The 911,652-nt window shown below is 56.1% G+C and carries 943 protein-coding genes, 10 tRNA genes, 17 pseudogenes, 20 riboswitches and 1 other annotated feature; of the genes and pseudogenes, 489 read left to right on the top strand and 481 right to left on the bottom strand.

What is annotated here, in order from left to right:
• Positions 1-215 precede the first annotated feature (215 nt).
• From MOTHE_RS07695 to clcA, 4 genes are all read left to right on the top strand, one after another.
• Positions 216-1,115, top strand: a complete 900-nt coding sequence (locus MOTHE_RS07695; RefSeq protein WP_201776950.1) for an OFA family MFS transporter — start codon at positions 216-218, stop codon at positions 1,113-1,115.
• A 3-nt stretch (positions 1,116-1,118) separates the two neighbouring features.
• Positions 1,119-1,511, top strand: coding sequence for an MFS transporter (locus tag MOTHE_RS13690; protein WP_201776949.1), 393 nt, complete (start codon positions 1,119-1,121; stop codon positions 1,509-1,511).
• Between the two features lie 72 nt (positions 1,512-1,583).
• Positions 1,584-2,525, top strand: a complete 942-nt coding sequence (locus tag MOTHE_RS07690; RefSeq protein ID WP_011393095.1) for an NAD-dependent epimerase/dehydratase family protein — start codon at positions 1,584-1,586, stop codon at positions 2,523-2,525.
• Positions 2,526-2,603: 78 nt separating this feature from the next.
• Positions 2,604-4,223, top strand: coding sequence for a H(+)/Cl(-) exchange transporter ClcA (gene clcA / locus MOTHE_RS07685; RefSeq protein WP_011393094.1), 1,620 nt, complete (start codon positions 2,604-2,606; stop codon positions 4,221-4,223).
• Between the two features lie 48 nt (positions 4,224-4,271).
• Here the strand turns inward: clcA and MOTHE_RS07680 are convergent, their stop codons facing one another.
• Both MOTHE_RS07680 and MOTHE_RS07675 read right to left on the bottom strand, forming a co-directional pair.
• The gene (locus tag MOTHE_RS07680; RefSeq protein ID WP_011393093.1) at positions 4,272-5,093 is read right to left on the bottom strand and encodes a patatin-like phospholipase family protein; all 822 of its coding nucleotides are present in this window, start codon (positions 5,091-5,093) and stop codon (positions 4,272-4,274) included.
• A gap of 509 nt (positions 5,094-5,602) precedes the next feature.
• Positions 5,603-5,974 carry a cyclophilin-like fold protein gene (locus MOTHE_RS07675; protein WP_011393092.1) on the bottom strand — a complete coding sequence of 124 codons (372 nt, stop codon included), beginning with the start codon at positions 5,972-5,974 and terminating at the stop codon, positions 5,603-5,605.
• 435 nt (positions 5,975-6,409) lie between these two features.
• Between MOTHE_RS07675 and MOTHE_RS07670 the strand changes: the two genes are divergently transcribed.
• The 9 genes from MOTHE_RS07670 to MOTHE_RS13300 all read left to right on the top strand — a co-directional run bounded on the left by MOTHE_RS07670 (position 6,410) and on the right by MOTHE_RS13300 (position 13,022).
• Positions 6,410-7,264 (top strand): AAA family ATPase, encoded by an 855-nt coding sequence (locus tag MOTHE_RS07670; RefSeq protein WP_053094873.1) that lies wholly within the window; start codon positions 6,410-6,412, stop codon positions 7,262-7,264.
• On the top strand, positions 7,264-8,607 hold the full coding sequence (locus MOTHE_RS07665) for a VWA domain-containing protein (RefSeq protein ID WP_011393089.1): 1,344 nt from the start codon (positions 7,264-7,266) through the stop codon (positions 8,605-8,607). The genes MOTHE_RS07670 and MOTHE_RS07665 overlap by 1 nt, the downstream gene beginning before the upstream one ends.
• 545 nt (positions 8,608-9,152) lie before the next feature.
• Positions 9,153-9,833, top strand: a complete 681-nt coding sequence (sigK, locus tag MOTHE_RS07660; protein WP_011393088.1) for an RNA polymerase sporulation sigma factor SigK — start codon at positions 9,153-9,155, stop codon at positions 9,831-9,833.
• A gap of 127 nt (positions 9,834-9,960) precedes the next feature.
• A complete protein-coding gene (locus MOTHE_RS07655) occupies positions 9,961-10,455 on the top strand; it encodes a hypothetical protein (protein WP_053094872.1) in 495 nt (164 codons plus the stop codon).
• 165 nt (positions 10,456-10,620) lie between these two features.
• A complete protein-coding gene (locus MOTHE_RS12845) occupies positions 10,621-11,250 on the top strand; it encodes an accessory gene regulator ArgB-like protein (protein ID WP_011393086.1) in 630 nt (209 codons plus the stop codon).
• A gap of 2 nt (positions 11,251-11,252) precedes the next feature.
• Positions 11,253-11,375 (top strand): cyclic lactone autoinducer peptide, encoded by a 123-nt coding sequence (locus tag MOTHE_RS12840; RefSeq protein ID WP_080996778.1) that lies wholly within the window; start codon positions 11,253-11,255, stop codon positions 11,373-11,375.
• A gap of 82 nt (positions 11,376-11,457) precedes the next feature.
• Complete coding sequence (locus tag MOTHE_RS07650) at positions 11,458-11,883, top strand: hypothetical protein (RefSeq protein ID WP_053094871.1); 426 nt, start codon at positions 11,458-11,460, stop codon at positions 11,881-11,883.
• A 174-nt stretch (positions 11,884-12,057) separates the two neighbouring features.
• Entirely contained in the window at positions 12,058-12,726 is a 669-nt protein-coding gene (locus MOTHE_RS07645) for a sensor histidine kinase (RefSeq protein WP_162490064.1), read from the top strand.
• A 62-nt stretch (positions 12,727-12,788) separates the two neighbouring features.
• Positions 12,789-13,022 (top strand): hypothetical protein, encoded by a 234-nt coding sequence (locus MOTHE_RS13300; RefSeq protein WP_158499106.1) that lies wholly within the window; start codon positions 12,789-12,791, stop codon positions 13,020-13,022.
• Here MOTHE_RS13300 and MOTHE_RS12835 read toward each other — a convergent pair.
• Positions 12,957-13,238: pseudogene (locus MOTHE_RS12835) on the bottom strand (transposase); the annotation flags it as partial. The gene MOTHE_RS13300 and the pseudogene MOTHE_RS12835 sit on opposite strands and share 66 nt — an antisense overlap.
• A 65-nt stretch (positions 13,239-13,303) precedes the next feature.
• On the opposite strand from MOTHE_RS12835, the gene MOTHE_RS07640 reads away from it, so the two are divergent.
• The 64 genes and pseudogenes from MOTHE_RS07640 (at position 13,304) to MOTHE_RS07355 (ending at position 59,727) form a co-directional block, all read left to right on the top strand.
• Complete coding sequence (locus MOTHE_RS07640; protein ID WP_053094870.1) at positions 13,304-13,525, top strand: hypothetical protein; 222 nt, start codon at positions 13,304-13,306, stop codon at positions 13,523-13,525.
• Complete coding sequence (locus tag MOTHE_RS07635; protein WP_053094869.1) at positions 13,522-13,704, top strand: hypothetical protein; 183 nt, start codon at positions 13,522-13,524, stop codon at positions 13,702-13,704. Before MOTHE_RS07640 ends, MOTHE_RS07635 begins: the two co-directional genes overlap by 4 nt.
• Positions 13,705-13,988: 284 nt before the next feature.
• Positions 13,989-14,303, top strand: a complete 315-nt coding sequence (locus MOTHE_RS07630) for a nucleotidyltransferase domain-containing protein (protein ID WP_011393084.1) — start codon at positions 13,989-13,991, stop codon at positions 14,301-14,303.
• Positions 14,242-14,691, top strand: a complete 450-nt coding sequence (locus MOTHE_RS07625; RefSeq protein ID WP_053094868.1) for a HEPN domain-containing protein — start codon at positions 14,242-14,244, stop codon at positions 14,689-14,691. Before MOTHE_RS07630 ends, MOTHE_RS07625 begins: the two co-directional genes overlap by 62 nt.
• 22 nt (positions 14,692-14,713) lie before the next feature.
• Positions 14,714-15,244 carry a copper amine oxidase N-terminal domain-containing protein gene (locus MOTHE_RS07620; protein WP_011393082.1) on the top strand — a complete coding sequence of 177 codons (531 nt, stop codon included), beginning with the start codon at positions 14,714-14,716 and terminating at the stop codon, positions 15,242-15,244.
• Positions 15,245-15,355: 111 nt separating this feature from the next.
• On the top strand, positions 15,356-15,919 hold the full coding sequence (locus MOTHE_RS07615; protein WP_162490063.1) for a hypothetical protein: 564 nt from the start codon (positions 15,356-15,358) through the stop codon (positions 15,917-15,919).
• Positions 15,920-16,005: 86 nt separating this feature from the next.
• Complete coding sequence (locus MOTHE_RS07610; protein WP_053094865.1) at positions 16,006-16,263, top strand: hypothetical protein; 258 nt, start codon at positions 16,006-16,008, stop codon at positions 16,261-16,263.
• Between the two features lie 3 nt (positions 16,264-16,266).
• Positions 16,267-16,680 carry an LNS2 domain-containing protein gene (locus tag MOTHE_RS07605; RefSeq protein WP_011393079.1) on the top strand — a complete coding sequence of 138 codons (414 nt, stop codon included), beginning with the start codon at positions 16,267-16,269 and terminating at the stop codon, positions 16,678-16,680.
• 21 nt (positions 16,681-16,701) lie between these two features.
• Positions 16,702-17,007: a DUF4258 domain-containing protein gene (locus MOTHE_RS07600; RefSeq protein ID WP_011393078.1), complete on the top strand. Its 306-nt coding sequence runs from the start codon at positions 16,702-16,704 to the stop codon at positions 17,005-17,007.
• A 5-nt stretch (positions 17,008-17,012) separates the two neighbouring features.
• The gene (locus tag MOTHE_RS07595; protein WP_011393077.1) at positions 17,013-17,267 is read left to right on the top strand and encodes a YgiT-type zinc finger protein; all 255 of its coding nucleotides are present in this window, start codon (positions 17,013-17,015) and stop codon (positions 17,265-17,267) included.
• A gap of 78 nt (positions 17,268-17,345) precedes the next feature.
• Positions 17,346-17,576 (top strand): annotated as a pseudogene (locus MOTHE_RS14290) (helix-turn-helix domain-containing protein); the annotation flags it as partial.
• A 58-nt stretch (positions 17,577-17,634) separates the two neighbouring features.
• Positions 17,635-17,883, top strand: coding sequence for a hypothetical protein (locus tag MOTHE_RS13895; protein ID WP_011393076.1), 249 nt, complete (start codon positions 17,635-17,637; stop codon positions 17,881-17,883).
• An 87-nt stretch (positions 17,884-17,970) separates the two neighbouring features.
• Positions 17,971-18,132, top strand: coding sequence for a hypothetical protein (locus MOTHE_RS13575; protein WP_165442562.1), 162 nt, complete (start codon positions 17,971-17,973; stop codon positions 18,130-18,132).
• Positions 18,133-18,302: 170 nt separating this feature from the next.
• A complete protein-coding gene (locus tag MOTHE_RS07585) occupies positions 18,303-18,638 on the top strand; it encodes a DUF3854 domain-containing protein (RefSeq protein ID WP_235551409.1) in 336 nt (111 codons plus the stop codon).
• A gap of 154 nt (positions 18,639-18,792) precedes the next feature.
• The gene (locus MOTHE_RS14285; RefSeq protein WP_373878627.1) at positions 18,793-18,978 is read left to right on the top strand and encodes a HEPN domain-containing protein; all 186 of its coding nucleotides are present in this window, start codon (positions 18,793-18,795) and stop codon (positions 18,976-18,978) included.
• Positions 18,974-19,042 (top strand): annotated as a pseudogene (locus tag MOTHE_RS14280) (nucleotidyltransferase domain-containing protein); the annotation flags it as partial. The gene MOTHE_RS14285 and the pseudogene MOTHE_RS14280, both read left to right, overlap by 5 nt.
• A gap of 33 nt (positions 19,043-19,075) precedes the next feature.
• Positions 19,076-19,246: a hypothetical protein gene (locus MOTHE_RS13890; RefSeq protein WP_235551358.1), complete on the top strand. Its 171-nt coding sequence runs from the start codon at positions 19,076-19,078 to the stop codon at positions 19,244-19,246.
• Positions 19,247-19,338: 92 nt separating this feature from the next.
• Positions 19,339-19,674 (top strand): nucleotidyltransferase domain-containing protein, encoded by a 336-nt coding sequence (locus tag MOTHE_RS07580; RefSeq protein WP_011393074.1) that lies wholly within the window; start codon positions 19,339-19,341, stop codon positions 19,672-19,674.
• Positions 19,671-20,057 carry a HEPN domain-containing protein gene (locus MOTHE_RS07575; protein ID WP_011393073.1) on the top strand — a complete coding sequence of 129 codons (387 nt, stop codon included), beginning with the start codon at positions 19,671-19,673 and terminating at the stop codon, positions 20,055-20,057. The genes MOTHE_RS07580 and MOTHE_RS07575 overlap by 4 nt, the downstream gene beginning before the upstream one ends.
• A 48-nt stretch (positions 20,058-20,105) precedes the next feature.
• The gene (locus MOTHE_RS07570; RefSeq protein ID WP_080997186.1) at positions 20,106-20,435 is read left to right on the top strand and encodes a hypothetical protein; all 330 of its coding nucleotides are present in this window, start codon (positions 20,106-20,108) and stop codon (positions 20,433-20,435) included.
• A gap of 168 nt (positions 20,436-20,603) precedes the next feature.
• Positions 20,604-20,807 (top strand): hypothetical protein, encoded by a 204-nt coding sequence (locus MOTHE_RS13475; protein ID WP_162490062.1) that lies wholly within the window; start codon positions 20,604-20,606, stop codon positions 20,805-20,807.
• Positions 20,785-22,425, top strand: coding sequence for a recombinase family protein (locus MOTHE_RS07560; protein ID WP_011393070.1), 1,641 nt, complete (start codon positions 20,785-20,787; stop codon positions 22,423-22,425). The genes MOTHE_RS13475 and MOTHE_RS07560 overlap by 23 nt, the downstream gene beginning before the upstream one ends.
• A gap of 68 nt (positions 22,426-22,493) precedes the next feature.
• Positions 22,494-23,267 carry an endonuclease III domain-containing protein gene (locus MOTHE_RS07555; protein ID WP_011393069.1) on the top strand — a complete coding sequence of 258 codons (774 nt, stop codon included), beginning with the start codon at positions 22,494-22,496 and terminating at the stop codon, positions 23,265-23,267.
• A 75-nt stretch (positions 23,268-23,342) separates the two neighbouring features.
• Entirely contained in the window at positions 23,343-23,864 is a 522-nt protein-coding gene (locus MOTHE_RS07550; RefSeq protein WP_011393068.1) for a YqeG family HAD IIIA-type phosphatase, read from the top strand.
• 119 nt (positions 23,865-23,983) lie between these two features.
• Positions 23,984-24,871 (top strand): shikimate dehydrogenase, encoded by an 888-nt coding sequence (locus tag MOTHE_RS07545; protein WP_011393067.1) that lies wholly within the window; start codon positions 23,984-23,986, stop codon positions 24,869-24,871.
• A gap of 24 nt (positions 24,872-24,895) precedes the next feature.
• Positions 24,896-26,047, top strand: a complete 1,152-nt coding sequence (gene aroC / locus MOTHE_RS07540; protein WP_053094862.1) for a chorismate synthase — start codon at positions 24,896-24,898, stop codon at positions 26,045-26,047.
• Positions 26,048-26,099: 52 nt separating this feature from the next.
• Positions 26,100-26,621, top strand: coding sequence for a shikimate kinase (locus tag MOTHE_RS07535; protein ID WP_011393065.1), 522 nt, complete (start codon positions 26,100-26,102; stop codon positions 26,619-26,621).
• A complete protein-coding gene (gene aroB, locus MOTHE_RS07530; protein WP_011393064.1) occupies positions 26,600-27,694 on the top strand; it encodes a 3-dehydroquinate synthase in 1,095 nt (364 codons plus the stop codon). Before MOTHE_RS07535 ends, aroB begins: the two co-directional genes overlap by 22 nt.
• 5 nt (positions 27,695-27,699) lie before the next feature.
• A complete protein-coding gene (locus tag MOTHE_RS07525) occupies positions 27,700-29,361 on the top strand; it encodes a GspE/PulE family protein (protein WP_011393063.1) in 1,662 nt (553 codons plus the stop codon).
• Positions 29,362-29,374: 13 nt separating this feature from the next.
• A complete protein-coding gene (locus MOTHE_RS07520) occupies positions 29,375-30,394 on the top strand; it encodes a type IV pilus twitching motility protein PilT (protein ID WP_011393062.1) in 1,020 nt (339 codons plus the stop codon).
• A gap of 51 nt (positions 30,395-30,445) precedes the next feature.
• Positions 30,446-30,529: riboswitch (cyclic di-GMP riboswitch) on the top strand.
• 60 nt (positions 30,530-30,589) lie between these two features.
• Entirely contained in the window at positions 30,590-31,798 is a 1,209-nt protein-coding gene (locus MOTHE_RS07515; RefSeq protein WP_011393061.1) for a type II secretion system F family protein, read from the top strand.
• A gap of 244 nt (positions 31,799-32,042) precedes the next feature.
• The gene (locus tag MOTHE_RS07510) at positions 32,043-32,558 is read left to right on the top strand and encodes a prepilin-type N-terminal cleavage/methylation domain-containing protein (RefSeq protein WP_011393060.1); all 516 of its coding nucleotides are present in this window, start codon (positions 32,043-32,045) and stop codon (positions 32,556-32,558) included.
• Positions 32,559-32,726: 168 nt separating this feature from the next.
• Positions 32,727-33,470, top strand: a complete 744-nt coding sequence (locus tag MOTHE_RS07505) for a prepilin peptidase (RefSeq protein ID WP_011393059.1) — start codon at positions 32,727-32,729, stop codon at positions 33,468-33,470.
• A gap of 31 nt (positions 33,471-33,501) precedes the next feature.
• Positions 33,502-34,023: a type II secretion system protein gene (locus tag MOTHE_RS07500; RefSeq protein ID WP_071522541.1), complete on the top strand. Its 522-nt coding sequence runs from the start codon at positions 33,502-33,504 to the stop codon at positions 34,021-34,023.
• Positions 34,020-34,418 carry a prepilin-type N-terminal cleavage/methylation domain-containing protein gene (locus MOTHE_RS07495; RefSeq protein ID WP_011393057.1) on the top strand — a complete coding sequence of 133 codons (399 nt, stop codon included), beginning with the start codon at positions 34,020-34,022 and terminating at the stop codon, positions 34,416-34,418. The genes MOTHE_RS07500 and MOTHE_RS07495 overlap by 4 nt, the downstream gene beginning before the upstream one ends.
• On the top strand, positions 34,409-34,915 hold the full coding sequence (locus MOTHE_RS07490) for a ComGF family competence protein (RefSeq protein WP_162490061.1): 507 nt from the start codon (positions 34,409-34,411) through the stop codon (positions 34,913-34,915). Before MOTHE_RS07495 ends, MOTHE_RS07490 begins: the two co-directional genes overlap by 10 nt.
• 196 nt (positions 34,916-35,111) lie before the next feature.
• The gene (locus MOTHE_RS07485) at positions 35,112-36,356 is read left to right on the top strand and encodes a hypothetical protein (RefSeq protein ID WP_011393055.1); all 1,245 of its coding nucleotides are present in this window, start codon (positions 35,112-35,114) and stop codon (positions 36,354-36,356) included.
• Positions 36,357-36,434: 78 nt separating this feature from the next.
• A complete protein-coding gene (pilM, locus tag MOTHE_RS07480; protein WP_011393054.1) occupies positions 36,435-37,337 on the top strand; it encodes a type IV pilus biogenesis protein PilM in 903 nt (300 codons plus the stop codon).
• The gene (locus tag MOTHE_RS07475) at positions 37,334-37,966 is read left to right on the top strand and encodes a PilN domain-containing protein (RefSeq protein WP_011393053.1); all 633 of its coding nucleotides are present in this window, start codon (positions 37,334-37,336) and stop codon (positions 37,964-37,966) included. Before pilM (MOTHE_RS07480) ends, MOTHE_RS07475 begins: the two co-directional genes overlap by 4 nt.
• Complete coding sequence (locus MOTHE_RS07470) at positions 37,963-39,282, top strand: NPCBM/NEW2 domain-containing protein (protein WP_011393052.1); 1,320 nt, start codon at positions 37,963-37,965, stop codon at positions 39,280-39,282. The genes MOTHE_RS07475 and MOTHE_RS07470 overlap by 4 nt, the downstream gene beginning before the upstream one ends.
• A 61-nt stretch (positions 39,283-39,343) precedes the next feature.
• A complete protein-coding gene (locus MOTHE_RS07465; RefSeq protein WP_011393051.1) occupies positions 39,344-40,747 on the top strand; it encodes a TldD/PmbA family protein in 1,404 nt (467 codons plus the stop codon).
• Positions 40,747-42,099, top strand: a complete 1,353-nt coding sequence (locus MOTHE_RS07460) for a TldD/PmbA family protein (RefSeq protein WP_053094861.1) — start codon at positions 40,747-40,749, stop codon at positions 42,097-42,099. Before MOTHE_RS07465 ends, MOTHE_RS07460 begins: the two co-directional genes overlap by 1 nt.
• A gap of 64 nt (positions 42,100-42,163) precedes the next feature.
• Positions 42,164-42,634: a type II 3-dehydroquinate dehydratase gene (aroQ, locus tag MOTHE_RS07455; RefSeq protein WP_011393049.1), complete on the top strand. Its 471-nt coding sequence runs from the start codon at positions 42,164-42,166 to the stop codon at positions 42,632-42,634.
• Between the two features lie 87 nt (positions 42,635-42,721).
• Positions 42,722-43,801: a M24 family metallopeptidase gene (locus MOTHE_RS07450; protein WP_011393048.1), complete on the top strand. Its 1,080-nt coding sequence runs from the start codon at positions 42,722-42,724 to the stop codon at positions 43,799-43,801.
• Between the two features lie 89 nt (positions 43,802-43,890).
• The gene (gene efp / locus MOTHE_RS07445) at positions 43,891-44,448 is read left to right on the top strand and encodes an elongation factor P (RefSeq protein ID WP_011393047.1); all 558 of its coding nucleotides are present in this window, start codon (positions 43,891-43,893) and stop codon (positions 44,446-44,448) included.
• Between the two features lie 57 nt (positions 44,449-44,505).
• Entirely contained in the window at positions 44,506-45,018 is a 513-nt protein-coding gene (locus tag MOTHE_RS13680; RefSeq protein WP_011393046.1) for a CD1247 N-terminal domain-containing protein, read from the top strand.
• Positions 45,019-45,110: 92 nt separating this feature from the next.
• Positions 45,111-46,163, top strand: a complete 1,053-nt coding sequence (gene spoIIIAA, locus MOTHE_RS07435; RefSeq protein ID WP_011393045.1) for a stage III sporulation protein AA — start codon at positions 45,111-45,113, stop codon at positions 46,161-46,163.
• Complete coding sequence (locus MOTHE_RS07430) at positions 46,160-46,678, top strand: stage III sporulation protein AB (RefSeq protein WP_011393044.1); 519 nt, start codon at positions 46,160-46,162, stop codon at positions 46,676-46,678. The genes spoIIIAA and MOTHE_RS07430 overlap by 4 nt, the downstream gene beginning before the upstream one ends.
• A gap of 26 nt (positions 46,679-46,704) precedes the next feature.
• Positions 46,705-46,911, top strand: a complete 207-nt coding sequence (gene spoIIIAC, locus MOTHE_RS07425; protein WP_011393043.1) for a stage III sporulation protein AC — start codon at positions 46,705-46,707, stop codon at positions 46,909-46,911.
• A gap of 14 nt (positions 46,912-46,925) precedes the next feature.
• Positions 46,926-47,315 (top strand): stage III sporulation protein AD, encoded by a 390-nt coding sequence (spoIIIAD, locus tag MOTHE_RS07420; protein ID WP_011393042.1) that lies wholly within the window; start codon positions 46,926-46,928, stop codon positions 47,313-47,315.
• A 66-nt stretch (positions 47,316-47,381) separates the two neighbouring features.
• On the top strand, positions 47,382-48,587 hold the full coding sequence (spoIIIAE, locus tag MOTHE_RS07415; protein WP_162490060.1) for a stage III sporulation protein AE: 1,206 nt from the start codon (positions 47,382-47,384) through the stop codon (positions 48,585-48,587).
• Between the two features lie 4 nt (positions 48,588-48,591).
• Positions 48,592-49,428, top strand: a complete 837-nt coding sequence (locus tag MOTHE_RS07410; protein ID WP_011393040.1) for a stage III sporulation protein AF — start codon at positions 48,592-48,594, stop codon at positions 49,426-49,428.
• A 455-nt stretch (positions 49,429-49,883) separates the two neighbouring features.
• Complete coding sequence (locus MOTHE_RS07405) at positions 49,884-50,498, top strand: hypothetical protein (RefSeq protein ID WP_025775090.1); 615 nt, start codon at positions 49,884-49,886, stop codon at positions 50,496-50,498.
• Positions 50,499-50,535: 37 nt separating this feature from the next.
• A complete protein-coding gene (locus MOTHE_RS07400) occupies positions 50,536-51,195 on the top strand; it encodes a SpoIIIAH-like family protein (protein WP_011393038.1) in 660 nt (219 codons plus the stop codon).
• Between the two features lie 107 nt (positions 51,196-51,302).
• Positions 51,303-52,700 carry an amino acid permease gene (locus MOTHE_RS07395; protein ID WP_053094860.1) on the top strand — a complete coding sequence of 466 codons (1,398 nt, stop codon included), beginning with the start codon at positions 51,303-51,305 and terminating at the stop codon, positions 52,698-52,700.
• A 270-nt stretch (positions 52,701-52,970) separates the two neighbouring features.
• Positions 52,971-53,261, top strand: a complete 291-nt coding sequence (locus tag MOTHE_RS07390; protein WP_053094859.1) for a ribbon-helix-helix domain-containing protein — start codon at positions 52,971-52,973, stop codon at positions 53,259-53,261.
• The gene (locus MOTHE_RS12815) at positions 53,249-53,638 is read left to right on the top strand and encodes a type II toxin-antitoxin system VapC family toxin (protein ID WP_080997185.1); all 390 of its coding nucleotides are present in this window, start codon (positions 53,249-53,251) and stop codon (positions 53,636-53,638) included. The genes MOTHE_RS07390 and MOTHE_RS12815 overlap by 13 nt, the downstream gene beginning before the upstream one ends.
• 141 nt (positions 53,639-53,779) lie before the next feature.
• Entirely contained in the window at positions 53,780-55,690 is a 1,911-nt protein-coding gene (gene accB / locus MOTHE_RS07385; RefSeq protein WP_162490144.1) for an acetyl-CoA carboxylase biotin carboxyl carrier protein, read from the top strand.
• 26 nt (positions 55,691-55,716) lie between these two features.
• Entirely contained in the window at positions 55,717-57,063 is a 1,347-nt protein-coding gene (gene accC / locus MOTHE_RS07380) for an acetyl-CoA carboxylase biotin carboxylase subunit (RefSeq protein WP_053094858.1), read from the top strand.
• Between the two features lie 60 nt (positions 57,064-57,123).
• On the top strand, positions 57,124-57,537 hold the full coding sequence (locus MOTHE_RS07375) for an Asp23/Gls24 family envelope stress response protein (protein WP_011393032.1): 414 nt from the start codon (positions 57,124-57,126) through the stop codon (positions 57,535-57,537).
• Between the two features lie 12 nt (positions 57,538-57,549).
• Positions 57,550-58,092, top strand: coding sequence for an alkaline shock response membrane anchor protein AmaP (gene amaP, locus MOTHE_RS07370; RefSeq protein WP_011393031.1), 543 nt, complete (start codon positions 57,550-57,552; stop codon positions 58,090-58,092).
• A gap of 11 nt (positions 58,093-58,103) precedes the next feature.
• Complete coding sequence (locus MOTHE_RS07365; protein WP_053094857.1) at positions 58,104-58,331, top strand: DUF2273 domain-containing protein; 228 nt, start codon at positions 58,104-58,106, stop codon at positions 58,329-58,331.
• Between the two features lie 12 nt (positions 58,332-58,343).
• Entirely contained in the window at positions 58,344-58,781 is a 438-nt protein-coding gene (gene nusB, locus MOTHE_RS07360; RefSeq protein WP_011393030.1) for a transcription antitermination factor NusB, read from the top strand.
• On the top strand, positions 58,762-59,727 hold the full coding sequence (locus tag MOTHE_RS07355) for a Kae1-like domain-containing protein (RefSeq protein ID WP_053094856.1): 966 nt from the start codon (positions 58,762-58,764) through the stop codon (positions 59,725-59,727). The genes nusB and MOTHE_RS07355 overlap by 20 nt, the downstream gene beginning before the upstream one ends.
• A gap of 22 nt (positions 59,728-59,749) precedes the next feature.
• On the opposite strand, the gene MOTHE_RS07350 is transcribed toward MOTHE_RS07355, so the two are convergent.
• Positions 59,750-60,964 carry an MFS transporter gene (locus tag MOTHE_RS07350; protein WP_011393028.1) on the bottom strand — a complete coding sequence of 405 codons (1,215 nt, stop codon included), beginning with the start codon at positions 60,962-60,964 and terminating at the stop codon, positions 59,750-59,752.
• Positions 60,965-61,195: 231 nt separating this feature from the next.
• Here MOTHE_RS07350 and MOTHE_RS07345 point away from each other — a divergent pair, with 231 nt between their 5' ends.
• The 25 genes and pseudogenes from MOTHE_RS07345 (at position 61,196) to MOTHE_RS07220 (ending at position 84,462) form a co-directional block, all read left to right on the top strand.
• Entirely contained in the window at positions 61,196-62,035 is an 840-nt protein-coding gene (locus MOTHE_RS07345) for a sulfide/dihydroorotate dehydrogenase-like FAD/NAD-binding protein (RefSeq protein WP_011393027.1), read from the top strand.
• Positions 62,026-63,417, top strand: a complete 1,392-nt coding sequence (gene gltA / locus MOTHE_RS07340) for an NADPH-dependent glutamate synthase (RefSeq protein ID WP_011393026.1) — start codon at positions 62,026-62,028, stop codon at positions 63,415-63,417. Before MOTHE_RS07345 ends, gltA begins: the two co-directional genes overlap by 10 nt.
• A gap of 21 nt (positions 63,418-63,438) precedes the next feature.
• Positions 63,439-64,281, top strand: a complete 843-nt coding sequence (folD, locus tag MOTHE_RS07335; protein WP_011393025.1) for a bifunctional methylenetetrahydrofolate dehydrogenase/methenyltetrahydrofolate cyclohydrolase FolD — start codon at positions 63,439-63,441, stop codon at positions 64,279-64,281.
• Positions 64,281-65,489, top strand: a complete 1,209-nt coding sequence (gene xseA, locus MOTHE_RS07330) for an exodeoxyribonuclease VII large subunit (protein WP_011393024.1) — start codon at positions 64,281-64,283, stop codon at positions 65,487-65,489. Before folD ends, xseA begins: the two co-directional genes overlap by 1 nt.
• Before the next feature lie 392 nt (positions 65,490-65,881).
• Entirely contained in the window at positions 65,882-66,133 is a 252-nt protein-coding gene (xseB, locus tag MOTHE_RS07320) for an exodeoxyribonuclease VII small subunit (RefSeq protein WP_011393023.1), read from the top strand.
• A complete protein-coding gene (locus MOTHE_RS07315; RefSeq protein WP_011393022.1) occupies positions 66,114-67,007 on the top strand; it encodes a polyprenyl synthetase family protein in 894 nt (297 codons plus the stop codon). Before xseB ends, MOTHE_RS07315 begins: the two co-directional genes overlap by 20 nt.
• Positions 67,008-67,827: 820 nt before the next feature.
• Entirely contained in the window at positions 67,828-68,415 is a 588-nt protein-coding gene (locus MOTHE_RS07310) for a CNNM domain-containing protein (protein WP_011393021.1), read from the top strand.
• The gene (dxs, locus tag MOTHE_RS07305; protein ID WP_011393020.1) at positions 68,412-70,334 is read left to right on the top strand and encodes a 1-deoxy-D-xylulose-5-phosphate synthase; all 1,923 of its coding nucleotides are present in this window, start codon (positions 68,412-68,414) and stop codon (positions 70,332-70,334) included. Before MOTHE_RS07310 ends, dxs begins: the two co-directional genes overlap by 4 nt.
• Complete coding sequence (locus MOTHE_RS07300) at positions 70,327-71,142, top strand: TlyA family RNA methyltransferase (protein ID WP_053094855.1); 816 nt, start codon at positions 70,327-70,329, stop codon at positions 71,140-71,142. The genes dxs and MOTHE_RS07300 overlap by 8 nt, the downstream gene beginning before the upstream one ends.
• Positions 71,143-71,188: 46 nt before the next feature.
• Entirely contained in the window at positions 71,189-72,124 is a 936-nt protein-coding gene (locus MOTHE_RS07295) for an NAD(+)/NADH kinase (protein WP_053094854.1), read from the top strand.
• A complete protein-coding gene (gene argR, locus MOTHE_RS07290) occupies positions 72,048-72,503 on the top strand; it encodes an arginine repressor (protein WP_011393017.1) in 456 nt (151 codons plus the stop codon). Before MOTHE_RS07295 ends, argR begins: the two co-directional genes overlap by 77 nt.
• 6 nt (positions 72,504-72,509) lie before the next feature.
• Positions 72,510-74,186 (top strand): DNA repair protein RecN, encoded by a 1,677-nt coding sequence (recN, locus tag MOTHE_RS07285; protein ID WP_011393016.1) that lies wholly within the window; start codon positions 72,510-72,512, stop codon positions 74,184-74,186.
• Positions 74,187-74,362: 176 nt separating this feature from the next.
• Positions 74,363-75,685, top strand: a complete 1,323-nt coding sequence (gene spoIVB, locus MOTHE_RS07280; RefSeq protein WP_011393015.1) for a SpoIVB peptidase — start codon at positions 74,363-74,365, stop codon at positions 75,683-75,685.
• 109 nt (positions 75,686-75,794) lie between these two features.
• Positions 75,795-76,564, top strand: a pseudogene (gene spo0A, locus MOTHE_RS14275) (sporulation transcription factor Spo0A).
• 208 nt (positions 76,565-76,772) lie between these two features.
• Entirely contained in the window at positions 76,773-77,309 is a 537-nt protein-coding gene (locus MOTHE_RS07270; protein WP_011393013.1) for an NUDIX domain-containing protein, read from the top strand.
• Positions 77,310-77,377: 68 nt separating this feature from the next.
• Positions 77,378-77,992, top strand: coding sequence for a stage II sporulation protein M (spoIIM, locus tag MOTHE_RS07265; RefSeq protein WP_011393012.1), 615 nt, complete (start codon positions 77,378-77,380; stop codon positions 77,990-77,992).
• A 20-nt stretch (positions 77,993-78,012) separates the two neighbouring features.
• Entirely contained in the window at positions 78,013-78,252 is a 240-nt protein-coding gene (locus MOTHE_RS07260; RefSeq protein WP_053094853.1) for a hypothetical protein, read from the top strand.
• Between the two features lie 115 nt (positions 78,253-78,367).
• A complete protein-coding gene (gene xerD / locus MOTHE_RS07255; RefSeq protein WP_011393010.1) occupies positions 78,368-79,255 on the top strand; it encodes a site-specific tyrosine recombinase XerD in 888 nt (295 codons plus the stop codon).
• Positions 79,256-79,272: 17 nt separating this feature from the next.
• The gene (locus MOTHE_RS07250; protein ID WP_011393009.1) at positions 79,273-80,442 is read left to right on the top strand and encodes a phosphopentomutase; all 1,170 of its coding nucleotides are present in this window, start codon (positions 79,273-79,275) and stop codon (positions 80,440-80,442) included.
• Between the two features lie 150 nt (positions 80,443-80,592).
• Positions 80,593-81,831, top strand: coding sequence for a D-alanyl-D-alanine carboxypeptidase family protein (locus MOTHE_RS07245; RefSeq protein WP_011393008.1), 1,239 nt, complete (start codon positions 80,593-80,595; stop codon positions 81,829-81,831).
• A gap of 80 nt (positions 81,832-81,911) precedes the next feature.
• Positions 81,912-82,253 (top strand): STAS domain-containing protein, encoded by a 342-nt coding sequence (locus MOTHE_RS07240; protein WP_011393007.1) that lies wholly within the window; start codon positions 81,912-81,914, stop codon positions 82,251-82,253.
• Entirely contained in the window at positions 82,253-82,699 is a 447-nt protein-coding gene (gene spoIIAB / locus MOTHE_RS07235) for an anti-sigma F factor (RefSeq protein ID WP_011393006.1), read from the top strand. The genes MOTHE_RS07240 and spoIIAB overlap by 1 nt, the downstream gene beginning before the upstream one ends.
• A gap of 45 nt (positions 82,700-82,744) precedes the next feature.
• Positions 82,745-83,557, top strand: a complete 813-nt coding sequence (sigF, locus tag MOTHE_RS07230; protein ID WP_011393005.1) for an RNA polymerase sporulation sigma factor SigF — start codon at positions 82,745-82,747, stop codon at positions 83,555-83,557.
• 106 nt (positions 83,558-83,663) lie between these two features.
• The gene (locus MOTHE_RS07225; RefSeq protein ID WP_011393004.1) at positions 83,664-84,065 is read left to right on the top strand and encodes a RidA family protein; all 402 of its coding nucleotides are present in this window, start codon (positions 83,664-83,666) and stop codon (positions 84,063-84,065) included.
• Position 84,066: 1 nt separating this feature from the next.
• Positions 84,067-84,462 (top strand): secondary thiamine-phosphate synthase enzyme YjbQ, encoded by a 396-nt coding sequence (locus MOTHE_RS07220; RefSeq protein ID WP_011393003.1) that lies wholly within the window; start codon positions 84,067-84,069, stop codon positions 84,460-84,462.
• Positions 84,463-84,543: 81 nt separating this feature from the next.
• Here the strand turns inward: MOTHE_RS07220 and MOTHE_RS07215 are convergent, their stop codons facing one another.
• Positions 84,544-84,753 carry a dodecin family protein gene (locus MOTHE_RS07215; RefSeq protein ID WP_011393002.1) on the bottom strand — a complete coding sequence of 70 codons (210 nt, stop codon included), beginning with the start codon at positions 84,751-84,753 and terminating at the stop codon, positions 84,544-84,546.
• A gap of 271 nt (positions 84,754-85,024) precedes the next feature.
• Here MOTHE_RS07215 and MOTHE_RS07210 point away from each other — a divergent pair, with 271 nt between their 5' ends.
• From MOTHE_RS07210 to MOTHE_RS07150, 14 genes and pseudogenes are all read left to right on the top strand, one after another.
• Positions 85,025-85,801, top strand: a complete 777-nt coding sequence (locus tag MOTHE_RS07210) for a fumarylacetoacetate hydrolase family protein (protein WP_011393001.1) — start codon at positions 85,025-85,027, stop codon at positions 85,799-85,801.
• Between the two features lie 94 nt (positions 85,802-85,895).
• Positions 85,896-86,111: an SNF2 helicase-associated domain-containing protein gene (locus MOTHE_RS07205; RefSeq protein ID WP_053094852.1), complete on the top strand. Its 216-nt coding sequence runs from the start codon at positions 85,896-85,898 to the stop codon at positions 86,109-86,111.
• Positions 86,112-86,300: 189 nt separating this feature from the next.
• Positions 86,301-86,549, top strand: coding sequence for a hypothetical protein (locus tag MOTHE_RS07200; RefSeq protein ID WP_011393000.1), 249 nt, complete (start codon positions 86,301-86,303; stop codon positions 86,547-86,549).
• A gap of 78 nt (positions 86,550-86,627) precedes the next feature.
• Entirely contained in the window at positions 86,628-87,818 is a 1,191-nt protein-coding gene (locus tag MOTHE_RS07195) for a pyridoxal phosphate-dependent aminotransferase (RefSeq protein ID WP_011392999.1), read from the top strand.
• 101 nt (positions 87,819-87,919) lie between these two features.
• Entirely contained in the window at positions 87,920-88,753 is an 834-nt protein-coding gene (ku, locus tag MOTHE_RS07190) for a non-homologous end joining protein Ku (protein WP_053095241.1), read from the top strand.
• Positions 88,750-89,712 carry a non-homologous end-joining DNA ligase gene (gene ligD, locus MOTHE_RS07185; protein ID WP_011392997.1) on the top strand — a complete coding sequence of 321 codons (963 nt, stop codon included), beginning with the start codon at positions 88,750-88,752 and terminating at the stop codon, positions 89,710-89,712. The genes ku and ligD overlap by 4 nt, the downstream gene beginning before the upstream one ends.
• A 156-nt stretch (positions 89,713-89,868) precedes the next feature.
• A riboswitch (cyclic di-GMP riboswitch) is annotated at positions 89,869-89,956 on the top strand.
• 196 nt (positions 89,957-90,152) lie between these two features.
• Entirely contained in the window at positions 90,153-92,132 is a 1,980-nt protein-coding gene (locus MOTHE_RS07180; protein WP_011392996.1) for a methyl-accepting chemotaxis protein, read from the top strand.
• On the top strand, positions 92,132-92,347 hold the full coding sequence (locus tag MOTHE_RS07175; RefSeq protein WP_053094850.1) for a hypothetical protein: 216 nt from the start codon (positions 92,132-92,134) through the stop codon (positions 92,345-92,347). Before MOTHE_RS07180 ends, MOTHE_RS07175 begins: the two co-directional genes overlap by 1 nt.
• 193 nt (positions 92,348-92,540) lie before the next feature.
• A complete protein-coding gene (locus tag MOTHE_RS07170; RefSeq protein WP_011392995.1) occupies positions 92,541-92,984 on the top strand; it encodes an OsmC family protein in 444 nt (147 codons plus the stop codon).
• A 172-nt stretch (positions 92,985-93,156) separates the two neighbouring features.
• Positions 93,157-93,417 (top strand): annotated as a pseudogene (locus MOTHE_RS14270) (AAA family ATPase); the annotation flags it as partial.
• Positions 93,418-93,616: 199 nt separating this feature from the next.
• Positions 93,617-94,951, top strand: coding sequence for an ABC transporter substrate-binding protein (locus MOTHE_RS07165; RefSeq protein ID WP_011392994.1), 1,335 nt, complete (start codon positions 93,617-93,619; stop codon positions 94,949-94,951).
• Positions 94,952-94,962: 11 nt separating this feature from the next.
• On the top strand, positions 94,963-95,877 hold the full coding sequence (locus MOTHE_RS07160; RefSeq protein ID WP_011392993.1) for a carbohydrate ABC transporter permease: 915 nt from the start codon (positions 94,963-94,965) through the stop codon (positions 95,875-95,877).
• A complete protein-coding gene (locus MOTHE_RS07155) occupies positions 95,867-96,685 on the top strand; it encodes a carbohydrate ABC transporter permease (RefSeq protein WP_011392992.1) in 819 nt (272 codons plus the stop codon). Before MOTHE_RS07160 ends, MOTHE_RS07155 begins: the two co-directional genes overlap by 11 nt.
• 26 nt (positions 96,686-96,711) lie before the next feature.
• Complete coding sequence (locus tag MOTHE_RS07150; RefSeq protein WP_011392991.1) at positions 96,712-97,851, top strand: ABC transporter ATP-binding protein; 1,140 nt, start codon at positions 96,712-96,714, stop codon at positions 97,849-97,851.
• A gap of 47 nt (positions 97,852-97,898) precedes the next feature.
• Here the strand turns inward: MOTHE_RS07150 and MOTHE_RS07145 are convergent, their stop codons facing one another.
• Complete coding sequence (locus MOTHE_RS07145; RefSeq protein ID WP_011392990.1) at positions 97,899-98,441, bottom strand: phosphatase PAP2 family protein; 543 nt, start codon at positions 98,439-98,441, stop codon at positions 97,899-97,901.
• Positions 98,442-98,617: 176 nt separating this feature from the next.
• Here MOTHE_RS07145 and MOTHE_RS13295 point away from each other — a divergent pair, with 176 nt between their 5' ends.
• The 13 genes from MOTHE_RS13295 to MOTHE_RS07075 all read left to right on the top strand — a co-directional run bounded on the left by MOTHE_RS13295 (position 98,618) and on the right by MOTHE_RS07075 (position 108,599).
• Positions 98,618-98,911 (top strand): class II glutamine amidotransferase domain-containing protein, encoded by a 294-nt coding sequence (locus tag MOTHE_RS13295; protein WP_011392989.1) that lies wholly within the window; start codon positions 98,618-98,620, stop codon positions 98,909-98,911.
• 269 nt (positions 98,912-99,180) lie between these two features.
• Complete coding sequence (locus tag MOTHE_RS07135) at positions 99,181-99,861, top strand: response regulator transcription factor (protein ID WP_025775002.1); 681 nt, start codon at positions 99,181-99,183, stop codon at positions 99,859-99,861.
• Between the two features lie 27 nt (positions 99,862-99,888).
• The gene (locus MOTHE_RS07130) at positions 99,889-101,268 is read left to right on the top strand and encodes a sensor histidine kinase (RefSeq protein WP_011392987.1); all 1,380 of its coding nucleotides are present in this window, start codon (positions 99,889-99,891) and stop codon (positions 101,266-101,268) included.
• Between the two features lie 115 nt (positions 101,269-101,383).
• Complete coding sequence (locus MOTHE_RS07125; RefSeq protein WP_011392986.1) at positions 101,384-101,941, top strand: PepSY domain-containing protein; 558 nt, start codon at positions 101,384-101,386, stop codon at positions 101,939-101,941.
• A gap of 213 nt (positions 101,942-102,154) precedes the next feature.
• Positions 102,155-102,973, top strand: coding sequence for an STAS domain-containing protein (locus tag MOTHE_RS07120; protein WP_011392985.1), 819 nt, complete (start codon positions 102,155-102,157; stop codon positions 102,971-102,973).
• Between the two features lie 4 nt (positions 102,974-102,977).
• The gene (locus MOTHE_RS07115; protein ID WP_201776946.1) at positions 102,978-103,337 is read left to right on the top strand and encodes an STAS domain-containing protein; all 360 of its coding nucleotides are present in this window, start codon (positions 102,978-102,980) and stop codon (positions 103,335-103,337) included.
• A gap of 1 nt (position 103,338) precedes the next feature.
• Positions 103,339-103,746: an anti-sigma regulatory factor gene (locus tag MOTHE_RS07110; RefSeq protein ID WP_011392983.1), complete on the top strand. Its 408-nt coding sequence runs from the start codon at positions 103,339-103,341 to the stop codon at positions 103,744-103,746.
• Positions 103,728-104,309: a SpoIIE family protein phosphatase gene (locus tag MOTHE_RS07105; RefSeq protein ID WP_011392982.1), complete on the top strand. Its 582-nt coding sequence runs from the start codon at positions 103,728-103,730 to the stop codon at positions 104,307-104,309. Before MOTHE_RS07110 ends, MOTHE_RS07105 begins: the two co-directional genes overlap by 19 nt.
• Positions 104,310-104,327: 18 nt before the next feature.
• Complete coding sequence (locus MOTHE_RS07100; protein WP_011392981.1) at positions 104,328-105,647, top strand: diguanylate cyclase; 1,320 nt, start codon at positions 104,328-104,330, stop codon at positions 105,645-105,647.
• Entirely contained in the window at positions 105,631-105,816 is a 186-nt protein-coding gene (locus tag MOTHE_RS07095; RefSeq protein WP_025774989.1) for a hypothetical protein, read from the top strand. The genes MOTHE_RS07100 and MOTHE_RS07095 overlap by 17 nt, the downstream gene beginning before the upstream one ends.
• Positions 105,817-105,865: 49 nt before the next feature.
• Positions 105,866-106,639 carry an HD-GYP domain-containing protein gene (locus MOTHE_RS07090; RefSeq protein ID WP_011392980.1) on the top strand — a complete coding sequence of 258 codons (774 nt, stop codon included), beginning with the start codon at positions 105,866-105,868 and terminating at the stop codon, positions 106,637-106,639.
• A 436-nt stretch (positions 106,640-107,075) separates the two neighbouring features.
• Positions 107,076-108,056, top strand: coding sequence for an HD-GYP domain-containing protein (locus tag MOTHE_RS07080; RefSeq protein WP_011392979.1), 981 nt, complete (start codon positions 107,076-107,078; stop codon positions 108,054-108,056).
• Between the two features lie 255 nt (positions 108,057-108,311).
• Positions 108,312-108,599 (top strand): CC/Se motif family (seleno)protein, encoded by a 288-nt coding sequence (locus MOTHE_RS07075; protein ID WP_011392978.1) that lies wholly within the window; start codon positions 108,312-108,314, stop codon positions 108,597-108,599.
• A 23-nt stretch (positions 108,600-108,622) separates the two neighbouring features.
• On the opposite strand, the gene MOTHE_RS13880 is transcribed toward MOTHE_RS07075, so the two are convergent.
• Entirely contained in the window at positions 108,623-108,769 is a 147-nt protein-coding gene (locus MOTHE_RS13880; protein ID WP_235551357.1) for a hypothetical protein, read from the bottom strand.
• Positions 108,770-108,798: 29 nt separating this feature from the next.
• Positions 108,799-108,921, bottom strand: a pseudogene (locus tag MOTHE_RS14265) (NAD(P)H-dependent oxidoreductase subunit E); the annotation flags it as partial.
• 161 nt (positions 108,922-109,082) lie between these two features.
• Between MOTHE_RS14265 and MOTHE_RS07070 the strand changes: the two are divergent.
• From MOTHE_RS07070 to MOTHE_RS07055, 4 genes are read left to right on the top strand one after another with little or no spacing between them, the layout of a single operon-like run.
• Positions 109,083-109,700 (top strand): FmdE family protein, encoded by a 618-nt coding sequence (locus tag MOTHE_RS07070; protein WP_053094848.1) that lies wholly within the window; start codon positions 109,083-109,085, stop codon positions 109,698-109,700.
• 53 nt (positions 109,701-109,753) lie between these two features.
• Positions 109,754-110,863 carry an iron ABC transporter substrate-binding protein gene (locus MOTHE_RS07065; protein WP_053094847.1) on the top strand — a complete coding sequence of 370 codons (1,110 nt, stop codon included), beginning with the start codon at positions 109,754-109,756 and terminating at the stop codon, positions 110,861-110,863.
• A gap of 40 nt (positions 110,864-110,903) precedes the next feature.
• Entirely contained in the window at positions 110,904-111,977 is a 1,074-nt protein-coding gene (locus tag MOTHE_RS07060; protein ID WP_011392975.1) for a FecCD family ABC transporter permease, read from the top strand.
• On the top strand, positions 111,974-112,741 hold the full coding sequence (locus MOTHE_RS07055; RefSeq protein ID WP_011392974.1) for an ABC transporter ATP-binding protein: 768 nt from the start codon (positions 111,974-111,976) through the stop codon (positions 112,739-112,741). Before MOTHE_RS07060 ends, MOTHE_RS07055 begins: the two co-directional genes overlap by 4 nt.
• Here MOTHE_RS07055 and MOTHE_RS07050 read toward each other — a convergent pair.
• The 3 genes from MOTHE_RS07050 to MOTHE_RS07040 are packed head-to-tail and all read right to left on the bottom strand — an operon-like array spanning position 112,722 to position 115,913.
• The gene (locus tag MOTHE_RS07050; protein WP_011392973.1) at positions 112,722-112,955 is read right to left on the bottom strand and encodes a hypothetical protein; all 234 of its coding nucleotides are present in this window, start codon (positions 112,953-112,955) and stop codon (positions 112,722-112,724) included. The two genes, MOTHE_RS07055 and MOTHE_RS07050, sit on opposite strands and share 20 nt — an antisense overlap.
• A 21-nt stretch (positions 112,956-112,976) precedes the next feature.
• The gene (locus MOTHE_RS07045) at positions 112,977-114,227 is read right to left on the bottom strand and encodes a Ger(x)C family spore germination protein (protein ID WP_053094846.1); all 1,251 of its coding nucleotides are present in this window, start codon (positions 114,225-114,227) and stop codon (positions 112,977-112,979) included.
• Positions 114,228-115,913 carry a spore germination protein gene (locus MOTHE_RS07040; protein WP_236683312.1) on the bottom strand — a complete coding sequence of 562 codons (1,686 nt, stop codon included), beginning with the start codon at positions 115,911-115,913 and terminating at the stop codon, positions 114,228-114,230.
• A 147-nt stretch (positions 115,914-116,060) separates the two neighbouring features.
• Here MOTHE_RS07040 and MOTHE_RS07035 point away from each other — a divergent pair, with 147 nt between their 5' ends.
• From MOTHE_RS07035 to MOTHE_RS07010, 6 genes are all read left to right on the top strand, one after another.
• Entirely contained in the window at positions 116,061-117,152 is a 1,092-nt protein-coding gene (locus tag MOTHE_RS07035) for a GerAB/ArcD/ProY family transporter (protein ID WP_011392970.1), read from the top strand.
• Positions 117,153-117,180: 28 nt separating this feature from the next.
• A riboswitch (cobalamin riboswitch) is annotated at positions 117,181-117,448 on the top strand.
• 378 nt (positions 117,449-117,826) lie between these two features.
• A complete protein-coding gene (locus tag MOTHE_RS13675) occupies positions 117,827-120,625 on the top strand; it encodes an S-layer homology domain-containing protein (RefSeq protein WP_053094845.1) in 2,799 nt (932 codons plus the stop codon).
• Between the two features lie 136 nt (positions 120,626-120,761).
• The gene (locus MOTHE_RS07025) at positions 120,762-121,520 is read left to right on the top strand and encodes a DUF4430 domain-containing protein (protein ID WP_011392968.1); all 759 of its coding nucleotides are present in this window, start codon (positions 120,762-120,764) and stop codon (positions 121,518-121,520) included.
• On the top strand, positions 121,521-122,450 hold the full coding sequence (locus tag MOTHE_RS07020) for an energy-coupling factor transporter transmembrane component T (protein WP_011392967.1): 930 nt from the start codon (positions 121,521-121,523) through the stop codon (positions 122,448-122,450).
• Positions 122,423-124,084, top strand: coding sequence for an ABC transporter ATP-binding protein (locus MOTHE_RS07015; protein WP_053094844.1), 1,662 nt, complete (start codon positions 122,423-122,425; stop codon positions 124,082-124,084). The genes MOTHE_RS07020 and MOTHE_RS07015 overlap by 28 nt, the downstream gene beginning before the upstream one ends.
• A gap of 111 nt (positions 124,085-124,195) precedes the next feature.
• The gene (locus MOTHE_RS07010) at positions 124,196-124,915 is read left to right on the top strand and encodes an ECF transporter S component (RefSeq protein ID WP_011392965.1); all 720 of its coding nucleotides are present in this window, start codon (positions 124,196-124,198) and stop codon (positions 124,913-124,915) included.
• A gap of 140 nt (positions 124,916-125,055) precedes the next feature.
• Here MOTHE_RS07010 and MOTHE_RS07005 read toward each other — a convergent pair whose 3' ends face one another.
• From MOTHE_RS07005 to MOTHE_RS06995, 3 genes are read right to left on the bottom strand one after another with little or no spacing between them, the layout of a single operon-like run.
• The gene (locus MOTHE_RS07005; protein WP_011392964.1) at positions 125,056-126,291 is read right to left on the bottom strand and encodes an NAD(P)/FAD-dependent oxidoreductase; all 1,236 of its coding nucleotides are present in this window, start codon (positions 126,289-126,291) and stop codon (positions 125,056-125,058) included.
• 49 nt (positions 126,292-126,340) lie between these two features.
• Positions 126,341-129,544, bottom strand: coding sequence for an FAD-dependent oxidoreductase (locus MOTHE_RS07000; protein ID WP_053094843.1), 3,204 nt, complete (start codon positions 129,542-129,544; stop codon positions 126,341-126,343).
• A gap of 10 nt (positions 129,545-129,554) precedes the next feature.
• Positions 129,555-130,793: a (Fe-S)-binding protein gene (locus MOTHE_RS06995; RefSeq protein ID WP_053094842.1), complete on the bottom strand. Its 1,239-nt coding sequence runs from the start codon at positions 130,791-130,793 to the stop codon at positions 129,555-129,557.
• A 478-nt stretch (positions 130,794-131,271) separates the two neighbouring features.
• Between MOTHE_RS06995 and MOTHE_RS14260 the strand changes: the two genes are divergently transcribed.
• From MOTHE_RS14260 to MOTHE_RS06925, 15 genes are all read left to right on the top strand, one after another.
• On the top strand, positions 131,272-131,655 hold the full coding sequence (locus MOTHE_RS14260; protein WP_011392960.1) for a MerR family transcriptional regulator: 384 nt from the start codon (positions 131,272-131,274) through the stop codon (positions 131,653-131,655).
• A 94-nt stretch (positions 131,656-131,749) separates the two neighbouring features.
• Positions 131,750-132,004, top strand: a riboswitch (cobalamin riboswitch).
• A gap of 105 nt (positions 132,005-132,109) precedes the next feature.
• Positions 132,110-134,227, top strand: a complete 2,118-nt coding sequence (locus tag MOTHE_RS06985; RefSeq protein ID WP_011392959.1) for a ribonucleoside triphosphate reductase — start codon at positions 132,110-132,112, stop codon at positions 134,225-134,227.
• 18 nt (positions 134,228-134,245) lie between these two features.
• Positions 134,246-134,950, top strand: coding sequence for an anaerobic ribonucleoside-triphosphate reductase activating protein (locus MOTHE_RS06980; protein WP_011392958.1), 705 nt, complete (start codon positions 134,246-134,248; stop codon positions 134,948-134,950).
• Between the two features lie 223 nt (positions 134,951-135,173).
• Positions 135,174-136,871, top strand: a complete 1,698-nt coding sequence (locus tag MOTHE_RS12800; protein ID WP_162490058.1) for a uroporphyrinogen decarboxylase family protein — start codon at positions 135,174-135,176, stop codon at positions 136,869-136,871.
• Positions 136,843-137,988: a double-cubane-cluster-containing anaerobic reductase gene (locus MOTHE_RS06970; protein WP_053094841.1), complete on the top strand. Its 1,146-nt coding sequence runs from the start codon at positions 136,843-136,845 to the stop codon at positions 137,986-137,988. Before MOTHE_RS12800 ends, MOTHE_RS06970 begins: the two co-directional genes overlap by 29 nt.
• 438 nt (positions 137,989-138,426) lie before the next feature.
• On the top strand, positions 138,427-138,603 hold the full coding sequence (locus MOTHE_RS13290) for a hypothetical protein (protein WP_158499105.1): 177 nt from the start codon (positions 138,427-138,429) through the stop codon (positions 138,601-138,603).
• Positions 138,594-139,313, top strand: coding sequence for a metal ABC transporter substrate-binding protein (locus tag MOTHE_RS06965; protein WP_053094840.1), 720 nt, complete (start codon positions 138,594-138,596; stop codon positions 139,311-139,313). Before MOTHE_RS13290 ends, MOTHE_RS06965 begins: the two co-directional genes overlap by 10 nt.
• Positions 139,298-139,942: a metal ABC transporter permease gene (locus tag MOTHE_RS06960; protein ID WP_235551355.1), complete on the top strand. Its 645-nt coding sequence runs from the start codon at positions 139,298-139,300 to the stop codon at positions 139,940-139,942. Before MOTHE_RS06965 ends, MOTHE_RS06960 begins: the two co-directional genes overlap by 16 nt.
• 40 nt (positions 139,943-139,982) lie before the next feature.
• Positions 139,983-140,588: a class I SAM-dependent methyltransferase gene (locus MOTHE_RS06955; protein ID WP_011392954.1), complete on the top strand. Its 606-nt coding sequence runs from the start codon at positions 139,983-139,985 to the stop codon at positions 140,586-140,588.
• A gap of 286 nt (positions 140,589-140,874) precedes the next feature.
• Positions 140,875-141,936 (top strand): YedE family putative selenium transporter, encoded by a 1,062-nt coding sequence (gene yedE / locus MOTHE_RS06950; RefSeq protein WP_011392953.1) that lies wholly within the window; start codon positions 140,875-140,877, stop codon positions 141,934-141,936.
• Positions 141,937-141,959: 23 nt separating this feature from the next.
• Positions 141,960-142,511: a putative Se/S carrier protein gene (locus MOTHE_RS06945; RefSeq protein WP_025774959.1), complete on the top strand. Its 552-nt coding sequence runs from the start codon at positions 141,960-141,962 to the stop codon at positions 142,509-142,511.
• On the top strand, positions 142,511-143,389 hold the full coding sequence (locus tag MOTHE_RS06940; RefSeq protein WP_011392951.1) for an NAD(P)H-hydrate dehydratase: 879 nt from the start codon (positions 142,511-142,513) through the stop codon (positions 143,387-143,389). The genes MOTHE_RS06945 and MOTHE_RS06940 overlap by 1 nt, the downstream gene beginning before the upstream one ends.
• Positions 143,390-143,417: 28 nt before the next feature.
• Positions 143,418-143,636: a sulfurtransferase TusA family protein gene (locus MOTHE_RS06935; RefSeq protein WP_011392950.1), complete on the top strand. Its 219-nt coding sequence runs from the start codon at positions 143,418-143,420 to the stop codon at positions 143,634-143,636.
• 267 nt (positions 143,637-143,903) lie between these two features.
• A riboswitch (molybdenum cofactor riboswitch) is annotated at positions 143,904-144,040 on the top strand.
• Between the two features lie 92 nt (positions 144,041-144,132).
• A complete protein-coding gene (locus tag MOTHE_RS06930) occupies positions 144,133-144,861 on the top strand; it encodes a Rossmann-like domain-containing protein (RefSeq protein WP_011392949.1) in 729 nt (242 codons plus the stop codon).
• Between the two features lie 163 nt (positions 144,862-145,024).
• On the top strand, positions 145,025-145,264 hold the full coding sequence (locus tag MOTHE_RS06925) for a type II toxin-antitoxin system VapC family toxin (RefSeq protein ID WP_011392948.1): 240 nt from the start codon (positions 145,025-145,027) through the stop codon (positions 145,262-145,264).
• 96 nt (positions 145,265-145,360) lie between these two features.
• On the opposite strand, the gene MOTHE_RS06920 is transcribed toward MOTHE_RS06925, so the two are convergent.
• Together MOTHE_RS06920 and MOTHE_RS13285 are read right to left on the bottom strand one after the other, a co-directional pair.
• The gene (locus MOTHE_RS06920; protein WP_011392947.1) at positions 145,361-145,654 is read right to left on the bottom strand and encodes a PIN domain-containing protein; all 294 of its coding nucleotides are present in this window, start codon (positions 145,652-145,654) and stop codon (positions 145,361-145,363) included.
• Positions 145,651-145,809: a hypothetical protein gene (locus MOTHE_RS13285; RefSeq protein ID WP_158499104.1), complete on the bottom strand. Its 159-nt coding sequence runs from the start codon at positions 145,807-145,809 to the stop codon at positions 145,651-145,653. The genes MOTHE_RS06920 and MOTHE_RS13285 overlap by 4 nt, the downstream gene beginning before the upstream one ends.
• Positions 145,810-146,329: 520 nt before the next feature.
• Between MOTHE_RS13285 and MOTHE_RS06915 the strand changes: the two genes are divergently transcribed.
• The 32 genes and pseudogenes from MOTHE_RS06915 to MOTHE_RS06760 all read left to right on the top strand — a co-directional run bounded on the left by MOTHE_RS06915 (position 146,330) and on the right by MOTHE_RS06760 (position 173,877).
• Complete coding sequence (locus MOTHE_RS06915) at positions 146,330-146,584, top strand: FeoA family protein (protein ID WP_011392946.1); 255 nt, start codon at positions 146,330-146,332, stop codon at positions 146,582-146,584.
• A 19-nt stretch (positions 146,585-146,603) separates the two neighbouring features.
• Positions 146,604-146,852 carry a FeoA family protein gene (locus MOTHE_RS06910; RefSeq protein ID WP_011392945.1) on the top strand — a complete coding sequence of 83 codons (249 nt, stop codon included), beginning with the start codon at positions 146,604-146,606 and terminating at the stop codon, positions 146,850-146,852.
• Positions 146,853-146,949: 97 nt separating this feature from the next.
• Positions 146,950-149,000 (top strand): annotated as a pseudogene (feoB, locus tag MOTHE_RS06905) (ferrous iron transport protein B); the annotation flags it as partial.
• Between the two features lie 36 nt (positions 149,001-149,036).
• Positions 149,037-149,660, top strand: a complete 624-nt coding sequence (locus MOTHE_RS06900) for an HD-GYP domain-containing protein (RefSeq protein ID WP_011392944.1) — start codon at positions 149,037-149,039, stop codon at positions 149,658-149,660.
• 134 nt (positions 149,661-149,794) lie between these two features.
• Positions 149,795-151,138 carry an NAD(P)/FAD-dependent oxidoreductase gene (locus MOTHE_RS06895; protein WP_053094839.1) on the top strand — a complete coding sequence of 448 codons (1,344 nt, stop codon included), beginning with the start codon at positions 149,795-149,797 and terminating at the stop codon, positions 151,136-151,138.
• A 143-nt stretch (positions 151,139-151,281) separates the two neighbouring features.
• Entirely contained in the window at positions 151,282-151,506 is a 225-nt protein-coding gene (locus MOTHE_RS14255) for an FmdB family zinc ribbon protein (RefSeq protein ID WP_071541788.1), read from the top strand.
• Positions 151,507-151,525: 19 nt separating this feature from the next.
• Positions 151,526-152,368, top strand: coding sequence for an MBL fold metallo-hydrolase (locus MOTHE_RS06890; protein ID WP_011392942.1), 843 nt, complete (start codon positions 151,526-151,528; stop codon positions 152,366-152,368).
• Positions 152,368-152,682: a radical SAM protein gene (locus tag MOTHE_RS06885; protein ID WP_053094838.1), complete on the top strand. Its 315-nt coding sequence runs from the start codon at positions 152,368-152,370 to the stop codon at positions 152,680-152,682. Before MOTHE_RS06890 ends, MOTHE_RS06885 begins: the two co-directional genes overlap by 1 nt.
• Positions 152,683-152,748: 66 nt before the next feature.
• Positions 152,749-153,486 carry a DUF364 domain-containing protein gene (locus MOTHE_RS06880; RefSeq protein ID WP_011392941.1) on the top strand — a complete coding sequence of 246 codons (738 nt, stop codon included), beginning with the start codon at positions 152,749-152,751 and terminating at the stop codon, positions 153,484-153,486.
• Between the two features lie 131 nt (positions 153,487-153,617).
• Positions 153,618-153,902 carry a DUF4405 domain-containing protein gene (locus tag MOTHE_RS06875; protein ID WP_011392940.1) on the top strand — a complete coding sequence of 95 codons (285 nt, stop codon included), beginning with the start codon at positions 153,618-153,620 and terminating at the stop codon, positions 153,900-153,902.
• A gap of 347 nt (positions 153,903-154,249) precedes the next feature.
• Positions 154,250-154,651, top strand: a complete 402-nt coding sequence (locus MOTHE_RS06870; RefSeq protein ID WP_011392939.1) for a pyridoxamine 5'-phosphate oxidase family protein — start codon at positions 154,250-154,252, stop codon at positions 154,649-154,651.
• A gap of 707 nt (positions 154,652-155,358) precedes the next feature.
• Positions 155,359-155,496: riboswitch (molybdenum cofactor riboswitch) on the top strand.
• 93 nt (positions 155,497-155,589) lie between these two features.
• Positions 155,590-156,435, top strand: a complete 846-nt coding sequence (locus MOTHE_RS06865; RefSeq protein ID WP_011392938.1) for a DUF364 domain-containing protein — start codon at positions 155,590-155,592, stop codon at positions 156,433-156,435.
• Positions 156,401-157,453: a FecCD family ABC transporter permease gene (locus tag MOTHE_RS06860; protein WP_053094837.1), complete on the top strand. Its 1,053-nt coding sequence runs from the start codon at positions 156,401-156,403 to the stop codon at positions 157,451-157,453. Before MOTHE_RS06865 ends, MOTHE_RS06860 begins: the two co-directional genes overlap by 35 nt.
• The gene (locus MOTHE_RS06855) at positions 157,450-158,232 is read left to right on the top strand and encodes an ABC transporter ATP-binding protein (RefSeq protein ID WP_011392936.1); all 783 of its coding nucleotides are present in this window, start codon (positions 157,450-157,452) and stop codon (positions 158,230-158,232) included. Before MOTHE_RS06860 ends, MOTHE_RS06855 begins: the two co-directional genes overlap by 4 nt.
• A gap of 82 nt (positions 158,233-158,314) precedes the next feature.
• Entirely contained in the window at positions 158,315-159,424 is a 1,110-nt protein-coding gene (locus MOTHE_RS06850; RefSeq protein WP_235551354.1) for an ABC transporter substrate-binding protein, read from the top strand.
• A 19-nt stretch (positions 159,425-159,443) separates the two neighbouring features.
• On the top strand, positions 159,444-160,526 hold the full coding sequence (locus MOTHE_RS06845; protein ID WP_011392934.1) for a methyltransferase: 1,083 nt from the start codon (positions 159,444-159,446) through the stop codon (positions 160,524-160,526).
• Positions 160,527-160,607: 81 nt separating this feature from the next.
• The gene (locus MOTHE_RS06840) at positions 160,608-161,477 is read left to right on the top strand and encodes a DUF364 domain-containing protein (protein WP_011392933.1); all 870 of its coding nucleotides are present in this window, start codon (positions 160,608-160,610) and stop codon (positions 161,475-161,477) included.
• Positions 161,478-161,503: 26 nt separating this feature from the next.
• The gene (locus MOTHE_RS06835; protein WP_011392932.1) at positions 161,504-162,631 is read left to right on the top strand and encodes an ABC transporter substrate-binding protein; all 1,128 of its coding nucleotides are present in this window, start codon (positions 161,504-161,506) and stop codon (positions 162,629-162,631) included.
• A gap of 475 nt (positions 162,632-163,106) precedes the next feature.
• Positions 163,107-164,384 (top strand): double-cubane-cluster-containing anaerobic reductase, encoded by a 1,278-nt coding sequence (locus tag MOTHE_RS06830; RefSeq protein WP_235551353.1) that lies wholly within the window; start codon positions 163,107-163,109, stop codon positions 164,382-164,384.
• Between the two features lie 96 nt (positions 164,385-164,480).
• Positions 164,481-165,263, top strand: a complete 783-nt coding sequence (locus tag MOTHE_RS06825) for an acyl-CoA dehydratase activase (protein WP_011392930.1) — start codon at positions 164,481-164,483, stop codon at positions 165,261-165,263.
• A 195-nt stretch (positions 165,264-165,458) separates the two neighbouring features.
• The gene (locus tag MOTHE_RS06820; protein WP_011392929.1) at positions 165,459-165,878 is read left to right on the top strand and encodes an iron-sulfur cluster assembly scaffold protein; all 420 of its coding nucleotides are present in this window, start codon (positions 165,459-165,461) and stop codon (positions 165,876-165,878) included.
• Complete coding sequence (locus MOTHE_RS06815) at positions 165,841-166,263, top strand: Fur family transcriptional regulator (protein WP_011392928.1); 423 nt, start codon at positions 165,841-165,843, stop codon at positions 166,261-166,263. Before MOTHE_RS06820 ends, MOTHE_RS06815 begins: the two co-directional genes overlap by 38 nt.
• A 357-nt stretch (positions 166,264-166,620) precedes the next feature.
• On the top strand, positions 166,621-167,892 hold the full coding sequence (locus MOTHE_RS06810) for an L-cysteine desulfidase family protein (RefSeq protein ID WP_053094836.1): 1,272 nt from the start codon (positions 166,621-166,623) through the stop codon (positions 167,890-167,892).
• Positions 167,893-168,003: 111 nt separating this feature from the next.
• Positions 168,004-168,396 carry a DUF5320 domain-containing protein gene (locus tag MOTHE_RS06805; RefSeq protein ID WP_011392926.1) on the top strand — a complete coding sequence of 131 codons (393 nt, stop codon included), beginning with the start codon at positions 168,004-168,006 and terminating at the stop codon, positions 168,394-168,396.
• A gap of 152 nt (positions 168,397-168,548) precedes the next feature.
• The gene (locus MOTHE_RS06800; RefSeq protein ID WP_011392925.1) at positions 168,549-168,932 is read left to right on the top strand and encodes a NifB/NifX family molybdenum-iron cluster-binding protein; all 384 of its coding nucleotides are present in this window, start codon (positions 168,549-168,551) and stop codon (positions 168,930-168,932) included.
• The gene (locus MOTHE_RS06795) at positions 168,926-169,288 is read left to right on the top strand and encodes a NifB/NifX family molybdenum-iron cluster-binding protein (protein ID WP_011392924.1); all 363 of its coding nucleotides are present in this window, start codon (positions 168,926-168,928) and stop codon (positions 169,286-169,288) included. The genes MOTHE_RS06800 and MOTHE_RS06795 overlap by 7 nt, the downstream gene beginning before the upstream one ends.
• Positions 169,289-169,309: 21 nt before the next feature.
• A complete protein-coding gene (locus MOTHE_RS06790; protein WP_011392923.1) occupies positions 169,310-169,480 on the top strand; it encodes a 4Fe-4S binding protein in 171 nt (56 codons plus the stop codon).
• Between the two features lie 16 nt (positions 169,481-169,496).
• Positions 169,497-170,363, top strand: a complete 867-nt coding sequence (locus MOTHE_RS06785) for an ATP-binding protein (RefSeq protein ID WP_011392922.1) — start codon at positions 169,497-169,499, stop codon at positions 170,361-170,363.
• Positions 170,341-171,204 (top strand): ATP-binding protein, encoded by an 864-nt coding sequence (locus MOTHE_RS06780; RefSeq protein WP_011392921.1) that lies wholly within the window; start codon positions 170,341-170,343, stop codon positions 171,202-171,204. Before MOTHE_RS06785 ends, MOTHE_RS06780 begins: the two co-directional genes overlap by 23 nt.
• A gap of 228 nt (positions 171,205-171,432) precedes the next feature.
• A complete protein-coding gene (locus tag MOTHE_RS06770; protein ID WP_053094834.1) occupies positions 171,433-171,675 on the top strand; it encodes a FeoA family protein in 243 nt (80 codons plus the stop codon).
• 16 nt (positions 171,676-171,691) lie between these two features.
• Complete coding sequence (locus MOTHE_RS06765) at positions 171,692-172,486, top strand: FeoB small GTPase domain-containing protein (protein WP_011392919.1); 795 nt, start codon at positions 171,692-171,694, stop codon at positions 172,484-172,486.
• On the top strand, positions 172,486-173,877 hold the full coding sequence (locus MOTHE_RS06760; RefSeq protein WP_011392918.1) for a nucleoside recognition domain-containing protein: 1,392 nt from the start codon (positions 172,486-172,488) through the stop codon (positions 173,875-173,877). Before MOTHE_RS06765 ends, MOTHE_RS06760 begins: the two co-directional genes overlap by 1 nt.
• 35 nt (positions 173,878-173,912) lie before the next feature.
• Here the strand turns inward: MOTHE_RS06760 and mntR are convergent, their stop codons facing one another.
• Positions 173,913-174,386, bottom strand: coding sequence for a transcriptional regulator MntR (gene mntR, locus MOTHE_RS06755; RefSeq protein ID WP_011392917.1), 474 nt, complete (start codon positions 174,384-174,386; stop codon positions 173,913-173,915).
• A gap of 216 nt (positions 174,387-174,602) precedes the next feature.
• On the opposite strand from mntR, the gene MOTHE_RS06750 reads away from it, so the two are divergent.
• Together MOTHE_RS06750 and MOTHE_RS06745 are read left to right on the top strand one after the other, a co-directional pair.
• On the top strand, positions 174,603-175,754 hold the full coding sequence (locus MOTHE_RS06750) for an aminotransferase class V-fold PLP-dependent enzyme (protein WP_011392916.1): 1,152 nt from the start codon (positions 174,603-174,605) through the stop codon (positions 175,752-175,754).
• Entirely contained in the window at positions 175,747-176,010 is a 264-nt protein-coding gene (locus MOTHE_RS06745; RefSeq protein ID WP_011392915.1) for a putative Se/S carrier protein, read from the top strand. Before MOTHE_RS06750 ends, MOTHE_RS06745 begins: the two co-directional genes overlap by 8 nt.
• 64 nt (positions 176,011-176,074) lie before the next feature.
• On the opposite strand, the gene thiC is transcribed toward MOTHE_RS06745, so the two are convergent.
• Positions 176,075-177,373 carry a phosphomethylpyrimidine synthase ThiC gene (gene thiC, locus MOTHE_RS06740; protein WP_011392914.1) on the bottom strand — a complete coding sequence of 433 codons (1,299 nt, stop codon included), beginning with the start codon at positions 177,371-177,373 and terminating at the stop codon, positions 176,075-176,077.
• 62 nt (positions 177,374-177,435) lie between these two features.
• Positions 177,436-177,538, bottom strand: a riboswitch (TPP riboswitch).
• 92 nt (positions 177,539-177,630) lie between these two features.
• Between thiC and MOTHE_RS13465 the strand changes: the two genes are divergently transcribed.
• Both MOTHE_RS13465 and MOTHE_RS13460 read left to right on the top strand, forming a co-directional pair.
• A complete protein-coding gene (locus tag MOTHE_RS13465; RefSeq protein ID WP_162490056.1) occupies positions 177,631-177,924 on the top strand; it encodes a LuxR C-terminal-related transcriptional regulator in 294 nt (97 codons plus the stop codon).
• Positions 177,925-177,990: 66 nt separating this feature from the next.
• Positions 177,991-178,692, top strand: a complete 702-nt coding sequence (locus MOTHE_RS13460) for a hypothetical protein (RefSeq protein ID WP_053094832.1) — start codon at positions 177,991-177,993, stop codon at positions 178,690-178,692.
• Between the two features lie 73 nt (positions 178,693-178,765).
• Here the strand turns inward: MOTHE_RS13460 and MOTHE_RS06725 are convergent, their stop codons facing one another.
• A complete protein-coding gene (locus MOTHE_RS06725; RefSeq protein ID WP_011392912.1) occupies positions 178,766-180,010 on the bottom strand; it encodes an LCP family protein in 1,245 nt (414 codons plus the stop codon).
• A 194-nt stretch (positions 180,011-180,204) separates the two neighbouring features.
• Between MOTHE_RS06725 and MOTHE_RS06720 the strand changes: the two genes are divergently transcribed.
• A complete protein-coding gene (locus MOTHE_RS06720) occupies positions 180,205-181,020 on the top strand; it encodes a sugar phosphate isomerase/epimerase family protein (RefSeq protein ID WP_011392911.1) in 816 nt (271 codons plus the stop codon).
• A gap of 175 nt (positions 181,021-181,195) precedes the next feature.
• On the opposite strand, the gene MOTHE_RS06715 is transcribed toward MOTHE_RS06720, so the two are convergent.
• Together MOTHE_RS06715 and MOTHE_RS13110 are read right to left on the bottom strand one after the other, a co-directional pair.
• Positions 181,196-181,537, bottom strand: a complete 342-nt coding sequence (locus MOTHE_RS06715) for a nucleotidyltransferase domain-containing protein (RefSeq protein WP_011392910.1) — start codon at positions 181,535-181,537, stop codon at positions 181,196-181,198.
• A complete protein-coding gene (locus MOTHE_RS13110; protein ID WP_158499103.1) occupies positions 181,501-181,740 on the bottom strand; it encodes a HEPN domain-containing protein in 240 nt (79 codons plus the stop codon). The genes MOTHE_RS06715 and MOTHE_RS13110 overlap by 37 nt, the downstream gene beginning before the upstream one ends.
• A gap of 80 nt (positions 181,741-181,820) precedes the next feature.
• Between MOTHE_RS13110 and MOTHE_RS06710 the strand changes: the two are divergent.
• The 5 genes and pseudogenes from MOTHE_RS06710 to MOTHE_RS06690 all read left to right on the top strand — a co-directional run.
• Positions 181,821-182,666 (top strand): annotated as a pseudogene (locus MOTHE_RS06710) (DEAD/DEAH box helicase); the annotation flags it as partial.
• Positions 182,660-183,100: pseudogene (locus MOTHE_RS06705) on the top strand (DUF1156 domain-containing protein); the annotation flags it as partial. The pseudogenes MOTHE_RS06710 and MOTHE_RS06705, both read left to right, overlap by 7 nt.
• 365 nt (positions 183,101-183,465) lie before the next feature.
• Positions 183,466-183,876, top strand: coding sequence for a hypothetical protein (locus tag MOTHE_RS06700; RefSeq protein ID WP_053094831.1), 411 nt, complete (start codon positions 183,466-183,468; stop codon positions 183,874-183,876).
• Between the two features lie 183 nt (positions 183,877-184,059).
• Positions 184,060-184,434, top strand: a complete 375-nt coding sequence (locus MOTHE_RS06695; protein WP_053094830.1) for a nucleotidyltransferase domain-containing protein — start codon at positions 184,060-184,062, stop codon at positions 184,432-184,434.
• Positions 184,431-184,838 carry a HEPN domain-containing protein gene (locus MOTHE_RS06690; RefSeq protein WP_011392906.1) on the top strand — a complete coding sequence of 136 codons (408 nt, stop codon included), beginning with the start codon at positions 184,431-184,433 and terminating at the stop codon, positions 184,836-184,838. Before MOTHE_RS06695 ends, MOTHE_RS06690 begins: the two co-directional genes overlap by 4 nt.
• Positions 184,839-185,096: 258 nt before the next feature.
• On the opposite strand, the gene MOTHE_RS06685 is transcribed toward MOTHE_RS06690, so the two are convergent.
• The 3 genes from MOTHE_RS06685 to MOTHE_RS06675 are packed head-to-tail and all read right to left on the bottom strand — an operon-like array spanning position 185,097 to position 186,172.
• Positions 185,097-185,669 carry a manganese catalase family protein gene (locus MOTHE_RS06685; RefSeq protein WP_011392905.1) on the bottom strand — a complete coding sequence of 191 codons (573 nt, stop codon included), beginning with the start codon at positions 185,667-185,669 and terminating at the stop codon, positions 185,097-185,099.
• 15 nt (positions 185,670-185,684) lie between these two features.
• Positions 185,685-185,942, bottom strand: a complete 258-nt coding sequence (locus MOTHE_RS06680; RefSeq protein ID WP_011392904.1) for a spore coat protein CotJB — start codon at positions 185,940-185,942, stop codon at positions 185,685-185,687.
• A gap of 23 nt (positions 185,943-185,965) precedes the next feature.
• The gene (locus tag MOTHE_RS06675) at positions 185,966-186,172 is read right to left on the bottom strand and encodes a spore coat associated protein CotJA (protein WP_036372577.1); all 207 of its coding nucleotides are present in this window, start codon (positions 186,170-186,172) and stop codon (positions 185,966-185,968) included.
• A gap of 303 nt (positions 186,173-186,475) precedes the next feature.
• On the opposite strand from MOTHE_RS06675, the gene MOTHE_RS06670 reads away from it, so the two are divergent.
• The 21 genes from MOTHE_RS06670 to MOTHE_RS06570 all read left to right on the top strand — a co-directional run bounded on the left by MOTHE_RS06670 (position 186,476) and on the right by MOTHE_RS06570 (position 210,487).
• Positions 186,476-187,186 carry a TorD/DmsD family molecular chaperone gene (locus tag MOTHE_RS06670; protein WP_011392903.1) on the top strand — a complete coding sequence of 237 codons (711 nt, stop codon included), beginning with the start codon at positions 186,476-186,478 and terminating at the stop codon, positions 187,184-187,186.
• 51 nt (positions 187,187-187,237) lie between these two features.
• Positions 187,238-189,811 (top strand): dimethyl sulfoxide reductase subunit A, encoded by a 2,574-nt coding sequence (locus MOTHE_RS06665; RefSeq protein ID WP_053094829.1) that lies wholly within the window; start codon positions 187,238-187,240, stop codon positions 189,809-189,811.
• 12 nt (positions 189,812-189,823) lie between these two features.
• Positions 189,824-190,372: a DMSO/selenate family reductase complex B subunit gene (locus MOTHE_RS06660; RefSeq protein WP_011392901.1), complete on the top strand. Its 549-nt coding sequence runs from the start codon at positions 189,824-189,826 to the stop codon at positions 190,370-190,372.
• Between the two features lie 59 nt (positions 190,373-190,431).
• Complete coding sequence (locus tag MOTHE_RS06655; RefSeq protein WP_011392900.1) at positions 190,432-191,757, top strand: radical SAM protein; 1,326 nt, start codon at positions 190,432-190,434, stop codon at positions 191,755-191,757.
• A gap of 151 nt (positions 191,758-191,908) precedes the next feature.
• Complete coding sequence (locus MOTHE_RS06650) at positions 191,909-194,308, top strand: DMSO/selenate family reductase complex A subunit (protein WP_053094828.1); 2,400 nt, start codon at positions 191,909-191,911, stop codon at positions 194,306-194,308.
• Positions 194,309-194,371: 63 nt separating this feature from the next.
• Complete coding sequence (locus MOTHE_RS06645; RefSeq protein WP_011392898.1) at positions 194,372-194,959, top strand: DMSO/selenate family reductase complex B subunit; 588 nt, start codon at positions 194,372-194,374, stop codon at positions 194,957-194,959.
• Positions 194,960-194,977: 18 nt separating this feature from the next.
• Positions 194,978-195,829 (top strand): dimethyl sulfoxide reductase anchor subunit family protein, encoded by an 852-nt coding sequence (locus MOTHE_RS06640; RefSeq protein ID WP_011392897.1) that lies wholly within the window; start codon positions 194,978-194,980, stop codon positions 195,827-195,829.
• Positions 195,830-195,959: 130 nt separating this feature from the next.
• Entirely contained in the window at positions 195,960-197,111 is a 1,152-nt protein-coding gene (locus MOTHE_RS06635; RefSeq protein ID WP_011392896.1) for a DUF362 domain-containing protein, read from the top strand.
• The gene (locus MOTHE_RS06630) at positions 197,111-199,147 is read left to right on the top strand and encodes a molybdopterin-dependent oxidoreductase (RefSeq protein ID WP_011392895.1); all 2,037 of its coding nucleotides are present in this window, start codon (positions 197,111-197,113) and stop codon (positions 199,145-199,147) included. Before MOTHE_RS06635 ends, MOTHE_RS06630 begins: the two co-directional genes overlap by 1 nt.
• A 107-nt stretch (positions 199,148-199,254) precedes the next feature.
• Positions 199,255-199,803, top strand: coding sequence for a 4Fe-4S dicluster domain-containing protein (locus tag MOTHE_RS06625; RefSeq protein WP_053094827.1), 549 nt, complete (start codon positions 199,255-199,257; stop codon positions 199,801-199,803).
• Positions 199,804-199,828: 25 nt separating this feature from the next.
• On the top strand, positions 199,829-201,040 hold the full coding sequence (locus MOTHE_RS06620) for a PucR family transcriptional regulator (protein ID WP_080997220.1): 1,212 nt from the start codon (positions 199,829-199,831) through the stop codon (positions 201,038-201,040).
• Between the two features lie 43 nt (positions 201,041-201,083).
• Positions 201,084-201,764 carry a TorD/DmsD family molecular chaperone gene (locus MOTHE_RS06615; RefSeq protein WP_011392892.1) on the top strand — a complete coding sequence of 227 codons (681 nt, stop codon included), beginning with the start codon at positions 201,084-201,086 and terminating at the stop codon, positions 201,762-201,764.
• A 21-nt stretch (positions 201,765-201,785) separates the two neighbouring features.
• Positions 201,786-202,067 (top strand): ACT domain-containing protein, encoded by a 282-nt coding sequence (locus MOTHE_RS06610; RefSeq protein ID WP_053094825.1) that lies wholly within the window; start codon positions 201,786-201,788, stop codon positions 202,065-202,067.
• Between the two features lie 20 nt (positions 202,068-202,087).
• Positions 202,088-203,461 carry a PFL family protein gene (locus MOTHE_RS06605; protein WP_011392890.1) on the top strand — a complete coding sequence of 458 codons (1,374 nt, stop codon included), beginning with the start codon at positions 202,088-202,090 and terminating at the stop codon, positions 203,459-203,461.
• A 138-nt stretch (positions 203,462-203,599) separates the two neighbouring features.
• A complete protein-coding gene (spoVAC, locus tag MOTHE_RS06600) occupies positions 203,600-204,112 on the top strand; it encodes a stage V sporulation protein AC (RefSeq protein ID WP_011392889.1) in 513 nt (170 codons plus the stop codon).
• Positions 204,113-204,127: 15 nt separating this feature from the next.
• The gene (gene spoVAD, locus MOTHE_RS06595) at positions 204,128-205,141 is read left to right on the top strand and encodes a stage V sporulation protein AD (protein ID WP_011392888.1); all 1,014 of its coding nucleotides are present in this window, start codon (positions 204,128-204,130) and stop codon (positions 205,139-205,141) included.
• A gap of 301 nt (positions 205,142-205,442) precedes the next feature.
• Positions 205,443-205,799, top strand: coding sequence for a stage V sporulation protein AE (gene spoVAE / locus MOTHE_RS06590; protein WP_053094824.1), 357 nt, complete (start codon positions 205,443-205,445; stop codon positions 205,797-205,799).
• A 20-nt stretch (positions 205,800-205,819) separates the two neighbouring features.
• Positions 205,820-207,406, top strand: coding sequence for a spore germination protein (locus MOTHE_RS06585; RefSeq protein ID WP_053094823.1), 1,587 nt, complete (start codon positions 205,820-205,822; stop codon positions 207,404-207,406).
• A complete protein-coding gene (locus tag MOTHE_RS06580; protein ID WP_053094822.1) occupies positions 207,396-208,367 on the top strand; it encodes an acyl-CoA dehydratase activase-related protein in 972 nt (323 codons plus the stop codon). Before MOTHE_RS06585 ends, MOTHE_RS06580 begins: the two co-directional genes overlap by 11 nt.
• Complete coding sequence (locus tag MOTHE_RS06575) at positions 208,364-209,446, top strand: acyl-CoA dehydratase activase-related protein (RefSeq protein WP_011392884.1); 1,083 nt, start codon at positions 208,364-208,366, stop codon at positions 209,444-209,446. The genes MOTHE_RS06580 and MOTHE_RS06575 overlap by 4 nt, the downstream gene beginning before the upstream one ends.
• 81 nt (positions 209,447-209,527) lie before the next feature.
• Positions 209,528-210,487 carry an acyl-CoA dehydratase activase gene (locus MOTHE_RS06570; protein WP_011392883.1) on the top strand — a complete coding sequence of 320 codons (960 nt, stop codon included), beginning with the start codon at positions 209,528-209,530 and terminating at the stop codon, positions 210,485-210,487.
• Positions 210,488-210,535: 48 nt separating this feature from the next.
• Here the strand turns inward: MOTHE_RS06570 and galU are convergent, their stop codons facing one another.
• Both galU and MOTHE_RS06560 read right to left on the bottom strand, forming a co-directional pair.
• A complete protein-coding gene (gene galU, locus MOTHE_RS06565) occupies positions 210,536-211,450 on the bottom strand; it encodes a UTP--glucose-1-phosphate uridylyltransferase GalU (RefSeq protein ID WP_053095235.1) in 915 nt (304 codons plus the stop codon).
• Between the two features lie 80 nt (positions 211,451-211,530).
• Complete coding sequence (locus MOTHE_RS06560; protein WP_053094821.1) at positions 211,531-213,723, bottom strand: bifunctional alpha,alpha-trehalose-phosphate synthase (UDP-forming)/trehalose-phosphatase; 2,193 nt, start codon at positions 213,721-213,723, stop codon at positions 211,531-211,533.
• Positions 213,724-213,867: 144 nt separating this feature from the next.
• Positions 213,868-214,010: riboswitch (cyclic di-AMP (ydaO/yuaA leader) on the bottom strand.
• A gap of 112 nt (positions 214,011-214,122) precedes the next feature.
• Here MOTHE_RS06560 and MOTHE_RS06555 point away from each other — a divergent pair.
• From MOTHE_RS06555 to MOTHE_RS06500, 12 genes are all read left to right on the top strand, one after another.
• Entirely contained in the window at positions 214,123-216,285 is a 2,163-nt protein-coding gene (locus MOTHE_RS06555) for an amylo-alpha-1,6-glucosidase (protein ID WP_053094820.1), read from the top strand.
• A 106-nt stretch (positions 216,286-216,391) separates the two neighbouring features.
• Complete coding sequence (locus MOTHE_RS06550; protein WP_053094819.1) at positions 216,392-217,582, top strand: glycosyltransferase family 4 protein; 1,191 nt, start codon at positions 216,392-216,394, stop codon at positions 217,580-217,582.
• 117 nt (positions 217,583-217,699) lie between these two features.
• Positions 217,700-219,022, top strand: coding sequence for a diaminopimelate decarboxylase (gene lysA, locus MOTHE_RS06545; RefSeq protein ID WP_053094818.1), 1,323 nt, complete (start codon positions 217,700-217,702; stop codon positions 219,020-219,022).
• Positions 219,023-219,034: 12 nt separating this feature from the next.
• Positions 219,035-220,186, top strand: a complete 1,152-nt coding sequence (locus MOTHE_RS06540; RefSeq protein WP_011392876.1) for a CCA tRNA nucleotidyltransferase — start codon at positions 219,035-219,037, stop codon at positions 220,184-220,186.
• A complete protein-coding gene (locus MOTHE_RS06535; protein ID WP_011392875.1) occupies positions 220,116-220,745 on the top strand; it encodes a site-2 protease family protein in 630 nt (209 codons plus the stop codon). The genes MOTHE_RS06540 and MOTHE_RS06535 overlap by 71 nt, the downstream gene beginning before the upstream one ends.
• A gap of 61 nt (positions 220,746-220,806) precedes the next feature.
• A complete protein-coding gene (locus tag MOTHE_RS06530) occupies positions 220,807-221,553 on the top strand; it encodes a segregation and condensation protein A (RefSeq protein ID WP_011392874.1) in 747 nt (248 codons plus the stop codon).
• A 6-nt stretch (positions 221,554-221,559) separates the two neighbouring features.
• Positions 221,560-222,147: an SMC-Scp complex subunit ScpB gene (gene scpB / locus MOTHE_RS06525; protein WP_011392873.1), complete on the top strand. Its 588-nt coding sequence runs from the start codon at positions 221,560-221,562 to the stop codon at positions 222,145-222,147.
• A gap of 28 nt (positions 222,148-222,175) precedes the next feature.
• A complete protein-coding gene (locus MOTHE_RS06520) occupies positions 222,176-222,958 on the top strand; it encodes a DUF2953 domain-containing protein (RefSeq protein ID WP_011392872.1) in 783 nt (260 codons plus the stop codon).
• A complete protein-coding gene (gene ytfJ, locus MOTHE_RS06515) occupies positions 222,864-223,343 on the top strand; it encodes a GerW family sporulation protein (protein ID WP_011392871.1) in 480 nt (159 codons plus the stop codon). The genes MOTHE_RS06520 and ytfJ overlap by 95 nt, the downstream gene beginning before the upstream one ends.
• A gap of 91 nt (positions 223,344-223,434) precedes the next feature.
• A complete protein-coding gene (locus tag MOTHE_RS06510) occupies positions 223,435-224,592 on the top strand; it encodes a D-alanyl-D-alanine carboxypeptidase family protein (RefSeq protein ID WP_053094817.1) in 1,158 nt (385 codons plus the stop codon).
• A 57-nt stretch (positions 224,593-224,649) separates the two neighbouring features.
• A complete protein-coding gene (locus MOTHE_RS06505; RefSeq protein WP_053094816.1) occupies positions 224,650-225,240 on the top strand; it encodes a nucleoside recognition domain-containing protein in 591 nt (196 codons plus the stop codon).
• A gap of 5 nt (positions 225,241-225,245) precedes the next feature.
• Entirely contained in the window at positions 225,246-225,779 is a 534-nt protein-coding gene (locus MOTHE_RS06500) for a spore maturation protein (RefSeq protein ID WP_011392868.1), read from the top strand.
• Here the strand turns inward: MOTHE_RS06500 and MOTHE_RS06495 are convergent.
• Both MOTHE_RS06495 and MOTHE_RS06490 read right to left on the bottom strand, forming a co-directional pair.
• On the bottom strand, positions 225,754-226,290 hold the full coding sequence (locus MOTHE_RS06495; RefSeq protein ID WP_011392867.1) for a methylated-DNA--[protein]-cysteine S-methyltransferase: 537 nt from the start codon (positions 226,288-226,290) through the stop codon (positions 225,754-225,756). The two genes, MOTHE_RS06500 and MOTHE_RS06495, sit on opposite strands and share 26 nt — an antisense overlap.
• Positions 226,291-226,670: 380 nt before the next feature.
• Entirely contained in the window at positions 226,671-227,276 is a 606-nt protein-coding gene (locus MOTHE_RS06490; RefSeq protein ID WP_011392866.1) for a phosphatase PAP2 family protein, read from the bottom strand.
• A 94-nt stretch (positions 227,277-227,370) separates the two neighbouring features.
• On the opposite strand from MOTHE_RS06490, the gene MOTHE_RS06485 reads away from it, so the two are divergent.
• The 4 genes from MOTHE_RS06485 to MOTHE_RS06470 all read left to right on the top strand — a co-directional run bounded on the left by MOTHE_RS06485 (position 227,371) and on the right by MOTHE_RS06470 (position 231,972).
• Complete coding sequence (locus MOTHE_RS06485) at positions 227,371-228,093, top strand: pseudouridine synthase (RefSeq protein WP_011392865.1); 723 nt, start codon at positions 227,371-227,373, stop codon at positions 228,091-228,093.
• Between the two features lie 80 nt (positions 228,094-228,173).
• Complete coding sequence (gene cobO, locus MOTHE_RS06480) at positions 228,174-228,704, top strand: cob(I)yrinic acid a,c-diamide adenosyltransferase (RefSeq protein ID WP_011392864.1); 531 nt, start codon at positions 228,174-228,176, stop codon at positions 228,702-228,704.
• A 123-nt stretch (positions 228,705-228,827) separates the two neighbouring features.
• The gene (gene ilvC / locus MOTHE_RS06475) at positions 228,828-229,820 is read left to right on the top strand and encodes a ketol-acid reductoisomerase (protein ID WP_011392863.1); all 993 of its coding nucleotides are present in this window, start codon (positions 228,828-228,830) and stop codon (positions 229,818-229,820) included.
• A 133-nt stretch (positions 229,821-229,953) separates the two neighbouring features.
• Entirely contained in the window at positions 229,954-231,972 is a 2,019-nt protein-coding gene (locus tag MOTHE_RS06470; RefSeq protein ID WP_011392862.1) for a sodium-translocating pyrophosphatase, read from the top strand.
• A 115-nt stretch (positions 231,973-232,087) separates the two neighbouring features.
• Here MOTHE_RS06470 and MOTHE_RS06465 read toward each other — a convergent pair whose 3' ends face one another.
• Genes MOTHE_RS06465 through MOTHE_RS06445 form a run of 5 tightly spaced genes read right to left on the bottom strand, consistent with a single transcriptional unit; the run spans position 232,088 to position 235,490 of the window.
• Positions 232,088-232,750, bottom strand: coding sequence for a potassium channel family protein (locus MOTHE_RS06465; protein ID WP_025774859.1), 663 nt, complete (start codon positions 232,748-232,750; stop codon positions 232,088-232,090).
• Positions 232,750-233,154 (bottom strand): potassium channel family protein, encoded by a 405-nt coding sequence (locus MOTHE_RS06460; RefSeq protein ID WP_011392860.1) that lies wholly within the window; start codon positions 233,152-233,154, stop codon positions 232,750-232,752. Before MOTHE_RS06460 ends, MOTHE_RS06465 begins: the two co-directional genes overlap by 1 nt.
• Before the next feature lie 11 nt (positions 233,155-233,165).
• A complete protein-coding gene (locus MOTHE_RS06455) occupies positions 233,166-233,720 on the bottom strand; it encodes a universal stress protein (protein WP_011392859.1) in 555 nt (184 codons plus the stop codon).
• Positions 233,717-233,935 (bottom strand): hypothetical protein, encoded by a 219-nt coding sequence (locus MOTHE_RS06450; RefSeq protein WP_025774857.1) that lies wholly within the window; start codon positions 233,933-233,935, stop codon positions 233,717-233,719. Before MOTHE_RS06450 ends, MOTHE_RS06455 begins: the two co-directional genes overlap by 4 nt.
• Positions 233,925-235,490 (bottom strand): APC family permease, encoded by a 1,566-nt coding sequence (locus MOTHE_RS06445; RefSeq protein ID WP_011392858.1) that lies wholly within the window; start codon positions 235,488-235,490, stop codon positions 233,925-233,927. The genes MOTHE_RS06450 and MOTHE_RS06445 overlap by 11 nt, the downstream gene beginning before the upstream one ends.
• Before the next feature lie 100 nt (positions 235,491-235,590).
• Positions 235,591-235,778: riboswitch (cyclic di-AMP (ydaO/yuaA leader) on the bottom strand.
• Positions 235,779-235,992: 214 nt separating this feature from the next.
• Here MOTHE_RS06445 and MOTHE_RS06435 point away from each other — a divergent pair.
• The 43 genes from MOTHE_RS06435 to MOTHE_RS06230 all read left to right on the top strand — a co-directional run bounded on the left by MOTHE_RS06435 (position 235,993) and on the right by MOTHE_RS06230 (position 279,608).
• Positions 235,993-236,403 (top strand): HutP family protein, encoded by a 411-nt coding sequence (locus MOTHE_RS06435; protein ID WP_025774854.1) that lies wholly within the window; start codon positions 235,993-235,995, stop codon positions 236,401-236,403.
• A 51-nt stretch (positions 236,404-236,454) separates the two neighbouring features.
• Positions 236,455-236,865, top strand: a complete 411-nt coding sequence (gene aroH, locus MOTHE_RS06430; protein ID WP_011392856.1) for a chorismate mutase — start codon at positions 236,455-236,457, stop codon at positions 236,863-236,865.
• Between the two features lie 176 nt (positions 236,866-237,041).
• Entirely contained in the window at positions 237,042-238,541 is a 1,500-nt protein-coding gene (gene trpE / locus MOTHE_RS06425) for an anthranilate synthase component I (protein WP_011392855.1), read from the top strand.
• The gene (pabA, locus tag MOTHE_RS06420; RefSeq protein ID WP_011392854.1) at positions 238,525-239,139 is read left to right on the top strand and encodes an aminodeoxychorismate/anthranilate synthase component II; all 615 of its coding nucleotides are present in this window, start codon (positions 238,525-238,527) and stop codon (positions 239,137-239,139) included. The genes trpE and pabA overlap by 17 nt, the downstream gene beginning before the upstream one ends.
• A gap of 30 nt (positions 239,140-239,169) precedes the next feature.
• Positions 239,170-240,189 carry an anthranilate phosphoribosyltransferase gene (trpD, locus tag MOTHE_RS06415; protein WP_053094813.1) on the top strand — a complete coding sequence of 340 codons (1,020 nt, stop codon included), beginning with the start codon at positions 239,170-239,172 and terminating at the stop codon, positions 240,187-240,189.
• Positions 240,189-240,968, top strand: coding sequence for an indole-3-glycerol phosphate synthase TrpC (gene trpC, locus MOTHE_RS06410; protein ID WP_011392852.1), 780 nt, complete (start codon positions 240,189-240,191; stop codon positions 240,966-240,968). Before trpD ends, trpC begins: the two co-directional genes overlap by 1 nt.
• Positions 240,969-241,000: 32 nt before the next feature.
• The gene (locus tag MOTHE_RS06405) at positions 241,001-241,672 is read left to right on the top strand and encodes a phosphoribosylanthranilate isomerase (protein ID WP_011392851.1); all 672 of its coding nucleotides are present in this window, start codon (positions 241,001-241,003) and stop codon (positions 241,670-241,672) included.
• Complete coding sequence (gene trpB / locus MOTHE_RS06400) at positions 241,672-242,877, top strand: tryptophan synthase subunit beta (protein WP_011392850.1); 1,206 nt, start codon at positions 241,672-241,674, stop codon at positions 242,875-242,877. Before MOTHE_RS06405 ends, trpB begins: the two co-directional genes overlap by 1 nt.
• Complete coding sequence (trpA, locus tag MOTHE_RS06395; protein ID WP_011392849.1) at positions 242,867-243,649, top strand: tryptophan synthase subunit alpha; 783 nt, start codon at positions 242,867-242,869, stop codon at positions 243,647-243,649. The genes trpB and trpA overlap by 11 nt, the downstream gene beginning before the upstream one ends.
• Positions 243,650-243,828: 179 nt before the next feature.
• The gene (gene aroF, locus MOTHE_RS06390; protein WP_053094812.1) at positions 243,829-244,857 is read left to right on the top strand and encodes a 3-deoxy-7-phosphoheptulonate synthase; all 1,029 of its coding nucleotides are present in this window, start codon (positions 243,829-243,831) and stop codon (positions 244,855-244,857) included.
• Positions 244,854-245,696, top strand: a complete 843-nt coding sequence (gene pheA / locus MOTHE_RS06385) for a prephenate dehydratase (RefSeq protein ID WP_011392847.1) — start codon at positions 244,854-244,856, stop codon at positions 245,694-245,696. The genes aroF and pheA overlap by 4 nt, the downstream gene beginning before the upstream one ends.
• Complete coding sequence (locus MOTHE_RS06380) at positions 245,686-246,813, top strand: prephenate dehydrogenase (RefSeq protein ID WP_011392846.1); 1,128 nt, start codon at positions 245,686-245,688, stop codon at positions 246,811-246,813. Before pheA ends, MOTHE_RS06380 begins: the two co-directional genes overlap by 11 nt.
• 58 nt (positions 246,814-246,871) lie before the next feature.
• Positions 246,872-248,179, top strand: a complete 1,308-nt coding sequence (aroA, locus tag MOTHE_RS06375) for a 3-phosphoshikimate 1-carboxyvinyltransferase (RefSeq protein WP_011392845.1) — start codon at positions 246,872-246,874, stop codon at positions 248,177-248,179.
• Complete coding sequence (gene cmk / locus MOTHE_RS06370; RefSeq protein ID WP_011392844.1) at positions 248,172-248,861, top strand: (d)CMP kinase; 690 nt, start codon at positions 248,172-248,174, stop codon at positions 248,859-248,861. The genes aroA and cmk overlap by 8 nt, the downstream gene beginning before the upstream one ends.
• A gap of 227 nt (positions 248,862-249,088) precedes the next feature.
• Complete coding sequence (locus MOTHE_RS06365; RefSeq protein WP_011392843.1) at positions 249,089-249,670, top strand: lysophospholipid acyltransferase family protein; 582 nt, start codon at positions 249,089-249,091, stop codon at positions 249,668-249,670.
• Positions 249,671-249,787: 117 nt separating this feature from the next.
• Positions 249,788-251,998, top strand: coding sequence for a bifunctional 4-hydroxy-3-methylbut-2-enyl diphosphate reductase/30S ribosomal protein S1 (locus tag MOTHE_RS06360; protein ID WP_011392842.1), 2,211 nt, complete (start codon positions 249,788-249,790; stop codon positions 251,996-251,998).
• Positions 251,958-253,067 (top strand): type 2 isopentenyl-diphosphate Delta-isomerase, encoded by a 1,110-nt coding sequence (fni, locus tag MOTHE_RS06355; protein WP_201776945.1) that lies wholly within the window; start codon positions 251,958-251,960, stop codon positions 253,065-253,067. Before MOTHE_RS06360 ends, fni begins: the two co-directional genes overlap by 41 nt.
• A gap of 112 nt (positions 253,068-253,179) precedes the next feature.
• A complete protein-coding gene (locus tag MOTHE_RS06350; protein ID WP_053094811.1) occupies positions 253,180-253,938 on the top strand; it encodes a DUF1614 domain-containing protein in 759 nt (252 codons plus the stop codon).
• A complete protein-coding gene (spoIIP, locus tag MOTHE_RS06345; protein WP_011392839.1) occupies positions 253,931-255,223 on the top strand; it encodes a stage II sporulation protein P in 1,293 nt (430 codons plus the stop codon). Before MOTHE_RS06350 ends, spoIIP begins: the two co-directional genes overlap by 8 nt.
• A gap of 1 nt (position 255,224) precedes the next feature.
• A complete protein-coding gene (locus MOTHE_RS06340) occupies positions 255,225-255,692 on the top strand; it encodes a DUF3189 family protein (RefSeq protein ID WP_011392838.1) in 468 nt (155 codons plus the stop codon).
• The gene (locus MOTHE_RS06335) at positions 255,689-256,198 is read left to right on the top strand and encodes a DUF3189 family protein (protein WP_053094810.1); all 510 of its coding nucleotides are present in this window, start codon (positions 255,689-255,691) and stop codon (positions 256,196-256,198) included. The genes MOTHE_RS06340 and MOTHE_RS06335 overlap by 4 nt, the downstream gene beginning before the upstream one ends.
• A gap of 65 nt (positions 256,199-256,263) precedes the next feature.
• A complete protein-coding gene (locus MOTHE_RS06330; protein ID WP_011392836.1) occupies positions 256,264-257,595 on the top strand; it encodes a DUF512 domain-containing protein in 1,332 nt (443 codons plus the stop codon).
• A gap of 179 nt (positions 257,596-257,774) precedes the next feature.
• Complete coding sequence (der, locus tag MOTHE_RS06325; protein ID WP_011392835.1) at positions 257,775-259,091, top strand: ribosome biogenesis GTPase Der; 1,317 nt, start codon at positions 257,775-257,777, stop codon at positions 259,089-259,091.
• A gap of 23 nt (positions 259,092-259,114) precedes the next feature.
• Positions 259,115-259,699: a glycerol-3-phosphate 1-O-acyltransferase PlsY gene (plsY, locus tag MOTHE_RS06320; RefSeq protein WP_011392834.1), complete on the top strand. Its 585-nt coding sequence runs from the start codon at positions 259,115-259,117 to the stop codon at positions 259,697-259,699.
• Positions 259,700-260,707 (top strand): NAD(P)H-dependent glycerol-3-phosphate dehydrogenase, encoded by a 1,008-nt coding sequence (locus MOTHE_RS06315; RefSeq protein ID WP_011392833.1) that lies wholly within the window; start codon positions 259,700-259,702, stop codon positions 260,705-260,707.
• A gap of 238 nt (positions 260,708-260,945) precedes the next feature.
• Entirely contained in the window at positions 260,946-262,424 is a 1,479-nt protein-coding gene (gene spoIVA / locus MOTHE_RS06310; protein WP_053094809.1) for a stage IV sporulation protein A, read from the top strand.
• Between the two features lie 279 nt (positions 262,425-262,703).
• A complete protein-coding gene (locus MOTHE_RS06305) occupies positions 262,704-263,501 on the top strand; it encodes a methyltetrahydrofolate cobalamin methyltransferase (RefSeq protein WP_011392831.1) in 798 nt (265 codons plus the stop codon).
• 114 nt (positions 263,502-263,615) lie between these two features.
• The gene (locus MOTHE_RS06300; protein WP_011392830.1) at positions 263,616-264,788 is read left to right on the top strand and encodes a uroporphyrinogen decarboxylase family protein; all 1,173 of its coding nucleotides are present in this window, start codon (positions 263,616-263,618) and stop codon (positions 264,786-264,788) included.
• 17 nt (positions 264,789-264,805) lie between these two features.
• Positions 264,806-264,979, top strand: coding sequence for a hypothetical protein (locus MOTHE_RS13565; RefSeq protein ID WP_165442561.1), 174 nt, complete (start codon positions 264,806-264,808; stop codon positions 264,977-264,979).
• A 44-nt stretch (positions 264,980-265,023) separates the two neighbouring features.
• Positions 265,024-265,647: a cobalamin B12-binding domain-containing protein gene (locus MOTHE_RS06295; RefSeq protein ID WP_011392829.1), complete on the top strand. Its 624-nt coding sequence runs from the start codon at positions 265,024-265,026 to the stop codon at positions 265,645-265,647.
• Positions 265,648-265,809: 162 nt separating this feature from the next.
• Positions 265,810-267,027: an MFS transporter gene (locus tag MOTHE_RS06290; protein ID WP_011392828.1), complete on the top strand. Its 1,218-nt coding sequence runs from the start codon at positions 265,810-265,812 to the stop codon at positions 267,025-267,027.
• Between the two features lie 148 nt (positions 267,028-267,175).
• The gene (locus MOTHE_RS06285; protein ID WP_053094807.1) at positions 267,176-268,492 is read left to right on the top strand and encodes a uroporphyrinogen decarboxylase family protein; all 1,317 of its coding nucleotides are present in this window, start codon (positions 267,176-267,178) and stop codon (positions 268,490-268,492) included.
• 275 nt (positions 268,493-268,767) lie between these two features.
• Positions 268,768-269,493, top strand: a complete 726-nt coding sequence (locus MOTHE_RS06280; RefSeq protein WP_011392826.1) for a DUF1638 domain-containing protein — start codon at positions 268,768-268,770, stop codon at positions 269,491-269,493.
• Between the two features lie 4 nt (positions 269,494-269,497).
• On the top strand, positions 269,498-270,229 hold the full coding sequence (locus MOTHE_RS06275; RefSeq protein WP_011392825.1) for a GntR family transcriptional regulator: 732 nt from the start codon (positions 269,498-269,500) through the stop codon (positions 270,227-270,229).
• A gap of 29 nt (positions 270,230-270,258) precedes the next feature.
• Positions 270,259-270,924, top strand: coding sequence for a cobalamin B12-binding domain-containing protein (locus tag MOTHE_RS06270; RefSeq protein ID WP_011392824.1), 666 nt, complete (start codon positions 270,259-270,261; stop codon positions 270,922-270,924).
• Positions 270,925-271,089: 165 nt separating this feature from the next.
• Positions 271,090-271,833: a FadR/GntR family transcriptional regulator gene (locus MOTHE_RS06265; RefSeq protein WP_053094806.1), complete on the top strand. Its 744-nt coding sequence runs from the start codon at positions 271,090-271,092 to the stop codon at positions 271,831-271,833.
• A 76-nt stretch (positions 271,834-271,909) separates the two neighbouring features.
• A riboswitch (SAM riboswitch) is annotated at positions 271,910-272,027 on the top strand.
• 86 nt (positions 272,028-272,113) lie between these two features.
• Positions 272,114-273,400: a homocysteine synthase gene (locus MOTHE_RS06260; protein ID WP_011392822.1), complete on the top strand. Its 1,287-nt coding sequence runs from the start codon at positions 272,114-272,116 to the stop codon at positions 273,398-273,400.
• 1 nt (position 273,401) lies between these two features.
• Positions 273,402-274,526, top strand: a complete 1,125-nt coding sequence (gene metX, locus MOTHE_RS06255; protein ID WP_011392821.1) for a homoserine O-acetyltransferase MetX — start codon at positions 273,402-273,404, stop codon at positions 274,524-274,526.
• A 173-nt stretch (positions 274,527-274,699) separates the two neighbouring features.
• Positions 274,700-275,998, top strand: coding sequence for a homoserine dehydrogenase (locus MOTHE_RS06250; protein ID WP_053094804.1), 1,299 nt, complete (start codon positions 274,700-274,702; stop codon positions 275,996-275,998).
• Positions 275,995-277,041 carry a threonine synthase gene (gene thrC / locus MOTHE_RS06245; protein ID WP_011392819.1) on the top strand — a complete coding sequence of 349 codons (1,047 nt, stop codon included), beginning with the start codon at positions 275,995-275,997 and terminating at the stop codon, positions 277,039-277,041. Before MOTHE_RS06250 ends, thrC begins: the two co-directional genes overlap by 4 nt.
• A gap of 33 nt (positions 277,042-277,074) precedes the next feature.
• A complete protein-coding gene (thrB, locus tag MOTHE_RS06240) occupies positions 277,075-277,965 on the top strand; it encodes a homoserine kinase (RefSeq protein WP_053094802.1) in 891 nt (296 codons plus the stop codon).
• Positions 277,966-277,984: 19 nt separating this feature from the next.
• Positions 277,985-279,202 carry an aspartate kinase gene (locus MOTHE_RS06235; RefSeq protein ID WP_053094801.1) on the top strand — a complete coding sequence of 406 codons (1,218 nt, stop codon included), beginning with the start codon at positions 277,985-277,987 and terminating at the stop codon, positions 279,200-279,202.
• A 67-nt stretch (positions 279,203-279,269) separates the two neighbouring features.
• Positions 279,270-279,608, top strand: a complete 339-nt coding sequence (locus MOTHE_RS06230) for a LysM peptidoglycan-binding domain-containing protein (protein ID WP_053094798.1) — start codon at positions 279,270-279,272, stop codon at positions 279,606-279,608.
• Between the two features lie 121 nt (positions 279,609-279,729).
• Here the strand turns inward: MOTHE_RS06230 and MOTHE_RS06225 are convergent, their stop codons facing one another.
• Entirely contained in the window at positions 279,730-281,331 is a 1,602-nt protein-coding gene (locus MOTHE_RS06225; RefSeq protein ID WP_011392815.1) for an N-acyl-D-amino-acid deacylase family protein, read from the bottom strand.
• Between the two features lie 461 nt (positions 281,332-281,792).
• Here MOTHE_RS06225 and MOTHE_RS14370 point away from each other — a divergent pair, with 461 nt between their 5' ends.
• Both MOTHE_RS14370 and MOTHE_RS14365 read left to right on the top strand, forming a co-directional pair.
• Positions 281,793-282,560, top strand: coding sequence for an amidohydrolase family protein (locus MOTHE_RS14370; RefSeq protein ID WP_222862371.1), 768 nt, complete (start codon positions 281,793-281,795; stop codon positions 282,558-282,560).
• On the top strand, positions 282,494-283,159 hold the full coding sequence (locus MOTHE_RS14365) for an amidohydrolase family protein (RefSeq protein WP_235551406.1): 666 nt from the start codon (positions 282,494-282,496) through the stop codon (positions 283,157-283,159). Before MOTHE_RS14370 ends, MOTHE_RS14365 begins: the two co-directional genes overlap by 67 nt.
• Before the next feature lie 160 nt (positions 283,160-283,319).
• Here the strand turns inward: MOTHE_RS14365 and MOTHE_RS06215 are convergent, their stop codons facing one another.
• The 3 genes from MOTHE_RS06215 to MOTHE_RS06205 all read right to left on the bottom strand — a co-directional run bounded on the left by MOTHE_RS06215 (position 283,320) and on the right by MOTHE_RS06205 (position 286,706).
• Complete coding sequence (locus tag MOTHE_RS06215) at positions 283,320-283,658, bottom strand: P-II family nitrogen regulator (RefSeq protein WP_053094796.1); 339 nt, start codon at positions 283,656-283,658, stop codon at positions 283,320-283,322.
• 423 nt (positions 283,659-284,081) lie between these two features.
• Entirely contained in the window at positions 284,082-285,923 is a 1,842-nt protein-coding gene (gene asnB, locus MOTHE_RS06210; RefSeq protein ID WP_053094795.1) for an asparagine synthase (glutamine-hydrolyzing), read from the bottom strand.
• Positions 285,924-286,067: 144 nt separating this feature from the next.
• Positions 286,068-286,706 carry a DUF1614 domain-containing protein gene (locus MOTHE_RS06205; RefSeq protein WP_011392812.1) on the bottom strand — a complete coding sequence of 213 codons (639 nt, stop codon included), beginning with the start codon at positions 286,704-286,706 and terminating at the stop codon, positions 286,068-286,070.
• A 263-nt stretch (positions 286,707-286,969) separates the two neighbouring features.
• On the opposite strand from MOTHE_RS06205, the gene glnA (MOTHE_RS06200) reads away from it, so the two are divergent.
• Positions 286,970-288,301 carry a type I glutamate--ammonia ligase gene (glnA, locus tag MOTHE_RS06200; RefSeq protein WP_011392811.1) on the top strand — a complete coding sequence of 444 codons (1,332 nt, stop codon included), beginning with the start codon at positions 286,970-286,972 and terminating at the stop codon, positions 288,299-288,301.
• Positions 288,302-288,305: 4 nt separating this feature from the next.
• On the opposite strand, the gene MOTHE_RS06195 is transcribed toward glnA (MOTHE_RS06200), so the two are convergent.
• Complete coding sequence (locus MOTHE_RS06195) at positions 288,306-289,448, bottom strand: PRK06851 family protein (RefSeq protein ID WP_011392810.1); 1,143 nt, start codon at positions 289,446-289,448, stop codon at positions 288,306-288,308.
• 259 nt (positions 289,449-289,707) lie between these two features.
• Here MOTHE_RS06195 and MOTHE_RS06190 point away from each other — a divergent pair, with 259 nt between their 5' ends.
• From MOTHE_RS06190 to MOTHE_RS06160, 7 genes are all read left to right on the top strand, one after another.
• On the top strand, positions 289,708-290,334 hold the full coding sequence (locus MOTHE_RS06190) for an ANTAR domain-containing response regulator (protein ID WP_011392809.1): 627 nt from the start codon (positions 289,708-289,710) through the stop codon (positions 290,332-290,334).
• 300 nt (positions 290,335-290,634) lie between these two features.
• Positions 290,635-291,969 carry a type I glutamate--ammonia ligase gene (gene glnA / locus MOTHE_RS06185; RefSeq protein ID WP_053094794.1) on the top strand — a complete coding sequence of 445 codons (1,335 nt, stop codon included), beginning with the start codon at positions 290,635-290,637 and terminating at the stop codon, positions 291,967-291,969.
• A 118-nt stretch (positions 291,970-292,087) separates the two neighbouring features.
• Entirely contained in the window at positions 292,088-293,194 is a 1,107-nt protein-coding gene (locus tag MOTHE_RS06180; RefSeq protein WP_053094793.1) for a class II glutamine amidotransferase, read from the top strand.
• Positions 293,176-294,684, top strand: a complete 1,509-nt coding sequence (locus MOTHE_RS06175) for a glutamate synthase-related protein (protein WP_011392806.1) — start codon at positions 293,176-293,178, stop codon at positions 294,682-294,684. Before MOTHE_RS06180 ends, MOTHE_RS06175 begins: the two co-directional genes overlap by 19 nt.
• Positions 294,685-294,701: 17 nt before the next feature.
• Positions 294,702-295,157 (top strand): 4Fe-4S dicluster domain-containing protein, encoded by a 456-nt coding sequence (locus tag MOTHE_RS06170; protein WP_011392805.1) that lies wholly within the window; start codon positions 294,702-294,704, stop codon positions 295,155-295,157.
• A complete protein-coding gene (locus tag MOTHE_RS06165) occupies positions 295,154-296,383 on the top strand; it encodes an NAD(P)/FAD-dependent oxidoreductase (protein WP_011392804.1) in 1,230 nt (409 codons plus the stop codon). Before MOTHE_RS06170 ends, MOTHE_RS06165 begins: the two co-directional genes overlap by 4 nt.
• Before the next feature lie 10 nt (positions 296,384-296,393).
• Entirely contained in the window at positions 296,394-297,131 is a 738-nt protein-coding gene (locus MOTHE_RS06160; protein WP_011392803.1) for a GltB/FmdC/FwdC-like GXGXG domain-containing protein, read from the top strand.
• Positions 297,132-297,376: 245 nt separating this feature from the next.
• Here the strand turns inward: MOTHE_RS06160 and hrb are convergent, their stop codons facing one another.
• The 3 genes from hrb to rbr all read right to left on the bottom strand — a co-directional run bounded on the left by hrb (position 297,377) and on the right by rbr (position 300,051).
• Entirely contained in the window at positions 297,377-298,066 is a 690-nt protein-coding gene (gene hrb, locus MOTHE_RS14140) for a high molecular weight rubredoxin Hrb (protein ID WP_053094792.1), read from the bottom strand.
• A gap of 76 nt (positions 298,067-298,142) precedes the next feature.
• On the bottom strand, positions 298,143-299,342 hold the full coding sequence (gene fprA, locus MOTHE_RS06150; protein WP_053095232.1) for a nitric oxide reductase FrpA: 1,200 nt from the start codon (positions 299,340-299,342) through the stop codon (positions 298,143-298,145).
• A gap of 133 nt (positions 299,343-299,475) precedes the next feature.
• Positions 299,476-300,051 (bottom strand): rubrerythrin, encoded by a 576-nt coding sequence (gene rbr / locus MOTHE_RS06145; RefSeq protein ID WP_011392800.1) that lies wholly within the window; start codon positions 300,049-300,051, stop codon positions 299,476-299,478.
• A 180-nt stretch (positions 300,052-300,231) separates the two neighbouring features.
• Here rbr and MOTHE_RS06140 point away from each other — a divergent pair, with 180 nt between their 5' ends.
• From MOTHE_RS06140 to MOTHE_RS12785, 17 genes are all read left to right on the top strand, one after another.
• Positions 300,232-300,609, top strand: coding sequence for a desulfoferrodoxin (locus MOTHE_RS06140; RefSeq protein ID WP_011392799.1), 378 nt, complete (start codon positions 300,232-300,234; stop codon positions 300,607-300,609).
• Positions 300,610-300,633: 24 nt separating this feature from the next.
• Positions 300,634-300,795, top strand: coding sequence for a rubredoxin (gene rd / locus MOTHE_RS06135; RefSeq protein ID WP_011392798.1), 162 nt, complete (start codon positions 300,634-300,636; stop codon positions 300,793-300,795).
• Positions 300,756-301,010: a hypothetical protein gene (locus tag MOTHE_RS06130; RefSeq protein ID WP_053094791.1), complete on the top strand. Its 255-nt coding sequence runs from the start codon at positions 300,756-300,758 to the stop codon at positions 301,008-301,010. Before rd ends, MOTHE_RS06130 begins: the two co-directional genes overlap by 40 nt.
• A 123-nt stretch (positions 301,011-301,133) precedes the next feature.
• Positions 301,134-301,211: transfer RNA gene (locus MOTHE_RS06125), tRNA-Pro, on the top strand.
• A 162-nt stretch (positions 301,212-301,373) separates the two neighbouring features.
• Complete coding sequence (gnd, locus tag MOTHE_RS06120) at positions 301,374-302,270, top strand: phosphogluconate dehydrogenase (NAD(+)-dependent, decarboxylating) (protein ID WP_011392797.1); 897 nt, start codon at positions 301,374-301,376, stop codon at positions 302,268-302,270.
• Positions 302,271-302,441: 171 nt separating this feature from the next.
• Positions 302,442-302,819 carry an adenosylmethionine decarboxylase gene (speD, locus tag MOTHE_RS06115; RefSeq protein WP_011392796.1) on the top strand — a complete coding sequence of 126 codons (378 nt, stop codon included), beginning with the start codon at positions 302,442-302,444 and terminating at the stop codon, positions 302,817-302,819.
• A 169-nt stretch (positions 302,820-302,988) separates the two neighbouring features.
• A complete protein-coding gene (locus tag MOTHE_RS06110; protein ID WP_011392795.1) occupies positions 302,989-303,693 on the top strand; it encodes a polyprenyl synthetase family protein in 705 nt (234 codons plus the stop codon).
• Positions 303,690-304,391 carry a bifunctional demethylmenaquinone methyltransferase/2-methoxy-6-polyprenyl-1,4-benzoquinol methylase UbiE gene (gene ubiE, locus MOTHE_RS06105; protein WP_011392794.1) on the top strand — a complete coding sequence of 234 codons (702 nt, stop codon included), beginning with the start codon at positions 303,690-303,692 and terminating at the stop codon, positions 304,389-304,391. The genes MOTHE_RS06110 and ubiE overlap by 4 nt, the downstream gene beginning before the upstream one ends.
• 81 nt (positions 304,392-304,472) lie before the next feature.
• Positions 304,473-305,216 (top strand): twin-arginine translocase subunit TatC, encoded by a 744-nt coding sequence (tatC, locus tag MOTHE_RS06100; RefSeq protein WP_053094790.1) that lies wholly within the window; start codon positions 304,473-304,475, stop codon positions 305,214-305,216.
• Positions 305,217-305,264: 48 nt separating this feature from the next.
• Positions 305,265-305,486, top strand: coding sequence for a Sec-independent protein translocase subunit TatA/TatB (locus tag MOTHE_RS06095; protein ID WP_011392792.1), 222 nt, complete (start codon positions 305,265-305,267; stop codon positions 305,484-305,486).
• 42 nt (positions 305,487-305,528) lie between these two features.
• Positions 305,529-306,746: a [FeFe] hydrogenase H-cluster maturation GTPase HydF gene (hydF, locus tag MOTHE_RS06090; protein ID WP_011392791.1), complete on the top strand. Its 1,218-nt coding sequence runs from the start codon at positions 305,529-305,531 to the stop codon at positions 306,744-306,746.
• A 21-nt stretch (positions 306,747-306,767) separates the two neighbouring features.
• Positions 306,768-307,439, top strand: coding sequence for a YkgJ family cysteine cluster protein (locus MOTHE_RS06085; RefSeq protein WP_011392790.1), 672 nt, complete (start codon positions 306,768-306,770; stop codon positions 307,437-307,439).
• A 237-nt stretch (positions 307,440-307,676) separates the two neighbouring features.
• Positions 307,677-308,063, top strand: a complete 387-nt coding sequence (locus MOTHE_RS06080) for a methylglyoxal synthase (RefSeq protein ID WP_011392789.1) — start codon at positions 307,677-307,679, stop codon at positions 308,061-308,063.
• A 71-nt stretch (positions 308,064-308,134) separates the two neighbouring features.
• Positions 308,135-308,446: a DUF6951 family protein gene (locus tag MOTHE_RS06075; protein WP_011392788.1), complete on the top strand. Its 312-nt coding sequence runs from the start codon at positions 308,135-308,137 to the stop codon at positions 308,444-308,446.
• 152 nt (positions 308,447-308,598) lie between these two features.
• Entirely contained in the window at positions 308,599-310,029 is a 1,431-nt protein-coding gene (locus tag MOTHE_RS06070; RefSeq protein ID WP_011392787.1) for an aspartate ammonia-lyase, read from the top strand.
• Positions 310,030-310,111: 82 nt separating this feature from the next.
• A complete protein-coding gene (locus MOTHE_RS06065; protein ID WP_011392786.1) occupies positions 310,112-310,840 on the top strand; it encodes an N-acetylmuramoyl-L-alanine amidase in 729 nt (242 codons plus the stop codon).
• 263 nt (positions 310,841-311,103) lie between these two features.
• Positions 311,104-312,048 (top strand): LysM peptidoglycan-binding domain-containing protein, encoded by a 945-nt coding sequence (locus tag MOTHE_RS12785; RefSeq protein ID WP_071521818.1) that lies wholly within the window; start codon positions 311,104-311,106, stop codon positions 312,046-312,048.
• Position 312,049: 1 nt separating this feature from the next.
• Here the strand turns inward: MOTHE_RS12785 and MOTHE_RS06055 are convergent, their stop codons facing one another.
• Entirely contained in the window at positions 312,050-313,036 is a 987-nt protein-coding gene (locus MOTHE_RS06055) for a hypothetical protein (protein ID WP_053094789.1), read from the bottom strand.
• A 151-nt stretch (positions 313,037-313,187) separates the two neighbouring features.
• On the opposite strand from MOTHE_RS06055, the gene MOTHE_RS06050 reads away from it, so the two are divergent.
• Positions 313,188-313,811: a hypothetical protein gene (locus MOTHE_RS06050; RefSeq protein ID WP_011392783.1), complete on the top strand. Its 624-nt coding sequence runs from the start codon at positions 313,188-313,190 to the stop codon at positions 313,809-313,811.
• 35 nt (positions 313,812-313,846) lie between these two features.
• Here the strand turns inward: MOTHE_RS06050 and MOTHE_RS06045 are convergent, their stop codons facing one another.
• Entirely contained in the window at positions 313,847-315,499 is a 1,653-nt protein-coding gene (locus MOTHE_RS06045) for a hypothetical protein (RefSeq protein WP_053094788.1), read from the bottom strand.
• A gap of 165 nt (positions 315,500-315,664) precedes the next feature.
• Between MOTHE_RS06045 and MOTHE_RS06040 the strand changes: the two genes are divergently transcribed.
• The 3 genes from MOTHE_RS06040 (at position 315,665) to MOTHE_RS06030 (ending at position 317,172) form a co-directional block, all read left to right on the top strand.
• Entirely contained in the window at positions 315,665-315,940 is a 276-nt protein-coding gene (locus MOTHE_RS06040) for a hypothetical protein (protein WP_011392781.1), read from the top strand.
• Between the two features lie 52 nt (positions 315,941-315,992).
• A complete protein-coding gene (locus MOTHE_RS06035; RefSeq protein WP_011392780.1) occupies positions 315,993-316,292 on the top strand; it encodes a heavy-metal-associated domain-containing protein in 300 nt (99 codons plus the stop codon).
• Between the two features lie 64 nt (positions 316,293-316,356).
• The gene (locus MOTHE_RS06030) at positions 316,357-317,172 is read left to right on the top strand and encodes a M55 family metallopeptidase (protein ID WP_011392779.1); all 816 of its coding nucleotides are present in this window, start codon (positions 316,357-316,359) and stop codon (positions 317,170-317,172) included.
• Here the strand turns inward: MOTHE_RS06030 and MOTHE_RS06025 are convergent.
• Positions 317,147-317,818, bottom strand: coding sequence for a hypothetical protein (locus MOTHE_RS06025; protein WP_053094787.1), 672 nt, complete (start codon positions 317,816-317,818; stop codon positions 317,147-317,149). The two genes, MOTHE_RS06030 and MOTHE_RS06025, sit on opposite strands and share 26 nt — an antisense overlap.
• Before the next feature lie 308 nt (positions 317,819-318,126).
• Between MOTHE_RS06025 and MOTHE_RS06020 the strand changes: the two genes are divergently transcribed.
• The 8 genes from MOTHE_RS06020 (at position 318,127) to MOTHE_RS05985 (ending at position 327,366) form a co-directional block, all read left to right on the top strand.
• Positions 318,127-318,519, top strand: coding sequence for a DUF302 domain-containing protein (locus MOTHE_RS06020; RefSeq protein WP_011392777.1), 393 nt, complete (start codon positions 318,127-318,129; stop codon positions 318,517-318,519).
• A 125-nt stretch (positions 318,520-318,644) separates the two neighbouring features.
• Positions 318,645-319,667, top strand: a complete 1,023-nt coding sequence (locus MOTHE_RS06015; RefSeq protein WP_025774744.1) for a LacI family DNA-binding transcriptional regulator — start codon at positions 318,645-318,647, stop codon at positions 319,665-319,667.
• A 35-nt stretch (positions 319,668-319,702) separates the two neighbouring features.
• Positions 319,703-321,343, top strand: coding sequence for a class I adenylate-forming enzyme family protein (locus MOTHE_RS06010; RefSeq protein ID WP_053094786.1), 1,641 nt, complete (start codon positions 319,703-319,705; stop codon positions 321,341-321,343).
• Between the two features lie 36 nt (positions 321,344-321,379).
• Entirely contained in the window at positions 321,380-322,561 is a 1,182-nt protein-coding gene (locus MOTHE_RS06005) for a thiolase family protein (protein ID WP_011392774.1), read from the top strand.
• Between the two features lie 89 nt (positions 322,562-322,650).
• Positions 322,651-324,234 (top strand): propionate CoA-transferase, encoded by a 1,584-nt coding sequence (locus MOTHE_RS06000; RefSeq protein ID WP_011392773.1) that lies wholly within the window; start codon positions 322,651-322,653, stop codon positions 324,232-324,234.
• A 59-nt stretch (positions 324,235-324,293) separates the two neighbouring features.
• Positions 324,294-325,034, top strand: coding sequence for a 3-oxoacyl-ACP reductase FabG (gene fabG, locus MOTHE_RS05995; protein ID WP_011392772.1), 741 nt, complete (start codon positions 324,294-324,296; stop codon positions 325,032-325,034).
• A 234-nt stretch (positions 325,035-325,268) separates the two neighbouring features.
• Positions 325,269-326,585, top strand: coding sequence for an MFS transporter (locus MOTHE_RS05990; protein ID WP_051498682.1), 1,317 nt, complete (start codon positions 325,269-325,271; stop codon positions 326,583-326,585).
• A gap of 19 nt (positions 326,586-326,604) precedes the next feature.
• Positions 326,605-327,366, top strand: a complete 762-nt coding sequence (locus MOTHE_RS05985) for an N-acyl homoserine lactonase family protein (RefSeq protein ID WP_011392770.1) — start codon at positions 326,605-326,607, stop codon at positions 327,364-327,366.
• Positions 327,367-327,378: 12 nt separating this feature from the next.
• Here MOTHE_RS05985 and MOTHE_RS05980 read toward each other — a convergent pair whose 3' ends face one another.
• Together MOTHE_RS05980 and MOTHE_RS05975 are read right to left on the bottom strand one after the other, a co-directional pair.
• Complete coding sequence (locus tag MOTHE_RS05980; RefSeq protein ID WP_011392769.1) at positions 327,379-327,597, bottom strand: DUF3006 domain-containing protein; 219 nt, start codon at positions 327,595-327,597, stop codon at positions 327,379-327,381.
• Between the two features lie 100 nt (positions 327,598-327,697).
• Positions 327,698-328,744, bottom strand: a complete 1,047-nt coding sequence (locus tag MOTHE_RS05975) for a ComEC/Rec2 family competence protein (RefSeq protein ID WP_011392768.1) — start codon at positions 328,742-328,744, stop codon at positions 327,698-327,700.
• A 198-nt stretch (positions 328,745-328,942) separates the two neighbouring features.
• Here MOTHE_RS05975 and MOTHE_RS05970 point away from each other — a divergent pair, with 198 nt between their 5' ends.
• From MOTHE_RS05970 to hemL, 10 genes are all read left to right on the top strand, one after another.
• On the top strand, positions 328,943-331,441 hold the full coding sequence (locus MOTHE_RS05970) for an O-antigen ligase family protein (protein WP_011392767.1): 2,499 nt from the start codon (positions 328,943-328,945) through the stop codon (positions 331,439-331,441).
• Positions 331,442-331,523: 82 nt separating this feature from the next.
• The gene (locus MOTHE_RS05965) at positions 331,524-332,492 is read left to right on the top strand and encodes a polyprenyl synthetase family protein (RefSeq protein WP_011392766.1); all 969 of its coding nucleotides are present in this window, start codon (positions 331,524-331,526) and stop codon (positions 332,490-332,492) included.
• Positions 332,492-333,136 (top strand): precorrin-2 dehydrogenase/sirohydrochlorin ferrochelatase family protein, encoded by a 645-nt coding sequence (locus MOTHE_RS05960; protein ID WP_011392765.1) that lies wholly within the window; start codon positions 332,492-332,494, stop codon positions 333,134-333,136. The genes MOTHE_RS05965 and MOTHE_RS05960 overlap by 1 nt, the downstream gene beginning before the upstream one ends.
• On the top strand, positions 333,112-334,437 hold the full coding sequence (hemA, locus tag MOTHE_RS05955) for a glutamyl-tRNA reductase (RefSeq protein WP_011392764.1): 1,326 nt from the start codon (positions 333,112-333,114) through the stop codon (positions 334,435-334,437). The genes MOTHE_RS05960 and hemA overlap by 25 nt, the downstream gene beginning before the upstream one ends.
• Positions 334,434-335,375 carry a hydroxymethylbilane synthase gene (gene hemC, locus MOTHE_RS05950; protein WP_053094785.1) on the top strand — a complete coding sequence of 314 codons (942 nt, stop codon included), beginning with the start codon at positions 334,434-334,436 and terminating at the stop codon, positions 335,373-335,375. The genes hemA and hemC overlap by 4 nt, the downstream gene beginning before the upstream one ends.
• A complete protein-coding gene (cobA, locus tag MOTHE_RS05945) occupies positions 335,356-336,918 on the top strand; it encodes a uroporphyrinogen-III C-methyltransferase (protein WP_053094784.1) in 1,563 nt (520 codons plus the stop codon). Before hemC ends, cobA begins: the two co-directional genes overlap by 20 nt.
• Before the next feature lie 27 nt (positions 336,919-336,945).
• Positions 336,946-338,124 (top strand): radical SAM/SPASM domain-containing protein, encoded by a 1,179-nt coding sequence (locus MOTHE_RS05940; protein WP_053094783.1) that lies wholly within the window; start codon positions 336,946-336,948, stop codon positions 338,122-338,124.
• Between the two features lie 5 nt (positions 338,125-338,129).
• The gene (gene hemB / locus MOTHE_RS05935) at positions 338,130-339,104 is read left to right on the top strand and encodes a porphobilinogen synthase (protein WP_053094782.1); all 975 of its coding nucleotides are present in this window, start codon (positions 338,130-338,132) and stop codon (positions 339,102-339,104) included.
• Between the two features lie 103 nt (positions 339,105-339,207).
• Positions 339,208-340,215, top strand: coding sequence for a putative heme d1 biosynthesis radical SAM protein NirJ2 (gene nirJ2, locus MOTHE_RS05930; RefSeq protein ID WP_011392759.1), 1,008 nt, complete (start codon positions 339,208-339,210; stop codon positions 340,213-340,215).
• Positions 340,216-340,266: 51 nt separating this feature from the next.
• Positions 340,267-341,580 (top strand): glutamate-1-semialdehyde 2,1-aminomutase, encoded by a 1,314-nt coding sequence (gene hemL / locus MOTHE_RS05925; RefSeq protein WP_011392758.1) that lies wholly within the window; start codon positions 340,267-340,269, stop codon positions 341,578-341,580.
• A gap of 181 nt (positions 341,581-341,761) precedes the next feature.
• Here hemL and MOTHE_RS05920 read toward each other — a convergent pair whose 3' ends face one another.
• Genes MOTHE_RS05920 through MOTHE_RS05910 form a run of 3 tightly spaced genes read right to left on the bottom strand, consistent with a single transcriptional unit; the run spans position 341,762 to position 344,809 of the window.
• On the bottom strand, positions 341,762-343,750 hold the full coding sequence (locus tag MOTHE_RS05920; RefSeq protein ID WP_011392757.1) for a molybdopterin oxidoreductase family protein: 1,989 nt from the start codon (positions 343,748-343,750) through the stop codon (positions 341,762-341,764).
• Between the two features lie 37 nt (positions 343,751-343,787).
• Positions 343,788-344,090 carry an AzlD domain-containing protein gene (locus MOTHE_RS05915; protein WP_201776981.1) on the bottom strand — a complete coding sequence of 101 codons (303 nt, stop codon included), beginning with the start codon at positions 344,088-344,090 and terminating at the stop codon, positions 343,788-343,790.
• The gene (locus tag MOTHE_RS05910) at positions 344,087-344,809 is read right to left on the bottom strand and encodes an AzlC family ABC transporter permease (RefSeq protein ID WP_011392755.1); all 723 of its coding nucleotides are present in this window, start codon (positions 344,807-344,809) and stop codon (positions 344,087-344,089) included. Before MOTHE_RS05910 ends, MOTHE_RS05915 begins: the two co-directional genes overlap by 4 nt.
• Positions 344,810-344,943: 134 nt before the next feature.
• Between MOTHE_RS05910 and MOTHE_RS05905 the strand changes: the two genes are divergently transcribed.
• From MOTHE_RS05905 to MOTHE_RS05890, 4 genes are all read left to right on the top strand, one after another.
• Positions 344,944-345,225, top strand: coding sequence for a hypothetical protein (locus tag MOTHE_RS05905; protein ID WP_011392754.1), 282 nt, complete (start codon positions 344,944-344,946; stop codon positions 345,223-345,225).
• Position 345,226: 1 nt separating this feature from the next.
• Positions 345,227-345,463: a hypothetical protein gene (locus MOTHE_RS05900; protein ID WP_011392753.1), complete on the top strand. Its 237-nt coding sequence runs from the start codon at positions 345,227-345,229 to the stop codon at positions 345,461-345,463.
• A 130-nt stretch (positions 345,464-345,593) separates the two neighbouring features.
• Positions 345,594-347,537, top strand: a complete 1,944-nt coding sequence (gene pilM, locus MOTHE_RS05895; protein ID WP_011392752.1) for a pilus assembly protein PilM — start codon at positions 345,594-345,596, stop codon at positions 347,535-347,537.
• 55 nt (positions 347,538-347,592) lie between these two features.
• Positions 347,593-347,680: transfer RNA gene (locus MOTHE_RS05890), tRNA-Leu, on the top strand.
• 87 nt (positions 347,681-347,767) lie between these two features.
• Here MOTHE_RS05890 and MOTHE_RS05885 read toward each other — a convergent pair.
• Together MOTHE_RS05885 and MOTHE_RS05880 are read right to left on the bottom strand one after the other, a co-directional pair.
• The gene (locus MOTHE_RS05885; protein ID WP_011392751.1) at positions 347,768-348,748 is read right to left on the bottom strand and encodes an inorganic phosphate transporter; all 981 of its coding nucleotides are present in this window, start codon (positions 348,746-348,748) and stop codon (positions 347,768-347,770) included.
• Positions 348,741-349,400, bottom strand: a complete 660-nt coding sequence (locus MOTHE_RS05880) for a DUF47 domain-containing protein (RefSeq protein WP_011392750.1) — start codon at positions 349,398-349,400, stop codon at positions 348,741-348,743. Before MOTHE_RS05880 ends, MOTHE_RS05885 begins: the two co-directional genes overlap by 8 nt.
• 70 nt (positions 349,401-349,470) lie before the next feature.
• Between MOTHE_RS05880 and MOTHE_RS05875 the strand changes: the two genes are divergently transcribed.
• Positions 349,471-350,883, top strand: a complete 1,413-nt coding sequence (locus MOTHE_RS05875) for a DUF512 domain-containing protein (protein ID WP_011392749.1) — start codon at positions 349,471-349,473, stop codon at positions 350,881-350,883.
• A 57-nt stretch (positions 350,884-350,940) separates the two neighbouring features.
• Here MOTHE_RS05875 and MOTHE_RS13280 read toward each other — a convergent pair whose 3' ends face one another.
• Positions 350,941-351,078, bottom strand: a complete 138-nt coding sequence (locus MOTHE_RS13280; protein ID WP_158499102.1) for a hypothetical protein — start codon at positions 351,076-351,078, stop codon at positions 350,941-350,943.
• A gap of 139 nt (positions 351,079-351,217) precedes the next feature.
• On the opposite strand from MOTHE_RS13280, the gene MOTHE_RS05870 reads away from it, so the two are divergent.
• Positions 351,218-352,447 (top strand): 6-phosphofructokinase, encoded by a 1,230-nt coding sequence (locus tag MOTHE_RS05870; protein WP_053094780.1) that lies wholly within the window; start codon positions 351,218-351,220, stop codon positions 352,445-352,447.
• 48 nt (positions 352,448-352,495) lie between these two features.
• Here MOTHE_RS05870 and MOTHE_RS13275 read toward each other — a convergent pair whose 3' ends face one another.
• On the bottom strand, positions 352,496-352,639 hold the full coding sequence (locus tag MOTHE_RS13275; protein WP_158499101.1) for a hypothetical protein: 144 nt from the start codon (positions 352,637-352,639) through the stop codon (positions 352,496-352,498).
• Positions 352,640-352,698: 59 nt separating this feature from the next.
• Between MOTHE_RS13275 and MOTHE_RS05865 the strand changes: the two genes are divergently transcribed.
• The 3 genes from MOTHE_RS05865 (at position 352,699) to MOTHE_RS05855 (ending at position 356,418) form a co-directional block, all read left to right on the top strand.
• Entirely contained in the window at positions 352,699-353,154 is a 456-nt protein-coding gene (locus MOTHE_RS05865; protein WP_011392747.1) for a QueT transporter family protein, read from the top strand.
• A gap of 290 nt (positions 353,155-353,444) precedes the next feature.
• A riboswitch (purine riboswitch) is annotated at positions 353,445-353,546 on the top strand.
• 143 nt (positions 353,547-353,689) lie between these two features.
• Entirely contained in the window at positions 353,690-355,015 is a 1,326-nt protein-coding gene (locus MOTHE_RS05860) for an NCS2 family permease (RefSeq protein ID WP_011392746.1), read from the top strand.
• Between the two features lie 161 nt (positions 355,016-355,176).
• Positions 355,177-356,418, top strand: coding sequence for a M48 family metallopeptidase (locus MOTHE_RS05855; RefSeq protein WP_011392745.1), 1,242 nt, complete (start codon positions 355,177-355,179; stop codon positions 356,416-356,418).
• Here MOTHE_RS05855 and MOTHE_RS05850 read toward each other — a convergent pair.
• Positions 356,400-356,696, bottom strand: a complete 297-nt coding sequence (locus tag MOTHE_RS05850; protein WP_011392744.1) for a hypothetical protein — start codon at positions 356,694-356,696, stop codon at positions 356,400-356,402. The genes MOTHE_RS05855 and MOTHE_RS05850 overlap by 19 nt on opposite strands.
• Positions 356,683-357,885, bottom strand: coding sequence for a DNA polymerase IV (gene dinB / locus MOTHE_RS05845; protein ID WP_053095229.1), 1,203 nt, complete (start codon positions 357,883-357,885; stop codon positions 356,683-356,685). Before dinB ends, MOTHE_RS05850 begins: the two co-directional genes overlap by 14 nt.
• A gap of 532 nt (positions 357,886-358,417) precedes the next feature.
• Here dinB and MOTHE_RS13455 point away from each other — a divergent pair.
• Entirely contained in the window at positions 358,418-359,098 is a 681-nt protein-coding gene (locus MOTHE_RS13455) for a stalk domain-containing protein (protein ID WP_053094779.1), read from the top strand.
• A 12-nt stretch (positions 359,099-359,110) separates the two neighbouring features.
• Positions 359,111-360,097, top strand: a complete 987-nt coding sequence (locus MOTHE_RS13450) for a hypothetical protein (protein WP_053094778.1) — start codon at positions 359,111-359,113, stop codon at positions 360,095-360,097.
• Positions 360,098-360,312: 215 nt separating this feature from the next.
• Here the strand turns inward: MOTHE_RS13450 and MOTHE_RS05830 are convergent, their stop codons facing one another.
• The gene (locus tag MOTHE_RS05830) at positions 360,313-360,699 is read right to left on the bottom strand and encodes a carbonic anhydrase (protein WP_011392741.1); all 387 of its coding nucleotides are present in this window, start codon (positions 360,697-360,699) and stop codon (positions 360,313-360,315) included.
• 361 nt (positions 360,700-361,060) lie between these two features.
• Positions 361,061-361,162: riboswitch (purine riboswitch) on the top strand.
• A 52-nt stretch (positions 361,163-361,214) separates the two neighbouring features.
• Here MOTHE_RS05830 and MOTHE_RS14020 point away from each other — a divergent pair.
• From MOTHE_RS14020 to MOTHE_RS05790, 8 genes are all read left to right on the top strand, one after another.
• Positions 361,215-362,495, top strand: coding sequence for a xanthine dehydrogenase family protein molybdopterin-binding subunit (locus tag MOTHE_RS14020; protein ID WP_053094777.1), 1,281 nt, complete (start codon positions 361,215-361,217; stop codon positions 362,493-362,495).
• On the top strand, positions 362,492-363,496 hold the full coding sequence (locus tag MOTHE_RS14015; protein ID WP_011392739.1) for a xanthine dehydrogenase family protein molybdopterin-binding subunit: 1,005 nt from the start codon (positions 362,492-362,494) through the stop codon (positions 363,494-363,496). The genes MOTHE_RS14020 and MOTHE_RS14015 overlap by 4 nt, the downstream gene beginning before the upstream one ends.
• Positions 363,493-364,818 carry a 5'-deoxyadenosine deaminase gene (locus tag MOTHE_RS05815; RefSeq protein WP_011392738.1) on the top strand — a complete coding sequence of 442 codons (1,326 nt, stop codon included), beginning with the start codon at positions 363,493-363,495 and terminating at the stop codon, positions 364,816-364,818. The genes MOTHE_RS14015 and MOTHE_RS05815 overlap by 4 nt, the downstream gene beginning before the upstream one ends.
• 69 nt (positions 364,819-364,887) lie before the next feature.
• Positions 364,888-365,135, top strand: a riboswitch (cobalamin riboswitch).
• A 351-nt stretch (positions 365,136-365,486) separates the two neighbouring features.
• Positions 365,487-366,272 (top strand): precorrin-6A reductase, encoded by a 786-nt coding sequence (gene cobK, locus MOTHE_RS05810; RefSeq protein ID WP_235551405.1) that lies wholly within the window; start codon positions 365,487-365,489, stop codon positions 366,270-366,272.
• 14 nt (positions 366,273-366,286) lie between these two features.
• The gene (locus MOTHE_RS05805) at positions 366,287-367,066 is read left to right on the top strand and encodes an energy-coupling factor ABC transporter permease (protein WP_235551391.1); all 780 of its coding nucleotides are present in this window, start codon (positions 366,287-366,289) and stop codon (positions 367,064-367,066) included.
• 257 nt (positions 367,067-367,323) lie between these two features.
• Complete coding sequence (locus tag MOTHE_RS05800) at positions 367,324-367,611, top strand: energy-coupling factor ABC transporter substrate-binding protein (protein ID WP_053094775.1); 288 nt, start codon at positions 367,324-367,326, stop codon at positions 367,609-367,611.
• Positions 367,612-368,406: a cobalt ECF transporter T component CbiQ gene (cbiQ, locus tag MOTHE_RS05795; RefSeq protein WP_053094774.1), complete on the top strand. Its 795-nt coding sequence runs from the start codon at positions 367,612-367,614 to the stop codon at positions 368,404-368,406.
• Positions 368,391-369,245, top strand: coding sequence for an energy-coupling factor ABC transporter ATP-binding protein (locus MOTHE_RS05790; RefSeq protein WP_011392733.1), 855 nt, complete (start codon positions 368,391-368,393; stop codon positions 369,243-369,245). Before cbiQ ends, MOTHE_RS05790 begins: the two co-directional genes overlap by 16 nt.
• Here MOTHE_RS05790 and MOTHE_RS05785 read toward each other — a convergent pair.
• Positions 369,238-369,669, bottom strand: coding sequence for a hypothetical protein (locus tag MOTHE_RS05785; protein ID WP_025774693.1), 432 nt, complete (start codon positions 369,667-369,669; stop codon positions 369,238-369,240). The genes MOTHE_RS05790 and MOTHE_RS05785 overlap by 8 nt on opposite strands.
• A 216-nt stretch (positions 369,670-369,885) precedes the next feature.
• On the opposite strand from MOTHE_RS05785, the gene MOTHE_RS05780 reads away from it, so the two are divergent.
• Entirely contained in the window at positions 369,886-370,473 is a 588-nt protein-coding gene (locus tag MOTHE_RS05780) for a glycerol-3-phosphate acyltransferase (protein WP_011392731.1), read from the top strand.
• A 108-nt stretch (positions 370,474-370,581) separates the two neighbouring features.
• On the opposite strand, the gene MOTHE_RS05775 is transcribed toward MOTHE_RS05780, so the two are convergent.
• Complete coding sequence (locus MOTHE_RS05775) at positions 370,582-370,863, bottom strand: acylphosphatase (protein ID WP_011392730.1); 282 nt, start codon at positions 370,861-370,863, stop codon at positions 370,582-370,584.
• Positions 370,864-370,989: 126 nt separating this feature from the next.
• Here MOTHE_RS05775 and MOTHE_RS05770 point away from each other — a divergent pair, with 126 nt between their 5' ends.
• The 5 genes from MOTHE_RS05770 (at position 370,990) to MOTHE_RS13270 (ending at position 375,027) form a co-directional block, all read left to right on the top strand.
• Positions 370,990-371,889: a DMT family transporter gene (locus MOTHE_RS05770; RefSeq protein ID WP_011392729.1), complete on the top strand. Its 900-nt coding sequence runs from the start codon at positions 370,990-370,992 to the stop codon at positions 371,887-371,889.
• A gap of 176 nt (positions 371,890-372,065) precedes the next feature.
• Entirely contained in the window at positions 372,066-372,518 is a 453-nt protein-coding gene (locus MOTHE_RS05765) for a GatB/YqeY domain-containing protein (RefSeq protein WP_011392728.1), read from the top strand.
• Positions 372,519-372,594: 76 nt separating this feature from the next.
• On the top strand, positions 372,595-374,106 hold the full coding sequence (locus MOTHE_RS05760) for a DNA methyltransferase (RefSeq protein ID WP_053094773.1): 1,512 nt from the start codon (positions 372,595-372,597) through the stop codon (positions 374,104-374,106).
• A gap of 88 nt (positions 374,107-374,194) precedes the next feature.
• Positions 374,195-374,725 carry a nitroreductase family protein gene (locus tag MOTHE_RS05755; RefSeq protein ID WP_011392726.1) on the top strand — a complete coding sequence of 177 codons (531 nt, stop codon included), beginning with the start codon at positions 374,195-374,197 and terminating at the stop codon, positions 374,723-374,725.
• Between the two features lie 152 nt (positions 374,726-374,877).
• On the top strand, positions 374,878-375,027 hold the full coding sequence (locus MOTHE_RS13270) for a hypothetical protein (RefSeq protein ID WP_158499100.1): 150 nt from the start codon (positions 374,878-374,880) through the stop codon (positions 375,025-375,027).
• Positions 375,028-375,191: 164 nt separating this feature from the next.
• Here the strand turns inward: MOTHE_RS13270 and MOTHE_RS05750 are convergent.
• From MOTHE_RS05750 to MOTHE_RS05740, 3 genes and pseudogenes are all read right to left on the bottom strand, one after another.
• Positions 375,192-375,267: transfer RNA gene (locus MOTHE_RS05750), tRNA-Thr, on the bottom strand.
• 9 nt (positions 375,268-375,276) lie between these two features.
• Positions 375,277-375,354: transfer RNA gene (locus MOTHE_RS05745), tRNA-Pro, on the bottom strand.
• 265 nt (positions 375,355-375,619) lie between these two features.
• Positions 375,620-376,747 (bottom strand): annotated as a pseudogene (locus tag MOTHE_RS05740) (MFS transporter); the annotation flags it as partial.
• Positions 376,748-376,973: 226 nt separating this feature from the next.
• On the opposite strand from MOTHE_RS05740, the gene MOTHE_RS14245 reads away from it, so the two are divergent.
• Positions 376,974-377,093 (top strand): RCKP-type rubredoxin-like domain-containing protein, encoded by a 120-nt coding sequence (locus MOTHE_RS14245; protein ID WP_373878625.1) that lies wholly within the window; start codon positions 376,974-376,976, stop codon positions 377,091-377,093.
• A 161-nt stretch (positions 377,094-377,254) separates the two neighbouring features.
• Here the strand turns inward: MOTHE_RS14245 and MOTHE_RS05730 are convergent, their stop codons facing one another.
• From MOTHE_RS05730 to MOTHE_RS05720, 3 genes are all read right to left on the bottom strand, one after another.
• A complete protein-coding gene (locus tag MOTHE_RS05730) occupies positions 377,255-378,685 on the bottom strand; it encodes a methyltransferase MtaB domain-containing protein (RefSeq protein ID WP_053094772.1) in 1,431 nt (476 codons plus the stop codon).
• A 109-nt stretch (positions 378,686-378,794) separates the two neighbouring features.
• Positions 378,795-379,427, bottom strand: a complete 633-nt coding sequence (locus MOTHE_RS05725) for a cobalamin B12-binding domain-containing protein (protein ID WP_011392722.1) — start codon at positions 379,425-379,427, stop codon at positions 378,795-378,797.
• Positions 379,428-379,541: 114 nt separating this feature from the next.
• Complete coding sequence (locus MOTHE_RS05720) at positions 379,542-380,345, bottom strand: methyltetrahydrofolate cobalamin methyltransferase (protein WP_053094771.1); 804 nt, start codon at positions 380,343-380,345, stop codon at positions 379,542-379,544.
• Between the two features lie 387 nt (positions 380,346-380,732).
• Between MOTHE_RS05720 and MOTHE_RS05715 the strand changes: the two genes are divergently transcribed.
• Entirely contained in the window at positions 380,733-381,407 is a 675-nt protein-coding gene (locus tag MOTHE_RS05715; protein ID WP_011392720.1) for a corrinoid protein, read from the top strand.
• A 49-nt stretch (positions 381,408-381,456) separates the two neighbouring features.
• Here the strand turns inward: MOTHE_RS05715 and MOTHE_RS05710 are convergent, their stop codons facing one another.
• Both MOTHE_RS05710 and MOTHE_RS14240 read right to left on the bottom strand, forming a co-directional pair.
• Entirely contained in the window at positions 381,457-382,416 is a 960-nt protein-coding gene (locus tag MOTHE_RS05710) for a helix-turn-helix domain-containing protein (protein ID WP_236683292.1), read from the bottom strand.
• Positions 382,417-382,419: 3 nt separating this feature from the next.
• Complete coding sequence (locus tag MOTHE_RS14240; protein ID WP_259372345.1) at positions 382,420-382,725, bottom strand: PocR ligand-binding domain-containing protein; 306 nt, start codon at positions 382,723-382,725, stop codon at positions 382,420-382,422.
• Positions 382,726-383,385: 660 nt separating this feature from the next.
• On the opposite strand from MOTHE_RS14240, the gene MOTHE_RS05705 reads away from it, so the two are divergent.
• The 18 genes from MOTHE_RS05705 (at position 383,386) to MOTHE_RS05620 (ending at position 407,672) form a co-directional block, all read left to right on the top strand.
• Complete coding sequence (locus MOTHE_RS05705) at positions 383,386-384,135, top strand: ATP-binding protein (protein ID WP_011392718.1); 750 nt, start codon at positions 383,386-383,388, stop codon at positions 384,133-384,135.
• A 116-nt stretch (positions 384,136-384,251) separates the two neighbouring features.
• Positions 384,252-386,276, top strand: coding sequence for an anaerobic carbon-monoxide dehydrogenase catalytic subunit (cooS, locus tag MOTHE_RS05700; RefSeq protein WP_053094770.1), 2,025 nt, complete (start codon positions 384,252-384,254; stop codon positions 386,274-386,276).
• 20 nt (positions 386,277-386,296) lie between these two features.
• Positions 386,297-388,486 (top strand): acetyl-CoA decarbonylase/synthase complex subunit alpha/beta, encoded by a 2,190-nt coding sequence (gene acsB, locus MOTHE_RS05695; protein WP_053094769.1) that lies wholly within the window; start codon positions 386,297-386,299, stop codon positions 388,484-388,486.
• Between the two features lie 85 nt (positions 388,487-388,571).
• A complete protein-coding gene (gene acsC / locus MOTHE_RS05690; protein WP_011392715.1) occupies positions 388,572-389,912 on the top strand; it encodes an acetyl-CoA decarbonylase/synthase complex subunit gamma in 1,341 nt (446 codons plus the stop codon).
• A gap of 21 nt (positions 389,913-389,933) precedes the next feature.
• Positions 389,934-391,841: an ASKHA domain-containing protein gene (locus MOTHE_RS05685; RefSeq protein ID WP_011392714.1), complete on the top strand. Its 1,908-nt coding sequence runs from the start codon at positions 389,934-389,936 to the stop codon at positions 391,839-391,841.
• A complete protein-coding gene (locus MOTHE_RS05680) occupies positions 391,841-392,590 on the top strand; it encodes a carbon monoxide dehydrogenase accessory protein CooC (RefSeq protein WP_053094768.1) in 750 nt (249 codons plus the stop codon). Before MOTHE_RS05685 ends, MOTHE_RS05680 begins: the two co-directional genes overlap by 1 nt.
• A 20-nt stretch (positions 392,591-392,610) precedes the next feature.
• Positions 392,611-393,582 carry a CO dehydrogenase/acetyl-CoA synthase subunit delta gene (cdhD, locus tag MOTHE_RS05675; protein ID WP_011392712.1) on the top strand — a complete coding sequence of 324 codons (972 nt, stop codon included), beginning with the start codon at positions 392,611-392,613 and terminating at the stop codon, positions 393,580-393,582.
• Between the two features lie 413 nt (positions 393,583-393,995).
• Positions 393,996-394,784, top strand: coding sequence for a methyltetrahydrofolate cobalamin methyltransferase (locus MOTHE_RS05670; protein WP_053094767.1), 789 nt, complete (start codon positions 393,996-393,998; stop codon positions 394,782-394,784).
• Positions 394,785-394,960: 176 nt separating this feature from the next.
• Positions 394,961-395,515, top strand: a complete 555-nt coding sequence (locus MOTHE_RS05665; protein ID WP_011392710.1) for a 4Fe-4S dicluster domain-containing protein — start codon at positions 394,961-394,963, stop codon at positions 395,513-395,515.
• A complete protein-coding gene (gene hdrB / locus MOTHE_RS05660) occupies positions 395,512-396,384 on the top strand; it encodes a methylene tetrahydrofolate reductase subunit B HdrB (protein ID WP_011392709.1) in 873 nt (290 codons plus the stop codon). Before MOTHE_RS05665 ends, hdrB begins: the two co-directional genes overlap by 4 nt.
• A gap of 20 nt (positions 396,385-396,404) precedes the next feature.
• On the top strand, positions 396,405-400,868 hold the full coding sequence (locus tag MOTHE_RS05655; protein ID WP_011392708.1) for an FAD-dependent oxidoreductase: 4,464 nt from the start codon (positions 396,405-396,407) through the stop codon (positions 400,866-400,868).
• Positions 400,869-400,871: 3 nt separating this feature from the next.
• Positions 400,872-401,330: a hydrogenase iron-sulfur subunit gene (locus MOTHE_RS05650; protein ID WP_011392707.1), complete on the top strand. Its 459-nt coding sequence runs from the start codon at positions 400,872-400,874 to the stop codon at positions 401,328-401,330.
• 19 nt (positions 401,331-401,349) lie between these two features.
• A complete protein-coding gene (locus MOTHE_RS05645; RefSeq protein ID WP_011392706.1) occupies positions 401,350-402,024 on the top strand; it encodes a methylenetetrahydrofolate reductase C-terminal domain-containing protein in 675 nt (224 codons plus the stop codon).
• The gene (locus tag MOTHE_RS05640; protein WP_011392705.1) at positions 402,017-402,937 is read left to right on the top strand and encodes a methylenetetrahydrofolate reductase; all 921 of its coding nucleotides are present in this window, start codon (positions 402,017-402,019) and stop codon (positions 402,935-402,937) included. Before MOTHE_RS05645 ends, MOTHE_RS05640 begins: the two co-directional genes overlap by 8 nt.
• A gap of 102 nt (positions 402,938-403,039) precedes the next feature.
• Complete coding sequence (locus tag MOTHE_RS05635) at positions 403,040-404,002, top strand: hypothetical protein (protein ID WP_011392704.1); 963 nt, start codon at positions 403,040-403,042, stop codon at positions 404,000-404,002.
• Between the two features lie 59 nt (positions 404,003-404,061).
• Positions 404,062-404,292, top strand: a binding site (T-box leader).
• 43 nt (positions 404,293-404,335) lie between these two features.
• Entirely contained in the window at positions 404,336-404,818 is a 483-nt protein-coding gene (locus MOTHE_RS05630; RefSeq protein ID WP_025774673.1) for an Lrp/AsnC family transcriptional regulator, read from the top strand.
• Positions 404,815-406,029: an aminotransferase class I/II-fold pyridoxal phosphate-dependent enzyme gene (locus MOTHE_RS05625; RefSeq protein ID WP_011392702.1), complete on the top strand. Its 1,215-nt coding sequence runs from the start codon at positions 404,815-404,817 to the stop codon at positions 406,027-406,029. Before MOTHE_RS05630 ends, MOTHE_RS05625 begins: the two co-directional genes overlap by 4 nt.
• A 29-nt stretch (positions 406,030-406,058) precedes the next feature.
• Entirely contained in the window at positions 406,059-407,672 is a 1,614-nt protein-coding gene (locus MOTHE_RS05620) for an MBL fold metallo-hydrolase RNA specificity domain-containing protein (protein WP_080997182.1), read from the top strand.
• A 7-nt stretch (positions 407,673-407,679) separates the two neighbouring features.
• Here MOTHE_RS05620 and MOTHE_RS05615 read toward each other — a convergent pair whose 3' ends face one another.
• A complete protein-coding gene (locus tag MOTHE_RS05615; RefSeq protein WP_011392700.1) occupies positions 407,680-408,513 on the bottom strand; it encodes an Asp23/Gls24 family envelope stress response protein in 834 nt (277 codons plus the stop codon).
• A gap of 146 nt (positions 408,514-408,659) precedes the next feature.
• On the opposite strand from MOTHE_RS05615, the gene MOTHE_RS05610 reads away from it, so the two are divergent.
• The 20 genes and pseudogenes from MOTHE_RS05610 to asrC all read left to right on the top strand — a co-directional run bounded on the left by MOTHE_RS05610 (position 408,660) and on the right by asrC (position 426,586).
• Entirely contained in the window at positions 408,660-409,409 is a 750-nt protein-coding gene (locus MOTHE_RS05610; protein WP_011392699.1) for a DnaD domain-containing protein, read from the top strand.
• Between the two features lie 15 nt (positions 409,410-409,424).
• Positions 409,425-410,237, top strand: a complete 813-nt coding sequence (locus MOTHE_RS05605) for an ATP-binding protein (protein WP_011392698.1) — start codon at positions 409,425-409,427, stop codon at positions 410,235-410,237.
• Between the two features lie 297 nt (positions 410,238-410,534).
• Positions 410,535-410,813: a FeoA family protein gene (locus MOTHE_RS05600; protein ID WP_053094765.1), complete on the top strand. Its 279-nt coding sequence runs from the start codon at positions 410,535-410,537 to the stop codon at positions 410,811-410,813.
• Positions 410,794-412,638, top strand: coding sequence for a ferrous iron transport protein B (gene feoB / locus MOTHE_RS05595; protein WP_053094764.1), 1,845 nt, complete (start codon positions 410,794-410,796; stop codon positions 412,636-412,638). Before MOTHE_RS05600 ends, feoB (MOTHE_RS05595) begins: the two co-directional genes overlap by 20 nt.
• A 313-nt stretch (positions 412,639-412,951) precedes the next feature.
• Positions 412,952-413,566: a phosphate propanoyltransferase gene (locus MOTHE_RS05590; RefSeq protein WP_053094763.1), complete on the top strand. Its 615-nt coding sequence runs from the start codon at positions 412,952-412,954 to the stop codon at positions 413,564-413,566.
• Positions 413,567-413,675: 109 nt separating this feature from the next.
• A complete protein-coding gene (locus tag MOTHE_RS05585; protein ID WP_025774666.1) occupies positions 413,676-413,876 on the top strand; it encodes a hypothetical protein in 201 nt (66 codons plus the stop codon).
• A 178-nt stretch (positions 413,877-414,054) separates the two neighbouring features.
• A complete protein-coding gene (locus MOTHE_RS05580; protein WP_011392694.1) occupies positions 414,055-414,858 on the top strand; it encodes an IclR family transcriptional regulator in 804 nt (267 codons plus the stop codon).
• A 229-nt stretch (positions 414,859-415,087) separates the two neighbouring features.
• Positions 415,088-416,728: a glutamate synthase-related protein gene (locus MOTHE_RS05575; RefSeq protein ID WP_011392693.1), complete on the top strand. Its 1,641-nt coding sequence runs from the start codon at positions 415,088-415,090 to the stop codon at positions 416,726-416,728.
• Between the two features lie 37 nt (positions 416,729-416,765).
• Positions 416,766-417,548: pseudogene (locus MOTHE_RS14235) on the top strand (IclR family transcriptional regulator).
• 19 nt (positions 417,549-417,567) lie between these two features.
• Positions 417,568-417,972, top strand: coding sequence for a hypothetical protein (locus tag MOTHE_RS05565; RefSeq protein ID WP_011392691.1), 405 nt, complete (start codon positions 417,568-417,570; stop codon positions 417,970-417,972).
• A 110-nt stretch (positions 417,973-418,082) separates the two neighbouring features.
• A complete protein-coding gene (locus tag MOTHE_RS05560; RefSeq protein WP_025774661.1) occupies positions 418,083-418,292 on the top strand; it encodes a hypothetical protein in 210 nt (69 codons plus the stop codon).
• A gap of 67 nt (positions 418,293-418,359) precedes the next feature.
• Complete coding sequence (locus MOTHE_RS05555; RefSeq protein WP_011392690.1) at positions 418,360-419,052, top strand: class I SAM-dependent methyltransferase; 693 nt, start codon at positions 418,360-418,362, stop codon at positions 419,050-419,052.
• A 179-nt stretch (positions 419,053-419,231) separates the two neighbouring features.
• A complete protein-coding gene (locus MOTHE_RS05550; RefSeq protein ID WP_011392689.1) occupies positions 419,232-419,606 on the top strand; it encodes a GntR family transcriptional regulator in 375 nt (124 codons plus the stop codon).
• Positions 419,603-420,304, top strand: coding sequence for an ABC transporter ATP-binding protein (locus MOTHE_RS05545; RefSeq protein ID WP_011392688.1), 702 nt, complete (start codon positions 419,603-419,605; stop codon positions 420,302-420,304). Before MOTHE_RS05550 ends, MOTHE_RS05545 begins: the two co-directional genes overlap by 4 nt.
• A complete protein-coding gene (locus MOTHE_RS05540; RefSeq protein WP_011392687.1) occupies positions 420,291-421,106 on the top strand; it encodes a hypothetical protein in 816 nt (271 codons plus the stop codon). The genes MOTHE_RS05545 and MOTHE_RS05540 overlap by 14 nt, the downstream gene beginning before the upstream one ends.
• A 252-nt stretch (positions 421,107-421,358) precedes the next feature.
• A riboswitch (SAM riboswitch) is annotated at positions 421,359-421,462 on the top strand.
• A gap of 308 nt (positions 421,463-421,770) precedes the next feature.
• Positions 421,771-422,400 (top strand): ATP-binding cassette domain-containing protein, encoded by a 630-nt coding sequence (locus MOTHE_RS05535; RefSeq protein ID WP_053094761.1) that lies wholly within the window; start codon positions 421,771-421,773, stop codon positions 422,398-422,400.
• Between the two features lie 128 nt (positions 422,401-422,528).
• Positions 422,529-423,314, top strand: a complete 786-nt coding sequence (locus MOTHE_RS05530; RefSeq protein ID WP_011392685.1) for an ABC transporter permease — start codon at positions 422,529-422,531, stop codon at positions 423,312-423,314.
• A 454-nt stretch (positions 423,315-423,768) separates the two neighbouring features.
• Positions 423,769-424,791, top strand: coding sequence for an anaerobic sulfite reductase subunit AsrA (asrA, locus tag MOTHE_RS05525; RefSeq protein WP_011392684.1), 1,023 nt, complete (start codon positions 423,769-423,771; stop codon positions 424,789-424,791).
• Positions 424,788-425,588 (top strand): anaerobic sulfite reductase subunit AsrB, encoded by an 801-nt coding sequence (gene asrB / locus MOTHE_RS05520; protein WP_011392683.1) that lies wholly within the window; start codon positions 424,788-424,790, stop codon positions 425,586-425,588. The genes asrA and asrB overlap by 4 nt, the downstream gene beginning before the upstream one ends.
• Before the next feature lie 14 nt (positions 425,589-425,602).
• Positions 425,603-426,586, top strand: coding sequence for a sulfite reductase subunit C (gene asrC, locus MOTHE_RS05515; protein WP_011392682.1), 984 nt, complete (start codon positions 425,603-425,605; stop codon positions 426,584-426,586).
• A 266-nt stretch (positions 426,587-426,852) separates the two neighbouring features.
• On the opposite strand, the gene MOTHE_RS05510 is transcribed toward asrC, so the two are convergent.
• A complete protein-coding gene (locus MOTHE_RS05510; protein ID WP_053094760.1) occupies positions 426,853-427,638 on the bottom strand; it encodes an SPL family radical SAM protein in 786 nt (261 codons plus the stop codon).
• A 235-nt stretch (positions 427,639-427,873) separates the two neighbouring features.
• On the opposite strand from MOTHE_RS05510, the gene MOTHE_RS05505 reads away from it, so the two are divergent.
• From MOTHE_RS05505 to MOTHE_RS05420, 19 genes and pseudogenes are all read left to right on the top strand, one after another.
• Positions 427,874-428,437, top strand: a complete 564-nt coding sequence (locus tag MOTHE_RS05505; protein ID WP_011392680.1) for a Uma2 family endonuclease — start codon at positions 427,874-427,876, stop codon at positions 428,435-428,437.
• A gap of 118 nt (positions 428,438-428,555) precedes the next feature.
• The gene (locus MOTHE_RS05500) at positions 428,556-428,945 is read left to right on the top strand and encodes a GntR family transcriptional regulator (protein WP_011392679.1); all 390 of its coding nucleotides are present in this window, start codon (positions 428,556-428,558) and stop codon (positions 428,943-428,945) included.
• Positions 428,946-429,062: 117 nt separating this feature from the next.
• Positions 429,063-429,971 carry an ABC transporter ATP-binding protein gene (locus MOTHE_RS05495; RefSeq protein ID WP_011392678.1) on the top strand — a complete coding sequence of 303 codons (909 nt, stop codon included), beginning with the start codon at positions 429,063-429,065 and terminating at the stop codon, positions 429,969-429,971.
• Positions 429,972-429,980: 9 nt separating this feature from the next.
• Positions 429,981-430,646, top strand: coding sequence for an ABC-2 transporter permease (locus MOTHE_RS05490; protein WP_162490055.1), 666 nt, complete (start codon positions 429,981-429,983; stop codon positions 430,644-430,646).
• Between the two features lie 8 nt (positions 430,647-430,654).
• On the top strand, positions 430,655-430,978 hold the full coding sequence (locus MOTHE_RS05485; RefSeq protein WP_011392676.1) for an efflux RND transporter periplasmic adaptor subunit: 324 nt from the start codon (positions 430,655-430,657) through the stop codon (positions 430,976-430,978).
• 5 nt (positions 430,979-430,983) lie between these two features.
• Positions 430,984-431,262 carry a hypothetical protein gene (locus tag MOTHE_RS05480; protein WP_011392675.1) on the top strand — a complete coding sequence of 93 codons (279 nt, stop codon included), beginning with the start codon at positions 430,984-430,986 and terminating at the stop codon, positions 431,260-431,262.
• Positions 431,263-431,372: 110 nt separating this feature from the next.
• Positions 431,373-431,449, top strand: a tRNA-Arg gene (locus MOTHE_RS05475).
• A 5-nt stretch (positions 431,450-431,454) separates the two neighbouring features.
• Positions 431,455-431,530 (top strand) — tRNA-Lys (locus MOTHE_RS05470).
• A 254-nt stretch (positions 431,531-431,784) separates the two neighbouring features.
• Positions 431,785-433,467 (top strand): fibronectin type III domain-containing protein, encoded by a 1,683-nt coding sequence (locus MOTHE_RS05465; protein WP_011392674.1) that lies wholly within the window; start codon positions 431,785-431,787, stop codon positions 433,465-433,467.
• Positions 433,468-433,589: 122 nt separating this feature from the next.
• Complete coding sequence (locus MOTHE_RS14010; protein WP_255302974.1) at positions 433,590-433,721, top strand: hypothetical protein; 132 nt, start codon at positions 433,590-433,592, stop codon at positions 433,719-433,721.
• Positions 433,722-433,911: 190 nt separating this feature from the next.
• A complete protein-coding gene (locus tag MOTHE_RS05455; protein ID WP_053094757.1) occupies positions 433,912-434,523 on the top strand; it encodes a DUF3786 domain-containing protein in 612 nt (203 codons plus the stop codon).
• Between the two features lie 35 nt (positions 434,524-434,558).
• A pseudogene (locus MOTHE_RS14360) lies at positions 434,559-434,729 on the top strand (hypothetical protein); the annotation flags it as partial.
• A 188-nt stretch (positions 434,730-434,917) separates the two neighbouring features.
• A complete protein-coding gene (locus tag MOTHE_RS05450; protein ID WP_011392672.1) occupies positions 434,918-435,472 on the top strand; it encodes a tetratricopeptide repeat protein in 555 nt (184 codons plus the stop codon).
• 69 nt (positions 435,473-435,541) lie between these two features.
• Entirely contained in the window at positions 435,542-436,555 is a 1,014-nt protein-coding gene (gene thiL, locus MOTHE_RS05445; RefSeq protein ID WP_011392671.1) for a thiamine-phosphate kinase, read from the top strand.
• 222 nt (positions 436,556-436,777) lie between these two features.
• Positions 436,778-438,331: an acyl-CoA carboxylase subunit beta gene (locus MOTHE_RS05440; RefSeq protein WP_011392670.1), complete on the top strand. Its 1,554-nt coding sequence runs from the start codon at positions 436,778-436,780 to the stop codon at positions 438,329-438,331.
• A gap of 19 nt (positions 438,332-438,350) precedes the next feature.
• Complete coding sequence (locus MOTHE_RS05435; RefSeq protein ID WP_053094756.1) at positions 438,351-438,575, top strand: hypothetical protein; 225 nt, start codon at positions 438,351-438,353, stop codon at positions 438,573-438,575.
• Positions 438,572-438,958 (top strand): biotin/lipoyl-containing protein, encoded by a 387-nt coding sequence (locus tag MOTHE_RS05430; RefSeq protein ID WP_011392669.1) that lies wholly within the window; start codon positions 438,572-438,574, stop codon positions 438,956-438,958. Before MOTHE_RS05435 ends, MOTHE_RS05430 begins: the two co-directional genes overlap by 4 nt.
• Before the next feature lie 28 nt (positions 438,959-438,986).
• A complete protein-coding gene (locus tag MOTHE_RS05425) occupies positions 438,987-441,752 on the top strand; it encodes a helicase C-terminal domain-containing protein (RefSeq protein WP_011392668.1) in 2,766 nt (921 codons plus the stop codon).
• A gap of 224 nt (positions 441,753-441,976) precedes the next feature.
• On the top strand, positions 441,977-442,447 hold the full coding sequence (locus tag MOTHE_RS05420) for a hypothetical protein (RefSeq protein WP_011392667.1): 471 nt from the start codon (positions 441,977-441,979) through the stop codon (positions 442,445-442,447).
• Positions 442,448-442,598: 151 nt separating this feature from the next.
• Here MOTHE_RS05420 and MOTHE_RS05415 read toward each other — a convergent pair whose 3' ends face one another.
• Positions 442,599-442,949: a TIGR04086 family membrane protein gene (locus MOTHE_RS05415; RefSeq protein WP_011392666.1), complete on the bottom strand. Its 351-nt coding sequence runs from the start codon at positions 442,947-442,949 to the stop codon at positions 442,599-442,601.
• 140 nt (positions 442,950-443,089) lie between these two features.
• On the opposite strand from MOTHE_RS05415, the gene MOTHE_RS05410 reads away from it, so the two are divergent.
• The 8 genes from MOTHE_RS05410 (at position 443,090) to surE (ending at position 449,521) form a co-directional block, all read left to right on the top strand.
• Entirely contained in the window at positions 443,090-444,076 is a 987-nt protein-coding gene (locus tag MOTHE_RS05410; protein ID WP_011392665.1) for an acyl-CoA dehydratase activase-related protein, read from the top strand.
• Complete coding sequence (locus MOTHE_RS05405; protein WP_011392664.1) at positions 444,073-445,185, top strand: 2-hydroxyacyl-CoA dehydratase; 1,113 nt, start codon at positions 444,073-444,075, stop codon at positions 445,183-445,185. The genes MOTHE_RS05410 and MOTHE_RS05405 overlap by 4 nt, the downstream gene beginning before the upstream one ends.
• A complete protein-coding gene (locus MOTHE_RS05400) occupies positions 445,160-446,122 on the top strand; it encodes an acyl-CoA dehydratase activase (RefSeq protein WP_011392663.1) in 963 nt (320 codons plus the stop codon). The genes MOTHE_RS05405 and MOTHE_RS05400 overlap by 26 nt, the downstream gene beginning before the upstream one ends.
• Positions 446,123-446,137: 15 nt before the next feature.
• Positions 446,138-447,124 (top strand): hypothetical protein, encoded by a 987-nt coding sequence (locus tag MOTHE_RS05395; protein ID WP_011392662.1) that lies wholly within the window; start codon positions 446,138-446,140, stop codon positions 447,122-447,124.
• Positions 447,114-447,581, top strand: coding sequence for a Fur family transcriptional regulator (locus MOTHE_RS05390; RefSeq protein WP_011392661.1), 468 nt, complete (start codon positions 447,114-447,116; stop codon positions 447,579-447,581). Before MOTHE_RS05395 ends, MOTHE_RS05390 begins: the two co-directional genes overlap by 11 nt.
• 87 nt (positions 447,582-447,668) lie before the next feature.
• Positions 447,669-448,562, top strand: a complete 894-nt coding sequence (locus MOTHE_RS05385) for a tetratricopeptide repeat protein (protein WP_025774625.1) — start codon at positions 447,669-447,671, stop codon at positions 448,560-448,562.
• An 18-nt stretch (positions 448,563-448,580) separates the two neighbouring features.
• The gene (locus MOTHE_RS05380) at positions 448,581-448,736 is read left to right on the top strand and encodes a YpmA family protein (protein ID WP_011392659.1); all 156 of its coding nucleotides are present in this window, start codon (positions 448,581-448,583) and stop codon (positions 448,734-448,736) included.
• A gap of 2 nt (positions 448,737-448,738) precedes the next feature.
• The gene (gene surE, locus MOTHE_RS05375; protein ID WP_011392658.1) at positions 448,739-449,521 is read left to right on the top strand and encodes a 5'/3'-nucleotidase SurE; all 783 of its coding nucleotides are present in this window, start codon (positions 448,739-448,741) and stop codon (positions 449,519-449,521) included.
• Here surE and MOTHE_RS05370 read toward each other — a convergent pair.
• A complete protein-coding gene (locus tag MOTHE_RS05370; RefSeq protein ID WP_011392657.1) occupies positions 449,482-451,026 on the bottom strand; it encodes a putative polysaccharide biosynthesis protein in 1,545 nt (514 codons plus the stop codon). The two genes, surE and MOTHE_RS05370, sit on opposite strands and share 40 nt — an antisense overlap.
• A 191-nt stretch (positions 451,027-451,217) precedes the next feature.
• On the opposite strand from MOTHE_RS05370, the gene fusA reads away from it, so the two are divergent.
• Positions 451,218-453,260 carry an elongation factor G gene (gene fusA, locus MOTHE_RS05365; protein WP_011392656.1) on the top strand — a complete coding sequence of 681 codons (2,043 nt, stop codon included), beginning with the start codon at positions 451,218-451,220 and terminating at the stop codon, positions 453,258-453,260.
• Between the two features lie 287 nt (positions 453,261-453,547).
• Here fusA and MOTHE_RS05360 read toward each other — a convergent pair.
• Positions 453,548-453,623, bottom strand: a tRNA-Trp gene (locus MOTHE_RS05360).
• Between the two features lie 137 nt (positions 453,624-453,760).
• Between MOTHE_RS05360 and MOTHE_RS05355 the strand changes: the two genes are divergently transcribed.
• From MOTHE_RS05355 to MOTHE_RS05335, 5 genes are all read left to right on the top strand, one after another.
• On the top strand, positions 453,761-454,645 hold the full coding sequence (locus MOTHE_RS05355) for a PHP domain-containing protein (protein WP_162490054.1): 885 nt from the start codon (positions 453,761-453,763) through the stop codon (positions 454,643-454,645).
• The gene (locus MOTHE_RS05350; RefSeq protein WP_011392654.1) at positions 454,642-455,571 is read left to right on the top strand and encodes a D-alanine--D-alanine ligase; all 930 of its coding nucleotides are present in this window, start codon (positions 454,642-454,644) and stop codon (positions 455,569-455,571) included. The genes MOTHE_RS05355 and MOTHE_RS05350 overlap by 4 nt, the downstream gene beginning before the upstream one ends.
• 187 nt (positions 455,572-455,758) lie before the next feature.
• Entirely contained in the window at positions 455,759-458,488 is a 2,730-nt protein-coding gene (locus MOTHE_RS05345) for a UPF0182 family membrane protein (RefSeq protein WP_011392653.1), read from the top strand.
• 77 nt (positions 458,489-458,565) lie between these two features.
• Positions 458,566-459,270, top strand: a complete 705-nt coding sequence (locus tag MOTHE_RS05340; RefSeq protein ID WP_011392652.1) for an ATP-binding protein — start codon at positions 458,566-458,568, stop codon at positions 459,268-459,270.
• A gap of 75 nt (positions 459,271-459,345) precedes the next feature.
• On the top strand, positions 459,346-461,643 hold the full coding sequence (locus MOTHE_RS05335) for a vitamin B12-dependent ribonucleotide reductase (RefSeq protein WP_011392651.1): 2,298 nt from the start codon (positions 459,346-459,348) through the stop codon (positions 461,641-461,643).
• A 62-nt stretch (positions 461,644-461,705) separates the two neighbouring features.
• On the opposite strand, the gene MOTHE_RS05330 is transcribed toward MOTHE_RS05335, so the two are convergent.
• Positions 461,706-462,350 (bottom strand): CBS and ACT domain-containing protein, encoded by a 645-nt coding sequence (locus MOTHE_RS05330; RefSeq protein WP_011392650.1) that lies wholly within the window; start codon positions 462,348-462,350, stop codon positions 461,706-461,708.
• Positions 462,351-462,460: 110 nt separating this feature from the next.
• Here MOTHE_RS05330 and MOTHE_RS05325 point away from each other — a divergent pair, with 110 nt between their 5' ends.
• Genes MOTHE_RS05325 through gltX form a run of 4 tightly spaced genes read left to right on the top strand, consistent with a single transcriptional unit; the run spans position 462,461 to position 466,052 of the window.
• Positions 462,461-462,928 (top strand): HAD family hydrolase, encoded by a 468-nt coding sequence (locus tag MOTHE_RS05325; protein ID WP_011392649.1) that lies wholly within the window; start codon positions 462,461-462,463, stop codon positions 462,926-462,928.
• 32 nt (positions 462,929-462,960) lie between these two features.
• A complete protein-coding gene (locus MOTHE_RS05320) occupies positions 462,961-463,416 on the top strand; it encodes a CBS domain-containing protein (protein WP_011392648.1) in 456 nt (151 codons plus the stop codon).
• Positions 463,417-463,432: 16 nt separating this feature from the next.
• Positions 463,433-464,566: a glycosyltransferase family 4 protein gene (locus MOTHE_RS05315; RefSeq protein WP_011392647.1), complete on the top strand. Its 1,134-nt coding sequence runs from the start codon at positions 463,433-463,435 to the stop codon at positions 464,564-464,566.
• 13 nt (positions 464,567-464,579) lie between these two features.
• Positions 464,580-466,052, top strand: coding sequence for a glutamate--tRNA ligase (gene gltX / locus MOTHE_RS05310; RefSeq protein WP_011392646.1), 1,473 nt, complete (start codon positions 464,580-464,582; stop codon positions 466,050-466,052).
• A gap of 91 nt (positions 466,053-466,143) precedes the next feature.
• Here gltX and MOTHE_RS05305 read toward each other — a convergent pair.
• Positions 466,144-466,217 (bottom strand) — tRNA-Gln (locus MOTHE_RS05305).
• Between the two features lie 223 nt (positions 466,218-466,440).
• Between MOTHE_RS05305 and MOTHE_RS05300 the strand changes: the two genes are divergently transcribed.
• The 3 genes from MOTHE_RS05300 to MOTHE_RS05290 all read left to right on the top strand — a co-directional run bounded on the left by MOTHE_RS05300 (position 466,441) and on the right by MOTHE_RS05290 (position 469,202).
• Positions 466,441-467,121 carry a response regulator transcription factor gene (locus MOTHE_RS05300; protein ID WP_011392645.1) on the top strand — a complete coding sequence of 227 codons (681 nt, stop codon included), beginning with the start codon at positions 466,441-466,443 and terminating at the stop codon, positions 467,119-467,121.
• Positions 467,118-468,527: a sensor histidine kinase gene (locus MOTHE_RS05295; RefSeq protein ID WP_011392644.1), complete on the top strand. Its 1,410-nt coding sequence runs from the start codon at positions 467,118-467,120 to the stop codon at positions 468,525-468,527. The genes MOTHE_RS05300 and MOTHE_RS05295 overlap by 4 nt, the downstream gene beginning before the upstream one ends.
• 81 nt (positions 468,528-468,608) lie before the next feature.
• The gene (locus MOTHE_RS05290; RefSeq protein ID WP_011392643.1) at positions 468,609-469,202 is read left to right on the top strand and encodes a hypothetical protein; all 594 of its coding nucleotides are present in this window, start codon (positions 468,609-468,611) and stop codon (positions 469,200-469,202) included.
• 93 nt (positions 469,203-469,295) lie between these two features.
• Here MOTHE_RS05290 and MOTHE_RS05285 read toward each other — a convergent pair whose 3' ends face one another.
• The 3 genes from MOTHE_RS05285 to MOTHE_RS05275 all read right to left on the bottom strand — a co-directional run bounded on the left by MOTHE_RS05285 (position 469,296) and on the right by MOTHE_RS05275 (position 471,652).
• The gene (locus tag MOTHE_RS05285; RefSeq protein WP_025774590.1) at positions 469,296-470,018 is read right to left on the bottom strand and encodes an amino acid ABC transporter ATP-binding protein; all 723 of its coding nucleotides are present in this window, start codon (positions 470,016-470,018) and stop codon (positions 469,296-469,298) included.
• A complete protein-coding gene (locus MOTHE_RS05280; protein WP_011392641.1) occupies positions 470,005-470,718 on the bottom strand; it encodes an amino acid ABC transporter permease in 714 nt (237 codons plus the stop codon). Before MOTHE_RS05280 ends, MOTHE_RS05285 begins: the two co-directional genes overlap by 14 nt.
• A 79-nt stretch (positions 470,719-470,797) precedes the next feature.
• Positions 470,798-471,652, bottom strand: coding sequence for a basic amino acid ABC transporter substrate-binding protein (locus tag MOTHE_RS05275; protein ID WP_053094755.1), 855 nt, complete (start codon positions 471,650-471,652; stop codon positions 470,798-470,800).
• A 140-nt stretch (positions 471,653-471,792) separates the two neighbouring features.
• Here MOTHE_RS05275 and MOTHE_RS05270 point away from each other — a divergent pair, with 140 nt between their 5' ends.
• The 3 genes from MOTHE_RS05270 (at position 471,793) to MOTHE_RS05260 (ending at position 473,795) form a co-directional block, all read left to right on the top strand.
• A complete protein-coding gene (locus tag MOTHE_RS05270) occupies positions 471,793-472,677 on the top strand; it encodes a DMT family transporter (RefSeq protein WP_011392639.1) in 885 nt (294 codons plus the stop codon).
• Positions 472,678-472,789: 112 nt separating this feature from the next.
• The gene (locus MOTHE_RS05265) at positions 472,790-473,629 is read left to right on the top strand and encodes a deoxyribonuclease IV (protein ID WP_053094754.1); all 840 of its coding nucleotides are present in this window, start codon (positions 472,790-472,792) and stop codon (positions 473,627-473,629) included.
• 90 nt (positions 473,630-473,719) lie between these two features.
• A tRNA-Glu gene (locus tag MOTHE_RS05260) sits at positions 473,720-473,795 on the top strand.
• Positions 473,796-473,996: 201 nt separating this feature from the next.
• Here the strand turns inward: MOTHE_RS05260 and MOTHE_RS05255 are convergent.
• Positions 473,997-474,407 (bottom strand): hypothetical protein, encoded by a 411-nt coding sequence (locus MOTHE_RS05255; RefSeq protein WP_011392637.1) that lies wholly within the window; start codon positions 474,405-474,407, stop codon positions 473,997-473,999.
• 558 nt (positions 474,408-474,965) lie between these two features.
• Here MOTHE_RS05255 and MOTHE_RS14005 point away from each other — a divergent pair.
• The 4 genes from MOTHE_RS14005 to lexA all read left to right on the top strand — a co-directional run bounded on the left by MOTHE_RS14005 (position 474,966) and on the right by lexA (position 477,897).
• On the top strand, positions 474,966-475,100 hold the full coding sequence (locus MOTHE_RS14005; protein WP_255302973.1) for a hypothetical protein: 135 nt from the start codon (positions 474,966-474,968) through the stop codon (positions 475,098-475,100).
• Positions 475,101-475,134: 34 nt separating this feature from the next.
• On the top strand, positions 475,135-476,481 hold the full coding sequence (locus MOTHE_RS05250; RefSeq protein WP_011392636.1) for a citrate/2-methylcitrate synthase: 1,347 nt from the start codon (positions 475,135-475,137) through the stop codon (positions 476,479-476,481).
• 72 nt (positions 476,482-476,553) lie between these two features.
• Positions 476,554-477,018: a (2Fe-2S)-binding protein gene (locus MOTHE_RS05245; RefSeq protein WP_309297790.1), complete on the top strand. Its 465-nt coding sequence runs from the start codon at positions 476,554-476,556 to the stop codon at positions 477,016-477,018.
• 231 nt (positions 477,019-477,249) lie between these two features.
• Entirely contained in the window at positions 477,250-477,897 is a 648-nt protein-coding gene (lexA, locus tag MOTHE_RS05240; RefSeq protein ID WP_051498678.1) for a transcriptional repressor LexA, read from the top strand.
• Here the strand turns inward: lexA and MOTHE_RS05235 are convergent.
• The 48 genes and pseudogenes from MOTHE_RS05235 to MOTHE_RS05000 form a co-directional block, all read right to left on the bottom strand.
• Positions 477,879-479,174: a methionine gamma-lyase family protein gene (locus tag MOTHE_RS05235; RefSeq protein WP_011392633.1), complete on the bottom strand. Its 1,296-nt coding sequence runs from the start codon at positions 479,172-479,174 to the stop codon at positions 477,879-477,881. The genes lexA and MOTHE_RS05235 overlap by 19 nt on opposite strands.
• Before the next feature lie 23 nt (positions 479,175-479,197).
• Positions 479,198-480,193, bottom strand: coding sequence for an AAA family ATPase (locus MOTHE_RS05230; protein ID WP_011392632.1), 996 nt, complete (start codon positions 480,191-480,193; stop codon positions 479,198-479,200).
• Between the two features lie 98 nt (positions 480,194-480,291).
• On the bottom strand, positions 480,292-480,678 hold the full coding sequence (locus MOTHE_RS05225; protein WP_011392631.1) for a DUF1540 domain-containing protein: 387 nt from the start codon (positions 480,676-480,678) through the stop codon (positions 480,292-480,294).
• 139 nt (positions 480,679-480,817) lie between these two features.
• Positions 480,818-481,072 (bottom strand): RNA chaperone Hfq, encoded by a 255-nt coding sequence (gene hfq / locus MOTHE_RS05220; protein ID WP_011392630.1) that lies wholly within the window; start codon positions 481,070-481,072, stop codon positions 480,818-480,820.
• A gap of 40 nt (positions 481,073-481,112) precedes the next feature.
• Positions 481,113-482,087, bottom strand: coding sequence for a tRNA (adenosine(37)-N6)-dimethylallyltransferase MiaA (gene miaA / locus MOTHE_RS05215; RefSeq protein WP_011392629.1), 975 nt, complete (start codon positions 482,085-482,087; stop codon positions 481,113-481,115).
• Between the two features lie 19 nt (positions 482,088-482,106).
• Positions 482,107-483,996, bottom strand: a complete 1,890-nt coding sequence (gene mutL, locus MOTHE_RS05210) for a DNA mismatch repair endonuclease MutL (RefSeq protein ID WP_162490052.1) — start codon at positions 483,994-483,996, stop codon at positions 482,107-482,109.
• Positions 483,974-486,565 (bottom strand): annotated as a pseudogene (mutS, locus tag MOTHE_RS14230) (DNA mismatch repair protein MutS). Before mutS ends, mutL begins: the two are co-directional and overlap by 23 nt.
• Positions 486,558-487,892, bottom strand: a complete 1,335-nt coding sequence (gene miaB / locus MOTHE_RS05200; RefSeq protein ID WP_011392626.1) for a tRNA (N6-isopentenyl adenosine(37)-C2)-methylthiotransferase MiaB — start codon at positions 487,890-487,892, stop codon at positions 486,558-486,560. The pseudogene mutS and the gene miaB overlap by 8 nt, the downstream one beginning before the upstream one ends.
• 98 nt (positions 487,893-487,990) lie before the next feature.
• Entirely contained in the window at positions 487,991-488,473 is a 483-nt protein-coding gene (locus MOTHE_RS05195; protein WP_053094753.1) for a bifunctional nuclease family protein, read from the bottom strand.
• Positions 488,474-488,520: 47 nt separating this feature from the next.
• Positions 488,521-488,964, bottom strand: a complete 444-nt coding sequence (locus MOTHE_RS05190) for a PPC domain-containing DNA-binding protein (protein WP_011392624.1) — start codon at positions 488,962-488,964, stop codon at positions 488,521-488,523.
• Between the two features lie 112 nt (positions 488,965-489,076).
• Complete coding sequence (locus MOTHE_RS05185; RefSeq protein ID WP_053094752.1) at positions 489,077-490,174, bottom strand: DUF362 domain-containing protein; 1,098 nt, start codon at positions 490,172-490,174, stop codon at positions 489,077-489,079.
• Between the two features lie 38 nt (positions 490,175-490,212).
• Positions 490,213-491,670, bottom strand: coding sequence for an IMP dehydrogenase (guaB, locus tag MOTHE_RS05180; RefSeq protein ID WP_053094751.1), 1,458 nt, complete (start codon positions 491,668-491,670; stop codon positions 490,213-490,215).
• Positions 491,671-491,698: 28 nt separating this feature from the next.
• Entirely contained in the window at positions 491,699-492,625 is a 927-nt protein-coding gene (locus tag MOTHE_RS05175) for a DMT family transporter (protein WP_053094750.1), read from the bottom strand.
• Positions 492,626-492,685: 60 nt separating this feature from the next.
• The gene (locus tag MOTHE_RS05170; RefSeq protein ID WP_011392620.1) at positions 492,686-492,913 is read right to left on the bottom strand and encodes a hypothetical protein; all 228 of its coding nucleotides are present in this window, start codon (positions 492,911-492,913) and stop codon (positions 492,686-492,688) included.
• Positions 492,914-492,968: 55 nt separating this feature from the next.
• The gene (gene cobC / locus MOTHE_RS05165) at positions 492,969-493,613 is read right to left on the bottom strand and encodes an alpha-ribazole phosphatase (protein WP_011392619.1); all 645 of its coding nucleotides are present in this window, start codon (positions 493,611-493,613) and stop codon (positions 492,969-492,971) included.
• Positions 493,614-494,741 carry a threonine-phosphate decarboxylase CobD gene (cobD, locus tag MOTHE_RS05160; protein ID WP_011392618.1) on the bottom strand — a complete coding sequence of 376 codons (1,128 nt, stop codon included), beginning with the start codon at positions 494,739-494,741 and terminating at the stop codon, positions 493,614-493,616.
• A complete protein-coding gene (locus MOTHE_RS05155; RefSeq protein ID WP_011392617.1) occupies positions 494,699-495,610 on the bottom strand; it encodes a GHMP family kinase ATP-binding protein in 912 nt (303 codons plus the stop codon). Before MOTHE_RS05155 ends, cobD begins: the two co-directional genes overlap by 43 nt.
• A 2-nt stretch (positions 495,611-495,612) precedes the next feature.
• Positions 495,613-496,398, bottom strand: a complete 786-nt coding sequence (gene cobS, locus MOTHE_RS05150) for an adenosylcobinamide-GDP ribazoletransferase (RefSeq protein ID WP_011392616.1) — start codon at positions 496,396-496,398, stop codon at positions 495,613-495,615.
• Positions 496,395-497,456: pseudogene (gene cobT / locus MOTHE_RS05145) on the bottom strand (nicotinate-nucleotide--dimethylbenzimidazole phosphoribosyltransferase). Before cobT ends, cobS begins: the two are co-directional and overlap by 4 nt.
• A complete protein-coding gene (locus tag MOTHE_RS05140) occupies positions 497,443-498,843 on the bottom strand; it encodes a cobyrinic acid a,c-diamide synthase CobB (protein ID WP_011392614.1) in 1,401 nt (466 codons plus the stop codon). Before MOTHE_RS05140 ends, cobT begins: the two are co-directional and overlap by 14 nt.
• A gap of 13 nt (positions 498,844-498,856) precedes the next feature.
• Positions 498,857-499,819 carry an adenosylcobinamide-phosphate synthase CbiB gene (cbiB, locus tag MOTHE_RS05135; protein ID WP_053094749.1) on the bottom strand — a complete coding sequence of 321 codons (963 nt, stop codon included), beginning with the start codon at positions 499,817-499,819 and terminating at the stop codon, positions 498,857-498,859.
• On the bottom strand, positions 499,809-501,362 hold the full coding sequence (locus tag MOTHE_RS05130; protein WP_011392612.1) for a cobyric acid synthase: 1,554 nt from the start codon (positions 501,360-501,362) through the stop codon (positions 499,809-499,811). The genes cbiB and MOTHE_RS05130 overlap by 11 nt, the downstream gene beginning before the upstream one ends.
• Positions 501,363-501,364: 2 nt before the next feature.
• Positions 501,365-501,997 carry a precorrin-8X methylmutase gene (locus tag MOTHE_RS05125; RefSeq protein ID WP_053094748.1) on the bottom strand — a complete coding sequence of 211 codons (633 nt, stop codon included), beginning with the start codon at positions 501,995-501,997 and terminating at the stop codon, positions 501,365-501,367.
• Positions 501,981-502,364, bottom strand: a complete 384-nt coding sequence (locus MOTHE_RS05120; protein WP_011392610.1) for a sirohydrochlorin chelatase — start codon at positions 502,362-502,364, stop codon at positions 501,981-501,983. Before MOTHE_RS05120 ends, MOTHE_RS05125 begins: the two co-directional genes overlap by 17 nt.
• 51 nt (positions 502,365-502,415) lie before the next feature.
• Positions 502,416-503,180 (bottom strand): precorrin-6A reductase, encoded by a 765-nt coding sequence (gene cobK / locus MOTHE_RS05115; protein ID WP_011392609.1) that lies wholly within the window; start codon positions 503,178-503,180, stop codon positions 502,416-502,418.
• Positions 503,177-503,902, bottom strand: a complete 726-nt coding sequence (gene cobJ / locus MOTHE_RS05110; RefSeq protein ID WP_011392608.1) for a precorrin-3B C(17)-methyltransferase — start codon at positions 503,900-503,902, stop codon at positions 503,177-503,179. Before cobJ ends, cobK (MOTHE_RS05115) begins: the two co-directional genes overlap by 4 nt.
• Complete coding sequence (locus MOTHE_RS05105; RefSeq protein ID WP_011392607.1) at positions 503,902-504,999, bottom strand: cobalt-precorrin 5A hydrolase; 1,098 nt, start codon at positions 504,997-504,999, stop codon at positions 503,902-503,904. The genes cobJ and MOTHE_RS05105 overlap by 1 nt, the downstream gene beginning before the upstream one ends.
• Positions 504,992-505,756 (bottom strand): precorrin-4 C(11)-methyltransferase, encoded by a 765-nt coding sequence (cobM, locus tag MOTHE_RS05100; protein ID WP_011392606.1) that lies wholly within the window; start codon positions 505,754-505,756, stop codon positions 504,992-504,994. The genes MOTHE_RS05105 and cobM overlap by 8 nt, the downstream gene beginning before the upstream one ends.
• Entirely contained in the window at positions 505,753-506,466 is a 714-nt protein-coding gene (gene cobI, locus MOTHE_RS05095; protein ID WP_011392605.1) for a precorrin-2 C(20)-methyltransferase, read from the bottom strand. The genes cobM and cobI overlap by 4 nt, the downstream gene beginning before the upstream one ends.
• Before the next feature lie 15 nt (positions 506,467-506,481).
• Complete coding sequence (gene cbiT / locus MOTHE_RS05090; RefSeq protein ID WP_011392604.1) at positions 506,482-507,075, bottom strand: precorrin-6Y C5,15-methyltransferase (decarboxylating) subunit CbiT; 594 nt, start codon at positions 507,073-507,075, stop codon at positions 506,482-506,484.
• Positions 507,062-507,712 (bottom strand): precorrin-6y C5,15-methyltransferase (decarboxylating) subunit CbiE, encoded by a 651-nt coding sequence (gene cbiE / locus MOTHE_RS05085; protein WP_011392603.1) that lies wholly within the window; start codon positions 507,710-507,712, stop codon positions 507,062-507,064. The genes cbiT and cbiE overlap by 14 nt, the downstream gene beginning before the upstream one ends.
• Positions 507,702-508,799, bottom strand: a complete 1,098-nt coding sequence (cbiD, locus tag MOTHE_RS05080) for a cobalt-precorrin-5B (C(1))-methyltransferase CbiD (protein ID WP_011392602.1) — start codon at positions 508,797-508,799, stop codon at positions 507,702-507,704. Before cbiD ends, cbiE begins: the two co-directional genes overlap by 11 nt.
• A gap of 120 nt (positions 508,800-508,919) precedes the next feature.
• Positions 508,920-509,507 (bottom strand): bifunctional adenosylcobinamide kinase/adenosylcobinamide-phosphate guanylyltransferase, encoded by a 588-nt coding sequence (cobU, locus tag MOTHE_RS05075; RefSeq protein ID WP_011392601.1) that lies wholly within the window; start codon positions 509,505-509,507, stop codon positions 508,920-508,922.
• A 127-nt stretch (positions 509,508-509,634) separates the two neighbouring features.
• A riboswitch (cobalamin riboswitch) is annotated at positions 509,635-509,811 on the bottom strand.
• Between the two features lie 37 nt (positions 509,812-509,848).
• Positions 509,849-510,109, bottom strand: a complete 261-nt coding sequence (locus tag MOTHE_RS05070; protein WP_011392600.1) for a hypothetical protein — start codon at positions 510,107-510,109, stop codon at positions 509,849-509,851.
• Positions 510,110-510,161: 52 nt separating this feature from the next.
• On the bottom strand, positions 510,162-511,004 hold the full coding sequence (locus MOTHE_RS05065) for a PHP domain-containing protein (RefSeq protein WP_011392599.1): 843 nt from the start codon (positions 511,002-511,004) through the stop codon (positions 510,162-510,164).
• A 77-nt stretch (positions 511,005-511,081) separates the two neighbouring features.
• Complete coding sequence (locus MOTHE_RS05060) at positions 511,082-511,351, bottom strand: stage V sporulation protein S (RefSeq protein ID WP_011392598.1); 270 nt, start codon at positions 511,349-511,351, stop codon at positions 511,082-511,084.
• Positions 511,352-511,464: 113 nt separating this feature from the next.
• A complete protein-coding gene (locus tag MOTHE_RS05055; RefSeq protein ID WP_011392597.1) occupies positions 511,465-512,250 on the bottom strand; it encodes a TIGR00282 family metallophosphoesterase in 786 nt (261 codons plus the stop codon).
• A gap of 60 nt (positions 512,251-512,310) precedes the next feature.
• Entirely contained in the window at positions 512,311-512,829 is a 519-nt protein-coding gene (locus tag MOTHE_RS05050; protein WP_011392596.1) for a hypothetical protein, read from the bottom strand.
• 168 nt (positions 512,830-512,997) lie between these two features.
• Entirely contained in the window at positions 512,998-514,512 is a 1,515-nt protein-coding gene (rny, locus tag MOTHE_RS05045) for a ribonuclease Y (RefSeq protein WP_011392595.1), read from the bottom strand.
• A gap of 277 nt (positions 514,513-514,789) precedes the next feature.
• A complete protein-coding gene (locus tag MOTHE_RS05040; RefSeq protein WP_080997181.1) occupies positions 514,790-515,293 on the bottom strand; it encodes a regulatory protein RecX in 504 nt (167 codons plus the stop codon).
• Positions 515,271-516,317: a recombinase RecA gene (gene recA, locus MOTHE_RS05035; RefSeq protein WP_011392593.1), complete on the bottom strand. Its 1,047-nt coding sequence runs from the start codon at positions 516,315-516,317 to the stop codon at positions 515,271-515,273. Before recA ends, MOTHE_RS05040 begins: the two co-directional genes overlap by 23 nt.
• A 95-nt stretch (positions 516,318-516,412) precedes the next feature.
• Positions 516,413-516,970, bottom strand: a complete 558-nt coding sequence (gene thpR / locus MOTHE_RS05030) for an RNA 2',3'-cyclic phosphodiesterase (RefSeq protein WP_011392592.1) — start codon at positions 516,968-516,970, stop codon at positions 516,413-516,415.
• Positions 516,971-517,040: 70 nt separating this feature from the next.
• Positions 517,041-518,525 (bottom strand): AAA family ATPase, encoded by a 1,485-nt coding sequence (locus MOTHE_RS05025; RefSeq protein ID WP_011392591.1) that lies wholly within the window; start codon positions 518,523-518,525, stop codon positions 517,041-517,043.
• The gene (locus tag MOTHE_RS05020) at positions 518,525-519,064 is read right to left on the bottom strand and encodes a hypothetical protein (protein ID WP_011392590.1); all 540 of its coding nucleotides are present in this window, start codon (positions 519,062-519,064) and stop codon (positions 518,525-518,527) included. Before MOTHE_RS05020 ends, MOTHE_RS05025 begins: the two co-directional genes overlap by 1 nt.
• A 95-nt stretch (positions 519,065-519,159) precedes the next feature.
• Positions 519,160-519,678 (bottom strand): CDP-diacylglycerol--glycerol-3-phosphate 3-phosphatidyltransferase, encoded by a 519-nt coding sequence (gene pgsA, locus MOTHE_RS05015; RefSeq protein ID WP_011392589.1) that lies wholly within the window; start codon positions 519,676-519,678, stop codon positions 519,160-519,162.
• A complete protein-coding gene (gene rimO / locus MOTHE_RS05010; RefSeq protein ID WP_011392588.1) occupies positions 519,675-520,973 on the bottom strand; it encodes a 30S ribosomal protein S12 methylthiotransferase RimO in 1,299 nt (432 codons plus the stop codon). Before rimO ends, pgsA begins: the two co-directional genes overlap by 4 nt.
• Positions 520,970-521,719, bottom strand: coding sequence for a helix-turn-helix domain-containing protein (locus tag MOTHE_RS05005; protein ID WP_011392587.1), 750 nt, complete (start codon positions 521,717-521,719; stop codon positions 520,970-520,972). Before MOTHE_RS05005 ends, rimO begins: the two co-directional genes overlap by 4 nt.
• A gap of 55 nt (positions 521,720-521,774) precedes the next feature.
• Positions 521,775-524,081: a DNA translocase FtsK gene (locus MOTHE_RS05000; RefSeq protein ID WP_236683287.1), complete on the bottom strand. Its 2,307-nt coding sequence runs from the start codon at positions 524,079-524,081 to the stop codon at positions 521,775-521,777.
• A 173-nt stretch (positions 524,082-524,254) separates the two neighbouring features.
• Between MOTHE_RS05000 and MOTHE_RS04995 the strand changes: the two genes are divergently transcribed.
• Positions 524,255-525,034 (top strand): ClpP family protease, encoded by a 780-nt coding sequence (locus MOTHE_RS04995; protein ID WP_053094744.1) that lies wholly within the window; start codon positions 524,255-524,257, stop codon positions 525,032-525,034.
• Positions 525,034-525,300 (top strand): YlzJ-like family protein, encoded by a 267-nt coding sequence (locus MOTHE_RS04990; protein ID WP_011392584.1) that lies wholly within the window; start codon positions 525,034-525,036, stop codon positions 525,298-525,300. Before MOTHE_RS04995 ends, MOTHE_RS04990 begins: the two co-directional genes overlap by 1 nt.
• A gap of 68 nt (positions 525,301-525,368) precedes the next feature.
• On the opposite strand, the gene MOTHE_RS04985 is transcribed toward MOTHE_RS04990, so the two are convergent.
• The 54 genes from MOTHE_RS04985 to MOTHE_RS04725 form a co-directional block, all read right to left on the bottom strand.
• Positions 525,369-527,036: a ribonuclease J gene (locus tag MOTHE_RS04985; RefSeq protein ID WP_011392583.1), complete on the bottom strand. Its 1,668-nt coding sequence runs from the start codon at positions 527,034-527,036 to the stop codon at positions 525,369-525,371.
• Between the two features lie 152 nt (positions 527,037-527,188).
• Positions 527,189-528,067: a 4-hydroxy-tetrahydrodipicolinate synthase gene (gene dapA / locus MOTHE_RS04980; protein WP_011392582.1), complete on the bottom strand. Its 879-nt coding sequence runs from the start codon at positions 528,065-528,067 to the stop codon at positions 527,189-527,191.
• Positions 528,054-529,295: an aspartate kinase gene (dapG, locus tag MOTHE_RS04975; RefSeq protein ID WP_053094743.1), complete on the bottom strand. Its 1,242-nt coding sequence runs from the start codon at positions 529,293-529,295 to the stop codon at positions 528,054-528,056. The genes dapA and dapG overlap by 14 nt, the downstream gene beginning before the upstream one ends.
• 84 nt (positions 529,296-529,379) lie before the next feature.
• Positions 529,380-530,387 (bottom strand): aspartate-semialdehyde dehydrogenase, encoded by a 1,008-nt coding sequence (locus tag MOTHE_RS04970; protein WP_011392580.1) that lies wholly within the window; start codon positions 530,385-530,387, stop codon positions 529,380-529,382.
• An 11-nt stretch (positions 530,388-530,398) separates the two neighbouring features.
• Positions 530,399-531,007, bottom strand: coding sequence for a dipicolinate synthase subunit B (locus MOTHE_RS04965; RefSeq protein WP_011392579.1), 609 nt, complete (start codon positions 531,005-531,007; stop codon positions 530,399-530,401).
• 22 nt (positions 531,008-531,029) lie between these two features.
• The gene (dpsA, locus tag MOTHE_RS04960; RefSeq protein WP_011392578.1) at positions 531,030-531,923 is read right to left on the bottom strand and encodes a dipicolinate synthase subunit DpsA; all 894 of its coding nucleotides are present in this window, start codon (positions 531,921-531,923) and stop codon (positions 531,030-531,032) included.
• Positions 531,924-532,018: 95 nt separating this feature from the next.
• Entirely contained in the window at positions 532,019-532,849 is an 831-nt protein-coding gene (gene dapB / locus MOTHE_RS04955; protein WP_053095224.1) for a 4-hydroxy-tetrahydrodipicolinate reductase, read from the bottom strand.
• A 59-nt stretch (positions 532,850-532,908) separates the two neighbouring features.
• Positions 532,909-533,080: riboswitch (Lysine riboswitch) on the bottom strand.
• 61 nt (positions 533,081-533,141) lie between these two features.
• Positions 533,142-533,405 (bottom strand): YlmC/YmxH family sporulation protein, encoded by a 264-nt coding sequence (locus MOTHE_RS04950; protein WP_025774520.1) that lies wholly within the window; start codon positions 533,403-533,405, stop codon positions 533,142-533,144.
• A gap of 9 nt (positions 533,406-533,414) precedes the next feature.
• A complete protein-coding gene (locus MOTHE_RS04945; protein ID WP_011392575.1) occupies positions 533,415-533,729 on the bottom strand; it encodes a hypothetical protein in 315 nt (104 codons plus the stop codon).
• 42 nt (positions 533,730-533,771) lie between these two features.
• Entirely contained in the window at positions 533,772-534,149 is a 378-nt protein-coding gene (locus tag MOTHE_RS04940; RefSeq protein ID WP_053095223.1) for a dUTPase, read from the bottom strand.
• A 74-nt stretch (positions 534,150-534,223) separates the two neighbouring features.
• Entirely contained in the window at positions 534,224-535,489 is a 1,266-nt protein-coding gene (locus MOTHE_RS04935) for a M16 family metallopeptidase (protein ID WP_011392573.1), read from the bottom strand.
• Positions 535,490-535,510: 21 nt separating this feature from the next.
• The gene (locus MOTHE_RS04930) at positions 535,511-536,659 is read right to left on the bottom strand and encodes a D-alanyl-D-alanine carboxypeptidase family protein (RefSeq protein WP_162490050.1); all 1,149 of its coding nucleotides are present in this window, start codon (positions 536,657-536,659) and stop codon (positions 535,511-535,513) included.
• A gap of 122 nt (positions 536,660-536,781) precedes the next feature.
• Positions 536,782-537,507, bottom strand: a complete 726-nt coding sequence (locus MOTHE_RS04925; protein WP_011392571.1) for a polysaccharide deacetylase family protein — start codon at positions 537,505-537,507, stop codon at positions 536,782-536,784.
• 61 nt (positions 537,508-537,568) lie between these two features.
• Positions 537,569-539,812, bottom strand: a complete 2,244-nt coding sequence (locus tag MOTHE_RS04920; RefSeq protein ID WP_053094741.1) for a polyribonucleotide nucleotidyltransferase — start codon at positions 539,810-539,812, stop codon at positions 537,569-537,571.
• A 141-nt stretch (positions 539,813-539,953) separates the two neighbouring features.
• Positions 539,954-540,223 (bottom strand): 30S ribosomal protein S15, encoded by a 270-nt coding sequence (gene rpsO / locus MOTHE_RS04915; RefSeq protein ID WP_011392569.1) that lies wholly within the window; start codon positions 540,221-540,223, stop codon positions 539,954-539,956.
• A gap of 132 nt (positions 540,224-540,355) precedes the next feature.
• A complete protein-coding gene (locus tag MOTHE_RS04910; protein WP_025774505.1) occupies positions 540,356-540,577 on the bottom strand; it encodes a hypothetical protein in 222 nt (73 codons plus the stop codon).
• Positions 540,578-540,648: 71 nt separating this feature from the next.
• Complete coding sequence (locus MOTHE_RS04905; RefSeq protein ID WP_053094740.1) at positions 540,649-541,611, bottom strand: bifunctional riboflavin kinase/FAD synthetase; 963 nt, start codon at positions 541,609-541,611, stop codon at positions 540,649-540,651.
• A 13-nt stretch (positions 541,612-541,624) separates the two neighbouring features.
• The gene (gene truB / locus MOTHE_RS04900) at positions 541,625-542,542 is read right to left on the bottom strand and encodes a tRNA pseudouridine(55) synthase TruB (RefSeq protein ID WP_011392567.1); all 918 of its coding nucleotides are present in this window, start codon (positions 542,540-542,542) and stop codon (positions 541,625-541,627) included.
• Between the two features lie 2 nt (positions 542,543-542,544).
• Positions 542,545-543,507 carry a DHH family phosphoesterase gene (locus MOTHE_RS04895; RefSeq protein ID WP_053094739.1) on the bottom strand — a complete coding sequence of 321 codons (963 nt, stop codon included), beginning with the start codon at positions 543,505-543,507 and terminating at the stop codon, positions 542,545-542,547.
• A complete protein-coding gene (gene rbfA / locus MOTHE_RS04890) occupies positions 543,500-543,868 on the bottom strand; it encodes a 30S ribosome-binding factor RbfA (protein WP_011392565.1) in 369 nt (122 codons plus the stop codon). The genes MOTHE_RS04895 and rbfA overlap by 8 nt, the downstream gene beginning before the upstream one ends.
• 7 nt (positions 543,869-543,875) lie before the next feature.
• The gene (gene infB, locus MOTHE_RS04885; RefSeq protein WP_053094738.1) at positions 543,876-546,587 is read right to left on the bottom strand and encodes a translation initiation factor IF-2; all 2,712 of its coding nucleotides are present in this window, start codon (positions 546,585-546,587) and stop codon (positions 543,876-543,878) included.
• 18 nt (positions 546,588-546,605) lie between these two features.
• A complete protein-coding gene (locus MOTHE_RS04880) occupies positions 546,606-546,914 on the bottom strand; it encodes a L7Ae/L30e/S12e/Gadd45 family ribosomal protein (RefSeq protein WP_011392563.1) in 309 nt (102 codons plus the stop codon).
• Entirely contained in the window at positions 546,907-547,188 is a 282-nt protein-coding gene (gene rnpM, locus MOTHE_RS04875; protein ID WP_011392562.1) for an RNase P modulator RnpM, read from the bottom strand. Before rnpM ends, MOTHE_RS04880 begins: the two co-directional genes overlap by 8 nt.
• Positions 547,189-547,190: 2 nt before the next feature.
• Positions 547,191-548,279 carry a transcription termination factor NusA gene (gene nusA / locus MOTHE_RS04870; protein WP_025774493.1) on the bottom strand — a complete coding sequence of 363 codons (1,089 nt, stop codon included), beginning with the start codon at positions 548,277-548,279 and terminating at the stop codon, positions 547,191-547,193.
• Between the two features lie 6 nt (positions 548,280-548,285).
• Positions 548,286-548,762 (bottom strand): ribosome maturation factor RimP, encoded by a 477-nt coding sequence (gene rimP / locus MOTHE_RS04865; protein WP_011392560.1) that lies wholly within the window; start codon positions 548,760-548,762, stop codon positions 548,286-548,288.
• Positions 548,763-548,950: 188 nt separating this feature from the next.
• On the bottom strand, positions 548,951-552,595 hold the full coding sequence (locus MOTHE_RS04860) for a PolC-type DNA polymerase III (protein ID WP_053094737.1): 3,645 nt from the start codon (positions 552,593-552,595) through the stop codon (positions 548,951-548,953).
• Between the two features lie 16 nt (positions 552,596-552,611).
• Positions 552,612-554,333, bottom strand: coding sequence for a proline--tRNA ligase (locus tag MOTHE_RS04855; protein WP_011392558.1), 1,722 nt, complete (start codon positions 554,331-554,333; stop codon positions 552,612-552,614).
• A gap of 302 nt (positions 554,334-554,635) precedes the next feature.
• Complete coding sequence (ispG, locus tag MOTHE_RS04850; RefSeq protein WP_053094736.1) at positions 554,636-555,715, bottom strand: flavodoxin-dependent (E)-4-hydroxy-3-methylbut-2-enyl-diphosphate synthase; 1,080 nt, start codon at positions 555,713-555,715, stop codon at positions 554,636-554,638.
• A 10-nt stretch (positions 555,716-555,725) separates the two neighbouring features.
• Complete coding sequence (gene rseP / locus MOTHE_RS04845) at positions 555,726-556,736, bottom strand: RIP metalloprotease RseP (RefSeq protein WP_011392556.1); 1,011 nt, start codon at positions 556,734-556,736, stop codon at positions 555,726-555,728.
• Between the two features lie 74 nt (positions 556,737-556,810).
• Positions 556,811-557,968: a 1-deoxy-D-xylulose-5-phosphate reductoisomerase gene (locus MOTHE_RS04840; protein WP_011392555.1), complete on the bottom strand. Its 1,158-nt coding sequence runs from the start codon at positions 557,966-557,968 to the stop codon at positions 556,811-556,813.
• The gene (ytvI, locus tag MOTHE_RS04835) at positions 557,969-559,069 is read right to left on the bottom strand and encodes a sporulation integral membrane protein YtvI (protein WP_011392554.1); all 1,101 of its coding nucleotides are present in this window, start codon (positions 559,067-559,069) and stop codon (positions 557,969-557,971) included.
• Positions 559,070-559,087: 18 nt separating this feature from the next.
• Positions 559,088-559,876, bottom strand: a complete 789-nt coding sequence (locus MOTHE_RS04830) for a phosphatidate cytidylyltransferase (RefSeq protein WP_011392553.1) — start codon at positions 559,874-559,876, stop codon at positions 559,088-559,090.
• A gap of 18 nt (positions 559,877-559,894) precedes the next feature.
• Positions 559,895-560,674 carry an undecaprenyl pyrophosphate synthase gene (uppS, locus tag MOTHE_RS04825; RefSeq protein ID WP_011392552.1) on the bottom strand — a complete coding sequence of 260 codons (780 nt, stop codon included), beginning with the start codon at positions 560,672-560,674 and terminating at the stop codon, positions 559,895-559,897.
• Between the two features lie 63 nt (positions 560,675-560,737).
• Positions 560,738-560,908, bottom strand: a complete 171-nt coding sequence (gene fdxA, locus MOTHE_RS04820) for a 4Fe-4S ferredoxin (RefSeq protein ID WP_011392551.1) — start codon at positions 560,906-560,908, stop codon at positions 560,738-560,740.
• A 17-nt stretch (positions 560,909-560,925) separates the two neighbouring features.
• Positions 560,926-561,135 carry a hypothetical protein gene (locus tag MOTHE_RS04815; protein ID WP_011392550.1) on the bottom strand — a complete coding sequence of 70 codons (210 nt, stop codon included), beginning with the start codon at positions 561,133-561,135 and terminating at the stop codon, positions 560,926-560,928.
• A gap of 2 nt (positions 561,136-561,137) precedes the next feature.
• The gene (gene frr, locus MOTHE_RS04810; protein ID WP_011392549.1) at positions 561,138-561,695 is read right to left on the bottom strand and encodes a ribosome recycling factor; all 558 of its coding nucleotides are present in this window, start codon (positions 561,693-561,695) and stop codon (positions 561,138-561,140) included.
• Positions 561,695-562,417 (bottom strand): UMP kinase, encoded by a 723-nt coding sequence (gene pyrH / locus MOTHE_RS04805; protein WP_011392548.1) that lies wholly within the window; start codon positions 562,415-562,417, stop codon positions 561,695-561,697. The genes frr and pyrH overlap by 1 nt, the downstream gene beginning before the upstream one ends.
• Before the next feature lie 105 nt (positions 562,418-562,522).
• Positions 562,523-563,134, bottom strand: a complete 612-nt coding sequence (gene tsf / locus MOTHE_RS04800) for a translation elongation factor Ts (RefSeq protein WP_011392547.1) — start codon at positions 563,132-563,134, stop codon at positions 562,523-562,525.
• Positions 563,135-563,224: 90 nt separating this feature from the next.
• Positions 563,225-563,941: a 30S ribosomal protein S2 gene (gene rpsB, locus MOTHE_RS04795; protein ID WP_011392546.1), complete on the bottom strand. Its 717-nt coding sequence runs from the start codon at positions 563,939-563,941 to the stop codon at positions 563,225-563,227.
• 193 nt (positions 563,942-564,134) lie between these two features.
• Positions 564,135-564,917, bottom strand: a complete 783-nt coding sequence (codY, locus tag MOTHE_RS04790; protein ID WP_025774472.1) for a GTP-sensing pleiotropic transcriptional regulator CodY — start codon at positions 564,915-564,917, stop codon at positions 564,135-564,137.
• Positions 564,918-564,938: 21 nt separating this feature from the next.
• The gene (gene hslU, locus MOTHE_RS04785) at positions 564,939-566,324 is read right to left on the bottom strand and encodes an ATP-dependent protease ATPase subunit HslU (protein ID WP_011392544.1); all 1,386 of its coding nucleotides are present in this window, start codon (positions 566,322-566,324) and stop codon (positions 564,939-564,941) included.
• 19 nt (positions 566,325-566,343) lie between these two features.
• Positions 566,344-566,868, bottom strand: coding sequence for an ATP-dependent protease subunit HslV (hslV, locus tag MOTHE_RS04780; RefSeq protein WP_011392543.1), 525 nt, complete (start codon positions 566,866-566,868; stop codon positions 566,344-566,346).
• 9 nt (positions 566,869-566,877) lie between these two features.
• Positions 566,878-567,819, bottom strand: a complete 942-nt coding sequence (gene xerC / locus MOTHE_RS04775; RefSeq protein WP_011392542.1) for a tyrosine recombinase XerC — start codon at positions 567,817-567,819, stop codon at positions 566,878-566,880.
• Between the two features lie 53 nt (positions 567,820-567,872).
• A complete protein-coding gene (gene trmFO / locus MOTHE_RS04770) occupies positions 567,873-569,186 on the bottom strand; it encodes a methylenetetrahydrofolate--tRNA-(uracil(54)-C(5))-methyltransferase (FADH(2)-oxidizing) TrmFO (protein ID WP_011392541.1) in 1,314 nt (437 codons plus the stop codon).
• Positions 569,187-569,206: 20 nt separating this feature from the next.
• The gene (gene topA / locus MOTHE_RS04765; protein ID WP_011392540.1) at positions 569,207-571,300 is read right to left on the bottom strand and encodes a type I DNA topoisomerase; all 2,094 of its coding nucleotides are present in this window, start codon (positions 571,298-571,300) and stop codon (positions 569,207-569,209) included.
• Positions 571,301-571,309: 9 nt separating this feature from the next.
• Positions 571,310-572,395, bottom strand: coding sequence for a DNA-processing protein DprA (gene dprA, locus MOTHE_RS04760; protein WP_011392539.1), 1,086 nt, complete (start codon positions 572,393-572,395; stop codon positions 571,310-571,312).
• A 171-nt stretch (positions 572,396-572,566) separates the two neighbouring features.
• Positions 572,567-573,667: an iron-containing alcohol dehydrogenase family protein gene (locus tag MOTHE_RS04755; protein WP_011392538.1), complete on the bottom strand. Its 1,101-nt coding sequence runs from the start codon at positions 573,665-573,667 to the stop codon at positions 572,567-572,569.
• Positions 573,668-573,856: 189 nt separating this feature from the next.
• On the bottom strand, positions 573,857-574,381 hold the full coding sequence (locus tag MOTHE_RS04750) for a ferredoxin domain-containing protein (protein WP_011392537.1): 525 nt from the start codon (positions 574,379-574,381) through the stop codon (positions 573,857-573,859).
• A 153-nt stretch (positions 574,382-574,534) separates the two neighbouring features.
• Positions 574,535-576,064, bottom strand: a complete 1,530-nt coding sequence (locus tag MOTHE_RS04745; RefSeq protein ID WP_011392536.1) for a YifB family Mg chelatase-like AAA ATPase — start codon at positions 576,062-576,064, stop codon at positions 574,535-574,537.
• A gap of 350 nt (positions 576,065-576,414) precedes the next feature.
• Positions 576,415-576,762 carry an endoribonuclease MazF gene (gene mazF / locus MOTHE_RS04740; RefSeq protein WP_011392535.1) on the bottom strand — a complete coding sequence of 116 codons (348 nt, stop codon included), beginning with the start codon at positions 576,760-576,762 and terminating at the stop codon, positions 576,415-576,417.
• Positions 576,756-576,989, bottom strand: a complete 234-nt coding sequence (locus tag MOTHE_RS04735) for an AbrB/MazE/SpoVT family DNA-binding domain-containing protein (protein ID WP_053094734.1) — start codon at positions 576,987-576,989, stop codon at positions 576,756-576,758. The genes mazF and MOTHE_RS04735 overlap by 7 nt, the downstream gene beginning before the upstream one ends.
• A 298-nt stretch (positions 576,990-577,287) precedes the next feature.
• The gene (locus MOTHE_RS04730) at positions 577,288-578,673 is read right to left on the bottom strand and encodes an ElyC/SanA/YdcF family protein (RefSeq protein ID WP_011392533.1); all 1,386 of its coding nucleotides are present in this window, start codon (positions 578,671-578,673) and stop codon (positions 577,288-577,290) included.
• Between the two features lie 1,102 nt (positions 578,674-579,775).
• Positions 579,776-580,039: a type II toxin-antitoxin system RelE family toxin gene (locus MOTHE_RS14225; protein WP_011392531.1), complete on the bottom strand. Its 264-nt coding sequence runs from the start codon at positions 580,037-580,039 to the stop codon at positions 579,776-579,778.
• Positions 580,023-580,232 carry a hypothetical protein gene (locus tag MOTHE_RS04725; protein WP_036372378.1) on the bottom strand — a complete coding sequence of 70 codons (210 nt, stop codon included), beginning with the start codon at positions 580,230-580,232 and terminating at the stop codon, positions 580,023-580,025. Before MOTHE_RS04725 ends, MOTHE_RS14225 begins: the two co-directional genes overlap by 17 nt.
• A gap of 506 nt (positions 580,233-580,738) precedes the next feature.
• Between MOTHE_RS04725 and MOTHE_RS04720 the strand changes: the two genes are divergently transcribed.
• The 6 genes from MOTHE_RS04720 (at position 580,739) to MOTHE_RS04695 (ending at position 585,919) form a co-directional block, all read left to right on the top strand.
• On the top strand, positions 580,739-581,425 hold the full coding sequence (locus MOTHE_RS04720; RefSeq protein ID WP_011392530.1) for a manganese catalase family protein: 687 nt from the start codon (positions 580,739-580,741) through the stop codon (positions 581,423-581,425).
• 291 nt (positions 581,426-581,716) lie between these two features.
• On the top strand, positions 581,717-581,971 hold the full coding sequence (locus MOTHE_RS04715; protein ID WP_011392529.1) for a DUF3243 domain-containing protein: 255 nt from the start codon (positions 581,717-581,719) through the stop codon (positions 581,969-581,971).
• A gap of 152 nt (positions 581,972-582,123) precedes the next feature.
• Positions 582,124-583,656, top strand: coding sequence for a spore germination protein (locus MOTHE_RS04710; RefSeq protein ID WP_162490048.1), 1,533 nt, complete (start codon positions 582,124-582,126; stop codon positions 583,654-583,656).
• Positions 583,653-583,919 carry a hypothetical protein gene (locus MOTHE_RS04705; RefSeq protein ID WP_053094732.1) on the top strand — a complete coding sequence of 89 codons (267 nt, stop codon included), beginning with the start codon at positions 583,653-583,655 and terminating at the stop codon, positions 583,917-583,919. Before MOTHE_RS04710 ends, MOTHE_RS04705 begins: the two co-directional genes overlap by 4 nt.
• On the top strand, positions 583,916-584,836 hold the full coding sequence (locus MOTHE_RS04700; protein ID WP_053094731.1) for a Ger(x)C family spore germination protein: 921 nt from the start codon (positions 583,916-583,918) through the stop codon (positions 584,834-584,836). Before MOTHE_RS04705 ends, MOTHE_RS04700 begins: the two co-directional genes overlap by 4 nt.
• A gap of 3 nt (positions 584,837-584,839) precedes the next feature.
• The gene (locus MOTHE_RS04695) at positions 584,840-585,919 is read left to right on the top strand and encodes a GerAB/ArcD/ProY family transporter (RefSeq protein ID WP_053094730.1); all 1,080 of its coding nucleotides are present in this window, start codon (positions 584,840-584,842) and stop codon (positions 585,917-585,919) included.
• A gap of 297 nt (positions 585,920-586,216) precedes the next feature.
• On the opposite strand, the gene MOTHE_RS04690 is transcribed toward MOTHE_RS04695, so the two are convergent.
• The 3 genes from MOTHE_RS04690 to MOTHE_RS04680 all read right to left on the bottom strand — a co-directional run bounded on the left by MOTHE_RS04690 (position 586,217) and on the right by MOTHE_RS04680 (position 588,971).
• Entirely contained in the window at positions 586,217-586,828 is a 612-nt protein-coding gene (locus MOTHE_RS04690; RefSeq protein ID WP_011392525.1) for a hypothetical protein, read from the bottom strand.
• Positions 586,829-587,224: 396 nt separating this feature from the next.
• Positions 587,225-588,430, bottom strand: coding sequence for an acyltransferase (locus MOTHE_RS04685; RefSeq protein ID WP_011392524.1), 1,206 nt, complete (start codon positions 588,428-588,430; stop codon positions 587,225-587,227).
• A gap of 82 nt (positions 588,431-588,512) precedes the next feature.
• Positions 588,513-588,971, bottom strand: coding sequence for a DUF441 domain-containing protein (locus MOTHE_RS04680; protein WP_011392523.1), 459 nt, complete (start codon positions 588,969-588,971; stop codon positions 588,513-588,515).
• 626 nt (positions 588,972-589,597) lie between these two features.
• Here MOTHE_RS04680 and MOTHE_RS04675 point away from each other — a divergent pair.
• From MOTHE_RS04675 to MOTHE_RS04660, 4 genes are all read left to right on the top strand, one after another.
• Complete coding sequence (locus tag MOTHE_RS04675; protein WP_162490047.1) at positions 589,598-590,635, top strand: 2-hydroxyacyl-CoA dehydratase family protein; 1,038 nt, start codon at positions 589,598-589,600, stop codon at positions 590,633-590,635.
• Complete coding sequence (locus MOTHE_RS04670; protein ID WP_011392521.1) at positions 590,635-591,900, top strand: 2-hydroxyacyl-CoA dehydratase subunit D; 1,266 nt, start codon at positions 590,635-590,637, stop codon at positions 591,898-591,900. Before MOTHE_RS04675 ends, MOTHE_RS04670 begins: the two co-directional genes overlap by 1 nt.
• A gap of 23 nt (positions 591,901-591,923) precedes the next feature.
• A complete protein-coding gene (locus tag MOTHE_RS04665; RefSeq protein WP_011392520.1) occupies positions 591,924-592,691 on the top strand; it encodes an acyl-CoA dehydratase activase in 768 nt (255 codons plus the stop codon).
• 134 nt (positions 592,692-592,825) lie between these two features.
• Complete coding sequence (locus tag MOTHE_RS04660) at positions 592,826-594,073, top strand: copper amine oxidase N-terminal domain-containing protein (RefSeq protein ID WP_053094729.1); 1,248 nt, start codon at positions 592,826-592,828, stop codon at positions 594,071-594,073.
• A gap of 70 nt (positions 594,074-594,143) precedes the next feature.
• Here the strand turns inward: MOTHE_RS04660 and MOTHE_RS04655 are convergent, their stop codons facing one another.
• Both MOTHE_RS04655 and MOTHE_RS04650 read right to left on the bottom strand, forming a co-directional pair.
• Complete coding sequence (locus MOTHE_RS04655; protein ID WP_053094728.1) at positions 594,144-594,428, bottom strand: EscU/YscU/HrcU family type III secretion system export apparatus switch protein; 285 nt, start codon at positions 594,426-594,428, stop codon at positions 594,144-594,146.
• A gap of 38 nt (positions 594,429-594,466) precedes the next feature.
• The gene (locus MOTHE_RS04650; protein WP_011392517.1) at positions 594,467-595,834 is read right to left on the bottom strand and encodes a hypothetical protein; all 1,368 of its coding nucleotides are present in this window, start codon (positions 595,832-595,834) and stop codon (positions 594,467-594,469) included.
• Between the two features lie 114 nt (positions 595,835-595,948).
• Between MOTHE_RS04650 and MOTHE_RS04645 the strand changes: the two genes are divergently transcribed.
• The gene (locus tag MOTHE_RS04645) at positions 595,949-596,338 is read left to right on the top strand and encodes an ACT domain-containing protein (protein WP_011392516.1); all 390 of its coding nucleotides are present in this window, start codon (positions 595,949-595,951) and stop codon (positions 596,336-596,338) included.
• On the opposite strand, the gene MOTHE_RS04640 is transcribed toward MOTHE_RS04645, so the two are convergent.
• The 3 genes from MOTHE_RS04640 to MOTHE_RS04630 are packed head-to-tail and all read right to left on the bottom strand — an operon-like array spanning position 596,335 to position 599,539.
• Entirely contained in the window at positions 596,335-597,591 is a 1,257-nt protein-coding gene (locus MOTHE_RS04640; RefSeq protein WP_011392515.1) for an MFS transporter, read from the bottom strand. The two genes, MOTHE_RS04645 and MOTHE_RS04640, sit on opposite strands and share 4 nt — an antisense overlap.
• Positions 597,592-597,608: 17 nt before the next feature.
• Complete coding sequence (locus MOTHE_RS04635) at positions 597,609-599,069, bottom strand: MFS transporter (protein WP_053094727.1); 1,461 nt, start codon at positions 599,067-599,069, stop codon at positions 597,609-597,611.
• 2 nt (positions 599,070-599,071) lie between these two features.
• Entirely contained in the window at positions 599,072-599,539 is a 468-nt protein-coding gene (locus tag MOTHE_RS04630) for a MarR family winged helix-turn-helix transcriptional regulator (protein WP_011392513.1), read from the bottom strand.
• A 206-nt stretch (positions 599,540-599,745) separates the two neighbouring features.
• Here MOTHE_RS04630 and murJ point away from each other — a divergent pair, with 206 nt between their 5' ends.
• The 3 genes from murJ to MOTHE_RS04615 are packed head-to-tail and all read left to right on the top strand — an operon-like array spanning position 599,746 to position 603,413.
• A complete protein-coding gene (murJ, locus tag MOTHE_RS04625) occupies positions 599,746-601,341 on the top strand; it encodes a murein biosynthesis integral membrane protein MurJ (protein WP_011392512.1) in 1,596 nt (531 codons plus the stop codon).
• 4 nt (positions 601,342-601,345) lie between these two features.
• On the top strand, positions 601,346-602,713 hold the full coding sequence (locus MOTHE_RS04620) for a Mur ligase family protein (RefSeq protein WP_011392511.1): 1,368 nt from the start codon (positions 601,346-601,348) through the stop codon (positions 602,711-602,713).
• The gene (locus MOTHE_RS04615; protein ID WP_011392510.1) at positions 602,673-603,413 is read left to right on the top strand and encodes a type 1 glutamine amidotransferase; all 741 of its coding nucleotides are present in this window, start codon (positions 602,673-602,675) and stop codon (positions 603,411-603,413) included. Before MOTHE_RS04620 ends, MOTHE_RS04615 begins: the two co-directional genes overlap by 41 nt.
• Before the next feature lie 112 nt (positions 603,414-603,525).
• On the opposite strand, the gene MOTHE_RS04610 is transcribed toward MOTHE_RS04615, so the two are convergent.
• From MOTHE_RS04610 to MOTHE_RS04595, 4 genes are all read right to left on the bottom strand, one after another.
• Complete coding sequence (locus MOTHE_RS04610; RefSeq protein ID WP_053094726.1) at positions 603,526-604,203, bottom strand: metallophosphoesterase; 678 nt, start codon at positions 604,201-604,203, stop codon at positions 603,526-603,528.
• 158 nt (positions 604,204-604,361) lie between these two features.
• A complete protein-coding gene (locus tag MOTHE_RS04605; RefSeq protein ID WP_053094725.1) occupies positions 604,362-605,369 on the bottom strand; it encodes an isocitrate/isopropylmalate dehydrogenase family protein in 1,008 nt (335 codons plus the stop codon).
• Between the two features lie 102 nt (positions 605,370-605,471).
• Positions 605,472-606,122, bottom strand: a complete 651-nt coding sequence (locus MOTHE_RS04600; RefSeq protein ID WP_011392507.1) for a hypothetical protein — start codon at positions 606,120-606,122, stop codon at positions 605,472-605,474.
• Positions 606,088-607,023, bottom strand: coding sequence for an N-acetylmuramoyl-L-alanine amidase (locus MOTHE_RS04595; protein ID WP_162490046.1), 936 nt, complete (start codon positions 607,021-607,023; stop codon positions 606,088-606,090). Before MOTHE_RS04595 ends, MOTHE_RS04600 begins: the two co-directional genes overlap by 35 nt.
• A 187-nt stretch (positions 607,024-607,210) precedes the next feature.
• Here MOTHE_RS04595 and MOTHE_RS04590 point away from each other — a divergent pair, with 187 nt between their 5' ends.
• Positions 607,211-608,884, top strand: a complete 1,674-nt coding sequence (locus MOTHE_RS04590; RefSeq protein ID WP_053094724.1) for a hydantoinase/oxoprolinase family protein — start codon at positions 607,211-607,213, stop codon at positions 608,882-608,884.
• Entirely contained in the window at positions 608,877-610,190 is a 1,314-nt protein-coding gene (locus MOTHE_RS04585; protein WP_053094723.1) for a histone deacetylase family protein, read from the top strand. The genes MOTHE_RS04590 and MOTHE_RS04585 overlap by 8 nt, the downstream gene beginning before the upstream one ends.
• Positions 610,191-610,487: 297 nt before the next feature.
• Here MOTHE_RS04585 and MOTHE_RS04580 read toward each other — a convergent pair whose 3' ends face one another.
• From MOTHE_RS04580 to MOTHE_RS12760, 35 genes are all read right to left on the bottom strand, one after another.
• Entirely contained in the window at positions 610,488-610,850 is a 363-nt protein-coding gene (locus tag MOTHE_RS04580) for a YraN family protein (protein WP_011392503.1), read from the bottom strand.
• 30 nt (positions 610,851-610,880) lie between these two features.
• Complete coding sequence (locus MOTHE_RS04575; protein WP_011392502.1) at positions 610,881-612,311, bottom strand: NADH-quinone oxidoreductase subunit N; 1,431 nt, start codon at positions 612,309-612,311, stop codon at positions 610,881-610,883.
• Complete coding sequence (locus MOTHE_RS04570; protein ID WP_011392501.1) at positions 612,311-613,840, bottom strand: complex I subunit 4 family protein; 1,530 nt, start codon at positions 613,838-613,840, stop codon at positions 612,311-612,313. The genes MOTHE_RS04575 and MOTHE_RS04570 overlap by 1 nt, the downstream gene beginning before the upstream one ends.
• The gene (nuoL, locus tag MOTHE_RS04565) at positions 613,837-615,711 is read right to left on the bottom strand and encodes an NADH-quinone oxidoreductase subunit L (RefSeq protein ID WP_053094722.1); all 1,875 of its coding nucleotides are present in this window, start codon (positions 615,709-615,711) and stop codon (positions 613,837-613,839) included. The genes MOTHE_RS04570 and nuoL overlap by 4 nt, the downstream gene beginning before the upstream one ends.
• A gap of 31 nt (positions 615,712-615,742) precedes the next feature.
• Positions 615,743-616,051: an NADH-quinone oxidoreductase subunit NuoK gene (nuoK, locus tag MOTHE_RS04560; RefSeq protein ID WP_011392499.1), complete on the bottom strand. Its 309-nt coding sequence runs from the start codon at positions 616,049-616,051 to the stop codon at positions 615,743-615,745.
• Positions 616,048-616,554: an NADH-quinone oxidoreductase subunit J family protein gene (locus tag MOTHE_RS04555; RefSeq protein ID WP_011392498.1), complete on the bottom strand. Its 507-nt coding sequence runs from the start codon at positions 616,552-616,554 to the stop codon at positions 616,048-616,050. Before MOTHE_RS04555 ends, nuoK begins: the two co-directional genes overlap by 4 nt.
• Positions 616,547-616,951, bottom strand: a complete 405-nt coding sequence (locus tag MOTHE_RS04550; RefSeq protein WP_011392497.1) for a NuoI/complex I 23 kDa subunit family protein — start codon at positions 616,949-616,951, stop codon at positions 616,547-616,549. The genes MOTHE_RS04555 and MOTHE_RS04550 overlap by 8 nt, the downstream gene beginning before the upstream one ends.
• A gap of 1 nt (position 616,952) precedes the next feature.
• Positions 616,953-617,999, bottom strand: coding sequence for an NADH-quinone oxidoreductase subunit NuoH (gene nuoH, locus MOTHE_RS04545; protein ID WP_011392496.1), 1,047 nt, complete (start codon positions 617,997-617,999; stop codon positions 616,953-616,955).
• Between the two features lie 26 nt (positions 618,000-618,025).
• Positions 618,026-619,141: an NADH-quinone oxidoreductase subunit D gene (locus tag MOTHE_RS04540; protein WP_053094721.1), complete on the bottom strand. Its 1,116-nt coding sequence runs from the start codon at positions 619,139-619,141 to the stop codon at positions 618,026-618,028.
• A gap of 3 nt (positions 619,142-619,144) precedes the next feature.
• Entirely contained in the window at positions 619,145-619,591 is a 447-nt protein-coding gene (locus MOTHE_RS04535) for an NADH-quinone oxidoreductase subunit C (protein ID WP_011392494.1), read from the bottom strand.
• A gap of 1 nt (position 619,592) precedes the next feature.
• A complete protein-coding gene (locus MOTHE_RS04530) occupies positions 619,593-620,093 on the bottom strand; it encodes an NADH-quinone oxidoreductase subunit B (RefSeq protein WP_011392493.1) in 501 nt (166 codons plus the stop codon).
• Positions 620,084-620,443, bottom strand: a complete 360-nt coding sequence (locus MOTHE_RS04525) for an NADH-quinone oxidoreductase subunit A (protein ID WP_025774396.1) — start codon at positions 620,441-620,443, stop codon at positions 620,084-620,086. Before MOTHE_RS04525 ends, MOTHE_RS04530 begins: the two co-directional genes overlap by 10 nt.
• A 113-nt stretch (positions 620,444-620,556) precedes the next feature.
• On the bottom strand, positions 620,557-621,177 hold the full coding sequence (gene rnhB / locus MOTHE_RS04520) for a ribonuclease HII (RefSeq protein ID WP_011392491.1): 621 nt from the start codon (positions 621,175-621,177) through the stop codon (positions 620,557-620,559).
• 9 nt (positions 621,178-621,186) lie between these two features.
• Positions 621,187-621,855 (bottom strand): response regulator, encoded by a 669-nt coding sequence (locus MOTHE_RS04515; RefSeq protein WP_011392490.1) that lies wholly within the window; start codon positions 621,853-621,855, stop codon positions 621,187-621,189.
• Positions 621,852-623,006, bottom strand: a complete 1,155-nt coding sequence (locus MOTHE_RS04510) for a sensor histidine kinase (RefSeq protein ID WP_011392489.1) — start codon at positions 623,004-623,006, stop codon at positions 621,852-621,854. The genes MOTHE_RS04515 and MOTHE_RS04510 overlap by 4 nt, the downstream gene beginning before the upstream one ends.
• A gap of 73 nt (positions 623,007-623,079) precedes the next feature.
• Positions 623,080-623,892, bottom strand: coding sequence for a ribosome biogenesis GTPase YlqF (gene ylqF / locus MOTHE_RS04505; RefSeq protein WP_011392488.1), 813 nt, complete (start codon positions 623,890-623,892; stop codon positions 623,080-623,082).
• A gap of 8 nt (positions 623,893-623,900) precedes the next feature.
• Complete coding sequence (gene lepB / locus MOTHE_RS04500) at positions 623,901-624,455, bottom strand: signal peptidase I (protein WP_011392487.1); 555 nt, start codon at positions 624,453-624,455, stop codon at positions 623,901-623,903.
• Between the two features lie 76 nt (positions 624,456-624,531).
• Entirely contained in the window at positions 624,532-624,873 is a 342-nt protein-coding gene (gene rplS, locus MOTHE_RS04495) for a 50S ribosomal protein L19 (RefSeq protein WP_011392486.1), read from the bottom strand.
• A gap of 77 nt (positions 624,874-624,950) precedes the next feature.
• Complete coding sequence (trmD, locus tag MOTHE_RS04490) at positions 624,951-625,703, bottom strand: tRNA (guanosine(37)-N1)-methyltransferase TrmD (protein ID WP_080997179.1); 753 nt, start codon at positions 625,701-625,703, stop codon at positions 624,951-624,953.
• An 11-nt stretch (positions 625,704-625,714) separates the two neighbouring features.
• Positions 625,715-626,245, bottom strand: coding sequence for a ribosome maturation factor RimM (gene rimM / locus MOTHE_RS04485; protein WP_011392484.1), 531 nt, complete (start codon positions 626,243-626,245; stop codon positions 625,715-625,717).
• Positions 626,246-626,247: 2 nt separating this feature from the next.
• Positions 626,248-626,478: a KH domain-containing protein gene (locus MOTHE_RS04480; protein ID WP_011392483.1), complete on the bottom strand. Its 231-nt coding sequence runs from the start codon at positions 626,476-626,478 to the stop codon at positions 626,248-626,250.
• A gap of 15 nt (positions 626,479-626,493) precedes the next feature.
• Entirely contained in the window at positions 626,494-626,766 is a 273-nt protein-coding gene (rpsP, locus tag MOTHE_RS04475; RefSeq protein WP_011392482.1) for a 30S ribosomal protein S16, read from the bottom strand.
• A gap of 25 nt (positions 626,767-626,791) precedes the next feature.
• Positions 626,792-628,135 (bottom strand): signal recognition particle protein, encoded by a 1,344-nt coding sequence (gene ffh / locus MOTHE_RS04470; protein ID WP_053094720.1) that lies wholly within the window; start codon positions 628,133-628,135, stop codon positions 626,792-626,794.
• 166 nt (positions 628,136-628,301) lie between these two features.
• Positions 628,302-628,670 (bottom strand): YlxM family DNA-binding protein, encoded by a 369-nt coding sequence (gene ylxM, locus MOTHE_RS04465; RefSeq protein WP_011392480.1) that lies wholly within the window; start codon positions 628,668-628,670, stop codon positions 628,302-628,304.
• Between the two features lie 160 nt (positions 628,671-628,830).
• Positions 628,831-629,769 carry an aldo/keto reductase gene (locus MOTHE_RS04460; RefSeq protein ID WP_025774390.1) on the bottom strand — a complete coding sequence of 313 codons (939 nt, stop codon included), beginning with the start codon at positions 629,767-629,769 and terminating at the stop codon, positions 628,831-628,833.
• Between the two features lie 180 nt (positions 629,770-629,949).
• Positions 629,950-630,111, top strand: a riboswitch (cyclic di-AMP (ydaO/yuaA leader).
• 5 nt (positions 630,112-630,116) lie between these two features.
• Positions 630,117-631,403, bottom strand: coding sequence for an amidohydrolase (locus MOTHE_RS04455; protein WP_011392478.1), 1,287 nt, complete (start codon positions 631,401-631,403; stop codon positions 630,117-630,119).
• 3 nt (positions 631,404-631,406) lie between these two features.
• Positions 631,407-632,342, bottom strand: a complete 936-nt coding sequence (ftsY, locus tag MOTHE_RS04450; protein WP_053094719.1) for a signal recognition particle-docking protein FtsY — start codon at positions 632,340-632,342, stop codon at positions 631,407-631,409.
• A gap of 91 nt (positions 632,343-632,433) precedes the next feature.
• Positions 632,434-633,312 (bottom strand): ABC transporter permease, encoded by an 879-nt coding sequence (locus tag MOTHE_RS04445; RefSeq protein ID WP_011392476.1) that lies wholly within the window; start codon positions 633,310-633,312, stop codon positions 632,434-632,436.
• Entirely contained in the window at positions 633,303-634,220 is a 918-nt protein-coding gene (locus tag MOTHE_RS04440; RefSeq protein WP_011392475.1) for an ABC transporter ATP-binding protein, read from the bottom strand. Before MOTHE_RS04440 ends, MOTHE_RS04445 begins: the two co-directional genes overlap by 10 nt.
• Complete coding sequence (locus tag MOTHE_RS04435) at positions 634,220-635,368, bottom strand: anti-sigma factor family protein (RefSeq protein WP_053094718.1); 1,149 nt, start codon at positions 635,366-635,368, stop codon at positions 634,220-634,222. The genes MOTHE_RS04440 and MOTHE_RS04435 overlap by 1 nt, the downstream gene beginning before the upstream one ends.
• Entirely contained in the window at positions 635,331-635,843 is a 513-nt protein-coding gene (locus MOTHE_RS04430; RefSeq protein WP_080996772.1) for an RNA polymerase sigma factor SigX, read from the bottom strand. The genes MOTHE_RS04435 and MOTHE_RS04430 overlap by 38 nt, the downstream gene beginning before the upstream one ends.
• Before the next feature lie 104 nt (positions 635,844-635,947).
• Positions 635,948-636,889, bottom strand: coding sequence for a hypothetical protein (locus MOTHE_RS04425; protein ID WP_162490045.1), 942 nt, complete (start codon positions 636,887-636,889; stop codon positions 635,948-635,950).
• Positions 636,890-636,921: 32 nt separating this feature from the next.
• The gene (locus MOTHE_RS04420; protein ID WP_011392471.1) at positions 636,922-637,743 is read right to left on the bottom strand and encodes a hypothetical protein; all 822 of its coding nucleotides are present in this window, start codon (positions 637,741-637,743) and stop codon (positions 636,922-636,924) included.
• Complete coding sequence (locus tag MOTHE_RS04415) at positions 637,744-638,223, bottom strand: hypothetical protein (RefSeq protein WP_011392470.1); 480 nt, start codon at positions 638,221-638,223, stop codon at positions 637,744-637,746.
• Positions 638,224-638,226: 3 nt separating this feature from the next.
• A complete protein-coding gene (locus MOTHE_RS12760; protein WP_255302981.1) occupies positions 638,227-638,724 on the bottom strand; it encodes an RNA polymerase sigma factor in 498 nt (165 codons plus the stop codon).
• A gap of 192 nt (positions 638,725-638,916) precedes the next feature.
• Here MOTHE_RS12760 and MOTHE_RS13265 point away from each other — a divergent pair, with 192 nt between their 5' ends.
• Positions 638,917-639,084, top strand: coding sequence for a hypothetical protein (locus MOTHE_RS13265; RefSeq protein WP_155768198.1), 168 nt, complete (start codon positions 638,917-638,919; stop codon positions 639,082-639,084).
• A gap of 48 nt (positions 639,085-639,132) precedes the next feature.
• Here the strand turns inward: MOTHE_RS13265 and smc are convergent, their stop codons facing one another.
• The 15 genes from smc to MOTHE_RS04335 all read right to left on the bottom strand — a co-directional run bounded on the left by smc (position 639,133) and on the right by MOTHE_RS04335 (position 653,188).
• Positions 639,133-642,696, bottom strand: a complete 3,564-nt coding sequence (gene smc, locus MOTHE_RS04405) for a chromosome segregation protein SMC (protein WP_053094717.1) — start codon at positions 642,694-642,696, stop codon at positions 639,133-639,135.
• A gap of 65 nt (positions 642,697-642,761) precedes the next feature.
• Positions 642,762-643,022 (bottom strand): stage V sporulation protein S, encoded by a 261-nt coding sequence (locus tag MOTHE_RS04400; RefSeq protein WP_011392468.1) that lies wholly within the window; start codon positions 643,020-643,022, stop codon positions 642,762-642,764.
• Positions 643,023-643,135: 113 nt separating this feature from the next.
• Positions 643,136-643,837, bottom strand: a complete 702-nt coding sequence (rnc, locus tag MOTHE_RS04395; protein ID WP_011392467.1) for a ribonuclease III — start codon at positions 643,835-643,837, stop codon at positions 643,136-643,138.
• A gap of 18 nt (positions 643,838-643,855) precedes the next feature.
• A complete protein-coding gene (gene fabF / locus MOTHE_RS04390) occupies positions 643,856-645,091 on the bottom strand; it encodes a beta-ketoacyl-ACP synthase II (RefSeq protein ID WP_053094716.1) in 1,236 nt (411 codons plus the stop codon).
• A gap of 60 nt (positions 645,092-645,151) precedes the next feature.
• A complete protein-coding gene (gene acpP / locus MOTHE_RS04385) occupies positions 645,152-645,382 on the bottom strand; it encodes an acyl carrier protein (RefSeq protein WP_025774381.1) in 231 nt (76 codons plus the stop codon).
• 32 nt (positions 645,383-645,414) lie between these two features.
• Positions 645,415-646,164: a 3-oxoacyl-[acyl-carrier-protein] reductase gene (gene fabG, locus MOTHE_RS04380; RefSeq protein WP_053094715.1), complete on the bottom strand. Its 750-nt coding sequence runs from the start codon at positions 646,162-646,164 to the stop codon at positions 645,415-645,417.
• A gap of 1 nt (position 646,165) precedes the next feature.
• A complete protein-coding gene (fabD, locus tag MOTHE_RS04375; protein ID WP_011392463.1) occupies positions 646,166-647,104 on the bottom strand; it encodes an ACP S-malonyltransferase in 939 nt (312 codons plus the stop codon).
• Between the two features lie 10 nt (positions 647,105-647,114).
• Positions 647,115-648,056, bottom strand: a complete 942-nt coding sequence (gene fabK, locus MOTHE_RS04370; protein ID WP_011392462.1) for an enoyl-[acyl-carrier-protein] reductase FabK — start codon at positions 648,054-648,056, stop codon at positions 647,115-647,117.
• A gap of 5 nt (positions 648,057-648,061) precedes the next feature.
• Entirely contained in the window at positions 648,062-649,078 is a 1,017-nt protein-coding gene (locus tag MOTHE_RS04365) for a beta-ketoacyl-ACP synthase III (RefSeq protein ID WP_011392461.1), read from the bottom strand.
• The gene (gene plsX, locus MOTHE_RS04360) at positions 649,063-650,082 is read right to left on the bottom strand and encodes a phosphate acyltransferase PlsX (RefSeq protein ID WP_025774380.1); all 1,020 of its coding nucleotides are present in this window, start codon (positions 650,080-650,082) and stop codon (positions 649,063-649,065) included. Before plsX ends, MOTHE_RS04365 begins: the two co-directional genes overlap by 16 nt.
• Entirely contained in the window at positions 650,079-650,663 is a 585-nt protein-coding gene (fapR, locus tag MOTHE_RS04355; protein ID WP_025774378.1) for a transcription factor FapR, read from the bottom strand. The genes plsX and fapR overlap by 4 nt, the downstream gene beginning before the upstream one ends.
• A gap of 117 nt (positions 650,664-650,780) precedes the next feature.
• Positions 650,781-650,963, bottom strand: coding sequence for a 50S ribosomal protein L32 (rpmF, locus tag MOTHE_RS14220; protein WP_025774376.1), 183 nt, complete (start codon positions 650,961-650,963; stop codon positions 650,781-650,783).
• A complete protein-coding gene (locus MOTHE_RS04345) occupies positions 650,920-651,507 on the bottom strand; it encodes a YceD family protein (protein WP_162490044.1) in 588 nt (195 codons plus the stop codon). The genes rpmF and MOTHE_RS04345 overlap by 44 nt, the downstream gene beginning before the upstream one ends.
• 163 nt (positions 651,508-651,670) lie before the next feature.
• Complete coding sequence (locus MOTHE_RS04340; protein ID WP_011392456.1) at positions 651,671-652,864, bottom strand: acetate/propionate family kinase; 1,194 nt, start codon at positions 652,862-652,864, stop codon at positions 651,671-651,673.
• Positions 652,865-652,876: 12 nt separating this feature from the next.
• Positions 652,877-653,188 (bottom strand): patatin-like phospholipase family protein, encoded by a 312-nt coding sequence (locus MOTHE_RS04335; RefSeq protein WP_338104184.1) that lies wholly within the window; start codon positions 653,186-653,188, stop codon positions 652,877-652,879.
• A 144-nt stretch (positions 653,189-653,332) separates the two neighbouring features.
• On the opposite strand from MOTHE_RS04335, the gene ylbJ reads away from it, so the two are divergent.
• A complete protein-coding gene (gene ylbJ, locus MOTHE_RS04330) occupies positions 653,333-654,556 on the top strand; it encodes a sporulation integral membrane protein YlbJ (protein ID WP_011392455.1) in 1,224 nt (407 codons plus the stop codon).
• Here the strand turns inward: ylbJ and MOTHE_RS04325 are convergent.
• Both MOTHE_RS04325 and rsmD read right to left on the bottom strand, forming a co-directional pair.
• On the bottom strand, positions 654,541-655,044 hold the full coding sequence (locus MOTHE_RS04325) for an ATPase (RefSeq protein WP_373878630.1): 504 nt from the start codon (positions 655,042-655,044) through the stop codon (positions 654,541-654,543). The two genes, ylbJ and MOTHE_RS04325, sit on opposite strands and share 16 nt — an antisense overlap.
• On the bottom strand, positions 655,031-655,609 hold the full coding sequence (gene rsmD, locus MOTHE_RS04320; protein ID WP_011392453.1) for a 16S rRNA (guanine(966)-N(2))-methyltransferase RsmD: 579 nt from the start codon (positions 655,607-655,609) through the stop codon (positions 655,031-655,033). The genes MOTHE_RS04325 and rsmD overlap by 14 nt, the downstream gene beginning before the upstream one ends.
• Positions 655,610-656,096: 487 nt before the next feature.
• On the opposite strand from rsmD, the gene iorA reads away from it, so the two are divergent.
• The 3 genes from iorA to MOTHE_RS04305 are packed head-to-tail and all read left to right on the top strand — an operon-like array spanning position 656,097 to position 659,745.
• A complete protein-coding gene (gene iorA, locus MOTHE_RS04315) occupies positions 656,097-657,875 on the top strand; it encodes an indolepyruvate ferredoxin oxidoreductase subunit alpha (protein ID WP_053094711.1) in 1,779 nt (592 codons plus the stop codon).
• 2 nt (positions 657,876-657,877) lie between these two features.
• Complete coding sequence (locus MOTHE_RS04310; RefSeq protein ID WP_053094710.1) at positions 657,878-658,456, top strand: indolepyruvate oxidoreductase subunit beta; 579 nt, start codon at positions 657,878-657,880, stop codon at positions 658,454-658,456.
• Between the two features lie 2 nt (positions 658,457-658,458).
• Complete coding sequence (locus MOTHE_RS04305) at positions 658,459-659,745, top strand: phenylacetate--CoA ligase (RefSeq protein ID WP_011392450.1); 1,287 nt, start codon at positions 658,459-658,461, stop codon at positions 659,743-659,745.
• 2 nt (positions 659,746-659,747) lie between these two features.
• Here MOTHE_RS04305 and MOTHE_RS04300 read toward each other — a convergent pair whose 3' ends face one another.
• Entirely contained in the window at positions 659,748-660,782 is a 1,035-nt protein-coding gene (locus MOTHE_RS04300; RefSeq protein WP_011392449.1) for a molybdopterin-binding protein, read from the bottom strand.
• A gap of 193 nt (positions 660,783-660,975) precedes the next feature.
• On the opposite strand from MOTHE_RS04300, the gene MOTHE_RS04295 reads away from it, so the two are divergent.
• The 4 genes from MOTHE_RS04295 to MOTHE_RS04280 are packed head-to-tail and all read left to right on the top strand — an operon-like array spanning position 660,976 to position 663,856.
• Positions 660,976-661,431: a Fur family transcriptional regulator gene (locus tag MOTHE_RS04295; protein WP_011392448.1), complete on the top strand. Its 456-nt coding sequence runs from the start codon at positions 660,976-660,978 to the stop codon at positions 661,429-661,431.
• Entirely contained in the window at positions 661,421-662,299 is an 879-nt protein-coding gene (locus MOTHE_RS04290; RefSeq protein WP_011392447.1) for a metal ABC transporter substrate-binding protein, read from the top strand. The genes MOTHE_RS04295 and MOTHE_RS04290 overlap by 11 nt, the downstream gene beginning before the upstream one ends.
• Before the next feature lie 19 nt (positions 662,300-662,318).
• Positions 662,319-663,053 carry a metal ABC transporter ATP-binding protein gene (locus MOTHE_RS04285; protein WP_011392446.1) on the top strand — a complete coding sequence of 245 codons (735 nt, stop codon included), beginning with the start codon at positions 662,319-662,321 and terminating at the stop codon, positions 663,051-663,053.
• Positions 663,053-663,856, top strand: a complete 804-nt coding sequence (locus tag MOTHE_RS04280; RefSeq protein WP_053094709.1) for a metal ABC transporter permease — start codon at positions 663,053-663,055, stop codon at positions 663,854-663,856. The genes MOTHE_RS04285 and MOTHE_RS04280 overlap by 1 nt, the downstream gene beginning before the upstream one ends.
• On the opposite strand, the gene MOTHE_RS04275 is transcribed toward MOTHE_RS04280, so the two are convergent.
• The 4 genes from MOTHE_RS04275 to MOTHE_RS13095 form a co-directional block, all read right to left on the bottom strand.
• Positions 663,853-664,041: a hypothetical protein gene (locus MOTHE_RS04275; protein WP_053094708.1), complete on the bottom strand. Its 189-nt coding sequence runs from the start codon at positions 664,039-664,041 to the stop codon at positions 663,853-663,855. The two genes, MOTHE_RS04280 and MOTHE_RS04275, sit on opposite strands and share 4 nt — an antisense overlap.
• Before the next feature lie 109 nt (positions 664,042-664,150).
• Entirely contained in the window at positions 664,151-664,477 is a 327-nt protein-coding gene (gene trxA / locus MOTHE_RS04270) for a thioredoxin (protein WP_011392444.1), read from the bottom strand.
• A 13-nt stretch (positions 664,478-664,490) separates the two neighbouring features.
• Positions 664,491-664,772, bottom strand: coding sequence for a CC/Se motif family (seleno)protein (locus MOTHE_RS14090; protein WP_265736915.1), 282 nt, complete (start codon positions 664,770-664,772; stop codon positions 664,491-664,493).
• Positions 664,773-664,833: 61 nt separating this feature from the next.
• Positions 664,834-665,001 carry a DUF2197 domain-containing protein gene (locus MOTHE_RS13095; protein WP_071541437.1) on the bottom strand — a complete coding sequence of 56 codons (168 nt, stop codon included), beginning with the start codon at positions 664,999-665,001 and terminating at the stop codon, positions 664,834-664,836.
• Between the two features lie 121 nt (positions 665,002-665,122).
• Here MOTHE_RS13095 and gpr point away from each other — a divergent pair, with 121 nt between their 5' ends.
• Complete coding sequence (gene gpr / locus MOTHE_RS04265; protein ID WP_011392443.1) at positions 665,123-666,100, top strand: GPR endopeptidase; 978 nt, start codon at positions 665,123-665,125, stop codon at positions 666,098-666,100.
• Between the two features lie 38 nt (positions 666,101-666,138).
• On the opposite strand, the gene MOTHE_RS12755 is transcribed toward gpr, so the two are convergent.
• The 5 genes from MOTHE_RS12755 to MOTHE_RS04240 all read right to left on the bottom strand — a co-directional run bounded on the left by MOTHE_RS12755 (position 666,139) and on the right by MOTHE_RS04240 (position 671,131).
• Positions 666,139-666,513, bottom strand: coding sequence for an alpha/beta-type small acid-soluble spore protein (locus MOTHE_RS12755; RefSeq protein ID WP_011392442.1), 375 nt, complete (start codon positions 666,511-666,513; stop codon positions 666,139-666,141).
• A gap of 167 nt (positions 666,514-666,680) precedes the next feature.
• Entirely contained in the window at positions 666,681-667,076 is a 396-nt protein-coding gene (locus tag MOTHE_RS04255; RefSeq protein ID WP_011392441.1) for a hypothetical protein, read from the bottom strand.
• Positions 667,077-667,160: 84 nt separating this feature from the next.
• The gene (recG, locus tag MOTHE_RS04250; RefSeq protein WP_011392440.1) at positions 667,161-669,203 is read right to left on the bottom strand and encodes an ATP-dependent DNA helicase RecG; all 2,043 of its coding nucleotides are present in this window, start codon (positions 669,201-669,203) and stop codon (positions 667,161-667,163) included.
• A complete protein-coding gene (locus MOTHE_RS04245) occupies positions 669,200-669,442 on the bottom strand; it encodes a DUF1858 domain-containing protein (RefSeq protein ID WP_011392439.1) in 243 nt (80 codons plus the stop codon). The genes recG and MOTHE_RS04245 overlap by 4 nt, the downstream gene beginning before the upstream one ends.
• Positions 669,443-669,700: 258 nt before the next feature.
• Entirely contained in the window at positions 669,701-671,131 is a 1,431-nt protein-coding gene (locus tag MOTHE_RS04240) for an ISLre2-like element ISMoth2 family transposase (protein WP_011392438.1), read from the bottom strand.
• Positions 671,132-671,309: 178 nt separating this feature from the next.
• On the opposite strand from MOTHE_RS04240, the gene rpmB reads away from it, so the two are divergent.
• The gene (gene rpmB / locus MOTHE_RS04235) at positions 671,310-671,498 is read left to right on the top strand and encodes a 50S ribosomal protein L28 (protein WP_011392437.1); all 189 of its coding nucleotides are present in this window, start codon (positions 671,310-671,312) and stop codon (positions 671,496-671,498) included.
• Positions 671,499-671,552: 54 nt separating this feature from the next.
• Here the strand turns inward: rpmB and yfcE are convergent, their stop codons facing one another.
• From yfcE to MOTHE_RS04155, 17 genes are all read right to left on the bottom strand, one after another.
• Entirely contained in the window at positions 671,553-672,119 is a 567-nt protein-coding gene (gene yfcE, locus MOTHE_RS04230) for a phosphodiesterase (RefSeq protein ID WP_011392436.1), read from the bottom strand.
• 7 nt (positions 672,120-672,126) lie between these two features.
• A complete protein-coding gene (gene ribH, locus MOTHE_RS04225; RefSeq protein ID WP_011392435.1) occupies positions 672,127-672,594 on the bottom strand; it encodes a 6,7-dimethyl-8-ribityllumazine synthase in 468 nt (155 codons plus the stop codon).
• Positions 672,595-672,836: 242 nt separating this feature from the next.
• On the bottom strand, positions 672,837-674,048 hold the full coding sequence (locus MOTHE_RS04220; RefSeq protein WP_011392434.1) for a bifunctional 3,4-dihydroxy-2-butanone-4-phosphate synthase/GTP cyclohydrolase II: 1,212 nt from the start codon (positions 674,046-674,048) through the stop codon (positions 672,837-672,839).
• 23 nt (positions 674,049-674,071) lie between these two features.
• Positions 674,072-674,725, bottom strand: coding sequence for a riboflavin synthase (locus MOTHE_RS04215; RefSeq protein WP_011392433.1), 654 nt, complete (start codon positions 674,723-674,725; stop codon positions 674,072-674,074).
• Entirely contained in the window at positions 674,710-675,840 is a 1,131-nt protein-coding gene (gene ribD, locus MOTHE_RS04210; RefSeq protein WP_011392432.1) for a bifunctional diaminohydroxyphosphoribosylaminopyrimidine deaminase/5-amino-6-(5-phosphoribosylamino)uracil reductase RibD, read from the bottom strand. The genes MOTHE_RS04215 and ribD overlap by 16 nt, the downstream gene beginning before the upstream one ends.
• A gap of 158 nt (positions 675,841-675,998) precedes the next feature.
• A riboswitch (FMN riboswitch) is annotated at positions 675,999-676,114 on the bottom strand.
• A 62-nt stretch (positions 676,115-676,176) separates the two neighbouring features.
• Positions 676,177-676,848: a ribulose-phosphate 3-epimerase gene (gene rpe, locus MOTHE_RS04205; protein ID WP_011392431.1), complete on the bottom strand. Its 672-nt coding sequence runs from the start codon at positions 676,846-676,848 to the stop codon at positions 676,177-676,179.
• Complete coding sequence (rsgA, locus tag MOTHE_RS04200) at positions 676,848-677,720, bottom strand: ribosome small subunit-dependent GTPase A (RefSeq protein ID WP_011392430.1); 873 nt, start codon at positions 677,718-677,720, stop codon at positions 676,848-676,850. Before rsgA ends, rpe begins: the two co-directional genes overlap by 1 nt.
• Before the next feature lie 10 nt (positions 677,721-677,730).
• Complete coding sequence (gene pknB, locus MOTHE_RS04195) at positions 677,731-679,569, bottom strand: Stk1 family PASTA domain-containing Ser/Thr kinase (RefSeq protein WP_053094707.1); 1,839 nt, start codon at positions 679,567-679,569, stop codon at positions 677,731-677,733.
• A 4-nt stretch (positions 679,570-679,573) separates the two neighbouring features.
• Positions 679,574-680,959, bottom strand: coding sequence for a peptidoglycan D,D-transpeptidase FtsI family protein (locus MOTHE_RS04190; RefSeq protein WP_011392428.1), 1,386 nt, complete (start codon positions 680,957-680,959; stop codon positions 679,574-679,576).
• Positions 680,956-682,212 (bottom strand): FtsW/RodA/SpoVE family cell cycle protein, encoded by a 1,257-nt coding sequence (locus MOTHE_RS04185; RefSeq protein WP_053094706.1) that lies wholly within the window; start codon positions 682,210-682,212, stop codon positions 680,956-680,958. Before MOTHE_RS04185 ends, MOTHE_RS04190 begins: the two co-directional genes overlap by 4 nt.
• A complete protein-coding gene (locus MOTHE_RS04180; protein ID WP_011392426.1) occupies positions 682,205-682,915 on the bottom strand; it encodes a Stp1/IreP family PP2C-type Ser/Thr phosphatase in 711 nt (236 codons plus the stop codon). Before MOTHE_RS04180 ends, MOTHE_RS04185 begins: the two co-directional genes overlap by 8 nt.
• Positions 682,869-683,300: an FHA domain-containing protein gene (locus MOTHE_RS04175; protein ID WP_162490043.1), complete on the bottom strand. Its 432-nt coding sequence runs from the start codon at positions 683,298-683,300 to the stop codon at positions 682,869-682,871. The genes MOTHE_RS04180 and MOTHE_RS04175 overlap by 47 nt, the downstream gene beginning before the upstream one ends.
• 59 nt (positions 683,301-683,359) lie before the next feature.
• Positions 683,360-684,118, bottom strand: coding sequence for an FHA domain-containing protein (locus MOTHE_RS04170; RefSeq protein WP_011392424.1), 759 nt, complete (start codon positions 684,116-684,118; stop codon positions 683,360-683,362).
• Positions 684,118-685,182, bottom strand: a complete 1,065-nt coding sequence (gene rlmN, locus MOTHE_RS04165; protein ID WP_011392423.1) for a dual-specificity RNA methyltransferase RlmN — start codon at positions 685,180-685,182, stop codon at positions 684,118-684,120. Before rlmN ends, MOTHE_RS04170 begins: the two co-directional genes overlap by 1 nt.
• Before the next feature lie 130 nt (positions 685,183-685,312).
• Positions 685,313-685,450, bottom strand: a complete 138-nt coding sequence (locus MOTHE_RS12750; RefSeq protein ID WP_080996770.1) for a cyclic lactone autoinducer peptide — start codon at positions 685,448-685,450, stop codon at positions 685,313-685,315.
• 16 nt (positions 685,451-685,466) lie between these two features.
• Positions 685,467-686,111: an accessory gene regulator ArgB-like protein gene (locus MOTHE_RS04160; RefSeq protein ID WP_011392422.1), complete on the bottom strand. Its 645-nt coding sequence runs from the start codon at positions 686,109-686,111 to the stop codon at positions 685,467-685,469.
• Between the two features lie 81 nt (positions 686,112-686,192).
• Positions 686,193-686,894, bottom strand: a complete 702-nt coding sequence (locus tag MOTHE_RS04155) for a sensor histidine kinase (protein ID WP_053094705.1) — start codon at positions 686,892-686,894, stop codon at positions 686,193-686,195.
• 143 nt (positions 686,895-687,037) lie between these two features.
• Here MOTHE_RS04155 and MOTHE_RS04150 point away from each other — a divergent pair, with 143 nt between their 5' ends.
• Together MOTHE_RS04150 and MOTHE_RS04145 are read left to right on the top strand one after the other, a co-directional pair.
• Positions 687,038-687,379 carry a transposase gene (locus MOTHE_RS04150; protein WP_011391837.1) on the top strand — a complete coding sequence of 114 codons (342 nt, stop codon included), beginning with the start codon at positions 687,038-687,040 and terminating at the stop codon, positions 687,377-687,379.
• Positions 687,343-688,308, top strand: a complete 966-nt coding sequence (locus MOTHE_RS04145) for an IS3 family transposase (protein WP_139560386.1) — start codon at positions 687,343-687,345, stop codon at positions 688,306-688,308. Before MOTHE_RS04150 ends, MOTHE_RS04145 begins: the two co-directional genes overlap by 37 nt.
• 203 nt (positions 688,309-688,511) lie before the next feature.
• Here the strand turns inward: MOTHE_RS04145 and MOTHE_RS04140 are convergent, their stop codons facing one another.
• From MOTHE_RS04140 to MOTHE_RS13255, 7 genes are all read right to left on the bottom strand, one after another.
• Positions 688,512-689,006 carry a hypothetical protein gene (locus MOTHE_RS04140; protein ID WP_011392420.1) on the bottom strand — a complete coding sequence of 165 codons (495 nt, stop codon included), beginning with the start codon at positions 689,004-689,006 and terminating at the stop codon, positions 688,512-688,514.
• A gap of 65 nt (positions 689,007-689,071) precedes the next feature.
• Positions 689,072-690,445 carry a 16S rRNA (cytosine(967)-C(5))-methyltransferase RsmB gene (gene rsmB / locus MOTHE_RS04135; RefSeq protein ID WP_011392419.1) on the bottom strand — a complete coding sequence of 458 codons (1,374 nt, stop codon included), beginning with the start codon at positions 690,443-690,445 and terminating at the stop codon, positions 689,072-689,074.
• Between the two features lie 66 nt (positions 690,446-690,511).
• Positions 690,512-691,321: a DUF116 domain-containing protein gene (locus MOTHE_RS04130; protein WP_011392418.1), complete on the bottom strand. Its 810-nt coding sequence runs from the start codon at positions 691,319-691,321 to the stop codon at positions 690,512-690,514.
• Entirely contained in the window at positions 691,312-692,247 is a 936-nt protein-coding gene (gene fmt, locus MOTHE_RS04125; protein ID WP_011392417.1) for a methionyl-tRNA formyltransferase, read from the bottom strand. Before fmt ends, MOTHE_RS04130 begins: the two co-directional genes overlap by 10 nt.
• A gap of 2 nt (positions 692,248-692,249) precedes the next feature.
• Positions 692,250-692,717, bottom strand: a complete 468-nt coding sequence (gene def / locus MOTHE_RS04120) for a peptide deformylase (RefSeq protein ID WP_011392416.1) — start codon at positions 692,715-692,717, stop codon at positions 692,250-692,252.
• Between the two features lie 18 nt (positions 692,718-692,735).
• Complete coding sequence (gene priA / locus MOTHE_RS04115) at positions 692,736-695,201, bottom strand: replication restart helicase PriA (RefSeq protein ID WP_011392415.1); 2,466 nt, start codon at positions 695,199-695,201, stop codon at positions 692,736-692,738.
• 148 nt (positions 695,202-695,349) lie between these two features.
• On the bottom strand, positions 695,350-695,514 hold the full coding sequence (locus MOTHE_RS13255; protein WP_158499099.1) for a hypothetical protein: 165 nt from the start codon (positions 695,512-695,514) through the stop codon (positions 695,350-695,352).
• A 133-nt stretch (positions 695,515-695,647) separates the two neighbouring features.
• Here MOTHE_RS13255 and MOTHE_RS04110 point away from each other — a divergent pair.
• Positions 695,648-695,722, top strand: a tRNA-Thr gene (locus tag MOTHE_RS04110).
• Positions 695,723-696,146: 424 nt separating this feature from the next.
• Here MOTHE_RS04110 and MOTHE_RS04105 read toward each other — a convergent pair.
• The 9 genes and pseudogenes from MOTHE_RS04105 to MOTHE_RS14215 all read right to left on the bottom strand — a co-directional run bounded on the left by MOTHE_RS04105 (position 696,147) and on the right by MOTHE_RS14215 (position 707,003).
• Positions 696,147-697,532: pseudogene (locus MOTHE_RS04105) on the bottom strand (GntP family permease).
• A 349-nt stretch (positions 697,533-697,881) separates the two neighbouring features.
• Positions 697,882-699,069 (bottom strand): methionine adenosyltransferase, encoded by a 1,188-nt coding sequence (gene metK / locus MOTHE_RS04100; protein WP_053094704.1) that lies wholly within the window; start codon positions 699,067-699,069, stop codon positions 697,882-697,884.
• Between the two features lie 3 nt (positions 699,070-699,072).
• Entirely contained in the window at positions 699,073-700,323 is a 1,251-nt protein-coding gene (gene coaBC / locus MOTHE_RS04095; RefSeq protein WP_053094703.1) for a bifunctional phosphopantothenoylcysteine decarboxylase/phosphopantothenate--cysteine ligase CoaBC, read from the bottom strand.
• Positions 700,302-700,505, bottom strand: coding sequence for a DNA-directed RNA polymerase subunit omega (gene rpoZ / locus MOTHE_RS04090; protein ID WP_011392411.1), 204 nt, complete (start codon positions 700,503-700,505; stop codon positions 700,302-700,304). The genes coaBC and rpoZ overlap by 22 nt, the downstream gene beginning before the upstream one ends.
• Before the next feature lie 42 nt (positions 700,506-700,547).
• A complete protein-coding gene (gene remA / locus MOTHE_RS04085; protein ID WP_011392410.1) occupies positions 700,548-700,823 on the bottom strand; it encodes an extracellular matrix/biofilm regulator RemA in 276 nt (91 codons plus the stop codon).
• A 16-nt stretch (positions 700,824-700,839) separates the two neighbouring features.
• Positions 700,840-701,706: a YicC/YloC family endoribonuclease gene (locus MOTHE_RS04080; protein ID WP_201776977.1), complete on the bottom strand. Its 867-nt coding sequence runs from the start codon at positions 701,704-701,706 to the stop codon at positions 700,840-700,842.
• A 14-nt stretch (positions 701,707-701,720) separates the two neighbouring features.
• On the bottom strand, positions 701,721-702,893 hold the full coding sequence (locus MOTHE_RS04075) for an LL-diaminopimelate aminotransferase (RefSeq protein WP_011392408.1): 1,173 nt from the start codon (positions 702,891-702,893) through the stop codon (positions 701,721-701,723).
• Positions 702,894-703,292: 399 nt separating this feature from the next.
• On the bottom strand, positions 703,293-704,132 hold the full coding sequence (dapF, locus tag MOTHE_RS04070; RefSeq protein WP_011392407.1) for a diaminopimelate epimerase: 840 nt from the start codon (positions 704,130-704,132) through the stop codon (positions 703,293-703,295).
• 72 nt (positions 704,133-704,204) lie between these two features.
• A pseudogene (locus MOTHE_RS14215) lies at positions 704,205-707,003 on the bottom strand (cation-translocating P-type ATPase).
• Positions 707,004-707,330: 327 nt separating this feature from the next.
• Here MOTHE_RS14215 and MOTHE_RS04060 point away from each other — a divergent pair.
• Positions 707,331-709,085, top strand: a complete 1,755-nt coding sequence (locus MOTHE_RS04060; protein WP_053094702.1) for an Rqc2 family fibronectin-binding protein — start codon at positions 707,331-707,333, stop codon at positions 709,083-709,085.
• Between the two features lie 83 nt (positions 709,086-709,168).
• On the opposite strand, the gene MOTHE_RS13250 is transcribed toward MOTHE_RS04060, so the two are convergent.
• The 21 genes from MOTHE_RS13250 to thiD all read right to left on the bottom strand — a co-directional run bounded on the left by MOTHE_RS13250 (position 709,169) and on the right by thiD (position 728,071).
• A complete protein-coding gene (locus MOTHE_RS13250; RefSeq protein ID WP_158499098.1) occupies positions 709,169-709,333 on the bottom strand; it encodes a hypothetical protein in 165 nt (54 codons plus the stop codon).
• Between the two features lie 96 nt (positions 709,334-709,429).
• Entirely contained in the window at positions 709,430-709,624 is a 195-nt protein-coding gene (locus MOTHE_RS04055) for a hypothetical protein (protein ID WP_053094701.1), read from the bottom strand.
• Positions 709,625-709,725: 101 nt separating this feature from the next.
• Positions 709,726-710,184 carry a type II toxin-antitoxin system VapC family toxin gene (locus MOTHE_RS04050; RefSeq protein WP_011392404.1) on the bottom strand — a complete coding sequence of 153 codons (459 nt, stop codon included), beginning with the start codon at positions 710,182-710,184 and terminating at the stop codon, positions 709,726-709,728.
• Positions 710,165-710,548: a type II toxin-antitoxin system Phd/YefM family antitoxin gene (locus MOTHE_RS04045; RefSeq protein WP_162490042.1), complete on the bottom strand. Its 384-nt coding sequence runs from the start codon at positions 710,546-710,548 to the stop codon at positions 710,165-710,167. The genes MOTHE_RS04050 and MOTHE_RS04045 overlap by 20 nt, the downstream gene beginning before the upstream one ends.
• A gap of 50 nt (positions 710,549-710,598) precedes the next feature.
• Entirely contained in the window at positions 710,599-711,345 is a 747-nt protein-coding gene (gene pyrF / locus MOTHE_RS04040) for an orotidine-5'-phosphate decarboxylase (RefSeq protein WP_236683281.1), read from the bottom strand.
• A 300-nt stretch (positions 711,346-711,645) separates the two neighbouring features.
• Positions 711,646-714,867 (bottom strand): carbamoyl-phosphate synthase large subunit, encoded by a 3,222-nt coding sequence (gene carB, locus MOTHE_RS04035; RefSeq protein ID WP_053094700.1) that lies wholly within the window; start codon positions 714,865-714,867, stop codon positions 711,646-711,648.
• Positions 714,868-714,934: 67 nt separating this feature from the next.
• Positions 714,935-716,014: a glutamine-hydrolyzing carbamoyl-phosphate synthase small subunit gene (gene carA, locus MOTHE_RS04030; RefSeq protein WP_053094699.1), complete on the bottom strand. Its 1,080-nt coding sequence runs from the start codon at positions 716,012-716,014 to the stop codon at positions 714,935-714,937.
• A 60-nt stretch (positions 716,015-716,074) separates the two neighbouring features.
• A complete protein-coding gene (locus MOTHE_RS04025; RefSeq protein WP_011392399.1) occupies positions 716,075-717,370 on the bottom strand; it encodes a dihydroorotase in 1,296 nt (431 codons plus the stop codon).
• A complete protein-coding gene (locus MOTHE_RS04020) occupies positions 717,370-718,293 on the bottom strand; it encodes an aspartate carbamoyltransferase catalytic subunit (protein WP_011392398.1) in 924 nt (307 codons plus the stop codon). The genes MOTHE_RS04025 and MOTHE_RS04020 overlap by 1 nt, the downstream gene beginning before the upstream one ends.
• 104 nt (positions 718,294-718,397) lie before the next feature.
• Positions 718,398-718,964: a bifunctional pyr operon transcriptional regulator/uracil phosphoribosyltransferase PyrR gene (gene pyrR / locus MOTHE_RS04015; RefSeq protein WP_011392397.1), complete on the bottom strand. Its 567-nt coding sequence runs from the start codon at positions 718,962-718,964 to the stop codon at positions 718,398-718,400.
• A 154-nt stretch (positions 718,965-719,118) separates the two neighbouring features.
• Positions 719,119-720,162 carry a DUF1786 domain-containing protein gene (locus MOTHE_RS04010; protein ID WP_053094698.1) on the bottom strand — a complete coding sequence of 348 codons (1,044 nt, stop codon included), beginning with the start codon at positions 720,160-720,162 and terminating at the stop codon, positions 719,119-719,121.
• Positions 720,163-720,171: 9 nt separating this feature from the next.
• Entirely contained in the window at positions 720,172-720,339 is a 168-nt protein-coding gene (gene tatA / locus MOTHE_RS12740; protein ID WP_071541414.1) for a twin-arginine translocase TatA/TatE family subunit, read from the bottom strand.
• A gap of 77 nt (positions 720,340-720,416) precedes the next feature.
• Positions 720,417-721,184, bottom strand: a complete 768-nt coding sequence (locus MOTHE_RS04005) for an ABC transporter permease (RefSeq protein WP_011392394.1) — start codon at positions 721,182-721,184, stop codon at positions 720,417-720,419.
• An 80-nt stretch (positions 721,185-721,264) separates the two neighbouring features.
• Complete coding sequence (locus MOTHE_RS04000) at positions 721,265-722,185, bottom strand: ABC transporter ATP-binding protein (RefSeq protein WP_162490041.1); 921 nt, start codon at positions 722,183-722,185, stop codon at positions 721,265-721,267.
• 113 nt (positions 722,186-722,298) lie between these two features.
• Positions 722,299-723,783 (bottom strand): hypothetical protein, encoded by a 1,485-nt coding sequence (locus MOTHE_RS03995; RefSeq protein WP_053094696.1) that lies wholly within the window; start codon positions 723,781-723,783, stop codon positions 722,299-722,301.
• Positions 723,784-723,877: 94 nt separating this feature from the next.
• Positions 723,878-724,816, bottom strand: a complete 939-nt coding sequence (locus MOTHE_RS03990; protein ID WP_053094695.1) for an AEC family transporter — start codon at positions 724,814-724,816, stop codon at positions 723,878-723,880.
• A gap of 2 nt (positions 724,817-724,818) precedes the next feature.
• On the bottom strand, positions 724,819-725,664 hold the full coding sequence (locus MOTHE_RS03985; RefSeq protein WP_011392390.1) for a DNA methyltransferase: 846 nt from the start codon (positions 725,662-725,664) through the stop codon (positions 724,819-724,821).
• Positions 725,654-725,893, bottom strand: coding sequence for a hypothetical protein (locus MOTHE_RS03980; protein WP_011392389.1), 240 nt, complete (start codon positions 725,891-725,893; stop codon positions 725,654-725,656). The genes MOTHE_RS03985 and MOTHE_RS03980 overlap by 11 nt, the downstream gene beginning before the upstream one ends.
• Entirely contained in the window at positions 725,894-726,814 is a 921-nt protein-coding gene (locus tag MOTHE_RS03975) for an RluA family pseudouridine synthase (RefSeq protein WP_011392388.1), read from the bottom strand.
• An 8-nt stretch (positions 726,815-726,822) separates the two neighbouring features.
• Positions 726,823-727,275: a signal peptidase II gene (gene lspA / locus MOTHE_RS03970; protein WP_011392387.1), complete on the bottom strand. Its 453-nt coding sequence runs from the start codon at positions 727,273-727,275 to the stop codon at positions 726,823-726,825.
• Position 727,276: 1 nt separating this feature from the next.
• The gene (gene thiD / locus MOTHE_RS03965) at positions 727,277-728,071 is read right to left on the bottom strand and encodes a bifunctional hydroxymethylpyrimidine kinase/phosphomethylpyrimidine kinase (protein WP_011392386.1); all 795 of its coding nucleotides are present in this window, start codon (positions 728,069-728,071) and stop codon (positions 727,277-727,279) included.
• A gap of 78 nt (positions 728,072-728,149) precedes the next feature.
• Here thiD and MOTHE_RS03960 point away from each other — a divergent pair, with 78 nt between their 5' ends.
• Positions 728,150-728,353, top strand: coding sequence for a DUF1540 domain-containing protein (locus tag MOTHE_RS03960; RefSeq protein ID WP_025774297.1), 204 nt, complete (start codon positions 728,150-728,152; stop codon positions 728,351-728,353).
• On the opposite strand, the gene MOTHE_RS03955 is transcribed toward MOTHE_RS03960, so the two are convergent.
• The 35 genes from MOTHE_RS03955 to MOTHE_RS03785 all read right to left on the bottom strand — a co-directional run bounded on the left by MOTHE_RS03955 (position 728,344) and on the right by MOTHE_RS03785 (position 763,461).
• Entirely contained in the window at positions 728,344-729,099 is a 756-nt protein-coding gene (locus MOTHE_RS03955; RefSeq protein WP_011392385.1) for a TraR/DksA C4-type zinc finger protein, read from the bottom strand. The two genes, MOTHE_RS03960 and MOTHE_RS03955, sit on opposite strands and share 10 nt — an antisense overlap.
• Positions 729,100-729,196: 97 nt before the next feature.
• Positions 729,197-729,532, bottom strand: a complete 336-nt coding sequence (locus tag MOTHE_RS03950) for a DUF5665 domain-containing protein (RefSeq protein ID WP_011392384.1) — start codon at positions 729,530-729,532, stop codon at positions 729,197-729,199.
• Positions 729,533-729,621: 89 nt separating this feature from the next.
• Positions 729,622-730,221 carry a phosphate propanoyltransferase gene (gene pduL, locus MOTHE_RS03945; RefSeq protein ID WP_053094694.1) on the bottom strand — a complete coding sequence of 200 codons (600 nt, stop codon included), beginning with the start codon at positions 730,219-730,221 and terminating at the stop codon, positions 729,622-729,624.
• 101 nt (positions 730,222-730,322) lie between these two features.
• On the bottom strand, positions 730,323-733,115 hold the full coding sequence (ileS, locus tag MOTHE_RS03940; protein ID WP_011392382.1) for an isoleucine--tRNA ligase: 2,793 nt from the start codon (positions 733,113-733,115) through the stop codon (positions 730,323-730,325).
• Between the two features lie 193 nt (positions 733,116-733,308).
• Entirely contained in the window at positions 733,309-733,863 is a 555-nt protein-coding gene (locus MOTHE_RS03935) for a DivIVA domain-containing protein (protein ID WP_011392381.1), read from the bottom strand.
• A 13-nt stretch (positions 733,864-733,876) separates the two neighbouring features.
• Positions 733,877-734,143, bottom strand: coding sequence for a YggT family protein (locus tag MOTHE_RS03930; RefSeq protein WP_011392380.1), 267 nt, complete (start codon positions 734,141-734,143; stop codon positions 733,877-733,879).
• Positions 734,144-734,155: 12 nt separating this feature from the next.
• Positions 734,156-734,950 carry a pyrroline-5-carboxylate reductase gene (gene proC, locus MOTHE_RS03925; protein ID WP_011392379.1) on the bottom strand — a complete coding sequence of 265 codons (795 nt, stop codon included), beginning with the start codon at positions 734,948-734,950 and terminating at the stop codon, positions 734,156-734,158.
• A gap of 17 nt (positions 734,951-734,967) precedes the next feature.
• On the bottom strand, positions 734,968-735,408 hold the full coding sequence (locus tag MOTHE_RS03920) for a cell division protein SepF (protein WP_011392378.1): 441 nt from the start codon (positions 735,406-735,408) through the stop codon (positions 734,968-734,970).
• A gap of 2 nt (positions 735,409-735,410) precedes the next feature.
• Positions 735,411-736,121, bottom strand: a complete 711-nt coding sequence (locus MOTHE_RS03915; protein WP_011392377.1) for a YggS family pyridoxal phosphate-dependent enzyme — start codon at positions 736,119-736,121, stop codon at positions 735,411-735,413.
• A gap of 63 nt (positions 736,122-736,184) precedes the next feature.
• On the bottom strand, positions 736,185-737,156 hold the full coding sequence (locus MOTHE_RS03910; protein WP_011392376.1) for an efflux RND transporter periplasmic adaptor subunit: 972 nt from the start codon (positions 737,154-737,156) through the stop codon (positions 736,185-736,187).
• Positions 737,153-737,980, bottom strand: coding sequence for a peptidoglycan editing factor PgeF (gene pgeF, locus MOTHE_RS03905; RefSeq protein WP_011392375.1), 828 nt, complete (start codon positions 737,978-737,980; stop codon positions 737,153-737,155). Before pgeF ends, MOTHE_RS03910 begins: the two co-directional genes overlap by 4 nt.
• A gap of 44 nt (positions 737,981-738,024) precedes the next feature.
• Positions 738,025-738,294 (bottom strand): YlmC/YmxH family sporulation protein, encoded by a 270-nt coding sequence (locus MOTHE_RS03900; protein WP_011392374.1) that lies wholly within the window; start codon positions 738,292-738,294, stop codon positions 738,025-738,027.
• A 90-nt stretch (positions 738,295-738,384) separates the two neighbouring features.
• Positions 738,385-739,029 (bottom strand): stage II sporulation protein R, encoded by a 645-nt coding sequence (spoIIR, locus tag MOTHE_RS03895; RefSeq protein ID WP_162490040.1) that lies wholly within the window; start codon positions 739,027-739,029, stop codon positions 738,385-738,387.
• Between the two features lie 25 nt (positions 739,030-739,054).
• Positions 739,055-739,825 (bottom strand): RNA polymerase sporulation sigma factor SigG, encoded by a 771-nt coding sequence (gene sigG / locus MOTHE_RS03890; RefSeq protein ID WP_025774282.1) that lies wholly within the window; start codon positions 739,823-739,825, stop codon positions 739,055-739,057.
• Between the two features lie 233 nt (positions 739,826-740,058).
• Positions 740,059-740,760, bottom strand: coding sequence for an RNA polymerase sporulation sigma factor SigE (gene sigE, locus MOTHE_RS03885; RefSeq protein ID WP_036372243.1), 702 nt, complete (start codon positions 740,758-740,760; stop codon positions 740,059-740,061).
• Between the two features lie 43 nt (positions 740,761-740,803).
• Positions 740,804-741,718 carry a sigma-E processing peptidase SpoIIGA gene (gene spoIIGA / locus MOTHE_RS03880; protein ID WP_235551401.1) on the bottom strand — a complete coding sequence of 305 codons (915 nt, stop codon included), beginning with the start codon at positions 741,716-741,718 and terminating at the stop codon, positions 740,804-740,806.
• Positions 741,719-741,891: 173 nt separating this feature from the next.
• Positions 741,892-742,959, bottom strand: coding sequence for a cell division protein FtsZ (gene ftsZ, locus MOTHE_RS03875; RefSeq protein WP_011392369.1), 1,068 nt, complete (start codon positions 742,957-742,959; stop codon positions 741,892-741,894).
• Positions 742,960-742,979: 20 nt separating this feature from the next.
• A complete protein-coding gene (gene ftsA / locus MOTHE_RS03870; protein WP_011392368.1) occupies positions 742,980-744,212 on the bottom strand; it encodes a cell division protein FtsA in 1,233 nt (410 codons plus the stop codon).
• Positions 744,213-744,299: 87 nt separating this feature from the next.
• Positions 744,300-744,629 (bottom strand): small basic family protein, encoded by a 330-nt coding sequence (locus MOTHE_RS03865; RefSeq protein WP_011392367.1) that lies wholly within the window; start codon positions 744,627-744,629, stop codon positions 744,300-744,302.
• On the bottom strand, positions 744,629-745,414 hold the full coding sequence (locus tag MOTHE_RS03860; protein ID WP_011392366.1) for a cell division protein FtsQ/DivIB: 786 nt from the start codon (positions 745,412-745,414) through the stop codon (positions 744,629-744,631). Before MOTHE_RS03860 ends, MOTHE_RS03865 begins: the two co-directional genes overlap by 1 nt.
• A gap of 71 nt (positions 745,415-745,485) precedes the next feature.
• The gene (gene murA, locus MOTHE_RS03855; RefSeq protein ID WP_053094692.1) at positions 745,486-746,742 is read right to left on the bottom strand and encodes a UDP-N-acetylglucosamine 1-carboxyvinyltransferase; all 1,257 of its coding nucleotides are present in this window, start codon (positions 746,740-746,742) and stop codon (positions 745,486-745,488) included.
• A gap of 18 nt (positions 746,743-746,760) precedes the next feature.
• A complete protein-coding gene (gene murB / locus MOTHE_RS03850) occupies positions 746,761-747,669 on the bottom strand; it encodes a UDP-N-acetylmuramate dehydrogenase (RefSeq protein ID WP_011392364.1) in 909 nt (302 codons plus the stop codon).
• A gap of 2 nt (positions 747,670-747,671) precedes the next feature.
• Entirely contained in the window at positions 747,672-749,078 is a 1,407-nt protein-coding gene (gene murC, locus MOTHE_RS03845) for a UDP-N-acetylmuramate--L-alanine ligase (RefSeq protein ID WP_011392363.1), read from the bottom strand.
• Between the two features lie 102 nt (positions 749,079-749,180).
• Positions 749,181-750,296 carry an undecaprenyldiphospho-muramoylpentapeptide beta-N-acetylglucosaminyltransferase gene (gene murG, locus MOTHE_RS03840; protein WP_011392362.1) on the bottom strand — a complete coding sequence of 372 codons (1,116 nt, stop codon included), beginning with the start codon at positions 750,294-750,296 and terminating at the stop codon, positions 749,181-749,183.
• A gap of 12 nt (positions 750,297-750,308) precedes the next feature.
• Positions 750,309-751,403: a putative lipid II flippase FtsW gene (gene ftsW, locus MOTHE_RS03835; protein ID WP_011392361.1), complete on the bottom strand. Its 1,095-nt coding sequence runs from the start codon at positions 751,401-751,403 to the stop codon at positions 750,309-750,311.
• 24 nt (positions 751,404-751,427) lie between these two features.
• Positions 751,428-752,795 carry a UDP-N-acetylmuramoyl-L-alanine--D-glutamate ligase gene (gene murD, locus MOTHE_RS03830; RefSeq protein ID WP_053094691.1) on the bottom strand — a complete coding sequence of 456 codons (1,368 nt, stop codon included), beginning with the start codon at positions 752,793-752,795 and terminating at the stop codon, positions 751,428-751,430.
• Positions 752,796-752,820: 25 nt separating this feature from the next.
• Entirely contained in the window at positions 752,821-753,777 is a 957-nt protein-coding gene (gene mraY, locus MOTHE_RS03825; RefSeq protein ID WP_011392359.1) for a phospho-N-acetylmuramoyl-pentapeptide-transferase, read from the bottom strand.
• Complete coding sequence (locus MOTHE_RS03820; RefSeq protein ID WP_011392358.1) at positions 753,770-755,167, bottom strand: UDP-N-acetylmuramoyl-tripeptide--D-alanyl-D-alanine ligase; 1,398 nt, start codon at positions 755,165-755,167, stop codon at positions 753,770-753,772. The genes mraY and MOTHE_RS03820 overlap by 8 nt, the downstream gene beginning before the upstream one ends.
• Complete coding sequence (locus MOTHE_RS03815) at positions 755,161-756,660, bottom strand: UDP-N-acetylmuramoyl-L-alanyl-D-glutamate--2,6-diaminopimelate ligase (RefSeq protein ID WP_011392357.1); 1,500 nt, start codon at positions 756,658-756,660, stop codon at positions 755,161-755,163. The genes MOTHE_RS03820 and MOTHE_RS03815 overlap by 7 nt, the downstream gene beginning before the upstream one ends.
• A gap of 109 nt (positions 756,661-756,769) precedes the next feature.
• Positions 756,770-758,905, bottom strand: a complete 2,136-nt coding sequence (locus MOTHE_RS03810) for a stage V sporulation protein D (protein ID WP_011392356.1) — start codon at positions 758,903-758,905, stop codon at positions 756,770-756,772.
• A gap of 47 nt (positions 758,906-758,952) precedes the next feature.
• On the bottom strand, positions 758,953-759,477 hold the full coding sequence (gene ftsL, locus MOTHE_RS03805; RefSeq protein WP_011392355.1) for a cell division protein FtsL: 525 nt from the start codon (positions 759,475-759,477) through the stop codon (positions 758,953-758,955).
• A 2-nt stretch (positions 759,478-759,479) separates the two neighbouring features.
• Positions 759,480-760,436 carry a 16S rRNA (cytosine(1402)-N(4))-methyltransferase RsmH gene (rsmH, locus tag MOTHE_RS03800; protein WP_011392354.1) on the bottom strand — a complete coding sequence of 319 codons (957 nt, stop codon included), beginning with the start codon at positions 760,434-760,436 and terminating at the stop codon, positions 759,480-759,482.
• A gap of 11 nt (positions 760,437-760,447) precedes the next feature.
• Positions 760,448-760,879 carry a division/cell wall cluster transcriptional repressor MraZ gene (mraZ, locus tag MOTHE_RS03795; RefSeq protein WP_011392353.1) on the bottom strand — a complete coding sequence of 144 codons (432 nt, stop codon included), beginning with the start codon at positions 760,877-760,879 and terminating at the stop codon, positions 760,448-760,450.
• 379 nt (positions 760,880-761,258) lie between these two features.
• Complete coding sequence (locus MOTHE_RS03790) at positions 761,259-762,326, bottom strand: uroporphyrinogen decarboxylase/cobalamine-independent methonine synthase family protein (RefSeq protein WP_011392352.1); 1,068 nt, start codon at positions 762,324-762,326, stop codon at positions 761,259-761,261.
• Between the two features lie 187 nt (positions 762,327-762,513).
• A complete protein-coding gene (locus MOTHE_RS03785) occupies positions 762,514-763,461 on the bottom strand; it encodes an ROK family protein (RefSeq protein ID WP_011392351.1) in 948 nt (315 codons plus the stop codon).
• A 118-nt stretch (positions 763,462-763,579) separates the two neighbouring features.
• Here MOTHE_RS03785 and MOTHE_RS03780 point away from each other — a divergent pair, with 118 nt between their 5' ends.
• Positions 763,580-764,914: a B12-binding domain-containing radical SAM protein gene (locus MOTHE_RS03780; RefSeq protein WP_011392350.1), complete on the top strand. Its 1,335-nt coding sequence runs from the start codon at positions 763,580-763,582 to the stop codon at positions 764,912-764,914.
• Between the two features lie 148 nt (positions 764,915-765,062).
• Here the strand turns inward: MOTHE_RS03780 and MOTHE_RS03775 are convergent, their stop codons facing one another.
• The 23 genes from MOTHE_RS03775 to MOTHE_RS03670 all read right to left on the bottom strand — a co-directional run bounded on the left by MOTHE_RS03775 (position 765,063) and on the right by MOTHE_RS03670 (position 788,153).
• On the bottom strand, positions 765,063-765,818 hold the full coding sequence (locus tag MOTHE_RS03775; RefSeq protein WP_080997176.1) for a tetratricopeptide repeat protein: 756 nt from the start codon (positions 765,816-765,818) through the stop codon (positions 765,063-765,065).
• A gap of 132 nt (positions 765,819-765,950) precedes the next feature.
• Complete coding sequence (locus tag MOTHE_RS03770) at positions 765,951-766,148, bottom strand: FmdB family zinc ribbon protein (protein ID WP_025774265.1); 198 nt, start codon at positions 766,146-766,148, stop codon at positions 765,951-765,953.
• 40 nt (positions 766,149-766,188) lie between these two features.
• A complete protein-coding gene (locus tag MOTHE_RS03765; protein WP_053094689.1) occupies positions 766,189-768,003 on the bottom strand; it encodes a sensor histidine kinase in 1,815 nt (604 codons plus the stop codon).
• Positions 768,000-768,683 (bottom strand): response regulator transcription factor, encoded by a 684-nt coding sequence (locus MOTHE_RS03760; protein ID WP_036372230.1) that lies wholly within the window; start codon positions 768,681-768,683, stop codon positions 768,000-768,002. The genes MOTHE_RS03765 and MOTHE_RS03760 overlap by 4 nt, the downstream gene beginning before the upstream one ends.
• A gap of 275 nt (positions 768,684-768,958) precedes the next feature.
• A complete protein-coding gene (locus tag MOTHE_RS03755) occupies positions 768,959-770,296 on the bottom strand; it encodes a vWA domain-containing protein (protein ID WP_011392345.1) in 1,338 nt (445 codons plus the stop codon).
• A complete protein-coding gene (locus tag MOTHE_RS03750; RefSeq protein ID WP_011392344.1) occupies positions 770,269-771,171 on the bottom strand; it encodes an AAA family ATPase in 903 nt (300 codons plus the stop codon). The genes MOTHE_RS03755 and MOTHE_RS03750 overlap by 28 nt, the downstream gene beginning before the upstream one ends.
• 117 nt (positions 771,172-771,288) lie before the next feature.
• The gene (locus MOTHE_RS14000; RefSeq protein WP_255302970.1) at positions 771,289-771,417 is read right to left on the bottom strand and encodes a hypothetical protein; all 129 of its coding nucleotides are present in this window, start codon (positions 771,415-771,417) and stop codon (positions 771,289-771,291) included.
• A 358-nt stretch (positions 771,418-771,775) separates the two neighbouring features.
• Complete coding sequence (locus tag MOTHE_RS03745; RefSeq protein WP_011392343.1) at positions 771,776-772,453, bottom strand: Crp/Fnr family transcriptional regulator; 678 nt, start codon at positions 772,451-772,453, stop codon at positions 771,776-771,778.
• A 176-nt stretch (positions 772,454-772,629) separates the two neighbouring features.
• On the bottom strand, positions 772,630-774,705 hold the full coding sequence (locus MOTHE_RS03740) for a flagellar assembly protein A (RefSeq protein ID WP_011392342.1): 2,076 nt from the start codon (positions 774,703-774,705) through the stop codon (positions 772,630-772,632).
• Between the two features lie 106 nt (positions 774,706-774,811).
• A complete protein-coding gene (locus MOTHE_RS03735; RefSeq protein WP_011392341.1) occupies positions 774,812-775,192 on the bottom strand; it encodes a Fur family transcriptional regulator in 381 nt (126 codons plus the stop codon).
• Positions 775,193-775,271: 79 nt separating this feature from the next.
• Positions 775,272-775,634: a YlbF/YmcA family competence regulator gene (locus tag MOTHE_RS03730; RefSeq protein WP_011392340.1), complete on the bottom strand. Its 363-nt coding sequence runs from the start codon at positions 775,632-775,634 to the stop codon at positions 775,272-775,274.
• A 21-nt stretch (positions 775,635-775,655) separates the two neighbouring features.
• Positions 775,656-776,321 carry a LysE family transporter gene (locus MOTHE_RS03725; protein WP_373878636.1) on the bottom strand — a complete coding sequence of 222 codons (666 nt, stop codon included), beginning with the start codon at positions 776,319-776,321 and terminating at the stop codon, positions 775,656-775,658.
• Between the two features lie 55 nt (positions 776,322-776,376).
• The gene (locus tag MOTHE_RS03720) at positions 776,377-777,681 is read right to left on the bottom strand and encodes an FAD-dependent oxidoreductase (protein ID WP_011392338.1); all 1,305 of its coding nucleotides are present in this window, start codon (positions 777,679-777,681) and stop codon (positions 776,377-776,379) included.
• 137 nt (positions 777,682-777,818) lie between these two features.
• The gene (locus tag MOTHE_RS03715; RefSeq protein WP_053094688.1) at positions 777,819-778,823 is read right to left on the bottom strand and encodes a sodium:calcium antiporter; all 1,005 of its coding nucleotides are present in this window, start codon (positions 778,821-778,823) and stop codon (positions 777,819-777,821) included.
• A 393-nt stretch (positions 778,824-779,216) separates the two neighbouring features.
• Positions 779,217-779,972: a histidinol-phosphatase HisJ family protein gene (locus MOTHE_RS03710; protein WP_011392336.1), complete on the bottom strand. Its 756-nt coding sequence runs from the start codon at positions 779,970-779,972 to the stop codon at positions 779,217-779,219.
• 298 nt (positions 779,973-780,270) lie between these two features.
• Complete coding sequence (locus tag MOTHE_RS03705) at positions 780,271-781,101, bottom strand: FAD/NAD(P)-binding protein (protein ID WP_011392335.1); 831 nt, start codon at positions 781,099-781,101, stop codon at positions 780,271-780,273.
• Entirely contained in the window at positions 781,101-782,102 is a 1,002-nt protein-coding gene (locus MOTHE_RS03700) for a 4Fe-4S dicluster domain-containing protein (protein ID WP_011392334.1), read from the bottom strand. Before MOTHE_RS03700 ends, MOTHE_RS03705 begins: the two co-directional genes overlap by 1 nt.
• Before the next feature lie 15 nt (positions 782,103-782,117).
• On the bottom strand, positions 782,118-783,029 hold the full coding sequence (locus MOTHE_RS14085) for a ferredoxin family protein (protein WP_011392333.1): 912 nt from the start codon (positions 783,027-783,029) through the stop codon (positions 782,118-782,120).
• The gene (locus tag MOTHE_RS03690; RefSeq protein WP_155767722.1) at positions 783,026-783,460 is read right to left on the bottom strand and encodes a hydrogenase iron-sulfur subunit; all 435 of its coding nucleotides are present in this window, start codon (positions 783,458-783,460) and stop codon (positions 783,026-783,028) included. Before MOTHE_RS03690 ends, MOTHE_RS14085 begins: the two co-directional genes overlap by 4 nt.
• Entirely contained in the window at positions 783,451-785,433 is a 1,983-nt protein-coding gene (locus MOTHE_RS03685) for a CoB--CoM heterodisulfide reductase iron-sulfur subunit A family protein (RefSeq protein WP_080996769.1), read from the bottom strand. The genes MOTHE_RS03690 and MOTHE_RS03685 overlap by 10 nt, the downstream gene beginning before the upstream one ends.
• A complete protein-coding gene (locus MOTHE_RS03680) occupies positions 785,430-786,329 on the bottom strand; it encodes a CoB--CoM heterodisulfide reductase iron-sulfur subunit B family protein (RefSeq protein ID WP_011392331.1) in 900 nt (299 codons plus the stop codon). The genes MOTHE_RS03685 and MOTHE_RS03680 overlap by 4 nt, the downstream gene beginning before the upstream one ends.
• Positions 786,326-786,898, bottom strand: a complete 573-nt coding sequence (locus MOTHE_RS03675; protein ID WP_011392330.1) for a 4Fe-4S dicluster domain-containing protein — start codon at positions 786,896-786,898, stop codon at positions 786,326-786,328. Before MOTHE_RS03675 ends, MOTHE_RS03680 begins: the two co-directional genes overlap by 4 nt.
• A 118-nt stretch (positions 786,899-787,016) precedes the next feature.
• Positions 787,017-788,153, bottom strand: a complete 1,137-nt coding sequence (locus MOTHE_RS03670) for a geranylgeranyl reductase family protein (RefSeq protein WP_011392329.1) — start codon at positions 788,151-788,153, stop codon at positions 787,017-787,019.
• A 107-nt stretch (positions 788,154-788,260) separates the two neighbouring features.
• On the opposite strand from MOTHE_RS03670, the gene MOTHE_RS03665 reads away from it, so the two are divergent.
• Together MOTHE_RS03665 and MOTHE_RS03660 are read left to right on the top strand one after the other, a co-directional pair.
• Positions 788,261-788,749, top strand: coding sequence for a general stress protein (locus tag MOTHE_RS03665; RefSeq protein WP_011392328.1), 489 nt, complete (start codon positions 788,261-788,263; stop codon positions 788,747-788,749).
• 152 nt (positions 788,750-788,901) lie between these two features.
• Complete coding sequence (locus MOTHE_RS03660; RefSeq protein ID WP_025774238.1) at positions 788,902-789,081, top strand: small, acid-soluble spore protein, alpha/beta type; 180 nt, start codon at positions 788,902-788,904, stop codon at positions 789,079-789,081.
• A gap of 34 nt (positions 789,082-789,115) precedes the next feature.
• Here MOTHE_RS03660 and fliY read toward each other — a convergent pair whose 3' ends face one another.
• The 6 genes from fliY to MOTHE_RS03625 all read right to left on the bottom strand — a co-directional run bounded on the left by fliY (position 789,116) and on the right by MOTHE_RS03625 (position 794,029).
• Positions 789,116-790,303 (bottom strand): flagellar motor switch phosphatase FliY, encoded by a 1,188-nt coding sequence (gene fliY / locus MOTHE_RS03655; RefSeq protein ID WP_011392326.1) that lies wholly within the window; start codon positions 790,301-790,303, stop codon positions 789,116-789,118.
• The gene (fliM, locus tag MOTHE_RS03650) at positions 790,304-791,275 is read right to left on the bottom strand and encodes a flagellar motor switch protein FliM (protein WP_011392325.1); all 972 of its coding nucleotides are present in this window, start codon (positions 791,273-791,275) and stop codon (positions 790,304-790,306) included.
• A 15-nt stretch (positions 791,276-791,290) separates the two neighbouring features.
• Entirely contained in the window at positions 791,291-791,653 is a 363-nt protein-coding gene (locus MOTHE_RS03645; RefSeq protein WP_011392324.1) for a response regulator, read from the bottom strand.
• A gap of 22 nt (positions 791,654-791,675) precedes the next feature.
• Positions 791,676-792,296 (bottom strand): chemotaxis protein CheC, encoded by a 621-nt coding sequence (locus MOTHE_RS03640; RefSeq protein WP_071556363.1) that lies wholly within the window; start codon positions 792,294-792,296, stop codon positions 791,676-791,678.
• A 70-nt stretch (positions 792,297-792,366) separates the two neighbouring features.
• The gene (locus MOTHE_RS03635; protein WP_011392322.1) at positions 792,367-793,146 is read right to left on the bottom strand and encodes a CheR family methyltransferase; all 780 of its coding nucleotides are present in this window, start codon (positions 793,144-793,146) and stop codon (positions 792,367-792,369) included.
• Between the two features lie 379 nt (positions 793,147-793,525).
• Complete coding sequence (locus MOTHE_RS03625; protein WP_053094686.1) at positions 793,526-794,029, bottom strand: chemotaxis protein CheD; 504 nt, start codon at positions 794,027-794,029, stop codon at positions 793,526-793,528.
• A 102-nt stretch (positions 794,030-794,131) separates the two neighbouring features.
• Here MOTHE_RS03625 and MOTHE_RS03620 point away from each other — a divergent pair, with 102 nt between their 5' ends.
• Positions 794,132-794,695 carry a zinc ribbon domain-containing protein gene (locus MOTHE_RS03620; RefSeq protein WP_011392320.1) on the top strand — a complete coding sequence of 188 codons (564 nt, stop codon included), beginning with the start codon at positions 794,132-794,134 and terminating at the stop codon, positions 794,693-794,695.
• Positions 794,696-794,716: 21 nt separating this feature from the next.
• Here the strand turns inward: MOTHE_RS03620 and MOTHE_RS03615 are convergent, their stop codons facing one another.
• The 37 genes from MOTHE_RS03615 to MOTHE_RS03440 form a co-directional block, all read right to left on the bottom strand.
• Complete coding sequence (locus MOTHE_RS03615) at positions 794,717-795,559, bottom strand: flagellar hook-basal body protein (protein WP_011392319.1); 843 nt, start codon at positions 795,557-795,559, stop codon at positions 794,717-794,719.
• 239 nt (positions 795,560-795,798) lie between these two features.
• Entirely contained in the window at positions 795,799-796,560 is a 762-nt protein-coding gene (gene flgF / locus MOTHE_RS03610; RefSeq protein ID WP_011392318.1) for a flagellar basal-body rod protein FlgF, read from the bottom strand.
• A gap of 29 nt (positions 796,561-796,589) precedes the next feature.
• The gene (locus MOTHE_RS03605; protein WP_011392317.1) at positions 796,590-797,081 is read right to left on the bottom strand and encodes an MltG/YceG/YrrL family protein; all 492 of its coding nucleotides are present in this window, start codon (positions 797,079-797,081) and stop codon (positions 796,590-796,592) included.
• A 53-nt stretch (positions 797,082-797,134) separates the two neighbouring features.
• Positions 797,135-797,701, bottom strand: a complete 567-nt coding sequence (locus MOTHE_RS03600; protein ID WP_053094685.1) for a hypothetical protein — start codon at positions 797,699-797,701, stop codon at positions 797,135-797,137.
• A 6-nt stretch (positions 797,702-797,707) separates the two neighbouring features.
• Complete coding sequence (locus tag MOTHE_RS03595; protein WP_011392315.1) at positions 797,708-798,475, bottom strand: sigma-70 family RNA polymerase sigma factor; 768 nt, start codon at positions 798,473-798,475, stop codon at positions 797,708-797,710.
• Between the two features lie 5 nt (positions 798,476-798,480).
• On the bottom strand, positions 798,481-799,140 hold the full coding sequence (locus MOTHE_RS03590; protein WP_011392314.1) for a flagellar brake protein: 660 nt from the start codon (positions 799,138-799,140) through the stop codon (positions 798,481-798,483).
• A 13-nt stretch (positions 799,141-799,153) separates the two neighbouring features.
• Positions 799,154-799,999, bottom strand: coding sequence for a MinD/ParA family protein (locus tag MOTHE_RS03585; RefSeq protein WP_011392313.1), 846 nt, complete (start codon positions 799,997-799,999; stop codon positions 799,154-799,156).
• Complete coding sequence (gene flhF, locus MOTHE_RS03580; RefSeq protein WP_011392312.1) at positions 799,974-801,152, bottom strand: flagellar biosynthesis GTPase FlhF; 1,179 nt, start codon at positions 801,150-801,152, stop codon at positions 799,974-799,976. The genes MOTHE_RS03585 and flhF overlap by 26 nt, the downstream gene beginning before the upstream one ends.
• Complete coding sequence (gene flhA / locus MOTHE_RS03575; protein ID WP_011392311.1) at positions 801,149-803,221, bottom strand: flagellar biosynthesis protein FlhA; 2,073 nt, start codon at positions 803,219-803,221, stop codon at positions 801,149-801,151. The genes flhF and flhA overlap by 4 nt, the downstream gene beginning before the upstream one ends.
• 107 nt (positions 803,222-803,328) lie before the next feature.
• Positions 803,329-804,435, bottom strand: a complete 1,107-nt coding sequence (flhB, locus tag MOTHE_RS03570) for a flagellar biosynthesis protein FlhB (protein WP_162490039.1) — start codon at positions 804,433-804,435, stop codon at positions 803,329-803,331.
• Between the two features lie 17 nt (positions 804,436-804,452).
• Positions 804,453-805,220 (bottom strand): flagellar biosynthetic protein FliR, encoded by a 768-nt coding sequence (gene fliR / locus MOTHE_RS03565; protein ID WP_011392309.1) that lies wholly within the window; start codon positions 805,218-805,220, stop codon positions 804,453-804,455.
• Positions 805,221-805,294: 74 nt separating this feature from the next.
• A complete protein-coding gene (gene fliQ, locus MOTHE_RS03560) occupies positions 805,295-805,564 on the bottom strand; it encodes a flagellar biosynthesis protein FliQ (RefSeq protein WP_011392308.1) in 270 nt (89 codons plus the stop codon).
• Between the two features lie 12 nt (positions 805,565-805,576).
• Entirely contained in the window at positions 805,577-806,530 is a 954-nt protein-coding gene (gene fliP, locus MOTHE_RS03555) for a flagellar type III secretion system pore protein FliP (RefSeq protein ID WP_011392307.1), read from the bottom strand.
• On the bottom strand, positions 806,520-806,927 hold the full coding sequence (gene fliO / locus MOTHE_RS03550) for a flagellar biosynthetic protein FliO (protein WP_011392306.1): 408 nt from the start codon (positions 806,925-806,927) through the stop codon (positions 806,520-806,522). The genes fliP and fliO overlap by 11 nt, the downstream gene beginning before the upstream one ends.
• Position 806,928: 1 nt before the next feature.
• The gene (fliN, locus tag MOTHE_RS14080; RefSeq protein WP_011392305.1) at positions 806,929-807,303 is read right to left on the bottom strand and encodes a flagellar motor switch protein FliN; all 375 of its coding nucleotides are present in this window, start codon (positions 807,301-807,303) and stop codon (positions 806,929-806,931) included.
• Positions 807,304-807,316: 13 nt separating this feature from the next.
• Positions 807,317-807,796 (bottom strand): flagellar basal body-associated FliL family protein, encoded by a 480-nt coding sequence (locus MOTHE_RS03540; RefSeq protein ID WP_053094684.1) that lies wholly within the window; start codon positions 807,794-807,796, stop codon positions 807,317-807,319.
• Positions 807,786-808,556 (bottom strand): OmpA family protein, encoded by a 771-nt coding sequence (locus MOTHE_RS03535; protein WP_011392303.1) that lies wholly within the window; start codon positions 808,554-808,556, stop codon positions 807,786-807,788. Before MOTHE_RS03535 ends, MOTHE_RS03540 begins: the two co-directional genes overlap by 11 nt.
• A gap of 170 nt (positions 808,557-808,726) precedes the next feature.
• Entirely contained in the window at positions 808,727-809,527 is an 801-nt protein-coding gene (locus MOTHE_RS03530; protein ID WP_201776974.1) for a motility protein A, read from the bottom strand.
• Positions 809,528-809,548: 21 nt separating this feature from the next.
• A complete protein-coding gene (locus MOTHE_RS03525) occupies positions 809,549-809,758 on the bottom strand; it encodes a flagellar FlbD family protein (RefSeq protein ID WP_011392301.1) in 210 nt (69 codons plus the stop codon).
• 121 nt (positions 809,759-809,879) lie between these two features.
• A complete protein-coding gene (locus MOTHE_RS13245) occupies positions 809,880-810,017 on the bottom strand; it encodes a hypothetical protein (protein ID WP_158499097.1) in 138 nt (45 codons plus the stop codon).
• A gap of 18 nt (positions 810,018-810,035) precedes the next feature.
• Complete coding sequence (locus MOTHE_RS03520) at positions 810,036-810,863, bottom strand: flagellar hook-basal body complex protein (protein WP_011392300.1); 828 nt, start codon at positions 810,861-810,863, stop codon at positions 810,036-810,038.
• 150 nt (positions 810,864-811,013) lie between these two features.
• Positions 811,014-811,400, bottom strand: coding sequence for a TIGR02530 family flagellar biosynthesis protein (locus MOTHE_RS03515; protein ID WP_011392299.1), 387 nt, complete (start codon positions 811,398-811,400; stop codon positions 811,014-811,016).
• A gap of 189 nt (positions 811,401-811,589) precedes the next feature.
• A complete protein-coding gene (locus tag MOTHE_RS03510; protein WP_011392298.1) occupies positions 811,590-812,012 on the bottom strand; it encodes a flagellar hook capping FlgD N-terminal domain-containing protein in 423 nt (140 codons plus the stop codon).
• Positions 812,013-812,118: 106 nt separating this feature from the next.
• The gene (locus MOTHE_RS03505; RefSeq protein ID WP_011392297.1) at positions 812,119-813,729 is read right to left on the bottom strand and encodes a flagellar hook-length control protein FliK; all 1,611 of its coding nucleotides are present in this window, start codon (positions 813,727-813,729) and stop codon (positions 812,119-812,121) included.
• A 66-nt stretch (positions 813,730-813,795) separates the two neighbouring features.
• Positions 813,796-814,230, bottom strand: coding sequence for a flagellar export protein FliJ (gene fliJ, locus MOTHE_RS03500; RefSeq protein WP_011392296.1), 435 nt, complete (start codon positions 814,228-814,230; stop codon positions 813,796-813,798).
• 78 nt (positions 814,231-814,308) lie between these two features.
• Entirely contained in the window at positions 814,309-815,619 is a 1,311-nt protein-coding gene (gene fliI, locus MOTHE_RS03495; protein WP_011392295.1) for a flagellar protein export ATPase FliI, read from the bottom strand.
• On the bottom strand, positions 815,616-816,374 hold the full coding sequence (locus MOTHE_RS03490; protein ID WP_011392294.1) for a FliH/SctL family protein: 759 nt from the start codon (positions 816,372-816,374) through the stop codon (positions 815,616-815,618). The genes fliI and MOTHE_RS03490 overlap by 4 nt, the downstream gene beginning before the upstream one ends.
• Complete coding sequence (gene fliG, locus MOTHE_RS03485; RefSeq protein ID WP_011392293.1) at positions 816,364-817,374, bottom strand: flagellar motor switch protein FliG; 1,011 nt, start codon at positions 817,372-817,374, stop codon at positions 816,364-816,366. Before fliG ends, MOTHE_RS03490 begins: the two co-directional genes overlap by 11 nt.
• Before the next feature lie 11 nt (positions 817,375-817,385).
• Positions 817,386-818,960 carry a flagellar basal-body MS-ring/collar protein FliF gene (gene fliF / locus MOTHE_RS03480; protein WP_011392292.1) on the bottom strand — a complete coding sequence of 525 codons (1,575 nt, stop codon included), beginning with the start codon at positions 818,958-818,960 and terminating at the stop codon, positions 817,386-817,388.
• Between the two features lie 98 nt (positions 818,961-819,058).
• A complete protein-coding gene (gene fliE, locus MOTHE_RS03475) occupies positions 819,059-819,367 on the bottom strand; it encodes a flagellar hook-basal body complex protein FliE (RefSeq protein WP_011392291.1) in 309 nt (102 codons plus the stop codon).
• A gap of 251 nt (positions 819,368-819,618) precedes the next feature.
• The gene (flgC, locus tag MOTHE_RS03470; RefSeq protein ID WP_053094681.1) at positions 819,619-820,056 is read right to left on the bottom strand and encodes a flagellar basal body rod protein FlgC; all 438 of its coding nucleotides are present in this window, start codon (positions 820,054-820,056) and stop codon (positions 819,619-819,621) included.
• A gap of 59 nt (positions 820,057-820,115) precedes the next feature.
• Complete coding sequence (gene flgB, locus MOTHE_RS03465) at positions 820,116-820,514, bottom strand: flagellar basal body rod protein FlgB (protein WP_011392289.1); 399 nt, start codon at positions 820,512-820,514, stop codon at positions 820,116-820,118.
• A 166-nt stretch (positions 820,515-820,680) separates the two neighbouring features.
• Positions 820,681-820,778: riboswitch (cyclic di-GMP riboswitch) on the bottom strand.
• Between the two features lie 241 nt (positions 820,779-821,019).
• On the bottom strand, positions 821,020-821,223 hold the full coding sequence (locus MOTHE_RS03460) for an AbrB/MazE/SpoVT family DNA-binding domain-containing protein (protein WP_053094680.1): 204 nt from the start codon (positions 821,221-821,223) through the stop codon (positions 821,020-821,022).
• A gap of 53 nt (positions 821,224-821,276) precedes the next feature.
• Entirely contained in the window at positions 821,277-821,765 is a 489-nt protein-coding gene (locus MOTHE_RS03455) for a hypothetical protein (protein WP_011392288.1), read from the bottom strand.
• A gap of 3 nt (positions 821,766-821,768) precedes the next feature.
• Positions 821,769-822,185 (bottom strand): flagellar export chaperone FliS, encoded by a 417-nt coding sequence (gene fliS / locus MOTHE_RS03450; RefSeq protein ID WP_011392287.1) that lies wholly within the window; start codon positions 822,183-822,185, stop codon positions 821,769-821,771.
• A gap of 177 nt (positions 822,186-822,362) precedes the next feature.
• The gene (fliD, locus tag MOTHE_RS03445) at positions 822,363-824,261 is read right to left on the bottom strand and encodes a flagellar filament capping protein FliD (protein WP_053094679.1); all 1,899 of its coding nucleotides are present in this window, start codon (positions 824,259-824,261) and stop codon (positions 822,363-822,365) included.
• A gap of 12 nt (positions 824,262-824,273) precedes the next feature.
• The gene (locus MOTHE_RS03440; protein ID WP_011392285.1) at positions 824,274-824,636 is read right to left on the bottom strand and encodes a flagellar protein FlaG; all 363 of its coding nucleotides are present in this window, start codon (positions 824,634-824,636) and stop codon (positions 824,274-824,276) included.
• A gap of 258 nt (positions 824,637-824,894) precedes the next feature.
• Here MOTHE_RS03440 and MOTHE_RS03435 point away from each other — a divergent pair, with 258 nt between their 5' ends.
• Complete coding sequence (locus tag MOTHE_RS03435) at positions 824,895-825,464, top strand: Uma2 family endonuclease (protein ID WP_011392284.1); 570 nt, start codon at positions 824,895-824,897, stop codon at positions 825,462-825,464.
• Between the two features lie 221 nt (positions 825,465-825,685).
• Here MOTHE_RS03435 and MOTHE_RS03430 read toward each other — a convergent pair whose 3' ends face one another.
• From MOTHE_RS03430 to MOTHE_RS13445, 15 genes are all read right to left on the bottom strand, one after another.
• A complete protein-coding gene (locus MOTHE_RS03430) occupies positions 825,686-827,575 on the bottom strand; it encodes a motility associated factor glycosyltransferase family protein (protein WP_011392283.1) in 1,890 nt (629 codons plus the stop codon).
• Positions 827,572-828,171: a DUF8042 domain-containing protein gene (locus MOTHE_RS03425; RefSeq protein WP_011392282.1), complete on the bottom strand. Its 600-nt coding sequence runs from the start codon at positions 828,169-828,171 to the stop codon at positions 827,572-827,574. The genes MOTHE_RS03430 and MOTHE_RS03425 overlap by 4 nt, the downstream gene beginning before the upstream one ends.
• 120 nt (positions 828,172-828,291) lie before the next feature.
• On the bottom strand, positions 828,292-829,392 hold the full coding sequence (locus MOTHE_RS03420; protein ID WP_053094678.1) for a flagellin N-terminal helical domain-containing protein: 1,101 nt from the start codon (positions 829,390-829,392) through the stop codon (positions 828,292-828,294).
• A 194-nt stretch (positions 829,393-829,586) separates the two neighbouring features.
• The gene (locus MOTHE_RS03415) at positions 829,587-830,789 is read right to left on the bottom strand and encodes a glycosyltransferase family protein (protein WP_011392280.1); all 1,203 of its coding nucleotides are present in this window, start codon (positions 830,787-830,789) and stop codon (positions 829,587-829,589) included.
• A 28-nt stretch (positions 830,790-830,817) separates the two neighbouring features.
• Positions 830,818-831,519 carry an acylneuraminate cytidylyltransferase family protein gene (locus MOTHE_RS03410; protein WP_011392279.1) on the bottom strand — a complete coding sequence of 234 codons (702 nt, stop codon included), beginning with the start codon at positions 831,517-831,519 and terminating at the stop codon, positions 830,818-830,820.
• Between the two features lie 218 nt (positions 831,520-831,737).
• A complete protein-coding gene (locus tag MOTHE_RS03405; RefSeq protein ID WP_053094677.1) occupies positions 831,738-832,802 on the bottom strand; it encodes a nucleotidyltransferase family protein in 1,065 nt (354 codons plus the stop codon).
• Positions 832,803-832,820: 18 nt separating this feature from the next.
• Complete coding sequence (gene neuB / locus MOTHE_RS03400; RefSeq protein WP_011392277.1) at positions 832,821-833,834, bottom strand: N-acetylneuraminate synthase; 1,014 nt, start codon at positions 833,832-833,834, stop codon at positions 832,821-832,823.
• On the bottom strand, positions 833,824-835,026 hold the full coding sequence (neuC, locus tag MOTHE_RS03395; protein WP_011392276.1) for a UDP-N-acetylglucosamine 2-epimerase: 1,203 nt from the start codon (positions 835,024-835,026) through the stop codon (positions 833,824-833,826). The genes neuB and neuC overlap by 11 nt, the downstream gene beginning before the upstream one ends.
• Before the next feature lie 30 nt (positions 835,027-835,056).
• Positions 835,057-835,728, bottom strand: a complete 672-nt coding sequence (locus tag MOTHE_RS03390) for an HAD family hydrolase (RefSeq protein ID WP_011392275.1) — start codon at positions 835,726-835,728, stop codon at positions 835,057-835,059.
• Positions 835,706-836,686: an ATP-grasp domain-containing protein gene (locus MOTHE_RS03385; protein WP_011392274.1), complete on the bottom strand. Its 981-nt coding sequence runs from the start codon at positions 836,684-836,686 to the stop codon at positions 835,706-835,708. The genes MOTHE_RS03390 and MOTHE_RS03385 overlap by 23 nt, the downstream gene beginning before the upstream one ends.
• Positions 836,683-837,789, bottom strand: a complete 1,107-nt coding sequence (locus MOTHE_RS03380; protein WP_011392273.1) for a LegC family aminotransferase — start codon at positions 837,787-837,789, stop codon at positions 836,683-836,685. Before MOTHE_RS03380 ends, MOTHE_RS03385 begins: the two co-directional genes overlap by 4 nt.
• 15 nt (positions 837,790-837,804) lie before the next feature.
• The gene (locus tag MOTHE_RS03375; RefSeq protein WP_011392272.1) at positions 837,805-838,776 is read right to left on the bottom strand and encodes an NAD-dependent 4,6-dehydratase LegB; all 972 of its coding nucleotides are present in this window, start codon (positions 838,774-838,776) and stop codon (positions 837,805-837,807) included.
• A gap of 408 nt (positions 838,777-839,184) precedes the next feature.
• Positions 839,185-839,418 (bottom strand): carbon storage regulator, encoded by a 234-nt coding sequence (locus MOTHE_RS03370; protein ID WP_053094675.1) that lies wholly within the window; start codon positions 839,416-839,418, stop codon positions 839,185-839,187.
• Positions 839,419-839,508: 90 nt separating this feature from the next.
• Complete coding sequence (gene fliW / locus MOTHE_RS03365) at positions 839,509-839,976, bottom strand: flagellar assembly protein FliW (RefSeq protein ID WP_071556365.1); 468 nt, start codon at positions 839,974-839,976, stop codon at positions 839,509-839,511.
• Positions 839,977-840,349: 373 nt separating this feature from the next.
• The gene (locus MOTHE_RS13445; RefSeq protein ID WP_162490037.1) at positions 840,350-841,087 is read right to left on the bottom strand and encodes an S-layer homology domain-containing protein; all 738 of its coding nucleotides are present in this window, start codon (positions 841,085-841,087) and stop codon (positions 840,350-840,352) included.
• 3 nt (positions 841,088-841,090) lie between these two features.
• Here MOTHE_RS13445 and MOTHE_RS13440 point away from each other — a divergent pair, with 3 nt between their 5' ends.
• Positions 841,091-841,237 (top strand): hypothetical protein, encoded by a 147-nt coding sequence (locus MOTHE_RS13440; RefSeq protein WP_162490036.1) that lies wholly within the window; start codon positions 841,091-841,093, stop codon positions 841,235-841,237.
• Between the two features lie 353 nt (positions 841,238-841,590).
• Here the strand turns inward: MOTHE_RS13440 and MOTHE_RS03355 are convergent, their stop codons facing one another.
• From MOTHE_RS03355 to MOTHE_RS03320, 8 genes are all read right to left on the bottom strand, one after another.
• Positions 841,591-841,854, bottom strand: a complete 264-nt coding sequence (locus MOTHE_RS03355; protein ID WP_053094673.1) for a hypothetical protein — start codon at positions 841,852-841,854, stop codon at positions 841,591-841,593.
• A gap of 139 nt (positions 841,855-841,993) precedes the next feature.
• Positions 841,994-842,911 carry a flagellar hook-associated protein FlgL gene (flgL, locus tag MOTHE_RS03350; RefSeq protein WP_011392268.1) on the bottom strand — a complete coding sequence of 306 codons (918 nt, stop codon included), beginning with the start codon at positions 842,909-842,911 and terminating at the stop codon, positions 841,994-841,996.
• 56 nt (positions 842,912-842,967) lie between these two features.
• The gene (gene flgK / locus MOTHE_RS03345) at positions 842,968-844,428 is read right to left on the bottom strand and encodes a flagellar hook-associated protein FlgK (protein ID WP_011392267.1); all 1,461 of its coding nucleotides are present in this window, start codon (positions 844,426-844,428) and stop codon (positions 842,968-842,970) included.
• Positions 844,429-844,645: 217 nt separating this feature from the next.
• Positions 844,646-845,065: a flagellar protein FlgN gene (locus MOTHE_RS03340; RefSeq protein ID WP_011392266.1), complete on the bottom strand. Its 420-nt coding sequence runs from the start codon at positions 845,063-845,065 to the stop codon at positions 844,646-844,648.
• Positions 845,062-845,352, bottom strand: a complete 291-nt coding sequence (gene flgM, locus MOTHE_RS03335) for a flagellar biosynthesis anti-sigma factor FlgM (RefSeq protein ID WP_011392265.1) — start codon at positions 845,350-845,352, stop codon at positions 845,062-845,064. The genes MOTHE_RS03340 and flgM overlap by 4 nt, the downstream gene beginning before the upstream one ends.
• 289 nt (positions 845,353-845,641) lie before the next feature.
• The gene (locus MOTHE_RS03330) at positions 845,642-846,916 is read right to left on the bottom strand and encodes a protein-glutamate methylesterase/protein-glutamine glutaminase (protein ID WP_011392264.1); all 1,275 of its coding nucleotides are present in this window, start codon (positions 846,914-846,916) and stop codon (positions 845,642-845,644) included.
• Positions 846,900-848,957, bottom strand: coding sequence for a chemotaxis protein CheA (locus MOTHE_RS03325; RefSeq protein WP_011392263.1), 2,058 nt, complete (start codon positions 848,955-848,957; stop codon positions 846,900-846,902). Before MOTHE_RS03325 ends, MOTHE_RS03330 begins: the two co-directional genes overlap by 17 nt.
• The gene (locus MOTHE_RS03320) at positions 848,954-849,442 is read right to left on the bottom strand and encodes a chemotaxis protein CheW (RefSeq protein WP_011392262.1); all 489 of its coding nucleotides are present in this window, start codon (positions 849,440-849,442) and stop codon (positions 848,954-848,956) included. Before MOTHE_RS03320 ends, MOTHE_RS03325 begins: the two co-directional genes overlap by 4 nt.
• Positions 849,443-849,637: 195 nt before the next feature.
• On the opposite strand from MOTHE_RS03320, the gene MOTHE_RS12735 reads away from it, so the two are divergent.
• Positions 849,638-849,796, top strand: a complete 159-nt coding sequence (locus tag MOTHE_RS12735; RefSeq protein WP_080996768.1) for a DUF1540 domain-containing protein — start codon at positions 849,638-849,640, stop codon at positions 849,794-849,796.
• Positions 849,797-849,992: 196 nt separating this feature from the next.
• On the opposite strand, the gene MOTHE_RS13435 is transcribed toward MOTHE_RS12735, so the two are convergent.
• From MOTHE_RS13435 to MOTHE_RS03300, 4 genes are all read right to left on the bottom strand, one after another.
• The gene (locus tag MOTHE_RS13435) at positions 849,993-850,340 is read right to left on the bottom strand and encodes a DUF5798 family protein (RefSeq protein ID WP_053094672.1); all 348 of its coding nucleotides are present in this window, start codon (positions 850,338-850,340) and stop codon (positions 849,993-849,995) included.
• A gap of 15 nt (positions 850,341-850,355) precedes the next feature.
• Entirely contained in the window at positions 850,356-851,783 is a 1,428-nt protein-coding gene (locus MOTHE_RS14075; RefSeq protein ID WP_053094671.1) for a methyl-accepting chemotaxis protein, read from the bottom strand.
• 63 nt (positions 851,784-851,846) lie between these two features.
• A riboswitch (cyclic di-GMP riboswitch) is annotated at positions 851,847-851,933 on the bottom strand.
• 213 nt (positions 851,934-852,146) lie between these two features.
• The gene (locus tag MOTHE_RS03305; RefSeq protein ID WP_011392260.1) at positions 852,147-853,121 is read right to left on the bottom strand and encodes a polysaccharide deacetylase family protein; all 975 of its coding nucleotides are present in this window, start codon (positions 853,119-853,121) and stop codon (positions 852,147-852,149) included.
• 48 nt (positions 853,122-853,169) lie between these two features.
• A complete protein-coding gene (locus MOTHE_RS03300; protein WP_011392259.1) occupies positions 853,170-854,849 on the bottom strand; it encodes a M1 family aminopeptidase in 1,680 nt (559 codons plus the stop codon).
• A 234-nt stretch (positions 854,850-855,083) separates the two neighbouring features.
• Between MOTHE_RS03300 and MOTHE_RS03295 the strand changes: the two genes are divergently transcribed.
• Complete coding sequence (locus MOTHE_RS03295; RefSeq protein ID WP_011392258.1) at positions 855,084-856,604, top strand: amino acid permease; 1,521 nt, start codon at positions 855,084-855,086, stop codon at positions 856,602-856,604.
• Positions 856,605-856,708: 104 nt separating this feature from the next.
• On the opposite strand, the gene MOTHE_RS03290 is transcribed toward MOTHE_RS03295, so the two are convergent.
• Entirely contained in the window at positions 856,709-857,869 is a 1,161-nt protein-coding gene (locus MOTHE_RS03290) for a trypsin-like peptidase domain-containing protein (RefSeq protein ID WP_011392257.1), read from the bottom strand.
• A 284-nt stretch (positions 857,870-858,153) separates the two neighbouring features.
• Here MOTHE_RS03290 and MOTHE_RS13240 point away from each other — a divergent pair, with 284 nt between their 5' ends.
• Both MOTHE_RS13240 and MOTHE_RS03285 read left to right on the top strand, forming a co-directional pair.
• Positions 858,154-858,291: a hypothetical protein gene (locus MOTHE_RS13240; RefSeq protein ID WP_155767720.1), complete on the top strand. Its 138-nt coding sequence runs from the start codon at positions 858,154-858,156 to the stop codon at positions 858,289-858,291.
• A 90-nt stretch (positions 858,292-858,381) separates the two neighbouring features.
• Positions 858,382-859,626, top strand: coding sequence for a competence/damage-inducible protein A (locus tag MOTHE_RS03285; protein WP_053094670.1), 1,245 nt, complete (start codon positions 858,382-858,384; stop codon positions 859,624-859,626).
• A 50-nt stretch (positions 859,627-859,676) separates the two neighbouring features.
• On the opposite strand, the gene MOTHE_RS03280 is transcribed toward MOTHE_RS03285, so the two are convergent.
• The 15 genes from MOTHE_RS03280 to MOTHE_RS03210 all read right to left on the bottom strand — a co-directional run bounded on the left by MOTHE_RS03280 (position 859,677) and on the right by MOTHE_RS03210 (position 875,948).
• Positions 859,677-860,345 carry a cell wall hydrolase gene (locus tag MOTHE_RS03280; RefSeq protein WP_236683278.1) on the bottom strand — a complete coding sequence of 223 codons (669 nt, stop codon included), beginning with the start codon at positions 860,343-860,345 and terminating at the stop codon, positions 859,677-859,679.
• Between the two features lie 125 nt (positions 860,346-860,470).
• Positions 860,471-861,109, bottom strand: coding sequence for an IMPACT family protein (locus MOTHE_RS03275; RefSeq protein ID WP_053094669.1), 639 nt, complete (start codon positions 861,107-861,109; stop codon positions 860,471-860,473).
• The gene (locus tag MOTHE_RS03270; protein WP_011392253.1) at positions 861,106-861,510 is read right to left on the bottom strand and encodes a YlcI/YnfO family protein; all 405 of its coding nucleotides are present in this window, start codon (positions 861,508-861,510) and stop codon (positions 861,106-861,108) included. The genes MOTHE_RS03275 and MOTHE_RS03270 overlap by 4 nt, the downstream gene beginning before the upstream one ends.
• Positions 861,511-861,649: 139 nt before the next feature.
• On the bottom strand, positions 861,650-862,321 hold the full coding sequence (locus tag MOTHE_RS03265) for an MBL fold metallo-hydrolase (RefSeq protein WP_011392252.1): 672 nt from the start codon (positions 862,319-862,321) through the stop codon (positions 861,650-861,652).
• 42 nt (positions 862,322-862,363) lie between these two features.
• The gene (locus MOTHE_RS03260) at positions 862,364-863,092 is read right to left on the bottom strand and encodes a hypothetical protein (RefSeq protein WP_011392251.1); all 729 of its coding nucleotides are present in this window, start codon (positions 863,090-863,092) and stop codon (positions 862,364-862,366) included.
• 236 nt (positions 863,093-863,328) lie between these two features.
• Positions 863,329-864,612, bottom strand: coding sequence for a lactate racemase domain-containing protein (locus MOTHE_RS03255; protein ID WP_053094668.1), 1,284 nt, complete (start codon positions 864,610-864,612; stop codon positions 863,329-863,331).
• A 288-nt stretch (positions 864,613-864,900) separates the two neighbouring features.
• Positions 864,901-866,286, bottom strand: coding sequence for a GntP family permease (locus MOTHE_RS03250; RefSeq protein WP_011392249.1), 1,386 nt, complete (start codon positions 866,284-866,286; stop codon positions 864,901-864,903).
• Positions 866,287-866,388: 102 nt separating this feature from the next.
• Positions 866,389-867,411, bottom strand: a complete 1,023-nt coding sequence (gene pdxA / locus MOTHE_RS03245) for a 4-hydroxythreonine-4-phosphate dehydrogenase PdxA (RefSeq protein ID WP_011392248.1) — start codon at positions 867,409-867,411, stop codon at positions 866,389-866,391.
• A 1-nt stretch (position 867,412) separates the two neighbouring features.
• Positions 867,413-868,705, bottom strand: coding sequence for a four-carbon acid sugar kinase family protein (locus MOTHE_RS03240; RefSeq protein ID WP_011392247.1), 1,293 nt, complete (start codon positions 868,703-868,705; stop codon positions 867,413-867,415).
• 318 nt (positions 868,706-869,023) lie between these two features.
• On the bottom strand, positions 869,024-870,934 hold the full coding sequence (locus MOTHE_RS03235) for a sigma-54-dependent Fis family transcriptional regulator (protein ID WP_053094667.1): 1,911 nt from the start codon (positions 870,932-870,934) through the stop codon (positions 869,024-869,026).
• A gap of 252 nt (positions 870,935-871,186) precedes the next feature.
• Entirely contained in the window at positions 871,187-872,410 is a 1,224-nt protein-coding gene (locus MOTHE_RS03230) for an NAD(P)/FAD-dependent oxidoreductase (protein WP_011392245.1), read from the bottom strand.
• A 39-nt stretch (positions 872,411-872,449) separates the two neighbouring features.
• Positions 872,450-872,719 carry a MoaD family protein gene (locus MOTHE_RS03225; protein WP_011392244.1) on the bottom strand — a complete coding sequence of 90 codons (270 nt, stop codon included), beginning with the start codon at positions 872,717-872,719 and terminating at the stop codon, positions 872,450-872,452.
• A 35-nt stretch (positions 872,720-872,754) separates the two neighbouring features.
• Positions 872,755-874,554: an aldehyde ferredoxin oxidoreductase family protein gene (locus tag MOTHE_RS03220; RefSeq protein ID WP_011392243.1), complete on the bottom strand. Its 1,800-nt coding sequence runs from the start codon at positions 874,552-874,554 to the stop codon at positions 872,755-872,757.
• Entirely contained in the window at positions 874,555-875,034 is a 480-nt protein-coding gene (locus MOTHE_RS03215) for a 4Fe-4S dicluster domain-containing protein (RefSeq protein ID WP_011392242.1), read from the bottom strand.
• 323 nt (positions 875,035-875,357) lie between these two features.
• Positions 875,358-875,948: a xanthine phosphoribosyltransferase gene (locus MOTHE_RS03210; protein ID WP_011392241.1), complete on the bottom strand. Its 591-nt coding sequence runs from the start codon at positions 875,946-875,948 to the stop codon at positions 875,358-875,360.
• A 195-nt stretch (positions 875,949-876,143) separates the two neighbouring features.
• Here MOTHE_RS03210 and MOTHE_RS03205 point away from each other — a divergent pair, with 195 nt between their 5' ends.
• Positions 876,144-876,752, top strand: coding sequence for a DedA family protein (locus MOTHE_RS03205; protein ID WP_236683277.1), 609 nt, complete (start codon positions 876,144-876,146; stop codon positions 876,750-876,752).
• On the opposite strand, the gene MOTHE_RS03200 is transcribed toward MOTHE_RS03205, so the two are convergent.
• The 6 genes from MOTHE_RS03200 to MOTHE_RS03175 form a co-directional block, all read right to left on the bottom strand.
• Positions 876,708-878,012 (bottom strand): S-layer homology domain-containing protein, encoded by a 1,305-nt coding sequence (locus MOTHE_RS03200; RefSeq protein ID WP_053094665.1) that lies wholly within the window; start codon positions 878,010-878,012, stop codon positions 876,708-876,710. The genes MOTHE_RS03205 and MOTHE_RS03200 overlap by 45 nt on opposite strands.
• A 244-nt stretch (positions 878,013-878,256) precedes the next feature.
• On the bottom strand, positions 878,257-878,535 hold the full coding sequence (gene pspAA, locus MOTHE_RS03195) for a PspA-associated protein PspAA (RefSeq protein WP_011392238.1): 279 nt from the start codon (positions 878,533-878,535) through the stop codon (positions 878,257-878,259).
• Complete coding sequence (locus tag MOTHE_RS03190; RefSeq protein ID WP_011392237.1) at positions 878,532-879,233, bottom strand: PspA/IM30 family protein; 702 nt, start codon at positions 879,231-879,233, stop codon at positions 878,532-878,534. Before MOTHE_RS03190 ends, pspAA begins: the two co-directional genes overlap by 4 nt.
• 21 nt (positions 879,234-879,254) lie before the next feature.
• Positions 879,255-879,827, bottom strand: coding sequence for a PspA-associated protein PspAB (gene pspAB, locus MOTHE_RS03185; protein ID WP_053094664.1), 573 nt, complete (start codon positions 879,825-879,827; stop codon positions 879,255-879,257).
• Positions 879,824-880,723, bottom strand: coding sequence for a zinc metalloprotease HtpX (gene htpX / locus MOTHE_RS03180; RefSeq protein WP_011392235.1), 900 nt, complete (start codon positions 880,721-880,723; stop codon positions 879,824-879,826). Before htpX ends, pspAB begins: the two co-directional genes overlap by 4 nt.
• Before the next feature lie 47 nt (positions 880,724-880,770).
• Positions 880,771-881,001 carry an SHOCT domain-containing protein gene (locus MOTHE_RS03175; protein WP_011392234.1) on the bottom strand — a complete coding sequence of 77 codons (231 nt, stop codon included), beginning with the start codon at positions 880,999-881,001 and terminating at the stop codon, positions 880,771-880,773.
• Positions 881,002-881,312: 311 nt separating this feature from the next.
• Here MOTHE_RS03175 and MOTHE_RS03170 point away from each other — a divergent pair, with 311 nt between their 5' ends.
• Both MOTHE_RS03170 and MOTHE_RS03165 read left to right on the top strand, forming a co-directional pair.
• On the top strand, positions 881,313-881,555 hold the full coding sequence (locus MOTHE_RS03170) for a DUF1540 domain-containing protein (RefSeq protein WP_025774132.1): 243 nt from the start codon (positions 881,313-881,315) through the stop codon (positions 881,553-881,555).
• Positions 881,556-881,849: 294 nt separating this feature from the next.
• Positions 881,850-882,806, top strand: a complete 957-nt coding sequence (locus MOTHE_RS03165; protein WP_011392232.1) for a S66 peptidase family protein — start codon at positions 881,850-881,852, stop codon at positions 882,804-882,806.
• A gap of 182 nt (positions 882,807-882,988) precedes the next feature.
• Here MOTHE_RS03165 and MOTHE_RS03160 read toward each other — a convergent pair whose 3' ends face one another.
• The 19 genes from MOTHE_RS03160 to MOTHE_RS03075 all read right to left on the bottom strand — a co-directional run bounded on the left by MOTHE_RS03160 (position 882,989) and on the right by MOTHE_RS03075 (position 903,623).
• Positions 882,989-884,173 carry a YgeY family selenium metabolism-linked hydrolase gene (locus MOTHE_RS03160; RefSeq protein ID WP_053094663.1) on the bottom strand — a complete coding sequence of 395 codons (1,185 nt, stop codon included), beginning with the start codon at positions 884,171-884,173 and terminating at the stop codon, positions 882,989-882,991.
• 78 nt (positions 884,174-884,251) lie between these two features.
• Entirely contained in the window at positions 884,252-884,428 is a 177-nt protein-coding gene (locus MOTHE_RS13235; protein ID WP_155767719.1) for a hypothetical protein, read from the bottom strand.
• A gap of 121 nt (positions 884,429-884,549) precedes the next feature.
• A complete protein-coding gene (locus tag MOTHE_RS03155) occupies positions 884,550-885,338 on the bottom strand; it encodes a QueT transporter family protein (protein WP_011392230.1) in 789 nt (262 codons plus the stop codon).
• Between the two features lie 102 nt (positions 885,339-885,440).
• Complete coding sequence (locus MOTHE_RS03150) at positions 885,441-886,220, bottom strand: energy-coupling factor transporter transmembrane component T family protein (protein ID WP_011392229.1); 780 nt, start codon at positions 886,218-886,220, stop codon at positions 885,441-885,443.
• On the bottom strand, positions 886,217-887,923 hold the full coding sequence (locus tag MOTHE_RS03145) for an ABC transporter ATP-binding protein (RefSeq protein WP_053094662.1): 1,707 nt from the start codon (positions 887,921-887,923) through the stop codon (positions 886,217-886,219). Before MOTHE_RS03145 ends, MOTHE_RS03150 begins: the two co-directional genes overlap by 4 nt.
• Before the next feature lie 28 nt (positions 887,924-887,951).
• Positions 887,952-889,205 carry an adenosylhomocysteinase gene (locus MOTHE_RS03140; RefSeq protein WP_011392227.1) on the bottom strand — a complete coding sequence of 418 codons (1,254 nt, stop codon included), beginning with the start codon at positions 889,203-889,205 and terminating at the stop codon, positions 887,952-887,954.
• Positions 889,206-889,225: 20 nt separating this feature from the next.
• Entirely contained in the window at positions 889,226-890,008 is a 783-nt protein-coding gene (gene mtnP, locus MOTHE_RS03135; RefSeq protein ID WP_011392226.1) for an S-methyl-5'-thioadenosine phosphorylase, read from the bottom strand.
• A 495-nt stretch (positions 890,009-890,503) separates the two neighbouring features.
• Positions 890,504-891,127 (bottom strand): class II aldolase/adducin family protein, encoded by a 624-nt coding sequence (locus MOTHE_RS03130; RefSeq protein ID WP_011392225.1) that lies wholly within the window; start codon positions 891,125-891,127, stop codon positions 890,504-890,506.
• Positions 891,128-891,133: 6 nt separating this feature from the next.
• The gene (gene mtnA, locus MOTHE_RS03125) at positions 891,134-892,189 is read right to left on the bottom strand and encodes an S-methyl-5-thioribose-1-phosphate isomerase (RefSeq protein WP_011392224.1); all 1,056 of its coding nucleotides are present in this window, start codon (positions 892,187-892,189) and stop codon (positions 891,134-891,136) included.
• Positions 892,190-893,455 (bottom strand): S-methyl-5-thioribose kinase, encoded by a 1,266-nt coding sequence (gene mtnK / locus MOTHE_RS03120; protein WP_053094661.1) that lies wholly within the window; start codon positions 893,453-893,455, stop codon positions 892,190-892,192. It lies immediately after the preceding gene.
• Positions 893,456-893,496: 41 nt separating this feature from the next.
• Positions 893,497-894,489 (bottom strand): ABC transporter permease, encoded by a 993-nt coding sequence (locus MOTHE_RS03115; protein WP_053094660.1) that lies wholly within the window; start codon positions 894,487-894,489, stop codon positions 893,497-893,499.
• 27 nt (positions 894,490-894,516) lie between these two features.
• Positions 894,517-895,995 (bottom strand): sugar ABC transporter ATP-binding protein, encoded by a 1,479-nt coding sequence (locus MOTHE_RS03110; RefSeq protein ID WP_053094659.1) that lies wholly within the window; start codon positions 895,993-895,995, stop codon positions 894,517-894,519.
• Between the two features lie 60 nt (positions 895,996-896,055).
• Positions 896,056-897,132, bottom strand: coding sequence for a sugar ABC transporter substrate-binding protein (locus MOTHE_RS03105; RefSeq protein WP_053094658.1), 1,077 nt, complete (start codon positions 897,130-897,132; stop codon positions 896,056-896,058).
• Positions 897,133-897,190: 58 nt separating this feature from the next.
• Positions 897,191-897,991: a DeoR/GlpR family DNA-binding transcription regulator gene (locus tag MOTHE_RS03100; protein ID WP_011392220.1), complete on the bottom strand. Its 801-nt coding sequence runs from the start codon at positions 897,989-897,991 to the stop codon at positions 897,191-897,193.
• A gap of 285 nt (positions 897,992-898,276) precedes the next feature.
• A complete protein-coding gene (locus MOTHE_RS03095; protein ID WP_011392219.1) occupies positions 898,277-899,863 on the bottom strand; it encodes a thiamine-phosphate synthase family protein in 1,587 nt (528 codons plus the stop codon).
• 49 nt (positions 899,864-899,912) lie between these two features.
• Positions 899,913-900,485: a hypothetical protein gene (locus MOTHE_RS03090; RefSeq protein WP_053094656.1), complete on the bottom strand. Its 573-nt coding sequence runs from the start codon at positions 900,483-900,485 to the stop codon at positions 899,913-899,915.
• A 247-nt stretch (positions 900,486-900,732) separates the two neighbouring features.
• Positions 900,733-901,287, bottom strand: coding sequence for a hypothetical protein (locus tag MOTHE_RS03085; RefSeq protein ID WP_053094655.1), 555 nt, complete (start codon positions 901,285-901,287; stop codon positions 900,733-900,735).
• A gap of 191 nt (positions 901,288-901,478) precedes the next feature.
• On the bottom strand, positions 901,479-902,399 hold the full coding sequence (locus MOTHE_RS03080) for a VanW family protein (protein WP_162490034.1): 921 nt from the start codon (positions 902,397-902,399) through the stop codon (positions 901,479-901,481).
• Between the two features lie 411 nt (positions 902,400-902,810).
• Positions 902,811-903,623, bottom strand: coding sequence for a GGDEF domain-containing response regulator (locus tag MOTHE_RS03075; RefSeq protein WP_011392214.1), 813 nt, complete (start codon positions 903,621-903,623; stop codon positions 902,811-902,813).
• A gap of 838 nt (positions 903,624-904,461) precedes the next feature.
• Here MOTHE_RS03075 and MOTHE_RS03070 point away from each other — a divergent pair.
• Complete coding sequence (locus MOTHE_RS03070; RefSeq protein WP_236683276.1) at positions 904,462-905,490, top strand: FIST signal transduction protein; 1,029 nt, start codon at positions 904,462-904,464, stop codon at positions 905,488-905,490.
• A gap of 3 nt (positions 905,491-905,493) precedes the next feature.
• Positions 905,494-908,004, top strand: coding sequence for a PAS domain S-box protein (locus MOTHE_RS03065; protein WP_053094653.1), 2,511 nt, complete (start codon positions 905,494-905,496; stop codon positions 908,002-908,004).
• A gap of 248 nt (positions 908,005-908,252) precedes the next feature.
• Here the strand turns inward: MOTHE_RS03065 and MOTHE_RS03060 are convergent, their stop codons facing one another.
• Both MOTHE_RS03060 and MOTHE_RS03055 read right to left on the bottom strand, forming a co-directional pair.
• Positions 908,253-908,639 (bottom strand): type II toxin-antitoxin system VapC family toxin, encoded by a 387-nt coding sequence (locus MOTHE_RS03060; RefSeq protein WP_236683275.1) that lies wholly within the window; start codon positions 908,637-908,639, stop codon positions 908,253-908,255.
• Positions 908,639-908,911, bottom strand: coding sequence for an AbrB/MazE/SpoVT family DNA-binding domain-containing protein (locus tag MOTHE_RS03055; protein WP_053094652.1), 273 nt, complete (start codon positions 908,909-908,911; stop codon positions 908,639-908,641). Before MOTHE_RS03055 ends, MOTHE_RS03060 begins: the two co-directional genes overlap by 1 nt.
• A 484-nt stretch (positions 908,912-909,395) precedes the next feature.
• Between MOTHE_RS03055 and MOTHE_RS03050 the strand changes: the two genes are divergently transcribed.
• Together MOTHE_RS03050 and MOTHE_RS03045 are read left to right on the top strand one after the other, a co-directional pair.
• Positions 909,396-909,644: an AbrB/MazE/SpoVT family DNA-binding domain-containing protein gene (locus tag MOTHE_RS03050; RefSeq protein WP_011392209.1), complete on the top strand. Its 249-nt coding sequence runs from the start codon at positions 909,396-909,398 to the stop codon at positions 909,642-909,644.
• A complete protein-coding gene (locus MOTHE_RS03045) occupies positions 909,632-910,093 on the top strand; it encodes a type II toxin-antitoxin system VapC family toxin (RefSeq protein ID WP_011392208.1) in 462 nt (153 codons plus the stop codon). Before MOTHE_RS03050 ends, MOTHE_RS03045 begins: the two co-directional genes overlap by 13 nt.
• 1 nt (position 910,094) lies before the next feature.
• Here MOTHE_RS03045 and MOTHE_RS13995 read toward each other — a convergent pair whose 3' ends face one another.
• The 3 genes and pseudogenes from MOTHE_RS13995 to MOTHE_RS03040 all read right to left on the bottom strand — a co-directional run bounded on the left by MOTHE_RS13995 (position 910,095) and on the right by MOTHE_RS03040 (position 911,105).
• The gene (locus MOTHE_RS13995; RefSeq protein ID WP_256218217.1) at positions 910,095-910,226 is read right to left on the bottom strand and encodes a hypothetical protein; all 132 of its coding nucleotides are present in this window, start codon (positions 910,224-910,226) and stop codon (positions 910,095-910,097) included.
• A gap of 62 nt (positions 910,227-910,288) precedes the next feature.
• Positions 910,289-910,414: pseudogene (locus tag MOTHE_RS13815) on the bottom strand (polysaccharide biosynthesis protein); the annotation flags it as partial.
• 10 nt (positions 910,415-910,424) lie between these two features.
• The gene (locus tag MOTHE_RS03040) at positions 910,425-911,105 is read right to left on the bottom strand and encodes an ElyC/SanA/YdcF family protein (RefSeq protein WP_053094651.1); all 681 of its coding nucleotides are present in this window, start codon (positions 911,103-911,105) and stop codon (positions 910,425-910,427) included.
• 135 nt (positions 911,106-911,240) lie between these two features.
• Here MOTHE_RS03040 and MOTHE_RS13640 point away from each other — a divergent pair, with 135 nt between their 5' ends.
• Positions 911,241-911,639: an Rpn family recombination-promoting nuclease/putative transposase gene (locus MOTHE_RS13640; RefSeq protein ID WP_201776972.1), complete on the top strand. Its 399-nt coding sequence runs from the start codon at positions 911,241-911,243 to the stop codon at positions 911,637-911,639.
• The last annotated feature ends 13 nt before the right edge of the window (positions 911,640-911,652 follow it).

Here is a 911,652-nt window from a genome sequence, read left to right as displayed (position 1 = left end):
CGGGGGCAGGGGTGTGCATATTTCTAGTAATAATTATATAATTTGATCTAAAAAACGAGAATAGCACCAGTGGATGTCGTAATTTTTCATTACTTAATCGTTACAAAAGCCGGGCAATAGCCAATCTACCTCCCAAATATAGTCAGTAAATGCAAAAAAGATCGAAATAAATAACCTTAGGGGGTAAATTGCATTTAATTTGGGAGGTGCTTATAATGTCAATCCAGAACCCTGAGACCCCGTTCGGGCCCCGGGAAGTACCCAAACCTTTTTTCGAGAATAAATGGGTGCAATTGATTATTGCCATGATCGGCATGATCATGATTGCCAACCTCCAGTATGCCTGGACTCTCTTTGTGCCGGAAGTAGTAAAAGGTCTTAACTCAACGAAAGCTGCAGTCCAGATGGGGTTTTCCCTCTTTATCGCCTTTGAGAGCTGGGGCCAGCCTATTGCCGGATACTTCATGGATCGCTACAGCCCCCGGGCTTTGCTGACTGTAGCCGCCTTGATGATCGGTATTGGATGGGCCGGTATGGGATTAGTCAAATCCCTTGGTGCTTTGTATTTCTTATATAGTATGGCGGGTGTGGGTGCAGCCCTGATCTATAGCGGCTCCATTGCCTCGGGCGTGCGCTGGTTTGAGGCCTCCAAGAGGGGAATGGCCTCCGGACTGGTAGCTGCCGCTTTCGGTTCCGGGGCCGCCCTCTTTATCCCCTTTATCGCTATCATATTGAAAAAGCAGGGTTATAATTCAGCATTCGTAACTACAGGCGTTATCCAGGGAATTATCGCCTTGATTGCCACCCAGTTCATGCGTTTCCCTGCTAAACCTAAGACGAGTAGCTCCAGTACGGCGAAAGCCCAGGTTTCCGCCAGCCAGCGTGATTTTACTACAGTGGAAATGTTTAAAACAGCTCATTTCTGGATTATTTATTTAATGTTCTTGTTTATTTGTACCGGCGGCATGATTGTAACGGCCCAGACAAAACCCTTTGGTACGGAGGCGGGTATAGCTGCCAGCATCATTGTGACAGCAGCCACAATCAATACCATTGCCAATGGTACCGGGCGGATAATCTGGGGTATGATTTCCGACAAACTGGGGCGTTACTAGACAATGTTTGTGGCCTTTACCATTAACGCCATCGCCATGGCCCTGGTTCCTTTTATCGGCCATAACGCCTTTATGTTTGTCTTTATCTTTGCCCTGATTATGTTCACCTGGGGTGAACTATATTCCTTGTTCCCGGCCGTCAACGCCGATATTTTCGGAACTACCTACGCCGCAACAAATTATGGTTTCATTTACAGTGCCAAGGGTTTGAGCGGTATTGTTGGCGGCTTTGTGGCCGCCCTGGTGGCCCAGATGAGCGGCTGGACACCGGTATTTTTAACTGGTGCCGTAATGTCCCTGCTGGCCGGTTTGGGTGCCCTTTTATTGCGGAGTATTCCTAAACCAGTCCCCTCAGGGATTAAGAGCGGAAGCAGTGGTTTTTCCAGCCAGGCTTAATAATAAGTTGAGAGTTCCGCTATAAGCAGGGGTACCTGGTACCCCTGCTTATGCTAAAAGGAGGCATTAACCATGGAGCTTCTGATAACTGGCGGGTCTGGTGACGTCGGACGGTACCTGGTCCGGGATTTAGCCGGCCGCGGCCATCGGGTACGGGTCCTGGACCGGGCTCTACCTAACGGTGATGGCCTCCCTGTCAGCCAAGAGACTCTTTTTAAAGGCCAGCTGGAGGATAAGGAACTAGTAGTCAGGGCTGTTAAAGGGGTTGAAGCGGTAATTCACCTGGCCTGGAGCTTCAGCGACGACCCCCTGGAGGTTTTCGGCGGCGACCTGATTGGGCATATAAATCTCTTAACAGCGGCTACCAGGGCTGGGGTGAAGCACTTTATTTATGCCAGTACCGCTACAGTTTACGGCCGGGCTGCCGGGCATCCAGTTGTAGAAGAACATCCCTGCCTGGTGGGAGAAGCGCGTAAACCCCTTTATGCCCTGGGCAAGTTTGCCGCCGAGGAGCTGTGCCGTCAGTACTGCCGTGAACAGGGATTGCCGGTGACCATTTTCCGTTTCTGGTGGGCCTTTGGCGATGAGATTGGCGGTCGCCATTTGCGCAACCTCATACGGGCGGCCCTCAATGAGGAACCCATCAAGGTACCAGTCGCTGCCGGGGGCACCTTTGTCAGTATGGCTGACCTGGCTGCCGCCTGCCGGCTGGTCCTGGCGGGGGAAGGGGCTTGCGGCCAGGTCTATAACCTGGGCAGCCTGTATTTGACCTGGGAAGAGATCGCCAGCAAGATAATTGAACTTACCGGTTCCGCGGGGGAGCTACAACTGGTACCCCAGAATGAATGGACAGGACCGGCTTTCTTAAACGAAGTCTGGGATCTCAGCTGGGAAAAGGCGGCCCGGGAATTGGGCTATCGACCTACCCTCACCGTCGATGAGGGTCGGTTGGCCTTTACCAGGGCATTGCTTCGCTGTGTGGATAAAGTCCGAACGGAAATGGGGAAAAACTAGAAAAGCTTAACAAAAAGGTAGGGAGAGTGGTACAATGGAAAAGCGGGATTAAAAAAGGAGCATGTTGGGGTTACAGAAATGGCACGTGTGGAAACTGTACTGCAGGAGCATTCGGTACCAGAGGGTATACTATTAAGAAGATATAGTTACCTTCTTCGCTTTTTATGTACGGGAGCCCTGGCGGGAGCGGGCGCCGGACTGGTGGGCGCGGCCTTCAGGCTGGCCCTGACGGAAGGGGACTTATGGCGTAATAGCCTCTTGACATGGGCCAAGGGAATACCGCTGTGGGGCTGGCTGGCACTGCCGTTCCTGGGTGCCCTGGCGGGAGGCCTGGCCGGCTGGTTGACCAGCCTGGCGCCGGAAACAGCCGGGAGCGGTATCCCCCATGTGGAAGCAGTTTTAATTAACCTGCGCCGGTTGGTATGGTGGCGGGTCATACCTGTAAAATTTATAGCCGGGGCCCTGGCCATCGGGGCCGGGTTATCCCTGGGACCGGAAGGCCCGGCGGTCCAGATGGGGGCGGCCGCCGGCAAGGCGGTAAGTGACGGTTTTGGCCGCTCGAAAACCGAGGAACTGCACCTTATCGCCTGTGGTGCCGGGGCCGGCCTGGCAGCGGCCTTTAATGCCCCCCTGGCGGGAGTAGTCTTTGTTCTGGAAGAACTAAGACGCAACTTCTCTCCCTATGCCCTGGGTGGAGCCCTGGTAGCCTCCGTTGTGGCGGACATGGTATCCCGGCATATCCTGGGACCTTTACCTACTTTCCGGTTAATTGAAGCCTGGCCGGTATTACCATTAACTACCCTGCCGGTATTCCTGGTTTTAGGGGTGCTGGCGGGTATCCTGGGGGCCGTCTTTAACTGGTCCCTCTTAGCCAGTCTCGAACTGGGGGATAGATTAAACAGGTTCCCTCGCTGGTTGCGGGCCCTGCTGATCCTTTTTCTAGCAGGTATCCTGGGCTATTTTTTACCAGAGGTTCTGGGGGGCGGGCACCTGCTGGCGGAAGAAGCCCTGGCCGGAAAGGTCGCCTGGACCCTCATCCCCCTTCTCTTTGTGGTCAAGTTTCTCTTGACTATGATTAGTAACAGCGCCGGCGTTCCTGGGGGCATCTTTTTGCCCCTGCTGGTACTGGGGGCTCTATTGGGTTCCCTCGTGGGACAGGTAAGCGGGTTGCTAATCCCCGCCTTTCAAGGCATGGTCCCGGCTTTTGCCATGATCGGTATGGCTGCCTATTTTGTCGCCATTCTGCGCTTACCCCTCACTGGGGTAGTTTTAATAATCGAGATGACTGGCAGCTACCGGCATATAGTGTTGCTCCTCTTTACCTGTATGATTGCTTACCTGGTGGTAGAGACCCTGGGGAGCAGACCAGCCTATGAAATGCTGTTGGAGCGTGACCTGGCCAGGGCCAGGGTAGAGGCTGAACCATCTCCGGTTGGCAAGATGTTAATGCTGGACTTTGCCGTTGAGGCTGGCTCTGATGCCTGCGGTCGCCTGGTAAGGGACCTGGAACTGCCTCCGGATTGCCTGCTGGTTACTATCCGCCGCAAGGGCAGGGAAATAATTCCGCGTGGTAATACCAGCATTCAGGAAGGAGATCACCTGGCGGTGATTACCCCTGAAGAACGGGCGGCAGAAATCTGCCATGAATTATCAGGGGTAACCCGTTGTAAGTTCCAGCAGAAATTGCAACGATTCTGATGAATAATGTAAAAGGCCGGTAACATAGAGGGCAGGTACCGGCTTTTTCTAATGCCCCAGGAGCCGGCGAATTTTGGGTAGCTGTTTCCGGGTCTCTTCCATGCCGGCATTTACCAGGTTGCTAAACTGGCTTGCGTCCCAGAAACTTACAGGCTTTTTGATAGGTTCAAGGATCAGGTCGGCGTAGAGACGTAAGGTAAGAGAGGTGTTACGCCGACTGATAATGTCCAGGCTCTGGAGGAGAACCTCACCGGCGTGATGGAAATTCCGGTTGGATATACCGCAACCCAGGTCGACGGCGATAATTATTTCGGCACCCAGATAATGGGCGATGTCGGCCGGGACATTGTCCGTCAGGCCGCCATCCACCAGGAGACGGGAACCGATTCTGTAGGGGGCGAAGAGAGCCGGTATGGATATGCTAGCCCGGACAGCCTGCCAGGCGGGGACATCACCACCTATGACAAAGTCCGGCGGCAGAGGTTTAACAGGCCGGGCGCCAGTGTAAATAACGGTTTCGCCGGTGGTCAGATCACACGTCACGGCTGCGGTGGTGGGCTGCATTTCCGAGAGACGACGATTACCAATGGTTCGTTTTAGCATTCCTTCGATGGTACCACCGTTAAGTAAACCCAGGGGCAACCCGGTCAAGCGGTGATTTTCCAGGGCAAAGGCGTTTAGAAGGGGGAGATTGCTAATGGAACTAACGGCAGGCAGGAGACCGGCGCCATAGAGGGCGGCGGCGATGGAACCCGCACTGGTCCCGACTACGAGGTCGGGCTTCAGGCCGTTTTCCTCCAGGACGCGCAGGACGCCAAGGTGAGCTATTCCCTTTAGCCCCCCGCCTCCCAGGGCGAGGCCAAAACGCATAAAAGAAACCTCCTCGCAAGTGGCTTGCAGAGTATTATATGAATAGGGGGCAGCCTGCGTTCCATTTTTCCATGCCTAGCTTACAATCAACGTCCAGCAAGCTCCAATTATTATTACAAGTCACCTCGAGGAAGCGCGCCAGGATATTCTTTAGTAAAACCCGCATTTAAAGGTAAGGGCTGCCGGCATATTGCCAGCAGCCCCGGGGAGCCTTAAGACGAAAGGGTTAGGTTATTAATTACCAAAGAACAACAGGATGAGGATCAAAAACAGGATAAAGCCCCAGTGACCGAAGAAACCAGGTCCAAAAAAGCCACCCATAGTAATCCCTCCTACCTTATTATTCCAACTGTATTACCTGCACCCTCCGTCCCATGGCAACCCCTTCCAGTAATTTAATCTATGCAGGCAATTACCGGAAGGTTACACCGGGGGAATTTAGAGGTTAACTGGTGTTTATTTCGCCATTAAGCATACCGGCCTGCAGGTTTACTGCAGGCCGGCTCGTATCATGCTTCCTTTATCTCCACCCTGGCACCGTCAGGAACTTGCTTTAAAATATGACTATCTGCCTCAAAACGCCCGATTTTATTTACCGGGCTGGCCGCTCGAGGCTTATCATCGACACTGGCCGGAGTCGGGCCGAAAAAGAGGCATAAAGCATGACCCGGAGGCCAGTAGGCGATGTCGCCAATTTCCATTACCTCTGTAGCACCCTTTTCCAGGCCTGCCTTTACCGGAATGGAGAAGTAGATTTCGTGGCCCCAGGTATTCACCCTGCCGGCCAGGGGAAGGGCGTCCTGGATTTTCCTGGCGGTTTCACTGTCGTTTAGTTCGGCAGGTACCGTAATGTTGTTATTAAAAGTTATGCAAATGCGCATGCCTCCACCACCTTGTTTTACGTCTGTTAAAGTTGTCACGGCAACTTTATAATAAACGGTTGCGTTCCAACGCCCGGGATTTTCCTCCTTTGATTAATTCCGTCAGGGCTGGTATGGGTATCTGGTTATTACTTCAACCGCTTCAGCATGACAATCTCCTCTTCCTGGGTACTCAGGCGGTTGCTAAGACGCCTGATATCTTCCCGGACGTAGCGCAACTCGTGTTAAATGAGCCTGGCGTTCATGGACTCTTGACCCGGTTCCAGGTTGCCAACCCGATTGTTTAATGTATGTAATTCGTTTAAAATTTGTTTGAGTAACTCTTCCATGGGGTTGCTCCCCTCTCCCTGGCAGTTAATTTGAGGAATAAATCTGGATGATAAAAGTATAACAAAAAACTCCTGATTAGGTAAGCAGTAAAAGGGGGTATGACTATTGTTTTTTAAGGGTCCCGACGAGGTTGGGGAAAGGCTGTCCCGGGTTGGCTACCTGGCCGGCAATAACGTTAAGGTGGCGATCTACCTGGCAGATATCCTGCAGAAACCGGTGCTGGTGGAAGGCCCGGCCGGGGTGGGCAAGACGGAACTGGCCTGGGCCCTTGCCCGGGCGACCGGTACCCGGTTAATCCGCCTCCAGTGTTACGAGGGACTGGATGAAAGCCGGGCTCTTTATGAGTGGAACTACCAGAAGCAGCTTCTCTACCTGCAGGCGCAACACGGCGCATGGTCGGAAGTCCAGAAGGACCTCTTCAGCGAGGAGTTTTTATTACCCCGGCCCATCCTGAAGGCCTTCTTGAGCCCGGAACCGGTTACCCTCCTCATTGATGAGCTGGATAAAAGCGATGAAGAGTTTGAAAGCTTCCTCCTGGAGGCCCTGGCTGACTACCAGGTTTCCATACCGGAATACGGTACTGTCAGAGCCCGCGCTGTGCCCATGGTGGTTATTACCAGTAACCGCGTCCGCGAATTGAGCGATGCCTTGAGGCGACGCTGCCTCTATCTCTACCTGGACTTCCCCGGTCGCGAAGAGGAACTGGCTATTTTACGCCTGAAGCTACCGCACCTGCCGCCTTCCCTGGCCTCCGGCATAGTTAATTTTGTCCAGGGACTGCGGGGCAGGGGGTTAAAAAAGCCGCCCGGTATCGCGGAAACCCTGGAATGGGCGCAGGTGTTACAGGCCCTCAAGGTTGAGGACTTAAATGAGGAAGTAATTGGCTCTACCCTGCCGGTTTTGATTAAAAAACAGGAAGACCTGGCTCTGGTCCAGTCCCGGCCGGGGTGGTATGCTTAATGGATACAATTCCGGAAGTCCTGCAGGAGATAGCTACCTTATTGCGCGCCGGGGGTATAGAGGTGACCCTGGCGGAAATGGTGGATGCTGTACGGGGCTGGCAGACCACCCCGGGGGCTTACTGGCCGGAGGTTTTGCAGGTAACCCTGGTCAAGAGATACGAGGATTTGAAGCCCCTGGCGGCCTTGCTCTCCCTCACCGGCAGCCATGGCTGGCCGGAACAGCCTGCCTGTAAGAACAGGGGTATGGCTTCCGGGCAGGCTACGCGGCACGCAGGCGGGCAGTTGCCGGTCCAGGACGTAATGGCAGCTCTTTTTAATGGTTCTGATAAAGACCTCAACGACCTGGCGGAGCAGGCCATCGACCTGCTGGGAGAATTGAATGCCGAAGCTCTGGACCACCTGGAGGGTAAGGTAAGGGAAGCCAGGTTGGCTTTAAACTGGCATATGGTCCGCCACAGGTTAAGGGTTATGGAAAGCGAGGGGCGGCAGGAGGCCCGGGAGGCCCAACAGAGGTTGCAGCTATTGGCAGCGATTATTCGCCGGAACCTGGAGTTGCGCCTGGTGCAAGAGTTTGGTCCTGAAGCCATGCTGGCTATTCTCCGTACCTACAATCTGGCCGAAAAAGGATGGAGCGAGCTGGCTGAAGGGGATCTGGCCGTTATGCGACCGTATTTAAAGAAACTGGGTCGCTATCTGGGAAATAAGTATTCCTGGCGTTACCGGCCCGCTCACCGGGGGAAGATCGACCTGCGCCGCACTGTTAAAGAAGCCTGCCGGCACGGCGGCGTTCCCTGGCAACTCCGCTACCGCGACCGTCGCCGGGAGAGGCCGGTCCTTTTTGTCCTGGGCGACATTTCAGGTTCGGTAGCGCCCTTTAGCGTCTTTATGCTGGAATTGATCTACGCCATGCAGCATGCCTTTCGCCAGGTCCGGACCTTTGTTTTTGTTGATGACCTGGCTGAAGTTACCAACGCCATCAGGGAATCGCAGGACGCCGGGGCCATGGAGCAAGTGGCCCGTTTCGCCCGCTGCTCGGTTAGCGGTTACTCCGACTTCGGGCGTGTCTTCAAGCTGTTTCTGGAACGCTATGGAGAGGTTTTAACCCCTGAGACTACAATTTTAATCCTGGGCGACGCGCGCAATAACTGGCGGCAACCGGAGGTCGATAGTTTTGCAGCTATTTGCCGTAAAGCAGGAAAGGTAGTATGGCTGAACCCGCAACCGGAAGCCTCCTGGAATACCATGGATAGCTCCATGGCTCTTTATGCCCCCTTCTGCCACGCTGTCAGGGAATGCTCGAATCTAAAGCAGCTAATTGCCATTGCCAGGGAGGGGCTTTAAATAGAAAGGCTACCAGTATAACATACCGGTAGCCCCCTGGGAGATGGAATTAGTTGCCAAAGAATAACAGGATAAGGATCAAGAAGAGAATGAAGCCCCAGTTGCCAAAGAAGCCAGGTCCTCCAAAGCCACCCATAATAATCCCCCTTTCCGGTAAACCTTTCTTTAGTAGGTGTCATTTCCCAGTATTTAATATATGCCTTTTTCCCAGGAAGGTTACAGGAGGTAGATGCCGGTTCTAATTGTCACCAAAGAAAAGGAGAATAAGAATCAAGAATAGAATAAAGGCAAAACTCCCGCCAGGGAACGTAAATCCCAGACCGCTTTCCTGGCTCCCCTTTCTAGCAGCGAAAAGGTTCTTTTCCTCAGCCATATAGATCCCTCCATCTGGTGGTGATTTACTGTAACTTATTCTGCCTAACAGGCAGATGTTCCAGATTTTATAAATAAATGGAGGGGCTAAGGCGGAACCTGGACAAGCACCAATTGTACCTAGCTTCCATATATATAAAGGGTAAAGCCATCCTTCCCGGGGGGTATACAATATGGAAGCAGGTTTTGTTGCTCTGGTTGCCCTTTCTGTTTTAAAGGGCATTAGTTTACTACTGTCGTATATCAGCAATAATGCCTTTCCCCAGCCCCTGTCTGAAGAAGAAGAGCAAAAATACCTGGAACTCTGGCTGCAGGGCGATCAAAAGGCCCGTAATATTCTAATTGAACATAACCTGCGCCTGGTGGCCCACATAACCAAAAAATTTGAGAACACCGGTGAGGATACCGAAGATCTGATATCCATAGGCACCGTTGGGCTTATAAAAGCTATTAACACTTATAATAAGGCTAAAGGCACCAAACTGGCCACCTATGCAGCCCGTTGCATAGAGAATGAGATCCTCATGCATTTAAGGACCCTTAAAAAGACACGGGGAGAAATTTCCCTCTATGACCCAATTGGCGTTGACCGCGAAGGCAATGAGATCGCCCTCATCGACATTCTAGGCTCGGAACAGGACGTAGCCGAAATGGTAGAATCTTCTTACGAACAGCAAAGAGTGCGGCAAAAGATAAGCACCCTCACCCCTAGGGAGAGAAAGGTTCTGGAGATGCGTTACGGGCTATGGCATGGTTTACGCCGCACCCAGAGGGATATAGCCAGGAAGATGGGCATTTCCCGTTCCTATGTTTCCCGCATCGAGAAGCCTGCTCATATACATACAACTTCCTAATACCTGCAAAAACCAAATAGTTTCCCAATAGGTTTGCCTGTTGGCGCGGTCTTGGCCGCGCTATATTTTTTAACTGGACGGTTTTTTATGATTGCGGTAAAATATTGGCAAGGGAGGGGAAAGAGGGGTGGCGGTCGTGCCGGAAGATATCATAAAGGAAATTGAAAAAGGCAGGAAAGAGGTTTCCGCGGGGGAAGAAAAAACCGTGGACTTCGGTTTTTACCTTCTCCTGGACAGGATAGGGAGCATCAAAAGCGATCTCCAAAAGCAGATAAGCGATCTCCAGCAGCAAATGATGGAAGTAAAAGAGGATCTGCGCCAGGAGATTAAGCAAGAGGTTAACGGCCTGCACCAGGAGATGAAGCAGGAGGTTAACGGCCTGCGGCAAGAGATGAAGCAGGAAAATAATAGCCTGCGCCAGGAGATGAAGCAGGAAATAAATGGCGTGCGGCAAGAGATAAAGCAAGAAATAGATACTCTACGGCAGGAATTGAAGGATGATATAAGGCATATTGACGGGAAGTTAAATAACGTCATCTGGGCGGCGATAGGAACATTTTTTGCGGTGCTGGTTGGCGCAGCAGGTATTGTTGTAGCAATATATTATACGGCTCCGAAGTGAACCCGTTCTTGCAAGCCGGACGGGTTTTTCTTTTTTAATCCGCTTTACGCCGGATTTTTTATTTTTGCAGGGGGCGACCATAGAGACGGCCAGGCGGCGTTTGTTATGAAAGTTTTTAAAGAAAAAGGCAGGAATTAGGTAAATTACGTCGAAATAATTCTTATTATGAGTAACAGTAAGTTTTTGGACAGAGTGGCATTTTATTTAGCCAATGAGTCCGGACGAGATGCTGAGGTAATTTTGTTTGGAATGCGCTTATTTTTTACAAGCGCTTCCGGTTATGTCGCCTTAATAATTCTCGCTTCATTGTTGGGTATACTCCCATATGCCTTAGCAGCAGCTATTACTGCTTCTATATTCAGGATTTTTTCTGGCGGTGCCCATGCTTCTTCTCCATTAAGATGTAATTTAATTGGAGTGGGCGTTTTTTTAACCCTTGGATTTATATCAAATTTATTTCCATATGTTCAGTCGCTGATTTATCTCCCGATTATTATAGCTATTATTGGTATATACGTCATATACCGATATGTTCCTGCAGAAACCCCTGGAAAGCCGGTTTCCTCGCAAGTGCAAAGAAAATACTTGAGAGCCATTTCCTTTTCTTTGTTAAGTCTTTGGAGTGGCATAAGTTTTTGGGGATTAAGTTCACCAGGTGAATTTTTCGAAACCAAGACGGTTCTAGCAAGCTGTTTTGGTATGGCATGGCAGCTATTTACCCTTACACCCATCGGTTTTAAGATAGTAGGAGGTATGGACAGTTTGTTTAAATTTTCTATGGAAAGGAGGGGATAGTAATGAAACGCATTATGATTATTATGGTAGCCACGTTGTTTACCATCTTTGCCTTTGCTAATGTTGCTGCAGCCTCTGGACCCTGGGGCTACCAGCCCGAAGTCCCTGCCAAGTTATTGAAATAGAAATTTAAAAATAGAGAGGATGGGCTGTTTTGGAGGACCTTCGCGTCCTGTTTTTTTTCTATATATTGTAGAGGGATTTCTAATGACCATGACAGGCTTGCGATTATTTGGTTATAAAACTAATGTAAAGATTCTTGCAGCTATTAGTATAACTTATGGGGCTTCCATATGGATAATTCGGGGAGTATACCAATATTACCATATTCCTCTTGGTAGTCATTCCCTTATCTTAACGGTAATTTTATCTTTCTTAATTAAAATGATAGGCAAGGTAAATTGGGGCACTGCATTGGGAGCTGCATTAGTGAGCTTCAGCTTAGTCATGCTAGGTGGGGGTATGTCTATAGTCATAATACAGTATTTTCAATTGGATGTTACCAATGTTTTGAGTAACCCCTGGTTGCACGTATTAATGGGATATACAGAAATTGTGTTTTTGGCATTAATGTTGATTATTAATAAAGTGTTTGGGTTTACCTTAACTAGATCGCAGGAGATACATAAGTAGGGATTATTCATGGAAAAAAGATGGTTGCTTTTTGTAAACCTTCTTTTGTTACAGCTTTTTTTGTTCCTCTTATTGGCTTACAATTATGTTTTTACGAGCTTCAGAATACCCGTTACTATTGTTTTGTTTGCTATTATTGCTGTGATGATTTCAAGTTTATGGGTGGTCCGGGAGATGCTTAGACTGGTTGAAAGGGAAAGTGAAGCCGAGAAAGTAATGGTAAGGTTAGAGGAAGCCGAAAAATTAATTACCACCTTGAGGTCTAAACATCATGATTTTGTGAACCATTTACAGGTAATCCTGGGACTTATTCAATTGAAGATGGATAATGATGCTGCCGATTATATTAAAAGTCTATCAAAAGATCTAATTCAAATTGAAAAACTTGTTTCCTTAAAAAGGCCGGAAGTTGCCGCCCTTATTAGCAGCAAGCTGGCAAGTCTGAGTTATTTGCAGGCGTCGTTAGATGTGAATACTTCTTTGGCCGAGTTGTCTATCTCTCCAGATAAGCTGGTAAGTATTCTTGGCAATTTGCTTGATAATGCTATTTACGAGACGAGCTTCTATAAAGATAAATGGATTAAGATGAGAATCGATCAGGAAGATGAGTGGTTTATTTTTGAAATAACAAACCCGGGTACTATTGCACCTGAGATCCGAGAAAGGATTTTTGAACCGGGATTTACAACCAAGGGACAGGAAGGATCGGGGATGGGTTTATTTATTGTTAAAAATCTGGTGAGGGAATGCGGTGGAACTATTTCCTTTGATTCACGTGATGATGATATAATGACAGTATTTACGGTCAGATTGCCAAAAATTCCTATGGAGTATGGAAACTGATCATCGGAACTCTGCTGTCTCTTCTGACCCTCATGGTGGCTATCACCATGCTGCGGAAGTAATTGAAAACCCTTGAAGCTGCTGCAACAGCTTCAAGGGTGGTAGATGAACGCCGGTTGGTGGGGGATTATACTTCAATCCACAAAAGTTTTTGGTTGTTCATGCAATCCGGCTCCATAGCCAGCTATAAGGAAATAACTGAAAAAAAGAGGTTAATTGCAGTTACAAGATTAACCCATCACCATCCCCTTATAGATTTGGCCTTTACTCATCAGCGCAAAGACCAGTCTTACTAGTTTACGGGCAGTCAAGACCAGCGCTCGTTTATGCTGGTGCTTAGTAACCTCGCGATATTTAGTCTGGTAATAGGCCTTATACTCTTCGTTGTGCACCCGCAACGAATTGGCAGCTTGGACTAGGTAATAGCGCAGGTAGCGGTTGCCGCTTTTAGTTAAACGACGTTCTTCGGCATCGAAATCGCCCGACTGGTAACGGGTCCAGGTAAGGCCTGCGCGGCGGGGATATCGGCCAGACCATAACCCTGGCCACCAACGAGTATACCTCTATCCAGGTGGGGATGAATTTTGTGGACAAGCCGGGACAAAAAGCAGACCTCACGAAATATTTTAAAGCCGGCGATACCATTAACGCCCTGGTGAAAGACGGCCAGGCTCTTGCCCTGCACCGGGAAGCACGGCCGGGGGAGCAGGTGCAGCAGGTACAGGTCAGCGCCTTGCCTGGCGGCCAGCCTTCCTCCGATACCAGCCAGGCGGATCCGGAGCAGGGGCAGAAAAAGTGAGACCGGAAGAAAAACAATGCGGGGCATTGAGAGAGAGGGCCGGGGAAATCCGGCCCTTTTATTATGGTTGCGGCTTCATTGAAATAAAGCAAAAAAGAGTAATAAAAACGGCCTTCCTGCCGGCCTCAGATTATACCGACGCCCTGGCCGGTCCGGCAAGGGTACGGCCTGCGGCATAAACGGCCTCCGCCCTGCCTTCCGGGCGGGTCCCCTCCATTTATTCCTCGGCCCGACCCTGCGGGCCGCCCTTGCCTCACGGCCGGGCGGCAAGTTTGGCAGCTAAGGCCGGGAGGCCGGGGCTGAAGGCCTAACGGAAGGAGGGGTGGCAAAGGGTGAAGGGATATGAGATCAGGGTGGTGAGTGGTTAGCCATATTGATAAATTGGCAATCCTGGGGTAAAATGGTGGCAGGAAGGTGATAAAATGGCACACCTTCAATACTCCTGGCCCGGGAGGGACCATTCATGAATAACAAAATAGTTTATTCTATGGTCAAACGTATACAGGAAAAGTTTAATCCCGAAAAAATAATAGTTTTTGGCTCCTGGGCGAGGGGTGAAGCTGGGCCGGATAGCGATGTTGACATCCTAGTTATCATGGACTGCACGCGGGAACAAAAGCGGGAGATACAGGCAGCCATCAGGAAGGAACTACGGGAGTTTAAGGTTCCTAAAGATATTGTAATTGCTAGCCCGGAGGACATAAACAAGTATAAAGATGCCTGGTGGACCGTTTACCATCCTGCCCTTGAAGAAGGGAAGGTTCTTTATGAACAGTAGGGAGAGGGAACAAGAAGCCTTGAAATGGCAGGATAGGGCGAGAAGGGACCTGCGGGTGGCGAAGATGCTTTTTTATGATAAAGAACCGGAATTTGATCTGGCTTGTTACTTATCACAGCAATGTGCCGAAAAAAGTTTGAAAGCCCTCTTAATCCGCCTTGGGATAAGGTTCGCTTATAAACATGACCTTGATTACCTGGTGGGGTTATTACCACCGGAGGATCAAGAGAAATTTTATAACACAAGATTGGAATGGCTAAGCGGATGGGTTACTGAAGGCCGTTATCCTGGAGACGCAGCAGGAGCAACCAGGGAAGATGCCCAAAGAGCAATTGAGATAGCAGAAGCTATATACAATAATGTTTCCAAGGCTTTGCGAAGCGAATAAAGTACCGGTACGCCGGTGCTTTTTGATTCCTACCAAAGTAATGGAGGCTGATACCATGCCCCGTAAAATTAACCTTCTCATTGCTTTCCTCCTGGCCGTGACGCTGGCCCTGGCGGCCGGGGGCGTGGCGGAAGCGAAGAATTTAAACGTTGATTTTACGATAGGTTACAACGTTTTTGGATATACAACTCCAGAAGACACAACCAAATCTGTAAATTGCAAGATGGATGTGGCACCCTTCATCGAGAACGACCGTGCCTATGTGCCCGTGCGCTACCTGGCCTACGGCCTGGGTGTGGCGGAGAAGGACGTAAATTGGGATGAGGCAAGCCAGACCGTTGCTTTAAGCATGGATGGCACCACGTTGGAGCTCCAGGTGGGCAGCAAGACCCTCTATGTCAACGGCAAGCCCCAGGAAATGGACGTGGCCCCGCTGATGAGAGACGACCGTGTGTTCCTGCCAGCCAGGTTCGTGGCCGAGACGTTCGGGTACGAGGTTGGTTATGATGATGGTCCCGATAAGATAGTGGGCATTTATCTGCCGCAGAAGTAACAAATCTAAATTTATACGGGAGGTGAGCGGCCCCGGCAGTCTATGCCGGGGCCGGCGGCTATGTACGGAAGGAGAGGTTTTCTCTCCTCTTTTCTTTCTCTCGCCCTGGTAATGGCGCTGGTGCTTTCTTTGCCGCGGGAGGCCGGCGCCTTTGCGACTGCGACGCAAGGCCCCTACGGCCTAAAATACGCCTATACCGAGGGGGCATTCTTCCAGTTCTACCTGGTGAACCCCTTCGAGATAGGGCAGTTTAGCCAGAATAACCTGCCCAGCGATACCCAATTTGTCAATATGCCCCCGGAGAGCCGCTTCGCGCCGGACCTGCTCTTCGCGCCCATAGACTGGTCCACGGGCAGCCTCAACATAGAGAAAGGGTACGGCTTCCTGCATCCTGCGGCGATCCCGCAGGACTTGAGCACCTGGCTGGAGGCCCTGGAGTGGCCTGCAACTGACGGGTACTATAACGTCACGGACGCCGGAGCCAAGCAGGGCAGCACCGCCGTGAGGAACATCTTTTACCATAACGTCTACGGGACGTGGTTCAAAGCCGTACCGAACACCACCAGCGCATCGCCGACCAACCCCCTCGACATGGGGGACAGCGGCACCAGCTGGGTCGTGACGATCAATGACGGACGGTACAATTTTACGCCTCTGTGGACTTTATTCAACTAAAGAATTGTTTTTTAAGAGATTTTGCCGCAACGGTGGGGTTTATAGGGTGTAATATAAGTTATTTGCGGCAAACGAGGTGAAAAAATGTGCCTGAAACCTTGAAGCGCCTTGATTTGCGGTTGCCGTCAGAACATCCCGTATTTCGGTACCCGCCCCGTATAAGGCCGAAAGTTGCTCGGGAATGGTTGGACCTGGGGATGCGCCTGGCGGCCATAGAAGAAAGGCTGGCCAAGCTGGAAGAGCGGGGGTCTATTCCTCCTACTTCAGGCGCTGGCAATGGGGAAGGGAAGAAAATTGACCCTATCGAATTCCGGGAAACCCTGGCGGGGGTTTTTGATTTTTAGGAGATGTGGTGGCCAGAGGTGGGGGAGAAGAACCCGTTTGTACCGGTGCACATACAGGTATCAGAACTGGATATTCTTGCGAAGTTGGGGCATGAAATCGTGTATTTGACAAGCAGGCCCGTCCTGGCAATCGATTTAACCCGGGCATGGCTTGCTGCCCATGGCTTCCCGCGCGGTTCTATTGTTTTCCTGCCCAGGGGACACAAAAAGTTTTTTGCGCTTTATTACAGTATTGACCTGGTTTTTGAGGATGACCCGGCAGAGGTGCTTCAATTACAAAAGGCGGTTGGAAGGGTATTAGTTCCGGCGTGGCCTTATAACCTGAATACTAAAGGGCGCGGAATTAAGGCTTTTACCTCGTGGAGAGAGATTGTGGGTTACATAGATTGTTTCCGTCAATTACGTATGGTACTATAACTTATAACGGAGGAGAAAACCTTGGATATAGAGAAAATCCGGGACAAAATAAGAAAGGGGCAATACCGTTTAACAGTCCATGCTGCAATTCGTTCCAAGGAGCGGGGAATTACAACTGGCGATATGGAAGCCGCTATATTGAATGGAGAAATTATCGAAGAATATCCCAACGATAAACCTTTTCCAAGTTACCTTATTTACGGTCACACACTTTCCGGGCTGCCGTTACATGTAGTTTGCAGTTTGGCGCCCATAAGCGATATTATCACCCTCTACCTTCCGGATGAGAAAAAGTGGATAGATTACAAAGTCAGGCGAAAGGAGTAACCGCCATGAAGAACGACCAAAGTATTTGCCCAGTATGCGGGGGAACGCTAGAAGAGAAACTAATCCAGCTTGATTTTCGTTATAAAGGCCGATTAATCGTGATAGAAGGAGTACCGGCCCAGGTTTGTAAAGACTGCGGTGAACAATTAATTTCCGCCAGGACTTCCAAGGATATAGATGTTCTATTGGATTCGGATATCAAACCAATTAAGCAAATTAATGTGCCGGTATTGCCATTCCGCCATATTGCCCAAGCTTAAGAAAGTAACCTTCTCCTTGCCGGTGGTCTAAAAACCACCGGCTTTTTTATTGCAGGCAGCGGAAAAGGAGGGGGCACTTTGGAAAAGACCCTAATAATCGACAGTCCCGTACTCAAGAAGGGCTTTACTTCGGCGCCCAATGCAGTTTTATACGATTCTTCCCTCTCAATAGGGGCGCGATGGCTTTATATCATTCTTTTATCCTTTGCCTGGCAAGAAAATGAGTGCTGGCCAGGGCATGAGCGGTTGGCCCAGATTGCCGGCTGCCATAGGAACACAATAGAGAAATACCTGAAAGAACTTAGGACCGCCGGTTTAGTAAGCTGGAAGCGGCGGGGGTTAAACCAGACGAACATATATTACCTGCATGATCCCTTTCAAGCATGGCGGCCAGCACCGGGACCAGGAGATAGTTGCGGAAACGGTGGCCTGCGTTTTATGCGAGCTCTACGGGGCGCAAGGATACCTCTGGCACGGGTGGGAGTACATCAAGCATTACGCCGGCCAGGAGCCAAGGATGGCCCTGAAGGCGATTATGGCGGTCCTGGGGGAAGTGGAGGAAGTGTTAAGTCGCATCTTCGAGGCAGCCGGCATGACGGCGGATAGGGCGGCATAAGGAATAGCGAGCCGGATTATAGCCCTGCCTCCCGGGTAAACAGCCTGCCGCCCGGGAGGCAGGGCACAAAAAAGGAGGCAGCAACTAATGCCACAGTACGAAGTCAAGGCGCCGAGCGGGAGAAAACTGGTTGTGGAAGCCAAGGATTCCAGCCAGGCGAAACGCCTCGCCTGCAAGAAGTGGGGCATCAAGCCGTCAGACTATTGGTGCGGCGTTACCTCCCTTAAAGCCAGAAGGGTTGACAGATAAAGCCGTAAGCAAAGGAGGAGAAGAGAAATGGGAGCGGCCAGGGTAGAGCTAGAGTATGAGGGTTTTAGAAAAGCTTCACGGCGCGAGCCCTGCCCTGTTTGCGGCAAAACGGACTGGTGCGGGTTTAACAGCCGTTCCTTGTCAGGGATTACCCTGCCCGGTTGCAGCTGGTGCAGGTGGGCCAACTGGCCGTTGCTGAGGGTAATGTGTTTAAAGGCTCCCTCGCTCACCCTCATGCAGCTGCAGAGGTAGTCGGCGCCCAGGGCGCCACCTCCTGGAAACCGGTGGTCCCGGTGGTGATGGAACTGGGGGCAAAAGAAGTAGTTATCGCCTACGACAGGGACAAGGAAACAAATAAAGAAGTGGCCAGGGGTAAAAGAATGCTGGTGGCAGAATTAAAGAAATTGGGCATAACGGTACGGGATACGATATGGAGAGCCAAGTCGAAAGAAGAAAAAGGGATAGATGACGCCCTGGTGGCCGGATTAGATATAAGGGTCATTTGATTGCTTTTTCTGACACTATATGGTACTATGTATTTGAAAGGTGGAAAAAGCTGTATGTGCCCGGAGGCAGGAGAATGGCTTAAAGAGGCCGAATACGACCTGGAAACTGCCGAAGCTATGCACAAAAGCCGGCAGGTATGGCTATACTGTATTCATGTGCCATCTAGCAATAGAAAAAGGACTTAAAGCAGTTATAGCGGAGCGTACAGGAACCATCCCACCTAAAATTCACGACCTTATCAGGCTAGCCAAATTAGCCCAGGTTAACCTGGGCGATGATAAAAAAGAATTCATTCCAATCTTGAACACTCCTCCGGGCGGTAACCTCGCAAGGCATTAAAGTAGACAGAGCTTTCCTTTATGGGTCTCATGCAAGGGGTGAGGCCAACGAGAACAGCGACATAGACCTTATAGTAATCTCCAGTGATTTTTCTAAAATGCCGGCCTGGCGCAGGTGTGAGGTCCTTGGTAAAGCTGTTGCCCGCATTATGGAGCCGGTAGAACCTTTAGCCTATACACCCGAAGAAGTAGAAGGTTTAATGAAACGGGAAGGAAACTTTATCCGCCATATCTTGACCCAACCGGAAACAATAGAGTACCAGTTGTAACCGGGGTAAGTGAATTCTCCCTCCATTGAAGGGGAGGGAAGATTCACGATGGTAAAAGCTGTATGCCTATGGTGCAAAAGAGGATGGTGACCATGAGGAAGATTATATCCAGCAGGATAGATAAGGCTATCAAAGAGTTTTGCGAGCTCTTGAAGCAACAGTTGGGTGGAAAACTTCTAGCAACTCGCCTGTTTGGTTCGGTAGCCCGGGGTACTGCTACACCTGAGTCGGATATTGATATTCTTGTCGTTGTAAAAAACGAGGATAAGCTTACCAGGGAAATAGTAATCGAAGCAGCAGTAGATATAAATTTAAAGTATGACGTTGTAATCTCACCAATAATCATGTCAGCGGCGCGTTATTCAGGTCCACTATTCCAGGAGACTTTTTTTTATAAGTCCATCCAGGAAGAGGGGATACCTCTGTGAGTATAGATTTATGCCGGTGGCGGCTGGAAAAAGCCGAGAGGACCTTCAAAGAAGGAGAACAGCTATTAGATGTGGGATTTTACAATGGTGCTATTAACCGCTTTTATTATGCAGCATTTCATGCTGTGAGGGCATTACTGGCCCTTAAAAAGCTAGATTCAGCCAAACATAGCGGCGTTATTTCATTGTTTAACCGTGAATATGTGAAAACTGGAGTAATAAGTAAAGAAGCGAGTAAAACCCTGTCTACGATTTTTGCCATGCGTTCCGAGGCTGATTATGACGACTTTAAGAGTTTCAGCCTTCAAGAAGCTGCGGATGCGAGAAAAGCTGTCCGGTCTTTAATCGACGAGGTGTCCGCATATTTGGCGGGTATATCTTAAAACCCATATTCCGCACCCTGTGAGGAACCCAAAAATAATTTTTATAGGGTGCGCGATTACCGGTTAATCGTGGTCCACTCCACAACCCTGGATAAGCGCAAAGAGAATAGTCTCTTGAAAAAGTGGGCCAAGCAAAGAGAAGTTCTGGAAAAGGCCGCCAAAGATCTTTCCCGCCGTCCCTTCGCCTGTGAGGCCGACGCCAAAAAAGCCCTAGAACTCTTCTACCAAGAATACCGCCACCAACCTTTCATCCTAAAGGGCACAGTTGATGAAGAAATAGTGAGCAACTACTATCAGGGGCCGGAGGTGATTAGAGCCCTTGAACTTGCTGGCTTCAGTAAGGAAATATATCTTTTTCCACCTCGCGGTGGCAGGTAGAAGTATTTTTTAGTGCCCCAAGAAAACGTTGGTAATTATATCCAAAAGTGCGGAATGTGGGATAAAAAACCGGGTTATACCCGGTTTTTTGTTTTTCAGGACATGCCGGGCGAACAAGCAGTCGCGCATATTTTCATAAGGAAAGGAATAGGGAAAGGGGGAGAGCTTATGCAAATGGGGCGGCCTGTACCCAGGATAAGGGTTATTCCTGTGGGAAATGTTTCCGATCACAAAAGGGCCTACGCCCGGGTAGTTGATATTATACGCCAGGCCTGCCCTGACAGGCAGGAAAACCCGCAAGAGATGTTGAAGGAAATAAACATGAATCCTGCTACGGGGAAGAAGAAAGATGAAAGCCGTGATATATGCTAGGGTAAGCACCCAGGACCAGGCTCTCGGTTTTTCCCTGGCCACCCAGAAAGAACTCTGCGAGAAGAAGGCCAGGGCTTTAGGGGCTTTAGAAGTCGAAGTTGTTGAAGACGCTTACACCGGGACGGAATTGAACCGCCCTAGCCTGGATTATGTGAGGCAGCTCGTAGCTGCCGGGAAAGTGGACCTTGTAGTTGTATATGACCCCGACAGGCTTTCCCGCAACCTTACAGATTTGCTCATCCTTTGCCGGGAATTTGATAAGGCAGGAGTAAGGCTGGAGTTTGTTAATTTTGACTGGCAAAAGACGCCCCAGGGGATGCTCTTCTTGCAGATGCGGGGGGCCTTTGCCGAATTCGAGCATGCGCTCATCAAGGAGCGTACCCAGAGGGGCAAGGCCAAAAAAGCGGCCAGCGGCAAGATCCGCTGCTACGCCAAGCCTTTTGGTTACGACTGGGACGCCGAGAGGGATACCCTGGTAATTAATCCCCAGGAAGCCGCAATCGTCAAGCAGATGTTTGAGTGGCTAACGGATCCCCTGGAACCCTTAACTCCCTGGCAGATTACCCAGAAGCTGGGCCAGGTGTATCCCCAGGGTCCCAGGGGCAAGGGGTGGGTCCACTCTTCGGTGGTACGGATGCTGAAAAATCCCGTATATACAGGCCGGTTGAGGCGCAAGGATGAGCAGCCTGATTGGAAACCGGTCCTTGTGCCGGCCATAATTGACCAGGAAACCTTTATGAGAGCCCAGGAGATGCTTGCCAGGTCCAAGCGTTTCAACCCTAAGACTACCAGGAGAAGATTCCTGTTGCAGCGGTTGCTGGTATGCGGGGAGTGCGGGCGGAGGCTTACAGTCGTCACCCATAACAATCCCCAGAGGGCGAAGTATAGCTATTATACCTGTCCCGGGCGTTACCCTACCAAGTTTGACGACCAGGGCCGGGTAGGCAGATGCGGGCTCCCACCCTGGCGGACGGAAGAAATAGATAAGACAGTATGGGATACTATAGCTTCCATAATTAAGAACCCGGAGCTTTTCTACCAGTATATTACCAGCGAAAAGCTTGAAACAGCCAGCATTCCCCGGAGGCGCCTGGAGGAAGCGCGGAAGAGGCTAGAGCAGGTGCAACGGGTGATCGAGCGGATTGACCGGGCCTATTTTATCCTGGAGGCGTTGCCCGAAGAAGACTACAAGCGTTACCGGGCGGAACAAGAAGGAGAGCTAGTAAGAATAGAAGAAGATATCAAGAGGCTTGAAGCCGTAATTAACGCCCAGGAACAAGTGCAAAAAGGCGTAGAATTCCTGCGCCAGTACGCTGAAAACCTGGCAAGGTCGGTGGATGAACTAAACTTTTTTCAAAAGCAGAATATCACCCGCGAGCTAGTGCAGAGGGTAAAAATATATGCTGACGGCAGCCTGGAGATAGAAGGGTACTTTAACATCCCCTTTACCGGGCCGGGTAAAAATGTTTCGGATCATTGCGAAGAACCTACAACATTAACCACACAGAAAAACTTAAAAGAACCACTTTCAAGTAGTGTTTTAACTTGCACACATCGAAAAAAAGGCCATCCAAAAGTTACTGAAGGAATTATCCATCTGACGATTTTAGCTGTATAATAGCCTGGGGATAAAAGCTCCTTGTTTTACGAAGGTTAGACCCACTAGAAGGGAAGGGTGCACAGGGTTTGCAGCAGGAAAAAAAGGCCGCCGGTGGCCCTGGCGGCCCGCAAACGGCCGGGCCGGACGTACCAGGAGGGACGACAGCCCGGCTGATGGAGATATTTAACCGCCTCTACCGGTATTTTGGTCCCCGGCACTGGTGGCCGGCCGAGACGCCCTTCGAGGTTATTGTCGGGGCCATCCTCACCCAGAATGTAGCCTGGAAAAATGTAGAAAAGGCCATTGCCAACCTCAAGGCCGCCGGGCTCCTTTCCCCTGAGGCCATGGCCAGGGCCACAATAGAAGAGCTGGAACCTCATATCCGGCCGACCGGTTACTACCGGGTGAAGGCGAAAAAGCTCAAGGCCTTTATGAATTACCTCCAGGAACGGTACAACGGCTCCCTGGAGGCCATGTTTGCCCGGCCCTTGGAAGAATTACGGCCCGAGGTCCTGGGCGTTTTTGGTATTGGCCCGGAAACGGCCGATGCCATCCTTTGCTATGCCGGTAACTATCCGATCATGGTCATGGACGCCTACACCCGCCGGGTCTTTTCCCGCCTGGGATTCTTCGGGGCCAGGGCTTCCTACCAGGATATGCAGGACTTCTTTATGGTCCACCTGCCCCGGGATAACCGTCTTTACAATGAGTACCACGCCCTGATTGACGGTCTGGCCAACCGTATCTGCCTGAAAAAAGCGCCTGCCTGCTTAAGCTGCCCTCTGGCCGGGCTCTGCCCCCGCATTGGCCTTGAGGAGACGGGGAAAAGTAAGTCTGAAGACTCTCCGGGTACGGGATGATTTTTACCCGGCAGGCGCAGGTGACCTGCTTTTTATGGTATAATAACCTTTAAGTTCCTGTAATTGGGGTGAACAATGATCAGACTTCTCCAACCGGATCTCTATGTGCGTTCCCTGTGCGATATACCCCTGGCCCATTTAAAAGCCAGGGGCATCCGGGGCTTGATTATTGACCTGGATAATACAGTCACTGAATGGGGCCGGGCCACCCTGGACCGGGGAGTACGCCGCTGGTTTGCGGATTTAAAGGAGGAGGGCATCAGGGCCTGCCTGGTCTCAAATAATCGCAGTGGCCGGGTGAAGAAAGTGGCTGATGCCCTGGGGATACCAGGGATTTCCCGGGCGGGAAAGCCCCGGCGCCGGGCCTTTCGCCAGGCCATGGCCGTCATGGAGACAGAGGCCGGCAGTACCGCCGTCATTGGCGACCAGGTCTTTACCGATATCCTGGGGGGCAACCGCCTGGGCTTATATACGGTGCTGGTGATGCCCATCAACAGCCGCGAGTTTATCGGCACCAGAATGATGCGCCATGTGGAGAGGTTATTCACCCGGCACCTACCGGTTGCCGATTTAAGCGGCTACGATAAACGCCCGTAGGCATAACCGGGGGCACCATACCCCTGCGTGTGCCCCCACGGCAAAATAAGGACTTCCCCGGCCCGGGAGTAACAACCCGGGTGCGAGGCGAACTTCAATAAAGGATGGTAGGATGGCAGATGATACAGGTTAAAGCTTCCACCGGGCTGGTTGCCCTCCTGGGACACCCGGTGCAACACTCCCTTTCGCCTCTTATGCATAATGCCGCCTTTGCGGCCGGCGGCCAGAACCTGGTCTACCTGGCCTTTGATGTTAAACCGGGTGATTTAGCTGCCGCCCTGGCCGGATTAAAGGCCCTGGGTTTCCGCGGGGCCAACGTCACCGTACCCCATAAGGAAGCGATAATCCCCTACCTGGATGCAGTCGACCCGGTAGCAGCCAGGATCGGGGCCGTGAATACTATCGTCAATGAGGACCGGTGCCTGAAAGGCTACAACACCGACGGCAGCGGTTTTTTGCGTTCCCTGGAGGAGGCCGGTTTTGACCCGGCCGGGAAGAGGGCAGTAATCCTGGGTGCAGGTGGCGCCGCCAGGGCGGTGGCCTTCGCCCTGGCGACGGCCGGCTGTGGGAGCCTGGTCCTGGCCAACCGGACCCCGGAACGGGCCACGGAACTGGCCGGTGCCCTGGCAGGAGCCGGCCTGCCGGCGCCCGTAGTTTACCGGCTGGGAGATGCCGGGATGCGGTCCGAAGTGGAGGCCGCCGACCTGGTACTCAATACCACCAGCCTGGGTATGTGGCCCCGGGTCGAAGAAACGCCGCTGCCACCGGACTGGTTCCGGCCCGGACAATGGGTCTACGACCTGGTTTACAACCCCCTGGAAACCAAATTCCTGGCAGGTGCCCGGCGCCGGGGCTGCCGGGTGATCTCCGGCCTGGATATGCTCCTCTACCAGGGGGCCGCGGCCTTTACTCTCTGGACGGGCCGCGAAGCCCCGGTAGCAGTCATGGACAGGGTCCTCCGGGAGGCCATGGGGGCGAGTTCAGGCGGGCCTGCTGCCGGCCGGTGAAAGCTTGAGAAAGGATGGATACATATGCTGCGCTATCTGACTGCCGGGGAATCCCACGGCCGGGGCCTGAGCGTCATTGTCGAAGGGCTGCCGGCCGGGGTGCCCCTGACAGATGGAGACATAAATACCTGGCTGACCCGCCGCCAGGGGGGATATGGCCGCGGCGGCCGCATGGCCATTGAACGGGATCAGGCCGAGATCCTGGCCGGGGTGCGCGGTGGCCTGACCCTGGGCAGTCCTATAGCCCTCTTCATCGCCAACCGGGACTGGGAGAACTGGCAGGAGATCATGGCCCCGGGACCGGAAGCCAGGGCCGCCCGGGTAGTAACCCGACCGCGGCCGGGACATGCCGACCTGGCGGGAGGATTGAAATACCACCAGGCGGACCTGCGCAATATCCTGGAGCGGGCCAGCGCCCGGGAAACGGCGGCCAGGGTGGCCGCCGGGGCGGTGGCGGCAGTGCTGCTCAAAGAATTAGCCATTGAACTGGCCTTCCACGTCGTGCGGATCGGGCCCGTAGAGGTCCGGGAGCAGGTGGATTGGGAGGCCGCCTGCCGGGCCGTCGAGTCACCGGTCTACTGCGCTGACCCGGAAGCGGGCCGGGCCATGGTGGCGGCCATTGAAGAAGCACGACAGCAGGGAGATACCCTGGGAGGGGTAGTCGAGGTCCTGGCCCGGGGCGTTCCTGCCGGCCTGGGCAGTCATGTCCACTGGGACCGGCGCCTGGACGGCCGCCTGGCCCAGGCGCTCATGAGCATCCCGGCCATCAAAGGAGTTGAGATCGGCGCCGGCTTCAGGGTGGCTGCCCTGCCGGGGAGCCGGGCCCACGACGCCATTGCCTACCGCAAGGGGCAGGGCTTCTATCATCCTACCAACCGGGCCGGCGGCCTGGAAGGCGGCCTGACCAATGGCGAAACCCTCGTCCTGCGAGCAGCCATGAAACCCATTCCCACCCTAATGCACCCACTGCCCAGCGTCGATTTGGTCACCAAACAACCGGCGACAGCCAGCATCGAGCGTTCCGATGTCTGCGCCGTTCCGGCGGCGGCGGTGGTAGCCGCGGCAGCGGTGGCCTGGGTCCTGGCCGGGGCTATACTGGAACAATTCGGGGGCAACTATTTACCGGTCATCCAGGAACGCCTGGCTGCCTACCGGCAGTACCTGCAGGAAATTTGAGACTGAATTCAATTGAATTGACATTTCTTGCTAACAGAAGGGGTGAGGAAGGATGCCGGGGAACATCGTCCTGATCGGTTTTATGGGCAGCGGTAAGACGACCGTCGGCCGGCTCCTGGCCCGGGATCTGGGGTGGAGCTTCCTGGACACCGATACCATGGTTGAGGAACGCTTGGGCCTGCCCGTAAAAGAGATCTTTGCCCGGGAAGGGGAGGAGTTTTTCCGGGAAGTAGAAAAAGAAGCCGTCGCCCGGGTGGCGACCGCCCGGCAGGCAGTTATTGCCACCGGCGGGGGGGCGGTCCTTTGCGGGGTCAACGTCAAGTTGCTGCGGGAGGGCAACAAGGTCGTCTGGCTTCAGGTGCGGCCGGAGACGGCCCTCAAACGGGCCGGGCTGGACGACAGCCGTCCCCTACTCCAGGGGCGGGAACCACGGGACATCGCCGCCCTCCTCCGGCGCCGGGAGCCCTATTATGCCTTCGCTGATATCTATATCGATACCGACGGTAAGGAGGCGGCCGCCGTGGCGCGGGAAATAAAGGAGGCTTTAAAGGCGTGGCTGGAGAGCTTAACGTAGACCTGGGCGAGCGAACTTATAAAATCCACTGCGGCTCCGGATTGCTGCCGGTGGCAGGTTCCATCTTGCGTAATCTTAATCTGGCAGCCCCCTGCCTGGTGGTAAGCAATGCCACTGTGGCCGGGCTCTACTGGCCTGTGCTGGAATCCAGCCTGAAGGCCGGAGGCTTTAACCCCCACCTGGCCCTGGTACCCGATGGAGAAGAGGCCAAAACCCTTCAGGTGGCAGCTAGCCTCTACGACTCCGCCCTGGCCGCCGGGATCGAGCGCCAGGCCGCCGTCATCGCCCTGGGCGGCGGAGTGGTGGGCGATGTCTCCGGGTTTATAGCCGCCACCTGGCTGCGGGGGGTTCCTTTCATCCAGGTGCCCACCACCCTCCTGGCCCAGGTGGATTCCAGCGTCGGCGGCAAGGTGGCCGTCAACCACCCCGGCGGCAAAAACCTCATCGGCGCCTTTTACCAGCCGCTGGCCGTTATCGCCGATCTGGATACCCTGACCACCCTGCCGCCGCGGGAGATCCGGGCCGGCCTGGCTGAGGTCATCAAGTACGGGGTAATCGGCGACGCCAGCTTTTTTGCTTATTTAGAAGAGCACCTGGAGGGAGCCCTGGCCGGGGATAAGGAAGTCCTGGAAACCATCGTCCTGCGTAGCTGCGCCATGAAGGCGGCGGTGGTGGCCAGGGACGAGCGGGAAAGCGGCCTGCGGGCCGTCCTGAACTTCGGGCATACAGTCGGTCATGCCGTTGAGGCCGTTACCGGTTTTACCGCCTACCGCCACGGTGAGGCGGTGGCCATGGGTATGGTGGCCGCCGCCCGCCTGGCCGTCCGGCGGGGTATGTTTTCTATGGAAGAGACCGGGCGGCTGGTGCGCCTTTTAGCAAGGGCCGGCCTGCCGGTGACCCTGCCGGACCTCGATCCGGCAACCTTCCGGGCGGCCCTGGGCCACGACAAAAAGATCCGCCAGGGCCAGCTGCGGATGGTCCTGCCGGAAAGCCTGGGCCGGGTGCGTCTTGTCCCCGTCAGTATCGAGGAAATCGCGGCGGTGGTTGAAAACGGTGCGGCAGCGGAGGGGTGAGTCATATGGATAGTCGACGACGACTGGGGGACCTGTTGATCGAAGCCGGGATGCTTACCCCGGCCCAGCTGGAACAGGCCCTGCAGGAACAGAAACGCAGCGGGGAGCGCCTGGGTAAGGTTTTAATCCGCCTGGGATTTATCACCGAGGCCAGCATGCTGGAGGTCCTGGAGTTCCAGCTGGGGATCCCCAAGGTGGTCCTGGCTGACTACCACCTGGATCCGGAGGTGGTCCGCCTGGTGCCGGAAGGCCTGGCCCGGCGCTACCAGGCCATCCCCATCCGCCTGGACGGCAACCGCCTCCTGGTGGCCATGGCCGATCCCCTGAACCTCGTGGCCCTGGACGACCTGCGCCTGGTCACCGGCAAGGAGATTATGCCGGCTATAGCCGCCGAGAAGGAAATCGAGGCAGCTTTAAGCCGGTTCTGGCAACGGGAACCCGTTACGAGCATGAGCGAAGTAGCGGCAGCCGTCGCCGCCGCGGAATCTGGCGGGCGCGCCGGCGGCACGGAAGGCGCGCCGGCTGTGCGCCTGGTCAACAGTTTTATCCAGCAGGCCATCCAGACCCGGGCCAGCGACATCCATATAGAGCCCCAGGAGGGGGAGGTCCGGGTGCGCCTGCGGGTAGACGGCCTGCTGCGGGAGTTGACCCGCCTGCCCCTGGGGGTTTTAAGTAGCCTGATCTCCAGGATCAAGATCATGGCCGGCATGGACATCGCCGAAAAACGCTTGCCCCAGGACGGCCGTTTTCAGTTTACCCTGGGTAAACGCAGTGTCGACCTCAGGGTTTCCAGCCTGCCTACTGTTTACGGCGAAAAGATCGTCCTGCGCCTCCTGGACCAGGAGGCCATGCTCCTGCCCCTGGACGACCTGGGATTTTTGCCGGCCATAAAAGAACGCTTTGAGAGTCTCATCCACAGTTCCTACGGCATGCTCCTCATTACCGGTCCCACGGGCAGCGGTAAGACGACGACCCTTTATGCTACTCTTAACATTTTAAGCTCGCCGGAAAAAAATATCATTACCATTGAGGATCCGGTAGAATACCTGCTGCCCGGCATCAATCAGGTGCGGGTTAACCCCAAGGCCGGCCTGACCTTTGCTTCAGGGCTGCGTTCCATCCTGCGTCAGGACCCGGATATCATTATGGTCGGGGAGATTCGCGACCGGGAGACGGCCGATATCGCCGTCCGGGCGGCGACTACCGGTCACCTGGTCTTAACGACCCTGCACACCAATGACGCCGCCGGCGCCGTAACCCGCCTCCTGGATATGGGAGTGGAAGGCTACCTGGTCAATTCCTCCCTTATTGGCGTGGTGGCCCAGCGCCTGGTGCGCCGCATCTGTCCCCATTGCCGGGAGATGTACGAGCCGGAGCCGGGCTCTCCGGAAAGGGCCTGGTTGCCGGGCGCGGAACGGCTCTGGCGCGGCCGGGGTTGCGAAAACTGCCATTATACCGGTTACACCAACCGGACGGCCATCCAGGAGGTCCTGGTCATGAATGAAGAACTCCGGCGCCTGGTAGCCGCCAAGGCGCCGGCTACGGCCCTGAAGGAGGCAGCGGTGGCCGGCGGTATGGTTCCTTTGATTGACGACGGTTTGGAAAAAGCCCGCCAGGGGATCACTACGGTGAGCGAGGTCCTACGCGTTTCCCTGGGAGGTTTGTAATGGGAGGGTCAAGATGCTCGATATCGAAACAATCCTGGTAGCGGCTGCCGCCGCCGGTGCCTCCGACGTCCATATCTCTGTTGGGCTACCGCCGGTTTTCCGGGTGCACGGCGAACTCCAGGTCCAGCGCCAGTGGGACCCCCTGGATTTGGAGATGACAGCCCGCCTGGTACGGCCTATAGTGGGCGATAAGTGGGAGGTATTTCAGGAGCAAGGTGAAATCGATCTGGCTTACTCCCTGCCCGGTGTAAGCCGTTTCCGGGTCAATGTCTTTCACCAGCGGGGGAGCGTCGGGGCGGCCATCCGCCTTATCCCCAGGGAGATACCCAGCCTGGAGTCCCTGGGTTTACCGCCGGTGGTGGCCGAACTGGCGGGCAGACAGCACGGCCTGATCCTGGTGACGGGGCCGACGGGCAGCGGTAAATCCACCACCCTGGCGGCCATGGTGGATAAAATCAACCGGGAGCGGAGCTGTCACATCATCACCCTGGAAGACCCCATTGAGTACTTGCACCAGCACCGCCGCAGCATAGTCAACCAGCGGGAAGTGGGTTCTGATACCAGGTCCTTTGCCAGCGCCCTGCGGGCCGCCCTGCGTCAGGACCCCGACGTTATCCTGGTCGGGGAGATGCGCGACCTGGAAACCATCGCCACGGCCATTACGGCTGCCGAAACAGGTCACCTGGTCCTGGCGACTTTGCACACCAGCAGTGCCGTCCAGAGTGTGGATCGGATCATTGACGTTTTCCCGCCCCACCAGCAGGGGCAGGTACGGATCCAGCTTGCCGACACCCTGGAAGGGGTGATCACCCAGCAGCTTTTACCGCGGGCCGACAGGAAGGGCCGGGTGGCGGCTGTAGAAGTGTTGATAGCCACCCCGGCAGTGAAGAATCTCATCCGCGAGGGTAAAACCCATCAAATCGTTTCCACTATGCAGACCGGAGCCCGCTACGGGATGCAGACCATGGAGATGGCGCTGCGGCAACTGATCACCCGGGGAGTAATTTTTGAGGAAGGTTTAAATATTGGTTAAGGACACCGGCTAAAGGAGGATTCTGGCGGTTTGCGGCGAATAGAAAAATATCCTTGTTAAGGGCAAACCTGGTGAAAGCCAGGGGCGCAAAGCCACGGGCCTGCAGACGCAAGTCATGGCCGCCGGGCTGCCGGGGAAGAGTTTTGCCTTTCCCTGCTACCGGTGGCTATTTATTTATATGTTTGGAGGGGAAGCATGAACTTTGCCTACCGGGGAAGGGATGCCAGGGGGAATGCAGTTAGCGGGAATCTAGAAGCGGAAAACCAGGAAGTGGCCATCCAGGAACTGCGGCGGCAGGGGATCTTTATTACTTCCTTACGGCCGGTAGATGTCAAGCCTGCCCTGGACTGGCGGGGCCTCTTCCGCCGGCCGGTATCCCGCCGCGACCTGGCCCTCTTCTGTCGTCAACTGGCGACTATGCTGGGGGCCGGCCTGCCGATTATGTCCGCCCTGCGTGTTTTACAGCGGCAGGTAGAAAATCCTTCCCTGCGTGAAAGCATCGGTGTGCTCCTCCAGGACCTGGAGTCCGGAGAGGCCTTTTACCGGGCCCTGGGACGGCAGCCCCGGGTCTATCCCCCTATCGTTATCCATACCGTCGAGGCCGGTGAACTGGGAGGCGCCCTGGACGAGACCCTGGAGCGCCTGGCCGGGCACCTGGAAAGGGAGCATGAGGTGGAGGAAAAGGTCAAATCGGCCCTGACCTACCCGGCGGTGGTGAGCCTGGTAGCGGTGGGGGCGGTTATCTTCCTCCTCACCTACGTCCTGCCCTCCTTTCAGGTGATGTTAAACAGCCTGCAGGTTCCCCTGCCCTGGCCGACGCGGATGATCCTGGGGTTGAGTGAAGGACTGCGGCGCTGGTGGTTTGTCCTGGTACTTCTCCTGGCTGGCGCCGGTTACGGGTTTTACCGCTGGCGGCAGGGTCCGGACGGGCGGTATCAGGTCGACCACCTGCTTTTACGTTTGCCGATCTTCGGACCCGTACATCAGAAGACACTTTTAGCCCGCTTCAGCCGTACCCTGGGTACCCTCCTGCACAGCGGCGTGCCCGTTTTGCTGGCCCTGGAAGTAGTGCGGCGCACCGTGGGCAACGCCGTGGTGGCCAGAGCGGTGGAGCGGGCGGCCGAGAGCGTACGCGACGGGCAGAGCCTGGCGGCTCCCCTGGAAGCGAGCGGGATCTTCCCTCCCATGATGGTGGAAATGATTACGGTGGGCGAGGAAACGGGAGCCCTGGACGCTATGCTCGAGCGGGTGGCAGTCCTTTATGAGCTGGAGGTGGAGGCGGTCGTAAGCCGCCTGGCCTCACTGATAGAACCCGTCCTCATCGTCGGCCTCGGTGGCATAGTAGGGCTGATCGTGATTTCGGTCTTTCTGCCCTACTTTCAGATGCTGGGCGGCATAAAGTAGAGGGCGCCGGGGTATCTTTTTTCTCATTTTGACGATGGCTACTCTAGCAGCCTGCCCTCATGACAATGCCCTGGCCGGCGGTTCCATGTCGAGGAGTGCCAGGATAGCTCTGCATCCTGCGGCGTTTGAGAGCGGGGATAAAGATACGGGTAAGAGGGGGGTGATTTACTTGTAGGTTTCCCCGGCGAGCTGGCTGCAGGAGAGTAAAAAGCGCAGGCAAAAAATCAGGGAGGTTGATTGATTTATGTGGCAGAGACTGAAAAAGGCGCGGGACCAGCGAGGCTTCACCCTGGTCGAGCTGTTAGTTGTTATTGCCATCATCGGCATCCTGGCGGCAATTATCGCCCCCGTTGCCTTTAATTCCATCGATAAAAGCAAGGTGGCGGCCGCCGAGGCAGATTACCGGACGATTAAAGCTGCGGTATTGAACGCGTATACTGATACGGGAGTTTGGCCACCTTCATCAACAGCTCAGGGCCGAGATCCTGGCCTTGTAGACAAAAATAATTGGAGTGGTGCCCCGGATACTTGGAACGGACCCTACCTTGATCGCTGGCCGACCAAGAACCCGTGGGGCGGAAGTTATACTTATATAAACGACACAAATCAAAAATCCAGGTACTTGCAACTTGATAAAGTACCCGACACTGCTTTACAGAAGTTACAGGGTGATCTTGGTAATATAGTGACAGAGGAAAATGGAACAATAACCATTTTAATTTCCAAAGACGATACATCCCAAAGTAATAACTCCCAATAATGTTGATAATGGCGGTTTTTAAAATTGCTCCCGGTACTCACTCGTCCGGTACCGGGAGCAGGCCATCCGGCTGCTAAGGTTTACAGGAGCAAAGCAGGGCTAAATATTTATAAACGGGTGATAACAGGATAGCCAGGCAAATTCTACAGGAGTAATAAGGAAAAAGTCATGCTGGTATTTTTTTTCTTGGCGGGTCTTTTTATCGGCAGTTTCCTCAACGTGGTCGTATACCGCTTACCGCGCGGAGAAACGGTGGTCTGGGGCCGTTCGCACTGCCCGACCTGCGGGCGGGAGCTGGCCTGGTACGACCTTATTCCCGTATTGAGCTACCTGTTTCTGCGGGGCAGGTGCCGTTACTGCCACCTGCCGATTTCCCCTCGATACCCTATAGTTGAGCTTGTTACTGGCGTGGTGTTTACCACCCTTTTTTATAATTTCGGCCTCTCCTGGGTCCTGGTAAAATACCTTTTCCTGGGCGCCGTGCTGGTAGCCGCAAGCTTCATCGACCTGGAGCATTACTTAATCCCCGATAGCCTAGTGGTGACCGGAGCCTGCGGAGGTATTCTTTTTAGCCTGCTGGCGCGGGATGTGGGGTTCCGGGCTGCTTTAGGGGGATCTGTCGCAGCAGCAGGATTTTTGCTGCTCGTTGCCGTAATTAGTAATGGTGGCATGGGCGGCGGGGATGTGAAACTTGCAGGTATGGTAGGGCTTTTCCTCGGCTGGCCCCTGGCATCCCTGGCTCTCTTCCTTTCCCTGGTCACAGGCGGCCTGGCGGGCGTTTGCTTGCTGGTATCTGGCCTAAAAAAACGGGAGGACCCCCTTCCCTTCGCGCCCTTTATCGCCATAGGGGGGTTGCTGGCATTGTTTTTTGGCGAGAAAATGTTGCACTGGTATCTTGGCAGGTTTATGTAAAATCAGGCCAAGCGAAACGCAGGCTGTTAACATGAGGGTACTCGACATGGCAGGGGGAGCAGGGGCTGGCTCCAGGCGGCCGTTAAAGGGAAATGGCGGTTTTACCCTGGTAGAAATGGTAGCCGTCATGGCCATCACCGGCCTCCTGGCTACGGTGGTCCTGCCTATAGTGGCCAGGAGTCTTGCCTGGTGGCAGTTGCAGACGGCGGCCTGGCAAATTGTTAATGACATCCGTAACCTGCAGCAAATAGCAATGGGTGGCGAGGATCGCCACCGGATGCTCCTTTTTGATACCGGTAATAAGCTGTACCTCTTGAAAAAAGATACAACTATTATTCAGAAAACCCCCTTACCGGCTGGAATTACTATGGAATTACGTTTACAGCATACCGGTTCCATGCCGGGAACTGTTTACCCCAACGAAATATCCTTTACCATTGAGGGAGAACCGGTAAACAGCGGGGATATAGTCCTGAAGAACCGCTATGGCCGGGAGTATTATATAACCATTATGCCGGTTACCGGCCGGGTCAAGGCAGGGGGGACGACGTGAAGCTCTCCAGCTGGCTGAAGGATAAGCGCGGCCTGACCCTTATTGAAGTCCTGGTGGCCAGTGTCATCCTGGCGGCGGTGCTGGCCCCCATGCTGGGGATGTTCACCACCGCTGCGCGGAGCTACGTCCAGGGCGGCCGGGAAACGGTAGCTCTGAACCTGGCCCGGGCGCACCTGGAGACTTGCCTGGCGGCCGGATATAACGGCCTCGAGGAAATGCCTGGGGTGAACGGGTCCTGGCAGGAGGACCCCGGGAATAGCAATTACGAATATATAGTATTGGTGTCTGAGTACGACACCTCGCTGGAAGTGAAAAAGGTCGTGGTGCAGGAACGGCCCGTTAATGACCCGGCAGGGCAGGTGGAACTGGCGACCCTGGTTGCCAGGTGGCCATGAGGTGGCGGGCTGGTTTTACCCTGGTAGAAACGGTCCTGGCCGCCAGCCTGATGGTCCTGGTCCTGGGAGCCTCCTTGAGCATCATGGGGGCCGCCTTGAGGTGGTGGCAGCGAGGCTGGGACCGGATGGACGCCCAGCAGAACGCCCGTATCGCCCTCATGCATATGACAGGGGAGATCCAGGCCGCCAGCCAGGTGGTGTCCGGCTCCAACAGCCAGACCTTGATTATTGAGGATACCGGTGGCAACCAGTACAAATATGAACTGGCCGGTGACAACCTGCGCCGGGCCGTGAAGAATAAGGGTTTTCTGGATTTCAGTGGCTATAATCCCCTGGCTTACGGGGTACGCACCCTGGAGTTCACCTACGATCGAAACCCACCGGAGCAAAGCAAGATGGTTACCATCCACCTGGTTGTCCGGGATGGCCAGGGGCAGGATTTCGCCGTTACCACCACGGTAGCCCTCCGCCTCAAGGTGATGAACGGAGAGAGTTAGGTAGCCCCATAGCAGTAAATGGTAGATAAATGCGAAGTTCTGCCCTCCTACCCTACTTTCCTTGCCGGCGGTAATGGTACCTGGATAGGAGAAGCTAAACTAAAAGTCAGCTTGATGATAAGGTAACTGGCCTTAGCCGCAGGGAACAGGAGCAGCCCGGGGCTAATATCTACCCGGGGCATAGCGGGGAATAGTGATGCTTGGGTTTAAAGTAAACCGTATCGCTGATCTGGTAGTAGAAAAGAAAACGTCGCAGCCGCCCCGGATTTTGCGGTTCCTATGGTGCCGGCGGGGTAGTGCCCTGCCGGTGGTTTTGCTGGTAACCATAGTCCTTTCCCTCCTGGGAGCCGGGCTCCTCAACCTGGCCTTGAGTGAACACCAGGGGGCGGCCACCGATTTAAAAATCAACCAAGCTACTTACCTAGCAGAGGCCGGGATAAACCTGGCCCTGGCAAACTTACGCCGTGACCCCGGATGGCGAAAAGGACTGAACAATATTCAACTGACAAGTTGGGGGCGTATTAACCAGGTTACTGTCAGGGAAAAGCCTTTAAGTTTAAGTTTACAGGCTGACGCCGAGGTTGGAGGTATTCGCCGGTCAATCGTTGCCGATGTATCCCGCCCGTTAACCACTTATGCCCTGATGGCCGGTAATGGGCAGGGGAGTTTATGGGAGACACCACTGATGACAATAAAAGGCGATATCCTTTATTTAGGAAATCTGTATATTACACTGCAAACCCTGGACGGTAACGTAGCTGCTTCCGGTAATTTGTACAACGTCATTGGAACTATCAAAGGTAATGCCGTTGCCGGCCAAAACTTGATTAACTATGGGAGCATTAAAGGCAAAGCTTATTACGGTAATAGTTATTCAGGCAACCCGAGTGGTATGGGTAAGGAAATGGTTAACCTGGTCTTTCCCCGGGGGGTAAATGAACCTGATGCCTCCTACAAGAATGGCATCCAGCTAACAAAAGAGAAATATACCCTGGCTGAATTGCAGGATATTATCGATTCCGGACCAGGTGATATTAAAATTTTATATCGGGACGGCGACCTGGTAATTGATAAATCGGACCTTTCCACTTATCACGGGAAAGGTATTATAGCTGCTTCTGGGACGATCACCCTGAAAACAAATTTAGAGGCCGATCCTGGTAGTTCCTGGGCGCTGGTAAGCGGAGGAAATTTTTATGTCGGCGACCTATGGGGTTTATTAGGCAGTTTTAATATTCAAGGCATTATTATCAGCGGGGGATATTTTTCCACCCAGTTTATTTCTTACTTGAATATAACCGGGAGTATTGTCGCCCGGGGCGTTAATAGTTATTTGAGCCTGCTGGACATTACCTATGATCCTAGCTTTAATGCAGCTTTAAATAATCGATTGAATTTGGGTGGGTGGCAGGTCCTCTCCTGGAGAACTGTGGCTAATTAATAGCTTTGGGTCATTCAAAGGGGCGAACCCCGAACAAGGAAACAAGGAAAATGAGTCTTCCGGAGGCGTTGACTACCTGTGCTCGGGACATTATTTAAACGCCGCCACTATCTGGGCGTTGATCTCGGTGCCACGGCTATAAGGACCGCTGTTTACCGGGGCCGGGAGTTACTCACGGCCACTGTGCCGGCCCCGCCCGGCGGGCTGAATGATCCCCAGGCCCTGGTCGCGGCCCTGGCCGAAGCGGCCTCCCGGACGGGCTGGCACGGCCGTCAGGCCGTGACTGCCATTACTGGCGAGAGGGTGGTAGTTCGCTACCTCCGTCTGCCGCAGATGGCCCCGGCGGAGTTGAAAGCCGGGATGGCCTATGAACTGGAAAACTACCTGCCCACCGGTGCCCGGGATATGGTTGTCGACTGGACCATCCTGGATGACAGGTCCGGCCGGAACAATAACCAGATGCCCGTTCTCCTGGCGGCGGCGCCCCGGGAACAGGTGACCCAATTATATAATATCTTTCAGGGTGCCGGGCTGGACCTGGTAGCCATCGACCTGGTGCCTCTAGCCCTCTGCCGCGCCCTGGCGGCCACCATCAGCGGGGCGGTGACTCTGCTGGACATTGGCGATCGCTGGAGCCACCTGGTCCTGACCCGGTCAGGGCAACCCCTCTTCAGCCGGGTAATAGCCATGGGTGCCGGGGAACTGGCCCGTCCGGGGATTGCCGGTACCAGCCGCCTGTCCGAACTGACCCAGGAAGTCCGGCGTTCCCTGGAGTTTTACCGCTCCCAGTCGGGAGGAGAATTTAACCCCGAACGGCTGGTCCTCACCGGAGAAGGGGTGGGTGTGGAAGGGCTGCTTGATTTCTGCCAGGAGGAACTGGGAGTGCCGGTGATACCAGGCCGCCCGGGCCTGGCTGGGGGAGACGCGGAACCTGCCCTGGCCGTGGCCGTTGGTTTGGCCTTGAGGGAGATCAAACCATGAGCGTAGCCATTAACCTATTGCCGCCGGAATACCGTCCCCGGCAGCGCGAGCCTTTGTCCAGGGGCCTCCTGGTAGCTTTTATAGCGGGGGGAGTTGTCTTTTTACTCTACCTGGCCTTCCTGGGCCAGATGTTCCTTATTTCCAGGAGGGTGGCCATGATTGAGCAACAACTGGCCTTTTACCAATCTGGCGCCAGTCAAGCGCAGGCCAGTCAGAAGGCCATTAGCTACTGGCAGCAAAGGGAGAAAGCATTGCAGCGCCTGGTTACTGAAGAACGACGCTGGGAACCAATTTTAAAAACCATAGACGAAGCCCTGCCCGAAGAAGTATGGCTGACCGGCCTGGAGGAGGACGAGGGCAAAGGGTTGTTAACCCTCACCGGGGGCAGCACCTCCCTGGGGGCGGTAGGTGATTTTTTAAACAACCTCCAGGGAAGCAACCTCTGGCAGGCCGTGACCCTCCAGGAGGTTAAGGGCGACGGCAACAGCCTTAACTTTACCATCCAGGCCGTTTTTAAGGGAGCCCCGGGGAGCCGGGGGAACCAGGTTAAACCAGACACGGCCGGGGGTCCCCAAAGTAAAACCGATGGGGGCCAGGCAGGTTCCGGCAAGGCAGGCAACGTCCCATGAAGATTGGTAACTATGAGCTCAGCCGCCGGGAAGTGAGGTTGCTGGGTATAATGGCGGCAGTTTTACTTGCTTTTTTCTTTTATCACGTGGTCTGGGGAAAACAGCTTCCCGCCTACAGGGAGGTCAGGAGCCGCCTTCTGGCGGACCAGGCACGCCTGGCTGCCGCCCAGCAGGCAGCGGCTACGGCACCATCCCTGACAAAAAATGCCGAACAGGCCCGGGCCGCCTGGGAGGCTACCAGACAGCGACTGGGCTTTACCCTCCAGGGTACCTCAGCCTTTCTGGATGCTGCTCAACCCCGTGACCCGGCCCTCCGGATCCTGGTCTTCAAGCCCCTCCCGGTTGAAAAAAGAGATCCCTTTCAGGTATATCCCTATGAAGTCACCGTCAGCGGCCCTTATCCGGCGTTACAGGATTATATAAGCCAGCTAGAATCCCTGCCGGCCCTGACGGCCATCCACAATTTGAAGATCCTTGCACGCCAGGGAAACGCTGCAACAGTCGAAGCCAGCTTTATTATCGACCTCTACGACCTGGGCGAGACTGTACCGGTACCGGCTGCGGTGGCCCTTTTCCCCGGCGGCAGGGCCGACAGCTTTGCCCCACCGCCAGGGGTTGCCTCGCCGGTAGGGGGAGGGACGGTAACGGCCTCCCCCGGCCAGGGAGTCCAGGTAAACAGCAGCCAGGGCAGCCAGCAGGCACCAACAAAACCCGGTCCGGCAGGCAGCCCGCCACCGGCGTCTTCCCAACCTTCGGCCCGGACGTCACCTTCCGCAGCTCCGTCCCAGCCGGCTGAGGAGATTGGCGGGACGCCGGCCTATACCCTGCCCCGCCAGCAGGGGGGACGGCTGGTTCCGGGTCCGGCTTTTACGGACCCTCCGGCCGGCAACGGTGATGTCTGGCTGGACGAGCTGCGCGTGTTGCGGAACGTCGGTCCTTTCTTCGTCCTCTCCAGGCCGGCAGCCCTGGCGGGTATGAACCTGGGCCGCAGTATAGGCGTAAATTTAAGCAAAGGTCAAACTAAAGCCGAATTAAAGGTCGATCTCCGCGGCCGGTACACCCGTCTCCAGGGGTATACCGGCATCGACGATAGCTTTGCCAACAGCAGCGGCAAAGTTAAAGTAACCATTTTTGCCGATGGCCGCCAGATTTATCAGGGGGAAATCAAGCCGGGGGATTACCCCCGGTACCTGGAGTTACCCCTCTTTCTAGTCCGGCAACTGACCTTCAGCCTGGAATGGCAGGCTGGTGATACTGGTAGCTACGATCAATTACTGGCTACCCTGGCCAGCATTCATTTTTCTCGCCAGCCCTAGCAGGAATATTTTCCCGCCCCTTGAATTATACTAGGAAGAAGTTAATAGAAGGGGTGGATCAATGCTTTTACCAGAAACAGATCTCAAAGCCATCCTCCAGGCAGCCCTGCAGCAGGGAGGCGATTTTGCCGAAATTTTCCTGGAACGCCGCCGGACTACCAGTATCGGCTGCGAAGAAAATAAAATCGAGCGGGTGACATCCGGCTTTGACCAGGGAGCGGGCATCCGTGTCATCGCCGGGGAGAATACCGCCTACGGCTACAGTAATGACCTGAGCCGCGAGAGCCTTATCGAAACTGCCATCCTGGTGGGTAAAGCTGTGCAGAGCCAGCCACGGCCACGGGAGATTAACTTTACCCGGCCCAAGTCCCGGGTAAAGTTCACCATAAAAAAACGGCCCGACCAGGTGGCGGTAGAAGAAAAGGTGAACCTGGTACGCAGGGCCAATGACGCCGCCCGGGCCGTCGATAAACGCATTGCCCAGGTCACGGTTGGTTACGGCGACGTTATTCAGGAAGTAACCATTGCCAACAGCGACGGGACCCTGGTGGATGATGAGCGGGTCCGCTGTCGCCTGGTCGTCAACGCCGTGGCCACCGACGGTAAACATATCCAGACGGGCTACGAATCAGCCGGGGGCCACCAGGGCTGGGAGCTTTTTGAGACCGTGAATCCTGAAGAAATGGCCCGGCTGGCGGCCCGGCGGGCGGTGATGATGCTGGAGGCCCGACCGGCCCCGGCCGGAAAGATGCCGGTAGTCATGGCCGGTGAGGCCGGCGGTACCATGATTCACGAGGCCTGCGGTCACGGCCTGGAGGCCGACCTGGTCCAGAAGCAGCTTTCCGTCTACGCCGGTAAAAAAGGGCAAAAGGTGGCCGCCGATATCGTCACGGTTATCGACGACGCTACCATTCCGGGGAAATACGGCTCCTACTCCTTTGACGATGAGGGCAACCCCGGGCAAAAGACGGTCCTGATTGAAAACGGTGTCCTCAAAGAGTACATGTACGATTATCTCACCGCCCGTAAAGAGGGTCGGCGCTCCACCGGCAACGGCCGCCGCGAGTCCTACCAGGACCGGCCCATTCCCAGGATGACCAATACTTATATTGCTCCTGGCAAGGATGATGCCGCGGCAATCCTCAGGGACACTAAATACGGCTTGCTGGTCAAACGTATGGGCGGTGGGCAGGTCAATACCACCAACGGTGATTTTGTTTTTGACGTTGCTGAGGGTTACCTGATCCAGGATGGCCAGATCGGCCCGGCCGTCAGGGGTGCGACCCTCACCGGCAACGGTCCCGAGGTTTTACGAATCATTGACCGGGTGGCCGGCGATCTGGGCTTCAGCCTGGGCATCTGCGGCAAAGACGGCCAGGGTGTTCCGGTCGGGGACGCGCAGCCAACCATCAGGATCCCCGAGCTGGTAGTTGGCGGTATCCTGGATGAGGGGGATAAAGAATAATGGATTACCAGGAACTAGAGAAAAAATACCTGGACCTGGCCGGTCAGGTGGTCGAGAAAGCGGCCAAACGAGGAGTCCTGGCAGAAGCCTACCTTACTGCCGGGGAAGAACTGAGCATTGAGGTCCGGGACCAGCAGGTCGAGGCCCTGACCACAGCCCGGGATCAGGGCCTGGGCTTAAGGGTTATCCGGGACCACCGGGTAGGTTTCGCCTTTACCACCGACTTCAGCCCGGCGGCCCTCGACGCCTGCATCGAACAGGCCCTGGCCAACGCCCGGATGGCCACTCCTGATGAGCACAACTGCCTGCCGGCCCGCTATCCCGGTTATCCGGCCCTGGACCTCTGGGATCCCGAGATTACCGCTACGCCCCTGGAGAAAAAGATTGAGTTAGCCAAAGAGATTGAGCGCCAGGCCAGGGCCTATGACCCGCGGGTCAAGATAACGGAAAGTTGTTCCTATAATGACTCCCGCTACCTGGTGGCCCTGGCGAACTCCCAGGGAATAACGGCAGCCTATCACGCTGCCAACTGTGGCGCCAGCACCTTTGTGGTGGCAGTAGAAAATGGAGAAAGCCAGACCGGCTTCGGCCTGGCCTACGGGTTGAAGTTCAAAAACATCGACCCTGCCAAGGTGGGCCGGGAGGGGGCCAGCAAGGCCGTACGCATGCTGGGGGCCAAAAGGGTCAATACCCAGCGGGCAGCGGTTGTCTTTGACCCTTACGTGGCCACCAACTTCCTGGGCGTCATCGCCCCGGCCCTGGCCGCCGATGCCGTCCAGAAGGGCAAATCCCTCTTCCGCGGCCGGGTCGGCCAGCAGGTAGCCGCGCCGGTGATTAACCTCATCGACGACGGTTGCCGGCCGGACGGCATTGCCTCCAGCCCCTTTGACGGGGAAGGGGTGCCCACGGAACATACCGTCCTGATTGAAAAGGGCGTTTTGCGGTGCTTCCTCCATAATACCTACACCGCCGCCCGGGACGGGGTGAGATCCACCGGTAACGGTGCCCGGGGTTCCTTCAAGACCACGCCTGAAGTCGGCACCACCAATTTCTATATCGAGGCCGGATCGCGCTCGCCGGAAGAAATCATCAAGGAGATTCCAAAGGGTCTCTACGTCACTGAGGTCATGGGCATGCACATGGCCAACCCCATTTCCGGGGATTTCTCCGTCGGCGCCACCGGTATCTGGATCGAAAAGGGCGAGTTGACCACGCCGGTGCGGGGGGTGGCCATTGCCGGAAACATCATTGGCCTCCTGGAGGCCATTGACGCCGTGGCCAACGACCTGACCTTTTTCGGTGCCACCGGCGCCCCCACCATCCGGATCGCCAGCATGACCATCAGCGGCTAAAGGAAAAAGTAATTTATAAAGCAGGACCTACCTAAACGAGCAATATTATGGTAAAATAGCAGCCATGAAGATTCTAGTTATAAACGGGCCCAACCTGAACCTCTTAGGTAACCGGGAACCGGAGACCTATGGCCGGACCACCCTGGCGACCATCGAGGCGGAACTGCGGCGGCAGGCCAGCCAGGCCGGGGTGGAAATCGAGTTCTTCCAGTCCAACCATGAGGGAGCCCTCATCGACTGCTTACACGCCGCCCGGGGCCGGGTGGATGCCGCGGTCATTAACCCCGGGGCCCTGGGTCATTACAGTATCGCCCTGCGGGACGCCCTTGCGGCGGTAGATTACCCGGCAGTGGAGGTCCACCTGTCCAACATCTACCGCCGGGAAGAGTTCCGCCACCACACGGTGACGGCAGCAGTAGTGGCCGGCCAGATCAGTGGCTTCGGTCCATTAAGCTATCGTCTAGGGCTGGAAGCAGCCATCGAACTGGCCCGCCGGCGCCGGGAAGCCCCTCCTGACGGTGGGTCTAATGGCTAAGCCAGCGCCCGTAGGGAAGAACCTGCCTCATCCTGGAGGTAATGACACCCACTTTTGGTAGAACCTTATTGCCGGAGGAGGAGTTTATTGTCCAGCAGATTAACCCGGCTGCGGGAGCTCATGGAGCGGGAAGGGATTACCGCCCTCTGGGTGCACCAGGACGAAAACCGCCGCTACTTAAGCGGTTTTACCGGCGACAGCGGCACCCTACTCATTACCCCCACAGCCCAGTACCTGTTAACCGACGGCCGCTTTACAGAGCAGGCCCGGGAAGAAGCGCCGGACTTTCAAATCATCGACCTGGGCCCGCATCCATGGGAGCAACTGGGCCAGACCCTGGCCGCCGCCGGCATAGAGAAACTCTTTTTTGAAGCCGAGCACTTGACCTATGCCACCTACGAAGAATTCCTAGAGAAAGCCAGGGACTGGCCGCGGCCCGTCAGCCTGGCGCCGGTGAAGGGCCTGGTAGCCAGGCTGCGCCAGGTGAAAGACGCGGAGGAAATCGCCGTCCTGGAAAAGGCCATTGCCATAGCTGACGCCGGCTACAACCACCTATTAAGTATCCTGCGTCCCGGCCTTACCGAGCGGGATATAGCCCTGGAACTGGAGTATTTTATGGGTAAGCAGGGTTCCAGGGGGCCGTCCTTTACCACCATTATCGCCAGTGGGCCCCGGTCGGCCCTGCCCCACGGGGTGGCCTCGGACCGGGTCCTGCAACCGGGAGACATGATAGTCATGGATTTTGGCGCCGTTTATGGCGGCTACCATTCCGACCTGACGCGGACGGTGGCCCTGGCCCCGGTGACAGCCGAATGGCGGCGCCTCTATGATATTGTCCTGGAGGCCCAGCAACAGGCCATAGCCGCCCTTCGCCCCGGGATTCAAGGCAGAGAAGCTGATGCCGTGGCGCGGGAGGCTATTGCCGCTGCCGGATATGGCGATTATTTCAGCCACGGCCTGGGACATGGAGTCGGCCTGGCCATCCACGAAGACCCCACCCTCTCAAGCCGGAGCGAGGTCAAACTGGCTCCGGGGATGGTAGTCACGGTGGAACCGGGTGTTTACCTCCCGGGACGGGGGGGCATCCGCATCGAGGATGTTGTTCTCATCCAGGAGGGAGGCGCTCGGGTCCTCTCCCGCGCCCCCAAAGAGTTTATTGAGCTGTGAGGGCCGGTAGCCTGCATGGCGGCGGTTCGACAATAGCGAAAAGGGAAAAGCGGGGGCAAGGAGATATTTTTTTGTAGGAGGTATTGTGTTTGATTTCCACCAACGATTTCCGGACTGGTCTTACCATTGAAGTTGACGGCGACGTCTACACGGTGGTCGAGTTTATGCACGTTAAACCCGGCAAGGGGTCGGCCTTCGTCCGCACCAAATTGAAAAACCGGCGCACCGGAGCCGTCATCGAACGTACCTTCCGCGCCGGGGAAAAGGTCAACCGGGCCCATGTCGAACGGCGGGAGATGCAGTACCTTTATAACGACGGCGATAACTACTACTTTATGGACACCGAGACCTTTGAGCAGTTATCCCTGCGGAAAGAGCAACTGGAAGACGCTATTAAGTACCTGAAGGATAACATGAACATCTTCGTCCTTACTTACAACGGGGAGACCATTGGCATCGAACTGCCAAACTCTGTGGAGCTGAAGGTCGTGGAAACGGAGCCTGGCATCAAGGGCGATACGGCCACTGGCGGTACCAAGAACGCCGTCCTGGAAACCGGGGCCGTCATCCAGGTACCCCTCTTTATCGAAACGGGAGATGTCGTGCGCATCGACACCCGTACCGGCGAGTATATCGAGCGGGCTTAGTTTAAGGCCGGCCAGGGCTGGCAATAATAAAAGGGTGGAAGGAAAGGAGTGGCCAGGATGAAAGACCTGCGGAAACAGGTAGCTTACCTCCAGGGGTTGATGGCGGGGATGGATCTCGATCCCCAGAGCAAGGAAACCCGCCTCCTGCGGGAGGTAGTGGAGGTCATGGAAAAAATGGCTGACGCCATCCACGACCTGCACGAAGACTACGAGGAACTGGAAGAGTACCTGGAGAGCATTGACGAGGACCTCTACGACCTGGAAGACGAGATCTACGACAAAGACGAAGACGAAGATGAAGACGAGGATGAGGATGAAGAAGACGAAGACTTCGACGATGATGACGACGAGGACGACTATATTGAAGTAGAGTGCCCCAAGTGCCATGAAATCGTCTGTTTTGACGCCGACATCCTGGATGACGAAGACGTGGTCGAGGTTACCTGTCCCAATTGTGAAACAGTGGTCTTCGTCAACGAAGCCGGGGAAGAAGGTTCTCCGGCAGGCGATGGAAAGGGAAAGAAAACTCCTGCCGCGGAAGATTCCAGTAAAGATACCGACGATATCTAATTCCGGCCAGCAGTATGGAGCCCCTGCGGGGGCTCTTTTTTTTGCATAAAATTGGCAGGTCCTTAATAAGGATAATGTCAGGAGGGAATAGGATGGCTACCGTACACCTGGTACAGGTTGAAACCGCCAATCAGCCTCCTGGACAGGCACCCCGCCGGGATGGAGACCCCCTGGCAGGGATCGAGGAGTTGCTACCGCCGAATATCAAGGCCGCTGTGGAAAGTCTTCCCGCCGGAATTAGGGATAATCTGGAAGAGATTCGCCTGCGCCGGGAGCGTCCCCTTCAGGTTCGCTGGAGCGGCGGCGAAGGCTGGGTCGCAGCCAGCGGCGGCCTGGCCGCCGGCCCGGATGGCGCTTATAAAGTAACTGCTGCCGATCTGGGGCGGACCATTGAGGCCCTGACCAGGAGTTCCCTTTACGCCCTGGAAGAGGAGCTGCGTTCCGGTTATATCACCATCAGCGGCGGCCACCGGGTAGGCCTGGTAGGGGAGGCGGTTGTACTCCAGGGGGAAATCCGCACCTTGAAAAACTTTGCCGGACTCAACCTGCGCCTGGCGAGGGATATCCCCGGTTGCGCCAGGAGCCTCATTCCTTACCTTCTGGAGGGAGGGCGCCCCCTGCATACCCTGATCCTCTCACCGCCGCGGTGCGGCAAGACAACCCTCCTGCGGGATCTCATCCGCCTCCTAAGTACCGGCGTACCAGAGCTTAAGTTTTCCGGTGTCAATGTGGGTGTGGTGGACGAGCGGTCGGAAATTGCCGGCTGCTGGCTGGGGGTACCGCAGCTCGAGGTAGGCCCGCGGACGGATGTCCTGGACCGCTGCCCCAAAGCGGCAGGGATGCTCATGCTCCTGCGGTCTATGGGACCGGAAGTCATTGCCACCGACGAGATCGGCCGGCCGGAGGAACTGGCGGCCCTGCAGGATGTTCTCCACGCCGGCGTCACCATGCTGGCCAGCGTCCACGCCGGTAGCCTGGAAGAGCTGCAACACCGCCCGGGCTGGGGCCCCCTGCTTAAGCAGGGCTTCTGGCAGCGCCTGGTGCTCCTGGGGCGCACCCTGGGTCCGGGAACTATTGAAGGCGTTTTTTCCGGGGATCACCGTACCCTGAAGCGGGGTCCCTGGCGGGGGGAGGCCCGACCGTGATCAAGCTTCTGGGTGGGGTATTGATAATTACGACCTGTGGCTCCTTGGGGTTAATGGTCGCCCGGGGGTACAGGGCACGGATCGAACAGCTGCGCCACCTGAATGCCGGCCTGAAAATGCTGGAGACGGAGATCAGGTATACCGCGACCCCCCTGCCCCTGGCCCTGATCCGGGTCGGCAACCAGCTACCCGGAGCAATCGCCCATTTTTTTCACACTGTCGCCGGGGTTTTAAAGGCCGATGCCGCCGCGGGGGCCCTGGCAGCCTGGGAGAGGGGCCTGGAAGATTTGCGGGCCAGGGGCGCCCTGGAAGCCGACGACCTGGAGATCCTCAGGGCCCTGGGGCCCATGCTCGGCAGGTCCGGGGTTAACGACCAGGTAAAAAACCTGGAAATGACCCGCCAGCTCCTGGGGCAACAGCAACTGGCAGCCCTGGAGATCAATAACCGCCAGGGCCGGATGTGGCAGACCCTGGGGTTTCTCTTGGGCGTTACCCTGGTTCTCTTGCTGTACTAAATAAAGAAGGGGAAGGTGGGGTCAAGATGCTGAGCCTGGACGTTACCCTGATCTTTAAGCTAGCGGCCCTGGCCATCATCATTACCATTTTTTATACCTTTCTGAAACAGGCCGGCAGGGACGAGTACGCCTATATGACGGTATTGGCCGGCCTGGCCATAGCCCTTCTCTGGGTTATACCCCTGATTCTTGAGCTTTTCGAGGCCGTGCGGGCTGTCTTCCAGCTGTATTAAAGGGGTGCCGGGGTATGGAAATCTTCCAGATCGCCGGCCTTGCCCTTACGGCGACCATGATTATCGTCCTGGTGCGCCAGTCCCGGGGCAATGAGGCGGCCCTCCTGATCAGCCTGGTGGTCGGGGCCACCATCTTTCTCCTTCTCCTGGATCGGATTGGTACCGTTATCCAGGTACTGGCCGACCTCTCCCAGCGGGCGGGTATTAACCAGTTTTATCTGAATACCATCTTAAAGATTATTGGCATTGCCTATGTAGCCGAGTTTGGCAGCCAGGTCTGCCGGGACGCCGGGGAGAACGCCATTGCCAGCAAGGTGGAACTGGCCGCCAAGGTTTTAATCATGGTCCTGGCCATTCCCATTATCGTCGCCATCCTGGAGAGCATTATTCGCCTCCTGCCATAAAGCATAGAGATTGCAGCTGTGAGGTGGTGATTGCATGGTGGGGTAACTGCCGGGCCCAAGTTGCGGTTGATTATAATAATCTTTTTCCTCTGCGGCGTGTACACCCTGGCAGCGCCGGCGGCCCTGGCCTATTACCCGCCTCCGGCTTCCGGGACGGAGGCTGCTGCCGCCATGACCCTGGACGAACACCTGAAACGCCAGCTGGCCAAATTGAACCTGGGGGGGATTGATACCTACCTGAATCAGCTGGACCGGGAAGTGGGCCAGTATCTGCCGAGCTTTAGCTTGCAGGAGATCCTGGCCAACCTGCGCCAGGGTAAAATGCCCCTGGACCCGGGGGCGGCCGCCCGGGGATTGTTACAGTACCTTTTCCATGAAATCCTGGCCAGCGGTGCCCTCCTGGGGCAACTTATCATCCTGGCTGTAGCCTGCGCCGTGTTGCAGAACTTGCAATCGGCATTTAGCGAGGGCAGCACCGGCACCCTGGCCCGGGGAGTGGCCTTCCTGGCCTTGATCACCCTGGCCCTGGCCTCCTTTACCATAGCCGTACGTACCGGGGGCGAGGCCATTGACAATATGGTTTCCTTTTTCCAGTCCCTCCTGCCGGCCCTGATTACCCTGCTGGCAGCTACCGGGGGCATTACCACTTCCACCCTGTTACAACCGGTTTTAATCTACGCCGTGACTATTATCGGCACCTTGATGCATAATGTCCTCTTTCCCCTTTTATACCTGACGGCGGTGCTGACGGTTGTCAGCCAGATTGCCGACCGCTTCCAGGTGGCCAAACTGGCGGGACTCCTTAAACAGGTGACCATGCTGGGGCTGGGGGCCATGATGACCGTCTTCACGGGTGTTCTCTCTATTTATGGCGTGGCCGGTTCGGTGGCCGACGGGGTGGGACTGCGGACCATCCAGTTTGCCACCGATGCCTTGTTGCCCGTCGTGGGGGGGATGCTCTCCGATGCCGTGGAAACCATCGCCGGGACGACCCTGCTCTTAAAGAGCGCCGTCAGCCTGGTGGGCGTAGCCATTATCTTTTTCCTGGCGGCCTTCCCCATGCTCAAGATCCTCTCCCTGCTGGTGGTTTATAAAGTGGCGGCGGCCGTTGTCCAGCCCTTCGGCGAGGAAAAACTGGCCGAAGCCCTGGACGGCATCGGCGGTGCCCTGACCCTGGTCTTCGCTTGCGTGGCCGTGACTGGCTTGATTTTCTTTATGGCCATTGCCGTTATTGTTGTCCTGGGTAATCTGACGGTGGCCTTAAGGGGGTAGGCGGTTGCTAGCTAAAATTGGCGTCATTGTCCGCCAGGTGGCCCTTATCGCCCTTCTGGCCGCCTTCCTGGAAATGCTGCTGCCGGAGAAAAAGATGACTCGCTACGTGCGCCTGGTCCTGGGGCTCTTTGTAGTGGTAGCTATTTTGAGCCCCCTGGTGGAAGGGGTGCGCCCCGGCCTGGACCTGGACGTGGCGGCCTGGGACCTACGCCTGGATCCGGTGACGGCAACGCCGGTGGAGCAGGGGCGGGAGCTGGCGGCCGCCAACGAGGAGGCGGCCCTGGAGGTCTACCGGGATCGCCTGGCCGGCCAGATCCGCGCCCTGGTTGCCTTGATACCTGGCATCCGCACGGTCGATGTGCTGGTGCGGGTGGCCGGGGAACAGGGCTACCGGGGGGCCATCCAGCAGGTAGTCATTACCGTCACCCTGGCGGAAACGGGGAAGACAGGGACGGGAAAGGAGGGAGGGAGCGGACCACAGGTCCGGGTTGACCGTATAGAAGTAAAGCCGGGGGCGGCGGACGAGAATACGTCCTCCCTGGCGACTGGCCAGCCGACAGCAGGCTCCGGGAACCCGCCCCGTGAGCAGCCGGATGGGAAAGCAGGGACCGGCACCCTACCTGTTAAACCGGAAGCGACCGGCCAACAGCAAACACCGGCCGGTGGGCCGGGCCGGGCTAACCAGGAGACCACGGAGGCAGGTAGCCCTCCCGGGGCGAACGGTGCTACCAGTACCGTAGTCCAGCAGGTGAAAACCCGCATCCGGGATATGGTCTGCCATTTCTACGGCCTGGAACCCGGCCAGGTGGAAGTGACGGTGCTAACCCCCGCCGGGAGCTAGCAGCCCTGTATTTTCGGAGGAGTCCCTCATGGGGGCTGGCGCCCTCGCCACGAACAATGAAAATGTAGGCTTAAGGCAAGGGGCTGGCGGGTACAGGCGGAGGGCGACTTTGGTTTGAGGCGTTAGCAAACTCAGCGAAGCCGAAGTGAGGCGGCGGTGAACGGGATGGGGATCGTAACGTAGCTTCAGGAATGAAGAGTTGCACTCCTCGTAACGATTAGGTCAAGAGAATTAGTAAGCCACCCCCGCCGCCGAGCGAGGCTGAGCGCCAAGTTTGCTCGCCGAGAACCACCGGAGCCCGCAGACTGTACCCGCCAGCCCACTAGAAGCTGGAGCACAACTCAACCAGCAATCGCCATTTTTGCCAAAATCCTATTTTCGGAGGAGCCCGTCATGGAACCCGCCCGGCGGGGTAAAGGTATGATAATCAATCCCGGGAGAAGGAGGTGATGGGGATGGAGCGGGACAAATGGCGCTTCCTGCCCCAGAAGCCGCCCTGGTACCTGTGGTTGGCAACGGGTGCCATTATCCTTGGCAGCATTCTTATGAGCGTAGGTAAAATCAACGGGACCGGCCAGCCACAAGCCGGCCAGCAAGCAGCCTCGCAGGCCCGGCCGAATGATCAGGACCGGGCGGCAACTGAGCTCATGGCAACTGCCAGGGAAATGGCAGACCAGCTCCAGGAGACCCTGGCAAAAATAGCCGGAGCCGGCCGGGTGACAGTCACCGTTTCCCTGCAATCCAGCCCCAAAAAGGAGTTCGCCACCAATACTAAAACAACCAAACACAGTGTGGAAGAGAAGGATCAGGGCGGTGGTACCAGGGTGACCACCGACAGCAATGAAGACGCCACCCTGGTCATGGCCCGCAACGGCCAGGGGAGTGGCGGTGAAGCCCCGGTGGTCAGCAGGGAATCCAAACCGGAGGTCCAGGGGGTGGTGGTAGTGGCCGAAGGAGCCGGTGACGCCCTGGTAAGGCTGCGACTGAGCCAGGCTGTAGAGACCCTCTGGGGTCTGGCGCCCCACCAGGTCCAGGTATTACCGATGGAACCAGGCGGGAACCCCAAATAAATTTATCAAACTTAACCTGTTAATGGGAGGGAGAAGAGTGATCAACATAGGTGATAAAGGTCGGGTAATAATTGCCCTGCTCTTAACCTTTGGCGTCCTGGCCTATCTGGTCCAGGGGGATCGGAAGGGAAGCCAGCAGGCCGGCAGCGAGCCTCCTCCGGAATGGCCGGTCCAGCAGCTCAATCAACAGGCCGGCCAGCAGGGGAGCCAGCCGGCGGGCCAGTCAAGTGCCAGTAATGCCACTACCAGCGAGGCCACTAAAGTTACAGCACCTGACGGAGACCAGGCAGTTTCCGGCCCCAAAGCCGAAGATATTCTCCAGGGTGCCAGCGCTAAAGCCAGCGGTGGAACTGCCTTCTTTATTGAATACCGCCTGGAGAGGGACCGCCAGCGCAGCCAGCAGATAGCCCTGCTCAAACAAATCATCGACAACCCCAACTCCGGAGGTGAGGGTAAGCAGGAAGCCCAGAAGCGACTGGTGGAACTGACCCAGCAGATGGACTTGGAGATGCAGCTGGAGAAATTGATTGTTGCCAAGGGCTATAAAGATGCAGCCGTCTTTATCCAGCCCAACGCCGTCAATGTCATTGTCATGGCCGATAAGTTCGGTGACGAGGACGCCAATAAAATCGGCGACCTGGTTTCCCGCTCTACAGGCCGCCCCCGGGAGCAGATAACCATGATTAATAAAAAGTAAGGGCAGGGAAAAAACTAGACCTGGGGCCTGAGCCTTCAGGTCCTGTTTTTAACTTCCCCGCTTTCTGAGAACGGTATTTATAAAATACTACTACTGGGGGAATTTATTTGACAGGCGGTAAAGGCGAAGAACGCCGGAAAAACCTGAGTGCCTTTAGCTTGATCTTCCTTGGCCTCGGTTTAACTATAGGCAGCAGCTTTTTCCTGGCTTCCGGGATGGCCATCCGGGCCGCCGGGCCGGCAGTCATCCTGGGGTATATTTTTAGCGGCTTCGTATTTTACCTGGTACTGGTATCCCTGGGTCACCTGGCCCTGAAATACAGACAGAGGGAATCCGTACGCGGTTATGTGGAAGAAGCCCTCGGGCCCACGGGAGCCTTTATAACCGGCTGGAATCTATGGCTAACCAGCCTGGTGGGCATGGTGAGCGAGGCCGTGGCTATGGCCATTTACACCCGTTTCTGGTTTCCCTGGCTGCCAATCTGGATCCTGGTCATGGCTTATGGTTTTCTGGTGGCGGGGATCAACTATTTTGGCGTTGACATCGTAGATAAATTTGAAGGCGGGCTGACGGTTATCAAGGCGGGGAGCGTCCTGGCCTTCACCGGCGTGATGCTGTATATAGTCCTTGCTAGAAGGATCGCGGTGGCGGCGACCGGTTTACTGCCATTCTTTCCCAACGGCTTAAGGGGTTTAAGCCAGGCCATTGTCGTCACTACCTTTGCCTATGGCGCCGGGGCCCTGGCCGCGGCCGTGGGCGATACTCGAAACCCGCGCCGGGCCGTACCTCTGGCGACTGCCGGAATGGCCCTGGCCCAGGCCCTTTTTTTCCTGCTGCCGGTTACCGCCCTGGTGGCTGTTACGCCCTGGTTTCTGATCAGCAGCCAGTCCAGCCCCTTTGTAACCGGTCTGGAACACGCCGGTATCCGCCTTGGCGGCTCAGTGCTAAACGCCATTGTCCTGGTCGCCTCCTCTTCGGTTTTGTTGGGGTCAATGTTTACGGCCGTAACTATGCTGGCTTCCCTGGCCCGGGACAGGGAAGCCCCGGCGTTCTTGATTGCCGGCGAAGGAGAAAAGCCGGTAAAGGCCCTCGTAGTGACGGCGGGGGTGATGCTCCTGGTATCCTTGCTGGCTATCTTCTTACCCCGCCATATCTACCAGTATGCCGTAACGGCTACCGGTTACTTCAGCTTTGTTAACTGGGGGGCCATCCTGGCAGCCCGCCTGTACCTCTCCCTGCCGATCAAAAATGAAGGCCGCCTGGATACGAAAGGGTTAGTCGTTGCAGGGGCAGGGCTGGCCGGCCTGACAGCCATATCCCTTTTAGGATTGACCATGCCGGAGCAGAGGTTCTCCCTGCTGGTAATGGTCGCCAGCACCCTGATTCTGCTGGGTATAGGTATTTTGGTGAAGAGGGAGAAGCTGGCCCCGGAGGCAGGTAACAGGGAGGAAGCAGCCGGCTGGCTGGAGCGACTCCTGGGTGGCCCCGGGCGCAACCCGGTTTAGGAATTGAACTTCCATGTATTAAATCTTGCTTTATGATACTATCGTCCATAAAACGGAGAGGGTACGGCGATGGTATGGAGAGGGTTTGGGGTACCACTTTAAGTTATACTTAAAAGGACGCTTTTCACCCTTTGTTACTTCGCCTAAATAGAACAGCCCTGCTGGCAATACTCCTGCAGGGCTTTTGTCTATGGTTCGGTTCAATAATACATATTGCTTCCCGGAATAATATAAGATATAATCATAATATGATATATGGGAGTGAGATACATGGCTGAGAACACAAAAATGATCCATATTAGAATGCCTGTTTCTCTTGTTAAAGAATTGGATGATCTGATTAAAAAATCGTCTCGTCCTGGGTCCCGTTCCAGGTTTATTGTCGAGGCTGTTGCGAGCAGGCTAAAAAAGGAACATTATCTTAAGGCCGTAAAAGGCCTGGCTGGTATGCTGACCGAAGAAGAAGTTCCCCACTGGAAAGATGACGAGGCCATCAATAAATGGCTAGCCGATAACCGGAAGGTTGACAGAAAGGCGCTTGAAGATAAATGGCAGATGTAACCTATTTGCTTGATACGACGGTTTTTATCGATGTTTCCAGAGGGAATAAGGCTGTAATTGATTGGCTAATATCATGGGCGGATGAACCAGGGGTTTTAGCCACCTCAACTGTGGTAGTAGCTGAGTATTTTTCAAGTCTCCCAATCGACAAACGAAATCAGGCCAAAGACTACTTATTGGCCTTTAACGTTTTACCAGTTACCTTCGAAGATGCGGTGCATGCCGGGGAAATTCGCTGGGATTATGCCAGAAAGGGTATTACTCTTGCTCTGGCTGATGCCCTTCATGGAGCTATCGCTGTAAGGAGAGGGCTCACCGTTGTAACTTCAAATCCGGCCCATTTTCCTTTTGTATCTACTTTTAATCCACGGAAGTGAACTCAAATTTAGAAGTTTGCTTGAAAAACCGGCGCACGGTATTGCAGCTTAAAGCACAAATATATTGTATACTTGTTCTCGGGGTATTGAATGATGGGATTGCTATTTATATAATAGGGCATGGCGGTTGCAGAGCCAGCCATGGGGAATGTCGCCCTGGCTTTAGCCAGGGTTTTTCTTTACGGGGGAGGAGCAGTTTTGAGCCAGTTGAAGATTACAGACACCACCTTGCGCGATGGCCACCAGAGCCTTTGGGCCACCAGGATGACTACGGCCGATATGCTGCCCATTATCGAAAAGATCGATAGTGTCGGGTACCACTCCCTGGAGGTCTGGGGTGGGGCCACCTTCGATGTCTGCATGCGCTTCCTGGATGAGGATCCCTGGGAGCGCCTCCGTACCTTGAAAAAATATGCCCGGCGGACGCCCCTGCAGATGCTTCTCCGGGCCCAGTCCCTGGTGGGCTACCAGCTGTACCCGGACGATGTAGTACGGGCCTTTATCGCCAGGGCCGCGGCCAACGGCATTGATATTATCCGCATTTTCGACGCCCTGAACGACCTGCGCAACATGGAAGTCCCGGTGGAAGCCGCCAAAAAGGAAGGTGTCCACGTCCAGGGAACGGTGGTCTATACCATCAGCCCGGTGCATACCACCGAGCACTACCTGAAAACAGCCCTGGAACTGGAGAGTATGGGGGTCGATTCCATTTGCATTAAAGATATGGCCGGCCTCCTGGCTCCCTTTGAAGCCTATAAACTGGTCAAGCTCTTTAAAGAAAAACTCCACGTCCCCGTTCAGCTCCATAGCCATTACATCGGCGGTCTGGCGGTTGGGGCCTACCTGGAAGCGGCCCGGGCCGGGGTGGATGTCGTCGACACAGCCTCTGTTCCCCTGGCCTTCGGCGCCTCCCAGCCGCCGGTGGAGACGGTGGTCCGGGCCCTGGAGGGAACGCCCTATGACACCGGCCTGGATCTCAACCTCCTCTTTGAAATCGCCCGCTATTTCGACGACCTGCGCCGGGAACTGGGTTACGAGCGCGGCGTCACCCGGATTACCGATATGTGGGTTTTCCAGCACCAGGTCCCCGGGGGCATGATCTCCAACCTGGTCAGCCAGTTAAAGGAACAAAAGGCCGCCGACCGGATCAACGAGGTCCTGGCCGAGATACCCCGGGTACGGGCCGACCTGGGTTACCCGCCCCTGGTCACGCCCACCAGCCAGATTGTCGGTACCCAGGCGGTTTTAAACGTCCTCCTGGGCGAACGTTACAAGATGGTACCCGGCGAGGTGAAGAATTACGTCCGGGGCCTGTACGGCCGGCCGCCGGCACCCATTTCCGAGGAGATCCGGCGCCTGATAATCGGCGATGAAGAGCCCATCCAGGGGCGACCGGCCGACATCCTGGAGCCCCGCCTGGAGGAAGCGCGGCGGGAGATCGGCGATCTGGCCCGTAATGAGGACGACGTGGTTGCCTACGCCATGTTTCCCCAGATTGCCCGGAAATTCTTTGAGAAGCGCCAGCAGGGCCAGCTCCGGCCGGGCCGGCAGTCTTTACCATCCAGGGGCCAGGATAAGGCAGAGGCAGGAGGTACAGCAAAGATGGATCTCAAGGATATCACCCAGCTCATTAAAGCCCTGGAAGAGACGGGGATTACCGAACTGAACCTGGAGAGCGAAGGGGTAAAGGTCATGATCCGCCGCGGTAGCGGCCAGGGGGCGGCGGAGATCCCCGCACCGGAGATAAAAACTGCTGCAGAGGTACTGGCCACAGACGGCGGCGCTCAGGAAACACCTGTCCCGGCCGGAGATATCATTGAAGTCCGGGCGCCCATGGTGGGTACCTTTTACCGGGCTCCCTCTCCCGACGCGCCCCCTTTTGTCGAGGTGGGGACCAGGGTTAAGGCAGGACAAACCCTGTGCATAATAGAGGCGATGAAGCTAATGAACGAGCTCACGGCTGAAACCGGCGGCCAGGTGGTGGCCATCCTGGCCGAAAACGGCCAGCCGGTGGAATACGGCCAGGTCTTGTTCCAGATCAAGAAGGATTAAAGTCTGCACAACTCTGGAGGCTAGCGATGTTTAGAAGGGTTTTAGTTGCCAACCGCGGCGAGATTGCCGTACGGATTATCCGGGCCTGCCGGGAACTGGATATTGAAACGGTGGCCGTTTATTCAGAGGCTGACCGGGATTCCCTGCATACCCGCCTGGCCGATAAGGCCGTCTGTATCGGGCCGGCCCCGGCTAACCGCAGCTACCTGCATATTCCCAGCATCATTACCGCCGCCAGGATGAGCGGAGCCGACGCCATTCACCCCGGTTACGGTTTCCTGGCGGAGAATCCCTACTTCGCCGAGATGTGCGAAACGTCGGGGATTACCTTCATCGGCCCCTCGCCTCGTTCCATGCAGCTTATGGGGGATAAGGCCACGGCCCGGGCAACCATGATCGCCGCCGGGGTGCCGGTAGTCCCCGGCTCCGAGGGTGTAATCAAAGACCTGGACGCCGCCCTGGCGGTAGCCAAAGAGATAGGATACCCGGTGTTGATTAAAGCTGCGGCCGGCGGTGGCGGCCGGGGGATCCGCGTCGCCCAGGGGCCCAGGGAGCTACGCCAGGCCGTTTTTACCGCCCAGCGGGAAGCCGAGGCCGCCTTTGGAAACTCCCAGGTTTACCTGGAGAAATATATTGAAAAACCGCGCCATATAGAGTTTCAAATAATCGGCGACAGGGAAGGAAATATCATCCACCTTGGGGAGCGCGACTGCTCCTTGCAGCGGCGCAACCAGAAAATCCTGGAGGAGGCTCCTTCAGGAGCCCTTACCCCCGAACTGCGCCAGGAAATGGGCGCCCTGGCCCTGAAGGCCGCCAGGGCCGCCAATTACTACAGCACCGGCACGGTAGAGTTTTTACTGGATAAATACGGCCATTACTATTTTATAGAAATGAATACCCGCATCCAGGTGGAACACCCGGTTACCGAGGCCGTCACCGGCATCGACCTGGTTCAGGAACAGATTAAAATTGCCGCCGGCGAGCCGCTGCGCCTGGCCCAGGAGGATGTCCAGATCCGTGGCCATGCCCTGGAGTGCCGGATCAATGCCGAGGACCCAGCCCATAACTTCCGGCCGGCCCCGGGCCGTATTGAACGCTATCACGCGCCAGGGGGATTCGGCATCCGGGTGGAGAGCGCTGTTTACAGCGGTTACACCATCCCGCCCTTTTATGACTCCTTGATTGCCAAGGTTATTGCCTGGGCCCCGGACAGGGAAGCAGCCATCAACCGCATGAGCGGGGCTTTGAAAGAAATGGTGATTGAAGGGGTGCCTACTACCATTCCCTTTCACCAGCAGATTATGGCCAATGCCTTTTTCCGGCGCGGGGAGATCTACACCAACTTCATCCAGCGCCGCTTAATGGCCGGTTAAGATTTACAGGCTGGCAGTTGAGGTCGCTGCCAGCCTTTGGTATAATAAAAGGACGAATAAATGGAGGTGGGCAGGGTGGATCAAATCCTGGAACAAGAGGCCAAAACTGACCTAGGCACCATTAAGATCGCCAATGAGGTGGTGGCTATCATCGCCGGCCTGGCGGCCACGGAGATTGAAGGTGTAGCCGGCATGAGCGGCGGTATTGCCGGGGGCATTACCGAACTCCTGGGCCGGAAGAACCTGGCCAAGGGCGTCAAAGTCGAGGTTGGCGAAAAGGAAGCTGCCGTAGACCTGTACATAGTAGTCAATTTCGGCGTCCGCATTCCCGATGTGGCCATCAAGGTCCAGGAGAATGTGAAAAAGGCCATCGAAGGAATGACCGGTCTCCAGGTCGTCGAGGTCAACGTCCACGTCCAGGGTGTTGTCTTCCCCCAGGAGACCAGGGATGAAGAAACCAGCCGGGTACGCTAGGGGGGAGGGACATTGTCGGTACTTGACCGGGCCCTGCTGGCCCTTTTTGCTTTAATAACCGCCATCCTGGCCGGAATCTTCCTGGCGGTAATTGCCGGTTGGAGTGTTCCCCTGGATCTTTTTGAGCTTAGCCTCTTAAACAACGATTACCGCCTGCTGGCAGGGGTCGTCGCCCTTATCTTTTTCCTGCTGGCCATGCGTTTTCTCCTGGGCAGTCTGCGCCTGGCACAGGCTGGCGAAGGGAGGGCGGTTATTAAAGCCGCCGACCTGGGCCTGGTGAGTATCTCCCTGCCGGCCCTGGAGCACCTGGTTACCAGGGCGGCCCGCCAGGTAAAGGGCGTACGGGAGATTCGTCCCCGGCTGAACTATGGGCCTGAAGGGCTGGCCATCAGGTTAAACATCACCGTTAACCCCGACCGCAACCTGCCGGAAATGGCCGCGGAGCTCCAGGAGAAAGTCCGGGAGTATGTAATTGCCACTGCCGGCCTGGAGGTACCGGAGGTCCAGGTACGCATTAATGGTATCTTCCAGGAAGGCCAGCGCCGGGTGGAATAGGGGAGAGAGGCATGGAAGAATTCGTCGCCTGGTTGGGCTACCTGTGGCGAGAGCACCGGGGGAAGGTATTGGGAGTTGTGCTGGGCCTTCTCTTTGGTCTTTTAACAGCCATCTGGGGCTTCGGCAAGGCCCTTTTTATCGGCATTTGTGCGACCCTGGGTTACTTGGTGGGACGCCGCCTTGATGAGGGCCAGGGGTGGCAAGAACTATGGAAACGCTTTTTTGGCGATCGCTGGTAAGGGGGATGGCATTTGCTTAGACGGGCAGCAAGGGCCAAGGCCTTGCAGGCTCTCTTTGCCATTGACGTTGGAGGTACCAGCCCGGATATGGCCCTGGAACAGGTACTGGAGGAAGGGGAACTACCACCCAGGGCTATGACCTTCACCAGGGAACTGGTAGAGGGAACAATGGCCAAGCGCGATGCGATCGATGCGATTATCCGTAAATACGCCGTGGGCTGGCGGTTGGAACGCTTGGCGGCGGTAGATCGCAATATTCTGCGGATGGCATTGTACGAGATGCAGTACCACCGGGAGACACCGGTCCGTGTGGTCATCAATGAGGCCATCGAACTGGCCAAAAACTTTAATAACGAAGAAGCTGGCCGCTTCGTCAACGGTCTCCTGGATAACGCCCGCAAGGATCTGGGGCTGAGTGAGGAAATAGAAAATGGCTATTCTGGGGATTGACACCAGCGCCTATACCTGTTCGGCGGCCGCCATCAGCCAGGATGGCGAACTATTGGCAGCCCACCGTCGCCTTTTGCCGGTACCTCCGGGTGAAAGGGGCCTGCAGCAGGCTACGGCGGTTTTTCATCACGTCCAGATCCTGCCGGAGGTCCTGTCAGAAGTTTTTGCCGCCGTCCCGGCGGCCAGGATCAGGAGAGTGGTTGCCTCTGTCAAACCGCGGCCGGTAGAAGGCTCTTATATGCCGGTCTTTACCGTGGCTGCCGGGCAGGGTCGCATCCTGGCGGCCGCTTTAGGCGTACCCTTTCGGGCCACCACCCACCAGGAAGGCCATATACAGGCCGGCTTGTGGTCGTCAGGCTGGCAGCCGTCGGACTCCTTTCTGGCGGTCCATCTCTCGGGCGGTACCTCGGAAGTACTCCTGGTGAGCCGGAAACCGGGGGGCTTTACCATTGAGAAGCTGGGAGGTACCCTGGACCTTCATGCCGGCCAGCTAGTTGACCGCGCCGGGGTCCTGATGGGGCTCGAGTTTCCGGCTGGCCCCGCCCTGGAGCGCCTGGCCCGGGAAGCGGGCCCGGAAATGGAAAAGGTCCACCTGACCTCGGCCGTGAGGGGCTATAACTTCAGCTTTTCCGGCCCGGCCAGCCAGGCGGAGCGGCTCCTCGCGGCCGGGGCACCTCCGGCCGCCGTGGCCAGGGCGGTGGAACAGTGTATTGCCAATACCCTGGAGCGGGTGCTGCGGCCGGCAGTAGAGGCTACCGGCCTGCGGGATATCTTAATTGTCGGCGGGGTAGCGGCCAACAACTACCTGCGGCAGCGCCTGCGCCACCGCCTGGAACATCCGGCAGTAGCGGCGCGCCTGCATTTTGCCGCCCCGGAACACAGCTCCGACAACGCTATCGGCGTAGCCCTCCTGGGACTGGAGGTAGACCCCCGGGAAAAAGGATAGGTTGCAGGGGAAAAACCGGGCTTCAAGCCCGGCTATTTTTTTCTTCCGGCACTGGTTCAACTCTGACTTGCCGGGCGGACGGTTGCTGGCGCAGGTCCGGGATGAAGAAAGCCAGAGCGGCGCCAATGGCCGGGATAACGGCCATGATCTGGATGGTGAAGGGTACCCCGTGGGCGTCGGCAATACCCCCCAGGAGGAAGGTCCCCAGGCCGCCGGTGCCGATGGCAAATCCCATCATCAGGCCCGAGGCCATACCGACGTGTTCGGGGAGAATATTCTGGGCCAGGACAATGGCCGGGGCAAAGGTTGAAACCAGGGCAAAACCGCTCAGGGCGAGCAGGATGGCCACCCAGGCTCCCTGGACATAGGGGAAAGTCACCACCATGGGGATGAGGACCAGCATCGAGCCAATTATCATCCTCTTTGCGCCCCAGTAGTCGGCCAGCCGCCCACCCACCAGGGTGCCCACCGCCCCGGCAATGAGGAAAATAGACAGCATGCTGCTGGCGAAGTGTTCATTCCCGTGGAGGAAATTCAGGTAATAGAAGGGGATGTAATAGGTAAGGCCGCTCTGGAGCCAGGAACGCATGATGACCACCAGCACCAGCAGGGTAATGGCTACCAGGGGGGCCTGGCTTGTTTTTGCCCGGGGGTTACCGGCGGGGGCTGCTTGATGGCCCCCGGCCATGGCCCGGCCCAGGGCAGGCAGGGTATGGCTGAGCAGGGCTACAGTAACAGATGTAGGAATAAGGATTATCCAGGAGGCCCGGAGCCCGCCATGGCTGAGGATAAAGGTGGCAATGAGGGGTCCCAGGCCAAAGCCCACGTTGCCGCCGACGGAAAAAATAGACATGGAACTGGCCTGCATAGGCCCGCTGATGTAGTGGGCCGATTTAGAGGCCTCCGGGTGATAGGCGGCAACTCCCAGGCCGCTGATAAAGACGGCTGCTACCAAGAGGTAGTAATTGGCGGCATAGCCCGCGGCCACCATCCCCAGCCCAGCCACCAGGCAACCTGCAGGGAGCAGCCAGCGCAGCTGGTGCCGGTCCGACCAGTAGCCGAAGAGTGGTTGGATTACCGAAGAACTGATATTAGAAAGGAAGACTACCAGGCCTGCAGCTGCATAGCTCAGGCCATACTGATCTTTATAGACGGAAAGGAAGATGGGCAGGAGGCCCTGGTTGATATCGGTAACCATATGCCCCAGGCTTAAAAGATAGAGAATTCGTTTCCTCAAAGCTATACCCCCAATCTCTTCATATATTAATACCGGTATGATTGGCGGTCAAGGACCATTTACGCTGGAGGAGATGGGCGAAAGGAGTATTGTGAATTCATGCACATGATTTGGGACAGTTAGCAGGAATAAAGATTTTTGCGTCGAACTCATAATTTATGAAAAGGTTTTTTTGTGATAGAATAACATCTGTTAGGCCTTAACATCATAAGCAAGGGGGTAGGGCTGTTAGTGTACCGCATTGTCCGCAAAGAGGTCATGTCGCCGGTTATCAAGCTGCTGGAGATTGAGGCCCCGGAAGTAGCTGCCAAGGCTCAACCGGGCCAGTTTATCATTCTCCGCCTGGATGAAGAGGGAGAGCGCATTCCCTTGACCATTGCCGACTTTGACCGTACCCGGGGCACCATCACGACCATTTTCCAGGAAGTTGGTTATACCACCCGGCGCCTGGGTTGCCTGGAGACGGGGGATAGCCTGGCCGATTTTGTTGGCCCCCTGGGACTACCCTCGGAGATTGAGAATTACGGTCGCGTGGTCTGCGTGGGCGGCGGCGTGGGTGTAGCCCCGGTTTATCCTATAGCCAGGGCTTTAAAGGAAGCCGGTAATGAAGTGATATCCATTATCGGCGCCCGGACCAAAGACTTGCTACTGTTGGAAGACGAGATGCGGGCTGTATCCAGTGAACTTTTGGTTGCTACCGATGACGGTAGCTACGGTCACCATGGTTTCGTCACTGACCTGTTAAAGCAGGTCCTGGAGGAAAGGGGCAAGGTAGCACGGGTCTGGGGTATCGGCCCGGTGGTCATGATGCGGGCGGTGGCCGAAACCACCCGGCCCTTTGGCGTCAAAACTATTGTCAGTATGAACCCCATCATGGTTGATGGTACCGGCATGTGTGGTGCCTGCCGGGTAAGCGTTGGCGGGGAGACCAAGTTTGCCTGCGTCGACGGGCCGGAATTTGACGGCCATGAGATTGACTGGCAACTGGCTTTACGACGGATGAACATGTACCGGGAAGAAGAGCAGGAAATTATTAAAGCCCATGAGGGAGGTGGCTGCGGATGCCATTAATCCCTAAGAAGACCCCTATGCCTTCCCAGGAACCCAGGGAGCGGATTCATAACTTCAACGAAGTAGCGCAGGGTTATACCCGGGAAATGGCCCTGGCTGAGGCTCAGCGTTGCCTTCAGTGCAAAAAGGCCCCCTGCCGCCAGGGTTGCCCGGTAGAAGTAGATATACCGGCCTTTATCGCCCGCTTGAAGGAGCAGGACTTTGACGGCGCCATTGCCAAGATCAAAGAAAAGAATAACCTGCCGGCCATCTGCGGCCGGGTTTGCCCCCAGGAAAACCAGTGTGAAAAATTCTGCACCCTCGGCAAAAAACACGAGCCAGTGGCCATCGGTCGCCTGGAGCGCTTCCTGGCCGATTACCAGCTGGCCAAAGGCGAGACGGCCAGTAGCGAAAAGGCGCCACCCAGCGGTTACAAAGTGGCGGTCATCGGTTCCGGGCCGGCCGGCCTGACGGCTGCTGCCGACCTGGCCAGGATGGGACATCAGGTAACAGTCTTTGAGGCCCTCCATGTACCCGGGGGCGTGCTCATGTACGGTATTCCCGAGTTCCGGTTGCCGAAAAGGATTGTTCAACAGGAGATAGATACTATTCGCCGTCTTGGGGTGGAGATCCGGACCAATGCCGTGGTAGGCAAGCTGACTACGGTGGACGAGTTGCTGGAGAACGGTTACGACGCCGTCTTCATCGGTACGGGGGCCGGGTTGCCCCACTTTATGGGGATTCCCGGGGAGAACCTCCTGGGCGTTTACTCGGCCAATGAGTTTTTGACCCGGACCAACCTGATGAAGGCCTACCTATTCCCCCGGTATGCTACTCCCATCAAGGTCGGGAAACGGGTGGCCGTCATCGGCGCCGGCAATGTAGCCATGGATGCCGCCCGTACAGCTTTGCGCCTGGGAGCCGAGGAATCCTATATCGTTTACCGCCGTTCGGCAGCGGAGATGCCAGCCCGCAAGGAAGAAGTCGAGCACGCCGAGGAAGAAGGCGTCCAGTTCCGCCTCCTAACCAGTCCTGTGCGTATCCACGGCAACGACCAGGGCGTAGTTACAGGCATGACCTGCCAGCGCTTCGAACTGGGCGAACCCGATGCCTCCGGCCGGCGACGTCCGGTGCCCATTCCCGGTTCTGAGTACGACATGGCGGTCGATACCGTCGTCATCGCCATCGGCCAGGGACCTAATCCCTTGGTCCTGCGGACAACTCCGGGCCTGAAGCTCACAAGCAAGGGAACCATTGCCGCCGACGAGGCAACCGGTGCCACTTCCCGTAAGGGCGTTTTTGCCGGCGGTGACATCGTCACCGGGGCGGCTACCGTCATCCTGGCCATGGGAGCCGGTAAAGCGGCCGCCCGGGCCATTGACGCCTATCTACGGGAAAAATAATATATAAAGGAGGGTATTTTTATGCCAGCCCAGATCCTCGACGGGAAAAAGATTGCTGCCGAAGTAAGGGCTGAAGTAAAGGAGGAGGTATCCCGGTTAAAGGCGGAAGGTATTAACCCAGGCCTGGCCGTAGTCCTGGTGGGCGAAGACCCGGCTTCCCAGGTGTACGTCCGTAACAAGCACCGCGCCTGTGAGGAGGTCGGTATCTACTCCGAGGTTCACCGCCTGCCGGCGGCGACCAGCCAGGCCGAACTCTTAAAGCTGATCGACCAGCTCAATAAAGATCCCAAGATTCACGGCATCCTGGTCCAGTTGCCGTTGCCTGATCATATTGATGAGAAGAAAGTCATCGATGCCATCGCCCTGGAAAAGGATGTTGACGGGTTCAGCCCGGCCAACGTCGGCAACCTGGTTATCGGCGATAAATGCTTCTATCCATGCACACCCCACGGCTGTATGGTTTTGCTGGAAAAAGCCGGTATTGATCCCAAGGGTAAAAAGGCAGTGGTCGTCGGCCGGAGCAATATCGTCGGCAAGCCAGTAGCAATGATGCTCCTGGCCCGCCACGCCACGGTGACCATCTGTCACTCCCGCACCAGGGACCTGGCAGCCGAATGCCGGCAGGCCGACATTCTCATTGCGGCCGTAGGGAAGCCGGAGTTGATTACCGGGGATATGATTAAAGAGGGCGCGGTAGTTATCGACGTAGGTATCAACCGGGTCGGCGAGAAAAAGCTGGTGGGCGACGTCCACTTCGAGAGTGCGGCCCAGAAGGCCGGTTGGATCACTCCCGTACCCGGCGGGGTAGGTCCCATGACCATTGCCATGCTCTTGAAGAATACAGTCGAGGCGGCCCGGCGCTAGTGCCGGAGGTTAAAGTCCTGGCGGTGAGGGAACTCACCGCCTATTTGCAGCGCCTCCTGGCCAACGACGGCCGCCTGGCCAATGTCTGGGTAAAGGGCGAGATCTCCAACCTGCGCTCTCCAACCTCGGGCCATCTCTATTTCAGTCTCAAGGACCAGGCTGCGACCCTGCGCTGCGTGATGTTTCAGGGCCGTAGCCGGGGCCTATCCCTGGGCCTGCGCGACGGCCTGGAGGTAATCGCCAGGGGTCAGGTGGCCATTTACCCCCGGGACGGCGTCTACCAGCTCTATGTAGCCGAAATCTTCCCGGCAGGGACCGGCCTGGCCAGCCTGGCCCTCCAGGAGTTGACCGCCCGCCTGGAACGGGAGGGTCTCTTTGCCGCCGACCGCAAGCGGCCCCTGCCCCTGTTGCCACGCCGGGTGGGCCTGGTGACCTCCCCAACCGGGGCCGCCCTACGGGATATGATAACCATCAGCCGGCGCCGCTTCCCCGGGATTGAACTGATCCTGGCGCCGGCCAGGGTCCAGGGGGAGGTGGCGCCCCGCCAGCTGGCCCTGGCCCTGGAACTTCTGGCAAAAAGGGGAGGCGTTGATGTCATTATTATCGGCCGCGGTGGCGGCTCGGCCGAAGATTTAAGCGCCTTCAACACCGAACTGGTGGCCAGGGCCATCTATGCCTGTCCGGTACCCGTCATTGCTGCCGTAGGCCATGAGACGGATCTCACCCTGGCCGACAGGGTAGCCGACCGGCGGGCGCCTACTCCTTCGGCGGCGGCGGAAATGGCCGTACCGGTGCGGGCAGAACTGGAACAGCGCCTGAAGAGCCTGGCGGAGCGGGCCCGCCGCGGTATGGAACACCGCCTGGAGTTAGCCCGGGCTCGGCTGGAGCGCCTGACCAAAAGCAGCGGCCTGGATCGGCCCCGCCAGGAGCTATATTACCGCCAGCAGTACGTGGATGGCCTGGAACAGCGCCTGCTGGCCTCCTGGGAGCGTCGTTCCCGGGAGCGGGAGCAGGGTCTTAATCTCCTGGCTGCCCGCCTGGAAGCCGCCAGCCCCCTGGCCATCCTGGCGCGTGGCTACGCCGTTTGCCGCCGTCCCGGCGACGGAGCGCCCCTGAAATCCAGCCGGGAAGTGCTCCCCGGGGAGAAGGTGGAGGTCATCCTGAAGGAAGGCCTTCTCCGGTGCCAGGTCGAAGAAGTCGGCGGATAGGATGCAACTTACAAACCAAGCCACAATTTCACGGAGGAGCCCCACATGGGAGCCGACGCCTCCGCCATGAACAATGAAAATGTAAGCGATAGGGGCTGGGGGTACAGGCGGAGGGCGACTTGGTTCGAGGCGCTAGCAAACTCAGCGAAGCCGCAGGGAGGCGGCGGTGAACGGGATGGGGATCGTAACGAGAGATCAGGAACGAAAGGTTCCACTCTCCGCAACGATTATCCCAAGAGATAGTGCCGTGCCACCCCCGCCGCCGAGCAAGGCTGAGCGCCAAGTTTGCTAGCCGAGAACCACCGGAGACCGGAGCCTGTACCTCCAGCCCCCAAGAAGCTGGAATACGTAAGCAACGTTTTTGGTAGTAATCCTATATCCGGAGGAACGATATGCCCGAAGAGGAACAGTTGACCTTCGAAGCGGCCCTGCAAAAGCTGGAAGAAGTAGTCCAGGCCCTGGAGGGTGAAGGCCTGACCCTGGAGGATTCCCTGGCCTATTACCAGGAAGGCATTCGCCTGGTACGCCTGTGCCGGCAGCGCCTGAAAGAGGTTGAGGGTAAGCTCCAGGTGATCCTCCTCCAGGACGGGGAAGTAGTAACCAGGGAGCTCTCCCTTCCCGGGGGTGAAAACCACGGAACTTGAAAGCTACCTGGCTGAACGGCGGCAACTGGTCCAGGAGGCCCTGGCCCGCAACCTGCCACCTCCGGACACCTACCCGCCGGCGGTGCACCAGGCCATGCACTACAGCCTTTTTGCCGGGGGTAAAAGGCTAAGGCCTATCCTCGTCCTGGCTGCCGGCGAAGCCGTGGGCAGCCAGCCGGAGCCCTTATTACCGGCAGCCTGCGCCGTGGAATTTATCCACACCTATTCCCTTATCCACGATGACCTGCCGGCGATGGATAATGACGATTACCGCCGCGGCCGGCCGACATGCCATAAAGTCTACGGTGAAGCTATCGCCCTGCTGGCCGGTGATGCCCTCCTGACCCTAGCTTTTGAAGTCTTGAGCAGGATACCGGCGACCATACCGCCGGAGAGAATTCTCCGGGCAACCAGGGAGCTGGCTGCCTCCGCCGGTAGCCAGGGGCTTATAGGCGGCCAGGTGGTGGATATGGAGGCCGAAGGGCAGCCGGTTACTTTAGAAAAGGTAAACTACATTCATAACCATAAAACCGGTAGCCTGATCCGGGCCTGCCTGCGCCTGGGGGGCATCCTGGGAGGCGCGGGAGAGGAACAACTGGCCTTACTGACCCGTTACGGGGAAGCCCTGGGCCTGGCCTTCCAGATAACCGACGACATTCTGGATATTACCGGCGATTTCAGCCAGACGGGCAAGCAGGGCGGGGTGGATGCCGCCCGGGGCAAGGCGACCTACCCGGCCTGCCTGGGGGTGGAGGCCTCCCGGCAAAAGGCCGGGGAATTATGCGCTGAGGCAGGAGCCTTGGCCAGGGCCCTGGGACCGGCGGCCGAACCCCTGGAACTCCTGGCAGGCTTTGTCCTAAGGCGGCAAGGCTGAGCATGAAGGTGCCTCAGGGAGGGCAAAAGGTTACGCTGCCGGCCAGCAACTGAGGTCGCCTGTGGCCAACCGGGGACTTAAGCCGTGGTGCTTGCCGATTACGGCCTGATATCTTATAATACATCATGTCAGCGAAAAAACTTGCATACCATGTTTTGGTGGGTGGCGCAGTATTCTAGTCAAGACCACCATCTTTGAAGGCGGGCCTAAAAATCCGTCAAGGGCACACCGATGAAGTTCCTGGTGCTGGCTGCCGACGCCCAGTCGGGGGTTGGTACTGGGAGTTAAGGAGGGGGGGCGATCTACAATGGCATGTAGGCGTGGACCCTCCCTCCGTGGAGACCCAAGTTCGTGGGAAAGTTCCGCGGCAGGAGCAAATACTATGGCTTGGGGTGGAAATCTGCAGTTGGTACTGAGGGTGCTGGCTGCAGTGTAGCCTGCCTTGAGCGGCAGGGGTGGATGCAGGCGATAAGCCTATCACGATTTTCGCCGAAAATCGTGGAGTAAGCGGAAACCCCTGTTGCAAAAGAGGCTAGAAGATGGATGGAATTGCCGGGGAAAACCCCTAGACTGTTTACCACGTGTAAGGCTGGCCGGGGATTAAAGTATGTGCTAAGTGGTAATCCAGTCCTGCTACCGGTGACGGCGCAGGGCAGCCTTTAAAGGGAAACCGCCATGACGGCGACGCATGGTAGGCTACCGGGAAAACCTACTGGACCTAAGCCATAACATTTATCCGGCCAGTCGCCACCCACCCGTAATTTTCATTTCTATGTTTTAGCCCTACATAACCTTGTCGGTGGCGGAGGCATCAATATACTTGGCCAAGACACAAGGTCGTTCCTCCTGGAAGAATGCCCTGACCATGGGCGGGGGGACTTTTTTTATAGCCCTGGCAGCAGGCTATGGTTCCCAGTTTTTTTTGGGTAAAATAACGTCGATAATTCTCTCCTTCGCCCTGTTGCTCTTTATTATACTGGCAGGCATCATCTTTGATATTATTGGCGTGGCCACGGCGGCCGCCAGCGAAGCCCCCCTGAACGCCAGGGCTGCCAAAAGGATACCCGGAGCCCGCCAGGCCTTAAGGCTGTTGCGCAAAGCCGATCGCGTAACCACCTTTTGTAACGACGTCGTTGGCGACGCCAGCGGCACCTTAAGCGGGGCAGTAGGGGCGGTGATCATCCTGCGCTTGGCCGGCCAGCACGGGGCGGAAGATATCCTCATAAGCACCATCACAACGGCAGTGATCGCAGCGGTAACAGTGGGCGGCAAGGCGATGGGCAAGAGTTTCGCCCTGCGTGAGGCCAACGAGGTTGTCTTTTTTGTGGGTCGGGTCTTGTATGCCATCGAAAGGCTAACCGGGTGGCAACCCATACCAAATGGACCCAGGAAAGGAAGGCGGCCATGAGCCTGCTAGAAAAAATCAACGAACCGGCAGCCATAAAAAAATTTACCCTTGCCGAGCTTGATATACTCGCCAGGGAAATCCGCCAGGAACTGGTCCAGACGGTCGCCCGCACGGGCGGTCACCTGGCCCCCAACCTTGGGGTTGTGGAGCTGACCCTGGCCCTGCACAGCGTCTTTGATCTACCCCGGGATAAAATCATCTGGGACGTCGGCCACCAGTGCTACGTTCATAAGATCCTTACCGGACGGCGCCAGGAAATGACCAGCCTGCGTCAGTTCGGGGGCCTGAGCGGTTTTCCCAAGCGGGCCGAAAGCCCCTACGACGCCTTTGATACCGGGCATAGCAGCACCTCGATCTCGGCTGCCCTGGGGATGGCCCTGGCCCGGGACTTAAAGGGAGAAGACTACCAGGTGGTGGCTGTTATCGGCGATGGTGCCCTGACGGGCGGGATGGCTTTCGAAGCCATGAACCATGCCGGCCACCTGCAGGCCAACTTGATTGTTGTCTTAAATGATAATGAGATGTCTATCGCCCCTCCGGTTGGTGGCCTGGCGGCCTATCTTTCCCGCCTGCGGACGGACCCCATGTATTCCCGAGGTAAGGAAGAGCTGGAGAATCTTCTCAACCGGCTCCCCCATTTAGGTCCCCGGGTGCTCAAGGTAATTGATCGCCTCAAGGACAGCTTTAAATATCTGGTCGTTCCAGGCATGTTTTTCGAAGAGATTGGTTTTACCTACCTGGGGCCCATTGAAGGTCACAATATTGCCCGGTTAAAAGAGGTCCTCCAGCATGCCCGGAATACCAGAGGCCCGGTCCTGGTACATGTAATTACCACCAAGGGGAAGGGTTACCAGCCGGCCGAGGACCATCCCGACCGCTTCCACGGCATAGGCCCCTTTGATCCGGCAACAGGGGAACCCCTGGCCGGAGGAGGGCCGCCGACCTACACCTCTGTTTTTGGTGCCGAACTGGTGCGCCAGGGGGAAAAGAACAACCGCCTGGTGGCCATAACGGCTGCCATGCCCGATGGCACCGGCCTGACGCCCTTTGCCCGGCGCTTCCCCAAACGCTTTTTTGATGTCGGCATCGCCGAGCAGCACGCCCTGACCCTGGCCGCCGGCCTGGCCGCTGCCGGGATGCACCCTGTAGTAGCCATCTATTCTACTTTTTTACAGCGGGCCATTGACCAGGTAATCCACGATATCGCCTTAATGGAGCTGCCGGTGGTCCTGGCCATTGACCGGGCCGGCCTGGTAGGTGAAGACGGTGAAACCCACCAGGGTCTCTTTGATGTGTCCCTGTTGCGTTGTGTTCCCGGCCTGGTCCTCATGGCACCCAAGGATGAACAGGAACTGCGCCACATGCTGGTAACCGCCCTCCAGTACCAAGGACCGGCGGCGCTGCGCTACCCCCGGGGCGCCGGTATGGGTGTGCCCCTGACGGGAACGGCCCAGCCTTTGCCCATTGGCAAGGGTGAAGTCCTGCGTCGTGGCCGGGATGTCACCATCCTGGCTCTAGGCCCCCTGGCGTATGCAGCCCTGGAAGCGGCCGGGGACCTGGCAGCCCGGGGTATCGAAGCCACCGTCATTAATCCCCGGTTTATTAAGCCCCTGGATGAAGACCTGATCCTCACCTGGGCGGATCGCACCGGCCATCTGGTGACCGTGGAAGAACACGTCCTGGCCGGGGGCTTTGGCAGCGCCGTTCTGGAACTCCTGGCACGGAACGGGCGCAAGGGTATCCGGGTGCGGTGCCTGGGGGTGAAGGACGAGTTTGTCCACCAGGGTAAACCAGCCATTTTACGGGAACACTTAGGCTTGACTCCGGCCGGGATCAGGGCTGCCGTCCAGGCGCTGCTGGCGGAGACCCCGGTCCTGCACCGGCGGCGCAACCAGACAAAGGGGATTTCCGGTGGCTAAGGAACGATTGGACCTCCTGCTGGTGAGGCGGGGCCTCTACCCCAGCAGGGAACAGGCCCGGACGGCCATCATGGCCGGCGAGGTCCTGGTTAACAATGTTCCAGTCGATAAGCCAGGCGCTGCCGTGCCGGATACAGCGACCATCCGTCTCCTTGGCCAGCACCTCCCTTACGTCAGCCGGGGAGGGTTAAAGCTCGCCCGGGCCCTGGAGGTCTTTAGTATCGATCTGCATGGTAAAATAATCCTGGACGTCGGCGCTTCTACCGGCGGCTTTACCGACTGCGCCCTCAAGCACGGTGCCGCCCGCGTTTATGCCGTCGATGTGGGTTACGGACAACTGGCCTGGTCCCTGCGCCAGGACCCAAGGGTTATAGTAATGGAAAGGGTCAACGCCCGTTACCTGGAGTCTTCCAGTTTTGGCGAACCGGCAGACGTGGCAACTATTGATGTTTCCTTCATATCTTTGCTCAAGGTCCTGCCCGCTGTGGCCAGTTGCCTGAAACCGGAGGGGGAAATAATCGCCCTGGTAAAACCCCAGTTTGAAGCCGGGCCCGGCCGGGTCGGTAAAAAGGGTGTGGTACGGGAGGCAGCCGTCCACCGGGCGGTATTACAGGAAGTACTGGCTGCTGCGGTTGACCTGGGCTTGAAAATCAAGGGCCTTACCTACTCGCCCATCAAGGGGCCGGAGGGTAACGTGGAATTCCTCCTCTGGCTGGGTTTAACCGGCCAGGGCCTGGAGAAGGAGGCCTGGGAGAGCCTCATCAACCGGGTAGTTGCTGCGGCCCACGAGGGACTGTTGAAGCCGTAGTTTCATAGCGGGGGAGATAACCCCGCCGGGGAAATGAGGGATTGCATTGCAGCGGATAGGTATGGTGGCCAACCTGGAAAAACCCCGGGTACGAGAAACGGCCCTGGATATCATAAACTACCTGGAGAGCAGGAACGTCCGGGTGCTGATCTCCACCAGGAAGGCTGCTGCCCTGGGGTGCCCCGAAAAGGGTGTAGCGGAAGAAGAAGTAATTGCCGCCGAGGGACTTTTAGCCCTGGGGGGCGATGGCACCCTCCTGCGGGCGGCGCAGCTGGTGGCCCCGGCCGGGACGCCGATCCTGGGGATCAACCTGGGGCACCTGGGCTTCCTGACGGAGATAGAGCTGACGGAGCTCTACCCGGCCCTCGACAAACTCCTGGCCGGCGCCTACCGCATCGAAGAGCGCATGATGCTCCGGGGAACGGTCCAGAGGCCGGAAAAGGCATTAACCTGCACCGCTTTAAACGACATTGTCGTGACCAAGGGTGCTTTTTCCCGGATGCTCCGCCTGGAGGTTTATATTGATACAGCCTATCTGGATACATACCCGGCCGACGGACTGATTGTCTCCTCCCCCACCGGCTCGACGGCTTACTCCCTGTCGGCCGGTGGTCCCCTGGTTTCACCCCAGCTCCAGGTAATGATCCTGACCCCCATCTGTCCCCATACCCTTTATACCCGACCCCTGGTGGTACCGGGGGAACAGGAGATCAGGGTCTGTGTCCATGCGCCCGGGGCCGAAGTTATGCTGACTGTCGACGGCCAGCAAGGTTTGCACCTCCGTGACGGTGACGTCATCAGGGTAACCAGGGCCAGAACCCCGGCCCGTTTAATCAGGCTGCAAGATAACACCTTTTATAGCCTGGTACGGGAGAAACTGAAGGAAGGGGGGAGCCGGCAGGATGATGAAAACCCAGCGGCAACAGTTAATCCTGAAACTGATAGCAAGTACCCCCATAGCCACCCAGGATCAACTGGCTAGAGAGTTGCGAAGGCGCGGTCTCAGGGTGACCCAGGCTACTGTCTCCCGGGATATCAAAGAACTGGGTCTGATCAAGGTACCGGCGGGGGAAAACCTCTACCGCTATGCCGCGCCCCCCGGGCAACGCCTTATAAACCCTTATGGCCGGCTGCAGCGTCTCTTTGCGGATTCCGTCACCAAGATCGATGACAGCGAAAATTTAATTTTAATCCGGACCCTGCCGGGAACGGCCCACGCCGTGGCTTCCTGCCTGGATTCCCTTGACTGGCCGGAGGTTATCGGCACCGTTGCCGGCGACGATACCATTCTGGTGATTGTCAAGCCCAAGGAAGCGGTAGCCACGGTTCTCCAACGCTTCCGGGAACTCGGGGAAGGGTGAGGCAGAGTGCTCCAGGAACTGCAAATCGAAAACCTGGCGCTAATCGAGTCCCTGCAGCTCAACCTGGAGCCGGGGCTGACGGTTCTTACCGGGGAAACGGGTGCCGGCAAGTCCATTATCGTCGACGCCGTGGGACTGCTGGTAGGGGCCCGAGCCTCGGGCGAGTATATCCGCGCCGGGGCGGATAAGGCGGTAGTCAGGGGCCTCTTCCAGGTAGCCGGCCTGCCGGGCCTTAAGGAAACCCTGTCTGCCATGGGGGTGGCTGCGGAGGACGACGGGACCCTGCTCCTTTGCCGGGAGATCAGCCGCAGCGGTCGCCACAGCTGCCGGGTAAACGGGCGCAGCCTGACTCTGGGTATGTACCAGAGAATTGGCCAGATGCTGGTAGATATCCACGGCCAGCACGCCTACCAGTCCCTCCTGCGGCCGGCTTATCAAATGGATATGCTGGATAGCCTGGCCGGCCTGATGGAGCTCAGGCAGGAGGTCGGAGAGTTATATACCAGGTGGCAGGATTTAAAAAAGGAACTGGAGGAACTCTGCGGCGACAGGGGGGAGCGGGAACGGCAACGTGATCTCTGGCAATACCAGCTCCAGGAAATAGGCGCCGCCAACCTTACCCCCGGGGAAGAGGAAGAATTGAGCCGCCAGCGGGAAATCCTCAATAACGGGGAAAGGCTGGCCAGGGGTGCGGCGGTCGTTTATGCTGCCCTCTTTGAGGAAGAAGGCAGATCGGCCTACGATCAGCTCAGCCGGGCCTTGGCGGAACTTGAGGCCCTGGCAGCCATTGATCCCGGCTTGCAGACCTGGCAGGGCACCCTGGAGGGGATAACGGCCCAGGTCGAAGAGATAGCCCGGAGCGTTCGCCGCTATGGGGAAGGGCTGGAGTACGATCCTGCCCGCCTGCAGGAGATTGAAAACCGTCTGGAACTGATAAAAGATTTAAAACGCAAGTACGGCGGCAGTATCGAGGCCATTTTACAGTACCAGGCGGAAACGGCGGCCGCCCTGGAAAGGCTTGAGCAAATGGCGGGACAGGCGGCCGCCCTGGAAAAGGAGATCGAACTGGCCGCGGAAAAATACAGGGAAAAAGCCTTGCTTTTACGCCGGCGGCGTATGGAAGCAGCGCAAAAAATCGAAAAAGAGCTGCTGAAAGTCCTTAAGGATCTGGCCATGCCGGCAGCCAGGATCAGGGTGGACTGCAGCGAAGCACCACAGCCAGGCCCAGCGGGTATGGACAACATTACATTTCTTTTTCAACCCAATCCCGGAGAGGGCAGCCGGCCCCTGGCCCAGATAGCTTCCGGAGGGGAGATGGCCCGGGTAATGCTAGCCTTAAAGAGTATTCTGGCCGATGTTGACGCCGTGCCAACATTGATATTTGATGAGATTGACGCCGGCGTTGGCGGTGCTGCGGCCCGGGCGGTGGCCAGGACCCTGGCGGCCATAGGCCGCCGGCGACAGGTCCTTTGCATTACCCACTCGGCCCAGCTGGCCAGTTTTGCCGGGCAGCACTTCCGGGTTAGCAAGGAGGTGCGGGAAGGCCGCACCTATACCCGGGTCGATGTTCTCCGGGGTGAAGAGCGGGTTGATGAGCTGGCCCGGTTATTATCCGGTTCCGCCAGCAGTGTGGCGCGAGAACATGCCGCTGCCCTTTTACAACAATCAGGGTCCATAAAATGAAATATATGCTAATAAAAATTAAATAACGTTAAATATAGCCCCTTTACTCCCTGAATCAGGCTATATCTCCACCTCAGGTCGCTTTTGACAGCATAAAAGCCACGGCTTGAGGTTATTTTATGTTTAGAACAAAAAACAAAAACACGTTAAAAAGCGGTAGGCAAGGGAGGAAGGTGATGCCCTTGAAACGCTTGGGGCACCGGGTCCTGGGCCTGGTGCTGGCGGCAATGTTACTCTACGGTGGCCTGGCTCCGCCGGTACGCAATTTTTTTGCCCTCCCCTGGCAGCAGCGCCTGCCGGCAGCAGCGCCAATTTCCCTGCCCTGGGAACTGCCGCCGGGTCTGGCCCGCCAGGTCGAAGTGAAGGTTAATAGCGGGGACTGGAGCAGAGCCACTACCGGCGATTTCCCCCGGTGGTTACAGCTACAATTAAAATTGTTCGGCTTTATTCCATTAAAGAATATTACCATTCAGCTGGTACAACCGGTCGATGTTTCTCCCGGCGGCCAGGCTATAGGGGTCTTCTTGAAGACCGAAGGCGTCCAGGTAGTAGGCCAGGCGGCGATTGTAGACGAGAGGGGTAACAAGGTTTACCTGGCCCGGCAGGCAGGCCTGGAAACAGGCGACGCCATCATCGCCATTGACGGTCAGAAGGTAACCAGCGACCAGGAAGTGGCCAACCTGATCAATGCCGCCGGGCAGGCCAATCGCCAGGCCAGGATCACCGTTAAAAGGGAAGGCCACTTGTTGACCCTGAACATCCACCCTCGCTACTGCCAGGAAACAGGGCGCTACCGGATTGGCGTCTATGTCCGGGACAGTACGGCCGGCGTCGGCACCCTGACCTTTTACGATCAAAACAAGGGCGTTTTCGGTGCCCTGGGCCACGTAGTTACCGGCAGTGACGGCCAGACGGCCATGGATATCAGCGGCGGCAGGATAGTAGCGGCGGCCATCCAGGGTATCCACCAGGGCTACCGGGGGCAACCGGGAGAAAAGCTGGGCGTTTTTCTGGAAAACGGCCAATTTAGCGGTACTATACAGAAGAATACTATTGTTGGCATATTTGGAACGATAACCGGCAAGCTTCCCGGTAATAAAGAGATACCAGTAGCCCTGGCCGATACTGTCCACCCCGGACCGGCAGAAATCCTGACGGTTATCGAAGGAGAAAAGGTCGAAAGTTTCCAGGTGGAAATCGAACGGGTCATGCCCCACCAGCGGGCCAGCGGCAAGGGCCTGGTCCTTAGGATTACCGACCCCAGGTTACTGGCCGTAACCGGAGGCATTATCCAGGGTATGAGCGGGAGTCCCATTATTCAAGACGGCCAACTGGCCGGTGCCGTAACCCACGTCTTTATCAACGACCCGACCCGGGGTTACGGGGTGCTGGCGGAATGGATGCTCCAGGAGACAGAACTTGTTCCTAAAGATAAAGCCAGGGGTGCTACTGTCGAAACCCCTGGTTCTTTCCTTTTTGTGGTATTTTGTGTAGGATAACCAAAACTTTTGCCTCTTTATGCGAATGGAAGGATTATCCCCTGGTGACGTCGAAACACTATCTGGCAAATTAATGACAGGGTTTTTGCAGGAGGCGGGATGAAATAAAATGGAGGCCATCAAGGTGCTTATTGCCGATGATAATCGGGAATTTTGCGAGGTATTGGAGGAATACTTCAACGAACAAGAGGATTTCGTCCTATCAGGGGTAGCCCATAACGGCCAGGAAACCCTGGAACTTATCCAGGAACAAGAGCCGGATATTGTTATACTGGATATTATTATGCCCCACCTGGACGGTATCGGGGTGTTGGAAAAATTGCAGGTTTTAAATTTCGAGCCGCGACCCAAGATTGTTATCCTCACCGCCCTGGGTCAGGAGAGTATGACCATGCGGTCGGTCGAACTGGGGCTGATTACTACATATTAAAACCCTTCGACCTGGAAGTGCTGGGAAACAGATTACGGCAACTGGCCAACGGCCATCCCCTGCCGACGGCGCCGTCTCAGGTTAGCCGGGCCGGTCGTAATATGGATGTCGAGGTAACCAAGATTATCCATCAAATGGGCGTCCCTGCCCATATCAAAGGTTATCAGTACCTGCGGGAGGCTATCTTGATGGTTATCGACGATGTCAGCCTCCTGGGAGCGGTAACGAAGGAACTCTATCCCCTTATCGCCCGCAAGTATATGACTACTCCCAGTCGCGTCGAACGCGCTATCCGGCATGCCATTGAACTCGCCTGGGACAGGGGCAATGTTGAGATGATGAATAAATTCTTCGGTTATACTATTAACGTTGAACGGGGTAAACCTACCAACTCGGAATTTATCGCCATGGTCGCCGATAAACTACGTATCGGGGCTAAGATAAACTAAAAACAGGAGGTTAGAGGGGGAAACTGGCGTGAGTGCCAGTTTCTTCTTGCGATTCCGCGAAGACCCGCGAGGATGACGCCTCCCACCAGAGCCCATACCGCCAGGCGGCACCAGCAGAAGGATGAAAATAACGGGCTGGCATTGTTTGTAGCGAGGACCGGGGAGCGAGCAAAGCAATGCCAGCTTGGTAGATTAGGAGGAGACTGTAATGGACCTGACTGAAACGCGGATTGCCTCGGAACGCATTTACGAAGGCCGGATACTAAACCTGCGCCGGGACCGGGTGCGTCTGCCCGACGGCCATGAGGCCAGCCGCGAGGTGGTAGAACATCCCGGCGCTGTTGCTATTATCGCCCTGGACAACGACAAAAACATCTACCTGGTACGCCAGTATCGTTATCCCATTGAACGTGTAACCCTGGAGATACCGGCCGGGAAACTGGATTCCGGCGAAGAACCCCTTACCTGTGCTCAGAGGGAGCTGGCCGAAGAGGTGGGCCTGGCGGCCGCGGAATGGAAACCCCTTTTAACCTTTTATTCGACCCCGGGGTTTTCCAATGAGATCATGCATCTTTTCCTGGCAACCGGCCTGCGGTCCCACCGGGAAAAGGCCGATGACGACGAGTTTCTGGAGATTGTCCGGGTACCCCTAGCTGAAGCAGCAGCCATGGCTTTACGGGGAGCAATTCAGGACGCCAAGAGTATCGCCGGAATAATGGCGGCAACATGCATTTTGCAGGCATAATTATCCTCACCCGGAATATGTATCTAGGGGAGAGAAATTCTCCTGGTAGCGCCGGGGGAGGGAGTGAGGTGGAGCGAGCCCTTACCAGGCATCTAAAAGATAATCTCGGCTTATACCTGCTGGTCGGCTTCTTTTTTCTGGCGGGGATCATTACCGGGACCATAGCGGTTAACTTTTTAGAGCCGCAGCAGGTAAGCCAGCTGGGAGCCTATTTGGATAAAGTTTTAAGCCAGTTCAAGGGAGAAGGCCCTGGTTTTAACCAAGCCGCTTACCAGGCCCTATTGGGTGCCCTCAGGGAAACGGGCCTGATTTGGTTTCTGGGTCTAACGGTGATCGGCATCCCCTTGATCATTGGTCTTATCTTTTTAAAGGGCCTGATCCTGGGTTTCACCGTCGGTTTTTTGGTCCAGCAGAAAGCGCTGCAGGGGATGGCCTTCTCCTTCCTGGCCCTTTTACCGCCCAATATAATCCAGATACCGGCCTTATTTATAGCAGCCATCCTGGGGATTTCTTTTTCTATCGGCTTAATGCGCGGTCGCGGCCAGGCTGAGGCCGCCATTTTGCCACGCTTTCTAACCTATTCCTTTCTAATGTTGCTGGTAACCCTGGTACTGGTAGGAGGAGGCCTGGTAGAAGGATACCTGTCCCCCTTTTTTGCCCGAATTGTCCTGGCCTATTTCTAAAGGATTGGAGGGGTGACTTGATGGTTGTGGTGACAATAAGCAACTGGCGCAGGAAGATAGTATGGCTGCTGGCCGCAGTGCTGGTGGCAGTGGTCCTGCTGGGACAACTGGCCGCCGGAGGCCATAGTAACCTGGCCCGGGAGGATAATCCTCCGCCCGGTATCCAGAGGCAGGAACAACCGGCCGCAACGTCGGCAGTTCAGGATTCCGGCCTGGAGGGCTTGCTGGAGAAACTGAGGAGCTTTTACCGGGGTGAATAAAAGGGTCCGCCCACAGGGGCGGATATTTTTTGTGGTTTTTTCTGGCGCTGTTGGAGGACTTTTACCTTTACATGTGGAAATAATCTGGTAAACTTATGGGGAACGGTGGTGCATCGTGCACGAGCTGGTGGATCAGTTTCTCTATTACCTGGTGGTGGAACGGGGTCTGGCCGAAAATACCCTGGCTTCCTATAATAGTGATTTGCAACAGTTTCTTCTCTACCTGGAGGGAGCAGGTGTCAAATCGCCCCGGGATGTGACCCGAGGTTTACTGGTGGCTTACCTGGTGAAAATGCAGCAGGACGGGCGCTCGCCGGCTACCATTTCCCAGCACCTGGCGGCGCTGAAATCTTTTTATCATTTCTTGCTGCGGGAGCGCCTGGTGGAAAGCGACCCTACCGCCGACCTGGAATCACCCCGGCAGTCTAAGAAGTTGCCCCAGGTGCTGACGGTGGCTGAAGTCGAAAAGCTTCTTAACCAGCCGCGCACGGATACCCCGGCTGGTCTAAGGGATAAAGCCATGCTGGAACTCCTCTATGCCACCGGCCTGCGGGTATCCGAACTGGTGTCCCTCAACGTGGACCAGGTAAACCTGGAGGGTGAGTTTGTCCGCTGCCTGGGTAAGGGTTCCAAGGAAAGGGTGGTTCCCATGGGCCAGGTAGCCTGCTTCTATGTCCGGACATACATAGAAAACGGCCGGGGGAAACTAATTAAAAGAGCAACGGAACCGGCCCTGTTTGTCAATCACCACGGCCGCCGCCTCTCCCGCCAGGGCTGCTGGAAGATCCTCAAGGGTTATGTGCGGGCGGCCAACCTGAAAAAGGACATAACGCCCCATACCCTGCGCCACTCTTTTGCCACCCATCTGCTGGAAAACGGCGCCGACCTGCGTTCGGTGCAGGAACTCCTGGGGCACGCAGATATAGGTACGACCCAGATCTATACCCACCTGACCCGGAAGAAAATCCGGGAGATTTATGATCACACCCACCCGCGGGCGTAATGGAGGAAAGGATTGCCATGAAGTTAGATCGGGTCATCATCATCGTTCTTGATAGCGTTGGCGTCGGGGCGCTGCCTGACGCTGCCCAATACGGGGACGAAGGCAGTAACACCCTGGCTCATATTGCCGCTACTGTAGACCTCAGGCTACCCAATCTTACCCGCCTGGGGGTGGGTAACATCACTCCCCTGCGGGGTATTCCCCCGGTAGGCACTCCGGCTGCCGCCTGGGGTAAGATGGCTTCCCAAACGGCCGGCAAGGACACCACCAGCGGGCACTGGGAACTGGCCGGGTTGATTTTAGAACGACCCTTTCCCCTCTACCCCCATGGCTTCCCGCCGGAGATAATTGAGCCTTTTGAAAAGGCCATCGGCCGCCGGGTCCTGGGTAATAAACCGGCTTCGGGTACGGTAATAATCGAGGAACTTGGAGCCGAACATATGCGCACCGGTAATCCCATTGTCTACACCTCGGCCGATAGCGTCTTCCAGATTGCCGCCCATGAAGAGGTCATTCCGGTGGAAGAGCTCTACCGCTATTGTAAGATTGCCCGGCGGCTGTTGACCGGGGAACATGCCGTCGGCCGGGTAATTGCCAGGCCCTTTGTCGGGGAGCCGGGGCATTTTATCCGTACCGACCGGCGTCAGGACTTTTCCCTGGAGCCGCCCCGGCCAACCCTGCTGGACGCCGTCATCGCCGCCGGCCTGGAGGTAATGGCCGTAGGTAAAATAAAGGATATTTTTGCGGGCAGGGGTATCAGCCGCTGGATCCACACCCACGACAACATGGACGGCGTCGACCAGACCCGCAACTTTATGCGCGAGGGCGAGCGGGGCCTCATTTTTACCAATCTGGTGGACTTTGATATGCGTTACGGCCACCGCAACGACGTGGCCGGTTATGCCGCTGCCCTGGAGGCCTTTGACCGGCGCCTGCCGGAGCTCCTGGACGCCCTGGAAACCAGCGACGCCCTGATCCTGACCGCCGATCATGGCTGTGACCCGACCACCCCGAGTACCGATCACTCCCGGGAATATGTGCCCCTCTTAATTTACGGGAAACGCATCCGGCCACTGAATATCGGTGTTCGCCCGACCTTCGCCGACCTGGGCGCCACGGTGGCCGACCTTTTGGGCGTGCCTTATGACCTGCCCGGGAAAAGCTTTGCTTCCATGTTGCTGGAGTAAAATGGCATGTGGGGCGGGGCCTGTCCTGAAGAAGGATGGGTCGTTTTCTTTTATGCAGGTTATCATCAACTGCCGGGATTCACCCCTCATATTTTTGCCCCCTGGATAATATATGTTTAAAGAGAATAAGCCAGGCAGGGGGGCGGTGGGGTGCAGAAACTTACAGCGATACTGCTGGCCTTACTCCTGGCCCTCGGAATGGGGCCGGGATTCTTGCTGGCGGCTGATCCGGCGGATGGGGCCGGAAACGAAGCCGCGCCGGTCACCGGGCAGCCAGGTGAAGTCCAGGCAACGGCAGGCGCGGCAGCCGGGCCGGGAGATATCAATGCCAAGGGCGCCATCCTCATGGACCCCCAGACAGGGGAGATCCTCTGGGAGAAGAACTCCCATGCCCATTATTATCCGGCCAGCATGACCAAACTCATGACCATGGTCGTGGCTATGGACATGGTCGCCAACGGTCAGGCCACCCTGGATGAACCGGTCCAGGTGAGCGAACGGGCCGAAAGCTTTGGTGGGTCGGAGGTCTTCCTGGCTGTAGGCGAAACCTTTCCCCTGGAGCAGATGCTCATCGCTATTGCCGTGGCCTCGGCCAACGACGCGGCCGTAGCGGTGGCCGAGCATCTGGCGGGTTCGGAGGAAGCCTTCGTGGCCATGATGAACGCCAAGGCCAAGGAACTGGGCCTCAAGGATACCCACTTCGCCAACTGTCACGGCCTCCATGACGAACAGAATTATACCTCAGCCTATGATATGGCCGTAATTGCCCGTTACGCCCTGAAGTACCCCAAAATCCGCGAGTGGACCTCCATTAAGCGCTATACCCTGCGTAAAGATCCCCTGACCATCCTGGATACCACCAACAAGATGCTCTATTGGTACCCGGGAACGGACGGGTTTAAGACCGGCTTCACCGATGCTGCCGGCTTGAACCTTGTTTCAACGGTGGAGAGGGACGGTTTGCGGTTGGTCGCCGTTGTCATGGGCGTCGAGACGCCCCAGGGGCATTTTACCGAATCTATGAAGCTGTACAACTGGGCCTTTAAACAGTGGGCCTTCAAGGAGTTTTACGGCCCGGGCCAGGTAGTGGCCAGCATCCCGGTGGGCAAGGGCCAGGTGGAGCAGGTAAAGATTGTTACGACCGGGAAGGTCGGTGCCCGGATAAGCCGCCTCCGGGGTAAGGCTGAGGGCGTGACAACCAAAGTCGAACTGCCGGGTATTGTCAACGCCCCGGTGAAGGAGGGGCAGGTTGTCGGCCAGGCGCTGGTCCTAAGGGACGGGCAGGTGATCGATAGAGTACAGCTGGTGACGCAACAAAAGGTGGCAAAAGCCTCCCTGGGCCAGGAGATTGTCCGGGTCATCCGAGCCGTTTTCACTATTCGACAATAAATTTGCCATTATTTAGCAGGAAGAAGACGAGGCCATAGCGAATTAACCCCTTCGGAAACCTTGACGAGGGGGTTTTTAGTTTGCAGGTATTCTTCAGCATGGAGGGCAAAGAACTCCAGGCCCGCATTAAAGGTGAAGTAGACTTGGAGACCGCCGACCAGCTGCGCCAGGAGTTGGAGGCCAGCCTGGATCATGCCCGGCCCGAGGTCCTGCTCCTGGACCTGGCAGGCGTGACCTTTATGGACAGTTCGGGCCTGGGAGTCATCCTGGGTCGTTACCGGCGTTTGCAAAAAAAAGGGGGCAGGATTATCCTCTACCGGCCCCAGCCCCAGGTGCGCCGCCTCCTGGAACTCTCCGGCCTGGGGAAAATTATGACTATTGAAACCGGGGAAGGGTTGAGCGAGCAGGGGGAGATTGACTGATGGCCAGCCAGGAACAGGTGGAAAACAGCATGGCCCTGGAGTTTTTGAGCCTGCCGGAGAACGTTGGCCTGGCCCGGGTGGCGGTGGCCACCTTTGCCGCCCAGGTGGATATGACCCTGAATGAACTGGAAGAGATCAAGGTGGCCGTTTCCGAGGCCGTTTCCAATGCCATTATTCACGGCTACGAGGGCAAGCCCCGAGGAACGGTGCGGGTCACGGCCGAACATACCGCCGCCGGCCTGGTGATTACTGTCACCGACCAGGGTCGGGGCATCCAGGATGTAGCCTTGGCCATGCAGCCGGCCTACTCCACCGACCCGGAACGGATGGGCCTGGGTTTTGCCTTTATGCAGTCCTTTATGGACGAGGTAGAAGTGACCTCGGAGGTCAACCGGGGAACCACGGTCAGGATGTTGAAGGTCCTCAAGAAAGCGGGAGCAGAGTGATGGAGGGCTGCCCGGTAACCGGGCGGTTGAGGTGGCGGTGAAGAAATGCGCCTGTCGGAAATGAATCTCCCCCGCTTTCCCCTCCTGTCCGAAGCCGAGACGGATGAGTTGTTGCGCCGGGCCAAGGCAGGGGATAAGGAGGCCCGGGAGCGGCTGATTAACTGTAACCTGAAGCTCGTTTTTAATCTGGTGCAACGCTTCGAGAAACGTAACTACGAGCTGGAAGATCTCTTCCAGATCGGAACCATCGGGCTCATCAAGGCCATTGATAAGTTTGACTTAAGCTATAAGGTGCGGTTTTCCACTTATGCCGTACCCATGATCCTGGGGGAAATTCGGCGCTTTTTGCGGGATGACAGCGCCGTCAAGGTCAGTCGCTCCTTAAAGGAAACGGCCTTTAAAGTCAACCGCACCCGGGAGGAACTGGCCAAGAAATTCGGCCGGGAACCGGCCATCGGCGAGATAGCCGAGGCCCTGGACCTCTCCCGGGAGGAGATTATAGCCGCCCTGGAAGCCGTGCAGATGCCTAGTTCCATCCACGACACCGTCTACCAGGACGACGGCGATCCCATCTACGTTCTCGACCAGCTGGCCTCCGAAGACGGGGAGGAACCGGAGTGGCTGGATAAGATTGCCCTGAAGGAGGTCCTGCGCCAGTTGCCGGAAAAACACCGACGGGTGCTGGTCCTGCGTTTCTTCCAGGATAAAACCCAGGCGGAAGTGGCGGCCCGAATGGGGCTCTCCCAGGTACAGATCTCCCGCATTGAGCGCCAGGCCCTGCAAAGAATTAGGGAACTGCTCCAGGCGGAAGGGAGCTGGGATGGGGACAGCGTACCGCTGCCCGGGTGCCGGGAGTAAACAGAGTTGACGATTAGTTAACCAGCAGGGAAAAATATAGTTACGGCGAATAATTAACCCTGGAACCTGTGAATAAAGATGAGGTTTTGGAAGGGATTGATGCCAAATGACGGGCAAAAAAGTAGTTGCAACCAATCAGGCTCCGGCAGCCATCGGGCCTTACTCCCAGGCCATTAAGATAGGCAACTTGATTTTCACCTCCGGTCAAATACCCCTTGACCCGGCAAGCGGCCGGATCGTCGACGGCGGGGCGGCTGAGCAGACAGCCAGGGTGATGGCCAATTTGCAGGCCGTCCTGGCTGCCGCCGGGGCCGGCCTGGAGGATATTGTCAAAACTACCGTATATATAAAAGATATGAATGACTTTAGCGCTATCAACGAGGTTTACGGGCGGTACTTTACCAAGGAACCCCCGGCCCGTTCCTGCGTAGAGGTGGCCCGCTTGCCTAAAGATGTACTGGTGGAGATCGAGGCGGTGGCGGTTGTCGGGAATAATGGAGGCCGGTAAAATGCTTTTTACCTTTGATCTTCAGACCCAGGCTAAAGAGGCGATGATTGATATTACCCACCTGGCTGCAAAGACGGTAAAGGAGGCGGGCATCAAAGAGGGCTTCTGCCTGGTTTATGTACCCCATACCACGGCCGGGGTAACTATTAATGAAAACGCCGACCCGGATGTGGTGACCGATATCCTTGCGGCCCTGGCGAGAATCGTCTCGGCTGGCGGTTACCGTCACGGGGAAGGTAATTCTCCGGCCCATATCAAGGCTTCCCTCATGGGTAGTAACCAGACGGTAGTTATCCATGAGGGCCGCCTGGTTCTGGGTACCTGGCAGGGTATTTATTTTTGCGAATTCGATGGACCCCGCCGGCGCAAGGTCCATGTCAAGGTGTGGGAAGGATGATTTTTCTGCCATTTCCGGTATCCATTGTTTTGCGCGGTACATTATATCTGTAAAGCCCCGGCGAAGTCCGGGGCTTTAGCATTAAAGATCTGCGCTGTGGTCGGCATAGGCGATTTTTACATTGGCCTTAAACTCGGACAGCTTGCCGTCCTTGACGTTGGCTGTCAGGTTGTAGACCTCTACGCCGGAGATGTTACTGATGTCGCGGCTGGCTTCAGACACGGCCTTTTGAACGGCGTCCTTCCAGTTGTTAGGAGATTCGCCCACCAGTTCTACTACTTTGACGTGCAAAAGTAGCCCTCCCTTCCTCGGATTAGATTCTTCTTCGCGACTTTATTATTCCCCCGCCAGGGAGAATAATCCCATTCCTGACGTTATAGCAACCGTTTCAATAAATACCAAATAATAAATACCAAATGCACCTCTGCCGGGAAATGCAACCCGGTTAATTTTTCACTGCGCCAGCCCCGTCGAGCCCCCGGAGGGCTTTTTGCGGTGACTTAAAAGCTGTAAATATAGTACAATAATTTTATGGCTTCAACAGGAAAGGGGAGGGCTACAAATGGAAAGAAGCGAGAAGATAGTACGTTTTAGCGCTGGGGGTGAGGTTTTTTACGGCCGCCTGGAAGGGGCGAAAATCCTGGCCCTGGAGGGCGAAATCTTTGGCCCCTGCCGGGAAAGCGGGCGCCAATTTAGCCTGGACGAAGTTCGCCTCCTGGCCCCATGCCGGCCGGGCAAGGCCGTGTGTGTTGGTCTGAATTACCGCAACCATATTACCGAGATGAGCGAAAAGCTACCGGAGGAACCGGTGATCTTTATAAAACCGTCCACCAGCGTCATCGGCCCCGGGGAGACGATTATTTACTGGCCTATGGTGGGCCGCCTGGATTATGAAGCCGAACTGGCGGTGGTCATCGGCCGCGAGGCCCATAACGTCGAGGAAAGAGAGGCGGCAGACTATATTTTTGGCTACACCATAGCCAACGATGTCACGGCCCGGGACCTGCAGCAGAAGGACGGCCAGTGGACCAGGGCCAAGGGTTTCGACACCTTTCTGCCCTGCGGTCCCTGGATTGTCCGGGGTATCGACGCCGGCGACCTTCGGGTCCAGGCCTTCCTGAACGGAGAATTGAAGCAGGACGGGCGTACTTCCCAGTTGATTTTCCCGGTACCCAGGCTGGTCAGTTTTATCTCTCGGGTGATGACCCTCCACCCGGGGGACCTGATCCTTACCGGCACCCCTGCAGGTGTGGGCCCTATGCAGGTGGGCGATACCATTGAAATCAGGGTGGAGAACATCGGCAGCCTGGTCAATAGGGTCGCCGCACCGGTGATATAACTGGACTATGGTACGGAGTGGTCTGAGTTACCCCGGTTTTGAGTACTGAACAGGAACTCATCAGCGCCTTGCTGGCTTTAAGTGCCGGGGAAAGGTGCCCCTGGTCCGGCTGCGGGGCCAGTGGGTGGAGCTGTGCCCCGAAGAGTTGGAGTCCCTGTCCCGGTTCTGGCGCGAAGGTGCCTCAACGGGGGTCGTCACGGCGAAGGAAGCCCTGAGACTCGGACTGGCCGGAGGCCAGGTGCCGGGCCGGGAGCCCGGACGGCGGCCTCCCGGGTGTCCCCGGCCTGCCGGTTCTCCGGGTGGAAGCTGAGGGGGAGTTGGGGTCCCTGCTGCAAAAGCTCCGGGACAACCATCCTTCCTTGTTTTTCGCCTGCGGGGCCGGGGGAAAGAAGAGTTAATTACCGCCCTGCGGGAGAAACGGGCCGCCCTTGCCGGCGGAAGCGCGACGGCGGCTGCTGCCGGAGGCGGGGAAGAAACGGCTGCCGGGGGCGAGGAGCTTTTGCCGGTGCTTCCCCGGGACCCGGGCGAATTCTGGCGGGCGGGCCCGGAGCTGGCCCTTTTCCAGGTCAATATCGCACCTCCAGCCATACCCCGGGCTGTTTTAAAACGCCTGGGCCCGCCACCCCTTGGTCCTTATGCCCGGGAGTTTCAGCAGCTGCTGGCCAGCTACTATCAGGAGATCTCCTGCCGGGCCTACGAACTGGCTAATGCCGGGGACGGCCAGGAAGGGCCGGAGACCGGGTCCTAGCTGGCAGTTGAAAAATCCTTTACAAAAGCCCGGGCGGGATAAATAATAAAGCTAGCAATATTTCTGGAGGGATTTAAGATGCAACTTGCCCAGCGGGCTGCCGGTATCAGTCCTTCACCCACCCTGGCCATTGACGCCCAGGCCAAAGCCATGAAGGCTAAAGGGGTGAAGGTAATAAACTTCAGCGCCGGCGAGCCTGATTTCGGTACACCGGAGCATATCAAACAGGCAGCCATCGACGCCCTGGCAGCCGGCTTTACCCGTTACACGCCGGTAGCCGGGATTCCTGAACTGCGCCAGGCAATATGCGCCAGCCTGGCTGCCCGGGGAGTGACCTATGAACCGGCAGATATCGTCGTCTCCTGCGGCGCCAAGCATTCCCTCTATAATGCCATGCAGGTTTTACTTAACGCTGGTGATGAGGTGATCCTTAGCGCCCCCTACTGGGTAAGCTATTACGAACAGGTTAAACTCGCCGGCGGTGTCCCGGTGGTAGTCACCACCGGCCCCGACACCGGCTTTAAGTTGACGCCAGGGTTGCTGGAAGCGGCCATTACCCCGCGGACAAGGCTTTTAATCCTCAATTCGCCATGTAACCCAACCGGCGCTGTCTACAGCCGGGAGGAACTGGCAGCCCTGGCTGAAGTAATTGTTGCCCGGGACCTGATAGTCATTTCCGATGAAATTTATGCCGCCCTCCTCTACGACGGCCTGACCCACACCAGCATCGCCTCCCTGGCGCCGGAGGTAAAAGAACGGACCATCCTCATTGACGGGGTGTCCAAGACCTACGCCATGACCGGCTGGCGGATTGGCTATGCCGCTGCGCCGCGGCCCGTGGCCAAAGCCATGACGGATCTCCAGAGCCACTCGACTTCCAATCCCACCTCCATCGCCCAGAAGGCGGCCGTGGCTGCCCTGACCGGCAGCCAGGAAGCCGTGGAAATGATGCGTCGCGAGTTTGAACAACGCCGCAACCGCATCCTGGCGGGCCTGCGGGAGTTACCGGGCATCGAATGCAACCAGCCCGGCGGTGCTTTCTACGTTTTCCCCTATATCGGCAAGTTGTTCGGCCGCAAATTCCGGGGTCGGGTCCTGGGCAACTCCACCGATGTCGCTACAGCCCTGCTGAATGAATTCCAGGTGGCAGTGGTACCGGGCGTCGCCTTCGGCGCCGAACCTTACCTGCGCCTCTCCTATGCCACCTCCATGGACCAGATCGAAGCCGGCCTGGAAAGACTCCGGGCCTTTGTAACCGAACTGGAATAGTTGTGCCGATCCTGGCCGGCCCGGGGCGCCCGGGCTTTTCTTTTTGCCGTATTGCCACCCGGCCGGATGGAGATACTAGGGAAAAGCCTGAGGTGAGAGCCATGCGGCCCCTGTGGAAAGGCGCCATCAGCTTCGGCCTGGTCAATGTGCCGGTGAAGCTCTACCCGGCCACCGAGAGCAACGACCTCAAGTTCAATTACCTGCATACCCGTTGCAAAACACCCATCCAGTACCGGAAGTACTGCCCCTACTGCCAGGTGGAGGTACCGCCGGAGGAGATAGCACGCGGCTATGAATACGAAAAGGGCAAGTATGTAATCTTGCGGGAGGAAGACCTGGAGGCTATTCCCGCCGAAAAAACCAGGAGCATTAACATCATGGACTTCGTCGACCTGGAGGAAATCGACCCTATCTACTTCTCCCGCTCTTACTACCTGGCCCCGGCCGACATGGGCCAGAAGCCTTATCTCCTCTTGAAAAAGGCTATGGAGGAGACGGGCAAGGTGGCCGTCGCCCGGGTAACTATCCGGAGCCGGGAATCCCTGGCGACGGTCAGGGTCTATGGCCCGGCCTTGGTAATGAGCACCATGTTTTACCCCCGGGAGGTAAGACCTGTAACCGGGATGCCGGAACTGGACTTCCAGGTGAACCTCCGCGAGAACGAGGTGAAGATGGCTGTTACCCTGATCAAGAGCATGGCAACCAGTTTCCAGCCGGAGAAATATACGGACACCTACCGCCAGGCCCTGCTCCAGGTCATCGAAGCCAAAATCGCCGGGGAAGAAGTAGAGGTTCCGGCCCGGCCGGAGGCCGGCAAAGTAGTCGATCTCATGGAGGCCCTGAAAGCCAGCATCGAACTGGTCAGGCAGGAAAAGGAGAAAGTTGCTGCCGACGTCGAGGACCGCAAGCCCCGCCGCCGGCGCAAAACTTCATGACCACTACCGGAGCCGGCCTGCCCCTGTTCCAGATCAGGCCTATGCTCGCCGTAATCAGCAGGCCCTTCGATTCCCCGGATTTCTTGTATGAAATAAAATGGGACGGCTATCGTTGCCTGGCCTACCTTGAGGGACAAACCCTCCTCCAATCCCGCAACCTCCTGAACATTACACCCACCTTTCCCGAACTGGCCAGCCTCCACCAGCGGGTAAAAGGGCAACCGGCAGTACTGGACGGGGAGATTATCGTCCCCGGGAAGGATGGCAAGCCTTCCTTCAGCCTCCTCCAGGGGAGGGGCCGCCTGGGAGACCCCCTTAAAGTAAGGCAGGCGGCCAGGCGCATGCCGGCCATCTTTGTCGCCTTTGACCTCCTTTATTACCAGGGCGAAAACATTATGCCGGAGCCCCTCCGCTGGCGCAAAGAAAGGCTTCAGGAGGCATTAGCGCCGGGGGAGAACCTGATTGTCTCCAGTTTTATTGAAAACTATGGTATGAAGTTCTATGAGGCCTGTGTTGGCCAGGGGCTGGAAGGAGTGATGGCCAAGGAACTGGACAGCCCTTACCTCCCCGGTAAACGCTCACCCCGATGGCGCAAATTCAGGCACACCCGGGCGGGGGAGTTTATTATTGCCGGCTATGAACCGGGAGCCGGCGGGCGTCTCCTGGGGTCCCTCATCCTGGCGGAATGCCGGGAGGGGCAGCTGGTTTACCGCGGCAAGGTGGGTACAGGCTTTGACCGGCAGGAGGAAAAGAAGTTGCTGGTAGAGTTGCAGCAGCTCCAGCCCGGGCCGCCGCCTTTTAAGGAAAACATCCCGGAGCTAAGGAAGCCCCGGTGGGTGCAACCCCGGCTGGTTTGTACGGTGGAGTACCTGGAGCTGACCCCGGACGGCCGCCTCCGTCACCCCACTTACCGCGGCCTGCGCTGGGATAAGGCTCCATGGGAATGCACCTCGACCTGAAGAAGATTTATTACAAACAAAACCACGGTATTTTTGAATCTTTAAGAACCAATTTAATTATGGAACGTTATTTTAGAATCGTTGCAAATCCTTGAATAACATGTTATAATACTTGTCGCTTGGGTCCATAATTTGTCGATATGTGTAAACTTAACCATCAACAAAGGGCAAACCTGTCGAAAGGCAGGGACGCAAAGCCATGGGCCTAAAGCCCGACAAGGGCTATGGTTGCCAGGTTGCCGGTAGCCGGGGTACTTCTTTTTGCTACCGTAACGGAAAGGAGGGAGCTTCCGGTGCGGAGGCTTTTATTATTTGGTTCTGATACACGACCTGCTAAGGAACCATGCGGGACAATGCCAGATGACAGTCATGATTAATTCGGCTTTAATTACAGTGCATGGCCAGCTTAGCCAAATTATATTCGAGAAGGGAAGACGATTATGAAGCTTAAAATCGCCGATAGTATTAGCAGCCGGTTACTAGCGCTGTTCCTTATTTTATCCTTGATACCAGCCATTATTATCAGCCTGGTTAACTTTTATTTCAGTAAGGCCCAATTTACAGCTAACACCTATTTGACCCTAAGGCAAATTACCACCAGTATGGCCGAAAATGTGAACGATTGGATTAACAGCCGTTTAACGCAAATGGATAAGGATGCAACTGCAAGTGTCCTGCAATCAAATGATAAAGAGCAAATTAGAGCTTTTGTAAAGATGGTAGCTGAGCAGACGGTTGATGCCAATTTAGTTTTTTTTGCCGGGACTAACGGTATGGTAATTCCATCCAGCGGGCCAGAAGTCAATATTAGCGATAGGGATTATTACCAGCAGGCCATCAAAGGCAAGGCCGCTATTTCCAATTTGGTTATCAATAGAAGCACCGGCAAAGAGGGCATAACCATAGCTGTACCGGTTAAAGGGCCCGGGGGGATTATCGGTATACTGGGTACCCATTATGACAGCCAGACACTATTACACCAGATAAACAACAGCAAGTACGGGCGGACGGGTTACGCCTACATGCTCGATAACACGGGCGTGGTCATGGCCCACCCGGATGCTAAAAAAGTTTTGAACGAAAACCTGACGAAAACTGAATCCCAGAGCCTGAACAATGTCGCCCAGAAAATGCTGCAAAATAAAGAAGGAGAAGATGAGTATATCCGCAATGGTGTCCGGAACCTGGTCGCCTATGCCCCGGTTAAAGCAACCGGCTGGGTAGTAGCCATGACGGCCCCCACCAGTGAAGTATACGCCGGGGTCACTGCCATGCAACGTTTTAACATTATCCTTATTACCCTTGCTGCCATCCTCATAGCCCTGCTGGCCTTTTATATCAGCCGAAAGATAGCCAGGCCCATTATCACCCTGGCGGGGCAGGCCGATGTTTTAGCCACAGGCAACCTGCAGGTAGACATTAACACCAACTTCTACGGTGAGCTGGGGACTTTAGGCCGATCGTTAAAGACTATGGTCACCAACCTGCGGTCCATAGTCCAAAAAGTTCAGGATAGCGCCAACCAGATAGCCTCTTCCGCCCAGGAGTTCAGCGCCTCTACGGAGGAAGCTTCCCGGTCGGTGGAGCAGGTGGCCAATGCCATTCAGGATATGGCCCGGGGCGCCAACGACCAGGCTACCCAGTCCCAGAATATAGCGGAATTGGTCAATAACATCACCGGTGCCATTGGCTCAACCAGGGACAGGGTAGAAGCCCTGGCCAGGTATTCGGAACAAACCGGGGAGCTGGTGGACGACGGCCTGGCGTCTATGGAAAACCAGAACGACAAGATGGCGGAAAACCTGCAGGCAGCGCAAGCTGTCAGCGAAGCTATCAATAAGCTGGCCCGGGGGGCACGGGAGGTGGGTCAGATCCTGGAAACAATCACCAGCATTGCCGACCAGACCAACCTGCTCGCCTTGAATGCGGCCATCGAGGCAGCCCGGGCCGGAGAACACGGGCGGGGTTTTGCCGTAGTCGCTGAAGAAGTGCGCAAACTGGCCGAAGGTTCGGCCCAGGCAGCGAGTGAGATCGGCCAGATTGTCCAGAAGATCCAGGACGAGGCCCAGGGGGCGGTGGCAGAAATGGATAAGGCTAAAGTCATTGTCGACGCCCAGCAGGATGCCGTTAATCATGCCAACGAGGTATTCCAGAACATCTCTCAGAAGGTAAAGGCCATGGTCAAGGGCATCGAAGAAATAGCCGCCGCAACGGAGCAGATAAACAATGAGGCCCGGAAAATTACGGAAGCTATCCAGGGGGTGTCGGCAATAGCCGAGGAGAATGCGGCGGCAGCTGAAGAGATATCGGCCAGTACCGAAGAACAGAGCGCCACGGTGGAGGAAATCGCCGCCTCGGCCAATGCCCTGGCCAGCCTGGGGCAGGAACTGCAGCAGCTCATTGCCCGATTTAAGCTGTGATGCTGGAAAGGACTAATGCCAGCCCCTGTCCGGGCCCAGGGGAGGATGGTGTCCGGCAGGAAAAAGACACACTTGTTAACCTCAATGCCCTCGAAAACTTGATGACGGAATACCTGGGTTTGCTGCCGGAAGGGGAAAAACGTTACCTCAGGCGCATGATTTGCGGCCAGGTAGAAATTTTAATCCATGACCTCCTCAGGCGACTTGCAGATTAAACAGGAACCACCGCCAGTATGACCAGGCGGTGGTCTTTTCAACCTATATTCAGTACCTTAATTTCCTGCATTGACCCTCACAGGGACGAAGCGATCGTCCGGGCCGTTTAAAACTCCGGCACCGCGGCCATAACCTTGCTCCCCGGTGACAGCAGGTGTATAATAGCAAAAAATAGTAGTAGGAGGGTAAAAAATGCAAGTCACCGTAACGTGGGAAGGGGAAAAAATGCGTCTCAAGGGCGTGGGGGCTTCCGGCCAGCCGGTTGCCATGGATGCCGGTACGGATCACGGTGGCCAGAACCAGGGGGCCAGGCCCTCCGAAGTCCTCCTCATGGGTATGGCCGGCTGTACGGCCCTGGATGTCCTGACTATCCTGCAGAAAAAGCGTCTCTCCCTGACTTCCTTTGCCATTGATGTCGAGGCCGACCGGGCGACGACTGACCCAAAGGTTTTCACCTCCGCTACCCTTATTTACCGCCTGGAGGGGCCTGACCTGCCCGAGAGCCAGGTTAAGCAGGCCATTGAGTTATCCTTGAGTAAATACTGTGGCATGGTCAATACCATGAAAAAGGCCATGCCCATCTCGTATTGCTATGAGATTAACGGTAGCCGCAGCGCCGTCGAACCCGCACCTTAAAAAGAAACCGCTACCGGGGTACCCTCTCTTGTAGCGAGGCGGACCAGCCAACCTGAAACGGCTAATGAGCTGTATTAACGCTCGGGTATCCTAACCTGGCAGACGCCAGGTTTTTCTTTTGGATAAGGGCGTGGCGTGACAGCGGGGGAGCCGGGAACAGGAAGGAAACCGGCGACAGCGTCTGGGCATCGCCGACGTTATCCTAAAAGATCCAACCATTATTATCCTCGACGAGCCCACCCTGGGTATTGATCCCGAGGGCGTGCGGGAGTTGCTCTCCCTTATTGTCCGCCTCTCCCGGGAAAGGGGTAAGACCATCCTTATATCCTCCCACCTGCTGCACTAGGTTTAGCAGATCTGCGACCGGGTGGGAATCTTTGTCAGCGGCAGGCTACTGGCCGTAGGACCGGTGGCCCTCCTGGGGCAACAGGTTAGGGCCGGTAGAACTTAATAATATCGCAGGGTGGGTTGTATATCGAGCCTCCCCCTTGCGTTTATTGAGGCTAAAAGCCTGACGGGAATTTACGTTATTTTTACATTATCTTAAATTTGATTTAATTGGTGTTTAACTTTAACGCAATACTTCCATAGTAAAATAAACCTTGCTGATAAAATAAGATAGGAGGGAGAAGATGATAAACTGTAAGTGGCGTAAACCCCTGGGAATTGCCCTGCTAGTGGCAACCATGGCGAGTAGCCTGGTGACAGGTTGCGGTCCGGGAAACCCGGCGAAAGGTACCGGCCAGGAGAAGACAGGCGGTAAGGTAACAACAATTGAATACTGGCATGTTAACTCGGAAAACTTTGGCGGGCAGACCGTCCGCGATCTGGTGCAGAAGTTTAACGAACAGCACCCGGACATTAAAGTAGTTGAAAAGTTTCAACCCAACATGTACCTGGGGTTAATGCAAAATTTACAGGCCGCCCTGGCGGGGGGCCATCCTCCGGCAGTAGCCCAGATTGGCTATAATTACCTTGACTACGCCACCGCCAACTTGCCCCACCTGCCGGTAGAAGACGCCGCTAAAAAGGATCCCGAGGGGCAGGCTTTTCTAAATAACTATCTGCCCAATATCTTAAACCTGGGCCGGGTTAACGGCAAACTGGAAGGTATGCCCTATTCCATCAGCAACCCTGTCCTATATTACAACGCCGACATGTTTAAAGCAGCCGGCCTGGATCCTCAAAATCCACCTAAGACCTGGGCCGAGGTACGGGATATGGCCAGGATAATCAAAGAGAAAACCGGCAACTACGGCCTTTATGTGCAGGAGCCTTCCGACAACTGGGCCCAGCAGGCCATGATGGAGTCCAATGGCGCTCAGGTACTGACCAGGACGGGAGGTAAGGCCAGCGCTACCTTTGATAGCCCCGAAGCCATAGAAGCTTACCAGTTGATGGCCGACATGGTTTTAAAGGATAAGACGGCCTTGCACGCCACCTGGGAGGAAGGTACCCAGGCCTTTATTACGGGAAAAGTGGGAATGTATGTTACAACTATTGCCAGGAGAAATTATATTGAAACTTCTTCTAAGTTTAAGGTTTTAGCGGCTCCTTTTCCAACCTTCGGTAACAAACCGCGGCGGGTCCCGGCCGGAGGTAATGCCCTGTTTATCTTCGCTAAAGATCCTGACCAGCAAAAGGCTGCCTGGGAGTTCATCAAGTACCTGGAATCCCCCGAGGCTTTAACAACCTGGACCAAAGGTACTGGCTATCTGCCTCCCCGGAAAGATGTGACCGAAGATCCCAACTACCTGAAACCTTTCATGGACCAGAATCCGTTAATGAAGCCGGCGGCAGCTCAGCTTCCCGACGCTGTTCCCTGGGTAAGTTTTCCCGGCAATAACGGTCTTCAGGCCGAACAGATCCTCCTGGACGCCAGGGATGCCATCCTCGGCGGTCGCCAGTCGGCAGCAGAAGCCCTGAAGGAAGCCGTGGCTAAGGTAAATAAATTAATCGGCAATTAAGGTGACGTAGAATGAAAATCGCAAGGGAAACCAGTCCAAGGTTTGCTGCCATCAAGGGTTATCTGGTACCCGGGGGATGCCTTGCCCCCGCCCTGGCTTTCCTGGCGCTATTTACCTTCTGGCCCCTGGTATCCACCCTGAAATTAAGCTTTTACCAGTGGAATATGGTTAGCCCTACCCCCAAATGGGTGGGGTTAACCAATTACCTGGAAATACTTCGGAGCCGGGAGTTCTGGTTGGCCTTCTGGCATACCCTGGAGTATACCTTAATTTTACTGGCACTGAATCTGGCTCTGCCCTATATTACCGCCTATATCCTGTCGCGCCTGGTCGTTAAGGGGCAAAACTTTTACCGGGCTTTGATTTTCCTACCCAGCGTTCTTTCCCTGGCGGTGGCCGCCGTTATCTTCCTCTGGCTATACAACCCCCTGGCGGGGCCGGTTAATGCCCTCCTGCGGTTATTAGGACTGCCGGCGCCCCCTTGGTTGAGCAGCTACGGGTGGGTTATCCCAGCCCTGACTGTGATTACTGCCTGGAAGAGTTTTGGCTACAACTTTATTGTCCTTCTGGCCGGTATGGTGGCGGTACCCCAGGAGCTCATTGAAGCGGCCAGGTTGGAGAAAGCCTCCAACTGGCAGATTTTCTGGTGGATTGTCCGCCCTTTGACCTCAGGAACGGCTCTCTACGTCCTGGTTATGACGGTAATCATTGGTTCCCAATATGTTTTTGTGCCCATCCAGATGTTAACCAACGGGGGGCCAGACCAGGCCAGCACCAACCTGGTATTCCTGATTTACCAGTACGCCTTTAACTTCTTCCAGGCCGGCAAGGCAGCAGCAGCGGCTGTGATAACGCTGGTAATCTTTGGTGGCCTGCTTTTTCTGCAAAAACGAGTCCTGGAGAAGGGGGTCTATTATGAAAACTAAAATCCCGTGGTGGCATTTCTCGCTGCTGCTGGTGGTCCTTGGGTCATTGCTCCCTTTGATATGGATGCTTGCCACCGCCTGGAAAACGCCGGAACAAGTTTTTAATGCTTCATTAAACCCCTGGCCGTACCCGGCGACGGCGGCCAATTTTGCTTATGTTGTGGGGGCTATTCCCCTGGGGCGTTATATTTTGAACACCTTCATAATTGCCTTCATAGTAACGGCAGCCAAATTACTGACCAGCATCCTGGCAGCCTATGGCTTTACCCAGTTTTCTTTCCGCGGCCGGGAAACCCTGTTTTACCTTTGCCTCTTAAGCATCTTCGTCCCTTTTACGGTAACCATGATGCCCAATTACCTCTTTATGTCAAGAATGGGATGGCTTAACACCTATACAGGGGTGGCGCTTCCCCAGATGGCCGATGCCCTTGGCATTTTCCTGTTGCGGCAGAGTATCCGCAGCATCCCTCCATCCCTGGTGGAAGCCGCCCGCCTGGACAGGGTGGGACATGGCAGGATATTAGGGCGCGTGCTCCTGCCGGCGATAAAGCCGAGCCTGATCGCCCTGGGTATCCTTTTCTTTATCAATACCTGGAACGAATATTTCTGGCCCCTTTTAATGATCAATGACAAGAGCATGTACACTTTGCCCCTGGCATTACAGATGTTTACCAACCTCGAGGGAGGAACTAACTGGGGGGCGATGATGGCGGCGGCGACCCTGGCTTCATTGCCACCTCTGGTCGCTTACCTCCTGGCCCAGCGTTATGTAATGGATACTTTTGTTCAGTCGGGGTTGAAGGGGTAAGAGCTTTTAAGGAAGGAGTTGAAAATATGCCGGTAATAGCCGGGGATATTCTTTTTGACAAAGTACGAAAAGTTTATGGCCGGGTAACGGCGTTGCAGCAACTGGACCTCAAGGTCGAGGCCGGGGAACGACTGGTACTCCTGGGTCCGTCAGGTTGTGGCAAGACGACAGCCTTACGCCTGGTAGCCGGTCTGGAAAGGGTGACCAGCGGTAAATTGTACTTAAACGGCCGGCTGGCCAACAATCTGGAACCCGGTGAGCGGGATGTGGCCATGGTCTTCCAGAACTATGCCCTCTATCCCCATATGACGGTATGGGAGAACATCGCCTTTGGACTGCAGGTGCGGCGGGTGGCGAAGGAGGAAATTAAAGCCAGAATTAAGGAGGCTCTGGCTATCCTCGGCCTGGAAGGATTGGAGGAGCGCCGGCCACGGGAATTGTCAGGAGGGCAGCGCCAGCGGGTGGCCCTTGCCCGGGCTATAGTTAAACAGGCCCCCTATTTCCTCCTGGATGAGCCCCTTTCTAACCTGGATGCCCAATTGCGTACCCAGGCCCGCAGTGAGCTGGTACGCCTGCATCGGAAACTGAATTCGACCATGATCTATGTTACCCATGACCAGGTAGAGGCCATGACCATAGGGCAGCGGATAGCCATCCTGGCAGGCGGCGTCCTGCAGCAGGTAGATACCCCGGAGAATATCTACAACCGCCCGGCCAATACCTTTGTGGCCAAATTTATAGGCAACCCGCCCATGAACCTCTTGCCGGGAATAGTAAAAGGGAACCAGTTGTTCCTCGGCGAAGGTCTCAAACTTATAATACCAGGCAACTGGAGCGCCTGGCTCCTGGGTAAGTCCCAAAGCAAGGTGATCATGGGCCTTAGGCCCGAAGACGTTACCTTGAGGGAAGAAGGGGTAGCCGAAGGGGAAGGCCTGCCAGTACGAATTACCTGGCGAGAAAATTGTGGTAAGGAGAGATTATATTACCTGGCAGCCGGCGACAAGGAGCTAATAGCTTCTTTCAGCGAGGGCCGTACGGAACCCCGGGGAGGAGAATTATGGCTGACCATTGACTGGAATAAGGTTCATTTCTTTACCGAAGGGAATGGCAATTCCCTGGGTTACCCCTGGAATACCCGGGAGTTGTCGCTAAAGGCTTATGCCTGAAAGGCAGAACTATGCCCGGCCTGGCCACCGTCCGGTGGCCAGTTTTCTTACGGCAGCATCAGGGCCAGACGCCGGGCTACAGGGAGTACCAGCGGCCAGAGGTGTTCGATGACCAGGCTGGCTATAATACCAACCACGGCGCCGCCGATGACATCCGAGGGATAATGGACCCCTACGTAAACCCGGGCGACCATTGTTAACAGCGACAGGACCATCATGCCGTAATACATCCCCTTAGCCCGGGTGCTCCATGTCAGAGCCCAGGCCAGGGTGGCATGGTCGCTGGGAAAGGAAGAATCTTGAGCGTGGGAGATTAAAAGCTTTACCTGGTGATGGACAAAGGGGCGGGGACGGTAGTAGCAGGTACCAATAATCAGGTTCAAGGACAGAGCCAGGGAGGCTGCCGCTGCGGCCCTGAGGACCATTAGGCGTTCCTCACCCGCTTTTTCCTCCTTCTTGGCAAACCACAGGTATACCAGGGGCAGCACTAGAAAGATTGGGCCGTAAAGAGCCAAAAAGCGCATTACCAGGTCAACATTATGCCAGTGCCCGGCTAAATTATTTATACCCGTGAAAAGAAGCCAGTCCATTTTAAAGACCTCCTTTTTTTACCCTTTCTCCTCCTTCGGGTCTGAAAGATTTTTTGCCCCGGTTCCTAATATACCCCCAGGAGATTAAAGCTCCATTAAAAGGCTTAACAGACCGGGTTATTTTTTTAAATTAAGAGCGTATGGCCTTCCCTGCCAGCAGGCTTTAAACACAGGGAATGTTCCGGGGGGCTTCCTACCTCTGCCGCGGGCTGGTTCGTTCACCCGTGACCATGCAGGTGGTGGTTATTGCCGGGCATAATGAGCGGAAAGGACGAAGAGGCTATGTGCGGTATCGGTGGCATCGCCTGCGCGGGGCAGATGAGGTCCCGCCAGTGGGACAACTTACGGCCATGGCCTGGGCCATGGCCCATCGCGGTCCCGATGACCAGGGCCTCTACCGGCAACCCGGTATCGGCCTTTGCTTCCGGCGCCTGAGTATTATCGACCGCCGGGCGGACACCAACCCATAGGCAACGAAGACGGCAGCATCTCGAAATTTCAAGGGACAGTATACAGCCTGAAGATTAAAGGGGCATTAAAAGGCCAAAGTATGGGCGGCGGCAAAAACCGGTTTTTTCATCTAATTTTAATCTTATTGTGTTACCATAAATAATTAGATTTAGATTTAAGGGTCTCCCTGCCTCTAACCTGCTCCGGGAGTAGGTAAATCCAACCTGAGGGGAGCGAAAGCCTGGTCATGGGGAGACCGGCTGCAAGCCTTTGGGTACCAGGCGGCGATATGCGGATCCTGGTCGTTGAGGACGAAACCACCCTGGCCAATACCCTGGCCCGTTGCCTGCGGGAGGAAGGATACGCCACCGACATTGCCTACGACGGCGAAGAGGGGGTCGCCTTCGCGGAAACAGTGGTCTATGATTTGATAATTTTGGACCTCATGCTGCCCCGGCTGGATGGCATGGAAGTTATCCGGCGCCTGCGGAATGAACGCATTGAGACCCCGGTCCTTATGCTGACGGCCCGGGATACGGTGGCCGACAAGGTCAGAGGACTGGATGCCGGCGCCGACGATTACCTCACCAAGCCCTTTGCCCTGGCTGAACTCCTGGCCCGGGTCCGGGCCCTGCTGCGGCGGGAAAGCGACAATAAGAGCACTGTCCTGCAGGTCGGGGACCTGGTGATGGACACGGTGTCCCGCCAGGTACGCCGGGGCGACCGGGAAATTAACCTTACTAATAAGGAATACGCCCTGCTGGAGTACTTGATGCGCAATCCCAACCGGGTCCTGACCCGCACCCAGATAGCCGAACACGTCTGGGATTATGATTTCAGCGGCATGTCCAATATAGTCGATGTCTATATCCGCTACCTGCGGCGCAAGATAGACGATAATTTTGAACCCAAGTTACTCTATACCATTCGCGGCAGCGGCTATTGCCTCCGGGAACCTGGTAAAAGCTAGGCCTAGAGGGGCATGGGAGGCTTTAACTTGCGGCAGAAATTTTCCACCTGGCTCCGCGGTATTCCCCTGCGGTGGCGGCTGACGGCCTGGTATGTTTTCTTGCTGGCCTTGATCCTGGCCGGCTTCAGCGCTTTTATTTACTTTAACATGTCCCGGAGCCTGAAACAGGGCCTGGATTCTTTATTATTCTCCCAGGGGGAACAGGTTTTAAGCAGCCTGGACAACGAGAACGGCCTGCCACGCCTGGACCCCAATTTGCCCCTCCTGCCCGGTACTTACTTTGGCCTTTACGACACCGGAGGTAAAGTCCTGGATACAAACATGCCGGCGGACCTGGCTACCGGCTTCCAGGTGAAGGGCTTAACGGCCAGCCGGCCCGCAACAGTGGAGATTAAGGGGGCCGAATGGCGGGTGCTCCTGGTCCCGGTAAGGGAAAAAGGCCAGCAACCTTACTGGGTCCTGGTTGTACGCTCGGTCGAAGAGACCGAAAAGCCCCTGGACCGCCTGCTGTTATTTATCCTTATTGCCATCCCCATGACCCTGCTGGTGGCGGCGGGAGGGGGTATTTTCCTGGCCCGGCGGGCGTTGCAGCCTATTGATAGAATTGCCGCCAAAGCCCGCCAGATCAGCGCTACTGACCTGAGCCGGCGCCTGGACCTGCCCCACGGTAACGACGAGGTGGGGCACCTGGTGGCCACCCTGGACGAGATGCTGGATCGCCTGGACCGGGCCTTTCAGCGCCAGCGGCAGTTTACTGCCGACGCCTCCCACGAATTTCGCACCCCCCTGGCCGTCATCCGCAGCCAGGCCGAAGCGGCCCTACAGCGGCAGCACTCGCCGGCAGAGTACCGCCAGGCCCTGGAAATAATCCGTGATCAGGCGGAGTGGATGGGTAACCTGGTCGCCAAGTTATTGCTTTTGGCCCGGAGCGACGACAGGATGGAACAGATGGAGATGGAACCCCTGGATTTGGGCGAACTGGTGGAAGGCGTCACGGCCGAATTCCAGGGGATGGCGGCGGAAAAGGGCCTGAGGCTGGTAAAAAAAATTAAGGAAAAAGTGGTCGTTCGCGGGGATCAGACACGCTTGACCCAGCTCCTGGCCAATCTGGTGGATAATGCCATCAAATATACGCCGGAAGGGGAGGTGGTCGTCAGCCTGGAACGGCGCGGCCGGCAGGCCCTGCTGCAGGTGCAGGATACGGGAGTAGGTATCCCGGAGGAACATCTGGCCCATATCTTTGAGCGATTCTACCGGGTCGATAAAGCCCGTTCCCGGGCGGAAGGGGGCTTTGGCCTGGGACTGGCTATCTGCGACTGGATCGTCCGCGCCCATAACGGCAAAATTGAGGTAGAAAGTGCGGTGGGGCGGGGAACAACCTTTAAAGTATGGTTGCCGGTTGAATGAAGGGTTACATTAAAAAACTCTAATCTTCCATTAATAACCCTTTAATTCAAAGGTCTTATTCTATAATCGTCGGGTACCCGATAGATTAAATTTACGAAAGGGGAAAGGTAAGGATATGAACAAAAAACTCCTTGCCTCGCTAACGACAGGTGTTATGTTGCTGGGTGCGGCCACTGGAATTGGCGTATTTGCCAACCAGCCGGCAAAAGCGGCTGCTGCCTCCATCCCTGCCATAGCCCAGAGTGCCGCCACGGTTAATCCGGCGCCGGCTAACGGGCAGCAGGTGCAAGCCAGCCAGCAGCAGCCTGCATACAACGCCAGCATCAAAGTAGCCAACTCGCAAAATGATAATGGCACCGAAGTTAACGAGACCACCGAAAAACAGAACGAAGCTGCCGAAAGCCAGGCCCTGCAGGCCAGGGCCAAGATTACTGCTGATGCTGCTAAAAGCGCAGCCTTGAAGGCAGTCCCGGGAACGGTAAAAAAAGTTGCCCTGGACAATGAAAATGGCAACCTCGTCTACAGCGTAGAAATCCAGGCTGCCAGCGGCAGCATAGACGTAAAGGTAGACGCCGGCAACGGCCAGGTGCTGGCCCAGGACCAGGATAGCGGCCAGGATAATGAAAAAGGAGCAAAGGGTATCGATAACGATAATATTCAAGTGGAACAGTAAAGGTAGAAGAGTGAAAGGTATATAGGTAAAAGCCAGGAAGGGGATAGCCGGGATGGCTCCAGGTTATCCCCTCGTTCGTTTTTGCCCGAGAAACTTGGGCTGTTGTTGCTGCCTTGGACGCGGGGATACCAGGTAAAATTTTCTTGACGGTAAAAAAGGCTCCCCCTATAATTAGGGTTATAGAATAATGTCAAATTAAGGAGGAAAGCGTCGGTGGATATATGTGGAGAACTAAAAGCAGAGAACATTGTCGAAAAGGCTATAAATTTGTTGAGTAAAGAAGACCAGGCGGGGGTCCATTTTAATGAAATATCAGCTTTAACCCGTGATTTTTGCCGCGCCATCTTGAGCGATCTCGAACAATCTGGCTTTACTACTTCAGAACTCGAAAAGGAAATAGCAGATAAAGTAAAAATAATGTTTGCCCAGGGATATCATATCGAGGTTCTTCAACTTATATTAGAAAAGATTTTAGACAGCTTTATAAGCGTTATCCGGGAGCAGTATCATGACCTGCAAGCAGCAGCATCTTACATTACCACAGTCAGGGACCATATTTTTAAAGGCACATCTTTTTTACTAAAAATGGCTTTGCAGACCCAGCGCGAGGTAATCCAGAAGCAAAACGAGGCCTTAATGGAGCTATCGACACCGGTAATACCCCTTATGCAGGATATTCTTTTATTGCCGTTAATCGGTACTATCGATACCAGGCGGGCTAAAGAAATAATGGATAATCTCCTGGAAGGTATAGTGCGCTACCAGGCCGAGGTTGTCATCATTGATATCAGCGGCGTGCCGGTAGTAGACACCCAGGTTGCCCATCACTTGATTAAAACTGTCAAAGCCGCCAGGCTTTTAGGAAGCCGTTGCATTCTGGTGGGTATCAGGCCGGAGCTGGCCCAAACAATTGTCCGTCTGGGGATCGATTTTCCGGATATTATTACCAAAAATAACCTCCACGCCGGGCTGGAACTGGCCTTTCGCTGGCTGGGCTACAGGCTGGAGCGGGTGGAGCACGACCATGAGTAGCCGGGTGCCCATCCTGAAAGTGGACGATTACTGGGTAGTGGCCATTGAAGAAACCCTGCACGATCAAAGCGTTATCCAGTTTAAAGAGGAATTATTACATAATATCACCGGGGTTGCGGGTAAAGGCCTGGTAATTGATATCAGTGCCCTAGAAGTGGTGGATAGTTTTGTGACCAGGGTACTCATAGAAATCAGCAGGCTGGCTGAATTGCTGGGGCTGCCTTTTGTCCTAACAGGTATCAAACCGGCTGTAGCCATCACTTTGACGGAGATGGGCCTGGATCTCCGGGGCATGGCGACGGCATTAAACCTGCAAAAAGGGCTGGATAAACTTAAAAATCTAGCCCGAATGGAGCAGCGATAATATGAATCTCAAACAAACCCTCCCCATCACCAGCGAATATGATATAATTACCGCCCGGCAAGCGGCGCGGGAAATAGCCCGGCAAATCGGTTTTAATACCGTCGATCAGGTGAGGATAGCCACGGCTGTTTCCGAACTGACTCGCAATGTGGTCCTTTATGCCGGCTTCGGTAAAGTGGACATCGAAGTGGTAACCAGGGGAGAACGGCAGGGTATCGAGATCACCGTCAGTGATCAGGGACCAGGCATCGCCGATATAGAACTGGCTTTACGCGATGGTTACTCTAGTAGCAATGGCCTGGGCGCAGGCCTGTCTGGAGCCAGGCGGTTAATGGATACCTTTTTTATAGAATCCCGGGTTGGCCAGGGTACCACTGTCCGGATCGGGAAGTGGAAAAACTGGAAGTAGGCATCTACACCCGTGCCAGGGAGGGGGAAATAGCCTGCGGCGATGCCTGCCTGGTAAAAAGGGTAGAAGGTGTAATTTTTCTGGCCGTAGGGGACGGGATTGGCCACGGTCCTGAAGCCGCCCGGGCCGCGGAGATAGCTATCGCCTCTATGGAATCCAGCATGAATACCGGGCTGGTAAACATATTCCAGCTCTGTCACCGGGAGTTAAGGGGCACCAGGGGAGCCGTTGCTGCCCTTTGCCGGGTTGATCGGAGGCAGGGTCTCTGGCAGGCAGCCATAGTGGGTAATATCCATGTCAAAATCCTAAGTGCCAAGGGAATTATTACTCCTCTGGCCACACCTGGCATCCTGGGCTATAATTACCCGCACCAGTTATTGATCGCGAAAGGATCTTATCAAGAAGGCGATTTATTTTTAATCCATTCGGACGGTATTCAGGAAGGCGCTGTTCCCCTGGCCTTACTGGCAAACTACCGGCTTACTGCAGAGGAACTGGTCCGGTTGATAGGGGAAAAGTATGGCCGCCGGGATGATGACGTTGCCGTTATAGTTGCCAGGTAAATAGGGGGCGATCCTGGTATGGAAATACAATGGCAGGAAACTTACTTCAAACTATTACACCAGTACAGTCTACAGCAGAGTGAGGCCATCCTTTATGAAGCCTCCAAGCTTAGCAAGGCCCTGGTGGAGAAGGGTGTAGGCCCCGAAGATATTGTTCAATTTCACCTTGAGGCCCTGGAAAAGCTTTTCAAGGATATTTCGCCCCTCCGGGTACCGGGTCTGATTCTTATTTCCTTTGATCTACTGCTGGAAGTGATGATGGCTTATGCTTTGAATTTCAGGGAATATTTGGAAGTAAAAAACAAGCTCATTGAGCGACTGGAAAACTTTAATCAAGAATTGGCGGCTGCCAACCGTGCCCTGGAAATGAAAGTCAAAGAGTTATCTGTTATCCAGGAACTGACGAAAGAATTGGGATCCTGCCTGGACCTTGATCGGACGGCCGGGATAATCACCAGGCACCTGCAGGAATTGCTTAATTGCGAAGTCAATCTATATATTATCAGTAGTAACGGTGAATGGCAGGGCTATACCCCCGATGATGACCCTGAGGCCGTCAGTATAAGCAAAAATATTGATGTCCCGCCCCCGGTCCTGGAAGCCAGGGGCGGGGAGGCCGTCAGGGTGGAAGGTCGGGACTTGACATTGCCCCTGGTAGTTGATCGGGAGGTTGGCGGCGCAATCTATTTACAAAGGGACGATAGCTTCAGCGCCGACGAGTTTCGGCTGGCGGATATTATCGCCGGCTATGCTGCCCTGGCCATCGAGCGCGCCCGGCTGTATGAAGCCATGAAGTTCCAGGCAACCATTGACGCCAAAACCGGTTTGTATAATTACCAGCACATGATGCACCTGCTGGAAAAGGAGATTGCCCGTGCCAGGCGTTACCAGCGTACCTTTACCATCGCCATGCTTGATATCGATGACTTTAAAATTTACAACGATACCCATGGTCACCACCAGGGAGACAAGGCCCTGCAGAAAATAGCGGCCCTCATCAAGGCCAACATCCGGGAAGTAGATATAGCAGCGCGCTATGGTGGCGAGGAATTTGTCATTATCATGCCGGAAACATCTGCTTTAGAAGCGAGTGTAGTGGCCGAAAGGGTACGGCGAGCCATCATGAATGCTGGTATCGCCAACGTAGGATGCGGTCCGGACAGGCTGCTGACGGTAAGCATCGGCCTTGGTACTTATCCCCACGATGCCACGACGGCCGGGAAATTGATTGACGCCGCCGATAGCGCCCTTTACGAAGCCAAGCGGTGGGGAAAGAACGTAGTGCGGGTTTACAGTAAGACTGACAGGCGGCGATCCGGCGATGCAGAAGTACTTTAATTCCCGGCTCCTGGCGATTATTATAGCTTTGTTCATTATCGGCGTTATCGGCCAGACCTTCTGGCTGTATGTACATATGATTGAATTAGCAGGCGAGTATTATCAGACGGCGCGGGATAGCTATGTGGCTCTGTACCCTCTGGCAGACGGTAAAGCCGTTGCATCATGATATCCAGGAGAATGAGGTCTGGATAGCAAATCAATTTTTTTAATCTCAATTGCCGGGCTACATCGGCGCTATTCGCAATTATGCCTGCTTTTATGAGGGGACCCTGCTAGTAGCTGCCTTTAATTACCCGGCGCGGGTCACGGCCTATGAGCGGGATGTCCTGCAGAATCTGCTGACCTATAGCCGCTTCTTGCAGCTGGTGGCGGGGCAAATCCGGGATACGGAGGAGGCCTTTCACTATACCATCCAGGCCCTGGCCCGGGCCGCCGAGGCCAATGACGACGATACGGGTAATCAGATCGTCCGGGTGGGCAGCTTTGCCCGGGAGCTGGCCCGGGGCCTTGGCTGCCTGCCAAATTTCTGCCGGGAGATCGCCCTGGCGGCCCAGATGCACGACGTGGAGAAGATTCATATCCATCCCGATATTTTACGGAAACCGGGCCGGTTAACCCCGGATGAATGGCGGCTGATGCAGCAGCATACCATTTATGGCGCCAGGATCTTAGGAGATGCCCCCCGGTTGCAGATGGCCCGGGAAGTGGCCCTGCACCACCATGAAAAATGGGACGGCAGCGGCTATCCGGCCGGCTTGCAGGGTGAGGCTATTTACCTGGCAGGCAGGATTGTGGCCCTAGCCGACATTTATGACGCCTTGAGAAATAAGCGCAGCTATAAACCTGCTTTTAGCCATCAGGAAGCCTGCCGCATTATTACTGTGGGCGATGGGCGGGTCCAGCCGGGACACTTCGACCCGGCGGTTCTGGCGACCTTCCAGCGGATTGCCTCCCACCTGGAGGAGATTTATGAAACCTTGAAGGATTGAAAGGTGGGTGATAAAGCTTATCATCGTCCCAGCGAAAAGAAAAAAGTTTGCTGGAATTTGGAGGATATCCGGGATATATAGCGAAGTAAAAACAAAAAACATATAGGAGATAAGGATATGTCGCTTGTTGCCATTAATACCATAATCCTCCTCTGGGGGGGATATTTTACCAGTACTAGCAGGAGATATAATTTTCCTGTACCCTCCCTTAAATACCATCCCCTCCTGTTTATCCCTCCCGGGTATTCCTGCAGCTTGCCGGGGCGAGCGCCTGTCTTCTCTTGTGCTTTCCCCGGTTTTAATTTTACCTGCCTGCTTCGCTCACCCCCGGACGTTGGCCGTAATAATGTGGGTGAGCAACCCCTGATGATAACTGGCAAGTAAGATTTGCAGCAATTTTTTATTTCCAATTCGCGGCTTTCAGGGGGCAAATTAAATGAGGGGCAGAGGTACAAACCCAGCTATTTTTGACCTGATTTTTCCCGGCCCTACGAAGAAGATATTGCTGCGGGGCGTAGCTGTTGTATCTTTGGCTTCGATAACCCTAATCAATTCCCGTGCCTGGAGCCTGCCGGCCCAAATCATTTTGGACTTCCTCTATCTCGGTCCGGTAACTTTAGCCGCAATGAATTCCTTGATGGAGGGCCTGGTGACCGCCATGGCGGCGGGCTGCCTGCGCCTCTTTGTCAATCCATTAATTTTTTCTACTTCAGGAACCAAAGATTATGTCAATTTCATAGTGGTGACAAGTTTTTATCTCTTAGACCCGGTGATCGTAGAGTTTTTGAGGCGCCTGATCTGGCAGCGGCAGCAATTGCAACACCATTTATATATAACTACGACAGCTCTGCTGGAGGCTTTGCAGTTGCGCGATCGTTATACCGGCCAGCATTCGCGCCAGGTGGCCGGGTATGCCCGCCGGATAGCAGCCGGTTTGGGTTTATCCCTGAACTACCAGGACAGCCTTTACCTGGCCGGGTTACTCCACGACGTGGGGAAAATCGGCATTGATGACGGCTGTTTGAACAAACCCGGCCGGCTGACGGCGGAGGAATGGCAAACCATCCGCCGCCACCCGAGATTAAGCTACAGGATAATCAAAGAGGTAACAAGCCAGGAAGAAATTATTGCCCGGGCAGTCCTCTATCACCACGAGCGCTTTGATGGCCGGGGCTACCCCGAGGGGCTGCGGGGAGAAGCTATTCCCCTGGAAGCCCGGATTTTAAGCGTGGCGGACTGCTTTGATGCCATGACCACCGATAGGGTTTACCGGCCCGCCCTGAGCGTGGATGAGGCCATCCGGGAATTGAAGCGCTGTGCCGGCAGCCAATTTGACCCTCGGGTGGTGGAAGTCTTCTGCCGCCTTTTAACGGAGCGGGAAGGAATACCAGAAGCGAACGAAGCTACTGGTGAGTAACACCAGTAGGCAGGTATGCCGGCTGCAAATAGATTTACTGCTACCAACACCGCCGTTGAAGCCCAGAAGACGGTGCCGCCTGGGCGGCGTGGACATCTGCAGCCAGGATAAACGGCAGCGGGTAGAGGCTGGCCCTGCTTCCACCATTAAAAAATTCTAATCGAGCATTAATAGCCCTTTAATCGATAGTTTTTCAGGTGGCAAAATTAGAGTATAATGTCAGGGAGGCCTAATCTTGGAGGGTAACATAACAAAATGAAGGTAACCATCGAGGAGACTGCCAGAGAGTTTATCCTTAAGCGCGGCGGGGCGGTGACGGTGCGATTAGAAACCATCGGTACAGCCGGCGGGCCGGCCATCGAAGCCGTGGTCTATACCAGCGTGCCGGCGGACAAAGAGAATTATGAAGAGATAGAGACACCGGAAGGTATCCGGGTTTATGTGAAACGCGGCGATCCGGTGGATGAAGCCGGCCTCAGGCTGGAGAGGAAACGGGTAGGCTATAACCTGCGCCTGGTGGCCAGGGGAATCGGCATATGGTAAGCTGACAAAGGAATATTAGGGCCTCAATGAGGGGCCGGTATTGTTCCCGGGTGCTTTGCAGGTCGTTCGTACTGGTGATCATCGGCCAACCCCTTAACCCAGTAGGGCGATAGAATACCGGCCATATCGCCGGCCTTGACCTGGCCGTAGATGTCGTCGTTGACGGGCACCACCGGCGCCAGGCCGCAGGCCCCATGCAGCGGGTGGAGTGGAGGGAGAAGAGCCCGTCCGGGGTGGTATCATCGTCGTCGAGGCCTAGTTCTTTTTTAAAGGCCTGGAAGATCTCCTGGGACCCCACGACGTAACAGAAAGTACCCGGCAGATGCCAAGTCTTTTAGCAAACTAGCAGGAAATTCCGCCGGAATGGCGAATATAATAGGCACAACCATGAAGGTTGGTTGATGTAACCACGGAGGGTACTGAGCCCCCTGCAGGGGGTACCTGACGTGGTTATTTTTTGTATTTTGAAGGAGGAGATAGAAAATGGATGATAACCTGAGAGATTGGGATAGGGCTGTGGCTTTCCACGGGCACACCTGCCCGGGCCTGGCCATTGGCTACCGGGCCGCTAAAATCGCCCTCCGGGAACTGGCCGCCGGGCGAGCCAGCGACGAAGAACTGGTAGCCATTGTGGAGACAGATGCCTGCGGGGTGGATGCCCTCCAGGTACTTACCGGCTGTACCCTGGGCAAAGGCAATCTCCTTTACCGGGACTACGGCAAGCATGTTTTTACCGTTGGGAACAGAAACACCGGTGCTGCCGTCTGCGTGGCTTTTACAGGCGGTAGCTGGCAGGAAGATGAGGAGTACCGGCAATTAAGGGCCAGGGTGCTGGGAGGCCAGGCGACGCCGGCGGAGAAGGAAACCTACGGCCGTTACCAGGAACAGCGTTTGCAACATATCCTGGAGGCGCCGGAGGAGGAAATATTTAAAGCAGAGCATGTAGAACTGGTCCTGCCACCCAAAGCACGTCTTTTTAATTCCGTGACCTGTAGCTTTTGTGGTGAGCCGGTAGCTGAAGTCCGGGCCAGGGTAAGGGAAGGCCGCTTTGCCTGCATCCCCTGCGCCGAGAAATATAGCCGCGGCTGGGGTGAAGATTAATCTTGGCAGGCGGCTGGATAAATAACGAAGCAAATCAGGAGGGCTAATAAGCTTTGAAGAAAGTAATCTATATTACTATAACCCTGTTTACTGCCCTATTTATCCTGGCGGGTTGCGGCCCTCAAGCCCACCCGCCAGGGACAGCGCAGCCGAAGGTAAAAGTAACCGATCTGGTCGGCCGGGAGGTAGAGGTTACTGTTCCGGCAAATAAAGTGGTAGCCATTGGCCCCGGTGCCCTGCGGCTGGTCTGCTATGTAAATGGCGCAGGCAAAGTTGTGGGTATAGAAAACCTGGAAAAGCAACAGCCTGCTGGTAGGCCCTATATTTTAGCTTATCCGGAATTAAAGGGTAAGCCGGTAATTGGCCAGGGTGGGCCTGATTCTACCCCGGACGCGGAGAAACTGGCCAGCGTTCAACCAGACGTAATTTTTGCAGCCAGCCTGCTGGATAAATCCCAGGCCGACGAACTCCAGGCCAAGACGGGCGCCCCGGTGGTGGTGCTGAGTTACGGCAAGCTGGCCACCTTTGATGAGGATGTGTACCGGTCGCTAGAGCTGATTGGCAGGATCATCGGCAATGAAAAAAGGGCGGGGGAAGTTGTCACCTACCTTAAAAACTGCCAGCAGGACTTAAATGCGCGGACTAAGGGTATACCTGCCGACAAGAAGCCCTCGGTTTATGTGGGCGCCCTGGGCATGAAGGGTACCCACGGCATCGAGAGCACCCAGGCCCAGTATCCGCCTTTCGTTGCTGTTAACGCCCGGAATGTAGTTGACGCTACCGGTAAAACGGGGAGCGTCATGATCGACAAGGAAAAGCTTTTAAGCTGGAACCCCGACATTATTTTTATCGATGAGGGCGGTTTAAATATCGTAGTCGATGACTATAAGAAGAACCCCCATTTTTACCAATCCCTGGGCGCGTTTCAAAAAGGAAATGTTTATGGCCAGATACCGTATAATTATTACACTACCAACATCGATACTGCCCTTGCCGACGCTTATTACGCCGGCAAAGTGATTTTCCCGGAGCAATTTAAAGACATCGACCCGGCCAGGAAGGCCGATGAGATTTACCAGTTCCTCCTGGGTAAACCTTTGTATGAACAGATGGCCAGGGATTTTGGCGGGTTTAAAAAGCTGGACCTGACAAAAGTGCCATAAAGGTTTTGGGAATTCCAACAACGCAAGGAGATAGAGAGCTGTGCACCAGTTAGTAATGGCAAACGTCGCGCAAGGCTATCTAAAATACACCCGGAGAAAGATCCTGGTCATCGGCCTCCTCATCCTTTTGAGCGTTTTGCTTGGCGTATACGCCATCAACGCCGGTTCGGCAGAGCTTACGCCGGTTCTGGTATTACAAACCTTACTGGGCCAGGTGGAAGGCCAGGCGCAAGTTATAATCTGGAATATCCGCTTGCCCCGGGTGCTGGGGGCCTTTACTGCCGGCGTGGGACTTTCCGTAGCAGGCTGCGTGATGCAAAACATCTTGAGAAATCCTCTGGCCTCGCCTTTTACCCTGGGCGTTTCCCAGGGAGCGGCTTTTGGCGCGGCTGTGGCCATCCTGGCCCTGGGTGCGGGCAGTACCCACAGCACCGGCGCCGACGCGGTACTCATTAATAATCCTTACCTGGTGACTTGTTCAGCCTTTCTAGGGGCCATGGCAGCTACCCTGATTATTCTTTTCCTGGCCAGGGTTAAAGGGGTTTCTCCCGAGGCCATGGTGCTGGCCGGGGTCGCCCTGGGTTCTCTTTTTTCCGCCGCAACAATCATTCTGCAGTATTTTGCCAGCGACGTGCAGGTGGCGGCAATGGTATTCTGGACCTTTGGCGATATCGGGAGGGCATCCTGGCGCGACCTGGAGCTGATGGCTACGGTGACCGGCGCTGGTTTGCTCTATTTTATGGCCAACAGGTGGAACTACAACGCCCTGGATAGCGGGGAGGAAACGGCGCAAGGGCTGGGGGTGCCGGTGGAAAAAATAAGGCTTACAGGGATGTTTATAGCTTCCTTAATTACGGCCGCGGTAGTTTCTTTTCTGGGCATCATCGGCTTTATCGGCTTGGCCGGCCCCCACCTGATGCGGCGGGTGATCGGCGGCGACCACCGTTTCTTAATCCCGGCTGCCGCCGTGATGGGCGGGTTTTTGCTCCTGGCCTCCGATACCGTGGCCAGGACCGTGATTAGTCCGGTTGTGTTACCGGTAGGGGCCATCACGTCCTTTATGGGTGCCCCTTTGTTCCTTTATCTTCTCTCCAGGGGGTACAGAAAACGATGATCCTGGCGGTAGACGGGGTGGAATTCAGCTATAACAGCCACGCCGTGTTGCGCGATATAAAGTTTGCAGTCGCACGGGGCGAGTTTCTGGCTATCCTGGGCAACAACGGCGCGGGGAAATCCACCCTGTTGAAGTGCCTGAATAAAATATTAAAACCCCGGCGCGGGACGATTATGATTGAAAAAGATAATATCTTTAACCTCAGCCGGCTGGAAGTGGCCCGCAAAATGGGGTACGTGGCCCAGAGGTACGAAAGCGGCCGGGTTACCGTCTTTGACGCCGTGCTTCTGGGCCGGAAACCCCATATCAAATGGGATGTTTCCCCCCGAGATCTGGAGGTTGTGCAAAGGGTTTTACGCGTCCTGGACCTGGAAGGGTTTGCTTTACGCTATCTCGACGAACTGAGTGGCGGCGAGCTGCAGAAGGTAATCATTGCCCGGGCCCTGGCCCAGGAACCCGGCGTCCTGCTATTGGATGAACCCACCAGCAATCTGGATTTAAAAAATCAGCTGGAGGTTTTAAAGACTATCAAAGGCGCCGTAAAGGAGCAAAAGCTGGCGGCTGTGGTGGTCATGCACGACCTTAACCTGGCCTTGCGTTTTGCCGATAAATTTTTGCTCCTGAAAAATAGCACCGTCTTTGCCTGCGGGGGAATGGAAATCATGACGCCGGAAAACCTGACCAGCGTTTATGGCGTGCCGGTCACCCTGGCGAGGATGGGGCCTATCCCGGTAATTGTTCCGCTTATTCCTGGGGGCCCATGACGAGCCTGGCCAGGGGCTCAAAAAATTTTATGAGCGCCTCCGAAGGAAAGAATATTTTATGTCCCAGGGACCAGGGAACCCCCAGGGCCAACCCCATGAGGGAAAGGACGGCAAAAGCAAGCAGTTCCCGCCAGGCCCGGCGCCGGATCAGGGGCGGGACATCCATGAGGAAAATAACGATATAGACAACCGCTAAAATAAGCAAACCCGCCATGAGGGCACTCCTTGACTTTAACTAGCGCGCCCCGGGCTGCCAGGGACGTCCAGTCATCCCGGTACGTCGTAGTTTGGCTTCGACGCTAATGGTAACAGGCAACTTTTTGAATTCCTCGTTCCAACGTCCTTCTAACTGGCGCCACACTTCTGGGTACCGGCGGTGGAGGGCGCCGCCGAAGCCAAAAACATCCGTACCAGCCATCTTGGCCTGATTGAGGGCGCTGCTGATTTCAGACGTGATCTGGGCTGCCATCCGGCTTTCCAGCGATTTAACAGCTTCTTCTTTGGTAAAGTCCTGGTAGCACTGCTCTTCCAGGAGATCGCCCTCCACCTTGATCTTGATTTTGCCCTGGGGCCGGCCTCCTTGCATGTCGATAGCGGCCTCGGCCCGGGAAGAGATGATATTTACGGATACCAGGCTGTTTTCCTGGCGGGGTAAAGCCAGCATGGCACTTTTAACTTTATTGCGTACCCAGGCCCAGCCGCGGGTTTGTTCTTGATCCAGCCACGCCACCAATTTGTCATGGTAGAACAGCCCGGCGCCGTTCAGGCGCGCCGTCATTAGCGTTTCCGGTTCTCCAGCCCTCCCGGCGGGAATGCCGCCGCCCGTCGCGGTAGCGGGGCCGAGAATGGGCGGGAATGGCTGGGGACTTAATTCCAGCACCGGCAGGACGGTTGTTCCCGCATCACCGGACAAATCGAAAAAAATATCGTTAATGTTGGGGATATATCCGTAACCGCTGACCTGGACCCATTTATGAAGGCCGGTTATTTCCCTTCCCAGGGTTTTTTCCAAGCCGCTCTGGGCCCTGACCAGCACCTCCCGCGCCGGGCCGCGGGTAAGTAAAATCAGGGTGGTGCGGCGTATCTCCGGGTTCCGGTCGACAAAATCCAGGACTTCTTTTATGCCGTACCGGGCCATCTCCTCCCCCACCAGGACGGCGGCAGTATGGGCCAGGTAGGCCCGACGGGGCAGCCCCAGGGCTTTTTCCCGCCCGATGGCCAGGAAGGTCTTGTTCCGGTTACTCACTATGAGGGCCTGTCGCTGGGGCAAGGTCTCCCCACCGCCCCTTTCTCCCCCACCGGCTGCGGAGGGCCGGATGAACTCAGATGTCAGGACGCGATTACCGCCCTCCAGGTCAAAGGCTGTGCAGGAAAGGAAAGCGAGCTCGTTTATCTCCCGGCGATCCCAGCAGCCGCCGGCAGAAAACGCCAGCGCAAATGCCCCCAGGATAGATGTAAAGAGCACCAACCTCTTCAATTTGGGCATCTAAATCTTTATCCACCCTTTTTTTCTTTTTTTTCGCCCTTTTTTCGGGGTTGTAACGGTAGTAATACTTTTCCCGGCTTCTTCGCCCAGGTACGTCTCCAGTTCTTCGCCGGGCTTTCTCTCCCGGGCCGTGGTAGAGGGTCGCAGGCCCGGTTTGATGCGTCGCAAATCTTGCCGGCCGGGTAGTACAGGCCGCCAGTGCATGGCCCACCAGGGCACCCGTTCTACCAGGTCTTTATGCCCTTCCCAGATAAAGGGCGCCAGGGGGCTTAGATAGGGCTCGCCGAAATTTCTCAGGCTCACCAGGTGGATTAAGAGCGCCATTAGGCCGGCAAAAATACCCAGCAGGCCTAAGACACCGGCCAGGAAGATCATTGGCAGGCGGAGCATCCTCACAGCCTGGCTCAAACCGAAAGTGGGTATGGTGAAGGAGGCGATGGCCGTAGCTGAAATTACAATAACCATCGCCGCAGACATCAGTCCCGCCCGGACGGCCGCTTCGCCGATAACCAGGGCCCCGACGATGCTGATGGCCGTACCTATGGCCCGGGGGAGCCTGATGCCGGCTTCGATGAGAATTTCAAAAAGCACCTGCATGATTAAAGCTTCAACAACGGCCGGGTAGGGCACCAGCTCACGCTGGGCGGCGATGGATATCGCCAGGGGCGTGGGTATCATTTCCTGGTGGTAGGAAGTCCAGGCCACATAGACGGACGGCAGCAGCAGGGCGATAAACAGGCCGAAAAAGCGAAAAAGGCGGATCCCCATGCTTAAAGGCCAGCGCTCATAATAATCGTCGGGGGCATGCAACTGGGATACCAGGCTGCCTGGCAGGACCAGGGCGAAGGGCGTTCCGTCGGTCAGAACACCTATCCTGCCTTCCAATAAATCGGCAACCAGTTTGTCCGGCCTTTCCGTGCGGTTAAGCTGCGGTACGGGGGAAAAGGGAGCGTCTTCAATAAGTTCCTCTATATAGCCGCTCTCCAGGACGCCGTCAATGTCGATGCGCTCCAACCGGCGGCGGAGTTCTTCGAGGACGCCGGGTAAAGCCAGGCCTTCCAGGTAACAGATGACTACTTTCGTGTGGGTGCGCCGGCCCAGGTTCATGGTTTCAAAACGGAGCTCGGGCGCGCGCAGCCGTCGCCTGATGAGGGAGATGTTGGTGGGTAAATTTTCTGCAAATCCCTCGCGGGGGCCGCGGATGGAAACTTCATTAACAGGTTCCTCGACCGGCCTCTTTTCCCAGCCCTCGACACTTAACAGCAGGCAGCGGCTGAAGCCTTCTCCAATTAAAACCGCCTTGCCGTCCAGCAGGCCGGTGATTATTTTTGACCAGAGTTGCTCTTCCTGGAGATCGCCGATGGTCAACCGGGCGCGGAGCAGCCGGTTGAACCCTGCCTCGTCCTCCGGCAGGGGTATTGTCTGTAGCGCCAGGAGGGAACGCAGGATATCCCGCTGGACCACATCACGGTCGATGAGGGTTTCCACGTAGACCAGCGCCAGTTTCCTGCCCGGAAGCTCTATCTCCCTGATCACCAGGTCTTCGCTCCGGCCGAAGGCTTTTTTGATATACGCAATGTTAACCTCCAGACGGTGATTTACCGCGCGGGAGTCGTCCCCCGGAAGTTGCCCGCCGGATGTTTTTTTACGTCCCAGCCAGCGCCACAAGCGGAGCAAGGCCCGCACCTTCTTCAATGAGGATTAACGAACCCCGGAACTATTATGAAACCCCCCGTTGATTTATATACCGGCATACCTTGGTGAATTGCATATCTTGCCGGCAAATGGATACATTATTCCGGAAGGATTCTCCTATCGCCGGGAGGAAGTTCCATGATTGAAAAAGGTAGGATTTCTCTCTGGCAGTTTTTTGTGCTGGTTACCGGGTACCTTATTGGTACCTCTACCTTGATCGTCCCTGTCGGGCCGGCCAAACAGGACGCCTGGATATCTTACCTGCTGGCGGGAACCCTGGGACTGGGCGCGGCCTATTGCTATACAGCCTTAGCCCGGCGCTTCCCGCGGGAAACCCCGGTGCAGTATGCCACCAGGGTCCTGGGGCGCTGGCCGGGGACCTTTTGCAATCTTATTTTTCTCTGGTACGCCCTGTACTTGGCCGCCCTGGTGCTGCGTAACGTTATTGAATTATATAAGATGGCGATCTTGCCCCAGACGCCAATGGTTTTAGTCGCCGGAATTTTTGCCGGCCTGGCTGCCTACGCCATTCGCATAGGGATAGAAATCCCGGCGCGATTAAGCGAGCTCTTAATTCCTTTTGTTATTGTCGCCATTTTGGTTCTTACCGCCCTGGCGGAAGCTGTCCCGGGATTAGCCCACTGGGAAGCCCTCCTCCCGGTGATGGAAAGGGGGCCCCTGCCGGTCTTACGAGGGGTCTACCCGGCCTTTGTTTTTCCCTTCGGCGAAGCCGTCTTTTTTTTGGTCATTTTACCTTTTTTAACCGAACCCAGGAGAAACTTTCCCCCCTTCGCCCTGGCGGTAACCGTGGCAACATTGCTCACCACCCTGGTCCTGGTGCGTAACCTCATCGTCCTGGGTCCTTCCGAAACGGCGCGGATAAATTTCCCCAGCCTGATAGCCATTCAAATGATAAATATCGGTGACTTTTTGCAGCGGCTGGAACCGGTCATTATTTTCGTCTGGAGTTTTACTATATTGCTGAAACTGACTGTCGTCTACTATGTTTTTACCCTCGGCACAGCCCAGGTTTTCGGCCTCCGGGATTACCGTCCCCTGGTGCTGCCAGCCGGACTGTTAATAACCTTTTTAGCTATGAGCCTCTATGAGAATTTTTCCCAGATGTTAATTTTTGCCGGACGGGCCTTCCCCTTTTATTTTCTCCCTGCCTACCTGTTCTACCCCGCTTTATTGCTCCTGGTGGCTAAAATAAGAAAAATTAAAGGGTAAAGGAACCCGTTTCCCGGTTCAGATATTTTTAGTTTTTGGGGCAGGAATTCGATGGTTTTTGTAGAATAGAATATTATCACAACAAATATAACGCAAGCCACAAGGGAAGCCGGTGCAAGTCCGGCGCGGTCGCGCCACTGTGAGGGGGAGCGACCCCACAGCAGGCCACTGGTCCGGCATTCAGCAAGAGCCCTGCCGCTAACGGGTTGCGGTTAAAGGGACTGAGCGCCGGACTGGGAAGGCGTGGGGGAGCGGTGAGCCCGAGCCAGGATACCTGGTGCTTGTCGTCGTAAGTGGTGCTCCCTACGCAGGATGGGGAAGCAGTGTATCCCCCTGTTCATTTTGGAGCAGGGGTTTTAATTTGATAAGGGTAGGCGTCTGGTCCCGAGGGGCCAGGCTTAAATGCTGCCAGCCGGTCCGGCTAGGAGCTTCCAACAAGGAAATGCAACTGGAAGTTTACGATGCGCCGGGACCGGTAGCTGGACGGCCTATTCTAACCCACCCGGGGAGTTCGCAGGGAGGTGTTGGGATAAGGCCGCTTTTTGATGCTCCTTATTTGGTACGAAGATAACCCTATTTTCATGACTGTTTTTGCCTTTCGGGCATGTGCGGTTAGTTTAGTGAACGAAAAACCTGGATTTAGTAGGTATTTTTGTATAATGGAGGGTCTGACCATGTTCTTAAATGGTATGAAGAGGCGATTCCTGTCCTTGACGGTAATGATAAGCCTGCTCCTCGGCCTCCTTACGACATTTATAGGCCCCGTCTGGGTGGAGGCAGGTACCGTAGATTATAATGGTCTGGCTGCTAAAGCCATTCAATTTAATCAACAAGCTTTCTATAACGGCGAAAGGTTAAGCGCCTACGACGCCTACGTCCTCACCCTCGCCGGTGAAGACCTGGCAGCCTCAGACTGGGTTTACAATGGTAAATCCTTACAGCAATCGATACTTGACGCCGTTTATGCAACTATTGAGAGTCCCGCTACTGCGAAGACAAAAGATATTGCCTATGAGCTCCTGGCGGTCAAGGCGTGGGGATATAGTGATCTGGCCAGGAAGTTGGCGGCCATTTTGGCCGATAAGCAGGGCCCAAACGACTTCGACAATAATGTTTACAGCGATATGCCGGTTTTTGATGCCCTGGGCCGGGCCGGAGAATTCAGTGTGGTCAATGTTATTTACGCGCGTGAATATCTCCTTAACACCCAATGTACTACGGCGGGTGAAAATTATGGCGCGTGGGGCAGTACGTGGGGCACGGATTTCTACCCGGACTTTATGACCACCTGCCAGGCCATCCGGGCATTGACCTATCTGCCCAATGCCGCCGGTGACCAGCAGATCCAGGCCGCCATCACTAACGGCCTGGCCTACCTCCGGAAGTGGCAGCAACCTGATGGAAGTGTCTATACTACACAGCCGTGGCCTGACGACCCTGCAGTCGACACCGCCGAGCTGATTGTCACTCTGCAAAGATTAGATGTGGATCCAGCCACCTGGAAAAGCGCCCAGGGGATGACGCCCGTTGACTATATGGTGCAGCTAGCCCCCAATAGCGACGGGAGTTTCGGCACTACGAAGAACGCCCTTGATGCCACGGAATCCCTTTATGCTTATTTAATTCTGGAAGGAAGGGCCGGTTCTGTAGCTTCTCCGGGGCTGGCCATAACCCCGGCAACAGCCACCGTGAACGTCAATGGCCAACGGCAGTTTAAGGCCATAATGAATTATTTGAACGGCACGAGCAGCGACGTGACCCGGGATGCCGCCTGGTCGGTGGACAACGGCAACATTGCTGAAGTTGTTAACGGCCTGGCAACCGGCCTTCAAACCGGGCAGACTGTAGTTAGGGCTACATATAACGGCCTGGCGGCGACGGCCAGTCTCACTGTAACAGAGTCCGCAACGTCATCTACAGGGGGGTCCGGCGGCTGTACCGTCGATATTGCCGTGGTAGGCCGGAACGGCGAGCTTCTCTACGGCCCCGGTGCGGTCACGGTGAGTAAAGACGGTAGGTGGGGCCTGACGGCCCTTGGCGCCCTGGAGGCCACCGGCCTCCCCTATGAAGAAGCCGGCGGCTTCGTTAAAAGCATAGCCGGGCAGGCCAACAGCGGCATGAACGGCTGGATGTATAAGGTAAACGGCAGCGTACCCATGGTGAGCGCTTCCCAGGAAATCGTCCGGGACGGCGACCAGGTGATCTGGTGGTACAGTATGGACCTGAATTCCCCCGGCCCGACCTGGGACAGCTTGCTGAAAGGCAGTACGCCCGCCTCACCGGCAAATACGACACCGGCCGACCTGAAGGAGCAGAATAAAAAACTTCCCGCAGCCCTGCAAGCTCCCGATGCTGCCCTGGATGCCATGGGAAAAATCAACCAGTTGCTGGAATTGAAAGAAGATGCAGCGGAAATCGCGCCTTTAAGCGAAGTCAAAAAAGCCGTAGTAGTTACTGGTAGCGATAAAGCAATGAACCGGGCCGAAATACTCGCTCTGAAAAAAGATCTGCTCCAAAATAAAATTGACCTGGCCCAGGAGGTCTCGGCTTCGGCGGGAGCCATTATTTCTGACCCTAAAGCTGAAATAGCATTATCTATTCCGGCCGGGGCCTTGACGAACGATGTAGAAATAACCGTCAAGAAAGGTGCCGGAGGTAATGCCGCCCCGGCTCCTCCGCCAGTAGGCTACCAGCAAATATCGGCAGTTTATAACTTTGGACCCGACGGCACTACTTTCGCCGTCCCGGTAACCTTATACCTGAAATTTGCCCTGCCGTCTCTTGTCAAACCGGAAAACCTGGCCCTGGCCTGGTACGATAAGACAAAAGTAAGTTGGGTAGCCATTCCGGCCGTGGTCGACGTATCTAAAGGCTTAATCCTGGCCCGGATAAACCACTTCTCCGACTATGCCGTATTTGTTAAGGAGGCCAGGAAGGCCTTTCTGGATGTAACTCCAGCCAGCTTCGGCTGGGCCCAGGATACCATTGAAACCCTAGCCGGGGCCGGCATTGTGGCCGGGGTGGATGGCAGCCACTTTGAGCCGGGCCGGGCGGTGACCAGGGCGGAATTTGCCAGCCTCCTGGTCAAGGCTCTGGGCCTGGAAGGGAAGGCAGGGGAGAAGAACCCATTTAAAGACGTAAAAGGAGATGCCTGGTACGCCGGGGCAGTTACTGCCGCCGCCAGCAACGGCCTGGTCAAAGGGTATGAGGATGGCACCTTCCGCCCGGATAACGTTATTACCCGCGAGGAATTGGCCGCTATGCTGGTCCGGACCGTGAATCTCCCTGCCGGCGAGGAAAAGCTGGCCTTTAAAGATAACGATAAAGTCTCTACCTGGGCCAGAAAGAGCGTGGCTGTAGCTGCCGCTCACGGGCTGGTTAAAGGCTTTGAAGATGGCACCTTCCGGCCGGGGGATGCGGCCAGCCGGGCCGAATGCGCGGTGATGGTTTACAGGGTGTTAGTAGCTGAGTAAAGGAGCGAGGATTGATTATAACGGCGGGGAGCGCCGGCGCGCACTGCGGTGCTCCTCACCGCTATTGTAGCTTCTTCCTGGCATTTAGGATAAATTTTGACCGGCCTGATATTATGGGTACAGCGAGGGATCCGCAGTGCAGAAAAAAATTGGCTACCTGGCTGCCGCCCTGGTTGTCTTGCTGGCTTTAATAGGGCCGGCAGTCTCCAAGCAGGGAATTTCCCCCGGCAGGCAACCCGGCCCCGATACTACCTTATCCCAGTCCCGGGCCCCTTCACCGGGAGGAAGTCCTGCCGCTGACGGCAGGCCGGAGAACACCGGTGATCAAAAATCATCTGAAACCCAAACGCCGGCGTCAATAACTGCCGGTAAGCAGGCAGGCGGCAGCGCCGTAAATGGCGGCGCCAACGCTGCGGCTCCTGCTGGTTCCCCCGGGGTTACTCCTTCCTCCCCCCAAACCGGGGGAGCGATTGCTTCCGGGGTCACCGGGCTGGCCGGCAACCAGGCTAACGACAAGGGCGCCCCGGCTCCCCCCGCTGCTGAGGGCTACCAGGTGCATGTAGCTATAGTTGGTATGAAGGGGCAGTTACTCTTTGGTCCCACTACGGTAACTGTAAATAAAAACAACAGATGGGGATTGACGGCCCTTGGCGCCCTGGAGGCCACCGGCCTTAAATATAGCCTCGCTCCCGGATACGGTAATTTTGTCCAGAGCATAGCTGGCCAGGCCAATAAAGGCATGTGCGGCTGGATGTACAAGGTCAACGACGAGGCACCCATGGTTGCAGCCAGCGAGAAAAAGGTTAATCCCGGGGATAAGATTATCTGGTGGTACAGCGAAAGCATTAACAATGCCGGTCCCACCTGGGAGGGATTAAAGGAGGCCGCGCCTTAATTGTTCGAGCGATTTTTCTACCAGGAAAAAGGCCTCTTTTTACAGAGCCTGCACCCGATGGCAGCCATATCTTATCTGGGGGGGTTACTGGTACTGGCCCTGCTGTTCACTAATCCCCTATACCTTCTCGGCCTCTTGCTGGTCATTCTCCTTTGCATCAATGCTGTTCAGGGCTGGGCCATCTGGGAAATCTATTTCCGCCTCAGCCTTACTATAATGGTATTGGTTATCATCATTAACCCCCTGGTGGTTCGTGCCGGGGAGACCATTATCTGGTGGGGACCACAGCTGCCGGTTTTCGGCCGTTTAACCGTCTCGCTGGAAGCCATTTGTTACGGCGCCGCCATGAGCGTGCGGCTGTTAGCCATCATCAGCGTGTTTTGTCTTTATAATCTCATGGTTCACCCGGACAAGGTTTTAAGCGTGCTTGCACGTTTTGCTTCCCGGTCGGCCCTGGTACTGTCTCTGGCTACCAGGATGTTCCCGGCCATGATCAGGCAACTGGAAAACATCCGGGAAGTGCAGGCGGTAAGGGGCGTCGATTTTCACGCCGGGAAGTTGAGGGAAAGGCTACCCAGGTATGCTGCCCTGATGAACATCCTGCTCCTGTCTTCCCTGGAAGATTCTCTGAAGATAGCTGAGGCCATGCAGGCGCGGGCCTTTGGCAGCGGCCTGCGCTCCTGTTACCGGCAGGATACCTGGCGGCCACGGGACAGCCTTTGCCTGGGAGGGAGCCTCCTGGCCCTGGCTGCGGCCGTTTTTGGCCAGGTTAAAGGATTCAGCACCTTTAGTTTTTACCCGCAGCTTGGCTACTTGATTCAAGGCCCTATGACCGTTGTAGTTTTAATAATAATCCTTCTCGCTTTATCTGTTCCGGTGGTATTGAGCTGGGGGTGGCAGCGGTGCCCTTATTTCAAAGCGAAAATTTAATTTATTACTACCCGGATAGGGAAAAGCCGGCCTTGAAAGATATCAATTTGCGTATTGAAGAAGGGGAGTTTTTATTGATAACCGGCGGTTCGGGATCGGGTAAGTCTACCTTAGCGCGGGTGCTGGCCGGCCTGATCTCGGATTTTTACGGCGGCCGCTTTGGTGGCAAGGTTTATTTTCAAGGGCGGGACATGGGCCAGATGAACCGGCGAAAACTGGCCCGGGAAGTGGGGATGGTCTTCCAGGATCCGGAAAAACAACTGGTTATGACCAGTGTCGAGGCCGAGATCGCCTTCGGCCTGGAAAACCTGGGTCTGCCCCGGGCAGAGATGTCCCGGCGGGTTGCCGAGGTCTTGAGTTTTCTGGACCTGACGGAAGTCAGGCAGGAATTTACCGCGCACCTTTCCGGTGGGCAGAAGCAAAAGCTGGCCCTGGCTGCTATACTGGCCATGCAGCCGCGGGTGCTGGTTTTAGATGAGCCTACCTCCCAGCTGGACCCGGTAGCGGCCGAGGAATTTTTTAATCTCATTAAACGGTTAAATGAGGAAATGGGCCTGACCATAATTTTGATCGAGCAGCGGCTGGAGAGGTGTTATCACCTGGCCGACCGGGTAGTGTTCATGGAGGACGGCCAGCTCAAATATGAGGGCACGCCGGAGCAACTGGCCCGCTGGGCGGTGCAGCGGGACATCCCCTTTGTACCCCCGGTGGCCCGTTTTTTTGCCCGGATAGGTTTCCCTTCTATTCCCGTTACCGTCAAGGAAGGGCGCCGGTTACTGCGGTCCAACTTTGACCGCCGGGAGTTTCCCCCTCTAAAGCCGGCGGTAAAGGCAGAACCGGGAGAACCGGTTTTGACCATGAGTAAGGTATGGTTTACCTATCCCAATGGTAAAGAAGCCCTGCAGGACGTAAGTATCCAAATCGCTACCGGCGAACTGGTAGCTATCCTGGGCGCCAACGGCGCCGGTAAATCCACCCTCCTGAAAACCATGGCCGGCCTCTTAAAACCGGGACGGGGCCGGGTGCAGGTAATGGGCCGCGACCTGAGTAACGAGGGCCGGCCCGGGGACGGCAGGATTGCCTACCTTTCCCAGAATCCCGGTGATTATCTCTTCCAGGATACCGTGGAAGAGGAATTGTTATTTACTCTAAAAAATTTCGGCCTCCCTAATGACGGCATTGTTGATGAACTCCTGGAGAAGTTAAACCTACAGCGCTACCGGCGGGTAAACCCGCGCGATTTGAGCAGCGGCGAGCGCCAGCGGGTCGCCCTGGCCTCCATTTTGGTAACACGGCCCCGGCTCCTGGTGCTTGACGAACCTACCCGGGGGATGGATTATCGCTTGAAGGACGAACTGGGAGAATTGTTGACGGGCTTAAGGAGGGAGGGAGTAAGTGTGGTGCTGGTGACCCATGATATAGAATTTGCTGCTGCTTATGCCACGCGGGTGCTGCTGCTGTTTGCCGGCCGGATCGTAGCCGATGGGCCCAAGCACCAGGTCCTGGGCCAGTCGGTTTTTTATTCCACCCAGATTGGCAAAATGTGCCGCGGCTATGTTGACGGTGTCCTGACCCTGCAGGATGCCCTGGACCGGCTGGCACCCGCATGGCCGGCCAGGCAGGTAGTTTCATAAATCCTCCGGGTGACGCATCCAGGGGGCCCGCCGCCCGGCTCGAAAGGTGCCCGTACCGGCGGGCCAGATTTCGAGCACGGCTGTTTAACCCTGGCAAAGGTTTGGGAGGTTATGATAGTGGCGTTTTGGCGTAAAATGCTTTTTCCCCTGGCCCTGGTGTTTATCCTGGGCTTGTTGCTGGCCAGCATCAAGATCAATGCACTTCTTTTAGGCCAGGGGTGGGGTTTGCTGGCATTGTTGATAATCATTATTGCCCTGGCCCTAATGTACTGGGGTTTTGAACAGGGCAGGGTATCCTCCCGGGAGGTGGCCGTAATTGCCATGCTGGGCACCATTGCCGCCGCTGGTCGCGTCCCCTTTGCAGGTTTGCCCAACATCCAGCCTACCACTTTTATGGTAATTATCTCGGGATTTGTTTTCGGGCCGCGGGCCGGGTTTATGGTCGGGTCCACGGCGGGTTTGGTTTCTAACTTTTTCTTGGGCCAAGGGCCGTGGACGCCCTGGCAGATGTTTGCCTGGGGGCTGGCCGGCACCTCGGCGGGTGTGTTGAAAATTTTCTTTCCCCGTGCGGGTAATAAGGTAATGACGGTTTTTAGCTTTCTCTGGGGGTACCTTTTTGGCTGGATTATGAACCTGTGGACCTGGACGGGCTTTATCCACCCCTTGACCTGGCAGTCCTTTGTGGCCACCTATGCCGCCAGCTTCTGGCTGGATACCATCCATGCCCTGGGGAACGCCGCCTTTTATCTATTCTTTGGCTCCAGCTTCGTAAAAATCCTGCAGCGTTTCCGCCGCAGGCTGGAGGTGAGGTTACTTCCCACTGACAGTTAAAAGCCGATAGTTAAAATCGGGGGACGAACCGGTTACCGTCGTTCCCGATTGAAAACGCACCGTCCTGGAGGATAAATTTGGGGGCGCCGGCTGGCGCACCCCACTGGCATATGTGATCGGTTATCGCTTTTTTAGTCAGATTAGGCCAGGGCCAGACCGGCAAAGGGTGTTTGCCGTTCAATAGCAGACGCGAGATTGTTCATGGTTTCCCGCACCCGGATGAGGGGTTTACCGTAGACCTCAGCGCCCAGGGTGGCCCCGGTTTCCCGGACATAAACTACCTTGACCGCCAGATCTTTGGCGATCACATCGTGAGCAAGGGCGGTGGTCGGCATTCCGGTCCCGGTCTCCGCAAGGGAAATTTTTATGAGGCCCACGGAGCCAAAGACCAGGTCCCCGATAGCTACAGAGATCTTCTTAACAGTAATTTCCCTGGCTCGCTTCAGGCCGAAGAGGTTGGCGGCGGCTACGCGGGCCTCGTGGCCGGCCGGTCCAGCCTGCCTGGTAAGAGAACCGCCGGTAGGGACAAGGGATTTTTGAGCGGCGCAGTCGCCGATGGCAAAGACATCGGTGGCACTGGTCTGCATATACTCATCCACCAGGATGCCGGCATTTTCGTCGGTTGCCAGACCGGCCTGCCGGGCCAGGAGGGTATTGGGTACGATACCGGTGGCCAGGACCACCACATCAGCAGGTAAAGTCCGTCCACCCGTTAGCCTGACACCCTCTACTCGATGGCAGCCTTCCAGTCCTTCCGCTGCCGCTCCGGTTATAATGGCAACACCCTTCCGGCGCAGTTTTTCTTCTATTAAAATGCAAGTATCGTCATTAAAGACCCCGGACAGGCAATGGGGTAGTTGTTCTACCAGGGTGATGTGAAGCTGGTGGTTGGCGCTGCAGGCCGCTGCCAGTTCTACGCCGTTTAGCCCGCCACCAACGATAACCACGTTCCTGGCCCTGGCCAGGTGCTCTTTAAGGCTTTTAAGGTAGGGAAGCTCTTTTTTCAAAACAAAAACGCCCGGGAGTTCCGTTCCTTGAAGTAAAGAAGTGACCGGCGAAGAACCAATGGCGAGGATCAGTTTATCGTAAGCTATTTTTTCACCAAAGGCAGTGGTAACCCGTTTACCCCCGGGATCAATGGCCGTCACTTCATCGATTACCAGTTCAATTCCCTCTTTATAAAGCCGGGAGTCGCCCAGGATATACTCATTTAATGACCCGGCACCACAGGCGTAAGCAAGGCCCCAGGGCATCAGCGCCCTGACTTCCCGGCGTACCAGGGTGATTTTTTTATCGCTGTAGTATCGCCTGGCAGCCAGCGCCGCGGTGCACCCGGCAATACCTCCACCGGCAACCAGAATGTCTGTGCGTTTCATACCGGCACTCCTTTCGTCTTTTCAAGCCGGGGGTTTAACCGCCGGGCAGCTAAATTAGCGGTTGGCCCCGGCCGGGGGTCGGGGGAGGGAGGCGTAAAACCTTTACCGTGTCTTCGTCAAATCCGAGTTCGCCCAGTATCTTCCTGGCGCGACGCCAGGCCTGTTCCTGGCAGAGCATGGGATCCGGGCCGGGACCCTGGCTGCCGAAAGCCCTGGCGGGACGGAAGTGACACTGGCCTGCAACGCAGCCAGTCAATACAATTTGGCGGGCGCCGGCTTCGATAGCCCTGAGGACTTCCAGGGTACCTACCCGGCTCAAACATGGCACCTGCAATATGGAAACGTCATCCGGGCAGGATGTGCTCCCGACGTTTTCACTGTTGGCGTAAGCGCAGTAACTGCAGGTGAAGATAACAGTGGATTGAACTTTTCCTGCTTCCGGTGAGAGGGCCTGGAGTTCCGCTTCTATTTCTGTGGGGCTATAACCGGTCAACGTAATGGCCCGGGCCGGGCAGGCGGCTACGCAGGCGCCGCAGCCCTGGCAGAGGAGGGGGTCGATATGGGAACGGTGATCCTTGATGGCAGGGGCACCATGGGGGCAAACCCGCACGCAGGTAAGGCAGGCGGCGCAGGCGCCTTCTACCCGGGCTACCTGCCGGTGGAGTTCGTAGCGCTCCCGGGCCAGGTCGGCTGCTGCCTTGCCGGCGGCGGCCTGGGCTGAAGCCAGGGCTTCTTCCAGGTTTCCGGGGCCTGCCGCCAGGCCGCAGGTGTAGATGCCGGGTACGGGCGTCTCGACGGGTTTTAATTTGGGATGACTGGTAGCGAAGAAACCCCGTTCGTCCAGGGGAACCCGGAATAAAGCCACCAGGCGTCTATTTTCCGCCGGGGGTTCCATACCGGTGGCCAGCACCAGCAGGTCGGCCTCAATCGTCACTTCTTCTTCCAGGATGGCGTCGTAAGCGCGGACCAGTAACTTGTCCTCGGGCCCCGTGCCGGCGGCAAGGGGCGTTACCCGGGGCGGTTCTCCGGGCTGGTAATGCAGGAACACGACACCCCGGGAGCGGGCGGCCTCGTACCACTGTTCTTGCAGGCCGTAGGCCATGATATCCCGGTTGAGGACGTAGATTGCGGCCGCCGGGTTGATCTTCTTGAGTTCTAAAGCGTTTTTTAAGGTTTCGCTGCAGCAGGTGCGGCTGCAATAGGGATGGCCGGCATCGCGGGATTCTACGCACTGGATGAATACCACCCTTTGGGCGCCGGCCGGCCTGGGGCTCCGGGTTTTAAGGAGGTCTTCCAGTTCCAGGGCGGTTACGACCGCCGGGTGCTGGCCGTAGAGATACTGCTGCGTCTTCTTTTCCCCGGCGCCGGTCGCCAGGATGGTAACACCGTGGGTGATGCTTTCCCTCCTTTCCCCGGCAATCTCGATTTCCGTCTGGAAACTACCCGGCTTACCGCTAGTATCCAGGATTCTAGCGTCCAGATGGACATGGATGCGGGGATGTTGCATGAGGCGCCGGATCTGTCCCGCCAGCCAGGCTTGCACATCGGCCCCCCTCAAGGTCCGCTGCATACGGAGGAGATTACCACCTAACTGCGATTCTTTTTCTACCAGGTGCACCTCATAACCCAGATCCCCCAGGTGAAGGGCGGCAGTCATGCCGGCCGCCCCGCCGCCGATTACCAAGGTTGCGGGCGCAACCGTGATAGCATCATTCATATAAGGTGCCGTCGCCTTTATCCCGGCTATAGCCATCCGCACCAGGTCCCCGGCCTTGCGGGTAGCCATTTCCACCCGGCCGCTATAGATCCGGGCTGCATGATCAAGAATGTTAACTATTTTTAGACCCACACCCGGCAAACCTGCCTGGTCGAGCCGGGCCTTAAGTACCGGTTCCAGGGCGCGGGCGCTACAGGCCGCTACTACAACCCGGCCCAGGCCGTTTTCGTTTATAGCCCGAAGGAACTCCTCGCCCGCCTGGGGATCGCAAAGGGATAATTCTCGTACCGTATCGACTCCGGGCAGGGAACGGCAGTATTCCTCCAGCCCTTTTAAATCCAGGTTGGCAGCCAAACGGTCGCACCCGCAGATAAACACCCCTGTCCGGGGAGAAGGGTCGACAGCACCGGAGGAGGGTGGCAATAGCGGCGATTTAACGGGACCGGCGCCGTTTTCTTTTAGCCAGGCGGCACAGGCCGTAGCTGCGGCCGAACCCTGGGTGACGGCATCGATGACATCACAGGGGCCGCTGAAGGCGCCGGCGACAAATATACCCGGTTGTGGGGTGGAGACGGGGGCAAGGGGGGAGGTCTGGCAGAAGCCATGGGTATCGAGTTCTATCCCCAGGGCGGCAGCCAGGTCCCTGGCCCCATCCGGCGGCCGCAGGCCGGTGGCCAGGACCGCCAGGTCGAACTCTGCTACCCGGGCCGGGCCCTCTTCCGGGGCGTAACGGATAGTGAGCCTCGGGTTGCCGGGCAACTGGATTATGCTATGAATGCGCGAGCGCACCAGCTTAAGACCATATTCTTGCCGGGCTTTTGCCAGATAGCTTTCATATGCCCGGCCGTAAGTGCGCAGGTCCATGTAAAAGAGGGTTATTTCCGGTAAGGGTAATTTACGCGCCGCGACTCCCTCGTAAAGCATCAAGGCTTCTTTAAGGGCATACATACAGCAGACGGCCGAACAGTAGGCCACTCCCCCGGCAGGGTCGCGGGAACCGGCGCACTGGATGAAGGCCACCTGTTGCAGCGGACCATTATCCCCGGGGCGGCACAGGTACCCCTCAGCCCCCAGGCGCTGTTCTAACTCCAGGCCGGTCAAAACCCCTGGATAACGCCCGTAACCGTAGCGGGCATCCAGGTTGGCGGGAAGATACTCCTCGTAACCGGGGCAGAGGATAAGAGCCGCCGCGTTTAATTCCTCCTCCCGGCCTTCCCGGTAAAAATGCAAGCTAAAGTTGCCGGGGTTACGGGTCAATTTTTTTACTTCAACACCGGTGAGGAGGGTAATATTATCGCTCCCTTGCTTGATAAAGTGGGGGGAACGGATACAGAAGAAGCTGTCCGGAGGGGACAAGACGCAGGCGCTGCAGTCGTTGGTAGGAAAAGTCTTTGGCAGGGCGGTAAGTTTACCGCCTGGCCGGGAAGAGCGTTCTAATAGAATGACCTGGTAGCCGAGACGGGACAGGTCCAGGGCCGCCTGGACCCCGGCGATGCCGGCTCCCAGGACGGCTACGGGTAGCGCATCCTTTTTCATTATTAAAGTCTCACTCCTTACCAGCGATTACCAGGGCATCGGCTACCAATTCGACCAGGTTCTTAACTTTAACATTGAGATGATAATGACGGCAAAGGTCATTTAATTGATCAACACAGTTGTGGCAGGGAGTAGCCACTATCCCGGCCCCGGTGCGCTGAATTTGCTCTATTTTAACCTTGCCTTTGGCCAGACGTTCCTGGCCGAACTCGCTCAAAGAGAGCATGCCGCCACCGCCGCCGCAGCAGTAGTTATTCTCACGGCTCGGCGTCATTTCGCGAAAATCGGTGACCGCTGCCTGCAGTACCCGCCGCGGTTCTTCAAAGATACCTTCCTTGCGGCCTAGATTGCAGGGGTCATGATAGGTTACCGGCTCGCTGTTGCGGGAGGGGTCCAGGCGGATACGGCCTGCATCCAGGTATTCGGCCATTAGCTGGACAATACTGCGTACGGGGAAGGGGAGTTTATGCCCCAGCCAGCGTTCGGGCCCCCAGCGGATGGCGCGGAAGGCATGGCCGCACTCGGTCATGATCAACTCCTGGCAGCCCAGGCGCTCCACCTCATCCGCCAGGCGCTGCACCAGGATAGCGCCGGCTTTGTCGTCCCCGGAGAAAAGGGCGTAGTTGGTCGCGTCCCAGGAGCGGCTGGAGAGGGTCCAGCTCTCGCTGGCGGCATAAAACACCTTGGCGGCCGCCAGGATGGATAGAGGGAAAAACTTTGCTTCCCGCGGGTTGATAACGTACATTACCCTGGCGCCTTTTTTATCTACCGGTATTTCCGCCCGGGGGCCGAACTCAGCCTGGAGTTCTTCTTGCATCCAGTCCAGGGTATCGAGATAATCCTCCCGGCTGATCCCCATATTATTACCAGAAGTAACTGCTAGATCAACAACTTTTTGTAAATTTTCGGGGACCCGGCCTTCCTCCGCCAGGTGGCTGCGCAGGGCCCGGACCAGGTCGCCCATATTCACACCTACCGGGCAGTAAACCGTACAGCGGCCACACATGGTGCAGAGCCAGATCATGTCCGATGCCAGGACTTTGTCCTCCATCCCCCATAGGAGCAGGCGGACGATTTTACGGGGATCAACAGGTGCGCCTATATCGCCGGTGGGACAGCCGCCGCTGCAGACGCCGCAGGTAAGGCAAGATCGTAGGGTAGCTTCTCCCAGGGCACCGGTTATTTTTTCATGTAAATTTTGATAAAGGGGTGGAAAAAGACTCTCTTCAATGGCGGGTGAAAAAGGCATTTAAAGATTCCTCCTGAAGTTTATCCATCATTGCCTTGGCAGTACATGTTTCTTCTCTGCCAGCAGGGGCGCGTGGCTGTAGTCGCTGTTTCTACGGAGCTTCCTGAACGGCCTCGAACATCCTGCCACCAGGGGTAAAAGGCGAGATAGGCTGGAAGGGTGGAAAGATTACAACGCTTGCTGTTTTTTTGTTCCCAGCGCCGCAGGTGGTTCGCAGAGATATCTAACACCTGGATAACCATACCGATGGGAAACATTAATTTTTTCGTCCCGGTTAATCTTATTTTTACTTATATCATATTTCCTGTTAATAACGATGTCAATAAACTTACAAAAAAAATTATAAAAAACCTTGTATTGAACATAAAAGATGCTTTTAGGAAACGAAACAGGAAAACCTTGATTTAAAATAACAGGTTAACGTAAAATAGAGCTGCAATTAAATTTATAACCCGATTGCCAGGCGAGGCGACTATCTATGACCGAACAAATGCTGTACCCAATAAGCGTTGTGGCTGAGCTACTTGGCATCCAGCCGGGCACCCTGCGGGTTTGGGAGAGGCATAAGCTCATACAACCCGCCCGGAAGAACGGGCGGCGTCTATACTCCAATAATGACTTGAAGCGCTTGCGTTTTATTAAAAGGCTTATAGATAAGGGCTTTAATTTAAACTCTTTGAAACACTACCTGGCATTTTATCCTTGCTGGTTATTAGAAGACTGCCCGTCCTGTTCCCATAAAACTGAGCGTATAGGCTGTGCCAAGCCTTGCTGGAAGGAAGAAGGGACTTACTGCCTGATTTCCTTCGAAGACCCCTCCCTTTGCAGTAAATGTCCTTATAAAAAGCAAGAAAAGAAGTAGAACCGCCCCTGAACACAGGGGAAGCGTAGGCGGGTATGAAGTGAACACGCGGTCGGGCAGGAATTTGCTGCATCTTTGTCGAACAGTGTATTACCAGAAAAACATTCCAACGGGTGCCAGGGAAGCCGGTGGGAATCCGGTGCGGTGCCGCCACTGTGAGGGGGAGCACCTGCTAAAGGAGCCACTGGTCCAGCACTCAGCAAGATTTTTCCCCCTACGGGTTAATATCTTAATAGTTTTAATAAGAAGTAGCCTGAGTAGGGTAGATAGGAGCTTGAGTGCCGGACTGGGAAGGCAGCAGGGAGCGTTGAACCCGAGCCAGGAGACCTGCCCGTGGGATTGCACCGTAAAACCACGGCCATGGTGAAGGTGAGGTAAGGGAGGATTTACCCCAGCTACGCAGGCGTGGTTGGGGTTTTTCATTTTCATAGGTGAAGGGAGATTAAGTTTAATCATGATACCGAAGAAAATCATCAAGCGCGACGGCCGGGTAGTGGACTTTGACGAGGAAAGGATTATCAATGCTATTTACAAAGCGGCCCAGGCTGTCGGGGGCCAGGACCGGCGCCAGGCCAGCCAACTGGCCAACCAGGTGACGGCCCTTCTGGCGGAAAAATTTGTCGACAGGCTGCCTACCGTCGAAGACGTACAGGACCTGGTGGAAAAAGTATTGATTGAGAACGGCCATGCCCGGACGGCCAAGGCTTATATCCTTTACCGGCAACAACATGCGGAATGGCGGGATTTTCGCCACCTCCTGGTCAACGTGCAGGAAATGGTCCAGGGCTACCTTGACGGTCAGGACTGGCGGATTAATGAGAACAGCAACATGAATTATTCCCTCCAGGGCCTCAACAACCATATCATTGCCGCCGTCAGTTCCAGGTACTGGCTGGAAAAGGTCTACCCGCCGGCTATCCGCGAGGCCCATGAAAGGGGCGATATTCATATCCACGATCTAGGGTTGCTGGCGCCCTATTGCTGTGGCTGGGACCTGGCCGATTTACTGGAAAGCGGCTTTGCCGGCGTGGGGCAGAAGGTGGAAAGCGCGCCGCCCAGGCATTTCCGGACGGCCCTGGGGCAGATAGCCAATTTCTTTTATACCTTGCAGGGAGAAGCAGCTGGTGCCCAGGCCTTTTCCAGTTTCGATACTTACCTCGCTCCCTTTATCCGTTACGACGGCCTGGACTACCGGGAAGTCAAGCAGGCCCTGCAGGAGTTTATCTTTAATCTCAATGTGCCCACCAGGGTGGGTTTCCAGACGCCCTTTGTCAACCTGACCATGGATGTGGTCGTACCGCAGGTTTTAGCCGGCGAGCCGGTGATCATCGGCGGCGAGCGGCGTAAGGAATGCTACGGCGACTTCCAGCAAGAGATGGACTGGCTGAATATAGCCTTTTGCGAGGTGATGATGGAGGGGGACGCCCGGGGCCGCATTTTTACCTTCCCTATACCCACGTACAACATCACGCCTGATTTTCCCTGGGAAAGCCCGGTGGCAGACAGGATCATGGCCATGACGGCCAAATACGGCATCCCCTACTTTGCCAACTTTATCAACTCCGATTTAAAGCCCGAAGACGTACGCAGCATGTGCTGCCGCCTGCGCCTGGATAACCGGGAACTGAAGAAACGCGGCGGCGGTCTTTTCGGCGCCAATCCCCTTACGGGCTCTATCGGCGTAGTAACCATTAATTTGCCCAGGCTGGGTTACGTGAGTTCATCGAAAGAAGAGTTCTTCACCAGTTTAAAAGCGAAAATGGACCTGGCCAAAGAGAGCCTGCTCCTCAAGCGCAACATCCTGGAGAAGCTGACGGAGCAGGGGCTTTATCCTTACTCCCGATTCTACCTGCGGCAGGTTAAGGAGCGTTTCGGTAGGTACTGGGAGAACCATTTTAATACCATTGGTATCGTGGGCATGCACGAGGCCCTCTTGAACTTCATGAAGAAAGGTATCGAGACCCGCGATGGGAGGGGCCTGGCTTTAGAAATCCTGGACTTTATGCGTTCTGTCCTGGCCACCTACCAGGCGGAAACCGGCCAGCTCTTCAATCTGGAGGCCACCCCGGCGGAAGGTACCTCTTACCGCCTGGCCCGACTGGACAGGCGTCTTTATCCTGATATTATCACCTCCGGGACAAACGAACCGTATTACACCAATTCCACCCATTTGCCGGTCGGCTACACTGACGATGTGTTTACCGCCTTGGAGCACCAGGACGAGTTGCAACTAAAATATACCGGGGGTACGGTCTTTCACGCCTACCTGGGGGAAAGGGTGACGGATACGGTAACCTGCCGACGTTTTCTGCAGACAGTGATGCATAATTTCCGCCTGCCCTATTTCACTATTACGCCTACCTTCAGCATCTGCCCCGAGCACGGGTATCTTTCCGGCGAGCACTGGACATGCCCGGCCTGCGGCCGGGAAACAGAGGTCTGGAGCCGGATCGTCGGCTATTACCGGCCGGTGAAGAACTGGAATAAAGGCAAGCAGGAGGAGTTCCGGGAACGGCGGGGCTTCCGTCCTGTCTCCTGCGGCGACGAACAAACACGCCAGGCGGCAGTTTAGGTTGCCTGTTTTAAGGAAGTGATCCCTATCGTCATTAGAGGTATCCAGTTAACGAGCCTGGTGGACTTCCCCGGCGAGGTTTGCACTACCGTCTTTTTGGGCGGGTGTAATTTCCGCTGCCCCTGGTGCCACAACGCCGACCTGGTGCTGCGCCCTTCGGTTTTGCCGGAAATCAGCCCGGCGGAGGTTTTAAACCTGTTGATTCGGCGCCGCTCCTGGGTGCAGGCCGTTTGTATAACCGGGGGTGAGCCAACCCTGGCGCCGGGCCTGGAGGAATTTGTCCGCACCCTGAAATCCCGCGGTTTTAAAGTCAAACTGGATACCAACGGTTCGCAGCCTGATGTTATAGCCAGGCTGCTGGCCGGTGACCTCCTGGACTACGTGGCCATGGACGTGAAAGCGCCGCCGGAGAAGTATGACCTCTTAACCGGCACCGGGGCGGATCTGGAGGCTATCAAGGAAAGCATTGCCCTCATTAAAAACAGCAGGGTGGCTTACGAATTTCGTACCACGGTAGTTCCCGGCCTGTTAGAGGAGGAAGATCTCCTGGCTATAGGGCAAATGCTGGCTGGAGCCCGGCATTATGTTTTGCAACAATTCCGGCCCGCCGGAACCCTCCTGAACCCCGGCTTGCGGGAACTCCTTCCTTACCCGGAGACAACTTTAGACCACATTGCGGCCAGATTACAGCCTTTTTTGGCTGAGGTAGAAGTTAAGAGTTGAGGAATAAAATAAGAGCCAGCCAGTATGTAGCTACCTGGAACCATGGGAGTGGATAAGGGGATTCCTCCCATGGTTTTTTTGTGCATAATACATAACAAATAGTTATAGTAAATATAACAGGAAACCGGGGATAGACGTCGAATATACTCAATTGTACAGTCATAGCAATTCCCCTGGGGATATTAATGGTGGTTATCAGGTGATAAAAGCCTGATCGGCTCGATTGAATAAACGGTGTGGGGGTAAAGACATGCGGCTCATTGACCTGGTGAATCAATCCGGGCGGCATCTGGTATTTTTCATTGGCAGTTTTCCTGGTGCAGCCATGAAAGGCGTTACATTGAAAGAAGTATACTTTTCCGCTTCTCTCCAGGCAGAAACGGCCTGCTACCTGGCGGAACGTTTCCAGATCGATTTTATCCGTCCGGTTACTGACCTGGTGGTAGAGGCTGAGGCTATGGGCTTAAAGGCGCGTTATCCAGATAATGGCGCCCCGGTGCTGGTAGAGCATCCAATAACTGGACCAGAGGCGCTGGCCAACTTAAACTTACCGGAACCCGGCCGTGACGGCCGTCTCCCGATAAATCTTGAAGCCATTCGCTTGATAAAGCAGCGGACCGACAAACCGGTGATAGGTTCCTTGACAGGCCCTTTTACTTTAGCTGGTGCCCTCTGCGATCCGGCTGGCGTGGCCATGAAAACAATTACTGACCCCGAGTTTCTGCATGCTCTCCTGGCCTTTTGTACCCGGGCTTTGAAACGATACGGGGAAGCCCTGCTGGCAGCGGGGGCGGATATCCTCTGGATTTCTGAACCCCTGGGCTCTTTGCTGTCACCAGCACAGTTCTGGCAGTTTTCCGGCCGGTATATCCAGGAGATTTTTGCGGCTTTCCCGGCCATGGATATACTCCATATCTGTGGCGATACCAGTTACATGATTAAAGAAATGCTGGCCACAGGCGCCCAGGGTTTGAGCCTGGACAGCAGGGTTAGTTTACCTGTCCTGGCAACCCAAATGCCGGAGGATGTAGTTCTAATCGGTAATATCGATCCCGTCGGGGTGATGCTGGAAGGGTCACCCCAGCAGGTAGTAAAAGCTACTGCTAACCTGCTAACGGCTATGCTGCCGTTCAACAACTTTATTGTGAGTACGGGATGCACTTTGCCCTTTGAAGTCCCGGCAGCGAATATTAGTGCTTTTGTGGAAACAGCCAGGAACTTTCCCCGTTTATCTCCCTCCCAGGCCCGGTTGTTGCTTTCTTTACGACGAGCTTTGCTTGAAGGCGATAGTGAAGGAGTAACAACGCTGACCAAGAAAGGGTTGCAACTGGAGGTGGATGCAATTACCATTCTCGAGGGAGGCCTGATCCAGGGAATAAACCGGGCCGGGGAATTATACCAGCAACAGAAAGTATTTATCCCTGAGCTCTTGTTGATTAGCCAGGCCATGTACGCCGGCCTGGAGGTTATCAGGCCGGTACTGGTGCAAAAGCGGCATGGCACCCGGGGCGAGATTGTGCTGGGAACTGTTCAGGGAGACCTGCACGATATTGGTAAAAATCTGGTTGGTTTGATGTTAACAGCTAATGATTATGAGGTTATCGACCTGGGTAAAGATGTAGCCCCGGAGCAGTTTGTTGAAGCTGTACGGGCATGCCGGCCCCAGGTAGTGGGTCTGTCGGCTTTGACCACCACAACCATGAAGTCCATGGAAAAGACCGTGCGGGCGTTAAAACAAGGGGGTCAAGGGGAGCAAGTTAAAGTTATAGTGGGAGGAGCCCCCATTACCCCCGAGTTTGCCCGGCGGATTGGCGCTGATGCCTATGCTCCCGATGCTGCGGCGGCGGTTACTGAGGTGGCTAATTTAATAGATAAGGTGAAGGAGCATCAAGATGGCCAATCAACCACTGGCGTATTTTGATGATTTGCGGGAAAGAAATGTCCTGGAAATCAAAAAGTTGAAAGACCAGGGGAAAAAGGTAGTTGGCACTTATTGTGCCTTTACCCCCAAGGAACTCATCATTGCCGCCGGTGCCATCCCAGTTTCCTTATGTGGTACCAGGCAAGAACCGATTCCCGAGGCTGAAAAAATCCTTCCCCGGAACCTCTGTCCGTTAATTAAATCCAGTTTTGGCTTTGCCATTACCGGGAGTTGTCCTTATTTTTATTTTGCCGACCTGCTTATTGCCGAAACCACCTGTGATGGCAAGATCAAGATGTACGAATTGCTCAGGGAATATAAACCCATGCATATTCTCAATTTACCGCCCACCTCGCTGGGCGAAGACGCCTTTGCCTACTGGTATAATGAAATACTTAAAGCCAAAGAACGGCTGGAAAGGGAATTTGCTGTTGAAATCACAACGGCAAAATTGCAGGAAGCCATTCGCCTGGTTAATGAAGAATGCCGGGCTTTGCTGGAATTTCATCGCTTAAACCGGCACGACCCAGCACCGTTATCGGGTTTGGATCTTTTGAAGGTGCTTTGGGCAAAGGGCTTTACTCCCGATATAGCCGCCGGTACGGCCGTGATTCGCCAGGTCACTCTGGCGGTAAAGGAACAGATGGCCAGGGGCGTGTCTGCGGCACCACCGGGCTCACCTCGAATACTCTTAACCGGTTGTCCGGTAGGCCTGGGTTCCGAGAAGGTGATTAAACTCGTGGAGGCCGGGGGCGGGGTGGTTGTTTGCCTGGAATCCTGCAGCGGCATTAAAGCCCTGGAGCCCCTTGTGGATGAGGAAGGCGATCCCTTGCAGGCAATTGCTGCCAAGTATTTGCAAGTACCCTGTCCCTGTTTAACCCCCAATCGGGGCCGTCTAGAATTGCTGGAACGTCTTATTAAAGAATACAGGGTCGATGGGGTAATCGATCTCACCTGGCAGGCCTGCCATACGTATAATATTGAGTCTTATAGCATTAAGAAATTGGTCCAGGAAAAAGAGGGACTGCCTTTTCTACCAATTGAGACTGACTATTCAACAAGTGACTTGCAGCAGCTCAAGGTCCGGATTGACGCTTTCCTGGAAATGATTAAATAGCGGGCTGCTGGTTACTTGAAGGGCGACTTGCCGGGAGATAAACACGGTCGAGGTGCTGACGGTTGTGCCATGACGAGGGGGGCAACCATAACGGTTATGGCGCTGATCCATCGTTCCATATCCTGGCATCTAAAAAGATACTCGGTAGCGGGCCTGAAACCGCGCAGGTGATCGATGCCAATACAACTTTATCGCCCACCAGGTTAACAATGTAAAATGGCTTGGGGAACCGGAAATTAAAAAATTGCTTTGTTGACAGGAGGAATTTTTGAACCAGTGACGAATATAACTAGCGACTAAATTACCTGGCAGGTAGCCAGGGGAAAAAGAGAACCATGGAGGTTCTTCGCCGGCGCGGAGCTGCTTCCATGGTTTTTTATTTGCCAGGAATAGGCTCCGGGCCAGAACGGCATTCCGAAATTTTGGGAGGTCGATATTATGTTTTCCTCAAGAACCATGGGTCGTTTCCTGGCCAAGATCGTTTTGCTGTTCCTTTTGCTATTTGTTGTTACTGGTTGTAATTCCCGGCAGACGGGTAATAAGCTCAAGGTAGTAACCGGCACCTCTCTTTTGATGACTGCTGTGCAGGAAGTAGGTAGGACAGGGTGGAAGTAAAGAATATTATCCCGCCGGCCTCCTGCCCCGGACACTTCGACATCAAGCCTTCCGATGTAGCCGTACTTAGCCAGGCCCGGGTTTTCCTGATGCATGACTGGCAGGGTAAACTTTTTACCAAAGAATTGGTGGCTTCCGCCAATAATCCCCAGTTAGAAGTAGTTCCGGTGGCAGTAAAGGGTAACTGGATGGCACCTCCGGTATGGCAGCAGGCGTTACAGGCAGTAGCCAGTATACTCGCAGAGAAAGACCCGGCTAATAAAGATTACTATAAGGCTAAGGCCCAGGAAGCTGTTGACCAGGCAGCCAGGGTGGGACAAGAAACGCAGGCCCGCCTGCAGGCAGCGGGCGCGGGGAACTTGAAAGTTCTTTGCTCCGACCAGCAAGAGGGCTTTGTTCGCTGGGCCGGTTTCCAGGTTATAGGTACTTATGGCCGTCCGGAAGAACTTACACCGCAGCGAGTGAAGGAACTGGTAGATAAGGGCCGGCAGGCAGGTGTGCAATTAATAATTGATAATCTCCAGAGCGGGCCGGATGCCGGCGCCGGCATGGCTAAGGAACTGGGAATACCCAGGGTTACTATTTCCAACTTTCCCGGCGGCCTCCCTGGGACAGATAAATGGGACCTGGGGTTTCCCTTTCCCATGCCGCCTTTGCCGGCGCCCTCTTTGCTACCTGGCTGGGGTTTGAACCATTGCTGGGAGCCATAATCTTCAGCCTGGCCGGTGCGGCTGCCATCGGGCCCCTGGCCGACCGGGGCGAATTTAACCTCGATACGCCCATCGGCATCATATTTTCCATAACTATGGGCCTGGCTTTCCTTTTTATGGGCCTATTGCCCGGTCCCAAAACCCAGGCCTTAGAACTCCTGTGGGGCAGTATCCTGACGGTCACGACAGCGGATCTCTGGCTCCTGGCCGTCGTGACGATCATAGTTACCGGGCTGGTCGTCATGTTTTTTAAAGAGATCCAGGCGGTTATTTTTCACCGGGAAATGGCCCGGGCGGTAGGCATACCTGCCGACGCCATCTTTTACAGTATCCTTTTTCTTACCGGAGCAACGGTAACCGCTTCCCTGCGCAGCATTGGCGGCCTGTTAATTTTTAATCTGATTTTAAATCCGGCAGCCGCTGCTTACCAGCTTACCTATAGCTTGAAATACATGTTTTTCCTGGCGGCGCTTTTTGGTGTCCTTTCCTGCTGGGCGGGGCTTGGTGTTTCTTATATCCTGGATGTTCCCAGCGGGGCGGCGATAGTCCTTACTTCGGCCGTTATCTTTGTCCTGGCAACAATTTTCTCCCCGAAACGCAAGGTAAAACAGTGGCAAGAAAATGAGTGATTACGGGTTAAAACAATATGCGAGCGCAGGAGGGAGTTATATGCTTACCCACCGCGAGTATTTTAACAGCAAGGCTGATATTTGGGACAGCCTGTGTGCGCCGGAAGAAAAAGCCAAGCTGGAAACAATTATTAGAGGATTGAACATTGCTCCCGGCAGCACGGTGTTAGATGTGGGTTGCGGCACAGGGATATTAATTCCCTATTTACTGGCTGCCGTAGGCCCTGCTGGCCGGATAGTGGCCCTGGATATAGCCGAGGCCATGCTGGAACGGGCGCAAAGTAAAGGGTTCCCCGCTAATGTGGAGTTCATTTGCGCCGACGTTGTTTCCGTACCCTATCCGGATGCTACTTTCGACGAGGTCATCTGCAACTCGGCTTTCCCCCATTTTCCCCATAAACTTAAGGCCTTAAAAGAGATGGCCCGGGTGTTGAAACCAGGCGGGCGGGTGGTTATCTGCCATACGAAAGCAAGGGAAACCATAAATAATTTGCATAGATCCCTGGGGGGCGTTATAGCCGGGGACCAGATCCCGCCGGGCAGCGAAATGATGGGTATGCTGGTAGCTGCCGGGTTAACGGGAATCGAGATTGATGAGGCTCTTGATTATTACCTGGCATCTGGGTTCAAGGCGATGTATGAGTAATTGCCAAACTACCAGCAGGATTTTGCTGTACGGTTCAGAGAACTTTTAGAGTTTGTTTAAAAGGTCTCTGAACCATTTTTTATTTTTAAAGCCCTGTTTTGTTTTATAGGTATAACAAAAAGTCATACAAAATATGAAGGAATGTCCTTCCGGCGGATAGAAATGGTTGTTATAAACAGGTGACCAATATCCCGATCAAAAAAAGGACGCAAGGGGGGTGGAACAAATCCTTTAATCATTTTATATTTATCCCTATTAATTTTATAAGCGGAGGTGTTTTAAATAAATGAATAGGGTTTTTTCACCAAAGAACTTCATGATTATGACAGGGTTTGTTGGCGGAGCCCTGGCAGCCTTTATGACCTACCTTGGCAATCCCGCCAATATGGGCATTTGTATCGCCTGTTTCTACCGGGACATTGCCGGCGCCCTAGGTCTGCACCGGGCAGCGATAGTCCAGTATTTGCGGCCGGAAATTATGGGGATCGCTTTAGGGGCCTTCCTGTCCGCTCTTGTTTTCGGTGAATTCCGGGCCCGCGGTGGCTCGGCACCCCTGGTACGGTTCTTTTTGGGCGCCTTTTTCATGATAGGTGCCCTGGTGTTTTTAGGATGCCCGGTAAGGGCTGTATTGCGCCTTGCCGGCGGTGACTTGAACGCTGTCGCCGGCTTGGCGGGGGTAGTGGCAGGTGCTTTGATGGGTATTTATTTTCTCAAGCGAGGTTTCAACTTGGGCCGCTGGCAATCTACCTATACAGCGGCCGGCTGGTTGATGCCGCTCTTCATGCTGGGGTTGCTCCTCCTTGCTATTGCCAGGCCTTCATTTATTTTCTTCAGCAAGGAAGGCCCCGGCGCTGCCCATGCCCTGTTGGGAGTTTCCCTGGCGGCAGGTTTAATTATCGGTTTTTTAGCCCAGAGAACCAGGATGTGTTTTGTCGGCGGCTGGCGCGATCTTTTCCTGGTAAAGGATACCTACCTCTTCAGTGGCATCGTGGCCTTTTTTGCGGGGGCTCTAGTAGTTAACGCCATCCTTGGTAAAATTAACATCGGTTTTGCGGGCCAGCCCGTGGCCCATACAAATCAATTATGGAATTTTTTAGGAATGACTCTGGCCGGACTTACCGCTACCTTGCTGGGCGGCTGTCCCTTGCGGCAAACAGTTCTCGCCGGTGAAGGTGACACCGACGCAGGAGTGGCTATAATGGGCATGCTGGCAGGGGCTGCCTTTGCCCACAATTTCCAACTCGCCTCCAGCCCCCAGGGCCCCGGCCCCTACGGGCCCACAGCCGTAATAATAGGTCTGGTTTTCGCCGCTGGCGTCGGGTTCTTTATGCGGGAGAGTCTAGATTAACGTAATAAGCAGGGGAATGCCAAATGGTTTTAAGCTGGCTGAAAAAAAGCTTAGAGGCCCGGGCCGGAACTGCTGACGCCAGGGGTTTGGTAATTTTCACTACGGTGGAAGAAGCTATGAAAGCCGAAAAGGTGTTGAAAAAAGCCGACTTCGACTGCAAACTGGTAGCGCCCCCGCCCGATATGCGCAAAGGCTGCGACCTGGCCCTGGAAATCGACCTGGTCGAGCAAACGGCAGTAGCCAGGGCCCTTACCGGCAAGGTGTCCTTCATGGGTATTTATCCCTTCAAGGGCGAGATGGAACCCCTACAGGTAGAAAAAGTAACCCGGTTTGCAGAGCACATTATGATAAAGTCAGGTAATATGAAACTTGTTTTTGATATAAAGACAGGTGGGATAGTTAATATTTCCGGTGGAGGCTGTCCCGATATCCCCTATCTTTATACCAGGCTGGTGGGCACCCACCTGGCCGCAGCTCCCCGGCCCAAGGACGAAGGCCGTACCCTGTGCGCCCTGATGCTCGACCGCGCCTTAGAAAAGGCTTTAGAAATTTGGAAAGGGGTAGCGCTCAATTGATGCTTATTGCCGGGACCGTCCCAGTAACAGACATGCCCCTGATCTTTGGCCGGGTGGAAAAGGAAGGGAAAAATCTTCGGGTCGACGGTCATTATTTGCCCTGTACCCAGGGGACAATGGCCATGGTAAGTGCGGCTCTGGCCACTACCTGTCACCTCGGGTTGGAACCGCCCCGGGTATTGCTGGCAGGCGATATTGGCACAGGAAAAGGAAGCAGGTTGATTTACCAGTATCTGATAGAACATATAGAGGAGCTGGCGCCCAGGGTTTTAGCTCTCCATTATTGTCTACCCATCGTTACGTTAATGCAAAAGCTCTATACTGCAATAGAAAAATGCCGCCCCCGGCCGGTGCTAATTGCCGATGCCGGCTCCATGTACGCGGCAAAGGCGGCAGGTGTTGCGCCCCACTTTGATATTTTCACCCCGGACCCCAGTGAAATTGCTTTCCTGGCCGACCCTGAAGCCGTCCACCCGGCTTATATCAGCCGCCATCTGTTCGAGGATGCCTTCGCCCGCGTACCCGAACTAATTAAACGCGCTTATGCTAACGGGGGTGCGGCCAAATGCCTCCTGGTTAAAGGAGCTGTCGATTATATAGTAAAAGATGGAGTTATCGTTGATGAGATTAAAGAGCCGGATGTTCCCCAAATGGAGTGCATAGGCGGCACGGGCGATACCATCACCGGTATGGTCACTGCTTTTACTTATGCTGAACTGGAACTGGAACAGGCGGCAAGCATCAGCGCAAAAGCCAACCGGGCAGCAGGCCAGAGGGCAAACCCGACGCCTGCCACCAGTGTTGCCGAAATCATTGACCAGTTGCCCGGTGTTTTCAGGGAAAATCTCTGCAGCTGGAGCGGTATTTGCACCAGGTAACTTCAGGATAAAAGGAGGAGATGTTTTTATGGTGGAAGTTGATGTGCGCGGGCTTTCCTGTCCCATACCTGTAGTAAAGACAAAAAAGGCCATGGAACAAAATCCTGGCCAAACCCTGGCAGTATTGACTGATAATGAAACCTCCAGAGAAAACGTATCCCGGCTGGCAGAAAACTGGGGTTATCAGGTCCAGGTGGAAAAGGTGGCCGGCGGCTACCGGCTATTGTTGACCCCCAATAAAAGCTAAATTGGCTTCCTTCAATATGAAATCCCTGGTAGAATAGATGCCAGGGGTTATTTTTTACTCTGTTTGCCAGGGAATGTTATATTGAAGCGGAAGGTTAGTTTCCATACACCCATGCTTGTTACAGGAATTTCTATAGTGTCCGGAGCAGGTTTAAAGGCGACCTTCTACAGCAGCACCAGGAGAACTGTTTTAGGCGATATTATAAAATTAGTACTGCTGGCAGGAATTTGCTTTCTTACAGCGAATAATATAAAGAACATATGCTTAAATATTTACATCCTCTGAGCCATCCTGGCCTAAAGGAGCAACCCATGGCAGGTTGGCCTGGACCGCTGGTCCACGGGGTGTACCGGGAAACGGGTATGCCTTCCAGGTATTGAAAAGGAGGGGGTTAGCTATAAGAGAGAGCTCTGGCTTTTTTAGTTAAACCCCGCTCCGCCGTGGAGACGGCGTTTTTAATTTGTTGCTGATTAGCCAGGAAAGGGGATAGCTTTAGATGCAGTTCTTAGAAGGCATCAGAGAAAAATTTTACAGGCTGGTAAAAGACAGGCACCTGAGCGGTGAGGAAGAAATCCAGGTGGTCAGCGCCCGGCCCCTGACCCCCGAAGAAGCCATTGGCCGGCCGGAACGTCAGGACTTCCCTCTCTTGAAAGGTAAAGAAGTGATGCTCCAGGCCGCCTTTGCTGGCGCGGTGGGGCAGGCATATACCGATATGCCGGGGAATTACCAGGGCACCCTTAAGGAAGTCCTGGCCCTGCCGTTACGTAACAACTACGAGCGGGCTATATTTATAGCCGCCTTGAATGCCGTTATGCGGCACCTAAAGCTGGTAGATAAGACCATCCACTGCCGCGATCAAGAACCGGGCCGGTGTGCCGCCCGCCTGGTAGAATACGTCCGGGAGCGTTTCGGCAATCCCCGGATTGCCTTTATCGGCCTGCAGCCGGCCATGGTGGCCAGCCTGGCCGGTCATTTCCCGATCCGGGTAACCGACCTGGACCCGGATAATGTCGGTCAACGTAAAAACGGTATTATTATAGAAGACGCCCGGCATACAGCAGAAATTATTGAATGGAGCGACCTGATCTTGGCTACCGGGACTACAGCGGTAAATGACACCCTGCCTGGAATTGTGGGCCGGAAACCGGTTGTCTTTTACGGGGTAACCATCAGCGGCATTGCCCGCCTGGTCGGCTACGAGCAGTATTGTTCTTTTGGGCATTGATAATTGGAATATGGGAGGAAATACAGTGAGGAAGATAAAGGTTGTTCCCTGGCGCCGGGCAGCACAGTTTACTGCACTATCCCGCCGGCCGCCATTAATGTTTTCCCGCATTATTGACATGTAAGTATTTGCAAACTAGTTTACTTATATGAGGTGATTAAACATGCGCACTACCATTGAAATCAGCAATGAAACACGGGCTAAACTTATGGCCCTGGCGGCGGCTATGATCGAAAATAGATTGCGGTCTGGCGGGAAGGTAATTGGGGTGCCTGAGACCCTTATTGCCGGCATCTGCCTGGCGCGCAACCTGCCCCTGTTTACATTAAATGTAGAACATTTCAAACGGGTACCAGGGCTAGAAGTGCTTACCCCCGCCTCCCCCTCGTCGTCCCAGGTGTAGCTCGAAAACAGAAGATCTCTGGAAGGATCTTCTCCGGCGATTAGTCTTTAATCATCACCACCAGGGAAGGGCCGCTGCTGCTCTTGGGCTGCAGTTTTAATAAGGACAGTCAACAACTATTCCAGGGATAAAATCAAAATGCTTTTTATTCCTCGTGGCGAGAACAGCGTCCAGATGTAATGCTGTTGCCGCTATCCCATTTAAGCCATCGAACAGCCGGGCCATTTTTTCTTGTTGTTTAGCCGTAATATGCGGCGCCGCATATAATTCCATAACGGTTATGGCGCTGATCCATCGTTCCATGTCCTGGCATCTCAAAAGATAATCGGTAGCAGGCCTGAAACCGCGCAGGTGATCAATGCAAATATTCGTATCAAATATTACCCTCACAGGGTTTCCTCCAATCTTTTTTGGGCGGCTGAACGGAGTTCCTCGACATACTTTGAGTCTACATGCGGCCAGATTCCTGCTGTTTCTTCAAGTATCTGCTGCCAATCTTCTTTTTTGGATTTATTAAGAGGTTCAATTACAACTTTATCTCCCACCAGGTTAACAATTAAAATATCACCTTTTTTATAGAAGCTTTTTTCCTTGATTTGGCAGGCAACACAAACTGGCCTTTGCTGGATACTTTTATCATATCCTGCAATTTTACTACACCTACCTTACAAGTAAGTCACGTCTTACCTCAATTATATCCTAAAGTTATAGCTAGTCAATATTGCACATTATTTGCGCCAGATAGGAGGTGGGCCACGCCCAAAAACCCGGGATTACCGGGCGACTGCGAGGCAGAATACCAGCAAAAGCGAATTAAGCTATACTTAATTGTGAAAATAAGCACAAAAGCGGAGTTGATGTGGAGTGAAAGCGGGGAAAATAGGGAGAATGTGAGTTAAGTGCAATTTAACTCCTGCCAACTCTATTTGATTATTTAAGAAGGGCTTGACAATTTATTTACCTGTGTGGTATTTTTTTATTAACCAAATGAGAATGAATGTCATTATCTTTTAATGAAAATTAAGCAACCTTAATTTGCTTAAAGAAGGAAAGGAGGCTGTTGTCATGGAGGCTTTAGAAACCATTAGCACACGGGCCTTAAGCGAACTGGGGAAGGGCTCTCGCGGCAGGGTGATTAAAATTACCGCTACCGGCGAACTCCGCCGCCGGCTCTTGGACATGGGAGTAGTTCCTGGTACTGAAGTGGCTGTCGCAGGAGCAGCTCTTCTGGGCGACCCTATAGAAGTAAAAGTAAAGGGTTACCATTTGAGCTTACGCAAAAAAGAAGCAGCCGCTATTTTTGTAGATCTTCTTAAATAATGTTAAGAGGTGTTCGGGTATGAGCAACGGATTATTACCCCTAGAATTTTTAAATACAGGCCAGGAGGCAGTTATTAAAGAAATCGCTGGCGGCATAAGTTTGCGTCGCCGGCTAACAGAACTGGGCCTGGTACGCGGGTCAACCATAAAGATTATCCGCAATGATAACTTTGGACCTATAATCATTTCGCTAGGGGATGGTTCAGGGAGCGGCCGCTTGGCAATCGGGAGAGGTATGGCCCATAAGATTATGGTAGAAGAATTATAGAGAACGTTTACTGGAACAGGATTTGTTAAGTTAATGGTAGGCATACTAAAGATTTCTTAAGAACTGACATAAACTGACATTTTAAGGAGGAGAACCCATGGGTATAGCAGCACTGGCTAAACCTGAAAGGGAAAAGGTTATTGCCCTGGTGGGCAATCCTAATTCAGGTAAGACCAGCATTTTTAATGATTTGACTGGGGCGCGCCAGCATGTCGGCAATTGGCCAGGCGTGACGGTAGAGAAAAAAGAGGGCAAGCTCGGCTACCAAGGACAAACTTTCAATATTGTTGATTTGCCTGGGACTTATAGCCTTGGTGCTTACAGTGAGGACGAGCTTATCGCCCGCAATTTTATCCTTTTTGATAAACCTGAGGCCGTTATCAATGTCGTCGACGCTTCCAACCTGGAACGCAACTTGTACTTGACTACCCAATTGCTGGAGATGGGGGCCAATGTCGTCGTCGCCTTAAATATGCTTGATGAGGCCAGGGCACGCAAGATCGAAATCAATATCCCGCGCCTGGCGCAAGCGTTAGGGGTTCCGGTGGTGCCGACCGTAGCCACGCGTGGCGAGGGTATAAAGGAACTTGTGGCTACGGTTACGAAGAAGATCCAGGAGAAAACATGCCAGCCGTTAAAAATGAACTATGGAACGGAAATTGAAAAAGAACTGGATAAATTAGAGCAAATTATAAAGCAGGACGCGAATCTTGTCGCCAAATACCCTGCCAGGTGGCTAGCAATAAAACTTCTGGAAGACGATGAACGCCTTCAGGCAGAGTTGCAAAAAGAAGGGGCCAAACAGGTCCTTGAACAGGTAGCCAAAAGCAAAAAGCAACTTAATGAAATTTTAGGAGAAGAAGTAGAAGCCATTATTGCCGATCGGCGCTATGGTTTTATCAACGGCCTGGTAAAAGAGGCTGTTACCAGGCGCCAGATCCTGGAAGAAAGGCTTACTTTATCTGATAAGATTGACAGCATAGTAACTAATCGATACCTGGGGTTGCCGATTTTTCTCCTGGCTATGTGGGCTGTCTTCCAATTTACCTTTAAGCTGGGTGACCCCATGATTGGCTGGGTGGAAAGCGCCTTTGAGGGGTTAACCGGCCTTGCTACCGCCTGGCTGGAAGCCCTGGGTGCCCCGCAACTCCTGACTTCCTTCATAGCGGATGGGATAATCGGCGGTCTGGGTTCGGTGCTTGTCTTTATACCCCCCATCTTCTTGCTCTTCCTGGCCATTTCTTTCCTGGAGGACAGCGGTTATATGGCCCGTGCTGCTTATATCATGGACCGTCTGATGCACGCCCTGGGCCTGCACGGCAAATCCTTTGTCCCGCTTTTGATTAGCTTTGGCTGCAACGTACCGGGCATCATGGCTACCAGAACCCTGGAAAGCCGGCAGGACCGCTTGATTACTATTCTTATTAACCCCTTGATGTCCTGCACGGCCCGCTTGCCGGTTTACGTCCTTTTCACCGGTGCCTTCTTTACGGCTAAACAGGGATGGGTAATCTTTTCCCTGTACCTTTTAGGTATTGTGCTGGCCATTATCATGGGAAAAATCTTTAAGACCTTTCTTTTTAAAGGAGAAACAGCTCCCTTTGTCATGGAACTGCCGCCTTACCGGGTACCGACTCTAAAAGGCACTTTGATCCACATGTGGGAACGAGGGAGTTCCTTCATTCGCAAGGCCGGCGCCGTTATTGTTGGTGTCGTGGTGCTAATCTGGGTGCTTTCCAACTTACCCCTGGGCGCGTGGCATACGCCAGCCAGGAGAGCCTGATCGGGAGACTGGGAACTATACTGGCGCCGGTCTTTAAACCGGCCGGTTTTGGCACCTGGGAAGCGGCGGTAGCCCTGGTATTTGGCATCCTGGCTAAATAAGTGGTCGTCGGCACCCTGGGCGTCCTCTACGGTGTAGAGGAAGACGGCTTGACAGCGGCCATCGCTCAATCTTGGACGCCCCTTTCAGCGTACGCATTTATGGTTATGACCCTGATTTACATCCCCTGCGTGGCGGCCATTGGAGCCATCCGCCGGGAAACCAATTCCTGGGGCTGGACTGCCTTTGCCATCGGCTACAGCCTGGTACTGGGCTGGGTGATGGCGGTGCTGGTCTTCCAGGTAGGCAGGCTCCTCGGACTTGACTTGGCTAAATTAAGGCAACCAGGGAGGGGAACCGGGATGCCTTCCTGGATATACGGGCGTAAACTGTATGGGGTCTACCATGACATTATTGAATGTTTAACAGCTGCCCTGGAAGCCAGGGATCCTTATTGTGAAGACCATTCGCAGCGCTTGGCCGATATGGCCCTGGATTTAGGCAGGAAAATTGGTTTAAAGGGTGGGGAACTGGAGCGTATACATATGGCCGCCCATTTGCATGATATCGGTAAAATTGGCGTTCCGGACCAGATTTTGCGCAAACCGGGCTACCTTTTACCTCACGAATGGGCAGTGATCAAGCGCCATCCCGAGATAGGCTATAAAATCTTGACCAAATCGCGGCGATTGAGCTCGATAGCTCGATTGGTCCTGTACCATCACGAACGCTGGGACGGTAAGGGTTATCCGGCTGGTTTAAAAGGCGAGGCCATCCCTTTAGGCTCGCGGATTATTGCCTTATGTGATGCCATTGATGCCATGACCTCAGAAAGGCCTTACCGCCCGGCCCTTACCTGGCACCACTGCTGGGAAGAAGTTGTAGCCAACAAAGCCATCCAGTTCGATGCGGTGCTGGTGGAGGCGGCGGAGGCATTGTGGCCCATGTGGGAGAATAGGTGGTCCTTGACAAAGGTTAGAGGGTAGCTATAAATTTAAAACCGATTATACTAACGGAAATTTTTTCTCTAACTATTATTGACATATGACCTAATAAATACTATACTATTTACAAAACTAAGTTCTAGTATTAACAAAAAACATGGAAAGGGGCGGCTGGTTTGAAGGGTACGGATGTACTAGTTATCGGCGGGAGTGCGGCGGGCCTTACGGCAGCTATTACTGCCAAAAGGTATTTTAAGGACAAAAAGGTAACCGTGGTACGTAAAGAAGAAAAGGTTTTGGTACCCTGCGGTATCCCTTACATTTTCGGTACTGTGGGGAGCCCCGACAAGAACCTCATCCCGGACGCCACGCTGGTTAATAACGGCATAGAACTGGTGATCGATGAAGTTATAGGAATTGACCGCCAAAGCAAGGCTGTTTCTACGGTGAAATCTGGTAGCATCACCTATGAGAAACTCGTCCTGGCTACCGGATCGTCTCCTGTTGTTCCACCGGTAAAAGGGGCTGACCTGGAAGGCGTTTTCGTCGTCAAAAAAGATGTGGCCTATCTTGAACAACTAAAAAAGGCCCTGGACAAAGCAAAAAATTTGGTTATCGTCGGCGGCGGCTTTATTGGCGTTGAGTTTGCCGATGAGTGCAGGAAGGGGCGAGAATTGAATATTACCATTGTCGAGCTTTTGCCCCATTGCCTGGCCCTGGCATTTGATGATGAGGTCTGCACCATGGTAGAGGATAAACTCCGCTCTCAAGGGATAAACATTATCACCGGGACAAAAGTAGAAGAATTTCTGGGTAACGGTAAAGTAGAACAGGTGAGACTTTCCAATGGCGAAACCCTGCCTGCCGACATAGTGATCTTCGGCATCGGCGTGGCGCCCAATATTGAACTGGCCCAAATGGCGGGACTGAAAGTTGACCATCGTTTCGGTATCTGGGTTGATGATTATATGCGTACCAGTGACCCCAGTATCTTCGCCATTGGTGATTGCGCCAAAAAAAGCTCGTTTTTCGGGCACGGACCGTCCCTCATCAAACTGGCTTCCGTAGCCACCCATGAAGCCCGGGTGGCGGGGGCCAACCTGTTCGGCCTCAGGCAGTCCCGGGTGGCGGCAGTAGGAGTGTTTTCGACAATTGTCGGCGACCTGGCCCTGGGGTCGGTAGGCCTGACGGAAAGGGCGGCCCGGGAAGCGGGTATTGAGGTCGTAACTGGTACCGCCAAGGCGCCTGACAGGCATCCAGGGAGTATGCCGGGGACCAGAGAACTGGGCGTAAAGTTGATCTTTACTAAAGATACGGGTGTAATTTTAGGCGGGCAGGTTTATGGCGGTACTTCGGTGGGCGAGCTGACCAACCTGCTGGCGGCTGCCGTGCAGCATAAGATGCGGGCCGACGAGCTGGAAACCATGCAGGTAGGGACCCATCCGGCCCTTACCGCTTCGCCTGTTGCTTATCAAGTAACAAATGCGGCCGAGGACGCCGTGCTTAAGCTAAGAAGCTAATTACCAGCCTATCAGGCTTTCTTACAGCGAGGGTAATTTTTACGCCAGGGGCCCCTCTTGTAAAGGAGGGGCCTTTTTTGCAAGGCGATATTGACGTATGTTCTTTATAGATTTATACTAGAGGCAGGCGGAGGTGACTATTAATGCCGGAATTTGAATTCAAATGCAGCGAGTGCGGGGCTATTTGTACATTTAACAAGCGAGAAGATGCGGATATTTGTCCTAAGTGCGGCAGCACGAGATTAGTAAGGATATTCTCGGCGCCGCATATAGTAAAAAGCCGCCCAGAGGCAGGCGGGAAAACCCTGTGTTGCGGGAGGGATTCCCGGCCGGAAGGCTGCACGCCCGGCGGTTGCTGCCGCGGTTAAAAGGGGAGGGTAAATAAGAATGGCTGAAACCGTTGAAATCATCAACCTGGTAGATAATTCGGTCACCGCCAGGGGTTTAATAGCCGAGCATGGCCTGGCTTTCCTGGTACGAAAGGGGGAAAAAACCTTCCTTTTCGACACCGGGGCCGGGGCCGCCGTTGTCCAGAATATGTTGAGCCTGGGCCTCGATCCCCGGGAAATTACAACCATTGCTTTAAGCCACGGTCATGACGACCATACCGGTGGCCTGAAAAAGATCTGCGAGATTACCGGGCCCCTTCCCGTATACGCCCACCCCGATGTCTTCACGGCCAAATACCGCCTCCGGGAAGGGGAGGAAGCCAGGTATATCGGCATCCCCTGGTCGCGGGCAGAATTAGAAGCAAGCGGTGCGGTTTTCCACCTCTCCCGGCAACCCGTCGAGCTGGCTGAAGGAATTGTCTTGACCGGCGAAATCCGGCCACGGCAGGCTTTTGAAGCCTTGAGCCGGGAATTTCGCCTCCTTGCCGGTGGTGAGTATCTCCAGGACAACCTATGGGACGACCAGTCATTAATTATCACCACCAGGGAAGGGCCCCTGGTGCTCCTGGGCTGCGCTCACTCTGGGCTAATCAGCACCCTGGAGCGCGTCCTGGACCTTACCGGTGCCGATCGCATCTTCGCCGTCATCGGCGGCACCCACTTGAAGGACGCCAGCCCGGAACGGCTGGAGGATACAATCAAGGCCCTACCGCGTTTTGGTCTCCGGTACCTGGTAGCCTGCCACTGCACCGGCTTTCAGGCCAGTGCCGCCCTCTACCAGGCCCTGGGAGATAAGTTTATTTACAATGAAACAGGACGTGCCTTCAGGTTTGTCTGTTAATGAGCAAGAATGGCGCCGACTTCCCGTGGGAATTTTTTGTGCGTTATATCGCCCCTTATTTGCGCCAGGTAGGTTTGATCTACTTCCAGGGCTGGGGTGAACCGCTGCTACACCCGCGGCTATTTGACATGATGCAAGCGGCCAAAGAACAGGGCCGCAGGGTGGGTTTCACTACCAACGGCATCCTCCTGGGAACCGCTGTTTTAGAGCGGCTGGTAGAAATGCAGAGTGATATTCTGGGCCTTTCCGTAGCCGGGGGCAACCAGGTTACCATGCCGCGTTACGGTCCGGCTCCAGTCTCAAACGATTGCTGACAAACATTGGCCGCCAACTGTTACAAGCTCTTTGGCATGTAGCGCTATACGAACGGGGGCAAATGTATGAGCCTGATTGAAGCTATTATTGCCAGCCTATCCGGCGATGAGGTTGTGAAGGAAGTACGAATCGGTCCTTTCTGGACCGGGGTGTGGAGCCGTTACTGCGGCCTGGCCTCGACAACCTTTACTCACGAACATGAAAACCGTTTTCCTGTAGGCGAAGCGGGCTTTTTAACAGGTAAAAGCGCCCGCGAGCTTTGCCGCTATGCTACCTCGACAAGCCTTCTGGAAGCCTCTATAGGGCTTGCTGCGATCAATTCTTTGTTAGAGGTGGATATGGAGCAATGTCAAGATATTAACGCCGGGGAATTACTGATAGAAAGGGGGGCAGGAAAACGGGTTGCCGTGGTGGGGCACTTTCCTTTCGTTCCAGGACTGCGGCGGGTAGCAAGAGAACTCTGGGTGCTTGAAAGAAGGCCCCAAAGCGGCGATCTCCCGGCTGATGAAGCAGCGAATGTCATTCCCGGGGCCGACGTGGTGGCCATAACCGGCACGGCCCTTATTAACGGTAGTATGGAAAGCCTCCTTAAGCTGTGCCGGAAAGACAGCCTGGTAATGGTACTTGGCCCGACGACGCCCCTTACACCTCTATGGTTTGACTACGGGGTGGACCTGGTTTCCGGGACGCGGGTGGTGGAGCCGGAAGTGGTGCTGAAGTTTGTTTCTGAAGGCGTGGTGTTCAAGCAATTGCATGGGCGCGGCGCAAGGTTGCTCACCATGGCGAAAAAGGGGTTGAAATAACGGTGCTATCTGGGCAGCGTTGTTGCTTTCATAGTTCAGGTAGTTGTGATAAGTTGTTGGGGTTTACAACCATGTCTGTAGTGGGTCCTCTAGGGCATCGAGTGTAGGATTCAGAAAGGGGAAGATTAGGGTTGAACAAATGGAAGGTTAATTATTTTCTCGATTTGGCTCTTTTTTTGAGTGCCCTGGGCTTGGCCCTTTCTGGTTTCATACCATGGTTGATTCTTCCGGCAGGGAGATATGGTAGACAAGCTTTTGCTCCAGGTTTTATTTTTAGCCGCCAAGGATGGGTGGAAATACACCGCTTGCTGGCGATAGTAATGGTGGGCCTGGTTTTAGTTCATCTTTATCTGCACTGGGACTGGATTGCAGACATGACCAGGCGCATTTTGGGCGGCAGGGATAAATTGCGCTAAAATAACACCTGCGGAGGCTTTTGCCAGACCTCTGAAATAGGAGCAAATGGAAAGAATAGCTGCCCGGATGGGTAGCAGGACAGAAATTGTTGGCCAGTTTGCCGGCAATGTGTATAGGAAGAAGTTTATTACAAGCTCCAAAATGGTCGCCCGTAAACAGGAAAAATCAAGGTGGGTTGGGTAATTTTTACGTTTAGCGATTGACGAAAGTGGATAGAACAAAATCCAGATCAAAAGCTGGTAAGGAGAAGAAAGTGCATTTATGCATTTACTTGACATATGTTCTTTTAAAAAGTATAATTTCCTTGAAATCCAATTATTTTCGTTAGGTAAAGGGGTTGATAATTATGGCAAAATTAAATTCGGAAGTTAAAAATGTAATCGCCAAACAGGGAGTTTTTCCTATGGCTACTGCGTCTAAGGATGGGTTACCTAATGTTGTACCCATGACTTTTGTAAAAGTATACGATGACGAACATCTTTTAATCGTGGATAACTTTATGGAGAAATCAAAGGACAATCTAATAAATAATCCTTATGTCGCTATATGTGTTTGGAGTATGGAAGACAAGCAGGCTTATCAAATAAAAGGGAAAGCCGCCATCCATACTTCGGGTCAGATTTTTGACGAGGCGGTGGCGTGGGTAAAGCGAGAAATGCCGGTATTGCAGCCGAAATCTGCTGTGCTTATAGAAATCACCAATATTTATGTTTGTCAACCTGGCGATAATTTGGGTAAAGAATTGTAATGGTGGCTAAAGAACTGCGATTTTTAGGTATTTGGTCCCCGCCTTTTATTAGCGGGGATTTTTGTTGTTAATACCCCCTCGCCAGGGAAATAGCCGCCGTTAGGTTGACCGCGTAAATTTTCGATGTTTTGAGGGCGACAATCATTGCCGGCGATAAACAGACGCTTTAGAGCTATTTTTAAGATTACCTTTGCAAAAATAGCAAGGCGTTTAAAAACCGCGAAAATCGTTGTTCCGAAAATCTACGCCAAATAAAACAAACTTATGAAGGAATATTACGACCCAAAAGCTGTTTTAGAGGCTATATGCTTTAAAAATAGTAATTGACATAGTATCAAAATAAAAAATAATATAATTGTGAGTAAAAGAGCGGAAGATGAGTTGTATTAGCGGCAGTAAGACTGTTTTTGCCTTAAACATTTAGCCTTCCGGCCGTATATTTTCCACAGTTTTGACTTGGGCTTCTTTACCAGCCAGGTAAAGTCGATCTAGCCAAAGGAAAACCCTAATAATACCGAGCAGTTATTTATCATATGTCGAAATAAAACCGAAGGTATTTATTGCCAGGTAGTAAAAAGAGGCCGGGTAAAAGTGGGTGACCAGATAACATTGAACGGTGGCGCGCAGGAATAAGAATTTTATGCCGACAGGCAGGAGTTTTAGAACGTATGTTGAATATGGTTAATTAGACTTAAGGGCATAAAATAAAATATTGACATCTCCGAGCCGGTTTAACCTAAGGAGCGATCTATGGTGGCCGGCCTGGGCTGAGAGGCCCACGGGGTATACCGGGAAACTGGTATGCCTTCCCAGGTTTGAGTATAAGGAGGTGGCTGATTAGTGGCTGTTTATGGCTTTTATTAGCCCCACCTTCCTACAGGTGGGGTTTTAGTTTTAGGTGGTGCTAAATGGCAGAGCGAGGATAAGGAGGCAAAGCTATGTGGGAAGTCTATGATGAATTAATCGCGGCGGTGCCGCCGGATCTGGAGGTAGAAGATTGCATCGTCGGCCTTAACTGGATCCTGGTCCGTTCCCGGGCTACCGGCCTGGTGATGACGCCCCTGGAGGGCCATCCGCGCATCAAGCTGGCCGGGGAAATAAAGGGCATGCCCGTGCGGGATCTGGCGGAGTACATTAAGTCCTGGAATAATTTTGAAGCAGCCCTGGGCCTGGCGGCCATAAATTCTGTTTTGAACACGCCGGAACAAGTAGAGAGTCTCTGCGGCCGGCCTTTAAGCAGCCAGCCCCAGATGAACGCGTTTACCTGCTTTCAGGAACAGGTGCGGGGCAAAAAGGTAACTGTTATTGGCCATTTTCCCGACCTGGACCCCCTGGCGCGCAACTGTAAACTCACAATTTTAGAACGCCGCCCCCGCGAAGGCGATTTACCCGACCCTGCCTGTGAGTATATTCTCCCGGAGCAGGATTATGTATTTATAACCGCTACCACCCTGATCAATAAAACCTTTCCCCGGCTCATGGAGCTCAGCCGCCGGGCGCGAGTGATCCTGGTGGGTCCCAGCACCCCTATGACTCCTGTGTTGTTCCACTACGGCATTGATACCCTGGCGGGGACCGTGGTTGTGGAACCGAAGTTGATACGGCGGGTAGTTCAAGAAGGCGGCTGCCTGGAGATATTCAAGCGCGGCGGCCGTATGGTTCAGGTGAGCCGGGATGAAGGGCTTGCTGTAGCATTGAGCAGGCAGAGCCGGGAACAGGCCGTTCAAGTAATGATGGGGAGGAGGTTTAGTGCGATTGGCGCTGGCCAGGAAAACTTCGCCTGATATACCCCTGGCCAGGGGGTACCGCTGGAGAGAAATCGCTTTGCCGGCCCTGCCGCTGCTGGTATTCCTGCTCTCTTTTCCTTTGGGCCGTTATACCATATCCCCCGGGCAACTCCTAACCATCCTGGCGGCAAAGGTATTTCCCATTGAACCCACCTGGCCGGCCACCATGGAAACAGTAGTCTTCCAGGTGCGTCTGCCGCGCATTATCGCTGCCATGCTGGTTGGGGCCGCCCTGGCCACCGCCGGCGCTGCCTACCAGGGAATGTTTAAGAATCCCCTGGTTTCGCCGGACATCCTGGGGGCCTCGGCCGGGGCCGGTTTCGGCGCTGCCCTGGCTATCTATTTCTCCCTGGGTGTAGTCGGTATCCAGGTCAGTTCCTTTCTATTCGGCCTCCTGGCCGTATTTCTGGCTTACGCCTTAAGCAACCGGATCCGCCACGACCCTGCCCTGGTCCTGGTTCTGGCCGGCATCCTCACCGGTACCCTGTTTTCTGCCGGTACTTCCTTAATCAAGTACCTGGCCGACCCCTACGATAAATTACCAGCCATTACTTTTTGGCTCATGGGCAGCCTGGCGTCCATTTCTCCACGGGACGTTTATGCGGCCCTGGTGCCTGTGTTGCTGGGAATAATACCCCTTTACCTCCTGCGCTGGCGCCTTAACGTCCTCTCTCTGGGGGAAGAGGAAGCCCGGGCACTGGGCCTGGAAACCGCCAGGTTAAGGTTGATTGTGATCCTGTGCTCCACCCTGATGACCGCAGCCTGCGTCTCCATCAGCGGCATGATTGGGTGGGTGGGGTTGCTGGTTCCCCATCTGGCCCGCATGGTGGTAGGGCCCAATTATAAGGTTTTATTGCCAGCCACCATCCTGATGGGCAGCGCCTACCTGCTGTTGGTTGACGACCTGGCGCGGGTGCTGGCAACGGTGGAAATCCCCCTAGGTATCCTTACTGCTTTGATTGGCGCTCCCTTTTTTCTGTATTTATTACAGCATACCCGGAGGGGATGGTTATGAAGCTGGAGCTTAAAGGCGTGACCTGTGGCTACTGGGGCCGGGCGGTCGTCAGCGGGGTATCTATGGAGGTAGAGTCCGGGGAAATAATGTGCCTGCTGGGGCCTAACGGTTCGGGGAAGACGACGCTTTTCAAAACTATACTGGGCCTGATAAAACCCCAGGCGGGGGATATCCTCCTCGGAGGTAAAAATATCTGCGGCTGGCCGCAGGCCCGGATAGCCAGGGTCATGGGCTACATTCCCCAGGCCCATAACCCGCCCTTTCCCTTCAAAGTCCTGGACGTGGTCCTCATGGGCCGCACGGCCCACCTGGGCACCATGGCCGCGCCGGGCCGAGAGGATGTGGCCATCGCCCGCCGGGCCATCGCCACCCTCAATATCTCTCACCTGGAGGACCGGATCTATACGGAGATCAGCGGTGGTGAACGGCAACTGGTCCTCATCGCTCGCGCCCTGGCACAGGAGCCCCGGCTCCTTATTATGGACGAACCCACCTCGGCTCTGGACTTCGGCAACCAGCTCCTGGTCTTAAGCCACATCAAGCGGCTGGCGCAGATGGGGCTGGCCATCATCATGGCTTCCCACTTTCCCGACCACGCCCTCCTCTATGCCAGTAAAGTAATGCTTCTGAAGAAGGGCCAGGTCTATAGCCTGGGCCGGCCGGAGGAGACGGTGACCGAAGAAAGCCTCAAAAACCTTTACGGTGTAGACGTGAAGATAATCAGCACCAGCTTACCGGGGGAGCAGAAAGCGCAGGTCTGCATTCCGGTGAGCAGGTGAGTAATAGCGTTTATTGGCCTCTATAAACTGGTACAATCATCTTAATGTTAACAATATTTACATTTCGGGCAGATAATGCCTTATGGTTTTAAAAATGAAAGGAGGAAGGAACAAAGTGTATAGAGCTATCAACAAAAAGTTGGTAACTTTTTCGTTGATCAGTATGCTGCTTTTAATGACGTCTTTTATACTTGCCGGTTGCGGTAACCAGCAAAACAAACCGCCGGCTGCAACGGAAAAAACGGTTATGGATATGGCCGGTAAAAACGTAAAGCTACCGGCTTCCATAGACAGGGTGATTGTGACCTGTTATGGCGGTGCCAGTCACGAGCTGGTAGTTCTGGGCGCCGGGGATAAAATCGTTGCCCAGCCATCCATGAAAAGATTTCCTCAACTCGTGAAAATGATGCCCCGCTTTAAAGATTTGCCGGATCCAGGTATTTTTGACAATGTCAATATTGAGGCCATCTTAAAATTAAAACCCGATCTGGTTGTGGCCAGTGTAACTTCAACGAAAGGCAATCAAAAAATTGAAGAAGCCGGTATCCCGGTGATTACCGTTAGTACGGGCGTAGCGGATATTGAAGCTTTAAAAAAAGAGTTCCGGATGATGGGGGAGGTCTTGAATAAATCTAACGAGGCCAATGCGCTGGTATCGTACTGGGACAACTGGTTGAAGACCATCAAAGAGCGGGTGTCTAAGATACCTGAAGCAAAAAGAAAAAGAGTTTATTACATGCTGGGAGCACCGCTTCATACCAACGGCAGTGCCTGGTGGGGTCAAACTTTAATTACCGCTGCTGGTGGCCTCAATGTAGCCAGTGAGATTGGTAAAGGTAGAGATATTAATATTGAACAGCTTTTAACATGGAACCCGGATGTAATCATCATCAGTAGCAATGAAGGCCGCTTTATTCCTATATCTGAAGTAAAAAACAACCCTCAATTCAAGGATTTGCAGGCTGTAAAGGAGGGCCAGCTTTATCAATGTCCCATTGGTACCTTTTGGTGGGACCGGCCTTCGCCAGAGGGCATTCTCGGTATCCTGTGGCTGGCCCAAATCCTTTACCCCGAAAACTTTCGTGATGTAGATTTGACTCAGGAAACGATTAAGTTCTACCAAACTTTTTACCACTACAACCTGACGGAACAAGACGTTAAGGAATTTTTCAATCCCGGTCCTTTGCAATAATTTAAATGGAGGGTTTATCATGTCCAATCACCCGCAAAGTTTAATGGACCTGGCTTGCCCCCAGGGGGTTGAAAGGATTGACAGCATTACAGCCGGTTATCAGGCTTACCAGGTACTGAGGGCCGCCCTGGAACTGGGGCTGTTTGATTGGTTGGCGGAAAATGGTCCCGGCTGCCGGGAGGAGATCACCACTGCCCTCAAGTTAAACGGCATGTTTACCCGTAGTTTTCTCCAGGCCTTGGTGGACCTCGGCTTTTTAACCTGCAAAGGCGAAAAATACAGGTTAACCGAATTGGCGAGAGATTTCTTGGTGCGGCGGAGCCCTTGCTACCAGGGAGATCTATTCTTGAGCACCGCCCGGCCTGATTCCTGGTGGAATAACTTTAAAGACACCCTTACCGTCATAAAACCCCCGGAACAGGACTTTGATGCCGTTCCAACCCCCGATTTTATTAAAGCCCTGGCCCAGCGTTCCCTCCGGGGAGAGTTGCAGGCAGTCACCCGCAGCATAGTCGCCTGGGAAGGGTTTAGAGGGGCCAGGACGCTCCTTGACCTGGGAGGCGGGCACGGTTTTTATGCCATAGCCCTGTGCCAGGTCAATCCTAACCTCAGAGCCGTTGTTTTCGATAAACCCCACATTATTGCCTGCACCAGGGAATTTATCCGGCAGTACGGCCTGGAAGACCGGGTGATAGTCCAGGGGGGCGATGCGTGTTCGGAAGAATGGGGAGGAGGCTATGATATAGTCCTTATTTCTCATTTGCTTTACAAGTACCGCAAAGAATTAGCGGCATTTATTGGTAAAGCCTTTACCGCCCTGAAGCCCGGCGGCCTGCTGGCGTGCAATCACTGGTTCTGCGCCCCGGGTTGTGGATCAGAGGGAGATGGTTTGCGGGAACTCGATAGATCCATCCATAGCTTTGGCCATCCCCTGTGCCATATGGAGGAATTCAATAACCTGTTGGCTACTACCGGCTTTAGCCTGTGGCAGTTACTTGATGTTCCCAGCGCCTATGGTATGGCGAAATTGCACCTTGCTGTTAAAAAAGGATTGGCATCAACAAAGGCTATGATGCCGGGGAGTTGCAGCGCCTGCTGCTAACATGAAAATGCCCTTGCAAATTTGCACCTGGGGTTTTTGGCTGAAAGGGATGGTATTTTGAAAACCGGAGGGGAAATAGAAATGGTAATGGCGGGAGTTAGCTATCAACCGGGTACGATCCTGCGGGAAACCATACATTCTATCCGCAACATCCTTGGCGATTCCCTGGATGATTTAACAGTGGAGCGGGTGGTTATCGGGGTATTCTATACGGGTGTAAAGCTGAGTAACGGCCAGGGCGGCTTGTGTTTTACACCTATAAAAGCAATTCCCGGGGCTGTATGCTGCCCCAGTTCTGCCAGGGCTATGCCCGCCTCGGGAGAGTTGAGGGGCCGGAAGGCGACGGCGTTCCTTGAAGGGATGTTCGCCGATCAGGCTTTGCGGAGGGCCCTGGGGATAGCCGTACTCAATGCCCTGTCGGCCACCTGTTGGCAGGTGCGACCGCCCATGAACTATACTCTTAAAACAGGCGCCAATGCCCTGGACCAGGTAATAATACCAGGTGAGGGTCAGGTAGTGGTTGTTGGCGCTCTGGCTCCTTTCCTTAAGGTCCTAAAAAGGCAGGACTGCCGGTTTACTATTCTTGAACTAGATCCTGCCACCCTTAAAAAGGATGAATTACCGTTTTATCGACCGCCAGAGGATGCCCCGGAAGTGATACCTTGGGCCGACCTCCTGATTATCACCGGGACTACCCTGATCAACGATACCTTAGAAGGTTTGTTGAGCGTTGTTAAGCCCGGGGCACAGGTGGTGGTAGTTGGACCAACGGCGAGCATGCTCCCCGATGCTTTCTTCCGCCGGGGTGTCAACCTCTTGGGAGGCACCCTGGTTACCAAACCGGACGAGTTACTGGATGTTCTGGCGGAAGCCGGCTCCGGGTACCATTTCTATGGTCGCGCGGCTGAGATGATGGTTTTACGGCTTTCGGATCATGGCGGCACAATTTAATAAACATAACACGGGAGGGGAAAATCATGTTTAAGCATTTTACCTGTAAATTGGTCAGCCTGCTCCTGGCCATCTTGATCTTGACTGCCGCCCTGGTGGGTTGCGGCTCGCAAGGGAGTGGCCAGAAGGCAACCGGCCAGGCTTCTGCCGGTCAAGCAGCAGCTAACAGGACTATAGTCGATATGGCCGGTCGCCATATTACCGTCCCGGTCGAGATCAAGAAGGTATTTGCCACCAGCCCGGTGGGAACCATTCTGGTTTACACCCTGGCGCCGGAGAAACTGGCGGGATGGAACTATGAGCTAAATGAGGTAGAGAAGAAGTTTATCCTGCCCGAGTACCAGAAGCTACCCAATCTGGGCGGCTGGTATGCCAAGAATACGGCCAACATCGAAGAGATCCTGAGAATTCATCCTGAGGTTATCCTTTCTATGGGCTACATGGATAACACGGCCCGTTCCCAGGCTGACCAGATCCAGGAGCAGCTTAAAATACCGGTGGTGATGGTTGACGGTGAACTGACAAAGCTGGACCAGGCTTATGAGTTTTTAGGCGACCTGCTGGGAGAGAAGCAAAGAGCCAAGGAACTGGCGGCTTATTGCCGGGACACTATCAATGAAGCTGCCGCTAAAGTTAAGGCGATGCCGGCGGACAGGAAGGTCCGAGTTTACTACGCCGAAGGTCCTACCGGGCTGCAAACGGATCCCGCTTCTTCCCAGCATACCCAGGTGCTGGATTTTATCGGCGGCATCAACGTGGCGGCCATTCCACCCCAGCGCGGCCCAGGGGGCATGGGGATGAGCTCCGTCTCTTTGGAACAGGTGCTATCCTGGGATCCCGATGTGATTCTCTTCTGGAACGTAGCCCAGGGAGGCGCCTACGAAACTATCCTTAAAGACCCAAAATGGCAGAACCTTAGAGCTGTGAAAAGCCACCGCGTCTACCAGGTTCCCCACGGGCCCTTCAACTGGTTCGACCGGCCGCCCTCTGTCAACCGCATCATCGGGGTGAAGTGGCTGGCCAATCTCCTTTACCCGGATGTTTTTAATTATGACCTGGTGGCAACGGTCAAGGATTTTTATGCCAGGTTCTACCACTATAACTTATCCGATCAGGAAGCTGATACCCTCCTGGCCGGGGCCAGGGGGAAATAGAGAAGGGGCGGAGCGGGTTTACCCGTCCCGCAGTTTTCCGGCCGGAACATGACGTTGCTATATGGAAAGCGAGGGCATTAAAGTGGAAATTAATGTCGAAGAATTTGATAGGGTCGCCCGGGAGGTATTTGCTCCGGTTTATCCTGTCATTGCGGAACAAATAAAACAAAAAACGGGCATAACTAGAGGTCTACTTATTACAAGATCCACTGATTGATCTTTTAACGGGATTTCGTAGACATCACCAAGCAACGTTCTGGCTCTTTTTTGCAAACCTACTTTTTGGGTACCGCAAACCGCATAACATTACAAAAAGGAATATAAAAAATAAAGGGTATTTTTGGCGCGTCGCGAATTGCTTTTGTGTGGTTTACGTGGGGGGTTACCCTAACGACTGTTAATTATTATTCAGTTAGAGAAGTTAGAGAGGAAATAAGCTGCAGTGCATCAAAAACATTTAAAGGAGTTGATCCCCTTGAGCGACACTTACCGGGAAATGTGGCGCGAGCTTAATATGGACCTGGAGAAACACGACGTTTTTCTGGGGACCCTGCCGGTGGCCTTTGGTGAAGTTTTCTTGCGGCAGGAAAACCGGCCGGCTGGGATGGCTTATTTCGACAATGCCCTGGCCGAGGCCCACGGCGGCCGGATCCAGGAAATCTTGGCGGGGAAAAAGGCCGGAAGGATGGTTGCCGGCACCTTCTGCGTCTTTGCCCCGGAAGAACTTATTTTCGCCGTGGACGGCATCAGCATCGGCCTATGCGGCGGGGCCCAGTTTACCGTTCCCACCGGCGAGCAGGTACTGCCCCGCAACCTGTGCCCGCTGATTAAATCGGCTATGGGCTTTAAACTGGATCGCATCTGCCCCTATTTCCAGGCCGTCGACTTTCTCATCGGCGAGACTACTTGCGACGGCAAGAAGAAGACCTGGGAAATCCTCAACGAATACGTGCCGACTTACGTTATGGAGCTGCCCCAGAAAAAAGGAACGGCCGATCTGACCCTCTGGGAGGGGGAGATTCACCGCCTCAAGGAAGAGATCGAGCACCGCTCCGGCCGGGAAATCACCGCGGACCGGCTGGCATCGGGGATTAAAATGGCCAACGCCCGCCGGGACGCCCTGGCGCGCCTCTACCGGGCCCGCTGGGCCGACCCCGTTCCCATCAGCGGTAAGGACGCCCTGCTCATCTCCCAGCTTGCTTTCTTTGATGACCCGGAACGCTTTACGGCACAGGTAAACAGCCTTTGCGACGAGCTGGAGGATCGCATTGCCAGGGGCGAAGGCGTCGCCAGGAAAGGGGCACCGCGCATCCTGGTTACCGGGACGCCCATGGCCCTGCCTTACTGGAAATTACACCACCTGGTAGAGACAAGCGGGGCGGTAATCGTCGGCGAGGAGACCTGCACCGGCACCAGGTATTTTGCCGGCCGGGTGGCGGAAGACGGCCGGACGGTAGAGGAGCAGGTGAAAGATTTGGCCCGGCGGCTGACGGCCATTAACTGCGCCTGCTTTACACCCAACAAGGAACGGGTGGAGGATATCCTGCGCCTGGTAAGGGATGCCAGAGCCGATGGGGTGATCTATTTCTCCCTCCAGTTCTGCCAGCCCTTTGGCGTCGAGGGCAGGCTGGTGGAAAGGGCCCTCCAGGAGGCAGGGGTGCCGGTGCTGCGCCTGGAAAGTGACTACAGCGAGGAAGACGTAGCCCAGCTCAAGACGCGGATCGAGGCCTTCCTGGAAATGATCGCTTCCTAGCCGCGACAACGCCCTGGCGGCGCTGCCGGGCTATCGCCGGCGTGAAGGATAACGCCGGGAACAAAGGTATAGGATGGTTGAACGGGGTGCAGGGTATTGTTAGTAGTTGGCATTGATGTCGGTTCTACTTCGGCGAAAGCGGTTCTTTTCGACGGACGGATAAAGGTGTATGCCATCCAGCCCACCGGCTGGAGCCCCAGGGAGGCCGGCGCAGAAGTCCTGGCCGAGATCCTGGATAAGGCGGGCTTAAGCCGCCGGGAGGTGGCCAATATCGTCGGCACCGGCTACGGGCGAGTGGCCCTAAACTTTATCGACCAGGCTGTAACTGAGATTACCTGCCAGGCGCGGGGTATTAATTACCTGACCGGCAAGGCAGGGACCATTATCGATATCGGCGGCCAGGACACCAAAGTGATAACGGTCAATGAGCAAGGCAAAGTAGTTGATTTCGTGATGAATGACAAGTGCGCCGCCGGTACCGGGCGCTTTCTGGAAGTAATGGCCACGGCCATGGGAATGGATGTGGACGAACTGGGGAGTTTGCCGGAGAATGTTAACCCGGTCAACATCAGCAGCATGTGCACCGTCTTTGCCGAATCCGAGGTCATTAGCCTTCTGGCCGGCGGGGTGGCCAGGGAAGAGATTGTCGCCGGCCTGCACCGGGCCGTGGCCCGCCGGGTAAAAAGCATGCTGAAAAACACTGCTCCGGCTACGGTGGTTTTTACTGGCGGCGGGGCGAAGAACGAGGGCCTGCGCCGCGCCCTGGCGGCCGAACTGGGAGTAGAGGTGATGGTGCCGGCAGAACCCCAGATTACCGGCGCCCTGGGAGCTGCCATTATCGCCTGGGAAGGGAACGGCGGAGCGGTCGCGCATAATTAGGGGTCAGTGAAATGGCCATTGGAAGGGGCGGGATTACCCGCCCCTTTAGATTTCTGCGGGTCGACTGGCATTATTGCCATAGGTCAAGTCAACGCGAAGAATTAAGTCCATGTTGTTATTGACGTATGGCCAAAACAGGTCTATAATGGCAATAGATTTAGTAATCCTAAACCATCTTCCTGGGGGTAAAAGTCAATGTATGGCGACCTCGTTATAGATCATTTTCTTAATCCACGTAATGTGGGGCGTATAGAAGATGCCGATGGCATAGGTGCTATAGGCGATCCCGGGTGTGGCGATTACCTGTGCATCTATATCAAGGTCCGGGATAACCGCCTGGTCGATGTTAAGTTTCAGGTGCATGGTTGCCCGGCAGCCATAGCCACCAGCAGCATCCTTACGGAGATGGCCCGCGGAAAAACTTTAGAGGAGGGCTTGCGCATTACCGACGCTGATGTAGCGGCAGCCATCGGCGGTTTGCCGGAAGTTAAACTGCACTGCTCCAACCTGGGCGCCAGCGCCCTCCATGATGCAATCCGTAACTACCAGGCAAAAATGCAGGCGGGAGGGCAGCAAAATGGTCGCCGGGGTAGCCCTGGATCCGGAAAAGTTTAAAAAGAGCGAGCGGCGTTTAACCCCCCAGCGCCAGGCGGTGCTTAAGGCCTTTCTGGAATTATCCCGGGAACACCCTACGGCCGAATCTATTTATCATGTAGCCCGGCGGTATTGCCCGACGGTAGGGATGGCTACTGTCTATCGCTCCCTCGATCTCTTTGTCCAGATGGGTATTATTGTAAAGGCCCCGACCCTGAACGGGACGGCCCGTTATGAGATGAACCAAACCCCCCATAATCATTTTATCTGTCTCAAGTGCGGTCGTACCTACGAATTTCGCAGGAGACAGGAACCCCTGGCGGAAAGGGAGATAGAAAAGGCCGGTTTTGAGGTTATCAGTGCTTCAATAATCTTCTTTGGCTATTGTCCCGCCTGTCGTGAATAGATTAGCCGCCTCCCTGGATTCAATCCTTTAAAATACCTCTTTGGCGGTAGAAAGCCCCCGTGACCCCGGAGAAACTCTCCGGGGCTATTTTTATTACCGCGAAATTAGCACTGTTTTTTGGTTTCGAAAATATTGACGTATGCTCTTTATGGCTTTATACTATAGTTAGTGGAGGTGAATAATTAACCCCGAAAATTTAGTACAGGTGTAATGACCTGCTAAATTGATGCGAGTTTTTTAATACTCATAATTTTGGCGGCCCGGCAGGGAAATTAGTTTAACTACGATGCGAGGTGTTTTTCGGAATGCAGTCGGGAGAGGCGGGAGTTCGGGTCGCGTTACAGGGAGTGAATGAACTTGCTTGATCAGCAAACTTTGATAAATTTATTACATCAAGAAGCCGATGTAGCAATCGGGTGTACGGAACCGGTAATGGTGGCCCTGGCCGCTGCTAAAACCAGGGATATGCTGGGTACTTTACCGCGGCTGGTGGACATTTCCGTGAGTTCGGCGGTTTGGAAGAATGCTCGCCGGGTTGGTTTGCCGGGAACCGGAGAGAAGGGCCTGGCAATGGCGGCGGCCATGGGATTGCTGGCGCCGGTAGAGGCAGGCCAGCGCCTGCTGGCCGCTTTAACTCCCGTGCAGGTGGAACAGGCAAAGATATTGGTCCGGGAGGGAGTTGTCAAGGTCGGGGTTGTTGCCGCCAAGGAGGGTTTATATGCCCGGGCTGTGGCCCGGTCCAACCAGCATGAGGCCATAGTCGAGTTAAACGGCAGCCATAAAAACTTCTCGGCCTTATGGTTGGATGGGAGGATGGCAGGAGGCGCAGGAGAGAATTTAAATTTAAAACTGGAAGCGTTGTTGGCGCAGGACTACCAGTCCCTGCTAAAACAAGTTTTATCCCTATCACCGGAGGAGCTATATTTTTTATACCAAGGGGCTGAAGATATTCTAACCTTTGCCCGGGAAATCCATCAAGGCGGTAGGAATCCCCTTTCCGCCATGGCTTCGTTTTTCAGGCGAACAGAAAGTGGAGGGGAAAGTTTAGAAGTACTTATCCGTAACCTCACAGGTATCGCGGTGGCAGAGCGGATGGCGGGAGCTACATACCCCGTCTTGACCTGCGCCGGCAGTGGGAACCAGGGTATCTTGGCAGCAGTATCGTTGCTATTAGCAGGCCAGGAATTGCGAGCCGGTCCGGAGAGTGTGACCCGGGCCCTGGCAATAGCTCACTTTACCAACATGTATCTGAAGGCCTATACCGGGAAGCTATCACCATTATGCGGGGCAGTGACCGGGGGTGCCGGTGTGGCGGCAGCCATTTGCTGGCTTTTGGAAGGTAGCTGCCAGCAAATCATTAACGCTATGCAAATCGTATTGGGTAATCTTTGCTGCGTTATATGCGACGGAGCCAAGGAAAGCTGTGCTTTAAAAATAAGCACTGCAGCCGTTGAAGCAGTCCGGGCAGGCTACATGGCATGTCAGGGGATAAACCTGGAGGCCGGTACGGGTATTGTGGGCAAAAAGTTGGAGGATACCATGGAGCTGGTTAGAAAGGTGTACCAGGGAGGGCTGGGCGAAATAGATTACTACTTGGGCAAGGTCGATTATCTTCTGTCAACCAACTAATTTGCCGGTAAGGGCTGTTCCTTAGCATATTTTTTTGCATTTATTATTGACTTATGACCAAAATAGTCATATACTAATAATGAACATAAGACCGAAAGGAGGGCAAGGAAGATGCCACGTGGTGACAGGACGGGTCCCTGGGGACTGGGACCCCGGACCGGTCGCGGTGCCGGGTATTGTAACGGTTTCCCTGTACCGGGCTTTATGAATCCAGCCCCCGGCTTTGGACGGGGAGTGGGTCTAGGTCGCGGCCGCGGGCCGGGTTTGGGTCGTAGATTGGCCTGGGGCCTTTTCCCGCCAGCTTATGGCTGGTTGCCGGCAGGCTGGTGGGGTGCACCCTTTCCCGGTGCGGTTCCTCCGCAAGGCACGGCGCCTGATGTGGAATTCTTGAAGCAGCAGGCCGCCATGCTGGAAAGCCAGTTACAGGCCGTTAAGGAACAACTGAAAGCCAGGCAGCAGGATAACCGTGATCAAGATGCACCTGGTCAGGAAGAAGATCTGTAGAGAACGGGTTAAAAGCCAGGGCCGGGACCAATATTGCCCTGGCCCCTTTTTTAAAAATAGCTGGCTTATAATGTTTTCTTGACATATGGCCATAATAGCTATTATAATGCAATTGAACAGATGCCCATTAAGCGAGGAGGGAGGTTGTCAGGATGAAGGTAGCTATTACGGCCCGGGGTAATGACCCTAAGGCAGAGGCCGATCCCCGTTTCGGGCGCTGCCAGTATTTTGTCATTGCCGATGTAGAAAAGGGTACCTTTGAAGCCATAGCCAACGCTAACCAGAATGCCGGCGGCGGGGCGGGCGTCGCTGCTGCCCAGGCACTGGTCAACGCCGGCGTAGAAGTGGTCCTTACCGGCAATGTCGGGCCCAACGCCCTGCGGGTCTTGCAAGAAGCCGGGATAAAGGTTTACTCTACTGCAGCTCCTACGGTTCAGGCAGCGTTGCAGCAGTGGCAGGCCGGGGGCGTTTCCCCTTTATCCCAGGCAACAGTGGGATCTCATTTCGGTATGGGTCGAGGAGGTAACAGATGGTGAAAATCGCCGTAGCAACCGAGGGGCAAATGGTAGCCGAGCACTTTGGCCATTGCTCCCAATACTCCCTTTTTGACATTGAAGGTGGAAAGGTAATAGGCAGGGAGGTTATTACCAATCCCGGGCACCAGCCGGGATTCCTGCCGGGTTTTCTGGCCGACCTGGGGGTTAATTGCGTGATTGTCGGCGGTATCGGCGCCAGGGCGGTAGAACTGTTTGGCGTGAGGGGTATTGAAGTGATAACCGGTGCGAGGGGGCCTGTCGAGGAAGCTGTCAGCGCCTACTTGGGCGGTACCCTCAAAAGCACAGGTAGTACCTGCAGCCATGATCACGAAGGGCATGAGGGCTGCGAACATTAAAAAGCGAGGAGGAGAGATAATATGGCTGCCAGGGTCGACGAGGATAAATGCACCGGCTGCGGCAGGTGCGCGGAAGTATGTCCGGCAGAAGCCATTACCCTGAACGAGGTGGCGATTGTCGATCCCGACGAGTGCCTGGAGTGCGGTGCCTGCGTCGACGAATGCCCCAATGAAGCTATTAGCCTGGATTGAGGTGTGGTGAAGCTTTATGCTTGTAGCAGTGGCCAGTGGTAAAGGAGGCACCGGTAAAACCACCATCGCCGTCAACCTGGCCCTGGCCCTGGCAGAGAAAATACCAGTCCAGGTCCTGGACTGCGATGTCGAGGAGCCTAATGCCCATCTCTTCCTGCAGCCGGTCTTTCAAGATGAAGAGCCTGTGACCCTGCCGGTCCCGGAAGTAGATAATGCCAGGTGCGATGGCTGTGGCAGGTGCAGCGAGGCCTGTGCCTTTCATGCCCTGGCCGTTGCCGGGGGCCGGGTAATCACCTTTCCGGAGATGTGCCACGGCTGCGGCGCTTGTATCTCCGCCTGCCCGCAGGGAGCCCTGGCGGAAAAGCCCCACCGCATCGGAGTGGTAGCCAGGGGCCGGGCGGGTCGGATTGATTTCGTCCAGGGCAAGATTGATGTAGGTGTGCCCCTGGCGCCGCCGGTTATCAGGGCGGTGAAAAAGCAGGCCCGCGGCGAAGGATTGACCCTCCTGGACGCGCCACCGGGCACTTCCTGCCCGGTGGTAGCCGCTGTGAAGGATTGCAACTTTTGCCTGCTGGTGACGGAGCCCACCCCCTTCGGTCTCAACGACCTCCGCCTCGCCGTCGGCATGGTCCGGGAACTGGGTATTCCCTTTGCCGTGGTTATCAACCGGTCCACCCTGGGGGACCTGCGGGTGGAGCGTTACTGCCGCCATGAGGGTATCCCGGTGCTGCTGAAAATCCCCTTTAATAAGAGGTACGCCGCTACCTACGCCCAGGGCAAATGCCTGGTACAAGAATACCCGGAGTGGGCACCGGCCTTTGCCGGCCTCTGGCGGGAAATAGAGAGGTTGGTGGCCCAACATGCAGGAATTGCTGGTAATTAGCGGCAAGGGCGGGACGGGCAAAACATCCATTGTTGCCGCCCTAGCCGCCCTGGCCGCAGATAAAGTCCTGGCCGACTGCGACGTCGACGCCGCCGACCTGCACCTGCTCCTGCGGCCGGAAGTGGAAAGCGTCAATGAGTTTTACGGTTCAAATAAAGCCGTAATTGACGCCGGGATTTGCACCGGGTGCGGGCGATGCCTGGAGGTTTGCCGCTATGAGGCCATTAAGGAGTTACGGGTAAACCCGGTCTTTTGCGAAGGCTGCGGTGCCTGTAAACTGGCCTGCCCATCCGGGGCCATTACCATGGAACCGAACCTGGCGGGGTATTGGTACATTTCCGATACCCCTTACGGCCCCCTGGTCCATGCCCAGTTGGGTATAGCCGAAGATAATTCCGGTAAACTGGTGACGTTAGTGCGCCAGGAGGCCCGGCGCCTGGCGCAAGAAAACAATGCCTCGCTGATTATTACCGACGGCCCGCCGGGCATTGGCTGCCCGGTCATCTCCTCCCTGGCGGGAGTGACCCTGGCCCTGGTAGTAACCGAGCCCACGGTCGCCGGCCGGCACGACCTGGAACGGGTATTAAGTCTCGCCAGCCATTTTAAAGTCCCGGTAGCCGTTTGTATTAATAAATACGACCTGGCACCGGAGAAGACCAGGGAAATAGAGGCCTACTGCCACGATGCCGCCATCACCATCGCCGGGAAAATCCCCTTTGACGCAGACGTGGCCAGGGCCCTGGTAAATGCAGTGCCCCTGACGGCCTGTTCAAGGGGTGCGGCGGCCAGAGCCGTCAGGGCTCTGTGGGACAGCCTGCAGATACACCTGGAAAGGCTTTAAAAATCCCTATCTTAACCCGGAGTCCTATCGCCATGGTCCATTATAACCGCCCTTAAGGGGCGGTTTTCTTTTAGGACAGGAACACCCGGCCCCCGGCCGACATAGCCTAATACCAGAAAGTTGCCTGCCGGCAAGGGTTTAAGAAAAAGGCAAAGATCTAAGTTGCCGGCAACAAGAATCCCGACTTTAAGCAGGCATTTAAGTAAAAGGTTAACAGGGGGTGTGGTCATGGCTGGTAGGTCAATTACCAGTCTCAGCAACCTGGAACCGGGTGCTTTTGGTGAGGTCGTATTGCTGCAGGCCAGGGGCCTTGCCCGGCGCCGCCTCCTTGACCTGGGCCTGGTACCCGGGACTAGGGTGGAAGTCCTGCGCCGCAGCCCCGGCGGCGATCCCACGGCTTTCTGGGTCCGGGGGACGACCATCGCTTTACGCCGAGAAGAGGGGCGCCAGGTCCTGGTAAAGCCGGTTTAAGATAGGGGTGGTCAGAGTGGGACTGACAAAGCGGGCCGCGGGCCGCAATGACAATGACCTGCGGGAAGATTTCTTCCCGCCAGGGGTGACCGGTTATCTCATCGCCCTGGCTGGTAACCCCAATGCCGGCAAGAGTACGGTTTTTAACGCCCTTACAGGTTTAAGACAGCATACCGGCAACTGGCCCGGAAAAACAGTTCTCCTAGCCCGGGGCACTTACAGTCACCGGGAAGAGACCTTTACCCTGGTGGACCTCCCGGGGACCTATTCTTTACTGGCTACTTCCCTCGAGGAACAGGTGGCCCGGGATTTTATCTGCTTCGGTAACCCCAGCGTCACCACCGTGGTCGTCGACGCCACCTGCCTGGAACGAAACCTCAACCTGGTCCTCCAGGTGATGGAAGTTACAACCAGGGTGGTAGTTTGCCTGAACCTCATGGACGAAGCGCGGCGCAAAAATATAGAGATCGACGTCCCGGCCCTCGCCCGGGAACTTGGGGTGCCGGTGGTGCCGGCGGCGGCCCGCAGCGGTGAAGGCCTCTTAGAATTGAAGGAAGCGATTTCCGGGGTGGCCGCCGGGACCATCCCTACTGATCCCCGCCCGGTCGTTTACGATGAAGACATCGAAAGGGCTGCCGTCCGGCTGGCAAGGGAGTTGCGGCCGCTGCTTAAGGGGCGGGTTAATGCCCGCTGGGTAGCCCTGCGCCTGCTGGAGGGCGATGAGGGGATCTTGATGGCGCTCAAGCAACACCTGGGAATCCCTGTCTCCCAACTAGAAGTTAAGCTGCAGCTTAAAGGGGTGCCGGCCTGATGGCTAATATGGAAACCCGGCGGCTCTTAAGCCAGGCCAGGAGCTTGACGGAGGGGCTGGAGGAAAACCTGCGGGACAGGATTGTTACTGCCCTTTATGCCCGGGCGGAGGGCATCGCTGCCCGGGTCATTAAAAAGAACCCTTCCCCGCGCCGTGACTGGGACCGGCGGTTGGATACCGTTTTGACTTCCCGGCTGTGGGGTTATCCCTTAATGCTGATCCTGCTGGCTGCCGTTTTCTGGCTTACTGTTAGCGGTGCCAACTACCCCTCAGCGCTCCTGGGCCGACTCCTCTTCGGTTTCCAGGATATCCTGTCGGGCTTATTTGGCCGACTGGGGGCACCGGACTGGTTGCACGGCATCCTCGTCCTGGGGATGTACCGTACCCTGGCCTGGGTGGTTTCTGTGATGCTGCCTCCCATGGCCATTTTCTTCCCCCTGTTTACCCTGCTGGAAGACCTGGGGTACCTGCCCCGGGTGGCTTTTAATCTGGATCACCTCTTTCACAGGGCCGGCGCCCACGGGAAACAGGCCCTGACCATGTGCATGGGCTTCGGCTGCAACGCCGCCGGCGTTGTCGGCTGTCGTATTATCGAATCGCCCCGGGAGCGTTTAATCGCCATCCTGACCAATAACTTCGCTCCCTGTAACGGCCGCTTTCCGACCCTGATAGCCCTGGCCACCATTTTTCTAGGCGGCCTTGTCGCTCCGTCCGGCAGGGCAGCCGTGGCCGCCCTCAGTGTCGCCGGGATTGTTTTACTGGGTATCCTCCTCATGTTTCTCACTTCCTGGCTCCTCTCCCGGACGATCCTAAAGGGAGTTCCCTCTGCCTTTACCCTGGAACTGCCCCCCTACCGGCCGCCCCAGGTCCTGCGGGTCATTGTCCGTTCCGTCTTTGACCGCACCCTCTTCGTCCTGGCCCGGGCCGTCGTCGTTGCCGCCCCAGCCGGGGCCCTCACCTGGGCCCTGGCCAACATCCACGTGGGGGGAGTCAGTATTATCGCCCACCTGGCGGGGTGGTTGCAGCCCCTGGGGCGGGTCGTAGGCCTGGACGGCTATATCCTCCTGGCCTTCATCCTGGGCCTGCCGGCCAACGAGATCGTCATTCCCATTTTACTGATGGGTTACCTGGCGACGGGCATGCTCACCGACCTGGATAGCCTGGCGGCCCTGGGCAGCGTGCTCACCAGCCACGGCTGGACCACCGTCACCGCCCTGAATATGATGCTCTTTTCCCTCCTGCACTGGCCCTGCACTACCACCCTGCTGACTATATATAAGGAAACTAAGGGCCTTAAATGGCCCCTCCTGGCGGCGTTAATCCCTACCGCCATGGGACTTTTAGCCTGCTTCCTGGTAAAGACGCTGGCAAACCTGGCTGGCCTTTTCTAAAGAAGACGTGGCTGCAGCCCGCCCCGGGGCCGGCGTTAGTCGCTGCTGTGGCGGAATAACCAGGCCCTCAGGTCCTCCAGCCTTTCCCCTTCAGGATACTTGTTGAGGCGGTTCATGGCCAGGAGTTCATCCAGGTATTCAGGATGGGCACGGAAATACTGGACCAGATTGCGGAAAAGGCACATGGTTGGCGGGGTAATATAGTGCTCGATGCCTTCAACCTGTTCCTCAACCCCTACCCGGGCGTTGAAGAGGGTGAGGAAGTCTTTTAACATCTCGTCGCGCCAAACGAGGAAATAACCCGTACGCCTTCCCTTATCGGTCAGGGCGATATGCCGGTATTTTTCATAAATGACAAAGCCGCCTTCGTGAAGCTTCTGGATCATCCGGGTGACAGACGAGGGCTGGATATTCAGGGCTCCGGCCAGGTCGACGGCCCGCACATACCCTTTCTCCTGGATTATCCGATAGATCATTTCCAGGTAGTCCTCCATGCTTTCAGTTAACATGATCCTCCCTCCGGCAAGTGTTTCTCTGTCTCTAAACTTTATGCCGGCGGGCACAGTTTTTAGACCGGGGTTAAAAAAGCTACTCTTAACCGGCAAAACTATAACAAAAAGGCATACTATGGATACAGGGCAAGCAGGAACAACATAGAATAATATAAAAGGATAACAACCCCGGCCCAGCCCGGGCTGTGGAAGGAGAAAGCAGAGGAATAATTGATGATTTATCTCAATAATGCCGCCACCTCCTGGCCCAAGCCGGAGACTGTTTACCAGGCCCACGACGCTTATTTGCGCCATCTCAGCGGCAGCGTCAACCGCGGCGCCGGCGGGGCCTCCCTGGACGCCGGCCGGGCGGTCCTGGAGACCAGGGAACTCCTGGCGGATTTCTTTAACATCCGCGAACCGGAGCAGGTCATCTTCACAGCCAACGCCACCGAAGCCCTCAACCTGGCCCTTCAGGGGTTGCTGGAGCCGGGAGACCACGTGGTTATCAGCAGCCTGGAGCATAATGCCGTGGCGCGGCCCCTGCATACCCTGCAGGATAAGGGGGTCGAATATACCATCGTCAACTGCGACGCCCGGGGCCGCCTCAATCCTTTAGATGTGGAAAGGGCCATCGGCCCCCGGACCAGGTTGATTTGCCTGACCCACGCTTCCAACGTAACCGGCACCATCCTACCTGTCAACGAAGTGGGGGAGATCGCCCGGCGGCATCATCTCCAGTACCTGGTGGATACGGCCCAGACGGCGGGGGAAATCCCCGTGGATGTGGAGGCGGCCGGGATTACCCTGCTGGCCTTCACCGGCCACAAGGGCCTGCTGGGCCCACCTGGGACCGGCGGGCTTTATATCCGTTACCCCGATACCGTCCGGCCCCTGATTTATGGCGGGACAGGCAGCAGGTCCGAACTCCTCACCCAGCCAGAGGTGCTGCCTGATAAGTATGAGAGCGGCACCGTCAATGCCCCGGCCATAGCCGCCCTGGGGGCGGGGGTAAGGTTTATCCGGGAGACGGGCTTGGACAATATCCGCCGCCATACCAGGGAATTGACAGCCCGGCTCCTGGAGGGGTTGCGCCGCCTGCCGGGGGTAACCCTTTATGGCCCCACGGATTCGGGGGAGCGGGTACCGGTGGTTTCATTAAATATCCGCGGCCTCTCTCCCGGGGAGGCCAGCGCCTGGCTGGCGGACCACTATGATATTGTCAGCCGCCCGGGGCTCCATTGCGCCCCCCTGGCCCACCAAACCATCGGCACCCTTAAGACGGGCACCCTGCGCCTGAGCCCTGGCTTTTTTAATACCGCTGCCGAAATCGATGCCGCCCTGGCAGCAATCAAAGAACTGATGGAGGTCATGCAGGGTGAATGAACTGGTTCTTTTGACCTTTCCTTCCACCTTCTACGCCCTCAGGGCGGAAAAGGTTGTCCAGGGGGCCGGCCTCAGGGGCCGGCTGATCCCCGTGCCCCGGGAGCTGAGTTCCCTCTGTGGCCTGGCCCTGGAACTGGACCCCGCTGAAGCCGGCCGGGCCCTCTACCTGCTCCAGGCAACCGGCATTGTGCCGGAAAGGAAGGTGCGGGCGGTAAAGGAAGGGCCCTGCCTGAAGAACATTAGCGATATACTTTAAAGAAAAGGCGCCCACCTGTAATACAGGCGAGCGCCCTGAATTATCCCAAGGGATATGAACGTCCTTAACACGTTTCTGACGGTTTCCCCAGGTACTCTCCGACGAGGCGCATGGCGCAGAAGTCACCGCACATAGAGCAGGCAACGGCCCCCTCGTCGTTGCGGGCCCGGCGGTACTGCCTGGCCTTTTCCGGGTCCAGGGCCAGCTCTATTTGGCGCTGCCAGTCCAGGGCCTTGCGGGCGCGGGCCATCTCCCGGTCCCATTCCCAGGCCCCGGGAAGGCCTTTGGCCAGGTCGGCGGCATGGCCGGCAATGCGGGCGGCGATCACTCCTTCCCGCACATCGGCCAGGGTGGGCAGGCCCAGATGTTCGGCCGGGGTAACGTAGCAGATAAAATCGGCCCCGGCAGCAGCCGCCAGGGCGCCGCCGATGGCGGCAGTAAGGTGATCGTATCCCGGCGCGACGTCAGTGACCAGGGGTCCCAGGACGTAGAAGGGCGCTTCGTGGCAAAGGCGTTTCTCCAGGAGGATATTAGCCTGGATCTGGTTTAAGGGTACGTGTCCGGGTCCTTCCACCATGGCCTGGACACCGGCTTCCCGGGCGCGATCCACCAGCTCTCCCAGGATAATCAACTCCTGGATCTGGGCCCGGTCGGTGGCGTCAGCCAGGCAACCCGGCCGCAGGCCGTCGCCCAGGCTTAAGGTGACATCATAGCGCCGGGCGATCTCCAGCAGGCGGTCGTAATGGGCGTAGAGGGGATTCTCCTGTTCATTATGGAGCATCCAGCCTGTCAGGAAAGATCCGCCCCGACTGACGATATCCGCCAGGCGGCCCTCGCGGCGCAGGCGCTCAACTACCTCCATGGTGACACCGCAGTGAACGGTAATAAAATCAACACCGTCTTCAGCCTGCATTTCGATAACCCGGAAGAGGTCGTCAACGGTCATTTTTACCAGAGCGCCGTATTTCTCCTGGGCCTCCACCGTAGCCTGGTAAATGGGCACAGTCCCGACGGTCGCCGGCGAGCGGGCAATGACCTGGCGCCGGCATTCGTTAATGTCACCGCCGGTGCTTAGATCCATGACGGCATCAGCCCCGGCGTCCAGGGCCACCTGGAGCTTCTCCAACTCGGCGGCGATATCCGGGTAGTCCGTGGAGGTACCCAGGTTGGCGTTAACCTTGGTCCTTAACCCCCTGCCAATACCGCATGGCTGGAGTTTATGGTGATTCTTATTGACCGGTATCACCACCCGGCCGGCGGCTACCTCTGCCATTAGGTCCTCTACACGCACCTTCTCCCGGGCCGCCACCTGTTCCATCGCCCGCGTCACCTGGCCCACCTGGGCTGCTTCCAGTTGCGTCATTGACCTCATCCTCCTTAAATCCTGGTATAAAAAATCACCTGCGGCAAGCAGGTGATCTCCGGCAACTTCGGTCCCCACTTCCCTACGCTGGTATGACCCAGATCAGGTTCCAAGGGTTAGTGCTGCGGCACTTCTCAGCCCCTAAGGGCACCCCCGGGGTAACTATTGGGTTTTTATAAATAACTATTCTCCTTTTACCAGTATGTTTCCTGCCGGGTAGATGGTTTTTTTCTTCGACCGTTATTTGCAGCAAATTTTTGACAAGGATCTTCCAGGATCGGCAGCGAATGCATACAACGACGTCGCTGTACTATCAGACGCCGCCAGCCAACCTTTCCGGAGGAGTGGGCAAAGTGGTCAAAGAAAGAATCGATGCTCGCCTGACGCTCTCACGCCTGGAACTGCAGATAGCCCTCCTGGCCCGGGCCGGTCTGAAACGCTGGGAGATCGCTACCGTCCTCGGCATCCAGCAGGGTACTGTTAAATCACAGCTGGAAAGGGTGACCGCCAAGCTTGGCCCAACCTGGAAGGAACGGAAGGATGTCCTCTGACCGGAACTGGAACCGGAAGTCCACCAGGCTGTCCTGGTCTTGCAGGGGCCGGAGGCCGGAAACCCTATGGAAGAAGCCCTCCTCGAAGCCGCACCTGCCTTGCCTGCCCTGGGCCTACGGGCTGCCAGGACTTCTCCGGTCGTCAGGACTGACGGTGGGGCAACCCCCGAGGGGATAACCCCGGAAGGGGCAACTATGGATCTGGTAGAACCTATGGATTTTAGTTCGGCGCGGCGGGCCCTGGAAGGCGAACTCACCCCCGGCGAGGCAGCCATCCTCCAGCTCGAGGGCCTGCCTTCGCCAAAGGGCCAGGCCTTTCTGAGGCAAGCCAGGTCTACCCAGTGGCAATTGCTTCTCCTGGGAGAATGTCGCTCCCTGTACGTCAGTGCCGGTGCCCGCTTCTGGTTAAAACCGGCCCTGGCTGTACTCAGCGATAACCGGCAGATTCGTTTCCTCCAGAGCGACAACAGCGATGAACCCTACCGGCCCTGGTGGTTGCCCTATACCACCAGCGGCCGTGCCCGGGGCACCAACGCCGCCTATTACAAACTTCAGGATGCCGCTTCCGGCGAGTACGCCAGTAGTTACCTCCGGGACTGGATAGATAACGACCTGGAGAATTATGTTGCCTCCCTGCATGCCCGCATGCAGCAACGCTGGCGGGCCCTCAACCGGATCGCCCTGGCGGCAGGGCGTGGGAAACCCCGTCCCCTGCCTGACCTTCCGGCTCTCCTGGCCGAAGCCCGGCGGGTCCTGGGGATAGATTGAACCTGGAATAAGAGCCCAAAGGCCTGCCTTTTAGCTAGAGGCAGGCCTTTTACTTGCCAGGAGTTATTTTCCGTTAACCCGATTTATCTGTACTACCCGGCCCATTGCCTGGCGTTGAACCGGAAGTACTACCAGGGTTCGCAGTATTACTGTTTTTTGTTCCACTGGCAGGCGGTTCCTTGCCATTGTTGGTAGTTATACCTGTACCTGCTTTTTGGGAGGGCGGGTTATTAGACGACAGCGTACGGTTTGAACCTTTATCATGAGTAGGGGTTGTTATGATGATATCCTTTACAGCGGGTGGGCGTGGGGATGATACACGGTTGCTGGTAGAGGTTCCCCTGGTATCGGCCTTAAAGGTAGACGTTGTCCCCTTACTGTTGCTGGATGTCTGGGAAGCCGGGGCGTCCAGGACAACCTGCTTGGTTGTTTGCCCGTATTCAAACAGGGCCTGGGCTACCTGCCGGGCCTGAGCAGGATCCACTCCCCAGTAGCTAATGCCATTTATAGTTTGAAAATACCCTGGTAGGGTCTGGCTAACAACAGTCATATTTTTCAGGTGCAAGCCTGCCCTGGCCATGGTTAGCATTTCGTCCAGGCCCATATTAGTTTCGACGTTCTTATAGATCTCAGGCAGCAGCCGGGGCATTTTTAATAACGTACCCGGCTGCCGGACCTTTTCCAGCAGGGCTTTGATGAGCTCCTGCTGCTGGCCGGTACGGTCAATGTCACCCAGGGCTTCCTTCCGGAAGCGGACAAAGGCCAGGGCCTGGTGGCCATCCAGGTGCTGGAGACCCTTCTTCAAGTTGATTTTATACTGGGGCCCGTCAACCGGGTCATAGTAGTACATATCCCTGGGGATATTCACCGTCACCCCCCCCAGGAGATCGATTATTTTAATGAAACCGTCCCAGCGAAGTAAGACGTACTTGGATATGGGCACACCGGTTAGGTCTGCTACGATGCTGGTTGTTAAATCGGGACCGCCTATACTATAAGCGGCATTGATCTTGTCCACCCCGTGGCCGGGGATATTTACCCTGGTGTCGCGGGGAATGGACAACAGGGCCAGCCTCTCCCCGTCAAAGTGGGCCAGGATGATGGTGTCTGTATTACCCACCTTTTCGCCGGGGCGGGCGTCGGTGCCTAAAAGTAAAATATTAAGGGTCCCTGGCTGACTCCCGCCGGTATCCGTGGACCCCGTTTCCTGGCCAGATACAGGAGGAAAAAAGAACAGCCTGGCGGCAAGGAACCCGCCGCCTGCCGCCAGGCAGGCCAACAGGAAAACAATTATCAGCTTTAATTTACCTCTTAACATAAGCTGCTCCTTTAAAATAAAGGGGTTTTTGATGATTCTTCGCGGTTTATGAAAAAATTCCTGCCTGATCCCATGGAAGAGAAATAATTCCGGCAGGTTTAACAGGAAATTAACCGGCCCTTAGCAGTATATTTATAAACCGGTAGTAAAATCGAAGGTAAGAGTTAACCTGTACCCGGGGGGAGGATCTACCCATGACTTCCTGGAATGGCCGTGTCTTTGTAAGTACATTGCCCCTGACGCGGCCGCTGGATATCAAAACTTTACTGGCCTCCGGTGCCGGCCTGGAGATCTTTGCCGAAGGACCCCAGTGGCGAGACCCGGAAAACGGCCTCAACCTCACCAGGACCCTCCTGCGGGGGTATAATAATCCCCGGAGTCTCCACGCCCCCTTTTACGACCTTAACCTGGCCTCGGAAAAATACCCGCCCATCCGGGATTTGACCCTGGATATCTATAAAAGATTCTTTGGAGTAGCTGCCGAACTGGAGTGCGAACATGTTGTCATCCATACCCATGCCTATACCTGTCCCCTTTATGATCCGGCCGGGACCCGCCAGCGGGTAAAAAACATCCTGCCTTTACTGGCGGCAAGCGCCCGGCAGGCCGGGATAAGGCTGGCAGTAGAAAACATCGGCCTGGGCCCTACCCAGCTATTCGATTCCGAGGAATACGTTAATCTTTTCCGGGAGATCGACGGAATCTTTGCCCTCCTGGATATTGGCCATGCCTTCCTGAACGGCTGGGACATACCCCGGGTGATCTGGCAGCTAGGAGAAAAACTGGTGGCTTTGCACCTCCATGATAACCGGGGGCACGCTGACGAGCATTTGCCCATAGGGATGGGAAGCATTAATTGGCGGCTTATCCGGGAAGCCCTGGCCCTGTTGCCCTCGCCGCCGGCCTTAATCCTGGAATATAACGAAGAAACGCGTTTAAACCGGATCTTGACCGATATCCATGAACTCCAGTGTACCCACCGGTTCGGTTCAGCTATGGGCCAGGTTTAACTGCATACTAGCTGTAGCGGGGAGGCCAATGATTATCAACTTCTATAGCCAGGACCGGGAAGGCCGGAGGACGTGGCTACCCCTGGTCTCCGTTTCTCTGGCTATCGTCGACTGCCGGGATGCGAGGGCCAATAAGATGACGGCAGGAACGCCAAAGCGCGCCTGCCGCATTTGTTTAAAGTCGGTATTCTACGGTTTTTTGCCGGGCCAGGACGTCGTAAAGGAAGCTGGCCTTGCTCAGTTTTTCCACCTGCACTTCTTCGGGAGTGCAGGCTAGGGGTTCAATGGGCTGCATTACCCTGGCCAGGGCTTTGCCCAGCACTTCATAGCGGCGATACAGGGGCATTTGAGCAAAATCGGATGATACTACCAATAAATCTATGTCGCTATCTTCTCTAGCATCGCCTCTGGCCTGGGAGCCAAACAGAATGATCTTGTCGATCTGGATACCTTGATTTTTTAGGGCATCAGCAAACTGCTCTATAATTGCTTGAATATCTGGTCTTTCTTTATCCATTCCAGTATCTCCTTTGTTTTAACAAGATAATCTTGAGCAACGTTACGGGAATAAGTTTTTCGTGCGGCAGCAAGGTCTTTAGGGTAACGGGCCCCCGACCCTATGGCATCCAACGTTCCTAAAAATTCAAGGTGTTCTTCTACTAAATTAACCTCCTTGACTTCTGGCGACACCCACAACACCTCACCCATATGATACCACATTCTGTAAGAAAGGCCAATCCTACTTTTTATACCCTGTCTTTTTTGTCTAAATTGATCGGTTAAATTAGGTCTTACCCCGCATTATGACCGGCTTATTTATAAAGGAACTTCTCATCCGCGGCGACTTATGCCGCTGTCTGATCGTCTGCCCTGGCAACCTGGTAGAACAGTGGCAGGACGAGCTTGAGCGCAAGTTCTCTTTGCCCTTTGAGATCCTGACCAACGACCGGATTGAGGCTGCCCGGACAGGGAATGTTTTCAAGGAATTACCCCTCTGCATCGCTCGCCTGGATAAGCTGGCCCGTGATGAAGACCTGCAGTTTAAACTCCAGCAAAGCGACTGGGACCTGATAGTTGTTGATGAAGCCCATAAGATGTCCGCCAGCTTTTTTGGTGGTGAAGTTAAATATACCAAACGATACCGGTTAGGGCAGTTATTATCGCGGATTACACGCCACTTCCTCCTGCTTACGGCTACGCCCCATAATGGTAAAGAAGAGGATTTCCAGCTATTTATGGCTCTCCTTGATGGGGACCGGTTTGAAGGCAGGTTCCGGGATGGGGTCCATGCGGTGGACACATCCGACCTTATGCGTCGTATGGTTAAAGAAGAGTTACTTAAGTTTGACGGCAGGCCCCTGTTCCCGGAACGGATAGCTTATACAGTAAATTATACCCTTTCTGATATGGAGGCTTATCTCTATAAAGAAGTTACCGATTACGTCCGGGAAGAATTTAACCGCTCCGATGCCCTGGAGAATGAGGGACGCAAGGGTACCGTCGGCTTTGCCCTGACCATTCTGCAGCGGCGCCTGGCCTCGTCACCGGAGGCGATCTATCAGTCATTAAAGCGGAGGCGTGAACGTTTAGAGAAACGCCTGCAGGAAGAGGAGTTGCTTAAAAGGGGCGCCACTATCACATTAAAAGAAAGCTGATCGAAGTGGCCCTGCCCCTGGAGGCCATTAATAAAGAGTCCGCCCGGGAAAAGTCTATCCGTCACGGCCATCCCTCAACGTTACATTTATGGTGGTCGCGGAAACCCTTAGCCACCTGCCGGGCGGTACTTTTTGCTTCCCTGGTGGACGAGCCCTCGAGCCGTCCGGAGGAGTTTCCTACTGAGGAAGATCAAGCTAAAGAGCGCCGGCGCTTGTTTCGCATTATCGAAGACCTGGTGAAATGGGAGAACTCCAACAACGAAAAAGTGCTTGATACGGCGCGGCAAGAGATTTTAAAGTCTACCGGGGGTAATCCGCCGCCGGTGTTGGACCCCTTTTGCGGCGGTGGGTCTATTCCCCTGGAAGCCCAGCGCCTGGGCTTGGAAGCCCAGGCCAGCGATCTCAACCCGGTGGCGGTTTTGATTACCGCCATTGGCCCGGGCATGGCCATCTTCTCCCGCTATGAAAAAGTGCTGGAGGCCAACGGCGAACCGATGTCTTTAATGACGCCCTGGGCCGGATGGAAGACAAACTTACCCATTTATACACCAGCAATCAGCGTTACTGGTATGATTTACCGCCAAACTTAAGGCGAACTGTAGAGGATCGTGCCTAGCAAATATCACACGATGAACTGGAACTGGAAATTGAGCGCCGTTTAAAGGGATTTAAAGAACGAGCTGATTTTCAGGGAGTACATAGCTGCGTCAGTTCGTCTCTAGATGTACCCGACGATCAGGGTGCCCGCCTGGTGGTGCTGGGGCCAGCTTATAGTCATAAAGCAGGGCAAATGGACAGCAAAGCTATAGCAGCCGCTGAAGAGATTTTGAACAACCGTGGCAGCTCCCCGCGTATTTATCGTAATATGCTGGCCTTTGTTGCTCCTTACAGGGATTATCTACAAAGCCTGGAACAGGAAACGCGCCGGTATCTGGCCTGGAAGTCTGTGGTTGATGACACTGAAGCTCTGAACCTGGATGCCTACCAGCGCCGCCAGGCCAGCGAGAGTTTAAAACGAAGCGACGAAACTGTCGACCTGAGGGTGAAAGAGGCCTACTGCTGGTTGCTGATGCCAACCCAGGATGGCACCAATCCCATCGAAGGGGAGGCAACAAGGATCAGCGGTGGTACGGAAAGCCATATTGTGAAGGCTGCTAAACGGATGCGTACTACCGAACAGCTTATCCTCAAGGCTCCATAATATGCCCATATTAAACGGGCCACAAAGTCCACTGACCAGGGCACTGCGAGCCTTAATACATGCAGCTTTATTTCGAAAAAAATCCTACAATGGCTTGACACTATCTGACACTATCTTAAGTTTGAAAATACTAGTATGCAGTTGTAGTCATAGTGTATAATAGTGGCAGGGGTGATTACTAACGTGGCCGTTGAGGACAAGAGCAACCCGACAAGCTACCGAGTCATTCGCCACAACCCAGGCGATGAGGAACAACGCTTATTAGAACGCTGCCGTGATCTTATTCGCGAAGTTGTTCCCGGGGCCACAGTAATACTATATGGCTCCAGGGCTCGTGGGGATGCTGAACCCGATTCAGACTATGACGTATTAATCCTTACGAAAGGACTTGCTAATTGGCACCTGGAAGATGCGATCCGCGAGAAACTTTATCCGCTGGAGTTAGAGACAGGAGTAGCTTTATCTATAGCGGTTTTTAGCGAACAGGAGTGGAATTCCCCTCTATACCAGGCCATGCCTTTCACCCAGAACGTAAAACGTGAGGGGATAGTTCTGTGAAAGAAGAAATTAAACAGTTAATCCTATACAGGATGGAACGCGCTAAAGAAGCTATAGCCGAGGCGGAATTGCTTTTTTCGGAAGGCCATATACGTACTTCCGTTAACCGGTTATATTATGCCTGTTTCTACGCCGTTTCTGCCATTCTCCTTGCCAAGGGTTACTCGTCAGCCAAACATTCAGGTATCCGTTCACTTTTCCACCAGAAGATCGTTAAAGCTGGTTTGGTTAACCCTTCGGCCGGAACATTATATAACAGGCTGTTTGATGCCCGCCAGAAAGCTGATTATGCCGACCTGGTTAAATTTGAAGCCGATATTGTTGCTCCCTGGTTTGATGAAGTAAAATCTCTTGTCCATCAGATTGAAACTCTTGTGGTTAAAGAGATTCGCAGTCCTGGTTGATCTATCGAGCTGGAGAAAGTAAATGAATTGCAGCAAAGCACCCGGCAGGGAACCCTGCCGGGCATTTTTTTCGCCACAGGGCTCTGGCTCCGGCCAGGACCTGGCGGCCATATATACGGGACAAGGATTACAAAGGAAGGTCTGCCAGCGCAGGTCTTCCTGATTCCAGGGACCAGGCAAACTGGACAGTAGGAGCGCCACGCTACGGCCTATGCCGGCGCGCTCCTTCCTGAAGACAGGATAAACGAGGTGCCCCGCTTAATAATACTTTTTACGCTCCAGGTAATCGTATACAAGGTTTAACGTCTCGCCGAAGCGCTGGAAATGGACGACTTCCCTTTCGCGTAAGAATTTTAAGGTATCGCTGACATCGGGGTCATCGGAGAGCTGGATCAGGTATTCATAGGTGGAGCGGGCCTTTTGTTCGGCGGCCATATCTTCATGCAGGTCGGTGACAGGGTCGCCCTTAGACTGGATGTAGGTGGCCGTCCAGGGGGCGCCGGCGGCGTTGACGAAGTAGAGGGCGCGGTCGTGGTCGGCATAGTAGTCGTCCAGGCCAGCTCTTTTTATTTCCTCGATAGAAGCGTCCTTAATCAGGTTATAGACCAGGGTGGCGACAATCTCCATGTGGGCCAGCTCTTCCGTGCCGATGTCCGTGAGTACTCCTTTGGCTTGAGGGATGGGCATGGTGTAGCGCTGGGTGAGGTAGCGCAGGGAAGCGGCCAATTCCCCATCCGGCCCGCCGTACTGGGTGATTATTTCCTTAGCTAGGCGGGGGTTGGGGCCGCCGACGCGTACAGGGTATTCCAGCTTCTTTTCATAAATCCACATCTATAATCCCTCCGCCTAAAAGGTTGTTTCCCAGGGCCAGGGTTCTTCGATCCAGCGCCAGGCCTGGGGACTGGGCGAATGGCCGTAATTGGTCAGGGGGCCATAGAGGGCTTCATATTCTTTTTTAGCTGCTGCCAGCGCCTCGCTGGCAGCGTTATATTCAGCTAGGGCCCGGTAATCCTCGGGATGGGTATCCAGGTACAGGTTAAAATCGACGCAGGTAAACTCCAGGGCCATAACCTTCTTAAGTAGATTTAAGCGCTTAGGATCCATGGTTTTCCCTCCGCCTGGTTGTTTTAAGGTGTCCGCCGGGGCTGGTAGGGCTGGTAGAGTTCGGGGAAAATTGTCCCCCGGGTCAGGCCTTCCATCGGCTCCCAGCGGTTGGTAAAACGCTGCCAGGGCACATAGGCCCGGGCCAGCTGATAGGCAAAGGCTTGTTTTTCCACCTTATCATCCTTTGGCCGCACGGTGATTCCCCGGTTGCCCTGCTGGTCGGCAGTCATAATGGGCCTCCCCCCTAAAAATGTCTAATTTATATTATGATGGTTGCCGGAGGATGGTTTACCAAAAACTAGGTTATTACCATAAGTATCTAAGATTTTTTTATAACTTCAGCCGGTTCCGGCCAGTTAGCCAGGTCCGGTACTTTTGTATATCAGTACAAAATGAGGACGGCCAGATTTGAGGTGGGCGACAAAGGGGAGGAAGCCAGGCACGTTGAAATACTTGCATGCACGAACTAAGTAAAGTTCTTTTTAAACATGTGAACGTTAGTACAGTTAAAAAGCGCGAAAGGAGGGCGGCCCATGACCAACGACGAGGCAATGAAGTGGGAAGGCATTCAGATTCTATGCGAGGCGAGGAAGTTTGCTTATAACTTATTGCGCAACACCTTTATCCAGGAGCCTTCCCGGGAGTTTATCGACCTCCTGGAGCGGGATGAAGTAATCCTTTCGTTTCCTTTTGCCGAAGATAACCAGGAAATCGGGGCCGGGGTGGACCAGGTAAATAAATACCTGGAGAGGTATACCTCCCTGGCGGCGGACGCCCGGGGTGAAGAACTGGAGAGGCTACGGTGGGATTATACCCGTATGTTTGTCGGTCCCTACCAACTCCCGGCACCACCGTGGGAATCGGCCTATCTAAACGACGAGCGCCTACTTTTCCAGGAAGAAACCCTGGCCGTCAGGCGCATCTATCTTAGGTATGGCTTTATCCCCAGGAACTATCACCAGGAGGCCGATGACCACCTGGGGATGGAACTGGAATTCATGTTCAGGTTGAGCGAAATGGTGGCGGGGAAGGTGGCCGTCAGGGATACTGCGGGAGCTGAAGCAATACTTAAAGACCAGGAGGTATTTATGGCTGATCACCTCCTGAAATGGGTGCCCCGTTTTGCCGGGGATGTAATGCATAGCTCGTCTACTGATTTTTACCAGGGAATGGCCAGCCTGCTGAAGGGATTTATCTACCTGGACCGGCAGGCCATTGCAGAAATTTTGCAGGCGATTGCCTGAGAGGGCGTAACAAGGTAAGCTTCGAGGGACTTTACCGGAGGTGAGGGAAACATGAGTAATCTCATCGAAAAAGCCATGGAATACAAAATGACCCGCAGGGCTTTCCTGAAATCGACGGCCGTTGCCTCGGCAGCCCTTACCCTGTCGGGTTGCACCAACGGGCTCACCCGAGTCTCCAAGGCACAGGCGGCCAAACTGGCGAGTAAGGAGGGGCAGTGGCTTACCGCCGCCTGCTGGCATAACTGCGGCGGCCGCTGCCTGAATAAAGCCTATGTAGTTGACGGGGTGGTAGTGCGGCAAAAGACCGACGATACCCATCCCGACACCCCTGATTACCCCCAGCAGCGGGGCTGCGCCCGGGGTCGTTCCCAGCGCAAGCAGGCCTTTGGCGTCGACCGGTTGAAGTATCCCATGAAGCGTAAGCACTGGAAACCTGGCGGCGGCAATAAGGAACTCCGGGGCCGGGACGAATGGGTGCGTATTTCCTGGGAAGAGGCCCTGGACATTGTAGCCAGCGAGATAAAACGGATCAAGGAGAAATACGGTAACAGGGCTATTTTTGTCGGCGGCGGCAATGAAATTAGTAATATCCTGGCCCTCTACGGCGGCTATGTATCCCACTGGGGTACTACCTCGTGGGGTTCCTGGCGTTACGCCGGTGACATCATCGGTCTGGCGGATGGTTATTATAAATTCAGCCACAACGACCGCTTTGATTTGCGGAATTCGCAGCTCATTGTCCTCTGGGGAGCCAACCCGGCTTGGAGCAGCCTGGGCAACCCTACCTATAATTACCTGCAGGCCAAAAAGGCCGGAGCTAAATTCATTTTTATCGACCCTATCTACACCGAAGCAGCCAGGGTCCTGGGAGGGGAGTGGATCCCCATCCGGCCGGCCACCGACCACGCCATGCTCCTGGGTATGGCCTATACCCTGATTAAAGAAGACGACCCGGTCACCAACCCGTTAATCGACTGGGATTTTCTTAACCGCTGTACCATTGGTTTCGATGCCGACCACATGCCGGCAGGGGCGGACCCCAAAGAGAATTTTAAAGATTATGTCCTGGGGACCTATGACGGTGTACCCAAGACGCCGGAGTGGGCGGCGGAGATCTGCGGCGTAGACCCCGAGAAGATTCGCAGCCTGGCGCGGGAAATCGCCACTACTAAAAGGGTCGCCCTTCTTACCGGCTGGGCGCCAGCCAGGGTCCATAATAGTGATTCTTGGCCGCAGATGTTCATGACCCTGGGTTGTATGACGGGCCACATCGGCCAGCCGGGCCGAATGACGGGCGTCAGCTGCCATCAGAGCGCCAGTAACGGCGGGCCGCCCCTAGTTGTCCCCGGCAGCAACGGTTTGCCCAGCATTAAAAACCCGGTTGCCGACAGCATCAATGACAGCGAGATTTGGGATGCAATTCTCAAAGGTAAATACACCGCCGGTTATAACGATATCCGGGAGATCAATATCCAGATGATTTACCACGGCGGCGGCGCCACCCTGCAGACCCGGGACGGGATGACCAAAGGTATTGAGGCCCATCGCAAGGTGGAGTTTGTCGTTTCCCATTCCCAGTTTTTAACAACAAACTCCAGATATGCTGACGTCGTTCTCCCGGTGACTACTGAGTGGGAACGGGAAGGAGGACTCCTTACCGGCAACCGGGAGATCTTGATCTATTACACCCGGATAACCGAACCCCTTTATGAAGCCCGGGACGATCAGTGGATCGCCATTGAGTTGGCCAAGAGGCTGGGCCTTGACCCCCGGCAGGCTTACCCAATATCCCCCAAACAGCAACTCTTCAACCAGCTGGCCGGGGCAAAGGTAATGAAGGAGGACGGTTCCGGCTTTGAGAAGCTTTTGACCATTACGGCAGCGGACATCGCCGCCTGGGGCGTCCAGGGCGCGCCCCAGCAGGGCCGGATAACTTTGCAGGAATTCCAGGAGAAAGGTATTTACCAGGTACCTCGGAAACCCGGGGACAAGCTGGGCTTTATCGCCCTGAAGGACTTCCGGGAGGACCCCCAGGGTCACCCCTTAAAGACGGCGACCGGCAAACTGGAGATTTATTCCCAGGCCCTGGCCAAGATGGTGAAGGATAAGGGCTGGACGCAAATCAGGCCCATACCAACTTACAACCCTCCCCGGGAGGGTTATGAGGACACCTTTGCCGATTGGGCCAAAAAGGTGAAAGGGGATTATCCCCTGCAGCTAATTACGCCCCATTATCTCCGGCGGTCCCACTCCGTTTTTGACAATATTCCCTGGTTGCGAGAGGCCTTTCTCAACCACGCTTGGATGAATCCAGTCGATGCCGTGGGGCGGGGGATTAAAGAGGGAGACACCATCCTGATCACCAGCCGCCACGGCAAGACCCTGCGCCCGGTACATCTGTCGGAGCGGATAATGCCAGGCGTTGTCGCCTGCCCCCACGGCGCCTGGGTGGAGATGGACGAAAAGACGGGTATCGATAAAGCCGGTGCCGATAATATCCTCTGCGGCGCCATCCCTACGGGCCAGGGTATCTCAGGCTGGAACTCGTGTAATGTTCAGGTCGAAAAATGGACTGGGGCGCCCTTGCCGCCTGATGACAAGTGGCCCCTGCGCATCGTTTTTTAGGGAGGCGGGATTATGGCTCAACTGGGGTTTTACTACGACATGACTGCCTGCATCGGCTGTAAGACCTGCCAGGTAGCCTGTAAAGATAAAAATAACCTGGAGGTGGGGGTGCTCTTTCGCCGGGTCTATACCGTAGAGGGCGGCAAGTTTCCACACCCCTGGTTTTATCACATCTCCCTGGGGTGTAACCACTGCGCCCAGGCACCCTGTGTCCGGAATTGTCCTACCGGCGCCCTCTATAAAAGGGAAGACGGGATTGTCATGCAGGACCGGAACAAATGCATCGGTTGCCGCTACTGCGTCTGGTCTTGCCCTTACGGTGCCCCGCAGTATATCGCCTCCGAGGGTAAGGTGGGCAAATGTAACCTCTGCGCGGATTTAATCGACAGAGGCGAGCAGCCAGCCTGCGTCGCCGCCTGCATGATGCGCGCCCTGGATTTCGGGGATATTGAGGAGTTGCGCCGGAAATACGGCGGCACGGCGGACGTCAAGGGCCTGCCGGACGCCAGCATAACCCATCCCTCGATAACCATTCAACCGGCAGATGAGGCCAGGAAATAAGCTAGGCCGCAATTTTATCAACCCCAGGGTTCCGGTAGCCATCAGTAGGGGGTACGCCTGTGCTTATCGAGATCAGCAGGGAGACGCTGGCGGGCATCAGAAACCCCGACCTGGCGAAGTACGCGGGGATGTACACGAGGATCTACGAGGATTTTATGCGGCAAATCCAGGGGAGTGGCATAGCGGTCGCCCGGGAGGATTACCGGGAAGAGACACGGCAGCGAATAGAGGGTTTGCGCCGGCAGGGCGTCGTAGTCCGCAACGACGCCAAGAGCCTGTATATCAACGGTATTTCCCCGGCGTGCCTGGCCTGCCAGAAGGGCGTGGGGAGCCTGACCTTTTTCATCTCCCTTCAGTGCCACCGTCACTGCTTTTTCTGTTTTAACCCGAACCAGGAAGGCTACGAGTATTACACCCATAATCAGAGGGATTGCCTGGCAGAATTGGAGTATCTCCAAAGAACCGGCCAGGAAATGAAACACGTGGCTCTGACGGGGGGCGAACCTCTCCTTCATCCAGAAGAAACCCTGGCTTTTTTCCGCGCCGCCAAAGAAAAATTTCCCGGCGTTTATACCCGCCTCTATACGGCCGGTGATCTGGCCGGCAAAGAGATGCTGGCGGAATTGCAAAGAACTGGCCTGGACGAGATACGCTTCAGCATCAGGCTGCATGACCCGGAAGGGGTGCGGCGGCGCACCTACGAGCATATTGCCTTAGCCAGGGAGTATATTCCCCGGGTGATGGTGGAAATGCCCGTCCTGCCCGGTACCAGGAAACCTATGCAGGAAGTATTACTGGAACTGGATCGCCTAGGCATTTTTGGCATAAATTTGCTGGAGTTCTGCTTTCCTTTCAATAATGTGGATATATATAACGAAAGGGGGTATAAAATCAAGAATCCACCCTATCGGGTGCTTTACAATTACTGGTACGGCGGGGGCCTGCCGGTAGCCGGGAGCGAGCTGGATTGCCTGGAGCTGATAGACTTTGCCCTGGAGAAGGGGTTGCAGCTGGGCATTCACTATTGCTCCCTGGAAAATAAAAATACCGGCCAGATTTACCAGCAAAACTACGGGCAGAAAGTAGATGCCTTCCTGTATTTCTCACCACGGGATTACTTCTACAAATCGGCCAAGGTATTTGGAGACGACATTCCCCGGGTGCTGGAAGTATTTAAGAAAATTAATTACCACCAGTATACCCTCAATAAGCAATACCATTTCCTTGAATTTCATATCAGCAAGGTTAAAGAGCTGGCGGGACTCGACATTGAGGTGGGAATTTCGACCAGCGTAATGGAGAAACGCCAGGATGGTAGCTACCTGCGGAAATTGAAGGTCGAACTGACGCGCCCGGAAATATTTGATGCGGAAACCGATATTTGACTTTAAGGACCGGACAGGCGGCTCCTCTCCGGTTGGACAGAAGGGGGGTGAAATTTTGGTGCCCAGGCCAAAGGGAAAGAAGCGTGGCTGAAAGAATATATGGTCCTACGCTGTGATTGTTAACGCAGTTTAAAAAAGGAGGAAAGGCAGTATGGCTGAGGACACCAAACTGTGGCTCAAGCCCATCTCCAGGCGTAAGTTTTTAACCCTTAGCGCGGCTGCTGCCGGTGGGGTCGCAGCCCTGACGACATTGATGTGGGAGAAAAAGGCCGGGGCCGTCGCCAGCGGTGCTACCGGTGCGACCGGGGAAACTATTATCCCCACCAGTTGCGTGCATAACTGTGGTGGTCGCTGTCCCCTGTATGCCCATGTTAAAGACGGGGTGGTAACCTGGTTTTCCCCTGATCAGGAGGGAAACGACAGCCCCGATTTCCCCCAGGTCCGCGCTTGCCTGAGGGGACGTTCCCAGAGGAAACGCCTCTATCACCCCGACCGGTTAAAATACCCCATGAAGCGGGTAGGTAAACGGGGAGAAGGCAAATTTGAAAGGATCTCCTGGGATGAGGCTCTGGATACTATTGCCAGAGAGCTACAGCGAATCAAAAGCAACTATGGTAACGAAGCGATCTATATCAATTATGCTACCGGCGTTTATGGCCAGGTCAGCCAGTCCTGGATTACGCCGGCCTTTGGTGGCGCCCTGCCATGTTTCCTCAATATGTTCGGTGGATACCTGGGGTATTACAACACCTATAGCTCGGCCTGTTTCAGTTATGCCGCTCCATATACCTTTGGTACGGTAGAAGGTAACAGCCCCGATGACCTTTTAAACTCCAAACTTATCGTTCTCTTTGCCGATAACCCTGGCGAGACTCGCCTGGGCGGGGCCAACGGCCATTATTACCTGCGCCTGGCCAAGGAGAAGGGGGCGCGGGTAATTGTTGTCGATCCCCGTTATACCGACACGGCCGTGACCCTGGCCGACGAATGGATTCCCATTCGACCGACTACGGATAACGCCCTCATTGACGCCCTGGCCTATGTAATGATTAATGAAAATCTCCATGACCAGGCCTTCCTGGATAAGTACTGCCTGGGTTTCGACGAGGAGCATATGCCTCCTGGTATCCCGCCCGGCAACTCCTACAAGAGCTATGTCCTGGGTCAGGGCGAAGATAAAACTCCCAAAACGCCGGAATGGGCGGAAGCCATCACCGGTGTACCCCGGGACACCATTATCAAACTCGCCCGGCAGATTGCCAGCATAAAACCATGCTGTCTCCTGCAGGGCTTTGGCTGGCAACGCCATGCCTACGGTGAACAACCAGTACGGGGCCTGCCAGTCCTGGCGGCAATGACAGGTAATATCGGCATTCGCGGCGGCGGACCCGGCCTCCGTAACGGCGGGCACGGGGTAGTAGTTGGCTGGATGCCGGCCGGGCAAAACCCTGTTAAAGCTTCGATCCCTTGCTTTATGTGGCCGGAGGCTATTGAACGCGGCCATGAACTGACTGCCGCCGATGGGGTCAAGGGCGTAGATAAGCTTTCGACGGATATCAAGATGATATGGAATTACGGCGGTAACACCCTTATTAACCAGCACTCGGATATTAATAAGACTGCTAAAATCCTGGCCGATGAGAAGAAATGTGAGTTCATCCTTGTTCATGATGTCTTCATGACGCCCAGTGCCAGGTTTGCCGATATCCTGCTGCCGGATGTAACCCACTTCGAGCGGGAAGACATTGTTACCTTCGCTTCTGGTATCGGTTATGCCATTTATCACCAGAAAGTTGTTGACCCCATGTACGAGTGCCGCAGCCTTTATGATGTTTGTAGCGAGCTGGCCAAACGCCTGGGCTTTGGCGACCAGTACACCGAGGGTAAAAGCGAGCAGGATTGGCTGCGGGAAGCAGTTAACGTTGCCCGGCAAAAGGACCCCAACTTCCCAAGCTTTGAGGAGTTCCGGCGTAAGGGTATCTACAAAATAGCACCCAAAGACCCCATTGTAGCCTATGAAAAACAGATTAAGGACCCGGCCAACAATCCCTTTCAGACACCTTCGGGTAAGATCGAAATTTTTTCAACGCGCTTGTGGGCTATGAACAACCCCAAGGAAATCCCGGCCATCCCCAAGTATATCCCGGCCTGGGAAGGTCCCCAGGACCCCCTGCGGGCTAAATATCCCCTGCAGTGTATCGGACCCCACTACAAGCGACGGGTTCATTCAACCTTTGACAACGTGCCCTGGCTGGAAGAGGCATCCCCGCAGGAGATGTGGATTAACCCCCGGGATGCCGCCGAACGAGGCCTGAAGGACGGCGATAAAGCGCGGGTTTTCAATGACCGCGGGGAGCTAATAATCCCGGTAAAGGTAACGCCACGGATTATGCCCGGGGTGGTGGCCATCCCCCAGGGTGCCTGGTGGACACCGGATAGTAACGGCGTGGACCAGCGGGGCTGCATCAACACCCTGACCAAATATCATCCCACGCCCCTGGCCCACGGCAACCCCCAGCATACCAACCTTGTGCAGGTGGCTAAAGCTTAAAGGGCAGGCCCTGCCTCCCTGGCGGTACCGGGAGAGGTAAGAAAGAGAACGGAGGAGAAAAATATGGCCGGTCAACTAGGTTTTCATGTACAGCAGGACCGCTGCATCGGCTGCTTTACCTGCCAGATAGCCTGTAAGGATAAAAACGACCTGGAGGTAGGGCAGCTATTCAGGCGTGTCCGTGAGATTGCCGGGGGCGGTTATACGGAAACCGGCAATAATGCCTTTAGAGCCGACGTCTATGCCTACTGGATCTCTTTGAGCTGTAACCACTGCCAGGACCCGCCCTGTGTTAAGAACTGTCCCACCGGGGCCATGCAAAAGCGACCCGAGGACGGTATCGTCTTCGTCGACCAGAATAAATGTATCGGCTGCCGCTACTGCGTCTGGAGCTGCCCCTACGGGGCGCCCCAGTATAACCCCCAGATCGGTAAGGTAGGGAAGTGCGACTTCTGCCGCGATCTCCTGGCCAAAGGGGAACAACCGGCGTGCGTAGCCGCCTGTCCCATGCGGGTACTGGATTTCGGCCCCCTGGACGAGCTCAAAAAGAAATACGGCGGTACCAACCAGATTAAAGGCCTGCCTGACCCCAACACTACTAAACCTTCAATTTTAATAACTCCCCACCGGGATGCAGCCCTGGGGAAATAGAAAAGGGAGGAGAAGCTGATGGGTAAAGAATGGGCGCTGGTGCTTTTTACCTTACTGGCTCAGATGAGCGTAGGGTTAATGGTCGTCGCCCAGGCATTGAACTTGAAGCAGAGGGAAGGGCTTAAGCCGGTTCTCCTGTGGGTGGGCATTCTCATGGCGGCCAGCATGGTGGTCTCTCTGGGACACCTGGGCAGTCCCCTCGGAGCGCCACGGGCCATCTTTAACCTGAAGACTTCATGGCTAAGCCGGGAGATCTTTTTCTCAGCAAGTTTCTTCGTCCTGTGGCTGGTGAATTATTATTTAGAACTGCGGACCCAGGCCGGCGAAGGGGTTAAAGCGATTTCAGGCTGGCTGGCGGGCTTTTGCGGCATCCTGGCCCTTATCAGTATGGCCAACATATATGTCCACACCATCCTGCCGGCATGGGAGACAGCCTATACCCATCTAGTCTTTTACACTACGGCCCTGGTGCTGGGGGCCATCCTCTACGCCGTCCTGGCCTACCGGAACCGGCAAGAAGGCCAGCAAGGCATGCTAAAAATAACGGGCATCCTGACGGTCATCGGCGTGGCCTTGCAGCTTTTAAGCCTGCCCCCCTACCTGGCTAGTTTGAGTGCCGGTCCCGTGGCGGCCCAAGAAACGGCCCGCTTACTCCTGGGGGCGGCACCAGTACTGATCTTTAGCCAGGCCCTGGCAGTGCTCGGGGGGATCGTCTTTACCTTCCTGGCCCTGCGGGCATACGGCGAAAAGGGGTCGCTCCTGACAGGACAATGGCTCTATGGTGCCCTGGCGCTCCTCGTCCTGGCCGAACTTGCCAGCCGCTATCTTTTCTATGCCACCGGCGTCAGTATTACAATCGGCCAGTTCTAAGGTCAAGGAGGTTTCAGGTTAAGCGGGCGCGGGTCGACAGTTGCCTTGACCGCTGGACCTGAAAGTACGATAATATTAATTAATAGTTAAAAGCGGGCGTTAAAAGCTCGCTTTTATACAAAGCAGGGGGGTGGGGAAACTGGATCTGGAGACTATCGCCGCTACCCTGACGGGATTGGGACAGGTACGAGTGCAGGGAGATGCCTGTATCAGGGGGAAGTCACCCCGGGTAACTTGCCGGCGGTGCCAGGAAGTCTGCCCGGTAAAGGGTGTTGACCTGGGTAACGACCGGCCCGGGATAAAGGATTGCCAGCGTTGTGGCCTCTGCGCTGTAGCCTGTCCTGTGGGGGCCCTGGAGGATCCAGAGCGGACCCACTCCTTTTTCCTGGCCCGGGGGCGGGAGAGTATAGTCGCCACCGGCAAAGCCCTCTTTGCCTGCAACCGGGGACTGGCAGACCACCGGCGGGATGGCTGGATAATAGCTTCCTGCCTGGGGGCCGTCGCTCCGGAGGTAATCCTCGCCCTGGCTGTCAGGGGGCAAGTAGGTTTTCGCTACCTCCCGGAAGAGTGTGCCGGCTGCCCCTGGGGGGACAAGGGAGAGCGACTCTTCCGCTCTTCTTTCGCCTGGGCCCAGCAGGCCCTGGGGGCTATGGGTTTGCCCGGGGAGCGCCTGATCCGGGGAGGGTATCTCAAGCCAGCCCCGGCTCATGGTGGTGCAACTGGCAGGGCCGGTGGCCCGGTCCCGGCGGTCATGGGCCGACGCGAATTCTTCCGCTCCCTGGTATGCAAGATCAAAATTCCTGGAGTAGAAATTACCCCGCTCTCCCAATCTCCCCAGGCTGTGAATGCCAGGTCACGGGCCCTTATCCTGCAGCAGGCCCTGGAGGAGGCCAGGCCGGCAGGGGGTTACCCGGCAACGGCCCGCTTGCCCCTGGCTGCCCTGAAAGTAACCGGTCCCTGTTACCTCTGCAATATCTGCAGCCGGCTGTGCCCGACCGGGGCCCTGGAGTTGACGGAAGGGGAGTTGAGGTTTAACCCATCCCGCTGCAACCACTGCGGCCTTTGCCTGGCGGTATGCCCCCAGCACAGCCTGGCCTGGGGAGAGGACCTGCCTCTGGAGGCCATGGCAGCCGGGGCAACCTGCACCCTGGCTATCGTCACAAATCACCGGTGCGCCAGCTGTGGAGAAACCTTCCAGGCCGGCGCTACAGCAATGGAATGCCTGCGCTGCACCTTAAGCCGTGAGCTCCCCGGCGTGGCAGCCAGAAGGGGCGGGGCTTAATGGCGGCAAAGTTTTATCGCCATATCTGCCCGCGGAATTGTTACAGCACCTGTGGCCTTATTTCCATGGTAGAAGGGGGAAAAATCAAGGAACTAGCCGGCGATCCGGCCCATGGTTACAGCCGGGGACACCTCTGCCGTTTCGGCTACAGCTACCTGGATATTTTCCATCATCCAGCCCGGGTACTTTACCCTTTACGGCAGGAGCCCCGGGGTTCAGGCAACTGGCGCCGGATAGGCTGGGACGAAGCCATGACCCTCATTGCCGGCAAAATGCTGGAGTTAAAGGGTCGTTGGGGTTCCTTTTTGCCAGTCTTCTTTTACAGCAATTCGGGTAACATAGGTCTCCTGCACCAGGCATGGAACTGGCTGGCCCGCAGCCTGGGAGAGGTGACTGTAGCGTCAGGGTCCCTGTGCTGGAGCGCCGGGCTGGACGCCATGGTCTATGGTTACGGCGCCCACAACCACCCCGACCCGGCAGCCATGGCCCGGGCGGGTTACCTCTTGCTCTGGGGGGCCAACCCGGCCTGGACGGCAGTCCACCAGATGGAATATATCTACGAGGCCCGGGAAAGGGGTGCCCGCCTGGTTGTTATTGATCCTATTTTTACAGCCACGGCGGCCCGGGCCGACTTCTATGTTCAGATAAAACCCGGCAGCGACGGCGCCCTGGCTTTAGGATTGGCCCACCAACTATGGCAGAAAGGGTTAGTAGATAATTACTACCTGGAAAATTATGTGCGGGGTTGGCCGGAGTGGCGGGAATATCTGGCTGGCCTGGACCCCCGGGAGCTGGTGGCAGCTACTGGTGTACCGCTAGAGCTAATGGCCCGCCTGGCGGAGGAATATGCTGCCGGCAACCCTGCAGCCATCTGGATAGGCATAGGCCTGCAGCGCCACATCAACGGTGGCCAGAACATCCGGGCCATCAACGCCCTGGCGGCCATGACCGGAAACCTGGGCCGTGAAGGCGGCGGTGTTTATTATGCCAGCCCGGTAGCAAGCGAGCTTTTTACTACCTCCTGGCCGGAGTGGATGCGCCCTGCCGGCAGTGAGAGGCAAATACCAGTTTATGACCTGGCCCGGGGCCTGGAGGAAGCCGACAGCCCGCCAGTAAAAATGGCCCTTCTGGCAAACGCCAATCCCCTGGCGCAAAACGCCACAACGCAAGAATTGCAGCGGGCCCTAGCGAATCTGGATCTGGTGGTCTTAAGTGGCCAGTTCCTGACCGAAACGGCCCGGGCGGCCGACGTCTTCCTGCCAGTGACGACCTTTTTGGAAAGCTGGGACGTTGTTCCCAGCTACTGGCATCGCTGGATAGGAATCAATGAACCGGCCGTTTCTCCGGGGGGAGAATGCCGTTCCGATATCCAGGTGGTGAGTGACCTGGCCAGGGTTCTAAATCAAATCAGCCCGGGATGTTGTCCTTTTCCCTCCGGTTGGACGGAAGAAGAGTGGCTGGAGCAGGTTTTTAACCCGGAGGTTTACCGGTTGCTGGGAATAAACCATTACCGTGATCTCCTGGACGGTCCCAGGGAATTAAAGCTACCGGCCAATCCCTGGGCCGGGGGACGGTTCGCCACTCCTTCCGGGCGGTATGAAATCTATTCAGACCGGGCGGCGGCAGCCGGCCTGCCATCACTGCCGGTTTACCAGCCGGCAGCCGCGGGTACAGAGGCTTACCCTTACCGTCTCCTGACCCCCCACACCAGCGCCGGCCTGAACTCCCAGTTTTATAATCTTGGTGATGTACCGGAACCCCTGGCCCTGGTTAATCCACGGCTGGCCCGGGAGCAGGGCCTGCATAGCGGCAGCCAGGCCCGCCTTTACAATGAGTGGGGCGAGATTATAATCCCGGTGGTCATAAGTGAACTGGTGCCACCGCAAACTATCCTCTGCCACCAGCGTCCCCTGCCCGGAGGCCAGGTTATCAATGACCTTACCCCGCCCCTGGCCACTGATATGGGAACTATCACCAGCAGCGGCCCTGGCTTGGCCTATTATGACACCTTTGTCAATATCGCCCCGGTGGCGTAAAGACTGGCGGGCAGGTTTCCTGTAGTCACCACGCAGCGCCTGAAGGGAACATGTCCTACCCGGTAGCACAATGACTTGATAAGCATTTTCGGAGGGGGGTACAGGGGATGCGAGTCGGTTTTTTCCTGGACCTGAACCGTTGCATCGGTTGCCGGGCCTGTGAGGGGGCCTGCCAGAACTGGAAGGGTCCCGGGTTTCCCCTGCGGCGGGTGCAGGCTTTTGCTGGCCGGGTCAAGGGCCGGTGGCAGGAATATTATCTCTCCCTGGCCTGCAATCATTGTGAAAACCCCGAGTGCTTCCGGGTATGTCCCGCACGCGCCTACAACAAGCGCCGGGACGGCATCGTCCTGCATAACAGCGGGCGGTGCAGCGGTTGTAACCGTTGCGTCCGCGCCTGCCCCTTCGGGGCGCCCCGTTATAACCTGACAATAGGGAAAGTCGAAAAGTGTGACCTCTGTGTAGAGAGAATAGATAATGGCCTGCCACCGGCCTGCGTTGAAGCCTGTCCCGTCAAAGCCCTGCAGGTTTTACAACTAGATGAAGGCAAGGAACTGGGAGAGAGGTGGGTACCGGGACTGGCTGACGTCAACATCACCAGACCCACCCTGCGCCTGAAGGCTCCGGAGGAAGAGGAAAGGTTTTTTCTTGTTGGTTAATACAAAAATTAACGGTGATTTTTGTATGGAACCACAAAAATGGCGCCGTTTTCTGGAAATGGCTGCTGCGGGCAAGGGCTTGGTCTCCATTGCCCGCTACCTGGCGGAGGTTAGCGGGCGGCCGGTTGTAATCTGCGACCTAACCCTGCGTATCCTCGCCAGCCAGGCGCTGCCGAGTAAGACCCTGCACTTTGGTGACTACCTGCTAGTGGAACTCCCCAGGGAGACGGTAGAGGGGGCGTTTTACCGCGGCCGTTTACAGAAGACCGGTACTGGAACCCCCTTTCTCATGCTCCCAATTGGTGAGGTTACGCTGTATGGTTACCTCTTTCTCCTGGAGGTGGGCGAAGACTGGCGCCCTTATCGGGAGCCCCTGAAAGCAGCCGCTCTGGCGGCCATGATTGAGATGTCCCGGGCCCGCATAGCCCAGGAAACCGAGAGGCGTTACCGGAATGAATTCATCCAGGATATTCTTTATAATAATCTACCAAACCGGGAAGCCATGGTCAACAGGGGTTGCCTCTGGGGCTGGGATTTAACCCGTCCCCATTTACTGGTGGTCCTATCCCTGGACCGTCAGGCCCAGCAGGAAAGGGACGAAACCCTGTGGGAACGGTGGCGCCAGTTAATGCAATATCACCTGAAACACCAGGCGCCGGAGATTATCCTTGCTGATCGCGGTGACCAGCTAATCCTCTTGATACCGGTGGTTACAGATGAATTAGGGGTTAATAAAGGAAAAATTGCCGGGCTGATTAAATCCTTGCAAAAGTCGACTGCCGCTCACCTGGAAGGCAGGACCTTCTCCGCCGGTGCAGGGCGCTTTTACGAAGATGTCACCGATCTCTACCGGGCCTACCAGGAAGCCAAGGTAGCTCTGGAGATCAGCCGCCTCCTGCGGCGCCGGGGTACTTTGACCTTTTTTGATGAACTCGGAGTGCTGCGGCTGATCTTTAACCAGGGGGAACAGGAACTGGAGGACTATTACGAAGAAACCCTGGGTGCAATCCAGAAATATGATGCCAAGCATAATACCAATCTCATGGAAACCCTGGCTGCCTACCTGTATGCCTCCGGGGATCATAACCGGGCGGCCGAGGACATGTTTATCCACGTCAACACCCTGCGCTATCGTTTAAAAAAAATAGAAGAACTCCTGGGCCAGGACTTGCGCAGGATTGATGTCCAGGTTAACCTGTATACCGCCCTCCAGGTTAAGGTAATGCTCGGCCGGTAAAGTAGGCTGGCAGGGATATCTACATTTCCGGAAAGGAGATATTATGGAAAAGGAATTATTAGCAGAATGGCACCAGGGGCGGGAGCTGGTTTATAGTTTCCTTGCCAGAATTTACCAGGAGGGGCCGGCCCGGGATTTGCTGGCAGCCCTGGTCGGGGAAGAATTTCTGGTCGAATTAGCAGCCAGCAGCCAGAATGAAGACCTGATCACTGGGTGCCGGCAGATGCAGGCTGAACTGGAAGCCCGCCGGCAGGACCTGGAGGCTTACCGGCAGGAACTCCAGGGAGACTATAACCGCCTCTTTGTCGGCCCGGGCCATTTGGAAGCGCCGCCCTGGGAGTCGGTTTACCGCTCCAAGGAACACCTCCTCTTCGGCGAGGAAACCCTGGCTGTGAGGGAGTTTTACCGTTCGTTTGGCCTGGAGAGTAGAAAGAAGAACCAGGAGCCAGACGACCACCTGGGACTGGAGCTGGAGTTTATGGCCCGGCTCTGTCGGGAAGCAGCCGCCAGCATTCAGTCCGGCGGGGATGCCGACCGTTTCCTCGCCGGACAGGGGCGCTTTTTAGAGGAACACCTGGAGCAGTGGGTGCCGGCCCTGACCGCCGATATCCAGCGGGCCGCCCGTACAGATTTCTTCCGCGGCCTGGCGCTGTTCACCCGGGGCTGGCTGGCGGAAGACAGGGTCGAAGTAGAGATGGTACTGGAAGAACGGCAAAAAGGCTAGAAAGGTTAAAGGTGGGGAAACATGATTAACGATGAACGGGCGATCATAACTGTGCTGGGGCGCGATCACGTAGGCATCCTGGCCGGTATTACCGCCGTCCTGGCGGAGGCCAATGTAAATATCCTGGACATCAGCCAGACTATCTTACAGGAATTTTTCACCATGATTATGATTGTAGACTTAAAAGAAAAAAACCTTGCTTTTAACGAACTCCAGGGACAACTAAAGGAAAAAGGGAAGAACCTGGGGGTCCAGGTCACCATCCAGCGGGCCGACGTCTTTAAGTTCATGCACCGCATCTAACCATATTCGGAGGAAAAACGATGCCAAGCCTGTTTTCCTTTACACCGGAAGAAATTCTAGAAACCATTCGCATGATCCAGGTAGAAAATCTTGATATCCGGACTATTACCATGGGCATCAGCTTGCGGGACTGCGCTACTGCCAGCCTGGAGGAGACCTGCCGTCGCGTCTATGATAAAATCACCAGACTGGCATCGGACCTGGTAGCCGTGGGAGAAGAAGTGGCGGCCACCTATGGCATCCCCATCGTTAATAAACGCATCGCCGTTACACCAATTGCCCAGGTAGGTGAACCTTCGGGAGAGGATGACCTCACCCCCCTGGCCCGGGCCCTGGACCGGGCGGCGGAAGCAGTCGGCGTAAACTTTATCGGCGGCTTCAGCGCCCTGGTACATAAGGGTTTCACCCACGGCGACCGGGCCCTCTTTAACTCCCTGCCGGAAGCCCTGGCCACAACTGAACGTGTCTGTGCTTCCGTCAATGTAGCGACGACTAAAGCCGGGATGAATATGGACGCCATTACCTGGCTGGGGCACCTGATTAAAGAGACGGCCCGCCTGACAGCCTCCCGTGGGGGTCTGGGCTGCGCCAAGCTGGTTACTTTTTGTAACGCCCCCGAAGATAATCCTTTTATGGCCGGGGCCTTCCATGGTCCCGGAGAACCGGAATGCGTAATTAACGTCGGCATCAGCGGTCCGGGGGCTGTGCTGGCGGCAATCCGCCAGTACCCCGAGGCCGACCTGGGCCAGCTGGCGACGATTATCAAGAATACGGCCTTCAAGGTGACCCGCATGGGGGAATTGGTGGGGCGGGAGGTTTCAAAGCGCCTGGGAGTACCCTTCGGCATTGTCGACCTCTCCCTGGCTCCCACCAACGCCCAGGGCGACAGCGTGGCCGAGATTCTGGAAGCTATCGGCCTGGAACGCTGCGGCGCCCACGGCACTACGGCTGCCCTAGCTTTACTCAACGATGCCGTCAAAAAGGGCGGCGCCATGGCTTCTTCTTATGTGGGGGGCCTGAGCGGCGCCTTTATCCCGGTGAGCGAAGATAACGGCATGATCCGGGCCGTGGAGAGCGGTGCTCTAAGCCTTGAGAAGCTGGAAGCCATGACTGCCGTCTGCTCGGTGGGCCTGGATATGTTCGCCGTCCCCGGAGATACCCCGGCGGAGGTCATAGCCGCCATTATCGCCGATGAGGCGGCCATCGGCATGATTAATAATAAAACTACAGCCGTCCGGGTCATTCCCGCACCCGGGAAAAAGCCAGGCGAGACGGTTGAATTTGGCGGTCTCCTAGGCCGGGCGCCGGTGATGGAGGTCAACACCTATAGTCCGGCGGCCCTGGTGCGCCGCGGCGGCCGCATCCCGGCACCCCTGCAGGCTCTGGGAAATTGAAGGTTAAAATTGACACCAGTTCAAATTTCAATAAAGCCAGTTTGCTGGTATAATTAACCAGCAAACTGGCTTTTAGTGTATAAAGAGGCCTGACGCCGGTCGATAATATAGCAGAACGATAAAATCGAGGTGAAGGTAATGGCTGACAGCACCAAACAGCCGGGGCCGCCGAAAAAACCCCTGACCCTGGCAGAACAGGTGATGCAGCAAAAGCAAACATACGACCAGCAGGCCTACCAGCGGCTGGCTGATAGTGTCAAGCCGAAACACAATGTCCTGGTCAACGCCCTGAACGCCTTTTGGGTGGGGGGGCTTATCTCGGCCCTGGCGCAGATTATTACCCTTGCCTTTTCCTCCGCCGGTTTAAACCCCCGGGATGCCGCTTCAGCAACGGTCATAATAATGGTTTTTTTGGGAGCTTTTTTGACTGGCCTGGGGGTTTACGATGAGATCGGTAAAATCGCCGGCGCCGGTTCGATTATTCCCATTACCGGTTTCGCCAACTCCATTGTGGCCCCGGCTATGGAGTATAAGCGGGAGGGTTTCGTCTTTGGAGTAGCCGCCAGGATGTTCACCATCGCCGGCCCGGTCCTAGTGTATGGTTTTATCGTTTCAGTCTTAATCGGTTTAATTGCTTACTTTTTGACCTGACGGGGGTGGAATACTTTGAGTGCGCCGAAGAGGGTGGGGCAACATACCCTGCAGTTTGCCAACCCACCGGTGATAGTAGCTACGGCGTCGGTTGTCGGCCCCAAGGAGGGGGAGGGTCCCCTGGGAGATACCTTTGATATGGTCATTGATGACAGCTACTTCGGTGAGGAAACCTGGGAAAAGGCCGAGCGCAAAATGCTGGAAGAAGCCGTGAAAATGGTTATTGCTAAGGCCCAGCTTAAACCCCAGGATATCGATTTTCTCCTGGCCGGCGACCTATTGAACCAGACCATTTCTGCCAATTACGCAGCCAGGAGCCTGGGGATACCCTTCCTGGGCCTGTACGGGGCCTGCTCCACCATGTATGAGGGCATGGCCCTGGCAGCCATGCTCATCGACGGTGGTTTTGCCCACCATGTAGTGGCCGCCTGCAGCAGCCATTACGATACTGCCGAGCGCCAGTACCGTTTTCCCACCGAGCAGGGAATACAGCGGCCACCGACAGCCCAGTGGACCGTTACCGGGGCCGGTGCAGTTTTGATGGCTCCGGTGGGTAATGGGCCCCGCATCACCCACGCCACCATCGGCCGGGTGCTGGATGTGGGGATCAAGGATCCCAACGATATGGGTTCTGCCATGGCCCCGGCGGCCGTCGATACCATTGTCCGCCACTTCCAGGATACCGGCCGCGGCCCAATTGATTATGACCTGATTATTACCGGTGACCTGGGCCGGGTGGGTCATGAAATTGCTACCAAACTCCTGGGAGAAAAGAAATATGATGTCTCCAAAAACTATAGTGATTGCGGCATCCTGATCTATGACCATGAACGCCAGGATACCCACGCTGGCGGCAGCGGCTGCGCCTGCTCGGCAGTGGTTTTTGCCGGCCACCTGATGGGTAAACTAAATGAAGGCCGCTACAAGCGTATCCTGGGGGTTGGCACCGGGGCGCTCTTAAGCACTACGGCAACCCAGCAGGGCGAGTCCATCCCCGGTATCGGCCACGGGGTGGTTATCGAAGGCTGAGGAGGGCTGGAGGGTACAGGCAGAGAGCGACTGGTTCGAGGCGTTAGATACTTACGTGAAGCCGGAGTGAGGCGGCGGTGAACGGGATGGGGATTGCAAAGTGGCTCCAGGAACGAGAAGTACCACGCCCCGTTATGAAAGAGTAAAGAGATAAAGTCGAGCCACCCCAGACGCGCAAGGCTGAGCGCTAAGTTTGCTAGCCGAGAACCACCGGAGGCCGGGCTGTACCCTCCAGATCCCAAGCCGGATGGCATTGGCATCCATTTTTACCAGAAGCCTATCTTTGGAGGAGCGGGATCCAATGAGTATCGTGATGGCCTTTATTATGGGCGGCCTGATCTGCCTAGTGGGGCAGCTAATTATGGACCTGACACCCTACAAAGTGACGCCGGCCCATATCCTGGTCGGTTTCGTTACCGGCGGCGCTATCTTAAGCGCCCTGGGGTTTTACAGGCCCCTGGTGAAGATCGGGGGAGCCGGGGCTACCATTCCCATTAGCGGTTTCGGTCATAATCTCGCCCAGGGCACCCTGGAGGCCGTCCAGGCCAAGGGCCTGATCGGCGCCTTCAGCGGTGGCGTCACGGCAGGGGCGGTGGGTATTGCCGCGGCTGTCATCTTTGATTATGTCATGGCCATAATATTCAACCCGCGCGGTTAAGAAGTTAAGGGGATGAAGTAATGACCATTTCCGGCGACATTGTAAAAGTTGATCCCAATTTAGATGTTAACAATAACTGGATTATGAAGGAACTGGGCGTTGGGCAGAGTTTTGACGTTATCAGGCGGGATATAACCATTGCCGGGCGCCGGGCTACTATGTTTTATATTAATGGTATGGCCCGGGAGGATGTCCTGGTATATATCCTTACCTCCCTCTCCAAGCTGAAACGTGAGGACGTAACCCCCGACGCATATACCAAGATCTTAAACCAGTATATTAGCTACCTGCAGGTCGAAGCCCTGGACGATCTGCATAAAGTCGTTGATAAAATCCTGTCCGGGGGCATTGTCATCCTTATAGATGGCTTTAAAAAGGTTATCCAGCTCGATGCCCGGAACCACCCGGTCCGCAATCCGCAGGAATCCGACCTGGAGCGGGTGGTACGCGGCTCCCGCGACAATTTTGTCGAAACCCTGTTATTTAACGTCAATCTCCTGCGTCGCCGGGTGCGGGACCCCAAACTGCGGACGGAAATCCTTCAGGTGGGTAGTCGTTCCAAAACTGATGTGGCCGTCGTTTATGTTCAAGATATCGCCAACCCGCGGCTGGTAGATACAATTAAAGAACGAATCAAGGCCATAAAGATGGACGGCCTGCCCATGGCGGAGAAATCGCTGGAGGAGTTTATTAGCCCGGGGAGCTTCTGGAATCCCTTCCCATGGGTACGCTACACCGAGCGGCCGGATGTAGCTGCCGCCCATCTCTTTGAAGGTCACGTACTTGTCATGGTGGATACTTCCCCCAGCGTAATGATCCTGCCAGCGACTATTTTCCACCACCTGCAGCACGCCGAGGAGTTTCGCCAAGCGCCCCTTATTGGCACTTTTTTACGCGTGGTACGCTTTATCGGAGTATTACTTTCTTTATTTCTGCCTCCCGTATGGCTCCTGGCCGCTTTGCAGCACGATCTACTCCCGCCGAACCTGGCCTGGATCGGCCCCAAACAGCTGGGATACATTCCCCTGGTGTGGCAGTTTCTCTTTGCCGAACTGGGCATCGATTTAATGCGCCTGGCGGCCATCCATACCCCCACCTCCCTGGCTACCGCCCTGGGTTTGATTGCCGCCGTTCTGATTGGCCAGATCGCAGTGGCAGTAGGTTTCTTTAACCCTGAGGTTATTCTCTATATGGCCATTGCCGCCGTGGGTATCTTCGCCACCCCGAGCTATGAACTGGGGATGGCCAACACCCTGGTACGGATTGCTCTGTTAATCGGCGTGGGGCTGCTCCGTTTGCCCGGTTTTGTGGCCGTTACCATGGGTATCTTTTTATTGCTGCTGACCACAAAGTCCTTCGGCCTGCCCTACCTGTGGCCCCTGATACCCTTTAACGCCAGCGCCCTGAAGGACGTCCTGGTCCGTCCACCGGTTCCTTTACTGAAACTGCGGTCGAAAGCAATGCATCTTCTGGATATGGACCGGCAACCCTATCCGGCTCCGGCCCGCAAACCGTTAAAACGCAGTCTTAAAGAGAAAAAGGAAGAGGAGAAACGCATTTGGCCCGAACTTGAAAAGAAAAAGGAAGATGATGGTAGTGAAGGTTAAGCAGTGGCGATTGGGGGTGCCTCGCGCCCTCTTTTATTATTACTACGCCCCCTGGTGGGAAGCCTTCCTCCAGGCCCTGGGCGCCCAGGTGGTAGTTTCTCCGCCCACCACCAGGGAGATAATGGACCTGGGGATAAGCCTGGCCGTTGCCGAAGCCTGCCTGCCGGTGAAGGTTTATTACGGCCATGCCGCCTGGCTGGCGCCACGGGTGGAGGCCCTCTTTGTCCCCAGGCTGGTCAGCGTGGAGCAAAAGAGCTTTATCTGCCCCAAACTCATGGGTCTGCCCGATATGTTGCGGGCAGCTATTAAAGACTGCCCGCCGGTGATCGACGTCACGGTCGACATGTCGCGGCGGCCGGAGGAAGGCCTCAAGGCCGCCATCCGGGATACGGCCCGGGCTATCGGTTCCAGGGGGAGGGAAGTTTACCGGGCCGGGGAGATAGCCCGGGCCAGGTACCGGGATTGGCTGGCTGGGCAGCAGGAGCAAGGCAGGGAATTCTCTCCTGGGAAGAAGGAAGGCATAACCCCCGGGGGTCAGCCTCCCCTGGCGGTGGGGCTGGTTGGCCATAACTACCTGCTCCACGATCGCTATCTGGGCATGGATATTGCCGGTAAAGTTACGCGCCTTGGTGGCAGGGTGATCTTACCGGAAAATTTTGCACCTGAACTGGGGGAAGCCGCCTGCCGCCGGTTGCCCAAGCGCCTTTACTGGACCCTTGGTCGCAAGATCATGGGTGCAGCCCTGCACCTGATGGAGCAGGAGGAAGTCGCCGGTTTGATTCACCTTACAGCCTTCGGCTGCGGTCCCGATTCCCTGGTGGGCGACCTGGCCGAGCGCTATGCCCACCGGCATGGTAAGCCTTTTTTACTATTAACCTTGGATGAGCATACCGGCGAGGCTGGCGTGGAAACCAGACTGGAGGCCTTTATGGATATGCTGGCCCGGAGGCGTCCGGCATGAAGGTAACCTTTCCCCATATGGGCCATCTCTGGCTGGTGTTGAAGGCAGCCCTGACCGGCATCGGACTGGAGGTAGTAGTACCACCCCCCTGTACCCGTCGCACCCTGGAACTGGGAGTGCGCCATGCCCCGGAATCGGCCTGTCTGCCCCTGAAAGTCAACCTGGGCAACTACCTGGAAGCCAAAGAGCTGGGGGCCGATACCATCGTCATGGCCGGCGGGGTAGGACCCTGCCGGATCGGCTATTACAGCCAGGTGCAGAGGGAGATTCTCCGGGACCTGGGCTGTGCGTATGAAATGGTCGTCTTTGAGCCTCCGGACGTCCATTTTAACGAAGTCTGGGATAAGATTAAGTATTTAAACCGCCGTCCCTGGCAGGATGGCGTCCACGGGGTCGTTATGGCCTGGCTGAAGGCCTGTGCCGTCGACGCCCTGGAACAGGAAGTCCAGCGCCTGCGACCGCGGGAAGCCCAGACCGGGCTGGCTGATGCCGTTTTCCGGCGGGCCTTGCAGGAACTGGATGCCGCCGGCAGTCGTAAGGAAGTAAACCGGGTAGTTAAAGAAATAAAAGGTGAACTGGCTGCCCTCCCCTTGAAACCAGATGTCCGGGTGATCCGGGTAGGCATTGTGGGGGAGATCTATACCGTCCTGGAACCCCTGGTCAACCTGGATATCGAGAAACGCCTGGGGGCCTTGGGAGTAGAAGTAGTCCGTGGTCTCTTCCTCAGCCGCTGGATTAATGACAACCTCTTCAAGGGCCTGCTGCCCCTACCGGGACATCACCCGGAAAAGACGGCTCCACCTTTTTTAAACCACTTCGTCGGCGGCCATGGCTGGGAGTCGGTAGGAGATACGGTAACCTTTGCCCGCAGGGGATGTGACGGCGTCATCCAGCTGGCCCCTCTAACCTGCATGCCGGAGATCGTCGCCCACTCCGTCATGCCGGCCGTGCAGCAGGCTACCGGCATTCCCGTGATGACCATCTACCTGGACGAGCAAACCGGCGAAGCCGGCCTGCAGACGCGCCTGGAAGCCTTTGTCGACATGCTCCGGCGGCAGAAGGGCGTGAGAGCGGGGTAACAAAGCCCGCCGGGAGAACATTCCCTCCCCGGGAAGCAACATAACGTAATGGGGAAAGCTGCTGAAAGGAGCTGATCCGATTTGACCTCTATCTACCTGGGCATCGACGTTGGATCAGTAAGCACCAACGTCATTGCCCTGGATATAGACGGTAACTTACTCGCCTCCGTCTACCTTCGTACCCGCGGCCAGCCTATCCCGGCCATCCAGGAGGGTTTACGAGAGATTAGGGCTACCCTGGGCCGAGAGGTGACTGTCGCTGGCGTCGGCACAACAGGCAGCGGCCGGGGCCTGGCGGCCGTCATGACAGGGGCTGATGTCGTCAAAAACGAAATCACCGCCCATGCCGTAGCTGCCAGCCAGGTCGTACCCGGTGTCCAAACGGTGCTGGAGATCGGCGGCCAGGACTCTAAAATAATCATCCTGCGCCAGGGCGTAGTCACCGACTTTGCCATGAATACCGTCTGTGCCGCCGGCACCGGTTCCTTCCTGGACCAGCAGGCGGCCCGTTTGGGGATCCCCATCGAGAATTTCGGTCGCCTGGCCCTGGGTGCCAAGAACCCGGTGCGCATCGCTGGGCGCTGCGCCGTCTTTGCCGAATCCGATATGATCCATAAACAGCAACAGGGCCACCCCCTGGATGATATCGTCGCCGGCCTGTGCGAGGCCCTGGTACGCAACTACCTGAATAACGTCGGTAAGGGTAAGGAGATCCTGCCGCCGGTAGTCTTCCAGGGCGGGGTGGCGGCCAACGCCGGTATGCGCCAGGCCTTCAGTCGCGCCCTGGGGACGGAGGTCATCGTCCCGGAGCATTATGGTGTTATGGGCGCCTACGGGGCCGCCCTCCTGGCCCGGGAAGCCCGCCCGAAAACGAGCGCTTTCCGGGGCTTTGAGCTTACCGAAAGGGACTTCCGGACCGGCGGTTTTGAATGCCGGGGGTGTGCCAATCACTGCGAAGTGGTGGAATTAAGGGAAGGAAAAGAGGTCCTGGCCCGCTGGGGCGACCGCTGTGGCAAGTGGAGCAATGCTGTAGCCGTCTAGGTCTAGGTCGCGGTTGGACCAGGGTTTAAATGTCAGTCAACCCCATTTTTATCCTTCCCTGGTGGCGGCAACCTGCAACTTGTCCGCAGTGGAAGTAATGATGCCGGCCAGGTACTCGCTAAAGGGGCCGGCGAGATCCGGGCGGGCTAGGGCAAATTCCACCGTGGCCTGGAGAAAGCCCAGCTTGTCACCGATGTCGTAGCGCTTACCCTGGAAACGGTAGGCATAGACACGGTCCTGGCGGGCCAGCAGGCGCAGGGCGTCGGTCAGCTGGATCTCGCCGCCAGCGCCCGGTTTTACTTTCTCCAGGAGAGGGAAGATCGCCGGCACCAGGATGTAACGACCAATGACGGCCAGATTGGAAGGGGCTTCCTCGGGGCGCGGCTTCTCAACCAGGTCCCTGACCCGGATGAGGGAGCCGTCGACTTCCAGGGGGTCAATGACACCGTAACGGTTTACTTCCTCCCGGGGCACCTCCTGGACGGCGACTATGGTAGCCCCGACTTCTTCATAAACGGCGAGCATCTGTTCCAGGCAGGAGGGGGAGTTGACGATAATATCATCCCCCAGGAGGACGGCAAAGGGTTCCTGGCCGATAAATTTGCGGGCACAGTAAACGGCGTGCCCCAGGCCCAGTTGCTCCTTCTGGCGGATGTAGTGGATATCGGCGAGTTCAGCAATCCCCTCCACCAGGGCCAGGAGTTCGTCCTTTCCCTTTTCCCGCAAGAGGTTCTCCAGTTCCAGGGAACGGTCAAAGTGGTCCTCGATGGCTCGTTTATTTTTACCGGTGATAATCAGGATATCCTCCGCACCGGCATTAACGGCTTCTTCGACGATGAATTGAATGGCCGGTTTGTCAACAATGGGTAACATTTCCTTGGGCTGGGCTTTGGTGGCCGGCAGGAAACGGGTACCCCAGCCGGCAGCGGGAATGATAGCTTTCTGAATCCTGGTCAAAGATATCACCTCGTTCTTATTTTCACGTCTATTCATATGTCCCTGGTAATGAAATATTACCTACTTTACCGTTGCTTTTATAAAGATTAGGTGCGGCTACAGTTTAAGAGCTGGAGAAACTCGATAACCTCTGCCGGTGAAGCAAGGAAATAATGGGCATAGCCTGACTGCCGTTGGCCGACGCCTATAGCCAGGCCGTTCCCGGGCAGGGCTGCAAAGGCGTCCTCATCGGTACGATCGTCGCCCAGGTATACAGGGAAGGCCCGAGGCCAGCGGCGAGTGAAGTAGGTTACTGCCAGGCCTTTATTTACGCCCCGGCGGCGAACCTCCAGTACCTTGTGGCCGGGGATTAGTTCCAGGCCATCCTGTAAAAAGGGTTCCAGGGCATGCCGGAATTCCTCCAGGATTCCCGCAGCGGCATCGGGTTCGGCCAGCCGGTAATGGAGGGCCACCCCTTCGCCTTTATTTTCCACAAGAAGGCCGGGAACACCTGCCGCCAGTTGCCGGGCCAGGCTAAAAATTTCCGGCCAGGGGTTTTTCCCCGGCGGTGGGGGGAGGAGGTTGATAACAGGTCCCTCTGGTCCGGCTACCTGGGCCCCGTGCAGGCCGGCGAGGAGGAGTCCGGGGATCGGCAGCAGGTCGCGGAGGTCGGCCAGGGGACGGCCACTAATAACGGCCAGGTGTAAGCCTGGCCGGGAAACCAGTTGCCGCAGTAATTTCAGGAGGCCGGGGTCGGGGACGGCATCTTCCGGCCTGGGGGCCAGGGGAACCAGGGTGCCGTCGTAGTCGCACATCAGCAGTAGTTCCGGGTACTCCTGTACCCTAGCTGCCAGCTGATCCGGAGACATCACCGGTTTCTCCTTCCCTGACGGCATGGCCTGATGAAAACAATTCATCCACCAGTGGACATCATGGCGCCGTACCCTTTCCTGTAACAGTTGCAACCTTTTGCTTTGCTCTGCCCGGCCCATCCCCAGGGCCGTATTAAAGATCATGGCCATCCCGTCGATGTCATAGGGGTTCACCAGGACGGCACCCTTCAATTCCTGGGCGGCACCGGCGAAACGGCTCAAGACCAGGACGCCGGTCTGATCACGCCGTGAAGCTACATATTCCTTGGCCACCAGGTTCAAGCCGTCTCTTAAGGGTGTGACCAGCATCACATCGGCTGCCAGGTAATAGGCTACCAGCTCCCGCCGGGGGAGGCCGCGCCAGAAATAGTATACCGGTTGGTAGTTGCCGTCACTAAAACGGCCGTTGATGCGGCCTACAGTGGCTTCCACCTGCTCCTTTAACTGACGATAGGCCGGTACAGCTGTCCGGCTGGGAACGGCGACCTGGATCAGGGCGGCCCGGCCGCGCCATTCGGGGGCTTCTTCCAGCAGACGTTCCCACGCCAGGAGCCTTTCCAGGATGCCCTTGGTATAATCGAGGCGCTCCACGCTTAACGCCAGGCGCTCGACACCAATTTGTTCCCGCAGTTTTTGAGCCCTGGCCATGGTGGCTGGACTGGCAGCCTGGCGCTGGAAGGCTTGATAATCTATGCCCATAGGCCAGGCACCAACATGAATGCGCCGCTGCTCCCAGAAGACAATACCGGCTTCAAAATCGACCCTGGCTCCCAGCATGTGCGCCACGGCCTGCAAAAAATTGTCAACGTAGGCTTGAAGGTGAAAACCCAGGACATCGGTTCCTAGCAGACCGCGCAGGATATGGGTTGCCCAGGGTAGGGTCGCCAGCAGGTCATGGTGGGGGAAAGGTATATGCCAGAAGAAGAATTGTTTTAATTGGGGCCTGCGGTGGCGGAGGTGGGCCGGTACCAGGGCCAGGTGATAATCATTTACCCAGACTGTATCCCTTTCCCCGGCTTCTTCCAGGGTGGCTGCGGCAAATTTGGCATTAACATCGACATACGCCGACCATTCCCGGACTTCATAACGACATTTTTCTAAAAAGTAATGGCATAGGGGCCACAAGGCGCTATTGGTAAAGCCATGGTAATAGAGGTTGATTTCATCGGCGGTAAGGGGAACTTCACGAAAAGTATAGGCCGGATTACCCTCGGGTACCGGTAAACGTAAACCGGGACTGTTCTCCTGGGGCGCCTCCCAGCCACCCCAGGCAACCCAGACGCCACCTTTTTCCCTTAAGAAGGGTTCCACGGCCGAAACCAGTCCGCTGATGGCCGGTACAACCTGGATACCGTCCCGGGTTGCCTGCAAATTATATGAACCTCGGTTGGAAACCATGACAATTTTAGCAGGCTGCTTTTGGGACATTTTACCTACCTCCTCCTCACCTCAAATACTTATTTACCGGTAATAAGCCCCTCCCTGTAAATAAAATATAAAATATAAACCCCGTTTAAATCCGGGGTTGCAGCATAAACCATAAACGTAATGGAAAACTACACCGTTTACCGGCGGTATTCCCTTCACGCTTACGAAGTTAGCTGACGGATTCGGGCCACGTCTAGCCCTACCCACCGGTATAACCGGCAAGATTCACCCCGGGAAATTGGGTCCCCCGCTTACGGCTGCACACCGCAATTCAGCGTTTCAGGATATATAAATATTATATCACGCCAGGAACAAAATGCAAATTTTGTGTCCATTTATTCCCGGAAGGATATTCCAGGATACCTGCCGAATCCATTCTTAATAAAGGGAGGGGAGTATATGCTCGATACAGAGCTCGATTTGCGCAATAACCCGGGTGTTGTTGAACCCGCGACGGAGGTGCTGAAGGAAGGGGGGATTTTTCTCATCTCCCTGCCCGATGGTTCGGTTCTGGACGGGGGTAACGGTAACCTGGGCCTTTATTACAATGATACCCGTTATTTAAGCCACCTGGAATTTCTTGTAGCCGGGCAGCGACCTGTATTTCTATCTTCTTCCATCCGCGACAGCCACTTTGCCCAGATTGAACTTACCAATCCCGTTTTCAATTTACCCGACGGCACTATGGTGCCGGCCCAGACCATCCATCTTCGCCAGCTACGGTTAATTAAGGGCGCCTTTTTTCAACGCCTGCGTTTAATAAATTTTAATCCCTTCCCGGTTAAGTTAATGCTTCGTTTTAACCTGGCTGCCGATTTCCGGGATATATTTGAGGTTCGCGGCAGCCAGCGCCGCCGCCGGGGGGAATTGTTACCGGTCGAGGTACGACGCCAGGGGCTGGTCCTGGCTTACCGGGGCCTGGATAACCTGATCCGTACCACCCACATTACCTTTGAACCGGTGCCAACCTCTATCACCGGCCACCACGATCGGGCCGAAGTAGGCTTTGAACTTACCTTGCCGCTCCAAAAAAAGATCTACCTGCATTTAAAGATCGAATTGGATGCAGGAAATACAACACCTGGTAACAAGATCAGCGATCTTTTTTCAGCGGCCACCATTGAACAGGCAGCCGCCTACCACCAGTGGCAAAGGGAGTCGACCAGGGTGTGGACGGATAATAGCTTCATCAACGCCATGTTCCAGACGGCCGTCACCGATCTCAAGGCCCTGCAAATAGATTACCCGGGCGAGGGCGGGATCATAGCGGCCGGGATACCCTGGTACACAGCCCCCTTCGGCCGCGATTCCCTGATTACCTCCTGGCAGACCCTCATTTTAAACCCGGCCCTGGCCCGCCAGACCCTGCGTTTCCTGGCCCGCTACCAGGGCAAAGGGGTGGATAGATGGCGGGAGGAAAGGCCGGGAAAAATCCTCCACGAATTGCGCCGGGGGGAGATGACCGGATGCGGGGAGGTACCCCATAGCCCTTATTACGGCTCCATAGACGCCACCCTGTGGTTTATTATTCTCCTGGCCGCCACCTACAAGTGGACCCAGGATGACGACCTGTTACAGGAACTGGCTGACCCTTTACGCAACTGCCTGCACTGGTGCCTGCGTTACGGCGACCTGGATGGCGACGGTTACCTGGAATATCTCCGGGAGTCCCCGGCAGGTCTTACCAACCAGGGCTGGAAGGATTCCTGGGATGCCGTAGTCGACCGGGAAGGGCGCCTGCCCGTGGGTCCTATTGCCCTGGTGGAAGTCCAGGCCTACTACTACCTGGCCCTCACTGAAGCCGCCCATTTATTGTCCCTCCTGGGTGATAAACCGACCGCCGCCGGGCTGAAGAAACGGGCCCAGCGGTTGAAAGCGCGCTTCAACCAGGATTTTTGGCTGGAAGACGAGGGATATCTGATTTTTGCCCTGGATGGTGAGAAGAGGCCTTTGACCACCCTGGTTTCCAACGGGGGCCAGGCCCTCTTTACCGGCATTCTCCCGCCGGAGAGGGCCAGGAGGGTTGCCCAGCGCTTGATGGCTGCAGATTTCTATTCCGGCTGGGGTATTCGTACCATGAGTAAAAGAGAGAAGGCCTATAACCCCATGAGCTATCATAATGGCTCGGTCTGGCCCCATGATAACGCCATTATCGCCGCCGGCCTGCGCCGTTACCAGTGCCTGGATGAATTGTCACGCCTGGCTGCGGGCCTTTTCGCCGCCAGCCCCCACTTTAATTACCGCCGCTGGCCGGAGCTCTTCTGTGGTTTTACCCGGAGGGGTTTAAGCGGCCCGGTGCGCTATCCCGTAGCCTGTGATCCCCAGGCCTGGGCAGTTGGCAGCCTTTTCAGTTTCCTGCACCACTTGCTGGGCCTGGAGTTGAGGGAGCAGAGCCTTTTTATTTCCCGCCCCCTGTTGCTGCCCGGGACCCGGCGGGTGGAGATCAGGAACCTTGCGGTAGCCGGCAGCCGTCTGGACCTGGCCTTTGAGGAAAAGGATGGTCGGGTTATGGCCAACCTTTTAAAGAAAGAAGGAAATCTCAAAGTTATCATTGAGGCCTGAAGAAGCCACCAGGGTTTGTCCTTCCTTGACTTTATCGGGTAATTATAGATAAAATATTTGTGGTATCTTACCCCGATTATAAAATTCTTTAAGGAGGCGAAGTAATATGCGTGTTGCCATGTTACATTGGGCTTTCCCGCCGATCATCGGGGGAGTGGAATCCCACCTAGTCCTCCTGTGCCCTTACCTCGTCCGGCAGGGGCACCAGGTAAGCCTCCTAACGGCCACAGCCCCCGGTACCCCGGTGGAGGAAAGCTGGCAGGGAGTTGTAATTAAGCGCTCGCCCTTGCTGGATCTAAATTCCCTTACTCCAGCAGTTATTGAGGCCAGGGCCGGGGAGATCAAGGAACTCTTGGAAAACTTTTTACTGGCAGTGCGGCCGGATGTGGTCCACGCCCATAACTTTCACTATTTCAGCTATGTACACGCGGCCAGTCTCCAGGAAATTTGCCGCCGTCACGGCTGGCCCCTGGTCCTCACGGCCCATAATGTGTGGGATGACGAACTGTGGACCAGGATGAATAGCCTGGCCAGGGGCTGGGACCTGGTTATTGCCGTCAGCCACTACATACGCCAGGAATTGGTGGTTAATGGCTATCCGCCGGAGCGGGTGACAGTTGTCTACCATGGCACAGATACTAATACCTTCCGGCCGCCCTCCCCGGAGGACAGGCAGGCCCTTTATACCTCCTATCCGGAATGGCGGGGACGGCGGATTATCTTCCACCCGGCCAGGATGAGCCGGGCCAAGGGCTGTGACGTCAGCATTCGCGCCCTGGATCTCATCCGCCGGGAAATCCCCGACGTTCTCCTGGTACTGGCCGGTACCACCAACACCGTTGACTGGGGCCAAAAACAGCCGGCGGAAGTAGCCTCTCTCCAGGATCTTATCGCCAGCTTGGGCCTGGAGGAAAATGTCTTCATCCGTTTCTTCCCGTGGCAGGAGATGCCTGCTGTTTACCAGGGGGCCGAGGTCTGCCTCTACCCATCGGCCTTCCAGGAGCCGTTTGGTTTGGTCATGCTGGAAGCCATGGCCACGGCCAGGCCTATCATCGTCAGCCGCGCCGGCGGCATGCCGGAGATCATTCGTCCCGGATATAACGGCTTTTTGGTCTCTATGGGGGATCACGAGGAACTCGCCCGCTATACCACTTTCCTTCTCCGTAATCCGGAGGTGGCCAGGACCATGGGCCAGGACGGCCGCAGGCTGGTAGAAGAAAACTTTACTACCGCCGTGATGGCCCGAAATACCCTGGAGGCATATAACCAGTTGTTGGCCCTGCCCCGGGCCAGTTAGCCCGGAGGGGGAGCATTTTAAGGGAACCGGAGGCGGTTCCCTTAAATTTTCTAGACAGGAGCTGCCGCCTCGGGTAAAATGGAGATATATTTGGTGAAAGGAGCAACCGGTAATTAAATGCACTTGCAGGGAACGATGGCGATAAATGAACACGGACGGCTGGTCATCGGCGGCTGTGAGGTTGTCCAGCTGGCCCGTGACTTTGGCACCCCCCTTTATATTTTTGATGAAGACTGTATCCGGGACAACTGCCGCCAGTTTTATCGGGCCTTTAACGCCGGCAGCGGCCAGGCCGAGGTTATCTATGCCGGCAAGGCTTTTCTTACTACGGCCATGTGCCGGATCATCGCCAGTGAAGGGCTGGGACTGGATGTTGTCTCCGGCGGCGAACTTTACACCGCCCTGGCGGCCGGTTTTCCCGTGGAACGGATTTATTTTCATGGTAACAACAAGAGCTATGCCGAGCTCTGCCAGGGCCTGGAGGCCGGAATAGGCAGGTTCATGGTCGATAACTTTACAGAGCTGGAACTGTTAAGCCGCCTTGCAGTGGAGCGTGGCCAGGTGGCCAAGGTAATCCTGAGGGTCACCCCGGGAATTGAGGCCCACACCCATGACTATATCCGCACCGGCCAGGTTGATTCCAAGTTCGGTTTTACCCTGCCGGGGGGCCAAGCACTAGCGGCTGCCAGGAGGGCCGGCGAGTTACCGGGGATCGAGTTCATGGGTTTGCACTGCCATATTGGCTCCCAGATTTTCGAACTGGAGCCCTACAATGAAGCCGTAGCCGTGATGATGGAGCTGGCTGCTGCGGTCAAGGAGGCGACAGGGCTGGTAACCGCCGAGTTGGATCTCGGGGGCGGCTTTGGCATATACTATACTACCGGTGACGAACCCCGGCCGATAAGGGCTTATGCGGAAACCATCCTGGCCCGGGTCCGGGAGGAAGCCCGGCGCTTGAACCTGCCCCAACCGCGAGTCTTGGTCGAACCGGGTCGGTCCATTGTCGGGCCGGCGGGCAGCACTGCCTACACCGTCGGGAGCATCAAAGAGATCCCCGGCGTCCGCAAGTATGTGGCTGTTGACGGCGGGATGGCCGATAACATTCGCCCGGCCCTTTACGGTGCGAAGTATGAGGCCATCCTGGCCAATAAGGCCGGTATGCCGGCTACAGAGAAGGTAACCGTCACCGGGAAGTGCTGCGAATCAGGGGATATGCTGATCTGGGAAGCGGAATTGCCCCCGGTAGAGAGGGGCGACATCCTCCTGATGCCCTGTACCGGGGCCTATGGTTATACCATGGCCAGCAATTATAACCGCCTGGGCCGGCCGGCAGCCGTCCTGGTGCGGGATGGCGTCGCCGACTTGATTATAAAGCGGGAGGATTACAGCGACCTGATCCGTAACGACGTGATCCCGGCCCGCCTGGCCTGCCCTCGCTAGGCCAGTACTGTCATGATTCCCTACCGGAAGCTTTTTAACCAGCACCAGCTAGCCATCCTGGCCCGGGCCAGGAAAATAGCCCACCTCAAGGGCCAGCGAGTTTACCTGGTAGGGGGTACGACCCGGGATCTCTTGCTGGGACGGCCGGATGTCGACCTGGATCTGGTGGTCGAGGGGAACGGCCTCCTCCTGGCCCGGGAACTGGCCCGGCAACTGGGAGGGCGCCTGGTCTACCACGAGCGCTTCCTGACGGCTACCATTTACTGGGCCGGGGAGCGGGTGGATGTGGTCACCGCCAGGAAGGAGTATTATCCCGAGCCGGGAGCGCTGCCGGAGGTCGAGGCCGCCACCCTGGCCGAGGATCTGGCCCGGCGCGATTTTAGCATTAACGCCATGGCCCTGCCATTAACGGCCCGGGACCTGTGGGAGATCCGGGATCCCTTTAACGGCCGGGCCGACCTGGCTGCCGGTAAAATAAGGGTCCTCCACCAGGCGAGTTTCCGCGACGATCCCACCCGTATCCTGCGGGGGGTACGCCTGGGAACCAGGTTACATTTCCAGCTGGCCAGTGAGACCAGGGAACTAGCCCGGGAAGCCCTGGCTGCCGGCTACCTGGAACTGGTATCACCCCGGCGTTTCTGGCAGGAGTTTATCCTGCTCCTCAAGGAATCGCGGCCGGTTGCTGCCTGGGAAGCCCTGCTGGCCCTGGGATGGCGGGGCCTGCCGGGGAGCGGTCCCCCGGATGTAGCTGCCGGTTACCGGGCGGAGAAACTCCTGCGCCAGTGGCAGTGGCTGGGCCAGCACCCCCCTGACGCCAGCCTGGTGTATTTTTTAACGGCCACGGCTAATTTGAGCCTGGCAGCCCTGGAGGAGGTTTTGGATCACCTGAACTGGGGCCGCAGGCGTCGTCGGGTAATTAACGCTGCCAGGGTTTTACAGCAAGGGGGCTGTTTTGGACCTGAACCGGGTTTGCCCCCGGGAGAAATGATGACCGGGTCGCGCCCGGCCCCGGAGGCGCTGATCTTTGCCCTGGCCCAGGCCGGGTGGAGCCAGTTGCCGGGCTGGGCCCTACCTGGTGGGAAAGGAGTCGGCCATGCACCTGCAGAGCTTGTCCCAGTTAATCCTGGGTATTCCAGCCATCCTGATGGCCCTGACCTTTCATGAGTATGCCCACGGGAAGGCAGCCTACTTTCTGGGAGATCCCACGGCCAGAAATCAGGGGCGGTTAACCTTAAATCCCCTGGCCCACCTGGATCCCCTGGGAACCCTGCTACTTATCGTAGCCGGATTTGGCTGGGCCAAGCCGGTACAGATAAATCCCTTTTACTTTCAAATAGACCGGCGTAAGGGCATGATGCTGGTGGGCCTGGCTGGACCCCTTATGAACCTGGTCCTGGCCTATCTGGCAGCCGTGCTCCTGCATCTTTTTCTGCGGCTGGATCTGGGTGGCATCTGGATCCAGACCTTTTTAAACCTGCTGGTGGGCTACAACGTTGTTCTGGCCGTCTTTAACCTGATTCCCGTACCGCCCCTGGATGGTTCCCGGGTCCTGGCCGGGATTCTCCCGCCCGAAGGAGGAGCTGCTGTTTATCGCCTGGAGAGTTACGGCACCTTGATCTTACTCCTCCTCATTGCTACGGGAATCATCAGCCGCATCCTGGGCCCCCTGGTCAACCTGGTCCTTAACCTAATTATTGCTGCCAGCGGCCTGGCCTTTATATGATAGAATTCACCCGGAAATTGTCCGGGGGTACAGGGGAAGCTGACTTGCCGGGGTGGGGCGGATGCTAGGTAATGTAAGGCTGGATGTTTTTCAGGGCCCCCTGGATCTCCTCCTCACTCTCATTGAACGCCAGGAAATCGACGTTCAGGCTATCCCCGTCGCGGAAGTAACGGCCCAGTACCTGGAGTACCTGCAGGAAGTCGAGGAACTGGACCTGGAGTGGGCTAGCGAGTTTCTGGTCCTGGGGGCGGAACTCCTGGCTCTGAAGGCCAGGCTCCTATTGCAGCGCCCGGCGGCCGGGGAGCAGGAAGAAGAGGGGGAAGACCCGGCCCGGGCCCTGGCGGATCGATTGCAGGCTTACCGCTGTTATAAAGAGGCGGCCCAACACCTGGCCGAACTGGCCGCTACCGGTGCCCTTATTTTTACCAGGCCCCGGGACCAGGAGGCTGTAGAGCGGGCCCTGGCCGGCATCAACCCCCTGGCTGGCGTAACACCCCTGGATCTGGCGCGGGCTATGGCGCGCGTCCTGGCCCGTAAGGAGCAGGTTCAGGAACCAGAGGAACCCCGGCTCATACCCCGGCTGGCCTTTACCCTGGCGGGCCAGGTACGCCATATCTTGCGCAGCCTTTACCGGGCAAAAACCCTCAGCCTGGACAGACTCTTGAGTACCAGGCCCACCCGGATGGAGGTAGCCCTGACCTTCCTGGCCCTGCTGGAACTGGCCCGGCGGGGCCGGGTAGCCCTGGCCCAGGAGGTTAATTTCGGCAATATCGAGGTGCGGTTGTTACCGCATCCAGGAGCAAGGTGATTATCCTTGCCTTTATTTTTCAGTGATAACCTGAGAGCTGCCCTGGAATGTTTGCTCTTTGTCGCCGGCGGTCCGGTGTCGGTAGACTCCCTGGCGGCCTGCCTGGGCGTTAAACCCGGAGATGTCGATGAGCTGGCGGCTGAATTACAGGAACTCTACGCCCGGGAAGAACGGGGCCTGCAGATCCGGGCCGTAGCCGGTGGCTATCAGATGTGCACCCGGCCCGAGTTCGCCAGCTATTGTGAGGCCCTTTTGCGCCCGGAACTGCCGGCCTTATCCCGGGCCGCCCTGGAGACCCTGGCCATTATCGCCTACCGCCAGCCGGTAACCCGCACGGAAATGGAGTATATCCGGGGAGTCAAGGTCGATGGCGTTTTAAATACCCTCATTAGCCGGGGCCTGGTCCAGGAGGTTGGCCGCAAGGAGGCCCCGGGACGCCCCATCCTTTATGGTACCACGCCCAAATTCCTGGAGTTTTTCGGTTTAAAGGACTTAAAGGAATTGCCTCCCCTGGAGGATGTTGCCGCGAGTCAGGAAAATAGCCGTGAAGCAGGTGGTCGTGGTAGTATACCGGGTCATCCTGGGGAAGAATAATTGCACACTTCTTCCCGGGGGTGGCGGGATGCTTTGGTCCTGGCTGGCAGGTTTACTGGTGGGTATGGTTGTTTTACTCCTGGTCCCGGTACGCCTGGAGGTGGCTTATCGCTATGCTAATCAGGAGGAGCGCCTTTGGCTGGAGGTCAAGCTTTCAGGGGACTGGGGCCTGTGGGAAGTAGAAATTCCCTCTATCCAGGCCTGGCTGGCGCGATGGCCCCCCCTGCACCTGAAAACCCTGCTCCAGGCCGGCGGTACCGGAACTATAGGTGCAGGGGAGGTTGAGGTTGAGCATCCGGGGGATGAAGCCCGGACCCGCGGTGGGGTAATTGGTTTTATCGTCAAGGGGCGCTTGGCCTATTGGCTGGGTTTATTAAGAAGATTTGGTTACATCTGGCGTCGTTTTTTCGGGCAGGTGACCTGCCAGCGGCTGCGGGTATTCTTAACCCTGGGGATGGAGGAACCGGCCACGACTGCCCTGGCCTACGGTGGTGCTTGGGCTCTGCTGGCTTTACTGTACCAGAATTTACAGCGCCGGGCGCGCCTGGATTTTCAACAACCGGAGCTGCTGGTAAGGCCGCGTTTTAACGCACCGGGCCTGCTATTTGATTTTAACTGCATATTTACCTTTCGGCTGGGACATATTATAAGCGCTGGTTTACGGTCTTTAAGATTACTCCTGGGTATAATCTGGCAGGCGAGGGGAGCAAGCAAAAATGCCCGAACATCCCATCGAAGCCTTGATGAAAACAGCCATGGAAAGCATCAAAGATATGGTCGATGTGAATACGGTAGTGGGGGACCCCATTGAAACCCAGGACGGCCAGGTCATTGTTCCTGTGTCCCGGGTAACGGCCGGTTTTGCGGCCGGTGGGTCGGAGTATGAATCAAGTACCGCCGACGGCGGCGGGGGAGGTAAGGAAAGCCTGCCCTTCGGCGGGGGCAGTGGCGCCGGGGTTTCTGTCCAGCCGGTGGGTTTTTTGGTCGTAGGTAAAGAACAGGTGCGCTTGCTGCCTGTTGACGGTAACGCCGTCGTCGACCGCCTGATCGATGTCGCCCCCCAGGTGATGGAAAAGATCCAGGAACTCCTGGGTAAGGGGAAAAGTGCAAAGGGTAACGGTAAAGTTAACGGCAGCAGCACTCCGACCACGGTCCGGACTAAAATGGTTCTCCGACCCCAGGATGCGGAAGAATAAGTAAACATAAAATTTCTATCCCTGGCAGGGAAAAGGCCCTGCCAGGGCGAATATAAACCTCCCGGAGTAAGTTTTACAGGGGGTTTCACTCTTGTTCAAGAAGTATGGCCCCCGGTTCCTTGCTGCCGGGATCTTTTTATTTATTTTCCTTAGCTTTATTAAACCAGGCCGGGCTGCTGCCCCGGACATTCAGGCCGAGAGTTATGTATTAATGGATTTTCGGACGGGCCAGGTCCTTATGGCCAAGAATCCCCATGAGCGGAGGCCCCAGGCCAGTACCACCAAGATTACCACGGCCATTTTAGCCCTGGAGCGCGGCAACTTGAACGACCAGGTTATTGCCAGTAAAAATGCCGCCGAGACGCCGGAGAGTTCTATTTATCTCCAGGAAGGGGAGACCCTGACCCTGGAGGAGCTTCTCTACGCCCTGCTACTGCGCTCGGCCAATGATGCCGCCGTGGCCATTGCTGAGCATATCGGTGGCAGTGTTGAAAACTTTGCCCGCATGATGAATGCGAAGGTCCAGGAGATTGGGGCCCGGGATACCCACTATGTTAACCCCCACGGTCTGACAGCTCCGGACCACTACTCCTCGGCTTACGATCTGGCCCTTATTGGCCGTTACGCCATGATGAATCCTAAATTTCGGGAGATTGTCGCTACCCGCCAGCGGATTATCCCCTGGGCCGGCAAACCCTGGCCGCGATTGCTGATCAATGAAAATCGCCTGCTATGGGGCTATTATGCTTACCCCGGTGCCGATGGGGTAAAGAACGGCTATACTACCCCGGTCGGGCAGGTCCTGGTGGCCTCGGCCACCAGGGATAACTGGCGGCTCATCGCCGTGGTCATGAAGTCCCCCAATATGTACCGGGAAACCAGTGCCATCCTCGATTACGGGTTTAATAACTTTCACCAGGTGAAGTTAATGCCTGCCGGCCAGCAGGTAGCCCTGGCCGGTGTCCGCGGCGGCATAGCAGCAAATATACCTGCCGTCACGGCCGATGACGTCCTGGTGGTCGAGCCAAAGAATGAGACCTGGACCTGGCAGCAGCGGGTGGAACTTAATCCCGACCTCAATGCGCCGGTCAAGAAGGGGGATAGGATCGGGCGGATAATCTTCACTTCCCACGACCAGGAAGTAAGTGTGGACCTGATAGCTGCCGGTGACGTAGCCCCCCGGCCCTGGTGGATGGGCTTCCTGGAAGCCTTCCTAACAGTCTTCAACCTGCCCTGGTTGCGGTTCTAGAAAGGCAAGTCCCTTCATAAATCTTACTAACCGAGGTAATTTATGGAGGGATTGCCGGTGGTCAATCTCATCTGGTTGTTAATGCTCCTGGCAGGTATAGTAGTAGCTGCTTTAAATGGGCATATCGAGATAGTTACCGATGCCTCCCTGGAAGCAGCCCAGACGGCGGTAACCCTGGCCTTCGAGCTTATCGGCCTCATGGCCATGTGGCTGGGGCTTTTAAAGATTGCCGAAGAGGCTGGCCTTGTAGCCCTCCTGTCCCGCCTCCTGCGTCCCTGTACCCGTTACCTCTTCCCGGAGATCCCCAGGGATCACCCGGCTATCGGTTCCATCATCATGAATATGAGCGCCAATATCCTGGGCCTGGGCAACGCCGCTACCCCCTTCGGCCTTAAGGCCATGCAAGAACTCCAAACCCTGAACCCTCGCCCGGAGGAAGCAACCCCGGCCATGTGCACCTTCCTGGGGCTAAACACCGGCTGCATAACCCTTATCCCGGCGACCATCATCGGCATCCGGGCGGCTGCCGACAGCACCGAACCGACAATAATCGTCGGTCCCACCATCCTGGCCACGGGGTTCAGTATGGTCATGGCCGTGGTTTTTGACCGTGTTTTCCGCCGCTTCTATGGCGATAACCGGAGGTGAGGGAGGTGACGGAAGCTGTTCTTGCCGTCTCCCGCTGGGCCATTCCCCTGGTAATTTTTTTAATCCCGGCCTACGGCTACCTGCGGGGAGTCGCTGTTTATGAAGCCTTTGTTGCCGGGGCGGAAGACGGTTTCAAGGTGGCCATCAAAATTATCCCCTTTCTGGTAGGGATGCTGGTGGCCATTAGCATTTTCCGGGCTTCCGGGGCCATGGACCTCTTTGCCCGGGCCCTGAACCCGGTCTTGCATCTGGTGGGCATTCCCGGGGAAGTGTTACCCCTGGCAGTTATGCGGCCCCTGTCCGGCGGCGGTGCCTTGGGTGTAGCGGCCGAGCTGATCGGCAACTATGGACCAGATTCCTTCATCGGCCGCCTGGCTTCGGTCATGCAGGGGACCACAGACACAACCTTCTATGTTTTGACAGTTTACTTCGGCTCTGTGGGGGTGAGGCGCTACCGCTACGCCCTGGCCCTGGGGCTGATTGCCGATATTTCCAGCTTAATAGCGGCCGTGTTTATTTGCCACCTGATGTTTGGTTAACCCTATGTTCAAACCCCAGCAGCCACTCCTTGACTGCCAGGCCGCCGCCGAAACCAACCAGGCGGCCGTTTTTACCGATTACCCGGTGGCAGGGGATTATAATCCCCACCGGATTGCTGCCGATAGCCTGTCCAGTAGCCCTGGTAGCCCGGGGACGGCCGATAGCCCGGGCCAGGTCGCTGTAGCTACAAGTGGTACCATAGGGGATTTCCAGCAGGGCCGCCCAGACAGAGCGCTGGAAGGGGGTGCCGTGAAGATCCAGGGGCAGGTTGAAGGTCCGGCGGCGGCCGGCGAAATATTCATCCAGCTGGACCATGGTTTCCCGGGCCAGACTGTCCTGCTCACCGGTAGTAATAGCAACGCCGGGGAATACTTTTGTCAGGTAAGTAGAGGTAACCGCGGCAGGCTCAGCTGCAAAGGCCAGCCGGCAGAGGCCGGCAGGGCTGGTTACGATTGTCAGGATGCCGACAGGGGAATTATAATGGTTGATGGTAAGATGCAATCTTGTCACGCCCCTTGCCCTCCTCGGAAAATAGACTTCTGCCCAAAATGGTTACTGTTGGCAGGCGCTTTGCTACAGGCTGGAGGGTACAGTCTGCGGGCTCCGGTGGTTCTCGGCTAGCAAACTTCGCGCTCAGCCTTGCGCGGCGGCGGGGGTGGCTTGGCTTTATCTCTTTGATCAATCATAACGGGGCGTGGTACTTCTCGTTCCTGAAGCCACGTTACGATCCCCATCCCGTTCACCGCCGCCTCGCTTCGGCTTCGCGTAAGTATCTGACGCCTCGAACCAAGTCGCCCTCCGCCTGTACCCTCCAACCACTTGCCTCAGCCTACATTTTCATTGTTCGTGGCGAGGGTGTCGGCCCCCATGATGGGCTCCTCCGAAATAACTCATCGTGGCCACCAGAGGCGGTACAGGGAAACGACTGCCAGCCCAGCGGCATAACCGGCTAGCACATCGGTGGGGTAATGGACGCCCAGGTAAAGGCGGCTGAGCCCCAGCAAGAAGAGGAAAAAAATAGTCAGCCTGGCTACCAGGGGATGGTAGCGGGACGGGAGCCTCTGTAACAGTACCAGGGCCAGCAGGCTGAAGAAGACGGTTCCCATCATGGCATGGCCGCTGGGGAAGCTGAAGCCAGGTGCGGGTTCCAGGGGACCCAGGGCGGGGCGGGGCCGATGGTAAAAGGCCTTTAGCCCCTCCATGAGGGCCCAGGCGCCGTTCATGGTAAACATAAGGACCCAGAAGCCCCTGTAATCACGCCCTAAAAGGAAGCTTATACCCAGGGCGGCCGTGGCCAGGTAGAAGAAGATGGACGTACCGAAGAAAGTAATTACTTTGAAGAAAATAGTAGCCAGGGGGCTACGGTAAGCCATTAACCTGACAAGAATCCAGGTATCAAAGTAGCGGACTTCCGGCAGGGCGATGGCAGTAGCCACCAGGAGAAAAATTATAACCATCAAGGCGGCCAGAAATAAATAATAACGCTTGCGGATCACCGGTTTGAAGCCCCTCTTTTCTATTCATTTTGAAGTTCGCCAGCAAATAAGCAGGTATCGGAGAGCAGGACTTTTTTCCCTTCGGAGGATGATTATGCGCTTGCAGAAGTACCTGGCCCTGGCCGGGGTGGCTTCCCGGCGCCGGGCCGAAGACCTTATCCGTGCCGGGCGGGTGCGGGTAAACGGCCGGGTCATAAAAGTTATGGGTGTCCAGGTGGAACCGGGACAGGATAAAGTGACTGTCGACGGCCAGCCTGTGACCGGGCCGGAGAGAAAGTATTACCTTCTCCTGTTTAAACCGGCCGGTTATGTAACTACCGTCTCCGATCCCCGGGGACGGCCCAAGGTCACTGACCTGGTGCACGGCATACCTGCTAGATTATATCCCGTGGGCCGCCTGGATTATGCCACCGAGGGTCTTCTCTTGCTAACCAACGACGGCGAGCTAACCCTGCGCCTGACCCACCCCAGATACGGGGTAACGAAGACCTACCTGGCTCTGGTCAGGGGTATACCCGATGCTAATACTATCCAGCATTTACGCTGCGGTGTCAAGCTGGAAGACGGCCCTACAGCTCCTGCGAGGGTAAATTTGTGCCGGGCGGGGAAAGATAGCGCCCTCCTGGAATTAACCCTCAGGGAAGGCCGGAACCGGGAGGTGCGACGTATGCTGGCGGCGGTCGGTCACCCGGTCCTGCGCCTCCGGCGGATCCGCCTGGCCTTTTTAACCCTTCGAGGTTTAAAACCCGGCACCTATCGCCACCTCACCCCCCACGAAGTCGAACGATTGTACCGGCTGGTAGGTTTAAAAAAATAGCCCCTGGCCTGTTTTTCCTCGCCAAAGCCATCCAGGCATGATAGAATGGTGATAAATGCTGATAGGAGGCAATGGTAAAATTGGCTGGTTTAGAACAGGGACTGGTTCAGGTCTATACCGGGGATGCCAAGGGCAAGAGCACGGCCGCCTTCGGCCTGGCCCTGCGGGCGGCGGGCCACGGTTTTAAAGTCGCTATCATCCAGTTCATGAAGACGCCTGATTATGGCGAACATCGCTCTTTCCAGCGCCTGGCACCGGAAATCGAGGTTAAAACCTTCGGCCGAAAAGGTTTTATCCACCGGGGCGGCGCCAGGCCTGAAGATTATGAACAAGCGGCGGCAGCCCTGGACTGCGCCAGGGAAATAATGCTCAGCGGTAAGGTAGATATATTGATCCTTGACGAAATTAACAATGCCCTCTATTTCGGCCTCCTAAAGGAAGAAGAGGTCCTGGATTTCTTACGGCAGCGGCCGGCCAGGATAGAGGTGGTCTTGACCGGTCGCAATGCCCCGGCCGGGATAATTGCCGCCGCCGACCTGGTCACGGAGATGCGCCAGGTGAAGCACCCTTACGCAAAAGGGATTAAGGCCCGCAAGGGGATCGAATACTAATAGAAAGTGAGCAGTATTTTTGTTTTATAGGCAGGAATTTCCGCAACGGGTGCGAATATCATACATTTAATACAATATACAGGAGGTGAATTCCTGGCCGGCTTTTTTAGGGTCAGGAGCAAAGTGGCAGTTGTATACTATGACCAGGACGCAGATCTAAACGTCCTGAAGGGCAAAAAAATCGCCGTGATGGGTTATGGCAGCCAGGGACACTCCCAGGCTCAAAATTTAAAGGATAGCGGCTTGGACGTAGTGGTTGGCCTGCGCCCGGAGAGTAAATCCAGGGCCGCAGCCCAGGCTGCCGGCCTGGAGGTAAAGACGGTAGCCGAAGCAGCCGCAGAGGCTGATATAATCCAGATCCTCCTCCCGGATGAAACCCAGGCCAGGGTTTATCGGGAAGAGATCGCCCCTTACCTGACGGGCGGCAAGGTCCTGATGTTCTCCCATGGCTTTAACATTCATTTCAACCAGATTGTACCTCCGGCCGATGTCGATGTAATCATGGTTGCCCCCAAGGGTCCCGGGCACCTGGTACGCCGTACCTATGTTGAAGGCCAGGGGGTTCCGGCCTTGATTGCCATTTACCAGGATGCCAGCGGTAAGGCCAAAGAAATCGGCCTGGCCTATGCCAAGGGCATCGGTGCCACCCGCGCGGGGGTAATCGAGACCACCTTCAAAGAAGAGACGGAAACCGACCTCTTCGGAGAGCAGGCCGTCCTTTGCGGGGGGACAACTGCCCTGGTTAAAGCCGGTTTCGAAACCCTGGTCGAGGCCGGTTATCAGCCGGAGATTGCCTACTTTGAGTGCCTCCACGAACTGAAGCTTATTGTCGACTTGATGTATGAGGGCGGCATTAAGTACATGCGCTACTCCATCAGCGACACGGCCGAGTATGGTGATGTCACCAGGGGACCCCGGCTGATCGATGACCATGTCAAGTCAACTATGAAATCTATTTTAAAGGAGATCCAGGACGGTGTCTTTGCCAGGGAATGGATCTTGGAAAACCAGGCCGGGCGCCCCAGCTTCAACGCTTTCCGGAAGAAGGAACGTGAACACCTCATCGAACAGGTCGGCGACCAGCTCCGGGAAATGATGTCCTGGTTGAAGAAATAGAATTCCGGAAGCCATAGAAGAATGGCCCCGGGGCTTCTCCAGGGCCATTCTTGGATTTTAACAGTTGGGAGGTTAAAAGGGAAATTTAGGTAATAACAAGAGGGGTTAAGTTTAAATTTGGGGAGGCGGTCTTATGGAGCTTTTAGCACCACTGACAGGGATAGTGGCCTTGCTTTTTGCCTTTTACCTTACTAATAAAATTAATCGGTCAGATCCCGGGAATCCACGGATGCAGGAAATCGCTGTCGCCATCCATGAAGGCGCCATGGCCTTCCTTATGCGGGAATACCGAACTTTAATCTTTTTTGTCCTTGGCATGACGGCCTTGATTGTAGTTGCCGGCTTTATGACTAGGGGTGCTGAAAGCATGCAACCGGCAACAGCTATTGCCTATGTCGCCGGTACCCTTTGTTCTATTGGCGCCGGGTACATAGGTATGCAGGTTGCCACTAGGGCCAACGTCCGCACGGCCAATGCCGCCCGTCACAGTTCCAATGCCGCCCTGGACATAGCCTTTTCCGGCGGTTCGGTTATGGGGATGGCGGTGGTAGGTCTGGGCCTTTTGGGTCTCGGGATTATTAATTATGTTTTTAAAAACCCGAGTATAGTTAATGGTTTCGCCCTGGGGGCCAGTTCTATAGCCCTTTTTGCCAGAGTCGGTGGCGGTATATACACCAAGGCCGCCGATGTCGGTGCGGACTTGGTCGGCAAAGTAGAAGCAGGTATTCCTGAAGACGATCCCCGGAACCCAGCCGTTATTGCTGATAACGTTGGTGACAATGTAGGCGACGTCGCCGGTATGGGTGCTGACCTCTTTGAGTCTTATGTCGGCTCGATTATTTCTGGTATTGCCCTGGCGGCAGCCCTGAATATTCCTAATGGCACCTTGGTGCCTCTAATGATTGCTGCTATCGGCATTGTATCCTCCATTCTCGGTGCCTTTTTCGTGAAAACGGGCGAAGGGGCCAATGCCCAGAAGGCTCTTAATACCGGTACCATGGTGGCAAGTATCCTGGCCATTGTTGGTACTTTCCTGGCTACTAGGTTATTACCGGCTCACTTCACCGCTGGCTCTATGAGTTACACTTCTACAGGCGTATTTGCAGCCACCATCGCCGGCCTCATCGCCGGAGTCTTGATTGGCCGGATTACCGAGTATTATACTTCAGGGGATTACGAACCTGTAAAAGAGATCGCCAAGGCTTCCCAAACCGGTACAGCTACCAACATTATTGAAGGCTTAAGCACCGGTATGCTGAGCACAGTTTTGCCTATCCTGGTCATCGTCATTGCCATTATCGCTTCTTACCGTTTCGCCGGCCTTTATGGTATTGCTATGGCGGCGGTTGGCATGCTCTCGACCACCGGCACTACTGTGGCCGTTGATGCTTATGGTCCTATCGCCGATAATGCTGGCGGTATTGCCGAAATGGCGGAACTGGACCCAAAGGTCCGTAAGATAACCGACGCCCTGGACTCCGTCGGCAACACAACGGCTGCCATTGGTAAGGGTTTTGCTATCGGTTCGGCGGCGCTGACGGCCCTGGCCTTATTCTCGGCCTATACAGCTGCTGCCAGGATTACCGCCATTGACCTGACCGACCCCAAAGTAGTCGGCGGTCTCTTCATAGGTGGTATGCTGCCGTTTCTTTTTGCTGCCTTAACTATGAAAGCGGTGGGTAGGGCTGCTTTCCAAATGATTGAAGAAGTACGCCGCCAGTTCAAATCGATTCCCGGCTTAATGGAAGGCAAGGCCCGGCCGGACTACGCCCGCTGCGTGGCTATTAGCACCGGAGCCGCTATTAAGGAAATGATTGTTCCCGGCCTACTCGCCGTTCTGGTACCCCTGGCCGTGGGTCTCATCCCCGGCCTGGGTAAGGAGGCCTTGGGTGGCCTTCTCGCCGGCGCCACGGTGACGGGTTTCTTGATGGCCGTCATGATGGCTAATGCCGGTGGTGCCTGGGATAATGCCAAAAAGTATATTGAGGGCGGCCAGTACGGCGGTAAGGGTTCACCGGCCCACGCTGCCGCCGTCAATGGAGATACAGTGGGTGATCCCTTTAAGGATACCTCTGGCCCGGCCATGAACATTCTTATTAAGCTAATGACCATTGTCTCCTTGGTTTTTGCCCCCTTATTTATGCAGCTTTAGGGGGCGCATGCCTGCCGGCGCGTAATTCCTGATCAAAAGGAAAAAAGCCCTTCTCTCTTGGGAGACAAGGGCTTTTTATTAGAGCTAGGTTTCCGGGGCAGGCCACAATCCCGCTTTAAGCACTACCCAGGAGAGACCGGCGGAGGGCTTCTACCTCATCATCCCTGGCGGCGGCAATGACCCGGTCGCCGGGGAGTAAAACGACATCGCCCCGGGGGAAGATAAGCTCCTCTTCCCGGAGGATGGCCATGAGCAAGCATTGATCCGGAAGGATAAGATCCTTGACGGCCGTATTCGCGGCCGGCGATTCCGGCAGCAGCACGGTTTCCACAAATTCCACCTTGCCCCCTTTCAAAGTAAGCAGGGGGATAAGCCCGCTGGCATCGACTTCTTGCAAGATCAGGCTGTAAATAAGGCGGGTGCTATTGATAATATTGTTGATTCCCAGCAGGCGGAAGGCGTCTTCATTCTGCGGGTTGTTTACCCGGCCGATAACCCTCTTGACGCCAAAAACCTTTTGCGCCAGGCGGCAGATCATGATGTTATCCTCGTCAAAACCGGTAACTGCCGCCACTACATCCGCTCGCTTGACGCCGGCTTCTTCCAGGGTGGCCACCTCGGTGGCGTCACCATGCAGGACTACCTGGCCCAGGTGATCCTCCAGCCAGCGAAAGCGGCGCAGATCCTTTTCGATTAGCAGCACCTCCTGCCCGCCATCCAGGAGGGTCCTGGTCAGGTTGAAACCGATTTTGCCGCCTCCGGCAACGACAACATACATTATTCGGCACCCCCCAGCCGGCCCATGACATAATCAATACCAAAGGTTGTCGGGCAGAAGATATCCAGGCCCATAGCCCGGTAAGCCTCTGCCGCCCGGGGATCATAGGCCCGGGCGATAACCCTGGGAATATGAAACTTCTCCCTGGCAACCTGGGCCGTGACCAGGTTGGCGCTGTCGCGATCAGTCACGGCAATCAGGGCGTCGGCAGTATCAGCCCCGGCTTTGGCGAGTAATTCCAGGTCAATACCCACTCCCTGGAAGACCTGGCCGGGAAAATCGTGGGGCAGGCGTTCCAGGGCTTCAGCCTTGGGATCGATGACGCTTATCTCATGACCGGCCCCAGCCAGGCTGGTGGCCAGCATGGCCCCCAGGCGGCTGCAACCGATGATAATAACCTTCATCAAAGCACCCCCTACACAGGTTGGCGATCGATTAGCAATTCACAATTGGCCCGGCGCAACAGCCATTCGGAGGTACTCCCCAGGAGGCCGACTTGGCGCCTGGGCCGGACGCCAATGACGATTAATTGCACCTCTTCCTCGGCCGCCGCCTGAAGGATGCCGGTCCCGGCCGTCCTGGCCCGGATAATCCTGGTCCGGCAGGGCAAGTGATGGAAATTGACGATCTCCGTGCCCTGGGCCAGAATATTATTTAAGCGGGCCTCGGTTTCCGGCAGGGCAATCCCCAGGGGAGAGGCCAGCGGGACTTCCAGCACCGCGAGCAGGATAATCTCAGCCTTCTGTTCCGTCCCCAGGCGACAGGCCAGTTCAACCGCCCGGCGGGCATATTCACTGTCTACTAAAGGTACCAGGATACGCTTGACGGCTCCGACAGTCCTGGTGACATGGGCGACTTCATAAGGAACAGCTGGCGGCACATGGAGCATCCACCAGAAAAGGCGGCCCATGCTGACCATAAAAGCGAGGGCCAGAAAAACACCCAGGGGGTTGCTGTGGATATTATTCATATCCGGGCCTCCTTACGCCGCCGGATGAAATAACGAGTAAAGGCCAGGGACCGGTAAATTCCCAGGCCCAGGAAGCCGGCACCAGTGATCCAGGCCATAGGGCTGGGATGGGAAAGGGCACGGATCCAGATAGCCGGTCCCAGGAACAACATGGCCAGGGTTGTAACCATCTGGTAGTAGTCACGCCAGGTAAGGGTTTTAATCTCACTTGACATGGGCCTTAGCCTCCAGGCGTTCCCGTTCTGCAAGAGCCTGCTTGTATTCCTCGAGAAGGTCGTACTCTTCGGCCGCTTCCAGGACCTTTATTTGCTGGGCTTCCCAGTCCCGGGGGATGTTGCCGAAAATGGGGTAGCCCTTGCTCCGGCGATAATAAGCGTAGTAGAGGAAACAGAGGATAATCCACGCCGGCCCGGCGATACGGCCAATGGCATGGGTAAGAATGACTTCGAAGAGTATAGTGCTGATACCCAGGGTACCGATTACCCCCAGGATGGGGAACTCCACCACCCGGCCACGATAATTTATCTTTATGTTTAAAGGCACTTTATAGGGCCGGGGTGCATAGGGATCGGTGAAGCGTAGTTTAATCAGGGCAATAAAAACCAGGATATAGCCTGTGGTAGCCCCGAAGGCATACATGTTACCCAGGGTATCCATAGCATTGGGCGTCAGGAAAGAAAGAACTAACTGAAGGATACCAATGCCCGAGAAGACAAGGATAGTGCGGTAAGGAGTCCGGTAACGAGGGTGCACGGCGTTGAACCAGTCGCTGATAAAATTAAACTGGCTCATGGCAAAGGTCAACCGGGAAGCGCTCATGACCCCGGAGTTGGCCGAAATGAGCAGGATGGTAGCCCCCAGCAGGGCGGCAAAAGGGCCGGCAATAATGCCAATAAAGGGGATGGCATGGGCCAGGGTAGCCACCGGATCGCCGACGGCTTTAGCGATATCCTGCCAGGGTAGGACTCCCAGGCTCATGGTAGAAAAGGCGGTGGCGAAAATGAATACAGTAAAGATCAGGCCGACAGAAGTTCGGGGAACGACAGTCGCCGGCCGTTTGGTTTCCTGGGCCGCCTGGGAGATAGACTCCAGGCCGACAAAGGAGATAATAGCCAGGGAGGAGCCATAGGCAAATTCCTTAAAAGTCGGGAACTGAGTCACCCACTGATGGGCCAGGAGTTCCGGCCGCCAGGCAAAGAGAAACCCAAAGACGATAATGGTTGATTCCGTCAAGATATCAATAGCACCCAGGACTTCATTGAGCAAAGAAGATTCCCTCATACCGCGAATATTGAGGGCAATAAGGAAGAACACCAGGGCCAGGGCCTCTGCCATCCACACCAGGTTGACGTGGTGCAGGGGACCGATGCTGACGGCCAGAGAGTCAATATTGACCCCGAAAAGGTAAGGCAGAAAGAAGTTGATGTAGCCAGCGGAAGCAGTCGCAAAAAGGGCGATATCTATGGTGTAGTCCAAGAGCAAAGCTGCCCCGGCTACAAAACCCCAGAAATCACCCAGCCCGCGCAAGGTAAAAAACTGGCCACCGCCGGCAACGGGGTAAGCGGCGGCAAGCTCGGTATAAGCCAGGCCGATCATGATGTAAACCAGACCGGCCAAGGCGAAGGCCAGACTGGTAGCACCTTTAGCCCAGAGCATAACCAGTCCCAGGGCGGCATAAATGTCGGCACCGACATCCGCGTAACCCCACATGTAGGAGCCCCACACGGTAACCTCCCGGCGGAGCTCCAATTTTTCTGTTGCCGTGGCCATAATACCCTCCTCCAGCGTTAATGAACCTGAAATAACAAATAAAACCAGCCCTCCCCTGTTTACGGATCCAGGCTGGTTCTTTGCCTATTGGACATACGGTACCATCTCCTTTCCTGCCGACGGGGTTAGCTGCCGGGTTCGGGCCGGAGAAAAGCCCTACCCCGCCCTCAGTTTTCATACTTTGAATAGCTTTGGTACCCCAAAGTAATAAAGCTTACTGAGGGCGGGGATTCACCCCTCTGGTGGGTCCCCCGTTCCCGCTTTTCCGGGATTAGGCATTTTAAATTTGCTCGATGCATTGCCGTTAATCTTAGCAGGCCGGAAAAGTGCTGTCAAAGTAAGCCTGGATAGGAAAACGTTTTTGGGGGGTTAAACTACCTGACATTATTATGTGGAGGCGGCCGCTCTTTTAAAAGCGCTTCTTTGCTTGACCGCAAATCTTCTTGCGATGCCGGTCATGATGTAATATAATCAATTCAAGTATAAATGGGTGGAGGCAATCATGGAGTACGGCAGTAAAAAGGTAGCGGCAGTAGCCATTAAAATGGCCCTTTCGGAAAGCCGGGAGGAGGAGGCCCGGCTGAAAAAGGAATATGCAGCCGGCGGCATATCTACGGCGGCCGTGGATTATGGGGGCGAATTTATTAATTCTGTCCAGAAAATCATTGAACGGGCAGTAGTGGCCGCCAAAAGGGAAGGAGTCATTAAAGAGGCCCACCAGGAAGAAGGAGCCATTGCCGGGGCGACGCGGGAAGCCCTCTCCCAGATTATGCCCAAAGCCATCGGGCTGAATGTGGGGGGGAAAATCGGTATTGCCCGCTGGCACGATCATTTGAGTGTAGCCATCTTTTTCGGCATTGGCCTGTTGCACCTGGATGAAGTCGGCATCGGTCTGGGGCACCGGGCTGTCTAAAAGGGCGGCTGCCGGAGCCTGTAAACAGAGCAGTATGGTAGGAGGGGTAGCATGACTGAGCCGGTGGGGCAGGAAGCGCCTGGGGCTGGCATGGAGAAAGGACCCGGAGGGAAAAAAGTAAGGGGCCTGCGCGGGGCCGTTGACGTCGAGGAGAATACGGCCCCAGCAATTATTGCGGCAACAGAACAATTATTACGGGAGATAGTTATCCGTAACGACCTGGAAAGAGGAGATATTATCAGCGCCATTTTCACCGTGACCCCCGATCTTGATGCCGCCTTCCCGGCTGAAGCCGCCCGCCGTCTGGGCTGGTTGGATGTGGCCCTGATGTGCGCCCGGGAGATACCTGTACCGGGAAGCCAGCCGGGAATAGTGCGGGTGTTAATCCATGCCTACAGTGATCACCAACCGGTGCATGTTTACCTTGGCCGGGCGAGTCAATTGCGCCCGGATCTGCAATAAAAGTATTGACAGGTATTTACCATCCATGTTATTCTTATAATAACAATCGCATACAGTTGAGGCGAGTTGAGCAGAGTGGAGTTTAGCTTAGAGTTGAGCTTGATTAAGGGTAAAGTTTTACCAGGGCTCATCTTTGAGCGCTGGTTTTTATTTTGCCCCTGGGGAGGGAGAAAGCAGTGTTTCACCCTGACCGGGCAACCTACCTGGACCTGGCCCGGAAGGCCCCTTATATTCCTGTCTGGACAGAGATTCTTGCCGATACAGAAACTCCCATTTCCCTGTACTTAAAATTCGCCGGCGGTCCGGACAGCTTCTTACTGGAGAGTGTCGAAGGCGGGGAAAACCTGGGCCGCTATTCCCTCATTGGCTTCGATCCCCTGCTGACCTTCACCGCCAGGAGTGGTAAGGCTTATTTAAGCACGAATAACGCCACTGCCAGGTTGCTGGAAGAAAAACCCTTCAAGGCTTTAAACAATTTAATGGCCAGCCTGTCCCTACCACCTAGTGAGGGACCACGCTTTCAGGGCGGCCTGGTAGGCTACCTGGGATATGATATGGTCCGGGAACTGGAGGCTTTGCCCCCGGGGCCCGGTAATGACCTGCAAATACCAGATACCCACCTGACCCTCCACCGTTGTTACCTGGTTTACGACCATATCCTGCGGACAGTGAGGATAACCTGCCTGGGGCGAGGCGGGGAGAATGCCCTTGCCGGGTATGAAGAAGCTGTAGCCGGGGTCAAGGGAATTCTGGAAAAACTCGGGCGATCTTCTGGCGGGTACCGGAATGGGTATCCGCCGGCAGCAGGGCAACTGGTCCCGGAAGGGGTCTCCTGGCAGGCCAGCGTGACCCGACAGGAATTTACCGGGATGGTTACAAAAGCTAAGGAGTATATCGCCGCCGGCGATATCTTCCAGGTGGTCCTCTCCCAGAGATTGAGCCTGCCCTTCAGGGAGGACGCCCTGGTCGTTTACCGGCACTTGCGAGCCCTTAACCCTTCGCCGTATATGTTTTACCTTAACTTCCCGGAGGTGCAACTGGTAGGCGCATCGCCGGAAATGCTGGTGCGGGTGGAAAGGGGAACAATCGATTATCGCCCCATCGCCGGTACCAGGCGCCGGGGACGGACTGCTGCCGAGGACAGGGCCCTGGCCGCGGAACTCCTGGCCAGCGAGAAGGAGCGTGCCGAACACCTGATGCTCCTGGACCTGGGGCGGAACGACGTGGGAAGGATAGCCGTCCCGGGCAGCCTGCAGGTGACCCGGCAGATGGTGGTGGAGTATTATTCCCACGTCATGCACCTGGTTTCCAGCATTACCGCCCGCCTGGCTCCTGGCAGGAGTGCCCTGGACGCCCTTCTGGCCTGTTTCCCCGCCGGTACGGTGACCGGGGCTCCCAAGGTACGGGCCATGGAGATCATCACCGAACTGGAGCCGGTCAACCGGGGACCCTATGCCGGCGCCGTAGGTTACCTGGGTCTCCATGGCAACCTGGATACCTGCATTGCCATCCGCACCATAGTTTTTGCCCGGGGTCGGGCCTTCATCCAGGCCGGGGCGGGCATTGTCGCCGACTCCGACCCGGAAGCCGAATATGAAGAGACCCTGAACAAAGCCCGGGCGCTGTTGCAGGTATTAAAAAAGCCGGAGGTGGGCACCCGTGCTGCTAATGATTGATAACTATGATTCCTTTACCTATAACCTGGTGCAGTACTTCCTGGAACTGGGGCAGGAGGTGGTGGTACGGCGTAATGACGCCATAACCCTGGAGGAGATTGCTGAACTAAACCCCGATTACCTGGTCCTTTCCCCCGGCCCTTGCACGCCCAATGAAGCCGGTATCTCCTTGGCGGCCATCACCGCCTTTGCCGGCAAGATACCCATCCTGGGCGTCTGCCTGGGCCACCAGAGCATTGCCCAGGCCTTCGGCGGTCGGATAGTGCGGGCCGGACGGCTCATGCATGGCAAGACTTCTACCATTACCCATGATGGTAAAACAATTTACCGGGACCTGCCCAACCCCTTTACAGCTACCCGCTATCATTCCTTAATCGTCGATGAGGAGACCCTGCCGGATTGCCTGGAGGTGACGGCCCGGAGCGAAACCGGCGAGCTAATGGGCCTGCGCCACCGCCAGTTACCAGTTGAAGGTGTCCAATTTCACCCCGAGTCCATCCTGACAACGGTGGGCAAGCAACTGCTAAGGAATTTTTTGGCCATTGGCCCCTTCGCGAGGACCAGAAGTAAAGAAAATGGAGTCAGCCTGGATAAATAATTACTGTATTTTTGAGAGGAGTTGAGCTTAGTGTTGAAAGCCCAGATTAGCAAAGTAGTAGCCGGCCAGCACTTGAGCGAAGCCGAGGCCGCAGAAGCCATGGACATAATCATGGCGGACGAAGCCACCCCGGCCCAGATTGCCGCTTTCCTCACCGCCCTGCGCCTTAAAGGGGAAACGGTAGACGAGATAACCGGTTTTGCCCGCAGCATGCGCCGCCGGGCTATTCCCCTTACCACTAGCCACCCGGTATTTGTGGACACCTGTGGTACCGGGGGAGACGGCCGCCAAACCTTTAACATTTCCACCACCGCGGCCTTCGTCGTGGCCGGCGCCGGGGTAGCAGTAGCCAAACACGGCAACCGTTCAGTTTCCAGCCGTTGCGGTAGCGCCGACATGCTGGAAGCCCTGGGGATCAAAGTCGACCTGCCTCCGGACGCCGTTGCCCGCTGCCTGGATGAAGTGGGCATGGCCTTCCTCTTTGCTCCCGTTTTTCATGGTGCAATGAAATACGCCGCCGGACCGCGGCGGGAGATCGGCATTCGTACAGCCTTCAACCTCCTGGGGCCCCTGACTAACCCGGCGGGCGCTCCCTGCCAGCTGGTGGGAGTTTACGACCCGGATTTAACGGAAACAGTCGCGGCCGTCCTGGGGCGCCTGGGCAGCCGCCGGGCCTATGTAGTCCACGGTAGCGATGGACTGGACGAAGTAACTATCACCGGACCCAGCAAGATAACCTGCCTCGATAAAGGCGCGATCAGGACGTATACCTTTACCCCGGAAGATGTCGGCCTGCCACGGGCGAACCTTGCCGACCTGGCCGGGGGTACAGCCACCGACAATGCCGCCATTGCCCGCGCCGTCCTTTCCGGTACCAGGGGCCCGGCCCGGGACGTCGTCCTCATTAATGCCGCCTTCGCCCTCCTGGCAGCCGGTGCCGCTGACACCCTCCAGCAAGCCCTGGCCCTGGCCGAATCAAGTATCGATTCCGGCGCCGCGGCGGCAAAACTCCAGGCTATGGTGGCCTGGGTGGAAAGCTGGGCTGCCTGATGCTGGCGGAGATCCTGGACTACAAACGCCGGGAAGTGGCGGCCGCCAGGGAACAACACCCCCTGGCGGACCTGGAGAAGGCAGCGGCAGCCATGCCCCTGACCCGGGACTTCGGGGCCGCCCTGCGGCGCCGGGGAAACGAGCTTAAGGTTATAGCTGAGCTAAAACAGGCTTCTCCCTCCCGGGGCCTTATCAGGGAGGATTTTGACCCTGAAGGTCAGGCCAGGAGTTATATAGCCGCCGGGGCGGCGGCCATCTCCGTCCTGACGGACCAGAGGTTTTTCCGGGGTCGCCCTGAGTACCTGATCCTGGTGCGCCGGGTAACCACCCTGCCCCTTCTGCGCAAGGATTTTATCATTGATCCCTACCAGATTTATGAGGCCCGGGCCCTGGGAGCGGATGCCATCCTACTGATTGTCGCTGCCCTGGAACCTGCGGAACTGGTGGAATATCTGGACCTGGCCCGGAGGTTAGGCCTGGCAGCCCTGGTCGAGGTTCATACGGCCCCGGAACTGGAGGTAGCCCTCCGGGCAGGAGCCGGTATTATCGGGATTAACAACCGGGACCTGCACACCTTCAAGGTTGACCTGCAAACGACCGGACGCCTGCGATCCATGATTCCCCGGGGACCGGTGGTAGTGAGCGAGAGTGGCATCCGGAGCCGGGCCGATGCCGCCCTGGTGGCCGGCGCCGGCGTGGATGCCATCTTGGTGGGCGAGGCCCTGATGACAGCCGGGGACGTTATGGCTAAGATGGCCGAACTACGGCTTGCTATCTAGCTCCGATCATTTTTTGGGTGGAGGAAAAGAATGTGGTCAGAGTAAAAATCTGCGGCATCCGGGATTGGGAAGAAGCCCGGATGGTTCTCGACGCGGGCGTAGACACCTTGGGCTTTGTTTTCGCCAGGAGTCCCAGGGCGATCAAGCCGGAAGCCGCCCGGGAGATAATCACCAAGCTGCCACCCTTCACCACCACGGTTGGTGTATTTGTCAACGAACCACGCTATAGCCTAATGGAGATAGCCTCCTTTTGCCGCCTGGATGTCCTGCAGCTCCACGGCGACGAGCCGCCCGAGTACTGTCACGGTCTTTCCCAGCGTTTGATTAAAGCCATTCGGGTACGTGACGCCGCTTCCCTGGCCAGCCTGGAGGCTTACCGGGAGGTCCAGGGATTTCTCCTGGACGCCTGGGTCCCGGGAAAAGCCGGGGGTACCGGTACGACCTTTAATTGGGAACTGGTACGGGGGGCAGCAACGGGTGGTAAACCGGTAATTCTTGCCGGCGGCCTGACCCCTGAGAATGTCGGCGCTGCCATTCAGTTGGTACACCCTTACGCCGTCGATGTCTCCAGCGGGGTAGAAGTGGACGGCCGTAAAAACCCGGCCCGGATAGCCGCCTTTCTGGAGGCAGTGAGGAAAGCTGAGGAGCACCATGTGCGCCCAACCGCCAGCAGTTGCTGTACGGGATTGAAGGGGGATTTTTGATGACATTACCAGATAAACAGGGTCATTTTGGCCCCTATGGCGGGCGGTTTGTACCCGAAACCCTCATGCCGGCCCTGGAAGAGATAGAACAGGCTTACCGGGAAGCCTCCCGGGATAAAGAATTTCAAAAGGAACTTCAGTATTATCTTCAGCAATACGCCGGCAGGCCGACTCCCTTGTATTACGCGGCCAACCTTACCCGTCACCTGGGCGGGGCCAGGATTTACCTGAAAAGGGAGGATTTAAATCATACCGGTTCCCACAAGTTAAATAACGCCTTGGGCCAGGCATTGCTTGCCCGGCGTATGGGCAAGAAACGCCTCATTGCTGAAACAGGAGCCGGCCAGCACGGGGTGGCTGCGGCTACAGCGGCGGCCCTCCTGGATATGGAATGCGTCGTTTATATGGGTGCCGAAGACACCCGCCGTCAGGCCTTGAATGTCTTTCGTATGGAACTCCTGGGGGCCAGGGTGGTCCCGGTGACAGCCGGTAGCGCCACTTTAAAGGACGCCATCAACGAAGCCCTGCGGGACTGGGTTACCAACGTCCGCACCACATATTACCTCCTTGGTTCGGTGACCGGTCCCCACCCGTTCCCCATGATGGTACGGGACTTCCAATCTGTCATCGGCAGAGAGGCCAGGGAGCAAATCCTGGCCGCAGCCGGGCGCCTGCCGGATCACCTGGTAGCCTGCGTCGGCGGGGGCAGTAATGCCATGGGACTTTTTTACCCCTTCCTCGAAGAAACGGGGGTCAGAATGTGGGGCGCTGAAGCCGCCGGGCTGGGACTGGAGACCGGCCGCCACGCCGCTTCTTTAACCGCGGGTCGCCCCGGTGTCTTTCAGGGTGCCTACAGTTACCTGGTCCAGGATAAAAACGGCCAGATCGAGCCGGTGTATTCTGTCTCGGCCGGCCTGGATTACCCCGGCGTCGGGCCGGAGCACAGCTACCTCAAAGATAGTGGCCGGGCTACCTACACAGCTATAACTGATACTGAAGCCCTGGAGGCCTTTCAACTCCTGAGCCGTACAGAGGGTATTATCCCCGCCCTGGAGAGCTCCCACGCCGTAGCCCTGGCCATGAAAATGGCCCCCGGCTTAAAGCCGGAAGAGATTATGATCATCAACCTCTCCGGCCGGGGAGATAAAGACGTCCAGCAGGTGGCCGCCATCCTCAAGGGAGGGAGCTCCAACCATGGGTGTTGAAAGAATAACTGCTGCCTTTGCCGCCCGGAAAAAAGAGGGACGCAAAGCCCTCATCGTCTATCTCTGTGCCGGCGACCCTTCCCTGGAGGTTACCGGGCAAGCTGTCAGGGAACTGGCTGGCGCCGGGGTGGACCTCATTGAGCTGGGGGTACCCTTTTCTGACCCCGTGGCCGATGGTCCGGTCATCCAGGCTGCCAGCAAGCGTGCCCTTGCCGCCGGGGTAACCCTGCCCGAAATCCTGGAATTGGTAAAGAGCCTGCGCTCGGGGTTGGCTGTCCCCTTGATCCTCATGAGCTACTATAACCCTTTGCTGCAATATGGACTGGAACGGTTAACTGCCGATCTGGCCGCTGCCGGGGTGGATGGTTTGATTGTACCCGATCTGCCCCTGGAAGAAAACCCACCTTTAAGACAAACCCTGGAACCGGCGGGGCTGGCCCTGATTCCCCTGGTGGCCCCGACGACCCCCGGGGAACGTTTGGCCCGGATTGCCGCCACAGCCCGGGGATTTATCTACTGCGTTTCCCTTACCGGGGTAACAGGCGTCCGGGAAGGCTTGCCGCCGGGAATAGACGAGTACCTGGCAGGGGTGCGGGCGGTAACTGACCTGCCCCTGGGAATAGGTTTCGGCATCGGCAGTCCCGACCAGGCCAGGCTCCTGGCCCCTATGGGCGACGGCATTATTGTCGGCAGCGCCCTGGTCGACGTCCTGTATCAAGAAGGCTTACCGGCCGCCCTCCGGCTGGTAGAAAGGCTCCGGCACGCTTTATAGAATAACCAGATTGCCCCTTGCCAGGAGGGGGCAGCTATGCTATAGTCTAAATGTAGTACAGTAGGATAACACTGCAGGGTTATCTAAAATGGTAGGACGGCAGGACGGCAGGAGAATTGACTTTAGCAAAAAACGTCACTCCTGGCGGGGGTGACGTTTTGCTTTTAGGGGGGTAATCCATGATCATAGTCATGCAACCCGGAGCCACCCGCGAAGAAGAGCAGAGAGTTATCAGTCACCTGGAACGGGAGGGTTTCAAGGTGCACCTGTCACGGGGTATAGAACGGACTATAATCGGCGTAATAGGCGATAAAACCCGGTTAAAGGCCGAAACTGTAACGGCCCTGGCCGGAGTGGAGAAGGTTGTCCCCATTTTGCAACCCTATAAGCTGGCCAGCCGGGATTTCCATCCCGAGGATACGGTGGTAGAAACAGGCAATCGGACCATAGGCGGCGCGGCGGTGCAGATAATCGCCGGGCCATGTGCCGTGGAAAGCCGTGACCAGCTCCTGGAGGCTGCCGACGCTGTCCGGGAGGCGGGGGCCACCATGCTCCGCGGCGGCGCCTATAAACCCCGCAGCTCACCTTACTCCTTCCAGGGGCTGGCTGCCAAGGGTCTGGAAATCCTGGCTGAGGCCCGGGAACGTACCGGCCTGCCGGTGGTCACCGAGGTTATGGACCAGAACCTGGTAGAAGATGTAGCCGCCGTTGCCAACGTCCTGCAGATCGGCTCCCGCAATATGCAGAACTTTGCCCTCCTGCAGGCCGTAGGCCAGACAAACAAACCCGTCCTCCTAAAGCGCGGTCTGGCAGCCACCATTGAAGAATGGCTTCTGGCTGCCGAGTACATCCTCAACGCAGGCAATAGCCGGGTGATTTTATGCGAGAGAGGTATCCGCACCTTTGAGACCTATACCCGCAATACCCTGGACCTCAGCGCGGTACCGGCGGTAAAGCATCTCTCCCACCTGCCTGTAATTGTCGATCCCAGCCACGGGACCGGGCGCCGGTTTATGGTGGCCCCTATGGCCCGGGCCGCCCTGGCAGCCGGGGCCGATGGGATCATGGTTGAGGTACACCCCCGACCCCAGGAGGCCCTCTCCGACGGCTCCCAGTCCCTGGACCCGGAACAGTTCGCCGCCCTGGTCAGGGAGATCCGGCCCATCATCACCGCCAGCGGGCGTGAACTGGAGCGGCAGGCCGTATGAAAGGAATAGCTTATCTTGGCCCCCGGGGGACATACTCCCACGAGGCGGCAACCATCTGGGGGCAGAGGGCAGGCCAGGACTCCTTCCTGGCCTGCCCCGATTTACCGGGAGTCCTGGCCGCTGTCCTCCAGGGGCAGGCTGCGGCAGCCATATTACCAGTAGAAAACTCCATCGAAGGGGCCGTCAACCTCACCCTGGACCTGGTCCTGGAAAACCCGGAACTCCAGGTAATCGGGGAGGTCGTCCTCCCCGTTCACCACTGTTTAATAAGCCGCGCCGGGGACCTGGCCACAATCCGGGAGGTCTGGTCCCACCCCCAGGCCCTGGCCCAGTGCCGCCATTACCTGGCCCAAAACTTACCGGGAGTCATAACCCGGCCGGCTACCAGCACGGCTGCCGCTGCCGATCAGGCCCGGCAACAGCCGTACCTGGCGGCCATCGCTTCTAACTTTGCCGCCGAGGTATACCAGCTGCCGGTTCTGGCTGCCGGTATTGAAGACTACCCAGATAATAAGACCCGGTTCTGGGTCCTGGGGAGGGAAAACCTCCACCTCCCAGGACCCTATAAAACCTCCCTGGTGGTAGCGGCAGTGGCCAACAGGCCGGGAAGCCTCTATGCCATTTTAAAGGATTTTGCCGCAGCAGGCATTAACCTGACAAGGATTGAATCCCGGCCCACCAAACAGGAACTGGGAGAGTACCTGTTTTTTATTGATTGCGAGGGCAGGGCCACGGAGCCTCCTTTAAGGGAGGTCCTGGTAGGCCTGAAAGCCAAAACGTCTTTATTATCAATTCTCGGTTCCTATGCCCGCGATGGGGGTGGGACCAGTGGCCAGTAGCAAATCTGGTCCCGGGATAGAAAGGGTGGCTATCCTCGGTCTGGGGCTCATCGGCGGCTCCCTGGGCCTGGCCCTCCGCAAAAGGGGGGTAAAAGAGGTGGCCGGTTATGACCGGCACCCGGAGACTATCGAGACGGCCTTGACCCTGGGGGCCATCAACCGCCCGGCAGCAGACCCGGCAACTGCCGTCCAGGGGGCGCAAGTAGTCATACTGGCCGTTCCTGTCGGTGCCCTGGGCTCCCTGGCAGGAAGTATCGTGCCCTTCCTCGACCCGGAGGCCATCGTCACCGATACGGGGAGCGTTAAGGGGGCGGTAGTCCGGGATCTCGAAGCAATCTTCCGGGATCGGGCCCGGTATGTCGGCGGGCATCCCATGGCTGGCTCCGAACGGGCCGGCATTGCCGCCGCCGATGGTTACCTCCTGGAGAATGCCGTTTATGTCCTCACACCGACCCCGGCCACTGACACAAGGGCTTTAAAAAGCCTCGAGGGGTTATTTCAATCCCTGGGTTCCCGGGTTATCACCCTGGACCCCGATGAGCATGACCTGATCGTAGCCGGTGTCAGTCACCTGCCCCACTTCCTGGCTGTGAGCCTGGTACAGGCTGCCGGGGAACTTGCCCGGGAGCACCCCCTGGCCTTAATGCTGGCTGCGGGTGGTTTCCGGGATACCACCCGCATCGCCGGCGGTGACCCGGTGATGTGGCGGGATATCTTTCTCTACAACCGGGAGGCTATCCTGGCGCTTTTAAAATCCTGGCGCTGCCAGATTGACGCCCTGGAAGAGATGATCCGCGCGGGCGACGCCACCGGCCTGGAAACCGTCCTCAATGAGGCCCGGGCCTTACGGGCCAGGGTACCGGCCCGGCAAAAAGGCCTCCTCCCGGCCCTCCATGAACTGGTGGTTACCGTCCCCGACCGGCCCGGGGTTATCGGGGCCATGGCCACCTCCCTGGGGGATGCCGGCATCAATATCATTGATATTGAAATTCTCCGCGTCCGGGAAGGGGAGGGCGGCAGCATCCGCCTGGGATTTACCACGGCGGCTGCTGCCACCAGGGCCTTGGAGATATTACAAAATTCCGGGATTAATGTACGACTACTGGAAAATGCTTGACACCGCGGGTTATTCCTGGTAGTTTGAGAAAAGAAACCTAGCTTTTGCGGAGGAAAAGATGCGGCTTATTATTCAACCCCCGCCATCCCTGGAAGGGAATATCCAGCCGCCGGGGGATAAATCCATATCCCACCGGGCGGCCATCATCGGCGCCCTGGCCGAAGGTACAACTGTCATCGACGGCTTCCTGGCGGGGGCTGACTGCCTCAGTACCTTGAATTGCCTGCGCGCCCTGGGGGTAGACATTGCAGGACCGGACGGGGGCCGGGTAGTGGTGCGGGGCGGGGGGTTAGATTCCCTTAAGGAGCCGGAGACGGTTCTCGATGCCGGCAATTCCGGGACGACCATGCGCCTTCTCCTGGGTGTCCTGGCCGGGCAGCCCTTTTACAGTGTAATTAATGGCGATGAATCCTTACGCCGACGACCCATGGGCCGGGTTACGGGACCACTGAGGTCGATGGGGGCCGCAATCTGGGGCCGGCAGAATGGGGAACTGGCACCCTTAAGTGTCCGGGGCGGCAAGTTAGAACCCCTGGCGTACACCTTGCCTGTAGCCAGCGCCCAGGTTAAATCGGCCCTCCTCCTGGCCGGCCTTTTCACCTCCGGGGAAACCATCGTTACCGAGCCCTGCCGCTCACGGGACCACAGCGAAAGGATGCTCCGGGCCGCCGGGGCCGACCTCCGGGTTGAGGGCTTGCGGGTGAGGATCAGGGGCCGGAAACCCCTTAAACCTCTGACCATTAACGTGCCCGGTGATATCTCGGCAGCCGCCTTTTTCCTGGTGGCCGGTTGCCTGCACCCCCGGGCCGCCCTTACACTGGAAAAAGTAAACTTAAATCCCACCAGGACGGGCATTATCGACGTCCTGACGGCAATGGGGGCGCCACTTGAAATAATCCCCGGGGAAGAAACAGCTGGGGAACCTGCCGGGTCAATCCGGGTGACCTCCGGCAGACTTCACGGCCTGGAAGTGGGCGGGGCCATGATCCCCCGGTTAATCGATGAAATACCGGTCCTGGCGGTGGCCGCCGCCCTGGCCGAAGGGGAAACCCTTATCCGTGGCGCCGCCGAGCTAAAAGTGAAGGAAAGCGACCGCATTGCCATGGTGGCCGGGGAACTGGCCCGCATGGGAGCGGAGATTTATGCCCGGCCCGATGGTTTCCGGATCAAGGGGGTACGCCGCCTTCGCGGGGCGGTGGTTGACAGTCACGGGGATCATCGCCTGGCCATGGCCCTGGCGATGGCGGGCCTGGTGGCTGAAGGTACAACAGAGGTCAGGGGAGCGGAATGTATCGCTATATCATATCCCGGCTTTACTGCCGATCTGGCCAGGCTGGGGGTTATGGTGAAGGAAGAAGATGATTGAGAAAATGCAGGGTAATATTGCCATCGACGGCCCGGCAGGAGCCGGTAAGAGTACCGTGGCCCGACTCCTGGCGGCCAGATTGGGTTATCTATATATCGACACCGGTGCCATGTACAGGGCCCTGACCTGGAAGGCCCTGGGCCTGGGGATAGACCTGGAAGACAGCCGGCGCCTGGTTGAATTGGCTGAAGGTACCAGCATTCGCCTGGAAGACAGGGGCGAAGGGGGTATAGCCGTTTACTGCGACGGTGAGGAGGTCACCAGAGCCATTCGCCGGTCCGAGGTCTCCCGGTATGTATCAATTGTGGCCGGGGTGCCGGGGGTGCGGCAGTGCCTGGTGAAGCTGCAGCGGAAAATGGCAGCCTCCAACCGGGTGGTCATGGATGGCCGCGACATAGGTACCTTGGTCCTGCCCGGTGCCCCCTATAAATTCTTCCTCACAGCCAGCCTGGCCGAACGGGCGCGGCGGCGGTACCAGGAACTCCTGGCCTCCGGCCAGGAGGCCGACCTGGAAACGATAATGGAAGAAATCCGCCAGCGCGATGCCCGGGACAGCCAGCGCGAGGTAGCTCCCTTAAAACCGGCGCCTGACGCCATCATTATCGACACCAGTCAGATGTCGGTTGAGGATGTAGTTGCCCGGATCATGTCATTGATAGCAGTAACCGGGCAACAGGGGTAGACATCCGTACCCCTCAGGCAATACCGCCGGTGAATGAAGAATAATATGCGGGTATTTGTTTGCAGCAAGGGATTGGCTCGGGAGCGCGGCACCCTGGTGAAGCCGAAGAATGAAAAGGGTGGCTTTCCAGGTAATCCTTTTATAAACGCGTTCGGAAAGATAAGTGCCGGCCGCTAATCGCAAACAATGCCAGCCGATGGCAAAGCTATTTCCGGAGGATCCGCCAGTTGTTTTACCAGTTTGCCAAATTTGTCTGCTACTTATTTCTCCGCTTTATATGCCGCTGGGAAGTCCGGGGCCAGGAAAACATACCGGCCGAAGGGCCGGTGGTTATCGTCGCAAATCATGTCTCCTACCTGGACCCGGTGGTAGTCGGCGTTGCCTTTCCGCGAATGGTACGTTTCATGGCCAAAGAGGAGCTTTTCCATATCCCCATCTTCAAGTACATTATAAGGGGCCTGCAGGCGTTCCCTGTTCGCCGGGGCGAGTCGGACCGTGCGGCCTTGAAAACCGCCCTGCAGATTCTTCACCAGGGCCAGGTCCTGGGTATATTTCCCGAAGGCACCCGCAGTCCTGACGGCCGCTTACTTCCCTTCCAGGCCGGGGCGGCGGTACTGGCCCTTAAAACCGGGGCCGTACTCCTGCCGGTGGCCATTAAAGATACCGACCGGGTCTTTCGCGGCGGCCACATCAAGATAACCTTTGGCCGTCCCCTGAAAATAACAACCTCCGGGAGAAACTACACTTCCCAGCAAGTTCAGGACCTGACGTCAGCCGCCTACCAGGAAGTAAAGAAAATGCTGGCTTAAAGGCCAGCTTTTTTTAGCGGGAGGCAGGATTTTGCGCCTTTTTCGCGAAATGTAAATAATGTTTGCCTGGAGTCAGCAAACTAATTCTTAGCCTGACCAGGAGAAGATGTTTTTATTATGGAAGTGATTGTGGCTGATTACGCGGGATTTTGCTTCGGCGTCAAGAGGGCCGTAGAAAAGGCCAGAGAAGCCCCCAAACCGGTGGCTTCCCTGGGCATGCTCATCCATAACCGGCAGGTGGTGGATCAGCTTGCCCGGGAGGGAGTCCGGCCGGTGGCTTCCCTGGATGAAGTCAACTGCGGCCGGATCCTGATCCGTTCCCACGGGACAACACCGGAGACCTTGGTCCGGGCCCGGGATAAAGGGCTGGAGATAATTGATGCTACTTGCCCCTATGTAAAAAGGGCCCAGCATCTGGCCCAAAAAATGGCCGCCGAAGGTTACCAGGTGATTATCGTCGGCGATGCCGCCCACCCTGAGGTCCAGGGAATGCTGGGATGGGCCGGACCGGGGGCGGTGGTAGTTCCTGATAAAAAAGCGGCTGCAGCCTTGCCCTTCCATCCCCGGCGGGCGGTCTTAGCCCAAACCACTCAGCCCGAATCCAGGTTGGAAGAAGTCGCAGCAGCTTTACGTTCCAATACGGATACTCTGGTAGTACACAATACCGTTTGCCAGGCCACCCACCAGCGTCAGGAAGCGGCAGTCAGGTTGGCGCGCCAGGTAGACGTAATGGTCGTCGTCGGTGGTAAGGAAAGCGCCAATACGCGGCATTTAGCCGAACTTTGCCGGGCTACCGGGACGCCTACTTACCATGTGGAAAGGGCCGGGGAGTTGTGTCGCCAGTGGTTCATAAATACCCGGAGGGTCGGGGTCACAGGTGGCGCTTCGACCCCAGCGTGGATTATTGAGGAGGTAGTTGGAATGTTGACTGGAGAGGAAAAAATTATGGTTCCGGAAGAAGAAAAGGAGCCGGTAACCACTCAAGAACCGGTGGCCTCCGGGCAACCGGTAGCCCCGGCTGAGCCGGAAGGTAACCCGGCAATTACCGGACCTGAAGGCGGGGCAGAACCCCCGGCGGCTGAGGCCGCGAAGTCCGGCGCGTTCGGGGGGCAGGAGGGACCCGGGGTAGCCCCAGGGGAGACTGGAACCCCTGAAGAGCAAAGAAATGAGATGCAGCAGATAACCGCAAGGATGCCAGAACTACGCCGCGGCAACGTCGTTGCGGGTACGGTCGTCCAGATCACCGATAACGAAGTGATGGTAGATGTAGGGGGCAAATCCGAAGGCGTTATCCCCCTGAACGAGCTCTCCCATCGTAACGTAACCGACCCGCATGAGGTGGTAGCCGTTGGCGATACGATAAACGTCATGGTTTTACGGCCGGAGAACGAAGAGGGACACCCCGTACTTTCCAAGAGGCGTGCCGATCGCCGGGTAGCCTGGGAAAAATTGGAGGAACACCTGGCCAGCGGGGAAGAGATCCAGGGTGAGGTAATCGAGGTCGTCAAGGGCGGCCTGCTGGTAGACGTGGGCGTCAGGGGCTTTTTGCCGGCTTCCCTGGTGGAACGGGGTTATGTGGAAGACCTCAATGCCTACCTGGGGCAAACCCTGCGCCTGCGGGTAATCGAGCTCGATCGCAGCAAGAATAAGGTCGTCCTTTCCCGGAAAGCCATCCTGGAAGAAGAATATGAAAAGCAGCGCCAGGCTACCTGGAACAGCCTGGAGGTGGGCCAGGTACGCAAGGGTATTGTCCGGAGGTTGACCAACTTCGGTGCCTTTGTTGACCTGGGCGGTGTCGATGGCCTGCTCCATGTATCCGAAATCTCCTGGGGTCGGGTGGAACACCCGCGGGACGCCCTGAGCGAAGGCCAGGAGATCGAGGTCAAGATCCTGGGCATCGACCGCGAAGAAGGCAAGGTTTCCCTGGGCCGCAAGCAACTCCTACCCAATCCCTGGGATACGGCGGCCGAGCGCTACCCGGTAGGGACCATTGTCGAGGGTAAGATTTTGCGACTGGCTCCCTTCGGTGCCTTTGTGGAAGTTGAACCGGGTATTGAAGGCCTGGTCCACATCTCCCAGCTGGCCGACCGCCATGTCGATAAACCGGAAGATGTCGTCAGTATCGGCGATATCATCCCGGTCAAGGTCCTGGGGGTGGACCAGCAGGCCCAGCGGATGAGCCTCAGCCTGCGCCAGGCCATCCGGGAGAAGAACAGAAAACAGGCCAAACCGGCCGAAAAGCCCGCCGAGAATCAGAACGAGAGCGGGGTTAAGTTAGGCGATCTCTTTGGCGATCTCTTTGAGGCGAATCAATCTACAAACCAATGACGCCACCTGCGAAGGGCGGAAGCTTTCCTTGAACGAGAGAGAATATATAGGTAGGGGCCGGCGCAAGCTGGAGCACCTGCGTTTTTTCCAGGAAGATAGTAAGGGCAGCAATGGCCTGGAGGACGTGCACCTGGTTCATCAGGCCCTGCCCGAACTTAACTGGTCGGATATCGATCTTACCTGCCGGTGGCTGGGGAAAACCCTGGCCGCCCCTTTTATTATTAATGCCCTGACCGGCGGACCTCCGGAGACTCTGGCCATTAACGCCGCCCTGACGCGGGTGGCCAGGCGGACGGGGATTGCCCTGGCCGTAGGCTCCCAGCGGGCGGGCCTTGAGAATAAAGAATGGCGGGAGAGCTTCACCATTGTCCGCCGGGAGAATGCTAACGGGTTAATCCTGGCCAATATTGGTGCCGGGAACTCGCCGGCGGACGCCGGGGAGGCCGTGGCCATGATTGCCGCTGACGGCCTGCAGGTACACCTCAATGCCGCCCAGGAATTGATAATGCCGGAGGGTGATCGTGCTTTCCGGGGCTGGTTGGAGAACATCAGGGGGATGGTAAACACCCTGGGTGTACCTGTTATCGCCAAAGAAGTGGGCTTTGGCCTCTCTCGGGAAACAGCCTTGCAACTATACCAGGCCGGGGTTCGTATTATGGACGTCGGTGGCCGGGGCGGGACCAACTTTGCGGCTATTGAGGAAAGGCGCCGGGGCCGGTCGGTCGCGGCCCTGGCTGGATGGGGCCTGTCAACGGCGGTTAGCATTCTGGAAATAAGGGAACTGGGCCTTCCAGTGGAGGTGGTAGCCACCGGTGGCATCCGCAGCGCCCTGGACGCCGCCAGGGCCCTGGCCCTGGGGGCAAAAATTGTAGGGGCGGCTGGGTACTTCCTGAAAATCCTCCTGGAACAGGGTGAAGATGCCCTTACGGAAGAGATCCTGCAGTGGCAGGAGGATTTAAAACGCATCTGCTTGCTCACCGGCTGCACCACCCCGGCTGAACTGGCTACCAAACCGGTAGTTATTACTGGCCAGACCAGGGCCTGGCTGGAGGGTAGGCAACGCCATTAGCCCGGGCGATTATAAGCCCGGGTTTTCTATTGGCCCGGCATGGTTGGCGCCAGTAACCTTTCGGTATATTTTTATCCTGGCGGGGAAATCTATCCTTGAAAGGAGGATTTCCATGACGGGATATACTATTGGCGTCTTATTGCTGGTACTCGTCTTTGGCTTGGTCTATTTTGGTCTGGCCCACCGGGTCCTGGATCGTCTTTATTTAAATGATCGCACGGCCCTGGCCCTTATTGTGGCCATGATCGTGGGCAGCTTTATAAACATCCCCCTGACCAGCAGCCGCGTTGTTACCTCCATAAACGTCGGCGGGGCCTTAATACCCCTGGGGCTGGCCATCTATATTCTCTACCGCGCCGGTAGCGTCCGGGAAGTGGGGCGGGCCTTGCTGGGAGCTGTTATCACCGCCGTCGTCCTCTTCGGCATTACCTACATTACCCGCGGCAGGGAAGCATGGAATGTCTACGCTCTTAACCTCCTGGATCCTCTTTATTATTACCCCCTGGTGGCAGGCTTCGTCGCCTACTTGGTCGGCCGTTCCCGCCGGGCGGCTTTTGTGGGCGCCATCCTGGGGGTGCTATTCCTGAATATAATCGACCTTATCTTTTACCTGCGCCTGGGTCTCCGGGGGACAGTGGCCTTTGGCGGGGCCGGGATTATAGATGCCACCTTTATGGCCGCCGTAGTGGCGGTCTTGCTGGCAGAATTGATCGGTGAAGTCCGGGAAAGGATGCAGGGTGGGCCGGAGCTGGCAGGTCATTCCCGTTCCTTGCTTGCCGGGCTCAAAGGGCCATCCCTGAAACGTACGCCGGCTGATATAGATATAAATCGAGATGGCCTCAGGAATGAAGGGGGCGAGGGTAATGGGTAAAGCCAGCCGGTCTTGGCGAATCCGGGGTAGCCTGGGCCTGCTGGTCCTGGCCCTGGTACTGGTAGGAGTCGTGTATACCCGGAGCCAGCAGCAGGGGACGGCTGTCCGTGTCTTCAGCCTGGCCGAGTTATTGCCGGGGAACCACACCACCGGGCAATATTCAATCTTGGTTGATGAACAGGGCCGGGTCCTGGATATGATGGCCCGCCGGATATATATCCACGATGAATTTATCTCAGCCGATAACCGTCGTTACCGGGTAATTCGCATTGAAGGTAATAAAGGCATCTGCCGGGAAATAGGGGTGGAGCAGATTTCCCAGGAGGATACCGGGGTTCCCGCCCAGGCAGGCCAAACCATGCCCGGCGATGGAACTAATCCGGTCCAGGCTGCCGGTAGCCAGATAATTGGCGTATATCACTCCCATGATGATGAATCCTACGTTCCCTCCGACGGTAGCCAGAGTATCCCCGGGAACGGTGGCGTTTTAAGGGTAGGGAGCGCTTTTGCTGATCGTTTACGCAGCCTGGGCTTGACGGTCGTTCACGACACGACCTCCCATGCCCCCCATGATGACGGCGCCTACCGGCGCTCCCGCCGGACGGCCATGTCCTTAATGCAGAGGGGAGCGGCAGCCTTATTTGATATCCACCGGGACGGTGTACCGGATCCAACCTTTTACCGCCGGACCATCAACGGCCAGGATGTAACTATGGTCCGCCTGGTGGTGGGACGGGAAAACCAAAACATGAGCGCCAACCTGGACTATGCCAAAAGACTAAAGGCAGCAGCCGATGCCCGTTATCCCGGCTTAATCTGGGGGATATTCATCGGCGCTGGCAGCTATAACCAGGACCTCTCGCCAAGGGCGATATTGCTGGAAGCAGGTAGTCATACCAATACGCTGCAGGAAGCAGAACGGGGCGTCACCCTTTTTGCCGACGTCGTGCCGCCGGTCCTGGGGTTTGCCGCCCGGCCCGCTGCTGCCCGTACGCCCAGTACGGCCGCCGACTGGAGGGGAGTCCTCTACGTCCTCCTGGCCTTTGTAATCGGTGGCGGTGCCTTTCTCCTGATTTCCGCCGGTAGCTGGGAGAAGGCCGTTGCCCGGGTGAAGCAGTTTACCTCTATAGAATGGGTTAACCTGCTGGGCTGGCGGCAGCTGCGCAAACCCGGAGTTGACCGGAACAAAATAACAGGCCGGGAAAGGGAGGCGGTCGAACTGGCGCCAGTCCCCCCTCGGGAATTGGAAGCCAATGACGAGCGGGCCGACTGGCAAAAGGACTGAGATGAAGGTTATCTACCATTGCTTTGGCGGTTCCCATTCCTCGGTAACGGCAGCAGCCATCCACCTGGGGCTGCTGCCCCGCGACCGGTTACCTGCGGCAGCGGAACTCATGTCCCTGCCGTATTTTGATGCCCGGAGCCGGGGGGAAGAAGGGGAAATAAAATACATGGGTATTGACCCCTACGGTAATAACGTTTATGCCGCCGGTAAAAAGAACCTGGGTAGCCGTTTCGAGGCCCTCCTTTACGACCTGGCGGCAGCCCTGGGCCTGCCCAGGCAGGAATTGCTCCTCCTCAATACCTCCCCTTTTGTAAACCGTTTAATGGTGCTGGGAGGATTTACTTCCCGTCGCCTGGGTATGACCATCCCCGGCCGGCCCATAGTCATCCTGGGCACCAGGCGTGCCTATTTCCAGCTGGTCGAATTTGTCGACCAGCATCGCCCTCTGTGGGAGGGAAACAGGAGATGATGGTCATTTACGCCTGTTTTAGCGGCACCCATGCCGGGGTGATTGCTGCTGCCCTACACCTGGGCTGGCTTACCCCGGCCTATTTACCTGACTGGAGGCAATTAAAAAAGCTCCCCCATTTTGATGCCCCTGAAGGTCAGGGTAGCCTGCGCTACCTGGGCCGTGACAGTGCCGGCACGTCTGTATATACGGCAGCCGTGGGCCACGACGGCGAGACGGCCCGGCGGGCGGTGGCGACTTTCCTTAGGATCATGGGCCGGGAACAGGGGGAAATAATATGGGTGGACGTATCCCGCCGGGTTTCGCTGCTATGGCGCCTGGGCGGCTTCTGCCGACGCTACCCCCACCTGGCAGCACCGGGCCGCTGGTTATTATGCTGGAGTCTCAGGCGTGATTACCCCACCATGGTTGCCCTGGCAAAAGAATCCAGACGGCGAGTTACCGGGGACCCAGGCAGCCCGGCTCTGGCACCCATGATTAGGACCCGGTTCCAGGCAAAAACTTGACGGCTGGGGTAAAATATTGGATAATTAAGGCGAAAGTATGAAGCGAGTCGGGGAGCTGAGTTTTTTTGCCCACTAAGAGGGGCCGGATAATTGCCGTCCGGCCGGATAGTATTGCCGCTGAGCTAGGAATTAACCCGGGCGATGAGGTGGTAGCCATCAATGGAGAACCTGTGCCCGACCTCATTGCCTACCGTTACCTCTGTGCCGATGAAAACCTCCAGGTTGAAATAAAAAAGGCTGATGGCGAGACCTGGCTGCTGGATATTGAAAAGGATTACGGCGAAGACCTGGGACTGGAGTTTTCCGGTCCAACATTTGACGGCCTACGCCACTGCGCCAACAAATGCCTCTTCTGCTTCGTCGATCAAATGCCCGCCGGCCTGCGGCCGGGCCTTTATATCAAAGACGACGATTACCGCTATTCCTTCTTACACGGTAATTTTATCACCCTTACCAACCTGAAACCAGGGGACTGGGATTATATCCTGCGCTGGCACCTCAGCCCCCTCTATATATCCGTCCATACCACCAATCCGGAACTGCGGCGGCATATCCTGGGCAACCCTCGGGCTGGAGCCATCATGGACCAGCTTGGTCGCCTGGCCGCAGGCGGTATCCAGATGCATACCCAGATTGTCCTCTGCCCGGGGCTGAACGACGGCCCGGAGCTGGAGCGCACGGTCAAGGACTTAAGCCGGCTTTTCCCGGCGGTACAGTCCATCGCCGTGGTTCCGGTGGGCCTGACTGCAGAGCGAGAAGGGCTATTTCCTTTGAGGCGGGTAACCCCGGGCGAGGCCAGGGAAATAGTGACCCGAATAGAGGAATGGCAGTCCAGCTTCCGGCAAAGCTTTGGCCGGGGCCTGGTCTACGGGGCCGATGAACTCTACCTCCTGGCAGGGATACCCCTGCCTGCGGCGGCTTATTATGACGATTTTCCCCAGACAGAGAACGGCATCGGTATCACCCGCCTCTTTCTGGATGAGTATGAAGTCGCGGTCAAGAAAATCCCGCGGGCCCTGACCGGGCCGCGCCGGGTAGTCGTCGCCACCGGGGTCCTGATAGCTCCTCTCCTGACCAGGCTGGTTCAACGGCTGGTAGCGGGGGTCACCAACCTGGAGGCCAGGGTGGTTGCGGTACCCAATCGTTTCTTCGGGCCAAAGGTGACTGTAGCCGGGCTCCTCACCGGCCAGGATCTACTGGCCGAACTGGGGGAGGCCGCCTCCTGGGCCCGGGAAAAGAAGGGCCTGGTTATCCTACCGGACGTTATGTTGAAAAGCGATGCACCGGTTTTCCTGGACGACCGGACGCCAGCAATGCTTGCCAGGGAATTAGGAGTACGGGTAGAGATTATCCCGGCTACAGGGGAAGGACTGGTAGCGGGGATATTAGAGGTATAGCGGAGCAACCAGCGCCGGGTAAAACCCGCCCTCCCTGCCTATAACGAATTCTTCGCTCCAACCCCCGCTTCAAACAAGGGCCAGCACGTTATTTTTCGTTCCCTGGTGGTGCCGCCTGAGTTGCGGATGGATATATCCCCACCAACAGGAGTAGATGGTATTTTGTGGAGGAATCCTTATTGCCTAAACCAATAGTTGCCATCATCGGTCGACCTAATGTTGGCAAATCAACCCTTTTTAACCGTATCACCGGCGGGCGGGTGGCCATCGTCGAGGATACTCCCGGGGTTACAAGGGACCGCCTGTACCGGGACGCCGAGTGGTGCGGTCGCCAGTTCACCTTGGTAGATACCGGAGGTATTGCCACCCACCAGGATGACCCCCTGGTGGCCAGGGTCAGGAGCCAGGCCGAACAGGCCCTCAAGGAAGCTGACGTAATCATCTTCCTGGTAGACAGCCGGACGGGAATCACGGCTGATGATGAGGAGATAGCCGCTCTTTTACGCCGTTCTGACCGGCCGGTGATCCTGGTAGCCAATAAAGTCGAAGACTTCAGTGACCCCACTGTGACCCATGAGTTTTACCGGTTGGGATTGGGTGACCCTGTGCCCATCTCAGCAGCCCACGGTTTGAATACCGGCGACCTCCTGGACAGGGTGGTGGAGCTTTTGCCGGCAGTACCCGCCGGCGAAGAAGGGGACGCCTTGAAGGTAGCCATAGTAGGGAGGCCGAACGTGGGCAAGTCCTCCCTGGTAAATCGCCTGCTGGGAGAAGAACGGGTGATTGTCAGCGACCTGCCAGGAACTACCCGGGACGCCGTTGATACATACATTCGCCGTGGCGAAAGGGAATACATCCTCATCGACACTGCCGGTATGAGACGTAAGAGCCGGATTACCGTACCCACCGAGCGTTACAGTGTCCTGCGAGCCCTGAGGGCCGTGGAACGGGCCGATGTCGTCCTGGTGATCCTGGACGGTACCGAGGGCGTGACGGAACAGGATAAAAAGATTGCCGGTTATGGGCACGAAAAGGGCAAGGCGACTATAATAGTAGTAAACAAGTGGGATCTGGTGCCCAAAGATGAACGGACCATGGACCATTACCGGGAAGCCGTCCGGCAGGAGCTCAGCTTTATGGCCTACGCCCCGGTATTATTTATCTCCGCCCTGACAGGTCAACGGGTAGACCAGGTCCTGATGACCATCGACGCCGTTGGCGAAGCGGCCAACCGGCGCGTTGCTACCGGAACATTGAATGCTGTCGTCCGGGAGGCGGTGCTGCTGACGCCGCCACCTTCGGTGAAAGGGCAGGAGGTCAAGATCTATTACGCTACCCAGGTTAAGGTTAAGCCGCCGACCTTTGTCTTCTTTACTAATCGCCCCGAAGGCGTCCATTTCTCTTACCAGCGCTACCTGGAAAACCAGTTGCGACAGGCCTTCGGTTTTGAAGGTACACCAATCCGTTTGATTTTCCGGCGCGGCAGGGAACGTTAAAGCCGGTGAGGGAGGGGAAATTGATGTGGCTGCTGGCCCTGGTAGTGGCCTACCTGATTGGGTCCATTCCCACCGCCTACGTTGTAGGTCGTTATTTATACGGCTTTGACATCCGGCGGCGGGGTAGCGGTAATGTCGGGGCTACCAACACCCTGCGAACCATGGGTACTATTCCCGGCCTGGTGGTCCTGGGGGTCGACGCCTTAAAGGGTGTCCTGGCTGTCTTGCTGGGGCAGGCCTTAGGCGGTCCGGTACTGGTCATCCTGGCGGCCCTGATGGCCATCGTCGGCCATAACTGGTCTATTTTTCTGGAATTCCAGGGAGGCCGGGGGGTGGCAACAACCGCCGGGGCCCTGCTGGCCATGGCCCCGCTGGCTCTCTTCTGGGCCTTTTTAATCTGGCTGGCCGTAGTAATCTTTTCCCGTTACATTTCCCTGGGGTCTATCGTAGCTGCAGCCGTAGCGCCTTTTTTAGTAATATATTTTCACCGCCCCTGGCCCTACGTCCTGTTTACCTTTGTGGCGGCAGCCCTGGTAATCTACCGTCACCGGCCAAACATTAAACGCCTGCTGGCAGGTACCGAACACAAACTGGGGGAGCGAAGCTAAGTGAAGGAAAGTATAGCCGTTCTTGGCGCCGGCAGCTGGGGGACGGCCCTGGCCGTACTACTGGCCCATAAGGGCTTCAGGGTCAACCTCTGGGCCCGGCGGCCGGAACTGGCGACGGCTTTAAGGGAAACTGGAGAAAACAAAACCTATCTACCGGGAGTGAGATTAACTGGGACGATTATTCCCACGGCCGATCTGCCTGCGGCTGTCAAAGGCGCAGGGCTGGTGGTCTTGAGCGTACCCTCCCATGCCGTCCGTTCGACGGCCCGGCTTCTCAAACCCTTTTTGCCTAAGGGAACCGTTGTTGTCAATACAGCCAAGGGCCTGGAGTTGGAGACGAAAAAACGTTTATCCCAGGTTCTGGTTGAAGAAGGCCTGGACCGGGTAGCCGTTCTATCCGGCCCCAGTCATGCTGAGGAAGTCGGGCGTGGCCTGCCGACTACGGTTGTGGTTGCTGCTGCTGACCGGGAGACGGCCGAATATGTCCAGGACGTTTTTATGGACCCGACCTTCCGGGTCTATACCAACCCTGACATTATAGGTGTAGAATTCGGGGGAGCTTTAAAGAATATCATTGCCCTGGCCACCGGCATGGCCGACGGCCTGGGCCTGGGTGATAATACCCGGGCCGCCCTGATGACCAGGGGTATGGCGGAGATTGCCCGCCTGGGTGTCGCCCTGGGGGGCAAAGTCTTGACCTTTGCCGGTTTGAGCGGTATCGGCGATTTGATTGTAACCTGCACCTCCATGTACAGTCGCAATCGCCGCGCCGGCATCCTCCTGGGCAAGGGTCAATCCCTGGAAGAGGTCCTGGACGCGGTGGGCATGGTGGTGGAGGGTGTCCGGACCACGGCCGCGGCTCGGGAACTGGCCTGCCAGCATGGCATCAAAATGCCCATCACCGAAGAGATCTACCAGGTGCTTTATAAGGGTAAACCCGTGGGCGATTGTGTCGCCGCCCTGATGGAACGGCCCCGGACCCATGAAGTGGAGTCAGGCGACTGGTAAGGTCATTGCTGGAAACCCGCCCTTCAGGCGGGTCTTTTATTTTTACCCCGATATTCCTGCCTTTCCCGGTTCTTTTCGTGTGGCTGCCTGAATATATTCTTAAAAGGTTCCAGCGAGGTTGGCCCAAAAAAATTTCTTTTGGGTTATATTTTCTACGTTGAATCATATACATGTACTGTTAAAACATGCCAGTTGACTTTGAACGGAAAATTTCAGGCCTGGGGAGGGAGAATACGGGGTGAAAAAACGGGACATTTTCCGGGATATAACTGAACGTACCGGTGGCGATATTTATCTGGGTGTCATGGGGCCGGTACGCAGCGGCAAATCAACCTTCATCACGCAGTTCATGGAAAAGCTGGTACTACCGAACATTAAAAACCCTAATGATCGTGACCGGGCCAGGGATGAATTGCCCCAGAGCGGCGCCGGTCGCCTGATAATGACTACGGAGCCCAAGTTTATCCCCAATGAAGCGGTAGAAATCGCTATTCGCGAAGGGTTGAAGATGCGGGTCCGGCTGGTTGATTGCGTTGGCTACACCGTACCGGGGGCCCTGGGCTATGAGGATAATGAAGGTCCCCGGATGGTGCGGACGCCATGGTTTGAACACCCGGTACCCTTTCAGGAGGCAGCCGAAACCGGGACTCGCAAGGTCATTACCGACCACGCTACTATCGGCGTTGTCGTAACCACCGACGGCAGTATTACTGAAATACCGCGGCAGGATTATGTTGATGCCGAAGAAAGGGTTATCTGGGAACTCAAGGAACTGGGCAAACCCTTTGTCATTCTGCTCAATTCGGTTCACCCCCTGGCGGAAGAGACCATAGCCCTGGCCGGTGAGCTGGAAACAACCTACGACGTACCGGTACTCCCGGTGGACTGCCTGAACTTAACGGAAGATGACATCCTGCATATCATGGAAGAAGCCCTTTACGAATTCCCGGTGGCCGAGGTCAATGTCAACTTACCGCGCTGGGTGGACGAACTAGAAAGCGAACACTGGCTGCGACAGCAGCTGGAGAATGCCGTCCGGGAGGCGGTGGGTGAAGTCCGGCGCCTGCGGGATATCAACAACGCCATTGAAAAGCTCGGGGAGAATGAATATGTCTCCCGGGTCGCCTTGAAGGATATGGACCTGGGAACAGGCACGGCCCATATCGATATGGGCACCCGTGAGGGCCTTTTCCATCAGATTTTGCGGGAAATCAGCGGCCTGGACATCAGCGGTGATCAGGATATCGTCCGCTGGCTCCGGGAACTGGCCGGCATCAAGAAAGAGTGGGATAAGATCGCCTACGGTATCCAGGAGGTCCGCAATACCGGTTATGGTGTAGTGACGCCCACTGAAGATGAGATGGAACTGGCTGAACCAGAGCTTATCAAACAGGGCGGCCGCTCCGGGGTACGGCTCAAGGCCACGGCGCCGTCCTACCACTTCATCCGCGCCGACATCACCACCGAGGTGACGCCCATCATCGGCACCGAGAAGCAGTGCGAGGATCTGGTTAAGTATATCATGGAAGAGTTCGAGGATAACCCCCAGAAGATATGGCAGACCAACGTCTTTGGCAAATCCTTGAGCGACCTGGTCCGGGAGGGCATCCAGAGCAAGCTCTACCGCATGCCGGAAAACGCCCAGGTCAAACTCCAGGAGACGGTGGAGCGCATAGTCAATGACGGTGGCGGCGGGCTGATCTGCATTATAATTTAGGTTGGGCTAAAGACAAGCCGGGGAAAAACCCGGTTTATTTTTTTAATTATGGAAGCCTGCGGTGTTATTACCACAGGGAGGAAAGTATGCGCATAATAACTATAAAATTTTTTGTTTCCTCAAGCAGGAATTATCAAACATAAGTAGAATATATGTATAGACCGGTATACGAGGGGTGGCTTTAAACGGTTCTATTGCAAAAAACCTTGGGTAGCTATCCTGCATGAGGAATAGTTTCCGTAGAAACGCCTGAAACCAAATACATGGAGGGTACAGGAAATGTTAATCATCGGTGAAAAACTAAATAGCGCGATCCCCAGTGTCCGTCAAATCATTAATGACAAAAACGCCGCGGCCGTGCAGGACCTGGCCCGCAGGCAGGCGGAAGCGGGAGCAGATTACCTGGATCTAAATACCGCCCACTGTGACGAAGTGGCCGATATGGAGTGGCTTGTGCATACAGTGCAAGAAGTAACTGATGTACCTTTATGCATTGATAGCACAGCAGGGGAGGCAATAAAAAAGGGTCTGGAGACCGTCAAGGGCGATAAGAGCAAGGTGATAATCAACTCCATATCCATGGAAAAAAAGCGGCTGGAAGAAGTATTGCCACTTGTACTCGAATACCAGTGCCCGGTAATCGGCCTGACGGTTGACGACAATGGTATCCCGAAAACGGCTGAAGAAAGGATCAAGATAACTGAGGGACTGATAGAGACCCTGAGCAGGAAGAATTATGATTTGAGCAACCTGTATATCGATCCGCTGGTTCTCCCCCTGGCCGTAAACCACACCAACGCGGTGATGTTTTTCCAGTGCCTGAGGGAAATCAAGAGGTTATTTAAAGTGAAGACAGTATCCGGTTTAAGCAACATCTCGTTTAACATGCCGAAGAGGAAGCTCATCAACCGTTACTTCCTGACAATATGTATGGCGAGCGGCATGGACGCGGCCATTCTCGATCCCTTGGATGGAAAAATCATGACTGCAGTCACCACCACCGATTTACTGCTGGGTAACGACCGTTTCGGCAAGAACTTTTTAAAGGCATATCGTAAAGATTTGTTAGCGGATTAAAGTAATACAAATTTAGGGGGTGAAGTAATACGGTTGAGCAGGAGAAAGGAAAGCAAGAACTGATGTAGTGCATTATTAGAGGGACGGTATATAAGTAAAAGGAGGCATAAGAACATGAGCGATAAGGAAAAGCTTTATCAAGAGAGATTTAATCGTTACGCTACCGCCATGGAATGCGGTAAGCCCGACAAGGTTCCGGTTGTTTTTCCACTGGGCGAATGGGTGGTTAGGTACACAGATAGCACTATTCAAGAAGCATATTATGATTTCGATAAAGAAACAGAAATTATCTGCAATATTATTAAAGATCTTGATTTTGATATAATGTATGGCTCCCTCCTATTATGGTGGCCACCCATGTTTGATGCCCTTGGCTCCAAATACTATAAGTTCCCCGGCCTCAGACTGGAAGCGAACGTAGGTTATCAGTATGTAGAAGAAGAGTACATGAAACCCGAAGACTATGACGATTTTATCGCCAATCCTACCGCATGGCTGGCTACTAAATTTTTACCCCGTATCAGTGAGGAGTTTGCCGAACCGGGGTCATACCGGGCTACGGTGGCATTAATTAAGAGCGCCGCGGGATTTGCCATGGCCAATGCCAACGCGGCTATAAAAGGTGAAAAATTGGCAAAAGAATATGGTATAGTACCTTATGTGACGGGAATGACCAAAGCCCCGTTTGATACTCTGGGGGATGCCTTGCGGGGGATGAAAGGGATCTTGCTGGACCTTCGTCGGCGGCCCGACAAGGTTTTAGCCGCCTGCGAGGCGATCGTACCCCATAATATCGCCTATGCCAGGATTACCGCAGCAGGCGATACATCTCTGCCTGTGTTTGCCCCCCTTCATCGCGGGGCGTACCCGTTCCTGAGCATGGAACAGTGGGAAAAATTCTACTGGCCGTCCTGGAAAGCGGTTATCGAGGGCCTCTGGGCGCAGGGGAAGAGGACCTTTTTCTTCGCCGAAGGAGACTGGACGCCGTACCTGGAGAAGATAGCCGAGCTGCCCGAAAAAAGTATCGTCTTTATCATTGATAATACTGATGCCAAAAAAGCGAAGAAAATTCTCGGCGGTAAGTTCTGCCTGTGGGGTGGCGTTCCCACTACGCTTCTGACTTACGGTACGCCGGCACAAGTGAAGGATTGTGTGAAGCAGGCTATTGATGAACTGGCCTGTGACGGTGGCTTTGTCCTTGCACCGGGCGGGGTCGTTCTGGGTGATGCTAAGCGGGAAAACATCCTGGCGATGCTCGAAGCAGCAAGAGAATACGGGGTTTACTAAAAGAGGAGGGATAGTCAATGGCGGACAAAATGCAAATAGCCTTTGTTCCGGAAGCCGGTACTTGCGTGCCGTGGAAGGTTAAGAGGGAAGAGCTGGGGGAAATCCCCGGCAATGAGGAGATTGTAAAAAAAGAGTGGGAGAAACTCGAGGCCTTTGCCTACGCCTTTATCTGGTTCTGGGTACAGCGGTAGCCCGCAGAGATATTTAATTCTCTAGAATTAGGAGTGAGGTCTTTATGCTGACAGACACTTTATCAAAGGCAATGGCAGAACTAGAAGAAGAACAGGTACTCGCGCAGGTAAAAGAACGCCTGGGAGGGGGAGTCGCGCCCCTGGAGATTGTCAAAACCCTCCAGGAAGGCATGGTAGAAGTAGGCAACCGGTTTCAGTCGGGCGAGTATTTTCTGAGCGAATTAATAATGGCAGGCGAGATAATGAAGGGCGCCATGGATATTTTAGAACCACACCTGGGGGGAGAAAGTGGAGAACACAAAGGAACCATAGTGATCGGCACAGTGAAGGGAGATATCCACGACCTGGGCAAGAATATAGTCATCATGCTGCTAAAAGGGGCGGGGTATAAAGTAGTCGACCTGGGAGTGGATGTACCGAAGGAGAAGTTTGTTGAAGCCCTGCAGGAAACGAAGGCGCCCCTGGTAGGCATGAGCGTGCTCTTAACCAGTTGCCAGGAGGCGATGAAAGAAACCATCGAAGCGATCCGGGGTGCAGGTCTGGATACGAGGGTGGTTATTGGAGGCAACTATATAGACGAAACCGTGAAGAATTATGTAGGAGCGGACTATTATGCCACCACGGCCACCGATGGAGTAAAAGTGGCGGCGGAAGTGTTCGGAGCATAGTGTTAATGCACGGAAGGTTGGCAACGATAAAGGAATGGGGCCTGAAAAATGGCCCCCATTCTTTGTTAATCCAAATGATATATTAGCTGATAATTTCCATAGGGGAACATTTTTAAAGTTTTCAGGTTTAATTTAAGGATATATAAGGAGTGAGTATACCTGGTGAAAGAAGTTTCTAAGCCATTGTTATCTCCATATCGATGGGTAATTCTAATTGTAATGTGGTTTGCTATATTTGTCGGGGTCGTCACTCAGTTTCAGGTCGCTGCCCTGGCATATAAGATTATTCCGCTTTTCAAGCTTAACTCAAGGCAATTTGCCATGATCTTTTCAGCTCCCATGTTATCAGCAGTATTTCTTAGTCTTGTGGCAGGAGCATTGGCAGATAAATTTGGTGTGAAGGCAATCGTCTCCAGCGGGTTTGTTTTTTCCATATTAGGAGTCTTTTTCCGGTATTCAGCTCATGATTTTAAGGAATTGTTTATTTTAATGTTCTTATCGGGCATTAGTTCAGCTGTCTTGAACGCCAATGCCTCCAAACTGCTTGGCGCATGGTTTCCTAAAGAGCAAATGGGAACCGCTATGGGAATTTATTTTTCGGCTAGTTATACCGGGATGGGTATCGCTTTAGCCACCTCTGCCTTGTTTCCAACAATTAAAAGCGCTTTTCTCACTGCAGGTTTCCTCATGACAGGCGTATGGATTTTATGGATGGCGTTTATAAAGGCCAAGCCAGAGGGGGCACCTGATTTGCCGTTCATGCCTGTTACAAGGTATATTGGTGTAGCTGCTAGAAGCAGGAACGTGTGGATGGTCGGCGTAGTAATGATGTTTTTTATGGGTGCAACCATAGCATTTTCTGGCTTTCTCCCCAATGCCCTCCATGAGGTGCGGGGATTGAACCCGATAGAAGCCGGCTTGATAGCCTCTATTGTTACATTTACAAATATTATTGGCAGTATTATAGGCCCGGTAATCTCCGACTATACTGGTAAGATCAAGCCATTCCTGGCACCTGTGGCTTTGTTGGCAGCTTTTGTTATGTACACTTCCTGGCTTGTGCTTCCAGGAGTGAGTATGTGGGCATTGCTTGCCCTTACCGGAATCTTGACGGGCATCATCGCACCGTTACTTATGGCATTCCCCATGTTACTACCCGAAATAGGCCCTGTATATGCCGGAAGCGCCGGAGGAATCATCGCTACCCTCCAACTTATCGGTGCATTTTTCATTCCATCTTTTATTATCGCCCCTTTAGCAGGCCAGAATTATAACATGTTATTTGCTTTGAGTAGTTTTTGTATGTTAATTTCTGGCGCTGTGACTTTATTTCTTCCGGAACTAGGCTTTAAAGCCCGGAAGGATACAAAAGATAGCTAAATTTCGAGCAACATCTATAGAAAATTTAGTAGACGCCAAACCAGGGCGTCTACTAATGTGTTCTTATGTTAAAGGCAGGCATTGCCTTAAATATAATTTAATTGTAAAATGTTTATAGATCTTGCAGCTTTTCGGGTGGGGGAAATTAATGACGCCGGAAGAAAAGCAGGAGCAAATGTTCGCCTCATGGCTTTCGGGACGGGGCTTCCCGTTTGTTAGCCCGGAAGCAGAAAAGGGTTATAAAGAAAGGGTAAGCCGGCTGAAATCCGCTATTCAATTGCAGAAGGTGCCGGATCGAGTGTCGGTATGCCCAATTACCGGTTTTTTCCCTGCTTACTACGGCGGAATGACGGTTAAGGAAGCAATGTATGATTATGATAGAGCGGCAGCGGCCTGGAAGAAATATGTTCTGGATTTTGCACCGGATGCCTATTTAGGCCTCTTCCTGGATCCGCCGGGCAGATTTTTTGAAATCCTCGACTATAAATTATATAAATGGCCGGGTCACGGTACCCCTCCGGATACATCTTATCAGTGCCACGAGGCTGAGTACATGAAGGCCGATGAATATAATGCATTGATACAAGATCCCTCCGATTTTTGGGTTAGGATTTACCTTCCCCGCATCTTTGGCGCACTTAAACCCTTAGAGAAATTAGCCCCCCTCACCGACGTCGTGGAAATAGTGATGACCTGCGGCAGTTTTCTGCCCTTCGGGTTGCCCGAGGTCCAGGAGGCTTTAAGGGCCTTTATTGCAGCGGGTAATGAGGTTCGTCGCTGGGCGGGCATGCTGCGCGCCGTGGATCAAGCGCTGCAAGGGCAGGGGTTTCCTGCCTTTCTTGGTGGGGTTAGCAAGGCTCCCTTTGATATCATCGGCGACACCCTTAGAGGCACTTATGGGATCATGCTGGATATGTATAGACAACCAGAGAAACTGCAGGAGGCCCTTGAAGCCGTTACCCCCCTCGCCATAAGGATGGGGGTGGCTTCGGCCAAGGCTGCCGGCCATCCCTTGGTATTTATGCCCCTCCATAAAGGTGCTGACGGTTTTCTGTCAGATAAGCAGTACAGGACTTTTTATTGGCCAACGTTAAAGAAAGTTATTACAGGCTTAATTGAAGAAGGGCTAGTACCCTTCCTGTTTGCCGAAGGCAGCTATAATTCCCGTTTAGAAGTCATTCGCGATTTACCGAAGGGAAAAACAGTATGGCTGTTTGATGATACCGATATGGCCAGAGCTAAAGAAATTCTGGGAGATATAGCGTGTATCGCCGGGAATGTACCCATTACCCTGTTAAGCCTTGGAACACCGGAAGAAATAAAAGAATACTGCAAGCAGCTGATAAAAACTGCCGGTAAGGATGGAGGTTTTATACTGAGCTCTGGAGCGACAATCGATAATATAAAGCCGGAAAACCTGCGGGCGTTAATTGAGTCTGCCAGGGAGTTCGGCAGCTACTCCTAAACCCCTACCCATGCCGATTTTACCGCGACAGTAGTTCGTCTTGCCCTTTTTCGGCGCTTCCGGGATACTTAAACCTGGCTCCGTCTGATCTATAATTCTAGTGACGGCCGTTACCAGGATGCCTGGTGGTAAAGCAAGCCCCCTCTTAAGCCACAGAGCACCAATTTTGGCTAGCTTAAACATCCGGAGCCGGAAGCCTGTACTCCCAAGCCCGCAAGAAACCAACCAATAATCGCCTGATTTGGCACAACCCTAGTCTAAGAGGAGGCAATTTTTTGCGCAGCCTGATTATCGCCTGCCGGGTCATGGAAGACGAACTCCTCTCTCTGGCCACCGGTCGTGAGGATCTGCTTTTCCTCGATCAGGGCCTGCATCGTTCTCCAGAACGATTGCGGCAGGCCCTTCAGGAAGCTATTAACGCTGCTAATGACTACGATCTTATCCTCCTGGGTTATGGGCTCTGCGGCGGAGCATTGGACGGCCTGCGTACTGGTTCCTGCCCCGTCATCATACCTAAAGTTGATGACTGCATTCCTTTGCTTTTAGGATCCGTCGCGGCAAGGGCGCGTTGGCCGACCGGTACCTACTTTTTATCATCTGGATGGCTGGCCGGGGAAGAAAATATGGTCCGGGAATACCAGCGTTGCCTGGAGCGCTACGGAGAAGAGCGCGGGCGCTGGATTTTAAAACAGCTTTATTGTCATTACCAAAACGTGGTTTTTATCAAGACCGATTTCGGGCAGGGCACCCGCTCCGCCGGGGTGGACCGGCAGGTTAAGCCGGCCTCCGCTGCCTCTTCCCGGTTGTTGCACCCTGCGGCCCTGGCGATGGCCCGGCAACTGGCTGCAAACCTGGGACTGACTTATGAGGTATATCAGGGGAACAGCCTTTACCTGCAAAGATTGATCCAGGGTCCCTGGGAGGACGACTTTCTAAAAGTGGAACCCCGGCAAGAAATATCTATTAGAGTTTTCAGGAACCCAGAGGCAGGTGAAAAATGAAAAAATGGTCATCGATAAAAATTCTTTCATCCCGCCCTATTATCAATTAGCGCAGATACTTGAACAGCAGATTAGATCGGGTCAATACCGTCCCGGCGATACTCTCCCTTCAGAGGCAGAATTGAGCGAAAAATACGGCCTCAGCCGGATGACGGTACGTCGCAGCCTGAGTCAACTGGCCCGGGCCGGGTTAATTTACAGCGAACAGGGGAAGGGTACTTTTGTCTCGCGCCCCCGCCTCGACCGGGCGGTTTTCGTCATGGAGGAGTTTCATACGGAGATGGCCGCCCGGGGGTTAGTCTCCAGCGTCCGCCTCATGGAGGCCAGGGTGGTACCAGCCCCGCAAAAGGCCGCGACCAAACTCCAGGTGCCGGTAGGAGAGAAGGTCCTGTACATTCGCCGCTCCCTCTTGGCGGACGGCGAGCCGATGGCCTACGACCGTAAGTACCTGCGCTATGATCGTGGTCGGCCGATCCTTGAAAATGAGCTCCAGTACCAGGCTCTACCGGAAATGGTGGAAAAACATGGCGAGGTACTGCCGGTAAGCAGTCAGATGACCCTGCAGGCAACAGTTCTAAATGAAGAAGAAGCCCGTGCCCTGCGCGTTGCTCCGGGAACGCCAGCTTTTTTACTGGAACAAATTCTTTTTGATAATACGGAAAGGCCGGTGGGGTGGGGATGGTGCCTGTACCGCGGCGACAGGTACCAGTTAAGCTCCCAGTCGCCTATTTTCTAATTTACACCAAAAATCTGGAGGTGGACCGGATGAGCCTCTTGGCCCAGGCTATGGGAAAATTGGAAGAAAAAAGGGTACTGGAGCTTGTCAGCCACAGCCTTGCGGTGGGACAACCGCCCCTGGCAATTGTAGAAGAATGCCGTCGGGGTTTGAATATAGTTGGCGAGCTTTACGCCCGCGGTGAGTATTTTTTGAGCGATCTGGTCATGTCGGCGGAGATTTTCCAGGAAGCCTTAAAACTTATCGAGCCTTTTCTGAAAGTACCCCTGGCAGATAGGCAGGAACCGGCCGAAGCAGATATTGTCTTTGGTACAGTTGAAGGGGACATTCACGACATCGGCAAAAATATCACTATCTCCCTGCTGCGCTGCGAGGGTTTCCGGGTCTATGACGCAGGGGTGGATATACCGCCTGACGTTTTTCTAACTCTAATCCAGAAGACCGGGGCCCGGGTCCTTGGTCTCTCGGCCCTGCTGACCTCTTCCTTTGAGGCTATGCGCCGTACCGTTCACCTGATGCACCTGGTGGAAAGCATGGCCCCGGTCAAGGTCCTCATCGGCGGCCTGGTCAATGAGCGCGTCTGCCAGTACGTCGGCGCCGACGCCTGGGTCCGGGAAGCCGGGGAAGGGGTGGCCATCTGTCGCCGCTGGCTACGGCATGAACGGGCTGCCAGAATAGCTACCGATGTAAACTAAACCCATAGCAGTTGAGGTCTGATATAAACTATAAGAAGGGCGGCATAAAATGAATAAAGGCCGTTTTGCAAGGCCGCGCCGGGGAGGCTATTTACCCCTTACCCGGGATATGCTACAATTTAGGCTTGAGGTATGACCACTTGTCCCCGGGTAGGAGCGATGACCGTGCGTGACCCATCGACAGAAAGACTTTTTCAACCTATCAACCGCAACCCGAAGAGCGTTTATAACCGGGTGGTAGATGAAATAAAGAAGAGCATCTTTGAAGGCAAGATGAGCCCCGGCGACCGCCTGCCGGCGGAGCGGGAACTGGCCGAGATGCTGGGGGTAAGCCGGACCTCCGTCCGAGAGGCTTTAAAAATGCTGGCCGCCGAAGGCCTGGTGAGCATCCGCCACGGCCAGGGTGCCTTTATCAGCGAGCAGGACCCGGATGAATACTTAAAGCGCTTTGCCAGTCACCTGCCGGTAAACCGGGAAACCGTCCTTGATCTCTTTGAGGTCCGCGAGGTCCTTGAGCCCCAGGCAGCTCGCTGGGTGGCTGAGAGGGGTACCCAGGGTGATATACAGGAATTGGCTTCTATGGTTATAACTACCAAAGAACAACTGGGGCGGCTGCGAAGCGGTCGCCTTTCCCTCCTGGCCGGGCACGACAGCAACTTCCATTACCGCCTGGCCCAGGCTGCCGGCAATATTGTTCTGGTAAGGTTGATGCATAGCCTTCTGGGTCTCCTGGCCGACAGTCGCTCCCGCAGCCTGGCCATACCCGGCCGCGGGGAGCGCTCGGTAGATGAGCACTATGAAATAGTCCAGGCCCTTCTCCACCGGGACGCCGAAGGGGCGGCTGCCGCCATGTTACGCCACCTGAAAGACGTCAGGGAACAGGTAGAGGCTGCCTGGCGGGAGGGTTAACGAAAAAAACTTGACATTGCCAGAACCAGGGTTTATATTTTATACAAGCTGGCTTGAACTTAATAAAGGAATGAAACTCTTATCGAGAGTGGTGGAGGGACTGGCCCGATGAAGCCCGGCAACCCGCTCTCCTGGTTTCTCCGGGGGCGACAGGTGCCAATTCCTGCAGGGCAGAAGGCCCTGAGAGATAAGGGGGGTAAGAATTGAGTGCCTCTTCTTATCGGAGAGGTTTTTTTATTCCCCTGCAGCCAGCAAGTTAATCATGGAGAGGGGAAGTAAAATGACTACCAATCACCAGTATCGTTTTGCCACCCTGGCCGTTCAAGCCGGCCAGGAGCCCGATCCGGCTACGGGAGCTCGCGCCGTGCCTATCTACCAGACTACTTCCTATGTCTTCCGGGATGCCGATCATGCCGCCGCCCTCTTCGGCCTGAGGGAAGAAGGTAATATATATACCCGGATTATGAATCCCACTACCGATGTCTTTGAAAAAAGGATGGCTGCCCTGGAGGGCGGTGTCGGCGCCCTGGCAACGGCTTCCGGCCAGGCGGCCATCACCCTGGCCATAGCTAATATCGCCACCGCCGGACAGGAGATTGTTGCTTCCACCAGCCTTTACGGCGGCACCTTCAGTCTTTTTAATTCAACCCTGCCCAAGTTTGGTATTAAAACCCGTTTTGTCGACAGCGCCGAACCGGAGGATTTCCGGGCTGCCATTACAGACCGGACCAGGGCCCTTTATGTGGAAATCCTGGGCAATCCCAAGCTGGACGTGCCGGACCTGGAGGCCCTGGCTGCCATCGCCCACGAGGCTGGTATTCCTTTAATCGTTGATAACACCTTCGCCACGCCTTACCTGTGCCGTCCGTTTGAATTCGGAGCCGATATCGTCGTGCACTCGGCGACCAAGTTTATCGGCGGCCATGGTACTTCCATTGGCGGCATAATTGTCGATTCCGGTAAATTCAATTGGGATAACGGTAAATTTCCCGGACTGGTAGAACCCGATCCCAGTTATCACGGCCTCAGTTACGTCCAGTCCTTTGGCCCGGCGGCCTACATCGTCAAGGCGCGGGTCCAGCTCTTGCGGGACCTGGGACCGGCCTTAAGTCCTTTCAATGCCTTCCTTTTCCTGCAGGGACTGGAAACTCTGCACCTGCGGATGGAGCGCCACGTCCAAAATGCTACCAGGATCGCCGGCTGGCTGGCAGAGCACCCGGCTGTCGCCTGGGTGAGCTATCCGGGCCTACCCGGCCATCCCTACTACGAACGGGCCCGAAAATACCTGCCTAAAGGAGCGGGGGCCATTTTGACCTTTGGTATTAAGGGCGGCAAGGAGGCCGGTAAGAAGTTTATCAACAGCGTGAAACTCTTCTCCCTCCTGGCCAACGTGGGTGATGCCCATTCCCTGGTCATTCACCCGGCCAGTACCACCCATCAGCAGCTGACACCGGAGGAACAGCTGGCCTCGGGTGTTACCGAAGATCTGGTCCGCATCTCCGTGGGCCTGGAGGACGTAGAAGACCTGATTGCCGACCTGGACCAGGCATTAAACAGGAGCCGGTAGCATGGATGGAGTCGGTATTGTAACAACCAGGTTTTATGAATGGTCGCAATGCCTCCACCTGGAAAGCGGGGCCCAGCTGGGCTCCCTTACCATAGCCTATGAGACCTATGGGGAACTGAACGCGGCCGGAAATAACGCCATCCTGGTCCTCCACGCCCTTACCGGTAATGCCCATATCGCCGGCCGAAATTTTCCGGACGAGAGGTATCCCGGCTGGTGGGACCCCCTGGTAGGGCCGGGCCGGGCCCTGGACACCAGGCGCTATTTCATTGTCTGTGCCAACGTCCTGGGAAGCTGCTATGGTACCACCGGGCCGGCCAGCATTAATCCAGCCACCGGCAAGCCCTACGGGATGGATTTTCCGGCCATCACTATCCGCGATATGGTACGGGCACAAAAAATCCTCCTTGACTATCTGGGGGTCAAGCGCCTGGTGGCGGCCATCGGTGGTTCCATGGGCGGGATGCAGGTCCTGGAGTGGGGTTTTCTTTATCCTCAGATGCTGGACGCCATTATTCCCATTGCCACCTGCGGCCGGACTACTCCCATGCAGATTGCCTTTCACCACGTGCAGCGGGAAGCCATTTACGCCGACCCCGACTGGCAGGGAGGCAATTATTACGGCACTGCCGGGCCCCGGCGGGGACTGGCCCTGGCCCGGCAGATCGGGATTATTACTTATAAAAGCGACCCCTCCTGGAACATGAAATTTGGCCGCAACCTGGTGGACCCCCGGAAATACTTCCAACTGGAAGGGCAGTTCGAAGTAGAGAGCTACCTGGCCTACCAGGGGAGGAAGCTGGTAGATCGTTTCGACGCCAACTCTTACCTGTACCTTACCAAAGCAGTAGACCTCCACGATGTGAGCCAGGGACGGGGAAGCTATAATGAAGTCTGGCGGGATTTCCCCTGCCCCTGCCTGGGTATAGGCATATCAAGCGATTTTCTTTTCCCTCCCTATCAGGTGCAGGAGATTGTCCGGATGATTAACGACGGCGGCGGCCATGCCCGTTACGCAGAGATTGATTCCCCCTATGGCCACGACGCCTTTTTAATCGAGTTTAACCAGCTGGCAGCCATTATCCAGCCGTTTCTGAAAGAGTTGCGCCCGGACCTGGCCGCTTGAAAGGTGAGTTCTTCCAATTATGGTTTGCCTGCCAAGAACCACCGGAGCCCGGAAGCCTTTAGCAAAAAGACAGAAGAAACAAGTCCATAGGACAGTGAATATGCCTGCTTAAAAAAGTATTGCCCATCTGACTGCTATACGGTAAAATTGAGGGGTATAAGGGGAGTGAAACAGTGTTGGGACCAATCAATCTTGGCCTTCTGGGCCTGGGTACTGTTGGCAGCGGTGTGGTCCGGTTGCTGGAGCAGAACAAAGCCATCATTACCCAGAAATTGGGCCAGCCTTTAAATATTAAACGCATCCTGGTCCGGGATTTAAACCGCCCTCGTCAGGTGGCAGTCGATCCAGCCTTGCTGACAACCGACCCGGATACCATCCTGGGTGATCCAGATATCCCTATTATCGTCGAGGTCATGGGGGGTACCGGGACGGCCAGAGAGTACATCCTCCAGGCTCTAAGCCGGGGTAAAAGTGTGGTTACGGCCAACAAGGATCTCCTCGCCCTTTATGGCAAGGAGCTTTTTGATGCCGCCGACGCCCATGGGGCCGACCTCCTCTTTGAAGCCAGCGTAGGAGGGGGGATACCCATTATTCGCCCCCTGAAGGAATGCCTGGCGGGTAACCGGATTCGTCAGGTCATGGGCATCATTAATGGTACCACCAACTATATCTTGACCAAGATGAGCCGCGAAGGCCGCGACTTTAACGACGTTCTAAAGGAAGCCCAGTCCTTGGGTTACGCCGAAGCCGATCCTACGTCCGATATTGAAGGCGATGATGCCGCACGTAAAATGGCCATCCTCGCTTCCATAGCCTTCGGTACCCGGATTACTTACCCGGAGGTTTACCGGGAGGGTATAGGCCGCCTGTCGTCCCATGACATCAACTACGCCAGGGATATGGGCTATGCCGTCAAGCTCCTGGGCATCGCCCGGGAAGACGAGGACGGGATCGAGGTGCGGGTCCACCCGGCTCTGGTACCCCTGAATCACCCCCTGGCCTCGGTTAGCGATGTTTTTAACGCCATCTTCGTGGAAGGCGACGCCGTGGGCGAGACGATGTTTTACGGCCGCGGAGCCGGTTCCCTGCCGACTGCCAGCGCCGTTGTCGGGGACATTATTGAAGGGGCCCGTAACCTCCAGCATCACGACTGGGGCCGGATATCCTGCACTTGTTTTTATGATAAACCCCTAAAACCGATAGGAGCAATTATTACTAAATATTACCTCCGCCTGGTAGTCGTCGACCGACCGGGAGTCCTGGCTACCATTGCCGGGATTTTCGGCGAGCGTGAAGTCAGCCTGGCCTCGGTCATCCAGGAACGGATGCTTGGCGACCTGGCGGAACTGGTGCTTATTACCCACCGCGTCCGGGAAAAGAATGTCCGGGAAGCCCTGGAGGTTTTAGGCAGCCTGCCGGTGGTCAAAGAGATAGCCAGCGTAATAAGGGTAGAAGGAGGAGAAGCCAGGTGAACTGGCCCGGAGTTATTCGTGCCTACCGGGAGTTCCTGCCGGTGACGGAGGCGACTCCCTTGATTACTTTAGAGGAGGGGAATACCCCCCTGATTGCCGCCGGGAACCTTTCCCGGGAACTGGGGCTAAAACTATACTTCAAGTATGAAGGCCTCAACCCGAGCGGTTCCTTTAAGGATCGGGGCATGGTCATGGCTGTCGCCAAGGCCATGGAGAACGGTTCCAAGGCCATAATGTGCGCTTCCACGGGCAACACCTCGGCTTCGGCAGCGGCCTATGCCGCAAGATGTGGTTTAAAATGCAGCGTCCTGATCCCTGAGGGCAATATCGCCCTGGGAAAACTCGCCCAGGCCCTTTTTTATGGGGCCAGGGTCATAGCTATCCAGGGCAATTTTGACGATGCCCTGACCCTGGTGCGCAACATCACCTCCCGTTACCCCATTACTCTGGTTAATTCCATCAATCCCTTCCGCATTGAAGGGCAAAAAACGGCCGCCTTCGAGATCTGCGACGTGCTGGGGGAGGCTCCGGATTACCTGGCCATTCCTGTAGGTAACGCCGGCAATATCACTGCCTATTGGAAGGGCTTTAACGAGTATTACCAGGCCGGCCGTAGCCATACCCTGCCGAAGATGATCGGCTTCCAGGCCGAAGGCGCAGCACCCATTGTGCGGGGAGAAGTAGTGCCGAACCCGGAAACCGTAGCCACGGCCATCCGCATCGGCAACCCGGCCAGCTGGCAACCGGCCGTCCGGGCAGCTAAAGACTCTGGCGGGTTTATCGATTGCGTGAGTGATGACGAAATCCTGGCAGCCCAGCGCCTGCTGGCAACGGCGGAAGGCATCTTCGCCGAACCGGCTTCCGCCGCCTCCCTGGCCGGGGTGCTCAAGTATGCTAAAAAGGGTTATTTCCATAAGGATGATAGGGTGGTGTGCGTCCTCACCGGGCATGGCCTTAAAGATCCCAACATCGCCATCAAACAGGTAGGCGAGCCCATCTCCCTGCCGGTGGATGAAGCCAGGGTTCTGGAGATCGTACTATAAAAAAGTCATAAAAAATAAAGGGGCATGGGAAATATGCCGCTGGTACGGGTACCAGCTACGACGGCCAACTTGGGACCGGGGTTTGATACCCTGGGCATGGCCCTTAATCTTTTTGATGAGCTTAAAATTGAAGAATCCAGTTCACCGGAGATTATCATCACCGGCGAGGGGGAGGGTACCATACCCCGGGGCCAGGAGAATATTGCCTACCGGGCCGCCCGGGCCGTCTTTGCCAAGGTGGGGCGGCCGCCAGTACCCCTGAAGCTGGAAATGCACAACTCCATCCCGGTGGCCAGGGGCCTGGGGTCCAGCGCCGCTGCTCTGGTCGGGGCTATCGTAGGAACCAATGCCATACTGGGAGGACCTTTGGGCCCGGCTGAGCTGGTAAATCTGGCCACAACCCTCGAGGGGCATCCTGATAACGTGGCCCCGGCTATTTTAGGCGGCCTGGTAGCCTCCGCCAGGGACGGGGAACAGGTCATATGCCGGCGCCTGGAACTACCGCCAGGTTTAGTCACCGTAGTTGCAATACCCCAATTCACCCTTTCCACCCGGATCTCTAGGGGCGTACTGCCGGCTAAAGTAGACCTGGAAGACGCGGTATTTAACATCAGCCGGGTAGCCGTGCTCCTGGCCGCCGTTGCTACCGGAGACCTGGACCTCATGGGCAGGATGATGGTCGACAAACTGCATCAGCCGTACCGGTTACCCCTAATACCCGGGATGGCCGAGGTCTTTGCAGCTGCCCGGGAAGCCGGCGCCCTGGCTGTTACCCTGAGCGGTTCCGGCCCCACGGTAATTGCCTTTTGCCGCGGCCGGCAACCGAAGGTGGGACCGGCTATGGCCGCGGCCTTCGCCCGTAAGGGGGTAAAATGTACCGTCAAAGAACTGGTCCCTTGTAACCACGGGGCAGTAGTCATTTGAGATTCCGGAGGAGGTTACTATGGCCCTCATCGTCCAAAAGTACGGCGGCACTTCCGTTAACGGCCCGGAACGGGTCAAAAACGTAGCCCGCCGGGTAGTAAATACCCGACGCGCCGGGAACGACGTGGTCGTTATTGTGTCAGCTCCGGGCGATATGACCGACGATCTCATCGCCATGGCCCACGAGATCAGCCCCAACCCGCCGGCCAGAGAAATGGACATGCTTCTGGCTACCGGGGAGCAGACATCGATAGCCCTCCTGGCCATGGCCATCCACGAGCTTGGCGAACCGGTTATCTCCCTGACCGGCCCCCAGGTGGGCATCCTGACCGACAACGTCCATTCCAAGGCGCGCATTATGGAAGTGAGCTGCGAGCGCCTGCGCCGGGAATTAGAACAGGGCAAGATCGTTATTGTAGCCGGCTTCCAGGGCAAGACCTGTGAAGGCGAGATAACGACCCTGGGCCGGGGAGGCTCCGATACAACGGCCGTGGCCGTGGCCGCCGCCCTGAAGGCCGACGTTTGCCAGATCTATACCGATGTGGACGGCGTTTATACGGCCGATCCCCGGGTGGTGCCGGAGGCCAGAAAATTACCGGTTATTTCCTACGATGAAATGCTAGAATTGGCGAGTCTAGGTGCCCAGGTGCTGCAACCCCGGTCGGTAGAGTTTAGCAAACTCAACCATGTCGTCCTCGAGGTACGATCAAGCTTTAATGATCATGAAGGAACCCTGGTCAAAGAGGTGACGGAAATGGAGAGGAAAATGGTCGTCAGCGGCGTAGCCGGTGACCGCAACGTAGCCAGGATAGCCCTGCACGACGTCCCCGACCGGCCGGGCATCGCCAGGACCCTCTTTGTAGCCCTGGCCCGAGAGAGCATCAATGTTGATATGATCGTCCAGAGCGCCATGCGGGACGGGATTAATGATATCGCCTTCACCGTAGGGCGTGACGATCTCCAGAAGGCGGTTGAGGTAACGGAAAGGGTACGTCAGGAAATTGGTGCCAGCAAGGTGACTTCTAACGACCGGGTGGCCAAGGTATCCATCGTCGGCGCCGGTATGATCACCAATCCCGGCGTGGCTGCCGACATGTTCGCCTGCCTGGCTGAGGAAGGCATTAATATTCACATGATCAGTACTTCAGAGATCAAGGTATCCTGCATCATTGACGAAGAACACCTGACCCGGGCCATGCAAGCCCTGCACCGTCACTTTAAACTGGACCGGGAGTAAGGGAGGTACCTTTAGCTGAACCCGCGCATAAGATGCAGGGAGCGAAACCTGCAAGGGGTGATTATGCGTGGGCCAGAAGCAGGTACCATGTCCATCCGGCCGTTACTGGCGGGTAGAAGCAGGTGACACCCTGTACTTCATAGCCCTACGGGTAGGAACTACGGTAGCCGAGCTGGAACGATTAAATCCCGGTGTTAATCCCTACAACCTGCAAATAGGGCAGGTCCTCTGCTTGCTGGATGAACAGCCCTGCCCGTCGGGCGTTTACTGGCAGGTGGCACCCGGTGATACTCTCTACAGTATAGCCAGGGCCACCGGGACGACGGTAGAAAAACTATTAGAGTTAAACCCCCATATTAACCCCTACAACCTGCAGGTGGGTCAGAATATCTGCCTGCCGGGTTAAGGGTAATACGGCAAGGGCGCCAGGTGAAAACCTGCCGCCCTTTCTTTATTTCTTTAATAAGTAAACCCTGTTCTTATCTTTGGTGCCGTCGAGGATTCAAGGTGGGTTATGGACATGACAGCTAAACACCGGTAGTATGACTGGTGAGAATAATTCCGGCCCGTTCGCCGGTAAACCGCCCTTCCTGGTAGGCCACCCGCCCGTTGACGATAACAGCCTTGATGCCAGAAGGTGTCCGGGCCGGTTCCTGGAAGGTAGCCCGGTCGGCAATAGTTTCCTGGTCAAAGAGGATCAGGTCGGCATAATAGCCTGGCGTTACCCGCCCCCGGTACCGGAGGCCGAGCCTGGCCGCCGGTTTGGAAGTCATTTTGGCTATGGCCTCCTCCAGGGAGAGGAGTTTTCGCTCCCGGACATAACGGCCCAAAACCCTGGCAAAGGTGCCGTATAGGCGGGGATGAGCATGTTCGCCGGAATAAATCCCATCGCTGCCGATGATCGTTACCGGGTGCTGCAAGATCATTCCCAGGGTCTCCTCGCAGGCGTGGTAGGTTTCAATGGCCAGGTTACCACCTTCGCTCTGTAACAGGTCCAGCAGGGCGTCACCTGGGTCCAGACTCCTTTGTTGGCCGATTTGCGCCAGGCTCAGGCCCACGCAGTCCTTATTTTCCCGGTGGCTCACAGCATTAATTATTAAATGGTCGTAACCAAGGGAACTGACCATGTTGTCCCAGCCCGGCAAGCCTTCCTGCCAGGCTTTCTTAATTTCCTGGCGAACCTCCGGTGAATGCAGGCGTTCCTGAAGGGCGGCAGTGCCTCCGGCAACAGCCCACGGGGGCAGCAGGGAGGCGGCAGTGGTGGAACCGGCAGTATAAGGGTAGACGTCCCAGCTTACGTCCTGGCCTTTAGCCCGGGCAGCGTCCAGCAGGGCCAAAGCCCGGGGTATTTTGGGCCAGTTGCGGGAGCCGCAGGCTTTAAGGTGGGAGATGTGGACGGGAACACCGGCCTCCCGCCCGATTTCCAGGGCTTCCTCTACCGCCTCCAGGACACCGTCGGATTCATTACGAATATGGCTGACATAAAAACCACCGTACTGGCGGACTACCCGGCAGAGGGTGATTAACTCCCCAGTGGGGGCATAACATCCCGGCGGGTAGAGGAGACCGCTGGACAGGCCCCAGGCGCCTTCCGCCATCGCCTGCCTGAGGAGGGAGCACATCTCCTCCAGCTCAGCCCTTGGGGCACGGCGATCGGCCATACCCATGACCGCCAGGCGGATTGAACCGTGACCGGCCAGAGTGGCAACATTGACAGCTATTCCCTGGCGCCTTAAGAGGGAATGGTATTCAGCCAGGCCGGTGGCCTGAAAATCCGGGGGGATCTCCCCCAGCACCGGGCTGGTATACGCGGCCAGGAGGGGACGGGTATCCTGGGACCCCGGGACCAGGGACATACCACAGTTACCGATGACTTCGGTAGTGACTCCCTGGGCCAGCTTGGCCCGATCCTCCGGGTCCCGCAGGAGTTCGGCGTCAGCATGGCTGTGAAAGTCAATAAACCCGGGTGCAACTACCAGGCCGGTGGCATCCACGACCTTCCCCGCGGGTACGCCATCAAACAGGCCCAGGGCGGCGATCTTTGCTCCTTGCAAACCTACATCGGCCCGAAAAGGAGGGCGACCGGTACCGTCGACAACCGTGCCGCCCTTAATCAGCAGGGAAAACATGCAAGCCATCTCCTTACATTAAAACCAGCCTGTATTATATAGAGCCAGCCTCTACTTTACAAGTCCCGGCATTGGCCGGCACCTGAAAAAAATTTTTTAGAAGGGTTCGCAGGAATTTGCTTACGAGGGAGAATAAGATTGTATAATCACCAGAGGAGAATAATGAAGCGATTAAGCTGGGCATCAACCCGGGGGAAAAATCCTTGTTGTCGAAAAGCGTTTTTTAGCTGATGGTAACCCGGCAGCCTTCTGTATCGACCGGATCCCGATTGAAATTGTCCCTATGGTAGCTGACGCAAAGTTGACGAAACTTTTACAGGTTAATCCAGAGACCCCTTTATTATGCCTTGACGCCTTGATTCGTCTTTTCCTTAAATGGGGGTGGGGAAAACAGAAACGCCAACAATTACAGAGCCGGGAGCAGTAATCCGAAATCAACTACAGGAGGTAAAGAACGGTTAATGGCATTATTAATAAAAAACATTTCTTATGTAGTTACTTGCAATGATCAAGACGAAGTCTTAAAAGACGTCGACATTTTAATCGATGGGCCGAAGATTGTTTCTTTGGGTAAAAATTTAAAGACAAACCATCAAGTAGCTACCCTGAACGGGAATGGCATGATAGCCATACCGGGCCTGGTAAATACCCATCACCATTTATACCAAACCCTCTTCCGGGGATTGCCGGAAGTACAGGATATGCCCCTTTTTTCCTGGCTTACCGGCCTCTATCAGTTCTGGCGCCATCTAACGCCGGAAGCCGTTTATTATGGAGCCCTGGTTGGGATGAGTGAACTGTTGCGCACTGGTTGTACCCTGACGGCCGATCATCACTATGTCTTTCCAGAGGGCCAGGCTGGTAATCTAATTGATAGCGAGATTCAGGCAGCCCAGGAGCTGGGAATTCGCTTTCACGCAACCCGGGGTTCAATGTCCAAAGGCCGAAGCCAGGGCGGCTTGCCCCCCGATGCCGTTGTCCAAAAAGAAGATGTCATTTTAGAAGACTCCCTGAGGCTGATAGAAAAATACCATCAACCAGAGCCCTATGCCATGCTGAGAATAGCCCTCGCCCCTTGCTCACCTTTTTCAGTAAGCCTGGATCTCATGAAGCAGGCCAGGGATTTGGCCCGGGAAAAACAGGTAATGCTCCACATACCCATCTGGCAGAAACGAAAGATGAAGAGAAATACTGCCTGGAGAACTACAATCGCCGGCCGGCAGAGCTAATGGCAGATTTGGGCTGGACGGGGCCCGATGTTTGGTTCGCCCATGCTATTCACCTGAATGACGTGGAGATGAAAAGACTGTCCGGTTCGGGGGTCGCCCATTGCCCCTCATCTAATATGAAGCTGGGGAGCGGTTTTTGCCGGAGCAGTGAACTTTTAAAAGCAGGAGTTAAGCTGAGTATCGCTGTGGATGGTAGCGCCAGCAATGATGCCTCCAACATGTGGGAAGAAGTAAAGCGTGCCTATCTTTTAAACCATTTATATTATGGTGATCAAGGACTTTCCGCCTATCAGGTAATTAAAATAGCTACCCGGGGAGGAGCGGCGGTACTGGGACGGGATGATACCGGGAGTATTGAAATAGATAAAGCCGCCGACATCGTCCTCATAGACCTCGACGATATCGCCTTTACCGGTTGTCATGATCCGGTGGTAGCTTTAGTTTGTTGCGGCAACTGTAATATCGTCAATACAACCATCGTTAACGGAAAAATTATAGTCCGCAACGGCGAGCTTTTAACCATGGATACCCGCAAAATTAAAAACAAAGCCCATTCCGTGGCTATGAGCCTGGTAGAACTTCAACGTAAGGGCAGTTAAAAGCAAGGGGCTGTTGCAGCTACACTCTTCCTTTTCCTCATACATTTTTCCTACCATGGAGTTAATTTTTTAGACCGGCTTTTAGCTCTTTAAAAAAATGCAGGCCCGGGGTTGCCCGGGCCTGTAATATTTTATGAAGGAAGAATGGCTGGATAAATAGTTAGATGGCGTCTTTGCCCTGTTCACCGGTACGGATGCGAATGGCGGTTTCCACGGGGTAGATAAAGATTTTACCGTCCCCGATTTCGCCGGTTCGGGCTTCCCGGGAGATTATCTCCACTATCTCCGGTACCCGATTGTCCAGGGCGATAATCTCCAGTTTTACCTTGGGTAACAGGTTAACGGTATACAGGTTGCCGCGATAATATTCCGTCTGGCCCCGCTGGAGGCCGCATCCCAGGACGTGGGTGACCGTCAGGCCGTGGATGTTGTACTTACCCAGGGCTTCTTTGACGGCCTCCAGGCGCGACGAGCGGATGATGGCTTCGATTTTTTTCACTGTCCAGCACCTCCAATCTAATTGTGAACCGGTACTTCCCGCCGCCGTTTGTCGTAAGCAGTTTGCCCGGTCGATACCGCTTCAGCGATATAAGTGTCCCCAAAGGTCAACATGAAGTCAGGGTAAGCAAGGGCTCCCATTTCAGGAATATCCAGCCCGACAGGGTGCTACCGAGGTTAAAGCCACGCCAAATTTGTTACAGTAAACCTCACCACCTTTCCACCACGGCCCCTGCCGAACAGGTTACCGGCCAGGCAGGCCTGAAATACGGGGAGATAAACTAGAAGCCCCCGTACCTGAGGTACGGGGGCTTCTTCACCCATTTGGGCAAACTACACTGCTTGCTTGGACTTTATTATACCCATGCCCGGACCTTTGTCAAGGGGGTTTTTGAGCCGGTTATTAACCCCGGAGGCGCGGAGCTTAACGTACAGATACCCCGTATTCCCGCATCCAGGTGTCAATCTGGGCCAGGTAGGCGAAGAGCTGGGGCCCGCTCATGAGCTGGCCGAACCACGGCAGGTTGAAAACCTCCCGGGATTGGGTCAAGGCTTTAACCGCCGCTACGTCAATAAAGGGCAGCAGGGGGGAAGCGGGGTCGGCCAGGATATCCAGCATCCAGTTACGGACGGCTTCCAGGTAGGCCGGGTTGTAGGTTTTGGGGTAAGGGCTCTTGCGCCGGTTGATTACTTCGGCGGGCAATATACCTGCCAGGGCCCGGCGCAGGATGCCCTTTTCCATCTGGCCGACGAATTTCATCTCCCAGGGAATGTTCCAGACGTATTCCACCAGGCGGTGGTCACAGTAGGGCACCCGCACCTCCAGCCCCACGGCCATACTCATACGATCCTTGCGGTCCAGGAGTACCGGCATGAAGCGGGTCAGGCTCAGGTAAGAGATCTCCCGCAGACGGGCGGCCCTGGCTTCCTCACCCGGCAGGGCGGGTACCTCCGCCAGGGCTTCCCGGTAACGCCTGGCCACATACTCTTCCGGCCGGACCATAGCCTTTAATTCGGGGGAGAGGAGGCGGATACGCTCCTGGCCGGCCCGGTTCCAGGGGAAGGTGTTCGCGGCCAGGGCCTTTTCACTGCGAAACCAGGGGTAACCGCCAAAGACCTCATCGGCAGCCTCCCCTGAGAGGGCAACGGTAGCCTCTCTCTTTACTTCCCGGCAAAAGAGCAATAGGGAGGAATCCACGTCGGCCATGCCCGGCAGGTCCCGGGCCCGCATGGCAGCCTTCAGGGAGTCAACCAGTTCCGGGGTGTCGATATAAACGTAGTGATGGATGGTTTCCAGGTGTTCCGAGACCAGCTTTACCCAGGGAGCATCCGGGTTGGGCTGGAAATGGCTGGGCTGGAAGTAGCGGTCATTATCAATATAATCTACCGACCAGGTATGGATATGGCCCTGCCCCCGGCCCTGAAAGGCCCGGGCGGCAAAGACGGTAACAGCGCTGGAGTCCAGACCGCCGGAGAGCAGGGTACAAACGGGCACATCGGCCACCAGTTGCCGTTCCACTGTATCCTGCAACAGCTGGCGTACTTTTGCGATGGTTGTCTCCAGGTTATCGGTGTGGGGATGGCTCTGCAGGGCCCAGTACTGGTGCAGGCGTAGTCCCTGCCGGTCGTAGGTCATATAATAGCCGGGTTTAAGTTCGGCCAGATTATGAAATACCCCGTGGCCCGGTGTCCGGGCCGGGCCCAGGACGAAGACCTCGGCCAGGCCTTCAGCATCCACTTCCGGTTTTATCGCCGGGTGGGCCAGGAGAGCCTTCAGTTCCGAACCAAAAAGGAAAGAATGGGGCAAAGTAGCGTAAAAAAGGGGTTTTACTCCCAACCGGTCCCGGGCCAGGAATAGACGTTCCCTGGCCTCGTCCCAAATGGCGAAGGCAAAGATACCATTGAAACACCGGACACACTCTACACCCCACTCCATGTAGGCCGTCAGCAATACTTCCGTGTCCGAGTGGCCCCGGAAGGTATAACCCCGGCTCAAAAGTTCCTCCCGGATTTCCCCGGTGTTGTATAGCTCGCCGTTATAAGTAAGGACAAAGGTCTGGTTGCCGCGGCGGCGAACCATGGGCTGGCCGCCCCCGGCGGGATCGACGACGACCAGGCGGCGGTGCCCCAGGGCCACCCGGGGTGCCACCCAGGTGCCGGCGGCATCCGGTCCCCGGCAGGCGAGGGTGGCGGTCATGGCTTCCAGGATGTTTTTTTGCCCGGTGAGGTCCAGTTCCCAATCCACCCAGCCGGTAATTCCGCACATAGCAATCCCCCCAGCAGGCATTGCGGAAATGCCTTTAAATAGAACCCTGCCCTTCAACGGACGACGTTGCCCACCGGGGTTACACCCTTGCAACCCCCTACAAGACGGGTTCCATAATGATCTTATGCCGGTGCCGGGGAAAGGTTAACTCAGCAAGGCCGCGGCCAGGGCTACCAGGAAAATACCGTCAAAGACGCCTGCCCCGCCAATACTCACCACCTGGGACTGGAGCCGGCGGATGGCTCCCAGGTTGAGGATGTCAGCTCCTAGGAGGGTGCCGATAGCCCCGGCGATATATGCCACCGGGGCGGCATTATGGGGCGAGACAATGATGGCCGCCAGGGCGGCGACTACTGGAGGGATAAAGGTGGGTATGGAGATTCCAACCCCCGGAACTATCCGGGCCAGGAGCTTAGCTACCACGGTGACAATCAGGGTGGCCGTCAGGGCCGGCAGCAGAGGCGCCCTTGTAGCCAGCAGGTGCAGGGAAAAAAGGACAGGGATCACTGCCCCACCGACGTTGATGCAGAGGAGCTGGTAGCTCACCTGGGGCGGGTAATAGAAAAAGAAAGGGAAAGAACCAAAACGGGGTTCCTCGATGTAAAGGCGCCGGCGTGATACGGGGATATTTATCAGGCCGCCGATGACAGATGCTGAGAGCAGGAGCATGGCCCCGCCGGGGGAAAGACCCAGTCTGGCAAAGGAGAAAATAGCCAGATTTAAAAAGAGGGAGGCCATGAGCATGGGGATAAATAAAAACAAGAACAACAAGGGCCAGAGCATCAATCTTCACCTCGATTGCAATTTTTCCTTATCAATCTTACCCTATCTTACCCGTTTAACCTATTTTAATCCCGGGCAGTTACCAATATTTTAACACAAAACAGGCCTTGACCTCCTGGCGAAGTATGTTATAATAACTAAAAAATAATTGCAAGTAAAATAGGGAGCAACGTGGTTCCCAGGGAAGAGGCAAAGAAGCCCGTAGCGGCTACACCCAGTGTAAGCCGCGGCGGGCTTTATCTTTTTTACTGAGGAGAGGCACAATGAATGAACAACTGACCAAAGAAGACGTCCTGCAGATGGTTGAAGAAATGAACGTCCGTTTTATCCGGCTCCAGTTTACCGATATCTTCGGGGTATTAAAAAATGTGGCCATAACCCCGGCCGAGCTAGAGAAAGCCCTTGACGGCGAATTAATGTTCGATGGCTCTTCCATCCACGGTTTCGTCCGCATCGAAGAATCCGACATGTACCTGCGGCCTGACCCGACCACCTTCGCCATTTTCCCCTGGCGGCCCATGGACGGGGCCGTAGCCAGGTTGATCTGTGACGTCTATAACCCGGACGGCACCCCCTTTGCCGGCTGTCCCCGGGGGGTTTTAAAGCGCGTCCTGGCTGAAGCCGAAGCTATGGGCTATACCATGTACGCCGGCCCGGAAGCGGAGTTTTTCCTTTTCCATACCGACGGGCAAAAACCGACCCTCGTAACCCACGACCAGGCCGGCTATTTCGACCTTTCCCCAGTCGACCTGGGTGAAGACGCGCGCCGGGATATGGTCCTTTCCCTGGAAGCCATGGGTTTCGAGGTTGAGGCTTCCCATCACGAGGTGGCCCCGGGCCAGCACGAAATAGACTTTAAGTATGATAACGCCCTGGCCACGGCCGATAAGATTGCCACCTTTAAATTTGTCGTCCGGACCATCGCCCAGCGCCACGGTCTCCATGCCACCTTTATGCCCAAGCCTGTGGCTGGCATCAACGGTTCCGGCATGCATACCCACCAATCCTTATTTAAAGAAGGCCAGAATGCCTTCTATGATCCGGACGACCCCCTGCAATTAAGCAAGGTAGCCTATTACTATATTGGCGGCCTGATGCACCACGCCCGGGCCCTGGCGGCCATCACCAATCCGACAGTCAATTCTTATAAACGCCTGGTACCAGGTTTTGAGGCCCCGGTCTATATCGCCTGGTCCCCCCGCAATCGCAGCCCCTTGATACGCGTGCCGGCCAAGCGCGGGGCCTCAACTAGAATAGAATTACGCAACCCCGACCCGTCCTGTAACCCTTACCTGGCCCTGGCCGTTATGTTGAAAGCCGGTTTGGACGGGATCAAGAAACAGATTCAGCCCCCGGCTCCGACAGAACGCAATATCTATGAGATGACGCCTGCCGAACGCCGTGACCTGGGCATCGGCAGCCTGCCGGGTGATTTAAAAGATGCCTTAGCGGAACTCTCCCGCGACGAAGTGATCCGGGAGGCCCTGGGGGATCACATTTACCAGCATTTTGTCGAGGCCAAGGAGAAGGAATGGGAACAGTATCGTATCCAGGTCCACCAGTGGGAAATAGACCACTACCTTACACTGTTTTAAACCTTTAGCTGGCTTCCTCCAACACGCCAGGAAATTCGGCGGCGTAGTTCAAGATGCGCTGCAGGATTTCCTGGCGTTTGGCATTTATGGCCTCAAAATTCATGGCCGGAACATAGAATTTTTCCATATAATCATGGGTTAGCTTGGCCTGGCGTATATAAGCCACGGCCCGGTCCAGGCAGGCCTGGTAACGATAGGCGGCGCTGCTGAGTTCATGGGAATAGACGGCAAGTTTATCCCGGTCAATAAAGGAAGACAGGTTGAGCTTCATGGCCGTGAGGTCCGGCAGGGAAGAGGGGTCATAGCTATGGGGCGGCTGGATATTCATGGCCGCCACTTTGATCTCCGGTAAGATAACCAGGTCGATATTTCTGGGATTAAAGGGACAGTGATAAACCTCCGCATACAGTCCCTTTTCGTGGGCTAGATCCGCTATCCTCCCCAGGACCTGGGGTACACCGCTTCCAGGTTCGCCGGCCAAGGTATAGATTTGCTGGACATCCTGAAGCAGGGATTCCACATGGCCGGTAATGATGCCGTCGGGAGTAATAGCCGTGGCAAAAAGGTGGCGCATCCTGGCCGGCCGTTCGTAACGAGGGGCCACGCCGCCAAAGATGGCCTGGAGCAAACCGGCCACGGCCCTGTTCACCTGGCTTTCATGCATACACTCCGAGACGTAGCTCTCCCACTCGTCCCGGATGACCTTGGCTTCTCGCAGAGCGCTGTAGGCTATGCGATAGAGACGGTCTACCCGGGCATTGGCCTTTAAGATCTCGTCCTTATGGGCGCGCATCTGGGCTTCATCCCAGAAATCGCCCAGGTGGATGATCTCGTCGACGGCGCCGGGGTTTTTGGGGTCGACAATGTGGGGGGCCGTGCCGTCAATCAGAGCCACCTTGATGGCCGGGATAACCACCGCGTCCAGGGAGTCGTTATCAGAGGAACAACAGTGATACTCGACATTGTAGCCCCTGGCGAGCATGGCTTCGCCGATTTTACGCATAAAGGTAGATTTTCCTACCCCCGGGCCCCCTTTAACGATAAAAATACGGGTGGCATCGGGTTCAATGATGTAATCATAGAAGGAATAAAAGCCTTCGCAGGTATTACCTCCTGGAAAGACCTTCCTCAATTTCCCCTGAGCCATTTCCTTGCCTCCCTCAAAAATCAGCTCACTTTAATTTTATGCTCCGCCCTGCAAAATTTGCCTGCCAACCACGGGCGACTGTTTTTCATAATGCGAAAACATCTTTCGAAATACAGAATACAAGTATTCCGCCTATTGCCTTTTCAAAGGCCATCCCTTATAATAGGTTCCATAATAAATGAAAAAATATTTCGCGGGGCGACGGCGTCCTCGATATAGCTACAACGACGTAGCGCGAGGGGGGCAGTGAACAAAGTCCATGCAGCAAGCGAAAATCTTTATTGCCTGTGCCGACCCGTCTGCCCGGCAAAACCTGAAGTACATGCTGGTACGTGAGGGTTACCTCATCGCCGGGGAAGCCCCGGATGGCAGCCAGGCCCTGCGGATGATTCGCACCCTACAGCCCAACCTGGTAATCCTGGATAGCGATCTCCAGGGCACCAATGCCCTGGAAGTAGCCCGCGTTATCGATGAGGACCGGGTGGCACCGATAATTCTCCTGGCCTCCTCCTGGCACCGGAACTTGATTATCAGGACCCGCGATTTTCCTGTCTTTGCTTATTTGATTAAACCGGTACAGGAGAGTACCCTTATCCCGGCAGTAGAAGCCGCCCTGGCCAATTATCGCCGGGTAACCAGGCTGGAGCAGGAGATCAGCAAGTTGAAGGAAACTCTGGCTTCCCGCAAGGTTGTGGAAAGGGCCAAGGGGATATTAATGGATACCATGGGTTTAACGGAGGCTGAAGCCTACCGCCGCCTGCAGCGCCAGAGTATGGATCGCTGCGTACCCATGAAAACCATCGCCGAAGCCATTATTGTCGCCCACGAGCTCCAGCAGGGCGGGCATAAGGCGAAAAATGATAGCGGGAATTCCGGAAGGGCTTAAGGGTACTGATTAAAATTCGATATGCTCAAGATAGCTGCTTTAGGGCAACGGCGTCCTGAAGGGGAAGGTTACTTATACCCCTCAGGCGTTATTTTGTATATGAAACAAATTACGTTTTAGATGGCTGGTGATAACAGGCGGGGATAAGACGCCATGTTTTGCCAGCCGAGAACTGCCGGCGCCCGGCGCCTCCACATCGTCAGGCCGGAGAAAGCAGGCTTGGAAAACCAGCAAGTATCTGGCGGTAGTAGGGTAGCTCTCCACCAATAAGGAAGCACATTCTTGAAGGAGGTAAATTCCATGGATGACAAAGAAAAGAGAGTAGCGGTCCTGCAACAGGCCGAGGAATGGGGGGTCAAGTTTGTCCGCCTCCAGTTTACGGACATCTTTGGCGTACTCAAAAACGTAGCCATTCCCGTGGACCAGCTCCCCAAGGCCCTCAATAACGAGCTGATGTTCGACGGATCTTCAATTGAAGGGTTCGTTCGCATTGAGGAGTCCGATATGTACCTGCGGCCGGACCCGGATACCTTTGTTGTTTTTCCCTGGCGGCCCCATGAGGGTTCAGTGGCCCGGCTGATCTGTGATGTCTACAACCCCGACGGCACGCCCTTCGCCGGTTGCCCCCGCTCCACCTTAAAAAGGGTAATGGCCGAAGCGGCGGAAATGGGCTTTACCATGAATGCCGGGCCGGAGGCCGAGTTTTTCCTCTTCCACACCGACGCCGACGGCCGCCCGACCCTGGAGACCCAGGACCGCGCCGGTTACTTTGACCTGACTCCGGTGGATCTGGGTGAAGACGCTCGCCGGGATATGGTCCTGACCCTGGAGCAAATGGGCTTTGAGATCGAGGCCTCCCACCATGAAGTGGCTCCCGGGCAGCACGAGATTGATTTCAAATATGCCGAGGCCCTGACTACCGCCGACCGGATCGCTACCTTTAAATTTGTGGTCCGGACCATCGCCCAGCGGCATGGCCTCCACGCCACCTTTATGCCCAAACCCATCTACGGCATCAACGGTTCCGGTATGCATGCCAACCTTTCCTTATCTAAAGACGGTAAAAACGCTTTTGACGATCCCTCTGATGAACTGGGCTTAAGCCAGGTGGCCTACCATTTTATCGCCGGCATCATGGCCCATGCCCGTGCCCTGACGGCCGTTACCAACCCCACGGTTAACTCCTACAAGCGCCTGGTGCCGGGTTACGAGGCGCCGGTATACATCGCCTGGTCGCCGCGCAACCGGAGCCCCTTGATCCGGGTACCGGCCAAGCGGGGGGCCTCCACCCGGATTGAAGTGCGTCACCCGGACCCCTCCTGCAACCCCTACCTGGCCCTGGCTGTTCTCTTGAAGGCCGGTCTCGATGGTATCAAAAAGGGCCTGACACCACCGCCGCCGACGGATAAAAACATCTTTGCTATGACCCCGGCGGAGCTTAAGGCAGAAGGAATCGGCGTCCTGCCCGGCAGCCTGGAGGAGGCCCTGGCGGCCTTGGAGCAAGATGAAGTCATCCGTGAGGCCCTGGGACCCCATATCTACGAACGCTTGACCCTGGCTCAAAAGATGGAATGCGAGGAGTATCGCACCCGGGTCCACCAGTGGGAGATTGACCAGTACTTGACTAAATTTTAACCGGGGGCGCCTATGCCGCCCGGACGGCACCATATTAGATGCCAGTCGAGGAATAGAATAATTATACGCGGCTGTTATCATGGTGGGCAGCGACATTTTGGATAAGGAGTGAGCAACGATGCTCAGGGAGGGAGATTACCGGATACCTTCGGGCTGTGCCATAAGCGGCTTCATCAACAAGGACGGCCGCCGGGTCAACGGCAGTAGCATCGTCCAGTCCATCGCCCTGATGCAAGAACGTTCCAACGGCCTGGGAGGAGGTTTTGCCGCTTATGGTATTTACCCGGAATATAAGGATTATTATGCCCTGCACCTGCTCTTTGAAGATAAAATCAGCCGTAATCAGGTTGAAGAGCTGATTAAAGATAACTTTTACATTGAGGCTGAAGACCGCATTCCCACCAGGCACGTCAGGGCTATCAGCAAAGCGCCCCTTCTATGGCGCTATTTTGTCACCCCCAGGGTGTCGAAAATAGACGAATCTCAGGAGACGGAAGAAAATTTCATGACCCAGCTGGTCATGCGGATTAACGCCCAGGTCAAGGGGGCCTATGTGGTTTCCAGCGGCAAGAACATGGGTGCCTTTAAGGGAGTCGGCTATCCGGAGGACATCGGCGAATTCTTCCGCCTGGACGAGTACCAGGCCTACAGCTGGATTGCCCACGGCCGTTTCCCCACCAATACCCCCGGATGGTGGGGCGGGGCCCATCCCTTCACCCTGCTGGACTGGTCCGTGGTCCATAACGGCGAAGTCTCGTCCTATGGGGCCAACCGCCGTTTCCTGGAGATGTATGATTATAAAATAATCCTGCAGACGGATACCGAGGTCATCGCCTATGCCGTCGATCTCCTTGTGCGCCGCCATAAACTCCCTCTGGAGCTGGCGGCCCGGGTCCTGGCGGCTCCCTTCTGGCAGGAAATCGACCGCCTGCCGGCCCAGGAACGCGACCTCTATACCCGCCTGCGGGTGGTCTACGGCAGCCTCCTGCTGAACGGCCCCTTCTCTATTATTGTCGGTTTCAGCGGCGGGATTATGGCACTAAATGATCGTTTAAAGCTGCGCCCCCTGGTAGCAGGTTCCAAGGGTAATACCCTCTATGTGGCCAGCGAAGAAGCGGCCATTCGCGAAATATGCCCTGATGTGGAAGAGGTCTGGTACCCGCGGGGCGGCGAGCCGGTTATCGGCCGCCTGGAGGAGGAAGCCCAATGCCGACTCTCAGCCTGATGCCCCCCGAGTTCAGCGTCGTTCGCGATGAGAATAAATGCATCAAGTGCCTGGCCTGCGTACGCCAGTGCGGCTTTGACGCGCAAAAATATGACGCCGAAGACGACCGCCTCTATACCATCGATGCCAATTGCGTCAATTGCCAGCGCTGCGTAAGCATCTGCCCGGCCGGGGCCCTGACCATTTATAAAAACCCGCCGCCCATGCGGCCCAACGCTTACTGGAGCGAGGGGCACCTGCGGAACATTATCAAGCAGGCGGAAACCGGCGGTGTGCTGCTGACGGGTATGGGCAACGACCAGCCTTATCCCAGCTATTTTGACCGGTTGCTGTTGAATGCCAGCCAGGTGACCAACCCGTCCATTGACCCTTTAAGGGAGCCCATGGAACTTAGGACTTACCTGGGCAGCCGGACCGAGCCGGTAAGCCTGGAGGAGCGCCAGGATAAAACCAGGACACCACTGGTGCCCCTGGAGACACCCATCATGTTCTCGGCCATGTCCTACGGCTCTATTAGCCATGAGGCCTTTGAATCCCTGGCCCGGGCGGCCAAGGAATTCGGCACCATGTTTAATACCGGAGAGGGCGGCCTTCCCGAAGACTTATACCAGTACGCCGACCACGCGGTCGTCCAGGTGGCTTCAGGCCGTTTCGGCGTCCACGCCGACTACTTGAATGCCGGTCGGATTATCGAGATCAAGATTGGCCAGGGAGCCAAACCGGGTATCGGTGGCCATCTCCCCGGCGAAAAAATTACTGCCGCCGTATCGGCAACGCGGATGATCCCCGAGGGTACCGATGCCCTGTCGCCGGCACCCCATCATGATATTTATTCTATTGAGGACCTCAAACAGCTAGTCTTTACGCTCAAGGAAGCTACCCGCTACCAGAAGCCGGTCTCCGTAAAGGTATCGGCCGTCCACAACGTCGCCGCCATCGCCAGCGGGATCGCCCGGGCCGGGGCGGACATCATCACCGTGGACGGCTTCCGTGGCGGTACCGGAGCGGCCCCGACCATGATCCGCGACCACGTCGGCATACCCATCGAGCTGGCCATCGCCGCCGTCGACCAGCGGTTGCGGGAAGAAGGTATTCGAAATAAAGTCTCCCTGGTGGCGGCCGGCGGCTTCCGGAGCAGCGCCGACGTGGTCAAGGCCATTGCCCTGGGGGCCGATGCCGTCTATATAGCCACGGCGGCCTTGATTGCCCTGGGCTGCCACCTCTGCCAGAAGTGCTACACCGGCAAGTGCAGCTGGGGCATAGCTACCCAGGACCCCTATAAAACCCGGCGCTTGAACCCGGAGATCGGCGCCGAACGCCTCTACAACCTCCTCAGGGGCTGGTCCCACGAGATTAAAGAAATGCTGGGCGGCATGGGCATCAATTCCATCGAAAGTCTGCGCGGCAATCGCCTGCACCTCAGGGGCGTGGGGTTGAACGAAGTCGAGCTCAAGCTCCTGGGCGTTAAGCATGCCGGCGAAGCCATCTGACGGGAGGGATCAAACCGGTGAAAAAAGTATATGCCCGGCCGGCCTACTGTATGAACTGCCACCTGTGCGAAGTCAACTGTATCGTGGCCCACTCCCGGAGCCATGACGTCTTCCGAGCCTATATGCGTGAGAATTTAAGGGGTACGGCCCGGGTAATTGTGGAAGAAAAGTTGCCCTTGTCGGTAGCCGTCCAGTGCCGCCACTGCGCCGATCCCGCCTGTGTCGCCGGGTGCATCTCCGGGGCGATGATTAAAGACCCGGTAACAGGAATCGTCTACTGCCAAGAAGACAAATGCGTGGGTTGCTGGACCTGTGTGGCCAGCTGTCCCTTTGGGGCCATCCGGCCCGGGGAGAAAAACGGCCGCCCGGTACCTTTAAAGTGCGACCTCTGCCGGGAAGAAGGCGAACCGGCCTGCGTGGCCGGTTGCCCCAACCGGGCCCTGGTTTTTGAAGAGAGGAGGGCAGGGGCATGAACTACGTCCTTATCGGCAATTCCGTAGCTGCTGTCAACGCCGTGGCCGGTATCCGGGAATATGACCGGGAAGGGGATATCACCATCGTGTCGGCGGAGAACTACTACGCCTATGGCCGTCCCCTTATTTCTTACTGGCTGGAGCAGCGGGTTAACGAGAAAAATCTGCCTTACCGTCCCGAAACCTTCTTTGCTCGAAACAAGGTCCGGGTGCTCCTTGGCCGCCGGGCAGTGCGCCTGGACCCGGAGGCCAGGCAGGTTTTCCTGGATAACGGCGAGTCCCTGCCCTATGACCGCCTTCTTCTGGCCACCGGAGGCAGGCCCTTTTTGCCCTCCATTAACGGCCTGACCCCGGAAAACCACTACACCTTTATGACCTATGACGACGCCCGCCGCCTGGAAAAGGCGGCCTCCCCCGGGCGGGAAGCCGTCATTCTGGGGGCCGGGCCAACGGGCCTCAAGGCCATGGAGAGCCTGGTCCGGCGAGGGGTAAAGGTTACGCTGGTCGAACTGGCCGACCGGATATGGGCCCCGGCCCTGGATCCGGAGGCAGCCTCCATGGTGGCCGGTTTCCTGCAAGATAGGGGTGTAAATATCTATTTGAACGATACCCTGGATGGCGTCCGCCGGGGAGACAACGGACGCCTCGACCTGGAACTCAAATCAGGTCGCCGGCTGGCCGCAGATATCCTGGTCGTGGCTATAGGCGTGCGGCCCAATGTCGAACTCCTCCAGGATCTGCCCGGCGCAACCATAAACCGCGGCGTGGTAGTAGGGGCGGATCTCAGCACCGGTCTGCCCGGCGTTTATGCCGCCGGGGATGTAGTGGCCGGCAACCCGCCCCTTTTGCCCCATGCCGCTATCCAGGGTAAGATAGCCGGCCGCAATATGGCAGGGGGCCGGGAAACCTATAAGCCAATACCGCCTTATAACGCCCTGGGTATCCTGGGGTTGCACATTATCAGCATAGGTTTAAGCGCCGCTGGCGAGGGTTACGAAATCCTGCAGGAAGCCGATCCTGCCGCCCGGGTTTACCGCAAGCTGGTGCTGCAGGATAACCGCCTGGTAGGCGGGCTGCTGATTAATAAAATCGACCGGGCCGGCATCTACCGCTATCTAATCGAGGAAGGCATCGAGGTAACGTCCTTTAAAGATCGACTGCTGCAGCCGGATTTCGGTTTATTGAGCCTCCCGGACACCATCTGGCAGCAGCAGCTGGCAAAGTGAGGTGACGGGTGTGGAAGTAGTAAATGCCAGGGGCCTGTCTTACCAGGCCTTAAACGAAACCGTTCGCTCCCTCCTGGATAATGGGCAGCGGGAACTGGTCTTAAAGGGAGTCAACGGCCAGCGTTATATCGGCGCCGGGGTCCAGGGCCAGGGCCGCCTGGAGATCTTTGGCGTCCCGGGCAACAACCTGGCTGCCCTTATGGACGGCCTGGAAATCGAGGTCTTTGGCAATGCCCAGGACGGCGTGGGCAATACCATGAACGACGGTACGGTGATTATCCACGGCCACGCCACAGATATCGCCGGTTACTCCATGCGGGGCGGCCGCATTTTTATCCGGGGGAATGTTGGCTGCCGGGTGGGCATTCATATGAAGGCCTTCCGGGATAAAAACCCGCTGATCGTCATCGGCGGTAAAGCCGGGGACTTTTTTGGCGAGTATATGGCCGGCGGGACTCTGGTCCTTCTGGGCTTGGACCTGCAGCCCGGCGAAGCCATCGTCGGCAATTTCGTGGCCACCGGGATGCACGGCGGCGAGATCTTCATCCGCGGCCAGGTGGACCCCTATTGGCTGGGGAAAGAGGTAAAGGTCATTAAACCCACAGCCGCCGACCAACAGCGCTTGCGGGAAATCGTCGGAGATTTTGCCCGCTACTTTGACTTGGAGGCTGAAAAAATCCTGGCCCGGCCTTTTATCAAATTGATACCTTATAATAAACGTCCCTATGGGACCATGTACGCTTATTAGAGGCGCTAATTGTATCCTCATCACAAAAATGGCATAACTGTCGGGACGGGGTATGTCCCTGCGCCGCTACGGGACATACCTTGCTCACAATATAAAAAGCTCTTCTTCCCTATACTTAAAGAGGCCATCCGGTAGAACTGGATGGCCTCTTTGCCCCCTAAAATCTTATTTCCATCCTTCTGATGATGCCGCGCTAGCAGTTTGGCGTCAAATCTCAAACCTTGATTTATTATGTTGATCAAGCCTTAAATTTGCTCAAAGGCGTCTTTACCGGCGCCGCAGATGGGACAGGTCCAGTCCTCCGGCAGGTCGGCGAAGGGGGTACCCGGGGCAATACCATGCTCGGGGTCCCCCTGTACCGGGTCATAGACATAGTTACAGATGGTGCACTGGTATTTTGGGGAGGCAAGGGCCGTTTTGTCCTTCTCCCGGCCGACAGTGAATGTCGGCGCCGTTTTGGGGGTTGTCCCGCGTTTCACCTGGTGGTAATAGGCGTAGGTCATGGGCTCGCCCTGAAGCAGGACGGCAGCGTCGGTTACGGTGCCGATAAAGATGCTGTGGGTACCGGCATCTACAGTTTGGTTAAGGCTGGCTTCCAGGTAAGCCAGGGTATGGTCGGCAAGGTAGGGGAGACCGCCCTCGCTTAATTTGTAATTGATGCCGGCAAACTTGTCCATCTCGCGGCCGGATTTAAAGCCAAACTGGCCGATGAGGGAGAGGGGAACCTCCCGGGCCAGGACGGAGATGACAAAGCCCTGGCCTGCCTGGATAAACTCGTGGGTCAAATTTTGCTTGTTGATGCTTACTGCAATTGTCGGCGGGTCCGAGGTTATCTGGAAGATGGTGTTGGCCACCTGGCCATTGAAACGGTCGCCTTTTTTAGCCGTGATTATATACAAGCCGTAGGTGAGGGTGTGCAGGGCTTTGGTGTCCAAAATGATCCCTCCATGATTGAGAATGGGGCAACCGCTGTTAATTTTAGTTGGGGGATACCAGGACCAGAATAGACAGTTAATCGGCTATGCGCGCTGCGATTTTCCGGCCCAGCTCATAGCAGCGCTGCAGGTCCTCGCCACGGGGAACCCATTGGACGGTGGGGCCGGGCTCGGCTATCAGTTCGATTTTAGCTGCCTTCAAGCGTTCTTCCAGGATCTTTTGGGCGCCGCCGCCCCAGCCATAGGCGCCGAAGGCCAGGCCAACTTTATTCTTGGGCCTTAATCCTACCAGGTCGTCCAGGAGCGGCGAGACCACCGGCAGGATATCGTTATTGATCGTCGGCGAGCCGACCAGGACGGCTCGGGCGTCCAGAATTTCTTTGATCACATCGTTGCGGTCGGATACGGACAGCTTGAAGAGCTTGACCTCGCAGCCGCCGGCCACCAGGCCGTCCATCAGGGCGTGGGCCATCTTTTCTGTGCTCAGCCACATGGTGTCGTAGACGATGACGGCTTTGGCCTTACCCTGACCCTCGGCCCAGCGGGCGTAAGCTTCGATGATTCGGCCGGGATCTTTACGCCAGATAATGCCGTGGCTGGGGGCTATGGTTTTGATGGCCAGGTTTATCTTCTGGATTTCATCCAGCTTTTTGGTAATCAGGTTGCTGAAGGGCATGAGAATATTGGCATAGTACTTGGCCGCCTCGTCCATAATCAGGCCGGCATCCACCTGGTCGTCGAAGCGGACGCTGGTGGCGATATGCTGGCCGAAGGCATCATTGGGAAGGAGCAGGGCTTCTTCCGGTACATAGGTAAACATGCTGTCGGGCCAGTGGAGCATGGGCGCCTCGATGAAGGTCAGGGAGCGTTTACCCAGGCTGACGCTGGTCCCGGTTTTGACAATGGTATAGTTGAAATCGATGTGGCTATAATGGGCTTTCAGGCTGTCAAAGGCCCGCTGGGTGCAGAGGACGTGGGCGTCTGGACAGAGTTCCATGATGGCCGGGAAGGCGCCGGCATGATCGCTTTCGGTATGGTTGACCACCAGGTAGTCGAGTTTAACCGGATCTTTTATTTGCTTTAGTTTGGCAATGAGTTCTTCTTTAAAGGGTTCATAGACAGTATCCACCAGGGCGGTTTTATCGTCGACAATCAGATAGGCATTATAAGTTGTACCGCGGTGGGTGGAAAAAGCGGGACCGTGGAAGTAGCGGATGTTCCAGTCAACGGCCCCTACCCAGTAGATGCCGTCGGTAATGGCGACAGGCTGGCTCATCAAGATCGCCTCCAGGAGAATATCTTGGATCTCCAAGTACTTCTGATTATACCTGTAATCTACCTGCTTAATTATCAAAAGCCAGTTTTATGACTTCGGCTTTCACCCGCTCAGGGAGTTAAGTTCGTCGTTATTAATAATTCTGCACCTGCAATTCAAAGAAAGACCGGGGATGGGCACAGGCCGGGCAGACCTCAGGGGCGGTCGTACCTTCATGGATATAACCGCAATTACGGCAACGCCAGGTGACTTTCTCTTCCCGCTTAAAAACGCGGTCATTTTCGATATTGGCCAGGAGTGCCCGGAAGCGATCCTCGTGCCCCTTCTCTGCCCGGGCAATGGCCCTCAGGACGGCGGCAATCTCAGGAAAGCCTTCTTCCGCGGCTACCCTGGCAAACTCGGGATACATGGTTGTATGTTCATAATTCTCCCCGGCGGCTGCGGCGCCAAGGTTCTTCGGTGTAGTGGCAATAGTGCCGGCAGGGAAAGCGGCGCCGATTTCCACCTCGCCGCCTTCCAGAAACTTAAAGATACGCTTGGCGTGCTCTTTTTCATTATCGGCTGTTTCCAGGAAGATGGCAGCGATTTGTTCATAACCTTCTTTTTTCGCCTGGCTGGCATAAAATGTATAACGGTTCCGCGCCTGGGATTCACCGGCAAAGGATGTCAGAAGATTCTTTTCTGTCCTTGTACCCTTCAAGCTGGCCATCGTAGTTAATCACTCCTTGGGAATTTTTTGTCGACGCTATTGTATCCTACCAAAGTTAGCCAGTCAAGGTAGTCGGTGACCCGGATTGCCAAAAAAATTTTTTCAACCAGCAGGAGAAAGGAAAAATATGACGAATATTAAGTGCAAATAATAATTCTTACTAAAAAAGGAGCTGGTAGTATGGCGGCAATCACCCAGGTTTACAAGTGCAATATATGCGGTAATATTGTTACCATCCTGCATCCGGGCGGGGGTGCCCTGGTTTGCTGCGGCAAACCCATGGAGTTACTGGTCGAAAACACCGTGGACGTCAGCAAAGAGAAACACGTTCCGGTGGTGACGAAAGTTGACGGCGGCTTTAAAGTAACGGTCGGGAGTGTTTCCCATCCCATGGAAGAAAAGCACTATATCGAATGGATTGAACTTCAGGCCAGCGGCCAGTTCCTGCGCCAGCACCTGGAGCCCGGCGATGCTCCCGAAGCGTTCTTCCTCACCGCAGCCAGCAGCGCTACCGCTCGTGCCTACTGCAATCTTCACGGCCTCTGGCAAGGAAATTAATTTAAGTCAGGAGGAATAAGTAATATGGAAAAATATAGCTGTACCGTTTGCGGCTACGTCTATGACCCGGCTGAAGGCGATCCCGACAACGGTATTGCCCCGGGAACTCCCTTTGCCGATTTACCCGAAGACTGGGTCTGCCCCCTGTGCAGCGCCGGCAAAGAAGCCTTCGAACCGGAGACCTGATCTTTAAGTTTTACACCTGCCAGTCGACCTGTAGTTTTGTTGACGCCAACTGCTATATCCAGACTGCGGTTGCGCTGCCAGTAATTAATCTGACTCTGCGGGATTACACCAGGGAACTGCTGGTCCGCGGCGTTGATGCCTCCGGTGCCATCCGCGAACACCCGGAAGAGCTGGCCGCTGCCTTTAAAATGGGGCAGGACCTGGTAATAACTTAAGCGGCCCTTGCTGCAGCCAGGGTGGGTCCGTACATTTACATTTACCATTCCGTCCATAACCTGCTCAAAGTGTTGACAATACCGGCCGCAAGGTGGTATACTTTAGCTTGCACAAAGAAATAACGGGGCGTAGCTCAGTTTGGCTAGAGCGCTACCTTGGGGTGGTAGAGGCCGCTGGTTCAAGTCCAGTCGCTCCGACCAGTTTTTCAGGACGCCTGTAAGGGCGTCTTTTTATTTACTGTTCGTTCAACGAAGCTGAGATAAGGAGGATTATAAGGCCGGCAAAATATAAGGATACTAATGCTAAAAGTATAGTACTGGACAATATAAGAAACATTTCACATGCAGGGGATGAATATTAGATTGCATATCGGCTTAGTCGGTCTTGGTCGAATGGGCCTCAACCTGGCCCTCAATATGCTGGATCATGGTCATGAAGTGCGAGGATACGCCCGCACTAAGGCTACCGTGGACAAAGCCGCGGCGCAAGGAATTAAAGGCGCTTATAGTTTAGAAGAACTAGCAGGCCAGCTAAAGACCCCGCGCCTGGTCTGGCTGATGATCCCGGCTGGCAAAGCCGTGGACGAAGTTATTGAGCAATTAGCCCCTTTGCTTGCTCCCGGGGATATTATCGTCGACGGGGGTAACTCTCACTACCGGGACACCTTGCGCCGTTATAAATTTTTAAAGGAAAAGGGCATCCACCTTGTCGATTCCGGCACCAGCGGCGGTGTAGAGGGTGCTCGCCACGGTGCCTGCTGCATGGTCGGAGCCGAGGACGAGGTTTTCGCTTACCTGGAACCTTTATTTAAAGATATCACCGTACCCGGAGGTTATCTCCATACCGGGCCGCCCGGCAGCGGCCATTATGTAAAAATGGTCCATAACGGCATTGAATACGGTATGATGCAGGCCATCGGCGAGGGCATGGAAGTCCTGGCCGGCGCACCCTTCAAGCTGGACTTGAAGGAAGTGGCCCGGGTCTGGCGCCACGGGTCGGTCATCCGCGGCTGGCTCATGGACCTGATGGAAAAAGCCCTGGCTAAAGATAATACCCTGGATGGCATCAAGGATATCGCCTATTCTTCGGGCGAAGGCCTGTGGACGATAGAAGAAGCCCTGCGGCTTAAGGTACCGGCGCCGGTAATCACGGCAGCCCTGCTGATGCGTTACCGCTCTGAGCAGGAGGAGAGCTTTGCTACCAAGGTGGTCGCCGCCCTGCGCCACGAGTTCGGGGGCCACGACGTGGCCCGGAAATAGGAGGTTAAGCGACCTGACGTGGTACCAGGCTGCTTGTTTCATAAGGCAGACAGGCCCATCAACTTTATCCGACATCGACTGCGAATTTTAGTTGACATTAAGGGGCGGGGCGGTTACAATTGGATTTGATTGAAGTCTTGCCAGACTTTTATCTTGGAGGAGGAATGATAATTGCGCGCATTGGGCCGTCATGTTTTAGCTGAGGTTTATGGATGCAGCTTCGAGATCCTGAATGACATTAAAAAGGTTGAAGAAATCATGGTCAAAGCCGCCCTCGAAGCCGGTGCCGAAATCCGCGAAGTCTGCTTCCATAAATTCAGCCCTCAGGGTGTCAGCGGCGTGGTGGTCATCTCTGAATCGCACCTGGCAATCCATACGTGGCCGGAGTTAGGGTATGCTGCCGTAGATGTTTTTACCTGTGGGGAGCGGGTAAACCCCTGGGATGCCTGCCGTTACTTAACGGAGAAATTCAAGGCAGCTGATGTCCACGCCACCGAGATCGAGCGGGGCGTTATAGAACCTCCACAGGCGGCGGCGGTAAATCTGTAGGAGGGATATTTATTTTATTACCTACAACTAAAGGTAATGGCTAACAGGCCTTGCATGGGGAAAACGTGCAGGGCCTGTGGCATTTTTAAGCCTTTATCTAGCAGGAATTAATCTTTTAAGATAGAATATGAAGTAGGATATACATATCTCCTGTAGGGGAGGGCTAATTTTGCTGGCCCTGTTTCATTTTTTGCAACCGGAGCTGGAGATGGTTCGCCGGCGGCTGGATAAAGAAACAAGCTGGCGCAAAGATCAGTTTTTGGGATTTGTTTTGCCCACTTTGAATGAAATAGATCGGGATTTCCTGCCAGCCCTTGTTCTTTTAAGTGCCCACGGCCAGGGTTACTTCGGCCCCAGGGCTTTATCCCTGGCAGCCGTGTTTCAATTGATCTTCATGGCTTCCCTCATTCACAGCCGTGTTAACCAGGGTGTCGCCATGCAAACCCTTATGGGTGACTATTTTTATACCCGTTTTTTTGACCTCCTCTGCCGGGATGGTAACCTGGAGTTCCTGGAGCCCTTATCCCGGCTGATTTGTCACCTGCACCTGGATGCCGCCCGCCATCAAGAGGAAGCTGCTGCCGGGCCGGTTGTTTGCGGCGGGGCCTATCCGGAAAAGGATAGCGGCCGGGTGAGTCTGGCTACGGAGGCTTCCCGCCTGGGCAGCCAGCTTGGTAAGACGGGACCCCGGGAAACCCGGACCTGGCAAGAAATAGGCCTGATGCTGGGACGCCTGTGGAACGGTGAGGCTGTACCGCCTCATTCCTGCCGGGTCATAGCCGACCTGCCTCCAGGACCGGTACGGGAGGGACTGGGTGAAATCTTTTTATTTTTAAACGGCAGGCTACCTGTGAAAAAAGTGATGGTTCTATGACCAAAGAGGAATACGTCCGCGGGATATTTGACACCATTGCTCACCGTTATGACCTTCTAAACACCCTGCTCAGCTTTAATTGCGACCGGGGCTGGCGGCGTTTTACCGTTGCTCGCACGGGCCTTAAACCCGGTGACAGGGCCCTGGACGTCTGCTGCGGTACCGGAATGCTTTCCCTGGAGCTGGCGCGGGCAGTCACCCCGGGGGGAAGGGTGGTAGGCGTGGATTTTTCCCCGGCCATGCTCCAGGTGGCCCGGCGTCGCCTGGCCGCCAGTCCCTACGGCGCAGCGGTGGAACTGGTGGAAGGCAACGCTATGAACCTGCCCTTTGCCGATAATACCTTTGATTGCGCGACCATCGCCTTTGGCCTGCGCAATCTCCCCGATGTCAAGGGTGGCCTGGCGGAGATGCAGCGGGTTGTCCGGCCCGGGGGCCGCGTGGTTTCCCTGGAATTGGCCAAACCATCACGTCCTATTTTTAAACAGGTCTACTACCTTTATTTCGATCACCTGGTACCCCTCCTGGGACGCCTGGGCATCGGCCAGGACGGGCCCTACAGCTACCTGCCCCGGTCCCTCAAGGGTTACCCCCACCAGGAAGAAGTCCTGCAGTATTTTCACGACCTGGGCTTTACCGGAGCCCGTTATTTTGAATTGACCGGTGGCATCGTAGCCGTCCACGTAGGCGTGAAGGTATAAAGATAGAAACGCAAGCATTCACGTTGCTTTCCCGAGAGGGTAAGGTTATAATGGGTGTAGCCTGGGGAGGGAGGTGCAGTAATGGAAGATAAGTCCATGACCCTGACCGAACACCTGGAAGCCCTACGCCGGGTACTCCTGGTATCCATTATTGCCCTGGTTATAGCTACAATCGCCGTCTACTTCGGTTTCCGGGAACAACTCCTAGCTTTAATCCTGCGTCCCATGAAGGATCTGGGTATCAAGCCGGTCTTTATTACCCCGTGGGAGGCCTTTTTCACGACGATAAAGATTTGTTTCGTAGCAGCCATTTTTCTGGCCCTGCCGGTTATCCTCTGGGAGGTCTGGAGTTTCGTCCTGCCGGCCCTGCACAGCCATGAAAGACGGCTGGTATATATACTCATGCCGGCTTCCATAATCCTCTTCGTGGGCGGGGTAGTCTTTGGTTACCTGGTTGTTTTCCCGGCAGCGGTATGTTTCTTGCTGGTAACCGCCAGCGAAGGTTTTATGCCCTTTATTACCATCTCCAGGTATTTCGGGTTCCTGAGTATGTTTGTCCTTCCCTTCGGCGCGGTTTTTCAATTGCCCCTGATCATTATGCTCCTGACTCACCTGGGCCTGGTGACCCCCAGGTTTCTGGCTAAAAACCGCAAATACGCCGTTCTAATAATATTCATTGTAGCTGCCGTTGTGACCCCGACACCGGATATGGTTTCCCAGACCCTCATGGCGCTGCCCATGGTAGTTCTTTATGAAGCCAGTATCTGGATATCTTACCTGGTTCGCCGCAAGCGGGAAGAAAAGGTCCGGCAAGAAGGTATTTAAATTTGCTCCCGAAAGTTGTACAATTATTCCAGGCAGGAGGTGAAGAAGATGTTTGGTCTCGGAGCTCCTGAGTTAATCCTGATTCTAATCCTGGCCCTTATTATCTTCGGTCCCGGCAAGCTGCCCGAGGTAGGCCGCGCCCTGGGTAAGGGTATCAGGGAATTTAAGAACGCAACCAATTCGGTAACCGAGGAGATTAAAGAAGCGGCTAAAATCGACGACGGTAACAACAACTCTGATAAAGAGAAAGCAACGAGACAGGCCAGTTAAAACGGGAGTTAAGCTCCCATTTTTTTTGAGAGGGTGAGCTTGATGGACACAACGCCGCGGGGCAACCGCCTGCATATAGCCATCTTCGGCCGCCGTAACGCAGGTAAGTCCAGCCTGATCAATGCCCTGACCAACCAGGACCTGGCGGTGGTCTCCAGCGTACCCGGGACGACCACCGACCCGGTCATGAAATCCATGGAGATCCTGCCCCTGGGGCCAGTGGTCCTAATCGATACGGCCGGTATTGACGACGTGGGGGAACTGGGCACCCTGAGGGTCAAGAAGACCATGGAAGTATTACGCCGCACCGACCTGGCCATTCTGGTCCTGGACCCGGCCGCCGGAGCCGGACCTTACGAGCTGGAGCTGCAACAGCGTTTAAAGGAAGAAAGGCTGCCCCTGGTGATAGTCTTAAATAAAATCGATCAGGGCGGTATGGAACTTCTCCCCGGCCTGGAGAAAACCCTGGGGCAACGGGTCCTGCCAGTGAGCGCCCTGACCCGCCAGGGTATAGAAGAATTAAAGGGAGAGCTCATCAAGGCCGCCCCGGCCGACTTCGAGGAACCGTACATCGTTGCCGATCTAGTGGGCCCAGGGGAAATGGCCGTCCTGGTGGCGCCCATCGACCTGGCGGCACCCAAAGGTCGCTTGATCCTGCCCCAGGTTCAGACCCTGCGGGACCTGCTGGACCACGATGCTATGGGCCTGGTGGTCAAAGAGCGGGAACTAAAGCTCGCCCTGGCCAAGATCCCACCCCCGAAGATTGTCATCACCGATTCTCAGGCCTTTCTCAAGGTAGCTGCCGACACGCCCCCCGGCGTCTGGATGACCTCCTTCTCCATCCTCTTCGCCCGCTATAAAGGGGATCTGGTAGAATTGGTTCGTGGTGCCAGGGCGGTAAAAAATTTACAGCCAGGGGATAAAGTCCTGATTGCCGAGGCCTGCACCCACCACCGCCAGGCTGATGACATCGGCAAGGTGCAGATACCCCGCTGGTTGCGCCAGTATGTTGGCGGTGACCTGCAGTTCAGCTGGTATTCCGGGAGCGGTTTTCCCGAGGATGTGGCCAGCTATAAAGTTATTATCCATTGCGGCGGCTGTATGATCAATCGCCGGGAAATGCTCTATCGCATCCAGCTGGCTAAAGAAGCCGGGGTTCCCATTGTGAACTATGGCGTCCTCTTGGCCTTCGTCCACGGTGTCCTGGAACGGGCCCTGGAACCCTTCCCCCTGGCCTTGATGGAATGGCTGGGGGAATAAATATCGATCAGGTGATCATTGATGCCAGGTGAGCCAAAGAACCCTGTCCGGGCGCGTTACTGGCGAGTTAACGGCAAACAGGGATATGATCTGCAGGTTTTAACTCCCGGCGCCAGAGTAGCTGACTATATCGCAGCCGTTGAAGGGCTGGAGCCAGCCCGCCTCTTCCGCCCTTATAACCCGGATGGCGATTGCCTTGGTTGCGACCACTGCTGCGGCGGGCGCCTCCCCCTTACCATTCTAGACGTGTACGGGTTACAACAGGGGTTAAGGGACCTTACCGGGAAGGATTTGCCTTTACCCAAAATCCTGGAAAAATATTGCCAGGTGCACCTGGTAGGCCGGGCCGTGGATATTACCCTTCGAACAGATGCCGAGGGTTACTGCCTGCTCCTGGAACCCAGCCGGCGCCGCTGCCGGATTTATAACCACCGGCCTCTAATCTGCCGCACCTATTTCTGTTCTCCCCTCACCCGGCCGGCCCGGTTGCTTCGGGAGAGGATCGTCAACACGGGTGAAGACGAACTGGTACGTTACTGGCTGGCACGACAAAAAACTACGCCGCCCGGAATACGCCCCTCTGACTGGCAGCCCACCCCCTTTGCTGGCTGCCATAGTTACGCGGAAATAACCCTCAAGGCACTTTGCCCCCCGGAGCTCTGGCGAGGTCTTTATAATCCAGATGATTATTAAGGCACTCTGGTATAAGGGATGGTTGAAAAAGTAAGTTCTCGGGGGCTTTAAATATAGAAAAGCTTTTCTATAGCAGAAGGAAAAGGTGGATCTTTGCCGAATAAATAATCTATCCTATGGCTGGCATTTTTGAAAGCGGGGCTGGCGACCTGTTCCAGGGGTTAGCCATAAGCTGCTACATTAGGGTGATGAAACCAAGGCCGGCCGGAATAAGAAACGTCTGCGGAGGATAAAATAATGCGTATTGCCCTCATTGCCCACGACCGCAAGAAGGATGACCTGGTTAATTTTGTTGATGAACATAAGGAGTTATTTGCCGGCCATCGCCTGGTGGCTACCGGTACTACCGGGAAAAGGATTATGGAGCGCACCGGCCTGAAGGTTCACCGGCTTATGTCCGGTCCCCTGGGTGGCGACCAGCAGATGGGGTCCCTGGTGGCCAGGGGACGATTGGACCTGGTTATCTTCCTGCGCGATCCCCTGACGCCCCAGCCCCATGAACCGGATATCAACGCCCTTCTGCGCATCTGTGACGTTCATAATGTACCGGCCGCTACCAACCTGGCCACAGCGGCCATCTTTCTGCGGTACATGCAAGACCATCCCGGCAACCGCCAGGCTTAACGGGAAAGCCGGTGAAGGAAGAAAGGATATTTTCAGCCCCGGCAGGGAGGCGGAAAGAAAGGGGTTGCTTTATGGCTAAGGTAAAAGTCGAAGCGGGCATTTGCGGCTTCCAAACCGAGATCCAGGCTGAAGCTCCGGACATGTTTTCCTGCGACCTGAATCTTAACACCACCTGTCCCAATATCCAGAAGATTGCCGCCGATCTGGGCACCCTTAACCCCCTGGAGGAGATTAGCTTCAAAGGCAACAGCCGCCTGCGGGAATTATTTTTCCAGTACTGCCCCCATGCTGCCTGCCCGGTGCTACCGGGCATAATCAAAGCCGTGGAAGTAGCCGCAGGTTTGGCCCTGCCCGGGGACGCCCATATCTTTGTGCAAAAATAGCTGGCCGGCCTTACGTTAAAAACTGATGGTAACCCCCTGAGAATTAAGCGACTGGTAGGCATATTATCGCTAAATTATCCCGGAAGCGATTGGCATTTAATTGGCCCGTCGCTTTTTGTTTGCTAAAATAGGGGTAGAGGAAGGGATTGTCCATGTCTACCCGCCAGGAACACGACCTGCTGGGCACCAGGGAAGTACCAGCTACTGCTTATTATGGTATCCATACCCTGCGGGCCGCAGAAAACTTCAACGTCAGCCGGGCCAGGGTCCATCCGGAATTGATTAAAGCCCTGGCTACTGTAAAAGAAGCCGCGGCCAGGGCTAACCTGGACCTGGGTTACCTGCCGGCCGAAAAAGGCCGGGCCATCATCACCGCCTGCCAGGAAGTGGCCCGGGGTGAACTGGCCGACCAGTTTTTCCTCGACGCCTACCAGGGCGGCGCCGGTACCTCAACCAATATGAACGTCAACGAGGTAATCGCCAACCGCGCCCTGGAAATTCTGGGTCGCCCCAAAGGCGATTACGCTACCATCCATCCCATCGATCACGTTAACCTGCATCAGTCCACTAACGATGTCTACCCCACGGCCATGCGGGTGGCAGCCATCCGCCTGTTGCTGCCCCTGGCGGATGAACTGGCGAAACTCCAGGAAGCCCTCCAGGAGAAAGAGGCCGCCTTCGCCGGGGTGGTCAAAATCGGTCGTACCGAGCTCCAGGACGCCGTGCCGGTAACCCTGGGGCAGGAATTCGGCGCTTACGCCCAGGCCATTTCCCGGGACCGCTGGCGCCTCTATAAAGTTGAAGAGCGCCTGCGCCAGGTAAACCTGGGTGGCACCGCCACCGGCACCGGCCTTAACGCCCCCCTGAAGTACATCTACCTGGTCAACGACTACCTGCGCCGCCTTACAGGAATAGGCCTGGCCCGGGCGGAGAATATGATTGACGCCACCCAGAATATGGACGTCTTTGTGGAGGTCTCTGGTCTGGTCAAGGCTGCCGCCGTTACCATGCACAAAATAGCCTCCGACCTGCGTTTTATGGCCGCCGGCCCCCGGGGCGGCCCGGCGGAGATCAATTTGCCGGAACGCCAGGCGGGATCCTCCATCATGCCCGGCAAAGTCAATCCCGTCATCCCGGAGATGGTCAGCCAGGTAGCCATGCAGGTCATGGCCAATGATTACTTGATCGCCATGGCTGCCAGTCAGGGCCAGCTGGAGCTCAATCCCTTTGCCCCCCTTATTGCCCATACCTTGCTGGAATCCCTGGCCATGCTGGCGGCAGCGGCCCGGATATTCCGCACCGAGTGTATCACGGGTATAACCGCCAACCCCGAGCGCTGCCAGGAACTCCTGGCCGTGAGCCCGGCCCTGGCTACGGCCCTGCTGCCCTATATTGGCTACGAGAAGGCCACGGAAGTAGTGCGGGAAGCCGTGGTTTCCGGCCGATCAATAAAAGAAATAGTTCTAGAAGAAGGGTATTTGACCTCTGACGAACTGGAAAACGTCTTAACCCCGGCCGCCATGACCAAACCGGGAACCGTCGGAGCCGTAAAGCAGGGAATAAAGGAGAAGGGAAAAGCGTAACTGGTTGAGGACGAACCTTGCCCCCACCGTTTCCAGCGCCTATGATAGACTGCAAGCATATCATAGGTTGGGGGTGTTCGAAATGACCAGAATTGGTATTGATCCCGGCCACGGTGGCAGCGATCCCGGGGCGGTAGCTGCTGATGGGCTCCAGGAAAAGGATGTCACCCTGGCTGTGGGGCTGGATTTACGGCAAAGGTTGCAGGGTGCGGGTCTGGAAGTGATCATGTCCCGTACGGTGGACCAGGATGTTTCTTTGGCCAGCCGGGCGGAGCTTTTTAACCGGAAGCAGGTCGACGTGGTGGTTAGCCTGCATGTCAATAGCGCTGACAACACCACGGCAAATTACGTCAGCACCTTTATCCTGGCCCCCGGAGGACAGGCGGAGAAGATAGCCCGTTCCATCCAGCCTGAGCTGGTGGCCGCCACCGGCTGGCCGGACGGCGGCGTACGGGAAGCTAACTTCTATATCCTCAGAGAAACTGATGCCCCGGCGGTCCTGGTGGAGATGGGGTTCATCAGCAACCCGGCGACGGCGTCCCTTCTGGCCAAGCCGGGAACCCGCCAGGCCCTGGCCCTGGCCATTTTTAAGGGCCTGGCGGCCTACCTGGGCCTGCAGGTTAAGGCCCCTGGCGATATTCAGGGTCACTGGGCCGAGGAGGCCATCCGTCAGGTTTTGGCTACCGGTATCATGGCGGGTTACCCGGACGGCACTTTCCGTCCCGACCAGCCGGCCACCCGCGCGGAACTGGCCGCCGCCCTAGCCAGACTCCTGGCTAAAATCCCTGGAACCCCGCCGATTAAAAACTAACTCTCTAGAGCCGCCCATGGGGGCTGACGCTTCCTTCACGAACAATTTAAAAGTAGGCTGAGGTAAGGGAGGTGGAGGGTACAGGCGGTAGGTAGCTTGGTTCGAGGCGTAAGCAAACTCAAATTACCATCTTTGGTAGAACTGTATTTACGGAGAAGGGCTGCCCTTTTATTGGGGCCAGCCCTTTTTATATGAACCAATAGTCGGCCGGTTTCATACCTTATACTAGCAAATTTTGCTGATAAGGAAAGGAGATCGGCCCCATGAGCAATGAAGAAAAAAAGGTGGAAGCAACAGCCGTAAATGAGACGGAGGCCCAGAATATCCATATCCGGCCCCCATGCCCGGGTGGTTTTCATTACACCGTTCAGTCCGGCGATACCATGTATTTCATTGCCCGGAGGTTTGGCATCAGTTTAAACGACCTCATTGCTGCCAACCCCCAGGTCAGGGATCCAAACCTTATTTACCCCGGTCAGGTCCTCTGTATTCCGAAGATGGCTCCAGTGCCCCCGGGACCCTGTCCTGGAGGCTTCCTCTACACCGTCCAACCCGGAGATACTATGTATACTATAGCCCAAAAGTTCAATGTCAGCCTGGACGCCCTGATAGCCGCCAATCCCCAGATTAAGGATCCGAACCTTATTTACCCCGGTCAAGTCCTCTGCATCCCGGCTTCAGCACCGGTGACCTGCCCCAACGGCTTTATTTATGTGGTCCGGCCCGGAGATACCCTGAGCGGCATTGCCAGCATGTTTGGTACCACCGTGGATCAAATTATGGCAGCCAACCCGCATATCAAAGATCCCAATTTGATATATCCCGGCCAGCGCCTCTGCATACCCCTGATACCAACGGCAATGCCCCGGCGCCACTGCTTCATGATGCATCCAACTCACCATTGCCCCGGGGCTATGGGTATGGGAATGATCAATATTGAAAAACGCGAATTGCTGGTTGTCGCCCGTGATCTCCCGGACCCCAGGCATTTCGGTAAAGACCGGGTGGTTTTAATGGTGCGTTACCGGGAAATGGAGGAGTTCAAGACAGTCGAAATGATGCCCATGGCCCACGGCATGATGATGTGCCACCACATGATGGAAGGTACCATGGACAAGGATCCGGTCTTCTTAATCGGAGCCGCGGTAGGGTTCCCCTTCGCCTTCGGGCCTCTGTTCCTGGGAGCCATCGTACCAATTTTTATCTAGATTACTGCTTCCAGAAAGAGCCTTCGGTAACCGGATTTACCAGGACTGCCTTGCATAAAGAAAACAGGGGGTCAAAGTCGATTAACAGGGGCCAGTCTGGCTCCAGACCGCTGATTTTGGTGAAAGCTACCTGCCAGGTGGAGGGGCCATCCGGCCCCTCCACCCTTTTAATCCGGGCCGGGAAAAAGAAATAGGCGCTCTGGGGAGGGGACCAGGTTCTCCCGCTATCCCGGGAAAAACAAAAAGCCAGGCGGCTGCTGGAAGTCCAGAGAAAAAGGCGGGTATCATCCCGGCCGACAAGCACCGGTTGATCATCCGGTGGGTCACTCAGGGCCCCCAGGGATAGAGACTCCAGGTTATCCCTGGCAGGGTCGACCAGGTTTAAATATAATCCGTACCCCGGCTCCTGTTTTCGCCACGACAAGAAATAAAGACAACCCTGATACCAGTAGCCGTAGATTTTTTCCTCCGGCCCTGTGGCCTGTAAAGCACGCGGTTCCTGCCAGCCGGTGGTGGGAGAGTAAACTGTTAAAAATACGTGACCCCTTTCCCTGGTGGTATAATGGCCGGCAAGGAAAAGTCGATCCCGAGGTAGGGGTTTCAGCACCAGGGGCGGGCCGGTCAGGCGAAAGGGTAGAACCTGCCGGCGCCAGGCATTTTCACTCCGATATAAATGATAGATTTCTGCTCCCGGGGCTCCGGATAGAAGCAAGTGGGGTCTGCCGCAGGTGTCCAGGGACAGGTCCAGAACAGTACCATTAACAGGCAATCCGCTACTTTCCCAGCGGCTGCCCCGCCAGCGAGCGTAGATCAACCGGCCATCAGCCAAGGTTACTATTACATGAAGACAACCGCCTCGGTCAATGGCCGCCTTATAGGACAACAGGTTGGCCATGGGCCGGCCGGTGGCTGTATACCTATATCTTAAAGTCCCCTGGCTGCAAACCAGTTGCCAGCTGTCTTCAGAAGCGATTAAAGAGGTAAACACCACCTTACCTCCCCGTGAGAACCATATCCATCTAACCAATGCATATGCTATCCAGGCAGGAAAATTATCTTCCAGGTAACATCCACCCCGTGAGGTCAATATTATATACCAGGCAATAACCAGTAAAACTTTGCCTCGAGGAGGTAAAAAAATGGCTGATGAAGTCAGCACCCAGCAGCAAGTAGTTGGTCCTGGCGTATGTCCGCCCGAGGGCTGCCCACCCCCGACCCGGATTGAATGCATTGTGGCCGACAAGGTCTATGACAGCTGCTTCCAGGTTGAAAGCCGCAGCCGGGATACGACTGTAACTACCGGCCTCACCGGAACATTTGTTACCGGTACCTTTACCGTCGGGCAGCCCATCCCCTGTGCCCAGGCCGGGCCTATTACCTGCAACGTCATTAACCGCACCCCGACCACTGGTAACTTTGCCACCCTGACCATTGTCGTTTCCGTACCGGTGACCCTCACCAACCCCAACGCCGCAACGGAAACTGCTAACCGCGTCTTTACCTTTACGAAAATTGTAACCCTGTGTGCCCCCGAGGGCGTTACCGTCGACTGCGGTGAGAGTACCCTCCTCTTCTGCAACTGCGTAGTTTCCGCCGTCGGTGTCGGCAACATTACCGTTACCTGTGACTTCCAGGTCTGTGTAGTTATCAAGACCATCCTCACTGTCCAGCTCCTGGTCCCCAGCTACGGCTTCTGCGTTCCGGCCCCCTGCGTTGTGGCTCCCGGTGTCTGCCCGCCGGCACCACCTGCCCAGTGTTTCTAAGCAAAAACATTCCCAGCCGGTAGTAAGAAGCACCGTCAAATTGACGGTGCTTCGCCGTTTTGGGGTTCCTGGAATTGTTCCGGAGTCAAGATAGCGGTACCTAGATTTTTCAGTTCCACCAGGGTTGAATCGCTACCGTCTGCCGTGGTTTGCACTAGCGGTTTAACCGGTTCCGGGTTGAAGAGCGGTAAATCCGACGGTACCGGTTGAGGCTCCTGCCGGGCAACTATAGGAGAAGCTGCCGGTTTTCTGCTGGGGATAGTGGTGTTGAAGGTACTCTGGACTGCTGCCGGTAGCATGCGTTCCAGTACCTCCCGTGGGAAAAGGGAGGGAAAGGATGCTAATTCGGGCGGCCGCTGGAAGATAAATACCGGCCCGTCACCTGGAGGGACGAAGGAATTGCCCCGGTGGCGGCGTTTGGTCCGTCGGGTTAAAGCCTCCGGACGATCGGGAAGCGTTTCTGTTGCCGGCACCGTGCCAGACTCCAGTGCGGGAGAACCTGTTGTTACCGTAGCCAGGGGTGAGGTTTCTGGCTGGGACTGAACTAGTGTCGGTTTTGCGGTGGAGTTCTCCGGCTGGGGATGGCTCGCACCCGGAGAAGGGGTATCGGGCTGGCCCACGGACTCCGGCGATATCCTGGCAGGTATCTCCTCTGTACCGGAATTTGATGGTAGGGTCGGTTCATTTACCTTGGTTTCCACAGCTTCCGGGAGTTCTTGCCCTTCTTTTACAGTTTCTACAGGGGCGATAGTTAACTTTTCCGGCGTTAATTCACGTTTTCCCTGCTCTTCCGGTGTAAGTTGTATCTCCAAGGGCTCTCCTGTAACCCCGACATTTATACCTGCTGGGGTTTCGTCATTCTGAAGCGTACTCTCCCCGGCTATTTCTATTGTGGCATCCAGAGGGGTTATTTTATCTTCCGCCTGGAGAGGCTCCTCGAGTTTAGCTGCCGGCCGACCTGGCGTGGAGCGACTCTCTTCCGCTAACCGGGATTGCAGAAGGGTATCACGCCAGCCGGACAACATGGCCTGGAGCTTAACGACAGTATCTTCACTCAGGGGTTCCCGGAAGTACTGGGTAAGACCATTAACTAACCAAACCGTGAGGTTATTAATAAAAGCAGCGTCGAGTTCTACCTGGCAGAATTCAATCAGGACCGAGGGCACACCGGCATTATTCAAGAGATGGTAGTAACGGAAATTCTTAAAATGCTCCCACGGACTTGGAATGTAGTAACCAGGAGGATTCTCTGAAGTTAACATAGCCCGCACCAGAGCGGCTATCAAACCCAGGCTTTCTTCCCGCTTTTTGAGGGCGTAAAAAAAACGCAGGCCTGATTCAATTCCGGAAGTATCTTTTTGGGAAAAGGCAAAGAGAACCTGGGTCTGCCAAAGGCGGAAGAGCCGCCCGTCCCTGGCCGTGGCCGGTACAATTAAAACATTTGCCCCCAGGCCCTGGAGTTTTTGGCTCACGGAGGTTAACAGGGTGTTAAAGCCTTTATCAGGACCTTTTAAAGGGCGTAAAACAATCGTCTTATTACCCAGAGGCGGCTCCAGGATCAGGTTTCCTTCATCATCCTCCAGGTAACTGAGACCTAGATTGCGGCAGAGGACCGGCAACAGGGCTTTACTGAAGTCATCAAGCTCCCATAAAGACAGGGGAGTGTTTCCCAGCAAAATCTTAGCCATCTTTCACCCCTCATTTCATAGAATCACTATTACAGCATATGTCGGTGAGGGGTGGGATGAACCTGGGGAAGTGAATTCAGGGGTATTTTGGAAATTTTTCTCGGGCTAACAAAGGAGAGGCAAACGCATAAGATATAAGGGCAGAGAACAGGAGGTGAGAAGGGAGTGGAGCCCAAGGTAAGGATGTGGATTGACGCCCGCCGGGAGAGATTCCAATCCCATCAATATCAGGAAGTCACTTATATTATCCCTCACATCGAAACCCCGACCATCCGGGAAACCGTTTATTCCGCCCTCGCGTCCCTGGTCAGGGAGATCCAGTTGCCCCAGCAGGGCGGCAATCTGGTGAAAGTAATCTACGACCCGGAAAGGATTACACCTTCCTTTATAGATTACCTGCTTCTCCAGAGAGGGGTGGAATTCCGGCGTCTGAGTCCCTGAGATGGAGGCAGGTGAGCAGGTCGCTCATCCTGAAAAAAGAGGAGGATTTGAAATGAGTTGGTATAGCCAGCAGGCACGGGGATGTTTACAACGGCAATTACAAAATTTGCAGTATGGTTATACATCAGAAAACAGGCAGGTTACTATGACCTTGATCATCAGTGATATGAAAACAGATGAGGATTGCCAGAAGATCGGCAATACCCTGCGTAATTTACCAGGAGTGGTAAGTGTTAATATTATCCCCGGGTACCGGCGGGTGACGGTGACTTATAACTTACCCCAGATGAACCTGGAGACCATCGGCTACCATATCACCAGGCTCGGGTACCACTATATCCAGAAGGCTTGAAGGAGCTGCTCCTAGGGCCGGTCGGCCCTTTTTTACATAAGACTTCAAGTGGGGGGTAGCAGCGATGCGGGTCTACATATCGGCCGATATGGAAGGAGTTGCCGGTATATGCGCCTGGGAACAGGTGGAAGCCAGGGCGGGAACGGAATATGCCCGTTGTCAGAAGTTAATGACGGCAGAAGTAAATGCCGCCGTTCACGGTGCCCTGCAGGCCGGGGCTACCACCGTTTGCGTAAATGATGCCCACGACGGGATGCGCAACATTCTTGTGGAGAACCTGCATCCCGGTGCCCAGCTAATCAGCGGCACACCGAAAAGATTGGGGATGATGGAGGGCATCGACCGGGGTTTTACGGCGGCCTGCTTCCTGGGTTACCATGCCCGGGCCGGCAGTCCGGGGGTCCTGGCCCATACTTATAGTGAAGTAGTTCACCGTTTGGAGGTCAATGGGGAGGAAATGGGGGAGCTGGGCCTGAACGCCCTGCTGGCAGGTTATTTCGGCGTCCCGGTGGTACTGGTCAGCGGGGACCAGGTTCTGGCCGGCGAGGCTAGAAAATTGCTGGGGAATAATATAGAAATAGTTATTGTAAAGGAAGCCCTGAATTACCATGCTGTCCGTTCATTATCCCACCGCCAGGCCCGGACGAAAATTCTCCAGGGAATGCTCAAGGCCCTGGCCAGGAAAAACCTTAAACATCTGCCGGCGCCGGCTCCGGCAAGGGTGACCATCGAGTTTAACGATCCGGCCCGGGCGGCAGCAGCAGCTATCCTGCCCCGTTGCCAGCGCTTGAACGCCGTCACCGTTACCTATACAGGCGGTGATTACCTGGAAGCCTATCAGGCAGTCCGGAGCCTTATCGGCCTGGCAAAAAGCGTTTAATCCCGGCGGCCAGAATTTCCACCAGGGCGGCGTGGAGGTCCGGTCCACCCGGCGGGGGCAGGCGCAGGTAACGATGGATCTCCACGTGAAGGCCGTAACAAGGGTGACCCAGCAAACGCAGGGCGCGGAGCAATTGGAAGGTATAAGTGCGGGTTGCCTTCAGTTTTACGTCCGCGTCAAGGGGGAAAACGCCCAGGGTGGGCTTCTTGATTTCCCCTAAAGGGCCGCCGGGTAGCCAGTAGTGGTCTATAGCCTGCCGGAGGTCCCGGCGGTAAAGCTCCAGGCGCTCGCGATAGGCAGCATCGATACCCCTGTAGCCGGTGGAAATCTCCAGGTCGAAGTGGCCGCTGACATGCCCGTGGATCTCCAGTACCAGCAAGGGCAGGGGACGAAAGATGCGCTCCTGGTAACGATGACACCAGGCTGCCAACCGGGGATCAGCTACATTCTCCGGGTCTTTATTGACATCTACCAGGCGACGGAGATTGCGGGCCAGGACTAAACTGGCTCCCAGGCGCTCTGCCAGGCGGGCGGCAATCAAACCGCTATTGCCATCAGAAAGGCCGTCGGCATCGTCACCATCGTGGGGCGCGGCCACAATAATGCGACTGGGCCGTTTTTTTATTTGCAGACCGGTAAAATACAAGGCTATCAGCCCCCCTGGGGAATTGGTATTACTATTTTATCATGGTGGAGGAAAAGCCTGGGGTACAAGTTTTTGTAGTGGCGGAAAAAGCAGTAAACAGCCCCTAGCGATTATTATCGGGGTAAAAAAGGAAAACTAAGAAGGTACCTGCGGGTGTCTTCTTTTATTATCTTTCCCTTTCCTGCAAGGCGTTTGCGAAATATATACGCCATATTTATTGACAGCGAATTATAACAATAGTATTATAATATAAACCTGATAAATTAACATCCGGAAATAATCTTCAAGCACAGACGGAGGGATTCCCCATGGAACAGCCAGACTTCAGCTATACCGTAACTACGGCCAGGGATTTTGAGGCCGCCGTCAAGGCCGTAGAAGAGGCTACTGCCGCCCAGGGCATGAAAGTCCAGCACGTCCATGACGTCCAGGCCACCTTGAGGAGTAAAGGGTATGATTCCGATCCTTTAAAGATCATCGAAATCTGCAACGCCCGCTACGCCCACGAAGTCCTGGCGAAAGACATCCTTATCAGCCTGATGATGCCCTGCAAAATCAACGTTTACGTTCGGGACGGCAAGACCTATATTAGCGCCCTCAGGCCAACTATGCTGGCTCAATTCTTCCCCCATGCCAGGTTAGAGGAAGTAGCCAGAGAAGTAGATACAAAGATTAGAACTATTGTTGAGGCCGCCCGGTAAGCTAAGCCCATGTTATGTTAAGCCCCTGTTATGGGGCTTAAAATTTTATTAAGTTTTTATTAAAAAACATCTTGACAGTCTCTAGACTGGGAGTTAATATTATCATGGAACCGTTACCAAGAGGAATGAAAAATATGCGCATAACCATCAAAGATATAGCCCAAAGAAGCGGGGTATCCTGTTCTACGGTTTCACGTGTTTTAACAAACCACCCCAACGTTGATCCCAAAACCAGGGAACGGGTCAAGCAAGTTATAGATGAACTTGGTTACCGCCCCAGTCGCATTGCCCGCGGTCTGGTTATGGGCCAAATTAACGTAGTTGCCCTTATAATTGGCGATATTCGTAACCCTTTCTATGCAGAACTAACCCGTGCCGTAAAAGATATCCTGAATAAAGAAGGTTATATGGTTGTAGTTAGCGATAGTGATTATGACCCGCAAAAAGAGGAGATATATATTCGGGCAGCCGAGGAATATGGCTTTGCTGGCATTATCATGATTACAGCCATGGAAACCGAGGCTTTGATCCAACAGTTAGAAAAATTACGCTGCCCGGTTGTTTTGCTCAATCGCTACCTACCCTCCGTCGAGACAGATGTTATCTCCGTAGATAATTATCTAGGCGGTTACCTGGCCGCTGAGCACCTCATCAAGCTAGGGCATCGTAATATCGCTCACCTGGCTGGTTTTAAAAACTCCAGTGCTACCCGAGATCGCCTTCGTGGCTTCATCGACGCCCATGTCCATTATGGTATCCAGTTAAATCAAGAAAGAATAGTTTATGGTAATTTGCAGATGGAAGCAGGGTATAAATTCGCTAAAGAATATTTAAGCCAGAACGAAGACATTACTGCAGTCTTTTGTGGAAACGATCTCATGGCCCTGGGATTGATAGAAGCCCTGTACGAGGAGGGGAAAGAAATACCCCGAGATATAAGTGTTATAGGTTACGATGATATTGACATGGCTTCTCTGGCAAGGGTAAAACTCACGACCATCCGCCAGCCCCAGTATGAAATGGGCCAGACAGCTGCCGAGGTCTTAATTGACAGAATGAAAGGTAAAATAGGAGCACCAAAACGTATTATCTTTACACCTAAGCTGATCATCCGTGAGAGTACCGCCGAGTATAAACCCGGTAAATAATAAAGTATATTTATCTATCATGGAGGGGACATATTATGGCGGTTTCGGGTTATGGTAAATGGTTCGAGTTGGCTGAAAAGGATTTAAAAACATGCAAGTTCAATGGAGTTGAGTACCGGTATTACGACCACGGTACGACTAATTTGTGGGAAGATTTTTCCCGTTCTGTCAGCAGGCAACCTGATAAAACGGCGCTACGTGCAGGAAATAGTTCTTTAAGTTATAGGGAAATGCAGGAAGCTTCACGGCGACTGGCATCCGGCTTGTGGAATAAGTATCAGGTTAAAAAAGGTGATGTGGTTGCCCTCTTGCTGGTGAATAGTATCGACTTCTGCCTTAGCTTTTATGCAGCAATGTATCTGGGAGCCATAGCTTTACCCCTGAGTACCAAACTTAAAGCTACTGAACTTAATTTTATGCTCAAGGATTCGGGGGCTAGGATCTTAATAACTAACCCGGAGTGGCTACCCAACGTCTTGCCTTTTATCAAAGAAACAAGTATTGAACAAATAATTGTTACCGAACCGATTACCGATAAAATTAATATCAATTTTGGTAACGCTTCCATAATAACCTTAAAGAATGTTTTTCGCGAAACGGAAATTCCACCGGCGCCTGTCGACGAACAAGATGGCGCGGTAATCATGTATACCTCGGGAACTACCGGTAAACCCAAAGGCGCTTATCTTACCCATTTTAATCTCCTCCAAAGTGTTATCAGCTATGAGCGCACCCTGCAGTTAACGGCAGCAGATAGTACCCTTATTGCAGTTCCAATTTTCCATATAACAGGTTTAGCTGCTCTCTTTTTGCTTTTCATGCATATTGGCGGTACAGTATATCTGTTACCCTTTTTCAACACCCAAGAAGTCCTCAATATTTTAACATGTTATTCTATTACTTTCTTCCATGCCGCTCCCACAGTCTATATCATGCTCCTCGAACAAGGTTACAGGCATTATCAATTACCTGATTTACGTAAGGCAGCCTGTGGCGGGGGGGCAATCCCGATAGAAACGATAAAAAAAATTAAGACATGGATACCCCAACTGGAGTTTCATACTGTTTACGGCCTAACGGAAACCAGTTCCCCGGCAACCTTATTCCCGGGTGACGTAGCCACAAGTCCAAGGATAGGCACTTCCGGGATACCAATTCCAGTAGTCGATTGTAAAGTAATTGACGCTGAAGGGCGGGATATTACCGGTAAAGGGGTTGGCGAGCTTTGTATCCGGGGACCCGTTGTGACCCAACAATACTGGAATAATGATGAAGCTACCACCAGGGCTTTTCAAGGAGGGTGGTTCAGGACAGGGGATGTAGCCCGGATAGATGGGGATGGTTATGTTTATATCATGGATAGGTTAAAGGACATGATTAATCGCGGCGGTGAAAAAATTTATTCCCTGGAAGTTGAAAATGTCATCTATTCCCACCCGGGTGTAAAAGAAGTTGCGGTAATTGGTTCCGTGGATCCTATTTACGGGGAAGTAGCCAGGGCGGTAGTTGTTCCCAATAATCATGGTAGTAGCATTACAGGGAGAGAGATTCAAGACTGGGTAAGGGCGAGACTAGCTAAATATAAAGTACCGCAATATGTCAATTTTGTTAACGAGTTGCCGAAGAATGCCAATGGCAAAATTGATAAAAAGCTTCTCCGGCAACAGTTTCAATAAAAATGGTAACGCTTCCAAAAAGAAAGGGGATTTATAATGAAGGATGTTGTTATAGTTAGCGGTGTCAGGACAGCGGTAGGGACCCGTGGTGGTAGCCTGAAGGATATCCACCAGGCTGACTTGGGTGCCATGGTGATTAAAGAGGCCGTCCGGAGGGCAGGTTTGGAAGGCAACCAGGTTGATGAGGTTATTGTCGGCAATGTCGGCCAAGTTGCAGAAAACGGTTTTATCGCCAGGATGTGTTCTTTAAAGGCAGGGTTACCTCTGGAGACAACAGCTTTTTCAGTAAACCGCCAGTGTGGTTCGGGACTGCAGGCCATCAACAGCGCCGTTCAGGAGATTCAAAGTGGCAATGCTGAAATTGTCGTCGCCTGCGGCACCGAGAATATGAACCAGTTACCCTATTATGTTCGGAAAGCCCGTTATGGTTATGGGTTTGGCCATGGCCAATTAGAAGACGGTTTGCTTACCATTTTAACCTGGCCCCTGGGACCGTATCCAAATGGTGTCACAGCCGAAAACATTGCTGAACGTTACCATATCTCCAGGGAAGAACAAGATGCCTTTGCTTTAAAGAGCCAGCAGAAAGCTGAGGCTGCCATTAAAGCTGGCAAATTTGTGGACGAAATTCTCCCGGTTGAAGTCCCTGCCGGTAAAAGGGAAACCAGGATTTTTGCCCAGGATGAACATCCTCGTTTTGGCCTCACCATGGAGCAACTGGCAAAATTAAAGCCTGCTTTCCGGGAAGGCGGTACGGTAACTGCTGGCAATTCTTCGGGTATCAACGACGGCGCTGGAGCAGTAGTTCTAATGACGGCCGAAAAAGCCAACAAACTTGGCCTCAAGCCCTTACTGCTAATCCGCAGCCAGGCAGTGGCCGGGGTTGATCCAGATGTTATGGGCATCGGTCCTGCCCCCGCGACTATGAAGGCAGTCGAGAAAGCCGGGCTAACCCTTGCTGATATCGACCTCTTTGAGCTGAATGAAGCTTTTGCCTCCCAGTCGATTGCCGTTATGCGCATTCTGGGACTTCCCGAAGAAAAGGTAAACGTTAATGGTGGCGCCATCGCCCTGGGTCACCCCATCGGTGCAACCGGCATTATCTTAACTGTTAAATTACAAAAAGAAATGGTACGTCGCCAGGCTAAATATGGTATCGTTACCATGTGTATTGGCGGCGGCCAGGGTATTGCTACGGTCTTTGAAAATATAGCTTAAATTACTACGTACCCGATGAAGTAGCTAAACTATAACCCTGGTTTAGCTACTTCATCCCCAATATTACTCAAATAGGGTGAGGTTATGTTATGAGACGTCCCAGTTTTATGACAGGTGAAGAAGCTGCCAAATTAATCTTTGACGGGGCAGTAATTGCTTCGGTGGGAATGACCCTGGTAAGTGCCAGCGAAGAAATCCTTAAAGGCATTGAGAAGCGTTTCTTAGAAACCGGCCATCCCCGCAATTTAACCCTGATCCACTCAGCCGGCCAGAGTAACCGCGACCGGGGCATCCAGCACTATGCCCACGAAGGACTGGTCACGCGTATCATCGGTTCCCACTGGGGCCTGCAACCGCGCTGGATGGAGATGATTAGCAACAACAAAGTAGAAGCATATTGTATGCCCCAGGGCCAGCTGGCGCAGATATACCGTAGTGTAGCCTGCGGGCAACCGGGTAAATTAACTAAAATCGGCCTGGGCACTTTCGTCGATCCACGTATCGAGGGCGGTAAGATGAACGAGCGAACTAAACCCCTGGAGGACTTGGTCGAAGTTGTCACCCTGGACGGCGAAGAGTACCTGCTCTATAAAATTCCACCCATTGATTTCGTAATTATCCGGGGTACGACGGCTGATGAAAACGGTAACATTACCACGGAAGAAGAGGGAATGAAACTTGAGGTTTTACCAGCCGTCCTGGCAGCCAAGCGTTTTGGCGGTAAGGTCCTCTGCCAGGTTAAGCGGGTAGCCCAGGCCCATACCCTGCATCCCAAGCAGGTGGTTGTACCCGGTGTCTTTGTAGATGCCATTGTCGTTTGCCAGAATCCTGACGAAGACCACCGCCAGACCTCCAGCTGGGTTTTCGATCCTGCCTACTGTGGCGATTTACGGGTGCCGGTTTCCAGGATAGAACCCCTGCCGTTGAATATCCGCAAGGTAATCGGCCGGCGAGCCATGATGGAATTGGAGCCTGATGCCATCATCAACCTGGGTACAGGCATTCCTAACGACGTTGTCGGCCCCATTGCCGCCGAAGAAGGTATCCTGGATGATATTACAATCACCGTAGAGTCTGGGGTCTACGGTGGTATTCCTGCCGGTGGCATTGACTTTGGTATTGCCAAAAATACCGATGCTTTAATCCGGCACGACGATCAATTTGATTTTTATACCGGTGCAGGAGTTGATTTCACCTTCATGGGTGCCGGGGAAATGGATGCTAACGGAAATGTCAATGCCACTAAAATGGGGTCTCGTGCAGCCGGTGCCGGCGGGTTTATCGATATAACCCAGGGTGCCAAGCATGTAATCTTCTGTTCAACTTTTACTACCGGCGGCTTAAAAGTCGATTTTGTTGATGGGAAAGTGAAGATCTTGCAGGAAGGATCAATCAAAAAACTGGTAAAGCAAGTTCAGCAAATTTCCTTCAGCGGTCTCCTGGCTCGTCAGAAAAAACAAAAGGTGCACTTTATAACCGAGAGGGCTGTTTTTGAGCTTCAGGAAGACGGACCCGTACTGGTAGAAATTGCACCCGGAATTGACCTGGAAAAGGATGTCCTCAACCAAATGGAATTTCGACCGCGTATTGCTGAACCTCTACGGGTTGGCGATCCCTGTATTTATAACCAGGGTAAATATGGGCTCAAAGAGATAATTAGCGCTAAAAAATAACCTTGGTTTTGCTAACCATGGCTTATCCAACAAATTTTTTACGAAAGGTGTTGGGTTTAATGAAAAGGTTAGAAGGTAAAGTTGCAGTTGTAACCGGTGCCGGTCGGGGGATTGGTAAAGGTATCGCCATCAAACTGGCCGATGAAGGGGCAAAGGTCCTTGTAGCTGATGTTATCATGGATAATGCTGAAGCTACTGTAGCTGAAATTAAGGCCCGTGGGGGGGAAGCTGTAGCCTATCAATGCAATATTGCTAATCGCACGGAAGTAGAAGACATGTTTAAATTTGTTGAAGAAAATCTAGGTCCCCTGTACTGCCTGGTAAATAATGCCGGTATTAATCGTGATGCTATGCTCCACAAAATGACTATGGAGCAGTGGGATCAGGTCATTGCGGTAAATCTTACCGGGACCTTCCACTGTACCCAGGTGGCTGCCCAGCTGATGCGGGAACGGGAAACAGGTAGGATTATCAATATTGCTTCAGCCAGCTGGTTGGGTAATATAGGTCAGGCAAATTATGCTGCCTCCAAAGCCGGTGTTGTTGGTCTTACCAAAACGGCAGCGCGGGAACTGGCCCGGAAAGGTATCACCGCTAATGCCATTTGCCCGGGATTTATCGATACCGATATGACCAGGGGAGTACCGGAAAAGGTCTGGGATATTATGATCAGCAAAATTCCTATGGGCCGGGCGGGCAAACCCGAGGACGTGGCCAACCTTGTCGCTTTCCTGGCTTCCGAAGAAGCAGGATATATAACCGGGGAAGTAATCAATGTAGGGGGTGGGATGGTTCTCTAAACCAGGTAAATGAGCGGTATGATAAAATAGAAAGGGGGGATGAACCCCTAGAAAAATTCGCCTTAAAGTTATGAAAGCCATTGTTTGACTGGTAAACTCAAGTATTTTTTAAAATCCTTTATCTACGTTACTTTATTTACTTCTTGATAAGGAGGAAATCCTGTGGCAGTAGAAACATTGGGACGCAGGGTTGAGAAAGAAGGCGACCTTAAGAAACACGTCCAGAGTTCCTGGATACCAAGATCTGTGCACCCATACTCCTGGGTTTCCCTGCTTGTCTGCTGGGGTATCTGGGTAATCAACGCCTTTGATCGCGAGATTATCTTACGCCTCGGGCCCAGTATTACCGAAGAGTTTCACCTTTCCCCGGAACAATGGGGCAATATGGTGGCCCTCATTATGCTGGCCCTGGCTGTGTTGGATATACCGGGCAGTATTATGAGCGATCGCTACGGTTCCGGCTGGAAACGGGCCCGTTTTCAGGTGCCAATTGTAATCGGGTATACAGTTTTGTCGTTCCTATCAGGTTTACGTGCCCTTAGTGCCCAGTTGAGCCATTTTATTGCCTGGCGGGTTGGAGTCAACCTGGGTGCCGGCTGGGGCGAACCGGTTGGCGTCAGTAATACGGCCGAGTGGTGGCCGGTAGAAAACCGCGGTTTTGCGCTGGGTGTCCATCATACAGGTTATCCCATTGGTGCTTTATTAAGTGGCGTTGTCGCCAGCTATGTACTGAGTACCTTTGGAGCCGAAAATTGGCGTTATAGCTTCTTTTTCGCCATTATTGCCGTCCCAATTATGCTCTTTTGGCTGTGGTATTCAACCCCGGAACGGGTAGATACCCTATATAAGGATATTGAAGCTAAAGGTCTAACTAAACCGGAACTCGATGTAGGGGTCAACGTAGGTAAAGGACAGGGTATGAATGTTTTTATTAAAACCCTTAAAAATAAAAATGTCTCTTTAACTGCCGGGAATACCCTTCTAACCCAGATTGTTTATATGGGCATTAATGTAGTCTTAACTCCTTATCTCCATTATGTAGTCGGGTTCTCCGTAGCCGCTTCGGCAGGATTGAGTATTATCTTTACCCTGACTGGCGCCTTCGGGCAGATCCTCTGGCCCTGGCTGTCAGACTACCTGGGTCGAAAATGGACCCTGGTTGTCTGCGGCTTATGGATGAGCGCCGGTATCGCTGCCTTCTATTTTGCCACCAATATGAGTAAACTCGTATTAATCCAGTTACTTTTCGGTGTTGTTTCCAATGCTGTTTGGCCAATTTACTATGCCATGGCCTCCGACTCGGCCGAAAAGGCTGCTACCTCTACTGCCAATGGCATTATCACTACGGCCATGTTTATTGGTGGCGGCATCTCCCCGGTATTAATGGGTTGGTTGATTGGCCTCGGCGGTGGTTGGAATAGCCCGACAGGTTATATCTATACCTTCTTTGCCATGGCCGCCTGCGCCCTTATGGGAGTAGTATTACAATTGTTTACAGTTGAAAAAGCAGGTATTTTTGCCAAATCGGATGAATCTATCTTCGTTAAGTAATTACCGGGAGGCAGTAAGTATGGGAATTAACCCCTTACAAGTTGTTGCTCTTAAGATGGGCGAACTCTATGTCGACAAATCGACCCTGACCTATGCCAAGGACTTCGGTAAAATGATTACCATTCCCATCTGGGCGGCAGCCATTATCGGCGCGGAGGCAAAAATCGTTGTCGACACCGGCATCCACGACCGGAACTGGGTAAATGAGCACGTGGATCCCTGTCAGCAGCAGGAAGATGAAAAGATGGCTGTAGCTTTGAAAAAGGCTACCGGATGGGACCCGGAAGAAGTGGATATCGTTATCAATACCCATTTACACTATGACCATGTTGGAAATAACCGTATCTTTAAAAATGCCGTTTTCTATGTCCAACAATTGGAATGGGAATATGCCTTCCATCCATTGAAAAGCCAGGAATGGATTTACAACGACACCCGCTTCCTTTACGACCAGCGGGGTGTGGACTTCTTCGCCTGGCGATTTGTCAACGGCTATGCCGATGTGGTCCCCGGGGTCAAACTCATTCCAACCCCCGGGCACACTCCGGGCCACCAGTCGGTACTGGTGAAAACAGCCGAGGGTGTGGTCTGTGTTTCCGGTGACGTTGTCAACCTGGTAGAAAATATTAATGAGGACCGGCCAGTGGGTATAGTAACCGATGTTGGCGCCAACTTTGAAAGCTTTGCCAGAATCCGTCAGTACGCCGATTATATCCTGGCCGGCCATGATCCAGGAATCCAGAAATTCCAGCGGGAACACTTCCCGGCAATTAAAAAATAACGCAAAGGCGTTTTATCCCTTCTCAAACACCTCGTCCGCCAGGGAGCGGACTTCTTTTTTGCGCCTGGCGGTGGCTTCCGGGTCCAAGACGACGGCAAGCTTAATTACATCACCCTCTTTGGCGGCCCGGGGCAAGAGGGAACGGGGGAGGTTAAAGGTGCGCTGGCCGTATTCGATAACGGCCATATCATCTTCAAAACGGTCAATAACCAGCAATTCGTGGCGGCGCATGGTTATAGTGCTCCTTTCTTTACTTGAAACCATTTGTTGTATAAAACTCAAAGGGTTTATCGATCTGGCCGGAAAGGGGGGCGGGTCTTCGTCTCAAGGGTCAGGGCATGATTACCTCCCGGCCGTCGGAGACGGCCGTTATGGTACCATCGCGGTCGGTGCGATATACCTTAACCCCGGCCTGTTGCAAGCGCTTAAGGGTCTGGGCATGGGGATGGCCGTAGTCATTTCCTTTACCGACGGAGATGACGGCGTATGCAGGTGCTACGGCCTTTAAAAAGGCGGTGCCGGTGGCGGTACGGGAGCCATGGTGGGCTACTTTAAGCACATCGGCCCTGAGGGGCTGGTGGCTGGCCAGCATCTCTTCCTCGGCGGCGCTGCCAGCATCGCCGGTAAAGAGAAAAGAGGTTTGCCCATAAGTCAGGCGCAGGACGGCGCTCCAGTCATTCAAGTCATCATAGTTTTTCTTCGCCGGGTTGATAAAAAGGGCCTGGACGCCGTCGCCCAGGGGGATGCTAACTCCGGCCCGGGCCTCTGTAACCTTGAGGCCCTTGTTTTTTATTGCCAGCAGCAGTTCCCTGTAGGAAGCCGTATTATTGGTCACCCTGGGCAGGTAAACCTTGCCTACCGGAAAAGTATTGATGACCTGGTCCAGGCCGCCAATATGGTCTTCATGGGGATGGGTCCCGATGACATAATCAAGTTTTGCAACGGCATACTGTTTCAGGTCCTGGACCACAACAGGACCGGCTTCATTGGTGCCGGCATCGATTAAAATATTCTGGCCGCCGGGCAATTGCACCAGGATGGCATCACCCTGGCCTACATCCAGGAAATGGACGCGTAATTTACCGGCTTCTTCCCGGCGTGGAGAAGGGTTCGTCTGAGATTCCCGCGACAGGGGTGTACCGGCTGGCGCCTGCACAGGGGCCTGGGCCTGGCTGCGTGGCTGGGACTGTAGGCTGCCGGACGGGCCCGGACCTCCACCGGGATGGCCGGCAGCTGCCGCTACGGAAATGATAAACGCCAGGAGGGCATAGAGGGCCTGGCGCCTGGCTTTTTTACCGGCGCGGCGGATAAAGTACCAGCCGGAGTTTACTGTTAGCAAAACGGCCACCAGCAGGGCCAGAATGCTTAATGTCATCATTTTTTCTCCCCCGATATGCTGGCAAACTACCAAACCGCCTGGCGGGCGGGTTCCCTTCTTTTTAAAGAATAGCACCTGCCGGTCGCGGCGTCAAAAAAATCTCGCCAGGGCCTCGATTCTCCCTCCTGGCAGGAAAAGGCTGATCGGCGGCGAATGAATAGAAGGGAGAGAAAGCAGTCATAGGAAAGGGGCCGTCCAATGGCACATAAAAAGAAAATTAAAGACAACGGCAGGGGAAAGGTTATTTCCCTGGAGAGTGCCGTCAATAAAGGGCGAAAAACCAAGACGGATAATAAGGCGCACGGGGAAAGTGACGCTGGTAGCCAGGTGTCCCCCTGGCGCCGCCGGACGGAAGATCAGGTCGCTGAAGAGACCTTCTGGCCGGATAAGGGTAATCGAACTTTATTTGCCCTGGCCTTTAGCGGGCTAATTTTGCTTCTTTTCTACCCGCCCTTCTTTCGCGGCCTGTTCTTCCCGGTGGAACAGCGCTGGACGCTGATACTGGCTGCCGTCATCTTTTTCTTCGCTTATCTGTGGAAGTTTTCCCGCCGGGAGATCGCCTTTCTCAACCGGCCCCTTGATTTCGCGGCGGCTGCCCTGGTAGTGGTCTATATCCTGGCGGCCATAAAACCGGCTAGCCGGGGCCTGGCCATGGCCGAGATCGCGAAGGTGCTGCTCTATTTTTTGACCTTCTGGCTTGTTTCGCGCCTGGGAGGGCAGCGCCGAACCCTTTACCTGCTGCATGCCCTTTACCTGGCCGGTGTTGGTGCGGCTCTGGCCGCCCTCCTCGCGGCTACCGATCTGGTTTACATTAAAGACGGGTTTGTTGGCGGTCGTTTTTTCTCCACCCTGCAATATCCCAACGCCCTGGCCAGTTATGTCGGCGCCGCCAGCATCATCGGTTTTTATCTCTGGGCATGGTCAGGAAACCGGTGGCGCTATGGTTACGCTGCCGCCAACTACCTCTTGCTCATGGTCTTCCTGGGGACTGGCTCCCGTGGGGCCTACCTGATTTTCCCGGCGGTGGTTTTCCTGTACTGGTTGCTGGCGCCGGGCGGCTACCGGCTGAATACCCTGGCCCACCTGGTGGCCTGCGGCGCCGCCGCCCTGTTGGGCGTTGCCCGTTTTATCCCCCTGGCCTTAGCCAAGGCCCACGGGCAGGCCTGGGGCTGGTTTACCCTGGGGCTGATGGTGGCCCTAGTTGGCCAGTTGCTTATCCAGGGGGCCGGAAGGGTTTTAACGACCCCCCGGGCCAGGATGGCAGCCGGTTTGGTTATACTGGTCATCCTGGTAGGAGGCGCTGCCGTCTTTGTCCTGCACCAGCCGGGAATTAGCGCGGCATCTACCGGGGGACAGGTCCCCGGCGTCCTGGGCAAAATCCTGCCGCCCCAGGTTGTATCTCGCCTCAAGGATATTAACCTTAAGACCAGGAGCAGCCGGGAGAGGATTATCTGGACCCAGGATGCCCTGCAGATGGTGCGGCAGCGCCCCATCCTGGGCTTTGGCGGCGGCGGCTGGGAAGCAGCCTATCGCCAGTACCAGCGGTACTACTACAACTCCACCCAGGTGCATAACGATTATGCCCAGGTGGCCGTAGAAGCAGGTCTGGTCGGTCTGGTCGTCCTAGCGGCGGTGTGGTTGTTGTTCCTCCTGGTCACGGCCGGCAACTACCGACATAGCCAGGGTCAAGGTCGCCTCCAGGCCCTGGCCGTCGGCGCAGCTGCCGTCAACCTGGGACTTCACGCGGCCATTGACTTTGACCTGGCCCTGGGGGCGGTGTCGATAATGCTCTGGGCCTGTTTCGGCCTGGCCCGTAGCCTTGAAGGCCAGCGTTTGGAGCCGGAGCCGGCCCTCCCACCGTTAATTTTTAAGAACCGGCAATTGCCCTGTATAACAGCCGTCTCCCTGGCAACCCTGGTGCTGATTCTATTTGCCGGCTCGTACCTGGCCGGGGTTTCCAGTTACCGCCAGGCTACTGCCGCCCTGCAGCAAAACAACCTCCCAGCTGCGGCAGCTTACCTGGAAGAGGCCAGCCGTTACGATCCCTTTACAGCTTCTTATAACAGCGATCTGGCAGGTATTTATCTACAAGAAGGAAAAACTAAGGAGGCCCTGAACCAGGCCCTGGCTGCCAGCGCCAAAGAACCTTATAATCTGGCAATCTTAAACCGCCTGGCTGAAGTCTACTGGCAGGAGGGGTCGGCTCAGGAGGCCGTGGCCACCATGGAAAGGGCCCGGCAACTGGCCCCCTGGGTCGGCGCTGTCTGGGAAAACCTGGGTCAGGTTTACGATGCCGCCGGCATCAGTTACCTTCAGGCCGGACAGAAGGATAGGGCCCGGCAAATGTTCCAGGAAGCGGCGGCCCTGCCGGAGTCTATCCAAGCCAAGGTGGATACCCTGGGAGATTTTAAAGACCTCCATCAACCCGGCGGAGTAGCCCTCAGTCCCGCCATTCAGCTCCGCGCAGGGATCGCCCAGTACTTCCTGGGTCAGGAAAAAGAAGCCGCTATTAATCTTGAGGCGGCAGCAAGGGACGCCAACCTGCAGGCCGAGGCCCGGCTATGGCAGGCCGTCATGGCCTTTCACCATGGTGACGGCCTCCTGTCTAGCCGGTTGCTGGCCGAAGTCCAGAAGACCAACACCAGCCTGGCTAAGGAATACGACCAGTTAAAAACTCTGCCTGTTCTCTCTAAATAGTAAAGACACGCCACGCGATGCTAAAGAGCGTGTATGGGGAAAAATACTCGGCAAGAAAAGCTACAGGTGGTATAATGAAATTATGAAGGAGTTAGCCCTCTGGCAGGAGGTACAAGCCGATTTACAACAGGTAGAGGCCGAACTCTTACGGCAGGTGGACGCCCCGGACCCGGTTCTTAGCCAGGCCGCCCGCCACCTGGTCCAGGCGGGGGGAAAAAGACTCCGCCCGGCTTTCGCCATCCTGGCGGCCAGGTGTTGCGGCGCCCCCCTGGAACGCATCCTACCCCTGGCGGTGGCCCTGGAAATGATCCATATGGCCACCCTGGTCCATGATGACGTTATTGACGCTTCCCCCATCCGGCGGGGACGACCGACGGTCTGGGCCCGGTGGGGCCAGGAGCTATCCCTGCATACCGGTGATTATCTCTTTGCCCGTTCCCTGATTTTGGTAGCTACCTATGACGACCCGCGAATACCCTCGGTCCTGGCCAGTGTCAGTGTGAAGATGGTACAAGGGGAAATCCAGCAAATGGCAGCGGCCTTCGACCTGGATATTACCCTACGGGATTACCTGGATCGCATTTACCGCAAAACCGCCTTGTTGATAGCCGCTAGTTGTGAGCTGGGAGCTATTGCCGCCGGGGCGGACACAGCGACTATACGCCACCTGCGCTATTATGGTCGCAACCTGGGTCTGGCTTTCCAGATTACCGATGACGTACTGGATATGGTAGCCGACCCGGAACAGCTGGGTAAGCCCATTGGCGGTGACCTGCGTCAGGGGGTTATTACCCTGCCGGCCATTTATGCCCTGCAGGCCAGCCCCAAAAAACAAAAACTCATCCATCTCCTGGGGAAGAGGGATAAAACCCAGGCGGAGATCCAGGAAGCAATCCAGCTTATCAAGGATTGTGGCGGTATCAAGTATGCCCTGGATATAGCTGAGGGGTATTTGGAAAGGGCCAGAAAGCAGGCATCCTACCTGCCTCCGGGTGTGGCCAGGGATACCCTCACAAGCCTGACGTATTATATAAGGACGCGTGGTTTTTAATGGGCTTTTACCCACTGGTTATTGACCTGACTGACCGCCCCTGCCTGGTGATTGGAGGCGGTACTGTTAGTGAACGTAAGGTTTTGAATTTACTGGAAGCCGGGGCCAGAATCACCCTGGTCAGCCCTGTAGTTACCCGTACCCTCGCCGACCTGGCCTTGGCCAGCCAGGTAGTATGGTGGCGGCGGGAGTACCGGGAGGGCGACCTGAAGGGTATGACCATGGTTTTTGCTGCTACCAATGATCCCGAGCTTAACGCGCGGATAGCCGTAGCCTGCCACCAGGCCGGCATCCTGGTTAATGTGGTCGATAACCAGGAGTTATGCACCTTCAACGTCCCGGCGGTTGTCAGGCGGGGCGATTTACAGATAGCCATCTCCACCGCCGGCAAGAGCCCGGCCCTGGCCCGCCAGTTACGTAAGCAGCTAGAAGCCGAAATTGGCCCGGAGTACGGGCCCTGGGTAGATTTTTTAGGTGAAATACGCCCCCTGCTCAAAAGCGTCTGGCCCAACGATCAAAAAAGGCGGGAGGAACTCCTGCGCCGCCTGGCCGGTGATGAAATCCTATTCCGCCTGGTGGCCCGGGGTAAAGAAGAACTGGCAAAGGAGCGGGTCAAGCAGTGTTTGTCGTTGCCGCCGGTCTAAATCATCGCACGGCGCCGGTAGCTATCCGGGAGCAGCTGGCCTTTGCTCGTCACGGCCTGCCGCCTGCTTTATGCCGTCTAAAGGAAGAGGCTGGCGTTGAGGGTTGCGTTATTCTCAGTACCTGCAACCGCACTGAAGTATATATAGCCTGTAACCAGGAGGAAGCTGGCCTAAAGGCGGCTAAAAACTTCCTGGGCCGCTCCTGTAAGCTGGCCCTGGCAGACCTGGAAGGGTATCTCTATACTTTAAATACTCACCATGCTGTACGCCATCTGTTCCGCGTGGCTGCGGGCCTGGATTCGATGATCCTGGGTGAAGACCAGGTCCTGGCCCAGGTAGCCGAAGCCTACCAGGTGGCCCGGGAAACGGGGACTACTAATAACGTCCTCAACACCCTCTGGCAGCAGGCTATTTACGCCGGCAAAAGGGTGCGCACGGAGACCCGGATTGATGCCAATACAGTATCCGTCAGTTATGCGGCCGTAGAACTCGCCCGCCAGGTTTTTCATGATGAGCTGGACGGCCGGACGGTTTTAGTAATCGGCGCCGGAAAGATGAGCACCCTGGCGGCCCGTTATCTTAAGGATAAAGGCGTCACTACTGTTCTGGTTTCCAACCGGTCTTACGACCGGGCCGTGGCCCTGGCTGCCACCATAGGCGGACAGGCCGTACGCCTGGACGCCCTGGAGGATTATTTACCCCGGGCTGATATCGTCATCAGCTGTACGGCGGCCAGCCATTATATCCTGCACCGGGACCAGGTGGCCCGGGCCGTGGCGGCGCGCCCCGGGGTGCCCCTGATGCTCATTGATATTGCCGTACCCCGGGATATCGAACCTGCCGCCGGCGACCTGCCGGGGGTAAAGCTCTATGATATTGACGATCTCCAGCAGGTGGTCCTGGCCAACCTGGAGGAAAGGAAAAAAGCAGCCCGGCAGGCGGAGGGGATTATTGCGGCCGAGGCGGAGGCCTTTTTCCAGTGGCTGGGATCCCTCTATGTCGTGCCCACCATTGTGGCCCTGAAGGAAAAGGCCGAGGCTATTAAAAATGCCGAGGTGCGCCGAGCCTGTAACCGCCTGGGGCAATTGACAACCAGGGAGCAAAAGATAATCACTTCCATGGCCACAACTATTGTAAACCAGCTCCTCCATGACGCCATTGTCAATTTAAAAGCCGCTGCACTTACCCCCCGGGGTCACCTCTATGTAGAGGCATTGCAGGAACTTTTCGAGCTGAGGGTCGATCACACCCTCCCCGGCCCGGATATGGCCGTTTCGGTGGAAGGAGGCCGGAAGTATTGATTGAAATTAAAGTGGGCTCCCGGGAGAGCGAACTGGCCCGCTGGCAGGCCCGCTGGGTGATCCAGGCCCTGGAGAAGGCCTGGCCCGGGCTTAGCTGCCGCCTGGTAACCCTTAAAACCAAGGGGGATAAAATTCTCGATGTGGCCCTGGCGCGGATTGGCGATAAGGGCCTTTTTACCAAAGAACTGGAACTGGCCCTCCTGGACGGGGCTATCGACCTGGCCGTCCACAGCATGAAGGACATGCCCACGACTCTGCCGGAAGGCCTGGTCATCGGCGCCATCGGGCCACGGGAAGACCCGGCCGACGTCCTGGTTTCCCCGGAGGGTTACACCCTGGCCACCCTGCCCATTAAGGCCCGGGTAGGAACCAGCAGCCTGCGGCGCAAGGCCCAGCTGGCCTATGCCCGGCCGGACCTGGAACTGGTCGACCTGCGCGGTAATGTCCCCACCCGCCTGGCCAAAATAGAACGGGACGGTTTGACGGCCATTGTCCTGGCTGCCGCCGGGTTGAAGCGACTGAACCACGGCCAGGTTTTGGGGGAACCCATTCCCTACCATATCTGCCTGCCGGCCGTAGGTCAGGGGGCCATCGGCGTGGAGATCCGGGCCGGCGACCGCCGGGTGGCCGAACTGGTGGCCGCCATCAACCATCCCCCCACAGCTGCCGCCGTCCGGGCGGAAAGGGCGTACTTACGCGCCCTGGAGGGAGGCTGCCAGGTTCCCATCGCCGCCCTGGCCACCGTGGAGGATACTGCCCTGGTGTTGCAGGGAATGGTGGCCAGCCTGGATGGCCGGGAAATGCTGCGGGATATTGCTTCCGGGAGTACCCGGGACCCGGAGGCTGCCGGCCGGGAACTGGCCCGGAAACTCCTCGCCCGGGGTGCGGGTGAGATTTTGCAGGAGGTTAAGGCCCAAAGTGGAAAATACCAGGGGTAAAGTTTTTTTAGTTGGTGCCGGCCCCGGCGACCCGGGCCTGTTGACTGTCAAAGGACGGGAGTGCCTGGCCCGGGCCGGGGCTGTAGTCTACGATCGCTTGCTCAACCCTGCTTTACTGGAATATGCCCCGCCGGAGGCTGTTAAGATCTACGTCGGTAAAGCGCCGGATCGCCATGCCTTAAGCCAGGACGAGATCAACGACCTCCTGGTGAACCTGGCGCGGCAGGGGAAACAGGTGGTGCGCCTTAAAGGGGGCGACCCCTTTGTCTTTGGCCGCGGCGGGGAAGAAGCCCTGGCCCTACGAGCTGCCGGCATCCCCTTCGAAGTAGTGCCAGGGGTCACGGCCGCCGTGGCCGTGCCGGCCTATGCCGGTATTCCGGTAACCCACCGGGGCCTGGCTTCAACGGCGGCCTTCATAACTGGCAACGAAGACCCCCGGAAAGGAAACAGCGCCATTAACTGGGAGGGTCTGGCCCGGGCCGTTGACACCCTGGTTTTTTTAATGGGTATGGCCAACCTGCCCTACATTGTCAGCCGCCTCCTGGCCTGCGGTCGCTCTCCCGATACACCGGTGGCTCTCATCCGCTGGGGCACCAGGGCCGAGCAGGAGACGCTGACCGGCACCCTGGCGGATATCGAGGGCCGGGCCCAGGAAGCCGGCTTCCGCAACCCGGCCATTATCATCATCGGCCAGGTGGTCAACCTGCGTTCAACCCTGGCCTGGCTGGAGGATAAACCCCTCTTTGGCCGGCGGGTGATCGTTACCCGCCCACGGGCCCAGGCAGAAGGCTTGACCCGAAGCCTGGCGGACCTGGGGGCGGAAGTCATAAATTTCCCGGTGATTAGGACGGAACCTCCGGCCGACTGGCACCCCTTAGATACCGCCCTGGACGCTATCGGGGAGTTTGATTGGATCATATTTACCAGTGCCAACGGTGTCCGTTACTTCTGGCGACGACTTCTGGAACGACACCAGGATATCCGTTCCCTGGCCGGAATCAGGATTGCGGCCATAGGGCCGGCCACTTCCCGTGCCCTGAAGGAACGGGGCCTCCTGACCGATTGGCAACCCCGGGAATATGTAGCCGAAGCCGTGGCTTCCGGACTGGGACCCCGGGTCAGGGGCCGGCGGGTTCTCCTACCCCGGGCTGATATCGCCCGGCCCTTCCTGGCCGTGGACCTCCGCCGCCAGGGGGCAGAAGTAACGGAGGTAACGGCCTACCGGACGGTAAAGAATGAAGAAAACGCCGGGTCCCTTAAAGAAATGCTGGCCGCCGGTAAAGTAGCCGCCGTCACCTTTACCAGTTCTTCGACGGTACGGGCCTTCCTTGACCTGCTCGAGGACGGGGCCCTGGATTTAGTGCAAGGAATAGACGTTTTTTGCCTCGGCCCGGTCACGGCGGCCACAGCCCGGGAGGCCGGCCTGCAGGTAGCCGCCACGGCCGGCGAGTATACAGAAGAGGGGCTGGTGCGGGCCATGGAAAACTATTATACAACCATAAGGGCCGGGGGCGGAGATAGCAACCAATCCCGGAGCCTTTAAGAGTAACCGCAAGGCGGGTGAGGAAAACTGATCAGTCTCACAAAGCTGCTTTTTGATGATAACTACTTTGGCGACAACCTGCGTTACAGCCAGGCTGTCCGTGAGGCGACGGCCGGCGCCCGCCGGGATAGCGGGCCGGTGGTTGTCTGGAACTGCACGCGGGACTGCAACCTCAAGTGCCGGCATTGTTATGCCGGTGCCGGGAGCGGGGTGGCCGGGGACGAAATGACGACACCGGAGGCCAGGGACTTCCTGGACCAGCTGGTAGCTTTCCGGGTGCCGGTCCTCCTCTTATCAGGGGGCGAGCCCCTGGTACGGCCGGATATCTTTGACCTGATGGCCACCGCCGTCAAGGGGGGACTGCGGGTCACCCTTTCCACCAACGGCACCCTTATTGATCGCAGCACCGCCCGGGAACTGAAAAAAATCGGCATCAGCTATGTGGGTATCAGCCTGGATGGCATTGAGTCCAAACATGACGCCTTCCGGGGCGTGAAGGGGGCCTTCCAGGCAACCCTGGAAGGCATCCGCAACTGCCTGGCGGTAGACCAGCGGGTGGGCTTGCGCTTTACCATCAGCCGGGCCAATGTCGACCAGCTGGAGGAAATTTTTTACCTGATCCGGGAAGAGAACATTCCCCGGGCCTGTTTCTACCACCTGGTTTACAGCGGCCGGGGCAGTGAACTGGCCGTTGAAGACCTGAATCATGAAGAAAGCCGGGCGGTTATGGATTTTCTGATTACAGCCGCCAGGCGCCTGAAAAAGCAGGGCCGGGAAGTCGAGATTTTAACGGTGGACAATCATGCCGACGGAATCTACCTCTACCTGAAATTAATCCGGGAAGACCCGGAACGGGCGGTGGCCGTCCGGGAGCTATTGCGCCTGAATGGCGGTAACCGCAGCGGTATCGCCATCGGCGCCGTCGACTGGGCCGGTGCCGTCCATCCGGACCAGTTCACCATGCACCACATCCTGGGGAACGTCCGGGAACGCCCCTTCGGCGAGATATGGACGGATCTCAGCAACCCCCTGCTGAAGGGCCTGCGGGACCGCAAACCCCTGTTGAAGGGTCGCTGCCGTACCTGCGCCTGGCTGGACTTGTGCAATGGCAACTGCCGCGCCCGGGCGGAAAGCGTCACCGGCGACTTCTGGGAATCCGACCCAGCCTGTTATTTGACGGACGGGGAAATATCAGATAGGAGGTAGTTTTGATGACCGGTTTTCCTATTTGCCGGCCGCGGCGCCTGCGGCAGAACGCAACACTGAGGGCCATGGTCCGGGAGACGGAAATTAACCCCCGCGACCTGATTTATCCCCTCTTTGCCATCCACGGCCGGGGAGTAAAGAATCCCGTACCCTCCCTGCCCGGCGTTTACCAGCTTTCCATCGATAATCTGGTACAGGAAGCCGGGGAAGTGGTGGCCGCCGGCATCCCGGCAGTCCTTCTCTTCAGCATCCCGGCTACCAAGGACGAGGTCGGTTCCGGGGCTTACGACCCCCACGGCATCGTCCAGGAGGCCGTGCGGGCCCTGAAAAAGGCCTACCCGGAACTCCTGATCATCACCGATGTCTGCCTGTGCGAGTACACCAGCCACGGCCACTGCGGCCTGGTGGACGACGGCCAGGTCCTCAACGACCCTACCCTGGAGTTAATAGCTAAAACCGCCCTCTCCCACGTCGAAGCCGGGGCCGATATCGTAGCGCCCTCGGATATGATGGACGGCCGGGTGGGGGCCATCCGCAAGCTCCTGGACGCCAACGGTTTTACCCAGACCCCCATCCTGGCCTACTCGGCCAAGTATGCCTCCGTTTTTTACGGGCCCTTCCGGGATGCTGCCGGTTCGACACCCCGGTTCGGCGACCGCCGGGGCTACCAGATGGACCCTGCCAACAGCGACGAGGCCCTGCGGGAAGTGGAACTCGACCTCCAGGAGGGGGCCGACATGGTCATGGTGAAACCGGCCCTGCCTTACCTGGATATAATCCGCCGGGTGAAAGATAACTTTAACGTCCCCCTGGCGGCCTACCAGGTCAGTGGCGAGTACGCCATGCTGAAAAGCGCCGCCGCCAACGGCTGGCTGGATGAAGAGAAGAGCGTCCTCGAAGCCCTGACGGCCATCAAAAGGGCCGGTGCGGATCTTATTATCACTTATTACGCTAAAGATGTAGTCAAGTGGCTTAAATGATCTCACCCCTGATAGGGGGAAGGGTGATGGCGGCCACGCTGCCGGACGGGGCACCCCTCCATGGTGGACAGGTCCTGCCGGCAGTAAGGAGGTTTTATAAGCCGTGCTTTTATCCTGGAATACGACCAACCAGTGCAATCTTTACTGCGATCACTGCTACCGGGATGCCGGCGCCAGGGTAGAGGACGAGTTGACCACCGCCGAGGCCGGCAATCTAATAGACGAAGCCGCCAAAGCCGGCTTTAGGATTATGATCTTTAGCGGCGGCGAACCCCTGCTGCGGCCCGACCTGCCGGAGCTGGTGAGCCGGGCGGCAGCCAGGGGGTTGCGCCCGGTCCTGGGAAGCAATGGTACCCTCCTCACCACCGAACTGGCCCGAGAATTAAAGGCTGCCGGAGCCCTGGCCGTTGGCATCTCCCTGGACAGCTGCGATCCCGCCCGCCACGACCGCCTGCGGCAAAAGGAGGGTGCCTGGCGAAAGGCCGTCGCCGGAATGGCGGCCTGCCGGGAAGCCGGCCTTCCCTTCCAGGTCCATACAACTGTATTTGATTGGAATCAGGACGAACTGGAAAAACTGACCGATCTGGCGGTGGAACTGGGAGCCGTGGCCCATCACTTCTTTTTCCTGGTGCCCACCGGCCGGGCAGCGAGTATCGAAGCCGAGTCGCTGCGGGCCGCCGAATACGAGGCCACCCTTAAACGCATTTTACAAAAGCAGCAACAGGTGAAGATCGAGTTAAAGCCTACCTGTGCTCCCCAGTTTATGCGTCTGGCCCGCCAGCTGGGGATACCGGTGCGCTACCAGCGCGGCTGCCTGGCCGGTATCGCCTATTGCATCATCAGCCCCCGGGGGGATGTCCAGCCCTGCGCCTACTTGAACCTGCCGGTGGGCAACGTGCGGGAGGTACCCTTCAGCCAACTCTGGCGGGAGAGCCCGGTCTTCCAGCGCCTGCGCACGGAAGAGTACAGCGGCGGTTGCGGTCGCTGCGGCTATAAAAAGATATGCGGCGGCTGCCGGGCCCGGGCCTGGTATTATCACGGCGATTATATGGCCGAAGAACCCTGGTGCCTCTACCAGGGCCGGCAGGACGCGGCGGCGCACGACAATTAAATCCCGCCGTGCGATAATCGGAGAATAAATATTGGGAAGGTGGGATCATCCTTGACTGATTCGGAAGCCTGGCCCCGCTCGGCAGCCGCCTTTGCCGAGGCTGTCAAACTCATGCCAGGCGGCGTCAACAGCCCGGTACGGGCTTTTAAATCCGTAGGCCTGACCCCGCCCTTTATCCAGCGGGGAGAGGGGGCCTATCTCTATGATATAGACGGCCATAAGTATATCGACTACGTTTCTTCCTGGGGTCCCCTGATCCTGGGGCACCGCCATCCGGAGGTCGTAGACGCCCTGGAAAAAACCCTGCGCGAGATGGGGACCAGCTTCGGCGCCCCTACGGAATTGGAAAACGAGCTGGCCCGGGAAATCACTACCGCCATGCCGGCCGTAGAGATGGTCCGCCTGGTAAATTCCGGTACGGAGGCGACCATGAGCGCCCTGCGCCTGGCCCGGGGTTATACCGGCCGGGAAAAGGTCGTCAAGTTTGCCGGTTGTTACCACGGCCATGCCGACTACTTCCTCATCCAGGCCGGTTCCGGAGCCCTGACCTTCGGCATTCCCAACAGCCCTGGCGTCCCGGCAACCGTAGCCGCCAACACCATCGTCGCCCCCTATAACGACCTGGCGGCCGTGGAGGATATCTTCCAGAAGGCAGGGGAAGAGATTGCCGCCGTGATCGTTGAGCCTGTAGCCGGTAACATGGGTTGTGTGCCACCCCTGACGGGTTTCCTGGCCGGGTTAAGGACCATAACGAAAGAATACGGCAGCCTGTTAATCTTCGATGAAGTAATGACCGGTTTCCGCGTTGCCTTTGGCGGCGCCCAGGCCCTCTATGGCATTAGACCTGATCTCACCTGCCTGGGCAAGATTATCGGCGGCGGCCTACCGGTAGGAGCCTACGGCGGCCGGCGGGAGATCATGGAGAGGGTGGCCCCGTCGGGGCCGATCTACCAGGCCGGCACCCTGTCCGGCAACCCCCTGGCCGTAAGCGCCGGTCTGGCCACCCTGAAGGTATTAAAAAAACCAGGCACTTACGAACGCCTGGAAAGTCTCTCCGCCCGCCTGGAAAAGGGACTTAAGGAAGCTGCTGCAGAGGCCGGGGTGCCGGTAACCTTCAACCGAGTGGGAGCCATGTTCACTACCTTCTTCAACCCGGGACCGGTAACGGATTATGCCACAGCCACAGCCAGCGACACCAGGGCCTTTGCCGCCTTTTTCCGGGCTATGTTGCGTCAGGGCATTTACCTGGCCCCCTCCCAGTTTGAGGCTGCCTTCATGTCCCTGGCCCATAGGGAGGATGACATCGACTGCACCATCGCCGCCGCCCGTGAGGCTTTTAAAGGGATTGCCATTGGTGATAGCTAACCGTTGGTGCAATGATAACACCAATCGCTGCCCCCGAATCGGTTTATAAAAAATTTTTCTGGTAACCATGTATAACATTTACCGGGGAGGTTATACTAGGAATACACACTCACTTCTTCAAAGACCTCCTTGAGCCAGCAGGGCCTTGAGCAATGACGTTCAAGGCCCTGTTGGTTTTTGGTTATAGCGGACGGATATCTACGCGATGGTCATTAAAGGTGCTTCCGCCGCCCAGGTCGGTTAACTCATCGCCGATAACGCTGTTGATATTATGGCCACCAGGTGAGTGCTGACACCACCAGACGCCCGGGACGACGGCGATACCCGGGGGCACATCGGAACTGACCTTTATCCTTAGGAGGCAGGAACCGCGCTGGTTGGCCACCTGGGCCCAGGCCCCCTCCACCAGCCCCCGGCACTGGCAGTCTCCCGGGTTCACGAGGACCCAGGGGCCACCCACCCGCTGCCGGAGTTCTTCCAGTTGCCAGAAATTAGAATTAAGGGCAAAATGGGCCGGGGCTGTCAAGAGTTGAAAGGGGTAGCGCTCAACAATATGGCCGTCATCCGGCTCCCGGTAACCTGGTAGCCCCGCCCCGGCCGGCAGGAGTTCGATCTTCCCGCTGGGGGTGGCAAAACCAGGCGCAGGTTTTAGTTTTACAGGCCTGCCGCCAGCCAGGGCTTCCCGGTCCTCTGCTTCCAGCTTGATCTCCTTTATCAGCGCTGCGACCATTTCGGCTTCGGAACGCCGGAAAATATCCTCCTCAAAACCCAAAGACTGAGCCAGGAGGCAAAAGGTCTGCCAGTTGCTCTTCGCTTCCCCGGGGGGAAGAAGGATGGCCCGGCTGCGCTGGACGTAATAGTGGCCGTAACTGCGGTAGAGGTCTTCCTGTTCCACAGAAAAGGTGGCCGGCAGGATGATATCGGCATAGAGGGCCGTATCCGTCAGGAAACGCTCATGGACTACTGTGAAGAGATCCTCCCGCCGCAAGCCCGCCAGGATACGGTTTTGATCCGGTGCCACGGCTGCCGGATTGCCGTGATAGACATAAAGACTCATAACAGGCGGCTCCAGGCTGCCGGTCAAAGCCCGGCCCAGTTGGACCATGTTTAGGGCCCGTACCGGTTTTCGGCGCAGGTCGGGTCTTGTCACGACCTCCAACCTGACGGCGCTGCCGGTACCTGAACTCTGCAGGGCTCCGCCGCCGTGTTTACCATAGGCCCCTACCAGGGCCGGCAGGGAGGCAATGACCCGTACCGCCATACCGCCTCCACGGTGGCGGGAAAAGCCGTAACCGATGCGGATGAAGGGCGCCCTGGCCCGCCCGTAGGCCCGGGCCAGGTTGACAATGGTCGCTACCGGCACCCCGGTAAGGGCGGCGACCCGGTCCGGGGTATAAAGGGGGAGAACTTTATCCCGGAGTTCTTCGTAGCCAAGAACGTGGGCGGCGAGAAAGTCTTTATCCACCATTTCTTCTGTCACCAGGACCTGCATTAAACCCAGGGCCAAGGCGGCATCGCTTCCCGGCCGCACCAGGATGGCCTCGTCGGCCAGGGCCGCCGTACGGGTGCGATAGGCGTCGATAACAACAATTAGGGCTCCATTTTTTCGGGCCTGCTGCGCCAGGGAGAGGAAATGGATGCTGGTAGCGGCCGGATCCATTCCCCAGATAATGACCAGGTCCGAAGCTACAATTGTCTCCGGGTCATTGCCCCAGGTCGCCCCCAACACCTGCTGCCAGCCAGCTTCTGCCGCCGGGGAGCAGATAGTCCACTGGAGTTCCGTAGCCCCCAATCGGTGGAAGAAGGCATGGCCGGCGTTGCGCTGGAGCAGGCCCATGACCCCTGCATAGGAATAGGGGAGGATGGCCTCGGAGCCATAGTCAGCCATAATTTTTTGCCAGCGTCCGGCAATGGTCTCCAGGGCTTCGGTCCAGGAGATAGGTGTAAAGAGGCCGCTCCCCTTGGGACCGCTACGTTTCAGAGGCGTGAGTATACGTTCCGGAGAATGCACCAGTTTACCGTAATAACGCATCTTAGCGCAGATAAAGCCCCTGGTGTAGGGATGCTCCGGGTCCCCTCTGACCCCCGTAATCCGGCCATCATTAACCTCCACCAGCAGGCCGCAGGCATCGGGGCAGTCGAAAGGGCAGACAGAATGATAGGCGGTCAACAGTTAAACCTCCCTTTCTTCCCGGCTCTAAAATTACCTATAACCAGTACTGAAATAACACCATGGCCGCCATACCGCTCACGATGGTCAGGGCCATACTGCGGGTCTTGACGGCCACGAGACCGGCCGGAATGGCCGCCAGGATGTAAGGGTTACCGGTAAGAGCCAGTTTACCCTGGGGCAACAGCAACCCCGGGGCCAGGAGGGCGGCCAGGACAGCCGCAGGGATAAAGCCCAGCCAGCGCAAAAAAACCTCCGGCAGCCGGGCACGGCTTAAAACAACCAGGGGGAGCATGCGCGGCAGGTAGGTTACCAGGGCCGTACCCAGGATGAGGATCAAGATTTACCTGTCCATGGTTCCAGGATCACCCCCAGTGTAGCTGCCAGGACAGTAGCCAGGATAATGTTCCAGTTCCCAGGCCAAACCATGGCGATGGCGACGGAAAAGATGGCCGCCAGCCCGGCGACCAGCAGTGTCTTTTTATCCTTTAACTGCATAACGAGGAGGATGATAAACATGGCCGGCAGGGCAAAGTTAAAGCCGAAACGAGCCGGATCACCTATGAGGTTGCCGGCCAGCCCGCCCAGCAAAGAAGCCAGGACCCAGGACGAGTGGGCTGTCAGGTGGAGACCGAAGTGATAGGGAAGACGGGGATCGTGGTCGGCATAGTGACTGATGGCGACAGCAAAGGTCTCGTCGGTAATCTCGGCCGCCAGGAGAGCTAGAACGGCCGGCTTGAAACGCCGCAGGTGGGGAACAAAGGAAGCACTGAAAAGAAGATGCCGCAGGTTTACCAGGAAGACGGTAAAAATAATAGCTGCCAGGGCAACGCCGTTACTGAAGAGGCTGACGGCGATAAACTGGCCGGAACCGGCATAGAGAAACACGGACAAAAGTACCGTCTCCCAAAGGCTGAACCCTGCCTCCCGGGCCAGGACACCATAGGCAAAACCCAGGGGTAAATAACCAAGGACAATGGGCAGGGCGGCCCGGAACCCCTGGGTGAAATAAAAGCTAAAATTCTCTTCTATAGTACTTGCTTCTGCCTGTGGATGCACCAGCAAGCCCCTCCTTACCTGTTCAATCTTATAATAAGCCCCATTCAACGTCAATCCCGTTGTGATATAACCATCACCCTCCGGAAGCATCTGGCATATAGTGGAATGTAAATCAAATAAAGGGGGGCAACTGGATGGATTGGTTACACAAGATTAGAAGAGCTTTTGACCTGGACATGGAAGAAATCAAGTTATTTGCTGAAGCGGCCCGGGAGGCACCGGTACCTGTAGCCCACCAGATGCTGGGGATGATTGCTTCGGAGATGCGGGAGGCCAGTCTCTGGGATGGCATCCTGGCTGCCTGCGACGGCTGGCAGGCGTATCCGCCTTACCCGCCGCCACCTCGCCCGCCCTACGCCGACCCACCTTATGCCGTGAGTGAAAAGCCGGATAAAAAGGAAGTTGAGGAGGGTTAAAATGGACTGGCGGGATAAAATTCGGCGTGTCCTGGAACTCGATCAAACGGAACTGGCCCTCTGGTCCGAAATTGCTGCCGGTGCTCCCTCGGAAAAACTGCGAGCAATTATCCGGGCCATGATGGAACGTGAAAGGGAAGAAATGCGCGCCCTGCAGTCAATTCTGACTTCCCACGGCGGCTGGTATCCCGGCCCGGCGGGACCTTCGGGATATCCCCCTTACAGTGAAAAAGATTAGTACAGGTTAAAGGTGCAGGAGCCATACTCCTGCTTTTTTTGTCACCCGGGTAATATTTCCGGGAAGAAAGAGGATTTCCCTTTAATTTAGGAGAAATAAATCTGAGTTTCCTTCCAAAGGAGGCTATTTTATGGCTGAAGCAATCTTTGCCCTGGATGTAGGTACTCGCAAAGTTGCCGGCCTGGTCCTGGCCCAGGGGAAAAAGGGATATCATATACAGGCTGCGGCGGTTGTCGAGCACCAGCAGCGGGCCATGCTTGACGGCCAGATTCACGATATCCCCCAGGTAGCCCTGGCCATCCAGGACGTTAAGGGGCAGCTGGAGAAAAAGTTACATATATCTTTAAAAGAGGCAGCCGTAGCGGCAGCAGGCCGGGCTCTAAAAACCTGGCGGGCCAGCGCTACGTCCCAGTTATCGCCGGCTCAGGAAATAGCCCCCCAGGCCGTCCTGGCCCTGGAGGCCGCGGCTGTCCAGGAGGCCGAAAAGCTCCTCCTGGAGGCCAGCGAACAACCACTGGCCTATCACTGTGTCGGCTACAGCGTAGTTGGCTACAATTTAGACGGCCACCCCATCGGCAACCTGGTGGGGCAGCGGGGCCAGAGTATGACCGCCGAGGTAATAGCCACCTTTCTGCCCCGGGTCGTGGTCGATTCCTTGGTAACGGCCCTGGAGCGAGCGGGTTTGGCCATGCACTCCCTCACCCTGGAGCCCATTGCCGCCAGTGCCGTAGCCGTACCGGCTGCCATGCGGGGCCTGAACCTGGCTCTGGTGGACATCGGGGCCGGCACCTCGGATATCGCCATCACCGGCCAGGGTACCATCAGCGGTTACGCCATGGTCCCCTCGGCCGGCGACGAAATTACGGAAGCCCTGGCCTCGGCCCTCATCCTGGATTTTAACACGGCTGAAAGGGTCAAAAGGCAGTTATCGACCCGGGAGAACCTGACTTTTACCGACGTCGTCGGCCAGAGACACACCCTGGCAGCAGCAGAGCTGATGGAGATAATTAAACCGGCAGTAACCGAACTGGCCCGGCAGGTTGCCACCCAGATCATCCTCCTCAACGGAAAGCCGCCCCAGGCCGTCCTCCTGATCGGCGGTGGTAGCCTGACCCCGGGGCTGGCGGCAGCCTTGGCCGGCCAGTTGGAGATTTCCCCCGAGAGAGTGGCTGTGCGAGGCCGGGAGGTCTTAAACGGCATCAGCGGTGCCAAAAATCTCCAGGGGCCCCAGGCTATTACCCCCATAGGCATCGCCATAACAGCCCTGAAGCGGGAAGGCCTGGGCCTGGCGCGGGTCATTGTCAACGGCCGCCCGGTTCATTTCCTGGCCGGCCAGCAAATGACTGTTACCCAGGCGCTCCTGGCGGCGGGTATCCCGGCCCGCCACCTCTATGGTCGTCCCGGCAGGGGCCTGGGAGTAGAGGTCAACGGCCGTCTAACCTTTCTCCGCGGCCAGCCCGGGGAGCCGGGTAAAATCCTGGTTAATGAGGCCCCGGCCACCCTGGAAACCGTTGTCAAGGCTGGGGATCACATTATCGTCACCCCTGGACGAGATGGCGCCGACGCCTGGGGTACCGTTGGCGACCTGGTACCGGAACTGGCCCCTAAAACCATTACCTTTAATGGCCGCCGGATAACCCTGGAACCGGAGATTATTATGAATGGTAATCGGGTCGATTACCGGACGCCAGTCCAGGATCAGGCCCGGATCACCTATAACCCCCTTGACACCGTGGCCCGGGTCCTGGAATACCTGGGAGAGCCCTTAGACGGACCCGTCCTTTTAAACGGCCAGCAGGTACGGCCGGAGGCCCCAATTAAAGACGGCGATAACCTGGTCACCGGTGCCGGGGCGACAGGCCGGAACATCAACATCACCATTAACGGCAGGCCGGCCACCCTCAGGGTCCAGGCGGGAGAAGCCTTATTTACCGATGTCTTTAACTACCTGGATTTCCCCTCAAGCCCGCCGCCAGGCCGCAAGACCCTGGTCATGGAGGTCAACGGCCGCCCGGCGGAGTTCACCACCCCCCTGGCAGAAGGCGATGCCGTAACATTGCGCTGGGACCCTTGACAGGCGGCTTACGGGCTGATATAATATAACTTGCTCCTGGGGGAGTCAAAGATATGCGGCAGTGGCGGAATTGGCAGACGCGCTAGATTCAGGTTCTAGTCCTGATCTACAGGGTGGGGGTTCAAATCCCTTCTGCCGCACCATCATTAAGCAAAACAGGCCATCTGAAAAGGTGGCCTGTTTTGTTATATTTTTATTTTGCTACCCTTTGCCGGTAGACCTCAAATGGCTTACACCAAAGCCAGCAAATTATATACGACCCCGGCTACCAAGGCCGCCATGGGAGCGGTTAATATCCAGGCCTGGACCATGCTCCTGGCCACCCTCCACCTCACGGCCGTGAACTCTCTGGTCGCCCCGACCCCCATCACCGCGGCGGAAAGAACATGGGTGGTGCTGACCGGGCTACCAATGAGGGAAGCAGAGATAATAACTATGGCTGCTGAGGTCTCTGCAGCAAAACCGTGGATGGGTTCCAGTTTAATAATCCTGGACCCCACCGTCCTGATAATCCGCCACCCCCCCAGGGAAGTCCCCAGGGCCATGGCCGCCGCGCAGGCAACGATCACCGGATAGAGCACCTGGAAAGAGGGGATTATCCCCCTGGCCAGGAGGGCGGCCGTAATAATGCCCATAGACTTCTGGGCATCATTGGAGCCATGGCTGAAGGCCACAAAGGCGGCCGACAAAACCTGCAGTCGTGAGAAAAGGCCGTTTAATCGCCGCGGTGGGGTATAACCTGCCAGCAAAAGGATGCAAGTCATAAGGGCATAAGCGGCTGTAAAGCCTAGGAGCGGCGAGCCAAACAAAGGAAGAACGATTTTCTCTACCAGTTCGCGGGTGTTGAGCACGGCCAGACCTTTCCCGGTGACTGCCGCCCCGGCCAGGCCGCCGATAAGAGCGTGGGAGGAACTGCTGGGCAGGCCGAAGTACCAGGTAAAGAGGTTCCAGGCTATAGCGCCTGTTAAGGCGGCAATTATTACTTGATTATCGAGGGAAGCGGGGCTGACAATATTATTACCAATGGTCCGGGCAACCCTGGTGCTGACCATGGCGCCGCCAAAATTGAGGGCGGTCGCCATAATAATAGCCCGGGAGGGGGTGAGCGCCCTGGTGGCGACGGAGGTAGCAATAGCATTGGCGGTATCGTGAAAACCGTTGATAAAGTCAAACCCCAGGGCCAGGATGATTACTAAAAGTAACTCAAGCATATTTCACTGCAATCCCGAGAATCAATCTAGCAACCTCGGCGCACTCGCGGGCGATAGCCTGTACTTGATCATATACCTCTTTCCACTTCATAACTGCCAGTAAATCTTGAAAATCCTTATTGAGGTTTGTATAATAACCCTCACGGCTTTTATACAGCTCCCCAAGGCCCAGGTGGTATAATTCATCCCCGCGATCCCGGTATTTTTTAATGGAGTTCACCAGGCGTAAAATTAAAACCGTATTCTTTTTAAGGTTTCGCATAGCCGTCACCAATTTTTTTAATGTGCCGGTCGTATTGACCAGGACCTCCAGCAGTTCCAGCAACCGCCGGGGAGGGCGACCCGTTTCGTAAAGGGTCATTTTTAAGGCCGCACTATTTATTGTTAAGGCTATATCATTAAACCCCCGGGCTAAACCGTAGATATCTTCCCGGTCGAAGGGGGTTATAAAGGTTTCACCAAGCTTCTTGATGATCGCTCCGGTGATCCTCTCAACCCCGGGCTTAAGGGTCGCCAGGACCTTCAGGTTTTCGGGAGAAGCGTCATGGTGTTCCCAGGTATATTTAAGACTCTGGACAGCCCGGTGCAGGGCAGCTGCCGCCTCTTCAAATAAATGGAAAAACTCATCATCAATACCTTTAAACCTGAACATCGGGTACCCCCGGTTTAATCATATGCATAGCAGGGACCATTAAATAATTTTCTTGATAAGGTGGAAAAACGTGGATAACTTTCACCTGGCCCTAATGACAGCTTCCAGGTACAATATCCTCCCCCTCACCTCCACCTGCAACCTGGGCTGCCTTTTTTGCAGCCATCGCCAGAACCCCCCGGGAGTTGAAACCTGGCGCCTGCAGCCACTCAAGGGCGAGGAGATAGACAACCTCCTGGATTACCTGGACGGTGACCGAAAAATAGTAATCGGCGAGTCAGCCACCCGGCTGATTGAGGGAGAACCTCTGACTCATCCCGATTTTCTGGCAATCATACGTAAAGTACGACGGCGTTTTCCCCGGGCAAGGCTGGAGATTACCACTAACGGCACCCTCTTAACCCCGAACTTGATCAGAGAACTGGCTGATTTGCAGCCCCTGGAAATAAATCTCTCCCTCAACAGTGCCAGCCCGGAGGGACGCCGGCGGCTGATGGGAGATAGGAATCCCGGTGCTGCTCTCCAGGCTCCCATGGCTTTACAGCAGGCAGGGATAATCTACCAAGGCAGCCTGGTGGCCTGTCCATGGCTGGTGGGCTGGGACGATTTTCGTGAAACTATCCTCTACCTGGCCCGGGCGGGGGCCAGGACCATCCGTGTTTTTTTACCCGGTTACACCCGGCTGGCTCCGCCAGAGCTACGTTTTCCCCCTGGCCTCCGCCGGCAAATAGAGGAGGAGCTGGAACAACTCCGTTCTTTAACCGATGTCCCCCTGTTACTGGAACCTCCTCTTCTTGACAACCTGCTGCCGGAAATAGAAGGAGCTATCCCCGGAACGCCAGCAGCCAGGGCCGGGTTGAAGCGGGGCGATCTGATCCTGGAAATAGATGGCCAAAAGCCCCGCAGCCGGGTAGAGGCTTACCGGTGGGCCGCCGTCCCCGGCCGGCGGCGCCTCCTGGTCGGCAGGCATCAGGGAAAAAATTACGGCCCCGCTGAAATAAAGTTAACCGGCGGGCAACAAGTGAAAAATACGAGAAGCAGCTCAGAACTGGAGGGTATCCGGGGGGCACTTTATGAGCTGGAGGTGGGTCGGGAGGGCAGCGGTTTGACCTTTGCCTGGGATTTCGACCCGGACCTGCTGCCGGAAGTAGAAAAGGCATGCCGGCGCCACGGCGCCCGGAAGGTTTTAATCCTTACTTCCAGGCTGGCTGTGGCAGTGATAAAGGAGGCCGTGGCCCGACTATCTCTTTCCCTGGAGGTAGTCGTCACCCCCAGCCGTTTCTTCGGCGGGTCCATCGGCTGTGCCGGCCTGTTAACCCTGGCTGATTTCCAGGCCGCCTGGCAGGATTGGCAGAAGAATAATGGCCCGGCTGATCTCATCATCCTCCCGTCCATCGCCTTCGACTACCGGGGACGGGACCTGGTTGGTGAGCATTACCTGAGCCTGGCGGCAAGTACCGGCGTTCCAGTGGAACTGGTATAAAAATTGCCCTTTGCCCAATAAGAAAAGTCCCCGCCTTCAGCGGGGCAAAGCAGAGAATTAATTGTCACCAAAGAATAACAGGATCAGGATTAAAAACAGGATAAAGGCAATGTTGCCACCCGGGAAGGTGAAACCCAGGCTGCTCTCCTGGCCACCCTTTTTCGGGCCGAAAAAGCTGCCGCCTTCCTCAACCATATTTTAAGCACCTCCATCAGGTTTAATCTATAGTAGCTTATTCTCTGGGCCTCCAAGATGTCACTCCCAGTAGCCAGAAAGCCCGGGGCAAGTTATAATAAAGAAAACATAAAACGCGATCGGGAGAGGGGTAAAAACATTGCTAACAGGGAACTGTGTTGTGGCCCAGTCGGGCGGACCAACAGCGGTCATTAACAATAGCCTGGGGGGTGTAATTGAAGCCGCCCTGGGCAGTGAAGCTATAAAGGAGGTTTATGGCGCCCGCCACGGTGTCCTGGGTATCCTGCGGGAAGATTTCTGCGACTTGCGCCGGGAAGATCCTGCCAGCATTCAGGGCCTGCGCTACACACCCGGAGCAGCTCTTGGGTCCTACCGGTACCAGTTAAAAAACCAGGAGGACTATGACCGACTCCTGGATATCTTCCGCCGCTACAATATCCGCTATTTTTTCTACATTGGCGGCAATGACTCCATGGATACGGCCGCAAAGGTCAACCGGCTGGCCCTGGAGGAAGGATATGACCTGCGGGTCATCGGCATCCCCAAAACAATTGATAATGATCTGCCCCAGACGGATCACTGCCCCGGTTACGGCAGCGCCGCCAAATACCTGGCCACCAGCGTCCTGGAAATGGGGCTTGATCTGAAATGCATCGTGACCTCTACCAAGGTGGCCATTGTGGAAACCATGGGTCGCAACACCGGCTGGCTGGCGGCGGCTACAGCCCTGGCCCGGCGCCGGCCCGGCGACGCCCCCCATTATATCTACCTGCCGGAGGTGGCCTTTGATATGGCCGCCTTCCTGGCGGATGTGGAAAGAGCCTACCGGCAATACGGTACCGCCCTGGTGGTTGTATCTGAAGGCCTGGTAGATAAAAACGGTAATTATGTATTTAACGATGCCGCCACCGTAGATGTTTTCGGCCACCAGCGCCTGGGGGGATTGGGGCAGTTCCTGTTAAATAAAATCGAGAGGGAGTTAAACCTGAAGGGCCGGGTAATCCTCCCGGCAACCAGCCAGCGCAGCGCCATGCACCTGGCCTCCCGGACGGATGCTGAAGAAGCTTGGGCCGTAGGCCGGGTAGCCGTAGAAGCGGCCGTAAAGGGGGCCAGCGGCCAGATGGTGGCCATAAGGCGCCTGGAAGGTGATACTTATCAGGTAACCTACGAACTTGTGGACCTTGACCAGGTGGCCAATAAAGAAAAAAAGCTCCCCCGGGCCTGGATCAACGAGCAGGGGAACGATGTGACTGACCATTTTATTAACTACGTTCGCCCCCTGATTCAGGGGGAAGTAAGCATTCCTTTCCCCAACGGCCTTCCTGCTTATGTGAACCTGGCCTGTCACCCGGTTAAAGATCCAGACTAGAAATGGCTTTACATCCCCCGGACAAGGTTTGCCCTGTCCGGGGGAATACTACTGGTACCCAGCCGTGCCCTGGAGAATGGCCGGCAGGACAGGGTGCAACTGGATGGCCGAAGGAAGCCCGAACCCCCACGAAAGCAACATTCCCGGCCTGGTCTGGAGGGGGAAAAAGACCTCGTCACAGCCAGGGAGCATAAGAGTGGGGCCAGGGGCCATCTCCAAGAAAATATCCCTTCCATGGAGGTAGGTAATTCGTGATAACCGCTAAAATCGCCCGGGGAGCCGTTATCGCCGCCCTCTATGCGGTGGTAACGATAATCCTTAAACCAATTAGCTTCGGCTACCTTCAGGTGAGGGTGGCAGAAGCCCTTACCCTATTACCCATCCTATACCCGGAAGCCGTTCCGGGGCTCTTTATCGGGTGCCTAATAAGTAACATTTACGGCGGCCTGGGACCCATCGATATCTTCCTGGGCAGTCTCACCACCCTGGCAGCCGCCTGGCTGACCTATGTCTGGCGGCGGAGCTGGATTGCTTACCTGCCGCCCATTCTCTTAAACGGTGTCATTGTAGGTGCTTATCTATCGTACTTATTGCACGTCCATATCCTCCTGGCCATGGGAAGTGTCGCCACGGGCGAGGCCATCGCCGTCCTGGCCCTGGGAATACCCCTGCTAAAACAAATTAAAAAAATAAACGTTGGGCAGTAATTTTTCAGAATGAGCCTTTGTCGGTGCTTATATCCTGGTTAATCGCCCATCAAGTCACCGGGCTTTTGTGTAAAGTAATCCAGGACAACTTCTCCGACTCTCAGGTCTATACAGCTGCCAGACTACGATCTGCGCTGCAACCCCAAAAGCAAGCTTGTGAAATTCCCGTCCCGGTAGGCTTTAAGGTTTTACAGGGAATTAAACCTGGGTTTAAAAACTCTTTATAAAAATTATGATATTTAACTATAGCTAAGCAGGAATTTACGACTTAATAACGAAATATAATCATAAAAAATAATTTAACCCTGCTTCGTATATTCCCGGAAATGCGGTCCGGGAGTTTCTACTAGGCAACCGTAAATTGCCCGGCTACGAAGGTTATTCTTCGTCGTCGGGTTTTTTATATTTGATTCTACCAGGATTCTATATTTATACTGAGACTACCGGCCGGGGAGTATAAAGCGGCGGGAAGGAGGGAGGCTTTTATCAAAGCCTGCTACCCGGTTGGCATTAAAAAAGCGGGGTGATCCATGGTATGTCTGGACAACAAGAAGGGGCGGGCTTCCTGGAAAAGACCTTTAAGTTGAGGGCCAACGGTACTGACGCCCGAACCGAAGTGCTGGCCGGCGTTACAACCTTTATGACCATGGCCTACATTATCTTTGTAAATCCGACGATTCTCAGTAGCACCGGCATGGATTTCGGCGCGGTAATGGTGGCTACCATCCTTTCAGCGGCCATAGCCACCCTGATCATGAGTTTTAGCGCCAATTACCCTATTGCCATTGCGCCCGGTATGGGTCTCAACGCCTTTTTTGCCTTTACTATTGTAAAGCAAATGCATTACCCCTGGGAAGTAGCCCTGGCAGCAGTATTTATGAGCGGCGTTATCTTTATCATCTTGACCCTTACTAAAGCCCGGGAGGCTATTGTTAACTCCATCCCCCTGTCCCTCAAGCTGGCGATCAGTGCCGGTATCGGCCTTTTTATCGCCCTGATCGGCCTGCAAAATGCCGGCCTGGTAGTGCCCAATCCCGATACCCTGGTTCAACTGGGCGACTTGAGTAAGCCTCCCGTCCTGCTGGCGGCCATGGGCCTGGTAATTACGGCCCTCCTGGTGGCCCTCCGGGTCCGGGGGGCACTGCTCCTGAGTATCATTATCATCACTATAATCGGCATCCCCATGGGAGTTACCAAAATCGACAGTTTCAAGCTCCTGAGCCTGCCGCCCAGCCTGGCTCCTACATTCGGGGCCTTTACCAGGGGCCTGCCGGGCCTATGGGCCACCGGTCTCATTCCCATAATTTTTACCTTTACCTTTGTCGACCTCTTCGATACCATCGGTACCTTGATCGGCGTCAGTAGTAAAGCTAACTTACTGGATGAAAACGGCAACCTGCCCAGGGCCGGCAAAGCCCTGATCTCCGACGCTGTAGGTACCACCCTGGGTGCCATCCTGGGAACCAGTACCCTGACAGCCTATATCGAGAGTGCTGCCGGTGTAGCCGAAGGTGGGCGTACAGGATTGACCAGTCTGGTAGTTGCTATTTTATTCCTGGCTTGTTTGTTTATCTCGCCCCTGGTGGGCATCGTACCGGCGGTAGCTACCGCGCCCATCCTGATCATCGTCGGTATTTTTATGATGGAACCGATCATGAAAATCGATTTTAGCAATTTCCTGGAAGCAGCCCCGGCCTTTTTAACCATTGCTATGATGCCCTTTACCTATAATATTGCCGAGGGTATCGTGTGGGGCGTCCTGGCCTACGTCTTCCTGCACCTGGTTACCGGCAATACGAAAAAGATCAGCATTACCATGTGGATTCTGGCGGTTCTCTTTATCATTCGTTTCTTTGCTTAGTTAGCCAGAGCAGATCCCCCTGCTCTTGGACCCGGCCCTACGGGGCCGGATTTTTTATTGATTATGCCGCGTATACCCGCGGGTAGGAATAAGGGAGATAAGAACGAATATGATAGTGCATAAAGCAAGGCTATGCCTAAAAACAGAGGGGGAAAATAGCAATGAGTGCCAGGGCTGGCATTATCTGGTCCACCCTGTTAATCATGGCCGCCATCTTGAGCCTGGTCTTCATCTTCTTTACCCTCTTACCGGGGCAGATACCGGCTGCAGTCTGGCAGTATTTCACCCCGGCCGAAGTGGAAAGGGCGCGGCGTTACCAGCAGATCATGGGCCTGGTGGCCATCCTGGCTTTCCTGGCCAAAACGGCCTTCCTGGTCTGGCTGGTCTACAGCACCCGCTCCGGCGCCTGGTCCGAGAGGGTTCTGCGCCTGACAGGCGGGCGCTATTATCCGGCCCTGCTGGTGTACTTCTGCCTGATATGGTTGCTACTGAAAGCCATTGGCCTGCCTTTTAACTTTTACGGCAGCTTCATCGTCCAGCACCAGTGGGGCCTGGCCACCCAGAGCCTGGCCTCCTGGTGGAGCGATTACCTCAAGGGTTCCCTCCTGGACCTGGTCCTGTCCGGAGCCGGCGTACTTCTCCTTTTCTGGGCTACCGGTCGCTGGCCCTGCACCTGGTGGGTGGCCGCCGGCCTCTTCCTGTCAGCCTGGCTCTTTATTTCCACCTTCATCTGGCCCTTGATCATCGCTCCCATTTTTAACCGCTTCCAGCCGGTTACCGCGGGACCGATAAAGACCATGGTCACCCGCCTGGCCAACCGAGCCGGCCTGAAAATAGACCAGATCCTGATCATGGACGCCAGCCGCCGGACTACCACGGCCAACGCCTATTTTACCGGCCTGGGGGCCACCAAACGCATCGTCCTCTATGACACCCTGGTGGATAACTATCCCAGCGATGAAGTTGAAGCGGTAATCGCCCATGAAATAGCCCACTGGCAACGAGGCCATATAATCAGGGGATCCCTGTGGGGCATACTGGCCAATTTCTTTCTCACGGGGCTTCTGTATGCCGTATTAAGGGTCACATTTACCTACGAAATCACCCGGCCGGGACCATACCCGCCCCAAATCCTGATAGTCATACTCCTCTTCCTGCAACTGGTTTCCTTCTTGGGCCAACCCATCCAGAATGCCATTTCCCGCAGCTATGAAACCGAAGCCGACCAGGTAGCTCTGGAACTTACCGGCAACCCCGGAGCCATGATCCGTCTCCAGGTGGATCTGGCCCGGAAAAATCTGGCCGACGTGGCCCCCCCGGCCTTTATCGAATGGCTGACCTATTCCCACCCAGCCACCCTGAAGAGAATCCGGGCGGCGGAGGCTTACCCCCGCGGGCAATAAAAACCGCAGGCCTGGCCTTCCGGCCGCACCTTATTTACCGCCTTAACGAGGGCCTCTTTGCCGGCCTGCCAGATAAAATCCCCGGCCCGGAGGTGGGCCGGTATCCGGCGGGCACCGGTCAGGTAGATGTCCAGGTCCGCCAGGCAGGCCGGTCTCGTTTCTTGCCGGCCAAGAATTGGGACATAGAAGCGACAGCCCTGGCAGGTGGCCGCCGCCCGGTCTTTAAGCCCCGGCAACATCAGCCGGTGGCCCTCATATAAAGCGTTAGCTCCCCCCATAGAGCACCCCCGCCTCGGTTAAAGATACCGCCCGGTGAATAACCCTTTCACCGTAGCGGTTTTTTAACTGGTCGCAGGCCCGATCAAGGCGGGCCTGCCTTTCCACCCGGCCGAAAAGATCTTCCTGGCGCACCGTCGCCGGCACCAGGCCGGCCAGGCTGACCCCGACCAGCCGCACGGCTCGCCATTCCGGCCAGTGGCGGTGCAGGAGATGCCGGGCCGCGGCGTAAATATCCCCCGCGGTATCGGTATAATGGGGCAGGGTACGGGAGCGCCCCAGCCAGTGAAACTCCGGATCCTTGAGGCTTATAGCCACCGTCCGGCCCAGATAACCTCCCAGGCGCACCCGCCGGGCCACCAGTTCAGCCAGTTCCAGCAGGACCACCTCGATTTCCTCGTAGCCCCGGTAGTCCCGGGGCAGGGTGATCTGGTGGCCGATGGATTTAACTGTGTCCAGGGAATGGGGGTCCACGGGACTGTAGTCGATGCCCCGGGCACACTGGTGGAGAATCCGGCCCACAACCCCAAAACGCTTAATGAGCACCTCAACAGGGAAACCGGCTAGCTCCCCGATGGTATGGATACCGAGTTTGGCCAGGTGGGCCTCCATACGGGGGCCGATGCCGAAGAGTTCCCGGACGGGGAGGGGCCACATCTTCCCGGGAACATCGGCGTAATCCAGGACGGTCAGACCATCAGGCTTCTGCATCTCAGCGGCCATCTTGGCCAGGAGTTTAGAAGGCCCCAGGCCGACGCTGGTGGTAATCCCCACTTCCTCCCTGATCCTTTGCTTCAGCCGCCGGGCTACGGTCAGGGGCGAGCCGTGGAGATCCCGGCAGCCGCGGACATCCAGCCAGGCTTCGTCTATAGAGAAGGGCTCTACCAGGGGAGTAAAGTCCCGCATAATACGTAAGATCCGGGTAGAAAACTCGATGTACAGGTCATGACGGGGAGGAATAAAGACCCCGTGGGGGCAAAGGCCCCTGGCTTCCCGGACCGTCATGCCGGTCTTGATACCGTAACCCAGCTTGGCCTCATAGCTGGCTGCCAGGACAATGCCGTGGCGGGTAGCCTCCCGGCCGGCGACGATAACCGGGCGCCCGCGTAAACCCGGGTCCAGGGCCTGATGCACAGAGGCAAAGAAACTGTTAGCATCGCACAGGAGAATGGAACAATCGCTGGACACCATCCTCACCCCGAACAAATGTTTGCGTATATTATACCCTGGCCGGGCGTCCCGAACAAGGGATTGATAAACAAATGTTTGCTGGTAATAAACACCATCATCGAACAATAAAAGGCTAGTAGTAGAGGGCCTCCGCGCCCCCATCTACCTGTGGCCGTCCTGCGTTCCAGTTCCCGGAAGAACATCTAGGGCATACCCGGGATTATGGTCTAGCGCCAACATACCGCGTTCCATCACGGTAAATAAGGGGAACATAAGCCCAGCTATAAAGAACCCGGCAAGGACAATCTGCCGGGTCTTTGGGTTTTAGTACCGCGTTCCCGCGCCAGTATGGGCGTGCGGGTAGGCTTGCAGGGAAAATTATATATAAAGCCGTTTTATCTCCACCTAATCCTCCTCTAGTCCACTCCTTCCAGCCAGGGCGGGTTTATTTTTACTTGCCAGGAGCCACCATAAAGTTTATACAGTATGGTGGCTATTAAACATAAACAACCTTCGCCCTGACCGCCAAAATCACCTTGGGAGTTTAGAAGAGATGCAGCGTATAAACACCCGCTTGCTACCTGTAACAATAATTGCCCTCCTGCTTTGCATGGCTACATTTTTAAATACGGCCCTTGCCGCCTCGCCGCCGGCCAAGCAAATAATTTTAACCCCGGGATCAACGGAGATCTGGGTTGACGGGGAAAAAGCAACCCTGCCAGCGGCACCCTATGTTTCTGACGGCGTTCTCATGGTCCCCCTGAGGAGGCTGGCTGACGAACTAGGCTTTACGGTCCAATGGCAAGAGGGACCACCCCAGTCTATTGTCGTAAATTCCGGCAACCTGCGGGCGGAAATGTACCCGGGCACCTGGGTAGTCTTTCTTACGGGTTCTGACTACCGGGCCGTAATCCTTCCGGCCGAGGTCCAGCAAAAAGATGGCCTCATCTTTGTTCCCACCGCTTTTTTCCAAGATGCCTTCCGGGTACCGATGGCAGAAAGTAAAGGAGAAAAGGGAGTTTACCTTTTGGGAAGCGATAATCAGCCGCCGACTGCTTATTTTGACGTCCAGGAGCCGGTGTATGCCGGGGAAGAAGTGAAGTACATAGACAAAAGTAGCGACGGTGACGGCGATGCAATTGTCGAACGCCAGTGGTTAAACAAGAAGAATATCTTCCCATCGCCCGGGGTTTATTCTGTTACCCTGAAAGTGAAGGACAGCCGTGGTAGCTAGAGCAAACCCTATGTGCGGGAAATAAAGGTCCTGCCGCGGCCGGCGACTGATGTTCCCCGGCCGGGAGAAATAGTAGAAAATATCATGGGCCAGGCCGAAAATACCTTGAAGCCCGTAAAGGCGGATAGTGGTCCCCGGTTGCTTTTTAGTGACGACCCGGAATACATAGAGAAGCCGGGTATCCTCTACCGGGATAAATTAAAAGGGGAAGGCAGGCTCTATTTCTGGCATGACGTTAACTCCCCAGGCTCATTGAAAGTGTATGTCCTGGCTATAAATACCAGCCCCAGGGAAGCAGAAGTCAGTATCCTTAAGGAAGGTTACGGTGGGCCTTCGAATAACGTATACCTTGTCGCCAGGACGGCCTTTACGGCTTACTACCATTCCCAGGGGCAGCGAAGGTATACCCTCAAACCAGGGCAAATTTTAGTGCTCAATCCCGGTGCCCCGGCAGCGGTACGCTATCAAGTGGTCCACGGCATTATCGACCTGAAAACCAGTGAGGAAATTACGGTGGCCTTTGTGGCCGTCCCGGCTACGGTAAATGTCTTGGAAGCCTACAGCCGGCTGGGAGTGCTTCCCAGGGACGGTGTGCACGTCCGGGGTACGTTTGCCGCAGCCGACAGGGAAATGACCATCGACCTCCGGGGGGCAAAGACCGGTTCCATTTTACTGGCTGACGGCAGCGATGATAAGTATATGGCCGGGGTGGATGGGATTACCGGTTCGTCGGTCTGGAACGCAGGTAATTACGGCATGCTCTACCGGCTAAAAATCAAATCAGATAAAAAAACAGGAGTTTATTTAATCCCTGCCGGGGGCAGTTTTGGGGGCACCCTGATTTTTAACGCCGGGGAGGTGTCGGTACCGTTAGAGGGCTTTATTTCCTCACCAGCCCAGGCTGTTTATCTTGGAACCACGGTCCCCGAGGGCATCACCGAGATGCTTTTTATGTCTCCCGGTGGTTCCTGCCTGCCGGTAAAGCTGTTGTTCAAGTGAGATAAATGACGACCCCCACCAGTGTTCCGCTCGACCACAGGCAGGCAATTAAGGTTTTTCCTATAAATCCCCTTCGCGCAAAGTTTACGCCCCGAACCGAGTCGCCCCCCACCTGTACCCTCCAGCCTCTTGCCTCAGCCTACAATTTCATGGTTCGCTGGCGGGGGCGCTAGCCCCAATGAGGGCTTCTTCTTAAATAGCGGGATAATAGGTGGCTATATGGAAGTCAGTTCAACGACGTGGCCATCCAGGTAAAGGAAGGCAAGGTATACTTTCAGTTCCGGAAGGCGTTCTTTTAATATCCTGGCAGCCAATTCCATATCTTGGCGCTGGCGGGCCAGTTGTTCTTCGACGGGCAGGTCGCCCAGGTTGTAGGCGCCACAGTCTTCGTGGTGAATTAAATAGACTTCTTTAATGTGATGGAGCCGGTAAGAATCCTCAACCAGGGTTAGTTTGCCTTCATTGAGGAAATTGCGGCTGGCGCCTGGAAGGGACAAGTAATCATACTTTCCGGCCAACCCCTTCTCCCGTAACCAAGCAGCAACAGGACCCTGAATGCGAAAATCCATACAGGTTAGAACACAGGCCTGACACTCAGCCATCTGGCATACCACCTCCGCTAACAATTATACCAGTATAAAGTTATAGCTGTCATCATCGCTATAAATCTTGAGGATTTTTACCTGCGTGAGGGCGGCCAGGTAGATATCTTTAGTCTCATGAACGAGGGTTAGATGCCCTCCTTATTGGCAATTGCTGTCAATATATAAACTTCTTTAACCGCAACCCCCATCATGCGGCAGTTCCCTGTTCAATGGAAAGAGATGCTCCTCATGGCCAGAACGGCCTAAATAGACTTAGTAAGGGACAAAATGAAATTCAGCCACTACATTTTTCTTTAACTCCAGGCAGGAATCAGAGGATAAGGGGAGAATATTTAAAATAGGTTTCAATTAAACAGCTCAATAAAGCCAGTCTTAACTTCGTATATCCCCGGCAATAGGGACCGGGGGTTTCTACCAGGCAACCGCAAATTGCCCGGCTACGAAGGTATATCTTCGTTGCTGCGCGCCGGTTGCCTGGTTTTTTATAAACTCTATATGAAGGAGTGATCCACATGGGAGTGATCGGTGCTTCCCCCGCCAGAGGTGATGCCCGAGCCAAGGTCACCGGTGAGGCCATCTACCCGGCTGATATCGTCTTCCCGGGCATGATTTACGGCCAGGCTATTCGCAGCCCCCACCCCCACGCCAGGATTGTCAATATCGACACCGCCGCAGCCCTGAAGGTACCCGGGGTCCTCTGCGTGCTTACCGCCCGGGATATTCCCGGACACAACGGCCAGGGTGTTCTTTTCCAGGATATGCCCGTCCTCGCCGGAAACGAGGTGCGCTCGGTTAACGACGTCGTAGCCCTGGTGGGGGCTACCACCCCGGCGGCGGCCCGGGAAGGGGCCGCTATGGTAAAGGTGGACTATGAGGAACTACCGGCCCTCCTGGACCCGGTGGCCGCGATGCAACCGGGCGCGCCCCGGGTCCATCCCGACCAGGAGAATATTATTTACCACCTGCCCATCAGGAGGGGCGACGTGGCGGCCGGTTTCGCCGCTGCCGACGTGGTTGTGGAAAACACCTACCGTACCCAGCTCCTGGACCACGCCTTCCTCCAACCGGAAGCCGCAGTGGCCCGGCTGGACGAGCGCGGCCACCTTATAATCTATGTGGCCACCCAGTATGTCCACTGGGATCGGACGGAAGTAGCACGGGTGCTGGGCTGGAACCAGGATCGCGTCCGCATTGTGGCTCCGGCGGTGGGGGGTGCCTTCGGCGGCCGGGAAGATATGACCCTGCAGACCCTGGTGGCTTTGCTGGCCGTCCATACCCGCCGGCCGGCCAAAATGGTTCTCAGCAGGGAAGAATCCTTTTTCGCCCACAGCAAACGGCATCCCATGATTATGCGCTATAAGACCGGGGCTACACGCGAGGGGAAATTAACGGCCCTGGAAGCCGAAATTATCGGCGACAGCGGCGCCTATTGTTCCTGGGCCCCCAATGTACTGCGTAAGGCGGCCATCCATGCCACCGGGCCTTATGTCATCCCCAACGTCAAGATCGATGCCTATGCCGTCTATACCAACAACCCCTTTACGGGGGCTATGCGCGGCTTTGGCGCCACCCAGCCGCCCCTGGCTTATGAAAGCCAGATGGACGAACTGGCTGCGCAGCTGGGCATTCACCCCTTTACCATCCGCTGGCTCAACGCTTTCCGCCAGGGGGATGTAACCGCTACCGGCCAGGTCCTGGAAAGTAGCGTCGGTCTTACGGAAACTATGCTCCAGGCAGCCCGGGCTGCCGGCTGGTCCCCTGACAATTTGCTACCGGGAGGGAAGCTAGGATGAGTAAAAAACGTGGCACCGGCATGGCTTGCTTCTTCTACGGTACCGGCTACGGCAACGGGTTTCCCGATGTTTCCACGGCCAACGTGGAAATCCACGATGACGGTTCGGCCACCGTCCACACCGGGGCAGTAGACTGCGGCCAGGGCTCTAATACAGTCCTAGCCCAGATCGCTGCTGAGGAACTCGGTATCCCATACAACTGGGTAACAGTGGTCAGCGCCGACACCGACACCACCCCCGATGCCGGCACTACCGCGGCCACCCGCCAGACCTATGCCTCCGGCAACGCCGTGCAGGCCGCCTGCCGCCAGGCCCGGGAAACCCTTTTTGAGTACACCCGCACCATCTTAGGAGTCAACACCATCGCCGGCCTGGTGGCCAGGGATGGAGTTATCTACGTTAAGGGTTACCCGGAAAAGCATATAACCTATCCCGAAGCAGCCGCCCGGGCCCGCCTGGCCGGTTACCGGCTGGTAGGGCAGGGAACCTTCGTCACCCATACCACGGCCGTCGACCGGGAGACCGGCCAGGGAGCCCCCTACTGGCCCTATGCCTTCGGTACCCAAATTGCTGAAGTGGAAGTAGATACAGAAACAGGGGAGGTACGGGTTCTAAAGCTCGTAGCCGCCCATGATGTAGGCCGGGCCGTCAACCGTCAGGGGGTTGAAGGACAGATCGCCGGCGGCATCGGCCAAGGCGTTGGTATGGCCCTAATGGAAAAGGTGCACCTAAAGGAGGGGCGAATTATCAACAATTCCTTTTCCACCTATCTAATACCCACTACCCTGGATATGCCCGAGGTGCAGCCTTTAATCGTGGAATCCTATGAACCAACCGGCCCCTACGGTGCCAAAGGGGTGGGAGAACCGGCCACCATTCCCACTGTACCGGCCATAATTAACGCTATCTACGATGCTATCGGCGTCCGCATTACCGAGCTACCGGCTACACCGGAAAAAATTTTGGCCGCACTGCGGGCAAAAGAAGGAGAGAGACAATGACTATATTAATCAAAAACGGCACCCTGGTCACCATGAACCCCCAGCGGGAGGTGTATCAGGGAAACATCTATATTGAAGACGATCGCATTGCCGCCATCGGCCAGACGCCGGCCACCGCCGACCGGATCATCGAGGCTAAGGGCCAGTTAGTCATCCCCGGCCTCGTCCAGCCCCATATCCACCTCTGTCAGACCCTCTTCCGCGGCCGCGCCGACGACCTGGAACTCCTGGACTGGTTGCGCCTGCGTATCTGGCCCCTGGAGGGTGCCCACGATCCCGAGTCCCTTTATTACTCCGCCCTCCTCGGCATAGGTGAACTCTTCCTGAGCGGGACCACTACCATCGTGGATATGGAAACCGTCCACCATACAGAGGCAGCCATCGAGGCCATCGCCCAAAGCGGCATCCGAGCCATCACCGGCAAAGTGATGATGGATTTTGGCGAAGACGTTCCGGAGACCCTCAGGGAAACCACGGAGGCATCCCTGCAGGAGAGCGTCCAATTGCTTGAGAAGTGGCACGGGCACGATAACGGCCGCATCCAGTACGCCTTCGAGCCCCGCTTTGTGGTCTCCTGTACCGAGGAATTATTATTAAAGGTCCGGGATCTCGCCCGCAAGTACGGTGTTAAAATCCATACCCACGCCTCGGAAAACTTGGGTGAATGCGCCCTGGTGGAAAAGCTCCACCACCGGCGTAACGTCCTCTATCTTGACGATATCGGCCTCACCGGCCCCGGCCTCATCCTTGTCCACTGCATCTGGCTCGATGAAGAAGAGAAAGATATTCTGGCTCGCACTGGTACCAAGGTGGTTCATTGCCCTTCCTCTAACTTAAAGATGGCTTCCGGTATCTGCCCCGTACCGGATCTTTTGAGCCGGGGGACGGTGGTTTCCCTGGCCGCCGATGGCGCGCCCTGCAATAACAACCTGGACGCTTTCATGGAAATGCGGCTGGCGGCGCTAATTCAAAAGCCTGTCCACGGCCCTACGTCCATGCCGGCGTCTGTAATCTTTGAAATGGCCACCCTGGGTGGGGCCCGAGCCATGGGAATGGAAAAGGAAATCGGCAGCCTGGAAGTGGGGAAGAAGGCTGACCTGGCCCTGGTCTCCGTGGATGGCCTCCATACCCAGCCAGAAGACGGCGTTAACGTCTACACCCAGCTGGTCTACCAGGCTAAAGGGTCGGACGTCACCCTGACCATGGTCGACGGCAAAATCGTCATGGAGAAGGGCGAACTGAAGACCATAGATGTCGATGAAGTCCGGCGGAAGGCCAACCAGGCCATCCAGCGTGTCGCCCACAGAGCCGGGCTGGCTTAGCTTTTTAATACACATATAATCTGAATTAGTACCCCTGGACATCCTACCCAGGTTATGATAAAATAGCCTTAAAATGAATATGTTCCAGGCAAATACGGGAAGTCAGTGCAAATCTGACACGGTCCCGCCACTGTGAGGGGGAGCAGGCACCATAAGCCACTGGCCCACACTCAGCAAAATCCTGCCGTTACGGGTTAACTTCGTTCAGAAGTTAGCCGGGACGGTTTAGCTAAAGGGGTTGAGTGCTGGACTGGGAAGGCGGTGCGGTAGCTGTGAGCCCGAGTCAGGATACCGGTTGCCTGGGAAACCTTTACCCCTACGTCGGATAGGGGGTGGTTGGCCAGAATCATGGCAAGCAAACCCTCTGCTTTAGGTAGGAGCAGGGGGTTTTTAAATTGCATACAGAGTGGGTGCGCGGTCTCGAGTAGACCGGGCTTAAATTCAGCCGCCGGCAGGGGAGAGGTGGAGCAAAACGCCGCCTGGAAGCGGGGACTTGCAGCCACCGATGATGCCCGGCCAACAGGCTAGCCTGTCTGAATTCCACCAGGGGATTAACCCGGGGAGGTGGTGTATTGAGGCATGCCTGTTTGACGGCAGCACCATTCGCTCCCCGGCATTATTGCCGGGGATTTTAGTTTTCGCAAGGAGGGCATGGCCTCTTGATTTTGGTGGTAGGGAGTACCGGGGAGGGAAGGCAGTTAACCCGCAGCCTCCGGGAGGCCGGTTATCAAATTGTAACCTGGGCTGACAGTACCTACGGAGAGCAGCTGGCCCGGCAGGATGGGGCGGTAGCAATATTAACAGGTCCTTTTACGGAGGATAATCTAGCTGCCCTGGAGAGTAACAGGCAGTTGGAAGCAGTCATTGATGCCACCCTACCTTATCCCAACCATATATCCCGGACCCTGGAAGCCTGGTGCCGGCAACAACAGATATATTACCTGCGTTTTTTACGTGCCGAGACAAGGCTGCCGGATGACAATCTCATCTATCAGGTGGCCACCTGGGACGAAGCCGCTCGAACAGCCGCACGGCTGGGAGAGACCATTTTTTTAACAACCGGTACCAATAACCTGGAAGTTTTCGTCAAAAACCCGCTGCTAAAAGGCAAGCGAATCGTGGTCCGGGTATTACCTGAACACCAGGTAATTAAAAAATGCCAGGACTTGGGCTTGACGCCCCGCGACATTATCGCCATGCAGGGGCCTTTCTCCAAAGAAATAAATAAAGCCATGTTTAAAGCCTGCAAGGCTGGCGTCGTCGTCACCCGCGATGCCGGCCCGGCTGGCGGCACCGAGGCCAAAATCGCCGCCGCCCTGGCGCTAAAAATACCGGTAGTAGTAATCAAGCGGCCTGCCATTCAGTACCGTTACCCTGTCTATACAGTTTCTGAAGCCGTCGCCCTGCTGCAAAAGATAGCGCCTCCGCAATTAGATGTGGGAAATGAGACGTGAAGGGGGTACATACGATGTTCCGCCGTACAACCTGGTTAACACTGTATCTTCTCCTGGCTATGGCCGCGCTGGCCCGGCCGGCCTTTGCCATGCATATCGCCGAAGGCTTCCTGCCTTTCAATTGGGCCGCCTTTTGGTTTATCGTCGTCCTGCCCTTCTGGATCTGGGGCCTGCGCTCCATCCGGCATACCGTTAAAAGTAACCCCGGCCTGAAAATGCTCCTGGGCCTGGCCGGCGCCTATACCTTTGTCCTCTCGGCCTTGAAACTCCCTTCAGTGACCGGGAGCTGTTCCCATCCTACCGGCATCGGCCTGGGGGCCGTTCTCTTCGGCCCGGCAGCCATGAGCATCCTGGGGGGCATTGTTCTCCTCTTCCAGGCCCTGTTACTGGCCCACGGGGGTCTTAGTACCCTGGGCGCCAACACCTTTTCCATGGCCGTCGTCGGTCCCTTTGTGGCCTACGGCCTTTACCGCCTGGTAAGAAAGCTCAAAGGGTCAATGCCCCTGGCCGTCTTCCTGGCTGCCACCCTGGGTGATTTGATGACCTATGTCACCACCTCCCTCCAGCTCGCCCTGGCTTTCCCGGCCCAGGCCGGGGGAGTGGTAGCTTCCATGCTCAAATTCATGGGCATCTTTGCCGTTACCCAACTACCTCTGGCCATCAGTGAGGGCTTTTTAACGGTCATCGTCTTTAACCTTCTGGCCACCTATAACAAAAACGACCTGGAGGAGCTGTCAATCATGCCGGGGAAGACGGCGGCTGAAGGTGGCCCCAGCCGGCAGTACAGCCGGTAAAAGAACGCCCGGAACGTCCCTATCGCAACACTTCAAATATGGCAGTTGTTCAGTGGAGCCACTCATGGGGGCTGGCGCCCCCATCACGATAAAAATCAAGCCACCCCCGCCGCCGAGCAAGGCTAAGCGCGAAGTTTGCTAGCCGAGAACCACCGGAGCCCGCAGACTGTACCATCCAGCCCATTAGAAGCTGGAGTACAGCCCAACCAGCAATCGCCATTTTTGCTAAAACCCTATTTTCGGAGGAGGCGTAATTAATGAGTACCGCCCATAAAAATTTCTTGTTACTCCTTATGGTTATTCTCCTGGCCGCAGTGCCTTTCCTCATACACCGGAGCGCGGAGTTTGCCGGTGCCGACGACCGGGCGGCAGAGGCCATCACCCAGATCCGTCCCGACTATAAGCCCTGGGTTAAACCTGTCTGGGAACCGCCCAGCGGGGAAGTGGAAACCTTCCTTTTTGCCTCCCAGGCAGCCATCGGCAGCGGTATCGTCTGCTACTTCCTGGGCTACAGCAAGGGCAAGAAACAGCAGGAGTCAAAGTAGATGTTTAACATTGACCAGTACGCCTACAGCAACCGCCTCAAACAGGTTCACCCGGGCGAAAAAATGGCTTTTGCCCTGGCAACCCTCCTGATCGCCCTGGTGGCGCCCCAACCCGCCTTACCGGCCATCATCATCGCCCTGATGGCCGGGGCTAGCATTGGGGCTGCCGGCATCCCGGCCCGGTTTTACCTGCAGCTTTTCCTGATACTCTTGTCTTTTTTGATAGCCGGGGTGGCCATGATCGCCCTCACCATTACCAACCAGCCCCTGGCCGGGTTAAAGGGTCTGACTCTCCTGGGCTGGACTCTGGGAGTCACTCCCGCCAGTATCCACTTGGCCGGAAAAATTTTTTTCAAGTCCCTGGGAGCCGTATCCTGCCTTTACTTTCTTTCCCTCACGACCCCCATGGTAGATATCCTGACCGTGCTTAAGAAACTCCGCGTCCCGGCCCTGCTGGTGGACTTAATCAGCCTTACTTACCGCTTTATTTTTGTCCTCCTGGCAACCGTCAACGACATATATACCGCCCAGGCTGCCCGCCTGGGCTATGCCTCCCTGCGCACATCTTATCACTCCCTGGGACAGCTGGTAGCCAACCTTTTTATCAAAACCCACCGCCGTTCCCAGGAATTGTTTACCACCCTGACGGCCCGCGGCTATGGGGAAGAGCTGCAAGTGCTCGAAGTTCCCAAACCTTTCTCGTGGCCTTTTTTATTCCTGGCTGCCGGCCTCGATCTCGCCCTGCTGAGCCTGATGTTTATTACCTGGAGGTGGACCCTTTGGCCGCCCTTTTAGAAGCAGAAGCAGTTTCCTTTACTTATCCTGACGGTACCCGGGCCCTGCAAAATGTCACCTTGAGCATCCCGGAAGGGAAGAAGATCGCCGTCCTTGGTCCCAATGGCGCCGGCAAATCAACCCTTTTCCTCCATTTTAACGGTATCTTGAGACCCCAGGAGGGATGGATCTACTTTGCCGGAGCCAGGATCAGCTACAGCCATACCGCATTGCAGCAATTGCGCCAGCAGGTGGGCATCGTCTTTCAAGACCCTGACAGCATGCTTTTTGCCGCCAGTGTACGCCAGGAGATATCCTTTGGTCCCTTAAACCTGGGGCTGTCAAAGGAGGAGGTACTGGCAAGGGTCGAGGCGGCCATGGCAGCTACGGGGGTAAAAGACCTGGGGGATAAACCGACCCATTTTTTGAGCTACGGCCAGAAAAAGCGGGTGGCCATCGCCAGCGTCCTGGCCATGGAACCCCGGGTAATCATCTTTGACGAGCCCACGGCCTATCTGGACCCGCGCTCAACGCGGGAAGTGATGGCCTTGCTGGAGACTATCAGCCGCAAAGGGACGACAATTATTCTATCAACCCATGATGTGGACATTGCCTATACCTGGGCCGACTATATCTATGTCCTGGCCGCGGGCCAGGTAATCGGCGCCGGGACGCCGGCTGAAGTCTTTAGGGATGCCCCTCTCCTGGAAGCTGCCGACCTGGCCCGGCCATGGTTGCTGGATGTCTATGAGGACTTAAAAAACAAAGGCTGGCTGCCGTTAGAGGCGCCAGTCCCGAAGAGTAGAGACGAGCTCCTGGCTCTCATTCCTTATCGTTCCAGGTCCCGACTGGCTATTTAAGGGTGTTTTCTGTTTTTCTTGCCGGCAGGAGTTGCAGAGTGGCCGCCTGATTGCGCAGGCGAAGATTTTCTTTGAATTCAATCAAGATCGATAGTAGTTCATGGAGAAAGGGACTGCCAAAGGTCGCCATCAAACCCACAGTCAGCATATTAATTAATAAATACAGAGCGGGAATGGTTGCTTTTAGGCCAGCAAAGGTATTGAGCCCCAGGAGCGCAAAAACATCTATTGAAGCGAAGCCGGCCAGCAAAGCGGAAATAAGGGCGTTAAATAAAACTACCCGGAGCTCCCGCTTTTTTTCTTCCTGGGGGTTGTCAAGGGGTTCGCCCAACCATGGCCAGTGGGCTTTAAAGAGGTCGGTAATGCCCTTCGCAGCCGCGAAAACCGCCCCGATAATGGTAAAAAAGCGGCTGAGATCTTCCATGTACATTTCCCCCCTTTCCCGGACCTATTGGTTTTCTTCTCTTTGTCAGGTATGGGTAGAACCGGGCCTTACCCCGCATAAAAGAGCGGGTTTACCTTATCCTATGCTGCATTGAGGGGAGATGCTAAAGGGTTTTCTGAGCCTATGTATTATTAAAGCAAAGTTTAAGGGTATCACGTCAGCAAAAAGCACAGCAGTAAAGAGGAGTGCATACCTTTGTTATCCTGGACGGTTATCCTGACAGGCATCTTTATGGCTTACGCTGTGGGTTCCCTTGCAGGCGGTCATTTTTTAAGTAAAATCTTGTATAATGCTGATGTGCGCCAGGTAGGGAGCGGTAATGCCGGCACCATGAACGTGCTCCGCAACCTGGGTATCGCCGCCGGTATAATGACCTTCATCTGGGATACAGCCAAGGGCTTCCTGGTGGTAACCCTGGGGCTGAAGGGGGGCGGGGCTGAACTTGGTGTCCTCATGGCCCTGGCGGCTGTTGCCGGCCACAACTGGCCCCTTTACTGGCGGTTTCAGGGCGGTAAGGGCCTGGCCACCAGTCTGGGGGTGGCCCTGGCCGTCTATCCTGCCGCAGTGCCTCCAGGAGCTGCTCTCATGGGTTTGCTAACCTTTCTGACCCGCAATACCGACCTGGCCACCCTTCTGACCTTTAGCGCTCTACCCATCTATTTCTGGTGGCGCGAAGGCCCGGGCTGTTATCTTGCCTTTGGCCTGGGCCTGGCAGCAATTATGCTCTTGCGGCACGGTCCCCTGGTAATCAGCCTTTTTTATAATCTAAAGGAGAGGCGTTAAGCCCATATTACACCCCCATTTCCAACCCTCCATTACCCGGAGACCCATACTTCCCGTCCTTCCCGCAGGATTTAACCCGGCTCCCATATGAATTACCAGGGCTTGACTTCATACCGAACTCCTTATTCTAAAGGTCGTTTCACCCCGGGGTTCCTCATACTGGACCTTGACTTCTTTGACTTCAGCCCAGGCCGGCCCCCGGCGGCATCGGTCAAGGAATTCTTTCACTTCAGCCTCCGGCCCCTCAACAACCCCCTCAACGCTACCATTATAGCGGTTGCGTACCCAGCCGTTAAGCTGCAAAGCTGCCGCCTGGCGGAGGACAAAATAACGAAACCCAACTCCCTGCACAAAACCTTTTACCAGGAAATGTGCTCTAACCAGGGACAAAGTGAAACCTCCCTCGAAAAATCTCAGTAAAAAGATAGCATAATCTGGTGAAGGGGACAACCCAGGTGACGCCGGGCAACCGGAAGGAGTATAATATATCCTGCCTATAAAAGGAGGGGCCATCACTTGTCTTTACCCTTACCCGCTCCCAAAACCTCAACATCAATCAAAGACCATCTGAGCTTACTTCTCACGGTTACCATCTGGGCCAGCACCTTTATCAATATCAAGATAGTCCTCCTCCAGGTGCCCCCCAACACCCTGGCTTTTTTACGCTTCCTGGTGGCCAGTATTGTTCTGGGTCTTCATCTTATCTGGCGTCGCCAGCCATTTGTGAAGCGACAGGACTGGCCCCTGGCAGGCCTGACAGGTTTAACTGGTATCACCCTCTATAATTTCCTGCAAAACCAGGGATTAAAGTATGCCGGCGCCACCGATGCTGCCATTCTGGCAGCCATGGCGCCGGTGTTTATCGCCCTGCTGGCCTGGTTATTGCTGAGGGAAAGGATATCCCGGCGCCAGGTGGCAGGCATTATCATGGCCTTTAGCGGCTCGGTCCTGGTGGCCACCAACGGCTCCCCGGAAGGACTGGTTTTAAACCCGGCCCGATTGTATGGCGATCTCCTCGTCCTCCTTACGGGCCTCTCCTGGGCGGTCTATAGCATCAGCCTTAAACGGCTGCTTAATCGTTATACGCCGGTTACTGTCCTGACCTGTTCGACAATAGCAGGTACCATTTTCTTGTTCCCCCTGGCCCTCCTCGAATCTCCTATAAATTGGGCAGCCGTTGATATCTCCTGCTGGCTCAACGTCTTGTACCTGGGTTTACTGGCTTCCGCCCTGGCGTACTTGATCTGGAATACCGTCCTCACCAGGGTGCCAGCCGTTACCGCCGGGGTTTACCTGTACCTGTTGCCGGTTATAACTGCCATTATTGCCGCTCTTTTTCTCCGGGAAATACCCGGAACCTTTACCATAACCGGGGGCATTATTGTCCTGCTTGGCACTTATCTGGCCGGCAAGTGAGGGGTAGAAGGTATGCCAAGATACAGGACGGGGTTACCGGTGCAGTATCATAGCTATTTTAAGCTCTGGGGCAGGACTTAAAAGGGTTTTGTAGAAAATAATTAACTGGTAACCTGGAAAAGCTAAGCCATGCTGGAAGCAGCAGGCACACCCATGAGTACCCGGGAGGTAGAAAAATGGCAGAGAACATGAAGGAAAAGTTAACCCGTGATATGAAAGAGGCCCTCAAGGCCCATGACAAAATCAGGCTCCAGACTATCAGGATGGTGCTGGCCAGTATTAAAAATGTCGAGATCGATAAGCAACACCCCCTCAGCGAAGAGGAGATTGCCGGTGTTATACAAAAGGAAATAAAGATGCGGCAGGATTCTCTGGAACAGTTCTCCAGGGGCGGCCGGGAGGATCTGGTCGAACAAACCCGGACTGAACTAAAGGTCCTGGAGGATTATTTACCCCGGCAGCTCACGGAAGCTGAACTCAAGGAAATAATTCAGCAAACCATCCAAGAGACAGGGGCCACCTCGAAGAGGGAAATGGGGAAGGTTATGGCAGCCCTGATGCCTAAAATCCGCGGCCGTGCTGATGGCCGAAAAGCCAACGAGCTGGTCAAAGAGATCCTGGCCTCCTGAATGGCTGCCAGGGGAATTCTACCTTGCCTTCCCTGTTTGCATTCCCAGGAACTAATAATCAGGAGGCAGGTAACCCTTGGCTAAACGTCTGACAACCCGCGGTTCGGCCTGCCTGGTTTGGGATACAAAAACGGCAGGAGAAATCCATCAGGGTAAATATGCCTTACAACCAAAAGAACTGGTTATACCAACGGCAGGAAATGGCCTGGACCGGCAGCAATCCTTATTATCAGAGTCAGAAGGCAACCTCCTAATCCAGGGCGACAACCTCCAAGCCATGCAGGGGCTCCTGGACAGGGGATATGAAGGTAAAATCCATCTTATTTATATCGATCCACCTTTTTTCAGCCAGGACAATTACAGCCACCGGGTTCCCCTCGCCGGGACGGCCGCCGGCCAGGAACGCCGGGTCATAGAACGGGCGGCCTACCGGGACACCTGGAGGGGGGGAATTGATGCCTATCTGGATATGCTGTACCCCCGGCTCCAGCTGATGAAAAGGCTACTGGCGTCGAATGGTAGCATTTACGTTCATCTGGATGCCAGTATCAGCCACTATATTAAGGTAATAATGGATGAAATCTTCGGTCCGGAATGTTTCCAGCGGGAGATTATCTGGCGTATTGGCTGGATCTCCGGTTATAAAAGCGCTGCCCGCAACTGGGTTCGTAATCACGATACCCTGCTTTTCTATGTCAGGGACCCGGCCAGGTTCACCTTTAATAAAGAGTACCTTCCCTACCCGCCCGGCTACCGGCGACGCGGCAGCCGGGAAACAAAGGGGAAGGGTTATCCTCTGGATGACGTCTGGAATGCCAATCCATTCGAATTTGAATTAAAAGGGGAAGAAAGCCTGGATTCCATCCAGATCAAAAGCTTTTCCCGGGAGAAGACTGGCTTTGCCACCCAAAAAAACCTTAGCCTCCTCCGGCGGATTATCAAGGCTTCTTCCAACCCCGGAGACCTGGTGGCTGACTTTTTTTGCGGTTCCGGTACCACTCTGGTGGCCGCCGAAGCCCTGGACCGGAAATGGCTGGGTTGTGAAATAGGGTGGACCGGTCTTCAGGTAGCCCGCAAGCGTCTGGTAGCGGCAGGAGCCGGCCCCTTCTTTATTGAGGTAGTGCAGCCGGCAAACCAGCCAGCCGCCGGTTTAGCGCCTGTCGTTCTCTATCAAAACGACTCGGGAACCGTTGCCCAGAGACTGCCCCGTTTGCTGGCGAAGGCGACTAGAACCCCGGTGGATAACGGCCTGGAAGAGGTGACCATCGACCTGAAAGGGTATCACCTGCCGGCAATTCCGGCCAACCGGTTATCCCGTAAAGGTAGGAGCGACCTGAAGACGGCCACAAGAGCCAGTCGGGAGAATTTCGCCCTTATTATCGATTATTGGGCCGTGGACTGGGATTACGACGGGCGTATTTTTAAGAGCAGTTGGCAGGCGTGGCGGGGTTACAGCAAAAACGAACCGCCAGTACCGGTCCAGGCCCGGGCCATCCTGGCAGCAAAAAAAGAAAGGACCATTGCCGTCCAGGTAGTTGATATTCTGGGAAATGAGATTCTAACTGTCATAGAAACGGGTAAGCCCTGACACTGCCAGGGCTCATACATGAGAAGGTGAACATGCGGATAAAAAGTCTGCTGTGAATTTCATGAACAAAGGAAGGAGCTAAAGTAAAATGGATACCATCCTGAAGTCCATCCTTGCCCGCCGGAGTATCCGCAGGTATACTGGCGAACCTGTCGCCACCGGGGATATCAAAGAGCTCCTGGAAGCAGCCATGAGCGCCCCCTCAGCCGGCAATGAGCAGCCCTGGCACTTCGTAGTCATAACTGACCGGCGGATATTGGATGAGATCCCGAAAGTACATCCTTATTCCCAAATGCTGAAGGAAGCTCCGGCAGCTATCCTGGTTTGCGGCGATCTGCAACGGCAAAAACATAAGGGTTACTGGGTGCAGGACTGCGCCGCGGCTACCGAGAATATCCTCCTTGCCGCCCAGGCCAAGGGGCTGGGCACCGTGTGGCTGGGAGTTTACCCCCGCGAAGAAAGGGTTGCCGGTTTACAAAAACTCCTGGGCCTTCCCGAGCATATAATACCTCTTTCCCTGATTGCCGTTGGGCACCCGGCTGAAAACAAACCCCCGGCTAACCGGTTCGACCCCTCCAGGGTCCACCTGGACCGGTGGAATAATCCCATGCAACTTTAAGCCCGTCGTAACTAGCACTGGTGAGATACTCCGTGACCAGGTAGTATACGCGTCGAAAGTCGTCATGGGAGGCAGGGGGGCCATCGTTCGCGAATTACATCGGCGCAAACCTTCAAGCTCTTTAATGGAATGATTCCCTACAGGCCTCTAAAATGCCGAGGAAACACGACAGGTGGGGAGGAGTCACTATTGAAAATTGCCCGGGAATTAACACGCTGGAAAACCCGGCCCAGGAAAGACTGCTGGCAGAATCGGCCTATCAGGACAGTGGTCTGGTATTCGTCAACAAGTTGGATGTGTAGGATGCCGTCGCAAAATAGCCTTCCCTCATCTTAATTTCAGGGAAGGCTAGCTTTAAAAGGATATTTAGCGCCTCAGGGCTACATCTCCCTGGCGTTGTCGTCAAACTATCGTCAGTTGCCGTTTATTATGGAGGCCTCCGTATCCCGGAGGCCTTGGATATTTCTGGAGCCAACGAGGGGATTCGAACCCCTGACCTGCTGATTACAAGTCAGCTGCTCTACCAGCTGAGCTACGTTGGCATACTACAGTGGTCGGGATGACAGGATTTGAACCTGCGACCCCCTGCTCCCAAAGCAGGTGCTCTCGCCAAACTGAGCTACATCCCGCTGCTAACACACCTATTTTATCACGCCCGGCTCCGGCACGCAATACTTTAATGCTCGCCGGGGGGAAATTATCGCTCCTGACCAGGGAAGCTATGGCGCCGGCAGCCGCAAGTATGGCTCCAACAAGGAAGGCGGACTTCATGCCAGCCATAAAGGCCGCAGTTGCACTTCCGGGCCCCCAAGCTACCAGCTTAGCTGAACGCTGCCACGTAAACACCCCGCTGCTCACGGCGATACCCAAGACCATCCCCACGTTGCGGACTGTGGCCAGGACACCGGAACCTATACCCAGACGATGGCGAGGGACACTACCCATAACAGCGCTATTATTGGGAGATTGAAAAATACCGGTACCAAGTCCGAAGAGGCAAAGACGCCAGATGATATCAAAGGCCCGGGACGTAACCTTCAGACCCACCATCAGGAAAAGGGCCAGACTGACGATGGCCTGGCCGGTAAAAGCCAGCCAACGGGTCCCCAGGCGATCTGATAAGGCACCGCTCACGGGCGCCAACATTAAAACCACCAATGGGGAAGCCGTAAGAATCAAACCGGTATGCCCGGCGGTATAGTTTAATATCTGCTGTAAATAGAAGGGGAGCAAAAAAATTAGGGCATACTGGGACATAAAATTCATCAAGGCGGCAAAATTGGCGGCGCTGAAGACTTTATTGTGAAAAAGGGTTAAATCAAGCATTGGCTCCTGCACGCGTTTTTCCCAGCGTAAAAAAAGCCACCCGCCAACAAGAAATACCACGCTTAACACCAGGGTAGCCGGCGAGGTCCAACCCCACTCTTCGCCATAACTCCCGGCCAGGAGGAAAGCACTCAAGGAAATAAAGCCCATAGCCGCGCCAATGAGATCAAATTGTTGCGGTTTTAAATCCCTGGATTCCGGTACTACCTGCCGGCACATAATATAACTGATGATCCCGATGGGAATGTTAATGGTGAAAATAGCCTCCCAACCGGCCACCGTAACCAGAAAACCGCCCAGGGTCGGTCCCAAAGCCAGACCTACGGCAATAATCATCCCGTTGGTTCCAAGGGCACGACCGCGCTCGTAGGGCGGAAATACTGAGGTAATTATGGCCGGGCCCATGGCCATAAACATGCCCGCCCCGATAGCTTGGACAGCCCGGAAAACTATGAGAACCCAGATATTGGGTGCCAGGGCGCAAATGCCGGATGCTATTGTAAATATGACAATACCCGTTAAAAGCACCCGGCGAAAGCCGTACATATCTCCCAGTCGACCATAGGTCAAGATTAAACTTCCCAGGACCAGAAGATAGGCCATGGATACCCAGCCTACGGTATTTAAGTCAACATTAAAAACTCGTCCTATAGTGGGTAGGGCAACGTTGACAACACTGCCGTCAATGGGCCCCATAATCCCGGCGGCCATAACAGCAAATAGTATGAGCCAGCGCCGGGGATTCGGCGCCGGGTAAGCATCATTTTGCAACAATAAAAGACCTCCCTTATGGCCATACATAGATAAATATATTTTTCCATACCTTGGTTCACCCGTCAAGATAAATAAAATCTTGACATCTGAAGCTGGGTGGATTAATATAATAACAGTAATGATTATCAGAAAGGCAGGTAAAAAAATAATGGCAGTCTGGCAATGCACCCAATGCGGTTACGAAAAAGAGGCCCGTTGCAAGCCCCGGAAATGCCCCGAGTGTAGCGCCAAGGATTCCTTTACAAAAAAAGATGCGAGCAACTCCTAGCTCCCCCATGGGGAGCTTCTTTTTAGAAATAAAAATTATAAAGTTGTGTAGGGAGGAATGGCTGGCCCCCTCGGGGAGGAAAGAAGGGGGCCAGGTGTAATCCTGTTATACAGCGGTCCGCCTTGCTGGCAGGCAAGTACAGGAGGGCCTCTCTCCAATAACTAATTCCCTGCGGAAGCTCCTCTGGCCATGATTACCTCTAAATCATATTCCTCCGGCCTAAATTTTTCGAGGTCCAGTTCTTTTTGTATTTCGTACCAGAACTCTTCCCAATCGTCGGGTATTGTTTCAATCTGGGAGCTGATGATGTCCAACCACTTCTTCTCTCTGGAGGACACCTGAACTTCGCCCCGGGCCAGGCCCCGCTTAATGACCTCCGCCGCCAGGGCGGCCGCCTTTTTGGTCGCAATGAAAGCGTCCTTTTCCTTAACCAATTCCTGGCTGATCTCCAGCACTATGTCCGGCCTCAGGACGTAGGCCTGGGGATCCAGCCTGGAATCGGAGGCTGTCAGCCAGTCCCGCATCTTCAGGGCGAAGCTGCGCCCGTCCGCCGCCGCTTCGTTCATCAGCCGGCAGTCGTAGATGAGCTGTTCCGTGGATACCACGGGTGCCGGAGCGCTCAGCAGCTTGACGTTCTGGACGGATTCGTTGCTCCACATGTCGCACACACAGGCGGCGATGTTGCCGATGGCACTTAAATGGGCACATGCCGCCGTTTTGCCTTCCATGGAAATGGGTACCCCGGCGATGGCTTTCATGTATGGCCCCTCATAGCCGCAGTCCTTATCAGGCCCTATGGCACCCATTTCGAATGCCACCAGGCTCCTGGGGATGGTGGCCACCCTGTCCACTGCCGCAAACACCCTGGGGATCATTCCCTGTTCCGCCAGGGCGAGGGCGGTGTTAGCAAACCCGCATGCCGTATCTCCACCGGCTATAGCGCCGGTCCGTTCGGCGATCCTGACTATATTGGACCAGAGGAACCGCATGTCCCTGACCCCCAGGACACCCAGGGCAAAGATGGCCTTCCTGATGTTGCAGGTGACAAGCGCTTCATCGTGGACCTCCTTACCGCCCGTGGACTCGATGGAAAGGATATCAGCCCCGTCCTCGGCGCATTTCTCAAAGGTGATGAACATGTTTTCCAGGAGTTCGCCCCGTTTCATCAGCGGCGGCCTGAGAATCTCCCTGGTGTCGTTGGGGGTACACCTGAGGAGGCTTTTTAGCCCGTACTTATCCTCGTACTCGTGCATCTTGTCCCGCAGGATCTTGTTAATCTCGATCCCCCACTCGGGCTTCATGGTAGTCTCCGGGAGCAGTTCCAGTTCCACGATGATGCCGGGGGCGTACAGGTCCCTCGCCCTCTTTAAAATCCCCTCAATCATCTCCGCATACTGCCTTCTGACTTCGGGCATGGTGCTTTCCTCAATATTCATCGGCGGGAGGGTCATGTTGATCTCGGGGTAAACCGTCCCTGCGCCGATCACCATGCCGTTCTTTGCTTTTACGGGATGGGGCGCAATCCCGTAGACGAAATCATCCAGGGATTTGACCTCCAGTTCACTAAAGGTTTTAACAGGCTTGTAATCCATTATGGCTCCCTCCATAATTATTAATCCATGGTTCCGTGAGGGTCATCCGGCTATAGCCCGGGCTGCCGCCCGGGTTTCCTACTTCGACAGGTCTACCCGGCCGGCCGTCTTACTCAAGCAGCTGCCTGCAGAGCTCGGTGGCCGAAGCGGCGTCCGGAGCATACCCGTCGGCTCCGATCTCATCTGCAAAATCCTGGCTGAGGGGCGCCCCGCCGACGATTACTTTTACCCGATCCCTCAGCCCGGCGGCGATCAGGGCATCGATGGTTGATTTCATATTCATCATGGTGGTGGTTAACAGGGCGGACATGCCCACGATGTCCGGCTGGTACTTCTTTACCGCCTCTACGAATTTACCCGGTTCGATGTCCACCCCCAGGTTGTAAACCGTGAAGCCGCCGCTCTCCAACATCATGGCCACCAGGTTCTTGCCGATGTCGTGCAGGTCCCCCTTAACGGTTCCCAGTACGATTTTTCCCACGGACGGCATGTCAAAGGCTTGCTGGCTCTGCTTAACAACCTCCACCCCGGCGTTCATGGCGTTGGCCGACATTAAGACCTCAGGGACGAACATCTCGTTGTTCTTGAACAGGACGCCGACCCGGTCCATACCTGCGATCAGACCTTTATTGATCACTTCCAGGGGTTCCGCTCCGCCGCTCAACAAACTCCTGGTCAATTCCACCACCTGTGCTTCATCACCTTCAAATACCGCCTGGGAGAGTTCTTCATAAGTGGGCATTGCAAGAAATCCTCCTTCTTTTTAATGATTTAAATTATTTTGTTTAACCTTGTTTAACCGGTCGCCAAAGAAATGCAACCGATTTATTGCCGCGCTTCCGGAGCACCGCCGCTATCAATCACGCCTGTACAAACCGCTGCGGTGGGCCTTCAGGTAGCCGGCGCAGAAAGGATCCTTACCCAGCAATGCCCGGGAGGCATGGTAGAAACCCATCATCTCCCTGTCCAGGGGGTCCAGGATGTAGGAGTCCATACCGGCGGTCATAAGTTGTACCATGAAGACCTGATTCAGGATCCGCCTGTTGGGTAGCCCGAAACTGACGTTGCTGAGACCGCAAATAATGTGCACATCGGGATAAGCCTGTCTGATAAAGCCCACGGCTTCGAGCACTTCCAATCCCGCCTGGTCGCTGATGCTGAGCGGCTTCACCAGCGGGTCGATGTAGATGTCGCCCCTCTCGACACCGGCCGCTGTCAGGTTTTCTACCAGCTTCCTGACGATCTCGATTCGCTTCTCCGCGGTGGATGGTATCCCGTCGTTATCCATGCATAGGGCCACCACTCTGGCGTTAAATCTCTTCGCGAGGGGCAAAACTGCCTCGAATCGATCCGGTTCCGCGGTAATGGAGTTTAACATAGGCCGCCCCCTGGTCGCCAGCTTCAATCCTGTTTCCAGTACCCGGGGATCGGGGCTGTCGATACATAAGGGAACGTCCACTACCTCCCTCACGGTATTAACCAGCCAGGCCATGATCTCCGGTTCATTGTGAATCAGGGTTCCGCAGTTGATATCAATGTAATCAGCCCCGGCTTCAACTTGCTTCACCGCGATGTCGCGGATATAAGCGGCATCCTCCCTTTCAATTGCCTCTTTAATCGGTTTGCGACTGGTGTTGATCAATTCTCCCACAATGAGCATCGCATCTACCTCCCAACCCGGTTATGGATTAATCCAGCTTCCTTTATCGATAGAATTGTGCTAAACTTAAGTTCATAAGCCAGCTCCTGCCATCACATCCCTTTTGATAGTCTCAGATCCATCAGAACCATTTCCTGTACCCCCGCCTTGAATTATACGTTACTACAATATTAAGATCATGTTAAATAGGCAATAATTTGTGGCTAATTTATAGCGAATTGTCGTGTATAATTTATATTGACCGGTTCGGGTGGGGGCTCCCTTGCGGGAAGGGGGAGGAAGGTGTTCAGGTAGGAAGGTTCGGCCTCGCCGGAGGGAGTCCCCTTTAGTATACCGCAACCAACCGGGACGTTTTACGAAGGAATAAACAGGAAAGCCGGTGATACCTTGAACGGCCGTACCCAGATATTTCAGGACATTATTTCCGCCATCCTGAGGGGAGAGGCCAATGGTGTATTGAAATCAATCAATGCAGGGCTGCAGATGGGAATGAGTGCTGACGAGATCCTGGAAGAGGCCATGATACCGGCAACCATCCAGACCCTGGACAAATACCAGGGAGCTGATTTCTACATCCCCGATGTAATCAACGCCTCCCACGCCATTGAGGCCGGACTGTTCGCCTTAAAACCTTACACCAAAAAAAGCCTCCAGAAGCGAAAGAAAATCGTTATCGGTACTGTGGAGGGGGATATTCACGACATCGGGAAAAACCTGGTGGCCCTGTCCCTGGGTTATGCCGGGTTTGAGGTCGTCGACCTTGGTGTGAATGTCTCGCCAGCGGAATTTGTCAGGGCGGTAGAGCAGCACCGCCCGGAGATTCTGGCAATGTCGGCACTACTGACCACAACCATGGGCGAAATGGCCAGGGTAATCAAGGCCCTGGAGAAGCATCACCTGCGCAAGAGCGTCAGGGTGCTGGTGGGGGGAGGGCCTGTGACGAAGGAGTTTGCTGAGTCCATCGGGGCGGACGCCTACGGCAGCTCGGCCCGTGAGGCCATCAGTATCGCCCAATCCCTGGTGAGGCGGTGCAGTGACCGCGAAAGGGATTATGCCTGTTGAAAGGGTAAGAACGACTGCCCGGGCGATGTTCACCCGGGCAGTGTTATATTCAGACCAATGGAGAGAAATTCTTTCTCCTATACTCGTTAGGACTCAAGCCGGTAATTTTTTTAAAAACCTTGCAGAAATAACTGCGCTCTTTAAAACCCGTCTGTATAGCTACCGACTCAATGGTCTGTTCGGTTTGCCTGAGCAAGAGCTTCGCCTGCTCGATCCTCACCTTGTTAATGTGCTCGGTGAGGGAATAGCCCATCTTTTTTTTGAACAGTTGCCCCAGATATGCCGGGCTCAGGTAGCTGGCTCTGGCAATTTCTTTAACAGAGAGGCTCTCCGAACTATAGTTTTTCTGGATATATTCGACAACTCTGTCGATTATGCCCTCTCCCTCGCTGGAATTCCTTTCCGCAATCAACTCGATAAAGGCGTTTCCCACCGCCAGAAGCCAGAGGACAGCCTTTTCTACGGTGTCAGCCTCGTCTATCTCCCTCAGCTTCAGATCGCTTAAGTGGATTACTTCCCCGAACTTTACTCCGTATTCGGTCGACGTACGGATAAGGAAGCTCAGGAGTTCCAGGCTGCGCCCCTTGATAACTTCCAATTGCCCCTTGCTCTGGATAAAAATCTGCAGGACGAGCTGCTCTAGCAGCTTTTTTGCCTTATCGATATCTGATCTCCTGATCTCCATAAAGATCTGGTTCCCTATCTTGCTCAGGTCCTGCTCTGTGTTGCCCCCGGCGGTCTGGCTCCCGACATCCTTCTGTTTCTTGTTTTCCGTCCATATCCAGGAACCGACTCTTCGCAATTTTTGCTGGAAGTCAAAGATCTCTCCCTCGCTCTTTGCTACGTAACTGGTAATGATAAAGACCAGATCGGCCGCGGCCTGGATCTCTACCGACGACACCGACTTAACCCTGTCTACGGATTGTAACAAAATGTTGGGGTCCTGCTCTATCTCAGACGCCAGTTCCCTGATCCAGTGATGACAGAATTCGGCGGGCTGCCACATCATTACCTAGCCGCAAATAAAATTCCCGATGTGCTTGCCCCTGTAGAAAAAGGGGCAGACCCATGAGATAAGGCCGGCATGGCATTTGAAAATATAAGGCTCTTTCCATTTGAGGGCTTGCTCCCCGGCCCAGGCATAAGAACTCCGGCAACGGGCCATTCCGGTAGGACTCGATTTGACCAGCTGGCAGAACTCGCAATCACCCTGCTCGGAGGAGAGTATGCAATTTCCTTCCAAATCTGTTATGGCGGAAAACATCCTCGTAGCATAAGAAAAAGAGTTTAACAACCTCTGGAAAAGCTCCTTTTCCATCTTCTTTTTTATTTGGAGGTCTTCCATTCTTTCGCTCAAACTTAGCGCCAGCATTATAACCCGCCCTCCTCACGACCGGCAATGATTTACGAATCTCCTCATTTCGGGATTCCTCTTCCCGTCAACCCGCCCGGAAATCGCCGGGCGGCGCAAGGCGGAGTGATGACAGAAGGATCCCTATTTTGAGTTTACAACGGGAACAATTAACAGGTAAGTGCACAAATTTTTTTCATTGTGTACTAATTAATGTTTTCGGTGTATATTTTTTGTATCCTTCTCGCTAGCGTGCATAAAAATTGCTTATGACGGATCACTGTAAGGGCAGGATTGTTGTTTTGTGAGTGCTTTCCTAAATAAATAAAAATTATTTCGTTTTAAGGCTAATTGTTTTATAATATAGGCCGAAAGGCCTAAAACGAGGTTGAATTTTTATAACTTTTTGGGCATCAAGTAAAGAACAAAATTCAGGTTTAAAAATTTGTTTGCCGAGTTAAAGTTCAACAAAATTTAAAAGCAGGATTTTAAGGATGGTAGCAGGAAAAATAAACTTTGTGTAGAAGTTCACTAATGTAATCAGAAAAATGAACGTCCATTTTTCCGAACAATAGACCTGACCGGCAATCTTCGTGATCAGAGATTAAGAATGGAGTTGATGTACAGGTGAAACTGGCTATTTCCGGAAAGGGCGGTGTCGGCAAAACAACTATTGCCGCCGGTTTGATTAAATACTTTGCCGGGCAGGGATACCAGGTCTATGCCGTTGACGCTGACCCCGATACTAGTCTTGGTATGGTCCTTGGCCTCCCCGAAGAAAGGCTGGGTACCCTAAAGCCAATAGTCGACATGCGTCAAATCATTGCCGAACGTACAGGAGGGGAGGGGGCTTTCTTTGCTTTAAACCCGGAGGTCGATAGTCTGCTAGAGGATTTCACCATAAAAAACGATAATATCCTCTTCCTGAAAATGGGGGCTATTAAACCAGGGGGTTCTACCTGTTATTGCCGGGAAAATACTGTTTTAAATGCCATGATCAACTCTCTCCTCCTGAAACGCCGGGAAATGGTTGTCCTGGATATGGGGGCAGGTATCGAACACCTTACCCGGGGAACGGCCCGCGGTGTAGATACCATGCTCATCGTTACCGAACCCACGCTGGTAAGCATCCAGACTGCCCGGGTTATCCAAAAACTGGCGTCCGAACTGGGGATTGAACAAATAAAATTTATAGGTAATAAACTGCGCCACCACAGGGATGAAGAATTCATCCTCAACCACTTGCCGTCAGGTGAGGTCATCGGCCTTATTCCCTTTCAGCCGGCAATCCTTGACCAGGCAGCCGGGATTACCAGTACACAGTCCTTTATTGCTACAGGTATTACTGAACTGGCTTCCCGATTAATAGAGAATTAAACCAGATTACCGGGGTATACGGCGGGGGGAACCGGAGTTCTCTCCGGAAAAAAATGGGTAATAACACCTGTTAACCCAACGGGTGTAGGATTAAATGTACCAAGGAGGTAAGCAGTATGCCCAGGTTCCGCGATCTCTCCCATAATTGTAGGCCCTCAGAGGCACCACGGGTCATGGAACCCAAAAACAGGGACCGCACCGTAGATCCGGCGGTCCTGGAAATGCTGGTTAAAAGTAAGGATGACAAAGTCATCACCGCTTTTGACCGCTTCGTCGCCCAGCAACCCCAGTGTAAAATCGGGTATGAAGGTATTTGCTGCCGTTTCTGCATGGCCGGTCCCTGCCGTATCAAGGCAACCGATGGCCCTGGCAGCCGTGGTATTTGCGGCGCTTCTGCCTGGACCATTGTCGCCCGTAATGTAGGTTTAATGATCCTTACCGGTGCCGCCGCCCACTGCGAACACGGCAACCATATAGCCCATGCCCTGGTAGAAATGGCCGAAGGTAAAGCTCCTGATTATAGCGTCAAGGACGAGGCCAAGCTCAAAGAAGTCTGCCGACGGGTGGGTATTGAGGTAGAAGGCAAAAGCGTTTTGGAACTGGCCCAGGAGGTAGGCGAGAAGGCCCTGGAAGACTTCCGCCGCTTGAAGGGTGAAGGTGAAGCCACCTGGCTGATGACCACTATTAATGAGGGCCGGAAAGAAAAGTTCCGTACCCACAATGTTGTTCCCTTTGGTATTCATGCCTCTATTTCCGAGCTGGTCAATCAGGCCCATATGGGTATGGATAACGACCCTGTTAACCTGGTCTTCAGCGCCATCAGGGTAGCCCTGGCTGACTATACGGGTGAACATATAGCTACTGATTTCTCCGACATTCTCTTCGGTACTCCCCAACCGGTGGTCAGCGAAGCCAACATGGGGGTCCTGGATCCGGATCAAGTCAACTTCGTCCTCCATGGCCATAATCCCTTGTTGAGTGAGATTATTGTCCAGGCGGCGCGGGAGATGGAAGGAGAGGCCAAGGCCGCCGGTGCCAAAGGCATCAACCTGGTGGGTATCTGCTGCACCGGTAACGAAGTCCTGATGCGCCAGGGTATCCCCTTGGTTACTTCCTTCGCCTCCCAGGAACTGGCCATCTGCACCGGAGCTATTGACGCCATGTGCGTCGACGTCCAGTGTATTATGCTTTCCATCAGCGCCGTAGCCGAGTGTTATCATACCCGGATCATCACTACTGCCGATAACGCCAAGATTCCCGGTGCCTACCATATCGACTATCAAACGGCTACGGCTATCGAAAGCGCGAAAACCGCCATCCGCATGGCCATCGAGGCATTCAAGGAAAGAAAAGAAAGTAACCGTCCGGTTTACATCCCCCAGATTAAGAACCGGGTAGTCGCCGGCTGGAGCCTTGAAGCCCTGACCAAACTCCTGGCTACCCAGAATGCTCAAAATCCCATCCGGGTACTCAACCAGGCCATCCTGGACGGTGAACTGGCTGGCGTAGCCTTAATCTGCGGGTGTAACAACCTCAAAGGGTTCCAGGATAACTCCCACCTGACGGTAATGAAAGAACTGCTGAAAAATAATGTCTTTGTGGTGGCTACGGGTTGCTCCGCCCAGGCCGCCGGAAAGCTTGGCCTCCTGGATCCGGCCAATGTGGAAACCTACTGCGGCGATGGTCTCAAGGGCTTCCTGAAACGCCTGGGTGAAGGCGCCAACATCGAAATCGGCCTGCCGCCTGTGTTCCACATGGGTTCCTGTGTGGATAACTCCCGGGCCGTCGACCTCTTGATGGCCATGGCCAACGATCTGGGCGTAGATACCCCGAAGGTGCCCTTCGTAGCCTCGGCCCCGGAAGCCATGAGCGGTAAGGCTGCCGCCATCGGCACCTGGTGGGTATCCCTCGGCGTACCGACCCATGTCGGCACCATGCCCCCGGTAGAAGGTAGCGACCTCATTTATAGTATTCTAACCCAGATAGCCAGCGACGTTTATGGTGGTTACTTCATCTTCGAAATGGATCCCCAGGTAGCTGCCCGGAAGATCCTTGACGCCCTGGAATACCGCACCTGGAAGCTGGGCGTACACAAAGAGGTAGCTGAACGTTATGAAACCAAACTCTGCCAGGGTTACTAGAGGATGAGGAGGGTCAGTTAATGACTGATTTTGATAAAATCTTCGAGGGTGCTATTCCAGAAGGTAAAGAGCCGGTAGCCCTGTTCCGGGAGGTTTACCACGGCGCCATTACAGCTACCAGTTACGCGGAAATCCTTTTAAACCAGGCCATCCGGACCTATGGTCCCGACCATCCCGTCGGTTATCCTGATACAGCCTATTACCTGCCGGTTATTCGCTGTTTCAGCGGGGAAGAGGTCAAAAAACTGGGGGATTTACCACCTATTTTAAACCGCAAGCGAGCGCAGGTAAGCCCTGTCCTGAATTTCGAGAATGCCCGCCTGGCCGGGGAAGCCACCTGGTATGCGGCCGAGATCATTGAAGCCCTGCGTTACCTTAAATATAAGCCTGATGAACCCCTCCTGCCCCCACCCTGGACGGGTTTCATCGGCGACCCGGTTGTCCGCCGTTTCGGTATCAAGATGGTCGACTGGACCATTCCGGGTGAAGCTATTATCCTGGGTCGAGCCAAAGACTCGAAGGCCCTGGCCAAAATCGTCAAGGAACTCATGGGTATGGGCTTTATGCTCTTCATCTGTGATGAAGCGGTAGAACAGCTGCTGGAAGAAAACGTCAAACTGGGGATTGACTATATCGCCTATCCCCTGGGGAACTTCACCCAGATTGTTCATGCCGCCAACTATGCCCTGCGGGCTGGTATGATGTTCGGTGGCGTTACCCCGGGTGCCCGTGAAGAACAGCGCGATTACCAGCGCCGCCGTATCCGCGCCTTTGTCCTTTATCTCGGCGAGCATGACATGGTCAAGACGGCTGCCGCCTTCGGGGCCATCTTTACCGGCTTTCCGGTAATCACCGACCAGCCCCTACCGGAGGACAAACAGATCCCGGATTGGTTCTTCAGCGTTGAGGACTATGATAAAATAGTCCAGATAGCCATGGAGACCCGTGGGATCAAGCTCACCAAGATCAAGTTGGATCTGCCCATTAACTTTGGCCCTGCCTTTGAGGGCGAGAGTATCCGTAAGGGCGATATGTACGTAGAAATGGGCGGCAACCGGACGCCGGCCTTTGAGCTGGTATGCACCGTTTCGGAATCCGAGATCACTGATGGTAAGATTGAAGTCATAGGTCCTGATATTGACCAGATACCGGAAGGGAGCAAACTGCCCCTGGGCATTCTGGTGGACATCTATGGCCGTAAAATGCAGGCCGATTTTGAAGGAGTCCTCGAACGGCGCATCCACGACTTCATCAACTACGGTGAAGGTCTCTGGCACACCGGCCAGCGTAACATCAACTGGTTGCGGGTCAGCAAAGATGCCGTAGCCAAGGGTTTCCGTTTCAAGAACTACGGTGAAATCCTGGTAGCCAAAATGAAAGAAGAATTCCCCGCCATTGTGGACCGGGTCCAGGTAACCATTTTTACCGATGAAGCCAAGGTCAAAGAATATATGGAGGTCGCCCGGGAGAAATACAAGGAACGTGACGACCGCATGCGCGGCCTTACCGATGAAACAGTGGATACCTTTTACTCCTGCGTCCTCTGCCAGTCCTTTGCCCCCAACCATGTGTGTATTGTCACCCCGGAACGGGTGGGCCTGTGTGGAGCCGTAAGCTGGCTGGACGCCAAGGCGTCCTATGAAATCAACCATGCCGGTCCTAACCAGCCCATCCCTAAAGAAGGGGAAATTGATCCCATTAAGGGTATCTGGAAGAGTGTAAATGACTATCTCTATACAGCTTCCAACCGTAACCTGGAACAGGTCTGCCTGTACACCCTTATGGAGAATCCCATGACCTCCTGCGGTTGCTTTGAGGCCATTATGGCCATCCTGCCGGAGTGCAACGGCATCATGATTACCACCAGGGATCACGCCGGCATGACTCCTTCGGGGATGACCTTCTCTACCCTGGCCGGGATGATCGGCGGTGGCACCCAGACCCCGGGCTTTATGGGCATCGGCCGCACCTATATCGTCAGCAAAAAGTTTATTTCCGCCGATGGTGGTATCGCCCGGATCGTCTGGATGCCCAAATCTCTGAAGGATTTCCTCCACGACGACTTTGTACGTCGTAGTGTTGAGGAGGGCCTGGGAGAGGACTTTATCGATAAAATAGCTGATGAGACCATCGGTACCACCGTGGATGAAATCTTGCCCTACTTGGAGGAAAAGGGACACCCGGCCTTGACCATAGATCCCATTATGTGAGAGCCTGCACCCGGTTCCGGGGCTATCCCGGGGATTGGCCCCGGAACCGAGCTGAATTAATCATGAAAGAAAGGAGTCAACAAATATGCCTTTGACGGGACTGGAGATTTACAAGCAGCTACCCAAAAAGAATTGTGGCGAGTGCGGGACACCCACCTGTCTGGCCTTCGCCATGAACCTGGCCTCCGGAAAGGCCAGCCTTGATTCCTGTCCGTATGTTTCAGATGCCGCCCGGGAGGCCCTGGACGCGGCCGCGGCACCACCCATTGCCAAGGTAGTCCTGGGCGCCGGGCCGACTGCCGTAGAAATGGGGGATGAGACGGAACTCTTCCGCCATGATAAACGTTTTTACCATGAAACCGCCATTGCCATCCAGGTTAGCGACAACTTGAGCAGTGAAGAACTGAAGGCTAAAGTCGAAGCTATAAATGGCCTGAACTTCGACCGGGTGGGCCAGCACTACACCATCCAGGCCATAGCCATCCGCCATGATGCCGATGACCCTGCTGCTTTCAAGGCAGCGGTAGCCAGTGTAGCCGCCGCTACCCAGTTAAACCTTGTCCTTATGGCCGATGATCCTGACGTATTAAAGGAAGCCCTAGCAGGAGTAGCCGACCGCAAGCCCCTCTTATATGCCGCCACCGGCGCTAATTACGAAGCCATGACCGCCCTGGCCAAAGAAAACAACTGCCCCCTGGCCGTCTATGGTAACGGTCTGGAGGAACTGGCCGAACTGGTAGATAAAATCGTTGCCCTGGGCCACAAGCAGTTGGTCCTCGATCCCGGTGCCAGGGAGACCTCCAGGGCCATCGCGGATTTCACCCAGATCCGCCGCCTGGCCATTAAGAAACGTTTCCGTTCCTTCGGTTATCCCATTATCGCCCTTACTACTGCTGCCAATCCATTAGACGAGGTACTCCAGGCAGTTAACTATGTGACCAAGTATGCTAGCTTGGTGGTTTTACGCACCGATGCCAAAGAACACCTGCTCCCCCTCTTGTCCTGGCGCCAGAACCTCTACACCGACCCCCAGGTTCCCATCAGGGTAGAGGAGAAACTGAATGAAATCGGTGCCGTCAACGAGAATTCGCCGGTCTACGTAACCACCAACTTCTCCCTGACCTATTACTCCGTCGAGGGCGAGATCGAGAGCACCAAGATCCCCAGTTACCTGCTCTCGGTGGATACCGACGGACTGTCAGTCTTGACGGCCTATGCCGATGGTAAATTTGAAGCCGAGAAAATCGCCGCCGTTATGAAAAAGGTGGACCTGGACAATAAGGTTAAACGCCACCGGATCATTATTCCCGGGGCTGTCGCCGTCCTGAAGGGCAAACTGGAAGACTTAACTGGATGGGAAGTTATCGTTGGCCCCAGGGAAGCCAGCGGCATCGTGGCCTTTGCCCGGGCCAACCTGGCTTCATAGGATAAACGGGAGGGGATGCCTGTGGATCAGTTTGCTGTCACCTTTTTACCTGATAATATCACCGTCCGGGTGGCGGCTGGTACCAGCATTATGGAGGCGGCCAACCAGGCCGGCCTGCCCCTGAAAAGCACCTGCGGCGGGGCCGGCACCTGTGGTCGCTGTGCCATCAAGGTCCAGGAGGGGAAAGTTGAGGTCAGGGGAGGCCATCTTCCGGCCCGTTTAAGGGAAGAGGGCTATTCCCTGGCGTGCCAGACCATGGTTATGGGAGATGCTATAATAGCCATCCCACCGGAATCCCGCCTGGGCCGGCACCAGGTATTACTGCAGGATAAAGGACGCCTGCAGGACAGCCTGACTGATCTACTGGGCAGTTATCCCCTTGACCCGGCGTGTAGCGTTGCCTCCCTGGTCTTGCCGGAACCGACGCTGACTGAAAACACCAGTGATGCCAGCCGCCTGCTGGCCACCCTGCGCAAGGAAAAGGGCCTGGAGGGGCAACTCGACCTGGTCTTCTTGCAGGAGTTACCGGATAGCCTGCGCCAGGCCAACTGGCAAGTAGATGTTACCCTGGCCGCGGGAAGTAATCGTCTTATCCGGATCACCCCCCTGGGGGAAACAAGAGCCTTCGGCTTGGCTATTGACCTGGGTACAACCACGGTAGTGGTATCCCTGCTGGACCTGCGCAGTGGCGAACGGGTGATGCGCAAGGGCAGTTATAACCGCCAGGCAGTTTATGGTGATGACGTTATCTCCCGGATTATTCACGCCACCAGTAATGAGGGGGGCCTGGAGGAATTACGCCAGGCGGCCCTGGCTACCATTAACGATTTAATAACAGCGGTCCTGACTTCCGGGGGAATTGATCCGGCAGAGGTAACGGCAGCAACTATAGCCGGCAATACCACCATGACTCACCTGTTGCTGGGAATAAACCCCAGGTACCTCCGCCTGCAGCCCTATATACCGGCAGCAGCCGAATTGCCGGTACTGAAGGCCGCCGAGGTGGGGTTAAAGATTAATCCGCTGGCTCCGGTCCAAATCTTCCCGGCGGTAGCCAGCTATGTAGGCGGGGACATCGTCTCCGGCGCCCTCTTTACCCGGATTGCCAGTAGTGAAGAATTGACCCTCTTCATTGACATCGGCACCAACGGGGAAATGGTCCTGGGCAACAGCGACTGGCTGATCTCCTGTGCCTGTTCGGCCGGGCCGGCTTTTGAGGGCAGCGGCATTACCTGCGGTATGCGGGCCATGGAAGGAGCAATCGAAGGGGTGAGCATCGACCCGGATACCCTGGAAGTCGAGTTGGAGGTAATCGGCGGTGGTCGCCCGTCCGGGATATGTGGTAGCGGTTTAATTGACTGCCTGGCAAAGCTCCGGCGCGCGGGTATTATTGACCGCACCGGCAACTTCCAGGAAGTAGCCACCCCACGGCTGCGTACCACTGACGAAGGCCCGGAATTTGTCCTGGCCTGGGCTACCCAGAGCAGTACCCAGCGGGATATTGTCCTGACCGCCGCCGACATTAAAAACCTTATTCGTTCCAAGGGAGCCGTTTTCGCCGGCATCCAGAGCCTGCTCAAAACAGTCTCCCTTGAAATAGACGCCATCGAAAGGATCATCATCGCCGGTGGGTTCGGCAATTACCTCCATATCCCCAATGCCGTAGAGATCGGCCTGTTACCCGACCTACCGCCGGAGAAATATATTTTTGCCGGCAATACTTCCCTGAAGGGAGCCGAGCTGGCCCTCCTTTCCCAGCCGGCCTGGCAGGAAACCCTGGAACTGGCCCGCAGGATGACCTACCTGGAGCTTTCAGCCGGCAACCTCTTCATGGAAGAGTTTGTATCGGCCCTGTTCCTGCCCCATACCAGGCTGGAACTCTTCCCATCCGTGGGGAATGGGTCCGGCGACGAAAGGAGGTCGGGTTAATGGCCCGTCATATTGCCATAGCCGGTAAGGGGGGGACAGGTAAGACCACCTTTGCCGCCCTGATGATCCGCTACTTGATTGAGGGGCAAAAGGGCAGCATCCTGGCCGTCGATGCCGATCCTAACGCCAATTTAAATGAAGCCCTGGGTGTCCAGATAGACACAGTCATTGCTGATATTCTGGATGCCACCAAGAATCCAAAATCCATACCCGAGGGCATGAGCAAGGAGATATTCGTCCAGTACCAGCTGGCCCAGGCCCTGGTAGAAACGAAAGACTTCGACCTGCTAACTATGGGCCGGCCCCAGGGACCAGGATGTTATTGCTACCCCAATGATCTTTTACGGAAACACCTGGAAACCCTGAGCGATAATTATGACTACATGATTATCGATAGCGAGGCCGGCCTGGAGCACATCAGCCGGCGGATTATCCAAAATGTGAGCGATCTATTCGTTATCAGTGATGCCTCAGCCCGGGGTATCCGTTCCGCCGGCAGGGTAAGGGAATTGGTTCAGGAATTACAGTTGCCAATCAATAACCTGTACCTGATAGTTACCAAAACTACTGGCGATATTGCCCCCCTTCAGGAGGAGATCGAAAGGACAGGAATACCCTTAACGGGAGTTATCCCCTACGATGAGCAAATAGTAGATTATGATATTCACAGTAAACCCCTTTTTGATCTGCCGGCAACTTCCGTATCGGTTCAAGCAGTAAAAGCTATCCTGGCCCGATGCCAGTTTTAAGTTGAAAGGAGTGTTTTAAAATGGCCGTCCAGATTTTACGTGATCGTAGCCGAGCTGCCGTCCAGAAAGTTGTCCTGGGCGCCACCAAAGACCAGGGGGGTACCCGCAGCCATACCATCGTCGTCGGTGGCGATGCTGCCCTGCCTTTCCACCATTTCGAAGGAGAGATTGTCAACAGGCCGGTAATCGGTATGGAAGTGCAGGATATCGTACCCGACTGGCCCGACGTTCTCAAAGATCCCTTCACCGATGTTATTAATGAACCAGGGCGCTGGGCCCAAAAGTGCGTAGCCGAGTATGGTGCTGACCTTATCTACCTGAAACTTGACGGGGCCGACCCCGAAGGCGCCAACCATTCTGTGGACCAGTGCGTAGCTACTGTTAAAGAGGTCCTGCAGGCCGTGGGGGTACCCCTGGTAGTGGTAGGTTGCGGCGATGTGGAAAAGGACCATGAGGTCCTGGAAGCAGTAGCCGAGGCTGCTGCCGGCGAGAATCTCCTCCTGGGTAACGCTGAACAGGAAAACTATAAATCCCTAACGGCAGCCTGCATGGTCCACAAGCATAATATCATCGCCCGTTCGCCCCTGGATATTAACATTTGTAAACAACTCAACATCCTGATCAATGAAATGAACCTGCCCCTGGATCATATCGTCATCGACCCGTCCATCGGCGGCCTGGGTTATGGTATTGAATACTCCTTCTCGATTATGGAACGCATCCGTCTGGGGGCCCTGCAGGGAGATAAGATGCTCTCCATGCCGGTCATCTGCACCGTAGGCTATGAGGCCTGGCGCGCCAAGGAAGCCTCGGCACCGGTGAGCGAATACCCGGGCTGGGGTAAGGAAACCGAGCGTGGCATCCTCTGGGAAGCCGTTACCGCCACTGCCCTGCTCCAGGCCGGCGCCCACATCCTCCTCATGCGCCATCCGGAAGCCGTAGCCAGGGTGAAGGAGAATATCGACCAGTTAATGGTGAGCAACGCCTATTAAACCTGGTTAATGGGCCTACATGAAAGGTTTGTGCTGGCATTTGTTGCTAGCGACCTGGACGAGGGACAAAACGGCCCCGGGCAAAGCAGGGGAGCCTTTCATGGAAGGCATGTGCCCCCTCGATGAACGGAAAAAGTGAGTTGTGGAAGCCGGGGATATATCCCGGAGCCGCGAAGAAGCGTAGTAACAGGATAAGTGAGACAACCGCTGCCGTTGCCGGGGACGCCAGATGGTACCTGTAAAGGGAACAACGCGATTTCATAACAGGAATAAGGGCAATCTGCAGGCGGCTACAGCGGTCCGGACCGAGCCGTAGTGCTGCGGGCGTGCAACTTCTGAGCAAAAGGATATATCCCCGCCCGTCCAGAAAATACCAAATTCTAAAAGAACGTTATTTCAAAGGAGGCAATCCCATGCTCATTATCGGTGAACGGATTAACGGTATGTTCGGCGACATCAAACGGGCCATCCAGGAACGGGACCCGGCCCCGGTACAGGAGTGGGCCCGGCGCCAGGAGGAAGGCGGCGCCCGCGCCCTGGACCTGAACGTGGGCCCGGCCGTCCAGGACAAGGTCAGCGCCATGGAGTGGCTGGTCGAGGTCACCCAGGAGGTCAGCAACCTGACCCTGTGTCTGGATTCCACCAATATCAAAGCCATCGAAGCCGGGCTGAAAAAATGTAAAAACCGGGCCATGATCAACTCCACCAATGCCGAGCGAGAAAAGGTAGAAAAGCTCTTCCCCCTGGCCGTCGAACATGGTGCCGCCCTTATAGGCCTGACCATGAATAAAACTGGTATTCCCAAGGATAGCGATACCCGCCTGGCCTTTGCCATGGAGTTGGTAGCCGCTGCCGATGAGTTCGGGCTGCCCATGGAGGATTTGTACATTGATCCCCTGATTCTTCCTGCCAATGTAGCCCAGGACCATGCTCCGGAAGTCCTGAAAACTCTCCAGCAGATCAAGATGCTGGCCGATCCGGCTCCCAAGACAGTCCTGGGTTTAAGTAATGTCTCCCAGAACTGCCAGAATCGGCCCTTGATTAACCGGACCTTCCTTGCCATAGCCATGGCCTGCGGCCTTGATGCCGCCATCGCCGACGCTTGCGACGAAGCCCTCATCGAAACGGCAGCCACGGCAGAGATCTTGCTCAACCAAACCGTTTACTGCGATTCTTTTGTCAAGATGTTTAAAACCAGGTAGGAATTTTTCATAGTAACGTCGAAATGTAATTAAAGCATTGTTAAAAGATTACTACTTCAAAATCTCCAGCGCCAGCAGCAATACGTAAATGCCCCCAGGGAATACCGTGACGGCAGGTGCCAGCGGATTGCTGTACGCTGGTGCCTGCTTTTTTAGCGCCGAAAGGAGGAAGGGGATTGGCTGAACAACAGGTTGTACCTTCCCAGCAACTTGTGGCTCCGGTGGCCAGACTATCGGGACAACCTGTCAATCGCTGTTACCAGTGCCACAAATGCACAGGCGGTTGTCCCGTTACTGCGGTCATGGACCTGATGCCCCATCAGGTGGTACGTTATGTCCAGCTGGGGTTGGAGGAAGAACTCTTAAAAAGCAAAACCATCTGGCAATGTGCCGCCTGCCGGACCTGTATTTCCCGCTGTCCTAACGGCATTGATATTGCCGCTATCAACGATGCCCTAAAGCAACGGGCCCTGGCCCGGGGAATTCAGCCGGCCCTACCGGAAGTTGCTGCCTTCCACCAGGCCTTCCTGGCTTCGTTAAAAAGTAGGGGCCGGGTCCATGAACTGGGAATGATGATTGCCTTTAAACTGAAAACTGGAACTTACTTCCAGGATGTCCCCCTGGGACTGAAGATGTTCCAGCACCGCAAACTGCGGCTTCTGCCCGAAGGGATCAAAAACCGGCAGCGTTTCCGGGCCCTACTCCAGGGTGAAAAGGGGTGGCGGGAATGAGGTTGAGTTATTACCCCGGCTGTTCCCTGCATTCCACGGCGGCCGAATTCTCCGTTTCTACCGAGGCCCTCTTTCAGGCCCTGGGGATTGAATTACGGGAACTGGATGACTGGTGTTGCTGTGGGGCCACTTCTGGTCACTCCCTCAGCAATTTCTTGAGCCATGCCCTGCCCCTGCACAACCTGGTACTGGCCGAGGCTACCGGTGACGATCTGCTGGTTCCCTGCGCCGCCTGTTACAATTCCCTGAAAAACGCCCAGGCTTTTATGGCCGGCGGCAGCCAGGAGGCTCAAGAACTTAACCGGCAGGTCGCTCAAGCCCTGGGCCGGGAATACAGGGGTGAGGTTCGGGTACGCCACGTCATTGAGGTTCTGGCCGATCCCCGGGTCGAAAACTTGATCAAAGATCGCCTGAAAAAGAGCCTGGCCGGTATGCCCCTGGCTTCCTATTACGGTTGTCTCTTGACCCGGCCGCCTAAAGTAGCCAGTTTTGAATCTAATCCTGAACAGCCCCAGCTAATGGACCGCCTTTTGCGACTGGCCGGGGCTATGCCGGTGTCCTGGAGCCATAAAAATGAATGCTGCGGGGCCAGCCTGGCCATTCCCCAACCGCAAATCGTCGAAGGGCTGGTCGGTAAAATCGTAGCCGCTGCCCGCCGGGCCGGGGCTGTAGCCATAGTTACGGCCTGTCCTCTCTGCCAGACCAACCTGGACAGCCGCCAGCCAGCCGGAGGGGATTTCTTGCCCGTTTTCTTTATTACAGAAATCATAGGCCTGGCCCTGGGTCTAAATGCTACACCCTGGTTAAGAAAGCACCTGATCGATCCCCTGCCCCTTTTGCACCAGCAGGGATTACTGGCAGCCTCTTAGCGGAAAGGTTGTGAGAAAATATGAGTGCAAAGAAGGAAACTACTCCGGCCGTCGGTGCTGTCCTGGTTCTTGGTGGTGGTATCGCCGGCATGCAGTCGGCCCTTGACCTGGCCAACGCCGGTTACCTGGTGCACATGGTCACGGAGAGTTCTTCCATCGGCGGCCACATGGCCCAGCTGGATAAAACCTTTCCCACCAATGAATGTGCCATGTGCCTGCTGGGGCCACGGATGACAGATACCTCCAACCACCCCAACATCCGCTTGCATACCTGCGCTACCCTGGAGAAGGTGGAGGGGGAAAAGGGTAATTTTACTGTCCAGATTCGGGAAAAGCCCCGCTATGTCAATATCCAGGAGTGTACGGCCTGCGGCGACTGCGAGCAGGCCTGCCCGGTATCTATTCCCAACGAGTATAACCAGGAAATGGGTACCCGCAAGGCCATTCACAAGATGTTCCCCCAGGCCGTTCCCAATAAGTACCTGATTACCAAACGGGGGACGCCGCCCTGCCGCAGCACCTGCCCTGCCGGCACCAATGTCCAGGGGTATGTGGCTTTAATCTCCCAGGGTAAATTTGCCGAGGCCCTGGAGGTCGTCCACCGGCGTATGCCCTTCGCCGGCATTTGCGGCCGCATTTGCCATCACCCCTGTGAAACGGAATGTAACCGCGGGCGGTATGACGACCCCATTGCCATCGCCACCCTGAAGCGGGCGGCCTATGACTATGGCTGGGAAGCCGAGGCCTCCCGGGAGAAGGAGCGAAGACCGGAACTGCCATCCAGGAAAGAAAAGGTGGCCATTATCGGCGCCGGCCCGGCGGGCTTGACTGCCGCCCAGGACCTGGCCCTGGCCGGTTACCAGGTAACTATCTACGACGCCTTGAACCAGCCCGGTGGCATGCTCCGGGGCGGCATACCCCGCTACCGCCTGCCCATGGAGGTAGTCGACCGGGAAACGCAGCGCATCCTCAACCTGGGAATCAAGTTTGTCCCCAATACCGTTGTTGGTAAAGATATCAATTTGAAAGACCTGCAAAAGGAATATAACGCCGTTATTATTGCCGTCGGCCTGCAGCAGAGCCGGATGCTCAAACTGGACGGCTCCGAACTAGAGGGCATTTTACCGGGCGTTAATTTTCTGCGGGAAGCGGCCCTGGGCGGCCGTCCGGAGGTAGGGGAGAAGGTCGTCGTCATTGGCGGCGGCAATGTGGCCATTGACGTGGCCCGTACCGCCCGGCGCCTGGGTGCCAGGGAAGTCCACCTGGCCTGCCTGGAGTCCCGGGAGGAAATGCCGGCCCACCCCTGGGAGGTTGAAGAAGCCCTGGAAGAGGGTATTATTCTCCATCCCTCCTGGGGTCCCAAACGCTTCCTGGGAGCCAAGGGGCGGGTGACGGGCATCGAACTGATGCAGTGCACCCGGGTTTTTGACGAAGAGCACCGCTTTAACCCCCAGTATAATCCGGAGGTAACCCAAACCCTAACGGCTGATACAATTATCATGGCCATCGGCCAGGCGGCCGATCTCTCCCTTCTGGGGGAAAAGAGCCCGGTTGCCACCAACCGCGGTCTCATCAAAGCTGATCCCCTGACCCTGGCCACCAGTGTGCCCGGAGTATTTGCCTGCGGTGATATTGTTCGGGGCCCAGCATCGGTGGTCGAGGCGGTAGCCAGTGGCCACGAGGCAGCGGAATCGGTAAAACGCTACCTTCAAGGGGAAGACCTGGCCACCGGCCGTTCCCTGGAGAAGGAACCCCACCTGGACCCGCCCCCCAATGTGGTGCCCTTCCCTGGCCGGCGCCAGGCCCAGGCCATGGCCCCGGTAGAAGAGCGCGTTAAGGATTTCCGGGAGGTCTACCAGGGCTTTACCCCCGAGGAGGCCATAGCCGAAGCCAAACGCTGCCTGAACTGTGGTATTTGTTCCGAGTGTCTCCAATGCGAAGCCGTCTGTAAAAAGAAGGCCATTGAGCACTGGCAACAGGAAAAGGTTACGAAATTAAAAGTAGGGTCTATTGTCCTGGCGCCCGGGTTCGAACTCTTTGATGCCACCCTGGCAGGTGAGTATGGCTACGGCTATTACGCTAATGTCTTGACCAGCCTGGAGTTCGAGCGTCTCCTGAGCGCCACCGGTCCTACAGAGAGCCATGTATTACGGCCCTCCGACCAGCGACCGCCGAAAAAGGTGGCCTTTATCCAGTGCGTCGGCTCCCGGGACTGCGAGCGGGAGGGGAGCCCCTATTGTTCAGCCATCTGTTGCATGTACTCCACCAAGGAGGCCCTCATCGCCAGGGAACACGACGCCAATATCGAGCCGACTATCTTTTACCTGGATATCCGTGCCTATGGGAAAAACTTTGACCGTTATGTTGAATCTGCCAAGGCCGGGGGTGTCCGTTATGTCCGGGCCATGATCTCCAGGGTCGAAGAGGATCCCCAGACCAAAAACCTGATCATCCAATATTACACAGACGGCAGGGTGCAACGGGAGGAGTTCGACCTGGTTGTCCTGGCCGTGGGGGTAAAACCGCCCATCGACGCCGAAAAAATTGCCGCCGCTACCGGTATTGAGTTAAACCCCTACGGCTTTGCTAAAACCCAACCCTTCGAACCTGTGGCTACCACCCGCGATGGCATCTATGTCGCCGGTGTCTTCCAGGGACCGCGTGATATTCCGGAGACGGTAGTCAATGCCAGCGCGGCCGCTGCCTGCGCCGGTGCTGCCATGGCTCCCGGCCGCAACACCATGATTACCCCCAAGGAATACCCGCCGGAAAGGGATGTCAGCCGCGAAGAGCCGCGGGTAGGTGTATTTATCTGCCACTGTGGTATTAATATTGCTGGTGTGGTCGATGTCAAGGCCGTGGTCGAGGCTGCTGCCAAACTCCCCGGTGTGGTTCATGCAGAAGACAACCTATATACCTGCTCCCAGGACACCCTGAAGAAGATCAAGGATGCCATCCAGGAGTACCGGTTAAACCGGGTAGTGGTGGCCTCCTGTACCATCCGCACCCACCAGCCCCTCTTCAGGGAAGCCCTCAGGGAAGCCGGGCTGAACCAGTTTTACTTCGAAATGGCCAATATTCGCGACCAGTGCTCCTGGGTACACCGTAATGAACCGGCCAATGCTACCTTAAAGGCTATCGACCTGGTCCGCATGGCCGTGGCCAAGGTCAAACGCCACGAAGCCCTGCACCTGCAGCCGGTACCGGTAATCCAGAAGGCCCTGATTATTGGTGGCGGGGTCGCCGGGCTGACGGCAGCCCTGAATGTCGCCGAACAGGGTTTTGAAGCCTATATAGTTGAACGGGAAGCCGAACTCGGCGGCCAGGTACGCAATTTGCGAACCACCCTGGAGGGTGAAGACTTGCAGGCCTTGCTGCGGGATCTGATTACCAGAGTTCAGGCCAACCCCCGCATCCAGGTCTTTACCCGGGCCCGCATCGAGGACTTTGGCGGTCACCAGGGCCACTTTACGACGACCATTTCCCTCGGCGAACCGGGCCGGGAACACGTCCGCCGCACCCAGACCCTGGAGCACGGCGTAGTTATCGTAGCTACCGGGAGCCAGGAGATCAAGACCGACGCCTATCTCCTGGGCCAGGACGAGCGGGTAATAACCAACACCCGGCTGGAACAGGCCCTGGCCGATGGTCATTGGGATCAGGAAAAGAACAAGCAGGTAGTCTTTATCCAGTGCGTCGGTTCCCGGGATCAGGAGCATCCTTACTGCAGCCGGACCTGCTGTGCCCAGACCATCAAGAACGCCCTGGCAATTAAGAGACGTAACCCCGAGGCCCAGGTCTACGTCCTGTACCGGGATATTCGCACCTATGCCTTTATGGAGGATTACTACCGCCAGGCCAGGGAGGCAGGGGTCCTATTTATAGCCTATGATCCCGGAGACCCGCCCCGGGTACGGCAGCGGGAGATCGGCCTCCTGGAGGTCATGGTCAAGGATCCTGACTCCGGGAAAGAGCTTGTCCTGTGGCCCGACCAGCTGGTCCTGGCGACCGGAGCAGTGGCCCCGGACGGGGTGGAGGAACTGGCTTCCCTGTTGAAGCTCCCGCTGAATGAGGATAGGTTCTACGTGGAAACCCATGCCAAACTGGCGCCAATAGACTTCCCGACGGCCGGGATTTTCCTCTGTGGTGCCGGCCACGCCCCCAAACTGGCCGCCGAGGCCATAGCCCAGGCCGAAGGCGCAGTGGCCCGGGCCTGTACCATCCTGGCCAGGGAAAACCTCATGGTCGGCGGGGTGGTAGCCGTTGTCGATGAGAATAAATGCGCTGCCTGCCTGACGTGCGTCCGGGTCTGCCCCTTCAATGTACCCCGGATCAATGAGCGCAACGTCGCCGAAATTAATGCCGTCCAGTGCATGGGCTGCGGCACCTGCGCCGGTGAGTGCCCGGCCAAAGCCATCCAGTTGCAATTTTATAAAGATGACCAGCTGCTGGCCAAGGTAGCCGGCCTCTTCGGGGAGGTGTAGGAAATGGCCGACTTCGAGCCCAAAATCGTCGCCTTTTGTTGTTTCTACTGCGCCTATTCGGCCGCCGACCTGGCCGGGTCCATGCGTCTCCAATACCCGGCCAATATCCGGGTAATTGAGATGCCCTGTTCCGGTAAGACCGATATCCGGGTTTTACTGGAAGCCTTTGAAGACGGGGCTGACGGGGTCTACGTCCTGGGTTGCATGGAAGGTGACTGCCACTTCTTAAAGGGCAACTTCCGAGCCAAGCGACGTGTACGGCAGGCCAAGAAAATTCTGGACGAAATTGGTATCGGCGGCGAACGCCTGGAGATGTATAACCTCTCGGCGGCCATGGGACCACGCTTTGCCGAGATTGCCCGGGAGTTTACCGACCGCATCCGGAAACTAGGTCCCAGCCCGGTGAAATTAAAGCCCGGAGCAGCAACAGAAAAAACCCCCAGCCAAAAGGTCAACCCTTAAAGAAAGCAGGTGAATATGGATGATTATCGCCGAAGGCAAACCCCTGGTCGAAGTGGCCGGCTTGATTAAAGATGCTAAAAAGGTCCTGGTGGTTGGCTGTGGCGGCTGCGTGACCGTCTGCCTGGCCGGCGGGGAAAAGGAGACTGGTATTCTGGCCGCCGAATTGCGGTTGCTGCGTAAAAAAGAAGGCAACCCCCTGGAAACAGTTGAAGTCACCCTGACCCGCCAGTGCGACCCCGAATACGTGGATATGCTCAACAAATACGTTACCGACGATGTCGATGCTATTGTCTCCCTGGCCTGCGGTGTGGGTGTCCAGTTCCTAGCGGAGCGTTACAACAAATGGGTGGTGCCGGCCCTGAACACCAAATTTGCCGGCGGCACCGTAGCCCATGGGGTATGGGAAGAACGCTGCGGCCTCTGCGGTGAGTGTATCCTTTATAAAACCGGGGGTATTTGCCCCATTATCCGCTGCTCCAAGAGCATTTTAAACGGTCCCTGCGGCGGTTCCCAGGGTGGCAAATGCGAGGTCAACCCGGAAACCCCCTGCGCCTGGCAGCTTATCTACGACCGGATGCAGGCCCTGGGAAAACTGGATCTCCTCATGGAAATCCAGCCGCCCAAGGACTGGTCCAAATCCCGGGATGGCGGGCCGCGGAAAGTTGTACGAGAGGATGTGACAATCGATGGTTGAAAGCAAGATGGCGAAAATCCTCTCCCAGGGGCAATTTCTGGTCAGCGGTGAGATTGGACCGCCGAAGCACGCCGATCCTACAGAGATCAAGAAGCACGCCGCTCTCCTCAAGGACTACGTTGATGCCATGAACCTGACGGACAACCAGACGGCCATCGTCCGCCTGTCGAGTATCGCCGCTGGGGTCCACGTCCTCCAGGCCGGGGGCGAACCCATTATCCAGATGACGGTTCGGGACCGCAACCGTATCGCCCTCCAGAGTGATCTCCTGGGTGCCTACAGCCTGGGGATGCGGAACGTCCTCTGCCTGTCCGGCGACCATCAATCTTTTGGTAACCATCCGACGGCGAAAAACGTCCATGACGTGGATTCCCTCCAGCTGATCCGGATCGTGAAGGACCTCCGGGATGAGAAAAAATTCGCCTGCGGTGAAGAGATTAAGGGCCAGGAACCCCGCTTCTTCATCGGCGCCGCCGCCAACCCCTTTGCCGACCCCTTTGAGTTCCGGGTCATGCGCCTGGAGAAGAAGATCAATGCCGGCGCCGACTTTATTCAAACCCAGTGCATTTTTGATATGGAGCGTTTTGAACGCTTTATGGCCCTGGTCCGGGAGCGCGGCCTGCATAAAAGAGCCAAAATTATTGCCGGCGTCATGCCCCTGAAATCCGCCCGGGCCGCCAAATATATGCAACAATCGGTGGCCGGGATGATTGTCCCCGACGAAATCGTCAACCGCATGGAAAAAGCCTCCGACCCCAAGGCCGAAGGGGTGGCCATCTGTGTGGAACAGATTAAACACCTGCAGTCCATCGAGGGTGTAGCCGGCGTCCATATCATGGCCGTCATGTGGGAAGATATCATCCCCACCATCGTCAAGGAAGCCGGCCTGTATCCCCGTCCCAAGGTAGAGTAGTTAACGACCCCCGGGTTAACCCCGGGGATTTTTTTAAGGTTCTTATTCCCAGCCTGGCCGCATAAACTGATAGGAGGAACAGCTGCCAGGAGGTGGATTGGATTGCGCAGTCAAAGATTGGAAAATGAAGTCCTGCAGCGTGTCGATGAGCTGGTCCAGTGTGCCATCTCCATCAGTCTAAAAGACGAATCGGCCCGGGAAGAACAATTAAACCGGGGGATTACCCTGGTAAAGGAAATGGGAGATTTGCTCCTGGAGGTCCTGGAAGGAAGGGAGGAGCACCTCCAGGCTCTCCTCGAGCAATTGATCGCCCAGCGTCTGCCTGATCGCCGGGTCTTGCAAAGCTTTGGTAACTTCCCCCGGGATATCCAGCAGATGATCAGTAACGGCATCGCCAGTTACCTGGCCTCCCGGCAGGAAAAGAAAGGCCAGGGGAACACCGCCGCCGAAGCTGGCAACGATGGAGTCGTACCGGTAGAATCAACCCCGGCGGGAACAGACCTCACCGCCAGGGACGAACCAGTTTGCGAGGAAATAGAGTCGGGCCAGGAGGAACCGGGGAGAAAAGCAGACCCTGAGGCAATCCCGGTTGCGGTCCAGGAAAGAGTGGGCCAGGAAGCCACGGGAGTGTCTACCCCAGGGGCCGCCGCCACCCTCCCGGAAACAACGCCGGTACCCCCACAACCCCCGGAACCGGCAGGCAAAGAAGGCAACGAGGACCCAACATCAGGAATCGCTACTGCACCGGGTTCGGAAGAGGATATTCAGGAGACCAGGGTTGTTACCGCCGCCGCTACCGAAGCACTATACCTGGCTCTCCTCCAAGCCTATCCGGGCGAAGAGATCGTCAGGGATTACGAAACGCGGGGGGGCAAAATAACCTTCTATCTGCCCGGGCGTCAGCTGGGTTTTGAGCTCGATACCTGGCATCACGACTGGCGCCATGATTTTTATTGCCGCCAGGAAGGCATAAGCATCCGCCGGGTTGCCGGGGACGAACTGGCCAATCCGGCTTACCTGGCCCGGCGCCTGCGCCGCGAAGCCATCTGGCGCCAATCTTCTTAAATTTTATATTGACATCCCCGACCGGCCGATGCTAAAATTAAAGCAATAATTAAGCTGGATTAAAGGCAATGATGGGAAGAAGTAGGCAGTTTTCCTGCTGATAGCGAACCGGGGAGGGTGGAAGCCCGGGAGCAGGCCTGCCGAAGGCCACCCCGGAGCCGCCGCCGAAAAGGGTTTACCCTTAAGGTAGGACGCTGGCCCCGTTAAAGGCCAGGCGCAAGGAAGCGCCCTTAAGCAGGGTCGTACGACCAATGAGGGTGGTACCGCGGGAAGAACCTCTCGTCCCTTGGAGTGGGGCGAGGGGTTTTTTATATGGCACAGGAGGATTCGTTAATGCGTAAAAAGATCCTTGATCTCCTTGAAAACAACGGCCGGCTAACCGCTAAAGAAATCGCCATTATGCTGGCCCTGCCGGTAGACCAGGTAGCGAAGGAAATTGCCGCCATGGAGCAAGAAAAGATTATTCTGCGCTATCATACCCTGATTAACTGGGAGAAGGCCGGCGAAGAAGAGGTAGCAGCGCTGATTGACGTCAAGGTTATACCCCAGCGGGATCTGGGCTTCGACGAGATTGCCAGCCGCATCTATCGTTATCCGGAGGTAAAGTCGGTTTTCCTCATGTCAGGGGGGTATGATCTCTCGGTCCTAGTCCAGGGTAAGAGCCTCAAAGAAGTAGCTTCCTTTGTTTCCCAAAAACTGGCAACCCTGGAACACGTCCAGAGTACCATGACCCATTTCATCCTTAAAAGGTATAAACAGGATGGCGTCATTTTTGAAGATCAAGAAGCAGACCGGAGGCAGGCGTTGCAACCATGACCATTGCCCACGGTTTTGAAGCCAGGCGTTTTATCACACCGGTGGTTAGGGATCTGCCGCCTTCAGGAATCCGCCGCTTTTTTGAACTGGTAGCCAGCACCAAGGGCGTAATCTCCCTCGGGGTGGGAGAACCAGATTTCGTCACTCCCTGGCATATCCGGGAGGCCTGCGTCCAATCCCTGGAACGGGGCTATACCATGTACACCTCCAACTACGGCCTGCCCGAACTGCGCCGGGCCATAGCCGATTACCTGGCCTGGCGTTTCGGCTTGACCTATGATCCCATGAAGCAGATTATGGTGACCATTGGTGCCAGTGAAGCAGTCGACCTGGCACTGCGGACGGTATTGAACCCCGGGGATGAAGTCTTGATCCCCGAGCCCTGTTATGTTTCCTACCAGCCCATAACGCAACTGGCGGGGGGTATCCCGGTCCCTATCCCGACGACAATGACTGACGGTTTTGCCCTTACGGCCGCCCGCCTGGAGCACTACATTACCCCCCGGAGTAAAGTCTTGATTCTTTGCTTTCCCAATAACCCGACCGGCGCCGTCCTCAGCCGGGAGGAGATGCAGGCCATTGCCCGGCTGGTTGAAAAGTACAACCTGCTGGTGATCAGCGATGAAATCTATGCAGAATTGCGTTATGAGGGCCAACCGTTATCCTTTGCCTCTCTGCCCGGCATGCAGGAGCGCACCATCCTGGTGAGCGGTTTTTCCAAGGCCTTTGCTATGACCGGATGGCGCATCGGTTATGTAGCGGCTCATCCCGATTTTCTGGCAGCTATGGTTAAAATCCACCAGTATACCATCCTCTGCGCTCCCGTCATGGGTCAGATGGCGGCCCTGGAAGCCCTGCGCCACGGCCGCCAGGACGTGGAGAGGATGGTGGAGCAATACGACCAGCGACGGCGCCTGGTTTACAGCCGGCTGCGGGAGATGGGCCTGGATTGTTTTGAACCCCGGGGGGCCTTTTACATCTTCCCCTCCATAGCTGCCACCGGCCTGGATTCCGTCACTTTCGCCGAAGAGCTTCTTAAGGAAGAAAAGGTGGCCGTAGTACCGGGTACAGCCTTTGGCGCCAGTGGCGAAGGTTTTATCCGCTGTTCCTATGCCGCCTCCCTGGCCGACCTGACAGAAGCCATGAATCGCATGGAACGCTTTGTCGCCCGGCGTCTGGCCTTTAACCAGCGGGCCGTAGCCCAGGCTTAAAAGAAAAAATTATTTCCGGGAGAGGAATTATGATTAAATTACAGTTTTGCGGCGCTGCTGGAACGGTTACCGGTTCCTGTTACCTCCTTGATACCGGCCGCTACCGCTTACTAATTGACTGTGGCCTGTTTCAAGGCTCCAAAGCCATCAAGGAGCGTAACTACGGTCCCTTTCCCTTCAATCCCGGCGCGATCGACGCCCTGATCCTGACCCATGCCCATATCGACCACTGTGGCCTCATACCCAAGCTCTACCTCCAGGGGTTCAAGGGGCCTATCTTCACAACTCCGGTTACCGCCGAGCTGGCCCGGGTCCTTCTACCAGATTGCGGGCATATCCAGGAGATGGAGGTCGAACGCAAAAACCGCAAGAACAAACGCGCCGGCCTGCCTATATTAACACCTATTTATACTGCGGCCCAGGCGGCTGCCTGCCTGGATTTCTTCCGGACCCTGGACTATCGGGAAGAGCAGGAGATCCTGCCCGGTGTCCGCCTGCGTCTCCAGGACGCCGGCCATATCCTGGGCTCGGCTATAGTCGAGCTCTGGGTCAAGGACATGGCTGGTGAAATTAAGATTACCTTTTCCGGTGACCTGGGTAATCCTGGCCAGCCCATCGTCAATGACCCAACTCCTATCGCAAGCACCGATTACCTGGTGATAGAATCCACCTACGGTAATCGCCGTCATAATATCCAGGGAGATAAAATCGAGCTCCTCAAAGAGGTTATCCTGGCGACCATGAAAAAGGGAGGTAACCTGATTATCCCGGCCTTTGCCGTGGAACGTACCCAGGACCTCCTGTACGCCCTGAATGTCATCCTGCAACAGGGTGCCGTCAAGGTAGACAAAATCTACCTGGATAGTCCCCTGGCGGTTGCCGCTACGGAGATCTTTTGCCGCCACCAGGATTACTTTGATGCTGAAACCAAAGATCTAAGCCATAACGGCAGTACTTGCCCCTTTTATTTACCTGGTATGCACCTCAGCCGGACGGCGGAAGAATCCATGGCTATTAATAAAATCCACGGCGGGGCCATTATAATCTCTGCCAGCGGCATGGCCGACGCCGGCCGGATTAAACAACACCACCTGAAGCACAACCTCTGGCGGCCGGAGGCTACCGTTCTCCTGGTTGGTTACCAGGCGGCAGGTACCCTGGGACGGCGCCTGCTGGAAGGGGAGAAACGGGTCCGTATCCACGGCGAGGAAATCGCTGTCCGGGCGGATATTGTCAGTATCGACGGCTTCTCGGCCCACGCCGACCAGGCCGGCCTCCTCAACTGGGTAAAATCCTTCCACCAGCCGCCGCGAAAAGTATTTGTGACCCATGGTGAAAAAGAAGCAGCTGAGGATTTTGCCCGCCTGCTGACTACCGAACTGGGCCTGGCCACGGAAGTGCCGGGATGGCTGGATACCGTCCAGCTACTCCCAATAGCGGCAGAGCTTGCCCCGGCACCGGCAGCTGCCCTCAGAGATACCAGTACAGCTGCAGAGGCAGAGGCTGCCTACCAGCGACTCCTGGTCCAACTCAAGGCGCTGGTGGAGGCCGGTTTTGCCCGCCAGGACTATGCCGGTACCAAACGCAGGCTGGAACAAATAGCGGCCCTGGTAAACCAGGGCCTGGACGAAAAAGCCGGCTAGAAAACCTTCAGGTTTCTTTACCCTCCAGTTTAAGACCGCTTACAGTAATGTTGACAGCCACAACTTCCAGGGCTGTCATATTTGTAATATTTGTCATCACCCTTTTCTGGGCCGCCTGCAGCAGCGGCGGTAGGAAAACACCGTAAGGGGCCGTTACCTCCAGGTTAAGTACCAGGCTGCCGTCCCGATTTTCCACCTGGACCCGGGAGCTGCTCAAACCGCCGGTGGCGACCAGGTAGCCGGCCAGCTGGGCGATGACGCCCTGGCTGATATAAAAATGCCCCAAGGAATTAAAGGTAGGGCGAACGGTTGTCTGTTCCACCCACAGGTTCCGGCTCTTTCCCGGCGGTGCCTGGCGCCGGCGCAGAAAGGTGCGCAGGGGTTCGATAAGGGGGCCGTTAAAGCGCGGTTTTACCTCCACCGTCGGCGCCGGGATCACGTGCTTGCCCAACTGCTGGCGGATCTGCCGGGCGCGATAAATCTCCTTGGGGGTGGCTATCTCCGAAATATCTACCCAGCGGGACGGCCGGGGCATACCCAGCCGCTCGCAAATACGCAGGGTCATTTCCCTGGAAGTGCTGATTACCAGGACCCGGCGCGGGTTTATGGTAGCCAGGCACTCCCGTACTTCCCGGGCCCGCTCGGGATCGTTAAAGAGGGCCGTTTTAATGGCCCCCACCCGGGTCGGCTGTTCCTTGGCCGAAACCCCGGCCAGGATCCGGCTGCCCTGGATTAACAGGCCATCGTCAATAATGGCTTCGGCGGCATAATCGCGGGCTACTGCCAGGGCCCGGTGACTCTTACCACTGCCGCTGGGGCCGATGAGGGCAATAACATCCATGGGATTTTACCTCCCCTTAACTAAACTAATTATAAACTAAAATCTAATTCAGGCAATGCCCCTTATAACCCCTGAGTGTCTTTGGTTATATTACTGCCTGGTGCTATAATAAAATACTGCTACGAGATTCCAGGGGAGGGAAAGTAATGGCCATCAGCGGTAATAACTACGAGCTCCTAACAGCGTCCATGCTGGAATGTGGTAGCTTGGTTATTCCCGATATGCTGTTAAAGTTCTACACCCGCCTGGGCCTGACGGAATTAGAAATGATGGTTTTAATCCACCTCTTTCACTGGCGCCAGGTGGAGCAGGAACGTTTCCCGGCCCCGGAAAAACTCCGCCAGTACATGAGTGTCGATGAAGAGGAGATCAAGAACCTGATCGCCTCCCTGATTGAAAAAAAGCTCCTGGCCGTAGAACCCTATTATAACCAGGTCCTGGGCCGCTGGCAGAACACCTTTTCCTTTGCACCCCTGTGGACGAAACTAACCCGGATAGCCCTGGGGGATTATAACCTGGCAATCACGCCTGAAAAGGAGGCGGCCCCAACAGCGGTTAAGTACGGAGAACTGTACCGTACCTTTGAAAAGGAGTTTGGCCGGCCCCTGTCTCCCCTGGAAAGCGAACAGCTCAGGGAATGGTGCCAGGACGACCGCCTGTCTGTGGAGTTATTGCAGGAAGCCCTGCGGCGGGCGGTACTGCGCGGTGCTCTTAATTTCAGGTATATCGATTCTATTCTCCGGGATTGGCTACGCCATAACATCCGTACCGTTGCCCAGGCCATTGACCACGATGAGCAAAAAAATAAAAGGAAAATCAGGCGGATTAAAACGGAAAATCCGGCCGGCACCAGGGACAAGTATCGCGAACTTTACCGTCTCAACCCGGAGGGTTAAACTGGAGGCCTGACCATGGAACGGATCCGTATCCCCCCCAACCTTGTGACCAAAAACCAGCCACCCAACATACCGGCGCCCAGCCCCCATTACCAGTGCCCCCTGTGCCGCGACCGGGGGTTGATCATTCGGGACGGCCGTGCTTACCGCTGTCGTTGCATGCAACAAAAGGCCTGGCAAAACCGCCTGCGGGCAGCCAACCTGGCACCCCAGCTCAGCCGGTATACCTTCCAGAACTTCGATCTCAAGTATTACTCCCGCACCCTGAAGGATGAGCTGACGGGAACTACATATTATGATAGTGCCCGCCATTGCCTGGAGGCAGCCCGTCGCTTTGTCAACACCTACCGCCAGGAGGATCACGGCCGCGGCCTTTTTATTTTCGGCCCGGTAGGAAGTGGTAAAACCTTTCTGGCAGCAGCCATTGCCAACGCCCTGACTGCCGCCGGGAGGGAGGTTCTATTCGCCGTCGTCCCCGATCTTCTCGATGCCCTTCGCGCCACCTATGACCGCCGTTCCCTGGACAATAGCCATACAGAACTCGAACTCATTGATGCGGCCCGGGGGGTGGCTATCCTTATCCTTGACGATCTGGGCGCCCATAACTACACTGAGTGGACTTGTAACAAAATCTATTCCCTGATCAACTACCGCCTAATCAATGAGTTGCCGACGGTGATAACCAGTAATCTGGATCTGAAGGCCCTGGAAGAATACCTGGGGGAGCGGACGACCTCCCGGATAATCCAGCTCTGTCAATCCTTCCACCTGCCAGTGGCCGAAGATATTCGTTATATCATAAGCCGGGAAGGCATCACCAAAAAGTGATGCCTTTTTCTTTAAAACCCATTGACATTGATTATCATTTACCATAATATATTCATAGAAGCTCATTGATAATGTTTATCAATTAGATCCGAGCATGTACTGAAATAACGGACATAAGTATAAGGTGATAAGGTCTGAAGCGTTGCCCACGGTAACGAAATGCAACCAGCGAACCATAAAAGCCAAGTTTGCTAGCTTAACACCCGGATCCCGTAGACTGTACCCTCCAGCCCCAAGGAAGCCCAACGAATAATCGCCAAATTTGGTAGTACCCTTTTTTCAAAGGAGGAAGACGCCATGACCCTGGACAAAGCCAAAAAAGGACAGCGCATCCGTATCCTGGCTCTGCCCGGACCAGGCATCCGGGCCCAGGCCATTCGCTTTGGTATAGCCGAAGGGGAACTGGTCACCTGTACCAATATCATCCCGGGAGGCCCCATAATCATCGCCAAAAACCACCAGGAAATAGCTATCGGCAGGGGCCTGGCTGAAAAAATTACCGTGGAACCAGTTGCCGCTCCGGCTCCGGTTAAATCCCTGGCAAGGAGGCGTATCTATGGCCTGCCACGATCTTAATCAGGACCTCAACATTCCTGCCGGTGTCCGTAAAATAGTCCTGGCCGGCAACCCCAACGTCGGTAAATCAGTCTTTTTTAACGCCTTTACCGGCCTTTATGTGGATGTATCTAATTTTCCCGGTACCACCCTGGAAATCAGTCATGCCCGGGTAGGTAGTGATTTTATTTTGGACACGCCCGGCGTTTATGGGGTATCTTCCTTTAACGATGAAGAGAAGGTAGCCAGGGACGTTATCCTGGGCGCCGATATCGTCATCAACGTCGTCAATGCCGTTCACCTGGAACGAGACCTTTTCTTGACCCAGCAAATCATTGACATGGGTATACCCATGGTCGTCGCCCTCAATATGGTCGATGAAGCCACCCGTCAGGGCATAACCATCGATGTCAAGGAACTGGAGCGGCTTCTAGGGGTACCAGTTATTCCCACCGTGGCTGTGAAAGGCCAGGGGTTAAAGGAGGTTAAGCAGGCTGTAGCCCGTGCCAGGCATGGCAATAGCCTGCCTGAACTGGAAGAGATGCTACCCCTGTTACAACATAAGACCCACAGCCGGGCCGAGGCTCTACTTATCCTGGAGGGTGATCCCTATGTGGCTGCCCGCCACCATCTTAAACCCATAGATCGTCAGGAAGAGATCTACCTGGCCCGGCGGCGGCGGGTCGACGCCATAGTTGCCGCCGTAATTAAGGAGACCAGTACCGGGGCTTCCTGGGGTACCCGTCTCAGCCGCTGGATGATGCAACCCCTGACAGGTATACCCATCCTGTTGGTGGCCTTGTGGTTGTTATATGAATTTATCGGTGTCTTTATTGCCCAGACAGTTGTGGGCATCACTGAAGACATAATCATGAAGGGGTATTATGAACCCTTTATCCGCAACCTGATCAGCCCATGGCTACCGCCGACTTCCGTTCCGGGAGCCCTTTTAATCGGTGAATTCGGCATCCTGACCATGACGGTAACCTATATCCTGGGACTTTTATTGCCCCTGGTGCTGGGCTTCTACCTGGGGCTATCAACCCTGGAGGACTCCGGTTATCTACCGCGGATTGCCGTCCTGGTGGACCGGGCCCTCATGCGCTTGGGTTTAAATGGGCGGGGAATCATCCCCATTATCCTGGGTTTTGGCTGTGTAACGGCAGCCACGATAACCACCAGGTTGCTGGGGAGTAACCGTGAACGTCGGATCGCCACTTTTCTCCTGGCCATGGCCATACCCTGCTCGGCCCAGCTGGCGGTAATCACCAGCATGCTGGTGCGCCTGGGGCACGGCTATACTATACTGTATATCATCCTGATAGGCAGTATCCTGGTGCTGACCGGGACAGCCCTGAACTGGCTACTGCCGGGCCAGCCCAGTGATCTCTTTATCGACCTCCCGCCCCTGCGCTGGCCGCAGCCTGTTAATATTCTAAAAAAAACTGCCACCCGAGCCAGTTCCTTTATCCAGGAAGCCGCGCCCCTCTTTGCTGGCGGCGCCCTGCTGATTGGTATTCTCCAGGTTACCGGCCTCCTGGCTGCTCTGCAAAACCTGTTGGCACCGGTTACCGTCAACTGGCTGCAGCTCCCCAAGGAAATGGCTACCGCTTTTATCATGGGCTTCGTCCGGCGGGATTTTGGCGCCGCTGGCCTGTACAGTTTACCCCTGACGCCGGCCCAATCTCTCGTCGCCCTGACTACTATTACCATCTTTGTACCCTGTATTGCTTCGGCCCTGGTTATCTTCAAGGAGAGGGGCTGGCGGGAAGGGGTCATCATCTGGCCGACCATTCTGTTGCTGGCCTTTCTCATTGGCGGGGTAATCTCCCACATCTTGATTTAGAGGAGGACTGGCAGTCATGTTAACCGGTTGCACTAGTAAATGCCCTCGATGCGGCTACCCGGTAAAAGACCCCCGGCAACTCCGCTGCCCCCGTTGTCATACCCCTCTGATAAGTAATTGCAACGGCCAGTGCCGGGGTTGCATCCATCGCCAGATAGCGTTCAATAGGAAGACCACAGAAATTTAACATTTTGAATATAATCCTCCCTCTTGTCATACGCCGCCGAATGGCATTATAATGTGGTTGAATGGTAGATATTTAGTCCTTAACGGTTGCATGGACAGCCGGGAAGAATGAGGGGGAGGAGTCTAAATGCAAAATATTCTCCTTGAAGTGCCTGTAGGTGTATCCGGGCGGCATGTGCACCTTACCAGGGAACATCTCCAGACTCTCTTCGGGCCTGGCTATGAATTAATTAAACTTAGAGATGTAGTCCAACCGGGGCAGTTTGCCGCAAAGGAAACAGTTACTATAGTAGGGCCCAAGGGTGTACTAGAAAAGGTGCGTGTCCTTGGCCCGCTCCGGTCCTATACCCAGGTGGAAATATCGCGGACAGATAGCTTTAAACTTGGCGTCAATCCTCCCATCCGCGATTCTGGCGATCATGAGGGTTCTCCCGGTTGTGTTCTGGTAGGACCGGCGGGGGTAGTTACCCTTAAGCAAGGTGTAATCATCGCCCTGCGCCACATCCACATGCACACCGATGAGGCCAAACGATACGGCTTAAAAGACAAAGACCTGGTAACTGTCCAGGTGGGTGGCGAACGAGGATTAATTTTTACCAATGTCCTGGTGAGGGTAAACCCCAATTTCCGCCTGGAGTTCCACGTTGATACCGACGAGGCCAATGCTTGCCTGTTGAATAATAACGATATGGTCCAGGTACTCACCCCGGCAGCAGCGGAAGCCCTGGGGTTGGTGAGCTAAGAAGAGCCCTCCCGAAGCTCCTGTAAAGGAGCTTTTATTTTTACCGCCCTGGCAGGATATTTACATTTAAAAGCGAAGGAACATATAGTATAAGGAGGTGCTCTGGTTAATGAGGATCCCGGTATGTGACAGGTGTAAAGCCAAAAATGTCGAGGGCATTATCTGCCGCCATTGCGATACAGCTTACTGCTATGACTGTCTGGATGCCAACCCCCCTGATATGAAAATCTGCCCCACCTGTGGCCAGTTCCTGTGTAACGAGTGTTACGAGGGCATGATCGCCTGTGACCAGGTACCCCCCGGCAAATAACCCGCTTCGGCGGGATTTTTTATTTATTTCTATTGACAGCCCTTAATAAGGCAAACTAAAATTAAGATATAGTGAAAATCAGTTTCACAAAAAGCTGGCCCAGGCCGATCCATGAGGACCCTGGGAGCGAAAGAAAACAACGCCAGCCGGCGTGAGTACCTTTGCGAGGGAAGCTGTAATGGCCAAAGAAAAAATAAACGGCGAAGAAGGTAAAACAGTCCAGGCGGTAGAAAGGGCTTTAGCCATCATGGATGCCCTGGCGGAAGCCGGTACCCCCATGGCCATCACCGACCTGGCCGATAAAGTCCAGTTAAATATAAGCACCGTACACCGGCTTCTGAGCACCCTCATTGTCAGGGGGTATATCGAGCAAGAGCCGGAAACCAGCCGCTACAAGCTTGGGTTGAAGCTTTTTGCCATGGGGAAAACTGCCCTCTATGCCCAGGACCTGCAGACCATCGGCCGTCCCTTTCTGGAGGAACTGGTACGACGCTGTAATGAGACGGCCAACCTGGCCATCCTGGACGGGCGCGATGTAGTTTATATCGACCAGGTGGAATCCAACAATATCGTCATTGTCCGCATGTTTGCCAGGGTGGGCAGCCGCGGTCCGGCCCATGCCACCGGTTCCGGTAAAATGCTTCTCAGTTCACTAACTGATGACGAACTAGACAAGCTCTTTGACGGGGTTATTCTGGAACGCTACACCAGCGAGACAATTACGGACCTGGCTATCCTCAAAAAAGAGTTGCAGCGTATCCGGCGCCAGGGCTATGCCATTGACCTGGGGGAAAGGGACGAGGATGTCCGCTGCGTTGCCGCTCCAATTCGCAACCATGAGGGAAAGATAGTCGCCGCTATAAGTGTTTCCGGACCCCACACGCGCATTACCAATTATTATTTAAACAATGAGCTGGTTGATATTGTACTTGGTGTTGCCCGGGAGATGTCCAAACGCCTGGGCTATCAGGATAAAGGGTAAAATGAAAACTGCTTTCAAAATTAAATACAAGTTAATTTAAGCGTCCCTTATAAGTATACAAAATACGGGGCGCTTAATTATTTTTACATTATGAAAAACCATTTCGTTGACAGGCTTGATCCCTCCCTTTAAAATAAAGATTGGGGTTGCGAAAATAGCTTTCACCATATGATAATCAATAAGCCTTGGATGAAAGCAAAAATTCATTAAAAGCGGGGGCGAAAAAGAAATGATTCAATGGCCAAAACAAAATGATGTCCTGGGAACCGTTAATCGCGGCAATCCGGCAGAATCTGGTCTATGTACCTTATGCCGGGCAGATTGCCAGGGGAAATGCGAGACCTGGATGTCCAGCATGGTGGGGCGCAAGCTCCTCTATCCCCGGGATTTCGGTACTGTTACAGCCGGAAGCTCAAACACAACCCATGTAGGAATTTCTTATAACTCCTTGAGGATCCTGGGATACAACTACGGCGCTTATGGTCTAACAAAAGGCCTCTCCAATAGTGCTGATGACTGTATTTTCCCCAATGTAAATGTCGAAACCGAATTTGGTAGTGAGGTAAAAACCAAAGTCAAAGCCCCGATCATGACGGGAGCCTTAGGATCTACCTTTATCGCCGCGAAGTACTGGGATTCCTTTTCTATAGGTGCTGCCCTGGTTGGAATCCCGATCGTTATTGGGGAAAATGTCGTAGGGATTGACAAGGAAGCCGTTATTGAAAATGGTAGGATTGTCAAAGCCCCGGAATTGGATCGACGTATTCAGACCTACTTGAAATACTATGATGGATTTGGTGCCATTATCGTCCAGATGAACGTAGAAGACACCCGCAACGGTGTGGCCGAATACGTTATCGAGAAGTACGGCGATCAGGTTATTCTGGAGCTGAAGTGGGGTCAGGGCGCCAAGGACATCGGCGGAGAAATTCAGGTTACCGATCTCGAGTATGCCATCTTCTTGAAGAACAGGGGCTATGTGGTCGATCCTGATCCAACCATTCCGGAAGTTCAGGAAGCCTTTAAGAGCGGGGCTATTAGATCCTTTGCCCGCCACAGCCGCTTGGGCTATACGAATCTCACCAGTTTTGAGCAGGTGAGAGAAAACTTTATGACAGCCATTGAGTACCTCCGCGGACTGGGCTACAAGCGGATTACCTTGAAGACCGGCTCCTATGGAATGGAAGCCCTGGCTATGGCTATCAAGCTCGCTTCTGATGCGAAACTTGATTTGCTTACCGTGGACGGCTCAGGCGGCGGTACCGGCATGAGCCCGTGGAACATGATGGAAACCTGGGGCGTTCCCTCTATTCTGCTTCATTCTAAAGCCTATGAATATGCCAGCCTGTTAGCTGCCAGGGGTAAGAAAGTTGTCGATATGGCCTTTGCCGGCGGATTGGCCAGGGAAGATCATATTTTCAAAGCTTTAGCTTTGGGTGCGCCTTACGTTAAACTGGTATGTATGGGGCGAGCCTTAATGATTCCGGGCTTTGTCGGGTCCAACATTGAAGGTGTGCTCCATCCTGAAAGACGCGCGAAAGTCAACGGAAACTGGGATAGTTTACCCAGGACTGTGGCCGAATTAGGTACGAAAGCTGAAGAGATTTTTGCCGGTTACTATGATGTTCAAAAGAAAGTCGGCGCTGAGGAGATGAAGAATATTCCTTACGGTGCCATTGCCTTCTGGACACTAGCCGACAAACTGACGGCAGGATTACAGCAATTAATGGCTGGAGCCCGCAAATTCTCCCTGGATCAAATCACCAGAAATGATATCGCTTCCGCTAACCGGGAAACCGAAGCCGAAACAGGTATACCCTTTATTACCGACGTTCAGGACGAATTAGCCCGGAAGATTCTCCTTAGTTAATTAGATTAATCCTCACCAGGAGGGAGCTGACTTGCCGGTGACCAGGGTTAATAAAACAAAGGGTGTCCAGGCAGTCGACCGGGCCCTGACCATCCTGGAGGTCATGGCCCGGGAAGGCTCCCCCATGATGCTCTCTGCCATTAGCGCCGAGTTGCGGCTAAACATCAGTACCGTCCACCGTTTATTAAACGCTCTGGCGGCTCATGGTCTGGTGGAACAGGAGCCCTACCAGGGCCGCTACCGCCTGGGGATCAAAGCCTTTGAAATAGGTAACCGGGCCCTCTACAGCCTGGATATCCGGGCTATCGCCCGCCCCTTACTAAACCAGCTGGTGGATGATTTTAACGAAACAGTCAACCTCTCAATTCTCGATAAGTATGAGGTTGTTTACATTGACTAGGTGGAGTCCAATCAGATTATAAAGATGCTGGCCCGGCCCGGTACCAGGGCTCCGGCCTACTGTACCGCCGCCGGCAAAGTACTGCTGGCTTATCTGGATGATAAACTGCTGACCAGGTACCTTAAAGATGTACCCCTTTTACCTTATACGGCGGCAACTATCAGCGAACCTCAGCAGCTCAGGTATGAGTTGCAAAAAATACGCAGCCAGGGTTTTGCCCTGGATCAAGGTGAGAGGGAAGATGAGGTTCGCTGTGTAGCAGCGCCGGTATTCAACCATGAGGATAAAGTTATCGCTGCCGTAAGCTTATCAGGCCCGGCGAACCGTATACCAACAGAAGTGTTAACCGGTAGGTTGGCCACGGCTGTCGTTCAGGTTGCCCTGAAGATTAGTCAGCACCTGGGTTACCGGTGCTCGTAAAATCTAGATCCAGGTCGTAATGGGAGCAGGTATTTTAGAGTCTTTTATGGGTAATACTAACATCAAACCTAATATTAACCACAGGGGGTTTGATGTTATGGAAATTTACCGGGCTCGTTGGCCCAATCGCAGTGCCAGAGGCGATCTGAGCGTTTCCAGTAATGGTATTCGTCTGCGAGGTGCTGCTTTTCAGCATCTACGCGGTTGCAATTACGTAATGATTGGCGTGGATGGCCGGCGCCTGATATTAAGAAAGAGCGATGACCCTAGTAATTTAAAGTTAAGGCTGGCCGCCAAGGGTAAAATAGGGGAAATTGGCGGTAAGCACCTGACCCAGTGGCTGCTGGAGCATGGGTTTAATAAAGGACAGTATAAGACCCAGCTGGCAGAAGACCAGGTCATTGTGCAGCAAGAATTAGCTTAAGGGACCCGCAAGGGTCCTTTTTCATTTTCTATTATGGTATAATTGACCATGGGAAAGAAACTAGCCACTACCTGCGGATCGAAATTTAGTGCTTTCCGGGAGGGGAAAAAGTGGATAGAACTGAGATTGAAGCAAACATCCGGAGATTAAACGATCAACTTGCTGAAATAATCGAAGAAAAAAACTTCGTCCTCGGTCAGACGGGCCGTCATGTACCGGGTCATGTCGCGAGGGAATACGAGGCCACTATTAAACGCCTGGAAAAAGAACTGGCTGAATGGCGCCAGTTACTTGCCAGGGAAGAGGAAAAAAGCCGTTGAGGGCGAATATGGTATACCAGAGGTAAAAGGCGCCGGTAAAACTTTTCCCTGAAAGGGGTTGGCAACTATGGCTGAAATCTTTGATCGTAAAGCCGGGGATTACGACGACTGGTATACGCGTCCCCTGGGAGCCCTGGTCGACCGGGTGGAAAAGGAGCCTATCTATGCTTACCTGGACCCCCATGCCGGAGAACATATCCTAGACGTCGGCTGTGGTACCGGTAACTTCTCCCTGGAACTGGCCCGCAGGGGCGTAAAGGTGACGGGTATCGACATATCTGATCCCATGCTGGCCAAAGCCAGGAAAAAGGCGGCCGACGCTGGCCTGGCGATTGAGTTTCTCCATGCCGACGCCATGAATTTGCCCTTTGGCGATAATACCTTTGACAAGATAGTATCGGTTACGGCCCTGGAGTTTGCCCCGGATTTAAAGGCCGTCCTGGAAGAGAGTTACCGCGTGTTGAAGCCCGGGGGGAGGATGGTCATCGGCCTCATCGGCGGCAACAGCCTCTGGAGCCGCCATTATGAGGCCCGGGCAGCCCGGGAGCCGGATTGTCTCTTCCGGTACGCCAGATTCTACACCCTGGACGAACTTCTGGCCGCCATGCCCGGTAAAAACGTCCAGGGTAAAGCCGTCCTCTTCTTTGGCCCTGACTTCGACGGCACCAAAGTCGATGAAGCCCTGGCCATCGAGGCTGCCGCCGCCCGTGAGGGTCGTACCAATGGTGGCTTTATCACCGCTGTGAGTTATAAAGACTAAAGAGGCCAGCCAAAGATGATTATCAAAGTATTGCCCCTTCCGGAGTATTACCACGGGAGGGGTGTTTTTTGTCCCTTTAGGTTATTTAACCTTGACGCCTTTCCCGATCTGGGTTAGAATAATAGTGCACTATTGCAATAGTGCACTATTGCTATCTATATCGAAAGGTGAGGAGGCCGATGGAATTTGACAATTCCCGTCCCATTTACCTGCAGATTATTGCAGCCATTAAGAAACAGTTAGCCCGGGGCGAGCTCCAGCCCGGCCAAAAGCTCCCCTCCCAGCGGGAAATGGCCGAGGAACTGCAGGTCAATCCCAACACCGTCCAGCGGGCCTACCGGGAGATGGAGGCTATGGGCCTCCTGGAAACCCTCCGCGGCCAAGGAACATTTATATCCAACCGGCCCGGGCTGCTGCCGGAGATCAAGGCCGAACTGGCCGGTGGCATCCTTAACCACTTTATCGCCGAAATGCGCTCTCTGGGTTTAAATGCCGGGGAGATTCTCAGCCTGGTGCACCAGGCGTTGGACCAGGAAGAGGAGGGCAAAAGATGATTGCATTTGAAAGGGTAACTAAAACCTTCGGCTCCACCAGGGCCCTGGATGAATTCACCCTGGAGATTGCCGACGGCAAGATCACCGGTCTCTTCGGGCCCAACGGCGCCGGCAAATCGACCTGCCTGAAGATGATTGCCGGCCTCAACCGTCCGAACGCCGGCCGGGTCCTCATTGACGGACGGGCACCGGGTATGACAACTAAAAGCATGATAGCTTATCTGCCGGAAATTGATTACCTGTACCCCTGGATGACCATTAATGAAGCTGCCAGTTTCTTTGCCGGTTTCTATGAAGACTGGGACGAGGGCAAATACCGGGACCTGTTATCTTTCTTGCAACTGGAACCGTCGATGGTGATCAGCAAAATTTCCAAGGGAATGCGGGCCAAGGTGAAATTGCTCCTGACCTTTTCCCGGCGCGCCAGGTATGTTCTCCTGGATGAACCCCTCTCGGGCATCGATATTTTGACCCGTGATGCAATCATCCGCACCATCGTCAAGGACTACAGTGCCGGCGAGCAGACCATCATCCTTTCCACCCACGAGATCCCGGAGGTTGAAGGGCTGGTGGAGGATGTGGTTTTCATAGACCGGGGGCGAGTTAAGCTGGCCGGTACGGCCGAAAATTTGCGCCAGCGGGAAGGCCGGTCCCTGGTGGCCATTATGAAGGAGGTTTTCCGCCATGACAACGACTAAAATCAGCGGCTGGCAGAAGCTGGGCCGCCTTTACCGCAAGGAACTGCGGGATTTGCGCCTGGAGAGTATGGTGGTGCTGGGGCTTATCCTCCTCTGGAATCTTTTCCTGTATTACAAAGCCAGCACGGCGACCTGGCCTCCAGGCACCCATCTGGTTTTCAGTTTAATGATGCTTGTAATAACTGGATTTTTGCCCCTTATAGAGTCCTTCAAAATCTGGGGAGATGAGTGGAAGAACAATACCGTTTACCTGCTGTTCTCCCTGCCGGTGAACGGGCAACAGGTTGTCCTGGCCAAGCTCCTGGCGGTACTCACCCAGTTTATTCTCTTAAGCCTGGCAGCTCTCCTGGCCACAGGCGCTTTATTTAAGGCAACAGTTTTAAACGCTGATTTTGTTATGATAAATAATGAGATCTGGCGGCTTATCTGGCAATATCGCCTTATCCTGGCCATAATCGCCGTCAACGGAGTACTTGAACTGGTCAACTTTGTTCTCCTCGCCTTTCTGGGCACTCTACTGGGCCAGTCGGTGCGGAGATTCTCCGGATGGGTGACAGGAACCTTTTTCCTGGTTGGTATGTACGTGTCTGGCAAGCTGGCTACCTGGCTGGCAAAAGTTTTGAATTACCTGCCCTGGCCGGCTACCAATATCCGCCTGCCCCTTAACTTCCGCGACCTGAGTATATATTCTACCAGTTCCGGTGATATATCTATTTACGCTGGAACGGTGGCCCTGCTGCTGGTAACCGGCCTTCTTTTCATAGCCACGGTGCTTTTTTATAACCGCCGGGTGGAGCTGTAATAACGCCCCAGCATAAAGACACCCGGAGGCAGGAACTTGGCAATCGAATATGCCTTGGGAGCACTCTATACCGACGTCTTGGATAGTACCACATATATGAAGCTAACGTCTACCCTCCAGCTTATGGCAGGCAGGTGAAAGGCTCCCGGCCCCTTCAGCGTGAGATGGAGGGATAACTTACGCCGAAGGTATCTTGACACCATCACCCAGGTAGTGGTATTAATTTATTAACAAAACTGCAAAACATCCCACGGCTTATCGCGAGAGGTGGAGGGAGGGCCCCGATGAAACCCGGCAACCCCGCTATTTAGCCGGAAGGTGCCAAGTGCCGCAGGAAACCTCCTGGAAGATAAGTTGACTCTTGTCCAACCTCTTCTTAAAATCCGGGAAGGGGTTTTTATTTTACCCCGGGGCGAAAGACCTCCTGAACTGTAGTTATGATTGGTGGGGGAGCCCCTCATGGGGGCTGACGTCTCTGCCACGAACAGGCAAAGATAAAGCCAAGCCACCCCCGCCGCTAAAAGCAACTGAGTCTAAAGTTTGCTAGCTGAGAACCACCGAAGCCTGGAGCCATCCCAGTCCCCAGAAAGCCAACCAATAATCATATGATTTGGCATAAACTTTCTTTTAAAGGAGAACTTTGCCCCGTGGAGGGGAGTATATAATGGGTGAAGCAAAATTTGAGCTAGAGGATGTAACCCTGAAGCGTCCCGGCCATAATGCCGCCGGTGAGGTAACGACCACCATTATCCTGAACAAGATAACTACTTTCTTTCTTAAAGAGAAAATCACCGCCGTTCTCGGGCCCTCAGGTTCCGGTAAATCCAGCCTCCTCAGGCTTCTAAACCGTTTGGAGGACCCGGCTGCCGGCAGGATTACCCTTGACGGCCAGGACTTGCAGAGCCTCAATATATTTACCCTGCGCCGGAGGGTTGGGATGGTCCGGCAGCTACCAACCCTCTTTCCCGGCACGGTGCTGGAGAATATCAGCTATGGCCCTCGCCTGCGGGGCATACCGCTGTCCCGGGATAGGGCCGGGGAATTAATCCTGATGGTGGGCCTGGGTACCGAACTCCTGGACCGCCGGGCGGACAGCCTCTCCATCGGCCAGCAGCAGCGGGTCTCCCTGGCCCGTACCCTTGCCAACGAACCGGAGGTTCTGCTCCTCGATGAGCCGACGTCGGCCCTCGACCCTACGGCGGCGGCCAATATCCTGCACCTGATGGTCGACCTGAAATCCCGTTTAGGACTAACCATTATCTTGGTTACCCACATCTTGGACCAGGCCCGCTAAATTGCCGACGAAGTCCTTTTTATGCATCGCGGCGAAATAGTCGAAACAGCTCCGGCCCAACAGTTTTTTACTGCTCCGCGGGACCCCCGCAGCAGGCTCTTCCTGTCCGGGGAGTTGGAGGGATAAGGATGCAGTATATCAATATCGGCCTTGGTGATATAGGTCTGGCCCTGATGCTGGTAGGGATCACCCTGGCTGTTTCTTTGTGGCAGCGCCTGGACCTTCACAGAGATCTATTTATCGGCACCCTCAGAACATTTATCCAGCTAACGGCCGTCGGTTACCTGCTGCAGGTGATTTTTAACCTAGATCGCTGGTACCTGGTCGTCCTGGCTTTAGGTATCATGTTACTGGTGGCTGCCGCCAACGCCTTTCACCGGCAACAGGAGCGCTGGCCCGAGTTATTCGTCATTATGCTCTTGGCCATAGCACTGGGCGGGATTATAACCCTGGCCATTGTCATTGGCATTGTTTTAAAGGTAAAACCCTGGTATCAGCCCCAATATATTATTCCTATCGCCGGGATGATTGTTGGCAACGCCATGATCGGTGCCGCCCTGGCCATCAACCGTTTAACAGGGGAGATCAATGCCCACCGGGAGGAGATCGAGGCGGCCCTGTCCCTGGGGGCGACTGCCTACCTGGCAGTCCTGCCTTACCTGCGTTCGGCCCTGCGAGCGGCCATGTTACCGACCATCAGCACTATGATGACGGTGGGTATTGTCCAGTTGCCAGGAATGATGAGCGGTCAGATCATTGCCGGTGCCAGCCCGGCGGCAGCTGTCAGGTACCAGGTCGTCGTCACTTATATGGTTGCCGCCGCTACGGCCCTGACTACCATTACCGCCACCCTGCTGGCCTACCGCTATTACTTTACGCCCAACCACCAGCTGAAACCGCCGTCCCAGCGCTGACGATTTCCAGTTTGATACCTCATTCGTCAGCAGGGGAGAGGGCACCATCGCCGTCCGTGATATGGACTACCACCTCACACATCCCATTTCGGGGAGGTGAGACCTGGGGTACAAATTAACGCCTGCGGGGTTGGCGGCCTTGCTGGATGAACTGGTTACCACCCGCATGCACTGACCCTTTGCACCTCCTCGGGTTGGAGTTCTACCGACAACTTCTCTTGCAGGGATCGGAAAAAGTGTGGTCAGCAGTTCCTTGAACAGGCGGTCGTGATCAACGGGCATTGGCGGTTTCTCCTGTTTTTCTTTTCATGATTTTACTTAAGGAGTTCCGGCCGGGCAAGGATTATTTTTACGATTTGTGATATACATCATTTTTATATGGGTACCTTCTGGATTACAATGGGAACAGAACAAAATCAGCTCAAACAGCACCATATTTTCGGGGGAGTGAGACATGGGGTACAAATTAACGCCGGCGGGGTTAGCGGCCCTGCTGGACGAACTGGTTACCAGCAGACGGGTTTTCGGGCCGGTACGTTACGCCGGTAAAGGCCGCCTGGCCGGTACGGATCTAATTACTTATGGCCCGGTAAAGGGCCTGGCCGATGTGGTTTGGGATGCCAGGACAACTTTCTCGCCCAAGGAAGTATTCTTTCCGATTAAAGAGAGCCTCTTTTATTTCTCCGATGGGGAAATAACCGAGTCCGCCCTGAAAGCCTCAGAAATATTGGAAACTGTGGTTTTTATCCGCGCCTGCGACCTCAACGCCGTTACCCGTCTGGATAAAATCTTCCTGGAAAACGGGCCCGCAGCGGACAATTATTATGCCCGGCGGCGCCAGCATACCCATTTTGTACTGATGGAATGCCAGGAGAGCTTCCCCGGTTGTTTCTGTGTCTCTATGGGCACGAACAGGGCTACCGGCCACCAGGCGGCCCTGCGCCCGGAAGGCAGTTATTACCTGCTCCAGGCCCTGGCCGAGCCGTGGCTTTCCCTGGGGGAGCGCTACGGCCAGCCGGCTGATGTAGAACCGGTTTGGGTGCAGGAGAATTCCCTGACCGTTAAAGTGCCGGACCGGGTAGATACCAGCCTTTTTCAACACGAACTTTGGCGGGAATATAGCTCCCGCTGTATCGCCTGCGGCCGTTGCACCCTCTCCTGCCCAACCTGTAGCTGCTTTTCCGTCCAGGATATATTTTATCGGGATAACCCGGAACGGGGGGAACGCCGGCGGGTCTGGGCGAGTTGTCAGATCGACGGCTTTACCGATATGGCTGGCGGCCACAAAGTACGTGAGGACCGGGGCGAACGCATGCGCTTCAAAGTCTTGCATAAAATCGATGACTTTCGCCGCCGGTTTGGGATCAATATGTGCGTCGGCTGCGGCCGCTGTGAAGAAGTCTGCCCGGAATACATCTCTTTCGCTCGCTGTGTCAATACTTTAAGCCAGTTAATGAACGGAGGTGCCGGGGCGTGATTGCCAACCAGATTGCCAATCCTTATCTTCCCGCATCTGCGCAGGTGTTAGCCATCCAGCCCCAGACCGGCGTGGACTATACCTTCCGGCTGGCCACGGATATAGAACCGGCCTGGGGGCAGTTCGTGGAGATTTCCTTGCCGGGGGTTGGGGAGGCACCTATATCCGTCAGCGACGCCGGTCCGGGCTATATCGAGCTAACTATCCGCCGGGTGGGCAAGGTAACCACTGCTTTACACCAACTAAAACCGGGAGATACCGTATACCTCCGCGGGCCCTATGGCAGCGGCTTCCCTAGGGATGAATTTGCCGGGCACCAGTTGGTGGTTGCCGCCGGTGGTACCGGGGTAGCCCCGGTGAAGGGCTTAATCAACTACTATGCGGGCCACCCGGGAGAGCTGGCTGGCCTTAACCTTCTCCTGGGCTTCAAAACGCCGGCTGATATCCTGTTCCGCACGGATATTGAACGCTGGCAAGGCCTTTTTCCCACCATCCTCACGGTTGATCAGGGCCAGGCCGGCTGGTCGGGTAAGGTGGGCCTGGTAACGGAATTCGTTAAGGAAATCCCCCTGAAAAATGATGCCAGGATTATTGTCGTTGGGCCGCCTCTGATGATTAAATTTACCGTGGCCGAATTTATTAAATGCCAGATCAAACCGGAGCAAATCTGGGTCTCCCTAGAGCGGCGGATGCACTGCGGCCTGGGCAAGTGCGGTCACTGCAAGATCAACGACGTATACGTTTGCCTGGAAGGGCCGGTGTTTAACTATAGCCGGGCCCGGGACCTGGTCGACTGAAGGAGGAGGGAGCCATGTATAATACGAAAGAATTGATCAAGAACGCCTACCGCATTACCAGCCGCAGGGGTTATACGGCCCTGCGTCTCCGGGTGCCCGGCGGGCACCTGGCGGCCGAATATTTAGGCTTAATCCAGGATATAGCCCGGCGCTACGGCAACGGTACCGTTCATCTGACTACCCGCCAGGGTTTTGAAATCCCCGGCATACCCCTTGACAAAGTACCGGAGGTAAACCAACTGCTGGCACCTATGTTGCAACAAGAGGCCGCCCTGGGAGTGGCCATCGAGAATATCCATGCCGGTTACCCGGCGGCGGGCACCCGGAACGTCACGGCCTGCATTGGCAGCAGAGTCTGCCCCTTTGCCAACTTTGACACCACGGCCCTGGCGCAAAAAATCGAAGGTCTCATCTATCCCAACCACTACCACGTCAAGATTGCCATTACCGGTTGCCCCAACGACTGCATCAAGGCCCACCTCCAGGACATCGGCATCATCGGCCAGGTGGAGCCGGAGTATGATCCCGGCCGCTGTATCGCCTGCCAGGCTTGTGTCAAGAACTGCCGCCAGTTTATCGTCGGCGCCCTGGAGCTGGTCAATTACCAGGTGGAACGCGACGGCAAGCGCTGCCTGGGCTGCGGCGAGTGTATCCTGCAATGTCCCATGGCGGCCTGGACCAGGGGGCGCCAGTACTACCGGATCGTGGCCCTGGGTCGCACCGGGAAAAAGAGCCCGCGCCTGGCGGCCAACTTCCTGGAATGTATTGATGAAAAGGCCGTCCTGCAGGTAATCGCCAACCTGTACCGTTATATTGAGCGGCACATTGATCGCTCCCTGCCCAAGGAGCACGTTGGCTATATCGTCGACCGCACGGGCTACCAGGTCTTTAGGGATGAACTCCTGGATGGTGTTGATCTGGGTCCGAAAGGCCGGGTGGCCCGGGAATTGCCCTTTTACGGCTACAGCTACGACCGCGACTTGCTGTGGAGCAAATAGTTGGGGTGCCAGTTATACCATGATATGACTTCAAGACCTACTGGCAACCGAAGATAGGTGAGGTAATTATTAAATAACGGCATACAGAGCGGCGGCGACGGTGGGCATGTCGTCAGTTTCGTGGAAAATTGCAGGGCGAGGCCCTGGTGGCTCCGGAAATACCCCTGACACCCCCGGCTTCGGATGGAAAACCATCCGGGGTTCCGCAAGTACAGGGGGTGATATCCGTGCCGATACCACGTTTTAAAAAGGCGCTGCGGCGCCTATCAACAGGATTTGCTATGCTTGATTATCTCTTTCAGCAGCTGCCGATAGGCAGCCGGGTGGCGGCAAGCATGATCAAAAGCGCTCTTAGCCCGGGGCCAGTACCTGGAAATGAGTTCTCTTATACCAGATACGGCTGCAGGGTAAAAATTTAACGGGTCAAAGTCTACTTCCTGCGCGCCGGCCCTGGTGGCCGCTTTTGTTATGGCGGCCAGGTCTTCAGGAGCATCCGTCAGGCCGGGTATCACCGGGGCGACAAAAACCCAGGTCCTGATGCCGGCCCTGGCCAGCTTTTCCAGGGCCGCCAGGCGCCGGGATGGAAGCGGCGCGCCGGGCTCCAACAGCCGGGCCAGTTTGTCATCCAGGGTAGTAATAGTAAAGCCGACCTCGGCGGGCATTGCTTTTAAAAGCTCTGCATCTCTGAGGACCAGGTCGGACTTGGTAAGAATAGATACTTCCAATCCACTCGCGGTTAATAATTCCAAACACCTTTGCGTCAGGCCATATTTTCTTTCGATAGCCTGGTAGGCATCGGTAACGCTGGCCAGCATAACCTTTCCCTTTTTGGGCCGCCGTAACTGGGCCGCCAGTACTTCGATAAAATTCGTCTTGACTTGGACGAAGGAACCCCATTTTTCCTGATGGCCATTGAAGCGTGCCATGCAACTGGCGTAACAATAGATGCACCTATGGCTGCACCCGGTGTAAGGGTTCAAACAGTAATCAATGCCTGGAATACGGGAACGGTTGAGGGCGCTGCGACAGGCGGTCTCATATATTTTAAACACGACGGTCTACCTTTCTCCATTCCGGGTGGGCATCTTAGAATTGTTTGCATCGTTTTCAAGGCCTCATTATACCAGATACTAGGCCTGACCCCAAGTCCTTGCTATTCAGACCCAGGATAAAACCTACCGCTGCCACCACGCCCCTTTATCCCTTGCCTGTTTGCTAACCACCGTAGTAAAATAAAGAAAAAGCTACCAGGAATAAAATCAACTACCAGATGAGGAGGTGCAGGAGATGAGCCTTACCCTGGCGGAACTGGCTGCAGGCCGGCAACGGTATACCTATGAGGATTATTGCCGCTTACCGGAAGGGTCGCCCTATCAGTTAATCGGGGGGGAACTGGTAATGACGCCTTCACCGACACCCTATCACCAGATGGTATCCATGAAATTGGAATTACAAATGGCAGGCTTTGTCCTGGAAAAGGGGCTGGGGATTATCTTATATGCCCCGGTTGATGTCTACCTGGATGAAGAAGAAACCTACCAGCCGGACATTATTTTCATTGCCAGCTCGAGGCTGGACATTATAGAAGAGAAGCGCATTAAGGGCGCCCCGGATTTAGTGGTGGAGATTCTTTCCCCCGGTACCGGCTATTACGACCTGCGCAGTAAATATAAGGTTTATGAAAAGAGTGGTGTCAGGGAATACTGGATTGTCGATCCCCAGCAAAAATCGGTGCAAGTCTTTTGTTTGCGGGACGGAAAGTTCGTCCTGGACCAGGAAGCGGAGCAGCAGGGGACGGTAAGGTCGCGGGTGATAGCCGGGTTGGAAGTGCAAGTAGAAAGTATCTTTTAAGTTTCTAGTTATCCGTTCCCCCCTTGACAGGGCTATTTTTTTAGCTATAATGTATATATATAATATATACGGTGCTATACAGATAACAGGGTTAGAATAAAGCGGGCAGGTAAAAAAGATGCTATTTTCCATTTCACCACGGAACCCGGTTCCCCTCTATCAGCAAATAGTGGAACAGATACGAGCCAAAATTTTGGCCGGTGAACTGCCCCCTGGCAGCCAGTTGCCCTCTATCCGCGAGCTGGCTAAAGAGTTGACCACCAGCATGATCACCACCAAACGCGCCTACCTGGAGCTGGAAAAGGAAGGCCTGCTTATTACCCGCCCGGGCCTGGGGACCTTTGTAGCCGGGGTCCGGCCAGAGATGGTAGCCTCCCTGAAGCAGGCCCGGGTAAAGGAACACCTCCAGGCCGCCATCCAGGAAGCCAGGCGGGTAGGCATGCAGGATCAAGAGCTCCGGGCACTCTTGGAGGAACTCCTTGAATGGGGAGGGGAACCACCCGGGTAAAGGCAGCAGAGTCAAATGCTCCTATTACCACGTACCACCCTGAGGCCCTCCGGTAGCCCGGTGGGAGGACAGGGTGAGTAGCAAAAATGACTATTCGATTAAGGGAAGGTGCCTGATTTGAGTGCAACGCAACCGCTTATCCGCCTGTCGGGAGTAAGCAAGGGGTATCTCGGTTTCCAGCTCCAGGACATTAACCTGGAATTACCACCGGGATGTATCCTGGGCTTCGTCGGTCCCAACGGCGCCGGGAAGACTACCACCATCCGTATTATCACCAACCTGATCCGGCCGGACGGCGGCAGGGTAGAGGTGCTGGGGCGGACCTGGGATCGGGACGAGGTAGCCATCAAGTCCCGCCTGGGTTATGTCTCGGAGGATAACCAGCTGTACGAAGAAGCCACCGGTTACTGGCTGGGCAATTTCCTGGGCCGCTATTATCCCACCTGGGACGACGCCTTTTTCCGCACCCTGCTGGAAAAATTCCATGTTCCCGGCAATAAAACAGTCAAGCAGCTCTCCAAGGGCAACCGTACCAAGCTGGCGGTAGCCCTGGCCCTGGCCCACCGGCCCGAGGTTTTAATCCTGGATGAACCCACCTCCGGGGTGGACCCGGTGGTACGTCATACCCTGGTCCAAGAACTGCTGGAAGTAATTCAGGACGAGACCCGGGGGGTGTTCTTTTCCTCCCATATCATCGAAGATATCGAGAAGGTGGCCGACCGGGTGACCTATATCGCAGGTGGCCGGATAGCCCTGGCCGGCGACAAGGAAACCATCCTGGAGCAGTGGCAGGAGCTTACCTTCCGGTTAAAAGACGCCGGCCAGCTCCGGCAGGTGCAGCGCCTGGTGCCATACGTTAAAGAAAGCGGCCTGGAGGTAGCGGCCGTTACCGACGCTTACAACCCGCGCTTGCTGCAGGAACTGCGGCTTTTAGCGGCAGACGAGGTTACCCGCCGGCCTTTGGGCCTGGAAGAGATTATGCTTATCCTGACTGGTAACGAGTGGCAGAAGGCAGAGGAGGCTTAGATGATAATTATGTGGGGATTAGTAACGAAGGATTATTATCTCTTACGGCGGCAGGCCTGGTGGGTTTTAGTTCTGCTATTTTTTAGCTACTTTTTCGGCTTCCGTGGCGGAGCGGCGGCGGTCCTGACCATTAGCAGCGGGATCACCGCCTATCTCCTGGTCCTCAGTTCCCTGTCAATCGAGGATAAAAACAATAGCCTCAGCTTCTTACGGCTCCTACCCGTCCCGGCCAGGGAAATAGTAGATGCCAAATTTATGCAACTGGTCCTGGGGGGTCTTCTGGGCGAAGTCTGTGGACTGGTTATAGTAGCCTTTATTAGTGTCACTGGCTTAAAAACAATTACCGGTCCGGAGGTCATTTGGAGCATTATCTCTTCCCTGGCTATTATTACTATTGTTTACAGTCCGACCCTGTGGCTATTCTTCCGTTTCGGTATGCAGGCTGCCAGGATCGCCTCCTTTATCACCTGGTTTGCCTTTTGGTTTGGCATCGTCACCCTCTGGCAAAGGTTTACCATCGTCACCCTCTGGCAAAAGCTCTACATGGGTTCTATGGGGCCGTTTCCTTTATCTCTGGTAGCAGCCGGGGTACTCCTGGCCTTGCTGACAGTGGCCTGCTTTGTCTTTTTCCTGGTCCTGGCCCGGCGGGCCTTTGTCCGCCGGGAGATTCGTTAGCCGGACAGATGGTGGCCATCACCGGCCGCGCCTTCTGGGGCACGACCTACACGGGAAAAGTAGCCCTGGTGGCCCCGGCGGCGGTGACCCGGCAGTCCCAGCAGAGTTCGGAGACGACGGTGGAGGCCGTTATCGCCCTGGCCGGGCCGGCGCCCCTGCTCAAACCCGGTTACAGCGTCGACTTAAAGGTTACTACCGCCAGCAAGCCCCGGGCCCTGACCGTCCCCTTTGAAGCCGTCCAGGAAGGAAAGGGTCAGCGTTATGTTTACCGTATTGTTGACGGCTGGGGGATGCCATATATCTCCTGCTTACCGGCATTTCCCTCTGGATAGCCGCCATGGACGACCCCCGCCGGATTATAAGTGCGCCGGAGAAGGAAAGAAAAAAGATCCAGCCGGCAGCGGCCGAGGCAGTGCGTGTGGTAACGTTACGTGGCCTGCTGGTCCTGAAGATCTTTATTCTAAGCCTGAGCGCTTACATGACCTACAAGAATGTCCAGGTGGCCCTGGGACTGGCTGCCGGTATTGGCTGGCTGGGATTAGTTTTTGGTATTATGGCTGCAACTACCGCTTTTTACCTGGGCATCCGGTGCCTGCTCCTGATAGGCAGCAAATAAGACCCTGTCCTTCCATCTCTACCCATGCTATCCCATACTTTTTATTATAGAGCCCACAAATTGTTGACTTCCATTGCGTTCTGTACTATAATATCACTTGCAATTGGTGAGCGCCCGTAGCTCAGGTGGATAGAGTAACGGAATCCGAGTCCGGAGGTCGCAGGTTCGAATCCTGCCGGGCGCGCCATCTATGCGCCAGTAGCTCAGCTGGTAGAGCAGCTGACTCTTAATCAGCGGGTCGCGGGTTCGAAGCCTGCCTGGCGCACCAGTGTTTGCAAGGGTTTCGGGGATAACTCGAAACCTTTATTTTATATCCCTTTACTAAAAAAATACAGCAACAAAGAGGCCGGGAAGTTCGGCCCTTTTTATTTTATACTCCGGTTACCCTTACCTTCCCAACCTTAAAAACCAGGTTTTACATAAATTTTACGCCAATTTTACATTCTTTTTACAGAAGAATAAACAGAACTTAAGAATAAAGTGCTATGCTGAATATACCAAAAAAGAAGGAGTGATGGTATTATGAAGAAGTTTGCTGCCCTCTTCCTGGCTGTAGTTATAGCCGTGACTATGCTGGCGGCCCCGGCTGCTTCCTCTGCCGCTGGCACCCCCCAGTATGATCTAGGTGCTTCGGCCCAACCGGATCATATTACCCTCACCTGGACCCAAGATCCCCTGACAACCCAGACCATTACCTGGAGAACTAACATTACTATAGCCAGGGGGCTTGTCCAGTATGCCAAAGCCGCGGATAAGGCCTCTTTCCCCGGCAAAGCCGCTACCGTAGAAGCTACAGTGCAGAAGTTTACCTCCGATCTGGGGGATATGAACATCCATACCGCCACCCTTACCGGCCTCGAACCCGGCACCGAGTATATCTATAGGGTTGGCGACGGCACCAACTGGAGCGACATCCACACCTTCACCACAGAAGCCAGCAACACTCACTCTTTCAAATTCCTTATCTTTGGCGACAGCCAGAGCGGCGACCCCCTAAATCCGGAATATAAACCCTGGCACGATACCATCCAGAACGCCTTCAAAACTAACACCGACGCTAAATTCTTTGTCAATGTCGGCGACCTGGTCGAACAGGGACAGAATTATGTCCACTGGAATAAATGGTTCGAGGCCGCCAAAGGTGTTATTGATACCATCCCGGCCATGGCCACCCAGGGCAACCACGAGACTTACAACCCGCCTGATGGCCATTCAACTAAACCGATTTTTTGGACTACCCAGTTCAAACTGCCCCAGAACGGCCCGGAGGGCCTGAAAGGCCAGGCTTATTCCTTTGATTATGGGAACGCCCATATTGTAATGCTCGACAGCCAGGAAGAAGAAGAAAAGGGTGTGGCCGGGGATATTCTGGCGGCCCAAAAGGCCTGGCTGGAAAAAGACCTTCAGAATACCAATAAGCCCTGGAAACTGGTCTTCTTCCATAAAACACCTTATTATAATAAGGCTACCCGTACCAACGAAGATATTAAAGCCGCCTTCCAGCCCCTCTTCGATAAATACCACGTTGACGTAGTTTTTAACGGCCACGACCATGCCGTCGCGCGGACCTACCCCATAGCCGGCGATAAGTTTGTCAGCAGCCCGGCTAAAGGCACCATCTACTATCTCACCGGTAGAAGCGGTAATAAGTATTACCCCGACCTGTCGGCCAAGGTATGGGACGCCTTCTTCTACGACCCTCAAGATCAACCCAACTATATTGTAGCTGAATTGAATGGGGATAAATTGACCCTCAGGGCTATGAAGCAAGATGGCACCCCCATCGATACCTACACCATCGATAAAGCCAGCGGGCTGGATACGCCCCAGACTATTGTCCCGCCTAAATATAACTCCACCAGGTTGGTGATCTTCGGTAACATGCTCCAGCAGCCCCTGCTGCCGGTAACCCCCAAGCAGGTCAATGGCCAGTGGTATATCCCCGTAAGGGCCTTTATGCAGTTCCTGGGCGGCAATGTGGCCTGGTATGATGACGGCAGCGTAACCATCGTTTATGGTAAAGACAAGGTGCAAATGGCCAGCAAGAGCGCCCGGGCCACCATCAACGGCCAGGAAGTAAACCTGCCCGGCAGTAGCCTGATGGACAAAAATACTCTTTTTATACCGGCTGCCGACCTGGAGGAATTCTTTGGTTTCAGCTACAAGTATGATGCCGCCACCAATATGCTGATGTTTACCAAATAAGATTGCCATGTCTAATGCAAGCCCGGTCTTTTTTAAAATTTTTTCTTGCATTTTCCGCCGCCAGGTGTTATCCTGAAGACAGGATAGTGTATACAAAATACCAAGAGGAGGCGGCGGAGGTTATGGATTACCTGCTGACCTGGATTAAGGGGGAAGAGGTAGATTACCGGTTTGTCAGTGCCGACGAGCTGGAAAAGCTCCTGGCAAATGAAGAAGAAGAAAAAAATAACTGCATAGTCGTACCCCTGCATTAGCTTAGCTAAAGTCCGGTACCCAGCCGGCTTTTATTTTTGGTTAAAGTATGGTAAACTTTAGCTGCTAATCCAACTTTTTTGCCGCCCTCCGGAAGCTGCAAAATACCAGGTTTTCATTGCGGGCTTATTTTAATACTTTTTGTTCCAGGGCCGATTAATGAGGTTTATCACCCAGAAAGGGGTATTTTCCATGGCTCTGCCTTATAATCTGGACGTCACCCTGGCCCGGGCGAAGGTAGACCTGGCTAAAATCAGGGTAGAGGAGATAGCTAAATACAAAAAGGTCAGCTGGGAAGTGGAAAAGGGTTTTTTAAGCCTGCCTTCTCTAAACGAAATTTACCACATAACCCACCCGGCCGGGGATGTCAGTACAGCTAACGGGGAGCCGGTTGATCCCCGCTTCCAGGTATTAATCCTGCACTACTTAACGGGACCTGGTGCCGCCCTGAGGGGCCAATGGATATCCTTTAAAGAATTACCCGGTGGTCTTATTTACCAGCAGCCTTTTTACGGCCGGGCCGTCTTACCCCTCATTCGCACCTTCGGGTCGCAGCCGGCCAGCCTCCTCCGGGCCGGGGAGGGTCTGGGTGGCAGGCCCGTTGACCAGGGTGATGCTGCAGTTGAACTGAACCCCTTTCCCTGTTTACCGGTACGGCTGGTCATCTGGGCCGGAGATGAAGAATTCCCACCCGGGGGCACCATCCTCTTTGACGCCTCGGCCCCTGAGATGCTGGCCACCGAGGACTTTGCCGTCCTGGCGGAATACCTGGTTAAACGCTTAAAAAACCTGGCCGGGAGGTAGACGCCGCCCTCAAGCATGGCGCCAGCGTCAGTTTAGGAGCCGCCGTAAGGGACTACCGTCTCGAACTGGTCCTGGGGGGAGAAAGGATTCTCCCGGAACGGCGCAGTTGTAATGGCCGTCCGGAGTTTACCGCCAGCCTGCTCCTGGAGCCGGACGGGAAAGTAGATGGTCCGGGCTGGGAGGAGGCAACTTTTTTATCACCTTGAAGGTTCGGCGGCACCCTGCCCGGTGGGGCAATACCTGGCCTGCCAGGTCCGGAAGACCCCCTTCTAGCTGGTTACCACGGTTATTAGAATTAAAGCCATCCCCTGCCGACACCGGCGGGGGATGATTTACCCAGTCATTTTCTCTCCTCCACAACCATAGGATGTAGCAGGAGAATGGGGGAGAGGTAATGACTACTGGAAGAAACAACCCGACTACCTGCCAGATAATCCTGAAACCACGGCACGCCGGTGAAGCCAAAACCATCAACTACTATCTGGAACTTGCCCGGGAACGCATCCCCACTTATGCCGGCATAAACTTTAAGGACAATGAATTGAGCATTCAGGGCCTGGGTTATGACGGCCGCTGTGCCTTCTGCCGTTACTTCCGCAAGTCCCTGAAAAACCGCGGTTTGCGTTTCAATAGTAGCTGCCCCTTCGAGGTCCAGGACGACACCTATGCCTGGCGGGTTAAAATAGGGAGTGCCTTTTTTGAACAGGATTTTTTGGAAAACGAGGAGAAGTACCTTGTCTACCTGCGCCGGGCAGAAAACGATCCCCGGGACCTGGAAGCGCAGCTAGCCCTGGGAGTAATCCACGAGTACCACGGCCGTTTTGCCCAGGCCCTGGCCAGTTACTGGGCTGCCCATGAGGTTGATCCCGGGGACGCCTTCATCAAGGAACGCCTCCAGGATATCCTGGCTTTACTTCAGAGAATACTTGTTCCTGCCGGCCGGTGTTAAAAACCTTGCACCGGCCCTTTACTTATGGCAAGATGGTAATAGCCTGGAAAAGGAGTTGAGTAGCAAGCCTTGGAACTTAAAGAAGTAGGGGAATTTGGACTTATAGAACGCTTAAAGGCCGGGGCCATAGTGGACCCGGCCAGGGTAGTTATGGGGATCGGTGATGACGCCGCCGTATTAAAGGGAGAACCTGGTTTCCTGACCCTGGCTTCGACGGATATGCTGGTGGAGGATATCCACTTTACCTTGGCCACAGCTACCCCCCGGGAAATAGGTTATAAAACCATGGCTGTTAATGTCAGCGATATTGCCGCCATGGGGGGGATACCAGAACAGGCCCTGGTATCCCTGGCTTTAAGGCCGGAGCAGCAGGTCGAGTTTGTGGACGAGCTCTACGCCGGCCTGCGGGAATGTGGCCAGCGTTTTGGAGTAAATATAATTGGTGGCGACACGGTCTCTTCCCCCAGGGCCATGGTAATCAACCTGGCCATATTGGGACGGGTGGAAAATGATGCCTGTCTCTACCGCCACGGTGCCCAGCCCGGGGATATTCTGCTAGTAACCGGCGACCTGGGGGGCTCTGCCGCAGGTCTGGATACCCTGCTCAGTCCCCGCCCGGCCCCGGCGGAGGTCATCGCCTGGGCCCGGGCACGCCACTTCCGGCCTACCCCGCGGGTAGTGGAAATCCGTGCCGCCCTGAAGGCCGGTGGGCTCACGGCGGCCGATGACATCAGCGACGGCCTGGTAGCGGAGGTCTATACCCTGGCGACGGCTTCCAGGGTGGGAATAGTCCTGGAGGCCGGGGCCATCCCCATCGCTCCGGCCACCCGGCAATTGGCGGCTATATACCATAAGGAGCCCCTGGATTACGCCCTTTATGGCGGCGAAGACTTTGAGCTCCTGCTGGCCTGCCGGCCGGATAAAGTAGACGCCGTTCGGGAAGCTGTGAACCGGGCCTGCAGGACGCCGGTGACGGTCATCGGCAGGGTCGTCCCGGCAGAAGAGGGTATTACCATAAACCACAGCGGCCGAGTGCTACCCTTGACGCCAGGGGGTTATAACCACTTCCAGCTGGATAGATAACCCTGGGGCCCCTGATCTTTATCCGGGGGCGCTATGGCTGTAAGCAGTCAGCTGCGCAAGAATGAAAACTCCCGCTCGGTTTCGTTTGCAGCCGGGACCACGGAGGGAGGGCGGGCAAGGCCTGCCAAAGAAAGAACGGTTTTGAGAAGAAGGTACTTGCAAGCAACCCTTATGACCTGGTAATATAAAGAGGTAGGGAATAAGAAAGGGGATAGTCAAACCATGGAAGATATAACGGCCAGGCTGGCCGACCTGGAAGTCAGGCGCGCCAGGGTTATGGCCGGCGGTGGTGAAGAACGGGTAGCCCGGCAGCACGCTGCCGGCAAGTTAACGGCCCGGGAACGGCTGGAGCTATTGCTGGATCCCGGCAGTTTTCTGGAACTGGATCAATTTGTGCGCCACCGGGCCACTGATTTCGGCATGCAGGACATAGAAACACCTGGTGAGGGTGTAGTTACCGGTTCCGGGACCATAAATGGTCGGCCAGTCTACGTCTATGCCCAGGATTTTACCGTTATGGGCGGTTCCCTGGGGGAGATGCATGCTGCCAAAATCTGTAAGGTCATGGATCTAGCCCTGAAAACCGGTGTGCCGGTCATAGGTTTGAACGATTCCGGCGGGGCCCGTATCCAGGAGGGGGTAGCGGCCCTCAATGGTTATGGGGAAATCTTCCGCCGCAACACCCATGCTTCAGGGGTTATTCCCCAAATCGCCGCTATTATGGGCCCCTGTGCCGGGGGCGCCGTCTATTCGCCGGGGCTAATGGACTTCATTTTTATGGTTGATAATACAGCCCAGATGTTTATTACCGGCCCCCAGGTAATCAAAGCCGTCACGGGGGAAGAAGTCAGCGCGGAAGAGCTGGGAGGTGCCGTCACCCATGCCACCAGGAGCGGGGTGGCCCACTTCCGGACGCCAACGGAAGAAGATTGCCTGCACTTGATTCGCACCCTGCTGGATTATTTACCTGCCAATAACTTGGAGGACCCGCCCTTCAGGCCCAGTTCTGACCCGGCTGAGCGCCAGAATCCCAACCTGGCGGCACTGGTGCCTGTCGATCCTAATAAACCGTATAACGTGAAGGAAATCATCTACGGAGTGGTTGATGACGGCCTGTTCCTGGAGATTCAAGGTGAATATGCCGCCAATATGGTTATTGGCCTGGCCCGCTTGGCGGGGTATACTATAGGTATTGTGGCCAACCAGCCCCAGTACCTGGCCGGTTGCCTGGATATCAACGCCGCCGATAAAGCAGCACGTTTCGTGCGTTTTTGTGACGCCTTCAATATACCCCTCCTGACCCTGGTGGATACCCCCGGCTACCTTCCCGGGGTGGAACAGGAACAGGGAGGCATTATCCGTCATGGGGCCAAACTGTTATATGCCTTCGCCGAGGCCACGGTACCCAAACTCACCCTCGTCCTGCGCAAGGCGTACGGCGGTGCCTACCTGGCCATGTGCTCCCGCTCCCTGGGAGCCGATCATGTCGTTGCCTGGCCTACAGCGGAAATAGCCGTCATGGGTCCCGAGGGGGCTGCTAATATAATCTTCCGCCAGGAAATCAGCCAGGCAGATGACCCGGCCCGGGTACGGCAGGAAAAAGTCGCCGCTTACCGCGATAAGTTTGCCAACCCCTATGTGGCCGCGGGCCTGGGGCTGGTTGATGCTGTTATCGACCCGGCTCTGACCCGCCCCCATTTGATCCGGAACCTGCTGACCCTGCTCAGTAAACGGGAAAGCCGCCCGGGTAAAAAACACGGCAACTTCCCTGTCTAGGGAAAAGGAGGGAACGGATTTGTTAGCCTATCTCCAGACAGCACCCCGCCCGGCAATGATACCGGCGGAAATCGTAGCCGCCATCACCGCCGCCGTAGCCGTTTATATGACTCCCGCAACGACCTCCTGGCAAATCACATCTATCCGGCCCCAGGACCGGCCCTTGCGCCGCTGGAGCCTGGCCGGTCGCCAGGAATTAATCAATAATTCCATGGCCTTCGAAAGGAGGAGACCGGCGGTTTGAAAAGGCATTTTCAAGTAACGGTCAATGGTGAAACCTTTCAGGTAGAAGTAGAGGAAAGGCCGGAATCGGCCTGGCCGCCTGTTTCTCCTGCTATGATGGCTCCACCGGCAGCGGCGGTTATCCCGCGATCCGGCCGTCTGGCAGCAGCTCCCACCCCGCCGCTGCGGGATAACCGGACCGTTACCGCTCCCCTGCCGGGTACGGTAGTGGAGGTAAGAGTTAAACCCGGCCAGAGGGTGACTGCCGGCCAGGTACTGGTGATAATTGAAGCTATGAAGATGGAAAACGAGATCCCGGCTCCGGCCGGGGGGGTTGTCCGGGAGGTGCTGGTCGAGGCCGGAGCCACCGTCAGCAGCGGCCAGCCTCTGGTTACTTTGGCTTGAACGGTTTCCGAAGAGGAAGTGTATTTAAATGCTCCCCCAGACTTATGTCGTCCTGGATGTGGAAACCACCGGCCTGGATCCAGCCCGGGACAGAATAATTGAGATTGCTGCCGTCCGCCTGGAAGGAGGCAACATTACCCGCCAGTTTCAAACCCTGGTGAACCCGGGCCGGCCTATACCCCCGGCCATCGAGAGGTTGACGGGTATTAGTGACGCCATGGTCCGCGAGGCGCCCCCCCTTCCTGAAGTTTTGCCCGGGTTGCTGGATTTATTCAGGGATGCCATCCCAGTAGGCCATAACGGCACCTTTGACCTGGCCTTCCTAAACCAAGCCCTGGGCCACGGCTGGCATTCCCCGCTGCTGGATACCCTTGCCCTGAGCCGGATTCTCTTTCCCTGCCTGGCTTCTCACCGCCTGGATTATATGAGCAAGTACCTGACCCTCGAAGCTACCGGCCATCATCGCGCCCTGGATGATGTGTTAACTACCGCCCGCCTCCTGGAGAACCTCTGGCAGGCCACCCTGGAACTGGACAAAAACCTGCTGACAAAACTCCTGAACCTAGCCCCGGTCGGCCTCCAGTCCTGGTTCCGGGCTGCTCTGGTTCAGGGAACGCCAGCCAGCCATTTTGAAGTGGCCGCTACCGGGTTATTTGCCCCGACCAGGGTACCCTCCCCGCAGTCTGGAACCTTGCCGGCCTTTAATGTCGACGACCTGGTAGCCATGCTGGACCACAGGGGTCTGCTGGCCGAGCAGATACCAGGTTATGAATACCGTCCCCAGCAGGTGGAAATGCTCAGGGCTGTAGCCTCGGCCCTGGCCGGCAATCACTACCTGACAGTAGAAGCCGGCACAGGGACCGGCAAATCTCTGGCCTACCTTTTGCCGGCGATTTACTGGGCCTGTAGCCAGAGAAAGAGGGTAGCCATTGCCACCCATACCATCAGCCTGCAGGAACAACTCTGGCAGAAGGACCTGCCCCAGCTACGGGAACTCCTGCCCTTTTCCTTTAAGGCGGCCCTGGTTAAAGGACGGAGCAACTATATCTGCAGGCGGAAGTTGCGGGACTACCTGGCCAACCCGCCGGCCGGGGAGGCAGAGCGTCTCTTCGCCATGCGGGTTTTACGCTGGCTGGAGGTAACAACCAGCGGCGACTGGAGCGAAATGAAACTTACCCCGGAAGAAGAAGGCTTCAAATTTGCCCTGGCGGCCGATACCGAGACCTGCACCGGTAGCGCCTGCCCCTTCAACGATGAATGTTTTGTCAATGCCGCCCGCCGGGAGGCTGAGGCTGCCAATATCCTGATCTTGAACCATTCCCTTTTACTGAGCGATATCCGCTTAAACAACCAGGTCCTGCCTGACTACCCCTACCTGATTATCGATGAAGCCCATCACCTGGAGGAGGCGGCTACCGAACACCTGGGGAGCAGTGTCAGCCAGGCCAGCTGTGAGCTTTTCTTTCGCCGCCTGGGCCGGGGTGAGCAGGCCTATAGCTTCCTGGGTCGGGTCCGCAATCTCGCCCGCCGTTTACCTCCGGAAGGGAACCTTGAATTGGCAGACTTCCTGGAGGATATGGAACTAACAGTAACAGCAACCCTGGCCGGTTGGCAGGAGTTCTGGGAGAGCTTGGGCAGGTTAAGTGATGCCGCCCGCTGGGAAGAGGCGGGTTATACCCTGCGTTTCACCAGCCGTTTAAAGGAAACCCCTGCTTGGGACAACCTGCTGTCAGTCTTCGGGAGCCTGGAGGAAAACCTCAGCGGCCTGGCCAGTCGCCTGGAGCGCCTCTCGGAGTTATTGAGCGCTGCCGGGGCCGGCGAGTTTGCTGCCGATGCCGGTAATTTCGCCGCCGTTGTTGCCCAGTACAGCTATGATCTGGGGCAGATCCTTGATGCCGACCCGGCCACCAGCGTCAGCTGGCTGGAAAAGAATAACCATGGCCAGTATATCTTACGCTCCGCCCCCCTGGATATTGGTCCCCTGCTGGCAGAACTTCTCTTTTCCCGCAAGCAGGCTGTGATCCTGACCTCGGCCACCCTGACAGTCAACAATAGCTTTGATTATTACCACCAGCAGACCGGCCTCCAGGAACTGCCAGCCGACAGGGTCGTCAGCTGCCAGGTATCCTCACCCTTTGACTACCGGTCGCAGGCCCTGGTTTGTTCTATTAGAGGGCTGCCCAACCCGGGCCAGTTAAAGGATGCCGACTATGCCCGGGCTATTACCCCGGTCCTGACAGCCATCTGCCCGGCCGTCGGCGGCCGTTCCCTGGTTCTCTGTACCTCCCACCGTTTTTTACGGGAAGTCTACGAACTTTTAAGCGCCGACCTCAACGGCAGCGGTTACCGGGTCCTGGCCCAGGGAATAGACGGCAGCCGTTCCCGCCTGCTGGAAGAATTCATCCAGACTCCCCGGGCTGTCCTTCTGGGGGCCAACAGCTACTGGGAAGGTATCGACCTGCCCGGGGATCTGCTTCGCTGCGTCATCATCCCGCGTTTACCATTCCCCTCCCCGGGCATACCGACCCTGGCGGCGCGGATGGAACACCTGGCCGCCCGGGGACAGAATGCCTTTGCCACCCTGAGTCTACCCCAGGCGATTATTCGTTTCCGCCAGGGGTTTGGTCGCCTGATCCGGCGGGCCAGCGACAGAGGAGTACTGGTAATCCTTGACCAGCGCCTCCTCTCCCAGCGGTACGGCCGCCTTTTTATCCAGTCCCTGCCGCCAGTAACCCTTGAGGAGGTTGACCCCGCCGGGGCTCCCTCCCGGATAAAAACATGGTTTCAGGGTTGATGGCCTGGCGCCATTCACTTTTTACCTGCCGCCTTAATACTATAGTTAAGGAGGAAGTTGAAAAGTGAGGTGACCAGGATGAAGGTTTATTTTATTCCCCTGCCGTCTTTTCTTAAACGCTTGCTGAAAAAAGTTTTGCACCAGGAATGAGGGGGGTAACCTCTCTTCTTTTTTAGCATAAAAGAACCTTCCCGCCACTAAAATTAACCATGGAGGTGGGGAGGATGCGTGCTTGCAAGTATTTCAGCCTGGGCTTATTCCTGGGTATCGGCCTGACCTGGGGGTGGTTTGCCCTTTTTCCCAGCGACCGGGTCATGGAATCCGCTCTGCCGGCTACCGCCGGGGTCCAGGAACAGGCCCAACCATTTGCCGTAATCTATAATTTCTACCATGCCCTGGAAGAGGGGCGGGAAGAAACCTGTCGTTCCCTGGTAGTCCCCGAATTCCAGGCCGCCCTGGCCGGTAGGCCCTTTATCCAGCAATTGCAAAGACTCCGGCAGCAGGATCCCTCCCTGAAATTCGTCTTTTTCTTAATAAATGAACAGGAGGTGGATCTCAAGGCCGGTACAGCCTGGGCCCGGGGCAGCGCTGAATGGGTTTCTACCAGCAAAGGCACCTTCTCTATCCGCCAGAAGATCTTTCTTTTAAACCAGCAGGGCCAGTGGAAAATCCAGGCCATCGAAGAGCAGGGATAAAGGATGCATTCCTGTAACCATAAAAAAAAGCAGGCCCTCTGGCCTGACGGGTTCACTCCGCCCGGGAGTCCCCGTTTTCGCCTTATTTTTGGACTGGGCCTCCTGGCCGGAGGGCTACTTTACTGGCTTTTTATAATCTACGGGCACTAGCCTACCTCCCAGCCATCCCGGCCATACCCCCCATGGCCCCGGCCAGCAGACATAGTCCCAGCTTTTTGCCAGCGGCCGCCAGAATGAGGGGGGACGCCGTCCAGCCCAGGGCCAAGGTTACCAGGAAGAAGGAAAGACCGACCCCCATTCCCTGGATGAAACCCCGGGCTGAAGCTATCCTGGCTGCCTGCAGACCACCGCTAAAGACGGCCAGGGCCAGGATAACGCTGGCCATCAGGGGCAACAGGCCCTCGGAAAGGGGGGTAAATATAAGGAGTACCCCTGCTACAAGTGCCAGAAAGATCCCGGTTAATAGGGAAAATAACAGGCCCGTTAGGATTGCTCGCGGCAAGCTGACACCTCCCTCTCCTTCTTCAACTTATCCCTATGCCTGACCATTGGAGAAAATACCTGTCTCTTGAAGTAACCCGGCAGGTTTTTTTTAATGGACGTCGAAATTTAGGCAGGAGAGTTGAGCAGGAGGGTAGATCTTTGTCCTTACATATCGGCTTTCCCACCGCCTTAATATATTACAGCCATTTTCCCTTCTGGCAAGCTTATTTCAATCGCCTGGGGGTGGAGGTCGTCACCTCGCCCACGACTACCAAGGCTATCCTGGACGACGGGGCCCGGGAAGCGGTAGCCGACGCTTGTATTCCCATAAAACTTTACCACGGCCATGTCCTGGCCCTGAAGGATAAAGTCGATGCCCTTTTTATTCCCCGTATGGTCAGGCTTAACCGGCGCACTACCTTTTGTCCCAAGTTTTTAGGGTTACCCGATATGGTAAGGGCTACACTGGATAAGTTGCCCCCGATTATCGACCTTCAGGTCGATGCTGGCCGCAACCTTTGGGGTTTATGGCCGACCTGCCGGGGGGTGGCCGAACTTCTGGGGTTCAGCCGCCGCCTAGCCTGGACCGCCTACCTGGAAGGCAGTCACCACCAGCAGGCCTTTGAGGGCTTACTCCTCAAGGGTTACCTGCCCCTGGAGGCCATGGCTAAACTGCGGGGCGAACCCATTGAACCAGCTCCCCTGCGACCGGGATCCCTGAATCTGGCGGTCCTGGGTTACCCCTACCAGGTTTATGACGGCTACATCAGCCTGAATATCATTGCCAAGCTCAGAAAGATGGGGGTTAATATCCTGACCCTGGAGATGGTCCCCCAGGCCCGCCTTTACCGGTTGAGCAGGCGTCTCCCGCGACGCCTCTTCTGGCATTTTTCCAGCCTGGTCGTAGGGGCTACCTATAACTACCTCCAGCAGGGCGATTTAGATGGGATCATCCATGTCACTGCCTTCGGCTGTGGCCCTGATGCCATGGTGGACAAAATCATGGAACTGGACATCCGCAACTATAGTCAGGGGAAAATGCCCTTTATGTCTATTTGTATCGATGAACAAACAGGGGATGCCGGCGTAAGCACCCGCCTAGAAGCCTTCGTCGATATGCTGCTGCAAAGGAGGGCCGCCCGGTGAAAAAGGTATCCTTTGCCCACATGGGATATTCCTACCTGGGTTTTAAACAGCTGGTGGAGGACATGGGCTTCGAAGCCATCGTCCCGGCCAACCCAAGTCCGGCCACCCTGGACCTGGGGGTCCAGTACGCACCCGAGTTTGCCTGTATCCCCTTTAAAACCGTCCTGGGCACCTACCTGGAGGTGTTGAACCGGGGGGCTGAGATGATTATAACCTCGGGAGGGGTAGGACCGTGCCGGGCCGGCCTCTATGGCCTCCTCCACGAGAAGATCCTCCGCAACCTGGGCTATAACTTTGAGCTTTTTATCTTCGATCCACCCCTGACGGGCCTGGGGCCCTTCTTTTGGAAATTGCGGCGAGTACTCAAGGAAGCCCGCCTCTCGTGGTTGGCCTTTATCGATGTCGTCCGCCGAGCCTGGGCCAAGCTAAAGCTCCTGGACGAACTGGAGCAAATGGCCACCGTCACCCGTCCCTATGAGATCAAACGGGGGGCTACCACCCGTGCCTTTAACCAGTGTCTGGAAATCATCGACCGGGCCCGAAGCAGCAAGGAGATAGCCGCTGCCAGGGAAGAATGCCGGCAATTGCTCCAATCCGTGCCCCGGGATGAAGAGCGCCGCCCTTTAAGGATCGGCATCGTAGGCGAGATTTATGTCCTGCTCGAACCCTTCATGAACCTTGATATTGAAAAAACCCTGGGAGAAATGGGGGTTATCACCAAGCGCTCCATTTACCTGACCAACTATACCACCACCGACGTCCTGGCCCATGGCACCGAGGACATTCGCCAGATAGCCCACCCCTATCTCAACCAGTTTGTCGGCGGCCACGGCCAGAGCAGTGTAGGCGAAACTATTCTCTACGCCAGAAACGGTTTCGACGGCGTCATCCAGCTGGCCCCCTTCACCTGCATTCCGGAAATAGTGGCCAAGAGCATCCTGCCCCGGGTGAGCCGTGATTTTAATATACCTGTCCTAAGCCTGACCATTGATGAGCAAACCGGCCGGGCCGGGGTGGAGACCCGGCTGGAAGCCTTTGTCGATCTTTTACGCCAGCGTCGCGAGCAAATGGAGGCAAGGAGTAATGCAGCCCTGTTACCTGGGTATTGATGTCGGTTCCGTCAGCACCAACGTGGTAGTCATTAGCGCCACAGGAGAGATTTTAAGCAGCCTGTATTTAAGGACCCACGGCCAGCCTATCCAGGCCATCAAGGAGGGCCTGCGCCAGACGATGGCAGCCCTCCCCGGGGATGTCGAGATAGCCGGAGCCGGTACTACCGGCAGCGGCCGCACCCTGGCGGGAGCAATTATCGGCGCAGATATTATCAAAAACGAAATTACCGCCCATGCCGTCGCTTCCCGCCAGGAGGTCCCGGATGTCCAGACCATCCTGGAGATTGGGGGCCAGGACTCGAAGATTATCATCCTACGCCAGGGAGTAGTTACCGATTTTGCCATGAATACCGTCTGTGCCGCCGGTACAGGGTCCTTTCTGGATCAACAGGCGGCCCGGCTGGGGATTCCCATTGAACACTTCGGCGACCTGGCTCTAAAATCCCGCAACCCGGTGCGTATTGCCGGCAGGTGTACGGTCTTTGCCGAGTCCGATATGATTCATAAACAGCAGATGGGGCACAATACAGAAGATATCATTGGCGGGCTGTGTGAGGCCCTGGTTCGCAACTACCTGAACAATGTCGCCAAAGGTAAGGAGATCCTGCCGCCCATTGTCTTCCAGGGCGGGGTGGCTGCCAATGCCGGAATCCGGGCTGCCTTCGCCAAGGCCTTGGGGCAGGAGATCATCGTTCCCCGTCACTTTGCCGTTATGGGCGCCCTGGGGGCAGCCCTCCTGGCCCGGGATTATGTAGCCAAACACCCGGGAACAAGATTCAAGGGCTTTGAGGTTTCCGAGGAGGACTACCAGGCCCGGAGTTTTATCTGCCAGGGATGTTCCAACCTGTGTGAAATTGTCAACATCGAAGCCGACGGGCAGTTAATTGCCCGCTGGGGCAGTCGCTGTGGCAAATGGGATACCCTGGGTGAATGAAAGGAGTAATGCTGTATGCGCGAGAGCACCTTTTCCTTCTGGCAGGATACCAATTTCAATGCCCTGCCCGACCAGCCCTTGAGTGCTGCCGGCAATGCCTACCAGGGGCAGGCTGGTGAAGAGGAGAGCTGGTTCTATGAAGCCGCAGCCGAAGACGGCACCTATCTGAACCTCCTCCTGGCAGTTTATGACGGTGAGGGACGGGCCCGCCTTACCCTAGCCAGGACCGGCCAGGAAGTGTTAACCCGGGATATAACAGCCCCCTTTACAGCTGCCAGTACCCACCTGGATTTACAGATAGGCTCCACCCATATTCGCCAGGCAGGAGATTGCTTCGAAGTGCAGTGGAAGGAGGGGGAGATGGATCTGGACCTGAAGTACCAGCCCCTCCTACCGGGGTGGCAACCCGGAGACGGCCGGATTAACTACGGCGAGAAGGGAAATAAATATTTTATCTGGAGTGTACCCGTGCCACGGGCCGAGGTCAGCGGTACCCTCAAGGTGGCGGGCGACAAAAAGAACTTCAAAGGTTACGGTTATCACGACCACCGCCGCTACAATTTTCCCCTGGCCCAGGCTCTGAGCGGAGCTTACCTGGGGCGGTTTTACGCCAATGATTACACCTTCCTGTGGGCCGCTTTTCGGGGCAACCGGCTGTATAGCGGCCAGGAAATAACCGCCATGTACCTCGCTAAGGACCGGCAGCAGGTACTGTCCAGCGGTAACCTGGTTGTCCAGGTTTACGAACAAGAAAACCGGGACGGAATCAATTACCCGGTGGAAATAGACCTGCAAGGGGGCAGCCAGCCGCCCTTAAGGGTGATAATCAAAAATCCTACCGTCGTCGCAACCGGCTCAATTTCCCGGCTGGGGGCCCGGAACCTCTATTGCCGTCACCAGGGTGAATTAAAAATTGCCACTCAACCGGAGCTGGCCCTGGCGGGCCAGGGGTTTACCGAAGCCCTGGCAGTAATTAACGACCAGGTGTATCATGAAAAATAAACTCAATGCTATCTGTCAAAAACTCCAACAATCGGAATATAAGGTAACGCCCCAGCGTCAGGTAATCCTGAAAACCTTCCTTGAGCATGCCACTGAACACCTGAGCGCCGAGGAGGTCTACAATATTGTTAAAGGCCAGCATCCCGATATCGGCCTGGCTACCGTCTATCGTACCCTGGACCTCCTGGCCGAACTCGACATTTTAACCAAGATCAATTTTGGTGATGGCCGCACCCGCTACGAAATGGTCCAGCACGAGGCCCATCACCATCACCATATGATCTGCCTGGGATGCGGCCGAGTTCAGGAATTTGACGCCGATTTACTGGAATCCCTGGAAAACTTGTTAACCAGAAAAACTGGTTTTCAGATCACCGACCACCAGTTGAAATTCTACGGCTATTGTCGGGAATGTGCCGCTAAAAGCGAGGATAAGTCGGGTTCAGGAGATATTTGACGTACGATTATTGGCATATATGGAAGGAATTGTCATAGACAAGGGCGAAAAATAAGGACAGGATGGATATGAAAGGGAGCGATGGAAATGTCCAGTCCTGTCCAGAATCCACCCTGTAACCGCAGCCGAGGGACGGTAACCCTTGCCCACCATATCGACCAGCCGCTTGATGAACAGGCCTGGCGGCTAATGGAACAGGGGCGCTATGGAGAAGCAGCCCTGCTTTACAAAGAAATCCTCCGTACCAGGAAGCGCATCCCTGGCTGGTGGAACAATCTAGGCTACTGTTACCTTCGCCTGGGGGAATTAGAGACAGCCCTGGATTGTTATCGAACAGCCTTGAAGCTGGCTCCACGGAACATCGACATCTTAATTAACACTGGTGGCTGCTACCAGCGCCTGGAGCAGTGGGCGGAGGCCTACCGGTGCTTCTACCGCGCCTGGAAATACCAGCCCCGGGATGTCGATCTCCTCAATAACCTGGGCGTTTGCCTGGTCCAGCTGGAACGCCCGGAAGAGGCCCTGGATTATTACCGCCAGGCCCTGGCCCTGGCCCCCGCTGAAGGAGAGATTATCGGAAACCTGGCTGCCGCCCTGGCCAGGTGCCGCCGCTGGCCGGAGGCCGTCACCTGTTTTGAAAAGGCCCTGCGGCTCCTGCCAGAGGATGTCTCCATAATAAACAACGCGGCCGCCTGCCTGGAAGCCCTGGGGAAGTGCTACCTGGCGGCGCCCCTCTATGCCCGGGCCCTGGCCCTGAAGCCAGGGGAGCCACAGATCCGGCAAAACTATGCCGCCTGTTTAATGAAACTGGGCGATCTGGCAACTGCCCGCAAGATAGTGGAAGGGTTGTTGCGCCTTTATCCGGAGCACCGCCCTGCCTGGCAACTTTTAGGAACCATCTATGAAGCCACAGGTGACACCGGCGCGGCCGCCGGTTGCTATAACCGTGCTTGGGGCCTGACTTCCGGCGGCGAAAATTAAGTAGAGAAGGGATGTCGTATGCGTTTACTGGCCACCAGGAGCTTCACCATTAATGATGAACTCTACAAGGTCGTCGACCTGCTGAATAAAACCCTAAAGGATTATAATTTAATGTTCGGCCTGTCCCGGGACGCCGGTAGCCAGACCATGACCCTTTCCATTTACGAGGTGTAGCTTTGCTAATCCTGGTTACTAACGACGATGGCATCAACGCCCCGGGTATCAAAGCCCTGAGCAGGTCCCTGGCCAGGGTAGGTAGGGTAGCAGTAGTAGCTCCGGAAAAGGAGCGTAGTGCCATTGGCCACGGTATCACCATGCATAAACCCCTGCGGGCTACGGAGGTTACCTGGGAGGGACCCGTAGAGATGGCCCTGGCCGTCAACGGCACCCCGGCCGATTGCGTTAAACTGGCCCTGGATGCCCTCTTGGATGAAGAACCATCCCTGGTTGTCTCCGGCATTAACATGGGAGCCAACCTGGGTACGGATGTCCTCTATTCCGGTACCGTCTCGGGGGCCCTGGAGGGCTGTATCAACGGCCGGCCTTCCCTGGCTGTATCCCTGGCGGGGGAGGGCGGGGTTGATTTTTCCTTTGCCGCTGATTTTACGAGCCGCCTGGCAGGAGTGATAATTAAACGGGGTCTCCCGGCGGGGACCCTGTTAAACCTGAACATTCCCTGCCTGCCGCCAGGGGAGATAAAGGGCCTGGCCATTACCCGCCTGGGACGGCGTCGCTACTGCAATACCATTACTCGCCGTCTGGACCCCCGGGGGCGGGCTTACTACTGGCTGGCAGGGGAGGTAGAAGACCTGGACCAGGAACCGGATACCGATATCGGCGCCCTGGGGCAGGGAAGGATCTCCATTACCCCCCTGCACCTCGACCTTACCAATTACTCCTATCAGCAGGAGCTGGCAGCTTATTTGTCGTTCCTCTGGCCCGGCCAGGGGAATAGGTAAAAGTGCCCGGGGGATATTTCTCCCGCTACCAGGAGAATCAGCAGGTAAAACAAACTGCTACCGGCCAGGGTCTGGAACAGGCGCCATGGTTCCGGTGTAGCTACCAGCAGCCGCCAGAGAAGGGAAGCCCCAAGGAACATTCCCGCCCCGGCTACGGCTGGCCAGTAAACAAAGGTCCGGAAGTCCAGGTGAAAACCGGTCTGCCGGATCAGGGCCAGAAGGTTCAGGATGGCGGTAACGGCAGTTCCCAGGTTTACCCCAAGGGCGGCGCCGGCAATACCCAGCACCGGCGTCAGGTAATAGATCCCCAGGAGGTCGACAATACCTCCGGCGACAGTCGTCCAGAGGATGGTAGACATGGACCCCAGGCCATTCAGGATGCCCACGGTAGTCTGCTCCAGGTAGATAAAGATACTCCCCCAGGCGAGGATTTTCAGGGGTATACCGGCCTCAGGAGTGGCGAAGATAAGGCCGCAAATGGGGGCGGCAAAGAGGTAAAAGGTTATGGCAAAGGGCAGGCTGCTATAAATAGTCATCTTTAAAGACTGCCGGCAGCGTTTATTTAATAAATCGCAATCCCCAACTGCCCTAGCCTCAGAAATGGCGGGCACCATGGTCATGGCCAGGGCCACAGTGATAACCATGGGCAGGTATATCAAAGTAAAGGCAATGCCTGCATACTGGCCGTAAATGGTTGTGGCCTCCCGCATGGTCACCCCCCAGGCCTGGAGCTGGCGAGGGATTAACAAGGCTTCAATAGTTAACATAATACCTCCGGCCATACGGGCCAGCATCACCGGGATGGCCAAACGGACCAGGGGAAGAATATCTGCTTTCAACGAGCCTGTCTGGTCGGCAGCGATATCGTAATACGGCCGGGCCAGGTTAAAGATAAAGACGCTAATCCCCAGGCCTGCCAGTTCTCCCAAAACCATACCTGCCGCCAGGCCGGCCGCAGCCATGGCCACGCCGTAGGGGAGCAAATAAATGCCCAGGAAAAACCCGGCACTCACCCGCACAACCTGTTCAACAACCTGGGCCAGAGCCACCGGTCGCATCAACTGCCAGCCCTGGAAGTAGCCCCGAAAGGCCGAACAAATACAGACTACCGGCAGGGCCAGGATCATCACCACAAAGGCCTGGTAAACCCGGGTATCGGCAAACATCCTGCCGGTTAAAAAGGGAGCCAGCCGCCACAACACCAAGGCGGCCAGTAAGCCGCTAAGGGTCAAAAAAATAAGGGATAGGCGAAAGACGCTGCGTACCTGTCCCCAGCGGGCCAGGGCTATCCTTTCGGCTGTTAGTTTAGCCAGGGCAACGGGTATGCCGGCGGTAGTGACCATAAGCACCAGGCTATAAAAAGGGAAAACCATTTCATAGAGGCCCATACCTTCGGCCCCTATGTAGCGCACAACCAGCATTCGGTAGCCAAAGCTCAGGATGCGGTTCAATAAGCTGGCCACCATCAGGATAACTGTCCCTTGCCAGATGGATACCCCTGCCATAATTTTCACCCCTCGTCCTATTATGCTTATTCCGGATCCTTAATGTTTAGAAGAACCATTTATAGGGAAAAGTAAAAACTGCCTCAGCAAAAAATATTTCGCCGAAAAAAGAGGATTTTTTCAAAGGGAAGGCAAATATATTCCTTATTAAGTTTTTGTTAACCGATGAAGGATGAGGAGGGCTAATTTTAATGAAGGTTTACCCCAGTACCAGCATCAGGAACGTAGCTATAGTCGCCCACGGCGGTGCCGGTAAGACCAGCCTGACGGAAGCGCTCCTTTATAACGCCGGTGCTACCAAACGCCTGGGGCGGGTTGACGAGGGTAATACTGTAACCGACTACCTTCCCGAAGAAATTAAGCGCAAGGTTACTACCAACTCCGCATTGGCCGTGGCCGAGTGGCAGGATAATAAGATAAATCTACTGGATACCCCCGGTTACAGTGACTTCTTTGGCGAGGTGGTAGGCGCCCTGCGGGTGGTAGATAGTCTGCTGGTAGTAGTTAGCGCTGTGGCCGGGGTAGAGGTCCAGACAGAGGTTGTATGGGAAACGGCGGACAATCATCATCTGCCGCGGATCACCTATGTAAATAAAATGGACCGGGAGAACGCCAATTTCCAGAAAGCTGTGGAATCGATGCGAGAGCGTTTGAGCGGCCATATAGTCCCTGTCCAGTTGCCCATAGGCGAGGCGGAAAACTTTACCGGAATTATCGATATCCTCAACCAAAAGGCCTATACCTACGATAACGGCAGTGAAAAAGAGATACCAGTTCCGGCGGAATATGCCGATGAGGTTGCCAGCCTGCGGGAAGCCTTGATTGAAGCTGCTGCCGAAGGCGATGATGAACTGCTGATGAAATACCTGGACGGAAAAGAACTTTCCAGCGAAGAAATCCGCTCCGGCTTGAAAAAAGCCGTTGCCGAAGGCAAGGCCATTCCTGTTCTCTGCGGCTCAGCCTGGAAGAATATGGCTGTCAAACCCGTCCTGGACTATATAATAAACTACCTACCTTCCCCCGTTGAAGCTACCGGCAAGGATGCCGCCGCCCTCGAGGGTGAGAACCTGGCTGCCCTGGTATTTAAGACCATAGCCGATCCCTATGTTGGTAAATTAAGCATGTTCCGGGTCTATAGCGGCGTTCTGAAATCCGACTCCACGGTCTACAACGTCAACCGGGAAAGCGAGGAAAAAATCGGCCAGCTCTTCTCCCTCCAGGGCAAAAACCAGCTGCCGGTCACGGAGATGAAACCAGGGGATATAGGAGCTATAGCCAAACTCCAGGTTACCACCACCGGTGACACCCTTACCACCAAAGCCAACCCGGTCCGCCTGAAAGGTATTGACTTCCCGGAACCGACCCTGCCGGTGGCCATCAAACCTAAGAGCAAGGGCGATGAAGATAAACTCAGCAACGCCCTGGCGCGGTTGCTGGAGGAAGACCCCACCCTGCGCCTGAACAAAAATACCGAGACCAGGGAAACCATCCTCACCGGAATGGGAGAATCCCACCTGGATATCACCCTGGAACGGCTGCAGCGCAAATTTGGCGTGGAGGTGGAAATGAGCACCCCCACAGTACCTTACCGGGAAACCATTCGCGCCGCAGTTAACCATATAGAAGGTAAGCATAAAAAACAAACGGGCGGCCACGGCCAGTACGGCCACGTCTTTATCGACATGGCTCCCCTGCCGGATAAGGAATTTGAATTCACCGAGACCATCTTCGGCGGCGCCGTGCCGCGCCAGTATATCCCGGCGGTTGAGAAGGGTATCCGCGAGGCCATGCAGGAAGGCATCCTGGCCGGCTACCCGGTGACTAATATCAAGGTCAACCTGGCCGACGGTTCTTACCACCCGGTTGACTCCTCTGAAATGGCTTTCAAGGTTGCTGCCGGCCTGGCCTTCCGCAAAGCAGTAGAACAGGCCAAACCGGTGTTGCTTGAGCCCATAATGAACGTGGAGATAACGGTACCTGAACAGTTTATGGGCGACATTATGGGCGATTTAAACAGCCGCCGCGGCCGTATCCTGGGTATGGAACCCCAGGGTAAAAACCAGGTCATCCGCGCCCAGGTTCCCCTGGCAGAAATGTACCGTTACGCTATTGACTTGAAGTCCATCACCCAGGCCCGCGGCCACTTTAAAATGGATTTTGCCCAGTACGAAGAGGTCCCGGCCAGCATTGCTGAGAAGATCATCCAGCAGGCTAAAGCTAAAAAGGAAGAGTAACGAAGAAGTCTACCAGTACCATTGCCCCCTCTACGGAGGGGGCTTTACTCAATAAGCTCAAAGTGTAGGCGACAGTATCGGTATGAATTGGCCAATGCTAACCAGGGGTATGGAATGGGGAAATTTAAGCGGAGCAGAGAGGGAGAAATTAGGGCAAAAAGAAAACCAGCTTTCTCAAGCTGGCGAACTCTAAAATGCAGTTGTTTGCGGTTTGTTTGCAGTTTGGATGGCGTAGGTGGAAGCTACGCCATCCAAAACCCTACAACACTTGAAAATCCAATTTTTTATGGCAGGGGTGGCAGGGCTCGAACCCGCAACCAACGGTTTTGGAGACCGCTACTCTACCAGTTGAGCTACACCCCTACAGCAACTTTATTATAAACCCTTTACTGCCTAGAGTCAAGACATCGCGATCACTCAGTAAAATATAACCGGATTTATCATCAGGCAGGTTTCTTTTGACATAAGGCGAATATAGATATAATGTCAAGTATCTCGAGGTGTTGTCTTTGGTCTATGCCGACCTCCACATCCACACCCTGGCCTCGGACGGTAGCCTGGCGCCGGCAGCAATCCTGGAGCTTGCCAGGCAGAAAGGTCTCAAGGCCCTTAGTTTTACCGATCACGAAAGCCTTTCCGGTTATATCCAGGTGTACAACCAGGCTCGGGAACTCGGCCTGGAGCTCCTCCCCGGTATTGAGATGGTCACCAGCTTCCGGGGGCGGGAAATCCACCTCCTGGGCTATAATTTCGACCCCACGGCCCCGGTACTGGCCTCCGCCCTGGAGGAAATCCGCCGGGAGCGCCGGATAATTGCCCGCCAGGTTATTCGCCGCCTGCAAAACCTTGGTTTTAATATCAGCTGGGAACAGGTTGAGGCCCTGATTCCCCCCGGGGGTGTCCTGGGGAAAAACCATATCCTCCAGGTTCTAAGACATTGCGGTTATATCGACAACCAGGAAAAAACCATTGAATTCCTGCGTCGCTACCTGGGACCTGGAGGTCTGGCCTACATTCCTTACGAAGGTAATCCCTTACCCAGAGCTGTAGCCCTGATCCATGCAGCCGGGGGGATAAGCGTGCTGGCCCATCCCGGCCTAATCAATGATGATACCCTGGTCAATTGCATCCTGGAAGAGGGCATTGACGGCCTGGAAGTATTCTATTATTATCTAGGGAGTAAACGCCGGGAGTTAATCCATTCCTACTACCGCCTGGCCAAGGAACGCCACCTCCTGATAACCGGCGGTACTGATTTTCATGGCCTATATGCGCCGGTGGCACTTGGGACCATGGGTATTTCTGCTGCCATGCTGGCCGGGTTAAGTAAGCACCAACCGCCGGGCGCCAATATTTCCCCTGGGGAGGTCTCATTTTTAAGATGAAAATTGCCGTCCTAATGGGTGGCCCCTCTTCCGAAAGGGAGATTTCTTTAAAAAGCGGGTCTGCCGTTGCCGCCGCCCTGTCCGGCCTGGGTCACCAGGTGATAACTATAGATCTGAACAGGGAGGTAGTAGCCAGGTTAAAAAACTTCGCCCCCGACGTTGTCTTTAACGCCCTCCACGGTAAACCCGGGGAAGACGGTTCTGTCCAGGGCCTGCTGGAGGTCCTGGGCCTGCCTTATACTGGCAGCCGCGTCCTGGCCAGTGCCATAACAATGGATAAAATTATGACTAAACGCGTCCTGCTCCAGGCCGGTATCCCCACCCCCAAATTTTTAGCCTGGACCGGTGCTGAATACGCCACCGGCAAGAAAGAGATAAAGGCGGCGATATTAAAGGAACTAGGTTTGCCGGTGGTCATTAAGGCCCCGACCCAGGGTTCCACCATTGGCACCTTTATCGTCAGGGAAGAAGGGGAACTGGAGCCGGCCATAGCCGGGGCCCTGAAATATGACCTTTCCTTTATGGCCGAAGCCTACCTGGCAGGCCCGGAGATCACGGCTGCCGTCCTGGGGAACCGGAAACCCCAGGTCTTGCCTTTAATAGAAATCGTCTCCCATACCGGCTTTTATGATTATCAGGCCAAGTACACCCCCGGCCTGAGTGATCATATTATCCCGCCCCGATTGCCGGATGACGTCCTGGCAGCAGCTACCTCCCTGGCCGGCCGGACCTATGCCCTCCTGGGTTGCCGCGGTTTCGCCCGGGTGGATTTTATCGTGGCGGGGGGCCGGGAGCCCCAGGTCATTGAAGTCAATAGCGTCCCGGGGATGACCGCCACCAGCCTGGTACCGGACGCCGCCCGGGCGGCAGGATTGGATTTTCCGGATCTGGTCCAGAAAATCGTCGACCTGGCCCTGGAGCCTTGAAACCAACCTGAAAATAGTATATCAGTACCATTTTTATCCTCTGCTAATGCCGCCTGGCTGCATGGACGTCTGATTTGCCCCGGACCTGGGAATGATGGCGGGGCGTTTTTCTTTTATGAGGAGGGGAGGGAGGAATACCCTTGCTCCATGACGAAATATAGAGGACAACCCTGCAGGAGGATTCGGCATGAAATTAAATCGTTTATGGTTCTGTCTTTTAATTATAATCCCGGGCTTCCTGGTCGCAGCCTACCTGGGCTCCCACTTCCTGACCGACTGGTACTGGTTTGCCGAAGTGGGCTACCGCCAGGTCTTCCTTACCCGGTTGCTATCGGAAGTGGGAATACGCCTGGGGACTATAGCCTTTTTCTTCCTTTTCTTTTATCTAAACCTCCTTTTTACCCGTAAAAGCCTCCACCTATCGCCTCCTGAAGGGCGGGAAAATTGGACTTTAAAGGAATACCTCATCGACCGTTTTATTACCAGCAGGCGTTTGGGTATCCTGTATCTTTTACTAAGCCTGGCGGGGGCCCTCATCTTCAGCCCCCTGGCCGCCGGTAAGTGGCTGGTGGTCCAGGAGTACCTCAGGGCCACCCCCTTCGGCCTTGCCGATCCCCTTTTTGGCAGGGATGTTAGTTTCTATATCTTTAAACTGCCCCTTTACCATTTTCTCTATAAATTGCTGATAACGGCTGTGGTTGGGGCCGTCCTGGTCACCGGCTTCTTCTACTTCATCTTTAACCCGCGGGAGCTCCTGGGCCTGCGGCGGGGCCATTTTTCCCGTCCTCTGGTCCATTTTTCCACCCTGGTAGCCCTACTCTTTCTAATTCAAGCCTGGGGGTTCCGCTTGCAGGCCCTTGATCTGGTTCGATCATCCCGGGGTGTGGCCTTCGGCGCCAGCTATACCGATATCCACGCCCTCCTTCCTGGCTATAACATCCTGGGATGGGTAGCCGTAGCCTGCGGCCTGATTATTGTCCTTAACGCCTTTCGCCGTAACCTAAAGCTAGTCAGTGCCGGTATTCTATCCTTTATGGCCGCCTATTTCCTGCTGGTGATAGCTGTACCCCTGGCAGTGCAAAAATTCCAGGTCGAGCCCAACGAGTTCGCCCGGGAGGAGCCCTACCTGCGCTATAATATTAACTTTACCCGCCGGGCCTATGGACTGGACAGGATCACCATCCAGGAATTCCCGGCTCTGGACAACTTGACCCCCGCCAGTCTGAGGGAAGAAGGGGCCACCCTGGACAACATCCGCCTGTGGGATTACCGACCCCTGGAGCAAACCTACAGCCAGCTCCAGGAGATCCGTTCTTATTATAGTTTTAAGGATATCGATGTCGACCGCTACACCCTGGATGGCAGGGAGCGGCAGGTCATGCTGGCGGCCCGGGAACTGGACCAGAACAAATTGCCTGACCGGGCCCGGACGTGGATCAACGAAAAAATGCGCTATACCCACGGCTACGGTCTGGCCATGAACCCGGCCAACACCGTTACTGCCGGCGGCCAGCCGGAGTTTATCGCCGGCGACCTGCCCTTTCACAGCAGTGCCGGCCTCCAGGTTAATGAGCCCCGGATCTATTACGGTGAACTGACCGGTGATTATGTCATTACCGGCGGTACGGCAGCTGAATTTGATTACCCTGTCACGGGAGAAGATAATTTCGTTGAAACCCGATATCAGGGAAGAGGCGGGGTTCCCATTAATACTCCCTGGCGGCGGCTGGTCTTCGCTTTTCGCTTTCACGATTACCGGCTGCTGATGAGCAACGGGCTAACTCCCCAGAGTAAGATACTCTATTACCGCAATATCCAGGAACGGGTGCGGAAGATCATGCCCTATTTGCGCTATGACGCTGATCCCTACCTGGTTGTTGCCGGGGGCCGCCTTTACTGGTTCCTAGACGCCTATACCATTACTAATATGTATCCCTATTCCGAACCAAACAGCGGCGGCTTCAATTATATTCGCAACTCTGTCAAGGTGGTTATCGATGCTTATAACGGTAGTGTTGACTACTATCTTGTTGACCCGGGAGACCCCCTGGCCCAAACCCTGGCCAGAATTTTCCCCGGGCTATTCAAGCCCCGGGAAGACATGCCGGCCGGGCTGCAGCAGCACCTGCGTTATCCCCCCGACCTTTTAAGCATCCAGGCCCAGATGTTGACTAACTACCATATGGAAAACACCATGCTTTTTTATAACAAAGAGGATGCCTGGAGTATAGCTGAGGAAATGGTCGGCGATAAACGCCAGGCCATGGATCCCTATTACACCCTGATGCGTTTACCCGGGGAAACACAGGCGGAGTATATCTTAATGCTTCCCTTTACACCAGCCCGTAAGGTCAATATGATAGCCTGGCTAGCAGCCCGCAATGATGGTCCCCATTACGGCCAGCTTTTGTTATACCAGTTCCCTAAAAACCGCTCTATTTATGGCCCTATGCAGGTCGAAGCCCGTATCGACCAGGAACCGCGTATCTCCCAGCAGCTAACCCTCTGGGACCAGCATGGCTCCCAGGTCATCCGGGGGAATCTTCTGGTAATCCCCATTAAAGGCTCCCTGCTTTATGTAGAGCCAATCTTCCTCCAGGCCCAGGAAAGTAAATTACCTGAACTGCGCCAGGTGGTAGTTGCTTACGAAGAAAAAATAGCCATGGCCGACACCCTGGCCGGGGCCCTGCAGGTCATCTTCGGTACCCAGACACCTGCACCCGCCGCCAGTCCTCAACCGCCATCCCAGGCTGCAACAGGCAGCCCAGGTAACCTGTCGGAACTCATCAAAGAAGCCAACCGCCTCTATAGCGAAGCCCAGGACAGGCTAAAACAGGGTGATTGGGCCGGTTACGGGGAAAACCTGAAAAAGCTGGAGCAGGTCCTCCAGGAGATGGGACAAAAAGTAGCTGAATGATAATCACCGGGAAGGAGAAATTGAACATGGTGTGGAACTAATATTTTTCAGGCCGAGTTCCAGGGAGTGAGAGGATCATGGTTTATTCCTTTCCGGAAGAAGATCGGGAATATCTAACAGAAAAGCTGGCCATCATCGGTGAACTGGCCGCTGGTATGGCCCATGAAATCCGTAATCCCTTGACTTCTATCAGGGGGTTTCTCCAATTACTCCGGAGTAAATACGACCCCGGGGCACCAGAACAGGAATACTTCGAAATCATGCTGGACGAACTCGATCGCATAAATAATATTATTAAGGAATTCCTTTCCCTGTCCAAACCCTCTCAACCCCAGTTGCAGATAGTATCCTTCGACCAGCTGGTGACCGAGGCTTTACTCCTGGCGGAGCAGGAAGCCATCATGAATGAAGTAAAACTGGAGCAACACCTGGCCCATGATCTGCCCCTTTTATGCCTGGATCCCGCCCAGATTAAACAGGTGATCCTGAACCTCACTTCCAACGCCCTCCACGCTGCCGGTCCGGGGGGCAAGGTAACCGTCTGCTGTTATTTAGATAAAAAAGCGAAGGAGGTAGTTACCACCATTAGTGATACTGGTCCCGGGATCCTCCCGGATCAGCTCAAGCTAATTTTTGAGCCCTTTTATACCACCAAGGAAAATGGCACCGGCCTGGGTTTAACCTTAAGCAACCGTATCATCAAGGGCCATGGTGGTAAAATAAAGGTTAAAAGTAAAGTGGGAGAGGGGAGTTGTTTCAGCATCCATTTACCTGCATCTTAAAAACTGGAACCAGTGGATAAAGTGGATAACATTGTAGATAACTTCTATTGATGTCATATTATGGATGGTGGAGAAATGAAAATTACCGACAATGCCCGGACTATCCTCGAAAAACGCTACCTGAAGAAAGAAAACGGCGTTCCGGTGGAAACACCGGAAGAGATGTTCCGCCGGGTAGCAGCAGCAGTGGCAGGGGCCGAAAGGATTTTTAATCCCGCCCTCACAGAAGCTCAGGTGGAAGAATATGCCGACCGCTTCTACCGGCTCATGACCAGTTGGGACTTTCTCCCCAACAGCCCGACCTTGATGAATGCCGGCCGGGAGCTGGGCCAACTCTCGGCTTGTTTTGTGTTACCCGTGGATGACAGCATGGATGCCATTTTTACGGCTGTGAAGGATGCGGCCCTGATTCATAAGAGCGGGGGAGGGACAGGCTTTTCCTTTAGCCGTCTGCGTCCCAAGAACAGTCCTGTCCGCTCCACCGGCGGTGTCGCCTCTGGTCCTGTGTCCTTTATGAAGGTCTTTAATGCTGCCACCGAAGCCATTAAGCAGGGAGGGACCAGACGGGGGGCCAACATGGGCATCCTGCGGGTTGATCACCCAGACATCCTGGAGTTTATCTCCTGCAAAGAAAATAACAATGAACTGACTAACTTTAACATCTCTGTAGGCCTGACCAGGGAATTCATGGACGCCCTGGCCCGGGACGATTACTATGAACTAAAATTCGAAGGCCGGGTGTATCAAAGGTTAAAAGCGCAAGAGGTATTTGCCGAGATTGTCAACCATGCCTGGGCGAACGGGGAGCCGGGCATCATCTTTTTGGACCGCCTCAATGAGGATAATCCCACCCCCGAGCTGGGCGAAATCGAGGCTACCAACCCCTGTGGTGAACAACCGCTCCTCCCCTACGAGGCCTGTAACCTTGGCTCCGTGAACCTGGCTAATATGGTCCGGGATGGGGGAGTTAACTGGGACAAGCTGGCCGATACGGTCCGCCTGGCGGTACGCTTCCTGGACAATGTCATTGAGATTAATGAGTTCCCCCTGGAAAAGATTAGCGTCATGGTCCGAGGAAATCGCAAGATCGGCCTGGGGGTCATGGGGTGGGCCGATATGCTCTTCCAGCTCCGGCTACCCTACGATTCCGAAGAAGCCGTGGAACTGGGCCGTAAAGTTATGGCCTTTATCCAGAAGGAGGCCCATGGAGCTTCCCGGGATCTGGCGGGCGAGCGAGGCAGCTTCCCGAACATTGATAAAAGCATTTACCGGGGGCAACAGCTCCGCAACGCCACCTGCACCACCATTGCCCCGACCGGTACCATCAGTATGATTGCCGGCACCACTTCGGGTATTGAACCTGTCTTTGCCCTGGCTTATACCAAAAACGTACTGGACGGGGCCAGCCTGGTAGAAGTAAATCCTGTTTTCCAGGCTTATGTCGAAGAAAACTTTCCTCCGGAACAAGCCCGGTCGATTTTTAATCGCATCGCCGCCGGTGCCAGGGTTAGTGAAATTGAATATATCCCGCCGGAGATGCGCCGGGTGTTTGTTACCGCCCTGGAGATCAGCCCGGAATGGCATATACGTATGCAAGCAGCCTTCCAGGCCAGTACTGATAACGCCGTTTCCAAAACAGTTAACTTCCCCTCCGAGGCCACCAGGGAGGATGTGCGCCGAGCCTATGAACTGGCCTATCAGCTGGGATGCAAAGGCGTTACCGTTTACCGCTCCGGCAGCCGGGAAAAGGAGGTCCTGATTACAGGGGCTAAAAATAAACCTGTCAGGGATAGGGAACCGGCCAGGGAGAAAACCTATCCCCGGCCGCGGCCCAAGCGTACCTGTGGTGTCACCGAGCAGGTGAAGACCGGATGCGGTAAAATGTACATTACCGTCAATTATGATCGTGAAGGTTTAATCGAAACCTTTGCCACCACCGGTTCCTCCGGCGGCTGCAGTGGTTTTACCGAAGGTGTCAGCCGGCTTATTTCCCTGGCCCTGCGGGCCAACATCGCCCCGGAGGCCATAATCGACCAGCTTACTTCCGTCAGTTGTCCTAACTTTTTACGCCGCCGGGCCACCGATAAAAGTATAATTGGCAAGTCTTGCCCGGATATCATCGGCCGCGTCCTGGCCCGGGAGTTGAAAAACTGGCACGACCACGGTCCCTATCAGGTACCTCCCGATTTCAGCGATAAAGCCCTGGCCGAAATTAGTGCCACCGCCGATGCTGCGACTCCGGTTCTAAATCCCCTGAGCGCCGCCGAGGAGGCCGAGCTTATCGCCAGGGGTATCTGCCCCGAATGTGGCTCAACCCTCTATTTCCAGGAAGGTTGTGTTACCTGTAGCTGCGGTTTCAGTAAATGCGGTTAAAAAACGGCCCCTTAAGGCCGTAATAGAGTTCCCGCTAACTGGGATTTAAATAGTGAAGGGCTTTAGCCGTTATAAGAACTAACATGTACAACCTGGTAACCCCGGTCTTCAAGGGCCGGCAGGAGACTACTCACATCATCCGTTGCCAGCCGCAGGACAACATAGGTATAGATATCGTCTTTATGGCGGTTAGCGACATTGATAATGTTGATGCCGGCCTCCTTGACCAGCCGGGCAATATCAGCCAGGACTCCGATGCGGTCCACTACCTTCAGGGTCAGGCGGATACCCGGCCGTCGCAAGCCGAAGAGTTTAATCAGGGCTTCGAAGAGATCAGTCTGGGTAATGATGCCCACCAGTCTCTCTTTTTCCATTACCAGGAGGTTATCAATCTTATGCTCCCGCATTAAAAGGGCTGCTTCTTCAATGGTCATATCCGGGGGAACGGTAACCGGGCGTTTAATCATGGCGTCCTTAACGGTCATCTTGGCAACCAGGTAGTTAACTTCAAAAACACTCAGGGTGGAAGCAGGAGAGGGTGAAACCCTCAGGATATCACGTTCGGTTACTAGCCCGATAAGGCGTCCATCCTGGATCACCGGGAGGCGCCGGATTTTATTTTTCTTCATTAGCTCCAGAGCATCCAGGACAGATGTCTCTTTGGTAACGGTAATAGGGTCGGGAGTCATATGGTCCCGGACAAACATCCTGACCAACCTCCTTGTCAATGGTCTAAGAATCTATTTCGGTTAGCCCTTTATAAATCCTGCCGGCGCGGGGAGAAGATTATAAATATTTTTGGAGGGGGGGAGACTAGATGCTGGCTTACGCTCTACCGGGGCAAAAAATTATTATTAACCAGGTAGTCTTGGATTTTAACGGCACCATAGCCTGCGATGGGGAACTCCTTCCGGGGGTAGCCCCGCGCCTGCAAGCCCTGGCCACTGATGTAAAACTCTACGTCCTCACGGCCGATACCTTTGGTACGGCAGCTTTGGCCTGCCGGGACCTCCCCGTGCAGTTAATGAAAGTCGACCAGTTGCAAGGGGGAGAGGACAAGGAGCGCCTGGTGGTCCGCCTGGGAGCAGAGCATACGGCTGCCATTGGCAATGGTAATAACGACGTCCAGATGCTCACCCGGGCCGCCTTGGGTTTACTTGTCCTCGGGCCGGAGGGTTCCTCGGGCAGGGCCCTCCAGGTTGCCGACGTTGTTTTCAGCGATATCCTGGCGGCCCTGGATTTCCTCTTAAAACCAAAGCGGGTAGTAGCTACCTTACGGCCATAGTGCTATAATAACTTCAGTAAGGAGGGAGACCCATGATCCTGGCCAGGGATATTATGACCACCGATGTGGTAGTGGTCCACCCGGAAGACCCGGTAGGGGATGTTGTTAAACTCTTTTTGGAGAAGGGCATTACCTGCGCCGTTGTGGTAGATCAAAAGGGTAAGCTCCAGGGGATCGTCACCGATGGTGATATCATGGCTGCCATCCGCCAGCGGCGGCCGGTATACGTAGACCTTTTCAACTCGGTCTTTGTCCTGGAAGACACCAGCGATCTAAATGCGAAGATTAAAACCCTAACCTCCAGGCCGGTGAAGGAGATTATGACCCGTAAGGTCATTACGGCCAACGAGGAAGCTACAATCGCCGAAGTTGCCGGTTTAATGACCGACCACAGAATAAAGCAGGTACCCATTACCAGTCAGGATCGTCTGGTGGGCCTGGTACGGCGCCACGATATTGTCCAGGCCGTAGCCAGGAATACCCCTTAGAGAGGGGTATCCTTAATTGCATATTGGTATATTTACCGATAGCTACCTGCCCTATACGAGTGGTGTCGTCAGATCGGTAGTTACCTTCAGCAGGGAACTCCGGGCCCTGGGACACAGGGTGGTAATCTTTGCCCCAGCTTATGGTCACCATGATCCTGAAAGGGATATCTACCGTTTTCGTTCCTTCAGGGCGCCGACCTTTAAAGAGTTTGCCCTAGCCATCCCGGTAGCGCCGGGCCTTACCAATACCTTACGACAGCTGGGAATCGATTTGATCCACGTACATTCCCCCTTTTTGATGGGCCAGTTGGGGGTCAGAATGGCCCGCCGCTTGGGTCTGCCCCTGGTAGCTACTTATCACACCCTTTATGAGGAATATATCCATTACTTTCCCCTGGCTCCCGGGCTCCTGCGCCGGGTTGTCCGGAATTATACTCTATCCTTTTACAACGGCTGCCGGCTGGTAATTACCCCTACCGATACTATAGCACGTTACCTGCAGGAAAATGGGCTCAAAGTACCAGTTGTTAGCATTCCCACAGGAATAGAGCTGGAACGTTTTCAGGATGTTGACACTGGCTGGTTGCGCCGTCACCTGCAGCTTCCAAGGGAAGAGATCATCCTTCTCCATGTAGGCCGTTTGGGCAAAGAAAAAAATATCTCTTTTGTCCTCCAGGCCTTTGCTAAAATCCATGGCGAGGTACCGGCGACCCGTCTGGTCCTGGTAGGTAGTGGCCCCTTAAAGGGGGAGTTAGAGCACCAGGCCCATTCCCTGGGAATAGCCCAAGCGGTTACCTTTGCCGGTTCCTTTTCTTTTGAACAAATGCCAGCCGTCTATGCCGGCGCTGATTTATTTGTCTTTGCCTCCGTTACCGAGACCCAGGGCCTGGTAGTGGGGGAGGCTAAAGCTGCCGGTTTACCGGTAGTTGCCGTACGGGCCCGGGGAGTGCAGGAAATGGTAGAAGACGGCCGGGATGGTTTCTTAGTCCCTTTAGATATTGAGACCTTCAGTGCCCGTATAAGACAACTGGTCCTTGATGCCGGCCTCCGTAAGGAAATGGGTCGGCAGGGACGCCTTAATGCTAGTTCCCTTGCGGCGGCGACTATGGCCCGCCGCCTGGCAGACCAATACCAGGAGTTACTTGGATAGGAGTGTTGATACCTTGAATAAGGTTCGGGTTCGCTTTGCCCCCAGTCCCACTGGTAGCCTCCATATCGGTGGCGCCCGCACAGCTTTATTTAACTGGCTTTTTGCCCGGCACCACAACGGTACCTTTGTCCTGCGGATCGATGATACCGATACCGAGCGATCCACAGAAGCTTCTTATAAGGAAATCCTGGCGGCCATGGGCTGGCTGGGCCTGGATTGGGATGAAGGGCCGGAAAAGGGAGGCCAGTTCGGGCCTTACCTCCAGTCCCAGCGCCTGGAACTCTATCGCCGGGAGGCCGCCCGCTTGTTGAACGAGGGTAAAGCCTACTTGTGTTACTGTACCGTTGAAGAGCTGGCCGAAAGGCGCCGGCAGGCCCAGGCCGAAGGCCGACCGCCCATGTATGACCGCCGCTGCCGTTACCTCACTCCTGCCGACAGGACCCGCCTGGAACAGGAAGGAAGGCAACCTGTCATCCGCCTGGCCGTGCCGGAAACTGGGACAACCGTCGTTAAGGATCTTATCCGCGGCGATGTCGCCTTTGAAAATGCGACCATTGACGACTTTATTATTTTTAAGTCCAACGGTATGCCCACCTATAATTTTGCTACGGTAATCGATGACCATTTAATGCAAATCAGCCATATCATCCGGGCTGAAGAGCACCTCTCCAATACCCCTAAGCAGATTTTGGTTTACCAGGCCCTGGCATATGAACTGCCTGCCTTTGCCCATGTACCTATGATCCTGGCCCCTGATCGCAGCAAACTGAGTAAACGCCACGGGGCTACTTCGGTGGAGGAGTACAGGGATGAGGGGTATTTACCCGAAGCCATCATTAATTACCTGGCCCTGCTGGGCTGGTCGCCGGAAGGCGAGGAAGAGATTATCCCCCTGGAGAAAATAATCGAGCAATTTTCCCTGGAACGGGTATCCAAGAACGCCGCCATTTATGATACTAAGAAACTGACCTGGATCAATGGCCACTACCTGCGAGAAGGCAATCTGGACCGGATAACCAGGCTGGCTCTACCCTTTTTGCAGGCTAAAGGTTTACTACCAGACCCGTTACCCGAGAAGGATTACAACTATGTCCGCTCCGTTATCGCGGCCGTCCGCGACCGGGTCAAGACCCTGGCAGAGGTTGCCGATGCCGCCAGTTACTTCTTTACTGATGTAACCAATTATGAAGAAAAGGGGATTCGTAAACACTTTACCAGGCCCGGGGCTGCGGCTTTGCTGGATGAAGCGCGGGAACGACTAGCTACCCTCCCTGAATTTAATGCCCAGGCAGCCGAGGAGGCCTATCGTTCCCTAGCGGAAGGTAAGGGGATAAGCACAGGACAGTTATTCCATCCCACTCGTCTGGCAATCTCCGGCCGTACCATGGGACCAGGACTCTTCGAGATTATGGAGCTCCTGGGCCGGGAAACTGTGCTCGCCCGCCTGGACCGGGCCGCCAGGTGGATCCGGGAAAACCTGGCTTAAAAAACCAGATAATTAAAGGGCTGACAGCATTAGCTGCCAGCCCTTTAATTTTAATAGAAAAACCCTGCTAAGCAGGGTTTTTCTACGCTTATGGCTGCGGGACCAGGATTCGAACCTGGGCAACATGATCCAGAGTCATGGGTGCTACCGCTACACCATCCCGCATCATTTTTCGCGCAGGGATTATATTAGCACAAAAACAGACAGAAGTCAAGCCTGATTTCTTAAGCCCACCCTTCAAATCCCTGGCGTTCCCCTTCCTAAAAGCTGCCCCCAGGATCCGGCAGGAAACTTGGTGGTAATGGGACGCAACCTTGCCTACCTGCCACCCTTGACAGGGAAATAGCAGCCGCGTTATATTTAGAACAACCTGAAGGGGGTGTAACTATTGCGAGCCCGTATCCTGGTTGTCGATGACGATGCCAAGATTACTTCTATGCTCAAACGCGCTCTGACCTACGAGGGCTATGATGTAGAAATAGCTGCCAATGGCCACCAGGCCCTGGCCCTGGCGGCCAATAATCCAGATTTAATTATCCTGGATATCATGTTACCCGGCATTGACGGCCTGGCTGTCTGCCGCCAGATACGGTCCAACAGCGATATCCCCATCTTGATGTTGACCGCCCGGGACGATACCGCCGACCGGGTCCTCGGTTTGGATACCGGGGCTGATGACTATCTGGTCAAACCCTTTGCGCTGGAAGAATTACTGGCCCGGATCCGCGCCCTTTTAAGACGCCGATCCCGGGAAACAGAGGCAGAGGTGCTCCAATTCAGTGATCTGACCCTGAATACGTCCACCAGGGAGGGCTTTCGGGGCCAGCGCAGCTTTTCCCTGACGGCCAAGGAATATGAACTACTGCTTTATTTCCTCCAGAACCCGCACCGGGTCCTCACCAGGGATGAACTCATGACCCGGATCTGGGGTTATGACTTCAGTGGTGAATCCAATGTCCTGGAGGTTTATATCGGTTACCTGCGGGCTAAACTAGAAGCCGGGGGCGAGCCTCGCCTTATCCAGACAGTCCGGGGTGTGGGTTATGTCCTCAAGGAGCAGCAGCCATGACCCTGCGTCTACGCCTCACCCTGCTGGTTACCATTACCCTTGGTTTAACCTTCATTGTCCTGGGTGGACTGGTCTATTTCCTGATGGGACATTACCTGACCAATGAAATTGATCGTTCCCTGGTCGCCCGGGCCCAGGAGGTTGTCCGTTCTTTTCGAGTAGAGGGAAACTTGCGCTTGCAGCGCATTACGCTGCCCAATGTGAATGTTTTCTCGGCTCCGGATACCTTTATCCAGATAGTTGATATAAATGGTTTCGTAGTCACCCGTTCTGATAATCTGGGTCAACAATCTTTACCCCTTGGACCGCAAACCCTCATTCAAGCCGGGGAAGGCATCGCCTTTTTTGAAACCGAGATAGTCGGTAACCATCCCCTGCGACTTTATAATGTACCCCTTTTATTGCAAAACCAGCCGGTAGGGCTTCTCCAGGTAGCCCGCCTTCTCAGTCCCGTCCAGCAGACCCTGGGCAACCTGCGCCGGGTACTGCTCTTCCTGGGGCTTTTATTAATCTTCCTGGCTGCCACCCTTGGTTATATCTTAGCCCGTACTGCCCTGCGGCCCATTGATCGTCTAACCCAGGTGGCTGAACAAATAGGGGAGGGCAAGGATCTGGATCAGCGGGTTCCCTACCAGGGCCCTATGGATGAAGTCGGCCGGCTGGCTGCTACCTTTAATGCTATGCTGGCCCGGCTTCAGCGAGCCTACACCCGCCTGGAGGAAGCCTATAGCGCCCAGCGGCGCTTCGTAGCCGACGCTTCCCATGAACTGCGCACCCCCCTGACTACCATCCGCGGTAATGTCGACCTATTACGGAAAGTACAGGGTCAAGGGGAAGCATGGCAGGATGAAGCCCTGGCCGATATTGCCAGTGAGGCCGAGCGAATGAGCCGGCTGGTCAATGACCTCTTGACCCTTGCCCGGGCTGACGCCGGTCAGGAGATAAAACGTGAACCACTGGAAATACTTCCTCTCTTACAGGAGGTGGCCCGCCAAGCACCTTTATTGGGAACGGCCACCTTCACAGCCATCGGATTGGAAAACCTGGCCGGAGTCCACATCATGGGAAACCGGGATTACCTCAAACAGCTATTCTTTATCCTTCTGGATAACGCCTTTAAATATACCCCTTCCGAAGGTAAAATCGATTTAATAGTTAACGTTGAACCCCAGCAGCGGTTGATCATTAAAGTCAGGGATACCGGCCCGGGTATCCCTCCCCGGGATCTGGAGCATATTTTTGAACGGTTCTATCGCGCCGATGCTACCCGCAGCAGTGAAGGAACCGGACTGGGCCTGGCCATAGCTCGGTGGATAGTTGAACAGCACCAGGGTCATATCGGGGTTGAAAGTACGGTGGGGAAGGGCACCACCTTCACCATTACCATCCCCCTGTTGAAAGGTTGATTTCTTATCTTTTTCTCAGGTTAATTTCATCAAGTTTTAACCATTATGGGTTAGTATAATTCCCAGAAGGGAGGTGAGATCTTGGCCAGGATCAAGAAGCACCTGAGCCTGGTTTTAGCCCTGGCACTGGTTTTAATCATGATATCAGCCAGCGTGGCCATGGCCCAGGATAAGTCTGCTAACCAGTCCCGTACCAGCCTGCAACAGCTCTACCTGGAAAAACTGGCCGGGGTCCTGGGAATCGACCAGGCCCAACTCCAGACCGCTATGAAAAGCGCCGGCCAGCAAGCTCTGGATACCGCTGTGGCCCAGGGTTTAATTGATAGTACCCGGGCCGCCAATCTAAAAAAGGCTCTGGATTCCGGTCGCTGGCCCTGGCCAGTAGGAAAGTTTGAACTGTGGCACAAGGATTGGGCTAAGGCCATCGCCAGTGCCCTTGGTCTGACTCCCCAACAGTTACATCAGGAAATTAAAAACGGTAAAACCATGGAACAGCTGGCTACCGCCAGGGGCCTGACCCTGGAACAACTCAAAAGCCAGGTGGTTAATAGCGTCAAAAGTCAATTGGAACAGGCCGTGGCCGGGGGTAAACTAACCCAGGATAAGGCCGATCAAATTCTAAATCGCCTGGAGCAACTAGATTTAAGTAAATTCCTGCAGCCGCGAAGCAAATAAGTAGTACCTCCCCTCATACCTCCTCTAGCCATAAAATATTTTTAAAGCCACCCTCTGGTGCGGGTGGCCTTTTTTCTATCCGTCAAAGGGACTTTAAAGTATCTTGCTTAAGAAAGCTCTGGTCCGGGGATTCTGGCAATTATTAAACAACTGGTCCGGCGTTCCTTCTTCGAGAATTAGCCCTTCATCCATAAACAGTACCCGGTCGCCAACTTCACGGGCAAAACCCATCTCGTGGGTAACAACTACCATAGTCATGCCATCCCGGGCCAGGTCTTTCATGACAGCCAGCACTTCGCCCACCATCTCCGGGTCCAGGGCTGAAGTGGGCTCGTCGAAAAGCATGATTTTGGGCCGCATGGCCAGGGCACGGGCAATGGCCACCCGCTGCTGCTGGCCGCCGGATAACTGCTCAGGGTAGGCTCCTGCCTTATCACTTAATCCCACCCGGGCCAGCAATTCCCGCGCTAGCTTTTCAGCCTCCGTTTCCGGCAAGTGGCGGACCTTGATGGGGGCCAGGGTAATATTTTCCAGTACCGTCTTGTGAGGAAAGAGGTTAAAACGCTGGAAAACCATGCCTACTTCCTGGCGGACAGCATTAATATTCGTCCTGGGGTCAGTTAAGGAAGTGCCATCAATAATTACCTCGCCCCGGGTAGGGACCTCCAGCAGGTTCAGGCAACGCAGGAAGGTGCTTTTACCGGACCCGCTGGGACCGATGACCACGACAACTTCCTTTTCGTCAATGTTACAGTTAATTCCCCGGAGAACTTCCAGGGAACCAAAACTCTTATGCAGGTCTTTAACTTCGATCAAGGTCACCGGTCTTCAACCTCCTTTCCAGGTAATCCACCAGGCGGGAAATGGTAAAGGTCATGATTAGATAAATCAGGGCAACACCGAAATAGATTTGCAAGGGCTTAAAGGTGGCACCGCTGATTAGCTGTCCCTGGCGGGTTAGCTCGACATAACCGATAACCGATAGGAGAGAGGTATCCTTGAGCATAGCAATAAACTCATTTCCCAGGGGAGGGATAACCCGTTTGAAGGCCTGGGGAAGAACAATATAGCGCATGGTTTGCCCTTCGGTCATACCCAGGGAACGCGCGGCCTCTACCTGACCCCTTTCGATGGATTGGATACCGGCCCGGAAAATCTCGGCCACATAGGCGCCGCTATTCAGACTGGTGGCAAGGGTGGCAGCCACAAAGACGGGGATATGGGTTGTCTGTAATAGCTGTGGCATACCCAGCGAGGCCATTAAGAATTTCTGCCCCTCGTCCAGGAGCTGGGGAAAACCGTAATAAACGATAAAGATCTGGACCAGCAGGGGAGTACCCCGAAAAAAATCAACATAGCAGGTGGCCAGAAAGCTGGTCAGCCGCCGGCGGGAAAGGCGGCCCATACCAGCAACCAGGCCCAGAATACAGCCCAGGGATACGGCCACAAGGGTTATTTTTAAAGTTTGAACGGCACCCAGCAGTAAATAAGGCAGGGATTGGATAACTAATCCCAAAAGTTTCACCTCACCCGTATCTGCATAGAAGTATGCGTAACACCTTAAGTGTTACGCATACATGAGAAGCTCTGTTCCCTCAGGACTTTTGCTGGGGTGGTTCCCCCGGCAAGAAAGCGGGCGGTTCCTGGCCGAACCATTTCTTATAGAGTTCCTCATACTGGCCATTAGCCTTGATGGCCTTTAGACCATCATTAATCTTTTGCAGGATCTCGGTTTTACCTTTAGGAACGGCGATGCCGTAGTATTCGGCCGAGCGGATATTACCGACAATCTTAACGTCATTATTACCCTGTTTAATATAATAGGCCGTCACCGGAAGGTCGTTAACCACGGCATCGACGCCACCGTTTTTCAGTTCCAGGAACATATCAGGCACTTTGTCCAGTTCGGTAACCATGGCGCCGGGGATTTTTTTCGCTTCCTTGGCACTGGTGGTATTAATCTGAACGGCTATTTTTTTACCTTTTAAATCGTCGAACCCCTTGATAGTATTATTATCAGCTTTAACCGCGACCACTAAACCCGATTGGTAGTAGGGTAGGGAAAAGTCGACTGCCTTTTTACGTTCATCGTCAATGCTTATCCCCGAGATAGCCAGGTCAACGTTGTTGGTCTGGAGGGCTGTAATAATGCCGTCGAAACCCATTTCTTTAATATCAACATCAAAACCTTCCACCTGGCCAATGGCCTTAATCAAGTCAATATCAAAACCGGTAAACTCGCCAGTTTTCATATCCCGGAACTCAAAGGGCGCAAAAGTGGCTTCCAGGGCTACAGAATACCTGGGCTTGCCGGTAGAGGTGTTGGAACTGTTTGCCTGGGTTCCTGCTCCAGCACCGTTACCCTGGGGATTACTACCACCGCACCCTGTAAGGCCGGCCAGTAAAAGCATCAGTAGCAACACGCCGCCTATTTTTTGCCAACCCCGCATCGCTGTTTCCTCCTTTTAGATTTGTTAAGGGCAGACAACCTAATAATTATTCGCCCTGTTTAATAAAAATCCTGCCTCTGGAGGGATATTTCTTGACAGGGCATCCTTGGTAATGAGAAAATATCCCTTGGTGAAGCTTGTTGAATAAACAACTAGCAGCTGATGCCGCCCTTTTGCTGGTAACCTTCATCTGGGGGACTACTTTTCTGGTAGTAAAAAGGGCTTTGGGTGGAATCGGCCCTTACTATTTCGTCGCCCTGCGGTTTTTGCTGGCCTTTATTTTTTTGGCCCTCATGGCCTGGCGGCAATTGCCCTCCCTGGACAGGTTGACCGCCCTGCATGGGGGTGTGGTAGGCTTATTCTTAAGCGCGGGATGCATCTTCCAGACCCTGGGATTGCAATATACTTCTGCGGCTAATGCTGGTTTTATTAGCGGTCTATCGGTCATCCTGGTCCCCATACTGGAGGCGTTTTTTGCCCGTACCCTGCCGGGTATCTTCCCCCTGCTGGGGGCTCTTTCTGCTACTACTGGCCTGGCCCTGCTAACTCTAAAGGGCAGACTGGCCTTAAATCCCGGGGATTTTTTAGTCTTCCTGTGCGCCCTGTCCTTTGCTGGACAAATCATCCTGGTAGAACGTTATACCAGTGACCATGACTCCCTGTTATTCACTACGGTCCAGCTGGGAACAGTAACCCTGGTGTCCTTTTTGCTTGCTATTCCTCTGGAAACTCTACCGGTCACCCTTACTCCCGCCGTCTGGCAGGCCTTCCTGCTAACGGCCCTGCCGGCAACTTCCCTGGCCTACCTGATTCAAAACAAGGTCCAGCAGTTTACCACTGCTACCCATACCGCCATCATCTTCACTATGGAGCCTGTATTTGCCGCCCTGGTGGCCTACTTCTGGGGCCAAGAGGCCTTAACCTGGCAGCAGGGAATCGGTTGCTTTTTAATCCTGGTCGGGATGTTCCTGGCTGAGTTAAAGGTTGGTACCGGCTCCCCAGCCAATAGAACCCTGGATAAATAACCGGGACGGCATCAGCCGACGAAACCACGGGATTGGCACTTATTGAAGCAAGCGACTTGGTCTGGAAGAAAACTAAGCGTGCATAATCAGAGTTATTTGCGGAGGGAAAAACATGCGTCTTGGAGCCCATCTATCCATAGCTAAAGGCCTACCAAGGACTGCAGCCATGGCCACTAGCATAGGAGCCAACACCTTCCAGTATTTTATGCGCAACCCCCGCGGCGGGGCCGCCAGGCAGATTCCCGGCAAAGAGATCCAGGCCTGGAGGGAGGCAAGACGCCGGGCCGATCTTTATCCCATCGCCGGCCATTTGCCTTATACCGTAAACCTGGGCGCCGCCGCTGAAAGACAACAGGAATTTACCCGTATGGTTCTTCATGATGATACCCTGCGGGTGGCAGCCATAGACGGCGAATACCTGATCAGCCATCCCGGCCACTATGAGGGAGAACGCCAGGCCGGCCTAGACAGAATCATCCAGTTGATCGAGGAAGCCTATTTGAGCATTACCCCTCCGGGTCCCATGCTTTTACTGGAAACTATGGCCGGCCAGGGAAAAGAAGTGGGTACCATTGATGATCTGTGCTATATTCTCGAGGGCCTAGGATGGCCGGATAGAGTAGGAGTATGCCTGGACTCGGCCCATCTGTTTGCCGCCGGCTGGGACCTGCGTACCCCGGCAGGTTGCCAGCAACTGGTACAAGAATTGGCCGCAAAAATTGGCCTGGACCGGGTTAAGGCCATGCACCTCAATGATTCCGCCGCACCCCTTGGTAGCCACCGGGACCGCCATGCCGGAATCGGCAAGGGCGAGCTGGGAAGGGAAGGCATAGCGGCGGTAGTTAATGATCCTTTTCTGGGGGAGCTGCCCTTATTTTTAGAAACTCCAGTTGCCAATTACGAAGAATATGGTGAGGAAATTGCCCTGATCCAAAAACTAAAATCCGTTTAGCTTGCTTCTCCCTGCAGCTATATTTCAAACTGAGGGATCGCGGGGTATTGACGATGTCTGGATGTCTATGATATAATAGGCTTCGGTTGAGGCCCTATCGTCTAGTGGCCTAGGACGCCGCCCTCTCACGGCGGTAACCGGGGTTCGAATCCCCGTAGGGCTACCAGATGGAGTAAAGGCGCGGGATTTGTAGATTTGACCCGCGCCAATTTTACTAAAAACCTTTCTCAGGTAAAACGTGGCCGTACTTCCGGTCATTTTTTTGTTGGATGAAAGCGCATGGTAGGACTACTATAACAAAGGCTGTTGACTACTGCGCGTGTCAACAGCCTTTGTTGTCGCGTAATTCTAGGTGCTGGTCTACAGGTTAGGGGTCCACTTGCACGGGTTGAATTTCAATGGCACAAATACGTTCTACTGGAATTATGATTGCCCTCATGATCTGTTTATCAACGAGCTTACCGCCACTGAATACCTTCATGAAGAGGCAATCGCCACGCGCCGGGAGCAGAACAGCGAAATTCATGATGAAAAACAATTTAGATCCGTTGATAACCTTTTTGCAGCAATCTCCACACTCGAACTCAATGCCAATTTCTTTCTCTCCGTCGTTTTGCATCTCATTGAGGGCGGACTCCAGTCCTTCTAATGCTGGATTTTTCTTGTCGGATGAACCCTCTTTAATCTTGTCAAAAACGGCGTTCAAATCATGTTGAGACACTACTCCTTTTTTAATCTTTGCCAATATAATATTGGATTTACCTGGAAATGGTTGCATGATAAGCCACCCAGTAACCCAGTAGGGCTACCATAAATAAAGAGAGCCAGGATTCAAAATGAAACCCGGCTCTCTTTATCTATAGGCCCTGCATAATAGAGAGGTCTATAACCGGCCTGAAGTAACCACGGCTTGCCTATTGTCGACCGTCCCGCCCCAGTGTATAATAGTCGCAAGAAACTGGGAGTGGCGTCGAAAAGGAGCGGTAAAACCTAGAAAAGGAGGGGGCTTAGCCCCTGGTTAGCCTGCAGGTTCTTGTTGTTGGCGACGCCTCAGCCACCAGCTTAACAAATAACCATCCAGCAAGCCCATAGGGTAAGCCAGCAGGGTGAGCCACCAGGGCCAGCCGCGTCGCTGACGGCGTGACCTCATATTCAGGCGAGCTCGTAGCACCTGGAATCCCCCCTTTGAATTTATTATCTTACTCTAGGGTAAGGACTATACCATTATTGTTAACATAATGTTAGAGATTACCTGGGTAGAGGAGACAACAGCTACACAAACTATTTTTGCACCCAGAGATTATATTAATTCAATTAACAGCAAAGGAGGATAAGCATGCCCAGACGCTTCCGGCTCAGCCGCAACGGCTCCAACCAGGACCGGCGTTCCAAAGTGCGGGCACGGGAACTTCACCGTATCCGGGGCAACCAGATAATCATCGATCCCGAACGGGGACCGGAAAATAAATAAAAAAAGTTCATAGGGAGAGGTGTTGACCTTAAAGATGGATCTCCAGGCCTGTCTTGATTATTACTGCCAGCTGGCGGAAAAAAATAATACGATTGATCCGGATTTATATGAAAAATATAACGTCAAGCGCGGGCTAAGAAATAAAGACGGCACCGGTGTCCTAGTCGGTTTAACAGAGATCGGGGAAGTCCATGGCTATATCCTTGATGAAGGGGAAAGAACCCCCGATCACGGTCGCTTGCTCTACCGGGGAATTGATATCTGGGATATTGTAAGGGGCTTTCAGCAAGAAGGGCGCTTCGGTTTTGAGGAAGTCTGTTACCTGTTACTCTTTGGGGAATTGCCTGACAAGAAAAGGCTGGAGGAATTCACTCATCTCCTTGCTGAACACAGGTCCCTTCCCGATGGTTTTGTAGAAGACATGATTCTTAAGGCCCCCAGTAACGATATTATGAATAAATTAGCCCGTAGTGTCCTGGCGGCTTACTCCTACGACCCCAATCCAGATGATATAAGCATCCGCAATGTTCTCAGGCAATGCATCGAGCTTATCGCCCGGTTTCCCATTATGGTAGCCTATGGGTATCAGGCGAAGGCTCACTACTATGAGAATAAAAGTCTCTATATCCATCTGCCCCAGACAGAGCTAAGTACGGCCGAGAACTTCCTGTACATGATCCGTCCAGACAACCAGTACACATCCCTCGAAGCAGAGTTGCTGGACCTGGCCCTGGTGCTCCACGCCGAGCATGGCGGCGGTAATAACTCGGCCTTCACCGTCCACGTTGTATCTTCAACAGGCACTGATACTTATTCCGTAATAGCCGCCGCAACCGGGTCTTTAAAAGGGCCCAAGCACGGCGGGGCCAATATTAAGGTCATGAAAATGATCGAAGATATAAAGAACAACGTTAAGGACTGGCATGACGAGGAAGAATTAAGGAATTACCTTATTAAAATCTTACGCAAGGAGGCCTTTGACCGGAGCGGCTTAATCTATGGTATCGGCCATGCCGTTTATACTCTTTCAGATCCCAGGGCTGTTTTATTAAAACAAAAGGCAGCCGAACTTGCCCGGGAAAAGGACATGGAAGATGAATTTGGCCTTTACCTGGCTATAGAAAAAATGGCACCGGAACTCTTTGTTGCCGAAAAGAAGGTCGATAAGGTGGTCGCTCCTAATGTTGACTTTTATTCCGGTTTTGTTTATAAAATGTTAAATATTCCCATAGAGTTATATACTCCCATTTTTGCCATATCCAGAATAGCCGGCTGGTGCGCCCACCGGATTGAAGAGCTGGTAAGTGGCGGTAAAATCTTCAGGCCGGCTTATAAAAATGTCCTTGGCAAGAAGAGTTATATACCCCTGGAACAGAGGTAGAACAAAAACCCGTTTTACGGATAAAGGTAGTAGAAAATAGATAAGGGAGAAGGCAAAATATTGGGCTTAGAAATCTGCGGGAGCGAACACGGTTCGTCTGCTAAACCCTGTCCTGAATGTGGGACAGTTGGGAAAAGGGTCGCCGGTATAACCGTCGCTAGTTTACTTAATACGGCGGTGCGGGAGAAAATATCTGATACCCAATATAATTTATGCCTGTCACCGTCGTGTAAGGTAGTTTACTATGGTGATGACGGCAGCCTGTTTACTAAAGACCAGGTCCGGGTACCAGTCTGGTTTAAAGAACAGGCGTCGCCGCGAATTATCTGCTACTGTAAAAATGTTACCGACAGCGATATTTTAGAGCATGTTGTCACCCGGCAGTGCTGCAACAGCCTCCAGGATATCCGGAAGCATACGCGAGCTAATACCGGCCATGAATGTCTAACTAAAAACCCGGCTGGCAGCTGATGTAGCCCGGCGGTGCAATCGGTGATTGCCCAGGGGTTGGCCATGCGCGATAAAAACCGGTGCTAGGGCACCGGTATTTTTGTCTCCCCTCGATTACTTAACATAATACTTATTATGGGAAGTTATTCCTCGCCTTGCACAGGCTAAGGGCAAAGATTCCCCGCCTCGCAAATCCAACCGATCATCAGCGGTCACACCTTACCCTGTAGAAAATCACCCTCGCCGGGGGTAATAATCAGAGGTTTTTCCTTGATGCTTACAAACTGTTGTTTGCCGGTTTAAAGTATGGTAGTATGGATGGTGATTTTAATCGGGAAGGGGATCTCCTTGCAACCTGATTTATCACCTCAACTGGCCATGGTCCTCAATTACATCCGGCACTTTATTGATATAAATGGCTACCCTCCCTCCATCCGGGACATATGTAAGGCCACCGGCTTGCGTTCCAGTTCTACCGTCTATAATTACTTAAACAAGCTGGAAGAAAAAGGTTATATCCGTCGCGACCCCTCACGCTCCCGGGCTATTGAAATCCTCACCCCCTATCCCGCCCTCACCAGAGCCAAGAATATGGTCTCCGTACCCTTGCTGGGAAAAATAACCGCCGGCCAGCCCATCCTGGCCTTTGAAAATATCGAGGATGTTTTCCCCCTACCTGCTGACCTGGCAGGAGCGGAAAACGCCTTTATGCTTCACGTCAGCGGGGATAGTATGATCGAGGCCGGTATCCTAGATGGCGACTACCTGATCGTCCGGCCCCAGGATACGGCTGAAAACGGCGATATTGTTGTTGCCCTTCTGGAGGATGAAGCGACTGTAAAGTACTTTTACCGCTATCCCGACCATATTGAACTGGTTCCGGCTAACAGCAGTATGCAGCCCCTTATCGTTCACAAAGTAACAATCCTTGGAAAGGTGGTAGGCCTCTACCGCCATTTCTCTTGAATTAACCCCCTGTTTACCATCTCCTGGGCTGCCATAAGGAGGGCCACCCTGGTATAAGGGTAGGAGAGCCCCCCCTGTAAAAATACTGCATAAGGCGGGCGTAAGGGGCCGTCGGCGCTGAGTTCGATGGAAGAACCCTGGATGAAGGTTCCCCCGGCCATGATCACAGGGTCGGCATAACCGGGCAGGTTAGCCGGTTCTGGCCGGGTCGTGGCTTCTACCGGGCACCCCTTCTGGAGCCCCTGGCAGAAAGCCAGCAATACTTCCTCTTTCCCCATGATAAGGCACTGGACAATATCCCGCCGGGGGGCATCCGGCAGGGGATCTACCTTAAACCCTAAATCCCGGAAAAAGGAGGCGGCGACAATCGCCCCCCGCAGGGCCTCCCTTACCACTATAGGTGCCAGGTAGAGCCCCTGGTAATAAAGGCGCTTATTTTCAAAGGCTCCCAGCTCACTCCCCAGGCCCGGGGCAGTGAGGGCAGCAGCTACTTCTTCTACCAGCTCCTCCCGGCCAACTATATAACCTCCACCCGGTGCCAGCCCACCACCAGGATTTTTAATTAAAGAACCAACCACCAGATCAGCCCCTACCTCGCCTGGTTCCCTTTCCTCGACCAATTCGCCGTAACAGTTGTCTACCAGGCAGATGGTTTCCCTGCTGGCTGCTTTGACGGCACCAATTATTCGCGCCAGTTCGTCTACCCCCAGGGCAGGCCGCAGGGCATAACCACGGGAACGCTGGATCAGGCACAGGCGCGGTTTTATCTCGGCTACCGCTGCCCCCAGTCCCGCCAGATCGGGACGCCCGGCAGGGTCGAGTTTCACTTCCCGGTATTCTATCCCCCACTCCCTGAGGGTACCTGGCACCCGGGGACCCAGGCCGATAACTGTCGCCAGGGTATCATAGGGCCGGCCGCAGGCTGCCAGCAGGGTATCCCCGGGGCGTAGAATAGCCCTGAGGGTCAGGGTAAGGGCATGGGTACCGGAAACAATTTGGGACCGTACCAGGCCGGCTGCGCCCCCAAAAATCCTGGCATAAATCCGTTCCAGAACGTCCCGACCCAGATCGCTGTAACCATAACCAGTAGAATCCTGAAAATGAAATTCGGTTACCCCCGCATCCTGAAAGGCCCGAAGAACCTTCAGGTGGTTAAAGGCACAAACCTCCTCAACTGCGGTTAGGGCTTCCCGGCTGGCATGTTCCGCCTGCCGGAGCCTTTCTACCAACCAGGAATCAACAGGAAAAAGCTTGCTAATGCTATCCAGGTACGCCAAACTTTAACCCCCCATGAATAAAGTTACCGGGTGTTATTATAGCAGACTGATGGGCCTCCCGGAAGCTCACTCCCCTCATCTTTAACCCCCGCAGGCAGATCCGGCCGTAAAAGGTCCTCCTTTTCGATATACATCAATTCCCGGCGGCTGAGGTTTCTATTTTTATTAACTAGGCGCAGGGCCTGGCGCCGGATGGCCCTTTCAATGATATTACGTACCATCCGGGCATTGCCGTTATAGCGGTGTCCAAAGAGAACCTCCCGCCGGAGAATCTTCTCCAGCTCGGCGGCAGCCTCCGGTGCGAGGACGTACTGCCTTTCCGCCAGCATCACCCGGGCAATGGCCAGTAATTCCGGAACGGTATAATCGGGAAATTCCAATTGAATGGGGAAACGGGAACGCAGACCGGGATTAATTTCCAGGAAGTACTCCATCTCTTCCCGGTACCCGGCCAGGATGAGAATCAGGTTATCCCGGTAATCCTCCATTCCCTTGACCAGGACGTCGATGGCCTCCCGACCAAAGTCCTTTTCACCACCCCGGGCCAGGGAATAAGCCTCGTCGATAAAAAGAATACCTCCTATGGCTTTCTTAAGCTGTTCGCGGGCTTTATGGGCCGTATGACCAATATACTCCCCCACCAGGTCAGCCCGCTCGACTTCTATGAGCTGGCCCTGGGTTAAAACACCCAGTTCTTTGAAGAGGCGGCCCATGAGCCTGGCAACAGTACTCTTGCCGGTACCGGGATTTCCCTTAAAAATCATATGCATTACTGTGGAAGAAGCAGCCAGACCTTCACCCCGGCGCCTTTGCTGGATCTCAACAAAAGCCCGCAACTCTTTAATCAAATTCTTTACTGCCTCCAATCCCACCATCTTATCCAGCTCGGCCATAACCGCCTCTACCCGCCGCCTACCGGCCTGCTCCGGTTCCCCGCCAGCCCTGTTGTTCTGGAGGGGACGAACCGGGGACCAGGAATTATTCTTATTATTTTGGGGACCAAATTTCACCCGCAGCATATCTAACCCCCTCCCCCGCTTTTCTCTTTTTATTTATACGCGCCCTGACAGCCAGGTAAGAAAAAAGGCCGTTCTATCCGGCCTGCTATTTCTTTCCTCTAACCCTTGCGCTGGTAAGTATAACAGTTGGTGTCCTGGCACTCGTCGGCGTTGACTCCTACCACGTCAATCTTTTCCGCCTTACAATGGTTTCCCTCCGCCCAGTAAGAGCAGCTATTAACGATGCAGGTCACGGAAGGATAAAGCTCACCGCCAGGGAGGAAGGTATTACTGAGGACACCGCCCCAGTTGACATTATCCAGGGTACCGATCATATTGGCTAGCCCCCGGCGGGCACTGAAGGTCTTGCATTGGGTCTGCTCGGGGTTCTGGGCCATCTTCCCTTCCTCTTCGTGCATGATATCTATATTACCCGCCGCGCAGAGGTCGCCATTCATCCAGTGGTTGCAGGTATTCACTTTACACTTAACCTTGGGTCCGGGCATGGTAGTTCCTCCTTCGCGGCCAGATTGGCCACTCTTATTTTTTACCAGGGTATGAGAATTATACCCTGGATACCATGCCTGGGGTTGTAATTTTAATTAAAAAGCTCCCCGGTTGTAACCAGGGAGCGGGGAATGGTAATTACTGCTTGGCCTCGGCCTGGGCCCGGCTTTCAGCCATGAGGTTGACCGGCCGAAAGGGCATGATGGTTGATATGGCATGTTTGTAAATCATCTGCTGTTTGCCGTCGGCGTCCAGGACGACGGTAAAATTGTCGAAGCCCCGTACCACACCTTTTAACTGAAAGCCATTGACCAGGTAAATGGTTACGGGGGTATTGTCCCTACGCAAGACGTTTAAAAACAAATCCTGCAGGTTTCCTTGGGTTTTATTCATCTTTTCCCCTCCAGGTTGGTATTTTTTGTTTAGTATAACCCTATTCTACATTAATATCAATTGTCCTGCTAATAAAATCGGCAATAGCGGCTGAAATTTCCTCAATTTTATCCGGATCTACTTCCCACCAGTGCAGGCGACGGTCGCGCCGGAACCATGTTAATTGCCTTTTAGCTAGACGTCTGGTATTGCGTTTTAAAATGGCTATTGCTTCCTCCAGTTCTATTTCTTTACGCAAATAAGCGCCGATTTCTTTATAACCCAGGGCCTGGAGGGCCGGTAGGCGGTAATCGTACCGGGCCAGCAGGCGGGAAACTTCTTCAATGAGGCCCGCTGCGATCATGGCATCGACCCGGGCTTCGATGCGTCGGTAAAGGAGGGGTCGGGGCATGCTGAGAGCTACTGCCGCCAGATGATAGGGCGATTCCTGTTGCCGGCGCCAGGCCAGGGCAGCCGATATGGGTTGCCCGGTTGTTTTAAAAACCTCCAGGGCCCTTACCAGGCGGCGCCGGTCATGGGGATGTATCCGTTTGGCCGCTTCCGGGTCGACCCTTTTCAATTGTTCATGGAGATATGCGTCACCAAACTTGGCCGCCAGCTCCTCGAGCTCCTGCCGGACCCGGGGATCCCCCCCCTCCGGGGTGAAGCGGTAGGGATCGACTACCGCTTGATAATACAGGCCTGTACCGCCGACCAGAAGGGGCAGGTGACCCCTCCTGATGATGGCTGTTATCGTTTGTCGGGCTAGTTTCTGGTAATCGGCTACACTGAAAGGCTCGTCGGGATCGACGATATCTATCAGGTGGTGGGGGATGGGTCGGCCGTCGGGCCCCACCCTTTCCTCCGGGAGCAGTTTTGCTGTACCAATATCCATACCGCGGTAAACCTGGGCGGAATCCACAGAGATTATCTCCGCCCCCAGCCGGGCGGCAACCTTGAGGGCAATGGTCGATTTACCGGTAGCCGTGGGGCCGACAATAGCCGCCAGGGGTTCCTTGGTACTCAAGGTACTCAAATTGAGCCTGGCCTCCATCTCACTTTAAGTGTCGGTGAAAATACCGCGCTAGCTGGGCCTCATCCAGGCGTACTACCGCCGGCCTGCCGTGGGGGCAGGTATAGGGATGGTCAACCCCCCGCAGGTCATCGAGGAGTTTTTGCATCTCGGCCCCTGCCAGGGATTGCCCGGCTTTGATTGCCCCGTGACAGGCAATTAACTTCAAGAGCCTTTCCGGCGCCGGGAGGGTGCTTTCCGCCAGGAAATCCTCTAAGACCTCCCTTTCTTTACCTGGAGGAATTCCCAGGGGAACCGAGCGTAATAAAAAGACGCCGGTTCCGAATTCCTCGATGATAAAACCCAGTTCCCGCAGGGTTATTATCTGATCAATAAGCTTGACTTGCATATCCGGGGCCAGATGCAGGGGTAAGGGCGGTTCCAGCATCTGGGCCGGGTGACTTCCAGGCGTCCCCTCTTTTACCAGGGCTTCATAACGGCAGCGCTCATGGGCCGCATGTTGGTCAATTATATACAGGCCGTCTTCGCCCCCCGCCAGGATATAGGTATTAAAAACCTGGCCCAGGGCCCGCAAAGGTGGTAGGACCTGCTTGCCCGTTTCTTCTGCCGGCGTTTCTGGCCCGATAGGGTCGGGTTTATCCCTCTCTACCGGGCCGTTTCCTTCTGGTACCTCCCGCGTCTTGATTGCCCCGGTATTCTCCCCTGTTTTTTCCGGCCATTCCGGTTCCCGGTTTTCCCGGGCTCTTTCCCTTAGTACATACTCACCCCAATAGCGGGCCTGCTTGTCCGGTTCCCGGAAGGTAAAACCCTGCTGCACCGGTGGTGCGGACCCAGCGCCTTTCCTATCCCCGGAACGGGAAATGGTTGCCGGGGCGACAGCCCTGGGAGTAAAAAGAGCCCCTTTAACAAGGTTTGTCACCTGCCGGGCCAGGTCCTGCTCCCTCTGCAGGCGGACCTCCAGTTTAGCCGGGTGAACATTGACATCCACCTCACCCGGGTCTACTGCCAGATGAAGGACAAAAAGGGGGTGGCGGCCGGCTGGAATTACATTCCGATAACAGCTCTCGATCGCCCAGGTGAGGAGCCGGTTGGTAATATAGCGGCCATTAATTAGCAGCACCTGCTGATCCCGGTTGGAACGGTGGAGCCATGGCGGCGAGGTAAAACCGTGCAAACTCCAGCCGGCGCCGGAGCCGTTAAAGGGCAGCAACTCACGACCAATCTCCAGGCCATAAAGGGCTGCCAGGACGGCCTGCAGGTCGCCGTTACCCGGGGTAGCCAGGGAACGCCTACCGTCGAGGCTCAAAGAGAAGGCCACGCCGGGGTGCCCCAGGGCCAGCCTTTCTACCGTGGCTACAATCGCCCTGGCTTCTGTAGAAGGTTTCTTTAAATACTGGCGCCGGGCCGGGGTATTATAAAACAGGTCCTTTACTGTAACTGAGGTCCCGGGGGGGCAGCCGGTTTCCGTGACCTCCGGAGGCTTGCCTCCGGCCACCCGTACCAGGGTGCCGCCCGGTCTTCCCGGGGGGCGGGTGGCCATCTCCACCCTGGCTACGGCGGCGATGCTAGCCAGGGCCTCCCCCCGGAAACCGAGGGTGGTAATCCGCGCCAGGTCCGCGGCCCGGCGAATTTTACTAGTGGCGTGGCGGGCAAAGGCCAGGGGGGCATCTTCAGGCTCTATCCCCCTGCCGTCATCCCGGACGCGGATGAGCTGTAGGCCGCCGCCCTCAATCTCCACGGTAATGTGCCGGGCCGCTGCGTCCAGGGAGTTTTCTACCAGCTCCTTCACCACTGAAGCCGGCCTCTCTACCACTTCCCCGGCGGCTATCTGGTTGGCAGTCATAGCATCCAGGATCGTAATTCTGGTCTCCTGGCTCCCTGTCAAGGAATCATCCCCTGCTCCTTTTAACAATATCCAGCTCTTTGTGAAGCATCTTCTGCCAGCGGAAGATCTGCTCCATGGCTTCCAGGGGCGTGGCCGCCATCAGGTTATAACCGGCCAGTTCCTCCAGTACCTGTACCTCGCCGGGAGTAAGGGTCGGCTTTTTTACCGGTTTCGTTAAAACCCGCACCTGGGCCCTGGGTTGCTGTTCCAGAATTTCTCGCGCCCGTTCCAGGACCTGCTCCGGCAGGCCCGCCAGGCGGGCCACATGGATTCCGTAGCTCTTGTCGGTGCTACCTGGCACTATCGTCCGGAGGAAGGTAATGTCCTCTCCCTCTTCCAGGACGGCAACGCAGTAATTGCGGACCCTGGACAATTCCTCCGCCAGGCTAACCAATTCGTGGTAGTGGGTGGCAAAGAGGCAGCGGGCACCAATGACATTGTGAATATACTCCGTTACTGCCCGGGCAATACTCAGACCGTCAGCAGTGCTTGTACCCCGGCCCACTTCATCAAGGATAACCAGGCTCCGCCTGGTGGCGTGTTTCAAGATACCGGCCACTTCCTGCATCTCAACCATAAAGGTGCTCTGGCCGGCAAAGATATCATCGGCAGCACCGACCCGGGTAAAAATCCTGTCCACCAGGCCGATATGGGCTCGCCGGGCCGGTACAAAGCTGCCAATCTGGGCCAGCAGTACAATCAGAGCTACCTGGCGGATATAGGTGGATTTACCGGCCATATTGGGCCCGGTAATGATCTGGATATACTGTTCCTGGTCCAGGTAGGTGTCGTTGGGGACAAAGGTCCCCGGAGAACCGACCAGTTCCACCACCGGGTGGCGCCCCTGCTCGATTTCAATCACCGTACCGTCATCGACCCGTGGACAGGTATAGTTGTTATCTACGGCCACCGTAGCCAGGGAAATAAGGGCGTCCAGTACTCCCAGGGCCCGGGCCGTGGCCTAGATACGGGGCAGGACGCCCAGCACCTCTTCCCGCAGGCCCTGAAAGAGTTCATACTCCAGTTGGACCAGTCTCTCCTCTGCCCCCAGGACCTGACGTTCCAGTTCCTGCAGGCGCCGGGTAACAAAACGCTCGGCATTGGCCAGGGTCTGTTTGCGCTCGTAGTCGGCCGGCACCTGGGGGAGGTTGGGACGGGTGACCTCTATGTAGTAACCGAAGACACGGTTGTAACCGACCTTGAGGGATTTAATCCCTGTGCGTTCCCGCTCCTCGGCTTCCAGGCTGGCAATCCAATCCCGGCCGTGGGTGGCCGCCTCGCGCAGCTTATCGACCTCTCCATTATAGCCGGTACGGATAATGCCGCCCTCGGTGATGCTGGCCGGGGGATCGTCCACCAGGGTCCGGCCCAGGAGATCGACCAGGTCGTCAAGGGGGTCCAGTTGGGCCCTCACCTGCGCCAGGAGCCTGGAATGTACTTCGCCCATCAGCTCCAGGATACCGGGGATTACGGCCAGGGAACCCCGCAGGGCCTGGAGTTCCCGCCCGCCTGCCGTCCCATAGGCCACCCTGCCGGCCAGGCGTTCCAGGTCCCGCACCACCTGCAGCCTCTCCCGCAATTCCTGGCGCAGGATGAAGCCCTCAACCAGTTCGGCGACGGCTTCCTGGCGTTCCTTGATGGCCCCGGCATCTACCAAGGGCTGGTCCAGCCAGCGCCTCAGGGTCCGGGCACCCATGGCTGTGAGGGTCTTATCCAGGACCCAGAGGAGGGAACCCTCCCGTTTTTGCTCCCGGCCGGCAGTCACCAGCTCCAGGTTGCGCCTGGTAGCCTGATCCAGGAACATCCGGCTGGTTGTGGCTGCGGCAGCCGGGGCCTCCAGGTGGGCCAGGGAGTTGTGCTGGGTAGCAACCAGGAAAGAAAGAATCATGGCCGCTGCCAGGCCCGCAGCTGCCGGTAATTCGACCCCGGCCAGGGCCTCGTGGCCAAAATGGTCCTCCAGGGACTGCCGGGCTGCCTCCGGATTACTGGCTACTTGCCAGCCGGTAATCACGCCCCGGGTGTAAATCTGCAGGAGCCTTTTTAGGGCCGTATCCCGGGCCAGTTCCCCGGGCAGCAAATATTCCGACGGCATGAGGCGTACCAGCTCGTCCACCAGGGTTTCCTGGTCCGGGCAGGTGGTAAACAAGAATTCCCCCGTGGAGGCATCGGCCCAGGCCAACCCCCAGCAGCCGTTATAGCGCACTATCGCCGCCAGGTAGTTATTTCCGCCGGGGGTCAGGGCCTTCTCATCGGTTATCGTACCCGGGGTAACCACCCGGATAACCTCCCGGCGTACCAGGCCCTTGGCCTGGCGGGGGTCCTCCATCTGTTCGCAAATAGCCACCTTGTAGCCCTTACCTACCAGGCGGGCCAGGTAACTGTCGGCGGCGTGAAAGGGTACCCCGCACATGGGGGCTGCCTCTTTACCGCCCCGGGTCGTCAAAACCAGGTCCAATTCCCGGGCTGCCACCTCGGCGTCTTCATAAAACATCTCATAAAAATCTCCCAGGCGGAAGAAGAGGATGCAATCCGGGTACTGGGACTTGATCTGGCGGTATTGCGCCATCATGGGGGTTAAGGCCTGTTCCCTAGCCATCAACCATTTCTCCTTTTAATAACCAAGTCTGGGCTCGGGTTAACCGCACCCTTACCAGCCGGCCGGTCAGGGATTGATCCCCGGGGAAAATAATTAGCTTATTGGTCCGGGTACGGCCGCTCAACTGGTCGGGATCGGTTTTACTGGGGCCTTCCACGAGAACTTCCACTTCCTGGCCTACCAGGGCTTCATTCTTCGCCAGGCTGATGCTGTTCTGGAGTTCCATCAACCGCTTCAGGCGCTCCTTCTTGATGGCCGTGGGCAGCTGACCCGGCATGGTGGCAGCCTCCGTGCCCCGTCGCGGCGAGTACATAAAGGTAAAGGCATTATCGAACTGCACCCTGGCAACCAGGTCCAGGGTATCCTCAAAGTCGGCTTCTGTCTCCCCGGGAAAACCAACAATGAGATCCGTCGTCAGGCTGATCCCCGGGATATGGCGCCGCAGGTCGGCAACCAGTTCCAGGTAGTGTTCCCTGGTATAACCCCGGTGCATGAGTTCCAGGATCCGGTTACTGCCGGCCTGCACAGGCAGATGAACATGTTCACAGACTTTATCCAACCGGCTAATAGTAGTTACCAGTTCGGGGGTAAAATCCCTGGGGTGGGAAGTTACATAACGTATACGCTTTAAACCTTCAACAGCATTAACACGCTCCAGCAGGCCGGCAAAATTGATCCCGTCTCTCAAGTCGCGGCCATAAGAGTTGACATTCTGGCCCAGGAGGGTAACTTCAATTACTCCCTGGTCAACCAGTTCTTTTACTTCTTTGATTATATTCTCCGGCCGGCGGCTTCTCTCCCGCCCGCGGACATAGGGGACAATACAATAGGTGCAAAAGTTATTGCAACCGTAGGTTATGGTTACAAAGGCCTGGGCCCCCCTGGCCCGCCGCCGGGGGAGATCCTCCACTACCGGTCCTTCCTGCTCGCCGACAACTATCCTGGGCCGGTGCATGGCCTTGATTTCCTCGATCAGTTGCGGCAGCTCCTGGAGGTTACCGGTCCCCAGGAGGAGATCGACATAAGGTGCCTGCTGGCGGATTTTCTCGGCGACCCCCGGCTGCTGGACCATACACCCGGCCACAGCAATTACCAGGTCCGGGTTGGCACTCTTTAACTTCTCGATCTGGCCCAGTTTGCCGTAAACCTTATTTTCAGCCTTCTCCCGGACGCAACAGGTATCGAGGATGATTACGCCGGCTTCTTCTTCCCGGGCCACCGGTTCATAGCCAGCATCTTGAAGGAGATCGGCCATCATTTCGCTGTCCCTCTGGTTCATCTGACAGCCATAGGTTATAATCTTGAAGGTTTTTCTTGCTTTTACCACGACCTGCCTCCTGTGGTTTCTGCTTTTCTTTCCATTATATCGTTTCTCGACTTTAAATACAAACAATCCCGGCCGCTACGTGACCGGGATGCAAGGCTCTAATGCAGGTGTTTTTTATCTACTTCGGGTTTGATATCCGTCAGCATTTGTTGCAACTCCTCGGCCTGGTCCTCGCTGACCAGGTCTTCGACATTGAGGGTGTAAGCGGCCACCTTCTCGGTGATATAAAGGGGGGCGTTGGTCCTGAGGGCCAGGGCTATGGCGTCGCTGGGCCGGGCGTCTACGACCACCTCTCTATCTCCCTGGCGGAGGTAAAGTTCGGCATAGTAGGTACCATCCCTGATATCCTGGACCAGGACTTTATTCACTTCTACCCCCAGGTTTTCACAAAGGGAACGTAACAGGTCATGGGTCAGGGGACGCGGTGTTAAGATACCCTGCATTGCCAGGGCAATGGCCTGGGCTTCGAAGGGACCTACCCAGATAGGCAATACCTGATTCCCCTCCGGTTCACCCAGTAACACTACCGGATTTAGGGTTTGATCCAGGACTATTTGTTTCACCTTTACCAGTATGAGCATTTACCCCACCCCCATTAAAATATTTCTACCCCGGTTATTAAATAATTTTATTCCCAGAGGCTCAAGCCTGTCACCGGGTCATCAACCCGCTCCGGCGGTGCCGGAAGTTCAAGTTCTTCAATAAAAACCTCCCCGGCAAAGACAATGGTTCCGGGTAATAAGTGACCGCCCCTGATGGTTCCCGTGCGATCCAGAAAGGTAACATGGGCATGAACAAAGGGCTTGCCGTCTTTTAAGGATACATTGCCCAGACCGCTCAGGATCTCCATGGGCTCATCTAAATCCAGGGTTATAAAACGTTTTTCATCCTGCAGGTAGTAACCCACCCTGGCCTTCTGGACAGCTCCCAGGAAATTGATGGAGCCAAAAAGTACATCTGCTTCTTCGACAATACCCTGGAGGGCTTCCAGGAGATCGCAGCCGTAGGCCAGGCGAAAGGCCAGGCGCCTACCGGAATGCCCTTCCATCTTTTTAACGTATAGATTCGCCATTCTTTTAGAACCTCCTGCTACAATTATACTCCATCTTGCACCTGTTATTTTTTCTTAGCATACCGGTTGCTGCCGGGGAACTATATATGCTTAATGGTAGCTTCCGGCTTTTTTAAACCTTTATCAGGTTATACTCCCGTGTCCCCATGCCTATTTCCTCGGCATATCTTAAAAGGGGTGTCCCGTCATAACCGCTGACGGCCTGGAACTTGTCCCTGGCGTCCTCGTGACCGTCCAGGCGGGTCCCCGGCAGGGCCGGCTGGGCATTGGCCAGGTCAAAACTGGCCTGATCCAGGGCTACCGGGTCCAGGGAAGCCAGGATACCAACATCAGGGATGATGGCCGCGTCGTCCCAGGAATTACAATCGCATTCCGGGGCTACGTGGGTGACAAAGTTAAAAAAGACACACTTGTTCTCCTTGCCCTTAAGGGAACCGTAAGCAAACTCGACGATCTTTTCTTGCAGGACCACTGGATCACTCTTAAAGCTGGCCTTGATGGCCCTGCGGGGACAGGTGACGGTACACTCCCCGCAACCGATACACAGCTCGCCATTAATCGTCGCCTTTTCGGTGACGGTAATGGCCCCGGCTGGACACCAGCGCCGGCACTTGCCGCAACCAATACACTCCTCTTCTTCAACCCGGGGCAGAACGTCGCTATGCATCATCTGCTTGCCGGAAGGGCTGGCACAACCCATGCCCAGGTTTTTGAGGGTCCCACCGAAACCAACAAGCTCGTGGCCTTTAAAGTGACTCATGACGACCATACTATCGGCATGGTAGATGGCGCTGCTGATTTTTACCTTTTGAAAATGTTTGCCGCTTACCGGCACCTCGTAATAATCTTTTCCCTTCAAGCCATCGGCGATAACCAGGGGCGCCCCGGCTACAGCATAAGCAAAGCCGTTTTCAATGGCCGTCTGCAGGTGATCGACGGCATTGGAACGGGAACCTACGTACAGGGTATTGGAATCCGTCAGGAAAGGCTTTCCTTTAGCGGCCTTGATTAACTCCACCACCCGGCGGGCAAAGACGGGGTTGATATAGGCCGTGTTGCCCTTTTCCCCGAAGTGAATTTTAATGGCGACCAGGTCGCCGGGGTCGACGGCGTCCTTGAAACCGGCCCGGTGCCACAGGGTAGCCACCTTGTCAACCAGGCTCTTCCCCTTTTTGGTACGCATATTGGTCCAAAAAACTTCGGCAGCCATTTTAACACCTCTCCCGTATAGTTAATTTAGATTTGTACCTAGGAAATACGGTAGTTGGGGGCTTCTTTGGTGATCATCACGTCATGGGGATGGCTCTCCCGCAGGCCCGCCGGGGTAATGCGGATAAAGCGCCCTCGGGCCTGGAGTTCAGCGATATTACGGGCACCACAGTAACCCATGCCGGCTCGTAAACCGCCCACCAGCTGGAAAATAGTCTCCGAGAGGGGGCCTTTATAAGGGACGCGGCCTTCAATCCCTTCCGGTACCAGTTTTTCGGCTTCTTCCTGGAAATAGCGGTCTTTACTGCCTTCCTTCATGGCCGCGAGGGAACCCATGCCGCGATAACTCTTAAAACTGCGGCCCTGGAAGATTTCAATCTCACCAGGGCTTTCCTCTGTGCCGGCCAGGAGACTGCCGATCATTACTGTGTTGGCGCCGGCGGCAATGGCCTTGGTAATATCACCGGAGTATTTAATACCCCCATCGGCAATTACCGGAATACCAAACTCCGCCGCTGCCCGGGCGCACTCCATCACTGCCGTAATCTGGGGGACGCCAATGCCGGCGATAACCCTGGTAGTACAAATGGAACCTGGTCCAACCCCAACCTTCACGGCGTCAACCCCGGCCTCAGCCAGGGCCCGGGCGCCGTCGTAAGTTGCTACATTACCGGCCACCAGCTCCACCGCCGGGAAGGCAGCCTTGATACGTTTCACTGTTTCAATAACACTCCGGGACTGGCCATGGGCTGTATCCACAACAATGGCGTCTACCCCGGCGGCTACCAGGGCCTCTACCCTGGTCATGGTATCGGCTGAGGTACCCACTGCCGCTGCCACCCGCAGGCGCCCCCTCTCATCCTTGGCGGCCTGTGGATACCGGCGTGTCTTCTCAATATCCTTGATGGTAATTAGCCCCTTCAAGTTATAGTCGGCGTCTACCAGGGGGAGTTTCTCAATCTTGTGGGCCCTTAAAATGGCCATGGCCTCGGCCAGGGTAGTACCTACCGGCGCCGTTACCAGGTTGTCTTTGGTCATAACCTCCTTAATAGGCCGCTCGTGGTTGTCTTCAAAACGTATATCCCGGTTGGTAATGATGCCTACCAGCTTACCATTATCGGTAATGGGAACCCCTGAGATATGGTAGTGCTCCATCAGGGCGATGGCTTCCCGGACCTTATGATCCGGGCTCAAGGAAATGGGGTCAGTAATGACGCCATGTTCTGAACGCTTGACCCGGTCGACCTCCCTGGCCTGGCGTTCGATGGTCATGTTCTTATGGATAACGCCGATGCCCCCCTCCCGGGCCATGCTGATCGCCGTCCGGGCCTCAGTCACTGTATCCATGGCAGCGCTCACCAGGGGAGTATTGAGGCGAATATGACGGGTAAAATTGGAGCTGATATCAACTTCCCGCGGTAACACCTCTGATTCACCGGGGACCAGGAGGACGTCATCAAAAGTTAAACCCTCGCCAATTATTTTATCCGTCGTCAAGGCCAAGCCTCCTTAGAGCAGGATTTAATTATTGCTTAATTATACCATAACCATGACCTTCACCGCTATCCTTCGACGTTAGCACCTGTTGCACCGTTACTCCAGCCAGGATCAAGGCCCCTCCCAGAAGCTGGATAGGATGCAGTCTCTCCCCCAAGATCAGGAAGCCCAGCACAGCGGTAACCACCGGCTCCAGGGTGGAAATAATGGCCGCCCGGGAGGCGCCGATATATTTCAGGCTCCAGGCCACGGCCGTATATGCCAGTAGAGTACAAATCAAGCTCAAGGTGGCAATAGCCAGGATAGCCTGGCTATTAAAAGCAAGACTGAAGGTACCGGTAACTATGGCCAGAATAAAGTAGGCCACGCCTATAGTCAGGGTTGCATAGGCGTTAAAAACCCGTGGTTCTATCGTTTTCAATAAGCCCGTCTGGCCGACCATATATATACCATTGGTGCAAGCGGCCAGAAGGGCTGTGACAATACCCCATATTTCCAGATTGCCGGTAGGGACACCAAGGATGATTGCAAGCCCTGTAAAGGCGAGGACCAGGGCGCCGATTTTGGCCCGGGTGAGGGTTTCTTTTAGAAAAACGGTAGCTAGGAGGCTAACAATCACCGGGTAAAGGTAGAAGAATAACATGGCTACCGTTGCCGGAATGCGCTCAAAGGCATAGAATAGCAATAAAATAGTGGTCGCCTGGCCTCCCAGGGCCAGGACGGTTAAACGTACCATGGTACCCAGGTTCAGTTTCCAATCGAGGGGAAAAACTATCAGGCTGCCCCAGAAAAGAATGCCTGCTGCTAAGAATCGTATGGCCAGGATACTCAAGATATTGGCGCCACCGGCGTAGGCCAGCTTGGCAGATATTCCTTCCAGGCCCAGGGCGGCGGCCGCCAGGACCGCCAGGAAAAGACCCCGTCCTTCCCCTGAACTATCTTTCGCTTTTTTCATATATCCCTCCCGGTTTATTCCCATCAACCATCCCTCGATAAAAAAAGCCGGGATACCCGGCTAGTCCTGCCCCATGATGGAGTGAATCCCGTAGCGTTCAAAGTGATCCCGCAGATGATAGATCACCCGGCAATCGACCCCGAATTCCGCCGCCAGTTCGGTATCGGAACGATTGGCTGCCAGGCCAGCAATCAAGCGGTCAAAATCGACACCAACTTCGGCAGCCATTTCCTTTAAACTGGGCTGGGTGCTCCAGGGTGCCCGTGAGGGCCGGAAAGTAGGCTCCAAAGCTAACCACCTCCTGGTAGGTAGTTTGCCTTGAACGACCTACTTTTACCCCACCTTAGAGAATCCCGCTCCCGTCGGGGCCGCCCAGGTCCTCCAGGTGGTGGGTGTCGTTTAATAAAACCAGGATCTGGTGCACACCATAACAATCGACCACGCTGACGCCGGTGTTATCCAGGCGGAAACGCCAGACGGCCGTCAAATCCAGGCCCAGGATACCACAAATAAGGGCCCGCAGACTACCGCCGTGGGCAACAACCAGGAGATTGCGGCCCCTTTCCCGGTCCAATATTCCGTTAAAGGCTGCCAGGGCCCGTTCCTTGACCTGCTGGAAACTCTCTCCCCCTGGAATTATAGTCGCACCGGGGTCCTGGCGCCAGGCTTCCCATTCTCTGGGGTGATTAGCAATAATCTCCTGGTAAGTCAATCCTTCCCAGACACCGAAGTTTATTTCCCGCAAAGCAGGCACCTCGTTGATCTTCAGACCATGGGGAGCGGCTATAATCGCTGCCGTCTCCCGGGCCCGCCGCAAATCGCTGGTAAAGACTGCATCCAGGTGTACCCGGCAAAAACGCTCCCGCAGGAGTTCCGCCTGCCGGCGACCGTTAGGACTAAGGGCGATATCAGAATGCCCCTGGTAACGTCCCGAATTGTTCCACTCCGTCTCACCGTGGCGGACCAGGTAAACCCTTGTACTCTGCACTTAACTCTCCTCCATTATCTCCTTTAAGGCAGCCACCAGTCTCTTATTGGCCCGGTGGTCACGTACGGCAACCCGGAAGTAGGCCGGTCCAAGACCGGGAAAAGAAGAACAGTCACGGATTAAGATGCGCTTCCGGGCCAGGAGTTCAGCCAACCGGGATACCGTCAGGCAGCCGTTCTGAATGTTAGTCAGGATAAAATTAACTTCGGGGTAATAGGGCCGGAATCCTGCCAGCCTGGACAGGTTATGGAAAAGATACTCCTTTTCCCGCTTGATTAGTTCCCGGGTTTTCTTTAAATACTCCTTATCGGCCAGGGCGGCTACGCCTGCCATCTGGGCCAGGATATTGACGCTCCAGGGGTCCCGGCTGTTCTCCAGCCTGCGTACCATATCCGGACAGCCGACACCGTAACCAAGGCGCAATCCCGGCAGGGCAAAAATCTTCGTCAAAGAGTGCAGGATAAATATCCCCGGCCCGGCGGCCGCCTGGGGTACCAGAGAAAACTTATCCCCGTCGGGGACAAAGTCCAGAAAGGATTCATCCATCACCAGGAAAACCCCCTGTTCCCGGCATAGGCTTGCTGCCCGATGTAAAATATCCGGGTTCAGGAGGCGGCCGGTGGGATTATTGGGATTGCAAATAAAGGCTACCTGCGACCGCTGCAGTTCCGGGCGCCAGCGGTCGAAATCAAAGGTAAAACCGGTAGCGGGATCAAGGTAGACAGGCAACACTTCGGCCCCGGCGATGGTAGCTGCCCGGCGGTATTCGCCGAAGGTGGGTTCGACTACCAGCACCCGATCAGGCTTTAGAACCTGCATTATAAGGTAAATTAATTCTACCGCCCCGTTAGCAATAATTATAGCGCCGGTATCTACATGCAGTTGATCTGCCAGTGCTTCTTTCAAACGCCGGCTTGCCGGGTCAGGGTAACGCTGAACGGCCGGCAAGTTTTCCTTCAAGGTTTCCAGTACCCCGACCGGCGGCCCCAGGGGATTGATGTTGGCGCTGAAGTCCAGTATCTCTTCCACCTTCCAGCCGTAGCGATCTACGGCTCCCTGCCAGTCTCCGCCGTGAATGACCCCGGTCAGTTCCCGGCCATTGCTGTTGCTTGCCCTTTCATGAACCATGGGCCGTCTCTACCCTCCACCCCGCCGCCGACCATGGTGGCCCGGATAAAATCGACATAGGGAAAGGTCGTTCGTATGCTTGCCTCCAGGGCGTCCACGTCTACCTCCCCCGGCCGGTAAAGGATACCTATTACCGTACCACTATGGGCCGTATTTACCCCCAGGGCTCCCCTGCTGGTAGCCAGTTCCAGAATGGTTTCCAGTTCCGGTTTGGAGAGAATATCCTGATTGGCCAAGGCGCTAATGGTAGCCCCCCTGGCTATTAAATCTGCCCTTCCCCGGGCCAGGCCTTCCTTGACCAGCTTTACTGCCTGCCTGACTTTTTCTTCCTTAGCCAAGTTAAGGGCCACCAGGTCCCGGCGCCGGTTAAAAAGAACGGTGTCCACCATACCCCCGGGATCGACGATCAGCACGTCCATGGGTGGCGGCTGCCCCAGGTACTCCCATCGTTTACCTTGAAGGTGATCGAAACAGACAATGCCCGGCAAAAAGGTCCCGTCGCTTGGTTCAACGGCCAGGGCGATCTCGGTTATCGTTTCCAGGGAGAGTCCCGTCCCCAGGGCTTCCGCCGTGGCCACCGCCGCGGCGACTACGTCAGCCGTACTACTGGCCAGTCCTTTACCTGGAGGCAGGGGGTTGTAGATATCCACCCGCGCACCCCAGGGGGCGGCCAGGTGATCCAGGGTCAGGCGGACAGCCCGCAGGGCCTTCCCTTTTTCTCCCGGACCGGTAACCTGGCCCCCTGGCTGCAGGGAAACCCTGACCTCAGACCCCAGGTTAATGGGGCAGGTAATGAGAAAATAATCACCGTCGATCATTCCCTGGACCAGTTCCCCGCAAGCTCCTGGTACCCGAGCCCGCCCGTACATAATCACACCCCTAACCATGGCCAGAATAAACCTGCCACCAGGACTAAAACCTCCGTTATCTCTGCCAGGGCACCATAGGTATCCCCTGTCAGACCTCCCAGGATCCCTTTAATATGGCTGCACCAGCTCCAAACGGCCAGGGCTATCAGGAACATGAGGATCAAACCTTTATAACCCAGGGTCAGCCAGCTCAGGATCATGGTTGAGAAGGTGGCCAGGAGCAGGGCCTTTCGCCCCTGCCCGGCTCCAAAGAGGCTGCCCAAGCCCTCCCGCCGGGCATAGGGAAAACAGGTAATGGCCGGCACCATCGCCCAGCGAGCCAGTACCGGCATCAGCAGGAGGAAGGGGGACAAGGGCATACCCGCCAGCCAGAGGCGCCCAGGCGACAGGGAAAGCAGGGAAAATATAAGGCTAAATTTTAAAAGCAAAAGGGTGATAACTGCGGTGACTCCGTGGGCACCCACGCGGCTGTCCTTCATAATCTCCAGGACCCGCTCCCGTTCCCGGCCGGATAAAAGGCCGTCCATGGTATCTATAAAGCCATCCAGATGCAGGCCTCCACTCAGGAAGATACCAAGGAACAGGATAAAGCCGGCTCTGGCCGGTACCGGGACCAGGCTGCTTAAAATCTGGCCGGCCCCAGCCAGGATTAAGCCCAAGATAAGGCCCACCAGGGGAAAATAAACTATACTCTCCTGGAAAGAAGTAGCCCCGGTGTCCCTTTTGCTCAGGCGTATCCTGGTCAGGAATTGGAGGGCCGCCAGGAAAGCCGCTAGCTGTTTAGTCAAGACTTCAGCGCCCCGGATATACCCGCCTGGCTGAAGGTAGCCATTTCGTGGTAAATCATGATGGCAGCGTCTACCAGGGTCATACCCAGGGCGGCGCCGGTTCCCTCTCACAGGCGCATCTGCATGGTCAGCATGGGCTTAAGACCCATCAGTTCCAGGGCCACCGCATGGCCCGGTTCCTCTGAGAGATGGGAAGCCAGGATAAATTCACCCGCCAGGGGTGCCAGCCGCGTCGCCACCAGGGCTGCCGCTCCGGAGATAAAGCCATCGATGATTACCGGCACCCGCATTGCTGCCCCGGCCAGGATTACCCCGGCCATGCCGGCAATCTCCAGGCCCCCAACCTTGGCCAGGACATCCAGGGGATCATCAGGATTAGGTTTATTTATGGCCAGACCCTGTTGAATGGCTTTGATCTTCAGCCGTAACCGGTTGGCATCCACCCCCGTACCCCGGCCGGTAATCTCCTCCACCGGCCGGCCGCTAAAGACCGCCAGGATAGCCGAACTGGGGGTGGTATTACCGATCCCCATTTCCCCAATTCCCAGCAACTCATTACCGGCTTCGATTTTGGCACTGGCTACCTCGATGCCCACCTCCAGGGCGGCAATGGCCTGTTCCCTGGTCATGGCCGGACCCCGGGCCAGGTTGGCCGTTCCCGGTGCCACTTTACGTTTCAGTAACCCCGGAAGTTCAGGGAGATCGCTGGCGACACCTATATCGACAAGAACCAGCTCAGCGCTGGCGTGGCGGGCCAGGACGTTGATGGCCGCCCCGCCCCGGCTGAAATTAAATACCATCTGAGGGGTTACTTCCTGGGGAAAAGCGCTGACCCCTTCGGCGACCACGCCGTGATCCCCGGCCATGAGGATATGGGCTTTACGGGACAATCGGCGGGGGACTTCCCCCCTGATCCCCGCCAAACGTCTGGCAATATCCTCCAGGGCTCCCAGGCTTCCCGGGGGTTTGGTGAGTTCATCAAGGTGGGCCTGGGCCTTCGCCATGGCCCTTGCGTCCAAGGGCTTAATCCTTTGCAGGGTCTGGTCAAGCAGTTTCAAGGTTTCTTCCTCCTTTGTATGCCCGGCAGGCGGCCAGGAAATTTTGAGCGGCTCCTACATTGCCCAGGAAATGCAAGTGCAAATAAGAGGCTACTATCTGCCGTGTCCCGTAGCCATCGTACCAGATTGACCCCCGGTGTTTCCAGGTGTAAGCCGGCGGGAAGTCTGTATCCTTACTTGTCATGGTGGAATAATGAAATTCATGCCCCCGAAGGCAATCATCCCGGTGGCCCACGAGGGTTTCCCGGCAGAGGCGGGCCTCCCTGTAACCGAGGCCGGCCAGGCTCTTTTGCATACGGCAGGCGGCGGGTACAATGCCCGCCATGGGCCACTTGCTGCCTTCCAGGTCAATGATCTCCCGGGCCAGGTACATGAGGCCGCCACACTCAGCATAAAGGGGTATCCCCCGGGCGACCTGCCGACGGAGGTCAGCGAGGAGGGGCCTGTTATCCGTCAGGGGAGCGAGGAAAATCTCCGGGAACCCACCGCCAATAATTATCCCGGCGGCTCCAGCGGGCAACCTGTCGTCCTCTAGGGGGCTGAATGGTAGCAATTCGGCTCCGAGAACCGCCAGGTAATCTAGAGAATCCTGGTAGTAAAAGTTAAAGGCTTTATCCAGGGCCACAGCAACCGGGATTTTCTCCCTCACCCCAGCACCGGCGGTAGCAAAAAGGCGGCTTCCCCCTGCCGGCAGGGGGCCGGCCTGTGTTGCCAGGTCGAGTACCCTCTCCAGGTCCAGGCCGGTGGCTATGGTAGCGGCCAGTTCCGCCAGGACGGGCCTCAGGTCCTCCTGTTCCCCGGCCGGGATCAACCCCAGGTGCCGGGAAGGGAGGGGAGGCAGGGAGCCCCGTCGCAACCAGCCAACTACCGGTATGCCGGTATATTCTTCTATAGCCTGGCGGAGCACCTCCAGGTGACCCTCACTACTGACCCGGTTCAGGATGACCCCGGCCAGGTTTACCCCCGGGTCCAGGGAGCGGTAACCCAGGACCTCGGCGGCCACACTCTGCCCCAGGGAAGTAGCGTCCACCACCAGCAGGACAGGGGCGGCCAGCAGGCGGGCAATGGTCGCCGTACTCCCGCTGCCGGTGTCACGGTGACCGTCATAAAGCCCCATAACTCCTTCAATAACGGCTATATCGCTGGTGGCAGCGGCGCGCTCAAAGGCCTCCAGGACGGCCGCCGGGGTCATTAAGTAGGTATCCAGATTGCGGGAAGGCCTGCCCGTAGCCAGGGTGTGGTAACCGGGGTCGATGTAGTCGGGACCGACCTTAAACCCTTGGACCTTTAACCCCCTGGCGGCCAGGGCGGCCATTAAACCGGTGGCAATACTTGTCTTGCCGACGCCGCTCCTGGTACCGGCAATAACAATCCGCTTGTATGTCATATTCTTCTTCCCCTCAATGCCAGTAAATCCTGAAGGCTAGGTAGATACACCCGGCCATGGTTATGATGGCCGTGGCTCCAGCCATGAGGGTAATGGCCCGGTCAATATCCCCCGGTTCCAGTTCCCTGAGGGCCTGCCCCATGAGGGGCCGGTGGGAAGGTATACCCTGGTAGTAATTCAGCCCCCCCAGCTGGACCCCCAGGGCTCCGGCCATGGCCGCCTCCGGGTAACCGCTATTGGGGCTGGGATGTTTCCTGGCGTCCCTTAACATGGTGATCCAGGCGCGGCGCCCCTGGCCCAGGAGGAAGGCTGCCACGCAGATAGCCAGCCCGGTTATCCGTGCCGGCACGTAATTGGCCAGGTCGTCCAACCTGGCCGCCATACGGCCAAAGAAGAGATAGCGTTCGTTTTTATAACCCAGCATGGAATCCAGGGTGTTGATCGCCCGATAGACCATGGCCAGGGGTACTCCTCCCAGGAAAAAGTAAAAGAGTGGGGCCACAACTCCATCGCTGGTATTTTCGGCTATGGTTTCCACCGTTGCCCTGGTCACACCTATAGCGGTAAGGCTATCCGTATCCCGGCCGACAATTAAACCCACCTGCCGGCGGGCTGCCCCAAGATCGCCGGCCTTCAGGGCCCGGGCGATGGCCCTGCCGGCTGTAGCCAGGCCCCGGGGAGCGATGGTGGTCGCCAGCAACCATGCGGCCAGGACAAACTCCAGCCAGTGGCTAATGTTGCCGGCCAACCATAACAATGCCCTGGTCACGGTCCAGGTAGTGCCCATAATAATGACTACCAGGATGCCGCCGGTACTGATTAAATAAGCCGGTCTTGCTCCCGGCCGCCACAGGAGTCTTTCCAGGAGGTTGATACCGGCACCCATGACCTGGGTAGGGTGCAAAAGCCAGGACGGGTCTCTCACCAGCAGGTCCAGGATTAGGGCTGTAACTAGGAGCAACAGGTCAGTTGTCATGGCCGGTCCATACCAGGGGGCGTTCCAACCCCATGATTGCCGCCAGGCGGCCCAGATCCAGGTGCCGGGCCACCTCACCGGCCAGAATATCAAGGCGTCTTTCCTGCTCGGCCATAAAGTTCAGCATCCCCGGCCTGGCCGGTAGGCCGCGCCTGGCCCTTAAGACTGAGATAACCTGGTGGCGCAGAGAATCGTTATCCAGAATGCCGTGGATGTAGGTACCCCAGATGCGTCCCTCCCCGGCCAGGGCCCCATCGTCGAGGGTCACCAGTCGGCCGCCCCGTGAGGTGATCTTAAAGGCCGGCCTGCCGTCCAGCAAAAAGCTGGCACCCATATGGATCTCATATCCTTGAACCTCCTGGCCCTGCAATGGCCCCAGGAAGGGTCCTGAACCCGTAACCACGCCCCGGACCTGGTTGGTGGCCTTGGAGGTTTGAAAGACGGTTTTGATTGGTAAAAGGTCCAAGCCTTTTATCATCTCCACATCGGTTTCCACATGCTCGGGGTCCCTGATCTCCTTTCCCAGCATCTGATAACCACCGCAAATCCCGATAATCGGCGTTCCCCGGCCGGCCAGCTCTTTAATGGCTGTCTCCAGCCCCTGGCACCGCAGCCATAATAAATCGCCGATGGTGTTTTTGCTGCCGGGCAGGATGACCAGATCTGGATTGCCCAGGTCGCTCGCTGCTTCTACATAACGGAGATTGACCCCCTTCTCCCTTTCCAGGGCGTCAAAGTCGGTAAAATTGGAGATGCAGGGCAGCTTGATAACCGCTATCTCCACTTCACCGGCACCCGTCGAGCGACCGGTGACCCCTTCCAGGACAACGGAATCCTCCTCCGGCAGCCCGTGGTCGGGTAAAAAGGGGATCACGCCGAGTACCGGTTTACCGGTGCGGCTTTCCAGAAAGTCCAGAGCCGGTTTTAGAAGGTCGAGATCACCCCGGAACTTGTTAATGATGATGCCGGCCACCATTACCCTCTCTTCCGGTTCCAGGAGCTCCAGGGTGCCCACTACAGCTGCCAGGGCGCCACCTCTGTCAATATCAGCTACCAGGAGCACCGGGGCTCCGGCCATCCTGGCCACCCGCATATTGGCGATCTCCCCGGCCTTGAGGTTGATTTCCGCCGGACTGCCGGCCCCCTCGATTACAATAATCTCAAACTCCCGCTCCAGGAAGGCATAAGCCTCTTCTACCCGGGACCAGAGCTTCTGGTTGAAATGGCCGTGGTACTCCCGGGCGCCCAGGTTGCCCACCGGTCGCCCGAGGACGATTACCTGGGAGCTGGCATGGGCCGTCGGTTTAAGTAGGATCGGGTTCATCTCTACGCGGGGTACCACCCCGGCCGCCATGGCCTGGACGATCTGGGCCCGGCCCATCTCGCCTCCATCGGGGGTGGCTCCGGAGTTAAGCGCCATATTCTGAGATTTAAAGGGGCTCACCCGATAGCCGTTCCGGTGGAAAATCCGGCAGAGGGCCGCTGCCAGGACACTCTTGCCGACATTGGAACTGGTTCCCTGGAGCATAATAGCTTTGGCCACAGCTACTCCTCCTCATCCCAGGCCAGATGCAGCAGGGCATTAACAGCAGCAACGGCCACGGTACTACCACCCTTGGGCCCCCGCACCGTCACATAGGGTATACCGGTAGTTTCTAGAGCTGCTTTGGCTTCCGCCGCCCCAACAAAGCCTACCGGTGTGCCGACAATTGCAGCCGGTGCCGCCCGGCCTCCGGCCACCAGCTCCAGGAGGTGGAAAAGGGCTGTCGGCGCGTTACCAATGGCAACTATCGCACCATCCATCCTGGGAGCGAGATATTCCATGGCTACCATGGCCCGGGTTTCCCCCCTGGCAGTAGCCGTTTTAATAACTTCGGCCTCCCTGATGGCGCACAATACCCGGCCCCCGCCCCGGGAAACCAGATGGCTGCTGACACCGTTACGTACCATTTCGACATCGGTAATGATATCTGCCCCCTGGCGCAGGGCAGCAGTGGCAGCTGCGACCACCCCGGGGTGGACGGCGACCAGGCTGGCGTAGCTCAAATCGCCGGTAGCATGGATGATACGGGTGACTATGGCCCTGGCCCCCGGTTCCAGGCCCAAGTCTCCCACCCTGGCGGCTATTATTTCCCGGCTGCGGGCCTCGATGGCCCGCGGGTCAGACAGAAAACCCACCCGGGGCCACCTCCTGAATGCGCTCGACAATCACTTCAGCGATACGCCGGTCGGCGCCGAGGTTGGCACCATAGATAAATTCAACATCCGGGTAGCGTTCCCTGGCGGCGGCCAGTTGCTCGGGAATATCCCTCTGGACGTGGAGGCCGTTGCTAAAGAACATAGGCACAACCACAATCTTCCGCCGCCCTTCTTTGACCAGAGTAGCAATCCCTTCAGCCAGGTTCGGATGGGTGCGCATCATATAACAGGGTTCGACCCGGACGCCACCGAGGATTTCCCGCACCTGGTCTGCGAGGACCTTTAAGTGTTCATTGGCCTCCGGTATCCGGCTGCCGTGGCCCAGCAAAATTATCCCTGTGGCCATTGTTGCCCTCCTTCGAAATAGAGTTCTACCACAAATGGTTACTATTAGTAATTAGTCCCCAGTTGGTATATCCCTCTGCAACTGTCCGATGATCTCTTCCATGGGAAGGCTGTCGGGCTCCGGCGGACGACGAAGGACGATTACCTGCAGGCCAAGATCAAGAGCTGCCTGGATTTTACTTTCTACCCCGCCGGTGCTGCCGCTATCCTTGGTAACCACCGCCTCGACGCCAAACTGGCGATAAAGGGCCCGATTCAGTTCATAGCTGCACGGCCCCTGGATAGCTATGATATCCCCCGGCCAGAGGCCCAGCTGGCGACATTTTTCCAGGGAAGTTACTTCCGGCAATACCCTGGCAATAATCCTTTTGCCGGCCATTGCCGGGGCCGCCGTAAATAGTTCCAGGTGCCTGGTGCCGATGGTAAGCATTATGGTCCCATAGCGCGAGGCCAGTTCTACTGCCTGGGTCCAGTCGGCGGCTATTAAGAGATTTGGGTGCGCCGGGAGTTCTACTGCCGGCCGCTGGTAGCGAAAGTACGGTATCCCGGTAACCCGGCAGATCTCCCGGGCCCGGGACGTAATGGTAGTGGCGTAGGGGTGGGTAGCATCAATAACGGCTTCTATCTTCCCGGTTCCCAGCAGCGCGGCCAGGTCTTCTCCCTCCAGGGCGCCTTCACGCACTCTATCGGCGCCGGCCTCCCGGGCCAGTTTGGCTCCATAGGGAGTGACAGCGGTAGCTATAACCTGGTAACCCGCCTCCTTTAAGGTCCGGATAATCTCCCGGCCGTCTGCCGTCCCGGCCAGGGTAAGGATCATAACCGGTACCCCCGCGGTGTTACCATCCGCCCGTCCAGCACCCTGGTCTGGCTGTTACCAATAATGACGGTACTGACCATATCCACCGGCAATTCCAGGAGGGTGTCCAGGTCCCGTAACCAGGCAACCTCCCCTTTCCGGCCGGCATTCCGGACGACACCTACCGGAGTAGAAGGCTGGCGGTATTTAAGGATTATCTCCCGTGCCCGGCCCAGGTGGTCCGGCCGGCCATGACTCCGGGGGTTATAGAGAACCAGAACAAAGTCGGCCGCCGCCGCCATCTCCAGGCGCCGGCTAATGACTTCCCAGGGAGTGAGACGGTCGCTGAGGCTGATTACCGCGAAATCATGCATCAGGGGGGCTCCCAGGGCGGCCGCTGCCGCTGTGGCTGCAGTTACTCCGGGAATTATGGTCACCGGTATCTCCCTTCCCCGTGGGTGAGCGGCGAGGATTTCCAGCACCAGACCGGCCATACCGTAGACCCCGGGATCGCCGCTGGAAATTACGGCTACCCGGGCCCCGGCGGCCGCTCGTTCGACGGCTTCCCGGCACCTGTCCACTTCACCGGTCATCCCGTTGACCACTACCTCGCGCCCGGCTATCAGGGTGGCTACCAGATCGATATAAGTCCGGTAACCCACGATTACCTCGGCCCTGGCCAGGGCTTCCCGGGCCCTGGCGGTCATTTCCGTCTCCTGCCCAGGCCCCAGGCCGACGACCACTATTTCGCCCCTTGAACCCGGGCCAAGGCGATGGTTACCCCCCGGCATTTTATTTTGGGCCATAATAATTCACCATCTCCTCCTGCCAGCACGGCCGCTGGCTCGCATACTCCGGTTAAACCCACCCTGGCAGCTACAGTTTGGGAACGGGACAGTTCCGGGTGTCTTTCCAGGCAGGCGGCTAGTTCATCCGGTGGAAAGGTACGTAACTCCAACCCCAGCTGCCGGGCCGCCAGCTCAAGGCCAGGCTCCCGGGCCTTGAAATCCACACTGGCCAGTGATCGCAGGCTCTGGCGGCTGATACCGGCCCTTTTCAAGGCCACCCCCAGGGCATAGAGAATGGTGCCAGCAGGTACGCCCCGGCGGCAACCAACGCCAGCGACTATGACCCGCGGCCGCCAGTAAACCCAGCGCGGTCCGGGCAGAGGCAGTCGCCGCCAGGTGACCATAATTCCGGCCCCCTCACCCCTGACCCCGGAGTACCCCTCCAGCGGGCGGGCTCCCAAGTCCGGGAGTTCGCCTTGCAGGCGTGCCAGCAAGGGAGGTTCCACCAGCAGGTCAATAGCTTCACCATTCACCAGGGCGGCCATCACCATTGTCATATTGTCTCGGGGCCAGATAGTCATTTCCAGGCGCCGGGCAACCAGGTCCAGGGCCGGGAGGCCCCGGCTTTCGCTGGCCGTGGTAATCACCGCCTCTCCTCCCAGGATGGCGGCCACCCGGCGGGCCAGCTCGTTGGCACCCCCAAGGTGGCCGGAGAGCAGGCTGATAGCATATTTACCAGCAGCATCAACTACTACAACAGCCGGGTCGGTCAACTTGGATACCATGTGGGTACGCAACGCCCGGACGGCAATACCGGCAGCCATGATCAGGATCAAGCCCCGGTACCGGTGAAAAATCTCCCCCAGGAAATCTGGTAACCCGCCGGAATAAAAATCAACCCTTATTTCCCCATCCGTTTCGGCGCCACCCGCGGCCAGGCTGGCCGGGGCAAAAACCGGGGTCCCTTCGGGCAGGCTACCAGCCAGGCGCAGGGCTGTTTGCAGCCCCGGCCGGGTAAGGGCTACAATGGCCAGCCTCTTTTCCCTAGCCATTATTGTTTCTGGCCCCACGATAACCGTGACTGAAGGCAGGATCGTAGAGGCGAGAGCGTTTGTAATCTCCCGCCAGGAAATCACCAACCAGGAGCAGGGCCGTCCGTTCGATGCCTGCCTCCCTGGCTTTGGCGGCAATATCGCCCAGGGTACCCCGGATTACCTTCTCTTCGGGCCAGGAGGCCTTATATACCACTGCCGCCGGTGTCTCCGGACCATAACCGCTGGCCAGTTCAGCCGTGGCTGCAGCCAGGGACTGGCTGCTGAGGAAAAGGCAGAGGCTGGCCCGGTGGCGGCTGAGTTCCGTCAGGCTTTCCATTTCAGGTACCGGCGTCCGGCCGCCCCGCCGGGTTAAAATCAGGGTCTGGCTCACCCCTGGCAGGGTATACTCGCGACCTATAGCGGCCGCGGCGGCCGCATAGGAGCTGACGCCGGGCACTATTTCATAGGGGATGCCCATCCGTTCCAGGGCGTCCATTTGTTCTTGAATGGCTCCATACAAAGACGGGTCGCCTGTATGCAGGCGGACCACTACCTGGCCTCCGGCGATGGCCCGTCGGATAATTGCCAGGACTTCTTCCAGGGTCAGGGAGGCGCTGTCGTAGCGGACTGCCCCCGGGGCCGCATATTTTAAAATTTCGGGGTTGACTAAGGAACCGGCGTAGATAATCACCCCGGCCTCCCCCAGAAGGCGGCGCCCCTTGACGGTGATTAACTCCGGGTCCCCGGGCCCGGCGCCGACAAAATAGACTTTCATGCCCGCTCGTCCCCCTTGACGATGATTAACGACAGGTAGTCCTGCTTTTGCCCTTTAGTAGCCGCCAGATCGCGATTAAAGCATTCTCCCGGTTGACCGCAACGACTGGCCAGAACCGCTTTCTCAGCCAGGCCAGCATCCTGGAGTACCTCGACGATGGCATCATAGTGGCGAGCGACCTTCATTAAAACTAGGTTGGGAAAGAGGTGGAGGTACTCCTTCAGGAGGGCCGGCTCCTTTAGTGCCGGGATAATCGCCAGGGGTTCATCCCCTGTTGCCAGGGGTAGATTCAGGCTGGCAGCAGCCGCGGCGAAGGAAGTTACCCCGGGAACGGTTACTATTTTTAGTTCCGGTACTATATTTTGCAGCCTCTGGACTAGATAACTATAAGTGCTGTAAAGGGACGCGTCGCCCAGGGTAAGGAAGGCGATATCCCGGCCCGTCGCCAGGTTTTCCCGTAGTTCGGCCGCCGCTGCATCCCATGAGCGTTCAAGATAGGCCTGGTCGCGGCTCATGGGCATAAAGAGGTTTAATACTTTCTGCTCCGGGCTAAGGTATTGCTGGACTACCTGCAGGGCCAGGCTTTCCTCCCCTCGCTGGGAAACGGGTACGGCCACCACTGGGACTTGCTCCAGAATTGCTTTCGCCTTCAGGGTCAGGAGGGAAGGGTCCCCCGGTCCAACCCCCAGGCCATACAGGGTCCCATACATTTTCGCCACTCCTTACTACTCTTTAATAAGCTGGACGATATGCACCGGGTTTAAAGACCGCCAGAAGTGAACGCGCCCAGCAGGTTCCAGGCGAGCGAGGCTTGCCGCCAGGGCAGCGACCCGGTAACCACGGCCCTGGCCGAATGTCAGGGCCGTGGTCAGGGTCTCCGGGGTGATGGCGTTGATAACTATAATCCCGCCGGGGTGTAACAAATTATGGCACCTGGCTAAGATGTCCTTCAGGCGGCCGCCGCTACCCCCAATGAGAACCCGGTCTGGCGCAGGTAACCCGGCTAAAACCTCCGGCGCTTCCCCGGCTACCACCTGCAGGTTGCCAAGGTTAAAACGCTCGGAGTTCTGCCGGATAAGGTCGCAAGCAAGCGGGTTAACCTCTACGGCCAGGACCTGTCCCGGTGCCACCAGGCGGGCTGCCTCAACGGCCAGGGAGCCGGTACCAGCGCCTATATCGTAAACCGTCATCCCTGATCCCAGACGGGCTTTGGCCAGGGTCAGGACCCGGATTTCTTCTTTGGTAAGAGGCACCCGGTCGCGGGTAAACCAGGCATCGGGTATTCCCGGGGTTATGAAGGGCCAATCAAGGATGGTCATAGCCAATGATCACCACACCTGCCGCTGGTAGGTCCCCGGCGGCCAGTTCGACAGCCGTCAACCAGGCTGTCTGCTCCTGTTCTGTACCCAGGTCGGTACCTATCCATAATCTCAGCTTCGCCAGGCCTTTATCAGCCAGGTAGCGGCCGAGGGCTGACGGGGTACTGGTCCCCCCCGTTAGAAGCACCATTTTAATGGACCCGGCTGCCAGGTGTGACAGGTAAGGTTCCAGGGTGGCCAGGGGGCGCCCGTGGAGGCTCAGAAAAGTCGCTCCTTCCCAGCCCTGCCCCAGGCGGGCAAAGGCGAGCTGGATGGAACTGATACCCGGGATGACCCTTATCTCCTCCTCGGGGAACTTGCGTTTCAGCCAGCCCAGGAGGCTAAAGAAGCCCGGGTCACCCGATACCAGCACGGCAGTGGGACGGGGACGTACCTGGAGCAAAAAAGAATATATCTTTTCCAGGTCCCCCCCGATTACCTGTTTTTCCCGCGGTAAATCAGCGAAGAGTTGCAGGGCCCTGGGGCCCCCTACCAGGATTTCCGCCGCCAGGGCAGCCCGCCGGGCCGCTGGTGTCAGGTATTCCGGGCTGCCGGGGCCAACCCCGATCACAGTCAACCATCCTTTACTAACGGTCATAGCCCCAGTCCCCCATTATCTGCCGGGCTACCTCATCCCGACCCATGATGTCCCCCTGAAGATTCAGAAGGGCCGTACCCACTGTTAATTCCCCGTGGACCAGGTCAGTGGCCCGCTGGCTGGCCCTGGCTGCCAGGGAGTCCCAAAAACCGGGCTCAAAATCCGACCCCCGGATAACTTCCTGGACCGCTTCTACTGTAGTGGCTGCAAGTATCTGTTGCACTATTTCCCGGGAAGCTCCGGCGGCTGCCGCCAGGGCGGCAATAATCTCCTGGCGGGCATCGGCAACATGGCTATGGGTATAAAAAATGCCACCCGCTACTTTCACCAGCTTACCCCCATGGCCCCACAGGAGGACCCTTTTGACCCGGCGTTCAACACAGGCTTCCAGGAGATAACCAATAAAATTGCTGGTTAAGATAATGGCGGTGGCAGGTAAACCATATTTCTCTTCCGCCTGGCGCTGGCCCAGGCGACCAGGGGTTAAAACCAGGGTCTCCCAGCCGGCGGCCAGGGCAACATCGATTTGGGGAACCAGGGAGTTCCGGAAGGCCTCTTCGGACATGGGTTCGACGATGCCGGTGGTGCCGAGGATAGATAAACCGCCCTCGATCCCCAGGCGGGGATTGAGGGTACGCCTGGCTAACCTTGCGCCTTCCGGAATGCTAATCTCCAATTCCATACCCAAGCCAGGGGGAACAATGGCAGCTACGGCCTCCTTGATCATGGCCCGGGGCACGGGGTTAATGGCCGGTTCCCCCACCGGCACCGCCAGGCCGGGGCGGGTGACTATCCCTATACCCTCGCCGCCCCGCAGGGTAATGCCCCCGGCTTGTTTCCTGGCCCTTACGTGAATGGCAACTCCGTGGGTAACATCGGGGTCATCACCGGCGTCTTTTATGATGATGGCTTCGGCCTCTTCAACACCTTTATGTACGGTAACGGGTAAAGTTATTATTTCTCCCCGGGGCAGGGTCAGGGTAATTTCTTGGACCTCTTCCCCTCGCCACAGGGCCAGGGCTGCTGCCTTGGCTGCCCCTGCAGCGCAGGTCCCCGTGGTATAACCCCGACGTAATTTTTGGACCACTGCTTTTTCCTCCGAAAATAGCTCGCTTCAGAAAAATGTCGGCAAGTGTAGTTTTCTCTGGAAGCCACAGGTCGGTGGCAGGATGAGACGCTTTTAGGGCTCGCCCTGTAACCCCAAGGTTTACCACGCAGTTACAGCTTGTTCCCCACCTTTAAGGACTACAGGCAGCCCTGCCACCACCAGGTATACCCTGTCCGCCTGGCGGGCTAATTCCTGGTTAGCCAGGCCCAGGAGATCGCGAAACAGCCGTCCCAGGGGATAGGGTGGCACCAGGCCCAGACCTACTTCTTCAGTAACTACAATTACCCTGGCCCTGACCTGGTAGGCTGTAGTTGCCAGTTCCCTGAATCTGGAGGTAATCCTTGCTATCAACTCTTCCCTTTGTTCCCGGTTTTTTTCAGCCTCGTAATGGTAATTGTTCAAGAGATTACTGAGCCACATTCCCAGGCTATCAAGGAGCAGGGTGTCAGCCTGCCGGCCTTCCTGTCTTATGGTCTCGATGACTTCCAGGGGGGTTTCTATCGTCCGCCAGCTGGCTGGCCGCCGGTTTCGATGGAGGTCTACCCGGGCGGCCATTTCTTCATCATTAATCATGGCCGTTGCCAGATAAACCACTTGGCCACCTGCTTCCCCGGCCAGTTTCTCGGCCAGGCTACTCTTGCCGCTCCGGCTTCCCCCGGTCACCATAATTAGCGGCCCGCGTTCCATATAATACTCTCCCCACGTTAGAATACATGGTTTCCCCCGGCGGCATGGGAGGTTTATAAAGAACAAACTCCAGCCTCGCGACCATGGCTGGAGTAAGAACCTTAAGTTTATATTTCGCCCCTTTACGCGAGGGTTGAACCAACAGGCAGGTTTCCTGGCTCCCGGCTCATTACTTTTCCTCGCCTTCCCAGTAGATCACCAGTGGCCTCTGAGGAAAAACTCCCCGGTTACAGTGGCGCGACCGCTCAGGATTTACACCTGATTCCCTTTTAACCCTGCAGGCACCTGTTGTTTATTAAATTTGCTTATAGTATAAACCACCACCTGGCCCAGGTCAAGTCCTATGATACAATATCCCCCCGGAGTTTACAGTTAAGGAATACCAACTCTCTATTTTTTTGCCAGATGACCCGGGCGTAACGGCGGTTACGAGCCCGGAGTTGCTCTTTTTCCTGGCGCAGGCGGTTTACCAGCTCCCATTTTTCGTTTTCACTTTTTTCCACCAGGCGCATCAGGACACGCCGGCTGATCCGCAGTTGTTCAACTCTGTTCTCCAGCTCTTGAATACGCTGGTAAAGGGCTACCTGGCTATCTCCAGCCAACGGGCCCACCCCCTTTTATTTCTTGCTAAAGTATATGACCAAAAACTAATCCTTAGTCGCCCGCATCCCTGATCCTTTGCCACCTCTCCTTGAGCCGTACCAGTTCCGGAGCTCCGATGGTGCAGGAACCCAGATCAGCATGGCTGTCTCCCGACCGGCCATGGAAATCGGAACCACCAGTCACTACCAAATCGTACCTGGAGGCTAGTTTCAGGTAACGCTCCCTGGTGACAGGATCATGGTGGGGGTAATAAACCTCCAGGCCCTGGAGCCCGGAGTTTACCAACGCGGGAATAATGTCATCGGCCTGGCTCAGCCCGGGGTGGGCCAGAACAGGTACCCCACCTGCCTCCAGAATTACCTTCACAGCCACAGAGGGCGGAATTTTAGCCCGTGGTACATAGGCCGGTCGACCCCTATCCAGGAGGGCTTTAAAGGCGGCATCAATGGAGGGCAGATATCCCTTCTGGACCAGTGCCGCCGCTATATGGGGACGGCCTGTAGTCTCACCCTTGGCTTCCCTCGCGACGTCAGCCATGGTCAGGTTATAACCCAGATCCCTGAGCCTGGCTACGATCTTCAGATTGCGCCGCTGGCGAGCCTGGCGCATGGTTTCCAGAAAAGCCATGAGTTCTCCCTGCTCCCAGTCCAGGCCATAACCTAGAAGGTGAATCTCCCGCCCCTCCCATTCGGTACTCAATTCTATCCCGGGAATAACCTTTAAGCCCACTTCACGGCCGGCAGCCAGGGCTTCAGCAAGGCCAGAAACGGTATCATGGTCGGTAATGCCCAGGGCCGTCAGTCCCCTTTCCCGGGCCAGCCTTACCATCTTGGCCGGGCATAGCTGTCCGTCAGAAGCTGTAGTATGGGTATGTAAATCGGCGCTTACGACCATATTTCTATCCCCAAGTATATTCTTTGCTATATATTATAACCTGAAGCCTGCTCCCTCACGGTAAGCAGGCTTCAAATTTACTGGGTTTTCCGCGGTTCGACGATTAGTTTCATGGCCGTACGTTCCTGGCCTTCAATCTGAATATCGGCAAAGGCAGGGATGCAGACAATATCCAGTCCGTTGGGAGAAACAAACCCCCTGGCAATGGCCACGGCTTTTATGGCCTGATTCAGGGCAGCGGCGCCGACAGCCTGGATTTCTACCCCGCCCTTTTCACGCAATACCCCCGCCAGGGCCCCGGCAACCGAATTCGGATTGGACCGGGCTGCTACCTTCAGGACCTCCATGGGCTATTCCCCCTCACCATAGACCTTCAAATACTATTTCGCCACAGGTGGTGAAACTCCTCTTAAAAAGCATACAATTCTTTTAAGTTTTAATTTCCTCATGAGGATCCCTTTCAAGGATTACAATAATGCTGTACCCGCTGGATCCCGGCAGCCCGGCCCGTGGAGGGATCAATATCCAGGATTACCCCTTCCAGCTGGATTACTCCCCCGGCTATTTCAAAGCGGGCCGGTAACTGGGTCAAAAACTTATGCACTATGATCTCTGTTTTTACCCCCAGGACGGAATCCCGGGGTCCGGTCATCCCGACATCAGTAATATAGGCCGTTCCCCCGGGCAAGACCCGTGCATCGGCAGTTTGGATATGGGTATGGGTCCCGACAACGGCACTAACCAGGCCGTCTAAATGCCACCCGAGGGCCACCTTTTCCGAAGTGGCTTCAGCATGAAAATCTACTATGATGACCCTGGTCTCGGCACGGAGCTCTTCGGCCAGCTGCTTGCCGAGACGGAAGGGACATTCCAGTGGTGGGAGAAAAACCCGGCCGGATAAATTGATTACCCCTACCTTTAAACCTTCCTTCACCTCAAACAGGTTATAACCCCGCCCGGGGGTCCCTGGCGGATAATTGGCCGGCCGGATAATGCGCTCTTCCTCTTCCAGCAAAGTTAGAGCTTCCCTTTTATCCCAAACGTGGTTTCCCATGGTAAGGATATCGATGCCGCTGGCAAAAAGTTCACCGGCGGTATCTGGTGTAATGCCATTCCCTCCGGCAGCATTTTCACCGTTGGCTATCACCAGATCAGGCCGGTGTTCCTGGAGCAAGGCCGGCAAGACTTCCCGTACCGCTTTCCGGCCCGGCCGTCCTACCACGTCGCCGATCATCAGGATTCGCAAAAGAATTCCCCTTAGCTTTCTTTAGTCGTTCCTAATCTTAATCTTATTATTAGCCTTTCCCTACTTGTTAAACACCATGACCCTGCCTTCTTCCCGGAAGGCAATCAATTGCCTTTCCGAGACGGTCCCCTTGACACTCTCCAGCATATGATCAATCAATTCTTCCTGGAGGATTAGCTCCTCTTCCTGAACCTCATCAGTATTTTCAACTAACAGGCTGTTACCAAACTCTTCCCGTACCAGGGTCATAATCAGGTTAATCTCATCCCGGGAGAGGGTGGCGACATCCCTTTGGACCTCCAGGGACATTAACTGGTCGTTCCAGGTATGATGGAGGTTAATAACCTGCGGTTCCCGGTCTTCGAGGTAATTGTAAACCTCCAGGGATTTGCGGAACTTCTTTTCAAATTCCTGGACCTGTTCTACGGCCACCGGCTGGGCCAGCATGAAGGTAAAACGCAGGACCTGGTCCCGGGGTTCATAATTAATGGTTCCAACTTCAGGGTACCGCACCAGGATGGAAATCAGGAGACCAATGCTGTCGGATACTTCGCCGCCGTGTTTGTACTTCAGGCTCATGGTAGACACCTGCCCCGTACTTTATGTATAAGATGTTGCCACCAATATGACATTACTTCTGCACCCACTAGCAAAATCCTGCCTGTCTTGTCCTCCCCGAGGTATGAAAATTTAATGGCAGAGATGGTAAGCATCTTGCCCATCCCTGCCATTGAACTTCACAGCACGCTATTTGGCGTAATCTACAGCCCGGGTTTCCCGGATGACCACTACCTTGATCTGGCCTGGATACTCCATTGTCTGCTCGATGGTTTTGACGATATCCCGGGCCAAGCGAACGGCCATGGCATCGTCAATCTTATCCGGTTTAACCAGGATACGAACTTCACGTCCGGCCTGGATGGCATAGGATTTTTCTACGCCGCTAAAGGAATTGGCAATCTCTTCCAGTTTTTCTAAGCGCTTAATATAGGCTTCCAGGGTCTCACGCCTGGCTCCGGGACGGGCGGCGGAAATGGCATCAGCAGCCTGGACCAGTCCAGCTTCAATACTTTTAGGCTCTACATCGCCGTGATGGGCTTCAATGGCATGAATGACCTCCGGTGACTCCCGGTACTTTTTGGCCAGTTCAACCCCCAGGTTGACGTGGGGGCCTTCAACTTCAAAGTCCACCGCCTTGCCTATGTCATGAAGCAGGCCAGCCCGTTTAGCCACCAGTACATCTACACCCAGTTCGGCGGCCATAGCCCCCGCCAGGAAGGCGACTTCCAGGGAGTGTTTCAGGACATTCTGGCCGTAGCTGGTACGATATTTCAATTTACCCAGCAGGCGCACCAATTCCGGGTGCAGGCCGTGGATACCCACCTCGAAGGTGGCCTGCTCGCCTTCCTCCCGGATCTTCGTATCCAGTTCCCGCCGGGCCTTTTCCACCATTTCTTCAATCCGCGCCGGATGGATGCGCCCATCGGCTATAAGTTTTTCCAAGGCTATCCGGGCAATCTCCCGGCGAATAGGATCAAAGCAGGACAGGATAACCGCTTCCGGCGTATCATCTATAATGAGGTCTACGCCAGTCAGGGTTTCCAGGGCCCGGATATTCCGGCCCTCACGGCCGATTATCCGCCCCTTCATCTCGTCATTGGGCAGGTTAACTACCGATACTGTAGCTTCAGCTACATAGTCGGCAGCACAGTGCTGGATAGCGTAGGTGATAATTTCCCGGGCCCTTTTCTCGGCCTCTTCCTTCGCTTCAGCCTCTACCTGCTTGATGAGCATTGCTGTTTCATGCCTGATTTCTTCCTCCACGTTTTTCAAAAGGATATTCCTGGCAGCCTCGGTAGTTAAGCCGGAAATCCGCTCCAGTTCGCTCACTTGCTGCTGGCGAATTTTCTCTACCTCTTCCCTGGTACGCTGAATCGCTTCTTCCTGGCGGTGCAGGCTGGCCTCTTTGCGTTCCAGGGTTTCAGATTTGCGTTCCAGGGTTTCCTCTTTTTGCAGCAAGCGCCGCTCTAAACGCTGGAGTTCATTGCGTCGTTCCCTGCTCTCCCGTTCCACCTCATTACGCATGCGGTGGACTTCATCCTTGGCCTCCAGAACCGCTTCCCTTTTCCTGGCTTCAGCTTCTTTTTTGGCCTCTTCGATAATGGTGGCGGCAGCCTTTTCGGCTGAAGCTATCTTGGCCTCAGCCAGGTATTTGCGGATGGCATAACCACCCGCCCCGCCGACCAGGAAAGCTATTAACACATATAAGATATATTGAATTGTTTTTCACCTCCCGCTCACAAAATAAAGCCGAGTCGAAACTCGGCTTAACCATAGGAATACCTACCAAATAGCCTTTATTTGGTTCAAAACCAGGACCTATCTCGCCTGTTGGGAACCTCTAAACAATTAGACCATCAACTGTCCGGTCAAAAAGTTATTATATTCCATCCAGGCCAAACCCGGTAGTGAAATCATTCAATAAAGGTTATGGTAGTAATCCTATACCTAGTTTCTCCCAGCCTTATTATATTTCTTTTTAACGGTGCCTGTCAATATTATCTCTGGTATGTATTTCCGCAAGTACCCCCCGGATTATCTCCCCATCGTACCCGCGTTGCCAGAGAAAACGGGCCAGGCGCCGGGAAAACCGCCGGTCATCTTCCCCGGGCCGCCGCCGATATTTCTGCGCCAGCTTCCTGGCTGCAGCCATTTCGGTTTCCGGGGTCAGCAGGTCTTTTACTGTAGCGGCCGCCAGCTGGGGGGTCACTCCACGCTGCTGCAGTTCTTGTTGCAAGCGTATACGGCCCACCGGCCGGGTGGCCAACCGGTAGGTAGCCAGGTCGCACGCAAAGCGTTCATCATCTAGAAGGCCGACCTCTTTTAGTTTATTTACCGTGGCCGTCACTATCCGGGAAGCAAAACCCCTGGCCTGTAAACGCCGCATCATCTCCCCTTCGCTACGCGGGCGATAGGTTAGCAGTTTGAGGGCATACTCCCAGGCAACAGCCGGAGTCGATTCAGTCTTCCCCCGAAGTGGCATCTTCTTTCCCGGCCGTAAAGTTAATTAAGCCTGCTTTTTCCCGGATCTTGGTCTCGAGGGCGGCAGCCAGATCGGGGTGTTCTCGGAGGAAATCCTTGGCGGCTTCGCGTCCCTGTCCCAGGCGGTCTTCCCCCAGGGAATACCAGGCACCGCTCTTTTTAATGATATCCAGTTCAGTCCCCATATCCAGGAGGCAGCCCTCGCGGTCGATTCCCCGGCCGTAGATAATGTCAAATTCGGCCTGGCGAAAAGGTGGTGCTACCTTATTCTTAACAACCTTGACCCTGGTTCGATTGCCGACTATCTCTGTCCCGGCTTTTAGCTGTTCTACTTTACGGACATCCAGACGTACGGAAGCATAAAACTTCAGGGCACGGCCACCGGGGGTAGTCTCAGGGTTGCCGAAGAGGACTCCCACCTTTTCCCGTAGCTGGTTGATGAAAATGGCCACCGTCCGCGATTTGGAGATAATCCCTGCCAATTTACGCAAAGCCTGGGACATTAACCGCGCCTGGAGACCTACATGGGCATCGCCCATCTCTCCCTCCAGTTCGGCCCGGGGTACCAGGGCGGCCACCGAGTCGATGACGATAACGTCAATAGCCCCGCTGCGTACCAAGGCTTCAGCTATCTCCAGGGCCTGTTCCCCGGTATCGGGCTGGGACACCAGCAGGTTATCCGTATCTACTCCCAGGTTGTGGGCGTAGACTGGGTCCAGGGCATGTTCGGCATCGATAAAGGCTGCTGTACCCCCGGCCCGCTGGGCTTCGGCAATGACATGTAGGGCTACAGTAGTTTTACCGGAGGATTCCGGGCCAAAGATCTCTATTACCCGCCCCCGGGGCAACCCCCCTACTCCCAGGGCCAGATCCAGGGGCAGGGCTCCGGTGGAGATGGCCTCAACATTGAGGCGGGCGCCGGTTTCACCCAGCCGCATGATGGAACCTTTACCGAAATGGCGCTCAATCTGGCTCAGGGCCATTTCCAGAGCCCGTTGTTTTTCATTTATGACCACGCGTTGCATTCGCCTCCTCAAAAAAGACTCTTCCTTTAGCTGGTGACGCTCATCGCCGTCAATAATCCCCTGGTGGGCAGGCTGGTAACGAGCCGTTATCACCACTAAACTCTAATGGGTAGATTGAGGGTTAAAAGGGGGCGGTAATTGGCGCCGCGGGGGCTTAACTGGCTCTCCATGAGGCTTACGGCTGTTACCCTTTCCCGGCCCCAGGAAACATTGGCCAGGCTTTGCAACTTCTCCCGCAGGATGCCGCCAGCAACCCCCGGTCGCAGGCGTCCGAGGGTTAAATGGGGGGTAAAGGTGTCAGCCTTAAACCCCAGGGCCAGGTATTCCTGCGTCACCTGTCGCTGGAGGTCATATAAAGGGGCCTCTGATTCCACCCCAGCCCAGATAACCCGCGGTGACCGCCAGTTGGGGAAAACGCCGGTTCCCTTTACTTCCAAATCCCAGGGATTGATCCCCATGGTGGCCCTTTCCAGGGCCTTACCTGTTTCCTCAAGCCGGGCCGGGTCCACCTCCCCCAAAAACTTTAGGGTCAGGTGGATACTGTTCGGATTCACCCATTTCACCGGGACCGGTAACTGGCGCAATTCCGCCTGCAACCGGGCCAGACTCGCGACCATGGCCGTGGAAAAGTTAATGGCAATAAAGAGTCGCATAGCGATCACCTGTTTCCAGAACTTATTCGCCCTCGAGGCCCCATAATCCTCCTTGACGCGACCAATTTTTTCAAGAAGCTTTGGCCTGCTCCTGCAGGAGGTTCCGTAATTCCCGACCAGTGATAGTTTCCTTTTCTACCAGATTGCGGGCCAGTTCCTTTAAAACCGGCAGGTGGGGTTGCAGGAGGGAAACGACCTTTTCTTCTTCCTGGTTAATAATTGTTGTCGAGGCGGTGTGCATTTGCTCCTTGGATAGGTTCTCTTCCCCAACTACCCCCAGGTCTGATAAACCCGAAGTTATAATTACTCGGGCCAGGCGGATGGATTCTTTAAAATCGTTGAGGGAACCTGTACTGCGGTTGCCCAGGACCAGGGTCTCGGCCACCGCCCCTGCCAGGCAGATGGCTATCTGAACTTCGAGATAGTCCCGGGTATAAAGGTAGATGTCGTGCTCGGGCTTTTGCCTGGTATAGCCCAGGGCCTGGCCCCTGGAGGTTATGGTGACATGGGAAACCGACCCTGGTCGTAACAGCTCAGCGGCTACGGCGTGGCCGGCTTCATGGATGGCCAGCCGGTATAACTCTTCCGGCGTCGGCTTACGGCCCAGTTTCTCGCCCAGCATTACTTTATCAACCGCCTCCAGCAGGTGCCGCTGCTCAATGACCGGTGCTTTTTCCCGCAGGGCGAGGATAGCGGCCTCGTTGGCCACGCTTTCCAGGTGGGCTCCGGAAAAGCCGAAGGTCTCCCTGGCTATAGCCTCCAGGTCGGTTTTCGGTCCTAAGGGTTTATTGGCTGTATGCAGTTTTAAAATGGCCAGGCGCCCCTCCCGGTCTGGTAAATCAACCCTGACCTGCCGGTCAAAACGTCCCGGCCGCAGGAGGGCCGGGTCAAGGAGATCGGCCCGGTTGGTGGCTCCAATAACTAGAATCTGGACATCCTGGTCTTCTTTTAAACCGTCCATCTCGACCAGGAGCTGATTAAGGGTCTGGTCGTATTCCAGGTGGGAGGTATGGCTTCCCCGTTTACCCCCCAGGACTTCCAATTCGTCAATAAAGATAATGGCCCGTTTTTTTTGCTGGCGCCGGGCCAGTTCCCGGGCCCGGTTAAAAAGTTCCCGCACCCGCTGGGCACCAACCCCGGCATACATCTCGATGAACTCACTACCGCTGGCAGCCAGGAAGACGGCATCGGTGTAGGTAGCTGCCGCCCTGGCCATCAGGGTCTTACCGGTTCCCGGCGGCCCGCTTAAAAGGATGCCCTTCAAGGGGCGGATACCCATCGCCCTTACCTGCTTGCTCCGCAATAAAAACTCCAGGGCTTCTTTCAGTTCCCGGATGGCTGTTTCCTGGCCGCCAATGTCGGCAAAGGAGATAGGGACTGCCGGGATGTAGGATTTACCACCAAAGGTTGAAGAAAGCATACCCTTTTTTTCAATCAACCAATAAGCGAGGAATCCTACCCCGGCCAGGAGAAGAAGAGGGGTGATATCAAAGCCTTTAAGGGTCAGAAATACCAGTACTCCAATAACGGTACCGGCACTAGTCTCCTTAAGCACTACACTCCTCCTCCCTGCTGGCTATTATTCTGCCTGGGTATTATCCGGTAAAGGTAATTCTGTCCCTGCCTGAACTGGAGATAAATGTTCCTTTCATCAATATTGATAGCATAGTCGGGGACACCGGCTTTGCTGGCCAGTTGCGCAATACTGGTGGCCATGGTGGTAAAATTGCCACGGACGGAAGCCTCGTAAACAGAATACTGGCTGGCCTGCCAGAGCCTGTCCAAAACAGGCGAGGGATTATCCTTGATGACAACTTTGACCGGTTGCTGGCCATATATCCCCTGGATTACCTTTTCCAGCTGCTTGTAAGTTTGTTGTAGGTCAGCCACCTGGCCGAGGGTTACACCGACCTCCAGGCCACTTGTCCCGGAGGTTATCTGGACTCCCTGGACCCCGGGCACCGCTTCCAGGGCCCTGGCCAGGGGCTTTTCCTGGCCGAAGTGCTGGTAGGCCCATTGCCCCCCCGTCAAGAGGCTTAAACTCAAAAGGGCTGCAAGCAAAACAAAATGAAGGCGCCACCCTTTGAAGTGCAATCTTTAACACTCCTCTCCAAGGTAACACCTTCAATTATAGCAAATTATTTGGTTTTAGACCTTATGAATTACCTGGCAGTCCTGCCACCATTCCTTTATCCCAGCCGATAAAGGAGTTCCCGATTTAAGAAAAAGTAATGGAACCCCGAGATCAGGGTCAGGGCCAGGGCGCCATAGAGGATTAGTAATGCCCAGGGTATACCTACCAGGAGGGCGACCACAGCTATCACCTGGGCAAAAGTCTTGATTTTACCCCAGTAGCTGGCGGCCAGGATTAACCCTTCGCCGGCAGCTACCTGACGCAGGCCACTGATTAAGAATTCCCGGCCTATAATGAGCACTACAGCCCACCCGGGGACCAGGTGCATCTGTACCAGTAAAACTAAAGCCGTAGTGACCAGGAGTTTATCTACCAGGGGATCCAGCAACTTGCCCAGCCCGCTTACCTCAGCGCGCCTGCGGGCCAGGTAACCGTCCAGGCCATCGGTAGCCGCCGCCAGGAGAAACAACCCGGCGGCCAGATAATACCCGGGCCCCCAGGGGCGAAGGATAAAAAATACAAATAATGGCACCAGCATCAGGCGCAACATGGTCACCCGGTTGGCAAGGGTCATAACTTAATCTCCCCCAGAAAGTCATAGATATTATAAAGCTGGGTCAGCTTCACTGTAACCATGCTACCGGCTGGTGAGGGATCTCCCTTAACATATACCACACCGTCTACTTCCGGGGCCTGGCGCATACTGCGCCCTACCTCCGGCCCTTCCTTCAAAACCTGGACCTCCCGGCCCAGCCAGCCTTCATTGCAGGCCCTGGTGATGGATTGCTGGTGGAGCATTAACCTCTGGTAACGTTCTTCCTTCACCTCTTCTGGTACCTGACCTGGAAGGCTCGCCGCTATTGTACCTTCCTCGGGAGAGAATTTAAAAGCCCCCACCCAGTCCAACCGGGCGTCAGTAAGGAAGTCAAGAAGGATTTGAAAATCCTCCTCTTCCTCTCCGGGAAAGCCCACGATAAAGGTAGAGCGTATGGTTATCTCCGGTATGGCCCGCCGCAGGCTTTCTATAGCTCTCAGGCCCGCCGCTCCCGTCCCGGGACGGCCCATTCGTCTCAAGACGCCTTCACTGGCATGCTGCAGGGGTAGATCCAGGTAAGGTACCACCCCGGGCTCAGTAGCCATTACCTCGATCAATTCCGGGGTGATCCTGGTCGGGTAGGCGTAGAGTAGACGCACCCACTCTATCCCCTCAATCCTGGCCAGGCGGCGCAGGAGTTCCGGCAGGCGGTACTCTCCGTAACAATCCAGGCCGTACGCCGTGGTATCCTGGGCTACCAGGACCAGCTCTTTTATGCCCCTGGCCGCCAGAGAAACGGCCTCGGCTACCACTTTCTCCAGGGGCCGGCTGCGATAGGGCCCCTTGATGGAAGGGATAGTACAGTAAGTACAACGGTTATTGCAACCCTCGGCAATCTTTAAATAGGCAAAGGGCTTCCCATCTTCGATAAGGCGTGGCAATTCCCCGGTAATCATTTCCGGGCCGGGTACATCCAGCACCCTCTCACCCTTTAATACCCGGTTAATAATTTCCGGCAAGCGGCCTGTGGCCCCGGGTCCGATAAAGGCTGCCGCCTCCGGCAATTCCTGCCACAACTCGGAGGCGTATTGCTGGGCCAGGCAACCGGCAACAATTAACCGCGGGTGATTGGCAGCCCGGGCCAGCTCCAGGATCGTATCTAAAGCCTCTTCCCGTGCCGCGGTAATAAAGCTGCAGGTGTTAATGATTACTACTTCCGCCTGCCGGGGATCGCTTACCACTTCCAGGTGGTTCTTTTCCAGGATCCCCAGCATATATTCGCTTTCTACCTGGTTTTTAGGACAACCGAGGGTTATAACAGCAACTCTAATCATTGCTTTTTAATTATGCGCAACTGGTTTGCGCCCTTATCAGCCTCAAAGGTAACAACACTCCCTGCTTTACCAAGTGGTGGCTGAACCTGGCCGTTGAGGGTTACCTCGACGGCGCCGGCGCTCCCCAGGGTTACACTTACTTTATCCTTTCCCTGGAAGACCTTTTCATCCCCGGGCTTGAGAGTCCCGGAGAAATCGGCCTTACCGTCGACGACTGCTCCTACCCAACAATTCCCGGTAGCCCGGATCTTAACTTCCACTCCCTGGACCTGGGACGGTGGTGAAGCTGGCTGCACTGGGGTTACAGGTGCGGGCGTTGCTGGTGCCGGTTCGGTAACCGGCGGCGGTGCCGGTGACTGCTCCGGCGAAGGGCGATAATAATTATATAAACGATTCACGCCCCAGAGGACCAGGATAACTCCCAGGATAAGTAACCAGCGGCCCCATCCCCTGGTGGTTAACCGGGGTGTGGTTATACCGGGTGGTTCCTCTACCTGGTAAGATTCCTCTTTAGGGGGGTATTCTTCCTTAAACAGGGCGGTTAATTCTGCAGGGTCCAGCCCCAGGAAGCGGGCATAATTACGTAAAAAGCCCAGGGCGTACACCCGCCCGGGAATTTCATCATAGGTTCCATTTTCAAGGGCCTCAAGGTATTTCAGGCGGATTTTGGTGGCTTCTTCAGCTTCTCGCAGGGATATTCCCTTTTCCTGGCGTGTAGAGCGAAGGATCTCGCCTACCTGTCCCATAGCCTCACCTCCTGGTACTCTAAGTCTTCGACACCAATCAGGAAGATTCCTGCCCTTAGGTTTCATCATTTGCGCCAAATAGTTCCTGGTATTCGTCCCAATTGGTGAGGATGGCCCGGGGTTTGGTTCCTTCATGACCGCCTACAAATCCCCTGGCTTCCATCATATCCATCAGCCGTGCCGCCCTGGTATAGCCTACCCGCAGGCGCCGCTGGAGCATGGAGATCGAAGCCTGGCCCGTTTCCAGGACCACCCTGACGGCAGCCGGGAAAAGCTCGTCCGTGGCTTCGTTATTTTCTTCCCCGACCTCTTCACCCTTTAAAAAATTAGGATTGTATTCCGGCCGGCCCTGTTGCTTCACATAGGTAACCAGGTCCTCAACCTCCCGGTCGGAGACATAAACCCCCTGGACGCGAATGGGTTTACTGGCTCCGATAGGAAGGAAAAGCATATCGCCCCTTCCCATGAGCCGTTCAGCCCCGGCCATATCCAGGATAGTCCGGGAATCAACCTGGGAGGAAACCGCAAAGGCAATCCGCGATGAGATATTGGCCTTGATTAAACCGGTAATAACGTCTACCGAGGGTCGCTGGGTGGCGACAACCAGATGGATACCAGCCGCCCTGGCCATCTGGGCCAGGCGGCAAATGGCGTCTTCTACATCTGCTGGAGCAACCATCATCAAGTCGGCCAGTTCATCAATCAAAACGACCACCAGGGGGAGGGCTTCCTGGCCGTTATTCTCCTTTTGCTGGAGACGGTTGTATCTGGTAATATCCTTGACTCCTGTTTCAGCAAAAAGCTGGTAACGTTTCTCCATCTCATTGACCATCCAGTGGAGGGCGGTCGCAGCCTTTTTGGGCTGGCTGACCACCGGGGCCAGCAGGTGGGGGATACCGTTATACTGGGTTAGCTCCACCATCTTGGGATCAATCATTAAAAGCTTCAATTCCTGGGGAGTGGCTTTAAAGAGCAGGCTGCAGATAAGGGCGTTTAAGCACACGCTCTTACCGGAACCGGTAGCCCCGGCAATGAGCAGGTGGGGCATCTTGGCCAGGTCGGCAATGACCGGATTGCCGGCAATATCCTTACCAAGGGCTACCGTCAAACGGCTGCTGGCTTCGGTAAAGGTCGGGTCTTCCAGCACTTCCCGCAGGTGAACGACGGCGATCTCCTTATTGGGTACTTCAATGCCCACGGCCGACTTGCCGGGAATGGGAGCCTCGATGCGCACCTGGGCAGCTGCCAGGCTCAAAGCTATATCGTCGGCCAGGCTGACGATCCGGCTCACTTTTACCCCCGGCGCCGGGTGGACCTCGTAACGGGTAACAGCCGGGCCACAGCTAACCTGGGTTACCTTCACCTTGACTCCAAAACTGTCAAAGGTATCCTCCAGGATCTTAATCCTGTCGGTAATATCCTTTTCCAGGCGGGGATTTTTAACCCTTACTGGACGACTTAAAAGGCTTAATGGTGGCAGGACATATGTCCCGGCCGGTTCCGAAGCACCTCCTTCCTCAGGGACAGCGGCGTTGTCCGCCTGGAGGTTAACCTTGGGTCGCCGCCGGTTTTTTTTGTCTTCCTCGGCAACAGGAGGGAGGGTACTCTCAGGATATACCTTGACCGGAACTGGTTCCTCTTTGCTAATAGCCGGCGTAATTACCGGCTGGGGTTCGGGTGGAGGATTGATGACTACCGGTACTGCCTCCTGTTCTTCCGGCTGGGATCCTTTCCTGTTTTTCCTTCTTTTTCCCTTTTCCTTTTTCGCAACCGGTTCCTCTTCGTCAACTTCGGTAAAAAGGAAAGCCAGGAGCCAGGCCTTAATAGCAGGGACTACTCTTCCTAACCCCTCCCCGATGCGGCGTAGTATACGGCTCAAGGAAATCCCCGTAGCCAGGAGAAAAGAAATTATCGTCAAAGCAGCCAAAACAATCCAGGTACCCAGGCGACCAAAAATAGACTTCAGCATCAAACCTACCACAGCACCGATGAAACCGCCACCCTCGCCGGCCAGGCCGCTCGCCAAGACTTCCTTATAGCTGTTACCGTTCACTAAAGGCTGATGCAGGGCGCTTAAAAGGGTTATAAAAAGTAATATCCCTCCGGCCAGCCTGGGCCGGGAATCCTTAACCCTGCCGCCAATAATGAGCCTTATTCCCCAGCCAGCCATCAGAAGGGGAAATAAGTATTTACCCTCCCCAGTCATGGCCCTTAAAAACTGGACCAGCAGCTGGCCAATAGCACCGATACTGGCCGCTGAACTCACATATCCAAGATCAAGTACATAGAGGCCCGCCAGGCAGAGAAAGGATAGCGCCACCAGGGCTACACCCATGATCTCGTTTTTTATCTTCTCACTCATGATCCTGGCAGGAGGCATTTTCCATCACCCCGGTTGCTACTATTCTACGCTGGGCGGCCAGATTCCTTGCACCGCCTTTAAAAAGTATCAATGTATGTTAACCCCTTTTAATCCTTATACTAATCTAAGCCAATCTAATGAATGAGGGTTTACCAAGAAGGAGGAAAGCTAAAATGCCTGGTCCCGATATTAATCCCAATCCGGTACCCAACCAGCCGGCAACGCCCCCACCCCAGCCCCAGAGGGAACCAGCCCGGGGTAATATTGGGCACCGTCCCGCCAATCCCGAGGTAGAAAACATCAGAGAGCTAGGGCAGGCCAATATTCCTGACTTTAAAAGTGAAATCCACTGCCTGCAGATAGTCGGCCAGATCGAGGGGCACCTGGTAATGCCACCCCAGAACAAGACTACCAAATATGAACATATTATTCCCCAGCTGGTAGCCGTAGAACAGGATCCCAGCATCAAGGGCCTTCTGGTGGTCTTAAATACCGTCGGCGGTGATGTCGAAGCAGGCCTGGCAATTGCCGAAATGCTGGTCAGCATGTCCAAGCCGGTGGTTTCCCTGGTCCTGGGTGGCGGGCATAGTATCGGCGTGCCCATTTCCGTTGCGGCAAATTATTCCTTCATTGCCGAGACGGCAACCATGACCATCCACCCTATCCGCCTTACCGGCCTGGTCATCGGTGTGCCCCAGACTTATGAATACCTGGACAAGATGCAGGACCGGGTCATCCGTTTTATAGTCGAGCACGCCAACATATCGGAGCAGGAGCTGCGGCGGCTGATGTTCCAGACTGGGGAATTGGCCCGGGATATCGGTACCATCCTGGTCGGCCAGGATGCCGTTAGAGTAGGGTTAATCGATGAAGTCGGTGGCCTGGCGTCTGCCGTCCGGAAAGTGAAGGAACTCATCGCGGCAGGCTCTCCCGGTCCGGGGAGGCGACACTAGTGTATGTCTACAGCCCCTTGCCCCCGGAGCTTATCTGGGAGGGTATGGATGACTTCTGCCCCCAGCGGCAGGAGTTCAGAGTGGGTCGCTTAACCCTGGAAATCGAACCCCTGGGCTTCAACCAGGCCCGGATAACCCGCCTTTTGAGTACTGACCCGGCCGACTATTTATATAGCCCCTACCAGCCGGGGTGCATTATCAGCTTTGCCCCGAAAAGCATAATCGACCCCCGCAGTCTCAATAATATAAAGCCTGCAGGATTATAAAGCCTCAAGTTCCGTACTCCCAAGCTGGCAGCAAAGAACCGGTGCCCGTGGCACCGGTTCTTTAGTAGCTACACCTCCATAATAATAGGCAGGATCATGGGGCGCCGCCTGGTTTTCTCGTAGAGGAATTTACTCAGGTTATCGCGAATATTGCCTTTAATGGTTGACCAGTCATTTACCTTGCGTTCACTACACTTATCAAGGGCCTGGCGGACCCTTTCTTTGGCCTCATCCAGCAGTTCCTCACTCTCGCGTACGTAGACAAATCCCCGCGAGATAATATCCGGCCCGGCGACTACACTTCCGGTTTCTTTACTCAGGGTAAGGACCACAATGAGCAGGCCGTCCTGGGCCAGTTGTTTGCGATCCCGCAGGACGATATTGCCCACATCACCCACTCCCAGGCCGTCAATCAGGAGACGACCGGCGGTGACGCGGCCATTAAAGTTACCTTCCTCCCTGGTAAACTCCATTACCTGGCCGTTCTCAGCCACAAAAATGTTTTCCGGGGGTATTCCCAGCTCTTCGGCCAGGCGGGCGTGTTTAATCAACATGCGGTACTCGCCGTGAACGGGGACGAAAAACTTGGGCTTGACCAGGCTGAGAACCAGTTTCAATTCCTCCTGACTGGCGTGACCGGAAACGTGAACCCCTTCAACGGCTTCATGATAGACATCGGCACCCTGTTTAAACAGCTGGTCTACCGTTCGCGCCACCAGTTTTTCATTGCCCGGGATGGGCAAGGCGGAAATAATCACCGTATCCCCTGGAACAATTTCAATCTGGCGGTGATCATTCCGGGCAATCCGGGTCAGGGCCGACATTGGCTCCCCCTGGCTGCCGGTGGATATGATTACCGTCTGGTTTTTAGGCAAGTGCGCCAGTTCGCTCAGCTCCACCAGAGTACCTTCCGGGATATTCAGGTACCCAATCTCCTGGGCAATATTGACCACGTTTACCATGCTGCGGCCTACCACAGCTACTTTGCGATTGTACTTGTAAGCCGTAGATATTATCTGCTGGACCCGGTGGATATTGGATGCGAAGCTGGCGATAATTATCCGTTCCCGTGCCCGGCGAAACACCTCATCAAAGGTCCCACCGACTACGCGTTCGGACATGGTAAAGCCCGGGCGTTCAACATTGGTGCTGTCCGACATTAGCACCAGGACGCCCTTTTCACCCAGCTCGGCAAACTTATAGAAATCAAAGACTTCCCCGTCGATTGGTGTATAATCGATTTTAAAATCGCTGGTGTGGACGATGGTGCCCACCGGCGTATGAATAGCCAGGGCGACAGTATCGGCAATGGAATGGCTGACGTGAATAAACTCAACCCTGAAAGGGCCGATTTTTAAAGTATCCCTGGGCTTCACCTGCTGCAGCCGGACACCGTTAAAGTTACCCTGTTCCTTCAGTTTAGCCTGAATCAGGGCCAGGGTTAGTTTGGTTCCATAAACCGGTACATTTAGATCCTTTAAAACATAGGGCAGGGCCCCGATATGATCTTCATGGCCGTGGGTGACTATAATCCCCTTTACCATTTGCCGGTTTTCTAGCAGGTAGGTGTAATCCGGGATGACCACATCGACACCCAGCAATTCATCCTCGGGAAAGGTCAAGCCACAATCGATGACCAGTATGCTGTTTCCGTACCTGATCGCCATCATGTTCTTGCCGATTTCCCCGAGGCCACCTAGGGGGATCAAGGAAACCTTACGCTCATTTTCGGCCATTAATCCACCTCCATCTTCAGTTTTCAAAGAAGCAAACCTGAGGCGCCAATTAAATACCGGGCCTGCAGTTCGCCGACCCGGTACTATTTACGTTCTAAACCAGCTATTTTTATTATACCCTATCTGGTCCCGGCTTGCAACCTTTTCGGGGACTATAACAGGCCTGTTTCCTTCAATGCAGCAGCGATTTTCTCCTTCTCCTCCCGGGTGGCCCCCACCAGGGGCAAACGCACCGGGCCGGCCGGCAGTCCCAACATCTGCAAGGCTTCCTTTACCGGCACCGGGTTACTGGTTATAAAGAGGGCTTTAAAGAGGGGAAAGAGTTCCCGGTGAAGAGCTGCCGCCCCCTGGACATCCCCGGCAGTAAAGGCCCTGACCATGGCCTGCATCTTTTCGCCGGCCACGTGGGCGACGACACTGATTATGCCGTAACCACCCACAGCCATCAGGGGCAGGGTCAGGGAGTCGTCGCCGCTATATACCAGAAAATCGGCCGGCGCCTGCCGCAGGATAGCCGTTGCCTGGTCCAGATCGCCGCTGGCCTCTTTTACGGCCTTGATATTCTTGATCTCAGCCAGACGTAGGGTTGTAGCCGCATCCATATTGCGCCCGGTACGGGAAGGAATATTATATAGGATAATAGGCAGGGTGGTGGCCGCTGCTATAGCTTTAAAATGCTGGTAAAGGCCCTCCTGGGATGGCCGGTTGTAATAGGGTACTACGAGCATCAAGCCGTCTACCCCCAGGGCCTCGGCTTCCCGGGAGAGTTCAATACTGGCGGCGGTGGAATTAGTACCTGTACCGGCGATGACTGCCGCCCGGTCGCCTACTGCTTTTTTAACCTCCCGGAAAAGGGCTATTTTTTCCTCGTGGGTCAGGGTCGGCGATTCCCCGGTAGTACCGGCAACCACCAACCCGTCGCTGCCGTGGTCTACCAGGTAGGCGGCCAGCCTGCGGGCACCGTCTAAATCTAATTTCCCGTCCGCTGTAAAGGGAGTCACCATTGCTGTGAGGATCCTACCCCACTGCATAAACTTTCACCTCGCCTGTTTTACCGTCGTTAAGTTTAAACTCCCGATGAAGGGTTTGTACGGCCCGTTCCATATCCTTCCTGTCCACCAGGCACCAGATAGAAGTATAGGAATCTGCTGACTGGAGAATTTTAATGCCCTCCCGCTCCAGGGCCGTAACAATGGTAGCCATGACCCCGGGTACGCCGCGCATACCGGCCCCTACCGTGGCCACCTTGGCGCAACTGGGGCGGGCAGTCACCTTCAGGCCCAGCCCTTCAATCAGTTCCCGGGCCTGCCGGGCAACCTCGCTTTTAACGGTAAAGACCAGTTCCCCGGGAAAGATATTGATAAAGTCCACGCTGATATTATTTTGAGCCAGCAGCGGGAAAACCTCCCCGGCTCCCTCCCCTGAGGGGAGGGAAACCCGCAACTGGGTCAGACCGTCCATGTGGGTAATGCCGGTAATGACCCGGTCCCGGCTGATATGGACGCCGGTGACCCCCGGTTGCCAGGCTACCACCAGGGTACCAGGGCCGTCATTAAAGGTTGACTTGATCCGTAAGGGAATATTCTTCTGCCGGGCTATTTCTACGGCTCGGGGGTGGATGACCTTCGCCCCTTCATAGGCCATCTGACAAACCTCATTGTAGGTGATGGTGCTCAGGGTCCTGGCATCGCTGACAATATGTGGGTCGGCAGTTTTAACCCCATCCACATCGGTAAAAATTTCAACTGCTTCCGCACCCAAGGCCACTCCCAGGGCCACCGCCGTGGTGTCGCTGCCACCACGGCCTAGAGTGGTTACTTCCCCGGATTCAGTGACTCCCTGGAAACCGGCTACCACCACTACCCGGCCCTGGTCAAGGTAGGATTGAATCCGGCGCGGTTCAACCCTAAGAATACGGGCATCCCCAAACTGGGCGTCGGTAATGATGCCGGCCTGGCCTCCCGTCAGGAAAACTGCCGGCAGATCCTTACTTTTAAGGAGCCCGGTCAGGACCACCCCGGAAATAACCTCGCCACAAGCCAGGAGGAGATCCCGCTCCCGGGGCTCAACCTCGTTATCCCCCAGCAGTTCAAGGAGGGTATCGGTAGCATAGGGCGCGCCCCGGCGCCTCATAGCCGAAACGACTACTACCACCTGGTAACCCACCCGGCAGGCCCTTTCGATATGCCCGGTTACCACCAGTCGTTGCTCGGGACTGGCTACCGACGTACCACCGAACTTTTGGACCAGGACCTTCACGCCGGCCACCCCTCTTTACTTGTTTATTAATACCCTGCCAGGCCTGGAGCCGGGTGCGCCGGGGTTAAAACTTTTACTTTTTTCCTAAAGAAGGCCTTCCTGCAGCAGTAATTCGGCAATCTGCACGGCATTGGTCGCTGCACCCTTGCGCAGGTTATCGGCAACCACCCACAGGTTCAGGCCGTTGGCAATGGAGAAATCCTCCCGGATACGCCCGACGAATACCTCGTCCCGGCCGTCGGCCTGGATGGCCAGGGGATAGGCCTTATTATCAAGATCGTCGACTACCACCACCCCGGGGGCCCGGCTCAAGAGTTCCCTGGCCTGGGAGGCCGTCAGCTTTTCCCTTGTCTCTACATTAATTGCTTCCGAATGGCCGTTAAAGACCGGAACCCGTACCGTGGTGGCCGTCACCCGGATATCATTATCTCCCATAATTTTCTTGGTCTCGTTGACCATCTTCATTTCTTCCTTGCTATAACCGTTCTCCAGGAAGATATCGATATGGGGCAGGCAGTTGAAGGCAATCTGCCAGGGGAAGACCCTGCCGCTCACTTCCCTGCCCTCCAAGACCTGCTGGCTCTGTTTCCGCAGCTCATCGATGGCTTCCTGGCCGGCGCCAGAAACAGCCTGGTAGGTCGAGACTACTACCCGCTTGATGCCGGCGGCGTCATACAGGGGCTTCAGGGCAACCACCATCTGAATGGTGGAGCAGTTGGGGTTGGCAATCAGCCCTTTATGCCAGCGTACATCCTGGGGATTAACCTCCGGTACCACCAAGGGTACCTCCGGATCCATACGGAAGTTATTGCTATTATCAATTACCACTGCTCCGGCGGCCACCGCCGCCCGGCCAAAGATTTTACTGGCTTCACCCCCGGCAAAGAGGGCTACGTTAACCCCGGCGAAGGATTCCGGAGTGGTTTCCTCAACGCGGTACTCCTCGCCCTTGAAGGTGACTTTCTTTCCTGCGGAGCGACTGGTCGCCAGGACCTTTAACCTGCCGACGGGAAAATTCCTTTCCTCCAGAACTTTAAGCATGGTCTGGCCTACAGCTCCGGTACCTACTACGGCAACATTCAAATTCGCCATCGCTGTTTGATCTATCCTCCTGTCACCTGCCCCTTTTCCGGAGACCCCATTAAAACAGGCTGAATCTGCCTGCCCTCCAGGGCTGCCACGATGGTAGCAACAAGCAAATCCATCCTGGCTACCAAGGAGTTGGGTTTCTTTTCTGGATCATCCTGACCAAAGGGAACCAGGTAGATATTTTTAGTGTTCATAATCCGGCCCAGGTTGACAGCATTGGCCCCCAGGCCATCGTTACTGGCAATGGCCAGCACTACCGGTCGCAGGTTGCGTAACTGAGCCTTGGCGGCCATTAAAACCGGGGTATCGGTAATCCCGTTAGCCAGTTTGGCCAGGGTGTTACCGGTACATGGAGCTATAACGAGAATATCAAAGAGTTTTTGGGGGCCAATGGGTTCGGCCGCAACAATAGTATCAATGGCCTTATGGCCAGTAATCCGTTCCACTTCGGCCCGCCAGTAACTGCTGGTGCCATAACGAGTATCACTATCCCTAACAGCCGGGGAGATGATGGGTACAACCTCTGCCCCTTCGGCGATCACCCTGGCCAGTTCGGGCATCACCGCAGCCAGGGTACAGTGAGAACCGGTGACGGCAAACCCTACTTTTTTACCCTGTAACATTTTAAAAGCACCTCCGTAGGGTTTACAGCCGTTCCAGGCACTCTAAGATCAGGGTAGGATAGAGGCGGGCCAGGATAAGCCCCGCCGTCCGGGGAGCGACCTTCCCCGGTAGCCCGGGTGCCAGCATGGCCCGGCGTTTCATGGCGGTAGCAGCGGCAAAATCTATCCCACCGGGAGCCGATGCCAGGTCAATAATCAGGACCCCCGGGCTGGTGGCAGCCAAAACGGACGCTGTCAGGACCTGGGCGGGCACAGTATTAAAAATCACATCTGCCTCCCCGATTACTCCTGCCAGGTCAGTAAAGGCTACCGCCCGCCACCCTTCGGCATAGGCCCGCGCCCGGTCGGCCGCGCCCCGGTCGACCACCGTTACCAGGGCCCCTACTCCGGCCAACATGCGGGCCAGGGTAAAACCAGTCCGCCCCAGCCCCAGGACAAAGGCCCGGCTACCGTGGAGGGTAATAGGCAACTCCTGCATGGCCAGCATCAAGGCTCCTTCGGCAGTAGGAATAGAGTTCAAAATCGCCATTTCATCCCTATCTGCCGTTTCAACTAGTTGCCAGCCCCCAGTAATTGCCATTTCCTTGAGCAGGGGGCGGGCGACTCCCACCAGGACCAGGGTCCCTGCTGGTATGGCTTCCGCCAGTTCCTGGTTGAAATAAAGGGGCTGCTGGCTCCCGGGGGCGTGAATCCGGCCCTCGGAGTTGACCCCCGGTACCGGCAGGATGACTACCCGTACTCCCCGGACGGTCGCGCGGGGATCATCATAACAGGCATAACCGCCCCCTCCTGGTACTTCTGGTAGGCCGCAGGCCTGGACCTCAGCTCCCTGCCGCAGCAATTCCTCCAGGAGGATTGCTTCCCGGGCATCGCCCCCCAGCATTGCCACTTTAATGCCTGTTAGCATCCCACCCATCCCGGAACGACCTCCTGCAAACTTAGTACACCTGTACTAATAGTACACCTGTACTACTTGCAATATATGTGGAGCCCTTCCGGGAGGTGCCAGGTCTAAAATTCCAGCAGGTTTTCCAGCCCGTAGACCACCCCCTTGAGCTGGCGGACCTTCTTTATAGCCAGGAGCAGCCCGGGTAAAAAGGCTTCCCGGCTGGTGGTATCGTGGCGAATGGTCAAAAGCTGGCCCTGCCCCCCAAATATTACCTCCTGGTGGGCTACCGCCCCCGGCAGGCGAACGCTGTGGACAGCCAGGCCCTGGTAAGTAGCACCCCTGGCGCCGGCCACCTTTTCTTCCGCCGGGGACGGCGTAAGGGGACGGTTTACCCGGGCAGCCATCAATTCAGCTGTTTTCAGGGCCGTTCCCGAAGGGGCGTCGATTTTCTGGTCATGATGTATTTCAATGATCTCCGCCCGTGGGAAATAACGGGCCGCTTCTTCGGCAAAATGCATCATCAAGATTGCTCCCAAGGAAAAATTTGGAGCGACTACCGCCCCGACCTGGCGGGCCTCACAGAGCTGGTGTAATTCATCCAGCCGCTCCAGGCTAATGCCGGTGGTGCCAATCACCGGGCTAACGCCCTGCTCCACTGCCAGCCGGGCGTTGGCCAGGGCCGCCGCAGCTACTGTAAAATCGACCATAACCTCGGGCCGGGCACTGGCGATCACCCCGGCCAAATCCTCCTGGATGATTACTCCCGCCGGGGGGAGACCGTTCAAAGAACCGATATCTACGCCTACTTCCCGGCGGTCTACGGCCCCGACCACGGCAATGTCCTCTGTTTGCAACAATCCCCGCGTCATCTCCCGGCCCATACGGCCGGCCGCTCCGGTTACAACAACTCGTATCGTGGCTATCACCTCGCTAAAAAAATAAGAGAAAACCATGAGCATCCCGCCCCGGTTTTCTCCCGGATCACCAGAATACTCATCTCGCCAGGCCGCATCGTGTGAGTAGCGCTCCACCGTGATGGTGACAGTCCGGTGCTTATTCAGCCACCGGCCCAGGAAGACGGCCCGGGCCAGCCATCTCCCTTCGGCAGCCAGGCCCTTTCTTACCAGTTCACCGGGGCCCCCCTCACCGGTAATACTCTTGCCGGCTGCACCTCTACCCCACTGCACACGAGATGAGGTTAGTTTTAATTTGTTGCCCCTATGATACCACCGGGGAAGAGAACTGTCAATCTTTCTGGCGGCGGCTGTAGGTCGGATCCATATCGACCACCACTAACTCATTGCCCACCTTACGAACCGCCTCCCAGGGTATGAGGAGTTCCTGACGGCTACCAAAAAGGGAACGCCAACCTCCCCGCGGCGGCAAAATAATCGCCGCTACCCTGCCCTCATCCGCATCCAGGACCAGATCGGCATCGGCGAAATTACCCAGCCGGGAACCGTCGTAGAGGTTAATTATCTCCTTTCCCATGAGTTCTGTAAAGCGCATGTGCACCACCTACCGCCCTTTGAACCGGGGCCAGAGGCTGAAAAACACGGGCTGGAGGAAAGCTACCAGAAGGGCGACTATGGCCAGGGGGTCGACCTGGACCCGACCGATGGTAATCACCTCTGGCAGGTTGATTTTTAAAAAGCTTACCAGGAGAACCAGGGACAGGTAGATCCCACCGGCCACAGCTACTAACTCGGCCAGAGCCCTGGATGCAGGGCTGGCCACCGCCTCGACATTACTGCTCCGGTAATGGTGCACCTTGAGCCAGAGGGCCACGAAAAAGAGGAGTAACAAAAGTGCCAGGAGCAGAACTATTTCCATACGCTATCACCCCTCTAAAACCTATGAGGGGGAATAGCCCTTTTATTCTTCCTTGTCCGCCCACCCGGCGGCATATTCCTTCTGGTCCGTCAGGCCTTGCTGGCGACGAAAATTCACCTGGTTTTTGGCCAAATAGGCCTGGTAAAAATCCTCAGCTGTAATCCCGGCTTTGAGGCACATGCTGACCAGGAAATGCAGGATATCCACCAGTTCCCCCTTAATGGCCTCGTGGTCCAATGGGTGGGGATTCTTCCACCACTTAAAGTTTACTTCGTCCAGGAGCTCTCCCAGCTCGGCGACTATAGCCAGGACTTCTTTCTGGATCCACTCAGCGGGGCTATAATCTGGCAGCTGCCGCCGCCGGGCCAGGTCCCGGTCAAAGCGCTCCTGGAGTTCGAAGATATGTTCCAAACGGTCCACCGGTTTCTCCTCCCTATCGCCTTTTATCGCAGTAATCAATCCCTGCTCTAGACCTGCCCTCAATGGGGGCTCCCCTACAACCCTGCGGAGCTGGCGATGGCGGCCAAGTCCAGGGGTTCTACCTCCGGCCCCAGGGCGGTCAGGGATAGGTATTCCGGCCGGAAAAGCCGCTGCGCCAGGGCCTGGACGTCATCCCTCGTAACCTGGTTCAGGCGCTCGATTACTTCTTCGGCCGTGATTACCCGGCCAAAAGAAACCTCCGTTTTCCCCAGGCGGCTCATACGCTGGCTGACACTCTCCTGACCCAGGAGAAGATTGCCCCGGATCTGGTCCTTGGTCCTTTTTAACTCCTCTTCGGTAACGCCGTTGTTCTTCAGGGACGCCAGTTCTTCCAGAACCAGTTGCACCACCTGCCGGTAATTATCCGGGCTGGTACCGGCGTAAACAGTAAAGAGGCCGCTGTCGCCGAAACCGGCATGGTAGGAATAGACAGAATAGGCCAGGGCGCGTTCTTCCCGGATAAGCTGGAAAAGGCGGGAACTCAGGCCGCCCCCCAGGATATTGTTTAAGGCCTGGACAGCATAAATAGCTGGATCATCCTGGGCCAGTCCCGGCACACCCAGGCAGATCTGGACCTGTTCCGTATCCTTGACCTGCATACTGGTGGCCGCCCGGTTTACAGGCGGGTGGAATTGGGCTGCCTTGCCCGGACGCCTTTGCCGGCCGAAGGATGCTTCCAGTTTGACTATCAGTTCGGAGGTATTAAACTTACCGGCAGCAGCCAGGACAATATTGGCGCAATTATACTGTTCCTGGTAGTAGCGGTATATGAGATCCCGGTTTAAAGCAGCCACTGTTTCATAGGTCCCCAGGATAGCCCTTCCCAGGGGATGGCCCGGCCAGATGGTCCGGGCAAAAAGGTCGTGGATCAATTCATCCGGGGAGTCCTCGTACATTTTAATTTCCTCCAGGATCACCCTTTTTTCCTTCTCGATATCTTCCGGGGCCAGGAGGGAATTAAAAAACATATCGCTTAAAACATCGATAGCCAGGTCCAGGTGTTCCGCCAGGACCCGGCTGTAAAAGCAGGTATATTCTTTAGTTGTGAAGGCATTGATGACCCCGCCGACTGCTTCCAGTTCCTCCGCTATCTGCCTGGCAGTACGCCTGGTAGTCCCCTTAAACAAAAGGTGCTCCAGAAAGTGGGAAACGCCCTGGTTATCCTCATCCTCGTTACGGGACCCGGTCCGTACCCATACGCCCAGGGCTACGGAATTAACAAAGGGGATTTCCTCGGAGACTATCCGGATACCGTTCTCCAGGATTTCTTTCTGGTACATTCCCTTCCCCCTAACTTTTTTTCATCTATTTCGTTCCAGAAGGGCCGAAAACCTGCCGGCATGAAAAATATTACTACCCAGGGAGATTAACCGCGACCACCAGGGAATTGCCCTGACATCCCCGGTGGCCACCAGGGGAGCGGCCGCGACCTCACGGCCTGCGAAAAGTATCTGCACCCGCCCCAATTCCTGACCCTTTCTTACCGGCGCCCTGGCGGCACGCGGTAAAAGCACCTTTTTTTCCAGCTGGCCGCTCCGGGCCAGGGGTGCCGTGAAGCCAGCGTCCATAGCCGGGGCCACGCCGATGCTGGTCATTTCTCCGTTGGGAATATATACCTGGCCCAGGGGTTCCCCGGCTTTCACCATTTCGCAATAAAAATTTTTAAAGCCATAATCCAGGAGGGTCCTGGTGTCGCCGTAACGATCAGCGCTGCCCAGGACCACGGCAATCAACTGGCGGCCCCCCCTTGTCGCCGAGGCCACCAGGCACTGGCCGGCGGCTGCGGTAGTGCCGGTCTTGACCCCGTCGGCCCCGGGGTAGCTTTCCAGGAGGCGGTTGGTATTATAGAGATGGCGTACCCCATCCGGTCCCGGGATCTGGTCTTCAACTGTGGCCACCAGGCGGCGAAAGACAGGGTTACCCAGGGCATAGCGGGCTATTAAGGCCAGGTCGTAGGCTGAGGTATAATGGCCCGGATCAGGGAGACCGTTGGGGTTATTGAAGTGGGTCGTACGGGCTCCCAGGAGCCAGGCCTTGCGGTTCATCAAGAAGGCAAAGCCGGCCTCGGAACCGGCCAGTCCCTCGGCAATGGCTACGGTGGCATCGTTACCGGATTCAAGGAGAGCCCCTTTTACTAAATCCCCCAGGGTCAAAACTTCCCCCTTTTGCAGGTAGATACTGGCCCCCGGGGTGGTAGCGGCATTTTCGCTTACCTTAATAGGGGTATCGAGCCGGCCCAACTCCAGGGCCAGGATGGCCGTCATGATCTTCGTCGTGCTTGCCGGGGGTCGCTTTTCCCTGGCACCTCGCTCATAAAGGACCTGCCCTGTGCTTGCTTCCATCAAAACGGCCGCCGGCGCCGTAATTTGAAGTTCATCAGCCGCCTTTACCGGGCTGGAACCCAGGAAACAAAAAACAACCAGCGCTAAAATCAGGACTACATGTTTCACATGCTTCACTCCCTGGAAAATTCCCTGCTTTTTCGGGCCCCTGGCAGATAAAGAGCCCTCCCGGCAGGCTAATCCCAGGTTATTATCTCCAACTGTGGCATACCTTATAAAAAAACGGGTGCTCACCCGTTTGGAAGTATCTCAGAAGTTGTTACCAGGGCATATCCCCGTTCCTTAAGTTGCTTTAAAAGTTCCGGCAGGGCCTTCGCCGCCGGTTCCGTCGGGTGCAACAGCACAATGGCCCCGTTCTGACACTTGGGGAGTATCGTGGCCAGGATATCCTCCGGCTGGGTATTGGGCAGGTAATCACCGGTGTTAATCGTCCACATGATAAACTTATAGCCCAGGTCGCTAGCTGCAGCCACTACCTGGGGTTTACTCTCCCCGTAGGGTGGAGAGTAGAGGACGGGTTTTTTCCCGGTAATAGCCTTCAACGTTGCCTCGCCTTGAAGAATATCCTGGCGATTTTCCTCCCGGCTGAGATTGTCGGGATGGGGATGGCTCTGGCCGTGGTTGCCGATTTCGTGGCCGGCAGCGGCCATCTGGCGGACCAGTTCCGGGTGGCGTTCTGCCCACTGGCCGGTAGGGAAAAAGGTCGCCCTGGCTCCGACCTGTTCCAGGGCGGTCAGAATGGCCGGCAGGTATTCCTCTCCCCAGTCGATAGTAAAGGTCAGGGCTATTGCCTTCCGCTCCGGATCACCCTGATAAATGGGCTGGGTTTTCATGACCGGTACCGCCGCCCTGCCGAACCACCGCCAGCAGGTAAAACCCAGGAGAAGGAGTAATCCGAGTATAGCCAGGAAGCCCCAGCCTTTAAACCCATGCCTCTGCCAATAAAACACATACATTGACCGCACCCCTTTATTCGGTTGCCTGATCAATGTATATGCATCTATCGGCGCCTTCAGACTAACGAGATTGTCTGCGGTTGTTTAAGCCCCGATGGCCGCCTTCCCGTCCAGCCCGGCGAAAGTGGCGGTGCCCCCCTTCCCCGACCGTCGACTCATTGAGGGCCTCTTTACGTGAGAGTTTCAGCCGGCCCTGGGGGTCAAAACCGATGGCCTTGACCAGGATATAATCGCCTTCCTGGACTACATCCTCCACTTTTTCTACCCGTTCGTTGGCCAACTGGGAGATGTGGACCAGCCCTTCCTTACCGGGCATCCCCAGCACCCCGGGTATTACCTCTACAAAGGCACCAAAGTCAGTCACCCTAGTTACCTTGCCGTTGTATACCTTACCTGTTTCCACATCCTGGGTCAAGGATTCAATAATCTTTAGTGCCCGCTCCCCGGCGGCGGCATCGGTAGAGGCAATGAAGACGCGTCCGTCATCCTCGACGTCAATCTCCACCCCGGTCTCTTCAATGATCTTTTTAATGATCTTACCGCCCGGGCCGATAATATCCCGAATTTTATCCGGGTCAATGGTAATAGTCAGCATCCTCGGGGCATATGGTGAAAGCTCCTTGCGCGGCTCCGGGATAGTTGCCAGTATTTTATCGAGGATAAAGAGCCGGCCGCGGCGGGCCTGTTCCAGAGCCCGTTCCAGGATGGATCTGTCGATCCCGGCAATTTTAATATCCATCTGCAGGGCTGTTATACCCTTTTTCGTCCCGGCCACCTTAAAGTCCATATCTCCCAAGGCGTCTTCTAATCCCTGGATGTCCGTAAGGATGGCTACCTGGTCGTTCTCCTTTACCAGGCCCATGGCTACCCCTGCCACCGGGGCCTTGATGGGCACCCCGGCATCCATGAGGGACAGGGTGCTGCCGCAGACGCTGCCCATGGATGTTGAACCGTTGGAGCCCAGGACTTCCGATACCAGGCGAATAGCATAAGGGAATTCCTCTTCCGAGGGGATCATGGGCTCCAGGGCTCGCTCGGCCAGGGCTCCATGGCCAATCTCCCGCCGCCCGGGGGCTCTGATGGGGCGTGCTTCACCGACGCTGTAGGGCGGGAAATTGTAATGATGCATATAGCGTTTCGATTCATCGACTCCCAGGTCGTCGAGGATCTGCTCATCGCTAATGGGCCCCAGTGTAGTGACCGTCAAAACCTGGGTTTCTCCCCGGGTGAAGAGACCGGAACCATGGGTGCGGCTTAAGACCCCCACCTCGCAGGTGATGGGCCGGATCTCTTCCAGGGTGCGCCCATCCACCCGGATACCTTCCGTAAGGATCATGCGGCGGACTATTTCCTTCTCGATCTTGGTAATCAGCTCTTTTATCAGGCCAGGGAGTTCGGGGTTGGCTGCCAGGGCCTCTTCCTGGCCCTCCAGGATCAAGTTGTTGATTTCCTCCCGGCAGGCGTCTAACTGTTTATTCCGTTCCTGCTTGCTCCACTTCTCGTCACGGCTGCGATAAATAACCTCACGAAGCCTGGGAGTAGCAATCTCCCGCACCCGGCTCTCCCATGCCGGGTCTAGCTGGGGGGCAACTAGCTCCGGTTTTTCCTTCGCCAGGCCCATGGCCAGGGCTTCTGCACGAAATTCATTGATAAAGGCAACAATCCGCTTGATCTCTTCATGACCTTGCATTATACATTCCAGCATCAGGTCTTCAGGTACTTCTTTAGCGCCGGCTTCTACCATCATGATGGCGTTGGCTGTGCCGGCCACGGTAAGATTTAGACTGCTCCGGGAATCTTCCTCCAGGGTCGGGTTAATAACCGGGCGGTTGTCGATTAATCCGACACTTACCGCCCCAATGGGCCCGGCAAAGGGTATCGCCGAGAGCATCAAGGCTGCCGACGCCCCGATAATACCAGCCACATTGGGAGGACAATCCTGGTCGACCGACATCACCGTAGCCACCACGTGGACATCGTTGCGGTAGAATTTAGGGAAAAGGGGCCGGATGGGGCGGTCGATCAACCTGGCCGAGAGGATGGCCTTCTCGCTGGGCCGTCCTTCCCGTTTAATAAACCCTCCCGGGATTTTACCGGCAGCATAGAGCCTCTCTTCGTAGTCAACGGTAAGGGGAAAGAAGTCGATTCCTTCCCGGGGTTCCTCTGAAGCTGTTGCCGTTACCAGGACCATGGTGCCACCATAACTAACCATAACTGCTCCCCCGGCCTGTTTGGCCAGGCGTCCGGTTTCCAGGGTCAGATCCCGGCCGGCAACAACCAGGGTTTTACGTAATACCCCTTGCATTAGTTATAAATAGCCTCCTCTACTCTTATCCTTATAAACCCAATTTCATTCGACATTGATCATAGTATTTCCTTCCAACAACACCTTAAATACTGTTAAGAAGTCATTAAAAAAGGAGCGGTTCTACCGCTCCCAGAAAAATTAGCGTCTCAAGCCCAGGGACTCGACAATCTGCCGGTAACGCTCAACATCGTTTTCGCGCAGGTAATTGAGCAATCCCCGGCGTTGACCAACCATCTTAAGCAATCCCCGGCGGGAGTGATGGTCCTTATGATGTACCTGCAGGTGTTCTGTTAGGTGGTTAATGCGTTCCGTTAGAATGGCAATCTGTACTTCTGGCGAACCGGTATCATTCTCATGTTTTTGATAGCGGGCAATAATTTCCCTCTTTTTGGCTGCATCCAGGGCCATCAACTTCACCTCCTTTATTCCAGCATCCCCAACCGGCCAAGAAAAGCGTCGGAGCTTCGCTAATCCTCGCCACGGGTTCATTAGCTATATTATAAGCTGTCCCGGCAACAAACGCAACTTCCTTTTACCTGCCTATTTTCCGATAATAGTAATTACCAGTCGCCCGGCCAGAACATCCTTCACCACCATGTCAAAGGGCCGTCCCGTACTGGCCATAAATCCCCGAAAACGGGTCGCCGTGGGTATATAACCGGGTATACTCCGGGCGGCTACCCGGATATCGCTTTCATTTATCTGATCCTGGCGTAAATCCTGCAGACGTTTCCTGGCATGGGCGGTAATAATTATCTTCATCATCCCAGCCCCAATCCGCCCTGGTAAATTTTATTAAACCAGTATATTTTACGCCAGGAATTCCAATCTGGTTACGCCTGCCGGTCCCTCTGCTCAAGAATTGAAAACCGATGTCCTCCCAGTATGTTACGGGCCTGTTCCCGATCAGCCTCCATTTGGGCCTTTAACTCCCCGGGGCTGGCGAATTTCCGCTCCTGGCGGAGGAAAGCCCGGAATTCCAATTCCATTTCTTCATTGTAAAGATTGCCGCTAAAATCCAGTAAATGGGCTTCAATGGTCGCCGGCAGGGCCGAGCCGAAGGTTGGCCGTCGGCCTATGTTTACCACTGCCTGCCATTTCCGGCCCCGGAAGGAGGCTAAGCAGGCATAAACGCCGTAGGCAGGCAACTTCAACTCCGGGGGTACGGCCAGGTTGGCAGTAGGGAAACCCAGTTGCCTGCCGTGCTGATCGCCGGCAACAACCCTGCCAGCCAGGACCGGCCAGTAACCGAGGAGATCCCGCGCCAGGCCGATGTCACCATTTTCCAGGGCATTACGGATGGCCGTGCTACTGACGGTGAGACCCCGCAAGGTTACCGGCCCCATCACTTCAACCTTAAAGCCCAACTCCTCCCCCAGGCGCCGGAGGAGGGCCGGCGTGCCTGCTCCCCTGTGGCCAAAGGTAAAGTTAAAGCCCACCGCCACCAGACTGGGATGGAAATGAGCCCATAAAATCTCCCGTACAAAGGCCTCCGGTTCCAAGGCTGCCAGGGAGGGGGTAAAGGGTAATAAAAACAGGTGGTCTATACCCAGCTGGCCAATAAGTTCAATTTTCCGTTTCGTGGTTGTCAACAACCCTGGCGGGCTACCTTCAAGAACCCGGGCCGGGTGGGGGACGAAGGTAATAACCACCCCCTCGCCCCCTCCGGAGCGGGATTTCTGGACAACACTGCCTATTAAGTGCTGGTGACCCCGGTGGACGCCGTCAAAATTCCCCAGGGCCAGATTGCAACCATTCATCGCCCTTTCGGCGGGCAGTCCCTGCCAGACCTGCATCTTGACGACTCCTTCACTTCAAAACCTTATGGGGTTTTAGTAAGAAGGACCCCCTGGTATCTGGCTCCACCCTGGCCAGGGCCAGGAGTTGGCCTTCGCCGGTCTCCAGGCGCACTATATCCCCTTCTCTGAGGGACGGTAGCGGCCGGCATACATCACCCTTGATGGCTACCCCGTTACTTACATGGCGGATAAACTCGCCTGGAACTATTATCACTGGCAGGTGGGCCAGGCCGGCGGCGGGCGGGAGAAGGAAGGTCCTCTCGCCCCTATCTATAGCCCCGGCTATTTCCTCCAGGGTCCAGGCATCTGTCAATCGGAAACTCCCGGCTCGGGTACGAAGTAAAAAGGCCAGGGTGGCACCTACCCCCAGGTAATCACCCCAGTCAGCCCCCAGGGTACGGATATAGGTACCCCGGGAGCAGGTGATATCTATTAACGCCCGGTAGTAAGGTCCATCAGGCCAGGCCCTAATCAGCCGAAATTCATGGATGGTCACCTGGCGGGCCGGTCGTTCAACCTCCAGGCCCTCCCTTGCCAGTTCATAAAGCCGGCGGCCCTGGTAGTGCACAGCCGATACCATGGGTGGTACCTGCCTGATAGTCCCCGTAAAGGGCCTGGTGGCGGCCTGTAAATCCTTTTCTGTGAAAGGCGGGCAGGGTTTCCTGGCCAGGACCCGGCCGCCCAAGTCCTGGGTGTCGGTCTTCAGGCCCAGGATAAACTCGGCCCGGTAGGCTTTATCGCCGCCCTGCAGGTATTCCAGCAAACGGGTAGCCGTACCAACGGCAACCGGCAGGACGCCAGCCGCCAGAGGGTCCAGGGTGCCACCATGGCCGATCCTCTTGACTTTGAGAAGCCGGCGCAGATTCTGCACCACGTCATGGGAGGTAAGTCCCGGCGGTTTTAAGACATTAACAAAACCCATAACCATACTTACAGGGCCTCACCGGCTGCAGCCACAACCCTGGCGACTACTGTATCCAGATCGCCGTCAAGGGTACAGCCAGCGGCCCGGCGGTGACCGCCGCCGCCAAATAATGCCGCCACCCTGTTGACGTCGACAATTTTTTTCGAACGCAGGCTTACTTTGACCTTGCCATCCGGCAATTCCCGGAAAAGCATGCCTACTTCTACGCCGGCAATACTGCGAGGATAATTTACCAGGCCCTCGGCGTGTTCCGGCCTGGCGCCATTGGCCTCCAGGGCTGCCCTGGATACTGTCATCCAGGCCACCCGACCTTCATAGGCCAGAGTCAGGGTGGGTAGGGTAGCCGCCAGAAGGCGGATGCTGTTTAAGGGCTTACTCTCCCAGAGGTGCTCCCGGATTAAGGGCATATCGGCCCCTTTCTCCAGCAGGCTGGCTGCCAGGCGCAGGGTCCTGGCCGTACAATTTTCATACTGGAAAGAGCCGGTATCAGTGGCCAGGGCTGTATAAAGGCAGGTTGCTACCTCCGGCGTAAAGGTTGCCGGTATTTGTTCTAGGACGGCGTAAATCAATTCCGCCGTGGCCGCCGCCCGGCTGTCAACCAGGTTCAGGTGGCCGAAACGGGTGTTGCTGACGTGATGATCGATATTAATTATTTTCTCTACCCGCTGTTGCCAGTTGCTAAAACCCTTACCGGCCCGTTCCATATCAGTGCAGTCGACCATGATCAGTAACGGCGGCATAGAGGTTACCTGGTCCGGGTCGATGATGGTTTCCTGGCCAGGCAGGTACTGAAACATCTCCGGAACCGGGTCGGCATTAATAGCTATTACGCTGGTGCCCCGTTTCCGGAGGGCCAGGGTAAGGCCGAGCATCGACCCCAGGCAATCGCCATCCGGTATAATATGGGTGGCAACCGCCACTTCCCGGGCGGTTGCCAGAATAGCCGCTATCTGCCCGATCTCACTCATCAGCATATTCCCCGGCCCTGACCCGGGCCAGCAAGCGGTTGATATGATCTCCATGCTCAATTGAGACATCCAGTTTGAAAGTAATTTCTGGTGTATAGCGCAGGCTCAAGCGCTGGCCGATCTCCCGCCGGATAAAGCTGGTAGCCCTGGCCAGACCCTCCATGGCCTGGTTCCTTGCCTCCTCGTCACCATAGATACTTACATATACCTTAGCATAGTGACGGTCATTTGACAGCTCTACCCCTGTAACGCTGACCAATCCGGCTTCCAGGCGCGGGTCCTTGACTTCATCCCGGATAATCCTGGCAATTTCTTTCTTCATCTCTTCAGCTACCCGCTGGTTCCTTGCGGTCACGGCCATCGCCTCCCTACAATTCCCTTTGAATCTCTTCGATAGTATAGGCTTCGATGACGTCGCCTTCTTTAATATCGTTAAACTTCTCCAGGCCAACGCCGCACTCGTAGCCTTGGGCTACCTCACGCACATCGTCCTTAAAGCGTTTTAAGGATTCAATCCGGCCTTCAAAGACTACCACACCATCCCTTATAACCCGGGCCAGGGCGCGATTCTGGATTTTGCCTTCGGTAACAAAGCACCCGGCAACCGTCCCGGCTTTGGGTACCTTGAAGGTAGCCCGGACTTCGGCCCGTCCCAGGATAACTTCGCGCTCCTCCGGTTCCAGAAGGCCGGACATGGCCGCCTTGACATCGTCGATAACCTCATAAATAACCCGGTAAAGCCTGATTTCAACGCCAGCTTCCTCGGCCGCCTTGCGCACGTTAGCCTCGGGGCGCACGTTAAAGCCGATGATAATCGCCTTCGAGGCCGCCGCCAGCATGACGTCGGTCTCGGTAATGGCCCCCACACCGCCGTGGAGGAGGTTGACCTTAACCTCACTGGTCGAAAGTTGCTCCAGGGCGCCCCGCAGGGCTTCTACCGAACCCTGGACATCCCCCTTAATGACCAGGTTAAGTTCCTTGACTTCTCCGGCTTCCATCTGCTTGAACAGGTCGTCCAGGGTGGTCTTGCTCGCGGCCTTTAGTTCTTCCTGTCGTTTTTCTTCCTGGCGGGAAGAGGCAATCTGGCGGGCCAGCTTTTCATCCTCCACCACCTGGAAGATATCGCCGGCCTCGGGCAATTCCGACAGGCCCAGGACTTCCACCGGTGTGGAAGGCGGGGCGCTGTTCACCCTCTCGCCCCGGTCATCAATCATGGCCCGGACGCGACCATAAACCGAACCGGCTACCAGGTTATCGCCTATCTTCAGGGTACCCTTTTGGACCAGCATGGTAGCCACCGGGCCGCGGCCCCTGTCGAGCTTGGCTTCAATGACGATACCCCGGGCCGGACGATCGGGGTTGGCCTTGAGTTCAGCTACATCGGCCGTCAGCAAGACCATTTCCAGGAGATCATTAATGCCTTCTTTAGTTACCGCCGACACCGGGACCATGATGGTATCGCCGCCCCATTCCTCCGGGACCAGGCCGTATTCCGTCAATTGCTGCTTCACCCGTTCCGGATTGGCCTCAGGACGATCGATCTTGTTAATGGCCACTACAATAGGTACCCCGGCAGCTTTGGCATGGTTAATAGCCTCAATGGTCTGGGGCATGACGCCGTCATCGGCGGCTACCACCAGGATAGCGATATCTGTCGCCTGGGCACCACGGGCCCGCATGGCGGTAAAGGCAGCATGGCCGGGGGTATCCAGGAAGGTGATCTTTCTGTTCTTCAGCCTTACCTGGTAGGCGCCGATATGCTGGGTAATACCACCGGCCTCGCTGGCCGTAACGTTGGTACGCCGGATGGCGTCCAGCAAGGAGGTCTTACCGTGGTCGACGTGGCCCATGACAGTGACGACCGGCGGCCTCTCCCGGAGGGTCTCCGGGGGATCGACCAGGTCTTCCAGCTCGGTAATCGGTTTTTCGGCCTTGATCTCCACTATGGCACCCAGGTCCTGGGCTACCAGGGCTGCAGTCTCCAGGTCCAGTTCCTGGTTGATAGTTGCCATAATTCCCTGGCCCATGAGGTACTTGATAACCTCGGCCGCCGTTTTGCCAATCCTTTTCGCCAGCTCCTGGACGGTGATGCTACCGGTCAGGGTAATCTTGAATACCACTTTGGGAGTCTCTTTATGCTTCTGGGCTTTCCCCTTGTTCTTATCCCGACGCATCAGGCGCTCTTCGAGCTGGTTCTCCATTTCCCGCTTACGGCTGCGGCCGGACTCGGCAGGTTTGGCACCGGGCCTGGCGTTCGATCGGTCACGCCGCTTTTCCGGTAAATCCTTGGTGACGGCCTCGGGGGGCTTGGGAATCCGTAGGGGCTTGCTGTGGGCCGGCCGGCGCTGGCCCTTCTCTGCCGGCGATTGCTGGCCGGCAGATGGAGCGGCCTCTTTGTCCCTGGTTGCAAACCGATTTGCCTGGTCTTCCCGGGCCGAACCCTTATTTTCATCCTGCCGGGAACGACCTTCTCCCCTGCGTTTTTTCTTCTGTCGTGACTGTTGTCCCCGCCCGGCCTCGCCGCCCTGGGCCCGCTGGCCTGTTGCTGCCGGCTGCTGCCGGGGCTCTTCCGTCCCCTGACCATTGGCAACGGCCTGCCGGAGCTCTTTACCATCCAGGGGCTGCCCGGCGGCCGCCGTTCCTTCTGCTGCCGGTGCATCACCGGCCTGTCTGGCAGCTGTAGCCGGTTTGTGCTCCTGGACGCGGGTTTCATCGGTGTTAGCAGGCCTGGCTGACCCGATGGCAGGCTGCCTGGTTGCTCCGGTTGCTTGCGCCGGTGCTCCAGTTTCGGGAGCTGGTACTTGACGCGAAGGCACCTCTTCTGCCCGCGGAGCATCAGGCACCCCGCGGGTAGGTACCGGCCCTTCTCCCTTCAGGGTAGCTTGTTCCCGGTGCATCCGGGCCAATTTAGCCGCCCGCCACTGCTGCCGGTAATGATTGCGTACTTTAATAACTTCCCCATTTTCCAGGACGCTCATGTGGGAACGGGTATAAATCCCCAGCCGGGCCATGGTATCTATAAGATCCTTATTGGTCACCTTTAATTCCTTGGCTAATTCGTAAACACGTGTTTTGGCCATTAAACCACCCCCAAATTTTCATACATCAACCTCCCGCACCCTTTGCCGAATTATAAAGGCAAAGTTTTTATCGGTAATGCCAACGACAGCACATGGGGGTTTGCCCAGTGCCGCTCCCAGCTCGTTTTTGTACCCGTAAAGCAACCCCTGACGGCGATACTCCCGGCAAAACCTCAAGATCCTTGTCTTGAGTCCCGGACTGCCGTCCCTGGCCAGTAAAACGAGTTCCACTTTCTGGCTCCTCAGGGCTGCTACAACTGCCTGGTAACCCCAGACGATTTTACCGGCGCGGTAAGCTAAACCCAGCAGGCTATAGATATTATTCATGGTTCCCTTCCTGGTTGAAACTGGCCTCCAGGCGTTCCAGCACCTCAGGGGAAACAGCTACGCCCAGGGCCCGTTCCAGGGCCCGGCTCTTAACAGCCTTCCGCAGGCATTCTACCCGCGGACACAGATAAGCACCGCGCCCGGCCCGTTTACCGGTGGGATCGATAACTACCTCCTGTTCCGGTGTCCGCACCACCCGCAGTAAGTTGCGCTTATCATTGCGGGCCCGGCAACCGACACACATCCGCACAGGTATTTTCCTGGGCTTAGGCAAGCTTACTCCTCCTCTATCGTGCCGTCAAGATCCAGGTCGGCATCCCAGGAATCCCAATCGCCAGCTTCGGATTCCGGTTTAATATCGATTTTCCAGCCGGTGATCCTGGCTGCCAGGCGGGCATTCTGGCCTTCCTTACCAATGGCCAGGGAGAGCTGGTTATCAGGAACGATGACCTGGCTCACCTTATTTTCTTCGTCGACAGTCACGTCCAGGACCCGGGCCGGGCTCAAGGAGTTGGCCACATAAACAGCCGGGTCATCGCTCCATTTAATGATATCTACCTTCTCGCCCCGCAGCTCCTGGACCACAGCCTGTACCCGTGCCCCCTTGGGACCTACGCAGGAGCCCACCGGATCCACCTTTTCATCCCGGGAATGAACGGCAATCTTGGAGCGCGCCCCAGGTTCCCTGGCGACTCCCTTAATTTCAACAATGCCATCGTGGATTTCCGGAACTTCCAGCTCGAAAAGCCTCTTTATCAAGCCGGGATGGGTCCGGGACACGAGAATCTGGGGCCCTTTGTTAGTCTTCCTGACCTCCAGGACATAGGCCTTCAGGCGTTCGCCCTGGCGGTAGGTCTCTCCGGGGCTCTGTTCGCTGGGAAGCAGGATCGCCTCGGCCCGGCCCAGGTCAAGGATAATGTTTTTGCCCTCCTGGCGCTGGACTACACCCGTAACGAGGTCATTTTCCCGGCCGATAAATTCTTCATAAATCAAGCCGCGCTCGGCTTCCCGGATGCGCTGGACGACCACCTGTTTGGCCGTTTGGGCAGCGATGCGGCCAAAATCCCTGGGAGTAACCTCTTTCTCCACTATGTCCCCCAGTTCATATTTACTGTTGATGGCCCGAGCTTCCTCGAGGGAGATCTCCTGCCGGGGATCGGTTACCTCTTCTACCACCTGGCGCTGGGCCAGAACCTTAATCTCCCCGGTATCACGCTGGATGTCCACCCTGACATTCTGCAGGGAGCCAAAGTTCTTCTTGTAAGCCGAGATTAAAGCCGCTTCAATGGCCTCCAGTAAAATATCGGCGTTAATACCCTTTTCCCTCTCCAGGTCCCGTAGTGCCTGGATAAACTCACTGTTCATCTCTAGCTAGTCCTCCTCGTCATCTGCCAGGTCGAAGACCAGCCTGGCAGTCGCTACCTGCTCCAGGGGTATAGCCAGATCCCACCCCTCCTCAAGGTGCATCCGGACCTGCCCATCCTGATAACCAAGTAACCGCCCCTGAAAATGGCGCTGCCCATTTATAGGAGCAAAAGTGCGTAATTTTACCTTCCGCCCGGCAAAACGGTTAAAATCAGCTTCTTTCTTTAACGGGCGCTCCAGGCCTGGTGAAGATACCTCCAGGTAGTAGCTATGGGGGATGGGGTCCTTCTCATCCAGCAGGGCGCTGACGACCCGGCTGACTTGCTCACAGTCATCCAGGCCAATCCCCTCCGGCCGGTCGATGAACAGCCGTAGGATATAACGCCCCCCCTCCCGACCGTACTGCAGGTCAACCAGCTCATAGCCCATGGGGGTCAGGAGCGGCTCTACCAGTTCCTGGATTAGTGCTGTTAATTTACTCAAGGATTTACCTCCCTGGAGTCAACATAAAAGAGTGGGCAGGAACCCACTCTTTTCCAACAAAACAGCAAGGTAATGTCTGGCTGCAATCGACCTGAAAATAGTATAGCACAGGTTCTGGGGGGCATGCAAGGGAAAAGTGAGACTTTTACCGGGACAAGCCTGGGGAAAGAGACGCTTATCAATGACATTTACCCGAAAAACACCAGTTGGTCCGAGGGCGGTAGATCCGCCAGGGCGCCGTGCTTTTCCAGGGCTTCGATGACCGTCTTGCTGACCCGGGAACGGTACTGCAAATCTTCGACGGAAGTAAAGGGGCGTTCCTGGCGGGCGCGGACGATGGCCTCGGCCGCCGCCCGGCCAACCCCGGGCAAGGCCGCCAGGGGTGGCAAGAGCTTACCCGGCTCCACCAGAAAACGGCTGGCGTCCGCCTTTTGCAGGTCGATACGTTCCAGGGTGATGCCCCGGCAATACATCTCCCTGGCTACCTCCAGGATGGTAAGGATGTTCTTCTCCCTGGCGGTAGCTTCGTTGCCTTTGCGCTCCAGGGCGGCAATCTCTTCCTGAATGCGGGGCAACCCGGCGGCAACCACGTCGGCGTCGAATTCGTCGGCGCGGATGCTGAAAAAGGATGCATAGAAGGCCTCCGGGTAATAGACCTTAAAATAAGCGATGCGGAAGGCCATGGTCACGTAAGCCACAGCGTGAGCCTTGGGGAAAAGGTAGCTGATTTTTTTGCAGGACTGGATGAACCACTCGGGTACGCCCGCGGCCCGGATGGCTTCTTCGTACTCTTTTTTCACTCCTTTACCCTTACGCACATCCTCCATGGTGCGGAAGGCGATGTCGGCCACCACACCGTGCTGCATGAGGTAGTTCATGATGTCGTCCCGGGTAGAGATGGCTTCGCTCAGTTTCGCCGTGCCGCTTTTAATCAGATCCTGGGCGTTGTTTAACCAAACATCGGTACCGTGGGAAAAACCACTGATGCGTACCAGCTCGGCAAAGGTCCGCGGCCTGGTATCCTCCAGCATCTGGCGAACAAAGCGGGTGCCAAATTCGGGGATGCCTAAGGTCCCCACCTGGGAGCCGATGTCTTCCGGCCTGATGCCAAGGGCCTCGACGCTGGAAAAAAGGGACATGGTCCGGGGCTCGTCCAGGGGGATCTCCCTGGCATTGACACCGGTGAGATCTTCCAGCATTTTAATGACCGTCGGGTCGTCGTGGCCCAGGAGGTCTAATTTAACCAGGCGGCTGCTGATGGAGTGGTAATCAAAGTGGGTGGTGATGGTGCCGCTGCCGGTATCGTCGGCCGGGTGCTGGAGGGGTGTGAAGAGGTGCATGTCCACTCCTTTGGGAACTACCATCAATCCGCCTGGATGCTGGCCGGTAGTCCTTTTGACGCCGGTGATGCCCTTTACAAGGCGGTTTATTTCCGCCTGTCGAGCTTTAAGGCCCCGTTCCTCCAGGTACTTATGGACAAAACCGAAGGCCGTTCGCTCCGCCAGGGTAGCGATAGTCCCGGCCCGGAAAACATGGTCTTTACCGAAAATGGTCTCAGTATACTGATGGGCCCGGGGTTGATATTCCCCGGAAAAGTTGAGATCAATATCGGGTACCTTGTCCCCTTTAAAGCCCAGGAAGACTTCAAAGGGGATATCGTGGCCGTCCTTCAAGAGCCTGGTCCCGCATCGGGGACAATCCCTGGCCGGGAGATCGGCACCGCACTTGGCGCTGCCGTCGCTAATAAACTCGCTGTAACGGCAGGATGGGCAGCGGTAATGGGGCGGCAGGGGGTTAACCTCGGTAATCCCGGCCATGGTCGCCACCAGGGAGGACCCCACCGAACCCCGGGAGCCAACCAGATAGCCGTCTTCGTTGGACTTGTGCACCAGCTTGTGGGCTATGAGGTACAGGACGGCAAAGCCGTGGCCGATAATGGCCTGCATTTCTTTGTCCAGGCGGGCCCGAACTATTTCCGGCAGGGGGTCGCCGTACCACTCCTTGGCCCGGGTAGTTACGATGCGAGTTAACTCTTCTTCTGCTCCCGGGATCTCCGGCGGGTAGAATTCGTCGGGAATGGGCTTTAACTCTTCCACCTGCTCCGCTATCAACCGGGGGTTGGTTATAACTACCTGGTGGGCCGTTTCCCCGTCAAGATAGTCAAATTCGGCCAGCATCTCCTCCGTAGTCCGGTAGTACAGGGGGGCCTGGACTTCGTCGGCATAGCCCTGGCCGGCCAGGAGGATCTGGCGGTAGATGGCGTCCTCAGGGTTAAGGAAATGGACGTCCCCGGTGGCCACCACTGGCTTCCCCAATTTTTGTCCTAGGGCGATAATCTGGCGGTTCATATCCATGAGGGCCTGGCGGTCGGCCACCTGTCCCTGGCGAATTAAAAAGTCATTATTGGCCAGGGGCTGGATTTCCAGGAAGTCGTAGAAAGAAGCGATCTCTTCCAGGCGGGTCTGATCGGCCCCGGCCAGGTAACCCCGGATCAACTCGCCGGCTTCGCAGGCCGTGCCTAAGAGGAGCCCTTCGCGGTACTCCTGGATGAGGTGGCGCGGCAGGCGGGGCTTGCGATAAAAGAAATCCAGGTGAGCCCGGGATATAAGGCGGTAAAGGTTGGCCAGGCCCTGCTTATTTTTAACCAGTATAATAATGTGATAGGTACGCTGGTGGTCGGGAGGCTGGTTATCCTGGTCGAAGAGATATCCTTCCACCCCGTAGATGATCTTGACGCCATACTTGCGGCCGGCCTCAGCCGCTGCCGGGAAGGCCTGGACCACCCCGTGGTCGGTGATGGCTACCGCTCCGTGGCCCCAACGGGCTGCCTGCTGGACCACCGCGGCCACCTCAGTAACACCGTCCATGGCGCTCATTTTGGTATGTAAATGCAACTCCACCCTTTTCTCCGCTGCCCTGTCTTCCCGGGTGGGCCGCTGGCCGCGGGCCACAGCGTCGGCCAGAAGTATTAACTCCTGACTGTAGCGATCATACTGGGCCTGCCCCTGGACCAGGACCCAGTCCCCCTCTGCCAGGCCACCTTCAATTAAGGGGCCTTTATCAACAAAGGCTTTCACCGTCAGGGAATCGGTGTAATCGGTTATATCGAAGGTAATCAACCAGCGGCCCGATTTTAGCTGGCGGGACTCAAACTTTAACACCTCGCCCTGGACGGCCACCTGCTTCTCCTCTTCCTGGACATCCTTCAGGGGCCGGGGAGCAGCGGTGATTTTTTTACCCAGCAACTGGCCGTCAGTGGAAGTACTCTTGGTGCCAGCCGGTGTTTTAACCTCGGCAGGGACTTCCCGCCGCACCCCTTCCAGTTGCCGGGCCTGGAGCTGGCGGGAAGCCGAGAGGAGTTCTTCCTGGTAATCCTTATCTGACACCAGGTCGACAGTCACCTGATGACCGTAATGGCCCAGTACTTCCTGTAAAACCACATCCCCCCGGCGGGCCTTCAGGGCCTCGACGGCCAGGGAAGCCGGCAAAACCAGCTTCAGGTGCCGGCCCTGCAGTTCCAGCCTGGCGCCGGCCAGCCAGGCAGAACTGCCGTTTCCAAGGATACCGGCCACCTGGTCCAGGATCGCACCCCGCTTTTCCCGGATCAGGGCTGCCAGGTCGCCGCTGTCGGCCTGGTCAAGGGTTTTGATGCTAAAAGTAAAGCCGGGAAATTCCCCGGCCAGGAAGCGAGTGCAGGCGGCGATGTCTTCCGGCTCCAGGGGATGGGGTGGACAGAGCCAGAGGCAACACCTGCCCTCCCGGCGGGTAATCTCTACTTTGCGCACCGCCCCGCCCTGAAGTAGTTGCAGCCAGATGTTTTCCTTTGTAGACATCCCCATCAGCCTCTTATTACCGGTACTTTTCCATCTCCCGGGCCAGCAAGGCCTGGATCTGCGCCGACAGCCCCTCCAGGGGCAGCGGTGTTTCCTCCTTCCGGGACCGCCATTTAACGTCCACCGTGCCGCTGGTGATGGTCCTCTTGCCGACGGTTATCCGCAGGGGATAACCGATGAGGTCCGCCTCGACAAACTTGAGACCGGCCCGTTCATCCCGGTCGTCATAGACGACTTCCACCCCGGCGGCGGCCAGTTCCCGGTACAGCCCTTCGGCCACTTGCCGCTGGCCGTCATCCTTCAGGGAGGCCGGGATAATAACCACCTGGTAGGGAGCAACGCTCAAAGGCCAGATAATCCCCTGGTCGTCGTGGCATTGCTCGACAATCGCCGCCATGGTCCGGCTAACGCCAATACCATAGCAGCCCATCACGATGGGATGCTCCTGGCCCCGGGCGTCGGTATAATTGGCTCCCAGGGCGCCGCTATATTTGGTTCCTAACTGGAAGACCTGGCCAACCTCGATCCCCCGGGCCTGGGCCAGGGGGGCACCGCACTGGGGACAGGGTTCCCCGGCCTCCACCTGGCGGATGTCGACCACAGCTGTGGGGTTAAAGTCCCGGCCCGGGTTGACGTTTACCAGGTGGTAGCCCTCCCGGTTGGCACCAGCCACCCCGTTGACCAGGTAGGGTATTTCCAGGTCGGCGTAAAGGGGTATACCCTGCAAGCCCACCGGGCCGACAAAGCCGACCGGCGCCCCGGTGGCCTTCCGCACCCTTTCAGGGTCTGCCAGGAGCAGGTGCCGGCAGCCGAGATGATTCTGGAGCTTGACTTCGTTGAGCTCCCTGTCGCCGCGAACCAGGGCAGCAATAAGCTGGCCGTCGGCCTCGTAAAAGAGGGTTTTGATGAGCCTGTCCGGGGTGACCTCCAGGAAGGTGCAGATTTCCGCCACCGTCTTTTGCCCCGGTGTAGCCACTTCCTTTAAAGGAGCGGGATTTTCCGTCGCTATCATGGGCAGGGCTTTTGCCACGGCGATTTCCACATTGGCCGCATAATCGCACTCCCGGCAATAAACCAGCAGGGCCTCACCGGCGGTGGCCAGGGCCATAAATTCGTGGCTGTAATTGCCGCCGATAGCACCGCTATCAGCCTGGACCGGGCGGAAATCCAGACCACAGCGACGGAAAACATTACTGTAGGCCTGGTACATCTTCCGGTAGCTCTGGTTAAGCCCTTCCTGGTCCAGGTCAAAGGAATAGAGGTCCTTCATGATAAACTCCCGACCCCGCAGGAGACCAAAGCGGGGCCGGCGCTCATCCCGGTATTTATTTTGAATCTGGTACAGGAGCAGGGGGAGTTGTTTGTAGGAGGTGACTTCGCTCCGTACCAGGGCGGTGATAATCTCTTCGTGGGTGGGACCCAGGCAAAACTGGCGCCGGTGCCGGTCCTGGAGGCGAAACATTTCTTCGCCGTAGACCTCCCAACGGCCGCTTTCCTGCCAGAGTTCGGCCGGCTGGATAATGGGCAAGACCACTTCCTGCCCGCCGGCCCGGTCCATTTCTTCCCGGATAATCTGCTCGATCTTGGCCAGTACCCGCCGACCCAGGGGCAGGTAGGTGTAGATGCCGGCGGCGGCCTTACGGATAAAGCCGCCCCGGAGGAGTAGCTGGTGGCTAACAATTTCGGCCTCGGCTGGGGTTTCCCTCAGGGTCGGAGCCAGCAATTCACTCGCTCGCATCCTCGTCCTCCTTTGAGCTCTATGGTACTTAGTATAAGGCCGGGGATATGTCCCTTCGCCCCTCAGGAGTTACGCGCCCGGCCCTCAAATAGTTACAAAAAGGCTCTATACACTAACTCAAGCATCTGGGGCGGCCACCGGTTAAATACCGGGTGCTGTACGCCGTCTGCGGATTGTCCTTAGCTTTTATAACTGCGTTTTCCTGTTAGCCATCTGCCCCATACGGTTAAATGCTGTCCCTGTCCTGCTCCCGGCCCTTATGCTTCGCGGCTCCGGGAAATACCGCCTCCTCATGACATACATTATCCCTGTTCCCGCCTCTCTGCCGCCAGGCGTTTCACTTCCTCCACCAGGGCCCGGGCCAGATCTTCTTCTTTCACCTTGCGTACCGGGCGACCGTGGCGAAAAAGGAGGCCGAAGCCCGGACCGCCGGCAATACCGACGTCAGCCTGGCGGGCCTCCCCGGGGCCGTTGACGGCGCAGCCCATGACAGCCACCTTCAGGGGCTGTTTAATGCCCCGCAGTTCCTCCTGAACCCTGGCCGCCACCGCGTCCAGGTCCAGCTGGCAGCGGCCGCAGGTGGGACAGGAGATCAACTCAATGCCCTGCTGGCGCAGGCCCAAGGCGCGCAGAATGGCAAAGCCGGCAATAACCTCCTGGACCGGGTCGCCGGTGAGGGAGACCCTGATGGTGTCGCCAATCCCCTCTGCGAGTAAAATGCCGATGCCTACGGCCGATTTTACCGCTCCTTCCAGCCCCCGGCCGGCTTCGGTAACCCCCAGGTGCAGAGGGTAATCTACCTTTTCCGCCATGAGGCGGTAGGCTGCCAGCATTAAAGGCACCTCGGAGGCTTTAAGGGAAACTTTAATCTCCCGGAAATCCAGATCCTCCAGGAGGCGGATGTGTTTTAGGGCACTGGCAACCATGGCTTCCGCCGTCACCCCGCCATGGGCCGCCAGGACTTCTTTCTCCAGGGAACCGGCGTTAACGCCGATGCGGATGGGCACCCGGCGGGCAGCAGCCTCTTTGACTACCGCCTTTACCCGCTCAGGCCCGCCAATGTTGCCCGGATTTAAACGCAAGCCGTCAACCCCGGCCTCCAGGGCCGCCAGGGCCAGGCGGTAGTCGAAGTGGATATCGGCGATAAGAGGTATCTCTACCTGGGCCTTTATTTTCGCCAGGGCCAGGGCCGCTTCTTGATCCGGTACGGCCAGGCGGACGATTTCACAGCCGGCGGCGGCCAGCCTCCTGATCTGGGCGACAGTAGCGGTAATATCCCGGGTATCGGTATTGGTCATAGACTGGACGGAGATAGGAGCCCCGCCCCCAATAGCAACCTTACCCACCTGGATTCGCCGGGTGGGACGGCGCCTGCCAGGCATTTAGTTCACCTCAGCTGAAGATCCGGATTAAATCCTTATAGGTAATGAGAATTAACAGGCCCATCAGGATGGCAAAGCCGATCAGGTGGATAAAATTCTCCTTTTCCGGGTTAATGGGTCGCCCGCGCACTGCTTCCAGGCCCAGGAACACCAGCCGGCTGCCATCCAGGGCGGGGACCGGCAGCAGGTTAATAATCCCCAGGTCAAGGCTCAGGACGGCCATAAAGTTCAAAACATTGGCCAGGCCGAAGGCTGCCGCTTGGCCCACCAGCTGGACGATACCCACCGGACCGACTACCTCCGCCGCCACCTTGCCGGTCACCATCTCTACCAAGCTCAGGATAATGAGCCTGGTGATCTCTATTGCCTGCCTGGTGCCTAGGACAATAGAGCGCCAGAAACCCTGCCTCTCCCAGGTGGGGCCGATGCCGATCAATCCCACCCCCGTCTGGGGATCCCTGGCGGTGGTGAGGTTGATCTGTTGTTGCCGGCCGTCCCGTTCAATCACCAGGGTTATTTTTTCTTCCGGGTGTTTATAAATCAGGTCGACCATATCGCGCCAGGTATTCACCGGGGTATCGTTAACCTGAAGGATTTTATCCCCGGGTTGCAAGCCGGCCAGGGCGGCCGGCATACCCGGCTCGACCCGGCCAATAATATTGATATCAGCCGGTATCCCCAGGACCATAAAGACCAGAATAAACAGGAACAACGCCAGGAGGAAGTTCATACCAGAACCGGCGCCGATGACCCCCATCCGGGCGAGTACCGGCTGGCGGTTGAAGCCACGTGGGTCGTCAAGGTCTGGCCCCTCCATGCCGGCCATCCGGTTAAACCCTCCCAGGGGAAAGGCCCGCAGGGAATAAATGGTTTCTCCCTTTTTAACCTGCCACAGGGCCGGGCCCATGCCGATAGCGAACTCCTCCACCTTAATCCCGGCGCGCTTGGCCGCCAGGTAGTGCCCCCCTTCATGGACGATAACCAGAATGCTGAAGATAACCAGGGCCAGGATAATGGTCACCAGACCTCAACTCCTGTAAATGAGATACGTTAGGTGATAAATGGGGGGTCGCCCCCACATTCAACCTTGAATTATTAAAACGACAATCCTTCAGCTACTGCTCCTGCCCGCCGTCGGGCCCAGGCATCGGCGGCGAGGATGCCTTCAAGGTCGGGTACAGGCTCCGGTTGATGCTCATCCAGGACCCGTCCTACCACCTGGCTGATGGCGGTAAGGGTTATCTTCCCGGCCAGGAAATATTCCACCGCCACTTCATCGGCAGCGCTCAGGACCGCCGGGTAAGTGCCCCCGGCACGACCTGCCTGGAGCGCCAGCTCCAGGCAGGGGAAACGCTCCAGGTCCGGCAGAGCAAATTCCAGGTGTCCCAGTGCTGCCAGATCCAGAGGCTGCACGTCCAGATCCCAACGCTCCGGCCAGGTCAGGGCATACTGGATGGGCAGGCGCATATCGGCCGGCCCCAGTTGGGCAAAAAGAGCCCCGTCGCTGTAACGCACTAGGGCGTGTACAACGCTCTGGGGATGAATCAAGACCTTGATTTGATCAAAATCGAGGTTAAAGAGATGTTTGGCTTCAATTACCTCCAGCCCCTTGTTCATCAGGGTCGCGGAATCTATGGTTATCTTCGGCCCCATCACCCAGGTGGGATGGTTTAAAGCCTGCTCTGGAGTAACGTTAGCCATCTCGGCCCGGGGCATCTGCCGCAGGGGTCCTCCGGAGGCAGTGATTATTACCTCTGCCACCCGGCCTCCCTGGCGCAAGCACTGGAAGATGGCCGAGTGCTCGCTATCCACGGGTATAATCTGGCGGCTGAGGCGCCGGGCCCGGTCCATGACCAGTTGACCGGCCGCCACCAGGACCTCTTTGTTGGCCAGGGCGATATCTTTTCCCGCCTCCAGGGCCGCCAGAATGGCTTTCAGGCTGCGAATGCCGACCATGGCCGCCACCACCAGTTCCACTCCTTCCAGGCAGGCGGCGGCCATCAGGCCCTCTTCCCCGGCGAGGATGCGGATTCCGGGGTCGCTGACCATTTCGGCCAGGACCCGGGCCCGCTCTTCATCCAAAAGAACCGCCAGGCGGGGCCGGAACCTGCGCACCTGGGCGGCCAGAAGCTCGTCATTCCTGGCTGCTACCAGGGCGGCGACCCTGAACCTGCCGGGGTGGGCAGCAACAACCTCCAGGGTCTGCCGGCCAATGGAACCCGTTGATCCCAGTACAGTTATCTCTTTAGCCAATTACTTATTAACCTCCTGTCCGGAACGGAAAAAGGCCTTTAAAACAACAATGGTCAGAGGCCCCAAGGCCAGGCCCACTACTCCCAGGAGCTTTAAGCCGGCATAAAGGACAATCAAAGTGGTTAAAGGGTACAGGCCCAGGTTGACAGCCACCAGCTTGGGCTGGAGTACCTGGCGCAGGATGATAATAAAGGCGTAGAGAATCAGCAGGGCCAGCCCCAGGCCGTAGTGGCCGAGGATAAATTCAATAATGATCCAGGGGATAAAGACCGTACCCGGCCCTACAATGGGGAGTAAGTCGGCCAGGCCGATCAAAAAGGCCAGGGTCAGGGCGTAGTCCACCTTTAAAATCAGGAGACCGAGGACGCTCTGGGTCATCTGCAGGCTGATTAACAGGATCTCTGCCCGCAGGTAACCGATAATCGCCTGGCCCAGGGAACTGAAAACCCGGCTCGTCCGTTCCCGCCACCCGGCCGGCATAACCCGGAGCAAGGTCCGCAGGATTAGTTCCTTATCCCGGCTGAAGAAATAGGTGGCCACCAGGGTAATGATAACAAAAATAAAGAAGTCGGGCAGGGAGCTGACAATAATAACCAGTCCCTGAACTGTTTGGGTAAGGAAACCTTTTAAAACGTTAACGGCATTATTGAATAAAGATTGAAAGGAAATCAAGATGTTCGGCGGCAGGTTGCCGCCGAAATAAAAGCCCTGCAGGCGGTAAAAATACTCCTGGAGAAGCGCTCCCAGGCTGCGGGCCTGGGCTGGCAGGTTCAGGACCAGGCTTTCCAGCTCGATAATTAGATTGGCGAGCAGGTAAAACAGGGCTACGCCCATAATGGCCAGTACCAGGAGCAGAGTGGTGATGACAGCCCAGCCACGTCCTATTTTTAACTTTTTTTCAAGCAGGTTGACTGCAGGATCGATAATGGCGGCAAGTAAAGCTGCCAGGGCAAAGGGCAAGACGATAGGGACCAGGGTCTTGATAATCTCCCTGGCCGCAGGAAATATGTAATAATAAAGCAACAGGAACAGGACGGCAGCCATTAAGGCTAGTAATAGAGACTGGAAAGTCTGTTGAAAGCGCCCGTTCAGGCCGGCCAAAGATTTCACTCCTCAAGGTTAAGACAAGAAAAAGACCAGATAATAGTATACCACCGGTGCAACCAGAAGTAAACTGTCAAAGCGGTCTAAAATGCCGCCATGACCGGGTAAGAGCCAGCCGCTGTCCTTCACCCCTGCCTGGCGTTTTAATCCGGATTCGATTAAATCACCTGCCTGGGCAGTAACCGCCACCAGGATTGCCAGCACCCCCAAAAGCCAGTAGCTCAGGCCCGGCAATAGCAACGGGCCAATTGCCAGGGCTATGAGTATGCTCCCGAACAGCCCCCCGATTGCCCCGGCCCAGGTCTTACCGGGGCTTAAGCGGGGCCAGGGATGACGGCGGCCAAAGAGGAGCCCGCAAAAATAGGCGCCGCTATCGGTGGCCCAGGTTAACAGGAAGACCATGGTAAGGGCCCCGGCACCACCGGGCAACAGGCGTATTAAGGGCAGGTAAGCCACCAGGCCTCCTACATACCAGATGCCCAGGAAGGTCACCGCCAGGTCGGCCACCCCGAGGCGTGGAAACATTAACAGAAAAAGGAACAACAAGCCCAGTGTTACGACTACCAGGAACCATGCCGGCATTCCTTTACTAAGATATGCTACCGGGATCAGGAAGAGGCCACCCAGGAGGCCGGCCGGTACCATGGGTTTTAGTTGCATCCGCTTAGCCAGGTGGTAAAACTCCATCAATCCCACCAGGGTTATCAATTCGGCCAGGAGGTTAAGCCACCAACCGCCCAGAAATGTTACTCCTAGTAGTAACGGGATACCCACCAGGGCTACTACCAGCCTGGCAGCAAGCATAGCCACACCACCATCGGGTCAAATTTTTAGGCCACCAAAACGCCTCTCCCTCTGCTGGTAATCCAGCAAGGCCCGGCGCAGGTCTTCCCGCCGGAAATCCGGCCAATAGATATCGGTAACCCAGAACTCTGTATAAGCAAGCTGCCAGAGGAGGAAATTACTCACCCGCATTTCTCCGGAAGGCCGGATCAAAAGGTCCGGGTCAGGCAGGCCGGCGGTATACAAGAAGTTATTAATTACCTCTTCATCGATTTCCCCGGGGTCAAGCTCCCCCCTGGCCACCAGGGTGGCAATTCGCCGGCAGGCGTCTACCAGTTCACTCCGGCCCCCGTAATTCAAGGCAAGGTTAAGGATTAACCGCTTATTGGCGGCCGTTTCTTTCCTGGCCCGCTCCAATTCTTCCCTGGCCTGCCGGGGCAGGCCCTCCAGACGGCCGATGGCTCGTACCTGAACCCCTTCCCGCCGTAATTCCGCTAATTCCCGGCGCAAATACTCTACCAGCAGGTTCATTAACCCTTCTACTTCTTCGTGGGGCCGTTTCCAGTTCTCGGTGGAAAAGGCATAAACGGTAAGAATACCGATCCCCCAATCAACACAGGCCCGGACAATATCCCGGAGGGATTCCACCCCGGCCCGGTGGCCGGCCAGCCTGGGGAGGCCCCGGCTGCGAGCCCAGCGACCGTTACCATCCATGATAATGGCCACATGACGCGGCAGGCGTTCCCGGTCTAATTCCTGGCTCCCATCTTCCCTTGTCTTCCGCGACCGGGAACGTTTTGTCAGGAAACTAAACACCACTTTTCCTCCCAGGGTTCATGGCTATAAAACAAACCCCCTCACTGGAGGGGGTTTGTTGCCATCTTACTCTGCTACGATGGCCTCATTCGGACAGGCTTCCATGCAAGTACCGCAATCAGTGCAGAGTTCCGGGTCAATCTCATACTTGTCTTCGCCCTCAGAGATGGCGCCGTTGGGGCATTCGTCAGCACAAACGCCACATGCCAGGCATTCTTCAGTTATCCGATGGGACATGGTCTCTCCACCTCCTTTCACTGGTGGTCAGTATCTACATAAGCCAGGACCAGGTCAACCTGGCCGGCTCCCACCAGGCGCACGCGTACGACACGGCCGGCGTCTTCTTCCCCCGGAGCAGGGCGCCGGGGACCGGTGTAAGTATACTTCTGAAGCTGCCACCCTGTTGCCGTCAGAGCTTTCCTGGCCTCCGCCAGGGTAAAACCTAGGCAGTCAGGCGCCTCCATGGTTAAACCTCCATAATCTCTGCTTCCTTGGTGGCCAGGATCTTGTCAATGATCTGGATATAGTTGTCGGTGGTCTTTTGTACCTTTTCCTGGGCCCGCTTGACCTCGTCTTCGGAGGCCTCTTTGTTTTTCTCACTGGCTTTTAATTTATCATTGGCCTCCCGGCGGGCGTTACGGACCATAACGCGGAACTCTTCCGCCTTTTTACGGGCAACTTTTACCAATTCGGAACGCCTTTCCTCCGTCAACTGGGGAATGGTAATGCGGATTACGGTTCCGTCACTGGACGGGGTCAGGCCCAGATCAGATTTCAAGATGGCCTTCTCGATCTCCGGCAGGATGTTACGATCCCAGGGCTGAATAACCAGGAGCCTGGCTTCCGGTGATGAAACAGTCGCCAGCTGATTCACGGGTGTCGGCGTGCCATAATAGCTTACCAGGACTTTCTCCAGCAGGGCCGGGTTGGCCCGGCCAGCCCGCAGGGACGCCAGTTCCCGCCGTAAACCCTCTACCGCCTTCTTCATTTTCTCTTCTGCTTCCTGGAGGATGTCAGCCAGCATTACTCCAACCTCCCAACATAGGTGCCTATTGGTTCACCCAAAATCGCTTTCAGGATATTACCTTTTTCTTTAATCCCAAAAACAATAATGGGGATGTGGTTATCCATGCACAGGGAAGTTGCCGTGGAATCCATGACGCCCAGGCCGCCGTTAAGGACGGTGAGATAATCCAGGTCTTTGAGGCGTTTGGCTTCCGGATTGATTTCCGGGTCAGAGTCATAGACGCCGTCGACCCTCTTGGCCATTAAAATAACATCGGCTTCTAGTTCCGCCGCCCGCAGGGCTGCTGTAGTGTCGGTAGAGAAATAAGGATTACCTGTCCCGGCAGCAAAAATGACTACCCGCCCCTTTTCCAGGTGACGGATGGCCCGGCGGCGAATATAGGGTTCAGCAATCTGGCGCATCTCAATGGCCGTTTGGACGCGGGTATCTACCCCTTGGTTCTCCAGGGCGTCCTGTAGGGCCAGGGAATTAATTACCGTAGCCAGCATACCCATATAGTCAGCCGTAGCTCGATCCATTCCCCTGGCGCTCCCTTTAACTCCCCGCCAGATATTACCTCCGCCAACGACAATAGCTACATCTACACCAAGTTCCCTTACCTCTTTAATCTGGCTGGCAATGGAAGTGATAACCTCCTGGTCAATACCAAAACCTTGATTACCGGCCAGGGCTTCGCCGCTAATCTTCAAGATAACTCGTTTATATTTGGGTTGACCCATACCCTGTCCTTACCCCCGTAACTCATGTATACTTTCTACATGTTCCTTAAAATTCCTCTTTCCCCGTGGAAAAAAAGAGCACTCCCGTGCTCTTTTTCCGGTTGTCTATTCTTCCGATTGAACAATCCCCTCGCCAACTTCATACCTGACAAAGCGCCGGACGACTATCTTCTCGCCCAATTTGGCGATTTTTTCATTGATAAGATCCTGAACGGTCCGGTCCATATCTTTAATAAAGGGTTGTTCTAGCAGGCAATTCTCCTGATAAAATTTTTCCAGCCGACCGGCAATTATTTTTTCTACCACTTTCTCCGGTTTGCCTTCATTGAGAGCCTGAGCCCTTAAAATCTCTTTCTCTTTGGCGAGAACCTCTTCAGGTACGTCTTCACGGGCCACATACTCCGGTCGGGAAGCAGCCACCTGCATGGCTAGATTGTGGACCAGATCCCGGAAATCTTCGGTCTTGGCCACAAAGTCGGTCTCACAGTTAACTTCAATTAAAACGCCAATCCGGCCACCGCCATGGATATAGGCGTGCACTAGACCTTCACTGGCAACCTTGCCGGCACGTTTGGCGGCTGTAGCCAGCCCTTTTTTACGTAAGTATTCAATCGCCTTTTCCATATCGCCATTGGCCTCGGTGAGGGCTTTTTTGCAGTCCATCATACCAGCCCCCGTCCGTTCCCTCAGCGCTTTCACATCTGCAGCCGCAATCATGTTTTCACTCCTGTCCTGGTTATAATCGAACTAGCCTGGGGATCTAGTGCGGATTATGTAAGCGCAGGCCTGGAGCCTACGCCGGGATTATTATTCTACTACTGCTTCTTCCTCCGGCTGATCCTGACCTTGCTGGCCTTCAATAACGGCATCGGCCATTTTACTGGTCAAGAGACGGACAGCCCGGATAGCATCATCATTACCGGGGATTACATAATCTATTTCGTCGGGATCACAGTTGGTATCCACTATGGCCACAATGGGAATACCAAGGCGCCGGCCCTCGGCAACGGCAATCCGCTCTTTTCGCGGATCGATAATAAAGAGGGCGTCGGGCAAGCTTTTCATTTCTTTAATACCGCCCAGGAAGCGCTCAAGTTTCTCCCTTTCACCACGCAGGTGGGCTACTTCCTTCTTGGGCAAGAGATCAAAGGTACCCTCTTCTTCCATCCTTTCCAGTTCCTTTAGGCGTTCAATACGCCGACGGATGGTCTGGAAGTTGGTCAATGTCCCGCCCAGCCAGCGCACATTGACATAGAACATACCACAGCGTTCGGCTTCTTCCTTAACGGACTCCTGGGCCTGTTTCTTTGTCCCTACGAATAGGACCTTACCGCCATCCCGGGAGAGATCACGGATGAAGTTGTAAGCCTCTTCGATCTTTTTGACGGTGCGCTGGAGATCAATGATATAGATCCCGTTACGTTCCGTAAAGATATATGGAGCCATTTTGGGGTTCCAGCGCCTGGTCTGGTGACCGAAGTGAACCCCGGCCTCCAGCAACTGTTTCATGGAAATAATTGCCATGTAAGGCCACCTCCTCTAGTTTTAACCCGCCGCTACCATCATCCGTCCTAGAGGACCGCTGTACGGCACTGCTCCCGGCGTCCGGCGCGTGTGGAATCAAACACCAGAGGTTAGTATAGCATAAACCTCTGGTGCCGGCAAGTCATAAAGCAACAGCAACGACCATTATCACTAAAAATAAACTAAAACTGACTTAATGCCGGAGTTTCTCCAGTTCCTCCAGCAGGTGATCATTCAGGACGCGTATATAGGTACCCTTCATCCCCAGGGATTTGGATTCAATAACCCCGGCGCTTTCGAATTTACGCAGGGCATTGACGATAACAGAACGGGTGATGCCCGCCCGGTCAGCTATCTTACTGGCTACCAGGATACCTTCATCGCCGTCCAGTTCGGCAAAGATATGCTCCACGGCCTCCAGTTCGGAGTAAGACAGGGTTGCCAGGGCCACGTGGACAGCAGCCCGCTTCCTGGCTTCATCCTCAATTTTGTCGGCCTTGGCTCGCAGGATCTCCATACCGACTACCGTCGCGCCATACTCGGCCAGGACCAGGTCCTCATCGTCAAAGCGGACATTGAACTTGGACAGGACCAGGGTACCCAGGCGCTGGCCACCGCCGATGATGGGTACCACCGTTGTTAATTTGTTGTTGAAGACGCATTTTTTATCCATATCGAAAACGCAACCGTTGCCAACCTGGCAGAAATTGGCCTGAGTTTCGTCAATACGTAACAGTTGTTCGTTATACTGTTCCGGGAATCTTTCTGATTGGAAGACAATCTCCTCCATGATGTCGCAGGTGAAGCCTTCAACAAAGGCGTATCCCAGAACGCGAGCATGACGGCCAACGATATAGACGTTGGCTCCCAGGACGTCACGCATGACGCTGGCCATTTCCTGAAAATCAACCGGATTACCCGCCGCCCTTTGCAGGAGGCGGTTGATTTTTCTTGAGCGCTCAAGAAGAGTCTCCATAGGCATTCCATCTTCCTTTCTTTAGAGTATATATGCTTGCACATCGGTACGCTGCATGATGTCACCTAATTGTTTACGTACATAGGTGCGATCGATTACTACTTTACGCTCCTGCACCTCTGGCGCTTCAAAGAGGAGATCCTGCAGTATTTTTTCTAGAATGGTGTGCAGGCGCCGGGCACCGATGTCTTCGCCTTGAGTATTTACAGTATAAGCAATATCGGCAATTTCCGCAATAGCATCGGCTGAAAATTGTAATTCTATACCATCTACTGCAAGTAATGCTGTATATTGCTTTAACAGGGAATTTTTGGGTTCAGTTAAAATACGCTGAAAATCTTCACGACCCAAACTCTTAAGTTCGACCCGCAAGGGGAAACGCCCCTGGAGTTCAGGGATTAGGTCCGCCGGTTTGGCCACGTGGAAGGCGCCGGCGGCAATAAAGAGAATATGGTCTGTTTTTACCGGGCCGTATTTGGTTTGCACCGTAGTTCCTTCAACAATGGGTAGGATATCCCGCTGGACTCCTTCCCGGGAAACATCAGGGCCGTGGCTGCTCTCCCGGCCAGCTATTTTATCAATTTCGTCCAGGAAGATAATGCCCTCCTGTTCCACCCGCTGGACGGCTATGGCAGCGACATCGTCCATGTCGATGAGCTTGTCGGCTTCCTGCTGGGTGAGGATCCGCCGCGCTTCGGCTACGGTTACCAGGCGCTTGCGCTTACGCCGGGGGAGCATATTGCCCAGCATATCCTGGAGGTTTATACCCAGCTCTTCCAGTCCCAGCCCGCCCAGGATGACGCCCCCGGGGCCCGTGGTGTCTTCTACTTCGACCTCTACCATCATGTCTTCCAGTTCCTGGCGTCGCAGTTTTTCCCTGAGGATGGCCCTTTTCTCCCTCAGACTCTCTTCCTCCAGGACCGTACCCTCACTGTTCACCTGGGCACCGCCGAAAAGAACCTCCCAGGGGTTATGGGTACCCTTCTCTTTACCCTGCCTAGGAACAAGGAGGTCGAGTAACCGTTTTTCGGCCATCTTGGCGGCCTTAGCCTCTACTTCAGCCCTTTTCTCTATTTTAACCATTCTCACGGCATTTTCTACCAGTTCCCGGATCATCGATTCAACATCGCGGCCCACATAGCCTACTTCGGTAAAGCGGGTGGCTTCCACCTTTAAAAAGGGTGCCCCCACCAGTTTGGCGAGCCGGCGGGCGATCTCCGTTTTACCAACGCCCGTCGGCCCAATCATAATGATATTCTTGGGTAAAACCTCATCTCGCAGCTCCGGGTTCAGCTTCTGGCGGCGGTAACGGTTGCGCAGGGCCACCGCCACACACTTCTTCGCCTCTTCCTGGCCAATAATGTAGCGATCCAGTTCGGCTACTATCTGCCGGGGCGTAAAATCCAATCATTTTCCCCCCTCAGGGTTAAAGCTCTTCAACAATAATGTTGTTATTAGTATAGATGCAGATGGAGGCCGCAATGTTCATGGCTTCCCTGGCGATCTCCCCGGCCGTCATACTGGTATGGGCCACCAGGGCCCGGGCCGCTGCCAGGGCATAAGGGCCACCGGAACCAATGGCTGCAATACCGTCATCGGGCTCTACAATTTCGCCGTTACCGGAAATAATCAGGAGGTGTTCTTTATCAGCCACAACCAAAAGGGCTTCCAGCCGCCGCAAGAACCTGTCGGTACGCCACTCTTTCCCCAGTTCAACAGCGGCCCGTTGGAGATTGCCATGATAAGTCTCTAATTTAGCCTCGAACTTCTCAAAAAGGGTAAAGGCATCGGCCACGCTGCCAGCGAAGCCTGCCAGGACCCTGTCCTGGTAAAGGCGACGTACCTTTCGTGCCTTGTGCTTCATAACAGTATTGCCGAAAGTCACCTGGCCATCGCCGGCCAGGGCTACCCGACCCTGATGGCGGACGGCGATAACTGTTGTCCCTTCCATGGTCTACCCTCACCTTCGATTATCTATATTATCACGGCTGGCCCGCGGGTGGAACTGGCGGTAAACCTCACGCAGCTGGGACTGGCTGATGTGGGTGTAAATCTGGGTCGTCGCCAGGCGGATATGGCCCAGGAGTTCCTGGACCACCCTCAGATCCGCCCCTCCCTCCAGCAGGTGGGTAGCAAAGGTGTGGCGGATAGTATGGGGGGAAACCCCCCTCCGCAGGGCGGCCTTTTCTACGTAGTGGCTCAGGCGTTCCCGGACTCCCCGGGTTGTTAACCGCCCCCCCAGGTGATTCAAGAAAAGGGCCCTGGGTTCAGGAGGGATACGCCGGGCGGCCAGTTCCGGACGGGCCCGATGTAAATAATTCTCCAGGGCCTTAACAGCATAGCGACCAAGGGGTACCACCCTTTCCCGCCGGCCTTTACCCAGGACCCTGGCATAACCTGCTACCAGATCCAGGTCATCCTGGTCCATGCCTACCAGTTCAGCCACCCGGATACCGGAGGCGTAGAGCGTCTCCAGAATAGCTCGGTCCCTCAAACCCAGGGGAGTAGTCGCCGGGATACTTAAGAGTTTTTCCATTTCAGCATGGCTCAGACAGCCGGGCAATCTTTTCTCCCGGCGGGGGCCGGATAACAGGGCGACGGGGCTGCTCTGTACCTGCCCCGCCCGTAGAAGGAAGCGATAAAAAGCACGCAACGCGGCCAGTTTACGGTTCATGCTTGACCGCTGCTGGCCCAGCTGGTTCAGCCAGCCCAAGTAGCGCCGCACCATCCAGATATCGACTGCTGCAGGGCCTGCTTCCTGGCCCGCGCGTCCTGCTACGAAGGCGGCGAATTGTTCGATATCAGCCCGGTAGGCATCGACGGTACAGGGCGAAGCCTGCCTTTCGCCTTTTAGATACAAAAGAAAACCCTCCAGGGCTTCCCCAAAGGTAACTCCGGGCATTACCTCACCCCCGGACTGCATATATGCTATCATAATCACTTTTAAAGTGCAAGTTAATTGCCGGAAAATTCACCGCTACTGTTCCAGATTTCTAATGCCCTGGCCGCCAGGATCCGGTTACGTTCGACGCGGTTTTTCACCCGGTGTTCCAGGGGCGGCAGGAGACCGTAATTAATATGCATGGGTTGGAAGGGAGTGTGGGTGGGATCCGTTATATAATGCAGAAGGGCCCCGTGGGCCGTGGCCGGAGGAGGAATCAGGGGTTCCTCTCCCCGGGCGAAACGGGTGGCATTGACGCCGGCCACCAGGCCGCAGGCAGCAGATTCTATATAGCCCTCGACACCAGTTAACTGGCCGGCCAGGAAGAGCCAGGGATATCCCTTCACCTGCAGGGTCGGTTGGAGCAGACGGGGTGAATTAACATAGGTATTACGGTGCATCACGCCAAAGCGGACAAACTCGGCTTCCCTGAGACCTGGAATCAGGCGGAAAACTCGCTCCTGCTCCCCCCACTTGAGACTTGTCTGGAACCCCACCAGATTATACAGGGTACCGGCGGCGTTATCCTGGCGCAGCTGGACCACGGCATAGGGCTCTCGTCCTGTGGCCGGGTCGATTAAACCCACCGGCCGCATGGGTCCAAAGCGCAAGGTGTCAGGGCCCCTGGCGGCCATAACCTCCACCGGCATACAGCCCTCAAATACCACTTCGGGCTCAAACTCATGCCGGGGATGGCGTTCAGCTGTCACCAGGGCCTGATAAAAAGCCTCGTATTCCTCTTTATTTAGGGGACAGTTGAGATAATCGTCCTCCCCCCTGCCATAGCGGGAGCCTTTAAAAATACGGCTGTAATCCAGGGATTCAGCGGTAACAATAGGGGCCGCCGCGTCATAAAAATAGAGGTACTCAGCACCGGTAAATTCCTTTAGAGCCCGCACCATGGCCGGTGAAGTCAGTGGCCCGGTAGCAATAATCACCGGGCCGTTATCAGGAATAGCCTGGACTTCTTCTCTAATAACAGTAATCCCCGGGTGGGCTTCCAGTATTGCCGTTACCCTGGAAGCAAATTCCTCACGGTCTACGGCCAGGGCCTTGCCCGCCGGTACCCGGCAGGCTGCAGCTACCTCCATAATCAAAGAACCGGCCTGGCGCATCTCGGCCTTGAGCAGGCCGGCGGCGTTTTCTAGAGAATCAGCCCGCAGGGAATTGGAGCAGACGAGTTCGGCCAGGTATCCTGTACTATGGGCCGGGGTAAGTTTGCCCGGCCGCATTTCCCAGAGTTCAACTTTCATTCCCCGCCGGGCGGCCTGCCAGGCAGCCTCGCTACCGGCCAGGCCGCCACCGATAATAATCACTTTATCAGACAACTTTTCTCCCCTGCCAAATACTATTTTGCCTGCCGGACCTCTTCTACATAGCCACATTCTTTTTGGGGACAAACGAGGCGGCTACCCTGACGTGAGGCCTTCTCTACCAGACGCTTACCACAGCGCGGGCAGGTTTGATTGGTTGGTTTATCCCAGGAAACATAGGTGCAACGGGGATAGTTCTGGCAGCCGTAAAACTTCCGCCCCCTTTTCGTCCGCCGGGCAACGATCTGGCCGCCGCACTCCGGGCAGTTGACGCCGATGGTCTCCAGCAGGGGCTTGGTAAAACGACACTCCGGGAAACCGGGACAGGCCAGGAATTTGCCGTAACGACCCATCTTGACCACCAGGTTGCGACCACAGAGTTCGCATTTTTCCTCGCTGACCTCTTCCGGCACCTCCACCGTACCTATCTCAGCCTCAGCCTTTTCCAGGACCTCCTCGAAGGGGCCATAAAACTCCGCCAGCACCTGGCGCCAGGATATCTTCCCGGCTTCAATGGCATCCAGTTGCTCTTCCATATGGGCCGTGAATTCAACGTCTATTATTTTCGGGAAATGTTCCTTTAACAAAGCGACGACTACCCGGCCCAGTTCCGTGGGAACAAATTGTTTCTGCTCCCTGGTGACGTATCCCCGCTGGAGGATGGTTTCAATGGTCGGCGCATAGGTACTTGGTCTGCCGATACCCAGTTCCTCCATAGTCTTGACCAGGGTAGCTTCAGTATAGCGAGGCGGGGGCTGGGTGAAGTGCTGTTTGGGTTCCAGGGATTGCAGTTTCAGGGTCTGGCCTGTGGCCAGGGGTGGCAACCGCTGCTCCTGGTCCTTATCTTCACCATCCCTGCCCTCCTGGTAAACCTTTAGAAAACCCGGAAACTTGACGACCGAACCCGTCGCCCGGAAAAGACACGGCCCGGCAGTAATATCCACCGTCACGGTATCCATCACAGCCGCCTGCATCTGGCTGGCAACAAAACGCTCCCAGATAAGATTATAAAGGCGAAACTGATCGCGGGTCAGGATGTTTTTCAGGGACGCCGGCTCACGCCAAACTGAGGTCGGCCGGATGGCCTCATGGGCGTCCTGGATATCTTTGCGCCCCTTATACTGACGTAAACCTTCCGGAACATATTCCGAGCCGAAGCGTTCCATCAGAAAATCGCGGGCTTCCAGCTGAGCCACACTGGCCACCCGGGTGGAATCCGTACGGATATAGGTGATAAGACCTACAGGGCCCTGGCCGCCTCCCAGGTCAATACCCTCGTAGAGTTGCTGGGCCACCTGCATGGTACGCCGGGAGGTAAAGTTTAATTTCCGGTAGGCTTCCTGCTGCAGGGTACTGGTAGTAAAGGGAGCAGCCGGATTTTTCCGGCGTTCCCGCTGCTTTACTTCAGCTACAACATAGGTGGTTCCTTCCAGGGAATGAAGAATTGACTCCATTTCCCCTTCGTTTTTAACATTTAAATCCTCGCCGGCATATTTCACCAACCTAGCAGGAAAAGCCTCACCCTCGTTCTCCGGCAATAGCCAGGCTGTAAGGCTCCAGTATTCCTCCGGTTGAAAGGCTTCGATTTCCTGCTCCCGGTCGACTATCAAGCGCACGGCTACTGACTGCACCCGGCCGGCACTTAAACCTTTACGGACTTTGCGCCAGAGGAGAGGGCTTAAACGGTAACCTACCACCCTGTCCAGGATGCGCCGCGCCTGTTGGGCATCTACCCGGTCCTGGTCGATCTTCCGGGGTTTCTTGACCGCTTCCTGGATGGCATTGCGGGTAATCTCGTTGAATTCGATCCTGATGGCTTCATCAGGAAGGCCAAGGAGGTGCTGAAGGTGCCAGGCAATGGCCTCTCCTTCACGATCCGGGTCCGGGGCCAGTAAAACCCTCTGGGCCTTCTGGGCGGCAGCCCGCAGTTCCTTGACAATTTCACCCTTGCCCCGGATGGTTATATAACGGGGTTCAAAATTATTTTCCACATCAACGCCGAACTGGCTTTTGGGTAAATCCCGGACATGCCCCATGGACGGCTTGATGGTATAATTCTTACCCAGGAATTTGCCAATGGTTTTTGCCTTGGCCGGGGACTCCACGATAACCAAGGTCTTGGCCAACATACACCCTCCTTAGCAACGCACATAAAAACCTCCCGGCAACCGCCGGATCAATTGCTTCATCTCCAACATGATTAAAGCTGTATTAAGTTCACCGGCCGGTAAACCAGTGGCCGCCATAATGACATCCAGGTGAGATGGGGTCGCCTCCAAAACGGCCAACACCTTCTCCTCGATAGCGTTCAGGGTTACAGAGGCCCGAGTTTCTTCCCGGGGTAAACTCCATAGCGACCGGGGCTCATATTCTTCCAAAATATCTGCTACGCCGCTTACTAACTTGGCTCCTTGCTTAATCAAATCGTGTGGGCCCTGGCTATAACGGCTGGTGATGGGACCTGGGACCGCAAAAACATCGCGGTTTTGCTCCAGGGCCAGGTCGGCAGTTATGAGGGCGCCGCTCCTGGCCGCCGCCTCGACTACCACTGTCCCAGCCGTCAGGCCGCTGATAATCCTGTTCCTGGCCGGAAAATGGCCGGCATCCGGCGGCGTCCCTGGGGGAAACTCCGAGATAATTGCCCCGTGTTCCATAACCTGGCGGTAGAGTTCCCGGTGTTCCCGCGGGTAAACTATATCAACGCCGCAGCCAAGGATGCCCCAGGTCAATCCCCCGCCCTTGATGGCGCCCCTATGGGCAGCAGCATCAATACCCCGGGCCAGGCCACTGACTACCCCTACGCCAGCCTCCGCCAGGCCGGCCGCCAGTTCTTCGGCCACCTTCAGACCGTAGGCCGTCGCCCGGCGGGTACCAACAATGGCTATCTTAAAGCCTTCCCCCGGCAACCGGCTGCCCCGCCAGTAAAGAACCGGGGGCGGGTCGTAAATACGTTTCAATTCCGGAGGATAGACTTCTTCTTCGATGGTTATGACCCCGATGCCGGCAGCAGCCAAGGAAACCATTATTTTCTCCGGATGTACCTGGCGGCGCCAATTTAGCAGGGAAACTGCTCCTTTACCCAGGCCCTCCAGGGTTAAGAGTTCCCCTTCCGGAGCCTCCCAGGCAGCCCGGGCACCGCCAAAGTATTTGACCAGTTGCAGGACCCGGCGGGCTCCCAGGCCGGGTGTCTGCTGCAGGGCTACCCAGAATGGTTTTTCCTCCATGGTTTCTCCCCTGTCCCTATCTACAAAGTAATCGGAGCCACATGGTACGGTTTCTTAAAAGGATATCTATTTTTTACCGGCCCGTCAAGGTCGCATTCGAGAAGTTGCTCCCGTAAATGCGCCGGCAGCCAGCCCTTTTGAGTATTCTGACCAACAGGCAACCCCTTCATACTAACCCAAACTCTGGCGCAGTATCCGGACCAGATCGGCCCGGGTCCCCTGGCGGGCCGTCCAGGCCATACTGCTGGCCCCGGTTACCAGATCCGCCATGCGTTCCAATTCCTTCTCCGGATATTTTCCCGGCACCGGCAGGAGTAGCCGGATCATCTGTTGCACCTCTGCCAGGGAGGTCATCCCTAAAACAGTCAGGATGCGAGCGACCTTCACCGGTTCCGCCGGTTGTACGAACTCCAGGTAGGCTGCCAGCAGGAGGCCATTGGCCCGGCCATGGGGGATATTATGGCTGAAGGTTAGAGGATAACCCAGGGTATGCAGGATGGTCGTACGCGTCTGGGCAATGACCATGCCACCAAGGGTGGAAGCATACATGAGATCGTACCTGGTAGCAGGAGTCAACTCTCCCCTCACCAGGGCTTCCTTATGCCTGGCGAAGAGGCCCATGGCCTCAAGGGCCAGAGTATCGCTTAAAGGCGTCGCCCGCCTGGACAGGTAACCCTCGATGGCATGGCTCAGGGCGTCCAGGGCGGTATCAATGGTAACCTCCAGGGGGAGAGAGGCGGTATAACGGGGATCCACCAATGCTGCCAGGGGAAAACAGCGGTCGTCACTAAAGCCCTTCTTGATTTTCTTTTCCGGCAGGGTAAAAACGGCATGCTGGGTGACTTCGCTCCCGGTGCCGGCAGTAGTCGGTATAGCAATCACAGGTAGAGGCGGCTCCGGTAGCTCAGCCTCATAAAGGGCGGTTGCCGGTACTTTGTTGGTTGCCAGGAGGGCGATGGCTTTGGCCGTATCCAGGGGAGAACCACCGCCAATTCCGATGATAAAATCCGCCCCCTCGCTGCGGGCCATTTCAACACCCCGGCCCACTACTTCCAGGGTGGGGTTAGAAGGGACCTGATTGAAGGTCGCCAGGGTTATATCTAGTTTCTTGGCCAAGGCTTCAATATCGGCCATAGCACCGCTGGCTGTAGCGCTGTGGCGCCCGGTGACTACCAGGGCCCGGCGGCCCCTGCCTTTAAGAAAGACGCCATGATTGTTAACAGCCCCTTCGCCAAAAAAGACCTTTGTTGGTAAATAAAAACTGAAGGACATGACTATCTGTCTCCTCCAAAAATAGGTTTGTAACCTTACCCACCAGCCCCTTACATCAACCGAGCTTTTTATAGTTCGCTGACGGGGGCGGCAGCCCCCATGAGGGGCGAAGGTCCAACCTGCATATATGCCCAGGGGATGCCCCTGGGCGCTCAATCATTTGGTAAATAAACTGTATGAGGTGCTTATTTACCGATCAAAATAAATATTCTTCCCTGTGGCGGAGATGGGGATGCCGGCAATGACTTCGGCATCCATAAGGCCTGTTTTCCGGGCAACAACGCCGATACGGTACATAACGCGGTTGTCGACATTGAGGATACCGGCCGTCTTGGCGGCCGATCCCAGGGCAATACCCAGGTCTATGAGACGCCAGGCGCAGATAGGGCCGGCAAACTCCGGGCCTTCATGGGGTCCTTCCAGGTCGGCACAACGGGCAGCACCGCAGGCGCCGCAATCCAGGCCAGCCTTGGCTGCTTTCTTTAGCCCCACCAGGAGGACGGCATCAGAACGACGGACGTTCTCGCCATCGCGGTCAAAGTTTTTCTTGCCCTTCTCCTGGCCATAACGGGTCATCGCTATAGCCAGTTGCTCCAGGGAATCCCCCTGAAGGATCTTTAGTTCAATAAAATCTTTACCCCCGGCTTTGGGGGCCGTCCGGGCAGCAATAGCCATCAACTCGGCAACCAGTTCCATTGCTTTAAATTCCGGCATGATGAAAAACCTCCTCTGCATATTTTTTACCCTATCTTCCGCATCCTACCCTAAAACCGAATAAAAATTGAATTTGTTATGCCGGCAAAACATTATAGTAAAACTTCCAACCTTATATTTCAAGGCTCCTGAGCAAGGAATGAAATTTAAGTTTTACGCCCTCTCACCCCAGTCCAGGCTGCGGTACTGGATGGCTTCAGCCAGGTGGGCTGCGGTGATTGTTTCCTCCCCGGCCAAGTCGGCTATAGTGCGTGCCACTTTGAGCAAACGATCATGGGCACGCATAGAGAGGCCTAATTTATTGAAGGCATCCCGTAATATGCTCCGGGCCTGGGGTGCCAGTCGGCAAAAGCGATGCACCTGCTGGGGAGTCATGGCGGCATTACAGGTAACCCCGGTACCCTTTAACCTTTCCAACTGGCGCTGGCGGGCAATTTGTACTCTTTTTCTCACGGTAACTGAATTTTCTGCCGGGATCACGGCTTCAACCTCCCTGTAGGTCAAACGGGGCACCTCCAGGTGCAGGTCAATGCGATCCAGTAGAGGTCCGGATAACCTCTTCCGGTATTGCGCTACTTGATGGGGGGTACAAAGGCATTCCTTTACCTGGTCACCATAATACCCGCATGGACAGGGATTCATACTGCCAACTAAAAGAAAATCAGCAGGATAAGTAATAGCCGCGGCTACCCTGGAAACAGTGACCACCCGGTCCTCCAGGGGTTGGCGCAGGGCCTCCAGGACATCACGGCGATATTCGGCCATTTCGTCCAGGAAAAGGACGCCGTGGGTGGCCAGGCTTACCTCGCCGGGTTTGGGGAACCGCCCGCCACCAATGATGCTGGCTGTTGAGGCAGTATGATGGGGAGTACGGAAGGGGCGTTCCGTTACCAGCCCCTGGCCCGGGGCCAGTAAACCAGCGGCACTGTAAATCTTGGTCACCGTCAGAGCTTCTTCATAGGTTAAGGGGGGCAAAATGGTAGGCAGACTCCTGGCGAGCATGGTTTTCCCGGCCCCGGGACTGCCGATAAGGAGGATATTATGGCCACCGGCAGCGGCTATTTCCAGACCGCGTTTGGCGGCCACCTGACCTTTGATGTCGGCCAGGTCCACCCCTCTGCAGGCCGGCGGCGGACTATCTCCTGCAGCCTTTATTTCCTGTAATTCACCCTCTCCCCGCCAGTAAGCCACCACCTGGGCCAGGCTTTCGGCTGCCAGCACCCTTAAGCGGGTAGCCAGGGCGGCTTCATTGGCATTGGCGGCCGGGACGATAAAAATAGCCCCGGGCTGGATCTCCTGGAGGGCCAATGCCATAGGCAAAACCCCGGGAATGGGCCGCAAGCTCCCCTCCAGGGAAAGCTCGCCTACAGCATAAATGGCCAATTCTGGTCCGCTACCGATAGCTTCTGCAGCCATCAGGATACCAAGGGCAATCGGCAAATCATAGATTGGACCTTCTTTTTTGATGTCACCAGGGGCTAGATTAACAATAATCCGGCGGAGCGGAAAGTCAAAACCCGAATTTTTAATAGCTGCTCGCACCCGTTCCCGGGCCTCCCTCACCGAGGGATCCGGCAGCCCCACTATATCACAAAGGGGCAAACCATTACTGATGTCCACCTCTACCCGTACGCTCTGCCCCTCCAGGCCTACCAGGACGACTGAGTTAACAATGGCCAGCATTTTGAACCCCCAGGTGGTTTTATGTCCAATATTTGCTATTCGCCACCAGAACGGGAGTTCCTGCTAAGGTGGTGAAAAAGACTAATCATTAATACTGGGCGGTACCACTACCTGGGTTGGTTATGGAATCTTGGCCTATAATTTACACTGATTGGCAACAATGGTATAACATAATGGATGAAACAGTTAGAATTCTACTCGATCTACAGTCCGGAAATAACATTTTCCCCTATGTGATGCAAAAAATGGACTTTTTCAGGGGGAACTAACTAAGGCGGCAAAAATTATTGCTACGGATATGTTTTTTTCATGGAAGTCTAGAGTATCTCCCGCTCACATTCTTTTGTAACTCAGGAAATCAACACCTGAACTTTAGCCTGGACTTCTGCTACCACCCCTGCCGGGACTTTACAGGCAAATTGCGCCTCCCTTGCCCGCCAGTCAAGGCTTTTTACCTGGTCTGCCAGGATCACTCCGGTAATCTTTAAACCAGCCGGTATCTCTACTTCAAAGGGATAACCCTTCGCCTTTGTAGTAACTGGGCAAAAAAGGGCCAGTCCCACTTTGCCGTTATAAAGTTGCGGTGAAATTACCAGCGCCGGCCGCCTGCCAGCTTGCTCATGTCCTGCCCGAGGATCAAACTGGAGCCAGACTATATCACCACGTTCGGGAATATAGGTTTCCATCTCGTTTACCATATTTCCCGCCCAACCTGAGGCCCAGTATCTATTTCACTATGAATATTTTCAGGTTTAACCCGGGCTAACATTTGTTCCAGGCTGTATTGTTTGCGGCGGATAATTATCGCATCCTCATCTACCTGTAAATCAACCGGTGTGCCTTCTCTAAGGCCGATTTTTTGGGCTAGCGACAAAGGGATACGTATCCCTAAACTATTGCCCCACTTTTGCACATGAGGTTGCATAACGATTTTCACTCCTTCTTTGTTTATACATAGTATATACTTTTAATGCTATGGATACAAGTAAGAAATAAGGGGGACGCAAATACTAGCGTCACGTCTCCTACCTATTTTTTAGACTTTTTATCTGTACAATTTGACCAACACTTTCACAAACCGGCAGGCCGTTGCTAATATCGACCTCTACCCGTACGCTCTGCCCGCCAGGCCCACGAGGACGACGGAATTGACAATGGCTAACATAGTTAATTTTGCTATTCGCCGAAAGACATAAGAGTTCATGCTGAGATGGTAAAATAGACTACTCATAAATAACCTCGAGGTCTTTGTCTTTGATACGAATATTAGCCTGGCGCAAAAGTTCGTTAGTATAATCTTCCCAGCGATTTTCAACCATGTACCGGAACTCGTCCCCGCGGATTTCCGGGTGTTTATTGCCCCAATCCGCTTTAAACTTTTCCCGTAAACGGCTAATGGGCATGGTTCGCATGAGCCTTTGCACCCGGTATTCTGTTAGCGCTTCCGGACTGGTAAAGCCCATCAATTCCATGAACTTCTTTTCAACCTCTTGCAGCCTTTCTATCTCTTCCTTGGCCTTTGCGTCTTTAAGCGCCTCTTTTAGGGATTCCTGGGAAAGGGTCTCTATTTCCTGGTAACGCCGCCGGGCCTCGTCTATAGAAACTTCATATCCCTCTTTAACCGCTTCCTGGTACAGAACCTCTTCCCGCACCAGCCGGTTAAAAGCCTCATTCTTCTCCCCTGTCATTTCGCTTTGACGTTTTGCCCGCAGGTAGTAACGCTTTTCTTCTGGCGACATCTTGGACCAGTCCCGTCCGGATTGCTTAAGAAACTCGTCTATAGAAACAGTTCCTGATTGAACCCTCATTTCAGCCATTAATTGCATTCTAAGCATTTCTTTTTCCAGAGCTTCCTTATTTATTGGTTGACCATTTACAAGGGCTACTGCCTCCTCGATTTCTTTTGGCGATTGAGAAGATCGGGCGCAGGCTGTAAAGGCGAGGATTGATAGTAAGGTCATAACGATTAATGCTTTCAACAGGATCCGATTGTTGCCGGCGAGCACATTATCCCCTTCTTCCATGCGGTACATTTGCAAGTTATACCCGATCGCTTTAACCAGGTTAGCGATTACCTCTCGTAGTACCAGCGGCGGCCTAAACATGGCTGTTTCATGGACACCGGCGCCGGAAACCTCTATGCCTAGCCGGCGAGCTTCGGTCATGGCCCGTAAAAGGTGAAAATCATGGGTGACGATAACGGCACTTTTCCAACCGTGTTTGCGCATAATGTTGAGGGCCCCAACCAGGTTTTCCCTGGTGTTGCTCGAAGTGACTTCCTCATAAATTACATTGGCAGGTATACCATGGGAAATAAGAACCTGCCGGGCGGCGCTTCCTTCCGGGGTAGGATTAGATCTCCCAATGCCACCTGTCGTAATTAGCGTCGCTGCATATACCTGTTGATAAAGAGTTTCGGCCAGTGTAATACGTTCCATTAAAGCCGGGCTTGGACCATTCGCCCAAACAGCAGCACCTAACACTATAATCACATCAGCTCGCTTGGGAGCCGTGTTCCACCCAAACCATTCGATATACCAGTACGTACTACCTAATATCAAGGTAATTAAGGCGGCAAAAATTATTGCTATGGATATGTTTTTTTTCATAACAATTCTTGAGTTTCTTCCCACCTTCAAAAATGCTTTACTTATTCCCTTTTCCCAGTTCTTTAAGGCAATCTAATTGCAACTATTCCTATTTCGGGCATTTCGTGAGGAAGCTTTATCCAAATTTTCCTGGGAGCCCGTGGGGTTTGGTGCCTGTAAGATAAAATGAATATAGAAGGACTATCCCAAAGCCAATTAATGTCAAGCTAAGTAAAATGTTAATAAAACTGAAACGTCTTGGTCGAAAATGTACTTGAACTTCCGGGTTATCAGTGTAGACCCTTGCTGGCCTAATTAGTTGTAATATACCAAGCAAAATGCTAAGAATGCCAAAAATAAGCGTAAGCATTATTCTCCACCCCCTGCTTATTATTCCTTTTCTCTTAAAGGCCTCCAGTGGCACCCTTTCCACGCCCGGCTGCCACTGGATAAGCTGAACCCCGGAGGTTAACCTACCCCTCGCTGCCGCTGCGTTACGTTGGTAATGCTATTGTACCAGATCTTTTCCAGGTGACGGCGGTATTGGCTTCGGGTACTGGTATTTCTATGTTAAGGGGTGTGACCACCCCCAACTCCTGGGCCCTCGTTAAACCCGGGGTCATCGCTGCCAGGTATTGGTCAACCTCTGTCTACGAGCGGGCTTGATTAAACCTCTTGATCACGAGAGTAGTCAATTATTCCACTATCCCCAAAACTATTAATAATGCGGTCTAATTGGTTTTAGAGGTCTTTATTTAGTATGACGCTTCTATATGCTAAAAGGTTCCTGGTCACGGGCAGTTATAATTTATAGCAGCCCCCGATGTTCGGGATAACCTACACCAGGGGCACCTCAGGCTCCCCCGTTAATCATAACGGCAACCTCAGGCATCCCAATAGCTGCCAGACTAGGCTCCTCCACCGGGCGCCGCCGGAGTAACGGCCAGGAGATACATCCCCAGGATTTCCTGGCCGGCACCTCCACCGTTATATGATTTCAACTTGCCAGGAATCTACTATTTTCGTTAATATAGTAGGCGCGTAACGCCTTTCGATGGTCACGCCACGAAAATAAAAAATCCCGCCTAAACCGGGATTAATTTATTGGCTATGTCTGCCCAGATTACTTATACGCCTCACCTCTCGGCAAAATAGCGCCTATTTCGGTTATACACCGTTCTCTATTCTGCCGGAAGATAATCCGCCATTGTCCCACGCGGCACCTTAATTGCCCGGGCCTGCCCACTAGTGCCCGGATATCACCTTCAGGCGGGTATTTCCTAAGTCCTTCAATCGCCCCCGCCAGACGTTCCCTTGTATTGCCATCCACTTTAGCCAGTGTCTTTCTGGCTTGAGACGATAAAACCACCTTATAATCCGAGTTCATTTTTAACCTCTTCCCAGGACATACCTTCGCCGCGTTCGATTTCAGCAAAGCCCTCATCAACTATTTCTGCTTCTTCTGGTGTTAGTTGCTCCTGGGGCCATATCATTGACTCAACAATAATTCTTAAAGCTTCTAACTGTTTATAACTAAGCCTGTCAAGCAAAGACTTTATTTCTTCAGCTGGTGTTGCCATTTTTACCACCTTCCCTGCCCCCATTTTACCCCAGCATTACCATTTAATCAATATTGCCCGACCTCTCTCCCTGATTTTTACTTTTCTTCTCCTGTTATCAATCCCCTTCACTATGGCTACTCCTTTTTGGTATATGCGGGTCTGTGAAGCACTTTGAAAGAGTGCAAGTGGCCTGGTCAGAGGCCGATCCGACGGGGTGCCCAGAGGAGAATTCGAGCTGGAACTGGAATTTGTAGCGGCCCCCTAAGCCCGAAGGGACCCAGGGGGGTACTGGGGAGATGGCGGCCAGGGAACTTCTGGGGATGTACACGGCTTTATCCCATTGCGGACGCCCTAACCCGTGCCCCTCAAGGCCCACGAGAACGACGTCCTGTCCGGAATTCTTTAAAAACTCGTCTATGTTAAAAACAGCTTCTGATTGAATTTTAATTAAATCGAATATGCTTCACCAGCGTACATACCATAAAGCCCAGAAAGGGATAATAGACTAAGAAAGGAGGAATAACATGTTCAAGCACGATAAGAAGCTGCTAGAAATGGTGCGTGTGGAACGCCCGAACCCAAACTACGCGGCGCTTTTGCAGGAACAAATCGGGGGGCCACACGGTGAGTTGAAAGCCGGGTTGCAATACCTGGCCCAAAGTTTTCGCATTCAAGACCCGGCCATCAAGGATATTTTCCTTGACATCGCCGCGGAGGAACTCAGTCACCTGGAAATGGTATGTACAGCGGTCAACCTCTTGAACGGCCATGAACCCCAGGCCATGAACGCCACCATCGGCAATGTTCAGGCGCATGTAACGACCGGGCTCAATCCCTTTTACAGCAACGCCTCCGGCCAGGTGTGGACCGCGTCCTACATTGAAGCCACCGGTGACCTGCCAGCGGACCTGCTTTCCAACATCGCCGCCGAACAACGTGCCAAGGTTGTTTATGAATATCTGCACCGGCAAATCGCGGATCGGTATGTGCGGCAGATGATCGACTTCCTGTTGAACAGGGAAGAGGCGCATAACACCATGTTCCGGGAATGCTTCCAGAAGGTCAGGGGCACCGGCTCCACCCAGGATTGGGGTGTGGACAAGGACGCCCGGCTCGTTTTCAACCTGTCCACACCCGGCAACTATGTGGGTTCCTCCCTGCACAACCCGCAACCACCGTCCTTTGCCGAGCCGCAAATCCCGCCCCAGTAAAATAGTTGGGGCGGCTTTGGCAGCTTCTTATCTCGAGGCCGAAAAGAAGATAAGAGGGAACCTCCAGGGGCCGGAATGCCTGGTTCAGGCATTAGCCTGGTTCCCGGATGCCTGTGGCCCCTGCCCTGCAGAAGTACCTTTCTCATTCTTCGTCTTCGGATAGAGGCAAGCTGCAACTCATTACCCTTATAAATATTTCCAGCAAAGTAGAAGTATTTAAGCTTGGATAAAATACCATTTTGGGGTCATGATAACTTATGCCTACTGTTTAAGGAAAGGGGGCGAACAGTAATGGATATCAATAATTTTGACCAATGGCTCGACACCCTGGGGGCTGCGCTCGATAAAGCAAAGTCCATGGGAATGCCGCAAAAGATTCTCGAAAAATCGGCGGCAAATTTAGGGGATTTCCTGGCAGAAAATATAAACCCGGATATTCCTGAAAACCGGTTCCTGCGGGATCTATGGGAAGTTGCTGATAAAGACGAAAAAGAGGCTATTGCTGGCGCCATGATAAAAATGGTGGAAAAAAGGAAAGTTCATTAACGCTACATTATTTAAACCCGTTATTGACAGAACCCTAAAAGTTGCCGGGTTCTGTTAATTTTTATACCACTAGGGGTGTTCTAATGCTGCGAAAATCCTGGTTTTATTTACGCAGAAAAAAGAAGGCCAGACCTAGCCCGGGGAAGGATCAATTGGCGTCTCCCCTGGTAGATGAAGGTAAAGCTATCGCTCTTCCTTTCCAGCGTTCTTTAGAAGCCAACTTAAAAATCTTACAAGAAATTTTTAGCGATTGCCAGGATGTCGTCTACCGCAGGATGAAAATCGGTGGTACAGGTGGATTGGCAGCTCTATTAGTTTATGTAGATGGCCTGGTAGATAACGAGATTATCGATACCCAAATTGTCAAGTCTCTCTTGCTTGAAGCCCACCAGGCAACCCCTGCCTTCACTCCAGATGGGAAGTTCTTCTACCAGGTGCGTGATTCCTTGTTAACAGTTGCCAATGTCCGGGAGATAGCCAATTTCCGTGAAGCTGCCTTTTGTATTTTAAGTGGCTTTGCTCTCTTGATCCTGGAAGGCAGCAATAAAGGTTTGGCCCTGGAGGTTTGCGGTTGGGAACACCGTGGGGTTGAAGAACCTCAAAACGAGGCGGTGATCCGTGGCCCCCGGGATGGTTTTTCCGAGAGCTTCCGTACTAATACGGCGCTTTTACGGCGGCGCCTCCGCGATCCCCAGCTCAAGCTAAAGACCTATTTTCTAGGGCGGCGCAGCCAGACTGCAGTGGGACTATTGTACTTGAAAGGTGTAGTTGATCCTGAGTTGGTGGCGGAAGTAGAGGGACGACTTAAAAATATTGATATTGACGGCATCCTGGATAGCGGTTTTATCGAACAGTTAATTGAGGACTGCTGGTACTCTCCTTTTGCTCAAATCCAGAGTACAGAAAGACCTGACGAGGCGGCTGCCGCCCTCCTTGAAGGCAGGGTCATAGTCTTAACAGATAATACCCCTTTTGCCCTGCTCATTCCCGCTACCTTTAATTCCCTGATGCACAGCCCGGAGGACTTTTATCATCGCTGGTTGATTTCATTCCTTATCCGGAGCTTGCGTTTTTTGGGAACTGTCCTGGCGCTCATTCTCCCCTCCCTATATATTGCCATGGTTTCCTTTTCTCCGGAAATGATACCCACTTCCCTGGCCATTTCTATAGGTGCCGGGCGGGAAGGGTTGCCTTTTCCCTCAATAGTAGAAGCTTTAATAATGGAGGTTGTCCTGGAGCTTCTCCGAGAAGCAGGGATCCGTTTACCCGGTCCTTTAGGCCAGACCCTGGGCGTAGTGGGAGCCCTGATCCTCGGCCAGGCGGCAGTTCAGGCCAACATCGTCAGTTCTGCCATGGTCATCGTCGTAGCCTTGACAGCTATAAGTGGCTTTGTTGCCCCTAGATTTGATGCCGCCATAGCTTTACGGATTCTCCGTTTCTTTCTTATGGTGATGGCGGCATTTTTAGGACTCTACGGCATCATACTTGGGCTGATGTTAATCCTGGCCCACCTGGCTTCCCTAAAAAGTTTTGGTGTGCCCTACCTTCAACCATGGGCACCGTTACGGGTACCTGATCTTAAAGACAGTGTTTACCGTGCCGCTTTTTTTAAACAACGCTGGCGCCCTTTCTACCTTAAACCACGTGAAGTCAAAAGAATTGGTGACAGGGTGAAGAAAAATTGAAGGCTACAGCCTTATTTTTAACGATTATTATTACTGCCGTGGTAACAACTGGATGCTGGGATAATCTGGATCTAGAACGACGTGCTCTGGTTCTGGGAGCGGCAGTGGATCTATTATCAGTCGAGAACGGCTCGCAACAAAATGAGCAAATTGAGCTGACTTTGGAAATGCCAATTTTACGCCGTATGGCTGCCAGGTCTAGTGGTGGGGGGGGGGTGGGGGTGGAGGAGGCGATGAAAAGGAGCTACCAACCTGGCAATTGACCTTAACCGGGCTTACTGTAGATGAGGCCATATCCAACGCTGCTACCAGATCTGAACGCAGGATCTTTTTAGGCCACCAAAAGGTGATAATCATAGGTAAGGAATTGGCGAGACGCCACAACCTCATGGAAGTGCTGGATTTCTGGCCTCGCAACCGCGAGGGATACCTGGCGATCACGGTACTGTTAACCGATGGGCGAGCCGGCGATTTGTTTACCGCCCAGCCAAAATTTGCCCGTAGTGTTAGCATGTTTTTGCAGGAGCAGGCTGAACGCCAGTTGAGGACTTCTCGTTTTATCAAACATAACCTGTCCGACTTGATTGCAACCGTTAATGCCGGGAGGGATATTTTGATAGCGCGAGCGGCTCTGGTGAAAGGAAAAGATGCCCCGGAATTACAGGTAAGCGGGACGGGAGTAATAAAAGAAGGAAAACTGGTTGGCTGGCTCAATCCGGCGGAAACCCAGGCGGCTGTCTGGGTTTCCGGGGAATTTAAGGGGGGCGAGATCCTGGCTCTGCCTATACCTGAACTTGCCCGCATTTTAAGTCTTAAGCTCAACAAGATAAAGGCGGATGTCCACCCTCAATTTACAGGAGAAGGCGTTAGCATGGCTATCAAATTAGATATTAACGCCGACATTACGGAAACAATGGGTAACAGGTCGCCCCTGGGGGCAAAGGATCTACCCCTGATAGAGTCGCAAGCTGGCGAAGAGATTAAACAACGAGTCCAGCAGGTGGTAGGAAGGTTGCAACGGGAATACCAGGCTGATGTTCTTGGGTTCGGGCATAAAATTGAGCAAAGTAACCCTCGTCTGTGGGAAAACATTAAGAATAACTGGCGGCAAATTTTTATGCAGATGCCTGTATCAGTGGATGTAAAGATTAAAATTCGTCATACGGGCATGGTGAGCTAGAGATTGCGGGAAAGAATTGGAACGAACGAAGCCACCTTTTTAATTGTTGCGGCAATGATTGAAGTGGGGACGTTAAAAGGGGCCAGGAATATTGTTGAAAAAGTCGGGGTGGACACCTGGCTGGTATCTCCCCTGGAAACTATATTCAGCCTCGGAGCTATTTACCTCCTGACCGCGCTTGTTATGAAATTTCCTGACCTGGACCTAGTTGGTTTTAGCCGCCGCCTGGTAAGCAAGTGGCTGGCCTGGCTTTTAGGTTTAATAGTTTTAGTTTACTGGGTTGGTTTAACGGCCGAGGTCGGCCGGGTAACTGCTGATACTATTAAGAGTTCTTTGTTGTCGCACACACCCGATGCAGTAGTGTTATCTTCTTACCTGCTGGTAGCGGCCTACCTGGCTGGAAAGGGTTTAGAGCCCCTGGCACGTGCTTCTATCATCATTGTTATTTTTACTTTACCCATCACCTTGCTTCTCTTTGCCCTGGTTATACCGCGAATCCATCTGGACAACTTCTTACCCATCTTGCCCCATGGACCCTGGCCGGTGATAAAGCTGGCTTTATGGCGGATTAGTAACGCTGAAGAGATGAGTCTTTTCCTTATCCTGGTTCCTTTTTTAAAGGAACCCCGGCGAGCCTGGCGTGCCGCCAGCTATGGCTTTTTAACAGTCATGGCAGTAGTGATCACCATTATAACTACCTGTCAGGGGGTTCTGGGGGTAGATCAACTGAAGTATACGCTGATTCCAGGTTTAACTGTGACGCAACTGGCAGAATTCGCTGGAGCCTTTATCGAACGGATTAGCCTGATATTCATTTCTGTATGGATTATTTTAGTCTTTCCTACCGCCTCGGCTCTCCTCTGGGCAAGCTCATATTTGCTAGGCCGCCTCTTAAACTTAAAAGACTATAAAATGTTGGCTTTTTACCAGTTACCCGTAGTTTATTACTTAGCCTGGCGGCCCGGTAATCCCTTTGAAGTTAAAAGCTTCTTTTTCTTTCTTCAACCCCTGGGCCTGGTGGTATTGGTAGGCATCCCCTCCTTACTTTATCTTGTTGCCCTTTTTCGTTGTCGCGCTCGGTGAGACCCCTGGGGGCTTAAAACAATCCAGGTACTGCACACCTGCTAAGGCTTCCCTGGCCACCTTTTAGCGCTATGTGACCAGTACCCTGACCTAGCCGAATGTGCTATTATGCTGCTTTCCTGTCCTGATTAATTGTGAGAAATTCTTAACCCTGCCAGGAGTCATGGGCATGGCTCGGGACCAAAGAATAGAGCCCCGGGCCATGCCTACCGCCAAGCCTGGGGCTCAGGAGCTTAACTGAACGCTATCAAAGTTTATTTTAGCTTGTTGCTCCACCGGATTTGGATACCATAAAATTTACTTTACATGGTTTGGAAATTTGGTCAAATCAAGTTGCTGTAAATGATTTAGAATCTGGGTGGCCTTATCCTGGCTTATCTTGCCTTGAGCTACCTCCTGATCCAGTTTGGACTTCACGGCCTTGATTATACTCTCTTTGATCTGGTCTAAACTCAGGCCCTTTTCGGTGGCCAACTGCTGAAGGGATTTACCATTTTTAAACTCCTGTGTAAGTTGCTGGGGTGTCATTCCCAGGGCTGAGGCGATAGCATCCAGGTTATGCAAACCCCTCATGCCAGGGTGAGAATCCTCGGGGTCAAACATCCCGTGTAAACCGGGAAAACGTCCCTCTGCAATCTCTTGCTTTATTTTTTGCCCCTGATCGGCGGTAATTAACCCTTCGGAAACAGCGGTATCAACAGTTTGTTGTCCGGCGGTTTTTAAATCATTCACAAGCTGATCCTGGCTGATGCCCAATACCCCGGCCAATTTTTCCAGGTAAATCTGTTGTAGACTCGTCTGGGGCTTGGCGGAAGTGTCTCCCTGGGCCAGGGCAATACCCGTCACGCCCAGGCCCATAATCAGCGCGGCCGCAAGTGTTAAGCTGAGATACTTTTTTAATTTGCTCATTCTTAACATCTCCTCGCATTTAATTTCATCAATTAGGGAAAGGTGCGCTTATGTAACTGCTGGTTTCATATCGATTTCCTCCTTTCAGCTTGTACTATACCCCTCTTTTATTAAACTTATATGAGATTAACCTAAGAAATACCTAAGAAGAAATTCTAACGCAGGCCTAGCCATAAAAACCCTTCACCAACGCTACTTTCCCCGATGTATTACCTGACAACCCGCCGCTCTACCCCAAAACCGCAGCGAATACCCAACTTTTCCTCCTCGCCGCCAGCAGAAAGCTGCTCCATGAAGCGACCAGCATAAAACATACCTGGGCGTCAAGTACCAGGGAGCCACTACCCACAAGCCCGACCGTTCCGGCGTGTAAGAAGGAACGCCGGAAAACCGCCTTCAGCTTTCCCGGCCTACACCGTGGAGAACGGCCCTGTGCTCCCGCCACTTACCCCACGGGAAACTATTCCTTAGATTCCCGGCTTCACCAACAATAAAGCGGGTGTAGCGGTTACTGCCCAGCAGGGTGCTGATGGCTCCCGAGATAACGATTGCTGCCGCAGGTTCCAGGATAGCCAGCAAGAAACCGGGCAGGTGCACGTAATTCCAGAAATAGCTGTTAAAAATAAATAATATCGCTGGGTGAAGCAAGTAAATTCCCAGAGAATTGGCTGCCAGGGGGGAAACCAGCCAGCGCAGGAAACCCCGGCGCTCAAGGTAAAAAGACAATTGAAAAAAAACGGTGATGATTGCCAGGCTGTACAGGTAAATACTGGGTTTAAAAACGCTGATGGTCAGAGCCCAGGGCTGGCCCTGGCGCCGGTAGTAATAAAAATACTCACTGATAACCAGGCTGGCCGCAATTACTAGAAAGGCCACAGCTACTTCCAGGTGGTCCTGCAGCCATCGCCGCCATGAATCCAGGTGCAGGCCGGCCAGGGCTCCCAGGAGGTAGTAAGGAAAATAGGAGACTAGCAGGCGATCTTTATAGAGGAACAACCAGCCGGTAATACCAGCCAGGGGGGTACCGGCAACCGCCGCCCCTACCAAGTCCTGCCGGACCTCAAAGAGGTAAAAGTACAGGGCATACAGGGCCAGGCCCAACCCGATAATAATCTCCGCCGTCATTCCCGGGCGGCGGGGCTTAAAAAGGGCGACGAGCCAAGGGAAAAACAAATAAAATTGAATAGCTACCAGGATGTAATAGAGATGGCTGTAACCATTGCCGTTCAGGACATTTTGCCACCATAAAGTTAGAAAACCGCCAAAGCCGGTCCAGTTGAGCATTCCGGAAGAACGTTTGAGGATCAGGTAGAAAGCTGTCCAGATAACATAGGGGATGGCCAGGTTTTTTAGCCGGCGGCTGAAGAAGCGATTGAGATTCAGTTTACGACCGCTGTAGTTATAAAAAAGAACCAGGCCGGTAATGAACATGAAAATCTGGCGGCCAAAGCGAAGCAGGTTAACGCCCAATTCCTGGGCGATACGGCTGTAAGGACTGGCCACCGGCATCAACAGGTAAAATCCCCAGGCATGGATCAAAACAATGGTTATCAGGCCGAAAACTCGCAGGTAATCGACCTCGCCAATATGGGGTTTCCCCATGGGCTTCAACTCCCTTCCAGCGCCTATTTTAACAATTATGCTCCGGGGAAACCTGAAAACAAGTTAAGTTTTTTCTTCCCAATCATAATTTGGCGATCAGCTTTACCAGCAGGGCGAGGACCCCGGAGGTGATGAAGGGGCCTACCGGAACACCGCCCAGGAAGGCTGCCGCAATTACTGCTCCCAAGATTAGGGCCGGCATCACCTCGCTATGGCCCTGGACCGTCAAGTATTGCAACCCCTGGCCGCTCATATAGGTGGTAATTAGGGATAAAATAAAGGCGGAAAGTCCCACCCAGGAAAGAAAAACATGCCCCAGATCCCGCAGGGTGACTGTACCCCGGGCCAGGGGAACCAGAATAGCAGCTATTAACAGCACCAGGCCCCAGAAGGTACCACCCTTCTCTATAAAGGGGAAGATATACTGGTCCACCTGCAGAAGTTTGAGTACCAGTAGAAGGCTGGCGGCCAGGGCTACAGTATTGGCCCGGCCGAGGACGGCTACTACCAGAACGGCCAGGATAATTAAAGTGGATTCCATATTCTCACTCTCCCCGGAATGTAATTGCCCCCCTCGGGTTCTTTTTCCCTTTCATCACCCCCATTATATAACACCGTTCTTTCCTGAGTCACCTTATCTCCCTCCCTACTCACTTCCTGGCCGGGTATGTCATTAGCTGCTCATTCTGAATGCGGTTCAAACCGCCCGGCTCCCGGCCGGGCAATAATCACTCAAAGCGCAGGGGTCTCGGTGGCGTCGGTGTTGGCGGCTTACCGGGCGGGGTAATAACCGAAAAAGCTCCCCACCAGGGCGGCAAAGCCCATTGCCAACAGGATCGCCATGGGGTTGAGGACCGTCGGCCCTTTGGCCAGCATGGCAAACAACCTTGCCGCCTATAATACCCCCGGCGATACCGATCAGGCCGCCCACCAGGCTCAAGATCATGGCTTCAACCATGCGAGATTTTACGACTGTAGCCGTTCTTGAGTAATCTATTGCCTTTTGTGGTATAGTTTCAACGCATATCTTTCCAAAAGCAATTTTTTATAAACTTGCCGGCTGGAAAGAGTTATAATATATTTCATTAGAGACTCTCCTGCCACGGATCTGGATATCGCCAGGGCCGGGCAGGCCTAAATTGATGGGAGTAAAATATGAGCCATTTAGTGGGTTGGCTGTGCCACTATACGCCGGTAGAAATTTTTACGGCTCTCGGGTACACCCCTTACCGGCTGCTGGGCCGGGAGGGCAATAACCCCCGCGCCGCTACATATCTGGTGGGCAACCTCTGCCCTTATGTCCAGAGCTGCCTCGAGGCAGCCATCAAACAGGAGTTACCCCTCCTGGCCGGCGTCGTAATCGCCCGATCTTGCAATGCCATGATCCACCTGGCTAATGTCTGGCCCCATTATGGTGCAGGGGGTAAGACCGTAGTCCTCGATGTACCCCGCCGGTTCGACGAGGACGCAGTTTTCTATTTCAGCCAGAATCTACGCCGTCTGGCGGCAGAACTAGCTCCCCCTGGGGAGCGACAATTAAATGAAGAACGTTTGTGGGCGGCCATTACCTGGTGGGAAGAACAACGGGCAGCCTGGCGCGAGCTTTTAGCCTGCCGGGCTGCGTGGGAAGACCCTCCCGGCGGGAAAGAAATCATGGACGGGCTGGCCAGGTGGCAAACTCCCCTTAATCCCCAGGAGGCAGATAAATGGGAGACTGTAATTACTCGGTTAACCAGGCAACCCCGGGTGAAAACCGCCCGGCGGCCGCGCCTGCTGCTAGCGGGAAGCATCCTCCCGCGGGAATTGATTACTATGGTGGAAGAGTGCGGCGGTTTATCTGTTTTCGAGGACAGCTGCAATGGCATGCGGCTATTACTGGCCCCCGCCGCCAGGGCCGAGGGTGACCCTTACCTCTACCTGGCCAGGCTCTACCTGGGAGGACCCCCATGTCCCCGGATGGTAGGCGACCGGGAGAAACGACGCCAGTACTGGGCCGCAGCTGTAGACCGGTTCCGTATCCAGGGAATCATTTACCATGCCATGAAGTTCTGCGACGCCGCTATGTACGACTACATAGCCCTGAAGGTTTTTAGTGAAAAAAAGGGGTTACCCCTTCTTCGTCTTGATGGGGATTTCAGCGGCGGTAATCGGGGTCAATGGCAGACGCGGCTGGAAGCCTTTTTAGAAATGCTAGGGGTGGAGTAATGGATATCTACCAGCTCTTGCGCTCTCACCTGGGAAACGCCTTGCGCCAGCGCGCCTTTAAATCCCCCTGGACATATAGATTATTGCGGCAGGCCGTAGCAGCCCAAAAGAAGCATTATACCTGGCAGGCGGCCCACCGGCTGCTTCTAAATACCATCGACCAGGCAGCAGCAGCCTTTCTCCAAAAGGGTCCGGTGGTGTGGCACAATGTTTTCTTCCCCACTGAGATCCTTTATGGCCTGGGAGTAATTCCCTTTGCCCCGGAAGCAGCCGCCGTGGTGGCAACCGGTCTGGGGATAGCCAGGGGGGCCTTGCGGCGGGCTGAAGGTGACTGGGTCAGCGGCGAGGCCTGCTCCTTCCACCGCCTGGCCCACGGTTGCGACCGGGAAGGTTACTTCCCGCCGCCAGGAGCTGTAGTCTGTAGCTCGCATCTGTGCGACACGGCCCCCCAGTCCCTGGAGACGACGGCGGCCTACCACGGGGTGCCCTTTTACCTCTTGGACGTACCCCATCGGCAGGACGCGGAAGCCCTGAACTATGTCGCCCGCCAGCTTAAGGGCATAACCTTTTCCCTGGTAGAATCCTTACGCCTGGTATGGGACGAGGACCGTTTCCAGGAGGCCATAGTTAACTCCAACGCGGCGCGGGAACGCCTGCTGGCCGTCAACCGCTTGCGCCAGCAACGCCCGGCCTGCATCCGGGGGGAAGAAGCCCACGGTTTCATTTACCCCATGCTGGCTGGTTTTGGTGCGGCAACCTCAGTGGAGGTCTACGGCCAACTGGCGGATGAATTGGACCGGCGTAACCGGGAACAGCGCCGGGCCGTACCGGAAGAAAAGGCCCGCTTGCTATGGTTGCACCTGCGGCCCTATTATCCTAACGCCATCTTCCAGTTGCTAGAACGGGAGGCCGGGGCGGTGGTTGTTTTTGAAGAAATGAGTCATGTTTATTGGGAGCCGCTGGACCCGGAAAAGCCTTTTTATAGCCTGGCGCGTAAGGTTTTAAGCCACCACGGCCTGGCTCCCATGGCCAGGAGGGTAGAGGCCATCCTGGCCATGGTCGACGCCTACCAGGCCGACGGGATTATCCATTTCGCCCACTGGGGTTGCCGCCAGAGCACCGCCGGTTTACGCTTGTTGCAGGACGCTCTGCGCGAAAGGGGAATACCATTCTTAAACCTGGAAGGCGATTGTGTCGATCAAAGTAAGTACGCCCCCGGCGCTACCAGAACGCGCCTGGAAGGTTTCCTGGAAATGCTATTATAAAAAACACCGGGAGGTTATGCCCTTTGAGTCTAACTGCGGGAGTAGATATCGGCTCCTTGACCACCAAAGCAGTAATAGTCCGGGACGGCCGGATGGTGGGAGCCGCCGTCCTTAAGAGTGGCGTTAACAGCGTCGAGATCGCCGAAAAGGCTTTACAGGAAGCCCTGGAACAGGCCGGAGCAGGCGCAGAGTCCCTGGACGGCATTGTCGCCACAGGCTATGGCCGTATCCGGGTGCCCTTCGCCCAGCGCCGGGTCACCGAAATAACCTGCCACGCCCGGGGAATTTATCACCTCTGGCCGGAAGTACGCACGGTCATCGATATCGGCGGCCAGGACAGCAAAGTCATCCTCCTGGATGCCGGGGGCAAGGTACGGGATTTTGTCATGAACGAGAAGTGTGCCGCCGGTACTGGCCGTTTCCTGGAAGTCATGGCCGGTGCCCTGGATGTCCCGGTGGAGGAAATGGGGGCCATCTCCCAGCAGGCAGGCCAGGGCGCCAGCATTAGCAGCATGTGCACCGTCTTTGCCGAATCCGAAGTTGTTTCCCTGGTGGCCGAAGGGCGTCCGGTGGCAGAAATAATCAGGGGCCTGCATAATGCCGTCGCCCAGCGGGTAGTGGCCATGGCCCAACGGGTAGGCTGGGAAGAGCCGGTGGCCATGACGGGCGGGGTGGCCAAAAACCCGGGAGTGGTAAAAAGCCTGGAAGAAACCCTGGGCACCAGCATCCGCGTACCCCCGGACCCGCAAATAATAGGGGCTCTGGGGGCGGCCCTGCTGGCGATCGGGTAGGAAAGCCAAGGGAACTGCGCCTCCAGCTCAAACCAGGACCGCAAAAGTTACTCAACCACCACCTCCTTTATTGCGTAGCGAATAGTTTCGTTTACTTGTAAAGCATCGGGAGAGGGATGCAGGGGGAAGCGTTCATGCGCCGGATAACCATTATCTTGATTATAGCCCTTTTAACCGTCTTTACCCTTCCGGCCTATGCTGCCGGGGAATTTAAAGCCTCCTTTACCGTCGGGCAAAACTTCTATACAGTTAATAACCAGAAAATAGTCATGGATGCGGTCCCATTTGTCCGGGAAAACCGCACCTACATACCTGTGCGTTACCTGGCCAATGCCCTGGGCATTGACGCTAACCATATCTCCTGGAATGAGGTTAGCGGCACTGTTACCTTAAAGGACGCTACCGGTACCAGTTCGGTAGAAATCAGCATGAAGGTCAACCACAGGGATTTAACAACGGTAACCCAAAATGGAGCTAACAACAGCCTGAGGGCGGTGGCCAGGACGGAAACTATGGATGTGGCCCCGCTGTTAATCAACGGGCGGGTTTATCTACCCGCCCGTTACGTCGCTGAAGCCCTGGGTTATACCGTTACCTGGGACCCAGATACCCAAACGGTCTACATTATGCCCGGCGGAGTCTCCATCACCCCGGGGGAGACCTTACCGGCCCCTCCCGACCAGTATCTAAACAAGGGGTATATATGGGTTTATGACGGCCTTCAATACAGTTGGCAGGTGGCCCAACCCCGCTCCCTGAGTAATTATAACCAGAGTTTAGAGAAAACCATAGCCGGCTGGAACGATTTGAGTGTATATGAACAAGTCCTGGCCCGGGAAAATATGCCGGCTGAGATAGCCCAGTTTTTAGATGCCGTCTTGAATGCCCCTCCCGGTGATTTGCGGCCCTGGATAAAAGAAAAATTAAACCTGGAGTACACCGCCTCCCTGGCCCGGGAACTGGAAGGCATGGCCGGGTCCGAGGGATATGATCGCTTTCACCGGGCCGAATTCATATTGAGCTTTGTCCAATCGTTACCGTATATATATACGCCCCTGCCCCGCCTGGCAGGAGAAACCCTGATCAAGGGCGGCGACTGTAAAAGCAAGTCAATTTTATTGGCTTCTTTGCTCCATAACCTCGGCTACCAGACAATCCTCCTGGAATTCCCGCCGGAAGAGTTTGCCGATAATATTGGCCATGAAGCTGTGGCCATTGCCTTTAACAGGGATGAACTACCTCCCGGCAGGAATCTCTTTGCCTTTGATTACAACGGTCGCAGCTATTATTATGCTGAAACGACCGCCACCGGCTGGGGCCTGGGGGAAATGCCGGAGCTCCTGCAAAACAAAAAGGCTGCTATCTTCCCCCTGGATTTCTAGCGGACCACTTCCTTCTTTACAAGCCCTTTTCCGGGGGTAAAACGTCACCGGTAAAACGTAACCGCGGCAGTCATTTTCCCGATTTACCCCTGCTCTGGTCTAAAGAATAAATAAAAACCAGAATCTCGGCCACCATCTGGTACAATTCAACCGGGATCTCCGACCCGACATCTAACCCTGCTAACATCTCCGCCAGATGGGTGTCCCGGTGTATGGGGACGCCAGCTTCCTTGGCGGCGGTAATGATTTTATCGGCTATAGCTCCCCTGCCGGAAGCCACTACCCGGGGTGCTTTATCCTCCTCGCTGTTATAGCGCAGGGCCACCGCCTTTCTTATCCTTTCCCGCTCCTTCATGGCAGCCTTTTCCTTCTCCCCGTTCTGGTGAAATAGGTTTAAACCCTTTTATCCAGAAAACCAATCCAAGAACCGGTTTCCCCGGAAGCCATTTCCCAGGGTAGAAGGCACCGGGGAACGATACCCGGTTGCCATTTATACCCGTGCAAATGATAGCCCAGGCGGGCAAAGGCCCCCTGGAGAGCCGGCCAGGATTCATTAATCAACCGGCCCACCCATTCCTTCTCCACCCTCCCCCGCACCCGGACCTCCCTCTGCCAGACACTTATGTCCAGTAGCACGCTGCCCAGGTTCTCCGTATTAACAAGGATAGACATATTAAAATTATGGCGATCAACATGGTTGTTTCCCCCACCGTTTTTTTTAATCAATAGCTGCCCCCAGGTAGTAACCTCATTGTTTCTCACCAGGGGCAGGGTAAAATAAAGGTGGCTTTGGAATTCGTTATCTCCGCCACACCCCTGGAAAAGCAAGTGCCCGGCCAGCTGCCTGGCAATCCCTTTACCGGTATCGAGAAGTTGACTACTGTTCTCCCCTCCCCGGCCTGTCTCCCGCATGCCATTTTTTAAGGCCTGTAAAAGGCCGTCCAATTTTTCTATCAGCCCATTCAAAGGAAGGGATCTAAAAGGAGAGACACCCTCCCTGGCGGGTAACTGGGAGGATAAAAGGTTGCGCAACTGCTCCGCCACCTTTACCCCGCCTGCCTCCGGCTGAAGGACCAGGGAAGCCACCAGTTCCTTTAGTTCCTGGTAAAGAAGCCCGGTCTCCTCCCCCCTTTCCCCGGCTAAACCGTCAATTAGATCTGCCAGGAAAGGGATAAAACGGACCAGGCGCGTCATCCCTGCCTGCTCCGGGTCCGTCTCCCCCAGCATAAACTCCTGTAGGAGCTTGAGGACGTCCGCCCGGGGCAAGACTCCCAGCTTAAGGGCCTGTAAAACCACTTCCATTCCCTCCTCGTCCTCCCTACCGAGGAGGGCCAGGGCCTGTTTTGCCTGCCCCAATAATTCTAGTTGCAACGGGAGCCTGTGGGTGATAAATTTTTGTACCAGGGAACGGTGCAGTGGTGTGTCTTTGAGTCCCAGCCGGGCAAGAATTTCCCCGGGAATGTCATTGGTCGTTAACCCTGCCCGGGAAAGAAGTTTGACCACGTAACGGCTTCCCTGGCGCTCCTGGACCTGCAGGCTGACTACCTCACCCTGGGATAATAAAAAGGGAGATCTCGCCAGGATCTCCCGGCCTTCGAGTTCCAGGATAAAAGAGCCAGCTCCCCGCTGGCCCATCACCCTGCCCTGGAGTACCTCCCCCACTTCCCAGGCTGGGCCCCGGCTGTCCTTTACGGCCCCTGCCCCGCTGGCGGTTATAGACTTACCGGCCCCGGTCCTGAGATCAGTTAAGATCAGGTTCATAGTAAAGCACCCCCGGATATTTGGTTGCGGCCGGGCATCCAGTACCGGTCGGATAACTATAGACATTCAATCATATCGGACGCCTGGGCATAATAAATAAGGAAGGTAATAAAAATGGGCAACTGTAAGCTCGACCTCATTATACTTAAAGAGGAGCTGGCAGTTTGCCGGCTCCAGCAAGATGCGCCCGTCCCGGGATGGGCCTTGAAAGGTGATTTCGTCTCAATTACGAGAACCCCCGACGAGCTCTCCCTTGTCTGCCCCGCTGCCGGGGTTCCGTCAGGTGTAAAATGTGAAAAAGGATGGCGCTGCCTGATGGTCGAGGGACCACTGGCTTTTTCCTTGACCGGGATCCTGGCCGCCCTTGTTGTCCCCCTGGCGAATCAGGGCATTAGTATTTTTGCCATATCCACTTTCGACACAGACTATTTACTAGTAAAAGAGAAGGATCTGGAAAGGGCGATCCAGGTTTTATCCCGGGAGGGCCACCGGATTCGCCCTTAGACGCCTGCATTTGGTTTACACCGCCAGGTCTGGCCGGCAACGGCCAGCAAGCTTATAAGGCCTATGGTTGCACCTGCTGCAAGGCCGGCAGGTGCCCCCCACAGGTGGGCGATGCTCCCGCTAAACAAGCTCCCGATGGGCGTCACCCCGCCGAAGACGAGGGAGTAGACACTCATGACCCGCCCCCGCAAGTTATCCGGCACATTCAACTGCAGGGTGGTATTGACCGAGGCTGTAAAGGTTATCATTGACCAGCCGGTAAGCCCCAGGAATAAAAGGGCCAGGGTATAGGAATGGGTACCCGCTAGAAAGAGTTGGAAGAGGCAGAGACCGGCCGCACCCCCCAGAAGTAACCACGGGCTGGGACCGCGGCTGCTGAACACCGCCAGAAAGATGGCCCCGCATAAAGCCCCCACCCCGGAGGCCGACATGAGCAGTCCGTAACCCTCTGCCTGCTGTCCCAGGGTATCCCGGGCCAGGACCGGGATCAGGACGCTAAAATTCATGGCGAAGATACTGAGGAGGGCCATCAGGACAACGGTGCGCAGGACGACTGGTGTCCGGCGAATATATTGCAGGCCCTCGGCAATCCTTTCCCCCATCCCCTCTGCCACCCGGTGGTGCCAGTCGATTTTCTCGGGTATCCTGATTAACAGCAGGCCGGCGATAACTGCCAGGAAACTGGCTCCATTGAGGAGAAAACTGGCCGCCATGCCCAGACGGCCAATGACCAGCCCGGCCAAGGCCGGACCTACAATCCGGGCGGCATTAAAAATCGAGGAATTGAGGGCAATGGCATTCATCAGATCGCCCTTACCTACCATTTCCACGACAAAAGCCTGACGGGCCGGCATATCAAAGGTATTGACCATGCCCAGCAACCCGGCCAGGATAAGTACCTGCCAGTACCGGATCGCCCCGGTAAGGGTCAAAATCCCCAGGGTAAAGGCCAGAAGCATGAGGCTGGACTGGGTAAAAATCAGCAGGCGCCTTTTGGGTACCCTGTCGGCCACCACTCCGGCAACCAGGGCCAGGACCAGCAGGGGCGTAAACTGGATGGCACTAACCAAACCCAGCAGGAAAGGCGAGTTGGTCAACTGCAACACCAGCCATCCCTGGGCCATATTCTGCATCCAGGTGCCTATCAATGAGATCAACTGTCCGGACCAGAAAAGGCGAAAATTACGATGTTTCAAGGCCGCCAGGGCCTGAAAGCGACCGGCTTTTTTCCCTGTCGCTGCTTCTATCTCCATAGCCGGTTTACTCCCAATCAGGCCTTATTCGAACCGGAGCCGGTCTCTTGGTAATAAACCTCGTGGGGGCCGCGCATGAGGGCTACGACGGCGGCAACGATGCTAATGATAAACGACAGCCAGAATGCCCGGTGCAGGCCGTTCATAAACTCCTGGACGGCGATACCCTGGGAACCCACCTGGGTGCCGGCGAAAAGCCCCTGCATGGCTTCCGGTGTCATGCTGGAGGCGGTCATGGCCAGCCCCAGGGCAATACTGATGACCATGCCGGCATTATTCATCATGGTCCGGGTACCGGCGGCTATGCCGCGGCGTTCGGCGGCAACGGCCCCCATAATTGCGTTGGTATTTGGTGAAAAGAAGAAGCCGGACCCCAGGCCCATGATGACCATCCAGAGGATAACTACCGTCATGGGAGTGTTAATCTGGAGCCTGGTGAGGCCATAGAGACCTATGGCCGAAACCGCCAATCCCAGGCTGCTGAGTTCCCGGGAACCGTACCGGTCGGATAAAATACCGCTCACCGGAGCTACGAACATCATCGCCAGGGCGAAGGGGGTCAATAAGATACCGGCCCACAGGGGGTCAATACCCCAGATGCCCTGGAAAAAGAAAATCAACAAAAAGGTCACCGCCCCGCGGGCTATGCCGTTTAAAAGGTTACTGGCATAGGCCGCCGCCAGCAAGCGCTGCCGAAAAAGGGACAGATCCAGCATGGGCTGATCCACGTGGTTTTCTATATAAATGAAGAGCAACATGAGCAGGCTGCCGCCAACCAGGCTGGCTACTATCCAGGGCGTATGCCAGCCGACCATATCCCCAAAGGTCAGGGCCAGGAGGATGAAGGTAAAACCAATGGTGAAGAGCGAGGTCCCCAGCCAATCGAAGCGCTGGCCTTCGGGCAATTCGATTATTTCCCTGAGCTGGATAGCCGCCCACAGGGTACCGATAATCCCCAGGGGCACGTTAAAGAAAAATATCCAGCGCCAGTGCCAGGAAGTTAGTAGGCCTCCCAGGATGGGCCCGATTACCGCCCCGGCACCAATAACCATACTGTTGATCCCCAGGGCTCGCCCCAGCTGGCCTTTAGGAAAAGCGTCGGTGACGATGGCAGTGCTGTTGGCCAGCATCAAGGAACCGCCCACCGATTGAATGAAGCGGGCCGCTACCAGCTGCCCCCCCAACTGGACCAGTCCGCACAGTAAAGATGCCACGGTAAAGAGGGCAAAGCCGCTTACATAAAGCTTCTTCCGGCCGATAATATCTGCCACCCTGCCGATTGCCGGCACCATTACTGTGACTGCCAGCATATAAATCATCAAGGTCCAGATAATGGTTTCCAGGGAAGCATGAAGGGCCCTGGCGATAACCGGCAAAGCGATAAGCAGGGTATTACTGTTAAGCACAGATAGCAGGGCCCCCAGGGTAGTACAGGAAAGGGCATACCACTTATAGTTTTCTTTTGTCTTCGCAAGCATCTCTATCTCTCTCTTTCTCCTTTACATTGGCATTGGTTTCTAAGGTTGTCTAAGATCATGCGCAGCTCGGTATCAAGTCGCTCGACGTCGATACCGTCCAGATCTGCCAGAGCCTTATTCAGGACAGAAGCCCGGAATTGCAAAATCCCAGCCAGGAATTCTGCCCCTGCCGGTGTCAGTGTGAGAAACACCAGGCGCCGGTCAGCTTTGTCCCGCCAGCGCCGGACCAGGCCCTCTTCCACCAGGCCGTCCACCAAACCGGTAATAGTCCCCGGCGCCAGGAGCAGGCGGCGCTGCAGTTCCCCCATTGTTAGTGGTCGTTCTGGAAGCAGGTTACTCAAGACCCAGAAGCGGGCCATGGTCAATCCCCTGTCAGTTAGATAGCTACGGGTGGAGTGGTTCATCAGGTGGTTAATTTGCCGCAGCAGGTACTCCAATTCCCGGGTTGCCTCCGCCAGGCGCTCCAACACCCTTCGCCTCCCGTATATTTTGGAACCCGAAAAATAATCTTAGCCAAGATATTATTGTTTGTCAACTCGTATTTTCCCTCCCCCATACCTGTCCCCATACCAGAGCTGGTTTACATATAAAGGACTTTCCTTTTGCTCCGGGAACGAGTAAAATACAGGTAGTGTGTCAAGAATGCTAACGATTTTATAAAAAAGGAAGCGTTAGGGTGACAGAACGCAGGACGATGGGACTGGCCCGGTCGGCGGCAATCCTTAGCCTGGCCTCGGCCTTTTCTCGTATCCTCGGTTTTCTTCGTAACACGGCCATATCGGCCCTCTTCGGCCAAAACCGGCTGACTGACATGTTAAACACCTCCTTCGTGATCCCAGATACTATTTATTTAATCCTGGTGGGCGGGGGAGTAAGTTCAGCCTTTATCCCGGTTTTGTCAAGCTACCTGGCCGAGCAGGACGAAGACGCCGTCTGGCAGACGGTGAGTATTGCCTTTAACCTGGTCCTGGCCGTGGTAGGCCTGGCCGTTATCCTGGGGATGATCTGGACCCCTAACCTTGTTCACCTGGTGGCCCCGGGCTTCACCCCAGACCAGGTTGCCTACACCGCCTACTTGACCAGGATCGTCCTGGTGGCCATCCTCTTCCACTGCCTTAACGGGGTTTTAATCGGTACGGAATACGCCTACCAGTCCTTTATCGGCACGGCCATCGGTCCCCTGGTCTATAATGCCGCCATCATCGTCTTCGGGCTGGCCCTGGCCGGGAGGTATAGTATTGCCGCCTTCGCCTTCGCCACCCTGATTGGCGCTTTCCTGAATTTCCTGGTGCAGGTGTGGGGAATCTGGCGTCTACGCCCCCGCTTTTCCCTGGTGCTGGACTTGAAGAATCCCGGCATCCGTAAGATATTCAAGTTAATGTTGCCCGTGACCGTAGGTCTCTCTATTGCCCAGCTCAACCTTTTCTTTAATCAAACCTTTATTGCCTCCTACCTGCCCCGGGGTTCGATTAACGCCCTGACCATTTCCAGCCGGGTGGTACTGGTGCCCATCCTCTTTGCTTCCTCCATCGGCATCACCCTGTTGCCGGCCCTCACCCGGATGTACCTGGAAGGGGATCAGGCCGCCTTTACCCGTTACCTCTCCGGTTCCCTGCGGGCCGTGCTCTTTATTTCCATCCCGGCGACTGTGGGTCTGGTGGTCCTGGGCCAGCCGGTGATCAGGGTCCTCTTCCAGCACGGCAACTTTACCAGCGCCGATACCATGGCTACCACCGAGGCCCTGGTATTTTACTCCCTGGGCATCAGCGCTTACGGCACCTACGAGATCTTGAGCCGCGCCTTTTACGCCATTAAGGATACCGTCACGCCCCTCTGGATCGGCCTGATCACCCTGGCGGCAGGTACGGCTTTGAATTTTACCCTGGGACCGGCCTTCGGCATTCGCGGTCTGGCCCTGGCCTACTCCCTGGCCGGTTTTATCAACGTTTCCCTGTTGTTCTACTACCTGCAGGTTAAAGCCCGGGCCCGTTTTGAAGGCCGCCGGATGGTACAGACGGCCGCCAAGAGCCTCCTGGCAGCCCTCGTGATGGGCCTCTTGCTGGTACTAATATCCCGCCACCTGGCCCTGCCCGCCGCCTGGCCCCGCCTGGTGCGGGAGGGTCTGGAATTGTCCCTGATGATAACCCTGGGAGCAGGAAGCTATTGCCTCCTGGCCTGGCTATTGCGCATGGAAGAACTGGTATCCTTCCTGAACATCCTGGGCCGCCGGCTGCAACGTTCCCGGCCGGCAACCGGTTATAAGAAGGAGTGAGGAGATGCTGCGGCGTATCCTGGCCATCCTGGCCGGCCGCCTGGTAGCTTTTTTATGCCGCTGCTTAAAAAAAGGCGGCACTTCCCTTCCGGGTTTTCTGGCCCTGAAGTTGGACCCGGATTTGATAGAGGGCTTAATAGCAGGCTACCGCAAGGTAATCATAGTCACAGGTACCAACGGTAAAACGACCACCACCAACCTCCTGGCCAGCATCCTGCGGGCATCAGGATTAAGAGTCGTTTCCAATAGCGAAGGGGCCAATATGCCCGCCGGCGTTGCTACGGCCCTGCTAGGACAACGGGGCGAAGTGGCTGTGCTGGAGGTTGATGAAGGATCCCTGGCCCTTGTTACCGGCCAGGTGCAAGCTGATGTTGTGGTTGTAACTAATCTGTTGCGGGATCAACTGGATCGTTACCATGAATTGGAACAACTGGCCGAGGCCATAAAAATAGCCCTGGCCCATACCCCGGATGCCGCCCTGGTCCTTAACGCCGATGATTCCCTGGTAACCTCCTTGGGAGATGGGCGTAGTACCGTGCGTTACTTCGGCCTGGCACGGACCCCCTGGAGCCAGGAGACCACCAGGGAGGTGCTGGAGGGGCATATATGTCCCCATTGCCACCAGCCCTTGGGGTTTAAATTTTACCACTACAGCCACCTGGGGGATTATTTCTGCCCCCGCTGCTCCTACCGGCGTCCCCGAGCCGAGTATGAAGGCCGGGGGCTCCAGTTAAAACCGGGAGGAACTGACTTTAACCTGGTGCATCCAGGTGGTGCCCTGTTCCTCCATACTCCCATGCCGGGGATTTATAACGTCTACAATATCCTGGCCGCCGCAGGTACAGCGCTATATCTGGGGGTTGAGCCGGCAACCATTGTCCGGGTGGTTGCTTCCTTCCTTCCCGGCCAGGGCCGGGCTGAAGCCTTCAACCTCCGGGACAGACGTATTACTTTAATGCTGGTCAAAAACCCCACCGGCATGGGAGTGGCCCTCCGGACCCTGGCTACGGGCCGGCAAAAAATGGCTTTTCTCCTGGCCATTAATGACCTGGCCGCCGACGGCCGGGATGTCTCCTGGCTCTGGGACGCCGACCTTACTCCCCTGCTGGCAATCCCTGGCAATCCCATCATTTGCGCCGGCCTCCGGGCCGGAGATATGGCCATCTGCCTTAAATACCAGGGGATAAAGGAGGCCGACCTGGAAGTAATCCCCGACCCCGCAGCCAGTATAGAGTGTCTCCTGGCCAAACCGGTCAAGGAAGCCCTAATCCTCTGTACCTATACCAACCTGGCCGTTTACCGCCGTCTTTTGCAGCATAGGGGGGCTCGCAGTGAAGTTACACCTGGGACATCTCTACCCGGAGTTTCTTAACCTCTACGGAGACCGGGGCAATGTCTTGATCCTCTGCCGCCGCGCCCAGTGGCGGGGCATACAGGTAGAAGTAACCCCCATCTCCCTTGGTGATAAGCTGGTACCAGGAGCTTATGATCTCCTTTTCCTCGGCGGCGGCCCCGACCAGGAGCAGGGGATCGCCAGTGCCGATTTAGTCGCCAAGGGTCCCTGGCTAAAGGAAGCAGTGGAGGAAGGTACCGCCCTGCTGGCCATTTGCGGCGGCTACCAGCTCCTGGGGGAGTACTACCGCACCGCCTCCGGGGAGACCCTACCGGGGGTGGGTCTTTTTGCCGTTTACACCGAGGCGGGAAACAAACGACTCAAGGGTAACATCGCTATCCAAATGCCGGAACTCGGTAGCGAGCACCCGGTAATCGGCTTCGAAAATCATAGCGGCCGTACTTTCCTTAAGGGATCCCGGCCCCTGGGGCAAGTCATCTACGGTGACGGTAACAACGGTGCCGATGGAACCGAGGGGGCCAGGTACAGGAATGCTATCGGCACCTACCTCCACGGCCCTTTATTGAGTAAAAACCCCCACCTGGCCGACTACCTCCTCAGGCTGGCCTTGCGACGCCGTTACGGCGAGGTGGAGTTATCACCTCTGGATGATACCTTAGAGATGGCAACCAACACAGCCGTGTACAAGCGCTTCCTGCCGACCAGGGGTAAATGGTAACTCTTCCCGCCGCCGATACCCCTGGTGAGGGTCCCCTTTAATCGGGAATGTTTATTTCCTGTCCCTTTTTCAAAACATAACGCCCGGGGGAGATTCCCCGGGCGAAGTTTAACTACTGAATCAATACCGGCGTAAAATTTACATAATCAGCGGCTACCAGGTAAAAATCGATCCCCCAGGCCTCACCCACCAGGGCTCTATCCTGGTCGTTACCGTGGAGGTGGCCGTAGAAGCATCTGCTGACACCGTACTCCTGCATTAAGGTTATAAAGTCCGTTTGCTGGTCGCGATAGGCCGGAGGAAAGTGCATCATGACGGCCAGGGGTTCGTTCCGGCGGAGCCCCCGGACCTCCTTGAGGGCCATCTCCAGGCGCAGGACCTCCCGCCGGTAAACCCTCCCGTCAGTTTCCTCTTTAAAGAGGGGGTGCTGGGGAACAAGCCAGCCCCGGGTACCGCAGACGGCAACCCCGGCGATGATTTCTGGTTTCAGGAGGGCCAGCCGGGCATCAAGGACGGCTTCCCTCATTTTTTTCTCAGTCTGCCACCAGTAGTCATGGTTGCCTTTCAGGAGCCGTTTCGCACCGGGCAGGGATTTGATAAACTCCAGGTCCGGGAGGGCGTCCTCCAGGTGCATACCCCAGCTGATATCTCCCAGGATTAAGACGGTATCACCTTCATCCACTACCCTGCACCAGCGGGTCGCCACTTTCGAGCGGTGATCCTCCCAGGCCGGGCCAAACATGGCCATATCGCGGCCCAGGTGTAAATCCGCAATGGCAAATAAGGCCAATCCTACCCCTCCATATATGGGTTGTGCGAGGCGAGAAATAGAAAGTAAGCTCTTTTCCTCGCTGCGGCGGTAACTGGCCGCCATGAGGGGCTCCAGCATATCCGGGATATCACTTTCAGTGACGGTTGGTATGCTTTACGAGGGTAACCAGCCTGCTGTTATTCTACTTCCAGTCGCCTGACGATGGCGTCGGCCATATCGCTCGTACCGGCACTGCCGCCCAGATCGTAGGTCAAGTACTTGCCTTCTGCCAGGACCGCCAGGATAGCGCGCTGGATCCTGGCTGCTGCTTCCTTCTCGCCCAGGTGTTCCAGCATCATAACCCCGGAGAGGATAGTGGCCAGGGGATTTACCTTATTCTGGCCGGCATACTTGGGTGCGCTGCCGTGGATTGGTTCAAAGACGGCTGCCTTCTCCCCGATATTGGCTCCAGGGGCCACTCCCAGGCCGCCCACCAGGCCGGCGCAGAGGTCGGAGAGGATATCGCCGTAAAGGTTGGGCAGTACCAGGACATCATATTGCTCCGGCTTCTGGACCAGCTGCATGCTCAGGTTGTCCACAATACGGTCATCAGCCGTTATTTCCGGATAATCCCTGGCTACGTCGTAGAAGGTCCGCAGGAAAAGACCGTCGCTGAACTTCATAATATTGGCCTTGTGGCCGGCTGTCACCCGTTTCCGGCCCTGGCGCCGGGCGTATTCAAAGGCTGCCCGGGCGATACGTTCGGAGCCCTTCCTGGTAATAATCTTAATGCTTTCAGCCGCATCTTCACCCACCATATGTTCAACCCCGGCATAGAGGTCCTCGGTGTTCTCCCGGTAGATCACCAGGTCAACACCCTGATAGCGTGAGGGGACATTGGGCAAGTTGCGGAAGGGCCGGACATTGGCATAGAGATCCAGCTCTTTCCGCAGGGCCACATTGACGCTCCGGAAGCCGGTGCCCACCGGGGTGGTGATAGGGCCTTTAAGGGCGACGCCATTTTTACGGATTGAAGCCAGGGTCTCTTCTGGCAACACGCTGCCGTATTTCTCCTGGGCGCCCTCCCCGGCTGCCATAACCTCCCATTCCAGTTCCGCACCGCTGGCTTCCAGGACCCGCCTGGCGGCGGCGATTAACTCCGGGCCGGTACCATCCCCGGGAATCAGAGTAACTACATGTTTCAACAAAATCCACCTCCAAGAGATACGTCACCTACATATTATAAAGTTTTTCCCGTTCCCCCTACAAGTAAAAAATCGCCCTTCCGGGCGATTTGCTTATGGTTGTCACTGGCGTTTAAGAATGACGATAGGTGTTTGTTCGTCTTCATTACCAAAGGGATTATCCCGCAGGGCTTCCGTTACAGCCTGGATGTAACGCCTATCAGTAATACCGAGGATATCGACGCACTTTTTATCATTCACGTCAGCGATTACCGCCTCGGCACCGGTGGCCTTTTTAATCTCCCGGACCAGTTTGCCCGGGTTCTTCGGCCCCATAACAATATGGCGCTCATAGGGGTACATGGTCCCGGCGATATCATCAATGAGTGCCAGCTGGCGGCCGGCGACAATATAGAAAAGGCCTCTTTTCCTGATAAGGCGGCCAAAAGCTGCGGCCGCGCAACCGGCCAGGAGGCGCACCGGGCCCACTTCGTCCAGGGCCAGCTGCATGGCCGGCGGTGTAGCCAGGCTGCCGTCTTTACCCGGAAAACGGCAGAGGAAACGCGCCAGTCGCCCGGGCCTGACCTCTTCCGGCAGGATGGCCCGGCGCTGGGTAATGGCGACAACACTTTCAGCCAGGCAGATAACGTCACCGGGAGCAGCAATACCGGCGCTATACTTTTTTGCCAGGCTGATAGCATCATCCTTATCCGTAACCACATGGGTGCGAACTGGGATTTTATGAAAAACTATTTTCTTTGTTCCTCGGGCCATAATCCTTGCTCCTCTGGCGGAAATATTGTTTGATAGCGACCACCACGGCCAGGGCTGTCTTCTGGTGAAAATACGGATTGCGGAGCAGACCCTCATCAACCCAGTTGGTTATGGTAACCGGTTCTATTCGCAGGGCGGGTAGTTGTCCCAGTTGGACCAGTTCGGCGTCGGGACTGGTGCCGCGCGGAGGTGTCTTTACCCTGGTCACAATTCTTTCCAGCACGGCGGCAGCCAATTCTTCATTTTCCGGCCTGGCGGGGTTATAAAGGACCGCCGTCCCCCGCCTGGCAGCATCCGGGCTGCCATACTCGTGGATGCTGAGGAAACAAAAAGCACCCGGCGGTACCCTGGCCAGACGTTCCTGCCAGGAGGGATTTTCTTCCTGCCGGCGGGTCATAACTACCCTGGCTTTCAATCCTTCAAGGATTCTGGCCAATTCCCCGGCTGTCTTCCAGGCCATATCCCGTTCCAGTAAGTTTACCGGACCGCGGTGGCCGGGATCAGAGCCACCGTGACCGGGATCAATGACTACTACCCTATCCTGGTAGAAATCCTGCATGGGCCGGCGGTTAAAGTTTAAACAAATCCGGTAGGGTGTCCCTTCGATGCAGGTTATTACCGCCTGAACTGCCTCATCCAGGCAAATATTAAAAACCGTTTCCTCCGCGACCGTATGCAAGGTTACTTCCCGGATAATGCCGTCCTGGACATACAGGGGGCCTGGATACATGTTCATGGCCGCCCGGACAGTTACCTGGCAAAGGGTCGGCTCCGGGTAGCTAACCTCCACCGGCGCCGGTGCTGTAGCCTCTATGGTAACGGTACTGAATTGTTCCTCACCCTGGCTATTTATTTTGCTATGGAGATTGGTTAACCGGGCCCTGGGGGGCAACTCCCTCACCTCGCAAATTAGGCGCTTATCCGCCTGTTATCAATCATATGCCTGCTCCAGGAGCAAAAATACTACTACCCATATTTTACCTACCCTAATTATAACCTTTTTATACCAGTTGCCCTGCATCCGGCATTGCCCGGAAGACTTGCAACCTTTGGCCTACAGGTCTAAAATAAAACGGGAGGCGAGGCAAATGTATGTAGGCCTGGATATGGGTGGTACCCATACCGATGTCGTCCTCATAGCCGACGGCCGGGTGCAACGCTACTGCAAGACACCGACCGACCCTGAAGATTACCTCCATACCGTTACCAGGGCCCTGGACGAGGTCCTGGAGGATGTTGCAACCGGCGATGTACAGCGCCTGAACCTCAGCACCACTGTCTGCACCAATGCCATCGTGACCGGCAGGACCAGCCCGGTAGGCTTGCTCCTGGAACCGGGGCCGGGATTAAATCCCGCCGGGCTGACCTGCGGCGCTAAAAATTTTATCCTCTCGGGCGCCATCGATCATCGCGGTCGCCCTACCTCTTCCCTGGTAGCAACCGAAATCGAAGCTGCCGATAAAGAGCTAAGGAAAGCAGCCATCCGTCACCTGGCCATAGTAGGTAAGTTTTCCACCCGCAACCCGGAACATGAATTGCAGATCAAGGAAGCCCTTTCCCCGACCTATGACTTTATCACCCTGGGCCATCGCCTGTCGGGACGTTTGAACTACCCCAGGCGGGTTTTTACCGCCTATCTGAACAGTGCCGTAGCATCTATCTATGATGCCTTTGCCACCGCCATAAATGCCTATGCCGATGGCAGGCAACTGCCAGTAGTACCGGATATACTAAAAGCCGATGGTGGCACCCTCTCCCTGGCCGCATCCCGGTCCCTCCCGGTGGAGACCATCCTCTCCGGTCCCTCGGCCAGTATTATGGGAGCCCTGGCCCTGGCGCCCTCTTCCCGGGATACTATTATTCTCGATATCGGCGGTACGACCACTGATATCGCCTTCCTGGCCGACGGTGTCCCCCTCTTTGAACCTTTAGGCATAACCCTGGCCGGTTACCCAACCCTGGTACGCGCCCTTTACAGTTATTCCTTGGGTCTGGGCGGCGACAGCTGCCTGCGGGTCAGGGACGGGCGCCTGAGCATCGGTCCGGAGCGCCTGGGGCCGGCCCTGGCCCTGGGCGGCCCCGCCCCTACTCCCACCGACGCCCTGATTACCATGGGCCGCCTGGACCTGGGGGATAAAGGGGCTGCCCGCCGGGGCCTGGATCAGTTAGGGGATCAACTGGGCCTCAATACCGGGGAGGTGGCTAATGCCATTATCAAACAAATGGCCGGCGAGATTGCCCGCCAGACCCGGGCCCTCCTTGAGAGAATTAATAGCCGCCCGGTATATACCGTGCGGGAAGTCCTGGAGGACAAAAAACTACGCCCGGAACAGGTAATCGTCATCGGTGCCCCGGCGCCCCTCCTGGCGGCCGAGCTGGAAGCCGCTTTCGGCCTCCCGGTGGTAGCACCCTCCCTGGCCGGGGTTGCCAATGCCATTGGCGCCGCCCTGAGCCAGCCCACTACGGAAATCACCCTCCAGGCCGATACAGAGCAGGGCTTCCTGACGATTCCCGAAGAGGGCATCAGGGAGAAAGTCCAACGCGGTTTCAACCTGGAGGCAGCCCGCCAGCGGGCCCTGGCAGCCCTGCAGGATCGCCTGCGGCGCCTGGCACCGGCGGCAGCCGGTTCCGAATTGGAAGTAGTTGAGGAACAATCCTTTAACATGGTCTCCGGCTTTTATACCACGGGCAAAAACATCAGAGTCAAAGTCCAGGTTAAACCCCGGGTCAGCCCCCTGGAGGGAGGTGAGCATAATGTATAAAGCCAAGCGCCGCCTGGGCCTGGTTTTCTTCCCTGCCTTTGACTGGGCCATCAGCCCTACCCACCCTGAGCGGGAAGAGCGCCTCCTCTATACCCAGGACCAGGTGTTCGAAGAAGGCATCCTGGACATCGAAGGCATCAGGGAATATCGCCCTCGCCTGGCCAGTACCGGCGATGTAGAGCGGGTGCATATCTGTGTGCCGGATGTCCAATCCCGGACGACGGAATCCCACCTCATTGCCGCCGGCGGGGCCATTGTTGCCGCTGAAGCCGTTTTAAAGGGAGAAGTAGATAAGGCCTTTGCCATTATCCGGCCGCCGGGGCATCACTCCTTCCGCATCGTCCATGGCGCCAGGGGTTTTTGTAATATAAATATGGAGGCCATTATGCTTGAGTATATTCGCCGGCATTACGGCCCCAAACGGATAGCCATTGTCGATACCGACTGCCACCATGGGGACGGCAGCCAGGATATCTACTGGCACGACAAGGATACCCTTTATATCTCCCTACACCAGGACGGCCGTACCCTTTTCCCGGGTACCGGCTTCCTGAACGAATTCGGCGGCCCCAATGCCTTCGGCTATACCCTTAACCTTCCCCTGCCCCCTGACACCGGGGAAGAGGGGTTCCTTTATGCCCTGGAACATTTTATCCTGCCGGTGCTAGCCGAATTTAAGCCGGATCTGGTCATCAACTCCGCCGGCCAGGATAACCATTATACCGACCCGATAACCAACATGCGTTTTTCAGCCCAGGGTTACGCCCGCCTTAACGACCGCCTGCAACCGGATATCGTCGTCCTGGAGGGAGGTTATTCCATCGAAGGCGCCCTGCCCTACGTCAACGCAGGCATTATCCTGGCCCTGGCCGGCCTCGATTACTCAAGGGTCCGCGAACCTGACTACACTCCGGAAAAGGTGGCTCAATCGCCCCGCGTCAGTGAGTATATCGCCCGCCTCTGCGACGAGTCCTACCAGGCCTGGCAGCAGAGGGATACCCTCCGGGAAGAGTATATCCGGGGTAAAAAAGAAATCAGCCGCCGGCGCCGTATTTTCTACGACACCGAGGGGCTGATGGAAACCCAGCAAGAAACGACCCGCGTTTGCCATGATTGCGGCGGCGTGACCTGGATTGATTCCCGTACCGACCAGGGCCGCCACATTCTGGCCATCTTTATACCTCGGGACGCCTGTCCCCGCTGCCAGGAAGAAGGCCATGCCCTCTTTGAAAGCAGCCAGACCATTGATTACCCGGACGGAGTCTTTCTCCAGGACCGTTTGGAAGATAAGTTGTTCAAGAAATAATTCTAGAGCCGGGGATGAAAACCCCCGGCTTTTTGCTGATTTGAACCCCCCCTGCCCTCACGGCATTCGGTGACACATGGTGCTGCCTATTGGGAAGAGCCCCTCATGGGGGCTAATGCCCCCGCCAGCGAAGGATGAAAATGCAGGCTGGCAAGGGACTGGAGGAGTCCAGGCGGAGGGCGAATTGGTTTGAGGCGTAAGCAAACTCAGCGAAGCCGAGGCGAGGCGGCGGTGAACGGGATGGGGATCGCAACGTGGCTTAAGGAACGAGAAGTACCAAACCCAAGAGCAACTTAACTAAAACGCTCCCTTTATTACCTCGACTCCAGCTACCCTCTCCTGCCGGTCCAGCCACACCGCCACGACATCAAAACGGCAGGACCGTCCGGCCAACCCCCTGGAGCCAAGATAATAGGCCGCCAGCCGGCGCAAACGCAGCCGTTTGCGGCCATCAACTGACTCCTGGGGCGTACCGAAGGTTTGGGAGGATCGCGTCCGGACCTCGATAAAAACAATTTCCTCACCCTGGGCGGCAACAATATCAATTTCCCCCAGGGGGCAGCGATAATTACGCTCCAGGATCCGGTAACCGGAATCTGCTAACAAAGCAGCGGCGGCGGCCTCGCCGATTTGGCCGCGCCGCCGCCGTGTCATGGTCATACCTACCCTTTCCTCCCTTTTCAGATAGCCTCAGGGCATAAAGAAGGTTACAGCCGAATTCATGGCATAGTTGGTAAGGGGTGTCGGGTAAATTCCCAGGATAAAAAGAATTAGCAGTGATACTACCATGGCCACCTGGAGGCCGGGTGCTACCCGCAAAGGTTTGCTCCCCTCCGGCGGGTTACCCAGGTACATGGCTTTGGCCACCAGGAGATAGTAGTATACCGACACCATGCTCATCAAAATGCCCAGGATGGCCAGCCAGATATACTGCCGGGAAATTATCGACATAAAGAGGTAAAACTTGCCGACAAAACCGGCCATGGGTGGTATCCCGGCCAGGGACAGGAGGGAGAAGAGCATTAACGCCGCCACCAGGGGTGAACGCCTGGCCAGGCCGGCGTAATCCTTAATCTCATCACTGCCGTCGTTATTATAAAAGGCCGTAGCAGCCATAAAGGCACCCATGTTGCCAAAGACGTAGAGCATGGCGTAATACATTACCGCCCCTACCCCCAGGACGGAGAAGGAAACAATACCCAGCAACAGATAACCGGCCTGGGCGATGCTGGAGTAAGCCAGCAGCCTTTTGATGTTGGTCTGGGGGATGGCCACCAGGTTGCCCAGAACGATGGTTAGGACCGCCAGGGCGATAAAGAGCTGGACCCAGAAGCTGTGGAGGTCCGGCAGGGCGCCGAAGAACACCCGTACCAGGGCTGCAAAGGCGGCAGCTTTGGAGGCAACTGAGAGAAAGCCTGTAACCGGAGTCGGTGCTCCTTCATACACATCCGGGGACCACATATGGAAGGGTACTGCCGTCACCTTGAAGGCAAAACCTGCCAAGATAAAGATGGTCCCCAGGAGCAGGGCCGGGCTCGCCCCCCTGGTAGCCACTGCCTGGCCGATTTCCCGGATAACTGTGGTACCGCTGCTGCCATAAACCAGGCTCAGGCCATACAGGAAAATGGCCGAGGACATGGCCCCCAGCAGGACGTACTTAATGCCTGCTTCCGCTGATTTGGCGTCGCCCAGGTGAAAGGCCGCCAGGATACAAAAGGTTATGGTCATCAGTTCCAAGCCCAGGTAAAGGCTGACCAGTTCCCCCGAGGAAGCCAGGACCATCATTCCCAGGGTGGCCAGGACCAGCAGGGCATAGTATTCGCCCTGGTTCAGACCCATCTTTTCTACATAATCATAGGAGCAGGCAGCAGTTAGCATGGCCGCCACCAGGAAGAGAATTTTGAAATAGGTACCAAAGGGGTCAATGACATATCCCCCGAGAACTACACCACTGGCTTCCCGCATGCCGAAGGCCGCCGCTAGAATACCGGCCAGACCGGCAGTAGCTACATAGGCAATACCCCGGCGATCACTGTGGGGTACCAGGAGACCCAGGGCCAGGAGTCCCAGTCCCAGGGCTGCCGTCAGGATTTCCACCGTTAAGAGATGCAAATTCGCCATTAAAAGATACCCCCAATCGCCTTCGCCGCTTGAACTTTGGCTACCAGCGGGGTTATGCCGCTATTGATCATATCAATTTGCAAGGAGGGTAAGAGGCCAAAGAGCAGCAAAGTTGCAATCAAGACGACAACGGGCACCATTTCCACCCCGCGGGCATCCTCCAGGTGATCCCATTCCGGTTTCCTGGGTCCGAAGAAAGTCTTCATGACTACCCGGAGAATATAGGTGGCGGTAATGACAATACCGGAGATGGCCAGGATCGAGAGGATCCGGAAGGGCAGGATACCACCGAACAGGGCCTGGTCGCGGGTAAAGGAGCCTATGAAGATGAGAAACTCGGCCACAAAGTTATTAAGGCCGGGTAGCCCCAGGGAGGCAAGGCCGCCAATTAGGAAACCGGCCGCCACCCGCGGCATCTGGTGGGCAAGGCCGCCGAAGCGGGCAATCTCCCGGGTGTGGGCTTTATGATAGATATTACCCACTAGTGCAAAGAAGAGGGCCGTCATAATACCGTGAGCAAACATCTGGGATACAGCCCCGTCCAGGCTCAGGATATTCAAAGAAGCTATTCCCAGGAGAACATAGCCCATGTGGCTCACACTGCTGTAGCCGATAACGAATTTCAAATCCCTCTGGACCATGGCGATCATGGCACCATAAACCACGTTAACAATACACAGAACGGCAATCAAAGGCGCCCAAAATTTAGCTCCTTCGGGGAACAGAAATACTCCGGCGCGAATAAGGCCATAAGCACCTAGTTTCATTAAAACGCCGGCGTGGAGCATACTGACGGCCGTTGGTGCCGCCACATGGCCGTCGGGAGACCACAGGTGCAGGGGCCAGATGGGCACCAGCACGCCAAAACCGATGAGCATCAGGAAGAAGATAAACTTTTGGAACCCCAGGTCGTACTTGACCGTGGCCAGGGTCTGGATGTCAAAGGTAGCATACCCCAGTTGCTGGGACGCATAAAGGAACAGGGCGATAATACCAATCAGGGCAAAGGCGCTGCCGACCAGGAGGTAAAGGGTCAGCTTCATAGCCGCGTATTCCTTCCGGGTGCTGCCCCAAATACCAATGAGGAGGTACATGGGGATAACGGCCACCTCAAAGAAGAGGTAGAAGAAAAAGAGGTCGCGGCTGATGAAGACACCGAAGACGCCGGTCACCAGCATCAACAGGAAGATAAAGAATTCCTTCACCCGCTGGGTCATATCCCAGGAGGCGAAGACACCGGTAAAGATAACAATGGCCGTCAGCAGGACCAGGGGCATACTGATGCCGTCGACGCCAACGGAGTAATTGATGCCGAATCCCGGTACCCAGGGGATATCCTGGAGGAACTGCAAGCCTCCCCGGGCATGATCATACTGGACATAAGCCAGGATTGCCAGCACCAGGGAAACAAAGGTGGCGGCAGCAGCCGTGATTTTAATGGTCAGCTGCTCCCTTTCCGGGATCAGCAGGATGAGCAGCAGCCCGGCTACCGGGGCCAGCATAATAGCTGTCAAAATCGGAAAGTTCACTGGATCACCCCTCCCAACACCGGTGCTGCCATCCAGAGGGCAATGATTACCACGGCCGTAAAGATAACCAAGGCGTAGGTCTGGAGGTTTCCCGTCTGGATCAAGCGTAGTCTATGGCCCGACAACCGGGTTACATCGCCGATACCATCAAAGACGCCATCAACAACATGGCGATCGTTCCAGTTAAAGGCTTCGGCCAGCCCAAGGCCGACACGATGGAAAAGCCACAGGTAGACCTCATCAATATAGTACTTGTTGACCAGAAGCTTATAGATGCTGTGGTAGCGTTCGGCCAGCCTTGCCGGCACATCACTGGGACGACCGTAAAGGACCCAGGCCAGGCCGATGCCAGCCAAGGCTACGATGGTTGAAAGCAGCATCACCCCATAGTTTGGTTCTACCAGATGGGGTTCGCCATAATAAACAAAGCTGCTGAACCCGTGGCTCACAAAGGGCGCCCCTACAAAACCGGAAACCACTGAAAGTACCGCTAGGATGACTAGGGGCACCGTCATCGTTAACGGCGATTCGTGAGCATGGAGTCCGGCACGGCGGTCGCCGAAAAAGGCCACGAAGATCAGCCGGAACATATAGAAGGCTGTCAAGAAGGCTACCAATGTACCAATGATGTAGAGACCGGTAAACCCGTGATCAAAGGCACCGGCGAGGATCTCGTCCTTGCTCCAGAAACCGGCCAGGGGCGGCACCCCGGCCAGGGCCAGGGTGGCAATAACAAAGGTACTTACCGTGACCTTCATATCCTTATATAAACCGCCCATGCGGAAAATATCCTGTTCTTCCAGGGCATGGATAACGCTTCCGGCTCCCAGAAAGAGGAGGGCTTTAAAGAAAGCATGGGTCATGAGGTGGAACATTCCGGCCGTCATACTGCCGATCCCCATGGCCATGACCATATATCCCAGCTGGCTGATGGTAGAATAGGCCAGGATGCGCTTGATGTCCCGCTGGGTAATGGCTATGGTGGCCGCAAAAAGGGCCGTAAAACCGCCTACATAGGCAACTAAGAGCATAATCCCCGGCAGGCTGGCAAAGAGGACAAAGGCTCGCGCCAGTAAATAGACACCGGCTGCCACCATTGTCGCAGCATGGATCAGGGCGCTAACCGGTGTAGGACCCTCCATGGCGTCCGGCAACCAGACATGTAAAGGGAACTGGGCCGACTTGCCGATAGGACCGATAAACACCAGGGCCGCCGCCAGGGCCAGGAAGCCGGTATTCTTGTAACTGGGAATGGCTGCCGCCAGTTCCCGGAAATTAAAGGTGCCAAAGATGGCAAAGAGGAAAAAGAAGCCCAGCATGAAACCGAAGTCAGCCACCCTGTTGGTAACAAAGGCCTTCAAGCCGGCCCGGGCCGCCGACTGCTTGTGGTAATAGAAACCTATTAAAAGATAGGAACAAAGTCCAACAAGCTCCCAGAAGAAAAATATCATAAAGTAGTTATTGGCCAGGACCAGTCCCAGCATTGAAGCGCTGAACAGGGACAGGTAGCCGAAAAAAGTGGAAAATCCGGGGTCGCCGTGCATATAACCCACTGAATAAATTTCCACCAGCAGGGCTACCAGGGTGACTACCAGGAGCATTACCGCTGCCAGGGGATCAATCAGGACGCCTGCTTCAATCTTCAAAAGACCGGGGACCCCCAGCCAGGTGGCGGCATACTCCACCGGCCGGGACATGGTTATCCCGTTAAGCAGGACTTCCCGTAATACCCCCACAGCCATGACAAAGCTGGCGCCGATGGCGGCGATGCCCACCAGGGCGCTTAAATGGCGCACTCTACGGGTCAGAAAAATAATTATGGGAAAAGCAAGGGCCGGAAAAACCGGTATCAACCAGGCATGATTGATCATAGGGTAGTCGTCACCTGCCTTTTAAACGAAATTACCACTTGAGCCAGTCCAGATCATCAACATTGCTGTCCAGGCGCCGGCGATAGATATTCAGGACCAGGGCCAGGCCGACGGCTACTTCCGCAGCAGCGACGACGATAACAAAGATTGCGAAGATCTGGCCCGTCACCTGATCCGGCGCCAGGAAATGGTTGAAGGCCACCAGGTTAATGTTGACAGCATTGAGCATAAGTTCGATTCCCATTAAAACGGCGATGGCATTTCTCTTGGCCAGGGCTCCGAAAAGGCCGATGCAAAAGAGGAGACCGCCCACGGCCAGATAGTGGTTGAGGGTGATCACCGTTCCGGTTTCCCTCCCCTCGCCAGCAGGATAGCTCCCACCATAGCCACCAGGAGCAAAACAGCCGCTACTTCGAAGGGTATGGCGAAGCGACCCAAAAAGGCGTTGGCAATGGCCGCCACATTGTTGGCCGGCGCCTGGGCGGGAGCGGTAGTCCAGGTCATGCGCCCGGTGCCCAGGACGATGACCACAAACAGGGCCAGGGAGACAACACCGGCTGCCAGGTAATTAATATTAAACAAATTACTGGCTTTGATATCGCCACGGCGGGTAAGCATCACCGCAAAGACAATTAGAATTGCTACTGCCCCGGCATAGACCAGGAGCTGCACCGCCGCCAGGAACTCGGCCTGGAGCAGGATATAGAGGCCGGCTACCCCGGCAAAGGTCAAAACCAGGTAAAGGGCACTGTGGACGATATTTTTTAGCAGCACTACGGCCAGGGCCGCAGCGATGGTAATTGCGGCCAGGACCCAGAATAAAAGGGCACTGATATCAAGCACCTTTCTTCACCTCCACTGCCTGGCCGACCAGTAAATCCTGCTCCGTGTCTTCATGACGGTAACAGGCCAGCTCAAAGTCGGGCTGCCAATGGAGGGCCCCCTGGGGGCAACTTTCCACGCACAGGCCGCAGAAGAGGCACTGGCCCAGCTTGACCCTGTAGCCAGTCAGGTGACGTTTTTTCTGTTCGTCGCGCTCGCTCTCGACGGTAATAACATGATTGGGGCAGGCATTGGCACAGATGCCACAGGCAATACACTTCTCCCTCTCCAGGCGGAAGGACCCGTGGGAGGCCGGCGGCAGGTTGGGCCGTCGTTCGGGGTACTGCTCCGTGACCGCCTTACCGAAACAAAAGTGCCAGGTAATACTCAGCCCTTTTAGCAAACCTTGCCCGAACATCCTACCACCTCCCCAGGGTTAACAACTGGTAGATCTTAATGCCCACCCCGGTCACCAGGATATTGGCCAGGGACAGGGGCAGGAGCACCTTCCAGTTAAAGCTGAGCAGATGGTCAATACGGATACGAGGGAAGGTCCAGCGTACCCACATGAAGATAAAAATCATAATATAAACCTTAATTAGAAACCATAGCCATGACGGCAACCACGGCCCCTGCCAGCCGCCCAGGAACAGGGTTACCGCAAGGGCGGAAACGCTGACCAGGTTGGCATACTCTGAAAGATAAAAGAGGGCGTAACGCATGCCGGTGTATTCTGTATAAGGTCCGGCAATAATCTCCTGTTCCCCTTCCACCAGGTCAAAGGGAGCACGGTTGACCTCGGCCGTGGCAGCAATAAAGTAGATAATAAAGGCCAGGGGCTGAAGAAGGATATACCAGATCTTCCCCTGGGCGGCCACGATCTGGGAGGTCTGGAGGGACCCGGCCAGCATTATTACCCCCAGGATGGAAAAGGTCAGGGGGATTTCGTAACTGACCATCTGGGCTACACAACGCATGCTGCCCAGCAGGGCATATTTGTTGTTGGCACCCCAGCCGCCCATCAAGATGGCGATGGTTGTAGTTGAAGCGACCGCCAGGAAATAAAAGACACCAATATTTAAATCAGCGGGAACCATTCCTTTGCCAAAGGGAATGACGGCATAAAGCATCGTCGCCGGGATAAAGATTAGCACCGGGGCGATGATAAAGACCCACCGGTCAGCCCCCCGGGGTATGATATCCTCTTTCCCCAGGAGTTTAACCGCATCGGCCACTGACTGCAGGAGGCCATGGGGCCCCAAACGGTTGGGCCCGATGCGCTGTTGCATATAAGCGCTTATCTTCCGTTCCAGATAGATTAAATAAAGGGCATTCAGGAAGATAAAGGCCAGTACCCCGATCAGGTATAAGACCCCTATGGCAAGGGTCACCACCCAGGGCGGTGCTCCGGCAAGGAACCCCCGCAGGTAAGCGGCTATGCCGGTAAAGATATCTTCCACGGTCATCTACCCTCTCCTTCGTAGATATTACTTTAACGATCAACCTCGCCCAGGACGATGTCAATGGAAGCGATATTGACGACGAAGTCCTGGATAGTACCACCGACGGAAATCCTGGGCAGGGCTCCCAAGTTAACGAACGAGGGGCTGTGGATATGGAGACGGTAGAGTTTGCTGCCACCATCGCTGACCAGGTAGAAGCCCAGGATACCCTTGGCACCCTCGATCTGGTGGTAGACCTCGCCCCGGGGAAGTTTAAGCACCCGCGGCACCTTGGCCTGCACCGGACCATCGGGGAGTTGCTCCATTGCCTGGCGGATAATTCGGGCACTCTGTTCCATTTCTAGCAGGCGAATAACAAACCGGTCGTAACTATCCCCGTTATTCAGGGTGGGGATATCAAAATCAAAGCGATCATAGATACTATAGGGCCGCGCTTTTCGCAGGTCAAAGGGCAATCCGCAGGCCCGCAGGTTAGGCCCGGTGATGCCATAGGCCAGGGCCGTTTCCAGGTCAATTTTACCCACCCCCTGGCAGCGGGCCTTAAAGATCTCATTCCCGGTAATCAGCCCGTTCATTTCGGCAATCATCCGGGGCAGGTCGTTTAAAAAGCTCTCCAGGGCCGGCAGAAAACCGGGCGGTATGTCGGCAGCTACACCGCCAATGCGCATATAACTGACCATCAATCTGGAACCGCACGTCATCTCAAAAAGATCCAGGATCCGCTCACGTTCCCGGAAGGGGGGGAACCAGGCCGTCCAACCGGAGAGATCAAGGGCCATGGAGGCTACCATGACCATATGGCTGGCCAGCCGTGAGAGTTCGGCCATAATTACCCGCAAATACTCGGCCCGCTCCGGGACTTCGAGCCCCAGGAGCTTTTCCACCGTCTGGACATAACCCAGATTGTTCAGCATCCCGGCCAGGTAATCCAGGCGATCGGTATAGGGAATAACCTGGGTATAAGTGCGATCCTCAGCCAGTTTCTCGATACCCCGGTGCAGGTAACCGATAATATTCTCTACCCCGACGACCTTTTCACCATCAAGGGTTAAAAGGGCCCGGTAAACACCATGGGTGCTGGGATGCTGGGGACCCATATTAAGTTGAATCTCTTCCGTTCGTAAATTCTCCGCGGCAGCAGCCATATTTTATTCCCCCCCTTCTGTTTGGAGTCGAAAATCTTTACGAAGGGGATGGCCAACAAAGTCATCCGGACACAGGATGCGCTTTAAATCGGGATGCCCAGGGAATTTTACCCCCATTAGATCAAAGGCCTCCCTTTCCTGGACATTGGCCGCCGGCCAGAGGGCAGTTAAGGAAGGAACCTCCGGATGCTGGCGGTCAAGATTTACCTTTACCCGGATTTCGGCCATCCCCGGCACGGATAACAAATGGTATACCATTTCTATCCGCTCGTCTTCCGGATAATCAACAGCCGTCAAGTCCGCCAGGAAATTAAAACCGCGTTTCTCCTTTAACTCCGTCATAAGCGCCAGCAACTGGTCAGCCGGTACAACCAGGGCCGGCACGTCAACCCCTTCTCTGACCTCTAGGTCGGGAAAAAGGCGCTGTAATTCCTGGATAAAGTTGTCCATTTTACTTCACCAACGCCACTTTAGGGTTAATAACCTTTTTCTTCAGTGCCAGGAGGCCATTAATTAAAGCCTCCGGCCGGGGGGCACACCCGGGTACATAGACATCAACCGGCACGATGGTATCTACCCCGGGCACGACATTGTAAGAGTCAACAAAGGGTCCACCGCTAATGGCACAGCTGCCCATGGCAATCACCCACTTCGGTGCCGGCATCTGCTCGTATAGACGCCTCACCAGGGGAGCCATCTTCCTGGTAACCGTACCGGCCACAATCATTAAATCCGCCTGGCGCGGTGAGGGCCGGAAAACTTCATACCCAAAACGGGCAATATCATAACGGGCGCCACCGGCCGCCATCATCTCAATGGCGCAACAGGCCAGACCAAAGGTTACCGGCCAGAAGGAATGGGCACGGCAGTAATTAAGCATGGCATCAACCGTTGACAGGATAATATTATCAGGTATCTGCGGGTCCGCTGGCTTTAATCTAGTTACAGCCACTTCAATGCACCCTCCTTCCAGGCATACCAGAGGCCGAGTACCAGGATGCCGATAAAAACGATCATTTCGGCAAAGGCAAAGAGCCCCAGGGCCTGAAAACGTACGGCCCAGGGATAGAGAAAGACGGTCTCAACATCGAATAACAGAAAGACAAGGGCATAAAGAAAATAACTCACTTTGAACTGAATCCAGGTCGGCCCCTGGGTCTTCAGGCCACATTCGTAGGCGGCCAATTTATCACCCTCGGGCGGTTTCTTGGGGCGGAGCAACCAATTGGTGGCCAGGGCAGCAACGGCCGTTGCTGCTCCACCAACCAGGAATACAGCTATAATGCCATATTGCTGTAACACCATGGACCCCCCTTTCATAAAAAATTGCCAGGTTGTTTAAAAATACTCCAGTATTAATTCGCTTTATTTGGGGAAATCCCTTCTTGGCGGTTGGTAAAAAAATGGTTTTTTATTTAATGCTTAAAGCTACGACGGTGGAGGGCACAGGGGCCAAGACGCCGTAGGGCTTCCCGGTGTTCCCGGGTCGGGTACCCCTTATTCCCCGCCAGGCCATAACCTTGGAAAACGGCATCATAGGCCACCATCAGTTCATCCCGGGCCACTTTGGCCAGGATAGAAGCCGCTGCAATGGAAGCGCTTAATGCATCGCCACCTACCAGGGGGGTCTGGGGTATCTTTAAACCAGGTAACTCCATGCCGTCAATCAACACATGATCCGGCCGGATGGCCAGGGCCGATAGGGCCCGCCGCATGGCCCACCGGGAGGCAGCCAGGATGTTCAGGCAATCAATCTCTTTCACTGAAACCCAGCCGATACCCCAGGCCAGGCTTTCTTTTTTTATCACCGCGGCCAATTCCCGGCGCCGGGCAGGAGGTACTTTTTTGGAATCATTGAGGCCGGCAATGAATAACCCCGGTGGTAGAATAACTGCCGCAGCAGTTACCGGCCCGGCCAGCGGTCCGCGTCCAGCTTCGTCTACGCCGGCTATGCGGGCAACACCCTGGCGTTGTAACCGCCGTTCCCAGGCGTAAAGGGCTTCGACCCGTTCCCTTTCACCGGCGGATGCGCGCACTTGTACCACCTACTCTAACTTAGCATCATTCAGGCCATGTTTCAAGGCATAAAGGGCCGCCTGGGTACGATCGGAGACCCCAATTTTATGAAAGATATGCGTTAGATGGTTTTTTACCGTTTTTTCACTAATAAATAGTTCCCTGGCGATTTCCCGGTTGGACTTGCCCAGGCTGACATGGATTAAGATCTCCCGTTCCCGCGCGGTCAGGGGTATAGATACGGGGGCCGGTGTAAAGGGTTTTTGCTTCTGGATACAACCGATAACCTTCTGGGCTACCCCCGGGTGAATAACCCGGGCGCCCCGGGCCACCTGGTAGACGGCCTGCACCAGTTCTTCGGCGCTGATGTCCTTCAGGACGTAGCCGGATACCCCGGACCGTAACAATTCAATAATATATTCCTCATCGTCATGAATAGTAAGGGCCAGGATAGCGATTTGCGGCCATTCCTGCCGTATTACTTTCGTAGCTTCAATGCCATTCAGGCCCGGCATGTTAATATCCATAATAATGACCTGAGGCTGGTAACGCCGTGTCATCTCGATGGCCTCCTGGCCGGTGGCAGCTTCACCAACTACCTGCAGGTCCGGTTCCAGCTCCAGGATTTTACGTATACCCTCCCGCACCAGGGAATGGTCATCAGCAATCAAGATGGTAATCTTCTCAATATCCGTCAAAATCCCCACCCCCCTCCTTGCTGCCGCGGGATAACTATTTCTACCTCCGTACCCCGGCCCGGGGCAGTTTTAATTGCCAGCTTTCCGCCCAGGAGTTTCACTCGCTCCTGCATACCGGCCAGGCCGTACCCGCTCCCCCGGGCTGCTGCCGGATCAAAGCCGCAACCCTCATCTTTGATACTCAGGGTGATTTTCTCAGGTCGGAACTCCACCTTAACCCGGGCCTCGGTTACCCCGGCATGCTTCCAGACATTATTTAAAGCCTCTTGAATTAGACGAAAGATGCCTATTTCAAGGGCTTTATCCAATCGTTCCTCATTGCCAATGATAATTAATTCTACATCCAGGCCGTATTTTTCCAGGTATTCGCCTGCAAAACGATAAAGGGCCGGTACCAATCCCAGGTCGTCAAGCATCATCGGCCGCAGGGAAAAGATTATTTTCCGTATTTCTGCCAGGGTATCCCGGGCCAGATTACCCAGGGCCAGGAGTTCGTTCTTTAAATTACCTGATTTAATATCAGCCAGCCTGGTACAGAGTTCGGCTTTAAAGGCTATCCCGGCCATAGCCTGGGCCGGCCCATCGTGAATCTCCCGGGCCAGGCGCCGGCGTTCCTCTTCCTGGGCCTGGAGAATCTTTAATCCTACCAGGTGGCGCTGTTCCAGTTCCTCCAGGTGATCGCCCACCCGGGCCAGTTCTCCGGTCAACAAGGCCAGGGCAGCACCAACATTCCGCACCAGTTCTTCCGCCCGCCGGACCATCTCCTGCTGGTTTTTCAAGGTACTTTCCAGGCGGTCCCGGCGCAGGCGCAGCTGGCTCTCCCGTTCCCGCCACAAACCCAGCTGGACCTGATACTCCCGGGCTCGTTCGTAGGCCGCCTGCATCTCCTTTTCCCCGTAGCTGGAAAAGTCACGGCTTACTTCCATCAAACGGTTCCTGGCCTTCTTTTCTTCTATTTCCAGCCTGTCCACCCGGGCTGCAGCCTCACTGAATTCCCGGCGGACCTCATCCAGCTCCTGGCGCAGCCGGGCCTCTTCCTGCCGGGCCGTTTCAGCGATGTTGTAAATGGCTTCCCGGCTCTCCTCCAGGGTTTTAACTGTTTCCTTTACTATTTGCTCCAGGGTGGCAGCAGTTATTACCTTTTCTGGCACGGAACCCCTCCTCGTCCCCTCCAGGGCGGCCACCGGTATCGCCGGGCAGCAATACAGATAAAGCTTTTAGTTTTCAGGGCCTTTCCAGGGTAAAACGACCCAGACGTCCCTCCCGGAAATCATTCACCAGGGCCCGGGCCGTCTTTTCCTGGTCGACTACTCCGCCGGGGAGAAGGAAGCCCCGGGCCCGGCCAATGGCTGCCAGGATATCGGTTGCGTCCCCCTGTTCCTGAATCCCGTACCTGGCGGCCAGGGTTCCCGGAGCCTCCCGCAATAGAAATTCGCCCACCAGGCAGGCTATTCCTACGACCGGGACTGACTCTTCCGGAGCGCATCCCAGGGCACCTAACCACAGGGCCGTCCGGGGTTCCCGCCAGCGGGGCCAGAGGACGCCCGGGGTATCTAAGAGTTCCAGGTTATCTTTGATCCGGATCCACTGGGGCCCCCGGGTAATCCCCGGGCGGTTCCCGGTCCGGGCTGCGCCCCGGCCGGCCAGGCGATTCAAAACGGAAGACTTACCAACATTGGGTATGCCTAAGGCCATAACCCTTAAAGGGGCTTCACCCAACCCCCTCCGGGCCCGGGCTTCCCTTTTGGCCTTGGCAATGGCTTTCAAATACTGGTACAAAAGGCGGTCGCCGGAACCCGTCCTGGCGTTCATAGCCACGGCCCTGGTACCCCCGGCGCGCAGTTTTTCCAGCCAGCAAGCAGTGGCGGCAGGGTCGGCAAGATCCGCCCTGGTCAATACCACGACCCGCGCCCGGAAACCGATTAGCTTTTCCAGGTCGGGGTAACGGCTGGAAACCGGCAGGCGGGCATCAGCCACCTCCAGGACAGCGTCAACAACCTTTAAATACTGACGCAGGGATTGCAGGGGAGCAGGCATAAGTTCACCTACCTGATCAGGCCCAGGCGGTTTAATGGCCAGAAGATAAACATGGCCTTGCCGATAACCAGCCGGCGATCCAGGGTCCCCCATACCCTACTATCGGCACTATTGTTACGGTTGTCACCCATCATAAAGTAGTTGTTTGGTGGGACCTTCACCGGGCCGAAGTCACTGTAAACTACCCCGGGCGGCAGGTACTTTTCCGGAGGCTGTGGTTGCCCGTTGACATAAAGGACGTTATTCCGCGCCTCCACCGTATCTCCGCCCACGGCAACGACTCTTTTAATATAGTCCCGGCTGGGATCCAGGGGATAGTGGAAGACTACCACATCGCCCCGCTGGGGATCACCCAGGCGGTAGGCCAGGCGGTTGACAATAATCCGGTCCCCCGGGTAAAGGGTTGGTTCCATAGAGGGGGAAGGAATATAAAATGGTGTGAAGAGAAAGGCGCGAATGATTACAGCCAGGACGGCGGCAACAACCAGGGACTGTAGTAAATCCCACCACCAGGCCGTTTCCCTGCTCTGTTTACCTTCTCTGCTTTCCTCTAACGGCTGCAAAGGCTGACGCCCCCCATTAGTCAAACACGGGACTGATTGAGCACCAGTCCCGTTGTTCAACTTCTTCAGGCTTACTTTACCGTTCCTCTTTAATGCGGGCCGCTTTGCCTACCCGCTCGCGCAGGTAGTAAAGTTTGGCCCTCCTGACCTTGCCGTGACGGACTACCTCGATGCGTTCCAGCCGTGGCGAGTGCAGGGGAAAGATCCGCTCTACTGCCACGCCGTAGGATACCCGGCGTACGGTAAAGGTTTCATTGATACCCCTGCCCCGGCGGCCTATCACTACCCCTTCAAAAATCTGGATGCGCTCGCGATTGCCTTCAACTACTTTAACATGTACCCGTACGGTATCCCCGGGTCTAAAATCAGGGATATCGGTACGCAATTGTTCCTTTTCCAGGGTTTCGATGATATTCACCTTGAACCCCTCCTTTCCAGCCGGTAAACCAGCGCTTATTATACCATAAATATTTCCTGCGTAACAACATCAAGGAGTTAAGGAGTTCTCTCCCCTTCCCGGCAGCTAATTTCCTCCAAAAAGCGCCGGTCTTCCGGGCTTAAATTTACCCTAGCCAGTAAATCCGGCCGGCGCCGCCAGGTCCGCTCCAGGGCCTGTTGTCGCCGCCAGCGCCGGATCTGCTCATGGTTGCCCGATAACAGTACCTCCGGCACTTCCAGGCCGCGAAAGGAACGGGGACGTGTATACTGGGGATATTCCAGCAGTCCCATGGCAAAGGAATCCTCCCGCGCTCCCTCCGGCGCCCCCAGAACACCCGGTAGCAGGCGGGTGACGGCGTCGATAATGACCATAGCCGGCAGTTCGCCGCCGGTGAGGACATAATCGCCAATGGAAATCTCTCTGGTCACCAGGGCCAGCCTGACCCTCTCGTCGACACCCTCGTAGTGGCCGCAGATCAAGATCAGGTGCTCCTCCCGGGCCAGTTCCTCTGCCATTCCCTGGTTGAATGCTTCTCCCTGTGGTGACATGAGGATAACCGGCGGCCTGGCAGCCTCTCCGCCAGGCAACAGGTCTTCCACCGCCAGGAAGAGGGGTTCGGCCTGCATAACCATCCCCGGCCCGCCGCCGAAAGGATAATCGTCAACGTTTCGGTGTTTATTCCTGGCGTAGGCGCGGATGTTGACCAGGTTGACCTCCAGGCGGCCCTGTTCCCGGGCACGCTTAATAATGCTGGTGTTTAAAAACCCGGTAAACATCTCGGGAAAGATCGTCAGGACATCTACCCGCAAACTCTGGCCTCCTAGTCCCGTAACCCCGGCGGTAGTTCGACCCGTATCTCTTTCCTGGCCAAGTCAACCTGGCGGACGACTGTTTTTAAGGCCGGGATCAAAATTTCCCCGGCGTCTTCATTCCGGACTACATAAACATCGTTGGCTCCCGTTGCCAGGATATCCCGCAGGATGCCCAAGAATTCGCCTCCTGTTGTATAGACCCGGCTGCCGAGCAACTGGTAAATATAGTAGTGACCCTCCGGCAGGGGTTCAACCTCCCAGGGTTCTACTTTAAGGGTTGCTCCCCGGACAGCTCCGGCCTGGTCGGCGTCGTTAATTTCGGCCAGTTTTAGGATGAGATTTCCTTTGCCGGGACGGACACTGATGACGGTCACCGGGAAAGTTCTCCCTTCCCGGCCATCCGCCCCTTCCTGCTCCAGGATTAACCTGGTCCCCGGCCGGAAGCGCTCGGGGAAATCCGTCAGGGGGAAAACCTTTACCTCCCCCCGGATGCCATGGGTGCCGATAATTTTGCCGACGCCAATCCTTTCTGTATCCATGGTTAATGGATAATCTCCACCACTACGCGCTTACCTTCATGGGCCGCGGCTGCCTTGACCAGGGTCCGGATGGCTCGTGCTATACGTCCCTGTTTACCGATTACCTTGCCCATATCCTCCTGGGCTACCCGGAGCTCCAGGATAACTGATTTTTCACCTTCAATCTGGTTGACGCTGACCTGGTCGGGGTGATCTACCAGGGCTTTAGCCAGGGTTATTAACAATTCCTTCATTAGTTATGCGCCCCCCTATTTAGCTTCCCGGGCAGCGATATATTTCTGCCATACCCCGGCTTTTTTCAACAGAGCCCGGACGGTTTCCGAAGGCTGGGCCCCCGTGGTTAACCAGTGCAGGGCCTTTTCTTCATCGACCTTTATTTCTACAGGCTGCTTGACGGGGTTATAGTAACCGATCTCCTCAACTACCCGGCCGTCGCGGGGCGAGCGGGAATCGGCCACCACCAGACGGTAGAAGGGTGCTTTTTTAGCTCCCATGCGCTTCAGGCGGATTTTAGTAGCCATCCATTTCACCTCCTCAAAAAGTTCCCTAAAAGGGGAAGGGGATGCGGCCTTTGGGCTTTTTCTTGCCGCCACCTTCACTGAACATGTGCATCAGCTTCCGCGCGTCCTCGAACTGGCGCAGCAAACGATTGACGTCCTGGACCCGGGTGCCGCTGCCGGCAGCAATACGCCGTTTGCGGCTGCCATTGATGATGGCCGGATTGCGCCTCTCCGCCGGCGTCATAGACTGGATAATGGCTTCCGTACGGATCATTTCTTTGGGGTCAATCTGGAGATCCTTGAGCTGCTTCATTTTACCGGCCCCGGGGAGCATGTTTAGAATCTCTTCCAGGGGACCCATTTTTTTCATCTGTTTCATCTGTTCCAGAAAATCCTCCAGGGTAAACTCCTGCTGGCGGATTTTCTTCTGCAGCTCTTTCGCTCGCTCAACATCCAGGTTGGCCTGGGCTTTCTCAATGAGGCTCAGGACATCACCCATACCCAGGATGCGGGAGGCTAACCGGTCCGGGTGGAAGGTCTCCAGGGCCTCGGTTTTTTCGCCCATACCGATAAATTTAATCGGGCAACCGGTAACAGCCCTGATGGAGAGGGCGGCCCCGCCCCGGGTGTCACCGTCGAGCTTGGTCAGGATGACCCCCGTCAGGCCCAGTTGCTGGTGAAAGGTAGAGGCCACCTGAACGGCGTCCTGGCCGGTCATGGCATCCACCACCAGGAGGATCTCCTGGGGCCGGACGGCTTCTTTGATGGCAGCCAGCTCGGCCATCATCGTTTCATTGATATGGAGGCGACCGGCGGTATCCAGGATTACCGGGTTGCTACCATGGGTACGGGCATGTTCTACTGCCGCCCGGGCGATATCCACCGGGCTGCTGCCCTCACCCATGCTGAAGACCGGGACTTTCAGTTGTTCACCCAGGACCTGGAGCTGTTTGATGGCTGCCGGCCGGTAAACATCAGCGGCTACCAACAGGGGCCGGCGGCCCTGGTTCTGGGCCAGGCGGGCGAGCTTGGCCGCTGTAGTCGTCTTCCCGGCACCCTGGAGCCCGGCCAGCATGATGACCGTCGGGGGCTGGCTGGCCCAGTTGATTTTACTCTCCCCGCCACTCATGAGGGCCGTCAATTCCTCATGGACGATTTTGACCACCTGCTGGCCAGGGGTCAGGCTCTGCATGACTTCCTGGCCGACGGCCCGCTCCTTAACCCGGTTAACAAAGTCCTTGACGACCTTGAAGTTGACGTCGGCTTCCAGCAGGGCCAGGCGGATCTCCCGCATTGCGGCTGTAACGTCAGCTTCGGTGAGCTTGCCTTTGCCGCGCAGTTTTTTAAAGGTTTCCTGGAGTTTGTCGGCCAGGGAAGCAAAGACGGCCACCTGTTACACCCCCGGTTTGCTGATTTTCTGGATCGCGCGGTATCCGTTATTCGAGTTTGATATTACTCAACCGGTCACCCCGGCCCCACTCCCTACCATCGCCGTTCCATCTCCGTTTTGTGGACGATCGTGAAACAACCTCACGACCCGGTAACCTGCGGCTTGTTTATTTTTTCCCCATACTACCCTCAGGCAGTTCCAGGAGCCGCTGCAGGATCCGGCTGGTCTCAACCAGCTCCCCCTCGCCACCGCCCCGGCGGTAGTTCTCCAGATGCCTGATGGCTGCTGCCAATTGCTCCCGCAGGGCCATATCCCGCCGCAGGTAACCCAGGCGGGATTCGTACTCCTCCAGGGCTTTGACGGCCCGCTGCAGGCCGTCATAAACCGCCTGGCGGCTGATCCCCTCTTCGCCGGCTATCTCTCCCAGGGAGAGATCGTGGTGGTAATGGAGTTCCAGCCAGTGCCTCTGCTTGGGGGTGAGGAGGGGACCGTAGAAATCATAGAGGCGCGCCACCCGGGCCAGGTCGTCGAGCATGAGCACCACCGCAGATGATTATATGGCACTTTCGTAATGGTGTCAAGGGCCGCCCTTTGACAGGCTGGAAAGATAAAAAATACCTGCTCGCTTGCAGCAGGTATACTGCCCTTACAAAAAGGCATCCTGTTCATCTTAGGTCCCGAGGAGATGCCCAGGACTAGATCATCCTGATGGCAAACTGCGGGCACACCTCGGTGCAGTAGCCGCAGAGGAGGCACTTGGCGCGGTTGATCCTGGCCTTGCCGTTAACCATAGTTATGGCGTCGTTGGTGCAGGCCTCAAGACAGGCGCCGTCGCCGGCGCAGACAGTCTCCACCACGGCAAACTCCTTGGCGGCAGTTTGTATTATCCCCGGGTCTTCGCCGTTAAAGTAGCGCAGGTTGTAATCCACTTCCGCCTCGCTGACCATGCCTACGGCTATGGCGGCAATACCCGGTACCCGGCGGGCAAAGGCCATGGCCTCCTGATAGTTGTCCAGCAGGTTGCCCCCGGCCAGGGCCTTCATCAGGTAAACCCCCTTGCCGGCAGCCACTGCTTCCGCAATGGCGGCCAGCATTTCTTCGCGGCTGCCGTCGATGATGCCCGCCCCCTTGATATTCACCAGGGGGAAGACAACGTCTATTTCTTTTTCGGCGGCCGCTTTCCGCACGGCCGCCACGCCGTGGGTGGAAATACCAACAGCCCCGATTATTCCTTTTTCCCTGGCGTCGAGGAGGCAGCGCAGGGCGCCTGCCCTTTCCTCAAAAATTCGCTCTGTTGCCCGGGCAGCATGCAGGTGGAAAATATGAATATATTCCAGCTGGAGCTTCTCCCGGGCCTCCTGGATCGCCCGCTCCATATCCTCATAGGTGACAGCTGCGGACTTGGTGGCGATAATCACTTCACCGCCGTAGGCGTGAATAGCCCGCCGGATAGGCTCATAGGTCTCATAAATTTGCGCCGTATCGATGAAATTAACACCGCCCTCCAGGGCTCTTTTGATAATCCTGGTGCAGGTGTCAACATCGAGGTTTTTCTGGCGCGGCCCCATGGGCAGGGCGCCGAAACATAGCTCGGAAACCTTGAAGCCCGTCCGTCCAAGCCGGCGATACTCCATTAGCATTCCCTCCGGATGAATTTTTGGCAGGCGGGCGAAAACCGGGGGCTGGCCCGGCAGATGCCGGCCGTTCATCCCCGGCTACCCGGCTGGAATAAACCCGCCACCTCTGCCATTAAGTTTTATGTTAACAAAATTGCCCCTCCGTGTTACAATGAGGATGCCATCAATTCCACTTCTTCCACCTGATCGCCGAATTTCCTCGGTGGAAAGCGGGGGAACCAGGTAAGTGGGGTTAATCTCCGCGCCAGTTTTTCCTATACGGGGAAAAAGGGGCGCGGGGTAGGGCCATCCTTGGTCCGCACCCGGCAGCTAACCTCGCAGGCGTGGAAGGAGGTGGATTTTTTTTACCCTTTGTGCATCCTCTTCGTCACCTGGGCGTAAATCTCTTCGGCATCCAGGGTCTTAACCTCACCCCTGGCCATGAGAATCTTCCCGTTAACGATAACCGTATCCACGTCGCTTCCCCGGGCGGCGTAAACCAGGTTGGCCTCGACATCGTTGGGCGGCATCAAGTGGGGCTGGCGCATGTCCACCAGGATCAGGTCGGCCTTTTTACCCGCTTCCAGGGTGCCGATCTCCTTTTCCAGGCCCAGGGCCCGGGCACCGTTCAGGGTGGCCATAACCAGGGCCTGGTGGGCGGGTACTACCGTGGGGTCGCCGGTAATGCCTTTAGCCAGCAGGGCCGCCGTCCGGGTCTCAGCCACCATGTCCAGGTTATTGTTGCTGGAGGCGCCGTCAGTGCCGATGGCCACGTTGACGCCGGCAGCCAGCATCTCCTTTACCGGGGCCACGCCGCTGGCCAGTTTAAGATTACTCTCCGGGCAGTGGGCCACGCCGACCTTTTTCTCGGCCAGGATAGCGATTTCCTCGGTGGTCAGGTGGACGCAGTGGGCCGCCAGGACTGGCAGGTCCAGGAGACCCAGCTTGTTGACCAGGGCTACCGGGGTAGCCCCGTAACGGGCTTTTACGTCTTCGACCTCTCCCCGCGTTTCCGCCAGGTGGATATGTAACCCCACCCCCAGCCCGGCCGCTGTCTCGGCAACCCTGGTTAAATACTCCGGCGTGCAGGTATTGGGGGCGTGGGGACCCAGCATGGTGGTAATCCGTCCCTCACCAGCGCCATGCCACTCTTTTACCATACTGATGCCTGCTTCCAGCCGTTTGTTGCTGGTATCCTGAAGGCCTATCAATCCCTGGCAAAGGCTGGCCCGCAGCCCGGCTTCCACCACTGCCCCGGCCACGGCATCCATATGGAAATACATATCGGCAAAGGTGGTGGTGCCGGAGCGGATCATCTCCAGCAGGGCGATTTTGCTACCCCAGTAGATATCTTCCCGCTCCAGCCGGTCCTCGCGGGGCCAGATTTTTTCTTCCAACCATTGTTTAAGTGGCAGGTCGTCGGCGTAGCTCCGCAGCAGGGTCATGGCGGCGTGGGTATGGGCATTGACCAGGCCCGGCAGGGCCACCATATCGCCGGCATCAATTACGGTATCCGCCTGCCAGCCGGCCGGCAAACCGCCTGCCGGGCCGACATAATGGAGGCGGTCGTCATTAATGGCGATAACCCCCTTCCCAATTACCGGACCGCTTATCGGAACGATGGTACAATCCTTGATTAAAATCTTGCCCACGAATTATTCCTCCTTCTCCCCAGCCAGGCCGCTGAACAGGGCGGCGGCAAAGTCCCGGGGTTGAAATTCTTTCAGATCGTCCGGGCCTTCCCCCAGGCCCACCAGCTTGACGGGGATGCCCATCTCAGCGGCTATCCCCAGGATCACCCCGCCCTTGGCCGTGCCGTCCAGCTTGGTGAGGGCGATGCCGGTGACACCCACCGCCTCGCTGAAGAGCCTGGCCTGGGAAAGGGCGTTCTGGCCGGTGGTGGCGTCCAGGACCAGGAGCACCTCGTGGGGTGACCCCGGCAGTTCCCGCTCCATGAGCCGGCGGATCTTCTTCAGCTCTTCCATCAGGTTGGTTTTAGTCTGCAGGCGGCCGGCGGTATCTACCAGTACCACGTCGGCGCGGCGGTTACGGGCCGACTGGATGGCAGCGTAGACCACCGCCGCCGGGTCGGCGCCGGCCTGGTGGCGGATCAGCCCGGCCCCGGCCCGCTCGGCCCATACGGCCAGTTGCTCGCCGGCGGCGGCCCGGAAGGTATCGGCCGCAGCCAGGATCACCCTTTTACCTTCCCGGGCGAACCGGCAGGCTAGTTTCCCGATAGTTGTCGTCTTGCCGGCGCCGTTGACGCCCACCACCAGGATCACCGTCGGCGGCTCGGGCGCCCAAACCAGACGCGGCACCTCTTCCCCAAGCATCCGGGCGACTTCTTCCTGCAACAGGCTTCCCACTGCCGCCGGGTCGGTTATTTTGCGGTCCCTGACCTCCCGGCGGAGCCTTTCCACCAGTTCCATGCTGGTCCTGGCGCCCACATCGGCCGTCAGTAATATTTCCTCCAGCTCATCAAAGAAATCGTCATCCAGGCGACTGCTGCCGGCCAGCAATTCCCCCACCCGCCGGGTGAGGTTCTCCCGTGTCTTATTTAAACCCTCTTTGAGCCTGCTGAAAAAATTCAACGCTGTTCCCTCCAACTAAACCAAAGGCCTCCCCTCTAATTTACCAGAGGCGAGGCCTTTTGTCCAAGGTTTATTTAATGCTGCCGTAAGCTCAAACATCCCGCCGGTTAAAGACGTAAACTGCCGCCGCCAGCAGGATGACTATATATACCAGGGTATAAACCAGCATCCAATCACTGGGGGTGGACTGGCTGCCAAAGGGGCCCAGCATCGATTGGGGATTGATAAGGCGGGGAATATCCTGGCCGTTGCCGGCGGGTAGCCGGTCGACCACCGTCGCCACCAGCCGCCGGTAGACGGCGTCCGCCGGCAGGATGAGGCTGGTAACCACACCTGTATAAATGGCAGCGGTGCTCTCCACCAGGGCGCCGATCTGCTCCATCATGCCCCCGACTACGGCCAGGGCGTAAAGGGCGAAGGCCAGGACGCCGTTACCCAGGGTGCTGAGCCTGGTGGTGCCCAGCATGGTGACGGCCAGGAGGACCAGGGGCTCCAGGATAAAGAGGCCCAGGGCCGGTCCCAGCCCGGGGATGACCAGGCCTGTTTGCCAGTAGACCAGGCCGGCCAGGGCCAGGAAAAAGATGGCGGCATAGAGCACCAGCATGGCCGCCAGGCCCAGGAATTTACCCAGGAGCAGGTCGCGGCGGCTGAGGGGCCGGACGGCCAGGGTGTAAAGGCTGCCATTCTCGATCTCGCCAGCGATGCTGCCCACAGCGGCCAGGATGGCCAGGCCCGCCACCAGGAAACTGGCCAGGTAGATCCCCAGGACAAAGAGGGTAATGGCCTGCATCATGGCATAGTAACTGGCGGCGCTGGCGGTGGGATTGGCCGTATGCACCATACTACCTCCAGAGATAAAGTGCAGGCCGATGCCGTAAAGGATGAGGAAGGCCAGGGTAAGAGCGCCGGCGATGAAGGCCACCTTTTTCCGCCATGCCTCCCGGAAAGTAAAAAGGGCCATCAGCCACATGCCTGCTCCCCCTCCCGCACCAGGTAGACAAAGACGTCTTCCAGGGAACTATGGCCGGGCGTAACTTCGTAGATGCGGCAGCCCCCGGCCACCAGCCGGGCCACCAGGTCGGCGACTTCCTCCCGGCCACCCAGGTCCAGGGTGAGCCGGTCGCCTTCCAGCCGCAGGGAAGGGTAACGCCGGCGTAGTTCCGCTTCCAGTTCTCCGGTCAGGCCAGCCAACCTGATGGCGACCGTCGCCGGGCCGGACTGTAGTTCCGCCAGCCGGCCGCTGGCCACCACCGTGCCCCGGTTGATGATGGCCACCTGGTCGCAGACCTGCTCAACTTCGCTCAGCAGGTGACTGTTTAAGAAGACGGTTTTACCGGCCTCCTTCAGGGCCAGGAGGATCTCCCGTACCTGGCGCCGGCCCAGGGGGTCCAGGGCCGAGGTGGGCTCGTCCAGGAAGACCACCCGGGGATCGCCCACCAGGGCGGCGGCCAGGGCCAGGCGCTGCTGCATTCCCTTGCTGTAATTGGCCACCAGCTTCTGGCCTTCCCCGCTCAAGCCTACCAGTCCCAGGACTTCATGAGCCCGCCGGCTGGCGGCCCTGCCGTCCAGGCCCGCCAGCTGAGCGTGAAAGGTCAAGAGTTCTTGCCCCTTGAGCCAGCCGTGGAGGCGGAAGTTCTCCGGTAAAAAGCCCACCTGGCGCCGGCCCCTGATGTCCTGGGGCGAGTAGCCGGCCACCAGGGCCTCCCCGGCCGTGGGGTAGACCAGGCCCACCAGCATCTTTACCAGGGTGCTCTTGCCGGCGCCGTTGGGTCCTAAGAGGCCGAAGATCTGCCCCTCCTCGACGGAGAGGCAGATCTCCCGGCAGGCTACTTGCCGACCGTAGATTTTGGTCAAATTCCGGGCTTCAATTACAGCCATTACTTGACCTCCGCTGCTACCCGCAGGGCTTCATCCAGGGATAGGCCGGTGATGGCCCGCCAGCTATTACCCTGGCGCCAGGCCAGGATGACACTATCTTGTACTTTCCCGTTGGGGTAGTGGGTTGGAGTTGCGCTGGTAAAGTAGACCCCCTGGTTGCCGTTGACCGTGATCTCCCGCGCCGCCATACCCTGGGTCTCCGGGATGGGCAAGGTATGCTGCCAGTCTTTAATGGCCGCCAGCTGCTGGCGTAAGCCGGCCGGCAGGAAGGGCAGGTTCAACAACGCCTGGCGCAGGGCCAGCAGATCAACCCCTTGGGGCGCGTCAATGGTCAGGTCGCGGGCGGCGTAGATGGTAAAGCTCTGCCCCGGCTGGAACGGCCGCCGGCCATAGTCGGCCTGCACCAGGGGCGGGATGCTTAAAGTGAAGGACTTGCCCGCCAGGTCGGCCGGCAGCAGGACGCCGCCGTGTTTCTGCAGGTAGCTGTTCAGCTTCTCGACGTCGGGGGTAAAGGTGACGGTCGGCGACTGCTCGACGTTGATGGCCATCCTCTCCCGCCCGGCCAGGGTGGCGGGCAGGTCCAGTTTTAACCCGCTCAAGGCCTCCACCTGGGCCGGTTCAGCCTCAACCCGCGGCTGGGCCGGCCGCTTAACCTCCACCCGGCCGAAGTTCCTGATGTCCACCTCGCCCCCCTGGCCGTTAAAGAGTTTATCCAGTTGGGCCATATCCTCGGGGGTGATCTTCACCACCTGGATCTTTTCCATGCGGAAGATGTTGAGGAACTGGGCGGCCAGGCTGCGGCCCGGGGCCCAGCTTAAGAAGACGGCCAGGGCCAGGACGGCCGCGGCTGCACCGGAAAACCACTTATGTTGCCGGATCATATCAACCATCCTCCTTGCTTTAGTCAGGGGTCGATGGCGGAAGGGCATAGAGCCGGGCCCAGGTGCCCTTAAGGGACGACCGGCGGCTTCGGTCTCCCGCCGGTAGGCCGCCAGGGCGGTAGTGGTGCTATCCGCCAGTTCCTCCAGGTCCTGAAGGCGTTGCAGGCAGGCAGGGCACCCCGCCAGGTGATCGGCCACCCGGGCGGTCATCTCCGCATCCAGTTCGCCGTCAAGATATGCCTGAAGAAGACCCTCTTCCGGACACATGGTCGTACCTCCCTTCCATTTGGCTGTACAGCTCGGCAAAGTGTCGCCGGGCCCGGGCCAGGATGGTACCCACTGAATTCTTATCCACCTGGATGACCGCGGCAATCTCGGCGTAGCTGTGGCCAGCGTTCTTTAAGAGCAGGCAGATGCGGTCCCTGGGCGCGAGTTTTGCTAGGCATTGATGGACCTGCTGGGCCTCCTGGCTGCGGATGACCGCTTCCTCCAGGGGTATAACGCCAGTCCCCTCCCGGTACTGGCCCTCCTCGCGGCGGCGGCGCCGCTCTTCGCCGCGCAGGTAGTTGTAGGCCAGGTTGGCCGCCACCCGCAGGAGCCACCCGCTCAGGTTACTCTTATCCCGGGGCGGCTGGCGGTAGAGCCGCAAAAAGGCTTCCTGGGTCAGATCCTCGGCGGCCGCCCGCTCCCCCAGGAGGTAGTAGAGCCGCCGGTACACCAGGGGGTAGTAGCTCTGAAACAGGGCCTCGAATTCCGCGGATTTGATGGGAACCTCCCTCCCTTTAAAACCCCTGCTGTAACTATAACACCGGCAAAGGGGATTTTGTGACAGCGCTCGAACCCTTTTTACCGGGTATTTATCATAATCGCATCCCGGGAAAACAGTTTCAAAAGCGGCCCGCCTTCGCCAACAGTAGCCCGGGCCATCACTTCTGGTTCCGATTGATTGTACGTAGGCACAGGTAATTTCTGATCCGAGGAGGCTGTAGAAGTTAACCTGTTTTGAATCTTCCAGTTAATATTTCCTTGAAACATTTCGGCAGCCAGGGAACAAGCTTCAATTTGAACGTTTATACCCCGATTTAACGTCACCCGGATAGGCCCCGAGTTAGTAATAGACCAGTCTGCTTCCAGGTAATCCAAAACCATCTCCAGTCCTGCTCCATTCTTATCGCCAGCTACCTCTACTGCCAAACCAGCAGGGAGAATCAAGGTGCTGCCTGATATCCTGGCAGAAAGCCCAAATCCCTGGTATAAAGGTACCTCCCTCAATTCCAAAAAGAGGGTATCGCCAACCTGGTGGGAAAATAAGCCAGCATTGCGAGCCATCTCCCTGGCTTCCGCTTCAGATGTAGCTGTAACCATCGCCTGGCCAAAAAATACTATTTGATCGTCAGAACTACCCGAACGTAGCTGCAGGTTATGCCACTCGCATCCCGGCCCCTGGACTGCAATTTTCTTCACTCCTTCCGCCACAGCCAGCCTTTTTTCCGGCAGATCAACCGTATAGCTTGCCGCGCCAAGGGCCTGGGTCAACCTGGCAGCCAAACCGCTGCTGTTGAAAACATAAATTACCAGACTGATAATTACTATCACGAGGACAAGAATTAAGGCCAAAAAATCATATTTTAGCCGGGGTACATCATCGCGGCATAAATAACCCGCCAGAAAAATTTCCAAACCCAGCAATATGAGCACCACCGGCCACCAGTTATTTATTAATTGGGGAACATAGCCCGGATCGTGCCGGTACACCAGGGTAGCCACGCCAAACAAAATCAGCGCCACTGCCGTGGAAAAGGAACCTACCCGCCATTGCCTTATGGATTTTCCCTGTGATTGCATCTTTCACCCTCCATCAATTCATTATCTGAGGATACTCCCGTCTTTTCTTCTGTCGCCGGCAGGTCAATCTTACTTCCCAGAGCCAGCCTTAAGCCCCCGCCGATAAATATTGCCGCTATAAATCCCGTTTTGATGAAGTTTATTAATTCATAGCTAAGGTAAGGAACAACCATGCGGTCAAATATAATAAGAATGCCCAGACCAATTAAAACAAGACCCACCCAACGTTGTCTTTCTAACAGCCAGGTAGAAAAACTTCCTTCGCTGGCCGGAACCGATATGTCGTTCGAAACCAGTTGCATAACATCAAAGAAACTATACAGCCAGATTACCGGCAGCATGAAAAAGAAAAGGCTTAAGCGCAACCATTCCATAAGAAACATGGCCAGGAAAAATGTAGACATAAACCCCAGCCCCCGCTGCTGCCAGCCAAGGTACATATGCCCGGCGCCCGGGATAATGCTAAACAATAACGCCCATAACCTGCTCTTATAACCGTTGACTAGACTCTCACTCAGCTCCGCCAGGGGGGAACTATCGGAAACCGTTTCCCCGGATTGGAGGCGACCGCACAGTTGGACGGCGTCAAATAAACTGTAGAGCCAGATAAGGGGGAGTAAAATTAACAGCGCAATAAAACCGTTGAACCCGGTGATGACGCTGGCCAATATTACCAGCGCCATCCAGCCGAAGAACGTTGCCATGAAGGCTATACCCCGGTTCATCAGACCCAGGTAGAAATGGCCAAGGCCGGGAAAAAAGGATAATATAAAACTTATTAATTTGCTTTTACCCATCTAATTGGCAACCTCCTTATCGATAATCTCCGTAAGTTTATCAGTAGCGTTTTCAAACAGGCGCTCGGACCATCCGAAGGAAATTTTCTCCTCGAGGGTCTGCGCGATTCTTGCTACCCGCACCTGGCTATGCATGGCTTCTGAAACCATAAAGTCGAACCATCCTCCGGCCAAAAGCAGAAGGGTAACGGCAGCCGCTATGGTATAATACTGGATGGCCCTGGCAAGCCAGTTACCGCCCGGGCCCGTCCTATACTTTTGTCGGGCGCCCATTCTGGCAACCCTGCGGGTAACTCTGGCGGAAAAATCAGGGGAAAGGATTCCAGCAGCCGCCGTTTCTTCCTGGGAGCCGAAGACAGCCAGGTAATTTTCAAGGCAAGCTTCACAGTGCCGCAGGTGATCCTCCATGGCCCTCCGTACCCCCTCCGGTAACAGTTCGTCCTTGTATAACCGCCATTCCCGGCGACTGTAATGCGGCACCACTTAACCCCCCTTTAACTTCTCTCTTAGTATTTTGCGAGCGCGATATAAACGCGATTCCACCGTTTTTACTGTAACGCCGGCTTCATCTGCCAATTCTCGATAACTTTTGCCGTCAAAATAATAGCCCGTAAAAGCATGGCGATAACTTTCGGGTAATTCCCGGCATAAAGACTGTAAGTTGGCTACTGTTTCCCTGTAAATTACTTCATTTTCCACAGAAGTCAGCGGGGCAACCTTGAATACCTCCAACTGCCCGGGGTATTCTACTATCATCTCTAAATTGCTTTTTCCTTTGCGTTTCCAATCAATCGCTTTATTGATAGCAATACGGGCCAGCCAGCGTTTGAAACTACCGCCGCGAAAGGTGTGAAGGGAACGGTAAACCTGAATAAAAGTCTCCTGTAAGATATCCTCCGCTGTTTCCTTGCCACCTACGATTGGTAAGATTACCGCTAGAAGGAAGGGACTAAAAAGTTCTACTACCCGCGTGAAGGCCAGTTCATCTCCAGCTGCAGCCCGTCTGATTAAATCTTTTTCCAGGTATATACCCTCCCCTCCTGTTTACTGGCTTCTCTATATTAATTAAGACGTAAAAAAATAAAAATACCCTGCCATTAGTTTATAGGGTATTTCTCGGCCAACAAAGGGAAAACTAATCCTTGCTTGGAAACTTTTCCTGGAGGTGCCGTTATGACGGATAAAGAAATCAGCGACCGTCAGAAAACTTTCCGGCACGAACTCATACGCGAGGAATCCCCGGAAGAGTTGTGGAACTTGGAGGCAAAGGGAGAGGTTTTACGCGAAAACCCGTACAAGACGCCGCCCAATAATTTGACTACGAAAAGGGCTAAAGAATAGCCGTGGACACAAGAAGCCCCGGCCACAACGGCTGGGGCTTCTCTGTGTTTAAGCCGGCAGTTGTTCCAGCCGCACCGAGACCAGGCGGGAGACACCCTGTTCCATCATGGTCACCCCGTAAAGGACGTCGGCGGCGGCCATGGTACCCTGGCGGTGGGAGATGACGATGAACTGGGTCCGGCTGGCAAACTGGCGCAACAGCCGGGCGAAGCGTTCCACATTGGCCTCATCCAGGGCCGTATCCACCTCGTCAAAGATACAGAAGGCGCTGGGCTTGACCTTAAGGAGGGCAAAGATAAAGGCCACCGCCGTCAGGGCCTTCTCGCCGCCGGAGAGGAGGGCCAGGTGCTGGGGTTTCTTGCCCGGGGGCCGGGCGATGATCTCCAGGCCTGCTTCTAAAATGTTATCGCTCCCGGTGAGCTCCAGGCTGGCCTCGCCGCCCTCGAAGAGTTCCCTGAAGAGGGCGGCAAAGTGTTCCTGGACGGCGGTCAGGGTGGCCCGGAGCTGGCGGGCCATTAGCTTTTCCATTTCAGCGATTACCTGTTCCAGGGCCGCCCGCCCTTCTTCCAGGTCCTGTCGCTGCTGCTCCAGTTCCTCAAAACGCCTCCTTAGGCCCTCGTAAACCCGGGGAGCCCCTGGATTGACCTCCCCCAGGGCTGCCAGTTTCTCCTGCAAAACCCTGCGCAGGCGGGGAGCCTCTTTTTCCAGGTGGCGCCGGGGTTTTTGGAGCACTTCCTGCCAGCCGGGGCCAAACCGCTCTTCCAGTTCGGCCCGGCTACCTTCCAGGGTCGTTTCCAGCCGGGCCAGATTGAGTTCTTCCTGCTGCCTGTGGGCAGCGATTTTTCCTTTCCGGGCCCGAAGTTCCTCCAGTTCCCGGGCCAGCTCTTCCTGTTGCTGGCTGCAGGCCGAACCGTCATTATCCAGGCGTTGTAGCCCTTCTTCAGCCTGTTGAATAGCCCCTGCCAGCCACTCCTCTTCCCTGGCCAGCTTTTCCCTATTTTCCTGGAGTTCATTGGTCGCGGTTGCGGCCGCTGTCATCCTGGCAGCCAGTTCAGCCTGTTGTCGCCGCCAGTTTTCCTTCTGCCGGGCCAATTCCTCTACGCGCGCGGCCAGCTGCTCCCCGGCCTTCGCCAGGGCCTGCTGCCGGGTTTCGTTTACTGCCAGTTCCTGCTCCACGGCAGCCAGGGCCTGCTGGCAGGCGTTTAGCTGCTCCTGGCAGCCCGTTAATTCTCCCTGGAGCTCTCCTTCCCTGGCTTCCAGGCGGGTCAGGAGTTCCTCCCTCTCCCTCCGGCTAGTTACCAGTTCTCGAGAATCGGTGGTACTCCGGGCCAGTTCTTCTCCCAGTACCGCCGTCTTTTCCGCCAGGCGCGCCAGCTGATCTTTATACTCGCTCAGGCGCTGTAATAAATTGTGAAGTTCCCCCCGGCGGGCAATCAAAGCCTCTGTTACCCGGCGCAGTTCCTGCCGGCCGGTTTCCAGGGTGCTGGCCAGTTTTCTGGCCTGCTGCCGAGCGTCATTAAGCCTGGCGACCAGATTGGCCAGTTCGGTCTCACCCTGCTGGATCTCCAGGCGGCGCTGGAGAAAGCCGGCTCTCTGCCTGGTATTACCACCGGTGACCGGTCCCCGGGGCTGGATGACCTCCCCTTCCAGGGTCACCAGGCGTACCGGCGGCCGCAGGCGTTCCCCCAGATCCAAGGCCCGCCGGAGATCGGCCACGACCAGGATTTGGCCGAGGAGGTAATCAACCGCAGGGCGGATTTCGGCTTCGCTCCGGACCAGTGCGGCTGCCACCCCCACAACCCCGGGCTCATTCAGCACCCAGCCGGCCCAGTTCGGCCAGCGACGCGGCTCCAGCCAGGCCAGGGGTAAAATGGTCGCCCGGCCGTGGCGCCGGGACTTTAAAAACTGGATAACCCTCTCGGCTTCGGAGGCCGTCCTCACCAGCACCTGCTGGGCGGCACCGCCCAGGGCGACCTCTATGGCCCTGGTAAGTTCCCCGGGCACCTCTATCTTTTCGACAACTACCCCCAGGACGCCGACACAGGCGGCTTCTCCCCGGCTCCTGGCCTGGAGAATAGCCCGCACGCCCTCGCCGAAGCCCTCATAGTCGGCCTGGGCCTGGCGTAAAACCTTCAGCCTGGCCACAAGCAGCCTTTGCTGCTCCTTTAAACCGGCCAGGTGCTTCTCACGGGCAGCCAGGTCGGCCTCCTGCAGGGGTAGTTCGGTTTCCAGGCTTGCTTTCTTCCCCTCCAGGGCTTTTAAGTTCGCCTCAATCTCCCCCAGTTGCTCCTCCCCGGCCCGGAGGAGGCCCTCCAGGCGCTCCCGTTCATTATTTAGCTCCTGAAGCTGGCGTTGCTTCTGCTCCAGCACCCGCTCCATGCCAGCCTGTTTTTCCTCCAGGCGTACCAGTTCATTGTGACACCCGGCGCGCTCGTGGGCTACCTGGAAGAGATCTTCTTTTAATCGTGCCAATCTTGCCGCCAGTTCATCCCTTTCGGCCCGGAGTTTTTCCCGGGTCTCCCGACCGGCAGCCAGGTCCTGTTCCAGGGCGGCCATCTCTTCCCTACCTGTCTCCACCTGTCGGGCCAGCTCGGCGGCCGCCACCCGCAACTTTTCCTCCTCCCTGGCCAGAAGCCCTTCCCGCTCCCGGTCCTCTACTCTTTGCCGGGCCAGGGCCGCCAGTTTTTCATCCACCAGGCTCAACCGGCCCCGGACCTGAACCAGTTGCTCCCGGAGACCTTGCAGTTCGACACGGCTACGCTCCCTGGCTTCCTGGTTCCGGGCCAGGCGTTCCCGGATGTCCCGAGAGCGCCCTGCGAGTTCCTCTTCCCTGGCCTCCAATTCCTCCTCCTGGCTCTTCAGGGCCTGCCAGCGCTCCCGGATGCGCCGGAGGCGGTTCTGGCTTTCCGCCATTTCCCGGGACTTGAGGATTAATTCCACCAGGTTCAAAAGGGCCATCAGTTTCTGGTGTCGCCGCGCCCTGGCCGCCTCAACGGCGGCAGGACCAAGTTGATCCTTTAGTTCGCCAATTAAATCCTGCAAGCGGGTTAAATCCTGCTCTACTGCCTCCAGGCGTTGCCGGGCCTCTTTTTTTCGCAGGCGGTAGCGGGCAATACCGGCCGTTTCTTCGAGGACAGAACGCCGTTCCTCCGGACGTGCGGCGAGGATTTCTTCCAGGCGACCCTGGCTTACAATAGCCAGGCCGCCCCGGCCGGAGCCGGTGTCCAGGAGGAGTTCCTGGATATCCTTCAGGCGGCAGGGAACTTTATTTATATAGTACTCGCCTTCGCCGGAACGAAAAAAACGCCGGGTGATGGCTACCTCCTGAAAGTCCAGGGGGAGGCTTGCGTCGCTGTTATCCAGGTACAGGGTTACTTCCGCCATTCCCACCGGCCGGCGCCGGGCGCTGCCAGCAAAGATGACATCGTCCATCCTGGTTCCGCGCAAACTTTTGGCACTCTGCTCCCCCAGGACCCAGAGGATGGCGTCAACGATATTGCTCTTGCCACTACCGTTGGGACCGACGATACCGGTAACCCCGGGGCCAAGCTCCAGCCTGACCCGGTCGACGAAGGTCTTAAAGCCCTGAATCTCAATACCCTTAAGGAACATGTTATCCTCCGCAAATTCTCCTCTACATAAAGAAAACTGCTCGGTGAGCAGTCTTGCTGGTAATTTCAGCGAGGTTCCACGATAAACTTGATAGCCGTTCTTTCTTCGCCATCGATATTAATCTCAGCAAAAGCAGGGATCATCACCAGGTCAATACCGTTGGGGGCGATAAAACCGCGGGCGATGGCTATAGCCTTGACAGCTTGGTTGACTGCTCCTGCTCCCACTGCCTGGACCTCGGCTTTACCATGCTGGCGGAAAACGGCTGTCAGGGCTCCAGCTACGGCTTTAGGGTTCGATTGCGCCGAAACCTTTAGGACTTCCATTACTTCCTCCTCCCTGTCTTTACCAATCTTTGCAACCATAATTAATTCGACGTCGGAGGGCGGTATTCCTTCCGAATGGACTGAAAAAATTAAATTGAGGAGAAAGATAATTGTTAACCCTGAACCTTGAGCAAGGCCAGAGCTGCCCTGGCCGCCTCCCTTTCGGCCTCCTTCTTGCTATGCCCTAAACCTGTAGCCAGCAGCCGGTTTTTTAAAAAGACACCGGCCTTGTAGCCTTTAGCGTGGTCTGGCCCCCATTCCTCCAGGATTTTATATACTACGTTTTCCGTCCCCTGGCTTTGGACAAATTCCTGCAGGGCCGATTTGCTGTCTATAAAGCTGGTATCACTTAAAATCTCCAGGGCCGGGGTAAAGATCTGGAGGACAAAGTCCCGGGCCAGTTCATAACCACCGGAGAGGTAGACGCTGCCGATAATGGCTTCCATAGCATCAGCCAGGTTGGAGGGGCGTTCCCGGCCGCCGCTATGTTCTTCCCCCTGCCCCAGGCGCAGCAGGTCGCCCACCCTCAGACGGCGGGCAACCTTGACCAGGCTGGCCTCGCAAACGACGGCCGCCCGCATCCGGGTAAGGTCCCCCTCTGGCAGCTGTGGAAAATGCTGGTACAGGTAAGTGGCGACAACCAGGCCCAGGACGGCGTCTCCCAGAAACTCCAGGCGCTGGTTATCACCTGGTAAATGGTGCTCAAAGGCATAGGTGGGATGGGTCAGGGCTAAATCTAAACCCTCCAGGTCGATTGCCGGGAGATGGAATTGTTCCCAAAAGTGCTGGAGCTGTTCCTGGCGCTTATTATCCAAGGTTTACCTTCCCGCCTGCTAAAGTTTACGTAAAACTATCGCGGCATTATGGCCGCCAAAGCCGAAGGAATTGGACATGGCCACCGCCACCTGCCGTTCCCGGGCGACGTTGGGAACATAATCCAGGTCACATTCCGGGTCAGGCTCTTCATAATTTATAGTTGGAGGGATGACCCCAGTAGCGATTGTCAGGGCCGTGGCTACAAGCTCAATGGCCCCGGCAGCTCCCAGGAGATGGCCAATCATGGATTTGGTGGAGCTAATAGCCACCCTGTAGGCGTCGGCGCCAAAAAGGTTCTTGATGGCCAGGGTCTCCTGGCGGTCATTGAGTTCCGTGGAGGTCCCATGGGCGTTAATATAATCAACATCCCCGGGTTTTAAACCTGCATCCTCCAGGGCCAGGGCCATGGCCCGGCTGGCGGCGCTGCCGTCGGGCGCCGGGGCTGTAATGTGGTAGGCGTCAGCCATACAGCCGTACCCGGCTACCTCGGCATAGATGCGGGCACCCCGGGCCCGGGCGTGCTCCAGGGTCTCCAGGACCAGTACTCCAGCCCCTTCCCCCAAGACAAAACCATCCCTGCCCCGGTCAAAGGGCCGGCTGGCCCGGGTCGGGTCGTCATTACGCACTGATAGGGCCTTTAAAGCAGCAAAACCGGCAACTGCCAGAGGAGTGACACTTGCCTCACTGCCACCGGTTATCACCACGTCGGCATCGCCCCGTTGCAGGGCGCGGAAGGCCTCACCGACGGCGTTGGTACCCGAGGCACACGCATTGACCACTGTAAAGTTTACCCCCCTGGTACCCAGGTTTATAGAGATCTGACCGGCGGCCATATTGGCAATCATCATGGGCACAAAGAAGGGACTCACCCGGTTGGGGCCCCTTTCTAACAGGACCCTGGTCTGTTCCTCAAAGGTCTCCATGCCACCGATTCCAGTGGCAAAAATAACCCCGACCCGGTCGCGATTCTCTTTATCCAGGTCCAGGGCGGCATCTTCGACAGCCATGCGCGCGCCTGCCACGGCGTACTGGGCGAAACGGTCCATACGCCGGGCTTCTTTACGGTCAAAAAACAGGCCCGCATCAAAGTCCTTTACTTCCCCGGCGAAACGGACGGGCATGGCGGCGGCATCAAAGCGGGTGATGGGGCCGATGCCCGATTGCCCGGCAACTAAAGCCCGCCAAAATTTGTCTTTACCGGTTCCCACCGGGGAGATGGCCGCCAGGCCGGTTATTACGACACGCTTTTGCAAGGCTACCCCCTCATTCTGCAGGGGAAGTCCCGTAAAACTTTACGGGACTTCCCCACTAGATTACTTGGTATGTTCTTTAATATAGGCCACTGCTGCCCCGACAGTCGTGAGCTTTTCAGCATCCTCGTCGGGAATCTCCAGGTCGAATTCCTCTTCCAGGGCCATGATGAGTTCTACGATATCCAGGGAATCGGCATTCAAGTCCTCAAAGGAGGTCTCCATGGTTATCGTGTCTTCCTCGACCCCCAGCTGCTCAGCGACGATCCCCTTGATTTTTTCAAAAACGTCCACTGACCTCACCTCCTTCCCGGAATGTAGCTGGCTTACAGGGCCAGGGTCAAACCCCCGTCGACAACCAGTACCTGTCCTGTCATATACCTGGCTGCCGGTGAAGCCAGGAAAAGGACTACTCCGGCGACCTCCTCCGGTTCACCCGGCCGACCCAGGGGTATGTGCCGGTAAAATTCTTTCCGGGTTTCCTCGTCCAGGACTGCGGTCATCTCGGTGGTAATGAAACCAGGAGCCACGGCATTAACCAGGATGCCCCGGGAGGCAACCTCTTTAGCCAGAGATCTGGTAAACCCGATTACCCCGGCCTTGGCTGCGGCATAGTTTACCTGGCCGACATTGCCTCGCAGAGCGACTACTGAAGTCAGGTTGATTATACGCCCCTGGCGCTGGCGAAGCATGGGTTTTAGAGCCGCCTGGCAGCAATTGAAAATACCCGTCAGGTTGGTCTGGAGGACTGCCGTCCAGTCCTCCGGTTTTAACCTGGCTGCCAGGTTGTCCCGGGCGATCCCGGCATTATTGACCAGGATATCCAGCCTCCCAAACTCCTGGATAGTTGCCTGGATTAACTCCCTGGCTGCCGTGTGGTCACTTATATCGGCTTGCACAGCTATAGCCTGACCTCCACCATCGCGAATGGCGGCGACCACCTCGGCAGCAGCCCCTTTCTGGCGAGCATAATTGACGACCACCCTGGCCCCGGCCCGGGCCATTTCTATGGCCGTCGCCCGGCCAATCCCCCGGGAAGCCCCGGTTACAACGGCCACCTGGCCATCAAGGATCATTTTACTGAGCCTCCTGCAATAACGCAAGGGTTTTTCCCAAAGTCTGGATATTCTCCACCTGGCCGATCCTCACCTGGCGATCCAGGCGTTTGATCAGACCGCTCAATACGTTGCCTGGGCCAACCTCGACGAAGGTCCGGTAACCGTCGGCAAGCAGGCGGCGCATGCTCTCCTCCCAGCGTACCGGACTGGCCACCTGCCTCAGGAGGTTTTCCCGCACCGCGGCTGCCGTCACGGTATAATCAGCCGTTACATTGGCCACTACCGGTACTACCGGGTCTGAAAGAGGTACCCGGTTTAAAACAGTTGCCAGTTCCCTGGCTACCGGTTCCATGAGGCTGGAATGGAAGGGCCCGCTTACCTGGAGGGGGATGACCTTTTTGGCACCTGCCTCCCTGGCCAGGGCGGTAATGGCCTCCAGGCCGGCCCGGTCACCGGCGACCACCACCTGTCCCGGGGAGTTGAAGTTGGCCGCCTCGGCAACGCCTTCTTTAACCTCCTGGCAGAGGGCGACCACCCTCTCCGCCGGCAGGCCGAGGACGGCAACCATCCCTCCCTGGCCGCAGGGTACGGCATTTGCCATGAGCCGGGCCCGCTGGACAACCACCCGCAGGGCGTCCTTGAAGGAGAGGCTGCCGGCGGCCACCAGGGCGCTGTATTCCCCCAGGCTGTGACCGGCTACGGCCCGGGGCTTTATCCCCCGGGCCTCCAGAACCCGGTAACAAGCTATACTGGTGGTAAGAACAGCAGGCTGGGTGTTTTCGGTCCGTACCAGCTCTTCGGCCGGACCGTTAAACACAAGCTTATCGACCGGCCATCCTAATTCTTCACTGGCTTCGGTAAAAACGGCGGCCGCCTCTGGGTAGTGCTGGGCCAGTTCCTGTCCCATCCCCACATACTGGGATCCCTGGCCGGGAAAGAGAAAAACAATACCTGACATGGTTTGTCACCTACCCTGTCAAGGCGCCCAGCCGGGCTATAACCTCAGCAGCCTCGGCCATGATTTCCGCAATGATGGCTGCTGCCGGCTTGATTTCCCGCACCATGGCCGCGCTCTGGCCGGCCATTACTGAACCGTACTCCACATCGCCATCGACTGCCGCCGCCCGCAGCTTCCCGGTTCCCAGGCGGTCCATCTCCTCCCAGCTCGCTCCCCGGGCGGAAAGTTCCTCAAACTGCCTGGTCAGCTTGTTCTTTAGTACCCGGACATAGTGCCCGGCCATACCGGTAACGACGGCGTCCCGGTCCCCGGCTTTGAGGACCGCTTCTTTATAGTTGGCGTGGACGGTACACTCGGTGGCGCAGATAAACCTGGTCCCCATCTGGATGCCTGCGGCCCCCAGGGCCAGGGCGGCGGCCAGGCCGCGTCCGTCGGCAATACCGCCGGCAGCAATCACCGGGATATGTACGGCATCGACAATCTGGGGCACCAGGGGCATGGTGGCAATCTCTCCAATATGGCCGCCGCATTCCATGCCTTCGGCCACCAGGGCGTCCACTCCCAGGCGCTCCAACCTCTTCGCCAGGGCCACCGAGGCTACCACCGGAATTACCTTCACCCCTGCCTCCTTGAAACGGGGCAGGTGCTTGCCCGGATTACCGGCCCCGGTGGTGACCACCGGCACCCTTTCCTCGCATACCAGATCAACCAATTCTTCGACATAAGGTGATAGATAGTAAATATTAACCCCGAAGGGCCGGTCCGTTTGTTCCCGTACCTTGCGAATCTCCCGGCGAACTACATCCGGCGGCGCACTGCCGGCGCCGATAATTCCCAGTCCCCCGGCAGCCGAAACAGCGGCCGCCAGCTCTCCCGTTGCTACCCAGGCCATACCGCCCTGAATAATGGGATAAGTAATCCCCAGGAGATCGCAGAGGGGTGTCCGCAGCATGACTATCAATCTCCTTTCGGCGGATCCAGCTCCCAGTTAACTACGACTGCTCCCCAGGTCAGGCCGGCTCCAAAGGCCACCATGACCACTTTATGGTCCCGCTGCAACAATCCGGCCCGGTAGGCCTCATCAAGGGCTACCGGAATCGAGGCGCTTGACATGTTGCCATAGCGGTCCAGGTTGACGTAAACCTTTTCCGGGGCCAGCCCCAGGCGTTTGGTGGCCGCCTCGATAATCCGGATATTGGCCTGGTGGGGAATTAAAAAGTCAACGTCTTCCTTCGCCAGACCCGCTTTTTGCAGGGCCTTGAGGGAAGCTTCGCCCATGATCCGGACGGCGAATTTAAAGACCTCGGATCCGTTCATATGAATGGTATGCAGTTGCTCCCGGACGGTAGCCGGGCTGGCCGGCAGGCGGGAACCCCCGGCCGGCATTGTTAACAGGGAACCGCCGCTGCCATCGGCTCCCAGATCTAAGCCCAGGATGCCCCTGCCTGCCGGGACAGCCCGCAGGACGACGGCCCCGGCGCCGTCACCGAAAAGGACGCAGGTATTCCGGTCCTGCCAGTTAATGATTTTACTGAGGACTTCCACCCCGATCACCAGGGCGGTATGGTAAATCCCGGCAGCAATAAACTGGCTGGCGACCCCCAAGGCATAGACGAAACCGCTGCAGCCAGCTGAAAGGTCAAAGGCTGCCGCCCCCCTGGCGCCCAGGCGTTCCTGCACCAGGCAGGCGGTAGCCGGAAAGAGGGTATCCGGCGTCACCGTAGCTACGATGATCAAATCCACGTCTGCAGCTGTTATCCCGGCAGTGGCCAGGGCCCTGGATGCTGCCGGTACAGCCAGGTCGGAAGCAGCCGTGCCGGCGGCGGCCAGGCGGCGTTCCCGGATGCCGGTTCGGGTACGAATCCATTCATCACTGGTATCCACCATTTGCTCCAGTTCATGGTTGGTGAGAACCCTCTCCGGCAGGCAGGACCCGGTACCGGTAATGGCGGCTGATCTTAATTGGACTGGCACCCCTTCACCATCCTTTCTTCGCTGGCACCAGGTAGATCGCCCAGGGCGGTTACCAGGCCCTGGTTGACGCAGCGGACAGCTACTTTAATGGCATTCTTAATGGCCCTGGCATTGGAACTGCCATGGCAGATGATACTGATCCCCTGAACTCCCAGGAGGGGGGCGCCGCCGTACTCGGTATAGTCCACCTGTTTTTTAAGTCCCCGCAGGGCTGGTAAAAGCAGGGCAGCACCCATCCGGGACCTGAGGCTCTTGTTAACCTCGCGGCTGATCATGGTGAAGAGGGCCTGGCCCAGACCCTCGCCAAATTTCAGGATCGCATTGCCGACAAAACCGTCGCAAACGATGACATCGGTTTCACCAAATAAAATCTCCCGGGCTTCGACATTGCCGATAAAGTTTAAAGGGGCTCCCCTCAGGAGATTATAAGCTCCCAGGGTTTGCTCATTGCCTTTGCAGGCCTCGGTGCCGATATTCAGCAGTCCCACCCTGGGGTTGGGGATGCCCATCACCCGGGCGGCATAGAGGTTACCCATGAGGGCGAATTCATAGAGGTGTTCGGGCCGACAATCGACATTGGCCCCGACGTCGAGGAGGAGTTTAGGGCCCTTCAAAGTAGGGATGAGGGTGGCAATAGCCGGTCGCTGGATCTTGCCGCTCCGGCCTAGAATCAGGAGGGCCGCGGCCATCTGGGCCCCGGTACTGCCGGCGGAAACCACCGCCTCCGCCCGACCCTCCTTGACCAGGCGGGTAGCCACTACGATAGAAGCTTCCCGCTTCCGCCGTAACCCCAGGGCTGGCTGTTCGTCCATGGTAATTACCTGATCGGTATGATATATCTCGATCCTACCGGAGGGATGCAGGAGGGCCAGTTCTTCCTCCAGCCGCCTTTGATCACCCACCAGGATAATCTCGGCACTACCCTCCCCGGCGGCAGCTACGGCACCACGGACAATCTCCCTGGGGGCCAGGTCGCCTCCCATGGCATCGACAGCGATTTTCAAGCACTCCCGCCTCCAGTTGCAGCATCCGGCGTGATAATGATATACTGGCCTTTAAAAACAATCTCTCCGTTGACCCGTGAATGAACTGATACCAGGCAGGTGGAATCTTTTACCACTTTAACCATGGCCCTGGCAACTACCCGCTCGCCGGCGTAAACAGGCCGCCGGTAGCGTACCCGAGCGCTGCTGGTAAGGACAACCTCGGCCCCCACAGTAGCCAAGGCCAAGGAATGGGCCTGAGCGAAAAGGTAATAACCACGCGCCACCCCGGCGGGCTGAACTAGCATCGGCGGAGTTATTTCCAGGATGGAGATACCCATAACCCCCGGTTGCAGTTCGACCAGTTCTCCCACCAGCTCTTCGGCCGTCACCCCGCGCATCCGGCTCCTGGCTTCCTGGGCCATGGCCATGATTCGCTCTCGGACCTCGGGGATCCCCAGGGCTAGGCGGTCCAGGCGAATGGTGGGCACGCTGACTTCAAATTTCTCCGCCAGCTCCTCGTCGGTGGCGAAGGGGTTGCTGCGCAGGTAGCGGCGCAGGGCCTGCTGGCGCTCTTCCTTATTACCCCTGTGGCGTACCAACTATGTCACCCCGAATCCTGGTACCAAATACTATTACCAGGCCATAGTAATAGTATAACGAGCCTGTCAGTTTTATGCAAGCAAAAAAATAACCGGCACAATTGCCGGTTATAACACTTACTCGGCTACTTGGATGGCTTCCCTTCCTTTATAATAACCGCACTTAGGACAAACCCGGTGGTTTAACTTAAGCTGGTGGCACTGGGGGCACTCCACCAGGGTAGGGGCCGCCATCTGGCCCCAGATGGAACGCCGCTTATTCTTCCGGGCCTTTGAAGTTCTCCTTTTGGGTACTCCCATGGGTATCCTCTCCTTCCAGGTTCCTTAAAAATTGCCCTAGCGTCGCCAGCCGGGGATCCAATGTTTCCCCCTGACAGTGGCACTGGCCTTCGTTGAGATTCTGGCCGCAATGAGGGCACAGGCCACGACAGTTCACCTGGCACAGCCATTTCATGGGTAAAGCCAGAAGCAAAGCCTCAGTAACCGCCGGTTGTAAATCGAGGATATCGCCCTCCAGGGGCCGGATTTCCCGGTCCTCCTCTTCATCCTCACCCGGAGGCTGGCTGTTTTTGGTAACGTATGCCTCTTCCAGGGGGGCTATAACCGGGAAATTAAATTTGGCCAGGCAGCGATCGCAGGTTAATTCCAGGGTTGTGGCCACCTGCCCCTGGACCAGCAGCACTCTCCCGGTGTTTATAACCTTCCCCCGGACCAGAACGGGTGCCAGGACGGGGATTATGGAAGTGGCCGTCGTCAGATGACCCCAATCGGCTTTAAAGCTGAACTCCAGCTCGCTGCCGGGCCTGGCTTTTAAATCGCCGACACCAATTTTCACCACATTCACCCCGTAGATTATAGCGAACGGTCGGCCTGGTGTCAACCGGAACGGGGGCGCATGCCGTTCACCGCTGCCTCCCTATGGCTTCACCCAAGTATCTGCCGCCTCAAACAAAGTGACCTTTCGGTATAACCCCCCAGCCCTTCGAAAAATATAAACCGGGGATGCGTCAAGCCTGGACGAGGGCCAGGGTATCGCGAGCAATCATTAATTCTTCATTGGTGGGGATAACAAAGGTGCGCACCCTAGCTCCGGCGGCCGTGATCTCCCTTTCCTGGCCCCGGACCTGGTTTTTCTCGGGGTCAATCTTTATACCCAGGTAGTCCATGTCCCGGCATATGGCTTCCCGGGCGGCGATGGAGTTTTCCCCCAGGCCGGCTGTAAAGACCAAGATATCCAGGCCGTTCAAAAGGGCAGCGTAAGCGCCAATATATTTTTTGGCGCTATGGACGAAAACCTCCCAGGCCAGGCGAGCGCGATCATTACCCTCAGCCATGGCAGCTTCAATATCCCGGAAGTCGCTGCTGAGGCCGGAGACTCCCAAGACCCCTGACCGGCGGTTCATCACCTGGTCCATCTCCGCCGGGGTATAGCCCTCTTTTTCCATCAGGAAGGGTACGATGGCCGGATCAATATCACCGCAACGGGTACCCATGGTTAAACCTGCCAGGGGGGTGAAGCCCATGCTGGTGTCGTATGATTTAGCGTTTTTAATAGCAGTAATACTGGAGCCGTTACCCAGGTGGCAGGTAATAACCTTCAATTCCTCCAGGGGCTTACCAACTATGGCCGCCGCCCGCAGGGCAACATACTGGTGGGAGGTACCGTGAGCGCCGTAGCGGCGAATGAGGTGCTTCTGGCAGAGTTCATAAGGCAGGCTGTAAGTATAGGCGTAATCCGGCATACCCTGGTGAAAGGCCGTATCAAAAGCCGTTACCTGGGGGGTGCCGGGCAGGATGGCTTCACAGGCCTCGATACCCCGTAGGGCCGGGCCATTATGGAGGGGTGCCAGAACCTCCAGTTCACTAATGGCCTTTTTAGTGGAGGCATCTACCAGGACCGAATGGGGAAAAGTACCACCGTGGACGATACGATGACCGATGGCTCCGATTTCGCTGTAGTCTTTGATAACCCCGTAATGGGGGTCGGTCAGGGCTTCCAGGCACAGGCGGATAGCCACTTTATGATCGGGGATTTCTGTTTCACGCACCAGTTTTTCTTTGCCCGCCGGGCGATGGGTCAGGACGGAACCGTCGATACCAATCCTTTCCACCAGTCCTTTAGCCAGAACACTCTCGTCTTCCATATCAAAAAGCTGATATTTGACCGATGAGCTGCCGCAGTTTAAGACCAGGATTTTCACGGCTTATCCTCCTTACAAAAATAGTCGATACGCCTTGCCGGCAAAGAGCGCTAGCAAACGGGGAAGGGATGCCAGGACAGCCCCATCCACCAGTAAGCGTCCCCCAAGCCTTTTCGGCACAAAAAGACCGGGCATGGCAATACTGGCCCGGACGGCATCGGCTACCCCGCCCCTGTCGAGAACTACCAGTTCTCCACTCTCAACATCCACGGCCACTACATACAATGGTACTTTTAGCTCGGCAAAAGTCAAGCCCCTTGTTAAAGTTCGCACAAGAGCCTCAATTCGATCGCCTCTCATAAGTCCCCAGCGGGGAACCGCCAGCTCCAGAAGCTGGCCAGGCCGATTTTCTCCCCCGTCACCATTCCCGTGGTAGATATGCCCCCGGGCACTTTTAACTTCTATAGTCTAATAATAACTGGGCGTGCGTATATTCCAGAATAGGATGTCCCCTTTGAGGTGACCGCCATGCGTCAACCTGTATTCATAATTAGCCGGGGTATAACCCCCTTCCTAACAGCAGTGGCCGTCGTTATCCTGGCCCTGGCTATCGTCCTTTTCCCCCAGCCCGTTTTTCAGGCTGCCCTGCGCGGTCTCCGGGCCTGGTGGGAAATCGTCGTCCCGGCCCTTTTACCTTTTTTTATTATTTCTCAATTATTTATGGGCCTGGGTATCGTCCACTTTCTGGGCGTGCTCCTGGAGCCGGTTATGCGGCCTCTCTTCAATGTCCCGGGCAGCGGCGCCTTTGTCATGGCCATGGGGTACACTTCTGGCGCCCCCATCAGCGCCATCCTTACCTCCCAGTTACGCCAGCAGCAGCTGGTAACCAGGGTTGAAGGGGAACGCTTAATCTGTTTCACCAACAACGCCAGCCCCCTTTTTATGCTGGGGGCAGTAGCCGTGGGTATGCTCCATAACCCGGCCCTGGGCCCGGCCCTGGCGGGAGCCCATTATGGAGCCAACCTCTTCCTGGGAGTCCTATTTCGCTTCTACGGTCGACGGGCACCGGCTTCACCGCCGGGGAACCACCCCCTCCTATCCCTGCCACGGAGAGCTTGGCGGGCCATGATTCAGGCCCAACAAAGGGATGGCCGTTCCCTCGGCCAGCTCCTTGGGGATGCCGTGAGCCACTCCTTCCAGACCCTGATTACCATCGGCGGCTTTATAACCCTCTTCAGCGTCATTATCCAGGTAGCCGGTATGCTGGGTATCCTGGACCTCCTGGCCAGGTTGCTGCTTTATGCCGGCCATCCCCTGGGTTTAACCCCGGCAACAGCCGGGGCCCTGGCCAGCGGTATCTTTGAAATGACCATGGGGACCAAGTTTGCCAGTGAAGCTCCCGTACCCCTTGGGGAGCAGCTCACTGCTATTAGTATCATCATGGGCTGGGCCGGGCTCTCCGTCCTGGGCCAGGTGGCTGCCATGACCAGCAAAACGGATCTCCGCCTGGGTCCCTTTATCCTGGCCCGCCTTCTCCATGGTTTCCTGGCGGCCTTCATGGTCCAACTCTTCCGGGGACCAGCCCGGCCAGTCCTTGGTTGGCTGACAGGTAGCCATTTCCTGTCGCCCCCGGTATCATGGCTTTCCCTGGGGGTCCACTATACAGGGTTTACCCTCACCCTGGCGGCCTTGTTATTGTTCCTGACCGTGCTGGGATTGTTCGCCCGCCTGACCCTTTACCGGCGGTTTTGACTGCTGTCCTTTTCCGGTTCTCCTGCCGCTGCCGCCTCCCCGGCACCTGTCGCCGGATAGGACTGCAGTTCCTGGCGGCCCTGTTGTACCTGGGCCAGGGCCTGGTTCAGGCTGGCCTCGAGCTTGGCCAGCAGACCATCGGCATAGCTCAAAGCCCCGGCTTTTACTTCTTCAGCCACGTTCCGGGCTCTATTTATAATTTCACTGGCCTGGGACCGGGCCTTGCGAACCAGCTCGTTTTCCTGGGCCATTATTTCTGAACGCTTTTCGGCTTCTTCCAGGAGGCTCCTGGCTTTGAGACGGGCTTCTTCTAGGAGGCGTTCCTTCTCTTGGCGTATCCACTGGGCCTGGCGCACTTCCTCGGGCAGGGCCGTCCGCAGACGATCCAGGTAATCCAGGAGCAGGTCACCATCAAGGAAGACCTTGCCAGAAAGGGGGATATGGGGCGCCTTTTCCACCATCTTTTCCATTTCTTCAATCAGAGTCATAAACTCCAACAGCCAGCCCTCCTGCCCTTTTGTAAAAATTTAAAGCTGTATCACCGTAAATCCTAACTGCAATTATTTCCAGACCGGTTATGGCCGGTCCGGCTTCGGTAACTGCCGTTTCCAGAATAACCAGGCCGCCGGGAGCCAGGACGGGGATGACTGCCGGCAGAATCAACTCCCCCCATCCCTGGCGATAGGGGGGGTCGCTAAAAATCAGGTCAAAGGTCTCCCTGCGCCTGGCCAGGGTAACGAGAGCCCGCCTGGCGTCAAGAGCCATCACCTGCCCCCTGCCCTCCAGGCCGGTAGCCTTTATATTTGCCGTGAGGCATTTTAAGGCCTGGCGATTATTTTCGACAAAAACGACCCTACGGGCGCCCCGGCTCAAGGCCTCCAGCCCCACGGCCCCCGAACCGGCAAAAAGATCCAGGAACAGGCTGTCAATAACCCGATTGCCGAGGATATTAAACAGGGCTTCCCGTACCCGGTCACTCGTAGGCCTGGTGGTCCGGCCCCTGGGCGTCCCTAAACGGCGGCCACGGGCCTCGCCGGCTATAATCCGTAACATGCCATTCCCTCCAGCTATTATAGCATGAAACCCCCGGAAAAAAGAACAAAAACCGCGAATCTTGCCGGTTAAAACGGCAAAAATTTTTCACCGGCCAGGTATAAGCTTCCCGGCCGGCGGTCATAATAATACCGGTAAATCTACTAGTTAGATTTACCAAGAAGAGCTTAGGGTTATTTTTTAACCCTCCCCCATGAGCTCTTCCTCCGGTTTCTCCTCTCCCAAGCCGCCGGTCCCCGCCGGCGGCTAAAACTCTTGCCGTTCCCCAGGGAACGGCTTTTTTTATTTTGTTCACCCTGGAAGGGAGAATTCTCGCTGGACCACCGCCGGTGATTGTGCTATACTCGCTTTAATAAGATAATATTAGCGAACCTTGAGCAGAGAGAAGTTTCAAGCCTAGCGTTTAGTTAGCAGAGCCGAGGGTAGCGAGAAGGGCTATTACCGGGCTGCAACCCGGTTTTTTTATTACTTAGGGGAGAGTGAAACCGTGCCGGAATTGCTCATGGGCAACGAAGCCATAGCCAGGGGAGCGCTGGAGGCCGGTATCCGGGTGGCCACCGCTTATCCCGGGACGCCGGCTTCGGAAATCATGGTTACGCTGATGCGTTTTGGTCCGGAGGCAGGAGTCTATACTGAATGGTCCGTTAACGAGAAAGTAGCCGTAGAAATTGCTGCCGGCGCTGCCTATGCCGGTGCCAGAGCCATGGCCAGTATGAAGCAGATGGGCCTCAATGTTGCCGCCGATGCCATCATGAGCCTGGCTTACATCGGCGTCAAGGGCGGCCTGGTCCTGGTGGTGGCCGATGATCCAGGCCCCCATAGTTCCCAGACAGAACAGGATACGCGCCTTTTCGCCCGCTTTGCCAAGCTGCCGGTCCTGGACCCCTCCTGTCCCCGGGAAGCCTACGAAATGACCAAATACGCTTTTGATCTCTCGGAAACCCTAGGGCTGCCCGTCATTGTCCGTCCTACCACCCGTACCTGCCATGCCTGCCAGGATGTTGCCTTAGGAACCATTCCCCCCCGGCCTCCAGTACCCGGCTTCGAGAAAGACCCGCGCTGGGTCATTATGCCTTCCCTCTCGGCCAGGCAGCACGTCTGGTTGAACCAGCAGCAGCTACGTGCCGGGGAGGAGTTCGCCAACAGTCCCTTTAACGAGGTCTACTATAATGGCCCCGCCGGAGTTATCACCAGCGGCCTGTCTTACTACTACGTCACCGAGGCCGGGGAGCGCCTGGGAGTAAAACTATCCCTGTTAAAGATCGGTACCCCCTACCCCTTGCCCGAAAAACTGGTGATCGATTTTTTAAAGCAGGTTGAGCGGGTACTCATCGTAGAGGAGCAGGAGCCTGTTGTCGAAGATCAAGTCATTCGCCTGGCCTGGCGCCACCGCCTGCCGGTAGAGATAGACGGTAAACACAACGGTTTTCTCCCCCGGGAAGGTGAGTTTAATCCCGATATTGTCACCGGGGCCCTGGCCAAGTTCCTGGCAATACAACCGGCGGGTACCCACGGCCGCCCCGGGATACCACCCCTGCCGGTGCGTCCGCCCCTACTCTGCGCCGGTTGTCCCCATCGCGGCTCCTTCTACGCCTTTAAACAGGCCGCCCGGGACCGTAAAGTCATCTTCACCGGCGATATCGGCTGCTATACCCTGGGAGCGGCCCCGCCCCTGGAAGCCATGGATACCTGCCTGTGCATGGGAGCGGGCCTGGGTCTGGCCCAGGGCCTGGCGCGGGTCCAGCCAGATACCCGGCTGGTAGCCTTCGTCGGGGACTCTACCTTTTTCCATGCCGGCTTGCCATCCCTTGTCAACGCCGTCCACCAGCAGACGCCCATAGTTGTCGTCGTCCTTGATAATGAAACCACAGCCATGACCGGGCACCAGCCCCACCCAGGCCTGGCCACCGATACCCACCATAAGAAGATTGATATCAGCCAGGTAGGCCGGGCCTGCGGGGTAGAAACTATCTTGACCGCCGACCCCCTGAACCTGGAGGAAACCCTGACTGTAGCCAATCAGGCCCTGGCGGCCCCGGGACCCGTCCTGGTCATCCTAAGTCACCCCTGCCCGCAAGTAGCCAAACCTGCGGGACGCTACCAGGTTGACCAAATCGCCTGTATCAGCTGTCATACCTGTATTAAAGAGCTTGGCTGCCCGGCCCTGAGGCCGGACGGCAACGGTGTTCAAATCGCAGCCACCTGTACCGGCTGCGGCCTCTGTAGCCAGGTCTGCCCGGTGGCAGCCATCGAGGAGGTACTTTAATCATGGATATTCTTATTGCCGGGGTAGGCGGCCAGGGGATTATCCTCGCTTCCCGGGCCATCGGTGCCGCCGCCCTGAAAACAGGCCTCCGGGTACGCACGGCGGAAACCATCGGCATGGCCCAGCGGGAAGGCAGCGTCGTCAGTCATGTGCGTCTGGGGGCAACAACGGCAGGCCCCCTCATCCCCAGGGGCCGGGCCGACATCCTCCTAGCCCTGGAGCCAGCCGAGGCCTGCCGTTATTTGGATTACTTAAAGCCGGACGGCCGGGCCCTGATCTCGACAACACCAGTGGTACCCGTCATGGCATCCCTGGGAGCTACCCCCTATCCCCTGGAAGAAATCCTTGACTACCTTCGAAATAACATTGCCCGCTGCTATTTCCTCGCTGCCCCGGCCCTGGCCGGCCAGGCAGGGAGCCACCGAGCCCTCAATATGGTTATGCTGGGGGCCCTGACCAACCTGGACTTACCCTTCCAGGCAGAAACTCTACTGGCCGCGGCCTTAAAGCTTCTGCTGGACCGGGTCCACGACGTGAACCGACGGGCCTTTCAACTGGGAAAACAAGCCCTGGAGGTGTAAATATGAGCCTGTCCGAAGCAAAAAACTGCCAACGCAAGTTCGACTACGATTGCCTGTACCGGCAGCAGGAACCGCACTTGCAGGCCCTGGTGCAGCGCCTCTTTGCCCATTCCCCTTACTACCGGGAAAAGCTGGCGGCGGCCGGCCTTACACCCGGAGACATCCGGACGGTAGCCGACCTGGAGCATGTCCCCCTGACGGACAAATGGGAGCTACGCAATGGTAAACCCCTGGCCCTGATGGCCGTTCCCGAAGAAAAAGTCGTCCGCATTCACTCCTCTTCGGGAACTACGGGTAAACCCATTATCATTCCCTACACGGCCTACGACGTGGCCGTCTGGGCGCAGATGATGGCCCGCTGCTTCGCCATGGCCGGGGTCACCAACCGTGACCGGGTCCAGGTTACCCCTGGGTACGGCCTCTGGACGGCGGGCATCGGCTTCCAGGCCGGTATTGAGTACCTGGGGGCCATGGTGATCCCCATGGGACCGGGGAATACTGAAAAACAACTGGAGATGATGGTCGATCTCCAGGCTACCGTCCTTGCGGCCACGGCTTCCTACGCTCTCTTCCTGGCCGAAGAGATCGACCGCCGGGGCCTTAAGGATCAACTGGCCCTACGGGTAGGGGTCCTGGGCTCCGAGCGCTGGGGCGAGAAGATGCGGCAGCGAATTGAAGACCTTCTGGGCATCGAAACCTTTGATATTTACGGCTTAACGGAGATCTACGGCCCGGGCATCGGCATCGACTGCCCGGCCCATGAGGGTATTCATATGTGGACGGATCACCTGCTCCTGGAGGTTATCGACCCGGCGACAGGCAAGCAATTACCTCCGGGGGAGACTGGTGAGCTGGTGATAACTACCCTCACCAAAGAGGGTATGCCCCTCCTCCGTTACCGCACCCACGACCTGACCTGCCTAAAGAGGGAAGCCTGCTCCTGCGGTTCGCCCTACCCCATGATTGAGCGCGTCCTGGGCCGGACCGACGACATGGTCAAGATCAAGGGTGTCAACATCTTCCCGGGCCAGGTAGATCATGTCCTCCACCTCACCCCCGGCGCCGGGAGCGAGTACCAGCTTATCCTCACCCGGCAGGAAGGTAAAGACCGGCTGCTGGTAAAAATAGAGTACCTGCCCGGTTATGATGGTGAGTCCACGGCAGCCGAGTGTCGCCGCCAGATCAAGACCCGGATCGGTATCCTTGCCGACGTGGAAGCCGTGCCCCTGGGAACCCTGCCCCGCAGCGAAAAGAAAACCCGGCGCGTCTACGACTACCGGGAGACTTAGGTTCACGCTTTACCAAAGGAACAGGCCGGGTAGCGGCACTCGGGGCAGTTCTGGCAGAGGCCCCCGGCCGCCAGCCCGGCTATATCATGCCGTTCCAACCTCTCGCCCACCAGAATCCGGGGCAGTACCAGATCAAAAACCGTAGCCCGGTAGTACATGACACACCCAGGAAGGCCCATGATGGGTACATCGCCCCGGTAAGCCAGCATGAACATGGCCCCGGGCAGCACCGGTGCCCCGTAGGTGACCACCTCGGCCCCGCTCCGGCGGATCCCATCAGGGGTTACATCATCCGGGTCTACTGACATCCCGCCAGTAAGAACCACCATCTGCATTCCCGCCGCCAGCATTTCCTCAATAGCGTCGTGGATAGCCGCGGCGTCATCAGGAACAACCTTTTCCAGGGCGACCTCGGAGCCGTAACTGGCTATTTTGGCCCGGACAACGGGGCCGAAAGCATCCTTAATCCGGCCCTTATAGACCTCACTCCCGGTGGTAATAAGACCAACCTGCAAACGCCGGTAGGGCGCCACCCGGAGAATACCCCCTGCTTCCCGGCAGATGGCCTCCACCCTCTCGATTACCGACCGGGGTGCTACCAGGGGGATTAACCTGGTACCGGCCACCACCTGGCCGGCAGTAACGGGGTAGTTGTTATGAAGGGTCGCCAGCATGATATCGGCCACGCTGTTAACCTGCTTTAAGGCTTCCAGGTTTATTTTCAGCAGGCCGTTCCTGGTACTCTCCAGGTTGACCTTGCCCTCTTGGGGTTCACTGAAGTCCAGACCATGGTCCCCGTCACCTGCGGCCGCCCGGGCCAGCCGCAGGGCTGCTTCATCCTCGTGTACTTCGTCCGGCCCCAGGTTCAGGACGTAAATATGTTCTTTACCCATCTGCAGTAATTCGGCCACGTCTTCAGGTTGAATAATATGTCCTTTCTTAAAGCGCCGCCCCTTAAACTGCCCGGGGACGATTTTGGTGTGATCATGGGCCAGGACACAGCCGACGCTCTCTTCCACCCTCACCTTCCTGAGCATAACCCACGCCTCCTCGAAAAATTGCTAGGTTCAATACTGGCGCGCCCTCCCTATATAATTCGTCATGACTGTTGAAATACCTCCTGCTTTTAAAGCAGGTTAAACAAATTTATCAACAGGGCAGCAGGAAATCGGGAAAAAAGAACGAATAAAAATAGTAAATAGGAATAATCCTAGTTAGGGGTAGATGGATTTGGAGGGTGAATCTATCCTTAAAACCATAAAGAGGGCCGGCTATAAGGCGACTCCCCAGCGCCGGGCCCTGGTCAACCTTCTTCTGGCAGCGGGCAAACCCTTAACAGTGGCCGAGATCTGCCAGGTCCTCCAGCGAGAGTTCCCGGATATCAGCAGTGACACCGTCTACCGCAACCTGAGGCTCCTGGTGGACCTGGGACTGGCGGCCCAGATCCGCGCCGGTACCGCCTATAACGATTGTTTTGAGATCCTGACGGAACATCACTACCACCTTGTTTGCCTGGGGTGTGGTGCTATTACCTGCCTGCCGGACTGTCCTGTAAGCGATTGGCAACCGCCGGCCGAAAAATTGGGCAACTTCCAGGTTACAGGTCATTCCTTTGAAATTCACGGTTTCTGCGGCCGCTGCCGGCAGCGGGGCTTAAACAAAGGAGGATATCACGATGCCAGTTAGAAGGTATTTCCTGGTTGCTCTTTTAGCCCTGGCCTTGCTGGTGGCCGGTTGTAACACCAAGCCGTCGTCCCCGGCAGCCGGCACGGGGGCCAAAATTAAGGTGGCCGCTACCATCATGCCCCTGGCCGATATGGTGAGCCAGATAGGGGGCAACCGGGTGCAGGTTCTTACCCTCCTCCCTCCCGGCAGCAGCCCCCACACTTTTGAGATTACCGCGCCCCAGATGAAGGATCTGGCCGGGGCAACCCTGCTGGTCCAGGTCGGGGGGGGTCTTGATGAGTGGGCGGGAAAGTTTGCCGCAGCCGCCGGGCCCGGACTCCAGATTATTAATCTGGGCCAGGGCCTGGTCGCACCCGGAGCCAACCCCCATATCTGGCTGGACCCGGTCCTGGTACGGGATCAGTTGGCTCCCAAGGTTGCCGGGGCCCTGGTGGCCCTGGACCCGGAACATAAGGATTACTTCGAAACCAACCTTAAAAAATGGCAGCAGCAGTTGACCGCCCTGGACAGGGAAATCCAGGCCGGCCTGGCACCCTTCGCAGGGTACGCCTTTATCGAATTCCATCCCGCCTGGTTTTACTTCGCCCGGCGCTATCACCTCCAGGAACTGGCCAGCGTCGAGGAAAAACCGGGTCAGGAACCCTCAGCAGCCGAGCTGGCAAATATAGTTCAGACAGCCCGTAGCAAGGGTAAACCGCCGGTTTTCATTGAACCCCAGTTCAATCCCCAGGCTGCCAGGACCCTGGCCGCCGAATACGGGGGCCGGGTTCTCACCCTGGACCCTCTGGGCGGCGGCCCCGGCGCCCCGACTACCTATATCGATCTTATGCGTCGCAACCTGGAAACCATGATCGAGGCTTTCAGATAAGGGTTTACGGAGGCAACCCATGGAACCTATCGTCCTGGAACATGTAAGCCTGCACCACCGCGGGCAGGCCATCATTGACAAGGTTAGTTTGAGGATCGCCAAAGGCGAGTTTGTCGGGCTTATCGGGCCCAATGGTGCCGGCAAGACCACCATGCTCCGCCTTATCCTGGGCCTGCTGCCCCCTACTGGCGGCCGGGTCCAGCTCCTGGGAGCCGATCCCTGGCGGCAACCGGCCGTTCGTACCCGGGCAGGCTACCTGCCCCAGCGGCCAGCCTTTGAGGACCGTTTTCCCTTGACTGCCGCCGACGCCATCTGGCTGGCCCTGCCCCGCCGGCCCTTTAGCTGGCGCCCCGCTAGGCGGGAAAAGGAACTGATTGCCGGCGCCCTGGAGCTGGTAAACCTGGCCGGTTACGGGGAATCACCCCTCCGGGCCCTGTCCGGCGGCCAGTTGCAGCGAGTATACCTCGCCCGGGCCCTGGTAAACCGGCCGGAAGTCCTGATCCTGGATGAACCTACCAGCGCCCTGGATTTCGCTGCCCAGCGCCATTTCTACCGGCTCCTGGCCGACCTGCGGCGCCAGCTCGGCCTGACCATCCTGGTAGTATCCCATGACCTCCTGGCCCTGGCGGCCGTTGCCGACCGCTTTATTCTACTCGATAAAACCGTCCTGGCCAGCGGTAACCCCCGGCGGGTGCTATCCTTCAAAGGGTTAAACCGGGAGGAGCTTTTCCCCATGCGGGAGGTGGCCCGCTGATGGCCGTCTGGGGTTATGCCTTTTTCCAGCGGGCCCTGGCCGCCGGCCTGCTGGTGGGATTGGTTTGTGCCCTGGTATCCTTTTTTGTCGTTTTAAAACGGCTGGCTTTTATCGGAACAGGCATCGCCCACTCTACCTTTGGTGGCCTGGCCCTGGGCCTGGCCCTGGGGGTCAACCCCCTGGTGCCCGCAGGTGCCGTGGCCCTGGTAACTGCCTGGAGCATCGGTCTCTTGAGTCAGAAAGGACATCTCCATGAAGATACAGCCATAGGCATCGTCTTTTCAGCCGCCATGGCCCTGGGCGTGGTAATTTTGGGTTTCTACCGCGGTTATGGCGATGTCTTCAGCTACCTGTTTGGTAATATCCTGGCCGTAACCGGGAGCGACCTGATGATCCTGGCTGTCAGCGCCTTGCTGGTGACCGCCTTTATCGCCTTTTTTTTCCGGGACCTTCTGGCCCTGGCCTTTGACGAAGAAACAGCAAGGGCCACCGGTCTCCCGGTGACCCCTTTATATCTTGGCCTTTTAACCGGTATTGCCCTGGCTGTTGTTGTGGCCGTTAAGTCGGTGGGAATTATCCTGGCCTCAGCCCTCCTGGTTATCCCGGCAGCAACGGGTTACCAGCTGGCAGATAATTACCGCTCCATGCTCCTCTTCACCCTGGGCAGTAGCCTGCTGGCTGTCATGGTCGGCCTCTTTCTTTCTTTTTATTTAAACCTGCCTTCCGGGGCAGCCATTGTCCTGGTGGCTACCCTTTTCTTCCTTTTCTCCCTGATCCCGGGTCGTCACAAGGGTCTGGGTTAGATTAACTTGATGGCCTGGCGATCACAGGCCAGCAGGCAGCGACCGCATCCCAGGCAGGTAGGGCTGATATACCAGGGTTCGCCTGCCTCTTCCCTGGTAAAGGAGTTGGTGGGACAGGCCAGGCGAGCCTGACACACTGCCAGGCTATCGCAAAGGCCGGGATCGATAAAAGCATGCCTGCTCATAGGATAACCTCCTGGAAGAAAACTTATTACAGGCTGCTGGCATTGTTTTGGTTGGGATAAAACAGGGAGGGAACCGGCCGTGACCGGTTCCCTCCCTGTTTGTCCATCGTCAGTGGATGGCTGCTTCCAGCTGTTCCTGTAATTTTTCCTTGGGCATGTAGCCGACAATCCGGCCTGCCTCGGCGCCGTCTTTAAAGATGACCAGGGTGGGAATACTCATTATCCCGTAACGGGCCGCCAGTTCCTGGTTCTCATCAACATTGACCTTGGCGAATTTTACATTGCCATCGTAGTCTGCGGCCAGTTGCTCCAGAACCGGGGCCATCATCCGGCAGGGGCCGCACCATACAGCCCAGAAGTCAACCACTACCGGCAGTGGAGCTGACAGGACCTCAGCTTCGAAATCATTTTGGTTAACATTGATGGGCTTAGCCACTTTATTTCCCTCCTTAGTAATTTTGCACGCCATCGACTACCAGTTGCTTGAAGGGACCAAAACCGACCAGATCGACATCCACGCCCCGGGAAGCCTTAATCCCCTTCTGCAGGTAGACTTTTAACCCATCTATCTGGTTGAGGATGAAATTCTTTATATCGGCTGGTGCACCTGCATACACGGCAGGTCTAACTGAGAGGCCGGCTCAACTACCGCAAATCTCCAATTTAATAGTAATAGCTTCGGCTTTTTCTTTGATGTATTCCATTGCTTTAGGCGAAATGCGAATTTCCAATTCCAACCCCCCTCTCTTGATTTGAATTATACTAAACTATTTTTTCGCTGTCAATAGTTTTCTATAAAGGGCGTTGTGGTTTTTGTTGTTGCACAGCCTGGTAGCGGAGCCTGGCCCGGCAGATTTCACAGGTATAGACGGCATCCTTATCACGCGCCAGCTTCTGGTAATCCTTATGTACCTTGGTTATTTCTTCTTTACGGCCACACAGTGCACATTTTACTTCCATGTAGTTTTCACTCCCCGGCCTTTAATATTCCACATTAAAAAAAACTTTTCCTCCCGGCGTATATTTTTTCCCATCCGGGAAAACCTGAAGGCAGGTTCTCAAAAGAAAGGGAGGGTTAAATTTGCAGCGTGCCGAATTCTACCGGCTGGCCGGGGTAGTTCTGGACCTGGCAATAGAGGCCCATGACCTCTTACGTGGGGCTACCAGGCAGGAAGTCCCCGGGGTACGGGAAGACAAGGAAAAATTTCCCAATGCCATTGTCACAACCATTACCATTCTGGATGAAGCCGGAGAACAGGCCATGGGGAAATCCCGCGGTACTTACATAACCATCGACGCCCCCGCCCTCCTGGCCGAAAACCCGCCGGTACATGAGGAAATAGCTGGATTACTATCCCAGAAACTCAACCTCTTACTGCAAAACTTGCAGGTTGGCCCTACCGACCCTGTCCTGGTGGTCGGCCTGGGCAACTGGGAGGCAACCCCGGATTCCCTGGGCCCCAAGGTTATCAACCAGTTTACCGTCACCAGGCACCTGTTAAAATATGCTCCCCAGAGCATGCCTCCGGGAACCAGGCCGGTCAGCGCATTGGCCCCCGGCGTCCTGGGAACCACGGGCATTGAGACAGCTGAAATTATCCGGGGTGTAGTCGAGAAGACCGGACCACGGGTAATCATTGCCATCGATGCCCTGGCTGCCGGGGATTTGAATCGCGTTGGCAGCAGCATCCAGATTAGCGACACCGGCATCAGCCCCGGTTCGGGAGTCGGGAACCAGCGTCTGGGTATAAATTTGCAAACTATGGGTGTACCGGTAATCGCCATCGGTATTCCTACCGTCGTCCATGCCGGGGTCATAATCTTTGAGGCCCTTAATCAGTTACAGCAGGCCTTTCCCAATGTCAACTTGCAAATTAATCAGGCTCTGGCTCAAAATCTCTCCCGGAATGTCCTTTCGCCCTTTGGCGGCAATCTGACGGTTACACCCAAAGAGGTTGATGACCTGGTCCACAACCTGGCCTGGGTCATTGGCAACGCCCTGAACAGATCCCTGCATACCAACCTTCTCCGTACCCATGCGGCTATCCCGTTACATTAAGAAAATGGCGGGTGCAGCACCCGCCATCAAGCATTACGTTACTGTTGGGTCATTCCTAAACCACTCGACTGAGCGTTGAACTGCTGAGCGTTGAGGTTTAACTTCTGCCCCCCGGTAGTAAAGGCGGGGTTGGGACCGCTAATACGACCGGTAACATTCTGGGCGGCACCCAGTTCAACATCAGCACCACCAAGGCCGCCAGCTGCCTGGCCGCTGAGGGTCGATTCATAAGCAGCAATCATCTTTTTGACCATCAGCCCCCCTACGGAACCGTTAACCTTGGAGGGCAGGTCACCCAGGTAACCGTCGTAATTGGAGATCCCCAGTTCGCTGGCCACTTCCTGCTTGAACCTTTCCATCTGGCCGCGGGCCTGGGGGATCAGGAGACGGTTGGTCCTGCCACCTTGCGGCATTTAGTTTCACCTCCTTTATTAGCGTCTAGTTGTAGTATGTTCCGGCGGCACCCTTTTATGCTTAGCATTATTTGGCTAGCGTAATTTTACATCTATACTACAAAAAAGGAAAAACACGACTGTGGATACCAAAAAAATAAAGGCCCCGGGCAGGCCTTTTTAATTTTTTATAGCCGGCCGCCGTGGGCCTCAATAATCTCCCGCACCTCATCTACCCGTTCCGGGCTGGTGACAACGGTTACCAGAAAGCCCTCGTTGCCGGCCACGCCATAATTCTTTAAACCCACCCCGCTCACGGAGGGATCGGCTGCCAGCAAAGCACGGGTGTCAGTTTTGACCAGGGGGTTAATATCGGCCGAGTAAAGGCTAAGGCCGGTGATAGTACTGGCCTGGTTCGCCAGGGGGTTGTTGTACTGGTCATTATAACGGGTACCAAAACGCCCCACCCGGTCAAACTGGACTTCCCTTATACCGGCTTCTTGAAGGGCATTGATGGCCTCCTGGGCTCGGGTGCTGCTGGGAAAGTAAGCCAAAAGAGATCGTTCATCCCTTTCCAAGCGCATAAGAAAACCACCTTCACCAAATAATCTTGGTGTTAGTGTGGCTTAAAAAATTTTTATCATGCCCCCTGGCCCTGGAAAATTATATTAAAAATGTAAACCGGCCAGCTTTTCCCTGGCAGCCTGGTAAAGGGCCTCATATTCAAGTGAAGGACCCTCCTGGCGGCAAATCTCCCTGGCATCCTGGCGGGCCTGTTCCAGGATGTGGCTGTCCCCGGGGAGCTGGGCCAGGTGAAATTCAGGTAACCCGTGCTGGCGGGTACCGAAGAACTCGCCTGGTCCCCGCAGGCGCAGGTCGGCCTCGGCAATGGCAAAGCCGTCCCGGTTGGTAGTCAGGATCGCCAGTCGCTCCCGGGCTGCCTGGCTGCCTCTGGTAACCAGGAAGCAGTAAGCTGCTGCCGTGCCCCGGCCCACCCGCCCCCGCAACTGGTGCAGTTGGGCCAGACCCAACCTTTCCGCTCCTTCGATTAACATCACCGTAGCATTGGGGACATCAACCCCCACCTCAACCACCGTAGTAGCTACCAGGATGGCAATCTTCCCTTCCCGGAAGGCGTTCATAACCTCTTCTTTTTCCGCCGGTCGCAGGCGGCCGTGCACCAGCCCTACCGGGTATCCCGGGAAAACCTCCTCCTGCAGTTTCCGGGCCATGGCGGTGGCGGCTTCCACGGCCACGCCGTCGTTGGCGTCGATTACGGGGCAGATGACATAGGCCTGGTGACCGGCCCGGATTTCCCGTTCGATTAACCGGTAAGCCCGGGGACGCTGTTTTTCTGTGATTACATATGTAGCCACCGGTTGCCGGCCCGGAGGCAGCTCATCCAGGACGGAGATATCCAGGTCACCATAGATGGCCAGGGCCAGGGTCCGGGGAATGGGCGTCGCCGTCATGACCAGTAAATCGGGGCACTCGCCCTTGGTCTGGAGGGCAGCCCGTTGGTCAACGCCAAAACGGTGCTGTTCGTCGATTACCACCAGGCCCAGAGACTTAAAGCTTACATCGTCCTGAATAAGGGCGTGGGTGCCCACCACCAGGGGCAACTGGCCGCTGGCCAGGCCGGCCAGGATGTTTTCCCGTTCAGTCCTGGGGGTACTGCCGGTAAGGGTAACTACCGGGAGCCGCAGGGGCGCCAGTAGTTGCCCCAGGGTCCTGCCGTGTTGCTCAGCCAGGACTTCCGTAGGAGCCATGAGGGCAGCCTGCCAGCCGCCGGCCACCGCCTTTACCATAGCGGCCGCAGCAACAACCGTTTTCCCGGAGCCGACATCCCCCTGGAGCAGCCGGGCCATAGGCCGGGGGGCTTCCATATCGGCCAGGATTTCCGCCAGCGCCCTGGCCTGGGCTGAGGTTAATTTAAAGGGCAGGCTGTCAACCAGCCGGTTAACCAGATTGTTAGCCGGGGTATGGGCTATACCCTGCCTGCCTTGCTCCTGCTGCACCCGGTGCAGGTTTAAACCCAGTTCCCAGATAAGCAGTTCTTCGTATTTCAGCCGGCGCCGGGCCTGGTGAAGGCCGGCGGCATCGGGGGGGAAATGGATATATTTTAAAGCCTGGAGGCGGGGTATAAGGCGGTAACGCCGGCATAAGGATAGGGGTAAAACCTCCGGTAAATCCCCGGCAACGGCTTCCAGGGCCAGATGGATTACCAGGCGCAGCCAGCGCTGGCTAAGGCCGGCCGTCAAAGCATAAAAGGGTACAATCCGCCCTGTATGGAGACCCGGATCCCCTTCACCCAGGGCTTCGTAATCACTGACCTGGATTTCCGGCCGGTAGTCCCTGTATCTAACCTTCCCGGTGAGGATTACCCCGGTTCCCGGCGGCATCTGGCGCTTGAGGTATGGCTGGTTAAACCAAACGGCAAAGCCTGTTCCCTGCCGGCCCTGAATCAGGGCCCGGATCAACCGCAGGCGAGGGCGGACTTCCCTTTCTTCCCAGGCCCTGATGGTTACCTGTACCGTGACCACCTCGCCGGGAGCCACTGCCGCCAGATCTTTAAGCTGGCGGCGGTCTTCATAACGCCGGGGGAAGTGCCATAATAAGTCACCAACCGTCTGGATGCCCAGCCGGGAAAGGCGGGCCGCCCTCTGGTGGCCCACATATTTTAAAGTTGCTACCGGATGGTCGAGTATCATTCCTGATCCCGGTTTTTGATAGCCTCGTTCAAGTCCTTAAGGAGTTGATCCAGGTCCAGGCCGTGCATCCTGGCTCCACTGGCGATGGTTTCGTCCATAGCGCCCATGCACTCCAGGCAGCCCATACCGTGGCGAATGAAAACCGGCCGCACCTGGGGATAAGCCCGCAGGACGTCCATAATCGAGAGGTCTTTAGTTATTTGCAGGGGAACAACCCTTTCACGCAGATTACCGGTCATCAACCTCGCCCCTCCCATTATTATTTCAACATCTGCCGGCAACTACCTCCCTGGTAGACAAAAAATTGTACGTGTCAAGATGTAGTAGGCAAAAAGAGACCCCACATAAAAATCCCATATATATCCAGCACCTTTTCCGGCTCCGGAGTATTGTGCAGTAATTCGCTGCGCCTGTCAACGTTAAAGCCTGCGGCCGCCTACGGCGACCTTGACAGGCTTCGCGAATTACTGCCTGCTCTAATTAAGCCAGAAAAGGGGTTAGAATATAGCTCCACTAATTCTTGTTAGTTGCCTCATGGTATATTTAACCCAATCTGTTCCCGCCTCAGGGCCAACAAGGGCTGGTACTCTCTTCCTTAACCATTCTTCTACGTCTTCTTTACTTATCTTCTTTTCTTTTATTACTTTAACGGGATTCTTTTCTACTTGGGGCATCTTTTTTTCTAACCATGCGGCTAATTCTCCATTGGCTTTGAGCATTAGTAATGCTACCATGGCCGTTGCTCCTGCTTCGCTCCAGCTCATCCCCCTCTTTTTCATGCGGATGGCTATTTTTTTGTCTACTGTTGTTTCGGCTACGCCCATCCCGTATAACTTTTGCCCTTCCAGCTGTCGTGGTAACCGCAAGCGGTAATCTAACAAGTTATCGCGATATCTTTGACAGTAGTCATATACTTTTTGGCATTGTTGCTTGTTTTTGCGGTTCGGTGCTTCTTCTATGAGTGCTTCCAGGGTGTCTAAAAAGACCTGCTCTTGACCTTTGGCTAAAGTCTTCATTAATCCCTGCGCTGTTTCGTTCCCATATGCCTGCCTTATATCCCGGTGGAGGTGGTAGCGGTCTAATTGTACGATGGCTCCTGGTAACTGTTCTTTGGCTGTCTTCTGGACCCAGCTGGCTCCGTCGCCATTGACGACATATATTGTTTTTTCGTCTATCTCGTAGTACCTGGCTATTTCCGTGGTGAGGGCTTCCCAAAATTGTTCTCCATCTTCATAGATGCCCATCACTACCCGCGGGTTCTTGAGATGCCGGGCATTCCCTTTTTCTATCCACCCTTCGTAAACTATTCCTACTTTGACTTCTATCCGGTCTTGCTTGCTCCTTTGCAGCGGGATCATTATACCATCGGCTTCGATAAATAGTACCGGTACTTTTTTCTTTTTGCCTTGGGGCTCTTCCCCGCTCATGAATAGATTATTGCGCAGGGCTTCTTGCAGTTCTTTTTGTTCCAGTCCATTTCGTTTTACTTCGCTATGGATGGTCATATGACTTAATTGGCCCATCCCTGCTTCGGCCATTATTTCCGCTGCCTGCCTGAAGGGTAACCGGGTTGCCAGCGATACGGCTAATTTGAGCAGTCTTCCTGTCAGACGCTTTCCTTGGCGTAAGTTTAGGGCTTCGTCTAATAGAAACCTTCCTTCCCCTCTTTTCTTTTTGCGCGTTGCTTTAACATATAGCCGGCGCTTAAAGGTTATATCCCCGTACAGGCAGGTGATTGTGCGGTAGCGGAACCCAGCTATCTTATATCCCTTAGGTTTTGCTGGCATAAGGGTATCATCCAGGGCTTCCAGTACGGCTACCAATAACCTCCTGGCTATTTGCAGGATAACTTCTTCAAGAGTGTTGAAATTCTCGATACCATCTAATAAACTAATGATGGTAGCGGTACTGGTACTACCGTTTACCATTAAGAGACCTCACTCCTTTTACGGTGGTTTTCTTCCTGTGAGGTCTCTTTTCTCTTTTTTACCCCTTTTTCCTCCTACCTACTGTAATTTTACACTAACCAAAAAATTTATTTGCTTGCTTTTTAACCCTTTCTCTGGTAAAATAGCGCCCGTAGGGTTTTAAAGCGAGGTGAGAATAATGGCTACCTGCAGCATTTGCGGCAAAAGGGCAGTTACCGGCAATCAAGTTAGTCACTCCAACATTAAGACCAAGCGCACCTGGGCGCCAAACCTGCAGCGGGTCAAGCTCCTGGTAAACGGCACCCCGCGCAGGGCATATGTTTGCACCCGTTGTCTCCGTTCCGGCAAGGTTCAGCGGGCTATTTAAGGAGATTGATATTTAGTAACCCGGGGTTTTCACCCCGGGTTTTGACTTTTAACCCTACCTGGCCGGCCAGGGTAACTCCTGCAGCACCTCTCCCGTAGCCAGGGCCAGGAGCCGGACACCCTGTTCATCGGCCACAGCCACCGTCTTCAGTTTACCCAGAGGACCGCTGTGGGGCAAGCTGGGGCTGCCAGGATTCAGGTACAGGCGGCCCCCCTGGCAGGCCAGGACCGGTACATGGGTATGGCCGGTGACCCAGAGGTCGGCCCGGTAATAGGCGGCCAGAGTTTCCGCCTCCCCTGGCGCCAGGCGATGGCCGTGCTGGGCAATAATCCGCCGCTCGCCCATCTGAAAGACAACCTGTTCCGGCAGAGGCAGCTTCAGAACCATGGCATCGACCTCGGCGTCGCAGTTGCCCCGGGCGATAAGCAACGGTACCGGTGACTGGCGCAGAAGTTCAGCCAGGTCTTTAGGCGCATAGGCGGCAATAATGGGGTTCCGGGGGCCGTGGTAGAGGACGTCGCCGGCATGAATAATCATCTCGCACCCCTGGAAGCAATTCTTAAGCGCCTGTTCCCAAGCGCTGCCGTCGCCGTGGGTGTCGCTAATAATCCCTACTCGCATCCCTCATCTACCTCGCCATTACCTTGAAAAGGTTGGCCATTTCCATAGCCGTCATGGCGGCATCGAATCCTTTGTTGCCCGCCTTGGTACCGGCCCTTTCAATAGCCTGTTCAATATTGTCAGCGGTGATCAGTCCATAGATTACCGGCACGCCGCTGTTCAAGCTCACCTGGGCTATACCCTTAGTTACCTCGGCAGCCACATACTCAAAATGGGGGGTAGCACCGCGAATGACCGCCCCCAGGCAAATAACGGCATCGTAGCCCCGGGCGGCCATCTTTTGCGCTGTCAGGGGTATCTCAAAGGCTCCCGGCACCCAGGCAATATCAATGGCGCCCGGGTCGGCGCCGTGGCGGTTCAGGGCATCCAGGGCTCCATCCAGGAGCCGGGAAGTGATAAACTCGTTGAAACGGCTGACAACTATGCCAAACTTTAGTCCCCGGCCTTCCAACTGGCCTTCCATAATGTTGGGCATAACAAATCCTCCTTGGCTTCCTTAGGGCTGGAGGTACCGGCTCCGGGCTCGAGTGGTTTTCGGCTAGCAAACTTGGCGCTTAAGTTGCTTAAGCGGCGGGGGGTGGTTTGGCTTTATTCTCTTTAGAATACTAACCTCACTTACGCCTCGACCCATCGCCCTTTCGCCTGAAACCTCCAGTTACTTGCCTAAGCCTACATTTTTATAGTTTGTGGCGGGAGCACCAGCCCCCATGGGCGGCTCTAGCTGATATGCAGCAGGTGGCCCATTTTTTCCTTTTTAGTCTTCAGGTAACGCCGGTTAACCTTGTTTGGGCAGATTTCAATGGGTACCCTTTCGACAACCTGGAGGCCATATCCTTCCAGGCCGGCGATCTTTTTGGGGTTATTAGTCAGGAGGCGGATCTGGCGGACCCCCAGGTCGGCCAGGATCTGAGCGCCAATGCCGTAGTCCCGCAAATCGGGCGGGAAGCCCAGGGCCTCATTAGCCTCCACTGTGTCTTTACCTTCCTCCTGCAGCTTGTAGGCCTTGATCTTGTTGAGGAGGCCGATGCCCCGGCCTTCCTGGCGCATATAGAGGATTACCCCGGCACCCTCATCCTCAATCATCTTCATAGCCCGTTGCAACTGGTCGCCACAATCGCAGCGTTCAGAGCCGAAGACATCCCCCGTCAGGCATTCCGAATGAACCCGGACCAGGACCGGCCTTCCCTTGGCTATATCGCCCTTCACCAGGGCCAGGTGGCCCTTCCCGTTCATGATCTCTTCATAGGCAACGGCTTTAAAGTGGCCGTACCTGGTGGGCAGATCGGCCTCGGCCACCCGGCGTACCAGTTTTTCCCGCCGGCGACGAAACTCGATCAGGTCGGCAACCGTGATTAACTTCAGGCCATGTTCCTGGCAGAATTTATAGAGCTGGGGTACCCGGGCCATGGTACCGTCGGGGTTCATAATTTCGCAGATGACCCCTGCCGGGTAGAGCCCGGCCAGGCGGGCCAGGTCCACGGCCGCCTCGGTGTGCCCGGCCCGGCGCAGGACCCCGTCCGGTTTCGCCCTTAGGGGAAAGATGTGCCCGGGCCGGCGCAGATCCTCCGGCCGGGTCGAGGGATCGATAAGCCGCTTAATGGTTGCGGCCCGCTCAAAGGCCGAGATACCAGTGGTCACCTCGGCTGCATCTACCGAGACGGTAAAGGCCGTTCCCATGGACTCTGTATTTTGGTTTACCATAGGTTCCAGTTCCAGCTCGTCCAGGCGTTGACCTTCCATAGGCACACAGATCAGGCCGCGACCATGGGTGGCCATAAAGTTTATGGCCTCCGGCGTAACCCTGGCGGCCGCCATGACCAGGTCACCTTCGTTTTCCCGGTCCTCGTCATCGACGACGACCACCATCCGCCCAGCCTTGATCTCGGCGATAGCCTCCTCAATGGTATTAAAGCTTATCCCTTCATTCATTTAATCATCGCCTTCTTCAATTTTCATTTGAGAAAGCCCTGGGACGCCAGGAATTCCAGGGTCAACCCCTGCCGGGCCGGTTCTTCGACGGGAGGATTTAAAAGTCTTTCCAGGTAACGGGCCAGGAGGTCTACCTCGATATTGACCCGGTCCCCGGGCCCTTTGTCCCCCAGGATGGTATTCCTGGCTGTATGGGGAATAAGGCCGACCGTCACCTGGTTCCCGGTCACGGTAATCACCGTCAGGCTGGTGCCGTCCAGGGCCAGGGAACCCTTGGGGGCAATGTAGCGTTCCAGGCCAACCGGTACCGCCAGGGTTAATTCCCAGGCGATACCTACCTGCCGCCGGCTCTTAATCTCCCCGACGCCGTCGATATGACCGCTGACCAGATGGCCCCCCAGCCTCTCCCCCAGGCGCAGCGCCCTTTCCAGGTTGACCCTGTCCCCTACTTTCAGTGAGCCCAGGGTGGTTACCCTCAAGGTTTCAGCCATGACCTCCGCCACCAGGGCCTCCGGCTCCACATCCACCACCGTCAGGCAGGCCCCGTTGACGGCGATGCTATCGCCCCGGCGGGTACCGGCCAGAACTTCCCGGGCGGAAATGGTTAATCGGGCCCCTTGTGGGACAGTCACAATCCTGCGAATGCTCCCGATTTCTTCTATTAACCCGGTAAACAAGGCTCTTCCCCTCTTTTGAGCAGGTACCCGCTCAACATGATATCTTCGCCGCAGCGCTCCACGGCCAGTTTTTCTAATTTCCAGGCGGTCGCCGGGTCGGCGACCCCCAGGCCGCCCACCGGTGCCGGTGCCTCTCTGCCCCCGAAGATTTTAGGGGCGATAAAGGCCACCACCTTGTCGACAATCCCGGCCGCCAGGGCGGTGGCGTTTACCTCGGCTCCTCCCTCGACCAGGATACTGGTGACCTGGCGCCTGGCTAGCTCAGCCAGGAGCGGTTGCCAGGCCACCCGGCCGTCTTCCTCCGGCAGGACCAGAACCTCCACTCCCCGGGCCGCAAGGTTTTCCCTGGCTGCTGCCGGGGCCGAAGGTGTGGTGACCACCAGAGTAGGGGCTTCCGATTGGAGGTTTACCACCCTGGCACTCAGGGGCAGCCGCAGGTGGCTGTCCAGGATTACCCTGATAGCGTCCCGCCCCCGGCCGTCCGGCAGGCGGGTGGTTAATTCGGGATCGTCGGCCAGGACGGTGCCAATGCCCACTAGAATGGCATCATGGATATCCCGCAACTCATGGGCCCTCTGCCTGGCAGCCGGGCCGGTAATCCAGCGGGCGGCCCCGGTACGGGTGGCGATCTTCCCGTCCAGGGTCAGGGCCATCTTCAGGGTCACCCAGGGCCTGCCGGTAGTAATATACTTAATAAAGGCCTCATTTAATCTCCGGGCTTCATCTGCCAGCAGTCCCGTCTCTACCTCTATCCCGGCCTGGCTCAGGGCCCGGAAGCCGCCTCCCGCTACCCGGGGATTGGGATCGGCCATGGCTGCTACCACCCTCTTGATCCCGGCGGCGATGATGGCCTCGGTGCACGGGGGCGTCCGGCCGTAGTGGCAGCAGGGTTCCAGGGTTACATACAGGGTGGCTCCCCGGGCCTTCTCCCCGGCGGCACGCAGGGCATGGATCTCAGCGTGGGGGGTGCCAGCCTTCTGGTGATAACCCTCACCTACCACCTGGCCGTCGCGAACGATAACTGCTCCTACTGTCGGGTTGGGGCTGGTACGGCCCAGTCCCTGGCGGGCCAGTTCCAGGGCCCGGGCCATGAAGATGGCATCCTGTGGTTGCATTTAGCTCCTCCAAAAAACTCTCTACCCGAACTGATACTTCCCGCATAAGCTGGAATATGTCCCGGTAGTTACTGGCAGCCGTTTCCATAACAGACGCCATTCCAAAAGCAGTATAAAAAAACCCCGCGGACTCCGGGGCTAGGCAGGCAAAGGATTATAACCTCCTTCTCCCTTCCAGACTTTTACTGTCGGCCCCGGAATTTCACCGGGTCTGCCATAACGGCTCGCGGGCTTTACCGCCGGTAAGGAATTACACCTAACCCCGAAGGACGTTACAGTAATTATATAGCTCCATTCAGGCGGCGTCAAGACGCGCAGGGGGGCACGGGGCCCACTTCATATTTGCACCCTATTTAGCTTCCCCGCCTGGCGTAGTTCCCTGATGGCAGCTCCCCGGTCGGGGCAGCCAAATACAGCCGAACCGGCGACCAGAACCCCGGCCCCGGCCTGGCAGGCGGCAGCTGCCGTCTCCGGGTTGATGCCGCCGTCCACCTCCAGAAGGATATCGAGCCTGTTTTCGCGCAATTTGGCTGCCAGGGAGGCTATTTTGGGAAGCATGGCCGGGATAAACTCCTGGCCACCAAATCCCGGGTTCACCGTCATTAAAAGGATCATCTCCACTTCCCCCAGAACATGATCGAGGACGCTAAGGGGGGTGGCGGGATTCAAAGCAACTGCCGGCCGGCAACCGGCTTCCCGGATCTGCTGCAGGACCCGGTGCAGGTGGGTGCAGGCTTCAGCATGGACGCTGATATAGTCGGCCCCCGCGCGGGCAAAGGGAAGGATAAAATCCTCCGGCCGGGAGAGCATCAAGTGAACATCAAAGACCAGCTGGCTATGGGGCCTCAGGGCGGCTACCACAGCCGGGCCAATAGTCAGGTTGGGGACAAAATGGCCGTCCATGATATCCAGGTGCAGCCAGTCGGCCCCTCCCCTGGCGACGGCCTCTACTTCACCCTGGAGGTTGGCAAAATCGGCAGCCAGCAGTGAAGGTGCAATTATAGGCATTACGAAAAACTCCTTTCCCTGGCGATGACTTCCGCCAGGAAAGTAAGGTAGTGTTCATAACGATGCTTTATAATCAGACCGGCCTCTACGGCTGCTACCACCGCGCAACCGGGCTCCTTCCGGTGCAGGCAGGAGGCATAGCGGCAGCGCCCCCGCAGGGGTTCCATTTCCGGGAAATAGGCAGCCACCTCTTCCCTGGTGATGGCTGGCAGGTCCAGGCGGCTGAAACCCGGGGTATCGGCTACCCACCCCCCATCCGGTAGCCGGATCAGTTCCGCCTGGCGGGTGGTGTGGCGTCCCCGGCCGCCTTTAGAACTGACTTCTCCGGTCCGCAGGTTGAGGCCGGGTTGGATTGCGTTGAGCAGGGAAGACTTGCCAACCCCTGAAGGTCCGGCAAAGGTACTGAGCCTGCCGGCCAGGAGGGCTTTCAGTTCGTCGATACCCTGGCCGGTGTGAGCGCTGGTTATCAAATTCCGGTAACCGATCTGCCGGTAAAGTTCCGGTAACCCAGCGTATTCCTGCTTACTGATATCCGCTTTGTTCCAGACAATAACCGCCTCTATATCCTCGACCCCGCTCAAAAATAACAACCGGTCCAGGAGTTCCAGATCCGGGGGGGGTTCCCTCAGGGCGAAGACGATAATGACCTGCTCGACATTGGCCACTGCCGGTCTTTTTAAGCAGGTCCGCCGGGGTTTCAGATCCTCAATCACCCCTTCCCCCGGACCTACGGGTTTTATTTCCACCCGGTCGCCTGGCAAAAAGACAGTCTCCTGGAGCCGGAAGCGGCCCCGCAGGCGACAGGTCCATACCCGCCCCTCGCTTTCCACGTAATAAAAACCACCGTAGCGCCGTAAAAGGGTGCCTTCCATCCCTTACTCCCTACTGCAAGTCCTGTTCATAAATAACGTTGCCGTCACGGAAAACCTGCAACTTACCTTTGCCGAAATAGTTGATGGTGGCCTGGATTTGCTGGCCCATCTTTTGCTTCTTCTTTAGCACTTCATTAGTACCCTTGGCATCGGTAACTACAATCCGCACCTCATGGTCTTTATCATCAGGGGCCGGGTCAATGGTTACCCCCACCTGTTTCTGGACCGGGCCCGGTCCCTGGCTGACAACCAAATTTATGGCGCTTCCCTGCAAAACATTGCTCCCCTCCCGGGGGTCCTGGGCAATAATATATCCCGGGAATTGATTATCGCTCCGCTGATAGGTCAGGGTGCCCTGTTTCAGTTTAGCCTCCAGGAGTTTCTGCTGGGCCTCGGCCAGGGAAAGGCCTACCACGGACGGGGCGGTGGTAAACTGGGGTTCCGGGCCCTTGCTGATAATCAGCCTGACTTCTGTCCCTTCCGGTTGCTGGGTATTGGCCGGGGGATTCTGGTCAACAACGGAACCTGCCGGAATAGAGGGGTGATATACTTTTAGAGTATCGGCGGCTACCTTGAGATTAGCATTCTCCAGTATTAAGCGGGCATTGCGTTCCGTTTCACCGATAACACTGGGAACCCTCACTAACCTGGCTCCCTGGCTAACGGTCAGGGCTACCACCCGGCCGCGCCGCACCCTTTGATTGGGGCCGGGGTCCTGGGCCATGACCTGGCCGGCTGGAACGCTGGCATCATACTGCCGGGCTATAACCTGACCCCGCAATCCGGCCGCCGCCAGCTGCTCCAGGGCCTGGCCCTCGGGCAGGCCCACTACCGACGGTACCAGGGTCTCGCCTACTGCCAGGTAATAACGGAAACCGGCCCACAGGCCGGCAGCTGCCAGGCCTAGGAACAAGAGGGCCATTAGCACCCACGCCCAGACCCGTGGCCGCCGGCGGGGTTTGGGCAGGGTAGAAGGAGGATCGGGAGTCTCAATGGCCGGCAAAACCTGGGTGGCGAAGGTGGCATCCGCCAGAGCGTTTCTTACGGCCAGCAGGTCGGAACGCAAGGCCGCTGCCGACGGGTAGCGCCGGGCAGGGTCTTTCTCCAGGGTTCGCATAACGACGCGTTCCAGGGCCGGCGGTACATTGGGATTTAATTCGCGCACAGGCCGGGGGTTTTCCTGAAGGTGCTTGAGGGCTACGGCTACCGGTGTTTCGCCGTGAAATGGGAGGTCGCCGGTCAACATCTCGTAGAGGACGATGCCCAGGGAATAGATATCGGCCGTGGCCCCAATAACCCCGCCCCGGGCCTGTTCGGGAGCCAGGTAATGAACGGAGCCAATCATGGTTCCACTCTGGGACATGGTAACCTCGCTGACAGCCTGGGCAATGCCGAAATCCGTCACCTTAACCCTGCCGTTACGGGTAATAAGGATATTGTGGGGTTTGATATCACGATGGATAACACCGTTTTCATGGGCATGCTCAAGGGCGTCACAGATCTGCAGGGAAATATCGATGGCTTCCAGGGGCGGCAGTGGGGCTCGCTCGGAAATAAGGTCCTTCAGCGACCTGCCCTCGACATATTCCATAATCAAGTAATGAAGATCATCTTCCTGGCCAATGTCGTAAATACTGACCACGTTGGGATGGGAGAGACTGGCTACGGCCTGGGCCTCCCGCTGAAAACGGGCTAAAAACTCTTTATCGCTGGCATACTGTTCCCGCAAAATCTTAATAGTTACGTTCCGGTTCAACAGGCGATCCTGGCCCCGGTACACCCTGGCCATGCCGCCTCCCCCGAGTTCGCTGACTATTTCATAACGACCTTCGAGGACTTTGCCAATCATCTCTTCACCGCCTCAAGGCTGCCGCCATAATTTCCCTGGCTATGGGTGCCGCTGCCACCCCTCCGGCACCGGCGTTTTCCACCACTACGGCCACCACAATGGCCGGGTCCTGGGCTGGCGCCATGGCCACCAGCCAGGCATGGGCCAGGCCACCGGGGTTCTGGGCTGAACCCGTTTTCGCGGCCACCTGGATACCCGGTATTGCCGCCGCCGTAGCTGTTCCCCCCTTTACTGTAGCTACCATAGCGTCCTTAATCGCGTCTACCACCCCGGCTCCAGCCACCACCTGCAGGGGCCGGGGCTGGGCCTGCCAGAGGGTCTGGCCTCCGGGTGAAGTTATCCTGGCTACAAGATAGGGCTGCATTATGATGCCCCTGTTGGCTACAGCAGCCGTTACCAGGGCCATCTGTAGGGGCGTCGCCAGGACCGCACCCTGGCCAATGGAGCTTTCGGCCAAGGCATTGGCATCCAGGTGTTCCGGTACCCGGGATTCTTTCACCGGCAGGTCAAAATCCAGGGGCTTATTAAACCCGTAAAGATCGGCCGTAGCTTTGAATTTATCGGCCCCGGCCTCCAAGGCCAGGGTGGCAAAGGTAACATTACAGGAATACATCATGGCTTCTTGAAAATTGAGGTGACCATGGGCCCGTGGGCAGGTTAGCTTCCACCCCTGGACCTCCAGGTAACCCGGGCAATAAAACTGGCGCTGTAAAACGGCCGGATCAGCCTCCAGGGCCGCCGTGGCCGTAACCAGCTTCATAACTGAACCCGGCGGATAAAGCCCCTGGACGGCCCGGTTTAAGAGGGGGCTGCCGCTGGAGGGGTCATTGATCCGGGGCCATTCTTCTTCGAGGTGGTTGGGGTCAAAGGTAGGGCTGCTGGCCAGAACGAGGACGGCGCCCGTACGGGGGTCCAGGGCTACAACTGCCCCGCGCCTGCCGGCCAGTAAATCGGTAGCCCGGCGTTGCAGGTCGGCGTCCAGGGTCAGGGTAAGATCATTCCCCCGGGCTTGTTTGCCGGCCAGGCGCAACCCCTCGTTGAAAAAACGCTGCCAACCGAGGAGTCCCAGAAGCTCGCCATCGCGGCTGGCCTCCAGGCCACTGCTGCCGAAACGCCCGGATACATAGCCCACCACCGGGGCCGCGGCCCTACCGTAGGGATATTCCCGCCGGAACTGGCCGTCAACTGTAACGGTCCGGGCCAGGATCCTGCCGGCCCGGTCGTAGATAGTGCCCCGCACGGTTTGCTGCTCTACCAGGGCCAGGCGCGGATTTAAAGGATTTAAATAGAGCCTTTCCCCGGCCACGGCCTGGATATAGGTCAGGTACAACACCAGGGCCAGGAAGATGGCCCCGGTAACCATGGCCAGGCGGCGTACTTCGCCCCTCAAGGTTTGCTCACCCGGCCGGCGGCGCTGATATTCAGGAGCAACCCCAGAATCAGGTAGCTGATAACCAGGGAGCTCCCGCCGTAACTTACAAAAGGCAAGGTCACACCCGTCAAGGGCAGGAGTTTACTGACGCCAGCCATAATGATAAAAGCCTGAAAGGTAACCAGAACTGTCAGCCCCCCTGCCAGCAGGATACCCTGCTCTTCCCTGGCGCCAAGGGCGGTCCGGAAACCGCGCAGGGCAAATAAAAGATAAAGAAGGGCGACGCCGATGCTCCCGAAAAGCCCCATTTCTTCCCCCATGGTAACAAAAATAAAATCGGTGGCCACGGCAGGAATCAACTGGGAATGGCCCAGCCCCAGTCCGGTGCCAAAGACGCCTCCGCTTCCCAGGGCAATCAGCGCCTGCACGATCTGGTAACCAGCTCCGGCAGCGTCCGTCCACGGGTTGAGCCAGATGGCGATCCGCACCCGCAGGTAGGGAAAAAGACGGTAAGCCAGCAACGCCCCCAGAGTAAACAGGCCTGCACCCGCTGCCACATAACGGCGTTTACCAGTAGCCAGGTAAAGCATGGCCAGGAAGGTGGCCAGGAGGATCAGTGCTGACCCCAGATCCCGCTGGATAACCAGGAGTAAAACCGCCAGGGCCGTAGCCGCCAGAAGGGGGCCCCAGGTAGGGCGCCCCATTCCCTGGACCAATAATTCCCGCTTATCGCTCAGGTAACCGGCCAGATACATGACCATCAGAACCTTGACCGCTTCAACCGGCTGCATCTGGAAGGATCCCAGGGTCACCCAGCTCTTAGCCCCACCGATGCGCGTCCCGGCCACAACAGTAAAGGCCAGGAAAAAGAGCCCCAAGGACAGGAAGAGGTAGGGGTACTGTTCCAGGCGCTGGTAATCCCGGAAGCCGGTGGTCACGGCCACCAGTACCAGCAAACCCAGGATAGTCCAGATAATCTGGCGGTAGGCCAGGCCGGGGTCCAGGCGGAATAAAAAAGTCAATCCCAGGGTAGTTAATACGGCTGCCAGGGGCAGGAGAAATTCATCACCACCGTGGCGGGTAACCCGTAAAATCAAGTGTACACCCCAGAACCCGCCCAGGAGAAGGGCCAGGGCATAAGCCGGTTGCCAGCCTGGGTGGTGGAGGCCAGAATTCACCATGTAGCCATATCCGGCCATGATTATCAGGGACGGCCAGGCCAGCAGGGCCATCTCCTGCCTCCGTCCGGTACCAGCACCGGTATTAATCATAGAGGCCCAACACCACCGTGATATTATCCGGCCCTCCCCGCTCGAGGGCCAGGTCCAGGAGCTTCCTGGCAGTCGCTGCCAGGGATAAATTTTCCCCCAGGATGCTGGCCAGTTCAGCATCAGGGATGACTTCATACAGCCCATCAGTACATAGGAGGAGCCTGTCCCCGGTTTTTAATTCCAGCTCCCGGCTGTCAATCTCCACCCGGACCTCGGTCCCCAGGGCCCGGGTAAGGATATTACGCCGGGGATGCAGGCGGGCCTCCTCCGCAGTCAGGCCGCCGCGTCGAACCAACTCGCCTACATAAGAATGATCGTCGGTAAGGACCTGTAATTGTCCGTCCCGGAAAAGATAGGCCCGGCTGTCACCGATATGGGTCAGGTAGGCCCTGGACCCCGTTACCCAGACAGCCGTCATAGTAGTACCCATTCCTTCCCTCTCCTGGCTGCTTAAGGAAGACCGGTAAACTACCTCATTAGCAAAGGCAGCGGCTGCCAGGAGCCGGGGCAGGGGCTCCCCCTCCGGCCCGTTAAAGAGTTTATCTGCCAGGGCGCGCAGGGCCAGTTGGCTGGCAACCTCCCCGGCCTGGTGGCCGCCCATGCCATCAGCTACTGCTAATAGCCCCCGCTCAACATCGAGGATAAAGTAATCTTCATTACCGGGCCGCACCAGTCCGGTATGGGAAAGGGCTTCGGCTTGCATCTTCCCACCCCACTTTGAAAGTCACGCCGCCGATACTTATCTTATCGCCGGGCCGTAAACTATGCGGACCGGTTAGCCGCAGGCCGTTAACGTAGGTACCATTGGTACTATCCAGATCCAGGATTTTCCATTCTCTTCCCTGGCGGGTGATTACAGCATGTCTGGCGGAAACGTGGCTGTCATTAATAATAATATCGTTGTGGTTATCGCGGCCAATGCTAATATTTTCGCCGAGGGGGTAGCTTTCTCCTCTTTTTGCTCCCCCATTTTTTGCATCCAGGACCACCAGAACCGGGCGTTTTCGCGAACTTTGTGCCGGGGCCAAGCCCAGTTCCAGGTACATTAGCCGCAGTACATGCCAGACAAAGATATAGATCAAAAGCACAAAGACAAACCTTAACCCGACCAGCAAAACTTCGCCCAAAACAATCACCCGACCCAACTTCAGCTAACCTGTAACTCCAGCACGCTCCGCCCCACCTGCAGGCGGTCTCCGGGCTTCAGGAAGGCCCGCTCTACCCTCCTACCATTAACCATGGTCCCGTTACGGCTGCCCAGGTCCGTTACCAGGACGCGGTCGTGGCTCTCCTCCACCTGGCAGTGCCGCCGGGAGACCTGCTCATCGGTGAGGACAAAATCACAGGCCGGCTGGCGGCCCAGAACCTGTCTGCCCTTCTGGAGAAGAAAAGTACGACCCGCATCCGGTCCTTCCAGTACCGCCAATTTTAAAGCCGGTTCTTCCGGCGGTCCGGGAGCTTCATCAATTGCCCGGTAAATAAGGGTATCGCCTTCCTCCGCCGCCGGCCCGGCAACATTCCCGCTGGCCGTCTCCGGTTCTTCCTCCATTCGCGCTGCCACCCGCATCTCCCCGGGGGTGAGCTCGTCTTCAACCTCAAACTCCACCCTGGGTTTACCAACGAGGGTGTAATTCTGTTCTGCCGCCTTTTTGCTGATATAGTCCTCCAGTTCCCGGGCCAGGGAATGCTCAAAAACCGAGAGCCGCTCAAAATCATAGGGACTCAGGTTCACCAGGTAGACGTTGGGTACATAAACGTTGTGAACGCTGATCGTCCGCCGTGCCACCATGACCTTGGCCAGCTTTTTGGCGATTTCTACCGGTTGCAGGGCCACTTCCCCGCCGCGGCGGAAAAGCCCGTCAAAGAGCCGTTGCCAGAAGTGTTCGTTTTTCTCCAGCAAGTCCATTATAACACCTCCCTGGACGCGAAACGTAACTGGCCACAAGCAGCGGCGATATCCTGTCCCCGGCTATCACGGATGGCTGCCTCCAGCCCCGCCTCCTGCAACAGCGCAACAAAAGCCCTGGCTGCCGCCGGGGGTACCCCTTTGAACCCGCTCCCGGCCACCGGGTTCAGGGGGATTATGTTTACGAAGGCCAGCATATCCCGGAGAAGCCTGCTTAAACCCCGGGCATCCTCCCGACGGTCGTTGACCCCGGCTATCAGGGCATACTCGAAGGTAACCCGCCGCCCGGTTATTTCAGCATAACGGCGGCAGGCCGGGATAAGCTCTTCCAGGGGGTAACGCCTGTTGATGGGCATCAGCTTATCCCGCAGTTCGTTAGTGACCGCATGCAGGGAAACAGCCAGCTCCAGGGGCGGTTTTTCCCTGGCCAGTCGCTCGATGCCGGGAACAATGCCGCAGGTGGACAGGGTAATCCGCCTGTGGCTGATGCCCCATCCCGAAGGATCTTCGAAAATACGTACCCCTTTCATGACGGCCTCATAGTTATTGAGTGGTTCCCCCATACCCATAAAGACGATATTGCTGATCCGGTTCCCCCCTTCCCCCTCCGCCAGTTCCGCCCCCAGGGCCAGGGCCTGGAGGATAATCTCACTGGCGGTCAGGTTACGCTGGAGGCCGCCCTGACCGGTGGCGCAAAAACTGCATCCCATGGCGCAACCCACCTGGCTGGACAGGCAGGCGGTATTCCTGCGGCGGCCGTCTTTGTAAATCATGAGAACACATTCGATGCTATTACCGTCACCCAGGCCCAGGAGCAACTTGCGCGTCAGGCCGTCAGCCGCCACCAGGCGGTTCAGAACCCTTACCGGAGGTAGTTCGGCTACTAACGCCAGACGCTCCCGGAAAGCCCGGGGCAAATCGGACATAACCTCTATTCCTTTCGCCCGACGGGCGTGCAACCAGCGAAAGATCTGCCGGCCACGGTAGGGCGCCTCCCCCAGCCGAACTGCCAGCTCCTCCAATTCTTGGGGCAACAGCCCCCGCAAGTCAATTCTGGTAGTCATGGCCATCTCCTGGCTTTATTATGAATGAAGCTATACCATAATATACCACAATCCCGGCCCGGCGGCAGCAGGGAATGAAAAAAAGGGGAGTTTTTTCTCCCCTTTCCTATGTAACCCTACACCCAGTTATTTATTTACGCAGGGTCTCCGGGACCTCCGGCTGGTGCCAGAGCCATGTACTGGTCGGCAGGACGCTGCCGTTGGCCACCAAGACCGCCAGGGCCACACCCAGGGTGGCAATGATGGCAGTCAGCCTTTTAACCATCATTCTCACCTCCTCTTTTCTATCCCAGGGGCAGGATCCGCTGCAAAAGGGAGTCGGCCCACCCCACAGCGGCAAAACCGGCCGGAGTCAAGGCCAACCCCTGGACGGCCAGGGCCAGAAGGCTGCTGGCCAGAATGCCCCGGGGCCATTCCAGGTAGAAGCCGGCTATAATCACTAGCAACCACCCCGTTAACCATAAATAAGCAGCCTGCTTTAACCGGGCCCGGCGCCGGTGATTGCTAATGGGTGCCGCCGGCGTAGTTACCGGTACCAGCCGCCGGGCAATATCAAGATTAGTGACAAATGCCCCTACTGCCAGGGCCGGCAGGTATCCTCCTGCCACAAGCGCCAGCCCCCGGCCCAGAAGAGCCAGAAGGATCAGAGTCATCAGAGATAAGAGCAAACAGCGGTAGTAGGCACTGGCATGGACGCCTCCCGACAGGAGGCGGTAGCTGGCCATGGTCGCCAGGGCGGCCATCATTTCCGGTACCAGGCCCAGGTACCAGGCTGCTATCACGAAAACTGCTAACTGGAGGACCCCACCCAGGGCCACCTCCAGGCCGAAAGCCACGACCTCTGCTTCCGGCTTCCTGCCCCCGCCCTCCGGCAACCTGGAAACCAGGTAATCGGCGCCCACCCGGGCGAGCTGATGAATGCTTAGCAAGGCTTACCTGCTCCATAAAACTTTGTTAATGCTACCATATTATTCTACATGATCGCGAAAATTCCTGCCGCCATCACAAAATCAACTTGAAAAAATGGGAAATTTTACAGTAAAGACCGTACCCTGGTCGCTACTGTTGACCTCCACCCGGCCATTATTGGCCTTCACCAGCTTCTGGACAATGTAGAGGCCCTGGCCGTGGCTCTCCCGATCGACCTTTTTCGTGGTAAACCCCCGGGCAAAAATCTTTTTCTGCAGTTCCAGGGGAATAACCGGTCCGGTGTTACCCACTTCGAAACAGTGACAGTTGCCTTCATTATAGATCCGCAGCCAGATGCGTTTTTCCCCTCCCGGGGTACCCGCCAGGGTGGCTTCCAGGGCGTTATCGAGGAGGTTGCCAAAGATGCTGGTAGCGTCCGTGGGTGGTAAGAGCAGGCCCTTCAGGTCGCTGTTAATTTCATACTGGAAACTAACCCCCTTCTCCTCGATGGCCGTCGCCTTGGCCTGGAAGAGCCCGGCCAGGGCCGGCTGGCTGACCTCGATGATCCGGGTGGGCTGGCGTACCTCCTTGCAAACGGAGGCGATATACTCCAGGCCGGCCTCGTTCATTCCCAATTGCAGCAGGCCGTAGACCGTTTGCAGGTGGCTGATGAAATCGTGGCGCTGGGCGCGCAGGCTTTTCATGCTCTCCTTCAGGTTGGCGATATAGATTTCCTGACGCATCAGTTGGATGTCCCTGTTGGTGGCCGTGAATAAAATATAAATCATACCCAGGGAAGTCAATAGGAGTAACGATGAGAGTATCAAGATGGCCCTAGGCGTGCCTTCTATGGGGAAAATTGGGAAGGCCTCCTGCTCTTAAGCCCCGAAATTAGATTGGACAATCTTCCAAATTCATGAGACTATAAGGTCAGGAGGTTATTCAAGTGGAACGTCGGAAATTTACCCTAGAGTTCAAGCGCCAGGTCGTCGAACAGGCCATCGCTGCCGGAAATAATTCCGTCGTTGCTCGGAAGTATGATATCCGGCCGAATATTGTCAGCCGATGGGTTCGTCAGTACAAAGCCGGCCAACCCATGCAAGGCAGTAGCCCAAAGGGAAACGCCACCCACGTTACTCAGCAGGAACACGCCCGACTCGTTGCAGAGAACCGTGAGTTAGACAAACAGAATACCCATCTAAAGCAACTTCTGGGCGAAAAAGACCTTGAAATTGCTATATTGCGTGACCTATTAAAAAAAGCCAACCCTCACTTGCAGATAAAGTAGCCATTGCGCACAAGTGGATCACAGCCGGGTACAACGCTACTCTCGTGCTGCGCATAGTGGGGGTTTCTCGATCCACCTATTATTATCAATTAACACATGAACCCAAGCCGCATACCACGACGGGTGGACGTCCGTTTCCTGGTCATTCACTGACTGTGGGCGGCCGCAAGGTCAGTGATGAACAGATTAAGGAATGGATTATGGAGTCTATTTCCGGTGATGGTTACGCCTACGGGTACCGTAAGCTCACTCATATGCTTCGACAAGATCATGAGCTGGTGGTGAACGAGAAAAAGGTATACCGCTTGTGTAAGGAACTGGATATTCTGCGGCCACAACGGAACCTCCGTCGGAAACACCCGCGGAATTTGGCCCAGAACCGCACTATCACAGCGCCAAACCAGCTCTGGGAGGTCGATGTCAAGTACGGATACATTGCAGGAGAAGACCGGTTTTTCTTTGTGCTGTCGTACATTGACGTCTATGACAGGCAGATTGTGGGCTATCATATTGGTCTAACCTGTGAAGCCAGACATGCCGTTGAAACTTTTCGAGCAGCATTGTGGAAACGTCAGATTCTTCAAAGGAATTTACCATTACCCATCATCCGTTCGGATAATGGACCCCAGTTTGTAAGCCATCTGTTTGAATCGGAATGTGAGCGATGGAATGTCCTACACGAGAGAATACCGCCCAAGACACCGAATATGAACGCATATATCGAATCGTACCATCGGCTTCTTGAGGATGAATGCTTGTCGATGGGCGAGTTTGGGACCTACGCGGAGGCATATCAGGCGGTCGTGGAATTCGTTAGCCGTTATAACAACCGCCGATTGCACTCTAGTTTACACTACCTGTCGCCGGCCAAGTTTTACCGTCGTCATATCGAGACAGGATTGCAGCCCAGATATCCCGTGAGGGTGTGACGTAAATTGGTGCGTATCCGGAAGCCTTTGCCCCTTAAAAGCTTGAAGAAAAATTGCAAGAGAGCTTAATGTCGGGTGCATATGTCCAATCTGCGGGGGTTAATCCGCCTGGGCGTAGTAACTAAGATTCAGCAGGCAAATTAAGAAGGTCTGGAGCAGGACCAAAATCAGGATCACCAGAGTAAAATTTCTATTCTTCATCTTCATTGTTCCTTTCGGTCCCGGTTCTCAAGAAGGCTCCTGCTGAAGACGAGGGAAAGGCGCCACCGCCGGCAGAGGTAGGCTGCCGCCCCCAGGATGATTTCATCTGGAATGGGAAAGAGTACCCTGAGCCACGGGTCATGCAGGGCCGTTTCGAAACTAATACCGGTTAAGTATGAAACTGTGGGGATAGATATACCCTCAACAATGCCCACAGCCAATACCCCTAAAAAGGCCGCCATGGTTGCCTCAAAATAATCCACTCGAACAATGAAGTGTAAAAGCAAGATCAAGACAATCAATTGCGCCAGGGTATGAACGCCAAAATCATAAGGCAAACGCCGAAAGAAAAATGAAAAGACACCCCCGCCTATGCCTATCGCCGTAATAAATCTCATGCGTGGGTAGCGTCCAATGAGACCTAAACCCAGCGCCACTTGAATAATCTCTTCCGGTATGGATTGAAAAACCAGAGCCGTCCACGGCATGAAATCCATACTCTACCTTCCCCCAGTTTACCGAATATCCCTGAACCATATTCTGCATAAGGGGACAGAATCCTTTATTTTTCTAGCTTTTTTATCCTGGCGATAAAAAAGCCGTCCGTCCCGTGACGCTGGGGCAAAAACTGGACCCAGCCCTGGCGGGCGGTGACCATCAGGTCCGGTGGCAGGACCGGCAACCAAGGCTCCAGGGAGTCCGGTCTGAATTCCCCCGCCCGTTCCAGAAACTCCCGTACCACCTCCTGGTTTTCTTCCGGCAGCAGGGTGCAGGTACTGTAAACCAGGACACCTCCCGGTTTCAGGGCCTGCCTGGCTCCCATCAGAATGGCCAGTTGTAGCCGGGCCAGCTCCCGGGTGCGGGGGGCTTCTTTCCGCCAGCGGGCGTCGGGCCGCCGCCGCAATACCCCCAGCCCGGAGCAGGGGGCATCAATTAGGAGGTAATCTGCAGCCGCCGGGTAGCGTTCCCCCAGTTCCCGGGCATCTACCAGGACGGTGCGAACGCAGGTAACCCCCAGGCGACGGCAGTTGGCGGCGATCAAATCCAACCTCCCCCGGTGAACATCGCAGGCCAGAATCGTCCCCCGATCGGCCATCAGCTGGGCCAGATGGGTTGTCTTACCGCCCGGTGCGGCGCTGGCATCGATTACCCAGGCACCAGAGTCCGGGTGCAGGGCATGGCTGACCAGCTGGGAACCCTCGTCCTGGACATAAAACAACCCCTCCTGGAAGGAGGGACTGGCCTCTAGCGCTCCCAGCCCCTCGACCACCAGCCCTTCCGGGGCGTAACGGGCCGGCCTGACGGTCGCCCCCTCCGCCTGGAGGCGCGCGGCCAGTACATCTTTTCTCGTCTTCAGGGTGTTGACCCGGGCTATTGTGGGAGGGGGTTCATTATCCGCCCGGCAGAGATATTCGGTCTCCTGGTACCCGAACTCTTCCAGCCAGCGTTCTACCAGCCAGCGAGGGTGATAATAGCGCAGGGCCAGGTAGCCGGCCGGGTCGGTTTTCCAATCGGGATAGGGCAGGGCGTCCTTTTGCCGGTCCAGGTGGCGCAGGACACCGTTGACCAGGCCCGTCGTACCCCGGTGACCGTACTTTTTGGCCAGCTCCACTGTTTCATAAATGGCCGCCCGGGGCGGTATCCGGGGCACATACAGCAACTGGGTGGCTCCCAGGCGCAGAACACAGCGAATCCAGGGCGGCAGTTTCTCCAAGGGTTGCCGTAAAAAAAGGCCCAGAGCCCAATCCAGGGTTCCCCAGGCCTTAATGGCGCTATAAGCCAGTTCAGTAGCCAGGGCCCTCTCGCGGCCATCCAGGCCGGCGGACTTCAACACCTCATCCAGAGCCAGGCCGGCATAGGCCCCTTCCTCAGTTACCCGGTAAATTACCTGCAATGCCGCCTCCCGGGCCGAAACGGCGGGCTTGATTTTACCCAAGCTATTGCCTCCATTTACGCCGGTAGATAATGTTTCTCCGCTTCCCTCTATCCCTGTTGATACAGTCTAGCTACCGTGGGTTACTTCGACCCACCCCTCGCTGCAGGCCTGAACCTGGGGCACCGTCCTGCCGGTCAGGAAAAACTGGACGGCCTGCTCAACCTGGTTTAAATTAACCTGGGTATTGAGGCAGGGCCCATGGGGTCTTAAGTTCAGCACCCCCAGTACCGGCAGGGGTTGGGTATCCTGGATGCCGCTAGTCAGGTCGCGCTCGCAGGCTATAGCCACAACCGCCCGGGGACGGTATTGCTTCACAAAGTGGCGGGCCAGGGTACCTCCTGTGGCCACCGCCAGACGGACACCGTACCTGGCCGCTAGGGCGTGGAGAGCGTCAATGGGGCAGCGCCCGCAACGGCGGCAGTTGTTAACGTCAATGGTGATCTTATGGGGACAGCCGCTCCATTGCAAGCAATGGGGGGCCAGGATCAGGATTTCTCGCGGGGCGACCTGCAGCCTCTGCAGGCGCACGAGCTGGTTATTCATTTCGATGAAAGAAGCCTTGATAGTAGCCGCCTCGACCCCCAGACGTTTCCCCAGGGCCAGGGCCACCGGAAAAAGAATATTCACCGCCATCAACCCCAGGTGCTGGAAAAGGGGACGGCTGCGCCCCTGCCAGAGCATGAGTACCAGGCTGATTATACCCAGGGCAATGAGCAGGAAGAGCACCGCCAGGGTAAAAAAGCCCAGGGCCAGGAGGACCCGGTTAAAAAGGCTGCTATGGTTAATCAGTAAATACCAGCTGCCTGCCAGGACCGCCGTTATAAACATGAGGCTCAAAGCCAGGAGGCCGATGAAGAGGCGTTTTTTTATACGCATCCCAGAATCTCCCCGGGTACCATGGGGTACCCTTGCAGGTAGGCGGAGGCCGGCATGATCTTCTTCCCCGGCGGCTGCACGGAGGTGACCAGTAGCCGACCGGTCCCGGCCTGGACCACGAACCCTTCCCGGCCGACCTCCACGACCCGCCCCGCCCTGCCGATGGCAGACGGGTCAGTTAGCCGGGCGCCGTATATCTTTAGCCGTTCCCCGGACCGCAGGGTATAAGCCCCCGGCCAGGGGTTCAGGCCCCGGATTTGGTTATAGATAACCTGCGCCGGCTGCTCCCAGTGAATTACTTCTTCCTCCGGTTTAAGCGGCGGTGCGTAGGTGGCCAGGGCCTCGTCCTGGGGTAGGCGCGGCGCCCGGCTGGCTGCTATCAATTCCAGGGTATGTACCAGGAGTCCGGCCCCCACCTCAGCCAGACGGTCATGGATCTCCCCCGTCGTGGCCTCCGGTGGGATGGGCAGCTTCTCCTGGAGGATGATGTCGCCGGCGTCCAGTTGCGGTGCCATCCACATGGTGGTCACCCCGGTTTCAACTTCCCCGTTCATCACGGCCCGGTGGATGGGAGCCGCTCCCCGGTAGCGCGGTAACAAGGAGGCGTGCAGGTTAACGCATCCCCGCGCCGGCAGGTCCAGGATCTCCCGCGAGAGAATGCGGCCGAAGGCCACTACCACGATTAACTCCGGCTGCAATAGCCGCAAGTCCTCCAAAAACTCCCTGTCCTTCATGTCAGATGGCTGGCGCACCGGCAGCCCGGCGGCCAGGGCCGTACTCTTTACGGGTGGCGGCAGGAGTTTCTTGCCCCGCCCCCGAGGCCGATCGGGCTGGGTGATTACGGCAGCAAATTCATGGCCAGCTGCCACCAGAGCCTGCAGGGAGGGAACGGCAAAATCGGGGGTTCCCATGAACACTAACCGCATCTCTACCGCTCCCCCGGCTGGTTCTCGAGCCAGCGTACGACTTTATCAATAAACAGGATCCCATCCAGGTGGTCTATTTCATGCTGCAGTGCCCTGGCGTACAGGCCCTCCGCCCGGATCTCCCGCACCCGGCCGTGGCGATCCAGGCCCCGGACGGTGACTACCGCTGCCCGCGGCACCTCCCCCTGGGCACCGGGGATGCTCAAACACCCCTCCGCGCCGACTTCTTCTCCGCTGGCGGCAATTACCTCCGGGTTGATAAGCTCGGTCAGTCCTTCCCCGACATCAACGACTATCACCCTTTTCAGGACGCCGATCTGGGGTGCGGCCAGCCCCACCCCCGGGGCATCGTACATGGTATCAGCCAGGTTATCCAGTAGTTTCCAAACATTGGAGGTTATTTTCCTTACCGGTTGGGACTTCTCCCGCAGGAGAGGGTCCCCCAGGGTTAAGATCTTATGAATTGCCAAGAAACGTGCCTCCTAACGCTACCAGGGATTGACGGGCCCCACGTCGACGATCATCCGGATATCGTGACGGGGCCGGTAATTTGCCAGGCAACCGGCCAGCCGGGCCTTATTCCGGGACCAGGCGGGGACCTTCAACACCAGTTGCCAGCGGTAGTTATCCTGGACCCGCACGGGAAAGCCGGGGGCGGGACCAAGCACTTCAATCTGTGCGCCGGCTCCTTTGATGGACCCGGCCAGGTCATGGGCGGCTTCGATTACCCCGGCCTCGTCACGCCCGCTAAAGCCTACCCGTACCAGCTTCACAAAGGGAGGATAACCCCCCGCCCGGCGGCCGGCTATCTCCTGCTCGTAGAACCTCCGGTAGTCCTGGGCCGCTGCCAGGGTAATGGCCGGGTCGGCGGGGTTATAGGTCTGGATAATAACCTTCCCGGCCGATTTTCGTCCGGCCCGCCCGGCCACCTGGGTTAAAAGCTGGAAAGTACGCTCCCGGGCCCGGAAATCCGGCTGGTACAGGGATAAATCAGCATTGACGACCCCCACCAGGGTCACCCCGGGAAAATCCATACCCCGAGCTATAGTCTGGGTACCGACGAGGATATCGGCGTGGCCTCCGGCAAAGGTCCGGTAGATCTCCTCCCACCGGCCCTTTCTAGCAGTAGTATCTCCATCGGCGCGGATAATTCGCGTCCCGGGCCACAGGGCCCGGGCTTCAGCCTCCACCCTCTGGGTGCCGGCCCCCAAGCGTACCAGGGAGCCGCCGCATGCGGGACAGTTGGCCCTAGCCGGTTCACCGCGGCCGCAGTAATGGCAGCGTAAGGTTCCATCCTGGTGGTAGGTCAGGGCTACGTCGCAATGCCGGCACAAGGGTACGTAGCCGCAACGGCGGCAGAGGACATGGGGGGCATAGCCGCGCCGGTTCAAGAAAAGAATTGCCTGCCTGCCCGCCGCCAGGGCGGCAGCTACTTCCTGTCGGAGCCGACGGCTCAAGTAACCCTGGTGGCCGGCCCGGAACTCCTCCCGCAGGTCGACGATCTCCACCGCCGGCAGGCTTAAGTTTTCCACCCGGCGGGGCAACTGTAACAGGTTTATCGCGCCCCGGCGGGCCAGGTAAAAGGTTTCTGTGCTCGGGGTGGCGCTGCCCAGGACGACCACCGCCCCCTCCAGATGGCCCCGTTTGATAGCCACCTCCCGGGCATCGTAGCGGGGAGCCGCGTCCTGCTTGTAGCTGCCGGCGTGTTCCTCGTCGACGATAATCAGGCCCAGATCCGGCAGGGGTGCGAAGAGGGCCGACCGGCTGCCGGCGATAACCCGGATCTCCCCCCGGCGCGCCCGTTCCCAGATGGCCGCCCTTTCGCCCGGGGAAAGATTCCCGTGGATGACGGCCACCCCATCCCCCACGGCCTGTCTCAGCCTGGCCACCACCTGGGGTATCAGGGAATGCTCCGGCACCAGGAAAAGGGCCCGCCGCCCCCGGGCCAGGGCCGCCCTGGTCGCCCGCAGGTAGACCTCGGTTTTGCCGCTCCCGGTGACCCCATATAGTAAAAAGGTGCCCCCCTGGGACAGAGCGCCTTCTATTGCCCTGAGGGCTTCCTCCTGGTCCCTGTTAAGCTGCAGGGGAGCAACCCCACCGCCGGCACCCCCATGGTTACCGTACTCCTCGCTCCCTCCCTCAAAACGCGAAGGAGGCATCCCCTCCGCACCGGCTGGCGGCCCGAGGGTTAGCTCGATTAACCCCATCTCCTCCAGGCGCCGCAGGGCGGTATAACCGTTCCCTGCCGCCAGGTCCGCGGCCGGCCGGGGGCCCCCTTCCAGGAGAGCTCTAAGAATCCTCGCCTGGCGCGGCGCCCGCCGCTCCATACCTGCCAGGGCCGCCGCCGCCCCGGGACGCGGCACCGCCCAGTAGGGCCGGCGCACGCCGGGTGCCTGCCGCCAGTTCCACTCTTCCCGGATCAGACCGTGGGTCGCCAGGATCTTCAGGGCTCCTGCCAATTCCCGCCCCCGGGCAAAGGGCCGCAACTGGCTTTCCCCGGCCACGGCCACTTCGGCCAGGTAGGCAGCTACTGCCCGGGCGGGCGATGGCAGGTACCCGGCCAGGTTGAGGGCCGCCGCCGTTTCCTCCCCCGACGTCGGCACCCAGCGCCAGCGGCGCTCCAGACGCCGGCCCGTTGCCGGCGGTAACATTGCGCTCAAAGCAACGGCCAGGGGACAAAAGTACCGCTCCGCCATGTAACGGCCGAGTTCCACTAAATGTGGGGGCAGAAAATCGGCCTCCAGGACGTCCCTGATATCCTTCAGGCTGGAATGCCCCGTACCGCCCTGCAGGTCTACCACCAGGCCGGTGGCCATCTGCTTGCCAACCGTCACCAGAACCAGGGAACCCACCCGGACCCCGGCAGCCATCTCCGGCGGCACCCGGTAGGTCAGGGTCTTATCTATAGCACCAGGGGCCGAGTTGACTGCCACCTCTACTAGCAAATCCGCCAACTCGACCCCCTCCTGGTTTCCTAATCCACCAGTATTATACCAGATACGGCCCTTTAAGGGAACTCCAGATCATTTATCCGGGAATGCTCTTCAAACCACGCGACTCCATGGAATAGCCTCCTTCCGTTTTTGTAAATAGCGGCGGCCTCTATTCTTTCCAGGCCTGGCCAAGGGGCCGTGGCGGCTCAAGGTTAAATTGCTGTTCCCGGCCGCCGTCCTCATCCCCTGGGCCATGGCAGCAGCCGTTTTCACCTGGGGCTGGTTCCAGACCCGAAAAACGGCTGCCGGAGAGGCCGGAAAGACAGCCTGACATTCCTCAATCCTTCAATCCCCCGTCAATACATGCATCCAGCACGGTGCGGCAGAAGCTAAAATATAGAACTCATAAAGCTCCATAACGGTTGATTCCGGTGCCGGGGGGTGATATAATATCGACTGTGACAAACGCTGATGTGGCTCAGTGGTAGAGCAGCGCACTCGTAATGCGCAGGTCGAGGGTTCGAATCCCTCCATCAGCTCCAGCTAAATCAAGGCCTCCGAGGATCGCCCAGGAGGCCGTTTTTGTGAATTGGTGCCCATTTGGTGCCATTCCATATTTTAGCAAAATAACCCGCCCCTCTAATCCACGTTTTACTACAGAACCACCGGCCCCGGCCCAAGTATGAGTGGATAGTGCCTATCCGTGCCAAAATGGTTAATCGGTCGGCTCCTTTCTCAAGAAACAAATCTCTGACTCCTCCTGGGGTAATGCAGCCTCAAAGGGTACCCTTTGATGTGTAAGTTATAGGGCATACCAGGGCATATCCCACTTTGCCCTCTGGCGAGACTACGAGGGGTGGTTGCCAACCCGCTTGTTCATGTCCGGCCTGCGGGTTAATTGGGATCCGGGGAGATTAGAAACAGCCCGTGCTCGATGGCACGGGCTTTCGTCCTTCTCCTTATTGTTCAATGGAATATCATGAAGAGCACGATCGTGGTCACAATCGTTACCAGGCCTTCCAGCAGGGTAGCCGCTGTCTGGGCCTTATAGGCATCGGTGACCTCCAAACCCGAAAACTGCGACACTACCCAGAAGTAACTGTCGTTAACATGGGAGACGGTCATAGCCCCGGCGCCTATTGCCATTACCGTCAGGACAAGATCCATTGGAGACGTCAACCCTAGCTGCGGCAGCAGGGGAGCTATAAGGCTCGAGGTGGTAACAAGGGCCACCGTCGAGGAGCCCTGGGCGGTTTTGAGCATGGCTGCTATGATAAATACAAGGATAATAGCCAAGGGACCCCCCGCAATGTTTCCTCCAGCTAAAGACTTAATATAATCCGAAATAGGAGTGGCTGACAGCACGGCCCCGAGAGAGCCGCCTGCGCCGGTTATGAGTAAAATAATCGCTGAATCCTTAATCCCCTGCCCCACCCAGTTCATGAGCGTCTCTTCGTCAAACCTGGGGAGGAGCGTAAATGACAGCAGAACGCCTATCATAAGGGCGTTGACCGGCGTGCCCAGAAATATAATAAAATTGTTCCCCGGGCCGGCATACTTTGTAAACTTGGCCACCGAAGCGATGGCTATAAGTATGATCGGCACCACGATAGGCAAAAAGGATTTTACTGCTCCGGGTAGCTCCTAGAACTGTTTTTTCAGTTCGTCGTAACTCAGACCGGTCTGGTCTACTTCCGACGTGATATTTTTACCAACCCTATAGGCCCACCAGAGTCCCGTAAGAGCCGCCGGTATCGATACCAGCACGCCTATCAGGATGACAAGCCCCAGGTCCGCGCCCACGTTTCCTGCGGCAGCTATCGGCCCCGGCGTTGGCGGTACCAGCGTGTGGGTGGCGTAAAGGCCGGTAGACAAAGCGACGGCCATTACGGCCATAGGGATCTCAGCCCTCCTGGCCAGGGCTTTATTGAGGGGAGTCAAAATAACGTACCCCGAATCACAGAAAACCGGTATGCTGGTGATATAACCTATTATGCTCATGGCCAGGGGCGATCTTTTAATCCCTACTATATTAAGCACCACCTCGGCCATTTTCAGGGCCGCTCCGGATTTTTCCATGATGGTGCCTATTATCGTCCCGAAGACTATCACGAGGCCGATGTTCGTCATTAAATTACCAAATCCCTGGGCAACTACGGAACCGACGAACTCGACGGGCATCTTACTGAGAAAACCCACGCCGTATGCCGCCAGGATAAGGGCGAGGAACGGATGAAGTTTTAGCCTGGCAGTAGCGAAAATTATAAACAGGATCGCCAGGACCACTATCACAAGCAGCATGGGACCGTGTACCATAACCGTCTTTGCGGCAGCTAGCTGTTCCGGTGTCATTTACTCTACCCCCCAGACTTAAATAGACTTTAAAAATACTTTCGCAATTTTCTCTAGCAAATTCTTCCTCCCTCCTATAGCAAACCCCCAGATTTAAGTATGTCTTTTCCCGGAACTCCCTTTATTATGACGACCAGGGAGGTGCCTGTCAAGGGACAGGCGGATTTGATTAGGTGGAAGTAGGAGGAAGCCTTACAATATTTTTGTATGCTCCAGGGTGCAGAATGTGAGGTCGATATATCCCGCCGGTAAAAAGGCCCGCCAGTCCATTGGCCCCCCGGCCGGATGGTTAAAAAACCGGCCCCCGGGCTAATTTAAAGCTCTGGGGGGCCGATTATTATTTCTACTACTACAGCCCGGCGTCGGCCCGCAGGGCCTCGACCTTGTCCAGGCGCTCCCAGGGGAGGTCCAGGTCGGGCCGGCCGAAGTGGCCGTAGACGGAAACCGCTTTGTAGATGGGGCGGCGCAGGTCCAGGTCGCGGATAATCGCACCCGGCCGCAGGTCAAAGTGGGCGCGGATCAGCTCCACCAGGCGGTCGTCGCTGACCTTACCCGTGCCGAAGGTTTCCACGCTGATGGACACCGGCCGGGCCACGCCGATGGCGTAGGCCACCTGGACCTCGCAGCGGTCGGCCAGGCCGGCGGCCACCACGTTTTTGGCCACGTAGCGGGCGGCGTAGGCGGCCGAGCGGTCGACCTTGGTGGGGTCTTTACCGGAAAGGGCGCCGCCGCCGTGGCGGGCCATGCCGCCGTAGGTGTCGACGATGAGCTTCCGGCCGGTAAGGCCGGTGTCGCCCTGGGGACCGCCGATGATGAAGCGGCCGGTGGGGTTGATAAAGTAGCGGGTACGGTTGTCCAGCATCTCCGCCGGGATGACCGGCTTAATGACTGTTTCCAGGACCTCGTCCCGCAGGGTGGCCATGTCGATGTCGGGCCGGTGCTGGGTAGAGATGACCACCGTATCCACCCGGACGGGCCGGCCGTCCTCGTACTCCACCGTCACCTGGGACTTTCCGTCCGGCCGCAGGTAGGGCAGAATACGTTCCTTGCGCACCGCTGCCAGCCGCCTGGTCAGGGCGTGGGCCAGGGCGATGGGCATGGGCATGAACTCCGGCGTCTCGCTGGTGGCGTAACCGAACATCATGCCCTGGTCGCCGGCGCCCAGGGTTTCCACCTCGTCCCGGGCTTCCCCCTGCTTTTTCTCCCAGGCCTCGTTGACGCCCATGGCGATGTCCGGCGACTGCTCGTCTATGGAGGTGATCACGGCGCAGGTATCGCAGTCGAAACCGAACTTGGCGCGGGTGTAGCCGATCTCCCGGACCGTCTCCCGGGCCACCCGGGGGATGTCCACATAGCAGTCAGTCGTTATCTGGCCGGCCACCAGGATCAGGCCGGTGCTCACCAGGCATTCGCAGGCCACCCTGGCCTGATTGTCCTTGGCATATATGGCGTCTAGTACGGCGTCGGCTATCCGGTCGGCTATTTTATCGGGATGCCCCTCGGTAACCGATTCTGATGTAAACAGCTTACGCGTCATATTTTAGTCCTCCCTTTCCGGCCCTCTCTCTCCCCTGCAAAAGCGCGGGAGGGCGGCGACGGCATCCAGGATGCGGTAGGCCGCTTCTAATTTGGGCAGCCGGGGTAATTCTTCGTAACGGCCGCCTGGGTAAAGCAGGGTGACAATATTCGTATCGCTGCCGAATCCCGCCCCGGGCCGGGTGACGTCGTTGGCTACCACCAGGTCGAGGCCCTTGGCCGCCAGTTTATGCCTGGCGTTGGCCAGGAGGTCCTCCGTTTCGGCAGCAAAGCCGACGAGCAGTTGCTGTTCCCGTACCCGCCCCAGGGCGGCCAGGATGTCTTCCGTCGGCTCAAGGCTGATGGTTAATTCCTCCAGGGTTTCTTTTTTTATCTTCCGGTCTGCTACTCTCCCAGGCCGGAAATCGGCAACAGCCGCGGCCATGATAACCACATCGGCCCCATTGAAGCGCTCCTTTAGACTGGCGAGCATCTCGGCCGCCGTCCGGACCGGGACCGCTGTCACCCCGGGCGGCGGCGGCAACTGGCTGGCGGTGATGAGGGTCACCCGGGCGCCCCGCTCCCAGGCCGCCCGGGCCAGGGCGTGTCCCATCTTGCCGGAACTATAGTTGCCAATGTATCGCACCGGGTCCAGGGGTTCCCGGGTGCCCCCGGCCGTCACCAGCACCACCCGATCCCGGAAATCCTGGGGAGCCAGGGCGCGGCGGCAGGCGGCGACGATCCGCTCCAAGGCTGCCAGGCGGCCCTTGCCCGTGGCACCGCAGGCCAGGAAGCCCTCCTCCGGCTCAACGATGCCCCAGCCCCGTCTCTTCAGCGTCGCCAGGTTCTCCTGGACGGCAGCCTTGGCGAACATATGGACGTTCATAGCCGGGGCCACCAGGGTGGGGCAGTCTACCGCCAGGGCGGTGGTGGTCAGCAGGTCGTCGGCTATACCGGCGGCCAGCTTACCCAGGATATTGGCCGTAGCCGGGGCCACCAGGAAGAGGTCGGCCCCCCGGGCCAGGTCGATGTGGGTGAGGGGACCCCCGCTTCCCTCCCCGAAAGTTTCAGTCAGGGCCGGGTGCCCCGTCAGGGTGCTGAAGGTCAGGGGGGTGATAAACTCCCGGGCCGCCCGGGTCATAATCACCCTCACGGTGGCCCCTTCCTGGACGAGGAGGCGGCAGAGTTCCGCCCCCTTATAGGCGGCGATACCACCGCTCACCCCTAAGATGATGTTTTTACCCTCGAGAACCCTCACGCCTTCTTCTTGCCCCATTCATATTTAATCTTGCCGGCGGCGATTTCCATGAGAGCTATGGTCACGGGTTTGGTACCTTTCGGATACTGGGCCGCGAATTGGCTCTCGGTCAACATCCGCGCCCTCTTGGCCGCCAGGACCGCCAGGGCGTATTTACTGCCGGCCCGCTTTTCCAGTTCATCCAATGATGGCTGCTTCATACTCCATCCCCCCAGGGACGTTCTCAGTTGTCCATCCGGTTTTTAATCCACGGGTTCCTCTGCGGAGGCAAGAGGTTCCCTGGAAGACAGGCGGTGGGCTACCGTCTCCGGCTGGACCGCCGAGAGGATAATGTGATCGCTGTCGGTGATAATCACGGCCCTGGTCCGGCGGCCGTAGGTGGCGTCGATTAACATGCCCCGGTCGCGGGCTTCCTGGATAATCCGCTTTATAGGCGCCGATTCCGGGCTGACGATAGCCACTATGCGCCGGGCGGACACGATGTTGCCAAAGCCGATGTTGATCAACTTGATGTCCATAACTCCCCCTCCTCAGCTACTCGATGTTCTGGACCTGCTCGCGCATCTTTTCCAGCTCGCCCTTGACCGCTACTACCAGGTGGCTGATGGTCAGATCGCCGGCCTTGGACCCGATGGTATTTATCTCCCGCCACATTTCCTGGAGGATAAAGTCCAGCCGCCTCCCGGCCGGTTCGGCGCCAGCCATGGCGGCCTGCATCTGCTCCAGGTGGCTGGTAAGACGGACGACCTCTTCGGTGATGTCAGCGCGCTCCGCCATCAGGGCTACTTCCATCTCCAGGCGGCCCGGGTCGAGGGCCATACCGCCGGTCAGTTCGTCCACGCGCTCCCGCAGGCGGGCGGCGTATTCCCGCGGCACCTCCGGCGCGCGCTCGCGGATGGCTTCCACCTGGCGGCGGACAAAAGCGGCCCGGGCCTCCAGGTCGGCCTGGAGGCGCTGCCCCTCGGCCCGGCGCATTTCCAGGAGACCTGCCAGGGCCGCTGCCAGGGCCCTGGCTACCACCGGCCATAAAGTAGCCTCGTCCCACTCCGGTTCGGCTACTGTGATGACTTCCGGCAGGGATAACAGCCCGGCAGCGGTAATATCCGCCGAAATAGACAATTTTTGAGCCAATTCCTTCAAAGCATTATAATACGCCATTGCCAGTCCCGTGTCAACGTTGACGGGCCGTTTTTCCGCATTATCTTCCTTTATAGTCAGTACTACCTCGACACGGCCCCGGTTGAGGCTTTTTTTCAACTCCTGACGGATCTTTTCTTCCAGGGCGCCGTAGGCCCGGGGCAGGCGCACTACTACGTCCAGGAAGCGCTGGTTGACGGCCCGGATCTCGACGCTCACGGTTTTGCCGGCGCCGCTGGCCTCGCCCCGGCCGTAGCCCGTCATGCTGTTCAACATAGTTAAAATTCGACCTTCCCCAGGACCCGGCGCAGGCGCTCGATGGCCTCCTGCATCCTCTCCTTGCTGATGGTCAGGGCGATGCGGAAATAGCCTTCCCCGTAGTTACCGTAACCGTTCCCCGGGGTGATGATGACCCCCGCCTTTTCCAGGACCATCTCGGCAAAGCTGGCCGAGGTATACCCCCGGGGCACCGGGGCCCAGACGTAGAAGGTGGCTTTGGGCTTTTCCAGATGCCAGCCCAGGGAGTTAAAGCCTTCGACGATGATATCACGCCGTTCCTGATAAACCCGCCGGACTTCGGCCAGGCCCTCCTGGGGTCCCGTCAGGGCGGCGATGCCGGCATACTGGACAGCCTGGAAGGCCCCAGAATCGATGTTGGACTTGATGCGGGCCAGAGCCTCGATGACGTCGGCCCGGCCGCAGGCCCATCCCAGGCGCCACCCCGTCATGTTATAGGGTTTGGATACGGAATTAAACTCGATACCCACCTCTTTGGCACCGGGAGCCTGCAGGAAGGAGGGGGCGCGGTAGCCGTCGTAGGTGATTTCGCTGTAGGCAGCGTCGTGGCAGACAATTAAATCGTAGCTCCTGGCAAACTCGACGACTTCCTGGAAGAACTTGAGGTCGGCCACGGCGCCGGTGGGGTTGTTGGGATAATTGATAAACATGAGTTTCGCCCGGCGGGCTACATCGCTAGGGATGGCCCCCAGATCCGGCAGAAAACCGTTGGCCGCCGTCAGGGGCATAAAGTAGGATTCCCCGCCGGCCAGGAGGGTGCCGATATTGTAGACGGGATAGCCGGGGTCCGGCACCAGGTTGATGTCCCCGGGGTCGACGTAGCAGAGGGAGATGTGGGCGATACCCTCCTTGGAGCCGATGAGGGTGACCACCTCCCGCCGGGGATCGAGGTCGACACCATAAAGCCTCTGGTACCAATCGGCCACCGCCTGGCGGAAGGCCAGCAGGCCTTCGGAGGTGGGGTAGCGGTGGTTCTCCGGGTTGTGGGCCTCGGCGACCAGCTTGTCTATCACGTGGGACGGAGTTGGCATATCGGGGTCGCCGATGCCAAGGCTGATGATATCCACTCCCCGCTCCCGGGCCTCGGCGATTTTTTTCTCGATACGGGCAAAGAGGTATGGCGGTAGTTCGCGAATCCTTCTGGCTTCCTGCATGGTGCGCGTCCTCCTTATGGAAATAGGGTTCTGGCAAAAAAGGATATTAACGTCAATCTGCCGCTAGGGGTGAGGCAGGTTCCCTTCGGGCGCTGGTTGCGCCATTATACTTGTGTCGAACTCGGCCGGCTTCGGGCGCGGCCACAACTCGGCCCTGCGGGCCTCAAACAGGGTGGCCGCGCTATTCCTCAGCCGTCCTCGTTCTTCTGAACTAAGCGCAAAGGCGCCCTCCGGGAACCTGCCTCACCCCCTCTAATGCTCATATTCCATTGTTCGCTGGCGGGGACGTCAACCCCTATGAGGGGCTCCTCTGTTAATAAAGGCTTCCCGAAAATGCTTAGATCGTCACTTACGGTAAGCGCGGCATAGTTCCCGTATCCTCGTTTTGCCGCCGGGCGCTTAATCCAGGGGAAAATCGCCCCGGAACACCTCTACGGCCGGGCCAGTCATATAGACATGGTTATCCACCGGCGACCATTCTATCTGCAGGTCCCCGGCGGCCAGGTGCACTGTTACCTTCCTGTTGCTGCGGCCGGTGAGGGCCCCGGCCACAGCGGCGGCGCAGGCCCCGGTGCCGCAGGCCATGGTCTCGCCGGCCCCCCGCTCCCAGACGCGCATCCGCAGTTCTTCCCGGTTAAGCACCTGGATAAACTCTACATTGGTGCGCCGGGGGAAGAGGGGGTGGTGCTCCACCACGGGGCCCACCGTGGTTACAGGCGCCCCGGTAACATCCTCAACAAAAAAAACGCAGTGGGGATTGCCCATGGAGACACAGGTGCCCCGCCAGGTTTCCCCATTAACCTCTATCGGTTCGTCCAGCACCGGCGAGCCCGTACCGGCCATGGGAATCTGCTCCCGCTCCAGGTGGGGCGCGCCCATATCCACCCGGACGCCGGCCACCCGGCCGCCCTCAAGGATCAGCCGGGGTTTAATAATGCCGGCCAGGGTCTCCACCTGAAGTTCTTCTCCCTCCGCCAGGCCGGTTTCATAAACGTAGCGGGCGAAACAGCGAATGCCGTTGCCGCACATCTCCGGCTCGCTCCCGTCGGGGTTAAAGATCCGCATCCTGAGCCGGGCCTGTTCGGAGGGCAGGACCAGGATCAGGCCGTCGGCGCCAATACCGAAACGGCGGTGGCAGACCCGCCGCGCCAGGCCAGGTAAATCGCCGGGCACCTTTTCCGTCATGGCGTTTACCAGGACAAAGTCATTGCCCAGGCCGTGCATTTTGACAAAATGCAAACCTGATCACCCTTACTCTACAAGCATCTTGTTTTATTTTAACATTACCCTCTTACTTTTACCACCACTATTTTAACGCTCCCAAACCAGGCGCCGGACCTGGGCCACCAGGTAGTAATTAACACCCCCCAGGAGGGTGCGCCAGCCGGCGGCCAGCAAGATAACGCCCCAGTGGAAAAGATTCAAAGGAACTGTTTTAAAAACAACCTGGAGGGGCGGCAGGTAGAGCACCAGAAGCTGCATGGCCAGAGAAGCGGCCACCGCCATTACCAGGTAGGGGTTGGAGAAGTAACCTACCGCAAAGGGGGACAGGTGTTCCGAGCGGCACTCAAAGACGGCGAAGAGCTGGGCCATGACCAGGGTGGTAAAGGCCAGGGTGCGGGCGGTGATGAGATCGCCGTCGCCCAGGTATAAGCCCAGGATAAAGACACCCAGGGTAGCCAGGCCTATCTGCAGACCCAGGAAGGCCATGGCCTTACCCAGGCCGCGGGCAAAGACGCTTTCCCCCGGCGGGTGGGGCGGCCGTTTCATGAGGCCCGGTTCTTTATTGTCTATCCCCAGGGCCATGGCCGGCAGGCCGTCGGTCACCAGGTTCATCCAGAGGATCTGGATGGGCAGCAGGGGCAGGGGCAGGCCGCTGATGACGGCCACGAACATGGTCATTACCTCGCCGATATTACACGAGAGCAGGTAACGGATAAATTTACGGACGTTGTCATAGATACCACGTCCCTCTTCGATGGCGGCCACGATGGTGGCGAAATTATCGTCGGCCAGGATCATGGCGGCGGCCTCCCGGGTTACATCGGTACCGCTCTGCCCCATGGCGATGCCGATGTCGGCCTCTTTAATGGCCGGAGCGTCGTTAACGCCGTCCCCGGTCATGACCACGATATGGCCGCTGGCCTTCAGGGCCCGCACCAGGCGCAGCTTATGGTGGGGCGCCACCCGGGCGTAGACATTGACCCCCGGCGCCATCCGGGCGAGGTCGGCATCGTCCATGGCTTCCAGCTGCTGGCCGTTTAAGACCTCACCCTCCCCTGCCGGCAGTCCCAGTTCCCGGGCCACGGCCCGGGCGGTGACCTGATGGTCGCCGGTAATCATGACCACCTTGATTCCCGCCTGGCGGCAGACCTAGATCGCCGCCGCCGCCTCGGTCCGGGGCGGGTCGATCATACCTATGAGCCCCACTAGGACCAGGTTTTTCTCCACTGCTGCCGCCTGAAGGTCCGTCCCGGGCTCCAGATCGCGGTAGGCCACGGCCAGGACCCGCAGGGCCCTGCTGGCCATGGCTTCATTCTCCTCCTGGATCTCCCGGCGCCGGGCGGCATCCAGGGGCACGACCTGCCCGTCCAGGAGGATGGTGTCGCAGAGGTCGAAGATGACGTCCGGGGCGCCCTTGACATAGGCCCTGAGGCCTTTACCCACCCGGCAGATGACGCTCATACGCTTGCGGTCGGAATCAAAGGGGATCTCGGCTAGCCGGGGTTCCTCCCGTTCCAGCCGTTCCCGCCAGAGACCGCCCTTGGCGGCCGCCACCAGCAGGGCGCCTTCCGTTGGGTCGCCGCTGATGGTCCATTCGCCGCCGTCGCGGCCGTCGAAAAGCTTACCGAAAATACCGCCGCCCTTCTTCTCACCTTTATCCCTTTTACCCCCGCCCCCGCGCAGCCAGCCGCCGATGGTAAGGCCTGCCTTTTGCAGCTGGGCGTTGTTGCACTGGGCGGCTATGGTCAGAAGCATCTTCAGGTCCCCGGTGACGGCTGCCCGCCGGCCCTTCTCCTGGTATTCCCCCCGGGGGTTATAGCCCGTCCCGCTTACCTGGAGGCTGCGGCCTCCCACCCAGACCCGACGCACCGTCATCTGGTTCCGGGTCAGGGTGCCGGTTTTGTCCGAGCAGATGACCGTGGCACAACCCAGAGTTTCTACAGCCGGCAGTTTGCGGATAATAGCCTGGCGCTGTACCATTTTCTGCACCCCCAGGGCCAGGCAGACGGTGACGATGGCCGGCAGGCCCTCGGGGATGGCTGCCACCGCCAGGCTGACGCCCGCCAGGAACATGCCGTAGAGGTCTTCCCCGCGTAAGGTACCGGCAACCACCACAGCTATGCAGATGGCCAGACAGGCCAGGACCAGCCAGCGGCCCAGGGCGGCCAGGCGTTTTTGCAGGGGGGTCTCCTCGGCCTCCACTTCCTGGAGCAGGCCGGCGATCTTGCCGAACTCCGTAGCCATGCCGGTAGCCACCACCACAGCCACGCCCCGGCCGCCGGTAATCACCGTTCCCTGGTGCACCATATTACGCCGGTCGCCCAGGGCCACCTCGCCCGCCAGGGCCCCGGGCGCCTTGGGCACCGGGGTCGACTCGCCCGTCAGGGCCGCTTCATCGGCCTGGAGGTTGCTGCCGGTGAGGACCAGGGCGTCGGCGGCCACCCGGTCGCCGCTTTCCAGGAGAAGGATGTCGCCGGGCACTATCTCCCGCGCCGGTACCCGGCGGATCTCGCCGTCCCGCCGCACCCTGGCCTCGGGCGCCGCCATCTCCTTCAAAGCCTCCAGGGAACGTTCGGCCCGGTATTCCTGGATAAAGCCCAGGATGGCGTTGATGATGACGATGGCGACGATGGTAATGGCATCGGCCACTTCCCCCAGGAAGGCTGATACGGCCGTGGCCGCCAGGAGGACCAGGACCATGAGGTCCTGAAATTGGGACAGAAATAACCTGTACGGCGGGACCCCCGGCCGGGCCTGGAGCTGGTTGGGCCCCTTTTCTTCCAGGCGCCGCCGGGCCTCTATTGTCGCCAGACCCCGGCCGGCGTCGACCCCCAGGACCATTAAGGCTTCTTCAGGACTCAACTGGTACCATGGTCGTGACTGCATTCCCCTCGCCCCTTCTTTCTTCCGGAATCACCATCAGTCTATGCCTGTCCCTGGAAGAAAAGAACAGACGGGCGAGGAGTTTCCAGCCGGCCAGTTTATGTGGTATAGTAAATCGCAGGAGCCCCTCATGGGGCTAACGCCTTTGCCAACGAACAATGAGATAAAGCCAAGCCACCCCCGCCGCCGAGCAAGGCTGAGCGTAAAGTTTGCTAGCCGAGAACCACCGGAGCCCAGAGCCTGTACCCCCAGCCCCAAAGAAGCTGGAATACACCTGAAACAGCAATCACCTTTTTGGCAAAACCCTATTTTTGGAGGAGCACCACAGCCATGGCATTTGATGGCCTTTTCCTGGCCGCCATCAGCGCAGAACTATCCGGCCTGACAGGCAGCCGGGTGGACCGCATCTTTCAACCGGAAAAGGAGACCGTTATCCTCCACCTGCGTAAAGGTCGCGACACCAGGAAGCTGCTTCTTTGCAGCCTTTCCGACCAGGCCCGGGTCCACCTGACGACGGCCAGTTTTACCAATCCCCCCACCCCGCCCCTTTTCTGCATGGTCCTGCGCAAGCACCTGGAAGGGGGTATTTTGACGGCCGTCGAGCAGCCGGGCCTGGAACGGGTGCTGAAACTCCACTTTAACACCACCGACGAGCTGGGACGGCAGGCCCCCCGCTTGCTGTTAATTGAAATCATGGGTAAGCACTCCAACATCATCCTGCTCAACCCGGAAGGTAGCATCATCGACGCCGCCCGCCGCTACACCCATGCCGTCAGCCGCCACCGGGAGGTCCTGCCCGGCCGGCCCTACGTCCCGCCACCGGCCCAGGACAAGGCCGATCCCCGAAAACTCGACGACGAGGCCTTCACTCGCCTCCTCTATGAGGGTAACTGGGGCGATCCCCTGGAGCGTCTGCTGGTAAACAGGCTGGCCGGCGTGGGGCCGGAAACGGCCCGGGAGATTATCCACCGCGCCGGCCTGCCGGCCGGGACGACCCTGGAGGGCTGCGGCGCGTATGAAGTGAACCGCCTCTACCAGGCCCTGGGGGAGGTGCTGGCGGCCACCGGCCCCGCCGCCTGGAAGCCGGAGGTCATCCTCCGGCCGGAGGGGGAACCCCTGGCCTTCGCCTCCTTTGAGCTCCACCAGTACCAGGGTTTGCCCCGGGAGCACCCGGCCACTCCGGGCGCCGCCTGCGATTACTTCTACTCCCTCCGCCGGGAGCACCAGCTCCTGGAAGGTACCCGGCGAAGCCTGGAGCATATCCTGGAAAAGGAGTTAAAGCGCTGCCGCAAAAAGGAGGGCCTCCAGGCCGCCACCGTAGCCGAAGCCGCCGGGGCGGAGGAGTTCCGCCTGGCCGGGGAGCTCATCACCGCCAATATCTACCGCATTAAAAAGGGCCAGGCCAGCCTGACGGCGGCCAATTTCTACGACCCGGACGGCGAGCCCGTTACCATCGAGCTCGACCCTTCCCGTACCCCGGCGGAAAACGCCCAGTGGTACTTCAACCGCTACAACAAGGCCAAGCACGCCGCCCGCCTGGCAGCCGCCCAGCTGGAACAAACCAAGGCTGAAATAGCCTACCTGGAGAGCATCGCCCAGGCCGTCAGCATGGCCGCCACCAGGGACGACCTGGAAGAGATCCGCCGGGAATTGCGCCAGGCCGGTTACCTGCCTGAGGAAAGGGACAAACAAAAACCCGGTAAAAAGGCCGCTAAACCAGAAGCGCATCAGCCCTCCCGGCCCCTGGAGTTTACTTCCCCGGATGGTTTCAAGATCCTGGTGGGCAAAAACAACCGCCAGAACGACTGGCTGACCCTGAAACAGGCCGCGGATGGCGACCTCTGGCTCCACGCCAAGGATATCCCAGGTTCCCACGTAATTATCCGCACCGGGGGCCGGGAGGTGCCCGCTACCACCCTGGAAACGGCCGCCCGCCTGGCGGCCCGCTACAGCCGCGCCGGCCAGTCCAGCCGGGTGCCGGTAGATTACACCCTGGTGAAACACGTCCGGAAGCCCCCCGGCGCCAGACCGGGAATGGTCATCTACGACCACCAGCGGACGGTTTATGTCACGCCGGCGGAGTAGAATGCCGGCGGCAGTGCCCCTGGCAGGAAGAAAAAGCCCCGGCCGGTTGCTAGAGCACTTAACCCCGGCCGGGGCTTTTCCCTTTATTTTTTCCTTTTTGTCGTCAGGTTATTGGGCGGCGTCTTATACGGGTTTTCCCTCAGATTTTCACCTTTTGTCTCCAGGTCCCACAGATCCCGGGGGGACTCTTCCCGGACAAGCTCGTGCCGAAAGGTCTTCTGCTCGTCACGGATTTCCTCTTCGCCCATACCGCACCTCCAGGATAAGAAAGTCTAGCGTTAGTTTTTCCCGCGGCCGGGGTAAATACCCGGCCTGGTACCGGCCCCCCGTTCCTGCCGTGCTGATTAGAGTCTGTCGTTACGGCCGCTCCGGTCAATCTTACGGGCAATATCCTTGAGAACCCCGTAGATGTTGGTCAGGATGATTATTATAAACCCCAGCATAAAGAAAGTTATTATTTCCTTTGTAAAAAAGGCAATTATACCCATAACAACGAGGATAAAAGTGTTCCAGGCGGTACTGGTAAAGAATTTGTCCAAGCTTATGCACCTTCCGATTTAGGTTGCCGGGAGCTAACCCCATAAAGTTACCCATTCCAACGAGATTAAAAAAGCCCACGCCTTGCTTATGACCAAAGGAATTATTGCGGTTTCCATATTGTCAAAAACTCTTCAGGGTTGAGCACTTTGATTGTCGTACGTGAAAGAAAATGTTTCTTATTCCAGCTAATAATATACTCTACTTGATAACCTTCAGCTTCACGTAAAAAAATAGCGTCGCCAAAAGTCATTTGGTGGGTAACTTTTGCCATTAGTTCCTGCAAAAATTTAGTATACCATTCCTTGGCAGAATCAATCTTTAAATCATAGGGATCAAGAATACGAATAGGATAAACGGAGGCAAAATCAAACAACCATTGCTGCAATTCTTTGGCTGAAAGGTTAAAAGAAGCAATGCCGGTAAGTTCTAATAACGAAAAAATAGAAAACCCCGCCTCGAGCCGCGATAACTCTTGAATGAATTCCTTGTTTATAGCGTAATGACTATCCCCTGGAAAAAAACGATCGATTATAAAAATATTAGTATCCAGTAAGATCATAAGGATCCCCTTTTAAGTGCCGGTCCATTTCTTCCCAGGTCCTGTAGGCAATCTGTTTTCTCATTTTAGCTGTTATCTTTTCAAAATCAGTGGCGATTTGCCTGGTATCCCTGGCAGCCAGTTCTGGACTTTCTTTTAAAATTTGTTGCCGCAAATGCTGGTAAAGGCTATCATGTCTATCTTCTGCAACAACCAGGTCACGTGGATTGAAACCTTTTAAAGTGGCTACAGGTTTACCGCGATTGGTTATAATAATAACCTGGTCTTTTTGTACCTGCCTCAAGATTTGGGTTGCTCTATTTTTAAACTCCCGGGTATTGATAAAGTTAATTCGTTCCATCGTGTCATCACCTGTTACTATCATTGTAGCCCTACATGACAAAAATTATCAAGCATGAAAGCAGGCCGAAGTTATTATTTCACCATCTCTATTTCCGCCGCGATGGCCCGGGCGGCGGCGACGGGGTCGGGGGCCGCGGTGATGGGCCGGCCGATGACCAGGTAGGAGGCGCCCTCCCGCAGGGCCTCGGCCGGGGTCATGACCCGGCGCTGGTCGCCCCGGTCGGACCCAGCCGGGCGCACGCCCGGGGTCACGATGACGAACTCCGGCCCGCAGGCCTCCCGGATGGCCCGGATCTCCCGGGGCGAGGCTACTACGCCGTCCAGGCCGGCCTCCCGGGCCAGGAGCGCCCAGCGGGCCACCTGTTCTTCTACCTCTCGCTCGATACCCACCTCGCAGCGTAGAGCTTCCCTGTCCAGGCTGGTCAAAACAGTGACCGCGATTATTACCGGCGCCGGGCGGTTTAAGGCCGCGGCCTCCTCCCGGACGGCGGCGGCGGCAGCCTGCAGCATGGCCTTGCCGCCGGCGGCGTGAACGTTGAGCATATCCACGCCCAGGCGCACCAGGGCCCGCGCCGCTCCGGCCACGGTGTTGGGGATGTCGTGGAACTTCAGGTCGGCAAATACCCGGCCACCACGCTCCTTTACCATCCGGACGGCCGCCGGCCCGGCGGCGGTGAAAAACTCCAGGCCGACTTTAAACATGCCGGCGTAGGGGGAAAGCCGGTCCACCAGCTTTTCCCCGGCAGCCAGGTCGGGAACATCCAGGGCGACGATTATTTTGTCCTTGGCATGCATGCGGATCATCTCCTGCAGGTACATTAGTGTTGGCAAGCAGGCCAGAAGCCCTTAAATATCGCTTTATGATCTTATAGTTCAAAAAACGGAGTGTAAGCGGAGTGAATATGGGGAGGGTCCGGTACCGGCCCTTAAGTCAGGCTTAACCCCGACCGGTAAAAACCGGAAAAGCCCTTCCCTTCCGGCGCTCTTGATATGCTAAATGGCGGCGGCCCGGCCATCTCGCCTGGTGCTTGAAGGGCCGGCCGGGAAACCGCCCGGCCGGTGCAGCCGCGGGCTGCTGCTCCTGCCGGGGTGGGGCGGAGGCGATTTGGCGCTCCTCCGTTAAGGACGGGAAAGGGGTACATACTCCTGCAGGGGTTTGAGGTTAAACCCGTCGCCGGACTTCAGGGACTGGAGGACTTTGAGCAGGGCCCGGGCCGTATCCAGGGAAGTCAGGCAGGGGATGCCCAGTTCGGCCGCGGCGCGGCGGATCTTAAAACCGTCCCGGCCGGGCATCTTGCCCCTGGTGAGGGTGTTGAGGACAAAGTGGACCTTCCCTTCCCGGATATAGTCGATAATGTGGGGCGAACCCTCGCGGATCTTCCCCACCCTCTCTACGAAGAGTCCCGCTGCGGCCAGGGCGCCGGCGGTGCCGGCGGTAGCCACCACCTGGAAGCCCAGTTCGGCAAAGCCCTTGATGATGGGCACTGCTTCCGCCTTGTCCTTATCGGCGATGGTCGCCAGCAGGGTGCCGTGATGGGGGATGGAGCAGCCGGCGGCTACCAGGCCTTTATAGAGGGCGCGTTCGAAGACGGGATCAATCCCCATTACCTCGCCGGTGGACTTCATCTCCGGTCCCAGGGAGGTGTCCACCTGCAACAGCTTGCCGAAGGAAAAGACGGGGACCTTTACGGCGGTAAAATCCGGCGGCGGCATTAAGCCGCCCCGGTAGCCCTGCTCCGGCAGGCTTTTGCCCAGCATGACGTTGGTGGCCAGGGCCACCATGGGCACGCCGGTAATCTTGGAGAGGTAGGGTACCGTGCGGCTGGAACGGGGATTTACCTCCAGGACGTAGACCTCGCCCCGGTGGATGACAAATTGAATATTGAGGAGGCCGCGCACCCGGAGGGCCCGGGCCAGCTGCTCGGTGTAAGCGACGATCTTTTCCGTCACCCCCGGCGGCAGGCTGTGGGCCGGGTAAATAGCGATGCTGTCGCCGGAGTGGACGCCGGCCCGTTCGACGTGCTCCATGATACCGGGGATGAGGACGGTCTCGCCGTCGCTCACGGCGTCTACCTCCACCTCGGTGCCAGGCAGGTATTTGTCCACCAGGACGGGGTGTTCCGGGGCCACCCGGACGGCGGTGGTGGCGTACTCTAGGAGCTCGCCTTCGCTGTGGACGATCTCCATGGCCCTGCCGCCCAGGACGTAAGAAGGCCGTACCAGTACCGGGAAACCGAGCTCCTTGGCGATCTTTACCACTTCACCCACGGAGGTTGCCGTCCCGCCCCGCGGCCGGGGTATACCCAGTTCGTTCAGCAAAGCGTCGAACTTCTCCCGGTCTTCGGCCCGGTCGATATCGACCACCGCCGTCCCCAGGACCGGAAAACCGGCGCCGGCCACCGTTTGCGCCAGGTTGATGGCCGTCTGGCCGCCGAACTGGACGATCACCCCTTCCGGCTGCTCCTTTTCCAGGACATTCAAGACATTTTCCGGTGTCAGGGGTTCAAAGTAGAGGCGGTCGGAGGTGTCGAAATCGGTGCTGACTGTCTCCGGGTTGTTGTTGATCATTATGGGGTGCACGCCGGCCCGGCGCAGGGCCCAGGCGGCATGGACCGAACAGTAGTCGAACTCGATTCCCTGGCCGATGCGGATAGGCCCCGCCCCCAGGACGGCCACCTTGCGGCCCTCCAGGGGGTGTACCTCATCTTCCACGTCATAGCAGGAGTAATAATAGGGCGTGACGGCCTCAAACTCGGCGGCGCAGGTATCCACCATCTTAAAGGTGGGGCGGATGCCTTCTTCCTGCCGCAGCCGGGTAATGTCCGCCGGCGGCAGGCCGGTAAAGTTGGCAATCTCGCCGTCGCTGAAGCCCATGGCTTTGGCGCGCTTTAAGGTGGCCGCGTCCAGGGCGGGACCGGCGGCGACGAGTTTCTCTTCCATGGCCACAATGGCCTCGATTTCACCCAGGAAATAGGGGTCGATGCCGGTAATTTCGTGGATGGAAGCGATGGTCCAGCCGCGGCGCAGGGCTTCGGCGACGACAAAGAGCCTCTCGTCGTCCGCCTCAGCCATCTTGCGGCGCAGGGCGCTGTCGCTGAAACGCTGGAAGGCCGCCACCTTAAGGCCGTCAAGCTTCAACTCCAGGGAGCGGACGGCCTTTAACAGGGCGCCGCTGAAGGTGCGGTCGATGGCCATGACCTCCCCGGTGGCCTTCATCTGGGTGCCGAGGATACGCTCGGCCAGGGAGAATTTATCGAAGGGGAAACGCGGGATCTTGACGACGACGTAGTCCAGGGCCGGTTCAAAGCAGGCCTTTGTTTCCCGGGTGACGGCGTTGGGGATCTCGTCCAGGGTCAACCCTAACGCGATCTTGGTGGCCACCCTGGCGATGGGATAACCGGTGGCCTTGGAGGCCAGGGCGCTGGAACGGCTGACCCTGGGGTTGACCTCGATAACGTAATAGCGCATGCTCCCGGGGTCCAGGGCGAACTGGACGTTGCAACCCCCTTCGATACCCAGGGCGCGGATGATTTTCAGGGCCGAGCGCCGCAACAGGTGATACTCCCGGTCGGAAAGGGTCTGGGAAGGGGCGACGACGATGCTGTCGCCGGTATGAATGCCCACCGGGTCGATATTCTCCATATTGCAGACGGTAATGCAGTTATCGTTACTGTCGCGGATGACCTCGTACTCGATCTCCTTCCAGCCGGCAACGGAGCGCTCCACCAGGACCTGCTGGATCAGGCTCAACTTCAGCCCTTTCAGGGCAATGGAACGGAGCTCGGCCTCGTTATGGGCCACGCCGCCCCCGGTGCCGCCCAGGGTATAGGCCGGCCTCACGATGACCGGATAGCCGATTTCCCGGGCGAACTCCAGGGCCTCCTCCACCCGATTGACAATCCGGCTCTCAGGTACCGGTTCGTCGATGGCCAGCATCATCTCCTTAAACTGCTCCCGGTCCTCGGCCCGCTGGATGGCCGTCAGGGGTGTTCCCAGGAGTTCGACTCCCGTTTCTTCTAGAACCCCGGCTTCGGCCAGTTCCATGGCCAGGTTCAGCCCCATTTGACCGCCAAGGGTGGGTATCAGACCGTCGGGCCGCTCCTGGCGGACAATCTTCGCTACAAAATCCAGGGTCAGGGGTTCCAAGTGAACGCGGTCGGCTATATCCCTGTCGGTCATGATGGTCGCCGGGTTGGAATTGACCAGGACGACCTCCATTCCTTCTTCCTTTAAAGCCCGGCAGGCCTGGGTACCGGCATAATCAAATTCCGCCGCCTGACCGATGATGATGGGGCCGGAACCGATGACCATTATCTTTTTTAACCCCGGTTTTATAGGCACTTTCTTTCTCCCCTTTCAGTTCCCGGTAGCGTTAAGCACCGGCTACTGCGAACAGGTGTCATTATAGTTATTGCCCCCGGTGTTCGTCTACCAGCCTGATAAATTCGTGGAAGAGGTACTCGGAATCCGTCGGTCCCGGCGAGGATTCGGGGTGATACTGCACGGAGAAGGCGGGCAACTCCCGATGGCGCAGGCCTTCCACCATGCCGTCGTTGAGGTTGATATGGGAGACGACCGCCCCTGTCGGCAGGGAGTCAGCCCGGACGGCGTAACCATGGTTCTGGGAGGTAATATAGACCCGACCGGTGCTTAAATCCTTAACCGGGTGGTTGCCGCCGCGGTGGCCGAAGGGGAGTTTGTAGGTATCGCCTCCCAGGGCCAGAGCCAGGAGCTGGTGGCCCAGGCAAATGCCCATCAGTGGTACCCGGCCCAGTAGTTCCCGGACGGTGGCCACACCGTAGGGAACGTCCTTGGGGTCGCCCGGGCCATTGGAAACGACCACCCCTTCGGGGTTGAGGGCCAGAATAGCGGCTGCTGTACTTCGGGCCGGCATGACGGTAACGGTGCATCCCTCCCGGCGCAGCCAGCGGATGATATTCTCCTTGACGCCGAAATTATAGAGAACTACCCGGCGCGGCCCTCCCTCGACGGTATACGGCTTGGCATTGGTAACCGCCGGTACCAGTTTGGCGCCGCTCAGGGCCGGCCGGGTAGCGGCCAGGGCCTTGATTTCCTCCAAATCCATCTCGCCCGTGGCCAGGATGCCCCGCATGGTGCCCCGTCGGCGCAGGTGCCTTGTGAGGGCGCGGGTATCCACCCCTTGCAGGGCCGGGATGCGGTTTTCCCGGAGGTAATGATCAAGGCTACCCGTTGACCGCCAGTTGCTGGGCCGCGGGCAGGCTTCATGGACGACGAAGCCGGCTACCCGGGGGCCATCCGACTCGAGATCCTCATCGTTAATGCCGTAGTTGCCGATCAGGGGGTAGGTCAGGGCTACAATCTGGCCGCAATAGGAGGGGTCGGTCAGGATCTCTTGATAACCGGTCATGCTGGTATTGAAAACGACCTCCCCGTGAGAGCGGCCGGGGTAACCAAAGGCCTCGCCGCTATATACCGTTCCGTCCTCCAGCACCAAAAACCCGCGCACTGGCACTCACTCCCTTTTTAACCCGATTTTTTTACGAGCCTTGCAGCTAAAATCTCGTGTTCATTCCTCAATGATCTTCCCATTCTCCATCACTACCCGGCCGCCTACAATGGTCAATACCGGCCAGCCTTTGAGCTTCCGGCCCTGCAGGGGCGAGTTGTGGCCTCGGGAATAGAACTCGTTGACATCGACTTCCTTCTCCATGTCGGGGTCGATTATGGTCACGTCGGCCACCCCGCCCGGGACCAGGCTGCCGCCGGGTATGTTGAGAATCCGGGCCGGGTTTGCCGTCCAGGACTTGATGGCCTGTTGCCAGGTTAATTTGCCGGGTAGGATCAGTTCCGTCACCACCAGGGGCACGGCTGTTTCCAGGCCGACCATGCCGAAGGGTGCATAATCGTATTCCACGTCCTTATCCTCGTCGGCGTGGGGGGCGTGATCGGAGGCAATGACGTCGATGTCGCCGGCCGCCAGGGCCGCCGCCACTGCCGCCACATCGCCGGCCGGTCGCAGGGGCGGGTTAACTTTAGTGCTGGTATCGTAACTCTGGACCAGCATGTCCGTTAGGCAGAGGTGGTGGGGCGTGGCTTCGGCCGTTACCCTGACCCCCCGGGCCCGGGCCTCCTTAAGGAGGCGGACGGACCCGGCCGTGCTGACATGGGCCAGGTGCAGCCTTCCCCCGGTCAATTCCGCCAGGATGAGATCCCGGGCCACCATGACCTCCTCGGCTGCCGCCGGGATGCCCCTGAGGCCCAGGATGGTGGCCACCAGGCCTTCATGCATCAGGCCGTCGTTGGCCAGGGCTTCGTCTTCGCAGTGGCTGATTACCGGCAGGTTGAACATTTTGGCGTACTCCAGGGCATGGCGCATGACCAGGGCGTTCATGACCGGGCGGCCGTCGTCGGAGATGGCTACCGCCCCGGCTGCCGCCAGGTCGCCGATCTCGGCGATTTCTTTACCTTCCAGGCCTTTGGAAAGGGCGCCCACCGGGTAAACCCGGACTACCCCCTCCTGCCGAGCCTTTTCTTTGATAAAGTAGATAACACTGGCGCTGTCGGCCACCGGGTTGGTATTGGCCATGCAGGCCACGGCCGTAAAGCCGCCGGCAGCCGCCGCCCGGGTGCCGCTGGCGATGGTCTCCTTCTGCTCGTAGCCCGGTTCGCGCAGGTGCACATGCATATCAATAAGGCCGGGGGTGACAATCATGCCTCCCGCGTCGATGACCCGCGCTCCGGCCGGGGCCTCGAGATTGGCTGCCAAGGTAGTTATTTTCTCGCCTTCGATGAGTATGTCCTGCCGTCCATCCAGGTTTCGAGCCGGGTCAATAACCCGCCCGCCTTTTATTAAAATCGCCATCAGTTGGCACCTCCAATCAACAGGTAAAGCAGGGCCATGCGCACGGCCACCCCGTTGGTGACCTGCTCAGTAATAGCCGCCTGCAGGCCGTCGGCCACCGCCGGGGCGATCTCAATGCCCCGGTTCATGGGACCGGGATGCAGGACCAGGGCGCCGGGCCGGGCCAGTTTCAGGCGCTCGGGGGTAAGTTCATAGAGACGGGCGTACTCCCGCAGGGACGGGAAGAGGCCCTTCTTCTGCCGTTCCCTCTGGATGCGCAGGACGTTGATCACGTCCACACCTTTCAGAGCTTCCTCGGCGTTGTAGTAGACCTTGACGCCCAGGTTTTCAATTTCCGGAGGTATAAGGGTGGCCGGGCCGACAACCCTTACCTCCGCCCCCATTTTCGTCAGGCCCCAGATATTGGAGCGGGCCACCCGGCTGTGGAGGATGTCCCCCAGGATAGCTACCTTGAGCCCCTTAAAACCGCCCAGCTTTTCCTTGATGGTAAACATATCCAGGAGGGCCTGGGTGGGATGCTCATGCATGCCGTCGCCGCCGTTTAAGACCGAGGCCTCGATGGTCCGGGCGAGTAAAGCCGGGCTGCCGGCGGCGCTGTGGCGGATGATGACGGCATCGGTACCCATGGCCGCCAGGGTGCGAGCGGTATCCCGCAGGGATTCCCCCTTCTGGACACTGCTGGTAGCCGTGGCGATGCTCATAGTGTCGGCGCCCATATACTTGGCGGCCAGTTCGAAGGATGTTCGCGTCCGGGTACTAGGCTCGTAGAACATGGTAACTACCAGCTTACCCCGCAGGGTGGGAACCTTTTTAATATCGCGGCCCAGAATCTCCTTCATGGGGGCTGCCGTCTCCAGGATGAGTTCAATTTCTTCTGCCGAGAGGTCCTTTAATCCCAGCAGGTCTTTACGCTGCAGGCGCAAGTGCAATCCCTCCGTTTCCAGGCATAAAAAAACTCCTTATTGCTCTGCCGGCTAATAAGGAGAACGTTGCCGCCCCCATCCTTATTAGCCTCGCCGGACTAATTTCAAGGATTGACATCGGCTTCTTCGGGTAATTCCCTGATCAATACCTGATCCACGCCGTCGATTTCCACCAGCTGGACGGCTATTTCCTCTTTCCGTGAAGTCGGGACGTTTTTCCCTACATAGTCGGCGCGAACGGGCAGTTCCCGGTGGCCCCGGTCGATGATCACCGCCAGCTGGATGTTCTGGGGCCGGCCCAGGTCGATAAGGGCATCCAGGGCCGCCCGCAGGGTGCGGCCGGTAAAGAGAACGTCATCTACCAGGACCACCTTTTTGCCGTTAATATTAAAGGGGATTTCCGTCCGGTGGATGACTGGCTGGACGCTTAAGGTCGTGAGATCGTCCCGATAAAGGGTGATGTCCAGAATCCCCAGGGGCACCTCTACTCCTTCAATCTCCCGGATCAGTTTCTGCAGGCGTTCCGCCAGGGGCACTCCCCGCCGCCGGATGCCGATCAAGACCAGATTCTCGGTGCCGCGGTTGCGCTCCAGGATCTCATGGGCGATGCGGGTCAGGGTACGGCGCAGCTTATCGGCGTCCATGATCCTGGCTTTAACCATCAGCTCCATTTTTGCCACTCCTTCCGGGCACTAAAAAGCCTGCGCTGTTGCTGGCGCAGGCTTAGCGTACCACGAGTTTCAATTTCTTACTCCCTTGCTAGCCTCGCCGGACTAACTTAAAAGGACCCTCAAGGCCGTAGTTTAGACCATCCTTTGTCCCCTGTCAAGGGTTAATTTTCACCCCGGCTACGGCTGCTATCAGGCCGAAACAGCCGCTGAGCATCATGTCGCCGTAAGGGGCGGCCCAGTAGTAGTCCTGGTGAATGGTCAGCCGGCGTTGCGGTCCCGTCACGGCTACAAAGCGAAAACCATCTCCCGGCTGATAGGATGGATCAATATAGCAGCCGTGGCCGCCGTCGTTAAAGATCTCTTCGTTGGTAAGCTTCCCGGCCCGTAGCTTCTCGATAAAGGCGGCCAGTTTGTGGCCACTCAGGCAGCTGGTATGATGCTCGAACAGTCCCAGCACCCGTTGCCCCTTAAGCAGGACGCCGATGGTGTGCTGGTTGCCGCAGTTGATGATAACCAGGCCTTCCTCACTGCGGGCCGCCACCCTGGCATCTTCGAGGGCGCCCCACAGGGCGGCCGCCCCGGTGTCCATGAGCCAGGCGCCAAGGGCCTGTTCCCTGACGGCCTTCATCCGGGTGAGGTAGGAGGGCGGTTCCCGATATAGGAGGTCCTCCAGACGGCCGCCGCCGGCCACGAAGCGCTGCCAGTGCTGGAAACGAAAAACGCGGTCGCTCATACCCTGTGGCGCCTCGCCGTGGTCGAGGACGGCGATGGCCACCTCTGCCGGCAGCTTCACACCGTAGGGCGCCAGGCTTCCGGCCAGGGTGGCCAGGTCCACGTCGCCGGTTTTGATAGTAACAGCGTCCTCCGGCGGTTGGTCAGTTATAACTATACCCAGCTGGCGCACCCGCTCCAGGTCGTCGTAGACCGTCCGCGCCGCCTCCGGGGTAGCGTAAACCCGGCAGCCGGCGGCCAGGTGCCGACGCAGGGCACCCACCAGGGCGCCGCCGCCCATGAGATGCCCCCTTAAGAATACGTCCTGCCTGGCGGCCGTGGCCGCCTCCACCTGCCGGCCGCAGATGACCGTGGGTGAGGGCAAAATAAGCTGGACGCAGTTTTCCAGGGGCTGATCCGGCCGGTAGAGGAGGATGTCCTGGGTACCGCCGCCGATATCGATGGCCAGAAGTGGACGGTTGAGCATCGGCAAACCTTACTCCTTTTTATTTTTTTCGCTGTCATCCAGGCCGTTTTTGAATTCTTTGACCGTCCGGCCCAGGCCGCGGCCTATTTCCGGCAACCTTTTAGGGCCAAAGATTACCAGGGCGGCACCGATGATCAACACCCACGCATAGGGACTGAAAAGTGTACCGAAGGTAATAATGGTAGTTGCCCCCTGTTCAAATTACTTTCAAAACCAAAACTAGGATAGCACATCCCGCTGCCAGGGACAACCTGTTAACCGGTCAAACGACGGCGCAACAGATAAATGGGCGGATAGAAAAAAATGGCAATGAAGATTACCAACCAGGCAACGTGCCCCAGTAGCCCCCAGCTCAATTGCCCCAGGACCAGGGGGCGCACCAATTCCACTATGTGGTAAAGAGGAATCAACCAGGCCAGGCGCTGGACAATTAACGGCATAGCATCCAGGGGGAAGAAAACCCCGGCAAAAAGAAACATGGGGGTAATAATCAGGGTGAAGAAGTAGCTAAAGGTATCTATCTTGGGAACCAGGCCGGTCCAGATCATGCCCAGTTCGGCAAAGGCAAAGCCACATAATACCAGGACCGGCGGTACCAGCAGGGCTGCCGGTGACGGCACCAGGCCCAGGAGCAGGATGACCAACAAAATCACCGTGCCGTAAAGGACGCTTTTAAAGGTCCCGAAAAGCATCTCGCCGACGACCACTTCATCCAGGCTCACCGGGGTGGCCACTATGGCATGATAGGTCTTTTGAAACTTCATGCGCACGAAGCTGTCATAGGTACACTCCGAGGCCGTGGCCCACATGGCCGAGGAGGCGATAAGGCCGGGAGCCAGGAACTGGAGATAGCTCATCCCCTTGATGGCCGGGATGTAATGGCCCATGCCGTAGCCCATGGCCGCCAGGTAGAGGAGGGGCTCAAGGAAATTAAACATGATGTTGGTCAGCCAGGTCTTGCGAAAGACGACAAAGTTGCGCCAGAAGACCTTCCAGGCGCGGTAAGAGAGATCCAACTCCATCCTCAGGCCTCCGAACCTATTTTTCCAACCGGCGGATACTGCCGGGCGGGGCAGGCCCCCTTTCCGGCGCTGCTTGCAGGCTAGGAAAGATTCCTGCCGGTAAGTTTCAGGAAGACGTCTTCCAGGGTGGCCGGCCGCAACACCTGGTGGCTGAAGTGACCGTTACCATCCTGGATCCGGCGCCAGACCTCCCGCCCCCTGGTGGTGTACAGGTAAAGGGTCCGGCCTATAAACTGGGAAGCCAGGATCATGCCATCTACCAGGTTCAGGATCTCCCGGCCGCGGCCATCGACGGGGCTAAGTTCCAGGACCTCCCGACCGACGTGGCGTTCTACCAGCTCCTGCGGCGAGCCTTCTTCCAGAATTATCCCGTGATCCATGATCACTAGGCGGTCACAGAGCTGGGCCGCTTCTTCCAGATAATGGGTGGTCAGGATCAGGGTCACCCCACCGGCCTTCAACTGACGCATCTTCTCCCACACCAGATGCCGGGCCTCCGGGTCCAGGCCGGTGGTTGGCTCATCCAGGATGAGGAGCCCGGGGTTGTTGATGAGCCCCCTGGCGATGGCCAGGCGCCTCTTCATCCCCCCGGAGAGGTGTTCGACTTCTACCCCTGCTTTATCCTCCAGGTTGGCGAAGACCAGGAGTTCCCCTACCCGCTCCCGGGCGACTCCACGGGGAAGGTCGAAATAGCTGGCGTAGAGGAGCAGGTTTTCTACTACCGTCAGCTCCGGGTCCAGGTTGTCCTCCTGGGGCACCACCCCCAGCCGGGCCTTGATCTGGCGGGGTTGCCTGCGGACGTCATACCCCAGCACCTCCAGGGTACCGTCGCTCACCGGGGTGAAACAGTGGATCATTTTAATGGTGGTAGTCTTCCCGGCGCCGTTAGGACCCAGGAAGCCAAAACACTCACCTGGCCGCACGTCGAAGTCTATTCCCTTGACAGCCGGGAAGCCGTTATACCTTTTTACCAGGCCCCGAGCCCGAACAACCTCGGTCAATGGCCTAATCCTCCACAAAAATACCCCGATACCTCGGGGTAAGTTTATCAAGGATATTATAAATCATTGTTGCTGTTATTATCAATAGTCAGCAACGGCTGCTTTAAATAAAGCTAACGGCCATAGGCCCTGGCCCGTGCCCTTTCTCGGGGCAGGCTGAAGCCCAGGAGGGAAGCGAGGCGCAGGGCCAGGCGTACCGGCCAGAAGGAGAGCTGGCGTTTCAGGTCCTGGCGCTCCTTTTGCAGGTCGGCCACCGTTCGCTCCAGATCCTCATTGGCGATGAGGGTAGTCTGGAGGCGGTACTCCTGCTCCCGCAGTTGCTGCTTCAGGCGGGATTGTTCCGCCTGGGCGTCGCTGACGGTTTTATTCAGGGTGCCCTGAAGCTGCATCAGGCGCGTTTCCAGATGGCTGACCCGCTTTTTCAAGGTATCCCGCTCGACCCGCAGGTTAACCAGTTGCTCTTCCAGCTGGGTGAGCTCCTGGCGCAGTTCCTCCTTGCGCCGGTGGAGCTTCTCCAGATCCCCGAGGAGGTTTTTATTCTCCTGGCGCAGGTCCTGGATCTCCTGCTGCAGTTTTTCCCGTTCACTGTCCTTTAGCTCCACCTGACGTCCGGAACCGGACTTGCCGCCGTTAATCAGGCTGAATTCCTTGAGCGCCCGGCCGGGCAGACCCGTATCCAGGGATAGGCTGGCCGCCTCGGCACCGGCGGCTATCTCTTCCCAGGCCGGCTGCTCCCTAATCTCCCTGGTAGCGGCCGGAGTCGCCGGGGACGTTTTTTCCCCTGTATGTTTCAAGAGGAAGAGTTTATCCCAGAAATCGGTATCCTTATTCTCCTGGCCACCGGCCAGGGCAGGCCTGGCCAGGGGCAAGATCGTGGGCGGGTCGTCTACCCGGCCGTCAGGGGCAGGCTTGCCGGTTGCAGGTTGGGGCGCCGGGTCGCTTCCGGGTCCTGTTTTCATGGAATTCGCTGTTGCCATTTTCCCACCGGTGGGTGGCGCTGCCACGGCGGCGGGTGCGGGTTTGCCGCCGGTTGCGGCTGCCGCCGGCGCTACTGCTGCCGGGTTATTTCCGGGGGTAGTCTTTCCGGCAGTCGCCGCGACTTCCATCTGTCCCCTGTCTATTTCAATGGCGGGTTCCGGCTCAATATAGGTCCAGTGGATCAACCCCCAGCGGCCGTCCTTGAGCCGGATAAAGCGGCCGTCAGATACCAGTTTCTGCTCGCCCTGTATTTCTGGCTTCCCCGCCTCCTTCAACTCCTGGTTAATCTCGTTTAAGCGTAAAGCATCTCCCTGGGCCTGGAGCACCCGGTGGCCGGCGTCGTTTTCCTTCAAGCCGTCCAGGCGCAGGCACCAGAGGCCCTTCCCTTCACTGCGGAAGCAGGGGTTCTTGGTCAGGCAGCGGTTGACGTTTTTTTGCACTTTGGCCGGTAGCTGGTTGGGCAAGAGGCGATGCCGGGCCTCGTGAATCAATTCTTCTACAGACTGGGGGGAGTATTCAAAGAGGCGCAGCTTCAAAAAGTCGGTGAGGGAATCTATTTTTCCCGTCACTTTTACTTTAGTTATTTTGGGTACCGGCATACTTTTAGGTTTTTTGGCCATGGGTGTCACCTCTTCCTGGTTTTTAGGGTTAACCATAAATTACCAGATAAGGTTTGACACCCAGGTAAATTTTTCCTGCTAGAAAAATAATTTTTTATGTCATAATTTGGTAATTTGCCAACCAAGACCAGAAAGGGATAGTTAACAGGGAAATCAAGGTGGTTGCCACCACCCCTTCGGATATAAGGTTGTAGTCGCCATTATACTTCCGGGCGACCGCCGGGGCGATAGCTGCCGCCGGCATGGCCATCTGCATGACTATAAGGGCCCGGGCGGTTTTATCCCAGCCCGGTAGTAAGAGCATGGCCAGGAAGGCCAGGGCCGGGAAGATTATTAACCTGATGGCAGTCATCAGGTAGACGTTTTTATTCCCCGCCCAGGTGCGGACCGGCGACTCGGCCAGCATGGAGCCCACCAGGAGGAGGGCCAGGGGAACCGTAGCCTGGCCCAGACTGTCCAGGGGATGGAAAAGAAGCTCCGGTATCTGCCAGTGGAGAAGGGCCAGGGCAAAACCCAGGATAATGGCCAGGACGTTGATATTAAATACCTGGCGCCAGACCGGGCCCTGGTGCTCGTGGTCCTGCATCAGCCACACCCCCAGGGTCCAGAAAAGGAGGTTATGGCCCAGGGCATACATGGCGGCGTAAAAGACCCCCAGCCGTCTGAAAAGGATATAGGCCACCGGGAAACCCAGGTAAGCTACATTGCCAAAGGCGGTGGTGAACTGGAAGGCATAGCCGGCCCGGGGCGGCAGGCGTAACCAGGCCGCCACCAGGACGGTCAGGGCATAAGAAAACACCACCAGCACCAGGGAGGCGGCCAGGATCAGCCAGGCGTTTATTAATTCGGTTCCGGATACCTTAAGGTTCATGGAGGTAACCGTCAGGGCCGGCATGGTAAAGTAAAAGATAATATCCGAGACGACCTTATCACCCCGGGCGTTCAGGATCTGTTGCCGTCGCCCGAGGAAGCCCAGGGCAACATAGAAAAAAAGGGAACCTACCTGGGCTCCGACAGATAGCAACTCTCGCATGGTTATTCCTTCCGCAAAATGAGGATATTCTGGTGGGTAATATTGGGGACAAAGACAGATTTGACGGCATAAGGTTTTAAGGGCCGACGGGTGGCCTTATTGGACCAGATTTTAACCCCCTTAAATTTAAAGCCGACCTGGCGCATGGCCTCAGCCACCAGGAACCCCAGGGGGACGTACTCCCCCTCCTGGTAACGGTCCCCAACCAGCATGACCAGGTAGCGTCCCGGCCAGAGGACCCGATGGATCTCCCGCCCTATATCCTGCAGGCGGGCTAAGAAAGACTCCAGGTCGGGGGCCTGCCCCAGGTCACCGCTTCTCCGGGGGGAAGTCATATTAAAGTTGGTCTCTCCGGGAAAACCCCGGGCACCGTGGTTAATGCCGTAGGGGGGATCGGTAATTACCGCCGCCACAGATTCCCCCTCTAGCTGGCGTAAGAGTTCCAGGCAGTCGCCCTGGCGCATCTCCCCGTCTACCTCCGTCCCTGTAGATACCGTTTCCTCCCGGCGGCGGAAAACGCCACCGGCGATTACAAAATCCCTCTGGATGGTCCGGTAGATATCCACCCAGCGGGGATCCAGTTCAAAGCCCAGGCTGGCCCGCCCGGCCAGGGCCGCCCCCAGGAGGGTTCCCCCTACCCCGGCAAAGGGGTCCAAGACCAGTTCTCCTTTTTTAGTAAAAAAACGTATTATTTCGGCCATTACCTCCGGCGGTTTCATGGCCCCGTGTTTTTTTCGCAAAGGGTGGGTGGCATCGGGAGGGTAGGCGGTGATATAGAGGGTGTCGGTCCAGTAGAGCCATTCCCGGCCGTCGAGATCATTCAGCCTGTTCTGGAGTTTACCCGGCACCGGAGGTTTCCTCCCCCTTTTCCGCCGCCAGGAGCGTCCGCGCCTGTTCAGCCAGCGACTCCGGCACCTGGATCAGGACCATGCCCATGGGACTCACAGTTAATCCATAAACCTTTCCCAGGGGCTCAGCCTGCAGGCGGACCAGGAAGCCCGAGGATTCCAGCAGGCCCTTGATCAACTGGGCTTCAATCCAATCCCGGACGGCGACGGTTACCCATTGATCCGGCATCTACTTCTCTCCTTTTGCCCGGCGTAACTGCTCCAGGACCTGTAAAAAAATCGACGGGGGTGGTGTCGTGAACTCCAGGTAATCGCCCCGTACAGGGTGAACAAACCCCAGGCACCCGGCGTGGAGGAGTTGTCCGGGAACCGCAAAGGGGCAACGGCGGGGACCATATTTGGGATCTCCTACTACCGGGTGGCCGATAAAGGCCATATGGACCCGGATCTGGTGGGTACGGCCCGTTTCCAGGCGCGCTTCCAGGAGGGTATAGCCGGGAAAATGCTCCACCACCCGGTAATGGGTAACGGCCGGCCGGGAGTTCTTCAGGGTAACGGCCATGCGCTGGCGGTCCACCGGGTGGCGGCCGATGGGGGCTTCCACCCGGCCCCGGGGTTCGGCCACCTCACCGTGGACCAGGGCCAGGTAAATCCTTTTCATACTGTGATCCTTGATCTGGGCCGCCAGGCCGCGGTGGGCGGCGTCGTTCTTGGCCGCCACCAGGATGCCCGAGGTATCCTTGTCCAGGCGGTGGACAATGCCGGGCCGTAAGACGCCGTTAATCCCCGACAGGTCCCCGCAGTGATACAATAGAGCGTTTACCAGGGTGCCACCCTCGCTCCCCGGCGCCGGGTGCACTACCATTCCCTGGGGTTTGTTGACGACGATTATATCCTCGTCCTCATAGAGGATGTCCAGGGGAATGGCTTCCGGTCTGGCCGCCAGCAGGGTTGGCTCCGGTAACCGCACCCGGACCCTTTCACCACCCCGGAGACGGTAGTTGGCTTTGAGACGGCCCGGGAGGGCCAGGGTAATCTCCCCGGCCTCCAGGAGCTGCTGGATGCGGGAACGGGATACCTCCGGCAGTTCGCCGGCCAGCCAGGCATCGATACGCCGGCCCCTGGCTTCCGGTGGAACCACGACTTCCACTTCCCTGGTCACGGTTCCCTGCCCTGCTCCCCGGCCGGCAGCAATAACTGCCAGCAAAGGATGATCACCCCGAAAACAATGGCCATGTCGGCCAGGTTAAAGACCGGCCAGATACGCAGGTCTAAAAAGTCCACTACGTAGCCGAAACGCAGCCGGTCGATAAGGTTACCCAGGGCGCCACCCAGCATCAGGGCCAGGGACAGGCGCAGCAAGGGCCGGTCCGGTGGTAAATAACGATAGGCAGCCAGGATGATGATGGCCACTAGCACGGTAACCCCTACAAAGACCTGGGTTTTATTGGCCAGCAGGCCAAAGGCCGCCCCGGGATTGTGGACATAGGTCAGGTGGAAAAAAGACCCGATTACCGGCAGGCTCTCATTGGGTTGGAAGTTGGTCCGAATCATATACTTGCTGAGCTGGTCGATGGCCAGGACCAGAAGCGCCAGGAGTAAAAAGGGCAAGCTAATCCCCCCAGGAGTAGTAATCCACCAGGTGATGGACCGGCCCGTAACCCTTACCGATAGGCCTGGCCTGGCTGATGGCCCGGGTGATATATTCCTTGGCCCCGGCCACCGCCTCCGCTACCGCCAGGCCCCGGGCGAGGAGGGCCGCCAGGGCGGCGGAAAAGGTACAGCCGGTACCGTGAGTATGGCGGTTGTCCAGCCGCGGGGTGGTAAAAGTCCGGATTTCCCTTCCGTCAAAGAGAATATCCGTAGCCTCCCCGGCCAGGTGGCCGCCCTTGATCACCACATAGGGGACACCCAGGTCATAAAGCTCCCGGGCGGCATCTGCCATCTCCTTTTCCGTAGCGATCTCCCGGCCGGTCAATACCCCGGCCTCGTCAAGGTTGGGCGTAATCACCAGCGCCAGGGGCAGCAGCTTTTCCTTCAAAGCCTGGCGGGCATCCCGGGCCAGGAGGAGGTCGCCGCTCTTGGCTACCATAACCGGGTCGATAACCAGCTTTTGCAAGCCGTATTCCCGGACTTTGGCGGCCACGACTTCGATGATACCGGTGTTGGCCAGCATGCCTGTTTTGGCGGCATCGGCGCCGATATCGCTCAGGATGGAATCCAGCTGGCGGCCGACAAACTCGGGCGGCAGGTCAAAGGTACCCTGAACTCCCAGGGTATTCTGGGCCGTGACCGAGGTTATGGCACAGGTACCGTAAACACGCAGGGCGGCAAAGGTCTTCAGGTCAGCCTCAATGCCGGCACCGCCGCCGGAATCGGAACCGGCAATGGTCAGGGCTTTATACATCCGCTTAACCCCCTATTCAATTTCTAATCATACCACGATAACCTGCGGGGGTAAACTATCTTTTGGAGGTGATTTGCCTTGCCCCGGATACCCTGTGAGGTTTACTTCTGCGTCCATCACGATGGCAGCGGCTTCTGCCGGCTGGACACCATCCATGTGACCAGGAACGGCCTGGATACCAACTGTGGCGACTTTGAGCGCCATCTGCCGGAAGAGGATACCACTAAGGTCTTCTCCTTCGGCAAAGCCAATGACACCCTGGAAACTATGCCCTACGACTGATGTTCCCTATCCCCTTCTCCCTTCAGCACCCGATCCCAGCCGGCGTCGCCGATCACCTTTTCCTCCGGGGCCCCTTCGTCTTCGAGGTAGGCCCCGGTGTCTTCGTAAAACATGCCGTCGGCGCCCCTGAAATAAGGGATATTCTCTACGGCTTCCACAAAGCCCTGATCTTCATCGAGGTCCAGGGGACCGAAGTAGGAACCGCTGCGGGCCTCGGAAGCGTGTTCGATGGTCCGGCCCAGTTCCTGCCAGACGTCCTCACCGTCATACTCAACAGCCTCTTCCTCGTCGGCGTGTTTCTGGTGGGGATCCGTAGTCTGGCCGCCAAAGGGAGGCAGGATGACGGCCTCTTCCACGGGGCGGGAGTGTTTATCAGCCTTCCCCTCCATTTTCCGGCGGCACTCCAGGCAGAGGGTAGTCTCCGGTATGGCCTCCAGGCGCTCCCGGGGGATCTCCCGGCCGCAGCGGCGACAGTAACCGTAGGTACCTTCGGCTATGCTTTGCAGGGCGTCTTCAATTTTTCGTAACTGGACCTGGACGTTGTCCCGCAGGGCCAGGTCTTTACCGCGCTCGAATTCCTCCGTGCCCAGGTCCCCGGGGTGGTTGTCGTAGCGGGATAATTCCTGGGTGGATTCCAGCAGGGACTCCCCCAGGCCACCGCTGTTTAAGGAATCAAGCTGTTCTTCCAGGCCCGCTTTTTCCTCCAGCAGCTTCTGGCGAAAATGGGCCAGGGACTGTCGGTCCATGGTGGTTTCCTCCTTTTTTATCAATTCCCTAGATGCCCCCTCTCCAGGTACAGCCTTCCTGGCTTCGGGGTTCTCGGCTGGGAAACTTTAGGGGACACTAATACACCTCCTGCTGGACCATGCGTACGATCTCGGCAATGAGTTTGCCGATGACCGGCAGGTTCAACAGGGCCAGCTCGCGGATAATGTAGATTACAATGGCGCCCAGGATGGTGAAACCAACGGCGATCCCCAGGCCCCGGGCTATGCCAGCGGCGAAGTTCAAGTAAAGCAGCCGGCCTGGCCGGCGGTAAAGTTCAACCCACTCCGCGACATTAGCTTTTTCGATGGTGGTAATCAGTTGTTGCACTTTATCGGCCAGGAAGGCAGTGCCGCGCTCTACTTCATTCAAGAAGCGAACACCCCGTAAAGTCTTTTCTCCGGACGGCGTCATATCCCCGCACCGCCCAGGAGCTACGCGTTCCACCGCGCTTAAAAGATAGCTTTCCCTGACCCACGGTGCTTATAACAAAAAATCCCGCGTCAGGGACGCAGGATTTTTACTTTATCGCCGTTGGCCAGCAGGGCGGCATTGGCCTCGTCGGTATCCAAGTGTAGCTCCAGGCGAAAGTTGGGGCTCACCCGGACGATTACGTTATTAAAGATCATCCCCCTCATGCCCGGTACCAGAACCTGGACCCGCTGGTCGTCATGGAGGTTAAGGGACGCGGCTCGCTCGGCCTCCATGTGGATATGGCGGGCGGCCAGGATAACTCCCCGGTGCAGAGTCAGGGCCCCGGACGGGCCGACAACGGCGATCCCCGGTGTGCCCTCCAGGTCGCCGGATTCCCTTACAGGGGGCTTTAGTCCCAGGCGGAAACCGTCGGTCATGGCTATCTCCACCTGGGAGTAGGACCGCACCGGCCCCAGGACCCTGACACCTTCCAGGACACCGCGAGGGCCGACGATGGTGACTGTTTCCCTGGCGGCGTATTCCCCCGGCTGGCTGAGTTGACGATACACTGTCAGTTCGTAACCGGGGCCGAATAGGGTATCGAGATCCTGACGGCACAGGTGGATATGGCGGTTGGAAACCCCTACGGGTACTTCAACAGGCAAAAAGTCCTCGTCCCGGAACGTCATCACCGGACCGGACCACCCTTTCGCCTTGAAATAACTCCCTTCCGGGGAGGTGCCCGGGCCTTCCGGCCTGACCTTCTTAGTATAGACCCGACGCAGCTTTTTTACCCGTTCATATACATCTCCTTAACAACGGTGGCACAGCGGCGGCAAAGGGTGGGGTGATCGGTGTCTTGCCCCACTGTTTCACTGACCATCCAGCAGCGCTCACACTTCTGCCCCGGAGCACCGGTGACATAGACCCTCAGGCCCGGCAGTTCAGGTGCCTCCAGGCTGCCCGCCGGTGCTTCCTCTCCCGGCTGGTGCAGGTCAACCCTGGACACGATCATGATAGTTGCCAGTTCATCCCCGAGGGGTTTCAGGAACTGGTACATGTCGGCATCAGGGTAGAGATGGACGGCGGCGTTTAAGGAATTCCCCAGATCCTGCTCCTGGCGGGCGCGCTCCAGGGCCCGGGCGACGACATCGCGAACTTGAAGAATCCTTTTCCATTTTTCCTCCAGCTCATCATCGAGAAACTCGGTTTTTACCTGGGGCCAACCGGCCAGTTGGACGCTGATTGGCCGGTCGTCCTCACCGGGAAGGTAACGCCAGATCTCTTCTGTCGTAAAGGCCAGGATGGGGGTGAGGAGGCGTACCAGGACGTTAATGGTTTCGTAAAGGACAGTCTGGGCCGAACGCCGACCCTTGGAAGCCGCCGGCCAGGTATAGAGACGATCTTTAATGATATCCAGATAGACGGCGCTTAGATCTACCGCGCAGAAGTTATGGATAGTATGGTAGACCACATGGAACTCATAATCGTCGTAGGCCATGGTAACCCTGGCTATCAGGCGTTGCAGGCGATTCATGGCCCAGCGATCCAGCTCCAGCATCTCCTCCCTTGGGACCTGGTCCTTCCCGGGATCAAAATCGGCCAGGTTGGCCAGGAGGAAGCGACAGGTATTGCGAATCTTACGGTAAGCCTCGGTAATCTGGCGCATGATATTCTCCGAGGCAGCCACATCCCGCCGGTAATCGGCCGAAGCCACCCAGAGGCGCAGGACGTCGGCTCCCCTTTGCCGGATAACATCCGCCGGGTCAATACCGTTGCCCAGTGACTTGGACATCTTGCGACCCTCTTCGTCCACCAGGAAACCATGGGTCAGAACCTGGCGGTAAGGGGCGCGACCCCTGGTAGCCACAGCCGTTGACAGGGAGGAATTAAACCAGCCACGGTGCTGGTCGCTACCCTCCAGGTAAAGGTCGGCCGGCCAGGCCAGTTCCGGACGGGTGGCCAGCACGGCGGCATGGCTGGAACCGGAATCGAACCAGACATCCATAATATCCGTTTCCTTGCGGAATTCTTTGCTGCCGCATTCGGGACATTTCAGCCCCGGCGGCACCAGTTCCCCGGCTTCCCGGGCAAACCAGACGTTCGAACCGTGCTTCCGGAAGAGTTCCTGGAGGTGGCTGATGGTGGCGTCGTTGATTATCTCCCGGCCGCAGTTGGCACAGTAAAAGATGGGAATGGGTACACCCCAGGTGCGCTGACGGGAGATGCACCAGTCGCTCCTGTCAGCTACCATGTTATAAATCCGGTCTTCGCCCCAGGATGGGATCCATTTGACTTTCTTGATGGCTTCCAGGGCTTCTTGCCGGAACCCTTCAATTGACGCAAACCACTGTTCCGTCGCCCGGAAGATAATGGGATGCTTACAACGCCAGCAATGGGGGTACTGGTGCTTGATAAAACCAAAGTGCAAGAGGGCTCCCCGGGCTTCCAATTCCTTGACCACGGCTTTGTTGGCCTCATCGATAAAGAGCCCGGCGAACTGGCCTCCTTCCTCCGTAAAGCGGCCCCGGTCGTCAAGGGGGGAAAGTACCGGCAGATGGTAACGCATGCCCACCTCATAGTCTTCCAGACCGTGTCCGGGAGCGGTATGCACGCACCCGGTACCCTGTTCCAATGTAACGTGTTCTCCTAAAATCACCACGGAATCCCGGTCCATGAGGGGATTACGGCAGACGACCCCTTCCAGCTCGCTGCCGGTAAAGGTAGCCACCACCTGGTAATCCTTTACTCCCAAAAGCTCCAGCACCGGCCGAACCAGTTCGGCGGCCATGAGCAGCCTTTCCTCCCCTACCTGGATGAGAACATACTTAAACTCCGGGTGCAGGGCGATGGCTACGTTGGCCGGTAGGGTCCAGGGGGTGGTGGTCCAGATAACGATGGAACTCCCCCGGGGCTCAAAGAGGCCCCTGGCGTCGGCTACCGGAAATTTAACATAAATAGAGGGTGAGCGTTCCTCGCCGTACTCCACTTCGGCTTCCGCCAGGGCTGTCTCACAGTCGGTGCACCAGTAGACTGGCTTTAAACCCTTGTAGATATAGCCCTTTTTGGCCATCTCGCCAAATATACCTATCTGGATGGCTTCGTACTCCGGTTCCAGGGTTAAATAGGGATGCTCCCAGTCGCCCCGCACCCCCAGGCGTTTAAATTCTTCCCGCTGGATATTGACATACTTCAGAGCATAGTCCCGGCAGCGGTTACGGAACTCAACAACGTCGACGGCGTGGCGGTTGAGTCCCAGATTCTTAATGGCCTGCTGTTCAATGGGAAGGCCGTGGGTATCCCACCCGGGTACATAGGGGGCGTCATAACCGTTCATTGAATGATACTTGATAATAATATCTTTAAGGATTTTATTTAAGGTATGACCCAGGTGCAGGTGACCATTGGCATAGGGCGGGCCGTCGTGGAGGATAAACTTGGGTTTACCCCTGTTGGCCTCCTGAACCTTGCCGTAGATGTCGTTTTCCTCCCAGAACTTAAGGATCTCGGGTTCACGCTGGGGCAGATTGGCCCGCATAGGAAAATCTGTACGGGGTAGATTTAAGGTTTTACTATAATCCACTTAGTCTCGCCACTCCTCCAAATAGGGTCCTACCAAAAATAATTTTGCCTTAACCCACATTTTCATAATTCGCTGGCGGGGGCATCAGCCGCCATGAGGGGCTCCTCCGATAAAAGCTCCTTCCAGGGGCTTATCATGCCGTTACTTTACCTGGCATAATTGCTTCCTTTAATACCCTTGATTCTTTTTTCAATCATACCTGTTCCTGGCGGCAGGGGTCAAGTTCACAGTCCGTTATTTCTTCCTCACCCGGGCCAGGCTCCCGGAGCGTTTCCCCCTGCCGGTCAGCCGTCGCCGCTGCTTCAGCCTCCACCTGGTCCTCCAGGAGTTCCAATTGTGCTTTAAGGAGGGAGCGCAGGCGCATTTTAAAGGCCCTGGTACTTGCCTCCAGGTCCCGCTGGTAGCGTTCAACCTTTTCCGCCTGGGCCCGGGCCTGGTTTAAAATCTCCCGGGCTTTGTTCTCCGCCTCCCGGAGTTTCAGTTCTGCTTCCCTCTGGGCGTTCTGGCGCATTTCATCAGCCGCCTGCTGGGCCATTACCAGGGCATCCTTCAAGGTTTGTTCCAAGTGGGCATAACGCTCCAGTTCTTCGCTGAGGCGCTGGTTCTTTTCCCGCATTTCCTGGTTTTCGCGGTAAACCTGGCCGTAATCGCGCAAGATCTGCTCCAGGAATTCATCTACTTCTTCGCAGTTATAGCCGCGGAAACTGCGGTGAAACTCTTTTTTATTGATATCCAGGGGAGTCAGCACCTTTAGGGGCCTCCTATCCCAAGCGCATGATGAAGTTGATCAGCAGGTGCTCCACCAGCTGTAATACCAGGACGGCAATAATGGGTGAGAAATCAATGGGCATGGTTGTGCGGGGCATGATCCGGCGAAAAGGGGCCAGGACCGGTTCCGTAATCTCATAAATAAACCGCATGATGGGGTGATTGGGATCGTGGGGAAACCATGAAATGAGGATCCGGGCGATAATCAGCCAGTTTAAAACCTCAAAGGCCACCCGGACCAGGACTGCCAGGGTCTGCATGCCATCTACTCCTTATTCAAGTTCGCCGGCCCGCAGGGTAGCAGCCTCGACAGCCCGGATGAGGGCTCCCCGCACGCCCCGGTCTTCCAGTACGGCGAGGCCGGCTATAGTTGTCCCCGCCGGGGAGGTTACCCTATCCTTCAGGACCCCCGGGTGCTCACCGGTGGCCAGGACCATCTGTGCTCCTCCTAAGAGGGTCCTGGCCGCCAGTTCCAGGGCTACCGGCCTGGCCAGTCCCTGGCGCACGCCGCCGTCGGCCAGGGCTTCAATGATCATATAAACGTAAGCCGGCCCGCTCCCACTCAGGCCGGTCACGGCGTTTAGCTGTTCTTCCGGTAACACCATGGCCTCGCCTACAGAGCGGAAAATGGCCAAGGCTTTCTCCAGGTCTTCCTGTCCCACCCGGGCGCCCGCGGCCAGGGCGGAAACCCCAGCACCAACCAGGGCCGGGGTATTGGGCACTACCCTGACTAAAGGCACGTCACCCAGGTATCCCGCCAGGCGGGAAAGGGTTACGCCGGCAATAATGGAGATCACCAGCTTATCCCCCTTGACCTGCAATCCAGTCAGAGCCGCTTCCACATTCTGGGGTTTTACGGCCAGAATTATGATGTCCGCAGCGGCCGCCAGTTCTTCCCTGCTAGCTGCCGCCACCAATCCGAATCGTTGCTCCAGTTCCTTCAACCTTGCAGCCCGGATGTCATAGGCCCATAACCGCTCCGGCTGCACCAGCCTGGCCTGGATGATACCGCGAATAAGGGCCTCGGCCATAGCCCCGGCACCAAGAAAACCGATTTTTACGTCCACCTTTTCTTTAGCCTCCGCTATCTACCCCGGCCTGCTGCCTCCAGCCAGTTCAGGCCACCCGGTATTTGATCTTCCAGATCGCCACTCAGGTCGACATTGCTGGTAGTAAATAAAAAGATACCGCTGGTCACCTTGCGCACCCTGCCCCCCAGGGCATAGGCGGCACCGCTCAAGAAATCAATAATCCGCCTTGCTTCCTCAACGGGTATGCCCTCGACGTTGACAATTAACGGCCGGTAGTTTTTCAGATTCTCCGCCAGGCCAGCGGCCTGTTCGAAAGACTGGGGCCGGGCAATTACCAGGCGCATGGCGTTACGCGCAGTCGGTAAGCCTACCAGTTTTCCTTTAGCCGGGGTAACTGGAGTTGTTTCCGCCTCAAGCACCGGTTTCTCCATTACCGGCTCCTCCCCTTCATGACCGTACCCCAGCCAGTTGATTAAACCCTGCCAGAATGCCACCCTTAATGCACCTCCACCTTAGTTTGATAGTCACGGGAACCAAAAATGGCGGAGCCAATACGGACCATGTTGGCTCCGGCCTCAATGGCCACCTCAAAATCGTTGGTCATTCCCATGGAAAGATAGGCCATGTCTACGCCGGGAAGGCGCAGGGCCTCCACTTCCCGCCGTAAAGCGGCCAGACGGAGGAAAACCGGGCGTACCTCTTCGGGATCCGCCACCAGGGGCGCCACCGTCATCAGGCCGCAGATATGTAGCCCCGGCCAGCCAGCTATCTCCCGCACCAGAGGGATAACGGCGTCGGGAACCAGGCCGAACTTGCTCTCTTCCCCGGCTATGTTGACCTCCAGGAGAATGTCCACCCGGCGTCCGGCGGCAGTCGCCCGCTTATTTATCTCCCGGGCAAGCTCCAGGCTGTCTACGGAGTGGATCAGGCAAACCCGGTCCCAGACCTGGCGAACTTTGTTACGCTGCAGGTGGCCGATGAGGTGCCAGTTGACTCCCTCGACATGGGGTTGTTTGGACAGGAGTTCCTGGACCCGGTTTTCCCCCAGGTCCTTCAGGCCGCAGGCAACAGCTTCCCGGATGCGTTCCACGGGAACAGTCTTGGTAACTGCCACCAAAGTGATATCCTCTGGCCGGCGGCCGCTGCGTCTGGCTGCAGCGGCTATTCTTTCCAACACCCTGGTAATATTTTCTGACACGTTAACCATGTTTTTCCCCCGCGTAATTCTTTATACTTTCTACATATTTATTGTAAATCCTGCTTCCCCGCCCTAATTCATCAACCATCGTGCCAGACGAGGCCGGAGAACCACCTCGGCGCCCGCTTCCAGGCCCCGGACGGCCACCTGGTCTCCCACCTGGCCCACGATGGTAACCGGCTGCCACTTGAAGCTATTGGCTCCCAGGACATATACCCCTTTCTCTCCCCCCGGTCCGACATCCAGGGCTGACGCCGGCAGTATTATCCCCCGGTAACGCCTCAATACCGCCACCACGGCCATCTGGCGGGGAAGAAGCCAGCTATTGTCCCAGGTAGCCACCTCCATCACAGCAGCCCGCTGGTTACCTTCATCCTGAAGGCGGATAATCCGGGCCCGGACCTCGCCATTATCCCCTGGTACCTTCAAGGTAACCTCCTGGCCTACCTTCCAGCCAGCCGGCCAGTTTTCCAGGGGGACATAGAGCCGCAGGGGGTCCAGGTTATTAACCAGGCGAACTACGGGTTCTCCTTCCTTAACCTGGCCGCGTGCGGTCACCGGCCTGGCCAGGGCTATCAGGCGTTTTAAATCCTGGTAGCTGATGTTGCCCAGGGTGGCCGGCTGCAAATTTGCTTCCAGGCCGTCAACCTCGTAAGAGACCTGGCCCGGGTAAGGGGCTTTAATGGCCACCGGGTTTGTCCCGGCCGCCACAGGGAGAAGATTGGCGATGGTGGCTCCTACCGGTACTCGTTCCCCTTCCGGTACCACCGGGGTCAGGGTACCGGTTACCGGCGCCGTCAGGACCTTTTCCTCCCGGGCAATATACACCTCCAGGGGGAGGTTGTCCTCCAGGGTACCGGTATCCACCTGCCGGGTAAGTAAAAAGTGCCACGCAACTGCCCGGGCCGCTCCCCTGATGCCGGACCAGGCCACCAGGAGCAATAAAATCAGGAGGGCTACCCGCACAATGAATCGCCCGGGCCGGCGGCGCCGTCGCGGCCGGGTTTTGACCGGGGGTGGTGATGGATTATTGGCCGTCTTCATACCTGTTCCCCCAGGGCCAGCATAGCCGCCTGGCGCCCGGTAATACCGCCGGAGGCTCGGTGGGAGAAAAAGGTTTCAGCTTGGCAGTGAGTGCAGATACCGGCAACCGCTATCCGGTCAGGCTGCAAACCGGCAGCCACCAGGCTCAGGTAATTCGCCCGGGGCAGGTCCAGGCGCCAGTGCCCGGGACCGTCCGCCGCCAGCAGTTCACCGGCAAAGGGGAGGTGTTCCTGTACCTTATCTACCACCCTGGCGTCTACCTGGTAGCAACAGGGGCCTACAGCCGGTCCTATGGCAGCCAGGAGGTCTCCAGGCCGGCTGCCAAACTCGGTCGCCATACGCGCCACCATCCGGGCCCCCACCTGGAGGACCGTTCCCCGCCAGCCGGCGTGGGCCAGGCCCAGGGCCCGGTTGACAGGGTCGACTATATATATGGGAACACAATCAGCAAAAAAGGCAACCAGGGTTACATCGGGCTCATTGGTAACCAGGGCATCGATGCCCTTCAGGGCGGTAGTCAGTTCCTGCACTCCGCTGCCGGCCTGTTCCCTGCCCACCCGGGCCACTTCGTTCCCGTGAACCTGCTCGCCGATAACCCAGCTCCCCAGGGGCAGGTCCAGGACACCGGCCAGCAGATTCCTGTTGGCCAGAACAGCCCGGGGGTTGTCGCCGACATGAAGGCCCAGGTTTAAACCGTCATATGGGGCGTTGCTCACCCCTCCCCGGCGGCTGGTATAGACGGCTTTTACCGGTGCCCGGGATTCTAGAAAAGTGACCCTTAAGAAAAAAATGCCTTCTCTTTCCTCCCCGGTGAAGGTCGCCAAAGAAACCACCCCCGGGCTTTATTATAACATAAAGACCGGGGATCTTAAGCCTTTTCCCGGTGTACCGGCGCTGTACTGCTGTAACTCTCGACGAGGATGACGTCTACCCCTATTTTAACGACATTCTCCCAGGGAATGACCAGGTCCTCCTCCCGGCCAAAGAAGAAAAGAAACTTGCTACCCTGTCCGGGAACAATGAGGGCCCTGACCCGCCCTTCCTCCAGGTCCAGGTCAATATCTTTAATTGTCCCCAGGCGCCGCCCGTCAATGACATTAATTACCTCGCGCTGCCGCAGCTCAGCCACCCGGATCATCGCCCCCACCTCCGCCGTGACCCGAGGGTCCTGTTAACTAAATTATATGACTGGTCCTGGTTAAAAAAGAAAAAAACCACCTCCGGTGGTTCAGGGCCACAGGCTGGCCAGGTACTGGCGCGAGGTTTTAAATACCTCTATTATCTTCCAGCGAACCTGAAAGGCTCCCGGTGCCGGCCCTGCTTCAGAAGCCATTCCTGCCACCATAGCAGGCGGGCCGGCGGCAACCGGTCCGGGGTTGCCCTTACTGGCAACGTCCACCAGGCACAGGGGTGGGAATAGGACACACCACCAGTTCTGCCCCCGGCCCTCCCCGATTACCAGGCGGACGGCCTCGTAGTTTCCTGCCGGCAGAGTTAGGTCCCCGTAAGCCCGGATCGGGAAGGGAAAATCGCCAAATTCCGTGCGGACGGTGTAGCTACGGCCTTCCCGCTTGATCTGGGCTTCCGCGGCGGCGGTTATGGTTGCCAGGTTGGTGCTAACAAGTTTCCTGGCTGTAGTTATGTCCCCGGCCCCCGCCAGACGCTGACCAACACTGGCCAGGACGGCATCCCTGACGTGACGTTTTAACTCCTGGTCGCCGGGCGTATCGCTGTTGGCGATGACATGCAATCTGATTAAATTATGCGAATTATATGCCGGAACAACCCGGGCTTCCTGCCAGTTTGAACCTCCAGCCATGATTACTATCCCGGCCAGCAACATTGCCAGCAAGGATTTTTTCCATCGAGACACTCCTTGACACTCCTCCTCACCTTATTTAAATATATTTCCGCATATGCTGCAGGGCTGCTTTTTCCAGCCGGGAGACCTGGGCCTGGGATATGCCGATTTCGTCTGCGACTTCCATCTGGGTCTTGCCTTCAAAGAAACGTAAGGATAGGATGAGGCGCTCCCGGGGATTCAACTTGTTCATGGCCTCTTTGATGGCGATATTCTCCAGCCAGCTGCTGTCCTGGTTCTTTTCGTCCCCAATCTGGTCCATGACAAAGATGGGATCGCCGCCGTCATGATAAATCGGTTCGAAAAGGGACACCGGCTCCTGAATGGCATCCAGGGCGAAGATTACTTCTTCCTGGGGCAGGTCCAGTTGCTGGGCTACTTCCGCCAGAGAGGGTTCCCTGGCGAGCTTATTCACCAGGGTGTCCCTTATCTGGAGGGCCTTGTAGGCCACGTCCCGCAAGGAACGACTGACCCGGATAGGGTTATTGTCCCGCAAGTAACGCCGGATCTCGCCGATAATCATGGGCACGGCGTAGGTGGAAAACTTGACGTTCTGGCTCAGATCAAAGTTATCAATGGCCTTCATGAGGCCAATACAACCCACCTGGAACAGGTCGTCCACGTGTTCGCCGCGGTTGGTGAAGCGCTGGATGACGCTTAAAACCAGGCGCAGGTTGCCTGTAATGAGCTTTTCCCGGGCTCCGGTTTCTCCGGCCTGCATCTGTTGAAAGAGCTGGCGGATCTCATCACTCTTCAGCAGGGGTAATTTGGAGGTATTCACACCGCAGATTTCTACTTTGTTCAGCATTCCTGGCGAGAAACCTCCCGACCTTGGTCCTGGGATAATTATTGCCATGGCTACCTGCTTTTATACGGCCCGGCAAAAGGGGCATAATAAAAAAGCCCTGATAGGGCCGTAAGAAGATACTTGATGGACACAATTGGCAATCCTTTTGTTAAGGGCTGGCAGGTACAGCTCCTCGACCTGGTTCGATGGTGAAGGTATTAGCCCCCATGGGGGGCTCCTCCCTCATAAGTGTTCTACTCCATCCTGGCGATCTCTTTGCGCAGGCGCTTGATAATGCGCTTCTCCAGACGGGAGATATAGGACTGGGAGATGCCCAGGATGTCGGCTACCTCCTTCTGGGTTTTCTCTACGCCATCCAGGAGGCCGAAGCGAAACTCCATGATCTTGCGCTCCCGGGAGGAGAGCTTGCGCATGGCCAGTTGCAGCAGTTTATGGTCGACTTCTTCCTCTATGGATTTATAAATAATATCATTGTCCGTCCCCAGGACATCGGAGAGGAGGAGTTCGTTGCCGTCCCAGTCGATGTTCAAGGGTTCATCGAAAGATACCTCCGCCCGGGTTTTATTATTACGGCGCAGGTACATAAGAATCTCATTCTCGATACAGCGAGAGGCATAGGTAGCCAGCTTGATCCGCTTCTTGGGGTCAAAGGTATTGACAGCCTTAATCAGACCGATGGTACCTATGGAGACCAGGTCCTCAATGCCAACGCCGGTATTTTCAAACTTGCGGGCTATATAAACTACCAGGCGTAGGTTGCGTTCAATGAGAACCTTTTTAACGGCGGCGTCGCCGTCTTCCAGGCGCAGGAGGAGGTCCGATTCCTCATCGCTGGAAAGGGGTGGTGGCAGGGCTTCGCTACTGCCCACATAAAAAATTTCCGCCAGCCACCTCAACCTCAGGGCCAGGTGGTTGTAGAGGAACTGGAGCTTTATTCTGGCAAGGTTCAATAAGCGCTGGACCACCGGTCTTTCCCCCTCAGAAGCTCATACTCAGTTCCAGCAAATCCGGGTGCAGCAGGGCCCGGTAATTGCCCTCCGGCGATAACCGCTCCCGGTAGAGGCCGATTAAAACCTCCTTTACCTTGATCATCCCCTGGCCGGTTACAATAACCACCTCATCCGGGCGTAAACCCAAGAGCATCCCCCGTTCCTGTCCCAGAGAGTGATAGGGGATCAACCGTAACCGGGTTGCCCAGGGAGTGGCGGCCAAGGAGTTCACTAGGCTATCCAGGTCAAATCCCCCCTGGCTGTCATAGGCTTTAATAATCTCCGGAGGCATGATCTCCTTTAAGGCGCTATATTCCACGATAATCACCGGCCGCTGGGAAAGGGGTTCCCGCAGGCTGTTGCCGGTATCAACCAGGGCCTTGACGGCCAGGTGACGGCCGCCGAAGGTTATCACCACTGGCAGCCGGAGCATCTGCTGCCAGATGTTTTTTTTCAGCCAGCCTGCACCCCAGCGAACCAGCACCATGGCAGCCGCCAGGGCTACCAGGAGCCAGGTATAGTGGAGTCCTGAAGCCGCCATCATGGCACCGCCCATTAACTGCAGGCTCTTGCCACCACCGGAAAGGTAGATGCCTCCCAGCATGGCCCCCCCCATGGCGAAGGCAACCAGGTAAAAATAAACCACCGCCTGAAAAAAACGGCGCCAGCTGAGGGGATAAAAAGCCGCCAGAATCATAACCAGGGAAAAGAGGACCTTTACCACCATGGTAAGGGCCGGTTCCTGGCCGGGAAATAAGAGCGCCAGGGAATAAGCCGCCCCGACGGTGGCTCCGGCCAGGAGCCGCCAGCAAGAAGCCGGCAATTGCCCCAGTCTGGCTGTGGCCCAGAGGATAAAGTAATCCATAACCAGGTTAATTACCAGAACCACGTCCATATAGACCACAGGCAAGTGGCATCACCCCGGAGATGGTAGGCCTAATTATTACCATGATATGAGCTTTATGGCAGATTCATAACTACAGTAATTATATTCCTTCCATCAGGAAAAATTTGTCAGATGATGGATATAAAAAAACTGTTACCGCAAGGTAACAGTTCTGACGATCCCAACCGTACCTAGCGCCGGCGGAGGAAGGCCGGTATGTCGAGGTCGTCAATGTTAAATGGTTTAACATCCAGTTCAGCCTCCCGGGTCGCCGCCGCCTGGTCGGCCGCCGGCTCGGCAGTCTTCCCCTCAAAGCCGGTGGCAATGACGGTGACCCGGATCTCGTCCTTCAGGCTCTCATCTATAACGGCGCCGAAGATAATGTTAGCCTCGGGATCGGCTGCCGCCGCGACTATTTCCGCCGCTTCGTTCACTTCCAGCAGGCCCAGATTGCTGCCGCCGGTGATGTTTAACAGTACCCCGCGGGCCCCCTCAATGGAGGTTTCCAGCAGGGGGCTGGAGATGGCCATCCGGGCCGCCTCAACGGCCCGCTTTTCCCCGGTAGCCCGGCCAATGCCCATGAGGGCCGAACCGGTATCCGTCATAATGGTCTTGACATCGGCGAAATCCAGGTTGATCAGCCCCGGTACGGCGATAAGATCAGAAATCCCCTGGACACCCTGGCGGAGTACATCGTCGGCAATCCGGAAGGCTTCGAGTATGGAGGTCTGTTTATCGGCCACTTGGAGCAGGCGGTCGTTGGGGATAATAATCAACGTATCTACCTTGGTCTTTAATTCCTCTACCCCGGCTTCGGCCTGCTTGGCCCTCTTGCGGCCCTCGAAGCTAAAGGGGCGGGTAACTACACCCACCGTCAGGGCACCGGCTTCCTTGGCAATCTGAGCCACTACCGGTGCAGCTCCAGTACCTGTGCCGCCGCCCATACCGGCGGTGACAAAGACCATATCAGCTCCCTGAAGTCGCTGGGCCAGCTCCTCCCGGCTCTCTTCCGCCGCCTTTTTGCCAATCTCCGGGTTGGCGCCGGCTCCCAGACCCTTGGTGAGCTTGGCGCCGATCTGGATCTTTTGTTCCGCCTGGCAGAGGCGCAGGGCCTGGGCATCGGTATTAACGCTGATAAACTCTACTCCTCGCAAGCCGGCAGCAATCATCCGGTTAACGGCATTACTACCGCCGCCACCTACTCCCACCACCTTAATGGCGGCAAACTGGTTGAGATCGCCGTCCTCAAATTCCAGCACCCGGTACTCCTCCTTTTATCTTAAAAAAGTTCACGCCACCAGCTCTTTAGCCGTGACCAGAAATTTTCCCACCCTGTTTCCCGTGTGGCTGCCGCCTGGGGATGGGCCAGGCGGCGGGCACCATAGTTTACCAGGCCAACTGCCGTAGCATAGGGAGGCGCAGCTACCATGTCGGCCAGACCGCTGCCCCCTTCCGGCCAGCCCAGGCGCACCGGCATGGCGAGAATCTCGGCTGCCATCCCGGTTATACCTTCCAGCAAGGCACCACCGCCGGTAAGGACCACCCCTCCCGGCAGCAGGCCTTGAAAGTGAGCGGAGCTTAGCTCCCGGCGGACCAAGGTGAATATCTCCTCGACCCTGGGTTCAATAATTGCCGCCAGGGCTTTCCTGGAGACCCGGCGTTTTTCCCTTCCCCCTACAGGCGGGACTTCAACGGCCTCGTTATCAGGAACGGCGTCCGCCGGGACGCAGCCATACTCCTTTTTTATTACTTCTGCCTGGACAATGGGGGTCCGCAGGCCCACAGCCAGGTCACTGGTTATATGTTCACTGCCGATGGGCAGGACCGACGCAAACCACAGGCTGCCCTGGGAGATAAGGGCGATTTCCGTAGTGCCACCGCCAATATCCACCACCACGGACCCCAGTTCCCTTTCCGCCTGTTGGAGGACGGCCCCGGCCGAGGCCAGGGGATTTAAAACCAGCTCGTCCACTGCCAGCCCGGCTCGCTGGACGCTTTTCATTATATTCTGGACCGCGGCCCCGGCGGCGGTGACTATTTGGGTTTCGACCTCCAGGCGGGAACCGCACATACCTACAGGGTCCATAACGCCATCATAGCCATCAACTATGTACTGGCGAGGCAGGACGTGAATAATGCGCCGTTCCGCCGCCAGGGGTATCACCCGGGCGGCCTGGAGGACCCTCTCTACGTCCTCAAGGCTTATCTCACCGTCTTCACCGGTAACAGCCACCACTCCCCGGTTGTTGAGGGAGTCGATATGGGGTCCCGTCAAACCGACGAAGGCCGAATGGACCTGGCAACCGCTCATGCGTTCGGCCTGCTCTATGGCTCCGGCTATGGCCCGGGACGTATTTTCAATGTCAACAATAATCCCTTTGCGCAGGCCCCCGGACGGAGTTTCCCCCAGGCCGATGATATTCAGGCGGCCTTCCGGCATAACTTCCGCTACTACCGCGACCACCTTGGTGGTGCCAATATCGATACCGGCAACTATATTGTCTTTGGGCAAACTCCGGCACCTCCAGGTTCCCCCCATTTCTTACGAAGGAGAATTCAACATAACTTTCTATTTCCCTTTTTTTACAAGGGGTTTTTCTTATCTTTTTAACAGGTGCCGCCGGATAATCGCCAGGTTCTGGAACAAACGCACGCCGAAGACCAGAACTGCTGCCAGGTAAAGCTCTACTCCCAGCTGGTCACCGATATAAGCCAGGAAGGCCGCCAGTAAAGTATTAGAGAAAAAACCGGTCAGGAATATGGCATTATCGAAATTATCTTCCATACTCGCCCGCAGGCCCCCGAATACCGAATCCAGGGCTGCCAGTACGGCTACCGACATATACTTGCTATAGACAACCGGTATCTTTACCGGCAGCAGGAGCCCGGCCACTACACCCACGATAAGACCTATTAATGGGATCCACATCACCGCTTCACTCCTTTCCCGGCTTGTGCCTGGCTGGTTGACTGGGTGAACTTAATAACCGGCGGTCCGGCAAAGCTAACATCAATATATTCCACTACGCTGTCACCGGGCAGGCCCTGCAGGGCTTCCTGCAACCTTTCCAGCTTGGCGGGCACATCCCTGCTGTCGCCGAATTTTACCCTGATCTGGCCGGCCCAGATTAGCTGCAGGTTAACAGGCGAGGGGGCGATTATTTCCTGGAGCTGGTTTAAAGTGGTGGGTGGCACCTGTTGTAACACTGCCAGGGCGGCCTGGAGTCCCTGATCCTCAATCCGTGAACCGGGGCCTACCTTTCCCAGTTGGCCTATGCCGGAAATAAGGGGCAGGTTCAGGGAGCCAATTTGCTGGACCCTTTCCATGACCACACCTGTGGCGTCGACCAGGAGGAAGCTGCCCTGGTCCACAAGGAGGGCTACCGGTACCCTTTCCTGGATCCTTACCAGGAGGGTATGGGGCCAGCGCCGGGAGACGTGGGCCGAGGCTACCAGGGGGTTGGTTGCTAGCCGCCGGGCCAGGGTGCCGGTATCTATCTGCCAGAGGTTGGTGCCCATGGTTACCCCCATTAAGGTTTCCAGCTCGGAGGCAGCTATGTGCTCATTACCGGTAATAACGATTTTTTCCAGGGAGAAAAAGCCGGAATGAATAAAATAAAATAAAGCCGTAACCAGCAAGAAAAAAAACAGGGCACGACGAACCCGCTGCCGGCGCCGCCGGTAAACCCGGGGCGAGTGGGCTGGGACAGCCATCTTCCCACCTCGTTTACTGCCATTATACCAGAAAGATTAGGCCTGTCCACTGGAAGAAGTGAGAAGTTATCTCACTTCTTATTCAGGCGCTGAATATCGGCTCCCAGGTCGCCCAGGCGTTTCTCCAATTGTTCGTAACCGCGATCCAGGTGGTGGACGCCCTCCACCAGGGTCTGCCCTTCGGCCAGGAGGCCGGCGATCACCAGGGCCGCCCCGGCCCTCAGGTCGGAGGCTTCCACCATACTCCCGCTTAAGCCTGGAACGCCGTTGATCACTGCTACCCGTCCTTCTATTTTTATATCGGCTCCCAGGCGCCTTAATTCAGCCGCATGTTTAAATCTGTTTTCAAAAATGCTTTCAACCATAATACTCGTACCGTCGGCTACACTCATAAGGGCCATAAACTGGGGTTGCATATCGGTGGGAAAACCGGGGTAAGGGAGGGTCTTACAATCGACGGCCCTTGGCCTCCCCGGGCCCTGGATATGGATGGCCTCTTTTTTTATAATTATCCTGGCCCCCATTTCCCGCAGTTTTGCCAGGACGGCCATGAGATGCTCGGGCTGGCAATCCTGGACCAGGACATCGCCTCCGGTGGCCGCTGCTGCGGCCAGGAAGGTACCGGCTTCGATCCGGTCGGGAATTATCTTATAATCGCATCCCTTGAGTTCCCTCACCCCTTCGATGCGGATGGTATCCCGGCCGGCGCCGCGAATCCTGGCTCCCATAGCGTTCAGGAAATTTTGCAGGTCGACAATCTCCGGTTCCCGGGCCGCATTATACAGGGTTGTCACCCCTTCCGCCAGGGCGGCGGCCATCATCAGGTTTTCCGTCGCCCCGACGCTGGGAAAATCCAGGTAGAAGCTGGTTCCCCGGAGCCCGGTGGTCCGGGCCTCGATATAGCCCAGCTTTTCCATCACTTCAGCCCCCATGGCCATCAAACCCTTGATGTGCAGGTCCATGGGCCGGGAGCCAATAGCGCAGCCCCCTGGATAGGGTACCCGGAAGTAGTGCCACCGCCCCAGCAGGGGGCCCATAACCAGATTGGAAGCCCGCAGTTGCCGCATCAATTCTGCCGGTACTTCCGGCGTTACCGTGGACTCCGGAGCCACCAGCAGTTCCTCGCCCCGGTGCTCCACCTTCATCCCCAGGGAACGAATAACAGCTGCCATGACACTGACATCCTGCAGGCGGGGTACCCGCTGGAGGCGGCATTCCCCGGTGGCCAGGAGGGTGGCTGCCATGATGGGCAATGCGGCATTCTTTGCCCCCTGGACAACCACTACCCCCTCCAGGCGCTGGCCCCCATTGATGACTAGAACCTCCAAGGCCTACCCCTCCCCAAACTATAGGCCTTCACCCCAAACCTCAATCTCCAACTCCAGGTCAATCCCCAGCTGGCGAGCTACAGCCTCCCTTACCCTGTCGATAAGCTCCATAACGTCGGCGGCAGTCGCCTGGCCCCGGTTAATAATAAAATTGGCGTGTTTCTCCGCGACCTCGGCCCCGCCGACCCGCCAGCCCTTGGCTCCTACCGCCTCGATCAGCCGGCCGGCATAATAACCCGGTGGATTTTTAAAAACGCTGCCGGCATTAGGCCATTCCAGGGGCTGGCGGGACCGCCGGCGGTGCAGGTTGGCCTCGATCCGTTCCCGAATGGCCGGCACCTCGTCGGGAACTAATTCCAGGGTTACAGTTACCACCGTTCCCGCCCGGTGCAGGGAGCTGTGGCGGTAGGTAAAGGTGATCTCCCTATTTTCCAGGATATGCCTGCGACCATCATAGTCCAGGACTTCCACCCCTACCACCAGATCCCCCAGGCACCCGGCCGGTGTCCCGGCATTCATGACCACGGCCCCGCCAACGGTGGCCGGGATGCCAGCGGCAAACTCCAGACCTCCCAGGCCCTTCTTGCTGGCAACCTGGAGGAGCCCGGGGAGCAAGGTGCCGGCCGTAGCCAGAATTTTTCTCCCTTCAATTATCACCTGGCGCCATTCCCGGGTTTGCACCACCAGACCCCGCACCCCGCCATCGAGAACTAAAAGATTGGAACCATTGCCCAGAATATGCAGGGGCAAGCCCTTCCTCCTGGCAAAGGACAGGCAGTAGTCCAGCTCTTCCCGGCTCCGGGGTCGGGCCAGGAGATCGGCCGGGCCGCCCAGGCGCCAGGTAGTATGGCGGCTTAAGGGTTCATTGGTTAAGACCTGTAACTTTAGGCCGGTTTGCAACTCCCCGGCCAGGGCCGTTAAATCCATCTCTACGCTCCTACTCCGGGCAAAATTTGCTTGGCCTCCAGGTACTGCGCCAGGCCCATCCCCACCCGCCAGACGTCCCCCGCTCCCAGGGTTAAAACCAGATCCCCGGGACGGCAGGATTTCTTTAAAAAAGCCAGGGTTTCTTCCAGGGTGGGCAGGTAGTACACCTGCTGATGGCCACTACCTTTGATTTCTCCGGTTATTAATTGGGAATTAACCCCCGGCAGGGGGGCTTCGCCGGCCGGGTAAATATCATTAACGATTACTACATCAGCCTGCCTGAAGGCCTGCCCGAACTCGCGGTACAGGTGGTGGGTCCTGGTATAGCGATGGGGTTGAAAAACAGCCACCACCCGTTTCGCTCCCACCTGGCTGGCGGCCGCCAGGGTCGCCCTGATTTCCGTCGGGTGATGGGCATAGTCATCCACCACCCTGGTAGTACCGTCATCCCAGAGGATTTCGAAACGCCGCCCCACTCCCCGGAACTGACCCAGGGCGCGGGCCATAACGGCAAAGGGTATCCCCAGCTGGTGACCTGCGGCAATGGCCCCCAGGGCATTCAAGATATTGTGGCGTCCGGGTACCGCCATAGTGAGTTGCCCCAGATACTGTTCCCGGTAATAAATAGCGGCCCGCCCGCCCATTCCGGCCATTTGCACCCCCGTCGCCCTGTAATCCGGCCTGCCATTGAGGCCGTAAGTAATTACCTGTCTGGGACTACAGGCAACCAGCCCGGCAACTCGGGGATCTTCAGCACACAGGATGGCCTTGCCGCCGGGCCGGATCTGATCGATAAAGTCTTTAAAGGCAGCGACAATCCGGTCCAGGCTCCCGTAATGTTCCAGATGGTCGGCTTCAATATTGGTTATGAGGGCTATCTCCGGCTTTAACCAGAGGAAAGAACCGTCGCTTTCATCAGCCTCCGCCACCAGAAAATCCCCCCGGCCGGGGTAGGCATTACTGGCAAACTCCCGGACATAACCGCCGATGACCGCCGCCGGTTCTAAACCGCCTTCCTTCATTACCAGGGCAACCAGGGCCGAGGTTGTCGTTTTACCGTGGGCGCCGGCTACGGCAATACCCCGGCGGGCGTTAAAGAGCCGGGCCAGCAGCTCCCCACGTTTAACCACCGGCAGCGAACGCTGCCGGGCAGCCACCACTTCGGGATTGGACGACGGTACTGCCGAAGAAATTACTACTTCCTGGACTCCAGGGGCCAGATTGGCGGCATCATGCTGGTGGTAAATGATGGCCCCGGCTGCCTCCAGGCTCCGGGTAAACTGGTTCTCCTTCGGGTCCGATCCTGAGACCCGGTAACCCTGGGCCAACAAGATGCGTGCCAGGGCGCTCATACCCACACCACCGATGCCGACAAAATGGGTCCAACCCCCTGTTTCCAAATCTGCCATCTCCTTCCCTGGGGTAAACCCCTGACCGGGCTGCTACACCTGTATCATATGCAGAGGTAACGCCACAGGTGACAGGGGCCTGTCCCCCTTAAAACCTTTATGCTAACCTGATTCGACCGTTTTCAAGATAACCTGGATAATAGCCTCCAGGGCTCCGGGACGACCTAATGAAGCGGCGGCAGCCGCCATGGCCTTTAGCTTTTCCCTTGATCTCAGGAGTTCGAATACAACCTGGTAAAGCCGCCCTCCTTTTAGTTCCCGGTCCAGGACCACCACGGCCGCCCCCTGCCGGGCCACGGCCCGGGCATTATACTCCTGATGATTGGCTGCCGCATGGGGATAGGGAACCAGGACGGACGGCAGACCCCGGGCCAGTACTTCGGCTAAAAAGGAGGCCCCGGCCCGGCCGATGACCAGGTCGGCTGCAGCCAGGGCCTGCTCCAGGTTATAGACATAGGGTTCAATGGTAATGTTGCCATATTTAGCCAGATCTATTCCCTGGGTGCGCACCTGCTGTAAATAAGCCTCATAGTCCCGGCGTCCTGTTACCTGGAGAAGGCTGACATCCTGGCACCCGGCCAGTTCCTTCAAAATAGGTAACATGGCCCCGTTAATACTCCTGGCCCCCTGGCTGCCACCAACAGTTACCAGGAAGAGTTGCTCCGGCCGCAGGCCGAAATGCTGCCGGCATGAATCCCGGTCCGCCTGGATTATCTCCGGCCGTACCGGTAGCCCGGTGGTAACCAGTTTTGCCCGGCGAGGGAAACGGGAGGCTGCCTCGGGAAAGGTCAGGCAGACGCAGCGAGCCAGGATCGCCAGCAGCCGATTGGTAACACCCGGAAAGGCATTCTGTTCATGGAGGATTACCGGTACGCCCTGGAGGGCGGCAGCCAGGCACACCGGGCCGCTGACATAGCCACCGGTGCCGACTACTACGTCTGGTCGAAAACGGCGCACCTGCTGCCAGGCCTCGCCAAGCCCCCGGCCGGTCTTCACCAGGGCGGGAATGTTCTTCCATACTTGCCGTCGCACCAGCCCCTGGACGGTAATGGTGGCCAGGGTCAGGCCAGCCCGGGGTACCACGTCAGCTTCCAGACCCCTGGCCGTCCCGATATACAGTAACTCTACCCCCGGCCTGGCCTCTTTAAGGCCGCGAGCAATGGCCAGGGCCGGGTAAACATGGCCCCCGGTACCGCCGCCGGTAATTATCACCCGCAAAACCTATCCCCCCTAACTGCCGGCATAACGGGATATATTGAGCAAAATACCTATACCCAGCAAAGAGAAGATAAGGGAGGAACCGCCGTAGCTCACCAGGGGTAGAGTAATTCCCGTTACCGGCAGCAGGCCGGTGACTACACCCATATTTATAATCGCCTGGAGAGCCAGCATAGAGGTGAGACCGGCGGCCAGCAGGGTGCCAAAGGTATCTGGCGCCTTGAAGGCGGTTTGGAAACCCCGCCAGACCAGGATCAGAAAGAGGATTATCACCAGGGCGGCACCAATAAAGCCCAGCTCTTCACTGAGGATGGCAAAAATAAAGTCGGTATGGTTTTCCGGGACGTAATAGAGCTTCTGGCGGCCCTGACCCAACCCGGTACCGAAGAGGCCGCCGGAGCCAACGGCCAGCAGGGATTGGATAGTCTGGTAGCCGTTCCCCCGGGGATCGGCCCAGGGATCGATAAAGGCGGTAAACCGGGCCATCCGGTAAGGAGCAATAATAATCGCCAGGGCCACCGCCCCCAACCCCAGGGCGGCCAGGAAAGCCAGGTGCCGTTTGTCGGCTCCAGCTATCGCCAGCATCAGGAAAGTAGTACCGGCGACAGCCACGGCTGTTCCCAGGTCAGGCTGGGCCAGGATTAACAGGCAGACTACAGCCAGCAGGGCCAGGTAAGGTCCCAGGCCCTGGGCCAGGTCACCCAGGCGCTGGCGGTTGTCTGCCAGGCTGGCGGCCAGAAAGATGACCATGGCTAGTTTGATGGTCTCTGAAGGCTGGAAGGCCAGGGAGCCAATTCCCAGCCAGCGGGACGAACCCCGGGTGGTGATGCCGATGACCAGCACCAGGATAAGGAGGAGTATGGCCAGAACCAGAAAGGGTGCCGCCAGCTTTTTCAACCGGGAATAATCAAACTGGACGACCAGGAAGAGTCCCATCAACCCCAGGAGCGCCCATAGCAACTGGCGTTTTAAAAAGTAGAGGGCATCGCCGTAGTTATAGGAAGAGGTGAGGGCGCTGGCGCTAAAGACCATGATCACTCCCATACCCAGCAGGAGCATAACAGCCAGGAACAACACGAAGTCAAAGGGTCCCGCCCGTCGGCGCATCGGCAATTCCTCCTCCTGGAGATACTAACCGTCATCCTTCATCTGCAGAACTAAAGACTTAAAAACATCGCCCCGTTCTTCGTAGTTTTTAAACATATCCCAGCTAGCACAGGCCGGAGAGAGCATGACGATATCCCCGGGATGGGCGGCGCCGGCGGCTTCCCGGACGGCACTGGCAAAGTCCGGCGCCAGGTAAATGGAGTCGATTCCCGCCTTCCTGGCGGCCTGCTCCAGTTCCCGGGCTGCCTCCCCCACCAGCACCAGGTGCTTCACCCGGCCGGCCATCTGTTGGGCCAGCAGGGTAAAGTCGCTGCCCTTATTCCTACCCCCGGCAATAAGTACCAGGGGATTGGAGTAGGCATTAATAGCCTTCATGGTCGCTTCGGGATTGGTTCCCTTGGAATCATTGATATAGCATACCCCGTTGATTTCCGCCACCGGTTCTAAGCGATGGGGGACGGCAGGAAAGGTTTTCAGGGTCCGGGTCAGCTGCTCCGGGTCCACCCCCAGGGCCAGGGCTACCAGGGCTGCGGCCATGGAATTCTCCAGGTTATGGCTTCCCTTCAGGGAAAGCTCTTCACAGTGGCAGAGTTTAACAGTCCCGCCGGCACCCAGGTCGCAGCAAATCACCCCGTCCTCCAGCCAGGCACCCAGGGGTGGCCGTTCCCGGCGACTGAAGAACAACACCCGGGACCGGGCCCCGCCCGCCAGGCTCCTGGTATGGGGATCGTCGTAGTTTAAGATTGCGAAGTCCCTGGCCTCCTGGTATGCCATAACCCGCGCCTTGGCAGCAATGTAGTTCTCCAGGCTGCCATGACGGTCCAGGTGGTCCGGAGTAATATTTAAGATGGCCGCCACCTGCGGATGGAAGGAGGTTATGGCTTCCAGCTGGAAGCTGCTCACTTCGCAGACAACATAGCTCCCGGGGGCTATCTCCTGCAGTTCCTTCACCAGGGGGATACCAATATTGCCCCCGACTACTGCCGGCCAACCAGCTTCCTGGAGGATCCGGCCACACAGGGAAGTTGTTGTGGTCTTGCCGTTGGTTCCGGTGATAGCCACCACCTTTACCCCCGGAGGCAACAATCGGTAAGCCAGTTCCAGTTCACTCCAGACGGGGATTCCCCGGGCCCTGGCCCGGGCCAGGGGGGGCTCCCCGGACGGAACCCCCGGGCTGGTGATAACTAGATCGGGTTGTAATTCGTTTACCTCAGGATAGCCACCCAGGATTAGGTGGACACCTTCCTTACGCAGGTTTTCCAGTTCTTCCTCCGCCAGAGCCTGGCGGTCACAGGCTGTCACCTTTGCCCCCAGGCGGGCAAGTTCAGTAGCCGCCGCCCGGCCGCTCCGGCCCAGGCCGACTACAAGAACGCTCTTTCCCTGCCAGGACATCTCTTTCTACCTTCTTCCCGTTGCATTAAATAGTTAAAAGATAAAGACCGGCCAGGGCCATGATTATAGCCAGGGCCCAGAAAAAAAGCACTACCCTGCTCTCCGGCCACCCCCCCAGCTCGAAATGGTGGTGCAGGGGGCTCATGCGAAAGAGGCGCCGGCCTGTGAGGCGAAAGGAGACCACCTGCAGGATTACCGAAAGGGTCTCCAGGACATAGACGCCCCCCAGGACTGGCAGGACCAGTTCGGTCCTGGTCATGATAGCCAGGAAGCCAATGGCCGCCCCCAGGGCCAGAGAGCCGGTATCTCCCATAAAAACCCTCGCCGGATGAAAATTATACACTAAAAATCCCAGACATCCTCCTGCCAGAGCCATGGCAAATGTAACCAGTTCCCCCTGACCCAGGGTCAGGGCTAGAATCCCGTAGGCCAGGGCAACCCACAGGGTGATCCCCGCTGCCAGGCCATCCAGGCCGTCGGTAAGGTTGACGGCATTGGTCGTCGCCACCAGGAGCAGGGCCGCCAGGAGGGGGTAATACCAGCCCAGGTCCCAGTGCCAACCGGTTACGGGCACCTGAATGACGCTCCCCCGCCCCAGCCAGAGCATGGCCGCCACTCCGGCCACCAGGCCCAGGAGAACCTGGCCACCGAGCTTTTGCCGGGCCATGAGGCCTAAGGGGCGGTGTAGAATTACCTTTAAACCGTCGTCGACCAGCCCAATCAGGGCATAACCCCAAGTAAGGATCAAGGTAGACAGGGTTAAGGGGGAGGGTGGGGCCAGGACCAGGGTAGACACAGTCAGGCCAATGAGAAACAGGACCCCACCCATGGTCGGGGTACCCGCTTTGGCCAAGTGGCTCCGGGGGCCGTCGCTGCGGACGGTCTGGCCGGCCTTCAGGCGCCTGAGAAAGGCGAGGACCGGCGGGCCCAGGATAAGGGTAACCACCGCCGCCAGGACTAGGGGTTTCAAGGCTTCAATCATGTTCGGAGCCCTCCCAGATGGCCAGCACCTTTTCCATGCCGGTAAGACGCGATCCTTTAAAAAGGACTACATCTCCATGGCCCAGTCCCCGTAGGTGCCCGGCCGCCTCCTCGTGGGTAAGGCAGGCAAAGACCTGATCCGCCGGCATCCCGGCTTCCAGAGCGCCGGCGGCTATCTCCCCGGCCAGTTCGCCCACAGTTATCAGGCGATAAAGGCCCCGGGCAGCGGCGAATCGTCCCACCCGCCGGTGCAGTTCTACTTCTGCCGGTCCAAGTTCTAGCATGGCCCCCAGGACGGCCACCCGGCGGCCGGGTAAAGCGCCCAGGGCCTGGAGGGCGGCCTCCATGGATTCAGGGTTGGCGTTATATGCGTCGTTAAAAACCAGGGAACCGCCCGGGCCCGGACGCAGGTCCTGGCGCAAATCCTCGGCCGGCCAGTCAGCCAGGCTCCGGGCCATAGTTTCCGGTTCCACGCCCAGGGAAAAGCCTACAGCCAGGGCTGCCAGGGCATCTTCCACATTGTGCCGCCCCGGGACCGGTAGCTGCACCCGGACTTCCTTACCGGGAAAAACGGCCGTAAAAAAAGTCCCCTCCAGGCCTCTATCGCCAATATCCCGGGCGTAAATCTCCCCCTGGCCCCGGGTACTGAAGAAGACCACCCGGCAAGGACAGGTGGCCGCCAGCCGGCGGCACCACTCATTATCGCCATTCAAAACCGCCAGTCCTTCTGCGGGCAAAGCTGCCAGCAACTCCCCTTTGGCAGCGGCAATATTGGCTATCGAACCGAGGAGTCCCAGGTGGGTGGTACCGATGTTGGTAATGACGCCAATGGTCGGTCGGGCTATGGCCGCCAGGGAGGCTATCTCTCCTTTGCCCCGCATGGCCATCTCCACCACGGCTGCCTGGTGCCAGGGGGCCAGGCGTAAAAGGGTCATGGGCAGGCCGATCTCGTTATTAAAATTCCCCGGCGTTTTTAGGACCTTCAGGACCGGGCTCAAAACGGCGGCAATGAGGTTTTTGGTCGTTGTTTTGCCGCTGGAACCGGTTACCCCGATCAGGGGACCCTTTAAAACTTTCTGCCGGTGGTAGGCTGCCAGTTTTTGCAGGGCCAGAAGGGTATCGTCAACCTGGATCAAAGCCTGGCCGGGGCGCAGCCCGACAACCTGATGGCCGGGGAAACTGGTTCCTATGGCCGCCGCCGCGCCGCCGGATAGGGCCGCACCAATAAAATCATGGCCGTCAAAGCGTTCTCCCTTCAAGGCAACAAAGGCCATACCCGGCTGGATCTCCCGGCTGTCGGTACTGAGGCCCTTTACCACAACTGCCGGATCCCCGGCTACCAGGTAGCCGCCGATGGCGTCACAGATCTCCCTGACCGTAGCTGTCAACATGCCGGTCCCTCCCCCGTGTAGCCCAGGGCCGCCAGTTCTTCCCTGGCTACTTGCCGGTCATCAAAGGGCAGGGTTTTATCCTTAACTATCTGGTAGGTTTCATGGCCTTTACCGGCGATAACCACCATGTCCCCAGGCCGGGCCAGGGCCAGGGCGGCAGCTATAGCCCGGCGCCGGTCAACCAGCACCTGGTAGCTGGCGCCGGGGACCTCCCGGACGCCGGGAAGGATATCGGCGATAATGGCTTCCGGATCCTCGCTGCGAGGGTTATCGGACGTAATAATACTGTAATCGCTCAGCCGAGCGGCGGCCCGGCCCATTAACGGTCGCTTGCCCCGGTCCCGGTCACCACCGCAGCCGAAGACCACCAGCAGCCTTCCCCTGGTAACCTGGCGAGCGGCCCGGAGGACATTCTCCAGGCCATCGGGAGTATGGGCGTAATCGACCACCACAGTGAAGGGCTGGCCCTGGTCTACCCGCTCCAGACGCCCTGGCACCCCCTTGAACCGGCCCAGAGCCCGGATGGCGACCTGGGGGTCTATCCCTTCCTGAAGGGCTACCGCCAAGGCGGCCAGGGCATTATAGATATTGTATCGCCCGGTAAGCCTGAGTTCCATTGCCGCCTCACCCCCCGGCCAGGTTACCAGGCTGGTGGAGCCCCCGGTTTCTAAATGGATATCCCTGGCCCGGACCTGGCACCCGGGAGTACAGCCGTAGGTGACCACCGGCACCGGCGTAAGGGCGGCCAGGCGGCTGCCATAGGGGTCGTCGCCGTTAATAACGGCATATTTCGGCCCAGCTTTCACCCCCTGGTCCAGGCCCTGGAAGAGCCGGGCTTTGCAGTTGAAATAATCCTCCATATTGTGGTGGAAGTCCAGGTGATCCTGAGTCAGGTTAGTGAAAACGGCCACGTCAAACTCGGTCCCGGCCACCCGATGCAGGGCCAGGGCGTGGGATGATACCTCCATGACTACGGCCCGGGCCTGCAAAGACACCATCTGGTAAAGGAGGTGCTGCAGGTCCAGGGATTCCGGCGTCGTGTGTTCGGCCGGCAGTACCCTGTCCCCCAGGCGGTTGCCGATGGTCCCTACCAGGCCAGCAGGCCGGCCGCCGGCCTCTAAAATAGCCTGGATCAGGTGGGTAGTGGTGGTCTTGCCGTTGGTGCCGGTTACCCCGATTAAACGCAGTTTGCGACTGGGGTAATCATAGAAACGGGCCGCCAGCTGGCCCAGGGCCAGGCGGGTATCATCCACCCGAACCCAGGCCACCCCCGGGGGCAGGGTTCGCTCCTGTGCCAGGACGACAGCCACCGCTCCCCGCTCCAGGGCGGCGTCGATGTAAAGGTGGCCGTCGGTTTTAAAGCCTTTTATGGCCACGAAAAGAAAACCGGATTGTATCCGGCGGGAGTCATAGTGGAGCCCGGTCAGGGGAACCTGCTGGTTGCCGCCCCGGGCAATGATCTTTAACGGCGCTACCAGTTCAGCCAGGGTCACTGTTTAAACGGCCTCCTTGAAAATACTCCTGGTATATTTTTACCACTTAATGGCAAATTAAGCCTCGAAAGGAGAGAGCCCGGCACCCTGCTGGCGCCGGGCCCGGAGTCTAAGGCCCCAGAACCTCCTGGGCCGGTTCGTGGAATTTGACGCGCACGCTGCTTCCCGGCGTGACTATGGTCCCGGGAATGGGGTTTTGTTCCCCGGCCTGACCCGTTCCCTCGGGAACCAGTTGCAGCCCATAGGCTGCCAGTACTTCTGCCGCCTCGGTAACCCTCAGGCTATTGACGTCCGGCACCCGGGGCCGGTTGGGATCGCCCTGGAGGTAGAGGATTACCTTTGTACCCGCAGGTACTACGGCGCCTGCCTTGGGCACCTGGGCAATGACTTTGCCGCTGTCACCCTCGACCCGCGCTGCCAGGCCGGCTTTTTCCAGTTCCGCCCTGGCCGCAGCCAGGTCCTTTCCGGTAACATTCGGTACGGTGACCGGGGCCGCTGGTTTTTCCTCACTTCCCTGCTTGCTGTCGTACTGGGGCGGTACCTTCAGGTAGTGGAGGGCATCGGCTACCACCCGCTGGAAAATGGGAGCCGCCAGGGTACCACCATAATAAGGATATCCTTTTGGCTCGTCGATTGTTACCAGGGCCACCAGGCGGGGGTCGTTGACCGGGGCCATACCGATAAATGAAGCAACATATTTTCCTTCCATGTACCCGCCGGGACCGGCCTTCTGGGCCGTACCCGTTTTCCCGCCTACCCGGTAGCCGGGGATATAGGCGTTACGCCCTGTACCTTCGCTGACAACGGTTTCTAACATCTCCCGCAGCTGCTTGGCCGTCTCGGGAGAGATGACCTGCCGTTCCACCTCTGGTTCAATCTTTTTCAGGACATTGCCTTTATCATCCAGGATTTCCTTCACCAGGTGGGGCCGGATGAGTTTGCCCCCGTTGGCCACCGCTGAAACTGCAGTTACCAGTTGCAATGGAGTAACCGCGATACCCTGCCCGATGCCAATGGTGGCGATGTTGATGGGCTTTAATTCCTGCTCGGGAATCAGTAAACCGGTACCTTCACCTGTTAAATCGATACCCGTAGGCTGCCCGAAACCAAAGGCCCTGATGTAATTATAAAAAAGACCGGCTTTCTTTTCTTCCAACCGCAGGGCCGTTTGGACAAAGACCGGGTTACAAGAATTCTTGACCCCATCCACAAAGGTCTCGCTGCCGTGCCCCCCGGGCAACCAGCAGTTAATGGTGTCCGGCCCAACCTTAATGTAACCGGGATCATAAAAACGGTCTCCCGGCTTGACTACCCCTTCTTCCAGGGCCGCCGCCGCGGTGATGATCTTAAAGGCCGAACCGGGCTCGTAGGCATCCCGCACCAGGGGGTTGCCCCAGACGCTGTTGGGGTATTTATTAAAGTTATTCGGATCAAAGGCCGGACGACTGGCCATAGCCAGAATTTCCCCTGTTTTGGGGTCCATGACAATAATATTGGCTTTTTTGGGATTGGTAGGGCTGGCCATGAGCTTATCCAGTTCACGTTCAGCAATATACTGGATGGTTTGATCAATGGTCAGCACCAGGCTGTGGCCGTTCTGCGGTGGTATATAACGGTGGGTCGCCCGGGGGATCTCGTGTCCCAGGGCATCAAACTCCATGACGATTTTACCCGGCTCCCCGGCCAGTTCCTTATCATACATGGCCTCAATGCCTTCCAGGCCCTGGTTATCAATACCGGAAAAACCCAGGACCTGAGCAGCCAGGGGGCCATTGGGGTAATACCGCCGACTCTCCGGTACCACTTCGATCCCCGGTAATTTCTTTTCCTTAACCAGATTCTTGATTTGCTGGGCTTTTGTATAGTCAACCTGGCGTTCGACAAACTCAAAGCCGGTGTTGCTAGTTATTTTCTCCAGGATCTTTTGCGCGGGAAGGCCAAGGATGGAACCCAGGGTGTTGGCTATTTCCTGGGCTTTACCGGAATCTTTGATCTCCGGCGGAAAGGCGCCGATATAGTCACTCTCGATGCTAACGGCCAGTTCGTGCCGGTTGCGGTCATAGATAACCCCGCGCTGGGCTGCCACCGGCATTTCATTAAGCCGGTTATTGAGGGCTTTTTGTTGTAATTCGCCGCCCCGCACGAATTGTAACCAGGCCAGCCTCAACAAGATTATCGCCAGGCATGATGTCAAAACCAAAAAAACAAGGACAAGGCGTTTATGAACATTGATATTCCCCTGCATGACGTCGCCCCTTGCCGGCGCCCGCTTGTTTCCCGGTTAAAGATGGGTTAAACCCCGGCCCCGGCCTGGCGCGCCGGCTCCAGCCACTGGTGCAGGGCCTCTGCCAGAGCTACCCACCAGGCTTGCCTTCCAGGTGCAGCCCCAGTTACCGCCGGCCTGGAGGGTTCCGTAGTCGCCACCTGGACCTGCTTGCCGTTCCCGGCCTGCTCCGGCACGTAGTAGATTTGCTCTGTTTTTGGCTCCACCATTCCCAGCTTGGTAGTAGCCACCCGGGCCACCCGTTCCGGTGCCTTCAAGCGGGCCACTTCTAATTGTAGCTGTTCGTTTTCCCTTTGCAAAGTACTTAACTCTCGTTTCAGGCTATCAATCTTGTAGCCTTTTATAAGCACCTGCATTGTCAGAAAAGTCAGGCTTAACCCGATTACAAAGCCCATCAATACCAGACCTAAAAGGAGGATCTTTTGCCTGGCCCTGGATTCCCGGCGCCGGTTGGAAAGCCCGGATCGCGGGGATTGTTTACTGCTAACTACTGGTTGCGGGATATAGGACAATTCCCTTGGCGCTGCTAACATACTTATTCACCATCCTTGTCCTTTAGAACTCGCCTGGCCACCCGCAATTTGGCGCTGCGGGCCCTGGGATTAGCGACGATTTCTGCCGCCGTAGGGATAACGGGTTTGCGGGTAACCGGCACAAGGACCTCCCGCCTGCCGCAGGTACATACCGGCAGGCCCGGCGGACAAGTACAACGGCCACTCAAGCTCCGGAAGGCCTCTTTGACGATCCTGTCTTCCAGGGAGTGAAAGGAGATGACCCCCACGCGACCGCCCGGTTTTAAAATTGAGTCCAACTGCTCCAAAGCCGCCCGCAGGGCATCTAGTTCACCATTTATGGCAATCCGGAGGGCCTGGAAGGTCCGCTTGGCGGGATGATGTCCGGACCTCCTGGCCCCGGCCGGAATTGCTTCTTTAATGATCGCCACCAGCTGCCCGGTAGTAGTTATAGGCCTCTGTCGCCTGGAGGCTACGATAAAGGCGGCTATCCGCGGCGCCCAGCGTTCTTCACCGTATTGCCAGATAACCCTGGTCAATTTTTCTTCCGGCCAGTTATTTACTACTTCCGCCGCCGTCAGTTCCTGGTCCTGTCCCATCCGCATATCCAGGGGCGCATCTACCTGATAGCTGAAACCCCGCTCCGGGTTATCCAGCTGGTAAGAGGATACCCCCAGGTCAAAAAGCAGGCCGTCGACTCCGGGGATGCCCCGGGCCTCTAAAATCGCCGCCAGGTCGCGAAAATTGGCCTGGACGATTTCTACGTTTGCCCCAAAGGCGGCCAGGCGCTCCCTGGCGGCGGCAACGGCCTCGGCGTCACGATCCAGGCCGAGAAGGTGCCCACCCGGCAGCAACCGCGGTAAAATGGCCCTGCTGTGACCGCCACCGCCTACCGTGGCATCGACAAAAAACTCCCCCGGTTGGGGATCCAGGAGATGTAGAACTTCGGTCAGCAGCACCGGCTGGTGGGTAAAGGGCAAAGCCGCCACCCCTAAATATCAAAATCAACCATCTTCTCCGCCAGGGCCTCGTACTGGTCGGACGTCTCCCGGCAGTATTCCTCCCACCGGGAACGGCTCCAGATCTCCACCCGGGTAGATACGCCCACGACTACAACTTCCTTATCCAGGCGGGCGTATTCCCGTAAATTTCCTGGCAGCAGTATTCTCCCCTGGCGGTCGAGCTCGCATTCGGTGGCGCCGGAAAAGAAAAAACGCACAAAGGCCCGGGCGTCGGCTCGGGTAAAGGGCAGGCTCCTCAGTTTCTGCTCCATTTCCGCCCAGCCCTGCATGGGATAAACAAAAAGGCAGTTGTCCAGGCCCTTGGTAATGACAAACTTAACTCCCAGCTCTTCGCGGAAGCGGGCCGGGATGATTAAGCGGCCTTTATCATCAATGGTATGGTGGTACTCCCCCATGAACATGGGCCTGGCACCCACTTTTGCCCTACTTTAAACCACTTTGCCCCACTTTATACCACGACATATTATTCGCCGTCAGGATAAAGATTCCTGCCGGAGACAAAAAAATAAACTCTCCCTTATATGGAAGAGTTTACTATTTCAAGGCGGCATTATTTTGCTCGCTCACCCAATCTTCGCCAAAACACCCGGTCCTCACTATTCGAACATATTGTTACCTACGGCCCAGCTCGGGCCCGGGCGTGGTTCCGGCCTATTTGGCCTTCTTGCTCAAAGGCCGGCCTTGGGCCTCCCTGTCCTCTGCGCCGCTTGCCGTCCCTGCTACAGCCTGCGGCTGCTTACCCCTCGGTGAAAACCCGCTCGCTATAAACAGATGCCAGCATCACCTGCCCATTATTTCGGCGACAGCTGCCATCAAGCCGTAGATATGTTCTGCCAGGTCTTCTTCCAGGACGCCGGTGCCGCAGGAGGGGGTGACCAGGGCCTGGCGGCAGAGGCGCTCCCGGTCCACACCCCGCCGGGCCAGTTCTCCGACCTGCTCCTGGAGTTTCGCAGCCAGGGTGGCAGGAGTCTCCTGCCAGGCCTGTTCATAGGTGGGCACAATCCCCCAGGCCAGGACCCCGCCCTGCGCTATGAAGGCAGCCACATCAGAGGCGAAAACCTGGAGGGAAGTAAAATAATTATAGGCGTCAAAACTTAAGATCCGGTAACCTGCTTCAAAAAAGACGGGCCACTCCACCCCGCTGCAGGAATGGGCCCCGGGCAGTCCGCCCCCGGCTTCAATACCGGCTACGACACCCGCCAGGGCCGCCAGGAGGTCATCCCGTTTTAGGGCTACATGGGTGGAGGTACCATAGGCCGCCAGGGCAGGGTCGTCGACAAACACCAGGACTGGAAGGTTAAAGCGACCCAATTCACGGGCCTGCCAGCAGGCCTGCATGGCCGTCGTTTTGACAATGAGGTCCCGCAGCTGGGGGTCGTAAAAGGAACTCCTGCCAGCACTATCGGTCAAATATAGGCCGGCGGTAATAGGTCCGGCAACCTGCCCCTTTAAGAAGCGGGCTTCGCCGGGGCCCTTTTGCTCCAGGTATTCCAGCAGGGCATAAAAACCAATCCCGGCTTCCCGCGGAATGGCAAAGGCTGCCAGGGCCTCCCCATCGCCGGCCTCGGCCTCCAGGTATAGGCTATAGAAATCCGTTAACCTGTCGGTCCACCCGGCGTCAGCATCGGTAAAGGCTGGCATCCCACCGGGATTTTCTTTAATCAAGCCAAGGCGCACCAGGGGGGCCAGGCTCTGGTAAACAAAGTGTTCCTGGTGGCCCCGTTTGGGTAGTTGAGGCCAGTGGGGGATGACAGGGGTGGTTTTAAAGATAAGGTCCAGGGCCGGTCCAGGCTCGAGGTAGGGCAGGCTGCCGATGCCTGCCGCCTGGAAGTTGCCGGGTAAAAACATGGAGATTCTCCTTTAGGGCCAGCTTTTTAGCCTCTATTATTTTGCACTTCAGGTGCTCTGGTCATAATTCGCTACCAGGCGGCCTTTTCCTCCTTGAGCCTTAGCTATATTTCCGAAGATCGCGGCGGAGGCGTTAGCACCACTGAGGGGCAACTCCTGAAATGCCTGCAACTAGCCGGGGTTTGGTTCAATATTGTGAGCTCGTCTTCATAGCCAGATAAGCGGCGCCGATAATACCTGCATCATTACCCAGGGCAGCCTGTAGGACCGGTACTTGCTTAAGCTGCCAGGTTCCCATGGCTGCAGCCAGGTGTTTGCGGATAGGATCTAAGATTACCTCCCCGGCCTGGGCCGGTCCCCCCCCGATAATTATTGCTTCCGGCCCCACCAGGAGGACGGCATTGGCCAGGGCTGTTCCCAAATAGCAGGCGGCCTCGTCGATGACGCGGCCAGCCAGTTCGTCGCCCCCGGCGGCGGCTGCCAGGATCTCCTTCGCCCCAAGTTCGGGCCTATCCGATAACATGGATGGGTAACCCGCTGCCAGGTACTCCCGGAAAGACTTTACCATAGCTGTGGCCGAAGCCAGGGTCTCCAGGCAGCCATGGCCGCCACAGTGACACTGCCGGCCGTCACAGACCATTTTTATATGCCCCATCTCCGCTCCATAACCGAAAAGGCCGTGATGGACGCGACCGTCAATAATCAGTCCTGAGCCGATACCCGTGCCAATGGTTACCATGAGGAGGGAGGTATATCCCCGGCCGGCTCCCTGCCACATCTCCCCCAGGGCGGCAACGTGGGCGTCATTTTCAATAGCCACAGGTAGATCCAGTAAGGCTGCCAGTTCATCCCGGAGGGAGAAATCGCGCCAGAAGAGATTGGGAGCCAGGTGGACCAACCCCCTGGCCACATCAACCGATCCGGGAATACCGATACCGATCCCTTCGAGTTCACCCAGAGCCAGACCCTGTTCACCGGCCAGGTCCCGGGCCAGGTTCTTGATGCGCTTTAAAACTGCGGTTGTACCTTCACCGGCCCCCGTAGGCACCTGTCCTTTTTTCAGAATCTTTCCGTTTATATCCACCAGCCCGGCCTTAATTGATGTACCGCCGAGATCGATACCCAAAAGGCACAACTTTAACCATCCCTTCCGAAAAATGCAGGATTTTGGGTTCTTAACAAGAACAATATACATGATTTCTTACCGTCATGGCCATATTATTGCCAAAACCTTTTGCTGGAGGTAATAAATTATGAAAATCGCCTTGATTGCTCCGGCCTGGCACGACCCCCTCTGGGAAAGTGAAAAGGAAAAGTCTATCTTCCCGCCCCTGAATCTCATCACCCTGGCAGCCATGACGCCACCCCAGCATGAGGTGACTATCCTGGATGAGAGTTTAACCGATCTCGACTTCAATGAGAAGTACGACCTGGTCGGCATCTCGGCCATGACAGCCCTGGCACCTCGCGCCTACGAGATCGCCGATGCCTTCCGGGAAAGGGGTACCATGGTGGTCCTGGGTGGTATGCACCCCTCCGCCCTGCCGGAGGAAGCCATCGCCCACGCCGATGCCGTCGTGGTCGGCGAAGCCGAGGGTTCATGGCAACGGCTCCTGACCGACCTGGAAAACGGCCAGTTGCAAGCCTTTTACCGCCAGGAAAAGCGCCCTTCCCTGGAACATATGGTTATCCCCCGCCGGGACCTCTTACAAAGGAGTCGCTACCTGGTTCCCGACACCGTCCAGACTACCCGTGGCTGTCCCTTCGCCTGCTCCTTCTGCTCCGTCAGCCAGTTCTTCGGCCACAGCTACCGTTTTCGTCCGGTAGAAGAAGTCATCAGCGAAGTCCGGGACCTGGAGGGCGAGGTAATTGCCTTTATTGACGACAATATTGTCGGTAATCCCGCCTACGCCCGCCGCCTCTTCACCGAGCTGGCCCGCTTACCGCGCAAAGTAAAATGGTTTAGCCAGGGGTCCTTAAATATCGCCCGGGACGAGGAATTATTGCGGCTCGCCGCCGCGAGCGGCTGCATCGGTCTTTTTATCGGCTTTGAATCCCTTTCCCCTGCCAACCTCAAGGCCGTCGGCAAAAGGGTAAACCTGGTGGATGATTACCGGCAGGCCATTAAGAAGCTTCATGACCACGGCATTGCCATTGAAGGCGCCTTTGTCTTCGGCCTTGACGAGGATGACGAAAGCGTCTTTGAACGCACCGTCAAATTCGCCCAGGAAAATCGCCTGGAAGCCGCCCAATTCGGCATCCTGACCCCCTTCCCGGGAACCCCCTTAAGGGAGGCCCTGGAACGTGAGGGGCGCATCACCAATAATGACTGGAGCGAGTATACCATCAGCAAGGTAGTCTTTGAACCGAAAAACATGAGCGCCCGGACCCTCCAGGAAGGCTTTAACTGGGCCTGGCAGGAATTCTACTCCCTGGGTTCCATCTCCCGTCGCCTGGGGTTGGCCAAGAAGCACGCCGCCATCCTCTGGGCCCTGAATCTGAACATCCGCAAGCGGTTTAACCATTTTATGGAAAGACTCCGGGCGGGGAACCTCGGCCTACCCCAGCCCTCCCTGGCCAGGCAATGAAAAACAAGGGCTGGGTACCCTCTCTCCCGGATAGCAGGCTAAGGCCGTCTTGCCTGTCCGTATACTTTCCCAATCACGTCACGCCCCTGCCGGGCGCACAAAAACCTCCGGGCAAAATACTACCCGGGGGTTAGTTTCTCTTTTTCTGTTACTTCCCGCTCCCCTGCCCGCCATTTGCCTGGGGCTGATTAGCGGGCGGCTGGTTGGCAGCCGATTTATTGGCATCCTGTTTGGCCATCTCGGCCTGCTTGATCATCTCCTGAACCTGGGTAGCCAGGTCCTTATCCGGGTTATGCTTTAAAATTTCCTGCCACTGGTCAATGGCTCCCTGGTAGTCGCCCTTCATGGAGGCCAGGTACATGCCATAAGTCATACGAGCGTTATTATCGTTGGGGTCGGCCTTAATGGCCGCCTGGAAGTTATCCTCCGCCAGTTTGCTATCGCCAGCGTAGAGGGCGGCCCCGGCCAGCCGCAGGTTGATGCCCTTTTCAGCGGGGTTGAGCTTCAACACTTGCTGGTAGGTGGCTACCGCTGCTTTAAAGGTCTGGGTAGCTTTTTCCTGGTCGCCATTAACAAAAAGGTAAAGGGTACCCAGGTTATACTGGCTATCCCCCAGCTTTACAGCTGTAGCAATATCACCGGGTTTAGCCTGCAAATCCTTTTGCAGGTTGGCGATATCAGTTTCCAGCTTGCTTATTTGTTCCTGGGCCGCCTTCTGCATGGCTTCTGCCTGCTGGTTGGCGTCCGGAGCTTGGGCCTGGCTCTCCGATGGAGCCACCGGGGCCTTGGGGGTTGAAAATATTGCATAGCTGCCCACTAAACCGATACTCAATACAACTACAAAAAGAATTCCCAGGACCGGCCGCCTTTTACCGAGCCGGCGCAGGGAAGACATCATTCCCATTTCTCCACCCCTCTCTGCCCCATCATAACTTAAGGGAGAGCAGGTGTCAACGGACAAAAAATATAACCCCGTTTCGCCGGGGTTCTAACTTTTTTCTATACCAGGGGCTCCCGGCCCCTTTTTTTAACCTCCTCAACTGAAGCTGCTGCCTGCCGGGGCCGCGCAACCGCCACCGCCGCTGTTGCCACCCAGGATGGTAATCCCCGTAAATAGTTGCTGCAGTTTCTTGCTGCCACAGGCAGGGCAGGTAGCCTTGTCTTTATCCTTCCAGGACATTTTAACTGTAAAACGTTCGCCACACTCCTGGCAACGGAAATCATACGTCGGCATCACTTTCACCCCCATTGGTTTAACCGTTATTATTTTAGTATTATCCATTTTCGCTGTCAATATGCAACGGCAGATAAAAGCTAAAGATGCTGCCCCGACCCGGTTCACTTACTACTTCGACCCGGCCGCCATGGGCTTCTACCAGGCCCTTAACGATGGCCAGGCCCAGGCCGCTGCCACTATCGCCCCGGGATCGGGATTTGTCCACCTTGTAAAATCGCTCCCAGATATAGGGCAGTTCCCCTGCCGGGATGCCCTTGCCGGTGTCGGCTACGCTTATCTTTAACTCCCTACCGGCCAGGCCGGCGCTGATGGTAATCCGACCCCCGGGAGACGTATGTCGCCGGGCGTTATCCAGGAGGTTGACCAGGACCTGCTCCAGACGCCCGGCGTCAGCCCATACCGGCGGCAGGTAGGGCTCGAGCTCCACCTCCAGGACTAAACCGTGTTCCGCCAGCAAGGGCTGGTACTTCCTGGCCACTCCAGTTACCAGTTCCCCGGGGTCTACCTCGGCCAGTTCCAGGGGCAGGTGCCCGGCAGCCATCTTGTTGAGGTCAAAAAGGTCATCTACCAGGCGGCGCAGGCGGTTGGCCTCGGCCAGGATAATGCCGGTATACTCCTGGCGTTCCTTCTCACCCGTCGCCAGGCCGTCGGCCAGGGCTTCGCCGTAACCCTGGATAAAACTCAGGGGCGTGCGCAATTCATGGGAGACGCTGGCCAGGAACTCCCGGCGCATCTGCTCCATCTTTTTCTGGGTGGTTATATCCTGGAGTATGGCCACCGCTGCCTCCCCGCAGGGGTCCTCTTCCTGCAGGGGAGCGGCCCGGACTGCCAGCACCCGCTCCTGCCAGTTTATTTCGCCGGTAGTTCCCTCCCCGGCCACTGCCGCCCGTAAGGGGTCCAGGAGTTCGACCGGCAGTTCCGCCCCCGGTGACAAGGGTAAACCCAGGAGCTTTTCCGCCCGAGGGTTGGCAAAGAGGACCCGGCCACTGGCTGTAAAGGCGAGAACCCTGTCAGTCATATCCCGGACCACCCTATTCAGCTTTTCCTTCTCCCGGGAGAGGGCGGCCACCGTCCGGGACAATTCCCCGGCCAGAAAATTAAAGCTCCCGGCCAGCTGGCCCAGTTCGTCCGCTGAAGCTACCGGCACCCGGACGCTGAAATCACCCCTGGCCATTTGCCGGGCCGCCAGGCTTAAGCTTTTCAGAGGCCTGGTCACCCTGCGGGCGGCAAAGAGGGCCAGGATGGTCGCCAGGAGTACGGCCACAAGGCCGGCATAAAGGATCAGTCGACTCATGGCGCCCATGGCGGCGCTTAACGAAGCCTCCGGGGCAAAAAGGATAACTGCCCCGTTAACTTCATTGCCGGTCTTGATAGGGACCGCCACCGTCAGCATACTGGTATTAAAGGCCTGCTGGTAACCCCGTTTCACGACGGTATTCCCGGCCAGGACCTGCTGGACCTCGGCACCCTCCAGGTGCATACCGGTTACTGGAAAGTTACCGTGCATCATGCGGCCGTAACCGCGGCCCCGGCCCATCATCCCCATACCGGACCCGTCACCCGGCCCGGCTTCGCTGCTGCAGGAAAGGACCAGGCCCTGGCGGTCGATGATCATCACTCCGGTACCGGCCATCCGGCCCAGGAGGTCGGCCTGGCCGGCCAGGTCACCGCCGCTACCGGTCGCCAGGCTCCGGGCCAGCAGTTCCCCTTTATCCAGCATGGTCTGGGCTTGCTGCCGGTAGTAGTAATTCCCCAGAAGGCCGTGCAGGGATATGCCAATGACCAGGAGGCTGACGACAACCAGGGAAACCAGGAGCAACCAGAGCTTGGCGGTAATACTCCTGCTGATCATGACCCCACCTCAAACTTGTATCCTACGCCCCAGACGGTGGCGATCCAGGCGTGTTCCCGGCCCAGCTTTTCCCGCAAGTTTTTGATATGGGTATCTACCGTCCGCAGGTCACCGTAAAAATCGTAGCCCCAGACCTTTTCCAGAATCTTTTCCCGGCTCATGACCTGCCCGGGGTGGCGGGCCAGGAAAAGGAGGAGATCGAACTCCTTGGGCGTCAGGTTGCCTATGGTGCGGCCGTCGACCTTAACCTCCCGGGCGGGAATGTCGATTACTAGGCCGGGAAACTGTAACCGTTCCCCCCGTGCCCGCTCGTTCCGGGCCCGCCGTAATAAGGCCTTGACCCTGGCCACCAGTTCCCGGGGGCTGAAGGGCTTGGTAACGTAGTCGTCTGCCCCCAGCTCGAACCCCAGCAGGCGATCCATTTCCTCGCCCCTTGCGGTGAGCATAATGATAGGCAGGTCCATTTCACGGCGCACTTCCCGGCAGACCGTCCAGCCGTCACCGTCGGGCATCATCAGGTCCAGGATGAGGAGATCGTATTTATCCTGATGCAACCTCTCCAGGGTCTGGCGACCCGTGGCGGCCTCGCCAACTATCATGCCTTCCTTTTCTAAATAAAGGCGCACTAGCTGGCGCAACCCGGCTTCGTCGTCGGCCACCAGCACCCGTACCGGTTCCACTTCTGGATACCCCCTTGATGTATCTATAATAAAGATAAACCCTGTGCCGGGGAAGATCAACGGTATGACCCGGCCAGGAAAGTCCATCGCGCCTCCGAAAATGGGGTCCTACAATGTATGTTACCGGGTGCGGCCACAACTCGGCCCTTCGGGCTTCAAACAGGGTGACCGCGCTTATCCTCAGCCGGCCTCGTTCTTCTGATACTCACGCGCAAAGGCGCCCTCCTGGAACCCCCTCACCCCATTGCAGTGTCAGCCCCCTTGAGGGGCTCCAGCTACAAATACTCCCGCAGTATTATTTCCAGTTGACCCAGGGAGCGGCAGGAGAACATACGGCAATAGGGCCTCAAGGCTGCTACCGACTGCCAGCGGCCCCATTCCTCCCGGCGCAGGGTATTCAGCCAGATGATGTCCTTGACCCGCCGCCGCCAGGCCTTTAAACCCGCGGCGGCCGCCGGCACCTGGAGGGTCTTGGTGTCGCTGATAATCACGATCACGGTATTTTTCTGGAATAAGGCAGGATAATCCTTCAATATACCGGCCAGGGCCAGGTCCAGGCGCGTCCCTGCCCCCCAGGTGGGGGTGGCGCTCATGAGGCGGTCCTGTAATTCCACCGGCCCCAACTTCTTGTCCAGCAGGGGCGTTACCCGTTGAAAGTCCTCAGCAAAAACAAAGGCCTCCACCCCGCCGACCACCTGGCCCAGGCCATAGATAAACTCCATGACAAAAGCGGCGTAACGGGCCATGGAACCGGAGACGTCGGCCAACAGGAGGAGGCGGGGTTTCTTAACCCGGCGGGCGCGGTAGATCAGTCGCAGGGGCAGGCCGCCGTACTGGAGGTTGCGGCGGATGCTGGGCCGCCAGCTAATGACCCGCTTTTTCCTGGTCGGGTGATAGCGCCGCGCTAAAACGCCGGCCAGGCGCCGGACCAGGCGGCGAATGACCCTGATCACCAGTTCCGGGTCAGCCCGGCTCAATTCTTTGAGGTCGGCCCACAGAAGGCCCGTGTCCTGGTCCGCTGCCGCTACAATCTGCGCCAGGGAGGCGTCCATTTCTGTACCTTCCCATGGATCCACCAGGGGCTGCTCTTCGGCCAGCTGGCGCCCCCAGTAGTTTAAATGGCCGCTGACTAGGCTCGCCAGCAGGGGGCGGAAGCGTTCATCATCGGGGGCGCCGGCTTCGCTGGCACGGACGAATTGCTGCAGGCGCTCCCGGATTTCCGGGGTCAGCTGCCGGTAAATCTCCCTGGCAGATGCCGGCAATTCCAGGGGCCGGCCCCGGAAAAGGAGGTCCTGTTCCGGTTCAGGTGTTTCGGGAAGGCTGTTACCAGCTGGTGATAGTTGCGGCCCGGGCTCGGCTTCCTGTTCCCCATCAGGGTGAAAAAAATGGGCCCAGGCCTGGTGAAAGAGGGCTACCCGGGCGCCATCCTTGACCAGGGCCGCCTGGAGGGCTGCCCGGACCATGCCCTCCCGGTCCAGGGGTATCTCCTTAAGGGCCTCAAGGGCCGTCAGGGTCTCCGCCGTGCTGATACGGAGACCAAGGCGTCGTAATAGCTGGATAAAATATACCAGGTTGGCTTCCAGGGTTACCCCCCGTTGATAACCTGCCGGCACAGCTCTTCCACCCCCAGCTCCCGGTTGAAGGTCTCCACATCCTCCTGATCCTTGAAAAGGAGGTTCAAGGTGCGGCGTACCAGGTTTGGTTCCAGAGCCCGGGCTTCCATAAGCACCAGGGCCCTGGCCCAGTCGATGGTCTCAGCAATGGCCGGCTTTTTGCGCAGGTCCAGGCCGGCCCGGATGCGATTGACGGCTGCCGCTACCTGCCGGGCTAGGACCTCCCCGGCCTCCGGTACCTTGCTGCGAATAATCCGGGTTTCCTTGTCCACGTCGGGATAGTCAATATAGAGAAAAAGGCAGCGTCTTTTCAAACCGTCGGAAAGCTCCCGGTCGCCGTTACTGGTCAACACCACCACCGGAACCTGGCGAGCTTTGATAGTGCCCAGTTCCGGGATAGAGACCTGAAAATCAGAGAGGACTTCGAAGAGGAAGGCCTCAAACTCCTGGTCGCTTTTATCGATTTCATCGATAAGGAGGACCGGCCGGCGGGGGTGGCGCAGGGCCTTGAGAAGGGGCCGCTCCAGCAGGTATTCCTCGGAAAAGAGGTCCGGCTGATCTTCTCCACGGGTACAACCCTGGCGTGAAAGCTCGATCATCAATAGCTGTTTTTGGTAGTTCCATTCATACAAGGCCTTGTTTTCATCCAAACCTTCATAACACTGCAGGCGGATCAATTCGGTGTCCAGAACCCGGCTCAAGACCTTGGCTACCTCAGTCTTGCCCACCCCGGGCGCCCCGCTAATCAGCAAGGGTTTCTCCAAGCGCAGGGCGAGGTAGACCGGGATCAGGATTTCTTCGCCACAGATATAGCCGTCCCGGGCAAAGGCAGCGGTCAGCCAGGAGAGGGTTATTTCCTGGTGCAAAAAGATCACTCCCTCCCTCCACCAAGTTCATAATAACATAGAAAACCCTGCGGTTTCTATGGCCTTATCATAAAGGGTTACCGCAGGGTTTTCAATTAGCTTTATCATAAAAATATGTGTTGACCATCACATGGTTTGCTGATCTTTATCCTTTTCCCGGGGCTCTTCTACTTTAATTCCCAGCCACTGCAGGCGTTCGATCCAGTCCTGACCTGTTTCCGGCCTGGCGGGAGATATATTTCTGCTGTCAAGCATCCGTGTTACCCTCCTGCGAAAATCGAGTTCTACCAAATTAAGCGATTACTGGTTAGCTTCCCGGGGGCTGGTGGTACGGACTCCGGCCTTCAGTGTTTCTCGGATATTGGTGCTATTTCCCTCGCCGCTCAGAAGCTACGCGCCGACAGAACTGCGGCTCGGTTCGGGCTGTTGTTCGCCGTCACCACCACTTTAACCGCAGCCTCGCCACGGCTTCGCTAAAAATTCACAGGGGACCCTCCACCAACCCCGCAGTTCTTAGGTTTTATTATAATACCTTGTTCTTTTTACGCAAGGGGTTAGAGGTCGAACAGCCATTTTTACCTTCCGAAAGGCACCTAGAACTCCCCCGGCGGCGTTACCAGCCCTTCAGCTTTTCGGGTTCCAGAAGGGTGATCCGCTGGCGCTCCACCTCGACTGCCCCCAGCCGCTTGAAGTCGCTTAAAATCCTGGCTACTGTTTCCCGGGAAGTGCCGATGAGGCTGGCCAGTTCCTGCTGGCTCAAATTAAGGTCGATAGTAACCCCGTCTTCCCGGGGTTTCCCGTACTCCCGGGCCAGCTGCAGGAGGCTACTGGCCAGGCGGCCGTAGGCCCCTTTGAGGGCCAGGTCGCGTATATGATTCTGGGCCTGCCGCAGGCGGCGGCTCATTACCTTAATAATTTTAACCGCCATTTCGCCGTGCGCACTCAGGAGCTTTTCCATGTCGGCGTTGCGGATGATGCCTACCTCGGTGTCCTCCAGGGTCTGGGCCGTGGCCGGGTAGGGACCGCCTTCAAAGAGCAGCACCTCGGCGAAGATCTCCCCTTCACGGACAAAGTGGAGGATCTTCTCCCGGCCGTCCTCCAGAACCTGGAAGAGTTTTATGGCCCCTTTTTTGACAAAATAGAAGGCATCCCCAGGCTCGCCCTCCATAAAAATGTACATATTCTTGCGGTAGCGACGTAGGAGGGCCAGGGAGGCTATATGCTGTAACTCTTCCGGCTCCAGCCCGGCAAATACCGGTACCTGTCGTAGAAACTCCCAGTCTTCCGCCATTCCGGCGCCCTCCTCTTAAGGTTGGGTTACATTCCAGCTTCTTGCCTCAGCCTACATTTTCATGGTTCGCTTGAGCTGGCGTCGGCCCCCATGAGGGACTCCTCTGGAAAAAACTCTCGCCTTAGTTGAATATGTCTTCGTTCGCTCCCTAATCGAGCGACCCAGCATTCACCATATTAAAAAGTACCTAGAACCAGGTCGCCTTCACTATTCAGGTAGGCCATGACCTGGTTCTCCTCGTTATCAATCTGGCGGACGCGCTTGCCTACCTGCAGGGTACTATTAGGCCAGATCCTGCCGGCTTTGATGACCTTGCCCTCCGCCACTCGAATCAAAGTTCTGGCGCCGCCGCTGGAACCCATTTCCTGCACATAGACCTCATCGCCGGCATAAATGCTACCGCCCCGGAATACCCCATGGATTTCTACTTTGCCGCCGGCAATAATCTCGGTATTGAAGCACCCCCGGCCGGTGACCTTTACCTGGCCGCTGGCCTGAAGCTTGCTGTTGAGAGCATAGCTCAGGGTGATATGACCGCCGTCCTGGGGGATCTCCCGGCAATAGGCTGCCATCTCCTGGACACCATTTACCAGCCTGGCCAGGATAGACGAACCCAATCCCTGCATGGCAGCCGGATTACGGAAGGACTGGGCGAGCTCGCGGGCCAGTTGGACTAGCTTTTGCTCCTGGGGCCCGCCCTGGATGCCCTTTGTCAGCTGCTCCAGCTTGCCGGCCAGGAAGGGCAGCTTCTGAAACTTGTTTTCTACCAGAATGCTTACCATATATCCGGTATCAAGGGGGCGAACCTGGTACCGCTGTCGGCTGGCCCCCTTCTCCAGTTGGTGGAGGGCCGCCTGGAGCAACGGCAACTGGCTGGCCAGATCGCTCAGGATGGGTTCCGCGCTCTGGTAGACGCTATTCAGGCCCCCGGCCACCAGGGTGGAACCGATGCAGTTGCGGCGGACGATAATTGAACCGCCGGCGTTTACAGTGGCCTGGGTTACATCACCGCCAATCTCCACATCCTGGCTGGCAGCCACCTGCATCGTTTCCGTGACGTTGCCTGTGATATGGATGCCACCCTTAAACTTGAGGTTCCCTGAGGACAGGTCCACATCCCCCTGGTGGAGGAGTACCGGAATAATGTCAATCAAGGCCCGGCCCCGCAGCTGGCGCAGCTGGGGACGCCCTTCCTCCCGGGCTATGCAGCGCAGGCCGTCAATAACCTCGGTGCCTTTACCGGCCACCAGTTCCACATCCCGGGGCTCCGGCGGGGAGATTACCTTCCCGGTAACCGTCTTGCCAGGCTTTCCCGGCCGGGGCGGCACCTTGACCGCCAGGAGATCGCCTATGGCGGCCGAAGTACGTACCATCATCTCCCGGTAATCGACCCGTTCTTCTTCTCCTACCTCCACCCTGTCAGCTACGGCAGTAGAAAAAAGACATTCCACCCGGCCGTCTTCACCAGGTTGGGGCGGCTGGCCCCTGGCTACTACTATTTCTCCGGCTTCGGTAGAGGCACAGGCCTGCCGGACGGCTTCTTCATCAACGCCGAAAACCACCTGCTGGCGCTTTAGTTCGGCCAGCAGGTCCTCCCGGGTCAGGGCCGGAAGGGCCTGGACCACTTCCTCGCCCTCCAGTTGCAGCCGCCCCGCCGGGAATTGGTCCTTTAACCGCCAGGTCCTCTGATACCCCGGCTTGAGGGTCAGGCGGGCCGCCAAGCCGTCACTGCTTACAGCCAGTTTCCACTGGCCCTTTACGACCTCGACCCGGGACTGTACCTCTATAGTATCCCCGGCTCGGACCGTTATTTCGCTGGGTGCATGTTGACCGTTTACATACAGGTCAAAGTGTTCCCCGGCGATGATGGTGGCCGGCGGTTCCCCATCGCCCACCATCACCCGGCCGCCTTCCACCCAGGCATAACCTGGCCGTTCCTCGTCCACTCCCCCAAGCCCGGGGGCCATCCCACCTGCCACCGCACCTGCATCCGGACCGCCGGTTACGGAACCTGCTCCTCCCTTACCGGTTGCCGGGGTCACATTTTCGTCTTCCCCTGCAGCTCCGGGGAATGTCCCGGCCAGGCGGGCGATAATCACCGCCGGCCGGCGGCCGAGGCCAAGAAACCCCTGGCTTGCAGGTTGAACTATCTCTACCTCCAGCTCCTCAGGCAAGACCTCCAGGATGGCTGCTGCCTGCTGTATTGCTTCGGCGACGTTCCTGCCTTCGACTCTTATTTCCCCGGACGTCACAACTCCAACCTCCCGGGATAAAATTTATCTTTATTTTAATTCTCGGTTAAAAACTTTCATCCTTTAAACACATCCTTAAAGAAAAAACCAGGTATTTTTACCTGGCTCAATGTTCCTCCTTCTGCTGGCAATCAGGGCACAGACCGTAGAATTCCAGGCGGTGATAGAGGATCTTGCTGCAGCCGCTGTTCGCCGCTTCCTTTTCCAGTTCATAATGTACCGGCATGGGCAGGTCGATTATCCGGCCGCAGTTCAGGCAGACACAATGATAGTGATTCTCCGGGTTGCCATCATAACGGCTGTAGGTGCTACCGTAATTAAGTTCCATTATTTCGCCGGCTTCCTTTAAGACACCCAGGTTACGGTAGACAGTCCCCAGGCTGATGTCGGGTAAAACCTTGCGGGCCTGGGCGTAAATCCAGTCAGCCGTGGGATGGCTATCTGTGTGGCGTAAAATATCTAGAATGACTTTTTTCTGTTTCGTCATCCTTTTTCCTATCGTCGGTTCCATTTACCTCACCACTTAGTGGTAACAATTATTACTTTTAATATTATAACCTGCAGGATTATTTTTTGTCAACCTCATCAATAATATCTTTTCCCCATTCCGGCAGGGCATCAATAAGTATTTTTTGAATATCGGCCAGCAACCGGGCCAGCCTTTGTTCCGCTTCCAGGTAGGCGGTAATAGTCGGGTTCAGGCTGATTATCCGGTAGCTCTCTTCCAGGGCTTTTTTATCCGCCGGATCTGGCTCTTTTCCGCTCAGGACAGCCATTTCCAGGGCCAGCTGGCGACGGCGAAAATCACGCAGCATGTCTACATTGGTGGCGTTGCTCTCCAGTTTAGCTTTGGCCAGGCGAAAATCGTTATACTCGGAACTCCTGGACAGTTCCCGTGCCAGTTCATGGGCGCGGTCGTAGACTTGCATCGAATCACCTTCCTTCATATTCTACACACTGAGGGGGCCGCGATAACCGGCCAGGATGAAGAGGAACCCTAAAACCAATAAGAAGATGCCGCAGGCCATGATTAAGTACCGGTAAAAGCGCTGGCTGATAAAACGCCTGCCGGCGGCTACTCCCGCTGCGACCAGGGAATACCAGCCCAGGTCGGAAAGGATGTGGCCGCTAAAAAAGGAGACCACTCCCGCGGCTCCCAGCCGGGCCGCCTGGGTCAGGAAAGCAGCACCGATGGTCGCCCACCATAGAAGCCAGTAGGGGTTGGCCAGGCTGATCACGCCGCCGGTAGCCACCGCCCGCCACACCGGCCTCACCGTCAGGTTGGCAGGGGCGTCCCCCGGTAACTGCAGCTGTACCTCACCCGCCCTGGCCCCTTTAATCATACCCTGCCCCATCCAGATGAGGACCACGCCACCCACGACGGCCATCAGGCGTCCCACCCCGGGATGGGTCAGGAACCCGCCCAGGCCAAATAAGAGTAGGATAACTACCATTAGTTCCAGGATACCGTGACCCAGGACCAGGAGGGGACCCGCTCCAGACCCCCGGCGGGTGCTTTCCTCTACTGTTACCGTGAGCAGGGGACCGGGCATCAGGGCCCCGGAAAGGCCGACAAGAAAGGCCGTACTAAAGAGGGCAAATAATTCCACTGCCATATTCCTCCTGGAACCAGGATCGGCCGGTATACCTCCGGCCATCGGTTATACTTAATTATTCGGCGCCTGCAGGGGTTTTCCTGCCCAGAAGGGGCCGAGAAAATACCCCCGCCAGGTCGCCGGCCCGCTTCCTTATGACCTCCCGGTCGGTAGTATACAGGCCGAGCCTCTGCATCCGTTCAAAGTAACCTGCCCCGGAAAAGGTAAAGCGCTGGTAAAGCCCGTCACCGCCTGCAACCTGACGCCGGGTATAGGCGATAATATCGCCGACGGCCAGGGTAGCCGGCAGCACCAGGGGAGCCAGCCCGGCCAAAAGACGCACCGCATTATGGCCGGCCAGGGTCCCGGTGACAATGGCCTCGGTATGGCCGACGAAGGGCCCCGCCCTTTCACCGGCACAAAAGAGATTGGCCAGACCTTCCACTTTAAGGGCATCATCCCGGGGAACCATAGCCAGGAAACGTACTGAATTGCCGATGCCGCCGGCGTAGGGATCCTCAAAGCGGGCCTTCTCCAGGCCATCTATGCGGCGTAAAATCTCAAGGGGGAAAAAAGGAGTCATCAGTTTGGCCGGCCCGGTATCCAGAAGAATGATGCTGATCGCATATTCCGGCAGGGCGTACTGCTGGCATGCTTTCCGTTGAAGAAGTTCCCATTTTCCCGACAGATCAGGGGGCAGGGGCAGGGTGACCGCCCCTTTTTCCTCCAGCTCAGTTACCAGCCAGGGAGCCAGGGAGCCTTTATGGAGCTTGCAGGAGCCGCTAATGGCCCCGCGGCCGCCGCCTCGCCGGAGGGCGGCATACTCCTTTACCCCGGCCAGGGCGGCCGGGCCTATACGGCCGCCGAAGGTGGGGCAGCGATAGATACACATGGCGCAGCCGTTGCCGTAACGGCGGCAGTTGGCCGGCGGCCCGGCCGTACCCGTGGCGTCGATAAAGGCCTCTCCGGGATAATTCTGGCCGGCTTCCGTCCGCACGGCAACTATCCTGTCCCTTGCCAACTGCACGGCTGTAACCCGGCTTAAAAGGTGGACTTCTACCCCGGCTTCCCGCAGGGCCCGGCGGACCAAGGGTTCAATGCGGGTCACGTCGTAAAGCCAGGCGTGGTGGTGGCCGGCAAAGTCGATATTCCAGTGCCTGGCCGCGCCGTCGGTGACCCGGAATAACTCGCCCCCGCCCAGGGCCAACATTTCTTCCGTCGCCGTGAAGCGGCCGTTATTACGCATAATGCCTCCGACCAGGCCGGTACCCAGGAGCATATCCGTCCGCTCCAGGAGTGTTACCTCCGCCCCGGCCTGGCGGGCGGCCTGGGCGGCTGCACACCCGGCCCAACCGCCACCTATCACTACTACCCGGGGCACTTTGCCACCATCCTTCCCGTTTATTCCAATATATTCTTATTAACCGCCCCTGCTATTCATGTAGCCATTTCTACCCGGCAAAGTTACCGGAAATAACAAAGCCGGGGCTCTGCCGGCCCCGGTCCCGGTGTTCCCTTCTAACGAATAAAGCCGCTGAAAATCAAGATAACGAAAATGCCGTAAAAGGCGCCGCCGCTTACCAGGGTGTAGGGGGTTAGGTAGCGGTGGCGGCTGATCTGGATAAAGACCAGGCCGGCGGAAATAATAGCCAGGATGGCGCTGATCAAAGCCCCCTGGGTCAATTCCCAGCTGGTCATGGTAATACCAAGGGCCGGGATTATGGAGCTCTGGAAGACCATGGCTCCGGTGATATTCCCCAGGGCCAGGGTATCTTTACCCCGGCCGACCCAGATGATACTGTTAAACTTCTCCGGTAACTCGGTGGCGATGGGAGCGATGATCAGGGCCAGAACAAAGGCCGGAATACCCAGGACGCGGGCCAGGTCCTCCACCCCGTTGACAAAGAGCCGGGCCCCGCCGACGATTATCCCCAGGGCCAGGACTACCTGCACCAGGATTAACCCCAGACCCGGGTCAGATGCCCGGCGGGCCAGGTACAGGGCATTCAGTTCATCTCCTTCTTCCAGGGTATGACCGTTGGTAACCGTCAGGTAGGCATAGATGGCATAGGCAATTACCAGTCCCACAGCCACCAGCTGCTTCCAGATATGGGCTCCCAGAAAGGAAGCCAGGACGGCCACCATATAAACTGCCAGGAAGAAACCCAGATCCCGTCCCATGGTCCCGGTATCGAGATTCATTTTGGGGTAGGCAGGCCGGCGTTTGCGATAGGCGATGACTGCTACGCCGGTGATAAAAAAGGCCAGCGTGCTTAACATGAAGGGTGCCCCCAGGATAGCGCCGATGCCTATTTCCTCGCCGGCGTGACCCCCCCCGAAGATGATGGCGATAATGGGGATCATTGTTTCCGGCAGGGCTGTCCCCACAGCCGCCAGGATGCTCCCCACCGCCCCTTCGGTTAAATGGAGCTTTCTTCCCAGCCACTCAACGCCGTTGGTAAACCCTTCGGCCCCTATAAGGATAACCCCCAGGCTGATTAAAAGTAGAGCGACATCAAGCATAAATTCTCTCCTTCCAGAGTTTATTTTTATCTAAACCTGTCACCCTTTATGTTAAATAAAAAAGACCTTCAAGCGCCCCCTTACAGGGCGGTGAAGGTCTTGCCGTTGCCTACCAGGCCCGGGCCCCTGGCCGTGTTGACGGGCCTGGTACCGGAAAAATCCGGGGCTACTCCCCTGGACCGCGCAATTTTCTATATTTTATCCTAAGGGAAGGTTTGGTCACTGTCAAGTCCAACTTCGGGAAGGCCGGCCGGAACGGCATGGGGGGGTTAAATATTACTTAACAGCGTTCCCCGAGGGGATTCTCCGGATCATCCCCATCTCCACACCGCTTTTGTACCGATTTTCACAATTAAACCTCATTTAACTCCACCCGACCCTACGGCGGTAATTTTAAAGAAGCGGCTCCGTAGCCATCTCCCGGCAATAGAAAGTTGCCAGGCAGGTGTAACCGATCTGGCGCAAAAGCTCCCGCGCCTGTTCTCGTTCCCTGGCCACCTCCCCGGGAGCGTGGGCATCCGACCCGATGGTGACAGGGATATTGAGGCTAAAGGCCCGTGCCAGAAGTTCTCTGGCCGGGTAAATCTCCCCCACTGGTTTGAATAAACCGGCGGTATTCACTTCCAGGGCGGCGCCGCTCCTGGCGATGGCCTGGAGGGCCGGCTCGGCCAGCTCCAGCACCGGCCTCCTGGGCCGGTGGCCGTAAATCTTTATCAGGTCCAGGTGGCCGATGATCTGGAAGATGCCGGTAGCAGCGGCCCGCGCAACCAGGTTGAAATAGGTGGCATAGAGCTCGTCTATATCCCAGGCGGCAAAGCCGCCTTCCTGTCCCGGTCGGTCAAACTCCCAGTCGTCCACGGTATGCACCGAGCCGATGAGGTAATCCCATGGCCGGCCCGCCAGCTGCTGCCGGTGGTCCCTGCCGGGCCGGAAATCAACCTCCAGCCCGGCGCGGACGGGCATACCGGTTATCCTTTCCAGTTCAGAGAAGACGTTGAAATCCAGGCCCTCCAGGAAGCGGTCGTGGTCGGCGAAACCCATCGCCGTCAGGCCCGCCTCCCTGGCCGCTTCCACGTATGGTAAGAGGCGTTCAACGGTATGGGGCGGCCCCTCATGGGCCAGCCCGTGGATATGGTAGTCAGATGGCATATTGTGGAACTCCTTGCAATTTTATAAGCTGGCCACGCATAGGTTGACGGGTACAGGCGAAGGGCGGCTGGTTCGAGGCGGTGGATACTTCCGCGAAGCCGCAGCGAGGCGGTGGTAAACGGGATGGGGATCGTAACTTGCCTTCAAGAACAAGAAAGGCACACGCCCTCTAACGATTGTTCAAAGGGATAAACCAGGCCACCCCCGCCGCAGAGCAAGGCTGAGCGCCAAGTTTGCTAGCCGAGAACCGCTGGAGCCCGGAGCATGTACCCGTCAGCCATGGGCTTAAGCTAGCCAACTAATACTCATTCGGCAGCTTTTTCAACTGGGCCAGGGTAAAGACGGGGCCGTCCAGGCAGACGTAACAGCTGCCCAGGTTGCAGCGACCGCACTTGCCGATACCGCACTTCATACGCATCTCCAGGGTGGTCACAATCTGCTCGTCCTTAAAGCCCAGCTTCTCCATAGACTGGAGAACAAACTTGATCATAATGGGCGGGCCGCAGGTAATGGCCACCTTGCCTTCCGGCTTAGGCTTCAATTCCTCGACAAAGGCCGGGACGAAGCCCTCGTGCCCCTGCCAGGTGTCGTCGCCCCGGTCGACGGTCACGTCCACCCGGCAGTTTTCCACCTTGGGCCAGTTGTTGAAGAGGTCGTCCTTAAAGCACAGGTCGGCCGGGGAACGGGCGCCGTAGATGATCCACAAATGGCCATAGTCCTGCCGGTGCTCGATGCAGTAGTTGATCAGGGAACGTACCGGAGCCAGGCCGATGCCGCCGCCGATGAAGAGGAGGTCCTTGCCCCGCATCATCTCCAGGGGGAACCCGTTGCCGTAGGGTCCCCGGATGCCGACGCTCTGTCCCGGTTCAGCTTCGTGGAGGGCGTCCGTCAGCATTCCGACCCTTTTAATGGCCAGTTCCAGGTGGTCCGGCCCCTGGGAGGTGATGGAGAACATGGCCTCGCCCACGTCCAGGAGGGAAAGCATGGCCAGTTGTCCCGGCAGGGGCGTGAAGGGTTTACCGGCGTCAGTGGTGACATGGAATGTTTTTACATCCGGGGTCTCATCGATAATCTTTGTAATCCGGCCCATCTGGGGTACCAGGGGGTTGACCCGCGCTGCTTCCGCCATTACAGGGTCACCTCCTTGACCTCACGGATTACCCGGGTAATATCAACGTTCACCGGGCAGCGATCCAGGCAGCGGCCGCAGCCTACACAGGCAAATTTACCGTAGCGCTCCGGAAAGTACTGGAGCTTGTGCAGGAAGCGGTTGCGCAGGCGTTCCTTCTTGGAAGGCCGGGGGTTGTGGCCGCCGGCCATCCGGGTGTACTCGGAGAACATGCAGGAGTCCCAGCAGCGGAATTTATAGCCGCTGTTACCCTGGTTTTCACCCTGGATATCAAAGCAGTGGCAGGTGGGGCAGAGGTAGGTGCAGGCACCGCATCCCAGGCACTTGCGGCTGACGGCCGTCCAGTAGGGGTGTTCGAACATTCGCTGCAGTTTTTCCGTTACCCCGCTGGCATCCACCTGCAAACCGGGCGCTGCCGCCGCCGGGGGCTGAACATCCCCGGCCTCTTCCAGGAGATCGCCGGCCTGCTTTAACAACTCCTTGCCGGCGTCGGTGATTGCCTCCAGGAGATAACCGCCTTCCCCGGGCCACATCTGGACATCAGCCCCTTCGGCGCGGCCGGGGTCGATGCCAAAGGCGGTGCAGAAACAGTAAGGCTGGGCCTCATTACAGGCCAGGGCCACTATCCGCGTGTTCTCCCGCCGCTGGCGGTAGAATTCATCGACATACCCGCGGGTCAAGAAAACGTCATCCATAATCAAGAGGCTGCGGGCGTCACAGGAGCGGATGCCTACCAGCACCCGCTTCTCTTCCAGGGGAGGCATGGTTTCCAGGGTGGCGGCAGGGCCGTTCACCTGGTAACGGTACATAGTTTCCGTCCGGGGGAAGAAGAGGTCCTTGGGCGGTTCCAGGGTATTGCCCTGGCCCAGGGTCAGCTTGCCCTCCCCATCCCAGGGGGTAAAAACACTTGTCCCCTCCCGCTCCTGGGGAACGAAGACCCTGGCTCCCCCGGCCCAGGCGGAGAGCAGCTCCGGCAGTTTGGCTTGGTCTATTTTCAGCATGACGCCACCTCCCCCCTACCTATTAAACTCGTCCGGATCATTGAGGTTGTACTGGCCAAGGGGCGGCCGCACTTCCAGATCCAGACCCGCTTCGTACTCGCCGAAGAGTTCGTTTAGGTCTTTGATAATCTTCTTGTTGAGGGCCATAATGGGAATCCCCTCCGGGCAGACCCGCTCACACTCGCCGCACTCAATGCAGCGCCCGGCCACGTGCATAGCCCTGGTGATGGCAAAGAACTGGTTTTCACTGCGGCTCATCTGCTTGCCGCACCAGCCCGATTGAGCACGGTCGAAGATGCACTCGCGGCAGTTACAGGCCGGACAGATATTGCGGCAGGCGTAGCATCGCAGGCAGCGGTCGTACGCACCTGTCCAGAAGGCGTAACGCTCGTCGGGGGTCATGGCCTCGATTTTTTCCACCATCGCAAAACGGCCCTCGGCCGTGGCCGCCGCTTCCCGGGCCCCGGCGCCCCTGTCTTCCTGAAGGAGCTCGTCATAGACTACCGGCTCGGGGTGGGTGCAGTAGAGGCACTTCTCCGCCAGGGGCACCTCCGCCCGGCGGGCTTCCCCCAGGACGGCCGCCCGGCGGCCGTCTTTAACGCCGGGGCAATTGATGCCGATGAGGTATACCCTCTCCCGCTGAATCTGGTTGTCCTGGAGGAGCCGGTTGATGCCCCGGGAGTCGCAGCCCTTGACGAAGAGGGCGATCTTCTCTTCCCCCAGTTTATAATCCAGGAGGTACTTGGCCAGGTTGTTGGTGCAAAACTCGTCCCAGACCAGGCGGTTGCAATCCTCCGGGTCGGTGATAAAGACCGGCGGCGACAGGTACCAGAAGGTCCCTTTCTCCCAGCCGATGACCATCTGCACCTTATTCTGGCTCAGCAACTCCCGGGCCCGGGTACGCATCTGCTCTTGCAAACTGCTCATGCGTCATCCCTCAACTTCCTGTTGGGCCCCAGAGCCCGGATTTCCTCGGTTATCTCGGTGATAACCTGGGCGAAGCGGGGGCCCTCCGAGCCGGAGACCCAGCGTGCCTGGAGTCGCTCCGGCTCCAGGCCCATGAACTGCAGGACCCGCTGCAGTAAAAGGAATCGGCGGCGGGTGAAGTAATTGCCACTAACATAGTGGCAGTCGCCCGGGTGTCAGCCGGATACCAGGACCCCGTCGGCCCCGCGCTGGAAAGCCCGCAGGACGAACTGGGGGTTCACCCGGCCCGAGCAGGGCACCCGGATGACCCGCACGTTGGCCGGGTACTGCAACCGGTTGAGACCTGCCAGGTCGGCCCCGGCATAGGCGCACCAGTTGCAGCAAAAGGCCACGATTTTGGGCTCCCAGCCCGGCGTTTGGGCTACAGACATACCGCATCCACCTCCGCCAGTATTTGTTCGTTGGTAAAGCCGCGTAGATTCATGGCGCTGGACGGGCAGGCAACCGAGCAGGTTCCGCAGCCCTGGCACAGGCCGTTGTTCACCGACGCCACCCGGCGGCTGACCTGCCTGCCGGCCACCCGTTCCGTAATGGTCTTGATGGAAATGGCCTTGTAGGGACAAATCTTCTCACACATGGCACAGCCGGAGCAAATGCTTTCATCTACGGCGGCGATCATGGGATCGGTGGCCATCTCATCCTTCGCAAAGAGCTGGCAGACCTTGACGGCCGCCGCGCTGGCCTGGGAGACGGTGTCGGGGATATCCTTGGGCCCCTGGCAGGCCCCGGCCAGGAAGACACCGGCTGTAAAGGTCTCCACCGGCCGCAGTTTCGGGTGGGCCTCCTGGAAGAAGCCGTCTTTATCGGTCTGCAGGCCGATCATCTTGGCCACTTTCTCCCAGCCATGGCTGGGGACCATGGCCGTAGCCAGAACCACCATGTCGGCGGCAACCTCTACCTGGCGGCCAAGCAAGGTATCCTCGCCGCGGACAATGAGCTTGTCGCCTTCCTGGAAGACCCGGCTCACCCGGCCGCGGACGTAAATGGCCCCCTCGTGGACGGAGCGCTGCTGGAATTCCTCGTAGGCTTTGCCCGGGGTGCGGATATCCATATAGAAGACAATTGCCTGGGAGTCGGGAATCTTCTCCAGCACCTGGTGGGCGTGCTTGGCCGTATACATACAGCAGGCCCGGGAGCAGTAGCTCTTGCCCTTGGCCTCGTCCCGGGAACCTACGCACTTAATAAAGACCACCGTCTTGGGTTCCTTACCGTCGGAGGGCCTCAGGATCTTACCGCCGGTGGGACCGGAGGCGTTGTTCAAGCGTTCGAAGTGCATACCGGTGATGACATCCGGGTACTTGCCGTAACCGTATTCACCGTAAACCTCTTCCCATTTAAAGAGGTCATAGCCGGTGGCCACGACAATGGCGCCGAAGTTCTCGGTTATAACCTCATCCTGTTGCTCATAGTCAATGGCTTTGGCCGGGCAGACCTTCTGGCAGACGCCGCACTTGCCTTTGGTGAACTGGCGGCAGTGCTCCCGGTCGATTACCGGCACTGCCGGCACCGCCTGGGGGAAGGGCAGGTAAATGGCCTTACGCTTACCCAGGCCCAGGTCGAACTCGCTGTCGACCCTGGTCGGGCATTTCTCCCAGCAGGTACCGCAGCCGGTACACTTGCCGGCGTCCACCGAGCGGGCCTTCTGGCGAATGGTCACTTCGAAATTGCCTACATAGCCGGCGATATTCTCTACTTCCGCATAGGTCATGAGTTTAATATGAGGGTGCTGCGCCGCAGCAACCATTTTCGGCGTGCTTATTCAAGCAGAACAGTCCAGGGTCGGGAAGGTTTTGTCCAGCTTGACCATGTTGCCGCCGATGGTCGGTTCCCGGTCTAACAGTACCACCTCGTAGCCGGCATCGGCAATATCCAGGGCGGCCTGCATACCGGCAATACCGGCGCCGATGACCAGGGCCCGCTTGGTAATGGGGATAGTAGCCGCCTGGAGGGGACCGTCACGGCTCACCTTGGCCACGGCGGCCCGCACCAGGTCGATGGCCTTGGCGGTAGCCCGCTCTTTATCCCGGGCGTGGACCCAGGCGCACTGCTCGCGGATATTGGCCATTTCAAAAAGATAGGGATTGATACCGGCACTCTCCACCGTCTTCCGGAAGGTCGGCTCGTGGAGGCGGGGCGAGCAGGAGGCCACAACTACCCGGTCCAGACGCTGTTCCTTGATGGCCTTACGAATGAGTTCCTGCCCCGGGTCGGAGCACATATACTGGTAATCAGTGGCGTAGACAACCCCGGGAAAATTCCCGGCCGTTGCGGCCACTTTCTTAACATCGACCACAGAGGCGATATTGGTGCCGCAGTGGCAGATAAAGACGCCAATGCGTTTCATGCTGTTTCCCTCCTTGTAGCCGGGTGCCGCAGGATTTCCTTGGCCTCCAGCAAGGGAAGCGGGTTAACAAAGTGGGTTGTAAGCCCCAAGTCCTTGGGCGCGTAACCCAGGGCCAGGCCCATGAGTTCCGTAAAGTAGAAGATGGGGAGTTGGAACTGGTCGCCGTGGGCTGCCGCCGCCTGGGCCTCCCGCATGTCCAGGTTCAGGAAGCATAAGGGGCAGGCGGTGACGACGCCCTCAGCACCGGCGTCCCTGGCGTGGCGCAGGACCTGGTAGATCATCCGAACGCCGATGTCCCCCCGGGCCGTGGCGAGGCTCCCGCCACAGCATTCAGTCTTGTAGGACCAGCTGACGGCTTCGCCCCCCAGGGCGTCAATCAGGCGATCCATGGCCATGGGGTCCTCCGGGTCGTCAAAGGCCGTTAACTTTGGCGGCCGGACCAGAAGACAGCCGTAATAGGCCGCCAGTTTCAGGCCCGCCAGGGGCTTGACCACCTGCTCCTTGATTTTCTCCAGGCCGACCTCATTGACCATGACATCCAGTAAGGCCCGGGTCTTATTGGTGGCCCGGTAATCCCGGCCAATGATTTCACTGATGGTCGCCCGCATGCTTTCCGACTCCCGCACGGCCGTCTCGGCGGCCCGCAGGCGGTTAAAGCAGGCGGCACAGGGCACGGCCACGTCCAGTCCTTCGGCCTCGGCGATGGCGAGATTCCGTGCCGGCAGGGCCAGGGACAGGAGGTGATTGTTATTATGGGCGGCCGTGGCGCCGCAGCAACTCCAGTCAGGGATCTCCCAGAGCTCTACCCCCAGGTGCCGGGCTACCAGCTTCGCCGACTGGTTGTACTCCTTGGCTGTAGCCTCCAGGGAGCAACCCGGGTAATAGGCGTATTTCAAGACCGGTCACCTCCTCGGGCACGAACCCTGGTGAAAATATCTTTTATCCCGGCAACGTCCTTGATCTTCATGGGGAAGGGGCTGATCTTCCCTTTCAACAACAGGGGCGGTGCCAGCATGGCGTCCTTAAAGGGTTGGCCCGACTGCAGGTTGTACTGGACTATGAGGCCCATCTCGTGGGCCCGGCCGTAGCGCTCCACCGTCCCCAGGAAGGCGCGCTCAAAGATATCGACTTTTTTCTCGTTAATCAGGCCCCGCCGGCGGGCCTCCTGGCGCACAACCTCCATGAGCCGCGGCAGGTTGACTTCCCGGGGGCAGCGGGTGTAACAGGCCTGGCAGCAGGCACACAGCCAGGGGGTATGGCTTTTCAAGGCTTCCTCCACCAGGCCAAGCTGCAACAGGCGAATAACCTGGCGCGGCGTGTAGTCCATCCATGCGGCCACCGGGCAACCGGCCGAGCACTTGCCACACTGGTAACAATCACTCAAAACAACTCCGCTCTCGGCTTCGACCTGGCTTTTTAAGGCCTGGTTCCGGCGCAGGGAGCCGGCCAGCTCCACCCGTTCCATACTCCTCACCCTCTTTCTTTGTTCCTTCCAACACTTAAACAGCCAAAAAATACTCGTCTTTTATAATTCTTGCTGTTTGGCCAGATTCCTCTTTTTGAACAAAAAAAGCCTGGCCCTTTTAGCGGGCCAGGCGAAAGATGGCGTAGCGCCGGGTCAGGTACTGCCAGAGGTCGGGGTAGGTATCCCGGCCGAAGAGGACCTCCACCAGGCGCCTGGCTATCCCGGGGTTGGCCGTCACCAGGCGATGGACCACCGGGGTCAGGGCATAAACCACCCTGGCGATGCGCCGGGCGTAGTGGAGGGGCTGTAATAATTCATCGTAGAGCCGGCGGGAATAAGCCCCCGGCTCCCCGGTACCTGCCAGGGTTGCCATGATGGTTTCCGCCGCCAGGCGGCCGCTCCGGAGGGCATAGTAAATTCCCTCCCCGGAGAAGGGATCCACCAGGCCTGCGGCATCCCCCACCAGGAGGGCCCGGCCGGTGTGAAAGACGCCCGCCTGGCCGTCGGCCGCCGGGATAACCGCGCCGCGACAGCGTAAGTTCGCCGGCACCGCCAACCCCAGCCCGCGACAAAAGGTATCGAAGTAGCGCCTCAGGCCTTTGACCCGGCGGGTAAAGGAGCCTATTCCCACCGAGAGGTGGTCCCCCTTGGGAAAGACCCAGCCGTAGCCGTAAGGAATACCTCCATAGCTCAGGTGGACCTGGCCCCGATAACTCGTAAGGAGGCCGGCGTCAACCGGCACTTCGCACTCCAGGGTTATTCCGGCCGTTCCCCCGGGTTTAAAGGGGAGGCTGCGCCGCACCAGGCTCAGGGCGCCGTCGGCCCCGACCAGGAAGCGTCCTTCCCAGGTGCAGCCGTCTTGCCCTTGAACCTTCACCCCCCCGGCTGTTTCCGTCACTCCGGTCACCCGGTAGCCGTCCCTGACCTCGGCTCCGGCCCTGGCTGCCTCTGTGAGAAGCCAGGAATCGAACTTTTCCCTGCTGACCATTTTTATTACCGGCTGCTCGCAGGTTATCTTTAGGGGACGTTCCTGGCGATGGTAAAAAATAACTTCACGGGTAGTATCTTCTATTAAGTCTTCCCAACCCGCTTCCAGCTCACCCTGGGCTTTACCGGTCAAACCGCCGCCACAGGGTTTATAACGGGGAAAGCGCGCCCGGTCAAATATGGCCACCTTAAGACCCTGGCGAGCCAGCAGGCGACCGCAGGTGCTCCCGGCCGGGCCGGCGCCGCAGATTAAAACATCGTATTGCAAAAGCAGCCACCTCGTCGAAAATCCTTAGTTTTAATTATATCCGCATAGCGGCCGGGTAAAAGGCCATAATAAAAATAAATTTGGATCTGCCAAAGGAGGATCTCAGCATGGCGAAAACAGTAATTGCCGTCTTTAGCAACGAACAGGTGGCCAAAGAGGCCGTTGAAGACCTGCGCCGGGCCGGCTTTGACCGGGAAATATCCATCCTGGCCAAAGACCAGGGCCGGGAAGGCGGTGACCAGGAAGGCGGCCTGAATATGGGAGCCGACACGGGCGGGATAAGTGACGGTGTGACCACCGGCGGCGTCCTGGGCGGCCTGGCCGGACTGGCTGCCGGTGCCGGAGCCCTGGTAATCCCCGGAATCGGACCTCTCATCGCAGCCGGTCCCATAGCCGGCCTCCTCTCTGGCGCGGCCACCGGAGGCGTTGCCGGCGGACTGATTGACTGGGGCATCCCGGAAGCCGAGGGCCGGGAATACGAAAACGAAATCCGCCAGGGCAAAATGCTGGTTTCCGTTCGCTGTGACGATCAGCGTGCCGATCAGGCCAACAAGATCCTGAAGGACCACGGTGCCGATCGGGTCCGCATCCACTAGTTTGAAATTAAAGGAAGCCGGGTTATACTTTATAACCCGGCCTCTTACTTTAACGGCAGGTCCGGCCTGTCTTTCCAGGAATGCCTTGTATGCTGCGGTCAGTGACGGTCGAAGCTAATTAGCGGAGGGCAGTACAAAAAGGAGGCTTGATCATGGCCAGAAGGCGCGGGATTATGTCCGAGGCCCTGAAATGGGAACTGGCCAAGGAGTTGGGAGTAGCCGACACCGTGGCCACTGAAGGGTGGGGCGGCGTGCCGTCCCGCCAATGCGGCAACCTGGTCCGACTAGCCATTGAAAAAGCTGAACAAGCGTTGGTGAACAACCAATCGTAACTGCCCCCGCCGGAGCCGTCAGGCTCCGGTTTTGTTACTGGCGCAGGTGGTTGATGCGCTCGTAGGGTTCCAGGATATGGGTGATGCGGACGCCGAAGTTCTCGTTGACAATCACTACTTCCCCCTGGGCGATGGGGGTGCCGTTGACAGTGATTTGCACCGGCTCTTCCACCAGGCGGTCCAGTTCTACAATAGCTCCCGGGGCCAAACTCAAGATATCCTGGATGCGTTTCATTGCCGTGCCCAGGATAACCTCAATATCCAGGGGTACGTCCAGGATGAGGTCAATATTGCGGGAGGAAGCGCCGTAGACCTGGCCCTGGCGCTGTGTCTGGCCCCCGCCCGGGCTACCTGCTCCACCAGGTGTCTGGGCCCGGGAAGATGGCGCGGAGGCCTGCGTGGTAGGAGGGGCAGGTGCAGGAGCGGATTCCGCAGGGGTAGCGGCGGGAGCCGGGGCACTGGCCGGAGTACCGCCCCCGTTTACTGCCGGGGCCGCCGCGGTTTCCGCCCCCGTACTTGCACCGGCGGCAGGCTCGGAGCCCATGAGCATACGCACCTCGTCCTTGGCGATCTCCATGGGCATAACCTGCATAATCTGGCTGTCCACCAGGCCCTCGATTTCCATCTTAAAACAAACCACGACTATTGACTGCGCTGTAGCCCAGGGCGACGTATAGCTCTCGTTGTTAAAATTAACCGCCGTCAAATGCGGCGGGGTGATCTTAACGCTGCGCTGGAAAATAGTAGCCATGGAGGTGGCTGCGCTGCCGACCATCTGGTTCATGGCTTCCGCCACGGCGCTACTCTTGATCTCGTCCAGTTCCGGGGTCACGTTTTCACCGCTGCCGCCCATCATCAGGTCAGCGATTATAGCTGCGTCGCTGACTTTGATTATCAGGAGGTTGGAGCCCTGAAGCCCTTCGGTAAAATTTACCTCTACCAGGACATAAGGGACCTGGAAGGAAGCAAAAAGCTCCTCCGGGGTCATGATCTTTATCGTCGGCGTAGTGATTAAAACCCGTTTATTGAGAATCTGGGATAAGGCCGTAGCCGCGCTACCCATAGAGATGTTGCCGATCTCCCCCAGGGTGTCCTTTTCCAGGTCACTCAGGGTTGCCTCCGGGGCGGCCGCAGCTTCAGGCTCCGCCGGTGCCGCCGTTTCTATATCCGTGTGGCCCTTCAACAGGGCATCTATCTCTTCCTGGGATAAAAAGTCACCCACCTATACCACCTCTGTTACCTGGACGGCAATTTTTTTATTCACAATCCCCGGTTGAACCTGAAACTTATGGTGCCCGTCTACATAGAGTTCCAGGTCCTCGCCCACTGTTTTTTCCAGGGTAATGACATCCCCAACCTGGAGCTGGATAAAATCCCGCACCGGCAAGCGGGTGCGGCCTATGTAAGCGATCAATTCCACCGGCACTTCGGCCAGGATCTTCTCGACCACCGTCCGGTAATCAGGCCTGGCTTCCCTTTCCCCGCCGGTGGCAAACCAGTGGCTGGCCGAAAGGCGGGAAATGACCGGCTCCAGGAGCATATAGGGCAGGCAGAGGTTTAAAAGACCCTCATACTTGCCCACCGTTGTCCCCATGGTGATGACGGCAACCGTCTCGTTGGGGGAAATGGCCTGGGTAAACTGGGGGTTGGTTTCCATATTCTCCAATTTGGGAGTAATGTTTTGGATGTCGGACCAGGAATAGGAGAGCTGTTCCAGCATGCGGCTGTTTAAACGCCGCAGGACGTGGAGCTCGATCTCCGTCAACTCCCGGTTACGGGCCACCATCTCCCCCCGACCGCCGAAGAGCAGGTCGATAATGGGGAAGATGAAATTCATGTTGGTCTCCAGGACCGCCGAACCCTTTAAAGGCTCCATGCTGAAGACGTTCATCAGGGTCGGCGTCGGCAACGAGAGAATAAAATCCTCATAGGTCATCTGTTCCACCGAGACGATCTTCACCTGGATGCTGGCCCGCAGGTAGGCCGAAAGGAAGTTGGCCACCAGGCGCCCGTAATTTTCGTGGATCATATACAGGGTGCGCAGGTGTTCCTTGGAAAACTTATTGGGCCGGCGAAAGTCGTATTTCTTGGCCTTAGGGGTAGCCTCTTCTTTAATGACCTCCGTCTGAACCTCGCCGCTGTTCAGGGCCTGGAGGAGGGCGTCAATCTCCGCCTGGGATAGGACGTCAGCCATAAAAGCTCCCCCGTCCTAAGCCAGGGCCTTTTCCAGGGCCTGGAGAACCCGGTCCTGCTGGAAGGGTTTGACAATAAAATCCCGTGCGCCGGCCTGGATAGCTTCCATTACCATTAACTGCTGCCCCATGGCACTGCACATGATAATCCGCGCCTGGGGATCAATCTGCTTGATGGCCTTGACGGCGGCGATGCCGTCCATTTCCGGCATGGTAATATCCATGGTTACTACATCCGGCCGGAGCTCCTGGTACATGGCCACGGCCTTCTGACCGTTTTCAGCCTCCCCGGCGATTTCATAGCCGTTTTTTACCAGAATATCTTTAATCATCATGCGCATGAAGGCCGCGTCGTCAACTATTAAAACCCGCTTGCCCATAAATCTTAACGTCCCCCCATTTTCAATCTAGCTGAAGCCCCAGGGATTGCAGGATTATACCCAGGGCCCTGTCTTCGGGTACAAGGAAAAAGTGACCGTTGATGGTGATTGCTTCCCCGTAGAATTTCGTTTCGATAACTAGCGCCCGGTCAGAGAAATAACCCCCTTCCAGGAAGGCTGAACTTAAAACCGCCCCCAGCATATCGAAGGCAAAGGCCGGGACCGAAGGTATAAGATTTAAATGGCAAAAATCGGAAAAAGCGTTCAAAAAAGACCCCGCCAGGATATTGCTGACCTCTGTCAAGACAGAGGCTCCCATGTCGTCAATAACATTCGTAGTTCCAACAGGCCGGCCCAGCAGCAGGTCGACCAGGAGGTAGGCGCTGGTTTCGTTGAGGAGGAAAAATATCTTGCTCGGGGCCGGGCCGGCCACGGTAAACTCCACGCAGGCGACAGGTTCTTCTTCATGGCCCACAAGGCTGACCATATCCTTTAAAGGCAGGACGCCGGCCCGGGGTACGGTCATCTGGACCCGGTTGCCGAGGAGGCTGGCCAGAGACGTGGCGGCATTGCCGGCACCGATATTACCGATTTCCCTGAGGGCATCCAGGTGCAGGGCGTTGAGTTTGTCCCAGGTATCCATTTTGCTCCCTCCCAGGGCCATCTCCGTAAAATACGCTAAAGCTGTAACTCTACCAGGTAAATGTCCATTTTCAGCTGGTCCCTGCAGGGCGGCGGTAGAACCAGGGGGCAATCTTTTCAAAACCCAGTTCCCGGTATTGAAACAGGTTCTCGGTGGCGCCGATGAAGAACACGCCCCCCGGTGCCAGGGCCTGGTAAAAACGGCGGTAAAGGTCGTTCTGGGTATCGGCGGTAAAGTAGATAACCACGTTGCGGCAGATAATTAGGTGAAAACCGCTGCCGTAGGCATCCTTAAGCAGGTCGTGCTGGCGGAAATCGACCATGCCCTTGATTTGTTCCTGCAGGTAAAAGTGATCGCCTTCGCGGCGAAAATAGCGGTTGAGCCTGGTGGGGGTGACGGCCTGGAGGGCGCGCTCCCCGTAGACTCCCCGGCGGGCCGCCGCCAGGGCGCCTGGATCAATATCGGTAGCCAAAATCTGGTGCCGGCCTCCAGGGGCCAGTTCCGCCAGTAAAATAGCCACCGAATAGGGTTCCGGTCCGTCGGCGCATCCGGCGCTCCAGACTTTAAGGTCCCGGAAGGTAGCCAGGAGGGAGGGCAGGATCTCTTGCTCCAGCCTGACAAATATCTCCTGGTTGCGAAAAAACTCGGAAACGTTGATGGTTATTTTATCAATAAAACGCTGCCACTGCTGTCCGTCCCTGGCCAGCAAATTCAGGTAGGCACCGTAATCGGGCACCTGCAAGAGGGCCATTAGGCTGTCGATGCGCCGCTTGAGCTGGGGTTCTTTATAGCCGTCCAGGTAAAGGCCGAAACGCCGGTAAACTGCCTCTTTAAACTCGGCAAAATCCATTTCTTCCTCCAAAAATAGGGTTCTACCAAATTATACGATTATTATACGATTATTGGTTTGCTTCCTGAAGGCTGGAGGTACAGGCTCCGGGCTCCGGTGGTTCTCGGCTAGCAAACTTGGCGCTCAGTTGCTTAAGCGGCGGGGGTGGCTCGGCTTTATCTCTTTTATCATTCATAACGGGGCGTGGTACTTCTCGTTCCTGAAGCCACTTTACGATCCCCATCCCGTTCACCGCCGCCTCCCTGCGGCTTCGCTTAGTTTGCTGACGCCTCAAACCAAGTCGCCCTCCGCCTGTACCTTCCAGCCCCTTGCCTCAGCCTAGCATTTTCATAGTTCGTGGCGAGGCGTCAGACCCCATAAAGGGCTCCTCCGTAAATCTTTAAATTACTTTAAGTGGCCGGCCGATGGTGCGAATAAGCACGTCGCCGCTTTCCAGGTCGAAGATCATGGTCCGGCCGTAGTTACCGCCGGTGTCTTCGGCCACCAGGGGGATGGCCAGCTCCTGGAGGGTCTGGCGAACCATGGCGGCGTTACGCTGGCCGATATTCAATAGAGAAAGGTGCCGGTCCCCGGAGGTAAACATCTGGGCACCGCCTGCTATCTTGGCCACCAGCCGCCCCCGCCGGGCGCCCCGACCAATCAAGGCCGCCACCAGGTCGGGGATGGCCAGGTCGGCAAACTTGGCCCGGTTACTGCGATCCTGGAACTGGCTGCTATCCGGTAACATGATGTGGGCCAGGCCGCCCATGCGGTTCAGGGAATCGTAAAGGGCAATTCCCACGCAAGAGCCGAGACCCAGGGTGATCAGGCGTCCCGGGGCTCGCAGGACCTGCCACTCCGCTATACCGACTTTAACCTCTTGGGGTTTGATTATAGCCTCCAAGGCCCTTCCTCTCTCGTTTTTCTAAGTTTAATCCCGACCTGTCATATTTTAGCATCCTTCTGGCAATAATACAATACAAATCCCCTGACAGGAGGCCTGGCGATGGTCTATTGTTCCCAGTGCAGGCAACCACTACCGCCCGGCTGGCGCTTCTGCCCGGACTGTAACCCCGCTCAAGCGGTCGGAAACCGGAAGGAAGCCGTTCTCTGGCTCCTGCTGGGTAACTTTTCCCAGGAACATCGCCGTCCCCAAATGGCCGCCCTCTTTTACCGGGCGGCCCTGGAGGCCGACCCGGAAAACTGGGAAGCGAGCTTCAATCTGGGCTGTCAGGCCTGGCAGGAAGGCCAGGTGGACAGGGCCCTTTCCTGGTGGAAAACCAGCTTACAGGCCAATCCGGACAATTACCTGGCTCATTTTAACCTTGGTACATACTTCCTTTATAATCGCAACCTCAGCGCCGCCCGTTACCACCTGACCCGGGCGCGTCGGCTCAAACCGGACTACCTGGCAGCGCGGATCAACCTGGGCACGACCTACCTCCTCCTGGGACTGGCTGATGCGGCCCGGGAGGAGTATATCTATGTCCTGAAACAGGACCCAGGTCACGTCGGCGCTCGCCGCGGCCTGGCCTTAATCAGCAAAGTCTTTAAAGGCGCCCAATCATAGCCCGGGCCAACTCCCTCTACCTTAGCGCCGCAGGTTATTGGCCAGGCTCCACATCTCATCGGCCACCCGGATAGTGCGGGAGTTCAATTCGTAGGCCCGCTGGGCGACCACCATCCTGGTCATAGTCGCCGCCAGGTCGACGTTTGCCGCCTCCAGGTAGCCGGAACGCAGGGTGCCCAGAACGGGACCGGGAGTACCAGTAGTTTCCGAATTTCCAGCAGTACCGGGAGCACCGTAAAAAAGCTGGCCACAGGCTGGCGTCAGCCGGTAAAGGTTGTCCCCCACGGCCTCAAGGCCGGCCGGGTTGGATACGGTATAGAGATATATCTGCCCCAGGGGCTGTACCTGGCCGTTAACGGTGGCCGTGATTGTGCCGTCGGCGGCCACGTTAATATTTTCCGCCTCAGGCGGCAGGTTTAATGGTACATCCTGGTTATTACCGGCGGGGATAGCCAGATAATAACCGCCGTCGTTAACCACGTTGCCATCGGCGTCGCGGTGAAAGTTGCCGTCGCGGGTAAGAAACCTCTCCCCCGCCCCGTTGACCACAGCAAAAAAACCCTCCCCCTGGATGGCCAAGTTCAGGGGCTCGCCGGTCTGCACCAGGGCTCCCTGGCTGAAGTCCTTTACTATGCTGGCGACCTTCACTCCTGTTCCCAGGCTCACTGTAGACCCCGGGGCCTGGGGTTGCTCCACTGGCATGCCAGCTTCCATCACCGGCCGGTAAACCAGGTCGGAGAAGCCGACCCTGACCTGCTTGTAACCGGTGGTATTCACATTGGCGATATCATTGGCCAGGCTATCTACCTGGACCTGCTGGGCCCGCATACCGCTGGCTCCTCGCCAGAGCGCGCCGATCATCATGGTTACCTCCTCCGCAAGTAGGATCTGCCAAATCAGGCTGTTGGTTGGCCTCATTTCAGCCTGCATCTTCATGTCGTCGAGGGGGCGGCAGCCCTTATGGACGGCTACCCTAAATTACCTGTCATATCATTGTTCTACCTATGGGCAGATTCCCTTTCCGCCCTGGTATTGCCCTACCCGGTCCCAGGACCGTGAAGCCCCGGCCGCGCTGCTTGCAGGCTCCTGGTCGCCAGGAAATGCTACCTGAGACTCCCTACTTCGTTGACGCTTTTAGCCAGGGTCTGGTCCTCAGTCTGAATAACCTTCTGGTTGGCTTCATAGCTGCGCAGGACGGCCAGCATGTCAACCAGCTCCCGGGCAAGATCCACGTTAGATTCCTCCAGCCAGCCCTGCTTGACCTGGAAATTGGCCGCCGGCAGGGCCTGGGCACCCGGGGCGGTGAAAAGGGTATCCCCCTGGCGCTGGAGGAGGGCCGGGTTGGCAAAGGTCACTACCCGCAGCTGGTCCACTACTTGCCCATTGACCAGAATCCGGCCGCCGGCGTCAACCTTAAAATCAGTGGTACCCACATAGATATCGCCATTCTGCCCCTGCACCGGGTAACCCTCGGCGGTAACCAGCCAGCCACCGGGATCCACCTGGAATTGTCCGTTACGGGTATAGGCCTCGCCGCCGGGGGTCCGGACGACGAAAAAGGCCGGCGAGACTCCCACCCCTGGTTGTACCAGGGCCAGGTCCGTGGCGTGCCCGGTTTCCGTCAAAGGCCCCGGTTCGGTGTTAGTATAAATATTATCCACCATGACCCCGGGGCTAAAGGGACCTATGGGGATGGCCTGGTTTTTCTCCAGGCGCTGGAGGAGCATCTCCGGGAAGGAACGGACTGTAGCTACGGCGCTTTTGAAACCGCCGGTAGTGGCGTTGGCCAGGTTGTTGCTGATGACGTCCTGGCGCATCTCCTGGACCAGCATACCTGTAGAGGCCAGGTATAAACCCCTGAGCATAGAGAAACCCACCCTTCCATAAAGTTCGGCTAGCTTGTCAGGCGCTTGATAATCTCCTGGACGTTCCCCGGAGGCAAGTAGTAAGAACCGGCTTTAATTTTCTCCACCAGCCCCTGGCGGTGAATCTCGGCCTCAAAGACAGCCGCGCTGATAACCCCCCTGGCCTCCAGGCTGGCGGCAATATCCTTAAGGTCGGCTCCGGCCGGGATGGTTACTAGAATTTCCCCCTCCGGCCCGGCTGCCGTAGCCGGTCCGGGCATCTCCCGGCCCGGTCCGCCAGGACCGGCCCCTGTTTGGGCGGGGGTAGCCCCTTGTTGGGAAGAATTAGCACCTGCCCCGGCAGGAGTGGCTCCCGGGGCTGCTGCCGGCGGTTTAGCATCCTCCTTCCCGGGTGCGGGCGCCAGGGGGACAACCTCATCCCGGAAAACCATACCGTAGTCCCGCGCCCGGGCAATAATCTCCTCTTTGGTGGGGCCGGGGTGCCAGGCCAGGAGGAAGATCCCCGCCAGGAAAAAACCCAATCCCAGGCCCAGTCCCAGGGGAACCAGGAAGCCAGCCCTGGTCTTTAACGCCGTTAGCGGTGTAAATTGAGGATTAATGCGATTTCACCCTTTCCCCGGCCAAAGCGCCGGGCTAGGCTTTCTATACTCTCGCCCCGGGCATGGGCCCGGCGAATCTCCTCCCTGATGTCAGGTGCTCCTTCCCGGGACCGGGCGGGGACCTGCCCGGGACCCTCTTTAGCGACTGTCCCGGCGTTCCCGGGCGGCCCGGCTGCCCCCGCCCGGCGGGCCGCGGCCTCCTGCCCGGCGGGTGCGGCTCCCGCCCCGCCGGCCACCCCACTCGCCAGGGCCGCATCCAGGTAGGCGCGAAAGGCTGCCTCCCTGGTAACTGTACCCGGCACGCTGTCCGCCTCCCCTGCCAGGCGGGCCGTCAGGCTGGCCACTTCCTCCTGGAGGTCGGCCAGGCGGGCCTCCAGTTCCTTTACCTGCTCATTCCCCGGAGTGCTCCCGCCGCCAGGGGCAGCGGTATCCCCTGGCGGTGGTAAGGCCGGTGCGCCCCTGTCTGCTGCCAGCAGGGTCAATGCCGGCCGGACAAAAGATAGGATTAACAAGGCTCCCAGGATTATAAAGAAATAAGCCACCGGCCATCACCCGTTGATGATAAAGTCCGCCAGCTGCCGGCGCAGATTTAAAATCGCCCGGCCATGGAGCTGGCAAACTCTGGATTCCGAAATACCCAGCACTTTGCCGATTTCTTTCAAGGTCAAGCCCTCGTAGTAGTAAAGGGTTAGTACAAGGCGGTCTTTCTCCTTCAGGTTTTCCAGGGCGGCCGCCAGGGCGCGGCGAAGTTCACCCTGCTCGTAGATACCCACCGGGTCGGGGCTGCCGGGATCGGCCAGTAGTTCGCCCCTGGTGGTCCCCTCTTCCCCCTCCTGGTCGAGGAGAAAGTCCTCCAGGGAGAGGATGGCCATCTGGGAGCCCCTCTCCATGAGCTCCCGGAGCTCAGCCTCGGTTATCCCCAGGGCCCGGGCCACTGCTCCATCGGACACCTCACCACCTTGTTCTTGTTCCAGCTGGCGGTATACCTGGCTCGCCCGACGCAACTTTTCAATCAAGCTCCGGGGCGCCCAGTGGGCGCGGCGCAAGGCATCGAGGATTGCACCGCGAATGCGCTGGGAGGCAAAAGTCTCGAAATTAACGCCTCGAGAGGGATCGTAACGGTCCACAGCTTCCAGGAGGCCGACAATACCGTAGCCCAACAGGTCTTCCTGGTCCAGGTGCGGGGGTGGCTTCACCGCCAGGCGGTTGACGTGATATTTCACCAGGGGCAGGTATTTCAGAACCAGTTCCTGGCGCCGGAGGGCATCCCGCCCGGCCATATAGCTAGTCCACAGGGTGCTGTCCTTGACGGCCATCGATCTTAACTCCTTTGGCGTCTTTCTTCCAGCAGCCGTTGAAAGACAAAGGCCACAATCTGATCTTCCTGGCGTTCGCTGATACCCTCGAAGGCCACGCCCACTTCATAGCGCTGGTGGCCGTCTATCTCCCGGGTGGCGACCCTTTTGACCCGGGCGGCCAGCCGCAGCGGCTGGTGGTGCCGGCGGCCCGGCAAGTAGAGTTCCAGGTAGAGTAAATCCCCTACCTTCACCTCTTCCCTGAGGACCAGCTGGGCACCGCCGCCGCTAATGTCAATGGTCAGCCCCCTTTTATGGGGCCGGGGAGGCCGCAGGGGCCAGTCGGCCGCCGGCCACGGGGCGTAACGAAACTCCAGGGCCGCCCTGGTACGGACATGGGAACGGACCTGGATGCGCCTGTAATCATCGGGGTAGGCCAGGTAGTAGAGGGGGGGGATTGCCGGTTCATAGCGTATCACCCGGGCGGTGAATTCGTACCGGGCGTCTTCCCGGCTACAGGTCGCTTCCACCAGGTCCCCGCGCCCGAGGAGCAGTTCCTCGCCGGCCGGGGCCAGGATGGCAAAGCTGTCTTCACCTGTCTCCTGGATCAAGGTGCGTATCGCCTTTTTCCCCGGCACGCTAATGGTAATTGGTGTATTGATTCGGATAAAACGCGGGACGGTCATGTTGACCCCTCCCTCACAACTTTCTCCCCAGCAGGCGACCCAGGCGCTGCCAGAAGCTCCGGTTCCCTTTTGGCGGCGGCTCCTGACCATTGATCCTGGCGGCGGCCTCCTCCAGGGCCCGGGCTGCCTGGCAATGGGGGTAAAGCTCGTAAAAGGGCTGCTGGCGGCGTACTGCCTCCCCGACATGGCTGTCCTCGGGAATGATCCCCAGGAGGGGCAATTCCAGCTGCAGGAACCGGCGGCAGGCTCCCTGCAGGCGCTGGGCGGTCTGCCGGCCTTCGGCGAGGTTAATGGCCCGGTTCACCAGCAGGTTTACCCTTACCTGCAAACGCTGCAAGCCCTTGATTAACCCGTAGGCATCGGTGATGGAGGTCGGCTCCGGCGTGGCCACCACTATGGCTTCCCCGGCTGCAGCCGCAAAGCTGAAAACCGTTTGGGAAATCCCGGCCCCGGAGTCTACCAGAATCACGTCTACCTCCCGCGCCAGGGTCTCCAGGTCGTCAATGAGGCGATTACGGGTGGCTGAGTCCAGGTCGGCCAGCTGGATGCCGGAAGCACCCGGGATTAAAAGCAGGCCCCCGGGGCCGCGAACAACCACTTCTGCCAGGTCCCGCTGGCCGGTAATGACTTCGGTGATGGTACACTCGGGCACCAGGCCCATCAGGATGTCCACATTGGCCAGGCCCAGGTCGGCGTCAAAAATGAGAGTCCGCTGGCCCTGCCGGGCCAGGATAAGCCCCAGGTTAACGACAATATTGGTCTTTCCCACGCCGCCCTTGCCGCTGGACACGGCAATAACCCGCGCCCGTTCTTCCTGTTGCTTGATCACCAGTTTACGTAACCTGGCCGCCTGGTCCATCTCTGGCCACCGCTTTCCATATCCGCTCAGCCAGGAGGTAGGGGTCGGCGACTTCCAGGTCATCGGGTACATCCTGGCCGGCAGTCACATAGGCCAGGGGTACTCCCGCTGCCGCCGCGACCGTTACCATTACCCCCGGGCAGCTGGTTTCATCGAGTTTAGTAAAAATCAACCGGTTATAATTCAGGGGCCGGAACCTCTCCACCGCCTGCAGCAGGTCCTGGCGCCGGGTAGCACTGCTCAAGACCAGGTAGACGGCTCCCTCCGGCATAGCCTCCAGGAACCCCCTGGTTTCCGCCAGCATGGCTTTGTTCTCCGGGGCGCGGCCGGCGGTATCGACCAGGATGATGTCCCGGTCCTCCAGCCGTCCCAGGGCCTCCCGGAACTCCCGCGGGGTCATAGCCACCTCCAGGGGCAGGCCCATGATCTCGGCGTAGGTGCGCAGCTGGTCCACGGCACCGATGCGATAGGTATCCAGGGTGATAAGGCCGACCTTTTGCTCCAGGTAGAGACTGTGACGGGCAGCTACCTTGGCCAGGGTGGTCGTCTTGCCCACCCCGGTGGGGCCGACGAAGGCCTGCACCCGCTGGCCGGATTCCGCCAGCACCTGGCCGGCCAGCCGTTCCGCCAGGCGGTTGCGAATTACCGCCCCGATTACCTCGGGCCCGGCTGTCATATCTAACCCGGCCACCAGGTCAGCCGCCAGCTCCGGTGCCAGTTCCTGATCCAGCAGGGCCTGCCGCCAGGCCGCGTTCCCTCCGGCTCCATCGCCCTCAGGGTGGGTGAGGCGCATCAGGGTGGCCTTGATGTCCGCCAGTTCCCGCCGCAGTCCCTCAAGGCCGGGACCCATCCCCCTGTCTCCTACCCCGACCCCTGGGGAGACAGTGGACGACAAAGGTGCAGTCATGTCCTGTCCCGGCAACACACCCGGCCCCGGAGGTTGCCCTGCCTTTACCGGCACTGCCGGGGCTGCCGCACCTGAGGTCGTGTCCAGGGCGGCCGTCACCTCCAGGCGTGGAGGCAGGAACAACCCCTTCAGCCCCGGCTGGCGTACCCGGCGGGTAGCCACAATGACGGCATCCGGTCCCAGGTCGCGCCTGATGGCCAGGTATGCCTCCTGCATATCACGGGCAAGGTACCGTTTGATCTTCACGCCACATTCACCGCCTCAACAGCCTCCACTTCCAGGCCGGGTTCCAGCTCGTTATAGGCCAGGACCGGGAGATGGGGAAAAGAGCGTTGCAAGAGACGCCGCAGGGGCAACCGCACCCGGGCGGAACAGAGGAGCACCGGCTGCGCCCCGCCTAAGGCCGCCTTTTCCACCGCCTGACCCAACCTGCTGAGGAAGTCCCGGGTAATTTCCGGGGCCAGGGCGGGGAAATTACCCTGGGAGGTAGGCTGGATAGCCTCGATAATCTTTTGTTCCAGCTGGGGGTGCAGGGTAATGGCCGTCAATTTTCCCTCCCGGGCATACTGGTGGCTGATGGTACGATGCAAGGCCTGGCGCACGGCTCCCACCAGGTAATCCAGGTCCCGGCTGCTGCGGGCTGCATCGGCCAGGGCCTCCAGGACCGTCACCAGGTCCCGGATGGGCACCTGCTCCTTAAGGAGGCTGGCCAGAACCTTCTGCACCTCGCCTATGGTCAGGAGTTCCGGCACCAGTTCCTCGACGACTGCTGGATTATTCTCCTTGACCTTGTCCAGCAGCTCCTTGATCTCCTGGCGGCCCATAAGCTCGGCAGCATGGGCTTTAATAAACTCCGTCAGGTGGGTCACCAGGACGGTGGTAGCGTCAACAACGGTAAAACCGGCCAGTTCCACTTCCTGCCGCCTATCCTCGGGCACCCACCAGGCCGGCAGGCCAAAGGTGGGTTCCCTGGTGGGCGTTCCTCCGGGCGGCCCTTCATTGCCGGCCGGGTTCATAGCCAGCAGGTATCCGGGCCGGATCTCGCCCCGGGCGGCCTCGACCCCGTGGATTTTAAAGATGTAACCCTGGGGAGGCAGCTGCAGGTTGTCACGGATGCGGATGGGCCGCACATAGATGCCCATCTCCGTAGCAGCCTGGCGGCGTACGGCGGCCAGGCGGTCCAGCAGGTCGCCTCCCTGGCTCTCGTCGGCCAGGGGTATCAGGCCGTAGCCGATCTCCACTTCCAGGGGGTCCACCTGGAAAAGATTAAGGACGTTCTCAGGCTGGCGCTGCTGTTGCTGGCGGGCGGCGGCCACTTCCTGCTGACGCTGGCCCCGGGCCTTTTCCTCCCGGGCCAAGGCGTAGGCGGCATAGCCCACCCCCCCGGCCATGATAAAAAAGGAGAGATGGGGCATCCCCGGCAGGAGGCCCAGGAGAAAGAGAACGGCGGCTACCAGGCCGGCGATGCGGGGAAAACCCGTCAGCTGTCCGATTACCTCTTTGCCGAAATTGTCCAGGGCGCCGGAGCGGGTGACCAGGATGCCGGTACCGGTGGAAACCAGAAGGGCCGGCAGCTGGCTGACCAGGCCGTCGCCGATGGTCAGCCGGGTATAGGTCTGCAGGGCTTGCATAAAAGGCATTTTCAGTTGCCAGACGCCGATGGCCAGGCCGCCTACGATATTGATGGCCGTAATAATCAGACCGGCGATGGCATCCCCGCGGACGAACTTGCTGGCACCATCCATGGCCCCGTAAAAATCGGCCTCCCGCTGCAGTTCCCGCCGTTTGGCCCGGGCCTCGTCTTCTGTCAGCAGGCCGGCGTTCAGGTCGGCGTCAATGCTCATTTGCTTGCCGGGCATAGCGTCCAGGGTAAAGCGGGCCGCCACCTCGGCCACCCGCTGGGCGCCGTTGGTGATAACGATAAACTGGATGACTGTGATAATGAGGAAGATGATAAAGCCGACGATATAGTTGCCCCGGACGACGAAATTACCGAAGGTCTCGATGACATGGCCGGCGTCAGCCTGGCTTAAAATAAGCCTGGTGGAGGAGATATTCAGGGATAACCGGAATAGGGTCACCACCAGCAGCAGGGAAGGAAAGACGGAAAAGTCCAGGCTCCGGGAGATGAACATGGTCGTCAGGAAGATGACCATGCTGACGCTCAGGTTGGCAATAAGCAGGAAGTCCATGACCAGGGGGCTGACCGGGATGACGATCAGCATAACTATCCCCAGGACCAGAGCTGCTACCAGGATGTCGTTGTAGGGCGTGAGGCGCCTCAAGGCCCCTAACAGGCCGCTAGGTGACGGCATAAAACGTTTTTTCCTCCACAGTTAGGGTTCTAGCTCTCCCGAAAATAAACTTCTACCGAAAATGGTCGTTATTGACAAGCCCTTCGCTCGAGGCTGGAAGCAGGTTCTTACAATCTCCCCCGCAGCTTGTAGATCCGGGCCAGGATCTCGGCTACCGCCTGGTAGAGGGCCACCGGGATTTCCTGGCCCAGCTCCACCTGGCGGTAGAGGGCACGGGCCACCGGCGGGTTTTCCACTACCGGTACGTTGTGGCGACGGGCCACAGCCTTGATCCTTTCGGCGATGCTCCCGGCACCCTTGGCCACCACTCGCGGCGCCCTCTCCTCTTCCCGGTAACGCAGGGCTACAGCCACATGGGTGGGGTTGGTGATGACCACCGTGGCTTCCGGCACGGCGTGCATCATCCGGTGCCGGGCCAGCTGGCGCTGCTTCTCCCGCAACCGGGAACGCACCAGGGGGTCGCCTTCCATCTGCTTCATTTCTTCTTTTACTTCCTGCCTGGTCATACGCAGGTTTTTCTGGTACTCCCGCCGCTGGAAGACATAATCGGCCGCCGCCAGGGCCAGAAATACGGCCACTGTACCCAGACCCACCCGGTAGACCATCCGGCTCACCAGGTCCAGGGTGGCCGGCAACCCCATATCAACGGTCAGCAGAAGCTGGGTAAACTGCCCCTTAACCAGCTGCCAGACCACCAGGCTGACGACAACCACCTTGGCCAGGCTTTTGAGGAGTTCCATCAAGGCCCGCCGGGAAAAGAAGCGCTGCATGCCCTTCACCGGGTCCAGGTTCTCCAGGCGCGGGAGTAACGGTTCCAGGGAGAAGACAAAGCCCGTCTGGGCGAAATTGGCCGCCAGGCCGACGGCCGCTGCCAGGGCCAGAAGGGGGGCCAGGAGCAGCCCTACCTTTAAGGCCAGCTGGCTGCCGAGGGCCATCAGCGAACCGCCATCCAGCTGCTGATGCCAGCCATCCTGGAGGGTACTGGTAATCAGGTCCGCCATGGCCTGGTAAAAGGTTTCCCGCCGCCAGTAAAGGAATACCACACACGCCAGCAGCACCATGGCCGTACTCAGGTCATTGCTCCGGGCCACCTGGCCCTTCTGGCGCACTTCCTGGAGGCGGTGGGGGGTCGCCTCCTCGGTTTTTTCCTCGGCAAAAAGCTGCAGGTTGATTAAGTGTCTACCCGTCACGTCCTGGTCGCCGTAAAATGCCAACAGGTTATGTGCTCTCATCACCGCGGCCAACCCCGTATGAGCAGGGCCAGGTCGTGCTCCATCTGGCTGAAGATATTACTGAATACCGTCGCCAGGAGGGGCAGGAGGGCAATCATGACCAGGAGCCCCAGGCCTACCTTCAAGGGAAAACCCAGGATAAAAACATTTAGCTGGGGCACCGTCCTGGCCACCAGGCTCAGGGCGAGATCGGCAATGAGCAGGACGGCAATTAACGGCGCTGCAATCTGCAGGGCCAGGGCAAAGGTACCAGCAAAAAGCTTCACCACCGCCCAGAGAAGGTTGCCGTCAAAATGGACCCCGCCCAGGGGCAAAAGGCGAAAACTCTCCTGCAAGGCCAGGAGCAGGGTATGATGGCCGTCCAGCTGGAAAAAAAGGAGCAACCCGAGGATCGCGAAAAACTGGCCCATAATGGTGGTGCTGGCAGCGTTCTGGGGGTCAAAGAGGGTGGCCATAGCCAGGCCCATGTGGATATCCAGGAGTTGCCCGGCCATCTGGATGGCACTGAAAATGAGGCTGGCCAGGTAACCCAGGGCCAGGCCCGCCAGAGACTCGTTGAGGACGGCCAGGGCGTAAACCCAGCTGCTGTTAAATACTGGTTGATCTGCCGGCAGAACTGGCAGCAGGAGCAAGGCCACCAGGAAACCCAGACCGGCCTTGACCATAGTCGGGACGCCACGAATACCGAAAAAAGGGGCGGTCACGAAAAAGGCCGTTGTCCGGACCAGGACCAGGAAAAATATCTCTGCCTGGGTTAAATAGCTCATCAGTGCTCCTCCATAAATCGCGTCCTGCCAAAATGTAATTATTGGTCGAGTCGTATTCCAGCTTTCACCTTAATCTACTTCACCAGGCTGCCCAGGTTGCCAAAAATATCGGTAGTAAACTGGATCAGGGTATTAAGCATCCAGGAACCCAGCAGAAGCATGCCCAGTATAACAGCGATAATCTTGGGTACAAAGGTCAGCGTCTGCTCCTGGATCTGGGTCGTCGCCTGGAGAATGCTGATCCCCACGCCGACAAGGAGGCTTAAGCTTAAGGCCGGCGCCGCCAGCAGCAGGGCGGTGGTCAGGGCCTCCCTGGCCAGGTGGATAACGAATTCCTGGGTCATAGTACTGCCTCCCTAAAAACTCTCCAGCAAGGACTTGACAACCAAGTACCAGCCGTCAACCAGGACAAAGAGCATGAGTTTAAAAGGTAGAGAGATCATCACTGGCGGTACCATAAACATGCCCATGGCCATGAGGGTACTGGCAATTACCAGATCGATTATCAGGAACGGGATGTAGATCAAAAAGCCCATCTGGAAGGCCGTTTTCAGCTCGCTGATGATAAAGGCCGGGATCAGGACATGCAGGGGCACATCGTCCCGGGTGCGGGGCTGGGCCATGCCGGACATGTGGACGAACAGGGCCAGGTCTTTTTCCCGGGTCTGGCGGTACATAAACTCTCTCACCGGCCGGGCCCCGGCGGCCAGGGCCTGCTCCTGGGTTATTCGCCCCGCCAGGTAAGGGTCGATGGCCTGGGTCTTTACCTGGTTGTAAACCGGCGCCATGATGAAAAAGGTCAGGAACAGGGCCAGGCCGATTAAGATCTGGTTGGGCGGCGTCTGCTGGGTGGCCAGGGCACTGCGAACGAAGGACAGGACAACGATTATCCTGGTAAAGGAGGTCATCAGCAGGACCAGGGCCGGCGCCAGGGCCAGAACTGTCAGCAGGATCAGCAGCCTGACGGTGTCCACCACCTGGCGCGGGTCGGTGGTCTGGGCCAGGTTCAGGTTCACCTGGGGCACGGGAACCGGCTGGGCCAGGGCCGGTCTAAGCCCCAGGACCAATCCGGCCAGCAAGGCCGCGCCTCCCAGGACCAGGGGCCATAACGGCTGCCTTACGGCCGGCGGGGTCCCCCGGCCATTGCTCTCCACCGCAGTGGCTTCTTCCAGGGCGAAACCGGTGCCCTGCTCCACTGGCCCCGCCCGGTGGAATCCCCCCGCCCCCGGCCAATCCGGCCGGCTGCGGTACGCCGGCATCTGCACCTGCCGCCGTCGCCGCCCCACCGTCGCTAGATCCCTAGCCATCATGTCGCCTGAGCCTCTGCCAGCCGGCCTGCAACAACTCTGCCACCCGGCCTGTACCTCCGGTAACCGCCCCTGGCTCCCCTTTCTCCAGGGATTGTAATGGATAGACTTTGATCTCCCCGGCCTCGGCTACTTCTGCCGGGTAATCGGGCAGCTCCGCGAGCAACGCCGGGGGTCCATCCCCCAGGCCGACCAGGAAATACCTTTCCCCACAGCGGATAACCGCCAGTCCGGTTTTGTTACTCAACTGTACCCGCTCCAGCACTTCTAGATTCCCGGAACCAGTGGCCAGGCCGGTGACACGACCCAGGCCGAAGCGCACGGTGATATAGGCCAGGGCCAGGACCAGGGGTAGGAAGATCGCCAGGCGTACCAGGGCCAGGACCAGTTCGCGATCCATCCTAACTCTGCCCTTCTTCCTCGACGGCCGCCAGGCTGTTGATCCTGACGCCAAAGGCGTCGTTAATCACCACGACCTCGCCCTTCGCCAGGGGAATGTCGTTCACCAGCAAGTCCACCGGTTCGCCCGCCAGTTTATCCAGGACAATGACGGACCCGTCCTTTAAGTCCAGGATTTCCTTGACCGTCATGCGGGTCCGGCCGAGCTCGGCTTTCAGGCGCAGGGGTACGTCGGCGATGCGCTTGAAATCGGCCGTAACGCCGGGCGCCGGCGCCGGCTGCAGGGGGGCAAAACGGGCCTTCTCCACCCGTGGCTGGTCTTCCCCGGCTTCCATAGCCTGTAAAAGCTTCTGGATCTCCTCTTCCGTTAACCCCATCTTTGGAACTCCTCTACTGGATAATAAACTCTTCAAAATAAAGGGCCCGCACCTGCCCGGCCGTCAGCTGGGAATTTATGGCCGTCAGGAGTTCCCGCTTCAGGGCTTCCTCGTTCTGCAGGTCGTCGGTTTTCTTGCTCCGCAGTACGGAAATGATGGTGTCCCGGACGCGGTAAAGCTTATCATTGAGCTCGGTAGCCAATTTGGGGTCGCTGTATTCCATGGTAATCTTCGCCCGTAGATAATGGTGCAGGCCGGGATCAGCCAGGTTGACGACAATACTATCCAGGCTCAATTTCTGCAGCGCCGCCGGTTCAGGGTTGTTGCCGGTGGGCGCCGCCGCCATACCACGGCTGTTGCCGCCGAAGAAAAAGTAATAAACGTAGCCGCCGCTCAACAGGAGGACCACCAGGAGCAAAAGGACAGTCACCAGGGACCGGCCCCTGGTCTCCCTTTTTTCGGTTGTTTTCTCTGCTGCTTCTTTAGGGGGCATTCTTATACACCTCTTTTCCCTGGGTCTGCTGGCTGCCGTTCACACCCAGGAGTAATACTACGCGCCGGTTTTCCGCCATATGTTCCGGCGAATCGTTGGGATAAAGTGGATGATACTCGCCATAACCTATGGCCATAAAGCGATCCGGCTGCAGGTGGTGTTCTTCGATGAAATAACGTACCACCCTCGCCGCCCTGGCCGTCGATAGCTCCCAGTTGGTGGGAAACTGGACCGTATGTATAGGCCGGTTGTCGGTATAGCCCTCAACCTTGACCTCGTTGGGCAGCCTGCTCAGCAAGCCGGACAATTTATCCAGCAGTTGCCTGGCTTCCGGTTTTAAATCCGCCCGGCCGGAATCAAAGAGGATGCGCTCTTTGATATCCAGGGCGATTCCCCGGTCTTCGTAACGAACCTCCACCTCGGACTCCAGGCCGTTCGCGGTAAGAAAGTTCTTCACCGTCTGGTAGGTCTGCATCATCTCCTGGGCCCGGGCCAGAGCCGCCGCCGCTTCCGGTGTTTGCAGGTTCTCGGGGTAATTGCTCGGGGCGGGTTCAGTCTCAACGATGGGCGACACGCCCCCGTCCAGGATCCCCATTCCCTGGTAGGAAGCGATAAACTGCTGGAACTTTTGCTGGTTAATAACGGAGAAGGAAAAAAGCAGGACAAAGAAAACCACCAGCTGGGTCATGAGGTCGGAATAGGTGATCATCCAGGTAGGGGCTCCCTCTTCTGATTTCTTTTGCCACTTTTTAACGGCCATGGCCGGTATCTCTCCCTAAAAATTTACGCTCCAGGAAATTGCACCCGAATCAAGAACTACTTCCTCTGCCTTTCCAGGACCAAAGGCCACCATATAGCCTTGCGTTTTCAGGGTTCGTGACGGCGACGCAACATCATCTAAAGAGGGACTACAGGAGCGGCTGCCCCGGATCAAATCCTTTGCCGGAAGGCTTCTTCACCGGATAAAGTTTCTTCTCCCGGCTGCCGGCGGCGGTTACTGACCGGCGCCAGGAAAGAGCGCAGGTGTTCTTCCAGGATGCGCGGGTTCACCCCCGACTGGATGGCGATAATGCCCTCCAGCATCATCTGGTGCAGCATCATCTCCTGCTCGCTGCGGAGACTCAATTTCCCCGCCAGGGGGATAAAGATCATGTAGGCCATAATGGCGCCGTAGAAAGTCGTAATCAGGGCCAGGGCCATGCTGGGGCCCAGGGTCTCCGGCTTATCCAATTTGGCGAGCATCTGCACCAGGCCGATGAGGGTGCCGATGAGGCCGAAGGAAGGCGCTAGGTTCCCCCAGGTTTTAAAGATGCCGTAACCAATCTCATGGCGCCGGGCCATGTAGGCCATATCCGTCTCCAGGATCTCCCGGATCATCTGGGGCTCCATGGCGTCGACCATCATCTGGATGCCCTTGGCGAAGAAGGGGTCCTCCAGGCGGTTGGCGTCATCCTCCAGGGCGAGCAACCCCTCCCGCCGGGCCTTGCGGGCCAGCTCGCCGAAGACCTCGATGAGTTCTTCCGGGTCCATGAGGTCGGTGGTAAAGGCCTGTTTCACGGTGCCAAAGACGTTCTTGATATCCTGAAAGCTGAAGTTGATAAGCACGGCGGCAAATGACCCGCCCACGGTGACCATCAGCGAGGGCACGCTCCAGAAGAGTTTCGGGTTACCGCCCATGATGAGGGCGCCGACCATGAGCCCGATACCGGCCACAATGCCCAGCACGGTCATAAAATCTATCCGATGCAACCTCTAATTCACCCCGTCCTGAGAGTCGACCGGCTGGAGGATCAGGCGCCGGTAGGCGATCACCCGTTCCATAATCTCCTCGGCCGTCTGGGTCACCAGGATCTTCTTACCGCTGGTCAGGGTAATGACTGTTTCCGGCACGCTCTCAATCCGCTCGATTAGTTCGGCATTGAGGATTATCTCCCGCTTATCCAGGGTGGTAACCTTGATCATGCCTGCCGCCCCCTGTAAATCAGAAGTCAGAGGCAGGAAGTCGGGGCCTTTATAGCCCCCAACTCCCTGTTATTCCTTCATTTTCGTTTTGGTTAGGGTCGACAATCGCTATGGACAAAATCTACTCTTGCGCCAGAGAAGGTTCCCAGGAAGACACCTCCGGGCCCCGGACACTGCCGGGGTCACCCTGGCCGCCCTTATAGAACCGGACGTTTTTTCCGCCAGGTTGCTTCCAGGAAATCCGTCCCTTAAGGTTCATTTATAATACATTGTAGAGTTACCGTTTCAGGTTAACCAGCTCCTGAAGCATCTGGTCGGATGTTGTGATGGTCCGGGCATTGGCCTGGAAGCCGCGCTCGGTGATGATCATGTCGGTAAACTCCTGGGCCAGGTCGACATTGGACATCTCCAGGGCCGAGGGGATGATGGTGGTATTGGCCAAGGAGCCCTGACCAGGAGTAAGTTCCGAGCCCGGATCACCCGAGCTGGTTGTAGCCCGGTAAAGGTTTTGGCCAATTTTTTCTAAACCGGAAGGGTTGGAAAACTTGGCTATGCTGATCGTCCCCGCTTGCAGGGCTGCTCCTGTACTGTCCACGTAATGCACTACACCCATCTTGTCAATGCTATAACTCTGGGGCATGGTAGTTGGATCGTTCATATCAGCAATCTGGATTGGGTTATCATCAGTTCCCAAAACCTTTAATCCGTCTGTTGTCACCAGGAACCCTTCGTTGTCGAAGTGAAAGGCCCCGGCGCGGGTATAATAAGTATTCGTCCCATCGGAAACCCTGAAGAATCCATCTCCCTGGATCATTAAGTCCGTCCCATTGCCAGTGGACGCGGCGGCGCCCTGGGTATGCACCACATCAATGCTCCCTAAAGTGACGCCCAGGCCGATTTGCTGGGGGTTGGTACCACCCATTCCTGTCCCCCCGCTATCGCCGGCCGAGCCGCCGCGCAGGGTCTGGTAAAAGACGTCTTTAAAGGTCACGGCGCTGCGCTTGAAACCCACGGTGTTGACGTTGGCGATGTTGTCGCCGATGACGTCCATGCGTGTCTGGTGGGTGCGTAAGCCCGACACGCCGGAATAAAGGGAACGCATCATGGTAAATTACCCCCTTCTTTTCGGCCGCCTCTGTCGTTCGGCAGCCTGCGGGCCTCCCCTTCGGGGTCCGGCCCTGTGATGAAAGTAATATTGCTGGTAAAAAACCGTTCATTATCTGGAGGCCGTACCAGAGGCCGAACCTGAAAACCTTTATAGCAACACGGCGCTGTCGATATTGGTAAAGACGTTCTCTTGCAGGTCCTGCCTGGCGGCGGCGGTGATGACCGTGCGGTTCTTGACGCTGACCACCAGGGCCAGGTCGTCCAGGAGCACCAGGGATTCCCGGGCGCCCTTGCCGGCGGCCCTTCGCACACCATCCTCCAGGCGGGCCATTTGTTGCGCCGAGAGGTTTATCCCCCGGCTTTCCAGGCGCTCGCTGGCGTGGCGGGAAAACTTGAGACCGCCCATCTGTTCCTTTAACACCGTCTGGAAAGATACGGCAGCTCTGGCTCCCTTTCCAATTGGTCCCGGCGATGGTTTCACTGCCGGAACCGGGGCCTTTAACGGCGTTAATACTCGCGGGTCGACAATAGCCATTCCTATCACCTGATCTCTCGGCTAGCCCATAACAAGTTGCCCATCAACAGTTTATCAGGATCTCAACTTTAAGCCCGGTCTTGTCACTGCTATCAGCCAGTTATTACTTGCAGGCAACTTCCCGCCCCAAAACAGGCCGGGGGCTGATGCCTTTTTACTCTCCAAGCGCCACCGCGGCATAACTGGTGGCTACCCGGCGGCGGCCGGTGTTGGTGACGCGTTTGCCGGCAGGGCTACCTCCTGGACATCCTTCAAAGATACCTGCTGCTCCCCCACCGTCAGGATGATCCCCTCCGGGCTCCAGTTAACTTTACTCACCGTTCCCGTCAGGGTCTGGTCGTTGATCCTGGCGGTCACTTCTTTGCCGATCAACCCTACCGCCTGGAGCATTAAGGCCTCATTGAAGCTCTCATATAAGTTGTTCATCTGTTCCAGGACGCTGAACTGGGCCATCTGGGCGATAAAATCGGTGTTACTCACAGGGTTCAGCGGGTCCTGGTTTTGGAGCTGGGCTGCCAGTAGCTTCAGAAAGTCGTCCTTACCCAGGCCCTTGTTGGGCACTGTGCTGGTTGTTCCCGTGGTAGCAGCCGTCACCCCGGTGACGTTCATCATCACTCCCCCTTGATTCAGAGCTAATAATAAGCTAGCACCGGGTGTTCACTACTGCGAGCCTGGTATTAAGGCCCGCCGGGCGGCTAAAATCCGCCGGCCAGTTACCTCAGGCCAGGTAATCCAGCCGGTACCGGTTAATGGTTCCTTCCAGGTCCGGGCTACCCGGCCACCCCGGGGACTGGCGCCGCCAGCCGGCACCCTGGCGGTATTCACCCTGGCTGTCTGCCTGGTGGCGGCCGCCGCCCTGGCCATCGCCGCCCACCTGCACCTGGACCTGGTCCAGGCGCAGGCCCTGGACGGCCGCGGCCTGGCGCATTTCCGGCACCGCCGCCTGGAGGGCCCGGGCGGCTTCGCTGCTTTCTACCAGCAGTTGCAGGGTCAACCGCCCCCCGTCCAGTAAAGCCCGGAGTTTCAATTTACCCAGGTTTTCCGGTTGCAGCTGGAGTTCCAGTTCCTGCCTGCCGTTGGTGGCGGCCAGGCGGGCTGTGCTGAGGATGGTGGCAAACACCTCCGGCAGGTTGTTGATCTGGGCTACCTGGTTCCCCGCCTGCTGGCTGTTTCCTCCCATGACGGCGTTAAAAGCGGCCGGCCCCACCGGCGAACTACCACCGCTGCTTGTCAGGGTCTCCCCGGCCGGCTCGCGGTTACTCGGCCCGGTATTTGCAGGATTATAGTCACCGGCCAGCAAGCTGTTACCGGGAACCGGCCCTCTGACAGGGGGTCTCCCTTCCCCGGAAGCCATCGGCGCCTGCCGGTTATCGGGAACAAAGGGCATCCCTGCCGACCTGTCAGCAATTTCCATACTATTTGCATCGGTAACGGGTTTCCCGGCGCTGGCTTGTCGCCCTTCTCCCTCTAAAGGCAGGCCGGTTTTTAAGGCCCCTTCCGCAGGGGTCCCGGCCGGTCGGGTTGTTCCCGGGGTGCCCGGGCCGGTCGTCGCCGTCTCCCGGGTGTTTACTCCTGCCGGCAGGCCCCCCTGGACCTGGCCTTTACCTTTTATCACGGCGGCCTTCCTGGCCGCTCCCATCCAGGGTACGGCCTCAATCCGGCTTGCCAGGTCAGGCCAGTTTCCCCGGAGCAGCTGTCTGGAACCTCTGCCGGCGGCCCCGGCGCCGGCCTCGTCCTGCACGTTAGCGGCAGCGACGGCGAGGAGCGAAGTCGCCTGGTGCGCTTCCACGGCTTTCCCGGCCGAGGAGGATGTTTCGCCCTTTACCTGATCCCAGGCCGCGACCTTATCCTGCGCGGCGGCGGTTCGCCTGCTGTCACCGGCCTGAAAGCCGCTGCGGGGAGCGCCTTTCCCGCCGGCGGGAGCTTCCTTGCCGGCAGCGGCGGCAGGAGCGTCCCGGCCAGTGACCTGCCCACTGGAACCGGATCCGGCCGTCCCTTCCGCCCCTGCGTTGGCCTGGTAGCCGTCTCCCGGCCCTGTCGGCCGGGCATCAGCCTCCCGGGGGCTTCCCATCGCCTTCCTGACGGGTCCGCCCGCTATGCCTGCCGGTTCAGGCACGGCCGGCTCCTGCAATCCTCCCCTGGCGTTCCCGTCCTGACCCCCGGTTTCCCCCTGGGAGGGATTGTAAACCCCAGGACGATCAAGGTGGGCCGGTTGCTGGATCAGCCCCGCCAGGAAGGAAATAAAATCTACCGCCGGCTCTGGATAGTGCTCCCTGGTCCTGGTCAGCAGTTCCAGGTCACTGGACCTGCTAATAGACGCGACAGTCATTCTGGCACCTCCTTTCAACGAAGGATGTCTAAAGAATTGACGGCTATTTTTAAAGAAGATGGCCGCCTATTCAAATGTGCGGCGGTAAAAGCGGCTGCCGGCAGCCTCGTCCACCTGCTTTTGCTCCTCCCGGGCCAGGTTGTACTTATAGTCCTGGAACTGGCGTTCCCTCAGCCGGTCCAGGACTTTGCGCTCCTGCATGGCCGCCTGGACTTTCTCCCGCCCCTCGGTGACCACGCGGCTCGCCCGGGCGACCTCTTCCTGCTGGCAGGCGATGCGGCCGTCCAGGGCTTCCAGGTAAGCCGCTTTCTGGATGAGTTCTTCCACCGCTACGGCGCCCTCAATTGCCGGAGCACCGGCGCGCAGGCTTCGGTAACGCTCTAGACTAGCCTCGGCTTCTGCCTGGCGCCTGCGAGACTCGGCCAGTTGGAGCTTAAGCTGCTTCTCAAGGGATAATTTATAGGAATGGACTTTTTCCAGGGAAAAGTGAAAACCAGCCATAGGCGATCCCTTTCATTTGCAGGATGATGGCGAGGGTTGCTGCCCCCGGCCCCGCCCGGTGCTGCCGGGCGCCAAGGGCTAGGCTAAAATTCCCGCCAGGGCCGCCAGGGTATCCTGGAAAGCAAAGTATTCATCCTTCCCCTGGCGCAGGAACGACTGGATGGCCTCATGGTATTTCAGGGCCGCGTCCACCCGGGGGTTGGAACCCGCCTGGTAGGCGCCGATCTCAATTAAATCGGCCGCCTCCTGGTAGGCCGCCAGGAGATCCCGCAGCTTGCCGGCCTGCTCCTGTTGCTCCCGGGAGGTGATCTCAGGCATTAGACGGCTGATGCTCTGGAGGACGTCGATGGCCGGGTAGTGGTTCGCAGCCGCCAGGCGCCGGGAGAGGACGATGTGGCCGTCCAGGAGGCCGCGGACGGTGTCGGCCACCGGCTCGTTCATATCGTCGCCCTCCACCAGAACCGTGTAAAGGCCGGTGATGGAACCCCGCTCGCCGTTGCCGGCCCTCTCCACCAGCTTCGGCAGGGAGGCAAAAACCGAGGGGGTGTAACCCCTGGTTGTCGGCGGCTCCCCTATGGCCAGGCCCACCTCCCTCTGGGCGATGGCGAACCGGGTCAGGGAGTCCATCATCAGGAGGACGTTTTTCCCCTGGTCGCGGAAGTACTCGGCAATGGCCGTGGCCGTAAAAGCACCCTTAATCCGCACCAGGGCCGGCTGGTCGGAGGTGGCGGCCACTACGATGGAGCGGGCCAGGCCCTCCGGCCCCAGGTCGCCTTCGATAAAGTCCCGCACCTCCCGGCCGCGCTCGCCGATGAGGGCGATGACGTTGATGTCAGCGGTGCTGTGGCGGGCGATCATCCCCAGGAGGGTGCTCTTACCAACGCCGCTGCCGGCAAAGATGCCGACCCGCTGGCCGCAGCCGCAGGTCAAAAGGGCGTCGATGGCTTTGACCCCCGTAGCCAGGACTTCCTTGATCCGGCGCCGGCTCAGGGGGTTGGGCGGCCGGTTGTTGACCGGCTGGGGGTCGCCGCTCACCAGGACGGTGCCGTCCAGGGACCGGCCCAGGCCGTCCAAGACGCGGCCCAGCAGTTCCTCCCCCACCCTGATGTAATGGCCGCGGCCTGTGGCTATGACCCGGCAGCCGGGGCCAATGCCCTCCAGCTCCCCCAGGGGCATGAGGAGGGTCACTTCTTCCCGGAAGCCGACCACCTCGGCGACGATGGGGCCGGAGCCGTTGTTATAGATCCGGCAGAGTTCGCCGATAGCCGCCTTCAGCCCCCGGGCTTCGATGGTCAGGCCCGTCACCCTGGTGACCTTGCCGCCCCGGCGCCAGAGGGTGGCGCCGGCCAGGCGCTGGCGGTAAGATGTCAGGTCAGGAGCCAGACTCATGGCCGGCCGCCTCCGCGGAGGATTTTTTTCACTTCTTCCAGCTGGGTATCAACGCTGGCGTCGATAAAACCGTTTTCCGTCTCAATGCGGCAGCCGCCGGTTTTAAACCCCGGATCGGCAACGACCTGCAGCCGTGCCTCCGGCGCCGCCTCGGCCAGGAGTTCCTCCCGGTGCTGGCGGATGATTGCCGCCGCTTCCGGGGAGGCGTAGATTATGTAGTGCTGGCCTTCGGCCACCTGGCGGATGGCCTGGCGGGCTATGCCCAGGACCACTTCCGGTCGCTGTTCCACCTCCTGGCCGATCACCCGGGTGGCGATAGTTAAGGCCAGGTCGAGAATCTCCCCTTCGGCGGCGGTGATGGTCTCCCGGTAAGCCTGCCGTGCCTCCTCCAGGACCCGGCGAGCTTCCTCGCGGATGGCCGCAGCTTCCCGGCGGATAGCCTCACCTTCCTCCTCAGCCCGGGCCAGTCCCTCCCGGTAGCCCTGCTCTTCGCCGGCTGCCCTCCCCTCGGCCAGGACCCGCTCCCGTTCTTCCAGGGCCTCCTTCTTAATAACCTCTGCTTCCTGCCGGGCCGCCGCGATAATGGCTGCAGCCTCTTCCCGGGCGGCAGCCACCGCCGCCCGGGCCGCGGGGTTTACGTCGCCATCTTCCTGGGGGACACAAGCTTCTCCCACCGGTACCAGCCGTAGGGGCCGCGGGGGGATTACCCTTTCCTCCCGGGCCGGCTTGACTTCCTTCAGCACTCTAGACCACAATGGCGTCTTCGCCTCCCCGGGCAATGATAATCTCGCCGGCCTCGTCTAAACGGCGGATAATCTGGACGATACGCTGCTGGGCTTCTTCCACATCTCGCAGGCGAGCCGGGCCCATGTACTCGATATCCTCCTTGAGCATTTCGCCGGCGCGCTTGGAAAGGTTGCGGTAGATGCGGTTGGCCACGTCTTCGCTGGCCGCCTTGAGGGCGAGGGCCAGGTCTTTGAGATCGACTTCCCGCAGTACCCGGCGGATGGAGTTATCATCCAGGGTGAGGATGTCTTCAAAGACAAACATCCGCTTGCGGATCTCGTCGGCCAGTTCGGGGTCGTCTTGCTCCAGGGATTCCAGGATGGTCCGTTCCGTGCCGCGGTCGGCCCGGTTCAGGATGTCCACCAGACTTTTGATCCCGCCGGCAACGGCAAAGTCCTGGTCCACCAGGGAAGAAAGGCGCTGTTCCAGGATGCTCTCCAGCTCGCGCACCGTTTCCGGCGAAGCCCGCTCCATGAGGGCGATCCTCTTGGCCACGTCGGCCTGCAGCTGGTCCGGCAGGGCTCCCAAGATCACCGCCGCCTGCTCCGGTTCCAGGTAAGCCAGGATCAGGGCGATGGTCTGGGGGTGCTCATTATAAATGAAATTGACCAGCTGCTTGGGATCGGCCTTGCGGATCATGTTAAAAGGCCGGATCTTAGAAGTTGCCAGGAGCTTTTTGATAATCTCCGCCGCCCGGGCCGGCCCCACGGTTTTCTCCAGGACGTCGCGGGCGTACTTGATGCCCCCCTGAAGCATAAACTGCTTGGCATCATTAAGTTCCAGGAACTCGTCGATTATCTGCTGCTTGGTTGTCGGGTCGACCGCAGGGGTGTTGGCAATCTGGTAGGTGATGCGCTCGATATCTTCCGGGGCCATCTGCTTGAGAATTAAGGACGACAGCTCCGGGCCCACGGCAATCAAAAAGATAGCCGCCTTTTCCAGACCTGTGAGGGCCTTCTGCTTTGCCAACCAACCCACCTCTAATCTTCTGCCAGCCAGGCCTTCAGCAGTAAAGCCGCATCCTCCGGCCGCTGGCGGATGATCTCCTGCAGTTGCTCCAGTTTAGCCTTGCGCTGGGCTTCCTGGCGCTGCTTCTCCAGGTCCGCCGGTTCCACCGGTTCTACCGGTTCCACTACCAGGGGTTCTACCGGCACGCCGGCCGGCAGGGCCGCGGCAGCCATCTGTTCTTCCAGGGCCGCCTGCCGACGGCGCCGCAGGATAAGAACGATCAGGGTCACCAGCAGGGCCAGGGACACCAGCCCCACGCCTCCCCACAGGAGGTACTGGCGCAGCCTCTGCTGGCGCTGCTGCTGGGCGGCCATGTCGGCCGCCATTTGCTGCTGCAGGGAGTTGTCAAAGGCCAGGCTGGTAACGGTGATCTGATCGCCCCGGGCCGGCTGGTAGCCCACCGCGGCGCTGACGATCTGCTGGATCTGGTTGTTTAAGGCCGCGTTCACCGGGCCGTTAACGGCTACCGCGGTGGAAAGCCGCCGGACCTGCCCGGGAGCCACTATGGTGTGGGTATCGGTTTTATCCAGCTCGTAGTTGTGGACGGTATCGCTCGTGTTATAGTTTCCGTTGGCGGGGTTTACGGCCGGATAACCCGGCCCGTTGTTACCTGCCGTCCCCGCCACACCGCCGGCTCCGCCGTTAGAAGTGCCCTGCTCGGTTTTAATCTCCTCGCTTCTAAGCGCCCCCTGCTTGCCCCAGGTGGTCTGGTTGATTTCCTGCTGGTCGAAGTTGAGGTCCGCCGTCACCATGGCCACGGCCTTCCCCGGCCCCAAAATCTGGGTCAGCATACTCTGGAGGCGCTGCTCCAGGTCCTTTTCGAACTGCCGCTTGATCTCCATCTGGGTCTGCTGCTTCTGGCTTAAGGGGGCGTTCGCACTGTCGGCAACGCCGTCACTCAAGACGTTGCCGTACATATCGATGACGCGGATGTTTTCCAGCTTCAGCCCGGGGACGCTGGCGGCAATCAGCTCCATGATGCCCTTGACCTGTTCCGGTTTCAGCCGCGCCAGGGGCTTGAGCTTTAAAACCACGGCCGCCGACGGCGGCTGCTGCTGTTGCAGGAAAACACTGGGCTGGGGGATGACCAGGTGCACCCGGGCGTCTTCCACCTCGTCCAGGGTAACGATGGTCCGCCGCAGTTCCTCCTGCAGGGCACGCTGATAATCCAGGTTACGCTCAAAGTCGGTCATACCCAGCTTGTTCTGGTCGAAAAGCTCAAAACCCTGGCCGTTGTTCAGGACACCGGCGCTGGCCAGGTCCAGGCGTAACTGGTAGATCTGGTCTTTGGGTACCTCGATGGTGGTACCGTCACCCGTCAGGCGGTAGGGAACCTTCATCTCCTTCAATTTTGCCGTAACCGCCGCGGCGTCCTGCTGCTGCATGTTGGTGAAAAGGGGCGCGTATTGGGGCCTCACCAGCCACTGGACCAGGAAACCCGCCGCCAGCAAGGCGGCCAGGGTTACCGCTACCAGGGCCGAACGCCGCCCCGGAGTCAATCCCTGCCAAAAACTCTTTGCTTTGCCAAATATATCTTTAACCTTCATTAATAAGCTCCCTGAAGGTGGTATGGTTTCCTTCTCAAACTGCCGGGTATGTCTTGGAAGTTACTATGAAGTTACTATTTAGTTCTCAATCAAGTAGTTTATATTTGCATGCGGGAAATTTCCTGATAGGCTTCGACGGCTTTATTACGCACCTGCATGGCCAGCTGCAGGGAGAGGTTAGCCTCCTCCAGGGCCAGCATGACCTGGTGGACATCCTCCACCTTACCGGCAAAATATTCCTGGGTGAGAGCGTCGGCCTGCTGCTGCAGGTTATTGAGTTCATCCAGCTTTTGCCGCAGGAGATTGCCGAAGGATTGGGCCACGGCATCCGTCCCCCCGGTTTGGGAAACCGGCCGGGTCTCCTGAAGGGGTGCCGGCATTAAAAGGGATACGGGTGTAAGGAGCATTGGGAACATACCCTCCTCGAATTATCCTTGCGGGCCCGGCTGGTAGCCGCGAAACAGGCTCGCTGCCCATACCTGCCTGTTAGCCGGCGGCCGGGCTCGCATGCAGTGCGCCATTTAAGGTGTAACTATCTAGATGGCATCGCCTGCCGGTGGTCTGCCGGAGTGATATGGATTCATCCAGGCAGCACTGCCGGCAGGGACCCGCCCACGGTCCCGGGCCGGTGATCTTTGTGGCCATCCAGCCTGGTAGCCTAACGGCCGATCTCCAGGGCCTTCAAGGTCATGGCCTTGGCGGCGTTCAAGACCGTCACATTGGCTTCATAAGCCCGCGAGGCGGTGATCATGTCGACCATTTCGTTGACGATATTGATGTTGGGTAAATGAACATAATCATTGGCGTCGGCGTCCGGATGGGACGGATCGTAGACCAGGCGCGGCGGGGAATTATCCTCGACAATGGCAGCTACTTCTACCCCGGCGCCGGGAGCCCGGGACGAAGGCCGCCCGGGTAGCTGCCCCATAGCTTCCTGCAATCTCTCGGCGAACACAGGCACTTCGCGACGGTAGGGACCGCCCCGGGGCGTGCGGGTGGTATTGATATTGGCCAGGTTGTTGGCGATAATATCCAGGCGCAGGCGTTCCGCCGTGAGGCCGGAGGCACTGATGGCCAGGGCCGGTAGCAGTTCCAACCTTTTATCCCTCCCTGATTTCCCCTTGTTTCCCTTACCTGCAGGCCGGATCCAGCCGCCTAACGTCTACCCTCGTTGATCACGTAGCGCAACATGGCCAGGCGGGTGTTGAGCTGCTGGACAGCAACGTTAAAGTTCAGGCTATTTTGGGCCAGGTCAACCATCTCGCGGTCGATATCGACATTGTTGCCGTCCTGGCGCATGGTGGTGCTGGTATCCCTGCTTACCTGGGGAGCGAGCTCCAGGCCGGATGGAGGCAGATGGTAGGGGTTGGTACGATACAGGGGCAAGCCCGGCTCGAGCCCCAGGGCCCGGCTGAGCTGGTCCTCAAAGGAGACCTGGTAGCGCTTAAAGCCGGGAGTATTGACATTGGCGATATTGTGGGCGATGGTCCTCTGGCGCAGGGTGGCCGTGTCCAGGGCCTTCTCCAGGACGTACATGGTCGGCGTCAGGAACACCCAATTCTCACCCTATTCCCTGAAAAATCGATGCTATTCTCCAACAGTTACCACTTTATCACTTTCGTGGTAATCTTGGTATCGGACAAAAGGCCCAATTGCCCCGGGACTAAAGTCCCATGCCTAAAAATAAAGGCCCTCTTCCGGGCATAACAATTTAACCGGTTACGGTAGCCTGGCAGCCATAGCCCGGTCTGTATCTACCAGGCCTTAGACCCATGGCTTTGCGCGCATCCCCTTTCGGAGAGCTTGCCTTTGACGCCCGGAGTAAGAAAGTTTTACCTTGGTTGCTTTCGGTATTTATTCAACACGTTTTGGCAAATTCTTGCAGGTGGAGAGAAATTTAACCAAAAAATAATGAGCCGTCTATGGAGAAACGGCTCTTTCATGCAATCAATACAGCCATTGGCCCTGCCTCGACAGGACCCACCAATTTATCGCCCTTGCCACTTAGAAAGCAAAGTAACCAGGATACGCTGCCTGTTGGCTAAAAACGTCAGGACTTCTACTTGATTAAACTCATCCTGGCCTGCTGGTACCTTCCTTCCCCGTAGCTTTCCAGCTGCAGGCGCCGCAGGATGACCATATCCCCCTGTACTTCCACAGCCACGTGATCGCCCGTTTCCCATCCCAGCTGCTGCCGTATTTCTTTCGGGATAACTACCTGCCCCCGGCTTGATAATTTTGTTATTTCAACCTGCTTGCTCATTGTCTTCCTTCCCCCCACCTATCCCTGCCCCTGTTCTCTACCTAAAACTTAACTTATAACCGCCGGTCAAGGCAGCGGGGCAGCATAGTTTTATTTTCCCGCCGGTAGGCCAGGCCCATTTGCCGGGCTGTTCGTACTTGCTCCAGCTCAGCCCTAATCGTTGCTATAGCCAGATTGCATTTTTTTATATTGGCTTCATGCACATACTGGCATTCTTCCCATAAGGACCGCACTTGCAGGGCTGCCCTGGAAAGTTCCTTGCGGGTTGCCGGCGGCAGGAACTCGATCTTTTCCCACTCCAGAATTTCACACCCTGAAACTAATACCAGGAACTCTTCAAGCTGCCGGGTAGCCTGCCGCGCCCGGGTCAGCCTTTCCCTCCAGGGAGCGGCTTCTGCTAGGAGATTATTCAAGTCACCCCAGGCGCCGGCTTGAATGGCTTGCTGTTGTTGCTTTAAGTTTCGCTGCCATACCTGCAACATTTCTATTTCCTGGCCATACGCCTCTAAAAGCTGCCTGGCCGCTGTTTCTATTTCGTTCATTAATTAACCCTGCCAGTTCACACCTGCTGTGGTGCGGTAATCGTGGGTCTGATATATTTTTGTAGCCTCTTCCCAGGTGTCGCGCAGTTGCTGCAAGAGCTCAATAACTTCTTTGATCATCTTTACACTTTTTTTCACATTGGCCTGCACCAAATGGCGATACATGAAATCATACAGCTTGTACAGGTTTTCAGCAATATCGCCAACATCCCGGTTTAAGGTCGCCATCAATTCGCTTAAAATATCCTCGGCCCGACCCAGGTTATTGCTCACAGCAGCATAATCCTTTTGCTCCATGGCCACCAGCCCCTGGCGACAAAAGCGCAGGGCTCCATCGTAAAGCATCAGCACCAGCTTCTCCTGGGACAGGGTTTGGACCTGGTTTTGCTGGTAGGCCTGGTAGGGGTTGATGACAGCCATAAGTTACACCTCGATATTCATTCGCCTTGTGCCTAAAGGGTTGCTGGTTTAAAAACCTGCAACGCCTGCCAGTAAACTACGACAGAAAGTTAAACTTAACTTCATGGGCTTCTAAGACTCTCTCCACATCCTCACCGCTCCCACCCTGTTTTATGAAGTATAGTATCACAGCTTAAGCTATTTCTGCTGGTAGACCCCCAATCCGGCAATCTGCCCGGCCAGCCAGTTCCCCTGGCTCTGCAAAGCCGCCAGGGCCTGCTCCATAGCCGTAAACTGCCGCCGGAGCTGCTCTTCCCTCATGGTGAGCCGGTCTTCCATGCGGGCGATCTGGTCGTCGATGTCATCCATGATGTTCTGCAGGGACTGCTCCCGGGAAGGAATAATGCCGTCCCCGGAGCGCACCAGGGAAGTCAGGTAACTATCCAACTTGTCGACCAAGCCGGTTTCGCTGCTGTTGGTAAAAATAGCCATGACGGCTGTTGGGTCCGTCTCCAAAGCCGAGGTTAACTTTGTTGTATCCAGGGTTATTTTGCCGTTGCGATCGAAGGTTAAAGAACCGCTACCTACTACAGCCCCTGTCGAAATACCAATACTCCAGGGGGTCTGGTAAGTCCCCGTTAACCCGGCTACTCTATCAGTCATCAGTTGCCATAAATCGTTTTTAAAACGCGCCAGGGTAGGATCGCCCTGTAAATCACCCTTGTCTCCGGCTTTGGTGCTGATAAACTCCATTACTGAGTTGTATTGATCCACCATGGCCTGGATAGCATCAACGGCCTTCTGAGTGTCGTGGCTTATCTCCAGGTTCAGTGTTTCCGCCGGTTCAATTGTGCCGTTGCCGTTAGTGTCAGTAACGGCCAGGAGGTTCAGGGTAACCCCTTGGATGACATCTGTAATCGTATTGGTGGAGCGGGTTATAGTGAGGCCATCGACTGTAAATACGGCATCCTTGGCATCCTGGATGACGGCGCGTGGTAGAATAACCCCGCTTGCATCTACCAGCCCTAACTTATTGAGGACACCGTCAGGATCGGAAAAAGATATAGCCCCGTTAGAGCCGGTAGTTTTACTGGTAATTACCAAGCGATGATCGATGACGCTGGCCGTCACAATGTCCCCCGCTCCCGGGCCTGTTTCCCCTTCAGAAGGTACTGCATTGATCAGGGAGGCGATGGATTGTAGGCTATCATTTTCATTTATGGTAATATTCCGGGTTTCACTACCAACGGTAATGGTAAAGGAACCGCTCAGGCCCAGCGCCACAGTATCGGACGTAACCGGTTCTGCTGGTTGGAAGGTGGCCGTCCAGTCGGCAAGCATAGGAATAACACTGGCACCAAAATCTCCATTTAAAGTAGCTTTAATCTCCACCTGTTGCACATTGCCACTTATATCAGCTGTTAAAGTATGGCTCTTAAAAATCCCGGAACCATCACCGGTTAAATTGCCCAGCGTTTGCCATTCACTCCAGGTAGTGCCATCAAAAGTACGGTATTGATACACATAATTAGCATTCAGCCGTTCCTGTTGATTGACCGTCAAAGCCAGGCGGCCGCCATTGGCGGCATTAACGTTAATAGCATTAGAAGTAATACTCCCCGTTGCTCCTGAGGCTAATTTTAGCAAGCCATTTGCCGTATCCTGGGTTAAGTTGTTCAACGTCGCCACACTGCTGGTGTAGGTGGCGTCAGTAAAAGTATCTGTTAATAATTGCGCTTCCGTACCATAAACCAGATTCTGGCTGGCCACTTTGTGAGCCTGGGCTAGCTGGATAATGCTCACCTGGTAACTTCCGGCTGGAGCATTGCTGGCTGCAGTAGCCGTCAGAGCCAAGGTATTACTTGAGGTGGCTTTCATACCGGTAAAGGTGGAAGCAAGTTTAAGATCGCCAAGCTTGCTCTGCAAGCTGCTTAAACGGGTATAAATATCGTGCCAGGCGTTTTTCTCCACGTTGTACTGGTTTTTGCGCTGCTGCAGCCTGGTAAGGGGTATCCTTTCGAGGTCCATTAACTGCGTGATAATCGACTCGGTATCCAGTCCCGAAGCCAGGCCGGAAAAATAAATGCCGCTAGCCATATCAGAACCCTCCTATATCAACTCATCCAGGAGCAGCCCCACCATTTGCTGCATCTGGCTGGCCACATTCAGTACTTTTTCCGGCGGGATGCGGCGGATAATTTTGCCTTCATTGGCGTCGATCACTAGGACGTATATTTCACCCTTTTCGTGGTCGAGCTTAAAGCGCAGTTTAATATTAAAAAGATCTGTGGCTGTATTGAGCTTTGCCACCGCCTGCTCAAGATCGCCCCGGGAGTACCCGGCCTGCCCATCCTGCCGGCGCTTTTCCTGATCGCTGTCCACGTTAATTTTTTTAGTATCCTGTACTGCCGGTTTCTGCGTCTGGCTCTGGACCTGGTTTAGGATTAAAGGATCGACTCCTTCGACCCGCACTCTTGCCACCCCCGAGGTAAATCTAATTCCTAGAGGTTAATATCGACAGTTCCTTGCCGCGCTTGAGGTTTACCACGGATTAAAGTTGCTTCGCAGTGTTAAAACTTAAGCGAAGCACTTTCTAATGTGGGGCGTACTACGGGAATAGCCTCCTTTTCCTTTTTCAGAATGGTCTCGCTTCTAACTGTGGTATAATATAGCCATAATAATCAGCCTGTAATGTACTCCTCTACCCTGAACGAAAGGGGGCTCTAAAGAATGGCCGCAATAGAGATTGCCCGCAGGCGTTTTACTGTCGATGAATATTACCAGATGGCCCGGGCAGGCATTCTGGGAGAAGATGACCGGGTAGAGCTGATTGAGGGGGAGATTATAGAGATGGTGCCGATAGGAACCCAGCATGCCGCGTGTGTTAGACGGCTGCTTCATATCTTTAGCACCAAAATAGGCGACAATGCCCTGGTAGACACCCAGAACCCTTTACGCCTGGGCCAGAACTCGGAACCCCAGCCCGACTTGATGTTGCTCAAGCCGCGTGATGATTATTATGCTACTTTCCACCCCCGGCCGGAGGACGTGCTATTGTTAGTCGAGGTGGCTGACACTTCGTTGGCCTATGACCGCGAAGTAAAAGTAAGCCTGTATGCTAAGGGCAGAGTTAATGAAGTATGGCTGGTTAACTTGCAGACGCAGCAAGTCACTGCCTATCGCCAGCCTTCGCCGTCCGGGTATAGAGAGGTTAAAGAATACGGGCACGGCGACCATATTTCTCCGCTGGCTTTCCCGGGGCTAAATATTCCAGTCCAATATATTTTACCTGGAGATTAGCACCGGGCTTTTTCACACCATCCTCGCGCCGTAATGAATATGGCCCGGCACGACATGAGAAAGCTTTCATACCAGGATCAATTAACATAAATATCGGCTTCCTGATACAGCTTTACCAAAACTTCTGGTGCCGGCCGGGTAACCCACTTCGCGCTCAAAGTCATAAATCTCTCGTCCACCTGAACTTACCTGGACAACCTTTAATTTTATATCCCTTTCCTCTAAGCTTTTGAACAGCTAGTTGAGGCGCTTTCACGCCGAATCTTTTCTTCTATTTCTTTCAGTATCTCTGTTGTAAATTCGGCATAGCGCTCAACCTCGGTAAAGAAGGACAGGTACAGGGAAGCTAGTTTTTCTCCTCGCGCAGGCAATTCCTGCTCGTCGTTTACTCTTTCGCCCAATATACGGTTGATGGCGTCAATACGGGCGGCCAGACCCTGCTCTAGGAAAAGTCGATAAAGGATATTGCCGGTGATGCGCCGGTCCAGGCCCATGAATTTCCGGCGGGCACGCTCGTAGTTAGTTAACTTTACTGTTTTCTTGTGGCATTTTTCCAGCAGTTGCCGGGCCACTTCTATACCTTCCTCAAAGCAGGCCCGCAAATCCTCCCGCCGGGAACTAAGCTCGCTAAAGGCCTCTTCAAGACGCCGAAGTTGTTCCCCATCTGGTACTGCATAAACGTCATGCTTTGCTGCAATAATTTCCCCTGGTGAAAACGTTTCCCGAAGGTACTTATCTCTCACTTCCTGCAAAGACATAATTTCGGTACTCCGAATACGGGCACCCCCTTCTGTGGCATCTATGACCAGGCGCTTTCCCTTGAGGTTGCCCAAGTACTGTTCATACCAGACGAGCATGGAATAAAAGGCTGTAGTGGTCGGCACTCTATCGCCATATATATCTTCTACCCAAATGTAGTTCCCCTGGCTGGGGTCTATCCTCTGCTGGTGCCTGGCGCCGTCGGCGTGGGTCTTGTTGTTGGTGAAGGCCAGATCCTGGCCTATAAGGATAATGGGGTTAGCGCCCATCTTCACCGCCAGGTCCAGGCAGACATTGGCCACTGAGGGACCGCTGATCAGAACACCCTTTTTCTCGCCCAGCTTTTCATCAAACCATTCAATAAATGGTGAAACATTCAATTCACAGCTAAAAGTGGGCCCCTGGTACTCCTGAACGATGCGGGGAAAGATGACCGGAGCGTAAACCAGAGGTACTCCCCTCCCGTCAAATCCGGCAAAGTGCTGGTAATTGGCATCTCCAGGATCAAAAGAAACCAGCAGATCCGGTTTGATGCCGTTTTTTTCTAGAATCCTGATGGCTGAACCGGCAGCCATGATCAGTACCCTTCCCTTAAGGGAAGGTAAGAGATGGATATTTTTTTCTAGAGAGGGTCCCGCGGCCACAATCAGAGCCGGTTTACCGCTGAAAGCGTCGAAAAGGTGGATAACCCCAGGGGCTTTTATGTAGGGTAAAAAGTTATCACGAAAGTTACATAACCACTGCATCATGAACTTTTCGGTGGTGGCCCAGTTGACCCGGCGCTGGCGCAGCCTGTCGGTAACCCCCTGGCACACTCGTTGCCAGTAGCCAGCATAGAGTTGCTCATAAGCCGGCAAAGTATGCAGGGCTATTCTTTTACCGGCGTTTTCGGCCAGAATGTTGCTGAGTTGGGCGGCCGCATCCTCGGGGTCGGCCACCGCTAGCAGGTAAAACTGCCCGCTCTTCAGCAAGTGGGTCATGTCCCTGGCGGCGAAGGCCAGCTTTACCGCCGCCAGTTCCGGCTCCAGTACTAGAACTGCTTTATGGGGGTATAAGTCCTTCAGGGCTTCCAGATGGTAACCCAGGCCCATCCCCAGGACAACTACCATATCTGCGTTTTCATCAACGCCCCGGGCCCAGGTTACAGCCTCGCGCCGGGGATCATAGCGGCTGTGCAGGGCTATCTCCTTACCACCTGTGATGGCTATTAGTGTTGGTTCGCCATTTTGGGCCGGGGCAAGCTGCCGATCCAGGGGCAGGGCTGTGGCCTCCAGGTCCCGGAAAAGTTCCGGGCTATACCGCTGCAACACCCTGGCGTTTTTGCGATAGACCAGATTAGTAGATGGGCTCACTGGCAATCCCCCCTGGTGTAAACTGCGTTAAAGAAGGCAAGGCAGCCTTCCACCAGGGTGGCCAGCCGGTATTCCAGCACGTCAGCCAAGCTTACCGCATCCCCTTGCTCCCAGGCGGCCATCATTTCCTGCACCGTCGCCCGGAAGTCGCCGGCCAGACGACTTCCTTCCCGCTGTTTGACGGGATCGAACTGTTTCTGCTGCAGAACACTACCAAGGAGAGAATTCAGCCACTCCAGCCCTTCCAGGAGGCCAGCCCAGGCTTCAACGCCGATATTTTCACCCCGCACCAGCCTTTCCGCTTTGTTATGAATGTCTTCCAGCATTCTGGGAAGGTAGCTTGCCGCCGTGTTCAAAGCCTCGGCCAGCAATTCTTCTGGCGTCATGGTAATTATGCTAATTGTTTGCGGCTGCGGATAAACCCGGGCCTGCAAAAAAAACTCCACGTCGGCTATCTCTTTGCCGTCCACTACTGCCCGGGCTACCACGCGCCCCTTTTCACCGACCCGGCGCGTCAGGTCGGCGATAACTTGTAAAAGCTGTTCAATGTTATTATCGGGTAAAGGTATTTCTACGCCATCCAGGAGTAATTGCATTCATCCACCAGCTTTCAATTTAAAGAGAGCCGGCTGTACGGGCCGGCTCTTCTGTGCTGACCAAAACTCTCGTCGAGATTACCGTAATAACTGCAGTACGGTCTGTGGTTGGGCATTGGCCTAGGCTAGCATAGCCGTACCGGCCTGGCTAAGGATCTGGTTCCTGGTAAAGGCCATCATTTCCTGGGCCATATCCAGATCGCGGATGCGGGACTCGGCCGCCGTCAGGTTTTCCGCCGCCGTGCCCAGGTTGGCAATGGTATGTTCCAGGCGGTTCTGGTAGGCGCCCAGTTTGGAACGTTCGGCAGAAACAGTTTCGATGGCGTTATTTATAGTTGTAATAGCTTTATTGGCATCTGCCTGGGTGATGACGCTGATTCCCTGGTTGTTACCATTTTCGTCTTTGCCTACTATATAAAGTTTAGCACTTGTACCTGCTACAGCAGTTCCGCTCCAAGTGAAGTCGATAGAATAACTACCATTTTTTGCCGTAAGTTTGCCACTAGCCACACCTGCGCTACCCGTAAGGCTAATAGAACTTCCTGCGGTATTCTTAATTACTACCGTTATTTTTATATTACCAGCAGCACTGCCCGTTGCTAATGAAACATCGTATGCACCGCCCAGAATGGCTTTACCACTCGCTGGTTTAAGGTTGGCAGCGCCAGTCAACACAGAATCTACAGGGTTTACAGCGGCAGCGTAACCGCTGACTTCTGTTTTTAAATCGCTTGATTTCATGCCACCAATTTGCAAGGTTATATTTTGATCTTTATTTGCTCCTATCTGGAAGGTTCCTTCGAAATTGCCCCCTAAAAGGTTCTTGGTGTTAAACTCAGTAGTATTAGCGATACGAGTCAATTCTTCAGACAGCTGATTTATTTCCTTCTGGATCTCCCAGCGGTCGGCAGCAGTATTGGTATCGTTGGCCGACTGAACAGCAAGTTCTCGCATTCGTTGTAAAATACTATGGGTCTCATTTAGTGCCCCTTCGGCCGTTTGAATCAGAGATATGCCATCCTGGGCATTGCGCACCGCCTGGTTTAAGCCCCGGATTTGGCCACGCATCTTCTCGCTAATGGCCAGCCCGGCGGCATCGTCGGCGGCCCGATTGATTCTCAGACCAGAAGATAGCTTCTCCATTGACTTGGTTAGGGCGTTATTTGTTACCGTCAGGTTCCGGTAAGCATTTAAGGCCGAAATGTTCTGGTTGATACGCATGTACCTTCATCCTCCATGACTTTAGTTTTGGCATCCCTGCCATTTTACTTTGGAAAACAAACACGGTTCTTTCTATCATTTATAAATCATCATAGCGTAAGCCACATACCACCTCCTGCAAGGGAATCTTAAAACTGCACCTTCCTATATTGTTATATCGTCAATAGCAACAAAAGGTTTAGGCACTGGCGGCCTTATGATACCCTAAGATTCTTTAACGACTTATATGTCTCGATAACATCCAGGATTCTTTTCGCCCTGACAACCCAGGTATGTCTTTCTTCCGCTATGCGTTTACCCGCCAATCTCAGGGCCTCCATTTTATCAGGGTTTTCAAGGAGCCCGTAAATTTTTGACGGTAATTCATGGAGTTTGCTCCACGAATAAAGAATAATATCTTCGCCATCCATGAATTCCTGTGAGTAAAAACTATTAGTGTTGGAAAGTGTAACTGCCCCATTTATCATGGCCGAAAACACTCGCTCGTGGCCGCCATTTGCAAAACTAGGTTCAATATTAAGCACCATCTTTGCCTGTTCCATTAAGCCGAGCATTTCTAAGAAGCCCACTGGCTGATGGATTAAGATATTGTTTTTTGCATTAATCCGGGCATTTTCCCAGTTGGCACCATACACATGGACCTCTAAGGCGGAATCGGCAAGCATTTGCAAGCACTGGCGCCGGCGATAAGCGCGGACATATTTATCGACAAAAGGCAAAAGGTAGATAAGTTTATTCGATAGTTCGTTATTTAAATAAATACCTCTGGAAGCAAAAACATTTTCAGCCGCAATCGCCAGGTTTATATAATCTTTACCCAGGATATAATCCACTATTTCATCCAAAAGCCTTGCTATAGTGGTATTTAGATTAACCCAGATATTACGTATACTATCCGGGTCTTGATATGAGCCCCCGAACAAAATATCTATTCCCCGAATGCCATCCTGTTGAACGCTTCTACCATCAATAACATCCTTGGCTTTACATCCTCCATGAGGAAAGAAAAAGCAGGTCCGCTGATTACCATAATAACTGTTAACAAAATTAATATGCGAACGATCCACACATCCGATTAACAAATTCTCTACCGGATATTCCAAACGCTGCAAGTGATAAACTGGATCGTCTACTAAAGCAGCAATAAAAGGTATGCCCAGGGAATCATATAAAGATTTGCTGCCTATTTTCAGATCTATGCCCATGGCATTAAAAGCAAAAACAAACTCGCAGGGCTGGCTAAAAGCTTCCTGTAATTGCTGACCGGCATTGCTGGCCAGAAGGTCTACGATATAAACATCTTTACCTAAGGATTTAAAAGCTTCACCTAACTGATCTACAAAGACACGAAGTACATCATACTGCGACTGACCTTTATAAATAACAATATGTCCCAAAATGATACCTCCAAAAAAGCGGTAATTCTCATTTCATATCCCTCATCAACACATCCGCCAGAACAAAATCCATTTCTCTATCAATATCCACCGACCGCTCTTGGGGCATGATATAGGCATAAGTGCCCGGACCATAAAAGGAACTTCCTTTTTTTAAAAATTCCCATTCACCCAGATATATCGCCCCGTTCAAGCGGTAAAAAACAGGCAACTCCTGCCGGTTTAAACCTAAAACGTCAGGCCGGATGAAGTTTTCCATGTTTAAATCTTCGGGGAGGGTATTGCACCACCAAGGGTGGTGGTCAACCTCACAAACCGAAACAACGGCCCGAGCATTGCGTTCCAGCATCAACCGGCAGGCTCCCAGGATATCATCCACATTACGTAACGGGCTGGTGGGCTGCAGGACCATTACCCAATCATAAAGGCGCCCGCTTTCTTCGCACCAGGCCATGGCGTGGGCCAGGACATCGATTCCACGGGACGTATCGGTCGCCAGTTTCGCCGGGCGCATGAACGGCACTTCTGCCCCCGCCTCTCTGGCCACCCGGGCGATTTCATCCCCGTCGGTTGAAACCAGCAAGCAGTCGAAAACGCCGCTTGCCCTCGCGGTCTCGATGGTGTGGACGATCAAAGGCTTTCCCACCAGGGGCCTGAGGTTTTTCCCCGGCACGCCTTTGGAACCGGCCCGGGCGGGGATAAAACCGAGGATGGTTTTACCTTGATACAAGAGTTTCTCCCCTTTCGCTTGCGCACACGGAACGCCTACACGACCTCGAACCTGGCTGTCTTCACTCATGAGAGAGAACTTAATTGCAAATTGGAACTGTCTCGGGATACCAGCTGAACTCAATGACTCCCGTATTCACTGCGTCAATTGGAACTTGATCTGGCCAATGTTTTCAGAAACATTGGCCGGTCGATTCGCAATGGCGAACGGCAGTTGTCTTATATCAGGCCTTCAAAGGCCCGCAGGGTCTGGCGGTACTCGTCCCACTGGCCGATGTCGAACCAGCGACCATGGTGGGGGTATACCCCCACCCGCAGGCCTTTATCTTTGGTGGCCATAATTAAATCCGTCATATGTATGAAAGAACTATTATCAAGGCCCTCTAAAACTTCGGGTTCCAGCACGTACAGGCCGATGTTGACCAGAAAATGGAAACTAGGCTTCTCTTCTATCTGGTGAAATTCCCCTGCCTCGGTACGCAAAACGCCATATGGAATGGTAAAATCCTGCAGGGCTCCCACTATAGTGAGGGCATTCCCTTTCTCATGATGGTAACGCAGCAATTCCCCATAATTCATCTCAATAATAACGTCGCAGTTGGTCACCAGGAAGGTTCCCTGAAGCTGCTGCCGCAGGAGCCCCAGGGCACCGGCAGTCCCCAGGGGTTCTTCTTCCTGGACAAAATTTACTTTGTACGGCCGGCCGTTGCTATCGTTAAAATATAACTTTACTACTTCAGCTTTATAGCCCACTGAAAGAATAAACTGCGAAAATCCCTGGTCATAAAATCTATCCATTAAAACTTCTACTATTGGTTTATCGCCAAGGGGGAGCATCGGTTTTGGTAAAATCTTGGTAAAAGGATCCAGCCGGGTACCCTTGCCGCCGGCCATAATCACCACCGGTTCGGGCCTCGCCTCCACCTTACTCCCAAATAGATCTATCCATAGGAGCAGGTCCACTACCTGGTGTTCGTTATTTACCAAAGGGATATGACGAATATTATGGGTCAACATCAACCTTCTCGCCGCATCTAAAGACACACCGGCCGGCAGAACCTTGGGCCGCGCCTGCATGACCTGCCCGACGGGGACGTCCAGACTTTCGCCCCGCAGCAGCGCCCGGCGAATGTCGCCGTCAGTGATGATGCCGAGGAGATGCCTTTCTGTATCTCCTACTAAAAGTACCTGCAGGCCGGCCCCGTCCATCCGCGGCAGAGCCAGCTTCAGGCTCTCCCCGGGCAGGGCCCAGATTTCCCCGAGTTTATCATCGTGCCAGCCCATGGTTAATCCCTTGTCCTTTCAAATCATATCCCAGCTTAAAATACTACCTGCGGCAATATCCCGGCGGGCCTGCCGGCCCACCACCACATCCCACAAATTCGGCGGGATGCCCGTCCCCGGCCTTTTAGCGGTCAGGCAGGAGTCCGTGATTATTTCCCCGGCGGCTATGTCCCTGGCTGCCACCAGGCTGCGCCTGGCCGCCGGCATGACGGCCAGCTCGCCCGGCGCGGGCCGTTTGATGCCGTCCCCCAGGCTTTTTTCTACCTGGCGGATGGCCACGACCATTTCTTTAAATTCTCCCGGTTCCAGGGAGGCGCGGTGGTCAGGGCCGGGAAGGTTGCGGTCCACGGTTAAGTGTTTCTCGATCACTTCTGCCCCCAGGGCCGCTGCCGCAATGGGTACGGCGATGCCCTCGGTGTGATCGGAATAGCCCACCGGTAGGGCAAAGGCATGCTTCATGGTAAGCATGGCCCTTAAATTCACCTCTTCCGGCGGAGCCGGGTAGCTGGTGGTGCAGTGCAGCAGGGTTATGTCGCTCGCCCCGGCTTCCCGCAAAACCCGCAACGCACCTTCCACTTCACCCAGGGTCGCCATGCCGGTAGAAAGGATAACCGGCCGCTTTTTCCCGCCGATCCGACGCAAGAAGGGATAGTTGGTTATTTCTCCAGAAGGGATTTTAAAATAAGGCACTCCCAATTCGGCCAGAAAATCAATGCTTTCCTGATCGAAGGGAGAGGAAAGAAATATAATCCCCTTCTGCCGGCAATAAGCATAAAGTTCCCGAAATTGGGCGTAGCTCAATTCCAGCCGTTTAATCATCTCCAGCTGGCTTTCGTCTTTTCCGGGCATATTATCTTTTTGATATTGGGCCCGCTCGGCGCCGGGGGTGGCCACTTCTTCGGCCTTGAAAGTCTGAAACTTTACAGCGTCTGCCCCCGCTTCTACCGCCGCGTCTACCAGTTTCCTGGCCAGCTGCAAATCGCCATTATGGTTGACGCCCGCTTCGGCAATGATGAAAACCCTATTGAACATGGTAATTCCTCTTTTCTTCAGGTGAAGGAAAGTCCAGTCGTTTTTCTAAAAGCTTACGGTTAATGGGTATTTCTTCTAGCACCTTAACAATCCTGCCACTAGCGTTGCTGTCTCCATAAGGATCATAAGGATTGAAGACATCTTTTAAACTTTGCCGAAAATCTCGATCTTCCAGGGCTTTTTTTATCCCTTTAACAATTTCTTTTTCTTCGCAAGGGACATCTATTATACTATCGGCCCTAATTCTTCCTTTTTGTCGTTCACCGATGTTTACAGTAGGAACATGAAAACTCGGTGCTTCAATAATTCCACTCGAGGAATTGCCTACCACTACGGACGCTAAGCGCATTACTCCTAAATAGCCCCTGGAACCCAAGCTTTTCTTCAAAATTACGTTAGGTCTATCAGCGGCATACTGCTGCCATGCTTCGATGATATTTTGATAGCCCACCTCAGTCCCGGGGTAGGTAATTACCTGCTGGTGTCCGGAAAAATGTTTTAAGGCCCTAACCAATTGTTCTATGTCCTTTGGTGCCTGGTATCCTTTTTCTAGAGTTTCAGGATGATAAGTGACCAGGATAATTGGTTTTTCAAGATTAATACCGAAGTCCTCTTCCAACTCATTCGGCAGCATATAATCGCAATTATTAATATTTTCTATACCAGGTGATCCTACAACATGAATGCGCCATGCTTCCTCACCCATTTGTCGTATACGCCAGCCGTATTCCCAAGTGGTTGGGAAATGAAGATGGGCCATTTTAGTAATTGCATGTCTTACTTGCTCATCTAAAACTCCATAGGTCGTTTCCCCGCCGGCGATATGAGCTATGGGAATTCTTTGGATCAGGGCTGCTATAGCAGGAGCAAATAGCTCATATCTATCACCTAATAACAATAAAAAATCGGGTTCCACTTTTCTTATGGTATCAGAAAGTAAAATCGTAGTCAGTCCAACTGATTTAATAATGGCTTCTGTTCTGTCTGAAGCCAAAGAACTATTAATTATTTCACTTATATTAAATCCATCTCTTTTAATTTCATTTATGGTATTACCTTTCCACTGCACTAAATGCTCTCCAGCTACGACCAAAGACAATTCTAGTTTGGGTGACTGTTTGATACCTCTTAAAATTGGTTTAAGCAAACCATATTCGGCCCTTGTGGCTGTAAAAGCCATGATTTTTCTCATTATAAAATTATCCTCCGGAATGCACACATCTTATAGTATTAACTCCTCTAATTCCTCAAGAGAATATATGACTTTATTAGGTTTGCCTTCGTTAGGCGGCGTAAACTTTGAATATAGTCCACTACTCCTAATAATCTGGTATGTTTGCATCCCAAGTTTATTGGGAGCAATAAAATCCTTTATCGGGTTGTCACCAATGTAGCAGGCTTCGTAGGATTTTACTTTAAAGTAATCGAGAACTAATTTATAAGCTCGTGGATGTGGCTTCCAATATTCTTTCCCAAATTTATCAGTATAAACGATTAAATCAAAATAGCTTGCTAGGTTTAGGCTCCTTATCTTATTCTCTTGACTCACATAATTACCATCCGTAATTATCGCCAAAGATATACCCTTGTTTTTTAAAACTTTAATGATGTACTGGGCATCTCTGAAAAGCTTAATATTAGATTTATGATTTCTATATAAATGTAATAGCATTTCAGGGCTGTATTGATTGTTTATACCATAAAGTTTTAATAAACGATCAAAAACAAACTCCTTGTTCTCATAATATAACGCCCATATGTCGAGATAAATATCCTCTGTTTTCATTCCAACGTATCGTGAAATTTCTCGCGCAACAGCTAAATAACCACTTTTTACAAAATCCAATTCATTATATAAGGTATCATCTAAATCAAAGATAGCAACTTTGATCAATCAATTCATCCTCTCCTTTATAAATTGCCGTATCATATCTTAGCATATATAAATTTCTCCTATAAATTCCAATTCGTGGAGCAATCTTTTCTCCTAAGGCCATTTTAACAATCATTTTAGGAAAATCCGCACCAGCATGATAGGAAAGGGGGTATCCGCCACCAAATCTTGGGTTAATCTCTGTAAAAACAGGTCCTTGTTCAGTAATAAAGCATTGAATGTTTATAGGCCCTACTGCGTTTAATTTAGAGACAATTTCCTGGGTTATTTTTAAAAGATTTGGTGCTTCAATAGTTACTGCTCTTTCTACTTCTCCTCCACGTACTTTAAGACGTTTTCGCGGAACGATCGAAATGCAATTACCTTTAAAATCACATAAAACATCTAGGGTAACTTCATAACCCCTAATAAATTCTTGAATAATATATGTCTCATTTTGTCTTATAAAATAATTAATTTCTTCTTTGGTATTACATTTGTTTACACCTTTACCGGAAGATCCAAAACGGGGTTTAACAATAAATTGACCATCGAAACCTTGTATGTCCCTTGATAAAAAATCTTCTGGTGTATATGTTAAAGGAGTAGGTATCTGGTGTTCATTAAAAAATTTTGCAGTTTGAAGTTTATCTAAACAAATTTCGATTACGTGAGGTGAGGAGATTAAAACAACAACTCCTTCTTTATGAAAAGTTTCCTTCAGTTTTGAAAGAAAAGGAAGCTCCAAATCAAAGAGCGGTATAATCATGTGTATATTATATTTACGGCATATTTCCAGCAGTACATCAAGATAATTATCGGAACCTTCTTTGGGGATAACAAAACCTTTGTCTGCGCAATATAGAGTTGGAGCAGTATTGCCTATATCTACTGCTATAACTCGATCTACTTCTTGTACTTCCTGAAATAATTTTATCAATTCAACTCTACGACCTGCCGATGTAAATAAGATATTCATATTTTTATACTCCTTATTACATACATTATATCTTTCTCTCTTAAAGAACTAGCACTGGGTAAGTTTAACCCTGACATATATAATGCTTCTGCTATTGGGCAATGATTAAAATTGTATGCTCTATAGCACTGCTGCCAGTTAAGAGGCTTAAATAACGGCCTGATCTGGATACCCTCTTTCCTCAGGTATTGCATAAGCTCTAGCTTATCCAAGCCATACTTTTTCTTGTCAACTAAAATTGAGAATAACCACCAATTGCTCTCTGCCCCAGGTAATTCTTGTTGCCAGCTAATTCCTGAAACATTATATAGATCCCGGCGATAAATCGCCGCATTGCGCCTTTTAGTCGCCAAAAATTCCGGCAGGCGTTCCAGCTGCGCCAGGCCCAGGGCCGCCTGGAGGTTGGTCAACCGGTAATTGAAGCCTATCTCCTTATGCTCATACTCGGTTTCCCCAGGTTCCCTGCCCTGGTTGACCAGGATTCTGGCTCTGCGAGCCAGTTCCGGGTCCTCTGTTACCAGCATCCCCCCGCCGCCGGTAGTGATAATTTTATTGCCGTTGAAGCTAAAAACGCCTATATGCCCGAAGGTACCTGCTTTCTTTCCTTTGTAAGTTGAACCTAAAGCTTCGGTTGCATCTTCGATGACGTACAGCCCGTACTCCCGGGCCAATCCCAGGATGGCATCCATATCGGCCGGGTTGCCGTAGAGGTGAACCGGTATAATCGCTCGTGTATGCTTGGTAATGGTTTTTTCTATCGCGGCAGGATCGATGTTCCACGTCCAGGGATCAACGTCGACCACTACCGGCCTGGCCCCAGCGTATACGACCGGATTTACCGTGGCAATGAAGGTAAGGGCGGGCACAATAACTTCGTCCCCAGGTCCGATCCCCAATAATTTCAAGGCCAGGTGCAGGCCGGCCGTGCCGTTTACCACCGCTACTGCGTGTCTGATACCTAAATAAGCGGCAAATCGCTGCTCAAACTCCCTTACCAGCGGTCCTGCTGAAGAGACATAGCCGCTTGCTAAAGCTTTTAAGATATAATCACGCTCTAACTCACTGATATTAGGCCAGTCCAACGGTATCTTAATTTCCTGCATCAATAAGGCGCCGCCTTATACGTTATATTGCCCGGCTTTATATAAAGCCAGGTGATTTTTAAACCACTCGATTGTTATTGCCAGTCCTTGACTTAAGGAGTATTCTGGTCGCCAGCCTGCCAGCCGGTTCGCTTTGCGGTTATCACAGCATAAACGCTCTACTTCGCTCGCTTCAGGGCGGTAACGTTCCGCATCCACCCGGACTTTCACCTTTATCCCGATCAATTGTCCTATCAGCTCAACCAGCTCGCCGATACTTATTTCCCGGCCGCTCCCAATGTTAACTACTTCGCCCACTGTATGAGGGGAAAGACCTGCCGTGATAAAGCCGTTCACTGTGTCTTCAACAAAGTTAAAGTCCCGCGTCGGTGCCAAATTGCCCAGCCGGATCTCCTCCCGGCCACTTAACAGCTGGGTGATAATCGTAGGGATAACGGCCCGGGCTGACTGGCGTGGCCCGTAGGTGTTAAAGGGCCTGATTATAGTTACCGGTAAATCAAAAGACCGGTAAAAACTCAGGGCCAGCTGATCGGCGCCAATCTTGCTGGCAGCATAGGGTGACTGGGCCTGGAGAGGGTGATTTTCATCAATAGGTACATACCGTGCCGTTCCATAAACTTCCGAGGTAGATGTATGAACCACCCTTCTCAGGCCTTCTTCCCTTGCGGCCTGACAAATATTGTACGTACCTTCAACATTTGTCTTTATATAAGCAACCGGCGTTACATAAGAATAGGGAATACCTATCAAGGCCGCCAGGTGGAATACTACTTCTATTCCCCGTAATGAAGCTCTGACACTGTCATAATCACGGATATCACCGGTAAAGACTTCAATATCGTCTTTGACTTCACTCTCCTCCAGCCACCCCCATGTATTGCGGGAATTATAATGGACAAAGGCCCGTACCTTATGTCCCTCTCTGACAAGCTTTTCCGTAAGATGCGAGCCGATGAAACCGCCGGCTCCGGTTACTAAAATGTGCAATGGAATATACCTTCCTTTAATCCATATTAAGTCATTTCGAGTGCCTTATATATTATTTCTTCACTTCTATTTACTTTTAATGATTTATATCGACATTTTGCAGCAAGTCTGGAGGGGTTAAAGTAAGATTTTCTTTCAAGATAAAAAAGCGTTTTAATAAATTTTGCTCCCTATTGTCTGGGTGCTGGTGACTAATCCGGTAGCTTGGCTGCTTACTTTATTCTCAAGGTTCATGGTTAGAATCACCACCGATGGTGCAAGTACTCCCTGGCTATAAGGTTTAAATCGGGCTCATAGGCGCGTTTTAAGGGCCACGGCAGCGGGCCAGGAATGGTGCTGGCATCATCTCTAACTAAACCTTTGTAGCGTACCATGAATAATCCGTTATTAAAGCTTTCATTTTCATGGCTATTTAGGCTGCGGTGCTTTTAGAGGTAAATTACCCACCGCTACAGCTGGCGTCCGGGCGGCGACTTTGTTTGCGTTCGCAACAGCAGCCAGGAGCTCCTCGCGAACGATGGGCACCTCCGGCGGGGCGTCTATGCCCAGACGGATTTTATCGTCCTCAATGGCGACGACGGTGATTTTGATGCGGTTGTCGATGATAATGGCTTCATTTACCCGCCGGGTGAGGACCAGCACAGGCGGCAACTCCCCTAATATAAAATGTGGGATATAAGAGGTAGGATCCTTGTAGAAACTGGCGACATCAGTTTCAAAATTAGCGTCTGCCTACCCCTCATTTCCCCCGCTCGATGGTATTGATTCGTCATCAGAGAATGATTCCTTAAACAACTGGTGTCTGGTAGTATATTTTGTCCCTTCCAGGATCAACTGCATACCCAGTCTGACTGTGGGGTTGATAATTATGGGGCCGACCAGGTTGGCCGTCGCCCGCCGGATGTCGCCGTCGGGGATGGTCACTACGGCGTAGACCAGGGCGTCCGCTGGGTCCTTGATGGCCAGCTCTTCCTGCAGGCGTGCCGGTAGATCGACGGCGTAGCCAGGAAAAAAGAGAAAGGGGTCGACCAGCAGGAAAGCCACTTCGGGGTCGGCGGCGGCCTGGAGCCAGGTGAAAGCCGGGTTTTCGGGGATGGGGTAGAAAAAGAATTCCTTGAGATGCTCAAATGCCGGTATACCCTGGGGAAAATGAAGCAAGTCAGAGGGGTTTATCTCCAAGGTACCGAAGCGCGAGGTCATAACTTGCACAGCGGGCGACCCCCTGTAAACTGAATTTATTTATCGCCGAACTAATTGCTCATAGCGCTGGCGGGCACAAAGATTGCGGCGGCCCGAATAGTTACAAATACCGGGATTGGAATTTTCTCTATGATATGGCAGGATCCAAGAATATATGATAGTAGAGGTTGGCGGAAAGCGGGAAGCCTCCTTGAGTTACCGCGACATTTATATGATTAACACTGCTAATAAAGCAGCCGCCGGGGTAAGCGTATTCCCCGGCTGGCCGTATCGTTGGTTGGAGTAGAAGTCGCAGAGAATTAGCTGACTTTCATCCCTGGTATTTACCCCGGCAGCTTACGGTAAATTAACCTGGCCCGACCCGGCCTGCTAACTATATCTTTTTTTGCTTCTCCAGCAGGCGGTAAACCATGGTAATCGCCTGGGCTCTGGTGAGAGGATCGTTCGGAGCAAACTTTATCTTCTTATCTCCATCGGGGAGGCCGGCAATCAGCCTGGCGCGGTACGCCGCCAGTATTGAAGGTGCCGCCCACGGCTGAATAGCAGAGGCATCTGTAAAAATCCTTTCCAGATCCGTCTTGGCTTTATCACCGTCGCTAAGCAACTTCAAGTTGGCGGCCCGGGCTAAAATGACGGCCGCTTCCTGGCGGGTTAGACTATTTGCTGGTTTGAAAGTGCCATCAGGATATCCTGCTATAATACCATATCGGGCGGCGGTTTCGGCGTATTGTACCGGTGTATGAGATTGATCGTATATCTTAAACCCATTTGCTGATGAGTAATTGCTACCAAAATATGAGCCATTATTCCCTTCTGGAGTTGCATATACATCACTAAAAACCGAAGATGTTTTTTCTATTATCAGTAATCCCAGCCCTTTGATGAGTATGGTGGTAAACTCCAGGCGGTTGATATTGTTTCCTGCCCCGAAGTTATTATCTGTTCTATCGATTGGTAGGGGCTCAACCAGCCCTTTAGCCCACATAGGCATTACGCTGGAATAGGCCCAGGCTGCTTCGGACTGGCTGGTAAAATCTTTAAATACACGGTCCGCCAGGAAAACGGCATAATAGCCTTCTGTCTTACCATTGAACTGGAAGGGGGCGGTCACAGTGTGATTGCGGACATCAGTACGGCCGCCCAGGATATAGTTATCATCATCGCTCCAATCATTATCCGGGCTGTACCAGATGGCCAGCTGGTCGGCCACAGCCGCGCTGATATTCGGATCATAACTGAGGGTGAGCTGCCCGGGTTGTAACAGATAAACGGCCTGGGGAACGGAAATTTGTATGACCTGGCTGGCCAGGAAATGGTAATTATCCGGCCTGGTGGTGGGAGGGTCGTAAACCGTAAAGGCAACCGAGCTATTCGTAATTTGACCGCTGCCATCGACCAGGACGTCTCCCCTGGGGTACGTCAGGGTGACAGTCCTATTAAAGGCCTCTATTTTCCCCGAGGCAGGAAGAGAAGGTACATCATAGGTAAGCCCCGGTACCGGTGTAGTAACATACATTATTTGGAAGTTTACGATATCCATACTATTATTCAGGCCGTTCGCACTGACTGTACTGACTGTTATGTTATTTATCCCTGTAGTAGGCTTAAATTAGCCTACCAATTGTAAACCTGAGCAGTAACGCTTTTTGCCGCAACCTTCTTGTTATTCACGGTGATGTTAACACTCTGGGCCTCACCATTACTATCGTACACGGAAAGGGTCACGGTCTTACTGCTAACCAGTTTAGCATCGTTAGTATTTACCGTGTTACCACCTATGCTCACCACCAGCTTTGGAGCAGCCAAAGCTGGTTGGGCGAATAAAACCACTGTCATCAATGTAGCAAGGACAACTACCCAACTCTTCCGCCGCGGCAACGTGATCACTCCTTAAAAATAGTTCTTCCTTTATTACAACACGCTGAGCGTGGAATAACCTTGCAAACCTCCTTTACCGAAAATATCATCCGTGGAAAGTTTATAGTTAGGAAGAAACGGTAAAGCTCATTGGCAAGTGTTAACGCAAATAGTCGATCAGGCTTGGCTGAAGGACCTTGGCGCCGGTGGACAGGGAGGCGAGGTAGACGTTTTCCTGGGTTTTATAGTTCATAACGGTCTCCGCCAGGTCGATATCTTCTAGCTTGGACATGGTTTGCGTCAGGCCAATTTGGGTATCTTCCAGGCGCGACATAGCCATCTCCATGCGGTTGCTTTTGGCACCCAAGGTGGCGCGGATATTGAGGATATGATCGATAGCCTGGTCGAACTTATTTAAAGTTGCCGAAACATCCGTGGCTGTCCCGCCATGTAAGGCAGCGCTTAAATCGTTTAATAATTTAAATATGGATTCAGTAGCACTACCATTATTTATTGCCTGCATAAATATTTGATCGCCATTTTCGTTAACGCTGATAGTAACACCCGGGGCAATTTCCCAATTTAAAGCTGCTGAATCACCATTGTACTCTACAGGATCGTCCGTACTAGACGAGTTACTAACAAATGGTGTAGCCGTCGTCTGGCTGCCACCAAATATGTAACGGCCGCCGTAAGAGGTATTGGCGACCTGCATCATTTCGTCGAGGAGCTGATCTACCTCTTTCCCAAGGGCATCCATGGATTCCGGGGGCATTGTCCCATTGGAGCCATAAACTGCCAGTTCCCTGGCCCGCTGGAGGACATCTGTGGCCATGCCCAGGACGCTTTCCGAGGCGTCGAGCCACCCCTTGGCGTCTTCCATGTTCTTTTTATACTGGTCGTTTGCGGCGATGGAGGTCTTAAAGGCCAGGACCCGGGCGACGACAATGGGATCGTCAGATGGCCGGTTTACTCTCTTGCCGGAAGACATCTGCTCCTGGGTACGGGCCATATTCTCCAGGTTACGATTGATGTTGCGAATGACATTGTTGTTGAGCATCCGGTTGGTAACGCGCAATTATCTTCACCTCTGGCGGATAGCGCTTTGGAGAATTTTAACTTCCAGCTAAGGCATTAACGCGTAACACCCATGCCGTTGATGATTTTATCAAGCATACTGTCCAGGGTAGTAATCATCCGAGCTGAGGCCTCGTACGCGCGTAGGTACTGGAGCATATTGGCCATTTCTTCGTCCAGGGAGACGCCGGAGATAGATTCTTTGCGGTTGGTTAGCTGGTCCACCAAAACGCCCTGGTTGGTGGTCATGCGCGTAGCCTCATGAGCGTCGACACCCAGTTTGGCAGTGAAGTTCTTGTAGTAGTCATCGAAGGTGGTATTGTCAAGGTTTTCTATCAGCTTGTGCTGGAGTTGGGCTATGGCCAGGGCGTTGCTGCCGTCGCCGGGGCCTCCATCATTAGCTGCCGCCGCAATTTTACTCACATCAGCCATAATTTGGGGATTAACTTGGATGTTAGCCGCCGTAATTGTATCGCTATCATCACCAATGACAAAAAAGTCTTCACCACTGGCTCCCGTTAAATCTTTCCCTAAAATATGTTGTTCATTAATGGCTGCAGCCAGTTCCCCGGCCAGAGTGTTCAAATTGGTTAGATAGGTCTGCACGTCTTCGCGTGCTTTTTGCAAACCTTTAATCTCTCCATTAGCAGGCACAATTTCGTCACCTGAATCCTCCCAAAAGATTTTGCCCTTATTTGCATCATCTGTACCCGCCGCTACCATATTAACTATGCTACCATCCGTACCATCAACATTTACTAAATATTGATCGCCAAGCTTTATCTTTATCTGGCCGTCAGCGATTTCTTCGTCATTTACTGTTACCATATTTTTTTCTACGCTAAAATCAATGATTTTACTCAGCCTGTCCAGTAATAGGTCCCGCTGATCCATCAAATCATTGGGCTGGTCGCCAGCGGCAACGATATTTTTAATCTGGCCGTTCAGGTCGGCTATCTGCTGGGCCAGGGAGTTTACTTCTTTGACCTTTAACTCAATGGACTGGTCGATATCGTCCTTGATCTGGTTCAACTGGGCGGCGCTGTGCCGGAAGGCCTCCGCCAAAGCGTTGGCCGTCTCGACGACGGTAGTCCGCACCGGGGAGCTTTCCGCGTTCTTGGACAATTCCTGCCAGGCGGCCCAGAACTGGCTCATCAGGGTGCTGAGGCCCGTATCGGACGGCTCATTAAAGACAACCTCCACCTGTTGCAACACATCCTGGATCTGTTGCCACTGGCCTAAAGATCCGGTTTCCCGGCGAATCTGGGTATCTAAAAACTCATCCCGCAGGCGGCGGGTTTCCTGGCTGTCGACGCCGGTGCCGATCTGCCAGCCCTGGCCGCCGGGCCGGTTCATGGCCGGGACGGGATAAGCCGGCGTCGCCGTCAGAACCACCTGCTGGCGCGTGTAGCCTTCGGTGTTGGCGTTGGCGATATTGTGGGAAGTCGTGTAAATGCCCCGCTGCTGGGCCTGCATGCCGCGCAGGGCGGTGTTAAAGCCGAAAAAAGTTCCGGGCAACCGAATTCACCCTTTACGCTGATTTTGTCCCCCATGCCTTGCAGATGGCCCCGCGAGTTCGGGGCGGCAAGTATATTTCTACAGGCACTATCCATAAATTAATAAAGGGTCAGCAGAAAACGTTTGTTCCAAATCTATCTTAACTACCCAGGCCACGGTAATCTCAGGTCACCACCAGCGGCCATGCCGTAAAACTCACGTAACCCTGACCAACCTACTATACCAGCCGGTCCATTATTCCCGTACTCACGCCTTCCGGTAGCAACAGGGAGAGCATCTTCTGCACGTAGGCCAGGGATTGGCGCGCCAGGAGGCGGTTGGTTTCGTTGACTTCCTGGAACTCCCGCACCGCCTGCCGCAAGGAATCGCGGAGACGATTTATCTCGTCGTCATCACGACCCCTTTCCCGGGAGACCGGGGCGCCTGCTACGCTTGTCTCCGGGGTTGCCTCCATCACCTGCTGCCGCTCCTCTTCCAGGGCGGCCAAACGGCGGGCGAGTTCCTCTTTACGGCCGGTGGCCGCCTGGATGCCGGCCAGCTCGTCGGTCACCAGGGCTTCCTGTTCCTGCCGGCCTACGGTCAGGAGTTCCTGCAGCACCGCCAGCTCGTCCCGTAGAACATCGGCCAGTTCCCTCACCAGCCCATCTCCTTCAAGATAGCGTCGGCCACGTCTACCGCCGGGACGTTATAGGTGCCTGCCGCCAGGCGAGCACGGATGGCCTCTACCCTGGTGGAGCGAATATCCTCTTCACCCGCCAGGCGTGTTTTTAAATCGTTTATAAACTTGCTGTCGGGTGATAGCTGGACGTAATCTTCCTCCCGGCGGGCCTTATCCGGCCGGTCGTTGCCTTTGACCATCGCGGCTTGCTGGTAAGCTGCCCGCACCCGGTTCCAGGATACCGGTCCCTCGCCTGTAATCTTCAAACCCCTGCACCCCTGTTGTCATTTTCTAGGTCACATCTATATATCGGTAAGCCCGGGCAGAACTTTACCCGGGCGTGATAAGGTAATTGGCGGTAATACGACTTTCATCTCAGTTAAACATGACTTAACTGAACCCCGGCCGTCATCTCCGTACCATCACTGTTCCCACTCCGTTTTATGGACCATAGTAAAATAAAGCACACCTGAAAAGGTAAATTGCTACCTACACGCGGCCCACCACCAGCGAGGAGGGGTGGCGGTGCCGTGGGGGCTGTCAGGCACATAAAGGTTAACCTGCTCCGGTCACCAGGGCTACGATGGCCGGGGCGATGTCTTCCAGGGGCAGGACCAGGTCGGCCAGGCCGGCCTCCACCGCCGCCCGGGGCATGCCGTAGACAACGCTGGTGGCCTCGTCCTGGGCGATCACTGTGCCGCCCTGTTCTTTGATGGCCCTGAGGCCCCGCAGGCCGTCGTTGCCCATGCCCGTCAGGATGACGCCCAGGCTGCGGGGACCGTACTCCCTGGCCACGGTTAGGAAGAGGGCGTCCACCGAGGGTTTAAAAAGGGTGGTGATCCCGGCCTCGGCGGCCAGGTGCACCTGCACGGCGTCGCCGTGCCGCTCCAGGAGCATCTGCCGGCCGGCCGGGGCCAGGAGGGCCAGGCCGGGGCGGAGTATGTCGCCGGCCGCCGCCTCCCGTACCTCCAGGGCCGCCAGTTCATCCAGGCGCCGCGCCAGGGGACCGGTGAAGCCGGCCGGCATATGCTGGACAATCACGATGCCGGCTGGCAGGTTGCCTGGCAGGGCGGTCAGTACCTGACGCAGGGCCGCCGGTCCTCCCGTCGAGGTACCGATAGCCACCACTTCGATGCCGGGACGCCGGCCGGGCAGCCGGCCGGCACCGGCAGCGACAGCGCCTTTTATGGCCGCAGGCGTCCCTTTACCGGGACGTATGGCCTCCCCCCGGGTGCTCCCGGCGGATACGGCGCCGGCAACCCCCTCTTTCCCGCCGGGACTCCGACCAGGCGAAAGGCGGCTACCAATCGCCGCGGTAGCCGCAGCCGACCCGGTAACTGCAGCCACCGCTTCTTCCCGGCCGGGCCGGGGAGAAATAAAAGGTGCCGGGGTGTTTTCCCGGCAGTTTTTTCCCCGGCAGAGGCGTGTCACCGGCACCCTGGCGGCGGCTTTAACCTTTTCCGTCAGCTGCCTGGTAAAATCGTCCAGGCTATCGCCCGGTGCCGGCTTGGGGATAAAATCGACGGCGCCCAGTTCAAGTGCTTTGATGGTCACCGCCGCCCCGGCCGCCGTATGGGACGATAGCATAATAACCGCCACGGGGTTCCCGGCCATGAGGGCCGTCAGCGTCGTCAGCCCGTCCATGACCGGCATTTCCTGGTCCAGGGTCACGACCCGGGGCTGCAGGGAGGCGACCTTCTCCAGGGCTTCCCTGCCGTTGCGGGCATAACCCACCACCTGAATGTCTGGGTCGGCCTGCAAGATATCTGTTACCAGCCGGCGGCTGAAGGCGGAATCGTCAACGACCAGGACCCTAACTGGCCAGTTCACGGTCCGCCTCCTCCCCCACGAAGTTCATCAGGCTGCGCACGTCGAGAATAAGGGCTACGCTGCCATCGCCCATGATGGTGGCGCCGGCGATCCCCGGTATCTTACCTATAAAGTTCCCCAGGGATTTAATAACGATCTCCTGTTCGCCGATGAGGTCATCGACGATAAAGCCGACCTGTTTCTCGGCCAGACCGACGATGACGACGGCATAAGTATCCGCCGCCGGGATCGGTGTTCCCAGCCCCAGGGCCTGGCCGAGGTAGATGAGGGGCAGCACCCGGCCGCGGACCACGACCACCTGCTGACGATGGACGTGCTGAATGCTGTCGGGAGTAACATCGATGATCTCGACCACGTTGGCCAGGGGGAAGGCATAGACCCGGCCATCCACGTGAACCAGGAGGGAACGGTTGATGGCCAGGGTAAGGGGCAGCTTGATGGTAAAGCAAGTTCCTTTACCGGGGGTGGTGCGGATGTCGATGGTGCCGTTGATCTTTTCAATATGGTTGCGAACGATATCCATACCCACACCCCGGCCGGAGACGTCAGTCACTTTATCGGAGGTCGAGAGACCCGGCAGGAAAATGAGGTCCAGGGCCTCCCGCCGGCTCAGCCGCGCCGCCGACTCGGGGCTGATAAGACCCCTGGCGATGGCTTTAGCCTTGATCTTCTCTGCATCCATACCGGCACCGTCGTCTTCCACGGTAATGACGATCTGGTTCTCCTGGTGAAAAGCCTTCAGGCGTACCGTGCCATGGCGGGGTTTACCCTGGCGAAGCCGGACCTCCGGTTCTTCGATACCGTGGTCGATGGCGTTACGTAAGAGGTGGATAAGGGGATCGCCGATCTCCTCGATGACCGTGCGGTCCAGTTCCGTTTCCCGGCCTTCGATGATAAAATCGATCTCCTTGCCGGCCTTGCGGGCCAGATCCCGGACCATGCGGGGGAAGCGGTTGAAGACCTGGTCGATGGGGAACATGCGCGCCTTCATGATCTCCTCCTGGAGGTCGGAAGTAATGCGACCGATGTGCAAAGAGACCTCCTCTAATGTCTCCAGGAGCTCCTCGTTGCCCAGGCGGTTCTTGAGACCGTTGCCCACCTCGGTCAGGCGAGTGCGGTCGATGACCAGTTCTCCCACCAGGTTCATGAGGTTCTCCAGGCGCTGGACATCCACCCGCACCGTCTGGTTGACGTGATGCTCGCCTGCAGGAGCAGTTGTACCATTCTTCCCGCCGGCAGCTTCCACCCCAGGCTTGCCGGGGGCCGTCCCTGCCCTTGCCGCCGCAGGCTGGTCCTCCTCCAGGACAATGGGCCGCACCAGGACGTCTTTGATCTCCGACACCGACTTGACCACGTTGGCCAGGGTATCAGCGTCCTCCCGGCTGACAAAGGCCAGGGTGAAGGTGTCGTCAAACTTCTCCGCCTCCAGATCCTGGGTATGGGGCACGCTCTTGATGATTTCCCCCAGCTCCTTCAGGTTGTTAAAAACCAGGTAGGCCCGGGCCGATTTCATCTGGCAGCCGGCTTCCAGCTGCACCCGGATCTCGTAGGCGCGAAAGCCCTTCACTTCCGCTGCCCGGATGACGTTCTGCTCAATGTCGTCAAGGGTCAATTCTGCATTAGCAACAGCTTTGTTTGCCACCGGGGCGGCCGGGCCGGCCAGGACGGCTTCCAGGCGAGCAACTACCTCGTTCACGTCGCCTTCTTCACCCTTGCCGGCGGCGATGCTGTCCTTTAAAGCCCGCAATGTATCAACACTGGCCAGGAGGATGTCGATAATCTCCCGGGAAACGGCGAGCTTCCCCTGGCGCAAGCTATCCAGGACGCTTTCCATGCGGTGGGTAAGGGTAGCCAGGCGATTAAAACCCATGGAGGCCGAGGAGCCCTTCAGGGTATGGGCCGCCCGGAAGATGGTATTTAACAGTTCCTGATCGTCCGGTGTCTGCTCCAGCTGGACAACGGCCTCGTCCAGTTGCTGGAGCTGTTCCTCGGCCTCATCCAGGAAGATGCCCAGGTACTGGGACATATCCAGGTCGCTCATCTGGTCTCCACCCCGGCAGCTACTTCTCGCTGCAGTTCACGTTGCTCGCTCTCCTGCAACACCCGATCCAGATCCAGGAGGATAATCAGCCTGTCGTTCCACTTGCCAACGCCCTTTAAATAGGCGACATCGATACCGCTGATCATGGGCGGCGGCGGTTCGATGCTCGTAGTCGGGAGGCGCAGGACCTCGGAAACCGAGTCGACGATCATGCCTACTGTTACCTGACCCAGCTCGACGACCATGATGCGGGTATTGTTCGTAGTCTCGGCGGCCGGCAGGTGAAAACGCTTATGCATGTCGAGGATGGGGATAATCCGGCCGCGCAGGTTGATAACCCCTTCCACAAAGGCCGGAGTCCTCGGGATCGCGGTGATACTCTGCATGCGGATGATCTCTTGCACGTGGTTGATATCGACGCCGTAGGTCTCGCCGGCCAGCTGGAAGACCACCAGCTGGATTTCCGGAGCCGTATCGGTTGCCATATGCATTCCACCTTTCTAACAGGAGATTCTGCGCCCGGGGCCGGATTCCTCCGTGGCAGGCATAATTTTCCTCCCGGAAGTTCAAGCTAAAAGACGAAAAAACTAATCTAACCTGATGGGCAGGTTGCCGGCAGGCGCCCCTGGATAAACCGCTCCTGCAGGGAACCAGCCCTGCCATGCAGGAAGGGATAAGAAATGCCTAAAGTGAATTGCCGGGTGGCCAACTGCATCTACTGGCAGGACGGCGACTGCGAAGCTCAAAAGATTACCATCGCCGTCCAGGGGACGCCGAATACCTCCAGCGCCGTCAACGACCGCTCCACTGAGTGCGAAACCTTCCAGGCCCGGGCTTAAATGTTGATGAAGCCGGGGCCGGCGGCCCGCCTCCGCAGCGGGTTCGGCCCCGGCGGGACTTCCGTGCCCATCCTATCGGTGGCGCCGGGAACGCGTACCCCATGGTAAACGCCAGGAGGTTTCACTCTCCCAGGCTACAGGGCAAACGACTCGCTCCAGGGGCGTACGCGCCATATTAACGCTTCCTTCTCCCGGGCTAAAGTTTAAACCTGGCCACAGCCTCCTCCAGGTTACTGGCGGCGGCTGCCAGTTGCCGGGCCGCCTGGCTGATCTGATCCACGGCCGCTGATTGCTCTTCCGTGGAGGCCGAAACCTGCTGGGTGCTGGCGGCGGCTTCTTCGATGCCGGCGGCAATGCTCTCTACTCGTTCCTTGACCTGGCGGGAACCGGCGTACATGTCTTCCGCCTTTTCGGCCACGTTTTTAATCTTGCCTACCAGGGTATGGATGGCCTGGTCGATGGCGCTGAAGGCTTTGCCGGTGCGGGCCACCACCTCGGTACCCTGCTGGACGTCCCGGGAACCCTCGGCCATACTGGCGACCACTTGTTCAGTCTCCCGCTAGATCTCCTGGACCAGCTCCACGATCTGCTTGGTAGCCCCGGCTGATTGCTCGGCCAGTTTACGTACCTCTTCGGCGACCACGGCGAAACCCCGTCCTTGCTCGCCGGCCCGGGCCGCCTCAATGGCGGCGTTGAGGGCCAGGAGGTTGGTCTGCTCGGCGATGCCGGAGATGACGCCGACAATCTGGCCGATTTGCTGGGAACGGTTGCCCAGTTCCTCGACGGCGCGGGCCATGCGCTCCATACGCTGGGATATGGCCGCCATCTGATCCGTGGCCTCGGCCACGGCTCTGGCCCCTTCGGCGGCCCTGGCCGCCACCTGATCGGAAGCAGCAGCCATATCCTCGGTGTCGCGGTGGACCTCCTCTACCTTGGCCGCCTGGCCGTCGGTGGCTGTCGCCGTCTCGCTGACCTGCTGGGCCTGGTCTTCGGCCCCTTTGGCCATTTCCTGAACGGTGGCGGCTACCTGGCGGACGGCATCTCCTACTTCCTGGGACATCCGGACCAGGTCCTGGCTGGCGGAAGCCACCTGGCCGGTCATGTCGCGCACGCGGCTGATGAGCTGGCGCAGGTTTTCGCCCATGGTATTGAAGGCCGCAGCCAGCTTGCCGACCTCGTCTTTACTGGTGATATGAAGGGGTTCGGCCGTGAGGTCCCCCTCGGCCACCCGGGCGGCATAGGCCGCCACCTGGCCCAGGGAACGGCCCACCATGCGGTTGATAAACCAGGCGATCGCCAGGCCCAGGAGCAGGGACAGGATTAATCCAGAGAGCAGGGTGGCCCGGGCGTTCCGGACGGCGGCAGCCAGTTGTTCTTCCGCCGCGGCGGTTTCTTCGCTTATACCCTTGTTCATATGGGTACCGATGTTATTGATGTTATCCAGGGAGGCCCCCATCTGGAAGCTCAGGATGGGCAGGGCCGCCATGCGGTCACTCTGGCTGGTGTTCAAGATGCTGTTTTTGAAGGTGTCAGTAAAACTCTTGGCAGCCTGCGCCATGGCCGTCAGGTAGCCGGCCGTCTGGCTGTCGAGTTGTTGCCCTTCTAGCTGGGCGCGGGCGGTATCAAAGCGCTTCATGGCGTCGTCAAAGCCCAAGGCGTGGGTCTGGGAACCATTGATTATGTAATCGGTAGCCCGCCGGTAAGCGTCCCAGATGGAACTGGTCATCTCGTTATAGAGCATGCCCTGGTTGTACATGATAGTTACCCTGTTGGTAAGGGCGGCTACCTGCAAGAGGTTAAAATTGACGTAAATGACCACCGCGACAAAAATGGCGATGACCAGGCAGAACCCGGTCGCCAGCCTGACCCCCAGGCTCAAGCGGCTGAAGAAACCGCCCGTCTTCCCTCCGGCCCGGGCCTTCTTTTGAGCCCGGGGGTCCGGCCCTTCTACCTGCAGTCCCTTTTTTTTAAATAGTTTAAACCTCATAAGAACCCTCCTCCTGCCTGGACAAAATTTAAAAGGCTACCCCCTGGGTAGCCCCGTTCCACCCGTGGTAACTGGCTGTCATGGCCCGTGAAGGCTGTAGACCCTCTAGTTTTGCGCCCCTGCCTTTCAGCAGGTTTGCCCTTTCGGGGAATTTTTCCTTTTTTCGCCCTTATTATACCGCAGGAGAGGAAGAATATGCAAGATATACCAGGAGAGAAATTGCCGGCGGGCGGTAAGGCTATTTGCAGGAGGGGCCCCCAGGGGGCCGACGCCCCAACCAGCGAACAATGTAAATGAAGGTTGGGGCAAGGTGCGGGGGTTCACTACGGGGAGCCGCATGAGGGCCGGTAGAGACGCCGGGTCTTAGGGGATTTTACCGGCGGCAATAAGTTCCGATACGGTCACTATTTCATAGCCCCGGTCACGGAGTTCTTTAATGAGTATCGGCAGGGCGACCAGGGTACCGGGGTGGGCCTCATGGAGAAGGATAATGCTGCCGTCGCGGACATTGGCCATAACCCGCTGGATGATCGCCTGGGGGCCGGGATTGGACCAGTCCCGGGGATCGACGCTCCAGGTGACGGTCTTCTCACCCACGTCCCCGGCCGCAGCCAGGAGGTTAGGCCCCATAGCGCCATAGGGAGGCCGGAAATACTTGACCTTCTGGCCCGTAATGGCGGCCAGGGCGCTGGCGGTCTGGCTTAAGTCCTCCCGAGCCGCTTCCCGGGAAACCATGCTCAGGTTGGCATGACGCCAGGAGTGGCTGGCCACCTCGTTATTGCCGGCCAGAACGGCCTTGACCAGATCCGGGTGGGCTACCGCCTGGCTGCCGACCATGAAAAAGGTGGCCCTGGTCCCCATGGCCGCCAGGACCTTCAAGTAACGATCCGTCCAGCCTGGCGAGGGCCCATCGTCAAAGGTAATGGCCACCCGGTGGCCGGCACCAGCTACCTGGCGTAAGGGCTGGAGGTCCTGCCGGGGCGGGGCTGCACCCGGCGGGCTGCTCCCCCACCCCCCAGGCTGGTCACCCGGGGTGAAAGCCGTTTCCCCTTTTGCCACCGCCGGGACAACCGGAGAAATGGTCATTACCGGCTGTTTTACCGCCTCCAGGTACTGGCCGGGTGGTGTTGGCGCGGCCGGGAAATGAACCCCCGGCTTCCCGGCAGACCGGACCAGGCTGTCACCGCCGGCGGTCATAATAACTGCCACCAGCCCCACCAGGGTTGCAAATTGCTCCAGGCGCAGGATAATTACCGGCCAATCCGGCCGCCAGGGTTGCCTGAACACCCGGTTTCCCCAGGACCAGCACTCCGCCACATATTTAACTACCTGGCTCATTCCGGTCGCCCCTCTTCGTGCTTCCATATTATTAGACGCCGGCCGGGGTTATTTGTTCCGTAAAAATGGACTGAAATTGTTGGAATCTAGCTTGCCATAATACGTAATAATTGTCAGCAGGGCCCTGGGCGGGATAATCTCGTAACGGTAATAGCGCTGGACATAGGCCAGGGCCTCCTTTAATTGTTCTTCACCGGCCATCCTTTCCAGTTCCAGCCAGAACATCGCCCCCCGGTTGTAGACAGCCTGGCGGTAGTCCTGTTCGCTACCGTATTCCTCCAGGGGGAGGTTGATGGGCGCACCGGTGCGGGCAGCGAGTTGGGTAATCTCGGCCAGTTTGGCCTGATAAAGGCCGGGATCGAAGTGCCGGTAAAACAGGAGGGTGCTGTACTCGGCCAAGCCCTCGTCAATCCAGGCCGCCTGCCGGGTGTCGTTACCCACCAGATTGTACCACCACTGGTGGGCGACCTCGTGAACGACTACGGCAGGGTTATATGGTTTGCGGTTGCTCAGGAGCAACAGGCCAGGGTATTCCATGCCGGCCAGGTTGTCCAGGGGGACAAAGGCTATATGCAGGTAGCTGTAAGGATAAGGTCCATAGAGCTTCTGGAAAAACTCCAGAGCGCGGGCGGCGACATCCAGGACCGCCGGCGCCATCTCCCCCCGGGACGCAACTACCAGTTGCACCCTGCCCGCCTGGCGGGTGGTGAATTGCCAGTCCGGGGCCGCTGTAAAGGCAAACTCCCGTACCGGCTGGTCGCTATTAAAAGACCAGTCTGTCCATTCTCCCCTTTCCTGGCGTCCCGTCAGCCGGGAACTGGCCAGGACCTGATAGCCGGATGGCAGGGTGAGCCGCACCAGGTAATAGGCTGCGCCGGCGAAGTAAGGGTCGCCATAGGCCGTACCGGCCACCCCGGCCCAGGTATCCTCCGTGGGGGGAGCCAGGATAGGGTACCAGCCGGATACCGTGCTCAGGTTCCCATCCCGGCCCAGGCGCATATCCCCCGGCGGTACTATAGTCTTAAAGGAAAGGACCACGGAAAGGGTCTCCCTAGGGGCCAGGGCCCGTGGTAGGGGCACCTCCAACCGGCTGCCCTTGAAGTGTACCGCCACCGGCCGGTTGTTTACGACCGCCCTGGTGACCGCCAGGCTGGCGCCATTACCGAAGGGAGCATTGGCCGGGAGGTTGAAATTGAGCTGCCGCAAAGGAGTGAGGAAAGGATTCTGGTAAGCCAGGAGCAGTTCTCCCTGAATCTCGCCGCTGGCCGGGTCGTAACGGGCCTGGAGGTCGTAGACGGGGTAGTAACGAAAACGGACCCCTGTGCTGCCCCGGAGGGGCGGCAGGGGCAGGTCAGATCCCCCCTGGCTACTCGAAGTCCCCAGCACTGCCAGGGCCAGCTGGAGGGGGATGTAGAGTTTATCGCCCACCAGGCGGGGGGGTACTTTGAGCTGCCGGGGCTCGCCGTTGAGGGTAGCCACCGGGCTGCCGGCAACAACTCTGGCGCTCCCCGCCCCCCTGAGGACGCCCTGGCCATTATACCAGTCGGCGCTGCCGCCGGCCAGGGGTAGAAAATCCCCCGCCGAAACGAGTACCTGCCCGTCTGCTTCCAGGGGCGGTGGGTCCAGGACCACCTGTTTGAAAGTAGCATCCGTCGCAATCGCCGCCGGCTCCGGGACGAGCCGGGGATAAAAAAAGAAAGCCAGGATGGCGAGGCTTAAGACTGCCATCCCCACTATCCTCTTGGGCAAAACGTTCCACCGCCTCGCCCTTTATTTCGACAGCCTCACCCTTTCTCCTGCTGTAATCATGAAAAATTAACCCTTACAGAGGGTACCGCCCCTGACCAGGATGATGGGCAGGTTGCACCTTTAACAATAAAAGGCTTCCCGGAAAATCCTGCCCGCATAGGTACCGCCGCCAGGTACATAATAAGACTACAGTTATCCGGGAGGAGGGAAAAAATGGGCATCTGGCGAACCAAAAAAATAGCTGACCTGATGCAGGAAGCTGGAGACAATCAAAAGCTCAAGCGGAGCATTGGCACGCCGGAACTAGTCGCCCTGGGTGTAGGGGCAATTATCGGCTCCGGGATTTTTGTCCTGACGGGAGTGGCTGCCGCCAACTACGCCGGCCCGGCCCTGGTTTTCTCCTTTATCCTCTCCGGCCTGGCGGCAGGCCTGGCGGCCCTCGTTTACGCTGAAATGGCCGCCATGATCCCGGTGACCGGCAGCGCCTATACCTATGCTTACGCTTCCCTGGGCGAGATTATCGCCTGGCTCGTGGGCTGGAACCTGGTACTGGAATACCTGGTGGCCTCGGGGGCCGTGGCTGTAGGCTGGAGCGGTTACATCACCGATATGCTGGCGTCTGTGGGGGTCTTTCTGCCCCGGGCCCTGGTCAATTCTCCCTTAAGCGGCGGCCTGGTTAACCTGCCGGCTATCTTGATCACCGTCGTTATGACCGGAGTGGCCATTGTCGGCACCACCACCAGTGCCCGGACTAATAAGATTATCGTCGGGGTAAAAATCCTGGTGATCCTGGCCTTCCTGGCCTTAGGCGCCCCGCGGGTAAACCCGGCCTACTGGCACCCCTTCCTCCCCTTCGGCGTCACCGGTGTCGTCCACGGGGCGGCTATTATCTTTTTCGCCTACATCGGCTTCGATGCCGTGGCTACTGCCGCCGAGGAGGTGCGCGACCCGGCACGGGAATTACCCCTGGGAATCATCGGCTCCCTGGCCCTCGCCACTATATTATATGTGGCCGTTACCATTGTTCTGACTGGTTTGACGCCCTACACCAACTTGAACACCCCTTCCCCGGTGACCACCGGCCTGCTGGCTGCCGGCGTCCGTGGAGCTTCCCTTATTGTGGGCACCGGCGCCCTGGCCGGTTTGACAAGCGTCCTGCTGGTAAACATCTTTGCCCAGAGCCGGGTCTTTATGGCCATGGGCCGCGACGGCCTGCTGCCCCCTCTCTTTACCAGGGTCCACCCTCGCTTCCATACCCCCTGGCTGACAACATTAATCGTCGGCGCCTTTATCACCCTCATCGGCGGCTTCCTGCCGGTGGATATCATTGCCGAGCTGGCCAATGTAGGTACCTTGTCTGCCTTTTTTGTGGTTTCCGTGGGCGTCATGGTCCTGAGGCGCACCCAGCCGGACCTGAAACGGCCCTTCAAAGTGCCCCTGATGCCCTGGACGCCCCTCCTGGCCATAGCATTTGCCGTTTACCTTTTCTTCAACCTGCCAGGTCTAACCTGGATTCGTTTCGGCGTCTGGGTAACCCTGGGACTGGTGGTTTATTTCGCCTACGGCCGTCGCCATAGCGTCCTGGCCCGGGAGGAGGAATCTAAAGCCGTCCCCCGGCCGACCTACCGGCCCTCACCCCTGGAGATGCCCGCACCGGCTCGAAAGCCTTTCCCCTTCAAGCTACCGGCCCCGGACCTCTTGCGTATGTTCCTTCCCCGGTGGCGGCGGGATTAAGGCTGGAGGCGGCTCCAGATATTCGGCCACGAACCTTTAACCGCCAATAAAAAAATTCCGGAAGGGCATCCTCCCGGAACTTTTACTGGGTGTCCATTAAATCCCTACTGGGCCGGCTTTTCCCCCAGGACTACGCTGATATTTAAGGTCTGACCGCGGCGGAAGACCTGGAGCTGTACCTGCTGGCCAATCTTCATACTCTGGATCTTATTCACCAGGTCACTGGCGTCCTTTACTGCCTGGCCATCAACCTGCAGGATCACGTCATATTTTTGGAGGCCCGCTTTGGCGGCCGGGCTACCGCTCACCACCTGGACTACCACGGCACCTTCCTGGCCCTGGAGGCCCAGGATGTCGGCCACGTCCGGGGTTACCTGTTGCAGGGCCACCCCCAGCCAGGGCCGGCTAATCTTGCCCTTGGTCATGAGGTCCTTGAGGACCGGCTGGACCGTGCTGCTGGGAATGGCGAAGCCGATTCCCTGGGCGTCGGCGTTAACGGCGGTATTGATGCCGATTACTTCGCCTTTAAGGTTCAGGAGGGGACCGCCGCTGTTGCCGGGGTTAATAGCGGCGTCCGTCTGCAGCAGGTTTTCATAATGGCGGTTCTGGACGTCTATGGGCCGTCCCTTGGCGCTAATTACACCGACGGTGACGGTATGGTCCAGTCCGTCAGGATTGCCGATGGCGATGGCCCAGTCCCCAACCCGTACCTTGTTGGTATCCCCCAAGGCCAGGTAAGGCAGGGGTTTACCCGCATCGACCTTCAAAACCGCCAGGTCCAGAGAACTGTCGGCGCCGATCACCTGGGCATTCAGGGGTTTGTCAAAACCGACGATAGTTACCTTGACCTGCCTGGCGCCCTCGACGACGTGCTGGTTGGTCAGGATATAACCGTCGCTGGAGATAATAAAGCCCGAACCCAGGGCTCGCTGGACCTGAGGGCCGGTATTAAACTGGTCGCCGAAAAACTGCCGGAAGAAGGGGTCATTGAAGGGGCTGCTGCCCTGGGTTTCCGTCACCGTGTCGATACGCACTACCGCCGGGCCGGTTTTGTCAACGATATCGGCAATGGTCTCCGGTCCCAGTCCCGCCGGGATGCTGGCCGAGGCCGGCTGGGCTGTGCTAACAGCATTCTGGTACGCCTGTTGGGGCCCGGCTGTGGCGCCGGTGATATGATAGAAACCCGCCGTAGCCGCTACCCCGGCCAGGAAAATTAATAAGACCAGCAGCGCGGAAATCCTTGCTCGTCCATCTCGTCGCCACATACTTCATACCTCCAATCTTTTTCTTTGAGGGGTATTATAAAATAGGAAGTTGAAATTAAAATTAAGACAACCTGAGAAAATCCTAAGAAATTGGCATGGCTGGCAAGCGACGGCTGTGAAACTCTTATGCCAAAGCTTTTGCTCAATTAGCATTATATAGCGCCCTTCCTGCCATTGCAACCGCTAATAGCCTCTGGTATACTGTTGGGGGGAGGGGTGGAAATCCTCGTACTAATTAAAAATCAAATCCGGGCCCTCCCGGTGGCGAAAGGTCAGGTGAAAGCATGAAGAGATGGAAGGTTATCCTTTTTCTTGCCGGCTGGCTGATCCTGGGATTCCTGGTGACTGCCGTTAACGGCCTGGGGGAATCCGCCCACGGCGAACATGCACCTACCACAACCGCTGCCGAGACTGCTTCTTAAGCGCCACCGGGCGCTTTTTAATTATGGTGCGGCGCACCCCGCGCTAGCAAGCCCAGCGCCGTAAGATTTATCCTAAGAGGGTGTTTCAACTTGCAAGCTGAAGCGATCTTTACCGGCACCGAGATGCTCCTGGGGCAAATCGTCAATACCAACGCCGCCTTTTTGGGCCGGGAACTGGCTGCCGCCGGGATCAGCCTTTACCGCCAGGTGGTGGTCGGCGATAACCTGGTACGCATCCGCGAAGCCATCGATAACGCCCGCCGGCGGGCCGACCTGATCATCGTCAGCGGCGGCCTGGGGCCGACGGAGGACGATCTCTCCCGGGAGGCCCTGGCCGCAGCCCTGGGCCTGCCCCTGGTGGAAGACCCGGCGGCCCGGGAAAATGTCACCCGTTATTTTGCTGCCCGCCGGCGCCCCATGACGCCCAACAACCTGAAACAGGCCCTGCTGCCGGCCGGAGCCAGGGCCATGGACAACCCCCACGGCACGGCGGCCGGTGTGTTCCTGGAACACGAAGGTAAGGTCTATGCCCTGCTGCCGGGACCGCCGCGGGAGTTTGAACCCATGCTAGTGAACCAGCTCCTGCCCCGGCTGGAACCCTACGGCGCCCGGCGGGAGATCATCTTTTCCCGGGTGTTAAAAATCGCCGGCATAGGCGAATCGGGTGTTGAAGAGGCTGTAAAGGATTTATTGCACAGCGACAACCCTACCCTGGCGCCCCTGGCCAAACCCGGCGAGGTAACCTTACGCCTGACGGCACGGGCTAAAAGCCAGGAGGCAGCCCGGTCACTAACTGCACCGTTGGAGATCACCATCAGAGAACGCCTGGGGGATTACATCTTTGGGACTGATGATGACACCCTGGAAAGTGTTACCGGCGCTATCCTGGCGGCCAGGCACTTAACCCTGGCTGTGGCCGAATCCTGCACCGGCGGCCTGCTGGCCCACCGGGTGACCAACATCCCCGGCAGTTCCGATTATTTCCTGGGCGGCATGGTAACATACAGCAACGAGGCCAAGGTGAAGTTCCTGGGGGTGGAACCGGAAGTGCTGGCCGCCCGCGGGGCTGTCAGCCCGGAGGTGGCTGCCGCCATGGCCCGGGGCGTACGTCAAGCCGTGGGAACGGATATAGGTATCGGTATTACAGGCATCGCCGGTCCCGGGGGTGGCAGTGAGGAAAAACCGGTGGGGCTGGTATACCTGGGGATTGATTTCCGGGGTCAAGTCGAGGTGCGGCGGGAGCTTTTTATGGGCCAGCGCGAAAATATCAAATGGCAGTCGACCCAGAGCGCCCTCTATCTCCTCTGGCGGAGTTTACGGGCACAGTGTGAGTAAAGATAAGGTCATGCCAGGCCCGCTGGCCGGCAGGGCGCTTTTAAACTTTGTCAACGGGTAAAAATATGGTTGCCTATTTGCATTATCTGGGGCCGGGTCCAGATCCAGGCGCTGGTGGCCTTGGCCGGGTTAAAGAAATACAGGGCACCCTGGCTGGGGTCCCAGCCGTTTAAAGCGTCGTTGGTAGCGGCGTAATCCCGGGCCAGTACCGCCACCTGCCAGTAACGACCGTTGGCAACGCTCTCAAAGGCCCAGGGCTCAAAGATAATTCCCGGGACGGATTTGGGAAAGGCCGGGTCGCGCAGGCGGTTCAGAACTACGGCTACTACGGCTACCTGGCCGGGATAGGGTTCATCCTGGGCCTCGGCAGCCACCAGGCGGGCGAGGAGGTTGATATCGTCAGCCCGGAATCCGGCGGTCATAGGTTTAGCCGCCGGCGGTGGGACCGGGCGGTGAAGGTAAAAGTTCACCCCGGGAATGAGAATGCTAACAATAACTACAGCCAGGAGGACCCGGATCTGCCATCCTGCCGGCAGGCGCAGCGGCTTGAGGTTCTGCCAGGCGCGCTCCATTTCGCCCCTGGTGGCCTGCCAGGCTGAACGGAGCCAGGACAGGACAGACACTGCCCGAGGGGCAACCCGTTCTTTAATATGGCCGGATAATTCCCCGAGGCGGGTTTTCGCTACCCGGGCAGCATAACGTAACCGTTCTTTTAGCACCTGTCTCCCTTTCCTCCACCCCTGCCGTTTCAACCTGGGCGACCAGACCATGCGCCTCAATCCTTCCCTGCCAGGATTTAATTATAGTTTGGCAAAGAAAGGCTTTAAACTTGCAAGGGCATGGTTTAAGGAGAGGGCCTATGGCTTTCCTTCATTTCTTCCCATGCGGGCAGGGGGACGGCAACCTTTAACCGGACTTCGCTGCCGTATTCCGTTTTTATTACTTTCCCGCCGCGGCTGCGAACCTGGTAGAGCAACCGGTCCAGCTCGGCATAACTGCAGGTTAATTCCAACTCACGGGTTACGACCCGCCGAATGCTCCCCGCCTCTTCCAGGACACGGCGGGCCGCCTGGCCGTAAGCCTCAATCAGTCCCCGCACCCCCAGCTTTTTGCCGCCAAAATAACGTGTCACCACTACCGCCACGTTGGTCAGGCCCAGGCCGGTAATGGCCCCTAAAATCGGCCGCCCGGCCGTGCCGCCGGGCTCGCCGGCATCGCTGTAATAGGTTATTTCTTTCTTCCCTATCCCCAGCCGGTAGGCAAAACAATTATGGGTCGCCTGGCGGTGCTCCGCCTGGATCCTGGCAATAAAATCCCTGGCTGCCGCATCACTATCTACTTCACAGGCATGACCGATGAAGAGGGACCGCTCAATTTTAAGTTCGGCTATGGCTTCCCGGGCCACGGTGAGGTAGGAAGAGCCATTCTCTATGGAAGTTCCACTTTTGGCAGCTAAGCCGCGCCGAGCTCCTTCTTTCTTCATAAGGCAAGCAGCTCCCTAAGCGCCTCTTGCAGGGCATAAAAAAAGGAAGTGCCTGCCACACTGCCCTGGTATTCTCTAAGCCGATGTTTATCCACAGCCCGGAGCTGGTCCGGCAGAGCCCTGGTTACCTTACCGTGAAAAGATATTTCCGGCCGGAAGGTAGCAGGTTTAGCGCCGGTAGAAAGTGGTACGATAACTATCGTCGAAAGGTAGTTGAAGGGTCCATCGGAAACGACTACGCCATAAAGCGGTCCTCGTAAGACGTGGCCGGTTCCCACATATTTCTCAACTGCCCTGCGCACAAAATCGCTTAAGGTCGGAAACTCTTCTGAGTCCCGTACTGCTTCAATAGCTTTGAGCAGCTCTGCCGGCATCCTAACTGTCGTACGTAATTGTTCCATATAATCGCCTCCCCCTTGTCTGTCATTGCGTTCATTCTAACATTTTCCCCGTAAAGATCAATATGGTATATATAAATCCCCACCGTTTGGGAAATAACAAATCCAACGGTGGGGATCTGGAGTCATATCCTCTATCAGGTTAGACCCGCGGCTGGCTGGCCGCCAGGACCCAGACTTCCGTTTCCTGCGGCAAACTCTCGGCCCGCAGGTCGATTTTCCCCTCCCCGAAGCGGCGTACATTGGCCCGGCCGGCCGTAAATTCGTCAACCCCGGCAATGGGAAAACCCTGCATGCCAGGGACCAGGTAATGCATGGGCAGGACTACCCGCGGTTTCAATACCTCCACCACCTGCCAGGCCTGAGCGGCATCGATGGTAAAGTACCCGCCCACAGGGATCATCAATACGTCCACCCGGCCAATCTTATGCACCTGTTCATCATTAAGAACATGCCCCAGGTCACCCAGGTGGGCCAGGCGTAAATCCCCCACTTCCAGGACGAAAATGGCGTTTTTGCCCCGTTTGGCGCCGCCGGCATCGTCGTGGTATACAGGCACCGTATAGGCATGGACATCTTTAAAGGTCACGTTAACTTTCGCCCAGTCTCCCTCGGGCGTCAAACCCCGCCAGACTTCCGGGTTGCCCTTGATATTATTCAGGTAATTGTGGTCGAAATGCTCATGGGATACGGTCACCACATCAGCCGTGACCACCGGCGCTGCCGGCGAAACCTGCGGGCCGTAAGGGTCGGTCACCAGCCGCACCCCCGCCGGGGTTTCCAGGTAAAAGCTTGAATGACCTAACCAGCGCATACCAAACCCTCCTTGCAGATACTTCCGGGAAATGGGAGGCCTCTAAACCGCTCTTTCCCGGTATAAATTACGAATTTTAACTTCATGTTCGCCCAACATTTCAAATATTGATTTTTGATTTTCGCTGATTTCATTTAGCTTTTTCATAACTTCGATCCGAAATTCCGTCAGCATACCTACCTGCTCAAAGGTTGCATTCAGCCGCTTCTCCACCCGATCAAGCCTTTCAGTAAGCTCCTGCCTGGTACTGGAAATCTCGGTGTGAAGTTCCTGCCTGAAGCTGCTGATTTGATTTGTGAACTCTTGCCTGGCGTTGCCGATTCGGTCGGTGAGTTCCTGCCTAACACTGCCGATTTGATCCGTGAGTTCCTGCCGGACACTGCCGATTTGGTCGCTGAGCTCCTGGCGAACGCCGCCTATTTGGTCGGCGAGTTCTTGCCTGACGCTGTTGACTTGCTCCGTGAGCTCCTGCCTGACTCCACCTATTTGTTCCGTGAATTCCTGCCTGACACCGCCGATTTGATCCGTTAATTCCTGATGGACGCTTGCGATTTGGTCGTTAAGCTCTTGTCGGACGTCTCTAATTTGCTTCGCTAATTCCTGCCTGACGCCGCCGACTTGATTCGTAAGCTCCTGCCGGACGCTGCCTACTTGATCCGTGAGTTCCTGCCGGACACTGCCGATTTGGTCGCTGAGCTCCTGGCGGGTTTGCTTTAGTTCCCCAGCAATCTGGGTTACTAGTTCGTACAAAGCATCAATCTTATCCCCCATTATTCCCATCTCTCCCAACCGCTAATCACTGTATCCTTATTTTAACAGAGCTCTAAAAGCCTGTCCAGCCTACCGTTAAAGCTTATTAGCTCCTATTTTGTACGCCCCCCATCTCCAGGCCAGGTGACATCAAGCTGTACTAACTTCTTCCTATAACCACTGGCTCTATTTAAAGTATCAGTTATTAGACATTTAAAGGCTGGAAAAAATTCCAGCCTTTGCTCTGATTTTATGTGCTACTCTAAGTTATCTTCGGGTAATAAAGGTAACGTATCAGCACCGTGGGTTAAAACTGTTACTCTAGCTTCTTTCCCCAAGCGTGCCCAGGTCATTTCCAGGGCTTCTTCTATTGTATCAGCATGCTTAAATCCGAGTTTTGCCGCCACTTCGGCGTTTATACCATCTGAAACCAGGCAAACCTCGGCATGCTGGCGCACCTTAGCCCAGGCCAGAGCCAGGGCGCCGGCAACCTTATCTTTAATACGCCCTTCTTCAATTTGGGCATCGATGTCCTCCGGTTTTTGGCCGGCGAACTCCAGCATCTCCGGGTGGGTGACGGCCACTCCTTCCGGGCAGGGGGTGACGATAATAATTGTCCCTCCCTCTTCTACCAGCATGTCACACGGATATAATGTCTTATGGGCCTGCCAGAATTCAATGTCGCAAGGATGGGAACTGGCCAGGACAATGGGCGTGCGCCCCGGCGCCGGGATACCGTAAACCTGCCGGCTGATCTCCACCCCGGCTCGGAAGGCCTGGCGGATATCGCCGAAGAAAGCTTTCACTACACGGCCCTGAGGATCCAGGACAGTATTAAAGATATATTTTACTCCCGCCCTGTCGGCGATGGCTTCCATTTCTTCTCGCACTTTATTTTCCACAATGCCCAGCATATTTCGCCGGGTCCGCACACTCAGCAAATGGGTGGCCGCTGTAGTATCTTCACCACAAATCCCGGGCTGGACGATTTTTGCCCCGCCGCTGTAACCGGGGATGTGATGGGGAACGATACTGCCGATGCCAATAACAACATCTGCTTCAAGAACCACGCGGTTAACCTTTACCGGCGTACCGTTAGCCGTAAGGCCGAAATCATGGAGAGCCATCGGGTTGCGGAAGTCATGGTTTATTACTTCTACCTGCGCTAATACTTCGGCACCTAATTTTTGTTGCAATTCTTCCAGGGTCATAGGTCGGTGGGTACCCAAAGCCATGAGGATCTTAATATTCTCCTTGCGTACACCCCCGCTCTCTAACTCCCGAAGTATAGCCGGGACAATGATATTGGCTGGAGTCGGGCGGGTATTGTCGTCGCACAGGAGGAGTACTCGGCTGGTTGGTGATACCATTGTACCCAAAGACTGGCATCCGATAGGATTTTCTAACGCCCTCTGGATCTCTACTTCCGTAGAAGGTATTTCTTTCATAGCTACCGGTGATAGAACTGCCTTTATTTTTTCTTCGGGAATGTGAAAGGTAAGTTTGTGGGTTCCGTAAGGTAGACTGAGTCGGCAACTCACTTAATCCTTCTCCTCTCGGCCCTCTAACAATATTCCTAATACTATTTACATACCACTTTAATATACTTCTTCACCAACACCGCAATTTGAAATGACATCTCTAGGATGCTGGTTTCGTTTTAAAATGCAATGTATTTTTCATGCATTATCGTCATTTAATGTTATAGTTCAAATTATAGCACTGCCCACATCAATCGGGTGGGACTCTATAGGACTCTTTCTTTTTTATAGCTCGTAAAACCTTTTCCTGTGGGCTCATTTCGAACATATGCTCACTCCTTTATTGGATTAGCTTAAAATGGCGTTGGCAATGTATAACATAATCAAAGAAACGCCCCAAGCAATTGTAGTCGGAACCGACCACGTCAGTGTTTGTTCCTTAATGTCATCGACACCTAAAAATCTATTGACTACCCAGAAAAAACTGTCATTGAAATAAGAATATATCAATGAACCTAAATTGGCTGCTTGAACAGCAATGATTGGATTAACGGAAAGATTGGCCAAAATTGGTGCAGTAATGGAAGCAGAGGTAATCATGGCTACTGTACCGCTTCCCTGGACTAATCGTACAAAAGTAGCAACAAAAAAGGGTAACAAAAATGGAGGCAGAGGGCTAGAAGCAATAAGTTGAGCTACATAATTACCGACACCACTGTCCCTTAACACCTGGCCTAATGCGCCACCAGCACCTGTAATTAAGATAATTATACCAGCTGAAGAAACCCCTTCTTCCATCTTTTTTAGTACTTCAGACCGAGAAAGTTTCGGAGCCAGACCATAAATAGCAATAATAAGACCAATACCAACCGCTATTACCGGATTACCCAGGAAAACTAGGTAGCGCGCCCATAGTTGGTTTATTTTCATAGCTGTCAGCAACGTATTGACAAAGATTAAAATTAAAGGAATAACAACAGGGGCAAAGGATATAAAAGCGGAAGGCAGGTTGCCATTTTCAGGCAATGCTTCTTCGGCAATCTGAGAAGATTGGTAAGGTGGTCGTATCCAGCTCTGACCATCTTCACTGGGTAATTGATATATTTTTTTACCCAACCATTTGCCGTACAAAACCCCAGCTATAGTTATTGGTATGGTAAATATAAGCCCGGAAATAATTACCATACCTACATCAACTTTAAAAATGCCTGCTACTGCCAGAGGTCCCGGTGTTGGTGGTACTGCACTATGGGTAGCCACTAGACCGGCTGCCAGAGCGACACCAAGAGCAAGTACGGATTTTTTGGTTCTACGTGATAACGCTTTAACCAGGGGTGTTAAAATAACAAAACCCGAATCGCAGAAAATAGGAATAGAAATGACATATCCCGTTGCGGCCAGCGCCCATTCTTCTTTTCCACGTCCTAGATACTTTAAGAAAGTATAAGCCATACGTTCGGCAGCCCCGGATACCTCCAGCAATCGTCCCATCATTACGCCAAAACCAATTACGAGACCGATACTTGCTAAAGTATTACCAAAGCCAGTAGTGATTGATTTAGCAAGGTTAATATCACCTGTAGATGGTGACATACCACCAATTAACCCGATTACGGAAGCCGCAATGATAAGAGCAGGAAAAGCATGAATTTTGGTCCTCAGTATTAAATATACAAGCACAAAGATACCAACAATCAGACCAATAATTATCTGAATTCCGGAAATGCCTCCCATGAAAATACTCTCCTTTCTCTATTTAATTCTTTACCAAACACCGCTAAACTCTTCCTACCTACACCCCTTTCCAGGTTTGGCATTTAAATCCTATTACAATACTTAGGTTCGCGTCATTATTGCCCCCATTTTCAAGGCATCCACCATACTTTCGGGGTTGGCTGTCCCCTTTCCAGCTTTACCAAAAGCGGTACCATGATCAACTGAGGTCCGTATTATTGGTAATCCTAAAGTGATGTTTATCCCGGCAACCGATCCCCACTTGCCGGTGGCATTGTCATATTTAAAGCCGATTAATTTGGTTGGAATATGGCCCTGATCATGGTACATAGCTACTACAGCATCATACTGGCCACCCTGGAGTTTAACAAAAATGGTATCTGGAGGTACCGGGCCATCTACCTGGATTCCCTGCTCCCTGGCGGCGGTGATAGCCGGACCGATTTCCTCGATTTCCTCGCGGCCGAAGAGACCATCCTCGCCGGCATGGGGGTTGAGTCCAGCGACCGCAATTCTCGGCATTGAAATTCCCATTTTTAAAAGAGCATCGTTAGTCAATTTGATTACTGTAAGTACCCGCTCCTTTTTTATCAGTGATGGTACCTGACTGAAAGCCACATGGGTAGTCACATGGGAAACCCGAAAATTCTTGTCAACGAGCATCATGCAGTAGTCCTGCGTTTTCGTCAGGTCGGCGAAGATCTCCGTATGCCCGGAGTAATGATGTCCGGCAAGGTTGATAGCTTCTTTATTAATGGGACCGGTGGTGACGGCATCAACTTCCCCGGCCAGGGCGAGTTCAATGGCTCGGGTTATATACTGGAAACTGGCTTCACCCCCCATGCGGGTTACTTTGCCGTACTGCAACTGGTTCAGGTCAACATTTTGCATGTCCAGGACATCGATGGTGCCATACTCATACCGGCCTTCACCAGGACTGGTCACGGCTCGAACGGACAGGTTAACTCCCGCGATCTTGATAGCTTCGCCCATCAGGCCGGCATCGGCTATAGCCAGAGGCCGGCATAGATTATAAATCTCTGGTATGGCCAGGGCTTTAGCAGTAATCTCAGGCCCAATGCCGCAAGGGTCACCTACAGTAATAGCAATTAAGGGTTTTACCATCTCATACCAACTCCATTTCACTTTTCATTCTCTGTTGAAGAAATTCATTTACTTTGATCAGGGAATCGGGGGAACCAAAACCGCCGGCTTTAGTAACGATTGGTAGTCCATCACCCCGCCCCCCTTCCAGGTACCCCAAAGGGATACCCGGCAACAGATCGGCCGCCAGGTTAATTCCTCTGGCTTCCAGAGCCCGGCAAACGTGAACGGCAGTATCTCCGCCAGTAACTACCAGGGCACTTATCCTTCGCATATTTAAGAGGCGGCTGGTGATAGTGCCAAGGGCTAAAGCTATAGCTTTGCTTCCTGAGTTGGAAACCCTATCTCTGTCAATTGTCTGGAAAAGGCTATCTACGGCTATAATAATTAAACCTGCGCCTGCATCTTGAGTTGTAACTTCCTGCAACACCCTTTCTATTTCAACAGCCGGTTCTCCGGTAAGTATAGCTTCCGTCTCTACCTTTACAGCCTGACACGCGCTAACCTCAGCCAGGCGTTGCACCTGGGCGGCAGTGACCGGGTTACGCGAGCCGGCAACCAGGAGAATAGCCCCCTTTTTATTTAATGGATTATTAGGCACTGGTTTTAGGTTCCAGGCCAGAGGTAAATGGGCGGCCATGCCGGCGGCGCCGGCCACAATGACATCCCGCTGGAAGCGGCTGATTGCCCGGGCGATATTCCTTAGGTCCTCTTCGTCGGCGGCATCAAGGACCAGCACCTGGCTGTTTGTACGAGCGGCCTCCAGGGCAGCTACCAGTTCTTTCACTCCCTGGCGCACAGTCGCCAGGTTAATCTGGCCTACCCGACGGCCCATCTCCCCCTGCAGGACGGTAGGGATGTGGCAAAGGGCTGCCCTGGCATCGCCAGGAGTAAGGCTTACGGAAGCCGCGGCCGTCTCCATGCCCTCGCTTATCAACAGGTGGCCGTCAACCACTAACCGCCGGTTGGCCGGGTAGGCCGGCACCACCAGGGCGAGGTCCGCCTGCCAGGCGTCCATCACAGCCTCCAGCTCGGCGCCGGGGTGGCCGCGCAGGGTGGAATCAATCTTTTTGTAAACCCGGCTGATGGCAGCTTTTTTTAGTTTTAAAGTGATCTCATAAACGCGCTGGTAGGCTTCAGGTGCTGCCAGGTGGCGGGTGTCGGTATTGATCGCCCAGACATCTTTATCCTGCCCCACCCGCTCTACGTTGGCAGCATCTATAATAACCATGGTGCGGAAACCGTGCTGGCAAAACTGGACGCCGGTATCGTTGGCTCCGGTTAAATCGTCGGCGATGATGGATATCTGTTCCATTTACTACCCTCTCTCACGGCGCAACAGTCACCAAAAAAATAATGCAAAAAGCGTGCCAGGGAAGTATCGGCGTACAATTTTGAAGGATGCTTATCGTAGTGGCATTTATTATAACTGACAATATTTCATTCTGAAAGGTTAAAAAGATAAAGGCCAGATTAAAAAGCTAATCTGGCCGTAATACTATTGCTTATTTCATATTGAATTTTAGTATTTCATCTTGGAATATAGCAGGTTCTACGTAACTATGCTACCCCTGGTAACAGGCGGCTAAAAGTCCTCCGGGTTCATGGAAAACGCGACTGCCTCCCTCTACCTTTAATTACCATTGACCCTGCGTTGTCCTTCATCCTGCCAGCTTTTTAACCGCCGCCAGAGGGTGGTCTTACTGAGGCCCAGGCGCCGGCAGGTCTCTTCCTTATTGTTGCCGGTGAGGGCCAGGGTCCGGCGGATGATCTCCCCCTCCATTTCCGCCAGGGTGCCCCGCAGGGCCAGCTGCAGGACGGGCTGCGGCTGGTTTTCCGCCGGCTCCAAGATCTCGTCCAGGTCGCCGGCCTCGACCTCTTCCCCACTGCGCAGGACTACCAGCCTTTCCAGGATATTCTCCAGTTCGCGTACGTTACCCGGCCAGGAATAGGCCTGCATCCTGGCGATAATCTCCTCGCTAAAGATAGGAGGCAGGCGGCCGGCACGGCGACTGATCTTTTCTACCAAAGCTTTAATTAATAAAGGCAGGTCTTCCGGGCGCTCCCGGAGGGGCGGGAGATTTATCTGCAAAACATTGAGGCGGTAGTACAGGTCACGGCGGAAGGCATCCCTGGCGATGGCATCTTTCAGGTTGCGGTGGGTGGCGGCGATGATGCGCACGTCCACGGGCAGCACCCGGTCGCCGCCGACGCGCATGATGGCCTTTTGTTGTAGCACCCGTAGAAGCCGCGCCTGTAAGTTTAAAGACAGCTCGCCGATCTCGTCCAGGAAAAGGGTGCCGCCGTGGGCCAGTTCAAAGAGTCCCTTTTTGCCGCCCTTGCGGGCTCCGGTAAAAGCCCCTTCCTCGTAGCCGAAGAGCTCGCTTTCCAACAAATTCTCCGGTACGGCGGCGCAGTTAACGGCCACAAAGGGGCCATTCCGCCGCCGGCTGGCGTTATGAATACTCTGGGCTACCATTTCTTTACCCGTTCCTGTTTCCCCGTTGATTAAAACCGTCGCTTCGGCGGCGGCAAACTGGCGGGCCCGTTCAATTATCTTGGCCATGACCGGACTCTGGGTGACGATATCTTCGAAGGTATACCGGGCCACATGGCCTTTGAGGTAAAGCTCCTGGCGGGCCCTGGCCTCAACTGCCTGCAGGTGACTGACATCCTGGAAGGTAGCCACGGCGCCGACGGTCTCCCGGCCGGCAATGACCGGTATGATATTCTCCGCCACCAGGGTATTGCCGGCCCGGTGCAGTTCCCCCAGGCGCTTTTGGCCTGACTGCAGCACCTGATTCAGGGGCACGCCGGGCAATACCTCCCGCGCCGGCCGTCCTACTACTCGGTGGGCCGCAAGGCCCAGGATCTTCTCGGCCGCCGGGTTAACCAGGGTAATGCGGCCTTCCTGGTCGGTGGCTACAATGCCCTCATAGGCGAAATCCAGGATAGCCTTGAACTGCTCGGCCCGGGCCCGCTCGCGGCGGCGTACCATGGCTACCTCCCGGGCCTCGCGGATGGCCTGGCTGATGGCTTCTTTACCGGAGGTCACCAGGATGGCCTGGAGTCCCATTTCCTTAGCCGAACGCACGGAAACGGCATCGCCGACAATAACTTCCAGACCCATGGACCGGCCTTCAGCAATTATCCCGGCAGCTTCTTCTTCAGCTTCGATGATTAGTTCTTCAATGTGAACTCCCAGGGCAGATTCTAAACTTTTGGTACCATAAATGACGTTGCGGAAACCGGCCACGCCGATATAGCTGCCGAGATCCCGGGCCCTGGCCAGGGCCCGAATCAGGTCAAAGGTGCTGACAGCGATCTCCACTACCGGCACCTCTACCTGCCGGCTAATGGCCGTGGCCGTGCCCCCGCGGCTGATAATGACTTCCGCGCCTTTAGTCACCAGATCCCGGGCGACTCTTACCCCTTCCGCCAGGTCTCCGGTAGCGACGGCTACGTCTTCATCCAGTTCTTCGCATACCTGTCTGGCCAGGGCCGCCAGGTCAGTATAAGGAGCCACCAGGGCCAGGTGGGACATTGTAATACCACCCCCCAAAAGCACCCGATCCAGCTACCATCAAACAGGTGAAAATAGAAAAGCGCCGTTTTCGACGTGCGACTCACTTGCCCTCAACAACCGTCCTGCTTCTAGTTTAGCATAACTTCCCTGGGGAGCAAATTACTGCCCAAATTCAAAGAGCGGGCTTGAGACCCGCTCTTTGAGCTAACTGCCGACCCTTATGCCGCGAAAACCCGCCGCTTCCCCGGATTAAGAGGCAGGTACCCCCTGCTACCGCCCCACCATGGCCCAGGTGAAGCTACCATCCAGGAAACTGGCGATATATTTTTCCTTTACCTCCCTGCCGATGAGGGCCTGGAAGCTGCCGGCACCATTCGGCGGGCCTACGGACACCATCCCCACCAGTCGCCGGCCCTGGAGGACGATTTTGCGGTAAAGGGACCGCTTCTCGTCCAGGCGGGTGATAACCTCATAGCCTTCCCCCGGCGGGTTGACGATGCCGCCGCTGATGACTCCCAGGCCGTGCACCACCAGGGAGTTCTGGCCGATGCCGCCGCGGTAAGGCGTATGGTGGCCGGCCATGTTGAGCCCGGCCAGGCGGCCCTGCTCCACGGCGTTGCCCCAGATAGCGTTCAGGCGCGGTTTCTGCCAGGCGCGGTCGTAGGCCTCGGCCACGTCCCCGGCGGCATAGACGCCGGGGATACCGGTACTCAGGTAATCGTCGACCACGACACCCCGGTTCACGACCACACCGGAACCCGACAGGAAGTCGACATTGGGCCGCACCCCTTTACCTACAACCGCAACGTCCACCGGTACCGTTGCCCCGGAACGCAAGACGGCCGCCATTACTCGCTCCCGGCCTTCCAGGGCCACTACGTCCTCCCGCAGGTGGATGGTAAACCCGGCGGCGGCCATGGCCCGGCGTACCAGTTCCGCCCCGCTATCGTCCATGGCCTGGGAAAGAAGCCTGCCTGAGGAGACAACCAGGCGCACCTTGAGTCCCCTGGCATGCAGACCTTCAGCCGCCTTAAGGCCTACCAGCCCGCCGCCTATGACTACCGCCCGGCCGCCGGGCCGGGCGAATTTGCCGATGGCGGCAGCGTCGTCGATGGTCCTCAGGGTAAAAACCCCGGCCAGGCCCGCTCCGGGGAAGTCTACCCGCTGGGGCGAGGCCCCGGTGGCTATAAGCAGGCGATCATAAGCCAGCTCCGTGCCGTCGTCAAGGGTCACGCGGCACGCCCCGGTATTAAGCCCCGTCGCCCTTCGGCCGGTTAAGAGCTGGATACGCTGCCGGCGATACCATTCTCTATCCACCAGCCAGAGCCTATCCCTGGGTACCAGCCCACCCAGGTAGTAAGAGGTAAGGACCCGGGCATAGAAAGGATATGGTTCGTCCCCCACCATGGTGATTTCCCCTGCCGGGTCGGCCTGGCGGATGGCCCGGGCCGCGGCCACCCCGGCGGCGCTGTTGCCGATGATTAGATAGCGCATTGCCCCCAAGACCTCCAGAATAACGATGACCTTCCTGCCTTATCCCCCGGCCGCCGGCGGAATAATAGTTGCTTTATCCCGGGGGTTCAAAGGCGTGTCTAACCCCTGCAGAAAGTTGATATTGCGGCCGTTGATCAAGATGGCTATGCCGGCTTTGAGCTGCCCGTCAGCAGTCAGAAGCTGGCGGCGAAAAGTTTCGCCGTAGCGGGAAGAAAGGGCAGCCAGGAGCTCCCTTACGGTAGCCGCGTCTATATCTACCCGGCTTTCCCCGGCCGCCCGCTGCAGGAAACTTAAGAGTTCGACTTGCATTACGGTTCCTCCGAAAATATAGTCCTGGTATCTAACTACAGCCCCAATCTCTCCCTGGTAGCTGCTGTGACCCGGCCTTCTTCGTCCCAGCCGCGCAACTGGTAGTACTCGGCCAGCATCTTTGTCAGGGCGGATGTCTTGCCTTTAGCCGGCCCCTCCGGCATGGGTTCATTGAGTAGCCGCGGCGCCAGGGTATCGTCGGCTTTAGTTAAGCCGGCGGCGAAATTAAAGAGACGCTCCAGGTTATAGATCCTTTCACCCGCCAGGAGGCCGCTTTCCTCAGTGTAGGGCACGCCGGTGGCCGTCGCCAGCATGCTGGCGACATCCGGAGCCCCCAGGGCAAAGGTGGTGAAGAGGCAGATACCACTTGCATCCACCAGGGCGGTCAGATCCTGGAAGGCCTTATCCAGGGCCGCTTTGCCCTCAGAAGAAAGGGGATCCGCCTGGACAGGAGTACCCAAGGCCTCGGCAGCGATGGTATAGCCCCGGACGTGGCAGCCGCCGCGGTTGGAGGTGGCATAATTCAGGCCGATACCCTGGAAGGCCCGCGGGTCATAGGCCGGGTATTCCTGCTTTTTGCTGGTCATGGAGAGTTCGGGATGACCGTAGCGTGATGCCAGGCGGTAAGAACCCTCCGCCAGCAGATCGCCGATACCCTCCCGGTAGCCCACCTTGCGGGCCGTTTCCACCATGACGGCGGCATTGCCGAATTCCAGGGGCACCTCGGTATCCCCGGCCGGCAGGTAACCCTTTTCATATAGTTCCATAGCACAGGCCAGGGTAGAGCCGAAGGAAATGGGGTCATAGCCCAGCTCGTTAGCCAGGAAGTTAGCCTTGAGGATGGCCGCCAGGTCGTCAATGCCGCAGTCGGCCCCCAGGGACCACTGGGCCTCATACTCCGGCCCTTCACCATGACCGGCGTAGGGACCGGAAGGTACCATCGTGGCGCGGCCGCAGGCCATGGGGCAGGCCAGGCAGGCCTTCTTGCGCACCAGGTAGGTAGCCGCCAGGGCTTCACCGCTGATTTTTTCCGCTCCTGGAAAGATGCCTGTCTGAAAATTTCGGGTAGGCAGGCCTCCATGGGCGTTGATGACATTCACCAGGACCCCGGTGCCGTAGGCGGGCAGGCCGCCGTGGGTGACATCATTGGCCTTGATCTTGGCCAGGGACGCCAGGACCGCTTCCCGGAACGCCGGCCCATCGGCCACCTTGACCCCACCGTGACCGCGGACGGCAATGGCCTTCAGGTTCTTGGACCCCATGACGGCGCCGACACCGGAACGGCCAGCGGCCCGGTTTTTATCATTCATTATACAGGCAAAACGAACCAGTTTCTCTCCAGCCGGGCCGATGCAAGCCACTTTAGCATGGGGGCAGGTGACTGCTTTTATAGCGTCTTCCGTCTCGTGGACGTTTTTCCCCCAAAGTTCGCCGGCTGGCCGCAACTCAAAGGAACCGTCTTCAATCCAGAGATAAACAGGCTCGGGCGCCCGGCCTTCAAAGATAATCCCATCAAAGCCGGCGTACTTGAGTTCGCTGCCAAAGTAACCGCCGGAGCTGGAGGCGGCGATAGCGCCGGTCAGGGGCGATTTGGTGACGACGTTGTAACGGTTGCCGGAAATAGCCGTAGTCCCGGTGAGGGGCCCGGTCATAAATATGAGCTTGTTCTCCGGGGCCAGGGGGTCGACCTGAGGATCAATTTCATTCCAGAGAATTTTGCTGGCCAGCCCCCTGGCGCCGACGTAATCCCGGGCCAGGATCGGGTCTAACCTTTCCGTCCTGCACTTACCGTTGCTCAAGTTTACGCGCAGTAACTGTCCGGTCCAACCATACATTTAAACCACCTCCCGTAGAGCGGCCTGGACTTTGCGAGCCACCTGCTCGCGCCTGTCCAGGGCCTGGCCTGCCGGTTCTTTATATTCAATGGCGCCCCAGGGACAGTTTAGGACGCACTCCGGTTCGCCCCCGCAAAGGTCGCATTTTACTACCTTTTGCTCGGAAACCGAGTAATCGGTCCCGCCAAAGGGGCAGGCCATGATGCACATACGACAACCGATACAGCGATCTTCGTCGATGATCACGGCATTAGTTTTTACATCGCGGCTGATGGCACCTGCCGGGCAGACGGCCATGCAGGCCGGTTCGTCACAGTGCTGGCAGACCACCGGTTGATAATAATCGTCATCAAGGAAAACAGCCACTGTCAGCCGGGCTGCCGCAGGATTGAATTCGCCGGTATGTTTGAAAGAGCAGGCCAGCTCGCAGCGCCGGCAGGCGGTGCATTTACCCTGATCGACTACCAGTACCTTAGGCAAGATAATTCCCCCTTTCGCGATTTTCATTATAAATTCGACATTTATATTTACTGCCTCGCCTTTGCCCCACCACCTCCAGGTAAAAATTCAGGTAAAAAACGGGAAGCTAACTTATGGGCTGCCAGTTTATTATTACAGTTAAAAAGAAAAAGGTACTCCCCTACAAAGAGTACCTTCCTTTGCCCAATAGCAGGTCAAGGGATTGCTCCCCGGCCCTGACGTTTGCCCTTCCCGGTGGGAGAGGACAACTCGGAAGTCGCTTATGGAGCTGTTTAATTATTACTTCGCTAAAAAAATATAAAATCCTGCTCAGGAGTTAAAAATTAATTTAAAAATTCAATTTGTCCCCCAGCCAAGCTACCAATCTGTACCAGGGACTCCACCCGGATACCCTGATCCCGGAGGGCTTCGCCGCCGGTCTGGAAGACCTTCTCAATCACCGTACCCACGCCCACAAGAGTGGCCCCGGCCTGAGTGATGATTTTCAATAACCCCCTGGCTGCTTCTCCCGAGGCCAGGAAATCATCGATGATCAGCACCCTGTCTTCCGGCCCCAGGTAGCTCCCGGCTACTACTATATCTATTACCTCTTCTTTAGTAAAAGAACGTACCCGGCCGCAATAAGTCTCTCCGTCCATGGTGGATGGTTGCTTCTTCTTGGCAAAGACAACCGGCACCTTGAGGCTGAGACCCGTCATCAAGGCCACGGCGATGCCCGAAGCCTCCACGGTGAGAACTTTGGTAATCGCGGAACCGGCAAAGCGGCGGGCAAACTCTTCACCCACCTTGAGCATTAAAACCGGGTCAATCTGGTGGTTTAAAAAGGAATCCACCTTGAGGACGTCGTCGGATATTACCCGTCCTTCCTGGCGAATTTTTTCTTTTAAGAGCTCGACTACCGACAAAGCTACCACCCTTCTCCTTGCTCCACGTTATAAATGCTTTTAGGAATAAAGTTATTATAACGTAATCCATGGCAAAAGAGAAGCTAGGAAGAGGGCAAAGCTGGTCAAATCCCGGCCATTTGTTTTTAATTAAATTTTTAGTGTTCCCGGTAAAGAAAGCCTGATATAATTAACCGGGAATAGATTTTGCGAGGAGGTACAGGAGTGTCGAGTTTGCTTGCCCCGTTGTTTGAATTCATCACCAGCGCTATCGCCAGCTTCGGTTATCCGGGCATAGCAGTGGCCATGGCCCTGGAGAGTGCCTGCATCCCCCTGCCAAGTGAGGTTATCCTGCCCTTCGGCGGTTACCTGGTCAGTACAGGGTCCCTGGGCTTCTGGGGAACCGTCCTGGCCGGCACCATCGGCGGTACTATCGGCTCTATAGTCGCTTATTTCGTGGGGCTGCGGGGAGGCCGGCCCTTCTTGCGGAAGTACGGCCATTATGTTTTTTTCTCCGAAAAAGAATTCGCCGTAGCCGAGAAGTGGTTTAACCGCTACGGCGAGGCCACTGTTTTCTTTACCAGGCTAATGTCCGTTATTCGCACCTTTATCTCCCTGCCGGCGGGTATCGCCGCCATGCCCTTCGGCCGCTTCGTGGTTTATACCTTCCTGGGCTCACTGCCCTGGTCCATCCTCCTAGTCTTTGTCGGCCGGCAGCTGGGGGCCAACTGGGAAGCCCTGAGTCCCATTTTCCATCGCTTCGACTTAATTATAGTCGCCGGTCTGATCCTACTGGTTTTCTTTTACTGGCGCCGCCACCGCAGCCGCCGGTAACTCTATTTTAAAATCGTCAAAGTTGTAGTCCTTCCCCTGAAAACGGGCCTCCATGGCGGCCATAACTGCCGGTTGCCCGCCGGGGGCAGGCTCAAAGGCCATCACCAGGTTAAGGTCGATCTTTACCGGCAGCAGGCTCTCCGAATCGAGGTAAATAACGCCCCAGTAAGACAGGGAGCGGATAAGTTTACCCGGCTGGCTGAAATAATCGTCCACGCTGCCGCTGAAAACCTGGAGCGGCAGGAGGTCACCGGGGGCCCCGGGGTTATTTTGCCGGGCATAAAAGCTGACCCCCACCACGTGCCGGCCTGCAATCTCCCTTTCCCCCAGGAGGTGGTAATGCAGGAAGGGAAAAATGCCGGCCGGCAAGCCCAGGTTCTGCTGCTGGCGCAACAAAAGGCTAACATCAGGGGCGAAAGATAGACGTTGCCATTCGCCGGTTTCCCTTCCACTGCCTGTCACCCGGCGGTAGAGGTACCCACCTGAGACAAATTGCTCGATGGTCATCTCCTGCTTTTTTTCCAGGTGCAGGGTCACCAGCTGGTGCATCTTTCCTGTCATACTAACCTCATTCAGAACGTCGCCATAAATCACCATGCGGTCCAATTCGGCAGTAGTTGGTAACCCCGGCCGGTTATAGAACTGCAGGCTAACTGTCCCTCTGACGCGGATGGCCTCTTTACCTGCCAGGACCTGGCGGCACCGGGCCAAAAGGTTTCCCGCCCTGGTTTCGGAACCGAAGACTGCCGCCAGCCACCTGGCCGCTTCCGCCGGGCTCATGGGTGCGAGGGGTTCGCCGGGAGGCAACAACCCTTGCTGCTGAAAAAAGGCGTACTGGCTAAGGCCATAAGGTATCTCCCCAGGCAAGGGATTATCTTCCCGCCCGCCGATCTCGTTGGGTAATCCCATGGCCCTGGCGGTAAGGATTACCGCTTCCAGGGAGGTGATCGGTTGCTCCGGCCGCAGGGTGCCGTTGGGATAACCCTGGATAATCCCCTGTTGCCACAGAGCCCGCAGCGCCGGGGTGTACCAGCTTTCCGGTGGCACATCCACGGGCAGCTCGCCGGTTTCGGCATCGCCCTTAATCCCGGCAGCAACCGCCAGCATGACCGCAAAACCGCCCTGGGTCAATTCCGTTGCCTGCCCAGCTCCCGGCGGCAGCAGGGCCAGGAGTTCGCCGGCGGTGGGGCCGGCCCAGGCCGTGCCCCAGGGCAGGAACATAAAAAATAGGATCAGCCCCGTCAAGCTTACTTTGCGCATCTTTCTCCTCCCCCTATCAAAGACTTATTCCTGGTTGGTCTCACCTTTCCTTGCTCCCCAGCCCTCGTCTAAGTATGCGATCGAGGGCCGGAAGCTTTTATAACTTACTTTCTATTTTATAGATATAATACCATAATATCCCATATGTAACCACTAAAAAACAGGTTACCCGTCCAGGGATAACCTGTTTTTGTTTACTAATACACAACCGTTGCACAACCGCCAGTATCGTTATCCGGGCGCGTCAACCCAGATGGCGGGGATAATCGGCAAAAAGGCCCCGGGCTTCTTCAAAGGTCGTATCCGGCGGGGGGAGGATGAGGTCCGATTCCACGAGTTCGGTGTCGGGAACCCGGTTGCCCCGGCCCCGGATCAGGCCTAGAACCTCCCGGAAGCTATCTTCATACTCTTGCCTGTTACCGGCCGCCAGGGCGTCCAGGAGGCGGTCATCCAGCCGGTCCAGATCTGCCAGGGCCTGGCCTTCCAGGCGGTACTGACCTTCCGTCAGAATACGGATTATCAAGCTTTACCCACCTCTTTTTTTAAACGTTCCAGATCTTCCTGCACCCTGCTCCTGGCAGTCGCTTTCTTTAGTTCGGCCTCCAGGGGATCTCCTGTTTCCAGGGCGTCCTCCAGGACACCGGAATCTACCAGTTCATCGATGGCCGCAGCCCGGGCGCGCATGCTCTCCGTCTTTTCCTCGGCCCTCTGGATAGCCAGGGAGACGTCGGCCAGTTCTTCCGACAGGCCGGTGACGGCTTCTCCGATCTTCACCTGGGCCTGGGCGGCGGAATACTGAGCCTTCAGGACCTCCTTTTTCGTCCTGAAGGCATCTACCTTGGCCTGGAGTTTGGCCTCAACTGACGCCAGCTTCTCCTGCTCGGCCTCCAGGCCTTTGACCTGTTCCTCCAATCCATCGAGCTGCTGCTGGATGGCGGCTTTGCGTTCCAGGGCGGAGGTGGCCAGGTCTTCCCGTCCCAGTTGCAAGGCTTGACGTGCCTGGTCTTCCAATTTCTGCAGGTTGTCCTTTAGCTTTACGGCCTGTAACTCCAGTCGTTTTTTGGAAGCGACCACATCCGCCAGGTTGCGCTTGACGTTTTGCAGCATCTCCAGCTGGCGCTGGTAGGAATACTCCAGGGTTTCCTGGGGGTTTTCCGCCTGATCAAGGATCTTGTTCATTTTCGCTTTAAAAATGGTTGACATGCGCGAGAGGATGCCCATACCTAAAACTCCTTTCGTGGTTTATACCGGGCAGCCCCAGAGGGGGTACCAGCGGCTAAAATCCTTTTCCCAGGGAAGCTCTTTTTCCATGAGGGCAGCCAGGCGCATTTCCTGGGCGTTATCACGTTCTTTGTCCTTGCCGGCCAGGGGGATGAAAGGGTAAAAGGCTCCCCGCTTATAGTTAAAGATCAGGTATAAAACCTGCTTATCCTTCTCTAATTTAAAAACTGCTGCCAGGAGGCGATCCCCGGCCCCCTTTTCTTTAAGATTCTGGCCGGCCATATGGGCCAGGGCTACCAGATCTTCCCAATCCTGGTCAGAAAATATTAGCCACTGGTACCCGTATTCATCCCTTTGGTTTTCCACATGGCCCTTCATTTCCCGGGCTGCCAGGGCCACCAGTTCCCCGGTTTCTTCCTGGGCCCGGGCGTAAAAACTATCCTCGGTCGGCCGCAGGACCACCCCGGCCCGGCCGCCGGAATGCCAGCCCAGGTCGTCCTCCAGGCTAATAATAGCTGTACTCAGGGCAAAGAGGGGTTCTGTCCGGGCGGGTGGCACCCTGGTACGCCCCAGGAGGGCATCCAGCAAGCTCACCGCCGTTCCTCCATTTCTTGCTCCAGCCGCCGCAGGTAGGCCAGGCGCCGCTCCAGGGACGGATGCGTGGAAAAGAGTTCCATGATGCTGTTGCCGTTCAGGGCCGGGATGATAAAGAAAGCGTTAAAAGCCTCGGCCTGGCGCAGGTCCCGGGTGGGAATGCGAGCCATGCTGCCGCTAATTTTCACCAGGGCGGAGGCCAATTGTCCCGGTGACCCGGTAAGAATGGCCGAACCCCGGTCGGCTGCAAACTCCCGGTAACGGGACAGGGCACGGATCAGGAAATAGCTTACCAGCCATACTACCAGGGACGCCAGGTAAACCAGCATTATATTGTTACGCTCGTCTCGATCGCGACCGCCCCCAAAGGCTCCGCCCCAGTAGAAGAAGTTCTGGACGATGAAGGAAGCTACGGTGGCGAAAAAGCTGGCCAGGGTCAGCACGGTCATGTCCCGGTTTTTAACGTGGGTCAGCTCGTGACCAAGGACTGCCTCCAGCTCAGATGGGGTTAGACGCTCCATGAGCCCCGTTGTCACGGCCACTACGGCGTTGGCCGGGTTGCGGCCGGTGGCAAAGGCGTTGGGCATAGGGGTGGGGACAATGGCTACCCTTGGCTTGGGCAAATCCGCCAGGGCGGCCAGCCTCTCCACCAGAGCGTGGAGTTCCGGAGCCTCCCGGGGCGATACTTCCTTAGCACCCATGGACCAGAGGACCATCCGGTCGGAAAAGTAGTACTGAACCCCCAGCATAATAGCTACAAAGACAATGATCCCCGTATAGCTGACGCCGGCCTGCCATAAAACGGCCAGGAAAAAGAGATACAGGGCTGCCAGGAGGAACATGGTCAGGAACATTCGTGCCGTTAAACCGGCATCACTACCGAGTTGCCGTCGCATAGCGACTACCCTCCCCCGACATAAATCCAGGCTGTGTTACCCTATCACTACTCCTTGAGCTCATCGCGCATGCGGTGGTACTCCTCAGCGGTAATTTCACCCCTTGCATACCTTTCCTTAATAATTCCTAAGGGATCGGGACGCATGGGCGATTGCCCGTCACGGCGGTTAAACAGGCTTACCAGTCCGTATACCGCCAGGACGATAATGCCAATTAGTATCGCCCACCAAACGAGCATCCACACGCCCATACCCCAATTATAATATCCCCACATCATACATCATAACCTCCATAGCCATATTTGGCAAGTTTAACCTCGTCAGTGCGCTTAAAACCCACCGGGGCCTGATTTGCCTGCTTCCAGGCCTCGAGAAGCCCCCGGCAGGCCCAATCCTACCCCCGGCCTGTACATTATCTTACGAAGATCTTAATTTAGCTCCCCCTCTATTGTCAAGGAACTTCACTAAAACTTCAAAAATAGTATTCCCACTACCCTGAGATTTTCTCATGCTAAAGGTGCGCATAAAAGGCTTATTACCGGGGGATATTTTTTTTAGGGATGAAAAATTTTTATGGAGGTGCCATTTCATGCCTAAGATTAGCTGCAGTGTTAACAACTGCCATTACTGGTCCAGTGGCAACGTCTGTGATGCTTCCCAGATTCTTGTTACTTCTGATTCTATGAGCAAATCCCAGGCCCAGAATGTCGATGCCCCCATGGCGGGGAGTATTTCAGCTACGCCCGTAAACTCGTCGGCTGAAACCTGCTGCAAAACCTTTGTTGCCAAGGGTTCGGCCCAGAAGACCGACGATGGAGTTACTCGCCAGTAATCAGGTCACCAGGGTTTCATGAATTATGTTCCCCGGCGGCAGGCAAGACCTGCCGCTTTTCTTTTACCCGGGGTGCAGCATATATATTTACCTGAGAGCCCCCCGCTAACCGCCACCAGGGAGCTACCCCGGGCTACTTAAACGGCGCCCTAAGCCGCCCGCAATTGCCGGCCGGTATTTGTTGCAGGAAGGGACTCGGCCGAGCAGCATAGCGGTCCAGGAAGGCCGGGGAGCGAAGGCGAGGCCATCGGTGATGGAGATAAGCATCGAAAAAGACCCGGACGGAGGGAGTTCATGGAGAAATTAAAGCTGATCCTCAAACCGCCGGCCCTCAAAAAAGGCGCTACCATCGGCATCATAGCCCCGGCCAGTCCCCTGGCGCAGCCGGAATACCTGGAACGGGGCCTGGAGTTCTGGCGCAGCCGGGGCTACCGGGTCCGTACCGGTAGGCATATAAGTAAAGCCGCCGGCTACCTGGCCGGGAATGATGCCGATCGCCTGGCCGACCTGCACTGGATGTTCCGGGACCTGGAAATAGGGGCCATAATTTGCCTCCGGGGCGGTTACGGCAGCCTCAGGCTCCTGGCCGGCCTCGACTATGATCTTGTCCTCTCTCATCCGAAGATCCTGTTAGGCTACAGCGACATTACCGCCTTACATTTGGCCTTCAACAAAATCGCGGGGCTGGTTACTTTTCACGGGCCCATGATCTACCCCGAGCTGGGCGGCCCGGTCCCGGACCCTTATACCGAAAAAGCCCTCTTTCGTACCCTGGCAACAACCGCACCCCTGGGTACCATACCCCCGGCTCCGGAGTTGCCAGCTCCGGTGAGCATTATTCCCGGGCAGGCCGAAGGGACGGTTACCGGCGGCAACCTCTCCCTGGTTACGGCAACTCTGGGTACGACCTTTGAAATCGATACCCGTGGCAGAATCCTTTTCCTGGAAGAAGTAGACGAAGCCCCCTATCGCCTGGACCGGATGCTCACCCAGTTGCAGCTGGCCGGCAAGCTGGAGGAGGCGGCCGGGATTGTCTTCGGTTATTGTACCCGGTGCGACGATAACCGCCAGGGATTAACTGCCCTGGAAGTCATCACCGCCCGGCTCAAGCCCCTGGGCCGACCCTGTTTCTACGGCCTCCCGGCCGGCCATGTCAAACCCCAGGCCACCCTGCCCCTTGGCATCCGTGCCCGCCTGGATGCCACGGCCTGTACCCTTACCTACCTGGAAGCAGCGACGGCGCCGATCTAAAACCGGCGCCGTCTTTCAGGGGAGGAAGTGTCCTATTAGCGAAAGGAAAACCATCACTCCAATCACAGCTATGGTCATTACAATGGCGGTACTCCTGGTCATCTTTTCCCCTCCCGGCCAGTAACCTGTTATTCACCGCGCCTATAATTTAAGACGCCGCCGGCTGGGAAAAAGTTCCCGTTTTAAGGAGCCAGGAGGGCGCCGGCCAGGGCGTAATAACCCGTTGCCGCGGCCCAGAGCTGTTCCAGCTCAATGTATTCATCAACCACATGGGCCAGTTCTTCCCGGGAAGGACCAAAGCCGATGGTGGGCACCCCGGCTTCGCCGGCGTAAAAGCTACCGTTGGTGCAGAAGGAGTAATGGCTTAAAGCCGGCTGCAGGCCGGCAGCCCGCAGGCCGGCCAGGGCCCGGCGCACCAGTTCATGATCATCCGGCAGCAGCCATCCGGGATAAAAGCGCTCGCTGGCGAGGTGGGCGCCGGTATAGCACTTACCCTCACCCCGGGCGAAGGCGACCTCGGCCCGGAAACCGGGGCAAGATGCCGCCAGCTCATCGAGAACCTTACGAATGGGAGCCAGTACCCCCTCCCTGGTCTCTCCTACCAGCAGGCGGCGGTCGTAGGTAACCCGGCAGGTATCAGGAACCACCGAAGCTCCGGGATAAGGCGCGGAAATAATATCCGTCAGCTTTAGAATCCCAGGCCCCAGGACCGGATGCAGGGGCGGCTCCAGCTCCCGCAGGCGGCGGACCACCTCGACCATCTGGTAGACGGCATTATTCCCCGCCCCGGGGTTGGATGAATGGGCGGCACGGCCCCGGGTAGTGATGACGATCTCCGCCCGGCCCCGCTGGCCGCGCTTCAGGTTTAATTCCGAAGCCTCGCCGAGAACCACATAATCAGGCCTAACGGCCTTAAAAACCTCTCTGGCCGCCACCCCTTCAAAGCATTCCTCATGGACGGTGCCGGCCACCGCCAGGGTACCGGCGAAATCCCGCTCCCGGTCATGGGCAAAGTAACCGGCGGCGGCTACCATAGCCGCCAGGGCTCCTTTCATGTCGGAAGCGCCGCGGCCATAGAGCCTGCCGTCCTGCACCTCGCCGCCGATGGGATCATGGCGCCAGCCTTCCCCGGTGGCAGCAACAGTATCCATGTGACCGTCGAAGAGGAGGCAGGGACCTGGCCGCCGGCCGCGAATAATACCAATAACATTCCCCAGGCTGTCAATCCGCGCCTCGTCGTACCCAAACTCTTGCATCCGCTCCCGGATGGCCCTGGCCACCCATTTTTCTTTGCCGGAAAGGCTGGGTATCCTCAGCAACTGCCGCGCCAATTCCAGCACCTCACGGCGCCTGGCTTCTGTCAGCATAGTTAAATCCCCCTTGATTTACGGCCCCAGTTTCCGGCTTCATTATAGTACCCCTTAATAGTTAGCGGCAAGGTTCAGCTATAATTTTTTCAGGGAACCCGTTTGCAGATCCCGCAGGAATTTCTCCCTCTCGGCAGCGACTCCTTCCCCCTGCTGCATAATATTGCGCATGAACTGCTGCCTCTTTTGCTCCTGTTCTTCCCCCAGGAGTTCAGCTTCCCGGCGCCGGGCATCTATTTCCCGCTCCTTATCCATCCAGAACCTCCTTTCCTCCTGGCGTTTTTTTATATTGTTCCCCCGGATGCCGGGTAATGTACACGGGGCCAAATAAAAAAGAGGTGGAGTTCCTTAGCAACCCCACCCCTCTTTTTACCGGCTACTCTCCCTTTGAGGGAAAGGCCAGGGCCGAAGCCAGGAAGACAACGATGAAAGGAATTAGGCCCAAAATAACACCTGTACCTGTGTGACCTACACCAAAGCCGGCCAGTTTAGCCCCGTAGAGGCCGGTGGACAAGAGCAGGCCAACAATCAGTCCCCCCAGGCCGCCGATCCACATCAGGGCCAGGCCCAGGGTGGGCGACTTGACAGTGCTGATGTCTTCGGGGTCCATAACATCCGTCCAGATCAGGTCCCATTTCTTAATCCGGGGATAAAGGAGCAGGATTAAGGGCGGCCCCAGGAAGATAGGGACAATAACATTATTCAGGGTAATAATGGTGCCCAGGACGGCGAAGGGAAACATTCCCAGGACCTCCAGGCCCCAGGCGATGATCATGGCGCAGGTAGCCCCGCTCAAAATGACGGCCAAAACATAGTGAAAAAGGTCGCCACCGGATTTAATGGTGGGCTCCTTCTTCAGGGCCTGCCAGATCTTATAAATCACATAGCCTTCAAAAAGGTTACCGAAAAAGCCGAAAAAGCTGCCGGGACCCAGGGTACCGAAAAAGTCGCCGATCAGGTTGCCGATGGCCACGCCCCAGGCACCGGCGGGTCCGAAGAAAATAGGAAAGGTAGTAGCGATAATCTGGGCCGGACGAAATTCAGTAATGCCAGGGATAATCGGGATACCTTTAAAAGGAATTAAAAGGGCTGCAAAAATGGCTGCGGTGAGGGCGGTCATGGTGATCATCCGGGTGTTCTTCCACATGGTCCATAGCTCTTTCAATGCCTTTCTCCCCCTTCCGGAAAATTTTCCGCCGGCTTATCTCGCCAGCAACCAGCTGAGTAAACATCACCCCCCATTTATGTATGAGGCATCGCCTCCCTTTTATTTTATTAAACCACTTATTGACGTGAAACCGTTTATTTTAGCCCAGGCGTTAAGGATGGTTAAAACCACGAAAAAGACCAGAAAAAGGGTGTCAACCGGCTGCCATTTTAACTGCAGGTAAAAGGTCCTCCGGGGAGAGTTGCCAAAGCCCTTACTTTCCAGGGCCATAGCCAGGCTATCAGTATTGCGGATGGAAGAGAGGAAGATAGGCACCAGCAGGGGTACATATTTTTTAATCCTTTCCAGGAAGGAGCCGGAGTCAATATCCAGCCCCCGGGACCGCATGGCCTGGGATACTGTGGCCCCGGCGCCCACAAAGGTGGGCACCAGCCTGAGGGCGGTGGAAAAGACAAAGGCTACGGCAAAGGGGAGGCCGAGCTTGATTAGGCCCTGGGTAATCTCTTCATTTTTGGTAGTCGACAGGAAGATCAGCCCGGAGATAATCATGGCATCGATTTTGAGGCCGGTGGCCAGGCCGTACATGACCGATTCCCGGGTCACACGCCAGAACAGGGGCGTGGTCCCTTTAGCAAAAACAAACCACATCAGGGAGGAGAAAATGAAGATTAAAACCAGGATGGTTTTGATGCGGGCGATATTCCCCAGGGACCGGGCCAGCATACCGTAGATTAGAATTAAAAGCGTTGCTCCCGCCACCCATAAGGGGTGGTCATTGAGGAGGGGTATAGCGAAGGTGCAGATTAAAATCAAGATTTTAGCCCGGGGGTCCAGCCGGTGGACAATGGTGTCCTTGTCCAGGTATAAATAGAGATTCACTCTGCTCCCCCCTCGCGGCCTTCCAGGCAGGCCATTACTTCCTCCACGCTGAGGCAGGTAGCACCCAGGCGGTTGCTGAAACGAACGATCTGGGGCGGCTTTAAGAAGGCGGCTTCCAGTTCTTCTTCCCGGGCAAAGACCTCCCGCGTCGGGCCGTCCATTACCACCCGCCCATCCTTAACGACGATTACCCGGTGGGCATATTCGGCCGTGACCCACATGCTGTGGGTGACCATGATAATAGTATGACCCATGTCATTGAGCCGCCGGACTAACTCCATCATACCCCGCTGCTCTTTATAATCCAGGCCCGTCGTCGGTTCATCCAGGATGATCACCCGGGGTTTGGCCGCCAGGATCGAGGCTACGGCCACCCGCTGCCGCTGGCCTTTGGTCAAGGAAAAGGGGTCCTCCTCTTCCAAGCCAGCCAGTTCGACGGCCTGCAGGGCGTCCCTGACCCGCTCCTCAATCTCGGCCGGGGGCACGCCGTAGAGTTTGGGACCGTAGGCCACTTCTTCCTTTACAGTCCCGGCAAAGATCTGGTGATCCGGGTTCTGGAAGACATACCCCACCACGCGGCCGAATTTATCGATGCTTTCCGCCCGCGTATCCATCCCGGCTACCACCACTTCCCCGGCGGTCGGCCGGAGCAGGCCGTTGAAGTGCTTGACCAGGGTAGTCTTGCCGCTGCCGTTCTGCCCCAGGATGGCTACAAACTCACCCTGGCGGATAGTGAGATCTATGCCCTTCAGGGCTTCAAAATCTTTATCATAGCTATGGCGTAAGCCCTTGACTTCAATAATGGGTTCGCCGTATTTCCCCTCCCGGGCTGCCTGCTGGGCTTTAACCATGGACCGGTAACGCTCCTGGTTTAAGGCTAACCCCGCCCGCCGCCACGCCTCCAGGCCTTCCTCTACCGTCAAAGGCAGTTCTTTGAAACCCAGCCGGCCGAAGAGTTCGGCCATGTCCAGGGGTTTCACCGCGCAGCCGGCCAGGAGATCGCTCTGGCTCAGTATCTCCCTTGGCGTGCCCTGGGCCAGGATAGTCCCTTCCTTCATGAGGATAATGCGGTCGGCCTCCAGGGCCTCCTCCACCTCATGCTCGACAATAATCATGGACATATGTTTTTCCTGCCGCAGGGCGCTGGCGATGCTGAAAACCTCATACTTGCCTACAGGATCGAGATCGGTCGTCGGCTCATCCATGCAAATAATCTCCGGTTGGATGGAAAGCACCGAGGCTATAGCCAGGCGCTGTTTCTGGCCTCCGGAAAGGTTGGCCGGCTGCCGGTTTTCAAATCCCGTCAGGCGGACCTTTTGCAGGGCCTCCCGCACCCGTTCCTTGATTTCCTCCGGAGGAACATTGAAATTCTCCGGGCCGAAGGCGACCTCCAGTTCTATGCTGGTGGAGAAGAGCTGGGTTTCAAAATCCTGGAATACCAGGACCACCGTCCGAGCAAAGTGGCTGACCTTATGCCCCGCCGTTGGTGTACCTTTAATCTTTACCTCGCCTTTAAAAGCACCCTTTTTCAAATTGGGAACCAGGCCGTTTAAAGTCAGGCACAGGGTAGACTTACCGGCCCCGCTGTGACCCATAATGACGATAAATTCGCCGGGGTTAATATCCAGGTCGATCCCTTTAAGGGCCGGTTGGGTACCGCCTTTATAGGTAAATTCCAGGTTGCGGATTTCAATAAGGCTCATTGAGGATACCTCTTTTTTGGCGCGCCGCCTACTCGTGGCGCCAGCTGGCCAGGTAACGTTCCTGTTCTTCTGTCAGGGTATCGATCTCCACCCCCAGGGAGCGCAGGCGTAAGGACGCCACCCGGCGGTCGATTTCCTCAGTCACGGGAAGAACCCTGGCGGGCAGCTTGCCGGCGTTCTTTAACAGGTAATCCAGAGAGAGGGCCTGGAGGGCGAAGGTGAGGTCCATGATCTCCGCCGGGTGCCCGTCGGCTGCGGCGATATTCACCAGGCGCCCCTCGGCCAGGAGATAGATGCGCCGGCCGTCTTCCAGGACAAACTCCTCGATGTTGCGACGGGCCACCCGGTGGCTCCTGGCCATGGCCATCAGTTCCGGTTTATTTATTTCCACATCAAAATGACCGGCATTGGCGAGGATTGCCCCGTCCTTCATCACGGCGTAGTGCTCGCCGCGGATGACGTCCTTGCAGCCGGTAACGGTGACAAAGAAATCCCCGTACCTGGCCGCTTCCTTCATGGGCATAACCTGGAAGCCGTCCATAAGGGCCTCATTGGCGGCAATGGGGTTGACCTCGGTGACAATCACCCGGGCGCCCAGGCCTTTGGCCCGCATGGCCACCCCCTTACCGCACCAGCCGTAGCCGGCCACGACCACGGTTTTGCCGCAGACCGTCAAATTTGTATTGCGCATGATCCCGTCCCAGGTGGACTGGCCGGTGCCGTAGCGATTGTCAAAGAGGTGCTTGCAGTCGCCGTTGTTAACGGCGACCATGGGGAAGGCCAGGGCGCCCTCGGCTTCCATGGCCTTCAGGCGTAGAATCCCCGTAGTCGTTTCCTCGGCGCCGCCGATAATCTCCGGCAGGAGTTCCCGCCGGCCGGTATGGAGGAGATGGACCAGGTCGCCGCCGTCATCGATGACCAGCTGGGGCCTGGTGTCCAGGACTTTATTCAGGAAGGTGTTGTACTCCTCCGCCGTACAGCCGTGGCGGGCGTAAACGGTAACCCCCTGGCTGGCCAGCCCGGCACAAACGTCGTCCTGGGTGGAAAGGGGGTTGGAACCGCAGATGGCTACTTCCGCTCCCCCGGCCTTGATGACCAGGGCCAGGTAGGCGGTCTTGGCCTCCAGGTGCAGGCAGATGGCCACCCGCTTGCCGGCGAAGGGCCGGCGCTCTTCGAAGTCGCGACGAATTTCGTTTAAGATAGGCATGTTGTTGCGGACCCAGTCGATCTTCAACCGGCCTTCAGGGGCCAGGTTGGGATCGCGAATAATTGATGCTGGCATCGACGTTTCCTCCTTACCCTTTATACCTCAATCTTACCGGCGGCGAGGCTGCAGCGGCAGTTTCGCTGCCGGGGAATACCGGGTATAGCCTGCATAATGAGGTCGCGCAAGTTTTTGCCGTTCTGGTCCATGATCTCCAGGACTTCTTCGTGGCTTAAAGGAGTGGAGGAAATGCCGGCTGCCATGTTGGTGACCATGGCGATGAGGCCGTAGCAGAGCCCTACCTCATGGGCCAGCACTACCTCGGGAACATTGGTCATGCCCACCAGATCGCCGCCCAGCTGCCGGATCATTCGGATCTCGGCCGGGGTTTCAAAACGCGGCCCTTCGGTGCAGGCGTAAACGCCGCCGGCGTGGGCCTTGATGCCCAGACGGGCGGCTGTCTCCACCAGGACCTGGCCAAGCTCAGGGCAATAGGGGGTCGTGAAATCGGTATGGACTACCCCCGTCTCGCCCCCTTCGAAAAAGGTGTAAGTACGTGTTTTGGTAAAGTCCAGGAAGTCATTGACAATAACAAAATCCCCCGGCCGGAATTCCGGATTGGTGGAACCCACCGCGGCCGTGGCCAGGACCCGTTCTACTTTTAGCATCTTCAAGGCCCAGATATTGGCCCGGTAGTTAACCTTGTGGGGTGGCACGGTGTGCTTATCCCCGTGACGGGGCATGAACCCTATCTCTTCCCCATGGTAGGTGCCAACCTTGAGGACGGCGGCACCATAGGGCGTTTCCACCCTCTCTTCGTGGATGTTGGTGAGAATACCGGGGTCGTAAACCCCGGAACCGCCGATAATGGCTATCCGCACCAGTCATTCCTCCCTCTGGTCACAGACCTTCCCGACCTCTTATTTTGCAATTAAATTAAAACCCCTTTGTTTGCGGAACAGCTCTGTTCCTAAATAAGAGGCTTCTTTACCTCTTTATTTCGCATCATCGTGTATCTAAATGAACAAACTTTAAAGCCTAAATAAGGTTCACTTACCCCTACAGGTCATATCGACCGCGAAACATGCCTATCAGGAACCTTCGGCCTCCGAACCCAAAAACCATTGTTTTTCCGCATAAGCTGCCGCTGTTTGAGAACTAGGAGATCTGATATTTATATTTTATTATGGATAAATATTGAAGTCAAGGCTTCGCGTTTCCAGGGGTAGTCCATCTGTGGGATAGTCAGGGTTGAATCCATCTGAAAAAATGTCAGTTTTTATCTTGCCTATCTACATATATACTACCCCAAATAGGGAAAATTAGCCGGCAGGGTCGCGTTTTATAACGACTGCCGGCCAGATGTAACACCGGTTTCACTGCTTCAAGCGGTAAAGTTTCTCCAGGTTCTCGGGCTCCAGGTAATGAGGACCGCCCAGGGACTGGCTGGCCAGGATAATGCTGGCGTAGTGCTCCAGGGACTCCATGCGGTAGAGGGCTTCCCAGATGTCCCGGCCCAGGGTGAGGACACCGTGGTTGCTGAGCAAAAAGGCGTCGTGGCCCTGCCAGTAAGGGGCGAACTGGTCCACCAGTTCAGTGGTCGAGGGCGTCCCATAGGGTACCAAGGCTACCTCCCCCACCAGGACCACCATTTCCGGCATGGCTGTAATGGGGAGATTCTTGCGGGCTACGGCAAAGGTGGTGGCGAAACGGGGATGGGCGTGGACGGCGGCCTGGATATCCGGCCGCGCCCGGTAGGCCGCCAGGTGCATCTTTACTTCCGACGAAGGCTTCTGTTTCCCCTCAAGAATATTGCCGTCGAGGTCCACGATTACCAGGTCGTCTGCCTGCAGGAAACCCTTGCTCACCCCTGTAGGAGTGGTCAGGATCCTGTCCCCGGGCAAGCGAATGCTAATATTGCCTTCGTTGCCGTTAACCAGCCCCCTCCGGTAGAGGCGCCGACCCACTTCAACGATTTGCTCCTTTAAAGTTTGCAGCAATTACTCTCACCTGCTTTCGCCGGCTAATACTTTGGCGATATTTTGTTTGTATGGCGGCCGGATGACTCCTTTTTCTGTAATAATGGCTGTGACATAGCGGTAGGGGGTCACATCGAAGGCCGGGTTGAAAATGCCGATACCCTCGGGGGCCGTGGGCCGCAAGCCGAAATGGCTGACCTCAGCCGGGTCCCTTTCTTCGATAGGTATCTGCTCCCCGCCTGAGAGGCTTAAGTCAAAGGTGCTGGCCGGTGCGGCTACATAGAAAGGAATGCCGTGCTCCCGGGCCAAAATAGCCACGCCGTAGGTACCGATTTTATTAGCCACGTCCCCGTTGGCGGTGATGCGGTCGGCACCGACGATGACTGCCTGGACCCAGCCCCGGGCCATCACGGTAGCGGCCATATTGTCAGTGATCAGGGTTACCGGGATGCCGGCCTGGTGCAATTCCCAGGTAGTCAGGCGGGCTCCCTGGAGGAGGGGCCTGGTCTCGTCGGCAAAGACCTTCAACACCTTGCCCCGGGCGGCCAGGGTATAGATGGGAGCCAGGGCCGTGCCGTAACGGGCGGTGGCCAGGGTGCCGGCGTTGCAGTGGGTAAGGACGGCTTCGGCGTCGGCCAGAAGGGAGGCGCCGTGCTCACCGATAGCCCGGCACATGGCCTCGTCCTCATCCCGGATAGCCAGGGCTTCCTTCAGGACCAGTTCCTTTAAGGCGGCAACGTCGTCCGTGGCCGCGGCGGCTACCGCCTGCTGCACCCGCTTCAAGGCCCAGAAGAGGTTTACCGCCGTAGGCCGGGAGGAAGCCAGGTAAGCGGCGGCCTTTTGCAATTCGGCCTCGAAACCGGCCTTGTCCCTGGCTCCCGAGTCCTTCACAGCCAGGTACAGGCCCAGGGCTGCCGCAATGCCGATGGCCGGCGCCCCCCGGACCTTGAGCTTCTTGATGGCGTCCCACATCTCTTCTACCGTCCGGGGCCGGATGATAACCAGCTCCCCGGGTAAGAGTGTCTGGTCGATCATCTCCACCTGGCCATCACGCCAGCTGATAGGGGCAATGGGCTCGTACATTTAGAACACCTCCGGCCGTGAAGTCAGGACCACATTAATAATATCACTGATACTGCTAAAATGCGACCGCTCTTTCACCAAACGCCGGCCAATGGCCAGGCCCAACCTTTCGGCAACGGCTCTCTTCTCAGGATCAGCAATACTTTCCAGGTCCTCTACATGGGCCAGGCCGATAATTCTACGCATCATCTTAGCACCGCCAAAGCCAGCCGTATCCTGAATAAGTTTTAACATATAGCGTTCCCTGTAGGCATCCGGCCTTTGGACAGGGTCCTGTTTTTCCCAGACAAATTGAAACTCGGCCACGAAGTTCTCCCACACGCCTTTAGCTAAATCCAGGAGATATTGCTGGTATTCCCGTCGCTCGCCAGGATCTAGTGTATGGCCCTCATGGGAAGCATAATTCAAGAAAAGGTTGCCGATTACAGCTCCAATATCAAATCCTGCCGGTCCATAGAAGGCAAACTCGGGGTCCATAACTTTAGTAGTAGCAGCATCAACCATAATACTGCCGGTATGGAGATCACCATGTATGAGTGCTTGGCCATGACTCATGAAGGCATCCTTCAGCTCAGCCATTTCCGCATGTAGCTCTTCGTCGTTTTGGATAACCTCTACCTCTTTGGCGATCAAGGGATTGAAATGATTGCCATTTCCGTCTTTAATATATGGGTTGGTAAAAACGAGGTCCTCGGTAATCTTGCACAGCTGAGGGTTGGTAAACTGGGCGGCATTCCATTTCTTCAATTGGGGGTCAAGGTATAAATCACAGGTTTCTCCTAAGGTCCGGGCTAGGTAGCGACCAATATGCTTCGTAAAGTTGGGGTAGTGTTGCCTCTTAATGAGACCTTTGTGCAAAATAATCCGTGGCGCCAGGTCCTCCATGATATTCAAATACATATCATAATCGGTATAATAAAGTTTCGGAGTAAGGTCCGGACAGATGGCAGAGAATATGGCCAGAGCTTTGCCTTCGATAATAGCCCGATCGGGGCTCAAGGGCCAACTATCCCCTACCAGACGGACATATGGTAAAGCTTGTTTAATGATAATTGAACGGGCAGGGTCATTTTTGGCTTGAATACGGAAGACCAAATTCAGGTTACCGTCACCAACTTCACTGCTGACCAATTCCTCGTCCGGGGAGAATAACTCTTGCAGTTCCGGCCGTTGCTTTACGTAAGTAATGACCGTTTCAAGGTTGAGAGGCTGGTAGCGGCTTAAATCCGGCTCCGGTACTTTAATGTGCTCAGTAAAATTATCCATGAAAATCCCTCCATGATTGTATTTGCATCCGCCGACTGCTATTATTCGTCTTCAGCAGTATGGCGGAGGCGGCTTGCAACGATATTTAAAAACAACGCTACTACCAGAATAATGCCGGTTATAAAGGTTTTTAGATATACATCGGTACTCACTTGGTCGAGGCCATTACGTAATATACCTAAAATCAAGAGGCCAATAATGGTATTTGGAATGCCACCTTCACCACCAGCCAAAGAGGTCCCGCCAAGAACGACAGCAGCAATGGCATTAATTAACATATCACTAGGCACTGATGGTTGAGCGCTTCCAAGGCGGCCTAAGTTCATTAACCCCGAAAGTCCTGCTGTAAAACCGGAAATAGCCAGGCATGAGGCTATTACGGTACGAGTATTAACTCCCGAAAGCTCAGCTGCCTCGCGATTAGCACCCGTCATATAGACATAGCGGCCATAGCGGGTATACTGGAGAACAAAATGGGCCACAGCTAGGACTATAACAGCTATGATAACAATGATAGGTATCGGGCCAATACTACCAGTTCCCAGGACTTTCAATAGATCAGGTATCTTAAAAATCACGCGACCCCTGGTAAAATAGAGTGAAAGACCACCTGCAATGACCATCATAGCCAAGGTGATCATAAAGGAAGGAATACCCAATCTGGCAGTACCAAAACCGTTGAAATAACCCAGAAGTAAAGTTATCACCAGGGCCAGGATTATCGACAGTGATTGGGGTAACGCCAGGGTTGCCGTAGCATAAGCTGCGATGACACCGGCCAGGCCACCTACGTCAGCGACGCTGAGGTCGATCTCACCAGTTAACAAAACAAAGGTTACCCCCGTAGACATGATGGCCATAGTAGAAACCTGAATCAAGATATTGCGGAAATTAATTATTCGAAAAAACGTATCTGACGCCAAGCTGAAAAAGATAAATAGGATAATCAAGGTCCACAGGGGGGCCATAGAATGTAGACTTCTTTTTAAAACCCGTCCTAAATTTGCAGGTTCCTTTTTAGTTACGACTGACACCACTTATCACCTCTTTAAGATGAAAATTTAAGCATACTGAAATAAAAGCTCTTTATTGACTTTACCTTGCTTAAACTCATGCACAATTTTACCTTTCGAGAACACCAATATGCGATCGGCCAGAGCAAAAATCGTTTCTGGTTCTGAGGAAGCAACAATGATTCCCATACCTTGGGCCTTAAGGTCACGGACTAGATTAATTATCTCTTCTTTGGCTCCGACATCCATGCCCCTGGTAGGTTCGCTGAGAATAAAAACGATAGGATGAGTAGGTAACCAACGGGAGACTGAGACTTTCTGCTGATTACCTCCACTGAGATTACCGACATTTAAAAGGGGTTTTGGTGGTCTAAGGGCAGTGCGTTCGATTAATTGGCGGCTGATCTCTAGTTCCCGCGTACGATTATTAACAAACCTGCCGATAGTTGCCAGGAAAGGTAGAGTTATATTAGCGTAAATAGGTTTTGTAAGGCACAGGGCCTTTTTTCTGCTTTCCGGAGCATAAGCTAACCCCAAACTTCTGGCATGACCCGGAGATTTAATTTTGACTTCTTTTCCTTGTAGAATCACCCGTCCTTTTTCCGGTACTTCAAGACCAAATAACACTCGTGGTAATTCCATATGGCCGGCACCCATATAGCCAAAAAGTCCTACCACTTCACCTTTCCCAACGCTAAAGGCTACGTCCCTAAATAAACGCCTACAACTCAGATCCTTGATCTCCAAAACAGGTTCCTTTTCACTAGCTGATAGCTCGATCTCCGTGTTTTCACTTATACCCTCACTGCTACCAAGCATTAATCTGATAAGTTCCGCCTTATTAATATCCTTATTCTCCAAGGTTGTTATCTTACGTCCATCCCGGAGAACGGTAATCCGATCAGCGATGTCCAAGACGTCATCAAGAAAATGGGAAATAAAGATAATGCTAGTACCGGCCTGTTTCAACCGGCCGATAAGTTCAAACAACCGCTTTACCTCGGGTGGTGATAGAGCCGAGGTCGGTTCATCCATTATGATGATTTTAGCGCTAGAATGGATAGTACGAATGATTTCAATCATTTGTTGAATACCCAAGAGGTAACTACCCAGGGGACGTTTTACATTAATCCTTTCCAGGCCAAAATCCTTTAGTAATTGTCGAGCTTTATTCTCCATTTCCCACCAGTTTACAAAGGTTTTTTTACTACCGGGTGTACCAATAAATAAATTCTCAGCTACAGAAAGTTTTAGAATAACGCTCAGTTCCTGATGTACCATGCCAATGCCATGGACCTGAGCTTCGCCAGCTGAACGAAACCTGACAGGTTTCCCTTTTAAAACCTCAGTTCCTTCATAATCAGTGATAACGCCAGCTAAAATTTTCATTAAAGTACTCTTTCCAGCCCCATTCTGACCAACAATGGCATGTACCTCTCCGGCATAAAGATCAAAATCTACACCTTTTAAAACCGGCACCTGGCCATATCTTTTAACGATATTTTTTAATTCCAAAACTTTTTCCATGATTCCCCTCCTTAGGCAATTAACTAAGGGGGAGGGATTGCTCCCTCCCCAACTGCCTGGTTAGACCATAAAGTGATCTTCTTGCCAGATCAGGCCAGGAGCGAGAGACTGGCCGTAGCCCTTGTTGAGCCAAGGTTGCTTGTTACTCTGGTCTACATTGTAGGTGATAATTGGACCATCAGCCAGAATAAAGGGTGGAATTTTTTTATTCGCATCTTTTTCAGTAGCAGCATAATACCCAATCATCAATGCACCCCAGTGAATACGTGGTGCCGAATTGCGGGCCGTAGCAACCATAATACCCTTTTGGATGGCTTCTACTGCCGGTTGCATACCATCATTACCACCAATTTTAATTTCTTTTTCCCTGCCGGCATTTTTAATAACCTGGTAGGCTGCCAGGGCCATATCGTCGTTATGAAAATACGCGGCATCAATTTTATCGTAACGATTAAGCAAATTTTCCCAAATCTGGGCAACTTTATTGACGTCGAAGTCGGCTGGCGTTTCATCTATCACTTTAACATCAGGATAACGTTTTATGACATTATGGAAGCCTTGGGCGCGGCCTTGTGCTCCTGTATGCCCTAAAGACCCTTGAGTCATTACCACATTACCTTTCCCACCAATAGCCTGCATCAGGGCTTCGGTTACCTGTTCAGCTCCCCACACATTATCCGGAGCGATAAAGCAGGTGATAGGCAATTCACCCGGTTGAGCGATCATGGTATCCATATCGATTACGGGGATGCCGCGTTCCAGCATCTTTTTGACCGGCTCATTTAAAGTACCGATACCCAATGGTTGGATAGCGACAAAATCCCAGTCTTTAGTTGCCATATCTTCTACGGCCGCACGCTGCTTGTCTACACTAAGAGCGCCGTCATACCAGGTAATATCTACTCCCAACCATTTACCCCAACGTTCCACAGTATCCTTGCCCTGGGCGCACCAGGTGGCTTGGAGTCCAGCATTGGAGAATGCCGCCTTCAAGCGTTTGCCTTCTTTTGCAGTAGTACCCGTTGAGCCCGATGAGCACCCGCTCAGCAACAGAGAGCTACCTGCTACCAACCCACTCGCCATCAGACTTTTGACAATAAACTCCCTCCGATTCATACCTTTTTCATAAATGGACATACATTTTACCCCCTTTGATGGCTTTATACATAGAAAGCGTTTGCCGCTTTCTCACCAATCAGGCTTCGGCCCTGATGACTCTTACTCCTAAATCCTGAAATACCTGGACGGCTTCATCCGGCGTCCCGGCATCAGTAACAAAGATATCAATCTCCTCCATAGGCCAAAAGCGAACTAAAGCCCTTTTGCCAATTTTAGAAGAATCTGCCAGGAGAATACGCTGCCCAGCTCGCTGGAGCATAATTTTTTTCATCTCGGCTTCAGCTACATTTGTATCGGTAAGTCCTTCTACGGGATCCACAGCATTACAGGAAAAGAACATTTTGGTGAAGTTAAAATGATCAACTATATCTGCCGCCAGAGGACCAACCGTTGATAAAGCCTTAGAGCGTAAATTGCCACCTACCAGGATTAAAGTTATATTACTATAAGGCGCAACGATGTTAGCAACCGTAAGACTGTTAGTAACTATTGTTAAATCTTCGATGCCATTTAATAATCTAGCTAGTTCGGCACCAGTAGTGCTGGCATCAAAGGCTATTAAATCACCGGGTTCGATAAGAGGACGGGCAGCTTTGGCGATTGCTATCTTTTCATTTAGGTGGACTTTATTACCCGCTAAACCAAGGTCATATATCGTACCTTCACGATATAATACGCCACCATGGGTACGCATTATTAAATTCTTTTTTTCCAAGACTTCAATATCACGTCTGATAGTCATTTCTGATACATTAAAACGATTGGCTAGTTCACTAATTTTAGCTGATCCATTTTTATAGATGTATTCAAACAACAATTGCCTTCTTTCCTGTGGGGCTATGTCATTGTTACGATCATTATTCGTGACAAGTTCCACTATCATTCACCTCCCATATGAACCGGGATTTTTACTAACATAAATTATCTATAATTATAATTCAATTCTAATCTCATATTTTAACACTGTCAATGTTTATTTATGGCCAAAACAATCTATTTCTGCTTTATTTATTGTTAATATCACGTTATTTATTGTAAATTCAAGGTGTAAAAAGGCGCGACCTTTATTTAAAAAGCCGCGCCTTTTATTATAAGCTCATAGCAAAACTTGCGCAGATCGTTAACTAGTTGTGAAAAAATGTTATCCTCTGTGAAAAATAACCTACTCCAATTCCGCCACCCTGGTGGCCAGGGAGGTTACCTTGCTGACGATTTCACCGGGGTTCCGGCCCAGGACCAGGATGAGGCGCTCCAGGTTGATGCGATCGGGTATTTCAATTACGTCAGGAAGTTCCCGGCAGGCCGCCATGGTCCGGCGCAGGTCGGTATAGAAATCATCGTCCGTCTGGCGGTAGTCCGGGGGCACGGGCATGCTGACAACCTTATAACCCAGATCGGCGCAGGCCTGACGCACCCGGGCGTTGTTGCGGAGGTTGATGACGCAGCGTGCCTGCGGGAAGAACTCCCGCACCACCAGGATGGTGCCGCCCATGTGGTGGGAACAGCCCATCTCCGGCTCACCCAGGGTTGCCACTCGCCCCTTAAAACGCAGCAGGCGGCCGGGTATAGCAGCGATGTCCCGGAGTTCTTTTGCCTCCGGCAAGCAATAGGCCAGGTTGGCGCCGATCTCGGGGATGAGGGCGGCAACGTTAGCTTCCTCGAGCTCCCTGACGGCCTGTCCCAGTTCCCGGCACAGGGCCACTTCCGCCGGAGTACGGGTATCGTTTTTTAGGGCCAGGGCGTTAAAAAAGACCTCCCAGAAGCGGTCCACCGCCGGCGGCAGGAGCTGCTCTTCCCGGCCGTCATCCTCCAGCCAGGCGCGGCCTGCGCCCGCTGGTACTACCCGGCCGATAACCGCCGCTTCGATGCCGGCTTCTTTAAAGGCCGCCAGCATGGCGTCAGCCTTTTCCGGCGCGCAGGTGAGCACCAGGGTGCCCTCGCTGATTACTTCGTAAGGGTTAAGGCCAATATAGTCACAAACTGCTCGGATATCGGCAGGTACCGGTACCCGGGCGCGTTCGATCCTTAAACCCACACCGGAAGCTTCGGCCACCTCCCAGAGGCCCCGCGCCAGGCCCCCTTCCGTGGCATCGTGCATGGCATGTACACCGCCGACTTCTACGGCAATACCGGCTTCAGCCACCACGGACATCTCCCGCAACCGCTTTTTAGCCCTTGCCACCAGGTCCGGGGAGATCCCGGCAGCCAGGAGCTTCTCACCCAGCTCGCAGGCCACCAGGGCTGCCGCTTCAATGGCCGCCCCTTTAGTAATAATTACGGCGTCGCCGACCCGGGCCCCAGCGGGGGTGACTACTTCCCGACCCCGGCCCCAGACGGTAATTCCGCCAATGGTAGGTATGGTCACGGCCCCGTAGAAACCGGTATGACCGCCGACGATAGTAATGCCCAGCTCCCGGGCATAGGTGCTGATGCTGCGGACCAGCCCGGCGATGTAGTCCTCCGGCGTCCCCGGCGGCAGCAAGAGGGAATAGGTCATAAAACGGGGCTTGATACCCATGACGGCGACGTCGCTGGCGCCGATATGGACGGTGATCCAGCCGAAGTCATCGGGGGAAGTCGTCGGTCCAGGAAAAATGGGGTCCTCTGCAACGGCCAGGTACTCCTCCCCTATTTTAAGTACCGCCGCGTCCACTCCCATGCGCGGCCCGACTACCACCTCAGGATCCCCTGCTCCCGTATGGGGCAGGATAGCCTGCCGGAAGAAAGCGTCATCTACTTTGCCGATCATAATTATTCTCCCTCCTCGACCGAAGGAAAATGTAAAATATCCATTAATTTCAACGAAAAGTAATTTCGCCAGTAGTTTTATCCACCTGGATAGTCATTACTTGCCGTGACACTAAAAGCCCTTGATTTAATGCCTTCTCTAATTTCTGTAGCTTCCATCCTGCCTTCCTGGCTTCTATCAGCCGTTGCGATAGGCTTTCATACCCTTGAACGCTATATAACTTCTGGTTGCCCTCCAAAAATATAACACTATGATAGCCGTCCATTTCAGCAGCTTCCCAATCGATAATTTTTTGAAGCACTACATAACCGGTACCCCCTTGATCCCGGTACCGGGGCCTGCGTAGAAGCAGGGGGACCAGGATTAACTCAGGAAAAAGGATTATGGGAGTTGCCCGGCGATTTCCGCCTCTTCCCCAGGGGGTATCGTTCTGCCGCGGATTAATACCTAAAAACCGGGCCAAACGTCTCAACACGGTAACTGTCCTATTTTTTTCTAGCTCCTTGCGGCCATCGTCAAACCAGATCTCTGTATAGTTGCTCCCGTCAAGATGATATACCGGTACGAGACAATTCAAATGAGACAATAAGCTTTCACGCATCCAGGGATAAACGACACCCACCCGTTATGTTCCTCCTCTCCATTCAGCATCATTTGCTTACATTATACTCCAGGTTAAAATTAAAATAAAATCAGGTTCACTCGCCTATTACAGGTGAATTTATCTGTATGATGTAGGATTACGAAAGAGACAATGCCGTTATCTACCATTATCGAAAATACACATACAGTTTTGTATTTATAAATGTAAGATTAGTATATTGTCTAGTTCGCGATGATTAACGCAACCATTACGGGTCCGGCGGATTTTACCTAAGCATCTTTTCAATCATCTGTAACCCAGTCGAGGTTATACGCCATTTTTTCCCATCAAGATCAACCCATCCCTCCCGGCGGGCCCGCTGCAAGTAAGTACTAACGCTATTTACAGTCGCGGCTTTTTCTCGCAATTCCTCCCGCATTATACGCCGGACATCGTACGTGGCAGGCGGCTGCTTCTTGCAATAATCACTATAATAAACAACCAGGGTAGCCAATTCTTTGTTATTGCTTATCGTCGCCCTGGCCCGCAACTCTGAAATAGATTGTGAGTGTACCATGATTTCTTCATCACCAGCTTCTTTTGCAGCCGCTGCTTTCTCCCGGGCTACACCCAGCTCGTTATCCACGGAAACAGGGATTGTATCTTCTTCATCTATTTGCTCAACTGTAGCCAGGTTCGCGTCCGGTGTTACGGCCTCTCCCCACGCCTGGATCCTCGACAGGAAGGCAAACAGCCTGGTTTCCAGAGCTTCGTCGACAAAATCTTCTTTCTTCCCCTTTAAAACAATTTTAAAATTCCTGGTTATAATCTTCATATACACAAATAACCCCTCCCCTGGCAAATTTCTCTAAAATAAAAGATAGCACGGCATGCCGTGCTATGTCAATAACTTTCTCACACAATCGTGAAAATTACTCAATATCATGCAGATATGTTTTGCCTGTTATGATGACTACATGAATACTTTTTGTTGTTTTTGTCATGCATAACTTGACAACTAAATGGCGACCATTAGCCCAACTCCCAGATAGCCATGGTGATGCTGGAACCCTGGCTGGTGAACTCCAGTTTTATAGGAACCGGCCGGTTATTGCGGAAGCGGTAATCCAGGACGCCGTAGTAAACGGTAGCGTCGTAGCCGGGAGGGACATAGGTCACCGGCAGGCCATGGCGGTGCCTCTCCACCACTTCCAGGCCGGCTGACAAAACAGCATTGTGTAGCAGGGTAGCCGTGCGACAGATACCCCCGCCAATCTCAGGCACCTTTTGATCCCCCATGAAGATAATGCCGGGTACAAAACCCCTGGCACCAGTACGGGGGCCGACGACGTTATTAAAGGATACTACCCCTCCCGGCGGCACTACGAGGCCATTTAAGTACTGTCCAGCCAGGCGGGCATTGTGGAGGCTGGGACTGCCGGCCTCCTTCTCAGGGAAGGTAATGGTATACCGTCCCAAAAGATGAATATACTTAATGCTCACCTGCTCGCCTGCGGGGGTATAAACATGGATGCCGTCTTTCCGCCAGTCCACCCTGGCCCCCAGGGCTTCCGCCACCTGCCGCAGGGGGGCATAGGTCACCCCGTCCTTGATCTGCGGCCGGGGCTGCAGGGGAACGCCCGCCAGGGTGCCGGCTTTCACGTCCAAGTAAAGGGCCGGCCGGCCGTAAACCCTGATACTCACCGTACTTGTAGCTGCCTCCCAATCAACCTCCCCGCCAAGAACGGTACTAAAATCCCTGACGGCAATCATAGCTCGCTGGGTATCAGGGTCTTCGTAGGCTACTACCGGGTCTGCGGCCAGAGCCGGTTCCAGTACCGGCCAGGCAAAAAAGAAAGCGACCAAAACCACCAACCAGTAAAAAGAACGCAGCAAATTCTCCATCTCCCTTTGGCCATCGTCCGGTAATCTGATCAGAGCAGTTTCCATCATATGCTCCACCATTGGGAGTTATGATTGCTACCGTACCGGGTGGTATCTTTTTCCTATAGATTTCGCCGGGAAAGGAGAGATTCCTGCACGTTCTAAAAAAGGGCCCTTACGAGCCCTGGGATGGTATTTTGGACGATAGATTATTTATCCCCTGCCCCCGGGGAAGCGCCAGCCATCATATTGCGGCCGAAGGCAAGAAAGATGCCCACCATGAGGCCGAGGATAAAGGATCTGCTTCCGCAATTTTTAAGGACAGGCTTTCAAAGCGGGTGCCGCCAGGGTCCCGGAAGAGGGGGTGCTTTACCTTGACTGGCATCATGGTCATCTCCGGAGCCAACACTAAAAGAAAAGCGTGCCGGCGTCCACTGTCGGACCATGGTATTGAGTTCACTGCGGAATAATTCTTAAGATCTACGTGTCAAGCGCCTGTTGCTGGGCCGGTGCGCCCGTGGTTTTCTTCTCCCAGCACTCTTTAAGGGAAGCTTCGGCGTAGGCGAAAAGCTCTTCCCCGTCCTTCCCATTGTCGGGGTATACTGCAACCCCGTAACTCCACGTCCCAGGTAGCAAACCCGCCAATTTCGTTATTACCACCTGGGCGCCTTCTTTCCCCGTATGTGGGAGGACCAGCGCTAGCGTACTCTTGCTAAGCTCTATGACGGTGTCTATTTCGCGCAAGCGCCGTCGCGCCTGCCTGGCGCATTCCACAATCTTCCCCTTCCCCAGCCCTTCAGATCTAGCCAGAACCAGGGCTACATTTAACGCGCCCCTGCTCGCCCGGTTGATCTCGTTTCTGAGTACTTTATGAAGCAGCTCCGCTGGGGTAGCTTCTCTCCTGGCGCCCGGGCCTATCAGTTTCTCTACACGGCGTACCAACTCTTCTACCGAATAGGGCTTGCAGAGGTACTCCACCGCCCCCAGATCTATCGCCTTCTTGACCACGGCGACATTGCTCTCGATAGTTACCACCATGACCGGAACGTACCGGTACTCCGGAAGGCGTTTGAGGTTCTCTAGAACAGCCAGACCATCCATTCCCGGCAGGTGGATGTCGAGAATCACCAGGTCGTACGGTTCTCCTTTTCCCCTGGCCTTAACCAGGGCCTCCTGGCCGCTGGCAGCTTCGTCCACCAGGTAGCCCCTCTCTTCCAGTACCCTCCTGGAGGAAAACCTGGTCAGGGTCGAGTCTTCTACTAGCAGGACGCTCTTTTCCGGCAAGGCTAGCAATATTTTTCACCTCCTTCGAATCGAATTTTAGTCCGGAATCTGCCCCTTGATTTATCAAAGTTTTCTCCCTCAGTATACCCGGGGACAAGGCCGTGCCAGGACAACCCCCCTTCATTTTATTTAAATTCGACACAGGCTGCCAATATCCTCCAAAGCAATCCCGGTGTCGATCTCTATGGCGGCAACTACGGTATGCCGGGTAACGATAACGCCGTTGATTAGGAGCACATCCAGACACCGTTGTAATAGCTATGCCAGGGCTTTTCTTGTACCGGCTATAAAGCGGCGGCTAACGGCGCTTTTAGAGGTTCCTGAAGTTTCAATGCGGCTGTCGAGGGGCTCAAACCTCCGGGTATACTTGCGGCCGGAGAGGCCATAGAGCATGCGCCCCGCCGGTTCTACCGGCTTCCGCTCAAGGGCAAATCAAGCCGGAGAGGCCATAGAGCATGCGCCCCAGGACAAAAAATATTATGGAGCCGGCAGGAAAAGGCCCAAAAAAGAAGAACTATAAATAATGATTCCACTGCAGAAAAGTGTTCTTGGGGACTAATCTTGTTTTAATAAGTCCTACTTGAGGGGATTTTTTGATTTTATGGAACCTATCCCCAATTCTTAGCCTAAAAGCAGGTTTATTCCCCACCAGGACAGCTGCAGAAGGTTTTTGCAGTAGAATCAATAATACTTTAACTTTCTTCTTGCAGGGCAGGATTGCATAAAGTTGGTGGTGGTAATTAAGATGCGGGTTGGGGTAGGTTTTAGCAGTGCAAATGACCCTAGCGCTGCTGGACAGGTTGCTTCCGAGCAGGCTGTGCGGCAATCCGGAAGTCCCGTAATAACTTTGGTTCTGACCACTGACAATTACGATCAAGAGCGGGTCTTGTCGGCCGTCAAAAGAGTTATCGGTAATTCCAGGCTGGTAGGCGCCTGCGTTCCGGGGGTCATTGTCAACGCGAGGCTGTACAAGAGAGGGGTGGGTATCTGTACAGTCAGTGGAGAAGGTGTGGAGGCGGTAACACACCTGCAGAGGAATATTTCCCAGCACTCGTACAGAAAAGGCGAGAAAGCGGGCGAAGCTTTGCTGGAAAAGGGCGGTGAAACACCGGGGACAGTATTACTCTTTCCAGATGGTTTTGCAGCAAACATTTCTGGCCTGCTCAGGGGATTATATAACGTTATGGGGCCTGCCTTTGAATACATTGGGGGCGGGAGTGGCGACAATCTGCGGTTTTACAGAACTTATCAGTTTACTGAGGAAGGTATCAGCAGCGATGCCGTAGCGGCAGCAGTAATAAGGGGTATAAACTTTCAGATGTGCCTGAGTCATGGCTGGAGGCCGGTAGGAGAACCGCTCATGGTGACGAAAGCGAAAGGGAGAAAGGTTTATGAAATCGATGGACTTCCGGCACTGGAGAGATATTCGGCTCTGGTTGGCGCCTACGACAAGAACGATTTTTCCTGCTACAGCATGAAGTATCCTTTGGGCTTACCCTGTGCGGGGGGAGAATTTATTATCCGCGATCCACTCAAAGCCGAAGAAGATGGGGGCATTTTATTCGTAACTGAAATTCCTGAAAACACTATCGCCACTCTGATGGAAGGGGATACCGCAAGCCTTCTTGCGGCTGCGGAAGAAGTATCGAAAAAGGCGTTAAATACGCCAGCTGCTCCCAAGACCTTTATGGTGTTTGATTGTGTTTCCCGCTATTTATTGATGGGAGAGGACTTCTCTCGCGAAATGGAAGCAATAGCCAAAAACATCAAAGCAGAAATTCCAGTTATAGGGATGCTATCCTTCGGCGAAATTAGCAGCATCTCAGGGACACCGCTATTTTACAACAAGACCATTGTAGCTGCCGCGGGGTGGTAGAGATTGTCCTTTGACATTTCCGAGCTTTTAACTCTATATGACGTGGTGACTTTCTCCTTTCCGGAGCGATATGAAGATCTAATGCGAGAAATAATTGAAAAGGCGACCAGGCTTTTTGGTGTACGCCGCCTGGCCATAGTACTTCGCGAGGGTGAGAGGTATAAATGCATAGAGCGGTGGGGGTTTCGAAGGGATGAAGAGGTACTAGAAAGGATTAAAAACGGCGGGGAAAACAGCTTTATATATTTAATGCGAAACGGCGAGCAAGGCCTGCTTTATATAGAGCCTCCCGGAAGAATTTCTGAACGCGAGAAAAGGCTTTATACCATTTTTGCACGTCGCATCGAGAACATAATCGCCCGCAAGCAAATTGAAGAAAAAATAAAAAACTCCGAGCAGGAAAAAAAGGTCATCTTGGATAGTATAGTGGAGCTCCTGGTTTTTCAGAACCCAGACAACCGGATTTTATGGGCCAACAGGGCCGCAGCAGAGTATGCCGGGGCGAGATCCGAAGAGTTAGCCGGGCGTTTTTGTTATGAGGCATTGCATCACAGAGACGAACCGTGTGAAGAATGCCCTGTAATCAAGGCTTTAGACACGGGCGTACCGCAGGAAGGTATTATCGCCTCTCTTGAGGGCCGGCAGTTTTTTGTAAGAGGCTACCCTGTAAAGAAGGAAAACGGGTTAATCGAGGGAATAGTAGAAGTTAGTGTTGATGTTACCGAGCGCATGCAAGCGGAAGAGGCGTTCCGGACAATCTTCAATAGCGTTCACGATGCTATTTTCATACATACGCTGGATGGAAAAATTATTGACGTAAACCAGACGATGTTGCGAATGTACGTGATAAATTCAAAAGAGGAAGCCATAAAATTGTCTATAATCGATGATTATTCTATTCCCGGCAGTACGGCAGAACAACTGCCCTTGCTGTGGCAAAAAGTAATTTCAGGAGAAAATTTACTGTTTGAGTGGAAAGCCAGGCGGCCCGTAGATGGCTCGGTATTTGATGTAGAGGTGTTTTTAAAAAAAATATCCCTCAGCAAAAAAGATGTAATCCTCGCTGCTGTGCGTGATATTACGGAACGCAAGCGTGAGGAAGAATTATTGAGAAACTTATTTACCCACTCGCCAATTGGAATGTACATCGTCAGTGAAGGAAAATTCCAGCTTATAAATCCACAATTTGAAATACTTACGGGTTATCGTCAAGACAAGCTAATTGGGATGGAATCATTGAATCTTGTAGTTCCTGAAGACAGGAAAATGGTACGGAGTAATGCCATTAAAATGCTGAAAGGCGAGGCTGTGGAGCCTTATGAGTTCAGGATCGTAACTGGACAAGGTGACATACGGTGGATGGAGGAGACAGTGGCTTCTATATGGCATGATGGCAAGCGTGTGACCCTGGGAAACATAATAGATATCACCCAAAAGAAGAAATTTGAACAGAAACTGGCATATATAAGCCTGCATGATCAGTTAACGGCTCTTTACAACCGTGCTTATTTTGAAGAAGAGCTCAAGCGATTGAGCACCAGCCGTAAATATCCCATTACGATAATAGTTGCCGATGTAAACGGCCTGAAGCTTGTTAACGATACTATGGGCCATGATAAAGGCGATGAGCTTTTGACTGCCTGCGCTCGGGTTCTTAAAAAAGCGTTTCGCAGTTTGGATGTTGTGGCGCGAGTGGGAGGAGATGAATTTGTCGCTCTCCTTCCTCGCACTGACGGAAAAACCGGCAAGAGTATCCTGAAGCGCCTCCGTTTATTTATTGACAAATACAATCAGGAGCATCCTGAACTGCCCTTAAGCGTATCCTTCGGCATAGCGACGGCTGACACTCCAGAACAATCTCTGAAAGAAATTTATAAAAAAGCCGACGACCTGATGTACCAGGAAAAACTTAATCTGGGTTCCAGTGCCCGGAGTAAGATTGTCAATGCCCTTTTAACCGCACTTTCAGAACGCGATTATATAACTGAAGGGCATGCCAGACGCATGCAGAAGTTGTGCCAGGATTTAGGAGAAAAGGTTGGACTTTCAGCGCAACAGCTTGCCAACCTGTCCCTGCTGGCTCAGGTCCATGACCTCGGGAAAGTGGGAATACCGGACAGAATCCTCTTCAAGAGAGGTCCCCTTACAGAAAAAGAATGGGAGGTGATGCGTCAGCACCCGGAAAAGGGCTACCGCATCGCCATGTCGTCACCGGATCTGGCAGGGATCGCTGATTTAATCCTCAAGCATCATGAAAAGTGGGATGGTACTGGTTACCCCCTGGGCCTCAAAGAAGAAGAAATACCAATCGAGTGTCGAATTCTATCAATTGTTGACGCCTTTGATGCCATGACGTCCGGCAGGCCATATTGCAGGACTAAAACAATAGAGGATGCGCTAAAGGAAATCCGGCGGTGCGCAGGCACCCAGTTTGATCCAAGGCTGGCTGAGGCATTCATAGAGATGATTACCTCGGAGAAGTTTACTGCTGGCGAAAAGAAAGTGGCCACTTAGTTTCCGGTCACCGTACTCGTCCCCGAAGGGTAGGCTTGCGAAAGCCTCCCCTCACTGGCCCGGGGGATTATAGGGGTTGCCCGCTAGTCAAGGCTTCTGGCTTGGTTCGCATGGGAAAGCATGGGAAAAGGAATGGGAAGGTTGAGATGAATCGACGTAATAACTTGGCTCGAGGTATTGATTTTACATGACGCATATGGGTTAGCGATGAGGCCTTCCTTATTTAAACATCGTTTACCACCGGCTCCTCAAGCGTCAAAACACTGCCAGCCAAACTGGGTAAAATGATTATCAAAGGCCAGAGCTATATTCAGCTTTAGCCGTTCCATAACAGCAAAAGTAGTAGCATCGGTATAAGAAAACGACTTATCTTGATATGCAATTATAATTTCCCTGGCTCGTTTCTCATCCTCTTCTTTCACACGTTCAATCTTCCAAATCAAGTTTTTTACCCATTCACGGGCCAGTTCATGACCTATACAGCTCAAGATTAAAGCATGGGTTTCAGCCAAAATAAAGTTTGTTAATATTAAATCAACATCCTGTTCACTTAACTTCTTAAAAAGATGCTTGGCCTTCTCATGCCGATCATCCGACCGGTCAATGAGGGCATAAATAGCACTGGTATCTACCATTATTTTTTCCATCTTTCTATTTCACCGTTAGCCAGGTAATGATCATGTTTGGCAGCGACGTCTTTAAGGCCAGAGTTCCCGGCACCAACTAATTTCCATATAGGGTCTTCTTGACTCAGTGGCTTCACCGGCTGAACCTTTCTCAGACGTATCTCATCTTCATCTACTAAGATGGTTAAATAGTCTCCTGCCTTCAAGCCCAAAGTTTCTCTGACACTTTGGGGAATAGTCATCTGTCCTTTACTGGTTAAGCGCACTAACTGGGTGGACATGAGCATATCCCCTCCTTACTTCTAGAAAGATTTCCTTACTATGAGTATACCACCACCAGTGACGTAATTACAAGGGATTATATTACTAAAGACCTGTTTGCCGGCGGTACGGAGGAACTCATCACTTCTTCAGCGACATCCCAGCAACGGTAGTCAGCGACTTGAAAATCGAGTTCCCCCAGGTGGAAACCAGGGTTTCCGACCTCTACGCCAGAAGGGCGAGCTGGCAGAAGCCCGGTCTCAGCTGAGATTAATAATCATCTTCATGGCAAATAAAGCACAAGGAAGGCTACTGTACTACAGTGGGGAGAAGCGGCAAGACATCCGGCCCTGCCGCTTCCCGGCTGATGCTTTTAGGACTGCTGCTGGCTCGGGGGCAGGAAGGGCGTGGCCGGGGCCTGGCCGTTACCGAATCCGTCTTGTTTTATCATAATAAATTTGATATGATCAGATTGAAATTTTTTGTTCATGCAAGGAGGGAAAAATGTTGGACATTATAAAAACTGTTAAACTGGGCGCGAGATGTCAGATGGTGCTGCCTGCTGAAATAAGAAAACAGCTGGGCATTAAAAAAGGCGACGAAATAATCATTAAAATAAGAGGGAAAAAAGCGATAATCGAACCCAAACCTAAAAGCTATGCCGAGCATCTTTGGGGGCTGCATAAAGAAGTATGGGCCGGCACTGATCCTGACAAATATGTAAAAGAGGAAAGAGACCAATGGGAAAAATAAAAGAAATAATAACCGGGCATCAGGTTATCGCTCTGGATACAAACTGTTTCATTTATATGCTTCAGGCAGACCCCTGGGCCCTGGTATTAAAAAAAGAGCTGTTTAATCCGCTGGAAAAAGGTGAGTTTCAGGCCGTAACTTCGACTTTGACGCTTCTCGAACTGTTAGTCAAGCCCAAAGCCTTGGGCCTGGAAGAAGTCTGCGACCAGTATATTACAACACTAAAATCTTACCCTAATTTGAAGCTGATCGATTTTAACCTGGAAATGGCCGTTCTGGGGGCAGAAATCCGCGCTAAATACCGGGTGCGAACTCCTGACGCCATTCAACTGGCATCTGCTTTAGCATCAGATGCCACGTTATTTTTCACAAACGATCTTTCCCTTCCCCAGGCGGTAGGGAATATGAGAACAGTATTTTTAAAAGATGTTTTTCCTCCCAGGGCGTAGTTTACCCCACCTGCACCATTTCCCGTCCCTTATCTACACGGAAGCCCGGCAGGACCAGGCGCAGCAGTTCTGCCACCCCGGCCATGTCGGCCCGCCAGCCGGGCTGGGAGACCAGCCACAGGAAACGCTCCATCCCGGCGGCGTCGAATTCCCCCGGCCGGGCAATGAAGATTCCGCTCGTGGGAAGCGGCGTTGACCGGACAAAATAATCATGCCCCGCGCCAGGTCTACTATTTTCACTGGCTCGCCCATATCCAGGACAAAGATCTCCCCGCCCCTGACCAGGGCGCCGGCCTGGATAACCAGCTGCCCCGCCTCGGGTGGGTCACCGTCACCGGCCCGCCGGCGAGTACCCTTGAGAATATCCCCGCGGCCTGCGGCAGTGCCACTGCCAGGCCGTAGCAATGATGTCCTCCAGTTCTGTATACCGCGGCCGCCAGCCTAACTCCGCCATGGCTTTTTCTGCCGAGGCTACCAGCACCGCCTGGTCGCCGGGCCGCCGGGGACCGACACGGCAGGGCACCTTTTTCCCCGTTACTTTTTCAGCCGTCCGGATTACCTCCAGGACCGAATAGCCCCGGCCGCTGCCAAGGTTATAGGCCGCCGTGGGGCTGCCCTGCTCCAGGGCTTCCAGGGCCAGGACGTGGGCCGCCGCCAGGTCGTCGACGTGGATGTAGTCCCGCACCGCCCTCCCCAATATCCCCTGCCGGCGATACCCCGGCGGCATTGAAATAACATAAGGATATCCAGGCCCACCACTTCTATCCCCCGGTCCTAGAGCCATAAGGCTGTAAAGGGAGTTTTCATAGGTGCTGATAGCCCACTTTTCAAGGACGATATCCTTTTCCGGTACCCCCAGGAATTTTGCCTGGTCGGCCATGATGTCAGCCGCTGCTACGTTCCATTTTACGGGGCCGCCGGTCATCAGAAGCCTTGGAGCCAGGCCTTCCCGGTAGAGCTTTACCCCCGTTGCCACCCGCTCGCCCTGTTCACCCGAGAGGACAATAATCACATCTGCAGGCTCGCCGGGGGAACTGGATGGGACTGCAGCTCCGAGGCCAGGCCTTTAGCAATATATTAAAAATAAATAACCCTTGCTCAACCAGGCCCTCTCAGGTAAAATAAAGAAAAACAGGAGAAACCGCCAATGCCCGTTGATCACGACCGCCTGTTCAAGGAACTGCTGACCACCTTTTTCCGGGAGTTTATGGAGCTCTTCTTCCCTGCGGCCCATACCTTAATCGATTATACAGATACCAAGTTTTTAACCCAGGAGGTTATTACCGATATTACCGCCGGCGACAAACACTACGTTGATATCCTGGCGGAAGTTAAAATCAAAGGAGAAGACGGCTGCGTCCTGGTCCATATCGAGCCCCAGGCCTACCGGCAAGCCGACTTCGCCCGGCGCATGTTTATTTACTTCAGCAGGCTTTACGAAAAACACCAGAAAAGAGTACTCCCCATCGCCGTCTTTGCCCATGACAGCAAGGTAGAAGAAACAAACCGGCACGAAGTAGAGTTTCCTTTTCTCAAGGTGCTGTAGTTCGAGTTTTACA

It is taken from the genome of Moorella thermoacetica (assembly GCF_001267405.1).
GTDB classification, from domain to species: Bacteria; Bacillota; DSM-521; order Neomoorellales; family Neomoorellaceae; genus Neomoorella; species Neomoorella thermoacetica.
The sequence above is the reverse complement of the archived record's forward strand: the minus strand, read 5'-3'. Positions and strand labels throughout refer to the sequence as shown.

Excerpts from the sequence above, each read along its gene's own strand:
- MOTHE_RS07695 (WP_201776950.1), top strand. The coding sequence starts at position 216 with ATGTCAATCCAGAACCCTGAGACCCCGTTCGGGCCCCGGGAAGTACCC.
- MOTHE_RS13690 (WP_201776949.1), top strand. The coding sequence starts at position 1,119 with ATGTTTGTGGCCTTTACCATTAACGCCATCGCCATGGCCCTGGTTCCT.
- MOTHE_RS07690 (WP_011393095.1), top strand. The coding sequence starts at position 1,584 with ATGGAGCTTCTGATAACTGGCGGGTCTGGTGACGTCGGACGGTACCTG.
- clcA (WP_011393094.1), top strand. The coding sequence starts at position 2,604 with ATGGCACGTGTGGAAACTGTACTGCAGGAGCATTCGGTACCAGAGGGT.
- MOTHE_RS07680 (WP_011393093.1), bottom strand. The coding sequence starts at position 5,093 with ATGCGTTTTGGCCTCGCCCTGGGAGGCGGGGGGCTAAAGGGAATAGCT.
- MOTHE_RS07675 (WP_011393092.1), bottom strand. The coding sequence starts at position 5,974 with ATGCGCATTTGCATAACTTTTAATAACAACATTACGGTACCTGCCGAA.
- MOTHE_RS07665 (WP_011393089.1), top strand. The coding sequence starts at position 7,264 with ATGGATACAATTCCGGAAGTCCTGCAGGAGATAGCTACCTTATTGCGC.
- sigK (WP_011393088.1), top strand. The coding sequence starts at position 9,153 with ATGGAAGCAGGTTTTGTTGCTCTGGTTGCCCTTTCTGTTTTAAAGGGC.
- MOTHE_RS12845 (WP_011393086.1), top strand. The coding sequence starts at position 10,621 with ATGAGTAACAGTAAGTTTTTGGACAGAGTGGCATTTTATTTAGCCAAT.
- MOTHE_RS12840 (WP_080996778.1), top strand. The coding sequence starts at position 11,253 with ATGAAACGCATTATGATTATTATGGTAGCCACGTTGTTTACCATCTTT.
- MOTHE_RS07650 (WP_053094871.1), top strand. The coding sequence starts at position 11,458 with ATGACCATGACAGGCTTGCGATTATTTGGTTATAAAACTAATGTAAAG.
- MOTHE_RS07645 (WP_162490064.1), top strand. The coding sequence starts at position 12,058 with ATGCTTAGACTGGTTGAAAGGGAAAGTGAAGCCGAGAAAGTAATGGTA.
- MOTHE_RS07640 (WP_053094870.1), top strand. The coding sequence starts at position 13,304 with ATGAATTTTGTGGACAAGCCGGGACAAAAAGCAGACCTCACGAAATAT.
- MOTHE_RS07630 (WP_011393084.1), top strand. The coding sequence starts at position 13,989 with ATGAATAACAAAATAGTTTATTCTATGGTCAAACGTATACAGGAAAAG.
- MOTHE_RS07625 (WP_053094868.1), top strand. The coding sequence starts at position 14,242 with ATGCCTGGTGGACCGTTTACCATCCTGCCCTTGAAGAAGGGAAGGTTC.
- MOTHE_RS07615 (WP_162490063.1), top strand. The coding sequence starts at position 15,356 with ATGGCGCTGGTGCTTTCTTTGCCGCGGGAGGCCGGCGCCTTTGCGACT.
- MOTHE_RS07605 (WP_011393079.1), top strand. The coding sequence starts at position 16,267 with ATGTGGTGGCCAGAGGTGGGGGAGAAGAACCCGTTTGTACCGGTGCAC.
- MOTHE_RS07595 (WP_011393077.1), top strand. The coding sequence starts at position 17,013 with ATGAAGAACGACCAAAGTATTTGCCCAGTATGCGGGGGAACGCTAGAA.
- MOTHE_RS13895 (WP_011393076.1), top strand. The coding sequence starts at position 17,635 with ATGATCCCTTTCAAGCATGGCGGCCAGCACCGGGACCAGGAGATAGTT.
- MOTHE_RS13575 (WP_165442562.1), top strand. The coding sequence starts at position 17,971 with ATGCCACAGTACGAAGTCAAGGCGCCGAGCGGGAGAAAACTGGTTGTG.
- MOTHE_RS14285 (WP_373878627.1), top strand. The coding sequence starts at position 18,793 with ATGTGCCATCTAGCAATAGAAAAAGGACTTAAAGCAGTTATAGCGGAG.
- MOTHE_RS13890 (WP_235551358.1), top strand. The coding sequence starts at position 19,076 with ATGCCGGCCTGGCGCAGGTGTGAGGTCCTTGGTAAAGCTGTTGCCCGC.
- MOTHE_RS07580 (WP_011393074.1), top strand. The coding sequence starts at position 19,339 with ATGAGGAAGATTATATCCAGCAGGATAGATAAGGCTATCAAAGAGTTT.
- MOTHE_RS13475 (WP_162490062.1), top strand. The coding sequence starts at position 20,604 with ATGCAAATGGGGCGGCCTGTACCCAGGATAAGGGTTATTCCTGTGGGA.
- MOTHE_RS07560 (WP_011393070.1), top strand. The coding sequence starts at position 20,785 with ATGAAAGCCGTGATATATGCTAGGGTAAGCACCCAGGACCAGGCTCTC.
- MOTHE_RS07550 (WP_011393068.1), top strand. The coding sequence starts at position 23,343 with ATGATCAGACTTCTCCAACCGGATCTCTATGTGCGTTCCCTGTGCGAT.
- MOTHE_RS07545 (WP_011393067.1), top strand. The coding sequence starts at position 23,984 with ATGATACAGGTTAAAGCTTCCACCGGGCTGGTTGCCCTCCTGGGACAC.
- aroC (WP_053094862.1), top strand. The coding sequence starts at position 24,896 with ATGCTGCGCTATCTGACTGCCGGGGAATCCCACGGCCGGGGCCTGAGC.
- MOTHE_RS07535 (WP_011393065.1), top strand. The coding sequence starts at position 26,100 with ATGCCGGGGAACATCGTCCTGATCGGTTTTATGGGCAGCGGTAAGACG.
- MOTHE_RS07525 (WP_011393063.1), top strand. The coding sequence starts at position 27,700 with ATGGATAGTCGACGACGACTGGGGGACCTGTTGATCGAAGCCGGGATG.
- MOTHE_RS07520 (WP_011393062.1), top strand. The coding sequence starts at position 29,375 with ATGCTCGATATCGAAACAATCCTGGTAGCGGCTGCCGCCGCCGGTGCC.
- MOTHE_RS07515 (WP_011393061.1), top strand. The coding sequence starts at position 30,590 with ATGAACTTTGCCTACCGGGGAAGGGATGCCAGGGGGAATGCAGTTAGC.
- MOTHE_RS07510 (WP_011393060.1), top strand. The coding sequence starts at position 32,043 with ATGTGGCAGAGACTGAAAAAGGCGCGGGACCAGCGAGGCTTCACCCTG.
- MOTHE_RS07505 (WP_011393059.1), top strand. The coding sequence starts at position 32,727 with ATGCTGGTATTTTTTTTCTTGGCGGGTCTTTTTATCGGCAGTTTCCTC.
- MOTHE_RS07500 (WP_071522541.1), top strand. The coding sequence starts at position 33,502 with ATGAGGGTACTCGACATGGCAGGGGGAGCAGGGGCTGGCTCCAGGCGG.
- MOTHE_RS07485 (WP_011393055.1), top strand. The coding sequence starts at position 35,112 with ATGCTTGGGTTTAAAGTAAACCGTATCGCTGATCTGGTAGTAGAAAAG.
- MOTHE_RS07475 (WP_011393053.1), top strand. The coding sequence starts at position 37,334 with ATGAGCGTAGCCATTAACCTATTGCCGCCGGAATACCGTCCCCGGCAG.
- MOTHE_RS07470 (WP_011393052.1), top strand. The coding sequence starts at position 37,963 with ATGAAGATTGGTAACTATGAGCTCAGCCGCCGGGAAGTGAGGTTGCTG.
- MOTHE_RS07465 (WP_011393051.1), top strand. The coding sequence starts at position 39,344 with ATGCTTTTACCAGAAACAGATCTCAAAGCCATCCTCCAGGCAGCCCTG.
- MOTHE_RS07460 (WP_053094861.1), top strand. The coding sequence starts at position 40,747 with ATGGATTACCAGGAACTAGAGAAAAAATACCTGGACCTGGCCGGTCAG.
- aroQ (WP_011393049.1), top strand. The coding sequence starts at position 42,164 with ATGAAGATTCTAGTTATAAACGGGCCCAACCTGAACCTCTTAGGTAAC.
- MOTHE_RS13680 (WP_011393046.1), top strand. The coding sequence starts at position 44,506 with ATGAAAGACCTGCGGAAACAGGTAGCTTACCTCCAGGGGTTGATGGCG.
- spoIIIAA (WP_011393045.1), top strand. The coding sequence starts at position 45,111 with ATGGCTACCGTACACCTGGTACAGGTTGAAACCGCCAATCAGCCTCCT.
- spoIIIAC (WP_011393043.1), top strand. The coding sequence starts at position 46,705 with ATGCTGAGCCTGGACGTTACCCTGATCTTTAAGCTAGCGGCCCTGGCC.
- spoIIIAD (WP_011393042.1), top strand. The coding sequence starts at position 46,926 with ATGGAAATCTTCCAGATCGCCGGCCTTGCCCTTACGGCGACCATGATT.
- MOTHE_RS07405 (WP_025775090.1), top strand. The coding sequence starts at position 49,884 with ATGGAGCGGGACAAATGGCGCTTCCTGCCCCAGAAGCCGCCCTGGTAC.
- MOTHE_RS07390 (WP_053094859.1), top strand. The coding sequence starts at position 52,971 with ATGGCTGAGAACACAAAAATGATCCATATTAGAATGCCTGTTTCTCTT.
- MOTHE_RS12815 (WP_080997185.1), top strand. The coding sequence starts at position 53,249 with ATGGCAGATGTAACCTATTTGCTTGATACGACGGTTTTTATCGATGTT.
- accB (WP_162490144.1), top strand. The coding sequence starts at position 53,780 with ATGGGGAATGTCGCCCTGGCTTTAGCCAGGGTTTTTCTTTACGGGGGA.
- accC (WP_053094858.1), top strand. The coding sequence starts at position 55,717 with ATGTTTAGAAGGGTTTTAGTTGCCAACCGCGGCGAGATTGCCGTACGG.
- MOTHE_RS07375 (WP_011393032.1), top strand. The coding sequence starts at position 57,124 with ATGGAGGTGGGCAGGGTGGATCAAATCCTGGAACAAGAGGCCAAAACT.
- MOTHE_RS07365 (WP_053094857.1), top strand. The coding sequence starts at position 58,104 with ATGGAAGAATTCGTCGCCTGGTTGGGCTACCTGTGGCGAGAGCACCGG.
- MOTHE_RS07355 (WP_053094856.1), top strand. The coding sequence starts at position 58,762 with ATGGCTATTCTGGGGATTGACACCAGCGCCTATACCTGTTCGGCGGCC.
- gltA (WP_011393026.1), top strand. The coding sequence starts at position 62,026 with ATGCCATTAATCCCTAAGAAGACCCCTATGCCTTCCCAGGAACCCAGG.
- folD (WP_011393025.1), top strand. The coding sequence starts at position 63,439 with ATGCCAGCCCAGATCCTCGACGGGAAAAAGATTGCTGCCGAAGTAAGG.
- xseB (WP_011393023.1), top strand. The coding sequence starts at position 65,882 with ATGCCCGAAGAGGAACAGTTGACCTTCGAAGCGGCCCTGCAAAAGCTG.
- dxs (WP_011393020.1), top strand. The coding sequence starts at position 68,412 with ATGAGCCTGCTAGAAAAAATCAACGAACCGGCAGCCATAAAAAAATTT.
- argR (WP_011393017.1), top strand. The coding sequence starts at position 72,048 with ATGAAAACCCAGCGGCAACAGTTAATCCTGAAACTGATAGCAAGTACC.
- spoIVB (WP_011393015.1), top strand. The coding sequence starts at position 74,363 with ATGCCCTTGAAACGCTTGGGGCACCGGGTCCTGGGCCTGGTGCTGGCG.
- MOTHE_RS07270 (WP_011393013.1), top strand. The coding sequence starts at position 76,773 with ATGGACCTGACTGAAACGCGGATTGCCTCGGAACGCATTTACGAAGGC.
- MOTHE_RS07260 (WP_053094853.1), top strand. The coding sequence starts at position 78,013 with ATGGTTGTGGTGACAATAAGCAACTGGCGCAGGAAGATAGTATGGCTG.
- MOTHE_RS07250 (WP_011393009.1), top strand. The coding sequence starts at position 79,273 with ATGAAGTTAGATCGGGTCATCATCATCGTTCTTGATAGCGTTGGCGTC.
- spoIIAB (WP_011393006.1), top strand. The coding sequence starts at position 82,253 with ATGGCCAGCCAGGAACAGGTGGAAAACAGCATGGCCCTGGAGTTTTTG.
- sigF (WP_011393005.1), top strand. The coding sequence starts at position 82,745 with ATGCGCCTGTCGGAAATGAATCTCCCCCGCTTTCCCCTCCTGTCCGAA.
- MOTHE_RS07225 (WP_011393004.1), top strand. The coding sequence starts at position 83,664 with ATGACGGGCAAAAAAGTAGTTGCAACCAATCAGGCTCCGGCAGCCATC.
- MOTHE_RS07220 (WP_011393003.1), top strand. The coding sequence starts at position 84,067 with ATGCTTTTTACCTTTGATCTTCAGACCCAGGCTAAAGAGGCGATGATT.
- MOTHE_RS07210 (WP_011393001.1), top strand. The coding sequence starts at position 85,025 with ATGGAAAGAAGCGAGAAGATAGTACGTTTTAGCGCTGGGGGTGAGGTT.
- MOTHE_RS07195 (WP_011392999.1), top strand. The coding sequence starts at position 86,628 with ATGCAACTTGCCCAGCGGGCTGCCGGTATCAGTCCTTCACCCACCCTG.
- ku (WP_053095241.1), top strand. The coding sequence starts at position 87,920 with ATGCGGCCCCTGTGGAAAGGCGCCATCAGCTTCGGCCTGGTCAATGTG.
- ligD (WP_011392997.1), top strand. The coding sequence starts at position 88,750 with ATGACCACTACCGGAGCCGGCCTGCCCCTGTTCCAGATCAGGCCTATG.
- MOTHE_RS07180 (WP_011392996.1), top strand. The coding sequence starts at position 90,153 with ATGAAGCTTAAAATCGCCGATAGTATTAGCAGCCGGTTACTAGCGCTG.
- MOTHE_RS07175 (WP_053094850.1), top strand. The coding sequence starts at position 92,132 with ATGCTGGAAAGGACTAATGCCAGCCCCTGTCCGGGCCCAGGGGAGGAT.
- MOTHE_RS07170 (WP_011392995.1), top strand. The coding sequence starts at position 92,541 with ATGCAAGTCACCGTAACGTGGGAAGGGGAAAAAATGCGTCTCAAGGGC.
- MOTHE_RS07165 (WP_011392994.1), top strand. The coding sequence starts at position 93,617 with ATGATAAACTGTAAGTGGCGTAAACCCCTGGGAATTGCCCTGCTAGTG.
- MOTHE_RS07160 (WP_011392993.1), top strand. The coding sequence starts at position 94,963 with ATGAAAATCGCAAGGGAAACCAGTCCAAGGTTTGCTGCCATCAAGGGT.
- MOTHE_RS07155 (WP_011392992.1), top strand. The coding sequence starts at position 95,867 with ATGAAAACTAAAATCCCGTGGTGGCATTTCTCGCTGCTGCTGGTGGTC.
- MOTHE_RS07150 (WP_011392991.1), top strand. The coding sequence starts at position 96,712 with ATGCCGGTAATAGCCGGGGATATTCTTTTTGACAAAGTACGAAAAGTT.
- MOTHE_RS07145 (WP_011392990.1), bottom strand. The coding sequence starts at position 98,441 with ATGGACTGGCTTCTTTTCACGGGTATAAATAATTTAGCCGGGCACTGG.
- MOTHE_RS13295 (WP_011392989.1), top strand. The coding sequence starts at position 98,618 with ATGTTCCGGGGGGCTTCCTACCTCTGCCGCGGGCTGGTTCGTTCACCC.
- MOTHE_RS07135 (WP_025775002.1), top strand. The coding sequence starts at position 99,181 with ATGCGGATCCTGGTCGTTGAGGACGAAACCACCCTGGCCAATACCCTG.
- MOTHE_RS07125 (WP_011392986.1), top strand. The coding sequence starts at position 101,384 with ATGAACAAAAAACTCCTTGCCTCGCTAACGACAGGTGTTATGTTGCTG.
- MOTHE_RS07110 (WP_011392983.1), top strand. The coding sequence starts at position 103,339 with ATGAATCTCAAACAAACCCTCCCCATCACCAGCGAATATGATATAATT.
- MOTHE_RS07100 (WP_011392981.1), top strand. The coding sequence starts at position 104,328 with ATGGAAATACAATGGCAGGAAACTTACTTCAAACTATTACACCAGTAC.
- MOTHE_RS07095 (WP_025774989.1), top strand. The coding sequence starts at position 105,631 with ATGCAGAAGTACTTTAATTCCCGGCTCCTGGCGATTATTATAGCTTTG.
- MOTHE_RS07080 (WP_011392979.1), top strand. The coding sequence starts at position 107,076 with ATGAGGGGCAGAGGTACAAACCCAGCTATTTTTGACCTGATTTTTCCC.
- MOTHE_RS07075 (WP_011392978.1), top strand. The coding sequence starts at position 108,312 with ATGAAGGTAACCATCGAGGAGACTGCCAGAGAGTTTATCCTTAAGCGC.
- MOTHE_RS07070 (WP_053094848.1), top strand. The coding sequence starts at position 109,083 with ATGGATGATAACCTGAGAGATTGGGATAGGGCTGTGGCTTTCCACGGG.
- MOTHE_RS07055 (WP_011392974.1), top strand. The coding sequence starts at position 111,974 with ATGATCCTGGCGGTAGACGGGGTGGAATTCAGCTATAACAGCCACGCC.
- MOTHE_RS07050 (WP_011392973.1), bottom strand. The coding sequence starts at position 112,955 with ATGGCGGGTTTGCTTATTTTAGCGGTTGTCTATATCGTTATTTTCCTC.
- MOTHE_RS07045 (WP_053094846.1), bottom strand. The coding sequence starts at position 114,227 with ATGCCCAAATTGAAGAGGTTGGTGCTCTTTACATCTATCCTGGGGGCA.
- MOTHE_RS07035 (WP_011392970.1), top strand. The coding sequence starts at position 116,061 with ATGATTGAAAAAGGTAGGATTTCTCTCTGGCAGTTTTTTGTGCTGGTT.
- MOTHE_RS13675 (WP_053094845.1), top strand. The coding sequence starts at position 117,827 with ATGTTCTTAAATGGTATGAAGAGGCGATTCCTGTCCTTGACGGTAATG.
- MOTHE_RS07010 (WP_011392965.1), top strand. The coding sequence starts at position 124,196 with ATGATAGTGGCGTTTTGGCGTAAAATGCTTTTTCCCCTGGCCCTGGTG.
- MOTHE_RS07005 (WP_011392964.1), bottom strand. The coding sequence starts at position 126,291 with ATGAAACGCACAGACATTCTGGTTGCCGGTGGAGGTATTGCCGGGTGC.
- MOTHE_RS07000 (WP_053094843.1), bottom strand. The coding sequence starts at position 129,544 with ATGAAAAAGGATGCGCTACCCGTAGCCGTCCTGGGAGCCGGCATCGCC.
- MOTHE_RS06995 (WP_053094842.1), bottom strand. The coding sequence starts at position 130,793 with ATGCCTTTTTCACCCGCCATTGAAGAGAGTCTTTTTCCACCCCTTTAT.
- MOTHE_RS14260 (WP_011392960.1), top strand. The coding sequence starts at position 131,272 with ATGACCGAACAAATGCTGTACCCAATAAGCGTTGTGGCTGAGCTACTT.
- MOTHE_RS06985 (WP_011392959.1), top strand. The coding sequence starts at position 132,110 with ATGATACCGAAGAAAATCATCAAGCGCGACGGCCGGGTAGTGGACTTT.
- MOTHE_RS06970 (WP_053094841.1), top strand. The coding sequence starts at position 136,843 with ATGGCCAATCAACCACTGGCGTATTTTGATGATTTGCGGGAAAGAAAT.
- MOTHE_RS13290 (WP_158499105.1), top strand. The coding sequence starts at position 138,427 with ATGTTTTCCTCAAGAACCATGGGTCGTTTCCTGGCCAAGATCGTTTTG.
- MOTHE_RS06955 (WP_011392954.1), top strand. The coding sequence starts at position 139,983 with ATGCTTACCCACCGCGAGTATTTTAACAGCAAGGCTGATATTTGGGAC.
- yedE (WP_011392953.1), top strand. The coding sequence starts at position 140,875 with ATGAATAGGGTTTTTTCACCAAAGAACTTCATGATTATGACAGGGTTT.
- MOTHE_RS06945 (WP_025774959.1), top strand. The coding sequence starts at position 141,960 with ATGGTTTTAAGCTGGCTGAAAAAAAGCTTAGAGGCCCGGGCCGGAACT.
- MOTHE_RS06940 (WP_011392951.1), top strand. The coding sequence starts at position 142,511 with ATGCTTATTGCCGGGACCGTCCCAGTAACAGACATGCCCCTGATCTTT.
- MOTHE_RS06935 (WP_011392950.1), top strand. The coding sequence starts at position 143,418 with ATGGTGGAAGTTGATGTGCGCGGGCTTTCCTGTCCCATACCTGTAGTA.
- MOTHE_RS06930 (WP_011392949.1), top strand. The coding sequence starts at position 144,133 with ATGCAGTTCTTAGAAGGCATCAGAGAAAAATTTTACAGGCTGGTAAAA.
- MOTHE_RS06925 (WP_011392948.1), top strand. The coding sequence starts at position 145,025 with ATGCGCACTACCATTGAAATCAGCAATGAAACACGGGCTAAACTTATG.
- MOTHE_RS06915 (WP_011392946.1), top strand. The coding sequence starts at position 146,330 with ATGGAGGCTTTAGAAACCATTAGCACACGGGCCTTAAGCGAACTGGGG.
- MOTHE_RS06910 (WP_011392945.1), top strand. The coding sequence starts at position 146,604 with ATGAGCAACGGATTATTACCCCTAGAATTTTTAAATACAGGCCAGGAG.
- MOTHE_RS06900 (WP_011392944.1), top strand. The coding sequence starts at position 149,037 with ATGCCTTCCTGGATATACGGGCGTAAACTGTATGGGGTCTACCATGAC.
- MOTHE_RS14255 (WP_071541788.1), top strand. The coding sequence starts at position 151,282 with ATGCCGGAATTTGAATTCAAATGCAGCGAGTGCGGGGCTATTTGTACA.
- MOTHE_RS06890 (WP_011392942.1), top strand. The coding sequence starts at position 151,526 with ATGGCTGAAACCGTTGAAATCATCAACCTGGTAGATAATTCGGTCACC.
- MOTHE_RS06885 (WP_053094838.1), top strand. The coding sequence starts at position 152,368 with ATGAGCAAGAATGGCGCCGACTTCCCGTGGGAATTTTTTGTGCGTTAT.
- MOTHE_RS06880 (WP_011392941.1), top strand. The coding sequence starts at position 152,749 with ATGAGCCTGATTGAAGCTATTATTGCCAGCCTATCCGGCGATGAGGTT.
- MOTHE_RS06870 (WP_011392939.1), top strand. The coding sequence starts at position 154,250 with ATGGCAAAATTAAATTCGGAAGTTAAAAATGTAATCGCCAAACAGGGA.
- MOTHE_RS06865 (WP_011392938.1), top strand. The coding sequence starts at position 155,590 with ATGTGGGAAGTCTATGATGAATTAATCGCGGCGGTGCCGCCGGATCTG.
- MOTHE_RS06855 (WP_011392936.1), top strand. The coding sequence starts at position 157,450 with ATGAAGCTGGAGCTTAAAGGCGTGACCTGTGGCTACTGGGGCCGGGCG.
- MOTHE_RS06850 (WP_235551354.1), top strand. The coding sequence starts at position 158,315 with ATGGTTTTAAAAATGAAAGGAGGAAGGAACAAAGTGTATAGAGCTATC.
- MOTHE_RS06845 (WP_011392934.1), top strand. The coding sequence starts at position 159,444 with ATGTCCAATCACCCGCAAAGTTTAATGGACCTGGCTTGCCCCCAGGGG.
- MOTHE_RS06840 (WP_011392933.1), top strand. The coding sequence starts at position 160,608 with ATGGTAATGGCGGGAGTTAGCTATCAACCGGGTACGATCCTGCGGGAA.
- MOTHE_RS06835 (WP_011392932.1), top strand. The coding sequence starts at position 161,504 with ATGTTTAAGCATTTTACCTGTAAATTGGTCAGCCTGCTCCTGGCCATC.
- MOTHE_RS06820 (WP_011392929.1), top strand. The coding sequence starts at position 165,459 with ATGTATGGCGACCTCGTTATAGATCATTTTCTTAATCCACGTAATGTG.
- MOTHE_RS06815 (WP_011392928.1), top strand. The coding sequence starts at position 165,841 with ATGGTCGCCGGGGTAGCCCTGGATCCGGAAAAGTTTAAAAAGAGCGAG.
- MOTHE_RS06805 (WP_011392926.1), top strand. The coding sequence starts at position 168,004 with ATGCCACGTGGTGACAGGACGGGTCCCTGGGGACTGGGACCCCGGACC.
- MOTHE_RS06800 (WP_011392925.1), top strand. The coding sequence starts at position 168,549 with ATGAAGGTAGCTATTACGGCCCGGGGTAATGACCCTAAGGCAGAGGCC.
- MOTHE_RS06795 (WP_011392924.1), top strand. The coding sequence starts at position 168,926 with ATGGTGAAAATCGCCGTAGCAACCGAGGGGCAAATGGTAGCCGAGCAC.
- MOTHE_RS06790 (WP_011392923.1), top strand. The coding sequence starts at position 169,310 with ATGGCTGCCAGGGTCGACGAGGATAAATGCACCGGCTGCGGCAGGTGC.
- MOTHE_RS06785 (WP_011392922.1), top strand. The coding sequence starts at position 169,497 with ATGCTTGTAGCAGTGGCCAGTGGTAAAGGAGGCACCGGTAAAACCACC.
- MOTHE_RS06780 (WP_011392921.1), top strand. The coding sequence starts at position 170,341 with ATGCAGGAATTGCTGGTAATTAGCGGCAAGGGCGGGACGGGCAAAACA.
- MOTHE_RS06770 (WP_053094834.1), top strand. The coding sequence starts at position 171,433 with ATGGCTGGTAGGTCAATTACCAGTCTCAGCAACCTGGAACCGGGTGCT.
- MOTHE_RS06760 (WP_011392918.1), top strand. The coding sequence starts at position 172,486 with ATGGCTAATATGGAAACCCGGCGGCTCTTAAGCCAGGCCAGGAGCTTG.
- mntR (WP_011392917.1), bottom strand. The coding sequence starts at position 174,386 with ATGTTAACTGAAAGCATGGAGGACTACCTGGAAATGATCTATCGGATA.
- MOTHE_RS06750 (WP_011392916.1), top strand. The coding sequence starts at position 174,603 with ATGATTTATCTCAATAATGCCGCCACCTCCTGGCCCAAGCCGGAGACT.
- thiC (WP_011392914.1), bottom strand. The coding sequence starts at position 177,373 with ATGACGCAACTGGAAGCAGCCCAGGTGGGCCAGGTGACGCGGGCGATG.
- MOTHE_RS13460 (WP_053094832.1), top strand. The coding sequence starts at position 177,991 with ATGGAAGAAGCCCTCCTCGAAGCCGCACCTGCCTTGCCTGCCCTGGGC.
- MOTHE_RS06725 (WP_011392912.1), bottom strand. The coding sequence starts at position 180,010 with ATGTTAAGAGGTAAATTAAAGCTGATAATTGTTTTCCTGTTGGCCTGC.
- MOTHE_RS06720 (WP_011392911.1), top strand. The coding sequence starts at position 180,205 with ATGACTTCCTGGAATGGCCGTGTCTTTGTAAGTACATTGCCCCTGACG.
- MOTHE_RS06715 (WP_011392910.1), bottom strand. The coding sequence starts at position 181,537 with ATGGATAAAGAAAGACCAGATATTCAAGCAATTATAGAGCAGTTTGCT.
- MOTHE_RS13110 (WP_158499103.1), bottom strand. The coding sequence starts at position 181,740 with ATGTGGTATCATATGGGTGAGGTGTTGTGGGTGTCGCCAGAAGTCAAG.
- MOTHE_RS06700 (WP_053094831.1), top strand. The coding sequence starts at position 183,466 with ATGGACAGCAAAGCTATAGCAGCCGCTGAAGAGATTTTGAACAACCGT.
- MOTHE_RS06685 (WP_011392905.1), bottom strand. The coding sequence starts at position 185,669 with ATGTGGATTTATGAAAAGAAGCTGGAATACCCTGTACGCGTCGGCGGC.
- MOTHE_RS06680 (WP_011392904.1), bottom strand. The coding sequence starts at position 185,942 with ATGGATCCTAAGCGCTTAAATCTACTTAAGAAGGTTATGGCCCTGGAG.
- MOTHE_RS06675 (WP_036372577.1), bottom strand. The coding sequence starts at position 186,172 with ATGACTGCCGACCAGCAGGGCAACCGGGGAATCACCGTGCGGCCAAAG.
- MOTHE_RS06670 (WP_011392903.1), top strand. The coding sequence starts at position 186,476 with ATGACCAACGACGAGGCAATGAAGTGGGAAGGCATTCAGATTCTATGC.
- MOTHE_RS06665 (WP_053094829.1), top strand. The coding sequence starts at position 187,238 with ATGAGTAATCTCATCGAAAAAGCCATGGAATACAAAATGACCCGCAGG.
- MOTHE_RS06660 (WP_011392901.1), top strand. The coding sequence starts at position 189,824 with ATGGCTCAACTGGGGTTTTACTACGACATGACTGCCTGCATCGGCTGT.
- MOTHE_RS06650 (WP_053094828.1), top strand. The coding sequence starts at position 191,909 with ATGGCTGAGGACACCAAACTGTGGCTCAAGCCCATCTCCAGGCGTAAG.
- MOTHE_RS06645 (WP_011392898.1), top strand. The coding sequence starts at position 194,372 with ATGGCCGGTCAACTAGGTTTTCATGTACAGCAGGACCGCTGCATCGGC.
- MOTHE_RS06640 (WP_011392897.1), top strand. The coding sequence starts at position 194,978 with ATGGGTAAAGAATGGGCGCTGGTGCTTTTTACCTTACTGGCTCAGATG.
- MOTHE_RS06630 (WP_011392895.1), top strand. The coding sequence starts at position 197,111 with ATGGCGGCAAAGTTTTATCGCCATATCTGCCCGCGGAATTGTTACAGC.
- MOTHE_RS06625 (WP_053094827.1), top strand. The coding sequence starts at position 199,255 with ATGCGAGTCGGTTTTTTCCTGGACCTGAACCGTTGCATCGGTTGCCGG.
- MOTHE_RS06620 (WP_080997220.1), top strand. The coding sequence starts at position 199,829 with ATGGAACCACAAAAATGGCGCCGTTTTCTGGAAATGGCTGCTGCGGGC.
- MOTHE_RS06615 (WP_011392892.1), top strand. The coding sequence starts at position 201,084 with ATGGAAAAGGAATTATTAGCAGAATGGCACCAGGGGCGGGAGCTGGTT.
- MOTHE_RS06610 (WP_053094825.1), top strand. The coding sequence starts at position 201,786 with ATGATTAACGATGAACGGGCGATCATAACTGTGCTGGGGCGCGATCAC.
- MOTHE_RS06605 (WP_011392890.1), top strand. The coding sequence starts at position 202,088 with ATGCCAAGCCTGTTTTCCTTTACACCGGAAGAAATTCTAGAAACCATT.
- spoVAC (WP_011392889.1), top strand. The coding sequence starts at position 203,600 with ATGGCTGACAGCACCAAACAGCCGGGGCCGCCGAAAAAACCCCTGACC.
- spoVAE (WP_053094824.1), top strand. The coding sequence starts at position 205,443 with ATGAGTATCGTGATGGCCTTTATTATGGGCGGCCTGATCTGCCTAGTG.
- MOTHE_RS06585 (WP_053094823.1), top strand. The coding sequence starts at position 205,820 with ATGACCATTTCCGGCGACATTGTAAAAGTTGATCCCAATTTAGATGTT.
- MOTHE_RS06575 (WP_011392884.1), top strand. The coding sequence starts at position 208,364 with ATGAAGGTAACCTTTCCCCATATGGGCCATCTCTGGCTGGTGTTGAAG.
- MOTHE_RS06560 (WP_053094821.1), bottom strand. The coding sequence starts at position 213,723 with ATGTCCCAAAAGCAGCCTGCTAAAATTGTCATGGTTTCCAACCGAGGT.
- MOTHE_RS06555 (WP_053094820.1), top strand. The coding sequence starts at position 214,123 with ATGCTCGATACAGAGCTCGATTTGCGCAATAACCCGGGTGTTGTTGAA.
- MOTHE_RS06550 (WP_053094819.1), top strand. The coding sequence starts at position 216,392 with ATGCGTGTTGCCATGTTACATTGGGCTTTCCCGCCGATCATCGGGGGA.
- lysA (WP_053094818.1), top strand. The coding sequence starts at position 217,700 with ATGCACTTGCAGGGAACGATGGCGATAAATGAACACGGACGGCTGGTC.
- MOTHE_RS06540 (WP_011392876.1), top strand. The coding sequence starts at position 219,035 with ATGATTCCCTACCGGAAGCTTTTTAACCAGCACCAGCTAGCCATCCTG.
- MOTHE_RS06535 (WP_011392875.1), top strand. The coding sequence starts at position 220,116 with ATGCACCTGCAGAGCTTGTCCCAGTTAATCCTGGGTATTCCAGCCATC.
- MOTHE_RS06530 (WP_011392874.1), top strand. The coding sequence starts at position 220,807 with ATGCTAGGTAATGTAAGGCTGGATGTTTTTCAGGGCCCCCTGGATCTC.
- MOTHE_RS06520 (WP_011392872.1), top strand. The coding sequence starts at position 222,176 with ATGCTTTGGTCCTGGCTGGCAGGTTTACTGGTGGGTATGGTTGTTTTA.
- ytfJ (WP_011392871.1), top strand. The coding sequence starts at position 222,864 with ATGCCCGAACATCCCATCGAAGCCTTGATGAAAACAGCCATGGAAAGC.
- MOTHE_RS06485 (WP_011392865.1), top strand. The coding sequence starts at position 227,371 with ATGCGCTTGCAGAAGTACCTGGCCCTGGCCGGGGTGGCTTCCCGGCGC.
- MOTHE_RS06470 (WP_011392862.1), top strand. The coding sequence starts at position 229,954 with ATGGAGCTTTTAGCACCACTGACAGGGATAGTGGCCTTGCTTTTTGCC.
- MOTHE_RS06465 (WP_025774859.1), bottom strand. The coding sequence starts at position 232,750 with ATGTATGTTGTCGTTGCCGGAGGCGGCAAAATCGGTTTCAACCTGACC.
- MOTHE_RS06460 (WP_011392860.1), bottom strand. The coding sequence starts at position 233,154 with ATGAAGGTTATTATCATCGGTTGCAGCCGCCTGGGGGCCATGCTGGCC.
- MOTHE_RS06455 (WP_011392859.1), bottom strand. The coding sequence starts at position 233,720 with ATGAATAATATCCACAGCAACCCCCTGGGTGTTTTTCTGGCCCTCGCT.
- MOTHE_RS06450 (WP_025774857.1), bottom strand. The coding sequence starts at position 233,935 with ATGTCAAGTGAGATTAAAACCCTTACCTGGCGTGACTACTACCAGATG.
- MOTHE_RS06445 (WP_011392858.1), bottom strand. The coding sequence starts at position 235,490 with ATGGCCACGGCAACAGAAAAATTGGAGCTCCGCCGGGAGGTTACCGTG.
- MOTHE_RS06435 (WP_025774854.1), top strand. The coding sequence starts at position 235,993 with ATGGAGTACGGCAGTAAAAAGGTAGCGGCAGTAGCCATTAAAATGGCC.
- aroH (WP_011392856.1), top strand. The coding sequence starts at position 236,455 with ATGACTGAGCCGGTGGGGCAGGAAGCGCCTGGGGCTGGCATGGAGAAA.
- trpC (WP_011392852.1), top strand. The coding sequence starts at position 240,189 with ATGCTGGCGGAGATCCTGGACTACAAACGCCGGGAAGTGGCGGCCGCC.
- trpB (WP_011392850.1), top strand. The coding sequence starts at position 241,672 with ATGACATTACCAGATAAACAGGGTCATTTTGGCCCCTATGGCGGGCGG.
- trpA (WP_011392849.1), top strand. The coding sequence starts at position 242,867 with ATGGGTGTTGAAAGAATAACTGCTGCCTTTGCCGCCCGGAAAAAAGAG.
- aroF (WP_053094812.1), top strand. The coding sequence starts at position 243,829 with ATGATCATAGTCATGCAACCCGGAGCCACCCGCGAAGAAGAGCAGAGA.
- pheA (WP_011392847.1), top strand. The coding sequence starts at position 244,854 with ATGAAAGGAATAGCTTATCTTGGCCCCCGGGGGACATACTCCCACGAG.
- aroA (WP_011392845.1), top strand. The coding sequence starts at position 246,872 with ATGCGGCTTATTATTCAACCCCCGCCATCCCTGGAAGGGAATATCCAG.
- cmk (WP_011392844.1), top strand. The coding sequence starts at position 248,172 with ATGATTGAGAAAATGCAGGGTAATATTGCCATCGACGGCCCGGCAGGA.
- MOTHE_RS06360 (WP_011392842.1), top strand. The coding sequence starts at position 249,788 with ATGGAAGTGATTGTGGCTGATTACGCGGGATTTTGCTTCGGCGTCAAG.
- MOTHE_RS06350 (WP_053094811.1), top strand. The coding sequence starts at position 253,180 with ATGACGGGATATACTATTGGCGTCTTATTGCTGGTACTCGTCTTTGGC.
- spoIIP (WP_011392839.1), top strand. The coding sequence starts at position 253,931 with ATGGGTAAAGCCAGCCGGTCTTGGCGAATCCGGGGTAGCCTGGGCCTG.
- MOTHE_RS06340 (WP_011392838.1), top strand. The coding sequence starts at position 255,225 with ATGAAGGTTATCTACCATTGCTTTGGCGGTTCCCATTCCTCGGTAACG.
- MOTHE_RS06335 (WP_053094810.1), top strand. The coding sequence starts at position 255,689 with ATGATGGTCATTTACGCCTGTTTTAGCGGCACCCATGCCGGGGTGATT.
- plsY (WP_011392834.1), top strand. The coding sequence starts at position 259,115 with ATGTGGCTGCTGGCCCTGGTAGTGGCCTACCTGATTGGGTCCATTCCC.
- MOTHE_RS06305 (WP_011392831.1), top strand. The coding sequence starts at position 262,704 with ATGTTAATCATCGGTGAAAAACTAAATAGCGCGATCCCCAGTGTCCGT.
- MOTHE_RS06300 (WP_011392830.1), top strand. The coding sequence starts at position 263,616 with ATGAGCGATAAGGAAAAGCTTTATCAAGAGAGATTTAATCGTTACGCT.
- MOTHE_RS13565 (WP_165442561.1), top strand. The coding sequence starts at position 264,806 with ATGGCGGACAAAATGCAAATAGCCTTTGTTCCGGAAGCCGGTACTTGC.
- MOTHE_RS06295 (WP_011392829.1), top strand. The coding sequence starts at position 265,024 with ATGCTGACAGACACTTTATCAAAGGCAATGGCAGAACTAGAAGAAGAA.
- MOTHE_RS06285 (WP_053094807.1), top strand. The coding sequence starts at position 267,176 with ATGACGCCGGAAGAAAAGCAGGAGCAAATGTTCGCCTCATGGCTTTCG.
- MOTHE_RS06275 (WP_011392825.1), top strand. The coding sequence starts at position 269,498 with ATGGTCATCGATAAAAATTCTTTCATCCCGCCCTATTATCAATTAGCG.
- MOTHE_RS06270 (WP_011392824.1), top strand. The coding sequence starts at position 270,259 with ATGAGCCTCTTGGCCCAGGCTATGGGAAAATTGGAAGAAAAAAGGGTA.
- MOTHE_RS06260 (WP_011392822.1), top strand. The coding sequence starts at position 272,114 with ATGACTACCAATCACCAGTATCGTTTTGCCACCCTGGCCGTTCAAGCC.
- metX (WP_011392821.1), top strand. The coding sequence starts at position 273,402 with ATGGATGGAGTCGGTATTGTAACAACCAGGTTTTATGAATGGTCGCAA.
- thrB (WP_053094802.1), top strand. The coding sequence starts at position 277,075 with ATGCCGCTGGTACGGGTACCAGCTACGACGGCCAACTTGGGACCGGGG.
- MOTHE_RS06235 (WP_053094801.1), top strand. The coding sequence starts at position 277,985 with ATGGCCCTCATCGTCCAAAAGTACGGCGGCACTTCCGTTAACGGCCCG.
- MOTHE_RS06225 (WP_011392815.1), bottom strand. The coding sequence starts at position 281,331 with ATGTTTTCCCTGCTGATTAAGGGCGGCACGGTTGTCGACGGTACCGGT.
- MOTHE_RS14370 (WP_222862371.1), top strand. The coding sequence starts at position 281,793 with ATGGCATTATTAATAAAAAACATTTCTTATGTAGTTACTTGCAATGAT.
- asnB (WP_053094795.1), bottom strand. The coding sequence starts at position 285,923 with ATGTGCGGAATTACCGGCTGGGTGGATTGGGAACTGGACCTCACCGGG.
- MOTHE_RS06205 (WP_011392812.1), bottom strand. The coding sequence starts at position 286,706 with ATGCTCTGGCCCTTGTTGTTCTTGTTTTTATTTATCCCCATGCTCATG.
- glnA (WP_011392811.1), top strand. The coding sequence starts at position 286,970 with ATGAATGAACAACTGACCAAAGAAGACGTCCTGCAGATGGTTGAAGAA.
- MOTHE_RS06195 (WP_011392810.1), bottom strand. The coding sequence starts at position 289,448 with ATGGCTCAGGGGAAATTGAGGAAGGTCTTTCCAGGAGGTAATACCTGC.
- MOTHE_RS06190 (WP_011392809.1), top strand. The coding sequence starts at position 289,708 with ATGCAGCAAGCGAAAATCTTTATTGCCTGTGCCGACCCGTCTGCCCGG.
- glnA (WP_053094794.1), top strand. The coding sequence starts at position 290,635 with ATGGATGACAAAGAAAAGAGAGTAGCGGTCCTGCAACAGGCCGAGGAA.
- MOTHE_RS06180 (WP_053094793.1), top strand. The coding sequence starts at position 292,088 with ATGCTCAGGGAGGGAGATTACCGGATACCTTCGGGCTGTGCCATAAGC.
- MOTHE_RS06175 (WP_011392806.1), top strand. The coding sequence starts at position 293,176 with ATGCCGACTCTCAGCCTGATGCCCCCCGAGTTCAGCGTCGTTCGCGAT.
- MOTHE_RS06165 (WP_011392804.1), top strand. The coding sequence starts at position 295,154 with ATGAACTACGTCCTTATCGGCAATTCCGTAGCTGCTGTCAACGCCGTG.
- fprA (WP_053095232.1), bottom strand. The coding sequence starts at position 299,342 with ATGAGCCAGCCTGTCGCCATTACCGACGGCATCTACTGGGTAGGGGCC.
- rbr (WP_011392800.1), bottom strand. The coding sequence starts at position 300,051 with ATGGCCAGCTTGAAGGGTACAAGGACAGAAAAGAATCTTCTGACATCC.
- MOTHE_RS06140 (WP_011392799.1), top strand. The coding sequence starts at position 300,232 with ATGGCGGCAATCACCCAGGTTTACAAGTGCAATATATGCGGTAATATT.
- rd (WP_011392798.1), top strand. The coding sequence starts at position 300,634 with ATGGAAAAATATAGCTGTACCGTTTGCGGCTACGTCTATGACCCGGCT.
- ubiE (WP_011392794.1), top strand. The coding sequence starts at position 303,690 with ATGACCAAAGAGGAATACGTCCGCGGGATATTTGACACCATTGCTCAC.
- tatC (WP_053094790.1), top strand. The coding sequence starts at position 304,473 with ATGGAAGATAAGTCCATGACCCTGACCGAACACCTGGAAGCCCTACGC.
- MOTHE_RS06095 (WP_011392792.1), top strand. The coding sequence starts at position 305,265 with ATGTTTGGTCTCGGAGCTCCTGAGTTAATCCTGATTCTAATCCTGGCC.
- hydF (WP_011392791.1), top strand. The coding sequence starts at position 305,529 with ATGGACACAACGCCGCGGGGCAACCGCCTGCATATAGCCATCTTCGGC.
- MOTHE_RS06085 (WP_011392790.1), top strand. The coding sequence starts at position 306,768 with ATGCCAGGTGAGCCAAAGAACCCTGTCCGGGCGCGTTACTGGCGAGTT.
- MOTHE_RS06080 (WP_011392789.1), top strand. The coding sequence starts at position 307,677 with ATGCGTATTGCCCTCATTGCCCACGACCGCAAGAAGGATGACCTGGTT.
- MOTHE_RS06075 (WP_011392788.1), top strand. The coding sequence starts at position 308,135 with ATGGCTAAGGTAAAAGTCGAAGCGGGCATTTGCGGCTTCCAAACCGAG.
- MOTHE_RS06070 (WP_011392787.1), top strand. The coding sequence starts at position 308,599 with ATGTCTACCCGCCAGGAACACGACCTGCTGGGCACCAGGGAAGTACCA.
- MOTHE_RS06065 (WP_011392786.1), top strand. The coding sequence starts at position 310,112 with ATGACCAGAATTGGTATTGATCCCGGCCACGGTGGCAGCGATCCCGGG.
- MOTHE_RS12785 (WP_071521818.1), top strand. The coding sequence starts at position 311,104 with ATGAGCAATGAAGAAAAAAAGGTGGAAGCAACAGCCGTAAATGAGACG.
- MOTHE_RS06050 (WP_011392783.1), top strand. The coding sequence starts at position 313,188 with ATGGCTGATGAAGTCAGCACCCAGCAGCAAGTAGTTGGTCCTGGCGTA.
- MOTHE_RS06045 (WP_053094788.1), bottom strand. The coding sequence starts at position 315,499 with ATGGCTAAGATTTTGCTGGGAAACACTCCCCTGTCTTTATGGGAGCTT.
- MOTHE_RS06035 (WP_011392780.1), top strand. The coding sequence starts at position 315,993 with ATGAGTTGGTATAGCCAGCAGGCACGGGGATGTTTACAACGGCAATTA.
- MOTHE_RS06030 (WP_011392779.1), top strand. The coding sequence starts at position 316,357 with ATGCGGGTCTACATATCGGCCGATATGGAAGGAGTTGCCGGTATATGC.
- MOTHE_RS06020 (WP_011392777.1), top strand. The coding sequence starts at position 318,127 with ATGGAACAGCCAGACTTCAGCTATACCGTAACTACGGCCAGGGATTTT.
- MOTHE_RS06015 (WP_025774744.1), top strand. The coding sequence starts at position 318,645 with ATGAAAAATATGCGCATAACCATCAAAGATATAGCCCAAAGAAGCGGG.
- MOTHE_RS06010 (WP_053094786.1), top strand. The coding sequence starts at position 319,703 with ATGGCGGTTTCGGGTTATGGTAAATGGTTCGAGTTGGCTGAAAAGGAT.
- MOTHE_RS06005 (WP_011392774.1), top strand. The coding sequence starts at position 321,380 with ATGAAGGATGTTGTTATAGTTAGCGGTGTCAGGACAGCGGTAGGGACC.
- MOTHE_RS06000 (WP_011392773.1), top strand. The coding sequence starts at position 322,651 with ATGAGACGTCCCAGTTTTATGACAGGTGAAGAAGCTGCCAAATTAATC.
- fabG (WP_011392772.1), top strand. The coding sequence starts at position 324,294 with ATGAAAAGGTTAGAAGGTAAAGTTGCAGTTGTAACCGGTGCCGGTCGG.
- MOTHE_RS05985 (WP_011392770.1), top strand. The coding sequence starts at position 326,605 with ATGGGAATTAACCCCTTACAAGTTGTTGCTCTTAAGATGGGCGAACTC.
- MOTHE_RS05980 (WP_011392769.1), bottom strand. The coding sequence starts at position 327,597 with ATGCGCCGCCACGAATTGCTGGTTATTGACCGTTTTGAAGATGATATG.
- MOTHE_RS05975 (WP_011392768.1), bottom strand. The coding sequence starts at position 328,744 with ATGATGACATTAAGCATTCTGGCCCTGCTGGTGGCCGTTTTGCTAACA.
- MOTHE_RS05970 (WP_011392767.1), top strand. The coding sequence starts at position 328,943 with ATGGCACATAAAAAGAAAATTAAAGACAACGGCAGGGGAAAGGTTATT.
- MOTHE_RS05965 (WP_011392766.1), top strand. The coding sequence starts at position 331,524 with ATGAAGGAGTTAGCCCTCTGGCAGGAGGTACAAGCCGATTTACAACAG.
- MOTHE_RS05960 (WP_011392765.1), top strand. The coding sequence starts at position 332,492 with ATGGGCTTTTACCCACTGGTTATTGACCTGACTGACCGCCCCTGCCTG.
- hemB (WP_053094782.1), top strand. The coding sequence starts at position 338,130 with ATGACCGGTTTTCCTATTTGCCGGCCGCGGCGCCTGCGGCAGAACGCA.
- MOTHE_RS05905 (WP_011392754.1), top strand. The coding sequence starts at position 344,944 with ATGGATTGGTTACACAAGATTAGAAGAGCTTTTGACCTGGACATGGAA.
- MOTHE_RS05900 (WP_011392753.1), top strand. The coding sequence starts at position 345,227 with ATGGACTGGCGGGATAAAATTCGGCGTGTCCTGGAACTCGATCAAACG.
- pilM (WP_011392752.1), top strand. The coding sequence starts at position 345,594 with ATGGCTGAAGCAATCTTTGCCCTGGATGTAGGTACTCGCAAAGTTGCC.
- MOTHE_RS05885 (WP_011392751.1), bottom strand. The coding sequence starts at position 348,748 with ATGCTTGAGTTACTTTTAGTAATCATCCTGGCCCTGGGGTTTGACTTT.
- MOTHE_RS05880 (WP_011392750.1), bottom strand. The coding sequence starts at position 349,400 with ATGTTCAGGTTTAAAGGTATTGATGATGAGTTTTTCCATTTATTTGAA.
- MOTHE_RS13280 (WP_158499102.1), bottom strand. The coding sequence starts at position 351,078 with ATGGTTGAGGAAGGCGGCAGCTTTTTCGGCCCGAAAAAGGGTGGCCAG.
- MOTHE_RS13275 (WP_158499101.1), bottom strand. The coding sequence starts at position 352,639 with ATGCTCCCTGGCTGTGACGAGGTCTTTTTCCCCCTCCAGACCAGGCCG.
- MOTHE_RS05860 (WP_011392746.1), top strand. The coding sequence starts at position 353,690 with ATGTCTGGACAACAAGAAGGGGCGGGCTTCCTGGAAAAGACCTTTAAG.
- MOTHE_RS05855 (WP_011392745.1), top strand. The coding sequence starts at position 355,177 with ATGAGTGCCAGGGCTGGCATTATCTGGTCCACCCTGTTAATCATGGCC.
- MOTHE_RS05850 (WP_011392744.1), bottom strand. The coding sequence starts at position 356,696 with ATGGGGGGAGCTAACGCTTTATATGAGGGCCACCGGCTGATGTTGCCG.
- dinB (WP_053095229.1), bottom strand. The coding sequence starts at position 357,885 with ATGGTGTCCAGCGATTGTTCCATTCTCCTGTGCGATGCTAACAGTTTC.
- MOTHE_RS13455 (WP_053094779.1), top strand. The coding sequence starts at position 358,418 with ATGCAGCGTATAAACACCCGCTTGCTACCTGTAACAATAATTGCCCTC.
- MOTHE_RS05830 (WP_011392741.1), bottom strand. The coding sequence starts at position 360,699 with ATGGCTGAGTGTCAGGCCTGTGTTCTAACCTGTATGGATTTTCGCATT.
- MOTHE_RS14020 (WP_053094777.1), top strand. The coding sequence starts at position 361,215 with ATGGGAGTGATCGGTGCTTCCCCCGCCAGAGGTGATGCCCGAGCCAAG.
- MOTHE_RS14015 (WP_011392739.1), top strand. The coding sequence starts at position 362,492 with ATGAGTAAAAAACGTGGCACCGGCATGGCTTGCTTCTTCTACGGTACC.
- MOTHE_RS05815 (WP_011392738.1), top strand. The coding sequence starts at position 363,493 with ATGACTATATTAATCAAAAACGGCACCCTGGTCACCATGAACCCCCAG.
- MOTHE_RS05805 (WP_235551391.1), top strand. The coding sequence starts at position 366,287 with ATGTTCCGCCGTACAACCTGGTTAACACTGTATCTTCTCCTGGCTATG.
- MOTHE_RS05800 (WP_053094775.1), top strand. The coding sequence starts at position 367,324 with ATGAGTACCGCCCATAAAAATTTCTTGTTACTCCTTATGGTTATTCTC.
- cbiQ (WP_053094774.1), top strand. The coding sequence starts at position 367,612 with ATGTTTAACATTGACCAGTACGCCTACAGCAACCGCCTCAAACAGGTT.
- MOTHE_RS05785 (WP_025774693.1), bottom strand. The coding sequence starts at position 369,669 with ATGGAAGATCTCAGCCGCTTTTTTACCATTATCGGGGCGGTTTTCGCG.
- MOTHE_RS05765 (WP_011392728.1), top strand. The coding sequence starts at position 372,066 with ATGGCAGAGAACATGAAGGAAAAGTTAACCCGTGATATGAAAGAGGCC.
- MOTHE_RS05755 (WP_011392726.1), top strand. The coding sequence starts at position 374,195 with ATGGATACCATCCTGAAGTCCATCCTTGCCCGCCGGAGTATCCGCAGG.
- MOTHE_RS13270 (WP_158499100.1), top strand. The coding sequence starts at position 374,878 with ATGCCGAGGAAACACGACAGGTGGGGAGGAGTCACTATTGAAAATTGC.
- MOTHE_RS14245 (WP_373878625.1), top strand. The coding sequence starts at position 376,974 with ATGGCAGTCTGGCAATGCACCCAATGCGGTTACGAAAAAGAGGCCCGT.
- MOTHE_RS05730 (WP_053094772.1), bottom strand. The coding sequence starts at position 378,685 with ATGGATTACAAGCCTGTTAAAACCTTTAGTGAACTGGAGGTCAAATCC.
- MOTHE_RS05725 (WP_011392722.1), bottom strand. The coding sequence starts at position 379,427 with ATGCCCACTTATGAAGAACTCTCCCAGGCGGTATTTGAAGGTGATGAA.
- MOTHE_RS05720 (WP_053094771.1), bottom strand. The coding sequence starts at position 380,345 with ATGCTCATTGTGGGAGAATTGATCAACACCAGTCGCAAACCGATTAAA.
- MOTHE_RS05710 (WP_236683292.1), bottom strand. The coding sequence starts at position 382,416 with ATGATGTGGCAGCCCGCCGAATTCTGTCATCACTGGATCAGGGAACTG.
- MOTHE_RS14240 (WP_259372345.1), bottom strand. The coding sequence starts at position 382,725 with ATGGAAAAGGAGCTTTTCCAGAGGTTGTTAAACTCTTTTTCTTATGCT.
- cooS (WP_053094770.1), top strand. The coding sequence starts at position 384,252 with ATGCCCAGGTTCCGCGATCTCTCCCATAATTGTAGGCCCTCAGAGGCA.
- acsB (WP_053094769.1), top strand. The coding sequence starts at position 386,297 with ATGACTGATTTTGATAAAATCTTCGAGGGTGCTATTCCAGAAGGTAAA.
- acsC (WP_011392715.1), top strand. The coding sequence starts at position 388,572 with ATGCCTTTGACGGGACTGGAGATTTACAAGCAGCTACCCAAAAAGAAT.
- MOTHE_RS05680 (WP_053094768.1), top strand. The coding sequence starts at position 391,841 with ATGGCCCGTCATATTGCCATAGCCGGTAAGGGGGGGACAGGTAAGACC.
- cdhD (WP_011392712.1), top strand. The coding sequence starts at position 392,611 with ATGGCCGTCCAGATTTTACGTGATCGTAGCCGAGCTGCCGTCCAGAAA.
- MOTHE_RS05670 (WP_053094767.1), top strand. The coding sequence starts at position 393,996 with ATGCTCATTATCGGTGAACGGATTAACGGTATGTTCGGCGACATCAAA.
- hdrB (WP_011392709.1), top strand. The coding sequence starts at position 395,512 with ATGAGGTTGAGTTATTACCCCGGCTGTTCCCTGCATTCCACGGCGGCC.
- MOTHE_RS05655 (WP_011392708.1), top strand. The coding sequence starts at position 396,405 with ATGAGTGCAAAGAAGGAAACTACTCCGGCCGTCGGTGCTGTCCTGGTT.
- MOTHE_RS05650 (WP_011392707.1), top strand. The coding sequence starts at position 400,872 with ATGGCCGACTTCGAGCCCAAAATCGTCGCCTTTTGTTGTTTCTACTGC.
- MOTHE_RS05645 (WP_011392706.1), top strand. The coding sequence starts at position 401,350 with ATGATTATCGCCGAAGGCAAACCCCTGGTCGAAGTGGCCGGCTTGATT.
- MOTHE_RS05640 (WP_011392705.1), top strand. The coding sequence starts at position 402,017 with ATGGTTGAAAGCAAGATGGCGAAAATCCTCTCCCAGGGGCAATTTCTG.
- MOTHE_RS05630 (WP_025774673.1), top strand. The coding sequence starts at position 404,336 with ATGCGTAAAAAGATCCTTGATCTCCTTGAAAACAACGGCCGGCTAACC.
- MOTHE_RS05625 (WP_011392702.1), top strand. The coding sequence starts at position 404,815 with ATGACCATTGCCCACGGTTTTGAAGCCAGGCGTTTTATCACACCGGTG.
- MOTHE_RS05620 (WP_080997182.1), top strand. The coding sequence starts at position 406,059 with ATGATTAAATTACAGTTTTGCGGCGCTGCTGGAACGGTTACCGGTTCC.
- MOTHE_RS05615 (WP_011392700.1), bottom strand. The coding sequence starts at position 408,513 with ATGGATGTTATTGCCCTCATCGGCCCCAGCGGCAGTGGTAAGAGTCAC.
- MOTHE_RS05610 (WP_011392699.1), top strand. The coding sequence starts at position 408,660 with ATGGCCATCAGCGGTAATAACTACGAGCTCCTAACAGCGTCCATGCTG.
- MOTHE_RS05605 (WP_011392698.1), top strand. The coding sequence starts at position 409,425 with ATGGAACGGATCCGTATCCCCCCCAACCTTGTGACCAAAAACCAGCCA.
- MOTHE_RS05600 (WP_053094765.1), top strand. The coding sequence starts at position 410,535 with ATGACCCTGGACAAAGCCAAAAAAGGACAGCGCATCCGTATCCTGGCT.
- feoB (WP_053094764.1), top strand. The coding sequence starts at position 410,794 with ATGGCCTGCCACGATCTTAATCAGGACCTCAACATTCCTGCCGGTGTC.
- MOTHE_RS05590 (WP_053094763.1), top strand. The coding sequence starts at position 412,952 with ATGCAAAATATTCTCCTTGAAGTGCCTGTAGGTGTATCCGGGCGGCAT.
- MOTHE_RS05585 (WP_025774666.1), top strand. The coding sequence starts at position 413,676 with ATGAGGATCCCGGTATGTGACAGGTGTAAAGCCAAAAATGTCGAGGGC.
- MOTHE_RS05580 (WP_011392694.1), top strand. The coding sequence starts at position 414,055 with ATGGCCAAAGAAAAAATAAACGGCGAAGAAGGTAAAACAGTCCAGGCG.
- MOTHE_RS05575 (WP_011392693.1), top strand. The coding sequence starts at position 415,088 with ATGATTCAATGGCCAAAACAAAATGATGTCCTGGGAACCGTTAATCGC.
- MOTHE_RS05565 (WP_011392691.1), top strand. The coding sequence starts at position 417,568 with ATGGGAGCAGGTATTTTAGAGTCTTTTATGGGTAATACTAACATCAAA.
- MOTHE_RS05555 (WP_011392690.1), top strand. The coding sequence starts at position 418,360 with ATGGCTGAAATCTTTGATCGTAAAGCCGGGGATTACGACGACTGGTAT.
- MOTHE_RS05550 (WP_011392689.1), top strand. The coding sequence starts at position 419,232 with ATGGAATTTGACAATTCCCGTCCCATTTACCTGCAGATTATTGCAGCC.
- MOTHE_RS05545 (WP_011392688.1), top strand. The coding sequence starts at position 419,603 with ATGATTGCATTTGAAAGGGTAACTAAAACCTTCGGCTCCACCAGGGCC.
- MOTHE_RS05540 (WP_011392687.1), top strand. The coding sequence starts at position 420,291 with ATGACAACGACTAAAATCAGCGGCTGGCAGAAGCTGGGCCGCCTTTAC.
- MOTHE_RS05535 (WP_053094761.1), top strand. The coding sequence starts at position 421,771 with ATGGGTGAAGCAAAATTTGAGCTAGAGGATGTAACCCTGAAGCGTCCC.
- MOTHE_RS05530 (WP_011392685.1), top strand. The coding sequence starts at position 422,529 with ATGCAGTATATCAATATCGGCCTTGGTGATATAGGTCTGGCCCTGATG.
- asrA (WP_011392684.1), top strand. The coding sequence starts at position 423,769 with ATGGGGTACAAATTAACGCCGGCGGGGTTAGCGGCCCTGCTGGACGAA.
- asrC (WP_011392682.1), top strand. The coding sequence starts at position 425,603 with ATGTATAATACGAAAGAATTGATCAAGAACGCCTACCGCATTACCAGC.
- MOTHE_RS05505 (WP_011392680.1), top strand. The coding sequence starts at position 427,874 with ATGAGCCTTACCCTGGCGGAACTGGCTGCAGGCCGGCAACGGTATACC.
- MOTHE_RS05500 (WP_011392679.1), top strand. The coding sequence starts at position 428,556 with ATGCTATTTTCCATTTCACCACGGAACCCGGTTCCCCTCTATCAGCAA.
- MOTHE_RS05490 (WP_162490055.1), top strand. The coding sequence starts at position 429,981 with ATGTGGGGATTAGTAACGAAGGATTATTATCTCTTACGGCGGCAGGCC.
- MOTHE_RS05485 (WP_011392676.1), top strand. The coding sequence starts at position 430,655 with ATGGTGGCCATCACCGGCCGCGCCTTCTGGGGCACGACCTACACGGGA.
- MOTHE_RS05480 (WP_011392675.1), top strand. The coding sequence starts at position 430,984 with ATGGACGACCCCCGCCGGATTATAAGTGCGCCGGAGAAGGAAAGAAAA.
- MOTHE_RS05465 (WP_011392674.1), top strand. The coding sequence starts at position 431,785 with ATGAAGAAGTTTGCTGCCCTCTTCCTGGCTGTAGTTATAGCCGTGACT.
- MOTHE_RS14010 (WP_255302974.1), top strand. The coding sequence starts at position 433,590 with ATGGATTACCTGCTGACCTGGATTAAGGGGGAAGAGGTAGATTACCGG.
- MOTHE_RS05455 (WP_053094757.1), top strand. The coding sequence starts at position 433,912 with ATGGCTCTGCCTTATAATCTGGACGTCACCCTGGCCCGGGCGAAGGTA.
- MOTHE_RS05450 (WP_011392672.1), top strand. The coding sequence starts at position 434,918 with ATGACTACTGGAAGAAACAACCCGACTACCTGCCAGATAATCCTGAAA.
- MOTHE_RS05440 (WP_011392670.1), top strand. The coding sequence starts at position 436,778 with ATGGAAGATATAACGGCCAGGCTGGCCGACCTGGAAGTCAGGCGCGCC.
- MOTHE_RS05425 (WP_011392668.1), top strand. The coding sequence starts at position 438,987 with ATGCTCCCCCAGACTTATGTCGTCCTGGATGTGGAAACCACCGGCCTG.
- MOTHE_RS05420 (WP_011392667.1), top strand. The coding sequence starts at position 441,977 with ATGCGTGCTTGCAAGTATTTCAGCCTGGGCTTATTCCTGGGTATCGGC.
- MOTHE_RS05400 (WP_011392663.1), top strand. The coding sequence starts at position 445,160 with ATGCAGCCCTGTTACCTGGGTATTGATGTCGGTTCCGTCAGCACCAAC.
- MOTHE_RS05395 (WP_011392662.1), top strand. The coding sequence starts at position 446,138 with ATGCGCGAGAGCACCTTTTCCTTCTGGCAGGATACCAATTTCAATGCC.
- MOTHE_RS05390 (WP_011392661.1), top strand. The coding sequence starts at position 447,114 with ATGAAAAATAAACTCAATGCTATCTGTCAAAAACTCCAACAATCGGAA.
- MOTHE_RS05385 (WP_025774625.1), top strand. The coding sequence starts at position 447,669 with ATGTCCAGTCCTGTCCAGAATCCACCCTGTAACCGCAGCCGAGGGACG.
- MOTHE_RS05380 (WP_011392659.1), top strand. The coding sequence starts at position 448,581 with ATGCGTTTACTGGCCACCAGGAGCTTCACCATTAATGATGAACTCTAC.
- MOTHE_RS05370 (WP_011392657.1), bottom strand. The coding sequence starts at position 451,026 with ATGGCAGGGGTATCCATCTGGCAAGGGACAGTTATCCTGATGGTGGCC.
- fusA (WP_011392656.1), top strand. The coding sequence starts at position 451,218 with ATGAAGGTTTACCCCAGTACCAGCATCAGGAACGTAGCTATAGTCGCC.
- MOTHE_RS05350 (WP_011392654.1), top strand. The coding sequence starts at position 454,642 with ATGAAAATTGCCGTCCTAATGGGTGGCCCCTCTTCCGAAAGGGAGATT.
- MOTHE_RS05345 (WP_011392653.1), top strand. The coding sequence starts at position 455,759 with ATGAAATTAAATCGTTTATGGTTCTGTCTTTTAATTATAATCCCGGGC.
- MOTHE_RS05340 (WP_011392652.1), top strand. The coding sequence starts at position 458,566 with ATGGTTTATTCCTTTCCGGAAGAAGATCGGGAATATCTAACAGAAAAG.
- MOTHE_RS05335 (WP_011392651.1), top strand. The coding sequence starts at position 459,346 with ATGAAAATTACCGACAATGCCCGGACTATCCTCGAAAAACGCTACCTG.
- MOTHE_RS05330 (WP_011392650.1), bottom strand. The coding sequence starts at position 462,350 with ATGTTTGTCCGGGACCATATGACTCCCGACCCTATTACCGTTACCAAA.
- MOTHE_RS05325 (WP_011392649.1), top strand. The coding sequence starts at position 462,461 with ATGCTGGCTTACGCTCTACCGGGGCAAAAAATTATTATTAACCAGGTA.
- MOTHE_RS05320 (WP_011392648.1), top strand. The coding sequence starts at position 462,961 with ATGATCCTGGCCAGGGATATTATGACCACCGATGTGGTAGTGGTCCAC.
- MOTHE_RS05295 (WP_011392644.1), top strand. The coding sequence starts at position 467,118 with ATGACCCTGCGTCTACGCCTCACCCTGCTGGTTACCATTACCCTTGGT.
- MOTHE_RS05275 (WP_053094755.1), bottom strand. The coding sequence starts at position 471,652 with ATGCGGGGTTGGCAAAAAATAGGCGGCGTGTTGCTACTGATGCTTTTA.
- MOTHE_RS05265 (WP_053094754.1), top strand. The coding sequence starts at position 472,790 with ATGCGTCTTGGAGCCCATCTATCCATAGCTAAAGGCCTACCAAGGACT.
- MOTHE_RS05255 (WP_011392637.1), bottom strand. The coding sequence starts at position 474,407 with ATGCAACCATTTCCAGGTAAATCCAATATTATATTGGCAAAGATTAAA.
- MOTHE_RS14005 (WP_255302973.1), top strand. The coding sequence starts at position 474,966 with ATGCCCAGACGCTTCCGGCTCAGCCGCAACGGCTCCAACCAGGACCGG.
- MOTHE_RS05250 (WP_011392636.1), top strand. The coding sequence starts at position 475,135 with ATGGATCTCCAGGCCTGTCTTGATTATTACTGCCAGCTGGCGGAAAAA.
- lexA (WP_051498678.1), top strand. The coding sequence starts at position 477,250 with ATGGTGATTTTAATCGGGAAGGGGATCTCCTTGCAACCTGATTTATCA.
- MOTHE_RS05230 (WP_011392632.1), bottom strand. The coding sequence starts at position 480,193 with ATGCTGCGGGTGAAATTTGGTCCCCAAAATAATAAGAATAATTCCTGG.
- MOTHE_RS05225 (WP_011392631.1), bottom strand. The coding sequence starts at position 480,678 with ATGCCCGGACCCAAGGTTAAGTGTAAAGTGAATACCTGCAACCACTGG.
- hfq (WP_011392630.1), bottom strand. The coding sequence starts at position 481,072 with ATGAATAAAACCCAAGGAAACCTGCAGGATTTGTTTTTAAACGTCTTG.
- MOTHE_RS05195 (WP_053094753.1), bottom strand. The coding sequence starts at position 488,473 with ATGCTCATACTGGTAAAGGTGAAACAAATAGTCCTGGATCAAACCCTA.
- MOTHE_RS05190 (WP_011392624.1), bottom strand. The coding sequence starts at position 488,964 with ATGGCGAATCTATACGTTAAAAAGATGGAAGGGCATTCCGGTAGGCGC.
- MOTHE_RS05185 (WP_053094752.1), bottom strand. The coding sequence starts at position 490,174 with ATGGCTGCCGAAGTTTTTTGGACCAATATGCGTACCAAAAAGGGGAAG.
- MOTHE_RS05175 (WP_053094750.1), bottom strand. The coding sequence starts at position 492,625 with ATGAAAAAAGCGAAAGATAGTTCAGGGGAAGGACGGGGTCTTTTCCTG.
- cobD (WP_011392618.1), bottom strand. The coding sequence starts at position 494,741 with ATGGTTCATGAAAGGGCAAGCAACAGCAATGGCCGGGAACTGACCGGG.
- MOTHE_RS05155 (WP_011392617.1), bottom strand. The coding sequence starts at position 495,610 with ATGTACGGGCGGGCTCGGGTACCAGGAGCTTGCGGGGAACTGGTCCAG.
- MOTHE_RS05140 (WP_011392614.1), bottom strand. The coding sequence starts at position 498,843 with ATGACATACAAGCGGATTGTTATTGCCGGTACCAGGAGCGGCGTCGGC.
- cbiB (WP_053094749.1), bottom strand. The coding sequence starts at position 499,819 with ATGACAACTGACCTGTTGCTCCTAGTTACAGCCCTAATCCTGGACCTG.
- MOTHE_RS05120 (WP_011392610.1), bottom strand. The coding sequence starts at position 502,364 with ATGGCCACAGGGATAATTTTGCTGGGCCACGGCAGCCGGATACCGGAG.
- cobK (WP_011392609.1), bottom strand. The coding sequence starts at position 503,180 with ATGATCCTTACCCTGGCCGGGACGGCAGACGGCCGGGAGATTATCCGG.
- MOTHE_RS05105 (WP_011392607.1), bottom strand. The coding sequence starts at position 504,999 with ATGGCTAGGGAAAAGAGGCTGGCCATTGTAGCCCTTACCCGGCCGGGG.
- cobM (WP_011392606.1), bottom strand. The coding sequence starts at position 505,756 with ATGAAAGTCTATTTTGTCGGCGCCGGGCCCGGGGACCCGGAGTTAATC.
- cobI (WP_011392605.1), bottom strand. The coding sequence starts at position 506,466 with ATGTATGGGACCCTGTATGGCCTGGGGGTTGGACCGGGGGACCCTTCC.
- cbiT (WP_011392604.1), bottom strand. The coding sequence starts at position 507,075 with ATGACCATCCTTGATTGGCCCTTCATAACCCCGGGAATACCCGATGCC.
- cbiE (WP_011392603.1), bottom strand. The coding sequence starts at position 507,712 with ATGACCGTTAGTAAAGGATGGTTGACTGTGATCGGGGTTGGCCCCGGC.
- cobU (WP_011392601.1), bottom strand. The coding sequence starts at position 509,507 with ATGGAACGCGGGCCGCTAATTATGGTGACCGGGGGAAGCCGGAGCGGC.
- MOTHE_RS05065 (WP_011392599.1), bottom strand. The coding sequence starts at position 511,004 with ATGGTCGTAAGCGCCGATTTACATACCCATACTACAGCTTCTGACGGA.
- MOTHE_RS05060 (WP_011392598.1), bottom strand. The coding sequence starts at position 511,351 with ATGGAGGTCCTGAAGGTAGCAGCCCGGTCCAATCCGAATTCGGTTGCC.
- MOTHE_RS05050 (WP_011392596.1), bottom strand. The coding sequence starts at position 512,829 with ATGAGCCTGAAGTACAAACACGGCGGCGAAGTATCCGACAGCATTGGT.
- MOTHE_RS05040 (WP_080997181.1), bottom strand. The coding sequence starts at position 515,293 with ATGCCACTTCGGGGGAAGACTGAATCGACTCCGGCTGTTGCCTGGGAG.
- recA (WP_011392593.1), bottom strand. The coding sequence starts at position 516,317 with ATGCAACGCGTGGTCATAAATGAAAAACAACGGGCTCTGGAAATGGCC.
- thpR (WP_011392592.1), bottom strand. The coding sequence starts at position 516,970 with ATGCGACTCTTTATTGCCATTAACTTTTCCACGGCCATGGTCGCGAGT.
- pgsA (WP_011392589.1), bottom strand. The coding sequence starts at position 519,678 with ATGACCCTTGCCAACCGGGTGACCATGTTGCGCCTGATGCTGGTGCCA.
- rimO (WP_011392588.1), bottom strand. The coding sequence starts at position 520,973 with ATGATTAGAGTTGCTGTTATAACCCTCGGTTGTCCTAAAAACCAGGTA.
- MOTHE_RS05005 (WP_011392587.1), bottom strand. The coding sequence starts at position 521,719 with ATGGGACAGGTAGGCGAGATCCTTCGCTCTACACGCCAGGAAAAGGGA.
- MOTHE_RS05000 (WP_236683287.1), bottom strand. The coding sequence starts at position 524,081 with ATGAGTGAGAAGATAAAAAACGAGATCATGGGTGTAGCCCTGGTGGCG.
- MOTHE_RS04995 (WP_053094744.1), top strand. The coding sequence starts at position 524,255 with ATGCCTGGTCCCGATATTAATCCCAATCCGGTACCCAACCAGCCGGCA.
- MOTHE_RS04985 (WP_011392583.1), bottom strand. The coding sequence starts at position 527,036 with ATGGCCGAAAATGAGCGTAAGGTTTCCTTGATCCCCCTAGGTGGCCTC.
- dapA (WP_011392582.1), bottom strand. The coding sequence starts at position 528,067 with ATGCAGTGGGGTAGGATCCTCACAGCAATGGTGACTCCCTTTACAGCG.
- MOTHE_RS04970 (WP_011392580.1), bottom strand. The coding sequence starts at position 530,387 with ATGGCGAATTTGAATGTTGCCGTAGTAGGTACCGGAGCTGTAGGCCAG.
- MOTHE_RS04965 (WP_011392579.1), bottom strand. The coding sequence starts at position 531,007 with ATGTTACAGGGTAAAAAAGTAGGGTTTGCCGTCACCGGTTCTCACTGT.
- dpsA (WP_011392578.1), bottom strand. The coding sequence starts at position 531,923 with ATGGGTGGGATGCTAACAGGCATTAAAGTGGCAATGCTGGGGGGCGAT.
- dapB (WP_053095224.1), bottom strand. The coding sequence starts at position 532,849 with ATGGTTTTCTCTTATTTTTTTAGCGAGGTGATAGCCACGATACGAGTT.
- MOTHE_RS04950 (WP_025774520.1), bottom strand. The coding sequence starts at position 533,405 with ATGCGCTTTACAGAACTCATGGGAAAGGAGATAATTAACCTCTACGAC.
- MOTHE_RS04945 (WP_011392575.1), bottom strand. The coding sequence starts at position 533,729 with ATGGAAATAGTTCTGCTCCTGGCACTTTTGTTACTCCTCTTTTTCGTG.
- MOTHE_RS04935 (WP_011392573.1), bottom strand. The coding sequence starts at position 535,489 with ATGTACCAGAAAGAAATCCTGGAGAACGGTATCCGGATAGTCTCCGAG.
- MOTHE_RS04925 (WP_011392571.1), bottom strand. The coding sequence starts at position 537,507 with ATGTATGTGTTTTATTGGCAGAGGCATGGGTTTAAAGGCTGGGGCTTC.
- MOTHE_RS04920 (WP_053094741.1), bottom strand. The coding sequence starts at position 539,812 with ATGCAAGGGGTATTACGTAAAACCCTGGTTGTTGCCGGCCGGGATCTG.
- rpsO (WP_011392569.1), bottom strand. The coding sequence starts at position 540,223 with ATGGCCCTGGATGCAGCCAAAAAGAGGGAAATTATTGCCCGCTATCAA.
- MOTHE_RS04910 (WP_025774505.1), bottom strand. The coding sequence starts at position 540,577 with ATGAAGATAATTATTACCGCCCATGCCAGGAAACGTCTGCAGGATTTA.
- MOTHE_RS04905 (WP_053094740.1), bottom strand. The coding sequence starts at position 541,611 with ATGCAGGTCTGGCAGGGACTGCCCGCCGAAAGGGCGATGAATGGTTGC.
- truB (WP_011392567.1), bottom strand. The coding sequence starts at position 542,542 with ATGGTTATGGGTTTTGTTAATGTCTTAAAACCGCCGGGACTTACCTCC.
- MOTHE_RS04895 (WP_053094739.1), bottom strand. The coding sequence starts at position 543,507 with ATGAGTGAGATCGGGCAGATAGCGGCTATTCTGGCAACCGCCCGGGAA.
- rbfA (WP_011392565.1), bottom strand. The coding sequence starts at position 543,868 with ATGGCCGTGACCGCAAGGAACCAGCGGGTAGCTGAAGAGATGAAGAAA.
- infB (WP_053094738.1), bottom strand. The coding sequence starts at position 546,587 with ATGGCCAAAACACGTGTTTACGAATTAGCCAAGGAATTAAAGGTGACC.
- MOTHE_RS04880 (WP_011392563.1), bottom strand. The coding sequence starts at position 546,914 with ATGAATAATATCTATAGCCTGCTGGGTTTAGCTTACCGCGCCGGTAAA.
- nusA (WP_025774493.1), bottom strand. The coding sequence starts at position 548,279 with ATGAACAGTGAGTTTATCCAGGCACTACGGGACCTGGAGAGGGAAAAG.
- MOTHE_RS04860 (WP_053094737.1), bottom strand. The coding sequence starts at position 552,595 with ATGTCTACAAAGGAAAACATCTGGCTGCAACTACTTCAGGGCGGGGCG.
- MOTHE_RS04855 (WP_011392558.1), bottom strand. The coding sequence starts at position 554,333 with ATGCGAGCGAGTGAATTGCTGGCTCCGACCCTGAGGGAAACCCCAGCC.
- ispG (WP_053094736.1), bottom strand. The coding sequence starts at position 555,715 with ATGCCTGGCAGGCGCCGTCCCACCCGGCGAATCCAGGTGGGTAAGGTT.
- MOTHE_RS04830 (WP_011392553.1), bottom strand. The coding sequence starts at position 559,876 with ATGCTTGCTGCCAGGCTGGTAGTAGCCCTGGTGGGTATCCCGTTACTA.
- fdxA (WP_011392551.1), bottom strand. The coding sequence starts at position 560,908 with ATGTCCCATCGGATAACTGAAGAATGCCTGGCATGTGGCGTTTGTGCT.
- MOTHE_RS04815 (WP_011392550.1), bottom strand. The coding sequence starts at position 561,135 with ATGGAGGCGCCTGACTGCCTAGGTTTTACCCTGGCGGAGGCCAGGAAA.
- frr (WP_011392549.1), bottom strand. The coding sequence starts at position 561,695 with ATGCTGGCTGACATCCTCCAGGAAGCAGAAGAGAAAATGAAGAAGGCG.
- pyrH (WP_011392548.1), bottom strand. The coding sequence starts at position 562,417 with ATGGGTCAACCCAAATATAAACGAGTTATCTTGAAGATTAGCGGCGAA.
- tsf (WP_011392547.1), bottom strand. The coding sequence starts at position 563,134 with ATGATTGCGGCTGCAGATGTGAAAGCGCTGAGGGAACGGACGGGGGCT.
- rpsB (WP_011392546.1), bottom strand. The coding sequence starts at position 563,941 with ATGGCAATTATTTCCATGAAACAGTTGCTGGAGGCCGGGGTTCACTTC.
- codY (WP_025774472.1), bottom strand. The coding sequence starts at position 564,917 with ATGGAGACTCTTCTTGAGCGCTCAAGAAAAATCAACCGCCTCCTGCAA.
- hslV (WP_011392543.1), bottom strand. The coding sequence starts at position 566,868 with ATGGAAGGGACAACAGTTATCGCCGTCCGCCATCAGGGTCGGGTAGCC.
- xerC (WP_011392542.1), bottom strand. The coding sequence starts at position 567,819 with ATGCCCGGAGTTACCTTTGGGGAAGCCCTGGAGGGTTTTCTTTTGTAT.
- topA (WP_011392540.1), bottom strand. The coding sequence starts at position 571,300 with ATGTTGGCCAAGACCTTGGTTATCGTGGAGTCCCCGGCCAAGGCAAAA.
- dprA (WP_011392539.1), bottom strand. The coding sequence starts at position 572,395 with ATGGAGGAAAAACCATTCTGGGTAGCCCTGCAGCAGACACCCGGCCTG.
- MOTHE_RS04755 (WP_011392538.1), bottom strand. The coding sequence starts at position 573,667 with ATGTCCTTCAGTTTTTATTTACCAACAAAGGTCTTTTTTGGCGAAGGG.
- MOTHE_RS04750 (WP_011392537.1), bottom strand. The coding sequence starts at position 574,381 with ATGCCGGAATTTAAAGCAATGGAACTGGTTGCCGAGTTGATGGCTATT.
- MOTHE_RS04745 (WP_011392536.1), bottom strand. The coding sequence starts at position 576,064 with ATGCTGGCCATTGTTAACTCAGTCGTCCTGGTAGGCCTGGAGGGGCAG.
- mazF (WP_011392535.1), bottom strand. The coding sequence starts at position 576,762 with ATGGTAAACGAGATGGAAACCTATATTCCCGAACGTGGTGATATAGTC.
- MOTHE_RS04735 (WP_053094734.1), bottom strand. The coding sequence starts at position 576,989 with ATGCAACCTCATGTGCAAAAGTGGGGCAATAGTTTAGGGATACGTATC.
- MOTHE_RS04730 (WP_011392533.1), bottom strand. The coding sequence starts at position 578,673 with ATGAAAAAAAACATATCCATAGCAATAATTTTTGCCGCCTTAATTACC.
- MOTHE_RS14225 (WP_011392531.1), bottom strand. The coding sequence starts at position 580,039 with ATGAACTCGGATTATAAGGTGGTTTTATCGTCTCAAGCCAGAAAGACA.
- MOTHE_RS04725 (WP_036372378.1), bottom strand. The coding sequence starts at position 580,232 with ATGGCAACACCAGCTGAAGAAATAAAGTCTTTGCTTGACAGGCTTAGT.
- MOTHE_RS04720 (WP_011392530.1), top strand. The coding sequence starts at position 580,739 with ATGTTCAAGCACGATAAGAAGCTGCTAGAAATGGTGCGTGTGGAACGC.
- MOTHE_RS04715 (WP_011392529.1), top strand. The coding sequence starts at position 581,717 with ATGGATATCAATAATTTTGACCAATGGCTCGACACCCTGGGGGCTGCG.
- MOTHE_RS04690 (WP_011392525.1), bottom strand. The coding sequence starts at position 586,828 with ATGAGCAAATTAAAAAAGTATCTCAGCTTAACACTTGCGGCCGCGCTG.
- MOTHE_RS04685 (WP_011392524.1), bottom strand. The coding sequence starts at position 588,430 with ATGGGGAAACCCCATATTGGCGAGGTCGATTACCTGCGAGTTTTCGGC.
- MOTHE_RS04680 (WP_011392523.1), bottom strand. The coding sequence starts at position 588,971 with ATGGAATCCACTTTAATTATCCTGGCCGTTCTGGTAGTAGCCGTCCTC.
- MOTHE_RS04670 (WP_011392521.1), top strand. The coding sequence starts at position 590,635 with ATGGATATCTACCAGCTCTTGCGCTCTCACCTGGGAAACGCCTTGCGC.
- MOTHE_RS04660 (WP_053094729.1), top strand. The coding sequence starts at position 592,826 with ATGCGCCGGATAACCATTATCTTGATTATAGCCCTTTTAACCGTCTTT.
- MOTHE_RS04655 (WP_053094728.1), bottom strand. The coding sequence starts at position 594,428 with ATGAAGGAGCGGGAAAGGATAAGAAAGGCGGTGGCCCTGCGCTATAAC.
- MOTHE_RS04650 (WP_011392517.1), bottom strand. The coding sequence starts at position 595,834 with ATGAACCTGATCTTAACTGATCTCAGGACCGGGGCCGGTAAGTCTATA.
- MOTHE_RS04645 (WP_011392516.1), top strand. The coding sequence starts at position 595,949 with ATGGGCAACTGTAAGCTCGACCTCATTATACTTAAAGAGGAGCTGGCA.
- MOTHE_RS04640 (WP_011392515.1), bottom strand. The coding sequence starts at position 597,591 with ATGGAGATAGAAGCAGCGACAGGGAAAAAAGCCGGTCGCTTTCAGGCC.
- MOTHE_RS04635 (WP_053094727.1), bottom strand. The coding sequence starts at position 599,069 with ATGCTTGCGAAGACAAAAGAAAACTATAAGTGGTATGCCCTTTCCTGT.
- MOTHE_RS04620 (WP_011392511.1), top strand. The coding sequence starts at position 601,346 with ATGCTGCGGCGTATCCTGGCCATCCTGGCCGGCCGCCTGGTAGCTTTT.
- MOTHE_RS04600 (WP_011392507.1), bottom strand. The coding sequence starts at position 606,122 with ATGGCCCGAGGAACAAAGAAAATAGTTTTTCATAAAATCCCAGTTCGC.
- MOTHE_RS04590 (WP_053094724.1), top strand. The coding sequence starts at position 607,211 with ATGTATGTAGGCCTGGATATGGGTGGTACCCATACCGATGTCGTCCTC.
- MOTHE_RS04585 (WP_053094723.1), top strand. The coding sequence starts at position 608,877 with ATGTATAAAGCCAAGCGCCGCCTGGGCCTGGTTTTCTTCCCTGCCTTT.
- MOTHE_RS04580 (WP_011392503.1), bottom strand. The coding sequence starts at position 610,850 with ATGACCATGACACGGCGGCGGCGCGGCCAAATCGGCGAGGCCGCCGCC.
- MOTHE_RS04575 (WP_011392502.1), bottom strand. The coding sequence starts at position 612,311 with ATGGCGAATTTGCATCTCTTAACGGTGGAAATCCTGACGGCAGCCCTG.
- nuoL (WP_053094722.1), bottom strand. The coding sequence starts at position 615,711 with ATGATCAATCATGCCTGGTTGATACCGGTTTTTCCGGCCCTTGCTTTT.
- MOTHE_RS04550 (WP_011392497.1), bottom strand. The coding sequence starts at position 616,951 with ATGTTCGGGCAAGGTTTGCTAAAAGGGCTGAGTATTACCTGGCACTTT.
- nuoH (WP_011392496.1), bottom strand. The coding sequence starts at position 617,999 with ATGACCGTGGAAGATATCTTTACCGGCATAGCCGCTTACCTGCGGGGG.
- MOTHE_RS04540 (WP_053094721.1), bottom strand. The coding sequence starts at position 619,141 with ATGGCTGCTGCCGCGGAGAATTTACGAACGGAAGAGATTCAACTTAAT.
- MOTHE_RS04535 (WP_011392494.1), bottom strand. The coding sequence starts at position 619,591 with ATGGACAACTTTATCCAGGAATTACAGCGCCTTTTTCCCGACCTAGAG.
- ylqF (WP_011392488.1), bottom strand. The coding sequence starts at position 623,892 with ATGCCTGCTCCCCTGCAATCCCTGCGTCAGTATTTAAAGGTTGTTGAC.
- rimM (WP_011392484.1), bottom strand. The coding sequence starts at position 626,245 with ATGGATACAGAAAGGATTGGCGTCGGCAAAATTATCGGCACCCATGGC.
- MOTHE_RS04480 (WP_011392483.1), bottom strand. The coding sequence starts at position 626,478 with ATGAAGGAATTGTTAATAACCCTGGCTAAAGCCCTGGTAGATCACCCC.
- rpsP (WP_011392482.1), bottom strand. The coding sequence starts at position 626,766 with ATGGCTACTAAAATCCGCCTGAAGCGCATGGGAGCTAAAAAAGCACCC.
- ylxM (WP_011392480.1), bottom strand. The coding sequence starts at position 628,670 with ATGCTCGACGACCTGGCCCGGGTGGCGCGCCTCTATGATTTCTACGGT.
- MOTHE_RS04460 (WP_025774390.1), bottom strand. The coding sequence starts at position 629,769 with ATGGAGTATCGCCGGCTTGGACGGACGGGCTTCAAGGTTTCCGAGCTA.
- MOTHE_RS04445 (WP_011392476.1), bottom strand. The coding sequence starts at position 633,312 with ATGTGGCTGATGGCCCTTTTTACTTTCCGGGAGGCATGGCGGAAAAAG.
- MOTHE_RS04440 (WP_011392475.1), bottom strand. The coding sequence starts at position 634,220 with ATGGCTGTAATTGAAGCCCGGAATTTGACCAAAATCTACGGTCGGCAA.
- MOTHE_RS04435 (WP_053094718.1), bottom strand. The coding sequence starts at position 635,368 with ATGTGTCCGGAAGAGGGTCTTCTTCAGGCATATCTTGACGGCGAACTG.
- MOTHE_RS04420 (WP_011392471.1), bottom strand. The coding sequence starts at position 637,743 with ATGGGTAAAAGCAAATTAATAAGTTTTATATTATCCTTTTTTCCCGGC.
- MOTHE_RS13265 (WP_155768198.1), top strand. The coding sequence starts at position 638,917 with ATGACGGATAAAGAAATCAGCGACCGTCAGAAAACTTTCCGGCACGAA.
- smc (WP_053094717.1), bottom strand. The coding sequence starts at position 642,696 with ATGTTCCTTAAGGGTATTGAGATTCAGGGCTTTAAGACCTTCGTCGAC.
- MOTHE_RS04400 (WP_011392468.1), bottom strand. The coding sequence starts at position 643,022 with ATGGAAGTCCTAAAGGTTTCGGCGCAATCGAACCCTAAAGCCGTAGCT.
- fabG (WP_053094715.1), bottom strand. The coding sequence starts at position 646,164 with ATGATCCTTGATGGCCAGGTGGCCGTTGTAACCGGGGCTTCCCGGGGG.
- fabD (WP_011392463.1), bottom strand. The coding sequence starts at position 647,104 with ATGTCAGGTATTGTTTTTCTCTTTCCCGGCCAGGGATCCCAGTATGTG.
- fabK (WP_011392462.1), bottom strand. The coding sequence starts at position 648,056 with ATGCTGCGGACACCCCTCTGCGATCTCCTGGGGATTACTTATCCCATT.
- rpmF (WP_025774376.1), bottom strand. The coding sequence starts at position 650,963 with ATGGGAGTACCCAAAAGGAGAACTTCAAAGGCCCGGAAGAATAAGCGG.
- ylbJ (WP_011392455.1), top strand. The coding sequence starts at position 653,333 with ATGCGTCAACCTGTATTCATAATTAGCCGGGGTATAACCCCCTTCCTA.
- MOTHE_RS04325 (WP_373878630.1), bottom strand. The coding sequence starts at position 655,044 with ATGACTCTGATTGAAGAAATGGAAAAGATGGTGGAAAAGGCGCCCCAT.
- rsmD (WP_011392453.1), bottom strand. The coding sequence starts at position 655,609 with ATGTTACGGATTATAGCCGGCGAGGCCCGTGGCCGCCGTTTAGGGACG.
- MOTHE_RS04310 (WP_053094710.1), top strand. The coding sequence starts at position 657,878 with ATGGATATTCTTATTGCCGGGGTAGGCGGCCAGGGGATTATCCTCGCT.
- MOTHE_RS04305 (WP_011392450.1), top strand. The coding sequence starts at position 658,459 with ATGAGCCTGTCCGAAGCAAAAAACTGCCAACGCAAGTTCGACTACGAT.
- MOTHE_RS04300 (WP_011392449.1), bottom strand. The coding sequence starts at position 660,782 with ATGCTCAGGAAGGTGAGGGTGGAAGAGAGCGTCGGCTGTGTCCTGGCC.
- MOTHE_RS04290 (WP_011392447.1), top strand. The coding sequence starts at position 661,421 with ATGCCAGTTAGAAGGTATTTCCTGGTTGCTCTTTTAGCCCTGGCCTTG.
- MOTHE_RS04285 (WP_011392446.1), top strand. The coding sequence starts at position 662,319 with ATGGAACCTATCGTCCTGGAACATGTAAGCCTGCACCACCGCGGGCAG.
- MOTHE_RS04280 (WP_053094709.1), top strand. The coding sequence starts at position 663,053 with ATGGCCGTCTGGGGTTATGCCTTTTTCCAGCGGGCCCTGGCCGCCGGC.
- MOTHE_RS04275 (WP_053094708.1), bottom strand. The coding sequence starts at position 664,041 with ATGAGCAGGCATGCTTTTATCGATCCCGGCCTTTGCGATAGCCTGGCA.
- MOTHE_RS13095 (WP_071541437.1), bottom strand. The coding sequence starts at position 665,001 with ATGGAAGTAAAATGTGCACTGTGTGGCCGTAAAGAAGAAATAACCAAG.
- MOTHE_RS12755 (WP_011392442.1), bottom strand. The coding sequence starts at position 666,513 with ATGCCGCAAGGTGGCAGGACCAACCGTCTCCTGATCCCCCAGGCCCGC.
- MOTHE_RS04255 (WP_011392441.1), bottom strand. The coding sequence starts at position 667,076 with ATGCGCTTGGAAAGGGATGAACGATCTCTTTTGGCTTACTTTCCCAGC.
- recG (WP_011392440.1), bottom strand. The coding sequence starts at position 669,203 with ATGATACTCGACCATCCGGTAGCAACTTTAAAATATGTGGGCCACCAG.
- MOTHE_RS04245 (WP_011392439.1), bottom strand. The coding sequence starts at position 669,442 with ATGACCGGTAATCTGCGTGAAAGGGTTGTTCCCCTGCAAATAACTAAA.
- MOTHE_RS04240 (WP_011392438.1), bottom strand. The coding sequence starts at position 671,131 with ATGGTAAACGGTAGTACCAGTACCGCTACCATCATTAGTTTATTAGAT.
- rpmB (WP_011392437.1), top strand. The coding sequence starts at position 671,310 with ATGGCTACCTGCAGCATTTGCGGCAAAAGGGCAGTTACCGGCAATCAA.
- yfcE (WP_011392436.1), bottom strand. The coding sequence starts at position 672,119 with ATGCGAGTAGGGATTATTAGCGACACCCACGGCGACGGCAGCGCTTGG.
- ribH (WP_011392435.1), bottom strand. The coding sequence starts at position 672,594 with ATGCCCAACATTATGGAAGGCCAGTTGGAAGGCCGGGGACTAAAGTTT.
- MOTHE_RS04220 (WP_011392434.1), bottom strand. The coding sequence starts at position 674,048 with ATGAATGAAGGGATAAGCTTTAATACCATTGAGGAGGCTATCGCCGAG.
- ribD (WP_011392432.1), bottom strand. The coding sequence starts at position 675,840 with ATGCAACCACAGGATGCCATCTTCATGGCCCGGGCCCTGGAACTGGCC.
- rpe (WP_011392431.1), bottom strand. The coding sequence starts at position 676,848 with ATGCCTATAATTGCACCTTCACTGCTGGCTGCCGATTTTGCCAACCTC.
- rsgA (WP_011392430.1), bottom strand. The coding sequence starts at position 677,720 with ATGGAAGGCACCCTTTTACGGCGCTACGGTGGTTTTTATTACGTGGAA.
- pknB (WP_053094707.1), bottom strand. The coding sequence starts at position 679,569 with ATGATTGGCAAAGTCCTCGAAGGTCGTTATGAAATAGTCAGCGAACTC.
- MOTHE_RS04185 (WP_053094706.1), bottom strand. The coding sequence starts at position 682,212 with ATGATTAATACCGGTGCTGGTACCGGACGGAGGCAGGAGATGGCCCTG.
- MOTHE_RS04180 (WP_011392426.1), bottom strand. The coding sequence starts at position 682,915 with ATGCAAGCCGAAGCCCTTTCCCATACCGGACTGGTGCGGCCCGGTAAT.
- MOTHE_RS04170 (WP_011392424.1), bottom strand. The coding sequence starts at position 684,118 with ATGGACTTGCTGGAGAAAAACGAACACTTCTGGCAACGGCTCTTTGAC.
- rlmN (WP_011392423.1), bottom strand. The coding sequence starts at position 685,182 with ATGACTACCAGAATTGACTTGCGGGGGCTGTTGCCCCAAGAATTGGAG.
- MOTHE_RS12750 (WP_080996770.1), bottom strand. The coding sequence starts at position 685,450 with ATGATGGTTAAAAGGCTGACTGCCATCATTGCCACCCTGGGTGTGGCC.
- MOTHE_RS04140 (WP_011392420.1), bottom strand. The coding sequence starts at position 689,006 with ATGGATTTCATGCCGTGGACGGCTCTGGTTTTTCAATCCATACCGGAA.
- MOTHE_RS04130 (WP_011392418.1), bottom strand. The coding sequence starts at position 691,321 with ATGCGTATAAAAAAACGCCTCTTCATCGGCCTCCTGGCTTTGAGCCTC.
- fmt (WP_011392417.1), bottom strand. The coding sequence starts at position 692,247 with ATGCGGTTAGTGTTCATGGGAACCCCCGATTTTGCCGTTCCCTCCCTG.
- MOTHE_RS13255 (WP_158499099.1), bottom strand. The coding sequence starts at position 695,514 with ATGTCAGGCTGTCTTTCCGGCCTCTCCGGCAGCCGTTTTTCGGGTCTG.
- metK (WP_053094704.1), bottom strand. The coding sequence starts at position 699,069 with ATGACGCGTAAGCTGTTTACATCAGAATCGGTTACCGAGGGGCATCCC.
- coaBC (WP_053094703.1), bottom strand. The coding sequence starts at position 700,323 with ATGGGGCAAGAAGAAGGCGTGAGGGTTCTCGAGGGTAAAAACATCATC.
- rpoZ (WP_011392411.1), bottom strand. The coding sequence starts at position 700,505 with ATGAAGCAGCCATCATTGGATGAACTGGAAAAGCGGGCCGGCAGTAAA.
- remA (WP_011392410.1), bottom strand. The coding sequence starts at position 700,823 with ATGGACATCAAGTTGATCAACATCGGCTTTGGCAACATCGTGTCCGCC.
- MOTHE_RS04080 (WP_201776977.1), bottom strand. The coding sequence starts at position 701,706 with ATGACGGGCTACGGCCGGGGCGAGGCCAGCGGCGCCGGCAAAACCGTG.
- MOTHE_RS04075 (WP_011392408.1), bottom strand. The coding sequence starts at position 702,893 with ATGCAGGAAGCCAGAAGGATTCGCGAACTACCGCCATACCTCTTTGCC.
- MOTHE_RS04060 (WP_053094702.1), top strand. The coding sequence starts at position 707,331 with ATGGCATTTGATGGCCTTTTCCTGGCCGCCATCAGCGCAGAACTATCC.
- MOTHE_RS13250 (WP_158499098.1), bottom strand. The coding sequence starts at position 709,333 with ATGGGCGAAGAGGAAATCCGTGACGAGCAGAAGACCTTTCGGCACGAG.
- MOTHE_RS04050 (WP_011392404.1), bottom strand. The coding sequence starts at position 710,184 with ATGATCTTACTGGATACTAATATTTTTATAATCGATCGTTTTTTTCCA.
- MOTHE_RS04045 (WP_162490042.1), bottom strand. The coding sequence starts at position 710,548 with ATGATAGTAACAGGTGATGACACGATGGAACGAATTAACTTTATCAAT.
- pyrF (WP_236683281.1), bottom strand. The coding sequence starts at position 711,345 with ATGTACCTGCAGGAGATGATCCGCATGCATGCCAAGGACAAAATAATC.
- MOTHE_RS04025 (WP_011392399.1), bottom strand. The coding sequence starts at position 717,370 with ATGGCGATTTTAATAAAAGGCGGGCGGGTTATTGACCCGGCTCGAAAC.
- pyrR (WP_011392397.1), bottom strand. The coding sequence starts at position 718,964 with ATGGAGCTGATGGTTAAAGCCAGGATCATGGACGCCGATAAGCTGCGC.
- MOTHE_RS04010 (WP_053094698.1), bottom strand. The coding sequence starts at position 720,162 with ATGCTCAACCGTCCACTTCTGGCCATCGATATCGGCGGCGGTACCCAG.
- MOTHE_RS04005 (WP_011392394.1), bottom strand. The coding sequence starts at position 721,184 with ATGGAGTTGGATCTCTCTTACCGCGCCTGGAAGGTCTTCTGGCGCAAC.
- MOTHE_RS03995 (WP_053094696.1), bottom strand. The coding sequence starts at position 723,783 with ATGGCCAAAAAACCTAAAAGTATGCCGGTACCCAAAATAACTAAAGTA.
- MOTHE_RS03990 (WP_053094695.1), bottom strand. The coding sequence starts at position 724,816 with ATGCGAGAGTTGCTATCTGTCGGAGCCCAGGTAGGTTCCCTTTTTTTC.
- MOTHE_RS03980 (WP_011392389.1), bottom strand. The coding sequence starts at position 725,893 with ATGCCGGATCAATGGGTAACCGTCGCCGTCCGGGATTGGATTGAAGCC.
- thiD (WP_011392386.1), bottom strand. The coding sequence starts at position 728,071 with ATGTATAAAGCCCTGACCATTGCCGGTTCCGATTCCGGCGGCGGTGCC.
- MOTHE_RS03955 (WP_011392385.1), bottom strand. The coding sequence starts at position 729,099 with ATGGACCGACAGTCCCTGGCCCATTTTCGCCAGAAGCTGCTGGAGGAA.
- MOTHE_RS03950 (WP_011392384.1), bottom strand. The coding sequence starts at position 729,532 with ATGACGCCGTCCGGAGAAAAGACTTTACGGGGTGTTCGCTTCTTGAAT.
- pduL (WP_053094694.1), bottom strand. The coding sequence starts at position 730,221 with ATGACGTTCCGGGACGAGGACTTTTTGCCTGTTGAAGTACCCGTAGGG.
- MOTHE_RS03930 (WP_011392380.1), bottom strand. The coding sequence starts at position 734,143 with ATGCAGACCCTGGCAGTCCTGGTCCGGGTGGCCTTTGAGGTTTTAAAC.
- MOTHE_RS03915 (WP_011392377.1), bottom strand. The coding sequence starts at position 736,121 with ATGGTTAACGTGTCAGAAAATATTACCAGGGTGTTGGAAAGAATAGCC.
- MOTHE_RS03910 (WP_011392376.1), bottom strand. The coding sequence starts at position 737,156 with ATGAAGACGGCCAATAATCCATCACCACCCCCGGTCAAAACCCGGCCG.
- MOTHE_RS03900 (WP_011392374.1), bottom strand. The coding sequence starts at position 738,294 with ATGATCCGGGTGGCTGAGCTGCGGCAGCGCGAGGTAATTAATGTCATT.
- sigG (WP_025774282.1), bottom strand. The coding sequence starts at position 739,825 with ATGCTGAACAAAGTAGAAATCTGCGGTGTGAATACCTCCAAATTACCC.
- MOTHE_RS03865 (WP_011392367.1), bottom strand. The coding sequence starts at position 744,629 with ATGTGGATCCCATTAATAGGTCTTATCGTGGGTGTAGTGGCCGGGCTC.
- MOTHE_RS03860 (WP_011392366.1), bottom strand. The coding sequence starts at position 745,414 with ATGGCTGTCCCAGCCCACTCGCCCCGGGTTTACCGGCGGCGCCGGCAG.
- murB (WP_011392364.1), bottom strand. The coding sequence starts at position 747,669 with ATGGATTTAACGGCCCTGGCCGGGGAGTTGCAAACCGGCCTAAAGTTA.
- murC (WP_011392363.1), bottom strand. The coding sequence starts at position 749,078 with ATGGCAGATTTGGAAACAGGGGGTTGGACCCATTTTGTCGGCATCGGT.
- ftsW (WP_011392361.1), bottom strand. The coding sequence starts at position 751,403 with ATGCGCCGACGGGCGGGACCCTTTGACTTCGTGTTGTTCCTGGCTGTT.
- murD (WP_053094691.1), bottom strand. The coding sequence starts at position 752,795 with ATGTCCTGGCAGGGAAAGAGCGTTCTTGTAGTCGGCCTGGGCCGGAGC.
- mraY (WP_011392359.1), bottom strand. The coding sequence starts at position 753,777 with ATGATTGAAGCCTTGAAACCCCTAGTCCTGGCGGCGGTGGTTACCCTT.
- MOTHE_RS03820 (WP_011392358.1), bottom strand. The coding sequence starts at position 755,167 with ATGTTGACAGCTACGGTCAGGGAGATCTGTGACGCCATCGGCGGCTAC.
- MOTHE_RS03810 (WP_011392356.1), bottom strand. The coding sequence starts at position 758,905 with ATGCAGGGGAATATCAATGTTCATAAACGCCTTGTCCTTGTTTTTTTG.
- ftsL (WP_011392355.1), bottom strand. The coding sequence starts at position 759,477 with ATGTTAGCAGCGCCAAGGGAATTGTCCTATATCCCGCAACCAGTAGTT.
- mraZ (WP_011392353.1), bottom strand. The coding sequence starts at position 760,879 with ATGTTCATGGGGGAGTACCACCATACCATTGATGATAAAGGCCGCTTA.
- MOTHE_RS03790 (WP_011392352.1), bottom strand. The coding sequence starts at position 762,326 with ATGTTTTTACCCGGCAACTTCCAGGCGGCAGGCATCGGCAGCCTGCCC.
- MOTHE_RS03780 (WP_011392350.1), top strand. The coding sequence starts at position 763,580 with ATGAAAATCGCCTTGATTGCTCCGGCCTGGCACGACCCCCTCTGGGAA.
- MOTHE_RS03775 (WP_080997176.1), bottom strand. The coding sequence starts at position 765,818 with ATGGGAATGATGTCTTCCCTGCGCCGGCTCGGTAAAAGGCGGCCGGTC.
- MOTHE_RS03770 (WP_025774265.1), bottom strand. The coding sequence starts at position 766,148 with ATGCCGACGTATGATTTCCGTTGCCAGGAGTGTGGCGAACGTTTTACA.
- MOTHE_RS03765 (WP_053094689.1), bottom strand. The coding sequence starts at position 768,003 with ATGATCAGCAGGAGTATTACCGCCAAGCTCTGGTTGCTCCTGGTTTCC.
- MOTHE_RS14000 (WP_255302970.1), bottom strand. The coding sequence starts at position 771,417 with ATGCTTGACAGCAGAAATATATCTCCCGCCAGGCCGGAAACAGGTCAG.
- MOTHE_RS03745 (WP_011392343.1), bottom strand. The coding sequence starts at position 772,453 with ATGGCGGAAGACTGGGAGTTTCTACGACAGGTACCGGTATTTGCCGGG.
- MOTHE_RS03735 (WP_011392341.1), bottom strand. The coding sequence starts at position 775,192 with ATGACGAAACAGAAAAAAGTCATTCTAGATATTTTACGCCACACAGAT.
- MOTHE_RS03730 (WP_011392340.1), bottom strand. The coding sequence starts at position 775,634 with ATGCAAGTCTACGACCGCGCCCATGAACTGGCACGGGAACTGTCCAGG.
- MOTHE_RS03725 (WP_373878636.1), bottom strand. The coding sequence starts at position 776,321 with ATGGCAGTGGAATTATTTGCCCTCTTTAGTACGGCCTTTCTTGTCGGC.
- MOTHE_RS03715 (WP_053094688.1), bottom strand. The coding sequence starts at position 778,823 with ATGCTTGATGTCGCTCTACTTTTAATCAGCCTGGGGGTTATCCTTATA.
- MOTHE_RS03710 (WP_011392336.1), bottom strand. The coding sequence starts at position 779,972 with ATGCCATCTGACTACCATATCCACGGGCTGGCCCATGAGGGGCCGCCC.
- MOTHE_RS03705 (WP_011392335.1), bottom strand. The coding sequence starts at position 781,101 with ATGGCGGAAGCAGCGCGGGTCAACCCCCTGGTACCCCAGATGGGCCGG.
- MOTHE_RS03700 (WP_011392334.1), bottom strand. The coding sequence starts at position 782,102 with ATGCTGAAAATAGACCAAGCCAAACTGCCGGAGCTGCTCTCCGCCTGG.
- MOTHE_RS14085 (WP_011392333.1), bottom strand. The coding sequence starts at position 783,029 with ATGAGCAGTTTGCAAGAGCAGATGCGTACCCGGGCCCGGGAGTTGCTG.
- MOTHE_RS03675 (WP_011392330.1), bottom strand. The coding sequence starts at position 786,898 with ATGGAACGGGTGGAGCTGGCCGGCTCCCTGCGCCGGAACCAGGCCTTA.
- MOTHE_RS03665 (WP_011392328.1), top strand. The coding sequence starts at position 788,261 with ATGGCGAAAACAGTAATTGCCGTCTTTAGCAACGAACAGGTGGCCAAA.
- MOTHE_RS03660 (WP_025774238.1), top strand. The coding sequence starts at position 788,902 with ATGGCCAGAAGGCGCGGGATTATGTCCGAGGCCCTGAAATGGGAACTG.
- fliM (WP_011392325.1), bottom strand. The coding sequence starts at position 791,275 with ATGGCTGACGTCCTATCCCAGGCGGAGATTGACGCCCTCCTCCAGGCC.
- MOTHE_RS03645 (WP_011392324.1), bottom strand. The coding sequence starts at position 791,653 with ATGGGCAAGCGGGTTTTAATAGTTGACGACGCGGCCTTCATGCGCATG.
- MOTHE_RS03640 (WP_071556363.1), bottom strand. The coding sequence starts at position 792,296 with ATGGATACCTGGGACAAACTCAACGCCCTGCACCTGGATGCCCTCAGG.
- MOTHE_RS03635 (WP_011392322.1), bottom strand. The coding sequence starts at position 793,146 with ATGGATTTTGCCGAGTTTAAAGAGGCAGTTTACCGGCGTTTCGGCCTT.
- MOTHE_RS03620 (WP_011392320.1), top strand. The coding sequence starts at position 794,132 with ATGGTCTATTGTTCCCAGTGCAGGCAACCACTACCGCCCGGCTGGCGC.
- MOTHE_RS03615 (WP_011392319.1), bottom strand. The coding sequence starts at position 795,559 with ATGATGATCGGCGCGCTCTGGCGAGGAGCCAGCGGTATGCGGGCCCAG.
- flgF (WP_011392318.1), bottom strand. The coding sequence starts at position 796,560 with ATGCTCAGGGGTTTATACCTGGCCTCTACAGGTATGCTGGTCCAGGAG.
- MOTHE_RS03595 (WP_011392315.1), bottom strand. The coding sequence starts at position 798,475 with ATGGCCGTCAAGGACAGCACCCTGTGGACTAGCTATATGGCCGGGCGG.
- MOTHE_RS03590 (WP_011392314.1), bottom strand. The coding sequence starts at position 799,140 with ATGACCGTCCCGCGTTTTATCCGAATCAATACACCAATTACCATTAGC.
- MOTHE_RS03585 (WP_011392313.1), bottom strand. The coding sequence starts at position 799,999 with ATGGACCAGGCGGCCAGGTTACGTAAACTGGTGATCAAGCAACAGGAA.
- flhA (WP_011392311.1), bottom strand. The coding sequence starts at position 803,221 with ATGCCGTCACCTAGCGGCCTGTTAGGGGCCTTGAGGCGCCTCACGCCC.
- fliR (WP_011392309.1), bottom strand. The coding sequence starts at position 805,220 with ATGAGCTATTTAACCCAGGCAGAGATATTTTTCCTGGTCCTGGTCCGG.
- fliQ (WP_011392308.1), bottom strand. The coding sequence starts at position 805,564 with ATGACCCAGGAATTCGTTATCCACCTGGCCAGGGAGGCCCTGACCACC.
- fliP (WP_011392307.1), bottom strand. The coding sequence starts at position 806,530 with ATGATGGCTAGGGATCTAGCGACGGTGGGGCGGCGACGGCGGCAGGTG.
- fliO (WP_011392306.1), bottom strand. The coding sequence starts at position 806,927 with ATGGATCGCGAACTGGTCCTGGCCCTGGTACGCCTGGCGATCTTCCTA.
- fliN (WP_011392305.1), bottom strand. The coding sequence starts at position 807,303 with ATGGGGTTAACGGAAGAGGAGATCCAGAAGCTTTTACAGGCTATGGAA.
- MOTHE_RS03540 (WP_053094684.1), bottom strand. The coding sequence starts at position 807,796 with ATGCCCCCTAAAGAAGCAGCAGAGAAAACAACCGAAAAAAGGGAGACC.
- MOTHE_RS03535 (WP_011392303.1), bottom strand. The coding sequence starts at position 808,556 with ATGGCCGTTAAAAAGTGGCAAAAGAAATCAGAAGAGGGAGCCCCTACC.
- MOTHE_RS03530 (WP_201776974.1), bottom strand. The coding sequence starts at position 809,527 with ATGACCGTGCTGGGCATTGTGGCCGGTATCGGGCTCATGGTCGGCGCC.
- MOTHE_RS03525 (WP_011392301.1), bottom strand. The coding sequence starts at position 809,758 with ATGATCAAGGTTACCACCCTGGATAAGCGGGAGATAATCCTCAATGCC.
- MOTHE_RS13245 (WP_158499097.1), bottom strand. The coding sequence starts at position 810,017 with ATGAACCTTAAGGGACGGATTTCCTGGAAGCAACCTGGCGGAAAAAAC.
- MOTHE_RS03520 (WP_011392300.1), bottom strand. The coding sequence starts at position 810,863 with ATGATGCGTTCCCTTTATTCCGGCGTGTCGGGCTTACGCACCCACCAG.
- MOTHE_RS03515 (WP_011392299.1), bottom strand. The coding sequence starts at position 811,400 with ATGGCTATTGTCGACCCGCGAGTATTAACGCCGTTAAAGGCCCCGGTT.
- MOTHE_RS03510 (WP_011392298.1), bottom strand. The coding sequence starts at position 812,012 with ATGATGAACGTCACCGGGGTGACGGCTGCTACCACGGGAACAACCAGC.
- MOTHE_RS03505 (WP_011392297.1), bottom strand. The coding sequence starts at position 813,729 with ATGACTGTCGCGTCTATTAGCAGGTCCAGTGACCTGGAACTGCTGACC.
- fliJ (WP_011392296.1), bottom strand. The coding sequence starts at position 814,230 with ATGGCTGGTTTTCACTTTTCCCTGGAAAAAGTCCATTCCTATAAATTA.
- fliI (WP_011392295.1), bottom strand. The coding sequence starts at position 815,619 with ATGAGTCTGGCTCCTGACCTGACATCTTACCGCCAGCGCCTGGCCGGC.
- fliF (WP_011392292.1), bottom strand. The coding sequence starts at position 818,960 with ATGAAGGTTAAAGATATATTTGGCAAAGCAAAGAGTTTTTGGCAGGGA.
- fliE (WP_011392291.1), bottom strand. The coding sequence starts at position 819,367 with ATGCTCCTTACACCCGTATCCCTTTTAATGCCGGCACCCCTTCAGGAG.
- MOTHE_RS03460 (WP_053094680.1), bottom strand. The coding sequence starts at position 821,223 with ATGAGCAAGCAGGTTGAAATAACAAAATTATCAAGCCGGGGGCAGGTA.
- MOTHE_RS03455 (WP_011392288.1), bottom strand. The coding sequence starts at position 821,765 with ATGAACGAAATAGAAACAGCGGCCAGGCAGCTTTTAGAGGCGTATGGC.
- fliS (WP_011392287.1), bottom strand. The coding sequence starts at position 822,185 with ATGGCTGTCATCAACCCCTACCAGGCCTACCAGCAAAACCAGGTCCAA.
- fliD (WP_053094679.1), bottom strand. The coding sequence starts at position 824,261 with ATGGCTAGCGGCATTTATTTTTCCGGCCTGGCTTCGGGACTGGATACC.
- MOTHE_RS03435 (WP_011392284.1), top strand. The coding sequence starts at position 824,895 with ATGGCCGCAATAGAGATTGCCCGCAGGCGTTTTACTGTCGATGAATAT.
- MOTHE_RS03425 (WP_011392282.1), bottom strand. The coding sequence starts at position 828,171 with ATGCAATTACTCCTGGATGGCGTAGAAATACCTTTACCCGATAATAAC.
- MOTHE_RS03420 (WP_053094678.1), bottom strand. The coding sequence starts at position 829,392 with ATGCGTATCAACCAGAACATTTCGGCCTTAAATGCTTACCGGAACCTG.
- MOTHE_RS03405 (WP_053094677.1), bottom strand. The coding sequence starts at position 832,802 with ATGGGCTGGCACGATGATAAACTCGGGGAAATCTGGGCCCTGCCCGGG.
- neuB (WP_011392277.1), bottom strand. The coding sequence starts at position 833,834 with ATGTTCAATAGGGTTTTCATCATTGCCGAAGCGGGCGTCAACCATAAT.
- neuC (WP_011392276.1), bottom strand. The coding sequence starts at position 835,026 with ATGAGAAAAATCATGGCTTTTACAGCCACAAGGGCCGAATATGGTTTG.
- MOTHE_RS03385 (WP_011392274.1), bottom strand. The coding sequence starts at position 836,686 with ATGAATATCTTATTTACATCGGCAGGTCGTAGAGTTGAATTGATAAAA.
- MOTHE_RS03380 (WP_011392273.1), bottom strand. The coding sequence starts at position 837,789 with ATGCAGGAAATTAAGATACCGTTGGACTGGCCTAATATCAGTGAGTTA.
- fliW (WP_071556365.1), bottom strand. The coding sequence starts at position 839,976 with ATGACCTCGCGCTTCGGTACCTTGGAGATAAACCCCTCTGACTTGCTT.
- MOTHE_RS03325 (WP_011392263.1), bottom strand. The coding sequence starts at position 848,957 with ATGAGCGACCTGGATATGTCCCAGTACCTGGGCATCTTCCTGGATGAG.
- MOTHE_RS03320 (WP_011392262.1), bottom strand. The coding sequence starts at position 849,442 with ATGGCAACCGATACGGCTCCGGAAATCCAGCTGGTGGTCTTCCAGCTG.
- MOTHE_RS12735 (WP_080996768.1), top strand. The coding sequence starts at position 849,638 with ATGCCTAAAGTGAATTGCCGGGTGGCCAACTGCATCTACTGGCAGGAC.
- MOTHE_RS14075 (WP_053094671.1), bottom strand. The coding sequence starts at position 851,783 with ATGAGGTTTAAACTATTTAAAAAAAAGGGACTGCAGGTAGAAGGGCCG.
- MOTHE_RS03305 (WP_011392260.1), bottom strand. The coding sequence starts at position 853,121 with ATGAGCCAGGTAGTTAAATATGTGGCGGAGTGCTGGTCCTGGGGAAAC.
- MOTHE_RS03300 (WP_011392259.1), bottom strand. The coding sequence starts at position 854,849 with ATGGCAGTCTTAAGCCTCGCCATCCTGGCTTTCTTTTTTTATCCCCGG.
- MOTHE_RS03295 (WP_011392258.1), top strand. The coding sequence starts at position 855,084 with ATGGGCATCTGGCGAACCAAAAAAATAGCTGACCTGATGCAGGAAGCT.
- MOTHE_RS03290 (WP_011392257.1), bottom strand. The coding sequence starts at position 857,869 with ATGTGGCGACGAGATGGACGAGCAAGGATTTCCGCGCTGCTGGTCTTA.
- MOTHE_RS13240 (WP_155767720.1), top strand. The coding sequence starts at position 858,154 with ATGAAGAGATGGAAGGTTATCCTTTTTCTTGCCGGCTGGCTGATCCTG.
- MOTHE_RS03275 (WP_053094669.1), bottom strand. The coding sequence starts at position 861,109 with ATGAAGAAAGAAGGAGCTCGGCGCGGCTTAGCTGCCAAAAGTGGAACT.
- MOTHE_RS03270 (WP_011392253.1), bottom strand. The coding sequence starts at position 861,510 with ATGGAACAATTACGTACGACAGTTAGGATGCCGGCAGAGCTGCTCAAA.
- MOTHE_RS03265 (WP_011392252.1), bottom strand. The coding sequence starts at position 862,321 with ATGCGCTGGTTAGGTCATTCAAGCTTTTACCTGGAAACCCCGGCGGGG.
- MOTHE_RS03260 (WP_011392251.1), bottom strand. The coding sequence starts at position 863,092 with ATGGGGGATAAGATTGATGCTTTGTACGAACTAGTAACCCAGATTGCT.
- MOTHE_RS03250 (WP_011392249.1), bottom strand. The coding sequence starts at position 866,286 with ATGGGAGGCATTTCCGGAATTCAGATAATTATTGGTCTGATTGTTGGT.
- pdxA (WP_011392248.1), bottom strand. The coding sequence starts at position 867,411 with ATGGTAAAACCCTTAATTGCTATTACTGTAGGTGACCCTTGCGGCATT.
- MOTHE_RS03240 (WP_011392247.1), bottom strand. The coding sequence starts at position 868,705 with ATGGAACAGATATCCATCATCGCCGACGATTTAACCGGAGCCAACGAT.
- MOTHE_RS03235 (WP_053094667.1), bottom strand. The coding sequence starts at position 870,934 with ATGTCCCACCTGGCCCTGGTGGCTCCTTATACTGACCTGGCGGCCCTG.
- MOTHE_RS03230 (WP_011392245.1), bottom strand. The coding sequence starts at position 872,410 with ATGCGCTATCTAATCATCGGCAACAGCGCCGCCGGGGTGGCCGCGGCC.
- MOTHE_RS03225 (WP_011392244.1), bottom strand. The coding sequence starts at position 872,719 with ATGCAAGTCGAACTCTTAAGTTTCCTGCAGCGGGCGGCCGGGGAAAGC.
- MOTHE_RS03220 (WP_011392243.1), bottom strand. The coding sequence starts at position 874,554 with ATGTATGGTTGGACCGGACAGTTACTGCGCGTAAACTTGAGCAACGGT.
- MOTHE_RS03200 (WP_053094665.1), bottom strand. The coding sequence starts at position 878,012 with ATGCGCAAAGTAAGCTTGACGGGGCTGATCCTATTTTTTATGTTCCTG.
- MOTHE_RS03190 (WP_011392237.1), bottom strand. The coding sequence starts at position 879,233 with ATGGGCATCCTCTCGCGCATGTCAACCATTTTTAAAGCGAAAATGAAC.
- htpX (WP_011392235.1), bottom strand. The coding sequence starts at position 880,723 with ATGCGACGGCAACTCGGTAGTGATGCCGGTTTAACGGCACGAATGTTC.
- MOTHE_RS03175 (WP_011392234.1), bottom strand. The coding sequence starts at position 881,001 with ATGATGTGGGGATATTATAATTGGGGTATGGGCGTGTGGATGCTCGTT.
- MOTHE_RS03170 (WP_025774132.1), top strand. The coding sequence starts at position 881,313 with ATGCCTAAGATTAGCTGCAGTGTTAACAACTGCCATTACTGGTCCAGT.
- MOTHE_RS03165 (WP_011392232.1), top strand. The coding sequence starts at position 881,850 with ATGGAGAAATTAAAGCTGATCCTCAAACCGCCGGCCCTCAAAAAAGGC.
- MOTHE_RS03160 (WP_053094663.1), bottom strand. The coding sequence starts at position 884,173 with ATGCTGACAGAAGCCAGGCGCCGTGAGGTGCTGGAATTGGCGCGGCAG.
- MOTHE_RS13235 (WP_155767719.1), bottom strand. The coding sequence starts at position 884,428 with ATGGATAAGGAGCGGGAAATAGATGCCCGGCGCCGGGAAGCTGAACTC.
- MOTHE_RS03145 (WP_053094662.1), bottom strand. The coding sequence starts at position 887,923 with ATGAGCCTTATTGAAATCCGCAACCTGGAATTTACCTATAAAGGCGGT.
- MOTHE_RS03140 (WP_011392227.1), bottom strand. The coding sequence starts at position 889,205 with ATGCCAGCATCAATTATTCGCGATCCCAACCTGGCCCCTGAAGGCCGG.
- mtnA (WP_011392224.1), bottom strand. The coding sequence starts at position 892,189 with ATGTACGAGCCCATTGCCCCTATCAGCTGGCGTGATGGCCAGGTGGAG.
- mtnK (WP_053094661.1), bottom strand. The coding sequence starts at position 893,455 with ATGGATAATTTTACTGAGCACATTAAAGTACCGGAGCCGGATTTAAGC.
- MOTHE_RS03110 (WP_053094659.1), bottom strand. The coding sequence starts at position 895,995 with ATGGAAAAAGTTTTGGAATTAAAAAATATCGTTAAAAGATATGGCCAG.
- MOTHE_RS03105 (WP_053094658.1), bottom strand. The coding sequence starts at position 897,132 with ATGTCCATTTATGAAAAAGGTATGAATCGGAGGGAGTTTATTGTCAAA.
- MOTHE_RS03095 (WP_011392219.1), bottom strand. The coding sequence starts at position 899,863 with ATGATCGGCAAAGTAGATGACGCTTTCTTCCGGCAGGCTATCCTGCCC.
- MOTHE_RS03080 (WP_162490034.1), bottom strand. The coding sequence starts at position 902,399 with ATGATGGAAACTGCTCTGATCAGATTACCGGACGATGGCCAAAGGGAG.
- MOTHE_RS03060 (WP_236683275.1), bottom strand. The coding sequence starts at position 908,639 with ATGGTAGATACCAGTGCTATTTATGCCCTCATTGACCGGTCGGATGAT.
- MOTHE_RS03055 (WP_053094652.1), bottom strand. The coding sequence starts at position 908,911 with ATGTCCACCCAGTTAGTGCGCTTAACCAGTAAAGGACAGATGACTATT.
- MOTHE_RS03050 (WP_011392209.1), top strand. The coding sequence starts at position 909,396 with ATGTTGGACATTATAAAAACTGTTAAACTGGGCGCGAGATGTCAGATG.
- MOTHE_RS03045 (WP_011392208.1), top strand. The coding sequence starts at position 909,632 with ATGGGAAAAATAAAAGAAATAATAACCGGGCATCAGGTTATCGCTCTG.
- MOTHE_RS13995 (WP_256218217.1), bottom strand. The coding sequence starts at position 910,226 with ATGGAGCGTTTCCTGTGGCTGGTCTCCCAGCCCGGCTGGCGGGCCGAC.
- MOTHE_RS13640 (WP_201776972.1), top strand. The coding sequence starts at position 911,241 with ATGCCCGTTGATCACGACCGCCTGTTCAAGGAACTGCTGACCACCTTT.